This window comes from Pseudomonas sp. LB3P25 (genome assembly GCF_054897985.1).
Genome location: NZ_CM142711.1, coordinates 2,117,890 through 3,026,751 on the forward strand (window position 1 = coordinate 2,117,890; position 908,862 = coordinate 3,026,751).

Genomic DNA, 908,862 nt, shown 5'->3' on the forward strand with positions numbered 1-908,862 from the left:
GCTACCAGATAACGCAGGCGTTCGGTCAGCGGCACCAGCGCCGAAGCAATCACCCACGAATCCTCGCAGGAGCGCCCGGTAGGAATCAGTACGCCGTGGTAGCCGAGGCTGTCGGCTGCCTGGGCCACTTGTTTCAGGTAGTTGAGTGTCACCGGGCGTGCGCCCTGAGTGGTGCCCAGGTAATGGCCATCGCCGTGAGTCGGCAGAAACCAGAAAACATCCATGAAGAAATCCTTAAGCGATTTTCAGCAGATTTTTGGGGTGCACGCCAAACAACGGCGCGGCGCGTTCTGCAGCAAGACGAATGCGGGCCTTCAAGGGCTCACTGGTTATTTGATAATTCGAGAAATCGGCTTCGGTGGCATAGACGCCAATGGGCAACGTCAGGGCCTGGAAGAAACTGAACAGCGGCCGCAACTGATGATCGAGGACCAGCGCATGGCGTTCGCTGCCACCGGTGGCGGCCAGCAATACCGGCGTGTCGATCAATGCATTGAGGTCGATCAAGTCGAACAGATGCTTGAGCAGTCCAGGGTAGGAACCGCGATAAACCGGCGCGGCGACGATCAGCAGGTCGGCGTTCTCGATCGCTTGCAACTCGGCTACGATCTCGGCGCTCAATTCCTGACGGGACAGTGCGGCGCCCAACGGTCGGGCGATGTCACCCAGTTCGATCAGCTTGCTTTCAATCGGCAATTGCTCGGCCAGTTGCGCCAACAGCGCCTGGGTCAGCACCAACGTGCGGGACGGACGCCAGGTACCGCCGGAGAGGGCAACGACTTTCAATGGACGCGACATGATCAGTTCCTTTTTAAACAGTTGCTCAGGGAGCAGTGAGTAGTCACTGACAGTGAGCAAGAGCTGTACCAATCCCTCGGAGCCCAGATTTACGGGGCTTTCAGCGTGTTGGCCGGTAGACGCTGTTCGAATGGCAGCGCTGTTTGTTGAATGACTGTTGCCTGGCAAACAGTTGCTTGGGCAACAGTGCGCGAAGCGATGCAGTTGTTATAAAGGCTCGGTGTTATTCCGTAAAAGACCGTAAATTAATATTTATAGATCGTTTGGAGATATAAGACGGTCTGCCTGAGTGGCGTTAGGAAAATTCGATAGCCACTATCGAGAGCGTTGATTTCTACTGGTCGGATGCCCGGCGTAGCCTGCGTTCATTGTCTCGAACCCAGTTGCCAGGACGCTCACCATGAAACCTCTAATCGCTACTTTCTTGCTGCTTGCGGTCTCCGTTCTCGCCGGATGTGCCAGCCATGTTTCCCCGGAATTACGGCCGTACACCGCGGAAGAAACCAGGGAATTGGCACTTGAGGCGTTGAATCGTCGCGGTCTGTCTTTCGAGGAGTACCACGCGAAGAAAGCCGAATTGCTCGGCCAACCGCAAAAGTCGTTCAGTTTCGACAAACAAGGCGAGATGAACGCCGAACGTGCTGTACAGCTTCACGGTCGTCCTAGCTGACCGGAAACTGTACCGCTCGAAGTTTCACGCAACTGTCCGTGGGTTTCCCTAAAGGCCTGCGATAGGGTCAACACCTGACTGACCCTAATGGACTGCCACCCATGACGCTCTCGCTCGACTTGCTGCTGGGCTTCGCCCTGTTTGCGCTTGTCACCTCGATTACTCCCGGCCCCAACAACACGATGTTGCTGGCATCGGGCGTGAACTTCGGCTTTAACCGCACCATTCCCCACATGCTTGGCATCACCTGCGGCTTCTTCGTGCTCGTGGTGGCGGTAGGTTTCGGCTTGGGCGCAGTGTTTCAAACCTATCCTTTGCTCTACAGCGTGCTGCGTTACGTCGGCGCCGCGTATTTGTTGTATCTGGCGTGGAAAATCGCCCATTCAGGACCGGTTTCCGAGAGTGAAAAGGGCGAGAGTCAGCCGATCAGCTATTTGGGTGCCGCTGCGTTTCAGTGGGTCAATCCCAAAGCCTGGATCATGGCCATCGGTGCCATCAGCACCTACACGCCGATGCAGGGCTACTTCACCAACGTGATTGTGATTGCGGCAGTGTTCGCCTTGATCAACCTGCCGAGCGTCAGTGTCTGGGCGGGCTGTGGCACGTTGTTACGCAACGTGCTGAAGGATCGCCGCTGGTTGCGGCTGTTCAACTGGGGCATGGCCTTGCTGCTGGTGGCTTCGCTGTATCCGTTGCTGCTCGAAAGCTTTAGCTGACGCATTGCTTCAACCGGTTGCCCGATGCCTGTTAAGCTCGACTTCAGGAGCGTTCCTACGCACTTTTAAATGAAGTTGTTCTTCTTTAACGGCCTCCGATCAGGTATTTCTAACGCTCTGAACGATCGGCGCAGCTCACGAGGCTGCGCTTTGACGTTTCAGTGACGAGCCTCCTGATCCCGGAACACGCTCTGCGAGTCTTCTATGAATAAACGTCCGTTGTATTTCGACTACGCCGCCACCACGCCGGTGGATGAGCGGGTCATCAAGGTCATGGTCGAGTGTCTGGGTTTTTCCGGCAATTTCGGCAATCCGGCCTCCAGCTCCCATGCGTTCGGTCAACAGGCCCGGCAATCGGTCGAGCAGGCGCGGCGGCAAGTCGCCGAACTGGTCGGCGCCCAGGCGCAACAGATCGTCTGGACCTCCGGCGCCACCGAATCGAACAACCTTGCCCTCAAGGGCGTGGCCCAGGCCCGCGGCGTTTCTGGCGGCCACATCATCACCAGCCAGATCGAACACAAAGCGATTCTCGACACGGCGAAGCAGTTGCAGGACGCCGGTGTTGCGGTGACTTATCTGGTGCCTGATGCCGAGGGTTTGATTACCCTGCAAGCGGTCAGCGAAGCGATGCGCGAAGACACCTTTCTGGTGTCGCTGATGCTGGTCAACAACGAACTGGGCACCGTCAACGATATTCCAGCCATTGGCCAGGTGGTGCGTGATCGCGATGCGTTGTTCCATGTCGACGCGGCTCAAGGCGCGGGCAAAGTGGTGATCGATCTGGCCGAGTGGCCGGTGGATCTGATGTCGTTTTCCGCCCACAAGATTTACGGCCCAAAAGGCATCGGCGCGCTGTACGTCGGGCCGCGCGCGCAACAGCGTTTGCAGGCGCAGATCCACGGTGGTGGTCACGAGGGCGGTTTGCGTTCCGGCACCCTGGCGACTCACCAGATCGCTGCCATGGGTGTGGCCTTCGCGTTGGCGGCCTCTTCGTTCGATGAAGAAAAAGCCACGATCGTGCGTCTGCGTGAACGCTTGCTTGAGCAATTGCTGAGCATTCCCGGGGTTCGCCTCAATGGCAGCCCGACCCAACGCATTCCCCATACCTTGAGCCTGACCTTCAACGACGGCGAGTTCAATTCCGCGGCGTTGAGCCATTCGATTGCGTTTTCCGCGACCTCGGCCTGCAACTCTGCCAGCAATGCGCCCTCCCATGTGCTGCTGGCCCTGGGGCATGACGCCCGCTCGGCGAGTCGCACCATTCGCTTGAGTCTCGGCAGGTTCACCACCGAGCAGGACATCGACCAAGCGGTACACCTGATTAAAGCGGCCTGCGCCAGTGCTCCGGCATTTTGGCAATAAGGTCTGAAAGTGCCGGCGTTGATCGGCACTCAACAATAATGATGAAGTGATTAGCAGGAGACACGATGAGTACGCAGCCTTCGATTAATGAATCGGTGCCCCAACGCCTGGCGCAAACCCGCGAACTGATGAGCCGGGAGGGCATTCATGCTCTGCTGGTGCCGTCGGCCGACCCGCACCTGTCGGAATACCTGCCGGGCTATTGGCAAGGGCGGCAGTGGTTGTCGGGCTTCCATGGCTCGGTCGGCACACTGATCGTTACGCCGGACTTTGCCGGCGTCTGGGCCGACAGCCGTTACTGGGAACAGGCGACCAAGGAACTTAAGGGCAGCGGCATCGAACTGGTCAAGCTGCAACCGGGTCAACCCGGTCCGCTGGACTGGCTGGCCGAGCAAACCCCTGAAGGCGGCGTCGTCGCGGTAGATGGTGCAGTGATGGCCGTGGCTTCGGCGCGTACTTTGGGTGGCAAGCTCGAAGAACGCGGAGCACGTCTGCGCACTGACATCGATGTGTTGAGCGAAGTCTGGAGCGACCGTCCGACGCTGCCGAATGAACCGATCTATCAACACCTGCCGCCTCAGGCGACGGTCAGCCGCGGCGAGAAACTGGCCAAGCTGCGTGAGGTTTTGAAAGATCGCGGTGCCGACTGGCATTTTATCGCCACTCTCGACGACATCGCCTGGTTGTTCAACTTGCGCGGCGGTGACGTGTCGTTCAACCCGGTGTTTGTTTCCTTTGCGTTGATCAGCCAGCAACAGGCGACCCTGTTCGTGGCGCTGAGCAAGGTCGACGCCGAGCTGCGCGCGATCCTCGAAAAGGACGGCGTGACCCTGCGCGATTACAGCGAAGTGGCCGCCGCCTTGCGCGCCGTACCGAGCGGGGCGAGCCTGCAAGTCGATCCGGCGCGCGTCACCGCCGGCTTGCTGGATAACCTGGATAGCGGTGTGAAGCTGGTCGAAGGCCTGAACCCGACCACGTTGGCCAAGTCGCAGAAAAGCCTGGCCGATGCCGAGCATATTCGTCAGGCCATGGAGCAGGACGGCGCGGCGCTGTGCGAATTCTTCACCTGGCTGGACACTGCGTTGGGTCGTGAGCGCATCACCGAGCTGACCATCGACGAACACCTGACGGCCGCGCGTACCCGACGTCCGGGTTATGTATCGCTGAGCTTCAACACCATTGCCGCGTTCAACGCCAATGGCGCGATGCCGCACTACCACGCCACCGAAGAAGAACACGCGGTGATCGAAGGTGACGGTTTGTTGCTGATCGACTCCGGCGGCCAGTACCTGGGCGGCACCACTGACATCACGCGGATGGTACCGGTCGGTACGCCGACCGATGAGCAGAAGCGCGATTGCACGCGGGTGCTCAAAGGCGTAATAGCGCTGTCCCGTGCGCAATTCCCTCGTGGCATTCTCTCGCCGTTGCTCGATTCGATTGCTCGCGCGCCGATTTGGGCTGAAAACGTTGATTACGGTCACGGCACCGGACACGGCGTCGGTTACTTCCTGAACGTGCACGAAGGCCCGCAGGTCATTGCCTATCAGGCCGCGGCGGCACCGCAAACCGCCATGCAGCCGGGCATGATCACTTCCATCGAACCGGGCACTTACCGTCCGGGCCGCTGGGGTGTGCGGATCGAGAACCTGGTGTTGAACCGCGAGGCGGGCAAAAGCGAATTCGGTGAGTTCCTGAAATTCGAAACCTTGACCTTGTGCCCGATCGACACTCGCTGCCTGGAGCCGTCGCTGCTGACTGATGACGAAAAACAGTGGTTCAACGCCTACCACGCCGAGGTGCGCCAGCGCTTGAGCCCGTTGCTCGACGGTGCAGCCCTTGAGTGGTTGAACACCCGGACTGCGGCTATTTGATCGGTTGGAGTTCAGGCGCTTCTTCGAGCGCCTGGCTCATGTAGTCGACAAAGGCTTTGACCCTGGCGGATTGGCGACGATTCGCCGGGGACACGGCATGAATCGGCAGCGACTGCGCGCTGTATTCCAGCAAAATCGCTGTCACCCGTCCTGCCTTCAAGTCCTCGCTGAATAGCCAAACTGGCGACAGCGCAATCCCCAATCCCCCCAATACCATCTCGCGGATGGCCTCGGAGTTGTTGCTTTGGGCGTTGCCCTTGATTCGCACTTCGTGACGTTGTGTGTCTCTTTCGTAAACCCATAGGTTCTGACTGTTCAGCAGGTTGAACTGCAGGCAGTTGTGCTCGCTCAGTTCTTGCGGTGTTTGCGGATTGCCGTGTTGCTCAAGATAGTCGGGCGCTGCGACGGTCACCCGGTGGGTGGTGCCGACGCGGCGGGCAATCAATCCGCTGTCGTTCAACTCGCCGATCCTGAACGTGACGTCCAGTCCTTCACTGACCAGGTCCTGATTTTGATCGCTCAGTTGCAGATCAACTTGTACCTGGGGATGCTTTTTGAGGAATGCCGGAAGTCGCGGGGCAATCTGCAAGCGCCCGAAACTCACGGACGATCCGATTTTCAGGTTTCCGGCAACGGCTTCGCGGCCGGAGTGAAAACTGTGTTCTGCGGCGTCTACGGCCGCCAGAATTTGTCGACATTCGCTGTAGTACCGCTGACCTTCGTCGGTCAGGGACAGTTGTCGGGTGCTGCGGGAAATCAGTTTTCCACCCAGTTCAGCTTCCAGTGCTCGCAGCACTTTGCTGATGGTCGGCTGACTGGTCTGCAATTCCCGGGCGACGGCAGAAAAGCTGCCACGCTCGACAACGCGGACGAAAATCGCCATTGCATTGAGTTTGTCCACGGGATTTCTCATTGATGCCAAATGGGCATGATCACTATAGCTATATAGCGTCTTATCGACATGAGTGAGTGAGAGGAAGATTTATCCCACAGCCACCTCTGACGGGAAATTGCGAAATGACTGACTCACTCGAAATGCGCGCTCTGATTGTTGATTCGGCCAACGGGCCTTTACGCTTGGCTTCCATTCAACGGCCCGTGCCAGGAGCCGGTCAGGTGTTGGTCAGGATTAACGCCAGCGGGGTAAACCCTCTGGATGGAAAAATTCGGTCGGGTCAGGCTGCTCATGCGCGCCAGCCGTTGCCGGCGGTATTGGGTATTGATCTTGCGGGAACAGTGGCGGCATTGGGGGAGGGTGTCAGTGGATGGCTGCCCGGTGATGAGGTCTATGCGATGGCCACCGGCATTGGCGGTGCACAGGGTTCGCTGGCTGAATACGCCGCCGTCGATGCACGGCTGCTGGCGCGCAAGCCAGGCAATTTGAGCATGCGCGAGGCGGCAGGGTTGCCGTTGGTACTGATCACAGCGTGGGAAGGACTGGTGGATCGTGCGCGGGTGCGGGCGGGTCAGAAAGTGCTGATTCACGGTGGTGCGGGTGGTGTCGGGCATGTGGCTGTGCAAATTGCCCGGGCTTTCGGTGCTGACGTATTTGCTACCGGGTCGGCCGGGCAGCAGGCGAACATTGAAGGGTTCGGTGCGACGTTTATTGATTACCGAAAATCTTCGGTTGAGGAGTATGTGGCTGAGCACACGGCGGGGGAGGGCTTCGATATTGTCTACGACACGGTGGGGGGTGAGACGCTGGACGCTTCATTCAAGGCTGCTCGGGTCTACGAGGGACATGTGGTGAGTTGTCTTGGATGGGGGCAGCACAGTCTTGCACCGCTCTCGTTTCGTGGGGCGACTTATTCTGGAGTGTTTACCTTGTTGCCGTTGCTGACTGGCAAAGGGCGTGAGCACCATGGGGAGATACTTCGGGAGGCGGGGAAGTTGATCGAGGCGGGTCAGTTGAAACCGTTGCTCGACCCTCGGCAGTTCACGCTGCAAACCGCCGAGGCCGCCCATGAATTGCTCGTTTCGGGAGCTGCGCAGGGACGGCTGGTCATCGAGATTTAGCTCAGGGCTTCAAGGACGAAGTCCAGGCGATCCTGGCCGAAGAACAGCTGATTATCGACAAACATGCTCGGGGCACCGAATACGCCCCGGTGCACTGCTTTCTCTGTGTTGTCCTTGAGAGCGGCTTTGACTTCCTCGTCGGCGGTCAGGGCCAGCACCTCATTTGGATCGAAACCGTTCTGTGTCAGTACTGACGCGACGGTCGCCAGGTCATCGAGGTTGCGGCCTTCAACCCAGAGGGCGTGAAACAGGCGATCGATGAATGCCTGAAAGCGTTCGGGATGGCGCAACTGCATGCCGGTGACAGCGCGCATCAGCATCAGGGTATTGATAGGAAAGTGGGGATTGAATTTCAGTGGCACGCCATAGCGCTTGGCATAGCGGTCCAGGTCTTGAAACATGTAGCGGCCCTTGGCGGGGATGGTCGCGGGGGAGGCGTTACCTGTGGCTTTGAAGACGCCACCCAGCAAGATGGGTATGTAGATCAACTGGCTGTCGGTCTGCTCGCAGATCTTCGGCAGTTGGGTATAGGCCAGGTAGGTGGCGGGGCTGCCAAGGTCGAAATAGAACTCCACGGTTTTGCTCATGGTCAGTGCACTCTGCTTATTATTTTTAGGGGGGTTACCAGCGTTCGCTCCAGGGGCGCAGGTCCAGCTCGAAGGTCCATGCGTCACGGGGCTGGCTGTGCAGGTACCAATAGTTCTCGGCGATGTGCTCCGGATTGAGAATGCCGTCCTGGTCTTTGGTCGCGTACTTTTCGGGGAAACTCTCGCGAATAAAATCGGTATCGATGGCACCGTCGACTACAACATGGGCGACGTGAATGTTCATCGGCCCCAGTTCACGAGCCATGCTTTGCGCCAGGGCACGAATCCCGTGTTTGGCGCCGGCGAATGCGGCAAACCCTGCCGCACCACGCATGCCGGCGGTAGCGCCGGTGAACAAGATCGTACCCCGTTGACGCTTGGCCATGCGCTTGGCCACTTCACGAGCGTTGAGAAAACCTGAGAAGCAGGCCATTTCCCAGATCTTGAAATATTTGCGCGCGGTTTCTTCAAGAATGCTGCAAGGCACATTGGCGCCGATGTTGAAAACGAACGCTTCGATTGGGCCAATCTGGCTTTCGATCTGCTCGACTAACGCAATCACGTCCTCTTCCTTGCGCGCATCGCAGGCAAACCCATGGGCTTCACCGCCGTCGGCCTTGATGGCGTCCACCAACGGCTGGAGTTTGTCCGCGCTGCGGCGGGTGACACAAGCCACAAATCCTTCCTGCGCAAAGCGTTTTGCAATGGCGCCGCCGGTAGCATCCCCTGCACCTACAACCAGTACGACCTTTTTGTTATTCATGGGTAGATCCCTTTGCTAAACGATCGTTAACTAAACGAACGTTATGCTACGATTCGGCAAGCGTCAAGGCGATCAATCCTGAGGGCAAGGCAATGCGTTACTCGGCCAATCACAAACTGGAAACCAAAGAAAAACTACTTGAAAGCAGTGCGGTGTCGGCCAAGAAGTCTGGTTTTTCAACGGTGGGTGTCGACGGTTTGATGAAGGCGATCGGTTTGAGTGGCGGGGCTTTCTACAGTCACTTTTCGTCGAAGGATGAACTGTTCGCTTCAATCGTCGAGCGTGAGCTGTGTCAAAGTCTGGAGCGTTTAGGGGCGGACCAGAATCGTGACAGGCTCGAGCGCTGCCTGAAACACTACCTGAGCATGGCCCATGTCGAGCACCCGGAATCCGGTTGTGCTTTGCCGGCATTGGGGGCTGAGATTGCACGTTCAGACGTGATGATTCGTCAGCAGGCGGAGAACTGGATTTGTCGGCTTCAGAAGAGTTGGGCGCAGGTTCTGGAAAGCGACAGCCTGGCCTGGGCAATTCTGTCGCAATGTATCGGTGCGTTGGTTGTGGCACGAATGCTGGCCACGCCAGACATCCAGCGCACGGTGCTGAAGTCCAGTTATGATGAAATTGGCCGCCAGATCGCAGGTCCACGAACCTGACAAGGCAGCATCAACCTATTTGCAGATGACGATCATGCTGCGGCTGGTATAGCCGGCAGGGTTGAGGCCGAACGGGTAATCACCTGGTTCTTCCACGGCGTCCCCCGACTTGGCGATGACCTTGTAACCTTTGGGAGCGCACGAGTTGGCAGCGCTGGTGTAGCACTTGTCCCAGGATGACGACAGCCCGGAACAGTTGATATGCAGCCCTTTCTTGCCGTGTTTAATCTGGGTTTTCGATGTCGCCGCGCAGCCCGCAACCGCAAGAACGGCGATCAGTATCAAAATTCGTTTCATTACTGTCCTTATAGCGTCCCCGGATCTTTGCGCCCGGGTCTGGCTGCATTCGCTTTCGCTTGAAGCGTTCTGATATCCCTATCTGAAAAATCCATGTCTGACACTGGGTTACGGGCCTAAACATGGCCTAATTGCGCGGCAAATACCAGACCCTCTTCAAATCCTGTCTCAATCTGCCGCGACTGCAGGCTTGGCCGCACTCCCCATCGTCATGGTCGCGCCTACGGAAGCCAGAATGATGCACATGATGGCCATCCACTGTGACAGTGAGAGGTACTCGTGGAGGAACAATAGGCCTGACAGTGCGCCGATCGCAGGTTCAATGCTCATCAACGTGCCGAAGGTCCGGGTAGGGATTCGGGTAAGGGCCACCATTTCCAGCGTGTAGGGCAGGGCGGTGGACAGAATGGCGACACCGATGGCCACGGGGATCAGTGACGGAGTAAGAAGCGCGGCGCCAGCATGGACAATACCGATAGGCGCTACAAATAGCGCCGCAATCATTACCCCCAGTGCTGCGGTCTGCACACCATTGTCGGCGCCAGCCTTTTGGCCGAATAGAATGTACAGCGCCCAGCAGACACCCGCGCCCAATGCATAACCGGCGCCTACCAGATCGATTCCCGCGGTCGTTTCTCCCGTAGGTATCAACAGCAGCAAACCGACGGCTGCCAGGGCGATCCACAAAAAGTCTATCGCACGACGTGAGGCGTAGATGGCTACCGCCAGTGGGCCCGTGAATTCCAGCGCAACCGCGATACCGAGGGGGACGGTTTGCAAGGACATATAGAAGAGGAAGTTCATGCCGCCCAACGCCATTCCGTAGACGATGACGGTGCGCAGGGATTTTGCGGTGAGCTTCGCTCGCCAGGGGCGCAGTATCAGCATCATGATCACGCTGGCGAAGATCAGCCGCAGGGTGGTGGTCCCTTGCGCGCCGATAATGGGGAACATGCTTTTAGCGAGGGAGGCTCCCGACTGGATTGATGCCATGGCTATCAATAGCAGGCCAACCGAAAACAGGATCGAGGCAAGGCTGCGAGGTTGGTCATTCATTGCGTGGCATCGTCCGAAGTAGGAAACGAGAGTGTTGCTGGGCAATATACTGCGCATTCATGGCGGGCGCGTCTATATATAAGCAGCGATTTTGAGCATCCTTATAGAAAAGCGTAATTAAGGGTTGACGGCAGATTCTGGAAGTCTATAATTCGCCCCACTTCCGGCGCAGTCGAAACGGAAAACTCCTTGATAAACAAAGAGTTATGCAGTTTTCGGCGGCCAGTTGCTTCAGTTCATCGAAGCCTGGAAGGAGTTGAAAGAGCGGGGTTGTTTGGCTCTTTTAACGGTTCGATCTTCTCGGTCGAAAGCGGTGAAAAAGAGGTGTTGACAGCAGCGAGTAACGCTGTAGAATTCGCCTCCCGCTAACGAGAGATCGAAAGCGCAAGTGGTTGAAGTTGCAAAGGAAACTTTGAAAACTTCGAAAAATAACCGCTTGACAGCAACAGAGGCTGCTGTAGAATGCGCGCCTCGGTTGAGACGAAAGATCTTAACCAACCGCTCTTTAACAACTGAATCAAGCAATTCGTGTGGGTGCTTGTGGAGTCAGACTGATAGTCAACAAGATTATCAGCATCACAAGTTACTCCGCGAGAAATCAAAGATGTAACCAACGATTGCTGAGCCAAGTTTAGGGTTTCTTAAAAACCCAAAGATGTTTGAACTGAAGAGTTTGATCATGGCTCAGATTGAACGCTGGCGGCAGGCCTAACACATGCAAGTCGAGCGGCAGCACGGGTACTTGTACCTGGTGGCGAGCGGCGGACGGGTGAGTAATGCCTAGGAATCTGCCTGGTAGTGGGGGATAACGCTCGGAAACGGACGCTAATACCGCATACGTCCTACGGGAGAAAGCAGGGGACCTTCGGGCCTTGCGCTATCAGATGAGCCTAGGTCGGATTAGCTAGTTGGTGAGGTAATGGCTCACCAAGGCGACGATCCGTAACTGGTCTGAGAGGATGATCAGTCACACTGGAACTGAGACACGGTCCAGACTCCTACGGGAGGCAGCAGTGGGGAATATTGGACAATGGGCGAAAGCCTGATCCAGCCATGCCGCGTGTGTGAAGAAGGTCTTCGGATTGTAAAGCACTTTAAGTTGGGAGGAAGGGCATTAACCTAATACGTTGGTGTCTTGACGTTACCGACAGAATAAGCACCGGCTAACTCTGTGCCAGCAGCCGCGGTAATACAGAGGGTGCAAGCGTTAATCGGAATTACTGGGCGTAAAGCGCGCGTAGGTGGTTCGTTAAGTTGGATGTGAAATCCCCGGGCTCAACCTGGGAACTGCATTCAAAACTGTCGAGCTAGAGTATGGTAGAGGGTGGTGGAATTTCCTGTGTAGCGGTGAAATGCGTAGATATAGGAAGGAACACCAGTGGCGAAGGCGACCACCTGGACTGATACTGACACTGAGGTGCGAAAGCGTGGGGAGCAAACAGGATTAGATACCCTGGTAGTCCACGCCGTAAACGATGTCAACTAGCCGTTGGGAGCCTTGAGCTCTTAGTGGCGCAGCTAACGCATTAAGTTGACCGCCTGGGGAGTACGGCCGCAAGGTTAAAACTCAAATGAATTGACGGGGGCCCGCACAAGCGGTGGAGCATGTGGTTTAATTCGAAGCAACGCGAAGAACCTTACCAGGCCTTGACATCCAATGAACTTTCCAGAGATGGATGGGTGCCTTCGGGAACATTGAGACAGGTGCTGCATGGCTGTCGTCAGCTCGTGTCGTGAGATGTTGGGTTAAGTCCCGTAACGAGCGCAACCCTTGTCCTTAGTTACCAGCACGTTATGGTGGGCACTCTAAGGAGACTGCCGGTGACAAACCGGAGGAAGGTGGGGATGACGTCAAGTCATCATGGCCCTTACGGCCTGGGCTACACACGTGCTACAATGGTCGGTACAGAGGGTTGCCAAGCCGCGAGGTGGAGCTAATCCCAGAAAACCGATCGTAGTCCGGATCGCAGTCTGCAACTCGACTGCGTGAAGTCGGAATCGCTAGTAATCGCGAATCAGAATGTCGCGGTGAATACGTTCCCGGGCCTTGTACACACCGCCCGTCACACCATGGGAGTGGGTTGCACCAGAAGTAGCTAGTCTAACCTTCGGGAGGACGGTTACCACGGTGTGATTCATGACTGGGGTGAAGTCGTAACAAGGTAGCCGTAGGGGAACCTGCGGCTGGATCACCTCCTTAATCGACGACATCAGCTGCTCCATAAGTTCCCACACGAATTGCTTGATTCATTGAAGAAGACGATAAGAAGCAGCCCTAACAGGTTGTAGCTTAGTTGGTTGGAGCGCACCCCATGCTTTGTGGTAAAGAGCAGGGTGAGGTCGGCCTTAAAGCTCGAAATTGGGTCTGTAGCTCAGTTGGTTAGAGCGCACCCCTGATAAGGGTGAGGTCGGCAGTTCGAATCTGCCCAGACCCACCAATTTTGTGTGGGAACCTGTAGCAATACGGGGCCATAGCTCAGCTGGGAGAGCGCCTGCCTTGCACGCAGGAGGTCAACGGTTCGATCCCGTTTGGCTCCACCACTACTGCTTCTGTTGTTGAAAGCTTAGAAATGAGCATTCCATCGTTGAGATGGTGAATGTTGATTTCTAGTCTTTGGCTAGATCGTTCTTTAAAAATTTGGGTATGTGATAGAAAGATAGACTGGACCACACTTTCACTGGTGTGGGATCAGGCTAAGGTAAAATTTGTGAGTTAAATTGCGAATTTTCGGCGAATGTCGTCTTCACAGTATAACCAGATTGCTTGGGGTTATATGGTCAAGTGAAGAAGCGCATACGGTGGATGCCTTGGCAGTCAGAGGCGATGAAAGACGTGGTAGCCTGCGAAAAGCTTCGGGGAGTCGGCAAACAGACTTTGATCCGGAGATGTCTGAATGGGGGAACCCAGCCATCATAAGATGGTTATCTTAAGCTGAATACATAGGCTTAAGAGGCGAACCAGGGGAACTGAAACATCTAAGTACCCTGAGGAAAAGAAATCAACCGAGATTCCCTTAGTAGTGGCGAGCGAACGGGGACTAGCCCTTAAGTGGCTTTGAGATTAGCGGAACGCTCTGGAAAGTGCGGCCATAGTGGGTGATAGCCCTGTACGCGAAAATCTCTTAGTCATGAAATCGAGTAGGACGGAGCACGAGAAACTTTGTCTGAATATGGGGGGACCATCCTCCAAGGCTAAATACTACTGACTGACCGATAGTGAACTAGTACCGTGAGGGAAAGGCGAAAAGAACCCCGGAGAGGGGAGTGAAATAGATCCTGAAACCGTATGCGTACAAGCAGTGGGAGCCCACTTTGTTGGGTGACTGCGTACCTTTTGTATAATGGGTCAGCGACTTATTTTCAGTGGCGAGCTTAACCGAATAGGGGAGGCGTAGCGAAAGCGAGTCTTAATAGGGCGTCTAGTCGCTGGGAATAGACCCGAAACCGGGCGATCTATCCATGGGCAGGTTGAAGGTTGGGTAACACTAACTGGAGGACCGAACCGACTACCGTTGAAAAGTTAGCGGATGACCTGTGGATCGGAGTGAAAGGCTAATCAAGCTCGGAGATAGCTGGTTCTCCTCGAAAGCTATTTAGGTAGCGCCTCATGTATCACTGTAGGGGGTAGAGCACTGTTTCGGCTAGGGGGTCATCCCGACTTACCAAACCGATGCAAACTCCGAATACCTACAAGTGCCGAGCATGGGAGACACACGGCGGGTGCTAACGTCCGTCGTGAAAAGGGAAACAACCCAGACCGTCAGCTAAGGTCCCAAAGTTATGGTTAAGTGGGAAACGATGTGGGAAGGCTTAGACAGCTAGGAGGTTGGCTTAGAAGCAGCCACCCTTTAAAGAAAGCGTAATAGCTCACTAGTCGAGTCGGCCTGCGCGGAAGATGTAACGGGGCTCAAACCATACACCGAAGCTACGGGTATCACTTAGGTGATGCGGTAGAGGAGCGTTCTGTAAGCCTGTGAAGGTGAGTTGAGAAGCTTGCTGGAGGTATCAGAAGTGCGAATGCTGACATGAGTAACGACAATGGGTGTGAAAAACACCCACGCCGAAAGACCAAGGTTTCCTGCGCAACGTTAATCGACGCAGGGTTAGTCGGTCCCTAAGGCGAGGCTGAAAAGCGTAGTCGATGGAAAACAGGTTAATATTCCTGTACTTCTGGTTATTGCGATGGAGGGACGGAGAAGGCTAGGCCAGCTTGGCGTTGGTTGTCCAAGTTTAAGGTGGTAGGCTGGAATCTTAGGTAAATCCGGGATTCTAAGGCCGAGAGCTGATGACGAGTTACCCTCTGGGTGACGAAGTGGTTGATGCCATGCTTCCAAGAAAAGCTTCTAAGCTTCAGGTAACCAGGAACCGTACCCCAAACCGACACAGGTGGTTGGGTAGAGAATACCAAGGCGCTTGAGAGAACTCGGGTGAAGGAACTAGGCAAAATGGCACCGTAACTTCGGGAGAAGGTGCGCCGGTGAGGGTGAAGCATTTACTGCGTAAGCCCATGCCGGTCGAAGATACCAGGCCGCTGCGACTGTTTATTAAAAACACAGCACTCTGCAAACACGAAAGTGGACGTATAGGGTGTGACGCCTGCCCGGTGCCGGAAGGTTAATTGATGGGGTTAGCTAACGCGAAGCTCTTGATCGAAGCCCCGGTAAACGGCGGCCGTAACTATAACGGTCCTAAGGTAGCGAAATTCCTTGTCGGGTAAGTTCCGACCTGCACGAATGGCGTAACGATGGCGGCGCTGTCTCCACCCGAGACTCAGTGAAATTGAAATCGCTGTGAAGATGCAGTGTATCCGCGGCTAGACGGAAAGACCCCGTGAACCTTTACTATAGCTTTGCACTGGACTTTGAATTTGCTTGTGTAGGATAGGTGGGAGGCTTTGAAGCGTGGACGCCAGTTCGCGTGGAGCCAACCTTGAAATACCACCCTGGCAACTTTGAGGTTCTAACTCAGGTCCGTTATCCGGATCGAGGACAGTGTATGGTGGGTAGTTTGACTGGGGCGGTCTCCTCCTAAAGAGTAACGGAGGAGTACGAAGGTGCGCTCAGACCGGTCGGAAATCGGTCGTAGAGTATAAAGGCAAAAGCGCGCTTGACTGCGAGACAGACACGTCGAGCAGGTACGAAAGTAGGTCTTAGTGATCCGGTGGTTCTGTATGGAAGGGCCATCGCTCAACGGATAAAAGGTACTCCGGGGATAACAGGCTGATACCGCCCAAGAGTTCATATCGACGGCGGTGTTTGGCACCTCGATGTCGGCTCATCACATCCTGGGGCTGAAGCCGGTCCCAAGGGTATGGCTGTTCGCCATTTAAAGTGGTACGCGAGCTGGGTTTAGAACGTCGTGAGACAGTTCGGTCCCTATCTGCCGTGGACGTTTGAGATTTGAGAGGGGCTGCTCCTAGTACGAGAGGACCGGAGTGGACGAACCTCTGGTGTTCCGGTTGTCACGCCAGTGGCATTGCCGGGTAGCTATGTTCGGAATAGATAACCGCTGAAAGCATCTAAGCGGGAAACTAGCCTCAAGATGAGATCTCACTGGGACCTTGAGTCCCCTGAAGGGCCGTCGAAGACTACGACGTTGATAGGTTGGGTGTGTAAGCGCTGTGAGGCGTTGAGCTAACCAATACTAATTGCCCGTGAGGCTTGACCATATAACACCCAAGCAATTTGCGTCGGCTCCTTAATAAAGAGCAGCAGATTGCGGTGTGTGAAGACGACACGAACCGAAAGTTCGAGATACTCACAAAACACCAACCTATCGCATACCCATTCGCTGGAGCGTGAACCTGCAAAGGCCCACGACCTGGCTACCGAATTTCTTGACGACCATAGAGCATTGGAACCACCTGATCCCATCCCGAACTCAGCAGTGAAACGATGCATCGCCGATGGTAGTGTGGGGTTTCCCCATGTGAGAGTAGGTCATCGTCAAGATTAAATTCCGAAACCCCTATCTGCGTATGCAGGTAGGGGTTTTGTTTTGCCCGCAGGAAAGTGCCGTGGCGAAAAAGGGATAGTCCATCGGCTATCCCAGGTTCCAGCAGCATCGTTAGTGAAACTTCGGCAGAACGTATTCAGCGATTTCTTCAATCACCTCGGCAACCGGTCGTTCGCTACGACGCAGATGCAAGCCAACGTGCTGCACGCCTGCTTCATGCAAAGCCTGAAGCTCATCGATCAATGCCAGCCTCCCGCAGCTGCCGCCAAAACGTACGCGTCGCATCGGTACATGAGGATTGGCCGCCAGATCCAGGTGCACGAAGCTGATGTAGGGTTTATCACCACCGACCTCCCGCCACAGCCCCACTCGGCGCCGATGCTCATCCGGAGTGCCAGGGTAGGCGAGCCAACCGTCCATGTGTTGGCCAATCCACGCTGGGGATTGCTGACCAAGACCTGCAACCAGCAATGGCACCGGCTGATCTCGCTCCGGTAACAGGCGAGCACCTTCCGGCAGGCGACCTTCACCTTGGCTGCGTAACAACTCAACCGTGTCGCGAAAGATCTCTCCCCGCTGGTCGTAATCCACACCAAACAACGGATATTCCATAGGTCGGTCGCCGCTGGCGACGCCTAGCAGCAATCGTCCATCACTCAACTCATCGACGCTGTTGGCGGCCTTGAGCGTTAACCACGGTTGACGTAGCGGTAATACAACCGCCGCGGTACCCAGCATGATGTTGTCAGTGATCCCGGCCAGGTAGCCAAGGTAGGAAAAGGTTTCGAACACCTGTGCCGCATCACCAAAATTGGGATCATAAACCGGCACATCGCGCACCCACAGGGCGCGGAAACCAGCCTTGTCTGCGAGGCGCGCCATTGCGGCGTGCTGCTTCAGGTCCGGAACACCAAACGGCCGCTCCTCGGCAATCCGCAGCCGCTGCCCATGGCTGGACCAATCGTTATCCAGCGGCAGTTCCAGCCCAATGGAAAACCCATTGGAGCCAAGTAATCGTTGAAATCGTGGATGCATGAAAGACTCCAAAAAAACAAAACGGAATGACATACACCCAGTATCTACAGGCCCTCCTTCAAGAAAAATGCATGAATGGGAATATCAATCTTGAGAAAAACGCACGAGTCATAACAAAACCGACCGTCGTTTTGGCCTTCAAGGACAACCGTTAGAGGAAATCGCACTAAAGTGACCGCACGGTTTTTGGTATGGTGCAGCTCGTTTTTTAACGGACTGATTTCAAGCCTACGGATCGGCACCCCCTTTACAGTCAAAGAGCTGCTGCAGAAATGCCCCAACCGATACCGATCAAGGACCACGAAAAAGAGACGCGCCTGGTCAACAAAAGACTGATGGCATGCGCCCTGTTCGTTGTCGCCATTACCTGCGCGCTGGTCGTGCGCATGTACGTCCTGCAGGTGGTCGAATTTGACTATCACTCGACGATCTCCGAAAACAACCGCGTCCATGTCCTGCCGATCACTCCCACCCGCGGCTTGATTTATGACCGCAACGGCGTGGTTCTGGCGGATAACCGGCCCAGCTTCAACCTGACCATCACCCGCGAACGCGCCTCTGATGTCAAAGAGGAACTGGATGAGGTGGTCAACCTCCTGCACTTGCCGACCGAAGACCGCGCGTTGTTCGACAAGGCGATGAAGCAGACGCGCCATCCGTTCGTGCCGGTCACCTTGTTCTACGAACTCAGCGAAGAACAAATCGCCGTGTTGGCGGTCAACGAGTTCCGTCTGCCGGGGATCGACGTAGAGCCACAATTCGTTCGCCACTACCCGATGGGCGCGCACTTTGCGCATTCGATCGGCTACGTCGGCCGCATCAACGAGAAAGAGTCCAAAGCCCTGGACACGGTGGAATACCGTGGAACTCAATCCATCGGCAAGACCGGCATCGAAAAATTCTACGAGTCGCAGTTGCACGGCCAAGTGGGTTACGAAGAAGTCGAAACCAACGCTCAAGGCCGGGTCCTGCGAGTGCTCAAGCACACCGATCCGATCCCAGGCCAAAACATCGTACTGAGCCTCGACGTCAAACTTCAGGAAGCCGCCGAGGAAGCCTTGGGCGATCGTCGCGGTTCGGTGGTCGCTCTCGATCCGTCGACCGGCGAAGTACTCGCGATGGTCAGCAAACCGAGTTTCGACCCGAACCTGTTCGTCACCGGAATCAGCTTCAAGGAATACGCAGCGCTCCACGACTCCATCGACCGACCGCTGTTCAACCGCGTACTGCGCGGCCTCTACGCACCGGGTTCGACCATCAAGCCGGAAGTGGCCATTGCCGGCCTGGACGCCGGCGTCGTTACCCCGCAGACCCGCGTCTTCGACCCCGGTTATTACCAACTCCCGGACTTCGATCACAAATACCGCAACTGGAACCACAGCGGCGATGGCTGGGTGGACATGGACGCGGCGATCATGCGCTCCAACGACACCTATTTCTACGACTTGGCCCACAAGCTGGGTATCGATCGCCTGCATGACTACATGGCCATGTTCGGTCTCGGCGAGAAAGTCTCGCTGGACATGTTCGAAGAGTCTGCCGGCCTGATGCCATCACAAGCCTGGAAGCGTGCCACGCGCCGTCAGGCATGGTTCCCGGGTGAGACCGTGATCCTCGGCATCGGCCAGGGCTACATGCAGGTCACGCCGCTGCAGCTCGCCCAAGCCACTGCGCTGATCGCCAACAAAGGTGTCTGGAATCGCCCGCGCCTGGCCAAAACCGTGGACGGTGTTGCACCAGTGGACGAGCATCCAATGCCAAACATCTTGTTGAAAGACCCGCGTGACTGGGAGCAGGTCAACCACGGCATGCAAATGGTGATGCACGATGCTCGCGGGATTGCCCGAGCGGCGGCGCAGGGCGCTCAGTACCGTATCGCCGGCAAGAGTGGTACGGCGCAAGTGGTGGCGATCAAGCAAGGCGAGCGTTACAACCGGGCGAAAACCCTGGAACGTAACCGCGACAACGCCTTGTTCGTCGGTTTCGCCCCTGCCGAACATCCGAAGATTGTCATCTCGGTGATGATCGAAAACGGAGAGGCCGGTGGTCGCGTCGCAGGTCCCGTGGTGCGGCAGATCATGGATGCCTGGCTACTCGATCAAGAGGGGCACTTGAAGCCGCAATACGCCACGCCTAGCAAAGCACCGGGCGATCCTCACGTCTAGCGATCAAGGCTTCACAGCACAGGCTCACGAATACTGAGCATGTGCTGGAAGCTTTCGAGGAACACGATTTCGGCCTGACTCATCTTCTGCTCGCGATTCCACAGCAGCTGGATATCGAAATCCACCACCCCATCTTCCGGCGGCAAACGCCAGAGTAAACCTTGCTCGACATCCCTTCGCACCAGGTGCGTCGGCAGACAGCCAATGCCGAAGCCTGCGCAAATCAAGCGATAAATTTCTTCGAAGCTCGTCGATGAGGCAACGATCTTGCCAGTAAAGCCTTGTTGGTCGCGGAACAAGGTCAGGGGCGAAAGATTGCCCCCCAATTGGTCGCTGGTGAAGCTGACAAAGTTCTCCGCCGCGAGCTGTTCCAAGGTCAGATTCTCTTGCCCAAACAACCTATGACGCTGCCCACAAAAGTACGCATAAGTCTCACGAAACAGCACTCGCTGCTCCAGCCGCGGCTGCGGTAAACGGCACAGGCCGACGCCAATGGTCGCCGTCTTTTGCAGCAGTGAACTGATGATGTTCGAACTGCCCATCACCTCGACTTCAAACTCGATTTTCGGATGGGTTTCGTGGAAATCGGCGAGGAACTCGTCGTAATGTCGTGCCTGCACGCCGCTGACGGTAAGGATGCGAATTTTGCCGACCACGTCGTCGTTACGACTCTCCACCACCGTGCCCAGTCGTGAAATATCGCCGTAAATGTCCGCCGCAATACGCAGGACTTCCTCCCCGGTTTCTGTCAGATCAAACCGTCGCCCACTGCGGGCAATCAACACACATTCCAATTGTTCTTCCAGCCGTTTCAGCGCCTGGCTGACGGCTGACTGCGTGATGTGCAATCGCGCGGCGGCCCGGCTCATGCTGCCTTCCTGGCCGATCACCAAATAGGTGCGTAACAGGTTCCAGTCGAGGCGGTCATTCAGAAAGCGGCGACCGACCCAAGGGTTAGAGGTGGAGGGCATAAAAACTCCATGTAGTAGCAAGGCTAATAGTAAAGATAAGAATATGAAAATTGACTAATCCTGGCACGGAAGCGATAAAGCTAACAAGCGCCACAGAGTGCAACCCGTAAACAGCCTTCAGCACCTGCCCAAAACTATAAATACACAGGGTCCTTGCATGCACACTACCCCTCAACCGCGTCGAGCGGCGGCGGCAGCCTTCATTGGCACGACCATTGAATTCTACGACTTCTACATCTATGCCACGGCGGCGGCGCTGGTGCTCGGGCAAGTGTTCTTTCCCAGCCACGATCCGGTGATGAGCACCCTGGCAGCGTTCGGCAGTTTCGCCGTCGGCTTCATCGCTCGCCCAATGGCCGGCATGGTTTTCGGTCATCTGGGTGATCGCCTCGGTCGCAAGAAAATGCTGCTGGTGACCATGGCCCTGATGGGTTTGGCGACCGCCGGCATCGGTCTGTTGCCCAGCTACGCCAGCGTCGGCATCTGGGCACCGGTCGGTCTGATTGTGCTGCGTTTGATCCAGGGCATTTCAGTCGGTGGCGAGTGGGGCGGGGCGGTGTTGATGGCCAGCGAGCACGCACCGGCCAAGCGCAAGACTTTCTATGCATCGTTCGCTCAACTCGGCAGCCCGGCCGGTTTACTGCTGGCGTTGATCGCCTTTCGTCTGGTGACTTCCCTTGAGCCCGAGGACTTCCTCGCCTGGGGCTGGCGTCTGCCGTTTCTCGCCAGCGGTTTGTTGATGATGGTCGGTCTGATGATCCGTTCCGGTGTCCACGAGTCGCCGGAGTTCGCCAAGGCCCGGGACAACAACGAGACTTCCAAGTACCCGGTGAAGGACGTGATCCGCACCTGCTGGCGGCAGATCCTGTTTGCCGCCGCCGCCGTGACCATCGGTTCGGCCGGGTTCTTCTTTACCAATACGTTCATGATCACCTACGTCACCCAGTATCAGGGCATCGCGCGCTCGACGATCCTCGATTGCCTGTTCCTGGTGACCGTCATTCAGCTGCTCTCGCAACCGCTCTCCGCGTTGCTGGCCGAGCGCATCGGCGAAGGCCGCTTCCTCAAACTGGTCGCGCTGCTGTGCATGGTCACGCCGTATCCGATGTTCATGCTGGTGGGCACACAGAACATTCTGCTGATGACTGTCGGCATTGCTCTGGCGGTGGTGATTCTCTCGGCGCTGTACGCGGTGATCGCCGGTTACATGACCCAGGCGTTCCCGGTGCACCTGCGCTACTCGGGCATTTCTATCGCCTACCAACTCAGCTGCGCGCTGGCCGGCGGCACCACGCCGCTGATCGGCACGCTGCTGGCGAGCAAGTTTTCCGGACAATGGTTGCCGTTGGCGGTGTTCTTCACTTTGCTCTCGGCCCTGTCCTTGATCGGTGTTTGCGGCCTGGCCCGTCTGCGCGCCAACCCGGTCGTCACCCACGCTGCTAAAGAGGTGTATTCGTGAGTAAACCTGAACACATCGGGCCGGTTGAATGGCAAGCCCGTTGCGAGCTGGCCGCGCTGTATCGCCTGGTCGCGCACTTTCGCATGACCGACCTGATCGACACCCACATCACCCTGCGTATTCCAGGGCCGGAGCACCATTTCCTGATCAACCGCTATGGAGTGATTTTTGACCGCATGCGTGCTTCGGACCTGGTGCGTATCGATCAGGACGGGCGAGTCGTTGACCCGGAATATGAAGGTCATCGGGTCAACGCCGCCGGCTTCGTCATTCACTCGGCGATCCACATGGCCCGCCCGGATCTCAACTGTGTGATTCACACCCACACGGCCGCAGGCATGGCGGTCGCCGCACAGAAGCACGGCTTGCTGCCGATCAGTCAGCACGCGCTGAAGTTCTACGGCAAATTGGCGTATCACACCTATGAAGGCATCGCGCTGTCGCTGGATGAGCGCGAGCGTTTGATTGCCGACCTGGGCCCGCACCGGGCGATGATTCTGCGCAATCATGGATTGTTGGTCGGTGGTTCCGGCGTGGCCCAAGCGTTCCAGGAAATACACTTTCTGGAGCGTGCCTGTCAGGCGCAAGTTGCGGCGTTGTCCGGTGGTTCGGCGTTGCATTACCCGTCCCCGGAAGTCTGTGCACACACCGCCGAACAGTTTGACCGTGATGAACAGGACAACATCATCGACCTGGCCTGGGAGGCCGCCCTGACCCTGATCGAATCCCAGCGCGAGTCCTATCTGTCATGAACACCGTGGTTCTACTGTCCCGCGACACCCTGCTGCTCAAGCAATTGCAGGCCGCGTTTGCCCGCAGTGCGCCGCAACTCACTACCGTGCTGGCGGATGATCCGTTGGCCAGGAATGCGCAGATTGCCGCGTGCTGGTTTCCCTTGCCCGGTAGTTTGGCAGCATTGCCGAACCTGCAAGTCATTCACTCGGTGGCCGCCGGCATCGATCACCTCGATCACGACCCGTCGTGCCCGGATCTGCCGATCTGCCGAGTGGTCGATCCCGGCCACCGCCAAGGCATGACCGAGTACGTGCGCTGGGCGGCGATTCACTATCACCGCGGCTTCGATCAGGTGCTGTTGCAGCAACAGGACCAGCGCTGGGAGCGGCCGCTGCAACGGGCGGCGGGGCAGTTCAAGGTCGGGGTGATGGGGCTTGGGTCGTTAGGCAGCGCCATTGCCCAGGACCTGGCCGCCGCCGGTTACGACGTTCGTGGCTGGGCGCGCCGCAGCAAGGATTTGCCGGGCGTACAGACGTTCGCCGGTGCGGAAAAACTGAACCCGTTTCTCGATGGATTGGAGTTGCTGATCAACCTGTTGCCGCTGACCAGCGAAACCCGCGGCATCCTCGGCAGCGCAACGTTCGAGCGGCTCGCCAATGGCGCCGCGCTGGTCAATTGTGGTCGCGGCGGTCATCTGAATATCGACGACCTCGAACAAGCCCTGGCCCGAGGAAAACTGCGCGGCGCGTTGCTGGATGTTTTCGAACAAGAACCGCTGCCGGTCGATCACCGTCTCTGGACAATGCCCGGCGTCACCATCACTCCGCACATGGCGTCCGCGGCCTCCCACGACTGTATCGCCGAACAAGTAGCAGAGAACTTTCGCCGTTTAAATGCCGGTGAACCGTTATTGAATTGTGCGGACAGAACACTCGGTTATTAATAAGAAAGCGCCTTGCGAATTCGCCCATTGAGTTGGGCGCTATATAACAACAGTCCCTCACCTCGAAAGTTTTACTGCCAGTTAAAACAATTAAATACGAGTTCTTGATGAACTCCTGGAGACAGTAATGAGCGATCTATCGCCTGTAGAAAAGTCCGGCGCACCTCCGGAAGTTGCAATCAGCATGAAGAAAGTAGCGGTGGCCAGTGTGATTGGCACCACGGTGGAATGGTACGACCTGTTTGTGTTCGCCACGGCTTCGGCGCTGGTGTTCAACAAAGTGTTCTTCCCGGACTTCGATCCGTTGATCGGTACATTACTGGCGTTCGGTACGTTTGCTTCGGCCTACCTGGCCCGAATTGTCGGCGCGGCACTGTTTGGTCATTTCGGTGACCGCCTGGGACGCAAGTCGATGTTGTTGGTTTCACTGTTGACCATGGGTGCCGCTACGTTCGCCATCGGGTTATTACCCAATTACGCGGCCATTGGTATCTGGGCGCCGATCCTGTTGTTGCTACTGAGGGTGATTCAAGGCCTGGCGTTGGGTGGCGAGTGGGGCGGTGCAGTGCTGATGGCGGTGGAACACGCTCCCGCCAACAAACGCGGCTTGTACGGCTCGTGGGTACAGATCGGCGTCCCGGCCGGGACCATGATTGCCAACCTGGCCTTCCTGCTGATTGCCGCGTGGCTGTCCCCTGAAGACCTGTTGGCCTGGGGTTGGCGTATCCCGTTCCTGGCCAGCGTGCTGCTGATCGCCGTGGGCTTGTACATCCGCTTGAACATCGCTGAAACCCCGGCCTTCAATAAGGTCAAGGAAGCCGAGGTGCAGGTGAAAATGCCGCTGGCGGAAGTGTTTCGAAAGTACTGGAAACAAGTGGTGCTGGGCGGGATCGCCACCATGTCGACCGGGGCGTCGTTCAACATCATCGTTGCCTTCGGCCTGACGTACGGCACGCAGAATCTCGGGTTCAGCCGCAGCGTGATGCTCGGCGTGGTGTTGCTGTCCTGCGCCTGGTGCATCGTCATGTTGCCGGTGTTCGGCGCGCTGTCGGATCGCTACGGACGCAAGCCGATCATCGTTGCCGGCATCGTGGCCGAAGCGTTGGTGGCGTTCCCGATGTTCTGGTTGATGGACACCAAAGAGCTGTCGTTGGTGATCTTCGCTTACCTGCTATTGATGACCGCGTTCGCCGCCAATTACGGGCCGATCGCGACCTTCCTCGCCGAACTGTTCGGCACACGTGTGCGTTATTCCGGGTTATCGATCAGCTACATGTTGTCCGGTCTGCTCGGCAGTGCAGCGACGCCCATCGTCACCACCGCACTACTGGCGGCGACCGGCAAAGGCTCTTCGGTAGCCTGGTACATGATCGGTGCCGCGTTGATTTCGTTGGTGTCGTTGTTGTTGCTGACCGAGACCTTCAAGCGAGACATCAGTGAAGTCCCAGCGGCAGTGCCGGCCAACGAGCCAGCCCTCGGCAAGCCTGTCAAATCGGCTGCCGCCTGATTAATGGAGTTCAACAACATGCGCAGAATTCAGTCAGCCCCGGGCTTCATCGGCCCGGTCGGCCCTTACTCCCAGGCGGTGGTCAGCGGTCATCTGGTGTTCACCGCCGGACAGATTCCGGCCCAGAGCGATCTTGATGACCAGCCGGCCAGTTTCCCCGAACAAGTGCGGCAAACCTTGCGCAATCTGGAGGCAATCCTGATTGAAGCCGGGTCCGACTTCAGCCACGTGATCAAGGTCAACGCGTACCTCACCGATCCCGCGCAGCTGGAGCCGTTCAACGCGGTGTATCGCGAGTTCCTCGGCCATGCGCCGCCGGCCCGGACCACGGTTTGCGTGGCGCTGTGGGGCGTGTCGCTGGAAATCGATTGTGTTGCCGAGTTGATCGCCAAGGAGCCGCAGCATGGATGAATCGCAGCTGATCGAGCAGCTCAACGCGGTGAGCCTTCCGACCCTCGGGCATTTTCTCGAGGAGGGTTTTGCCGACTCGCAACTGCGGGCCATGGTGCCCAATGTGAAACTGGTCGGCCGGGCACTTACCCTGAAACTGGTGGGCGCCGATGCCATCGCGGTCAACCAGGCCCTGGCGCTCATCCAGCCCGGCGATGTGCTGGTGATCGACACCGACGGTGACTGGCAACACGCCCCGGTGGGCGCCGTCACCAGTTGCGCGGCGCGCTGCGCCGGTGCGGTGGGCATTGTGGTGGACGGTGCGGTGACCGACTTGCTCGAACTGCGCGAGACCGGCCTACCGGTCTTCGCCCGCGGCACCAGCCTGCTGACCACCAAGTTGCATGGCCGTGGCGACAGCCAGATCAATCAGCCGATTCACTGTGCTGGCGTCACGGTGCATCCCGGGGATTTCGTGCTGGCGGACGACAACGGCGTGCTGTTTCTCGATCCGGCCACCGCGCAAAACGTCATCGAGCGTGCGCTGGCATCGGACCGGGCAGAACCGCAATTGCTGACCCGGTTAATGGCGGGCGAACCGGTGTCCAGTGTCTTGAGTATCAAACTCTCTTAATGACCGGCAGCCAGCCCAAAAGCTGGCTGCTCAGGAACTTCAAAATAAATGAACAAACAACCGTTGGCACTTATTGCGATCGGCAGTGCGCTATTCAGTCCGTTGAGCATGGCGGACTTTATTAAAGACAGTAAAGCGACCCTCGGGATGCGTAACTTTTACTTCAATAACGATAATCGCGATGGCGTCGCGAACCCTTCCAGAACCGAAGAATGGGCGCAGGGTTTCATGCTCAACTATCAGTCCGGATTCACCGAAGGCACCGTCGGCTTTGGTGTCGATGCGTTAGGCCTGCTGGGTATTCGCCTGGACAGCGGTGACGGTCGTCATGTCGGCAGTTCGATGATCCCCAACGATGGCAACGGCGCTGCCGCGCAATGGTCGCGTTTCGGTGCGACGGCGAAGATGCGCTTTGCCCAGACTGAAATGCGTTACGGCACTCTGACGCCGAAATTGCCGATTCTGCAGGCCAACGACGGCCGGCTGTTGCCGCAGACATTCGAGGGTGGGCAGATCGTCTCCAATGACGTCGAGCATCTAACGCTGACCGGTGGTCATCTCGAACACGCCACGGGCCGCGGTTCCAGCGACAGCACCGGTCTGGTCGTGGCCGGCGGCACCCGGGAAAGCAATGCGTTCAATTTTGCCGGTGCCGATTACAAGGTCACCGACGCGCTTCTGGCGCAGTACTACTACGCCAACCTCGAAGACTATTACCAACAGCATTTCGCCGGTCTGGTTCACAACCTGACACTGGGGGATTTCGGCGCGCTGAAAACCGATCTGCGCTACTTCAAGACCTCCGCCGACGGTGCCAATGACTCGGCCGCCGGGCGGGCCAGCGGCTACCGCACCAGTGGCTTTACGCAGAACGGCGACGGCAAGATCGACAACAACACCTGGAGCCTGGCGTTCACCTGGAGCATCGGTGCTCACGCGCTGATGGCCGGTTATCAGCAGGTGTCCAGTGACAGCGGATTCGTGCAGCTCAACCAGGGTGGTTTGCCGGACAAAGGCGCTGGAGGAGCAAGCGTCTACTTGTTGACCGACCGTTACATCCAGAACTTCACCCGTGCCGGTGAACGTACCGGTTTCGCCCAGTACAGCTACGATTTCGCCGCCCTTGGGGTGCCGGGGCTCAAGGCTTCGGCGATGTACCTTTCAGGCAGCGGAATTAAAACGGTGGCCGGACCTGAGCAAGAGGAATGGGAGCGGGACCTGAGTGTCGACTACGTGATCCAGAGCGGGCCGTTGAAAAACGTCGCACTGGGTTGGCGCAACGGCATGTCGCGCAGTGAAGCGTCGCGCGATGCGGACCAGAACCGCCTGGTGGTCAGCTACAGTCTGCCGTTGTTCTGATCGGGCAACTCAGTCCAGCAAGCACCGTTGCAGGCTCTCGAGAAAGATCGTCTCGGCCCGGCTCATGCGCTGCTCGCGGTTCCACAGCAAATGAATGTCCACATCGGCAATGCCTTCGTGGGGCGGCAGGCGCCAGAGCAATCCGGCGTCGACGTCCGCCGCCACCACGTGCTCGGGCAAACAGCCGATCCCGTACCCGGCGATCACCAGTCGCCGGACTTCTTCCAGGCTCGGTGACGAGGCGACAATCCGTCCGCTGAAGCCTTGCTGATCACGAAAAATCGTCAGCGGCGAGAGCATGCCGCCGATCTGGTCGCTGGTGAAACTGACGAAGTTCTCCCGCTGCAAATCCCCTTCGGCAACGTTCTGTTGGCCGAACAGTGCATGGTGCTTGCCGCAGAAAAACGCATAGCGTTGACGCAGGAACAGCCGTTGTTCCAGGCGCGGTTGCGGGCGGCGATTGAGGCTCAGGCCGAGGGTCGCGGTTTTTTCCTGGAGGGCGCTGACGATGTCGGAGCTGCGCATCACGTCGACTTCCAGATCCACCCGCGGATGCTGCCGATGAAAGACCGCAAGGAAGTCATCGAAGCGCTCCGAAAAGATCCGGCTGATGATCAACAAGCGAACCTTGCCGATCACTTCGTCGGCCGGTTGCTCCAGCACGCTGCTGACCTGGGACATCTGCCCGTAGATTTCCCCGGCCAGTTCGAAGATCTGCTCGCCGACTTCGGTCAGGGCAAACCGTGGCCCGCGACGGGCGATCAGTTGTCGGCCCAGTTGCTCCTCCAGACGCTTCAGCGCCTGGCTCACCGCCGGTTGTGTCAGGTGCAGGCGGGCGGCGGCACGGCTGATGCTCAGCTCCTGACCGATCACCCGAAAAGTGCGCAGCAGGTTCCAGTCCAGGCGGTCATTGAGCAAGCGTTGTACATCGCGTTCGGCCATGGCGGCTCTCAATTATAAGCTGTCGTAATAGTCCGCATAATAAATAGAAAATTGACTAATCATAGCCCCGAGACGATAAATCATCTCCAGACAGGCGCCGTCAGAGTGCCTTGATTTTGCAGCTTCACTCCTGCCAAAAAAATAACCAAAGGAGACCGACCCATGAAGCCCCAAGCTTCTCCTCAGCCGCGCCGTGCGGCAGCCGCAGCCTTTATCGGCACCATGATCGAGTGGTACGACTTTTACATCTACGCGACCGCTGCTGCGCTGGTGTTCGGTGCGCTGTTCTTCCCCTCGGACGACAAACTGTTCAGCACCATGGCCGCCTTCGGCACCTTCGCCGTGGGCTTCTTTGCGCGGCCGTTGGGCGGGATTATCTTCGGCCATATCGGCGACCGCATCGGCCGCAAGAAGTCGCTGATCATCACCTTGCTGATGATGGGCGTGGTCACGGTCTGCATCGGCTTGCTGCCGACCTACGCACAAATCGGCGCAGCGGCGCCGGTGCTGCTGATTCTGCTGCGCATCGTCCAGGGCATCGCCGTCGGTGGCGAATGGGGCGGGGCGGTGTTGATGGCCGGCGAGCATGCGCCGAAAGGTCGACGCAATTTCTTCGCCTCCTTTGCGCAACTCGGCAGCCCGGCGGGTTTGATCCTGTCGTTGCTGGCTTTCAGCGCAGTCACCCGTCTGCCGGAAGAAGACCTGATGAGTTGGGGCTGGCGTCTGCCGTTCCTCGCCAGTTCGTTGCTACTGCTGGTGGGCCTGGCGATTCGCCTGGGCGTGAATGAGTCGCCGGAGTTCCTCGCCAGCCGCGAACTGGCACGCAAAAGCACACGCAAGGAGCAGGCGCCGGTCATGGAAGTCCTGCGCACCGCGTGGCGCCCGCTGCTGCTGTGCATCGGCGCTAACACCCTCGGGATCGCCGGGGTGTATTTCACCAACACCTTCATGATCGCCTACACCACCCAGCAACTCGAACTGCCGCGCTCGCTGATCCTTGAGTGCCTGTTTGTGGTGGCGATCATTCAGTTCTGCATTCAACCGCTGGCGGCGTGGGTCGCCGAGAAAATGGGCGCAACGCGATTCCTGTGTCTGGTGTCGTTGCTGGCCATGGCCTCGCCGTACCCGATGTTCGTGCTGGTCAGCTCGGCCCAGGCGCCGCTGATCATCCTCGGCATCGCCCTGGCGGTGGTGTGCATGGCGTCGTTCTACGCGGTGATCGCCGGTTACGTCAGCGGCATGTTCGAGACTCGTGTGCGTTACACCGCGATCTCGTTGGCCTATCAGATTTGCGGTGCCGTGGCCGGTGGCCTGACGCCGCTGGTCGGCACCTTGCTGGCGCACAAGTTCGCCGGCCAATGGTGGCCGATGGCGGTGTTCTACAGCCTGATTGCCGCGACTTCGCTGATCTGTGTCCTGTCCCTTGCCCGTCGCCATGCCAGCGCTGAACGCCTCGAAATGGCCAACGCTTAATTAACGTAATTCCAGGAGTAACTCATGTTGAAAATTAAGGGTGAACGCCTCTGGGCGAGTCTGATGGACATGGCGGAAATCGGCGCCACCGCACGTGGCGGTAGCTGCCGCCTGGCCCTGAGCGATGAAGACAAGGCCGGCCGCGAATTGTTTTCCCACTGGTGCCGCGAAGCCGGCATGACCCTGAGCGTGGACGCCATCGGCAACCTGTTCGCCCGCCGCGCCGGCACCGACCCCGATGCGGCGCCAGTGATGATGGGCAGTCACCTCGACACTCAGCCTGAAGGCGGGCGTTTCGATGGCGTCTATGGCGTACTCGCCGGCCTGGAAGTGGTGCGTTGCCTGAATGACCTCGGCATCCAGACCCGCAAGCCGCTGGAAGTGGCGGTCTGGACCAACGAAGAAGGTGCACGCTTCACCCCGGCGATGTTCGGCTCGGCGGTGTTCACCGGGATCATGCCAGTGGACGCAGCGCTGGCGGTGCGTGACATCGACGGCATCAGCGTTGCCGAGGCGTTGCAACGCACCGGTTACGCCGGCGAGCGCCTGTTTGGCGGCGCGGTGGATGCGTACTTTGAAGCGCACATCGAACAAGGTCCGATCCTCGAAGACAACGCCAAAAGCATCGGCGTGGTCAGCGGCGGCCAGGCAATTCGCTGGCTCGACGTGCGGGTCGAAGGCATGGCCGCCCACGCCGGCACCACGCCGATGCCGTTGCGCAAGGACGCCTTGTACGGCGTGGCACAAATGATCCAGGCAATCGAAGGCCTGGCCAGTGATTTCACTCCCGAAGGGCTGACCACCGTCGGCGAGTTGAGCATCAACAAGTCCTCGCGCAATACCATTCCGGGCTTGGTGAATTTCACCGTCGACCTGCGTCACCACCGCGACGAAGCCATCGAGGCGATGGAGCAGCAAGTCCGCGAGCGACTCCAGTCGATTGCCGATAGCCGTGGCTTGAACCTGACGATTACGCCCCACTGGATCAGTCCGGCAACACCGTTCGATGCCGATTGCGTGGCGGCCGTGCAGCAGGCGGTGGATGCGCTGGGCTACGCTCAGCAATCGATTGTCAGCGGCGCCGGGCATGATGCGATTCATCTGGCGCGGTTCTGCCCTACGGCCATGGTGTTCATTCCTTGCGTCGGCGGCTTGAGCCATAACGAAGCCGAGGACGTGCTGCCCGAAGACGTGCGTCAGGGCACCGATGTCTTGCTCAACGCCGTGCTGTCCCGCGCGGGCGTCATCCTTTAAGAACAGGGCTACGAACACAAAACCTGTGGCGAGGGGATTTATCCCCGTTCGGCTGCGAAGCAGTCGCCAGGTTTTGGGGCTGCTGCGCAGCCCAACGGGGATAAATCCCCTCGCCACAACTGACAGGTATTAACCCCATGCGCAGTTTTTTCCATCCCGAACAATTGCTTCACCATCCACGCAGCTACTACTCCCGTGGGCAGATGCGCACGCCACAGGAAGTGCCGGAGCGGGCCCAGCGGTTGGTCCAGGCGTCGCACTCGCTGGGCTTTACAGTCGAGCAACCGGCCGATGCCGGGCTCGATCCGCTGCTGGCGGTCCATGGCGCGCCGTACCTGACGTTTTTGCAGGAAGCGCATCAGCACTGGAAAGAGATTCCCGAGGATTGGGGCGACGAGGTGATGTCGAACATCTTCGTGCGCGAGCCCAATGCCCTGCGCGGAATTCTCGCCCAGGCCGCCCGCTATCTGGCGGATGGCAGTTGCCCGGTGGGAGAGCAGACCTGGCGTTCGGCCTATTGGTCGGCGCAAAGCGCGATCGCCGGGGCTCAGGCGCTGCTGGATGGCGAGCCGGCCGCTTACGCCGTGTGTCGTCCACCGGGGCATCATGCCCGGGCCGAAGCGGCGGGCGGTTTCTGTTATGTGGACAACGCAGCGGTGGCGGCGCAGGTTCTGCGAGGCGGGTTTGCGCGAGTCGCGGTGCTCGACACCGACATGCACCACGGTCAGGGAATTCAGGAGATCTTCTACGACCGCGATGACGTGCTCTACGTCTCGGTGCATGGCGATCCGACCAACTTCTATCCAGGGGTTGCCGGGTTCGCTGATGAGCGGGGAGTCGGGAAGGGCGAGGGCTTCAACCTCAACTTGCCGATGGCGCATGGCGCCAGTGAGGCGGACTTCCTGGGTCAATTGGACGTGGCGTTGGCGGCGGTGAAAGACTTCGGCGCTGAGGTGCTGGTGCTGTCGTTGGGCTTCGATATTTTCGAGCTGGATCCGCAGAGCAAGGTGGCGGTGACCCGTGAAGGGTTTGCGCGGCTTGGGGAGCGGATTCGCAGCCTTGGGTTGCCGTGTTTGATCGTGCAGGAGGGCGGGTATCACTTGGAGAGTCTGGAGGATAATGCGCGGGCGTTTTTTGTGAGTTCCGAGGTGTGGCAGCTCTGAGATTTTTGGTGTCTGGTAGATCGCTTTCGCGAGCAGGCTCGCTCCCACAAGGTTTTGCGCATGACCTGTGGGAGCGAGCCGGCTCCGGGCGGCGTTCCGACGAAGAACGATAACGCGGTGCACTTGATGAAACACAAGCGCCGTAAGGCACTTGCCATCGCCCTGACGTTAACGTAAAGATTGCGGCAGGGCGCTGAACTTAAAAAGGCGCAGGGCGGACCGATACGGAGCGCTTGATGACGCTAATAAAAACAACTCCTCCCAAACTGCACCACGAAGCCCGGCTGGCCCGGGAAAAACTCCATCTCGAGGGCGAAGTCCCGGATGGCGTGTTGCGGGCGGAAATCGATGCGTCGTGGCGACGTAGCCTGAGCCATGGCGTGCATTTCAATGCCAAGCACGAGCTGGCGCTGGAGTCGAGCGCGAGCCTCGACGTGCTGTTGGCGAGCAATCGGCTGCTGATCGACGCGGCATTGCCGGCCATCGATTACCTGGCCGAACGTCAGGGCAAGGAAGGGCTGATCATCCTCGCCAATTCCGACGCCACCATCCTCGCTGTCGAAGGCCGTGCCGATCGCCTCAAGGGCAGCGGCCTGCAAGACATCACCCTCGGCGCTTGCTGGAGCGAAGCCGCTCGCGGCACCAACGCGTTGGGCACCGCATTGGTGGAAGCCCGGCCAACCATGATCGATTGCGGTGAACATTACCTCGATCGTCTGACCGATTTCTCCTGCACTTCGGTGCCGATCTATTGCCCCCAAGGCGATATCCTCGGCGTACTCGACCTGACCCGCGAAGGTCCGCTGGGCCGCGTGCATGACAGCACCGCGTTGCTGGCCATGGCAGTCAGCCAGATCGAAAGTCGGGTGTTCAACGCCAGTTATCCGGACGAGATCGTCCTGGCTTTCCACAGCCGTCGGCAATACCTCGAATCCCCTTGGCAAGGTCTGTTGGCGGTGAGCCTTGGCGGGCAGATTCTCGCGGTCAGTGCCCAGGCCTGTCAGTTGCTGCATGCCGAGCGCTCGGCGCTGGTCGGCCGACGCTGTGAAGAGTTTCTGGGCGTCGACGGCCTGCAACTTCTGTCGCGCCTGCATCAGGGCGGTGTCGGCAGTTTGCAAACCGCCAAAGGCGAGTTCTTCTACAAAACCCTGCGTGCGCCGCAGCGTTCGATCAACGTCAGCACGTCACCGCGCAGCGTTGCCAAAACGGCCAAGCCACAACCGGATCTGGAGTCCCTGGCTGGCAGCAATGTCCGTTATGCACGAGCCTTGCGCATGGCGCGTCAAGGCCTGGCCAATGAGCTGCCGGTGTTGCTGCTGGGTGAAACCGGCACCGGTAAGGAAGTCATCGCCCGCGCCCTGCACATGGCCGGAACCCGCTGCGACAAACCCTTCGTCGCCGTGAACTGCGCGGCGATCCCCGAAGGCTTGATCGAGTCGGAATTGTTCGGCTACCGCGAAGGCGCGTTCACCGGCTCCCGTCGCGGGGGCATGATCGGTCGTCTGCAACAGGCCCATGGCGGCACCTTGTTTCTCGATGAAATCGGCGACATGCCGCTGGCCTTGCAGGCCCGTCTGTTGCGGGTGTTGCAGGACCGTAAAGTGGCACCGTTGGGCGCCGGCGAAGAGCAAGACATCGACGTCGCATTGATCTGCGCCACGCACCGCGACCTCAAGCGACTGGTCGAAGAAAAACACTTCCGCGAGGACCTGTTCTACCGCGTCAACGGCATCAGCGTGATGCTCCCGGCTCTGCGCGAGCGTGAGGATTTCAGCGGTTTGGTCGCTCGTCTGCTGGCCAAACTGGATGCACCGGCGATGGTCCTGCATGACGATTTGAACCGCTTGCTCGGCGGCTATCACTGGCCGGGCAACATCCGCCAACTGGAAATGGTTTTACGAACGGCGCTGGCCATGCGCGAGCCGGGGGACACCGTACTCACCCTCGACCACTTGCCCGACAGCATGCTCGACGAGTTGACCGCCAGCGAACGCCCTCAGGCCGGCAGCATTCGCGAAAACGAACTGGAGTTGATTCGCCAGTCCCTGGACAGCCATCAGGGTAATGTCTCGGCCGCCGCCGACGCCTTGGGCATCAGCCGCGCGACCTTGTATCGCAAGCTCAAACAGTTGCGCTCGTGATGCAGCGCTTGATCGTTCGGCTGATTGACAGCCAGAACCCCGAAGCCCTGCAAGCGGCATTGCGCTGGCTCTACAGTTTTGTGCGGCCCCATCGACTGGCGATTGCCGGGCTGCTCGGGTTATCGGTCTGCGCCTCGTTGCTGGTGTTGGTCCAGCCATGGCTGACCAAGCTGCTGATCGACGATGGTTTGCTCGCACGCAACTTTCCCATGCTGGTGCTGATTGCCGGGTTGATGATCGTGGCCGGGCTGCTCGGAACGGGGCTGTCGGGGATCAACCGTTATCTGCACACGCGACTGTCCGGGCGGATTCTGTTTGCCCTGCGCGACGACCTCTATCGACATCTGCAAACGCTCTCGCCGAGTTTCTACGGACAGCGCCGCATCGGTGACCTGATGTCGCGCCTCGATGGCGACGTCGCGGAGATCCAGCGCTTTGCCGTGGACTCCTTGTTCTCGGCGGTATCGAGCGTGATCGGTCTGGTCTGCGCCGTGGCGATGCTGCTGACCCTGTCGTGGAAACTCTCGTTGCTGGCGCTGGTGCTGATTCCCCTCGATGTGCTCTGGTTGCGCTGGATGCGGCGCAAGGTCGAGCGCGATGTACGGCAATTGCGCGAGCGCTCGGCGGACATGTCCTCGTTCATGGTCGAGACCTTGCCAGTGATGAAATTCATCCAGTCTGCCGGCCAGCAACAGCGTGAATCGCGGCGCCTGGAGAAATTGGGCCAAGGCTACATGAGCCAGTTGCTGCGCCTGCAAGTCACCGAGTTTTTCACTCAGGCGGTGCCGGGCACACTGACGTCTCTGTCCCGTGCCTGCGCGTTCCTGATCGGCGGATATTGGGTGGTGCAGGGGACCTGGCAACTGGGCGCGCTGATCGCGTTTTCCACCTATCTGGGTATGGCCGTCGGACCGGTGCAGAGCCTGCTGGGTCTCTATGTCGCGATTCAGCGAATGACCGTCAGCCTCGGGCGCGTGATGGAGTTGCGCTTCGAGGAGCCGACCGTTCTCACGCCGGCCACACCGCAGCCGATGCCGACCTCTGGCGAATTGCGTTTCGACAACGTGCACTTCAGCCATCCCGGCCGCCCGACAACCCTGCGCGGCATCGAAGCGCGAATTCCCTACGGTTTGAAAGTCGCCCTGAGCGGCGGCTCCGGGGTCGGTAAATCGACCCTGATCGACCTGCTGCAACGGCACCACGATCCGCAGTCCGGCCGGGTGTTGCTGGGAGAGGTCGATCTGCGCGAACTGGACCTGTTCCAGTTGCGTCGGCGGATTGCCGTGGTCAGTCAGGACATCGTGCTGTTTCGCGGCAGCCTCGCCGACAACCTGGCCTACGCGGTGCCGGACGCCAGCCGTGAAGCGATTGCCGAAGTGGCGCGGCTGGCGCAACTCGACAGCCTGATCGAGTCTTTGCCCGAAGGCCTCGACAGCCCGTTGGGCGAACGCGGTCAGCAGTTGTCCGGCGGGCAGAAACAGCGCATCGCCATCGCCCGGGCGCTGTTGCAGGATCCATTGATTCTGGTGCTGGACGAAGCGACCTCGGCGGTGGATGAAGCCACCGAACGTGAAGTCATCGAGGCCATCGACCGACTGTTTGCCGGACGCACGCGGATCCTCATCAGCCATCGTCCTTCCACGTTGGCCGATGCCGATTTGCGCTTTGAATTACTCGACGGCGTACTCACTTCAAAAACGGTGCTGCATGAAGCCTGAGTTGCGGATTGGCGTGGTGGACAGCGGTCACTCGGCGGCACAGCGGGTGCAAGTGGTCGCCGGGCGGCGCTTCTCGTTGCTGGTGGACGGATTGGCCGAAAGCGACTTGCGCGACGATCCGCTGGGCCACGGCAGCTCTGTGGTCGAGGCCATCGGTCGGCGGGCGCCTTCGGCGGTATTTTGCGTGGCTCAGGTGTTCGACCAGCGTGGGGTCACCAGCGCGCTGCAGATCGCCACGGCAATTGACTGGCTGGTGGCGCAGGACGTCCGGCTGATCAATTTGAGCCTCGGTCTGCGTCAGGATCGCAGCCTGTTGCGTGAAGCCTGTGCCGCGGCGGTAGCGCGAGGTATTTTGCTGTGTGCGTCCAGTCCGGCGCAAGGCGAGGGCGTGTTCCCGGCGAATTATCCACAGGTGCTGCGAGTTACCGGCGATGCGCGTTGCGCCGAACAGGAATGGTCGTGGCTCAACAGTGCCCAGGCAGATTTCGCCGCGTGTGTGCATGGCACCTATCCGGGGCAGTCCGGCGCCAGTCTTGGTTGTGCGGCGTTGAGTGGGCACATTGCGGGGTTTTTGGTTGCGCATCCCGAGGCGAGCAACGAACACGTCATTGAGTGGCTGCGGGAGAATGCCCGCTATCGCGGCCCTGAACGGCGCTTCGGACCATGAAGGCGATTGTGATTCTGGGCGCCGGGCCGGCCGGTGCGGCGGTCGCGTTGGGGCTTCGCAGGCTCGGTTACCCGGTGACGCTGGTCAGCGAATGGCGGCGGTTTGCGGCGCTGGAAGGCGTTTCCATTCGGGTGCTGGAGGCCTTGCGTGGCGCGGGGCTTCATCAAGCGCTGGCAGATGCAGCGCTGCCGTCCCAGCGGCAGGTGTCGTGGAACGGTCAGCAGCATGCTCAGAACATCGAATTTTTACTGGATCGCCCGAGCTTTGATCGAGGCCTGCGCGAGGATCTGCGCTTGGCTGGCGTTGAGCTGATCGAAGGCCGTGTGCTGACGGTGCAGTCATCGGTTTCGGGGCATCGGATCGAGGTCGAAGGGCGCGAGGCGCTGCTGGCGGATTTTCTGGTTGAGGCGCGGGGGCGTCAGGCACCGGCGCTCGGCAAAGGCCTGCGCGGGCCGGAGACGGTCAGCCTGCTCAATCGCTGGCAAGGCACGCCGGGCAGCACCGCCAGCGCGGTGGAAAGCCTCGAGGACGGCTGGGCCTGGATGGCCCGGCGAGCCGACGGTCAGTGTTACTGGCAATGGACGGTGGACGTGGCCAGTGCTGAATTGCCGGGCAAGGCGATGTTGCTCGATTACTGTCGTCAACGGCGCCAAGGCTCGGCGTTGGCGCGAGCGTTTTTCGGTGTCGAGCCTGAGATCGATCTACAGCTGCATGCGCGCAGCAGCACCGCGATTTTGTGCCCGCAGGTGTGTGGCGATAACTGGATTCGGGTCGGCGATGCGGCGATGGCGGTGGATCCGCTGTCGGGCAACGGGATTTTTCAGTCATTGTCCTCGGCGTTACAGGCGCCGACGGTGATCAACACGTTATTGCGTAAACCCGAGCGAGCGGCGCTGGCTCAGCGCTTTCATCAGCAACGGGTGGAGCAGTTGTTTTTGCGTTTTGCGCGGATCGGGCGGGATTTTTATGCCGATGAGCAGCGTTGGTTGCAGCAGCCATTCTGGCTTGCGCGGCGGCAGTGGCCAGATGCTGAAGTGGCGCATGCCGAGGCGGACTTTTCCTCGTTGAGAATCGAGCGAGCGCCGGTGTTGAAAGAGGGTTTTGTGGATGAGGCTGAGGTGGTGATCACGGCGGATCAGCCGCTGGGGATCTGGCATGTGCAAGGGGTTGAGTTGGCGCCGTTGGTGCGGCGGTTGGGCACAGAATCTGCGGATCAGGTTTTGGCGGGGTTGACGGTGGAGCAGGGAAGGGTGGTTCGGAGTTGGTTGTTGAGTCAGGGATATCGACCCCTCACCCTAACCCTCTCCCCAGAGGGTAGAGGGGACTGACCGAGTTGTACTCAGGAGATATTGCGACCGAGGAAATTGAGTCGTACTCAGGTTCGAAAACCATGAAGATCTGCTCCCTTTCCCCCTCTCCCCTATGGGGAGAGGGCTGGGGTGAGGGGTGGATTTTGAACCCACCCCAAAATCAAAAGATCGCAGGTTTCGCCAGCTCCTACAAAAGCTGATTCACAGCTTGATCAACACCGACTTCAACTCGGTGTAATGTTCAATCGCCGCATACCCCATCTCACGTCCAACCCCGGACATCTTGTACCCACCAAACGGCAACGCCGGGTCCAGCGCGCTGTGGCAATTGACCCACACCGACCCAGACTTGATCCGTGGAATCATCCGGTGCACCGCCGCCAGATCGTTCGACCAGATACTTGCCCCAAGCCCATACGGACTGTCATTGGCCATGCGCAGCGCATCGGCCTCATCATCAAACGGAATCGCCACCAGCACCGGCCCGAAGATCTCTTCCTGCACCAGTGAGTGCTTCTGATTGACATCCACAATCACCGTCGGTTTAACGAAGAACCCCGGCCCAAACTGTTCGCCACCACAGGCGATCGTCGCGCCACTTTCCCGTCCCTTTTCGATGTAATCGTAAACCCGTTCCTGCTGACGCGCGGAGATCAGCGGGCCCATGTCGACACTCGGGTCCATGCCGTTACCGAGCTTCATGGCGTTGGCGATGTCGGCGATGTCCGCCACCACATTGTCGAAATGCTTACGCTGCACATACAGCCTGGAGCCTGCGCAGCACACCTGTCCCTGATTGAAGAAAATCGCGCTGGCGGCGCCGGCTGCGGCGGTCTTCATGTCGGCGTCGGCCATGACGATGGTCGGCGATTTGCCGCCCAGCTCCAGGGTCACTCGGGTCATGGAGTCCATGGCGATCTTGCCGATCTGCTTGCCCACGGCGGTGGAGCCGGTGAAGGTCAGCTTGTCCACCAGCGGGTTGTGGGTCAGGGCGGAACCTGCAGTGATGCCGGTGCCCGTGACCACGTTGAACACACCTTCGGGGTAACCGGCTTCCAGCACCAGTTCGGCGAGTTTCAGCGCGGTCAGCGGGGTTTCGTCGGCGGGTTTGAGCACCACGGTGCAACCGGTGGCCAAGGCCGGGCCGAGTTTCCAGCAGGCCAGCAGCAGCGGGAAGTTCCAGGCGACGATGGCGCCGACCACGCCCACCGCTTCGCGGCGGATGAAACTGTGGAATTGATCGTTGGGCATCAACGGCAACGACACTTCAACACTGGAGCCTTCGATCTTGGTCGCCCAGCCAGCCATGTAGCGCAGGAAGTCGATGGACAGTTGCACGTCCATCACCTGGGCCACCGCTGCGCTTTTGCCGTTGTTCAGGCATTCCAGTTGCGCGAACAGTTCGGCGTCGCGCTCCATCAGGTCGGCGAGTTTCCACAACAGGTTCTGCCGCTCCCGAGGTCGGGTGCGGGTCCAGGCCGAATCATCGAAGGCCTGACGGGCGGCGAGCACGGCGCGGTCGACATCCTCAGGCGTGGCCCGTGGCACGACGCACAGCACTTCGCCGGTGGCCGGATTGTGCAGGGGCATGGTCTGGCCGTCGGCGGCCTCGACCCAGTCGCCGCCGATGAGCATGCGCGGGGCGCGCTGGATGAACGCCGAGGTGGCGGGAAGCAAATAAGGGAGGGGCATGACGAAACCTCTTGTTGTTCGTGAGAACAGGGCTTTCGCAATGGCTGTGCCAAGTGCCCGCAAAGGCAGAACCGCCCTTGGTCGGCGGGGGTTTGGGGCACTCAAGGGAATCGCGGACGCTGTGAGATTGTTGCAAATTGCGACAGCTATGAGACGACGAGCAACCGGGTTGCGACCTTGAGGTACCCATTATTGAGGACTAAAATTTTCAGGATCGGTGGGTGAAATGACGGACCGTTCATCCGGCAATACATCTGGCGTGAGGGAGGTAACGATGTTCCTTTCAACCCTGGAAATTCAAAACATCATTGAACACAGTTTTCTGCCGTCCGTGTGCACCTGCACCATGGCGGCGGACCAGTCCCTGACGATTCGGGTCTGCGACTGCATGACCGGCAAAGTGGATATAGTGGCCACCCACGTTCCCCTGTGGACACTGGACAGTCCCCATGCGATCGCGTCGCTGGTGGCGGACATGCAGCACGAGATCGACGTACACAAAAGCGTTCCCCCCACCTTTGACATCTGAACCGGCGTCACGCCGCACCGTGGGAACGCGGTGCGGCCCGCGCCGATTATTCAGGCTGCAAACTTCCGGGAAATTTCTTCGAATGTGTTGCCATCCACGGCGGCCAACAGCTTTCTGTCGTCCTTGAGCGTCGCCAGAAAGGTCACTTCGGTTTCCTTGCCGGCCAGCATGAACCCGGCGATTGCGCCGATGGGCCCCAACAGCATGGCCCCGGCCACGCCAAAGCCGATGGCATCCTTGATGTTGTTGATCGAATCCTCGTTGGCCACTTCCACGCACTTGAATGATGAGAGCGGGAGGGTAATGCCAGGCCATGGGTGAAGCGACGTTCTGAGGGTGAAAACGCCGTCTCTGTACTCTCCATCACCCTGCAGAAAGTCCCCCGCCAGGACAGTGATGCTTGCCATTTTTTTATCCCCTGGTGGCAATCGGTGAACACCCATTTCGCGCTTGCAGGGGATTGGCGTCAATCGTCGACCGATGAACTGTTCCGGTCAGGCCATCTATGCTTGTCTCAGACTGCAACACCTGTCGCGATATTAGACGCAGGCGATCTCGTTCAGCGATGGCGAAAAACAGTCATCTTCACGCAACGGCTTGATTTAAAAGGTAATCGGCAAGCTGGCACGCTCCGTGTATTGCTCATCGCAGACGTTTCTCCTGCCTCCGTCAGCGGTGCGCCGCCGACGGCAGAAACCATAAAAACGATAAGCCACAAAAATAAGAAAGCACCGTGAGGTTCGACGTTGATGAAGAGAAAACTCCGATCAGGCCTGAGTGCCAGCCTGCTGGCCGTGGCCGCTTGTGTGGCGCTGCATTCGCCTTACAGCCTGGCAGCCCGCGACGCCCAGACCCTCCTCAAGGAAACCTGTCAGGGCTGTCATACCCCCGAAGCCAATAATGCCCTGAGCCGCATCAGCCACCAGCGCAAAACCCCTGAAGGCTGGCTGATGAGCATCGCCCGCATGCAAACCATGCACGGTTTGCAGATCAGCGATGACGACCGCCGAACCTTGGTCAAATACCTGGCCGACACTCAAGGCCTGGCCCCAAGCGAGACCGACGGCGTGCGATACGCGCTGGAGCGTCGACTCAATACCGTCGAGAAATTCGACGACCAGACCAGCCAGATGTGCGGCCGCTGCCACTCCGGTGCGCGGGTCGCCCTGCAACGGCGTCCCGCCCAGGAATGGGAGCGTCTGGTGAACTTCCACCTCGGCCAATGGCCGTCGCTGGAATACCAGGCTCTGTCTCGCGACCGCGACTGGTTCGACCTTGCTCGAAAAGACATGGTGCCGCTGCTGGCCAAGCGTTATCCGCTGGACAACCCGGCCTGGAAAAAATGGCTGAGCACCGCGCCAAAAAAAGCCGAAGCGCTGGTGGGCGACTGGAGCTTCAGCGGCCACTTGCCGGGCAAGGGTGAAGTGGCCGGTGTGATGAGCGTCACGGCCGATGGCAGCGACACGTTCAAGGTCAACGTCAAAGGCCAATACGCCGACGGCAGCCCGTTCAACGGCGATGGCAGCGCGATTCTCTACACCGGTTACGAATGGCGCGGCAACGTGACCATAGACGGCGTGACCATGCGCCAGGTGTTCGCCGCCCAAGGCAACGCGATGCAGGGCCGGATGTTCGAGGCCGAGCACGAAGAGCGGGGTCTGGACTTCGTCGCCGCCAAGCAGGGCAGTAGTCGTTTGCTGGCGGTGCAGCCGGGTTACCTGAAGGCTGGCAGTGAAACTGAAGTGACGCTGGTCGGCAGCGGTCTCACCGGCAGGCCGAACTTCGGCAAAGGCGTGGAAGTGGTCGAAGTCATCGAGCAGAGCCCGGAGCGCATCAAGGTCAAACTCAAGGCCGCCGCCAATGTTCAACCGGGTCTGCGCAACGTCACCGTTGGCACGCTGAAAGGCCCGACCCTGTCGGTCTACAGCAAAATCGCTGAAGTCAAAGTCGTACCCGAGTTCTCGGTGGCACGGATCGGCGAGGGCGGTGGTTCAACGCCGAAAGTCCAGGGCCGTTTTGATGCCGAAGCCTGGGGCAAGGGCGCTGACGGCAAGCCGTATCGTATCGGCGTGTTCCCGGCGCAGTGGTCGGTCGAAGCCTTCGATGACCGCGCCAAGCAAGACGAGGACGTCAAGTTCGCCGGCACCATGCAGGCTGACAGCGGCGTGTTCACACCGGGCGATGCCGGGCCGAACCCGCAACGCAAAATGTCCACCAACAATGCCGGCAACCTCAAGGTGATCGCCGCCGTCGACGACGCAGGGAAATCCCTCACCGGCGAAGGCCACATGATCGTCACCGTGCAACGCTGGAACAATCCACCCATTCCATAAGTTGGCTGATCCCAAACGATTCAGACACTTTTTCGGAATGACCGCAGGCCCCGTAGAACGGGGTTTGCACAGGAGGTTGCAATGGGCGCTATTTTGAATCTGGTTGAGCGGAACCTGCACGAAGTGCACGTCGATGCCGACCGCATGCTGTTTCACATTCCCAGCAGTTCGCTGTTCGCCAGCGATGAGCTGACGGTCACCATCATCGATACCTTGCGCGGTCCCGGCTGTTCGTCGGACGACCTGATCCAGCGCTTGGCTTCACGCTTCAACGGCGAAGAAATCACCGAGACCCTGCGTGAGTTGATCTCCCTGGAACTGGTCAGTGACGGTTCGCCGCTGACCCCCGACATCGGCACCAAACGGGTCGAGCGCACGGCGATCAACACCGTGGTGCTCAACGTCAACACCGGCTGTAATTTGAGCTGCACCTACTGCTACAAGGAAGACCTCGACAAACCGTCGGCCGGCAAGAAAATGGACGTCGAAACGGCGGTCGCCTCGGTGGAAATGCTGCTGCGCGAGTCCCCTGACGAAGAGCGTTTCACCGTGGTGTTTTTCGGCGGTGAGCCGCTGAGCAATCGCAAGCTGATCGAGTACATGGTCGACTATTGCGAGAAGCGTTTCCGCGAGGCGGGCAAGTTTGTCGAGTTCGTCATGACCACCAACGCGACGCTGCTCACCGAAGAAACCGTGGACTACCTCAACGCCCACCGTTTTGGCCTGTCAGTCAGTATCGACGGACCGAAAACCGTGCACGACCGCAACCGCATCACCGTGGGCGGGCAGGGTACTTACGACGTGGTGCGGCGCAAGGCTGAAATGCTGCTGTCGCGCTACAACAGTCGTCCGGTCGGTGCCCGCGTGACCCTGACCACCGGCGTCACCGACGTCGAAACCATCTGGGATCACCTGTTCAACGAACTGGGTTTTGCCGAAGTCGGCTTTGCCCCGGTGACCTCCGGCGACATCAGCACTTTCAACCTGTCCAGCGACGAGCTGATCGAAGTCTTCGCCAACATGAAGAAACTCGGCCGGCGTTATCTGGAAGCGGCGCTGGAGCACCGCAACATCGGTTTCTCCAACCTGCACCAGTTGATCACCGACATCCATGAAGGCCACAAAAAAGCCCTGCCCTGCGGCGCGGGTCTGAAGATGCTGGCGGTGGATCACAAGGGTGAGCTGAACCTGTGCCACCGTTTTACCGGTTCATCGTTGCCGACCTTCGGCAACGTTCACAGCGGTGTGAAGCAGGTGGAGTTGAACGACTTCCTGTCCCAGCGCCTCGACCGTACCAACACCGGTTGCGAGGACTGCCAGATCCGCAATCTCTGCTCCGGCGGCTGCTACCACGAGAGCTACGCCCGTTACGGCGACCCGACCCACCCGACCTATCACTACTGCGAACTGATGCGTGACTGGGTCGACTTCGGCATCGAGGTCTACACCCGGATCATGGCCCACAACCCTGCGTTTATCAGCAGCTACATCACTCCGCGCAAGGCTCACTGATATGAAACATCTCAAGGCAATCAATAATAAAGCGCTGAAACTCGATGAGGCCGCGGCCGAAAACCGCATCGAAGAAGTGGTCGCGATGAGTTCCGTCGCCGGCTGCGCCTCGACCACCGACCCGGGTTGGGAAATCGATGCGTTTGGCGGTGTGTCGTCGCTGTGCCAGCCGATGGAAGCCGACCTTTACGGCTGCTCCGACCCTTGCTGGTGGCCGGCCCAGGTGCCCGACATGATGAGCACCTACCCGGACTGGAACAAGGATGCCCAGGCGTCCAACGACAACTGGCGCAACCTTGGCACTGTCTTCCCTAAAGACAAGTGATCGGACAGAGAAGAAGGATTCCAGCATGCCTAGCATCAAAGCCTGCGGCCTGGCCGCATTCGCCGTCCTGAGCGTCTGTTCGTTCACGGTTCTGGCCGATGAAAACACTGCACTCGAAACCGGTCACGAGTACATGTTGACCACCAATTATCCGAACAACCTGCACGTCATCGACGTGGTCACCGACACTTTGTTCAAGACCTGCAAGATGCCGGATGCCTTCGGTCCCGGCACCGTCCAGTTGTCGCCGGATCGCAAGACCGCTTACGTGCTGAACAATCACTACGCGGATGTCTACGGCGTCGAACTCGACAGCTGCAAGCAGGTGTTCCACGCCAGCATCACCCAGAAACCGGGGGAGAAAGCGAGGTCCATGTTCGCCTTCACCCTCAGCCACGACGGCAAGGAACTGTTCACCATTGCCAACCCGACGTTGATGCTCAATGACCGCTACGAAGTGCAGCAACCGCGGCTTGATGTGTACGCCACCGATGCTGGCATGGACGCCAAACCCGTGCGCAGTTTCCCGGCACCACGACAGCTGACGATCATGCAGAGCGGGGACGATGGCACGCTGTATGTGGCGGGGGCGGACGTCTACAAGGTCGATGTGAAAACCGGCAAGTTCGACGTGCTGATCCCCAGCCGTCACTGGAAGCGTCCCGGCTACAGCGCGCCGGACGTGCTTTACGTGTGGAACCAGCAGACTTACCGCCATGACTTTTCGCTGCTCTACACCGCCGCGAAGTTCAAGGACAAAAAGCAGGACCCGTTGACCGCCGAGTACCTTTACGGGCTGTTCAGCATCGATTTGAAAACCGGCAAGACCGAAACCACCGACTTCGGCCCTCTGACGGAAATCTACTTCAGCGGCATGCGCTCGCCGAAGGACCCAAACCTGATGTTCGGCGTGCTCAACCGTTTGGCGAAGTACGACATCAAGGAAAAGAAAATGCTGCAGGCGGCGACGCTGGATCATTCCTACTATTGCATTTCGTTCAACAAGGACGGCAGCAAGATTTATCTGGCCGGGACGTTTAATGATGTGGCGATCTTTGATTCGGAGAACCTGAAGCAGATTGGCAGTATCAAGTTGCCGGGTGGGGATATGGCGATCACGACTGCGCAGGTTTTCGTCCGGTAATTTCGGCGTCTGAACTGACGCCTTCGCGAGCAGGCTCGCTCCCACATTGGATTTTCAGTGAACACCTATTTTGTGTACGACCGAAAACCACTGTGGGAGCGAGCCTGCTCGCGAAGAGGCCCTCGAAGGCACCAAATCATCAAGCCCCAGGAACGGGGCAACTCAAATCCCCCTCCTGACACTTCAAATAATTCTTGAAAGTCTCAACCCGCGCCTTGGTCAACTCAGTGATGCAGTTGCTGTAGATCAGCGGATACACGCTCCCACCTTCCACCCCGGACGCCGAAAACGTGCACTCGGCATCACGAAACGCAATCCATGCTCGCTGCGCCCCGAGCATCAGTTTTTTGCTGTCCGGGTTGCTCTTCAAACGGTTGGTGATCTGCTGGTAAAGCGCATTCAATTCCTTATCCGCCGTCTTGTGCTGCTGCGCCGCGCACTGATTCATCGTGGCCTGATCGGCGGCGTTGTCACAGTCCACAGCATAAGCGGCGGTGGTGAACAGCAGGGGCGTCAGCGCCAGAAGAAAGCGTGGGTGCATGGGGATTCTCGCTGTGGCAGGAAAGTTGGAATGCAGTTTAGTGCTGTATTCGACCCTCTATGTTTGCCATTCAGGGCATTTTTTAATCGATTCATAGGCAAGCCACGGCACGTCATGTGTCGTCCAGATATGCGCCTGAGGCGTCATTTTCGGGTCATCGTCCAGTGTGGCCACACGAACAATAACGTGGGGTTGGGCCAAGCGTTCCGCCATCAGGTGTGAACCGCAGACCGAACAGAAATGCCGCATCTTGCCCGGCGACGATTCGTAGCTGCTCAGGCGGTCCTGGCCTTTGGTCCAGCGAAAATGTTCGCGCATGACCCCGGCTGTCGAGGCGAATGCCGCGGCGTGTGCCTTGCGACAGGTTTGGCAGTGGCAATGACTGATGGGCATGTCGAGATGATCGAGTTCGTACTCGATGGCTTTACACAAACAGCTGCCATGCAGGCTATTCATCGCGTGCTCCTGATTGCGTGAGGGTGGCTGCCCGCAGCAAAGCGTCAGCCGTGGCTTCGATATCTTCGCGCCAATGCAACTTCTTCAGCCAACGTTCGGGAATGGCCTGCACACCGTAATGAGCCCCGGCCAACTGGCCAACAATGGCGGCGGTAGTATCGGCGTCGTCGCCCAGGTTGGCGGCTTTCAGGATGGCGGCTTCAAAGCTGTCAGTCTGATGAAAGCACCACAGGGCTGCTTCCAGTGAAGCCACGCAGTAACCGCTGCCATGGATATCGCTTTCAGGTTTACCGAAATAATCGCCTCGCGCGATGGCGGCCACTTTGGTTTCCAGGCATGTCGTTTCTGACAAGCTGAGCACCTCTGTCTTGGACGCGCCTTGTAACGCACGGTGGATCAGCTCAGCGAACAACTGACAGCATTCGACCGCTTCCGGTGCGGCGTGGGTGGTTCGCGAGCTGTTGGCGGAAAACGCGAGGATCCGGTCGCGATCGGGAAAGTAATACAGCACCACCGGCACCAGGCGCATCAGCGAGCCGTTGCCTGCCGTGCGGGGATCGATGGAGCCGGCGAACGGTTCGTCGGTTTCCTGATAGCGCGTCAGGGCGTCGCGTACGGTCATGCCAATGTCGAAGCATTCCCCCGTTGAACTCAGATAACCCCATTGCCACCAATTCAAGTAACGACCCATCTGATCGGCCGCCTCGAAGCCGTTTTTGCTCAGCAGGCTTTCGGCCAGGCACAGCGCCATCGAGGTGTCATCGGTCCATTGCCCGGGTTTCAGATTGAAAGGGCCGCCGCCCACCATGTCGGTCAGGGGCTTGAACGAGCCGCGTGGCTGGAACTCGACGCTGGTGCCAACGGCATCACCACAGGCCAGGCCCAGCAGGGCTCCGCGATAACGTTCCGTAAGTGAAAGCTGCATGAATCATCCTTGTCTGAGTCAACTTCGCCCTAACGTTAGCAGTTTCGGTCTTCTGGTTTTTGTCTTCAAACCAGGCGTTACACTTGGACATGCAGCCGAATATTTCGTACAGGGTTGATTGCGCTACCCGATTGATACAACTTTAGGGTTGGTCTTGTGGTCTTACAGGCCTACTGTTCAGTACAGGAGGTGACTTATGAATCCAGCATCAGATCGCATCGAAAGGAAGATCCTGCTCAAAACGCCGCGCTCGCAGGTCTGGCGCGTGCTGGCCAATGCCGAAGCTTTTGGGCAGTGGTTTGGCGTGGCGCTGGAGGGCAAGCGTTTTGTCGCCGGTGAGTGGACCCAGGGGCAGATTACGTACCCGGGTTATGAGCACTTGCTGTGGAACGTGCTGGTGGAGCGGGTCGAGCCCGAACGGGTATTTTCGTTTCGCTGGCACCCTTATGCCGTGGAGCCGGAGGTCGATTACTCCCAGGAACCCACCACTTTGGTGAAGTTCGAGCTCGAAGACATGGATGAAGGCACGTTACTCAAGGTCACCGAGTCCGGTTTCGATCACGTCCCTCAAACGCGCCGGCTCAAGGCGTTCCGCATGGACAGCCGCGGTTGGGATGAACAGATGAACAATATCGAAGAATTTCTCAAAGACACTGCCAAGAAACGCGAGCGTCAGGAAGAGTGATCGCTTGATGTTCGAACCTTGGCTGAAACGCCGGGCGTTTCTCGAGGACGACACCCTGGCGGCCGAAGGTCAGCTGCAGGCCGCTAAATTCGCGGCTTCAATGCTTGAAACCTTACCTGTCTAAGGGTTTTCGGAAGGGCGGCTATAGCGAATGTCCTACACGCGATGGTAGCTATGTCGTCTATTGCACATTGGATCCGAAGCGTAATCTAGCCTCATCAACCGAAGCACAGGAAGTGCTCGGGATCACGGATGATCGACCATAAGCAAGGAATCGCTGCCGACAGGGAGTCGTAATGGTCTTGGGAAAAACCCGCTTCGGCGGGTTTTTTTTGGTCTGTCGAAAAGGCCTTGGCAGATGAGTTTCGTGTAGCAGCTGCCGAAGGCTGCGTTCGGCTGCGAAGCAGTCGCTGAAACAGACACTGCGGTTTTTCAGGTACACCGTGTTTGCATGGTTTACGACTGCTGCGCAGCCGAACGCAGCCTTCGGCAGCTGCTACAGGAGAGGGCTTCATGGCTGAATGGGCAATGGCTTACACCAGAGCGCTGGTATGTCCTCTGTTTACGCTTCACCGATGTGTTTAATCTGGATCCATCAACTGAGTCGCAGGATGCGCTCAGGATCACGGATGATCGTCCATTGGCCAGGATGGCTGCCGACAGGATGTCGAAATGGTCTTGAGAAACCCGCTTAGGCGGGTTTTTTTATGGACGATGGAAAATCCTCGGCGCGTCATTTTGGCCGGAGGGACCGGCAGCCAGGCACTGGCTGCCGGTCGGGATGGATCAGCGTGCTGACAACTGATCGAGTTTCGCCGCTGCACGCTCAGTGATTTGCGAGCGCAGTTTCAACGACGCAGCGGCACGGTTGCGGGCCTCCTCCAGGACACTGACCGGCGCCGTTTCAGGGCTGCCCGAAGCAAACGGCGGCGCCGGGGCGTATTCGAGCTGCAACTGCACCAGCTCTGCCGTGTCCTTATCGAACAACTCTGCGGCCAGGGTCAGGGCAAAATCGATACCCGCCGTGATCCCGCCACCGGTCAACAGATTTCCGTCGCGCACCACCCGATCCTTCACCGGAATCGCCCCCAAAGGCACCAGCAATTCGTGATAGGCCCAATGAGTGGTGGCGCGTTTGCCCTTCAGCAGACCTGCCGCACCGAGTACCAGCGCGCCGGTACACACCGACGTGACGTAACGCGCGTTGGCGGCCTGCGCCTTGATGAAGGCCAGTGTCTCTTCATCTTCCATCAACGGCCCGACGCCACTGCCGCCGGGAATGCAGATCACATCCAGCTTCGGGCAATCGTCGAACGTGGTGGTCGGTTTCAGCACCAGGCCCGTGCTCGCGGTGATGGGCATCAGGTCCTTCCAGATCAAATGCACCTTCACGTCCGGCAGCGAGGCCAGTACCTCGTAAGGGCCGGTGAGGTCCAGTTGCTGAACCTGTGGAAACAACAGAAAACCGATCTGCAACGTCATGGCATTTTTCTCATGAAGTGGGGGTAGACGCCTTCACTTTAGGCTCGTAGGATTTGGCGCATACGCCAATCACCCCACGAATTACGCCAATCATGCCGAAAACCATTCACGTGCTCGCCTTTGCCAATGTGCAATTGCTCGACGTCACCGGGCCGTTGCAGGTGTTCGCCTCGGCCAACGATATTTCCCGCCAGCAAGGTTTTCCGCCGCCCTATGCTCCGTCGGTAATTGCCAGCGGCGGCGGGGCGGTGATGTCGTCGGCGGGGCTGGCACTGTTGGCCGAGCCGTTGCCCGAAGAGGGCAGTGACACGTTGATCATTGCCGGTGGCTGGGGCGTTTACGACGCGGCCGAAGACGAACCTCTGGTGGCGTGGGTACGTGAACATGCGACGGGGTGTCGGCGGGTAGCGTCGGTGTGCACCGGGGCATTTTTGCTGGCGGCCAGCGGCTGGCTCGATGGCCGGCGGGTGGTCACTCACTGGACCCGTTGCGAGCAGTTGGCGCAGAAGCATCCGCGACTGCGGGTCGAACCCAATCCGATTTTCATCAATGACGGTCCGGTCTGGACCTCGGCCGGGGTCACTGCCGGTATCGATCTGGCGCTGGCCATGGTCGAAGAAGACCTCGGCCGCACGATGGCCCTGGAAGTCGCGCGGCAACTGGTGGTGTTCCTGAAACGTCCCGGCGGCCAGTCGCAGTTCAGCGTGACCCTCTCTTTGCAAAAAGAAGGCAACCGTTTCGACGAACTTCATGCCTGGATCAGCGAAAACCTCACCAAGGATCTCGGCGTCCCGACCCTGGCCTTGCAGTCGGGCATGAGTGAGCGCAGCTTCGTCCGCCATTACCGTGCCGACACCGGCCAGACGCCAGCGCGGGCCATTGAACTGATTCGGGTCGAAACCGCCCGACGTTTGCTCAGCGATACCAGAGTGCCGATCAAACGGGTGGCGGTGCAATGCGGATTCGGCAGCGAAGAGACGCTTCGACGCAGTTTTCTGCGGGCCATGGGCGTGACCCCGCAGGCCTATCGCGAGCGTTTCAGCGTCAGCCCTCCAGCAGATCCAGTAACGCTCTGAGCGTTGCCTCGGGCGCTTCTTCGGGAATGTTATGGCCGACGCCCGCCAGCACTCGCCGCTCATAACGCGCGGTGAAGTGGGCGATGTCTTCGTCTATCTCCGGTGCCGGTCCGACGCCATCGTCAGCCCCGCACAGGGAAATCGTCGGTACGCTGATCGGCGGCTGTCGGGTCAGCGCTTCTTCAATCCACTCCAGCGCCGGGTCGCCGGGCGCGTACATGAACCGGTGGCGATAGGAGTGAATCACCACCTCGACGAAATCCGGATTATCGAAGGCCGGTGCGCTTAACGGATACAACTCAGGCCCTTTGGTCCAGGTGGGTGACCACAACTTCCAGAGCAATTCGCACAAGGCCCGGCGATTTTTCGTCAGACCTTCAACCCCGCGTGGCGTGTGAAAGTAGTACTGATACCAGAGGCGGTGCTCGGTTTCCGGGTCCGACGGTTCGGTGGAGAGGGGAATGTTCTGAAGGTTGTAACCATCACCGGTCACCAGGCAACGAACCCGCTCGGGCCATAGCGCCGCCACGATGCACGCCGCCCGACCGCCCCAGTCGTAGCCGCACAGGGCGGCTTGTTTAATCGCCAGCGCATCCATCAGATCCAGCAAATCCTGGGCGAGAGCGGCTTGTTGTCCGGAGCGCAGGGTGTCGGGGTGGTTGAACCGGGTCGGGCCGTAACCGCGCAGGTACGGGACGATGACGCGGTAGCCTTTGGCGGCGAGGGCTGGGGCGACTTCGTCGTAGGCGCGCGGGGAGTAGGGGAAGCCGTGGAGGAGGATGATCGGGTCGCCGGTGGTAGGGCCGTGTTCTTCGTAGGCGAGAGACAAACCTGGAGTTTGGGTGAAGTGGATCAGCGCTTCATTGTTCATTCGATACTCCGCAGAGGTTGTATTTGCCTGTTTCCTAGACTTCGATTTCGGCCACTTGATTGAAATACTTCGTCCGATCCGGCGTAAACGTCACCACCATGTTGGTCCGTGAACACGTCAACGCTCGTTCTTCACTCAGATCGATATCCAGATCTTCCCCGCGCAACCCCTGCCATTGAGCGAGGTATTTGAGGGAACCATACTTTTCGAGTTTCTTCAGGCTGCGGCTGACGCCACCTTTCCAGCCCAGCACCGGCAGTTCGCCGGCAAGGCAGCGTTGGGCGAGTTCGGGGAAGCGGGCGGCGCGTTGGCGGCCGATCTCCCAGCATTTGATCAGGCCTTTGTCGTGGGCTTCCCACAATTCGTCGCGGTTCAGACCGGACCTGAGTGGGGTGTCGATGCTGCGGTGGATGCGCTGGGTCATTCTGGTTCCTTGAATTCGGGTTTTGTTGGACAGCTCCGCTGTACCCGTTGACGGTGGATGGTAGGGGGGGATGTAACGGGTGGCAACAAACGTTTTCAGGCTATAGAAATGAGGTGCTTCGTGCGATTGAACAGGTCTGTTTAGCAGTTGTAGGAGCTTGGCCTATACCGGCCACCGTTTCTTTCGCCGGTATTCAGTCCGTCTTGTGTTGTGGCTGATGGCCCCTTCGTCGGAACGCCGCCCGGAGCCGGCTCGCTCCCACATTTAATCTTTAGTGGACACCAGGTTTGTATACGACCGAGATCAAATGTGGGAGCGAGCCTGCTCGCGAAAGGGGCAACACAGTCTCAAGGCTGCCAGAAACTCTTCTCCCCACTCAATTTCCGATTCAGAAAACTGGCCGCGCTGATCAGGGCCAAATGCGTCAGCGCTTGCGGCGTATTGCCCAGATGCCGCGCATGGCTGTCGAACTCTTCGGCGTACAACCCCAACGGGTTGGCATACCTCAGCAACTGTTCAAATTCCAGATGCGCCTTTTCCACCCGGCCGGCGCGGGCCAGGCATTCGACGTACCAGAACGAGCACGCGGCGAAGGCGCCTTCGGTGCCGTCGAGGCCGTCGATCCGGGTGTCGTCATTGCGATAGCGGCAAACCATGCCTTCGCGCACCAGATTCTTTTCGATGGCATCGAGGGTCGCGAGCCAGCGCGGATCTTTGGCGCTGACGAAGCGCACCAGTGGCATCAGCAGCATTGAGCCATCAAGCGCGGTACCGCCGATGTACTGAACGAAGTGCCCGCGTTCTTCGTTCCAGAAGTTTTCCCAGATGTCAGCGTGGATCGCCTGTCGTGTCTGGTCCCAGCGGGCGAACGGGGCGGGCAGTGAGCGTTTGGAGGCGAGGCGAATGGCCCGGTCCAGTGCGACCCAGCACATCAGCCGCGAGTGCAGGAAGTGATGCTGCTCGCCGCGCATTTCCCAGATGCCGACGTCCTTTTGCTCCCAGGTTTCGCAGACCTGATCGACCACTTCCAAAACGTGTTTCCAGCCTTCATGGGCGATGGCGTCGCCGTATTTGTTGACCAGGTACACCGCGTCCATCAACTCGCCGAAGATGTCGAGCTGGACCTGGTCGTAAGCCTGATTGCCGATCCGTACCGGTGTTGCGTCGCCATGGCCGCAGAGGTGCGAGAGTTCGGTTTCCGGCAATTCCTGGCGGCCGTCGATGGCGTAGAGGATGTTGAGTTTTATGGACTTGCCGTGGCAATCGCTGACTCTCCCGCGTAGCCAGCGCATGTAATCATTGGCTTCCTGGACGAAGCCCAGGCGCATGAACGCGTAGACGGTGAACGAGGCGTCGCGGATCCACGTATAGCGATAGTCCCAGTTGCGCTCGCCGCCCGGCGTTTCCGGCAGGCCGAAGGTCGCGGCGGCGAGGATCGCGCCATGTTTGCGCGAGGTCAGCAGCTTCAGTGCCAGGGCCGAGCGATTGACCATTTCCCGCCAGCGGCCACGGTAGTTGGATTGGCCGATCCAGTCGCGCCAGAACTTCAGGGTACGTTCCAGGCAGATCGTGGCGGCGCCTTCCTTGAACCGCGGGTCGTCGATACCGCCCAGCATGAATTCGGCGCTCTGGTCCTGTTCGAGGGTGAATTCGGCGACTGCCGCATGGCCGTCGATACGTAAAACCTGGTCCGAAGACAGGCGCAGGGACGGCTGATCGGCGGCCTCGAAGGTCACGTCCTTTTCATCCATACGCGCGCGGGTCTTGGCGCGAGCGTAGTCATGCCGCACAGCGCAGCGCATGCGAAACGTTGCCTGGCCGCTGACCACACGAACCCGGCGCATCAGCACCGACGTGTCATCTTCGCTGTCGCCGATGGGCAGCACATCGGTCACTTCGACGACTGCGCGGTCGCTGAGCCATCGGGTTTGCAGCACATTGGTGTCGGGCAGGTAAATCTGTTCGCGTCGCGCGTCGGGTAAATCCGGGGACAGTTGGAAAATCCCGGCCTCAGGGGTGTCTAGCAACGAGCAGAAGATCGATGGGCTGTCGAATTCCGGCCAGCAGAAAAAGTCCACACTGCCCTTGTCGTTGACCAGTGCCGCGCTGCGCATGTCGCCGATGATGCCGTGGGCATCGATAGCGCTTTGTCGTTCGGGATGATGATCAGCCATTGCCGCGAAACTCCGGATAAAGGCTCATGCCGCCGTCGATGAACAGGGTAGTGCCGACGATGTAGTCGGAGGCATCGGAGGCGAGGAAAACCACCGCGTTGGCGATGTCCTCGACATCGCCAACGCGGCCATAAGGAATGAGTTTGAGCAGTTCCTGCTCGTGATCGCCGTCAGTGGCGGCGCGATTCATCGCCGTGCGAATGGCGCCCGGCGCGATGCCGTTGATGCGGATGCGCTGGTGGCTGACTTCCTGGGCGAGGGTTTGCATCAGCATGTCGACGCCGCCCTTGGACGCGGCGTAATTGACGCGACCGGCCCACGGAATGCGCTGGTGCACCGAACTCATGTGGATGATTTTGCCAGCGGCCCGCGAGACGCCATCGCGAATGCCTTGCCGGTTGAAAATTCGCAGGGCGGCGCGGGCACAGAGGAACTGGCCGGTGAGGTTGACGCCGATCACCTGGTTCCAATCGTCGAGGCTCATGTCCACGGCCGGGGCGTCTTTCTGCATGCCCGAGTTGGCGACCAGAATGTCCAGAAAACCGAAGGCTTCGAGGGTTTGTGCAAATAACCGTTCGACGTCTTCTTCTTTGGAGACGTCGGCGCCAATGGCGATGGCCCGTCCGCCTTCAGCATTGATCGTCCGGGCCAGATCCTCGGCGGGAGCGGCCTGGGAGTTGTAGTTGATCACCACGGCGGCACCGGCGGCGGCCAGGGCCTTGGCGGCGCCTGCGCCGATGCCGGAACTGGCACCGGTGATCAGGGCGACTTGTTGGTCGAGGGAAATCTGCATGAACGTCAGCGCCTTGAGTTGAGGGCCTAAATAGCTGACTGGTTTAAGCGGTAGAGAGTTCATTTGGTGACTGCGCTGGCCTCATCGTCGGAACGCCGCCCGGAGCAAGCTCGCTCCCACATTTGATCTCTAGTGTCCACAAATAGAGTGTTCACAGTAGATCCACTGTGGGAGCGGGCTTGCCCGCGATGGGGTCTTCACATTCGACCAACAATTCGACCCTTTCCCCTAAACCAGCCTTATGGCAACTTGCAGGCCCTTGTTGAGACCTGCAACCCCATGGCAAACCCTTACCGCGAGCTGTTCAAAGCCCCAGGCAGCAGTGCTTTTGTGCTGGCCGGCATGATCGCGCGCATGCCGATTTCCATGACGGGCATCGGCCTGATCACCATGCTCTCGCAATTGCAGGGCGGCTACGGACTGGCCGGTGCGGTGGCGGCGACCTTTGCCCTGGCCACGGCGTTTTGTGCCCCGCAGGTTTCGCGGCTGGTGGACCGTTTCGGGCAGCGCCGGATCTTGCCGGTGTCGGCGCTGATCGGTGGCGGGGCGTTGTTGCTGGTGTTGCTTTGCACGCGCTTGCAGGCGCCGAATTGGACGTTGTTTGTGTTCGCAGCGTTAGCCGGTTGCATGCCGAGCATGTCGGCGATGGTGCGGGCGCGCTGGACCGAGGTGTATCGCGGCCAGCCAGCGCTGCACACCGCTTATGCGCTGGAGTCGGTGCTGGACGAGGTCTGCTTTATTGTCGGGCCGCCACTGTCGGTGGGGTTGTGTGTGGTGGCGTTCCCCGAGGCCGGGCCGTTGGCGGCGTTGCTGATGCTGGCGATCGGGGTGACGGCGTTTGTACTGCAACGTGACACCGAGCCGGCGGTTCATCCTCATGAAGACCATCATCAAGGCTCGATCATTCGCTCCGGCGAGATTCAGTTGCTGATGCTGTTGATGGTCGCCATGGGCACCATCGTTGGCGTGGTGGATGTGGTCAGCGTGGCGTTCGCCCAGCAGCAGGGCCAGCCAGCGGCGGCGAGCATTGTGTTGTCGGTGTATGCCATCGGCTCGTGCCTGGCCGGGTTGGTGTTCGGCGCGTTGCGCTCGAAACTGCCGTTGCCGCGACTGTTCCTGTACGGCGGGGTGGCGACGGCGGTGACCACGCTGCCGTTGCTGCTGGCGACGAACATTCTCGGGCTGTCGCTGGCGGTGTTTGTCGCCGGGTTGTTCTTTGCGCCGACCCTGATTGTGGCGATGGCGTTGGTGGAGCGCATCGTGCCGCCGGCCAAACTCACTGAAGGCCTGACCTGGCTGGTGACCGGGTTGAGCATTGGCGTGGCGATTGGTGCGGCCAGTTCGGGTTGGCTGATCGATGCATTTGGAGCCCGGAGCGGATTCTGGGTCGCCGTCGCCGCTGGCGCCGTGGTCCTCGGTTCCGCCATCCAAAGTTTCCGCCATTTGAAATGAAGATTAATTGTGGGAGCGAGCCTGCTCGCGAAGAGGGACTATCAGTCAACATTATTGCTGAATGTTGGTCCGTCTTCGCGAGCAGGCTCGCTCCCACATTGCATCTTAGACTAATTCAAGACGTGCCTCATCCGTTCTCCTATACAGACAACTTTTTGAGGTAAACCCGGTGACCCAGCTGACATTGCTCTGCCTGCCCTATTCGGGCGCGAGTGCCATGGTCTATAGCCGCTGGCGACGCAAGCTGCCGGAGTGGCTCAAGCTGCAACCCGTGGAATTGCCGGGGCGTGGCGCCCGGTTTGGCGAACCCTTGCACACCGACATGCGGCGCTTGGCGCTGCAACTGGCGCAGGAACAAAAAGCTACGCTCAAGGCGCCGTACGCGCTGTTCGGCCATAGCCTTGGCGCGTTGCTGGCCTGTGAGATGGCCCATGCGTTTCGCTCGCTGGGTTGTCCGGAACCGGTGGCGCTGTTCGCTTCGGGCACCGCCGCACCGACTCTGCGTGCCGACTACGACCGGGGTTTCGCCGAGCCCAAAACCGATGCCGAATTGATTGAGCAATTGCGCACCCTCAACGGCACCCGTGAAGAGGTGCTGGCCAACGAAGAGCTGATGAGCCTGACGCTGCCAGTGCTGCGCGCGGACTTTCTATTGTGCGGACGTTTCGAACCGCAACAGCGTGCGTTGCTCAAGTGCCCGATCCACGTACTCGGCGGCAAGGCTGACCGCGCCACCACCGAGCAGTTGATCGGCTGGAGCAAGGAAACCCGCGGCAGTTTCTCGGTGGACATGCTCGCTGGCGGTCACTTCTTCATCCATGAGCACGAGGCCAAGGTGTTGCGGGTGATCAAGGATCAGCTGGAGGTTCATCATCGGCGGCATGCCCTGGCTGCCAGAGCCTGACTCCGTCCCTCCTTGTAGGAGCCGAGCTTGCTCGCGATGGGCTCCTCATTAGCTCCACAAATCCAGAATCCTGAACCCTTCCTGAAGAACCCCGAGATTCCCCCTCCACACGCCTTTGCTTCGTTTACTCTCCAGAAATCGGGGCGTAAGCTTCGCGCGTTTTCAATCAATAGCGGAGACCCACAGTGGGTACTTGTTCGAGTGACAGTAGTCGGCCGGTTTCGATAACCGGCACCTTCCCGGCAAGATAACGCGCCACTTTTTTGTGCCGTTGTCTCGCCGAAAAGCGAGCAGCGGCATCCCGATCGCGGCCAGTCCTGGTCCGTGCCCCGACGTCCCTCTCATCGACGCTGAACCGTGCGTGATGTTCGACTTGTTGTCGTCATCGCGGCGTATCGACACGCCTGCTTGAAGGTTTCCCGGCTGACCCTGGGGGAGCTGCCATGAACCTGACCCTGCTCAAAGAATTCTTCGCCGGATTCCTGCGCACCCGCCACATCGCCCGACACTTCCGTCGACTGGCGCTGCTGGAAAACTTCACCGACACCACGGTCAGTCGCGAGGTGCCGCCCACCTTGGCGCAAACCCTGGTGAGCGCCGCCAACAGCGACACCGGGCAACTGCTGAACAACCTCGGCAGCCACACCGATGGCCTGAGCGAACTCGAAGCCGATGCACTGCGCGTGCAATACGGCCTCAACGAAGTCGAGCACGAACAGCCTCTGCCATGGTGGACCCACCTGTGGCACTGCTACAAAAACCCGTTCAACCTGCTGCTGACGTTGCTCGCGGTCATCTCCTGGCTGACCGAAGACATGAAAGCCGCCATCGTGATTTTCTCCATGGTGGTGCTCTCGACCTTGCTGCGCTTCTGGCAGGAAACCAAATCCAACCAGGCGGCCGACGCCCTCAAGGCGATGGTGAGCAACACCGCCACGGTGTTGCGTCGAGACGCGCCACGCACCGAACTGACGATCAAGCAATTGGTGCCGGGCGATCTGATCGTGCTCTCGGCCGGCGACATGATTCCCGCCGATTGCCGGGTGCTCGGCGCCAAGGACTTGTTCGTCAGCCAGGCCGCGATGACCGGCGAATCGATGCCGGTGGAAAAATTTCCCCGTCAGCAGGACAGTGACACCCGCAACCCGCTGGACCTCGACAACATCCTGTTCATGGGCACCAACGTGGTGTCCGGCACGGCCATGGCGGTGATCCTGACTACCGGCAACAACACCTATTTCGGCACCCTGGCGCAGCGGGTTGGCGCTACGGATCGCGCACCCACTTCATTCCAGACAGGCGTCAACAACGTCAGCTGGCTGTTGATCCGTTTCATGTTCGTCATGGCGCCGCTGGTGTTGTTCATCAACGGGTTCACCAAAGGCGACTGGACCCAGGCGCTGCTGTTCGCGCTGTCGATTGCCGTGGGCCTGACCCCAGAGATGTTGCCGATGATCGTCACCTCGACCCTGGCCAAGGGCGCGGTGTTCCTGTCGCGTAAAAAAGTCATCGTCAAACGCCTCGACGCGATCCAGAACTTCGGCGCCATGGACGTGCTGTGCACCGACAAGACCGGCACTCTGACTCAGGACAAGATCTTCCTGGCGCGCAACGTCGATGTCTGGGGCAATGACTCCGATGACGTATTGGAAATGGCCTACCTCAACAGCTACTACCAGACCGGCCTGAAAAATCTGCTGGACGTGGCGGTGCTCGAACACGTGGAAATCCACCGTGAACTGAAAGTCGGTACAGCGTTTCGCAAGGTCGACGAAATCCCGTTCGACTTCACTCGTCGGCGGATGTCGGTGGTGGTCGCCGAGCGCGATCATTCGCACCTGCTGATCTGCAAGGGCGCGGTGGAAGAAGTGTTGGCGGTGTGCACGCGGGTGCGTCACGGCGAGGTCGATGAAGCACTGAGTGATGAACTGCTGGCGCGGATTCGTCAGGTCACCGCATCGTTCAACGCCGAAGGACTTCGTGTCGTCGCCGTCGCCGCACGGCCAATGATTGAGGGGCGCGACACCTACAGCCTGGCGGATGAACAGGCGCTGACGCTGATCGGTTACGTGGCGTTTCTCGATCCACCGAAGGAAAGCACCGCGCCAGCCCTCAAAGCCCTGGCCGCTCACGGCGTGGCCGTAAAAGTGCTGACCGGTGACAACGAACTGGTGACCGCGAAGATCTGTCGCGAAGTCGGCCTGGAGCAGCAAGGCCTGTTGATGGGCAACGACATCGAGCGCATGAGCGACGCCGAACTGGCGGTAGCGGTAGAGACCACCAACGTCTTCGCCAAACTCACTCCGTCGCACAAGGAGCGCATCGTGCGTTTGCTCAAGGGCAACGGCCATGTGGTCGGTTTCATGGGCGACGGCATCAACGACGCGCCAGCGCTACGCACCGCCGACATCGGCATTTCGGTGGACAGCGCCGTGGACATCGCCAAGGAAGCGGCGGACATCATCCTGCTGGAGAAAAGCCTGATGGTGCTGGAGGAGGGCGTGCTGGAAGGGCGCCGGACCTTCGCCAACATGCTCAAGTACATCAAAATGACCGCCAGCTCTAACTTCGGCAACGTGTTCTCGGTGCTGGTGGCCAGTGCGTTCATCCCGTTCCTGCCGATGCTGCCGATGCACCTGCTGGTGCAGAACCTGCTCTATGACATTTCGCAGATCGCCATCCCGTTCGATAACGTCGACGAGGACATGCTGAAAACACCACAACGCTGGCAGCCGACGGACGTCGGGCGTTTCATGCTGTTTTTCGGACCGATCAGCTCGATCTTCGACATCTCCACGTTTGCCTTGATGTGGTACGTCTTCGACGCCAATACCCCGGACCATCAAACCCTGTTCCAGTCCGGCTGGTTCGTGGTCGGATTGCTGACCCAGACCCTGATCGTGCACATGATCCGCACACCGAAAATCCCGTTCCTGCAAAGCCGCGCAGCAATGCCACTGATGGTGATGACTGGAATCATCATGGCCGTCGGCATCTTCCTGCCGATGGGGCCGCTGGCGCACTACTTCAAATTGCAGGCGTTGCCGTCGCTGTACTTCGTGTTCCTGCCGGTGATTCTGCTGGCGTACATGGGCCTGACGCAGGCGGTGAAAGGGTTCTATATTCGGCGGTTTGGCTGGCAGTAATGCTGCCAAATGCAGGAGCTGCCGTAGGCTGCGATCTTTCGATCTTGATCTTCGAGCGCAAATTGCCGAGAAGCCAGATCAAAAGATCGCAGCCTGCGGCAGCTCCTACAGAAGTACCGTGTTCGGACGGTTTTTTGACTTTAACTTCCCAGGTCACCGGACGAGGGTCGCGATTTTTAGGAAAGGTCCTACAGAAAGCTCGATGGGTCTTCCGTAGCCTTGCGCCCTCACGAATCCGATACCCTCCTGGGGGCCCACGTTGTCGAACAAAGCCTTACGTATCCTGATCGCCGACGAGTTGCATTTTCACCGCATGAAGGTCGAGCGACTGTTCAATCAACTCGACTACTACCGGATAGCACCGGTGCACAGCCTTGAAGAGCTATTGACCCTGGTCGAATACGGTTGCGAGCCATTTGATCTGGTGGTCATCAATGCATCGCTGGCGGGCGGAGCGTTGAATCTGCTCGATTTTTTCCTCGATAACCCACAGGTTCATCACGCATTGATCTACGACGGTCAGCTGGCGCAGCTACCGCCCATTCCTGCCTGCGTTCAACAGACGGTTGAGGTGAGCCACGCGACGCTGCCTGATCTGGCGTCCATTGAGCGGCTGATGGCGATCATCGATCCTCATCTACCGTTCGTCGGTACTGTCATTTCTGTCAGGTAGTTGCGCCCGGTTTTCCATGCAACAGTCTTTGCGCAGCCGGTGCGTTTAACCGGGCCTCGCCCATGGGCATCGATTGCTCAATCGTCGTGTTTTTTGCACAGGGAGTTGCCATGAAGTCAGTGCGGTCAGTGCTGATAGGAGACGATCATCCAGTGGTCCGTGCCGCGATCAAAATCGTGCTGCAACTCGAGGGCTTCAAACAGATATACGAAGCGTCCAGCGGTAACGAGGTCTTGTCGATGGTCCGGGAACACTCACCCGATCTGGTGGTGCTGGATCTGGTTATGCCCGGCGGCGACGGGCTGGATGTGCTGGCACGGATCAAGGCCAGTGGGGTGCCGTGCCGAGTGCTGGTCTTTACGTCCCAGGAACCCATGTTTTATCAGGATCGTTGCATGCACGCCGGCGCCGCGGCCTATGTCGCCAAGAGCAATGATCTACAGCATTTGCACAAAGCCGTGCACGCCGTGATGGCCGGTTACACCTATTTCGCCCAGCTACCCTCGGCGTCGGTGTCGCTGAACTCGATACAACGCAGTGAAAAGCAGATGATCGATAAACTCTCCGACCGCGAACTGACGATCTTTCAGCATCTGGCCCGGGGCATCAGTAACAAGGCGATCGCTGAAATCATGCACTTGAGTCACAAGACCGTCAGCACCTACAAGACCCGTTTGGTTGGAAAACTCAACGTGGAATCGGCGGTGTACCTGAGGGACTTTGCCAAGCGTAATCATCTGATCTGAGTGAGCCCTATCATGCGCGATTGTTTGTGGGCTCTGTTGTTGTGTGTACTGGGCGCGGGGGCTGCGGACGCCGGCGAACCACAGCGTTTGCATTTGCTGGGGCGTTCTACGGTCGAGGGCTTTGAGGTCCGGCTGGATGAAAAGGGCTGGCAATGGCTGCGCAGCAAGCAGGTCTTGCGCCTTGGGGTGAGCGGGCCGGACTACCCGCCGTTCGAGGTGACGCGCAAACACGATGAACTGGAGGGCATCACCGCCGACTACGCCGAGCTGCTTGCGCAACTGCTGCACATCAAGATCGACGTGCTGCGTTATGGCACCCGTGAAGCGGCCATGGAGGCACTTAAACGTGATGAACTGGATCTGCTCGGGACATCGAACAACTTCGAGGTGGCGGATTCCGAGCTGACCCGATCCAGTGCTTATGCCGAAGATCAGCCGATTCTGGTCAGCCGGGTGGACGAGCAGATGCCCGTCGATCTGGCGGGTAAACGCATCGCCATGGTCGATGACTATCTGCCGTCGCAGACCGTCGAAGCCTTCTATCCCGAGGCCAGCCTGCAACGTTATGCCTCGGTGGTCGATGCGCTTGGGGCGGTGGCGTACGGACAGGATGACGTGTACCTCGGTGACCTCATCAGCGCCAATTACCTGATCAACTACAACAACCTCAATAACGTTCAGCTGGTGGGGCCGTCCGGCCTCGACGCCAACCCCTTCGGTTTCGCATTGGCTGGGGGCAATGTGCGTCTGAAAAGCATTGTCGACAAGGCACTGGCGGCGATCCCCATGGACCAGCGCTCGGTCATCGAGCAGCGCTGGAACGCCGGCAAGGCCAAAATGATGGGGCAGCAGCGCGTGAGTCTGAGCGCAAGTGAAAGGCTCTGGCTGGATCAGCATTCGCCGGTGAATGTCGGTGTCGTCGAGAACTTTGCGCCGTTGACGTTCTACGACGCCGAGGGACGATTCCGAGGGTTGACGGCGCAATTGCTGATGCTGATCAGCCAGCGCACCGGGTTGAAATTCAACGTGATACGGGGGCAATCCCTGGGTCAGCAAATCGAGAGACTCAAGGCTGGCGAGATCGACCTGTTGCCCGCGCTCATCCCCACCACCGAAGGCGTCACCGAGCTGCGCTTTACCAGCCCCTACGTGACGAATCCGTACACGCTGGTCAGTGCAATCACCCCCGGTAGCCCAAGGACGCTGGACGATCTGGCCGGCAAACGCCTGGCGATTTACCACAGTCATCCGATGCGTGCATTCATTCAGGCAAAGGCACCGAATGTGCGGATGGTGAATGTACAAAACCCGGCCCAAGGTCTGGAGTTGGTCATGAAGGGGCAGGCCGATGCGGCACTCAGTTCATTGTTCATGACCCGTTACCTGATTGCCCGGTATTACCGCGAGCGTCTGCGCATCAGCAGTACGGTGGGCGATGAACCGGCGCGCATCGCCATGGCCACCGGCCGTGATGCGCCGCAGTTGCAGTCGATTTTGAACAAGGCCTTGTTGAGTATTTCACCCCAGGAGATGGACGAACTGGTCGCCCGCTGGAGCAATGATGTGGTGGTCGATGACAGCTACTGGCTGCGTCATCGCCAAGGTATTCTCCAGGCGTTTGCCGTTGCGGGCGCTTTGCTGTTGCTCGCACTGGCCTGGATTGCCTGGCAGCGTCGGCAGATAAGTCAACGCCAACAACTGCTCGGGCAATTGCAGGACGCCAAGGACGCCGCCGACGATGCCAACCGCGCCAAAACCACCTTTCTGGCGACCATGAGCCACGAAATTCGCACACCGATGAATGCCCTGATCGGGATGCTCGAACTGGCGCTGACGCGAGCGGGAGAGGGCTTCACTGACCGCCCTGCCATTGAGGTGGCGTCCGATGCCGCGCAGCAATTGCTGGCGTTGATCGGCGACATCCTGGACATCGCCCGCATCGAGTCCGGGCATTTGTCGCTGACCCCCGAGCGAGCGAATCTGCGGACGCTGGTGGAGTCGGTGTGCCGGGTTTTCGAAGGCCTGGCACGGCAGAAGAACTTGCAGTGGCGGGTCGATTTGGCCGAACACAGCGATCGTGACGTGTTAGTCGACCCCACGCGCTTCAAGCAGGTGCTGTCCAATCTGCTGAGCAATGCGATCAAGTTCACCCGTGAAGGTGAGGTGAGTCTGACACTGCGAGTGGAGCCCGGTGAGTCGGGACATCTGGCAGTCAATCTGCGTATTGAGGACAGCGGCATCGGTATCAGTGTGGTCGATCAGCAACGACTGTTCAGCCCGTTCGTGCAGGCCGGCAACAGCCAGCAGTCAAGTCGCAATGGCTCCGGTCTGGGACTGGTGATCAGCCGCACTCTGTGCGAAATGATGGGCGGCCGATTGCAGCTCGACAGTGTTCTCGGACGGGGTACGCAGGTCGACATCAGCCTTGATCTGATTGTGTTGCAACCGTTGATTTTCAGCGAGTCGACGGATAGCGGATTGCAGGTGACCACTCGGCCGCTGACGATTCTGGTGGTCGACGATTACCCGGCCAATCGATTGTTGCTCTCACGGCAGCTGAGCTACCTGGGGCATCGGGTGCTGGAGGTTGAGGATGGCGAGCGCGGTCTTGCTCAGTGGCGCGAACATGAGCTCGATTTGGTCATCACCGATTGCAACATGCCGGGGGTCAATGGTTATGAATTGACGGGCGCGATACGCGATGAAGAGAGCGCTCATGGCTTGCCACCCACGCTGATTCTTGGGTTTAGCGCCAACGCGCAGCCTGAGGAAAAGATCCGTTGCCTTGAAGCGGGCATGGATGACTGCCTGTTCAAACCGATCCGGCTGGCCGATTTGCGTGCCTGGCTGGCGTCCCGATTTGTGAATGAGCCGCCAGCGCCGGTTGAAGAGCAATCAACGTCCGAGATCGACTTGGCCGGCCTGGAGCTCTACGTCGGTGACGACCGGACGCTGATCAATCAATTGTTGCGCGAACTGGCCATAACCAACCTCTATGATCGCGATGACCTGCTTGCAGCGCACGTCAGTGGCAATTGCCACCGCCTGCAAGACCTGGCGCACCGCATCAAGGGTGGTGCGCGAATGGTCCGTGCAGAGCGTTTGATCGAGTGTTGCGAACACCTGGAACGTGCCTGCGCCGAGGGGCGTGCGGCGTTGATCGACGAGGCCGTCGATCAATTGCAGCACGCCATGGCACGCCTGGATCAGAGCCTCAAGCGAGATTGACGCTTAATCCCAGAGGGGTGCGAGGCCTTTGGGGCTGGTCAGTCGATGGCCGCGATCAAGGCCTGCGATCAACGCCATGTCGGCGTCGCTCAACGTCAGTGCGCAAGCTTTCAGGTTGCTGGCGAGATTGGCACGTTTGGTCGACGAGGGGATCACGGCGTAACCCAGTTGCATGGCCCAGGCCAGGGTGACGTGCGCCGGTGTCGCCTGAAGGCGATCGGCGATCTGCTGGATGACCGGGTCTTTCAGCACTTCGCCGTAAGCGAGTGTCATGTACGAGGTGATCTGGATGCCCTGGCTCTGCGCGAATTCAACGACCTTGCGGTTTTGCAGGTAGGGGTGCAGTTCGATCTGGTTGGTCGCGATGTGTTCGGCACCGACCGTGGCGATCGCCTGTTTCATCAGGTCGACGGTGAAGTTGGACACACCGATCTGTCGGGTCAGGCCCAGTTGTTTGGCTTCGAGCAGGGCGCCCATGAATTCCTCGACCGGCACCTGATCTTCCGGAGATGGCCAATGGATCAGGGTCAGGTCCAGGTAGTCGGTTTGCAGCTTTTGCAGGCTTTCTTTGAGGCTGTCGATCAGGCGATTCCCAGCGAAGTTGGCGACCCAGATTTTGCTGGTGATGAACAGCGCTTCACGGGCGATGCCGCTGGCGGCAATGGCCTCGCCGACTTCGGCTTCGTTCTCGTAGATTTGCGCGGTATCGATGACTCGATAGCCCAGCGCCAGGCCAGTGCTCACCGAATCGATGACCACCTGGCCTTGCAAGCGAAAAGTACCAAGACCGAATGCGGGAATAGACATCAATGACTCCAGGGTTGCAGTGGGAATGGGCAGGAGTATCCGCGCCCGCATCCTTGAGAAAAACCGCTGGATCGGCAAAGCAATGTTTACCGCAAGTCATGAATGGGGTCGGCAGAAGGCTTTGTGGTGTTTGATCTGGCGCCTTCGCGAGCAGGCTTGCTCCCACATTGGATTTGCGTACACCACAGATCCCCTGTGGGAGCGAGCCTGCTCGCGAAGGCCGCGACTCGGTTTTGACCCTAACCCCGCGCCTCAAGAATCATGCAGGTGGTCGACCCCGTCGCATACAAGCGCCCATCCACGTCATAAATCCGCCCCTCGGCCAACGCCGTCGAGCGCCCCAGATGAACAATCTTGCCCTCGGCCCGCACCGGTCCGCTGGCATGGTTCAGCGCACGAACATAGCTGATTCGCAAATCCAGCGTCGTATAACCCTGACCCTTTTTCAGCTGCGTATGAATTGCACAACCCATGCACGAATCCAGCAAGGTCGCGGCATAGCCGCCATGCACGCTGCCCAACGGGTTGTAATGTCGCGAATCCGGCGTGCCCTGAAAGATGAACATTCCGGCGGACCACTCGATCGGGATGAAGTCCATCAGCGTACCGATCGGTGGCGAGGGCAGTTCACCGTTGCCGATGCCTTCGAAAAACTCGGCGGGTGACAGGGCACTGACCTCGGCCATGGACAGACTGCCCGGGCCGGCGAGGCGGGCGCGCATGGCCTGTTCCTGGGCGATCCATTGGGCGAGCGTGGCTTCGCGGTTCGGGCTTTGCATGAGCATGTCCTCGGGCGGGAGTGGATATTATGGTTGTAATCCAGGACGATATTATGTCCGAAATAAAAACTCCGCCAGCCCCATGTGTCGTGTCTCTCAAGCAATATCGCTGTGGCTGAATTCCTCTCCCAGAAAGTCGATCAATGCGCGTACCGACGGCAGCAGCCCACGGCGTGACGGGAAGATGGCGTGCACGATCCCGCATTTGGGTGCCCAGCCCGGAACCAGTTCCACCAGTCGGCCCGCGGTAATGTCATCGCGCACCACCACGCTGGGCAGGTGAGCGATGCCAATCCCGGCCACCACGGCATGACGCAGCGCCAACAGGTCATCGGTGACCATTCGTGGCGCATGCCGAATCACCGCGCTGGCGCCGTCCGCCCCAAATAATTCCCACTGATATTCACGCTGCGCCGCGCCCCAATGCAGGCTTGGCAAACCGCTAAGGTCGGCCGGGGAAGCGGGTGACGAAAGGCCCTTGCGAAAGGTCGGAGCGCCCACCAGGCACTGGGTGCTGTTGCCCAGCACTTTCATCACCATGTCGGTGTTTTCCAGCGGCGGAAAGCGCACCCGCAGCGCGATGTCGAAACCCTCGTGGATCAGGTCGACCCGGCGGTTGGTGCTCTCGATGAACAACTCCACCAGCGGGTATTTGAGCATGTAGCGGGTCAGCATCGGCCCGACCCAGGAGTTGAGCAGGGCGGTCGGGCAACTGATGCGCACCAGGCCCTGGGGTTCGGAGCGGTTGCGCTCGATCAGTTCGGCAGCGCTTTCCGCCTCCACGCGCATCGCCAGGCAACGCTGGTAATAGGCCTGGCCAATTTCCGTCAGCGAGCAATGCCGGCTGGTGCGGTGCAGCAGGCGCACACCGAGGCGCTCTTCGAGCTCGGCAATGCGCCGGCTCAGCTTGGACTTGGGCATGTCCAGCGCCCGGCCGGCCGGGGCGAAACCGTGGTGTTCCACCACTTGGGTGAAGTAGTAGAGGGTGTTGAGGTCTTCCACCGTCGTTCTCCCTATAGAACGCTAAGGCTGATTTTTGCAGTCTAGTGCATCAAAGGGTTCAGTTTTAAGCTCTATCCATCGCGTTACTCACCTCATTCGGAGACACCATGAAAAACATCATCGGTATCTACACCAGCCCACGGGCCCATTGGGTCGGCGACGGTTTTCCGGTTCGCACGCTGTTTTCCTACGACAACCTGGGCAAGCACATCAGCCCGTTTTTGCTGCTCGATCACGCCGGTCCCGCCGAATTCACCCCGACCACCGAGCGACGTGGCGTTGGTCAGCATCCACACCGCGGTTTCGAAACCGTGACTATCGTTTATAAGGGCGAACTGGAGCACCGCGACTCCACCGGCAGCGGCGGCAAGATCGGGCCGGGCGACGTGCAATGGATGACCGCAGCCTCGGGGATTCTCCACGAAGAATTCCACTCCGAAGGTTTCGCCAAGCGCGGCGGCACTCTGGAAATGGTGCAGCTGTGGGTCAACCTGCCGGCCAAGGACAAAATGGCCGACGCCGGTTATCAGACGATTCTCGATGGCGACATCCCGAGCATCCCGCTCAAGGACCAGGCCGGCAGCCTGCGTTTGATCGCCGGTGAATTCGACGGCCACACCGGCCCGGCGCGCACGTTTACCCCGATTGACGTCTGGGACCTGCGCCTCAATGGCGGCAAGTTGCTGACCCTGGACCTTCACGAAGGTCGTAACACTGCACTTGTAGTGTTGCGTGGCACGGTTCAGGTCAACGGTGTGGAACTGGTGCGCGAAGGGCAGTTGGCGCTGTTCGAACGCAATGGCAATCAGCTCAGTCTGGAAGCCAATAACGATGCCGTCGTGCTGCTGCTCAGTGGCGAGCCGATCGACGAACCCATCGTCGGCCACGGCCCGTTCGTGATGAACAGCGAGCAGGAAATCCACCAGGCCTTCGCTGACTTCCAGTCAGGCCGGTTCGGTCGGATGAGCGGTTGAACTCATTGTTGTAATGCTGTGGCGCGCCGGGCTTGTGTGACTACGCTTGCTTGGCCCCGTTTTAACGAACTATCAGGTTTCTCTCACGCCGGCCCGTTCGGCATCGATAAAAAGCGAGGATTACTCCCATGGCTACCTCTTACAAACGTCTCGACAAGGATAACGCCGCCGTTCTGTTGGTCGATCACCAGGCGGGTCTGCTTTCTCTGGTGCGCGACATCGAGCCGGATCGTTTCAAGAACAACGTGTTGGCCCTGGCTGACCTGGCCAAGTACTTCAAGTTGCCGACCATCCTCACCACCAGTTTCGAAACCGGCCCCAACGGCCCGCTGGTCCCCGAACTTAAAGCGCTGTTCCCGGACGCGCCGTACATCGCCCGTCCTGGCCAGATCAATGCCTGGGACAACGAAGACTTCGTCAAGGCGATCAAAGCCACCGGCAAGAAACAACTGATCATCGCCGGCGTGGTAACCGAAGTGTGCGTGGCGTTTCCGGCGCTGTCGGCACTGGCTGAAGGCTTCGAAGTGTTCGTGGTGACTGACGCTTCCGGCACCTTCAACGAACTGACCCGTCAATCGGCCTGGGACCGCATGTCGGCCTCCGGCGCTCAGTTGATGACCTGGTTCGGTCTGGCCTGTGAGCTGCATCGCGACTGGCGCAACGACGTGGTAGGTTTGGGCACCTTGTTCTCCAACCACATCCCGGACTACCGCAACCTGTTTACCAGCTATAACGCCCTGACCAACAGCAAGTAACCCGCGGCAACACAACCTTCCTGTGGGAGCGAGCCTGCTCGCGAAAGCGGTCTGACAGTCACTGCAAATGTGTCTGTCCAGCCGTCTTCGCGAGCAGGCTCGCTCCCACAGTGTTTTGTGTTGTTATCAGGCCACCAATTGCTCCTACACTGTGCCCATCCGTATATGGCTGGAGTTGCTTGATGTTGTCACTGCTCACCGATCACCCGTTGCTCTGCGCAATGATTTTGATCCTTATCGATCTTGGGCTGTGGCGCCTGCTCAGCGCCAATGGCAGCCACTGGAAACTGGTCATACGGCTGGTGATTTACTCGCTGTTCAGCGTGCTGCTGTTCAACGAGGGCATGAACCCCATGGAGACAGCACCTTGGGCCGACAACATCCCGCTGCACCTGGCGGCCACCGGTTTACAGATCGGCTGGTGGTTGTTCGGCGCGCGCACCCTGACGGTGCTGATTGGCGCGGTGATGATGCAACGGGTCGGGCACACCGGGCGCCTGCTGCAGGATTTGCTCGGCGCGGTGATTTTCCTGATCGCGATCATCGCCGCCCTGGCGTATGTACTCGATCTGCCGGTCAAGGGCGTGCTGGCGACCTCCGGCGCGTTGGCGATCATCGTCGGCCTGGCCTTGCAAAGCACCCTCAGCGACGTGTTCTCCGGGATCGTCCTGAACACCACCAAGCCCTATCAACTGGATGACTGGATCTCGATCGACGGCACCGAAGGCCGGGTCATCGACATCGACTGGCGCGCCACGCGCCTGCAAACCGCCCAGGGCAGCATGGCGGTGATTCCCAATTCGCTGGCGGCCAAGGCCAAGATCATCAACTTCAGCCGACCCAGTGACATTTTCGGCGTATCCATCAGCTTGCAACTGAGCCCGCACGCGCGTCCGCAAACGGTGATCGACGCGCTGGAACGGGCGATGCAAGGATGCCGCTATTTGTTGATCAAACCGGCACCGTGTGTAGCGTTGAAAGGCTCCAGCGCCACGGGCGTGGAATACGAAATCAGCGGCTTCGTGGTCTCAATGGACCAGAAGCGCATGGTCCGCAATCTGCTGTTCGACCTGGCGTACCGGCACTTGCAAGCCAGCGGTGTCAGCCTGCTGTCGAGTGTCGAACCCAGTGCACCTGCCAACCTGTCACGGCCACGGGCATTGCTGGACGCCTCGAACATTTTCTCGACCCTGCGTCAGGAAGAGAAAGAAACCTTCAGCCAGAACATGACACTGCAAACCTTCCGCGCCGGTGAAATGATCCTGCCGGCGGGGGAGGTCAGCGACCATTTGTTCATCATCGAATCCGGCGTCGTGTCGGTGGAGCTGAGCCGTGGCGGGGTCAAGTTCGAAACCGGGCGCATGGGGCCGGGAGAGGTGATCGGCGAGGGCGGGATATTGTCCGATACGGCGCTACCAGCGGACTTCAGCGCCAAGACGTTCTGCAGCTTGTACCGGATCGAGAGGGAATACCTCAAACCGTGTCTGGATGCGCGGCATGACATCAGCGAAGCGATGAAGGCGTTGCTGGATTTCCGCTTGAACAAGGCTCAGGCGTTGACTCAGGAAGTACCTAGGGTTGTGCAGAAGAAGGGATTTTTGCAGTGGCTGCGCAATCGAGCGTAGGGGCGCAAAGGTCAGCGGCTTTCTGTGCGCAGACTGCCGCGCTGTCGGTGACGTGATGGCAATCGCCCCTATGGCATATTTTCATGCCCGTCTATTGGCATCCTCAACTTCCCAATAATTGGCTATTTGCTGCCTGTCAGTGCGGGATTAACGTAGCTCCACATCCCTTGTGACTGGAGCCCGCCATGCAACCGCGTATCGATTTCTACACTGCTTCCCCTGATGCACTCAAAGCCATGATCGCGCTGGAAACTGCCGTTTCGAAGCTGCCCCTGGAAAAGACCATCATCGAACTGGTCAAGCTGCGCGCCTCGCAGATCAATGGCTGCGCCTTCTGCGTCGACATGCACACCGCCGATGCCCGCAAGAGTGGTGAAACCGAACGTCGGCTGTACGCGGTGTCGGTGTGGCGTGAAACGCCGTTCTTCACGCCCCGGGAACGTGCTGCGCTGGCCTGGACCGAGTCCTTGACGCTGCTGAGCCAGACCCATGCACCGGACGAAGACTACGAACTGGTTTCCGCGCAGTTCACCCCTAAGGAAATGGTCGATCTGACCGTGGCAATTTCCACCATCAACAGCTGGAACCGCCTGGCGGTAGGCTTCCGCAAAATGCCTCAGGAATAATTACACCCAAGGCTCAATGAGCATCCGCACTCGGCGCGGCCGGTGGTTGTACCTTGCGCATCAAGGGCACCATCGCCGTGGCGAGGATGAAGCAGACCATGATCATCAGGAACGCGTCACCGTAGGTTTGCGTCTGGGCTTCGCGGTAAGTCAGCAGCCAGAGTTGATGCAAGCTGGCGGTGACGCCCACATCACCACTTTGGCCGAGAGCGGCGAAGTTGTTGCCGACCTGGGACAGCCATTGGTTGAGTGCTTCATTGGTGCTGTTGAGGTTTTCTGCCAACCGGGTGAAGTGCAGGTTGGTGCGGTCATTGAGAATGGTCGCGCACGCGGCGATGCCGATGGCGCCACCAAGGTTTCGCATCAAGTTGAACAGTCCCGAGGCGTGTTTGAGCCGCGCTGGCGCCAGTCCGCCGAGGGTCAGGGTGACCGCAGGCGGCACCGCCAGTTGCTGGGCAATCCCGCGCAAGGCTTGCGGCAGCATCAATTCTTTAGCCCCCCAGTCATGGGTGATCGGGCTGAAATCCCACATCGACAACGCGAACAGCCCCAGGCCGGTCATCATGATCCAGCGCAGATCGATGCGGTTAGCCATAAAGGCGTACAGCGGAATCGCCATGATCTGGAACACCCCGGTGGAGAAAACCGCCAGACCAATGTCCAGCGCGCCATAGCCACGGACGCGGCCGAGAAACAGCGGCGTCAGGTAAATGGTGGCGAACAGGCCAATCCCGGTGACGAACGAAAAGAAACAGCCAAGGGCGAAGTTGCGGTCTTTCAAGGCGCGCAAATCGACGATCGGGTTGGCGACGTGCAGGGTCCTGCCGATGAACGCCAAGCCGGCCAGGCCGCTGATCCACGCCGTGGTCACAATCGTACTGTCGCTGAACCAGTTCCAGCGCGGGCCTTCTTCGAGGGTGTATTCCAGGCAACCGAGAAACAGCGCCATGAACACCATGCTCAGGTAGTCTGCGCCTTTGAGCAGCGACAATTCCGGCTGGTCGATTTTCACCAGCATCGGCACCGCCACCGCGACGAAAATCCCCGGGACCAGGTTGATGTAAAACAGCCAGTGCCAGGATGAAATGTCGGTAATCCAGCCGCCGATCACCGGCCCCAGGGTCGGTGCCAATGATGCCACCGCGCCAATGGTTGCAGCCGCGATCACCCGTTGCTTGCCGGTGAAGAAAAAGAACGCGGTGGTGAACACCAGCGGGATCATCGAACCGCCGAGAAACCCTTGCAGGGCGCGGAAGGCGATCATGCTCTGGATGTTCCACGCCGCGCCGCAGAGCAGGCTGGCCAGGGTGAAACCCACCGCTGAAGCGCAGAACAGCCAGCGTGTCGAGAACACTCGGGAGAGCCAGCCGGACAGCGGGATCACGATGATTTCGGCGATCAGGTAACTGGTTTGCACCCACGCTGTTTCGTCGGTGCCGGCCGAGAGCCCGCCGCCAATGTCACGCAGCGAGGCAGAGACGATCTGGATATCCAGCAGCGCAATGAACATGCCCATGCACATGGTGGCGAAGGCGAAGACTTTGGTCGCCGTCGCCATGCTGGCGGCATTGAACGGTTGCGCGGGAGCGGCGAGGGCGCGGCTCATGGCGTGCTGGCCACGGCCGGGGTTTCAGGTTCCTTGCGAGTGTCCACTTCAGCGGTGACCGACAGACCCGGACGCAGATGGCCGAGCACGCCATCGGCCGGATCAAGAACGATGCGCACCGGCACCCGCTGAACAATTTTGGTGAAGTTGCCGGTGGCGTTTTCCGGTGGCAGCACGCTGAACTGCGCGCCACTGGCCGGCGCGAGGCTGTCCAGATGACCGTGGAATTCCTGCCCCGAGAGCACGTCGGCATGAATGATCACCCGTTGCCCCGGGGTCATCCGCGCCAGTTGATCTTCCTTGAAATTGGCGTCTACCCAAAGCCCGCTGGCCGGTACCACCGACAGCAGTTGCGAACCAGCTTGGGCATAAGCGCCGACCCGCGCCCGGCGATTGCCGATCACACCGTCTACCGGGGCCTTCAGTTCGGTGTAACCCACGTTCAATTGCGCCAGATCACGTTCGGCGCGCGCCTGCATCAGTGCGGCGCGGGCTTGCTGTTTCTGGGTTTCGATCACGTTCAGCTGACGTTGCGCCGCCAGCAGTTCAGCCTGGGCCCGGGCGCTGAGGGCTTGGGCGGTCTTGAAAGTGGCGTTGGCGCGTTGGGCGCTTTCCACCGAGACGGCGTTGCTGCCGACCAGTTTTTTGTAGCGAGCATCATCATCCCGGGAACGGGCGGTTTCGGCACCGGCGGCATCAATCCCGGCGCGGGCCTGGCCGATCACCGCGTGTTGCAATTCTTCGGTGGCGTCGAGGTTGGCGAGCAGCGCTTCTTCGGCAGCCACCGCACCTTCGGCCTTGGCCAGGTTGGCGCGGTAATCGCGGGAGTCGAGACGAATCAACACATCGCCGGCTTTCACCTTCTGGTTGTCAGTGACTAGCACCTCTTCGATGTAACCCGCCACCTTCGGCCCGAGCACCGTCACGTCGCCGCCGATGTAGGCGTCGTCGGTTTCTTCGATGAAACGGCCGGCGGTCCACCAGTGAGTCGCGTACAGCCCGGCGAACACCAGGGCAGCGATGACCGCAGCGAGCAAGATCAACCGTTTGAGCAGAGGAGGCTTGGGTGTGCTCACCGGGACAGCAAGGTCGGGTTCAAGGCTGGGCATGCTGGTCATGGGGTTTACCTGTAGGAAACGGGTGTTTATTACGCAGGTAATATGACGTATGTAATATTTGGTGGCAATTAATTTTTGCTGCCGGTCGTCAGGTGCTTATTTGAGCCAGTTGCCTGGGGTAAGGCCGGTCATGTCCTTGAAGAAGACGATGAACGCGCTGTCACTGGCAAACCCCAGGGCGAAGGCGCTGTAGCCAATGTTCCGCCCGGTAGCGAGCAGTTCGATGGCGCGCATCAGTCGCCATTGCTGGCGCCATTGCTGATAGCTCATACCGGTTTCGCGCTGGAAGATTCGCCCGATGGTTCGGCCGCTAGCGCCAATCTGTTGTTCCAGCACTTGAAGTTCCGGTGGCAGTTGCTCAAGCGTTGCGAGCAGCGGCGCCAGGCGTTTGTCCCACGGCAATGGCAAGAGCATCGGTTGCGGCACGGCGTCGCGGATTTCGCTCAGGCACAGACCCAGCAGGTGAACGAATTTACCCTGCTGCCAATCGGTGTCGAAATCGGCATGGGCTATCGGCTCCAGCACCGCCCGCAGCAACGGGCTGACTTCAATCACACAGACCTGTTGCGGCAGCTCGGCGCACAACGCCGGTGTCAGGTAAATCGAGCGGTAGTCGACGCTCTGCTGCATCACCGCGCGGTGGACAACCCCAGGCGGAATCCACGCGGCGCGGGAGGGTGGTAACAGGCACAACTGCTGCGCCAGGGTAATGCGCGTGCAGCCCTGTCGGGTGAACAGCAACTGTCCGCGTTGATGCTGATGCAGTCCGGAATCGTGATCGCCCAAGATTGAGGCGATGCCGATGACCGACGCCGGATAGCTATCGGGATCGAATTGCACGTGGGCATCAAGCCAGGCCATGGATTGTCCGATTTCAACGATTAATTGGCAGGGTTCGGATAATACGTCAGTCACGGTTTCTTAAGCTGCTCGCCAGTTTTCTGGAAGAGTGAAGTCGTGATGAACTCCAAAAGCCTGTTGGTATTGGCGATTGCCTTGCTGATGTTTCCGCAGATCGCTCAAACCCTTTACAGCCCGGCGCTGGCAGACATTGGCCAGGCCTTTGCCGTCGAGCCGCAAGAGGCGGCGCAAACCCTGTCGGTGTTTTTTCTGGCTTTCGCATTCGGCGTGGTGGTGTGGGGCCGGCTGTGTGACCGGATCGGACGTCGACCTTCGATGCTCGCCGGCCTGGCGGTGTACGCCGGTGCATCGGTGCTGGCGCTGAGTGCCAGCTCTTTCAATGCGTTGTTGATGGCCCAGGCGCTGGCTGCTTTTGGCGCTGCGGTGGGGTCGGTCGTGACGCAAACCGTGCTGCGCGACCGCTTCAAGGGGGCGGAACTGGCGCAGGTGTTTTCGGTGATGGGCATCGCGCTGGCTGCCAGCCCGGCGATTGGCCTGTTTACCGGGGCGAGCCTGGTGCAAGGCTTCGGCTATCGCGGCGTGTTGGGATGCCTCCTGTTGCTGTCCTTGGTGTTAGGGCTGTGGTGCCTGCGGGACTTGCCGGAAACCCGACCCCAGAATCTGACAACGCCTGCTCTGGTCGAGACGTTGTGGCAAATGCTCCAGGACCGCGATATCTGGCGTTCGACGCTCTTGGTGGCGCTGTTCAATATTGCTCTGTTCAGCTACTACAGCCTCGGTCCTTTCGTGTTTCAGCGCCTGGGCTTGAGCGCGCAATGGTTCGGCTACAGCGGGGTGATCCTGGCCTTGGGCTCTGGCCTTGGCGCCTGGCTCAACAAACGCCTGTTGCATCGAGGGCTCAATGGTTTGCAGCTGATCCGGCTGGCGGCGGTGTTGGCATTGGTGGGCGGTGTCGGCGTTTGGCTGATGCAGGGCAGCGGTCTGTTTGTGCTGGCGATGCTGCTGGTGGTGCTGGCGTTCGGCATGGCGATCCCGAACATCCTCGGTTCGGCACTGGCCAATTATGGCGATCGATTGGGTACAGCCGGCGCGCTGTTTGGTTTGTTCTATTACTTGCTGATTGGCGGTGGGCTGATGCTGGCAGCCTGGGGACAGGCGTTGGGTGAGACGTTGATGCTGTGTGGCGCATTGACGTTGCTGTTGGCGGGTTCAGGCAGCAAACGTTGGTCCCGTCCAGTTGAGAGAAATGTCACCTGACACACCGCTTTCACGGGCAAGCTCACTCCCACCTTTGATGGCTGTCGTACGAATATTTTTTTGCCCACTGAAGATCCCCTGTGGGAGCGAGCTTGCTCGCGATGCTTTTCAGACTTTCAACACCTTCCCGCCAATGGCCACCGCCACCAGCAACACCGCCATCAACCCGAAGGCAAAACTCAAACTGCTACCGTGGGCGATAAACCCGATCAACGCAGGCCCCGCAAGAATCCCGGCATAACCCAGCGTGGTAATGGCCGGCACGGCGATGCTTTCGGGCATCACGGTCTGTTTGCCCACCGCGGTGTACAGCACCGGCACAATGTTCGAACAACCCGCCCCCAACAATGCATAACCCACCAGCGCCGCTTCCCAACTCGGGGCGAAGGTCGCCACAAACAGGCCCGCTGCGGCCGTCAACCCACCGAACACAATCACCCGCGTAGCGCCGAGACGACGCACGATCGCATCGCCGGTCAAACGTCCGACGGTCATGGTCAGCGCAAACGCCGCGTAACCCAGCCCCGCATAAGCGGTGTCGATTCCCCGTTCCTGCGCCAGGAACACCGCGCTCCAGTCGAGCGCCGCGCCTTCAGCGAGGAACACGATGAAACACATCCCGCCGATGAACAGCACGATGCCATGGGGAACGGCAAACGCCGGCCCCGAACTTTCGCTGCCGTAAGGCAAAAGGTGCGGCGCGGCCTTGGCCAGGGCGATCAGCAGCATCACGTTCACCACCAGCGTTGCCCCCAGCGGTGAAACCCCGAAGCCGAGCAGGGCGCTGACGCCCGCCGCACCGACAATCCCGCCCAGGCTGAACAGCCCATGGAAGCCCGACATCATGGTCTTGCCGCTGGCCCGTTCGACGATCACCGCTTGCAGGTTCACCGTCGAATCCACCGTGCCAAGGCCCGCGCCGAACATGAACAACGCGGCAATCAACGCTGGAATCGACGACACCGTCGCCAACAGCGGCAGGGCCGCACAGATCAGCAACACTCCGGCGCTCACCACCCGGCGACAGCCGAAACGCGTGGCCAGAAGCCCCGCCATCGGCATCGCCAGAATCGACCCCACCCCCAAACACAACAGCAACAAACCGAGCGTCCCTTCATCCAGACCGGCCCGAGCCTTGGCGTAGGGCACCAGCGGCGCCCACGCAGCGATGCCGAAACCGGCGATGAAAAAGGCGATGCGCGTGGACATCTGCTCCAGGCGTCCGGGAACAAATACGGTTTGAGTGTTGAGGTTGGTCATATCAATCCTTGGCAAAAAACGTCGCGTACCCAAGGGACAGTGATCGGCCTGCGAGGGTTCGATCAGCGTCCGCCCAGGTTCGCGGTGAGGCAGGGTGACATCCTTGCACAGCCTGACCCTTAATCGCGAACTCGGGATGACGCCGGGGCGGTATTTTGTAGAAAATGGCGCGGCGGGCTCAACCTGTCAAAGCGTCTGGTCTCCATGACCTTCTGGGCACCGCCCCCAAACAGATCAAAAAGGACCGGTACATGGCGCAGTTCTACGACGCACGTGGCAATATTTATGGCGTGGTATCTCCCGCAGCGGTGCGTCGCGCCGGTGTCGACTTGCCGACGACGGCCGGGCACGCCGCGTCGTCCCGGGCGTTCTGGAGTCGGCAAGCGGTGGATGCATTTTGCGAATGGCCGTCGCATTCGCGTCCGCCCAACGCCAAGTCACATCGCTGCGATGGCTTGCTGATCGGGCCGTTTCAAGCCTCACCACCGTTTGACCTGCTGATCGTCAACACCGACGGCACGCTCGCCGAGCGCAGTGGCAACGGGCTGACGATTTTTTCTCAGGCCCTGAGTGAGCAAGGGCTGCTGCCGAGTGACGAGGCTTGTTGGCTCAGGGTCCATCACGACAAGGCTGATGCGGTTTCACCGGTGGACACTTCGGTGAAACCGGCCGAGATCGAGGGAGTGAAAGGCTTCTGGCTGGATCTGGGCAAACCCTCGTTCGGGGCGGATGCGGTGGGGGCTAAAGGGGTTGAAAGCTTGGTGTTGAGCGGTCGCGACGTCAGCCATGTGCAGCCGTTGTCGGCGCTCGATCCCGCATGGTCTCGAAGCCAGTTCGTGCGCATCGGCAATCCACATTGTGTGACGCTTTTAGAGAACGCCGATGCATTGCCGAGCAATGAGCAGATGCGCGAGCCGGGGCTGTCCGAAGGGCTGACGCGTATCGCTTACGCCATGCCGACCGGGGCAGGGCAGCCGTGTCCTGCTGGCGTCAATCTGCAATGGGCGATGCTTGAGTCAGATGGGCGAGTTGTCGCACGGGTATTCGAGCGCGGAGAAGGGCCGACGGCGTCGTCGGGCACCAGCGCCAGTGCAGTGGCTTGCGCCGCATGGCGGGTGGGTTGGGTCAGTGCCGGGGAGGTAAAAGTGATCATGCCTGGCGGTACGGCGCCGATTTTGTTGGAGGAAATGGGTGGTGAATTGAGTCGGGTCAGCCTGTTTGGTACGGCGCGGTTGATGGGTTGATCATTCGATTGCCTTCGCGAGCAGGCTCGCTCCCACATTGGATCTGTATGGTTCACAAATTTCCTGTGGGAGCGAGCCTGCTCGCGAAGGCGTCAGCCCAGCCAACGCAAAATTCAGCTCTGATCGCCGAAGAACTCCACCACCGGCATCTGCCGCTTCATCAACACCTTGCCATCGCGCACCGAATACAACGGCAGGCCCTGACTGCGGATCACCTCGTAATCGCTGTCCGCCGACAGAATCAGCAAATTCGCCGGCCGCCCGCGTTCCAGTCCATATCGATCCCCCAGATTCATGGCCTTGGCGCTGTTGTCGGTGACCAGGTCCAGCGCGCTTTGCAGGTTGCGGTAACCGAGCATGTGGCAGATGTGCAAGCCGGCTTCGAGCACTCGCAAGATATTGCCGTTACCCAGCGGATACCACGGGTCGACGATCGAATCCTGGCCGAAACACACGTTCATCCCCGCTTCCAGCAACTCATTCACTCGGGTCACACCACGGCGTTTCGGGAAGTTGTCGAAGCGCCCTTGCAGGTGAATGCTTTCGGTGGGGCAGGAGACAAAACTGATCCCTGAATGCCCGAGCAGGCGAAACAGTTTGGCGCAGTAAGCGTTGTCGTAAGAGCCCATGGCCGTGGTATGGCTGGCGGTGACCCGCGAGCCCATGTCGCGGCTGCGGGCTTCTTCGGCCAGCACCTCTAGAAAGCGTGAGTGCGGGTCGTCGGTTTCATCGCAATGCACGTCCACCAGGCAGCCGGTGCGCTCGGCCAGGTCCATCAGGAATTTCACTGAGCTCACGCCTTGATCGCGGGTGTACTCGAAATGCGGAATACCGCCGACCACATCGGCGCCCATGCGGATCGCTTCCTCCATGAGCTCCCGACCGTTGCGGTACGACTCGATGCCTTCCTGCGGGAACGCAACGATCTGCATGTCGATCAGGTGACGGCTTTCCTCGCGCACTTCGAGCATCGCCTTCAGCGCGGTGAGCTGCGGGTCGGTGACGTCGACGTGGGTGCGCACGTGCTGGATACCGTGGGCGGCGAGGGTCTGGATGGTTTTCCTGGCGCGGGTTTTGGTGTCCTCTTCGGTGATGGTCACCTTGCGCTCGCCCCAGCATTCGATGCCTTCGAACAGCGTGCCGCTCATGTTCCAGCGCGGCTCGCCGGCGGTGAGCGTGGCGTCGAGATGGATGTGTGGCTCGACGAAGGGCGGCACCACCAGGTTGCCGCCGGCGTCCAGATCATCGGGACCCAGGGAGGGTGCCTCGGTCTGTCGGGCAATGTTGCTGATCAGGCCGTTTTCCAGGTGCAACTCATGCAGGCCATCTTGGTTGCGCAGGCGGGCGTTGATGATGTGCATCAGGCGAATCCTTTTATAGATCTTGTAATGGTGCGTTGGCAGTACGGGCACCCAGCACGCCGGTCAATAGCACATACGTTAACGCGGCAGCGGCAATCCCTACCAGCGGCGCGACCCACGGTGAACTGAACGCAGCAACGGTACCGACTGCGTAGGCGGCCAGGCCAGACCAATTGAACGCCGGCAACCGGGCATCGGCCAGACGTGGGTATTGACCACGATAGCGGTAGAAGAAGTCCGCCATGATCACACCGCCAATCGGTGGGATCACGGTGCCCAGCAGAATCAGGTAGGGCACCAGCATGTCGTACATGCCCAGTAGCGCCAACAACGTGCCGATCACCGCGCCCGCCAGGGTCACGGTTTTGCGGCGGCCGGTGCGCAGCAAGTTGCAACCGGCGACGGCGAAGTTGTAGATGGTGTTGTCCTGGGTGCTCCAGATATTGAGCAGCAGCATCGCCATCGCCGCCAGGGCGAAGCCTTGCAACAGCAACACTTCGACCACGTCCGGTTGCTGGTAGACGATTGCGCCATAGGCACCGATCAACACCATCAGGCCATTGCCGATGAAGAAACCAATCAGGCTCGCCAGCACCGCGACGCGTGCCGAGCGGGAGAAACGCGTCCAGTTGGTCGCCTGGGTCGCACCACTGACGAAGGTGCCGAACACCAGGGTAATTGCGGTCGACCAGTCCAGTGTCCCCGTCGGAACCACGGCGAGCAAACCCTCGAGCCCGCCGACCTTCACCGTGGCGACCCACATCGACAGCATCAGCAGCAACATCATCGCCGGTACGGCGATGTACGACAAAATCTCCAATCCGCGATAACCGACATACGCGGTCGCGCAAAACACCAGGCCGAACAGCACCATCAGCCCGAGAACGGTGCCCTCGCCCAATTCGAAATACTTGCCCAGCACCACGGCGGCAGTGGCCGTACCCCAGGCGTACCAGCCGATCTGGGTAAAACCGAGGATCAGGTCGCTGAGCTTGCTGCCCACTTCACCGAAACAAAAGCGCCCCATCAGCACTGAGTTGAGGCCGCTTTTGAAGGCGATATAACCCAGGCCAGCGGCGTAGATGCCCAGCAGCAGATTGCCGACGACAATCACCGCCATCATCTCGCCGAAACTGAACGCCACACCGAGCTTGCCGCCGGCAAACATGGTCGCGGTAAAAAAGGTGAAACCCAGCAGCACCATGGCCGTGGAGGCCAGGCCTTTGCGGGCATGCATCGGGACTTCGCTGAGGGGGTAGTCGTTACCCGGATCGTTCTGCGTCATGGGGCGTTCCTTGCTCAATGGGTGACGCGGGGGCGTGTTGCAGTGGTCGTGCCAAACGTGGGTTGGCGTAGTTATTTATAGTCGAGCGGGGAGATTTGGCGCGGGAAGGGGCACGAAAGCGGTGCACCTGAAGGAACACAGAACCCATGTGGGAGCGGGCTTGCTCGCGAAAGCGGTTGAACATTCAACATTGAGGTCGACTGACCCGGCGCTTTCGCGAGCAGGCTCGCTCCCACCGGGGGTGTTGGTTTCTTCAGATGGATTTGTGTTGTGGCAAAAACCGCAGCAACGCCGCCACGATCGCTTCCGGTGCATCTTCCTGAACCAAATGCCCTGCATTGGCAATGGCGTGAAATTGCGACCCCGGAATCATCTGATGCAACGCCCGCCCGCGCTCAATGGGAATCCACTGATCGTCTTCCCCCCAAAGAATCTGCACCGGGCAGCGAATCGTCGGGTACAGCCCTTCGGCCTCTCGGGTATAGCGCTCGTCCATCTGCGCAATCTGCCGATAGAACGCCGCTTGCCCCGGATCGCCCAGCCACGGCTGCACGTAGGGCGCAAGTTCGTCGTCCGGGATTTCGCGCTTGATCGCCCCGCGAATATAGGTCGGCACGATCGCTTGCTGAATGTAATCGGGCAGGCCACTGAATGCCGCCTCATGCTGACGCACATGCTGCACAAACGGCGAACCCCAGGGCGTCAGCGCCACGGGATCAATCAGCGTCAGGCTGCGGTAGTCGTTGCCGTTCAACAGGTGAGTACGCAGGGCAGTGGCGCCGCCGAAATCGTGAGCAACCACGTCTGGCCGTTCCAGACCCCAGTGATCGAGCAAGTGAGCCAGCAGGTCGTTCTGGACGCCCAGCGACACATCGCCGTCGATTTTCTCCGATAGCCCATAACCCAGCAGATCAAAGTAATGCACCCGATGCGTGGTGATGAAGTGCGGCGCAATCCGGTGCCACACGTAAGAAGAGAAGGGCGTGCCATGCACAAACACCAACGGCGGGCCGTCGCCACGCACGGCGTAGCGAACGGAGCTCCCGTTGAAGCGATAGGTCTGAGCCAGCGGCCAGTCAGTCATGGGTGTGTCCTCTTGGCGTGTTCGAGCCAAAAAGCATAGGCATAAAAAAACAGCCATTGAAGGCTGTTTTTATATTCACTGACGAAACGCAGGGATTTTCATCGCCCTTTAGATCGGCTTACTCGCCGTGATAGATGCAACCGCTGGTGCACGTCTCGTGGATGCGGATCGCGCTGAGTTCCGGCAGCAGAGGCTTCAATTCCTTCCAGATGAATTTGGCCAGGACTTCACTGGTCGGGTTTTCCAGGCCGGGAATGTCGTTCAGGTAGTTATGGTCCAGGCGTTCGTAGAGCGGCTTGAAGATCGCCTTGATTTCCGAGAAATCGCGAATCCAGCCCGTGTGCGGATCGAGGTCGCCGCTGAGGTGGATCGCCACTTTGAACGAGTGACCGTGCAGGCGGCCGCACTTGTGGCCTTCCGGTACGTGGGGCAGGCGGTGGGCGGATTCGAAGGTAAACTCTTTGAAAATTTCCACAGTGGTTTGAGCTCTGTCAGGTGGCGATCGCCGCGGCGATGTGGGCAGGCGGCGAGTTTAACAGTTTGCGTTTGGCGTTGCGGGAAAACACTGACTAAAGGGTCAGTAAGCGCTCGCCCAAGCGACCATTGGCGGCCAGTTCAAGGAATTCGTCACCCAGCCTGCGGCTTTCATCCATCGTCGTGCGCCAGTATTTCTGCCGGCTCGGGGCATCGCCCATGAAGCGTTTGAAGTCGTTACGGTCCGGGAGTTTGCCGTAGGGCAGGCGCGCCAGGTAATCCTTCGACGGCGCCAGCAACAGGACATCCTGCAAACGTGCAGGACACGCGCGGCGCCATGGCAGGGTCTTGTCGAACCAGCCGGGAATGACCCGGTCGGTGAAATGCGGATAGAGCACGATGTCGTTGCCGCTGTAGGGCAGGTCGAGGTGATAGTCCAACAGACCACCATCGCGAAAAGTGCCAGCACCGGCGCCCGGCAGGTCACGCACGCCTTCCATCACCATCGGGATCGAGCCCGACGCGAGCAAGGCCTGACGCAGGTTGCCGGCCTGCAGCGCAACGAAGCGCGAGGGGAAATCGTTCAGTGCATTGACCGGCGGAGCCAGGCGCGGATCGTGAATGATCAGCCGCTCGAAATGCCGCGACAGCCGCGCCCGGCCCCGCAGGTTGTCGGCGATCACCGATGACAGGCCCAACCCCAATCGGCCGCGATGATCGTCCGCCAGCAGGCCGTGGCTTTTGACCACCATGATGTTCAGTCGGTAATGGGCGTTGTCCAGAATCGAGGCATCGCGGCCATCAAGCAGCTCATCGAGCATGCGCCGGGAGCTCTGGCTGATCTGCGCCATGGTCACGCCCTTGGCGAAGTTCTGTTCGGTGTAGAGGTGACCGAGGCGGCGGATGCCTTCGGCGGCATCCGGCAGACACGCGCTGGCGAAGCGCCAGGAACCCACCGACGCACCGATCAACGAGCGCTCTCGCGGTACCGCCGGCAGCCATTCACCGAACAACGCCAAGTCCAGACCTTGAATCCCCAAGGCCTTGGGACCACCGGCAGCCCCCGGTAGTGTGCCGACATCGGCGGCGCTCAAACCGTTTTCACGGATGCGCGCCAAGGCGCGAGGGCCGGCCTTGAGAGTCAGGGAAGGGAACTTGATGTGGATAGCGGTCATACCGGTCTCGAATGCAGGCAAGCGGGGGATTATGTGGGAGCGAGCCTGCTCGCGAAAGCGGTCTGTCTGTCACACCAATACCGGATGTGCCGCCCCTTCGCGAGCAGGCTCGCTCCCACTGGTTTTGTGTATGCCGGCGATGTCGTGTTGCCATCTCCAATGATGGCAATTCAGTTTCAGTTAAGTTCAGATCGCTAAGGTGGCTCCCGTAGGCAACACATAAAAAAATACGGAGACACCCCATGAAAACCTTCACTGCCCTGTTCACCGCGTCCATCATCGGCATGACCGTCAGCATCGCCCACGCTCGCGACCTCGGTCCCGACGAAGCCCTGAGACTGCGCGACGCTGGTACCATTGTGTCTTTCGAGAAGCTCAACGCCACCGCTCTGGCCAAACATCCCGGCGCCAAGGTCACCGAAACCGAGCTGGAAGAAGAGTACGGCAAGTACATCTATCAGGTGGAATTGCGCGACCCTCAGGGCCTTGAGTGGGACCTGGAATTGGACGCTGTCAGCGGGCAGATTCTCAAGGATCATCAGGATACGTAATGAAGGTAAATCTATGCGCCGGCAGTCGAATGGCGCTGGCGCTTCTGGCTTTTTGCTCGGTGGTCATGGCCCGCGACCTGGATCAGGACGAAGCCCTGCGCCTGCGTCAAACGGGCGTGATCCTGCCGCTGGAGCAGCTGTTGCAGCAAGCGCTGGACCGCTACCCTGGGGCCAAATTACTGGAAGCCGATCTTGAAGAGAAACACGACGTCTACGTGTATGAAGTCGAGTTGCTGACCACCGAAGGCGTGGTTCGCGAACTGGACCTCGACGCCACCACCGGCCAGTTACTGAAAGACAAGGAAGATTGATCGATGCGTTTGCTTCTGGTGGAAGACCATGTGCCGCTGGCCGACGAACTGATGGCCGGCCTCAACCGGCAGGGGTACGCCGTGGACTGGCTGGCCGACGGTCGCGACGCGGTGTACCAGGGCGGCAGCGAGCCTTATGACCTGATCATCCTCGACCTCGGCCTGCCGGGTTTGCCAGGGCTCGACGTGTTGACGCAATGGCGGGCCAGTGGTCTGTCCACGCCAGTGCTGATTCTCACCGCCCGTGATTCCTGGGCCGAACGGATCGAAGGCCTCAAGGCCGGCGCCGACGATTACCTGACCAAACCCTTCCACCCCGAAGAGCTGCACTTGCGCGTCCAGGCGCTGTTGCGCCGTTCCCATGGCCATGCCAACCAGCCGACGCTCAAGGCGGCCGGACTGCAGCTGGACGAAGGTCGCCAATGCGTGACCCGCGACGGCGCCGACATCCAGCTCACCGCCGCTGAATTCCGCCTGCTGCGTTACTTCATGCTGCACCCCGAACAGATTCTTTCCAAAAGCCACCTCGCCGAACACCTCTACGACGGTGAAACCGAGCGTGACTCCAACGTGCTCGAAGTCCACGTCAACCACCTGCGGCGCAAACTCGGGCGCAGCGTCATCGAAACCCGTCGCGGCCAGGGTTACCTGTTCGGCGGGCAAACCCAGTGAGGTCGATCCAGCGCCGCTTGAGTCTGGGGCTGATCAGCGTGATGGTGATCGTCGGCCTGGTGCTGGCGCAGACCAGCCTGTGGCTGTTCGAAATGGGGTTGCAACGCTACCTCGAAGCCGGGCTGCGCAACGAAAGCGAAAACCTGCTGGTGGCGCTGGTGCGTGGGCCGCAGGGTTTGCAGCTGGATGAACGGCACCTGTCGCCGGCCTATCAGCGACCGTTTTCCGGGCATTACTTCCGCATTGATTTTGCCGACAGCCATTGGCGATCCCGTTCGCTGTGGGATCAGGAATTGCCGCGCCTCGACCATGCCGGTCTGCACAGCAACCTGGAATTGGGGCCGGAAGGGCAGCAATTGTTGGTGCTGCGTTCTGACTATCGACGCCTGGGCCAGTCGATTTCAATCAGCGTGGCCCAGGATTACACGCCGGTGCGCGAGAGTTTTCAGCGCATGCGACAAGTCGGGTTGGGCCTTGGGCTAGCGGGGTTGCTGCTGATTCTGCTGCTGCAACGGATTACCGTGCGCCGCGCCTTGCGCCCGCTGGAAAAGGCTCGTGAGCAGATCGCCCAGTTGCAGCAGGGCCAGCGCTCGCAACTCGATGACCAGGTGCCGGTAGAGCTTGAACCGCTGGTGGCGCAGATCAACCATTTGCTGGCGCACACCGAAGACAGCCTCAAGCGTTCGCGCAATGCGCTGGGCAACCTCGGCCACGCCTTGAAAACCCCGTTGGCGGTGTTGTTGAGCCTGGCTTCAAGCGAGAAGCTCGACGCGCAGCCGGAGCTGCGCAAGGTGATGCAGGCGCAGCTGGAACAGGTCCAGCAGCGACTCAATCGCGAACTCAATCGCGCACGGTTATCCGGCGATGCGTTGCCGGGGGCGCTGTTTGATTGCGATGCTGAATTGCCTGGGTTACTGGCGACGTTGAACATGATTCATGGCGAACATCTGGACCTCAGCTATGTGGCGCCGAAGGGATTGCAACTGCCATGGGATCGCGAGGACTTGCTCGAACTGCTCGGTAACCTGCTGGACAATGCCTGCAAATGGGCGGACGCCGAGGTTCGGTTGAGCGTGGTCGAGACCGCCGATGGGTTTGAGTTAAGCGTGGAAGACGATGGGCCGGGGATTCCGGAAAATCAGCGCGATCAGGTGTTCAGCCGGGGTACGCGACTGGATGAACAGACGGATGGGCATGGGTTGGGATTGGGGATTGTGCGGGACATCGTCGATACGTGGGGCGGGGTGTTGCGGTTGGGGGAGAGTGAGTGGGGTGGGTTGAGGGTTGTAATCGAATTAACTAAGCGCTAGAGCTTGAAATCCACCCCTCACCCCAGGGGGTAGAGGGGGAAAGGGAGCCGATCTCCATTGGCTTCTAGACCTGAGTTCGACTCTATTTCCTCGGTCGCAGAATATCTAAAAAACAACTCGGTCAGTCCCCTCTACCCCCTGGGGAGAGGGTTAGGGTGAGGGGTGGTTCTCAGACGCGAAACTGATCCATCAAACTCTGCTGCTGATTCGCCAGGCTATTGAGCGACTGACTCACCCGCGCGGATTCATTGGCCTGCCCCGACAGCGACTCCGTCACATCCCGAATCGTCGCCACATTGTTGTTGATTTCCTCAGCCACCGCACTTTGCTCCTCAGCAGCGCTGGCGATCTGCAAGTTCATGTCGCTGATCACCGTCACCGCCTCACCAATCTGGCGCAGCGCCGTCACCGCCTGACCCACCTGTTCGACACTGCCCTGAGCCTGACGATGGCTGTTGTTCATCGAGCCAACCACGTCCTGAGTGCCACTCTGCAACTGCTCAATCACCAGACGGGTTTCTTCGACAGACTCCTGGGTCCGGCGTGCCAGGTTGCGCACTTCATCGGCCACCACGGCAAAACCGCGTCCGGCCTCACCGGCACGAGCGGCCTCGATGGCGGCGTTAAGCGCCAGCAGGTTGGTCTGTTCAGCGATGGCCCGAATCACTTCCAGCACCGAACCGATCTTCTCGCTGTTGGCCGCCAGGCCTTCGACTTGGACCATCGCCGCGCTCATGTCGGCGGCGAGGTTGTCGATGCTGGTGGTGGTGCGGTCGATCACGGTCAGACCGCGACGGGTGGCCTGATCCGCATCCCGCGCCGCCTGTGCCGCTTGCGCTGCGCTGCGAGCAACGTCTTGAGCGGTGGCGCTCATTTCGTGAGAAGCGGTAGCGACCTGATCCACCTGACGGTATTGCTGTTCCATGCCGGCGCTGGTCTGTGTGGCGATGGCGGACGACTGATCCGCCGTGCTGCGCGCGTCCTGCACCGAGCGTTTGACCTCGGCGATGATCGGTTGCAGCTTGTCGAGGAAGCGGTTGAACCAGCCGGCCAATTGGCCGAGTTCGTCCTGCTTGTCGTAGGCCAGGCGGCGGGTCAGATCGCCTTCGCCGCTGGCAATGTCTTCGAGCATGTGCGCCACACCCAGGATCGGCCTGGTCACGCTGCGGGCCATCAGCCACACCAGCAACAGGCCAATCAACGCGGCCAGCACACCCAGGCCGAGTTCGACCAGGGTGCCGGCGGTGTTGCTGTCATCGAGTTGTTTTTTCAGCGCCTCGGCGGGGCCGACCAGGACTTTCTCCGGTACATCGAGTAACACGCCCCAGGACTTGCCACCGGGAATCGGCTGGAACGGCGACAGCACTTTGAGCTGTTGATTATTGTGCAGGCTTTCAGTCTTGTTGCTGGCGGCGAGCATGCGGATCAGCTCGGCACCGTTGGTTTTGTCCACGGTGTCCAGGCGCTGGCTGAGCTTGCTGGCGTCCGGGCTGTAGCCGGCCAGCAAACCGACCGGGCTGATGATGCTGACGTTGGTCTGGCCGTCATAGAGCTTCTTGCTCGCGACTTGGCTGACGGCTTGCAGGCTGTTGAGGTTGATGTCCACCGACAGCGAAGCGATGACCTTGCCGTTGACCAGCAGCGGGAAAACGATGCTGGTCATCAGCACGTTCTGGCCGTCGATCACGTAGAAATAGGGTTCGATCACGCAGGGCTTGAGGGTCGTGCGCGGGCAGGTGAACCAGGCATTGGCCGGTTCGCCGCTGGGGCCGGTGCTGGTATCGGCCATGTCGCTTTCGGGTAGCGCCATCGACGTCACCTTGCCAGGCACAGGTTGCGACCAGTACAGGGCAAAACGGCCCTTGTCGTTGCTGCCCAACTCGGCCTGACCTGTGAACAGATCGTCCTTGCCGTCCAGCGCGTTGGCTTCGAATACCAGCGAGAGGCCGAGCAGTTCCGGGTTGGCTTGCAGGGCCGACTTGACCTGACGTGTCAGGTCTTCACGCAAGTCAAAGGCATCGAGAAAGCGCTTCTCGGCCTGGTCGCGCAGGAACAGCACCTGGCGCGAAAAGCCGTGGCCATATTGATAGGCGTCCATGAACTGCTGGCGAATCCCCAGCGCCTGGTTTTCACCCTGGGATTCGATCCGGGCCTGGGCGGCTTCGGTGAGCATCTCCATGCTGGATGCTTTCACCAGCGCGGAGCTGTGCTCCATGCGATACAGCGAAAGACCCACCAGCAGGGTCACGATGCCGGCCAGGCACAACCCGGCCAGCAGGGTGATTTTCCATTGAATGGAAAGTTGTCTGAGCGACATGGAGACGTCCTTTATTCGATATTTATCTGAGACTTTGCACTGTAGCGGCCGCGATTCGGCTTTCTTTATGCCGCCATCCGAATAAGGCTCGCCGCTGATTTTGTGGCGATAGCGCTTACCTGTGGCGAGGGAGCTTGCTCCCGCTCGGCTGCGAAGCAGTCGCAAAACCTGCCGATGCGTTGTGGCTGACGGAATGCAGGGGTCGCTTCGCAACCCAACGGGACGATGCGGCGTTCCGACAAGCTCCCTCGCCACAGGTCATCATAAGTAGTTACACATCATCACCGGCCACGCGCTTTGACACCGGGCCGATGCTGCGGCACAGTGCGCGCCCTCTAATAAAACCCTCTCATTTAATCCGCTGGCGGCGCTTTGCAGACTGCCGGCCGGACGCTTTCCGTTTGCCTTGAGGTAACGATGATTAATGCTGTAATTGCCGCGGTCGGCGTCATGCTGATCCTCAGCCTGTCTCGCATGCACGTAGTAATCGCGCTGATCGTGGGCGCCCTGGTGGGTGGTTTGACCGGTGGCCTGGGCATCGAGGCGACATTAAAAGCCTTCAACAGCGGCCTCGGTGGCGGCGCGACGGTCGCGTTGTCCTACGCATTGCTCGGCGCTTTCGCCGTGGCCATTGCCAAGTCCGGCCTGGCGCATGCCCTGGCCGACAAAGCCTTGCTGATGGTCGACCGCCAGCACGCCAGCGGTGGCCGTCAGGTCAAATGGCTGTTGATCGGTTTGCTGTGGGTGGTAGCCATCGCTTCGCAGAACATTCTGCCGATACATATCGCCTTTATTCCGTTGCTGGTGCCGCCACTGTTATATGTACTGACCAAGCTGCAACTGGACCGCCGGTTGATTGCCTGTGTCATGACCTTCGGTTTGATTACGCCGTATATGGTGTTCCCGGTCGGTTTCGGCAATATCTTCCTGAACCAGATTCTGCTGGCCAACGTCAGCAAGAGCGGCGTGGACATCAGCCAGATCAACGTCATGCACGCCATGGCCATTCCGGCGATGGGCATGGTCTTAGGTCTGTTGGTGGCGGTGTTTTTCAGTTACCGCAAAAAACGCGTCTACGACCTGGAGAAGATCGAGCAGGTTGAGCAAGTCAGCATCGCGTACAACCCGATGACGCTGGGCATTGCCGGGCTGGCTATTGCGGTGGCGTTCATCATTCAGTTGCTGCTGGATTCGATGATCATCGGTGCGTTGGCAGGCTTTCTGATTTTCTCGGTGTCGGGGGTTGTGAAGTGGCGTGAAACCGACGACTTGTTCACCGAAGGCATGAAGATGATGGCGATGATCGGCTTCATCATGATCGCCGCCTCAGGCTTTGCCGAAGTGCTCAAGGCGACCGGCCAGGTGCGCACGCTGGTCGAGAGTGCGGCGGCGTGGATCGATCACAGTCGGTCCATTGGCGCATTGTTGATGCTGCTGGTGGGGTTGCTGGTCACCATCGGCATCGGTTCGTCGTTCTCCACCGTACCGATTCTGGCGGCGATCTTTGTGCCGTTGTGCGTGCAACTGGGGTTCAGCCCGATGGCCATTGTTTGCATCGTGGGCACCGCCGGTGCCTTGGGCGATACCGGCTCACCGGCGTCCGATTCGACCCTCGGCCCGACCTCGGGCCTGAACATCGACGGCCAGCACCACCACATCTGGGACACCGTGGTCCCGACCTTCTTGCACTACAACCTCCCGCTGCTGGCGTTCGGCTGGGTGGCGGCGATGGTTTTATAAACACCTTTCCCTTGTGGGAGCGAGCCTGTGTGGTGAGGGGATTTAGCGAAACGTCGCACCGCCCCGTTCGGCTGCGAAGCAGTCGTAAAGCTTTTGGGGCCGCTTCGCAGCCCAACGGGGATAAATCCCCTCGCCACACAAGCCGCTCCCACAAGTGCCGCATTCAACTTTTGACCTGGCGTGCCGTTATAGCCTTTAACCACGCCAATAAAATCAAAAGAGTGAACCGTCATGCGCATGAGCCTGAAGGCTAAAGTCCTGTCCCTTGCCGTCCTCCCGGTGTTGCTCTTTGCGCTGGTCATCAGCCTGACCACGTTGTTCATTCTGCAGGAGCAGGCCCGCAAGGAAGTCGAGGAAACTCGCCAGCGCCTGCTCAGCGATGCCAAGGCGACGCTGCAAAGCTACGTCGCCGTGGCCATGACCACGATCAAACCGCTCTACGACGCGGCTGCCCCCGGTGATGACGTGGCGCGGGCCCAAGTGGTGAAGTTGCTGTCGAGCATCACCTATGGCAAGGACGGCTACTTCTTCGGCTACGACTCCAACACCGTGCGCCTGTTCAAGGCCAGCAGCCCTGAAGGCGTGGGCCAGAGCTTCAAGGACAACCGCGATCCGAACGGCGTCTACGTCAACCGCGACCTGGTGAAAGTCGCCAAGGACGGCACCCACTACCTGCAATACAGCTCGCCATTGCCCGGCAACTCCCAAGTGCTGGTGCCAAAACTGGGCTACACCGAATACCTGCCGAAGTGGGACATGGCGGTCGGTACTTCGGTGAACCTGGACGGCATCGAAGCGCAAGTGGCACTGGTCGAAATCAAGGTCCAGGAGCGCATGCAAGGCGTGGTGCTGAGCATCGTCGGGATTGCCGCCGTGGTGCTGTTGGTGATTGCCGCCGCCGGGATGCTGCTGGCCAACACCATCCTGCGTCCGCTGAACCTGATGAAAGCCAACCTCGATGACATCGCGGCGGGCGAGGGTGACCTGACGCGTCGCCTGACCCTCACCAGCCAGGACGAACTCGGCGAACTGGCCGGCTCGTTCAACCGCTTCGTCGACAAGATCCACGGCCTGGTTCGCCAGATCACCGAAATGACCTCGCAACTGACCGGGCTGGTGAATCAGGTCTCCGACCAGGCCCAGCGTTCGGATCAGGCCATGGAACGTCAGCGTCACGAGACCGATCAGGTCGCCACGGCGATCAACCAAATGTCCGCCGCTGCTCAGGAAGTGGCGAAAAGTGCACAAAACGCCGCGGTGGCTGCCCAGCAGACCGACGAAGAAGGCCAGGCTGCCAAGCGCGTGGTAGCCGGCAGCATCGTGAAGATTCATGCGTTGGTGGACGACATTCGCAGCAGTGGCGTGTCTCTGGACAGTCTGCAAAAAGACGTGTCGTCGATTGTCAGCGTGCTTGGGGTGATTCGTTCGATTGCCGAGCAGACCAACCTGCTGGCACTCAACGCCGCCATTGAAGCCGCCCGTGCCGGTGAGGCCGGTCGTGGTTTTGCCGTGGTGGCCGACGAGGTTCGAGCGCTGGCCAGTCGTACGCAAATCAGCACCCAGGAAATCCAGGGCATGATCGATCGCTTGCAGGCCGGCACCCAATCGGCCGTGGAAGCGATGCGCCGCTCCAGCGAGGCCGGCGACGGCACGTCGGCTCAGGCCAACGAAGCGGGTGCATCGCTGGACACCATGGCCCAGCTGATCGGCACCATCAACTCGATGAACGCGCAGATCGCCAGCGCCGCCGAAGAGCAGACCGCCGTGGCCGAAGAGATCAACCGCAGCGTGCATCAGATCGCCGTGGCCGTGGACAGCGTTGCCGACGAAACCCAACTCGGCGCCCAGACCTCCCGCAGCCTCGCCGACCTCGGTCAGCGCTTGGGCAAACTGGTGGGCCAGTTCCGAATCTGAGCCGCGACGCATTCCTTGTAGCAGCTGGCGCAGCCTGCGTTCGGCTGCGAAGCAGTCGTGAAATCAGCAGTGCGGTGTATCAGGGAAACCGCGCGTGCAGGTTTTACGACTGCTTCGCAGCCGAACGCAGGCTGCGCCAGCTGCTACAGGGGGTTACGGTCTGTCCCAGTAGGGCACTGTTCCAAAGCACTCGACGTAGAAATCAATCACCGTCCGCACTTTCACCGACAACCGGCGGCTGCCGGGCCACAGCACCGCAATCTGCTGCGGCTCAAGGCTGTTGGACACCTGATACGCCCCCAGCACCGGCACCAGCGTGCCGTTGCGCACCGCCTCACCAATCAGCCACGACGGAAACATCACCAGCCCCAAGCCTTGTTCAGCGGCTTGAGTCAGGGTGTCTGCGTGGTTGCCGGTGATCGGCCCCTTCACCGACCAGGGCGTCCAGTCCTGCTGATCCTTGCGAAAAAACCAGCGTTGCTGACCAGTCACGCCTTTGTAGGCCAGGCACTGATGCGCGGCCAGTTCTTCGGGATGTTGCGGCGTGCCGTGGCGTTCTAAATAGGCCGGGCTCGCGGCGACTTGAAAACGATGGGGCGCCAGAATCCGCGCCTGCATGCTCGAATCGTGCAGCGGGCCGATGCGAAACAGCAGGTCGGCGCCTTCCTGCAGCGGGTCGACGTAGCTGTCGGTCTGCTGGATATCCAGTTGCAGTTTCGGGTAACGCTCGCAGAGTTGCCCCAGCCACGGCGTCAGGTGCCGCTGACCGAACACCACTGGCGCATTGATCCGCACCAGTCCGCTGGGTTCGCTTTGCTGTTCCTGCAAGGCTTGTTCGGCCTCTTCGAGTTGCACCAGCACCAGCCGCGCGTGATGACCGAGCATGCGCCCCGCTTCGGTGGGCGAGACGGCGCGGGTGTGGCGATACAGCAATTGCTGGTTCAGGGCTTGTTCCATCAGTTGGATCTGCCGGGAAATCGAAGACGGTGCCAGGCCTTCGCGGCGGGCGACTTCGGAAAAACTGCCATGGTCCAGCACCGCGACAAACAGCCGAAGTGCCTTGAATCCCAGTTCGTTGAGGCCATGCATGGCGAATCCTGCTATGCGAGTTGCGCAAAAGTGTTGTCAGGATGCTCCCATTTATCGCAAAGGACCGCCAGCCGATAATGCCCGCCACCACCATCCCTTGTAGGAGCAGAGCTTGCTCGCGAAGGCGGCGTGCCAGTCGACATCTTCGGCGTCTGACACACCGTCTTCGCGAGCAAGCTTTGCTCCTGCAGGGGGCCGTGTTTCATCTGATAACTGGCAGGTTTTCGTTATGCAGTCTTCTTCAATCGACATTGTTGAAACGCCAGCGACCAAGCCGGGGCTGCGGCTGTTGCTGCTGCCGCTGGTGATTCTGGCCGGCATGGGCCTGTCTGTGGAGGCCGGTTTGCTCGGGCCGCTCGGGGTTCAGGTCGGGCACTTGTGGGCGACCTTGAGCATCTTCGGTGTCGGCTCGGCGATTCTGTTTTTGCTGCTGCTGTTCAGCGGTCGGCAACAGGGGCCCGCTTTGAATGAACTGCCGCGCTGGCAGTTGATCGGCGGGTTCCTCGGGCCGATGTACGTGATCGTGCTGACCTTGGCCACGCCGCACATCGGCATTGCCATGACGATGATCGCGATCCTCTCCGGGCAGGTCGGCAAAAGCGTGTTGATCGACCATTTCGGCTGGTTCGGCGCTACCCGCAAAAAGGTCAACGGTGAACGTTGGCTGGCCTTGTTGCTGATTGTCGCGGCACTTGTTCTGGTCGCTCGGGGTTGATGATGAATCTGATTATTTTGTTGGCGGTGGTGGTGGCGGCCGGTGCGGTGTTGAGTGTCCAGGCGGCGATCAATGGGCGGTTGGGCGAAACGGTTGGCGTGTTGCGCAGCAGTTTGTTGACCTTCGTGGTCGGTGCCGTGACCACCGGGCTGCTGATTCTGTTTTTCGAGCCGGCACATGCCGTGAGCGTGCTGGACGTGCCGAAATGGCAGCTCAGCGGTGCACTGTTCGGGGTGGTGTACATGATGGTGATGGTTGGCGCGGTGCCGCGGGTCGGCACGGCGGTGGCGACGGTGGCGGTGATCGTTGGGCAACTGGGGATGGGGATGTTGATCGATAACTTTGGCTGGCTGGGCAACCCGGCGATCGAGTTGTCCAGCAGCCGGATGCTGGCGATGGTGTGTCTGGGGCTGGCGTTGGTGTTCATGTATCGCAGCAGTACGAGAAGCGAATAACACGCCGAACACTTGTAGCAGCTGCCGAGCCTGCGAGGCTGCGTCCGAGGACGACGTCCTCGTAAATCCTGTGCACTCGGTTAACCTGAAACTCCGTAGTGCCTGATTTTACGATCGCTGCGCGACCGGACGCAGCCTCGCAGGCTCGACAGCTGCTACAAGCTCCTACACTGGTGGTACGGGTCGCATTTGCCAGACCCGGACGACCACAACCAATGGAGTCAGACTCATGATCGACAGTGAAAGTATCTGCGACTGCCCCAAATGCTCCTGCAAACTGGGCGAACATCCGATCGCGCGCCACGGCAAGCACTATTGCTGTGAAGCCTGCGCCAAGCACCACGAACATGGCGAAGAATGTGCCAGCAAGGGCTGCAAGTGCGCCCAACGCTGACCACTCATCCAAAAAAAGGTGGAGCCTGATCGGGCTCCACTTTCATTTCAATTTGCCGGCCGCCACTTGACGTTTTCTACGCCGAACTTCTCCGCCATCGGCTTGCTGGTTTTTTGCACCCTCTCTCGGCCGAAGCGAGGGATCCGTCCCACCCCCGCATCGCAACTCGCCCAATGCCAGGCCTCCGCATTATCCATCTTGTCCAGGCGGATGATGAAAGACTTGGGCGCGCCATGAAGGGTGTATTCAATGACGAAAAGTTTTGCGTTGTTCATAAAGCCCGTATTCCTCCCTGTGGTAATACAAAGATCGTTGGGGATACGGAAAATTCAGTCGAATTGTCAGACGGATGCCGCCAGTGGCGACAAGGCCAGTGGCTCGTTACCATGCAATCTCTGAAACCCCCAATGATTGCTGCCCATGGCCCTTGCCGCCCCCCCAGACCTGAGTGACACCGATGTGCCCGTGCAACCGCTGGCGCGCACCTATCCGCGCGGCTTGTACATCGAACCGCATGAGCATGTGTGGGGGCAGTTGCTGTATGCGATGAGCGGGGTGATGTGGGTCGAGACGCCCCATGAAGCCTTGGTGGTGCCGCCGCAACGGGCGGTGTGGCTGCCGCCGGGTGTGCCCCACGGGATTCGCGTGGTTTCGGACTTGCAAATGCGCAATATCTACCTCCGGCCGTCGTTGGCGGCAACGCTTGATGACAGTGTTCAAGTGATCGAAGTCGGCGGACTGCTGCGTGAGCTGATCGTCGGGCTGGTGGAGCAGGGCGACGATGGCGCACCCGAGTATTACGAAGCGCTGGTCGGCCTGGCGCTACTGGAGCTTAGGCGAGCCAGGCGCTCGCTGCTGAAAATCCCCTTGCCGGATGATTCCGACCGGCGCCTGATGAGCCTGTGTCAGGCGGTCATGGCCGCGCCGTCGTTGGACATTACCTTCGAACAACACGCCGAAAACGCCGGTGCCAGCGTGCGTACCCTGGCGCGGCTGTTCAAGGACGGTTTGGGCATGGGCTTCGCCGAATGGCGGCGCCAGGTGCAACTGGCGACGGCGGTGGCGGAGTTGATCCAGGGTGTGCCGGTCAGTGCGATTGCCCGGGAGCTGGGTTATTCACCGAGCAGCTTCAGCGACATGTTCCGACGGGAATTGGGTGTGGCGCCTTCGCAGTTTTCGGCGAGCCAACGTCAGGCCGAGGCATAACAAAACTTGTAGCAGCTGCCGAAGGCTGCGTTCGGCTGCGCAGCAGTCGTAAAACCTGTGTGCACGGTATTACTGAAGCACCGCGTTGCCTGATTTCACGACTGCTGCGCAGCCGAACGCAGCCTTCGGCAGCTGCTACAAGTTGCCTTGCGTCCGGCATTAGCGCTTTGGCCGACATTCAGAAGCACTTGGCCGGTGCGCGTCGCTACCGATCTTTAGACTCTGGGCCTACCTTAATTAGCCACGGAGTCTGCCATGAGCTACCTCATCTCATTGGTCATCGGTCTGGGCGTCGGTCTGCTCTACGGCGCTCTGGATTTTCGTTCCCCCGCACCACCGGCCATCGCGCTGGTAGGGCTGCTCGGCATGTTGGCCGGTGAAAAGGTGTGGCCAATGGGCCGGCAGCTGGTGGCTGGCTGGATCTCCTGAACCGTTTATTCATTCGAGGGCAACGCTCATGAAAGCACTGCAATTCGACAAGACCGGTGACCTCTCGGCCCTGCGCTACGTTGAGGTTCCAACCCCCATCCCCGGCGCCGATGAAGTGCTGGTCCAGATCAAGGCTGCCGGTCTCAACCCCAGCGATGTGAAGAACGTGCTGGGGCGTTTTCCCTACACCACACTGCCGCGGATTCCAGGTCGCGATTTCGCCGGTGTGGTCGTTGAAGGCCCGCAGGCGCTGATTGGCCAGGAAGTCTGGGGCACCGGCCGTGAACTGGGCTTTTTTGCCGATGGCTCGCACGCGCAATTCGTCAAACTGCCGGCCAATGGCGTGGCACAAAAGCCGACCCATCTGAGTTTTGCCCAGGCGGCAAGCCTCGGCGTGCCGTACACCACGGCGTGGGATGCGTTGGAGCGCAGCCTGGTGACGGCTAGCACTCGCGTGTTGGTGATCGGCGGCGGGGCGGTTGGCAGTGCGGCGTTGGCGCTGGCCAAAGTGCGTGGCGCTCGAGTACTGGCAGCGGCGCGACGGCCCGAGCAGGTCAAGGATTTGCAGGCCCAGGGGTATCAGACGCTGCAACTGGATAAACCCGAGGACCTCGGCGCTCAGGTGAATGCCGTGTATGCCGGCGGTGCCGATGTGATTTTCGACACCACCGGTTTCTGGCTGCCGGCCTCGGTCCCGGCGCTCGCCGCGTTCGGTCGCATCGCGATCATCGCCGCGCCGGTGGACGGCCTGGTGCAATTGCCGGCCCTGGCGCTGTATCGCAAGGGCGGCTCGGTGGTGGGGATTAACTCGTTGCTGTACGGCGTCCAGGCGTGTGCGGCGATGCTTGAGCAGTTCGGCGCGTTCTTCGATCAGGGCTTGTTGCCGTTGCCGGAAGGGTTGTTTGAATCGCCGTTGGCGGAGGGATTGGAGCGGTATGCGGAGGTGAATCAGGGGGCTGGCGACAAGGTGATTTTGTTGCCATAAGCGGCATTGATGTTGGATGTTCTGGCCTCTTCGTCGGAACGCCGCCCGAAGCCGGCTCGCTCCCACAAGGATTGCGCTGAACCTGTGGGAGCGAACCTGCTCGCGAAGGGGGCCTCAAGCCTCAGGAACACCATTCTCCCACGCCGACCAGTGCTTCAAAATCTCCTGCACCAACGGATTCCCCGTCCGGTACAGGTTTTCCAGCGCCGGCACAAACCCACCTTGATCCGCATACTTGAGCAGGTTATCCACCTCACTCAGGCCCGGCGCCGGCCGATCAAAATCAGAACCCGCACGCACCACCGCCAGCCGCTGGACATCGACCAAACCTTCTCGACTCGCCCGCAGCAGCGCTTCATAGGTGGAGTTGTCTTCCTGCTGCGTCGTGCAGTACTCACCTTTGTTATCGGTCAGCAGTTGGGTCCAGACCTCGGCACGCTCACTCAACCGCGTCCCGGAAAACCAGGTATTGCCCGCTAGCGTGTCGCACCGCGTGACCACCGGCGGCTGATTGGCCGGGGCCGACGGATACTTCATCCGCCACGCGGCCGACTCCTTGCTCTCGCTCAATTGGACTGTGTGGCTGAGGGCAAAGGCCTTGGCCTGCAACTTCGGGTTGAGTTCGAAGACTTCAGTCTTGTAATCCAGCGGCGGTTTTTCGTTCGGGCCTTTGGTGTTGATGCCGATATAACCGGTCGGCCAGTCAGTCGGCGCGTCCCGGGAATCCAGCTCCCACTGGGTGCCGAATTCCACCAGATAATGTGCCCACGCGGTGGTGCCAATGGTCCCGTGTTTCGGGCTGATACCGGCAATCCCGGCGATCAGGAAGTAACTTTTGCGCAGGTCAAATTTAGACGACAGAGCCAGGGCCAGGGTCGATGCCGCGGCGTTGGTCTGGCCCATGCCGGTGACCGTCAGGCATACCTGCTGGCTGTTGCAGCGAACGGTCGGGTACTCGGCGGACAGCCCCGGCACCCGTACTTCCTGCTTGAGTTCCAGCCGATCGATCCAGTTTTGCGCCTCGGGGGCGAACATGGTGATCAGCATCACTTTCGGCTGGATCGGCGCTTGGGTCGCCCAAGCCGTTGAAGAGAGCAGGGCGGCACAGGCCAGGGAAAGACGCGTCATTGCATGCATAAAACCTCCTGATTCAAACAAGTCTTAAAACTGATAACCGACGCCGGCGTAATAACCCCAGCCGTCAGAACGGGCGCGGAAGTTACCGTCGCCGAAGTTCAACTCGCTGCCATCCTCCCAGTTGCCGCCGTTGTGGAAATAACGGCCGACCAGGGTGAAACGCAAGTGGGTGAACGAGTACAGCAATACGTTGGTGGCGACGGTGGCGTTGGCGGTGCGAGCCGAGTTGTCCTTGTGCAAATCCGAGCCGAAGTCGACGTTGGTGAACCCGATGTAGGTCAGCGACGCGCCGTTGCTGAAACTGCTGATCGGCACGATGTATTTGAGCTGGGCGCGATAGCCGTCCCACGAATATTCGTTGCTGGCGCCGTAGTTTTCCCACTGGTAGCGCCCATAGAAGTTGGCCGACAGGTTGACCCGCGAATGGGTGTCGATGTCGGTGCCCAATCCGCTGTACAGCGTATTGGCACGGTTGGCGCTGTTGCTGCCGTGGTCATAGATCCAGTCGAAGGCCACGTACCATTCCTTGAACGGCCCGATGGCCAGGCTGCGGCCGGAGAGGTAATCGATGGAGATTCGCGGTTCGTGCTCCATGAACACCGGCGAGCCGTGGTCCCACACGCCTTTGTCATGGCTGTTGCCGATGTCGAAAATTTTCGGGATGTCGATGTAGCCGTACAACTCGAACGGCCCCTTGCGCCCGAAGTACTCGTACTCCAGGTAGATATCGTCGGCCGGTTGCGGGCCGAAACTGATGTCTTTGCTGCCGATGACGGTCAGGTCCTGGTTGAACCAGTCCGACAGGTACGCGCCTTTTTTTGGTGGGCTGGCTTCGGGGCTGAGGGTCTCACCCTGGGCGGATTCTTCGGCGGGAGCGGGTTGCGCCAAAGCGTTGCTGCTGAGTAGTCCTGTAACGCTGGCCAGCAGTAAGGAAACAGCAAAGGTGCGCGAGCAAGTCACGCGGCTGGACGTGCGGTGCATTAAAAGTCCCTTTTCGTGCGGATCGTAGGCCCGGTTCTGCGGGCTTGCGCGGTTATGTAGCGAAAACGCTTGTATCAGCGACTCGCAAACGTTTGCACAAGAAATGCCAATTATCTCAACTCCATGAAAAGTCGACGAAATCAGGTTTTTTATTGTCGTTTCGGTCAAGTAAGTGGGTTCACGCTTTCTGTAGCAGCTGCCGAACGCAGCCTCGCAGGCTCGGCAGCTGTTACAGGGTGTGTGTTGCGCCTTACATTCACCGCCAATGCTAGACTCGCCCGCATTGTCTTCACGAGGTATGCCCCCCATGAGCGAACCGATTCGTCTGACCCAGTACAGCCACGGTGCCGGGTGTGGCTGCAAGATTTCTCCCCAGGTGCTGGAGGTGATTCTGGCCGGCAGCGGGGCGCAGAACCTTGACCCGAAACTCTGGGTCGGCAATGCCTCGCGCGATGACGCGGCGGTGTACGCCATCGATGAAGAACGCGGCGTGGTGTCGACCACCGACTTCTTTATGCCGATCGTCGACGACCCGTTCGATTTCGGCCGCATCGCTGCCACCAATGCCATCAGCGACATCTACGCCATGGGCGGTGATCCGTTGATGGCGATTGCGATCCTTGGCTGGCCGGTCAACGTACTGGCGCCGGAGATTGCCCGGGAAGTGATTCGCGGCGGGCGTTCGGTCTGCGATGAAGCCGGCATTCCGTTGGCCGGCGGACATTCCATCGACGCGCCGGAACCCATCTTCGGCCTCGCCGTGACCGGTTTGGTGGAAAAGCGCCACATGAAACGCAACGACACCGCCACCGCCGGTTGCCTGCTCTACCTCACCAAACCTCTGGGCATCGGCATCCTCACCACCGCCGAGAAGAAGGGCAAGTTGCGCCATGCCGACATCGGCCTGGCCCGCGACTGGATGTGCACCCTGAACAAACCCGGCAGCCGTTTTGGCAAACTCGAGTGCGTCACCGCGATGACCGACGTCACCGGTTTTGGCCTGCTGGGGCATTTGGTAGAAATGGCCGACGGCAGCAACGTGACCGCTCGCATCGAGTACGACCGCGTGCCGCGTCTGCCGGGTGTCGAGTACTACCTCGACCAAGGCTGCGTGCCGGGCGGGACGCTGCGCAACTTCGACAGTTACGCCAGCAAGCTTGGGCGTCTTCAGGAAATGCACAAACGTGTGCTCTGCGATCCGCAGACCAGCGGTGGCCTGCTGGTTGCGGTGACCCCCGAAGGCAACGAACACTTCCTCAAAGTGGCCGCCGAACTGGGCCTGAACCTCGAGCCGATCGGTGAACTGATCGAGCGACAGACGAACGCGGTTGAGGTGTTTTGATGTCTAGGGACTCCACCGATTACCGCGATATTTTCCTCAACGACCGGCCGATGATGGATGCCCGCGCGCCGGTCGAATTTCTCAAAGGCTCATTCCCCGGCGTGATCAACCTGCCGCTGATGAACGACCATGAGCGGCAACGGGTCGGCACGTGCTACAAACAGCACGGTCAGCAAGCGGCCATTACGTTGGGGCACCAGTTGGTGTCCGGCGAGATAAAAGCCGAGCGCATCCAGGCCTGGGCCGATTTTGCCCGGGCTCATCCTGATGGCTATCTGTATTGCTTTCGCGGTGGTTTGCGTTCGCAGATCGTCCAGCAATGGCTCAAGGACGAGGCGGGCATCGACTATCCGCGCGTCGGTGGCGGCTACAAGGCCATGCGCACCTTTTTGCTCGACACGCTCGATCAGGCGGTCGCCCAGTGTGATTTCATCTTGCTGGGCGGCATGACCGGCACCGGCAAGACCGAAGTGCTCACGCAGTTGCGCAACGGGCTGGACCTTGAAGGTCACGCCCATCATCGCGGCTCCAGTTTCGGTAAACGCGCCACCGGCCAACCTTCCAACATCGATTTTGAAAACCGCTTGGCGGTGGACGTACTGAAGAAGCGCGCCCACGGCATCGAGCAATTTGTACTGGAAGACGAGAGCCGCGCGATCGGCAGTTGTGCGCTGCCGTTGCCGCTGTATCAGGGCATGCAACAGTTTCCGATGGTCTGGCTGGAAGACAGTCTGGAAGGGCGGGTCGAGCGGATTTTGCGCGATTACGTGGTGGACTTATGCGCCGAGTTCATCGGCGTGCATGGCGATGAAGGCTTCGCACTGTTTTCCGAGCGCTTGCTGGAGAGCCTGAACAACGTGCAGAAACGTCTGGGCGGTGAGCGCCATCGGCGGATGCTGATGTTGATGGAAGACGCGTTGGCGGAGCAGGCGAGCAGCGGGGCGGTGGACTTGCACCGGGGCTGGATCGAAGGATTGCTTCGCGAGTATTACGACCCGATGTATGCGTTTCAGCGGGAGAAAAAGGGGTTGCGTATTGAGTTTGCCGGAGATCGGGCTGCCGTCCTTGAGTATCTGCGAGCGCGCGTTTCCCGGCGAGGATGATGTCGTATTTGCCGGCCCCTTCGCGAGCAGGCTCGCTCCCACACTGGATCTTCGTAGTACACAAAAATCTGTGTTCACTGAAGATCAAATGTGGGAGCGAGCCTGCTCGCGAAGGGGCCCTTGCAGACGCTATAAAACTTAAAGCACTGCCGCCCCTTACGTCGGACAGGTCTGCGAACCGTTATTCAGGCCTTGCTTGTAGCTGTGGCTCAACACGCTGGCCTTGCCGTTGTGCCAGGTCAGGGTGAGCACGATCAGCGAGTCGTAATCGCTGGATTCCCAGTCATCGGCGATGGTCTGTTTCTTGCCGACGGCTTCTCCAGCGACCTTGTTGATCAGTTCGGGCAGATAGCCGTGGGACCAGGCGGTGTAGATGACCGAGTTGTGATACTTGTCTTGAAGCAATTCATCGGCCAGGTCGCTGGTGTCGTTGGCCGAGAAGTTGATGTTCACCGGCAAACCGAGCTTGATCGCGCTGGGGCTGATGGTCATCAGGGGACGGATGTAACTGTAGGAATTGTCCTGTTCGCCTTCCTCGACATTGCGCGTCGGGTTGGCGGCAAACACGTAGTTGGCCTTGCCGAATTTTTCCGGCAGCAAGGTGGCCAGGTCGATGGCGCGGTTCAGACCCTGGCAGTTGAGCTGGCCGAGGCCACCCTCTGGTTTTTCCGCGTGACGCAGGAACACCAGCGTCTGAGTGCCGTTTGCCGGTTGGGCGCGGTTTTCGCGGGAGTCCAGCGCCAGAAACAACGCGCCGGCCGCCAGCAGGGCGGGCAGGAACAGATAAGCGCGATGTTTGAAGCGGTTGGCGAATTTCAGAGGGTTCATCATGGAATTAAGGGTTCTTCAACGCATTCGGTTAAGGCTGACAAACCTTTACACCGCTAAATTCCTGCGTCGGGTGTTTTCCATGTCGTTAAGCCGGTCAGTTTCATAGGGAGCAGTGCTCAGAGTCCCCTGATACCCATTTGGTTCGATTCCGGCGAGTGCGCAGCAATGTACCGGTAACCTTGAACGGGTTGCAGCTTAGATTATCAACAGGATGTTGCGAATTTGTGGACACGTTACACGTAGTGGGGCAGACGCAGGCTGCAATCTTTTGATCATGTTCATCAGCGATATCAATAACGCCAAAAGGTCGCCGTTCTTCGACCGCTCACATTATGATCGTCACTCTCAATTTTCTCGTGGATCCTTTCCCATGACCGATCTGTCCGCGTTCCCGATTACCCAAAAATGGCCGGCTCACTATCCCGAGTGGATTCAGCTTTACTCCTTGCCGACACCCAACGGCGTCAAGGTGTCGATCATGCTCGAAGAGACCGGACTGCCCTACGAACCGCATCGGGTGGGCTTCGACACCAACGATCAGATGTCCCCCGAATTTCTTTCGCTGAACCCCAACAACAAGATCCCGGCGATCCTCGACCCCCACGGTCCGGGGGATCAACCCCTGGCGCTGTTCGAGTCCGGGGCGATTCTGATTTACCTGGCCGACAAGAGCGGGCAATTGCTGGCCCAGGAGTCGGCGGCGCGATACGAGACCATTCAGTGGCTGATGTTTCAGATGGGCGGTATCGGGCCGATGTTTGGCCAGCTCGGTTTTTTCAACAAATTTGCCGGCAAAGACTACGAGGACAAACGTCCCCGCGACCGCTACGTCGATGAAAGCAAACGCCTGCTCAATGTGCTCAATAAGCGCCTGGAAGGGCGCGACTGGATCATGGGCGAACGCTACACCATCGCGGACATCGCGACCTTTCCCTGGGTGCGCAACCTGATCGGCTTCTATGAGGCCGGCGAGTTGGTGGGCATCGAGGACTTCCCGAACGTCACGCGGGTGCTGGAGCGCTTTCTGGCGCGGCCGGCGGTGATGCGCGGGCTGGAAATCCCCAAGCAAAACGCTTCGATGTGATCAAGACCAAGGCAGGCCATGCACTCATTCGATTTCAAGCAAGTAGATGTCTTCAGCTGTGTTGCGCTCAAGGGCAATCCGTTGGCGGTGGTGCTCGGCGCCGATCAGCTCAGCGATGAGCGCATGGCGGCGTTCGCCAGCTGGACCAACCTCAGTGAAACCACGTTCGTGCTGGAACCCCGGGATCCTCGGGCCGATTATCGCGTGCGGATTTTCACCACCTTGAACGAGTTGCCGTTCGCCGGTCATCCAACGCTGGGCACCTGCCATGCGTGGCTGGAGGCCGGTGGCGTGCCCAAGGGCGAAGAGATCATTCAGGAGTGCGGCGTGGGGCTGGTCCGGGTTCGTCGGCAAGGGACAGAGCTGGCCTTTCTCGCCCCGCCATTGCTCAGGACCGGGCCGGTGGAGGCTGATGTGGTGGAGCGGGTGCGGCGGGGGCTCGGGCTGGAATCGGGCGCGATTGTGCACACTCAGTGGGTCGACAACGGTGCCGGATGGCTGGCCGTGATGGTGGAGGATCGCCAGCAGGTGCTGGACTTGCAACCGGATCATTCGCAAATGCTCGGCCTGGCCGTCGGTGTCATCGCGCCATGGCATCCCGAGCGCGATGGCGATGACGCACAGTTCGAAGTGCGGGCGTTTATCTCCGGCGACGGCATGCCGGAAGACCCCGCCACCGGCAGCCTGAACGCCGGGATTGCCCAATGGCTGCTCAGCGAAGGACTGGCGCCGGCGTCCTATGTGGTCAGCCAGGGCCTGACCATGGGCCGCGCCGGACGCATTCAGGTCGAGCAAGTGGGTGACGAGATCTGGATCGGCGGCGCGGTGGTGACCTGCATCGGCGGGACCTTGACGCTCTAGCAGAACTTGCCGCAAAACCCTGTAGCAGCTGCCGAGCCCGCGAGGCTGCGTTCGGCCGCGAAGCGGTCGTAAAACCTGCAACCGTGCTCTTTGAGGTAGATCGCGTTCACCGGACTACGACCGCTTCGCGGCCGAACGCAGCCTCGCAGGCTCGGCAGCTGCTACAACGGCTTGTATCGCGGTGATTATTGCCGAACCGGTAAGGGCTTATTCCGCGTCTGAGGTTTGTGCCTTGCGCCTTGCAGGGCATAAGCTTTGACCCCTACGACTTTCGTCTCGTCCTCCCGTTTTTCAGGAACCCCTCATGTCCAGTCAGTTCCCCGAAGCACGTCCACGCCGTCTGCGCCGCAATGCGAGCCTGCGCAGCCTGTTCCAGGAAACCGAGTTCAGCTTGAACGATCTGGTGTTGCCGATTTTCGTTGAGGAAGGTATCGACGACTTCGTGCCGATTAAAAGCATGCCCGGCGTGATGCGTATCCCGGAGTCGAAACTGGCGGGTGAGATCGAGCGTTATGCCCGGGCCGGGATCAAGTCGGTGATGACGTTCGGCGTGTCGCACCATTTGGACGGCAACGGCAGCGACACCTGGAGCGACAACGGTCTGGTGTCGCGCATGTCGCGCATCGCCAAGGATGCGGTGCCGGACATGATCGTGATGTCCGACACCTGCTTCTGTGAGTACACCGACCACGGTCATTGCGGCGTGCTGCACAACCATGAGGTCGACAATGACCAGACCCTGATCAACCTCGGCAAACAAGCGGTGGCCGCGGCCCGTGCCGGCGCCGATGTGATCGCCCCGTCGGCGGCCATGGACGGGCAGGTTCAGGCCATTCGCCGGGCGCTCGATGAAGCGGGTTTCAGCCAGACTGCGATCATGGCCTATTCGACCAAGTTTGCCTCGGCGCTCTACGGTCCGTTCCGTGAAGCCGGCGGCAGCGCGCTCAAGGGCGACCGCAAAAGCTATCAGATGAACCCGATGAACCGCCGCGAGGCTGTGCGCGAATCACTGATGGACGAGCAGGAAGGCGCCGACGCGCTGATGGTCAAACCGGCCGGCGCCTACCTGGACATCATCCGCGACATCCGTGAAGCCTCGCGTTTGCCGCTGTCGGCGTATCAGGTGAGCGGCGAGTACGCGATGATCAAATTCGCCGCCCAGGCCGGGGCGATCGATGAGGATCGCGTGGTGCGTGAGAGCCTTGGTGCGATCAAACGGGCCGGGGCGGATCTGATCTTCACTTACTTCGCGATGGACCTGGCGCTGGCCGGGATCTGATCAAGATCAAAAAACGGCCGAATCCCGTGATCCCGGAAGTACCGCTCGATCACCTTGGGATCGGCAGAGTTGTCGGCAATTGCCACATACGTATCCGGCCGCAACAGGTAAAACCCGTTACGCCCCAGGCCAGCTGCTTCAAACGCCGGCCGCCAGTCAAAAACATGCAACGGCAAATGATGTTCGTGGCACCAGGCGATCATTTCGTCGCTGGTGTCGCCATACACATGAACCTGCCAGGTCGAACACTTCAACGATTCGAAATTGTCCCCCTCACCGTCGTGAGCCCAGGGCAGGCGGTCGCCACCGTGAATATGACCGGCAACGCCCGTGCTCAACGGCATCCCGCGATAATTCAGGGTGATCTGCGACACCGTGCGAAACAGGAACTCGCGGGACGCCTCAAACGATGCCATTTTCGGAATCACGAACGGCGCCAGACGTGTGCGCAGCAAATCGGCCATGCGCCCTTCGGCCGTGACGAAACTGAACACCCGATCGGTGGTGGCGACCAGTTTGCGGGCAAACGCGATGCGTTCGGTTTCATAAGTGTCGAGGAGTTTGGCCTCAGCGGCGCCACTCAGCACCGCCGCGAGTTTCCAGGCGAGGTTGATGGCATCACCAATGCCGGTGTTCATGCCCTGGCCACCGGCGGGGCTGTGGACGTGGGCGGCGTCACCCAATAGAAACGCGCGCCCGGTGCGAAAATGATCCGCCACCCGATGATGCACGCGGTAGGTCGAGAACCAGTTCAGTTGCTCGATCTTCACTTTCATATGCTCGATGGCCCGGCTGCTGACGTCTTCAAATTGCAGGGTTTCGGCCTGGTCGGCGCGTTCGTCGCGTACAGTGCCGATCAGGCGGGCGCGGCCTGTACCGGCCAAGGGAAATACCGCGAGAAAATCCGCTTCATCGAGATCCACGTGCAGTTCGCCGTTGAACGTCGGCCCGCTGGCCTGCACGTCGGCGACGTAGAAAATCTGCTGATAGGTGCCGCCGGGAAATCCGGTGTCCAGGGTCTTGCGCACGATCGACCGGGCACCGTCACAACCTGCCAGATAGCAAGCCTGGCAGGTTTCCTCCTGACCATCGGCCAAGCGCAGATGGGCGGTGATGCCGTCACCGGTTTCCTCGAAACCTTCCAGCGCCGTGTTGCGCTCCACCTTGATGCCAAAGGTTTCGAGGCGGTCTATCAGCAGCCGTTCGTGTTCGTCCTGAGGAAAGATTTCGAGGAACGCGTAAGGCGTCAGGCCTTCGCCGATGCGGCTCAGCGGCAAGCGCGCCACGGGTTCGCCCTTGACCCAGAAATTGGCGGCGGCCACTCGATGACCGTTCTGCACAATAGCGTCGCTGAGGTCGAGCTGGCGATACAGCTCCAGCGTCCGCGCCTGCACGGCCAGCGCCCGCGAAGTGGTGCCGGGTGTCGACGTCTTGTCGAGAATCCGCACCCGAATCCCCAGTTTGCTCAGCCACAGCGCCAGCACCAGCCCGGTCGGGCCGGCGCCGATGATCAGTACGTCGCTACGGTTCATGAACCTGTTCTCCTCGATGTGTGGCTCAAGTATGGTTCAGCCGGGACGGACGGGCAGGTTGTCTGCCCAACGGAAAAAGGTCTGCGTTTTTTCAGGTAAACCGTGTTTATCGGACTACGACTGCTTCGCAGCCGAACGGGGCGGTGCGACGTTTCGCTAAATCCCCTCGCCACAACGCAGCTGCTACGGAACAGGGCGCGGCGGCGAGAGTCATAGCCTGCGCCATGCCATTGAACGTATGGTTTACCCGGCTCAACGGATTTGATGGAGCAACATGCAAGCCAATCGATTGATGATGAGCATCGCCGCGCTGCTGGTGCTGGCCGGTTGCGGCACTCAGCGCACGCAGGAGCTCCCTGCGCGCAAGCCTGCTGAGGTCAAGGCCGAGATCGTGCGTCTGCTGCCGGCCCAAACCACCGATCGCCAAGGCTGGGCCACCGATATTTACGCAGCATTTGCTGCCCAGAATATTTATCCGTCCACCCAAAACCTGTGCTCGGTACTGGCGGTCACCGAGCAGGAATCGACCTTTCAGGTGGACCCACCGGTACCGGGTCTGGGCAAAATCGCCCGCGATGAGATCGACCGCCGCGCCGACAAAGTCCATATCCCCGGCCTGCTGGTGAGCGGTGCGCTGCAGGTGAGTTCATCCAACGGAAAAAGCTACAGCGACCGACTCAATGCGGCGCGCAGCGAAAAAGAGCTCAGCGCGATTTTCGATGATTTCATCGGCATGGCCCCCATGGGCCGGACGCTGTTCGGTGGCTTCAATCCGGTACACACCGGCGGGCCCATGCAGGTCAGCATTGATTTCGCCGAGCAACAGGCGAAGGCGTATCCGTACCCGGTGGACAGCTCGATCCGTCATGAAGTGTTCAGTCGTCGCGGCGGGATGTACTTCGGTATCGCCCACTTGCTCGGTTATCCGGTGAGCTACAAACAGCCGCTGTATCGCTTTGCCGATTTCAATGCCGGTTGGTACGCCAGTCGCAATGCCGCGTTTCAGAACGCGGTGAGTCGCGCTTCGGGCATACCGCTGGCGCTGGATGGTGACCTGGTCCGCTACGATTCGATCATGCCTGGCACCACGGAATTGGCGGTGCGCACCCTCGGCAAGCAACTCGGCATGCGCAATCCGTCCATTCGGGACCAATTGGAAGAGGGCAAAAACTTCGAGTTCGAGGACACCCAGCTCTATACGCGGGTTTTCGCCCTGGCCGAAAAGGCTGAAGGTCGGCCATTACCGCGTGCGGTATTGCCAGGGATCGTGCTGCAAAGCCCGAAAATCACCCGCAAACTCACGACGGCGTGGTTTGCCAAACGGGTCGATGAGCGTTATCAGCGCTGCATGGCGCGTGCGGGCAAGTGACCGACCGCAAAAAACAGGCGTAAAAAAACCCGGCTGATAAGGCCGGGTTTTTCATTGAGTACCGCGGTAAAACCATTCATTTATACAGCGCGGCTTTCGATCAGGCGATCCGAACCACCTTCAGCAACGCGGTTCTCGATCAGACGGTCCGAGCCACCTTCAGCAACGCGGTTTTCGATCAAACGATCCGAACCACCTTCGGCCACACGTTTCTCGATCAGACGATCCGAGCCACCTTCGGCCACGCGGTTTTCGATCAAACGATCCGAACCACCTTCAGCAACGCGATTCTCGATCAGACGATCGGAGCCACCTTCGGCAACACGTTTCTCGATCAGACGATCGGAGCCACCTTCAGCAACGCGGTTCTCGATCAAACGATCCGAACCACCTTCGGCAACGCGACTTTCAATCAGACGATCCGAGCCGTCTTCAGCGACAACCGGGTGAGCTGGGGTAGCGGCGAAAGCGTTAACTGCAAAAACCGAGAAAGCGATGCTGAGGATAGTTTGGCGTTTCATGAGGGTGTGCTCCGGGGTGTAGTTGTTGGGGCTGGAGCTGATGTTACGCCGCGGATTTTTTAAGAGAACTTCATTGCCGTGATGGTGAACATCGACGGCAATGATAGGACCAACAATCCCCCCACGTCGACGTGATGGTTCAGTCGTCGGGTGGCGGCAGTAGGGGCGACCGACGCTTCTACACTGGTTAGCTGGCGGGTGCTATTGCCCTTGAGGATTCGATCATGAATGCCAGTTCCTATGTTCCCGCACGCTGAACGGGGCTATCACGTGACGCTGGTACGCGATGCCACGGCGGCGTTCAGTCTGGAGGCGATGCACGCCGCACATGAGATCAACGGGCCGACGTATGCCCACTCGATTGTCACGACGTCGGAGTTGATCGCGGCACTGGGCTAGGGTGGTCAGCGTCACAATATTCGTCCAGTGGCATAGCACGAGGCCGGCAGGTAGCGCCTCTACTGACTGTATTCTTGTCTCGCCAGGAGGCTGCACCATGTACCAGCTATACGGACACCAGAACTCCGGCGCTGCCGCGATAGAAGCAGCGCTGGAGCTTTGCGAAATGCCTTACCGCTTCATCGACGTTGAATCCTCTCCTGAGGCGAGCCACGCGCTGGAGAAGCTCAATCCGCTCAAGCAGATTCCGACACTGCAATTGCCCGACGGCAGTGTTCTCACCGAGAGCGCGGCGATTCTGATTCACCTGGGGCTCACGTTCCCTGAGTCAAACCTGTTGCCGAAAAACACCGCCGCGCGGGATCAGGCCATTCGTGGCCTGGTGTACATCGTCAGCAATTGCTATTCGGCGATTGGCATCATCGACTACCCCGAGCGCTGGTTGGCCGAGGCGGATGAATCGGCCAGGCAAAACCTCATGGCCGGCACCCGCGCGCGACTGCACAGGAGTTGGGAGGTGTTTGCCGATCAGTTTTCGGGCGATTTGTATCTGGGCGATGAGACGCCGGGAGCCCTGGATGTGCTGGCGGCGGTGGTTTCCAAGTGGGCGGGCAGTCGGGAGCATTTGCGCAGTGCAAGGCCCGGGTTTTTCGCCTGGCTTGCGCGCATCGACCGGCACCCGACATTGGCACCGGTCTTCGCGCGGCATTGGCCGACTTGAAGACACTGCGACTACCTGTAGGAGCAAGCTTTGCTCCTACAGGGGACGAATCACTCGCCGCGGATGTACTGCTCCAACTGGCGAATCAGTTCAGCCTGTTCGGCAATGGCCTCCTTGACCAGGTCGCCGATCGACAGCAAACCGATTAACTGGCCGTTTTCCACCACCGGCAAGTGGCGCAGGCGCTTGTCGGACATGATGCCCATGCAGGTTTCGACGGTTTGATGGGTGTCCACGGTGATCACCGGCGACACCATGATGTCTTCGACCGGCGTGCCGACGGAGGAGCGGCCCTTGAGCACGAGTTTGCGCGCATAGTCACGTTCGCTGATGATGCCGACGACCTCGCCATTCTTCACGACCGGCAATGCGCCGACGTTTTTGGCGGCCATGACCATCAGCGCTTCCAGCACCATTTGATGCGGCGCAATGGTGTGGACTTCATGATTCTGTTCAGCCTTTAACTTCAGCAGTTGGGCGACGGTTTTCATGGCGGTTTCTCAGGTGTTGTCGTTGTCCTTGAAGAATCGTAGACACAGGCGCTGAGGGCAAGGGAGAAAGCGGCAGATAACATGCAAAAAACGCCATTCAGCGGTTTTTCTTCGGAATATCTCCGTACCAGGTCGATAAACGCCTGCAATCTGGTAGCGACTTCAAGAGCCACCCCTCACCCCAGCCCTCTCCCCACGGGGGAGAGGGGAAAGGGAGCCGATCTTCATGGTTTTCGAACTTGAGTTCGACTCAATTTTCTCGGTCGCAATATCTCTTGAAAACACCTCGGTCAGTCCCCTCTACCCCGTGGGGAGAGGGTTAGGGTGAGGGGTCGATCCAAAGGCTGCCAAATCCATAAGCCTCCACGCTATCCCCCCGCAATGACGCGTAGAATTGCGCCTTGAATCAAATCTAGAGGTTGCAGTGGTGGATTTACAACGGGGCTTCGTCCTGACCCGGCATTGGCGCGATACCCCGGCCGGTACGGAAGTCGAGTTCTGGCTGGCGACCGACACCGGTCCCCAGCGGATCCGCCTGCCTCATCAACCGTCGGTGGCGTTCATCCCCGCAGCCCAGCGCGAGCAGGCCGAGCGTGTGCTGCAAGGCGAGAAAAACGTCGAGCTAAAACCCTTGGCGTTGCTGGATTTCGAGCACCGCCCGGTACTCGGTCTGTATTGCCAGCAGCACGGTCAGTTGATGCGCCTGGAAACCGCGCTGCGCAAGGCCGGCGTCGACATGTTCGAAGCCGACGTGCGCCCGCCGGAACGCTACATGATGGAGCGTTTCATCACCGCGCCGGTCTGGTTCAGTGGCACGCCGAACGCCGAGGGCCTGCTGCTCGATGCGCAGATGAAACCCGACCCCGACTATCGCCCGAACCTCAGGCTGGTTTCCCTGGACATCGAAACCACCGCTCAGGGCGAGCTGTACTCCATCGCCCTGGAAGGCTGTGGCGAGCGCCAGGTCTACATGCTCGGCCCGCCCAATGGCGACGACAGCGAAGTGGATTTCCAGCTCGAATACTGCGATTCCAGAACCCTGCTGCTGAAAAAACTCAATGAGTGGTTCGCCCGCCATGACCCCGACGCGATCATCGGCTGGAACGTCGTGCAGTTCGATCTGCGGGTACTTCACGAACACGCCCGGCGCCTGGCGGTGCCGCTGAAACTGGGGCGTGGCGGCGAAGAGATGCAGTGGCGCGAACACGGTAGCCGCAACCATTACTTCGCCTCGGCCGCCGGTCGGCTGATCATCGACGGCATCGAATCCCTGCGCTCGGCGACCTGGAGTTTCCCTTCGTTCAGCCTGGAAAACGTTGCGCAAACCCTGCTCGGTGAGGGCAAGTCGATCGACAATCCGTACCAGCGCATGGACGAAATCAACCGCATGTTCGCCGAGGACAAACCGGCCCTGGCCACGTACAACCTCAAGGACTGCGAGCTGGTGACGCGAATTTTCGCCAAGACCGAACTGCTGACCTTTCTGCTGGAGCGGGCCAGCGTCACCGGATTGCCAGCAGACCGCAGCGGCGGCTCGGTGGCGGCGTTCACGCACCTTTACATGCCGCTGATGCACCGCCAGGGTTTCGTTGCGCCGAACCTTGGGAACAAGCCTGCGCAGGCCAGTCCCGGCGGGTTTGTCATGGACTCGCAACCGGGCCTGTACGAGTCGGTGTTGGTGCTCGACTACAAAAGCCTCTATCCATCGATCATCCGTACCTTCCTCATCGACCCGGTGGGCTTGATCGAGGGGCTTAAACATCCCGATGACAGCGAGTCGGTGCCAGGCTTTCGCGGTGCGCGTTTTTCAAGAAGCCGGCATTGCCTGCCCGCCATCGTCGCCCGGGTTGCCGAAGGTCGCGAAACCGCCAAGCGCGAACACAACGCACCGCTGTCCCAAGCTCTGAAAATCATCATGAACGCCTTTTACGGCGTGCTCGGTTCCAGCGGTTGCCGTTTCTTCGATACACGCCTGGCGTCGTCCATCACGCTGCGCGGCCACGAGATCATGCTGCGTACGCGCAAGCTGATCGAAGCTCAGGGCCATACGGTGATTTACGGCGACACCGACTCGACCTTCGTCTGGCTGCGCCGCGCCCATGGTCAACAAGAAGCCGCGCAGATTGGCCACGCGCTGGTGGATCACGTCAACCAGTGGTGGCGCGAGCATGTGCGGCAGGAATACGGTCTGGAAAGTGCGCTGGAGTTGCAGTTCGAGACCCACTACAAGCGCTTTCTGATGCCGACCATTCGTGGCGCCGAGGAGGGCAGTAAGAAGCGCTATGCCGGGCTTGTAACCCGCGCCGATGGCACCGACGAAATGGTCTACAAAGGCCTGGAAACCGTGCGCACCGACTGGTCGCCGCTGGCCCGGCAATTCCAGCAGGAGCTGTACCTGCGCATCTTCAATCGCAAACCCTATCAGGATTATGTGCGCGACTACGTGCGCAAGACGTTGGCGGGGGAGTTCGATGATCGCCTGATCTACCGCAAGCGCCTGCGCCGCACCCTCGATGACTATCAGCGCAATGTGCCGCCCCACGTGCGGGCCGCGCGAATGGCCGACGATTACAACGACCGGCAGGGCCGCCCGCGGCAATACCAGAACGGTGGCTGGATCAGTTACGTGATCACCGTCGCCGGGCCCGAGCCGCTGGAAATCCGCAGCGCGCCCATCGACTACGACCACTACGTCACCCGGCAACTGCAACCGGTGGCGGACGCCATTCTGCCCTTCGTGGACGACGACTTTTCAACCTTGGTGGGTGGGCAGTTGGGCCTGTTTTGAATCCAGCAGCAACAACGTCCAGTCATCAAGAATGCCGTGGAAGTACTGGTCCAGTGCTTGATGAAAGTCGCTGTTAGCGCCGGCAACCTGGGCGAACAGCGTCATGGAAGAGTGAAACTTGAGATCGTCGGGGTGGCCGAATATGCCGGCAATCGAGCTTTTTTCGATGTTCAGCACCAATTGCGTGCAGGTGCGCAACCGTGAACCCAGCAGCGGATGATTGAGGTACGCCGCGGCTTCCTCTTTGGAGCGAATGGCAAAGTGCCGGGACATCTCGCTGTCACCCAACCCTGCGAATTGCGGAAAGATGAACCACATCCAGTGACTGCGCTTGTGACCGGCATTCAGCTCGTCCTGGACCCGTTTGAACACCTTTTCCTGTGCCTGGACAAAGCGTTGCAGATTAAAGGAATCGAGCTGATCAGTGCTTCTCATGCCGAAGCCCTCTGACAGACTGCGATGGCTCAGACCATGGCCAACCGCTGTTTGCGTTGTGGCGCGTGAAACGCCTGGTCCAGCGCCTCCAGATCCCCAGCCTCCAGTTGTAATTGCGCGGCTTGCGCGTTGAGTTGTACGTGCTCGGGTCGGACCGCTTTGGGGATGGCGATCACGCCTTCCTTACGCAGCATCCATGCCAACGCTACCTGGGCCGGCGTCACACGGTGACGGGCGGCTATTTGTTTGAGCATTGTATGGTTCAGCATAGGCCCACCCTGACCGATCGGACAGTAGGCCATGACCGGCATTTGATGCCGGTGGCTCCAGGGCAGCAGATCAAACTCGATGCCGCGCTCTTCCAGGTTGTAGAGCACCTGATTGGTGGCACAGGCCGGTGAGGCCAGTTCCTCCAAATCGTCGACGTCGAAATTGGAGACGCCCCAGCGACCAATCTTGCCTTCTTCGCGCAGGCGTTCGAAGGCCTCGACGGTTTCTTCGAGGGGATACTGGCCGCGCCAGTGCAGCAGGTAGAGATCGATGTAATCGGTATTCAGCCGTCGCAGACTGCGTTCGCACGCCTGGGGGATGCCTTTGCGGCCGGCGTTGTGCGGGTAAACCTTGCTGACGAGAAAGACGTCGTCACGCCTGCCGGCGATGGCTTCACCCACCACTTCCTCAGCGCCGCCCTCGCCGTACATTTCCGCGGTGTCGATGAGGGTCATGCCCAATTCGATGCCCAGGCGTAATGCCGCCACTTCCTGGGTGTGTCGGGAACGGTCTTCTCCCATGTGCCAGGTGCCTTGGCCGATGACCGGTACGTTGACGCCGGCCAATTCGAGGGTCCGCATTCAAATCTCCTTATTTTGAATCGATGAGTGCTCTTCGGTTGGCAACAGAATAGCTCTAGGGTTCCGCCGCCAAATCAAAAGATCGTCCGAACGCGGCCCGAACCTTCGGCAGCTCCTACCGAGCCAGGGGCCACCCGCGAGGATGGACTGGTCCGGCGTAGGAGCTGCCGAAGGTTCGGGCCGCGTTCGGACGATCTTTTGATCTTTTTTAGTGGGCAGAAAACTTCATCACAGTGCTCTGGGCATAGGTCTTGCCCGGGTCCAGTCGCGTGGACGGAAAGGTCGGCTGATTCGGTGAATCCGGATAGTGCTGGGTCTCCAGCGTGAATGCGCCCCAGTGCGGATAGACCTTGCCAGCCTTGCCTTTGACCGAGCCATCAAGGAAGTTGCTGGTGTAGAACTGCACACCGGGCTCGGTGGTGTAGAGCTGCAATCGACGGCCGGAGTGCGGATCGCTGACATCGGCGGCCAGTTGGCCCACATCACCCATGGCGTTCAGCACCCAGTTGAAATCGAAGCCGCCCTGTTTCGGTTCGGCAAATTTCAACTGTGGGTGATCGGCTTTGATGTTCTTGCCAATGGCGGTCGGCTGGGTGAAGTCCATCGGTGTGCCGGCCACCGGGGCCAGTTCGCCGGTAGGGATCAGCTTGCCGGTGACCGGCGTGTAATGGCTGGCGTGCAGGGTGGCGACCTGTTTCAGCACATCACCGTTGCCCGCGCCAGCCAGGTTGAAATAGCTGTGATTGGTCAGGTTCAACACCGTGGGTTTATCGGTGGACGCCTTGTAGTCGATGCGCAGCTCGTTGTGCTCGTTGAGGCTGTAGGTGACCTCGGTTTTCAGGTTGCCGGGGAAGCCCATTTCACCGTCCGCCGACTGATACGTCAGGGTCACGCCGACCGAATCCTTGCCGTTGCTCGGTTGGGCTTTCCAGACGTCTTTGTCAAAACCCTGAGGGCCGCCGTGCAGCGAGTTTGAACCGTCGTTGAGCGGCACCTGATAGCGCTTGCCGTCCAGTTCGAAAGCACCGCTCGCCAGGCGATTGCCGAAGCGCCCGATGGTCGCACCGAAGTACGCCGTGCCGCTCTGATAGCCCTGCACGTTATCGAAACCGAGTACCACATCGTCGAACTTGCCGTTTTTGTCCGGCACTTTCAGCGACTGCAGAATGCCACCGTAGGTAATGACCGTGGCGGTCAGGCCATGGCTGTTGCGCAAGATGTATTGCTCGACGGGCGTGCCGTCATTGGTTTTGCCGAAGGCCTTATGTTCGCTGGACAGGCCGGCGGCTTGGGCGGAGAGGGTGGCGATCATCAGGGACAGTCCAAGGCCGCAGAGTGAATGTCGGGATTGAAGCATGGTTGACCTTCCTTTTTGTTGTTTTTGGTAAAGTAGTCATACTAATAATCGCGTTTTAATGCGATCTAGGAAGGATTTATAGCTGATGTGGGCGCTGTTGCAATTATAAAGTATGACTAATGTGAATAGCCTCTTAACGGTTGCCAATGCTTACGGACCGTCGGCACTGCACTTTTTCAGGATTCACGGTTCTATCCTTGGCCAGCCTGCGGCGAATCCCCACCGCCGGCCCATGCCCAAGTTCAAGAACCCATGGCTCGAGTTTTACCCCGCACCACCACGCCCGTCCGCCGCCGTTGCCTGCTGTTGGCCTGCTTGTCGATGCTCGCGGCCTCCGGGTGTAGCCAGCAGCAGGGAAGTGACATCGTCAGCCAGTTCCGCGAAGGCAGCCCCCAGGAATTCCTCCAGACCAGCGTCGATCGCATGGCGACCCTGACGATGCGCGACAACCTCGACAGCCTCTACCTGCTGATGAGCAAGCTCTACCTGCGCAACCCGGACGAGCTGAAAAAATCCGGGTTCCTCGACGCCCGCACCGCCGGCAAGCAAGTGCGCATGGCCATCGAACAGCAACAACCGCTGCCGACCCTGGGTGGCAAAAAAGACCTGGCAGCGCTGCGTTATGCCATGAGCCCGGAATTTCTCGGCGACCGGGTCGGTGCCTTTATCTATGCCATCGGCAGCATGCTCGTCACCGCCCACGGCAATCGGCTCGAGTTCTACATGACGGATGCGATCAACCCGACGTTCGTCAACAACGCTGCCCGCAACATCGAAATAGCCACCTGGATACTCAGCCAGCGGCAAAACAAGCACGGCGAGCCGTTGCTGTTCTCCAACGAAATCTCGGAGGAGGGCAGCAACCTGAGTTTTGCCGTGGAGTTCGGCAAGATCGTTGCGCGACTGGACCTGCTGACGCAGATGCTGGACGAACGCTACCGACGGATCGGTCTGAACTACGCGCAGAGCCTGCTATTTCTCAATTTTCTGCCAGTACAGTGAACCCACCTTGTGGGAGCGGACTTTTGTGGCGAGGGGATTTATCCCCGTTGGACTGCGCAGCAGTCCCATTTTTTTGGGGCCGCTGCGCAGCCCAACGGGGATAAATCCCCTCGCCACAAAGGCTCCCACAGGGAACTGCATGTGTACTTGAGGCATAAAGATAGATCGCATCGATATAAGTGGTTATAAGAAAAATCGCTATGCTGCGGGCCAGATTTTTCATGCGTTTTTTGTGGGCGTGTTAATGGAATTCGGTAATTTCGGTTTAGTCGTAGCAGGTCTGGTAGTCGGCTTTATTGTCGGGATGACCGGGGTCGGTGGCGGTTCGTTGATGACCCCCATTCTGTTGTGGTTCGGCGTCAATCCGGCCACCGCAGTGGGGACGGATTTGCTGTACGCGGCGATAACCAAGTCCAGTGGCGTGCTGGTTCATAGAAAGAACAAGAACATCGACTGGGCCATTACCGGTTGGCTGACCCTCGGCAGTGTGCCGGCGGTGGCGCTGACGTTGTGGTTCCTGAGCACCTTGCAAACGTCGCCCGAGGCGATGAACGCGGTCATCAAACAGGCGTTGGGCTTTGTGCTGTTTGCCACGGCGCTGGCGATTTTCTTCAAGAAGCGCCTGCTCGATTTCGCCCACAAACGCGCGGGCGGTCATTACAACCCCAGCGGCAACCGCTTGAATGCACTGACCGTGATCACCGGCTTGGTCCTCGGCACCATGGTTGCCCTGACCTCCATCGGTGCTGGCGCTCTGGGCACCGTCGCGTTGTTCATTCTCTATCCGCTGCTGCCTACCCGCCGCCTGGTGGGCACGGAAATCGCGCACGCCGTACCGCTGACCCTGGTTGCCGGCCTCGGCCATGCGAGCATGGGCAACATGGATTGGCACGTGCTGGGTTACTTGCTGGTCGGTTCGTTGCCGGGGATTTACCTGGGCAGCCACCTCACTGGCCGCATCTCCGATGAAGTGCTGCGGCCTTGCCTGGCCACAATGCTGGTGCTGATCGGGTACAAACTGGCCTTTTAATCGGGTAGAGGTTCCAGAAACAAACCAGCTCCCCGGCTTAGGGCCGGGTCAGAATCTCCAGCAGATGCCCGTCCGGGTCATCGAAATAAACCCGCCGGCCACCGCCGTAGTCGTTGATCTCGTTCGGTCGTTGCTTGCCGGGGTCGGCCCACCAGGGTTGCTTCCGGGCTTGCAGGTGGGCGAAGGCCGCATCGAAATCGTCGTCACCGATCAAAAACGCGTAGTGCTGGGAGGCAATCGGCGGGTCATTGTCGTAGAAGTCCAGCGACACACCGTTGTCGAACTTGACGATCAGCATCGGGCCGAAGGGTTCGGGGCTGGGCAGGCCGAGGATGTCTGCCAGATAGTTGGCTGATGTCTGCTTGTCGCGACACCAGACGATGGTGTGGTTCAACTGAGCGCTCATGCAGCGGTCCTCACGGCGGATCAGGGCGTTGTTGTTGAGCTATGAGATTAGCTCAGCCTGTTGCGCAATGACCGCCCTGACCTAAGCTTGGGGCAAGGCGAGACACAATTGCGGTGCGTCACCCGGAACGAACGCCGCGATGCGCAATCATTAGAGCGTGGATATCAAAAGGAGATGCGCATGCTCATCAGGTCATTGACCCTGACTACCCTGCTGGCGTTCGCCGGCCCCTTGTTCGCTGCCGATGACGGCTCACCGCTGGATATAGACAAGGGCAGGGCGCGACCACTGATTGTTATTGCTTCCAGCACGGTTGATCCGGTGTGGGTTGGCCTGAAAAAGTCGCTGGGCGATCCGGCCAACAAGGAGGGTGTCGCCCAACGCAATATCAGGGTGTACACCGTGCTGAACATGTTCGGTCAGCTCGACGGCAAGGATCTCGGCCAACAGGACACCATGGCACTGATCCGCTCGCTGAAACTCGGTGCGGGTGCGTTGCCCAAAGTCATCCTGGTGGGCAAGGACGGCGAGAAGAAGTTTGAGAGTTCGGGGGATGAATCAAAATCGGTCGATTTGAAGAAAATTTTCGACACGATCGACGCCCTGCCAGCGACCGAGAAAGAAGCGGCAGCGCTGACGGTCGCGACGCCTGTTGAAGCTGCTGAACCGGTCAAAGGTGCAAAGGGCGCCAAGGGGGCAAAACCGGGCAAACCGGTCAAACCCGCCAAGCCGCCTGAAATGCCGGACGATTGAGCACGGATCTTTGTAGCAGCTGGCGAAGCCTGCGTCCGGCTGCGCAGCAGTCGTAAACCCTGAATGCACAGTGTGCCTGACGGACCGCAGTGGCTGATTTTACGACTGCTGCGCAGCCGGACGCAGGCTTCGCCAGCTGCTACAAGGGTGCGATTACCAGCTATAGCGATAACCCGCCGTCACCACCCAAGGCTGCTCAATATCGCTGCCTTTGGTGTAGCCCGCTTCGACGAAGAAGTGATGCCGGTGCGCCGCATTGACCATGACCCCACCTCCAACCTCCGCCCGTGAACCTGGCAGCCGGCTGTCCAGTGTAAATGTTCGACGACACAATGCCCGTGGCGAGGGAGCTTGCTCCCGTTCGACTGCGCAGCAGTCGTCGAATCGGGAGGTCCTAGGACGAGATGTTCTGGCCTTCGCTGGCGTCGGACATTTCCTGCAAGACGCGGCGCACTGCATGAACTGGCGCCCAAAGAGCCACGCCGATAACCTTCTCCAGCCGCTGCAAAATCAGCGGTCGGATGTGGAAGTCTGAGTTTCAAGAAAGAGAAAGCAGCGTCCATGAAACGCATGTCGGCATTTTTTATGTCAACATCGCCGCCTTATGGCGGCTGTGCGCGGGGCACTTTCAAGTGCGCCGGGTTTTTCTCTTTCCCTGGTCTTCCACACCTGCGTACAGCTGCCACCCTCATGTGGAAGTGAGATGGGTAGCCCCCCTAAAACTTAAAGAGAATATTTGTTCATGAAGAAAAACATTCCAGATAGCCCAGAAGTCCCGTCCGATCCAGATCCCCTCGATCCAGTCCCACTCTCCGAAACCAGCGAACCCGCCGTCAGCGCTCGCCTGCGTAACCCCAGCCACGCCGACCCCATCAGCCACATCTTCACCATCGTCCCCGGCGTCGACACAGCAACCCTGCTATGCCATGCCTGCGAAACCCTCGCGTCCCTGAATGTCCTGATCACGGATCTGGCCTGCAAGCTGGAAAGCTCCAACCGCAATGTGGCGCTGTCGATTCAGCAGTTGGCGGTGGTCGCCGAATTGCTGGTGAACCGCGCATTGGACAACGTCGATCCGCCCGAAGGCGCGCCTGCTGTTCAACCAACGACTCAACCTTGAACAGGGGAGGTTCGCCATGGCTCGATACATGCCGATGACGGGCATCGATTGCAAAATCCCGTCCTTGCTGATTGATACAGAAGCTCCGGTGGATGTGTTGCATGACACGGCGGCGTACCGCATTCGCAGCGTGACTCAACTGCTGGAAACCCTTTCCGTCGGCGAGGGGATCAGCCGTGATGCGTTGTTGTTGCAGGACTTCGCGCGGGTGTTGGCGATTCCGATGCGCGACGGTTGTGATTTGGTGGATGTGATCGGGCGACGATTGCAGGCACAACAATGAAAAATGGGCGACCTCAAGAGGTCGCCCATTTTTTTGCCTGCAAGAGATCTACAAAAAAACGGGTGTTTCGGGGGGAGATGTATTGGCTTTTATTGGTCTCGGAAATTTCCTGCAAGTCCTGTCGGTCTTTATGAACTGGTTTCTGTCAGAGAGCACCGCTAGCCTTCGTCAGCCACCGCAAAATCGCGGTCGGACGTGGGAATCCGCGACACTGAGGGATCCAGGGACGAAAAACACCAATGGCACAAAAAGGAGCCTCGTCTGTGAAAAAGATCAGCAAGCATCAACCGAAAACCCTAACCGACGCCGATCATCTCGATCCCGCGAAGCCGTGTGAAACCGCAAAATGCGCAGTCACTCCAAGCCCCAGGCGGACCGCCACGACCCAGCAGATTTTCACTGTTGCTCCTGGTGTCGACACACTCGCCCTGCTAAATCAGGCCTGCGAAACCCTTGCCTCCCTGAATGTCCTGATTGCGAATTTTGCCGGAAAACTGGAAGGCTCGAACCGCAAGGTGCTGCTGCCGATTCAACAATTGGCGGCGGTCGCCGAGTTGTTGGTGAATCAGGCACGGGAAAATCTTGATCCGAGAAGCGACGCACCTGACGCTCAGACACCGACTCGGCATTGAGCTGACGTAGTAACGACAATGGGCGAACAGGTCGCCCATTTTGTTTGCCCGCTAGAGATCTGTAGCAGCTGCCGAGCCTGCGAGGCTGCGTTCGGCTGCGCAGCAGTCATAAAACACGCAACCGCGTTCTTTCAGGAAAACCGCATTAGCCGGATGGCGACCGCTCCGCGCTCGAACGCAGCCTCGCAGGCTCGGCAGCTGCTACGAGAAATCGCGTTTCTCGGCTACCGGGCCAGTGCGCTCAATATTGTGTGAGCAATCTTGATTCGCTCCGGGTTCGGATAATTCTTGTTCGCCAGGATCACGATGCCCATGTCTTTGGCCGGCACGAAGGCGACATAAGCACCGAAACCACCGGTCGACCCGGTCTTGTTGAACCATGCAGCGTCTTGCGCAAGCTGCGGCGGGGTCAGCCACTGGACTTCGTGAGCCTCCATCGCCATCTGAGTCGAGTTACCGGCCAGCAATGTGTCGAGGCTGGCCGGATAGTTGTAGAACTCCCAACCCAACCCCTGAGTCATCTCGCCAACCTTGTAGTAACCGGTATGCGTCGCGGCAATTGCCCGCTGCATCGGATCTTCAAGGCGAGTTGGTTTCATGTTCGCTTCAACATAGCGAAGCAGGTCCGCGGCGCTGGTTTTCACGCCATAAGCCTCCGAATCCAGTGCCCCCGGCCCAACCCGTACGGGCTTGTCTTCCTTGTTGTAACCCTGAGCGTAAAGTCCCATTTGAGCCTGCGGCACGTTGAGGTAGGTGTGCTTCAGCCCGAGTTTCGGCAGCAGGGTCTTTTCCATCACATCATCAAACGGTGCGCCCATGCTTTGGGCTGCGAGGTAACCGAACAACCCCAGGCTCGGGTTCGAATACTGCCGATGGGTGCCAGCGGCGTAGGTCGGTTTCCACTGCTGGAAATAGCCGAGCATCTTGTCCGACGCATCGGCATCGTCAGGGAATTGCAGCGGTAGGCCCCCGGCGCTGTAGGTGCCCAGTTGCAGCACGCTGATGTTGTCGAACGCGCTGCCGCGCAGCTCCGGCAGCACGCTGCTGGCCTTGTCCGACAGGGACAGTTTGCCGGTGGCCTGAGCGTAGGCGGCGAGGGTGGCGGTGAAGGTTTTGCTCACCGAACCGATCTCGAACAGGGTGTCTTCGGTGACGGCTTTGCCGTTTTCCCTGGAGGCCACGCCGTAGTTAAAGTAATGCGGTTGGCCGTTGACGGTGATGGCGATCGCGACACCGGGGATCTGCTGTTGCTGCATCACCGGTTCGATGGCGGCCTTGACGATGGCTTCGATACGATCGTCAGCGACGCAATGACCGGCGCTGAGGAACAGTGCGAAAGCGCTGTAGGACGCGAGCTTGTTATGCATGATTGAGTTACTTTCCATGAGGTTCAAGGGTATTAGCCGCTACACTCCGAGCGGCTTTTCAGTCCGGGCGGCTGATGGGCGAGACAAATCTATGCAGTCAGCCGAGGTTCGACAACCGATGATATTTCGGACGAGCCATTAGAAAAATTTGGGAGTGGGCATGATCCGGCCTCAATTACCGCTCAATGCATTGCGCGCCTTCGAGGCCTCTGCCCGGCACTTGAGTTTCACCCGGGCGGCCGTTGAGTTGTGTGTCACTCAGGCGGCGGTGAGCCATCAGGTCAAGAGCCTTGAGTCGCAACTTGGCGTGACCCTGTTCAAGCGCTTGCCCCGCGGGCTTATGCTGACCAGCGAGGGCGAAACCCTGCTGCCGGTGTTGCGCGAGTCTTTCGACCGTATTGCGCGCACCCTTGAGCGATTCGAGGGCGGACATTTTCGCGAGGTCTTGACGGTCGGCGCGGTGGGGACATTCGCGGTGGGTTGGTTGTTGCCACGGCTGACGGACTTCCAGGCGAAACATCCGTTCATAGATTTGCGCCTGTCGACCAACAACAACCGCGTGGACGTGGCCGCCGAAGGGCTGGATTACGCCATACGATTTGGTGCCGGGTCGTGGCATGGCATTGAAGCAGTGCGGTTGATCGAGGCGCCGTTGTCGGTGTTGTGTGTTCCCGAGATTGCCCGGCAACTGAAAACACCGACAGACTTGTTGCAGCAAACGCTGTTGCGTTCTTATCGCACGGACGAGTGGCCCAAATGGTTTCAGGCTACCGGCCTATCGACCCACACAGCACCGCCCCGTAGCATCGTCTTCGACTCGTCGCTGGCGATGATGGAGGCGGCGCTGCAAGGGGCGGGCGTTGCATTGGCGCCGCCGCTGATGTTCGCCCGGCAACTGGCGGCGGGTGCAATCGAGCAACCGTTCGCTATCGGGATCACCACCGGCAGTTACTGGCTGACCCGCTTGCAGTCGCGCCCTGAAACGTCGGCGATGGCGGCGTTCAAGCAATGGTTGCTGCAAGCAGCACAAGAACCTGTGGGAGCGAGCCTGCTCGCGAAAGCGGTCTATCCGTCACATTGATGCTGGATGTGCCGACGTCTTCGCGAGCAGGCTCGCTCCCACAGGGATTGCGGTGTTCCAATAGAGTTAACGCACCAGACACGGCCGCTTGTTGTCGAACTTCCAGCCCGGAATCAGAAACTGCATGGCCACGCTGTCATCCCGCGCGCCCAATCCCATGCCTTTGTACAGCTCATGGGCCTTGGCCAGCTGATCCATGTCCAGTTCGACGCCCAAGCCGGGTTTCTTCGGCACTTGCACGCAGCCGCCAACGATTTGCAGCGGCGCTTTGGTCAGGCGCTGACCGTCCTGCCAGATCCAGTGAGTGTCGATCGCCGTGATTTCGCCGGGTGCCGCCGCCGCGACGTGGGTGAACATCGCCAGGGAAATATCGAAGTGGTTGTTGGAATGCGAACCCCAGGTCAGACCCCACTCATGGCACATCTGCGCCACGCGGACCGAGCCCTGCATCGTCCAGAAGTGCGGGTCGGCCAGGGGAATGTCCACCGATTGCAGCTGGATCGCGTGGCCCATTTCCCGCCAGTCGGTGGCGATCATGTTGGTCGCGGTTTTCAGGCCTGTGGCGCGACGGAATTCAGCCATGACTTCACGTCCTGAATAACCGTTTTCCGCGCCGCACGGGTCTTCGGCGTAAGCCAGGACGTGATGCTGATCCCGGCACAGGCGAATGGCTTCCTTGAGTGACCACGCGCCATTCGGATCGAGGGTGATGCGCGCATCGGGGAAGCGTTCGGCCAGGGCGGTGACGGCTTCGATTTCGTCATCGCCACTGAGCACGCCGCCCTTGAGTTTGAAGTCCTTGAAGCCGTAGCGCGAGTGAGCAGCTTCGGCCAGACGCACCACGGCGTCGGCGGTCATGGCTTTTTCGTGACGCACGCGGAACCAGTCGTTGTCGGCGTCCGGTTCGCTGCGGTAGGCCAGATCGGTTTCGTTGCGATCACCGACATAAAACAAATAACCCAGCATCTTCACTTCATCGCGCTGCTGGCCTTCGCCGAGCAGGGCGGCCACCGGCACGTCCAGGTGCTGACCCAGGAGATCAAGCAGCGCAGCTTCAAGGCCGGTGACGGCGTGGATGGTGATGCGCAAATCGAACGTCTGTAACCCGCGACCGCCGGCATCGCGATCGGCGAAGGTCTGGCGCACTTGGTTGAGGATCTTCTGATAAGTGCCGATCGGACTGCCGACCACCAGGCTGCGCGCATCTTCGAGGGTCTGGCGAATGCGCTCGCCGCCCGGTACTTCACCGACACCGGTGTGACCGGCGTTGTCCTTGAGGATCACGATGTTACGGGTGAAAAACGGCCCGTGAGCGCCGCTCAGATTGAGCAACATGCCATCGTGGCCGGCCACCGGAACAACCTGCATGCTGGTGATGATCGGGGCTTTGGCGGTTTCTTGTGTGTTCATTGTTATGTCCTTCAAAACTGTGCTCTTGCATGAGTGTTCAGGCGTGGTTGGGCGCTGGTTTGCCCGGTGCAACGGCAGGTGCGGATTTCGGTTTATTGCGTGCGGCGAAGACGATGATCGCGGCAATGATCGAGGTCGCGGCCAGGCCGTACAGCCCGCCCTGAATCGAGCCGGTGCGTTCTTCCAGCAGGCCGAACGTGGTCGGCGCGACGAAGCCGCCAAGGTTGCCCACCGAGTTGATCAGCGCGATCACGCCTGCGGCGATCCGTGCATCCAGATAGGCCTGAGGAATCGGCCAGAACAGCGACGACGCCGATTTGAAACCCAGCGCAGCAAAGCAGATCGCAACGAACGCGAAGATCGGCCCGCCGGTGGTGGACATGAACATCCCGGCCGCTGCAATCAGCAGGGCTGCGGCGACCCAGGCTTGTTGATGCTTCCATTTGGCCGACAACGAAGCGAAGGCGTACATGCCGATGATCGACAGTAACCACGGAATCGAGTTGAACAACCCGACCTGAATATCGCTGAGGTCGCCCATCTTTTTGATGATGCTCGGTAGCCAGAAGGTTGCGGCGTAGATGGTCAATTGGATGAAGAAGTAGATCAGGCAAAACAGGATGATCTGGCGATCCTTGAGCAGTTTGCCCAATGACGGTTTGATCGGCGTCGCGGCTTCGCGGGCCAGCTGTTCATCGTCGATGGCTTTGACCAGCGCGTCTTGCTCTTCGCGGCTCAGCCATTTGGCGTCGTGGGGTTTGGAGTCCAGCCAGAACCAGACGAACACGCACAGCCCGACCGAGAACATCCCTTCAATGAAGTACATCCACTGCCAGCCGTGCATCCCGAAGCCGCTGATTTGCAGGAGCAACCCGGACAACGGGCCGGAGATCAGCGAAGCAATGGCCGAACCGCTGAGGAAGATGGCAATCGCCTTGCCGCGTTCAACGCCAGGCAACCAACGAGTGAAGTAATAAATCACTCCGGGAAAGAACCCGGCTTCGGCCACGCCCAGCAGGAATCGCAGGATGTAGAAGTGGGTTTCGTTCTGGATGAACGCCATGCAAGCGGCGACCACGCCCCAGGTCAGCATGATGCGGGTCAGCCAGATCCGCGCGCCGACTTTTTGCAGGAGGATGTTGGAGGGGACTTCGAACAGCGCGTAACCGATGAAGAACAGCCCGGCACCGAGGCCGTAGGCGGCAGCGCCGATGCCCAGGTCGTGCTCCATGTGGGCGCGGACGAAGCCGATGTTCACGCGGTCGATGTAGTTGACGATGAACATGATCACGAACAGCGGCAGTACATGGCGTTTTACTTTCGAGATGGCGGACTTCAGGACCGAGTCGGCGCCATCGTTCATCCCGGATATGGATGTATTCACTTCGTTATCTCCCACTGATTATTTTTATGCGGGGTGTGGCTGGGTGTTGCGATGTTGATAGACATCATACAACTACGTTTTTTCGTCCTGCAAGCGCTGTTGTCCAACAATGTGGCGCTTAATTGAGGATTTATTATTCTTTTTGCTGTGATGTATGACCTTTTTGGCGTCCCTGGATTACCTGTTTGTTGAGTGTTGTCATACAAGATGGCCGGCTTTTTCTTGAGATTCCCATCGAGCGCAGTGCTACGATTCCGGTAGCCCTGCTTTCGGATGATCGCCATGCAAGAAGACCTTGACGCGCCTGCCCGCAAGCGCACCCACAATCTGGCCCATGACCTGGTCGCCAAACTGACCCAGAGCATCCTGCTCGGCCAGATGTTGCCCGGGGACAAGCTGCCGTCCGAGAACACGATTGTTCAGGAGCACGGGGTCAGTCGCACGGTGGTACGCGAGGCCATCTCGAAGTTGCAGGCGTCGGGTCTCGTGGAAACCCGCCACGGCATTGGCACCTTTGTTATTGAACGAGCGCCGGAGCAGGGACTTCGGTTGAACGTCGATACCGCGCTGGGGGTGCGCAGCATTCTGGAGTTGCGCATGGGCCTGGAAACCCAGGCCGCCGCGCTGGCTGCAACCCGTCGCACGGATCATCAATTGGCGCAGATGCGCGAAGCGCTGGACGACTATCAAAGCTTGCTGGCCAACAACGACAGCTGCGTCGAAGCCGACAAGCGCTTCCACCTGCTGATCGCCGAAGCCACCGGCAACGTGTGCTTCACCGAAATCATGCAGCACCTGGGCAGCGCCATGATCCCGCGCACCCGCGTCAATGCCGCCGAGCGCGGCGCAGTGGACTTGAGCAAGCTCGGGCAACTGGCCAACCTTGAGCACGAGGCGATTCTCAACGCCATCAAACGCCAGGATCCGGATGCGGCGCGGGCGGCCATGTGGCTGCACCTGACCAACAGTCGCGACCGCTTTTCGGCAGATCGCTGACCATACATTTGTTGCCTGTGACATTGCTTTCGCGAGCAGGCTCGCTCCCACATTTTGATCTGTGGTGGCCGTAAAAAGCCGGGTACACAGCCGATCCCCTGTGGGAGCGAGCCTGCTCGCGAAGGCGTCAGTCGCATTGGCGCCGGTCCGGATCAGGCCCCGGTGACTTGAGCAACCACCGGCCTGCGCTCCAGATTCAAGGCCAACACACTGACCAGCACCACCAGTGCTCCGCCAATGATCATCAACGTCGGCCGCTCGCCCAGCGCAAAAGAGGCGATCGCCATGGCGGTCGGTGGAATCAGATACAGCGTCATCGTTGCGCGGCTCAAATCCACATGAGTTAGCACATAGGCCCAGGCGAGATACGCCAGGGCGCTCGGAAAAATGCCCAACCCGATGACCGCAAGCTGCACTTCAATCGGAGCGGTGACAACCTGGCTGACCAGCCCCGGGAGATAAACCAACAGCAGTAGCGTCCCGAACCAAACCGTGTAACACACCAACGTCAGTCCGTCGTAGCGCCGCGAGTGATGCTTGTGCAACGCAAAGTAGAAACTCCACGACACCGCCGCCAACAAAATCAGCCATCCATGGGCGTCGATGCTCCCCAGTCCGTGATCACCGGCCACCACAATCACCACGCCGATCAGCCCCAGAAAAACGCAGCCCCAGCGCCACGCACTAACCCGGTCCTTGAAGACGAAACGCGCCAGCAGTGTGCTGAATAACGGCGTCGATTGCGCCAACACACTGGAGGCCCCGGCGCTGACGCTTTGCTGGCCGAAGTTCAGCGCGACATGGTGCAGGCTCACGGCAAAGAAACCGAGGGTGAACAGCAGCGGCAGGTCACGCCTGTTCGGCAGGCTGATGCCTCGGACCACCGCGACCACCGCCATGAATGCCGACGCCAGCAGAAACCGCAGCAAGGCCAGATGACCAGGCTCATAGGCCTGCAAACCGATGTGAATACCGGTCGGTGAGTAACCCCAGCAGCTGACCACAAATGCCATGGCCAGGATGAGTTTGACGGGGACGTTGGGGGAGGGCGTGAGTGACTTCATGGTCGGGCACCTGTGGGCATATGCACCGAGTATCAGAACTCGGAACGTTCACCACAACTGACTTATAATGCGTCAACTATTCACTTTAGGTGATGTATGGAGCTGGCACAGATACGCATGTTCAAGACCATCGCCGAGGTCGGCAGCATTGCCCGGGCAGCCGAATTGTTGCATTGCGTGCCGTCGAACATCACGGCACGGATCAAGTCCCTGGAAGCGGAACTGGGAGTCGCGCTGTTTCTGCGCGAGGGCCGAGGGCTGCGAATCAGCCCTGCGGGGCAGACCTTTCTGGCTTATGCCTCGAGAATTCTCGCCCTGACGGCTGAAGCCAAGCGCGCAGTGGACCCTTCGGCCGAGCCGTCCGGGCCGTTGCGCATTGGCGCCATCGAGTCTTCGGCGACCGGTCGATTGCCGCGGCTGCTGGCGAAATTCCACAAGCGTTTCCCCGCCGTTGCGCTGGAACTGACCACCGGCACCTGGAGCCAATTGCTCGATGACACCCTCAACCATCGGCTCGACGGCGCGATCGTCGCGGTGGATGTCGAGCGCGCACACCTCAAGCGCACGCCGATGTACCGCGAGGAGCTGCTGCTGATTGCCTCGACATCCCTGGGGCCAGTACGGGACATCGCGGATTTGCAGGACAAGACCGTGTTCATGTGGCCTCAGGGCTGTCCCTACCGGGCGGCGCTGGAGCATTGGTTGCTGCGGCAGGGCCAGGCGTTGCCGATTGTCAGCCTGGCCAGTTACGGCGCGATTGTTGGCTGCGTCAGTGCCGGGGCGGGTGTCGCGCTGGTGCCAAAAGGCGTGTTTGATCAGTACGCCAAAGGGGCGGGTTGCGCGGGGTATGAGTTCCCCGAGCTGACGGCGATCGACAACCTGTTTTACTGGCATGAAAACGCCGGGGTTCACCCGGCGCGGGAAGCGTTTGTGGGGATGTTGCGTGATGAGTTTTTGCCGGGATAGGTGGTGAACCTGAAAAACACCCCTCACCCTAACCCTCTCCCCAGGGGGCGAGGGGACTGACCGAGTTGTCGAGTCGAAATATGGCGACCTGAAACTCCGAGTCGAACTCAGGTTTGAAAGGCTTGAAGATCGGCTCCCTTTCCCCCTCTCCCCCGTGGGGAGAGGGCTGGGGTGAGGGGTGGATCTAAGCGACACCCACATCCCGCATCAACAATCCAAACCGCAAATCCACCGCATCCGGAATCGGCAGGTACACGGTGTGCCCATCCCCCGGCGCCACCTCGATCGGCTCGCCTTTGACGTTTTGCAGCTCATGTAAGTCGAACTGGAAGTTGCCCTTGGGTGTCATCAGTTCCATGTAGTCGCCCAGACCAAATCGATTCTTCACCTTGATTTCCGCCATCCGGTCACGCCGCTCGCCGGTCAGTTCGCCGACAAACTGCTGCCGCTCCGACACCGAACTGCCGTGCTGGTAGTTCTGGTATTCGTCATGCACGTGTCGACGCAGAAAACCTTCGGTGTAGCCGCGCTGAGCGAGGGATTCCAGATCCGTCATCAGGCTGCGGTCGAACTCGCGACCAGCCACCGCGTCGTCGATCGCCCGGCGGTAAACCTGAGTGGTGCGTGCACAATAAAAGTGGGATTTGGTCCGGCCCTCGATTTTCAATGAGTGCACACCCATCTGTGTCAGGCGCTCGACATGCTGCACGGCACGCAGGTCCTTGGCGTTCATGATGTAAGTGCCGTGTTCGTCTTCAAAGGCCGGCATCAGTTCGTCAGGCCGGTTGGCTTCCTGCAACAGGAACACCTGGTCGGTCGGGGCGCCGATGCCCAAGGTCGGTTCGGGCTGGAAGGCCTGAACGATCTCGCCGAGCTGATTTTCCGTGGCCTCTTGCGCCGAATATTTCCAGCGACAGGCATTGGTGCAGCTGCCCTGATTGGCGTCGCGCTTGTTCATGTAACCCGACAACAGGCAGCGACCGGAATAGGCCATGCACAAGGCGCCGTGGACGAACACTTCCAGTTCCATGGCCGGGACTTGCTCGCGGATTTCGGCGATTTCTTCCAGGGACAGTTCTCGCGACAGGATGATCCGGCTCAAGCCTTGTTGCTGCCAGAACTCGACGCTGGCCCAGTTCACCGTGTTGGCCTGTACCGACAAGTGGATTGGCATCTGCGGGAAATGCCGGCGAACCAGCATGATCAGGCCTGGATCGGACATGATCAGCGCGTCCGGCGCCATGGCAATCACCGGTTCCAGATCCCTGAGGAAGGTTTTCAGTTTGGCATTGTGCGGGGTGATGTTCGCCACCACATAGAAGCGTTTTCCCTGAGCCTGGGCCTCTTGAATGCCGAGGGCCAGATTGGCGTGATCGAATTCGTTATTGCGCACCCGCAGGCTGTAGCGCGGCTGACCGGCGTACACCGCATCGGCACCGTAGGCGAAGGCATAACGCATGTTTTTCAGGGTGCCGGCGGGGGCCAGTAGTTCCGGGGTAGCAGGGGTCATGGCGGTATCGATCGCAAAAGCCGCCGAGCGTAAGCGGCTTGCCCTCGGGGTTCATTGATCTGGATCTATGCTTGATGAACAAACGGATGGCACTCGCGCGAACCGTGGCGGACTAAGCATCAGGATGGCTCTTGAGTACAAGAGCATGCGCCCCTGCGAACTGACATGGATCGGACATGAACGAAGAGACACCGCAAGACAAATCACTGGTGATCTTGCTAGGGCTGGTCACCGCCGCTTTCATCTGGATTCTGCTGCCGTTTTACGGCGCGGTGTTCTGGGCGGTGATCCTCGGCATCCTCTTCGCGCCCCTGCAACGGCGACTGCAACTGAAGTTCGGCTGGGAGCGCAACCTGACGTCGCTGCTCACCCTGGGCACCTGCCTGGTGATCGCGATCCTGCCGGTGATCATCCTCAGTATCTTGCTGGTTCAAGAAGGGGCCGCGCTGTACAAGAGCATCGAAAGCGGCGAACTGGACATCGCCGGGTATGTGACGCATTTCAAACACAGCCTGCCGCCGTACTTCCAGCACTTGCTCGATCGGTTCGGGATCGGCGAGTTGGACGGGCTGCGGGAGAAAATCATCAAGAGTGCGGTGACAGGCAATGAGTTTATCGCCACGCAGGTTTTCAGTGTCGGCCAGGGCACCTTCGAGTTTGTGGTGAGCTTTCTCATCATGCTCTACCTGCTGTTCTTCTTTCTGCGGGACGGTGCCGAACTGGCACGCAAAGTTCGCGCGGCTGTGCCGCTGCGGGAAAACCAGAAACGCCGTTTGCAACTCAAGTTCAACCGCGTAGTGCGAGCCACGGTGAAGGGCAACCTGCTGGTGGCGATCACGCAGGGTACATTGGGCGGTTTGATTTTCTGGTTTCTGGATATTCCGAGCGCGTTGCTCTGGGCGGTGCTGATGGCGTTTCTGTCGCTGTTGCCAGCGGTGGGGGCGGGGATCGTCTGGGCGCCGGTGGCAGCGTTTTTCCTGTTCGCCGGGGCGATCTGGCAGGGCGTGGTGCTGGGGCTATACGGGATTTTTGTTATCGGCCTGGTGGATAACGTGCTGCGACCGATCCTGGTGGGCAAGGATACCAAGATGCCGGACTATCTGATCCTGATCTCGACCCTTGGCGGTCTGGCGATCTTCGGCCTCAATGGTTTTGTCATCGGGCCGCTGATCGCTGCGCTGTTCATGTCGAGCTGGGCCATCTTCATTGAAACCAAGCCGCGGGTGCAGTTGCCTTAAGCGCCGAGTTGGCCTGGGCCGATGCGTTGCGACAGTGCCTGGGCGGCCGGCAGCGAGGTGAGCGGGCCGCTGATCGGTTCGCCGTCCTGCACCAGGTACCAACAGGCGAGCAATCCTAGCTCTCTGAGTGATGCGGGAACGGCGCTGCCGATAACGGACATGATCTGAACCTGGGACATAAGTACCTCCATCAATCTATGGAGCTACCTTACGGGCCGGACGCTTGAACGAACAATCAACGCTTTCGATAGTCGTCATTGATGCCAATGAGTTATCGGTTCAGTCGACCACCAGATCCAGCATATGAACCACTTCCTGCTCGTTGAGCAGGCCTTTTCGCACCAGGTTTTCTGCCAGCAGCGAAAGAAACTTGGCGCTGCGATGGCCTTCCAGGTGCTTGAGTTCGGTCAGTGCGTTGTACACCTTGCTGGAAGTGCACAAGCCGACAATGCGGTGCGGGTTTTGCGTGGGCATGAGGTCGTCCTTGTTTTTATCAACCTGTTGTTAACGGACAGTTCCAGTATTGCGGACCTGACATGGCATAAATATGACCGTTTTCCCCAAAGCGGAGGAAGGGTGGTCGAGTCAATCTTGCCAACTTGAACCGCAAAGACTGTCCCGACAGCGACCTTGGCGAGATTTATCCAGACCTCTACCGACGGACGGTCACAAAAAAGGCCCCGCTGTTGAGGCGGGGCCTGATGATTCTGCTACCAGCGGCCATAACCGTGGGGAGGGCCGTAGTAACCGCGCGGTGGACCGTAATAACCACGTGGCGGGCCGTAGTAAACCGGCGGCGGGCCGTAATAGACCGGTTGTTGCACGTAGACCGGTGCCGGCTGGTAATAAACCGGTGGCGGTTGCACGTAAACCGGCTGAGGCTGGTAATAAACCGGTTGCTGTACATAGACCGGCCGATTGCTGTTGATGAGGGCCGAACCGACGATGGCTGTGCCAACGATCGCGCCAAATACCGCCGGTCCTTCCCAACCGTGACCGCCGTGACCGCCGCCAGCCTCTGCCTGTCCTGCGATAGCAAGAGCACCGATCAGCAAGGCTACTGTGGGGATTTTACGGATCATGATAGTTCCTCGGTTCTTCGCCCCGGCGCTTGTGTCTGCAATAGACCCAAGGATTGTCGCGGGGATACATCTAAGACAGCGTTTTTTTGAAAATCAGCACAGCCGTTGGGTAAATTTTGTGTAAGGTCTGTACCAGCTTCTTTACGGGCCGATGAGGCTGCGTACAGACACACCATTATGATCGATCAGACCCGTTGGAATGGCTAATCCCGTCCATCTGAAAGTGCTTTTAAAGGAGATTTTCATGCAGATGAACCCCAACAGAGACACGCAGCTGTGCATGTCGCTTGCCGCACGTCCCGGGAATTTCGGCCTGCGGTTTCACAATCATCTGTATGAGCAACTGGACCTGAACTTTTACTACAAGGCCTTCAGCAGCCAGGATCTGCCAGGCGCCGTTGGCGGCATTCGCGCCCTGGGGATTCGTGGTTGCGGCGTGTCGATGCCATTCAAGGAGGCGTGCATTGCCCTGGTCGATGAACTGGACGCCTCCGCTGCGGCCATTCAATCGATCAACACCATCGTTAACACTAACGGCCATCTCAAGGCGTACAACACCGACTACATCGCGATCGCCCAGTTGCTCGTAACCCATGAGGTGCCAAAGGCATTCACCTTTGCCCTGCGCGGCAGCGGCGGCATGGCCAAAGCGGTGGCCAGTGCCTTGCGCGATGGTGGCTACAAAAATGGCCTGATCGTTGCCCGTAATGAGCGTGCCGGACGCGCCTTGGCCGAATCGCTGGGCTATCAATGGCAAGCGGAGCTGGGCTTGGAGCGACCGCAGATGCTGATCAACGTCACACCGATAGGCATGATCGGCGGCCCCGAGGCCGATCAGCTGGCGTTCGATGCTGAAACCATCGCTGCTGCCGAGACTGTCTTCGATGTAGTGGCAGTCCCCTCGGAAACACCGTTGATTGTGCGCGGTCGTGCTGAACGCAAACAAGTGATCACCGGGCTGGAAGTGATCGCGATCCAGGCGCTGGAGCAGTTCGTGCTGTACACCGGCGTGCGGCCGACCGATGAGCAGTTTCACAAAGCCGTGGAATTTGCCCGCGGTAGCCTTGGCTATCCTGGTGCCCGGCAAACGAAGACTTGACGTCCCATCAAACCGAGACTGAGGTGACTCATGCATTCTGCCATTCTTAATCTGGATCAGGCCGAACTTGAGCCGTTGCCCGAAGCGTTTGCCCCTACGGGAGACACCGCCGACCGCTATCGGCAGCGGCAGGCGCGCATCGGCCAGCAACTTGGCGCGCAGAGGCTGGGTTATCGCCTGTACGCGCTGGAGCCGGGGATGCGTGGCAGCCCGTTTCACAGTCATCGGGTTAACGAGGAGATGTTTTACATCGTGGCCGGGGAAGAGGAGATTCGCTTGGGCACCGAGCGCTTTTCCGTTCGCGCCGGTGATGTCATTGCCTGCCCGCCGGGCGGCCCTGAAACCGCGCACCAGATCATCAACACCAGCAACGCTGAGCTGCGCTACCTGGCGGTCAGCACCCAGCAATCACCCGAGATTTGCGAGTACCCGGATTCTGGCAAGTACGCTGTGATGGACGACTTCAAGGTCGACGCCGAGGGCAATGCCTCGGGCTTCGTTGCCGTCGCCCGGCCGGCCGACGGCGTGGATTATTGGGACGGCGAATAATCGCGCGCTGTTTATTCGAGGCGGGCCAGACGTTCTTCCAGCGCCGCAATTCGTGCCTCAAGCTCTTCGATCCGCTCAACCGATACGCCACCACCCGCGCCACGCTCGGTCGGGTTCTGCCGTGCCGCCAGGATCACTTCGATGTCCGCCGGGTCGCCCAAGGCGTGCATGTAGCGGTCTTCCCGCTGCCCAGCCTGGCGCGGAATCAGCAGTGCCAGATCGCGAGCAATCAGCCGTTCCAGTTGATGCACCACTTGTTCGGCATCTTCGAAGTCATGCATGCGGCCGCTGCGGGTCAGCAGTTCATTGACCGTTTGTGGGCCGCGAAGGAATAACAGCCCCGTCAAAATCACCTGAGCGGGCACCAATTCCAGTGCCTTGTCGACCTTATGCTCCCAGCGGTCCGCACGGCTGCCCATCACCAGCTTGGTAAAACCGCGACCTTCGAGGGCGCGCAGACTTTGGCCGACCTGACCCTGGGTGAGGTTCATCACCGGTTCACGGCTGGTTTTCTGGTTGCAGGCAATCACCAGCGCATTGAGCGTCAGCGGATAGGTTTCCGGGCTGGTGGCCTGTTTCTCGATCAACGAGCCCAGTATGCGGATTTCCGTGCTGTTAAGCCGCGGCTCGTCTAAGGTCATCTCTTGCTCAGTACTCATGGTTCTTTATCCTTCCCAGGGGCAATTTTTTCTCCTGCTGGCATGCACTTTAGATTGACGTGTGTCAATGGCAACTGAATTCGTCACGACTTATTGGCAATCGTCACAAAACCTAAATGAATAATTAACGCTTTTTTTACAATCCGACGAGCAACGTATGCATCGCCGAGAACTGGCGGGACTTATTGTGGGCATCTGGCCGTTCTCCCATCGACGATACAAGCCTTATTGACTGGACTATGGAGCAAAGCATGAAGCTGACGTGGGTATTGGCCAAAAACAGTGCGCTGACCGGCGCGTACTCCCTATGACCGTTCTGGTCACTGGCGCTGCCGGTTTCATTGGGTATCACACTGTTAAGCGTTTGTGCCTGGAAGGTCTTGAAGTCATCGGTATCGACAACCTCAACGACTATTACAGCGTTGAGCTCAAACGCGCGCGGCTCAACGAGCTTGCATCCTTGCCAGGCTTTCGTTTTCAGACCCTGGATATCGTCGACAAACCGGCTTTGATGGCGTTGTTCAAAGAACATCGTTTTACCGAGGTTGTGCACTTGGCGGCCCAGGCGGGTGTTCGCTATTCACTGGACAACCCGGACGTCTACGCGCAATCGAACCTGGTGGGTTTTCTGAATGTGCTGGAAGCGTGCCGTCACTATCGCCCCGAGCATCTGATCTATGCATCAAGCAGTTCGGTGTACGGTACCAATAGCAAAATGCCGTTCAGTGTCGAAGACGCTGTCGATCACCCCATTTCACTGTACGCGGCCAGCAAACGTGCCAATGAGTTGATGGCTCACAGCTACTGTCATTTGTATGGTCTGAAGGCCAGCGGCCTACGCTTTTTTACCGTTTACGGACCTTGGGGGCGCCCCGACATGGCGCTGTTCAAGTTCACCGAAGCGATCCTCAACGGCTTGCCGATCGATATCTATAACCACGGCCAGATGGCGCGCGACTTCACCTACATCGACGACATCGTCGAAAGCATCGCCCGTCTGCGCCCACGGCCGCCGATCCCGGACGGGGAGGGCGACGGCGTTAACCGGATTTTCAACATCGGGCGTGGCATGCCGGTAGCTCTGCTAGAGTTCGTCGATTGTCTGGAGTCGGCGCTGGGGATCAAAGCGCAGCGCAACTTTCTACCACTGCAGCCTGGCGATGTGGTCAAGACTTGGGCTGACGTGTCGGCATTGACCCAATGGGTCGACTTCCACCCTCAGGTGACGGTGGAAGCGGGTGTAGCGGAATTTGTGAAGTGGTATCGCCACTTTTATCGGAGATGAAATGTTCGCCCTTGATAATAAGACACCAAAAGGAATAAAGGGGGGACCCTATGAGTCATGAAGTTTTTGTATCTGTACTGATTCCGGCAAAAAACGAAGCGAACAACTTAAAGCCCTTGATTGAAGAAGTGCGCACGGCCTTGGCCGACGAGGCGTACGAAATCATCGTCGTGGACGATGGCAGTACCGATGCCACCTTGCACGAATTGCGGCAGATCAAAAACAGCGGCCTGAACACGCTGCGTATCCTGCGTCATGAGCGTTCGCTTGGGCAAAGTACCTCGCTTTACCATGCGGCACTGGCTGCCAAGGGGCAGTGGCTGGCCACGCTCGATGGCGATGGCCAGAACGATCCTGCGGACATCCCCGGGATGTTGGCGTTGGTGCGTGGTGGACAGGGGATGGTCGGCGTTCAGTTGGTGGCCGGGCACCGGGTCAACCGCCGCGACAACGCGAGCAAACGCTGGGCTTCACGGTTTGCCAATGGATTGCGCAGCCGCATGCTCAAGGACCAGACACCGGACACCGGTTGCGGATTGAAGTTGATCGAACGGGCGGCGTTTCTGCGCCTGCCGTACTTCGATCATATGCATCGGTACATTCCTGCACTGATCCAGCGCCACAACGGCCGAATGATCACCCATCCGGTCAACCACCGTCACCGCACATCCGGGGTCTCCAAATACGGCAACCTCGACCGTGCCCTGGTGGGCATTCTCGACCTGATTGGCGTCTGGTGGCTGATCCGGCGCACGCGCCTGAACGCCAATGCGCAGGAAATCGATGGATGAATCTCTCCCGTGAAACCCTGTGGCTGGTGGTCGGCTTCGCCGGCCAGATAGCCTTTACCGGTCGCTTCGTCCTGCAGTGGCTGTACAGCGAATACAAGAAACGCAGCGTGATTCCAGTGAGTTTCTGGTACCTGAGCATCGTCGGTAGCGCCCTGCTACTCGCTTATGCCATTTACCGGGAGGACCCGGTATTTATTGCCGGTCAAGCCTTTGGCTCGATCGTTTATCTGCGCAATTTGCAGTTGATTGCTCGCAGCAAACACTTAAAGGACTGAGTCATGCGCAGAACGTTATCACCCCGGGTCGAATGCTTGGGTTTGATGTTACTCGCCTTGGTTTTGATCGGTGCCGGGCTGTGGCTACGTCAGCCGCAGAATGTCGACGAGGAGCGATTCCTTGGCGTTGCGCTAGAGATGCTGCAGCACGGCTCGTGGCTGATTCCGCACCGTGCGGCAGAGATCTACGGTGACAAACCGCCGGTTTTCATGTGGACAGTGGCGTTCTTTGCCTGGCTCACCGGTAAACCCGCCATCGCCCTGTACCTGCCGGGTCTTCTATCGGCCGTGACGGTCACCGCAGTGGTCTATGATCTGGGCCGCCGGTTATGGCATCAACGTGCCGGTCGGACGGCGGCGCTCTTGTACCTGGCGACTTATCAGACCTACAGCATCCTGCAGACCGGCCAGATCGACAGCTTTTTGATTCTGTTCACCTCCGTGGGCATGTACGGTCTGGCGCGGCACCTGTTGCTCGGGCCGGCCTGGCGCTGGTTTTACCTGGGCTGCGCCGCCATGGGCATTGGTGTGATCACCAAAGGGGTTGGCTTCGTCCCGGCCCTGATGCTGATTCCGTATGCCTACGCGGTGCGCAAAGGTTGGCCCGGTGTGGTGGCCATGCCGGGCGAGGCGCGCAAGTGGCTGCTGGGACTGTTGGTCATGCTGGGCGCCATCGCGATCTGGTTACTGCCCTTGGCCTTGTCCATCGCGCTCAATGGCACTGCTGACGAGGTCGCCTATGCGCGAGAAATTCTGCTGCGCCAGACCGCGGGACGCTATGCCGCCGCCTGGGACCATCGCGAGCCGTTCTGGTATTTCTTCGTTCACGTGATCCCGCAATATTGGCTGCCATTGGTACTCGTGTTGCCGTGGCTGGTGCCCGCTTGGCGCCGGCAACTGCGCAAGCACGACGGCCGAGTGCTGGTGCTGCTGGGCTGGGTCGTGCTGGTGGTACTGTTTTTCTGTATCAGCAGCGGCAAGCGCAAGTTGTACATCTACCCGGCGCTGCCCGGGCTGGTGCTGGTGGCTGCACCGCTGATTCCCTGGTTGCTCAAGCGCTGGTTCAGTCAGCGTCCGCGTGGTCGGCGAGTATTCCAGGCGCTGGTCGTGACCTGGTTTGCGCTTTGGATTGCCCGCGGTTTCATCGAACCGATCAAGGACGGCCCCAACCCTCATGAGGCGATCATGGCGCAGGCGGCGACCATGACTCAAGGCGCCGACCTGGTGTTGGTCAATTGGCGCGAGGGTCATTGGCTGTTCGCGCGACAGCCGATCGTGCACTTCGGGATGGCCGGCTCCACGGTCGAACAGGCGGCCCAGTGGCTGCGCGACCACCCTCAGGCGTACGCCTTGGTCCCCGACGAACTGTTGAGCCAGTGTTTCAATCCCCAGGCCGCGCGTGAGTTGGGCGAAACCTCCCGTGCACTCTGGTCGATCGTCGGCGCCGATGCCGATAACGGCCAATGTCATCCGGGGCAACCCGTCAACGTCTATCGATTTACTTGGGACCGCAAAAAATCATGAGCAAAACATGGAAGGCTGGAATTCTGCTTGTCGCCGCGCTGGTCGGCGTTAGCGTGGTTTCCGTTCATTTTGGCTGGCACGGGCAGTTGTACGCGCACTGGCATAACAGCTGGTATGGCAATCAGGCGCCAGACAAAAATATCTGGCTGCCAGACTACAAGGTCATGATCGAAGGCAAACCGATCCCGGGCATCACCGATTTGTCCGGTCTCGCCTATGACCCTGAACACGACCGCTTGTTGGGTATCACCAATGGTTCGCCGATGGAAATTCTGGCGCTGACCCGTGACGGCGATTTGCTCGAACGCTACCCATTGATCGGTTTCGAGGACACCGAAGGCATTGCTTACATGGGCAAAGGGCGGGTGGTCATCGTTGATGAACGGCTGCAGCGGCTGCACATTTTCACCCTGCCGGACACCCCTGGTCCCATCCGTGCAGAGCAAACCCAATCACTCGCCATTGAGATCAACCTGAGCGAGCATAACAAGGGGTTTGAAGGTGTGACCTATGACCCGGCCAATGACCGCATCTTCGCCATCAAGGAGCGTGATCCGCGGCAATTGTACTCAGTCACCGGCATGCTCGGCTCCATTGGCAGCCGATTGCAGATCCGTATCAAGGACTTGACGACCTGGGTTGACCGCGGCGTGTACAGCAAAGACCTTTCCGAGGGTTACTACGATCCTCGGACCGGTCACTTACTGTTGCTAAGCGAACAGTCCAGCAACCTGACCGAGCTGGACCAGCAGGGTAACTTCGTCAGTATTCTCTCCCTGCGCGCCTTGGCGGGTGACCTCAAGCATACGCTGCCACAAGCCGAAGGCATGACCATGGACAACACTGGCGAGCTTTACATTGTGAGCGAGCCCAACCTGTTTTACCGGTTCACTCAATCGAAGGCCGGTCTGTCGGCGAGTGCAGAAAAACACTGATCAAGTTGAAGTTTTCATGCCGGTGAGGGGCTAACGTGCGCAGATCGCTCAGAGGTTGCGCTGCGTTTCCCCTGCCGGATAAAAGACCCGCCGCAGTGGGACCGTGCATGGCTATAATCGGCCCACGTTTCCCTCCTGTCACCACACGAGACTGCCATGACTATTTCCCTGTACGCCGCTTCCGTTCCGGTTTTCAAACAAATGCTCAACGCCCTGAGCGACGTTTTGAACAAGGCCGAAGCCCACGCCACGGCCAAGAACATCGATCCAAACGCTTTCCTGCAAGCCCGTCTGTACCCGGACATGTTCCCGCTGGTCCGTCAGGTGCAGATCGCCGTTGATTTCGCCAAGGGCGTTTCCGCGCGTCTGGCCGAGATCGAACTGCCGAAGTATGACGACACCGAAACCACCTTCGCCGAGCTGCAAGCGCTGATCGCCAAGGTGCTGGCCTTCATCGGCGAGATCAAACCGGAACAGATCGACGGCAAGGAAGGCATCGAAATCATTACCCGTCAGGGCACGCCTAAAGAGAAGCGCTTCACCGGCCAGGCTTACCTGCTGAGCTACGGTCTGCCGCAATTCTTCTTCCACGTCACCACCACCTACGCACTGCTGCGTCACAACGGTGTGGAAGTGGGCAAGCGCGATTATATGGGCGCGTTCTAAACCACATAGCGTAAAAAAGCCCGCCAAGGTGTGAACCTTGGCGGGCTTTTTTTGGTGAATCAAAAGATCGCAGCCTCGTTTCACTCGACAGCTCCTACAGGGGTAAGCATTTCAATGTAGGAGCTGTCGAGTGAAACGAGGCTGCGATCTTTTGATCTTTGTTACGCCAAACGCTGGGCTTTCTCGTCTTCACCGAGGCAAGCAGCGGCGGTGAACAGCACGTCAGTGGAGGAGTTCAGCGCGGTTTCCGCGGAGTCCTGCAGCACACCGATGATGAACCCGACGGCCACCACCTGCATGGCGATTTCACTGGGGATGCCAAACAGGCTGCAGGCCAGTGGAATCAACAACAACGAGCCGCCCGCCACGCCCGAAGCGCCACAGGCACAGATCGCCGCGACGATGCTCAGCAGGATGGCGGTCGGAATGTCCACGGCGATGCCCAACGTATGCACGGCCGCCAGGGTCAGCACGGTAATGGTGATCGCCGCGCCGGCCATGTTGATGGTCGCGCCGAGCGGGATCGAGACCGAGTAGGTGTCTTCGTGCAGGCCCAGGCGCTTACTCAATTCCAGATTGACCGGAATGTTCGCCGCCGAACTGCGGGTAAAAAACGCAGTGATACCGCTTTCGCGCAAGCACGTAATCACCAGTGGATAAGGGTTGCGACGCAGCTTCCAGAACACGATCACCGGGTTCATCACCAGCGCCACGAACAGCATGCAGCCCAGCAGCACCGCCAGCAGATGCACGTAGCCGATCAAGGCACCGAAACCGGAGGTGGCGAGGGTCGAAGCCACCAGGCCGAAAATGCCCAGCGGCGCAAAACGAATCACCAACCGCACGATTAACGTCACGCCATTGGACAGGTCACCCAGCACTTCGCGCGTCGTGTCACCGGCATGGCGAATGGCAACGCCCATGCCAATCGCCCACGCCAGAATGCCGATGAAGTTGGCATTCATCAGCGCACTGACCGGGTTGTCGACCACGCTCAACAGCAAGCTCTGCAGCACTTCACTGATACCGCCCGGCGCGGTGACCGCAACATCGTGCGTCGCCAATACCAGGCTCGACGGGAACAATGTACTGGCGACAACGGCCACCACCGCCGCCGCGAAAGTCCCCAGCAGATACAGAAACAGAATCGGCCGGATGTGGGTTTCCTGGCCGTGCTTATGGTTGGCAATCGAGGCCATGACCAGCACGAACACCAGAATGGGGGCGACGGCTTTCAGGGCTGATACGAAGACTTTGCCGATAAACGCCGTGGACTTTGCCACCTCCGGCGCGAACAGGGCCAGGGCAATCCCGGCGAGCAGTCCGATGATGATTTGTGTGACCAGGCTCAAGCGTTTCAGGCGTAACCATAGAGAAGGGGATGAAGCGGTCATAAAACGGCATCTCTGATTTTTTTAGGTGCGGGGGTATCGCGACATCAATGCCAATCAATGGCCGATGAATAAGGTGTACGTATCGCGGGGCGCGGACTTTATCACAGCGTGGCCGTTTTCCTTCAGACCTGTGACGATCTGCCGCCCGTGGGGTCAACGAGATCGGCAGGTTCGTGCAACCCTGATCAGAAACACTCTGTTAAGATTCGCCATCCTCATTTTCAAGTCATGCCAGTGGGCCTTCGGGCTATCGCTGGTGTCGTCGTTTTCTGGAGTTCTGCATGCTGTTGCCCATCCTTCTGTTGTCCGCTGCCGGTTTCACGGTGCTGACCACCGAATTCATCATCGTCGGCCTGTTGCCGGCGATCGCTCGAGACCTTGAAGTCAGCATTCCTCAGGCGGGTTTGCTGGTGACCTTGTTCGCCTTCACGGTCGCCGCATTCGGGCCGTTCCTGACCGCCTATTTCGCAAGGTTCGAGCGCCGCAAATTGTTCATCTCGGTGCTGATCATGTTTGGCCTGGCCAACACCCTCGCGGCGTTTGCGCCGAACATCTGGGTGATGGCCATTGCCCGGTTGATTCCGGCACTGGGCTTGCCGGTGTTCTGGGCGCTGGCCAGTGAGACGGCGGTGGGCATCGTCGGGCCGGATTACGCTGGCCGCGCCATCGCCAAGATCGGATTCGGGATTGTCTGCGCCACGGTGTTCGGCATTCCGGTGGGCACATTGATCTCCGATGCGTTCGGTTGGCGCAGTGCCTTCGGCATTCTGGCGGTGGTCGCGTTTGCCAAGGCATTGCTACTGTTTATCTACCTGCCGAAAACCAATCTGCATCAGCATCAGGTGAGCTTTCGCTCGCAGTTCAGGATCCTGCGCAGCCCGCTGATGGTAGGGCATGTGCTGCTGTCGATCCTGGTGTTCAGCGGCATGTTCACCGCTTATACCTACCTGGCGGACATTCTTGAGCGCCTGGCCGGTTTCAACGGCACGGTGGTCGGCTGGTGCCTGATGGGCTTCGGCGCGGTCGGCTTGATCGGCAACTCATTGGGCGGCCGCGCGGTGGATCGTCATCCGTTGATCGCCTCGATGATGTTCTGCGCGTTCATGATCGCCGGTCTGGTGGCGTTGGTGCCGAACATTCATTCGCCGCTCGGTCTTGCGGCTGCGATGGGGATCTGGGGTGTGACTCAGGCGGCGTTGTTCCTGGTCAGCCATGTGCGATTGATGAAGGCTGCACCCGAAGCGCCGGCGTTCGCGGCATCGCTGAACATTGCCGGGGCTAACCTCGGGATCGGCCTGGGCGCCATGATCGGCGGTAGGGTCATCGACGGTGTAGGCCTGCAAGGTCTTGGTTTCGCGGCAGCCGCTTTTATCCTCGCCTCGATCCTCTTGGCCATCGCGTTGATGACCTTCAAGCCCCGCGAAGTCTGCGCCTGACGCTTCACATCTCGGTAAACAGCTCGCGTCGGGCACCTTCGGTAATGGCGACAATGCCGGGGTGCTTGACCTTGCGTTCCACCGAAATGGCGTAGAACGACTCGGTCACCGCGTCGGTCTGGCCAATCAGCTCCACGCCGTATTGGCGTTTCACTTCATCGGCAATCACGCTCGGGCCGATGAAAATCCCGCTGCCGGATTGGCCGAAAGCCTGCATCAATGCGCTGTCGTCGAACTCGCCGACGATGCGCGGCTGGATCTGCTGCTCGGCAAACCAGCGCTGCAAGCGACTGCGCACCACGGTCTCCGGCCCGGGAATCAGCAGCGGTGCGCCGTGCAGGCTGCGGGGGAAATCCTGACCGTACTGCGCCGCCAGTTCATCGGTGGCGAAGAAGCTGATCCCGCATTCCCCGAGTTTCTGACTGTAGCCCTTGATGTCCAGGTGCGAGGGCATCGGGCTGTCGGAGATCACCAGGTCGAGACGCTGGATCGCCAGATCGGCGAGCAAACGTTCGAGTTTGTCTTCGCGACAGGTGATGCGCAGCGGCTCGCTCAATTCCATGGTCGGCGCAATCAGCCGATAGACGATGGATTTGGGCACCACGTCGGCCACACCCACTCGAAACAGAATCTGCTGTTCGTTGGGCTGTGCTCGCAGCATCAGCTCCAGTTCGCCGCCCAGCTGAAACATTTGCTCGGCGTAGGGCAGGGTCTGACGGCCGGCCTCAGTGAGTTCAAGTTGCCGGCCAACCCGGCGAAACAGCTCGATACCATAGGTTTGTTCGAGCAGGGAAATCTGCCCGCTGATGGTCTGCGGAGTCAGGTTCAGCTGCTCGCAAGCGCGCACGATGCTGCCGGTTTTGGCCACCACCCAGAAGTAATGCAGCTGTCGGTAGTTCAGCATGTTGTTGAAATCCCCTGTTCCTACATGCTCACGCAAGATTTTCAAATCTGGATTCGTAAAAACCGAAGTATAGCCGCTAAAAATACGAATTTTCCTGAAGTGTTCGCCTCCCTAGAATGCCCCGCTATCGACGGGTGGCCTTTTCGGCCCTGTCTGTTCTATCGAGGAAAGCATCATGAAGCTTAAAACCACGGCACTGTTGATCACGTCTTTACTGGTCTTGGCCGGTTGTGACCAGGCCGAAAAAAGCGCTCAGCAACTGATGGGCAAGGCTGCCGAAACCGCCAAACAAGCGATCGACGACACCCACAAAGCCGCAGAGCAGGCAATCAGTGATGCCACTGGCGGGCTGATCAGCAAGAAAGAACAACCGGCCAAAGAAACGGACAAAACCGAATCTACGTCCCAGGAAATCTAAACCGTCTACAACGAGTCAGGACTGACCCATGGAATACCTTTTAGAACTTGCTGCAAGCCCCACCGCGTGGGTCGCTCTGGCCACATTGATCGTCATGGAAATCGTGCTCGGCATCGATAACCTGATCTTCATTTCGATCCTGACCAACAAACTGCCCGAGCAGCACCGGCAGAAGGCGCGGCGCATTGGTATCGGCATGGCGCTGATCCTGCGATTGGCACTGCTGAGCACCATCGCGTTCATCGTCCAGTTGACTGAGCCTGTGATCGATATCTTCGGCCACGCGTTCTCCTGGAAGGACATGATCCTGATCGCCGGCGGCCTGTTCCTGTTGTGGAAGGCGACCACCGAGATCCATCACAGCATGGACCCGGCGCCGGAAGATCCGAAGTCGGCGACCTCGGCCGTGACCCTGGGCTTTGCTGCCGCCATCGGTCAGATCCTGATGCTGGACATGGTGTTCTCCATCGACAGCATCATTACCGCTGTCGGCATGACCGAGCATTTGCCGATCATGATCATCGCGGTGGTGGTGTCGGTACTGGTGATGTTGCTGGCGGCTGATCCTCTGGCCAAGTTCATCAACGACAACCCGACGGTGGTGATGCTGGCGCTGGGGTTCCTGATCATGATCGGCATGACGCTGATCGCCGAAGGTTTCGGTGCCCACGTACCAAAAGGCTACGTGTATGCGGCCATGGCGTTCTCGGCAACGATCGAGGGTTTGAACATGATGTCGCGACGGGCAAAGCAGAAGCGTATTACCGCTGAAGCATAACCTGCGTTCAACGAAACGGCCGCCTGCGCTCGAAAGAGCCCAGGCGGCCGTTTTTGTTTGCGCTACACAACGGTGTCGTTCAGTGCGCGGTCACGTGGTGTGCTTCGGTTGTATCGGTTTTCGCCACCGGCGTCGACTGAGCCGGATGATGGTGCCGGCGGGTAATTCGCAGGACTCCCCATAACATGGCGGCGGCAACGGACAGCCAGCCAGAAATCAACATCACAATGGTCATTGTCAGGCTCATCAGTGCCTCCTCTTCGCCCTGCTGCGGGCACACACACTTTGCACATGTCAGTCTAGTCGCTGCCTTGTTTCAGGCTATTGACCAAAGGTCAGCTGTTACCAATCAGTTCGCTCTATCGAATGCACTCATCTGCCGTTTAAGGCTATACCGCTGCCGCGCGGCGTCCTATGATCGACGGCCAAGCCGGGAGCGCGAATGCCTGGCGTCTGAATCAAGAGAGTGATGATGGTGCGGGTATTTTCTCGAATTCGATCTTTAGTGCTGGTCGTTGGCTGCGTTGCAGGTCTGGCAGGCTGCGCGGGGAGTGTGACGCCTGAAATCAAGCGCCTGCCGGAGCGTGTCGAGCTCAGTGGTACGTTCTACCGTGGCGTGGCGAATCAAAGCGGGCCGCAAGTGCTGGCCAGCATGTTGTCCCGGCAAGGCGTTGTGATTACGCCTGGTTTGCTCGAAAAGCCACTGCATTTGCCAGGTGCCGAAGCCCAGTTGCAGCAGAACATGCAAAACCTCGCTCGCGAGTACGGCATGGTCGTCTATCCCCTCGACAGTAATCTGCCTGCACTGTTGACCCAAGTGGCGGCCGGTTACCCGGTGATGGTGCGCTTCACTGAAGGCTCGGCGTTCTGGGCTGAACCTCGTTACGCCATTCTCGCCGGGTACAACCGTCAGAAGCAGACAGTGCTGCTGCGCTCGTGCATGAATCGTCGGGAGTTGATGGGTTTCGGTTCCTTTGAATCGGCCTTCAAGGACGCCGGCGGCTGGGCCGTGCTGATCCAGAAGCCGAATCAGCTGCCGGCCAACGTCGATCAACAGCGCTGGCTCAAGGCGGCGAGTGATCTGGGGCAGGCAGGCCAGGAACGGGCAGCCGTGCGTGCAAAGCAGGCACTGACCGCGCAGTAAAGTTCCGTTCGTCATTTTGCATGGCACCGCCATGCGCGCTGGGTCTCTAAAGAGTAGGGCCCGGATTTCTCCGGGCCAGACCCAAGGAGGCGCCCATGGCACATTCCACTACCCCCGTCGGCCCGCATTCGTCTGAGCATTCTTCGGGCGATGAGTTGGGGTTCGATCCCGATTCGCCGGACCTCGCTGATCCTCAGGTCGACCCCATCGGACCTGCCAAGGCCCCCAGGGATGTGAAGCCGGGCGACAACACCAAGGCTCCAGCGAAGCCTTACGATCCACTTGCCAATCTGAAACCTTGAGCCTTAGAGAGGTGCGTATGTCTACCGATTCGAGTTTCAACGACAAACGTCCAGACAGCGTTCCAACCACCCCTGAAACAGACATCGACCCCGTGATGGATCCGGACAGCCCGTTACGGGATCCTTTGGCCAGGCCGGTGGTCGTGCCGACGGAGCATCCACAGGGCTGGAAAGACCCGAGTGCCGGGGACGGCATTCCGGATGACGACCAGATGCCGCTGCCCAATGACTGACGCCGGACGAAAAAAAGCCCCGAATAATCGGGGCTTTCTTTTTCCTGTCGTTTACTTATTTCGACGCTTCAACCACGCCGCTCTGACGATGCTTGAGGTTCTTGTTGGATTTGTACTGCAAGGCTACAGACGGCACGTTCGTGCCTTGGCCGGTTTCCACCCAGCTGCGAATACGGCTGGCATCGGCAAAGTGTGTGTACTTGCCAAAAGCGTCGAGGATGACCAGCGCAACCGGGCGGTTACCCATGCTGGTGACCAGCACCAGGCAGTGGCCGGCCTCGTTGGTGAAGCCGGTTTTCGTCAGCTTGATGTCCCAGTTCGGCTTGTTGACCAAATGGTCGGTATTACGGAAACCCAGGCTGTAGTTGGGTTTACGGAACGAGACGGTTTTTTCCTTGGTGGTACTTAGCTCGGTCAACAGCGGGTACTTGTGCGCAGCGATCAGCAGTTTGCTCAGATCGCGGGCCGTGGACACGTTGCGAGGGGAGAGGCCGGTCGGTTCGACAAAGTGGGTGCTGGTCATGCCCAGTGCTTTCGCTTTGGCATTCATTGCGGCAATGAACGCGACGTAGCCACCCGGATAGTGATGGGCCAGGCTTGCGGCAGCGCGGTTTTCCGAGGACATCAGGGCAATCAGCAGCATTTCCTTGCGCGGCATTTCGCTGTTGAGTTTGACCCGGGAAAACACACCTTTCATTTCCGGGGTGTCGCTGATGTTGATGGAGATGTATTCGTCCATGTTTTGCCTGGCTTCAACCACGACCAGGCCGGTCATCAGTTTGCTGACGGAAGCGATCGGCACAACCACGTCAGGATTGCTGGCATAGATGACTTTGTTGGTCTGCAGATCCATCAGCAATGCGCTGCCGGAAGCGATCTTCAGTGTTGACGTATCTCGCGGCGCCGAAGTGGTGTCGGCAGCGTTGACCATTGGCGTGGTGAAAGTCCCTGTAAATGCGAAAAATAGGCTCAGGATGGAAAGACGGATTTTCACGCTGGCAGACTCATAAGGTGTGGATAAGCCGTTTTGTAACGGGCTGTTTCTTTAAAAACGACGCATTTTAGGAGTATGGCTTAAGAACTGTCGATGGTTGATCAATGAACAGGTGAAAGTCCTTTAAAACCCCTACAAACAGTAGGTTTCCGGCGAGTGGTCGCGTTTTTTTTTCAGGTAAAAAGAACCCCGCCAATGGCGGGGTTCCTTTGTTCGTCGCAGCCATGAAAATGCGAACTCAGCTGTGCAGTGTTTCGGCTGCGTACAGCGTGTTTTCCAACAGGCAAGCGCGGGTCATCGGGCCAACGCCACCCGGGACTGGAGTGATCCAGCCGGCGCGGGGCAGGGCGGTGTCGTAGATCACGTCACCGACCAGTTTGCCGTCTTCCTGGCGATTGATGCCGACGTCGATCACAATCGCGCCTTCCTTGATCCACTCACCTTTGACGAGGCCCGGCTTGCCGGCGGCGACCACCACCAGATCGGCTCGGCCGACGTGGCCTGCCAGATCCTTGGTGAAACGGTGGGTGACGGTCACGGTGCAACCAGCCAGCAGCAATTCCATCGCCATCGGGCGGCCAACAATGTTGGAGGCCCCGACAACCACTGCGTCCATCCCGTAAAGATCGACACCTGTGCTTTCCAGCAACGCCATGATGCCTTTAGGCGTGCACGGACGCAGCAGCGGAATACGCTGGGCGAGGCGGCCGACGTTATAAGGGTGGAAACCGTCGACATCCTTGTCTGGACGAATGCGCTCCAGCAATTTGGAGGCGTCCAGGTGTTCAGGTAAAGGAAGCTGAAGCAAAACGCCGTCAATCGCCGGGTCGTCGTTCAAGCGATCAATCAGATCGGTCAGCGCTTCTTGAGTGGTTTCGGAAGGCAGGTCGTAGGCTTGGGAAATGAAGCCGACCTCTTCACAGTCTTTACGCTTGTGCGAGACATAAACCTGAGAGGCAGGATCGCTGCCGACCAGGATCACCGCGAGGCCGGGCGTGCGCAGACCTTGCTGGCGACGCTCGTTGACGCGTTTGGCGATCTGCTGGCGCAGGCTGGCGGCGATCGATTTGCCGTCGATTAGTTGTGCAGTCATTGCGCGTGATTAACCATCGAGAGGGGAAAAAAAGAGAACGCATTCTCGCATGTCATGAGGTGAGGGCAAAGGCGCTTGGTCTGCAAATTCCCCTAACCCCTTTAATTAAATGAATTTTTTTTAAAAAAGAGTTGACGACCTTCAGGGCCACCTATAACATTCGTCGCACTTGTCGGGCACAGCCTAGCACTGGTTAAGAAGGCCGAGCAGAGTTGATGTTTAATTCGGTGAGGCTGAAAGCACTTAGTTTGTAATCGTCCAAGAATACAGATTAACAAGGCGCCCGTAGCTCAGCTGGATAGAGCATCCGCCTTCTAAGCGGATGGTCGCAGGTTCGAGTCCTGCCGGGTGCGCCATTAGGCAGCTTTGGCACAAGTAACGCAACATGGCAATATGGTGGGCGTAGCTCAGTTGGTAGAGCACGGGATTGTGACTCCCGTTGTCGAGGGTTCGATCCCCTTCGTCCACCCCATATTTAGAAAGGCGCCAGATTAACAGTCTGGCGCCTTTGCTTTAAAAGCTTGATGCGGATGTGGTGGAATTGGTAGACACACTGGATTTAGGTTCCAGCGCCGCAAGGTGTGAGAGTTCGAGTCTCTCCGTCCGCACCATTACAAATAGCTATTTAATAGCAGAAAACGGCGCAGCACCTGAAAAGGGCTGCGCCGTTTTTGTTTTAGAAGTCTGAATTTTCAAAGCGACCGCAGGTTCTGGGTCGAGAGGGCAGCTCGGGTCGTCGGATTTATGTTTCTCGATGATGCCGATTCGCCCGTTGGTCCCCTCGTGGGGTCGACTGTCAGGGATGGATTGCCGATGTCTTCTATATATAGAAGGATTGGCGTAGGGCCCTGGCATGATTGGCTGTATTTGCTAACAGGGCGAGGCACAACCGTTTGTCCCCGCCTATAAATTGCCTGCTGCTTTTTTACCCGTTTTCAGTAGGGTGACTTCTTGAGTTTGACCCACTAGAATGCATGCCCTTGATTCTGGGGTCGGAAACGGCCGGCTAACGTCTGTGCAACGAGGAATATCCATGCAAGTTTCTGTTGAAAATACTTCTGCTCTTGAGCGCCGCATGAGCATCACCGTGCCGGCTGAGCGCATCGAGACTCAGGTCAACAAGCGTCTGCAGCAGACTGCCCAAAAGGCCAAGATTGCTGGCTTCCGTCCAGGCAAAGTGCCAATGAGTGAAATCAAGCGCCGTTTTGGTGCTGATGCACGTCAAGAAGCGGTCGGCGACGTGATCCAGTCCTCCTTCTACGAAGCTGTTGTCGAGCAGAAGCTGAACCCGGCTGGCGCTCCTTCGATCGAGCCGAAATCGCTGGAAGCCGGCAAAGACCTGGAATACGTCGCGATTTTCGAAGTGTTCCCTGAGTTCACCGTTGCCGGTTTCGAAGGTATCGCGGTTGAGCGCCTGAGCGCTGACGTGGCTGATGCCGATCTTGACAAGATGCTGGAAGTCCTGCGCAAGCAGAACACCCGTTTCGAAGTGGCTGATCGTGCTGCTCAAAACGAAGACCAGCTGAACATCGATTTCGTTGGCAAGGTCGACGGTGAAGTGTTCGCTGGCGGTTCCGCCAAAGGTACTCAGCTGGTGCTGGGTTCCGGCCGCATGATCCCTGGTTTTGAAGACGGTCTGGTTGGCGCTAAAGCCGGCGAAGAGCGCGTTCTGAACCTGACCTTCCCAGAGGACTATCAGAACCTCGACCTGGCAGGCAAAACCGCTGAGTTCACCGTTACCGTGAACACTGTTTCCGAGCCAAAGCTGCCAGAACTGAGCGAAGAATTCTTCGCTCAATTCGGCATCAAGGAAACCGGTCTGGAAGGCTTCCGCACCGAAGTTCGCAAGAACATGGAGCGTGAACTGCGTCAGGCGATCAAATCCAAGGTCAAGAATCAGGTAATGGACGGTCTGCTGGCCACCAACCCGATCGAAGTGCCTAAGGCTCTGCTGTCCAACGAAGTTGACCGTCTGCGCGTGCAGGCTGTTCAGCAGTTCGGTGGCAACATCAAGCCTGAGCAACTGCCGGCCGAGCTGTTCGAAGAGCAAGCCAAGCGCCGCGTTGTGCTGGGTCTGATCGTGGCTGAAGTGGTCAAGCAATTCGACCTCAAGCCTGACGAAGCCCGCGTTCGTGAAATGATTCAGGAAATGGCTTCGGCTTACCAAGAGCCTGAGCAGGTTGTGTCCTGGTACTACAAGAATGACCAGCAGCTGAACGAAGTCCGTTCGGTTGTGCTGGAAGAGCAAGTTGTGGATACTGTTCTGCAGAAAGCTAGCGTGACCGACAAAGCGGTCTCTTACGAAGAAGCAGTCAAGCCGGTAGAAGCTCCACAAGCCGACTGATCGCTTTTGCGGTAAGAAGTACACACCATAAGCCAGCCTTCGTGCTGGTTTATGCGTATTCAAGACATAACTATTTGGGAGTGACTGCAAGACATGTCCCGCAATTCTTATTATCAGCAGAGCTCTGACATCCAGGCCGCAGGCGGCCTGGTCCCGATGGTTATCGAGCAGTCCGCCCGTGGCGAACGTGCCTATGACATCTACTCGCGCCTGTTGAAGGAGCGAGTGATCTTCCTGGTGGGTCCGGTAGAAGACTACATGGCCAACCTGGTTGCGGCGCAACTGCTGTTCCTTGAAGCGGAAAACCCGGACAAGGACATCCATCTTTACATCAACTCACCAGGTGGTTCGGTGACTGCAGGCATGTCGATCTACGACACCATGCAGTTCATCAAGCCAGACGTTTCCACCACCTGTATCGGTCAGGCCTGCAGCATGGGCGCCTTTCTGCTCGCTGGTGGTGCGGCCGGCAAGCGTTTCTGCCTGCCGAACTCGCGCATGATGATTCACCAGCCGTTGGGCGGCTTCCAGGGTCAGGCGTCGGATATCGACATCCATGCCAAGGAAATCCTCCACATCCGTTCGCGTCTGAACCAGCTGTTGGCTCATCACACCGGTCAAAGCCTCGAAACCATCGAGCGCGATACCGAGCGCGACAACTTCATGAGCGCAGAGCGTGCGGCTGAGTACGGCCTGATCGACTCCGTGATCGACAAGCGTAAAATGCCCGCCTAAGCAGCCCAAATGTAGGTGGTCGGGTTAACTGACCGCCTGCGGACTTGAAAAAGCCCGCAATAGCCTTCATCTTGTGTTGCAAGCCTATCGGATTTGGATCGATCGAATGACTGACACCCGCAACGGCGAGGACAACGGCAAACTGCTCTATTGCTCCTTCTGTGGCAAAAGCCAGCATGAAGTGCGCAAATTGATTGCCGGCCCCTCGGTCTTTATCTGCGACGAGTGCGTCGACCTGTGCAATGACATCATCCGTGAGGAGGTGCAGGAAGCCCAGGCCGAAAGCAGCGCGCATAAATTGCCTTCGCCTAAAGAAATCAGCGGCATCCTTGATCAGTACGTGATTGGTCAGGAACGTGCGAAAAAGGTTCTGGCCGTAGCGGTGTACAACCACTACAAGCGCCTGAATCAGCGTGACAAAAAGAATGACGACGTCGAACTTGGCAAAAGCAACATTTTGCTGATCGGCCCGACAGGCTCGGGTAAAACCCTGCTTGCCGAAACACTGGCCCGCTTGCTGAACGTTCCGTTCACCATTGCCGACGCAACCACCCTTACCGAGGCGGGTTACGTGGGTGAAGATGTCGAGAACATCATTCAGAAACTGCTGCAGAAGTGCGATTACGACGTAGAAAAGGCCCAAATGGGCATTGTCTACATCGATGAGATCGACAAAATCTCGCGCAAGTCTGACAACCCGTCGATCACCCGGGACGTTTCCGGTGAAGGCGTGCAGCAGGCCCTGCTCAAGTTGATCGAAGGCACGGTCGCTTCCGTTCCGCCTCAAGGTGGTCGCAAGCATCCGCAGCAGGAATTTCTTCAGGTCGACACCCGTAACATCTTGTTCATCTGCGGTGGTGCATTCTCCGGTCTGGAAAAGGTTATTCAAAACCGTTCCACCCGTGGCGGCATTGGCTTCAACGCAGAAGTGCGCAGCAAGGAAGAAGGCAAGAAAGTCGGTGAGTCCCTGCGTGAAGTCGAGCCTGACGATCTGGTCAAGTTCGGTCTGATCCCGGAATTCGTCGGTCGTCTGCCGGTACTTGCCACGCTGGACGAGCTTGATGAGGCTGCGTTGATGCAGATTCTCACCGAGCCGAAAAATGCTCTGACCAAACAGTATGCCAAGCTGTTCGAGATGGAAGGTGTAGACCTGGAGTTCCGGGCCGACGCTCTGAAATCGGTCGCCAAACGTGCCCTGGAACGCAAGACCGGTGCTCGTGGGCTGCGTTCGATTCTCGAAGGTGTATTGCTCGACACTATGTATGAAATCCCCTCGCAATCCGAGGTGAGTAAAGTAGTGATCGACGAAAGCGTTATAGAAGGCAAGTCCAAGCCACTGTATATCTACGAAAACAGTGAGCCGGCTGCCAAGGCAGCGCCAGACGCTTAAGCGTCACGCTGCTGGAATAAAGAAGGGGCCTTCGGGCCCCTTTGCTTTTTGCGCGTTTTAACACCTTCTTTAAGCTTGTTTTTTTTGAAGGTAGCCCCCATCTTGGTTTCAAGCTCACTTCCATCTGTTTACGGCCTTATGGCCGCCGTAGAGGCGAAATCATGAAGACAACCATCGAATTGCCTCTCCTGCCATTGCGTGATGTTGTGGTTTATCCGCACATGGTTATCCCGCTGTTCGTGGGGCGCGAGAAATCCATCGAAGCCCTCGAGGCAGCGATGACGGGCGACAAGCAGATCCTTCTGCTGGCTCAGAGAAACCCTGCTGACGACGATCCCGGTGAAGATGCACTTTATCGCGTAGGTACCATTGCTACCGTTCTGCAGCTGCTCAAGCTGCCTGACGGCACGGTCAAGGTTTTGGTCGAAGGTGAGCAGCGGGGCGCCGTTGAGCGTTTCAGCGAAGTGGACGGCCACTGCCGTGCCGAAGTCTCATTGATCGACGAAGTCGACGCGCCAGAGCGCGAGTCGGAAGTGTTCGTCCGCAGCCTGCTGGCTCAGTTCGAACAATACGTGCAGCTGGGCAAGAAAGTCCCCGCTGAAGTCCTGTCGTCGCTCAACAGCATTGACGAGCCAGGCCGCCTGGTCGACACCATGGCCGCGCACATGGCCCTGAAGATCGAGCAGAAGCAGGAAATCCTTGAAATCATCGATTTGTCGGCCCGGGTCGAGCACGTTCTGGCGTTGCTGGATGCCGAGATCGACCTGTTGCAAGTCGAAAAACGCATTCGTGGTCGCGTCAAAAAACAAATGGAGCGCAGTCAGCGCGAGTACTACCTGAATGAGCAGATGAAGGCCATTCAGAAAGAACTCGGCGACAGCGACGAAGGCCACAACGAAATCGAAGACCTGAAAAAGCGCATCGATGCCGCCGGTCTGCCGAAAGATGCCTTGGCAAAAGCCCAGGGTGAACTGAACAAGTTAAAACAAATGTCGCCAATGTCTGCGGAAGCGACCGTGGTGCGCTCGTATATTGACTGGCTGGTTCAGGTGCCGTGGAAGGCGCAGAGCAAAGTGCGTCTGGATCTGGCGCGCGCTGAAGACATTCTCGATGCAGACCACTATGGTCTGGAAGAAGTCAAAGAGCGGATCCTTGAATACCTCGCCGTGCAAAAGCGCGTGAAGAAAATTCGTGGTCCGGTGTTGTGCCTGGTCGGTCCTCCAGGGGTGGGTAAAACCTCTCTGGCGGAGTCGATTGCTCACGCCACCAACCGAAAATTCGTCCGCATGGCCCTCGGTGGTGTGCGTGATGAAGCGGAAATTCGTGGTCATCGCCGTACTTATATTGGTTCGATGCCAGGAAGATTGATTCAAAAGATGACAAAGGTGGGCGTCCGCAACCCGCTGTTCCTGCTCGATGAAATCGACAAAATGGGCAGTGACATGCGTGGCGATCCGGCGTCGGCGTTGCTGGAAGTGCTTGATCCTGAGCAGAACCACAACTTCAACGATCACTATCTGGAAGTCGACTACGACTTGTCCGATGTGATGTTCCTTTGCACCTCGAACTCCATGAATATTCCACCGGCGCTGCTGGACCGGATGGAAGTGATTCGTCTGCCGGGTTACACCGAAGACGAAAAGATCAACATCGCCGTCAAATACCTTTCGCCAAAGCAGATTACGGCTAACGGCTTGAAAAAAGGCGAGCTGGAATTCGACGCCGAAGCGATCCGCGACATCATCCGCTACTACACCCGCGAAGCCGGTGTACGTGGGCTGGAGCGCCAGATTGCCAAGGTTTGCCGCAAGGCGGTCAAAGAGCATTCAATGGAGAAGCGCTTCTCGGTGAAGGTCACTGCCGAGATGCTGGAACACTTCCTGGGCGTGCGCAAATTCCGCTACGGTCTGGCCGAATCGCAGGATCAGATCGGTCAGGTCACCGGGCTGGCGTGGACTCAGGTGGGTGGCGAATTGCTGACCATCGAAGCTGCCGTCGTTCCGGGTAAAGGCCAGTTGATCAAGACAGGCTCTTTGGGTGACGTCATGGTCGAATCGATCACTGCGGCCCTGACCGTTGTTCGCAGTCGCGCGAAGAGCCTGGGGATTCCCCTGGACTTCCACGAGAAGCGCGATACGCACATCCATATGCCGGAAGGGGCAACCCCGAAGGACGGCCCTAGCGCCGGTGTGGGCATGTGCACGGCTCTGGTGTCGGCATTGACCGGGATCCCTGTGCGCGCGGACGTCGCCATGACTGGCGAAATTACGTTGCGTGGTCAGGTGCTGGCGATTGGCGGTTTGAAAGAAAAACTGCTTGCTGCTCACCGTGGCGGAATCAAGACGGTGATCATTCCTGAAGAGAACGTACGCGATCTGAAGGAAATTCCTGACAATATCAAGCAAGATCTGCAGATTAAACCCGTTAAATGGATTGACGAAGTCCTGCAAATTGCGCTGCAATACGCGCCGGAGCCCTTGCCAGATGTAGCTCCAGAGATAGTTGCAAAGGATGAAAAACGCGAGTCTGACTCTAAGGAAAGAATTAGCACGCATTAGTACGTATTTGCCTGGGGGGCTTCCTTGACAGCTTTTTAGAGCCCTTGTTATAAAGCGGCTCTTAAGTGTCTGTAGGCCATTCAGCACTCGTTTTTGCTTTCACCAAAAAACTTAGAATCATACTCAAATAGATATAAGGGGACTTAGAGTGAACAAGTCGGAACTGATTGATGCTATCGCTGCATCCGCTGATATCCCGAAAGCTGCTGCTGGCCGTGCGCTGGACGCTGTAATCGAATCCGTCACTGGCGCTCTCAAGGCGGGTGACTCTGTTGTTCTGGTCGGTTTCGGTACCTTCTCCGTCACTGATCGTCCAGCTCGCATTGGTCGTAACCCACAGACCGGTAAGACGCTGGAAATCGCAGCCGCTAAAAAACCAGGTTTCAAAGCCGGTAAAGCACTGAAAGAAGCTGTCAACTAAGTTCGATTCAGGTTTTTGCCTATCCGGGTCGGGGTCATGCCTGACCTGGCAGCGGAGCGGTAGTCCAGTCGGCGAGTCGCCGATCCGAGACACCGAGGCTCGCAAGTTCGAGTCATCGGTCCGCTCCGCCAGTTACGAGAAGGCGCATCCTCGGATGCGCCTTTCTTCTATCCGGATTCTACCCACGCTCCACGGTTGCCTAATTTTGAAGTTCAACCGTTTCTGGGGGACGCATGCTGCAGAATATCAGGGACAATTCACAAGGCTGGATTGCCAAGACCATTATCGGGGTCGTCGTTGCACTGATGGCTTTGACCGGTTTCGACGCCATCTTCAAGGCCACGACGCACAAAAATGATGCGGCCAAGGTCAATGGCGAAGAAATCAGCCAGAACGAGCTGAGCCAGGCGGTCGATATGCAACGCCGTCAGCTCATGCAACAGCTGGGCAAGGATTTCGATGCTTCCTTGCTCGACGAAAAAATGCTGCGCGAATCGGCCCTCAAAGGCCTGATCGATCGCAAGCTGCTGCTGCAAGGCGCAGAAAACTCGAAGTTCGCATTTTCCGAAGCTGCTTTGGACCAGGTGATCCTGCAAACGCCTGAATTCCAGGTGGATGGCAAGTTCAGTTCTGAGCGTTTCGACCAGGTTATTCGGCAACTTGGCTACAGCCGCATGCAATTCCGCCAGATGCTGGCTCAGGAAATGCTGATCGGCCAGCTGCGCGCTGGTCTGGCGGGTAGCGGTTTCGTCACCGACGCACAGGTTCTGGCATTCGCCCGTCTGGAAAAACAGACCCGCGATTTCGCTTCCCTGAACGTCAAGGCTGACCCGGCGGCTGTGAAGCTGACTGACGATGAAGTCAAAGCCTACTACGACGAACACGCCAAGGAATTTATGACACCGGATCAGGTGGTCATCGATTACCTCGAGTTGAAGAAGGCTTCCTTCTTTGATCAGGTCAGCGTCAAGGACGAAGACCTGCAAGCGGCGTATCAGAAAGAAACCGCGAACCTGTCCGAGCAACGCCGGGCCGCGCACATTCTGATCGAAGTGAACGACAAAGTGACCGAGGCGCAAGCCAAGGCCAAGATCGAAGAGATCCAGGCACGTCTGGCAAAAGGCGAGAAGTTCGAGGCTCTGGCCAAGGAATTCTCCCAGGACCCGGGTTCGGCCAACAACGGCGGCGACCTCGGCTTTGCCGGTCCTGGCGTCTACGATCCAGCCTTCGAAACAGCGCTGTATGCGTTGGCCAAGGATCAGGTCTCGGCGCCGGTTCGTACCGACTTCGGTTTCCATCTGATCAAGCTGTTGGGCGTGGAAGCACCTGAAGTGCCGACGCTCGCCAGCCTGAAAGACAAGCTGACACGTGAGCTGAAAACCCAGCAGGTCGAGCAGCGTTTCGTCGAGGCGACCAAGCAACTGGAAGATTCGTCGTTCGAAGCCTCCGATCTGGCTCAGCCGGCGCAGGACCTGAAGCTCACTGTTCATACGTCCAAGCCGTTCGGTCGTGAAGGTGGCGAAGGTGTTGCAGCCAACCGTGCCGTGGCCACTGCGGCGTTCAGCCCTGAAGTGCTGGATGAGGGTGCCAACAGCACCGCTATCGAGCTCGACCCGGAAACCGTGATCGTGCTGCGCGCCAAGGAGCACCTGAAGCCTGCGCAATTGCCGCTGGAAAGCGTTGCTGCCAGCATTCGCGTGCAATTGGCCAAGGAGCATGCCAGTGCTGCCGCCAAGACCAAGGCTGAAGAGCTGATTGTCAGCCTGCGCGATGGCAAGACTGCGCTGGACAAGGCGATCGACGGTCAGAGCTGGAAAGTGACCCAGGCAGCTACTCGTGGCCAGGAAGGGGTTGACCCAACCGTGCTGCAGGCGCTGTTCCGCATGCCGAAGCCTGCCGCCAAGGACAAGCCGACCTTCAGCAGCGTGACCCTGGCCGATGGCAGCCTGGTGATCGTGCGTCTGAACGGTGTGAACGAAGCCGCTGCGCCGACCGAAGAAGAGAAGGCTCAATACCGTCGCTTCCTCGCTTCGCGCATTGGCCAGCAAGACTTTGCGGCCTACCGCAAACTGCTGGAAAGCCAGGCTGAGATCAAACGCTTCTGATGCCTGACTGAGTTTTGCGCTACACAAAGACCCTGGCCGAAAGGCCGGGGTTTTTTTTTATGGATGAAACGAAAGCCGCGCGGGTTACCCGTCGCCTGAGTATTTACCGTGCGACTTTTTCCTGTAAATGACAGTCAGTAGACTTGTAACTGTTTTAAGACACTAATCGATACTCCGCTAAGCATCGATCTGTTGCACAATACGCCCCGGACCGTTTTCCTCAGGATGTTCAATGTTTAAATCATTTCCCATGCGTGTTGCAGGGCTGGCGTTGGTGCTGGCCGCCGCGGCCGGCTGCTCGTCGAAGAAAGCCCCTATCTACGAGCATGAGAACTTCGATGACTCCGGAACGTTTTCGCGCAGCTACCCGGTGACTGATGCGCAGACGTGCGAGGCCGCCCGTCGGGCGTTGCTCAGCCAAGGCTACATCATCACCAGCTCCGACCCGAAACTGGTCAGCGGACACAAAAGCTTCCAGCAGACCGGCGAGACCCACATGGAGATCAGCTTCAGTGTGGTCTGTGCCGATGATGGCAGTGAAGGGCACCACGCGACGATGTTCGCCAACGCCCTGCAGGACCGTTATGCGCTGAAGAAGACCAACAACTCCGCCAGCGTTGGTGTGGGCGTGTTGGGCTCGGTGTCAATGCCGATTGGCTCGTCCGACGACTCGATGGTCAAGGTTGCCAGCGAAACCGTATCGTCGCCCAAGTTTTACGAGCGTTTCTTCACCTTGGTGGAGTTGTTCCTCCCGCCGGAAGCGAAAAAGGCCGCGCACATCAAGGATAAGCCGAAACCCGATCTCGGCGTGCCTGAAGCCAAGGTCGCACCGGCTCCGTCGGCACCACCTGCGGCAGAACCTGCGCCGGCACCTGCCGAAGCTGCTCCAGCCGCCGCTGAGCCTGTTGCACCGCCGCCTGAAGCCGCTCCGATTGCTCCGGCCGGGAATGCCGAACCGGCAACGACCACGGAAACGGTCACTCCACCGCCCCAATCAAGCCTGCCTCCACCCACCGAGCCTATTTCGGCCATTCCTGTTTCAGGCCAATAATCGGGTTCTGGCACTGCGGGATCGGGTCAGACGACACCGATCCCGCAGCGGCTTTTAAATTGATCCACGTCAACCCAGGCCGTTGTCCTACGGCCTGTATCGAAAAAATCCTGTGATAAATTCCTGACGGCCTGCTACGTTTTATTAAGTAGCCGCTGAGCAGCGTGCCTGCGTCATTTTTCTTTCACGTGGGCACTTTATGCTCGGGGCGCTGGTCATTTATTCAGGCGTTTTTTTCAACGAGCTGTGGGGGATTCAAAATGGACGATTATCAAGAAGAGCTGCTCGAGTATCAGGCGTTTGAACTGGACCCGCTGGAACCGGCCGAAGACGCTACCGAGCTGTAAGCGTCAAGCGGATTGGCGATGGCTGCGGCGAAACTCGCCGGGAGTCTGGCCGCTCCAGCGTTTGAAGGCCCGCTGAAAGGCTTCGGCTGAGGCAAAGCCCAGCAGATAGGCGATTTCTCCGAACGCCAGTTCGGTATCGCGAATGTAGGTCATGGCCAGGTCGCGACGCGTGTCATTGAGGATCGCGCGAAATTGCGTGCCTTCCTCGGCGAGTTTGCGGCGCAAGGTCCAGGTCGGCAGCTTCAGGCGTGCCGCCACTTCTTCCAGGTCGGGTTCCCGGCCACCATTGAGCAATGGCCCCAGTAACTGAGTGATGCGTTCACGCAGGCTGCGGGTGCGTGTCAGTTGCTCCAGTTCCCGTTCGCACAGTTGCAGCAAGTGTCGCCAGGTGCTCGGGCAGTGTTCCGGATTGCGCTGGGCGAGGCTGGTAAGGCTCAAACGCAGTTGATTGTGTTCGCAGCCAAACTGGATCGGGCCGTCGCCCAGCACGTCATAAGCCGTTCGGTAATCCGGCTCATCGAACTCGATCTCGATGCGTTCGGCCCGCAACGGAGCAGGGCTTATGCTGGACAATTGCTGCAACCAGCCAGCGATGATCGAATCCACCACGAAGCGGTTGTAGGCGTTGTAAGGGCTGATGGAATAGAACCGCAGCCAGGCACCTTGGGCGTCTTCGTGAAAACTCGATTGACCGCGATAGTTGGAGCCATACAAGGCTTCGAAGCGAATCAGGCAGCGTGCGGCCTCTCGCACCGTTGGCGCCTGAGCGGCGGTGACCCCGGCGAGACCGGTCTGGCTCAGGCGACTGAGCTGACCCATGCGCAAGCCAAGTGCCGGGTTGTCGGTCAGTTGAATGGCGCTGTGGCCCAGGCGCATGTAACGCGGGATCGAGAGCCGGGCGCCTGCTTCACTCAGGCGAGCCGCGTCGAGGCCGTATTGTTCGAGCAGCGGTTGAGGGTCTACACCGTGGCTGCGCACGGCGTCGGCCAGGCTATGAACAAAGCCGACCGACAGATCCCCGAGGCGCATCGGCAACGGTTTCATGGGTTACAACCAGAGGTTCAGCAAGCGCGCGCCACGGACATTGCCGTCGGTGAACTGTTGCCCGTTGCTGCTGAGAAAACTTTGACCGGCGCTGCCCTGATCCCAGAACTGACCGCGCAGGAACACGCTCATGCCGGCGATTGCCTGGCTGCTGGGCGGTTGAGCGGTGAGTGTCAGACGATGCCAGGCCTGGCCTTCGCTGAGTTCCCCGGCCTTGAGGCTGACGGAGCCAGGCGTCGACAGCCCCTTGTAACCGCTCCACGGTTTGTCCCAGGTGCCGCGCCCGGGCACAAACGCCGGGACCGCGACGAACTGCGCACCCTGGTCGTCGAGCTTGCGGTAATTGTCCGGGTACCAGCTGTCGCTGCCGATCAGCACACCCAGGCGTCCGGCCGGGGTGTCGACGACGTTGAGCGTATGCTCGCCATTGGCGGCGATGACTTCATGTTCATCGAAAATCGGATGCATCTGGCGCTGGGGCTGGCCGATCGGCAGGCCATCGCGACCGAACACCACGCTGCTGTTGTACAACGCGCCGCGGCCGATTTTCAGGGTGCCGTCGATGATGCTGGGCTCGGGTAGCACGATGGAGCCCGCCACCAATGTCACGTGGAATTCTTTCGCCAGACCACCAAACAGTGCCTGGTAGTCCTTGGCCATGCCTTTGGCTTTCATGCGCAGGTGCGCATCGTCCAGACGGCTGTCGCCCGTGGCGCTGATCAGTGCGCGGACGAACTTCAGTGGGTTACTGACCGCCAGCCAGTTCATGGCTTCCTTGAGTGTGGTGGCCTGATACAGCTCATCTTTCTCGCCGCTGACCATCAACCAGGTGCCGACATGTTCGGGCAAGACGACGATGGTTTTTTCATTCAGCAGGCCCTGATCCTGGGCCTTCTGCAAATAGGCCGCCAGCTTGCGGTGCAAGCGTTCGGGGCTTTGATAGTCGGTGGGGAACAGCTCGGGCTGGACGCCCAGCAAATTGCCGCGATCAGCGGGTATACCTTGGTCGACCGCTAGGTTGATGCGCAGGTCCGACAGGTAATGACCCACCGGACGGTCCGCGGCCCACATGGCGTAGGTCGTAAGGGCGGCAATCAATGCCATGGAGAAGGTCAGGTACAGAAGTTTGCGCATGGGGAAACAGTCAACGGCCGCGTGCAGGGTTCGCGACTAGGGTAGGGCCCATGCCGGCACTTGCCAAGGGGCGCTGCGCATTTGGATCAATAAGTTGTCAGTTACGGTCATTGAGTGGCGGCGGCGCGACTCTTAGTCTGTCCAACATGACTGACGGGGGCCGAAGAGCTCCTGCACTTTTTCCGTGATCGCTCGATGTGGAGTTACCGATGGCCGCCGTTCATTACCCGCACCTGTTGGCCCCGCTGGACCTGGGTTTTACCACGCTGCGCAACCGTACCCTGATGGGTTCGATGCACACCGGTCTTGAGGAAAAGCCCGGCGGTTTCGAGCGCATGGCGGCGTACTTCGCCGAACGTGCCCGGGGCGGCGTTGGCCTGATGGTCACCGGTGGTATTGGCCCGAACGATGAGGGCGGGGTGTACTCCGGCGCGGCCAAACTGACCACCGAGGACGAAGCGCTCAAGCACCGGATCGTCACCCGCGCGGTGCACGAGGCAGGCGGCAAGATCTGCATGCAGATCCTTCACGCCGGACGTTATGCCTACAGCCCGAAACAGGTGGCACCGAGCGCCATTCAGGCGCCGATCAACCCGTTCAAGCCTAAAGAGCTGGACGAGGAAGGCATCGAGAAGCAGATCAGCGATTTCGTCACCTGTTCGACCCTGGCGCAACAGGCCGAGTACGACGGCGTCGAGATCATGGGCTCCGAAGGTTATTTCATTAACCAGTTCCTCGCCGCCCATACCAACCACCGTACTGACCGCTGGGGCGGCAGCTATGAAAACCGCATGCGCCTGCCGGTGGAAATCGTCCGCCGGGTGCGCGAAGCGGTAGGCCCGAATTTCATTATTATCTTCCGCCTGTCGATGCTCGATCTGGTGGAAGGCGGCAGCAGCTGGGAAGAAATCGTGCAGTTGGCCAAGGCCATCGAGCAGGCCGGTGCGACCATCATCAACACCGGTATCGGCTGGCACGAAGCGCGGATTCCGACCATCGCCACCAAAGTGCCGCGCGGTGCGTTCAGCAAGGTCACGGCCAAGCTGCGGGGTTCGGTAAGCATTCCGCTGATCACCACCAACCGCATCAATACCCCGGAAGTGGCCGAGCAGATTCTGGCCGAAGGCGATGCCGACATGGTGTCCATGGCTCGGCCGTTCCTCGCCGACCCGGACTTCGTCAACAAGGCTGCTGCCGGTCGTGCCGATGAAATCAACACCTGCATCGGTTGCAACCAGGCGTGTCTGGATCACACCTTCGGCGGCAAGTTGACCAGTTGCCTGGTGAACCCGCGCGCCTGTCATGAAACCGAACTCAACTACCTGACGGTGCAGCAGATCAAGAAAATCGCGGTGGTCGGTGCCGGCCCTGCGGGTTTGTCCGCGGCGACTGTGGCCGCCGAGCGGGGTCATCAGGTGACGCTGTTCGATTCGGCGAGTGAAATCGGTGGCCAGTTCAACATCGCCAAGCGTGTGCCGGGCAAAGAAGAGTTCTTCGAAACCCTGCGTTATTTCAACCGCAAACTGCAGACCACCCATGTTGAGGTGTGCCTGAACACCCGCGTCGACGTCGCGCAGCTGGTCGAAGGCGGTTACGACGAGATCATCCTCGCCACCGGCATCGCCCCAAGAACCCCAGCAATTCCGGGTGTCGAGAACGCCAAGGTGCTGAGCTACCTGGACGTAATCCTTGAGCGCAAACCGGTGGGCAAGCGCGTCGCGGTGATCGGCGCCGGTGGTATCGGATTCGATGTCTCGGAGTTCCTGGTTCACCAGGGTGTGGCCACCAGCCAGAACCGCGAGGCGTTCTGGAAGGAGTGGGGCATCGACACGCATCTGCAAGCGCGCGGCGGTGTCGCCGGCATCCAGGCTGAACCTCATGCACCGGCTCGTGACGTGTTCCTGCTGCAGCGCAAGAAGTCCAAGGTCGGCGACGGCCTGGGCAAGACCACCGGCTGGATTCACCGCACCGGTCTGAAGAACAAACAGGTGCAGATGCTCAACAGCGTCGAGTACCTGAAGATCGACGACGAAGGTTTGCACATCCGCATCGGCGAAACCGGTGAGCCGCAAGTGCTGCCGGTGGACAACATCGTGATCTGCGCCGGGCAGGATCCGCTGCGTGAATTGCAGGAGGGACTGGTGGCGGCCGGGCAGAACGTGCATTTGATTGGCGGCGCGGATGTGGCGGCGGAGCTGGATGCCAAGCGCGCGATCAACCAGGGTTCGCGATTGGCGGCTGAGTTGTAATTCGCAGGTCTAGCGTGCCAATGGCTTTCGCGAGCAGGCTCGCTCCCACAATGGTTTTGTGTCGAACATGGAACCTGTGGGAGCGAGCCTGCTCGCGATGGCTGCCAATGAGCGACTAGAATGCTGGCTCTTTACCCAGAGCCAGCATCGATGCTACTCCCTCCCAACACCTGGCTCCCCCAAGCCCCACTCGAACCCCTTCACCTCGACTGGCTCACCTCAGCCGGCATCGAAGTCGCGATCCTGCGCCTTGACCAAATCGACCCGCTGATCAGTGGCAACAAGTGGTTCAAACTCATCGAGCACCTGAAAGCCGCTGACCGGATCGGTGCCAAAGGCATCATCAGTCTGGGCGGTGCCCACTCCAATCATCTGCACGCACTGGCGGCGGCGGGCAAACGTTTCGGTTTTAGCACCGTTGGACTGCTGCGTGGTCATCCGCAAGAAACGCCGACGGTGAAAGACTTGCAGGCGTTCGGTATGCAGTTGCATTGGCTGGGTTATGGCGGTTATCGAGCGCGGCTCGAGCCGGGTTTCTGGTTACCATGGCAGGCGCTGTACCCCGATTTGCATCCGGTGCCGGAAGGTGGCGGCGGTTTGCAGGGAGCAAAGGGCTGCGTGCCGCTGAGGACAATGGTCAGCGAGCAACTGAACGGTCTTGGCTGGAGCGACTACGACGGCTGGTGGCTGGCCTGCGGAACGGGCACGACCCTGGCCGGTCTGGTGCTGGCCGAAGCAGGTGAACATCCGGTGTACGGTGCGCTGGCGGTGCCCGACGATCATGGGGTTGCGCAGCAGGTCGAGTCGATTGTGCAGGAGGCGGGTTTACAGAATCGCGCTTATGAATGGTTCGACGCCAGCCGTGGCGGCTTTGCCAAAGTCGATCCGCAGTTGCTCGAATTCATCGATCAGGCCGAACAGGCCAGCGGCATTCCCCTCGAACCGCTGTACACCGGCAAAGCCCTGTTGGCGCTCAAGCAGCAAGTCGAAGCCGGAAGATTCGAAAAGGGCACGCGCCTGATTTTCATCCATACCGGCGGTTTGCAGGGCCGCCGAGGATTTCGATAAGTACGCCATCCCTGTAGCAGCTGGCGAAGCCTGCGTTCGGCGGCGAAGCCGTCGTGAATCCATCTGCCTCGGTTCACTTGACGCACCGCGTTGACTGATTTTACGACGGCTTCGCCAGCTGCTATGTATGGACTCGCCCCCACGTTCAACCCGCTTTTAAACACTGCTACCCGGTTGCATCTATGTATGAGGCCTGTTCGAGGAAGCCTTCAACGGCTTCTGGCCAACATTGGGTAAGCTCGCGGTATGCCGATTACAGTAAGGCCTCAAGGGCCAGTAGCAGCTTAGGCATCAATCCGCGACGGTCTGACCTGGGGTCAATGTTCTTAGCATGGGTTGGAGCGGCTTAACGCCCCGGTGGCAGAACTCTGTTATCAGTGACTCATCGCAGCCTCCTGGCCAGTGCCCGGCTGGCGACGATAAGTCTGGTCGTTTTGCAATAGCACCCAGAGGATGCGCAGGTTGCGGTTGGCCAAGCGCACCGCCGCCTCCTTGCGACCCAGGCGGGATATCCAACGCTGGAGACGTTGGTCGTCCGGCTGCTGTGAATCGGGTCGTAGCTGTCTTAAAACGGCATGGGCACCCTGGATCGTCAGACTGCGCAAGTAAGCATCGCCATGCTTGCTCATCTTGCCCAACCGGACCTTCTCGCCGCTGCTGTGCTGGCTGGGCACCAACCCGAAGTAGGCGGCGAACAAGCGGGCGTTGGCGAAGCGTTCAGGCTCGGTCTGCTTGGCCAACAACGCCGTGGCGATGATCGGACCAACGCCGCGCACCGTCATCAGCCGCTTCGCCGTCTCGTCCGCCTTCGCGGCTGTTTCCAGCCGACCAGTCAGCACGTTGACGCGTTCGCCCAGTTGACTCCATTCGCCCAGCAGTTCGGCGATCAGTTCGCGCAGCAAATCGGGCAACGGTTGGGTGGTATCTTCCAGTACCCGAGGCACGAGCTGGCTGATAGCTATTTCGCCCTGCGCCATGGCCACACCGTGTTCCAGCAGTAAACCGCGCATCTGATTGCCGACCGCAGTACGTCGCCGTACATATCCCTGCCGGGCCCTGTGCAGAGCCTGCATCGCCAGCGCCGCCGCACTCTTGAGCGGTACAGATGAGATCTTGCAATCGCGGCCTGCGCGCAAGATAGCCAATGCATCGTTGCGATCATTTTTCGGGCCGCTGCGATGATTGGCAACCAACTGGGCCGGCAGGATGCGCACTGGATTACCCTGCGTTTGCAGCAACCGCGCCCACGCCTGAGCGCCTGGCCCGGTTTCCACCAACACCGTCACGCTCACTGGTAGCTTATGAAGAAATACCTGAAAGGCCTCGCGTGACTTGATTCGATCCTCGAATATCACCTGACCGAGGGCATCCTCCCCGGCCACTTGAAAGACCCTTTTGGCAAGATCCACCGCAACTGTGGTGCATGCCGCCGCATCGGCTGACAAAGACTGGTTGATCGTCGTATGCTTTTTCATGGCCTCGCCCTCGCTGTCGTTGGCTTCTATAAGAATGCCACCGTGGCGCACAGACGCCTCGGCTTGGGCGAGTCCATTCAATTACAGGGCTGTGTTCAGCCGCGCTTAGGCATCATCCTCAGCAAGGTGTTATCGCCGACTACGTAGTGGTGATAAATCCCCGCCACGGCGTGCAGGCCAATCAGCCAGTAACCAAGGGTGCCGCCGAGTTCATGCCAACCCTGTATCTGCTTGGCCAACGCCTTGTCCTCCGCGACCAGCAACGGCAGGTCGAAGCCGAAGAACATCACTTGGTGACCCTTGGCGCTGGTGACCAGCCAGCCCAGGATCGGCATGGCGATCATGAAAATGTACAGCGCCCAGTGCATCAATTTGGCCAGCACGGTCTGCCAGTGAGGCGAGGCCGGGAAGATTTGCGGTGCCGGGCCCAGACTGCGAGCGACCAGCCGCAGCCAAACCAGGACAAACACCAACAAACCCAGCATGAAGTGCGATTCGGTGATCAGCGTCCGGCCGCCACTGCCTTTTGGAAAGATTCCGCGAAATTCGATACAGGCGTAAACCAGCGCCAGCAGGACCAGCATCAACCAATGCAGCGCGATCGATACGGTGCTGTAGCGTGAATCGGAATTCTTCCAGGGCATACGGTATTCCTCACAGGTCAGGTCCAGACCACCGTTCTTGTTCGACGGTGTGCTTTAACTGTAATCCGCTTACTTTCTTTCTGCTTGAGTTGAGTCAGTTTTTTTTACCTGATGTCGTCAGTAATATGCGGACATTGCATCAGCGTCTGCCGGGTCACATAGATTCACCTGTGCAGCGGTTGTAAGTTGTAGATGTCTAGCGGTAATGAGGGAGTTTTTAGTAAGGGTGTAACTGTTTGTTGTTTATGTTTTGTGTTTAGACGGACTTTGCGCGGGTCAAAAAGTTGGTTATTGTTGGGCTGTAAAGTTTGTCAGGAAGACAAGCTGATTAAGTTCGAAAATCATAGGATTTTTCGAGCAGCTAAAGGAGTTTTTATGAGTCTTAAAATGACCAGTAATAACAAGCACTATGCTGGTGCTGTAAGAAAGATGATGGCTAAAGCACCGATCTCCAAACCAAAACCCAAACCACCCGTGACCAAGCCTCCTGTGAAACCACCGGTCAAGCCGACAGTGCCCGTGAAGCCACCGGTAAAACCGACAGTGCCTGTCAAGCCACCGGTAAAACCGACCGTACCCGTCAAGCCACCGGTCAAACCTGTCTTGCCCCCGGGGAAACCGCCAATCAAGCCTGCCAAGCCCGTGGGGACTGCCCGGCCGCCGCTGCAGTGGCCAACCCTCAACATCAACATTGATCCGATTGCCCTCATTAACCTGCTGAACACTCTCGGCAGCATTAAAAACGGTGACGGGACGACGTCCTTGCCCGATGGCAGTCTGATCAGCGCCGATAAAAACTCGGTGAAACGCCCGGACGGTATTATCCAGCACGCGGACGGAAGGGTAGAGTACCCGGACGGTCGCATCGTATGGCCGGATGAAACGATTGAATATCCGGATGGGCGCCTGGTCTGGAAGGATGGCACCGAACAGTACCCCGATGGCAGTATAAAGTATGCGGACGGCTCAATCTTTGATGCCGACGGTAATCAAATAAATGAAGAGTGAAGTTCGGATGGTTGGAAGGCGCTTTGATAGTTTTGTATCGGATGTTTAGTCGCAAATTAGAGCGTCGTTAATAACAGTTAGATTATAAAAAAACGCCGTACCCTTCCAGGGTTACGGCGTTTTTTATAGCCTCGATTTTATGCAGTCTGCGGCATCTCACCCTTGGCCAGGCGCTGGTTGATATTGGCGATCACTTCCGGCAAATCGGTGATGGTGTCGATCATGTAGTGCGGCCGCGAGCTTTCGAACAGGGCGTGGATGCGCTTGCGTTCGCTGGCCAGTTGGTCGCTGCCGAGGGCGCGGTAACCTTCGTAGTCCAGGCCCAGCGCATTACCCGAGCAAATCAGCGCCACGGTCCACATGCCGGCACGGCGACCTTCAAGAATGCCCGGCACGGTGTCGTCGATCTTCACGCAGGCCGCAACATCATCGATCCCGAGGGCGATCACGTTGGCCAGCGCCTGGGCCGGCCATGGGCGGCCGTTGGGCACTTCGTCGGTGGCAACCACGTGATCGGCGATGTAGCCGTTGGTGGCGGCCAGTTCGACAACTTTGTCCATGACCTGTTTCGGGTATCCGGAGCAGGAACCGATCTTGATCCCTTGCTGGCGCAGGTGGGCGATGGTGTCCAATGCGCCCGGAATCAATGCCGAGTGTTCGGCGATTTTCTCGATTTGCAGTGGCATGAAGCGCTTGTAGATGGCGGTGACGTCATCGTCGGTCGGCGTACGGCCGAACACCGCGCGATAACGCTCGGCCACTTCCGGCTGATCGCACAGGGTTCGGATGTGATCCCACTTGCCCATGCCCATCGGCCCGCGGGCTTCTTCGATGGACACCTGGACGTCGAACTCGGCGAAAGCTTCGACAAAAATCTGCGTCGGCGCGAAGGAGCCGAAGTCGACCACGGTACCGGCCCAGTCGAGGATGGCGGCTTGCAGCTTGGTTGGGTTTGCGTAGTTCATGTCTCAAATCCTGTATTGGGGAATGGTGATCCCTGTAGCAGCTGTCGAGCCCCAGCGAGGCTGCGTTCGGCTGCGAAGCAGTCGTAAACCCTGTCGACGCGGTTCACCTGAAACACCGATGTGGATGGTTTTACGACTGCTTCGCAGCCGAAGGCAGCCTCGCAGGCTCGACAGCTGCTACAGATCGTGGTGAGTCAGATGTCGAGGACTTCCATCTCGCGCAGCACTTCAGCCACCGCCGCCACGGCCGCGTGCATTTCGGCCTGGTTGACGTGCCCGATGCAGCCGACGCGGAAGGTTTCGACCTGGGTCAATTTGCCGGGGTAGAGAATGAAACCCTTGGCCTTGACGCGTTCGTAGAATTCCTTGAACTGGTAGCGTGGATCTTTCGGCGCATGAAAGGTGACGATAATCGGTGCCTGAATCGCGGCCGGAAGGAAGCTGCGCAGTCCGAGCTTGGCCATGTCATCGAGCAGCACCTGGCAGTTGTTGGCGTAGCGCTGATGCCGGGCGGGCAAACCACCTTCTTCGTTGTATTGCAGCAGGGCTTCGTGCAACGCCGCGACCACGTGGGTCGGCGGGGTGAAGCGCCACTGGCCGGTCTTGGCCATGTACGTGTGCTGATCGAAAAGGTCCATCGCCAGGGAATGTGAGTTACCGGCGGCATTCGCCAGCGCTTCTTTGCGAGCGAAGACAAAGCCCATTCCCGGCACGCCTTCCAGGCATTTGCCCGAAGCGGCGATCAGCGCGTCGAATGGCACCTGCTGCGCGTCGATCGGCAGCGCGCCGAAGGAGCTCATGGCGTCGATGATCAGGCGTTTGCCGTGTTGCGCGATGACGTGGGCGATTTCCGGCAGCGGGTTGAGGATGCCGGTGCTGGTTTCGCAGTGGATCAGCGCGACGTGGGTGATGCTGGCGTCGGCACGCAGCAGACGGTCAACGTCGGCGGCGGTGGTCGGTTCGTCTTCAGCGGTTTCAAAGGTGCTGAAGGAGCGGCCGAGGACTTCGCAGATTTTCGCCAGGCGTTTGCCGTAGGCGCCGTTGATCAGCACTAAAACGTTGCCATCGCGCGGCACCAGCGTGCCGATCGCCGCTTCGACCGCGAAGGTGCCGCTGCCTTGCAGGGGCACGCAGTGGTGGCTGTCGCCGCCGTTGATAATCGCCAGCAGTTGTTCGCACAGGCTGGCGGTCAGTTGATTGAAGCGGTCATCCCATGAACCCCAGTCGACCATCATCGCCTGACGGGTGCGGGCCGATGTGGTCAGTGGGCCGGGGGTGAGCAGGATGGGTTCGGCAGTACTCATTCTCGTGTCCTCGCAATCGATGGGATGAAGCTACGGGGCTTAAATTGCAATTTGCCGTTCTATCAATCAAATTGTTTGTTGTTATGCCAGCCATCAGTGAGGGTTATTCATGAACCTGTTCCAGCTCCGCGCATTCGATGCGGTGGCCCGTGAGGGCAGCTTCACCCGGGCCGCCGCGCGATTGTTCATCAGCCAACCGGCGGTCACCGGGCACATTAAGGCGCTGGAGGAGCATTACCAGATCACCCTGTTGCGGCGCACCGCACGACGGGTGGAGCTGACGGAGGAGGGCACCAAACTGGCCGCGATCACTCGGGCGATGTTCGGCCTGGCCGAAGAAGCGCAGGTGATGCTGGAAGCGAACCGACAGTTGCTGACTGGACGCCTGGAAGTGGCGGCGGACGGGCCGCACATGGTCATGCCGATGCTCGCCAGTTTGCGGGCGCGTTATCCGGGGATCACCGTGAATCTGCGGTTGGGTAATGCTCAGGAAACCCTGGCGGCGTTGTTGTCGGAGCATGCCGACGTGGCGGTGCTGACCGAGGTTGAGCCGCGCAAGGGGCTGCATTTGCAAGACTTAAGCGAATCTCGAATTTGTGCGTTGGTGCCCGACGGTCATCCCTGGGCGCAGATGTCCAAGGGGGTGCCGCTCAAGGCGCTGGATCAGGTGATCATGGTATTGCGCGAGCCAAGTTCGATCACCCGGCGCACCTTCGACGAGGCGTGCGCGGCGGCGTTGGTCAGTCCACGGGTGTTGCTGGAGCTGGACAGTCGCGAGGCGGTGACCGAAGCCGTCGCCGCAGAGTTGGGGGTTGGCGTGGTGTCGTCGGTGGAGGTCAGCCACGACCCGAGGGTGGTGGCGGTGCCGATACTTGGTGAAGGGTTGGTTAACCGACACATGATTGGCTGCATGGAACGGAGACGGGATTTGCGCTTGATACAGGCGTTTTTCGGGTTGGCGCCCACCCGATAAACCGAGGCGCGGCTTTCGCGAGCAGGTCGAATCGTCGCACCGTCGCTCCCACAGGGATTTTGTGAACGCTGGAGATACTCTGTGGGAGCGAGCCTGCTCGCGAAGGGGCCGGGCTTGCTTACGCCAGACTCTCGCGCACCATCTCCAGAAACGTCGCCACCACCCGCCGCGAACTCTGCTCGCGCAAGCACACCAACGTTTCCGTCAGCCGTCGCTTGCAATCAGTAATCGGCAACGCACACACCCGCGAATCTGCACCGAACTCGGCGGCCGATACAACGCCGACACCAATCCCCACGACCACCGCCTCACGCGCCGCTTCCCGACCTTCAACCTCAATCGCCGGCCGAATACGAAACCCCGCACCAGCCATTTCTTCTTCCAGCGTTTGCCGCGTCACCGAGCCGATTTCCCGCAGCACCAAAGGCGTGTCATCCAGATCCGCGAGGCAAATCGACTCGCGGTCGGCCCACGGATGATGGCGGGAAACGAACGCCACCATCGGGTCGTTGCGCAGCGGCAACGAGATCAGACGTTCGTCACTCACCTCCCGGCCCAACAACGCCAAGTCGGCCTGATAGTTGAACAGCCGAAACAGCGATTCATCGGTGTTACCGGTTTCGATCTTCACGCTGATGCCGGGATAGCGTTCGCAGAACCGCGCGATCTGCGGCAGCACATGCACCGGCGCATCCACCGCCAGAATCAGGCTGCCGGTCTGCAAGGCCCTGGAGTCATGCAAGAGCTCCTGCGCCTCGGCCTCGATAACGAACAATCGCTGGGTAATGCTCAGCAAACGCTCGCCCAGATCCGTCAGGCGTACCGAGCGTTTATTGCGGTGGAACAGCAGCACACCGAAACGCTCTTCGAGTTTGCGCACTTGGTCGGAAATCGCGGGCTGCGTGAGGAATAGCCGTTCGGCGGCTTTGGTAAAGCTTCCGTGCACCGCCACGGCATGGAAGGCTTTGAGCTGGGCGTGGGAAACCGACATCGAAACCTCCAGTAACAAGCTGAGCTTATATTGGAAATACGATAAATCGATTTCACTTATTAATCAGTAATTGTTTTTATCGGCCTCAGCCCCGGTGACTGGTCAGTCAAACAGCGTCGGCGGCCATGAGCCTGTGCGTGCAACAGCAGGACTCATCTGACCGATATCGCCTCAGGGAAGCTGCGATATCGAAGTGCTCAACAATAAAAAAACAGGCGTTATTTCTCAATTTCTGCCGGCACACTCACACCCTGAGGTCAGAACCACCATGAACAAGCATATCGGCACCATCAAGCGTTGGCGCGTGCAGATCTTCGCGATCACCTGGCTCGCTTACGCCGCGTTCTATTTCACCCGCAAAGCCTTTTCCGTGGCAAAACTGGGGATCGCCGAAGACCCCACCTTCATGCTCGACAAAATGGCCATGGCCAACCTCGACGCCATCTACCTGACGGCTTATGCCATCGGACAGTTCACCTGGGGCATCCTGGCCGATCGCTTTGGCCCCAGGGTCGTGGTGCTGGGCGGGTTGTTGATTTCAGCGGCGGCAGCCTTGGTAATGGGCAGTTTCGCAACGTTGCCAATCTTCGCCACCTGCATGCTGATTCAAGGGTTGGCGCAGTCCACCGGCTGGTCCGGGCTGTGCAAGAACCTCGGCAGTTTCTTTCCCTCCGAGCAACGCGGGCGGGTGCTGGGGTTGTGGAGTTCCTGCTACGCCTTTGGTGGGTTGGTGGCTTCGCCGTTTGCTGGCTGGTGGGCGTATACGCTGATCGGCACCTGGCATGCGGCGTTCTTTTCCAGTGCGGCGGTGGTTGGGCTGGTCGCCGTGCTGTTTTTTACTTTTCAACGCAACAAACCGGAAGACGTTGGCTTGCCGGCGGTGGAACCGGAACCGCAACTGACGGCGCAAGAGGCCGACGCGCAAAGCAAAATCAGCGTGCTGGAACCGTTTAAAGAAATTCTGCGCAACCGCACCGTGCTGGTTCTGGGCCTGGCGTACTTTCTGCTGAAACCGGCGCGCTACGCGATTCTGCTCTGGGGGCCGGTGATCGTCTTCGAGCAGATGCCCTCAGTGGGCAAGGTCGGCGCGGCAATCATTCCGACCGCGTTTGAGCTGGCCGGGTTGCTCGGGCCGATTCTGCTGGGCCTGGCCTCAGACAAACTGTTCGGCGCCCGGCGCATGCCGGCGTGTGTACTCAGCCTGTTGGCGTTGACCGTGACCCTGGCCTTGTTCATGGGCGCCCTGCATACCGGCAGCGTGATGCTGGTGGTGGCGCTGCTGTTCGTCATGGGCCTGACCCTGTACGGACCGGACTCGATGATCAGTGGCGCGGCCGCGATCGATTTCGGCACCGCCAAGGCGGGCGCCACAGCGGCCGGTTTCGTCAACGGTTGCGGCTCGGTCGGGGCGATTCTCGGCGGATTGCTGCCGGGCTACTTCGACTCGGTCACCGTGTTCATCGTCTTCGCTGGCTGCGCGTTGTTTTCGGCCCTGGTGCTGATCCCGCACTGGAACAGCCGCCCGGCTGGCCTGCGTGCCGAAAGCGCCTTCGTGCCTAACCAGCCGATCACCGTAAAACCTCTGCGTACTTAAGGATTGACCCATGAGACCTTTCTGGCTGGAACAGGCGCTGGCGGCCGAGTCCTGCGCGCCATGCGAACCCTTGGCGGGCGACACCCGCGCCGATGTCTGCATCGTCGGCGGCGGCTACACCGGGTTGTGGACCGCGATCATGCTCAAGGAACAGAACCCCGAGCTGGATGTGCTGCTGATCGAGGCTGATATCTGCGGCGCCGGCGCCAGTGGTCGCAACGGTGGCTGTGCACTGTCGTGGTCGGCCAAGTACTTCACGCTGGAAAGGTTGTTCGGCGTCGAAGAAGCCGTGCGATTGGTCAAGGAGTCCGAGCGCAGCATCCATGCCATCGGCGCCTTTTGCGAGCAGTACGCGGTGGACGCCGATTACCGCCTCGACGGTACGCTTTACACCGCCACCAACCGTGCCCAATGCGGCTCGACCGACGCCGTGATCGCGGCGCTGGAGCGCAATGGCATCAACTCGTTCACCCAAAGGCCGGTGGCCGATGTGCAACGCATGGCCGGTTCCAGCAAACATCTGGAAGGCTGGTTTTCCCCGGCGGCGGCCAGCGTGCAACCGGGCAAACTGGTGCGCGGCTTGCGCCGGGTTGCCTTGCAACTCGGCGTGAGGATTCACGAGCACACCGCCATGACCGGGCTGCAGGAGGGCAAGCCTGCGGGGATTCAAACCCCGAACGGCACCGTCCGCGCGGATCGCGTGGTGCTGGCGATGAACGCCTGGATGGCCCGGGCGTTTCCACAGTTCGAGCGCAGTGTGGCGATTGTTTCCAGCGACATGCTGATCACCGAGCCGCGACCCGATCTGCTTAACGAGATCGGTTTGACCAGCGGCGTCACTGTGCTCGACTCGCGGATTTTCGTGCACTACTACCACAATACCCCGGACGGCCGAATCATGCTCGGCAAGGGCGGCAACACCTTTGCTTACGGCGGGCGAATGTTGCCGGTGTTCGATCAGCCATCGCCCTATGCCGGTTTGTTGCAGCACAGCCTGAGCAAGTTCTTTCCGGCGTTTGCCGAGGTCAAGGTCGAGGCGACCTGGAACGGTCCGTCTGATCGTTCCGTCACCGGTTTGCCGTTCTTCGGTCAGATGAGTGCCAGCGGCAATGTGTTCTACGGTTTCGGGTACTCCGGCAGCGGGGTTGGCCCGTGTCATATGGGCGGGCAGATTCTCGCCGCGATGGTCCAGGGGCTGGACAACGCCTGGACCCGTTCGCCTCTGGTCAACGGCCCTTTGGGCTTGTTTCCGCCGGAACCGATTCGTTACCTCGGCTCACTGATGGTGCGCAACGCCATCCGCCGCAAGGAGCGCGCCGAGGATCACGGGCGCCGGCCACGGCATCTGGATGTGCGTCTGGCGAAGTTCGCGGCGGCGGCAGGCAAGGCCGACAAGGGCTGAGTGTCAGGGTGTGAGGTCCGAGCGATTGACCAGCCAATCGAGCAGCAAGTGGCTATCGCGGCGTGGCGCGGGAACAGACCGAGTGCGCGGGTGATGGCCCATGCCGACGCACAGCACCGGCCGGTCCGGGTCGCTGTCGAGAAAACTGATGAGGACGTCGCTGCCGGCCTTTGGCAGGCTGGACGGATCAATCCGACCGTCCGGCGCTGCAAGGGCGACCGGTAACCAGAGACCGACAGATTCAAGCGGATTCGCTTGCGCTGTTGGCCACAGCCTGACCTGTATTCGACCTCGATCATCCAGCGCCGCCGGATGCCCGGCCGGGCCAAGCACCCGGGCGGGTTGATAACCCGGGATGCTCGGCCTGGTCTGTCTGAGCACCGGCCTGAAGACCGTTGACCAGGGAATGGCGGTGAATTGATTGCGGTAATGGCGGACAGTGACGGGTTTGTCGGTGGCAAGAATCGAAGGTTGTTGCCCCTGATGTCGGGTTTCGGTGAGCAGCCATTGATCGTTGAAGTTCGACAGTGGATGTTCTGACACTTGTACAATCCGTGCGCTGCGCAGTGCGCTCTGGGTGCTTTGGCCGTGGATCTGCAGGTGCTGGCAACGCAGGCGCTCCAGTTGTCGTCGGCTCAACTGATCGCGATAGATGTGCTCGGGTGCGACACGTGCCATCACCGGCAATGGTTTGCTGACCGCGTGGTTGGCGGCTCCCTCGTCTGGGTTTTGCGAGCCACGGTTCCGGGCCTCCAGTCGTGAGGGAAAGGGCGGCGAATCATGGCGCTGGAACAACTCACTGATCACCGGCACGTCACTTTCTTCGGGCGCGTTGCCCTGGAAAGGCGTAAGGACCGGTTCCTGGGGGAAACTCAGGCTGTCATCGGCCAGGACCAGCACATGCCCGTCGCGCTGATGTTCGAAGTGATAGTGAATGCCTTCTTCTTCACACAGCCGTTGCAGCAATGCCAGATCGCTCTCCTCGTACTGAATGCAAAAAGGCCGGACGGGATAGTGTCCATTGGATAATTCGAAGCGATAGCTCCCCTCGGGCACCTCCTGTTCTTCCAGTAGTTGGCGCAGGATCATCGGTACGCTGAGGTGATGAAAGACGCGGCGTGAGCGCTGCCGGTCGAGCCATTGAAGGTAGGGCACCAGCACCAGTTTGTAGCCGATCCGGTGGGGGCCGCGATGCTCGCGACTGGCGCTGTGAAGTACGCCGTGAATACCCTGTCCCTCCATCAGGCTGAGGAATACCGGCTGTTGCAGCAATCGGTCGAGGTTCATGGCCGGTGCGAGGCCGATCACTTCGATGTCGAATCGATAGGGCTGGTTGAGGGCTTCTCGGCCACTGAACTGCAACACCTGCAAACTCAAATCGCCGTCGAGGAGTGTCAGGGTGAAGGGACTTTCCTTGTCGTTGTGCATCGAACGCGCTTCTGCCATGGAATACGGGCGCAGAGGGTACGAAACCACAGCCCTTTATGGTCACCGCAAATCGAAGTTTCAGAATCGCCCTACAACTACCGGTGAAGATGTCGATTCGTCATGCGGGTGAGCAGGGTGGAATTTTTGGTCGATTGCCAACTTTAGGGCGTATAAACTTGCGCCATGCGTCGGCCAATAGATGTCTCGGCGCCACAGATCAAGAGAGTGAGTAATGGGCGCACAGTGGAAGGTTAAACACAAAGAAGCGGCATCTAACGCCAAGGGCAAGATCTTCGGCAAACTGGTAAAAGAAATCACCATCGCTGCCCGTAACGGCGCCGATGTCACTACCAACGCGCACCTGCGTCTGGTGGTTGAACAGGCCAAGAAAGCCTCGATGCCCAAGGAAACCCTGGATCGCGCCATCAAAAAAGGCGCGGGTCTGCTGGGTGAGACCGTTCAGTACCATCGCGTGACTTACGAGGGTTTCGCTCCGCACCAAGTGCCGTTGATCGTCGAGTGCGTCACCGACAACATCAACCGCACCGTTGCTGAAATCCGCGTCGCGTTCCGCAAGGGCCAGTTGGGCGCTTCCGGTTCGGTCGCGTGGGACTTCAACCATGTCGGCATGATCGAGGCGTCCCCGGACAGCCCTGATGCCGATCCGGAAATGGCCGCCATCGAAGCCGGCGCCCAGGATTTCGAGCCGGGTGAAGAAGAGGGCACGACCCTGTTCCTGACCGAGCCTGCGGACCTGGACGCCGTGCAGAAAGCCCTGCCGGAGCAAGGTTTCACCGTGTTGTCGGCCAAGTTGGGTTACCAGCCGAAAAACCCGGTCAGCGGTCTGAGCGATGAGCAAATGGCTGAAGTTGAAGCCTTTCTCGAAGGCCTCGATAACCACGATGACGTGCAGGACATGTTTGTCGGGTTGGCCGGGTAATTTGCTTCGTCAGTGATACCGCCTTCGCGAGCAGGCTCGCTCCCACATCGAATGTGTGAATGCCACAGATCCAATGTGGGAGCGAGCCTGCTCGCGAATGACCGCGAAGCGGTCACTGGATATCAAGTAATCGCATTATCTCGCTGAACCCCGGTCGCGCCAGCACCTGCGGCTGGCAGCAGCGTTGCTGTAATGCCTCCAGCAGCCCCCGACCCTCATCGCTCAACCCCGAGTCGATCCGCTCCAACAATTCCCCCAGCAAAATACCAAACGCCCGCACTTCGATCCGTTGCAGCGCACGGCTTTCAAGGCTGTCCGAGGTGGCATGGAACGACGCAGCGCCGAAATCCCCCAGCAGGCAATCACCGTGCTCGTCCCACAGAATATTGTGGCCGTAGAGGTCACCGTGGGTGATGCCATGCTGGTGCAAATGCTCGGCTGCCGAGGCGATGCCACAAGCGATGCGCAATGCCACGCCAGCGCTGAACCGGGTGTCATTGGCGTAAACGTCGCGGGTACATGACGCCAGGCTCGGCAGCCCGGCCAGATTGCGATAGCTCGGATCGATCAGTTGCATCACCAGCCCGGCCTGGGCTTGCGGATGCCCGACGACGCGCCCTTCAACCCGGATCAGGTCAGGGTGACTACCGGCGGTGATGCAGGCGTTCATTTCGTGCAACGGCGAACCATCGCTGGTCATTTCGCCTTTGTAGAGTTTGACCGCGACCTGTGTGGCCGGTTGGTCCTGTCGATCCCAAGTAGCCCGATGAATCACCCCCGAGGCGCCTTCGCCCAGTTGCTGCTCCAGACGCAGTTCGGACCAGGGAATGTGGGGCGTGGCTTCGAGGGCGGCCGCATCGGCTTCGGTCTCCAGAGGGTTGCCGGCGTACGCCAGCCAGGCCAGGCTCGGCAGGGACAGCAGCCACTCGGGCAACTCGCTCAACTGGTTGGCGGCGATGCGAATCAGTTCGAGTCGATGGCAATGACGCAAGCTCTCGGGCAAACGTTGCAAGCAGTTGCCGGCGAGCATGAGTTTTTGCAGGTGCGGGCGCTCACCCAGCTCGGCCGGCAACTCAGTGATGCAGTTATCGGTCAGGATCAGCCAGCGCAGCAACGGCGGCAGGGCGGCGCCGGGCACGTGTTCGATGCGGTTGGCCTTGAAGCTGACCATCGTCAGTGCGGCGCATTGGCCCAGGCATTCGGGCAGTTCGGTGAACAGATTGTCCGCGCAGAACAGCACGCGTAAACGGGTCAGGCGGTGCAAGTCGTCTGGCAGACTGTTCAAGGCATTGCCGCTGAGGTTGAGGACTTCCAGCGAGTCCGCCAGGTCGAAGATTTCTCGCGGAAACTCCGTCAGGCCGCCGGTGAGGTCCAGGCGGGTAACGCTCGACAGTTGACCGGCGCGTAGTTGGGCAAGGGTATCCATGAACAGATTCACTTTGATCGGGAGGAAGGCGCGGAGGCCTGGAAACGGGCGACATGATAGCGGGAAACGTGTGGTGGCTGTCAGGCCGCCTTCGCGAGCAGGCTCGCTCCCACACTGGACTTGTGTTGTACACCGATCCAATGTGGGAGCGAGCCGGCTCCGGGCGGCGTTCCGACGAAGGCGGTCTGAACTGCACCACAAAACCTACGACTCCCTGACTTCCACCAACTGCCCCAACCGGCTGCGCGTGCGTGCCAGATCGATGGCATCGCCGCACAGGCTTTCGTGCAAAGACTGCTGTCCGAGCAGAATCAGGTGCTTGTCCTGGTCGTACAGGACGTCGACCAGATTAATGAAACGCTGCTGGGCGGCAATTGAACAATCGGCGAGGTTGGGCAGTTCATCGATGGACCAGTGATCGAAACGACGGCACAACTCCAGGTAATCCATCACCGCAGTGGGTTGGTCGCACAGATCGCCGAAGGTGAAACCGATGGTTCGCCCTTCGCAGTGTCGGGCCTGAAGGTTGCGTGTCCCGACGGGCAGTTGAATGGCCGGTGCGTCGCGTTCGGGCAGGTTCAACGACTGACGCTGCGCCAACGTGGCCGGCCAGACGTATTGGCCCTGGGTAAACAGCTGCTGGGCATGGATTCTTGGCTGACTGCGGTAGTCGTGGGGGCCGCCGACCTCCATGACCTGCATGCGTGCGTTGATCAGGTCGATCACCGGTTTGAAGCGCGCGTGGTACAGCGGGTTGGGCAGCAGTCCTTCCGGTGGGTAGTTGGAGGTGACCAGCAGCAGGATATCTCGGCGGAACAGTGCCTTGAACAGCCGGGTGATCAGCATCGCGTCGCCGATGTCATGGACGTGAAACTCGTCGAAACACAGCACCCGGCAATCGCGCAGCTGTTCATCGAGGGTGGTTTCCAGTGCATCGGGTTGATCGCGATGACTGAACATTCCTTGGTGCAGTTGCGCAAAAAACTCATGAAAATGCAGGCGCTGTTTTTCCGCGATGGGAATGGCCTGGAAAAACCCGTCGAGCAGCCAGCTCTTGCCGCGACCTACGGCGCCGTGCAGGTAAAGGCCGGGACGCGTTTTTGCCGAGGTGCCCGGCAGCGCTGCGGCGTGCTGCGCCATGCAGTCGATGACCCGCTGTTGGCTATGGCTGAGGGTGTAGCCCTGGGAGTGGGCCTTGCGGTGGAAGTAGTCGTGGATGACTTGACCGGTCGCGCTGTGACCGGCGGATGCAGCCGATGCCTTGCCGAACAAGCGGCGTAGCGTAGGCCAGCGTGGTGTGAGTCGCGAACGGTTTGGCGGTCGAACGGCCACTGTGATGTCACCCCCGTAATCTTCATGCCGACTCCCCGAGCGGCGGCATAGTGTAACCAGAGGGGGAATTTTCATTCCAGTTGTGTCGACCTGTAGCAGCTGCCGAGCCTGCGAGGCTGCGTTCGGCTGCGAAGCAGTCGTAAAACCAAACAACGCGGTCATTCAGGTAAACCGCAGGGAATGGATTGGCGACTGCTGCGCAGCCGAACGCAGCCTCGCAGGCTCGGCAGCTGCTACATAGAAAGCGCTATGCCGGAAGCTAGCGCTCGATACTACGATTCCACCGCGCATTCCACGCCGGGCGCTGTTCGTTGACCTGATCCCAATCGATTGCAATGGCAGTGGTCAGGTACTGCTTCATCGCCTCGACCTGGCCGCGAGTCTTGTCGGTGGTCGGGGTATTGGGGTTGGACGGGATCTGGTCGCCGTCTTCAAGCGCGGCGGCCTGCGCTTCAGGTGTCAGCAAGAAGGCGGCGAGTTTCTGCGCCAGCTCTGGCTGAGTGTTGTTGGCGATAGCGCATTCGGCCACGTTGAGCACCACGGCGCCTTCCTTCGGTTGCGCATACTCCACCGGCATGCCCTTGAGTTTCAGGGCGGTGACCTGGGTCGGCGTGAGCGGGAACAGCGCGGCTTCGTCGGTCTGAAGCATTTCGGAAATCTTCGCCGAACTCGGGATGTACTCCAGCACGTTGCGCCCGACGGTGTTCGGCCACGCCTTGAAGCCTGGCTCGACATCGGTTTCGCTGCCGCCCTGAATCCGGTTGAACATCAGGAAACCATGCAGGCCAAAGGTCGAGGACGCCATCGACTGGAACACCAGTTTGTCCTTGAAGCGCGGGTCGGCCATGTCCATCCACGAGGTCGGCGCGGTCCAGCCTTTCTCCTTGAACAGACGCGTGTTGTACGCCAGCCCGGTCACGCCGAGGCTGACCGCCACGGCTTGATCCTTGATGCGGCCCTTGGCCGGTATCTGCGCCAGCGGTGCGCTGTCTTCGAGTTTGTCGCACAGCCCCATGGCGATGGCGCGGTACATGATGCCGTCGTCGAGGAACATCACGTGCATCTGCGGGTTGCCTTTGCTGGCCTGGACCTTGGCCAGGATATCGGCTGAGGTACCCGGCACGATCACCACTTTGACGTTGTTGGCCTTCTCGAAAACCGGCAGCACCTTGTCGGCGTAAAGCCGCTCCATAGTCCCGCCGTTCATGCCCAGGTAAAGCGTCGGTTCGGCCTGGGCCGGGGTGACCATGAGCAGGGCGCCTAAGCTAGAAAAACTAAGCCAGGACAAACCGAGCAGTGCAGTGCGTTTGACGTTATTCATTGGCGCGACCTTCCTCTATCAAGCAACGGAGATGGAGTGAAACCGGGTGATGGAAAACGCATCCAGCGACGTTTTTGCGGCGCCGCTGCAGATGATTTCGGTGAGCGCCTGGCCCACCGCGGGGCCGATCTGAAAGCCTGCACCGGCAAAGCCGAACGCGTGCAACAGACCGGGTTGAGTGCCACTGTGGCCGATCACCGGTTGGCGATCGGGCAGGTAACCTTCGGTGCCGCTCCAGGTGCGAATCGCCTGGGCGCCTTCAAGAAACGGATAAAGCTCGACCGCCTGACGCAGGATCTCGATCACCGCGTGCTGACCGGGCCGGGCGCGGGCGTCGTCGAGGGCAAAACCCTGACCGCCACCCAGCACGCAATTGCCGCGAGCGACCTGACGGGCATAGATACCGCCACCCTCGACCCCCGTGCTGGCATTCATCACCAACGGCAACGGCTCGGTGACCAGCATCGCCGGGTGCCCAGCGTGCATCGGCACCGCCTCACCGAAGTGTTCTGCCAGGCTGCCGGCCCAGGCTCCGGCACAATTCAGCAGCCAGGGCGCCTGCAGCTCCAGACCGGATTGAGCGCTGACGCGAAAGCGTTGACCGTCGTGTTCCACCGCCGTCACCGGGCATTGTTCATGGACCTGCGCGCCATGTCGCCGCGCCGCCCGGGCAAACGCCGGGGAGACCAGTCGTGGGTTGGCGTGACCGTCATCGGGGCAAAACGAGGCACCGACCGCCACCTCGCCAACCCACGGAAAACGTGCGCGTAATTCACTGCGTTCGAGTACCTGCAAATCGAGGCCAAAGCCCCGACTGCTGGCGGCATAGTCTTGCAAGGCGTGCAGATCGTTGAGGCTGCGGGCCAGTTTCAAGTGGCCGCTGCGCTGATACTCACCGTCGATGCCAATCAGTTGCGGCAGCTGCCCCCAGATGTCGTGGGCTCGCTGCGACAGCGGCAGTTGCGACAGCGGTCGTCCCTGGCGCCGCACACCGCCGTAGTTCACACCGCTGGAATGCGAGCCACAGAAGTCCCGCTCCAGCAGCGCGACCCGCCGGCCAGCCTTGCTCAGAAAGAGCGCGGCCGAGGCACCGACAATACCGCCGCCAATGATGACGGCATCGACTTCGATCATGACTCGACCTCCAGGCCAAACGGCAGGGGTTTGATGGGGGCCTGAGCCCGAAGCCTGCCGATGTCGGACACGCCGCGCTGGCTTTCGCAGGCAATGATTTCCGCAGCGGCGGCACCGCACATCCGCCCCTGACAGCGCCCCATGCCGACCCGGCAATGCGCCTTGACCCGGTTGATCTCCCAATGACCTTCGCGCACGACTTGGCGGATGTCGCCGGCCCGCACTTCTTCGCAGCGGCAGATCATCACGTCATTCGGGGCCTCGGCGGCCCAGTGTTCGGGAAAGACGAAGGCCCGTTCCAGGCCTTGGCGGAAGGTATCGATCCGTCCCAGCGCCTGCTCCAAGTGCGCCCCACGTTGCGGCGGGATCAGGTGACCGATGTCTTCGAGCACCGCCAGAGCTGCGCGTTCGCCGGCCATTTCGGCCGCGTCGGCACCCATGATGCCGGCGCCGTCACCGGCCAGGTAAACCTGGGCGGCGCTGCTGCGACCGGCGCTGTCACGTTGCGGCAGCCAGGCGCGGTTGAGCGGGTTCCAGGTGAACTCACAGCCGAGCAAATCGGCGAGCTGGGTTTCGCTGCGCAAGCCGTGGGCGAAGGCGACGGCGTCGCACTCCAGACGCTGATTGCCCTTGGCGTTGCGCCAGGTCAGCGATTGCACACGCTGATCGCCATTGATGCCTGTGAGGCTGGCACCCTGATGCACCGGGATGCCGTGGGCGGTCAGCCAGCTGCGGTAATAGATGCCTTTGGCCAGGGTGGCCGGTTGCGAGAGCAGGCCGGGCAGGGCGCGGGCCTGAGCGCTGAAGGGCGAACTGTCGAGCACCGCGACGACATTCGCACCGGCCTTGGCGTATTGATACGCCACCAGGTACAGCAACGGCCCGCTGCCGGCGAACACTACGCGTTCACCGATGGCGCAGCCTTGAAACTTGAGGGCGATCTGCGCTGCACCGAGGCTGTAAACCCCCGGAAGGGTCCAGCCCGGTACCGGCAGAATCCGGTCGGTGGCGCCTGTGGCGACGATCACTCGCGAGAACACTAGCCGCGCGGCGCGGCCCTCATGCAAGGTGTCGAGCGCACTGTCTTCGGCATTCCATACCAGGGTTTCAGGACGGTAATCGAGTTGCTCGCGCAGCGCGTCGATCGTCTGATGCAACGCGTTGGCCTTCCCGGCTTCGAAGCCATACAGCTTGACCGGAGAACGCTTGAAGTTTGCCGGTTGACGGCGATAAATCTGCCCGCCACCGCGTGCTGCCTCGTCCAGCAGCACCGGGCGAACGCCGTGGGCGACCAATGTTTGCGCTGCACGAATCCCGGCCGGACCGGCACCGATGATGACCACCGAATTCATACCCAACCTCCTGTGGGAGCGAGCTTGCTCGCGATGACGGCGGAACATTCAACAGATGTGGTGGCCGACAAACCGCTATCGCGAGCAAGCTCGCTCCCACAGTTGATGAGGGTTGCGCCCGGGTTTTGTGAACGCCGCCGAATTACTGTGGGAGCGAGCCTGCTCGCGAAGAGGGCGGCACATTCAACATTGATGCAGGCAGACAATCCGCTTTCGCGAGCAGGCTTGCTCCCACATTTGTTGGGGGTTGCGCCCGGGTTTTGTGAACGCCGCCGAATTACTGTGGGAGCGAGCCTGCTCGCGAAGAGGGCGGCACATTCAACATTGATGCAGGCAGACAATCCGCTTTCGCGAGCAGGCTTGCTCCCACATTTGTTGGGGGTTGCGCCCGGGTTTTGTGAACGCCGCCGAATTACTGTGGGAGCGAGCCTGCTCGCGAAGAGGGCGGCACATTCAACATTGATGCAGGCAGACAATCCGCTTTCGCGAGCAGGCTTGCTCCCACATTTGTTGGGGGTTGCGCCCGGGTTTTGTGAACGCCGCCGAATTACTGTGGGAGCGAGCCTGCTCGCGAAGAGGGCGGCACATTCAACATTGATGCTGGCTGACAGTCTGTTTTCGCGAGCAGGCTCGCTCCCACAGGGGATTCGGTTTCGGGAGATTGAAAAGGTGTTCATAGGGAACGCCCCGGTTCGCGGTTGATCTGCTGCCCGGCTTCGAGCAACGTCGAGCAGGCACGCACGCGCTGTCCATCGCCCAGTCGTACCCAGCAGTCCTGACACGCACCCATCATGCAAAACCCTGCGCGGGGTTCGGCGCTGAAGTCGCTGCCGCGCAAGTGTTCGCTGCAGGTCAGAACCGCCGTCAGCAAGGTGTCGCCGAGCAGGCCCGTGGCAGGTGTGCCGTCGAGGGTAAAGTCCAGGGCCGGGCGGTCGCCTTCGGCCAGTCGTTTCAGCAGAGCCATGGCGCCCTCATTGTTTGCCCACCAGAACCCGATCCAGGCCGTAGACCCGGTCGAGCAAAATCATCGTCAGCGCGGTCAGCGCAATCACCAGTGCCGATACCGCCGCCATCATTGGATCGATGGATTCGGTGGCGTACACATACATCCGCACCGGTAGGGTTTGCGTGGCCGGCGAGGTGACGAAAATCGACAGCGTGACCTCATCGAAACTGTTGATGAACGCCAGCAGCCAGCCACCGGCCACCCCTGGCAGAATCATCGGCAAGGTGATTTCCCGGAACAGCGTGAAGCGCCCGGCACCGAGCGATTGCGCGGCGTGTTCGGCGCTGCGATCCAGGCCGATGGCCGACGCCAGTACCAGTCGCAGCACGTACGGTGTGATCACCAGCACATGGGCGAAGATCAGCCAGGCGAAGCTGCCATTGACACCCATCAGCGCAAACAACCGCAGCAACGCAACACCCAGCACCAAGTGCGGAATGATGATCGGCGATAAAAACAGACCGTTGAAAAAGTCCCGGCCCGGAAACTCGAAGCGGGTGATCGCCAGCGCGGCCGGCACCGCAATCAGCGTCGCCAGCGAGGCGGCGCTGAATGCCAGGATGAGGCTGTTGTAGAACGCATCGACAAAGTCAGCACGCTCGAACACCGCGCGGAACCAGCGCAGGGAAAACTCCGTGGTCGGCAGGCTCAGGGTGTTTTCCGGGGTGAAAGCCACAAGGCAAACCACCACCAGCGGCGCCAGCATGAACAGCACCACCAGGGTATGGAACAGCAGGGCGAAAGGACCGTTCTTGGACATGACGAGTTATCCCAATGACTTCTTGTAGCGGCCTTCGATCATCCGGTTCCACGACAGCATGATCAGCAGGTTGAGCAACAGCAGGGCCACGGCGATGGCCGCGCCCATCGGCCAGTTGAGTTCCGACAGGTACTGGTCGTAGATCAGCGTGGCGACCATTTTTATCCGACGTCCGCCGAGCAGGCCGGGGATGGCAAACGAACTGGCGGCGAGACCGAACACGATCAACGTGCCGGAGAGCACGCCGGGCATGATCTGCGGCAACACCACTTGGCGCATCACGTTGAAGTGGCTGGCGCCGAGGGACATCGCGGCCTGCTCGGCGGCTGGGTCGAGTTTTTGCAGCGAGGTCCAGACCGGAATGATCATGAACGGCAGCATCACGTGGACCAGGGCGATCACCACCGCAAACGGTGTGTAGAGCAATTTCATCGGCGAGCCGCCGAAGGCTTGCAGGGTCTGGTTGACCAGGCCGTCGGCACCCAGCAACAGGCTCCATCCGAAGGCGCGCACCACCACCGAAATCAGCAATGGCGTGAGGATCAGAATCAGGAAAATCGAACGCCACGGCGTGCCCATGCGGCTGAGGATATAGGCCTCAGGCACGCCGATTACCACGCAGAGCAGGGTGGTCAGGGCACTGATCCACATCGTGCGCAAAAAGATTTCGTAGAAGTACGGGTCGCCCAGCAGGTTGCTGTAGTGCTCGAGGGTGTAGGCATCGCCGTTGATCCCCGAGCTGTAGTCGAAGACGTTGAACGACAGCACCAAGGTCAGCAGCAGCGGGATAACCAGCAGGCTGAGGTATAAGGCCAGGGCCGGTGTCGACAGCCAGTAACCCTGGCGTCCCTGGCGAATGGCGACAAGCGTACTCATGCCGGCACCTCGTCGACACTCAGTACCCGCAACAGCGCCGCGTCCCAGTCCAGGCCGACCGCCGTGCCTTCGGTCAGCGGTGCCGAACCGTCGTTGCGGCGTACCACGCTGAGTTCGCCCAGGGTCGTCGATACGCCGTACAGCCATTGGCTGCCGAGAAAAAAGCGACTGGCGATCTTGCCTTGCAGACGGCCCTGACCTTTGTCCCGCAGATCGATTTTTTCCGGGCGCAGGCTCAAGGTCAGTTCGCCGTCGCCGCGGTTGCAGACTTGAACGACGCCGGCACCGTCCCGCTCACCCGGCAACAGGTTGGCCTTGCCGACGAAACCGGAAATGAACTCGGTGCGCGGGTGTTCGTAGAGGGTGTAAGGCGCGTCGATCTGGGTGATGCGCCCGGCCTGCATCACCACCACCCGGTCGCTGATGGACAGCGCTTCGGACTGGTCATGGGTGACCATCAGCGTGGTGATCCCGACTTCGCGCTGGATGCGGCGGATCTCGAATTGCATCTCTTCGCGAAGGTTGGCGTCGAGGTTGGACAGCGGCTCATCGAGCAGCAGCACCGGCGGTTCGATCACCAGTGCCCGAGCGAGGGCAACGCGTTGACGCTGGCCACCGGAGAGTTCTCGCGGGTAACGCTCGGCATGCTGGTTGAGGCGCACCAGTTTCAGCACCCGGTCCACTCGCTGCTGCAACTCGCCGTTGGCCACTTTGCGCATGCGCAAGCCGAAGGCGACGTTGTCTCTCACGGTCATGTGCGGGAACAGCGCGTAACTCTGGAACACCACGCCCAGACCACGGGTGGCGGGTTTGGCGTGGGTGATGTCGCGACCGTCCAGCACAATGCGTCCGCTGCTGACTTCAACGAAGCCGGCGATCATTTGCAGGGTGGTGGTTTTGCCGCATCCGGAGGGGCCGAGCAGCGAGACGAATTCGCCTTTCTCGACCGAGAGGTTGGTGGCAACGACGGCGTCGATCTCGCCGTAACGTTTGCCGAGTCCTTCAAGTTGCACAAAAGCCATAACTGCGCTCCACCTGAGATTGTTATGCGCGGCCTGAGGTCGCGCTTTTTTGTATGGGCAGATACGAAAAAATGTTTCTGGGTGCGTTGGCGCTCGACTTCAGTCGGCTGCCGCTGTTGTTCGAATCGCCCCTGTCTGGACGCAGAGTAGGACGAAGAATAGGATGGGCTCAATGGCCTATTTCACTGAAGCGATGACTATTTTCAGTTTCATTCAGTGAGTAAATTAATACTCGAGAAAAACCATGACAGATTCCATTGAGCGGAATGAAAGCAAAAGTGATGTCGGTGTTGGCGCGGTCTCCAGACTGTTTGCCGTGCTGCGCAGCCTGGGTGACACCGTCGAGGGCGGGGAGCGCGTGACGCAACTGGCTCAGCGCATCGGTTTGTCGCAACCGACCACGCACCGATTGCTGCGCAGCCTGATGGACGAGGACATGGTCGAGCAGGATGCACGCAGCAAACGCTATCGCTTGAGTCTGGAGTTTTTCGCCCTGGCGGCGCGCGCCGGGAACACCGGAAACCTGCGCGAACTGGTGCGTCCGGCGTTGCTGCGGCTGTCGGCGTCCTTGGGGGATTCGTTGTTTTTACTGGCGCGCAGTGGTTTTGATGCGATTTGCCTGGACCGCAGCGAAGGGCCGTTTCCGATCCGCACCTTTACCGGTGACATCGGCGGGCGGGTGGCGCTGGGCGTGGGGCAGGGCAGCCTGGCGATTCTGGCGTTCCTGCCGGAAGAAGAGCGCGACACGGTGATTCACTACAACTTGCCGAGGCTCAAGGATTTCCACCTGTACGACGAGGTGTTCCTGCGCTCGGAAGTCGAGAGTGTGCGCAAGCTAGGTTATGCCGGGCGCAACACCGGCGTGTTGCAGGGCATGGCCGGTGTGGCGGTGCCGATTCTGGATCGTGAAGGGCGGGCGGTCGCGGCGTTGAGTGTGGCGACCGTGAGTGATCGGCTGGGGCCGGATCGTTTGCCGACGGTGGTGGAAATGCTCAAGCGCGAAGCGGCGCTGATCGGGCCGCGGATCAATCCGTTCGATCCGTTGCTGCGTAGGCCTTCGCAAGTGTTCGGGCAGGGTTGAACACAATTTGCAAATGTTCGCCGACCCCCCTGTGGGAGCGAGCCTGCTCGCGAAGAGGCCGGTACATCCAACATTGATGTCGGCTGACCCACCGCTTTCGTCGGAACGCCGCCCGGAGCCGGCTCGCTCCCACATTTGATTGGCGGTGTGGTCAGAACTGCACGGTTTGCTTGAGCAACTGCGCCGCCGGCGTATCGCTCGGGCTGACCATCGCGTAGTTGTACCCGCTCCCCGACCAGTATTCGGCCTGCAACTCGCCATCGCTGCGACTGCCCCTCGGCAACAGGTAGTTTTTCGGACCCGGTGGGCGGACGTAAAAGCTGACTTTATGGCCGCTTTGATCCTCGTAAACCACCATCGCCGCCGGCCCTTGCTCGGTGCTCAGCAAGCGCCCGCTGACCGGTTTGAAACCTGCGTCCGAGAGGTCAGGCAAGCGATGGGCCTGAGTGAAATAGCGGTCGAGCCAACCCTGCATGTCACCGTCGTCGCTGACTTTGTAGTCGGCCGTCAGGATGCCTTGCTGGGCAATCAGACGATAGGCCTGCAGGGCATCGGTCATCGGCAATGGGGCACTGACGAGCGTCATCTCCCGGGCTTGCCAACCGCTGATCCCGCCGATACTGACCGCGATCAGCAACACGGCGGCGCTGGCCAGGTGACGACGAGATTGTCGTTTGAGGCGTTGGCGAATCAGCGCCGGGTCGAGGTTCGAGTTGGCCGGTTGCTGCAGGGCGCCGCTCAATGCCGCGCGCAATTGCTGGGCGTCCTGCTGCCAGGCACGCACTTGGGCAGCCACTTCAGCGTTGCTGGCCAGAAAAGTGTCTACCAGACGTCGGTCGGCATCGCTGAGTTGCTGGTCGACATAGGCGTGCAGGTCACGCTCGCTTGGGGGCAGGCTGATCATTTGAGTCTCCGCAGAGAAGGGCGGGTGATTTCGCCGTCGCTCAACTGGCGCAAGGCTTGGCGGGCGCGGGACAGGCGGGACATCACGGTGCCGGTGGGGACGTCGAGAATCTCGGCGACCTCTTTATAACTCAAGCCTTCGACCGAGACCCAGAGCAGCAGGGCGCGTTGTTCGGTGGTGAGCTGGTCGAAGGCTTTCAGGGTTGATTGGGCGATCACGGTGCGTTCCACCGACGGCTGTGAATCGTCACGCCCGGTAAAGAATTCGAGCATCCGTGCATAACGCCGAGAGCGCCGGTGAGCATCGAGAAACTGTCGATACAGAATCGAAAACAACCAGGCGCGCAAGTCGCCCTCGGGGCGTTTGTCGCCCCAACTCGACAGCGCGCGCTCAAGGCAAGACTGCACCAGGTCGTCGGCGCTGCTGGGATTGCGCGTCAACGACACGGCAAACCGGCGCAATCCGGGAATGATTTCTCGCAGTTGTTCGTCGATATCGTTCATGAAGTTCTGACTAGTCACTACGCTGTGGTGAGTGTCCGGTCTCACAAATACGTTTCCTTTTTGGCGGCATCTGTTGTCGCCATACGGCGTTGCCGCTCCTCGCCATAGCGAGCTATGACTCGTCGCGGCGCCTTGTCTGGCAACAACAGCTACTCGCCGAAAAAGGAACGTATTTGCGAGACCGGACACCAGAGAGACGCCCGGCATTCGAGGTTATTCCACGCCTGAAAAAATAAATACCGCGTGATGGAATAAACCGCCGTGGGGTTCGTCTGCTTGATCCTTCTCACTTGTGGCCGATGGCCCTGGAGTCTTTCATGGTAGATCGCTCATCACCGCCAACCCGGCCACCCTTGAGTGCCGCGAGCCTGACGTTACGTCTGGCCGGTATCGCTGTGGTGGTTGCCGCAGTGGCCGGGGCTTTTGCCTACGTCAACGGCACCTTTGACCCACAGCGCCTGACGCCGAAAAAGCTGATCAATGTGCTGGAGACCAACAACGGCGTGCACCCGGGGTTCCGGCGTAACCATTCCAAAGGTGTGTGCGTGATCGGGCATTTCGAGAGCAGCGGTGAGGCGCGCAGCTATTCCAGCGCTCAAGTGCTCAATGAAGCGCGAACCCCGGTGGTCGGGCGTTTCGCATTGCCGGCTGGCAACCCTTATGCGCCGGACAACAGCGTGCCGATCCGCAGCCTGGCCCTGCGATTCACCCAGGCCAACGGCCAGCAATGGCGCACCGGTATGAACAGCATGCCGGTGTTCCCGGTGGGTACGCCCGAAGCGTTCTACCAATTGCAGCAAGCCCAGTCGCCGGACCCGGCCACCGGCAAACCGAACCCGGCTGCTGTGCCAGCGTTCTTCGGTTCGCATCCGGAAGCTGCACCGTTCCTGGCCTGGATCAAAACCGCCAAGCCGTCGGCCAGCTACGTGACGGAAACCTACAACAGCGTCAATGCGTTTTACCTAGTGAACGCGGCCGGGCAACGGCAAGCGGTGCGCTGGAGCATGGTGCCCGTCGCTCAGGATGCCGCGGGTGCTACGGCGCCTGAAGGGGGGGATTTCCTCGAGAAAGACCTGGTTCAGCGGATTGCCGCAGGGCCGCTGCGTTGGCAGTTGAACATCACGCTGGCCAACCCCGGTGACCCGGTCAACGACGCCAGCAAGGCCTGGCCCGACGGCCGCAAAGTGTTGAACGCCGGCACCTTGGTACTCGAAAGCACTCAGCCGCAACTCAATGGCGAATGCCGTGACATCAACTACGACCCGCTGGTACTGCCCGCCGGTATCGAAGGTTCTGACGACCCTTTGCTCGCCGCTCGTTCAGCGGGCTACGCCACGTCCTACTTGCGTCGTACCAGCGAAGTCAGCCAGTTGCCCTCTGCCAATAAACAGGAGTCTCGTCAATGAGCGCTCAACCGAACCACTTCGCGCCTTTAGCGCGATTGCTGCACTGGCTGATGGCGCTGATGATCATTGCCATGCTGTTTATCGGCGCGGGCATGGCCGCTTCGGTGTCTGAGCGTCATGAGTGGCTGATTCATCTGCACAAGCCCTTGGGTGTCGCGATTCTGCTGCTGGTGATCGTGCGCCTGGCCGTGCGCTTTTCCACTCAACAGCCACGGCTGCCAGCGGATCTACCGGGTTGGCAAGCGCTGGCGGCCAAGGCTTCGCATGTTTTGCTGTACGCCTTGATGCTGATCCTGCCGCTGCTGGGCTGGGCGATGATTTCGGCGGCGGGGGATCCGGTGATGCTCAGCAGTTCGTTGCAGTTGCCATCGATCCTGCCGGCCAATGCGCAGGTGTTTGCGTTCCTGCGCAAGGCTCACGGGTATTTGGCTTATTTGTTGTTCTTGACGGTGCTGCTGCATTTGGCGGCGGCGTTGTTTCACGGTTGGGTGCGTCGCGATGAGGTGCTGGACAGCATGTTGCGGGGGAAGGATCGCGGCTGATCCCCTGTAGCAACTGGCGAAGCCTGCGTTCGGTTCGGGCCGCGATCGGACGCAGCAGATGTCAATCCATTCACCACGGTTTAACTGAATGACCGAGGCGTTTGATTTTGCGACTGCTTCGCAGCCGAACGCAGGCTGCGCCAGCTGCTACATGAACCGGGCCATCAGCGCAAGGTGTTGACCATTTCCGCGACGGTCGTCAACACATCCTTACCCAACTGCTTCGAACGCTTGCCGGACCAACCGGTGAGCGCATTCGGCGCATCGTTGTTGTCCTTGAAGGGCATTTCCAGGGTCAGCGACAGGCAATCGAATTTCTCGCCGACGCTGTTGCAGGCAAGGGTCATGTTGGCTTTGCCCGGCTCGTCGCGTGTATAGCCGTGCTTGGTCTGAAAGTCCTTGGTCAGGTGCTTCAGATGACTGCGGAAATGCTCTTCGAGTTTTTCGATTCGTGGCGTGTAGCCCGGGTTGCCTTCGCAGCCGGCGGTGAACACGTAGGGGATTTCTTCGTCGCCATGGATGTCGAGGAACAGGTCGACACCGTACTTTTCCATCTGCTGCTGAACGAACAGCACTTCCGGGCTGATCTCCTGGCTGGCGCTCTGCCAGGCGCGGTTAAGGTCCTGGCCCATGGCGTTGGTGCGCAGGTGACCGTGGAATGCGCCGTCCGGGTTCATGTTCGGCACCAAATAGAGGTCGGCGCTGGCCAGCAATTTGCTCAGTACAGGATCGTCGTGTTTTTCGAGGCGTTCGATTACACCTTCCATGAACCATTCGGCCATGTGTTCACCGGGGTGTTGCTGGGCAATGATCCAGACCTTGCGCTGACCTTCGGCGCCCGTGCCTTTACGCAGCAGCTGGATGTCCCGACCTTCGACGCTCTTGCCGGTGGCCAGCAGTTCGGTGCCGGCCTTGGACAACGCCTGCTCGATCAACCAGTCATGGCGACCGCGGCTGTAGGGTTCGAAGTAAGCAAACCAGGCGTGGGTGGCGGTGGCTTCAAGGCTGAAGCGCAGGCAGTCACCTTCGAAAATGGTCGGCACCCGGAACCAGTTGACGTGGTCGTAGGACGCCACCGCCTGATAACCATCCCAGGCTTTGTTGTAGGAGGACTTGCTGGCATTGTTCAGACGAAACCAGTGTTCCTGACCGACGTGCAGACCGCTGGCCTTGAAGTGGAACCACTGAAAGTGCTGGCTGCGGGTGTCTGGCTTGATGGCCAGCAGGGCTTGCAACGGATTGCTGATGTCCAGCACATCAATGTTGCCACTGTCGAAGTTGGCACTGATGTCGAAAGAGGATTTAGCCACGGTCATAGTCGATTCCTGAATATGATTTTTATGGCTGCTACTTTACACGCTGGGAAGGGAAAAACCGGGGGAAATTCTGGGGCGAAGCGGGGGGGCGTCCTCCTTGACGCCGACGAAGCTTAGAGACTGTGCGATGGGTTCTCAAGCGCTATTTTTGATTAGTTTTGGGCCAATGATGCCGGGCTTCTCTTGCCAACGGACATTCTTTTGATAACATCCGCGCCATTCGAATTTGCAGCACCTGAATACTTCATTAGCCTGAAGCCAAAGCCAGAATAACTGGCAAAAAAAAACCCGGCAAAAAGCCGGGTAAAAAACCGTGATTAGCCTGATGAGGAGATAGTCCAGGAGACCGACCTAAGGTCACTTGGACAATCGACTGATCTCGCGATCAGATGCATGCAATAATAATCATTCTCGTTTGTAAGTCAAATGTTTTTATCTGCGCGATTGGAAAATTCTTTCCCTTCCTCCTCGCAAGCACCCTCGTCTCATCCGTTCTGATCGCCCTCCAGGGATCGGTCTACCATGGCCTTGGCCATGTCGATCATGTGCACCGCGGAAAACGCCAGGTCCCGACTTGCGCCTTGCAAATTGCTGGCTGACTCGTACGCGATGGCGGCGGCACAACGTAGCAAATCCGTGGCATGGACCAGCGCCTCTTCGCAGCTGATGTTGCGGTTTACGTCAAAGAAACGTTCTTCGACCACTTCCTCTGAAACAGCTGGTTTCAAGTAATAGTCCAGCGCCCGTTGCGCGGCAGCAGAGCCTTTGGGCGAGGTGAGGGAAGTGTCGATTTGCATGTCAGGCAGGTCGTTGCAGGGGATGGACATGGCGATGGCAAACTCCGTGATAGATTCAGATCCGTGAACCAATCCTAGTACGTACTGTATTTATGACGAGAGATTAAATACTACAATTTGTGTTTTGATGGCCGGAGTCCCCCACGTATCGTGCCGCACATGGATAAATGGATTGAGTTGGTCAAGGCCAAGATGAGTGAACTCAAAGTCACTCAAGAGATACTCGCCGAACGTCTCGGGATGTCCCAGGGCGGCGTCGGCCACTGGCTGAACAAACGCCGCGACCCTGGCGTCGTCAACATGAACCGTGTGTTGAAGGCGCTGGGCATGGACTTTCTCGAAGTGGCGCTGGTGATCCGCGAACCACTCATCTTGGAAGAGGAGGAGATGCCTCTGGCGCTGAAGTACAACCCGTACTTCCGCTACCCGGTCAGTGACTGGAAGGAGCCGGCGCAGCTGCGCGATGGTGAGCTGACGGTGTATCGCAAGGAGGAACGCTTCGAGCTGACCGACTACCACGCCCAGGGCCCGGCCTTCTGGCTGAGTGTGGTGGGCGATGCGATGACCGCGCCTACGGGTATCAGCATTGCCGAGGGCATGATGATCCTGGTGGACCCGGCCATCGTGCCGGAACCCGGAAAACTGGTGATCGCCCAGTGGCCGGGCAGCGCCGAGGCGACCTTTCGCAAGTTGATCGAAGAGGGCGGGCAGCGTTACCTGGTCCCGCTCAATCCGACCTATCCGAAGGCTATCTTCACCGACGAGTGCCGAATTATCGGCGTAGTGGTTCAGGCAACCGCCAAATTCTAATCAGATCGGTCCTCGCAAGACGTAGGACCGATCTTCATTTTATGCTTCTTCAAACTCGACCAACGCACTGCCTTCACTGACCATTTCGCCTTCCTGGCAATACAGCGTCTTGATCACCCCGGCGTGTGGTGCACGAATGCTGTGCTCCATCTTCATCGCCTCCAGCACCACCAACTGCGCCCCGGCTTCGACCGTTTGCCCGGCTTCCACCAGTACCCGCACGATGCTGCCATTCATGGGGGCGGTCAGCCCGCCGTGATGGCTGTGACTGGCTTCGACGGCACTGATCGGGTCGTAGGACTCGATGCGGCGCAATTCACCTTCCCATTGCAGATAAAGAACGTCGCCCCGGCGGATTGCCCGATGCTGGCGGCGCAGGCCGTTGTGCTCGGTCAGCAGTTGCTCGCCCTTGAGTTGAGCGGTGTGGGCATCAGCGTCGCTCAATGTCAGCGCGCGATCCTGGCCTTCACAACTCAAATGCAGGGTGATCTCGCGCGGCAGTCCGGCCCGGAAGCCGTTACTGACACCCCAAGGCGAACTCAGGTCGTCGGCACGGGTCGTACTCGGCTGGCTCTGGGTAAACGCCTGGGCGGTGGCCTGCCAGAACTCGTCACTGAGGTCCGAGGCGACTGGCAGCAGTTCTTCCTGATAACGCGGAATGAACCCGGTATCCAGCTCTGCCGCAGCGAATGCCGGATGAGCGATGATCCGGCGCAGGAAGTTGATGTTGGTCTTGAGCCCGCCAATGGCAAACTCATCGAGCATGCTCAGCAGCCGCAGTCGCGCTTGTTCACGATCCTCGCCCCAGGCAATCAGTTTGCCGAGCATCGGGTCGTAGAACGGTGAAATTTCATCGCCTTCTTCGACGCCACTGTCCACCCGCCGTCCCGGACCTTGCGCGGATTCACGATACAGCTCCAGTCGACCGGTCGCCGGCAGGAAATCATTGCCCGGGTCTTCGGCATACAACCGCACTTCGATGGCATGGCCGATCAGCGGAACCTCGGCCTGAGTCATCGGCAGCGCTTCGCCGCGGGCCACACGAATCTGCCAGGCCACCAGATCGAGGCCGGTGATGGCTTCGGTGACCGGGTGTTCGACCTGCAGGCGCGTGTTCATCTCCATAAAGAAGAACTCACCGCGAGCATCCAGCAGAAACTCCACGGTGCCGGCACCGACGTAACCGATGGCCTGTGCCGAACGCACGGCGGCCTCGCCCATGGCGCGGCGCAGTTCCGGGCTCAAGCCTGGAGCGGGTGCTTCTTCAACGACTTTTTGATGCCGACGCTGAATCGAGCAGTCACGTTCATTGAGGTACAGGCAGTTGCCATGCTGGTCGGCGAAAACCTGGATTTCCACGTGACGCGGTTTGAGCAGGTACTTCTCCACCAGCATCCGCGAATCGCCGAACGAGGATTTCGCTTCACGCTGGGCCGAGGCCAGTGCTTCGGCCAATTGACTGACGTCCTCGACCACTTTCATGCCTTTGCCGCCGCCCCCAGCGGTGGCCTTGAGCAGCACCGGATAACCGATGCGTTCGCAAGCGTCGCGGAAGGTGTCGAGGTCCTGAGCTTCGCCGTGATAGCCGGGCACCAGCGGCACGCCGGCGGTTTCCATCAAGGCTTTGGCCGCGGATTTACTGCCCATCGCGTCGATGGCCGAGGCGGGCGGGCCGAGGAAAATCAGGCCAGCTTCTTCGATGGCGCGGGCGAACCCGGCGTTCTCGGAAAGAAAGCCATAACCCGGATGAATCGCCTGAGCGCCGCTGGCCTTGGCGGCGGCGATCAGTTTGTCGATTTGCAGGTAACTGTCGGCAGCTTTGCTGCCACCGAGGTCGACGCGGATATCCGCTTCGCGGCTGTGCCGGGCTTCACGGTCAGTGGCGCTGTGAACAGCCACGGTGGTCAGGCCCAGGGCTTTGGCGGTGCGCATCACCCGGCAAGCGATTTCGCCACGGTTGGCCACCAGCAGGGTGGTGAGAACAGGTGCGCTCATCAACGCGGCTCCTTGGTGGTGGTTTCGGCTTGCCAGCTCGGCGGACGTTTTTGCAGAAAGGCCCGCAGGCCTTCCTGACCTTCGGGGCTGACGCGAATTCGGGCGATGGCGTTTTCGGTGTAGCGGCGTAGTGCCGGGGTCAGCGCGCCGTGGCCGACTTCGCGCAGCAAGTCCTTGCTGGCGCGCATGGCGGCCGGGCTGTTGAGCAGCAGGTTGTCGATCCACTGTTCGACTTTCTGTTCCAGTTCAGCGATCGGATAACTCTCCGACAACAAGCCGATTTCCCGCGCTCGTTGTCCGCCGAAACGCTCGGCGGTCAACGCATAGCGTCGTGCCGCACGTTCGCCGATGGCTTGCACCACGAACGGACTGATCACCGCGGGGGCCAGGCCGATGCGCACTTCCGACAGGCAGAACTGCGCGTCATCGGCGCCGATGGCCATGTCGCAGCAACTGATCAGGCCCAGCGCGCCACCGAATGCAGCGCCTTGCACCACCGCCAGCGTCGGGACTTTCAGCTTGGCGAGGTTGTACATCAACTCCGCCAGTTCCCGGGCGTCGTCGAGGTTGGTGTGGTAATCGAGTTCGGCCGATTGCTGCATCCAGGCCAGATCCGCGCCGGCGCTGAAATGCTTGCCGCGTCCACGCACTAACAGGAAGCGCAGACTGGCATCGCTCGACACTTTGTCCAGCGCGAGGATCAGTTCGCGGATCATTTCGGCGTTGAACGCGTTGTTCTTTTCTTCACGGCTGAGCCACAGGGTGGCAAAACCACGCGGGTCGCTCAGCAGTTCGAGGGTGTTGAAGTCGCTCATGATTTTCTCCCGATCACATCCGGAACACGCCGAAGCGGCTCTGTTCGACAGGCGCATTCAGCGACGCCGACAAGGCCAGGGCCAATACATCGCGGGTCTGCGCCGGGTCGATGACGCCGTCGTCCCACAACCGGGCGCTGGAGTAGTAGGGATGACCCTGTTCTTCATACTGGTCGAGGATCGGTTGCTTGATCTCGGCTTCCTGCTCGGCACTGAAACTGTGACCACTGCGCTCGGCCTGCTCGCGTTTAACCTGCACCAAAACACCCGCAGCCTGCTCGGCGCCCATCACGCCGATGCGCGCGTTCGGCCACATCCACAGGAAGCGTGGATCGTAAGCCCGGCCGCACATGCCGTAGTTACCTGCACCGAAGCTGCCGCCGATGATCACGGTGAATTTCGGCACCTTGGCGCACGCCACGGCGGTCACCAGTTTGGCGCCGTGCTTGGCGATGCCGCCGGCCTCGTATTTCTGGCCAACCATGAAACCGGTGATGTTTTGCAGGAACAGCAGCGGAATACCGCGCTGACAGGCCAGTTCGATGAAGTGCGCGCCTTTCTGCGCGGCTTCGGCGAACAGAATGCCGTTGTTGGCAAGGATGGCGATCGGGTAACCGTGCAAGTGGGCAAAGCCGCACACCAGGGTCGTCCCGAACAGCGCTTTGAATTCGTCGAACACCGAACCGTCCACCAACCGCGCGATCACTTCGCGCACATCGAATGGCTGCTTGGCGTCGGCCGACACTACGCCGTAGAGCTCGTCGCCGCTGTACAACGGGGCGATTGGCGTGCGCTGTTGCACTTCGCCGAGTTTGCGCCAGTTGAGGTTGGCGATGCTGCGTCGCGCAATAGCCAAGGCGTGTTCGTCGCTCTCGGCGTAATGGTCGGCCACCCCGGAAATCTTGCAGTGCACATCGGCCCCGCCGAGGTCTTCGGCGCTGACCACTTCACCCGTGGCGGCTTTTACCAGTGGCGGACCCGCGAGGAAAATCGTCGCTTGCTCGCGCACCATGATCGCTTCGTCGGCCATGGCCGGCACGTACGCGCCACCGGCGGTGCAGGAACCCATGACCACCGCGATTTGCGGGATGCCCATGGCGCTCATGTTGGCCTGGTTGAAGAAGATCCGCCCGAAGTGCTCGCGGTCCGGGAACACTTCATCCTGACGCGGCAGGTTGGCGCCGCCGGAGTCCACCAGGTAAATGCACGGCAAGCGGTTCTGCTGGGCGATGGTTTGGGCGCGCAGGTGTTTTTTTACGGTCAGCGGGTAATACGAGCCACCTTTCACGGTGGCATCGTTGGCGACGATCATGCATTCGACGCCTTCCACACGGCCGATCCCGGCAATCACGCCAGCGGCCGGAACGTCTTCGCCATACACCTCGTAGGCCGCCAATTGGCTGATCTCGAGAAACGGCGAACCCGGATCGAGCAGGCGATTGATCCGATCACGAGGCAGCAGTTTGCCCCGCGAGGTGTGGCGCTCTTGCGCCTTCGGGCCGCCACCTTGCTGCACTTTAGCGAGCAGGGTGTGCAGGTCGTTGACCTGTTTGAGCATCGCCGCGCTGTTGGCCGCGAACTCCGCCGAACGGGGGTTGAGCTGGGTATGCAGGATAGCCATGGACAGCTCCGTTTAGCGGGTTTCGTTGAACAGTTCGCGACCGATCAGCATGCGACGTATCTCACTGGTGCCGGCACCGATTTCGTACAGCTTGGCGTCACGCAGCAGACGACCGGCCGGGAATTCGTTGATGTAGCCGTTGCCACCCAGAATCTGTATCGCGTCGAGAGCCATTCGGGTCGCGCATTCGGCGCTGTAAAGGATCACACCGGCGGCATCCTTGCGGGCGGTTTCGCCGCGCTCGCACGCTTGCGCTACCGCATAAAGGTAGGCGCGGCTGGCGTTGAGTTGGGTGTACATGTCGGCGACTTTGCCCTGGATCAGCTGGAATTCGCCGATGCTTTGGCCGAACTGCTTGCGGTCGTGGATGTACGGCACGATCAAGTCCATGCAGGCCTGCATGATCCCGGTCGGGCCGCCAGACAGGACAACGCGTTCGTAATCGAGGCCGCTCATCAGCACTTTCACGCCACCGTTGAGCACGCCGAGGATGTTTTCTTCCGGCACTTCGACGTCATCGAAGAACAGCTCGCAGGTGTTCGAACCGCGCATGCCGAGCTTGTCGAACTTGTTGCTGCGGCTGAAGCCTTTGGAATCACGTTCAACGATGAACGCGGTGATGCCGTGGGGGCCTTTTTCCAGGTCGGTCTTGGCGTAGATCACGTAGGTGTTGGCGTCCGGGCCGTTGGTGATCCAGGTCTTGCTGCCGTTGAGGACGTAGTGATCGCCGCGCTTGTCGGCGCGCAATTTCATCGACACCACGTCGGAACCGGCATTCGGTTCGCTCATGGCCAGCGCGCCGATGTGCTCGCCGCTGATCAGCTTCGGCAGGTATTTGGTTTTCTGTTCGTGATTGCCGTTGCGGTTGATCTGGTTGACGCAAAGGTTGGAGTGCGCACCGTAGGACAGGGCGACCGAGGCCGAACCGCGGCTGATTTCTTCCATAATCACTACGTGCGCCAGGTAACCCAGGCCAGCGCCGCCGTACTCTTCCGGGACGGTCACGCCCAGCAGGCCCATGTCGCCGAATTTACGCCACAGGTCGGCGGGGAACAGGTTGTCGATGTCGATCTGAGCGGCGCGTGGTGCGATCTCTTTGGCGACGAAGGACTGAACCTGATCGCGCAGCATGTCGATGGTTTCACCGAGGGCAAAGTTCAGGGATGGGTAGCTCATGGGTCACCTTTTGGCTTTTTTGTAGGGTAGGGAGGGCCGTGATTGGGCTCTCACCTTTACGTTAACGTAAGCCTGTGACGAATGGCTGTCAATCACCCTTTACGTTAACGTCAACTTGAGCGAGAGTAGAGCCAGTTCAAGATAGAACAGCGGACCAACCCTGTGGGAGCGACCTGTGGCGAGGGGATTTATCCCCGTTGGGTCGCGAAGCGACCCTGAATCTGTGATTACAGTGTTTCAGAACAACCGTATTCATCGGTTTTGCGACTGCTTCGCAGCCGAACGGGGATAAATCCCCTCGCCACAGGTCGCTCCCACAGGTGACCGTCGGCAGCCCATTAATAAAGACAATAGGGGTCGTCATGGATCAACCCAGTGCAAGCCCGCAGCGCAGTTACACCCGTGGTTCCCAGGACAAAGCCTTGCTGGCGATGACCATCGGCCAGGCGTTCGATAACACCGTCGCGCAGTACCCGACCGGGGAGGCGCTGGTCGTGCGCCATCAACAGTTGCGCTACACCTGGCAGCAACTGGCCGAAGCCGTGGATCTGCACGCCAGAGCACTGTTGGCGCTGGGCTTGCAGGCCGGTGACCGTCTGGGTATCTGGGCACCGAACTGCGCCCAATGGTGTATCAGCCAGTTCGCCAGCGCGAAAATCGGCGTGATTCTGGTCAACATCAACCCGGCCTACCGCAGCTCCGAACTCGAATACGTGTTGAAGCAATCCGGTTGCCAATGGCTGGTCTGCGCCGGTGCCTTCAAGACCTCCGACTATCACGGAATGCTGCAAGGCCTCGTTCCCGAGCTGGCTGAGCAATCCATCGGAAAGTTACAGAGCGAACGACTGCCGGAGCTGCGCGGTGTCATCAGCCTTGATGCTCAGCCGCCATCGGGTTTCCTGCCGTGGTCGCAATTGATCGATCTCGCGGGGAGCGTGTCGGCCGAGCAGTTGAGCGAACGTCAGGACAGCCTGCATTTCGATCAGGCGGTGAACATCCAGTACACCTCCGGCACCACCGGTTTCCCGAAGGGCGCGACCCTTAGTCACTACAACATTCTCAACAACGGTTATATGGTCGGCGAAAGCCTCGGGTTGACCGCGAGTGATCGTCTGGTCATCCCGGTGCCGCTTTATCACTGCTTCGGCATGGTCATGGGCAACCTCGGTTGCATGACCCACGGCAGCACCATGATTTACCCCAACGATGCCTTCGATCCACTGCTGACCCTGACCACCGTCGCCGACGAAAAGGCCACCGCGCTTTACGGCGTACCGACCATGTTCATCGCCATGCTCGATCAGCCCAAACGCGCTGAATTTGATCTGTCGAGCCTGCGTACCGGGATCATGGCCGGGGCGACCTGTCCGATTGAGGTCATGCGTCGGGTCATCAGTGAGATGCACATGAGCGAAGTGCAGATTGCCTACGGCATGACGGAAACAAGTCCGGTGTCGTTGCAGACCGGTCCGTCAGACGAACTGGAATTGCGCGTCACCACTGTCGGCCGAACTCAGCCGCAACTGGAAAGCAAGATCATCGACGAGGCGGGTAACCTGGTGCCGCGCGGCACTATCGGTGAACTGTGCGCCCGCGGCTACAGCGTGATGCTTGGTTACTGGAACAACCCGCAAGGCACCGCAGAAGCCATCGACCAGGCCGGCTGGATGCACACCGGTGATCTGGCGAGCATGAACGATGAAGGCTACGTATGCATTGCCGGACGTAATAAGGACATGATCATCCGTGGTGGTGAGAATATTTACCCGCGAGAGCTGGAAGAGTTCTTCTTTACCCACCCTGCGGTGGCGGATGTGCAAGTGATCGGGATTCCGTGTTCGCGTTATGGCGAAGAGATTGTCGCCTGGATCAAATTCCATCCGGGCCACAATGCTACCGAGCAGGAGCTGCAAACGTGGTGCAAGGAGCGCATCGCGCACTTCAAGACACCGCGTTACTTTAAGTTCGTCGAAGAGTTTCCGATGACCGTGACGGGGAAGATCCAGAAATTCCGGATGCGCGAGATCAGTATCGAGGAATTGCGCGATATCAAAGGCTGACCACAATCCCCCTGTGGGAGCGAGCCTGCTCGCGAAGGCGATTGGTCATTCAACATTGATGTCGACTGACCCGCCGCCTTCGCGAGCAGGCTCGCTCCCACAAGGGCGGCGGTGGAATTCAGGAACACCAGAAAGCACAAAGGGGAGCCGAAGCTCCCCTTTAATTTTGTCGTTGCGCGTGCTCTTTTTTTATTATTGAGGGGCGGTCTGTTGTTGTTTTTGGAAACCGTGACCCTTTACCGCTGTTTTTGTCGATCCCCATCCGGGATCAAGAGCAAACGTATTTTTTTGAGCGCTGATCTACTTTTTCGCTAAGCGATCCAACCAGTTCGGGAGCTACCTGAAGGTAGTTTTATTGTTCTCTGCCCGGTTGCGGGTTACTCCGAAAAGCACCCTGAAAAGCACATCCTCTCCAAAAAAATCTGTTAGCTGCGTCTCTGCCGTGTTGTTTTTGTTATGTCAGAGTCGTTACGTCTTATTTTTATTAGGTTTGCCGCTTTTTTTGTTCTTGTTATGCAATAGAGATAGCAGAAGCCGTGCCAACTTTTAAAAAACCTTTAAAATCAACGGCTTGTATTTTTATAGGATTTTTCCGTCAGTCAAAACCCGACAATTTGTTTCCGTGTTACTCGCTTGCGCCCCACGTTTCAGACGCAGCGGTAACACCCGGACACATCCGCGCACTCACTGTGCGCTACGAGCCTTGGCCACGCGCGAACCGGTCGCTCGCCCCAGCACCGTGCAAATCTGCTGGCCGGCCAGAATCAAGGCGTCCAGGTCGATACCGGTCTCGATTCCCAGGCCGTTGAGCAGGTAAACCACGTCTTCGGTGGCGACGTTACCGCTGGCGCCCTTGGCGTACGGGCAGCCGCCGAGGCCGGCGATGGAGCTGTCGAACACCGAGATGCCTTCCAGCAGACTGGCGTAGATGTTGGCCATGGCCTGGCCATAGGTGTCGTGGAAGTGTCCGGCCAGTTTTTCACGGGGTACGTCAGCCGACACCACGTCGAACAGCTTGCGGGTCGCGCCAGCGGTGCCGGTGCCGATGGTGTCCCCCAGGGAAACTTCATAGCAGCCCATTGCGTAGAGCTCGCGAGCGACTCGAGCGACTTGCGCAGGCGCGACGTTACCCTCGTAAGGGCAGCCCAACACACAGGACACGTAACCACGCACGCTGACACCGTGTTGCCTGGCGGCGTCCATGATCGGCACGAAACGCTCCAGGCTTTCGCTGATCGAGCAATTGATGTTGCGCTGGGAAAACGATTCCGACGCGGCGGCGAACACCGCGACTTCCTTGACCCCGGCCGCGATGGCGTCTTCAAACCCGCGCAGGTTGGGGGCGAGTGCACCATAGGTCACGCCCGGTTTGCGCTGGATTTGCGCGAAGACGTCGGCGGAACCGGCCATTTGCGGTACCCATTTGGGCGAAACAAAACTGCCGACTTCTATATAGGCGAGACCGGCGGCGGTCAGCGCGTCGACCAGTTGCACCTTGTCCGCAACGCTGATGGGTTGGGCTTCGTTTTGCAGACCGTCGCGCGGGCCGACTTCGACCAGGCGTACGTGAGTGGGTAAGGACATGGCAATGGACCTGTTGAAATTGTGTGAATGTTCACAGAACCCTGTAGGAGCGGAGCTTGGTCCGGGCGGCGTTCCGACGAAAGCGGTATGTCCTTCAACATCGATGTCGACTGACCTGACGCTTTCGCGAGCAAGCTCCGCTCCTACACGAGCTGCTGGCTCTTGATGGTCTGTTCCAGCGCCTGGGTACAACGCTCCTGCGCGGTGTCCAGTTCCAGCTTCATCTGTTCGATGTCGAGCATTTGTTGCTCCAGCTGTTCACGACGTTCGGCGATTTTGGTCAGCATGGTTTGCAGCTGTTTCTGATTGCCGCCGGTGGGGTCGTAGAGTTCGATCAGCTCGCGGCATTCGGCCAGGGAGAAACCAATGCGCTTGCCCCGCAGAATCAGCTTCAGGCTGACCTTGTCACGGGGCGAGTAGATGCGTTCCTGGCCGCGTCGCTCAGGGCTGAGCAGGCCTTGCTCTTCATAAAAGCGAATGGCCCGCGTGGTGATGTCGAGCTCGCGGGCGAGGTCGGAAATGCTATAGGTCTGGCTGCTCATGGAAGCGCTCGAAAAAGGTCATGGCGCTAAGCTAATGGCAGGTTGACGTTTACGTCAAGGGGTGTGGATTTTTGCTGTCATTGCCGGCCCCTTTGCGAGCAGGCTCGCTCCCACATTCGACCGCATTCTTTCTGGAAGAACCGGGTTAAATGTGGGAGCGAGCCTGCTCGCGAATGAGACGCCGCGGTGCCAAGTCCTACACTTTGTCGAGCTTCTTCTCATGCGCCGTCACTTGCTGGCACAACTCGATCATCTGCTCACGCATCCAGCGGTTGGCCGGGTCCTGGTCGGTGCTTTCGTGCCAGTAGAGGTGGGTTTCCACCGGCGGCACATCGTTGACCGGCAGGTTCACCGAGTACAAATCATGGCGACGGGCAAAGCGTTCCGGCACGGTCATGACCATGTCGGTCTGCTGCAGCACTTGCGACGCCATCAAGTAGTGTTGGGAACGCAGGGCGATTTTGCGCTGGATGCCCATTTTGCCCAGGGCCAGGTCGACATGGCCCAGACCGCTGCGGCGACTGGAGATATGGATGTGGGTCAGCGACAGGTAATCATCGAGGGTGAATTTCTCTTTGCCCGCCAGCGGATGACCCTTGCGCATGGCGCACACGTAACGGTCTTCCATCAACTTGACGTGGCGCACTTGCGGATCAGTGTTGAGCGGCGCATCGACGGCGAAATCAAGACGCCCGGCCGCCAGTTCCTTGGTGGTTTCGCGGCGCTTGGACAGAAAACTTTCGATGATCACCGTCGGCGCCAGGCGCCGCAGACGCTGGAACAGTGGCGGCAGGATCACCGCTTCGGTGAGGTCGGTCATGCTGATGCGGTAAGTCTTGACTGCCTGCAACGGGTTGAAAATACGGCTTTCCTGCACCGACACCCGCAGCAAGGAGAGGGCGTTGCGCACCGGCCCGATAATGTTCTGCGCCATGGGCGTCGGGACCATGCCCTGAGCGGTACGCACGAACAACGGGTCATTGAAGGTCTCGCGCAGACGGGCCAGAGCGTTCGAGACCGCTGGTTGAGTAATGCCGACAATCTGCCCGGCGCGGGTCAGGTTGGCTTCGGTGTAGATCGCGTCGAAGACGATGAAAAGGTTGAGGTCGACCTTGCTCAGATTCATTGCGCTGCACTCTTATTGTTGGGCTCTCGATCAGCCGATCATATATCGGTGATGAATGTTAATACACGCCGAGAATAGGCTAGGTAAATTTTCGTAGCTGTTCTAGCATCGATTGCATGACCTGAACAACTCATCAAAACCCTCAGTTAAAAGGTAGAGCTGCCCATGGATTTCGCTTATTCGCCCAAGGTGCAAGAACTGCGTGAGCGCGTGATCGCGTTCATGGACACCTACGTTTATCCCGCCGAAGCGGTGTTCGAGCGCCAGGTCGCCGAGGGCGATCGCTGGCAGCCGACCGCAATCATGGAGGAGCTCAAACTCAAGGCCAAGGCTGAAGGCCTGTGGAATTTGTTTCTGCCTGAGTCCGAACTCGGCGCCGGCCTGACCAACCTCGAATACGCGCCATTGGCCGAAATCATGGGCCGTTCGCTGCTGGGGCCTGAACCGTTCAACTGCTCCGCGCCCGACACTGGCAACATGGAAGTGCTGGTGCGCTACGCCAATGAAGAACAGAAACAGCGCTGGCTCGAACCGTTGCTGCGCGGCGAAATCCGCTCGGCGTTCGCCATGACCGAACCGGACGTGGCCTCGTCCGACGCCACCAACATGGCCGCCCGCGCCGTGCGTGATGGCGACGAATGGGTGATCAACGGCAAAAAATGGTGGACCTCAGGCGCCTGCGATCCACGCTGCAAGATTCTGATCTTCATGGGCCTGAGCGATCCTGACGCGCCGCGTCATGCGCAGCACTCGATGATTCTGGTGCCGGTGGATGCCCCGGGCGTGAAGATCGTTCGTCCGCTGCCAGTGTTCGGTTACGACGACGCACCTCACGGCCACGCCGAAGTGCTGTTCGAAAACGTCCGTGTGCCGTACGAAAACGTCCTGTTGGGCGAAGGACGCGGCTTTGAAATCGCTCAGGGTCGCCTTGGCCCGGGCCGGATTCACCACTGCATGCGTTCAATCGGCATGGCCGAACGTGCATTGGAACTGATGTGCAAACGGGCGGTAACCCGTACTGCGTTCGGTAAACCTTTGGCACGCCTGGGCGGCAACATCGACAAGATCGCCGACTCGCGGATGGAAATCGACATGGCGCGCCTGCTGACGTTGAAGGCGGCGTACATGATGGACACCGTTGGCAACAAGATTGCGAAAAGCGAAATCGCTCAGATCAAGGTTGTCGCACCGAACGTAGCCTTGCGGGTGATCGACCGGGCGATCCAGATCCATGGCGGGGCAGGGGTGTCCAACGATTTCCCGCTGGCCTACATGTATGCGATGCAACGCACCCTGCGCCTGGCCGACGGCCCGGACGAAGTGCACCGTGCGGCGATCGGCAAGTTCGAGATCGGCAAGTATGTCCCTAAAGAGATGATGCGCAGCAGTCACTAAGACCGCGACGCTTGTATCGCGGGCCTGGATCAGGCTCGCGATAGCGTTGAGGCTGCATCAATCAACAGAAGGCAACCCGTAGAATGCTCGCGCACACGCCGTGCTGTGAGCGGCCAGATCTTCCTCGCTCTCCCCTCGATGCAACGCTACTTCCCGCAACACTTCGGTCAGATACGCCGGTTCGTTGCGACCATTCTTAGGCTTGGGTCGCAGACTGCGCGGCAACAGATACGGCGCATCGCTCTCCAGCATTAGCCGTCCCCGTTTGATCTCTTTCACCAACGGATGCAGGTGCGTGCCTCGGCGCTCGTCACAAATCCAGCCGGTGATGCCGATGTGTAAATCCAGATCGAGGTAGCTGAACAGCGCCTTCTTTTCGCCCGTGAAGCAATGCACCACGGCGGCCGGCAACTGATCACGGTAATCGCGAAGGATTTCCAGCAAGCGCTGACTGGCATCGCGCTCGTGGAGAAAAACCGGCAATTGCAGTTCGACCGCCATCGCCAGATGCTCTTCGAGGACTTTTTCCTGCTGCGGGCGCGGCGAGAAATCACGATTGAAATCCAGCCCGCATTCACCCACCGCCACGACGTTCGGTTCCTTGAGCAAACTGCGCAGATGCTGGGCGCTGTCGGCGTTCCAGTCGCTGGCGCAGTGGGGGTGAATGCCGGCGGTGGCGAACAGCCGTTGAGCCGTTTCATCCAGTTGCCGGCACAGTTCCAGCGCCTGTTCGCTGCCCTCGACACTGGTGCCGGTGAGCACCAATTGGCAGACCCCGGCAGCGTAGGCGCGGTCGAGTACAGCCTGGTGTTTGTCGGCAAAACTGGGGTTGGTCAGGTTGACGCCGATATCGATGAGTTGCATGGTGCTACCTCGGACCAAAGGCCGGAAAGCATATCAGAGCTGTAGATTTATAAGAAAAGCCAAGAACTACAACGAGTTATAGCTGTCTCTTGATGCCGCGAGACAGGTCAGGGTGGCTAAGGTGCCATCACTGTGCCAGTCTTTCGCACTTTGCCAGCGCTCACGGCGCTCTGTTTCTGTTGTTCGATTTCATGAAAATTCTTGAGATCGGCCCAGTATTCTTTCTGGAGAGTGGATGATACGTCCCTCGGTTTTGCTACTGCTGTGTTGTTCGTTGCTGCTGCCGATGCCGGCAGTCGCGCGTCTGGCCGGGCCTCTGCAAGCCGTGCCTTCGACCAAAGCGCGCGACTTGGCGGAAATCCGCAACAGTCGCGTGCTGCGGGTGCTGGTCAACCAGAGCCGCAACAGCTCCGGCGAAGTCCAGGGCCAGGCCATCGGTGTTGAATACCATCGTTTGCGCGCTTTCGAGCAATACCTCAACGGTCACGCCCGTGACGGTCAGGAAATTACCCTCAAGATCATTCCCAAGGCCAAGGATCAACTGATCGGCGCTTTGCAGCGCGGGGAGGGTGATCTGGTCGCACCGGGGGAACTGCTCGACCTGCAACCGGGCCACGCGGTCAGCACCAGTGAACCGATTGCCAGCAACATCCCGTTGGTATTGGTCGGGATCAAAGGCGAGCGACGTTACACCCGTCTCGAACAACTCTCTGGCAAAACCCTGGCGTTGCCCACCGGCAGTGCCGCTGGGGACGCGGTCAGCCAGATCAATCAAAAGCTCGCGCTGCTTAAACTGCCACCGGTGACCATCGAGTGGGTCGATCCCAGTCTGGCGGTCGAGGATGTGCTGGAAATGGTCCAGGGCGGAATCTTTCACCTGACGATCGTCGAGCAACCCATCGCCGAGCGCTGGGGCAAGATCCTGCCCAAGTTGCGTTTCGATCGGCAGGTACTCATCAGTGAACCGGGCGAAGAATTCTGGTTCGTGCGCCGCGACGCCTCAATGTTGCGGGCCAGCATTGATCGCTTCCTGACCGGTTACAAGAAACCATCGGATCAGGATGCCGCGTTCCTGCGGATCTATCGACGTCTGTATCAAGTGCACTATCCATTGGCCAAGGCTGATCGACAGCGCCTCGAGAAACTTCGGCCAGTGCTGCAGAAACACGCCGAAGCCCAAGGCATGGACTGGTTGAATCTGGCGGCCCTGGCGTTCAAGGAATCGGCGCTGCAACCCAATGCCCGCAGTGGCAGCGGCCCTACTGGCCTGATGCAGATCACCCCGTCCGCAGCCCAGCGGGTGGGGGTCAACAACATTCAGAATCTCGACGCCAATGTGCAGGCCGGGGCCAAGTACCTGGCGATGATCCGTCGCAAGTTCTTTGCCAGCCCCAAACTCAACGAGCGCGAGCGCATGGCGTTCGTGCTGGCGGCCTACAACATAGGGCCGGAGCGGGTTCAGGGCATGCGCGCCGAGGCTCGTCGGCGCGGTTTGAATCCCAATCAGTGGTTCTTTCAGGTCGAGCGCATTGCCATGGAGCAGGTGGGAATGAGCGCTGTCAGCTATGTTAATAGCGTGAACAAGTATTACTTGGCGTTCGATCGGGAGCGGGAGTCGTTGGAGCCCCAGGGGCAGAAAGTTGCCTCACGTAAATGATCGAATAAACTGATTGGTATGGCGAATTTATTGCGCTTTTAACATGAAATTTACTGATTAATATAGCGGCCAACCAACACACACTGACAACGGATGACACAGCATGAGCACACTGATCAACAAGGTACTGTTTACCCGCGCTGGCTACGGCCTGACCCTTCTGCGGATCTTCGTCGGCATCATCTTCGCTGCCCACGGCTCGCAGAAACTTTTCGGGGCGTTCGGTGGTTACGGACTGGCGGGCACCGCGCAGTACATGGAAAGCATCGGCCTGGCGCCGGGTTACCTGATGGCGACGCTGGCGGGCGGTACTGAGTTCTTCGCCGGTCTGGCCTTGATCATTGGCTTGCTGGTTCGCCCGGCAGCCCTCGGCCTGACCATCCTCTCACTGGTGGCGATCTTCTCGGTGCATCTCCCTCACGGTCTGTTCATGGTCAACAACGGTTATGAATTCGCCCTGGCCCTGCTCGGTGGCACGATCGCCGTACTGATCGAAGGCGCCGGCAAGCTCTCGGCTGACCGCGCCATCGCCGGCTGACCGCTCTGGCTCAACAAATAGGCCCGCATTGCGCGGGCCTTTTTGTTGCTCGTCATTCTTGACACTGTCCGGTCAGCTTCTCTAGGATGCTGCCCATGCGCCGATTTAAACAGCTACTTGCGGGGCGCCAGGTGACTCACTCAGTTGCCGATAGAAGCTTGAAACAGGCTTCGAAATACCGCTAAAGCGCTGGTTCGGTGTTGCCTCTCACCTGCCATGCAGACTTTTGAGGCAGAGACACGACACAATGAATGCACTAAGCCCCGTTGTACGCCCCGCGCCGATCACGGCACACCTCACCCAGCGCAATCCAAAAATCCTGCTTGGCGGCAAACATCAGCCGACACTCTTGCGTTATCTCGATGGCTGGCCACGTCGCACCGGTGGGCCTGCCGCCTTCCTGATCCAGTTTGTCGAAGAGGGTGAATCGCTGGCTCGATTTGCCAGCGACAGTTTCGACCTGGCTGTCATTCAGTCACCCAGCCTCGAGGATGCCCCCGAGGTGATCAAGCAACTGACTCGCGTTGCCCGGCAGGGGCTGATTACTCGCCGTTAAGGCTTAGAACGCTGGGGCTCAAAGATAGTCGATCGCCACGATATACACGCACTGCTCACCGGTCGGTGTCTGGACCCGAACTTCGGCGTCCAGCGCCTTGCCGATCAGGGCGCGTGCCAGCGGTGAGTCGATGCTGATCAGACCCAGCTTCAGGTCCAGCTCATCCGGCCCGACAATGCGGTAGCGCGACTCTTTGCCATCCTCGTCTTCAATCGTGACCCAGGCGCCAAAATAAACCTTGTTCGGATCGCTCGGTTTTTCGCTGACGACTTTGAGCGCTTCCAGCCGCTTGGTGAGAAAGCGCACGCGACTGTCGATCTCGCGCAGCATCTTTTTGCCGTAGGTGTATTCGGCGTTTTCCGAGCGATCGCCCTGAGCCGCCGCCTCGCTGACCGACTGTGTGACCTGCGGCCGCCGAACATGCCAGAGCTCATGAAACTCGGCCCGCATCCGCGCTTCACCTTCGGGGGTGATCAGCGCGGTGCCAGCGGTGCGGGGAGGGCGATAACGGCTCATGGCAACTTCTTTGTGGTTGGGTTCTTGTGAACGAGAGTGTTTGAGTCTATCAACCCTCGCGCAAGACTGTCAGGGGGCTGGCGTTCAGCGCGCGACGTGTGCCGAACACACCGGCACCCCCGATCAGCACCGCGCCGATCACTGGCAACACCAGCAACCACGGATGCGGATGCCAGGGCAGGTCGAAGGCGTAGCGGTAGAGCACCAGACTCACCAGTTCCGAACCCAGCGCTGCCAACAATCCGCTGACCGCCCCAAGCAAACCGAACTCGATCCGCCGGGCCTTGACCAACAATTGCCGCTCGGCCCCCAGCGCTCGCAACAAGGCACCTTGGCGAATGCGTTCATCGAGCGTCGCTTGCAAGCCTGAAAACAACACCGCCATCCCCGCCGCCAACACGAACAACAGCACGTATTCCACCGCCAGGGTGACTTGGGCGAGGATGCTGCGTAGCTGTTCGAGCAAGGCTTCGACTTGCAAGATGGTCACCGCCGGGAACGCCCGCGACAGATCCACGATCTGCTGATCATGACCGGCCGCCAGATAAAAACTGGTCAGGTAGGTCGCCGGCAGATCCTTCAGCGTGCCGGGCTGGAAGATCATGAAGAAGTTAGGCTGGAAGTTGTCCCAGTTGATCTCCCGCAGGCTGGTGACTTTCGCTTCGCGATTAACGCCGCCCACGGTAAAGACCATGTGATCGCCGAGCTTGAGCTTCAGGCTTTCGGCGACTTTGCCTTCCACCGATACGCCGGGAATCTCGTCCGGCGTCTGTTCGGCCCACCAGTTGCCCGCCGTGAGTTTGTTGCCTGCCGGTAAATCCGCCGCCCAGGTCAGGCTCAGGTCGCGCTGGATCGCTCGATCACCGGCCGAATCCTTACTGACGATTTCCTGTACCGGCTCGCCGTTGACGCTGATCAGCCGGCCAGGCACCACCGGATATAGCGGCGCCGATTGCGCCGACAGTTTGATCAGGCGATCGATGAACGCCTGTTTGTCCGCCGGTAGAATGTTAAGCGCGAAATAGTTAGGCGCATTTTTCGGCAGCTGGTTTTGCCAGGTGTCCAGCAACTCGCCACGCAGCAATGCGATCAGCGCCATGGACAGCAGAATCAAACCGAACGCCAGGGATTGTCCCGCTGCCGCCAGTGGATGACGCAGCAATTGGCCCAGCCCGAGGCGCCATGGCAAAGAGGCGCGCGCCAGCATTCGGCGCAGACTCTTCAGAAGCAGCAACAGCAAGCCGCCAAGCACCAACGCCGCGATCACACCGCCACCGAGGAGGGCGAAGGTCAATACCAGGTCCAGGCTCAGACGCCACATGATCAGCCCGAGGGCGCCCAATGCCGCGCCGTAAACCATCCAGGTGCTGGAGGGAATCGGCAGCATGTCCCGACGTAAAACCCGCAATGGCGGAACCCGACCCAGTGCAGCCAGTGGTGGCAAGGCAAAACCGGCCAACGCCACCAGTCCGGTGCCGATCCCGGCGATGGCAGGAAACAGACCGCCCGGTGGAACGTCGGTCGGTAATAAATCATGCAGCAGCGCGAACAGTCCCAGTTGCGCGAACCAGCCGATGAGGGCGCCGCTGATGCTGGCGAGCAGTCCGAGCACCGTCAGCTGCAAACTGAACAGCACCATGGTTTCCCGTCGGGACAGCCCTAGACAACGCAGCAATGCACTGGCATCGAATCGGCGGGTGGCGAAGCGCGTCGCCGACAGCGCCACCGCCACACCGGACAGCAGAACCGCTACCAGACTGGCCATGTTCAAGTAACGCTCGGCCTTGCCCAAGGCGCCGCCGATCTGTCGGTTGCCATCGCGTGCATCCTGCAAACGCTGGTTGGCGGCCAGGCCGGGTTTGATCAATTGACGATAGGTTTCCAGCGCCTCGGCTTTACCGCGCCAGAGTTCGCGGTAACTGACCCGGCTGCCGGGTTGCACCACGCCGGTCGCGGCGAGGTCGCTGAGGTTGATCAGCACCCGCGGCGTGAGGCTGTAGAAATTGCCGGCGCGGTCCGGTTCGTAGGTCAGCACTCGCGCCAGTTTGAGGGTTCGCATGCCGACATCGATGCTGTCGCCGATCTTCAAGTCCAGCGCGGTCAGCAGTCGCGCTTCGACCCAGGCTTCACCGGGTTTCGGTCCGCCACCGGGTTCTTCAGGGGCGAAGGGCGCCGGGGCACTTTTCAGTTCACCTCGCAGTGGGTAGACGTCATCGGCAGCCTTGATGCTGGACAGCTGAATGCCGTTGTCAGTGGCGATGACGCTGGAGAATTCCACCACCTGAGCGTGATCGAGCCCAAGCTCCGTGCCGCTTTTAATCTGTTCGGGCCGTGCCGGTGAACTGCCTTCAAGCAGCAGGTCGGCACCGAGAAACTCGGTGGCACGCAGCATCATGGCGCCGTTCAGGCGGGTGCCGAAGTAACCGATGGCAGTACTCGCCGCCACGGCCACCAGCAAGGCAAAGAACAAAACCCGCAACTCACCGGCGCGGGCATCGCGCAGCAGTTGGCGGATGGCAAGGCTGAACAGGCGCAACAGCGGCAGGCGTGCCATCAAGGCTCCAGAGGGGCGACCAGCAGGCCGGCTTCAAGGCGGATCAGACGCCGGCAGCGATGTGCCAGGCGTTCGTCGTGGGTCACCAGCACCAGGGTTGTGCCGCGTTCCTGGTTGAGTTCGAACAGCAGATCGCTGATGCGCTCGCCGGTGTGGCTGTCGAGGTTGCCGGTGGGTTCGTCGGCGAACAGCACGTCGGGTTCGGCGGCAAACGCACGGGCAATCGCCACGCGCTGCTGTTCGCCGCCCGAAAGCTGGCGTGGCGAATGGGTTAGCCGCTGGCCCAGGCCGACCCGTTGCAGCAGCTCGGTGGCGCGTTCACGGGCGTCTTTGCGGCCATCGAGTTCCAGCGGCAGCATCACGTTTTCCAGGGCGTTGAGACTGTCGAGCAACTGAAAGGACTGGAACACAAAACCGACATGCTCGGCCCGGATACGTGCGCGCTGGTCTTCGTCGAGATTGCTCAGGGCTTGCCCGGCGAGGGTGACGTCGCCGCTGCTCGGCAGGTCGAGGCCAGCGAGCAAGCCGAGGAGGGTGGACTTGCCGGAACCGGAGGCGCCGACAATGGCCAGGCTGTCGCCCTTGTTCAGTTCCAGGCTGAGTTCGTGCAGGATAGTCAGTTCACCTTCCGCGCTGGGAACCACTTTGCTGAGGTTCTTCGCGGTGAGAATGCTTGCGCCCATGGAGAATCCGATGCGTGTGTGGTTTTTGAGTGCTGGCCTGGCCTTGATGTGCATGGCCCAGAACGCAGCGGCGGGTACAGTCCTGATCGTTGGCGATAGTATCAGCGCGGGTTTCGGGCTGGATACCCGGTTGGGGTGGGTGTCATTGCTCGAGCAACGGCTCAAGCGCGAAGGTTTCGACGATAAGGTGGTCAATGCGTCCATCAGCGGCGACACCAGCGCCGGAGGCCAGGCGCGCCTGCCCGCGCTGCTTGCAGAGCATAAACCTGAGTTGGTCATCCTCGAGTTGGGCGGCAACGATGGCCTGCGCGGATTGCTGCCAACACAATTGCAACAAAACCTTGCGGCGATGATCGACAGCTCCCGCGCCAGTGGTGCAAAGGTGCTGCTGCTCGGCATGCAATTGCCACCCAACTACGGCGTTCGTTATACCGAGGCCTTCGCGAAGGTCTACAGCACACTGGCCGAGGAGAAAAAGATCCCGCTGGTGCCGTTTTTTCTCGACGGCGTGGGCGGTCATCCGGACTTGATGCAGTCTGACGGCTTGCACCCGGCTGCCGGGGCTCAGGGCAAGTTGCTGGAAAATGTCTGGCCTACACTGAAACCGCTGCTTTGACGCTTTTCTAGCGGCGGTGTTTCGGCTAAGGTGGCGCCCCCGATTTGGAGCCCCCGATGCCGCGTCCTGCCTGGTCACTTTTTGCCTACCAACTGATCGAGCCTGACGAACAGCTGGATCTGTTCGCCTGCCAGGAAGTGCGGGTACATCTGGTGACCCGTCAACTGGAGTTGGGCGGCTCGGCGGACCGGACCTTGTGCGGCAGCCTGTTGCCAGCACAACCGCGCTGGTCGAGCGTCGATCGCCGTGTGTTCCAGGATCAGCGCCTGTGCTCGCTGTGTCGTGCCATTCTCGAATCGCAAAAACGCGGTACATCGCCGATCTGGCCGGAACTTCGTTTCGAGCTTTAGAAGCCGATAGATTGCTTGCTATCGGTCAACTCCCCGATTTTCCAGGCGCCGGTGTACAATCTCGTTTTTATACCCTTGTCGATCATGCGAAGGATTTTCCGGATGTTGCCGCGCTTTCCTGCCGTCACCCGCTACCTGTCTCTCGCCGCCCTCTGTGTGGCGGGTCCCGTAGCAGCATCGGAGCTGCCCCTGCCACCGCCCGGTGAAGACATCATCGGTCAGGTCCAGGTGATCAAGGCCAAGTACGAAGATACCTTCGCCGACCTTGGCACCACCTACGATCTGGGCTATTCGGAAATGGTCGCGGCCAACCCTGGTGTCGATCCATGGCTGCCGGGCGCTGGCACCGAAGTGGTGCTGCCGACGCGTTTCATCCTGCCACCAGGCCCGCGTGAAGGCATCGTCATCAACCTGGCCGAGTACCGCCTCTATTACTTCCCGAAAGGCCGGAACGTGGTGTACACCTTCCCGTTGGGTATCGGCCGTGAAGGCTGGGGCTCGCCGATTGCCCATACCACCATCACCGCCAAGACGCCGAACCCGACCTGGACCCCTCCAGCGTCGATCAAGGCCGAGCACGCCGCCGATGGCGATCCACTGCCGAACGTGGTGCCGGCCGGCCCGGACAACCCGCTGGGGCCGTTCAAATTCACGCTGGGCACGCCGGGCTACCTGATCCACGGTTCGAACAAGAAGTTCGGCATCGGCATGCGCACCAGTCACGGTTGCTTCCGCATGTTCAACAACAACGTGCTGGAAATGGCGAGCATGGTGCCGGTAGGCACGTCGGTGCGCATTATCAGCGACCCGTACAAGTTCGGTGTCAGTGGCGGCAAGGTGTATCTGGAAGCGCACACGCCGCTGGACGACAAGGGCAACCCTTCTGTGGTCGACAAACACACTGCGGTGATCAACGCGATGCTCAAGCGTGAGGACATCACCAACAACCTGCGCATGAACTGGGATGTGGTCCGCGACGTGGTTGCCGCCGAAGATGGTCTGCCGGTGGAAATCGGAGTGCCGAATTCCTCGGCGGCGATGGTGACGAATGCGCCGATCGACCCGTTGCAGTAATGCTTGAAAGGAGCCCGCCGATGCTGACCGCATCGGCGGGTTTTTTATTGCCGGTACGAAATAGCGGGCAATCGGCATAGGGGACGGCCTTCATAGGCCGTTCCCCTGCCACACCACCCGGCATGCGGGTCCGCACCGGGCGGTTCGAGAGATTGAGGTCAGGAGAGACGCGGTAAACCCGTTCTGTCGAACCACGCTATATCGAGCACTCGGTTGAGTTCAAGAGCGCTATTGCGCCACCAGCAGCGAGAGCTTCCCGCCACTTTGCGAGCAGTAGCCTCACTTGCACCCAACCTGCGCAGCTCTCGATAGATCGTTGAACTACGCCGCCATTGCTTGAGCTGGATTGCTCGTAGTCGGTGTCGTATCCATTCATCTAACTCTCGCCAGATTCTGGGAGTTTGCGACAAGCCGAAATATCCCTTCCAGCCAAGCATGTAGGGCCTTAATCGGTCGACAACTTGTTGCAAGCTGCGGCCACCTGAGCGCCGGGTAAACCAGCGGATGCACTGTTTGAAGCGCTGACGCGCTTTGACCGCTACTGTCCTTTTGACGCCTTGTGGAGAAGCCCAGAACGCGTACCCCAGAAACTTGCGACCAAATACACTCGCCACCGCACTCTTGCTCTCGTTGACGCTCAAGTGCAGCTTTTCATACAGACGCTTGAGCAAGGCCATCACTCGCTGCCCGGCCTTCTTGCTGCGAACATACACATTCGCATCGTCGGCATAGCGCACGAAGCAATGACCTCGACGTTCAAGTTCCCGATCCACTTCGTCCAGCAGCACGTTCGCCAGCAACGGCGACAGCGGGCCGCCTTGCGGCGCCCCGCAGCGGCTTTTCTCGACTACGCCATTGATCTGCGTTCCCGCATCCAGATACGCCCGAATCAGCCGGATAACCGCCCGATCCGCAATCCGCTTGCGTAAACGATCAATCAAAATATCGTGATCGACCCGGTCGAAGAACTTCTCCAGATCAACATCCACCACCACTCTTCGCCCTGAAGACACATGGCGCTGAGCCGCCAAAACAGCATCCTGCGCGCAACGTCCCGGGCGAAAGCCGTAGCTGTGTTCACTGAAAGTCGGATCGAGTTCTGGTTGCAAGACTTGCAGCAACGCTTGTTGGATCAAGCGATCGGTGACCGTTGGAATTCCCAACTCGCGCTGACCGCCGTCAGGTTTGGGGATGACCACACGTCGTACCGGGCTGGGCCGGTAGACGCCTGAAAGAAGCTGTTCGCGAATCGCCGCCCACTGGCTCAGTAGATGTTCGGCGGTCTGTTCAATATCCAGACCATCGACGCCCGCTGCTCCCTTGTTGGCCTTGACCCGCTTCCATGCCCGCTTCAGGTTTTCTCTCGCAAAGGCCCGATCCAGCAGCCCTTGCCCTGCGTTGTCGGATTCATCTTGCGGGCGATTGACCTCGTCGCTGATGGGGCTTCTCACGGTTTCACCGCTCGCGTCCTCACATCCGCCCCGCGTTTGGCAGGCATCTGACTTCCGGTCGTTCGCATCAACATGGCCTATAACGCTTTCTCTCGTTCGGCCCTTCGTCAAAAAAAAAAAAAAGACTACTACGGCCTCTGCTGACTTCTCGCTCCGGCTTGCACCGTCGCCCTTTCAGGCACAAGGCGAGATCTCCCCAGGTAAGAACGCAATCCTTCACCACACAACCGCCGGATTTACGCAACCTGATCCTTGACCACAAGAGCTTCGCGGTTTTATGCCCGCTCGCCCTGATCGGCTTCGCCTTCTATCCGGTTCTTGTACATCGGCTCATGGCTTCGATCCACGCTTCCTCCCCACACTCGGTCGCCCTCATGCAGTTGCGCTTCACTTCGTTCGCTGTGGTCAGCTTACGGCGGGACTTTCACCCACAAGATTGCGCCCATGCTGGGCGCACATAAAAAAGCCGACCCAAAAAATGGGTCGGCTTGATAACAATCCCGAAGGATTATTACTTGCGGCTAGCTTTGTCCAGCATGCGCAGAGCACGCTCGTTAGCTTCGTCAGCAGTCTGTTGTGCTTTTTGAGCAGCAGCCAGAGCTTCATCGGCTTTACGGTAAGCTTCGTCTGCACGAGCCTGGGAGCGAGCTGCTGCGTCTTCAGTAGCGGTCAGACGTGCTTCGGTTTCTTTCGATACGCTGCTGCAACCGGTAGCCAGAACTGCGGCCAGAGCCAGAGCAGAGAATTTCAGAACGTTGTTCATCGTGTTCCCCTTCAAGGACTTTCTATTAAGTTAGCTGCCTCCTCAGAGTGAGGAAATAGCCGGCGTACATACTACCCATTACTTGTCGTAAGTAAACTGACGTAAAGCAAGAAGCCAAAAAAATTGTAGGCGTTGATTCTTTTTCGAGCAACTTTTAACTGCATTGTTTAAAAAATATCCAGCTGGGAGGCCCGAGCTGAGCGAGCCGCCAAAGAAAAGTTCCGCACGCTCACAGCTCTTTTCCGAGTCTTGGCTAAAGTCTGTCTAGATGGATTCGTCTACACTTTTGTTCGAATTTTGCGTGGCGCCTCTCATATCTTTCTCCATGTTCAGGTGACTTTAACAAAGGGCGCTCGTCTTAAGTCTCAACATCCGGCAATGTTCAGGCTATCGACCTTCACAGATCTTCGGTCGAGCTGTCTCTGCGTCACCCGGAGCAGCACCCGCCAACCCGCGTGATGACGAGCGTACCTTGAGCATTTCTGCCAATAGTGCCTACTATTTGATACGTGCTCGGTTGTGCGAGACTGGTGCAGCTCTTCTCGGTGTCCATTCAGGCACGGGGTGGCGTAGATGTTCCTTCGCCGGAAAAACATCGGTAAGGTAGGGGTCAGAATTTCAGACCCGCGAGGAGTAGTGATGAGCGAGGCGTTGTCCATCCACCATGACCAGGCTGGTCATCAGTTCGAGACCAATGTGGACGGTCATCGTGCCTACCTGACCTATATGGATCTGGGGAAACAGACCCTGGATATCTATCGCACCTTTGTGCCCAACGCGCTGCGTGGTCGCGGCATTGCGGCAGCCTTGACCGAGAAGGCGTTGGAGTACGCTGAAGAAATGGGTTACACCGTCATTCCATCGTGTTCTTACGTGGAACGCTACATGGAGCGCCACCAGCGGCATGCCGCCAAGCTGAGCCAGTAACTTTTAAAGAATCGAACGCAAAAAAAACGCCGGGTTAAGCCCGGCGTTTTTTTGTGCGGTGAAAAGTGATCAGCTGCGATCGCGTTTCGGCAGCACGTCCTTGAGCTTGGCATGCATGCTGCGCAAGGTGTTTTCGGTGGCGGTCCAGTCGATGCAGGCATCGGTGATCGACACGCCGTATTGCAGGTCGGCGAGGTCTTTCGGGATCGCCTGGCAGCCCCAGTTCAAGTGACTTTCGACCATCAGGCCGATGATCGACTGGTTGCCTTCGAGGATCTGGTTGGCGACGTTTTCCATCACCAGCGGTTGCAGGGCCGGGTCCTTGTTGGAGTTGGCGTGGCTGCAATCGACCATGATGTTCGGCTTGATCTTCGCTTTGTTCAGCGCTTGCTCGCAGAGCGCGACGCTGACCGAATCGTAGTTCGGCTTGCCGTTGCCACCGCGCAGTACCACGTGACCGTAGGCATTGCCCTTGGTGGTGACGATCGACACGCCACCTTCCTGGTTGATACCCAGGAAGCGATGAGGGCTGGAAACCGATTGCAGGGCGTTGATAGCGACCGTCAGGCCGCCGTCGGTGCCGTTCTTGAAGCCGACTGCCGAGGACAGGCCGGAGGCCATTTCACGGTGAGTCTGGGATTCGGTGGTGCGCGCACCGATGGCCGACCAGCTGATCAGGTCCTGCAAGTACTGCGGGGAGATCGGGTCGAGGGCTTCCGTTGCGGTCGGCAGGCCCATCTCGGCCAGGTCCAGCAGCAACTGGCGGCCGATGTGCAGACCATCCTGAATCTTGAACGAGTCGTCCAGGTACGGATCGTTGATCAAGCCTTTCCAGCCGACGGTGGTGCGTGGCTTCTCGAAATACACGCGCATGACCAGATACAGGGTATCGGACACTTCGGCCGCCAGCGCCTTCAGGCGCTCGGCGTATTCGTGGGCGGCCTTGATGTCGTGGATCGAGCAAGGCCCGATGACAACAAACAGGCGGTGGTCGGTGCCATCAAGAATGTTGCGAATGACTTCGCGGCCCTTGGTGACGGTGCGCAGGGCCGCGTCGCTCAGAGGGATATCACGCTTGAGCTGATCGGGAGTGATCAGCGTCTCGTTGGAGGCGACGTTTAGGTCGTTGATCGGTAAATCAGCCATCGTTTACTCGTCAGGTCACGGGTGCCGGCCGCCAGCGAACCCGCGCGGCGGAGCACAGCAAATTAAGCGCGTCGGGGAGCAGAACCTTAGCGCGTTACACCGTGGCTCGACAATGGGCAGACACCGGTTTAAGGGGCATTCTCAATTAGTTTCCTGCCGGGAAACGAATTGAGAACGCCCCCTAATCCAGCACAACCTGTGCAAATGCCTTGCGAACCGTGTCGTGAGAGAACTCGTCGGCATGCTCCTGGACCCATTCGAGGGCCAGTGCCTGAGTTTCCTGCAGATCGTCATGCGCGTCATGCAGGCGGCAGTAACGTTCGATCTGGCACACCTGCTCGCCCATTCGGGCACTGAACATCATCTGCTCGTCAACAAAGGCAATGCCAACCAGATAGCCGCGCTTGCGTCGCAGGCACCAGGCCACATAGCCCAGAAAGCGCAAGTCGGGGTTCAAGGTCGGCATGCGCACTTCCAGCGCCGTACCGTGGCGCCACGCCCGGTGATAATTGCAAGCCATGCCCCCGAGGCTGATAGTGTGCAGCTGTTGTCGTGAAATACACTCAGGTTTTAGCAACGTTAACTCGACGGGCACATCGTCAGGATGAGGAATAAAACGTCCCATGAGCACGGACTCCATGTGTCGGCCATCTGACATTGTTCCACCCAGTATAGTGGTCGAATTGGAACTGACTGATTTCGACGCCGACCAACGGCTGCTGGCGATGAGCGGTGTGTCGCTGGTTATTTTCACCAGTGTCGGCTGCGCCAGTTGCCGTTTTGCCCATGAGCAATTGCCACGACTCGATCTGAACGTTGATCGACTGTGCTGGATTGATGCGGGGAACAATGGCGGCGTGGTCGAGCGTTATCAGGTCTTTTACTTGCCGGCGCTGTTTGTGGTGCGCGACGGTGAATTCTTCGGGGCACTAAAATCGCGCCTGACCCGCACCGAGCTCAATGAAGCCGTGGGTCAGGCGCTGAGTCGACTTGCAGAGGAGTTGCCATGATGGGGGCAGTGACCAAACCGACAATCGGTATTATCGGAACCGGCGCGATCGGCGGTTTCTACGGGTTGATGCTGGCGCGTGCCGGCTTCGATGTGCATTTTCTGTTGCGCAGTGAGTTTTCAGCGGTGGCCGAGCGTGGGTTGCAGCTCGACAGTGCGACGCATGGTGCGCTGACGTTGAATCCGGTTCAGGCGTATTCGACGGCCGAAGACATGCCGCCTTGTGACTGGTTATTGGTGGGCGCAAAAACCACCAGTAACGCGCAGCTGGCGCCGGCCATCATTCAAGCGGCTGCGCCCGGTGCCAAAGTGCTGCTGTTGCAAAATGGCCTGGACGTCGAAGACAGTCTGCGTGAGTGGCTCCCCGATTCGCTGCATGTGCTCGGTGGGCTCTGCTATATCTGCGTCCATCGCGAAGGACCAGGCATCATCACCCATCAGGCGCTCGGTGCGGTGAATGTTGGCTACCACAGCGGTCCTGCAGCCGATGAGCAGGCGCGCATGGCGATTGTCGAGGAGGGCGCCGGGCTGTTCCGCACCGCCGGTATCGACTCCCAGGCCATGGCGAATCTGCATCAGGCACGCTGGCAAAAACTGGTCTGGAATATCCCCTACAACGGCCTGTCGGTGCTGCTCGGGGCGAGCACAACGCCGTTGATGGCCGATGCCGACAGCCGGGAATTGATCAGGGCACTGATGGCCGAAGTGGTTCAAGGCGCAATCGCCTGCGGTCACGACGTACCGCCTGGATATGCCGACCATCTGTTCATGGCGACCGAGAAGATGCCCGACTATTGGCCGAGCATGTACCACGATTTTCTGCACAAGCGGACGCTTGAACTGGACGCGATTTACGCCCGGCCACTGACAGCCGCCAAGGCAGCAGGGTGTGAGTTGCCGCGAATCGAAGCCTTGTATCGCAGTTTGAGTTTTATCGATCGACGTAACACTTGAGTCGATCAACCTTGGGGAGAAGGGCATGGCAAAAACGATCGACGACAAACTGGTGCTGGCGATTTCTTCGCGCGCGCTGTTTGACCTGAGCGAAAGCCACAAGGTCTATCTGTCGAGCGGTGTCGAAGCCTATCGGCAATATCAGATCGAACACGAAGACGAAATCCTTGAGCCCGGTGATGCATTCCCGTTGGTGCAGAAACTCCTCAACCTCAATACCAGTCTGGGCCGCGCCCGGGTCGAGGTGATCCTGGTGTCGCGCAACAGTGCCGACACCGGCCTGCGGGTTTTCAATTCGATCCACCACTATGGCCTGGCGATTTCCCGCGCGGCGTTTGTCGGCGGGCGCAGTCCTTATCCGTACCTCAAGGCGTTTGGCTGCGACCTGTTTCTTTCGACGCATGCCGAAGACGTGCGCAGTGCACTGGATGCCGGGTTCGCCGCAGCGACCATTCTGTCGGGTGGCGCCAGTCGTGCCGCCAGTGATGAATTGCGCATTGCCTTCGATGGTGACGCGGTGCTGTTTTCCGACGAATCGGAGCGGGTCTATCAGTCCGGTGGTCTGGAAGCGTTTCAGGCCAGCGAGCGTGAAGCCGCCCGCGAGCCTTTGCGCGGTGGGCCGTTCAAAGGCTTCCTCGCAGCCCTCAATCTGTTGCAGCGTGAGTTCCCGGAAGACGCCTGTCCGATCCGCACCGCGCTGGTGACCGCGCGATCGGCGCCGGCCCATGAACGAGTGATCCGTACCTTGCGCGAATGGGATATTCGTCTGGACGAGTCGCTGTTTCTCGGCGGCCTGACCAAGTCGGCGTTTCTCGAAGCCTTTGCCGCCGACGTGTTTTTCGACGATCAGGCCGGTCATTGCGAGTTGGCCCGTGAGGTGGTCGCCACCGGGCACGTGCCGCACGGCATAAGCAACGAGCAAAAGGTTTAAGCCCACGGTTCAACGCGTTACGCGGGACGTCGTACTCGCCAAGGCACTGCTAAGCTGAATCAATCTCCGCCATGTTGGCACTCGAGGAGGTCATATGATTCATTCGATGCTGTACGCCACTGACCTCGGCCTGTACGCACCTTTGGTGATGCAGCATGCCTTGGCGCTGGCACGAACATTCAATGCCGACCTCTACGTGGTGCACGCCGTTGAACCGATGGGGCTGTTTGCCGAGTCGGTGCTTCAGAGTTACCTCGATGAGCAGGCGTTGAATGAGTTTCACAGCCAAGGCTTGAACACGGTGATTGCCAATATCGAGCAGCGGGTACTCGACAGCTTTCGTGAAGAATTGGGGGATGAAGGGTCGCAGGACCTGGAGCGGATCAAAGCAGTACGGGTGCTTCAGGGCGATCCGTCACAGGTGATTCTCGACCAGGCGCAGAAACTCTCCGTGGATTTGTTGATCGTAGGTAGTCATAGCCATGGTGCTGGTGCGGAAACGCCTTTGGGCCGGACTGCAGCGCGGGTGTTGCAACTGTCTCGGGTACCGGTCTATCTGGTGCCGCTGGTGGAACGTCGTCGCCAAGGGGATCGTTAGTGTCCTGTCTCGCGTATTCACGAGGCAGGACACCAGAACACGAATAGTGGCAGCTTGATAAAAAAGTTCTAGATTTATTCTTCAAACCATTAATATAGTTATATACCGTCGCTGATGCCCGTGGCGTCTACCTGCTTTGAGGGATTCATATGAAGCTTCAACAATTGCGCTACATCTGGGAAGTGGCGCACCACGACCTCAACGTTTCCGCTACAGCCCAAAGCCTTTACACGTCGCAACCGGGCATCAGTAAGCAGATCCGTCTGCTGGAAGACGAATTGGGGGTCGAGGTTTTCGCTCGCAGCGGCAAGCACCTGACCCGCGTCACCCCGGCCGGCGAGCGAATTATCACCACCGCCGGTGAGATCCTGCGCAAGGTTGAAAGCATCAAGCAGATCGCCCAGGAATTCTCCAACGAGAAGAAAGGCACCCTGTCGATCGCCACCACGCACACCCAGGCGCGTTATGCGTTGCCACCGGTGATCAGCAATTTCATCAAGCAATACCCGGACGTTGCCCTGCATATGCACCAGGGTTCGCCAATGCAGATCGCCGAAATGGCCGCTGACGGCACCGTGGATTTCGCCATTGCCACCGAAGCGCTGGAGTTGTTCGGTGATCTGGTGATGATGCCGTGCTATCGCTGGAACCGCTGCGTGGTTGTGCCTCAGGGCCACCCGCTGACCAAGCTGTCGAAGTTGACCCTCGAAGCCCTGGCTGAATACCCGATTGTGACGTACGTGTTCGGTTTCACCGGCCGTTCGAAACTCGACGAAGCCTTCAGCCATCGCGGCCTGACGCCGAAAGTGGTGTTCACCGCCGCCGACGCCGACGTGATCAAGACTTACGTTCGTCTGGGCCTGGGCGTGGGCATCGTGGCGAAAATGGCGGTCGATGCCAAACTCGACAGCGACCTGGTCATGCTTGATGCCAGCGATTTGTTCGAATCCAGCATTACTAAAATCGGTTTCCGTCGCGGTACGTTCCTGCGTGGCTTCATGTGCGACTTCATCGAGAAGTTCGCCCCGCACCTGACCCGCGAAGTCATGGCCAAGGCCATCCAGTGCCACAACAAGCAGGAACTGGAAGAACTGTTCGACGGCGTCGAACTGCCGGTGCATTAATCTCCCGCTTTAAACCACCTCGGTAACAGAGAACTGTTGCCGAGCGCCCGCCACCCGAATCTCCACCTCGTCCCCTTCGAACTTGCCCAGCAGGCTTTTGCCCAGCGGTGAGCGCGGGGTGATGACGGTAATCCATTGCCCCACCAGGTCGACCTTCAAGCCCGCCGCGTCGGGGGCCAGAAACAGCCATTGCTCACGACCCTTTTCGTCTTCCAGGCCGAGCAGGGCACCGACTTCGATGCCGCGCTGATCGTCGTAGGGACGCAGCGTAAGGTTCTGGCAAAGCGTCAGTGACTGCCTGATTTCTTCCACCCGTTTGGCTTGCCCGGCTGCCAGATAAGACGCCTCCAGACCCAGCGTGTCGTACTTGTTCTCGGCGATGTTTTCTTCGTGGGTCGCGGTTTCGTAAGCGGTTTGTGCGGCACGCTCGGCGATGTCGAGGTCGATCCGCAGCTTGTCGAGAATCAGTTGGTGGACGGTCGGCTTGTGCATAGAGAGCTTCATGATCAATCGCAAAATTGCTGGACGTTGGCGCGGCTTTTTTCGCTCGGTGCAGTCTGGTCCTGTTGCAACCAGAACTGGCATTTGGGGTTCGACAGATTACGGTTGTTGCTGCGGGCCTGATCAAGCCTTTGTTGCTGCTCGTTCTTGCGCAGGTTCTCTTCGTACTGTTCGAACAACGGGCTCTGAGGCGGAATGTCCGGCACCGGTTGCACCACCACCGGTGGTTTGGCCAGTTGCTCGACCGCTGCCGCCACAGGCGCCAGCTGCTCGCTGAACAACAGTCGAGAGGCGAGCCAGCACGTCAGCGCGATCGCGATAAACCCCAGCCACACACCCAGGGCAATGCTGCCGGTCAGTTGCAAGACGTTGAGCTGGATCGGCAACGGGCGGCGCGGGTTGGGACGGTAGGGCATGGCTGCCTCCTGGCGGGTGGTCGCGGGCGAGTGGCGATTGTCGCATGAAGATTAATCGCCGTCGGCTCTTCTGCACGGGGTAATTTATGAGGACAATCGGCGCCTTTGCCAACGGGAGCCTGGAATGCCTCAAGTAAAAAACTGCTGGCGCTGGGATATTTTTTGCACCGTGGTCGACAACTTTGGTGACATCGGCGTGACCTGGCGTCTGGCCCGACAACTGGTGGCCGAACATTCGGTGACGGTGCGTTTGTGGGTCGATGATCTGCGAGCCTTTGAGCGTTTGTGTCCGGAAATCGACGTTAACGCCTCACAGCAATGGCAGCAGGGCGTCGAAGTGCGCCAGTGGACGGCCGACTGGCTGCCCACTGACGCCGCTGATGTGGTGATCGCCGCGTTCGCCTGCCAATTGCCGAGTGCTTACATGGACGTCATGGCCGAACGGGGAAAACCGCCGCTGTGGATGAATCTCGACTATCTGAGTGCCGAGGACTGGATCGTCGGCTGCCACGGCTTGCCGTCGGTGAAATACAAGAGCGTACAAAAAATCTTTTTCTTCCCGGGGTTCCAGAAGGGCACGGGTGGCTTGCTGCGTGAAAGTGGATTGCTGGAGCGTCGTCAGCAGTTTCAGCAAAGCCCCGAGGCTCAGCGAGAATTCCTGCAAGGTTTAGGGATTGATCGCGCGCAAGGTGCGCAGTTGATCTCGCTGTTTGCCTACGAAAATACTGGGCTGGCCAGTTGGCTCGATGCAATGGCTGCCGACTCGACGCCCACTCATCTGCTGGTGCCCGAAGGCAGGATTCTTGGGGATGTCGAACGTTGGCTCGGTGTGGACTGTCTGGTGGCCGGCGCGGTGCATGTGCGCGGTGAATTGACCGTGCAAGTGCTGCCGTTCGTCCGACAGGATCAATACGATCACCTGCTCTGGTGCTGCGATTTCAATGCCGTGCGCGGTGAAGATTCCTTTGTCCGCGCCCAATGGGCGGGCCGGCCGCTGCTCTGGCACATCTATCAGCAGGACGAAGACATCCATCTGGACAAGCTCGACGCCTTCCTCGCTCTGTACACCAACGGCCTGTCCGAGCCTGCCCGCGAGGCGATCAGCGGTCTTTGGCGGGCGTGGAATGCGGGTGACAATATGACCGGGCACTGGCAATCGACCCGAAAACACTGGCCAGAACTGCAAAAACACGCCGAAGCGTGGTGTCTGGAACAGGCTTTGCAGGCGGATCTTGCCGCAGCGCTGGTACAGTTTTATGTAAATTGGATATGATACGCGGCCTAGATTTTTGTAAATCCCATCCAAATTCGGATATTCGCAATGAAAACTGGTAAAGAACTGAAACCCGGTACCGTGATCCGTCTCGAAAACGATCCTTGGCTGGTTCAGAAAGCTGAATTCACCAAGTCTGGTCGTAACAGCGCGATCATGAAGACCAAGCTGAAAAACCTGCTGACCGGTTACAAGACCGAGATCGTTTACAGCGCCGACGACAAACTGGACGACGTAATCCTCGACCGCAAAGAAGCGACCCTGTCCTTCATCAGCGGCGACACCTACACGTTCATGGACACCACCGACTACACCATGTACGAACTGAACGCTGAAGACATCGAAGCCGTTCTGCCTTTCGTTGAAGAAGGCATGACCGATGTTTGCGAAGCGATCTTCTTCGAAGAGCGTCTGGTTTCCGTAGAACTGCCGACCACCATCGTGCGTCAGGTTGACTACACCGAAGGTTCCGCTCGCGGTGACACTTCCGGCAAGGTGATGAAGCCTGCCAAACTGAAGAACGGTACCGAACTGTCGGTTGCTGACTTCATCGAAATCGGCGACATGATCGAGATCGATACCCGCGAAGGCGGTTCCTACAAAGGCCGTGCTAAATAAGCACCGCTTCAGGAATGAAAAAGCCCGACCATTGAGTCGGGCTTTTTTGTGGCCGAAGATCAAGATCAAAAGATCGCAGCCTCGTTCCACTCGACAGCTCCTACAGGGGAATACAAAACCCATGTAGGAGCTGTCGAGTGAAACGAGGCTGCGAGCTTTTTGCTTTATTTCAGGTGTTGCTTGAGCTCTTCGGACGCCTGCAGCATCGCCGAACGCACGGCTGGCACCTGGCTCACCACGTTAAGCAAACCGTAGTCGTGGATCATGCCGTTGTAGCGCACTGCGGTGACCGGCACGCCGGCCTCGTCGAGTTTGCGGGCGTAGGCTTCGCCCTCATCGCGCAACACGTCGGCGCCGGCGGTCTGCACCAGGGCAGGTGGCAGGCCCTTGAGTTGCGCGGTGGTTGCCCGCAACGGCGAGGCATAGATCTCGTTACGCTGTTTGGCATCGGTGGTGTAGTTGTCCCAGAACCACTTCATCATGTTTTTGGTGAGGAAGTGCCCCTCGGCAAACTGGTTGTAGGACGCCGTTTCGAAGCTGGCGTCAGTCACCGGCCACAGTAGCACCTGGAACTTGATCGCCGGTGTGCCCTTGTCTTTGGCCATCAGCGCAACCACTGCCGCCATGTTGCCACCGACACTGTTGCCGGCCACGGCCAGACGTTTACCGTCGACGTTGATCTCTTTACCGTGCTCGGCCACCCACTGGGTCGCGGCGTACGCCTGGTTGATCGCGACCGGGTAATGCGCTTCTGGCGAGGGGGTGTAATTGACGAACACCGCCGCCGCCCCCGAACCCGTTACCAAATCCCGAACAAGACGTTCGTGGGTCGGGAAATCCCCCAGCACCCAGCCACCGCCGTGGAAGAACATGAACACTGGCAGCGGACCTTTGACCCCGGCTGGCCGGACGATGGTCAGGTTCAGCGGTTGGCCGTCGACTTGAATGGTCTTCTGGCTGACATCGGCTTTTGGCAGCGTCAGTTTCACCCCGGCCTGCGCGCCAACCAGCACGGCGCGGGCATCGGCAGGGGTGAGTTGTTCCATCGGTTTGCCGGTGCCGGCATTCACAGCGTCGAGGAACGCCAGGGTGTTGTGTTCAACACCATCACCTGCGAACGCGCTGTGGATGGACAGGGCGAGAAGGGTACCGGTCAAGACTTTGCTGAAAGTGCTCATGTTCGTTTCCTGGTTCGGGCCTTGGAGTCAGCGGTTAGACGGCAACGTGCAGGCGCACATCGACATTGCCACGGGTGGCGTTGGAGTACGGGCAGACCTGGTGGGCAGCGTCGACCAGGCTTTGCGCATCGGCTTGTTCAAGACCCGGCAGGCTGATGTGCAGGTCGATATCCAGACCGAACCCCCCAGGAATCTGGCCGATGCCGACATGGGCGGTGATCGAGGCGTCGTTCGGGATGGTGCGTTTGGTCTGGCTGGCGACGAATTTCAGCGCGCCGATGAAGCAGGCGGAATAACCGGCGGCGAACAGTTGCTCAGGGTTGGTCGCTGCACCGCCAGCACCACCGAGTTCCTTGGGCGTGGCGAGTTTGACGTCGAGGATGTTGTCGCTGGAAACCGCGCGACCGTCACGGCCGCCAGTGGAGGTTGCGATTGCGGTGTAGAGAGTTTGCATGGTGTGAGCCTCGTTCGGGTTTGGGTGTTTTTGCGCTAAATATTTGCGCGCTAAATAAGTGCGAAGTGAATGTATCGCGCAAATATTTAGTGCGCAAGATAAATTTTTGAAAAAGTCGGGCGTGGGTTCCGGCGGGTAAATTGGAAGTGTTGAACTAGAGCTGCTGAGGTGGGATTTTCGGCGCAGATTTTTTTGAGGAGGGAGGAAGACGAAAGGCGCGACCCAAACAAATGTGGGAGCGAGCCTGCTCGCGAAGGCGGTCTGTCAGTCAACATCCATGCTGAATGTCACACCGCCTTCGCGAGCAAGCTCGCTCCCACAGGGGATTCGTGATGATTTGGAGATTAGAGACTGTCTTGCAGATTACTGCGCAGCGCTTGCAGTTCCGCTTGTAGTTTCTGCAGTCTCTCCAGCGTCATCCCGCTGGCGCCGAGGATGCACTGGGGTATACCGCGCGCCCGCTCCCGCAATGCACGACCCTGTTCAGTGAGTTCGACAATCACCACTCGCTCGTCTTCACGGCTGCGGGTGCGGCTGAGTAAACCTTCGACTTCCAGGCGTTTGAGCAACGGCGTCAGTGAACCAGGATCGGTCAGTAGGCGCGTGCTGATTTCGCCTACGGTCAAACCATCCTTTTCCCACAACACCATCATCGCCAGGTATTGCGGATAGGTCAGACCCAGCGCTTGCAGCAGCGGCTTGTAGACCTTGGTCATCAGCAGCGAGGTGGAGTGCAGGGCGAAGCAGGCCTGATTATCCAGCAGCAGGTCGTCGCAGTTATCCGGGGTGTTGCGCTCGGTGGTCATTTCGAAGCCTTGATCAGTGATCGTTATAAATCTAGCGGGCGAATCTTTAATGCACCAGACAATTCTAGCCTAGTGCCGGTCGAGGGTACTTTGCAGCGCCAGATCCCACGGCGGGATCGGGCTGAAGCGGGTTTTCAGGTATTCCAGCAACAAGCGACTGCGGGGATTGGGTTGTTGCTCAAGGCGCAAGGCATAAATGCCGGTCGTTTCCGGTGGTGGCAGGCCGTTGTCGCAGAACAGCGGAAGCAGTTCACCGCGTAGCAAGTATTCGCTGGTCAGCCAGGTCGGCAAGTGCGCGATACCCAGCCCGGCCAATGCGCCGCAGACCAGCGCCTCGGCATTGTTGGCGCTCATGCGGATGCGCGCCGGGCGGTGCAGGTGCATCTGCCCATCCCGTTCGAAGCGCCAGGCGAACGGCGGGGCCAGGCCATCCCAGTCGAGGCCGTCGTGTTCAATCAGTTGCGCCGGATCGGTCGGCACACCACGCCGTTGCAAATACTCAGGGCTGGCGCAGGCAATGCGCACCATGCTCGCCAGCGGCGTGGCCACCAGCCGGGTATCGGCCATTTGCCCGGCACGCAGCACCAGATCGACCTTGCCCAGATTCAAACCCTGCATGTCGACGAAACTGTCGATCAGGTGCAGTTGCACATCGAGACCGGGGTAGAGCATCAGAAAGTCGGCAATCACCGGCGCCAGATGTCGCCGTCCGAACGCTGCCGGTGCATCGATCCGGATCAAGCCTTCCGGTGCGCTGCTCAAGGATACCGCCTCAGCCCGAGCCAGCCGCAGCTCAGCCACGATCCGCCGCGCGCGCTCGGCAAACGCCAAACCCGCCGGAGTAGCGCGCACCGCGTGGGTGCTGCGAATGAACAACTGGCTGCCGACGGCGTTTTCCAGGCTGTCGATGCGCCTCGCCACCGCCGAAGGGGTCAGCGGGTGGCGGCGGGATGCGGCGGAAAAACTGCCGGTTTCCAGCACGTCGAGGAACAAACCCAGTTGTTCGGTCAATTGATTGGGGTTCATGGTGTCGTCAGCGCTTGTGCGAAGTTGGCACAGCCATTGTGCGTTGTTGTGCGTTTCCCCGCCAGCGCCGACTGCGTAGGATGAATAGCCTGACGTGAAGGGAAAATCGCCTGTGATTGAGTTTTTGATGTATCTGGTGTTTGGCGCCGCCCTCGGAACCCTCGGTGGGTTATTCGGCATTGGTGGTGGTTTGATCGCGATTCCGCTGCTGGGCGTGTTGTTCGGCCTCGATCAGCAGATTGCCCAAGGCACGGCGCTGGTGATGGTGGTGCCCAACGTGATGCTGGCGCTGTGGCGTTATCACCAGCGTAATCGCATTGAATTACGTCACGCGCTGCCATTGGCTTCGATGGGGTTCTGTTTCGCCTGGATCGGTTCGATCTGGGCGGTGGGCATTGATGCGCAAACCATGCGCGTCGGATTTGTTGCGTTCCTGATTGCCCTGTCGGCCTACAACCTGGTGCGAATGTTCGCCGCCAACGCGCCGGCGTCTGCGCAGATGAATTATTCATGGCCGTGGCTGGGTGTACTCGGCGCCGCCTCCGGGACCATGGGCGGGTTGTTTGGCGTGGGTGGGGCGGTGGTGGCAACGCCGGTGCTGACCAGTCTGTTCGGCACCAGTCAGGTGGTTGCGCAGGGTTTGTCGCTGGCGCTGGCGTTGCCGAGTACGGGCGTCACGCTGGTGACTTACGCGGTGCACCATCAGGTGGACTGGATGATCGGCCTGCCCTTGGCGGTCGGCGGTCTGATGAGCATCAGTTGGGGCGTGAGGATCGCCCACGCACTGCCGGAGCGACTGCTGCGCGGGTTGTTCTGTGGTTTTCTGGTGCTCTGCGCGGTGATGCTCGCCCTTAAAGTTTGAAACCTTCGACGATGTGTTCGGCCAGGCACTCAGTGATCGGCGACGGGTTGTGCAGGTTGCGCAGCAGCATGATGCTGGCCTCGGGCAGAATCGGAAGGTCTTCGGCTTCACCGAGAATGCGCATGTCCGGGGTCACCAGGCTTTCCAGTTGCGCGGTCACCGCCAGGCCGGCACTGACCACCGCCATGATTGCCGACAGGCTGTCGCTGTTGTACGCCACGCGGTAATCGCGACCCATGGCATCCAGTGCATTGCAGGCCCATAAGCGGCAGAAGCAATCACTGTTGAACATCGCCAGCGGCAGCGGCGTTTGCTCATGGGCACTGAAACATTGCGCTTCGGCCCAGACGAAATGCTCCTTGCGCAATAATTGGCCGATCTCGTTGCCCGGTTCACGGGTGACGATGGTCAAGTCCAGGTCCTGGCGCAGCAGCAATTGTTTTGATGATTCGCAATGCACCTCGATCTGGATCAGCGGATACGTCTGGGCAAATCGCCGCAGAATCCCCGGCAAAAAACGCATCACGTAATCGTCCGGCGTACCGATGCGCACCATGCCGACCATGTGCGGCTCACGCAAGGTGTTGAACACCTCGCTGTGCAGCTTGAGGATGCGTCGGGCATAACCCAGCAGCACTTGACCCTCAGCCGTCAGGCGCACCTGCCGTCCGTCGCGCTGGAATAGTTGACGCTGCAACACATCCTCTTCCAGCCGCTTCATCTGCATGCTCACGGCCGACTGGGTGCGATTGACCAACTCGCCGGCCCGGGTAAAACCGCCCTGGTCGGCGATGGCGACAAAGGTGCGCAGCACTTCGGTGTCGATACTTGGGAAGGCGGACATTCATCAATCTCCGAGATGTGTTACATCAGAAACATTCGTTGGATTGATCTTAGCCCCAGCGCGACACTTGAGCCATCCAAACGGAGGGCAACAAGATGAAAGGTCAACATGAATATCCAGCGGTAGAAAAGCACTCGATCCACCTGGTATCCGATCTGCTGCACAAATTCAGTCGCTGGTACGAACTTCATCGGGAGCGCGAGTTGTTGGCGAGTCTGAGCGATGAAGCACTGAAGGACATCGGCATGAGTCGTGCGGATGTGGAGTTCGAGTCGGTCAAACCGTTCTGGAATGACCCGATGCACAAATGAGTAATGCACAACGACACAAACCGTCTCCCGGTGAGGTAGGTTGCGAGCAGACAAGGAGATGCTCATGCCCGCAACACTGTCCTTTTCCATCAAACAGGCTCGGCGTCTGGCGCTGGCCGCCCAAGGGTTCAACGGGCGCCAGCCGCCAGCGGCGATCAAACCGGTTCAGCTCAATCGGCTGATCGAGCGGCTGGGCATTCTGCAGATCGATTCGGTCAATGCGTTGGTGCGTTCGCACTACCTTCCCTTGTTTTCCCGCCTCGGCAATTACTCATCCGACTTGCTCGACCAGGCTGCCTGGAGTTCGGGCCGGCGGCGCACGCTCTTCGAGTATTGGGGCCATGAAGCCTCGTTGCTGCCCTTGTCGATGTACCCGTTGATGCGCTGGCGCATGCTGCGCGCGACCCGTGGCGAAGATATCTATCAGCAACTGGCACGTTTCGGGCGTGAGCAGCAGGATACGATTCGCCGGGTGCTGGCCTCGGTTCAGGATCTGGGCGCGCTGGGTGCCGGAAGCCTGTCGACCCGTCAGGAACGGGCAGGGCCCTGGTGGGACTGGAGCGCGGAAAAGCATGCGCTGGAATGGTTGTTCGCCGCCGGTGAAGTGACCGTGGCCGGGCGGCGCGGGTTCGAGCGGCTTTATGATCTGCCGGAGCGGGTGATTCCTTCGGCGATACTTCAGCAACCGTTGCTTTCGGAGGCCGAGGCCCAGCGCGGTCTGTTGCAACATGCCGCGAATGCGTTGGGTGTGGCGACCGAAAAAGACCTGCGGGATTACTTTCGCCTGAGTCCCGGTGATGCCCGTCCGCGCTTGGCGGAGCTGGTGGAGGCGGGTGAATTGCTGAGCTGTGAAGTCCAGGGCTGGCGGCAACCAGCCTATTGTCTGCCGGAGCCGAAAGTGCCGCGCAAGGTCGAGGCCAGCGCCTTGCTTTCACCCTTTGATTCGTTGATTTGGGAGCGCAGCCGCACCGAGCGTCTGTTCGATTTTCGCTATCGGCTGGAGATTTACACGCCGCCGGACAGGCGGGTCTACGGCTATTACGTGTTGCCGTTTTTGCACAACGAACGGATTGCCGCGCGGGTGGACCTGCGCGCCGAGCGGGCGTTGGGCAGGCTGGCGGTGCACGCTGTGCATGAGGAAAAACCGGGGCTGGATGACGAGGGGATGCTGGCGTTGGCGGTCAATCTGCGGCGAATGGCGGATTGGCTGGGGCTTGAGCGGGTTCAGCTGAATTGCCCGCGGGCGAGTGCGGGGCGGCTGCGGGTGGCATTGGCCATTATTGGCGGTGACTGAGCTGACGCCTTCGCGAGCAGGCTCGCTCCCACAGGAACAGTGCAATCCTGTGGGAGCGAGCCTGCTCGCGAAAGAGACGACGCGATTTAACGCCGAACCTGTTTCAGGGTCTCAGCAATAAGAAACGCCAACTCCAGCGACTGATCGGCATTCATCCGCGGGTCGCAATGGGTGTGATACCGGTCCGACAACCCGTCTTCGGTAATCGGCCGTGCACCGCCAATGCATTCAGTGACGTTCTGCCCGGTCATCTCGATGTGGATGCCGCCGGCATACGTGCCTTCCGCTTCGTGAACCTGGAAGAACTGCTTCACTTCGCCGAGGATCTGCGCGAAATCGCGGGTCTTGTAACCGCTGCTGGCCTTGATGGTGTTGCCGTGCATCGGGTCGCAACTCCACAACACTTGCTTGCCTTCGCGTTGCACGGCACGGATCAGCTGCGGCAGGTGATCGCCGACCTTGTTCGCGCCCATCCGCGCAATCAGGTTCAGACGGCCCGGATCGTTGTCCGGGTTGAGCACGTCGATCAGGCGAATCAGGTCTTCGGGGTTCATGCTCGGGCCGACTTTGACCCCGATCGGATTGTTCACGCCACGCAGGAATTCGACGTGAGCGCCGTCGAGCTGACGGGTGCGGTCGCCGATCCACAGCATGTGCGCCGAGCAATCGTAGTAATCGTTGGTCAGGCTGTCGCGTCGCACGAAGGCTTCTTCGTAGTTCAGCAGCAGGGCTTCGTGGGCGGTGAAGAAACTGGTTTCGCGCAGTTGCGGCGAGCTGTCCATGCCGCAGGCGCGCATGAACGCCAGGGTTTCATCGATGCGATCGGCCAGGTGGCTGTACTTCTCGGCCAGCGCCGAGTTGGCGATGAAGTCCAGGTTCCACTTGTGCACCTGATGCAGGTCGGCAAAACCGCCCTGGGCGAAGGCGCGCAGCAGGTTCAGGGTCGCGGTGGACTGGTGGTAGGACTGGAGCAAGCGTTCCGGATCCGGCACGCGGCTTTTTTCATCGAAACCGATGCCATTGACGATGTCGCCACGGTAGGCCGGCAGGGTTACGCCGTCGATGGTTTCGTCGTTGGCCGAACGCGGCTTGGCGAATTGCCCGGCCATGCGCCCGACCTTGACCACCGGGCAACCGGCAGCGAAGGTCATGACAATCGCCATTTGCAGCAGGACTTTAAAGGTGTCGCGGATTTTCGCGGCGGAGAACTCGGCGAAGCTTTCGGCGCAGTCGCCGCCCTGCAGCAGAAACGCGCGGCCCTGGGTCACTTCTGCAAACTGACGGCGCAACTCCCGGGCTTCACCGGCAAACACCAGCGGTGGATAACTGGCCAGCGTTTGCTCGACGTGCAGCAAATGCGCTGCGTCGGGGTAATGGGGTTGTTGCTGGATCGGCAGGGCGCGCCAGCTGTCAGGGCTCCAGGGTTGGCTCATCACGGTCTCTAGTGTTTTACGCTCGGACTGTCATGTTATCAGCAATTAGTGCGTGACCTGTTCCCGTCGCTTCGCGGACAATCGCGCTTTTGCCGCGCCACTCCGCGGTTATATTGCGTTGCCGGGCCCGGTGACGATCAGGAGACGAAATGACTGAGGAGCGCGTCGAGCATCTGCTCGCCGAGGTACAGGATGAGTTTGGCGTGATTCGCGTGCTGGAAGTGGCCGATTACCGTTTTCTCGAGTTCGGTGATGCCATCGAACAGAGCTGCGTGTTCACGGCTGACCCGAGCTGGCTCGAATACGATTACACCCGGGCGATGCTGATTGGCGCGTTGTGCCACGAGCAGCCGGAAAGCGCGCTGTTCCTCGGCCTCGGAGCCGGCACCCTGACCCAGGCCTGCCTCAAGTTCCTGCCGCTGGAAGACGTCGAAGCCATCGAACTGCGTCCCGACGTACCGCGCCTGGCCATTGAATACCTTGGGCTGGATGATGATCCGCGGCTGTATATCCGGGTGGGCGACGCGCTGGAACTGCTCGATACCGCCGAGCCGGCGGATCTGATTTTCGTCGACCTCTATACCGATGTAGGGCCGGGTGTCGGGCATCTGGCGTGGAATTTCCTGGAAAACTGTCAGAAACGCCTGAACCCGGGTGGCTGGCTGGTGATCAATCAGTGGGCCACCGATGATGGCAAACCGTTGGGCGCCGCCTTGTTTCGCGGGCTCTATCACCGACATTACTGGGAACTGCCGGTAAAGGAGGGCAATGTGATTTTGCTCGTGCCTTCGGAACTGGATCAGGAACTGGACATGGACGGCTTGATCGCCCGCGCCGAAGGGCTGGCGCCGCGTTTGGGGTATTCGTTGCAGTCGTTGATCAAGGTGATTCGCCCGGCGACCTAATGCGGTGAGGTCACCTGTGGCGAGGGGATTTATCCCCGTTCGGCTGCGGAGCAGTCGTAGAGTCGGTCAGTGCGATTTACCTGATGGCACTGGGTTGAATTTTTTGGGGCTGCTTCGCAGCCGAACGGGGATAAATCCCCTCGCCACAGAAACCCCTCTCACCCCCGGTTGAACGTCAGCAGCCTTTGAAAACGCCGGGTCGCTTCTCGATCATCGACCGCACGCCTTCCCTGGCATCCTCACTGGCCAGCAACTTCTTCACCAGCGGCGGCAATCCCTGTGCCGCCGCTGTTTCCCCTTCGTAACGCGCCTGCCTCGCAGACATCAGCGTCGCCTGAACCCCAAGCGGCGCTTGCCGAGCAATCCTCTCCGCCAACTCAATCGCCCGTGGCAGCAGATCCTCGCTGGCCATGACTTCCTGCACCAACCCCAGGTGCAACGCGTCATGGGCATCGAATTCATCGCCGGTCAGCAGCCAGCGCATGGCATTGCCCCAGCCAGCGACCTGATGCAGGCGCAACGTGGCGCCGCCGAACGGGAAGATCCCGCGTTGCACTTCTTTCTGGGCGAAACGGGTGTTGCTGGCGCACAGGTTGATATCGGCGGCCAGCATCAATTCGATCCCGATGGTCAGGCAGTAGCCTTGCGCGGCGACAATCACCGGTTTGTTGACTCTGGGGCCGGCAAATACACCCCACGGATCGCAGCCGCCGGGCGGTACCTGCCAGCCTTCTGCCAGGGCTGCGCTGGCACTGACCAGATCCAGCCCTGCGGTGAAATGCTCTCCATGGCCGAATACCACCGCCACCCGCGCCTCGCTGTCGGCCTCGAACTCGCCATAGGCCAGGCTCAGTTCGTTGAGCAGGTCGAGATCGAAGGCGTTGCGTTTGGCCACCCGATCCAGGCCGATCATCAGGACATGACCGTGCCGTTCACGGCTCACACGACTGGAGCAGGGCTGATTCATGGTGCATTTCCTCGGTCGGGAAGGGGTGGGAAGGGGTATGTGAGACGGCCGGTCTGCGGCACAAGGGTGAACCGTTTTAGCGTGATCGTCAGCAGGGCTGGGCCTTGGAAAAATAGACCGTTGTCCGATTATCCGCAAAGCGTGTGACAGAACGCTGTAAACGGCAGTTTTCCGACAAATAAAGCTCCCTTTTTGAGCGAATTCCGGTATAGTGCGCGCCGGCCTTTAACCGGGCCGCGTTTAGGTAGCGCAATTCCCCGAAGTCAGCTTCGGCTGCACGTCCGCACAGCGGACTCTCCCTTGACGAATCTTTTTCATTCATTCGTTTTCGCAAATCCCCGCCGACAAAGCAGCCAGGGCGACTCTTGAGTCTTACACGGCATGCGCAGCTTTGGAGCATGGGTCTTTGCGGATGCACTTAGAGGCAGACCCATGACCCAGGAAACCGGCGGCTTCGCCGCTTTTAATCTTAATCCGAACATTCTTGCAGCCGTCATTGCGACTGGCTACGAAGAACCTTCGGCTATTCAGCAGCAATCGATCCCGATCATCATGGCCGGTCACGACATGATTGGTCAGGCGCAAACCGGTACGGGTAAAACCGCTGCGTTCGCCCTGCCGATCCTGCATCGCATCGATCCTGCCAAGCGCGAGCCGCAAGCCCTGATCCTGGCGCCAACCCGTGAGTTGGCGCTGCAAGTAGCAACCGCTTTCGAAACCTACGCCAAGCAAATGCCGGGCGTTACCGTTGTGGCCGTTTACGGCGGCGCCCCTATGGGTCCACAACTGAAAGCAATCCGTAATGGCGCACAGATCGTTGTCGCCACGCCGGGCCGTCTGTGCGACCACCTGCGTCGCGACGAAAAAGTGCTGTCGACCGTGAACCACCTGGTTCTCGACGAAGCGGACGAAATGCTCAAACTGGGTTTCATGGACGACCTCGAAGTTATCTTCAAGGCCTTGCCTCCAACCCGTCAGACCGTATTGTTCTCGGCCACCTTGCCGCAGTCGATCCGTGCCATTGCCGAACGCCATCTGCGCGATCCGCAGCACGTGAAGATCCAGACCAAGACTCAGACCGTTACCGCGATCGAACAGGCTCACCTGTTGGTTCACGCTGACCAGAAGACCTCGGCTGTATTGAGCCTGCTGGAAGTGGAAGACTTCGATGCCCTGATCATGTTCGTGCGCACCAAGCAAGCGACCCTGGACCTGGCCAGTGCCCTGGAAGCCAAAGGCTACAAAGCCGCTGCGCTGAACGGTGACATTGCTCAGAACCAGCGTGAGCGCGTGATCGAATCCCTCAAGGATGGCCGTCTGGACATCGTTGTGGCGACCGACGTTGCTGCTCGTGGTCTGGACGTTCCGCGTATCACCCACGTGTTCAACGTTGACATGCCGTACGATCCAGAGTCCTACGTTCACCGTATCGGCCGTACCGGCCGTGCCGGTCGCGAAGGTCGTGCACTGCTGCTGGTGACTCCGCGTGAGCGCCGCATGCTGCAAGTGATCGAGCGTGTAACCGGTCAGAAAGTTGCCGAAGTTCGCCTGCCGGACGCTCAGGCTGTTCTCGATGCCCGCATCAAGAAACTGACCAACAGCCTGTCGCCGCTGGTGGCTGATGCCGAATCGACCCACGGTGATCTGCTGGATCGTCTGACTGCCGACATCGGTTGCACCCCGCGTGCACTGGCCGCTGCTCTGCTGCGCAAGGCGACCAACGCTCAAGCGTTGACCTTGGCTGCAATCGAGAAAGAACGTCCACTGGTGCCGAACAACGCACCGCGTGGCGATCGTCCAGAGCGTACCGGTGATCGTCCGGACCGTGGTGATCGTGAGCGTCGTGCTCCGGTTCCATTGGCCGAAGGCCGTGCTCGTTGCCGTACCGCGCTGGGTGCGCGTGATGGTATCGCTGCCAAGAACCTGCTGGGCGCTATCCTCAATGAGGGTGGTCTGGCTCGCGAAGCAATCGGTCGCATCCAGGTGCGTGACAGTTTTAGCCTCGTCGAACTGCCGGAAGATGGTCTGGAGCGTCTGCTGACCAAGCTGAAGGACACTCGCGTTGCTGGTAAGCAGTTGAAGCTGCGTCGCTATCGCGAAGATTGATCCGCTCTCGGGCTGATTGATCGAACATAAAAAATCCCCGACTGGTTCGGGGATTTTTTATGCCTGTGTTTTGTTGCCCCTACAAATCCTGCGGTCGGCTGCGAAACCTGTGGGAGCGAGCCTGCTCGCGATGGACGTGAACGATTACGTGTGCGGTCTGAGTAAGCGCGGTGCCTGTGCGTTTTTCGCGAGCAGGCTCGCTCCCACAATGTATGGGTTAATCCGTTACTTGGCCTCCACCCGCCGTGACCACTTGCACGCTCATGCGCGGTGTCGCCAGGTCCAGTCCAGCTTCATCCAGGTGCCGTTTGAGTGACAGGTTGAACGCTCGGGACACTTCCCACTGCTTGATCGGCGCGGTCTTGAACCGGGCGCGAAGAATCGCGTTGCCTGACTCGAAGCTCTCGACACCCTGAATCTCCAGAGGCGACCAGATATTGCGCCGTTGCAGCGGATCAGTGCGCATCTTCTGACCGACCTCGCGCATCAGTTTGATCGCGTTATCGATGTCCATGTTGGAGGGTATCGCCACCCGGAAAATCGCGTAGCCGAATTCCCGGGAGTAGTTCTTGATGCTTTTGATTTCGCTAAACGGAATGGTGTGGACGATGCCGTCGATGTCCCGCAGGCGCACGGTACGAATCGTTAGCCCTTCGACGGTGCCCAGGTGACCGCCGACGTCCACGTAGTCGTCGATGGCCAGCGAGTCCTCGATGATGATGAACAGCCCGGTGATCAGGTCCGCCACCAGTGACTGTGCACCGAAACCAATCGCCAGACCGATCACGCCGGCACCGGCCAGCAATGGCGTGACGTTCATGCCCATGTTCGCCAGGGCGACGATCAGCGCAATGATGAAAATCGCCACGAACAAAATGTTACGGATCAGCGGCATCATCGTCTGCGCGCGGGCATTTGCCAGGCCTTTGCGCGAGCGGGTGAGGGCGTGGTGCACGGCGGTGTCGCTGAGAATCCAGATCAGCCAGGCAAAAATCAGCGTGCCGCCGAGGCTGAACAGTTTGACGCTGACTTCATGGCCTTCGCCTTCAGTGAAGCGGATCAGCGACATGCCCCAGACCCGCAGGCCGAGTTCGATGAACGCCAGCCACACCATCAAATGAGCGAGGGTGTAGAAGAAGCTTTTCAGGCGCTCCGAGTACAGCGCATGACGCTTCACGCTGCGCTGTGGTTTGAGTGAATGGCGGCGCACCAACCCGTTGATGACCATGCACAACACCAGCAGCACCGCGCAGATCAGCGATTGGCGCAGCGCAGTGCTGGTATCGCCGGCCGAGACGAACGTGGCGAACAGCGAAATACCCACCAGCACCAGCGCCGGCATGTACCAGAAGGTCCCGAGAATCTCGATCGTGTCGCTGAGGGCGCGGCGGGTCAGACGCCGGGACAACGGTTGGTTGCGGATCAAGTGGGCGATGGGGCGACGGAACCGCAGGACGAACAGCCCCGTGGACAGCGCCGCCAATACGTTGGCGACCGTTGCGGCGGTGTGCGCCAGATGACTGCCAAGGCTTTCGACCAGTCGCGGATCGCTCAGGGCTTCACCGAAGGCGGCGAAACTGCCGATCAGCCACAGCGGCCGAAAGGCTTGATGCCGCAGGATGTACAAGGCTCGGTGGCGGTGCGGGCCATCGAGCACCGAAAAGGCGATCACGCAGATCGCCGAAAAACAGGTGCCGACCACCAACGCATAAGCCAGCACCATGGCCAGGCTTTTGCCCAGCGACGAGGGCAGGGCGTAGCTCATGTAGACCGTCATCAGCAAGGCAATCAGCCACGGTCCGAGTTTACGCAAGGCGAAGCGCAACATGTCCAGGGCCTTGGGGTGCTGCGGCAGTTCTTCGGTCAGGCCGAAGCGCATTCGCACTCGGTGGCTGAGCCAGATCAGCGCAGCGGCCAGCAGGCTCCAGACCATCAGGATCATGGCGAAGGCAAAGATGATTGGCAGCCATTCATTGGCCGGCAGCGCCAGCGCTGTCAGTTCATCCTCGGCCAGTTTGAACTCTTCGGACCAGCGAGTGAGAGGGCTGTCGGCTCCTGAAAACTGTTTTTCGAAACGGGCCAGGGTGCCACCGATCAGTCCCAGGACGCCTTCTTCGGTGACGGGCTGGGCCTTTTTGGTGACATCGCGCAGCTTCTTCAAATCCGCCAGCAATTTGGTGCGTTGCTGATCGTTCTCCAGCGACTTGATCACTTCGTCCAGGGATTGCCCCAAGGGCTCTTGCGCCTCTGGCTGTTTTGCCGAGCTGTTGAGCAGACTAGGCAAGCCGACGGCCTGGGCGGGTGCCATAGGCAGCAGCGTCATGAGGCAGACAAGGAAGAAACACGGCAGGGCAAAAAGACGAGCGAACACTAGGCGGTCAACCTCGGGGTGAACAGATCGACCGAGTGTACGAGCCCGTCAAAATCAATGCGAGCCAGGGGTGAGGATTTATTCGTTGAGTTTGGCGAGGATCTTGAATATCACGGTGGCGAGGATCATCAACATGCCGATCCACATCGCGAACACGCCGACGTTTTTGTCGCGAAAATTGAAGCCGATTGCCAGCATGATCATCCCGGCAAGAATCGGGATGAGCATGGCGTGAAACGAAGACATCGAGATCATGAGCGACTGCCTTGTCGAAAGGGAATAACTAAAGTCTAGGTGGCTTTTGGGCGATGGGTGGAGAGGTGTATCAGAGAACAGAGAGACCACTGTGGCGAGGGAGCTTGCTCCCGCTGGGCTGCGAAGCAGCCCCAAATTCCATTGACGCGGTGTTTCAGGCACACCGCATGTACAGGCGTTGCGGCTGCTGCGCAACCGAGCGGGAGCAAGCTCCCTCGCCACAGGGTTTGTTACGGCAGCTCGCGGCAGGCGTAAAACGCGCTCAGCACTTTGACCAGGTGCGCCAGGTCATGGCTGCCGCACAGTTCACGGATCGAGTGCATGGCGAAGGTGGGCAGGCCGATGTCCACGGTGCGCACACCCAGGTGACTGGCGGTGATCGGGCCGATGGTCGAGCCGCAACCCATGTCGCTGCGCACCACGAAGCTCTGCACCGGCACTTCTTCGGCCATGCACAGGTGGCGGAAGAACCCGGCGGTTTCGCTGTTGGTGGCGTAGCGCTGGTTGCTGTTGACCTTGATCACCGGGCCGGCGTTGAGTTTCGGGCCGTGGTTTGCATCGTGCTTGTCGGCGTAGTTGGGGTGCACGCCGTGGGCGTTGTCAGCCGAGACCAGCAGGGATTTCTGAATGGTGCGCACGAACTCATCGCCTTCGGGCAACAGACGACGCAGTGTCTGTTCGAGCATTGGGCCGTCGGCGCCACAGGCCGAGCAGGAACCGACTTCTTCGTGGTCGTTGCAGACCAGCACGCAGGTTTCGTCGGTTTCGGTGGTCAGCAAGGCTTGCAGGCCGGCATAGCACGACAGCAGGTTGTCCAGGCGCGCCCCGGCAATGAAGTCGCCATGCAGGCCGATGACCGCAGCGCTTTGGGTATCGTAGAAGCTCAGCTCATAGTCGAGCACCACATCGGCGTTCAAGCCGTGTTCGCGGGCGAGTTGATCGGTGAGCACGGCCCGGAAGTCCACGCGCTCGTCACCGGCAAATTGGGCGAGGATCGGCGGCAGTTCGGTCTGGGCGTTGATCGCCCAGCCCATGTTGGCTTCACGGTTCAGGTGAATGGCCAGGTTCGGGATGATGGCGATCGGCGCCTTGAAGTCGACCAACTGGCTCTCGACTTTGCCGTCACGGCGGAAGGTCACACGGCCGGCCAGGGACAGGTCGCGGTCGAACCATGGCGCCAGCAGTGCGCCGCCATAGACTTCGACACCCAGCTGCCAGAAGCCCTGACGTTGCAGTTCCGGCTGGGGTTTGACCCGCAGGCACGGGCTGTCGGTGTGTGCGCCAACCAAGCGAATGCCGCCATGCAGGGGCGAATGACGGCCCATCTTGAATGCGACGATCGAAGAGTCGTTACGGGTAACGTAGTAACGACCGTTGGCTTCAGTGGTCCATGGCTCGCGCTCGTCGAGGCGTTGATAGCCCGCCGCTTCCAGGCGCTGAACAAGGCTGGCGGTGGCATGGAATGGGGTAGGGGAGGCCTTGAGGAAATCGATCAGGCCTTGGTTCAACTCTTCGCGCATAGGTAGCTCCAGACAGCAATGGCGCAAGTTTAACGTATTGGCCAAAGAATTGGCGGTGGGCTGATGGTGGGGTAACCCCCGTGATTGAATCTGGACGAGATCCAATGTGGGAGCGAGCCTGCTCGCGAAAGCGGTGTGCCAATCACTATTGATGTCGACTGATATACCGCTTTCGCGAGCAGGCTCGCTCCCACAGGGATTGGCGTACTGCGCTTAGAACGGTGCAGGGCACTCGAAACGCAGGCGTTCACCGGTCTGCGGGTGAGTGAAGCTAAGCATGCTCGCGTGCAGACATAGCCGTGGCCATGCGGCCAGTGCTTGCTCGTGGGCATAGAGCCCGTCACCCAGCAGCGGATGGCCGATGGAAAGCATGTGCACACGCAACTGATGGGAGCGGCCGGTGATCGGCGTCAATTCGACACGACACCAGTCGCCGCAACGCTCCAATACGCGCCAGAAGGTCAGGGCATGTTTGCCGAATTCATGGTCCACCACATGGCGTGGTTTGGTCGGCGGGTCGTAGCGCAAGGGCAGATCGATGCTGCCACTGTCCAGTTCCGGTTGTCCCCAGCACAGGGCGGTGTAGGCCTTTTCGGTTTCGCGGTCGTGAAATTGCCGAGACAGCTCGCGATGAGTATCCGGGTCACGGGCCAACAGAATAATGCCGGAGGTTTCCCAGTCCAGACGATGGACAATCCGTGCTTCCGGGTAGCCGTTTTCTTGCAGGCGGGTAATCAGGCAGTCCTTGTTGTCATCGGCCCGGCCGGGGACGGAGAGCAACAGGGTCGGTTTGTTCACCACCAGTACGGCGGCGTCCTGATGGATGATGTGGATGTTGGACAGCGGCATTAAAACAGCCTCGTAACAAACGCCAACGGCGGCTCAGACTCTCGCACTCTGTAGGAGCAAAGCTTGCTCGCGATGCAGGCAACTCGGTCCATCTGATAAACCGAGGTGATGCTATCGCGAGCAAGCTCAGCTCCTACAGGAGCGCAAGCCTGAGCCGCCGTGGCTCCTGCCTGATCGACTAGCGATCTGGCAGGGTGATATTGAGTTCCAGAATCGAGCAGCTGCCCTGGTTTTCCAGAGCGACGTGCACGTCATCGGACCCGATATTGACGTACTTGCGAATCACCTCGACCAATTCCTTCTGCAAGGCTGGCAGGTAGTCCGGTGTACTGCGCTGGCCGCGTTCGTGCGCCACGATGATCTGCAGACGCTCTTTCGCTACCGACGCGGTGCTGACCTTTTTGCTGGCACGAAAGAAGTCAAAAAGATTCATTATCTACCTCCAAACAGGCGCTCGAAGAATCCCTTCTTCGTTACATCGAGAAAACGATGCTCCACGGTTTTGCCCAGCAGACGATCGACCGCATCGCTGTATGCCTGACCGGCATCGCTCTGGTCGTCGAGAATCACCGGCACACCCGAGTTGGAAGCTTTAAGTACTGCTTGGGATTCCGGAATGACACCCAGCAGGGTCACGGCCAGAATCTCTTTGACGTCTTCGACGCCGAGCATTTCACCGTCACTGACCCGTTGTGGGTTGTAGCGGGTCAGCAGCAAGTGTTCCTTGATCGGGTCTTCACCCTTTTCAGCGCGGCGGGACTTGCTGGCCAGCAGGCCCAGCATGCGGTCCGAGTCACGTACCGAGGACACTTCCGGGTTGGTCACGACGATCGCTTCATCCGCGAAGTACATGGCCAGGTGGGCGCCTTTCTCGATGCCGGCCGGGGAGTCGCAGACCACGAATTCGAAGTCTTCCTTGAGCGCCATCAACACTTTTTCCACGCCTTCGACGGTCAGCGCGTCTTTGTCGCGGGTCTGACTGGCGGCTAGTACGTAGAGGTTTTCCAGGCGTTTGTCTTTGATCAGGGCTTGTTGCAGGTTGGCTTCGCCGTTCACCACGTTGACGAAGTCATACACCACGCGGCGCTCGCAACCCATGATCAGGTCGAGGTTACGCAAGCCGACGTCGAAGTCGACGATAACTGTTTTGTGACCGCGCAGTGCGAGGCCGGTACCGATAGCAGCACTGGTGGTGGTCTTACCCACACCACCCTTGCCGGATGTAACCACGAGAATCTTGGCCAAGGTGTTTCACCCCTAAGGAAAAAGGACATTTAGCCCCTGAAAAACATCTCTAGAAAAACTACTGCAGTCGGACAGCCTTGGCTGGAATCCGGTCCAGAACGGCGCTTACCTCGGGTAAACACTGCTTGTGGCCTTTTTCCTACTTCGTTTGAGCCGTTTTCGCTACGTTTTAGAGATGTTTGGAAAATGCGGCAGTATCCGTTAAAGCCGAATGATGTTCAACACATCGCCCGATAGGCTGACCTGCACGCCCGCGCCCCACAAAGGGTCGCGACGCAGATCCTCCGAAACCTTGTAGTGGCCTGCGATGGAGACCAGTTCAGCGCTCATTTGCTGACAGAAAATCCTGGCCTTCGTGTCGCCTTTGACGCCGGCCAACACACGACCGCGCATCGGGCCGTATACATGGATGTTCCCATCGGCGAGAAGTTCCGCCCCCGGACTGACCGACGAGATCACCACCAAATCGCAGCCCTGGGCATAAATCTGCTGCCCACCACGTACGGGCGAGGTGATGATCTTCGTTGGCTTGATCGTCGGCTCCGGTGGTTTTTCCGGTTTGTTCTTGACTTGGCCTTCGAGCGGGTCCAAAGGACGCTCACGGGCGCCGGACGGTGGCAGCACCGGCAGGTCGACGGCGATGGCCGCCGCAATGTCTTCGATGCGGCTGGCACGGATCGCCAGGGTGCGCAGGCCATGCTGGCGGCAGACGCGCATCAGGCCCGGCAGATCAACTGCGCCTTCGCTGGCCGGGAGTTTGTCCAGGGCCAGCACCAGTGGCGCGTTACTGAAGAAGTTAGGCGCCTGGGCGACCTTGGCGGCCAGTTGACGATCGAGGTTCTCGAGGTCGTTACGGGCCAGTTCCAGCACCGTAATGGCGAGCATGCTGCCCTTCAACTGGAACACGGGATCTTGGTCTAGCGGTTCGGTTTGGCTCATGGTCGGCATACAACGACTTGTCACTAAAAGTGCCGAGACTTATAACGAGAACGCCCGCGAGCCGCAAGCCGGGTCGAACAATGTAGAATGCGCGGCCATTGTCTTTCCGGAACCTTTAATGGATCGCCCGCGTTTTCGAACAGCATTTCTATCTCCGCGTTTCTGGCCGCTGTGGTGTGGCTTGGGGCTGTTGTGGCTGATTGTCCAGTTGCCGTATCCGGCGTTGCTGTCGATCGGTCGCGCCCTGGGTGCATTGATGTATCGAGTGGCGGGCGACAGACGGCGCATTGCCAAGCGCAATCTGGAACTGTGTTTCCCTGAAAAAACCGCTGCCGAGCGCAAGCGCCTGCTCAAGGAAAACTTCGCCTCCACGGGCATCGCGTTTTTTGAAATGGCCATGAGCTGGTGGTGGTCGCGCGAGCGTCTGGCGAAGCTGGCCCATGTCGAAGGGTTGGAGCATTTGAAAAAAGCCCAGCGTGACGGCAAAGGCGTGATCCTGATGGCCGTTCATTTCACCACGCTGGAAATCGGCGCGGCATTGCTCGGCCAGCAGCACACCATTGATGGCATGTACCGCGAACACAAAAATCCGTTGTTCGACTACGTCCAACGCCTGGGGCGCGAGCGGCACAACGTCGATTCGCTGGCCGTGGAACGCGACGACGTGCGCGGCATGCTCAAACTGCTGCGGGCAGGCCGGGCAATCTGGTACGCACCGGATCAGGACTATGGCGCCAAGCAAAGTATCTTCGTGCCGCTGTTCGGGATTCAGGCCGCGACCGTCACCGCCACCAGCAAGTTTGCGCGGTTGGGCAAGGCGCTGGTGGTGCCGTTCACTCAGGAGCGTCTGGCGGACGGCAGCGGTTATCGACTGGTGATTCATGCACCGCTCGAGGGTTTCCCCGGCGAAACCGAAGAGGCCGATTGCCTGCGGATCAACCAATGGATCGAAGGCGTCCTGCGCGAATGTCCGCAGCAATACCTCTGGGCTCATCGCCGCTTCAAGAGCCGTCCGCCGGGCGAGCCGAAGCTGTACGCAAAACGCGGTTGAACCACCGATCCCTATAAGCACCATGGAGTGTTGCGATGAGTCCTGCTGAACCGGTTACAGGGTTGATTCTTTCCGGCGGCGGGGCTCGTGCGGCCTATCAGGTGGGTGTGCTGGCGGCAATTGCCGAGCTGTTGCCGGTGGGTGCGAGCAATCCGTTTCCGGTGATCGTCGGCACCTCGGCCGGCGCGATCAACGCGGTCAGCCTCGCCAGTGGGGCGATGGATTTTCGTGGCGCGATTCAAGGTCTGACAGCCTTCTGGCAAGGCTTTCGCAGTCATCTGGTGCTACGCAGTGACTGGCCGGGCGTGATCCACCAGGCCAGTCGCTTTGTCAGCCACAGTTTGCTCGGGATTGGCGCTCAGGTGCCGGTGGCCTTGCTCAACAGTTCGCCGCTGCGCGGATTGCTCGACAACAAACTGCAGATGAGCGGGATTGCCGAGGCCATTGCACAGAAGCAGTTGCAGGCGGTTGCGGTGACCGCGTTCGGCTACGAGTCCGGTCAGGCGGTGACCTTTTATCAGGGCGGCGGCACCATCAATGCCTGGCTGCGCCATCGGCGAATCGGCGTCCCCACTCGATTGACCGTCGATCACTTGCTGGCCAGTTCCGCCATTCCGCTGCTGTTTGCGCCAGTGAAAATCGGTGAAGAGTATTTCGGCGACGGCGCGGTACGTCAGTCGGCACCGATCAGTCCGGCGCTGCACCTGGGCGCGAGCCGAGTGCTGGTGGTGGGCGTCAGTGGCAACCCCCGCGGCGTCGACCCGGAACAACCGCTGCTGCGCGCTTACACCGGTCAGCAGCCGAGCCTGGCGCAGATCGGTGGGCACCTGCTCAACAGCACGTTCATTGACAGCCTGGAAAGTGACATCGAGTTGCTGCAGCGGCTCAATCAGTTCAGTCATCTAATGCCCGATGGCACGCCGACGCGCGCGCTGGGTGTGGCGCCGGTAGACGTTCTGGTGATTTCGCCGAGTCAGCCGATCGATGAGATTGCGGCGCGGCATCGGCAGGAATTGCCGGCGGCGCTGCGCCTGTTTCTGCGTGGCCCGGGGGCGACCAAGACGAGTGGGGCGGGGGTGCTGAGTTATCTGCTGTTCGAGGCGGGGTATTGCAGCGAGTTGATTGATTTGGGGCGGCGGGATGCGTTGGCCAAGCGGGATGAGTTGTGTCGGTTTCTTGGGTTGGCGGAGCCTGTCGTTCCAGCTTAAGAACGGCGGTGTGGCCATTCGCGAGCAGGCTCGCTCCCACAATGAAACGCGGCCAATTGTGGGAGCGAGCCTGCTCGCGAAGGCGTCCTCGCAGACGCCTGCCAATTCAAGTCATCAGAAGTGGAACTTCACCAGGAAGCTCGTAGTGCTCTGATCGGTCTTGAAGACCTGGCTGTCTTTGATTCCGTACTTGTCCGACCAGTAGTCGTACTCCACACCCACATACAACTGCTTCGCACCGAAATTCAACGCTTTGCCCAAGTCGTATTTGACCTGCGGGTTGAAGTGCAGGTTGGCGTGGTAGTCGCCTTTGGAGTTGGAGTCGTTGTCGACCACCCAGTCCATGAAGCCATCGATCAGGATGTTCGAGTCACCGACAGGAATGGTGTAGGACCAGACCGGGGTGATCTGCCACACGTTGTCGCCTGGACGGCTGCCTTCGGTGTGACGCTGGTAGAAGTTCAGCTGGAAGTAATCAAAGCCCGGGATCGCCAGGTCGAAACCAGGACCGACCAGGTAGGACTCGGTATCGCCTTCACCGAACTCGTAGGTCATGGCCAGCAATACGTCTTTGACCGGGCCGAATTCGATTTTCTGGTCGAGCACCTTGCCCAGGGAAATACGTGGGCTGAACTCACCGTAATAGGTGTTCGGGCCGACGTTGAAGTCCTTATCGCCGTTGTAGAAGATCTTGTCGACGAAGAAAAAGTTGTCCCCATATTTCCATGCATCGGCATGCTCGAAGGTCACCGTCTGCTGAATGTGCGGGTTGACCTGGAAGTCCTTGCCATACAGGTAGGTCAGGCTGTTGTTCTGCCATTGCAGCAAGTCGCCGGCCATGGCCTGGCCCCCGGCCAGCAAAGATCCCGCCAGCATCAGGCTAGTGCACGTACGTTTCATTCGGTTGCTCCCAAAAAGTAGGTGGTTCCACGTTATTTTTCTAAGGTCGGCGCTCTGGTGTGGCGCCTTTTTCTGTCGCTGTAAAAAATCATCCAATCGGTCAGCTTCAGTGCTGTTAGCAAGAGCTGAGCCAAGGCTTTTAAAAAGCAAAAAAACGCCCGCTCGGCTGCTCAAGAGCAGTCGATTGAGAGAGGTTTTGGAGTGCCTTGGTACCGTCCAGAGCCGGGATAAGTTAGCTTTCTGGTCAGGAATTAAATCCGGGCTTTTTTTTAGACCAGATTCGGGCGGCCGCGGAGAATACTGACTCCTCGGCCAGGTCTCAAGTGCCCCGCAACAGCGCACCGACGACAGGTTTGGAGCACGGTTGCGGGCCATCTAGAAATGCACCTTCACCAGCAGGCTGGTGGTGTTCTCATTAGTGTCGAGGTTGGCATTGTTTTCGATGCCGTATTTGTCTTTCCAGTAGCTGTATTCGACGCCGACGTACACCTGTTTCTCCCGCCAGCCCAAGGCCTTCCCCAGGTCATATTTGATCTGCGGGTTCAAGTGCAGGTTGGCGTGGTAGGTGCCATGTGAGTTCTGGTCGTTATCCACGACCCAGTCGATGTAGCCGTCGATCAACAGGTTCGAGTTGCCAAATGGCAGGGTGTAGGACCAGGCCGGCGTGATCTGCCAGACATCGTCGCCGGGACGCGAGCCTTCGGTCTGGCGATAGTAGAAGTTCAAGGTGAAAAAATTGAAGCCCGGTACCGCGAGGTCGAAACCGGGGCCGATCAGATAGGCTTCGGTGTCGTCTTCGCCATTCTCGTAGGTCATGGCCAGCAACACGTCCTTGATCGGGCCGAATTCGAAACGGCGGTCGAGGATTTTGCCGAAAGACAGGCGCGGACTGAACTCGCCGTAATAGGCGTGAACGCCTTTGTTCCGGTCTTTCTCGCCGTTGTAGTAAGTGCTGTCGACGAACAGGAAGTTGTCGCCGTACTTCCAGCGGTCGGCGTGCTCAAAGGTTATCGTCTGCTGGATCGACGGGTTGACCGCGAAATCCTTGCCATACAGATAGCTCAGGCTGTTGGCCTGCCACAGCAGTAAATCGCCGGCCGTGGCCTGACTGGCGGCCAATAGACCACCGCCCAACAGCGTGTTTGTCTGTGTCCGAATCATCTGTTGCTCCCTCTTGTTTTTATTTTTCGTGGCGAGGGGATTTATCCCCGTTCGGCTGCGAAGCAGTCGTAAAACCGGCGAGCAGGGTAGGACTGGAGAAATGCCGGGGCCGCTTCGCGCCCCAACGGGGCGGTGCGACGTTTCGCTAAATCCCCTCGCCACAGAGGTTTGATTAGTGCGGGTGAGCGTGGCAGTCGTTGATGGCCGCGCGTTCGGCGCCGCCGAGGATGTTGAACAGCAGGTTCAACGACAGCGCACTGAGCGTCGCCATGGCGATGCCGCTGTGGGTGATCGGGCTCATCCACAGTGGCAGGTGGGCGAAGAATTCCGGACGGACCACCGGGATCAGCCCCATGCCGATGCTCACCGCCACCAGCAACTGGTTGCGACGGTCACCGATGTCGGCTTCCTGAAGAATCTTGATGCCGGTGGCGGCGACCATGCCGAACATCGCAATCGCCGCGCCGCCCAATACGGCTGGCGGAATCGAAGCCACCAGAAACGCGGCTTTCGGCAGCAGGCTCAGCACCACCAGCAAACCACCGGCGACGATGGTCACCGAGCGGCAACGTACGCCGGTCATCTGCACCAGGCCGATGTTCTGCGCGAAAGAGGAGTGGGTAAAGGTGTTGAAGAAACCGGCGAAGAACGACGCGCCGGCATCACACAGCAAGCCGCGACGCAGCATTCGTGGGCAGACGTCCTGGCCGGTGATTTTGCCCAGCGCCAGGAACATCCCGGTGGACTCGACGAAGATGATCACCACCACCAGACACATGGAAAGGATCGGTGCGAGTTCGAATTTCGGCATGCCGAAATGCAGCGGGGTCACGAATTGCAGCCATGGCGCCTGAGCCATGCCGCTCAGGTCGACCATACCGATCAGGCTGCAGAGCACGTAACCCAGGCACATGCCGATCAGCACGGAGATGTTGACCCAGAAACCGCGCATGAAGCGGTGGACCAGCAGAATAGTTGCCAACACCAGCGCGGCGATGGCCAGGTAAATCGGCGAGCCGAATTGCGCGGCACGCGCACCGCCGCCGGCCCAGTTCACGGCCACGGGGAACAGCGACAAACCGATCGAGGTGATGACTGTGCCGGTCACCAGAGGTGGGAAGAAGCGCACGACTTTGGACATGAATGGCGCGATGATCATGCCGAAGAATCCGGCGGCTATGGTCGCGCCGAAGATCCCTTGCAGGCCGATGCCTGGCATGCCGGCTATGGCGACCATGCTGCCGACGGCGGCGAAACTGGCGCCCATCATCACCGGCATACGGATGCCCATGGGGCCGATGCCGAGCGATTGCACGATGGTGGCGATCCCGGCCACCAGCAGGTCGGCGTTGATCAGAAAGGCGATCTCTTCACGACTCAGGCCAGCGGCCTGTCCGATGATCAGCGGCACCGCGATGGCTCCGCCGTACATCAGCAGAACGTGTTGCAGGCCAACCAGGATCAGTTGCAAGAGGGGCAAACGCTGAATGGCGGGTGCGTCGGGGATGCGCGCTTTGGATAGCTCGGACATGCAACACCTCGGATCTTTTTTATTCTTGTGATTTTGTGCATCAGGAGGACCGCGGCGCGGCCATTCGCGAGCAGGCTCGCTCCCACATAGGCAACACAAATCCTGCGGGAGCGAGCCTGCTCGCGAAGCTTTTCAACGATTAGTTAGTTGGGGCTCCCTGAGCAATCCACGCGCCGATCAGGTCACGTTCCTGCTGGGTCATCTGGGTGATGTTGCCCAGTGGCATGATCTGGCTGGCGACGGCTTGAGCCTGAATGCGAGCGGCGTTCTGGCGGATTTGCTCGGGGGTATCGAACATCACGCCGGCCGGTGCGGCACTGAACAGCGGGCTGGTCGGTTTGGCCGAATGGCAAACCGCGCACCGCTCCTGAATCACGCTGTGAACCTTGTCGAACGCCGGGGCTTGATTGGAGGCTTGGGCCGGTGCAGCGGCAGGCGCAGCAGGTTTCGCGACTTCAGGTTTTGCACCACCACCAAGAGCAGTTTCCGGCAACGGCTGGTACTCAATGGTGCCAGGGGCCTTGGCCACTTCAGGTGCGCTCGGCATCTGCGCCGGGCCAGTCACGTAAGCCAGGCAGATCATGCCGACTGCCGCTACGGGCAAGGTCCACGCAAACTTGTGGCTGTCATGACGGGTGTTGAAGTAGTGACGCACCAACACCGCCAGCACCGCGATCCCGGCCAGGATCAGCCAGTTGTATTGGCTGCCGTAGGTACTCGGGAAGTGGTTGCTGATCATGATGAACAGCACCGGCAAGGTGAAGTAGTTGTTGTGACGCGAACGCAGCAAGCCTTTGGCCGGCAGTGTCGGGTCGGGCGTGCGGTTTTCGGCAATCGCCGCCACCAGTGCGCGTTGGGCCGGCATGATGATGCGGAACACGTTGCCGACCATGATGGTGCCGATGATCGCGCCGACGTGCAGGTACGCACCACGACCGCTGAACACTTTGCTGAAGCCGTAAGCAGCGCCAATGATCAGCACGAACAGGATGACGCCGAGCAGGGCAGGGCGTTTGCCCAGGGCCGAGTCGCAAAGGAACGAGTAGATGAACCAGCCGATGAACAGCGAGCCCAGGCCGATGGCCACACCTTCAGGTCCGCTCAGGGTGCTGCCCGGCGCCAACAGGTACAGCGTCGGGTTGGAGTAGAACACCACGCACAGCAGCGCGATCCCCGACATCCAGGTGAAATAGGCTTCCCATTTGAACCAGTGCAGGTTGTCCGGCATGGTCGGTGGGGCCAGTTTGTATTTTTCCAGGTGATAGATACCGCCGCCATGGATCGCCCACAAATCACCGGCCAGACCGTTTTTCGGGTTGACCCGATTGAGGTTGTTTTCCAGCCAGACGAAATAGAACGACGCACCGATCCAGGCCACGCCAGTAATCATGTGAACCCAGCGCACGCTCAGGTTCAGCCATTCCAACAGATGTGCTTCCACAGTCTTTACCTCTCGCCTGTCACTCTGTCGTCGAGTGATCAGACCTTCTCTTATTGGTGGGGGGCGAGGATCAAACGCTCATCCTCTTTGAAAAAATGCTCATCGCAGTTATTGCCTGTGCCACTGCGATCAACCACCAGGAAGTCATCCCGCTTTTCGATCGTCAGCACCGGATGGTGCCAAACGCCGCGATGGTAATTAATGCCCTGCCTGCCGTTGGTGACGAAGGCGCGGACCAAGCCTGATACAGGTTCATCGCCAAGTGGCGCGACCACGATCAGAAAGGGGTTGCCGAGCAGCGGAATGAAAGCCTGGCTGCCCAGCGGGTGACGCTCCAGCATGCAGACGGTCAGCGGCATGTCCTGCGCGTCGGCGCGGAAGATGCTGATGATCGCGTTGTCCTCTGGCGTGGCGGTTTGCACCGTCGCCAGTTTGTGAAAGCGCATGGTCGAACCGTTGTTGATCATGAAGTGATCGCTGCCATCGGTTTCGATCACGTCACCGAAAGGGGCGAAGGCTTCTTTGGTCAGCGGTTCAATCGTCAATGTGCGCATGCTGGTCTTCTTACCTTGAGTTCGTTGTTGTCTGTTCTATTGCTTTCGCGAGCAGGCTCGCTCCCACATTTGAAATGCATTCCCCTGTGGGAGCGAGCCTGCTCGCGATTGGCCGCGCCGCTTATTTAGCGACCTTGCCCAATACGCGCAGACGGCTCACACCACCATCCGGGAACACGTTCAGGCGGATGTGGGTGATCGGGCCCAGTGCCTTGATCTGCTCGGCGAAGGTGTGTTCGGCGTGCATTTCCAGTTTCTGCGCCGGCAGCAGTTCGCGCCAGAACAGCGATTGGGTTTCGATCTGGCTGTCGGTGCCGCCCTTCACGAACGCGCCCTGGATCGAGCACGTGTCCGGGTAGTTGCCCTTGAAGTGCAGGGTGTCGACGATGACTTTCTCGATCTCGCCGGCATGACCCAGCGCGACAATGACCCAGTCATTACCTGGCGTGCGACGACGGGCGGTTTCCCAGCCGTCGCCCATGTTGATGCCACGGCCCGGGTTGAGGATGTTGCTCATGCGACCGAAGTGTTCGTCGGAGCAGGCGAGGGCGCGGCCACCGTTGAGGGCTGCGGCCAGGTCAACCTGCTCGTTGTCGCCAACAGCCGACCAGTCGCGGAACGGAATACCGTAAACACGCAGACGGGCCACGCCACCATCCGGGTAGATGTTGAAGCGCAGGTGGCTGAACGCCTGGTCGTTGTTGATTTCGTGGAAGTGGTGGCTGTTGCCTTGCAACTCGACGGCGGACAGCACTTCAGTCCACTGGGTGTTGTCGTCCGGCTCGCCCGAGGCCAGGAAGCACGCTTCCAGGGAAGCCGACGGCGGGAAATTGCCGGTGAAGAATGAAGTGTCGATGTCCACGCCCTTGATCGAGCCCGGTACGCCCAGGCGGATCACCGCGCTGTCGTAACCTTCGAAGCGCTTGCGGCGCGACTCCCAGCCGTCCATCCACTTGCCGTTATCATCGAACACGCCCTCCTTCCACACAGCCGGGGTCGGCTGGAACAGGCGGTTGGCATCAGCGAACCAGTCATCGGTGACCGAGATGATTTTGGTGCCCAGACGGGCGTCGGCCAGGTTGACGAACTTCTCGAAAGGTACGGCGTAAGCTTTCATTCTTCTTGTCTGCCTTTAATTAGTTGGCTTGGGATGCTTGCAGGGCCTTGGGTGTTTTCGCGTTGTTTAACACTCAGGCCAGGCTTGCTAGAGAGTCAGTAGTCGGAACAGGGCGATCTTGTTGATCTGCGCCAGCGCACATTTGAATTCGGTATCTGCCGAGTGGTGAATGCGCGTTTCGAACGCCGCGAGGATCTGATGCCGGTTGCTGCCTTTTACCGCCATGATGAAGGGAAACTTGAACCTGGCTTTGTAGGCGTCGTTCAGCTCGGTGAAGCGTTGAAACTCATCGCTCGAGCATTGGTGAATACCGGCGCCAGCCTGTTCGTTGGTGCTGGCTTCGGTCAGTTGTCCCTGGACGGCGGCTTTGCCGGCCAGGTCCGGGTGAGCGTTGATCAGGGCCAATTGGCTTTCGTGATCGGCGCTCAACAGGATGTCGCTCATGCGTTGGTGCAGGGTTTCGATCTCGTCGATCGAAGGGTCCTGGCCGAGGTCGAAGGCCTTCTCGGCCACCCATGGCGAATGTTCGTAGATGTCGGCGAAGGCAGCGACAAACGCGTCGCGGCTCAGGGTCGACGGCTTCAGGGTTTGGAAGTGGCTCATTTCGCGGCCCCTTGATACGGGTGGGTTTCGTGCCAGTGGCGAGCGATGTCGACGCGACGGCTGAACCACACCTGTTCATGACTTTTAGCGTATTCGATAAAGCGTTTGAGCGAGGCCAGACGCGCCGGACGGCCGATCAGACGGCAGTGCAGGCCGATCGACAACATCTTCGGTGCTTCGGCGCCTTCAGCGTAAAGCACGTCGAAGGCGTCTTTCAGGTATTCGAAGAAATCGTCGCCCTTGTTGAAACCCTGGACCTGGGTGAAGCGCATGTCGTTGGTGTCCAGCGTGTACGGAATCACCAGGTGCGGTTTGCCGGTCGGGTTGTTGGGTTCCCAGTAGGGCAGGTCGTCGTCATAGGTGTCGCAGTCGTAGAGGAAACCGCCTTCTTCCATCACCAGACGACGGGTGTTCGGACCGGTGCGGCCGGTGTACCAGCCCAGTGGGCGCTCGCCGGTGATTTCAGTGAGGACGCGGATCGCTTCGAGTATGTGTTCGCGTTCCTGCGCTTCGTCCATGTACTGGTAGTCGATCCAGCGATAGCCGTGGCTGCAGATCTCGTGGCCGGCATCGACCATCGCGCGGATCACGTCCGGGTGGCGCTGGGCGGCCATGGCCACGGCGAAGATGGTCAGCGGGATGTCGAATTCCTTGAACAGCTTCAAAACCCGCCAGACGCCGGCACGGCTGCCATACTCGTAAAGGGATTCCATGCTCATGTTGCGCGCGCCTTGCAGCGGCTGCGCCGAGACCATTTCCGAGAGGAAGGCTTCGGATTCTTTATCGCCGTGCAGGATATTGCGCTCACCGCCTTCTTCGTAATTGAGCACGAAGGACAAGGCGATGCGGGCATTGCCCGGCCAGTGTGGGTGAGGAGGGTTACTGCCGTAACCGATCAGGTCGCGTGGGTAGTCAGCGCTCACTGCAGTCTTCCTTCTTATTCGTTCGACTTGTTCAAGGTCAGGTTTGTGAGGCGGCCTGCAGTGTGATGACAGGCTGGCGTCACAGCGATGGGCTGATTGTATACAACTTTATATCCACTTTGTAAGCCTGTTTTTTTGCATTTTTCACTGACTGTCATCTTCACATGTTATTGCAAGAAACCTGCCTGATTGGTCAGCTAATGGATGGAAGGTCCTTTGAACCTATGGTTCGGCGTCAGATTCAATGTGAATCCTCGAGTGCCGCGCGAGGCGCTAAAAAACTCGTTTTTATTGTGTACAATTTTTTTGAAAAGTGTCTTAATCAGTCGCTCGCCGCAGCGTTTCGTGCTCCGAATCGGTGCGGTCTCCTTTTCAACTGACTTCGGGAGGCGCGAGGTCTGACTGCTCCACGCAGGCAGGCGCGCAGAATCAATGGGACGTTTGACTACTCACGTTTTAGACGCTGCACACGGTTGCCCTGGCAGCTCGATCAAGGTCGAGTTGTACCGCGTTGAAGGTTCGCAGCTGGAATTGGTCGCTACTGCGATGACCAACAGCGATGGCCGTGTCGATGCACCGCTGCTGCAAGGCGATGACTACCGCTCCGGGGTCTATCAGGTTCAGTTTCATGCGGGCGATTACTACCGCGCCCGTGGTGTCCAGTTGCCGGAGCCGGCGTTCCTGGACGTGGTGGTGCTGCGGTTTGGTATCTCCGCGGAACAGGATCACTACCATGTGCCATTGCTGATTTCGCCGTATAGCTATTCGACCTACAGAGGAAGCTAGGACTTTCCCCCCCAAAAATCCTGCGCATACAGCTTCTTTGGTCTTTCGCCCGCTCACACTGCGGGCTTTTTTTTTGCCTTCGAATAATGTGGTGCATGTGCCGACGCCTTTGCGAGCAGGCTCGCTCCCACAGTGGATCTTTGTCGGTCACAAATAATGTGTTCACAGAAGATCCCCCTGTGGGAGCGAGCCTGCTCGCGAAGCTTTTGCTCTTCAGCGGCTCAACAAAGATGCAGCACCTGCACCACTGAACAATCCGGCACTCACCCGGTTAAACCAGCTCTGCCCCTTGCCGCTACGCAGATACCGCGCCGCTCCGTGGGCACCCAGCCCATAAGCTAACTTGCACAGCAAATCCAGCACGGTCCAGGTTGCAATCATCACCAGCAACTGCGGCAGGAATGGTTGCTCTGCGCTGAGGAACTGCGGCAGGAATGCAGCAAAGAACAGAATGTCTTTCGGGTTGCTCGCGCCCAGCACAAACGCGCGCCCGAACAGTGCACGAAAGCGAGGAACCGGCGCAGCCTGGGGCACTTCAGCGCCGTGGGAGGGCTGACGCGATTGCTGCCAGCTCTGCCAGGCCAGGTAGAACAGGTACAGCGCACCGACGATCTTCAGGGCACTGAACAACTGTTCCGACGCCAGCAGTAGGGCGCCCAAACCCAACGCCGAAGCACTGAGCAAACAGATCGACGCAATCACGCCCCCCAGAAACGCCGGGTATGAACGACGCAAACCGTAATTCAGACTGTTGCTGATCATCAGCAAAGACAGTGGCCCCGGGATCAGGATCACCACCAGCGCAGCGCCGCTGAACAGCAGCCAGGTTTCCAGACTCATCACTTTCCTCCATTTGCACAAAAGCCTCACCCGACGGGGTGAGGCTGTTTTGAATCACTGTTTTTGACTCGTAGACGGCTTACAAGAAAATGAACTTGGCGATGAAGATCGCGCAGAGCACCCACAGACTGATGGAAATTTCCTTGTGCTTACCGGTACAGGCCTTCAGTACCACGTAAGTGATAAAGCCCAGCGCAATGCCGTCGGCGACCGAGAAGGTCAGGGGCATCATGATCGCGGTAACGATCGCCGGAATGCTGTCGGTCGCTTCGTCCCATTCGATGTGAGCCATACCGCCCATCATCAGCATCGCCACATAAATCAGCGCACCGGCGGTTGCGTAAGCGGGGATCATGCCAGCCAGCGGAGCGAAGAACATCGCGGCAATAAATAGCACACCTACGGTCACTGCGGTAAGACCAGTCCGACCACCAGCGGCTACACCCGCGGCACTTTCCACGTAGCTGGTGACCGGGGGAACGCCGACCATCGCACCGAATACGCTGGAAGCACTGTCGGCTTTCAGGGCACGGGAGAGGTTTTCGATCTTGCCGTCAGCGTTCACCAGACCGGCGCGCTGGGCGACGCCCATCAGGGTGCCGGCGGTGTCGAACATGTGCACGAAGAGGAAGGCCAGCACCACGCTGATCATGCTGACGTTGAACACGCCCGCGATGTCCATGGCCATCCAGGTCGGCGCCAGGCTCGGCGGGGCGGACATGAGGCCCTCGTAGTGCACCAGGCCCAGGCCCCAACCCGCCAGGGTCACGGTGATGATGCTGATGAGGATCGCGCCGAACACTTTGTGGTAGCTGAGTACGGCGATCATCAGGAAGCAGATGGCGGCCAGCAGCGGGCCAGGCTCGCGCAGGGAACCGAGCTTGATCAGGGTGGCCGGGCTGTCGACCACGATGCCCGCGGTTTTCAAGCCGATCAGCCCCAGAAACAGGCCCACACCGGCACCCATGGCAAAGCGCAAACTCACCGGGATGCTATTGAGCAGCCATTCGCGGATCCGGGAAAAGGTCAGGAACATGAACAACACACCGGAAACGAACACCGCACCCAGAGCGGTTTCCCAGTTGTAGCCCATGGTGCCGACCACGGTGTAGGTAAAGAAGGCGTTCAGGCCCATGCCCGGCGCGAGGCCGACTGGCCAGTTGGCATACAGACCCATCAACAGGCAACCCAGCGCGGCGGCGATGCAGGTGGCGACGAACGCGGCACCGTGATCGATCCCGGCGTCGGCCATGATGTTGGGGTTGACGAAGATGATGTAGGCCATGGTGATGAAGGTTGTCAGACCGGCAATCAACTCGGTCTTCACCGTGGTGCCATGCAAGCTGAGTTTGAAGATGCGCTCCAGCCAGCCATTGCGTAACGGCGGCGAGAGTTCCAGCGTCGGGGCTTCGGATTTGCGGCTTTCCACAGCGAGTACTCCTCAAGAGTTTTATTGTTATTTCCAGGGCCGGACCCATGAGGGTGGCAGCGGCCCTTTGAGGCACTTGCGAATTTGTTGACCGCTTGGTCAGGAACTCGCACGAAGTGGATTATGCTTTTGTATACAAATAAAGCAAATAATGTTTTTGATTTTGTAGACGAAAAGTTTGGCGATAGGGATATATCGCCTGGAAGGACGCCATCGCGAGCAGGCTCGCTCCCACATTGGATCGCATTTCCCTGTGGGAGCGAGCCTGCTCGCGAAGGATTTTGAGGTGTCAGGTTTTTTGTTGGTTCTCCCCAAGCGCCAGATTCACCGCCAACCAGCCATTCACCGCCGTCTCCCCGGCCTCGGCAAACACCCGCTCCAGCAATTTCACCTGTTCACGCCGCAACGACTGCTCGAAACGTGCGCCATCGTCGGTCATCTCCAGCAGCCGCTTACGCTTGTCGGTCTCGGACGCGACACTGTTCACCAAATGCATTTCCACCAACTGACGCAGCGGAATATTCAGCGCCTGCTTCGTCACCCCGAGCAATGCCAGCAGTTCCTTGACGCTCAGGTTTGGGTAGCGGGCGATAAAAAACACAATGCGTTGATGCACCCGACTCAAACCGCGACGCTCGAGCATTTCGTCGGCCTTCGCGGTGAACGCCTGGTAACCGAAGAAAAACGCTTCCATCGCTTGTTGCTGAGTGGTGGGGTTTTTAAGGTCAAGCATGTTGACGTATCCGCTCGGTCTGTCGTAATTTCGGTCAACCAGTTTGACTCATTTTATTCAGGCCTCGCTACCGGTGACCCCATGGCATTTTCCGAACGTGTCTCGCGCCTTAAAAGTTCTTTGATCCGTGAAATCCTCGCCGCCGCCCAGCGCCCGGAAGTGATGTCGTTCGCCGGCGGCTTGCCGGCCGAAGCCATGCTGCCGAACGTCGAGTGGGCTGGCATGCCGCTGTCGATGGGCCAATACGGCATGAGCGAAGGTGAGCCGGCGCTGCGTGAAGTGCTGGCAGCAGAGGCGCGGGCGCTGGGCGTACCCTGCGAGGCGAGTCAGGTATTGGTGGTCAGCGGCTCCCAGCAAACCCTCGATCTGGCGGCCAAGCTGTACATCGACAAAGGCACTGAGATTTTGCTCGAAGCGCCGACTTATCTGGCGGCGTTGCAGATTTTTCAGCTGTTCGGCGCCGACTGCATCACTGTCCCGCTGGAAGCTGATGGCCCGAACCTGGCGCAACTGCGTGCTCGTCTGGAAAAACACCGTCCGGCGTTCATCTACCTGATCCCAACTTTTCAGAATCCTTCAGCCGTGCGTTACAGCGAAGCCAAGCGCGATGCCGTGGCAGCCTTGCTGGATGAGTTCGGCGTGACCTTGATCGAAGACGAGCCTTACCGCGAGCTGACTTTCGACGGTGGCAGCGCCACGCCGATTGTCAGCCGCTTGAAAAAGGCCAGCTGGATCTACACCGGCACCGTGTCGAAAACCTTGCTGCCTGGACTGCGAGTCGGCTACCTGATCGCCAGTCCGGATCTCTTTCCGCACTTGCTGAAACTCAAGCAATCGGCCGACCTGCACACCAATCGCGTGGGCCAGTGGCAAGCGCTGCAGTGGATTGGCACCGAGAAATTCCAGCATCACTTGAGCGAGCTGCGGGATTTCTATCGGGTTCGTCGGGACGCGTTCCAGTCAGCCCTGGAACTGCATTTTGCTGATTTGGCAGATTGGAACGTGCCGCAGGGCGGACTGTTTTTCTGGCTGACACTCAAGCAGCCGCTGGACACGCGTACGTTGCTCAAGGCTGCACTGGCTGCGGATGTGGCGTTCATGCCGGGCGAACCGTTCTTCCCTGAACCGGACAACAATCCGGGGCATCTGCGCCTGAACTTCAGCCACATCGACCCGGCACGGCTGGACAAAGGGCTCAAACGGCTGGCGGCGGTGGTGCGTCAGGCCCAGGCAGCGCAAGCGGCTTGAGGCTGCTGGTGTGAGAGGGTGCAGAAACAAATAAACCGGCTCTAGGGCCGGTTTATTTTTGTCCGGGGGGCGGTGACTGGGCCGGCCTCTTCGCGAGCAGGCTCGCTCCCACAATTGATCAGTGTTGAACATCAATTTCCAACACCCCACAAAACCACTGTGGGAGCGAGCCTGCTCGCGAAGGCGTCAGTCAGAACACCATAAATCCATCAGGCTGCAGCAAACCGCTTGTCCAGATAATCGATGATCACCTTGGACTCGTACATCCAGGTCGTCTGGCCATTCTCTTCGATGCGCAGGCACGGCACCTTGATCTTGCCGCCCTGTTCCAGCAGGGCCTGGCGATCCTGTTCGTTGTTCTTCGCGTCGCGCAACGCCACCGGCACGTTCAAGCGGCGCAGGGTGCGGCGGGTTTTCACGCAAAACGGGCAGGCGTGGAACTGATACAGGATCAGGTCCTTGGCGGCCGTCTCTACCTGAGCCTGAGCGGCGGCAGGGCGCTGCTTTTTGCCTGGGCGGGTAATGAAATCGATGAAGATGATCAGTTGGCCAAGGCCGACACGAAGCGCTTTTACGAACACGGTATAAGCCTCACAGGGGCAAGCAGAAGGCGCGCAGCTTACCTGATTTTTCACAGGCGAAAAAAACCGGCGATGAATGCCGGTTTTCTTCGTGCCGCCAATTACTTGATCAGGCTGAGAAACTCGCTGCGGGTGGCCGCGTTTTCGCGGAACTCACCCAGCATCACCGACGTGATCATTGACGAATTCTGTTTCTCCACACCGCGCATCATCATGCACATGTGCTTGGCCTCGATCACCACTGCAACGCCCAGGGCGCCGGTGACTTGCTGGACCGCATCGGCGATCTGGCGGCTGAGATTTTCCTGGATCTGCAGGCGGCGCGCGTACATATCGACGATCCGCGCGACTTTCGACAGACCCAATACCTTGCCGCTAGGGATGTAGGCGACGTGAGCCTTGCCGATAAACGGCAGCAGGTGGTGTTCGCACAACGAGTAGAGCTCGATGTCCTTCACCAGCACCATTTCGCTGTTGTCGGAGCTGAACAAGGCACCGTTGGTGACCTCTTCCAGTGTCTGTTCATAACCGCGGCAGAGGTACTGCATGGCTTTGGCGGCACGTTTTGGCGTGTCGAGCAGGCCCTCGCGGGAGACGTCCTCGCCCAATTGGCCGAGAATCGCGGAGTAATTCTGTTCCAGTGTCACAGAGGCTGATTCCATACGGGTTTCAGAGGGGTACTGTTTCTGTCTGTACCCATTTTGTACCAATCAAGCTGATTTCGAGCGTCCCGGGTTCGCCCCAGTCTGTGCTGGCGTTGATCCATCGGGTGTAGGTCGATAGCAACATCTGAACGCTATGACCGAGCTGAGTGGCAATAATCGCAGGGTTCATACCCGCCATGAGGCACATGGTAGCGTATGTGTGCCGGCAGTTGTATTGCCGGCGGGCGCGAATCCCCAAATCGGTCATTTAGGGTTTGCGCATCCCGCTACACCCTGTCGCCAAGGTGCAGCAGTGATGCTTCCCTGAGGCCTGTTTTGCTCATCAGGCCGAGCAGGTCATATCAGGTGAGTGATAGACAGATCGCTGATGATGCAGACAGAACCGTCTAGCGGGTCGGTGGTGTCGGAGTAATCGATCTGGTTGTACACACCACCGTGGAAGGCGAGAGTTTTCGTGTCCCAGGTGTTGTCGAGGCGCATGATCGCGGAAGTGGATTGGACGCCGTTACAGCTGGCCGATACAGCGACGGCGCCGCTCGAATTGGCGTGAATGTTGATTGCGAAAAGTGCTCCGAGCGGCACGTTCTCCAAAACCGTCGAGTTGACCGGATCGTCCTGGAGGTAGCTTGACCGGAACCCCATGATGATTTTTCCTTTGTTCCAAAACACCTTTACCGGAGGTCGTTCTGAACCCTTCACGTGAATCTGGCCGATCACGACTTTCTGTAGCGAGTTGACCTTCGTCAGTCGCATTTCTTGTCGGTTCCAGTGGTCCGCTGCGCTGGAGAACAGCCAGTAACCTGGCTCCTTCCACTCGCAGCGAGTTCGTAGCGTGCTCTTGCTCGAGGCTCCAAGTGTCGGCGCCGTCATCTGCAGCGAACCATCGTCAAGCATTGAGATAACGTCGGGGCATTCGAGCAGCGCGCGCCAACCGATGAGCTCAAGTGCAATCGGGTTGGTATCGGAGATTGGAAGCGGGGTAGCGATGGTGAAGTTGCTGATGTCTACAGTCATGGTTTTTGCCTCAGTCCATTGATGTCGCTTTTTGCTCAGGTGAGCCTTGCGTTTGATGCAGGCCTACATCCCACTGCCCACTCAGTGAATGGGCAGAAGTGATGCTTGGCAGCTTCCGATCTATTTCCCGTTGGCTTGAATGCAAATATGGGCGTTCCTATATTTTGTGTCAATGGGTATTCCCATAATTTATTCCGTGCCTATATTTCAGGCGCAAAAAAAGCCCGCGCTTGGCGGGCTTCTCTTGGATGAGTTCATTCTACAGGGCGTCAATTTGCCGTATTGCACGTTATGGCACTAAACGATCCCGAATCGCTGCAACTCGGTTCACCGAGAATACATCGCCCACCAAAATACATGACCCAGGATCGCAATCTGCTGCTCCTGGATCTCGGCGAAGGTGTAGTCCTCGTCCGGATGCTCGTCACGGTTGAAACTGCGTAGGCGGATACCGCTGGGCAGTCGGTAGAGCTGTTTCACGCGAAGCTGGCCGTTGTGGTTGATCGCGTACATGTCGCCGTCGACGATGTCGCCCAGCGAGTTCTTTCCGACGTTCATGCCAACGGTCGCTCCGTCGCGCAGTACCGGGAGCATGCTGTTTCCGCTCACCACCACGCACCTGGCGTTGCAGAATTGCACGTTGTTGTGACGCAGGTCTTTCTTGAAGAAGCGCAGCCTGGCGTTGTCGCTTTCCGAGATCACGAAACGGCCTGAGCCGGCCGCCAGCTCCACTTCACGCAGGAAGGGGACATAAACCTCGTCGTCATCCAGGGGCGTGCTGTCGTCCCAAGGCTGGATGTCTGACATTGAAATGCTTGGAGGGAGGCGATTCAACGGAACAGCATCGGACACACCTTTAAGCATGTCGCCGACACCTTCTGCCAGCCACATTGGTGAAACGCCACACACTGAAGCGATCTGGGCAGCAAAGGCTGTTGCCTTCGATTTCCCGCGCTCAAGGTCGGAGATAGAGGTTTGCGTCAGGCCTGCGCGCTCGGCAAGCTCGGTTTGATTGAGCTTGGCGTGTTGGCGGGCTGCTTTGAGTCTTTCTTTAAATTCCATCTGCGAAGTATTACGGGAGCTCCCATATCATTGCAAGTCGGTATCCCTCATAGCTTGATATGGATATTCCTGTATTGGGTGTTATGAGCGCTATTTACAAGGTGACAGGTTTACTCGTCGCGACCTTCCATCATGGTTCGTTTGAGCATCACATAAACCGCTCCGGCGCCGCCGTGTTTCGCTTGGCACGACGTGAAGCCGAGTACTTGTGAATGTTGGCGCAGCCAGGTGTTGACGTGGCTTTTGATCATCGGCCGCTTGCCGTCCAGACGCACGGCCTTGCCGTGGGTGACGCGCACGCAACGGATTTCGAATTTGGTCGCTTCGGCCAGAAACGCCCAGAGGGTTTCCCGGGCCTTTTCCACGCTCATGCCATGGAGGTCGAGGCTGCCTTCGAACGGGATCTGTCCGATCTTGAGCTTGCGCATCTGGCTTTCCTGAACACCGTCACGCGCCCACATCAGCTCGTCTTCCGGGCCAACATCGATGACGAACTGATCGGACAGCCCGTCAACGGTGGTGGCGTCGGTGCGCACGGTGGCGGCCTGACGCAGCTTGGCGATTTGTGCGCGGTCAGCTTTGGGTTTGCCGGTTTCGGCGCGATCGTGTTTGATCGGCTTGACGCCTTGGATCGCGCTTTTGAACAGGGAAAAATCGTCGTCTTGCATGTCAGCCTCCGCGAAGGGCGGCCAGTTTACCCAACTCGAGGCGAATGGGGCGCGAGAAAACGCGCAACGCTCGGCTCAGTCGTGCTTTTTCATCAAATGCGGAGACATGTTCAGCTCTTGCGACTGCCGCGAGCGGCGACGGCAGCGACGCCACAGCCACACGCCGAAGTACAGCACGAACAGGCCAATCGCCAGAATCACTGCCGAACCGACCCGGTTGGTATTCAACTCGCCCAGGGCGGGTGCGTGGCCAAGCAGGCTCGCGGCGCCTGCCATCGCCAGCAACACACCGCACATCGCCAGCAAGGCAGCAAATGCCGCGCCGATTCGAAAACGCCAGTTGCGTTGGCCTTTGGGCCGCAAGCGGCGAGCGTCAAAACCATCGGATAACTTCATTCCGACCTTCCTCAATGGGTATCGGCCCTTCGACCGGGAGTTGACCGGGATGTTCCTGAGGCTAAGACAATTACAGCAAATGATAGATTTTTGCGGATGAGCGGCGGCATGGACCGCTCATCGAGCGTCGATCAGATCAGAGCTTGGGTTAGCGCGAGGGTGGCGAAGTTGTCCGCCATGATCGCCATTTCGGTCTGCTGTACGTGGTCTGCACTCAACACGCCGCCCTTGTAAGGCAGGTCGCGAGTCGCGCAGGCGTCCTCTACCAGCGTGCAACGAAAGCCCAGGTTCTTCGCGGCGCGCACCGTGGTGCTGACGCTGGAGTGGCTCATGAAACCGCACACGATCAGGTCCAGCGAACCGAGATTCTGCAGGCGCTCCAGCAGTTCGGTGCCGTGGAACGCGCTCGGCAGCAATTTGCCGATGATGGTTTCGTCGCCCTGTGGTTCCAGGCCCGGAATGAACTCACCGCGCTCACCTTGTGGATCGAACAGCCCACCGACGGTGCCGAGGTGGCGGACATGGACGATCGGCCGGCCGGCTGCGCGGGCAGCGGCCACCAGTTGCTTGATGTTCGCGACGGCAGCATCCATGCCGCTCAAGGCCAACGGGCCGCTGAGGTATTCTTTCTGGGCATCGATGATGACAAGGGTCGCATGGCTCAGAACGGCTGCTGCATAACCGCGGCCGCTGAGTTGAAACATCGTTTTTGGAACGGACATTCTGGGGCTCCTTTGAGTGGGGCTTTTGCGACATTGTCCTCTGGCTGAGCGCTTCTGTGAATCGCTACCATCGTAGGCACCGTCATTGCTGGCTCGCAGCCTTGTCAATAGGCCCGTTTTGTTCAATAGCCAGTCGAAAAAATAGAATAGTCCTACATTTGCCCCGGTAGTTTTCCCGCGTCGTCGAGACGCGTTTTGGCTGTTAGAATCGCCAGTCGTTTTTTTTGGAGTTTGCCCCCGTGATCACTTCCCGACTTCGTACCCTGCGTGACCATATCCGTTGGGCCGTCAGCCGCTTCCATGGGGAGGATCTGTTTTTCGGCCATGGGACCGACAACGCCTGGGACGAAGCGCGTCAGTTGGTATTGGGTGCCTTGCACTTGCCGTGGGAAATCGCCGACAGCTACCTCGACTGCAGTCTTGAAGAAGACGAGTTGGTCAAGCTGCAACGCTTGCTCAAGCGCCGTATCGAAGAACGCATTCCTACCGCCTACCTGTTGGGTGAAGCGTGGTTTTGCGGCATGTCGTTCATTGTGGATGAGCGCGTATTGATCCCGCGTTCGCCGATTGGCGAACTGATCGAAAAACGTTTCGAGCCGTGGCTGGGCGCCGAACCTGCGCGGATTCTCGACCTGTGCACCGGTTCCGGCTGCATCGGTATCGCCTGTGCCTTCGAGTTCCAGAACGCCGAAGTGGTGCTGGCCGATCTGTCGTTCGAAGCGCTGGAAGTGGCCAACCAGAACATCGAGCGCCATGGCGTCGATGAGCGGGTGTACACGGTGCAGGGCGATGGGTTTGATGGTTTGCCGGGTCAGCGTTTCGACCTGATTGTGTCGAACCCGCCTTACGTTGATGCGGAAGATTTCGCCGACATGCCGGACGAATACCAGCACGAACCGGAGCTGGGCCTGGCTTGCGGTGATGATGGTTTGAACCTGGTGCGTCGCATGCTTGCCGAAGCGGCGGATCACCTGACCGAAAAGGGCTTGCTGATTGTCGAAGTGGGCAACAGTCAGGTTCACGTCGAGGCGCTGTACCCGGAAGTCGACTTCGCCTGGCTCGATTTCGAGCGCGGTGGGCATGGCGTGTTCATGCTGACGGCGGAGCAGTGCCGCGATCATCAGGCGCTGTTCGCTTCCCGCGTCTAACTGAACTGGCTTTTTGTGGCGAGGGGATTTATCCCCGTTGGGCTGCGAAGCGGCCCCAAAAAGAGGGACTGCTGCGCAGTCCAACGGGGATAAATCCCCTCGCCACTAAAAGCCTTTACCGGTGCGTGGCAATCCAGATCAACAACCCGGCCTGAAACACCGCAAACGCCACCAGGCAGGTAATGGTAAAGCGCAGCCCGGCGTCTTCGCGCTTGTACTTGCTGACCTTTTCTTCGTGCTTCTTGAGTTTGACTTCCTGCTCGGCCAGATTTTGCTCGGCTTGCTGGAGCATCTGCGCCGCCTCAAGAATTTCCACGACCTGCAATTTTTCCGTACTCCAGTCACCCAGCAGGTCGCCAACCTGTACTTCTTTGACACTGCCCTTCAAATGCTGGGCGTCGGCGTAGATCACATCAAAACCATGCATCCGCAAAAAGTGATCGCGGCGCAGGCGAGTGTCTTCGTTCAGCGCATCCTTATTGTTCAGGTCGGTGCCGTCGACGGTGTAGCCGGACCACCTTTTTTTCGCCCAGGTGATGCCCTTAGCGGCCATGAAACGGCCAATGCCACGGTTCATCGGTTCAATTTGCAGGCCGCTGTCAGGCCCGAAGTGCACACGCTTGGTGGTGTGATCGACCCACACGTCCAGATGATTCTGTTCCTTGCGCACGCGCTGGCCGGGAAGCGAAATGCTCATGCGCATGAGGCTGTGTTCCTTGTTGTTGCGTTCGGCGTAACCGAACTCAACAAAGCGCAGCGGCCGCCCACCGGTGTTGCGGTCGGTTTGCAATGGCGACAGACGGAGCATCTTGTGGTGCTCGGCGTGGACGTCCGCCCACGGCAGCTCGACCACTGGTGGTGCGTCTTTTTCAGCAGTGGTGTCGGGTGAAGTCTGGGTATCAGTCATAACGGCGAGATCCTGTCCAAGCTCTGCTTGCCGCCAGTCATAGCGCTGGCGACAAAAGCTTATCGGCCGTTTTTTTCAGGACTGGAGGGCTAGGGGGCGTTCTCAACTAGTTTTCACCCCCCCTAACACCGCTTAACTGGTGCGAAGTCCGTCAATAAACCCGAGGATTCGCGTGCCGAGTTCGGCCGCCAGTGGCAATTGCGGATCTTTGTAAGAGGCCAATTGCCGTTTTACATCGTTGGGCACGATGCGCATGACGTGGTTCATGCCTTCGATCAGCGCCAGCTCGGCGTCCGGTTTGGCGGCCTTCAACAGCTTGGCGTCACCGACACCGACCTGGATGTCATTGCTGCCCTGGATGATCAGCGCCGGCATCTTCAACTTGGCGAACGCCGCCGCCGGGTCCTGGCGGAACAATGAAATCAGATACGGCTGAACGCTCGGGCGGAAAATCACCTGCAACTGCGGCGGAACGTTGTCGTCGGTGTGGCCGGCCTTGAGGCTGTCGAGCAATTCATTGCTGCGCAGCATCAGCGGTGGCGGCAGGCGATTGCTCAATTGCTGGCGCAGCACTTGATCGATCGGCCGGGCGCTGCCGGACATGGAGATGACCGCGGCGGCATCCAGACTCGGCGCCGCGAGGCTGGCGATCAAGGCGCCTTCGCTGTGGCCCAGCAGGATCAGTTGGCCAAAGCGCGGGTCGGTTTTGAGCTTCTGGCCCCAGGCCTCGGCGTCGGCCACATAGGCTTCCACCGACAAATTGCGTTCGTCCGGGGTTGCCGCAAGGCTCGCCGCCACACCGCGCTTGTCATAACGCACGCTGGCGATGTTGTGTTTGGCCAGTACCCAAGCGAGACGCTTGAGGCTGTCGTTGCGTCCGCCGTCGGGGTTGTTTCCGTCACGATCCGTAGGACCGGAGCCGGAAATGATCAGGACAACCGGTACCGGCGTGTCGGACTTGGGCAACAATAACGAGCCGAAAAGTTCGCCACTGCCGGTGTCCAGCGTGATCGGGCGTTGCAGGACGGTGGCCTGTACAAAGCCGGTAAACAGGGTAAGGCTCAAGGCTATAACTCGCAGCATCATCACGCCATCATGAACAAGATGCCGGTTGGACTCGCAGGCACCCATAAGGTTCGAGGATGAACTAGTTGGGTAGCCTGCGTATACTGGCGCGCATTACGTATTTGGTTCGATTTCACGGAGCGTCCTGCATGTCCGGCAATACCTACGGCAAGCTGTTCACTGTCACCACCGCGGGCGAAAGCCATGGTCCGGCGTTGGTCGCCATTGTCGACGGCTGCCCGCCGGGCCTGGAGATCTCTCTGGAGGATCTGCAGCGTGACCTGGATCGCCGCAAACCCGGCACCAGCCGCCACACCACCCAGCGCCAGGAAGCCGACGAAGTCGAAATCCTCTCCGGCGTGTTCGAAGGGCGCACCACCGGTTGCCCCATCGGCCTGTTGATTCGCAACACCGACCAGAAGTCCAAGGATTACTCGGCGATCAAGGACCTGTTCCGCCCGGCCCATGCCGATTACACCTATCACCACAAATACGGCGAGCGCGATTACCGCGGCGGCGGTCGCAGTTCGGCCCGCGAAACGGCCATGCGCGTGGCCGCCGGTGCGATTGCGAAAAAATACCTGGCCACCCAGGGCATCGTCATTCGTGGCTACATGAGCCAGCTCGGCCCGATCGAAATCCCGTTCAAGACCTGGGATTCGGTGGAAGAGAACGCCTTCTTCAGCCCCGACCCAGACAAAGTGCCGGAACTGGAAGCCTATATGGACCAGTTGCGCCGTGATCAGGATTCGGTCGGCGCGAAGATCACCGTGGTCGCTGAAGGCGTGATGCCGGGCCTCGGCGAGCCGATCTTCGACCGCCTCGACGCCGAACTGGCCCATGCGCTGATGAGCATCAACGCGGTCAAAGGCGTGGAAATCGGTGCCGGTTTCGCCAGCGTTGCCCAGCGCGGCACCGAACACCGCGATGAAATGACCCCGCAAGGTTTCCTCAGCAACAACGCGGGTGGCATTTTAGGTGGTATTTCGTCGGGTCAGCCGATCGTCGCGCACCTGGCGCTCAAGCCAACCTCGAGCATCACCACGCCGGGCCGTTCCATCGACATCCATGGCAACCCGGTGGAAGTTGTCACCAAGGGTCGCCACGACCCGTGCGTCGGCATCCGCGCCACGCCGATTGCCGAAGCGATGATGGCCATCGTGCTGATGGATCACCTGCTGCGTCATCGTGGGCAGAACTTAGACGTGCGCGTGAGCACTCCGGTGCTGGACCAGCTTTAATGGCTGACGTCAGGTCTGTACGAAAACTCGCGCAGGCAGTTTTCGTACAGAGCCTCACAGCCGCTGCGGTCTGACGACTATGACGGCGCTCCCGTACTGGCGGCTCTCCAGTTTCTATTTGTTCTATTTCGCTTTGCTCGGTTCGACAGCGCCGTTTCTGGCGCTGTACTTCGATCATCTGGGCTTTTCCAGCGCACGGATCGGCGAGTTGGTGGCGATCCCGATGCTGATGCGCTGTGTGGCGCCGAACATTTGGGGCTGGCTCGGGGACTACACCGGCCGACGCCTGGCCATCGTGCGCTTTGGCGCGGTGTGCACGCTGCTGACGTTCTCGCTGATTTTCGTCAGCAAGACCTACGCCTGGCTGGCAATGGTCATGGCCTTGCACGCGTTCTTCTGGCACGCGGTGTTGCCGCAGTTCGAAGTCATCACGTTGGCGCACTTGCAGGGCCAGACTAACCGTTACAGTCAGATCCGCCTGTGGGGTTCCATCGGTTTTATCATCACCGTGGTCGCGCTCGGACGGTTGTTCGAATGGCTCAGCCTCGATATCTACCCGGTGGCGCTGGTGCTGATCATGGCCGGGATCGTGGTCAGCAGTGTGTGGGTGCCCAACGCTCAACCGGTCCAGGGTGAACGCCCGGCGGGGGACGGTTTTCTCAAGCAGTTGCGCAGTCCTGGGGTGTTGGCGTTTTACGGATGCGTGGCGCTGATGCAGATGAGCCACGGTCCTTATTACACCTTTCTGACCTTGCACCTGGAGCGACTCGGGTACAGCCGTGGGCTGATCGGCGTGCTCTGGGCGGTCGGCGTGGTCGCCGAAGTCTTGATGTTTCTGGCCATGAGCAAGATCCTCGCGCGTTTCTCCGTGCGACGGGTGTTGCTGGCGAGTTTTCTGCTGGCGGCGTTGCGTTGGTTATTGCTCGGTTCGTTCGCTGAGTTCCTGTGGGTGCTGTTGTTTGCCCAAGTGCTGCACGCGGCGACGTTCGGCAGCTTTCACGCGGCTGCCATCCAGTTCGTGCAACGTAGCTTCGGCGCGCGCCAACAAGGGCAGGGCCAGGCGTTGTACGCCGCACTGGCCGGCACCGGTGGTGCACTGGGTGCGTTGTATTCCGGCTACAGCTGGAATGCCCTCGGCGCCACATTGACCTTTAGTATTGCCAGTCTCGCAGCCCTGGCGGCTGCCGTTATCATTGCCACACGTATGCAAGAGGACAGGCCATGAGCCTTACCCGTGAACACCTCGCCCAGGAAATCATCGATGCCGGGCGTTTTCTGTATGGCCGCGGCTGGTCGCCGGCCACCAGCAGCAACTACTCGACGCGCCTGTCGCCGACGCAAGCGCTGCTGACGGTGTCCGGCAAGCACAAAGGCCAACTCGGCCTCGACGATGTGCTGGCCACCGATCTGTCCGGCAACAGCCTGGAACCGGGCAAAAAACCGTCCGCCGAAACCTTGCTGCACACCCAGCTCTACACCTGGCGTCCGGAGATCGGCGCGGTGCTGCACACGCATTCGGTGAACGCCACGGTGCTGTCGCGCCTGACGCCGCAAGACTTCATCGAGTTCGAAGACTACGAACTGCAAAAAGCCTTCAGCGGCGTATCGACCCATGAGTCCCGGGTACGTGTGCCAATTTTCGATAACGACCAGGACATTGCGCGCCTCGCCGCCAAGGTGCAGCCTTGGCTCCAGGCCCATCCCGATTGCGTCGGCTACTTGATTCGCGGCCACGGTCTCTACACCTGGGGCGCGCGCATGAGCGATGCACTGCGGCAGATCGAAGCCTTTGAATTTTTGTTCGAATGCGAGTTGAAGATGCGCTCACTCTCGAACCATAAAAGCTGAACCGTCAAGCATGAACCGCAAAGCATGAACCGTTAAGGAGTTGCCCTGATGAGCAGCCTGTCCGTTTACCACGTCTCAAGCCCTGACTTGCCCAACAAGGTGCTGACACATTTCGAAGACATCGCCTCGACCCTGGCCGAACAAGGCGTGCGCTTCGACCGTTGGCAAGCCACGGCGAAAATCCAGCCCGGCGCCAGTCAGGAAGAGGTGATCGCCGCGTATCAGGAGCAAATCGACAAGCTGATGACCGAACGCGGTTACATCACCGTCGATGTGATCAGCCTGAACAGCGATCACCCGCAAAAAGCCGAATTGCGCGCCAAGTTTCTCGACGAACATCGCCATGGCGAAGACGAAGTACGATTTTTCGTCGCCGGCCGTGGCTTGTTCACCCTGCACATCGGCGATTACGTCTACGCGGTGCTGTGCGAGAAAAACGACCTGATCTCGGTCCCGGCCGGCACGCCGCACTGGTTCGACATGGGCGAACATCCGCATTTCGTCGCGATCCGCCTGTTCAACAACCCCGAAGGCTGGGTGGCGAACTTCACCGGCGAAGACATCGCCAACCGCTTCCCGCGTCTTGAGGACTGAGCCGATGCCGATCAAAGCGATTCTCACCGACATCGAAGGCACCACCAGCGCGGTGAGTTTTGTGTTCGACGTGCTGTTTCCCTACGCCGCCAAACACCTGCCGGAGTTTGTTCGTCAGCACGCCAAACGTACGGATGTTGCCGAGCAACTGGCCGCCGTGCGCCGGGATACTAACGAGCCGAACGCCGACGTCGAGCGGGTAATCGACATTCTTCTGGGCTGGATCGCCGAAGACCGCAAAGCCACGCCGCTGAAAGCATTGCAGGGCATGGTCTGGGAGCAGGGCTATCAGGCCGGACAGTTGAAAGGCCACGTTTACCCGGACGCCGTTGAAGCACTCAAACGCTGGCATCAGGACGGTTTCAAACTGTTTGTTTACTCTTCGGGGTCGATTCAGGCACAAAAACTGATTTTTGGCTGTTCGGAGGCCGGTGACTTGTCGCCGCTGTTCAGCGGTTATTTCGACACCACCTCGGGGCCCAAGCGTGAAGCGCAGTCCTACGAGCGCATTACCCAGGCCATTGGCCTGAACGCTTCGCAGATTGTGTTTCTGTCCGACATCGTCGAGGAACTGGACGCGGCGCGCACGGCGGGAATGGCGACGTGCGGGCTGGCCCGAGAGGGCGGGGAGCTGGCGGGGCATTTGACCGTCGACAGCTTTGAGCGGATCGATCCTTTAACGTTCTAAGCCACGACGCACATAACCTCTGGGAGCGAGCCTGCTCGCGAAAGCGGTTTAACATTCAACATTGATGTTGCCTGAAATGCCGCTTTCGCGAGCAGGCTCGCTCCCACATGGATTGCGTGATTCCAGAAACTAAACAGGCCGTGAAGCGAAAGCGCTCACGGCCTGTTTGTTTGTAGCGCGCTTAGTTATACAACCGCAGGATTTACACCGAGTGATACGTCGGCAGGGCAAACCGCTGCTGGCTTTGCAGCATGGAAATCTGCGGCAGTTCGCTGGCCTGTTCGGCAATGTCACGGCGAATGGCACTGATCACCCAGGACAACTGATCACCGGCATGCAATTGCTGGTACGAAATCGAGCGTTTGAAGACTTTGCCGTCGGTGCTGCTCAAGGTCAGCAGAATGCCACCGTCAGGACGCGGCTGGGTGGTCACTTCGAAGGTGGAGAACAGGGACGAAAATTTTTCTTGGATCAGGTTCATGTCTATCAGCTCCGTTAGCTCTTGAATGGCAAGCATGCAAAGGTAGTTGCAGTGATTGTGCCAGCAGCTGATTTTTTAAAAACCCTTACATATCAATTAGTTAGTTTTTAAGTGCTTTTGCACTTTCGTGCAATCTGCATGAATGGCCATCGTGCATCCTGCATTTTGCGTGGTGGGCGTCGATTCGATGGAACCAATTGCCCGGTGCACGCTCACGATGTCGAATGCCGCCGCCGTGGATACAAATCATTTCAAAAACCGCGTGTACAGCTCAGGAACCGCTGACGTATTTTCGGCCTCAATCAACGCCGCCCGAACAATAAAAAGATCGACCGGGAGCAACCATGAGCCGCGCGCCGAACGACACGATTACCTGGGGCATGATGCTCCGCAAGCTGCCTTCCATTGCCAAAGCCATTCCTCGCGTGGTGAAGGGCATGAAAGCCGCCAACGTCAAGGACCCGACCCAACCGTGTGGCCTGGGCTGGAGCTTTGAGCAAGCGACGTTGCGCTATCCCGATGGCCCGGCATTGCTGCAGGGCGAGGTGGCGCTGACGTATGCTCAGGTCAACCAATGGGCCAATCGCATTGCCCATCATCTGATTGCCCAAGGCATCCGCAAGGGTGATGGGGTGGCGGTCTTTATCGAGAATCGCCCGGAACTGTTGGTGACGATTCTGGCGGTGGCCAAGGTCGGCGCGGTCAGTGCGTTGCTCAATACTTCGCAAACCCGCGATACCCTGGCTCACAGCCTGAACCTTGTAGCGCCCGCGGCAATCATTGTCGGAGAAGAGCTGGTCCCGGCGTTTTCGGCGGTGCGCGAACGGGTGTCGATCGAGGTGGTGCGCACCTGGTTCGTCGCTGATCAAGACACTTTCACCCATCCGGGCATTGCGCCCGACGGGTTCATCAACCTGATGACGGCCAGTGCCGACAGCTCTGGCGCCAACCCCGTCAGCAGTCAGCAGGTTTTTCTCGACGACCCTTGTTTCTATATCTACACCTCGGGCACCACCGGTTTACCGAAGGCCGGGGTCTTCAAGCACGGCCGTTGGATGCGCAGCTGCGCAAGCTTCGGGCTGATCGCCCTGGATATGCGCCCGGAGGATGTCGTCTATTGCACCTTGCCGCTTTATCACGCCACCGGGCTGTGCGTGTGCTGGGGCTCGGCGATCAGTGGCGCCTCGGGCTTTGCCATTCGCCGCAAGTTCAGCGCCAGTCAATTCTGGAACGATGTGCGCAAGTACCGCGCGACCACCCTCGGTTACGTCGGCGAATTGTGCCGCTACCTCGTGGATCAACCGCCCAGCGCCGACGACAGCAAGCACCGCGTGACGAAGATGATCGGCAATGGCCTGCGCCCCGGCGCGTGGGGCGAGTTCAAGACACGTTTTGCGGTGAATCACATCTGCGAGCTCTACGCCGCCAGCGACGGCAACATCGGCTTCACCAACATCCTCAACTTCGACAATACCGTCGGTTTTTCCCTGATGTCATGGGCGTTGACGGCCTACGACCAAGACAGCGGCGCGCCGATTCGGGATGCCCAGGGCTTCATGCGCAAAGTCGCCAAAGGCGAGCAGGGGCTGTTGCTGGCGAAGATCGACGACAAGGCGCCGCTGGACGGCTACACCGATCCGCAGAAGACCGAAAAGGTTGTGCTGCACGACGTGTTCGAGAAGGGCGACCGTTACTTCAATACCGGCGACCTGCTGCGCAACATCGGTTTTGGTCACGCACAGTTTGTTGACCGCTTGGGTGATACCTACCGCTGGAAGGGCGAAAACGTCTCGACCACCGAGGTCGAAAACATCCTTTTGCAACACCCGAATATTTCCGAAGCCGTGGCCTACGGCGTGGAAATCCGCAATACCAACGGGCGTGCCGGGATGGCGGCGATCACCCCTGCCGAATCCCTGGCGACCCTGGATTTCAGCGAGTTGCTGGCTTTCGCCCGGGAGCAAATGCCCGCGTATGCGGTGCCGTTGTTCCTGCGGGTGAAGGTGAAAATGGAGACCACCGGCACCTTCAAATATCAGAAAACCCGACTTAAGGATGAAGCCTTCGACCCCGGCAAAACCGGCGATGATCCGATCTACGCCTGGCTGCCGGGGACCCAGACTTACGTGCAGGTCACCGAGCAATTGCTGGCGGATATTCACGGCGGCGCTTTTCGTTATTGAATGCAGCGCTATTGAATGTGCCTATGGCCGTCCATGAGAAAAAAGAAGTGACAGCCTCGGGGCTGCTCGGGAAACTGTCGGCTTTGCGAATAACAGAACGTGGAGTGCCCAATGTCAGACCAAAGCCGCCAGATGACCCCCGATGAAGCCGCTGAATTTGCCGAACAGGTATTCAACAAAGCGCGCGAGGGCGATGCGGCCATGATGGCTGCGCTGTTGACCAAGGGCCTGCCGCCGAACCTGCGGAACCACAAGGGCGACACCTTGCTGATGCTGGCCGCTTACCACGGCCATGTGGATACCGTAAAAGTCCTGCTCGAGCACAAGGCCGACCCGGAAATCCGCAACGACAACGGCCAGAGCCCGATTGCCGGTGCGGCGTTCAAAGGTGACCTGGCGGTGGTCAAGGCACTGGTTGAAGGCGGCGCGCAAGTGGAAGGTTCATCCTTCGACGGTCGCACGGCGTTGATGATGGCGGCGATGTTCAATCGCGTCCAAATCGTCGACTACCTGATCAGCAAAGGCGCCGACCCGAAAGCCAAGGACGCTAATGGCGTCTCTGCGCTGGATGCCGCTAAAACGATGGGTGCTGTGGACACCACGGCGCAGTTGCAGAAGCTGCTGATTTGCACCCTGTAACCGCCGTGTAGCAGCTGTCGAGCCTGCGAGGCTGCGTTCGACGGCGCAGCCGTCGTGAAACCTGTATGTGCGGTCTCCCTGAAACACCGCATCGTCTGATTTCACGACTGCTGCGCAGCCGAACGCAGCCTCGCAAGCTCGACAGCTGCTACACACACACTCACTCACTCCATCAATACACCCACACCTCAACCCGCCGATTCTTGATTCGCCCCTCATCCGCGCTATTGGCCGCCACCGGCATCTCGGCGCCAAAACCACGAATTTCGCGAAACACCACACCGCTTTTCACCAGTTCCCGCCGCACCGCCATGGCGCGCAGTTTCGACAGCAGATCGGCGCGCGCCGGATCACTCTTGGCGTCGCCAAACCCCACCAGCGTCACCTGCCGATTGGTTTTCTCGTGCTGATTTATGTAGTCGAGTACCCGCGACAGGTCCTGCCGGGCCTTGTTGTCCAGCGTCGCACTGCCTTCTTCGAAACGGAAATTCACTGTCAGTCGCTGGGCGTGACGGCTGAGCGCCTGATAACCCTCCGGCATCAAGGCATTCGGCGTGACCGTCATGGCCTGGACGGTTTGGGCGATAAAACCATTGGCCGCGACAATCGCCTGACCCCTGCTGCTTTGGGCGAACGCCACCAATGCTTCGGCCCAGGGATTTTTCCCATTGGGCGGCAGGTAAAAGAATAGCCGGCGAGACAACGGATAATCTTCCGTAGCAATCAGGCTGTTGAGCGGCACCATGGCTTGGGATTGGCCATCGGCAATCGCCACGGCTTTGGCCTGACGCACGTAAGGCAGGCCGATGAAGCCGATGCCTTGCGGGTCGAGGCTGACCGCGTCGGACAATTGCTCGCTGGATTCGAAACGTTTCGCCGCGCTGCTCAGCGTTTTCCCACGACGGCTGAGGACCAATTCCTTGAACGTGTCGTAGGTGCCCGATTGGTCATCCCGCGCATAGAGATGAATCGTCCCACCGGTGCCGCCGAGTTCTTCCCAGGTTTTTGCCTCGCCGCTGAAGATCCGCGCCAGTTGTTCGGTGTTGAGTTGACTCAATGGATTTTGCGGATGAAGGATGATCGCCAGGCCATCGATGGCGATAACCTGCTCGGCGCCGGCGCTTTTAAAGTCGCCCATGCGTGCGAGGTCTGCCCGTTCGCTGTCCTTGATCGGGCGCGAGGAGGCGGCGAGGTCGGCGGTGGCGGTTTTCAGGGCGATGAAACCGGTGCTGGAGCCGTGGGCCGCGACGTCCACCACGACCCGGCGGCCCTGAACCGTTTCGCCGACAACGCGAAGTTCGTTGGCTTTGTCCGGGGCCTCGCTGTGAACCTTGAGCAGGCCCTGTTCGCGCATCAACCCCTCAACCAGCGCCGGGCCCAATGCCGCGCCAATGGTGTTGGAGCCCTGGATGCGCAGCACCGGGCCAGACTCGGCCGTCGGCAAATCGCCAGCCGACGCCGTCAGCGGCAGCCAGGCGCACAGCATCAACAGGAACAACACGCGCAGCGTCATGCCGGCACCTTATAAGCCAAAGGAAGTGCCGGGAGAATAAGTCAGTAAGGTTTCTGAAAGATGACGCTAGCCAATGTGGGAGCGAGCCTGCTCGCGAAGGCGTCGGGTCAGTCAACATCTATGTTGAATGATTAACCGCTTTCGCGAGCAGGCTCGCTCCCACATTTTGATCGATGTAAAACCGGGGATATCAGCTCAGCTCAAGCCAGATCGGCGCGTGATCCGACGGCTTTTCCATCCCGCGCAATTCGTAATCCACACCCGCATCCTTCACGCGCGGCAACAACCCGTGGGACGCCATGATCAAGTCAATCCGCAGCCCACGCTTGGGCTCATCTTCAAAACCGCGGCTACGGTAGTCGAACCAGCTGAAACGGTCGGCCACCTCCGGGTTCAAGTGACGGAAGCTGTCCACCAGGCCCCAGTTTTTCAAGCGGGCCATCCACACGCGTTCTTCCGGCAAGAAGCTGCATTTGCCGGTTTTCAGCCAGCGTTTCATGTTGTCCGGGCCAATACCAATGTCGCAGTCTTCCGGGGAAATGTTTACGTCGCCCATCACCACCACCGGCTGATCGTTGCTGAACTGGCTTTCCAGCAATCGTTGCAGATCGCTGTAAAAGCGTTCCTTGGCCGGGAACTTGGTGGGGTGATCGCGGCTTTCGCCCTGTGGGAAATAGCCGTTCATGATGGTCACCGGCACGCCATTGGCGTCGGCGAACGTGCCCCAGATGAAGCGGCGCTGAGCGTCTTCTTCATCGGTGGCGAAACCTTTGTGCAGCGCGATAGGTTCCTGGCGCGAGAGCAGGGCGACGCCGTAATGACCTTTTTGACCGTGGAAATACACGTGATAGCCCAGCGCCTGAACCTCGGCCAGCGGGAATTGGTCGTCGTGAACCTTGGTTTCCTGCAAACCGATAACGTCTGGCTGATGCTTTTCGATCAGCGCTGCCAGCTGATGGGGGCGAGCGCGCAGCCCGTTAATGTTGAAGGAGACGATCTTCATGGTCGGCAGTCCTGGCAAAAGGGCGATGCTAGCTGACATGTAGGATCGGGGCCAGTGTAGGGTGAGACGATTCGTGTGTGTCAGTAAGCCTTGTGTCGATGTTGAAGGCCTCTTCGCGAGCAGGCTCGCTCCCACATTGGCTCTCGGTTCAGGCCGCCAAATTTCATGAGTCTGGTCTATACCTTGTGGGAGCGAGCCTGCTCGCGAAGGCGGCATCACAGCCACCACTGATTTCAATCAGTAAGGAACTGTGTCAGCTCCTATAGGCTCGTAACAACAAGAGCACAGCCATTTGAGCTGTCCCGGGGAGAAATACCGTTATGCCCGAAACCTCGACCGTCATCGCCGATATTCACATGCTCGACAGCGGCTATTCCCGCGAAGCACGTTCGCTGTTGTACCAGGCTTACCGGCATGAGCCGACCTTCGGCTACCTGTTCGAAGCGGAGCGTCCCGGTTATGAACAGCGGGTCCGGGCCACCGTGCGCGAGTTGGTCAAACAACATTTTCTTCAGGACTTGCCGGCCATCGGCCTGCTGGTCAACGACCGGTTGATCGGCATCGCGCTGATCGCGCCGCCGCAGCGTCGCCTGGGCATCACTGAAAGCTGGGCCTGGCGTCTGCGCATGGTGCTCAGCACCGGTTTTCGCTGCACTCGACGCTATCTCGAGTATCACGATGCCGTGATGGCTTGCGTGCCGTCCGACTCGGTGCACCTGCTGCCGTTGCTGGGGGTTCATCCGCAATTCCAGGGCAAACACTTCGGCGAACAATTGCTGCAAGCGGTGCACAACTGGTGCGCGGTGGATGAGCACTCCGAGGGCGTGATCCTCGATACCGGGAATCCTCGTTATCTGGAGTTCTATAAGCGCCAGGGCTATGAGGAAATCGGTGAGGTTGCTGTAGGACCGATTCGCGAACACGTGTTTTTCCACGCCAATCCGCAGGTGTTACAAACAGCAACGGCATAAAGGTAGAACTTTCACGCCACGCCACGCCAGGCTCTATCACGCTCCCAAGCTCGTGATAGCATCCGCGCCTATGAAATTTCCAGGAAGAATGACCAGCGGCGCGCTAATGCTGATCACCAGCTGCGCGGCGCTGGCGCAAAGTGAATTGGATGTGCGGATCAAACCGTCCAACGATGAACTGAAGGCCAATATAGAGGGCTATATCGGCAGCCTCGGCGATCGTGACGAAGAAGCCTTGCTGCGCTTCAGTCGTGGCGCCGAAGAACAGGCACGCAAGGCCGCCCAGGCCTTGGGTTATTACCAGCCGCAGATCGACACGGATGTAAAGGGCGGCAAGACACCGCGCCTGGTGCTGAACATCGATCCCGGCGAGCCTGTACATTTGCGCAATGTCACGATTCGCATTGACGGCCCGGCCGCCGCCCTCAAATCCTTTCGTGTACCCAAAAGCGCTGCGCTGAAAACCGGCGCAGTGCTCAACCATGGCCGTTATGAAGACGCCAAGCGCCTGATTCAGAACCAGGCCTCGCGCTATGGCTTTTTCAGTGGTTACTTCTCCAGCCAGAAGTTATCGGTCGACCCGCGAGCCGGTGTAGCCGACATTGAACTGATCTATAACAGTGGCCCGCGTTATTCACTGGGCAAGGTCAGTTTCGAAGGCGATACGCCGTTCGACGAAGACCTGCTGCAACGCATGGTGCCATTCAAGGCGGGCGCGCCTTATGACTCCGAACTGATCGCCGAACTCAATCAGGCCATGCAATCGAGCGGCTATTTCGACAGTGTGCGGGTGGATGCGGCACCGACGGCGTCGAAGAACGACGTGATCCCGGTTGACGTCAAACTCGAAACCCGCAAACCACGGACCATGGGCCTGGGGCTGGGCTATTCCACCGACGTCGGCCCACGGATCAAGGCCAACTGGACCCGGCACTGGGTCAACCCTCAGGGGCACAGCTATGGCTGGGAGACCGAAGTTTCGGCGCCCCGGCAGAACGTTGGTGTGTTCTACGACATTCCCCTGGACCCGCCGCTGACCGACAAATTGCGGTTCGCCGGGGGCTATCAGAACGAAGAAATTGCCGACAAGGACTCCCTGAGCAAACTGCTGACCGTCGGCCCGGAGTGGCACAGCAAGTTGCCCAGCGGTTGGCAGCGCGTGGTATCGCTCAAGTGGCAGCGTGAGGAATACAGGCTCGGCGACGACTCGGGGCTCAGCACCTTGCTGATGCCTGGCGTCAGCTATTCCTACCTGAAGAGCGACAACCGCATCGACCCGCACAACGGTTATCGCCTGGAATTCGCGACCAAAGTGGCCAAGGAAGGCTTGGGCTCGGACACCAATCTGGTCTATGGCACCGCGCTGGTGAAAGGCTTGACCACGGTCTTCGACAAACACCGCTTCCTCGGGCGGGTGCAGGTCGGCGGCAGCGCCACCAACGGCTACAAATCGGTGCCACCGTCGTTGCGCTTCTTCGCCGGTGGCGATCAGAGCGTGCGCGGCTACGACTACCAGAGCTTGTCCCCGGAGAACTCCGAGGGTGACCGCATCGGGGGCCGCTACATGGTTGCCGGCAGCGTCGAGTATCAGTACTCCATCGCCGAAAAATGGCGGGTCGCGACCTTCATCGACCAAGGCAACTCCTTTAATACGCTCGAACTGCCGGACCTCAAGACCGGCGTCGGCATCGGTGTGCGCTGGGTTTCTCCGGTGGGGCCGATACGCCTCGACCTGGCCCATGCGATGGACGACGACGGCGGCATTCGACTGCACTTTTCCATGGGGCCTGAGCTGTGAAGCGTGGTTTGAAAATAACGCTGTCGGTGATTCTGGCGCTGCTGATGCTGGTCGTCCTGACCGTGGCCACGGTGCTGGGTACGGCAACAGGCAGTCGCTGGGCGCTTGGGTTTGTGCCGGGTTTGACCGTCGAGAACTTCCAGGGTCGTTTGGGCGGACAGTGGAGTGCCGACCATGTGCTGTGGCAGCAGGACAGCAGTCGGGTTGAGCTGGACAAGGTGATTTTCGCCTGGTCGCCGCTGTGCCTGACGCGCATGACCCTGTGCCTCGAGCAATTGAAAGCCGATCAGGTCAGCCTGCAATTCCCGCCAGGCACGGAAGCAGAAAGCAGCGGGCCGATCAGTCTCCCGGATCTGAAGTTGCCCTTGGCCATCGAGTTGGGCGATGTCCAGATAGGCAGCCTGCTGTTCAACGGCAGCGAAGCGCTCAAGGGCCTGCAACTGGCGGCGCACTGGACGACCAACGGCTTGCAGATCGACTCCGTTCATTTGCAAAGGGATGACCTGAGCCTGAATCTTTCAGGCCTGCTGCAACCCACGGGTAACTGGCCGCTCAAGGCCGAAGGCAAACTAACCCTGCCAGCCCCCGAGCCCTGGGTTCTGGCCCTGAAGGTCGACGGTGATCTGCTGAAAACCCTGAACCTGAAAGCCGACAGCAGCGGTTACCTCAACGGCCAATTGACCGGTGAACTGCAACCGCTGGTGGAAAACCTGCCGGCCAAGGTACGGATCTCCGCTGACGGCTTCAAGCCTGGTGCCGATCTGCCGGACACTCTGCAACTCAACCAACTGGAACTCACCGGCGACGGCGACCTGAAAAACGGTTACCAGTTGCTCGGCAAAGCCACGTTGCCCGCAGAACTTGGCCCGGTCGCGTTGTTGCTGCAAGGTAAGGTCGACGCCAACGGCGCTCAGATCGCCGGGTTGGACCTCACGGCCAACGACAAGCAAAGCCTAAAACTCACCGGCAACCTCGACTGGAGCAAAGGCCTGAGCGTTGATGCAAAAATCGACTGGCTGGATTTCCCGTGGCATCGCCTCTATCCGCTGATCGACGAGCCAGAAGTGGCGTTGCGCAGCTTCAACGGTGAAGTCTCCTACACCGACGGTAAATACCTCGGCAGCTTCAAAGCCGCACTTGACGGCCCGGCCGGGGCATTCAGCCTGACCAGCCCGTTCAGCGGTGACCTGACGAAAATCTACCTGCAACAAATTCAACTCGAAGCCGGGCAGGGCAAAGCCGAAGGGCACCTGAACCTGCAATTCGCCGATGGCATTGCCTGGGACACCGCGCTGGACCTGTCGGCGATCAACCCGGCGTACTGGGTCGCGGAGTTGCCGGGCACCCTGGCCGGACCGTTGCGCAGCAAAGGCGAGATGAAGAATGAAAAACTCAGCCTGACCGCTGATCTCGACTTGAAAGGCAAACTGCGCGGCCAACCGGCAGTGATCCAGGCCAAAGCCGATGGCGGTGGTGAACAATGGAACCTCAACGCGCTGCAAATTCGCCTCGGCGATAACAGCATCAACGGCAAGGGCAGCCTGCAACAGAAGCTCGCCGGCCAGATTGATATCAAACTGCCGCGCCTGGCTCAGCTGTGGCCGCAACTGCGCGGTCAGCTTAATGGTCGCATCGATGTCGCCGGAACGCTCAAGGCGCCGCAAGGCAAGCTCGGGCTGCAAGGTACGCAACTGGCGTTCGAAGACAATCGCCTGCAAAGCCTGAACCTGGACGCCACCCTCGACAGCGCGCAACGGGCCAAAATCGACCTCAAGGGCAGTGGCATTCAGGCCGGTGAAACGTCGCTGGGCACGCTGACCGCCAGCGGCCAGGGCGATATCAAAAACCAAAAACTCGCCCTCGACCTGCAAGGGCCGAAGCTGAAACTCGCGCTCGGCCTCGACGGCAATCTGGACAAAGGCGATTGGCGTGGGCGGCTGGCCAGCGGCGATATCCAGGTCGGCGGTCAAGACTGGAAGCTGCAAGGTCCGGCGAAGCTTGAACGGCTGGCGGACGGCAAGATCAATTTTGGCGCCCACTGCTGGACGTCCGGCCCGGCCAGCCTGTGCGGTGAGGATCAGCGCCTGATGCCTGAGCCGAAGCTGCGTTACCACCTCAAGCAATTCCCGATCGACAGCCTGGCGCAGTGGTTGCCGAAGGATTTCGCCTGGAAAGGCCAGCTCAACGCCGACCTGCAACTGGACCTGCCGGCCAGCGGCCCGAACGGCCAGATCAGCGTCGATGCCAGCGGCGGCACGTTGCGCATGAAAGAGAAGGACCAGTGGCTGGACTTCCCGTACCAGACGCTGAAACTCACCAGCAAACTCACGCCGAAGCGCATCGACACCGAACTCAACTTTGTTGGCGGCAAGCTTGGCGAGTTGATGGTCCAGGCGCAGATCAATCCGTTGCCGAAGGACAAACCACTGGCCGGCTCGTTCCGCCTGAGTGGTCTGGACCTGTCGGTGGCGCGCCCGTTCGTGCCGATGGTCGAGAAACTGACCGGTCGTTTGAATGGCAGCGGCACGCTCGCAGGTACGCTGCTGGCGCCGCAGGTCAACGGCAATCTGCTGCTCAGCGACGGCGAGATTTCCGGGCCTGAACTGCCGATGGACCTCGAAGCGCTGCAACTTCAAGCCGTGATCGCTGGCGAAACCGTGCAATTAAACGGCGGCTGGAAAAGCGGCAAGACCGGGCAGGGCACCTTGAGCGGCAACATTGCCTGGGGTCAGGCGCTGGTGGTGGATCTGGCGCTCAAAGGCACGCAATTGCCAGTCACCGTCGAGCCATACGCCAAGCTGGAAGTGGCGCCAGACCTGAAGATTTCGATGAAGGACGACAAACTGGCGATCGCCGGCAAGGTGTTGGTGCCAAAAGGCGAGATCACCGTGCGCGAGCTACCGCCGTCGACGGTCAAGGTGTCCGATGACACGGTGATCGTCGGTCAACAGACCGAAGAGGGCAAACCACCGATGGCCATGGCGATGGACATCGATGTTGTGGTCGGTCAGGACAAACTCAGCTTTACCGGGTTTGGCCTGACCGCCAACCTGCAAGGTCATGTGCACATCGGCGACAACATGGACACCCGTGGCGAGCTCTGGCTCAACGATGGGCGATATCGTGCCTACGGTCAGCGATTGACCGTGCGCCGGGCGCGTTTGCTGTTTGCCGGCCCGATTGACCAGCCGTATCTGGACATCGAAGCGATCCGCCAGACCGACGACGTGATCGCCGGTATTCGCCTGAGCGGCAGCGCCGAGCAGCCGACGACCCAGATTTTCTCCGAGCCGGCCATGAGTCAGGAGCAGGCATTGTCCTATCTGGTGCTGGGGCGTCCGCTGAGCACCAGCGGTGAGGACAACAACATGCTCGCCCAAGCCGCGCTGGGGTTGGGCTTGATGGGCAGTTCCGGTGTGACCAGCGGCTTGGCCAAGGACCTGGGCATTCAGGATTTCCAGCTCGACACCCAGGGCAGCGGCAATGCAACCAGCGTAGTGGCCAGCGGCAATCTCTCCGAGAAGCTCAGCCTGCGTTATGGCGTTGGCGTGTTCGAGCCGGCCAACACCATCGCCTTGCGTTACAAGCTGAGCAAGAAGGTCTACCTCGAAGCCGCCGGCGGCGTGGCCAGTTCACTGGACATCTTCTACAAGCGGGATTTCTAGACTCCCTCCCTCCAAAACCGAGTCGCGGCCTTCGCGAGCAGGCTCGCTCCCACAGGGATCACACCGAACCTGTGGGAGCGAGCCTGCTCGCGAAGGGCGCGCTGCGGTCATCGATCCGAAGCAACTTTCCCGCGCCATTTATCAACTAAATAGCAAGCATCCTAACTATTACGTTGACATTCGCTGCCTAGGCAGTAACATCTCGTCATACATTCTCTGCCTAGGCAGCTAATTGGTGGTCAGATGAAACATTTCACCCCGGACGGATTCCACAATTGCCATCTCGGCCTCCTGCTCGGGCGCGCCGCGCTGCTCAAGGACCGGATCATCGATACGCACATGGAACCCCACGGCATCACCGCCGCGCAGTTCAAAGTGCTGATCATCATGGCCCAGTTCGGCGTCGATACGCCGGCCGAGCTGTGCCGTCACCTGTCGCTGGACAGCGGTTCGATGACCCGCATGCTCGATCGTCTGGAACAGAAAGGCTTCCTCGCCCGCCAACGTTCCGAGGCGGATCGCCGTCAGGTGCAACTGGTGCTGACCGAGCAAGGCCAGCAGTTGACTGACCGCCTGCCGGAGATCGGCGCCGACGCCATGAATGAATTAGCCGGCGCGATCACTCCGGAAGAACTGAAAACCCTGGAACAGATCCTCAAGAAAATATTGGTGGCAGCCGGTGACTCGATCACCCTGCTGCGGGTAGGTGACAAATGAGCAGTCAAACCCTGCGTACCGGCCTCAGCCTGGTGCTGGCAGCCATGACCCTCGCGGGTTGCGCCAGCTACAGCGGCTTGACCACCGAAGGCAAAAGCCTCGATGCGAAAACCCTCAAGGCCGGGCAATCCCTCAGCGGCGTGACCCTGTCGCCCGCGGCCTGGCCGAAAAGTGACTGGTGGAAAAGCCTCGGCGACCCACAGCTCGACGGCTTGATCCGCGAAGCCCTGCACGACAGCCCCGACATGCAAATCGCCGACGCCCGTGCTCATCAGGCCAGCGCCGCCGCTTATGCAGCGGACGCCGCCCGTATGCCAACCCTCGATGCCAGCGCTGGTGTCAGCCGTTCGCGTCTGGCCCGGGATCAGGACCCGAGCGGGCAGGGCGGCACTTATTCCACCGTGCGTAACATCGGCGCCAGTTTCAATTACAACTTCGACCTCTGGGGCGGTCAGCGTGATGCCTGGGAAGCCGCACTGGGCCAGGCCCGTGCTGCCGAAGTCGATCAACAGGCCGCTCAGCTGACGTTGTCTGCCGACGTGGCTCGCGCCTACAGCGATCTGGGTCAGGCGCATATCGTCTACGACTTGGCCAATGAAGACCTCAAGCGCACCAAGCAAATGCTCGATCTGAGCCAGACTCGCCTGAGCTCGGGGATCGACAGTCAGTACCAGTTCCAGCAAACCGAAAGTCTGGAAGCCACGTCCGAAGCCAGTCTGATCGACGCCGAGAAACGCCTGCAAAGCGCGAAAATCGCCTTGGCCGTCTTGCTCGGTAAAGGCCCGGATCGCGGCAATGAAATCGCCCGACCGAAAATTCTTCAGGCCAGCGCCGTCGCGTTGCCCTCGGTGCTGCCGGCCGAGTTACTGGGTCGTCGTCCAGACCTGGTGGCCGCGCGTTGGCGGGTCGAGGCCGCGAGCAAGAACATCGATGCCGGCAAAACCCGGTTCTATCCAAACTTGAACCTTAGCGCTGCGGCCGGTGCCGAATCTTTGCTGGGGGACGCGATGTTCGGTTCGGCCAGTCGCTTCTTCAATATCGCGCCGACTATCTCGGTGCCGATTTTCGATGGTGGCCGCCTGCGTGCCGACCTCGATTCCCGCGACGCCGATTACGACCTCGCGGTGGCGCAGTACAACAAAAGCCTGGTGAAAGCGCTGGGCGATGTCAGCGACACCATCAACCAGTTGCGCGACATCGGCCGGCAGATTGGGGCTCAGCAGCACGCCACCGACATTGCCCAGGATTCTTACAACACCGTGGTCCAGCGGTACGGTTCCGGCATCGGTAACTACCTGGACGTGCTCAGCATCGAGCAGCAATTGCTCCAGGCCCAGCGTCAGCTGGCCAACCTGAATGCCGAGCAGATCGACCTGTCGATCCAACTGATGCAGGCGCTGGGCGGCGGCTTCCAGGGCGAAACCCTGGCCGCAGCCAAAGCAACCCCAGCCACGCTGAACAACTAATTCAAGGAATTTGTCATGGCCACTGCCGAAGCAACAACACAAACCCCTGACAACGCTCAAGACACGAGCAATCCGCGCAAACGCAAAGTCATGCTGGTCGTTCTGGCTATCGTGGTAGTCCTCGCCGGTGTCGGTGTCTGGGGTTATCACGAATTTTACGGACGCTGGAACGAAAGCACCGACGATGCCTATGTGAACGGCAACGTGGTGGAAATCACTCCGTTGGTCACCGGCACTGTGGTCAGCATCGGTGCCGACGACGGCGACCTGGTCCATGAAGGCCAGGTGCTGATCAACTTCGACCCGAACGACGCCGAAGTCGGTCTGCAAAGTGCCCAGGCCAATCTGGCCCGCACCGTGCGTCAGGTTCGCGGCTTATATAGCAACGTCGACGGCATGAAAGCCCAGGTCAACGCCCAACAGGCTGAAGTGCAGAAGGCACAGGACAACTTCAATCGCCGGAAAAACCTCGCCGCTGGTGGCGCGATTTCCCAGGAAGAACTGTCCCATGCTCGCGACGACCTGACCTCGGCGCAAAACGCCCTGGCCAACGCCAAACAGCAACTGAAAACCACCAGCGCGCTGGTGGATGACACCGTGGTGTCGTCGCACCCGGACGTGATGTCTGCCGCCGCGCAACTGCGTCAGGCTTACCTGAATAACTCGCGCAGCACCTTGATCGCGCCGGTGACCGGTTACGTGGCCAAGCGCTCGGTACAACTGGGCCAACGCGTCCAGCCGGGCACGGCGCTGATGGCAGTAATCCCGTTGGATCAGTTGTGGATCGACGCCAACTTCAAGGAAACCCAGCTGCGTGACATGCGCATCGGTCAGCCGGTGGACATCGAAGCCGATCTGTATGGCAGCGACGTGAAGTTCAGCGGCACCATCGACAGCCTCGGCGCCGGTACCGGCAGCGCGTTTGCCTTGTTGCCGGCGCAGAACGCCACCGGTAACTGGATCAAGATCGTCCAGCGCGTGCCGGTGCGGATTCACATCAACGCCGAAGAATTGGCCAAGCACCCGTTGCGGGTCGGCCTGTCGACTCAGGTCGATGTGAACCTGCGTGACCAGAGCGGCCCGGTGCTGGCACAACAACCGCCGCAAAAGGCGTCCTTCAGCACCAACGTCTATGACCGTCAGTTGGCCGAAGCCGACGCGATGATCACTCAGCTGATCCATGACAACAGCGCTGCGGTCAGCAAAACCGTTCAACGCTGACACCAACCCTGTGGGAGCGAGTCTTTGTGGTGAGGGGATTTATCCCCGTTCGGCTGCGAAGCAGTCGCAAAGCTTTTGGGGCCGCTTCGCGACCCAACGGGGATAAATCCCCTCGCCACACAAATCCCCTCACCACAAAGGCTCGCTCCCACAAGGTCAGCTGCGTCTGTAACAGGCGCGGCGCCAGCCGAGATTCAAAGGATTCGCGATGAGCAATAACGCCTCTTTTACGCCGCCCAGCCTGTTGCTCAGCACCATTGGCCTGTCGCTGGCGACCTTCATGCAAGTGCTCGACACCACCATCGCCAACGTGGCGCTGCCGACGATTTCCGGCAACCTGGGCGTGAGTTCGGAGCAGGGCACTTGGGTGATTACCTCGTTCGCCGTGAGCAACGCCATCGCGCTGCCGCTGACCGGTTGGCTCAGCCGGCGCTTCGGCGAGGTGAAGCTGTTTCTCTGGGCGACGATTCTGTTCGTGCTGGCTTCGTTTCTCTGCGGTATCTCGACCTCAATGCCGGAGTTGATCGGCTTTCGGGTGCTTCAAGGTCTGGTGGCAGGTCCGTTGTACCCAATGACTCAAACGCTGCTGATTGCCGTCTATCCGCCCGCCAGGCGCGGCATGGCCCTGGCGTTGCTGGCGATGGTCACGGTGGTGGCGCCGATTGCCGGCCCCATCCTTGGCGGCTGGATTACCGACAGCTATAGCTGGCCGTGGATCTTCTTTATCAACGTGCCGATCGGTGTTTTCGCGGTGATGGTGGTGCGCCAGCAACTCAAGGCGCGTCCGGTGGAAACCAGCCGTCAGCCGATGGATTACGTGGGTTTGATCACGCTGATCATTGGTGTCGGCGCATTGCAGGTGATCCTCGACAAGGGCAACGACCTCGATTGGTTCGAGTCGAACTTCATCCTCATCGGCGCGGCGATTTCAGTGATTGCGCTGGCGGTGTTCGTGATCTGGGAAATGACCGACAAACACCCGGTGGTCAATCTGCGGCTGTTCGCTTACCGCAATTTCCGCATTGGCACCATTGTGTTGGTGTTGGGTTACGCCGGGTTCTTCGGGATCAACCTGATCCTGCCACAATGGCTGCAAACCCAGATGGGCTATACCGCCACTTGGGCGGGGCTGGCGGTGGCGCCGATCGGTATTTTGCCGGTGCTGATGTCGCCGTTTGTCGGCAAGTACGCACACAAATTCGACCTGCGGTTGCTGGCCGGTCTGGCGTTCCTGGCGATTGGCCTGAGCTGCTTCATGCGTGCCGGGTTTACCAACGAAGTGGACTTCCAGCACATTGCCCTGGTGCAGTTGTTCATGGGCATTGGTGTGGCGCTGTTCTTCATGCCGACCTTGAGCATTTTGATGTCGGACTTGCCGCCGAGCCAGATCGCCGACGGCGCTGGTCTTGCGACGTTCCTGCGGACGTTGGGCGGCAGTTTTGCGGCCTCGCTGACGACATGGATCTGGATTCGCCGGGCGGATCAGCATCATGCCTATTTGAGTGAAAGCATTACGACCTATGAACCGGCGACCCGGGATGCGCTGAACAGTCTGGGCGGGGCGGGGAACCCGGCGTATGCGCAGCTGGATCATGTGCTGACCAGTCAGGCGTACATGCTCTCCACCGTGGATTACTTCACGTTGCTGGGGTGGGCATTCATGGGCTTGATTGTGCTGGTGTGGCTGGCGAAACCGCCGTTTGCGGCGAAGGCGGGGCCGGCGGCGTCTGGGCATTAAGGGTACGGCTTGAGATCGACCCCTCACCCCAGCCCTCTCCCCACGGGGGAGAGGGGAAAGGGAGCCGATCTCCATGCTTTTCAAACCTGAGTTCGACTCGATTTTTCAGGTCGATGTAAATCCAAGAACGCCTCGGTCAGTCCCCTCGCCCCTCTGGGGAGAGGGTTAGGGTGAGGGGGTGGCTTTCAGCCGTTAGGTAAAGCCAGCGGCGGGGCGAAGTCGAACGGCGCCAGCGCAAACCCTTGCTCATCCACCTGCAACGCCCACCCCTGACGATCCCAATCCCCCAGCACAATGCGTTTGGCCGCTTGCTCGCCAATCTGCAACTTGTGAATAGCCGGGCGATGGGTATGCCCATGGATCAAGGTCTTCACGCCATAGGCCTGCATGATCCGCGGCACTTCTTCCGGCGTGACATCCACAATGTCATTGGCCTTCATCCGTGTTTGCGCGCGGCTTTCATTGCGCAGCTTGCGCGCCAGTTTATGGCGAGTCCGCAAAGGCAAGTGCCGCAGGATGAACAGGGTGATCGGATTACGCAGATAGCGACGCAGCTTCATATAAGCCTCGTCGCGGGTGCAGAGGCTGTCGCCGTGCATCAATAACACCGGCTCACCGTAAAACTGCACGACACTCGGGTCTTTCAACAACGTGCAGCCGGCCTGTTTACAAAAGGCCTGGCCGAGCATGAAGTCGCGATTGCCGTGCATCAGAAAAATGGCCGTGCCGCTGTCGCTAAGATCGCGCAGGGCCTGGCAGATGGAACGCTGGAACGGCGTCATGGCATCGTCGCCAATCCACGCCTCGAAAAAGTCGCCCAGGATGTACAACGCACTCGCCGAGCGGGCGCGTCCGGCGAGCAAATCCAGAAACGCCCGGGTAATGTCCGGGCGCTCCTCTTCCAGATGCAAGTCTGAAATCAGCAGTATCACTCAATGATCTCGGCTTTCTCGATGATCACGTCTTCTGCAGGTACGTCCTGGTGGCCGGATTTCATGGTGGTGGAAACACCTTTGATCTTGTCGACCACGTCGGTGCCGGCAACGACTTTGGCGAATACGGCGTAGCCCCAGCCCTGAGTGGTCTTGGAACTGTGGTTCAGGAAGCTGTTGTCAGCCACGTTGATGAAGAACTGGGCGGAAGCCGAATGCGGCTCCATGGTGCGGGCCATGGCCACGGTGTACTTCTCGTTCGGCAGGCCGTTGTCGGCTTCGTTCTGGATGCTTGGGCGCTTGTCTTTCTTTTCTTTCATGCCTGGCTCGAAACCGCCGCCCTGGATCATGAAGTTACCGATGACGCGGTGGAAAACGGTGTTTTCGTAGTGACCGGCTTTGACGTACTCGATGAAGTTGGCCACGGTGATCGGGGCTTTTTCAGCGTTCAGTTCCAGGACGATGTCGCCATGGTTGGTGGTCAGTTTGACTTGGGTCATGATCGGTACTCTTTCTGGGAATTCGTGGGTTTCGGGGCGTTGAAGCCCTCAACCGGTCCGGCCAATTTTGGCCAAGGTGCGCAGTTTAGCGTGCCGGGCGCGAATTTCGAGGCTGTTTTTCATTTGCATCCGATTAAATGCAGCCGTTTTCGGGCCTGCTCTGTCAGCGACTTGACGGCATCGGCTATGATAAGCCCCTTTGTTTTAACAGCCGCTTTGATTTGGCCAACTGGCCGCGCACTTGTACGTTCAAGGATCCTATGAGCAAGCCCACTGTCGACCCTACCTCGAATTCCAAGACTGGCCCTGCCGTGCCGGTCAATTTCCTGCGCCCGATCATCCAGGCGGACCTGGACTCGGGTAAGCACACGCAGATCGTCACCCGTTTCCCGCCTGAGCCCAACGGCTACCTGCACATCGGTCACGCCAAGTCGATTTGCGTGAACTTCGGCCTGGCCCAGGAATTTGGCGGCGTCACGCACCTGCGTTTCGACGACACCAACCCGGCCAAGGAAGACCAGGAATACATCGACGCGATCGAAAGCGACGTCAAATGGCTGGGCTTCGAATGGTCCGGTGAAGTGCGCTACGCCTCGCAGTATTTCGACCAGTTGCACGACTGGGCCGTTGAACTGATCAAGGCCGGCAAGGCCTACGTCGATGACCTGAGCCCTGAACAAGCCAAAGAATACCGTGGCAGCCTGACCGAGCCGGGCAAAAACAGCCCGTTCCGCGATCGCTCTGTGGAAGAAAACCTGGACTGGTTTGCCCGCATGAAGGCCGGCGAGTTCAAGGACGGCGCACGCGTGCTGCGGGCCAAGATCGACATGGCCTCGCCGAACATGAACCTGCGCGACCCGATCATGTATCGCATCCGTCACGCTCACCACCACCAGACCGGTGACAAGTGGTGCATCTACCCGAACTACGACTTCACCCACGGTCAGTCGGACGCCATCGAAGGCATCACTCACTCGATCTGCACCCTGGAGTTCGAAAGCCACCGTCCGCTGTACGAGTGGTTCCTCGAGAACCTGCCCGTGCCGGCGCAGCCGCGTCAGTACGAGTTCAGCCGTCTGAACCTGAACTACACGATCACCAGCAAGCGCAAGCTCAAGCAACTGGTCGATGAAAAGCACGTCAACGGCTGGGACGACCCGCGCATGTCCACGCTGTCCGGCTTCCGCCGCCGTGGCTACACGCCGAAATCGATCCGCAACTTCTGCGAAATGATCGGCACCAACCGTTCCGACGGCGTGGTCGACTTCGGCATGCTTGAATTCAGCATCCGCGACGACCTCGACCACAGCGCCCCGCGTGCCATGTGCGTGCTGCGTCCGCTGAAAGTCGTGATCACCAATTACCCGGAAGGCCAGGTCGAGAACCTCGAACTGGCGTGCCACCCGAAAGAAGACATGGGCGTGCGCGTCCTGCCGTTCGCCCGTGAGCTCTACATCGACCGTGAAGACTTCATGGAAGAGCCGCCAAAAGGCTACAAACGCCTGGAGCCGAACGGCGAAGTGCGTCTGCGCGGCAGCTACGTGATCCGCGCTGACGAAGCGATCAAGGACGCCGATGGCAACATCGTCGAACTGCGTTGCTCCTACGACCCGGAAACCCTGGGCAAGAACCCTGAAGGCCGCAAGGTCAAAGGCGTGGTGCATTGGGTGCCGGCGGCTGCAAGCGTCGAGTGCGAAGTGCGTCTGTACGATCGTCTGTTCCGTTCGGCCAACCCTGAGAAGGCCGAAGACAGCGCCAGTTTCCTGGACAACATCAACCCTGACTCGCTGCAAGTCCTCACCGGTTGTCGTGCCGAGCCTTCGCTGGGCAATGCACAGCCGGAAGACCGTTTCCAGTTCGAGCGCGAAGGTTACTTCTGCGCGGATATCAAGGACTCGAAGCCCGGTCATCCGGTGTTCAACCGTACCGTGACCCTGCGCGATTCGTGGGGCCAGTGATTCAGCGTTAAGGAAGGAGCACTCAGTGCTTACGATCTACAACACGCTCACCAAGAGCAAAGAAGTCTTCAAACCCTTGGATGGCAACAAGGTGCGCATGTATGTCTGCGGGATGACCGTGTACGACTACTGCCACCTGGGCCACGGTCGCAGCATGGTCGCGTTCGACCTGGTGACCCGCTGGTTGCGGTTCAGCGGTTACGACCTGACCTACGTGCGCAACATCACCGACATTGACGACAAAATCATCAATCGGGCCAACGAGAACGGCGAGTCGTTCGAAGCCTTGACCGAACGCATGATCGCGGCGATGCACGAAGATGAAGCGCGCCTGAGTATCAAGAAGCCGGACATGGAACCGCGCGCCACCGGTCATATCCCCGGCATGCACGCGATGATCCAGACCTTGATCGACAAGGGCTATGCCTACGCACCGGGCAATGGCGACGTGTACTACCGCGTCGCCAAGTTCATGGGCTACGGCAAGCTGTCGCGCAAGAAGATCGAAGACCTGCGCATCGGCGCGCGGATCGAAGTTGACGAGTCCAAGCAGGACCCGCTGGACTTCGTGCTGTGGAAGGGCGCCAAGCCGGGCGAACCGAGCTGGCCTTCGCCTTGGGGCGACGGTCGTCCGGGCTGGCACATCGAGTGCTCGGTGATGTCCACCTGCTGCCTCGGTGAGACCTTCGACATTCACGGCGGCGGCAGCGATCTCGAGTTCCCGCACCACGAAAACGAAATCGCCCAGAGCGAAGCGGCCACCGGCAAGACCTACGCCAACGCGTGGATGCATTGCGGCATGATTCGCATCAATGGCGAGAAGATGTCCAAGTCCTTGAACAACTTCTTCACCATTCGCGACGTGCTGGAAAAGTACCACCCGGAAGTCGTGCGTTACCTGCTGGTGTCGAGCCATTACCGCAGCGCGATCAACTATTCGGAAGACAACCTCAAGGACGCCAAAGGCGCACTCGAGCGTTTCTACCATGCGTTGAAAGGCCTGCCGAACGTGGCGCCGGCCGGTGGCGAAGCCTTTGTCGAGCGTTTCACTCAGGTGATGAACGACGACTTTGGTACGCCGGAAGCGTGTGCGGTGCTGTTTGAGATGGTTCGCGAAATCAACCGTCTGCGTGAGAGTGATCAAGAGGCGGCGGCGGGTCTGGCGGCACGCTTGAAGGAACTGGCCAGCGTGCTGGGTGTGTTGCAGCTTGAGGCCGATGACTTCTTGCAGGCCGGTGCTGAAGGGCGGGTTGATGCAGCTGAGGTTGATGCGCTGATTGCTGCGCGTCTGGCCGCTCGTGCTGGTAAAGACTGGGCCGAATCCGACCGCATCCGCGACCAGCTCACCGCCATGGGCGTGGTGCTGGAAGACGGCAAGGGCGGCACGACCTGGCGCCTGGCTGACTGATCGCTGTATTGGCTACAAAACAAAACCCGCCTTGTGCGGGTTTTTGTTTTTGGGTGGGGCTTAAGGGCGGTGGTGCCCCGGCTGACGCCTTCGCGAGCAGGCTCGCTCCCACAGTTGATCTTCGTCAGGTTTGAGTGTTGCGCACGACACAAATCCCCTGTGGGAGCGAGCCTGCTCGCGAAGGTCTCAAGCCGAACACCGGCAGTGCGGCGTATTCGTCACTCAGCCTGGCGCAATCGCTTATAAAGGGTGTTGCGACTAACCCCGAGGCGCCGGGCTAGATGCGAAATATTCCCCCCAGCCGCCTGCAACTGCCGATTCAAATCCTCAGCATCATTCAAATCCACCGCCAGCGGCTCCGGCGACTCCACTGGCTCCATCTCCAGATCCACAAAAAAATCATCCGGTAAATGCTCCGGCCGCACCGGCTGTTCCTCGGCCATCGCCAGCGCCACCTGCATCACGCTGCTGACCTGCCTTAAATTCCCCGGCCACGGATGACGACTGAACAACTCCATCACTTCACGACTCAACCCGGCCCATTGCGACGGCTCGCGATGCTGTTCCCACAGCCGCTTGAACAGCGCCTGCTTGTCACTGCGCTCCCGTAGAGGCGGTAACTCCAGGGTCAGACCCCCAATCCGGTAGTAGAGATCTTCACGAAACCGCCCGAGTTGCACCTGCTCGCGCAACGAGCGGTTGGTTGCCGAAATAATCCGGATATCCACCGGGAACAACTCGCTGCTACCCACCGGTTGCACGCAGCGTTCCTGCAAAACCCTTAAAAGTCGCGCCTGAGTCGGCAACGGCATGTCACCAATTTCATCAAGGAACAGGGTGCCTTTGTCGGCCTTGCGGATCAGCCCGATGCTGCCTTTCTGGTTAGCGCCGGTGAACGCGCCTTTCTCGTAGCCAAACAGCTCGGACTCCACCAGTTCGGCGGGGATCGCTGCGCAATTGACGGCGATGAACGGCTGTTTGCTTCGAGAGCTGGCCTGATGCAGGGCTTTGACGAAGACTTCCTTGCCAACCCCTGTTTCGCCGTGGATCAGCAGCGGAATGTCTTTCTCCAGCAGCCGCTCGGCCTGGCGCACGGCTTTTTCCACGCGGCTGTCGCCGAAGTGCAGGGTGTTAAGGCTGATTGCGGTGGACGCGGTAACAGCAGGTTCTGCGCTCTTGGGTTCAGTGCTCTTTGTCTCAGAAAAATGCCGCGCCTGAATCGGCATCTGTTTTGGCCGTTTCAACAGGCACTGGAAGCGGTTACGTCCGGAGGCTTGCAGGGCGAAGGGCAAGCCGTCTGGCTGATTGAGCAATTCCAGCAAAGAGACCTTGAACAGACTCTCGACACTGACCCGCGACAGGTTGATGCCCAGCAGATTGTCGGCCCGACGGTTGGCGGACAGCACCTGACCGGTTTCGTCAAAGATCAATAGCCCGGCCCATTGGCTGTCGAGGTTGTTCAGTCCGGTGTTGAAGGTCAGCTGGAAATGCTGACCATGGAACAGGTTGAGGATCAGCCGGTTTTCCACGGTCTGACTCATCATCTTGACCATGCCGAGGGTGTGGGACGGCGGCAGGTAGCTGTCGCTGGACACATCCAGCACCGCGATGACCTTGCGCTCGGCATCGAAAATCGGTGCGGCCGAACCGGTCATGAAACGGTTGGCCTTGAGGAAATGTTCATCGTGCTCGATGTGCACCGCCTGCTCGCAGGCCAGGGCGGTGCCGATCGCATTGGTGCCGCTGCAACGTTCCATCCAGCTGGCGCCGGCACTGAAACCGCGGGTCAGGCTCGGCTCGATAAAACGCTGAGTGCCCCAGGACGTCAGCACCTGGCCCTGATTGTCGGCGAGCATGATCAGGCAGTTGGAGTTACTGAGGATGTTTTCGTAATACGGCAGGACTTCCTGATGAGTGGTCTGCACCAGCGAGTGCTGGCTCTCCAGCAATTGCGCGATGCCCTCGGCCGGCAATTGATCGAACGCCGGTGCGCTCTGATGATTGAGGCCGAACGCGCGGCATCGGGACCAGGAGTCCTGGATGATAGCGTCGTGGGAGAGCGGCAAGGCGGGTGCGGCCATGGCAGTCGATCTCTGAGCAAGCTTTTATTGTTGTTATAGGTAGTTCCCTGTGGGAGCGAGCCTGCTCGCGATAGCGATGGGTCAGTTGACATCAATGTTGGCTGATCCACCGCTATCGCGAGCAGGCTCGCTCCCACAGGTTTCGCACGCTGGTATTGCTCCAGGAACGGTAAAAAGCATCCGTAGAGTGTTGTTCACTATTGTTCATTGTCAACCGCCGGATTGTTCAATTGTTCAGTCGCGGTTGTTCATTTCTGTTCAGCAACGAACGCGATTTTTCTTCCACTCGAGGGATTCTCAAGCCGGATCAATGGCTTGCAATTTCTGGCACGAATGTCGCTCTGTAGCTCCGGTCGCTTGACTCCAATAATAAAAAGGCCGAGCCATGTCATTAACCCTGGAGCACGTCAGCCGTACCGTCGAGGGCCAGACCTGGATCGACGATGCGTGCCTTAGTTTCGAAGCCGGATCTTTCAACGTTTTGCTCGGGCGCACGCTGTCGGGCAAAACCAGCCTCATGCGCCTGATGGCCGGTCTGGACAAGCCCGACAGCGGCCGCATCCTGATGAACGGCGTCGACGTGACCCAGCGCCCGGTGCGTTTGCGCAACGTGTCGATGGTCTATCAGCAGTTCATCAACTACCCGACCATGACGGTGTTCGAGAACATCGCCTCGCCGTTACGCCAGGGCGGCGTTTCCAATGAGCTGATCCAGAGCAAAGTGCTCGAAACCGCCAAGATGCTGCGCATCGAGAAATTCCTCCAGCGCCATCCCCTTGAGCTCTCCGGTGGTCAGCAACAGCGCACGGCGATGGCTCGGGCGCTGGTCAAGGATGCCGAACTGATCCTGTTCGACGAGCCGCTGGTGAACCTCGACTACAAACTGCGCGAAGAACTGCGTCAGGAAATGCGCGAGCTGTTCAAGGCTCACCACACCATCGCCATCTACGCCACCACCGAACCCAACGAAGCCCTGGCCCTGGGCGGCACCACCACCATTCTTCACGAGGGTCGGGTGATCCAGAGCGGCAAGTCTTCCGAGGTGTATCACCAGCCGCAAACCGTGCTGGCGGCGGAGCTGTTCTCCGAGCCGCCGATCAACCTGATGCCGGGACGCATTGCCGGCAACGAAGTCAGCTTCGCCAATTTCGTCCACTTCCCGCTGAACGTCGATCTGCGGCCGGTGGGCGAGGGCGAGTTCCGCTTTGGCGTACGGCCCAGCCATATTTCGCTGGTGCCGAGCAACGACGATGATCTGGAACTGGCGGTGACCGTTGAGGTGGCCGAGATCAGCGGATCGGAAACCTTCCTGCACGTGCGCAACGAACATTTCCTGCTGGTGCTGCACTTGCCCGGCGTTCACGAATACGACGTCGATGCGCCGATTCGTATCTATATCCCCACCCATAAACTGTTTGTCTTCGATACGCAGGGGCGGCTGGTCCAGGCGCCCGGTCGCCGTATCGCGAGGGTTGCCTGATGGCCGAAATCCGTTTGCAGCACCTCGCCCACAGTTACACCCGCACGCCGACCGGCCCCGAGGATTATGCGATTCGTGAGATGGACCACGTCTGGGAGCAGGGCGGTGCCTACGCCTTGCTGGGGCCCTCGGGCTGCGGCAAGTCGACCTTGCTCAACATCATTTCCGGATTGCTCAGTCCGTCCCAGGGTCAAGTGCTGTTCGACAGCAAAGTGGTTAACGAACTGACCCCGGAGAAGCGCAACATCGCCCAGGTTTTCCAGTTTCCGGTGGTCTACGACACCATGACGGTGTTCGACAACCTGGCCTTCCCGTTGCGTAATCAGGGCATGGCCGAGGCGAAAATTCACAGCAAGGTGCAGGAAATCGCTGAAGTCCTCGACCTTCAGGCGTTGTTGTACAAGAAGGCGCGCAACCTCACCGCCGATGAAAAGCAGAAAGTCTCCATGGGCCGTGGGCTGGTGCGCGATGACGTGTCGGCGATCCTGTTCGATGAGCCGCTGACCGTGATCGACCCGCACCTGAAGTGGAAATTGCGACGCAAGCTCAAGCAAATCCACGAGCAGTTCAACATCACCATGGTCTACGTCACCCACGATCAGCTCGAAGCCTCGACCTTCGCCGACAAGATCGCGGTGATGTATGGCGGGCAGATTGTGCAATTCGGTACGCCGAGAGAACTGTTCGAGCGGCCGAGCCACACCTTTGTCGGCTATTTCATCGGCAGTCCGGGGATGAATCTGATCGAGGTTCAGCCGCAGCCAGGCGGTGTCGGTTTCGCCTCGACTCATTTGCCGCTTTCCGATGCTCAGCAGAAACGCATCGCCGAGTCCGAGTGGAAAACCCTGAAGGTCGGCATCCGTCCGGAGTTCGTGCATGTGTGGGACGAACCCTTTGATGACGCGATGCAGGCACAAGTCGTACACGTCGAAGACCTTGGCACCTACAAGATCATGACCCTGAACTTCGACGGCGCCCCTGTGAAAGTGCGCTTGGCCGAAGACAAGCCAGTGCCTGAGGGAACCGCCTACATCAGCTTTCCGGCGCAATGGTTGATGGTGTATGCCGACGAATACCTCTTGGAGACGCAGCCATGAACAAGGTGCAGAACAACAAAGCCTGGTGGCTGGTGTTGCCGGTGTTTTTGCTGGTGGCGTTCAGTGCGGTGGTCCCGATGATGACCGTGGTCAACTACTCGGTGCAGGACATCTTCGACCAGTCCAGCCGCTACTTCGTTGGCGCCGACTGGTACAGGCAAGTGCTTCTCGATCCGCGCCTGCATGACTCGTTGCTGCGCCAGTTCATCTACTCCGGCTGTGTGCTACTGATCGAAATCCCGCTGGGCATCGCCATCGCCCTGACCATGCCGACCAAGGGCCGCTGGTCGTCGCTGGTGCTGATCATTCTGGCGATTCCATTGCTGATTCCGTGGAACGTGGTGGGGACGATCTGGCAGATCTTCGGTCGGGCCGACATTGGATTGCTCGGCGCCAGCCTCAAGGCCATGGGCCTGAACTACAACTACGCGGCCAACACCATGGACGCCTGGGTCACGGTGCTGGTGATGGACGTCTGGCACTGGACGTCGTTGGTGGCGCTGTTGTGTTTCTCGGGGCTGCGGGCGATTCCGGACGTGTACTACCAGGCGGCGCGGATTGATCGGGCATCGGCCTGGGCGGTTTTCCGACACATCCAGTTGCCCAAGCTCAAGAGCGTGCTGTTGATCGCGGTGATGCTGCGGTTCATGGACAGTTTCATGATCTACACCGAGCCGTTCGTGCTGACCGGTGGCGGTCCGGGGAATGCCACGACCTTCCTGAGTCAGACCCTGACCCAGATGGCCGTAGGGCAATTCGACCTCGGCCCGGCGGCGGCTTTCTCGCTGGTGTACTTCCTGATCATCCTGTTGGTGTCCTGGCTGTTCTATACGGCCATGACTCACTCTGACGCCAACCGCTGAGGCCCGCCATGAGCAAGAGAAAGCTGATTCCGTTGCTGATCTACATCCTGTTCCTGCTGGTGCCGATCTACTGGCTGCTGAACATGTCCTTCAAGAGCAACACCGAAATCCTCGGCGGCCTGACGCTGTTTCCGCAGGATTTCACCTTCGCCAACTACAAGGTGATCTTCACCGATCCGAGTTGGTACACCGGCTACCTCAACTCGCTGTACTACGTGAGCCTGAACACGGTGATTTCGCTGAGCGTGGCATTGCCGGCCGCGTATGCGTTCTCGCGCTATCGGTTCCTCGGCGACAAGCACTTGTTCTTCTGGCTCCTGACCAACCGCATGGCACCACCGGCGGTGTTTTTGCTGCCGTTCTTCCAGCTGTATTCCTCGATCGGTTTGTTCGATACCCACATCGCCGTCGCGCTGGCTCATTGCCTGTTTAACGTGCCGTTGGCGGTGTGGATTCTTGAGGGTTTCATGTCCGGGGTGCCGAAGGAGATCGACGAAACCGCCTACATCGACGGCTACAGTTTTCCCAAGTTCTTCGTAAAGATTTTCGTTCCGCTGATTGGCTCCGGGATCGGAGTGACGGCATTTTTCTGCTTCATGTTTTCCTGGGTCGAACTGCTGCTGGCGCGAACACTGACGTCGGTCAACGCCAAACCGATTGCGGCGGTGATGACGCGCACGGTCTCGGCGTCCGGCATCGACTGGGGCGTGCTGGCGGCGGCGGGGGTATTGACCATCCTGCCGGGCATGCTGGTGATCTGGTTTGTTCGCAACCACGTGGCCAAGGGCTTTGCCCTGGGCCGGGTCTGAGGAGCTGATGATGGAATGGATGAGTTGGACCGGCCCCACGGCGGCGTTCTTCGGCGTCATTGCCTTGATCCTGGTGGGCATGACGACCTGGGAACTGCGTTCGCCGAGCATTCTTCGGCGTGGTTTGTTGCCGATTGCCACCACCCGTGGCGATCGGTTGTTTATCGGTCTTCTCGGCAGCGCCTACCTGCATTTGCTGGTAATCGGCGTCACCGACTGGAGCATCTGGGTTGCGTTCGCGTTGTCCCTGGTGTGGCTGTTGGCTGTGATGCGTTGGGGCTAGTCGAATCGCTCGGCAAAGTTGCTCCGAAACCCTAAAAGGAGGTCTCTATGTTCGACAAAAACAATAAGCTGCGACATAGCGTTTCATTGGCAGCCATGCTGGCACTCAGCGGGTTGAGCGCTGCGGCCTGGGCCGATGCCTATGAAGATGCGGCCAAGAAATGGATTGGCAGCGAGTTCAAACCGTCCACCCTCACCCCAGAGCAGCAGCTCGCGGAGTTGCAGTGGTTCATCAAGGCGGCGGAGCCGTTTCGCGGGATGAACATCAAGGTGGTCTCGGAAACCATTGCGACCCACGAATATGAATCCAAAACGCTGGCCAAGGCCTTCACCGAAATCACCGGGATCAAGGTGACCCACGACTTGCTGCAGGAAGGCGACGTGGTGGAAAAGCTGCAGACCCAGATGCAGTCGGACAAAAACATCTATGACGGCTGGGTCAACGACTCGGACCTGATCGGCACGCACTTTCGCTACGGCAAAACCGAATCGATCACCGACCTGATGGCCAACGAAGGCAAGGCCTACACCTCGCCAACCCTGGACATCAAAGACTTCATCGGCATCTCGTTCACCACCGCGCCGGACGGCAAGATCTATCAGCTGCCCGACCAGCAGTTCGCCAACCTCTACTGGTTCCGCGCCGACTGGTTCGAACGGCCAGAACTCAAAGCCAAGTTCAAGGAGAAGTACGGCTACGAATTGGGCGTGCCAGTGAATTGGTCGGCCTATGAAGACATCGCCAAATTCTTCAGCGAAGACGTCAAGGAAATCGACGGCAAGCGAATCTACGGGCACATGGACTACGGCAAGAAAGACCCGTCCCTCGGCTGGCGCTTTACCGATGCCTGGTTCTCCATGGCCGGCGCTGGCGACAAGGGCATTCCCAACGGCTTGCCGGTGGACGAGTGGGGCATCCGCGTCGAGGACTGCCATCCGGTCGGTTCCAGCGTGACCCGCGGCGGCGACACCAACGGCCCGGCGGCGGTCTATGCAACCACCAAATACGTCGACTGGCTGAAGAAATATGCGCCACCGGAAGCGGCGGGCATGACCTTCTCCGAGTCCGGCCCGGTGCCGTCCCAGGGCAGCATCGCCCAGCAGATATTCTGGTACACCGCGTTTACCGCCGACATGACCAAACCGGGCCTGCCGGTAATGAACGCCGACGGCACGCCGAAATGGCGCATGGCGCCATCGCCCAAAGGTCCGTATTGGGAGGAGGGCATGAAGCTGGGTTATCAGGACACCGGGTCCTGGACCTTCCTCAAGTCCACGCCTGAGAAGCAAAAACTCGCGGCCTGGTTGTACGCGCAGTTCGTGACCTCGAAAACCGTATCCCTGAAGAAAACCATCGTTGGCCTGACGCCGATCCGCGAGTCGGACATCAACTCGCAAGCCATGACCGACCTGGCACCGAAACTCGGTGGTCTGGTCGAGTTCTATCGCAGCCCGGCCCGTGTGCAATGGACCCCGACCGGGACCAACGTGCCGGACTATCCGCGTTTGGCGCAACTGTGGTGGAGCCACATCGCCGAAGCCGCGAGCGGCGAGAAAACCCCGCAACAAGCACTCGATGGTCTGGCCAAGGACCAGGACGCAATCATGACCCGTTTGGAGCGCTCGAAGGCGCAAGCCACCTGCGCACCGAAAATGAACCCCGAGCGCGACGCGCAGTACTGGTTGGACCAACCGGGGGCTCCGAAGCCTAAACTGGCGAACGAGAAGCCTAAAGGTGAAACCGTGAACTATGCCGAACTGCTGAAATCGTGGGAGGCGGCGCGTAAGTAGTCGTCTGTAATGTGAAATGCGAACGGCACCGTAACAGGCTGTGTGAAAACGCACTGATGGTGGTTCCAAGCAAACGCCCCGACTTGTTCGGGGCGTTTGCTTTTGTGCGGACAGCAGACAAAAAATGGGCGTTTCAGCCCATCAGCGCCATCAACTGACGTGCGCCAAGCACGTTAATCGCTCTTTTCAGGTTATAGGCGTTCACCGCCAAGGCCATTTCAGCTCTCGTGCCTTCGAGTTGTCGTAGCAAGAACCGAGCATTGCCAAACAGCCACTGTTTTAGGTTGCCAAAGGGATGCTCCACGATGGATCTTCGGCTGACCATCATTTCGGGGTGTCCCTGCATTCGCCGCTCCATTCGTTCGAAAGCCTCTTCGTGAGCATGGCGTGTGACATAGCGGCGCTGGGCCTCAGTACATTGCGCTTTCAGCGGACAGGCGGCGCAGTCGCTAACCGCCGCCTGATAGATGCGATCCCCCTTACTGATCTGCTTGAGTGTCAGCCATTTGCCGGCAGGACATTGATATCGATCCTGCGCTGCATCGTAGGTAAACACTGTTCGATCGAAGAACGCCTGCTCCTTACCGCAGGAGTTACTTGACCGATTCGGCGGTACATAAACCGTGATGCTCTCATCCTCACAAGCCTGGAACTGCTTGCCATTCGAGTAGCCCGCATCGGCAGTGACCGTCAGTTCATCTTGCTGCAGTTGTTCCTTGGCGGCCTTGGCCATCGGCTCAAGTTGCTTGCGATCATCACTGTCCTGAGTGACTTCATGATGCAGAATCAGGCAATGCTCAGCGTCCACGGCGGTTTGCACGTTGTACGCAACCCGCGGCCCTTTGTGCGTTCGCATCATTCGGGCATCGCTTTCGTGGGTATTGAATTGCTCAAGCTCCATTGATTTCATCAGTGCCTGGCACGTCAGGTTATTGGAGTGCCTGAGTTCAAGTTGCGCCAAAGCCGTCTTGACCGCACTGCGATCAACCACCTCATTGGCTTCGTTTTTATCCGCCTCATCCAACTCGGCCAAATACTGAGCGATGCGTTTATCCAGCTTCTGCTCCTGGTGCTTGAGCCGCTTCAAATTCATATGACGCCGCGAGGAAGCAACCGCCTGAAACTTGCTGCCATCGATGGCCACCAGCTCGCCGGCGATGAGACCCACCGTGCGGCAAAACTGGACGAAGGCACGACAGGTCGCGATAAAGGCAGCTTTGTTGTTCTTGCGAAAGTCGGCAATGGTCTTGAAGTCGGGTTTGAGCCGGTTGATCAACCACATCACTTCGATGTTGCGCTGGCACTCGGCTTCGAGACGCCGTGATGAGCGAATCCGCTGGAAATAGCCATAGAGGAACAGCTTGAGCTGATCGGCGGGATCGTAAGAGGGGCGCCCCGTACCTTTTGATAAGGCTTTATCAAAACCCAAGCGCACAAGATCAAGCTTAGCGACGTAGGTGTCGATCACACGGACGAGGTGATCCTCGGGAATCAACTCTTCCAGCGAGACCGGGAACAGGCTGGTCTGGCTGCGGGACTGTCCTTGGATGTAGGCCATAACGAAAAATGCTCCGTATCTTTCGATACGGAGCATTTTCTTTGAGCTCCGCGCAGATTGCTAGGTTTTCACACAGTCTGCGAAGGTGCCGTTTCTGTTTTCTACCGAGTAACGCTAAGCGATCAACCCGCCAACCCCGCCTGCTGAACGAGGATCAGCAATGGCTGCGGATACAGGCCAAGGAAGAACGCCAGTGCGGCGATCGCCAGCAGCATCACGCCGCCTGCACGTTGTTCCCAATGCAGTTGCGCATCGTGGCGACGCAGGTTCGGTTCGATCAGGTACAGGGTGACCATCACGCGCAGGTAGTAGAAGACGCCGATGGCGCTGCCCAGTACCAGGGAACCGACCAGCCACCATTGGTGCGACTCGACACCGGTGGCGATGATGTAGAACTTGCCGATGAAGCCCGCGGTCAGCGGGATACCGGCCAGGGACAGCATCATCACGGTCAGTACGGCGGTCAGGTACGGACGGCGCCAGAACAGGCCGCGGTATTCGTACAGGGCATCCGCATCACGGCCATTGTACGGCGAGGACATCAGCGTGATCACGCCGAACGCGCCGAGGCTGGTGATCACGTAGGTGACCAGGTACACGCCGATGGCTTCCACGGCCAGACCCTTGCTCGCCACGAGGGCGATCAGCAGGTAACCGAAGTGAGCGATGGACGAGTAACCCAGCAGACGCTTGAGGTTGCTCTGGGTCAGTGCCAGCAGGTTACCGAACAGGATCGACGCGATGGCGATGATGGTCAGCACGTCGCTCAGCACACCGCTGCTCGCCGCCGGCGAGATCTGGAACAGACGCACCATCACCGCGAACACAGCCACTTTCGAAGCTGTGGCCAGGAACGCGGCCACCGGTGCCGGAGCACCTTCGTAAACGTCCGGGGTCCAGAGGTGGAACGGTACCAGCGACAGCTTGAACGCCAGACCGATCAGCATCATGCCCAGGCCCAGTTGCGCCAGCGAGCTTGGCAGGCCGGTGGCCGCGAGGGCCTGGCCGATACCGACGAAGCTCAGGCTGCCGGAGTCGGCATAAAGCAGGGCCATACCGAACAACAGGAACGCAGAACCGGCGGCCGACAGCACCATGTACTTGATACCGGCTTCCAGCGAACGCTTGTTGAAGAAGGCATACGCCACCAGGCCGTAGACCGGTACCGAGAGCAGTTCCAGACCGACGAACAACCCGGCCAGGTGCTGCGCGCTGACCAGCACCAGGCCACCGGCGGCGGACATCAGGATCAGCAGGTACAGTTCTTCACGGTTACCCGGGTAACCCGAACCACCATCGCCGAGGTAGGCGTGGGCAAGCGTCACACAAGCGAGGGTGGCGACCAGGATCAGCGCCATGTACAAGCAAGCGAAGCTATCGATTTGCAGCAGCGGGGTCACGGCCAATGGCGCGACTTTCAGGGCTGGCAGGATCGACAGCAACGCCAGGTTCAGACCTGCCACCGAAATCAGGAAGGTCTGAGAGTGGTTGCGGCGCCAGGCAATCGCCAGCATCACCACGATGATCGTGGCGCTGGTGATCAACAACGGCGCTAGCGCGATAAAGTGTTGAGTCGTGAATTCCATAGCGCTCTTACCGGGCCGAAGCGAGTTGAGTGAAGGCGGTGCCGAGCCACTGCTGCACGCCATGCATCGTCGCGGCAGAGGTATCGAGGAACGGTTGCGGGTACACGCCGATGTAAATCAGCAGCGCCGCCAGACCGACCACCATGATCAGTTCGCGACCATCCATGCCATGCATCACCGCGTCCGATTTGGACGCGCCGAAGTAGGCACGGTGAATCATGATCAGCGAGTAGACCGAACCGAACACCAGGCCGGAAGTCGCGAGCACGGTGACCCATGGCGCGCTGGCGAAGGTGCCGATCAGGATCAGGAATTCGCCGACGAAATTACCGGTCGCCGGCAAGCCCAGGGAGGCCGCCGCGAAGAACATGCTGACGCCTGGCAGGTAGGCGATCTTCGACCACAGGCCACCCATTTCACGCATGTCGCGAGTGTGAGTGCGCTCGTAGAGCTGGCCACACAGGATAAAGAGTGCCGCGGCCGACAGGCCGTGCGCGAGCATCTGCATCACCGCGCCCTGCAGCGCCAGTTGGCTGCCGGAGTAGATGCCGATCAGCACGAAGCCCATGTGCGAAACGCTGGAGTACGCGACCAGACGCTTGATGTCAGTTTGCGCGAACGCCAGGAACGCACCGTAGAAGATCCCGATCAGACCCAGGGTCATGGCGAACGGCGCGAACTCGGCCGAAGCATTCGGGAACAGCGGCAGGGCGAAACGCAGCAGACCGTAAGCAGCCGTTTTCAACAAGATACCGGCCAGGTCGACCGAACCCGCGGTCGGTGCCTGGGCGTGAGCGTCAGGCAACCAGGAGTGGAACGGCACTACCGGCAGCTTCACCGCGAAGGCGATGAAGAAGCCGAGCATCAGGATGTACTCGGTGGTCAGCGACATCTTGGTTTTCAACAGGTCGGCGTAGTTGAAGGTAATCACGCCGGTGTCGTTGAAGTTGACCAGGACCAGACCCAGGATCGCCACCAACATGATCAGGCCGGACGCCTGAGTGAAGATGAAGAACTTGGTCGCCGCGTAGATCCGGGTTTTCTTGCCGTCCGAAGAACTGTGACCCCAGAGCGCGATGAGGAAGTACATCGGCACCAGCATCATTTCCCAGAAGAAGAAGAACATGAACAGGTCGAGGGCGAGGAACACGCCGACGACACCGCCCAGGATCCACATAAGGTTCAGGTGGAAGAAGCCAACGTGACGTTGAATTTCTTTCCACGAGCAGAGGACCGAGAGCACGCCCAACAGACCGGTCAGCATGATCATCAGCAGCGACAGGCCGTCGAGGGCCAGGTGCACGCTGATGCCAAAGCGCTCGATCCAGATGTGCTTGAACTCAAGCGCCCAGGTCGGATCGGCGCCAGGCGCCGGGGCAAATGAATAGTCACCGTTGGCCCACAGCCAAAGGCCGAGGGAGAGCAACAGGGACATGGTGATCAGCGCAATCCAGCGGGGGAGGGTGGCGCCGAAGCGCTCACCCATCCAGCACAGCAGGCCGCCGATGAAGGGGATCAGGATTAGCCAAGGCAGAATCATGACGGGCTCAATTCCTTTCGCAAGTTCGCAAGGTTCATATTCAGACCGCTACCAGCACGATGGCGCCGATGACCAGCACGGAGCCGGCTGCCATCGATGCCGCGTACCAACGCAGTTGACCGGTTTCGGTACGGCTCAGGGCGGTGTGACCGCCTTTGGCCATACGCGGGATCAGACCGATGGTCTGGTCGAGCGGGTCTCTGCGCAGTACGTGGCTGATCGCAAGGTATGGCTTGACGAACAGTTTGTCGTAGATCCAGTCGAAGCCCCAGGCAGCGAACCACCAGGCCGAAAGGAAGCGGCCGATGCCGCTGTTGGCGATTGCAGTGACGAAACGACGCTTGCCGAGGAACAGCAGCGCGGCCAGCAGGATACCGGACAGGGCGATGGCGCCCGATGCGATTTCCAGACTGTGCTTGGCTTCGCCGCCGGCATGGCCGACGCTTTCCGGCAGCACACCGTGCAGCGGTGGAACGATCATCGCGCCAATGGCGGTAGACAATACGATCAGCACCGACAGTGGCAGCCAGTGAGCGATGCCGTGACCGGCGTGCGCTTCGGTCTTCACTTCACCGTGGAACGCGATGAAGATCAGGCGGAAGGTGTACAGCGACGTCATGAACGCACCGACCAGACCTGCGTAAAGCAGACCGTGGTTGCCGCTGGCGAACGCTTCCCAGAGGATTTCGTCCTTGGAGTAGAAGCCTGCGGTGACCAGAGGCAGGGCCGACAGAGCCGCGCCGCCGACGATGAAGCTGGCGTAGGCCAGTGGCAGTTTTTTCCACAGACCGCCCATCTTGAAGATGTTCTGCTCGTGGTGGCAGGCAACGATCACCGAACCGGACGCAAGGAACAGCAGCGCCTTGAAGAAGGCGTGGGTCATCAGGTGGAAGATCGCGCCATCCCACGCACCAACGCCCAGGGCCAGGAACATGTAGCCGATCTGGCTCATGGTCGAGTAGGCGAGGATACGTTTGATGTCGGTTTGAACCAGTGCGGCGAAACCGGCGAGTACCAGGGTCACGCCACCGACGATGCCGACCAGGTGCAGGATATCCGGCGCCAGGGCAAACAGGCCGTGAGTACGGGCGATCAGGTAAACACCGGCAGTCACCATGGTTGCGGCGTGGATCAGTGCCGAAACCGGGGTAGGACCGGCCATCGCGTCTGCCAGCCAGGTTTGCAGCGGCAGTTGCGCGGATTTACCGACAGCGCCGCCCAGCAGCATCAGGGTGGCCATGACCATCCAGAAGTCACCGGCCTGGAATTTCTGCGGTGCCAGCACCAGCAGTTCCTGGATGTTCAGCGTGCCCAGTTGCGCGAACAGGATGAACAGGCCGATGGCCATGAACACGTCGCCGATACGGGTCACGATGAAGGCTTTCAGTGCCGCGTTACCGTTGTTGCGGTTGCTGTAGTAGAAACCGATCAACAGGTACGAGCACAGGCCCACGCCTTCCCAACCGAAGTACAGGAACAACAGGTTATCGCCCAGCACCAGGAACAGCATGCTGGCAATAAACAGGTTGGTGTAGGCAAAGAAGCGCGAGTAACCGGCTTCACCGCGCATGTACCAGGACGCGAACAGGTGGATCAGGAAGCCGACGCCGACCACCACACCGAGCATGGTCAGGGACAGACCATCCAGGTACAGCGCGAAGTTAGGCGTAAAGCCTTCCACCGCCATCCATTGCCACAACACTTGCGTGTAGTGACCGCCTTCAGGCGGCGCAACGTTGAACTGCCAGATCACATAAGCAGTGACGATGGCCGACAGGCCAATGGAGCCGACGCCGATCAGCGCCGACAGGTTTTCCGAGAGGCGGCCGCGTGAGAACGCCAGCAGCAGGAAACCCATGAGAGGGAATACGAAAGTCAGATAGAGAAGATTCATCCGCGCATCTCGCTGGCAGCGTCGATATCGAGAGTGTGGAAGCGGCGATACAGCTGCAACAGAATCGCCAGGCCAATACTGGCCTCGGCGGCTGCCAGGCTGATCACCAGGATGAACATGATCTGTCCATCCGGCTGCGCCCAGCGGCTACCGGCAACGATGAAGGCCAGTGCAGAGGCATTCATCATGACCTCCAGGCTCATCAGTACGAAGAGAATGTTGCGGCGGACCATCAGGCCGACCAGACCGAGGCAGAACAGGATGCCGGCAACCGCCAGACCATGCTCCATAGGGATAGCAGGCATCGTCATTGCTCCTTGGCTTCGTTGCGGCCCAAGTGGAACGCCGTGACGGCTGCGGCAAGCAGCAACATCGAGGCGAGTTCGACCACCAGCAGATAAGGACCGAACAGGCTGATGCCCACGGCCTTGGCGTCTACGGTGGTGTGGCCGACGGCCTGACCGCTGGAGTGGCTGAACAGCACGTACAGCAGTTCAACCAGCAGCAGGGCGCCGAGTACGACCGGGCCGAGCCAGATGCCGGGTTTGAGCCAGACGCGCTCTTGCTGAGCCGAGGCGGGCCCCAGGTTCAGCATCATCACCACGAACACGAACAGCACCATGATGGCGCCAGCGTAGGCGATCACTTCCAGCACACCGGCAAACGGTGCGCCGAGGGTGAAAAAGGTCATCGCCACGGCAAGCAGCGAAATGATCAGGTAGAGCAGGGCGTGCACGGGGTTGGTATTGGTGATCACGCGAAGCGTGGACACCACAGCGATACCCGATGCGAAATAGAAAGCGAATTCCATCTTTCTTCCTTAAGGCAGCAAGCTCTTCACGTTGATCGGTTCGGCTTCATTCTGCGCGGCGCCTTTCGGCTTACCGGCAATCGCCATACCTGCAACACGATAGAAGTTGTAATCAGGGTTTTTGCCGGGGCCGGAGATCAAAAGATCTTCTTTCTCGTACACCAGGTCCTGACGTTTGAACTCGGCCATCTCGAAATCCGGTGTCAGCTGGATCGCGGTGGTCGGGCAGGCTTCCTCGCAGAGGCCGCAGAAAATGCAGCGCGAGAAGTTGATACGGAAAAACTCCGGGTACCAGCGACCGTCATCGGTTTCAGCTTTCTGCAGCGAGATGCAACCGACCGGGCACGCCACGGCGCACAGGTTGCAAGCTACGCAACGCTCTTCGCCGTCGGGGTCGCGGGTCAGCACGATACGGCCACGGAAGCGTGGCGGCAGGTATACCGCCTCTTCCGGGTATTGCAGCGTGTCGCGCTTGCGGAAGGCGTGGCTGAAGATCATCACCAGGCTACGAAGCTGGGTGAAGAAGCCATGCACGATGTCAAATATGTACTTCATGATTCTCTATCCTCACTGAGCCGCGACGGCGGGCGTGTTGAGCAACACGATCGCAGCGGTCACCAGCATGTTGACGAGGGTCAGCGGCAGGCAGAACTTCCAGCTGAAATCCATCACTTGGTCATACCGTGGGCGCGGAATCGAGGCGCGCAGCAGGATGAAGAACATGATGAAGAACGCGGTTTTCAGTGCGAACCAGATGAACGGGATCTGCGGCAGAATGCCGAACGGACCGTGCCAGCCACCGAAGAACAACGTCACCAGCAGCGCCGAAATCAACACGATGCCGATGTACTCACCGACGAAGAACATGCCCCATTTCATGCCGGCGTATTCAATGTGGTAACCGTCGGCCAGTTCCTGCTCCGCTTCCGGCTGGTCGAACGGGTGACGGTGAGTCACGGCGACGCCAGCAATGAAAAACGTCAGGAAACCGAAGATCTGCGGAATGACAAACCACAGGTTCTGCGCTTGGTATTCGACGATGTCGCGCATGTTGAACGAGCCAACCTGGATCACGATGCCCATCAGCGACAGGCCCATGAACACTTCGTACGACACGGTTTGTGCCGAGGCCCGCAAGCTGCCCAACAGGGCGAACTTGTTGTTACTCGACCAGCCGGCGAACAGCACCGCGTAGACCGACAGACCGGCCATGGCGAAGAAGAACAGGATGCCGATGTTGATATCCGCCACACCCCAGGTCGGGGTGATCGGGATGATCGCGAAGGCAATCAGCAAGGCGCTCATGGCCACGACCGGCGCCAAGGTGAAGATCACCTTGTCGGCGAACGGCGGGGTCCAGTCTTCCTTGAAGAACATCTTGATCATGTCGGCCGCGATCTGGAACGCGCCGAACGGGCCGACGCGGTTCGGACCGTAACGGTCCTGCCAGAGGGCGAGCAAACGACGCTCGACCCAGCTCAGCAGCGCGCCGCACACCACGACGGCGAGCAGAATCACGATGGCCTTGAGGACCGCGATGATCACGTCAATCACTTCAGGCGTGAACCAGGTCATTGAGCTGCCTCCTGCAGACCGTCAACGGATTTGCCAAAGATCGCTGGCGGAATGCCGGCGATACCGGCCGGCAACGCGACCAGACCGGCACCCAGCTCTTCGTTGATGCGCAGCGGCAGACGCAGGGTCTGACCGGCCACGTTCAAGCTCAGCAGGGCGCCGTCATTGACACCCAGACGGTCGGCTTCGGATTTGGCCAGCGACACGTAGGCGGCCGGAATGCGTTCCTGAACCGGCGCGGCTTTGGAAGAGTTCTCTTCGCTGCCGAACAGGTGGAAGAACGGCACAACCTGCCAGGTGCCCGGAGCCGGGTTGAACGCGCGAGGAACACTGGCGAACCAGTTCAGCGAGTCACCGGTGCTTTCGATCAGGCGGGTGCCCGGGTCGCCGGCGCGGATGTGACCACCGACTTCGTCCTGGAACTTGTTCCAGGCTTGCGGCGAGTTCCAGCCCGGAGACCAGGCGAATGGCACTTGCTGACGCGGTTCGACCGAGCCCGAGTAACCTTCCATGGAGAACGAGAACGCCGTGTCGTTGTCCTGGGAGGTACGCGGTTCGTGCACGCTGATGTCGGCGCGCATGGCCGTCCGGCCGCTGTAACGCAGCGGTTCGCGAGCCAGTTTCAGGCCTTTGATGCGGAACGCGGCGGACGGTGCGGCGCTGACAATGCCGGCCAGTTGCGGAGTGCTTGCGGCACACGCAGCGGTGACGTGGTCCAGTTGGGTCCAGTCGATCGGCTGGTTCAACAGGGTGGCGCGCAGGGCATGCAGCCAGCGCCAGCCTTCGTGAACCATGATGCTCGCATCCAGGTAAGTCGGGTCGAAGACCTGGAAGAAGCGCTGGGCGCGGCCTTCCTGGCTGACCAGCGTACCGTCGCCTTCAGCGAAGCTGGCGGCTGGCAGAACCAGGTGCGCGCGATCGCTGGTGGCAGTCTTCTGATGGTCGGCCACGATCACCACTTTCGCGGCGTTCAGGGCCGCATCGACACGGGCTTTGTCGGTACGGGTGTACAGATCGTTTTCCAGCACAACGATGGCGTCGGCCTTACCGTCGATCACGGCTTGCAGCGCGGCATCGACCGAGTCGCCACCGAGCATGGCCAGGCCGAGGCTGTTGGCCTCTGGCACGATCAAGCTGATGGAACCGTTCTTCTCGCGCAGCTTCAGGGCTTTGGCGATGTTTGCCGCGGCCTCGATCAGCGCCTTGGAACCCAACGAGGTACCGGCAATGATCAGCGGACGCTTGGCGGCGAGCAGGGCGTCGGCAATACGCTTGGCCAGTGCAAGGGCTTCAGCGTCCAGGCCTTCAACGGCAGGCGCGCTGGCGTCGAGGGCGTGAGCCACGGCGAAACCGATGCGGGCCAGGTCGTCTGGCGCCGCGTGAACGCATTCTTCAGCGATGTCGTCGAGCTTGGTTTCAGCCAGGCTGGCGATAAACAGCGGGTTCAATTCGTTCTGACCGATGTTCTTCACCGCAGCGTCGAGCCAAGGCTGAACGCGCATGGCGTCGGCCATGTCTTCGGCTTTGCCTTTGACCGATTGACGCAGGGACAGGGCCATGCGCGCAGCAGTCTGGGTCAGGTCTTCACCGAGGACGAAGATGGCGTCGTGGTCTTCGATGTCGCGCATGTTCGGAATCGGCAGCGGGCTGTCTTTCAGCACCTGCATGACCAGACGAATGCGTTCCAGCTCGGCCGCTTCGATACCGGAGTAGAAGTGCTCGGCGCCGACCAGTTCGCGCAACGCGTAGTTGCTCTCGAGGCTGGCGCGCGGCGAACCGATACCGACGATGTTGCGACCGCGCAGCAGATCAGCGGCTTTATCCAGCGCTTCGTCGAGCGTCAGCTTGGCGCCGTTGGCCAGCAATGCCTGACGCGGGCGATCCTTGCGATTGACGTAGCCATAGCCGAAACGGCCACGGTCGCACAGGAAGTACTGGTTTACCGAACCGTTGAAACGGTTTTCGATACGACGCAGTTCACCGTAGCGCTCACCCGGGGAGATGTTGCAACCGCTGGAGCAGCCATGGCAGATGCTCGGCGAGAACTGCATGTCCCACTTGCGGTTGTAGCGCTCGGAGTGAGTCTTGTCGGTGAACACACCGGTCGGGCAGACCTCGGTGAGGTTGCCGGAGAACTCGCTTTCCAGGGTGCCGTCTTCAACGCGACCGAAGTACACGTTGTCGTGGGCGCCGAATACGCCGAGGTCGGTGCCGCCGGCGTAGTCCTTATAGAAGCGCACGCAGCGGTAGCAAGCGATGCAGCGGTTCATTTCGTGGGAAATGAACGGGCCCAGTTGCTGGTTCTGGTGAGTACGCTTGGTGAAGCGATAACGGCGCTCGTTGTGGCCGGTCATCACGGTCATGTCTTGCAGGTGGCAGTGACCGCCTTCCTCACAGACCGGGCAGTCGTGAGGGTGGTTGGTCATCAGCCATTCAACGACGCTGGCGCGAAACACTTTCGCTTCTTCGTCGTCGATGGAGATCCAGCTGCCGTCGGTGGCGGGGGTCATGCAGGACATGACGATCCGACCACGCTTGTCGTTTTCGTCGGTGTACTGCTTGACCGCGCACTGGCGGCAAGCGCCAACGCTGCCTAGGGCGGGGTGCCAGCAGAAATAAGGGATATCGAGGCCTAGCGACAGACATGCCTGTAACAGGTTGTCTGCCCCATCGACTTCGAGCTCTTTGCCGTCTACGTGGATAGTGGCCATGGTTCAAAGTTCTTCGTTGGCCCGGTGTCAGCGGGCGTGGCTAATGGAATCTTGTTATTCGCGTGAATCAACACAGCCGCTTGCGGCGTCATCACACGAGAAGACGAAGGGCACGGACCCTTCGCCTTATTTAAGCGTTTACGCGCCGACTACGATCGGCCTTGCCAGAGGCGGGACGACGGCGCTGGTGGGCGCGATGCCGGCTTCGAACTCTGGACGGAAGTATTTGATTGCGCTGCCCAACGGCTCCACGGCGCCCGGTGCGTGAGCACAGAAGGTCTTGCCTGGGCCGAGGAAACCGACCAGACCCAGCAGGGTCTCGATATCGCCGGCTTGCCCTTCACCGTTCTCGATGGCGCGCAGAAGCTTGACGCTCCACGGCAAACCGTCACGGCACGGGGTGCAGAAGCCGCAGGATTCGCGAGAGAAGAACTCTTCCATGTTGCGCAGCAAGGAGACCATGTTGACGCTGTCGTCCACCGCCATGGCCAGGCCGGTCCCCATACGGGTGCCGACTTTGGCGATACCGCCGGCGTACATTTGTGCGTCCAGGTGTTCCGGCAACAGGAAACCGGTACCGGCGCCGCCTGGCTGCCAGCACTTGAGCGTGTAACCGTCGCGCATGCCGCCGGCGTAGTCTTCGAACAACTCGCGACCGGTGATACCGAATGGCAATTCCCACAGACCCGGGTTCTTGACCTTGCCGGAGAAGCCCATGAGCTTGGTGCCCATGTCTTCACTGCCTTCGCGGGCCAACGATTTGTACCAGTCCACGCCGTCGGCAATGATCGCCGGCACGTTGCACAGGGTTTCAACGTTGTTCACGCAAGTCGGCTTGCCCCACACGCCAACGGCGGCAGGGAAGGGCGGCTTGGAGCGCGGGTTGGCGCGGCGGCCTTCGAGGGAGTTGATCAGTGCGGTTTCTTCACCGCAGATATAACGCCCGGCGCCGGTGTGGACGAACAGCTCGAAATCGAAGCCGCTGCCCAGGATGTTCTTGCCCAGCAGGCCTGCAGCCTTGGCTTCTTCCACGGCACGGTTGAGGTGCTTGGCGGCGGTGGTGTATTCGCCGCGCAGGAAGATGTAGCCACGGTAGGTTTTCAGCGCGCGAGCACTGATCAGCATGCCTTCGATCAGCAGATGGGGCAGTTGCTCCATCAGCATGCGGTCTTTCCAGGTGTTCGGCTCCATCTCGTCCGCGTTGCACAGCAGGTAGCGGATGTTGATGGATTCGTCCTTGGGCATCAGGCCCCACTTCACGCCCGTGGGGAAGCCTGCACCGCCGCGACCTTTAAGGCCCGAATCTTTCACGGTCTGGACGATGTCGTCCTGAGCCATGTCGGCGAAGGCTTTGCGCGCAGCGGCGTAACCGTTCTTGGCCTGGTACTCGTCGAGCCAGACAGCTTCGCCGTCGTCACGCAGACGCCAGGTGAGCGGGTGAGTCTCTGCGACACGCTTGATGCGGTTGGCAGGACCGAAGGAAGTCAGGGTCATACGTAGCCCTCGAGCAATTTGGCAACGCCGGCAGGCTGCACATCACCGAATGTGTCGTCGTCGATCATCAACGCCGGCGCCTTGTCGCAGTTGCCGAGGCAGCAGACCGGCAGCAGGGTGAAACGACCGTCGGCGGTGGTCTGACCCAGGCCGATGCCCAGATTGCTCTGGATTTCGCTGACTACCGATTCGTGGCCGCCGATGTAGCAGACCATGCTGTCGCAGACGCGAATGATGTGACGGCCGACTGGCTGACGGAAGATCTGGCTATAGAACGTCGCCACCCCTTCAACGTCGCTCGCCGGGATGCCAAGGATCTCGCCGATGGCGTAGAGCGCGCCATCAGGCACCCAGCCACGTTCCTTCTGGACGATCTTCAGGGCTTCGATCGACGCCGCGCGCGGGTCTTCGTAGTGATGCAGCTCGTGCTCGATGGCCGAGCGCTCGGTTTCGCTCAGGGCGAAACGGTCTGTCTGGATAAGCGTGCTATTCATGCTTAGCGGTCCACGTCGGCCATAACGAAATCGATACTACCCAGGTACGCGATCAAGTCCGCGACCATGCTGCCTTTGATCACCGAAGGGATCTGCTGCAGGTGCGGGAAGCTTGGGGTGCGAATCCGGGTGCGGTAGCTCATGGTGCCGCCATCGCTCGTCAGGTAATAACTGTTGATGCCCTTGGTCGCTTCGATCATCTGGAAGGATTCGTTGGCCGGCATGACCGGGCCCCACGAAACTTGCAGGAAGTGCGTGATCAGGGTCTCGATGTGCTGCAGGGTGCGCTCTTTCGGCGGCGGCGTGGTCAGCGGGTGATCCGCCTTGTACGGGCCTTCCGGCATGTTGCGCATGCACTGCTCGATGATCTTCAGGCTCTGGCGCATTTCTTCGACACGTACGATGCAACGGTCGTAGGCATCGCCATTGGCCGCCAGCGGCACTTCGAATTCGAAGTTCTCGTAACCGGAGTACGGTCGAGCTTTACGCAGGTCGAAATCGCAACCGGTCGAACGCAGGCCGGAACCGGTGACGCCCCATTCCAGGGCTTCTTTGGTGTTGTAGGCGGCGACGCCAATGGTCCGACCACGCAGGATGCTGTTGTCCAGTGCGGCCTTCTGGTATTCGTCCAGACGCTTTGGCATCCACTCGACGAAGTCTTTCACCAGTTTTTCCCAGCCGCGCGGCAGGTCGTGAGCGACGCCACCGATGCGGTACCAGGCCGGGTGCAGACGGAAGCCGGTAATGGCTTCGATCACCGTGTACGCCTTCTGACGGTCGGTGAACGTGAAGAACACCGGGGTCATGGCGCCGACGTCCTGGATGTAAGTCCCCAGGAACAGCAGGTGGCTGGTGATCCGGAAGAACTCGGCCATCATGATGCGGATGACGTCGACCTTCTCGGGCACTTTGATGCCGGCCAGCTTCTCGACCGAGAGCACGTACGGCAGGTTGTTCATCACACCGCCGAGGTAGTCGATACGGTCGGTGTACGGAATGAAGCTGTGCCAGGACTGACGCTCGGCCATCTTCTCGGCACCACGGTGGTGGTAACCGACGTCCGGTACGCAATCGACGATCTCTTCACCGTCCAGCTGCAGAATGATGCGGAACGCACCGTGCGCGGAAGGGTGGTTGGGGCCGAGGTTGAGGAACATGTAGTCCTCGTTCGCCCCGGAACGCTTCATGCCCCAGTCTTCAGGCTTGAAGCGCGCGGCTTCTTCCTCAAGCTGTTGCTTGGCCAGAGTCAGGCTGAACGGGTCGAACTCAGTGGCACGGGCCGGGAAGTCCTTGCGCAGCGGGTGACCTTCCCAGGTCGGCGGCATCATGATGCGGGTCAGGTGCGGGTGACCGGCAAAGTTGATGCCGTACATGTCCCACACTTCACGTTCGTACCAGTTGGCGTTCGGCCAGATACCGGTAACTGTCGGCACGCTGAGGTCGCTCTCGGACAAGGCGACCTTGATCATTACGTCACTATTACGTTCGATCGACATCAAGTGATAGAACACAGTGAAGTCGACGCCATTAGGCAGCCCTTGACGCTTGGTGCGCAGACGCTCGTCCACGCCGTGCAGGTCATAGAGCATGACGTACGGCTTGGGCAGGTTGCGCAGGAAGGTCAGGACTTCAACGAGTTTGGCACGGGCAACCCAAAGCACCGGCATGCCGGTGCGGGTAGGCTGGGCGGTGAACGCCTCGGGGCCAAAACGGTTGTTCAGTTCGACGACCACATCCTGGTCGTCTGCCTTATAAGGCGGGATGTACAGAGCACTGCCTGTAGTCATGGTTATTTATCGCTTTCGGTCAACGTAAAGAATGAAGCCAGGTTCTCGTTCTATAAAAGAAGCAGGTCTGGATCAGACTTCGTCGGGGCTGCGCAGGTTGGTGACTGCGATTCGCTGTTCGCGGCGCTGTTCCTTTTGCGAAGGCATCTCGGCGCGGTACACGCCTTGATCGCCGACGACCCAGGAAAGCGGGCGACGCTCCTGTCCAATCGACTCCTGCAAAAGCATCAAGCCTTGCAGAAAAGCTTCAGGGCGGGGCGGGCAGCCAGGCACGTAGACGTCCACGGGCAGGAACTTGTCCACCCCTTGAACGACTGAGTAGATGTCGTACATGCCACCGGAGTTGGCGCACGAACCCATGGAAATAACCCATTTAGGTTCGAGCATTTGCTCGTAGAGACGCTGAATGATCGGCGCCATCTTGATGAAGCAGGTACCGGCGATAACCATGAAATCCGCCTGACGCGGCGATGCCCGGATAACCTCGGCGCCAAAGCGCGCGATGTCGTGGGGCGCCGTGAAGGCGGTGGTCATTTCCACGTAGCAGCACGAAAGACCGAAGTTATACGGCCACAGGGAGTTCTTGCGCCCCCAGTTGATCGTGCCGTTAAGCACGTCTTCGAGCTTGCCCATGAAAATGTTTTTGTGGACTTGATCTTCTAACGGATCGGAAACGGTTTCCCGTTCGCCAATCGGATACTGCTCGTTAGGAGCATCGGGGTCGATCCTGGTGAGATTGTATTGCATTGCCAAAGCCTCATTGTTTCAGCTTCGCTTGCCGCTTAAGACGAGCTGCCGGAGCCCAGTCAAGGGCGCCCACTCGAAATAGGTAGACAAGGCCTGCCAACAGAATTGCTATGAAAACGAGAGCTTCGACGAATCCGGTCCAGCCGCTTTCGCGGACGGACACAGACCAGGCAAAGAGAAAAAGGGCTTCGATATCGAAGATCACGAACAGCATCGCGACCAGATAGAATTTGGCTGAGAGCCGCAAGCGGGCGCCACCTGTAGGTAGCATGCCGGACTCGAACGGTTCGTTTTTGCTGCGGCCCCAGGCTTTTGACCCGAGGAGGCTGGACACGCCGAGCATGAAGGCGCAAAGGCCGACGACGCCCAGAAGGAAAATGGCAAAGCCCCAGTTGTGGGCCATGAGTCCTGTCGCTTCGGGCATGCTGGTAATCCTTAACAGAGAGCAAAGGTCTCTGAGCTTGAAAAGAAACAAAGCAGTGACGATATGTCGCAGCAATCAATCCCGCTGATTTTATGGCACAACACCGTGCAAGTAAAATTCCTATAGCGAAATTATTTATAGGATTAAGGACATAGCGCACCTCCAAAGCCCCGCAGCCCATGCGGTTCGGGCATTAGCCGGGATTTCATCAATATTGTTTTGTAAGGAATGTAACGAACATAGTTGTGGCTAAATGATAATCAATATTGTTTGTGGTGCTTTTTAAACTGTTTAACAGGATGAGAGTCGGGAAGTTGTCTTATAGGCGCGTTACTGCAAGTAGTGGATGGGGTCGTTTTACCTTCTTTTCCTGATCGGGAAAATGCTCTGGGTCAATGATTTTCAGCGCAGAACCCGGCATGCACGCGATCCCTGTAGCAGCTGCCGAAGGCTGCGTTCGGCTGCGAAGCAGTCGTGAATCATGCGGTGATGTCTTTCAGGTGGATTGTATTCGCTGGATCAGCGAGGACTTCGTCCTCGAACGCAGCCTTCGGCAGCTGCTACAGGATGTGTGGCGTTCAATAAATCGCAGGCAAAAAAAACGCCCCGAATCAGTCGGGGCGTCAGTTGTGCGACGTTGCGGTTAGCTTTCTATTCGGTCCGCAACGGCCGTTTGCTCAGGCGAATCAGATCAGTGGAACTGTTCTTCTTCAGTCGAACCGGTCAGGGCGGTGACCGACGACGAACCACCTTGAATCACAGTGGTCATGTCGTCGAAGTAGCCGGTGCCCACTTCCTGCTGGTGAGCCACGAAGGTGTAACCCTTGGCAGCGTCAGCGAACTCTTGCTCTTGCAGCTTCACGTAGGCGGTCATGTCGTTACGGGCGTAGTCGTGCGCCAGGTTGAACATGCTGTGCCACATGTTGTGAATGCCGGCCAAGGTGATGAACTGGTGCTTGTAACCCATGGCGGACAGTTCACGCTGGAACTTGGCGATGGTCGCGTCGTCCAGGTTTTTCTTCCAGTTGAAGGAAGGCGAGCAGTTGTACGACAGCAGTTGGTCCGGGTATTCCTTTTTGATTGCTTCGGCAAAGCGACGAGCCTCGTCCAGATCCGGCTTGGCGGTTTCGCACCAGATCAGGTCGGCGTACGGAGCGTAAGCCAGGCCGCGCGAGATCGCTTGGTCCAGGCCAGCGCGTACTTTGTAGAAGCCTTCCTGGGTGCGTTCGCCAGTCACGAATGGCTGGTCGTACGGGTCGCAATCGGACGTCAGCAGGTCTGCCGCGTTAGCGTCGGTACGGGCCAGAATGATGGTCGGCGTACCGGCAACGTCAGCCGCCAGACGAGCAGCGGTCAGCTTCTGTACAGCTTCCTGGGTAGGAACCAGAACCTTGCCGCCCATGTGGCCGCATTTTTTCACGGAAGCCAGTTGGTCTTCGAAGTGAACGCCGGCGGCGCCTGCTTCGATCATGCTCTTCATCAGTTCGTAAGCGTTCAGAACGCCGCCGAAACCGGCTTCAGCGTCTGCCACGATCGGTGCGAAGTAGTCGATGTAGCCTTCGTCGCCCGGGCCTTTGCCGGCTTTCCACTGGATCTGGTCAGCACGACGGAACGAGTTGTTGATGCGCTTGACCACGGTTGGAACCGAGTCCACCGGGTACAGCGACTGGTCCGGGTACATCGATTCGGCGGAGTTGTTGTCCGCAGCAACTTGCCAGCCCGACAGGTAGATCGCCTGGATACCGGCTTTAACTTGTTGTACAGCCTGGCCGCCGGTCAGGGCGCCCATGCAGTTGACGAAATCTTTCTCAGGACGGAAGGACGGCTTGGCGCCCTGGGTTACCAGGTTCCAAAGCTTCTCGGCGCCCAATTTTGCAAAGGTGTGCTCAGGTTGAACCGAGCCACGCAGGCGGACGACGTCAGCAGCGGAGTAAGCGCGTGTCACGCCTTTCCAGCGTGGGTTTTCAGCCCAATCTTTTTCGAGGGCTGCAATTTGCTGTTCGCGTGTCAGTGCCATGGAGATAAACCTCGTCGCATAGGTCTGGGGTGGAAAATTCCTGCTCCTGCCAAGTACGCATTAAGACGTGCGTAAAAGGCTGCTCGCTGACCAGAAGCTTAGGTGGTCAAGTCGGATTCGGCGGGGATGGCGACGGGATGAACGATGGGCTCGAGGGGAAGTGAGCAGGTAAGGGCGAACTGGCGAGCGCATTCGGGCGTCGTGGGCCTTGGTACGAACTTCAGTGTGGAGCCGGGTTACCTAATTACGCTTCCGTCCCTCGGGACAACTTCGTTCCAGTCGGCAACCTCGTCAAACACACCTTGTGGGCGGTACAGACACGAAGCGGCTCGCGGGGTAGATGCGAACGGCGCCTCGAAGGCCCTTGCCAGGGCCCCTGATTAGCGGGAGCGAGGCCATCATGCCTTTGCTTTTTTGTATCGTCAAACGTTTTGTAGTGCTTTTTTTTAAGCACTACATCTTTGGTCTAATACGACTAATCAGTCAGTTTTCGGTGGTTTAGTCCAAAGTATCGACTTTCACCCGCAGGGTCATGTCATCCCGGCCCTGAGTCGAGTAGCTGCGGGTCTGGCCCTGTTTGTCGGCCTGTGTCTGGCGGTTCACGCCGGCCAGGGTGATCCATTCACCCAGTCGACCCGTGACAGTTGTGTCGGTGCTTTGCACATTCACTACATCGGGACGTTCCTGGCTCAGACGGTCACGATTGGTACTGATCGCCAGGTGAACGATGTCGCCGGTGACGCTGGCGGTGACGTAGAAACCCTGGGTGACATTGCGGTATTCGGTCTGGCTGCGCAGGTCGCCGTAGGAATCGGTCTGAGTGCTGGTGAGCGGGACGCTCTGGCCGACCTGGATCAGTGCTGGCGCCCCTTCGCTGGCCTGGATTTGCTGAATCCCGCCGTCACGGCTGTCGGTGCTGCGATTGATGATGCGGGTCTGACTGGGTTTGGCGCCGTTCACCGAGTAACCCTGATCACCCTGGAAGTTGTTTTCGTTGGTGTCAACGGTGATCAGCAAGCGTTTGGCGGCGACGTCGAGTTGGGAGAGGAGGGCCTTAAGTTCGTCGATCTTGCGCTGATCGGCATTGACGATCAGTTGGTTTCCGTAGGCGCTGACCTGGCCGTCCTTGCCGATGAAATTCTGCGCCACGGGCAGCATGTCGTCGCTGGTGCGGTAGTTCAGTGGCACGATCTCGGTGGCGGCCATGACCGAACAACTGCAGGTCAGCAGCAGCGTGGTGAGCAGGGTGCGTAGGGACATTTCCGTTATCTCCGACATCTTGTAGTGTTGATATTGCCAGTTTGTCGGCCCGGCGTGGGGCAAGTTGAATCGTAGACAGCAAAACGCCCCAGCATCCGAAGATGGCGGGGCGTTTTGTGGTGTTCCCTGTGGCGAGGGGATTTAGCGAAACGTCGCACCGCCCCGTTGGGTCGCGAAGCGGCCACAAAAACTCCAACCACGGTACATCAGGATTACCGCATGCAATGGTTTAGCGACTGCTTCGCAGCCGAACGGGGATAAATCCCCTCGCCACAGGTGTCAGGCCGAGTGCCGCACCATGTCCACATGCGGAATGCCTGCTTCCAGGAATTCCTCACTGACCAGGCTGAAGCCCAAGCGTTCATAGAACGCCGTGGCCTGTACTTGTGCGCTCAGCATCTGTTGCTTCAGCTCACGCTTCTCGGCTTCACCGATTACCGCGTGCATCAGCGCATCGCCGACTTTCAAGCCGCGCCAGTCTTTCAGCACCGACACCCGGCCGACGTGGCCGTCGGGCAGCAGGCGGGCGGTGCCAATCGGAAAGTCGCCTTCGAAGGCCAGAAAATGCACCGCCGTTGCGTCATCGGCATCCCATTCCAGCTCAGGCGGAACGGATTGCTCGGCGATGAACACCGTCTCACGAATGCGCCGGATCTCGGCGTTGTCCTTTTGCCAGTCTGCGACACGTACGTGAATTTTATTCATCAGCAAACCCCAGGCTTCCTTGCTTGATCAGTTCACACAGCAGGCCGCGACCGTCTTCGTCGCTCAGCCAGTCGCCGAGATTGTCGACGTGCAGCGCGTCCGCGGCGCAAATCATCTTCAGCAGTTCACGCAGTTTGCCTGGCAGATAACGGCTCTGGCCGCTGGCGAACAGCAGCAGGTCGTCATCGACTTCGGACCAGGCCAGGCGCGCGCTCGGGTTGCGGATCAGTACGGCGCCTTGCTCAAGGCTGGCGAGCAGGTCGTCTTCTTCGATCTCTTCCGGCCCCACCACCAGTTCCGGGTAGCGCGGTTCGGTCATGAACTGGCCGAACCAGGTCAGCAGCAGGCGCTCGTCGCTCATGTGCTCGGCGAGCAGGCCTTTCAAGCGATCAAGGGCGTCGTGCTGGATCTGATGTGGATCAGCAGCGGGCAGGGCGTCGGCGTCGGTGTAACGCTCTTCGTCCGGCAGGAACTGGCTGAGGAAGTCGGTGAAGTGCGTCAGCACTTCAGCGGCGCTCGGCGCACGGAAACCGACCGAGTAAGTCAGGCAGTCATCAACGGCAACGCCGCAATGGGCCAGGCGCGGCGGCAGGTAGAGCATGTCGCCCGGTTCCAGGACCCATTCGTCGGTCGCTTCGAAGTCGGCAAGGATGCGCAGGTCGGCGTGTTGCAGCAGCTTGCTCTCGGAATCGCACATCTGGCCGATTTTCCAGTTACGCTTGCCGTGACCTTGCAGCAGGAACACGTCGTAGTTATCGAAGTGCGGACCGACGCTGCCACCCGGGGCGGCGAAGCTGATCATCACATCGTCGATACGCCAGCTCGGCAGGAAGCGAAAGTTCTCCAGCAGCTCGGCGACTTCCGGTACGAATTGATCGACGGCTTGAACCAGCAGGGTCCAGTCGCGTTCCGGCAATTTGCTGAATTCGTCTTCGGCAAACGGGCCACGGCGCAATTCCCAAGGGCGTTCGCCGTGCTCGATCACCAGGCGCGATTCGACTTCTTCTTCCAGCGCCAGGCCGGCCAGTTCGTCGGCGTCGATCGGGCTTTCGAATTCAGGAATCGCCTGACGGATCAGCAGGGGTTTTTTCTGCCAGTAGTCGCGCAGGAATTCGCGCGCCGTGATGCCGCCCAGAAGTTGAAGAGGAATATCAGGATTCATGTGTAACCTATTGAAAAAAAGCACTTTTCAGACGGGAATAAAAACGCCCGGCGCTGCCGGGCGTCTCAAAAGGGTAAAACGGTCGATCAGATGCGTTTGGCTTGCTCTACGGCGTTACCGATGTAGTTCGCCGGGGTGAGCAATTTCAGCTCGGCCTTGGCGGCGGCTGGCATGTCCAGGCCGTCGATGAAAGTTTGCAGTGCTTCAGGGCTGATGCCCTTGCCACGGGTCAACTCTTTCAGTTTTTCGTACGGGTTTTCGATGTTGTAGCGACGCATCACGGTCTGGATTGGCTCGGCCAATACTTCCCAGCACGCGTCCAGGTCAGCAGCGATTTTCTGAGCGTTGAGCTCCAGTTTGCTGATGCCTTTGAGACTGGCTTCGTACGCGATCACGCTGTGGGCGAAGCCGACACCGAGGTTGCGCAGTACGGTGGAGTCGGTCAGGTCACGCTGCCAGCGGGAGATCGGCAGCTTGCTCGCCAGGTGCTGGAACAGTGCGTTGGCGATGCCCAGGTTGCCTTCAGAGTTCTCGAAGTCGATCGGGTTGACCTTGTGCGGCATGGTCGACGAACCGATTTCGCCAGCGATGGTGCGCTGCTTGAAATAGCCCAGGGAGATGTAGCCCCAGATGTCGCGGTCGAAGTCGATCAGGATGGTGTTGAAGCGCGCGATTGCGTCGAACAGCTCGGCGATGTAGTCGTGCGGTTCGATCTGCGTGGTGTACGGGTTGAAGCCCAGGCCCAGCTCGTCTTCGATGAAGGCGCGGGCGTTCTCTTCCCAGTCGATCTCAGGGTAGGCCGACAGGTGAGCGTTGTAGTTGCCGACAGCGCCGTTGATCTTGCCCAGCAGCGGAACGGCAGCGACCTGGGCGATTTGACGCTCCAGACGGTAAACCACGTTCGCCAGCTCTTTGCCCAGGGTGGTCGGCGAAGCCGGTTGACCGTGGGTGCGCGACAGCATCGGCACGTCGGCGAAACGGATGGCCAGTTCGCGGATGGCTTCAGCGGTTTGGCGCATCAGCGGCAGCATCACGTCATCACGGCCTTCGCGCAGCATCAGGGCGTGGGACAGGTTGTTGATGTCCTCGCTGGTGCAGGCAAAGTGGATGAATTCGCTGACAGCGGCCAGTTCCGGCAGCTTGGCCGCTTGCTCTTTGAGCAGGTATTCGATGGCTTTGACGTCGTGGTTGGTGGTGCGCTCGATCTCTTTGACACGCTCGGCGTGCTCCAGAGCGAAGTTTTCCGCCAGGGTATTCAGCACAGCGTTGGCTTCGGCGGAGAACGCCGGCACTTCGCTGATACCAGGGTGAGCGGCCAGGCGCTGGAGCCAGCGCACTTCAACCAGAACGCGAGCACGGATCAGGCCGTATTCGCTGAAAATTGGGCGCAGGGCCTGGGTTTTGCCGGCGTAGCGGCCGTCAACAGGGGAAACCGCAGTGAGCGAAGAAAGCTGCATGGGGTGTTCTCGGACAGTCGGGCAACGAAATGGGGCGCGTATCATACATGAAAAAATCCGCCGGTCCGTTGCCAACTGACCAGCGTCTTACGCGTTACAAATTACAAATGGTCTTGCGGGCGCGGTTTAGCTGCTGCGCATCAACGGGTAAAGCTCTTTCAGCAACTTGCGACGGCTGATCACCAACTGCCAGCGATGACCGCCCAGCTGCCGCCACAGGCGCGCCGATCGAATCCCGGCCAGCAACAGGGCGCGGATTTTCGAAGCGTTGCTCGGTTGCTGCAGGTTGCGCATGTCGCCATGGACCTGAATGCGTTGGCGCAAGGTGCTCAGGGTGTCCTGATACAGGGCGCCGCACGCTGCAATGACGTTTTCGTGAGCCGGACCGAAGTGCTCGACCTGAGACTGAATCTGCGGCAAGCGCTTGCCGATCACGTCCAGCATGTCGTTGCGTTTGGCCAACTGGCGCTCCAGCCCGAGCATCGCCAGGGCGTAACGCAGCGGTTCGCGCTGAAGGGTGCTTGGGTCACGTTCCAGGGCGCCGATCAATGCGCGGTAACCTTCACGCAGATTGATGTCGTCGCCGCCATAGACTTCCAGGGTGTCCTTGGGGTCGCGAATCAGCAGGCTACCGAGCATGCACGTCAGGCCGGCTTCGGCGGTCTGGCCGGTCTTGGCGATCTTGTCGACCAGCACGGCGGCGAGGAACACGCCGCCCAGTGCCGTCAGTTGCTCCTGAGTCGGGCTCATTGCTGCTCGCCTTGAGGAGTGCCCTTGCTCGTCCACGGTTCCGCAATTTCGATCACGCCGCCGCCGAGACAGATTTCGCCGTCGTAGAACACCACGGACTGGCCGGGGGTGACCGCGCGTTGCGGGTCATCGAAGGTTGCGCGGTAGCCGGTGGCGGTTTTTTCCAGCGTGCAGGGTTGATCGCTCTGGCGATAGCGGACTTTGGCCGTCAGCTTGCGCGGCTCAGTCAGGTCGATCGGGTTGACCCAATAGATGTCCGAGGCGAGCAGGGCGCGGGAGAACAGATAGGGGTGATCATTGCCCTGGCCAACGATCAGCTCGTTGTGCTCCAGGTCTTTGATCAGCACGTACCACGGCTCGTCACCGGCGTCTTTCAAGCCGCCGATGCCCAGGCCCTGACGCTGGCCGATGGTGTGATACATCAAGCCGTGGTGACGGCCGATGACTTCACCTTCGGTGGTCTTGATCTCGCCTGGCTGGGCCGGCAGATATTGCTTGAGGAAGTCGCTGAAGCGGCGTTCGCCGATAAAGCAGATCCCGGTGGAATCCTTTTTCTTCGCGGTGGCCAGGTCGTGTTTCTCGGCAATCGCGCGTACTTCGGGTTTTTCCAGCTCGCCAACCGGGAACAGGGTCTTGGCGATCTGTTCACCGCCGACGGCGTGCAGGAAGTAACTCTGGTCCTTGTTCGGGTCCAGGCCCTTGAGCAGTTCGGTGCGGCCATCAATATCACGGCGGCGCACGTAGTGACCGGTGGCGATCAGGTCGGCGCCGAGCATCATGGCGTAGTCGAGGAACGCCTTGAACTTGATCTCGCGGTTGCACAGGATGTCCGGGTTCGGCGTGCGACCGGCCTTGTATTCGGCCAGGAAATGCTCGAACACGTTGTCCCAGTACTCGGCGGCGAAGTTGGCGGTGTGCAGCTTGATGCCAATCTTGTCGCACACGGCCTGGGCGTCCGCCAGGTCATCCATGGCGGTGCAGTATTCCGTTCCATCGTCTTCTTCCCAGTTCTTCATGAACAGGCCTTCCACCTCATAACCCTGCTCGATCAGCAGGAGAGCGGAAACGGAAGAGTCCACGCCGCCGGACATGCCGACAATGACGCGCTTCTTTTGTGTGTCAGAAGGGGCTGGATCACGCATAGGGATTCAATGAGTGTCTTGAAAAAGGACGCGATTCTAACAGGCCAAAGCCCGCAAGGCTAAAGAGAAGGGCGGATCAGTTCGAGGCCGAAGAGTTTGCCGTCCAGATAATCATCAATACAGCGGATGATCAGCTCACTGCGCCAGTTTGCGCGCTGTGCCAGCAGTTCGTCACGCGTCAGCCATTTTGCGCCGACGATGCCGTCGTCCAGTTGATAGTCGGGGTGGTGTTTGAGCGGTTTTGCGGTGAAGCAGACCCGCTGGTAAGTCACGCCGTTGCTTGGGGCGGTGTAGAGGTAAATGCCCACCACGCCGGTCGGCTCGACGTCCCAGCCGGTTTCTTCCAGGGTTTCGCGCACGGCGGCGTCAATCAGGGTTTCGTCCGGGTCCAGATGGCCGGCGGGCTGGTTGAGCACCGTTCGTCCGCCCTTGGATTCTTCGACCATCAGGAAGCGGCCGTTGTCTTCGACGATGGTGGCGACGGTGATGTGGGGTAGCCAATCCATGAAGCTTCCTCGATTTCTAAAGTTGGAACAAAGATCAATGTGGGAGCGAGCCTGCTCGCGAAAGCGGTGGGTCAGCCAATGCCGTGTTGAAGGATATACCGCATTCGCGAGCAGGCTCGCTCCCACAGGGTCGGGTTTCAATAGATAAATTTGTGTAAGGCCCACAAACAGAAACCCCGGCACAGGGCCGTAATGCTGTTCACTTAAGCATTTGAGTCCTAGCTGGGCTTATCCGAAAATCCGATGCCAGACCTCTGGCATCGGATTTTTTATGTCTGTTCAACAGGACCTGCTCGACCTCGGCGACCTTTTCAACTTCTGCGACCTGAGCACCTTTACCCAAAACATCCCCATTGAGTGGGTAGCCTCTGCGCTGGATCTTTCCAGTCAGGCCACCATTCGCCGACGTCGCTTGCCTGCTGACCAGGTGCTTTGGCTGGTGCTCGGCATGGCGCTGTTTCGTGACGAACCCGTTCACGAGGTGGCCAGACGCTTGAACATTTGCGCCCAAGGCCTGGCCTCCGACCACCTGTTGGCCCGTAGCGGTGTAACCGAAGCTCGAAAGCGGCTCGGCGCCGATCCTGTTGAGTGGTTGTTCCGCAAGACGGGTACCCAATGGGGTGCAGAGCGCTATAGCGGTGACGCCTGGCACGATCTGCAGGTGTTCGCGGTAGACGGTGCGCTCTTGCGCACTGCGGATACGCCCGAGCTTCGGGATCACTTCGGCTCGGGAAATACTTCGACCGACCGCCAGACACCGTTTCCCATGATGCGTCTTGTGGCGTTGATGAATGTACGCTCGCACTTGATTCTGGATGCGCAATTGAGTCCCTACCGGCGCAGTGAAATGCGCTTGGCCGATGAGTTCCTGCAACAGATCCCCAACCACTCGGTGACGCTGTTCGATAAAGGGTTCTGGGGGGCTGAAATGCTGTCGAGCCTGAGCAAAGCCGGGATCAACCGTCATTGGTTGATCCCGGCCAAAAAAGGCATGGTCTGTGAGGAAGTGGCCCGTTACGGCCAGCACGACCGTTTGGTGCGCATGAAAGTCTCGCCGCAGGCTAGAAAGCGCATTCCGACTCTTCCAACGCACTGGGAAGCCCGCGAAGTCAGCTATGAAATTCAAGGCAAGCTAAAAACCGTCATGACGTCGTTGCCGGCCGATACCTACAACACCAAGGCGGTTGCCAGGCTTTATCAGGAGCGCTGGGAAATTGAATTGGGCTTCAGGGACATCAAGAGCTCGATGCAACAGAACGCAGTGACCTTGCGCAGCAAAAAAGTCGATCTGGTCTATCAGGAGGTATGGGGACTCTTGCTGGCTTACAACGTAATTCGTCGGGAAGCCAGTCAGGCGGCGGTGGCGTTTGGTCGAGCGCCATCGGACATCCGTTTCAAACCGGCCTGCCAGTACATCGCAGTCCAACTGATCGTCATGGCAGCGGCTAACCCGGTTTCAGCGACCGGGAGACGATTGGCAGAGTTGAGGGCAGGTATCGGAGGATTGTTTCTGGACCACCGCCCCAGGCCTTCGAGGCCAAGGACGGTGAAGATCTCAAAGACCCGGTTTCCAGTGGACCGTAAGGCTGCTCCGCTTAAGTGAACAGCATTACGGCACAGGGCCGGGGTTTCTTTGCATCCTTACAACCTTAAACCAGCGCAGCGATCGCGGCGTTGAAAGTATTGCTTGGGCGCATGGCCTTGCTGATCAGCTCGGCATTGGCGTGGTAGTAACCGCCGATGTCTACTGGCTTGCCCTGAACGGCGTTGAGCTCGGCAACGATGGTTGCTTCGTTCTCGGTCAGGGTCTTGGCCAGTTCGCCGAACTGCGCTTGCAGTGCAGCGTCTTCGGTCTGGGCAGCCAGGGCTTGAGCCCAGTACAGCGCCAGGTAGAAGTGGCTGCCGCGGTTGTCGATGTTGCCGACTTTGCGCGATGGCGACTTGTTGTTGTCCAGGAACTGGCCGGTGGCCTGATCCAGAGTCTTGGCCAGCACCAGCGCTTTAGGGTTGTTGTATGTAACACCCAGGTGCTCAAGGGAAGCGGCCAGGGCCAGGAACTCGCCCAGGGAATCCCAGCGCAGGAAGTTCTCTTCCAGCAGCTGCTGAACGTGCTTTGGTGCCGAACCGCCGGCGCCGGTTTCGAACAGACCGCCGCCGTTCATCAGCGGAACGATCGACAGCATCTTGGCGCTGGTGCCCAGTTCCATGATCGGGAACAGGTCAGTCAGGTAGTCGCGCAGTACGTTGCCGGTCACCGAGATGGTGTCCTTGCCTTCGCGGGTACGGCCCAGAGTGAAGGCCATCGCGTCGACTGGCGACATGATGCGAATGTCCAACCCTGCGGTGTCGTGATCCTTCAGGTAAGCCTGAACTTTCTCGATCACTACACCGTCGTGGGCGCGCATTGGGTCCAGCCAGAAGATCGCCGGAGTTGCGCTTGCGCGAGCACGGTTGACGGCCAGTTTGACCCAGTCCTGGATCGGCGCGTCTTTGGTCTGGCACATGCGGAAGATGTCGCCGGCTTCAACCGACTGTTCCAGTAGCATGCGGCCAGCGCCGTCGGAAACCCGAACTACGCCATTTGCCTTGATCTGGAAAGTCTTGTCGTGGGAGCCGTACTCTTCGGCTTTTTTCGCCATCAGGCCAACGTTTGGCACGCTGCCCATGGTGGTCGGATCGAAGGCGCCGTGCAGCTTGCAGTCTTCGATCACCGCCTGGTAGATGGTGGCGTAGCAGCGATCCGGGATCACGGCCTTGGTGTCGTGCAGCTGACCGTCAGTGCCCCACATTTTGCCGGAGTCACGGATCATGGCCGGCATCGAGGCGTCGACGATAACGTCGCTCGGCACGTGCAGGTTGGTGATGCCTTTGTCGGAGTTGACCATGGCCAACGACGGACGAACGGCGTAGACCGCCTGGATGTCCGCTTCGATCTGCGCTTGTTGCTCGGCCGGCAGGGCTTTGATGCGAGCGTACAGATCGCCGATGCCGTTGTTCAGGTTGAAGCCGATCTGTGCCAGCACGTCAGCGTGCTTGGCCAGTGCGTCTTTATAGAACTCGGCAACGATCTGGCCGAACATGATCGGGTCGGAGACCTTCATCATGGTGGCTTTCAAGTGAACCGACAGCAACACGCCTTTTTGCTTGGCGTCTTCGATCTCGGCAGCGATGAAGCTGCGCAGAGCGTTTTTGCTCATGACCGCGCAATCGAGGATCTCACCGGCTTGTACGGTGGTTTTTTCTTTCAGGACGGTGGTGGTGCCGTCTTGAGCGATCAGTTCGATTTTGACGGCGTCAGCGGCGTCGATCAGGGCAGCTTTTTCGCTGCCGTAGAAATCGCCGGTACTCATGTGCGCGACGTGGGACTTGGAGTCCGCAGCCCAGGCGCCCATTTTGTGCGGGTGCTTGCGCGCGTAGTTCTTGACCGACAGCGGTGCACGACGATCGGAGTTGCCTTCGCGCAGTACCGGGTTCACGGCGCTGCCCTTGATCTTGTCGTAACGCGATTTGGCGAGCTTGTCGGCGTCGCTGGTCACGGTTTCCGGGTAGTCAGGCAGTGCGAAGCCCTGGGCTTGCAGTTCCTTGATCGCGGCTTGCAGTTGCGGAACCGAAGCGCTGATGTTCGGCAACTTGATGATGTTGGCTTCAGGCGTAACGGCCAGGTCGCCCAGTTCGGCGAGGTGGTCGGCTACGGCTTTGTCACCCAGTTGCTCGGGGAAGCTGGCCAGAATGCGCCCTGCAAGAGAGATATCGCGGGTTTCCACGGCGATATCAGCGGAGGCGGTGAAGGCCTCTACGATAGGCAACAGTGAATAGGTGGCGAGGGCGGGAGCTTCGTCGGTGAAGGTATAGATGATCTTCGAGCGGGTGGGCATATTCGGATTAACTCTCTCTTCTTTGCTAAGCGTGCGCGGAAACTCGAGGGGCGCCGGGTAAGCGCGTTCGTTCAAAGTCGTCCATGAGCCGAATGTCGAGGTTTCTTCGCGGTGATGTTGGGTGCATCGGTCGAGCGTCAAGCGGGTGAACTGCGGTAACAGTCCGGCTTTTTCGGGCCCAAAGCCTCGGCTACTTATTCAGTTGCAGGAGAGGTCGGCCGTCGTGACTCTGTGGTCAGCGGGCGGCATTATACATAGGTAGCTGGCAATCTGCCGATGGTTCATATGCAACGATTCTCGTCCATTGGTCTAAAGGTCGCAGGGGCGAGTGGGGCGTAGAGTCTTGCACCGTGCTTGAGTTTGGCGCTTTTCCCTTTGCTTTCAGGCTTGTACGTCGCGAACTGTGCAGCTTTGCGGCAGATGGATGGAACATAGGGTTTGCGTGCCGATTTAACTGGGGTACGCTCGAACGAAGCCAGATGTTCAATCCAAACAATGGAGTTCAGCATGGGATACAAGAAGATTCAGGTTCCAGCAGTCGGCGACAAAATCACCGTCAACGCGGACCATTCTCTCAATGTTCCTAACAACCCGATCATCCCCTTCATCGAAGGTGATGGTATTGGCGTTGATATCAGCCCGGTCATGATCAAGGTTGTCGATGCTGCTGTTAAGAAGGCTTACGGCGGCGAGCGCAAAATTTCCTGGATGGAAGTCTACGCCGGGGAGAAAGCGACTCAGGTTTACGATCAGGACACCTGGCTACCTCAGGAAACCCTGGACGCGGTCAAGGATTATGTGGTTTCCATCAAGGGCCCTCTGACCACGCCGGTCGGTGGCGGCATCCGTTCCCTGAACGTGGCCCTGCGTCAGCAACTCGATCTTTATGTCTGCCTGCGTCCTGTGCGCTGGTTCGAAGGCGTGCCTAGCCCGGTCAAGAAGCCAGGCGACGTTGACATGACGATCTTCCGTGAGAACTCCGAAGACATCTACGCCGGTATCGAGTGGAAAGCCGGTTCGCCGGAAGCGACCAAAGTCATCAAGTTCCTTAAAGATGAAATGGGCGTCACCAAGATCCGTTTCGACGAAAACTGCGGTATCGGCATCAAGCCGGTTTCGCTGCAAGGCACCAAGCGTCTGGCGCGCAAGGCGTTGCAGTATGTGGTCGACAACGACCGCGACTCGCTGACCATCGTGCACAAAGGCAACATCATGAAGTTCACCGAAGGTGCCTTCAAGGAATGGGCCTACGAAGTGGCGGCTGAAGAGTTCGGCGCGACCCTGCTCGATGGCGGTCCGTGGATGCAGTTCAAAAACCCGAAAACCGGCAAGAACGTTATCGTCAAAGACGCCATCGCTGACGCCATGCTCCAGCAGATCCTGCTGCGCCCGGCCGAATACGATGTGATCGCGACCCTGAACCTGAACGGCGACTACCTCTCTGACGCCCTGGCGGCGGAAGTGGGCGGTATTGGTATCGCACCGGGTGCCAACCTGTCTGACACCATTGCGATGTTCGAAGCGACCCACGGTACTGCGCCGAAGTACGCTGGCAAGGACCAGGTCAACCCGGGTTCTCTGATCCTGTCCGCAGAGATGATGCTGCGTCACATGGGCTGGACCGAAGCGGCTGATCTGATCATCAAAGGCACCAACGGCGCGATTTCGGCCAAGACCGTGACCTATGACTTCGAACGTCTGATGGAAGGCGCGAAACTGCTGTCTTCGTCTGCGTTTGGTGATGCGCTCATCTCGCATATGTAAGCCGCATATGTAAGCGAATCGGCATTAAAAAAACCGCCTTCGGGCGGTTTTTTTATGACTGGATGACGGGTTGCGTCAGCTCGACACTGTTTCCTGTTGGGTGGTAGGTGCGGTCTGTTCCTTCTCGATAGCCGCAGACGTAATCTTCACTGCATGCAACCCTTTGGGTCCCTGGACGATCTCGAAGTTTACGGCTTGCCCGGCCTTGAGGGTCCTGTATCCGTCCATTTCAATGGCCGAATAGTGGGCAAAGAAATCAATAAGATGACCGTCTTCGTCACGGCCTTCTCTGGCGTCGGTGTTAATGAAACCGAATCCCTTGGCATTGTTGAACCATTTCACCTTACCGACTGACATACCCATATCCCTCTGCAACAGACTCCATCACTGGAGTATCATCCAGTTCATCCGCAGTCATTTCCTGGAAATAAGATTGACTCCGCGGACCTTTTTTACCCACTGTGGGCTCTATTGGTTGTAACACCGTTTTCCCGATAGTCAAGCTGACCGGGCAGTCGGAGTTGAAATCGTCCATAGCCGCCCCCACCACTGTATTTGCACAACTGACGAACCTTTCTTTCCATGCATGCAATCAGCCAGATTCGACTAACATTCAATCAGGATCGCCCTGATTCACACGACGACGATTCCGCAGGCATTGCTGTTCAGGAGGCAAAGCCTGCTTTACAGGCGCCGCCGATGTACAAGGTGGTTTTGTTCAATGATGACTACACACCGATGGATTTCGTCGTCGAAGTGCTCGAGGTGTTTTTTAACCTGAATCGCGAGCTGGCGACCAAGGTCATGCTGGCCGTCCACACAGAAGGACGGGCAGTATGTGGAGTGTTTACCCGCGACATCGCCGAGACTAAGGCCATGCAGGTCAACCAGTACGCCAGGGAAAGCCAGCATCCGCTACTCTGTGAAATCGAGAAGGACGGTTAATCGCCGACCACTTGGGTATGAGGTGAAGCTATGTTAAACCGCGAGCTCGAAGTCACCCTCAATCTTGCCTTCAAGGAGGCACGGTCGAAGCGTCATGAGTTTATGACCGTCGAACACCTCCTGCTGGCCCTATTGGACAATGAGGCTGCCGCCACCGTTTTGCGTGCCTGCGGCGCAAACCTCGACAAACTCAAGCACGATCTGCAGGAGTTCATCGACTCCACCACGCCATTGATCCCCCTTCATGACGAGGATCGTGAAACCCAGCCAACCCTGGGCTTCCAGCGTGTACTGCAACGTGCTGTCTTTCACGTACAGAGCTCGGGCAAACGCGAAGTGACTGGCGCCAACGTACTGGTCGCGATCTTCAGTGAGCAAGAGAGTCAGGCAGTGTTCCTGCTGAAACAGCAGAGCGTTGCGCGTATCGATGTCGTCAACTACATCGCTCACGGCATTTCCAAAGTGCCGGGGCATGGCGATCACTCTGAAGGTGAACAAGATATGCAGGACGACGAGGGCGGTGAGTCTTCTTCTTCAGGCAATCCTCTGGATGCTTATGCCAGCAACCTCAACGAACTCGCGCGCCAGGGTCGAATCGATCCATTGGTAGGCCGTGAGCTGGAGGTTGAGCGGGTCGCGCAGATTCTGGCGCGTCGTCGCAAAAACAATCCGCTGTTGGTGGGCGAGGCGGGCGTGGGTAAAACCGCGATTGCCGAAGGCCTGGCCAAGCGCATTGTCGACAACCAGGTGCCGGACCTGCTGGCCAACAGCGTGGTTTATTCCCTCGATCTGGGGGCCTTGCTGGCCGGGACCAAATACCGCGGCGATTTCGAGAAACGCTTCAAGGCGTTGCTCAATGAGCTGAAAAAACGTCCACAGGCGATCCTGTTCATCGACGAAATTCACACCATCATTGGTGCGGGTGCCGCGTCCGGTGGCGTCATGGATGCCTCGAACCTGCTCAAGCCGCTGCTGTCGTCGGGTGATATCCGTTGCATCGGCTCGACTACGTTCCAGGAATTCCGCGGGATCTTCGAGAAGGACCGTGCTTTGGCTCGGCGCTTCCAGAAGGTCGATGTGTCGGAACCTTCGGTGGAAGACACCATTGGCATCCTGCGCGGCCTGAAGGGTCGTTTCGAAGCGCATCACAACATCGAATACAGCGATGAAGCGTTGCGTGCGGCGGCTGAACTGGCCTCGCGCTACATCAATGACCGGCACATGCCGGACAAGGCCATCGATGTCATCGACGAGGCGGGCGCCTACCAGCGTTTGCAGCCAATCGAGAAACGTGTGAAACGCATCGAAGTGCCTCAAGTCGAGGACATCGTCGCGAAAATCGCGCGGATTCCGCCTAAGCACGTCACCAGCTCCGACAAAGAGCTGCTGCGTAACCTTGAGCGTGACCTGAAGCTGACAGTATTTGGCCAGGATGCCGCGATCGACTCGTTGTCGACCGCGATCAAACTGTCCCGTGCCGGCCTCAAGTCGCCTGACAAGCCTGTCGGTTCGTTCCTGTTCGCAGGGCCGACCGGTGTCGGTAAAACCGAAGCGGCGCGTCAGTTGGCCAAGGCCTTGGGCATCGAGCTGGTTCGCTTCGACATGTCCGAGTACATGGAGCGCCACACCGTATCGCGTCTGATCGGTGCGCCTCCAGGCTATGTCGGGTTCGACCAGGGCGGTCTGCTGACCGAAGCCATCACCAAGCAGCCTCACTGCGTGCTGTTGCTCGATGAGATCGAGAAGGCGCATCCGGAAGTCTTCAACCTGCTGCTGCAGGTTATGGACCACGGTACGCTGACCGATAACAACGGGCGCAAGGCGGACTTCCGTAACGTGATCGTCATCATGACGACCAACGCCGGTGCCGAAACGGCCGCTCGCGCTTCGATCGGTTTCACTCATCAGGACCACTCGTCCGATGCGATGGAAGTGATCAAGAAGAGCTTCACGCCAGAGTTCCGCAACCGTCTGGACACCATTATCCAGTTTGGTCGCCTCAGTCATGAGGTCATCAAAAGCGTGGTGGACAAGTTCCTTACCGAACTTCAGGCGCAGCTGGAAGACAAGCGCGTGCAGTTGGAAGTGACCGATGCTGCGCGTAGTTGGCTGGCAGCGGGTGGCTACGATACGGCGATGGGTGCTCGACCAATGGCGCGTTTGATTCAGGACAAGATCAAGCGTCCGCTGGCGGAAGAGATCCTCTTTGGCGAATTGGCCGATCATGGTGGGGTGGTTCACATCGATCTCAAGGATGGCGAGCTGACCTTCGACTTCGAGACCACGGCTGAAATGGCCTGACAATTACCGCAACAAAGCCAAAAGGCGCCGGGAGGCGCCTTTTGGCTGTCTGTCAGTCATGCACTGACCCCTGTGGGAGCGAGCCTGCTCGCGAAGGCGCCGGCACATTCAATATCAATGCAAACTGACCCACCGCCTTCGCGAGCAGGCTCGCTCCCACAGGGGGTCGTGTTGATCCATCAAATTCCAGACAAACAAAAACGCCCGGCATAAACCGGGCGTTTTGTATTGACTTGATTAGCGAGCGCGGTAAGTGATGCGCCCTTTGCTCAAGTCATAGGGCGTCAGCTCGACGCGCACTTTGTCACCGGTAAGAATACGGATGTAGTTCTTGCGCATCTTGCCGGAGATATGCGCGGTTACGACGTGCCCATTTTCCAACTCCACACGAAACATGGTGTTGGGCAGGGTGTCGACGACAGTGCCTTCCATTTCGAAGCTGTCTTCTTTCGACATGCAGTAAAGCCCTCGGTGTCCAATGAATGGCCCGGTGCAACTGCGCCAGGCAAAAGCGGCGTGCATTGTGCCCGAAAAATGGGGTTTAAGCCAAGGGGTTTACGGCTTGCTCTAGTTCAGGATGACCCAGCGCTGATTAATCAGCAGTTCGATAGGACGATATTGAGTCTTGTAACTCATCTTTTTGCAGTTTTTGATCCAATAGCCCAGATAGACGGCTTCCAGCCCCAGACGCTGAGCCTCGGCGATTTGCCAGAGGATCGCGTAACGCCCCAGGCTGCGGCGTTCTTCGGTGGGCTCGTAGAAGGTGTAGACCGCCGACAGACCGTTCGGCAGCAAGTCAGTGACGGCCACCGCCACCAGTCGTCCTTCGAGGCGGAATTCGTAGAATCGGGAAAACGGCAGGTCACGTACCAGGAACGTCGCAAATTGATCGCGACTCGGCGGGTACATATCGCCATCGGCGTGACGCTGTTCGATATAGCGCTGATAAAGGTCGAAATACTCTTCGCTGAACCCTGGCCTGGCCGGGCGTACCTTCAAGTCGGCATTGCGCTTGAAGATGCGTTTCTGCTGGCGGTTGGGCTCAAATTGCGCCACAGGGATGCGCGCCGGTACGCACGCATTGCAATTCTGGCAATGAGGCCGGTAAAGATGATCGCCGCTACGACGGAAACCCATTTCAGACAGGTCTGCATAGACATGCACATCCATGGGCTGACTAGGGTCGAGAAACAGGGTCGTGGCCTGCTCCTCGGGCAGATAACTGCAAGAGTGGGGCTGAGTGGCATAAAACTTCAAACGCGCCAACTCGGTCATGATCAACCCTCGGGAATAAGCTTTGATTTGGGGGCGTTCTCAATGAGTTTCTCCGCCGCGTTGTCGCCTTAAAGCGGGCCAGGCAAGGCGCAGGCCGCTGGGAATGGTGTTCCCCTTCCAAGGCCTGCAACGCAGCCTGGCCCGTTTTAAGGCACAACCCGAAGGGCCGGGCCTGCTGTTGCGCAGGGCTGCGTTGCTCGAAGCTTATTTGGAATGACCAAACTACGCTTCTCGCGTCTTGCCCTGCGCAACAGCAGACCCGGCGCGGCGGCGAAACTCATTGAGAACGCCCCCTAAGTGTAAGCCAAGCGCGCCAAAGTCGCTCAGCAAACCCAGGTTGCGCGGCTGGGTTGGTCCAGATGCTGCGCAAGGTAGTCGGCAAACTCGCTGCGTGGAATCGCTCGGGCGCCGAGGCTGTGCAGATGGTCGGTAGGCATCTGGCAGTCGATCAGCACAAAGCCTGAGTCTTTCAGATGTCGGATCAGTGTGGCAAAGCCATATTTCGAGGCGTTGTCGGCGCGGCTGAACATGGACTCGCCGAAAAACAACTGACCCATCGCCAGGCCATAGAGCCCGCCGACCAGTTCGCCCTGGTCCCAGACTTCCACCGAATGGGCGTACCCGCGCCTGTGCAGCTCGAGGTAGGCGTTCTGCATGGCTTCTGTGATCCAGGTGCCGTCGGCGTAATCCCGAGGCGCGGCGCAAGCGCGGATGACCGCGGCAAAATCCTGATCAAAGGTCACTTGATAGCGTTGCTGGCGCAGCAGTTTGTTCAGGCTGCGCGAGACATGCAGTTCGTCGGGAAACAGTACGGTGCGTGGATCCGGCGACCACCAGAGAATCGGCTGCCCTTCCGAGAACCACGGAAAACAGCCGTGGCGATAGGCTTGAATCAGACGATCGGCGGACAGGTCACCGCCCGCGGCCAACAGCCCGTTGGGATCGCGCATGGCTTTTTCCAGGGGCGGGAAGGTCAAGGTATTGCGTTGTAACCAAGTCAGCATGGCATCCGGGCTTGCAGAAGGGGAGGGCAGTGGTGGCCGGGTGGGCCCACCGTGAAGTGTGCCGTCAAACGACAGGAATGTCGTCGAGATACTTTTCGGCGTCCAGCGCGGCCATGCAGCCGGCCCCGGCAGACGTTACGGCCTGGCGGTAAACATGATCGGCCACGTCGCCGGCGGCAAATACGCCTGCGATTTCGGTGCTGGTAGCATCGCCTTCGCTGCCGCCCTTGACCAGCAGATAGCCGTCACGCATTTTCAGCTGGCCCTCGAACAGGTCGGTGTTGGGCTTGTGGCCGATGGCGATGAACACGCCGGCCAGCGCCAATTCACGGGTTTCGCCCGTGTGGCTGTCCCGCAGGCGGGCGCCGGTCACACCGCTGGCATCACCCAGCACCTCATCCAGATTCTGGTTCCAGTGCAGGCGGATATTACCTTTGGCGGCTTTTTCGAAGAGCTTGTCCTGAAGAATCTTTTCCGAGCGCAACTTTTCGCGCCGATGAATCAGGTGAACTTCCTTTGCGATGTTTGACAAATACAGCGCCTCTTCAACTGCCGTGTTGCCGCCACCCACGACCGCGACCACCTGATTGCGGTAGAAGAAACCGTCGCACGTCGCGCAGGCCGACACCCCTTTGCCGGCAAATGTCTCTTCCGATGGCAGTCCCAGGTATTGCGCCGAGGCGCCGGTGGCGATAATCAGCGCGTCACAGGTGTATGTGCCGCTGTCGCCGATGAGTTCGAAAGGGCGCTGTTGCAACTTGGCGGTGTGGATGTGGTCGTAAACGATCTCTGTGTGAAAGCGCTCGGCGTGTTTTTGCATGCGTTCCATCAGTACCGGCCCGGTGAGGCCTTCGACATCGCCGGGCCAGTTGTCGACTTCGACGGTGGTGGTGAGCTGGCCACCTGCCTGTATGCCGGTAATGACAACGGGGTTGAGGTTGGCGCGGGCGGCATAAACGGCTGCGCTGTAACCGGCGGGGCCGGAACCCAGAATGATCAGGCGGGAATGCTTCGTTTCGCTCATAAAAACACCTCATAAGCCTTTGTCACAAAAGAGAATGCATGCTCAAATTGAACCGTGTGTAATGTGCTGTTGGCTATGCTACACCTTGGGTTTCAAGCATGGCATCGGACGAACAAACCCGTACAATGCCTGCCTGTTACAGTGCTTGTAATAAAATAAGCGCTGCGCGCCGTGTTTATAAAAACCGGAGCGTAGTGTTAAAAGTAGTCCCAGTTACACCTGTTATCTTTTTTACCTGCCTGGATTGGGCAGTTTTTTATAGTCATTCAACAGATGGACGCGCCATAGGCGCAGGAAAAGAAGCGTTTTGAAGAAATCCACCGCAGCACCAAAAACAGTCGTTCCGCTCTGGCGCCAGCAATTGCACTACCGGCTCAAGGAAGGTGCATTGATCGCCATTGGCGGCTTGTGCCTGTTCCTGATGATGGCCTTGTTGACCTATGGCAAGGACGATCCGGGCTGGAGCCATAACAGCAAGATCGACGATGTGCAGAACTTCGGCGGACCGGTCGGCTCCTACAGCGCCGATATCCTGTTCATGGTGTTGGGTTACTTCGCCTACATCTTCCCGCTGTTGCTGGCGATCAAGGCTTATCAAATCTTCCGCCAACGCCACGAGCAGTGGGAGTGGAGCGGCTGGCTGTTCTCCTGGCGCCTGATCGGCCTGGTGTTTCTGGTGCTCTCGGGCGCGGCACTGGCCCATATCCATTTCCACGCCGCGACCGGTCTGCCGGCTGGCGCTGGCGGCGCCTTAGGCGAAAGTCTCGGTGATCTGGCCAGGAACGCCCTGAATATTCAGGGCAGTACACTGTTGTTCATCGCGTTGTTCCTGTTCGGCCTGACGGTGTTCACCGACCTGTCGTGGTTCAAAGTGATGGACCTCACCGGCAAGATCACCCTCGACTTGTTCGAACTGTTCCAAGGCGCGGCCAATCGCTGGTGGGCCGCCCGCACCGAACGCAAGCAACTGGTCGCCCAACTGCGTGAAGTCGACGACCGCGTCCATGACGTAGTGGCGCCGACCGTCACCGACAAGCGCGAGCAAGCCAAGGTCAAGGAGCGCCTGATCGAACGTGAGCAAGCCCTGAGCAAGCACATGTCCGAGCGTGAGAAGCAGGTGCCGCCGGTGATTGCCCCGGCACCGCCCAAGCCAGCGGCGCCCAGCAAACGCGTGGAAAAAGAGAAACAGGCGCCGTTGTTTGTCGACAGCGCCGTCGAAGGCACCTTGCCGCCGATCTCGATTCTCGACCCTGCTGAAAAGAAACAACTCAATTATTCGCCTGAATCCCTGGCTGCGGTCGGCCATTTGCTGGAAATCAAACTCAAGGAATTCGGCGTCGAAGTCTCGGTGGATTCGATTCACCCAGGCCCGGTCATTACCCGTTACGAAATCCAGCCAGCGGCCGGCGTCAAGGTCAGCCGCATCTCCAATCTGGCGAAAGACCTGGCACGTTCCCTGGCCGTGACCAGCGTACGTGTGGTCGAAGTGATTCCGGGCAAGACCACCGTGGGTATCGAAATTCCTAATGAAGATCGCCAGATCGTGCGCTTCTCCGAAGTGCTGTCGACCCCTGAGTACGATAACTTCAAGTCGCCGGTGACTTTGGCCCTGGGCCACGACATTGGTGGCAAACCGGTCATCACCGATCTGGCGAAAATGCCTCACTTGCTGGTAGCCGGTACGACGGGTTCCGGTAAATCGGTCGGTGTGAACGCAATGATCCTGTCGATCCTGTTCAAGTCTGGCCCGGAAGACGCCAAGCTGATCATGATCGACCCGAAAATGCTTGAGCTGTCGATCTACGAAGGCATTCCGCACCTGTTGTGCCCGGTCGTGACCGACATGAAGGACGCGGCCAACGCCCTGCGCTGGAGCGTGGCGGAGATGGAGCGTCGCTACAAACTGATGGCGAAAATGGGCGTGCGTAACCTGTCGGGCTTCAATGCCAAGGTCAAGGAAGCCCAGGATGCCGGCACGCCGCTGACCGATCCGCTGTACAAGCGCGAAAGCATTCACGATGAAGCGCCGCTGCTGACCAAGCTGCCGACCATCGTTGTGGTGGTGGACGAATTCGCCGACATGATGATGATCGTCGGCAAGAAGGTTGAAGAACTGATCGCCCGTATCGCCCAGAAGGCCCGTGCTGCCGGTATCCACTTGATCCTTGCGACCCAGCGTCCGTCGGTTGATGTAATCACAGGCCTGATCAAGGCCAACATTCCGACCCGTATGGCGTTCCAGGTGTCGAGCAAGATCGACTCGCGGACCATCATCGACCAGGGCGGCGCCGAGCAACTGTTGGGCCACGGTGACATGCTTTACATGCCGCCGGGCACCAGTCTGCCGATTCGTGTCCACGGTGCCTTCGTGTCCGATGACGAGGTTCACCGGGTGGTCGAAGCCTGGAAACTGCGCGGCGCGCCGGAATACAACGACGAGATCCTCGCCGGTGTCGAAGAGCCGGGTAGCGGGTTTGAAGGCGGCAGCGGTGGCGACGAAGACAGCGAATCCGACGCGCTCTACGACGAAGCGGTGCAGTTCGTGCTGGAAAGCCGTCGCGCGTCCATCTCTGCGGTTCAGCGCAAGCTGAAAATCGGCTATAACCGCGCCGCACGCATGATCGAAGCCATGGAAATGGCCGGGGTCGTGACGTCCATGAATACCAACGGTTCGCGTGAAGTCCTGGCTCCGGGCCCGGTACGCGACTGAATTGATTGAAACGCGGTGGCGTAATGACGCGCCATCGCACCCCCACGAATGTTATGAGGACTCCCATGCGTCTTATCCGCATGCTGTTGCTGCCGGTTTTGGCTTTGACCACGCTCTCGGCCCACGCCGATGACAAGGACGTGGCGCGTCTGACCCAATTGCTGGAAAAATCCCAAACCCTCACCGCCCATTTCTCTCAGCTGACCCTCGACGGCAGCGGCACGCAGTTGCAGGAAACCGCAGGTCAAATGTCCTTGCAGCGTCCTGGCCTGTTCTACTGGCACACCGATGCACCGGCCGAGCAAGTCGTGGTCTCCGACGGCAAGAAGGTGACGCTGTGGGACCCGGACCTGCAACAGGCCACCATTAAGACGCTGGATCTGCGTCTGAGCCAAACTCCGGCATTGCTGCTGTCCGGTGACGTGTCCAAGATCAGCCAGAGCTTCGCCATCAGCGCTAAGGAAGCCGGTGGCGTGATCGACTTCACCTTGAAGCCGAAAACCAAGGACACCCTGTTCGACAGCCTGCGCCTGTCGTTCCGCAATGGCCTGGTCAATGACATGCAGATGATCGACAGCGTCGGTCAGCGCACCAACATCCTGTTCACCGGCGTGAAGGCCAACGAGCCGATCCCGGCATCCAAGTTCAAGTTCGACATCCCCAAGGGTGCCGACGTGATCCAGGAATAAATCGCAAGACCTGTGGGAGCGGGCTTTTGTGGCGAGGGGATTTATCCCCGTTGGGCTGCGGAGCGGCACCAAAATCTGCAGTCGCGGTTTATCAGTTACACCGCATGCAATGTTTTACGACTGCTTCGCAGCCGAACGGGGATAAATCCCCTCGCCACAGGTACCAGCTCTTGCCACAGGATTTTCGCCAGGTATGAGTACTGCGCAATAAGTGAGGTTTCAACAGTAGTGATGGACCTGTTTCGCAGTGCCCCGATCGCTCAACCTTTGGCAGCACGCCTGCGTGCGGCCAATCTGGACGAGTACGTCGGTCAGGAACACGTGCTCGCTCGCGGCAAGCCTTTGCGCGAAGCCCTGGAGCAGGGTGCCCTGCACTCGATGATTTTCTGGGGCCCGCCGGGTGTGGGAAAAACCACATTGGCGCGGCTGCTGGCGGAAGTCTCGGATGCGCACTTCGAAACGGTTTCGGCGGTACTGGCCGGCGTGAAGGAAATCCGTCAGGCGGTGGAAATCGCCAAGCAGCAGGCCGGGCAGTACGGCAAGCGGACCATCCTGTTCGTCGATGAAGTGCATCGCTTCAACAAGTCTCAGCAGGATGCGTTCCTGCCATATGTCGAAGATGGCACGCTGATTTTCATCGGCGCAACCACTGAAAACCCTTCGTTCGAACTCAATAACGCGTTGCTCTCCCGGGCGCGCGTCTACGTACTCAAAAGCCTCGACGAAGCGGCCCTGCGCAAGTTGGTGCATCGCGCGCTGACCGAAGAACGTGGCTTGGGCAAGCGGCAACTGACCCTCAGTGATGAAGGCTTCCAGATGCTGCTGTCGGCTGCCGATGGCGATGGCCGGCGTCTGCTCAACCTGCTGGAAAACGCCTCGGACCTGGCTGAAGACAACAGCGAGATCGGCGTCGACCTGCTGCAAAGCCTGCTCGGTGATACCCGCCGGCGTTTCGACAAGGGCGGCGAAGCGTTTTACGACCAGATCTCTGCACTGCATAAATCGGTGCGCGGTTCCAACCCGGACGGCGCGTTGTATTGGTTTGCGCGAATGATCGACGGCGGTTGCGATCCGTTGTACCTGGCCCGGCGCGTGGTGCGCATGGCCAGCGAAGACATCGGCAATGCCGACCCCCGCGCCTTGAGCTTGTGCCTGGCGGCGTGGGAAGTGCAGGAGCGCCTTGGCAGCCCCGAAGGCGAATTGGCGGTGGCCCAGGCCATCACCTACCTGGCTTGCGCACCGAAAAGCAACGCGGTGTACATGGGGTTCAAAGCCGCGATGCGCAGCGCCACCGAACACGGTTCGCTGGAAGTGCCGCTGCACCTGCGCAACGCGCCGACCAAATTGATGAAGCAACTGGGTTATGGCGACGAATACCGTTACGCGCACGATGAGCCAGACGCTTACGCCGCTGGCGAAGACTATTTCCCGGAGGAACTCGAGCCACAACCGTTCTATCAGCCAGTGCCGCGTGGCCTGGAGTTGAAGATCGGCGAGAAGCTCAATCACCTGGCCCAACTTGATCGCCTCAGCCCCCGACAGCGGAGAAAATAGTGATCCCTTTGATCGTTGCCGTTTCTGTGGGCGGTATCGCCGGAACGCTTTTACGCTTTGCCACGGGGAACTGGATCAACGCTAATTGGCCGCGGCACTTCTATACCGCGACGCTGGCCGTTAATATCGTGGGCTGTTTGCTGATCGGCGTTCTATACGGTCTGTTTTTAGTACGCCCGGAGATACCGATTGAGGTACGCGCTGGGTTGATGATCGGCTTCCTCGGGGGGCTGACGACTTTTTCATCCTTTTCACTGGATACGGTGCGCTTGCTCGAAACCGGGCAAATGCCGCTGGCCTTCGGCTATGCTGCGATCAGCGTATTCGGCGGGCTGCTCGCCACCTGGGCTGGCCTGTCCTTGACCAAACTTTGATAACGAGAGACCGACATGCTCGATTCCAAACTGTTACGTAGCAACCTTCAGGACGTAGCGGACCGCCTGGCATCCCGTGGCTACACACTGGATGTTGCGCGCATCGAAGCGCTGGAAGAACAGCGCAAGACCGTCCAGACCCGCACCGAAGCACTGCAGGCTGACCGTAATGCGCGCTCCAAATCCATCGGTCAGGCCAAGCAGCGTGGCGAAGACATCGCGCCGCTGATGGCCGACGTCGAGCGCATGGCGAACGAGTTGAGTGACGGTAAAGTCGAGCTGGACGGGATCCAGACCGATCTGGACTCGATCCTGCTCGGCATCCCGAACCTGCCGCACGAATCCGTGCCAATCGGTGATGACGAAGACGGCAACGTCGAAGTGCGCCGCTGGGGCACCCCGACCGCGTTCGATTTCCCGGTTCAGGATCACGTGGCCCTGGGCGAGAAGTTCGGTTGGCTCGACTTCGAAACCGCCGCCAAGCTGTCCGGCGCCCGTTTCTCCCTGTTGCGTGGCCCGATTGCTCGACTGCACCGCGCTCTGGCGCAGTTCATGATCAACCTGCACACCAGCGAACACGGCTACGAAGAGGCCTACACGCCTTATCTGGTTCAAGCGCCGGCGCTGCAAGGCACGGGTCAGCTGCCGAAGTTCGAAGAAGACCTGTTCAAGATTACTCGCGAAGGCGAAGCCGATCTGTACCTGATCCCGACCGCCGAAGTGTCGCTGACCAACATCGTGGCTGGCGAAATCGTCGACTCGAAACTGCTGCCGATCAAGTTCGTCGCCCACACCCCGTGCTTCCGCAGTGAGGCTGGTGCCTCGGGTCGCGATACGCGCGGCATGATCCGTCAGCACCAGTTCGACAAGGTTGAAATGGTCCAGATCGTTGAACCGTCAACTTCGATGGAAGCGCTGGAAGGCCTGACTGCCAACGCTGAAAAAGTCCTGCAATTGCTCGAGCTGCCTTATCGCACTATTGCGCTGTGCACCGGTGACATGGGCTTCAGCGCGGTCAAGACCTACGACCTGGAAGTGTGGGTCCCGAGCCAGGACAAATACCGCGAGATTTCGTCGTGCTCCAACTGCGGCGACTTCCAGGCCCGTCGCATGCAAGCGCGTTTCCGCAACCCGGAAACCGGCAAGCCTGAGCTGGTGCACACCCTGAACGGTTCCGGCCTGGCGGTCGGTCGTACGCTGGTGGCGGTGCTGGAAAACTACCAGCAGGCCGACGGTTCGATCCGTATACCTGAAGTACTGAAGCCTTACATGGGTGGCCTTGAGGTCATCGGCTAAATGGACTATCTGCCGCTGTTCCATAACCTTCGCGGCAGTCGTGTCTTGGTCGTCGGCGGGGGGGAGATTGCCTTGCGCAAATCCCGCCTGCTGGCCGAAGCCGGTGCGCTGCTGCGGGTGGTCGCACCTGAAATCGAACCGCAACTGCGCGAACTGGTTGCCGGCAGTGGTGGCGAGTGTTTGGTGCGAGGCTACGTTGAATCGGACCTGGACGGTTGCGGGCTGATCATCGCCGCCACCGACGACGAACCGCTGAACGCGCAAGTTTCCGCCGATGCTCATCGGCGTTGCGTGCCGGTCAACGTGGTGGATGCGCCAGCCCTGTGCAGCGTGATCTTCCCGGCGATCGTCGACCGTTCTCCTTTGATCATTGCGGTCTCCAGCGGCGGCGATGCGCCGGTGCTGGCGCGGTTGATCCGCGCCAAACTGGAAACCTGGATTCCTTCCACCTACGGTCAATTGGCCGGTCTGGCGGCGCGTTTTCGCAGCCAGGTCAAACGCCTGTTCCCGGATGTGCAGCAGCGTCGGGCGTTCTGGGAAGATGTGTTCCAGGGCCCGATTGCCGACCGGCAACTGGCCGGGCAGGGTGCCGAGGCTGAGCGCTTGATGCTGGCGAAAATTGCCGGTGAAGCGCCGAATGCAACGGGCGAAGTCTATTTGGTGGGCGCCGGCCCGGGTGATCCCGACCTGCTGACCTTCCGTGCTTTGCGTCTGATGCAGCAAGCCGATGTGGTGCTGTATGACCGCTTGGTAGCGCCAGCTATTCTGGATTTGTGCCGTCGCGATGCCGAGCGGGTTTACGTCGGCAAGCGTCGCGCCGATCACGCCGTGCCGCAGGATCAGATCAACCAGCAATTGGTGGATTTGGCCAAGCAAGGCAAGCGGGTCGTGCGGTTGAAGGGCGGTGATCCGTTCATCTTCGGTCGCGGCGGTGAAGAGATCGAAGAACTGGCGGCCCATGGCATCCCGTTCCAGGTCGTGCCGGGTATCACGGCCGCCAGCGGTTGCGCGGCGTATGCCGGGATTCCGCTGACGCACCGCGATTACGCGCAGTCGGTGCGTTTTGTCACTGGGCACTTGAAGGACGGTTCCACCGATTTGCCGTGGGCCGACCTGGTCGCGCCGGCGCAAACCCTGGTGTTTTACATGGGGTTGGTGGGTTTGCCGATCATCTGTGAACAGTTGATCAAGCATGGTCGAGCGGCGGACACACCGGCGGCGTTGATCCAGCAGGGCACCACGGTCAATCAGCGGGTGTTTACCGGCACCTTGGCCGATTTGCCAAGTCTGGTGGCGGAGCATGAAGTGCATGCGCCGACACTGGTGATCGTGGGTGAAGTGGTGCAATTGCGCGAGAAACTGGCGTGGTTCGAGGGCGCTCAGGCGCAGGTCTAGAGACCGAGTCGCCTCCTTCGCGAGCAGGCTCGCTCCCACAGGGGATTTGTGAACGACACAAATCAAATGTGGGAGCGAGCCTGCTCGCGAAGGGACCTTGAGACCTGAATAAATCTTAAGCCCTGCGCCAAACTCCTTTCCCGCTCAACCGCTCGCGATCATGCGTCGCTGTGAAATCCAGCGCCGGCCCTTTCGGCACGATCCCGGTCGGATTGATGGTCTTGTGGCTGCCGTAGTAGTGATTCTTGATGTGCTCAAAATCCACCGTCTCGGCAACCCCCGGCCACTGATAAATTTCCCGCAACCAGTTCGACAGATTCGGATAATCGGCGATCCGCCGCAGGTTGCACTTGAAGTGGCCGTGATACACGGCATCAAAGCGAATCAGCGTGGTGAACAGCCGAATGTCTGCTTCCGTCAGGTATTCACCGACCAGGTAACGGTTCTCGCCTAACAACAACTCCAGCCGATCCAGCTCGGCAAACACATCATCGAACGCTTCTTCGTAAGCCTTTTGCGACGTGGCAAACCCTGCCCGATACACGCCATTGTTCACCGCCGGATAAATCCGTTCGTTCAGCGCGTCGATCTCGCCCCGCAGCGGTGCGGGGTAGAAATCCAGGTCATTGCCCGTCAAGTCATCGAAGGCGCCATTGAACATGCGGATGATCTCCGCCGATTCATTGTTGACGATGCGATTCTGCTGTTTGTCCCAGAGCACCGGCACGGTGACACGGCCGGTGTAGTCGGCGGTATCGGCGGTGTAGCGCTGGTGCATGAAATTGAAATGATCGAGCTTGTCCCCGGTCGATCCGAGGTTCTGATCGAAGGTCCAGCCGTTTTCCAGCATCAGCCAACTGACCACCGACACGTCGATGAGGCTTTCGAGGCCTTTTAGTTTGCGCAGGATCAGCGTGCGGTGAGCCCATGGACAGGCGAGGGACACGTAGAGGTGATAACGACCGGCCTCGGCCGCAAAGCCACCGACACCTGTCGGGCCAGGTTTGCCGTCGGCGGTCAGCCAGTTACGACGCTGCGCTTGTTCACGCTGGAACGTGCCGTCCTTACCGCTTTCGTACCACTGGTCATGCCAGCGACCTTCAACTAACAAACCCATGTTCAAGACTCCTCAACCAATAAGCGTTGGAGAGGAGTCTATTCGCATAGGTTCGATAAAAAAGCGCAAAGGTTGGGCGCTTATGATCGGTTAAATCGATTTATCCCGAGCGTCCCAATACTGCTGGGCGGTTTCGAAGGCGTGTTCGCGAGTTTGACCGAGGCCGCGCAAGGCCAGGGCCATGGTCGAGATCAGCGCCATTTGCGGATAGCTGTCGACTACATCGCCACGCCACACCGCTTTGAGATGTTCGGGATCGAGCGTGGCCGGTTTGACATGGCGCTGGCTCGAAAGCTGAGGCCATTCCTCATCCCAGCTTTCACCACCTGTGGTGCCGTACAAGTGGCTGTCGGCGTCGGGGTTGATCTCGATTTCGCCGCCGTCGCCTTTCACCACGATCGCGGTGTCGCCGAGCAAACCGCTGGCATCGCGATGCACAGCCTGGTACCCGGGGTGGAAAATGCTTTGCAGGCCACAGCGAGCGCCCAACGGATTGAGAATCCGCGTCAGGGAATGGATCGGCGAGCGCAGGCCCAGGGTGTTGCGCAGGTCGATCATCCGCTGCAGTTGGGGCGCCCAATCCACCAGCGGCATGAAGGCCAGGCCACCGTTATCGAGCGCCACACCCACCTGCTGCCAGTCGCGGCACAACGGAATCTTCAACTCATCCAGCAATTGTTCGCTATAGAGCCGACCCGCCGTGTGCGTGCCACCGCCGTGCATGAAGATCCGCACGCCGTTCTGCGCCAGGCACTTGGCCGCCAGCAGATACCACGGCAGGTGACGCTTCTTGCCGGCATACGTCGGCCAGTCCAGATCGATGGCCAGTGCCGGCGGATTCAGACGTTCGCGCAACGCTTCGGTAAAACCCGCCATCTCCTCGGCACTTTCTTCCTTGTGCCGCAACAACATCAGGAATGCGCCGAGCTGGGTGTCTTCGACCTTGTGGTCGAGCACCATGCCCATGGCTTCGCGGGCTTCTTCGCGGGTCAAGTCGCGGGCGCCGCGTTTGCCTTTGCCGAGGATGCGCACGAACTGGGCGAACGGGTGTTCGGCGGGTGTTTCGAGGGTCAGCGCTGGGTAGTCGGTCATAAGCAATTCGTCGGTTTGGGCAGGCCCGCCAGTTTCGCGGCGAGTTTGGCAGGGGTGCCTTTGAACAATCGGTTCAGGTGCAGGCTGTTGCCCTTGTCCGGGCCCAGCTTCAGCGCGGTGTACTTGATCAGAGGACGGGTGGCCGGGGACAGCTGGAATTCAGCGTAGAAACTGCGCAGCAGTTCGAGGATTTCCCAGTGTTCGGGGCTCAACTCGATGTCTTCGGCAGCTGCCAGGGCGCTGGCCACCTCAAAGGACCAGTCGCTCAGTTCTACCAGGAAACCGTCCTTGTCCAACTCGATGGCGCGTGCGCCGACCGTCAGGGAATTCATAGCCAACTGTTGACCTTGTCGTAGTGAATCGACAGCTCGACGAAGGCGGGGTAATCGATGGCCTTGGCCGTGTCAGGAATCTCCAGCGCGCGAGCCTGGGCGTCTTCGGCCAGTACAAACAGTTTCAGATTACGGGCGTTCAGCGCATTGAAAGGCGCGGTGCCTGGTTGCAAGGCATAGGCCGCGTCGCCAGTCAGCAGCAGCGCATCGTCAGCGCCCATCAAGCGCAGGCAACTGGTCAGGCGATCGTCGCCGAACGGGGAATGAGACAACACATGCAAAGTCGACATCAGAGGGTGATCACCTGGTCGTAACGGTCAATAAGTGCGGTGATTTCGTGAGCGGCCAGCACCTGGGCTTCTTCGAGCGACAAACTGCTCGGGTCCAGGCCGCGTTCAGCGGCGCTGTCGCCACAGACGAACAGGTCTTCGACACCGAATATCGGCAGGGCTTGCAGGTTGGCGCTCAGGTCTTTCTGCTGGAGGGCCTTGGCATTCTGCTTCGCGGCGAGCTGGAACACCCCGTCATCGAGAAACAGCAGGCCGATCGGCAGATCAAAGGCGCCGCCGGCCAGCACGATGTCCAACGCTTCCCGCGCACTCGGCCCGGACCAGGGCGCCTGACGGCTGATAATCAGCAAGGATTTAGGCATCTCACGCGCCTCCGAAACAGATCAGGCGGTCAGCGTCCTGCACCGCGTCATGCAATTGGCCCAGACCAGACAATTCCCACGGCGCGCCCACTGCAACGGCTTCACGCTGATAGCGCCCGGCTTCTTCTTCGTTCAACACGCCACGACGCAGGGCCGCCGCGATGCACACGACGCCGTCCAGTTGATGCTCGGTGACGAAATTGCGCCATTGCCTGGGCAAGTCCTGCTCATCCTGCGGCGTGACCACGCTGCCGGAGGCGTTGTAGACGCCGTCCTGATAGAAAAACAGCCGGACAATCTCGTGCCCGCCGGCCAGCGCGGCCTGGGCGAACAGCAAGGCGCGGCGCGAGGAGGGCGCATGGGCGGCGGAAAACAGCGCAATGGCGAACTTCATGACGGACTCGATCAGCAAAACTGCGGCCATGATAATGCTTTATGGCCGGGGCGGCTAAATGGGTTTTCCCTTGGGACCGAGTCGCCCCCTTCGCGAGCAGGCTCGCTCCTACAAGGGATTTGTGTCGCACATAACATTGAAGTCCACCGCAAACCCCTGTGGGAGCGAGCCTGCTCGCGAAAGCGGCCTGTCAGGCGACATCAATGCTGAACGTGATAACCCGCTTAGCGCGGCATATACCCCAACTGCCAGCGCCGCGGGATTTTCAGCGACAGCAGCCCGACCGCGCCGGCCAGCAGACCGCTGACAAACAACGCCCTGAGCCCCAAATGATGTTCCAGCACGGCGCCGAGTACTGCGCCGGCAAACATTCCGGTCCAGGGAATCAGTTGCACGCGCCAACCGTTGCGCCGTTCGCCGAGCATCCAGCGTCCCAGCCCACGGCCAAAGCGCGACAGGGCGCCAGTGACGTAAGTCAGGCCGACCGGCAGGCCGTTCACTTCTTCCACCGCGGCATTGAGCATGCCCATGGCGATGATCGCCGCCAGCAGCGCTGGCAATTGCGCGTCGTAGGGCCAGGCGGCGGCGCCGCAGAGCAGCGTGGCGATGCACAGCAGCAAGGGCAGTGCGCGGCGACCGCCGAGGCGACTGACGACAATGCCCAAGGCGTTGCCGACGATGAAGGTGCCGACGAGGATCACCAGGCGCAAGGTCAGGCCCAGGTCGCCGTCGCTGATGGCGACGGCGAGGCGGGTGGTGTTGCCGCTCATGAACGAGACGAAATCGCCGCTGGCCATGAAGCCGATGGCGTCGGTCATGCCCGCGAGCACCGAGAGGCTGGCCACCAGCGACATGCCAATGCGTCCACGCCATTTGCGGGTATGCAGATGGCCTGGACTGGCGCGGTCAGTTGAGAGGGATGGCAACATCAGCGAAGGTCGTCCTCACGTAGCGACCGGCATGGTCACTTACTCAATCCATATAACTCGCAATACTCCAGCCAGTCCATGCCGGCCATCTCGGCCACTTCCTTGTGCACTTCCATGCGCTGTGCCTGATAGTCCTCGGCCGTCGCGGCGGTCAGTTGCAGCGTCAGCTCCCAGGCAAATAATCCCAGGCGCTCGGCCTCGGCTTCGAAGGCTTCATGCAAGCGTTCGTCGCGGTACTGCGCCGCGGTCTCGCCCTTGGCCTGAGCCAACAACGGGTTGAGGTTGTCGAGTTCGACGCGCAGTTCAGGGCGCTCATCGAGAAACCTCTTCAGCGCTTGCTCGTGTTGCTGTTCGGTTGCCGCCATGGTCGCTCCTTGAGGCTGGATTACGAAGACTGCTTCTTGCTGGCCTTGGCCGCTGCTGCCAGGCATTCGAGGGCAAACTGCTCGGGATACGTCATTTGAATCGGCGTGGTTTCACCTTTGACGGTTCTTTCGCCGTCGAGGATGTAACGAATCCGCTTGTCGGTGACGCCAATTCGCTTGGCAATCCAGGACGGCGTCTGACCGATCTGGCTGATCAGCTTGTCGGCATATTCAGCGGTCGGTTTGTAATATTCGGCGTTGGGTGTCATGACCTTTCCAGAAAATAAGCCCGGAAAACGGGCGATGCGGTGTTAATGGCGCGACAGGGTGCGCGAATCGTCACTCGGTGTCGCGGTATAAATGAAGTAAAGCAGAACGATACGCCGTGCCGCGGTGATACAGTCCGCTTTTTCTTGATGAGCAAACGCAATGCGAATTCTGATGGTGGCGCTGGCCGTAACGTTGCTGGCCGGTTGCGCGGGCTCGGTGATGGACGACGCCCGCACTGGAACCCCGTACAAAACCCTGACATCGGACAAACCGGAAAAAGTCGTCGCCCAGTGTGTGCAGTTTTCCTGGCAGGACGAGGCGGTGTTCGGGGTCGATGCTGGCGCGTATTTGCAGCCGGGGAAGAAGGGCGGGTCCACCGTTTACACGCGCTCGGCGGAGTCTTTTGTGGATGTGACGACCGACGCATCCGGTACGGTGTTGAGTTATTACGCGCAGCATGACGACTTTGTCGCCAAGCGCCGACTGGCGGCGCTCGCGACCTGCCTTTAAGGCCGACGCAGTACCCAATGTGGGAGCGAGCCTGCTCGCGAAGGCGGTTTGTCATTCAATATGGATGTTGATTGACCCACCGCCTTCGCGAGCAGGCTCGCTCCCACATTTGTTCGGTGTCGATCAGTTGATCAGGCGTTTCTGGAAAAAGAAGCGCTTGTGGCCCGGCGGGTAGTCAGCGATCTGGCCTAACTCGCTGTAGCCGAGCTTCTTGTAAAACTCCGGCGCCTGGAAGTCGAAGGTGTCGAGCCAGATCCCCACGCATTCCTTCTCTCGCGCCAGCTCTTCGGCCATCTGCATCAGCTTCGTGCCCATGCCCTGTCCCCGGGTCTGCTCCGGCACCGACAGCAGGTCGATGTACAACCATTGGTAAAACACTCGACCGTGAAGCCCACCGAGAATCTCGCCGCTTTCGTCACGCACCAGCAAGGCAATGGGTTCCTGCGTCGAGACGCCGGCTTTTGCGGCGTTATAGGCGCGCAACGGCAGCAGGATCGCCTGGCGCTCTTCATCCGTGGGGTTTTGCGACCGTTCGATTCGCAGGGTCATCAGCTATTTCCTTATGGCCAGGGTGGAAAACAATTCCAAGCCTATCGCGGCAACGGGTCGTTGTTCCAGCCCTCAGGTGGAACCGTCGTTCGGGCGCAGATGTCTAGCCTAAACAGCGTCATTCCAGAACGCGGCCAATGAGGACAATCCGTGAACATTTTTGAAGCACTGCGCGAAAGCCACGACCGCCAACGCACCTACGCCGATGCGCTGGTCCAGACCAGCGGCGACACCCCCGAGCGGCTCGAGGCTTACAAGCAGCTCAAGTCCGAACTTCAGGCCCACGCAACCGCTGAAGAGCGGCATTTCTACATCCCGCTGATGGAGTTTGATAATGGCGTCGACCTCAGCCGCCATGCGATTTCCGAACATCATGAGATGGACGAAATGATGGAAGTGCTGGACGAGACCGAGATGTCCAGCCCGGCCTGGCTGGCGACCGCGAAGAAGCTCGCCGAGAAGGTTAATCACCACCTGGAAGAGGAAGAGCAGAAGTTCTTCCAGATGGCCGGCAAGCTACTCGACGACCAACAGAAAGAGACGCTGGCGGGGCAATATGTGAAGGAATACAAGGCTCAGCTTTCTTAGCGCGAGGCTTTCGTTTTCGCCTAACATGGGCGCCTTCAGACGAAAAAAGGGATGCGTTGTCATGTCGAATACGGCCGAGCGGGTCAACCTCATCGAGTCTCAGGTGTTGTCCCAAGACTGGTACTTGCTCAAAAAAATCACCTTCGATTACCTGCGCAACAACGGCGAATGGCAACGCCAGACCCGCGAGGTCTACGACCGTGGCAACGGCGCGGCGATCCTGCTGTTCAACCGCGAGAAGAAAACCGTGGTGTTGACCCGGCAATTCCGGTTGCCGGTGTTCGTCAACGGCCACGATGGTCTGCTGATCGAAGTGGCGGCAGGGCTGCTCGAAGGTGCGGCGCCTGAAGAGCGCATCCGCGAAGAAGCGGAGGAGGAAACCGGTTATCGCGTGCACCACGTGCACAAGGTGTTCGAAGCCTATATGAGCCCCGGCTCGGTAACCGAAAAGCTGCACTTCTTCATCGCTGAGTACGATGCCGCTTCTAAGGTCAGCGATGGCGGCGGACTGGAGGAGGAGACCGAGGAACTGGAAGTGCTGGAGTGGAAGTTCGATGATGCACTTGAGGCGTTTTATCGCGGGGAAATCTGCGATGCGAAGACCATCATGCTGTTGCAGTACGCGGCGATGAAAAACATCTTCGCCGCAGGCTAATCAATGTAGCAGTTGTCGAGCCCGCGAGGCTGCGTCCGGCTGCGAAGCAGTCGTAAAACCATTCACTGCGCTGTTCCGGATAAACCGTGGCGCCTGAGTTTGCGACTGCTGCGCAGTCGGACGCAGCCTCGCGGGCTCGGCAGCTGCTACAGGTCGCGTTACGGCTGATCAGAACAAATCGCCTGTCCTGCCGGCCCCCGACCATTCGCATCCTTCCAGCGTCAGCAGCCGTTCCTTCGCCTCAAGCCCACCGGCAAACCCGGTGAGTTTCCCCGAAGCACCAATCACCCGATGGCACGGCGCAACAATCGAAATCGGATTTTTGCCATTCGCGGCGCCCACCGCCCTCACTGCACTGGGATTGCCGATCTGCCAGGCAATCTCGCTGTAGCTGCGGGTCTCGCCAAACGGAATGGTCAGCAACGCCGTCCAGACCTTCTTCTGAAATTCCGTCCCGGCAAAATCCAGTTCCAGGTCGAAACGATTGCGCGTGCCCGCAAAGTATTCCCGCAGCTGCTGAGCGGTGCGCATCAGGATGGGATTATCCGGCGCCTCGCGCATCGGCCCAAGCCGCACACGGTCGGGTTTGTCGTTTTCCCAGAGGATGGCTGCCAGTCGCGAGCCGTTCGCGACCAGCTTCAACTCGCCCACCGGAGAGGCAAGGGTGATGTAGGTGTAACTCATGCCGGTGGACTCCGTAAAAGTGCTGAGCAGAGGCCAAGCATACTGCCTCGACGGGGAGGCGCAATACGCAATCCCAGCCATACTTGCCTCTGCTCTTAAAGCCTTCCCTCTGTTTTTTACAGAGCCCAAAAACAAAAAGAGACCGACTCATGAAGTTCGAACCTTTTGCCAAATCGCTGATTGCGACCTCATTGGCGCTCAGTTGCCTCAGTGCTTACGCGGCCTCCGTGGCGCCGGTCGCGGCCGAAAACGGCATGGTCGTCACCGCCCAGTATCTGGCCAGTCATGTGGGCGTCGATGTGCTCAAGAACGGCGGCAACGCCGTCGATGCCGCGGTAGCGGTCGGTTACGCGCTGGCGGTGGTTTATCCCGCGGCGGGCAACCTGGGCGGCGGCGGTTTCATGACCATTCAGTTGGCCGACGGGCGCAAAACCTTCCTCGACTTCCGTGAAAAAGCACCGCTGGCCGCCACCGCCGACATGTACCTCGACAAGGAGGGCAACGTCGTCCCTGACCTGAGCACCCGTGGGCACTTGGCCGTTGGCGTGCCGGGCACCGTGTCGGGCATGGAACTGGCGCTGAAGAAATACGGCACCAAACCGCGCAAGGAAGTCATCGCCCCGGCGATCAAGCTCGCCGAAGACGGTTTTGTGCTGGAGCAGGGCGATGTCGAATTGCTGGAATACGCCACTGACGTGTTCAAGAAGGACATCAAGGATTCCGGCTCGATATTCCTGAGCAACGGCGAGCCGATGCAAGTCGGTCAGAAACTGGTGCAAAAAGACCTCGGCAAGACCCTGCGGGAAATCTCCGAGAAGGGCGCCGACGGCTTCTATAAAGGCTGGGTGGCCGATGCCATCGTCACCGCCAGTCAGGCCAACAAAGGCATCATCACCCAGGCCGACCTCGACAAATACAAGACCCGCGAACTGGCCCCGATTGAATGCGATTACCGCGGCTACCATGTGGTCTCGGCACCGCCGCCCAGCTCCGGCGGGGTGGTGATTTGCGAGATCATGAACATTCTCGAAGGCTATCCGATGAAAGACCTGGGCTATCACTCGGCCCAGAGCATGCACTACCAGATCGAAGCGATGCGTCATGCCTACGTGGACCGCAACAGCTACCTGGGCGACCCGGATTTCGTGAAGAACCCGATCGCCCATCTGCTGGATAAAAACTACGCCACCAAAATCCGCACCGCCATCGACCCGCAAAAGGCTGGTGTGTCCCGCGAGCTCAAACCCGGCGTAGCGCCACACGAAGGCAGTAACACCACCCATTACTCCATCGTCGACAAGTGGGGCAACGCGGTCTCGGTGACCTACACCTTGAACGACTGGTTCGGCGCCGGCGTCATGGCCAGCAAAACCGGGGTCATCCTCAACGACGAAATGGATGACTTTACCTCGAAAATCGGCGTGCCAAACATGTACGGCCTGGTGCAAGGGGAGGCCAACGCCATCGCGCCCGGCAAGGCACCGCTGTCGTCCATGAGTCCGACCATCGTCACCAAGGACGGCAAAGTGGTGATGGTCGTCGGCACCCCCGGCGGCAGCCGCATCATCACCGCGACCTTGCTGACCATGCTCAACGTGATCGACTACGGCATGAACATCCAGGAAGCGGTCGATGCACCGCGTTTCCACCAGCAGTGGTTGCCGGAAGAGACCAATCTGGAGACCTTCACCACCAGTCCTGATACGGTAAAGATGCTCGAAAGTTGGGGGCACAAGTTTGCCGGGCCACAGGACGCCAACCATGTGGCGGCGATTCTGGTCGGCGCGCCTTCGCTGGAAGGCAAACCGGTCGGCAAGAACCGTTTCTATGGGGCGAACGACCCACGTCGTAATACCGGGTTGTCGCTCGGTTATTGAGGCAGATCTGAGGCCATCCCGATTCTTGAGGGTGGCCCCCGATCCCCGTAGCAGCTGTCGAGCCTGCGAGGCTGCGTTCGAGCGCGAAGCGGTCGTAATCCAGCGAATGTGGTCTACCTGAATGATCGCGGTCAACCGATTTACGACTGCTACGCAGTCGAACGCAGCCTCGCAGGCTCGGCAGCTGCTACACGTTAAAAGGGGAACGGATTCTAATTCCGTTGCCGATTCACCGACCCATCAAGGACGGGAACTCATGGCTACTGCACTGCTAATCATCGACGTCCAGCACGCCTTGTGCACTGGCGAGTACGAGTGTTTTGAGATCAAGCGCGTCATCAAGAACATCAACGGCCTCAGTACCAAGGCTCGCGAAGCAGGCATCCCGGTCATCTTGATTCAACACGAAGAAGAGGGCGACCTGCTGCAATACGGTTCCGAAGGCTGGCAGCTGGCGGACGGACTGGAAACGTCACTCCAAGACCTGCGCGTGCGCAAAACCGCCCCGGATTCGTTCTACCAGACCAACCTGCTGCAATTGCTGAAGCATCACGACGTTGACCGCCTGATCATCTGTGGCCTGCAAACCGACTATTGCGTCAATGCCACCGTCCGCCAGGCCCTGAACCTGGGCTCTGACGTGGTGCTCGCTAGTGACGCGCATTCCACCGTCGACAACGGCAACCTCGCCGCCGAAGAAATCATCGCCGAGCACAACACTGCCCTGGCGCACTTGACGGGGCCCGTGGCGCGGATCGACGTCATGCCGACCAACGAAATCCGGATCTGAAACTACACCGAACTTGTGACGAGGGGCTTCTGTCGTTGGTGCTTACGCTGCCCCGAAAATGTCGATCAATTCAGTCAGAAAAGCACTCACCAAATCACGCTGACGCGCCGAATGCCTGACCGCCGCATGAAAGCCGACCTCATAGCGCAACAGCTCAGGATTCAGCGGATGCAGCTGTCCCAGCTGTTCATGCTTAGCCGCATAGTGCTGCGGCAGAAAGCCCAAATGCTGGCCCGACAGAATGAGCAAGGCTGCGCCGTCCATGCTGTCGGTAAGCACCGTCAATCGTTCAATCGAAGCGGGCGCCGACATTTCCGGCAAGGGATGGCTGGGCCATACCCAGTCGTAATCGCTGACGTCATCCCGGGTCAGTTCGCCCACTTGCTCAAACAGCGGATGAGTCGGGGCGCAATAGGCGATCTGGGTTTCCTGGAATAACGCAAAGTAATCAATGTTGGGCAGTCGGTGCCAGAAATAGCCGATCGCCAGATCGATATGGCCGTTGATGATCTTCTCTTCCAGCAGCGATGACGACAGCTCCGTGAAATGGAAATACAGCCCCTCATGTCGGGACCGTAAACGCGCAATGGCCAAGGCGATTTTCTTGTTGGCCACCGGATCGATTTGACCGAGCAGGCCGATGTTGATGTTGCCCGACACCTTGCGATTGATGTGTTGGACTTCCACCCGAAACCCCTCGGCAGCCGCCAGTAACCGACGGGCCGCCTCGACAAACTGGCTGCCCTTGGGCGTCACCGAAAATCCGCCGCGCCCGCGTTCGCAAAGACGAAACCCCACCCGCGCTTCCAGCGTCGCCAATTGCGCACTGATGGTGGGTTGAGTGGTATTGAGCGCCGTTTGCGCGGCCGAAATCCCGCCCGCCTCAACGACGGTCAGAAACACCCGGATCAAACGCAGATCCAGCTCCGATACAGTTCCCAGCATGCGTACCCCCCGATACTCACTCACATAGACGTGGATCTATGTAAACAGTGTGCCTGCGATATTTTACAGCCCTGATCAACGCCCTACATTGCAATGAAACCGGCGCTTTGCCCATAAAAACAACAATCACCAGCATAGGAACACTCGTATGTCAGGGTCCCCTCATTCTGCGCACGCCCTCGAGGCGAGCAGCGGGTTGGCCATCGAAGGCCACTCGATCGATTACATTCCGGAAAACGAACGTCACGCCAAGCTCAGCAGCCAGGGCCCTTTCTGGTTTCTAGGCAACTTCCACTTCTTCACCATCTCCATCGGTTTTGTCGGCCCAAGCCTTGGCTTGTCGGCGTTGTGGACGATGTTGGCCGGTGCGCTGGGCATCATGTTCGGCACCATTTTCATGGCATTTCATGGCTCTCAAGGTCCGGAGATGGGCCTGCCGCAAATGATCCAGTCGCGTGCGCAGTTTGGTTATCGTGGGGTGATCCTGGCGTTGATGGCGACGATGTTTGTGTTCGTCGGTTTCAACGTGGTGAACATCTCGCTGATCATGAACGGCCTCGAACATGTGTTTGGCATCGATCCGACCATCGTCGCCATTGCGGTGGTGCTAATCGGCGCGCTGCTGTCGATCTACGGCCACGACCTGATGCACAAAGCCTTCAAGTGGGCGTTGCTGGCCACGTTGCCGCTGTATGCGCTGGTCACCATCGCCTTGATGTTCGGTGCGGGGCAGGAGGGTGTCACCCCGGCGACCGACCTGGGTTTCAGCTGGGTGGCCTTTGCTACGCTGTTTGCCATTGGCGCGAGCTACAACATTTCCTATGCGCCTTATGTCTCCGACTATTCCCGTTACCTGCCGAAAAACACCAGTCGGCCAAAACTGATCGCCGCCGTATTCATCGGCGCATCGTTGTCGGGCGGCTGGATGATCGGCCTCGGGGCCTGGCTTGCGCAGCAGTTGAAAGCGGCGGATGCGCTGGTGGCGCTGAACCAGGTTGGTTCTTCGATGATTCCAGGCCTGGGCAATGTGTTGGTGATCGTCTCGGTGGCGGGCTTTCTGCCGATCATCGCGCTCAACACCTACAGCGCCATGCTGACGTTGCTGACAGGTGTCGACTCGATCAAAAAAATCACACCAACACCCCGCGCCCGAGTGATGTCGATCTCCGTGATCAGCGTCATTCTGTTGACCTGTGTGCTGTCGATCAAAGGCGACGGCATCGCGCTGTTGAACACCTTCCTCGTGCTGCTCCTGTACTTCCTCGTGCCCTGGACCGCGGTCAATCTGGTGGACTACTTTTTCGTGCGCAAAGGCCGCTACGCGATCCCGCATTTCTTCACGCCAAAGGGCATTTACGGCGCCTGGCAATTTCGCGGCATCGTCTCGTACCTGATCGGCTTCGCGGCGATGGTGCCGTTCTTTTACATCTTTGATGCGGCGGCGGGCAAAGAGGTGTTCGTCGGGCCGCTGGCGCGGATGCTTGAGGGCGTGGACATCGCCTGGCTGGTTGGCCTGGTGGTCTCGGGCCTGACGTATTACCTCCTCAGCCGTTCGATAGACCTTGAGTACGAACGCCGGATCATCGACTCGATTACCGAGAGCGACATTGTTTCCATGGCTCATCAGTCTGTGGAGGCGGGGCGTTGAACAGCGCAAAAAATACGGTAGTCGCCTGCTGTCAACTGGCGCCGAAAATAGGCGACCTCGCTTACAACCGCAAACTCACCGAACGAGCGATTCGCTCGGCGGCTTACCAGGGTGCCCACGTGGTGGTGCTGCCCGAACTGGTCCAGAGCGGCTACTTGTTTGCCGACCGCAGCGAAGCCCTGTCCCTGGCGGAAACCGCTGAAGGACCGACCTTGCGTCTGTGGACGGCGTTGGCCCGGGAACTGAACATCGTGGTGGTGGGTGGATTCTGCGAGCGGTTAGCCGACGATGTACTGGCCAACAGTGCGGCGATGATCGATGCCCAAGGCCTGCGCGCCGTGTACCGCAAGGCACACCTCTGGGATGGCGAGAATGAAATCTTCAGCGCCGGCAATGAGGCGCCGCCGGTTGTAGAAACCGTTCATGGACGGATCGGCATGCTGATTTGCTACGACCTGGAATTCCCCGAGTGGGTGCGACTCCCGGCGCTGGCCGGTGCGGACCTGCTCTGCGCTCCGGTCAATTGGCCCGATGGGCCACGGCCGCAAACCGAGCGTCCGGCTGAAGTCGTGCGAGTCCAGGCCAACGCCTCGGTGAACCGAATGTTCATCGCGGCGTGTGATCGGCATGGTCATGAACGTGGGGTCAGTTGGGTGCAGGGCTCGGTGATCGTCGATGCCGATGGCTACTCTGTGGCAGGGCCGGCGGAGCAGGGGGGCGAGCAGATTTTGTTGGCGACGCTGAATCTTGCCGAGGCGCGGAATAAGCGGATCAGTGCGCGTAATGATTTGCATCGGGATCGGCGGTCGCAATTGTATGGGTTGAATAGTGTGGTTGAGTATCTACGTGGATGTTCGAATGGCACTTGAAATCGAGACCGACCCCATAAGCTCGTCGATAAAAGGAGCCTTCTGTGCGTAATCTCAGTCAGTTAAGCAATTTCAGTCGCGACACTCTTTGTAGCAGCTGCCGAGCCCGCGAGGCTGCGTTCGGCTGCGAAGCAGTCGTGAGTCCGGCTGACGCGGTATGCCTGACGTACCGCAATGACTGATTTTACGACTGCTACGCAGCCGAACGCAGCCTCGCGGGCTCGGCAGCTGCAGATCGCGTTACGGCTTAACTGACCCTCGCATGACATTGTCTCGGGAGGATACGTTTCGATGTTGCGCAACCTCGACCAGGAGGTCGATCTCTGGCTTGGCTGCGAGCTCGGGAACGGCGGTGCTTGCAAACGCCTTCAATCTGCCATTTGGCGCTCAGGAAGAGCGTGGGCCAGCGAGTGTCATAGGGGGGAATCTTGCTCGTCAGCGCCATGGTACTTTTTCCTTGTATCCGTAGGCTTGGCAACACGGAAACTCCAAGACCGCGCTTGCAGCCGGTCGCGCAGGGCGGCAATCGACCCTTTGTCGCCTCCCGACGGATCACACCTTTTAGGGTCTCTACTTCTAGTTAGGCCCTATATGAAGCAGAGGGGAGCGCGATGAGCAACGAACAAGTGGCACCTGAGACGAAAGGGGTTACGGTGCAGTTACTTGCAACGATTGACCTTGGTCCTGAGATCGAGGGTATGGCAGGACGCCAACTTAGAATGCGTAGGGTGACCATCGAGCCTGGAGGCGTCTTCGGTCCGATACACAACCATAAAGACCGACCAGGCACCGTCTACATATTGCAAGGAACGATCACTGACCATCGAAATGGCGTCGCCACGGACTATGGGCCGGGAGTGGGCTGGCCCGAGGATAGAAACACCACACACTGGCTTGAGAACAGAGGCACGATTGCGGCGGTGGAGATCTCGGTCGATATTGTCAGGCAAGCGTAAGCTCAGGCCCGGATTCCACGCCATCCGCAGTGGCCGTTGCCGCGGGAACTTCAGGGTACTGGCCAGGTCAACAGGGGCCCTGTATCGGCGATGCCGAGCAGCGCTGGTGGCCTGTTTTACGGCAGTGCCGTCCTAGATCAGCCGAGTCCGCCCCCTGATGCCAACCAAGAGTTTTCTGCCGGGTCTCATCCTGGCGTTCTGCGCCGTCGCGTCGCTTTGCTCGGTTGCTGCCGAGCGAAGAGCGCCCTCGCAAAGTAACAGCGCATCAACCACCCTGATCGAAACCGCCTCGCGGCAGTATGAAAATGGCCAGTTGGACCAAGCCGCTGCCACGCTGGAGCGTGCCCTGCATATCCAGCCGAACAATCCCGCGACGCTGCATTACCTCGGTGTGTTGCGTCTTCAGCAGGGGCAGTACCAGCAGGCTGAAACGTTGGCGGCGCGCTCGAACATGCGGGTTGGTCGCAACGTCGAGTTACGCAACCGCAACTTCCAATTGATCCAGGCGGCGCAGCAGGCCAAGGCTTCGAGTACCTCACCCAACGCCAAAGAGGACCTGGTCGCAGTACAGAAGGGGCTCGAAGAGGAGGCCCAAAGGCGCCGCGCAGCAGAAATGGCCGCTGCTGAACAATCCACTCCGGACACTGGGCGCTACGCTGGCGACTTCGCTCGCGCCAAGGCAGAGTGGGTATCGGATTCGCCGACGGCTGGCAGGCCACGGCCCGAAGGAGAATTGCCAGTGGCTTCCGTCGAGCCAGAGCCCGCGTACGATGAGGTTGCGATTCCCCGCGGCCATTGGCCGCCTCCGGGTAAATGCCGAATCTGGTTTCCTGATCGCCCGCCCGGGCATCAGCCCGCACCCGGCAGTTGCAAGAAGCTGCGATATCGGGTTCCGTCAGGAGCCTACCTGGTGCGCGGTTGAGTTTCTGAGTGCCCTTCTGGCCGGTGAGCGACGGTCCAGCTTCGACCGTCGCATTGAATGGCTGAGTTTTCTGCTGCATCACGATGGCTCGTGACGACAAATAGACGGAGCACACGCGGTGATCGGGGCCAGCCTGGACGTCGACACTGCGCAGCTAAAAGTGCGCAGTGTTTGCACCGACGACAGGCAGGCTTGTCGACAGGGGTACGCTCTGTGTGACTTTGGCCATCTGGGTGATTTCCACCTGCAACTTATCCTTGCCAAGCAGGTAGTCGGCCAGCTTTTGCGAAAACGGCCAGTAGTTCAGTTCGGCAGTCAAGGTGAGCGGCCCGACGGCGTCGGCCGGCACCAGGAAGGAGAACTCCCCAATCTCGTAGCCCTTGGGCAGAATGCGGTTGTCCGAGAGAATTTGCGTGGCATTCCAGACCTCGACGTCCAACGGATTGCCATCCTTGTCGCCTATGTGCACTTTGAAATTTCGCGTGCTGTCCTCGGTCTTGCCGTCCTTGATCGAGCCCAGCCGATAGAGCTCGCGACCACTGGCATCCAGCACCCGGAAATCGATCCACATCTCCCGTCCCTCTGGAAAGCCGGTCGGCAGCTTGTGCCCGGCGCCGACATTGGCAACTTTCACTGCTACCGAGGTGTATTGCCCGGGAATGATGGTTGCCGGCAGTTGCTGGAACGTTATTTCCCCAGCGCGCGCGAGCATGTCGCGCCCGCGTTGCGCGCCCGCTTCCTGACCGAGATGCTTGAGCATCATAGCGTTGGCTCCGCTGAACCAATGCGAGGCGACCTCCTCGCGGTCTGGCCCCATGATCGCGGCCTTACCCGCAAAACCCTGCATATGGCAGCTCTGGCAGGTTACATCGTTGAGGCTGTAGGCGCTCTCCTGCCATTCGTCATAGGTTCGCTCGACCGCCACGCCGCTGAACGGGTGCGTGACGTTGTGGCAGGTGCCGCAAAAGTCCGAGCGCGTGTGCAGAGCGGAATATACGGTGTCGTGATAGGGCGAAACGGCATCTTTACGCGGGCCGAACTTAGTCGGTTTACCGTGCGCTCGAGGGCTCAGGACATAGGCGCCGTTATCGAGGCCCGTGCGGGCACTAATGTTGTGGCAGGTCTCGCAATCGACCCCAGGCATCGGATGATTTTTCGTGCTGTCTTCAATCGAGGAGCGGTTGATTTCCGAATTGATTTGCCCGGTCGTGAGACCGATCGGGGTATGGCAGCCGGTGCAAAAGTTATCGACCTTCCCCTCGGTGGCCGAACTCGCACGGTTGAGCAAGGCCCGATAGATGGGTTCATCCCAGGCTTGGGACATCATCGATGAGCGCCACTGCTTGTAGATCTCCGTATGGCAAGCGCCACATACCTGGGCATTGTCGAAGTCTTTTACATTCAAAACCAGATTGCCGGTGGTATTGGCCCGATGCGGAAAGAACGGCATCCCGCCAATCACATGCATGAGCTTGGAGCGTGCCGGCTCCAGCCACTTCTCATTACCCTGATTGTCATTGCCCTGAGGTTCGTCGGCGGCCACCAGCGTTACCGTAAGCAGGCAGGCTAGAAAGCATAAAAAACGGCGAACGAAAGGTCTGATCACCCGGTAGATCAGGTTGTGGACAAAGGCCGCCAGTAATTCACCCGGTCTGGGTGCGTGTTTGCATGTGGGGTGGTTCATAAGCGTTTCCCCAAGACGGTTGCAGAGGATGAATGCAGCACTTCCATTGAGTTGACAGGGTTACTTCATGCTGCAAGCCAATGGTTATAGGTACAGCTCCTCGACTCTCCACCTTTCATGAACGGGAGAAGCTCACTCGGTCATTACGTTGCAAGGATTGTGACAAAACATGCGCAATGACCTGAAGGTCCAGCAAACATTGGTCGGAGGCTGAATTTTTTGCTGATCGAGACGCGAATACTGCGGGGAACGGTACCCATTAGTGGGGGAGTTCACTCCGGAATCGGGGGGGGGCAATGCCGATCAGTTAAGCCGCAACACGATCTGTAGCAGCTGGCGAAGCCTGCGTTCGGCTGCTACAAGGTTTGCGTTGCGGCTGAAATGGCTTAACTGATCGGCATTACGCTGTTGTGCCCGGGTTTTGCCGACCACCTTGTAAAAATTGCCGCGCAGGTGAAGTCAGTTGGTGACCAGCAGTTCCGGGCCGAGGTAGTCGTTGATCCGGTCGATATCGTCGTCGCCCAGACTGCCCACCGAAGAGGCCAGGCGCAGGCGCGACATCAAGTAGCGCAGCTTGGCCTCGAACAGATCGTGGCGCGCAACGAAGAGCAGCTCTTCGGCATTGAGGACGTCCGAGTTGGTGCTGGTGCCTCCTTCTTTGAAGCCCTTGCGTGTCGAAATCAGTGAGCGTTCGTTGGACTCCACTGCCTTCTCCAGCGCGCGAATACGTTGGGCGCCGCTCTGTACGCCGCGATACTCACGGGTGGTACCGGTGATGACTTCCTGGCGCGTGGCGTCGAGTTCGTCCAGGGCCTTATAGCTATTGGCACTCGCCTGGCGTGTCAACGCGCTGGTGCCGCCACCGCTGTACAACGGGAAGTTTACTTCCAGCCCGATTGAGCCGTAGTGGTTGCGTTGATTCAACTCAGAGATTGATTGGCTCTGACCCGCGGTGTAGCCGGCAACGAAATCCAGTGTTGGCCAGTGGCCGGCCTTGGCTCGCTTCACTTCTTCTTCGGCGAGGTCGCTGCTATGACGGCGCGCATGGATCAGCGGGCTGTCGGTCTGGGCTTTGACCAACCAGTCTTGCAGGTTGCTCGGTAGCAGCGGTGGTGTATCGAAGCTCGGACGCAAGGTGGTCAGCGATTCAGGGGTTTCACCGATAAATTCCTCAAGCTTGCGGCGCGCGTTGACCAGATTGTCCTGCGCTTCGATCAGCTCAACCTCGGCGAGGTCGCGGCGAGCGGCCGACTCGTCGATGTCGGTAACGGTGCCGGCCCCCAACTCCATGCGCCGTTTCGCCGAGGCGAGTTGCTCGTCGAAGGCGCTCAGCTTGGACTTGGAAAGGATGATGGTTTCGCTGGCCAGGAGCACGTCGAAATAGCTTTCAGCGAGGCGCACTGCGGCGTCCTGACTCTTGGCATCGAACACCGCGACGCTGTAGTCGGCACGCTGCTTGCCTTGGCGGTACTCGGCCATCTTCTGTTTGTTGAACAGCGGCTGGCGCAGGCGCACGTTAGCGCCCTTGGAGGTGTAGTCGAGATCTCTTTCGACGCCGCTCTGGCGTTGGGTGCCATTAACCTTGTTGTCGTAGGCCGAGGCATTGATCTGCGGTAGCAGGCCGGCCAAGCCGATGTCGCGGTTTTGCGCACCGGCCTCCTTTTCATGCACGGCGGCGCGATAGACGGGGCCTTGGTACTGCAACAGATCCCAGGCTTGTTTGAGGTCCATGGCGCTGGCCGGGACGGACAGCGCTAGCAGGCAGAAGCACAGGCAATGACGGTCCATTTCATTGTTCCTTGAAGGAGCTGTCAACACGGTCGAGCATTGGTTTGAGAAGATAGCTCATCATGTTGCGCTCGCCAGTTTTGATGGTGACGCTGGCGGGCATTCCGGGGCGAATGTGATTGCTGCCAAGCAGGCTCATGCCATCGGGCGTCACTTCTACCTGCGCCAGATAGAACGGTTGCTTGCTTTCCTCGTCGAGCAGGCGGTCGGCGGAGATGGTCTTCACGCGGCCGGGTATGTTGGGCGTCTGGGCATGGTTGAAGGCCGGGAAGGTGATGTCCACGGCCAGGCCGGGGACCATCTTGTCGATGGCCTGCACGGGAATCATCGCGTCGACCTGCAGCGGTTCGTTGTCCGGAACGACTTCCATGATTTTGAAGCCGGGCTGAATGATCCCGCCGACGGTAGCAATGCTCAGGGACTGGACCATGCCATCGATGGGCGACCGAATCACCGTGTGGGTCACTTCATAGTCCAGCGCACGCAAGCGGTCGGCCAGGGTGGTGTTTTCCTTGGCGGTGTCGGTGAGCTGCGATTCGACTTCCTTCAGGTAATCGTGCTGGCGCTGCAGGATGCGCAGCTTGATTTCGGTGGTCTGGCTACGCACGCGAGCGATGTTATTGAGGTTCTCGGCCTGGCCGGCGGAGAGGTCGGCATTGCTGCGTTCCAGCTCAAGCAGACGGTTGCGCGGCACATAGCCTTCGGCCGCCAGCACGCGGGTGCCTTTTAGTTCCTGGTCGAGGAAGTTGATCTGCGAGGCACGGGCGCCATAGACCTGTTGCAGGCCCTTGAGCTGCACCGCCGACGCCGCGAGGTTTTCCTGCAGGATGCTGATTTCGCCAGCGAGGCCGGCGCGCCGGGTGTCCAGCAGGCGTTGTTGCAGATCCATGGCGGCCACCAGGCGGTGGTCATTCCCGAAGCGCTTGAGCAGTTCGGGATCGTAGTTCACCACATCGCGGCCGTCACGTTCCGCTTCCAGGCGGTTTTCCACAGTCTTGCTGACGATGTACTGGGCGCTGACCGCACCCTGTTCGGCAACGGCACGCAACGAGTCGAGGCGGACCACCTCCTGGCCTTTCTTCACTGCATCGCCTTCGCGAACAAGAATGGCCTCCACGGTGCCGCCGCTCAGATGCTGCACAGCTTTGCGATTGTTGGTGATTTTTACCGTGCCTGTCGCTACCACGCCGGCATCCAGCGGCGCCAGCCAGGACCACAGGAGGAAGCCGCCGAAGCCGGCGAGCATCAGCAACATGCCCCAGCGCACGGGTTTACCGACGTCCAGATCCACCACGTTCCTGGGGTCGGTGTGAATCATGTCGGTGTGTTGGCTCATTTGCATGATCGGTTACTCCCGTGCTTTGACGGAGGCCAGCGGAGTCGATGCGCCTGCAGGCATTACACTGGCCTTGCGCAGCGCTGCGAATACTTCGTCACGAGTGCCGAGCATCTGCACGCCGCCGTCGCGCAGCATCAGCACCTTATCGACGGCGCAGAGCACATTGGGACGGTGGGAAATCAGAATGACGGTGGCACCGCGGTTTTTGAGTTGGCCCAGCGCATCGACCAAGGCCTTTTCACCGATGTCGTCGAGGTTGGCGTTCGGCTCATCCAGCACAATCAGATTGGGTTCTCCATACAGCGCGCGGGCCAAGGCGATGCGTTGCTTCTGGCCACCGGAAAGCGGGCTGCCATCGGTGCCCAGACGGGTCTCATAACCCTGCGCCAAACGCAGGATCATCTCGTGCACTCCAGTCGCCCTGGCGGCGCGGATGACCGCGTCGCTGTCCACTTCGCCAAAGCGCGCAATGTTGTCGGCGATGGTGCCCTCGAACAGCTCGACGTCCTGTGGCAGGTAACCGAGCCAGGGGCCAAGTTCGCCCTTGTTCCAGGTGAATATGTCCGCGCCGTCCAGGCGCACCTTGCCGGCCTGTGCCGGCCAGACGCCGACCAACAGGCGGGCGAGGGTGGATTTGCCCGAGGCGGATGGACCGATAATGCCAAGGCTTTCGCCGGGGGAAAGGTTGAAGCTCACCCCGCGCAGAATCGTGTTGCCGGTGCCGGGGGCACCGGCAAACACATTCTCCACCGTCAGCATGCCCAGTGGCCGCTGCAGTGACATGCTCGGTGGCCGGCGCGGATAGTCGTTCAGCATCTCGTTCAACCGGCCCCACGCCGAACGGCAGCCAAGCAGCTGCTTCCACGAGGCGATGACTTGTTCCACCGGGCCCAGCGCGCGGCCGGTGAGGATCGAGCAAGCAATCATCATCCCGGGGGTGATCTTGCCTTCGATCGCCAGCAGCGCGCCGGCGCCGAGGATCAGCGACTGCAAAGTGATACGCACGAAGCGTCCGGTGCTGCTGATCAGGGCGGCACGGTCGGAGGCCAGGGTCTGCATTTCCAGAATGCGCAAATGGCTTTGGTACCAGCGCTTGCCGATCGACGGCAGCATGCCCATGGCCTCGATGACCTCGGCGTTGCGCAGGTTGTTGTTGGCGTAGCTGGCGGAGGAGAGGGCGGCCTGATTGGCTTCGGCCAGCGGCTTTTGCGTCGCCTTCTCGGTGAGATAAGCCAGGGCCACCAGAATCAGCGAGCCGATCAGCGTGACCAGTCCGAGCAGCGGGTGGATCAGATAGGCGACCAGCAGGTAGATCGGCGTCCATGGCGCATCAAAGAAAGCGAACAGGCCATTGCCGGTGAGGAACTGCCGCACCTGCGCGAGATCCTGCAGGGCCTGGGCCGGATTACCTCCGGCGCGGCTCAGGTTGCGCTCGAATGCTGCGGTGAAAATGCGTCGATTGAGGTCCATGTCGAGGCAGTTGCCGACCCGGATCAGCACGCGGGTGCGGAACAGTTCCAGCGTGGCCATCAGCAAGAACAGGCCTATCACCAGAATGGTCAACATCGTCAACGTCGTGACGTTACGACTGACCAAGGCCCGATCATAGACCTGCAGCATATAAACAGCTGGCGTCAACATCATGACGTTGATGACGCCGCTGAACCCTGCGAGCGAGTAAAAACTGCGGCGAAGTCGAAAGAGCGCGTCAGCCAGCTCGGATCGAGTGCTCGATTGTTTGTGCATTTGGGTGACCCCTCTTCTCAAAAAGCCGTTTGCCCTTGCGGCGCAACAGCTAACAGATGTGGTTCCGCAGGCATCTGGTTGATACGCAGGCTGGTCGCTCTCGGGGCGAATCACCTGCAAATCTCTGCGTCGCTCGCATGGCAGCAGCGTAGGTGGCGTTGAAACAATCTGAAATAACATTTCGCTCTAATGTCGCAATGAACTTTCTATAAGTCCTATAAAAACAGCTAGTTGAGAAGTCAGTTACCAATCGTCTGGTTTGCACGTCGTAAAATTGACAATTTTTCACTATGGAACTTTAGTCTCACTCAATTGAGGGAACCGCCCGCCTGGAGCCTGTCAACTTTTTGGCAACGCAAGGCGCGGTGATTTTCCCGAGGGAGCACACCATGTCGATGATTTCGTTCTTCTGCGGAGTGAAGGGGCTGTTGAGGAAGTTCGCCGTTACTTCAAGTTTCCATGGCCCACCCAAGGCTCGGATTCGCTCTGCCTAATCGCTGAGCGAGTCATTCTTTCGCGAATTCCAGGCGCGCATCCCGAGGGGGCCGTGTAACGGCTCTGCCTTCCCGCGCCAGCGCTCGCAAAAAAAAGAACCAACACACTGCGCAAGCCAGCACCGGACTGGGCGTGGGAGGATTCTTATCGTCCCGTGTCCTTCCCCCAAAGAGATCGAGGGCACTCAAAATGGCCAATTTCAACAAGTCGGACCTGGAATTCATCCTCAAACAAATCTTCATCGCAGAAGCGCATGCCGACGGCGCCAGCCTCAGTGATTTGCTACCCAACAGTCAGGTGCCATTCGGCCTGCGCACCGTCGATGGCAGCTACAACAACCTGGTCGCCGGACAAAGCGAGTTTGGCGCCGCGGACAATTCCTTCCTGCGCCTGCTTGATGCCCAGTATCGAGCGGCCTATGCCGCGTCAGGGAATGTGGTTGACCCGCAGCCACGGATTATCAGTAACCTGATTGTCGACCAGACCGCCAACAACCCGGCCGCAGTAGCGGCGAACGGCGGTGCAGACCCGGTGATCAGCCCCGGTCTGGATGGCGTGTTCGGCACGGCCGACGACAAGGAAGTGTTCTTCATCCCCAACGTGTCTGCGGACGCCGGTCTGACCGCCGGCTTCAACTCGTGGATGACCTTCTTCGGCCAGTTCTTCGACCACGGCCTGGACCTGGTCACCAAGAGCAGTACCGACATCGTGTTTATTCCGCTGCAGCCGGACGATCCGTTGTACGTACCGGGCAGCCCGACCAACTTCATGGTGCTGCCACGTGCAGTGCATACCCCCGGCGCGGACGGAATACTCGGCACTGCCGATGATGGCCAGCCCAACACCACCTCGCCGTTCGTGGACCAAAGCCAAACGTACAGCTCGCACCCCTCGCATCAGGTGTTCCTGCGCGAGTATGTCCTCAACGCGGCAGGTGACCCTGTTGCAACGGGGCGCTTGATTACCAACCGCGATCTCGGCGCCGACGGCAAGTTCGGCACTGCCGATGATGGCGACGGCGAAAATGGCGGCATGGCGACCTGGGCAGTGGTCAAGGCCCAAGCCCGTGACATTCTCGGCATCAACCTGACCGACGCCAATGTGCACAGCGTGCCGCTGCTGGCAACCGATGCGTATGGCAACTTCATCCGGGGGGCGAGCGGCATGCCGCAGGTGGTGATGCGCGTCAGTAACGGTGCTGACGGGATCGCCGGGACAGCTGATGACGTCACTCAACTGGTCGAAGGCAACCGGGATGCTCCGATCAGCCTGGCCAACGCCGTGAGCGCCGGGCATGGCTTCCTCGATGACATCGCCCACAATGCCGCGCCGGTAGTCGTCGGCGGGGTTCTGCAGGCGGATGCTGACACTGATATCGGTAATGCGCAGCCGGTTGGCGCGGGCGGCAACAACCTGACCTACGACAACGAACTGCTCGACGCTCACTACATTGCCGGCGACGGCCGGGTGAACGAGAACATCGGCCTGACCACCGTGCACCATGTGTTCCACTCCGAACACAACCGCCTGGTCCAGCAAACCAAGGACACCCTCCTTGCCGCCGGCGATCTGGCCTTCCTCAATGAGTGGCTGGTGGACGACGTGGCCGCGATACCGACGACACCCGCTGAAATCGCGGCGTTGGTGTGGGACGGCGAACGCCTGTTCCAGGCCGCCAAGTTCGGCACCGAGATGCAGTACCAGCACCTGGTGTTCGAGGAGTTCGCGCGGACCGTTCAGCCGCAGATCGACGGATTCCTTGCCCCCAACGGGTATGACACCTCGATCAACCCGGCCATCCTCGCCGAGTTCGCCCACGTGGTGTACCGCTTCGGTCACTCGATGTTGACCGAGACCGTCGATCGCTTTGACCCCGAGTTCAATCCGCTCCTCACTGACCCGAACAACCCGGACTCGCAAATGGGTCTGATCGCGGCCTTCCTCAACCCGCTGGCGTTTGCCGGCAGCGGGGCGACTGCGGACGAAGCGGCAGGGGCGATCATTCGCGGTGTGACCCGCCAGCTCGGCAACGAGATCGACGAGTTCGTCACCGAAGCGTTGCGCAACAATCTGCTCGGTCTACCGCTCGATTTGCCGGCCCTGAACCTGGCGCGTGGTCGCGACACTGGCATCCCCACGTTGAATGAAGCGCGCCGTGAGATGTACACATCAACCGGCGACAGCCAACTCAAGCCGTACATCAGTTGGGCTGACTTTGCGGACAACCTCAAGCACCCCGAGTCGTTGGTCAACTTCATCGCTGCCTTTGGCACGCATGACACGATTACGTCGGCGACCACACTGGCAGACAAACGCGCAGCAGCCTTGGCGCTGGTATTCGGCGGTGCGGGTTCACCGGCTGACCGCCTGGACTTCCTCAACAGCACCGGTGCCTATGCCAACATAGCGCTGGCCGGCAAGGATGGGCTGCTGGGTACGGCCGACGACGTGACGGGTGTGACGATCACGGGCCTCGACGACATCGACTTCTGGGTCGGTGGCCTTGCCGAGAAGAAAATGCCGTTCGGCGGCATGCTCGGCTCGACGTTCAACTTCGTGTTTGAAACCCAGCTGGAGGCGTTGCAGAACGGCGACCGCTTCTACTACCTGTCGCGTACCGCGGGCCTGCACTTCGGCACCGAGTTGGAGAACAACTCCTTTGCCAAGCTGATCATGCTCAACACCGATGTCACCCACCTGTCGAACACCGTGTTCCTGACGCCGACATTCAGCCTCGAAGTGAATCAGGCCCATCAGTTCACTAACCTTGGCGCGGACGGCAGCGCCGATCCAACGGGCGGCATCATGATCAACGGCGTGGAAATCGTGCCGCTGGTGATCCGCGACAACCCCGACACCGTGGGTGTGGACAGTAATTATCTGCAATATACCGGTGAAGACCATGTCGTCCTGGGCGGCACCGCCGGTAATGACATCATCATCTCCGGTGACGGCGATGACACTGTTTACGGCGACGCAGGCAACGATCGCCTCGAAGGCGGCGCCGGCAACGATGCGGTACTTGGCGGCGCGGGCGATGACATCATCACCGACTCGTTCGGCGACAACCGTCTGGAAGGTAATGCCGGTAACGATGTGATCGTGGCCGGTAGCATGCTGGCTGCAGGCAACCTGATCCTGGGTGGCGATGGCCAGGACTTCATCGTCACCACCGAAGACATCACAACCACCTTCGGCGGTCAGGGTGACGATTTCATCCTCGGCGCCAAGACCAACCTGCCACCTACCGGCAACGAAGGTGATGACTGGATCGAGAAGGGCACCCAGGACGGTGCGCCTGGCGATAACTTCTCGCCGTTGCTCAATGACGATGTGGTCGGCAACGACATCTTTGTCGGTGGTGGTGGCTTCGACGAAATGATCGGCGAGGGTGGCGATGACATCTTTGTCGGCAGCGATGCCCAGGACAAGATGGACGGCATGTCCGGTTTCGACTGGGTGACCTACAAAAATGACAGGGTTGGCGTGACCGTTGACCTGTCCTTGGCCGCGCTGGCGCAGCCACACGGCAACGCGCCAAACCAGAACGCCGGGGTGTTCAATCCGGTCGGTGCCTCGCCGGCCTCGATTCTCGACCGTTTTGCCGAGGTCGAAGGCTTGTCCGGTTCGAAATTCGCCGATGTACTCAAAGGCGATGATGTTGATGCGGTCACTCTCATCAACCACGGTGGTGCCACGGGCGGTGCACTGACCAATGTGGCGTTGATCCGCGGACTGGAGCAGTTTCTGGCCGATGCCGGTTTGCCGACCACCGGCTTTGCCACTGGCAACATCATCCTCGGTGGCAATGGCAGTGACCTGATCGAGGGCCGCGGGGGCGATGATCTGATCGATGGCGACAAATGGATCAATGTCAGAATCGCGGTTTATGCCCCTGGTGATGTCAACCATACCGGTCCCGAGATTGCCAGCTTCGACAGCATGGTCGATATGATCCCGCTCATGCTGGACCGCACCTATAACCCGGGTCAGCTCAAGGCTGTGCGGGAAATCATGCCCGGCACCTCGACGGGCGGGGCGGCCTTTGACACCGCCATTTACTCCGGGCTCCAGTCCGAGTATGTGGTGACGCATGACACCCGCGGCACGGCCGATGTGACGGACGATGTCTGGACGGTGGCAGATACCGATGCGGGTCGCGACGGCACCGATACCTTGCTGCATATCGAACGCCTGCAGTTCGCCGATACCCAGCAAGTGCTGGTGACGGGGTTGAACGCACAACCGGTGGGCAGGCCGACCGTCACGGATGGAAACGGCGGCTCGATAACAGTGGGCGACACACTGACGGTGAGCATGGCCAGTGTGCGCGATGCCAACAACATCGCGGTGGGCAATCTGCAGGGTACTGTCAACAACACCTCGGTGTCCTACTATTGGCAGTTCGAAGCCACGCCTGGCAGCGGCGTGTTCGAAGACATCATCCTGTTGCCTGCGGGTGACTTGGCGTTCCAAAGTGCCGACGGCACCTCGTTCAAGGTCTCCCCGGACCTTGCCGGGCTGTCACTGCGGGTCAAGGCGATCTACCTGGATGGTCATGGCACGACTGAAATGGTGTTCTCGCAGCCGACGACCGTGGTGGTTCCCGGCGCGCCGGTTGTGCCGACGGCGCCGACACCTGTCGTCGATGCCACTGCGGGTGGCGAGGGCCTTCACATGGTCCGCTCCGACCTCAACTTCATTCTTGATCAAATCAAGATTGCCGAGGCAGACGCGGCCGGTCAGGACATCCTCTCGCTGATCCCGAATATCCGCGCACCATTGGGCCTGCGTGCGGTCGATGGCTCGAACAACAACCTGATGAACCTCAACGGCATTAACAACACCGAGTTTGGTGCCGCGGATAACACCTTTCCGCGCTTGGCCGATCCGGTCTTCAATCCGGCGGAAGGTGCACCTGCCGGGTTCTTTGGCCCCGGCTCGCCGGCCATCCCGGGATCGTCGTACCAGCAGAACAGCGGCTATGTGTTTGACTCGCAGCCGCGCACCATCAGTAATCTGATCGTCGACCAGACGTCGAACAACCCGGCGGCCTATGCCACGGCTTACGACCCGGGTGCGGACGGTGTGCTCAACTTCGGCACGGTGGGTAACGACGACGTGCTCAAGGATGGCGTACGGATAGTCGCCAGCCCCGGCATGGATGGTCAGTTCGGTACTGCCGACGACCACGATGTGTACCTGTTCGAGAACACCGCGGCGGATGCGGGGTTGTCCGCGCCGTTCAACGCCTGGATGACCTTTTTCGGGCAGTTCTTCGATCACGGTCTGGACCTGGTGACCAAAGGCGGTTCGGGCACCGTCTTCATCCCGCTGCAACCGGATGATCCGCTGTATGTGCCAGGCGGCCACGCCAACTTCATGGTGCTGACCCGCGCGACCAACCTGCCAGGGGCGGATGGCGTTCTCGGCACGGCCGACGACATCCATGAGCACACCAACACCACCTCGCCGTTCGTGGACCAAAACCAGACCTACAGCTCGCACCCATCACACCAAGTGTTCCTGCGCGGTTATGAGCTGACCAACAACGGCCCTATCGCGACCGGCAGGCTGATCACTAACGTTGACCTGGGATTGGATGGCAAGTATGGCACCGCAGACGACACCGAAATCGGTGGCATGGCGACCTGGAAAGTGGTCAAGGCGCAGGCCAACGACATCCTGGGTATCCACCTTACCGATGCCGACGTCGATAACGCCCCGCTGTTGGCGACCGACGCCTATGGCAATTTCATCAAGGGACCGAACGGCTTCCCGATGGTCGTGATGAAGGGTGCTGACGGTCTTGGTGGCACGGCTGATGACGTCCTTGTCGAAGGCAATCCGCTGTCCCCCATTAGCCTGACCAATGCTGTGCGCACCGGTCACCAGTTCCTCGTCGACATTAATAACAATGCAGCGCCAGTGTTCAGCGGTGGCGTGCTCGTGCCTGACGCGGATACCGACATTGGCAACGCAGTGCCGTTCAATCCGCAGACCGGGGCCAACCTGGCCTACGACAACGAACTGTTGGATGCGCACTACATCGCTGGCGACGGCCGGGTCAACGAGAACATCGGCCTGACCACGGTGCATGCGATCTTCCACTCCGAGCACAATCGGCTGGTCGCGCAGACCAAGGACACCGTGCTCGATTCGGGTGACGTGGCCTTCCTCAACGAGTGGTTGCTCAATCCGGTGAACGCGTTGCCAGCCAACCAGGCTGAGATCGATGCGCTGGTGTGGAATGGCGAGCGCTTGTTCCAGGCTGCCAAGTTCGGCACCGAGATGCAGTATCAGCACCTGGTGTTCGAGGAGTTTGCGCGGACCATCCAGCCCAGGGTCGACCTGTTCTTCGCACCGACCCAGGTCTATGACGTTGACCTCGATGCCTCGATCGTCGCCGAGTTCGCCCACACCGTGTACCGGTTCGGCCACTCGATGCTGACCGAGACCGTCGATCGCTTCGACGTCGATTTCAACGTGGTCGGCGATCCGAACAGTGCTGATCCTGATCAGCAAATGGGCCTGATCGCGGCGTTCCTCAACCCGTTGGCGTACGCCGCCAGTGGCGTGACGCCAGAGGATGCGACCAGTGCGATTATTCGTGGGGTAACTCGCCAAGCCGGTAACGAAATCGACGAGTTCGTCACCGAGGCGCTGCGCAATAACCTGCTCGGTCTGCCGCTCGACCTGCCGGCGCTCAACCTCGCCCGTGGCCGCGACGTGGGGATTCCCTCGCTCAATGCGATCCGCCGCGACATCTTCAGCCAAACCGGTGATACCCAACTCAAGCCGTACAGCAGCTGGGTCGACCTGGTGCAGCACCTCAAACATCCGGAGTCGTTGATCAACTTCATCGCGGCCTATGGCACGCATGACACGATCACGGAGGCGACCACGCTGGATGGCAAACGCGCTGCAGCCATGGCGCTGGTATTCGGTGGTGCTGGTGCGCCGGCTGACCGCTTGGACTTCCTCAACGGCAGCGGTGCCTGGGCCAACGTAACGCTGGCCGGTAAGGATGGGGTACTGGGTACTGCCGACGATCTGAGGGGTGTGACTGTCACGGGGGTCGATGCCATCGACCTCTGGATCGGCGGCCTGGCCGAAGAGAAAACCCCGTTCGGTGGCATGCTCGGCACGACCTTCAACTTCGTGTTCGAGAACCAGCTGGAAAAACTGCAGGACGGTGACCGCTTCTACTACCTGGAGCGTACCGCTGGCCTGTCGATGAACGCCGAGCTGGAAAGCAACTCGTTCGCCAAGCTGATCATGGCCAACACCTCGGTCACGCACTTGCCGGGCCTGGTGTTCTCGGACCCTGGGTTCTATCTGGAAAGGGACCAGAGCAAGCAGTACAACGATGGCCTGGGTAACGCCGATCCGCTTGGCGAGAACGGCGAGCAGGTGGTGTTCCGCGACAATCCGCTGACCGCGGGGCCGGACGCCAACTACATCAGGTACACGGGTGAAGAGCACATCGTGCTGGGCGGCACCAACGGCGCAGACATCCTCGTCTCGAGTGATGGTGATGACACGGTCTGGGGTGACGGTGGCAACGATCGTATTGAAGGCGGTAACGGCAACGACCAACTGCGCGGTGGCGCCGGCGACGACATCATCACCGACCTCGGCGGCGACGATAACATCCAGGGTGGCGACGGCAACGACGTGCTGCACGGAGGCAACGGCATCAACTTGATCATTGGCGGGTTCGGCAATGACTTCATCGTGACCGGTGAGGACGCTTCCGAGGCCATTGGTGGTCAGGGCAACGACTTCATCCTGGGCAGCAAAGCCAACGAACAGGACATGGGTAACGAAGGCGACGACTGGATCGAGAAGGGCACTTCGGACGGTGCACCTGGCGACAACTTCGACCCGGCTGGCAATGACCCGGTGATCGGCAACGATGTGTTCATCGGCGGTAACGAGAACGATAAGTTCAATGCCGAAGGTGGCGACGACATCATGGTCGGCAGTCTCGGCATGGGTGACCGTTATATCGGCGGCTCCGGCTATGACTGGGCAACCTTCAAGGACCTCGCCCAGGGCGTGACCATCGATTACAGCGACCGCTTTTTCGATGTTCCACCGGTGCCGGGTTCGGGTGCTTCGGCGCTGGTGCGTTTCGACATCGTGGAAGGTCTGTCGGGTTCGTCGCACGGTGACTTCCTGCGCGGTGATAACGAAGATGCCACATCGCTGCCCACTGCGGGGGCAACCGGCAGTGTGCTGACCAACATCAACCTGATCAACGGCCTGGCGGATTTGCTGCCAGCCGGAGCGACGTTCTACGATGGCGGCAATATCATCCTCGGCGGTAGTGGTAGCGACCTGATCGAAGGTCGCGGTGGTGATGACATCATCGATGGTGACAAGTGGCTGAACGTACGCATCAGCGTACGGGAAAATGTTGATGGCACTGGCGCGGAAATCGCCACGTTCGACAGCATGGAGCCGATGGTGCAGCTGATGCTGAACGGTACTTACAACCCAGGCCAGCTGGTCATCGTGCGGGAGATTCTGACCGGCAATGACAGCTTCGACACCGCGCTGTTCTCCGGTAATGCGGCGGAGTACAGCGTCGAGATCGATGGCAACACTGTCGTTGTGACCGACTCGGTGGCGGGGCGTGATGGCGTTGATCGCTTGACGGGCATCGAGCGTCTGCAGTTCGCTGACGTTGCGCAGTCGTCCGGAGTCGGCACCGCCCAAAACAACGACCCGTCGGGTCATCTGGCGATCCTCGATGCTGCCACCGGTGTGCGTGATGAAACGCCTGTCGCCGGCCAGTTGCTGCGCGTCAGCGATCTGGCGGTACACGACGCGGACAACCAGAGTGTGGCCAACCCGACCGGCGCTGTGACCGGTGGGGTGGCTTACTACTGGCAGGTCGAAAACATTCCCGGTACGGGTGTCTTTGAAGACATCACCTTTATCGCCGCTGGCGAGGTATCGCGGGTGATCGGCACCACCTACCGGGTGGCGGACGATGTGGCGGGTCTGAACATCCGCGTCCGTGCGGTGTATCAGGATGCCAAGGGCACGCTGGAGATCGTCGACTCGTCGGGGAACAGTGCACCGACCGAAGGGCCGACCGTTACCGGGCTTGCAGCGCAGAACCAGGTGTTGACCGCTGACCCGTCGAGCATCATCGACCTCGATGGCCTGAGCAATCCGCAGTTCACCTACCAGTGGCAGGCGAACGACGGGCTTGGCTTCGTCAACATCGCCGGCGCTACCGGTAGCACGTTCGCGCTTGGCCAGGCTCAGGTCGACAAGGAAGTGCGCGTGGTGATGGGTTACGTGGATAACTTCGGTGTGGCCGAAAGCGTTTCGTCCAACATCCTGGGGCCGGTGGACAACGTCAACGATGCACCGACTGCAGGGCCGACCGTAACCGGGCTTGCAGTGCAGAACCAGGTGTTGACTGCTAACCCGGCGAGCATCATCGACGTTGATGGCCTCAGCAATCCGCAGTTCACCTACCAATGGCAGGCGAACAACGGGCCTGGCTTCGTCAACATCGCCGGCGCTACCGGTAGCACGTTCGCGCTTGGCCAGGCTCAAGTCGGCCAGGCAGTGCGCGTGGTGGTCGGTTACGTGGATGACTTCGGTGCGGCCGAAAGCGCTTCGTCAAACATCCTGGGGCCGGTGGCCAACGTCAACGATGCACCGACAGGCGCGTTGCTGATCAGCGATACGACACCGGATCAAGGGCAGGTGCTGACCGCGCTGACGGGTGGGATTGCCGATGCGGATGGGCTGGGCACCTTCAGCTTCCAGTGGCAGCAAGGTGTCGGCGCTTCCTTCACCGACATCAACGGCGCGACTGCTGCGACCTTCACCCCTGGTGTGGCGCAGGGCAATCTGCAACTGCGAGTGATCGTGCGCTACACCGATGGCTTCGGCACGCTGGAGTCGGTGACCTCGGCGGCGACGGCGGCGGTTCCGGTACTGACTGGCGTGGTGCTGCAGGGTAACGCTTTGGCGAACACCCTCACCGGCACCGCGGGTAACGATGTGCTGCTTGGCCTGGGCGGGAACGATACGCTGAATGGCCTGGCCGGTATCGACCAGTTGTTTGGCGGCACTGGCAACGACATCCTCAACGGCGGAGACGACAACGACGTCCTCAATGGCGAGGACGGCAACGACACCCTCAACGGTGGGCTCGGCGCGGATGCCATGAACGGCGGTGCCGGCAACGACACCTTTGTGGTCGACAACGTCGGTGACTCCGTCACCGAGGCGCTGGGTGGTGGTACCGATCTGGTGCAAACCAGTCTGACGAACTACCTGCTCGGTGCCAACGTCGAGAACCTGACCTATACGGGCGCCGGTAACTTCACCGGTACCGGTAACGCGCTAGCCAACACCATCACCGGCGGGGTGGGTAACGACTTCCTCAATGGCGGTGCAGGTGCTGACCGGATGTTGGGGGGAGCCGGCAACGATACCTACGTTGTCGATGCAGCCACAGACGTGGTGGTCGAGGTGGCGGGTGGCGGTACGGACACCGTGCAGACTTCGCTGGCCAGCTACACGCTGGGCGCTGATGTCGAGAATTTGACCTACACCGGAGTCGGCAACTTCGTCGGCAACGGTAACGGGTTGAATAACGTCATCACCGGCGGGGTGGGTAATGACACCCTCAATGGTGGCGGCGGCAACGACATCCTCACCGGCAACGGCGGCAACGACACACTGAATGGCGACGCCGGTAACGACCAACTGTTCGGTGGCATTGGCACGGATACCCTGAACGGCGGCACTGGCGATGACAGCCTCGACGGCGGTGATGGGGCGGATGTCTTGAATGGTGGAACAGGCAACGACACGCTGCTCGGTGGTGACGCTAACGACACATTGTTGGGTGGTACCGGCAATGACTTTATCGATGGCGGTATTGGCAACAATACGGTCACTGGCGGTGCCGGCAACGACATGATGGTTGCCAGCAGTGGCAACGATATCTTCATGTTCGCTGCGGGCTTCGGGACCGATCAGATCATCGGCTTTGATGCCAACCCGGTGGGAGGCCAGGACCGGCTCGATATTTCCGCATTCGGCGTCACTGCTGCGAACTTTGCCGGCAGCGTCATCATCACCGATGTCGGTGCGGATACCTTGATCAGCTCCGCAGGAATAGCTGACTCCATCCGCCTGGTCGGTGTGGCCGATGCAACAACCGTCACTGCCGCAGACTTCATTCTCGCCACTTGAGGTCCTGATCAGTACTGTCGCAGACGCGTGAAAAGCGGAGGGGAGGGCATGGATGCCCTCCCTTTTCTTTTTAATAAAACTGGCCGTTTGTTGTATCCGTCCGGCCAAGTCATCTACCCAGCCCCGCAAAGCCAAGAGATGGTGTGCGCTTAAATTTATGCGGGCACTAGTTCTTAATGCCAGTCAGTTAAGCAATTTCAGCCGCGACACTCTTTGTAGCAGCTGCCGAGCCCGCGAGGCTGCGTTCGGCTGCGTAGCAGTCGTGAGTCCGGCTGACGCGGTATGCCTGACGTACCGCAATGTGATTTTACGACTGCTTCGCAGCCGAACGCAGCCTCGCGGGCTCGGCAGCTGCTACAGATCGAGTTATTGCTTAACTGACTGGCATTAGGCCCCCGTTCTAGCCTTTTAAACGGGTATTTCATGCAGCCACAACGCCATTCCTACCAGGCAGTAGTGTCGGCGAAACCCAAGGTTGCAAAGTGTGATTAGCGCACGCTAACTTTTCTACAGCCTTGGCTACACTTCGTGTTCCGTTGGAAACTGGCGGGAACTTACGTGAAGGCGCAATACGTTGTTATTAGTTCACGAAAACACGATGAGCTGACCCGTTGGGCAGACTCACGCATTCTCGTGCATCTTGGGGAAGGAGTAAGGCGTGTATGAGTACAGAAGGCGAGGCATTCCTGCCGATGCAAGCCGCGCGGCGCGCGCTGGACTGGCCAACCCTGGGCGTGGCGGTGTTGCTCCTGCTGCTGTTTTACTGGGGACTGGGGAGTTTGCCGTTCCTGAGCGTCAATGAAGCCCGGCGCGCCGTTACGACACGGGAAATGCACGAGGCTGGCCAATGGCTGTTGCCGTACATGAACGGCGAGCTGTACCTGTCCAAACCGCCGCTGTTCTATTGGCTGGCCCTGGTCAGCACGTCACTGCTGGGCAGCCTCTCCGAATGGAGCGTGCGCCTGCCTTCGGCGCTGTTTGCGACGCTGTGTTGTCTGACTTTGTATCGCCAGGCTTGTACATTCGCCGGGCGACAAGCGGCGCTGCTGGCTGTGGTGTTCCTGGCGGCGAATGCCGGGTTCAGCCTGTTTGCCCGCCGGGCAGAAATAGAAATGCCTTTGACCGGCCTGTGTCTGCTGGCGCTGTTTTGTGCATGGCGCTTTCTGTTCGCGCAAGGCGGTCGCAGCTGGGTCTGGCTCAGTTACGGGCTGCTCGGCTGTGCCTTGCTGACCAAGGGGCCGGTCTGCCTGTTGTGGGTGACCGCACCGATACTGGTCTATGCGTTGATCAGCCGCGATCGTCTGGCCCGAGCTTTTCTGTGTGACGGCTGGGGCTGGATGCTTGCGGTGCTGGTCGGGACTTCCTGGTATCTGGCGGTGTCCATGCAGGAGGGCTGGGGCGTCTGGTCGGCCATCCTCAACGAAGACATCGTCAAGAAAATCAATGGCCAGGGGGCAGAAGCCTGGTATGCCTATCTGTTGTATCTGGGTGGGGATTTCTTTCCCTTCTGGCTGATATTACTGGTGCGGCCGCGGCAACTCTGGCACGCCATCCGCCTGAGCCCGCAGCTGACCCTGTTGCTGTGCTGCATTCTGGTGCCGCTGCTGCTGTTCTCGCTGTTCACCGAAAAGCACGCCAAGTACCTGTTGCCTATCTACCCGGCCATCGCCCTGCTGTTGGCCTGGCACTGGAGCCAACTGCTGACCCAGGCCCGGCACCCTTGGCAGCGCTGGAGTCTGCGCATTGTTCCGGCCGTGGTACTGGCGGGATACACGCTGTTCTACTTGGGTCTTGAAGGGAGGGTGTTCGCCCATCGGATCGACGGATTTCCGCAGATAAAGGCCGCCACCGACGCATACCCAAACTTCCCGACCTACAGCTTGGGAGCTGCGGACATTCGCCTGGTCTATTACATGGGGCGGCCCGTCAGTTCGATCACCGAGTCGCAGGCCAGCAGCGTAGCCCATACGCCGGGCCTGCTGTTTGTCCAGGAACCGCTTCCTGCGGCATTGCAAGCCCTGGCGCCTTGCACCCTGATGCGGATCGAGTCGTACCTGAAACCCAAGCGTTCGGCCCTGCTGCTCGGGCTGGGCTCTTTGTGCGCCAATCAGGGCCAGATCAAGCCTTGAAACTGTGTCAAACGTGATGAATGCTTCCCACTGACTCTTAGTTGCTGAACAAGCTGATAAGACTCCAGGCTGCCCCTATCGCAAAAATGAAAAGAATGAGTACCAGCGTGAGGATTAGCGGCTCGATGCGCATGAAAGTGACTCCTCAGAAGGGCTAGCAATGCGCGCCTGATCTGCGGCGCAGGTGTTTTTCAAGGCAACGATTGCCTGTATAGGGAGTGCCCCATGAAAGTTGTTTTTCCAGTGGTAACAGCTTCAAACTCTCAATTAATGCGCTAGTGAACTCACAGCATTCTCTATGCCAAAAAATTTAACAGCCTATAATTCCCCGCCGGCGGGGCAGCCTGATTCTGTGGCCAGTTCTCCATCAAAAAAGTTGAAACAGGATGCGGGTAATACAGCCCATTTATGGGGAATTTCTCTCAACGTGGGTTTGGCAATATTGCAGGTGGCTTTAGGTGGGTATTGGAGGCCGGTTCTGGAGCGCTCTGTGCACTTATGGCCGGGATACGTGTTTGCGCCTTTCGCGACCTGCTGATATCGACCTGATGCGGACACTGAAAAAGGAACTGCGGTTGAACGAACAGACATTGTCCATGCGCCTGGAGCGCGTGGCGGCGCATGTGCCAGCCGGTGCGCGCCTGGCCGATATCGGCTCGGATCACGGTTACCTGCCGGTGGCGTTGATGCGCCGTGGCGCCATCGCGGCGGCGGTGGCCGGCGAGGTGGCATTGACGCCGTTCCGCTCGGCCGAACGCACCGTGCGCGAGAATGGCCTGGACCAGCGGATCACCGTGCGCCAGGCCAATGGCCTGGCGGCGATCGAGCCGGGAGACGGGATCACGGCGATCAGCCTCTGTGGCATGGGCGGCGAGACAATCCGCGACATCCTCGACAGCGGCAAGGCGCGCCTTGGCGGCCAGGAGCGCCTGATCCTGCAGCCCAACGGCGGCGAGCAGCCACTGCGCCAATGGCTGATGGAAAATGGCTACCGCATCCTCTGCGAGGAAGTGCTGCGGGAAAACCGCTTCGACTACGAAATCATCGTCGCCGAGCGCGCCGGGCCGGTGATGTATACCGCCGAGGAGCTGTACTTCGGCCCGCTGCTGATGCAGGCACGCAGCCCTGCGTTTCTGGTCAAGTGGCAGCGCAGGCTGCGCCAGAAGCAGAAGACCCTGACCCACTTCGCCCGGGCGCGGCAGGCCGTGCCCGAGGATAAGGTGCAGGACATCGCTCGGCAGGCCCGGTGGATCACCGAGCTGCTGGCTTGAACCGTCTAGGGGGTGTACGAAAAGTCGCCGAGCAGCGATCAGGCAAGGTGAAAACAGGCGAGGAACGGCCGGGGTCGCCGCATAGGTGGACGCCCGTTTAACCACGCAAGGTGTGTAGGGCGGACGCTTACACACGAGAGGTTGAAACCGCTTGATTCCAACACGGGCCTATACTGACGAGTCGCACCTTATCCAGGGGCACCCAAAAGCGGAGTGAAGTCATATGACACGGATATTGTTCGTCGGCCAGCAGCCGGAAACAGTGGACTTTTCTGATCCCGCTTTACCACCAGGCTTGAATGTCGAGAAGATCCAAGCAGGGATAGCAATTGCTATGGCAACAATGGCAGAGCGGGGATGGCAAGCTGACCTTTGCTTGATCCCACCCGATGAAACAGCCGGCCTCTTGCTAGAGAAGCAGCTAGCAACTACAACCTACGACTGTGTGGTGATTGGGGCCGGCATTCGCCTCCCTCCAAAAAGCCTTTCACTTTTCGAAGCTGTAATAAACGCCGTACATAAGGGTGCACCCAATGCGTCCATTGCATTCAATACAGGGCCGGAGGAGACCGCCAAATCCGCTGCTCGCTGGTTAAAAGACGATTGATTGCGTTCCGACTGCTCCACGGATAGGTGCTGTGTACCATGGGACGTTGATACCCAGCTATTCCCGCAAAGGCCTGAAGAATGCCCTGATTTCCTCAGCTAGGATCTGAGGTTGCTCCAGCGCTGCGAAATGACCTCCATGGGCTACGTGCTCCCAGCGGTGCACATCGAACACACGTGCCACCCAGCTACGTGGAGGCATAGGGATCTCCTTGGGAAATAGTGTGACGCCTAATGGCGGATCGACCCGCTCCCCTGGCTCGAACGCCAGCGGGTTTTGTCGATTTTCCTTATACAGACGTAAGCTTGCCTGCACGTTCCCGCTAAACCAGTACAGGGCAATATCGGTTAGAAGCGTGTCGAACGACAATACCTGTTCTAGATCGTTTGGATGATCAACCCACGCATGAAACTTTTCGACTATCCACGCTGCAAGCCCTAGTGGCGAGTCCGTCAACGCGAAAGCAAGTGTCTGAGGTTTCGTGCTCTGCAACGCAGCGTAGGCCCCTTCAGTGGCTGCAAAGTGGCTGCTCCGATCCAGGAAATCCTGTTCTTTCTCGCTCAAAGCATCTTGGCCGGCACCTAGGGGCGGCCGATAGTTCCCTGGGATGTAGTTGAGATGAGCACCGATAATTTGGGGTTGGTGATCACGGGCGAGCCACATTGAAACTCCAGCGCCAATGTCCCCTCCTTGGGCGCCAAAACGACCGTACCCCAGCTGCCCCATGAGCGCTTTCCAGAGGGCCGCAATCTGTCTTGAGCTAATCCCGGCCTGGGTCGGTGCAGGCGAACAGCCGTAGCCTGGAAGAGACGGCACCACCACATCAAATGAGTCAGCGGCATCGCCACCGTGGGCAGCAGGGTCAGTGAGTAGCGGGAGCAACTGTTCCATTTCCAGGAATGAACCTGGCCAGCCGTGGGTGATAACCAGAGGCATGGGTTTGTGCCCCTTCCCGCGCTGATGCAGGAAATGAATGGCTTGGCCATTGACCTCAGTCATGAACTGCGGCAACTGATTGATCCGCCGCTCTTGATCTCGCCAATCAAAGTGGTTGCACCAATGTTCAAGGAGACGCTGAAGAAAATCCGAATTGGTACCATCCTCCCAGCTGTCTGGCTTTAAGGCGTCGGGTAAACGTGAATTGCGTAGCCGCTGATGAAGGTCGCTCAGCTGAGAATCGGTGACGACCAAGGTAAAAGGGCGAATCGGCATGACAATTCCCTATGAGGGTAAACACGCTAGGTTATGGCGCTGCTTCGCGATCAGGCAATACCGATTACCGATCACCAACAATAGCTAGATTAGCCAGTTCAAACGCTCTTCACGACGACTGGCGTCATGCTACATATAGTTCCTGTTCAATCCGGACGTATTGGTTTTTAACCCCCTACCAACCGCTCAATCGCTTCTCCCGATGACACTTTGGCTACGTCTGGTGATGAGGCTAGGAAGGTGTGTTTGCCAGACAGTTACCCGGTTCTAGCCTTTTAGGCAGAATCAACTCAGAAGCCCCGAACTATGTATTCCTCATTGGGGGGAATAATCATTGAGTGGGTTTTTTTAAGGCCGCTGCGCGCCCCAGCGGGAGCAAGCTCCCTCGCTACAGGTCTCGCGCCGGCCTGTCGGGGCGCATTACCTCCCAGTACTAAAGGAGGTGCCAATGAAAGCTAAAGGACCATTCCAGTCTGGCGTCATAGGTTTAGGCTCAATCCCATGATCAAAAGATACCGGCTGCGATAGTCCATCCACCTCTGCATCTTAAAACACTGTTCGCCTGAACACTTGATGCAGCACCGTCTCCCGCTGAACTTCGTCAATGATGACAATCAGACGAGCCTCACAGCCTGCGATATGAGTAGAAAACCTCACCTGATTTCCGGGTTTCCAGAATAAAAGAGGATTTATCATGAGCAGCACCTTCTTCATTCCATCCGTCAACATGATGGGCATTGGCAGTCTGGACGAAGCGATGCTCGCCATCCGCAAATATGGTTTCCGTAAAGCCTTGATCGTCACTGATGCAGGCCTGGCCAAAGCCGGCGTGGCCGCCAAGGTAGCCAGCCTTCTGGCCCAGCAGGACATCAACTCCACCCTGTTTGATGGCGCCAAACCGAATCCGACGGTCAGCAATGTCGAGAAAGGCCTTGAGCTCCTTGGTCGCAGCGATTGTGATTTCATTATTTCCCTGGGCGGCGGTTCACCCCATGACTGCGCCAAGGGCATTGCCCTGTGTGCCGCCAACGGCGGGCACATCAGTGATTACGAAGGCGTGGATCAATCCGCCAAGCCACAGATGCCGTTGATCGCGATCAATACCACCGCCGGAACGGCGAGTGAAATGACCCGTTTCTGCATCATTACCGACGAAGTCCGGCACGTGAAAATGGCCATCGTCGACCGTAACGTCACCCCACTGTTGTCGGTCAACGATCCTTCGCTGATGGCAGGCATGCCCAAAGGCCTGACCGCCGCCACCGGCATGGACGCGCTGACCCACGCTATCGAAGCCTACGTGTCGACTGCGGCAACGCCGATCACCGATGCCTGTGCACTCAAGGCCGTGGAATTGATCTCGACCAACCTGCGTACTGCCGTTGCCCAGGGTGACGACATGACCGCCCGGGAAAATATGGCCTACGCGCAATTTCTTGCCGGCATGGCCTTCAACAATGCTTCGCTGGGCTATGTCCACGCCATGGCGCACCAACTGGGTGGGTTCTACGACCTGCCCCACGGCGTCTGTAATGCGATCCTGCTGCCCCATGTCGCCAGCTTCAACGCCAGCGTATGCCCGGCCCGGTTTAAAGACATCGCCAACGCAATGGGTGTCGACACCCAGCATCTGGATGCGGAAAAAGGCGCCGCCGCGGCCATCACCGCCATCCGTAAACTGTCTTCGGATGTCGGTATTCCGAGCGGTCTCGCCGAACTGGGCGCCAAGGCCGACGATATCCCGATCCTGGCAACCAATGCCATGAAAGATGCCTGCGGCTTTACCAATCCGCGTCCTGCCAATCAGGACGAGATCGAGCAGATTTTCCATACCGCGATGTAACCGATGTGAAGTGACGCCAGCCAGATCAAAGCCCCGCCTTCGGTTGAAGTGCGGGGCTTTTTTTTGGTTCTTCACGGGTTACTCGACATTGAACCCCGGCAAGCCCTGAGTAGCTCGCCATTCCCTGAGTGTGCGGGTGATGCCTTCGGCTGAATCGTCTGCATTGTCTTCTGGGTAGAAGATCAAGTCGGAGCCTGCTGGATGCTCACAGATAGTGTTGAAGTGGTGCACAAGCTTGTTCTCCTCCTATTCGCTTGCATCGTTCCCAATGATGCGTTGAAGCAGCTCAACGAACTCTTGTTCTGTGTAATCTGAAACGCTGTTCTTCAAAATCATTGTCTGCCTTCTCTGTGAATCTCTACGTGTCGTTTCGGCGTCACTATCGTGAGGTTTTCCACGTCATAAACAGCGCCGCCATGCTGAATGTTTTCGATGTGATGGATTTCGTAGAGAGCGTTTTCCCCATTGTGTTCTGGGCTCTGGGCAAATGGTGCTTTGCCACTTGGGAGCTTGCCTTTATTGGTGGGTTTGAACTGGGAGGTCTTTGTATTCCGCCCAACGTTGGGCGTGGATATCAACAGGTTCAACGCCGCTATTGCGGTAGCCCTTCGGCGGGTTAGGTACCTGAGCCGACTACGGCCGACGTCTACATCCCTTTAGCGATTAACCGAGCGTTGGTGAAGCGCCAGCAGCACCCTTAGAGCGCGGTTAGAGGAGTTGCTGGACGTTACGCGGAACAATCAAGCGCGTTTTACACGGCCCTAAAAGCAGAACCCCCGCAGGGCGAGGGGTGACGCTGGAGAGTCTGGGCACACTCCAGACCGAAGTGAACGTCGTCGAGAAGCAGGAAAGGGTGTCAATCGATCTGACAGTTTGAGTTCAATGTCCGCTTCTGGCCCAGAGTGTGTAAAAACGCCTTCGCGAACACTTGCTATGATTTCTGAGGATTTCATCGCAGGGATCGCCCATGAAGCGCTTTATCCAAGGTGAACATCGAGGCCAAGGCACCTTACTTCCCGAGAGCCTCGACGACTACGTCAGCGATACCAATCCGGTGCGCGTAGTCGACGTCTTTGTCGACGAACTCGACCTGGTCAAACTGGGTTTTGAAGGCGTCATACCGGCAGATACTGGCCGGCCTGCTTACCACCCCGCGATCCTCCTGAAGATTTACATCTACGGCTATCTCAACCGCATTCAGTCGAGCCGGCGCCTGGAGCGAGAAGCCCAGCGTAACGTCGAATTGATGTGGCTAACCGGGCGTTTGATGCCGGACTTCAAGACCATCGCCAACTTCCGAAAAGACAACAGCAAGGCCATCCGAGGCGTCTGTCGCCAGTTCGTTGTGCTGTGTCAGCAGTTGGGACTGTTCGGAGAACATCTGGTCGCCATCGATGGCAGCAAATTCAAAGCAGTCAACAACCGCGACCGCAATTTCACCAGCGCCAAACTGAAGCGGCGAATGGAAGAAATTGAATCGAGCATCAATCGTTACCTGACGGCACTCGATGCTGCCGATCGGCAAGAACCAACAGCTTCCGAGCCCAGTGCCGTGAGGCTGGAAGAGAAAATCGCCAAGCTCAAAACTCAAATGAAAGAGCTTCAGGTGATCGAAATCCAGCTCAATGAATCGCCGGACAAACAGGTCTCACTGACCGATCCAGACAGCCGCTCCATGATGACGCGCGGCACGGGAATCGTCGGCTACAACGTGCAGACAGCGGTTGATACTCAGCACCATTTGATCGTTGCCCATGAGGTGACCAACGTCGGTTCTGACCGCGATCAACTCAGCTCGATGGCCGAGCAGGCCCGCGAAGCGATGGCGGCAGAAACGTTGTCGGTAGTGGCTGACCGAGGTTACTTCAAAAGCGAAGAAATCCTGGCTTGCCACGATGCAGGCATCACCGCCTATGTGCCCAAGCCGATGACCTCTGGAGCCAAGGCTGACGGGCGTTTCAATAACGATGCCTTCATCTATGACGCAGCAAAAAACGAATACATTTGCCCGGCTGGAGAGGCGCTGATCTGGCGCTATACCAACGTTGAAAAAGGCCTGACGTTGCACCGTTACTGGAGTTCGAAATGCCGGGGTTGCGCAATGAAACCGCAGTGCACACCGAGCACGGAACGGCGGGTTCGACGCTGGGAGCATGAAGCCGTCCTGGAGGAAATGCAGAACAGGCTAAGCAACGCGCCGGAAATGATGCGGATCCGAAAACGGACTGTTGAGCATCCCTTCGGGACGCTCAAACAATGGATGGGTGCAACGCACTTCCTGACGCGAAAGCTCAACGGGGTCAGTGCAGAGATGAGTCTGAACGTGCTCGCCTACAATTTGAAAAGGGTCATGAAAATCATCGGCACCGCTGGTTTGATGAATGCGTTAGCGGCGTAAAAACCGCTCTTTTTGCCCCATCCAAAGGACTTTCAGAGGTTGTTGAGCCGTTTAGCTGTTCCTCAAAACGTCGTGATGTTGATCAGTTTGCGAAACGAAAGCACGGGCTGCTGACGTCGATACAGAAAACTCAATCTGACGTTTTTACACACTCTGGGCCGATTGCTGTCTGTCGTGAAGGGCCACAACCCAAAGCAGCCGTTCGTGAAAGGCCGTTATCAAAAAACGGACATTGGCCCACCGCCTCGATGCATCGTAGTTTCTATATTCATATCGCTGGGTGAAGTCTTGAAGGCCTTCAACTATTTCGGAACAGCGAAACTGAACGACTGCTCCTGCAAACTCGTTTTGATCAACGCGGCCAATTGTTTGATGGCTGGCGTCGGGTCTTCGCCACCGCCGTGAAGCACATAGCCAAGGCTTGGCACGGGAGGTAAGCCGGAAATGACGGTGAGATGACTCGGCAGCCCAATGCGGGTTCGCAGTGTCAGGCCCAATCCGGCGGCGACGGCCGCCCAGATGCCGCCGACGCTGGGGCTGGTCAGGGCGATTCGCCAGGGAATTTGCGCAGCATCCAGCGCCTGGGTGGCGGCGCTACGTAACACGCAAGGCGCGTCGAACATGATCAAGGGCAGTGGTGAGTCAGCAAGGCTGGTAAACGACGGCATGTCACGAGCCCCGATCCAGTGCATCTGTGTTTCGCCAAGTGGCGTGGCGTAGGGCGACGTGTGTCCAGTGTCCCACGTCAGGGCCAAGTCCAGTCCGGCGCTTTCGATCAGCGCAAGCAGTTCAGCATTACGCGCGATCCTAACTTCAAGATTCACCATCGGGTATGTCTGGACGAAGCGTCGTAGGATTTCGCTTAGGAAGTGTTCCCCAAAGTCTTCCTGAAACCCGAGGCGAATTGTCCCGGCGGATTGGCTTTCATGCAGGGTCTGGAAAATATCGTCGTTCAGTTCCAGCAACCGACGGGCATGGCTGAGCAGTGATTCACCTATAGGCGTCAAGATTAATCCTCGTCCGGATTTGGCCAGTACCGGAGTGCCGATCTGCTCCTCAAGTTTCTTCAATTGGGCGCTTACGGCGGAAGTCGATCGACCGAGACGAACCGCTGCTTTGGCAAAACTGTTGAATTCCACGCCCGTGACGAAAGTGCGCAATACATCAAGATCGAAGGTCGGACGGCGCATTGGATAGTCCATTAATTTGGGATGATTGCCTCAATTAAATCTGATATTCGGAATTATTGCGACTTGATAGTTTTCGCCTGTCATTTAGCCAATCAGAGGGAAAACGTCATGAACTCATCCATGGGCACGGGGCGAGAACAGCAGGGTGTGTACCCGCAAAAGTTTGCCGAACTGACCGAGAACATACTGTTCGGCGATATGTGGAAGCGTCCGCAATTGACGCCTCGTGAGCGCAGTCTGGCAACGGTGGCCGCGCTGGTGGCGATGTACCGTCTTGAGCAACTGCCGTTTCATCTGAAACGTGCACTGGATAACGGTTTGAGTGACGACGAGCTTGCTGAAGTCATCACCCATCTGGCCTTTTACTCAGGCTGGCCGACGGCCGCCTCGGCGCTGGGTTTGCTCAGTAAGTTACGGTCTAGCCTCGCCACCCACCAGGAGTAACCGCTTATGCCGTTTGCACGTATTTCACTGCACCGGGGGAAGTCGACCGAGTATCTACAGGCGTTGTCTCAGGGTTTGCACGACGCCTTGGTCAACAGCTTCGAGGTGCCGAAGGCAGATCGCTTCCAGGTCATTCACCAACATGAAGTGGGCGAGCTGATATTTGATCCCGACTACCTCGGTGGGCCGCGTAGCCATGATTTTGTGCTGATCGCGATTACCGCTGGCCGTCCTCGAAGCGTCGAGACGAAACAGCGTTTTTACCGTGATCTGGCCGAGAAACTGAGGCAGGCGCCGGGCCTCAATGCGGAAGACGTCATGGTGGTGATTACCACGACTGAGGCAGAGGAGTGGTCGTTTGGTGGTGGGCGGGGCAACTAGCCCCAGGACTTTGCACGATGCTCTGTATTCTGCAAATGCGGCCCCTATGTGAATCAGTAACATCGCGAGGTTGGGTGTCCGTATATGGACTCCTCCTCATTGCAAGCCCCGTTGCTTTGGCGCCCGTGCCGACTGCACACGTATATTCGGCCTCTAAATACGGCATCGTTTCGATGCAGGGCCATGATGGGCTATTCGCGCGCCGGCTCCCGATCGCTTTTTCGTGCTTTTCGCACTTGGACATTCGAGGGTTTTGCCGACGCCGGTTCGACCGGTTTGCCATCGTTCAGGTTGCTTCGCAATCGTGGTTAAGAGTTGTTTCTCTCGTAGAACACGTCGGGTAAATAGATCAGGCTGCAGCCTGATTCGGTTGGTAATCAGTGCCGTGACGCAGCATCGCCCAAGCCATGCGTGCAGTTTTGTTGGCCAGCGCAATAGCGGCCACATTGGGATGCGATCGCTCGGCTAAACGAACGGCCCACTGGCTGAGCCGATCCTCTTTGGATTTGGCTGTGCGTAGCGCCGAGCGTGCGCCATGCACCATCAATGTTCGCAGATACGCATCACCGCGCTTGCTGATACCGAGCAGTCGATCCTTACCACCAGAACTGTGTTGCCTCGGTGTCAGTCCCAGCGAGGCGGCAAACTGTCGACCATTGGCAAACTGACGGGCATCACCGAGAGCGACGACGAGCGCTGTGGCGATCATTGGGCCGACACCGCGCAGCTGTTGAAGGCGAACGGCGGACGGCTCGTTTGTCGCGATCGCAGTGATCTCGCCGTCGAGCTTGCGTACGCGCCCATCCAGCGCACGAAGGTCGTCCCACAAACCATCCAGCAGACGACGGAAACGTGCCGTCAAACCGTTATCCGCATCTTCTAGCCAGCACGGTATTGCACGACGCAGCATCAGCAATTCCTTCGGTGCAACGAGACCGTACTCGGCGACCAGCCCACGGATCTGATTGGCTTTGGCCGTCCGCTGTTCGATTAAGCCGGCCCGGATGCGATGCGTCGCCTGGATATCCTGTTGTTCGATCGTCTTGATGGCGACGAAGCGCATGCTGGGACGGCTCATCGCTTCGCAGATCGCCTCGGCATCGTTCGCGTCGTTCTTGTTGCTTTTGACATAAGGTTTAACGAACTGGGGGGCGATCAGCTTGACTCGAAATCCTCGAGCTTCGAGTTGCCGCGCCCAATGATGGGCCCCACCGCAACTCTCCATGCCGATCTCACAACCAGGTTCGACCTTTTCCAGCACCGTTTGAAGCCAGCGATCACGTGGTAGCCGCTGCCGCCAGACCGGCTTCTCATGACAATCCACGCCATGGATCTGAAATACGTTCTTGGCCAGGTCGACCCCAATTCGCATAAGCTTCATGTGTGGACTCCTTCTCACTGTTGACTGTGGTTCGCACTTTCAGTCTGGCACTCAAGATGCCGAAGTGAGGAGGAGTCCATCCCATTGCTTTTGGCCGTTTTCTGCCTATCGCGAATGACCGGTTTGGGTCGACCGGTGGAATCCACAGCCAAAAGCAGCCAGTGGATGGAGCGATGGAAAATGAGAGCTAAGCTTCCATCTACTGTTGGGCTTATTGAGCAGATTGGGCTTTGCGTCCATGGCGTATAACCGCCTTCAGCGGTCACCATGTCGTTACAACATCCTGCCTGATCAGATGGCAAGCGAGAGAACGGGAATGCTATCCACCAACCCCGCGAAGGCGCTATCACCCCATTGCGGTCTATTTAGAGTTAGCCCTTCACAACAGCCTCGGAGGGGAGCCAATGAAACGCTTCGTAATGCTTATCGCGATCTCTTTGCTTACCAGTGCTTGTCAGAGCACAAACGATAACGGCATCACCCGACTTGACAATTGTGTCTGCTATAAATCGTCCGAGGGACAACCATTGCAAGCATCGCAAATGGCATGGAAAGACCCCGAAACGTTGCAGAAACAATTCTCACATTGCATTTGCCGAGCCTTAATTGACCTGAAGAAGGTCGATGATCCCAGTAAATTTTTCGTGCCCGGAACCGAAATAAGAACGGAACTGAAATAAAAAAGTGTTGTGGTCTAACAAACTCAGCTTTCGACGTATTCAGTGCGTTTTCACACAGCCTTGGTCGATTGCGGCCCTTCGTGAAAGTCCGGTTTTGGCCGATTGCTGCCCTTGGCGATAGGCTGCTGCCGTCGCAATCTTGAGGCTATCGTCAGCTACCGCAAATGAGTGCGTTGCGTTGCGTTGCGTTGCGTTGGGTTGGCATCAGCATGGCAAAAAAATAGGGGACGCCATCGATTTCAGACTGGAAATTTTCGCTCGACGTTTGATGCCCTAAACAGGTTTCAAGGCGCATGTTTTAAGACATCCGGTGTTACGTCCTAAGGGCTACAACGCCTTGCGTCGTTACCTACGCGTACGCCAGAATCCGCTGGCTTGTGCGTCTGGGGCGTGGGTCTTATCGTTTGTCCGTCACTAAAAACAGTGATGGGTTTGGGAGACCCTCAGCATCGACGCATAGCGTCACCTTCGACGGTCCTTCTTCAGGACTGCGATTTTATGGTGGCCATGCGCAGGGCTCTTTCGGGGGCGCCGGTTCCGATGCCCGGTCTACCAACCCGCGTATGGCCGCCACCTTCCGTTTGGTAGCGAGAGGGCGATGGCTCCTTTTAATAAGTAGCATCGGAGTTCCATCCATGATCAAACCCACACCCAACCCACCGGATACCGATCCAGCATCCCCCTACGAATCCGTCGATTCCAAGAAATTCCACGAAGCCGCCGACCGCGCCCTCGACCACTACCTCAACCCAGGCGCCCACATCATGGCCGCAGCCAACGAACCCGAGCGCATGTTCCTCGTCAATCCCAAGTACGACACCGAATCCCTGCTGGCCAACGCCAGCGAATCACCGGGCTCGGCCACCACCATGCTCAGCAACTTCGCGGCGTTGCTGGACAACTCACATCGCAAGACCCTGTTGGGGATTACGCAGGTGGTGATGCTGGGGGAATTGGCGGTGAATCAGGCGTTGGATCAAGTTGAGGTGAAGGAGTAAAAGCAAACCCTCTGTGGCGGTCGGTTAGTCCGGCGTCACAGGGGAGGAAATCAGTAAGTCGGCATCCGTATCCATGAAGCTCAGCTTTCAGGTGAATTGGCGGGTGTGTCCATTTTCGGAATTCCTGCGAATTGATTGTTCGTTACAGTGAACAATCAATTCAAGTTTTTGCCGTAGTCAGGGCGATAACCGCTATCTACTCTGCGGGTGAAGTTTAAATTCACTCCCAGCAGCGAGACCTGTCATGACTCATGTTAGCGACAACAAAGAAATTGCCCAGTACATCCATGGCGCCCACGTCGTCGGCAACGGTGTCCGAACTCAACCCATTTACAATCCGGCCACCGGCGCCGTCAGCCGTCATGTGCGTCTGGGCACGTCACAGGATGTAGACGCCGCAGTGGCTTCCGCCCAGGCTGCCTTTCCCGCCTGGTCGAACACGCCGCCCATTCGCCGCGCCCGGGTACTGTTCAAATTTCTGGAGCTGTTGAACCAGAACAAAGACGCACTGGCGCACCTGATCACTGCCGAGCATGGCAAGGTCTTCACCGATGCCCAAGGCGAAGTGGCCCGGGGTATCGACATCGTTGAGTTCTCTTGCGGCATTCCGCAGTTGCTCAAAGGCGACTTCTCCGATCAGGTGTCCACCAACATGGACAACTGGACACTGCGTCAACCATTGGGTGTGGTCGCCGGCATCACGCCGTTCAACTTTCCGGTGATGGTACCGATGTGGATGTTCCCGGTGGCGATCGCGGCGGGCAACACCTTCATTCTCAAGCCGAGCCCGACCGACCCTAGCGCCAGCCTGTTTATGGCTGACTTGCTGAAACAGGCCGGTCTGCCAGACGGCGTATTCAACGTGGTGCAAGGCGACAAAGAGGCCGTTGATGCTCTGCTGGTACACCCGGATGTGAAAGCGGTGTCCTTCGTCGGCTCGACGCCAATCGCCAATTACATCTATGAGACCGGTGCTCGCCATGGCAAACGCGTGCAGGCCCTGGGCGGCGCGAAGAACCATATGGTGGTCATGCCTGACGCTGACGTCGATCAGGTAGTCGATGCACTGATCGGCGCTGGCTATGGCTCGGCAGGCGAACGCTGCATGGCGATCTCGGTTGCCGTGTTGGTCGGCGACGTCGCTGACAAAGTCATGCCAAAACTGCTGGAGCGCACCAAGGCGTTGAAGGTCCTCAATGGCAGCAACCTGGCCGCTGAAATGGGCCCGATTGTCACGCCGGCAGCCCATGCCCGTATCACTGGCTACATCGAACAAGGCATCAACGAAGGCGCACAACTGTTGGTTGATGGCCGTCAGTTCAATGGTGCGGACGCTGGCGAAGGTTGCGAGGAAGGCTTCTGGATGGGCGGCACACTGTTCGACCACGTCACCCCGGATATGCGCATCTATAAAGAAGAAATCTTTGGCCCGGTGCTTGCCTGCATGCGCGTGCCTGATTTCGCCACCGCGGTGCAATTGGTCAACGACCACGAATTCGGCAACGGCGTGGCTTGCTTCACCCGCGATGGCAACGTGGCACGGGAATTCAGCCGTCGCATCCAGGTCGGCATGGTAGGCATCAACGTGCCAATCCCGGTACCGATGGCATGGCATGGCTTTGGCGGCTGGAAAAAGAGCCTGTTTGGTGACATGCATGCTTACGGAGAGGAAGGCGTGCGGTTCTACACCAAGCAAAAATCCATCATGCAACGCTGGCCAGAAAGCATCGGTAAAGGCGCCGAGTTTGCGATGCCGACCGCGAAATAAAACCGCCGTTTTCATTAAAGGGGATGGGCACGTGAGAATTTCGTTGATTAATAAAGACGATCAGTCTAATAATCGGCGCATGACCAATATACTTGCTACCCCTCGCAAGCGTGGTCGTCCGGCGAAAGCCGCAGGCGACTTCCGAGAGACACGTGAAACCCTGTGTCGGGCAGGGGTTGCCGCCTTGACGGAGAAGGGGTTTTCGGCCACCGGCATTGACGAAATACTCAAGTCTGTTGGCGTGCCCAAAGGCTCTTTCTATCATTTCTTTGCGAGCAAGGAAGCCTACGGCAGTGAGCTGATCACGCTGTACGCCCGTTATTTCGTGCGCAAGCTTGATCGGTTTCTGCTCGACGAGAGCCTGACACCGCTCAAGCGCATCGAAGCCTTTTGCGAGGAAGCAGAGCGGGGCATGCAGCGATTCGAATTCCGCCGAGGCTGCCTCGTCGGTAATTTGGGGCAAGAGATGGGAGCGCTGCCGGAATCTTTTCGCGTACAGCTGACCGATGTCCTGTTGGACTGGCAGGCCCGGTTCGAGCGCTGCCTGGACGAAGCCAAGGCTGCTGGCGAAATATCCACGAAGGCGGACAGCGCGCGTTTGGCGGCGTTTTTCTGGATTGGCTGGGAAGGTGCTGTTCTGCGCGCCAAGCTTGAGCGCAACGGCGAGCCATTGCAGGTATTTGCAGAACTGTTTTTGATGAGCCTGAGGTCTTAGGCCCTTTTTTTTTCACCTTTTATATACGATCGGTCTAATTAGTATGGAAGCCTTTGAATCGTTCGTTAGAAGTGAGGCATCCCAATGAGTGAGCCAACTTTCGACTTCATCATCATCGGTGCTGGCACGGCCGGCTGCTTGCTGGCCAACCGGCTCAGCGCCGATCCAAACCATCGGGTGCTGCTCCTCGAAGCCGGCGGCCCGGACAACTATCCGTGGATTCACATCCCCGTGGGTTATCTGTATTGCATCGATAATCCGCGCACCGATTGGCGTTTCCGCACCGCACCATCGGCTGGGCTCAACGGCCGTGAATTGCTCTATCCACGTGGCAAGACACTGGGCGGAAGTTCAAGCATCAACGGCATGATCTACATGCGCGGTCAGGCTCAGGACTACGATCACTGGGCGAGCGTCACCGGCGATGATGAGTGGAATTGGGAAACCTGCCTGAGGGACTTCCGTGCCCACGAGGACCACTATCGCCTCGATGCCGCGGTAGCCGAGGGCGAAAACAGCCAGGCCGCACGCTTCAGAACCTTGCACAGCAACGGTGGTGAGTGGCGGGTTGAAAAGCAACGCCTGCGCTGGGACATCCTTGATGCCTTTGCCAAGGCAGCAGAGCAGGCAGGGATTGCTGCGACCGATGACTTCAATGGCGGGGACAACCGCGGTGTCGGTTACTTTGACGTCAATCAGCGCAGCGGCTGGCGCTGGAATGCATCCAAAGCGTTTCTCAGACCGATCCTCAAACAACGCCCGAACCTGACTGTCTGGACTGGCGCGCAAGTTTCTCGCCTGCGATTTGAACAGCGTGAAGACGGGCAGCCAGTGTGTTGCGGCGTCGAGCTGGTTCACTTGGGCCAACCCCGTAAAGTCCGGGCCGTCCGTGAAGTGGTGCTCAGCGCCGGCGCCATCGCAAGCCCGCAATTGCTGCAGCTTTCAGGTATTGGCGACGCCGCCTTGTTGAATGATCACCAGATTCCGGTAGTGCGGCATTTGCCTGGCGTGGGTGCAAACCTGCAAGACCATTTGCAGATCCGCTCAGTCTACAAAGTGCAAGGTGCGTCTACCCTGAACACGAAGGCGACTACTCTCCTGGGCAAGGCCGCCATCGCCCTTGAGTACGCGCTCAAACGCAGTGGACCGATGAGTATGGCGCCTTCGCAACTGGGCATTTTTACCAGCAGTGATGAGTCCTACATCCAGCCCAATCTCCAGTACCACGTACAACCGTTGAGTCTGGAAGCGTTTGGGCAACCCTTGCACCCGTTCCCCGCCATTACCGCCAGCGTATGCAACATCCACCCGACCAGTCGCGGCACGGTGTCGATTCGCAGCGCAGATTTCCGCGACGCCCCGATCATTGCTCCCGACTACCTGAGCACCGACGAAGACCGTCGCGTGGCCGCTGATTCGCTGCGTTTGACCCGTCGCATCGCGTCACAGCCGGCGATGGCAGGCTTTAGCCCGGAGGAATACAAACCGGGCATTCAGTACCAGACCGATGAGCAACTGGCGCGCCTGGCAGGCGACATTGGCTCGACCATTTTCCATCCCGTGGGCACGGCCAAAATGGGCAAGGCGTCCGATCCGATGGCCGTTGTGGACAGTCATCTACGTGTACACGGCATCCAGGGCCTGCGCGTCGTCGACGCGAGCATCATGCCGACCATCACGGGCGGCAACACCAACAGCCCGACGCTGATGATCGCGGAAAAAGCCGCGCGCTGGATCATTGCTGAAAACTCATCCATCTAAAGAGGAAATAACACTATGGATATGTCGCAAGGCCTGCCTGCCAAGAAGGGGCCTTTGGACGGCATCACCGTCCTGGATTTCTCACGCGTTCTGTCAGGCCCGTATTGCACGATGGTGCTCGCCGACCTCGGCGCCCGCGTGATCAAGGTAGAACGACTCGCCACTGGCGACGACACGCGTGCCTTCGGTCCTTTTGTCGAGGATGACTCCGCGTATTTCACCTGTTTCAACCGAGGCAAGGAAAGCATTGCGCTGGATCTCAAAAGCCCGCGAGACCGAGAGTTGGTCGAACGTATGCTCAGCGAGGCCGACGTGCTGGTAGAAAACTTTCGACCAGGGGTGATGGACCGCCTGGGCTACGGCGCTGAACGGCTCGCGAGCACTCATCCGCATCTGGTGTATGCGTCCATTTCGGGCTTCGGCCAAACCGGCCCCATGAGTGACCTGCCGGGCTACGACATGGTGGTTCAGGCCATGGGCGGCATCATGAGCCTGACCGGCTGGCCCGATGCACCGCCAGCCCGGGTAGGCACCAGTTTTGGCGATCTCAGCGCCGGGTTATTTGCAGTGATAGGCATCGTGTCGTCGCTGTACAAGCGTACCCGGGACGCGCAGGGCTCTCGCGTGGATATCGCGATGCTGGATTGCCAGGCGGCACTCATGGAAACCGCATTGGCGACTTACGACGTGGAAGGGAAGGTGCCAACACGCACGGGCGACGCTCATCCCGCGCTCTCGCCGTTCGAAGCTTATGACGCGCAAGACGGGCGCTTCATCATTGCGGCGGGTAACGACCAGTTGTTCATGCTGATGGCCGACGCGCTGGGCAATCCGCAAATGGCGCTGGAGCCGCAGTTCCTCAGCAATGCCCAGCGCTGTCGCAATCGCCCGGCGTTGATCCAGGCGATACAGGCGATCACGCTGACCGCCCCCGCAGCACACTGGATTGACCGGCTCAATGAAGCGGGGGTGCCGTGCTCGCCGATCAACACCATCGACAAGCTGTTCGAGCACCCACAGCTGGCGGCACGCAACATGATCATCCAAGTGCAGGGCGAAGGCGGGCGTGCTTTCCGTACCGCCGGCAACCCGATCAAGCTCAATGCCTATGCCGACATCGATGTCACCACACCGGTGTGTGCACCCGGTCTGGATGAGCACCGTGAACGCATCCTCTCGCAGCTGATGTCCCCGACCGGTGACTACGCGCCAGCCAAGGGCACCTTCGACGAAGCGTTACTGCAAGACGTTATTTAGAACATCGTCTGACTTTTTAAACCTGCCCATTTCCCAGGAGAATTCGCCATGACAGCCGCAACCGTTCCAGCCAACCAAGACAAAAAATCGGCGACCACCAGCATCAAATCCAGCAACGACGCACAGGGCCTAGGCGCATCGGCGCCTCGCTATGAATCGATCCTGGTCGAACGGCGCGAACGCGTCGGGCTGATCACTTTGCACAGACCCAAGAGCCTCAATGCACTGAGCGTGGCCATGTCCCGCGAAGTGGTCGCGGCGCTGCACAGCTTCGATACCGATGACAACATCGGCGCCATCGTCATCGCCGGTAGCCCAAGAGCTTTTGCCGCAGGCGCGGACATTGAAGAAATGGCTGACAAGACTTTTGTGGAACTGCAGCAACACGACGTCTTCGCCGCCTGGTCGCAATTGCTCACCGTCAGCAAACCGATCATCGCGGCCGTTAGCGGCTATGCGCTGGGAGGCGGTTGCGAACTGGCGATGATGTGCGACTTTATTATCGCTTCAGAAGACGCGCAGTTCGGTCAACCGGAAATCAAGCTGGGCATCCTGCCTGGAATCGGTGGTTCGCAACGCCTCACCCGGTCGGTTGGCAAAGCGCTGGCGATGGATATGATACTCACCGGTCGCACCATCAACGCCACCGAAGCCAAAGCCGCCGGACTGGTTTCGCGAGTCGTGCCTTCAGCGGACCTTCTGCAAACCGCGCTGGAGGCAGCACACACCATCGCCGGCTACAACGCCCCCGCAGTGCGAATGGCCAAGGAAGCGGTCAATCGCGCGCAGGAAGTGAGCCTGGCCGAAGGCATGCTGCACGAACGGAGACTGTTCCAGGCAGCCTTCGCAACCGATGGCCAGAAGGAAGGCATGCAAGCGTTTCTCGCCAAGCGTGCCCCGGTTTTTCGGCATCGTTGAAGGGCGCAGGGAGCAGACTTGGCAGTCCTCTAATTCCCTGATCAATTCAGAGAACTAGAGGGGGCTGAACCTATTACAGAAAGAGGGCAGTGACGGGTGAGTGTCAGAGTTCACCCGTCAGAAACTGTGCCCGTCCATTGCCGAAGCTCCAATCGGCATCGTCGTTGATCACAATGGAAACCATCACGTCGCTGGGCTGGATATTGCAATGGACCTGTAGCTCGTGAGTGAGTAGCTCGTAGAATTTGATCTTCGATGCTTCACTGCGCGGTCTGCTGGTGACGCTGACAATGATCACGTCTTTCGTTCTGGGGATATCCAGACCGGTATCCTCGACGATCATACGGCTGGGGCGGTGTTCGTTGACGATCTGATAACGATCACGTTCTGGCACTTCAAAAGCCACGACCATCGCACGATGCGCAGCATCCAGTAATGCTTTGAGCTGCGCGTCATCACGACCTTCTACAACATCGAATTTCATCAGAGGCATGGGGGTAGTCTCGAGTATTGATGGGATGCCTGCGTGGCATGTCTTGAGGTCCACACTAAGCGTTTGCTTTGTTCATGACGAGGCGCAAAAATCGAATTAATTGTTTCCATTCAAGGACAATAAAATCATGCCTAAAGTGGAGGTTGAAAGACTCTGGACCCATGTGCACTGGCTAGCGATCCTTGCAGAGCAGGGCACGTATACCGCAGCAGCGATCAGACTAGGGGTAAGTAAGTCCGCGGTGAGCCAGCGAATTGCCGAGCTGGAAAAGGCCACGGGATTGAGTCTGGTGTTGCGCACGACTCGCAGTGTGCGATTGACCGATGCAGGGAACGCTTTGGTACATGACGTGCGAGGAGCTTATGAGCAAATTGCTCGCAGCTTTTCCGATGTTCGAGACTCTGCGGGTGTCGCGCGGGGGTTACTAAGGCTGACTGCTCCGGTCGCATTTGCCCGCCAGCAATTGGTTCCGGTACTGGCCGGTTTTCTCAACGAATATCCCGAAATCATTGTCCATCTTGACGTTTCCGACCAGATTTCCTCTATCGCGTCGGAAGGGTTTGATCTGGCTGTTCGGCACAGCAATCAAATCCCGGATACCCATGTCGCCTGGAAGTTGTGCGCGACGCATTCCGTGCTTGTTGCGACCCGCAGCTATCTGGATAGATTTGGCGAACCTCAACATCCAGCGCATCTCGTAGAACACAACTGCCTGTATTACCCGCGAGGCAAGGACACACCGGCCTGGGCTTTCGAAGCCCCCGCGCCCTCAAATCTGGAGGAAAAACGGCTGACTGTTCCTATCAAAGGAACATTCGCAACCAACAATAGCGAAGCGTTGCGTGATGCGGCTCTGACTGATCTGGGCATCGCACTTTTACCCGATTTTAGTGCTCAAGCCGGGCTGAAGGGCGGGGGATTGGTGCAGGTGCTTCCAACGTGGAAAGTAGTAGGGGCCTTCCCTGAGGACATTTATTTGGTGCGTCCTTATTCCGCGCATGTGCCAAGAGCAATTACCGTTTTTGTCGACTACTTGCGAGGGCGGTTCGCGGCGGGCTTTAACTGACTGCATTAAACTGGCGGCAGGTGCGACCCGACTGGATCCTCGCCAGCAGTTGTAATGTGCTCGGGCGCTGGGACCAAAAAGGGGACGCGCATTAGCCGGTTCGAGTCCTGATTTCGCAGGTTGGCGGCGCGTCACCCGTGTTGCCGTTTGAATGTTCCCGTGGCGTCGCACTAGCGACGATAGTAGCGGTGATCGTCCTCGTAGCGATGCCGCATGGCCCGATCCTCACGGCGCTCCCAATCACGATGGCGTTCGGCTTCTCGGTAGGCTTGCTCTCTGCGCCACTGATCTCTACGCCAGTCGTCTCGGCGCCAATCGTCTCTACGATCGTGCCAACGGCCGTCACGCCAGTATCGGTCGTCATGGGCAAGCAACGGCCCTGGCTGCTTGCCGGCCATGCTGGCCAAGGAAGGCCAAGGGTTGCCGGCAGCCTCAACTGGGGCCTGAACAGCGGCGACTGCAGTTGTGACTTCAGTTTTGAACGCAGGGGTTGAGGTCTTCATCGGTGTTGCTGATGCCGAGCCCACTACCGCGAGCGCGAACAGGCCGAAGAGCATCATTCGTGGGTCATGGAATTTCATGAGCGAAGCCAACCTCTGATTGACACTTGGACGTATGGCCATCCGGCTGAGGGAGCCCTGAGGGTTCGCGCTTACCGAGCGGATGTGCCTATCCACATAGACCTATAAATAAGGAAAAGTTCTAGAGGGCCGCTGCTTAAATAGCTATCGGCCTTAGTGTTCGGCCCCTTCGAGGTTTGTTCTCTCGTTGTCCACTTCTGGCCGTTCACTGCCGGTCATGATTCCTAAGTGTGCTGGTCAAGTCCGCTGCAAATGGCTGTTCATGGCGATTGCAAATGGGTGGTCAAGTCGGTGCAATTACTCAGGTGTTGGCGGATCTGGAAAAGTGGTCCCCAACCGGCGGCGAGATGATCTAGGCTTCCCGCACCATCACTCAAGGACGATAACCATGTCAGATAATTCAGAGACCCACATCGCCACAGCGGACGCACTGACATTGCTCCTGCACAACCAGCACGCCTTTCGCTTGCCGCTTACGACCGGGTTTTCTATACACAAATGAGATTTTCGGTTTCAGGTAACGAAGGGGTTACTACTATGAAAACGACATTTTTTTCAGAATTCATGAGCGCTGCGAAAGAAGCCCCGCGGCTCTATTTTGCACCGTTGGTTGGAGCGGGTAGAGCAATCAAGGATGAGTTTCGCCGGGTTGAGGAGGGGGCCGCCGGTAAAGCGCCGCTGGCTCCCACCGCGAAGCACTAAAAATTCCCCACAACCAAGACCCGCCTTTCGGCGGGTTTTTTGTTTATTACAGGCATTCAGCAAACATGATTCTTCATGGTCTGTAAGCTCTGCGAAATTACACTCCGCCTGCCCAACCGGTTGCATTCGGCTTAACCAGTTATTTGCATTTAATTTGATCACCGATTGTATCGAACTTGACCAGTTTTCCTCGTAACTATGACCGGTAGAGAACGACCCAAACCGGTCAGTCGTGACAGGCAGAAAACGCCCCAGGCTGTGAAAAAACGCGGGCACAGTCTTGAAGACTGCGTTGCTACGTAAAATCTGTCGGCGCTTGGTTGATCAGCAGACCAAAAATTTGCGTAGAAACGCGATTTTCGTCCCGATCCTGACAGTCAAACCTGCTCTTAGGCCCCATTGTGTGTCCGGGGCCGAGCGGCCAATTGCGAGCGGGGCGTCAAGATGGCCAAGGCAACCGCCACGATGAAGAGCGCCGGCACATCACCTGCCAAGTGCCCCATTTGCCCCGGCTGGGTGACCGCCTGGACGGCCATGATTCCTCCGTGTACGGCGCTAGACCACACGGTGAACCAGATTAGGCTCAGATTGGCTAATGGATCGCGTGCCGCCAGGATCAAGAACACGCCAAGTGTGGCGTAGATGCCAACGATCATCATCGGGTAGTCCGAGTGACCGACGTGCCAGGCCCAGCCGGACGACCAGAACAACATAAGTGGGTAGAGAGCAAGGCACGCGAGGCCAGCCAAAACTAGAACGACGCGCAAATATTTGAGGCGATCGACTACGGTCATGGCGGACTCCTCTTTGGGCCTAACTCTAAATTGGCCCCAAGTGGGGTGATAACACCTTCACGGGCTTGGTGGATAACATTCCTTGTTCTGTCGTCTAGCCCTGACTAGACCGGGCATTGTGACAGTCGGGTGTCCGCTGAAGGGGTTTATACACCATGGACGGAAAGCCCAATCTGCTCAATTAGTTCCGGCAGTAGACCAAGCATAGCTACTCATTAGCTATCGCTCCGTCCACCGGCTGCTTCTGGCCCAGAGTGTGTAAAAACGAAAGCCGTCAGAATCGGAAGCGAACAAATCAACATTGCTGCCGCAGGTAACTAGTAGTACCCAAGCGTTTGCAACGTTCTGGCAAGATTCAGGACAGGTTGTAATTTTTCATCAAGCAACGTCCACCACTCGTGCTCAACCCATTCACCAGTCTCTATCTGGTGCATGGGTGGCATCCAATCTTTATGTCGATCGAAAACATCCGGGATGGCTCGCGCTAGGGCTGATAGTTCATTTTGGGTAAAGCCCTCTTTTTGAAGTTCAACGGCCTTCGCCAGCGCCAGACGATAATCTTCAACGTAAGTCATCGCTGGAGTGGAGCTAGCGACCCGTATCAGTTCGGGCAGTGCTGACTCTAGTTTCTTAAGCTGACTCAATCTGTCCGCGTTCGTGTAACGGTATTCAGCCATTGTGATTCCCTACTATCTGTTGGCTAGCTGCACCAAGATGCTCTCTTGAACCTGCGCGACCACCTATAATTTCCTCGGAAATCATCGCAGGGATCGCCTATGAAGCGCTTTATTCAAGGTGAACATCGAGGCCAAAGTACTTTACTTCCCGAGAGCCTCGATGACTACGTCAGCGATATCAACCCGGTGCGCGTAGTCGACGTCTTTGTCGATGAACTCGACTTGGTCAATCTGCGTTTTGAAGGTGCCATCCCAGCCGATACAGGCCGGCCTGCTTACCATCCCTCGGTCTTGTTGAAGATCTACATCTACGGTTATCTCAACCGCATCCAGTCGAGCCGACGTTTGGAGCGAGAAGCCCAACGCAACGTCGAGCTGATGTGGCTGACCGGGCGGTTGATGCCTGATTTCAAAACCATCGCCAACTTCCGAAAAGACAACAGCGAGGCCATCCGAGGCGTCTGTCGCCAGTTCGTTGTGCTGTGTCAGCAGTTGGGACTGTTCGGAGAACATCTGGTCGCCATCGATGGCAGCAAATTCAAAGCAGTCAACAACCGCGACCGCAATTTCACCAGCGCCAAACTGAAGCGGCGAATGGAAGAAATTGAATCGAGCATCAATCGTTACCTGACGGCACTCGATGCTGCCGATCGGCAAGAACCAACAGCTTCCGAGCCCAGTGCCGTGAGGCTGGAAGAGAAAATCGCCAAGCTCAAAACTCAAATGAAGGAGCTTCAGGCGATCGAAATCCAGCTCAATGAATCGCCGGACAAACAGGTCTCACTGACCGATCCAGACAGCCGATCCATGATGACGCGCGGCACGGGAATCGTTGGCTACAACGTGCAGACAGCGGTCGATACGCAGCACCATTTGATCGTTGCGCATGAGGTGACCAACGTCGGTTCTGACCGCGATCAACTCAGCTCGATGGCCAAGCAGGCCTGCGAGGCGATGGCGTCAGATACGTTGTCGGTGGTGGCGGACCGAGGTTACTTCAAAAGCGAACAAATCCTGGCCTGTCATGATGCAGGCATCACCGCCTATGTGCGCAAGCCGATGACCTCTGGAGCCAAGGCTGACGGGCGTTTCAATAACGATGTCTTCGTCTATGACACGGCAAAAAACGAATACATTTGCCCGGCTGGAGAGGCGCTGATCTGGCACTATTCCTACGTTGAAAAAGGCCTGAAGCTGCATCGTTACTGGAGTTCGAAATGCCAGGGCTGCGCGTTGAAATTGCAGTGCACACCGAGCACGGAACGACGAGTTCGACGCTGGGAGCATGAAGACGTATTGGAGGAGATGCAGCTTCGGCTGAGCAAAGCACCAGAGATGATGCGAGTCCGAAAACGGACGGTTGAACATCCCTTCGGGACGCTCAAACAATGGATGGGTGCAACGCACTTCCTGACGCGAAAGCTGGCCGGGGTGAGCGCGGAGATGAGCTTGAATGTGCTCGCCTACAACTTGAAACGGGTCATGAAAATCATCGGTGCCAACGGTTTGATGAAAGCGCTGTTGGCCTAAAAAAGGCTGATTTTGGCCCATCCCAGAGGCTGTAAAAACGGCGTTGACGTGTTCCAGGTCGCGACTGATGCGACACGCAGCATTTGCCTTGTGATCGTTCCGCCAAGAGCGTCAATGATCCAAGACGATGAGGCCCATGAGCGTTTTTACACACTCTGGGCCGATCGCAGCCCGTCACGAAGGGCTGCCATAACCTATAGAGGCCATCCACGGATGGTGACATTTCGACGGTTAACACGACAACCGCCTTGATAAACACAGGGGCGAGCGCATAGTTTCAGGCGTGCAATTATGAATCACAGCATGTTGCTGCTAGTACAGGACCCTGGCTTTTGGGAGAACCGTATGAGCGAAGCAAATCAAGTCTCGGTGCGCCATCTGAGTCATTTCATTGACGGCCAAGCAACGGCAGGCACGAGCGGGCAGTTCGCCGACGTGTTGGACCCGGCGCAAGGCCGGGTGACGGGCCGCTTGCCAGTCGCAAACGCAGCTGAAGTTGACGCGGCCGTCGCCGCTGCGAAAGCCGCGTTCCCAGCCTGGAGCGAAACCCCGCCGCTTGAGCGTGCGCGGTTGATGTTCAAGTTCAAGGAGCTGCTCGAGGCGCATAGCGCATAGCGCCGAGCTCGCCGAGCTCATTACCCGCGACCACGGCAAGCTGTTTGAAGATTCAAAGGGCGAGGTGATACGCGGGATTGAAATTGTCGAATTCGCCTGCGGCATTCCAAACCTGCTGAAGACCGATTTCACCGATCAGAGCGCCCCCGGCATCGACGCGTGGAACCTGCGTCAACCCGTCGGCGTGGCCGTGGGCGTCACGCCATTCAATTTCCCGATGGTGGTGCCGTGCTGGATGTTTGTAATGGCAGCCGCGACCGGCAATACGTTCATCCTTAAACCCTCGGAGCGTACTGCGTCGCCATCGATTCGGCTTGCGGAGCTGTTCATCGAGGCGGGCTTTCCCAAAGGGGTCTTCAATGTCGTGCATGGCAGCAAGGCTGTCGTCGATGCGCTGATGCAGCACCCCGACGTGGCGGCGGTTTCCGCCGTCGCCTCGACGCCGGTTGCCGAATACATCTACAAGGAAAGCGCGAAATACGGCAAGCGCGTGCAGGCATTGGGCAGTGCGAAGAATCATCTCGTGGTCTTGCCCGACGCCAATCTCAATAAAACTGTCGATGCGATCATCAACTCGGCATATGGCTCGGCCGGCGAGCGCTGCATGGCGACCTCAGTCGTGGTAGCGGTGGGGACCAAGGGTGATGAGCTGATCGAGCGTCTCGTACCGCGCGTGCGTTCGCTCAAGATGGGTGGCGGCATGGAACCCGGCCTGGACATGGGGCCGCTCATCAGCGCCGCGCATCGCACCAAGGTGTTGGGCTATATCGAGGCGGGCGTCTCGGCAGGGGCAAGTCTCCTGGTCGATGGTCGCGACCTGACAGTGGCTGGCCGCGAAGAGGGCTTCTTTCTCGGCGGCTCGCTGTTTGACCAGGTGACGCCGGAAATGAGCATTTACCGAGAAGAGATTTTCGGCCCGGTCCTGTCGGTTGTCCGGGTGCCTGATCTCGCAAGCGCAATTGCACTGGTCAACGCCCACGAACTGGGCAACTGCGTATCGCTTTACACCTCCGACGGCGGCGCGGCGCGCGCATTCACCCGGCAGATTCGGATCGGTATGGTGGGCATCAACATTCCGAGTCCGGTGCCATCGGCGTGGCATTCGTTCGGGGGCTGGAAGCGATCGATGTTCGGTGATCATCACGCCTACGGCGAGGAAGCCGTGCGCTTTTATACTCGCTACAAGAGTGTCATAGAGCACTGGCCTGACAGCATTGCCTGAAGTGCGGAATTCGCGGCGTTTGTGGCCGGGTAAGCCGGCGCGAGCGTCGCGAAGCCACTGTCAGCTGAATGAGGTACTTCAGGGCGCCGCCCACCCTTAGCCGAGTTGCTCGGCAAGCCCGACGATGATGCCCTCAAACCCCACGAATATAGGCGAGCCGGTAAGATTTATCGTACTGCATCTGGCCAATGAGTTCTGCGCCATGGGCCTGCATCCGCGCAACGACAACATCGACCTCATCGACGACAAACATGATGCGTCTGCCTTGAAGATCGAAACGGTATCTAGCGTTTTTACACACTCTGGTCCGATAGGCGCCTGTCGTGAAGGGCCGGTTTCGACTGGAGCTGACGTTGCATTTGCCGACGGGTACATGGATTCGGGGTATGGCTGGAATTAAATGCAGATTGGCACAAAAAGTATGCAAACACCTGAACGGGATCCTTCAATCCTCGTTACCCTGACATCCATGGGTGATGAACGTAGAACCCAATCGGGTTCCTGGATTCACGTGATGCTTGATCTTGAAGCTACTCACCAGGTCTTTACCACCTATCACCAACGAGAGAGCCAACTGAGCGGTAGGGATGACCGTAAATTCGCGGGAGAAGCACATGATGAACACGAAAAAACTGAGACACATTCTTGCCGGTTTAACGCTGTCATTTGGCGCTGTGCATTCGCATGCCGAAGAGGTCAAAAAAGTCGATATACTGCTGATCGGTGGCGGCATCATGAGCGCGACCCTGGGCGTTTGGCTAAATGAGTTGGAGCCGGGGCTCTCGATGGAGATGGTCGAGCGCCTCGACGGTGTCGCCCTGGAAAGCTCCAATGGCTGGAACAACGCGGGTACCGGTCATTCGGCATTGGCCGAGTTGAATTACACACCGCAAGACGAGAACGGAAAAGTCACAATCTCGAAGGCCATTGAAGTCAATGAAGGCTTCCAGCTGACCCGGCAATTCTGGGCTTGGCAGGTCAGGCAAGGCGTGCTGAAGAACCCGCGTTCGTTCATCAATTCCACCCCGCACATGAGCTTCGTCTGGGGCGATGCAAACGCCAGCTTTCTGAAAAAGCGTTATGAGGCGTTGCAGGCTAGCCCGTTGTTCCGCGGCATGCAGTACTCCGAAGACCCGGCCGTGATCAAAAAATGGGTTCCGCTCATGATGGAAGGGCGTGATCCGAAGCAAAAAATCGCGGCCACGTGGAACCCCAATGGCACCGATGTCAATTTTGGAGAAGTTACCCGCCAACTGGTCGGTTACCTGCAAACCTCGCCGAAATTTGCCCTGAAGCTGTCAAGCGAAGTGCAGGACATCACCCGAAACGAGGACGGTAGTTGGCGCATCAGCTACAAAAACCTCAAGGACGGTAGCGAAACCGTAACCGATGCCAAGTTCCTGTTCATCGGTGCGGGTGGTGGCGCGCTGAAGCTGTTGCAGAAATCGGGTATCCCCGAGGCCAGGGAATATGCAGGCTTTCCAGTGGGCGGCTCATTCCTGGTGACAGAAAACCCGGCCATCACCGAGCGGCATCTGGCCAAGGCCTACGGCCAGGCGTCGGTGGGGGCGCCACCCATGTCGGTTCCGCATCTGGATACCCGTGTACTGGACGGTAAGCGCCTGATCCTGTTCGGACCATTCGCAACCTTCAGTACCAAGTTTCTCAAACAGGGCTCCTTTCTGGACTTGCTGAGTACTACCACAATAGACAATGTGTGGCCGATGACTCGCGTCGGCATCAAACAATATCCACTGGTCGAGTACCTGGCTGGCCAACTGATGCTATCGGACGAGGATCGCCTCAATGCTTTGAAGGAATACTTCCCCAACGCCAAAGCCGAAGACTGGCGTCTGTGGCAAGCAGGCCAGCGCGTGCAGGTGATCAAGCGTGACGAAGCTGCCGGTGGCGTCCTGAAACTGGGCACGGAGATTGTTACGTCCCAGGACGGCACCATTGCCGGTTTGCTAGGTGCCTCTCCAGGCGCGTCGACCGCAGTACCCATCATGGTGAACTTGCTACAGAAAGTCTTCAAAGACAAAGTCGCGACGCCCGCCTGGCAGGAGAACCTGCATCAGATCCTCCCGAGCTACGGTACCCAACTTAACGACGATCCGGCAAAAGTGGCCGAAGAGTGGGCGTATACCGCCAAGATACTTGAACTGATGCCCCCACCGGTGATCAGTCAAGTCGCTACGCCGATTGCTGAAAAAGAGGAGGGCAAGCCGATAAAAGAAAAGGCACCAGCTGACATGGCTCTGTGATTAACAAGACCACTCATTCGGAGTGCTCGGTGTCGCTGACCTAGAGACGAAAGCCCGCTGGACGTTAACGGTCAGCGGGCTTTTTAATGGATCGATACGCGCACCCCAGGGAATGCATTCCATATTGGGGGCGCGGGCTTAGCTCTATCCACCAATGGGTTTGGTAGCATTGGGGAACACAAACCTGCATGGCCCGAACGGGATAAGTTATTGGGCGCGCATTTGGCTGCCAGGCTGAATTGCTCCCGGTATTCCAGGCGCTGGACCTGTCTATGACAGGTCGCAATGTCCTCTGCCAATGTCCGTGTATGGCCGATTTCTGCCTGTCACGACCCGCGGTAAATTTAGGTATGAATAATTTGTTCGGGGCTCTCCAGAGCCGCAAGGAAGTCGTGTTCACCCTCAGCTCCCCACCATGGTGTTGGCGCAGACGCCGAATTGCCCTGGTTGCCGAGATGTCACTGACCCAGTCCAATTCCTCGCAAACCATTGCCTGTTCTAGATTTAGTGTCGATTTTGAAGTGGGTCAGTCTTACATCGGCACCTGGGTCAATTCGGCTTCGGCGTCTACACCTGATTAAGTGGCAGCGCGTGCTGAGCCAGCAACAGCAGACCCTGACCCACTTCGCTCGAGCGCGGCAGGCCGTGCCTGAGGAGAAAGTACAGGAAGTTGTCCTGCAGGCTCGGTGGATCACCGAGCTGCTGGCTTGAGTCCGGTCTAGGGTTTGCACGAAAAGTCGCCGAGCGGCGATCAGGTAAGGCGAAGATAGGCGAGGAACGGCCGGGGTCGCGCTCGACTTTACGGGTGTACAGGCGTTATCCCCTACGCGATTCATTACGCTGCATCACAAATGATGTTCCCGTCCCCGAATTTGTTCATTCAAGGCAACATTCTAAAGTCCACTCCACTTGCGGCCTCATCACGCCGATGGGGAGCGAACTGGAGACTTTTCAATGCCTTTTATCAGCGTTCGTATCGCCGCGATGGCGTTACCAAGGAACAGAAAGCTCAGGTAATCGCCGAAATCACCCAAACCATGCAGACCGTCCTCAACAAGGACCCGCATCTCACTCATATCGTGATCGAGGAGGTGGATACCGATAACTGGGGCTATGCTGGCATCACCACCACCGAGTACCGCAAAAATCTGGCGGAATCTAAATCGTGACTCAGCCCGTCAGAATCGACTTTGTGTCGGATGTCGTGTGCCCGTGGTGCGCGCTTGGCGCCACAGCCCTGGAGCAAGCCATAGAGAATCTCGCCGGCGAAGTCGCCGTCGAGCTGACGTTCAAGCCCTTCGAATTGAACCCGGACATGCCGGCCGAGGGCGAGCACGCAGTCAAGCACATGATGCGCAAATATGGTCGCAGTGCTGAAGAAGTAGCCTCTCGCAATGAAATGGTAGTCGCCCGTGGCGAAGCCATCGGCTTTCACTTCGATCTGGAAAAACGCAGTCATTTCTACAACACCTTCGACGCCCATCGCCTTCTGCTGTGGGCGGTAAAGGAAGGTCGCCAGATCGAACTGAAGAAAGTCCTGCTGAAGGCGTATTTCACCGACGGCCAGAACCCCAGCAACCACGAAACCCTGGTGCGTCTGGCCGGTGAAGCAGGACTTTCCACCACCCGCGCCCGCGAGGTGTTGGCAACCGGGATGTTCGCCATCGAAGTCCGTGAGCTCGAGAGCTTCTACCGCGAGCGCGGGATCAATTCGGTCCCGGCCATGGTGCTGAACGGTCGTCAGTTGGTGGCTGGATCACAGTCAGTTGAGCAATACGAAGAAGTCCTCCGGCAGATGGCGCGAGAGCCTGCTACTGCCTGATGGCTCAGCTTATCCACTTAATTCGCATTCATTAATTATCGGGAAATCATCATGAGCAATTCGAAAAAAGTAGTTGTGGTCACTGGCGCATCCCAAGGTCTGGGCGCAGGCATCGTCGCGGGTTTCCGCAAACTCGGTTACCAGGTCGTCGCGAACTCTCGTTCAATCAAGCCGTCAACCGATCCGGACATCCTGACCGTAGCCGGTGATATTGCTGATCCGGCCACCGCCGAACGCATCATCCGCGAAGGTGTGGCTCGCTTCGGTCGCATCGACACCCTGGTGAACAACGCCGGAATCTTCCTGGCCAAGCCTTTCACCCAATACACCGGAGAAGAATATGCAAACACCGTTGCCACTAACATGGGCAGTTTCTTCCACATGTCGCAGCAGGCCATCGCCCAGATGGAAAAACAAGGCCAAGGTGGTCACGTGGTCAGCATCACCACCACGCTCGCCGACCACGCCATCGATGGCGTGCCTTCGGTGCTGGCATCGCTGACCAAGGGTGGCATGAACGCAGCAACCAAATCGCTGGCGATCGAGTACGCCAAGCGCGGCATCCGTGTCAACGCCGTATCCCCAGGCATCATCAAGACCCCGATGCACGGTGAAGAAACCCACGCAGCGCTGGGCAGCCTGCACCCGGTCGGCCACATGGGCGAAGTCGCCGACATCGTCGGGGCCGTTTTGTACCTGGACAGCGCCGCATTCGTAACCGGGGAAATCCTGCACGTCGACGGCGGCCAAAGCGCCGGTCACTAAACGGTTAGCCTGACGCTTAAAAACTGCGTGCACTGACGTAGCGCAGGGACCGGCTGGCCCTGCTTTTCCAGTCTTCCCTGCGCTACGCCGTACAGCCCTCAATCGTGCTTTCCCCCGCTGGAGGTTCTTCATGAAACTGCAACTTTTAACCGCTGCGCTGATCATCAGTGGCCTGACTTTCTCAGCCGCCACTCAAGCTGCCGATACCTCGACGGCGACCAAAGCGTCGACCAGCAAAACCAGTTCAGTGAAACAGGAAGTCAAACTGACGCGCGTCACGCCGGAATACTGGCGTGTCACCTTCCACAATCCGCCGTTCAACATCTATGGCCCGGAAACAATGCCGCAGTTGAACGAGGTCATTACCGCGATAGAAAACGACGCAAAAGTGCGCGTGGTGGTGTTCGACAGCGACGTGCCGGACTTCTTCCTCACCCACTACGACTTCGTCCCACCGCTGACCGACACCACCAACATGCCCAACGGCACGACCGGCCTGCCGCCGCTACCCGACATGCTGGTGCGCTTGAGCAAGGCACCGGTGGTGTCGATCGTGTCGATCCGTGGCCGCGCAACCGGCGTGGGCAGCGAACTGGCGCTGGCCAGCGACATGCGATTCGCCAGCCGTGAAAAAGCCGTGCTGTCGCAGTGGGAAATCGCCGCGGGTCTGGTACCGGGTGGTGGGCCTAGCTCACGCTTGCCACGCCTGATCGGACGCGGCAGGGCACTCGAAGTGCTGCTGACCGGCGAAGACATCAACGGAGATCTGGCCGAACGTTATGGCTACGTCAACCGCTCACTGCCGGACGCGCAGCTGGACGGCTTCGTCGACGCCATGGCCCGCCGCATCGCCAGGTTCGACCGAGAAACGATTGCTGACATCAAGAACTTGGTCAACAAGTCCAGCTTGCCAGCGGACGAAGACATTGGTGCTGAATGGAAAGGCTTCATTGACTCGGTACAACGACCCGCGACGCAACACCGCATCAAGCAGTTGATGGACATGGGCCTGCAACAGAAAGCCGATGTCGAAAAACGCCTGCCTGTGTACACCGGAAAAACCGGCGACGCAGCCAAGTAGCGTTTTTTTGATTTAACTGATCATGCCCACTGCCCGATTACTCGGGCAGTGGGCTTTCAAATGGCGGTTACTGCGCCTTCAGCGTCTTGTTCAAAAACTCATCGATCAGGCTCGCGATTTCATCGGGCTTCTCATCAAGGGCGAAGTGCCCCGCTTCCAGCACGTGAATCTCAGCCTTTGGCAGATCCCGGCGATACGCCTCGGCTTAGGCGATATCGAATGACGGATCGTATTTACCCCACACCACCAGCGTCGGCGGCTGATGCTCGCGCATCCATGCCCGCCACTTCGGATAGCTGGCGAAGTTGGTGCGATAGTCATAGAACAGATCGCTCTGGATATCGGCCTGACCCGGTTGATTCAGGAAAGTGAATTCATCGGTCCAGAGATCCGGATTAAAATGCTCGACGCTGGGGCTTGAGCCGATGTGCCGCTGCTTGGTTGTCGCCAGCGAAAAAAGGCTTGCACGCAACCCCGCTTCGTTGGCGGCGGGATTAGCCCAAACTCGCGCCGTTTCTGCCACAACGGCCCCAAGCCATCTTCGTGCTGTCGACCATCATCTTTTTCGCCCTCGGTTTCGTGCTGTTGTCGACCATGGCGCTCAGGTCGCCGATGTTGGATGAGACCCTCGGTTATCCGCCTATCACTACAGGTGGCATGACCATTCCGCGGGGTGTTGGAATCGTTGGTGCGTTCATGTTGATGACCCGGGTTCCGGCGTATATCGACAGCCGATTTTTTGTGGCCCTGGGCGTAGGCCTTGATGTATGCCAACTGGTCGATGCTCAGTTATTCGCCTTTGATGGATTGGCCGCCAGTGGCAATTGCCGGTGCCATCCAGGGCGTTGGCCTCGGCATTTTGATGCCGTCGATCAGCAAAGTAGCGTTCAGTACGTTGGACCGGAAATTCCGCCCGGAAGGTACCGGCTTTTTCAATCTGGCACCGGTGTATTGGAGCCAATCGGTGTTGCGGTGGTGCAAGCGTCGTTCTTCAACAATACGCAAGCAGTGCATTTGGCACTCGCCACCCATCTGACGCCCTTTGCCGATGCTGCCCACGCGGTGACGGTGTCGACGCCTTTGCAAGCGGTTGCAGGCCTCAACGAAATGATCACCGGCCAGGCCGCCTTTATCGCCGTTATCGACCAGTTCAAGATCTTGATGATGGCAATGGTGGTGGTGAGTCTATCTTTCTTCGCAAACCTGCCCCAACCAAATAGCTCGTGGAGTCTGCCAAATGATATTTAATTCGCTCAAAATCAACAGACACCTGTTCCGTACCAAGGTTGGGGCGGTGTCGGCTCTTATGTTTCTGTCTGCCTGTACCGTCGGCCCTGACTTTGAAGCGCCCGCGGACAGCACGTCGCAGCACTATGATCAACAGGCCGAGCAGCGTCTTGGCGAGAACGGCAACACCAGCGGTAAACAGCACATTGACCTTGGCAAAAAGGTCAACGGTGACTGGTGGTCTGCTTTCCATTCGCCCAAGCTCGACAGCGTGGTACGCCGGGCCATTGACGGCAACCTTGAGCTGGTAGCAGCCGACGCAACGATTCGCCAGGCGGCGTCCTCGGTCGCGGCGGCGGAGGGTGCACTGTCTCCCCAGGTCGGTCTTGGCGCTGCGGCTGTCCGCTCGCGGACCCACAACGGGCCCGAGCCAGTCGTCTCCAACTTCTATTCAGTTGGGCCGCAGGTCGCCTTCGACCTTGATGCTTTCGGCGGTATCAAGCGTGAGGTCGAACAACAACAGGCGTTTACCGATCTGCAGAAGCATCGCTACGAAGCGGCTTACCTGACCCTGACAGGCGATGTGACCAGCCAGGCAATCCTGGTGGCCTCTGCCAGCGCGCAGATGGTTGCCGTCGAGAAGCTGCTGGCCAATGACGCAAAAAACCTCGACCTAGTGCGCAGGGCTCATATAAGTGGCGCGACCACGCAAATCGATGTTTCGCTGGCCGAGACGCAGCTCGCTCAGGACCGCACGCTGTTGCCGCCCCTCGCTCAGCAGCGTGATTCGGCCCGGCACGCACTGTCGATTCTGACGGGCAAAGGTCCGGGTGACTGGCTCCCGCCTGACTTTGCGCTTGACGAGTTCGTCTTGCCGCCAAACGTGCCGGTCAGTTTGCCCTCTGAAATGGCCCACGACCGGCCGGACATCCTGCAAGCAGAGTCTCAGATGCACATGGCCAGCGCCGCAGTTGGCGTAGCGACAGCGAGCCTCTATCCGCACATCGAGCTTTCTGCATCACTTGCCCAGGCGGCTTCAGGCAATGGCGGCGCTGCGCTCTGGGGTTTCGCTGCGGGGCTGACAGCTCCGATCTTCAGCGGCGGAACCCTCGAAGCTGAACGTCAGGCTGCTGTCGACGGCTACAAGGCAACCCTCGCCGGCTACCAGCTGACCGTCATTAAGTCCTTTGGTCAGGTCGCCGACACGTTGCAGGCGATCAACCATGACGCCGAGGAAAAGCTGGCGCAGGACGACGCGTTACGCGCTGCCGAAACCAGTTTTCGTTTGAACCAACAAGCCTACGCCCAAGGCGAGAACAGCATTCTCCAGGTATTGGAGGCGGAGCGTGCGTATGAGCGGGCGTTGTTAGGCCAAATCAGAGTGACGACGGCGCAGTATCTCGACACAGTGCGATTGTTCGTGGCGCTTGGCGGTAATTCCGTCGGTGTATTTGCACAACGCACTGCCAATCGCGGCTAACGGAAAGGTTCGGATCAATGGAGGGTGTGACATAGAAGCGGGCGTCGAGCGGACGCCCCAGACTCTGGAGAGAAGACATGACAAGTTACGATCACTTCGCGATACAAGGTTTGCGCTTAATCATGGATCTGTCGAGATGCCAGCCGTTGGCTTTGGCACGCTGTTTCGAGATCTAAACACTACCAAACAAGCGGTCAAGGATGCGTTGGAAATTGGATTTCGTCATTTCGATTGTGCAGAGCGCTATCGAAATGAGGACATGATCGGCGTTGCTTTCCAGGAGGTTCTGGCGGCGGGTAAGGTGCGGCGCGAAGACCTGTTCATTACTACCAAACTATGGAACACCAACCATCGTCCCGAGCGCGTCGAACCTGCTTTTTCGGCAAGTTGCCGGCGACTTCAGGTCGACTATATCGACTGCTACATCATCCATACGCCGTTTGCCTTTCAACCCGGCAACAACCAGGATCCAAGGGACGAACAGGGTCAAGTCATCTACGACTCAGGCGTGACGTTGATAGAGACGTGGAGGGCACTTGAGCACTTGGTGGATGAAGGTCGGTGCAGGTCCATCGGCGTATCTGATATCACGCTGGCCGCTTTAAAAGAAATTGTCACAGTAGCCCGGATAAAGCCCTCCGTGGTGCAGGTCGAGTCCCACCCTTATTTGCCTGAATGGGAGCTGCTTGAATTTTGTAAGGCGCACGGAATCATCGTCCTTGCGTTTGCACCGCTCGGACATGGCATGGAGCCGAACTTGCTGGAAGATTCGGTGATTACCGGGATCGCTCAGCGCCAGCATAAGACCCCGCCTCAAGTTGCATTGGCCTGGGCCGTACAGCGCGGCACTGCCTTCCTGACCACGTCTGCTACACCGAGCCATATCCAGGAAAACTTTGATATTTCGACTTTGCCTCAAGAGGCCATGCGTGAAATGAAGGAAGATATTACGACACGGATAAGATTCAACTCGGTAGTGGAAACCGGTGTGCCTGGATTTATTCCGCGCAAGAAGTAATACAGGATAAGGGGCGGTCCTCTGCAGGGCCGCCTTTTTTCATCAAAGGGGAAAACAATGGACATATTCCAAACCATGCGTCTTTTCATCGCCGTCGCTCAGAGCGGCAGCTTTACCGCCGCGGCCAAACTATTGGACACCAATACCGGTAACGCTGATTTCCTAGACGCGTTCGACTGGCTCCTTTTGGCCCAGAGTGTGTAAAAACGTCAGATTGAGTTTTCTGTATCGACGTCAGCAGCCCGTGCTTTCGTTTCGCAAACTGATCAACATCACGACGTTTTGAGGAACAGCTAAACGGCTCAACAACCTCTGAAAGTCCTTTGGATGGGGCAAAAAGAGCGGTTTTTACGCCGCTAACGCATTCATCAAACCAGCGGTGCCGATGATTTTCATGACCCTTTTCAAATTGTAGGCGAGCACGTTCAGACTCATCTCTGCACTGACCCCGTTGAGCTTTCGCGTCAGGAAGTGCGTTGCACCCATCCATTGTTTGAGCGTCCCGAAGGGATGCTCAACAGTCCGTTTTTGGATCCGCATCATTTCCGGCGCGTTGCTTAGCCTGTTCTGCATTTCCTCCAGGACGGCTTCATGCTCCCAGCGTCGAACCCGCCGTTCCGTGCTCGGTGTGCACTGCGGTTTCATTGCGCAACCCCGGCATTTCGAACTCCGGTAACGGTGCAACGTCAGGCCTTTTTCAACGTTGGTATAGCGCCAGATCAGCGCCTCTCCAGCCGGGCAAATGTATTCTTTTTTTGCCGCGTCATAGATGAAGGCATCGTTATTGAAACGCCCGTCTGCTTTGGCTCCAGAGGTCATCGGCTTGGGCACATAGGCGGTGATGCCTGCATCGTGGCAAGCCAGGATTTCTTCGCTTTTGAAGTAACCTCGGTCAGCCACTACCGACAACGTTTCTGCCGCCATCGCTTCGCGGGCCTGCTTGGCCATCGAGCTGAGTTGATCGCGGTCGGAACCGACGTTAGTCACCTCGTGAGCAACGATCAAATGGTGCTGAGTATCGACCGCTGTCTGCACGTTGTAACCGACGATTCCAGTGCCGCTAGTCATCATGGAACGGGCGTCTGGATCGGTCAGTGAGACCTGTTTATCCGGCGATTCATTGAGCTGGATTTCGATCGCTTGAAGCTCCTTCATTTGAGTTTTGAGCTTGGCGATTTTCTCTTCCAGCCGCACGGCACTGGGCTCGGAAGCTGTGGGTTCTTGCTGGTCGGCTTCGTCGAGCGCAGTCAGATACCGATTGATACTCGATTCAATTTCTTCCATTCGCCGCTTCAGTTTGGCGCTGGTGAAATTGCGGTCGCGGTTGTTGACGGCTTTGAATTTACTGCCGTCGATGGCAACCAGATTTTCTCCAAATAATCCCAGCTGCTGGCACAGCACCACGAATTGGCGGCAGACGCCTCGGATGGCCTTGCTGTTGTCTTTTCGGAAGTTGGCAATGGTCTTGAAATCGGGCATCAAGCGGCCGGTCAGCCACATCAATTCGACGTTACGCTGGGCTTCTCGCTCCAGGCGCCGGCTCGACTGAATGCGGTTGAGATAGCCGTAGATGTAGATCTTCAGGAGGATCGCGGGATGGTAAGCAGGCCGGCCAGTATCTGCCGGTATAACGCCTTCAAAACCCAGTTTGACCAGGTCGAGTTCGTCAACGAAGACGTCGACTACGCGCACTGGGTTGGTATCGCTGACGTAGTCGTCGAGGCTCTCGGGAAGTAAGGTGCCTTGGCCTCGATGTTCACCTTGGATAAAGCGCTTCATGGGCGATCCCTGCGATGAAACCCTCAGAAATCATAGCAAGTGTTCGCGAAGGCGTTTTTACACACTCTGGGCCGATTGCTGCCGGTCACCACAAGCAGCTTTAGGTCGCCAACAGTCGGTTGTGAATTAACCGATGACATTCCTGCGATTTGATATGGGCAGACCCCGGTCGCCCGAGCCACGAAAACATACGTGTGAGGCCCGCATGTGGACTACGCTTTGGATTCCAGGTTGGAAAGGTCAGGTTCTTTCAGGGCACTGAAAAAAACTGACCTTTCCCTAAGTACTACAGGGAGTTAATCACCATGATGTTGTCGCATTGCACGCAGTCCTCCTCACATCTCCGTTGGGAGAGTAGCGATACTCTGCTAGGCAAGGAGACTCGGATGCGGCGCAACCGGGTCGTTCACACCGGTGTCGGTATCCTGGGGGCTTTCGCGCTCGGTCTGCTGCCCACTCCGGCCATGTCAGCCACCGACACCGCAACCATCGCCGTCTCCGCGAGCATTGTCGCCGGTTGCGGGATCACGGCTTCTCCCTTGGCCTTCGGCGCCTATACAGGCGTGCAAACCGATGTCGAGACCAGCCTCTCGGTCAACTGCACCAACACGACGTCCTATAGCGTCGGCCTCGGTGCCGGGACGAGCGGCGGGACTGCGACAGCCCGACAGATGCAGATGTCCGGTACTCCGGCTATCAAGCTGTTCTATGCGCTGTACTCGGACACCACGCGGTTGACCAATTGGGGCGACACCGGTGGCACTGGTCTCGCCACCGGAACCGGCAGTGGCTCCGCCCAGGTGATCCCGGTCTATGGCCGGATGGTGGCAGGGCAGCTTAGTCCGCCGGGCACGTACGCCGACACAATAACGGCCACCGTCACCTTTTGACCTCAAGGGCCGTGGTCAGGCCCGCTTCTTCCCACCAGAAATTTTACCGGTGCCAAAGCAATCACTGACATACACACACGAAATGTGCCCCTTCGTCGCAAAGGTGCGGATTTGACGCGTTAAATGCCGCCTTGACTGGTTGTTTCCCCCTTGGATGCTAACCTCCGCTTGCGAATAACCCCTTATAGGGAATGGGCATTTGAATGGACTCGGTTTTTTGGCAGTCATGGGCACGATGCTCAGTGCGACGGCGTTGGCGGCGCAGCTTCAGGTTGAGGTCCGGGTCAATGTGCAGCGCGGTTGCCAGTTGGTTGGTCAACAGCGCGAGGCGGGTATCGAGCAATTGGGTGTGCTCGACTTCGGCACCACTGCCCGCCTGGACGATCCGGCCGGGCCATTGAGCGCAGCACTGCTTGACGCACGCCTGCCGCGTCTGGAATGCAATCCCGATACCCCTTACCAATTACAGGTCGACGGCGGCCTGCATGGCGGCGTAGGCGAGGTCCGCTATCTGGCGGGCAGCGCGGAGCACAGCAAACCCATTCCTTATCGTCTTTATCAAGACGCCGCGCGGCAGATTCCGCTGCCGGTGAACGTGTTATTGAGCGCACGGGTGCCGGATTCAGGCACGGTGGATTTGCCCCTGTATGCACGTATTGAAAGGCTGGCCGAGATCCCCCATGCCGGCCGTTATTCCGACCTTTTGAAAGTGACCGTGAGCTGGTAGCAAGGCGTTGAGTGACACCTGTCCGATGGATTCGGGCAGCACAAGGAACGTCGTTCGCAAGCGGACGACCAATGTTTGAATTCTGATGGAATCAGGATCGGTGCAAGACGATGAAGAGTTGGGTGGTGATGACCCTCGGCACAGTTCTACTACTGGCTGAGGAAGCGCAAGCGGCGATCAGCGGGCAGATTGATGCGCGGCTGATAATCATCGACAGTTGTGAAGTGACCAATGACGCCACCCATACCCCCGGCAGCCCGGTCAGTGATTTCGGGCTGTTGGATTTCGGCTCGCAAGGTCCGACCTGGACCAGCCCGATCAATGCGAACCTGAATGATGCCGGCAACGGCAAGCTGAAAGTCTCCTGCAACCCTTCGGTCACCGGTTTCACCGTGACCATCGATGGCGGCGCCCATGGCGACGGCACCACTCGGCGCCTGAGCAATGGTACCCAAACCATCCCTTATCGATTGTTCCTCGATGCTTCCGGTGGCGACAGCTACAGCATCGACCAACAACGCAATTTCGCTGTTACCAATGGAGGCCAGATACCAATCCCGGTATTTGGCTCGGTGGTGGCGAATACCAGCGCGGTCCCGGCGGGGGTCTATACCGACACCCTGACGGTCACGCTGGATTGGTAAACTCCAGAGGATGGACATCATGCAGAAGAAGCTTGTATTAAGGATTGGTTTGTCAATGCTCGGCCTGGCGCTGTCTTACAGTGCCAATGCGGTCACCACGGTCACCGGCCAGATCAGCACCAGCATGACGCTGACCAGTAGTTGTGAGGTCAACGGTGCTGGCGGGAGTAGCGGGCTGAATTTCGGTGCGCTGGATTTTGGCACCACAGGCAGTCTGTTCACCGCAGCGAACGGGCAGGTGCTCTCTGGCGGCGGCGCGCTGTCGATTCTCTGCTCCAGCGGTACTACACCAGCGATGAAAGTCCGCGCCGGTGCCCATGACGGCGGATCTGTCGGCGGCAGCCGGGCGCTGGCCGATGGCAGCGGCCACTTCGTGCCTTACGACCTGTACACCGACGCCGGTTATGAGGACATCCTTGCGATTGACACGGTGATCAACCTCGATCCCAGTACCGGTGTGGCGCAGACGGTGAACATCTATGGCAAGGCCGTGGGCAAGGCAGGCTTGCCCGCAGGCATTTACTCCGACACCGTCGCTGTCGAGTTGAGCTTCTAGTGCGATGGCCGGTCACGGTCGTGCCGCCCTGATTTTGCTCTGCGCGACCGGTTTGCCGCTGCCGCTGGCGGCGGTGACCAGTCAGAGTTTTCAGGTCAGCGCGACTGTGACGGCGGCCTGTCTGGTGATGGGCGGGGTTTCCAATTACGGCAACCTCGATTTCGGCACCCAATCGGCGCTGGCGACCAACACCGTGCAGGTGCAAATGAGCGCCGGCGTGCAGGTGCAATGCACGCCAGGCGTGACCCTGAACATGAGCGTCGATGGCGGCCAGTACAACAGCAACGGGCGGCACCTTCAGCTCGAAGGCGGCAGTGCCCGGGTGGCCTATCAGTTGTTCAGTGACGCGGCCTTCAGTGAGAGCCTGGGCATCGGTCAGAGCGTGGCCGTGGCCTACAGCGATGCGAACAACATCAGATTGCCTATTTACGGACAAGTGCAGTTACCGGGTGATCAGCCCGGGGGGATTTACAGCGACGTGCTGCAGGTGCAGCTGTCGTGGTAGCACGGTCATTCGTGCATAAGGAGTAGGCATATGTGTTCACCTTTGCGCAGGTTACCGGCCGCGCGTTGCGCTGTGCTGGCGATGGTCTTGTTGGGCGCGGTCAAGGTGCAGGCGGCCAGTTCGGTGCTGATCTGGCCGATCGATCCGGTGCTGGAGGCCGATCAACAGGCGAGTGCGTTGTGGCTGGAAAATCGCGGCGATGAAACGGCCAATCTGCAGATCCGGGTGTTTGCCTGGAGCCAGAGTGGTTTCAGCGATCAGTATCAGAACCAGCGCGATGTCATTGGCAGCCCGCCGGTAGCGAAGATCGAACCCGGGCAGAAGCAACTCGTGCGCTTGACCCGTACCCGGGATATACCGCCGGGGCAGGAGCTGGCCTATCGCATCATTATCGATGAAATTCCCTCGGCCAGACCCGTGACGGCTGAAGACGGCAAAACCGCTGCGGCCATTCGGTTCCAGATGCGTTATTCGGTACCGCTGTTTGCCTACGGCGCCGGTCTGTGGAGCAAGGAAGACATGACCCGTAAACGCGACCCCAAAGGCGCCGGTATGGCTGATCTGAGCTGGCGTAAAGTGGCGGTCGATGGTCGTTCCTATGTGGAAGTGCGCAATCAGGGCGCGGTGCATGCCCGGCTGACCGATGTCGCGTTCAAGCAGGGCGGTCAGACACGGCCGCTGGTTGAGGGGTTGCTCGGTTATGTGTTGCCGGGGGCGATCATGCGTTGGCCGGCACCGGAATCGATCACTGCGGATCAGGCATTGCAAGTACGAGTCAATGGTAAGCCGCAGGTTCAGAGTATTGCGCCGGGACGGTGACAGTCCGGCGATGGAGACAGTGTGGCGAGGGAGCTTGTCGGATCGCCGCACCGTCCCGCTCGGCTGCGAAGCAGTCGTAAAAATCTGCAGCCGCGTTCTACCCGATAAAACGATGCCGATGATTTTAGGGCCGCTTCGCGACCCAGCGGGAGCAAGCTCCCTCGCCACAGGTGTTGTGCGCGCCTCTTGATCGCCACAGTAAGGAAATGTCCATTGACGGACGTAAAGCGGTGATGAGCCAGGATTGGGCTCGCAGTATCAAGCGTCCGCTGTGGGCCGCGATTGGCCTGTACTGTCTAGTATTCGCCCAGCAAGGCCTGGCGGGTGACCTGCCGCCAGCGCCCAGCGGCATGGAGGCGATTGCCGATGCACACCTGTTTCTGGAACTGGTCGTCAATCAAATGAATACCGGGCGTGTGGTGGCGGTGGAGCAGCGCGGCGGGCGCTTCTTTGTACCGGTCGCGGCGTTGCGCGAAACCGGTATGAAATTGCCACAAGAACTCAGCGGTGAGGTTGCCCTCGACAGCCTGCAAGGCTTGCATAGCGACTATGACAGCCAGGGTCAACGGCTGTTGTTGAACGTCCCGCCGGACTGGTTGCCGGAGCAGTTTGTCGGCAATCGCGAGACTTACCCGCGCACCCCGGCGTTGAGCAGTTTTGGCGCCTTGCTCAACTACGATCTGTACCTCAACGACACCGACGACAGCGGCACCTACCTCGCGGCCTGGAACGAGGTGCGGCTGTTCGACAGCTGGGGCACGCTGTCCAACACCGGGCAATACCGGCGCACGATTTCCGGAGTCAGCAGCGGCACGCTGAACAATGGGTATCGGCGTTACGACACCACCTGGCGTGACTCCGATGACGAGCGTCTGCTGACCTACGAGGCGGGCGATCTGGTCAGCGGCGCCTTGCCCTGGAGCAGTTCGGTGCGCCTGGGCGGCGTGCAGGTGTCGCGCGATTTCGGCGTGCGCCCGGACCTGGTGACCTACCCTTTGCCGCAGTTCGCCGGGGAAGCGGCGGTACCGTCCTCGGTCGACCTGTTCATCAACGGCTACAAATCCAGCAGCGCCGAGCTGCAGCCCGGTCCCTACACGCTGACCAACATTCCGTTCATCAACGGTGCCGGCGAAGCGGTGGTGGTCACGACCGATGCCCTTGGTCGACAGGTCTCGACCACCGTGCCGTTTTATGTCACCAGCAACCTGCTGCAAAAAGGCCTGATGGATTTCTCGGTAGCCGCCGGTACCCTGCGCCGTGACTTCGGGATTCGTGATTTCGGTTACGGTCCGGGTGTGACCTCCGGCAGCCTGCGTTACGGTCTGAACGACAGTCTGACCCTCGAAAGCCATGCCGAAGCCTCGGACGCGCTGACCCTTGGCGGCGTTGGCGGCAACCTGCGCCTGGGCAATTTCGGCGTGCTCAACACGGCGGTCAGTCAAAGCCGATTCGACGGCAACAGCGGACAGCAAGTCAGCCTCGGTTATCAATACAGCAGCCAGCACTACAGCGTTTCTTATCAGCGTATGCAGCGCCGCGACCAGTACGCCGACCTGACCGTTGTCGACAGCCCCTATATCAGCCTCAGCCAGCGCAGCGAACAGCTGACCCTGAGCGTCAGTCTCAATGGCTGGGGCAGCCTCGGCGCGGGCTATTTCGATGTGCGCGCGGCCGATGATTCGCGCACCCGGTTACTCAATCTGACCTGGAGCAAGCCACTGTGGCGCAATACCAGTTTTTACTTGTCGGCCAATCGCGAGATCGGCGATAGCGATTGGGCGATGCAGGCGCAACTGGTCATCCCCTTCGACCTGAGTGGCAGCCTGAGTGTGAGTGGCGAGCGCAACAAGACTGGAGAAAGCCGCCAGCGCGTCAATTACAGTCGCGCTGTGCCCAGTGCAGGCGGCATGGGCTTCAACCTCGGTTATGCCCACGGCGAAGGCCCGGATTATCGTCAGGCCGACCTGACCTGGCGTCTGCAATCGGTGCAATTGCAGGCCGGGGTTTACGGCAGCAGCGATGCCGAAACGCGTTGGGCCGATGCCAGCGGTTCGCTGGTGTGGATGGACCGCCAGGTGTTCGTCGCCAATCGTATCGATGATGCCTTCGTCGTGGTCAGCACCGGTGGATATGCCGATGTTCCGGTGCGTTACGAGAATCAACGGGTTGGCCAGACGGATAAAAATGGTCATCTGCTGGTGCCATGGAGCAGCGCCTACTACCGCGGCAAATATGAAATCGATCCACTGAACCTGCCGACCAATGTGCAGAGCTCGAATGTCGAGCAACGGGTCTCGGTGCGCCGGGGCAGTGGCTACCTGCTGGAGTTTTCTCTGAGCCGGATCATTGCCGCGAGTGTTGTGTTGGTGGACGCGCAGCAGCATGAATTGCCCCTGGGCAGCCGTGTGCGGCACGAACAGAGCGGGGCATATGCGGTGGTCGGTTGGGACGGGCTGGTCTATCTGGAGAACCTGGAAGAGCACAACAGTTTGCAGGTGACCCTGGCCGATGGCCGGACCTGCCAGGCGCAGTTCACGCTGGAGATGAAGCAGGACCAGGTGCCGTTGATCGGACCGCTGCTGTGTCAATGAAAACGCCAATGAATAGAACAGAGAGGTGGATTGTGCAATTTTCTAATCGATGGCCGGGTAAAGTGATCGGGCTGATGGCGATTTTTCTGCCGTGTCAGGCCTATGCCTTGTGCGATGTGGTCAGCACTTCACCGGCTGGTTTTGGCTCAATGAGTTCGATCGCGGTGCGTACCACTTTGCAAACCAGTTCCACCACCAATGCCGGTTTGAGTTGCACCGGTTCGTTGGCGTCGCCGTTGGCCAGCGATGATTATTTTTACGCCACCATTACGTCGGCAACCGCTGGGGTGGTCGGGCCGACCAGTGATGTGATTGGTTACACACTGTTTGCCAACAACAGCACCAGCCATCCGATCACTCGTGGCGTGGCGTTCGACTTCGCCCGATCTTCAATCATCGATAACCTCGGCCTGCTGTCCAATCCAGTGGTTGCCAAGGCCGTACCGATCTACCTGAGTACGATTATCGGCAGCAACGTGGCTGCCGGGATTTACTCTGAAACCCTGAACATTTTCTGGAGCTGGGATTATTGCCATGACTATGGTGGAGGCGGCAGTTGTCAGGGGCGAGACATCAACAGCGGTTCCACCAGCCTGACTGTCAATATGACCGTGGACAACGACTGCACGATCACTGCACCGAACATCAGCTTTGGCAGCGCCTCGATAATCAGCTCCTTCGCCACTGTCACTGGCCAGACTATCAACCTGGCGTGCACCAAGGGCAGTGCCTACACGGTGGGGCTGGACGATGGTCAGCATGCTGTCGGCGTGGGCGGGCGCAGGCGGATGATCTTGGGCGGCAATTATCTGGCCTACGACATCTTCAAGAGCGCCGGAACCACCCGTTGGGGCAGCGTCGGCACGGCCCGCCGCGCCAGTTCCGATGCCGAAGTCAACCCCGGCAACGGCCTGGGCACCGGCAGCCAGATCTTCAACTACACCGCCAAAATCTACACCGACCAGAGCACGCCGCCACCGGGAACCTATCTGGACAGTGTGGTGCTGGATGTGGGGTTTTAGAAAGAGTCTGAATATAGGATTGCGACCGTTGTAGCGGCTGGCTGCCCGGCTGAGTTCGACTAAGAATGCCCGGAATTAACCACTGTCGATTATTTGATTGATCCACGACTGATCGGCAGTCTGCGGTCGGTCCACAAGACTGCCGTCACCTGCATTTCCCTGGAGTAGCGTATGAGCAATTTACCGCCAGCAAGTCCTGAGCATGCTGAAGCTTTTGCGCAAGGGATTGCCATACCCACGCTTATGCGCTGGAGTAACACGATAGCCAGCAGGTGGGCGCGCTATGGTCTGGTCGCCGTTCTGCTGGCAATCAGTGGCTTTGCGGTGTGGTCGTCAATCACCACCGGACGCCTGGGGCAGGAGGCGATCGCCTCGAGCGTTCTGTCCGACCACTACACAGCGGCGGCGACTGCGCTGGCAGCCGCCGAGTCTCTGGAGAATAAATATCGGCTGGACCCCAGTCCGAAGCTACGTCGTAGCTTCAAGACTGTCGTAGCGCAACTGACCATTGCACTCGAGCGTATTCACCGCTCCGGATCACCTGTGGACCACCTCCTGGTCGAGGATGTCCGTACGGCACTGATCCTCTACCTGGAAAGCATCAATAAGGTGTTCGATGCCGTCGATCGTGGAGATGACGCGCGGGGGCGCCGGATCGACAACGAGGAGACCGACCCGCGATTCGAAACGATTGAAAGAGTCGTCCTGCAAGCCGCGGCCGATCAGCACGAGGAGTCTATCGTGGCGCTGGAGAAGCTACGCACACGGGAGGCCTTTAACGCCAATAGCACGCCCATCGTTTTTATCGCCGGGCTGCTTCTCGCCGGCCTGTTCGCCCAAGTGCTGTGGCGTACGCGGGTCGAACTCGACAGTCAGCGCAAGGATGCCTTGCACGCGTCGCTACATGACAAGCTCACCGGGCTGGCCAACCGGACCCTCCTGGCTGACCGTTTCGAGCAGGCACTGCGCCTTGGTCGCCGACAGGGGTCAACCACGGGCCTGTTGCTGATCGATCTTGACCGCTTCAAGGACGTCAACGACACCCTGGGGCACCACTACGGGGACAGCCTGCTCGACCAGATCGGCAAGCGGCTGATCAGTGAAGCGCGGGAAATCGACACGGTCGCCCGGTTGGGAGGTGATGAGTTTGCGATTCTGCTTCCCTCCGTCGAAGGCCTGGAGGGGGCATTGAAAGCAGCGCAACGGCTGCACACCGCGATTACCGCATCGTTCGAAATCGACGGGATCGAACTGGATGTCGAGGCCAGCTTTGGGGTCGTGGTGTCGGGTCTGCACGGTGACGATCCTTCGACGCTCATGCAGCGCGCCGACATCGCTATGTATGCGGCCAAGAAGCAGGGCAAGGGCATACTCGCCTACGACCCGGGAGGGGATCGGCGCTCTCCGGAACGCCTGGCAATGCTCGGCGAATTGCGGCGAGGTCTGGATCGCGGCGAATTATTCCTGGAGTACCAGCCCAAGGTCAGTCTGAGCACAGGAGACGTCACCGGAGTCGAGGCGTTGGTGCGCTGGCAGCACCCGGTGCGCGGTCTCGTCAATCCGGATGAGTTCATTCCGTTTGCCGAACACACCGGAATCATCGGCGCTCTGACTCAATACGTGCTGAACCTTGCGCTGTCTCAGGTGCGGGCCTGGGGCCACGCCGGGATATGCATACCGGTTGCCGTGAACATTTCTGCACGCAACCTGCTGGACGACAAGCTGGTAACTCAGATTGTCGACCTGCTTGAGCACCACCAACTGACCCCGAACATGCTCGTACTCGAAGTGACCGAGTCCGCCATCATGCTCGATTCCTATGCTGCTCGTACCCTCCTGATGCAGCTGCATACGCTGGGCATCCATATCGCCATCGATGATTTCGGCGTCGGCTATACCAGCCTGGCTCAGTTGAAGGACCTGCCCATCAGCGAACTCAAGATCGACAAATCCTTTGTACTGGCCATGCGAAGCGATCCGGCCAACGAACTGATCGTACGGAGCGTCATTGACCTGGGACATAACCTTGGCATGAAGGTCATCGCCGAAGGCGTAGAAACAGCCGAGTTGCTTGATGCGCTGGGCGGTTACCGCTGCGACATGGCCCAGGGTTTTCACGTCTGCCGACCGGTAAGCGCCGAAGCGTTCATGCAGTGGTATGAAGAGCGAGAGCGCAAGTAGCTGAACAGCTCTCACAGACCCACCAGCACCGAGTGGCGCAAGCTCGCTCAACAAGCCGGTACGTTGTTGGCGAGGACAGCCGAATGCATAGGCAGACGAAGTAGGGGGCGAAATTCGCATCTTGCCAATCAAAGTGGGCACTGGCGACAGTCCGCTTCTGGCCGATAGCTGCTGGTCGCGACATACTTCCAACGACCCAGGCGGGCAGTCGTTAGCGATAGAAGTTGGCCAAAAGCAGGCGCCTCTCGGGCGCAGAGCGCGGGCTTGGGAGCCGTGCCGGTCAAACGGGGCAGGCTCCCTGCGGATACTCAGTCGAGCAGCATCCGACCAAGCGATTAGCCTTGCCCAAATTCATCGATTGCACTCAGCCCCGATGTTCGGCCACCAACAGCAACGACTGCGGCACAGGACTTTGCGGGTGCTGTGGCTCCTGCAGGCCGGCCAGCCGAAAACCGGCCATGTCCAGTGCATTGAACCAACTGGACAAGGTGCGCAAGTACCACGGCATGGGTTGCCACTGCCCCTTGAACCCAGCGAAGGTCTCTTCCCGCCAACCATCCTGATAGTCACCCGCCGCCGCGGTCCACGGATGCAGCGTCTGGATCACCAGCGCGCCGCCAGGGGCGAGCAGGGCGTTCATGGCGACGAGCAGCGGGATGATGTCCTGGTGCAGCAGGGCGAAGTTGGCGCAGATCAGGTCGTAGTCGCTGCCGATGTCCACCTTCGCTTCCACCAACGCTTCATAGCTCGCCAAATGCACCGGCGAAGAGCCCGCCGCCCGGGCTGCCTCGACCAGCGTCGCATCACCATCCACACCGACCGCCTTGATGCCCCGTTCAGTCAGCGCACGCAACAGCCAGCCCTCGCCGCAGCCCAGGTCGAGCACGCGCTCGGGCTGACGACCCAGCACCGCCAGCAGGATTGCCTGGTCGGTGACTTTTAGGCGGCTTTCGATGGCGCCGGTGCGGATGGCTTCGATCCAGGATTGGGCGTTGTGGTGCCAGCTTTGAAGAAGGGTGGATTCGGGGGCGGGCATATCGATGTCCGGAGTTATTGGTTGGATGGAAGGATAGGACAAGTGCGGGTGGATCGCAGACGCTTTACCGGCGTCCGGTCGAATGGCTGGTCGGCAATATCCCGCAAGCAGGAGTCGTGTTCGCCATCCAGGTTTACACAAGTTTGTTGAAGTGGCCGTCACGGGGGCCACCAAGCTAGCTTTAGGCAATTCGCCGGCACTCTGACGAAGGGACTGGCAGGGTTTTTCAGGAGACCGAAGCGAAGCACGTCCGGCCACCGCCGTGAAAAACTGGCGTCTTGATCAGATGCCCTCGGTCATGACCGACTGGTGTTCGGTCAGGTGGTTGAGCACGAACCGAACGGCCCGCTTCACTGCCGCTCCATTAATTTTTGCACTCCGCCAACACCACTTTGCAGGTATCCGGCGTGCCACCGGATCGGCCGGCATAGCGTATGCAATTATCCAGGGATTTTTTGCGAGCCATGCTCAAGGTGGAGCCCCAAGCCAGGCCACCCTCGCCGGCAGTGGGTAGCGCTTTTGCATAGCAGCTGTCGCCTATGCTTGAGGCCGAATAGCGAGCCGTCGCGGCTTTGCCTGCACATCCCGCGGTCAGCGCCAGGTTGATGGCGAGCAGGGAGGGCAGGACCCATGAGCACTGGCGCGCTGTTTTTCCGGTCATCCCATCTCCCCTGTATCAAGAGGCTAGAGGCATGTTTGTGGTCGTGTTCTATTCAGATTAGACGGTGTTGTGCCTGCCCTTGGGTCGGTTTAGCGGAATTAGCGCATTTGGGTCATTCTTGCAGACAGCCGGAGTAAAACGTACGACGGCGAGAGGCGATCCGTTTGCGCACAGCGTGGCCTTCCAGCGCTCCGCTATTTGTTGAGTGCGCCAACGCGGGTTCAATACCGATAATCGCCTAGAATGAAGTCACCGTTATCTCGCTGTAACCGTTGCGTATCAGCGGGTAGTTCGATCCGGACTGGATAGTTTTCTCCCAATGGAAGTAGACATTGCGCGCATGGCACTTGAGCAACGACCGACTCTGCTGGATGAGATCAGCCTGCTGAAAAATCAGAGTGCGGCAAGTGCATCCGCGAGACTGTGTGGCGAACGATAGGGTTGGCCTCCCTGAGGAGCACCGATGTCTGCAAATATCTTCTTCGCGTGGGGATTGGCGGCCAGTACCGTGGTGGTACATGCAGTGGGTATGGCCCTGATGTTGAGGGCTCTGGATCGGTGGGCAACGGTGTCTCCGATCCATCTGTGGTCGATCAGCGGAAGGTTGGTATGGATGGCCTGCTACCTGATTCTGCTCCATGTGATAGAGATTTCTATCTGGGCAGCGTTCTATCTGTGGCAGGAATGTCTGCCCGACATCGAAACGGCACTTTACTTCTCCGGAGTGACCTACGCGACGATTGGCTATGGAGAGGTGGTGTTGGCGAAATCGTGGCGGCTGCTCGGTCCGATAGAGGGTTTGACCGGCATCCTCATGTGCGGTTTATCCACGGGTTTCTTCTTCGCTGTGGTTAATCACATTTACCAGAGGGTTCACGCGAAATCCGGCACCGATAACGACCTGTAGCCGAACATTTCCGTTTTGGAGTCGTCATCAATGCTTACGGATTGTCGGCGGTATCGCCTTGCCCCGCAACACCGCTCGCTGGACGCCATCGCTGCGCCTATGGCATCGTCGAAACAATACGCCATGTAGTAAACAGGATGAAAACAATGGAGGAGGGTGATGAGGTCGGCGCCAATGCGTCGATGGCGACGCTGAAGGCGTTCAATCGTTGCGTGTTGCACCTGGGTCGTCTTGCCCGAGATCGCGGTGCCTCCCAATTTATTGCCGACGGCTTGCAGGCATTTAGCCAACTGGTGCCCTTCGCTTCGGCATGGTGGGGTGAGATGTCGACGTCAGACGCCAGTACACCCCCTCAAAGCTGGATGCACGGGCGAATCAATTTGCCCGAGTCGTTTGTCGCCGAATGGCACAAAGTGGCGGTCAGCGACAGATTTTCCCAGGAGACCTTAAGTCAACCCGGGGAAGTTGTGCGCGACAGTGGGTTCACCGACCCCTGCGAGGAGGTGAACGACTTCGCACGGCGTCACGACCTCTACCACCTGATGTGCATCACCTTCGAGCTCCCTGAAAGCGGCTTGATGTTCTTCGTCTGTCTCTACCGTGGCCTTCATGCACCGGCTTTCAACGACAGCGAGGCCGGGTTGTTTTCGGCGTTCTGCGACCATCTGTTGCAGCTGTGGCGGTTCCAGGTGCAGGACATGATTCGCTTCGACACGGGCAACGGGGCGACTGACTTCGGGGTCGCCCGGATGGACGGCAGTCTGCTGTACGTCGGCGCAAGTCTATGCGCCGCCATTCAGCGCGAGTTGCCCGGCTGGAGTGGTTCAATGCTTCCCGTGGAGGTCATCGCGCAATTGCAAAAAGCGCCGTGTGTGATTCGCCTCGGTCGTTGTGCGCTGACACTGAGTCCTAACGCCGAGCATGTGATTCTGTCGCTCGAATCACAGTCGCGCGGGGCGGTGTTGGCGCCTCGCGAGCGAACGGCTGCGATGCTGTTCGCCGCTGGCCATTCCTATAAGGAAATTGCCAAAATCCTTGCGCTGAGTCCGGCCACAGTGCGCACCTATCTGCGCAACTGCTACCTGCAGCTCGGCGTCAAGAGCAAGGTGGAACTGGGTTCAGCCCTGCGTTCGCCGACTTCGCTTGCGCAAACTGCACGTCGTAATTAAGCGCAGCGCCTTAAGCCATAACGCATACCTTGTAGCTGCCTTGTGGCGAGGGGATTTATCCCCGTTCGGCTGCGAAGCAGTCGTAAAATCTGAACGCACGGTCTATTTGATGCACCGCGTCGTCTGAATCCACGACTGCTTCGCAGCCGAACGGGGATAAATCCCCTCGCCACAAGGCAGCTACAAAGTATGCGTTGCTGCTCAACTGACCGGTATTTGCCTTACCCCTCCTCATTTGTGGAGGTCCATCCGACCGCCGCGCTCTATAGGGTATGCCCTGCATACCAAGGGCTTGCGGCCGTCCGTTCGGGCCACTTCCAAAACTATAAAAATAGAGGTGAGGCAGTTGAAATTTTCCAGGCTATTTATCGCCGTTGCCGCGACAACGGCATTTTCCTGTGTGGCACTGGTGGGGTGTCAGACTCACGCTTCGACAGGCGCCGACATGGTCATGCGCAGCGGCTATGTCTACACCGTCGATGGCAAAAATTCCGTGCAGCAGGCGATCGCCGTCACGGGCGGGAAGATCGTTTATGTCGGCAGTGATGCAGGGGTTTCCTCTTACATCGGCCCGCAGACACAGCTGATCGATCTGGCGGGTCGCATGGTGATGCCGGGCTTCATCGATGCACACATGCATCCGGGGGACGGCGGCCGCGCCATGACCTTGTGCGACCTGAAATACCAGACGATGACCCGCAAGGTTTTCCAGGAGACCATTCAGACGTGCCTGGATGCCGACAAGGACAAAGGCCCCGATGTCTGGCTCGAAGTGGGTAGCTGGGACCGCATTGGCATGACCGGACTCGACGGCGACCCCGACAAGTCGACGCTGGACGCGCTCAAGACCAATCGTCCAATTCAAGTCCGTTCCACCGACTTCCATACGGTGCTGAGCAACTCTCGCGGCCTGGCGGTCGCCGGCATCAACAAGCACACGGCCAATCCCGGTGATGGCAAGTACGTGCGCGACAGCGCCGGCAGCCCGAACGGTATCTGCGAAGATGGAGCCGCCGATGCCATGGCCGCCGTGGTGCCGCCTGCCACCGACGCCGAGAAACTCAATCAGACCCGCGCGGCGCTCGACGCCATGCGCCAGCAAGGCATCACCAGTTTCTTCGATGCCTTGTCGGGGCCGGAAAACGGCAAAGCGTTTACCACCCTGCAGCAATCGGGTGAGCTGACGGCCCGGGCCTTGTTGGCGATCAAACTCGACCCTGCCGCCGCGGCTGCCGACCCCGACAAAACCATCGCCGAGGCCAAGGCACTGGCCACCACCTACGACCAGGGCGAAGCGAAACCGGCGCCGGGCGTGAGCATGCGTCACGTCAAGCTGTTCATGGACGGCATCATCAACGCGCCGGCCGATACCGGTGCAATGTTGACGCCGTACCTGCGCAACGCCGGCACCGACACGGCGCCGAAGTGGACACCCGGCAAGAACACCGGTGAGCTTTACTTCCCGCCGCAAGTGCTCAACCCGCTGCTGCTGAAGGCCGTTCAGGCCGGCCTCGATCCGCACCTTCATGCCACCGGAGACCGCGCGGTGCGTGACTCACTGAACGGCATCGAATACGTGCGCCAGCAACTGCCTGGCAATGGCTTCCGCCCGGCCATTACTCACAACGAGTCGGTGGACCCTTCCGACTATGGGCGTTTCAAGGCGCTCGACGTGACCGCCAACATGTCCTTCCAGTGGGCCCAGCAAGCGCCGTCCACGGTCGACGGTACCAACGAGCATCTGGGGCCTGCGCGATTTGCCCGCATGGAACCCTCCGGCAGCATCGCTCGTGCCGGCGGCCGTGTGGCGTATGGCAGCGACTGGCCGGTCGACCCGCTCGACGAGTTCCTGGCGCTGAAGATCGGTGTCACCCGCTCAGGTGATCCGCTGAACCCGCACAGCTATGGCCCCAAGTATGCGGGGAGGCTGAATGCCGACCCGGCGCTGTCGCGCACTGAAGTGCTGCGCACCATCACCATGAACGCCGCCGAGCAGCTGAAACTGGACGCTGTTGTCGGTTCGGTCGAGGTCGGCAAGTTCGCGGACCTGATCGTACTGGACAAAAATTTCATGCAGGTTCCCGAGGAGGAGTTGGCCCGAAATGACGTGCTGCTGACGGTCGTGGGCGGCCAGGTCGTGTGGGCCAAGGCGCCGTTCGTTGGCCTTGATCCGAAGGTGTTGTCCCAGGCATCAGCCTCCCGCCCAGCCCAATAAAAACAAGAGAGCGTTCCGATGCCGCGATTTATTCCAAACCTGTTGGCCGCAGCCCTGGCTTTTTCTTCGGTGCAGGCCATGGCCGCCGCTGACCTTGTGTTGTTCAACGGCAAGGTCTTCACCGCCGAACCCGGTCAGGGACTGGTCCAGGCGGTGGCCGTGCAAGACGGCAAGATCCTCAAGGTGGGTAGTAATGCCGAGATCAACGCCTTGGCCGACACCCGCACGCAACGGATCGATCTGGCGGGCAAGGTGCTGATGCCGGGAATGATTGATACCCACAGTCACCCGGTGGTGGCGGCCTTCGACAGCATGGGGGCCAACCTGCTGGATGAGGTCAAGCCGATGCCGGAGCTTGAACAGTGGATCATCGAACAGGATCAGGCGGGCATTGCGCGGGCCGGTGACGTGATCAGCATCGCCGGGGTCAGTTCGGCCTATTGGGACAAGAGCCGTGAGCTGGGCCAGCGCTTCAATCAGGGACGCTGGGTGGATCAACCGGTGGTCCTCAGCGGGATCGACGGGCACACCGGCTGGGCCAACAACGCCATGCTCAAGCGCCTGAAGATCGACGCGGCACTGGTAAAAGGTCTCTCGGAACAGGATCGCAGCTATGTGGGGCACGACGCGGATTTCACCCCCAATGGTTATTTTGCCGAGTCTCGCTGGGATCAGGTACGCAGCCAGATCCCCGCGCCCAGCGACGAGATCATGTTGAAAGCCGCTCGCGAGGCAGTAAGGGTCAACAATCAATACGGGGTCACCGCCTGGATGGACGCCGCCGCGAATGCCGGCAGTGGCGATTCGTTGTTCGATTTCAAGGCAACCGAGCAGAGTTACGGCGTGCTGCCGCTTTACCGTGAACTGGCGCAGAAGGGTGAACTCAATGCCCACGTCGCCGCGCTGCTGTTGGCCAACCCGAAAAGTCGGCCGGCCGACCTTGAGGTGCTGGCCAAGGTCATGAAGAAATTCGAGGGTGTGCCCAACCTGAGTTTTCCTGGCATCAAGGTATTCGCTGACGGCGTTCTGGAGTTTCCGGGGCAGACGGCAGCGGTCATCGTTCCCTTCAAGAACAGCCATAAAAACGGTCAACTGCTGATCGACCCCGCGCACTTCGGTGAGTTGGTCGTGGCAGCAGAGAAGCGCGACTGGATTGTGCACATGCATGCGGTCGGCGACCGTGCGGTGCGTGAGTCACTCAATGGTTTTGCCTATGCTCGCAAACTCAACCCGACACCGGCGGCTCATAGCATCAGCCACTTGCAACTGGTCAACCCGAAAGAGTTTCCGCGCTTCAAGCAGCTTGGCGTGATCGCCTCCATGCAATTGCTGTGGGCCACCGGCGAGAGTTACACCGTGGAGTTGGTCAAACCCTATATCAGCGCGTTTGCTTACGGTTATCAGTATCCGGCCAGGTCGCTGCATAACGCCGGTGCGGTCATCGCCGGAGGCAGTGACTGGCCGGTGTCCAGCCCCAATCCGTGGAACGCCATCGCTCAGGCCAGTACGCGCAAAGGGCCGCTGGGTGTGTTGAATGCCAAGGAAAGCATCGATCGCCAGACCATGTTCTACGCCTACACGCTCAATGCCGCCAAAGCCTTGCGTCTGGAGCAGCAGATTGGTTCGCTGACACCCGGCAAACAGGCCGATCTGATCATCCTCGACCGCGATGTCTTCAAGGTCAGCGATGACGAACTGTTCGACACCAAGGTCCTGAAGACCTTCTTCGCCGGCAAAGAGGTGTACGCGCCCGCGTCCTGACCCTCCGTTCACCCGCACCACGCAAAAGACCGCCCGGCTCCTCGTATGACGAGGGGCTCGGCATCGCCATGCCTGAAATAACCCGCACCTCCATAACAATAAGAGACTTGTATGAACGCACGCTCAGTATTGACCCTTGCCACGCTTGTATTGGCACCCCTGACCACCCAGGCCCTGACACTCAACGATGACTTCAATCTGGACATGACCCTGGGAGTCTTCAGCGACTACCGCACCCGTGGCATTTCGCAAACCCTGGGTGATCCGGCGGCTCAGGCCAGCGCCACGCTGGTGCACAGCAGCGGCCTGTACGTGGGCGCCTGGACCTCGAATGTCGACTTCGGCGGCGAGTTCAAGACGCGGCAGGAACTCGAGTATTACGCGGGCTACTACTGGCAGGCGACCGAGGCCATCAGCCTCGATCTGGGGTACATCAAGTACGACTATCCAAAGGAGAGCCAATTCAACCTGAGTGAGGTCTACGCCGTCCTTGACGTTTATGGCGTGAAGCTTGGCGCTTACTACTCAAACGATACGCCGAACTTCTTTGGCGAGGACCAGGACACCCTTTACACCTACCTCAGCTACAAAATCGAATTGCCGGCCGAGATCGGCCTGGACCTGCGCGTGGGTCGCAACGATGTCAAAGACCCGGCTTTCTGGTCCGCCAGCGGCGAAAGCCGTGATGCCTACAGCGAGTGGGAAGCCAAGTTGACCCGCAATTTCGTGGGCGTGACCTGGGGCCTTAGCTACATTGATACCGACCTGTCGAAAAGCGAATGCGCGAGCTGGTACGGCTATGGTGATCTGTGCACCGCCACTGTAGTTGCCAGTGCCAGCAAGGCGTTCTAAGCGTTAAAAGCCCTGCCAATCAGTTAACAGAAATCCAGGGTCGAGCGATCAATTGTGGCGAGGGAGCTTGCTCCCGCTCGACTGCGCAGCAGTCGCAAAATCGCATTGTTGTCAGTATTTTGGGGCCGCTTCGCAGCCCAGCGCGAGCAAGCTCGCTCGCCACAAAACACCTTTGCCCGTCTGCCCCTCATAAGAGAACACCGTCATGACCAAGGTCAGCGATAGTCAGCAGCGAAGTCCCCTGATCGAGACACGTTCGATCGATTACATTCCCGAGGCCGAGCGTCATGGCAGCCTCTACAGCCAGTTCACCCTGTGGCTCGGCGCCAACCTGCAAATTACGGCGATCGTCACCGGCGCTCTGGCCGTGGTGCTGGGCGGCGATGTGTTCTGGTCACTCATTGGCTTGCTGATCGGCCAGGTACTCGGCGGTGCGGTGGTGGCCCTGCACGCGGCGCAAGGACCAAAGCTTGGGTTGCCGCAAATGATCTCCAGTCGTGTGCAGTTCGGGGTCTATGGAGCCGCCATCCCGATTGTGCTGGTGTGCCTGATGTACCTCGGTTTCAGCGCCACCGGCGCGGTGTTGTCGGGGCAGGCGATTGCCCAATTGATCCATGTCAGCGACAGCGCCGGCATCCTGATTTTCGCCTCGTGCATCGCGTTTCTGACGATCTTCGGTTACCGGGTCATCCACCTGGTCGGCCGGGTGGCCAGCGTGCTGGGCATCATCGCCTTCGTCTATCTGTTTACCCGGTTGATGACCCTCAACGATATCGGTCTGCTGCTGGAAAACCGTCACTTCGGCTGGAGTACTTTCCTGCTGGCGGTGTCGTTGTCCGCGTCCTGGCAGATCGCCTTTGGCCCTTATGTGGCTGACTACTCACGCTACCTGCCGAGCAAGACCTCGTCCTGGAAAACGTTCGCTGCCGTCGGGCTTGGAACGGTGCTGGGCGCCCAGGCGTCCATGGTATTGGGGGTGTTCGCCGCGGCGTTGGCCGGTGCGAACTTCCGCGGTCACGAGGTGGCGACTATCGTCGGGTTGGGCAGCACCGGTGTGATGGCGTCGTTGTTGTACCTGAGCGTGGTGTTCGGCAAGGTCACGGTGTCCACGCTCAACGCTTATGGCAGCTTCATGTGCGTGGCCACGATCATCAGTGGTTTCCGCAGTCGTCTCGAAATATCCGCCAGGCAGCGCATGGTGTTTGTGCTGGTGATTGTCGCGGCCTCCACCACGCTCGCGCTGCTGGGCCAGTACTCGTTTCTCAACACCTTCAAGTACTTCATCCTGTTTTTGCTGACCTTCTTCACACCGTGGAGCGCGATCAATCTGGTGGATTACTACTTCATCAACAAAGAGCGCTATGACATCCCGGCGTTGTCCGACCCGGCGGGTCGTTATGGCCGCTGGAACACGCGCGGGATCAGCGTGTATGTCATCGGTGTATTGATCCAGTTGCCCTTCGTCGATACTCACTTCTACTCCGGGCCGATGGTCGCGCAACTTGGCGGTGTCGATATTTCCTGGATCGTGGGTCTGGTGGTGCCGGGGATTCTTTATTACGGGCTGGCCAGGACATCAATGCCGGCGGTGGCCCTGAGCGGAACTGAAAGGCCTTAAGGAGGAAATCGGAAATTTGGGTGAGCTCAAAAAGATCGCAGCCTGCGGCAGCTTCTACTGGTGTACGCCGTCCCTTGTAGGAGCTGCCGCAGGCTGCGATCTTTTGATCTACATTTCCCTTTTCCCGCTCATCAAATCAATCCGCAAGGAGACGATCAACATGGCACTCCAGGCCCTGCGCGCCGACGCATCCCACCTCGATAAAATCGCCAGCCTGTTCGACGCCTATCGAGGTTTCTACGGCCAGCCGTCGAACCTGCCGCAGTCTCGCGACTTCATTGCCGAGCGCATCGCCCGGGACGAATCCGCGATCTTCTTCGCCCAGGCCCCCGGCGGCGAGGCGCTGGGTTTCGTCCAGTTGTTCCCGACGTTCTCCTCCATCGACGCGCACCGCACCTGGTTGCTCGGCGACCTCTTCACAACACCCGCCGCCCGAGGGCAAGGGGTCGGCACGTTGCTGATGAACACCGCGCGAGCCTTTGCATTGTTGACCGGCGCCAAAGGCCTGGTGCTGGAAACGGCCACGGACAATGTCGGCGCGCAACGGTTGTACGAATCCCTGGGCTATGTGCGCGATACGGGTTACTACACCTACTGCCTCGATTTGAAGCAACGCTGAGCCAACCGCTGCCGGTTACATCAGCGCGTGCACGATTGATTGAGCGGCGACTCTGCTTGGTCGAAAGCCGCCGCTGAATAGCGGCGGTAGCTGATACCAATTGGCCACCATATCCGTTAAAGTGTGCGCCGCCCGAGAGATGGATCCCGGGCAACATCTCATGGAGTTTTTCAGTGAAGTACCTCAGTAAAGTTGTCGCCGTTGCCCTGTTCGGTCTGGTTCTGGCGGGTTGCACCGGCACGCCGATGAACACCCAGCATTATGAAAGCAGCCAATACACCGTCCTGGGCCACAGCGAAGCGAGCGCCACAGGCCTGCTGCTGTTCGGCGTGATCCCGATCCAGCAGAACAACCGTTTTGTTCGCGCTCAGAACGCGGCGATCAAAGCCAAGGGCGGTGACGCGATGATCAACACCCAGGTGCAGGAAAACTGGTTCTGGGCCTGGGTCCTGACCGGTTACACCACCAAAATCTCCGGTGATGTGGTCAAGCTGAAGAACGTTCAGTAAGCGCAGTGCCCCGCCGGTTGGCGGGCGCGCGTTGATGTGAAAAAACCCGGTTTAGCCGGGTTTTTTCGTTGCTGGAGTTTGGATAATCGCGACGCTCAAATCTGTAGCAGCTGGCGAAGCCTGCGTTCGGCTGCGCAGCAGTCGTGAAATCAGACGACGAGGTGCTTCAGGAAGACCGCGAGTTCAGGATTTACGACTGCTTCGTCCGAACGCGGCCCGAACCGAACGCAGGCTTCGCCAGCTGCTACAAGAATTGCGTAAGTTGCGCGGTCAGTGGCCTTGCGTCACGCTGGCGTTTTGCGCCACCCGGTTCCTTCCCGACCACTTCACTTGATGGGCAGATCAATCTTATCCAACACCCGGTTCGCAGTGATCTCCGCCACCATGATGCTGTTTGAAATGCCTAGCAGGGCATAGCGCGACTCTCCGTCCAGATGATCCACCAACTGATGGACCATCACATCGACCGAGGCCAGTGTCTCGACCAGAAAAACCGCCAGGGTTTCGGCCGTGGCCTCCGGGTCCACGGAAAACAGGGTGCTGCGCGTTCGCGGAGTGGCTTTGATGTCGGCATTCGACGGGAAGTGGAAGTCGAGGGCGCGTTCGGCGGCCTCGTTGAGCTTCTTTGAATCGGGTTCGTACGGGGAGACCGGATCGGTGTCCGGCGGATTGGGTGTGACCTTGAACATAGTTGCAAACTCCTAAATTGGAGCCGCATCCAATTCGCGACTAAACGAGGGGAGGCAGCTGTGCGCAGGTTAGTCGACCGGGGGAGTTAGCAAAACCGGCGCGCCCGAGGGCGCCCTGCGCACAACCACCATTAAGCACAGGACTGAAATGCCTGACTGAATGACGCGTTATGCACCTTACTAACAACCACGGGCGACTAAACCCGATCACTGATGGGCAGTGACGGGAATCAAGTTACCGAGGGGCCCCCAGGCGCACAAGCCGGCGGATTCTGGCGCAGCCGTAGGCAACGGCGCAAGGTTTTGTAGCTTTCAGGACGTAACCTTGATGGCGTTTAAACAGGCACTCTCCGGCGATGTTTAATAGGCGCGTGCACACGCCCTGAGACGAACTAAGAACTATCCGTCCCGATGAGTATCGGGACCGAACAGGCCAAGTGCCATCCGTTGCTTCCCTTCACCCCGAGTGTCACCCTGCGCGCGTTAATCAAGGATCAAGCCCAAGGAATCAAGGATGAGCGGCTACGTACCCAACCCGCCTAAAAACTACCGCTACGAAGAAGCCAAGCCCATCGACATTCACGCCCAACGCTGGGCGGAATACGAAAAACACGGCAAAGAACCCGCATCCGCGCCACAAAAAACAGGCATCGCGTTACGTATCGGCGTGTTCTTCGATGGCACCGGTAACAACGCCAACAACGCCGCGGCGGGCCTGCTCTGCGGTGCCCATCACGCCATTGCGCCACAAGACATCGATGCCAGTTGCAAACCGTTCATGAGTGATCCGGACAGCAGCTATGGCAACGACACCAGCAATGTGAAAAAGCTGAGTGATCTGTATACCGTAACTCAACAAGCAGAAGGCGACGGGCCGCAAAAAAGCGCCTCCCGCGTCGTCTATGTCGAGGGCATCGGCACCCAGTCGGGTGAAAAAGACAGCGTCTTGGGTGCAGGCGCCGGACGCGGCGAGACCGGTGTTGCCGGGCGAGTCCAGTCTTCGTTCGCACTGATCAAGCAGCGCATCAACGACGTGTTGCTCGACAACCCCGGCAGTGAAATCACCTCACTGACGTTCGACACCTTTGGATTTAGCCGCGGCGCCGCAGCCGCCAGACATTTCGCCAACGAGATTGTACGTGCCAGGCAGGGCCCTCTAGGGGATGTCCTGCGCAGCAACCCCAACGCCTATAGCGCAAACTTCATCGACCAATACCAAAGCGGCATCAACATGGGCTTTATCGGCCTGTTCGACACCGTGCCATCGATTGCCGGCTGGTCTAATGTGGGAAATATCAAAAGTCCCGTCGCAACAGGCATCAAACTCTACCTTGATCGTCGTTTTTTCACTGACGTCGTCCAACTGGTAGCGCGTGACGAATGCCGAGCCAACTTTGCCCTGAGTCGAATCAAACCCGCCTTCCCGGAAATTACAGTACCCGGCGTCCACTCGGACGTCGGCGGCGGATACCTTGCCGAGGCTCAAGAGTGTGTATTGGTCAGTCCAATGCAAGCTTTGGAAGTGCCCCTGAACACCGACGTCGCTACTACCTCGATTTATCGCGACGCCATGAATGTTAAAAACCAGTGGCTAGCCAAAGGATGGCCGCCTGAGTTCCTGGAGATCGTCACACCCACTGCGTTCGAAGTGCCGCAACAGCAACAAGACCGGCTCAGCCCGGGCCTAAAACGCGTCTATGCCGCTTTGCAGCTCAAGCGTCCGGTGAGTGGCAAACTTTCATTCGTTTACCTACGTGTGATGCATCAATTAGCAAAGGAAAAAGGCGTTCGGTTTGACGATATTCAGGAGATCTCTGAACTCGCAGTTCCGCACGAGCTTCAAGCCCTGTGTGACAGATTTGTCGCGGGGGACTACAGCACAACACCGCAAGAAGAAAGACTGCTCAAACTGAAGTACATCCACACCTCTGCCAATTGGAACCACCCTTTAGGTAGAAACGATGGTAGCGGTCTCAGGGCTGTTTATATAAACGCTCCCACGCAGGACGCGATTCGCGTGCAGCATCCTCATGTACCTGACTGGACGCTTTGGTAATGAAAAGACTCATCACGCTACTGGGTATTTTGCTCATTGCCGGCTGCCAATCTGCCGACCCGCTTTCAGCAAAAAATGACCCCAGGTCCCAATGGTGGGAGCTTAATTTCGTCGAACCTCACTACATGAAGGTATTGGTGGAGGACAGCGCCGTAGAAGATATCAACGGCAAGCTGTTTTATCACACCGGTAGAGGGTCAGCTTCAGGCGGTCAACCAGAGGACGGCACAGAGTCCGCCAGAGGGTGGCGAGGTGTCGGCGGCTCGGGAAAAGCGGTGATCGGCGCCGATCTTCCCAAACGTATATTCGTGCGCTGGCAATCCATCGTGGAGCCACAGACCTATAAAGTCTGGGTCGACATTCCCGAGCAAGCCAGACAACTTATGTATTCATCGACCATGCAGCGCTGCCCGGCCACCCCAGAACAAGAGGGCCGGTACATGGCGTCTATCTATTTGGGCATGGCACCCGGCGGTGTCGTGAAGGTATGGGTGAGAGATTCCTGCCATCGTCCCGTCGAAGTGGCTCAAGCCAAAGCAGAAATTGAACCCTTGGGACCAGACCAGGGCAAGAATGAAGGGCGATATGGTTATCCCGTGAGTGAAAAGTCCAAGCGTTACATCGAGAAGTTTGGAATTCCGTACGGGAGCTGGTGAGCACGAAATAGTCCAACAAGGCAGCAGCGACCGTCGTCTCCGCTGCCTAAACTCAACACCTCAATTTTCGATATTCTCTTGCACCAAGCGCAAAACCTCGACCCCATTTATCTCGCTTCGGAACCCGAGCTTTTCGCGCTTGGCATCACTTCCTACCGGACCAACTCAAACCCCCCATCCTTCCCGCACAGCCCTTCGAATCCCTTCCAACAGCATCGCAAACGCCGGGTTGTCATTGTTCTCCCGCCAGATCAAATGCAGCTCGCTTTGCACACCTTCGCCCAAATCGATGTCGCGAAACACCACGTTCTTGAATACCACGCTGGTGGCGCAGCGAGGCACCAGGGCCAGGCCCATTCCGGCGTTGACCAACGCCAGGATGGTCAACGATGAGCCCAGCCATTGCACGTATTCCGGGGCGACGCGGGCAGAGCGGAGCATACCGGTCAGCAGTTCGTTGAACGGCGGGTAGGCGGCGTGGGAGTACATTAGGAACGGTTGCGCATCGAGGTCTTTGACCGACACGGTTTCTGCACTCGCCAGCCGATGGTGGCTGGGGACGGCCAGTACGAACGGTTCACGCACCAGGCATTCGGTGGCGTATCCCGGCTCCAGCAACGGCGCGCGAACGATGCCCAGATCGATACGCCGCGCACGCAAGGCTTCATGCTGCTGGTAGGTGTTCATCTCCGTCAGGTCGATTTTCACATGCGGCTGTTTGAGCCGCGCTTCGGCGATGACCTTGGGCAGGAATTCATACACCGCGCTGCCGACGAAGCTGATGTTGACTGAGCCGATGTCGCCCTCGGCAAAACGGCGGGCGGTGACGGCGGCTTGCTGGGCGCGCTCCAGCAGGTTCTGCGCTTCGATGAAAAACGCGCGGCCGGCGGCGGTCAGGGCGACGCTGCGGGTAGTGCGGGTGAACAGCTCGACGCCCAGGTGATGTTCCAGCAGTTGAATCTGTCGGCTGAGGGGCGGTTGAGTCATGTTCAACCGTTCGGCGGCCCGGCGGAAATTCAGTTCGGTCGCCACGGTGGTGAAACAGCGCAGTTGAGTCAGTTCGAACATTGATCTAATCCAGGTATCAATCGAATGCCAAGTTAGATTAGACGGGATCAATGTGCGCGTCCATGATCGGCTCGTCCCTAAAAAAACAATGAACGGGAGTCGCCCCTTTGAATACCCTCCAGAGTCCGCCGGACCCGAATGTACTCGCCCGCGCTGCGGCCAAGGTGAAAAGCCATGTGTTGCCGTTGTTCGTGGTGATGTTCATCGTCAACTACATCGACCGGGTCAACATCGGCTTCGTGCGCAGCCACATGGAAACCGACCTCGGTATCGGCGCAGCCGCCTACGGCCTGGGCGCCGGGTTGTTCTTCATCGGTTACGCGATCTTTGAAGTCCCCTCCAACATGCTGCTGCAACGCTACGGCGCTCGCGCCTGGCTGACGCGCATCATGTTCACCTGGGGCGCGGCGGCAATGGCCATGGCGTTTGTGCGCGGCGAAACCAGTTTCTATGTGCTGCGTTTTGTTCTCGGTGCAGCTGAAGCAGGCTTCTTTCCCGGCATCATTTACTACTTCACCCAATGGCTGCCGTCGACTGAACGCGGCAAAGCCATGGCGATTTTCCTCAGCGGTTCGGCCATCGCCTCGGTGATCTCCGGTCCCGTCTCCGGTGCACTGTTGAACGTCAGTGGTTTCAGCCTGCATGGCTGGCAGTGGATGTTCTTGATTGAAGGCTTTGCCTCGATCGTGCTCTGTGGGTTTGTGTGGTTCTGGCTGCAATCCCATCCGCGCGAGGCGAAATGGCTGAGCGCCGAAGAAAAGGACGCACTGGTAGACGCCATCGCGCTGGAACAACAGGCCCGCGAAGCCACACAGACCGTCAAGCCGTCGATGTTCAAGCTGCTGGCCGACAAGCAGATCGCACTGTTCTGTTTCATCTACTTTTCCATCGCCCTGACCATCTACGGCGCCACGTTCTGGCTGCCGAGCATGATCAAGAAAATGGGCAACCTCGGCGACTTCCAGGTCGGCCTGTTCAACTCGATTCCGTGGATCATTTCGATCATCGCGATGTATGGCTTCGCCGCCATGGCCAGCAAATGGAAACATCAGCAAGCCTGGGTGGCCTTGACCCTGGTGATCGCCTCGTTCGGCATGTTCATGTCCACCACTGGCGGGCCGGTCTTCGCCTTCGTCGCCATCTGTTTCGCCGCCATTGGTTTCAAGGCCGCCTCGGCATTGTTCTGGCCGATTCCGCAAGGCTATCTGGACGCTCGCATCGCCGCCGCGGTGATCGCCTTGATCAATTCCATCGGCAACCTCGGCGGTTTCGTCGCCCCGACGGCGTTCGGTTTCCTGGAGCAAAAAACCGGCTCCATCGAAGGCGGCCTCTACGGTTTGGCGGCCACGTCACTGGTCGCGGCCGTGGTGATCTTTTTCGCCCGCACGGCACCGCGTGGCGATGCGCTCCGCGCGCTGACCGACAAACCTGCCGTCGACACGGCAGCCAAAAAAACCATCAGTCATCAAGCCTTGAGTTCAGGTTCAAAGGGAGCCGCTTCTTGAAAATCAAACGAGTCACCGTCACCCCCATCGCTTTCCGTGATCCGCCACTGCTCAACGCCAGTGGTATCCACGAACCTTTTGCGCTGCGCTCGATCATCGAGATTGAAAGCGACAACGGCTACATTGGTCTGGGTGAAAGCTACGGTGACGCCCCGGCGCTGTTGATCCAGCAGCAACTGCAAGACCAATTGATCGGCCTTGACCCGTTCAACCTCAATCAACTGCGCCGGATCGTGCAGGCCACGGTGGCGGCAAACAAACCGACGAGCATTCCCGGTGCGGAACTGGCGCCGGGCTCCCACGCCAGCAAAGCGGTGAGCAACGCGTATTCGGCGTTCGAAGTGGCGTTCCTTGATTTGCAGGCGCACTCGTTGAACGTGCCATTGGTGGACTTGCTGGGCGGGGCGATTCGCGACGAGATTCCGTTCAGCGCCTACCTGTTTTTCAAGTACGCCCAGCATGTCGACTCACCCTACGCCCCCGACAGTTGGGGCGAAGCGCTGAACGAAGAACAGATTGTCGCCCAGGCGCGGCGCATGATCGAGGCCAACGGTTTCAAGAGCATCAAGCTCAAGGCCGGCACACTCCCACCGGAGCATGAAGTGTCATGCATCAAGGCGCTGAAAAAGGCTTTCCCCGGTTACCCGTTGCGCATCGACCCGAACGGCAACTGGTCGCTGGAAACCTCGATCCGCATGGCCGAACTCTTGGGCGATGACCTGCAATATTACGAAGACCCGACGCCGGGCCTCGACGGCATGTCCGAACTGCACAAGCGCACCGGCCTGCCGCTGGCGACCAACATGGTGGTCACCGATTTCGATGAGTTCCGCCGCAGTGTTGCTTTGAACAGCGTGCAGATCGTCCTCGCCGACCACCACTACTGGGGCGGCCTGCGCGACACCCAGGCACTGGCGAAAATGTGCGATACCTTTGGCCTTGGCGTGTCGATGCACTCCAACTCGCACTTGGGCATCAGCCTGATGGCGATGGCACATGTCGCCGCTGCGGTGCCTAATCTGGATTACGCCTGCGACACGCATTACCCGTGGCAGGAGCCGGATGAAGAAGTGATCAAGGGCGGCAAAATCCCCATCGTCAATGGTTGCGTGAAGATCACCCGCGCACCGGGTTTGGGGTTGGAACTGGATCGTGATCAACTGGGCAAGCTGCATGACCAGTACCTGACGTGCGGCATTCGCCAGCGCGATGACGTGAAACAGATGCAGCGTTACAAGCCGGAGTGGAAGGCGGTCAAACCGCGGTTTTGATGCGGGGCGGGTCAATCATCTGTGCCTCCGGGGCTTGCCTGAAAATCCTTGACGAACGGCCTATGCTAAGGGCTTTTCAATGAGTCGGTTTCGACGGGGGCATAGATGGATCATCGGTGTGAAGTAGCGGTTCTCGGCATGGGCGCAATGGGCGCCGCCACCCTGTATCAACTGGCAAAATCTGGCGTCAAGGTGATTGGCGTCGACCGCCATCATCCTCCCCACGATCAAGGTTCAAGCCATGGCGATACGCGCATCACCCGGCTCTCGGTCGGGGAAGGCGCCGAGTATCTGCCCATTGTCCGTAACGCCCACCGAATCTGGCGCGAGCTCGAAGCGCTGTCCGGTGAGTCACTGTTCGAGCAGTGCGGCGTGTTGGTCATGACCTCCAGCCCCAGCTATGACGCTGACGATGAAAGCGACTTTACCCACCGCACCCTCCATCTCGCGAAAAGCTATGGCATCGAGCACGAGGTGTTGTCGGCTCAACAGATTCGCCAGCGATTCCCACAGTTTTCACCCGTGCTGGACAACGCCGTCGGCTATTTCGAACCGAGCGGCGGCTATGTCCGGCCCGAGCGCTGCATTGCGGTACAACTCAAGCTCGCCGAGGACCTGGGCGCGACGCTGTTGAAGGGGGAGACCGTCATGCACATCACTTCGGACGAGCAGGGCGTCACCATCACTACCGATCGGCGAACGATCCTCGCCGACAAGGTGGTGATCAGCGCCGGCATGTGGTCCCAGGGCTTGCTCGGCAAGCCTTTCGACCAGTTGCTGCGGGTGTGTCGTCAGAAGTTGTTCTGGTTCGAAGTGGAAGAGCACGCCCGGTTTGCGCCGGTATCGCCGACCTTTATTTACTATCACGGGCCCGGCGATGAAGACTCGAACTATGGCTTTCCACCGTTGCCCGGCGAGGGCAGTCTGAAGGTCGCCACCGAGCAGTACAGCGAAGAGTCTTCGCCAGATACGCTGGACAGAACCGTCAGCGACGCCGAAGCACGCGAGATGTTCGACACCCATGTGCGCGGCAAAATGGCGGGCGTCAGCTCGCGGGTTGCCAAGTCGGCGGTGTGCGCTTACACCGTCACCCCGGACGGTAATTTCATCATCGACGAGCACCCGTCACTGAAAAATACCCTGGTGGTGTCTGCCTGTTCGGGGCATGGCTTCAAGCATTCCGCTGCGCTGGGCGAGGCGCTGGCGCAGTGGTGCGTGCGGGGCAGCAGTGATCTGGATTTGTCGGCGTTTTCGTTGAAGCGCTTTGAGGGCGTTATTGAGTGAGTGCAGTGCTCAGGCGCTCGATCTGCGCCAGCTCCCAGGTGCTGAGCAAACTGACCGGGTCGGTGCCGTAACGTTGCCAACTGTCGAGGGCACCCTCGCGACCGTCCGGGCTTCGGCAACGTTGGCAGTGGTGCAGGCGAGTGCCGTCGAAACCGAGGCTCAGGCGCCAGCCTTCGATATCGACTTGCACCTGGCCGGCCTCGGGTTGTTCGTCGAGGCGCTTTAGAAGCCGAACTTCCAGCGCGGCGTCGCGCAATTGTTGGTAAACCTCGCGGGCGGTCAGGGGCGGCACTGATGTCTCCGGTGAAATCGTGGCAAGCGTGGATTCGGGGGGCACAGGATAGAGTGTGCGCTTGAGGCTGTCAGCGGATAGCGGGAGCGTCGAAGTTATTCGACGGACTGCGGACGCCGGGCAGGCTGACCTTCTTCCTCTCGGAGCTCACGGCTCATGTCGTTGCAGCTTTGCGACCAGTCTGTCAGCCACGTCGGCATCGGCGGCGACTGTTCAGCCAATCCCAACTCGCGGGCGTACTCGCCAGGTGCAACCGTGCCTTTGGCAGAACGGAACAGACCCCGCATCACCACGACACCGACCACGCGTCCCTTGCTCACGAAGCGGTGCTCCATAAAGCTCCACTTGTCGTCCCAGCCAAGCATCCTGGTGTGAATCTCGAACGCTTCGAACAACTTCAGCTCACGACGGAACTTGCCCCAGGTGTCCCCAACGATAGGCACGGCCTTATTGCGCAGCGCCACCCGGAATGCACCGCTGCGCAGCACGTAGTCCATGCGTCCTATATCGGCCAGGGTGAAATACCGGCCATTGGTAACGTGCCGGTTGAGGTCGAGATCGAGCGGCCAGACGCGCATGTGGACGATGGTGGTGGCCAAGGCGTCAACCGGCTTGCGCCATGGACGACGAACCAGCAAGAGGAAAAGTCGGAACCAGAGATTCATAAGTACGCCGATGATTGAGGGACGCGTGCACTTTAGGGAGGAAGGATCGGGTAAGGTAGGTGCGCAAATGACTTTTTTCATGCGAAAAGCGCAATTGGACCCTGTATGCACGTCACCCTTTTACTGGCTGATCAATGTTCCGCCGCCAGCGCCACGATGGCCCTGGAAGTGCTCAGCGCCGCCAACCTGTTCGCCGACACGGCCGGCGCGCCTTTTGACGTGGTCATCGCCTCGCTTGATGGCGCCGATATCGCCGCGTGGGGAGGGCAGACGCTGCGCGTGGACCTGCCCACCGTCGAGATCCCGAGAACTGATCTGGTGCTGATCCCCGGATTCCTCTTCACCCTGAAGGACGCCTTGCCGGCATTTTCGGCCTATGGGCCATGGCTGCGTCAACAGCATGCACAGGGTGCCGTGGTGGCTTCAATGTGCACGGCGGCGTTCATGCTGGCCGAAACGGGCCTGCTGGATGGCGTTCGTGCTACCACGCACTGGGCCTTTGCAGACTTCTTTCGTCGTCGGTATGCCGAGGTCCGTCTGGAGGAGACGCAGATCCTCTGTGAGGACAATCGTGTGATCACTTGCGGGGGTGCGAGTGCCGCCATGGATCTTTTGCTGCACCTCGTGCGCCGGTTCGCTTCACTGGAACTGGCGCAAAAGTGCAGCAAATACTTGCTGGTCGACGCTGTGCGCAGCGAGCAATCGGTATATGTCATGTGGTCATTGCCGAAGAACCATGGGGATGGCGACATCCTGCGGGTTCAACACTGGCTGGAGGAACGCTTCGATCAGCCGCTGCTGATTGATGATGTCGCCCAGCAATTCGGGTTCGGTGTCAGGAACTTCAAAAGGCGTTTCAAGGAAGCCACGGGATACACGCCCATTACCTACCTGCAAACCCTGCGTCTGGAGAAGGCAAAACAGCTGCTTGAATCCACCCGCATGACACTCGACAGCATCACTTACGCCGTGGGCTACGAAGACGGCAATTCGTTCCGTAGACTGTTCCGCCAGCGAGTGGGTTTGCTGCCGGCGGCGTACAGGAAGAAGTTTCAACCGGGTGCGAGTTGATTCACTGGCGCCAAGCCACAGATGATTGGGAGCAGAACATGCAGAAAGCCGCCGTACTCACCTTAGCCCTGGTGCTCAATGCAGGATTGTCCAGCGCGCACGCACAAGCGGCCGGCGATGTTGAAGCGGGTGCGACACTGTTCAAGCGGATATGCGGCGGCTGCCATCAGGTCGGGGAGTCGGCGCGCGGTTCTTTTGGGCCGCAGCTCAATGGCATTTTTGGACGCCCTTCGGGCAGCACCACGGATTACCAATATTCCGATGCTATGAAATCAGCCGGTATCGTCTGGACCCGCGAAACGCTGACCGCGTACCTCGAAGCTCCAAAAAAAGTGGTCCCTGGCACCCGCATGATTTTCTGGGGGCTCAGCGACCCGGAAAAGATCGAAAACCTGTTGGCGTACCTTCAGACGTTTCAGCCGCAATAGGGCTTTGTGACGTTCGAAACGCATTTCATGGCCGTTTGCGCCTCGCCGAAAAACTCCCGTTGACACTCTTCCGCCGACGTTGGCGCTGAGCTCCGGGGCGATGTTCAACCAGAGGACGGGATTGGAGCGTGCAATGCCCCAATCCCGCCCTTTCTAGTGTTTGCCAATCGGCAAGGGTGGGGTTCGAGGCGGGATCAATCGTTTTGACCCGATCGATTCGAACGCCGAAGCCAGGCGCAGCAGCGTCGAATCGTCATAAGCACGACCGGCAAATGTCAGCCCCACGGGCATGCCGATGTCTAGCATGACGCCCATCGGCACAGTGACCGTGGGAACGCCCAGGTGCCGGATGGCGAGGTTGCCGTTGGCGACCCAGATGCCGTTACTCCACGCGATATCCGCAGACTTCGGATCGACATCGGCATTCGCCGGACCCACATCGGCGACCGTCGGGAATAGCACCGCATCGAGCCCCAGCCCATCCATCCAGTCCTCCAGATCGATTCGACGTGTCTGCTCAAGTCCGCGCAGTCCGTCAGGCACTGTGGTGATCTGGTCCCACGGTGTGATGCCGCGCTCGGCCATCTTCACGTATTCGTCCATGCCCGCGGCAAGGTCGTCCTCCCGGTTGGGCAGAGTGCCCGGGTCGTGAGGGAACATCAGCGGTCCGTGGACATCGGCCAGGCGGTTCAACTTGGGATCGCCATTGGTCCGCAGAAAATCATCGAACGCCCAGGCCGACAGGTCCCACAACTCATGATGCAGGAACTCTTTGGACACCAGGCCCCGCGTAAACACCGTTGGCGCACCCGGGCGATCACCCTCGCAATTAGAGACCAGCGGGAAATCGACGTCGATGACTTCGGCGCCAGCGACTTCGAGTGCCTTGCGAGCCTCTTCCCAGAGCCCGATCACGGAAGGGCGGGTATAGATTCGCTGCCCCGTCGGACCACCGATGCCAGGCGCGTCGCTTGTGCCCGCTTCGGGATCCGCGTTGATGTACATACGGGGCACGCCGAAGCGCTTTCCTGCCAGCGCATCGGGCTTCACGGCCAACTCGGCATAGGACGCGGGACGCACCGACGCGACACTCGGAATCGGCACCCAGGGTTGCATCCGCCACAGATCGCCACGGGTGTCGGGATCATCGGCCACCACCACGTCGAGCACTTCGAGCAGGTCGGCCATGGTTCTGGCAAACGGCACGACAACGTCCATCGTCGGCGTCAACGGCCAGTTGCCGCGCACCGAGATCACCCCGCGCGAAGGTGTGTAGGCACACAGACCATTGTTCGATGCAGGGCCGCGTCCGCTCGACCAGGTTTCTTCCGCGAGGCCGAATGCCGCGAAACTGGCGGCGGTTGCCGTACCGGCACCGTTCGATGAGCCCGAGGCGAAGGGGGCGGTGAGATAGTCAGCGTTGTACGGGCTCTGCGCACGGCCGTAGACCCCGCGCTGCATGCCGCCGTTTGCCATGGGCGGCATGTTGGTCTTGCCCAGACAGATCGCGCCCGCGGCGCGAAGCCGTTCGATCGTGAACGCATCGCGATAAGCAATCAGGTTCGCGAAGGCGGGACTGCCGGAGGCAGCGGTGAGCCCCTTGACCAGGTAACTGTCCTTGGCCGTATAGGGAATGCCATCGAGCGGACCCAGTGTCTCGCCCTTGGCCCGACGGGCATCGGACGCCTGTGCTTCGTTCAGTGCCTCGGGGTTTCGAACCACCACCGCGTTGAGGGCGGTGGGCGTGTCGGGACCGTCGTAGGCATCGATCCTGGCGAGATAGGCCTGGACCAGCTCAACCGCAGTGGTTCGGCCAGACTCGAGCGCAGCACGCAGTTCGGCAATGGAAACTTCGGTGACCTCGATCATGCTGTTACCACCGGCGGCTGATGGGCGACGCGATGAATGTTGGGCTCAAGGACATCACTAATCTCAAAATGGGTATTCATTGGTGTTCTCGTTGCGCTGCTTTATGCGTTGGCTTAGGTCATATTCGGGCTGAAAGCGACGGTGGTTTCACTTTCGTGCCGGTTGATTATCGTGATCGCGATGAGCGCTGAGCTTCTTCTGCGCGGACCTGTGAAGACTCACCGCGAGTGCCAACCCAATTGGCTTGAGATCTGTTGAGTAGCCTCCATCAGTTGATTCACGTAGTCCTGTTTCAGTTCTTCCCTGAAGCGAAAGCACGGGAATGAAACACTCATGCCACCGATCACGTGACCAAAACGGTCCCTGATCGGTGCTGCCAGGCAGCGCATGTTGTCTTCGAACTCTTCATGGTCTTCGGCATAGCCCTGCTCTCGAACCACTTCCAGTTCTCGCAAGTACAACTCGACGCTGGTCAGGGTATTGGCAGTACGGCGCTCGAAGCTTTCTTCCTCGAGGTGCGCGAGCAGCTCACTTTCCTCGAGCCAGGCCATCAGCACCTTGCCGATGCCTGTGCAGTACAACGGCGCACGCCGCCCGATGCGCGAGTACATGCGCAGATTATATTTTGAATCGATCTTGTGGACGTAAACGATGCTGCCTTCATCGAGGATGCCCAGGTGAACAGTCTCGCCAGTCAGTTCATTGATCCGTCGCATACCCGGCTCCGCTTCTCGGACTATGTCCAGATGAGGAAGGGCCTGAGCGCCCAGTTCGAACAGTCGAACGCTGAGGCGATAACGATCCTCGGCATCCTGTACCACATAACCCCGCGCCTTGAGTGACTGCAAAAAGCGATAAACCGTGCTTTTCGACATGTCCAGTTTGTGGGCGATTTCTGATACGCCGCTTTCTTCCGGATGCTCGGCCAAGGCCTCGAGTACGGCCATGGTCCGGCCTACAGCGGAGACCAGATCATTGTTTTGGATGACGCTGTTGTCCATGAAGGCTCCAACGGGAACGTAAAGCCCAAGGATATACGCAAGCGGATCAAAACGCTGTTTCATTTTTCTTGACGGTGCGGGAAATCTGATTAGACTCGACCCTCAACAGAAAATGAAACGCCGTTTTAAAAGTGGCGGAAGGTGGTGCGGAACACAACAAGATCGTGTCTGTGTCCAAGCCTTGCGACTCATTCGAATAAAAACCAAAGGCGCGTCGTTATGAAAATCCGTGAAGCCCGCGTTATCGTCACCTGCCCAGGCCGAAACCTGATTACCTTGAAGATCGTCACCGATGAAGGGATCTACGGCATCGGCGATGCGACCTTGAATGGCCGTGAAATGGCCGTGGTCGCCTATCTCGAGGAACACGTTCTTCCGGCGCTGATCGGTCGCGATGCACGCTGTATCGAAGACATCTGGCAATACCTGTATCGCGGGGCGTACTGGCGCCGTGGCCCGGTGACCATGACCGCCATCGCCGCAGTGGATGTCGCGCTCTGGGATATCAAGGCCAAGGCCGCGAACATGCCGTTGTACCAACTGCTGGGAGGCAAAAGCCGCGAACGGGTCATGGTCTACGGACATGCCACCGGCAAGGACATCGAAGGTTGCCTGGACGAAGTCGCCCGCCATGTCGAACTGGGTTACAAGGCCGTGCGCGTGCAATGCGGTATTCCCGGCATTGCCACCACCTACGGCGTCGCCAAGCGCAGCGGCGAGCGTTATGAGCCGGCCGACAGCGACCTGCCCGCCGAGCATGTCTGGGACACCGCCAAGTACCTCAACTACGTCCCCAAACTGTTTGCTGCCGTACGCGATCGATTTGGTGACGACCTGCATATCCTGCACGACGTCCACCATCGCCTGACGCCGATCGAAGCGGGGCGCCTGGGTAAAGCGGTGGAGCCGTTCAACCTGTTCTGGCTCGAAGACTGTACGCCGGCCGAGAACCAGGAAGCCTTTCGCCTGATCCGTCAGCACACCACCACACCATTGGCAGTCGGGGAGGTGTTCAACTCCATTCATGACTGCCGTGAGCTGATCCAGGAACAGTTGATCGACTACATCCGTGCGACGCTGGTGCACGCCGGCGGTATCACTCACGTGCGGCGTATAGCCGACTTTGCGGCGCTGTACCAGGTGCGCACAGGCTTCCATGGCGCCACCGACCTGTCGCCAGTAACGATGGGCGCTGCGCTGCATTTCGATATGTGGGTGCCGAATTTCGGTATCCAGGAACACATGCCTCACGACGAGCGCACCGACGAAGTCTTTCCCCATGCCTATCGCTTCGAGGATGGCCATTTCACGCCCGGCAATGCGCCAGGGCATGGCGTCGACATCGATGAAAGCCTTGCCGCGAAATACCCCTACAAACGCGCCAGCCTGCCAGTCAACCGTCTTGAGGATGGCACGCTCTGGCATTGGTAAGTGCTGCTCTGAAGTTTTTCCACGATTCAATAACTACAAGTACAAGAAACGGGGCGTTGCGTCCTGACAGGAGTTATCTGATGAAAGCTTTCCAGGTAAGAGCACCCTTTGAATTCGGCCTGGCGCAGGTCGACATGCCGCTGGTTGCCCCCGGTGAGGTCAAGGTCGACGTGGCCTACGCCGGCATCTGCGGCTCAGACATGCACATCATCCATGGGCAGAACGCATTCGTGCGTTTCCCCCGCGTGACCGGTCATGAGTTTTCCGGTGTTGTCCGGCAAATAGGCGAGGGGGTCGAGCATCTGCAGGTCGGCGACCGGGTGTGTATCGATCCGGTGATCAGTTGCGGCACCTGCTATCCCTGCCGGATCAATCGTCCCAATGTCTGCACGCAGCTGCAGGTGATCGGTGTGCATCGAGACGGCGGCTTCAGTGAGCAGGTCTGTGTACCGGCCACCAATGCCCACCGCTTGCCTGACTCGATGTCGCTGAGTCACGCGGCACTGGTGGAACCTTATTCCATTGCGCTGAATGTTCTCGATCGGATGCAACCGTATCCTGGCGACAGCCTGTTGATCTACGGCGCCGGCGTCATCGGTCTGACCCTTGTGCAAATGGCACGGGCACTGGGATTGACCGACATCACCGTCACCGATGTCATCGATGCCCGACTCGACACTGCGCGGGCTTTGGGTGCGAGCCTTACCCTCAACGGCAAGGAACTCGATGTCGAGGCGAAGATGCGCGAACTCACCCAGGGTGAAGGTGTGCCGCTGATCGTCGATGCCGCCTGTATTCCTGCGTTGATGCCACAAATGGTACGTCTGGCCTCGCCAGCAGGACGCATCGGGCTGCTCGGTTTCAATGCCATACCGAGTGATCTGGTGCAGCTGGAAGTGATCAAGAAGGAGTTGACGCTGGTCGGCTCGCGCCTCAATAACCGCAAGTTCCCACGGGTGATCGAACTGATCGCCAGCGGCAAATTGCAGGTCCAGGACCTGATCAGCCATCGCGTTACGTTTGACGAGATGCCCGCGGCCATCGAGATGATCGAAAACCATCCCGAGCAGACCCGAAAGGTATTGGTGGAACTGACGAGCGCACTCGACTGAGAACAGCTCGGCGCCTTCACGGGCGCCGGTTCTATCGTGCCCCTGGATGGGCACCCTCACCGAATAAACACAAAAAGCGGGAGGTTCCAATGTTTGGACAAGGTCGTAGCGTAGTCATCATCATGTTGTTCCTGGCAGGCGTCATCAATTACCTGGATCGTTCGGCATTGTCCGTCGCGGCCCCCTTCATCCAGAAGGACTACGGTCTGAGTACGGGCGAAATGGGGATGATCTTCAGCAGCTTTTTCGTCGGCTATGCGGTGTTCAATTTCATCGGTGGCTGGGCTGCCGATCGCTATGGAGCAAAAACCACGCTGCTGCTGGCGATGGTGCTCTGGTCGCTGTTCAGTGGTCTGACGGTATTGACGATCGGCTTCGCCTCACTGGTGTTCATCCGAATACTGTTCGGCATGGGTGAGGGCCCGCTGAGTGTCACCACCAGTAAGATGGTCAACAACTGGTACGCACCCAAACGAAGGGCACGGGCGCTAGGCGCTTCGATGTCCGGGACGCCATTGGGCGGCGCGATTTCCGGGCCGGTGGTCGGCTTTATCGCTGTCAGTTACGGCTGGAAAGTCTCCTTCGTCATCATCATGGTGATTGGTCTGATCTGGGCGGCGGTGTGGTTCAAATTCGTCAAAGATAAGCCGCAAGGCAAGGCTGCCGAGGACATTCTGCAGGCAGAGGGCGAGAGCGAGATGGCTGCGCAAGCTGTTCAACCACTGCGCTACTACCTCAAGCAACCCACGGTGCTGTTCACCTCGCTGGCGTTTTTTTCCTACAACTACACGCTGTTCTTCTTCCTGACCTGGTTCCCCAGCTACCTGACCATGGCTCACGGCCTGAACGTCAAAGACATGAGCATTGCGACGGTCATTCCCTGGCTGCTGGGTTTCCTTGGCCTGGCCCTGGGTGGTTTCATCTCCGACTTTGTCTTCAAAAAAACCGGACGGATGATGTTCTCTCGCAAGGTGGTGCTGGTGACCTGCCTGCTCGCCTGCGCAGGCTGCATCGGTTTCGCAGGCGTGGTGAAAACGCTGTATCCGGCGGTCATCCTGGTGGCCCTGGCAGTGTTCTTCCTCTACCTCACTGGCGCTATTTACTGGGCAATCATTCAGGACACCGTACCGGCCGCACGCGTCGGTGGGGTTAGCGGCTTCATGCATTTTCTCGCCAATACGTCGGGCATTATCGGGCCGACCTTGACCGGGTTTATCGTCCAGTTCACCGGCTCGTTCACCAGCGCCTTTCTGTTGGCGGGCCTGCTGACCATCATCGGTGCGGTGTGTGTAGCGCGCTTCGTCAAGCCACTGGCGGTGGCCGATGTACCCACGTCGCCGATGGATAGCGTTCAGCCGCGTCCGGCTCTGAATCATCCCTAGAAGAAGGAGAGCGCCAATGTCTGTTATTCAGCGTATTCCTTCGGCAGGTCCAGCACCTGAGATCGGTATTGTGCATCTTGGCCTGGGGGCGTTTCATCGCGCCCATCAGGCGGTCTACTTGCAACGTAACCTGGCCCGCCATGGGGGCGGCGACTGGGGGCTGTGCAGCGCCAATCTTCGTTCCAACCGCACACTGGTCGATCAATTGCGCAAGCAGGGCGGTCGCTACCATGTGGCGGAATATCGTGACCGCGAGCAGGTGGTTCTGCGCGAAATCGCCGTGTTGCGTGAGGTTTTGTACGTGGGTGATGGCGGCGATGAACTTGCACTTCTATTGCAGCGCATGGCTGCTCCTCAAACGCGGATCGTGACCCTGACCGTCACCGAGAAAGGCTATTACCTCAGCCCGACCACAGGGCAGTTGCGTGTTGAAGACCCAGCCATTGCCCATGATCTCGCTCACCCTCAAGCACCGCGGACAGCCCCTGGGATTGTCCTGGAAGCTCTGCGCCGTCGACACGCCGAAGGCATTGCGGCGTTCACGGTGCTGTGCTGTGACAACATGCCGGACAACGGCCAGCGAACACGACAGGCAGTCATTGCATTGGCTGCTGCACAGGATCCGCATCTGGCGAAATGGGTTGACGAGCAGGCGGCGTTTCCCGGCTGTATGGTCGATCGGATTGTTCCGGCGATGGATGCTGCTGCGTTCAGTCGACTGGACGAACAGCTCGACTGTCAGGACCGCGCAGCGGTGGTGTGTGAAAGCTTCAGCCAATGGGTCATCGAGGATCACTTCCCGCTCGGGCGTCCGGATTGGGAAGAAGAGGGCGTGCAGATGGTTCGCGACGTCCGGCCTTTCGAGACCATGAAGCTGCGCATGCTCAATGGTAGCCATTCGTTGCTGGCCTACATCGGTTTGCTGGCCGGCCATGAATCGGTGTTCGAGGCGATCGGCGACGCCGATCTCGCACGTTTCATCCATCGCTACATGGCCGAGGAAGCCGCACCTACGCTGGACATGCCCGAAGGTATCGACCTTTCAATGTATGCCCGCGAACTCTGCGCTCGCTTTGCCAATGACAGCCTGCAACATCGCCTGCGCCAGATCGCCATGGATGGCTCGCAGAAGTTGCCTCAGCGTTGGCTGCTCGGCATACAACGGTTGCTTGACGAGGGTCACAGCATTGCCTGCACGGCGCTGGGTGTCGCGGCCTGGATTCACTATTGCGGACAACCGCCGGGAGGGACGACGCCAGTGATCGACGATCCTTTGAGCGCGACGTTCGCCGATCTCGCTGCACGACTGCAAGGTGCGCAATTGGTGGATGCCTTTCTCGACCTGGGCGAAGTCTTTCCCACGGCTTTATCTGACCGCGGCCAATTCCGTGACGCCGTGCAGCATGCCTACGCCGCCCTCGGTCGCGAGGGTATTCGAGGCATTCTGAAAACCTTTCCAGAACACGATACCCAAGAAGGAAAATGACATGGAACATACCTGGCGTTGGTTCGGCCCGAAGGATCCGATTTCTCTGGCGGACATCCGACAAACCGGTGCGACGGGCATTGTCACTGCCCTGCACGACATTCCCAATGGCCAGGTCTGGCCGGTGGAGGCTATCGCGACGCGCAAGCAGTCGATCGAAGCCGCCGGTCTGAGCTGGTCTGTGGTTGAAAGCATTCCGGTCCATGAAGACATCAAGCGTGGTTGTGGTCGGCGCGATGAGTACATCGCCAACTACCAGCAAAGCCTGCGCAATCTGGCGACCTGCGGCATCGATATCGTCTGCTACAACTTCATGCCAATTCTGGACTGGACCCGCACGGATCTCGCCTGGGAACTTGAAGATGGCGGCTGGGCGCTGCGTTTCGATCAAACCGCGTTCGCTGCGTTCGACCTGTTCATTCTGCAACGCCCAGGTGCGCAAGACGAATACAGCGCCGACGATATCCAGCAGGCGAAGGCCTATTTCGAGCAACTGACGCCGTCCCAGCGCGATGCGTTGGTCAACACCTTGATTGCTGGCTTGCCGGGCGCCGAAGAACACTACAGTCTGGATGACTTTCGTGCCTTGCTGCGCACCTACGCCGACATCGATGAGGCCCGACTGCGTGAGCATCTGGGGTACTTTTTGCGTGAGGTGATTCCGGTCGCCGAAGCCGTCGGTGTGCGCATGGCGATTCACCCGGACGACCCGCCTCGCGCGTTGCTTGGCCTGCCGCGAATTCTCTCCACGGCCGATGACGCACAATGGTTGCTGGATGCCGCGCCCAGTCCAGCCAATGGCCTGACGTTTTGTACCGGTTCCTACGGCGTACGCGCGGATAACGACCTAGTGGCGATGGCCAAGCGTTTTGCGCCGTTCATCTACTTCACCCACCTGCGTTCAACACGTCGGGAAGCCGACCCTCGCAGCTTTCATGAAGCCCATCATCTGGACGGGGATGTCGATATGGTTGGCGTGATCAGTGCCTTGGTCGAAGAGGAGTGCAGACGTGAACGCGAAGGAGGCCCACGTTTGCCATTGCGTCCGGATCACGGGCATCAATTGCTTGATGATCAGCAACGCAAAAGCAATCCGGGCTACTCCTTGATAGGTCGCCTCAAGGGGCTCGCTGAAATAAGGGGCGTCGAGTTAGCCGTGCGACAACTGCGCAGCTAATGAGATTTTCGGTCATGGTCACCGACTGTTTCTGGCCGATAGTTGCGGATAAAAGCGAGGTGCGCGGGTTCCCTGTCGCCCACCTCGCTCAAGGCGATTCTACGTCATCAGGCTTTACTGGCCGCCAGGTAAGCGCCAAGGCGTTGTCCCATTTGCTCGCCCAAGGCTTGCAGGCCGCTCAAGGGACGGACCATCACCTCAAACTCAACGATTTTTCCTTGTTCATTGAACCGGATCATATCGATGCCCTTTAACGCTTTCCCGCCGACGTTGGCGCTGAACTCCAGGACGACGCTCAACCCGTCTGCGGTCGACAGTTCCCGGTGGTAGACAAAGTCCTCAAATACCTCGATGACCGTGTTGAGAATCATCGATACCACGGCTGCACCCGGGTAAGGCGTGTGAGCCATCGGGGAGCGGAATATCGCCTGTGGGTCCAACAAACCGGGCAAGGCGCTCAAGTCACCCTTGCTGATCATGTCGTGCCACTGGTTCAGGGATTCTGCGGCTTTGGGATGCAGTTTCAGTTCAGACATTTCAACTCCGATGGTTTGCCGTGAGACATTCGATAGTGCCGCCAGGATCGACTTGCGACCAAGCGGATGCACTAAAAGTAGCTCACAAAAAAAGCCCGGCTGATCAGGCCGGGCTTCTTTTTAGATAACGCTTTAAAGCTACTCATTTATGCAGCACGGTTTTCGATCAGACGGTCCGAGCCACCTTCAGCAACGCGGTTTTCGATCAGGCGATCCGAGCCACCTTCAGCAACGCGGTTTTCGATCAGGCGATCCGAGCCACCTTCAGCAACGCGGTTTTCGATCAGGCGATCCGAGCCACCTTCAGCAACGCGGTTCTCGATCAGGCGATCGGAGCCACCTTCGGCAACGCGGTTCTCGATCAGACGATCGGAGCCACCTTCGGCAACGCGATTCTCGATCAGGCGATCCGAGCCACCTTCGGCCACGCGGTTCTCGATCAGACGGTCCGAACCACCTTCGGCAACGCGGTTTTCGATCAGACGATCGGAGCCACCTTCGGCAACGCGATTCTCGATCAGACGATCGGAACCACCTTCGGCCACGCGACTTTCAATCAGACGATCCGAGCCGCCTTCAGCGACAACCGGGTGAGCCGAGGTAGCGGCGAAAGCGTTAACTGCAAAAACCGAGAAAGCGATGCTGAGGATAGTTTGGCGTTTCATGAGGGTGTGCTCCGGGGTGTAGTTGTTGGGTCTGGAGCTGATGTTACGCCGCGGATTTTTTAAGAGAACTTCATTGAATTAATGGTGACTATTGACGGAGTCAATGGCTGCTGGAAACGGGATTTTCCCTGTCACTGATCAGCGACACACAGTTCCCCGGTGGCGCGTATAAGAGCCTGACCATGCAGGCCATCCTTGATCAGACTGGCTCGCGCCGTGCCCAGCCAGTTCTGGCATTGCGGGTCTTTGCGGTAGGGCGCGAAGGCGGCGTATTGCTGCAACAGACGGCTTTGCAGCTCATCGAGCTGTGGCCGGATTTGATTGGCGAGGTCCGGCCGTGGCGTGTCAGGCGCCTTGCCGGCCGCTTGCCATTGAGCAATCAGGCCGTATTGCACCAGTTTGTTGGCTTCAATCTGTGCGGCGATCAATTCGGCAAACTCGTCCGGGTCCAGTTTGCGGTCAACAGCCAGCTTCCTGGCGTTGGCGATGACTTGCGCTTCCCGGGCACTGTCCTGGATCGGTTTGCCACTGTCCCACTTGGTCAGCGCCACGAGATCAGCAATGCTCAGGCGCTCGTTCAACGTCACCAGCAGCGGTTGCAAGCTATCGGGCGCCGGGGAGGGCGCATTGGCCTGTGCGCTGCTGGCGAGTAAACCGAGGACGGCGCAGGTCAGCAGGTGCGGTAAGCGTGGGGAGTGGAGCATGGGCAAACCTCATTGGGTACGGGACTCGCAATCAGGTGTTATGTATCACAGGTGTGGCAGAGGCATTAAGTGGGGATCGATTTATTTTGTGCACGAAAAAGCCCGGCTTGTCAGGCCGGGCTTTTCGTTGAGTGTTGCGGTAAAGCTATTCATTTATGCAGCGCGGCTTTCGATCAAGCGATCCGAACCACCTTCAGCAACGCGGTTCTCGATCAGACGATCCGAACCACCTTCAGCAACGCGGTTCTCGATCAGACGATCCGAACCACCTTCAGCAACGCGGTTCTCGATCAGACGATCGGAGGCACCTTCAGCAACGCGGTTCTCGATCAGACGATCCGAACCACCTTCAGCAACGCGGTTCTCGATCAGACGATCGGAGCCACCTTCAGCAACGCGGTTCTCGATCAGACGATCGGAGCCACCTTCAGCAACGCGGTTCTCGATCAGACGATCGGAGCCACCTTCAGCAACGCGGTTCTCGATCAGGCGATCCGACCCACCTTCAGCAACGCGTTTTTCGATCAGACGGTCCGAACCACCTTCGGCCACACGACTTTCAATCAGACGATCCGAGCCGCCTTCAGCGACAACCGGGTGAGCCGAGGTAGCGGCGAAAGCGTTAACTGCAAAAACCGAGAAAGCGATGCTGAGGATGAGTTGGCGTTTCATGAGGGTGTGCTCCGGGGTGTAGTTGTTGGGTATGGAGCGGATGTTACGCCGCGGATTTTTTATGAGAACTTCATTGAGTTGATGGTGACTATTGACGGAGTCAATGATCCTCCGGATATGAAGCACCGCCGGTTCTGCGAAGCCGTCAGGCCTTGACCCAGCGTTGACGGCTCCAGCTGCTCAATGTATCGACGGCAAATACCAGCAACAGCATGGCCAGTATCACCGTGCTGGCTTGAGCTTCCTGGAACAGGCTGAGGCTCACATAGAGCATTTGCCCCAAACCACCGGCGCCGACGAAGCCCAGCACACTGGCCATGCGGATATTGTTTTCCCAGCGGTACAGGATGTAGGCCAGCAGCTGTGGCAACAGGTTGGGCAGTGATCCGTAACAGAACGCCCATACGGCATTGCCGCCCTGCAAGCGGATGGCTTCGGCCGGCTCTGGCGGGGTGTTTTCCAGCGCTTCGGCGAACAGCCGGCCGAGCACGCCGGTGGTGTGCAAGGCCAAGGCCAGGGTGCCCGCGTTGGGGCCGAGCCCGGCGGCCAGGACCATCAGCGCAGCCCACACCAGTTCCGGAACCGCGCGCAAGGCGTTGAGCACAAGGCGCGACGCGCTCTGCAAAGGCCAACCGAAGCGCCGGGCCGCGGGCAATGCCAATAGCAGGCCGAGTACCGCCGCGAGCAGGGTGCCGAGGGCGGACATGGCAAGTGTTTCCAGGGCACCGTGGCCGATGGCTTGCAGATGGCCCGCGCTCAGGTCGGGGCTGAGAAAACGCTGCGCATAAGCGCCCATCTGCTTCAGGTTGCCGCTGCCGCCGAGCTCGCCGAGGTCGATGCCCAGGTAGATGAACGAGGCGACCACCGCTGCGCCGATACACAGGAGCAATACCAGGTTGATCAGGCGATTCATGCCAGCCTCCAGCGCAGCAGGCGGCTGAGTTGATCGGCGAGGAGCACCAGGACAAGAAACGTCAGTAACAAACTCGCCACTTCACCGCCGGCGAACATGCGCAACGACAAATCCATTTGCTGGCCCAGACCGCCGGCACCGACGAAGCCCATCACCACCGAGGCGCGGATGGCGCATTCCCAGCGGTACACCGTGTACGACAGCAGCTCGGCAGCGACATTGGGCAAGATCCCGTAGAAAAAGGCTGCGAGCCGACCGCTGCCGGCTTGCAGTAGCGCGTGGGCCGGGCGCTGGTCGACCGACTCGAAAATTTCCGCGTAGACCTTGCCCAGCATGCCGCTGTAGGTAATGGCAATGGCCAGTACCCCGGCCGTCGGGCCGAGGCCGACGGCGCGCACGAACAAAAGCGCCCAGACGATTTCCGGCACGCTGCGCAGGAAGATCAGTAAGCCGCGTACCGGCCAACGCAGCAGCTGACCCCAATAACTCGGGTGGCCGGCACGGGAGGCAGCAGACAACGACAGAGCACGACTGGCCAGCAGGCTGGCGGGGACGGCCAACAGCAACGCCAGGGCCATGCCGGCCGTGGCGATGGCCAGGGTCTGCAAGGTGGCTTGCACTAACAGCTCAATGAATTCCTCGCCATGCGCTGGAGGCCAGAAGGCTGAGACAAACCGGCCCATCTCGCTCTGACTGTCACTCGCCAGCAGCACACTGAGGTCCAGTTCGCTGAAGCGGATGCCCGGCCACAGCAAGGCAAGGGCCAGTAAGGTGAGCAGCAGGCGGGGCCGGGTGGCCGGATCTCGGGTATCACGGGTCAGCATCGGGGAATCTGCACACTCAAGGGCGTCGGAGTAATCGGTGGAGATTGCAGTTGTTCGTTGGCGTAGAGCTTGTCGAGCAACTCACGGTCGACTTCGCTGGCCGCAAGGTCGAACAGGATCTGTCCATCACGCAAGCCGATGATGCGCGAAAAGTGCGCCAGGGCCAGCTCCACCGCATGCAGGCTGGCGACCAGGGTGACGTTGTGCTGCCGGGCATGGCGACAGAGCACCGAAAGCGTGTGCTCGGCCAACACCGGGTCCATGGCCGATACCGGCTCATCGGCCAGCAACACCTCGGGCGCTTGATACAACACGCGGGCAATGCCTACACGCTGTAGCTGTCCACCGGACAGTTGCTGACATTGCGCGAACAACTTGTCGCTGAGGTCCAGCCTGGCCAATGCCGCGCGTGCGCCCGGAATATCCACTGGATGCAGCAGGTTCAGCAGACTCTTGCCCAGACCCCATTGACCCAGCTTTCCAGCCAGAACCGCGGTGACCACGCGCTGGCGCGGTGGCAGCGGGGGCGCTTGATGGATCAGACCGATGCGCGCGCGCAGACGCTGACGCTGACCGGCTGAAAGCTGCCAGGCTCGCTCGCCGAGCACCTGCAGCTCGCCGTTGTCCGGTCGCAGGGCGGTGGCCAGCAGGTTGAGCAGGCTCGACTTGCCCGCGCCGGACGGACCGATGATGGCGACCTGTTCGCTTACACCGATGTGCAGGTCCACGCCACGCAGCGCCTGGACGCCGTTGGCGTGGGTAAGGCTGACCTGGGTCAGATGCAACGTCATTTGAGCAGTTCGGCGGCGCGTGCGGCTTCCTCGATGCCCTTGTAGTTCTCGGGTTTGGTTTCGATGAAGCGGCTGGCGGCCTGCAGATCCAGAATCTCCTTGTCCTTCGGGTTCGCCGGATCGAGCGCCAGAAAGGCTGCCTTAATCTTGGCCGCCAGCGCTGGGTCGAGGGTCCCGCGCACCGTCCAGTTGTAGTCGTAGTAGGCCGGGGTGGTCGCAAACACTCTGACCTTGGTGGTGTCGACCTTGCCGGCGGCGACCAGTTTTTCCCACACGCTGGCGTTCAGCACCCCGGCGTCCACCTTGCCGGCCTGGACCCAGGCGACAGTGGCGTCATGGGCGCCGGAGTAGCCCACGCGGCTGAAGTAGCTTTCCGGCTTGATGCCGTCCTTGAGCATGAAATAACGCGGCATGAGGCTGCCTGAAGTGGAGGACACCGAGCCGAAGGCAAAGGTCTTGCCCTTGAGATCGGCAAGCGATTTCACGGCTGGGTCGGCGGTGATGAACTTGCTGGTGAACTGGGCGTCCTGTTCGCGCTGTACCAGCGGAATGGCATTGCCGGTTTTAAGACGAGCCTGCACGAACGTGAAACCACCGAGCCAGGCCATATCGATCCGGTCGGTGGCCAGCGCCTCGACCACGGCCGGATAGTCGCTCACTGGCACGAACTCGACCTTCATGCCCAATTGTTGTTCCAGATAGGCGCCAAGCGGCTTGAACTTGCGCAGCAGTTCGGTCGGGGCTTCATCGGGAATCGCACTGACTTTCAGGGTGTCGGCGGCCTGCGTCAGCAAGGTGCAAAAAGACAGGGTCAAGCCGACAGCCATTGCCAGGGTACGGTTGAGCATGAAAATTCTCCGGTGCATTAAGGCAAAAATGTCGATACGCCAGGCACAAGCTGATGGCTGCATGGCGTTTTGTGAGGGTAGACGAAACGAAGCGATTTTGACCGCTTTTGGCCCAATTGCTAGCGCGGCAAATCTGAAGTCGATCCGGTCGGGTGATCCTTGGGTTAGCGCTTTTAGCCGCCCGAAATCGCCCTGTTCCATGACCGCCCGTAACCCGGCACGAGGGTTAGCTCACGCTTCGCTATTCTTGAAGACACTACAAGGTTGCAAGTTGAACAGAGGATTGAATGATGAAGATGCTACTGATGGTCGAGTGCCCTAACGAACCCTTCAACTCCCTGGTCAAAGCCGGGAAGGTGGGCGAGGTTATTGAACGCATCCTGAACAGCATCAAACCGGAAGCGGCGTACTTTACTGAGCAAGATGGCAAGCGTGGCGGGATCTTTGTGGTCGACGTACAAGACCCCTCCGACATCCCCGCATTGGCGGAGCCGTTTTTTCTCAACTTCAACGCCAGCTGCAAGTTCCGTATTGTGATGAGCGCGCAGGATCTGCAAAACTCCGGTCTGGAGACGCTCGGGAAAACGTGGGCGTGCTGAGAGGCCATTTGGGGTCGGTACTGACGACCCCAATCCGCCTGATGAACCGACTGTGATGGGGCGGACGTCCACGTCAAGGAACATCGAACACAAACGATGAATCAAAAGACGGTCTTCGAATCTATGTAAGCCCGAGGAACGACAGGATCACCACGACAATGACAATTACCCCGACGATGTAGATGATGTTGTTCATGAATTCCACCTCTCAACCTGAATAGGATTGCGACACGAGGGTGTTACAACTACAAAGTACTGCACCTTTGCTCGCAATTCCATTCGGCAACACACATAACGCTGTTCCTCAAAAAAGCAGACCTCGGGCGTTGGACATTACTGATGAAACGTACGGCCCAAGGCATCCAGGCGAACGGCGATGGGCGGCAAGCGCTGGCTGCTCAGGGCCAGGGTTTCGACATCGTCTGCGGTGTTTTGCGCGATGGTCTGCACGGACTGCAAGCGCCCGACAACGTCGCAGCTTGCCGTGGATTGTTCGCGGGTGGTGCTGACAATGCGGCCATTGAGCTCATCGATATGCAAGATGTCGCTGCCCACCGCCTGCAACATCGCGGCCGCCAGCTGACTGTCTTCGACACAACGCTCCACGCCTTCGCGGCTGTCATGCATGGCCTCGACGGCTTTGCGGCTGCCTTGCTGCAAGGCCTCGATGATCGTCCTGATTTCCTTCGTGGAGAGGGCCGTGCGCTGCGCCAGGCTGCGCACTTCATCGGCCACAACGGCAAAGCCTCGGCCTTGCTCTCCGGCGCGGGCAGCCTCGATGGCGGCGTTGAGGGCCAGCAAGTTGGTTTGGTCAGCAATACTACTGATGACCTCCAGGACGGTACCGATTTGCTCCGCCTGTCCCGCCAGAACCTGCACGGTTGAGTGGGTGCCTTTCAGGCGAGACGCCAACTGAGTGATTTCATGCTGCGCGCGGTTCACACTTTCCTGTCCTCGGGTGATTTGCACGCTGGCCTGGCCGGCATGTTCAACGGCATGCTCGACGTGAACGGCTATATGCCCCATTGCGTCGCCCATCCGCTGCATCGAACCCGTCATCTGGGCAATTTCCGTCAGCTGATGCTTCGCCCCTTTCTCCAGCGTGTTGCTCGCCTTGGCAAGCTCCTGGCCCAGCTCACCCAGGCCGTGAGAATCGCGAACAACCCCGTCAACCAGGGCGGTAATCTGCATCAGGAATTGGTCGAAACGATCCGCGAGCGATACATGCACCGTGGCCTTGTCTCCCTTGCCAGCATCGACGGCGAACTGGGACGTCGCCGTGAGCATCTTGTCCAGCATGTCCTGGCTCTCCACCGCTTCGGCCTGACTGTGCACGGCCAGATAGAGCAGGGCGACCGTCTCCATGACCACATAAAAGGCGTGAACGAACACCATCGTCCACCCACCGTGATGCGCCATGACGTAGACCGGAAACCCCTGGTGTTGCAGCGCATGGAAGACCACGTGATGAACGGCGATCGTTGCAGCGGCGACCAGAATCGGTAGCCAGTCGCGATAAAAAGTCAGTACCGCCAGCAACGCGAAAATACCGAAGTGGGATTCAATGACGCCCTCGGCCTGATTGATATGCAAGGCGGCCATGACCATCAAGCCAATGGCCAGGCAACACCGCATCAACCGCGTGCCGCCCATGGCGCGATAAAGCCCCGTCAACAGCAGGCTCGTGCCGCCACCCACCAAAATCGCCTGGGTAAAAGTGTCGTGCCAGTAAGCCAGGCCCAAAGCGAACAGGAACATCAGCCAGATCAGGCCCAGCATGATTCGGTCGGCTTTGCGGTAGTGGTCAAGAAAACGAGGGGGCAAAGGCATTCACTTTTACTCCATGTAATTGAGCCGGAATAAAGCAGGTCATTTGTCGCTCGTGCTATCTCTTAACTGACGTGCAGAGTCAGGAATTCAAATCTGTAGTCGGTATGTCGAGGCATACATGAGAAACCGTGAAGAGCGTAGCCGTTCGCCATCATGCCTCCCATGTTCGACGGTGCACATGGAAAACAATGTCAGAAATAGAGGCAAGTAATGCTGAAGTGACGCGCAGTACGACAGACCTTCCGTGGGGATTGGGTGTCGATGGGAGGACAGGGAACCAACATCGTCAATAGCGTCTAAATTTCAGAGAGATGTCCCGCCACGTTGAAGGAACGACTCATGCTCAGATCTCGCTCATTGATTGCAGCTATTACATGCCTTGCGCTGGTTTCCGGTTCAGTGACCGCATTGGCCGATCCTGGTAATGGAAAGGGCCAGGGAAACGGCAAGGGACATCCGCAAAACAGCCAGGTTCATGGCAACCAGGGAGGCAAAGGCAAAAATGCCGGGGGCGGCGATTGGGATAATGGCCCAAGCATCAATCACGGAAGCGTTCTTGGAATTATTGGCGGGTATCGAGACTACTGGAGCCCCGGACCTGCATTGCCACCCGGCATTCAAAAGAACCTCGCTCGAGGTAAGCCGCTTCCACCTGGGATTGCCAAAAAACTGGACGGTCGATTAATCGGCAGGCTGCCTCATTATGATGGATATGAATGGCAGCAAGTTGGCACCGACTTGATATTGGTCGCGCTGGCAACCGGGCTTATCTACGAAGTGCTCAATGGTGCTTTTGATTAATGGGCATGATCCATATGCCCATTTGAAGGCTGTTCTGACGCGACTGCCTATGAAATTGCCGGACTGCTGCCGAACAGGTGGCAACCGGCGTAACCCGCGCTATTCGTCCACGCTGATGCCCGATCCTCCTAATTCGTTGGGGACATCCTTCAGCTTGGGCAATCCATCTTTGATGCGCAGCACGGTCTCCTGATAGTGGACGTGAACGCCTGGCGAATACGCGAGATCCGGGATGATCGCGGCATACACATCGATGAGCCCCATCTCCGGGTGTTCAGTGAAGATGTGCCCGCCGCAAGTCTTGCACCACTTGCGGTAACTGCGCGGTGTCTTGTTGTAGGTGCCGATGTTGTCAGCACCCCGAGTCACTTGCACCGCCTCGGGTTTCCACAGCGTGAAGGCATTGACCGGTCCTGCTGACCAATGCCGACACGACTCGCAATGGCAATAACCCGTCCCGACCGGCTCGCCACTGACGGTGAACTCGACTGTGCCGCAAAAACAACTGCCCTTGTAAGACCGTTCAATGCTCATGGCATGACTCCTTGATCAATTGCCAGGCGATACCGCCGGACTTCATTCGTCGATGTAGCGCACCGCTGTCGCCGGCGTGCGCCGCACCTGCAGTTCGAAAATGTCGGGGCGCGCGTAATGCCCGGTGACGTCGAGCGCCCGCCGCGCTGGCGCCACGAGTTCGACGTCGATGTCCGCATACAGAATGCCGGCCTCTCGGTGTAACGGACCGGCCACGATCCGGCCTTGAGGACTGACCACCACCGAGTCGCCGTCGTTGATCCATTCGTCCGGATCGGGAAACAGTTGCGTACGCGCCGGGAAGTCGTCGGGGATGTCACTGCCGCGCAGCACGGTGCCGCTGCCGAGCACCCAACAGCGGCCTTCGAGTGCAATGTGACGCATCGTGCTGATCCAGCCATCGCCAGTGTCGTATGTGGGGGCGACGTAGATTTCCACCCCTTGGGCATACAGCGAATAGCGTGCCAAGGGCATGTAGTTTTCCCAGCAGATGAGCGTACCAATGCGGCCGACCGGTGTATCGACCGTGCGCAACCCGCAGGCATCACCGAAGCCATGCACCATGCGCTCAGGATTCGTGGGCATCAGCTTGCGGTGTCGGTTGAGCACTTCGCCGTTCGTTCCGATAACGACTACGCTGTTGTAGAGCGTGCCGCCTCCATTGCGCCGGTCGCATTCATTAATGCCGCACACGATCGTCACGGCGTGAGCGCTGGCGGCCTCGCACAATTCGCTCAGGTCACCGTTCGCGATATCGACGGCGTTGGCCAGCAGCCGCGTGTGCAACTGGCCGATTACAGCCCCGTCCCTTCCTGCCGCCAGCCGCCAGATCCACGACGGGTAACCTGGAATGAACGATTCGGGCAAAACGATCAGCGAGGCTCCCGCCGCCGCTGCCTCAGCGACCGATTGCACGGCCCGGGCGATGGTCGCGCTGCGATCGAGCAGCACGGGCGGGCGCTGAATGATGGCTACCTTGGTCATGACGTGCTCCTTTGGTATTTGGCTTTCGAGGTTTCAGCGTGCTCGTGGCGAAGTGGCGGGGCTAGTTCAGAATCTGAAGCGTTTGTAGTTGCGGAGTCCAGGCGATGGAAGAGAGCTACGGTCAGTTCTGCACGGTCGCGCGCGGTGCAGAAGCCCTTTGCGAGCGCTGGACACCTTTGGTCGTGCGCGAGCTGTTGTGCGGCAGTAAGCGCTTCAATGAACTGCACCGCGGCGTGCCCCGGATGTCCACCAACCTGCTGGCACAGCGTCTGCGGCATCTGGAAGAAATCGGCGTCGTGCACCGCACGGCCACAGGCAAAGTCTGGGAGTACAGCCTGACCGAGGCGGGCGAGGAGTTGCGCCCCATCATCATGGCGCTCGGTCATTGGGGCGCGCGCTGGATCGGCAGTCGCCTTCGCGATGACGAACTCGACGCAGGCCTGCTCATGTGGGACGTGCGCCGGTTCGTGCGCATCGAGACGTTCCCGTCCCGACCGGTGGTCATCCACTTCAGGTTCCACGACGCGCGGCCCGGCGAGCAAGCGTGGTGGCTCGTGGTCGAACAGGGTGTGGCAGACCTGTGCCGCGACGACCCCGGACGCGAACTGACGCTCGTCGTGGACTCTAGCGTGCGCGCGTTGACCGAGGTGTGGACGGGCGACCGCACACCGCGGGAGGTTCTTCAGTCGCGAGAGCTGCGTGTAGACGGCGCAGTGCAGGATGCGGAAAGCTTGTGGCGCTGGCTTGGCACGAGCGCGTTTGCGGGGACTCGTAGCGCTGCACGCTAGCCCTGGCAGCTGCCAATTGGGGCCGTGCACATTGCATTCCGTCGGTCGCAGGACTTGAACTGTCTGGGGCTTAAAGCGTCATAAGACTCGCGATATCAACCAACCCTACGGAAGCAATCATGCTTTTAAAGAATAAGAGTCTCGTTGCTGTCATGTCATGCGCCCTGATGCTTGCAGCCGCGCCATTACTCCCTACTGACCTGTCCATCATGAACTCCGCCTATGCGAAAGACGGTGGTGGTGGTGGTGGTGGTGGTGGTGGTGGTGGTAACGGCGGCGGTAATGGCAGTGGCCACGGCGGCGGTATAGGCGGCAGTCACAGTGGTTCAGATCACTCCGGCGGCGCTAACAGTAACGGCCACGGCAATGGACTGGCCAGCGATCACGCCGGCAAGGCTGTTCGCGACCATGGTGTAAGCGGAAACCACTACGGCAGTGAACGCAATAGTGATCGCGGTCATGGCCCAACGACTTCAGGCATTGCCCATTCCAAAGATACTCGCGGCATAGCCAAAGCCAGAGCAATCTCGGCTTCGACTCCAGGCGATCACAACGCGAAAGGGTTGAGCAAAGCCGGGACGTCGGTATCGAAAAAAACGCACTGATCAGCCATAACGGCTGATAGAGAAGTACAACAGACTCAACTGCAAAGCCTGCCGCACTCTGGAGTTCAACTCGACTTCTTCGGTGGGTAGTGACCGCGCAAGCCCCCGGATCTGTTGCCCGTTTTGCTGGGCAGGGCAGGCACTACCGGGCGAGATCTGGGCTGGGGGTTGGAACGGCTCCGGGGTTGAGGTTGTTTGCTCATTGTTTGCCTCCTGATTTTTCAGGGTTTCGCGAAGGCCTTCTGATAAAGCTTAGCTGCTTGCTGCGATGGGTTGCATCGTTCGGCAGTGGGTGAATAGGCTGCAAATGACCGAAATCCGCAGCACGCAACCCCAAACAAAACGGGCGCCCGACAAGGCGCCCGTTTTCGTTTACTTCGCTGCTTGAGCCCGCAAGCGTCAGCTGGGACGGCCTCAACAGCAGGGGGCCTGAAGCGTCAGCGACAAACTGTCTGCCAGGCTCCTGGCCTGCTGAGTCGCGTCCTCACGCGCACGCAGATCAACGTCTTCCCCCAGGATGGTTTTCTCCACAATCACCGAATGCACATCCGTGACGCCGATAAATTTCAGCCAGGCTTCCACGTAGGGCTTCTGAAAGTCGAAGCGCTCCGCCGGTGTGATCGACAGCGCCGAAAAATCCAGGCCGCGGGCGTACATCACCACGGCGAGTTTGTTGTGCAGCATGCCTTCCAGACCGCGTTCCGGGTCAACGCTGAACAGGATGTCTTTCTGCGATACCAGGTCGATGAAGTGCTTGAGTTTGTACGGGATGCTGAAATTCCACAGCGGTACGGACATCACGAGTACATCCGCGCGGTGCAGGTGACTTGCCAATTCTTTTAACGTGTTCCAGGCGTCTTGTTGCGCGGCGGTCAAAGGCGTGCCATTGAGCCCGGCGTATTTGGCCTCCATTGCCAGATCATCGAATTCCGGCAGAGCCATGTTCCAGAGGTCGAGGGTGATGATTTCGGTGTCCGGGGTGTTTGCTTGATAACGCGCAATGAAGCTGCGGGCGACTTCAAGGGAAGCCGAACGCTGCTTGCGTGGAGAACACTGAATATGGAGAAGAGTCGTCATGGCACACCTCGAATGATGGGGAGACAGGGCAGGTGGGAGCATTGCAACATAGTTGTATTTGAAATATAAATCGTAAATTCCAACTCAATTGATCACGTATAAAACTATGTTCGATGCTCTGCTGCTCAAGACATTTGTCACTGTCGTCGATGAAGACGGCTTCAGCCGTGCAGCCCAGAAGCTGCACCTGACTCAGTCTGCGGTCAGTGGCCATGTGCGGCGATTGGAAGAACAGATTGGTAAACCCCTGTTGACGCGCACCACCCGTTCCCAGCAACTGACTCCCGATGGTGAGCGCCTGGTCTCCTATGCGCGCACGATCCTCGCGCTGAACCGTGATGCCTGGACAGACCTGACACGCACGCCGTTTCACGGGCGGCTGCGGATCGGGGTGTCCGAAGATTTTGTCGAGTCTCGATTACTGCGCACTGTTCAGGATTTCGCGGCGCAGTACCCCGGGATGGAGATCGAGGTGCAGGTGAACATTCCGGGTACGTTACTGGCGCTGATGAAGCAAGGGCATCTGGAGGTGGTCATCGGTTCGCTGTGCGAAACCAGCGAAGCGGGGCTGTTGCTATGGCAAGAACCGCTGGTGTGGGCCTGTTCGGCGCAACCCGTCGCCCGGTTACCCATGCCGTTGCCGCTGGCCCTGTTCCCCGAGCCGTGCCCTTATCGAGAGGCCGCGCTGACAAGGCTGGCGCAGGCGGGGATCGCCCAACGCACGGCGATGTTGTGCAGCAGCACTGCCGGGTTGCGGGCGGCGGCCCTGGCAGGCTTCGCGGTAGCGCCCATGCCACTCAGTCAGTTGGGGCAAGGATTGGCGGTTATTGGGGTAGAACAAGGGTTGCCGGATTTGCCGGATGCGCAATGTCGGCTGTTCACCTCGCCTGAAGCGGATCAGGCGATTGTGGCCGCGGTCACTCAGCTCATTGTGGAGTATTGCTCTACGCGGAGGGCTTGATTGTCATTTCAAGGGCTTGCTTGAACGTCTCGGGTAGCGGTTATTATTGCACTCCGTTAAACAGGATTGCTCAGGCACGAGCATTCCGTTCGCTACTTACAGAGTGCAATCCACGTACTCGCTCAGCAGCAAATCAAGGACGTGATTCCAGTGGGCAAAGAAATTATCTTAATGCGTCATGGTCAGCCGAATCTGGCTACGCTCGACAAGGTTTCAGCACTTGGTATGAAGCGCTGGATTGAGCAATACGACTTATCCGAAATTGCGAACCAGCCTGTCCCTAAAGCGAGTTTGGAACTGGCCGTTACCGCCAAAGTAATTGTCTCAAGCAGCGCGCCCCGTGCGCTCACATCTATCCGGGCCTTAGGCCTTCAACCCAACATCGTGGATGAGATTTTTTGCGAGGCACAGTTACCCTATGGACGATGGGCACTGCCGCGACTTTCACCCTTCACGTGGGCATTTATTCTTCGTATTTTATGGTTGTGCGGTTTCTCCGGGAATGTTGAGTCTGCCCGCAAGGCGAGGGTGCGGGCCATTGAGGCAGCACAACGACTTCAGTCCCTTAGCTGTGAAGGCTCAGTTCTTCTGCTCGGTCATGGATTCATGAACCGAATGATCGCAAAGCAGCTGGAAGCTGCTGGATGGACTCGCCATACAAGTACCGGCAATCGATACTGGAGTGCTGCGACCTACCGAACGAGTCATAGTTGAGGCATATATTTTGATTAGCCAAATGACGGATATTGCCTGGCGCGTATTCGCCAGACGCTGACAGTCCGATGGATGCTGGCGCAGCTCTTTGTTTGCGGACACAAAAAACGGGCGCCGTCATGGCGCCCGTTTTTTCGTTTATTCCGTTGCTTGAGCCCGCAAGCGCCGGCCGATCACATCCATCAAGTCACAGCCATCACGTAATGGGATGGCCAGTAGTTTGGAAAAGTCCGAAAGCACTACCGTGTCGCAACCGAGTTCGGCGCGGTAGGCGATGTTTTCCAGCACCTGCGTGACCGTGCGAATGCGGTAATCGGCCATGGCTTGCAGGACGTCGAGTGGGGCTTGGGTGTCGATGAGCAGGGAGGCCGGGATCAGGTCGATTCCGGTGAGGGGCATGTATCTTTCCATAGGGGGAGATCTCATTCAGTTAGTTGAGACCGCCAACAGATCGTCGCCAAACGATAGGGTGGCAGTTGCGCGCAGGTTGGCGAACCGGGAATGAGAAACCGGCAGACCCGAAGGTCTCCCGCGCGCAACCGCCATAGTACAGCGGTTTTGCGGCTGCGACGACGCCTGCAAATGAGCAGGCGGCCCTCGCACTCATATCTCGGGTCGCCAAACCCGAATCGCCATTTTGGGCGACGAGATGGACTATAGGCCTCATCAGAACGGCGGGAAAGGTGAGGGATTCCGAGGTTTGTGTAGGAATTTTTATGGTGGTCCTAGGACCGTTACGCCCCTTCCGTGAGCGACTGCATTCGGCCCAGAGTGTGTAAAAACGTCAGATTGGGTTTTCTGTATCGACGTCAGCAGCCCGTGCTTTCGTTTCGCAAACTGATCAACATCACGACGTTTTGAGGAACAGCTAAACGGCTCAACAACCTCTGAAAGTCCTTTGGATGGGGCAAAAAGAGCGGTTTTTACGCCGCTAACGCATTCATCAAACCAGCGGTGCCGATGATTTTCATGACCCTTTTCAAATTGTAGGCGAGCACGTTCAGACTCATCTCTGCACTGACCCCGTTGAGCTTTCGCGTCAGGAAGTGCGTTGCACCCATCCATTGTTTGAGCGTCCCGAAGGGATGCTCAACAGTCCGTTTTTGGATCCGCATCATTTCCGGCGCGTTGCTTAGCCTGTTCTGCATTTCCTCCAGGACGGCTTCATGCTCCCAGCGTCGAACCCGCCGTTCCGTGCTCGGTGTGCACTGCGGTTTCATTGCGCAACCCCGGCATTTCGAACTCCGGTAACGGTGCAACGTCAGGCCTTTTTCAACGTTGGTATAGCGCCAGATCAGCGCCTCTCCAGCCGGGCAAATGTATTCGTTTTTTGCCGCGTCATAGATGAAGGCATCGTTATTGAAACGCCCGTCTGCTTTGGCTCCAGAGGTCATCGGCTTGGGCACATAGGCGGTGATGCCTGCATCGTGGCAAGCCAGGATTTCTTCGCTTTTGAAGTAACCTCGGTCAGCCACTACCGACAACGTTTCTGCCGCCATCGCTTCGCGGGCCTGCTTGGCCATCGAGCTGAGTTGATCGCGGTCAGAACCGACGTTGGTCACCTCATGGGCAACGATCAAATGGTGCTGAGTATCAACCGCTGTCTGCACGTTGTAGCCGACGATTCCCGTGCCGCGCGTCATCATGGAGCGGCTGTCTGGATCGGTCAGTGAGACCTGTTTATCCGGCGATTCATTGAGCTGGATTTCGATCGCCTGAAGCTCCTTCATTTGAGTTTTGAGCTTGGCGATTTTCTCTTCCAGCCTCACGGCACTGGGCTCGGAAGCTGTTGGTTCTTGCCGATCGGCAGCATCGAGTGCCGTCAGGTAACGATTGATGCTCGATTCAATTTCTTCCATTCGCCGCTTCAGTTTGGCGCTGGTGAAATTGCGGTCGCGGTTGTTGACTGCTTTGAATTTGCTGCCATCGATGGCGACCAGATGTTCTCCGAACAGTCCCAACTGCTGACACAGCACAACGAACTGGCGACAGACGCCTCGGATGGCCTTGCTGTTGTCTTTTCGGAAGTTGGCGATGGTCTTGAAGTCCGGCATCAAACGCCCGGTTAGCCACATCAATTCGACGTTACGCTGGGCTTCTCGCTCCAGGCGCCGGCTCGACTGAATGCGGTTGAGATAGCCGTAGATGTAAATCTTCAGGAGGATCGCGGGGTGGTAAGCAGGCCGGCCAGTATCTGCCGGTATGACGCCTTCAAAACCCAGTTTGACCAGGTCGAGTTCGTCGACAAAGACGTCGACTACGCGCACCGGATTGGTATCGCTGACGTAGTCGTCGAGGCTCTCGGGAAGTAAGGTGCCTTGGCCTCGATGTTCACCTTGGATAAAGCGCTTCATGGGCGATCCCTGCGATGAAATCCTCAGAAATCATAGCAAGTGTTCGCGAAGGCGTTTTTACACACTCTGGGCCATAAGCGGTCGGTCGTGACCGTCTGCTGTGGGCCGATTTCTGCCTGTCCCCATCGTCAGCTTTGGGTCGATCCAAGTCATACCGCCGACAATCATCCGCCCCGTGAAAGGCTTCGTTGGAAACCTTTTCTGATAGCGCTGAAGGGCGCACGTGTCAGTAAGACGCGTGCACGGGCTTTCCTTTATGGTTCTAACATGACGTCCGGGCGACCAGCGTCATATTCGTCGAAGATCAGCGCCATGGGGCGGCAGTGCCCAGGGCAGGATGCTGCGGGCAAGATGAGGGCTTAGTTAACCATCACCTCGTCCAGTGCCTGCTCGAGGGTACTGACCGTGCGCTCGATATTGTGCAGCTTTTCGAGTCCGAACAGACCGATGCGGAAGGTCCGGAAGTCGGCCGGCTCGTCGCATTGCAACGGCACTCCGGCGGCGATCTGTAGGCCGTGGTTGGCAAATTTCTTACCGCTCTTGATGTCGGCATCATCGGTGTAGCTCACCACTACGCCAGGGGCCTGAAAGCCGGCTGCGGCCACGCTTTTGATGCCTTTGCCGGCCAACATTGCGCGCACCCGATCGCCCAGAGCCTGTTGTTCGCCGCGGACCTTGTCGAAACCGTAGGCTTGCGTCTCTTTCATCACTTCGTTAAATCGCGCGAGGGAATCGCTGGGCATGGTCGCATGGTAGGCATGTCCGCCCTGTTCGTAGGCCTGCATGATCTGAAGCCACTTTTTCAGGTCGCAGGCGAAGCTGCTGCTATGCGTCTGTTCGATGCGCTCGAGGGCCAAAGAACTGAGCATGACCAGGGCGCAGCAAGGGGAGGCGCTCCAGCCTTTCTGCGGTGCGCTGATCAGCAGGTCGACTGCGCATTTCTGCATATCAACCCAAAGCGTGCCTGAGGCGATGCAGTCCAGCACGAACAGGCCACCCACCGCATGCACGGCGTCGCCGACGGCCCGCAGGTACTCGTCGGGCAGGATAATCCCTGATGAGGTTTCAACGTGGGGGGCGAAGACAATCTGCGGCTTCTGCGCCTGAATGGCTGCCAGCACTTCGTCCAGAGGGGGTGGGGCGTAGGCAGCCTGGCGACCAGTGTCGACCGGTCGGGCTTTCAGCACCGTGGTGGCCGCCGGGATGTTGCCCATCTCAAGGATCTGGCTCCAGCGATAACTGAACCAGCCGTTGCGTATCACCAGGCATTGCTGGTCGGTGGCAAACTGTCGCGCCACCGCTTCCATGCCGAATGTGCCGCTGCCCGGGACCACCGCAACAGCCTGGGCGTTGTAGACCTGTTTCAGGGTCCTGGAAATGTTCTTCATCACACCTTGAAATGACTGCGACATGTGGTTGAGCGAGCGGTCGGTGTAGACCACTGAGTACTCGACCAGCCCCTCGGGATCGATACTGGGATATAGCTTTGACATGGGGTGACTCCTTTGGCAGAGATCTCAGTGGTATCGACCCTGCCCTAAGCCTTGGCAAATGACAAGATTGCCCGGGATTGAATTGCGACTTCTGTCGAGCGGCTGGCGTCATCAGGTCGATTACTGGACGTAGCAATGCTCGCAGGTGGCTGCTGAGTTGTGGGAGGGTGGGCCTTAAAGGTTTCTTCCTCCTTACGTTCGGTCGATAACGACCAGTTACGAAGGGCAGCAGCCGACCCATAGCGGCCCTCCGTGAGGGGCAGAAACCGGCCAGAAGGAGGCATTCGTTTGCGTCGGGATGCCCCCTATCCAGTCGTCAGGCATTGAGCACTGTTGATATGGTCGCGTAACTCGATGAACCGCTGGGTCTTCGCAGGACGCAGCCGTGTTTCGGTCAGTGCGTAGACCGAGATGCGAGTGCGACTACGACGAGATGTGCCACATCCTCGAAGGCACCGTGCGCCTGACCGATGCGGACGGCGTGGCGAAGACCTTCGGGCCGGGGGATTCGTTCGTGGTGGCGGAGGGGTTCAAGGGAACCTGGGAAAACATCACGCCGGTGCGCAAGGTGTATTTCATTCTCGGATGAGTTCGGCCCGGGTGGATAACGATGACAACTTTGCCGTCGCCTACCTGGGCCTGTCCCACCCCGGCTCCGGGTCCGTCACCCGCGGATCGGACTTGCGCCCGGCCCTGGCAAGCCGGGACGACGCGTCGTGCGAGCAATCAGGCCCTGCGCCTCGCCTGGGAACGCCGGCAGCCCGTACGTCAACGCAAGTTCCTAGGCCGGTTACAAGGGGTATAACTATCAGAACAAAAGGCGGGTCACCCAGAATAGGCCCTCCAAAGGCAGCGCCCGGGCCAGGCACCCCAGGCCTGATCGGCGCCTGCGGCGCGGAGCGATGTGATGAGTTCCAGAGCATGGCGATGGGCTCGCAAGAGCCTTCTTGGCTGCATCGAGCTGGCCTTGCTGGTCGCTCCACTGTGCGCCAGCGCCATGTTCAAGTGCCAAGCCAAGGACGGAGCCATCAGCTACACCAGCCAAGCCATCGCCAGCGCCCGCTGCACTCGCCTGAATGGCATGGCGGGCGCCGGTGTCGGCGCCAAGGCAATGGCCCTGCCACGGCTTGTGCGGGACGACAACTCAGGCGCGGTGCGGGTTCGGGTGTACACCTTCATCCACAAGGGTATTCGTCAATATGTGAGCCGGCGCCCCGTCGGGATCTCCGCACGGGTCGATGTCCTTGAGCTCTATTACATCAAGGGCTGCTATCTGTGCATGGCACCGAAGGATTTCAAGGTCGCCTCACTGCGCCTGGACACCCATTCCTATCGGCGGGAGATCGAAGCCGCTTCGGGTCATTATGGTGTCGACAGGGCGCTGGTCCGCGCAGTGATACATGCCGAATCGGCGTTTCGCCCCAACGCCATTTCCGAAGCCGGCGCCCAGGGGCTGATGCAGTTGATGCCCGCCACCGTCGAGCGCTTCGCCGTGGACGATCCGTTCGACGCACGACAGAACATTCGTGGCGGCGTGCGCTACCTGGCCTGGCTGCTCAAGCGCTTCAACGGCAACCAGGTGCTGGCGTTGGCAGGTTACAACGCCGGCGAAGCGTCCGTGGTCGAGTACAACGGGGTGCCTCCCTACGCCGAGACGCAATCCTACGTCACCCTCGTGCAGTCCTTGACCGAACGCTATCGCAACCAGCGCTAGTACCGTAGGGCGCATAACCCGGAATAGGTAATACGCCGGCCCCTCCACGGCGGATAACGCTGGCGCGTTATCCGTCCTACGAAAGCAATCAGGTTCCGCGCTCGATCAATTGCACGCGTTCTATAGCTTCGAGAAGCTGGCCGTCGAAATACTCGGTTCCATCTCGTTCCTGCTCTTTCATGCGACGCTTTGCCTCGACAAGCAGGTGCATGACAGCGATGTTCTGATTCAAAAAAGTGGCGACCATAAGGTCATTCAAATTTGCTAGAGGTGTGTCCCATGCTTCCCTGCAACGCTGCATCAGTCCTGTGTGGTCATCCCCACCCCACGGACCTAAAAGACTCGAGACTGTCAGGTTGGAAGTCATGAACCTGCCTTTGAGAGAAATTGAAGGACTGGTAATTTCGCACGCTCGGGAGATAGATGAATAGCGAAATTGAATGACCGTTTCTGGCCGAAACCAGATATTACTCACGCTATCCAAATCTGCGAAATCGAATCGGGTGGTGCCCAGTCCCCTAGCGTAGAATTTCCAAACCGCGAGCCCACCCCGAGACGGACCCTCAATGCAAATCCCCACCACCCAACACCCCCTCTGGAAAACCTACCTCCTTTTCCTAGCCCCCATGGTCCTCTCCAATTTCCTCCAATCCATGTCGGGCACCATCAACAGCATCTACATCGGCCAAATGCTCGGCACCCAAGCCCTGGCTGCTGTCTCGGGTATGTTCCCCATCGTCTTCTTCTTCATCGCCCTGGTCATCGGCCTCGGCGCGGGTGCGGGTGTGCTCATCGGCCAAGCCTGGGGCGCGCGTGAACCGCATCTGGTGAAAACCATCGCCGGCACAACGCTCCTCTTGGGCGCAATGATCGGCCTGACAGCAGCGGTACTCGGCAGCGTATTCGCAAGACCCGCCCTGCAAGGCCTGGGCACACCGGCCGACGTTATCGACGACGCCGTGTCCTACGCCCACGTGATGATGTGGATCATGCCGTCGCTCCTGGTCTACGTGCTGTTCACTCAACTGCTGCGCGGGGTGAGCGATACGGTGTCGCCGCTGATTGCGTTGGTGGTGTCGACGTGTATCGGGTTGGCGCTGACGCCGGCGTTGATTCGGGGTTGGTTCGGGTTGCCGATGATGGGGATTCAGAGTGCGGCCTATGCCGGGTTGGCGGGTAATTTGTCGGCGATGGGGTGGCTGGCGTGGCGGTTGATTCGCAAGGGGCATCCGTTGGCGCCGGATCGGGAGATGTTTGCGGCGATGCGGCTGGACCTGGTGATTCTCGGCAAGGTGTTGCGCATCGGGTTGCCGACCGGGTTGCAGATGGTGGTGTTGTCGGTGTCGGAGTTGGTGATTCTGGCGCTGGTGAATCAGCACGGTTCGCAGGCGACGGCGGCGTATGGCGCGGTGACGCAGATCGTCAATTACGTGCAGTTCCCGGCGCTGTCGATTGCGATCACGGCGTCGATTCTCGGTGCTCAGGCGATTGGGGCAGGGCGGCTTGAGCGCATGGGGCCGATTCTGCGCACGGGGCTGTTGATCAATGTGTGCCTGACCGGTGGGTTGGTGGTGTTGGGTTATCTGTTGTCGCACTGGTTGCTGGGGTTGTTCCTCACGGATGATTCCACCCGGGCGAAGGCGGAGCACTTGTTGCACATCATGCTGTGGAGTCTGTTGGTGTTCGGCTTCCAGGCGATTGTCGGCGGCATCATGCGCGCCAGCGGTTCGGTGCTGGTGCCGATGGCGATTTCGATTATTTGTGTGGTCGGGGTGCAGTTGCCGGTGGCGTATGTGCTGGACGGGCACTTCGGGTTGCAGGGTGTGTGGATGGCGTTTCCGGTGGCGTATCTGGGGATGCTGGTGTTGCAGACGGCGTATTACAAAATGGTCTGGCAGCATCAGAAGATTGAGCGGTTGGTGTAGGCGGGTAGGAGGTGACGGTGCTGAACATGCAGATGATTAAAGTAGACGATAACGGTCTGGATCAGCTCAGTGATGCTCTGCGTCAGGCAGCATTGCCCTGCGATGATGTCAGCGAACCAGGCCGGCAGTTTTACCGTTTCGAAGTGGCGGGGAAATGGGTGGCTTTTGGAGGGCTGGAGGGTTCGGCTCCCGACCTGTTGCTTCGTTCAATGGTGGTGTGTGAAGCGCGTCGTGGAGAAGGGTTGGGCCAAGCCGTGTTGTTTGCATTGGAACAGTGTGCGGCCTCGCAAGGCGCGCTTCGATTGCATTTGTTGACCCAAGGGGCAGTCGGTTTTTTTACCGCCAATGGTTATGAACAGTTCGACAGGCAGGCGGCACCTGTTGCCATCTCCCAAACAGCCCAGTTCAAACATTTATGTCCGGCGTCTGCAAGCTATCTACGAAAAACGTTAAGTGCGCCGGTTCCATAGACCGGCGATGTTGCTCTAACAACTCATCTAAAAACGACAACGTTGGCTCCCGCATTGGCGCTGGCGATGTTGTCATCCCCCAGCGCTCCGACATCGGCCGCTGCGGCGCAGGTTCCGCCGGTCATCAGGACTTCACCTTCCTCGGCGAGTGGAGTGCTAAAAGTATGACTGTTTCAGTGGGGGCAGGTCCTAAATGCGAGCAGCTCGCTATTGAACTTTTCGTAAGTTACCTAACAACTAATGGATCCAATAAACACTATTGGAAACCCCTGTAATTCACCAGCCCAGTTGTCATGGGGCTGACAGGGAAGTTGATGAGTTAGTACCGGCGTGTGGGACGTTCACAATAACAGCCGTTTGTCGGTGGGTTGCTCAAAAAATGAACATTCCAGGATCCCTGGCCTCTGATCCTGCAGCACGTCACCCAAGACCTGCTCCTGCAGCCGCAGAAAAGAAGTGGAAAATTAACCTCATGTGCATTGAATGCTAATGGGGATTTTTTACCTGAAATTCAGGAGGCAATAAATAAGCCGGTCATTGATTTGCCAGGCGAATCAATGGGCTAAGCAGTGCCAAGTCTATGAGTTGGCATATCTTATAAAAGTAAGATCGCGCAGGGTTTCGAAGAGTTGAATGCCCTGTTAAATATCGATCTGTACTATCGAATAAGGTGGAGAAAGTACCGTGGCGATAAATACAATTATGAGCCTGCTCGAAAATAAAGAGTGCATGGAATTTTTGCGGTTGGGCGTTATTTACGTTCATTTAGTGTCGTGTTGTGTAGCCATTGGTTTGGTGTTGACCAGTGATATTGCGATGGTCAGAGATTTGTTAAAGCGTAAAACATTCACTGAGCATGATAATGCTCACATGGAAAGTCTTCAGAAGTCTGTCAGCATTGCATTGATAGCGTTGTGGGTGACCGGCATCGCCGTCATCGGTATTGATTACCTGGAAAAAGGTATGAATTACTTTATGAATCCAAAGCTTCACGCCAAAGTGATTATTGTCGTGTTGCTGAGTTACAACGGCCTCTTGTTGCATCGCCTGGTATTGCCCGCGCTGCAAAAGGCCGGCTCCTTGCTCAATCTTGGCTTCAGCGCACGGATGCTGGCGCTGTTCTGCGGCTCGCTGTCGGCCGTGTCCTGGATGTATGCGGCCATGCTGGGGGTCGGGCGCCCGTTGGCCTGGAAATACTCTCTTTCCGAACTGTTGATGGCGTATCCGGTACTGATTGCACTGGGTTTCCTGACGATGCTGGTTTTGACTCAGCGTTTGAAACTACAGGACTCCGCCGTTATTTCTCCACGGACAGTCGCGAGCGCATGCTAGGCCGATTCCGCGTGTAAGCCTTGGGGCTTATTCGGAGCTGACAGGGGCGACCTTCTTTGTGCAGTGCCTAGTCCTGAAATAGGTTTACACCTGTTTCACCCTAACGCCCGATGCACCACATCGGGCGTTTTGTACTTTAAGGACAGGCGCGTGCGTCATGGCTGAGCTTGATGTCAGCCACCGTCAGACCGACAATCCTGAGTGACCGTGTGATGCGAACCGACAGGCGTGATCGCCTGAGGAGGTTTTCAAATGAGTCCCTCATCGCCCACCATCTTGCAGGACCGGGCAGCGGCCGGTCGACGTCTGGTGGAACCGTTGCTCAAATACGCTCATCGACCCGATGTCATCGTCCTCGCCTTGCCCCGAGGCGGTGTGCCGGTGGCCTATGAAGTGGCCTCTGCACTGGACGTTCGTCTGGACCTGATGCTGGTGCGCAAGCTCGGGGTTCCGTCCAATCAAGAATTCGCCATGGGCGCCATCGCCAGCGGCGGCATACAAATCCTCAATGAACACGCGCTGCGGGTTCACCCGATTGAACCGGCCACGTTCGAGGCCGTGGTCGCACAGGAAACCCGGGAGCTGTTGCGTCGCGAGCAGGTTTACCGGGGAACGCGCGCGCCGGCGCAACTCAAGGATCAGGTGGTGATCCTGATCGACGACGGCCTGGCGACAGGCGCCTCGATGATGGCGGCGATCCACGCGGTGCGTGTGCACACGCCGTCTCGCATTGTCGTCGCCGTGCCCGTGGCGCCAATCGAGACGGCGGAGGCGCTGCGCAGCGAGGTGGATGAGCTGATTTGCCCGCTCATTCCCGACTGGCTCATGTCGATCGGCCGTTGGTACATGGACTTTACCCAGACCTCGGATGCCGAAGTCATCAAGCTGTTGCAGCGGGCGTGGCTGCGAGAATCTGCTAGCGGCGCCTCAGCTCAGGGACGTTCCGATGCGTGAGTCCCTGTCTCGAAAGCGATAACGCACTGCCTGGCGGGCGATACTCCCGGTTTTAGATGCCAAATGGGAAGGTGTCGTCTTCCGGTTCCAGTTCCTGGCTTTTCGGCAGTGCCAGTGCCGTCACCGGTCGGGTCTGTTCAATCCAGACCATGGCATCAAATTGTTCGGCCAGCACCGCTTCGAAGTAATGACTGCTGCGCTCGCTGTCGGGTCGGTAAATCACCCCGATGGCCCGCTCCAGTAATGGTTTGGACAAGGCTCGAAGCAGATCTTTTCGCTGCGGATCTCGCCAATCGGTCAATGAAGCCGGGACACCGGCCTTGAGGAACTGATGCTCCCAACTGTCTGGACGAGAGGGCCGGATGTCCTTGATCCGCATCTCGCCATCCCAGTCATCGGCCGCTGCTACCTGGCCCCGGTCGGTGCTCATGCCGATCAGCACGACATTGCGGCCATAAGCGTTGCGGCACAGCTGACCGATATTGAACTGACCTTTCCAGCCCATTTCCGTGGCCGCCGCGTTGCCGATATGGGAGTTGTGCGCCCACACCACGGCTTTGGTTTTTGGGCCTCGATGCTCAAGCAGGGCCTGTAATGTGTCGAACATGTGTCGGTCACGCAGGTTCCAGGAGGCGGTCGAACCTCGATAAATCGCTCGATAGTATTGTTCCGCCGCCCGGACGACCCGGGCGTTTTGCGCAGCATTGAAGAACGCCTCGTCGTATTGGACAAGCCCGGCCAGTTGTTCGGCCAGCATGACATTGAGCTGGTCGACCACGGCATGCTCGCAGGGCATCAGGCCGTCGCGCTCGACAAAATGACCGTACAACGCAGGATCATCCTGCCAGGGTGTCAAACAGCCATAGCGACGCCTTGCCTCGTGTGCGAGGTGCGGGTCGACCCGTTCCAGATAGCTCAGCACTTCATGAATGGAGTTACGCAAACTGTAAACGTCCAGACCGCGAAACTCGATGCGACATTCAGGGGCTTGCTCGTGGTTGTATTGATGGAGCCAATGGGCGAACGCCCTCACATCGGTGTTGCGCCACATCCAGGTCGGAAACCGGCTGAAGATATGACGTTTCCAGGCCGAGGGCGCCAGTCCCCGGACATAACGGTCGACATGACCTGCGTCTGGCCAGTCGGCTTCAACCGCCACGATATTGAAGCCGTGCTGCTCGATCAGTCTTTGGGTGATCGCCGCCCGGGCTCGATAGAATTCGCGAGTGCCATGACTGGCTTCACCGATCATCACCACCCGCGCATCAGCGTAGCGGTCGAACATTTCACCAAGGGCTTCGGCGTCCAGTTCCGGCAGGGGCTCGGCGTATTGACGCAGGAGCGGGGCGATGGCGGCTTCGTCAATGTGGCTATGTGAGCCATAAAGTGTGTCTGGCATGTCGTGGGAGTTTGTGTTCATGGACGTCATCCCCATGAGGGTGAATTGCCCGATGTGCAGTGAGTCGGCTTTGATCGGCACGACTGACCTGTCTGTGTTTAATTTGAGTCAGAAACAGGAAAAAAATTCTTCGCCAGTGCCCCGTCGATTCGGCAATCCGGTATTGGCTCAGAAGGGTCAGGATGGATCGCTACAAGGCGTATCCGTTGTTGATGCTTGACTCTGTCCCAAGGGGCAGAGGCTAAGGTCGTCCTCGCCAAAACGGATGCGTGTTCAAGCGAGGGGGACAGTTGTATGAGTCAGTTATGTCTGGTCACAGGCGCCAATGGGCATTTGGGCAATACGTTGGTCAGAGCTTTGCTCGATCAGGGTTATCGAGTCCGCGCCGGGGTTCGTGATGTGAACGATTCGGCAGCGTTCGAAGGGCTGGACTGCGAACGGGTGTATGCCGAACTGCTCGACGAAGCGGCCATGTTCGAGGCGTTGAACGGGGTGGACGTATTGTTTCAGGTCGCCGCGGTGTTCAAGCACTGGGCGAGGCATCCGCACGCCGAGATTATCCAACCGAATGTGCAAGGAACACGTCGCGTTTTGCAGGCGGCGGCGAAGGCCGGGGTCAAGCGCGTGGTGTATGTCAGTTCCGTTGCGGCCATCGGTCAGAACGGCCAGGCGCTTGATGAAGAGCACTGGAATGACGAGGATCAGAACGCCTATTACGTGTCCAAGATCCTGTCGGAGCAAATGGCTTGGCGGACGGCGCAGGCCCTGAAACTTTGGATGGTCTCGGTGTTGCCCTCGGCGATGATCGGCCCCAACGCAGCCAAACTGACTGACACCATGAGGTTTGTCGATTCGATCAGACGGCGACAAATGCCTCTGGACCCAGGCTTTCATTTCAATTTTGTCGACGTGCGAGATGTCGCCCTGGGGATGATCCTCGCGGCAGAGAAAGGCCGGCCAGGGCAGCGCTACATTCTGGCAAATGAGCGGTCCTCTTCACTGGCCGAGATCATTGATGCCGCGAACGTAGTTTCACCTGGCTATCGCCAGCCACTGCCGGCACCAAGATGGCTGCTGGTCGCTGTGGCGTGGATGCAGGAGCGTTGGGCGGCCTTGACCGGTCGGCCGGCCCAACTGTTGCTCAGTCAGGTCAGGATGTTTCATGACGTCAAGCAGGAATACGCCATCACCAAGGCCAGGACCGAATTGGGCTTCCGTCCACGAGCGCCGCACGTTGCGCTGCAATCGACGTTTACCTATCTAGGCCAGCGCTCGACGCATCGCGATGAGGCGTTACCACTGCGCCCGGTTCAAACAGCAAATTGATCTCGCTTTTGAGTTCGCCGAGGTGATCAGCCAAGGCTAGCAAGTCGGCTATTTTCTCGAAGATTTGCTGGCGCTTGAGGTCGATGGCCTCGTTGGCCAGTCCCACGGGAAAGGCTTTCAATAGGTTCTTGGCAGCGATCAGTGGAACCATCTCGCCAAGCTTGAAGCCGGCGACCTGTGCCCGACGGATAAGGCGCACGAGCGTGAGGTGATGGGAGGTGTAGACGCGATATCGACCCTGGCGATCCGGTTCCGGGATCAACCCCATCTGTTCGTACAGTCGAATGGCTTTCGGGGTGCAACCGGTGAGCCCGGCGAGTCTTCCAATGAACATCAGCAATCCTTCTCGCCACGCGAGTCGCTATCGAAAATCTGCAAGCCATCCTATCGCAGCCGGCTAAGACAATAGCCTGATTTCAGCGATCAAATGATCGACACCCGCCAGCATGAACTCGATCGTTGTTTCGTCGACAAAGCTGCCGTTCTGGATTTTTTGATTAACGCCGGGAATGACTATCTGGGGGCTGCTAATGACCCTGGACAGGGTGGCCGACAGCGTTTCCCGCAGTTGAGACTGGGCACGCACCCCACCGAGCACGCCGGGTGAAGAAGTCATGATCAGCACGGGCTTGTTTTTCAGCGGTGAATTGAAGCCGGGGCGGGAGGCCCAATCCAGCGCATTTTTCAGTACGCCGGAGGTGCCGTAGTTGTATTCAGGCGAGCAAATGATCAAACCATCGGCTTGTGCGATGGCCTCTTTCAACGCCGCCACGGATGCCGGCAGCGCTTCCGCTTCGATGTCTGCGTTGTACAGGGGAATGTCATTCAGCGCGAAGAGACTCATTTCTGCCTGATCGCCCAATCGAGCGCAAAGCGACTTGAGAATCGCAGTATTCGTTGACTGTGAACGCAGGCTGCCTGAAATACCGAGTAGACGATGAGCGACAGTGGCCATAAAAATCCTTCAATCCGAGAAATGAATAATCAAAACACTACACAGCCTGTTTCTCTGGAGGTGCCACCCCGATCATCACAAACAGTGCCCGGGCAATCCGGTCACTTTTGTTGCGCCACGCGTGTCGCGTGCCATTTTGAATAACGATGTCGCCGGCTTTTACCAGACGGATCTGACCGTTATCCAGCTCCAGCCACATTTCACCCTCCAGAATGATTCCGTAATCAATGGTGGCGGTGGTGTGCATGCCTGGATGGTCCGGCTCGAAGCTTTCGATCAAGCCCGGCAGTGCAGCGCTCAACTCGCCAAAGGCCTGGACGCCATCGACAAGGTTCTGCATGACGGTGTCGGGTGGGAAATCAAACATGGCGATGCTGGTGCCGCCCTGAGGAGGAATCAGCGAGGCGTGAGCAAGCGTCGGGTCGCGCTCTTTTTCGAGGAGCGCCGGATGGGCGGGGGTCGCCCACAGCTGGGCCATTGCGTGCCCCGGGATTGAGGCAAAGGACTGGGCCCTTGGGGCATAGTCGTCTGAAACGAACACGGAATTGCCCTGTTCGTCGTGGCCGGTCACGATTCTTCTAATCTTCATAGGGATTACTCAACGGGCAGTCAAAGAGGCAGCGAGGGGCGGTTGAACCGCTCCGCTCGCTGAGTTTAGTCAAGGACAGATGACGTAGTTGCTGAAGCCGCCATGACGGTTTTCGATACCGGTAATCGCGCTGTTGACGTCCTCCAGACTGAAGGCTGTGTTTTCGAAGAATGAGAGATCCAGCACCCCGGATTCAACCATGTCCGCCATGGCTTGGCCTTGTCCGGTGGTGAACCAGGCCGATCCGCTGATCTGGATGTCGTTGTCCATGATCCAGTGAAGGTCGATCGGCACTTCGCCGGCGATGGCGCCTACGTTCACCAGATGCCCACCGCGGTGGAGGGATTTAAGGGCCTGAGTCAGGCTCTCGTGCGGTGCCCCCGGACCCAGCGCATCAATGACCACATCGACCCCTTCGCCATGGGTGACTTCATAGGCCCATTCGTGGGTGGGAATCGTACCGAGGGTGTGGATTTCAATCCGGCCCGGGGCGGCCAGGTCTTTCACCTTCTGGAACAGATCCTGGTTTCGGGCGGTGCCGAGGATTTTACGAACACCCATGGCCAGCGCCAGGGCGACGGCGCCAAGGCCGAGCGTCCCGCTGATCCCGTTGATCAGCACCGTGCTGCCGGGGCCAGCGTTGGCCTTGAGCAATGCTTTGTAGGCGGTGCCCAGATAACCCAGGCGCGCGGCGGTTTCGAAGCTGATGTTGTCCGGCAGTTTGACCAGGCTGTATTGCGGGGCAGGGATGTACTCGCAAAGGCCGCCGTAAGGGTAGTCTTCGAACATGCGCGGGCTTTTCGGTGTGAACCCGAAATAGCCGTTGAACGTATAGGCGGTGCACGCAATGGTGTTGCCCGCGCGGCAGGCCCGGCACGAACCGCAGTGCCTTCCCGGATTGACGTAAACCCGGTCACCGACCTTGAAATCGTAGACCTGGGCGCCGACGGCTTCGACGACACCTGAAGGGTCCAGTCCGAAAATGGCAGGGAGCTTCGGCAGGGGATTCTGCGGGAACCATTTGACCCAGTTGGTGAGGATGTTGTGCAGGTTCGGGACGATCCCGCAGGCCTTGATCTTGACCAGCACCTCGGTCGGACGAATCTCGGGGACGGGCACTTGCTCGATGACCATGGGTTTACCGCCTTCATACAGACGTGCGGCGCGCATAGTTTTTGCAGTCATGATGTTCTCCAACACACATATTGTTTTTGTAGTGGTATGTAACCCTGCAGCACGCTTCAAATCATCGGCACTAACGCAGCCCGTCTTCGCCCTTCACCTCGGCGGCAGCCAGCCCGCCGAGTCGCGCATGAATCCGCCCGCCGGTGGCCATGGCCAGGCCAAACGCGATTTCGCCGCGACGAGGGCCGTCCCATACGGTCATTTCCGCCACGCCGAAGTGGCTGCGAACATAGGCCGCCTGGATGTGCCCGAGCGGGATCATCACCCGGCAACCCGGGCCACCGATGGTCTTCGCCGCCGGCACGATCGCCTTAGGATTGCCGAGGGCTTCGCGCATGGCCCAGCCGCCGGCTTCGTGCCAGACAGCCCCGTGTTCCAGCTCGCCGTCTTCGCCGACGATTGCACCCTTGCCATAGGCTTGTACATGCCTGGCGCCGCCCAGCGCATGGATCAGTTGCTCGGACAGCTGCGCCCCTAATCCCCTCAACTCCTGCATGAACGGCAGCAGATCCTCGACATATTGACCTGCGTAGGGGTTGGCGACCACGGCGGTGGCGACCGCGATCCTGAGCGGGACCGACGAGCGAGGCCCGCCTTCATGGAACACTTCTTCGATGTCCAGTTTGACCTTACGAACCATCACAAGCGACATGCCTAACCTCCAGAACCGAGGGCCTCAAGCGGCTCGTTATTTTTTTTAAAACCGGCCTTTTGCATTATGCATTTTATGATGTATGGTGCAAGAAATTAGTTTTTGTGCATAAAAAACAGGAGAAGAACATGAAGCTGATTTCGTACCGCAAAGAGGGGAAGGCCCATTTCGGCGCCGTGTCCGGTGACGGGGTGGTCGAGCTGACCCGGCGTTTTACGCAGGTTGCAGACCTTGCATCCTTTCTGGCCGACCCGGCCCTGATGCAGCAGGCTCGCCAGATCGTAGACGCCGCGCAACCCGACTACCCGTTTTCAAGCGTTGAACTGGAAGCCGTCATCCCCAACCCCGGAAAGGTGATTTGCGTCGGCATTAACTATGTGGCTCACGCTGAAGAAGCCGGCAGAAAGGTCGGTGAATTCCCGGTGATTTTTCAGCGTTTCGCCGAAACCCTTCTGCCCCACGGAGAACCGCTCGTAAGGCCTCAGGTATCAGAGCAATTTGATTTCGAAGCTGAACTGGCCGTGGTGATCGGCAAAGGAGGGGCGCATATCGATCCGGCCGATGCGATGGATCACGTCGCGGGTTACACCTGCTTCAACGACGCCAGCGTTCGCGACTGGCAGTTTCATACGCACCAGTACGGCATGGGCAAGACCTTCAGAAAAACCGGTGCGCTGGGCCCGTGGCTCATTCCCGCTTCGGAAATTTCCGATTACCGTAAGCTGGTGGTACGCGGAGTACTCAATGGTGAGCAGTTGCAGGAAGGCAGTCTTTCAGAGTTGGCATTCGACATTCCGCATTTGATTTCGTACGTGTCGAAGGCACTGGCGTGGAACCCGGGCGACATTCTGGCAACCGGTACGCCGAGCGGGATTGGCTTCAAGAGGAATCCACCGATTTTCCTTAAACCCGGTGATGTTTTCGAAGTGGTCATCACAGAGATCGGGACGCTATCGAACGGCGTTATTGACGAAGCCTAAGCGTTGTCCTCTACACAATCATAAAAACTGGAGGTTCCACATGCCCGCGTTACCGACTATCAATTTCACCCACTCCGGCGTGTTTTGCGCAGACCTCGATCGCATGGTCGATTTCTACTGCCGTACCTTAGGCTTCATCGTCAGTGACAAAGGTGTCGCCTCAACGGGTCATCGGCTGTTTTTCATGACGCAAAACCCTGAATTGCATCACCAGGTTGTGCTCTTCGACGGCAAGCCCGTCGACCTGCCTTTTAACCCGATCAATCAGTTGTCGTTCCTGCTGAACTCGCTGGATGACTTGAAGACTTACTACCAATTCGCCAAAAGCCGTGGCATTGAAGGGATCGCTCAGGTGGATCACGGCAACGCCTGGTCGATGTACTTCAAAGACCCTGAGGGCAACCCCATCGAAATGTATGTCGATGCGCCGTTCTACACCGCACAACCGTGCAAGGAACCCCTCGATCTCGAGCTGCCGACCGAGGTCATCCTGGCCCAGACTGAAGCCATGTGTAAGCGCCGCCCAGGCTTCCAGACGCGAGAAGAGTGGAAGAACTCCATCCGCGCGAAGATCGAAGAACAGCGGGTTCGAATCGGCTGACAACGCGCCGATCTGTGGATGTTGAAGCCTGGTTGATGGACACGCGCATGCCTGTTCATCAACCAGACGTCGCACTGGATAAAAACAAAAAGCGGAGTAGACGATGGACTACGATGTCATCATTGTTGGAATGGGTCCGGTGGGTGCTCTGTGCGCAAATCTGGCCGGCATGTGGGGGCTGAAGGCTCTCGTCGTGGACAAGTCCGAAACGGTGTACACCAACCCCAGGGCCATGGGGTTTGACCACGAAGTGATGCGTGTTTTCGGCAATATCGGCCTGGCCAATGAGATCGCCGAACATGTCATGCCTTATCGCCCCTCGGAGTACCGAACCACCGGCTCTGCGCTGATCAAGCGCATTGATGCCGCCAAGCCTCCCTTTCCGCTGGGTTGGGCACCGAATTATGTGTTCTCGCAACCCCCCGTCGAGCGTGCGCTGCGGGGTAAAATTGCCGATTTGAAGTCAGTCACCGTGGAACTCGGTTCAGAGGTTCTGTCGGTCGATTCCACGGGCTCGCAAGCGGATGTGCGCATTCGGGCCAAAGACGGAACCGAGCGCACGGTGACAGCGGACTATGTGTTGGCGTGTGATGGCGGCACCAGCCCGATCCGCACCCGACTGGGGCTGAAGATGGAGGATCTGGCCTTCGATGAGCCGTGGCTCGTGGTCGATGTGATCCTCAATGAAGGGGCGGGCGAGCATCTGCCGAAGACCAACGTGCAGTTTTGCGAGCTGGCCAGGCCTTGTACCTTTGTCGTCGGGCCGGGTCAGCATCGGCGCTGGGAGTTCATGATCAATCCTGACGAACAGCCGACGGAAATATCACAGCCCGAAGCGATCAAGAAGCTGATCTCCCGTTGGTTGCCGGAGGGCGACTATCAGCTATGGCGGGCGTCCGCTTATCGATTCCACGCACTGATCCTGGAGCAGTGGCAGTCCGACCGGGTGTTCTTCCTCGGAGACGCGGCGCACATGACGCCGCCCTTCCTGGCGCAAGGCATGTGCCAGGGGATTCGCGACGCATTGAACCTGGTCTGGAAGCTCGCGCTGGTGAAAGGCGGGCTGGCAGCCCCGGCGTTCCTGAACACCTACCAGACCGAACGAGTGCCTCATGTGCGCCAAACGACGATGGCGGCCAAGGAGTTCGGTGGCGTGATTTGCGAACGCGACAGTGAGAAAGCCGCGATCCGCGATGCGCGATTGATCCAGCAGATGACGGAGAACCCGGCAGGGACTATCAGACAATCGCTGATTCCGGGGTTGTCTCAAGGGTTTGTCGCGCAGGTCGCGCCTGCCGGTGAGCTGTTCCCGCAACCGATGGTCATCAACCATGCCGGCAAGACGGCGCTGCTGGATGAGTTTACCGGCCAGTCCTTCCGTGTGGTCATTGCCCCCGGGTTTGACGCCAGCGCTTTACTGAGATGCCTGCGCAGCAGTCAATCGCTCAAAGGCCTGCCCATTCATGTCGTGCGATTGGTCGACCCTCAACAGTCAGGTCCACGCACTGCGGATGATTATCAGGAGGTCGATGGGGTACTGGCGCAATGGCTTGAGCGCCGAGGCTGCAATGTCGTCATCGTGCGGCCGGATCACTACGTGTATGGCGGGGCGGTCACGGTTGCCTGGGCGATGGAGTTGCTGGAGGGGATGGAGCTTGCGCTGTGGAGCAAGAAGCCTGAACAGGCTGCACAGAGTGCTGGCGGCGCCAGCGACCCGATGATCAGGTTTGCCCAAGGGCTAAGTCAGTAGGAAGCATAAGCCAGTAAAAGGAAGCCCTTCGCTTCGCACTGTCCACGAAAACAGTCGCGAGGCGAAGGGCTTTTTGCTGCAATCCCGATGGATCTATTGAAGCGTGGCCTGTTGGCGTTCGATCGCTTCGATGGTTCGGTCCAGGGTGTCCTGAATGTGGTTGCGCAACAGCGTCACCGCTTTGCCTGCGTCCCGTGCCAGCGCAGCATCCATCAGATCCTGATGCTCATTGCCCTTGTGGCGTTGCCGGATTCGCTGCTTGGCAGAGAAGCGTCTGTAGCGCTCGGCCCGGTCAAACAGGGAGTCGATCATTTTGAGCATCAACGGTGATGGGCAAGCCGCAAACAGCGCGAAGTGGAACGCCTTGTGCCGGGTAGACCAGTCATCGTCGAGTACCAGCACGCCAGTTCCGAGCTTTTTCTCAATTAGATTCAACCGATGAAACGCGCCCAGCACATCGGCCTCCCACGCGTCATCGCCAAATTTGATGGCGTCGCCTAGCGCCTCGCATTCCAGCAAACAGCGCATCCGCGTGATGTCGCGAAAATCCGTGGTGGAAATCGGGGCAACCCTGAACCCTTTGTTATCGCTGGCTTCGACAACGCCGTCCTGAGTCAGGCGATTGAGCGCCTCACGAATCGGGGAACTGCTGAGGCCATAGGTTTTGGACAGTTCGGCGACTTTGAGTTTTTCGCCGGGGGCCAGCTCGCAACAAACAATCGCCTTTTTCATCTTCGTCAACGCGACTTCGATCAGCGGACTGCTGGGGGAGGAGGGGATCATGATGGGTCATCCTGAAATTTGCACTAAACGGATTTTATGCGCAAAAAGTTGTTTGGTGCAAAGGATGAATCCTGCATTGCACATAAATTTTTCGGTGTCGCAAGGGAAAATTTGACGAGCAGTCTTTCGACCGCTCTAGACCGGCCTTCGGTCTCTGAAACCCCTTCCCGCAATCCCTTCTCAACCCTCATGTCTTATCGGGTCTGCTTACGCACATCCCGCCGATACCCCCGTCCAGCTATCCGAATGAACGCCCGAATCTTCTTGACTTTGAATTTGTGCAGGAATACGTTTTGTGCACAAAGTGATGTGAAATGCAATAAATCGATGTTTGCGCATAAATGTTCGGGCTCGCAGAGCTGAACAGAACGAACAGGGAAGAAGCGCCGCAGCACCCGTGGTATTCGCAGCCAATGCTGCGAGTGGATGACCTTTTACAAAAACAAAAAAACAGGAACATCTTCATGAAAACAGCCAACCAGCGGCTCTGCCCGTTGCCGGTTTCCAGCATCGCCTGTGCGGTCAGCGCAACGGTGCTGCTGAGCCTCTCAACGCCCTCGCACGCCTTCCAGATCGACACCGGTAATCCCGATCTTTCGGCGACTTGGGACAACACGATCAAGTACAGCAACGCGTGGCGCGTGAACAAACTTGATCACAAGGTCGCGGTCGGCCCGGGCAACTCCAACAGCAATCCCAACCTGGATGACGGCGACCGAAATTTTGATCGTGGTCTCATTTCCAATCGCCTCGATGTTTTGTCCGAATTCGACATCAAGTACAAAGACGTCGGTGCTCGCCTGAGTGCAGCCTCCTGGTACGACAATGTCTACGCCCACGACAACGATAACGACTCTCCCGGCACCGCCAACTCGGTGAGCGTCGACCACGATGAGTTCACCAGCGACACCCGCCGCATCCACGAACAGCACACCGAAATCCTCGATGCGTTTGTCTATGGCTCGAAGGAAATCGGCACTACGTCGCTGTCCGGGCGACTCGGCCAGTTCACGCAAATCTATGGTGAAAGCCTGTTCTTTGGGGCCAACGGCATCGCCAATGCGCAGTCCACCGTTGACCTGGTGAAGCTGCAATCCGTACCCAGCTCCCAGTTCAAGGAAATCCTGATGCCCACCAAACAGGTGTCAGGCAACTGGCAGCTGAACGACACGGTCAGCGTCGGCGCCTACTACCAATTCGAGTGGAACAAGACGCGCCTGCCCGCAGCAGGCAGCTACTTCAGCGGCGCGGATTTTGTCGGCGAAGGCGGGGAGCGGGTGTTCTTCCCCACCGGCGAGCTACGCCACGGCAAGGACATCGATGCCAAAGATTCCGGGCAGTTTGGTGCGCAACTGAAGTTCGCCGTCGAGGACTGGGAGTTCGGTCTGTACGCCGCGAAATATCACGAGAAGACCCCGGTGTTTTACTTTCGTCCGGCCGCGCTGGTCCCTGGTGCTGATGACACGTTCGTCAACGTTTATCCCGAGGACGTCAAAGTGTTCGGCGCAAGTTTCAGCACCCTGGTCGGCGAAGCCAACATTGCCGGTGAAACCTCGATTCGGCTCGATACGCCGTTGGCAGGTGTCGGCGGAACGATCATCACCGGTCTGGATTCCGACAACGATTCGAACCCGGCTTACCCCATCGGCCGGTCGTGGCATGCCCAGGTGTCGATGGTCAATGTCTATGGCGGAACCGCGTTCTGGGACGGTGCTTCGTTCGTCGGTGAACTGGCGTTCAACCGCCGTCTCAGTGTGACCAAGAATGCCGATCAACTGGACCCCAACACCACCCGTGATGCCTTCGCGCTGCGCTTCACCTTCGAACCCCAGTACTTCCAGGTCTTCCCCGGCATCGACGTTCAAACCCCAATCACCCTTGGTTACAACCCTTCCGGGCGCTCCTCGGTCACGCCTCAGGCGTTCGGCCCGGAACATGGCGGGGACCTGACGTTGGGCCTCAAGGCCGATTACAAGAAGCAGTGGTACGCCTCGCTGACCTACACCAACTTTTTCGGTGAGGCGGGACCTGTCATCAACTCCTCCAACTCGTTCACTTACCAGCAAAACATGAAAGACCGGGATTTTGTGGCGTTCTCGATCCAGCGAACCTTTTAAGCAAAGAACAGGCGGGCCCTGATAATGACAAACATTAAACTGCTGTTGCTTTCCACCCTGTCGATCTCAATCTGTGCCAGCACTGCCTTCGCGGCGGTGAGTCCTGACGAGGCGGCGAAGCTCAAGACCACCTTGACCCCCATGGGCGCCGAAAAGGCCGGTAATACCGACGGCTCGATTCCGGCCTGGACGGGCGGGCTGACCAAGGAAGTGGCCGGGGCAAAATCCGGCGATATGCCGGCCGATCCGTTCCCCGGTGAGAAGCCGAAGTTGCAGATCACCGCCAAGAACGCTGCGCAATACGCGGACAAGTTGAACGAAGGGACGAAAGCCTTGCTGGCCAAATATCCCGACACCTTCCATCTCGATGTGTACCCGACTCATCGAACCGCCGCGGCCCCCGACAGCGTTTATCAAAACACCTTTACCAACGCGACCCAGTGCAAGACCACCAGCAATGGATTGTCGGTAGAGGGATGTTACGGCGGCATTCCGTTTCCGATCCCGAAAACCGGTAACGAGGTGATCTGGAATTTCCTTCTGCGCGTCGAGGCGGAATCCATTCAGATGGGGTATGCCAATATCATCGGCAATGCTGACGGAACCCGAACATTGGCTAGCCGTGGCGTCGAGAACTGGCAGTACCCGTACTACTTCAAAGACGGCGGCGTGGACAAGTGGTCGGGGCAGTATGCGCTGCTGCGGTTCTTGACCAACGAACCCCCGTTCAAGGCCGGCGAGTCGCTGGTGACGCACGACAGCATCAACGCCCAGGAACCGCGGGAAGCCTGGCAATACCTGGTCGGCCAACGCCGCGTGCGCCGCGCGCCTACCGTGGGTTATGACACGCCAGACTTCGTGGCGTCGGGTGCCAACTACTTCGATGAGGTGCATGGTTTCATCGGCCACCCGGATCGTTATGACTGGAAACTGGTCGGCAAAAAAGAGCTGTACATCCCGTACAACGACAACAAATTTAACGCAGAAAAACGCGACGATGCCTTTGCGGCCAACCACCTCAACTCGGACAAGGTGCGCTGGGAGCTGCATCGCGTCTGGGAGCTGGAGGCGACTGTCGCCCCAGGCAAACGCCACGCCGTGCCCAAGCGCAAATTCTTCATCGATGAAGACAGCTGGACGGTCTCGCTGGTCGATGGCTACGACGCCGAAGGCAAGCTGTGGCGTGTGTCCCAGGTGCTTCCATTCGTTGTGCCTTCCATCCCGGCGGTGGTGGTGAAACCGGTGGTGATCTACAACCTGCAAGCCAAGACGTACAGCGTCGTGCAAAGCCTGAACGGCGAAACCTACAGCGTTATCCCGCGCAAGCCCGAGAACTTCTTTACCGGTAACTCGGTAGCGTCCGGATCGGTGCGCTGAGCCTCGCAACAGCGTGTTCAAACTTGTGTTCCATGGACGCCGTGCCACTGACGCGGCGTCCATGGAACCGCATCATCGAGGCTCGAAAATGCGTATTCAAACTCCCAGGCTTTTACATCCGCACCCGTTTAAGGCGTTCATGCTGAGCGTGTCGATCATCACGGCGCTCACCGGCACGGCTGCGGCACAAACCGATGGACTGCCGGTGCAGCCATCGATCACCAGCGCCATGGCGGCGCAGTCGGTCATGCTGAGTGTTGCGAGGGCAGGGAAACGCCTCGTGGCCGTTGGCGAACGAGGGTTCATCATTGTGTCTGATGACAATGGCGGCACCTGGAAGCAAGTCAGTTCCCCGGTCAGCATGACGCTGGTCAAGGTTCGTTTCATCGATGAGCTTGAAGGCTGGGCGGTCGGGCACGCCGGGGTTGTCCTGCACAGCCAGGATGGCGGGCTGAGCTGGAGCAAGCAACTTGATGGCGTCCAGGCAGCCGGGATCGAATTGCAGGAAGCGAAACGCTTCGACGATGCGGAAAAAATCGCTCAAGCACAGCAACTGGTGGACGATGGCCCCGACAAACCCCTGCTCGATCTGCTCTTCCTGGACGCCAAAAACGGGCTGGTGGTGGGCGCTTATGGTCTGGCGTTTGTCACCCATGATGGCGGGCTCAGCTGGCAATCGATCCGTTCCCGAATCGATAACCCGAACGGATTGCATCTCTACAGCATTGAGCGGGTGGGCGCGGACCTCTTCGTCGCCGGCGAACAGGGCACGTTGTTGCGCTCAGGTGACGAGGGCCAGACCTTCGAGTCGCTGACTTCCCCCTATGAGGGCACAACCTTCGGGCTCCAGGCCACCAGCAGCGGTTCGATTCTGGCGTTCGGGCTGCGTGGAAAAGCCTTCGAGTCCAAAGATCGCGGCGATACCTGGCAGCGCCTCGACACCTTGCAGCCCGTCACTTTGACCAGCGGCCTGCGCCTTGACGATGGCTCGGTCCTGCTCACCGATGAGTCCGGCCGAGTGCTGCGTTTCGCGGACGGCGATACCAAAGCCTCTGTCCTTCAAGTGACTCAACCCGGTTACTTCACGGGCATGGCGCTAGCTGCGAACGGTGACCTGATCATCAGCAGTGCACGCGGCATGCTGTCGTCCGTGGTCGCAGTGGAATCGTCGGAGCACGATCAATGAACAGCTTTACGCGCACTGCCGAGCATCACACCGTCCCTCAAACGGACACATTCGATCCTTCTTCCGGCACCCTGGTTGAACGGCTTTTGTTCAATCACCGTCGCATCATTTTGGGCATCTGTGTCTTGCTCAGCCTGGTGTTCGGCTACCAGGCGCTGAGTTTGAAACTCAATGCCGCCTTCGAAAAAATGATCCCGACGGATCACCCTTATGTGCAGAACTACCTGAAGAATCGCGGCCAATTGGGGGAGGGCGGCAATACTTTGCGGATTGCGATCGAGGCCAGGCAGGACGGCATTTTTGATGCCGCCTACCTTGAGACGGTCAAGAAAATCAACGACGAGGTGTTTTTGCTCCCTGGTGTCGACCGGTCGTACATGAAGTCCCTGTGGACCCCGGCGACCCGCTGGATCGGCGTGACGGAGGAGGGTTTCGACGGCGGCCCGGTCATCCCTGACAACTACGATGGCTCTGCCGGCAGCCTGGAGCAGGTTCGACAGAACGTCGAACGATCGGGCGAAGTCGGCCGACTCGTGGCCTCTAACTTTAAGTCCAGCATCGTGCTTTTGCCGCTTCAGGACATTACCTCGGACGACGGCAAACCTCTGGACTACAACGCGCTCTCAAGTCAGCTCGAACAGATTCGGGCCAAGTACGAAACCGACAACATCAAAATCCACATCACCGGTTTCGCCAAGGTGGTGGGTGATCTGATTGACGGCATGCGGCAAATGCAGCTGTTCTTCGCCGCGACGCTGGTGATTTGCGGCATCGTGTTGTTCTGGTACACCCGCTGCATTCGCAGCACGCTGTTGGTGCTGCTGTGTTCGATCATCGCCGTGGTCTGGTTGCTGGGGTTGCTGCCCACCTTGGGGTTTGACCTTGATCCGTATTCGATCCTCGTCCCGTTTCTGGTGTTCGCGATCGGGTTGAGTCACGGCGCGCAGAAGATGAACGGGATCATGCAGGACATCGGGCGCGGAGCCGACAAGCTGGTGGCGGCACGCTTCACTTTTCGCCGGCTGTTTTTGACCGGGCTGATGGCGCTGGTGGCAGACGCCGTGGGTTTCGCGGTGTTGATGATCATCAAGATTCCGGTGATTCAGGATCTGGCCGTCGCCGCGACAATCGGCGTTCTGACGCTGATTTTCACCAACCTGATTCTGTTGCCGATTCTGTTGTCGTACACCGGTGTCAGCAAAGCGGCGGCTCAGCGTGAAGCGGCTAACGACAAGTTCTCGCAGCTGGACGCGCTTCACGCCCGGCTCCCGTTCTGGGCCTTTCTGGATCGATTCACCGAGCGCAAATGGGCGAGCGGTGCAATTCTCATCGCCGTGATGCTGGGGGTGGCCGGTTTTGCCGTCAGCCTGCACGTGAAGATCGGTGACCTGAATCCCGGGGCACCGGAACTGCGTCCGGAGTCGCGCTACAACAGCGACAACCGCTTTATGGTCAGCAACTTTTCCGCCAGCAGTGACAAGTACGTGGTGATGGTGAAAACGCCGCAGTACTTCTGCGCCAACTACCAGACACTGGTGTCGGTCGATGCACTGGAAGCACAGCTTCAACAGCTGCCGGGGGTGGTGTCCACGACGTCGTTGGCGGCGCTGAGCAAGCAGGCCGCAGCGGGCATGAATGAAGGCAGCATGACCTGGTATGAGATCCCCCGTAACCAGGGGCTATTGAACGCGATCATCACCCGCGCACCGCGCGAGCTGTTCAACCAGAACTGCGACCTGCTGACGGTGTATGTCTACCTCAAGGACCACAAGGCGGACACGCTCACCAGTGTGGTGCAGACCGTCGAGCAGTTCGCGGTGACCCATAACACCGATCAGCTCCAATTCCTCAATGCGGCGGGCAATGCCGGGATCGAAGCGGCGACCAACATCGTGGTGAAGCGTTCGAACGTGCAGATGCTGTTCATGGTGTACGCCGCCGTCATCGCCCTGTGCTTTATCACCTTCAGATCCTGGCGAGCGGTGGTGTGTACGGTACTGCCGCTGATGCTGACGTCGATTTTGTGCGAGGCCTTGATGGTAGGTCTGAACATCGGCGTCAAGGTGGCGACGCTCCCCGTGATCGCATTGGGGGTGGGCATCGGTGTGGATTACGCGTTGTATATCCTCAGCGTGACACTCACTAATCTGCGCAATGGCTCGAGCCTGTCGGATGCGTACTACCTGGCCCTGCTTTCCACGGGCAAGGTGGTGGTGATGACCGGGATTACGCTGGGTGTTGCCGTGCTCACCTGGGTGCTGTCGCCGATCAAGTTTCAAGCCGACATGGGCATTCTGCTGGGGTTCATGTTCATCTGGAACATGGTGGGCGCTTTGGTATTGGTTCCGGCACTGGCGCATTTTCTACTCAAGCCCAAGAACCAGCCGTTGCCTGTGAATGGGTGATACCTGACGGCGAGAGCGGGTTCAGTTTCGCTGGACCCGCTGATCATCATCGCCACTAGCGACTCAGGAGGGATGCGCGATCTCTAACCAATCTTCAAACCGGGTCGCTCCGACAATGGGGTTATCGCCTGGCGTGAGGGACTTGTCATTGATCGGGGCACCGAAGTAAGGAACCGTATCGTCCGAAACAGCTTCGCGCGGGTCCTTGGTGTGTTTCAGGTACTCACTCACGAACTCGACAATGGGACGGCGATCCGGCCCGGCCACTTCCACGGTCTGATTGATCGGCGCTTTTTGAGCGATAGCCGTCAGTGCGGCCGCGACATCGACCGAGGCCACCGGTTGCAACGCGGCAGACGTTAAATGGATGGTGTTGCCGTCCTCGCGACCTGAGTAAGCAATGGCACCAATGAACTCGAAGAACTGCGTGGCCCGAAGGATGGTGTAGGGAACGCCCGAGGCCTTGATGAGTTTTTCCTGGGCCATTTTGGCCCGGAAATATCCACTGTCGAGCATTCGTTCGGTGCCCACGACTGACAGGGCGACATGGTGTCGGGTGCCGGCAACCTTCTCGGCAGCGAACAGGTTATGCCCGGCTGTCTCAAAGAAATGCAACGCCGCGTGATCCTCGAATGAGGGTGAGTTGGCCACGTCGACCACCACGTCGGCGCCCTTGAGCGCGTCCGCCAGGCCCTCGCCGGTGATGACGTTGATGCCGGCACTCGGTGATGCTGATATGACTTCATGCCCCAGGTCCTGGAGGTTCTTGCAGACTTTGCTGCCGATCAGCCCGCTTCCTCCGATGATGACGAATTTCATGGCCGGTCTCCCGATGCGGTGAGTTGGGACAGTCATTAAACACCCGGACAGCGGCCCTATCGGGGCGGACATTTGTGTGGGCCGACAGGTGGTCGGAAGTCTGAGCGGCAGGTGGAATTAACGGCGTTTATTTGCTTTAGTCCACCTATCGCTGGCTCACGTGTGCGGCGCCTCAGCTCAAGACCCGACCGGAGAATCCCATGAAACATCGATTCCCGACCTGCGCCGTGCTGGTTGCCGCCCTTGCATTCGGCGCGTTGCCTTGCGTCCAGGCGGTCGAGTACACGCAGGTGAATGAAACCGCCAGCACGATCTCCTTCACGTATAAACAGTTCTCCTCGCGGGTATATGGCACGTTCGGCAAGTTCGAGGCCACGCTTGATTTCGACACGGCAAAACCATCAGCAGGCCGGGCCGCGCTGACTATCCAGCTCGACAGCATCGATGCCGGAAGCAGCGACGCCAACAGCGAACTGAAAAAACCAGCCTGGTTCGACACGGAAACGTATCCAGTGGCGACGTTTGTGTCGACCGGCGTGAAGGTACTGGGCAACAACCGTTACTCAATCACCGGCAAACTCACGCTCAGGGGGATTACGCGTGTAGTGGATGTACCGGTGCTCCTGAAGTCCAAGAACGCCATCGGAATTTTCGATGGCCAGTTAACGCTCAAGCGCAGCGACTTCAAAATCGGCGAAGGTGAATGGGCCGACGGTGTCGTCTCCGACAAGATCAATATCCGGTTTCGGATGGTTGCGCCGCAGCGGTAACATGCATGGGGTCGCCCAAGTGGTCATCGCCGCTGAACGGGAACCCATCCGCAATGATCGGGAAGTCCAGGGCATGCAAATGCCCACGTAGCCTATGAAGCCAAGTTTCGAGAAAGTCCCCACGTCCGTCGATGCGTCATGGTCAATGCTGAACCGGCGGTTGCCCGACGACATTCCGTTTGAGTGGCACCATCACCCGGAATATGAATTGACCCTGACGCTCAACAGCCGCGGTCATCGTTATGTGAGCAGCGACGTGCGGCTGTACGACGACGGCGACCTTGTGCTGTTGGGGCCGAACGTGCCGCACAGTTGGTGTTCGGGTGAACTGATCGATCCGGCCAAGCCCCATGTCGCGCTGGTTATCTGGTTCTCCCAGGCGTGGGCCGATTCGCTGGTTGCGCTGTTTCCGGAGTTGGTTTCGCTGCAAGCGCTACTGGCGAGCGCCCAGTGCGCCGTGCACTTCAGTGATCCGGTCTCAAAGGCATTGCGGCCGGTCATTGAAACGATGGTGGTGCAGCAAGGGCCTGAGAGTCTGGTCTCCCTGCTACAGGTATTGACCCGGTTGTCCCGGGACACCGCCGCCCAGAGAATCATCCCCGGCGAACTGACTGAACCGGTGAGCAGGGTGGGTGAGGACGAGCGTCTGCAACGGGTGCTCGATCACATCCACGTTCACTACGCCGAGCCACTGACGATCCCCGAACTGGCGGACCTCGCATGCATCAGCGTATCGGCGTTTCATCGCATGTTTCGACGCCATACCCACTGCACCGCGCTGGACTACATTGCCCGGCTGCGAATCGGCCGGGCGTGTTCGTTGTTGCTGCAAGGCAATACTCACGTTTCGCTGATCTGCGAGACGGTGGGTTATTCATCGCTGGCGCTGTTCAACCGACAGTTCAAGGCTCAAAAAAACCTGACGCCCAGCGCGTTCCGCAAACTTCATGGGCATCATTTCCGCTAGTGGCTCCCACCCATGACGCCACAATCGTATGGGTGAACGCTGCAAAACCCACTGAGTCGAGAAAGGCGAGCGTGGTGTAGTGCATCTGGTTTTTAACCAACAATCACCAGGTCGCCACCATGAGCAAGTATCACGCCTTCGAAAGTGCAGTGCTTCCAGAACACTACCAAGACAACATCGTGCGGATGAAGCGCGCCTTGCGTGCGCAAATAGGCGACGTGGACGCGCTTTTTGCCGAAGTCAGCGCATTCATCGAAGCCGAAATCGCTTCGGTCAAGGCACAACAAGCCCAGGCCGGCAGTGCATGGCCAAACCTGGATTACCAGGCCATTGCCGACGGCGCGGTCACGGGTGGCGAGTTAGCGATGATCAAGCGTCGTGGCTGCCTGGTCATCAAAGGGCACTTTTCCACCGAGCAAGTCGCCGCTTGGGACAAGGGCTTGCTGGACTACCTGGATGACAACGCTTTCGACGCGATCTATCGAGGCCCGGTCGACCAGTTCTTTGGCAACCTTGACGCGTCGCGCCCCGAGATTTTTCCCATCTATTGGTCCCGCTCGCAAATGCAGCTGCGCCAGTACGGACGCATGGCGACGGCGCAATCCTTCCTCAACAGGCTCTGGAAAACCCATTCCGAGGGCCGGCAATGGTTCGATCCGGACGCGAATGCGCTGTATCCCGATCGAGTCCGCCGGCGCCCACCGGGCACCACGTCAAAAGGGCTCGGCGCCCATACGGATTCGGGGGCGCTGGAGCGCTGGTTGCACCCGTCTTACTTGAAGGTCTTCGACAAGATCTACAGCAACGACTTCAAGTCCTACGATCCTTGGGATGCGGCCTATCGCACTGAAGTCGACGAGTACGCCTACCAGGACACGGTGAAGTGTTCGGCGTTCCGGACCTTTCAGGGCTGGACGGCGCTCTCCGATATGAAAGCCGATCAAGGTGTGCTGCACACGTTGCCCATTCCCCATGCCATGGCTTACCTGCTTTTACGGCCGCTGCTCAACGATATCCCGGAGGATGAGCTGTGCGGCGTTGCGCCTGGCAAAGTGTTGCCGGTCTCGAAAAAATGGCATCCGTTGCTGATCGACGGCATGAGTCCGATTCCCGATGTCCAGGCCGGTGACTCGGTGTGGTGGCATTGCGACGTAATTCACAGCGTCGCATCGGTGCAAAACCAGCAAGGCTGGGGGAACGTGATGTACGTTCCCGCGGCACCGATGTGCCCTAAAAACCGGCAATACGCGGAGGATGTTTTCAAAGCCTTTTGCGCCGGCGCCTCACCGAGTGATTTTCCGCGGGAGGACTATGAGCAGCATTGGAACGGAACGTTTGGGGTCGACGAGTTGAATGACATTGGGCGGTTGGGTTTGGGGCTTGGGAAGTAAGCGCTCGTCGTGCAGTTCCTCCCCCAAGAGGAACTGCACGATGGATGAGGCCGAGTGCCAACCGATCTCCCTTTAGTGCGCCGCTATTGGCACCGCCGCCGCGCTGACCGCCACGGACACGGTCGCTGGTTTTTCCGAGACCGCGCCCAGCTTATCGCTGGCTCTGTAGGTGAAGGTTACCGTGAACGGCGCAGCGACGATGGCCGGTGGCGTGTAGGTCACACGAATCCCGTCGGTGCTGACCGTGCCCTTGCCGGAGTTCAGTTGGCTCAGACCCACCACCTTGAGCGGCAGGTTGCCGTCGGGGTCGGTGTCGTTGGCCAACACGTTGATGGTCAGCGGCAGGCCGTTTTTGCTGGTGGCGCTGTCAGGGTTGGCCACGGGTTTCTTGTTTTTGCCTTCGTGATCGCCGTCGTCATTGCCTGTGCGGAAAGTCGGCAGCGCCACGGAGTTCACGTAGGTCACACCGTCCCAGCCAGGCAGGGGCGTTGGCATCAATTGGAACTGGCCTGGATGTTCGACATCCCAGCGCAGCAACATCGAGGTGTCCTCGTGCTGGGTGTTGTGGCAGTGCTCCATGTAGGTACCGGCGAACTCGCGGAAGTGGAGCGCCACGTCGACATCCTCCGAACTGTCGATGCCTTCGCCGATGCGAAAGACGTCCTTGCGCGCCCATTTCTCCCATTCCGGCGGCGCCTTGCCGTCGCGGCTGAGGATGACCCCTTCTTCGAAATGCACGTGCACCGGGTGGTTCCAGCCGTTGCCGCCGTTGACGATTTTCCAGACTTCGAGCGTGCCGTCTCCGGAGAACCCGGCATTGGTCGGACCGGTGGCCAATTGCGGAGCGGCACTGAGCCGGCGAGGGTCCATGTTGTAGCCAATACCGCCGTCAGTCTTGATCGTCCACGGTGCTTCATCGGTGCCATCGGAGCGACCGAAAATGAACTCGCGATGCCGCGCCAGTTTGAGCTTGGCCTGGTCGCTCGGGTTGTCGCGGTCGATGGGCAGCGGGATCATTTTTTTGCCAGCGGGTTTACCTGGTTTGGCTGGCTCATAGGCTACCGGGTCGAGACTTTGGTCCTGACCGGCGTAGGGCTGCACAAGCAGTTGCAGAAACTTGCCGACCACGGGGTCGCCCTTGTCCCATTGCGGCCCTTTGCTGGTTTGCTTGATCACGGCTTTGTATTTTTCGGACAACACGTCCGCCAGCGCCAGTTCGTCCTTCTCCGGCCTCTTGCCTGTTCGGTGTTCCAGCAGGTTGAGGAAGTAGATTTTGTCGCCGGTTTTGATGCCGTTTTTCGCAAAGTTGACAATGATGTCGTAGCGTTCGGCAACGCCTAGCGTCGGCAGGATTGCATTGTGGTCCTGCCGGTCGCCATCGCCATCCAGGTCCATGCTGCCGTCGAAGGGCACGGCGTGTTCCATGAGGTTGCCGTCGTTGGCAATCAGGTGGAACGGCACTCGGTTGTAGGACACCCCCGATCCTGCAGGCCCTGGGAATTCGCCGCCATTGCCGCTGATTTCACGCACCACGGCAAACTTGAAGAAACGTGACACCGAGCCGTTCAAGATGCGGAACCGATAGCTGCGCGCGCGGACTTTCAAACGGGGTTGGTATTGCCAGTTGACCAGCATCTGATCCCCGAGAAAGCCGTCGGTGTTGAACGGGTTGAACCACAACTGACCGGCCTGATCCCACGCCTTGTCGGAGACTACCAGGTTGACGTCATAGTCGCGGTTGCCCCACGGCAACGCCGAGCCACTGGGAAGTCGCAGGTTGACGCCATCATTCACCGATTCATTACCGCGGTCCAGGGCGCTGTAGTAGTTCATCATTGTCGCGTTGCCCTTGTAGACGTTCTGCGCGGTGAAATCGAGCATGTGGTCGTGGAACCAGTGGCTGCTCATGGTTTCGCGCCAGTCGCCACGGATCTTGATGCTGCCGTTTGCACACGTCTTCAGGCCCGGGTTGGCATCGTTGACATACAGCGTTTCGCCCGGTGAACAGGGGAACGCTGCGCGCGGATCCTGCGCCGAGGTGTTGATGGTGTCGTAACCGGCCAGTTGCAGCGGCCAGCGATAATCGTAGTACTGCCCTGGAAAGAAGAACGCGTTGGCATAGCCGTCACTTTCGGCGGGGGAGTGACCGTTGTGTTCGTGGGTGGTGATGGTGTGCAGGCCAAAACCGGCGTTGGCCGCCGGGTCGATCGGCAGGGCGTTGTAGTGACGCATCAGCAACGGTTGGCCGTTGCGGACCATCAGCAATTTTGGTGGGAAGGTACCATCGAAGGTCCACAGCGAGTTGTGATTCTGCACCGGCATTTTGGAGTGAAAACGCACGTCGATGCCCCGGGTGGTGCCCGCGGTTTCAGGGAAGTCCGAAGTTTGATAGAAGAGACCGCCGGGCGCGAATTCGCCGTTGGCGTAGTTGTGCAATTGTTTTCGGTCACGCAGGCCCAGGTTGGTCCGTGCACCCATTTGCACGGTCTTGAATTGGACCTGAGGAAAAAACTCGTTCCAGCGCTGATGCGACCAGCCTTTTCCCGGCGGCCGACCTTCGGCGGGCGAGCCCACCGGGTGGCGATTGAGGAAGGCTTCGATCTGCGCCTTCCACGGGTTGCGGTCCAGCACATTGGAAAACTGCGACGGGAACGGAAACAACCCCGGCTGACGCATGAAGGCTTCAATCGCGGCACTCGACGGACCGCTACGGGCGACGTTGTTCGGATCCTGCTGGGGGGCCGGGCCGGTGGTGGGTACCGGGAATGTCAGGAGCGGTGCCGGGGTGGTCGGGTCGAGTTTTTCCGAACCGAACTCTTCAAACAGCAGCAGTTGCTGAGTGAACGGTTCGGCCCCGAACAAGGGGCTGGGTTTGCCATTAGTGGGGAAGTTAAACGACGTCTGCAAGTTCGGCGGCAGCACGTTGTCGGCCAGCGGCGTGTCTCTGTCACCGAACACACCATTGGGCAGGGCCAATGCCCCTTGGTTGGCCTTCGGCAAGGTTTTCAATGCCTCCAGCGCTGCCTTGGGATCGGCGGGCTGATTGGCGAAGGCCGAGGGGTCCGTCGGTGGCGGAGGCCCGAAATCATCGAGCGGTGCAGCGCTGGCCGTGGTCAGGCTGAAGGTGATTAGCATCACGGAGAAGGCGCCCGAACCCCGAAAGGGGATGGGTGAGGGGTGTTCCGGTGGTGAGATTTTCATGGTTTCCCCTCGCGTCATGCCCAAATGGCAGCTGCGCTGCAAGGGCCGATGCAAAAGCCGCACCATGCACGAGAGGAAAAAAAATTATTAATAATCAGTAAGTTGAATTGAATCTATGCCGTCGACGGGGGAAAGCAGCGCTTGCATATGGGGGATATTCCTCACTGTTGGGGAATACGTTGTTGATCGTCCCCACGCAGAGTGGAGGAACGATCATCAAGGCCAGGTTTGCGGGTAAAGCCGCGCCAGCACGTTATGATAGGCACGCCCGCGAACACACTCTTCACATTCGCCCCCGGAGTCAGCCACTGCAATGCCCCAGATCACCCATTTCAAAACCCCGTGCCCCGAGCACATCAATAGCCAGATCCTGCAGATGGTGGTCGATTACCTGACCGACATCAGCATGGTCGCTATTGCGCCGAGCAACCTGTTGTACAACGTGTACCAGTACGCGATCGGCTACGAGGTTCACCTCTATCTGGAGGCATTGAACGGGGCGAAAGGGATTGCAGTGGAGTTGCTCGTCGCGACCGACGATGACGACCCGGAGAAGGTCGTCGGTTTTTTGCTGTACCTGGCGGTCAAGGACGATCCCGATGCTTGTGGGGTGGCGTATATGGCGGTGAGTGCCAGCCATCGGCGTCAGGGTGTTGCCCGGCGGATGCTGGGGGAGATGGTCGGCCGCTATCCTCATGCCGAGTTGACGTGTGCCGTGGCCAAAGTGCCGTATTTTGAGTCGATGGGATTTCAGGTGCTGGGCGTGCGCGGTACTCAGGTGTTGATGAACACCCGCGACCACGGCACCGACGGCTTGATGGCCCTGCTGGACGTGGCGTCGATCTACAGCTCGCTGGAGGTGCGTCAGATTCATACGTACCTGCTGCAAAAACACGGCAAGCGGGCCATGCACGATGCGGAAAAACAGCGTGACCGACACCTGGACCAGATGACGCGAAAAGCGAATGAGTTTGTTCGGGAGCGACTGGGGGAACTCGGTTAACTGTGGGAGCGAGCTTGCTCGCGATAGCGGTGTAGCAGTCGACATAAATGCTGAATGAAACACCGCCATCGCGGGCAAGTCGAATCGTCGCACCGCCGCTCCCACAGGGGATTTGTGTTGTCTTTTAGATAGCGCAAAGCCCGGCCAAATGCCGGGCTTTTTCTTGTCTGGATTTCGTGCAGATAAAAAAAGAGCCTCAAAGCTCTTTGATGGGGAGGAAGTAGAGCCCTCGAGGCTCAAGATGCGCATGAAACAAGTGGTGAGCTTGGTAGGGGTTCATTTCACTCACCACTTACGCAACGGCTTGAGCAAACAAGCGGCTGCGTAGAATCATCGTAGAAAGTTGGGGGTTGGCGCTCAAGTACCGCTAGTCGAATCCATCTTTCCGGCGTCAGTTTTCGCGATGTTTTCAGCGTCGCGACGGGCACTTCTTTCGACCATGGCGATGATGGTTTCGTACAGTTCGTCCTGTGCCTGCACGGCGCTGATTTCTCCATTCGCGGCGGCGTGTGACAAGGCTTCCGCCGCACCGAGCATCGCCCGCAATCCCGCTGCCTTGATCTCACCCGCGCCAGCGAAAGGGGCGAGGGCGGCTCTGCACTTGTTCAGGAAAATCGCTTCGTACTCACGCTTGATCTTCTCCAGTTCCGGGGAGCTGGCCAGTGCCGCGATGACGCCGGGGATCTCGTTGCCCTGAAGCAGCACGCAGTCGACGTATGACGAGGCGATCACCCTGGCGGTGCCGGGCAAAGTCGGTTCGCTGCTGTGAAGCGCAGCATCCATCAGCGCTGTCTGCCGGGCATCGAAGTCCTGGTAGAGCGCCGCCAGCAAACCGGGTCGCGTGGTGAAGTGATCGTAAACCACCGGTTTGGTGATCCCGGCTTGCTCGGCGAGGCGCCCCAATGTCAGCGCATCCGTGCCTTCTTCCCGAACGAGTTGCCAGGCGACGTCCAGCAACTGGCGTTGGCGGTCCTCCCGGGACATTCGTCGTCGCGGTTGCGGCGTGGAATCTTGCGCGTCTGTTTCGGTGGTTGACATGGCTATGTACCAAAAGTAACTTACTGATCGTAACTTACCAAGAGTATATAAGGTCCGCCTTGTGCTCTCAATCAGGAGTTTCCAGCATGCACGCGCTTATCGTTGTGGCTCATCACGATCCTCGTTCGCTTACCCATAGCCTGGTTGCGCAAGTCGCTCAGGGCATAGCCCTGGACGATCCCGGTCATACCTTTGAAATCGCCGACCTCTCGGCCGAAGGGTTCGATCCGAGGTTCAGCGCCGCTGATCTGGCGGTGCATCACCGAGAAGCGCCGCCTCCTGCTGATGTGGTTGCCGAGCAAGCGCGGATAGACCGCGCCGATGCGGTGGTGCTGGTTTATCCCGTCTACTGGTGGTCGATGCCGGCGCTGCTCAAGGGCTGGATTGACCGGGTGTTCGCCAACGGCTGGGCGTTTGATTTCACTGCGGATGCCCATCTGGAGAAGAAGCTTGGCCACCTGCGGGTTCACCTGATCGGTGTGGGCGGTTCCGACGCTGCCACCTACGCCCGGCACGGTTATGCCGACGCCATGAAGACGCAGATTGACCATGGGATTTTTGATTATTGCGGTGCGCGGGTGGTGACGTCCGAGCTGCTGCTCGAATCGGAAATTCAGGATCCGACGGTGCACCTGGACGCCGCGAAAGGCCTCGGTCGCGAGCTCTTTGCGGCCTCCAGACGCCTTAATCCTGTTAGACCTGCTCTCCCGGCCAACCCGCTCGACGCAAGGCGTTGAGCAGCGTCCCGGCATCCAGTCCGGGTACCGCATGGCCGTTGCCCTCGTCGGAATCGCAGGCCAGCAAGGCATTGATGATCGCTTCTTCTACGGCTTCGGTGGCGGCCAGGAACAACTCGCTGATGTGGTCGTTGTTGACCATGCTCAGGTTGTCGGTGGTCGGCGCACGTTTGCTCTCGTAAGCGGCCGGCGGCACGTGCTGGTTGCCGGTGGCGAAGGCGATGAAGATGTCACCGCTGTGGTCTTCATTGCCGCCGCCGGTACGGGCCAGGCCGAGGCTGGCGCGTTGCGCGAGGCGCGTGCACTGGTGCGGCAGCAATGGCGCATCGGTGGCCAGGCAGACGACGATCGAGCCCATGCCCGGATGCGGCAAGGACGCCTTGAGGAACGGCGAGTCGGCCTTTTCCATGTAGCGCCCGACCGGGTAACCGTCGACGCGCAACTCGTTGCGGATGCCATGGTTGGCCTGGACGATAGCGCCGACGGTCCAGCCGCCCTGAGCACTGTTCAGACGCCGCGAAGCGGTGCCGATTCCACCCTTGAATTCGTGGCAGATCATGCCGCTGCCACCGCCGACGGCGCCTTCGATCACTGGACCGCCCACCGCCGTGCGCAGGGCTTCGGCCACATGTTCAGGCTTCACGTGGAAACCGTTGATGTCGTTGAGCAGACCGTCAAAGGTCTCCAGCACCACCGGCATGTTCCAGTAGAGTCGCCCGTCATCGGGCTGGTTCTGGCGATCCAGTGTCACCAGCGCATCGCGCACGACACCCAGGCTGTGGGTGTTGGTGAAGGCGATCGGGCTGGTCAAAAGGCCTGCTTCGCGAATCCACTCAAGACCCGTGGCGTCACCGTTGCCGTTGAGTACATGGACGCCGGCAAAGCACGGTTGCAGGCTGGTGGAACCGGCACGCGGCTCGATCACGGTGACGCCGGTCAGGATGTCGCGGCCGTTGGCGGTGCGTCCTCGCACATTGCTGTGGCCGACCCGTACGCCGGGCACATCGGTGATGGCGTTGAGCGGGCCGGGTTGCAGTTGGCCGAACGGGATGTTCAGGTCGCGGGCACGTGGTTTCATCGTTTCTCTCATCTTCAATTCATCCAAAAAGTTATTGGCTAACGCAATCCCTGTAGCAGCTGTCGAGCTTGCGAGGCTGCGTTCGGCTGCGAAGCAGTCGTAAATCCTGAAATCTCGGTCTACCTGAAACACCGCATTGCCTGATTTCACGACTGCTTCGCAGCCGAACGCTGCCTCGCAAAGCTCGACAGCTGCTACAGAGCCGAACGCTGCCTCGCAAAGCTCGACAGCTGCTACAGAGCCGAACGCAGCCTCGCAAAGCTCGACAGCTGCTACAGAGCCGAACGCAGCCTCGCAAAGCTCGACAGCTGCTACAGAGCCGAACGCAGCCTCGCAAGCTCGACAGCTGCTACAGATCCCATCGGGTTCACTGACCGTTTTTCACTTTGCTCCAGATCCGCGTCCGCACGCGCTCGGTGGCAGGCGGCAGGGGCTGAAGGGTAAATAACGTGGCCATGGCTTCGGCCGACGGATACACGGCAGGATTGTTACGGGTCGCTTCGGCCACCAGTGGCGTCGCGCTGCGGTTGCCGTTGGGGTAGGAAAGGTGGTCGCTCACGGGGGCGATGACCTCCGGGCGCATCAGGTAGTCGATGAAGGCCAAACCCTGTTCCGGATGCGGCGCGTCCTTGAGCAACACCAGGGTGTCGAACCACACCGGTGCGCCTTCCTTCGGCAAGCTGTAGGCGATCTTCACGCCGTTGTTCGCCTGCTCGGCATTGGTCTTGGCTTCCAGCATCGCGCCGGACCAACCCACCGCCACGCAAATGTTGCCGTTGGCCAGGTCGCTGATGAACTTGGATGAGTTGAAGTAAGCGATGTGCGGACGCAGCTTGAGCAGTAGTGCTTCGGCCTTTTTGTAGTCCTCGGGGTTGGTGCTGTTGGGTGGCAGGCCGAGGTAGTGCAGGGCGACCGGCAACATCTCGGCCGGGGAGTCGAGCATGGCCACGCCGCACTCGCCGAGCTTGGCCAGGTTCGCTTCGTTGAACACCAGGTCCCAGGAATCCACCGGCGCCTTGTCGCCCAGCGCGGCGCGGACCTTGTCGATGTTGTAGCCGATGCCGTTGGTGCCCCACAGATACGGCACGGCGTACTGATTGCCCGGATCGTTGTTGGCCAGTTTCGCCAACAGATCAGCGTCCATGTTTTTGAAGTCGGGCATCTGAGCGTGGGGCAGAGGTGCAAGGGCACCGGCCTTGATCAGGGTCGGCAAGCTGAAGTTGCTCGCCACCACCACGTCGTATCCGCTGCGGCTGGTGAGCAATTTTCCTTCCAGTACTTCGGCGCTGTCGAAGGTGTCGTAGACCGGCGCAATCCCGGTGTCGCGCTTGAAATCCTGCAGGGTCGTGGGACCAATGTAGTCATACCAGTTGTAGACGTGAACCGTCGGGCCCTCGGCGGCAACTGCCGATAGCGAGACCGACAAGCAGGCGCCCAGTCCAAGATTGATATGCAAGCGATGACGACTCATGATGCGGCACTCCTGGCCTGCTGCAGGCCGGTGATGATCAGGTGCTTGCAGCGTATCGGCAGGGAGTGGACTCACCCATTCCCATCATGGGTTACTCGAAAGGGGTAGTGCGTGGACGCGTTGTTGAAAGAGTTACCGGTGCACCAAGGGCTGGCGCGGGTATTTGGTGCCTTGGGGCAGGACGGCTTCTGGCGTGCACTGGTGGACACCCTGCGGTTGCTGGTGCCGCTGGACAACGCGTTGGTCGCGGTGATGCGGGCCGGGCGGGTGCCGCGTCTGCTGATCGATTTCGACTCAAAGGGCGGTGCTGCCGAGCATGAAGACCTGGCGGACTACAGCGCCGGCATGTACCTGCTCGATCCGTTTTATCAGGCCGCCTGTGCCGGCATCGCCGACGGTCTGCACAGCCTCGAATCGGTGGCCCCCGACCAGTTCCAGCAGAGCGAGTACTTCCTGAGCTACTTCCGCAGCGTGGTGGGCGGTGACGAGTTGCAGTTCATGGTCAACGTCGATGGCGCCGTGCTCGGTTTGTCGTTGGGACGCTCGACGCGATTCACGCTTGAGGAGCAAGGCCGCCTGCTTTGCGTACGTGACTGGGTGCTGGCAGCGATGCGCCGTCACCTGCAATTGCTGCCGCCAGAAGGACCGACCGCCGAGCCGGTGGCCGGGGATCTGGCGACCCTGCTGGATCGCTTCGACGCGCGCCTGTCGGTACGGGAAATCGAAACGGCGCGACTGATTCTTCAGGGTTTCTCAAGCAAGGCCATCGCCCAGCAGATGGGCATTTCCCCGGAGACAGTGAAGGTGCACCGGCGCAATCTCTATCACAAGCTCAATGTGAATGGGCATGGTGAGTTGTTTGCTTTGGTGTTGCAGCCGCGTTGACTGGAGGGAGCACTGCAAGTCTCCTGTGGGAGCGAGCCGGCTCCGGGCGGCGATCCGACGAAGAGGCCGGCACATTCAATATTGATGTCGGCTGACACGACGCCTTCGCGAGCAGGCTCGCTCCCACAGAAAGCAGAACTCAATCCCCCAGTTTGAACACCAACGCCTTCAACCCGCATTCAACATCGGCGTCCGGAAACTCCGGTGGATTGTCCAGCCGTTGCTCGAAACGCAGGCTCGGTGCTTCGCGAGTGACGCCGTCGATGAGGAAGTCCGCACCGAACGCCGGATCGTTCATGCACGCCAGCACCGTGCCCTGAGGGCTGAGCAATTCCGGCAGTCGGCGCAGCACGCGCTGGTAGTCCTTGGTCAGCAGGAAACTGCCTTTCTGAAAGGACGGTGGGTCGATGATCACCAGGTCGTAAGGGCCCTTGCCGATCACCTTGCCCCAGGACTTGAACAGGTCATGACCGAGGAACGTCACCTTGCTCAGGTCGTGGCCGTTGAGCCGGTGATTGTCGCGGCCACGGCTCAGGGCCGGGCTGGACATGTCCAGATTGACCACGTGCGTCGCACCCCCTTCGATGGCCGCTACCGAGAATCCGCAGGTGTAGGCGAACAGATTCAGCACGCGCTTGCCTTGGGCATTGGCCCGCACCCAGTCGCGGCCATAACGCATGTCGAGGAACAGCCCCGTGTTCTGTTTGCGGCCCAGGTCCACGCGGTAATGCAGGCCGCCCTCGGTGATCGTCATCTCGTCGATCGCGTCCCCCAATAGCCACTCGGTGGTGCTTTGCAGCAGGTAGCGATGTTGCAGCAAGAGCGTGTGCGCGCCGGATTGCGTCCACGCAGGCGAGTGCGTGAGGTCCATCAGCTTCTGTTTCAACGCTTCCAGTTGCGACGCTTCAGGTTCCTTGAACAGTGACACCAGCACCACGCCCTGCAACCAGTCGACGGTCAATTGCTCCAGTCCCGGCCAGCATCGGCCACGGCCGTGGAACAGCCGGCGGGTTTCTGCGGGGGCCGTTGCCAGGGCCGTCATTAAATGGTCGTGGAGGGTGGAGAGGGCGTCTGAGTTCATCGGGCAGCGTCGGCAATTTGAGGGGGCGGCATTTTAAACACAATTGCGGTGCAAGGACCGCTGCAAGTCGCCGAGAGTTATCACGTTTAATTTAACTTTACGTGAGGATTTGGCGATCTATCGGCTCACATAATCGGCTCCAACGATCAACCGCCGGGAGCCCGTCATGTCGCCGTTACCTGCTTCACCCGCCGTCAGCAGCCATCCCCGCTGGCTACGGCTGACCCATTGGCTGAACGCCCTGGCGGTGCTGGTCATGGTCACCAGCGGTTGGCGAATCTATAACGCTTCACCGCTGTACGACTTCAGTTTTCCCAAAACGATCACCTTGGGTGGCTGGCTCGGCGGCGCGTTGCAATGGCATTTTGCGGCGATGTGGTTTCTGGCCGTCAACGGGCTTGTCTACTTGATCATCAACCTCGTCAGTGGTCGTCTGAAACGGCGCTTTTTCCCGGTTTCGCCTAAAGGTGTCCTGCATGATCTATGGGCCGCGTTGAGAGGGCGGTTGGGGCATGCCGATCTGAGTTATTACAACCAGGTGCAACGGGTGGCGTACCTGTTCGTAATGGTCGATATCACACTGCTGGTGATTTCCGGGCTGGTGTTGTGGAAGTCCGTCCAGTTTCCGCTGTTGCGTGAACTGCTGGGCGGTTACGAAGGCGCACGGCACGTGCACTTCATCGCGATGTCGCTGTTGGTGGCCTTTGTCGCGGTTCATCTGGTGATGGTCGCGCTGGTTCCCAAAACGTTGTGGGCCATGATTGTCGGTCGCAAGGAGCAGGTATGAAAAAGCGCATTCAAGGCTCAGGACTGGACGAGTCGTCCATCCTGACAGACGCCAGAAAGATCCTTGCACCACAGATCGAGGACCGGTCACGACGCTCGTTTCTGATGCGCGGCCTGACCCTCGGCGGCGTGGCCATGTTGTCCGGCTGCAACCTCACCGACAACGAAAGCGTCGAAACCGCGTTGTCCTCCATGTCCCGGTTCAACGATCGGGTGCAGGGCTGGTTGTTCAACCCCAATGCACTGGCGCCGACCTATCCCGAGTCAATGATCACCCGGCCGTTTCCGTTCAATGCCTTTTACGGCATTGACGAGGCGCCTGTCGTCGAGGAAACCGATTATCGACTGGAAGTGACCGGGCTGGTCGCGGACAAGCGCAGTTGGCGGCTCGAAGAGCTGCGCGCCATGGCACAGACCGAACAGATCACCCGGCACATTTGCGTCGAAGGCTGGAGCGCGATCGGGCGCTGGGGCGGCGTATGGTTCAGCGACTTCCTGAAGCGGGTCGGTGCCGACACGGATGCCAAATATGTCGGCTTCAAATGCGCGGACGACTACTACACCAGCATCGACATGGCCACCGCACTGCATTCGCAAACCTTGTTGACGCTGACCTATGACGGAGCGGTGCTGCCTCGCCAATACGGCTTCCCGATGAAGCTGCGCATGCCCACCAAGCTGGGCTACAAGAATCCCAAACATATTCAGGCGATTTTCGTCACCAACACCTATCCGGGTGGCTACTGGGAAGACCAGGGCTACAACTGGTTCGGTGGTAGCTGATGGCGCCTGGCCACTTCACTGCGCAGCGCCCGCTGCGCTCATTCGCAACCTGTGATTCAAGGAGTTTCATCATGAAAAAATTAGCGACCACCGTACTGTCCATGTGCCTGGCGTTTGGCGCCGCCAGCGTGTTTGCCGCCGATGCAACAACCAATAACGGCATGAGCAACGACAGCATGAGCAAGGACTCAATGTCTAAAGACGCTATGCAGAAAGACACGATGAAAAAGGACGCTATGTCCAAGGATTCCATGAGCAAGGACGCGATGAAGAAAGACGCCATGAGCAAGGACGAAATGAAAAAGGACGGAATGAAGAAGGACGCGATGTCCAAGGACACCATGAAAAAAGACACCCCGTCGTACTGATCCGATCACCCTCCTACAAGGCCAGACCCTGGTTTGCAGGCGCCCATACATCTCTGTATGGCGCCTGATTTAATCGCCCGGTTGTATCCAAAATGAATTTTCCGCCGAGTCCGCTGCTCATACGTGATAGGCAGCGGATTTAAGCCCGCGAAATCATTTAGGCAATCAGGGAGTGTCACGGTCATGAGTCCAATATCGACGGTGGGTGAACACCTTCCTGGCGGGTTGATTCTTGTGGTTGAGGACGACCCGCTGATCCTGGAGTTTCTCAGCGAAATTCTTCAGGACGAAGGCTTTGTGGTCGAACCGCAGATCAGCGCGGATGCCGCATCCGCGTACCTGGAGCAACATTCGGACGGCGTCTGTCTGTTGCTCACGGACATCACCATGCCGGGCAAACTCAATGGCGCGGACCTGGCCAATCTGTTTGGCGACCGATGGCCGGACAAACCGATCATGATCATGTCCGGTTTCGAAACGCCGGAAAGCGCCGGGATCAGGCATTCGGTGTCGTTCATCAAGAAACCGTGGGCGCTTGGGCAGTTGCTGGACTGTGTGGAAGGTGCCTTGAAGTCGAAACGTACCCTGTAGAACCTGCGGCAGCTCCGGGGAGATTCGGGGTATTTGCAAGCCTGTCACGATGCCCCTTGTGGCGAGCCTATACTTCAATAGTCGGCACACTCGGTGCGACATGCAATCGTGTTTGATGTATGGGGTGGCGCGTCGAGTGATCGTTCACGCAGGCCACGGCCTGCCTTCGTCGTAGGGAGGAGAAGATCATGGCGCGTAAATACATCGACTGCCGCGAGTTTCCAAGCGATGCCAAATGCTCGGTCGCTCTGTCCGCAGACTCTGAAAACGAACTGCTCGAGGCCGCCGCACAGCATGCGGTCAGTGTTCACAAGCACACCGATTCACCGGAACTGCGTGCTCAACTGAAGACGATGTTTCACGACGGCACCCCGCCTGTTGAAGCACCGCGTCCCGCTTAGTCAGGAGATCCTCTGCAGGCGTTGCCGAAGGCTCGGGCCGCCTTCGGCAGCTCCTCGCAAATGCTACATTGTTCGGCGAACCCGCCTGGCACTTGCGAGAGGTAGCTCCCCCTTGTCTGCTCAAAAATCTGTCTTCAACACCCCGTACCGCGCTTTTCTGTTCGATATGGATGGCACCGTCCTCAATTCCATCGCCGCTGCCGAGCGGATCTGGGCGGCCTGGGCCTTGCGCCACGGCGTCGATGTCGACTCATTCCTGCCAACGATCCATGGCGTTCGCGCCATCGACACCATCAATCGTCTGGCGTTGCCCGGGGTGGATGCCGAGGCTGAAGCGGCGTTCATCACCGAGGCGGAAATCGAGGATGTCGAGGGGATCATCGAGGTGCCAGGCGCGGCGAATTTCCTGACGTCGCTGCCCGCCAACCAGTGGGCTATCGTCACCTCGGCGCCGAAGGCACTGGCGCTGCGGCGGATGGCCGCGGCGGGCATCCCGGAGCCTTTGGTGATGGTCACTGCCGAAGACGTCAGTGTTGGCAAACCGGACCCTGCGGGCTATCGACTGGCCGCTGAACGGTTGGGCGTTGAACCGACCGATTGCCTGATTTTCGAAGACGCCACCGTGGGCATTCTCGCCGCCGAGGCGGCGGGCGCGGGCCTGATCGTGGTGACCGCGACCCACGACCATCCGCTCCAGACCCCGCACACCACGCTCGCCAGCTATGAGTTAGTTATCACGCTAGTAGACCCTGACGGGCATGTCCGCCTACAGAAAATCTAATGTGGGAGCGGCGATGCCCCCTGTGGGAGCGAGCCTGCTCGCGAAAGCGGTCTGACATTCAACGAAGATGGTGAATGTGAGATTGCTTTCGCGAGCAGGCTCGCTCCCACAGGGGGGCATCGCCGCCACATTAGGGGTGTGTTTGTTTCAGTAAACCCCGGGAATCAACCGCCAACTGCGGGCGCAGTAAGCCTCGTATTCGTTGCCGAACTGCGCCCTTAACAGCCCTTCTTCGGCGTGAATGCGGGCAATCAGCGGGATCAGCGTCACCGCGGCCAGCAACAGGCCAACGCCGGAACGAAAGGCCAGTGCCCAGCCCACCGCAGTGATCATCAGCCCCAGATAACTGGGGTTGCGCAACGTGCGATAAATCCCGTCGGTGACCAGCGTGTGCCCCGGCTGAATCGCCACCAGTCCGCTGAAGCGCTTGCCCAGCACAAACACCGGCCACAGCCGCAGCGTGCCGCCGATGATGAACAGCAATGCCCCGAGCCAACGCACACCTTCGCCACCCAAGGTCCAGAAATCGATTCGGTCGGTATAGGCCGGCAGGTACCCGCTCAATAATCCGATCACCCCGAACGCCGGCAGCACCCAGCGATTGGCCCGGTCTTCACGTTCGCCGGAACTCAGGTTGACCTCGGTGAACAAGGACGCGATGGCCATCACCAAAGTGGCAAACACAATGACCACCAGCTGAGCATGAGAGAAAAACGCCGATAATCCGCCAAGCCCCCACACCGCGAGCCCAAGGTAGGCGAGGGTGGAAACAATGGCGAAAAACGCCAGTTTGGCCGAGATTTTCATCTGCACCTCCACAAACGGACCTGACACCGTTCATTGTAGATACCGTCTTGAACCTCACCGAGCGGCAATTCAACAGATCATCATGCTGGCGAAATTGGCGGTGAATCGAGCGTCGGATGACGTCGATCCGCAGGAATAGGCCGCTAATGATTGCTCCCCTGACAGTCAGGGCGATACGCGCATCACGCATTTTTTGTATTCAGTTGCCAGCAACTCGATCCACCGGTTCTTTTCATACAGCACATGGTCGATGCAGCAAATTTCGGTGATTTCCATCGCCGTTCCACATAAAAAGGCGCCGTCAAATTCTTTAATTTCCGAACTTGAAATGTCGCGCTGTACCGCTTGCAGATCCAGCACCGGGGAGAGTTCATCAATGATGACGCGTCGAGTGATGCCCGCCAGTGCCATTTCGGTCGTCGGTGTAATGAGTTGGCTGCCTTTCACAAAAAAGATGTTGGAACCACTGGACTCGCAGACCGTGTCGGTTGTCGAAAGAAACAGCACATCGTCAAACGCCTCACCTTTGTCACGAAAGCTCAAGAAGCTGAGCGCATAAGTGGACGAGGTTTTCGCCTGATAGGGATGACAATTGGCGGACGCTCGTCGCCAACGGGCAGTCGTCAATCTGTAAGGCGTGGTCGTTGCCTTAGGCGCGAATGGCATGACAAATATCACTACCCTGCTGCGGCAACCGCGTCCCATGAAACTCACATCGGCCTCATCATAAAACACAATGATCTTAAGGTACGCGTCCAGAAGTCCGATTCGCGCCAGTAGTTTATTGCAAGCGTCGGTCAGCGTTGCATTTGTGTAGTGCAGGTCGTGTTTGAACAAATGGGCCGACTGTTGTAGTCGTTGCAGGTGTTCCTCGCACTTGAATATTTTGCCGTCATAACTGCGCATCCCTTCATAGACTGAAGAGGCATAGGACAGCGAGTGTGTGATTGGTGACAAAGTTATCTGATCATGCTGGAGGTATTCACCGTCCAGCCACGCGAGAGCGGTGGTCATAATCTATTCCCGGATTAGCTATTGAAATAGCTTTTACTGGCGGTATGGGAGGTTTGATTTTTTACGACTTCACGCGCGGTCAGCGCATTGTAGAACTCACCCTTGATCAAGCCTTCGCCTTCGTAGCTATTAGGGCGGCCACCTTGAAGTTTGAGTTCCTTGATGATGGATTCGTAGTCGTACACGGGGACGATCCTGAAGTCCATGCTGACACGCGTCATATTTTCTACATTCTCCGCGGTTCCGTGCAGGATCCGAGGATCAAACATCAGGCACTGGCCGTAACGCAGGTTGGTCGGCATGGCGTCAGTGCGTAGTCTCGCCATTAGTTTCGGGCGTTGCTTTGCATAATTGAAAAAAGCTACCCGACTTTCTTTGTATTCGTCGTAGCTGTAATTCTGCTCTTTGACGAATTTTTTCAGGGTGTCGATGCTGGTGTTTTTCGAGCAAACGCTGAGCGCCCTGGAATTTTTCACGTCGCAAAATGGCAGCCACATGTTTATTTGCTGGAAGTAATCACCCAGCAGAGTATCCGAATGGTGAGTGAACAGTTCACCATCCGGTAGCCTGTATCTATCATCCAGTTTGGAGGGAATGTGGTAACGAACCAGCGGATTGTGTTCGAATACGAAATCAAATCCCAAGTGATGGTATAGCCAGTGAACAAACTTGTAATATTCATTGATCATCGGCGCCCCCAGTGTTTGCAGTGGGTCATGCCAATGACCGGAATTTTCTAAGTGTATGCTGATTTCTTCTCGGCTCAAACATTCGTGTATTTTATTGAGTGGGAAATCATTTCTGATGTTGTAGCGACTGGCCAGCGTTTTTTGAAGTGTTCCTGCCAGGTCCAGGGTTGACGTTGGGTAGTCCATGATAGAGACGCCATTCTCTATAATGTGTTCACTGCACAGTTGCTTGTTGATATCAAAAAAAGACATGAAAAACTCCTTGTTGGCTGTCTCTCTTAATTGAAAAATCATACATTTGGTTTTTGTTGGTTGTTCTGATAGGTATTAGCCAGTTTTCCAGATCGATCACCAGGTTGGAACCCATTCGCTTCTTTATATCTATGGCGCCACGACCCAGGCAGTTGAGCTGAAAGCCAAGTTCGTCGGCCACTTTGTACAATTGATAGTAATCGCTGATGTACAAGTTAAGTCCCGCCGGAACTTGACTTCGGTCCTGACCTTGGACCAGTTGGGAGAAAACGCCTTGTTGCTCATCCGCGTAGCTAAGGGAGCCATAGATAGGTGAATTGGTCGATTTTTCGTAGTTCATCTTTATGTAGTATTTTGACCCTTCGGTCGAACGTGCGAGTGACTGCATTACCTCAAGGGAATAGAGGTTTCTTACGTGCTGATATTTATCCACGTTGAATGACTGAAGCGTGGAAAACGCTTCCAGAACCTTGCTGTTCTCGGACAACTCGCCAAGGCGATACACTTGTGTATGACAAAGGTCTTCGGCCCTTCGTGTCAGGCGCACCATTTCTTTGTATTGTTTCCTGCCCATGGAAGTGAGCAGGCAGGCGTCGAGCGTTCCTTTAACCCGCAAATACGCTACTTGCATAAATGGCACCGGAATAATCTCTTTTTTGTATTGCTGACGTAGCGAACTTGTGGTTTTTTCCAGGGACGGGACTAGCAGCCAGTCCGCCGATTGTGCTTCTTGTGTAAGTTTGTCTAGGTATTGCGGATCAGGTCGTTCGGTCACCGGCAGGTAGAAAAATCCTGGAGCCACGTAGGCCTGTTCCTCATGCAAGGCGCCGTGTTGAACCACCGAGCCTTTGAGCGTTGCTTCCCAGTGGGCTAATCCACGCAGGGGTAGTTGTGGGCTGGAGACACCATAGCTGATACAAAACGCATCTCGTTGCGCGTGTAACTCCATGTTTGCGATCCTTGTATAACCACTCATGAGGATGTGTTCAGGTATGATTTATACTGTTTTTTCAATCAGTCGCTTTTCTTGATTGAAATTAAAATTTCTATTTCCACACGCCGAAAGTTTAGGGTTGTGAGTAATGATGAAGAACAGAGTGTTCGGCAGCGCAGCAATGATTTTGTTGATTAGCTTAACTTCATCAGAACTGTTCAGCTCTGAGGTAGCTTCATCAAGGATTGCAATTGCGGGAGCGTTGATTGTCAGGTCAAGCAACGCAAGTCGTTGAAGTTCTGACTTGCTCAGGTTTATTTCACCACTCCAAGGGACATGCTGATTAAAGCCATCCTGTAATTGCTCGATAATGTCCGAGAGTCCGAGATAAGCCGCCCGTTGGTTGAACTCTTCCAGAGACGGATTATTAAAGTGCTCGGCCAGAGTGCCCGGTTTGAATACGGGGCTGGAGGTCAGTAACTGAATTTCCTCTGCATGCCGGCGAGTCAGATACACGTCAGTGCCGCCCAATGTGGATATCTGCCCCTGACTTGGGAGCAGAGTGCCCACTACCAGATTGGCAAAAGTTGATTTGCCAACGCCACTGGCTCCCATAATCACAACGACTTCATTCATATGGAATGACTGATTGAACTGTTCGAGTACCGTTGTACCGCAGCTCGGGTTAACAAACGTGACGTGGGAGAAGGACACCAACGGCGCATTGGGGTTAGCCTTTGTCTGTACTGGTGTTGTTGGCGTCTGGGTACTGACAACCACCAGACGATCGGCACTGTCCAAGACTTGCCGCAGTTCAACGAGGCATCTGCCTAGCCGTGCAAAAATCGCAATCAGACTGTAAGAAAGACTGACCGCCAGCACGTTTGCCATGCTGAACCTGCCCGTTCCATGAAAGTAAATCGTTGACGTGACGATGCCTAACAGGAAAAAAACTCCCATCAAATCCAGCTTGTAGCTATACCAGCGACGCGTCGCGGCATTGTCTAGAGAGGAGAATGCCCGAGCGGCCAGGCTGGGGGTCAACCAGTCCAGAATTCTTGAGTTGCCAGGGACAATATCAAATCTGCCTCCCCCCCAGCTCAGCGCCTGTACTCGTGAAAACAACACAGAGGTAGCGTCGATTTCCCTTGTATTGAACCGCTGTAACAGTTCGTCGGATCGTCTTGCACCGCGCCAGTAAAAGAGGCCAATGACAATGAAAGGAAAAAGTACATAAATGTTGTTCAGCACTACGTAGCCTGTCGTTATCGACAATAGCGTTGCAGCGCTGACGGTTTCCAGTAGCAGGACCGGCAGTACTTCGTCGACGCGTCGCTGGTCCCATGTCAGCTTGTTTTGACTGTCGCGATTAACGTCTTGAATCATGTTCTGATCCAGACCGGGGTTCATCAAGTTCGAGAAGTAGTGGACGCATTGGGTCGATGCTGCATCAATGCTTTTCCTGACAGTGATCAGCGCCCCGGAAATCGAGAGGACAGCACTCACGAGTAACACACAGGCTAACCCGATCAAGGACAAGTGTAAGTGTGTGCTCAGGCACCCGCTGGCAATAAGGTAATCGCCAGCAATAGTGAACATTTCTTTGAGGGCGAACAGCGTGAAGGCTATCAGCGTGATTTTCAAGATGCCGAAATCAAGCAGGCTTCTTATTACTGATCTTGAACTGACTTGTGGCTGCTCTGCTGAGTCACTACCAGAGTGCGGCTCTGTTTCTATCGCTCGTATATCCGAGACAGGCTTAACATTGCTTGCGCGGGCGGAGCTCGAACGGGCCGCAGCCTGATTGGTTTGTACGTTTGTGATGATGCCATCCGCCACTGTCCAGACTTCCTGGGCGGCCTCTATCTCTTCCTGCTTGTCCGAGACGAATATAACGTTTGTGTCGCGCCATGGTCCTTGCAGAAGTGATATGAGCAGCCCCGTTGCGAGGGGCTCGTCGAGGCCAGAGGTGGGTTGGTCAATGTAGACCCACTCCGGTTGCGCCACTAATACTCGGGCCAGCTCGAGGCGTTTACCCTGACCTCTGGAGACGTCCCAGTGGGTATCCCCGCCATGGCTCCGTTCATTGAGGTAATCAAAGTAAAAATGCTCGGGTAAGCGAGACAGGGCGATGGCATTGCGGGCTTCTTGGTCTGAAAAATCTCTGCGATAAAGACTCAGGTTTTCGCGAAGACCGCCGGCAAATATCCAGGGTTCGTCCGGAATGAAGGTCCCTTGGCCGGCTGTGGCACTGAAAAATTCGGCGCTGTTTCTCAGCACGGAAGTCTTTCCGCTGCCAGCGGCACCGACAATAGCAATATGTTTGGCGGTAGTGGTAGGCAGCGGTGCCGTTTCGAGGGAGGGGCGTGAGCTGGCGTTATCGCCACGAAGGTAACGCTCAATGTTCTTGTGACCGACAAATCCTTGAGAGATGCTTTGCACAATGTCCGGAATATTATTAGCGACCGATCTTAACCCGCCGATTAATGCGATGGCGGCCAGCACCCCAGGCGCATCGACATGACCCAAGTAGACAAGTTGTAACAATGCCGCACTTAATAGTGCTGCAATGGGCGTCATGGTCGAGATCAGGCTGATTGCCGCGACCAGACGGGCAGCTTTTTTCAGTGAGGCTTCTTCAAGGTTTCGTCTAGTCACATAGTCCTGAATCAGTTTTAAATTCCAGTTTTTAAGCCAGGCCTGACGCCGGTTTTTTGTAGCGAATGCACCTATCTCTATGCGTTGAGTGGAGTTCAACGAAAGCTGCTCGTAGGTCATGCTCAGTCGCTGGGCAAACCAGAACACAGCCAGTGAGCTGAGGACAATGACAGCCAGGGCTGCCAACGCACTGGCTCCCAGGGCAATGAAGAAAAACGTTGAGGTAAAGATGACCGTGGCGAGCGCCAGAGAGATGGTTATCAGTCCCGTCCATGACGACTCGACACGTGCCGCTTCTCGGTCAAACATGGTTGTGAGGCTGAGTGGGGACGAACCATACTGCGCAGTGTTTCTTTTGAGAAGAAGGCGTTGTTCCACATAGGAGCGACTGCCAACACCTACCAGTTCAGCGAGAAAAAACGTGTGGTTGAGTGCCAGCCAGGCGCAGTAAGTCAGCACTATGCAGGTGGCACCAAGTGTCATGTTTGATGCGACTGTTGAGTCGCTCAGCATGAGTTGCGCCAGGAGTGACCTGAGTGTCATAGCGGCGCCAAATGCCGCAGCGGTATGCACACCGATTGCCACTAACGACAACACGATATCCCGTTTGAGAGCCGAAACAATCCTCACATGAAGCCGTCCAGTCTCGGTTTCTTCCCGGGTATCCTGTATCGCCGCGTCACGCCAGCGTCGCCAGCGTGAAGCTTGGACCGAGCGCGATCCTCGATTTCGCTGAGGTTCAGGGATCTGAAACCACAAGATCGTTTTCAGGATTTCTGCAATCTTCATGGGGTCAGTTATATACCGGTGCAGGTTGAGGTGTTGTTTGTGTTGCACGGACTGGGAGATCTGAGCAAGAGATGTCAGCAAACCTATCGCAAAGCAGGGTGATCATGTGCCAGCCTTCGCTCAAGTTTCCACGCAGTTCTTCGATTTCCTTGGGAGATGCCTGGTTCAGCAGTTCTATACCCATGCTGACGTGGCTGCCGTCATCTTCGCCGTGTTCCTGGAAGTGCGACATGCTGGCGAACACTTGGGATGCTTCGCTGTGGAAAATCTCTCCGCTGCCTTCTAGCACGATGTGCATCAACAACGTCTTGATCATGTCGCTCTTGTAAAGCATCTGATGCCTGAACCATTCCATGGTGGACAGGAAGGCTGCATCCCATACGGGCGAGTGACTGGTCTCGCGTTGATTGCGCAGGTTGTTGTTATGTCCCAGTTCTTCCACCAAGTGTTCGAGCGCGATTTTCTTGTGTGCAGGATCAAGCGTCATTGCCACGCGTATATGCAGCAGGTCCTGAAACATGTCTGACCAGGTCTGTAGGCAATCGAGGAGTTTTTCGCGCACTTCAGGCTGATCGATCGATGGCGAATTGATCAGCGACAGGAGCCGACTGTTCCTGAAGTTCTCCAGATAGGCCTCGTTGTCTTTTAACAGCACATCAGCAGGCCTGGCAGTAGCTGTTTCTTGAGTCTTGAAGACGACATTCGGTTGAGTTGTGTCCTCGTACAGAGCCTTGCCGTTGAACTGGATGGATAGCGCCCAGAAACCATCGTTGGTGCCTTTGAAACCATGCAGTGAGTGGGGCGGCACCAGCACCATATCGCCTGCTTCGATATTACGTTCTGCATCGCCAAGGGTTTTCCCCGAGCCGTCACAAATCAGGATCAGGCTTGCCTCTGGATGCTTGTGAACTGGCAACTCTTGATCCTTTTCGAGTCTGACCCAGCTGATGGCCAGCTCGCTTCTGGACGGAATGAACTGGGCCAGTGCGGGATGTTGGGAGAATATTTTCACAACACCCAAGTCGTGTAAGACGCCATTTACCACCACGCTGTTGAGGGGGGCGATATCGCTTCTAGAAATAACTTCCATATCGTCTTTTCCTGTTGTTAATAAATTAACTTGCGGAACTGAGCCTGTTCAGATGACCAATGGCGGTATAGAACTTCTTGCGATCATTGCTGGCAATGACCACCAGGCCGACTTTGTCATCATTGGTGTGCGGTCTGCCCAGCGGGGGATTGGCTTCACCCATTGCTAGTCTAATGATGTCTACTTCTTGCATGTGAGCCCTAATCAAGTCCGGGTTCAGCGGTTCATAAAAAAGATGAGAGCCCGCAAATTCGTAATGTGTCAGATGGGTGTCGATAGTGTCTGATTCGGCCTCGCTGCTATGGAAGCGTAGTGTTTCTCTAAAAAGATCAACGTCAGTTGTCAGTTCAACCAACAAGCCGATGTAATCGCCACCGACCCGGTTATTAATCTCTATTAGACGAAATTTTTCTTCCGCTATTGTTACTTCAATATGACAAGGGCCATGTGTGTGATTAATGGCGGTCAGCAGGCGCTCGCAATAACGACTCAGCTCGCTGAATGTGTCGCTGTCGAGATTGTCCGGCGAGATGATGTGTTGCTCTTCTGCGGGCGATGTTTTGTACAGTTGTTTATTAGTGACGGCGAGGACTCGATGTTGTGAGTCGATGGTCAATGTTTCGACACTAACTTCCCGCCCGTTCAAAAACTCTTCCGCCAGCATGACAAAATTTTCCTGGTTGAGTCTATCCAGGGTGTCGAGTAGGGACGCAGAGTCTTTGATGATGAAGACGTTTTCGCTGCCGGAGCCCTTTGGGTCTTTTAGGACCATTCCGTTTGGATAGCAGTTGAAAAACGCTTCGACATCACTTCGGGTTTTACAGATCTTGCTGGCAACGGCAAATTCAGTATGTTCTAGCTTGGATCGCATCTTGGGTTTGCAGATGCATATTTCGCAGGTTTCGTAATCGATGCCAGGGATGGCGTAATGTTGACTTGCACGCGCGGCGGGCAGCAACCCCGCCTCTGTGAATGAGAAAATGAAATCGACTGGTTGCGTTTTTAGTATTTCATCCATTTTTTCGAGGATGGTTATTTCGGAAAAATCATTAACAATATGAATGTTGTTGGTAAGCGATGCGAGATTTTTGCCGAGTGACTCAGAAAGTTGCAGGACGATGAAATTAAAGCCTAAGTTTTCGTAGTGCATGAATGTTTCGTCATGTCCGCCTATCAGTACAATGTTTTTCATGGGGCTCCATTGTTAGCGAGTGGGTCGGATGTTAATGCCATTGAATCTTTTTTAGAGATAACATGGCTTCGGTTTTAATGGGTGGAAAATAGCACGTAATAAGTTGTTTGATTGTTGGTGTGCGATAGGTGTTGTCTATAACTGGATATTAGCTAGGTTGAAGTGGGTGGCAAGTGGTGGAGAGAAAAAAAGACCTATCTTACAATTGCTGCGCGACATGCCTTAATTTGTTGAGAGGTATTTCCTAAAGGCGTGTAAGTTGTTTCCTTCAGAAAGGTTAGTGTACATATACAGGTGTTTATCTAGAACTCAAGTCGGGCCATTCCTTTGACCCGAAACTTGCGCTTGCTCGGTGAGGTTTAAGACGGTATCTACGCCGAACGGGCATTACGCCGAATCACCTGTGGCGGCTGCCCGAACGCTCGAAGGAAGGCTTCGCGCATGCGGCGGCAGTCGCTGAAGCCGGATTCTTCGGCGATCTGATCGAGGGTCAGGCGCCCGCGTTCCAGCATCTGCCGCGCCGTTTCCAGGCGCAGGTTCTCGATGGCTTTGGCCGGTGATTGACCGGTTTCCGCCCGGAAGGCCCGGCTGAATTGACGAGGGCTGAGGCGCGCGACGTCCGCCAGTTGCTCCACCGACAACGTCTCGGTGAGGTGTTCTCGCGCATAGCCGAGTACGGTTTGAATGCGGTCGGATTTCGCTTCCAGTTCCAGCAGCGCCGAGTGCTGCGACTGGCCGCCCGCGCGGCGGTGGTACATCACCAGTTTCTGCGCCACGGAACGGGCCAGTGCGGCGCCGTGATCCTTTTCCACCATGGCCAGAGCCAGGTCGATGCCGGCGGTCATCCCGGCGGAGGTCCAGATCGAACCGTCGACGACGTAGATGCGGTCTTCTTCGACCTTGATCGATGGAAACCGCGCTTGCAGCTCCCGTGCATAAGCCCAGTGGGTGGTGGCGCGCCGTCCGTCGAGCAACCCCGCCTGGGCCAGGACGAACGCTCCGGAGCAGATCGACGCCGTGCGCCGTGCGGTTTTAACGCTGTCGCGCAGGTAAGTCAGCACGCCCTCGGGTGCCTGCTCGAGGATGGCATCGCCGCCCACCACAATCACCGTATCGAACACCCGCTCACCAAAGGCCTCGGTGCCGACGCTCAGCCCACCGGAAGCGCGCAATGTGCGGCCGTCTTCGGACAATACGCTGACGTCATAAAGCGCTTCGCCCGCGCTGAAGTTGGCGTACTCGAACACCGGCATGGCCGCCAGCGCCATGGACTGGAACCCTTCAAACACTACAAATGCCACGGAAGTCATCGAGATGTCCTCAAAAGGTCGTGTCCGAAAAACGTACTTTAAACGTCATTTGAGACGGGCGTTAGACCATTTATAACGGTTCACACCCGGCGAAGTTATCGCCTCACTGTGAAGGAAATCGACATGGCCCTCTCATCCAAAGGCACCGCACTGATCACTGGCGCTTCTTCGGGCATCGGCGCGGTGTATGCCGACCGTCTCGCCCGGCAGGGTTACGACCTGATTCTGGTCGCCCGCAGCCAGGCAAAATTGAACGCCTTGGCCAACCACCTGAGTAACGAAACCGGCCGCGCCGTGGAAGTGGTCGCCGCTGATCTGAAAGACAAGGCCGACTTGCGGCGGGTCGAAGAAATTCTACGCTCCGACGCCAGTATCACCCTGTTGGTCAACAATGCCGGGGTCGGCGCTGTCATGCCGCTGCTCGGCAGCCCCGTGGATGACATGGAAGACATGATCACCCTTAACGTTACCGCGTTGATGCGCCTGGCTTACGCGGTGGTGCCAGGCTTCGTCGCGCGTGGCACCGGGACGGTGATCAACATCGCCTCGATCGTCGCTATCGCGCCGCAAATCCTCAACGGCGTGTACGGCGGCACCAAGGCGTTTGTCCTCGCGCTGAGCCAATCGATGCACCACGAGCTGGCCGACAAAGGCGTTCGCATCCAGGCCGTGCTGCCCGGTGCCACCGCTACCGACTTCTGGAGTGAGGCCGGCAACCCGGTGGAAAACCTGCCGCAAGAGATCGTGATGTCCGCCCAGGACATGGTCGACGCCGCGCTGACGGGCTTGGCGAGCGGCGAAGTGGTGACCATTCCGAGCTTGCACGATGGCGATAAGTGGGACGCCTACGAAGCCCAACGCCAGACGCTGTCAGGCTTGTTCGGCAACTCCACGGCGGCACCGCGTTATCGCTGAGACGGTAATCGGGGGAGCAGGGTGAACTAAGCTTGGATTAGGACCGTTCACCCTTAAGGAGCTCCGCCATGCTTCACATCAGAACGCCCTTGATTCTGCATCCAGACCTGTCGACCCCGTCCCGACGAATCTGGCTCAAGCTGGAAAACCTGCAACCCAGCGGCTCATTCAAACTTCGCGGCATAGGGCTCTTGTGCAGCCAGGCGGCGGCGCAAGGTAAACGCAAAGTGATCTGTCCTTCCGGCGGCAATGCCGGGTTTGCCACCGCCGTGGCTGCCGCCAGCCTGGGATTGAAAGCCTGCATTGTGGTGCCGAACACCACGCCGGAAACCACCCGCGCAAAAATCCGGAAAACCGGTGCCGAGGTGATCGTCCATGGCAAGGTCTGGGACGAAGCCAATCTACGGGCCAAAGAACTCGCGCAGGGCGCGGACACCGAATACGTGCCGGCCTTCGATCACCCGGTGCTGTGGGAAGGGCACAGCACGATGGTCGATGAAATCCTCGAGGATTGTCCTCAGGTCGATGCGATCGTAATGTCGGTAGGGGGTGGAGGTTTGCTGGCGGGGATTCTCACCGGATTGATCCGCCACAAGCGCATGGACTGCTGGATCATCGCCTGTGAAACCCAGGGTTCTGCGTCTTTTGCCGCCGCTGTCAGTGCCGGACATCCGGTCAAATTCCCCCGGATCGATACGGTCGCCAGGTCGCTCGGCGCGACTCAGGTGGCCGCCTGGCCGGTGCAGCACATCCTCGATTTCCCCCACGAGTGCGTGGTGCTCAGCGATGAAGAGGCGATCATGGGCGTGGTCCGTTACGCCAACGATCTGCGTCAGTTGGTCGAGCCGGCGTGTGGCGTTTCGTTGGCGATCGGCTACCTGGACCATCCGGCGATTGCCGAGGCCCATGATGTGGTGATTGTGGTGTGCGGCGGCGTGAGCATCAGCGCGCAATTGGTGGCGGGGTGGGCGCGATTATCAGGCGCGGAAGCAAGGTAGGGCTGCAAACGCTATCCGGGTGCTGCAAGCCCCACCGCTAGTTTTTCAGCCTTTATTGACCCGCTGCAACACCTTCCTGGACGAGGATGGCTCTGGCCAGGTCTTCGTCGCTGGCGTTGAGGCCGGGATGTTCCTGACGAATCTGCTTCAAGTATGACTCCAGATAAACACCACGAATCGCGCCGCCACTGGCAACGAAGCTGGAGGCGTCATCCCGGGCAGGAATCATGAGTTTGTGGTCCTTGAACGTCGAGTACAGCGATGCGGAAACCCCGGCTGACGTGGCGACATCGCCCGCATCCACTTTGGCCATAGCGGAGCCGAAGGGTAAACACAGCAAAAGGGAAGAGATGATAATCAGGCGGCGCATGACGGTGTCCTCTGAAAGCGTAAAGCAAAAAAGGAAGTCCCTCATCTTTAGGATGCGTGGTGGTCGTCAGGAGTTCCCTGTCGATGCGTGATCAGTCAAAAGCCGGCGTCTGAGAAAGCTCAGCCCTCGCCGCACACACAATAATCTCCACCCATAACGCTGGATCAGCCCGCTTTGCTTCGCCGCAAGCGCGGGCCGGGGCCCTTGGTCAGCACAGGCAAAGCGCTGACCCAGTGTCAGCGCTGAGTCAAAGAGGCAAGGCGAGCATCCTCCCATTGCGCGCAATCCCTTTAGGTCGCTCTGCTAAAGCAAAGGAATGCTGTAGCTCACGATCAAGCGATTCTGGTCCTGATCACGGGACGCCTCGCTGTTGGACTTGCCGTTACGCCATCCGAATCCGACACCTTTAAGCGTGCCGGACTGAATCACGTAGTCCAGCGCGATGTCCCGCTCCCATTCCTTCTGGGTATCGCCAGAGGTCGTCTTGATGTCGTCCCCGCTGAGGTACATGACGGACGCTTTCAGGCCAGGCACACCCATGGCAGCAAAGTCATAGGCGTATTGACCGAAGGCTGTGCGTTCGCCCGCACGGGTGAAGGTTTGAATCAGGCGGTCGGTGTACAGGTAAAGGCTGGAGCCGCCGGCACCCTTGTTGGCCAGACTGCCCTGATTGAGCTGCGTGAAGTTACTGCCGCTCGAAACGCTTTGGTAGCCCGCCGTGATTGCATGGCCACCCACCGTGTAAATCAGCGCGGCGCTCCAGGTTTTATTGTCGATCTCGCCATCATTGCCTTCGGTGAAGCCACTGATTCTATAGCCCGAAGTGCCCGAGCTGTTTTTACCGGATGAATCAGTCTTGAAGTAGCGCAAGTCGGTTTTCAGCGATTGACCTTCCGCGATCGTCAGCGTGTGGATCAGGCCGAAAAACTGCTGGGTGTAGTAGTCATCCAGGTTGGCGTAGTAATACTGGGCGGTCAGGTCCTTGGTGATTTTCCAGTCGCCCCCGGCGAAGTCGAACGCGTTGCTTTCACGGGTGCCGCCCGTGGCGGCCAAGCCCGTCTGATCGGTTGAGCCCCGGCCGGTGGCGTGTTCGATTCGTCCTCCGGTAAAGGTCAAATCCTTGAATTCACCGGAGGTGATCTGGCCACCTTCAAAGGTTTGCGGCAGCAGGCGACCGTCGTTGGCCACCAGGATCGGCAACTTCGGCATCAGCGTGCCCAGGCGCAGTTCGGTTTTCGAGACCTTGACCTTGCCGGTCAACCCCAGCCGGCTCCACTCGTCGACGGCGCTGTTATCGCTGTCCGAAGGAATCATCGAACTGCCGACATGCCGTCCTTTGCCACTGTCCAGCGTAACCCCCATCAACCCCAGTGCATCGACGCCAAAACCAATCGTGCCATCGGTGTAGCCCGACTTGAAATCGAGCATGAAACCCTGTGCCCATTCCTCGGTTTTCGAAGGCGCGGCCGTGCCGTCACGGTTGTCGTTATTGAAGTAGAAATTTCTCATCCCCAGCGTTGCTTTACTGTCACTCAGGAAGTCGGCGTGCGCCTGGGTGCTGAGTGCAATGGCACCCAATGCAAACGTCACCGCCGTTTTCTTGTTACTCATCTGAATCGCCCTTTTTTTGTAGTTTGTATTTGGGAGAGTGGCTCCCGCAGTAGCGGATGCCGGCAGCGTTCGATGCCTGCGGGAGCGTTATTTCGCCTGGCTTAAATACCCAACACGTTGGCGCCGATGCACGGGTCAATCCCGCGTTCCAGGCGACGCTGGTGCACGATCACGGTGATTTCCATCGAACCGGTGGTGACTTCAAAGTCGAGGATGTGGCCGCCGTACGCTTGAAACGTGGCGTCACCGGCGACGCCGTGCATATGGATGGAGGGCTGGTCGTTCTTCCAGGCCACGGAGCCGGTGATGCTGGCCATCTCGACACTGTTCAAGGTCTTGGCGTCGAAGTCCTTTTTGTCCTTGTTCCAGAAACCGAATTTCACATTGCCGAAGCCGATGCCGGTGATGGAGGCGCTCGGGATTTTTTCGGCGATGGCCAGTTTGGTCAGTTCCTTGAAGGCGTTGTCGCCCGTGCGCAGCACCATGAGGTAACCGGTCGGGGTTTTGGTGTAGCGCGGTGTGGCTTCAGTGGCACATTGCATGGGGGCTGTCGTCGCGGCTGGAGCGGTTTCGGCAACGGCCAGTTGAGCGCCTGCGGCGTTGATCATCACGGCGGCGGTCACGGCCAGCATCAATTTGCAAAAGCGGTGTTTCGGGTGAAGTTGAACGTGCATGAGACTTCCTCTGTTTTTGTTGTTGTGGGTTAAGGCGTTTTTTGAGGCGAGCGTGTCCGGCGCCTATTTTTCGATAGGCGACGGAGTTGTTATTTACGGTGGGTGTTAGTTCGGTGACTTACAGCGCATCACGGTTGCTGACACCGTCAACCAGTCGAGCAATGCTCAATGGGTTGGCGTTCTTCAGCGCGTCCGGCAGCAAACTGTCAGGGCAGTTCTGATAACAAACGGGACGCAGAAAACGATCAATCGCCAGCGTTCCGACCGACGTACCGCGAGCATCCGAAGTTGCCGGGTACGGTCCACCGTGAACCATTGCATCGCAGACTTCCACGCCGGTGGGATAACCGTTGAACAGCACGCGCCCGACTTTCTGTTCCAGCAGGGCCAAAACCTCGTTCAAGGTGCTGAGTTCCGAGTCTTCGACAATCAAGGTTGCTGTCAACTGACCGCGCAAACCGTGCAGTGCCTGGAGCAACTCGGCCTGGTCAGCGACTTCCACCACGATGGTGGTCGGGCCGAAGACTTCTTCCTGAAGCAACTCATCACCGTTGATCAACAGATTGACGTCGGCCTTGAATACTTGCGGCTGCGCCTGATTGCCCTGTTGTGAGGCGCCGGCCAGGTGCGTCATGCCGGAGTGTGCGTGAAGATTTTCCAGACCGTGGCAATAGCTTTTCAGTGCGCCGGCGTTGAGCATCGTCTGAGGGGTGTGCTCGCCCATCAGTGCGGCAAAACGTTCGAGAAAAGCCGTGAACTCTGGCGAACGTATGCCCAAAACCAAGCCGGGATTGGTGCAGAACTGACCTGCGCCCAGGACCACGGAAGCGGCCAATTCGGCAGCGATTTTTTCACCGCGTGCCTTCAGTGCTTCTGGCATCAGCAACACCGGGTTGATGCTGCTCATCTCGGCGAACACCGGGATCGGTTGAGGACGCGCCGCTGCCATGTCACACAATGCCCGGCCGCCACGCAATGACCCAGTGAAACCCACCGCTTGGATCGCCTGATGTTTGACCAGCGCTTCACCGACACTGCCGTAGAGCATGTTGAACACGCCATCAGGCATCCCGGTTTTCCTGGCCGCGCGAGTGATCGCATCGGCGACGTAATCGGCGGTTGCCATGTGGCCGCTGTGGGCCTTGAACACCACCGGGCAGCCCGCTGCGAGGGCGGAGGCGGTGTCGCCACCAGCGGTGGAGAAGGCCAGTGGAAAGTTGCTGGCGCCGAACACGGCGACCGGACCGAGCCCGGTGCGGTACTGGCGCAGGTCGGGGCGAGGCAACGGTTGACGGTCGGGCAGCGCACGATCAATGCGGGCGCCGTAGAAATCACCGCGACGCAGCATCGTGGCGAACAGGCGCATCTGGCCGCTGGTGCGTGCCCGCTCACCTTGAATACGGCCGGCGGGCAGGGCGGTTTCCCGGCATACGAGGGCGATGAACGAGCCGTCCAGCGCCTCAAGCTCAGTGGCTATAGCCTCCAAAAACTGAGCGCGTCGGGCAGCTGAAAGGTTACGAAAGATCGGGTAAGCCGTGGCCGCCGCTTCTGCGGCCGCATTCACTTCTTCCACGGTCGCCTGATGGAAACGATACGGCAGTGCTTCGCCGGTACTGGCGTCGTGGCTTTGAAGAGTGCTCGAGCCTTTAGCCGAACGAGCGCCTGCGATGTAGTTGTGGCCTGAAACTTCAAACATGGGAACTCCTGAAGGGCTGTTCAAATGAGGGTCAAGTGAGCCGGTAAATACGTCGGGCGTTGTCATGAAACAGGGCAAGCCGATCCGTGAGGGAGCGGTCGCTGACAATCGTTTTGAAGCCGTCGAAGATCTCGCTCATGCCGTTCACTACACCGTCGACCGGGTAATTGCTGGCAAACGCACAGCGACTGACATCGACAATCGATATCGCGTCGTTCACCACCACGCGGTTCGACTCGACGGGCCAGGCCTCGCCGGGGATGCAGATGCCGGAAATCTTCAGGGCAACGTTCGGCTCCCGTGCCAGCAACGCGAGGTTTTCACGCCAGCCGGCCAACCCTTCTTCCGAACGATCAGATGGCAGCGCCGTGTGATTGACCACAATGGTCACGTCAGGAAAGTCTCTGGCCAGCTCGGCCGCTTCCGCCAGATGCCACCATGGCGCCTGCAACTCGAAGTGCAGGCCATTTTCAGCCAGTTGTGCGTAGCCCTCGCGCCAACGAGGGTCACGCATGGAGCCGGGCGCCACGAAATCTTCGCGCCATGCCTCAAGGCTGCTGACCGCAGGTTTGTGGCGCACGCCGCGTACCAACGGATGATCGCCGTACTGGCGCAAGAGGTCCGATGCGTCTTCATGGTCAAGCCAGGCCTGCGCCACCGTCGCCGCCAGGGTCGGTTCGTTTTGTGCCAGTGATTCGACAAACCTCACCTCAGCGGCGGGCGTCGCGGGGTCCCATTCACCCTCGATGACGACGGTCTGCACGATGCGATGGTTGCCCGTCAGCCGACGATAGTCCTCAGGCAGAAAGTTGCGGCAGATCGACGAGTAATCGCCATAACGAAAGGGGCGCAGCGGGCGGTCGTTCAGCCACGGGTAGTAATGGGCCTCGATATCGAAATAGTGCTGATGGGCGTCGACGATGGGTAAGTCCGCATCCTCGCCGCTGGCCAGAAAGCGCGCGCGCCAGTCGATTAAGGATGGGTTATCCATGCTGTTCCTCCAGACGATAAAAGCGTTGTGCATTGCCGGCGAACACCGCTTCCTGCACGGCACGCCCCAGTGGCGCGAGCATCGCGGCCACGCCATCGGCAATCGTGTCGTAGGACGCGCGCAATCCGGCGACCGGGAAGTTGCTGGCGAACATGCAGCGCTCGGGGCCGAAGATCTCCAATGCGGTCAGCACCACGATCCGGTTGTCGTCGTAGTTCCAGGGCGAGTCTTTCAGCCCGAACTCCGACAGCTTGATGTGCACGTTGGGCTGCAAGGCCAGCGCTTCCAGGCCCTTGCGCCAGCGGGTCATGCCATGCGGGCTGCGATCCCAGGCGAAACCGGTGTGATTGAGGGCGATCTGGATTTGCGGAAACATCGCCGCCACTTCGGCGGCCTCGACCAAGTGCCATGGCGGCACGCGCAGGTCCCACGACAGACCGTGGTCAGCCAGACGCGAAAAGCCTTCCAGCCATTTCGGGTCCTGCATGGTTCCCCTGGAGCCGGTAATCGACACATCGGGCGATGCCGAGGTCACCGGTTTGGAGCGTATGCCTTTCACCAGCGGCCTGGCGGCCTGAGCCGCGAGAATGTCCGCGCTGTCCTCACGGTCGAACCAGGCATGGGCAACGATGGCATTCGGGAAGCCGTAACGGGCATTCACCTGTTCCAGCCAGCGCGTCTCGGCGACTTGCTCATCGCGAGCACGTTCGGCCTCGACATGCACCGTGCCCACCAACCGTTGTCTTTCGGTCAGGGCAAGAAAGTTTTCCGGCAAGAAATCACGGCAAAGGCTGCGATAGTCGCCGAGAAAAAAATCTTCGTGGTACTCATCCTGCAGCCAGGGATAGCGACCATTGCCCAAGTCCCACAGGTGGTGGTGAGCATCGACAATCGGTAGCGCATCCTCGGCCGCAAGGTTGGGCAAGCCGTTGCGTTCGTGCAGCGTGATCATGACGTGCTCCCTAGCTCAGCGCGACGAGGCGAATTGGGAAGGGCTGAGCACGCTGTCTTCGACTTCCCCTGCGGCAGCCGCCTCGGCCTTGGCCTGAACGCGGCTGCGCAGTTTGGCGACGTTCACCACCACCCGGGTATGCGCCGCCGTGGCCACTAGCTCGACGTCATCGCGCACTTCGACGTTGAAGGTGACGCTGCGACCCTCGATCCGGGTAACCGTGGCGACGATACTGACCGACATGCCCAGCAACGTGGCCCCGACGTGGCGGATGTCGACGGCCGCACCGACGGTGTTTTCGCCCTCATCGAGGAAGGTGAGCAGGTAATCAAGGCAGGTCTGTTCGATGTCATCCACCAACCGGGGCGTGGCATAGATGCGCAAGTCCTCGCCGAGAAACGAGATGGTGCGTTCCTTGTCGACGACCAGTCGGCGTTCGGTGGCGGTGCCGGCTTCGAGTGTGGAGAAATTCATGAGAAACCTCGTATTTGAGTGCTGACAGTCAAAAAGTGATTCAGGCGTTGGGCAGGAAACCGATGGAAATCCATGGCACGGCGATCAGCACGCCCAGGGCCACAACGAGTGCGCCGAGATACGGCCAGACCCGGCGCATGGCACCGCTGGGGTCGACCTTGGCGATGGCGCAAGCGGCATAGAAACCCACGCCAAACGGTGGGGCGAACAAACCCAGGCCCATGGCGAAGATCGCGACCATGGCGTAATGCACGTCGTTGATGCCCATGGCCTTGGCAATCGGAAATAGCAGTGGCCCGAACAGCACGATGGCCGGGATGCCTTCCAGAAAACTGCCCAGAAGGATGAACGCCACGGCGGAGATGATCAAAAAGCCCATCGCGCCACCCGGCACCGTCGACATCACCTGCGCCAACTGGTGCGAGAAGCCCGACTGGGTCAATGCCCAGGCCATGGCGGTCGCGCTGCCGATGATGATCAGGATCGCGCCGGACAGCGACGCGGTGCTGACCAGAATCGGATACAGGCGGCGCCAGTCAAAGCAGCGGTAGCACAGCAAACCGACGACGAAGGTGTAGGCCACGCCGATGGCGGCGACTTCGGTGGCGGTCGCGACCCCTTCAACCACCGCGGTGCGGATCACGAAGGGCAGGGCCAGTGCCGGTAATGCGACCAGCAGCGAGTGGCCGATTTCTTTACCTGAGGCGCGTTTGCCGGTGGAAGCCTCGCCTTTGCGGTTTTTCCACCAGATCACCGCCGCCATGGCGATGGCACCCACCACCGCCGGCATGAAACCACCGGTGAACAGGGCGGAAATCGACACGCCGGTCACCGAGCCAATCGTGATCAATACCAGGCTCGGCGGAATGGTTTCCGACATCGCCCCGGAGGCATTGAGCATCGCCACCAGTTCGTTTTCATCCTCACCGCGTTTTTTCATTTCCGGAAACAGCGCCGGTGCGATGGCCGCCATGTCGGCGGCCTTGGAGCCGGAAATGCCGGAGATCAGGTAGATGGCCCCGATCAGCACATAAGACAGGCCGCCACGTACATGGCCGATCAACGAGCAGAGGAAGCGGATCATCGCGCGAGCCATGCCCATGGCTTCGATCAATGCACCCAAAAACACAAACAACGGGATGGCCAGCAAGATCAGGCTCGCCATGCCTTCGTCCATTCGACCCACCACCAGGGTCAAGGGCGTGCTGGTCATGGTCGACAGGTAAGCCACTGTCGCCAGGCCGAACGCCACCATGATGGGCACGCCGATGACGATCATGGCCATCACGCCAATCATGAAGAAGACGACCAGGTTCCAGTTGCCCATCAGCAGCAGGGTGCCTTCCGCCACCCACAACAACGCGGCCAGGGAGGCCAGCATCGCCACCGACACGGAGAAGTCGATCAATCGGGCGCTGGTCAGCAGGCGCGCGACACAGGTCATCAGCATCAGGCTCAGACCGACCGCAATGGCTGACACGCGAAAGGCGTTGGGGATTTCAAGGGCGGCGGTGGTGATGATCCACTCGTCGCTGACGTACTCCCAGGCCGGCGTGAACAGCAACCCAATGAACGTGATGACGATCACGGCGCCCAAGGTGTCGACAAAGGCGCGTTTTTCCAGCGGCAGCCGCCCGATGAACGAGGTCAGCCGCATGTGCTCGCCTCGACGCATCGCCACCACTGAGCCGAGCATCGCCAGCCAGAGAAACAACAGCGAGGCCAGTTCGTCGCCCCAGACGATGGGTTGATTGAGCACGTAGCGCGAGAACACATTGCAAAACAGCAGCGTGACTTCGATAACCACCAGCAACGCGGCGCTGCCTTCGGTCAACCAGCGCAGCCCTGTGTCCAATGCACGACCGAGACGAAACGTGGTGGGGCGCGTGCTGAGTCCTTCAGCGGGAGAAACATCCGTCATTGGTATTTCGTTTTTCATGACCGTGTCTCCGGCTTAGGACAGTTGACCCGCGTACTGCTCCAGCAAGCTCCAGGCTTCATCGCCGTACTTTTCTTTCCATTGGGTGTAGAAGCCTTTGGACTGCAAATCAGTCCTGAACAATGAACGGTCGACTTTGTTGAAGGTGATGCCATGGGCGGTCAGGGACGGCTCCAGGCTGGCGTTGAGATCGATCACCTGTTGACGCTGAATCAGCGCGGCGGCGTTGATCTGCCGGGAGACGATTTCCTGCACATCTGCGGGCAGTTTTGGAAAGGTCTTGCCCGACGCGACGATCCAGAAACCGCCCCAGATGTGGTCGGTCATGGAGCAGTATTTCTGCACCTCATAGAAGCGCGCGGCCTCGACCACCACCAATGGGTTTTCCTGACCGTCGACGACTTTGGTCTGCAACGCCGAGTAGGTTTCGTTGATGCTGATGCCGGTAGGGGAGGCGCCCAGGGCACTGAACATGGAGGTCCACAACGGGCTGACCAGCACACGCAGTTTGAAACCGGCCAGGTCTTGCGGTGTGTAGATCGGCCGGGTCGAGCTGGTGATCTGACGGAAGCCGTTGTTCCAGACTTTCTCCATCGGGATCAGGCCGACCTTCTCGGTCTTGGCGCGCACGTACTCGCCCAGCTTGCCGTCCAGCGCGGCCCACACACTGTCGTAGTCCTTGAACGCGAACGGCATGCTTTCGATCGACATGGCCGGCACCAGCGTGGAGAGAATCGCGCCTGGCAATGGAATGAAGTCGATTGCCCCGGCGCGCACCTGGGACAGCATGTCGGTGTCGCCGCCCATGGCGCCGTTGGCGTACACCTGCAGGTCCACGGCGCCGTTGGTTTCGGCCTTGATGGCTTCGGAAGCGGCCTTCATCTGTTTGTTCAACGGATGGGTGTCGGGCAGGCTGCTGGTGTAGCGCAACACAATGGGTTTGGTGGCGGCGAAGACGCTGGAGGGCAGCAGGTTGGCGGCGAATGCGCCGCCGACGGTGACGCCGGCAGACACTAGAAATGATCGGCGGCTGACGGCCTCGGTCAAGATACGGCTCATGATGTTCACCTTCTTGTTTTTGTTGTTGTTTTAAAAAAACAGCGGATCAGTTAAGTGAACGCTGTTCCCTGTGGGAGTGAGCCTGCTCGCGAATGCGGTGGGTCAGTCAACATCAATATCGAGTCTGACGACCTCATCGCGAGCAGGCTCGCTCCCACAAAATTCGTTTTGCCGGCGGTTCAGGAGGCGAGTGCCACCACTGCCTGGGTTCGAATCAATTCGTCGATTTCATCTTCCGCGTAGCCACTTTCTTTCAACACTTCGCGGGTGTGCTCACCGAGCAGCGGGGCATGCCGACTGGTCGGCAGCGCAGCGTTGTCCATGTCGGAGAAGTGAATCGGCAGGCCCATGCCACGCACCCGGCCTTCGGTGGGGTGTTGGGTCTCGACGACCATGCCGCGTGCTTCGGTTTGCGGATGAGCCAGCGCCGCGGCGATATCGAGGACCGGCCCGGCAGGCAGGCCGAGGCTGTCGAACAGCACCATCCATTCATCCGTAGTGCGCGCGACCAGGACTTCGTTGAGGATTTCCACCAGGGCCAGACGGTGCTCCATGCGCAACGCGTTGCTGGCGAATCGTGGGTCGGCTTCGAGTTGTGGCACGGCGAGCGCCTCGACCAGCCGTTCGTAGTTGGCCTGGTTGGCGGCACCAATGTTGATCCAGCCGTCCGCCGTGCGGAACACCTGATACGGTGCGCTGGTGGAGTTGGCCGAACCCATCTTTGGCAGGATGGTGCCGTCGGCGAAATACGCCGCCGCCGGCCAGTACATTTGTTGCAGGCCGGCTTCGAACAACGAGGTGTCGACCATCTGCCCGAGGCCGGTTTTCTGTTTGGCGGCGTACGCCGCGCAGATGCCGAGGGCGGCGAGAATGCCGGAGTTGATGTCAGCCACTGGCGAGCCGGCCTTGACCGGCTCACGCCCGGCTTCACCGGTCATGCTCATCATGCCGCTCATGCCTTGGGCGATCAGGTCGAAGCCGCCTTTTTCGCCAAACGGGCCACTGCGGCCGTAGCCGGAAATAGCACAGTAGATCAGCCCTGGATTGAGGGTTTTCAGCGTTTCATAGCCTAGGCCGAATTTCTCCATGGTGCCGGCACGGAAGTTTTCCGTCACCACATCGGCGTCCATCAAGAGGCGGCGCAACACGTTGCGCCCGCCCTCGGTTTTCAGGTTCAGGCCAATGCCGCGCTTGTTGCGGTTCACCACCATGAACGAGGCGGATTCACCGCTTGCCATGATCGGCGAGAAGCGGCGCGAATCATCACCTCCCGGGACTTTCTCGACCTTCACCACGTCGGCACCCATGTCGGCCAGCATCATTCCGCACACCGGGCCGGACATGATGTGAGCCAGTTCTACAACGCGCATTCCTGTCAGCGGTCCCATGTTATTTCCCCTTGAATTGTGGTTTGGCTTTCTCGATGAAAGCGTTCAGACCGATCTGAAAATCTTCGGTGTCGTAGCAGAAGTAACTCGCGTCAATCTGCTCGACGGTGGGAGCAACGCCGGCCTCAAGCTGGCGTGCGGCCCGGCGATGCCAGCGGGCGACGAGGGGCGCTCCATTGGCGATGCGCTTGGCGGTGGCGAGGGTTTCGGACTCGACCTCGGCATCGGGTACGACGCGGGTCACAAGGTTTTTTACGTAGGCGTCATTGGCGTCGAGAATGCGGCCTTCGAGAAGAATCTCCAGGGTCGTCGAGCGTCCTGCCAGCGCCACCAGACCGGCCATTTCGTCATACGACATGACCAGCCCCAGCTTGCCGACCGGCGCGCCGAAACGGCTGGAGGTGCCACAGATACGCAGGTCGCAGAGCGCGGCGATTTCCAGGCCGCCGCCGACACACACGCCATGGATCATCGCGATCACCGGGTGCGGGCAGTCGGCGACAGCGCGCATGGCCGCCGAGGTGACTTCGGCATACTCCCGGGCTTGAGCCAGGTTGGCGCGCACGCTCGGGAACTCGCTGACATCGGCGCCAGCGGCGAAGGCTTGTTCGCCGGCACCGCGCAATATGACGCAGCGCACGGTGGCGTCTGCAGACAGCTCGGTCATGACATCACCCAGGTCCTGCCACATGGACAAGGTCAGGGCGTTCATTTTCCCTGGGTGGCTGAGGGTGACGGTGGCAAGGGTGTCTTGCCGGTCGATAAGGACGGTGGGCTTCATGATTGTTGCGCTGGCGTCGGTTCAACCGACGACGCGGCTGCCTCCTCATTTTTTATTGTTGGATAGCGACTGTTACAACGACTGCGCGAGCATCGACAGGTAGTCCGCGGACGATGCTTCACGGGGGTTGGTCTTGTGGCTGTGATCGTGCAACGCGCCTTCGACGATGCCGGCAAACAGGCTTTCGTCGACGCCGATTTCGCTCAGGCGGGTCGGCAGGCCCAGGCGTCGGGTCATGTCTTCGATGGCTGTGCCGATATTGGCGCCGGCCTCAAGGCCCATGGCATGTCGCAGGCGTTCGAGCTTGCGTTCGTCGCGAACGGTCGGGGCGTTGGCGTTGAAGTCCACGACCGCTGGCAGAAAGATGGCGTTCAAGGTGCCGTGGTGCAGCTTCGGATTGATGCCGCCCAAGGCGTGGGACAGGCTGTGCACGCAGCCCAATCCCTTCTGAAAAGCGAGTGCGCCCTGCATCGACGCGCTCATCATGTTCATCCGGGCTTCGCGATCGCCGGGTTCGGCGGTGGCGCGTTCGATGTGTTCCCAGGCGCGCCACAAGCCGTCGAGGGCAATGCCATCGGCTGCAGGGTTGAAGGCCGGCGCCATGAACGTTTCGATGCAATGAGCGATCGCGTCCATGCCGGTGGCGGCGGTCAGCATCGGTGGCAGACCCAGGGTCAGTTCCGGGTCGCAGATGGCGACGCGAGGCACCACATAAGGTGAGATGACGCCCACCTTGCGACCATCGTCGAGAATCAGGATGGCGCCTCGGCCGACTTCACTGCCGGTGCCCGCCGTGGTGGGAATGGCGATCAGCGGCGCGGTGGCAGAGGTGATGCGATCCAGTCCGCCTTCGATCACCGCAAAGCTGTGCAGGGGACCGTCGTGCGTGGCGCAGACAGCGACGCCTTTGGCCAGGTCGATGGAAGAGCCACCGCCGACCGCGATGATGCCGTTGCACTCGTCGAGATGGTATTGCGCCACGGCTTCACGTACGGCGTGCTCGTTGGGGTTGGACGGGGTGGCATCAAAAATCGAAGGGGGAAGGCTGGCGCCGAGGGCCGCGATGACCTTGTCGACGATGCCGGCATTGCGCACGCCGATGTCGGTGACAATCAGCGGCCGGGTAATGCCCGCGCGCTCGGCTTCGGCTGCGAGATGCTGCAGGCTGTCGTAGCCGAACTGGATCTTGGTGACGTAATTGATGAGGGACATGATTCACCACAAGTTATACAGGATTGTTATTGTTGCAATCGGTCTGCGGCAGGAAGGCTTTCGCTTTCTGGTCAAACCCATTGCATTGCCTGGTTGTGGAGTGGACTATAGGGCCGTCGTGGCGAGCCTCGATACTGACAACTTTCGATACCTCTATAACTTTTAGTTAACCCTGATGACGCCCTCACTCAATTCGATCATGTCCCGCCTGCACATCAAGCAGCTTCGCTTGTTGATAGCCCTTGATGAACACGGCTCCTTGCTGGGCGCGGCCAAACAGGTCGCGCTGACCCAGCCGGGCGCCAGCAAAGCCCTGCAAGAAATTGAAACCACCTTCGGCACCTCGCTGTTCACCCGTACTAACCGGGGGCTTGAACCAAACGATGCCGGACGCTCGGTCATTCGTTACGCTCGCTTGATCCAGACCGACCTTGCGCACCTGCGCGAAGAGATCATCGGCATCATGAGCGGAGAGGGCGGGCGCGTGTCGGTCGGCACCATCATGGGCGCCGTCCCGCTGCTGACCACCGCGATCAGCCGGGTGATTGCCGACCACCCGAAGCTGTCCATCGAGATCGTCGAAGACACCAGCGCCGCACTGCTCAGCCAGATGGACGCCGGGCGCCTGGACCTTGCGATCTGCCGTACGACCATCAGCACCACGCCCTACTTGTATGAGAGCTCGACCTTCGTCGAAGAAACCCTGGCGGTGATCGCCAGCACTCAGCATCCGTTCGCCTATGCCCGGCAGCTGTCGCTGAAGGATCTGGTGGATTACCGCTGGGTGGTCTATCGCGCCAACATGCCGATGCGTTTGCTGCTGGAGCGCGAGTTTCACGAGGCCGACCTGCGTTTCCCGGTACACCTGCTGGAAACCACGTCGGCGTTTGCCACCTTGTCGTTGCTTCAGGAAAACCCGACCCTCGTCGCGTTGGTGTCGACCGATGTGGCGAAGTTCTGCTCCGGCTACGGTTTCACCACCACGCTGCCGCTGCCCATTACCTCGCGCAGCGAACCGTATGAGCTGGTGTCGCGCAAAGGCGTGCCGGATTCGCCGGCGGCCAGGCTGTTACGGGAGGCGTTGTTGAACCCCGTTTGAGCTCGGGACGGGTTGAAACAGCCGCTTGCGATAGTGCCCGGCTTTGGATGCACGCATTCGTGCGTTTTAGGCAAATTTGATTTGTGCCAGGCGCAGTGTCGGAAACGGATCAACGCCGCGATACTTCGCCGGGATATTGCCAACCCAATAATTGGCCCATGGATGGCCGTCGCGAGGTTAGAACAATGAATGTGTCCAACCGACTTGCGCTCTTGATGACCACTGCCGCGCTGCTCACCGCGTGTGGCGAGTCTTCCAAATTGCCGTCTCAGGCCAGCGTCGGCCCGGCCCCGCAATTGCCTGAACCCACCACCTCGCTGATCCCTACGTTAAAAGTGTCCAAAGCGATCGGCTGGGCGGGTAGTGACATGCCCAAGGCACCTCCCGGTTTCAAAGTGACCGCGCTGGCCGAGAACCTCGATCACCCGCGCTGGGTGTATACGCTGCCCAATGGCGATGTACTGGTTGCCGAGAGCAACCACCCGCCGATGCCGGAAGGCGCGACTGACGGTGGCACCGGCCCGATCGCCTGGGCAAAACGCACGGCCATGGGGTTTGTGATGGGACGGGTGGGTGCCGACGCACCGAGCGCCAATCGAATTACCTTGTTGCGTGATGCCGACGGGGACGGCCACGCTGAAGTGCACAAGGTGTTCATGACCAACCTGACGTCGCCTTTTGGCATGGCCCTGGTGGGGAATGAGTTGTTTATTGCCAATGCCGACGCCCTGGTCAAGGTGCCGTACAGCGCGGGGCAAACCGAGGTCAGTGCAACGCCTGTGAAGGTGACCGATCTGCCTGCCGGCATCAATCACCACTGGACCAAGAATGTCCTCGCCAACCCCGAGGGGACCAAGCTCTACGTCACGGTCGGTTCCAACAGCAATGTCGGCGAGAACGGCCTTGATGCAGAAGAAGGGCGCGCAGCGATTTGGGAGGTAGACGTCAAAACCGGCAGCAAGCGTCTGTTTGCCAGCGGCCTGCGCAACCCCAACGGGCTGGCGTGGAAGCCCGGTTCGACGCAGTTGTGGACGGTGGTCAACGAGCGCGACGAAATCGGCAGCGACCTTGTGCCGGATTACCTGACGTCGGTGCAGGACGGCGCGTTCTACGGCTGGCCTTGGAGCTACTACGGCGCCCATGTCGACACCCGTGTCGAACCACCGCGCCCGGACAGGGTGGCCAAGGCCATCGCGCCGGACTACGCGCTGGGCACCCACGTTGCGCCGTTAGGTTTGACGTTCTCTGATGCCCGTGGCATGCCGGCCAACTTCGCCAATGGGGTTTTCGTTGGTGAGCATGGCTCATGGAACCGCAACCCGCAGGCCGGTTACAAGGTGGTGTTCATTCCCTTCAGCGATGGAAAACCTTCGGGGCTGCCGGTGGACTTCCTGACTGATTTCCTCAATGCCGACGGCGAAGCGCAAGGGCGCCCGGTGGGCGTCACGCTTGACCAGAGCGGAGCGCTGCTGGTAGCTGACGATGTGGGGAACAAGGTCTGGCGCATCGCAATCGCAAAACCCTAGATCGGGCGGCGGCCCAGTCAACAACACTGTCGCCTGATACACCGCTTTCGCGAGCAGGCTCGCTCCCACATTGGTTTTATGTTGTTCGCGAGATTTGTGGCCGACACAGGGCCCTGTGGGAGCGAGCCTGCTCGCGAAGGTGTCGGATCTGGCGCAGCGCATAAACATGTGTAACGACATCTGTTTAATGACACTCGGTGTTACGTCATAAGCGGCTACAACGCCTTGCGTCGTTACCTACGCGTACGCCAGAATCCGCCGGCTTGTGCGGCTATGGGGCGGGCTATATCGTTTCCCGGTCACTGCAAAACAGTGATCGGGTTTGGTAGCCCGCCTGTTGTAGCCGTATGGCAACACCTTATGCAGTCTCCTTTTTTTTGGGGCTTTGCTTTTTATGGTGGTCATGCGTGGGGCTCCTTTGTGAGCGCCGGGTTCCTACTACAGCCGGTCTACCAACCCACGTATGGCCGCCACCCATCGTTTGGTAGCGAGGGTGATGGCTCCTTAAAATTTGTAGTAGGAGTTTCATCTATGTTCAAAGTCACACCCAACCCCCCGAATACCAGTCCGTTACCCTACGACGCCTTTCTCGATCTTGACCCCAAGAAAATGAAAGAGGCGGCCGACCGCGCACTCAGCTTCTACCTCAACCCCGGGGCGTCGAAAACGCAGATACCGCCCCGCAAACCCAGCACCATTTTCACCATCGACGCAGCGGTGGATGACGAAACGTTGCTCGTCGAGGCCTGCGAATCGTTGGCAGCAGCCAGCGCCATAGTCAACGATCTCACCGACTTAACGGACGGCCCACGACGCCAAACGATGCTGGTGCTGCAACGGGTGATCATGTTGGGTGAGTTAGCGGTCAATCGGGTATTAGACAACCACAAGCCTGGGTAGCAGCCAGGCACTGTAGGAGCAAGGCTTGCCCGCGATGAACGATCACGCGGCGTGTCAGGCCTGACGCCATCGCGAGCAAGCTTTGCTCCTACAGCACTCGCATTACTCGTGACAATCCAGAACAAATGTATTGCCCATTCCTGTCTGTTTCCCCACAGAGGGGCTGCGTACCTTGGGTCCACTGCTACTCAAAAAGGACCCCATTATGCTGAATCGCTTGATACTGCCCTTCACCTTGCTCTTCACCTTCAGCGCCGCCCAGGCCGCAGACACTGAAAAATGGTACCCCTCCAAATACGGCGCCAACGATGAAATCGGCGCGCTGAACCTGCTCAACGCCGAGTCGGTGATCAACGCCTCGAAACTGATCAAGACCGGCAAAACCTACCCCTTGGCCGTGCCCATCGACAAGACCTTGCCAGCCTTCCGTCATCGCAGTTTTCACCTGACCAACATCCAGCCGGGCGAAGCGGGCGGCACCACGATGGGGCCGAACAAATTCACCTTCAACGATGAACTGGTGGTGGGCTGGACCGGTGTCGGCACCCAGCTCAATGGCATCGGCCACATCGGCATCGACAACGTCTACTACAACGGCAATCGCGCAGCGGATTTCGTGACCGTGGAAGGGGTGAAAAAGCTCGGCATCGAAAAGGTCCCGCCCATTGTCACTCGCGGCGTAGTGCTGGACATGACAGCGGTGTATGGCAGCGCCATCGTGCCGGAGAAAACCGAGTTCAGCGTTGCCGACATTCAGAAGGCACTGGACCTGCAAGGCATCAGCATTCAGAAGGGCGATGTGGTGCTGTTCAACACCGGTTGGCTGGAACTGCTGGGCAAGGACAACGAGAAGTTCCTCGCCGTGGAGCCGGGCATCGGCATGGCCGCGGCCAAGTGGCTGGCAGACAAGCAGATCGTCGCGTTCGGCGGTGACACCTGGGCTTCGGAAATCTACCCGGCCAAAGATGGCCAGGAATTCCCGGTCAACCAATTCATGCTGGCGAAGAACGGTATCTACAACCTTGAGCTGATCGACAGCCGAGCGCTGGTGAAGGATAAGGCGTGGGAATTCATGTTCGTGCTGGGGCAGCCGCTGTACAAGGGCTCGACCCAGGTCAACATCAACCCGGTCGCCATTCGCTGATAGCCACCGTTCGAAGCCGTAACGCACCCTTTGTAGCAGCTGGCGAAGCCTGCGTTCGGCTGCGCAGCAGTCGTAAAAACCTGAGCACGCGGTTTTTCTGAAACACCGCATTGCCTGATCTCACGACTGCTTCGCAGCCGAACGCAGGCTTCGCCAGCTGCTACAAAGTGTGCGTTGCTGCAGTCATAGGTTTACCTCTTGAATCGAGAACACACGGATATGGTTGTTCCTTCCCTTTGCAGCATCGCTGCACGCTTGCGCCTCAAACAACTGCGTTTGCTGATCGCGCTGGATGATCGCGGCTCCTTGCACAAGGCCGCCGAGAAGATTTCGATTTCCCAGTCCGGCGCCACCAAGGCGTTGCATGAAGTCGAGTCATTGCTCGGCATGCCGCTGTTCGAACGTCAGCCCAAAGGCCTGGTGGCCAACGAAATGGGCCGTTGCATGATTCGTTATGCGCGGCTGATCTACAGCGATGTCGAACACCTGCGCGAAGAAATGCTCAGCATCATGCAAGGCCAGGGCGGGCGGCTCTCGGTGGGGGTAATCATGGGGGCGGTGCCGTTGCTGACCCGAGCCCTGACCGAGTTGCGCCTGAAGCAGCCGGAGCTGTCTGTGGAACTGGTGGAAAACACCAGCGCCACGTTGCTCGGGTTGCTGGATCAGGGACGGCTGGATCTGGCGATTTGTCGCACCAGCGTCGGCCAGCGCTCGGACGCTTATGACTGCATCGAACTGAGTGAAGAACCCTTGGCGGTGGTCGCCAGCAAGGACCATCCGCTGGCCAGCGCCGAGTCATTGCAGCTGTCGCAGTTGAGTGACTACCGCTGGGTGGTCTATCCCAAAGACATGCCGATGCGTCAGACCCTGGAACGTGAGTTGAATGAAGCAGGGCTGGCGATTCCGCGTTATCCGCTGGAAACCTCGTCGACTTTCGCCACCATTTTGTTGGTGCAACAAGACCCGACCTTGTTGGCGGTGATCCCGGTGGAAGTGGCCCGGTTCTGCGAGCAATTCGACTTGCTGGTGAAGCTGCCGGTGTCGATGCGTGCATTGATCGAGCCTTATGGCGTGATCAGCCGGGCCGGCGCCGACTTGTCCCCGGCGGCGACCTTGCTGATCAACGAACTGCAGCAGGACCTGACTACTTGATCACGATCGGATTGACCGGCGCACCCGTGCCGCCAACGACCTTCAACGGCGCGGCGGTGTAGAGGAACTGCCACTGGCCGTCCTCCGCGCAATCACTGGCCAGATCATCGAGCATCGCCACTTCGGTGAAGGTCACGCCGAGGTTGCGCATCAAGGCATTGTGCAGCGGGATCAGCACGCCCGAGGTGGGGTCGACCGCCACTTCGTTGGCCATGGTGTCGGTCACCAGATTGGGGATTTCCATCTGGTGAAACCATTCCACCAGCTCGCGGCTGAAGGTCAGACCCGGCTCGGCGAAATCCTTGTAAAACTCTTCCGGTTCGCGCTGATAGAACGAGCCGATCCAGCCGGTGCGGATGATCAGAATGTCGCGTTTCTGGATCTCGATGCCTTGTGCTTTTGCTGCGGCGAGCAGGTCCAGGTGATTGAAGGTTTCGCCCTTGTCCAGCACTGACTTGCCGCGATGGCGGGCCATGTCGATCAGCACCGCCCGCCCGACAATCCCGCGCTCGGCGATGGGCAGGATGCTGGCCTTGTCCATGCTGCCGATGGTGCTCATGGCGTCGTAGCCATTCCACAGTTTGTTGTCGTGCCAGACGTGGCCCAGCGCGTCGTATTGGGTCGAGCCTTGCAGGTGCATGAAGATCACGTCGTCGGCGTATTCCACGTGGCCGTCGAAGTGGGTCTTGCCGGCCAGAAAATGGCCCTTGTCCAGAACGTTGACCCGCATTGATGGACGTCGGCCGGGCCACAACGGTTCGCCTTTGGGATGGCCGATCTGCACTTGCAGGGTGAAGGTCTTGCCTTGGCGGACCGAGGCGATACCTCGGAGGATTTCTGCGCTTTGCAGGTAATTCAGGGCGCCGACTTCATCGTCCGGTCCCCATTTGCCCCAGTTGGTCGGCAGGCCTTCGAGCAAGGCCTTGATGTCGGGAGAACGGTCAGCGGCGGTGTTATTGGGATTGTGGTCGCACATGAGGTTGTCCTTGGAATTGGCAGACCTGCACAGTTCCCCTGTGGGAGCGAGCCTGCTCGCGAAAGCGGTGTGTCAGACACATCAATGTTGACTGACAGTCCCTATTCGCGAGCAGGCTCGCTCCCACAGGTTCTGTGCATGGCTTCAGGTCAGGGATTATTTGATGGGCGAAAAATCCGCCGCGATCAGCATTTTCGATTCCATCTTTTCCAGCATAGGGAACGCCTTCGGCACGAAGCCTTCGAGCCAGTCAGGGTCTTGATACAGCGCGGCCCTTTTCTTGATCCGGTCATCGAGGCTCTCGTAGGCCCAGATGTGGATGACCTGATTCAGTTCACCGATTTCGGTGTACCACCAGCCCACCAGCGAGGTGTAGCGCGAGATCACCGGCAGGCCGGTTTCCTCGAAGTGCTTGAGGTAGGTCTGCATTTTTCCGATTTGAATCGTGTAGGTGCGCATTTCGTAAAACATGGGAGTCGTCTCTTAGGAATGAGTGCCGTGCCAGGCATTGCTGATGATTCGTTCGATGTCGGCGGCGGTGGTCAGGCGCGGGTTGACCAGCACGTTGCCGCTGCGCATCGAGTCGCTGACCATTTGCGGCATGTAGTCCAGGTCCACGCCCAAGTCCTTGATGTTGTCGGGAATGCCGATGGCCTTGTTCAGCGCCACCACGTGCTCCACCACTTTGAGCCCGGCGCGGGCAATGCTCAGGCCGTCGACGTCCTCGCCCATGGCGATGGCGATTTCACGAAACAGTTCCGGGCAGGCTGCCAGGTTGTATTCGATGACGTAGGGCAGCAGTGTGGCGTTGGCGATGCCATGGGGAATGTTGAACACGCCGCCGAAGGTGTGGGAGATCGCATGCACGTTGCCCAGTTTCGATTGGGCGAACGCGACGCCAGCGAGGAACGAACCGAGCAGCATCTGTTCCCGGGCGTGCAGGTCGGAACCGCAGAAAAATGCTTTCGGCAGGTGGGTGCAGATCATCTTGATCGCTTGCAGCGCCAGGGCCTGGCTGACCGGGTTTGCCTGCTTCGACACGTAGGATTCGATGGCGTGGGTCAACGCGTCCATGCCCGTGGCAGCGGTGATCGATGGCGGCAGTTTGAGCGTCAGTTCGGCGTCGAGAATCGCCAGTTTCGGAAACAGCGCCGGGCTGATGATCACCGTTTTGAACAGGGTTTTGGTATTGGTGAAGACCGTGGAGGCTGTGCATTCGCTGCCGGTGCCGGAGGTGGTCGGGATAGCAAAAATCGGCAGAGGCGGGTGCAGCAGTTTGTCGTAGCCTTCGTAGTCGAGAATGTTGCCGGGGTTGGTGGCCATGGCCGCCACACCCTTGGCGGTGTCGATGCTGCTGCCGCCACCAACACCGATCACCGAATCGCAGTCGTGGTTTTTCAGGAACGCCACGGCGCGCTCCAGCACGTCGGTGGTGGGGTTGGGTTCGACGCCGGAAAACACTTCATAGTGAATGTCACTGTCGGCCAACGAGGCGAAAAAACCTTCCATCACACCCGACGCCATCAGCCCTTCGTCGGTGACCACCAGCAGTTTTTTTCGAACATGCGGCTTGAGCAGCGCACCGGCCTGACGCACCAGGCCGTTGCCGCTTTTCAGGGTCGTGGGGAAATAAAACTGGAACGGGTTCATGTGTGTCTCCGGTTCTTATTGGTCTGGAGACAGTAATAAGCGTGGGAGGCGGCTGATAATGAAAAGGTCTGATCCGGTGATCACTGTTTGTCATCACTTGTCGGTGGGGGGGCAAGTCAGTGAGGATGTGTCCGCTTCAAGATCCAGCCCCTCACCCCAGCCCTCTCCCCACGGGGGAGAGGGAAAAGGGAACCGATCTTCAGTGCTTTCAAAAACTGGGCTCGACTCGATATTTCAGGTCTCAGTATCTTGAAAGAACACCTCGGTCAGTTCCCTCTCCCCCCGGGAGAGGGCTAGGGTGAGGGCTGGTTCCGAAGCCTGGTGCAAAGTCCAGAAACACCACGTCCTCACCCTGAACGCATGTCTTCCTCAACTCACAACCAACAGGAGCACCATCATGGATTTGGCTATTTCGGGTCGCTGGGCCATCGTCTGCGCCGCCAGCAAAGGGCTGGGTCTGGCCTGTGCGCGAGCACTGGCGAAGGAGGGCGTCAACCTGGTGATCAACGCTCGCGGCGATGAAACGCTGCAGGCTGCCGCCGACCAATTGCGCCAACTGGCACCGACCATTGAAGTGCGCACGGTGGCCGGGGACATCAGCACACCGGCTGTGCGCGAGCAGGTACTGGCAGCGTGTCCGCAGGTGGACATTCTGATCAATAACGCTGGCGGTCCGCCGCCGGGTGACTTCCGTGACTGGCAGCGCGAAGACTGGTTGAAAGCGCTGGATGCCAACATGCTCACGCCCATCGAGCTGATCAAGGCCTGCGTCGATGGCATGGCCGAGCGCGGGTTCGGGCGCATCGTCAACATCACCTCTGGCGCGGTGAAGGCACCGATCGACGTGCTGGGCCTGTCCAACGGTGCCCGCAGCGGGCTGACCGGTTTCATCGCCGGGCTCGCGCGCCAGTCGCGGCTGGCCGGGCACAACGTGACGATCAACAATCTGCTGCCAGGTCCGTTCGAGACCGAGCGCTTGCACAAAACCCTGAGTGCCGCCGCCGAAGCCAATAGCACGACGGTCGAGAGCATCAGCGAGCAACGGCGCAAGCACGTTCCGGCCCAGCGCTTCGGCCAACCCGATGAGTTCGGCGCCTACTGCGCATTCATCTGCAGCGCCCACGCCGGTTTCCTCACCGGGCAAAACCTGTTGCTGGACGGCGGCAGTTACCCCGGTACGTTCTGATCTTTTGGGGGGGATGACATTCGGTGATCCCCCAATCAGATCCCCTCATTATTCAGCTGTCGGGTGCGTGATTAGAGTGGAGCGGCTTGCCCAATGCCCATCAGTCACCGCAATCCTTGTGGGAGCGAGCTTGCTCGCGATAGCGGTCTTTCATTCAACAGATGTGTTGTCTGCCAGTCAGCTATCGCGAGCAAGCTCGCTCCCACAGGTTCTGTGTCTTGCCTGACAGGTATTGGGTCGCTTGCATCCACAACAATAAAGAGCGCCCCTCATGAACAACCCGAGTGCCGAAACTCTGTCCCTGACCGCTACCGAACGCCCGACCAGCGTGCGCTGGCGGATCTTCCTCATCATGTTGCTGCTGACCGCGATCAATTACATCGACCGCGCTTCGCTGTCGGTGGCCTTGCCGCTGATTTCCAGTGAGTTCCAGATCCCGCCGGCGCTGGAAGGCTTGATGCTCAGCGCGTTTTTCTGGTCCTACGCGTTGATGCAGATTCCCGGCGGCATGCTGCTGGACCGTTTCCAGACCCGCCGTGTGATCGTCATCGCGACCGTCGCCTGGGGCGCCTTTCAGGCCCTGGCCGCCGGCGCGCACAACTGGATCACGCTGCTGATCACCCGCATGGGCCTGGGCATTGCCGAGTCGCCGATCATGCCGGCCGGGGCCAAGCTCAATGGCGCCTGGCTGACGCCTAACGAACGTGGGCGCGGCGCGGTGCTGGTCGACGGCGGAGCACCGCTGGGCAGTGCCTTCGGCGCGATCATCATTGCCGGGCTGATCGGCTGGTTCGACTCCTGGCGCATCGCCTTCGTGATTGCCGGCATCGGCACCATGCTCGCCGGCGTGCTGGCCTGGAAATACATCCGCAACCATCCCGGCGAACACCCAGGGGTCAATGCTGCGGAACTGGCGCACATCACTGAAGGCAATACCAAAGTCAACCAACCCGGCGCGGTCACCAGCGTTCCTTTCAAGGAGCTGCTCAAGGATCGCTCGGTGCTGGCGATGTTCGCCGGTTATTGCTGCATCCTCAGCGTGTTCTACGGCTTGCTGACCTGGATGCCGAGCTACCTGCACCAGACCCACGGCCTGAACATTTCGAGCATGGGCGGGGCGACGTTCCTGATCTTCATGTGCGGTTTCGTCGGCGAGCTGGTCGGCGGTTATCTGGGGGATAAATGGAAATCCAGCGGCGCCTCGCCAAACCTGGTGATGCGCAGCATGTTCAGCGGCTCGGCGCTGGTGGCGGCCCTGTGCATGCTGGCGGTGGCGTATACGAGCGAGGCCAGCAAAGCAATCGGCCTGCTCTGCGTGGCGATGTTTTTCATTCGGTGGTGCGGCATGTACTGGTGCATTCCCTCGATCCTCGGCGGCACTTCGAAAACCGGCGTGCTGGCCGGCACCATGAACTTCTGCGGGAACATGGCCGGGGTGATCGTGCCGATTCTGATCGGGTTGATCGTGCAGTTCACCGGGTCGTACTTCCTGGTGCTGATCTTCTTCGTGGTCATGGCCATGCTGCTGGCGATATTCTCCAGCCTGATCGATTATCGGGAACGAGGACTGGCGTGAAGGGAGCGAAGGGCAGGTGAGCGTCGATATCGAATGCGTGGTGGTCGGGGCTGGAGTGGTCGGGCTGGCGGTCGCCAGAGCCCTGGCCCGCAGCGGGCGGGAAGTGATCCTGGTCGAGGCGGGCGAGGGGATTGGTGTGGGCATCAGTTCGCGCAATTCGGAAGTGATTCACGCCGGCATTTATTACCCGAGCGGCAGCCTCAAGGCGCAAGTGTGTGTGGAGGGCAAGCAACGCCTTTACGCCTTTTGCGATGAGCGCGGCGTCGATTATCGGCGCTTGGGCAAGCTGATCGTGGCCACCGATGACAGTCAGTGCGCGGCCTTGCGCAAGTTACTGGAGCAAGGCCGGCGCAATGGCGTCGATGACTTGCAATGGCTTGACGGGTTGCAAGCCCAAACCCTTGAACCAGCGTTATCCTGCGTCGCTGCGCTCTGGTCGCCGTCCACCGGGATTGTCGATTCCCATGCCCTGATGCTGGCGCTTCAGGCGGATGCCGAGGCCAGCGGCGCGTCGCTGGTTTTTCATACGCCGCTGGCGTCGGCCCGTTGCACCGGGCAAGGTTTCGAACTGCAGATGGGCGGCGCCCAACCGATGGCATTGAGCTGCCGTGCGTTGATCAATTGCGCCGGACTGTCTGCGCCTGAAGTGGCGAGCCGGATTGAGGGCCTGCCATCTCAGTACGTTCCCGAGGCACGATTGTGCAAGGGCAGCTATTTCAGTTTCAGCGGCCGGGCGCCGTTCCGGCATCTGGTGTATCCGGCCCCGGAAAGCGCGGGGTTGGGTGTGCACATGACGCTGGATCTGGGCGGTCAGGCGCGCTTCGGGCCGGACGTCGAATGGGTCGATCAGGTCGATTATCGTGTGGATCCACGCCGAGCCGATGGCTTCTATGAGGCGATCCGGCGCTACTGGCCGGCGTTGCCCAATGACAGCCTGCAACCGGCCTACAGCGGCATCCGCCCGAAAATCACCGGGCCGACCGAACCGGCGGCCGACTTTGTCATCAGTGGTCCGGCCGAACATGGTGTGCCTGGGCTGGTGAACCTGTTTGGTATCGAATCGCCGGGGCTGACCAGTTGCCTGGCGCTGGCTGATCGGGTGATGACGATACTAGCCACACCGCGACCTGTGTAGCAGCTGCCGAGCCTGCGAGGCTGCGTTCGGCGGCGAAGCCGTCGCTAAACCATACGCTACGGTGTCTCAGATAAACCGCGTGCACAGGATTCACGACTGCTTCGCAGCCGAACGCAGGCTTCGCCAGCTGCTACACAAGTCGCGTTGAGGCGAAGCTACCGGTAATCAGCGTTTGCAATGCCGCTCGCCCTGAGGGCTATGCTTGGCAGTGCGCCCATTGCAATGGGAGAACTCTGATGATTAACGTACGCACTGCCCGCATGCTTGCCGATTACAAACGTTGGGCCAATCAACGCCTCTTTGACAGCCTGGCCGCGCTGCCGCCAGGTGAGGTCAATAAAGAGCGCGTGTCGGTGTTCAAGAACATGATCGGCACCCTGAACCACATCTACGTGGTGGACTGCATTTGGCAGGCCCACCTCGAAGGCCGAGGGCACGGCTTCAAAACTTCACACGATCTGCTGCATCCCGACCTCGCTGAGCTGCGCCTGGCGCAAAAGAGCATCGATCGCTGGTACTGCGACTGGAGCGCCCGGCAGACCGATGTCTCGCTGGATAAACCCGTCGAGTTCACCTTTGTCTCGGGGGAAAGCGGCACCATGAGCGCCGGCGCGATACTGATGCATGTGGTCAATCACGCCAGTTATCACCGCGGCTGGGTGATCCAAATGTATTTCGAGATTCCGGTCATGCCGCCGGTAACCGACCTGCCGGTCTACCTGCGCGAAACCGACCCCGAGTCTTTCAAATCGATTAATGCACCGGCAGTGGCGCCGACATGTGTTGGGCAATTCGCGAGCGCAACCAACGTTCTGCCGGATCGTTATCGTTGACGCCGTTCCAGACCATGGACAGTTCGGACAGCACGATGTCAAACGGCGGGTCGTCGGCACGCAGTTGCCTGCTGCCTTCGATCAGCGCGCACGCCGCGTAGTCCGGCACCGTGGCGAGCATATCGGTGCCGGCCAGCAAGGCGCGCAGGCCGGCGAACTGCGGCACCGCCAGCACCACCCGGCGTGAGCGGCCGATGCGTGCCAGATCGTTGTCGATGGCACCGGTCAAATCCCCGGAAAACGACACCAGCGCGTGCGGACGTTCGCAGTATTCATCCAGGGTCAGGGTGCCGGGACGGTCATCGCCACGCAGGATCTTGACGCTCAGGTCCCGCAGCTTCTTGCGCTTGGCGTTGGCCGGCAGTTCCGTGGTGTAGCTGATCCCGACGGAGATCTCCCCGGAGGCGAGCATCGACGACATCAGCAAGTAATTCACCCGTCGCACCACCACCACAACGTTCTGCGCCTCTTCACGTATTTGCTTGAGCAGCGGCGGAAACAGGCCGAACTCGGCGTCGTCGGACAGGCCGATGCGAAACACGTCGCGGCTGGTGGACGGGTCGAAATCCTTGGCCCGGCTGACCGCGCCGGAGATGGTGTCCATCGCCGGCTGCAATTCCTTGAGGATCGCCAGCGCCCGCTGGGTTGGCTCCAGCACCCGACCGTTACGCACCAGCAACGGGTCGTCGAACAGATCGCGCAACTTGGCCAGTGAGGCACTGACGGCGGGCTGGCCGAGAAACAGCTTCTCCCCGGCCCGGGTCAGGTTCTTTTCGAACATCAGGGTTTCGAAAATCACCAGCAGGTTCATGTCGACGCGGCGCAGGTCGTTGCGGTTCATGCGGGGCTACTCGCAGAATTTCGGGGGTCTTTTCAGTAAAGCACGTGTGGCGAGGGAGCTTGCTCCCGCTCGGCTGCGCAGCAGTCGTAAATCCAGTGGACGCGGATAGCCTGAATGACCGCGGTTGCAGGTTCTGGGGCCGCTGCGCGACCCAGCGGGAGCAAGCTCCCTCGCCACAGGGGCAGGGGATGCCGGGTCGGTGTCCGGTGGTTAACCGATCGTTCCCTATTCGGTCAGCACCTTCCTGAACGTCTCCACCAGCGGCCGCAAATTGATCCGGTGCCACGCGGCCCACAGCGGCGTGGTGAAGGAAATCCACGGCACTTCCCGCAGCACCACGCCGGGCGGTGCGTTACGGCTCAGGCCTTTCTGGATCATGGCGATGCCCAGCCCCGACGCCACCAGCCCCAATGCGGTGAACGGTTCGGTGGCTTCCATGCGAATGTCAGGGGTGAAACCGGCGCGGATGCAGGCGCTGACGAAGTCGTCGCGGCTGGCGGCGTCCTGGCGCGGTTGCACGCCGATCCATTCCTGATCGGCCAGGTCTGCCGGGGTCAGTGTTGTGTGGTTAGCCAAAGGATGATGTTCGGGCAGGGCCAGCAGCATCGGATCGTCCAGCACTTGAAAACCCAGCAGGTCCGGGTCGTCGGCGACGGGCGGTTCGCTGACCAGTGCGATATCCAGACTACGCTGACGCAGGCCTTCGAGTTGTTCGGCGGAATTGAGGTTGTACAGCGCGACGTGCACGTTCGGTCGGTCGACCCGCAGCACCCGCAAGGCATTGGGCAGGACGCCGGCGTGCATGGCGTTTTCGATGTAGCCGATGCACAAGCCGCCTTCTTCGCCACGACCGAGGCGCTTGCCCAGGGATTCCAGGCGATTGGCGTGGGTCAGCAGGGCACGGGTTTCGGCCAGAAAAGTCTGGCCATCGCGGGTCAGGCGAATACGTTGCTGGCTGCGTTCGAACAGGGTCAGCCCCAGGCGTTCCTCAAGCTGGGCGATCTGCCGGCTCAGGGGCGACTGGGAAATGTGCAGGCGTTCGGCGGCGCGACCGACGTGTTCTTCTTCGGCGACGGCGACGAAGTAGCGCAATTGGCGGATGTCGATCATATCAGACCTATAGGGACTCAAGTGCTGCGCATTATGTCTTGGACGGTCCGATCATCGCAATCTAGGATCTGCTCAACGGTCACCTGCACCACTTGATAAAGGGCGACCTCTGAAACTGACGAGGATTGAATCATGAGCTTAAAAGACAAATTGCCCGGCGCGCTGGGTTTCGGTACCGCCCCATTGGGCAACATGTTCCGCGCCATTCCTGAAGAAGAAGCGCTGGCTACTGTCCGCGCCGCCTGGGATGCCGGCGTGCGTTACTTCGACACCGCGCCGTTTTACGGTTCGGGCCTGTCGGAAATTCGTCTGGGCGCCGCGTTGGCCCAGTACAACCGCGATGACTATGTGCTGAGCAGCAAAGTCGGCCGGGTCATCCTCGATGAAGTCGAAGACACTGCGGCCCGCGATCTGGGCGAGAAGAGTGGGGTGTTCGAGCACGGCCGCCCGAACAAGATCGTCAACGACTACAGCGCCGACGCCACGATGCGCTCGATCGAAGACAGCCTCAAGCGCCTGCAAACCGATCGCCTGGACATCGTCTGGGTGCATGACATCGCCCAGGACTTCTACGGCGATCAATGGCTGGAATACTTCAACCAGGCCCGCACCGGCGCCTTCAAAGTGCTGACCCGCTTGCGCGAAGAAGGCGTGATCAAGGGCTGGGGGCTGGGCGTGAACAAGGTCGAACCGTGCGAACTGACCCTTGATCTGACCGAAGCGCAGCCGGACGGTTTTCTGCTGGCGGGTCGCTACACGCTGCTCGACCACGATCGTGCCTTGCAACGTCTGATGGACGCAGCCTTGGCGCAGAACGTCGATATCGTGGTCGGTGGTCCTTACAGCTCGGGCATTCTGGCCGGTGGCACGCACTTCGAATACCAGAAAGCCAGCCCGGCGATCATCAATAAAGTCGAGCAGATCAAACGCATCGCTGCCGCCCACGGTGTCGACATCAAGGCGGCTGCGTTGCAGTTCTCGTTGGCTAACCCGGCCGTCGCGGCGGTGATTCCGGGGTCAAGCCGTCCGGACCGAATCGCTGAAGACGTTGCCGCGATGTCCGCCGTCATTCCCGCTGCTTTCTGGCAGGCGATGCGCGACGCGAAACTGGTGTCTGAACGCGCGCCATTGCCGATCATTGGAGGTTGAGCATGAAAATCGATCTGACTGGAAAACTCGCCATTGTCAGCGGCAGCACCGCCGGCATTGGCCTGGGCATCAGCAAGGCGCTGGCCGAGTCCGGCGCCACGGTGGTGGTGATCGGCCGCGAGACGGCCAAGGTCGAACAGGCGCTGACGAGCATTCGCCAAAGCGTGCCGGGCGCGCAATTGCGGGGCCTGACCGCAGACCTCGGCACGGCCGAAGGTGCCGAGTTGTTGTTCGCCGCCGAACCGCGGGCGGACATCCTGGTGAACAACCTCGGGATCTTCAACGACGTGGATTTCTTCGACACACCGGACAGCGAGTGGACGCGGTTTTATGAGGTCAACGTGATCTCCGGCGTGCGCCTGTCCCGGCATTACGTGCCGGACATGGTCAAACAGGGCTGGGGTCGGGTGATCTTCCTGTCCTCGGAATCCGGGGTCGCGATCCCGGCCGACATGCTCAATTATGGCGTGACCAAAAGCGCCAACCTGGCGGTGTCCCATGGTCTGGCCAAACGGCTGGCGGGCACGGGCGTAACGGTCAACGCGATCCTGCCTGGCCCGACGCTGACCGATGGCCTGGAGCAGATGCTTAAGGACGCCACCGCCAAATCGGGGCGAAGTGTCCGGGAAGAAGCCGACGCGTTCGTGCGCAAGGCCCGGCCGACGTCGATCATCCAGCGCGTGGCGGATGTCGAGGAAGTTGCCAACCTGGTGGCTTATATTGCCTCGCCGTTGTCCTCGGCCACGACGGGTGCGGCGTTGCGGGTCGACGGCGGTGTTGTCGACAGCATGGCGATCTGAACCTTATTGATTGAGAGAGAACATCACATGGCAACTGCATCAGCGTTTATTGATATCCCGGCGTCGGCCGACGAGGTTTGGCAATTGATCGGCGGCTTTAACTCGCTGCCGGACTGGCTGCCGTTTATCCCGAAAAGCGAGCTGAGTGAAGGCGGGCGGGTGCGTAGCCTGCAAACGGCGGATGGGGCGGTGGTGGTTGAGCGGCTTGAGTCCTTCGACAACGCAGCGAAAACCTATAGCTACTCGATCCTGCAGGCGCCGTTTCCGGCTACTGACTACCTGGCGACTATCAGCGTGGAAGCACAGGGGCAGGGCGCGCGAGTGACCTGGTCGGGGCGGTTTACGCCGGTTGGGGTGAGCGAGACAGAGGTTGAGGCGTTGTTTGCCGGTATTTATCAGGGCGGTCTCGAGGCCCTTCGAGCCAACTACCCAACCTGATAGACACAGTAGATCCCCTGTGGGAGCGAGCCTGCTCGCGAAGGCGCCGTGTCAGACAACATCAGTGTTGACTGGGAGGCAGCCTTCGCGAGCAGGCTCGCTCCCACAGGGGGGGATGCGTCGGTTCAGGGGATTCGGGTCAGGTCTGTGGAATCAGATCCTGCCCGCAATCGAGCAATAGTTTCGCCCCACCGAGTTCACTGGTGCCCACCTCAAGCGTAAACCCATGCAGGCTGACAATCGCCGCCACGATCGACAGCCCTAGCCCGAACCCGCTTTGCTGACTGCCACCCTCGGCGCGATAGAAGCGCTGGAACACCGCTACCTGTTCGCTCTCGGGTATTCCGGGCCCGGAGTCGAGCACTTCAATCCGCGTATGTCCCCCTTCATTGACCCCACGCAAAATCACCTCGCCACCCGGCGGCGTAAATTTGATCGAGTTGCTCAGCAAATTCGCCACCGCTTCGAATAGCAACGCGCGGTCGCCATTCAGTGGCGGCAAGACGTCAGGCAGTTGCAGCTTGAAAACCAGTTCACCTTCTTCCGCCAACGGCAGATAAAAGTCGTGCAGCTCTTGCAACAACGGCACCGGATCCAACTGCACAAAACCCGAACGCCGCTGACGATCCTCCAGCTCGGAAATCCGCAGCAACCCTCGAAAGCGCGCCATCAAGGTGTCCGCTTCACCGAGCACCGAGTCCAGTTGCACAGCCAGCGTCGAACCCTCGTCAGCCTGCTGCTGAATCCGGTACAGCTGCGCCCGCAGGCGGGTCAGCGGTGTGCGCAGGTCGTGGGCGATGTTGTCGCAGACGCCCTTGACCTCGTTCATCAAGCGTTCGATTCGTTCGAGCATGGCGTTGACGATGGCGGCGAGCATGTCCAGTTCATCGCGGCGATTGGACAAGGGCAGACGCCGGGTCAGGTCGCCGGCGACGATGGCCTCGGCGCTGGCCTGAATCCCGCGTATTCGCCGCAGAGGCCGGCGGCGCAATAGGTGCCAACCGGCGATGCCCGGAAGGATCGTCAAGGTCACGCCCCAGAACAACGCGTGGAGGATGATCCGGGTGACGGCGAATAACGAGCCGTTGTCCCGCACCAGCACCAACCAGCGTCCGTCCTTGGTCTGGGTCGCCACCGCGTCGCAGCTGTCGGCGGGCAGGGTCGGGTCGTCGGAATCGGCGCAGTCGCTGAGCATGTGGATCTTGCCGTCCAGCGGCAGCCCTTCCGGAATCTGACGCAGAGCGCCGTTGAGGTAGCGATGCTGGTTATCGAACAGGCCATAGGCGTCGATGCCGCGAATGTCGAAGGTCATGCTGACGGCGAGGGCGTCCACCAGTTGGTCACCCGAAAAGCGTGAAAACAGATGCTGACGTTGCATCAGCGAGTGTTTGGCCAGGTTGTCCAGATAAGCGGAAACATCGTAGTACATGACCCCCATGAGAATCCCGCTCCAGATCACGAACAGCGAACTGTAGAGCGCCAGCAAACGGCTGCTGGAAGAGCGCCAGCCGTTAGAGGGGTTCGGCAATGACATAACCCGAGCCTCGCACGGTCCGAATCAGTGGGACATTGCCTGGCGGGTCGATCTTCTTGCGCAGTCGGCCGATGTGCACGTCGATCAGGTTGGTGCCGGGATCGAAGTGGTAACCCCAGACCTCTTCGAAAATCATCATCCGCGACAGAATCTGCCCGGTGTTGCGCATCAGGAATTCCAGCAACTTGTATTCGGTGGGCAACAGCGTCAGCAAATGACCGTCGCGGCTGGCTTCATGGCTGATCAGGTTCAATTCCAGATCCGCCACCCGCAGCGTGGTCGCCTGGGCGGTCACGGTGTTCTGGCGGCGCAGCAGGACTTCGACCCGGGCGGCCATTTCATCGGTGGCGAACGGTTTGGTCAGGTAATCATCACCGCCCGCGCGCAAGCCGCGCACCCGCTCATCGACGTCGGAGAGGGCGCTGATCATCAGGATCGGCGTGGCCACGCCCATGGTCCGCAACGTGGTGACAATCGCCAGACCATCGAGCTCGGGCAGCATGCGATCAAGAGTGATCAAGTCGTAGTTGCCGCTGACCGCGCGCGCCAGACCTTCGCGGCCGTTGTCGACCCAATCCACATCGAGGCCGTGGCTGCTCAGTTCGGCGACGATTTCCCGGGCAGTCACGGCGTCGTCTTCGATGGTCAAGATGCGGGTCATAGGGCGGGCCTGATTAGGAGTACTCAACGTTGAGCGGCATTTTGCCAAGAAATGATGGCAGGCTTTCTAAATAAAACTTCATGTGAAACGAAAAGATCGCAGCCTGCGGCAGCTCCTACATTTAAAACGCGATCCCCTATAGGCGCTGCCGCAGGCTGCGATCTTTTGATCTTTCCATTAAAAAACAGCGTTTCTGATCAATGCATAAAACCCGCCGCTACAGACAGTTCCTTGCAAAATGCATGGAGATTGGAAGTTCAAACTTTATAACTTATTGAAAACCAGAGACTTATTTAAAGTTGGCGACTGGCACGGTGACTGCACTTCCTCCGTTGAAGAGTTGTAACACCATCCTTCCTGCCTGGAGCGATATAACAATGAATAGGTCCTCTGATGGTTTCTATCCTGCCTTCGAAGAAACGAGCACGCTCTCTGGCGTGTCCTGGGGGGCAATCTTCGCGGGGGCCGCCGCGGCGGCGGCGTTGTCGTTGATTCTCGTGTTGCTCGGCGTTGGCCTGGGTTTTTCGGCGGTGTCGCCGTGGGCCAATGAAGGCGTGAGCGCCAAGGGCCTGGGCATTTCAACGATTGTCTGGCTGGCGGTTACCCAAATCGTCGCTTCCGGGCTTGGCGGTTACATCGCCGGTCGTCTGCGGGTGAAGTGGGCGTACATGCACGGTGACGAGGTGTACTTCCGCGACACTGCCCATGGCTTTTTGGCCTGGTGCGTGGCGACGCTGGTGACAGCGACATTGGTCGTCGGCTCGGTCAGCAGCATTGTCAGCGGTGGCGTGCAAGCCGGGGCGAGTGTGGTCGGTGGCGCCGCGAGTGCCGCGACTCAGGCGGCGGGTACCGCGGCCGGCAAGATCGACAGTGATCAGTACGGTTACTTCGTCGACAGCCTGTTCCGCGATGATCGCCCGACTGCTGTCAGTGATGACGCCGTTCATGGCACCGTGACGCGCATCTTCGTGCGCAGCCTGAGCAACGGCGGTCAACTGGCTGCCGAAGATCGCACCTACCTGGCGCAATTGGTCGCCCAACGGACCAACCTCACTCAAGCGGACGCTGAACGTCGCGTCGATGAAGTCTATGCCCGCACGCAAAAAGCCGTGGCCGACGCCAAACTCGCCGCCCAACAAGCGGCTGACACCGCCGCCAAAGTCGCTGCCTGGACTTCGCTGTGGATGTTCATCGCGCTGCTGATCGGTGCGTTTTTCGCCAGCCTCGCGGCAACCTTTGGCGGCCGTCGTCGGGATGCCGTGGTGTATCTGGAAACCGACGAATACGTGACCACCACTCCACTGCCTGTTCGCTAACCCAGGAGAACCCTCATGCGCTCACTACTGCTGTTCTTTCTCGGCGTACCGATCCCGATCATTATCCTGATCGCCCTGTTCATGCACTGACTTACGCTGGGGCACATGCCTCTGCCGCTTCTGCCTTGGGTAGAAGCGGCGTTTTTGTTTGAGCGTCCGAGATTTACATTGATGTTGAGTGTCAGTCCGCAATTCGCGAGCAGGCTCGCTCCCACAGTTGACCGCGTTTCACCTGTGGGAGCGAGCCTGCTCGCGAAGGAGCCGGATCAGGCACAACAATCCATCTACTCGATCGGCGTACTGACAAATTCCTCAAGCCCTTCGGCATACGCCGTAAACGCACTGAGCTGTGGAAACTGATTCACATCCACCTGATCCGGCACCACCAGATGGGTGAAACTCCACGACACCGCCAACGTAATTCCGTCTTGAGCAATCGACCCATCAGTCTTCAGCGGCTGCATTTCCAGCTCCCGCTCCAGCGCCGAATAGGCGGCTGCCAATTGTCCTTCGACCCGCTCCACCCACGGTTCAAATTGAATATCCGCCGGCCGCAGGTTGCGTTCGTAGTAGAGCTGCACGGACTTTTCGCACGCCGCCAGCCCCAGGCCGATCAGGCGCAACGAGCGCAGGCGTTGATCGAGATCGTCGGGCATCAGGCTGTTGCCAGGACCGGCCAAGGCTTCCAGGTAGTCGATGATCAGCGTCGAGTCGATCAACACCTCGCCGTCGTCGAGCACCAGGGTGGGCGCTTTGACCACCGGGTTGATCTGCTGGAATTGCTCGAAATGCCGGAACACCGAAACCGACTGGTGTTCCAGCGGGATGCCAAGGCGTTTGGCGGAGATGGCGACGCGCCGCACGTAGGGTGAATCCAGCATGCCGATCAGCTTCATTGAACCGCTCCTTCAGATGTCCATTTCGGGATGGACAACCTTAGTTTAGCTTCAGCGAGCTGCAAACGGCGTGGGCGCTAATCTTCGAAGCCGACCTGTTCGTGAATCTCATCGACCTTCAATTCCAGCCGATACGCCACGGCGATAAACAGCGCCTGGCACAGGCACAGCGTCGCACTCAACGAACGGAAAGCAAACGAGCTGCCTTCGTTGACCAGCAGCACGGTGTTGGCGCGTTTTGCCAGAGGCGAGAGGTTGCTGTCGGTGATGATCAGGGTTTTTGCCTGATGGTGCTGGGCGATGCGCAGGCAGTGCTGGGTTTCCTTGCCGTAGGGCGTGAAGCTGATGGCAATCACCAGGTCATTGGCGCGCACGCTGCGCATCTGCTCGCGGTAGCTGCCGCCGAGCCCCGAGACCAGATGGATGCGCTTGTTGGTGTGCTGCAGGTTGTAAACCAGGTAGTCGGCTACCGCGAACGAGCGGCGCACCCCGACCACGTAGATGTTGTCGGCGTTCACCACCAGGTCGACGGCCTTGTCGAAGGCCTGATCATCGAGTTCCAGCCCCAGTCGTTCGATGCCCGACAGGGTCGCATTGATGCACTCGCGCGCCAGGTCGCCGCCGCTGGCCTTCTGCGACTTGTTGGCGATCATGCTGCGAATGCGCTGCTGGTAGTTCTGAACCGGCGTGGTCTTGTGCGTATACGCCTCGCGGAACAGCGCCTGCATTTCGCTGAAGCCACTGAAGCCGAAACGCTGGGAGAACCGCACGATCGCCGAGGGGTGCACTTCGCACTCGCGGGCGATGTCGCTGATGCGGTCGACCATGATCCGGTCGCTCTGCTGGCTCATGTAACTGGCGATGCGCTTGAGCTGGCGCGGCAGGCTTTCGTACTCGTTGGTGATTAGCTGCAGCAGACGCTCGGCATTGATCGGGGGGCTGGCGAGATCGCTGTCGGGCGTGCTCTCGGTCGTCGCCGGCTGATCGGTGCGGGTCATAAGGAATCCTTCTGGCTTGTTCTTATAGGGAGGACAGATGGCGTCATCCCCTGACAATAGGTTGGCTGTGCGCAGTCTACAGGGTAGGCCGGAATAAAATCTTGAGCTTGCGGTCAGTGTGAGGGGTGCTGAAACGATGCACTGCCTCTGGAACGCTTGTACCCAAGTTTATTGGAAAAAATGTTCCACGTAAAAAATATTTAGAATAATTATTGATTGTTCGGTCCCGGACGTTTTAGTCTGCATCCACCAAGCGTGTTCGGCGCGGTCATCGCCCCGAACGCAGGCTGATAAAAATAACAGGAGCCAACATGGGCCAGACTCGTTTTGCCAGTGGGCGTCAATTGGAACTGATTTGCCTGGGGCGCCTTGGCGTCGACCTCTATGCGCAGCAAGTCGGAGCGCGGTTGGAAGATGTTTCAAGCTTCGCCAAATACCTCGGTGGATCGTCCGCCAACATCGCTTTCGGCACGGCTCGGTTGGGTCTGAAGTCGGCGATGCTGAGCCGGGTAGGGGACGACCACATGGGCCGCTTTCTCGTTGAATCCCTGACCCGCGAAGGTTGCGATGTCAGCGGCATCAAGGTCGATCCGGAACGCCTGACCGCTATGGTCCTGCTGGGCCTCAAGGATCGCGAAACCTTTCCTTTGGTCTTCTACCGCGAAAACTGCGCCGACATGGCGCTGCGGGCCGAAGACATCAGTGAAGCCTTCATCGCTTCCAGTAAAGCCTTGCTGATCACCGGCACCCATTTCTCCACCGACGGCGTCTACAAGGCGAGCATCCAGGCGCTGGATTACGCCGAGAAGCACAACGTCAAACGGGTGCTGGACATCGACTATCGTCCGGTACTCTGGGGCCTGGCTGGCAAGGCGGACGGCGAGACCCGGTTCGTCGCCGACCAGAACGTCAGCCAGCATGTGCAGAAAATCCTCCCGCGTTTCGACCTGATCGTTGGCACTGAAGAAGAGTTTTTGATTGCCGGCGGCTCCGAGGATTTGCTCACGGCGCTGGGCAATGTGCGGCGCCTGAGCGCGGCGACCCTGGTGGTCAAGCTCGGCCCGCAGGGCTGCACGGTGATTCACGGGGTGATCCCGGCACGTCTTGAAGACGGCGCCATTTTCCCCGGCGTTCGGGTGGAAGTGTTGAATGTGCTGGGGGCCGGCGATGCCTTCATGTCCGGCTTCCTCGCCGGGTGGCTGGTTGATGCGAGCGACGAGCGCTGCTGCCAGTTGGCCAATGCCTGTGGCGGTCTGGTGGTGTCGCGCCATGCCTGCGCCCCGGCCATGCCGACCCGCGCCGAACTCGACTATCTGTTTAACAGTCCGGTGCCGATTACCCGGCCGGATCAGGACGCGGTGTTGCAGCGTCTGCATCAGGTCAGCGTGCCGCGCAAACAGTGGAAGCAGCTGTTCATTTTTGCCTTCGACCATCGCGGGCAACTGGTGGAACTGGCGCACAAGGGCGGTCGCGACCTGAACGCCATCGGCGAACTCAAGCAACTGTTTATCAAGGCTGTGGAACGGGTCGAAGCCGATTTGCGTGAGCAGGGCATCGAGGCCGATGTCGGGCTGCTGGCCGATCAACGCTTCGGTCAGGACTCGCTGAGCGCCGCCACCGGTCGCGGCTGGTGGGTGGCGCGTCCGGTGGAAGTGCAAGGCTCGCGGCCATTGGCCTTCGAACATGGTCGCTCCATCGGCAGCAACCTGATCGCCTGGCCGCAGGAACAAATCATCAAGTGCCTGGTGCAATTCCACCCCGACGACGAGCCGTTGCTGCGACTGGAACAGGAAGCGCAGATCAAGGGTTTGTATCAGGCATCCCAGGTCAGCGGTCATGAGCTGCTGCTGGAAATCATTCCGCCCAAGGATCACCCGTCGACCCATCCGGACGTGTTGTATCGCGCGCTCAAACGCCTCTACAACCTGGGCATTTACCCGGCGTGGTGGAAGATCGAAGCGCAGAGCGCCGAGGAGTGGAAGCTACTCGACGAGCTGATTCAGGAACGTGATCCGTACTGCCGAGGCGTGGTGCTGTTGGGCCTCAATGCACCGGCAGCGGCACTGGCCGAAGGGTTTCAACAGGCCAGCCAGAGCCAGACTTGCCGCGGTTTCGCCGTGGGCCGGACGATTTTTCAAGAACCGAGCCGCGCGTGGATGGCCGGTGAAATCGATGATGAAGCGCTGATCCGTCAGGTGCAGGGCACGTTCGTCGAACTGATCGATGCCTGGCGCAGTGCCCGCGCCTGAAGAAACACCGAGGGACCCTGTGGGAGCGAGCCTGCTCGCGAAAGCTGACTGACAGTCAACATTTATGGCGCCTGACACACCGCCTTCGCGAGCAGGCTCGCTCCCACAAGGGTTCCGTGCCGGTCTTACTGATTTGTGTAAAACAATAAAAGGTGCAGCCATGCCCGCTATTCGAATTGGCATCAACCCGATCTCCTGGAGCAACGACGACCTGCCGTCCCTCGGTGGCGAGACGCCGCTGAGCACCGCCCTGAGTGAAGGCAAGGAAATCGGCTACGAAGGTTTCGAACTCAACGGCAAGTTCCCCAAGAACGCCAAAGGCGTCGGTGACGTGCTGCGGCCTTACGACCTGGCGCTGGTGTCCGGCTGGTATTCCAGCCGTCTGGCCCGCCGCTCGGTGGCCGAAGAAATCGACGCCATCAGCAGCCATGTCGAGCTGTTGGCGAAGAACGGCGCCAAGGTGCTGGTGTACGGTGAAGTCGCTGACTCCATTCAAGGCCAGCGTATTCCGCTGGTGGAGCGCCCGCGTTTCCACACCGAACACGCCTGGCAGGAATACGCCGACAAGCTCACTGAGCTGGCGCGTTTCACCTTGACCCAGGGCGTACGCCTGGCCTACCACCACCACATGGGCGCCTACGTCGAATCCCCGGCCGACATCGACAAGTTGATGGCGTTGACCGGCAGCGAAGTCGGCCTGCTGTTCGACTCGGGCCATTGCTACATGGGTGGCGGCGAACCGTTGCAGGTGCTGCGCAAACATATCGAGCGCATCTGTCACGTGCATTTCAAGGACGTGCGCAAACCGGTGGTGCAACTGGCCCGCAACAATCTGTGGAGCTTTCCGGACTGCATCATCAACGGCACGTTCACCGTGCCCGGCGATGGCGACATCGATTTCGGCGCCTTGCTCGACGTGCTGCTGGCGGCCGATTACCACGGCTGGCTGGTGGTCGAAGCCGAGCAGGACCCAGCGGTGGCGCCGAGTTACGTCTACGCCAAAAAAGGCTACGACACCTTGCGCACGCTGCTCGACGAGAGGACTAAATGATGAGCCTGCTGGTCAAAAGCAATGCCCGTGGCCGGACCATGGTCGAGCTGGGTAAAGGTGAGCTGGAATACGTCGGCTTCGCCGCTTACCGCTTGAGCCTGGGCGAAACTTTGCCGGTGTCGGCCGGTGATAAAGAACTGTGCCTGGTGCTGCTCAGCGGTCGAGTCAGCATCAAGGGCGAAGCGCCGGGGCAGGGCGCGTTCGACTGGGACAACATCGGCGATCGCCAGTCGGTGTTCGAAGACAAATCCCCCTTCGCCGCTTACCTGCCGCCGGGCAGTCAGGCGCAAGTGGTCGCGCTCAGCGATGTGCAAATCGCTGTGTGCGCCGCGCCCGGTTCAGCGAGCAACGGCCTCGGCCCACGGTTGATCAAACCCGACAGCATGAAGCGCAGCGTGCGCGGCAAAGGCGCCAACACCCGTTACGTCTGCGACATCCTGCCGGACACCGAGCCGGCCCATTCATTGCTGGTGGTGGAAGTACGCACACCGTCGGGTCACTCGTCGAGCTACCCGCCGCACAAGCACGATACCGACGATTTGCCGCACCAGAGTTTTCTCGAAGAAACCTATTACCACCAGATCAACCCGCCCCAGGGCTTCGTGTTCCAGCGGGTGTACACCGACGATCGCAGCATCGATCAGGCCATGGCCGTGGAAAACAGCGACCTCGTGGTCGTGCCCAAGGGCTATCACCCGGTCAGCGTGCCGTACGGCTACGAGTCGTACTACCTGAACGTGATGGCCGGCCCGAAACGTGTCTGGCAGTTCCATAACGATCCGCAGCACAGTTGGCTGCTTGATCTCTGAACTAAAAAGCCTGAATTCCAACCTCTGCACGGAGAACACGATCAATGAGCAACGCCCCGGTCATTGGCCATTACATCCACGGTCAAGTGCAAGACAGCAGCAGCGAACGGTTCAGCAACGTCTTCAACCCGGCCACCGGCAGCGTCCAGGCGCGCGTCGGGCTGGCCAGCCAGAAGACCGTAGACGAAGCCGTCGCCTCGGCCCTGAAAGCCTTTCCAGCCTGGTCCGAACAATCGTCCCTACGCCGTTCGCGGGTGATGTTCAAGTTCAAGGAATTGCTCGACCAACATCACGATGAACTGGCAGAAATCATCTGCCGCGAACACGGCAAGGTGTTTTCGGACGCCAAGGGCGAAGTCACCCGGGGCATCGAAATCGTCGAGTACGCCTGCGGTGCGCCGAACCTGCTGAAAACCGAGTTCAGCGACAACATCGGCGGCGGCATTGATAACTGGAACCTGCGTCAGCCGCTGGGCGTGTGTGCCGGCGTCACGCCGTTCAACTTCCCGGTGATGGTGCCGCTGTGGATGATCCCGCTGGCGCTGATCACCGGTAACTGCTTCATCCTCAAGCCGTCCGAGCGTGATCCGTCCGCCAGTTTGCTGATGGCCCGCCTGCTCAGCGAAGCCGGTTTGCCGGACGGCGTGTTCAACGTGGTTCAGGGCGACAAGACCGCGGTCGACGCGTTGCTGCAACACCCGGACATCGAGGCGATTTCCTTTGTCGGCTCGACGCCGATTGCCGAGTACATCCACCAGCAAGCCACCTCGCGCGGCAAGCGTGTGCAGGCGCTGGGTGGGGCGAAGAATCACATGATCGTCATGCCCGACGCGGATCTGGATCAAGCGGCGGATGCCTTGATCGGCGCGGCTTACGGCTCGGCCGGCGAGCGCTGCATGGCGATTTCGATTGCCGTGGCGGTGGGCGATGTCGGCGACCAGCTGATTGCCAAACTGCTGCCGCGTATCGATCAACTGAAAGTTGGCAACGGCCTGAAGGGCGACAGCGACATGGGGCCGCTGGTGACCGCCGAGCACAAGGCCAAAGTCGAAGGTTTCATCGACGAAGGCGTGGCCCAGGGCGCGCAACTGATCGTTGATGGCCGTCACTTCAAGGTGCCGGGCGCCGAAAACGGCTTCTTCGTCGGCGCGACGCTGTTCGACAATGTCACGACCGAGATGAGCATCTACCAGCAGGAAATTTTCGGCCCGGTGCTAGGCATCGTTCGGGTGCCGGACTTCGCCAGCGCCGTCGCGTTGATCAACGCCCACGAGTTCGGCAACGGCGTGTCCTGTTTCACCCGCGACGGCGGCATCGCCCGTGCCTTCGCGCGCACGATCAAAGTCGGCATGGTTGGCATCAACGTGCCGATTCCGGTGCCGATGGCCTGGCATTCCTTCGGTGGCTGGAAGCGCTCGCTGTTCGGCGATCACCACGCTTACGGCGAAGAAGGCATCCGCTTCTACAGCCGCTACAAAAGCGTGATGCAGCGCTGGCCTGACAGCATTGCCAAGGGCCCTGAATTCAGCATGCCGACGGCCAACTAATTCACCTGTGCGGAGAACAACAATAATGAGCAAACCCCTGCGTTTCGCCCTGAACCGTATGGTCGCCCCCCGTTTGTCCCTGCCGGCGTTCATCGAATTGGCGGTGACCCTCAAGGCCGACGCCATCGAAATTCGCAATGACCTTAAAGGCGTCGAGATCGAAGACGGCACCGCCCCCGAGCGCGTCCGTGAGTTGTGTGCCGCCCAAGGCATTACCGTGCTGTCGATCAACGCGCTGTATCCGTTTGATGTGTGGAATGACGAGCGCCGTGCACACGCCTTGAAGCTGGCCGCTTACGCCCGTGATTGCGGCGCTCAAGGGTTGGTCATGTGCCCGCTCAACGACCGTGCCGACCCGCGTAACGAAGCCGCCCGTGCTTCAGGTTTGCGCACGGCGTTGACTGAACTGGCGCCGATCCTGCGCGAACACGGCATTCTCGGTTTCATCGAACCGCTGGGTTTCGAAGAGTGCTCGCTGCGCCGCAAGCGCACGGCGGTGGACGCGATCAAGGCCATCGGCGGGCTCGATGTGTTCCGTCTGGTTCACGACACCTTTCACCATCACCTGGCCAGCGAACATGAATTTTTCCCCGAGCTGACCGGGTTGGTGCACATCTCCGGCGTCGAGGATGCCGAGGCACCGTTGGCGACTATCCGCGACGGTCACCGCGTGCTGGTGGGCGAGGGCGACATCCTCGGTAACGCGGCGCAAATCGACACCTTGCTCAGCAGCGGTTACAGCGGCTACCTGTCGTTCGAACCGTTTGCCGACAGCGTCCATGGCCTGGCGGACATCCAGCAGGCGATCGGCGCGAGCATGGATCACCTGCAAAAATCTTTGGCCTGACAACGGTTTCGGGCTGATGGAGATCAACTGTGGGAGCGAGCCTGCTCGCGATGATGGCGGCACATTCAACATTGATATCGCCTGACGCACCGCAATCGCGAGCAGGCTCGCTCCCACAAGGGTTTCTTCGTTTATTGAAGGATCGGTTATGACCACAACACGACTGACCATGGCCCAGGCCCTGGTGAAATTCCTCGATAACCAGTACATCGAGGTCGATGGGGTTCAAAGCAAATTCGTCGCCGGGATCTTTACTATTTTCGGCCACGGCAACGTGCTGGGCCTGGGCCAGGCCCTGGAGCAGGACAGTGGCGACCTGATCGTCCATCAGGGCCGTAACGAGCAAGGCATGGCCCACGCGGCCATCGGTTTTGCCAAGCAACACTTGCGGCGCAAGATCTACGCCTGTTCCTCATCGGTAGGCCCGGGTGCGGCGAACATGCTGACGGCCGCTGCGACGGCGACTGCCAACCGCATTCCCTTGCTGCTGTTGCCAGGCGACGTTTACGCCTGCCGCCAGCCGGACCCGGTGCTGCAACAGATCGAGCAATTCCACGACCTGAGCATCAGCACCAACGACGCGTTCAAGGCCGTGAGCAAATACTGGGACCGCATCAACCGTCCCGAGCAACTCATGACGGCTGCGATCCACGCCATGCGCGTGCTCACCGACCCTGCCGAAACCGGCGCGGTGACCCTGGCCTTGCCACAAGATGTGCAGGCCGAGGCCTACGACTACCCCGATTACTTCCTGCAAAAACGCGTGCACCGCATCGAGCGTCGTCCGGCGACTGAAGCGATGCTCGGTGATGCGCTGGCGCTGTTCAAAGGCAAGCACAAGCCGCTGATCATTTGTGGTGGCGGGGTTCGTTACTCCGGCGCCAATGCGGCATTGCAGGCCTTTGCCGAGCGCTTCGACATTCCTTTCGCCGAAACCCAGGCCGGCAAGAGTGCGGTGGTGTCCAGTCACCCGCTGAACGTTGGCGGGATTGGTGAAACCGGCTGTCTGGCGGCGAATCTGTTGGCCAGGGACGCGGATCTGATCATCGGTGTCGGCACCCGCTACAGCGATTTCACCACCGCGTCGAAATCCCTGTTCCAGCATCCGGACGTGCAATTCCTCAATCTGAACATCAGCCCCTGCGATGCCCTGAAGATCGACGGCGTGCAACTGCTGGCGGACGCCAAAGCCGGCTTGCAAGCCTTGGCTGAAGCTTTGGGTGATTACCGTTCTGCGTGGGGCGATCAACCGCGTCAGGCCAAGGCGCAACTGGACGAGGAAGTTGACCGTATCTATCAGGTCGAATACCAGAGCAAAGACTTCATCCCGGAAATCAACGACCACATGGACCCGGCGGTGCTGCGCGAATTCATCGAGCTGACCGGTTCCTGCCTGACCCAGAGCCGCGTGCTCGGCGTGCTCAACGAAACCCTGGCCGATGACGCGGTGATCGTCGCCGCTGCCGGCAGCTTGCCCGGTGACTTGCAGCGCAGTTGGCGCAGCAAGGGGGTGAACACCTATCACGTCGAGTACGGTTATTCCTGCATGGGTTACGAGGTCAACGCCGCACTGGGCGTGAAACTCGCCGAGCCGGATCGCGAGGTCTATGCGCTGGTCGGTGACGGCTCCTACATGATGCTGCACTCGGAGCTGGCGACCTCGATTCAGGAGCGACGCAAGATCAACGTGGTGCTGCTCGACAACATGACCTTCGGTTGCATCAACAATTTGCAGATGGAACACGGCATGGACAGCTTTGGCACCGAGTTCCGTTTCCGCAACCCGGAAACCGGCAAGCTCGACGGCGGGTTCGTGCCGGTGGATTTCGCCATGAGCGCGGCGGCTTATGGCTGCAAAACCTACAAAGTGAACACGGTCGAAGAACTGAACGCGGCATTGGCCGATGCGCGATTGCAGACCGTTTCGACGCTGATCGACATCAAGGTTCTGCCCAAAACCATGATTCACAAATACCTGTCGTGGTGGCGGGTCGGTGTGGCGCAAGTCTCCACCAGCGCCCGGACCGATGCGGTGGCCAAGACCCTGAATGAACGACTGGCCAAGGCCCGTCAGTACTGATTGCCCTGAACGAACAACAACAAATCTAGGAGTCATTAAATGTCTTTGAAGCTTGGAGTCATCGGTACCGGGGCCATCGGCCAGGATCACATCCGTCGTTGCAGCCAGACCTTGCTTAACAGCCAGGTGGTCGCGGTCACCGACATCAATTTGCAACAAGCAGCGAACGTGGTTTCCGACCTGAAACTGACCGCCGAGGTCTATCCCGACGGCCACGCGCTGATCAAGGCGCCCGAGGTCGAAGCGATCCTCGTCACCTCTTGGGGCCCGAGCCACGAAGAGTTTGTGCTGGCCGCGATTGCCGCCGGCAAACCGGTGTTCTGCGAGAAACCGCTGGCAGTCACCGCTGAAGGCTGCCGCAAAATCGTCGAGGCCGAAGTGGCCCACGGCAAGCGCCTGGTGCAGGTCGGCTTCATGCGTCCGTATGACGAAGGTTATCGGGCGCTGAAAGCCGTGATCGACAGCGGTCAGATTGGTGAGCCATTGATGTTGCACTGCGCGCACCGCAACCCGACCGTGGGTGAAAACTACAAGACCGACATGGCGATCACCGACACGCTGATCCATGAACTGGACGTGTTGCGCTGGTTGCTCGACGACGATTACGTGTCGGTGCAAGTGGTGTTCCCGCGCAAGAGCAGCAAGGCGCTTGCGCATTTGAAAGACCCGCAGATCGTGCTGCTGGAAACCGCCAAGGGCACGCGCATCGACGTGGAAGTGTTCGTTAACTGCCAATACGGCTACGACATCCAGTGCGAAGTGGTGGGGGAGACCGGCATCGCCAAACTGCCCGAGCCGTCGCAGGTTCAGTTGCGCAGCGGGGCGAAGTTGTCCAACGCGATTCTGATGGACTGGAAGGATCGCTTCATCGCGGCGTACGACGTCGAGTTGCAGGCGTTCATTGATGGCGTGCGGGCCGGGCAGGTGGGTGGGCCTTCGGCATGGGACGGGTTTGCGGCGGCGGTGGCGGCGGATGCCTGCATCGAAGCGCAGAACAGCGGGGCGATCGTCAAAGTCGGTTTGCCTGAGCGCCCTCGGTTCTATGGTTGAGTTCGAAAGTATTTCAAGTTTGAGATCGCCCCCTCACCCCAACCCTCCCGAAACGTCGGACCGCCCCAGAGGGGAGAGGGGGCTGATCTCCATGGTTCTTGAAGTTTGCATTCGACTCGGACTCTCAGGTCGAAGTACCTCTATAAACACCTCGGTCGGCTCCCTCTCCCCCCTGGGGAGAGGGTTGGGGTGAGGGGTGGCCCTTCCGGCCAGAGAGAATCATCAAGGAGAAAGAAATGCGCATTGCACTAGACCCCTACATGTACCGCACCCTGTCCCTGGGCAAGATGGTCGATAAGGTCGCCGAGCTAGGTTACGAACACATCGAACTCTCACCGCGGGAAGATTTCCTGCCGTTCTACAAAGCTCCGCGGGTCGACAAGGCGCGGATCAAGGAAATTCGCAAAGCCCTGAGCGACACCGGGGTCAAACTGTCTTCCTTATTACCGATGTACCACTGGGCCGCCGCCGACGAAGGCCTGCGTGTTGCCGCCGTGCGCAACTGGAAACGGGCGATTCAGATTGCCGTGGAGATGGACTGCGAGCTGGTCAACACCGAGTTCACCGGTCAGTCAGACAACCCGCTGGTCTGTGAGAACCAGTTCATGCGCTCCATGGACGAGTTGATCCCGGAGTTCGAACGCGAAGGTATCAAGCTGGATATCCAGGCGCACCCTTACGACTTTTGCGAACGCAACAACGAGTCGGTGGACATCATTCGTGGTCTGGATCGTGAGTGGATCAACTACCTCTACGCCGCGCCGCACACCTTCTTCTATGACGACGGCAAAGGCGATATCGCTTCGATGCTCAAGTATGCCGGCTCGAAGCTGAGCCACCTGATCATCGCCGATACCTACAACCACAAGGCTTCTTCCGGGTTGCGCTACATCGTCAACCCGCCGGGTGTCGTCGCCACCGTGCACCAGCATCTGGACATCGGTCAGGGCGAAGTCGATTGGGACGCGTTTTTCGGCACCTTGCGCGAGATTCAGTTCGACGGCATCGCCACGGTCTCGGTGTTTGCCTGGGAAGACCGGCCGGATGAATCCAACCGGATGATGCTCGAACGCGTCAAAAGCGAACTCTGCCGCTAAGGCCTGCACAAAACCCTGTGGGAGCGAGCCTGCTCGCGAAGGCGGCAGCACAGTCAATATTGATGTCGCCTGACACGCCGCTTTCGCGAGCAGGCTCGCTCCCACAAGGGCCGTGTGTATCCAGTGAGCGGTTTACATAACAATAAGAAGGAATGCACACATGCGTATCGGACTTGTCGGTTACGGCCATGGCGGCCGGTTTTTCCATGCTCCGCTGATCAGCAGTTTGCCGGCGGCGAAGTTCGTGGGTGTGGTCACTCGTTCACCGGAACGCCGACTGTTGCTGGCGGCAGAACACCCCGGTGTGCCAGCGTTCGACAGCATCGGCCAACTGGTGGAGGCCGGGATCGATGTGCTGGTAGTGTCCACTCCGCTCAAGGGCCGACCAGCGCTGGTGCTCGATGGCATCGAACACGGTGTGGCGGTGGTCAGCGACAAACCGTTCGCCGCTGATGCGCAGCAAGCCCAAACCCTGATCACCATGGCCGAGCGTCAGGGCGTGCAGCTCAGCGTCTATCAGAACCGGCGCTGGGACTCGGACTTCCTGACCGTGCGCAAACTCATCGAGTCCGGCGCGCTGGGCCAGATCACCCGTTTCGAATCGCGGATCGAGCGTTACTCACCACAGGCAGTGAACAACGGCAGTGGCGGCGGCTTCCTTCGCGACTTGGGCAGCCATCTGGTGGATCAGGCGTTGCTGTTGTTCGGCCCGGTGACCCGGGTCTACGCCGAACTGGATTACCTGGAAAAAGGCCAGGTCTTCGATAACGGCTTCTTTATGTCCCTGACCCATGCCAGTGGCGTGACCTCACACCTGGGCGGCAGTTGCCTGCAAAACACCCCCGGCCCGCGCTTTCGGGTGACCGGCACCCAAGGTTGTTACAGCGTCGATGGCCTGGACGGGCAAGAAGCATCGGCACTCGCCGGGCTCTCGCCGAAATCCGAAGGTGAGCGCTGGGGTGTTGAAGAGCATCGCCGCTGGGGCTGGTTCGAACAGGGTGAAGTGCGCGAGCGGGTTCCCTCCGAGCGCGGTTGCTGGAATCAGTTCTATTTACAGCTACAAGCCGCATTGCAGAGCGGTGGCCCACTGCCTGTGGATGCCCGTGATGCACTGGCGACCACCCGCGTGCTAGACGCTGCGCGACTGAGCTTCGAGCGGCATCAAGTGGTGGCATTGAGCCCGTTCGAAAGCCATGGAATAAAATCAGAATAAAATTCTAAAATGAGTTGATATAGAAATTATTTTCTAATAAAGTCATTTCCAGGTTGCCGACTATCAACGTCCAATCTCGCTCAAGCCAACCTTGAACGGGTGCAGGACGAACCAAAAACAAGAAACAAAAGCCAGGTACTGTCGATGAAAACCTTTAACGCTGCTTTGCATGTTTTACGCTCCGCTTCACACCTCTTTCGCGACCTGCCTCGCGTCTCGTTCCTTTTCTTTACCGGCTCCATTCCCCGCTTGCTCTGCGTTGAACGCAACGGCGCCCTGGTTTGCTGCATTCCAGGCGCTCCGATTGTCCGCTTGCCCCGTCACTGAAATCGTCACACCTCATCCATAAAACCAACAAGAATGTGGAGAAAGACTTTTCATGAAGACCAAGATCCGCTTCGCCTCACTTGCCTTGTCCCTGATGTTCGCCAGTGGCGCGGCGCTCGCCGATATGAAGATCGGCGTCAGCATGTCCCAATTCGATGACACCTGGCTGACCTACCTGCGCGAATCCATGGACAAGAAAGCCAAGTCCTATCCCGATGGCGTGCAGCTGCAATTCGAAGACGCCCGCAGCGACGTGGTCAAGCAGTTGAGTCAGGTCGAAAACTTCATCAGCCAGAAGGTCGATGCCATCGTGGTCAACCCGGTGGATACCGCCGCCACCCGTAAAATCACCGAAGCCGCCGTCAAGGCCGGCATCCCGCTGGTCTACGTCAACCGCCGTCCCGATGATCTGAAACTGCCCAAAGGCGTAGTGACTGTCGCCTCCAACGATCTGGAGGCCGGTGAAATGCAGATGCAGTACCTGGCCGAAAAAATGGGCGGCAAGGGCGACATCGTGATTCTGCTGGGCGACCTCGCGAACAACTCCACCACCAACCGCACCAAGGGCGTCAAAGACGTGCTGGCCAAATACCCGAACATCAAGATCGAGCAAGAGCAGACCGGGATCTGGTCACGGGATAAAGGCATGACCCTGGTCAACGACTGGCTGACCCAGGGCCGCAAGTTTGACGCGGTGGTGTCCAATAACGACGAAATGGCTATTGGTGCCGCGATGGCCTTGCAACAGGCTGGTGTCGACAAGGGCAGCGTATTGATCGCAGGTGTCGACGGTACGCCGGACGGCTTGAACGCGATCAAGAAAGGCAGCATGACGGTGTCGGTGTTCCAGGACGCCAAGGGTCAGGCGGACGGTTCGATCGACACCGCCGTGAAAATGGCCAAAAACGAGCCGGTTGAACAGGCCGTCTGGGTGCCATACCGCTTGATCACCCCGCAAAACGTCGACACGTTCAAATAGCCTGTCCGTTCAATAACAACAATAAACACGCAAGGTTGCGACCGCGACCTTGCTGATGGAGTACCTGATCATGTTCGCTTCAGCGACTGCTTCGAGCACCCCGTTGGTGGGTATCCAGCCAACTGCAACACCTGTCGATGAGCCGTACCTGCTGGAGATCATCAACGTCAGCAAGGGATTTCCCGGTGTGGTGGCCTTGTCCGATGTGCAGCTTCGGGTACGCCCCGGTTCCGTGCTGGCGCTGATGGGCGAAAACGGCGCCGGCAAATCTACTCTGATGAAAATCATTGCCGGCATCTATCAGCCGGACGCCGGTGAACTGCGCCTGAGGGGCAAACCGGTGGTCTTCGAAACGCCACTGGCTGCGCTCCAGGCCGGAATCGCGATGATCCACCAGGAACTCAACCTGATGCCGCACATGAGCATCGCCGAGAACATCTGGATCGGCCGTGAGCAGCTCAACGGTTTCCACATGATCGACCACCGTGAAATGCACCGCTGCACCGCGAAACTGCTGGAACGCCTGCGGATCAACCTCGATCCGGAAGAGCAGGTCGGCAACCTGAGCATCGCCGAACGGCAGATGGTCGAGATAGCCAAAGCGGTGTCCTATGATTCCGACATCCTGATCATGGATGAACCGACCTCGGCCATTACCGACAAAGAAGTCGCGCATCTGTTCTCGATCATTGCCGACCTCAAGAGTCAGGGCAAAGGCATCATCTACATCACCCACAAAATGAACGAAGTGTTCAGCATCGCCGATGAAGTGGCGGTGTTCCGTGACGGCGCCTACATCGGACTGCAGCGGGCCGACAGCATGGACGGCGACAGCCTGATTTCGATGATGGTCGGCCGCGAACTGAGCCAATTGTTCCCGGTGCGCGAGCAGCCGATCGGTGATCTGCTGCTGTCGGTGCGCGACCTTAAACTGGACGGTATTTTCAAGGATGTTTCCTTCGACCTGCACGCCGGCGAGATCCTCGGCATCGCCGGGTTGATGGGCTCGGGGCGGACCAACGTCGCCGAAGCGATATTCGGCATCACCCCGAGCGACGGTGGCGAGATTCGTCTCGACGGCGAGGTGGTGCGCATCAGCGATCCGCACATGGCGATCGAAAAGGGCTTCGCGTTACTGACCGAAGATCGCAAGCTCAGCGGCCTGTTCCCGTGCCTGTCGGTGCTGGAGAACATGGAAATGGCAGTGTTGCCGCATTACGCCGGCCACGGTTTCATCCAGCAAAAAGCCCTGCGCGCCTTGTGCGAAGACATGTGCAAGAAGCTGCGGGTGAAAACCCCGTCGCTGGAGCAGTGCATCGACACGCTGTCCGGCGGTAATCAGCAGAAAGCCTTGCTGGCGCGCTGGCTGATGACCAACCCACGGATCCTGATTCTCGACGAGCCGACCCGCGGTATCGACGTCGGCGCCAAGGCCGAGATCTACCGACTCATCTCCTACCTCGCCAGCGAAGGCATGGCGGTGATCATGATTTCCTCGGAACTGCCGGAAGTGCTCGGCATGAGCGACCGGGTGATGGTCATGCACGAGGGCGACCTGATGGGCACCCTCGACCGCAGCGAAGCGACCCAGGAACGAGTGATGCAATTGGCCTCGGGCATGTCCGCGGTTCACTAAGTCAAGGGCGGACGCAGTTTAGGGGTGAACAGGGATTCTGTGGCGAGGGGATTTATCCCCGTTGGGCTGCGAAGCGGCCCCAAAAGAATGGGACTGCTGCGCAGTCCAACGGGGCGGTGCGACGTTTCGCTAAATCCCCTCGCCACGAACAAGCTCCCTCACCACGAGCAAGCTTCCTCGCCACACAGATTTCTATTGAAGGGTGGGTTATGAACGCGATACTGGAAAACAAGCCAGCAACGGCACCGGTCAAGAGTCGCCGGCGCTTTCCGACCGAGTTGAGTATTTTCCTGGTGCTGATTGGCATCGGCCTGGTCTTTGAAGTATTTGGCTGGATCGTGCGCGACCAGAGCTTCCTGATGAACTCCCAGCGTTTGGTGCTGATGATTCTGCAGGTGTCGATCATCGGTCTGCTGGCGATCGGCGTGACCCAGGTCATCATCACCACCGGCATTGACCTGTCCTCCGGCTCGGTGCTGGCGCTGTCGGCGATGATCGCTGCCAGTCTGGCCCAGACCTCGGACTTCGCTCGGGCGGTGTTCCCCTCGCTGACTGACTTGCCAGTGTGGATCCCGGTGATTGCCGGGCTCGGGGTGGGACTGCTGGCAGGGGCGATCAACGGCAGCATCATTGCCATTACCGGTATCCCGCCATTCATTGCCACCCTCGGCATGATGGTCTCGGCTCGTGGCCTCGCGCGTTACTACACCGAAGGCCAACCGGTGAGCATGCTCTCGGATTCCTACACGGCGATCGGACACGGCGCGATGCCGGTGATCATTTTCCTGGTGGTCGCGGTGATCTTTCACATCGCCCTGCGTTACACGAAGTACGGCAAGTACACCTACGCCATCGGCGGCAACATGCAGGCGGCGCGTACCTCGGGGATCAACGTCAAGCGGCATCTGGTGATCGTCTACAGTATCGCCGGATTGCTGGCAGGCCTGGCGGGTGTGGTGGCGTCGGCACGGGCCGCGACCGGGCAGGCCGGGATGGGCATGTCTTATGAGCTGGACGCGATTGCCGCGGCAGTGATCGGCGGCACCAGCCTGGCCGGCGGAGTAGGGCGCATCACCGGGACTGTCATCGGCGCACTGATCCTTGGGGTCATGGCCAGCGGTTTCACCTTTGTCGGCGTCGATGCTTATATTCAGGACATCATCAAAGGCCTGATCATCGTGGTGGCAGTGGTTATCGATCAGTACCGTAACAAGCGCAAACTCAAGCGCTGAGCCGCAGATATAACAACCAATGCGCCACGCCTGACCCGCGTGGCGCAGCCGTTTGTCTTCTCTATACAGCCGCTCGATTGAATTTCTTGCTATAAACGCACTCCGATAATCACCGCAAAGACTGCCATAGAGCACTTTCAGGGCTTTGTCGGACAAATTCGCTGTCTTTTCAGTTGCTGAGGCCTCAAGTCGGCCTTAGACTGCCGCCCCTCGTAAATTGAGTGCCGGGTGGCGCTTGGAATTAAACGGCGCCTTTCCGATGGCCAACCCCAGGTCCGCCGGAACGCTCCCTAATTCGCCTTAATGCACGTTTTTTTATAGAGATATCAATGACAAAGGACAAGTTGCTGGCCATGCCGGCGGATGACTACATGAATGCCGAGCAACATGCTTTTTTCTCTGAGCTGTTGCAGAACATGAAAGTCGAAACCCATGAGCGCATCGAACAGAACCGCATCGCCATCGAAAGCCTGGACACCCCGGCCGATCCGGCCGACGCTGCTTCTGTTGAAGAAGAGCGCACCTGGCTGGTGAACGCGATCGATCGCGACCAGCGCATGCTGCCTCAGTTGGAACAGGCTCTGGAACGCATCAAAGAAGACAGCTTTGGCTGGTGCGATGACAGCGGCGAGGCCATTGGCCTGAAGCGCCTGCTGATCAGCCCGACCACCAAATACTGCATCGAAGCTCAAGAGCGTCACGAACAGATCGACAAGCACCAGCGTCAGGCCTGATTTCGTAACGCCCCGCATCGCGGGCAAGCCTCACTCCTGTAGGAGCAAGGCTGCCCGCGATGCTTTTTTTCGTCTGCGAAAAACTCGCGCACTTCTATTGATCTGCTGCAACGCCCACTACTAATGGACCATAGATAATGGCCTTGTAGTGGCGTTTAATGCCGATACAACAATTAGAATTACTCGGGGGATGACGAAGATGACGCGTGACGGATCTCTGGTTGCGGCAGTGGCTGCACCCGTGCTTTTGCCGAAAAACCTTTGGCTGACGCCGACCCTGCAAAGCATCGCTCTGATGCTGTTGTTGTGCGGCATGACGCTGGGCGGCTGGTCGCTTTACCTTGGCCTGCCATTGGCCGTAATGGTTATCTGGCTACCTCGCTTGCGCTCGCGCGCCATCCCTGAGGCAACCCCCGTCGACAGCGCCAGCGCAATTGCCGAGTTGACTCGCGATCTTTCCTATACCACCAGTCATAACGCGTTGTCTGCCGCCGGTGTGGCCTTTTCGGTCAAGCAACTGGCCGACAAACTGCAATCGCAGCTTGGTGCCGCGGCGCAGATAGTCAGCAACGCCGAAGTGATGATCGCTACCGAGCAAGCCACCTCGACACTCAGTCGGCAAGCCCTCAGTGCGGCCAGCGAGGCTCATCAGAGCAGCGCGGCAGGGCGGACGGAACTGATCGAGTCCATCGCCCGTATGCATCAACTCAGTCAGCGCGCCAGTAACAGCCGTGAACTGATCGAAGCCCTGAGCCTGCGCAGTGACGATATCCAACGGGTCACCCTGGTGATCCAGTCCATCGCCAGCCAGACCAATCTGCTGGCATTGAACGCGGCTATCGAGGCGGCGCGGGCTGGAGAGCATGGTCGCGGATTTGCGGTGGTGGCCGATGAGGTTCGCGGTCTGGCCGCGCGCACGGCGACAGCCACTGGCGAAGTCGGGGACATGGTCGCTGATATTCAGCAACGCACCGCGCAAGTGGTGGAACAGATCCGTCAACTGTCCAGCGACCTCGACACCGGTGTCGAGCAGGTCGAGCACACCGGTCAGCACCTGGAGAACATTGCGCGTCTGGCTGCCGGCGTCGAAAGCCAGGTCGGGGAAATCGCCAGGGGCGCCGACACCAACCGCGAACAACTCGATAGCCTGTTTCACGCCATCGAACAAATGCGCAGCGACCTGGCGATCAGCGACCAACAGACCCAGCGACTGGCCCAGGCCGCGGTGCAAATGGAAGGTCAGGCCGAAACCATCAGCGAACGCCTCGCCGAAGTCGGGCTGGATGACTATCACCAGCGGATTTATGACCTGGCCCGCGAAGGCGCGAGTCTGATCACGGCGCGCTTTGAAGCGGATATCGACGAGGGCCGCGTGAGCCTCGATGATCTGTTTGACCGCAATTACCAGGCCATTCCCAACACCAGCCCGGCCAAGTACCAGACCCGCTTCGATCGCTACGCCGATCAGGTCTTGCCGGCGATCCAGGAACCCTTGTTGCCGCGCCATGAAGGCCTGGTGTTCGCCATCGCCTGTACGCAGCAGGGCTATGTGCCGACCCACAACAAGGTTTTCAGCCAACCACTGACCGGTGATGCGCAGGTCGATACCTTGCAAAACCGCACCAAACGCAAATTCGCCGACCGCACCGGGATCCGCTGTGGCAGCCATCAGCAGGCCGTACTGCTGCAAACCTACACTCGCGACACCGGTGAGTTGATGCATGACCTGTCGGTGCCCATCATGCTCAAGGGGCGGCATTGGGGTGGTTTGCGGTTGGGTTACAAGCCGGAAAGCCCTCGCTAGACGCGTGGCGCTGGCTTTTGTGGCGAGGGGATTTAGCGAAACGTCGCACCGCCCCGTTGGGTCGCGAAGCGGCCCCCAGCGTCCGTTCAGACATACAGAGTTGTCCGGATTGACGACTGCTGCGCAGCCGAACGGGGATAAATCCCCTCGCCACAGTCAAGATAGTTGGGCTAGTGGATCTGATGCATGCGCAGGTTCAGGTCGTCGACCACCCGTGCCCAATCGGCATCTTCACGCAATTGCTCTTTCAGGAAGCCTGCTTGCTGCGGGGTCCAGAACTCGGCATCGATGAGTTTCCTGTCGTCGGCCAGGGGGGAATGACTGTCAATGAAATCGTCGATGGCTTTCTCGTTGGAGTCCAGACCGAGTTGGTCGAACAAGCCTTTCAAGTCATGTGTCGGTGAATCCATGTTCATCTCCTTGCGGGTCGCGTCGAGTGCGAGATCTGAGGGGCGGCTTCATTGCATCTGAGGGAGCCGCGCTTCAGGAGTTCGATGGCGATGTTCGTAAGCAAAAATGAGCATAGACTGCAAACCGACTATCAGGCTTTCAATGCGCCCTCATCGACCGCAAGCTTCAGCGCCTTGGCGGCTTCCTGCGCAGCGATGGCGGCGACGTCAGACGTCTTGAACCAGCGATCCTTCTCGACCTGGTGATACGTTACGGTGGTCAGCGGTGGTTTGGCGCGCATGATAATGACTGCCTGGAATTCGCCTTCGACTTCTCTGGCTTCGCCCCGGATAAAAAATTCACCGATATCAAATTCCGTCACGTAGCAGCCTTCCCTTGAAATATTCTGTTGTTTTGAACGCCGCCCGCCCTGGGGACGGGTTTCATTGGTCGGGCAGTATGGCAGTAGTTGCCTGCCGGCGGCTGAGTTAAGTCGCCGGCATGACGAAGCGTCTATAGAAATGAACGGGGCGGGACAGTCAACTGCGTAACTCAAGCGCGCGGGCAAGGGCGCAGGCTTCGTTATGACTGCTGCGGAAACCTCTGACGTGGCCGGTGGATATATCCTTGATATGGAAGAAGGCATGGCCGGCCAAAACCACCTGAAAGCGTGGCCGGGCAAGCGCTTCAGGGTGGTGCTCATACGGTTGAAACATCACCGAATGCAGGCTCGGCGAGTTGTTTGTGTAAGGTGCCTGAGGGTGGGCGAAGTGTGTCAGCGTGCACATATGAAGTCCTTTTCGTTGTTTTACCGACGTGTGTACGTCGTTTTGGGTAGTCTCGGTGAGCATCGCTGCTCTAGAATCACCGTCACTGGTTGGCGATTGATGCTCATCTAAAGCAATTTTTTGCGGGCGATATGTAGGAAAAGTGCTTTTCTAATAGAGTTTGTTCCCTAAGGTTGGTAGTCCGGTTTTATCTGGCCGTTAGAAGGGCGTTTTCCTTCAACCTCTGACGAATGCCAGGCAAGACGACGTGAGTGACGTTCCAGTAGTCTTCTCAAACCTCGCGATGAATGAGCGCTCTGCTCGTTTCAGGATTTCAACCCGGGTCATTTGGCTACACCATCGGCATTGCCGCTTTTTTCTGCTGTGCGCTGTTTTCCTGCGTGCAGCATCATTTTCAGATGTGGGGATGTTTCCTTGGCAGTAAGTAATCTCGATATGCATGCTTTGTTCGTGCTGGGTGATTTGCGCGCAAAGCTGGTTAAACAGTTCCAGTCACGTTTCGTTTACGTCACCGAACAGAACGCTGAAGGCATTTACATTGCCGAGATCGACACCGAAGAAGCGCTGGTGGTTGATGACAAACCAGGGCTTAAACTCAAGGTCGGCGATCATTTCAGCGCCTCTGTATTGCCCAGTCGCGAAGGCGGCAAGCTGGACATCAAGTTCCGCGAAATCAAACTGACGGTTTACGGCCTGGGTGATTACGCCTTCGTCACCACCGCCGATGGTCACGGGATCGTGTTCAAGGAAGGACATAGCGTGGTGATGGTGTTCGCCGCTCACCAACAGTTGCAGGAAGGCCTGACCAAAACCCTGAAAGCCGTGACCGCCAAGGCTGCCAAGTGGCGCAAGGGTGAATTGGTCACCTTCAAGGCCAGCGAATAATGACCCTGACCCGCGCCGACTTCCACGAACAGAACCAGGCCAGTGCGCAAGCCGAAGCCCAGCGGCTGTTCGACCAGAAGGCTGTTTTGCACGGTGCATGGCTGGGTTGGGTGGCGTCACAGATCTATACGTTGCGTCCGGCGGAATACGCCAGCATGGTACGAAGAGCGCTGGTGCGCTTGCAGGAACCTCCCGAAAACTGATTGACCTCCCTCGAAAGCAGAAACCTCTACTACAGTCAGTTGACTGAGTATTCAGAGGCTTTGCGGTCTTCTGCCAGGCCATCCTGCTATTGCTGTGAACAGCACGAGGTGCAAAAGCATGAACGGATTTCGACGGTTGCTGGCCGCTACTCTGGCCACGTTCGGTTTGTTGGCTTCACCCGTTCCGGTGTTCGCTGCCCAGGCGCCGATCCACTTCGCCGACCTGAACTGGGAAAGCGGCAGCCTGATCACCGATATCCTGCGGATCATCGTTGAGAAGGGCTACGGGCTGCCGACCGATACCTTGCCGGGGACAACCATCACCCTGGAGACCGCACTGGCCAACAATGACATTCAGGTGATTGGCGAAGAGTGGGCCGGTCGCAGTCCGGTCTGGGTCAAGGCTGAGGCAGAAGGCAAAGTCGCGAGTCTCGGCGATACGGTCAAGGGCGCCACCGAGGGTTGGTGGGTGCCCGAATATGTGATCAAGGGCGACCCGGCAAAAGGCATCAAGCCGCTGGCGCCGGGCCTGCGCAGTGTCAGTGACCTGCCGAAATACAAGGACGTGTTCAGCGATCCGGAAACCCCGGGCAAGGGGCGCTTCCTCAACAGCCCGATCGGCTGGACGTCGGAAGTGGTCAACAAACAGAAACTCAAGGCGTATGGGCTCGACGACAGCTATGTGAATTTCCGCAGCGGTTCAGGGGCAGCGCTGGATGCGGAGATCAGTTCTTCGATTCGGCGCAGCAAACCGGTGTTGTTCTATTACTGGTCGCCTACGCCGTTGCTTGGTCGCTTCAAACTGATTCAGCTGGAAGAGCCGCCATTCGATGCCGATGCCTGGAAAACCCTGACCGACGCCGACAACCCGAATCCGAAACCGACGCGCTCACTGCCCTCGAAGCTGTCCATCGGCGTGTCCACGCCATTCCAGAAACAGTATCCGCAGATTGCCGAGTTCTTCAGCAAGGTCGACTTGCCCATCGATCCATTGAACAGGGCGCTGGCCGAGATGAGCGAAAAACATACCCCGCCACGTCAAGCGGCGCAGGCGTTCATGAAGGCGCACCCAGAGGTGTGGAAGGCGTGGGTGCCGAAGGAGGTGGCGGATAAAGTCTCCGCCGAGTTGAAGTGATGTGGTGAGGCTGATGCCGCCTTCGCGAGCAGGCTCGCTCCCACATTAGATCTGCTGTGTACGCAAACCCTGCGAACAACCGAGATCAAGTGTGGGAGCGAGCCGGCTCCGGGCGGCGTTCCGACGAAGCTTTTAGAAACGGGTCTGCACCGCCAGCTCGAAGGTGCGCGGCGTACCAAGGTAATACGCCGGTGACACATGGGCAAACTCGGCATACACCTCATTGGTCAGGTTGCGCACCCGGCCGGTGACGGTGGTGTGTTGATCGACCTTGTAGCTGAGGAACGTACCGTAGAGCGTGTACGACGGTACGGTCAGGGTGTTGGCGCTGTCGGCAAACACCGAGGCCACATACCGCGCATCGACACCGCCCTGCCATTGCGGCGCGAAGTCATAGGTCAGCCATAGGTTGCCGACCCGGTCCGGCACGTTGGTCGGTGTGTTGCCTTTGCGTGAAACCACGACACCCGCCGCATTCTTCTCGTTGAATTCGTCGTACTGCGCATCGACCCAGGCGACGTTGCCTTCGACCAACAGCTTGTCGGTGATTCGTAACGAACTGGCCAGTTCGATCCCTTTGGACGTCTGTTGACCCACGGGAATGCTGCTGGTCGGATCCAGTGGATCGGTCACCGCGAAGTCTTTTCGCTCGATCGTGTAAGCCGCCACCGTTGCCGAGCCGCGACCGTCCAGATAATCGAATTTACTGCCGACTTCCCATTGCTTGCCGGTGGACACGTCGAAGTCTTGCGTGCCGTTGGGCTGTTCGGCGGCGGTGCTGTATTGCACGTAGACGTTGGCTTCGGGAATGAATTGGTAAGTCAGGCCGACCCGGCCGGTCACCGGCTCCCAGCTGCGCTTGAGGTGCCGGGGATTGCTGGCGGTCACGACTCGGTGGTTGGTCACGTCCAGGTCGATGTCGTCATAACGCAGGCCGGTCAGCAGCGCGAGTTTGTCGGTGAGGGCCAAACGGTTCTCGGCGAACAAGGCTTTGGTGGTGACTTCGTTGGTCTTGTCGCTGACAAAACCCGGTCGGGTGCCCGGGATGTCGTAGAAGTGACCCGGCTGAAAGTTATTCGGGTCGACGGTGCTGGCACCTTTGACGTTCAGCGGCGAGTTGGTGGTTTGGTTGACCTTGTACTCGAAGCCGCCGGACCAGGTCGTGTCCAGCCCGAACAACGCGTTGTCGTGGCGCAGTTCGAACTGGTTGCCGTTCTGTTCGCCCTGATGCCGGACCTGATACGCCGTGGAGCGATTCACCGCACTGTTGTCGGCGTTGTACTGGTAGGTTTCCAGGTTGCGGTAATCGCGCTGGCTGTCGAGGTGGTAGAGGGTGTTGTGCAGGGTGGTGCTGTCGTTGATCCGGTAGTCGATGATCGAGCGAACCCAGATCGTGCGCTGCTCGTAGCGGCCGTCCTCGACGTTGTAGTTGTTGAATCGGTTGTGCTTGTCGATCTTCAATTCGCCGGCCTTGGGGTTGAGTACCGGCGTACCCCAGTAAGGGCTGTCTTCGTGTTCATCCTGATATTCCAGGGCCAGGGTGTGGGACAGGTTGGGCGTCAGGTCGCTGAGCAGCGAGAACGCCACGCTCCACGCATCACGCTCCTGACGGTCGATGTAGCCGTTGCCGGTGTTATGGCTGACGTCGAGCCGCGCGTAGTGCTGCACGTCCGCGCTGGCATCGCTCAGGGCGTGGTTGAGGCCGAATGCGGTCTCGGTGGTGTCGTAACTGCCGTAGCTGATCCGGCCTTCGACGGCTTGCTCTTCACGCGTCGCCAGTTTGGTCACGTAGTTCAGCGAACCGCCCACGGAACCGGCGCCATTGATCAGCGATGACGGGCCGCCCACCAACTCCACTCGATCATAGATCCAGGCGTCTACCGGCCGGGCGAGGCCGCCGGAGACATTGATGCCGTTGAACATCTGGGTGATCTGGCTGCTGGTGAAACCGCGATAGGAGACGAACCCACCGAAACCGGGCGGTGCGCTGGCATTGACGCCCGGTAAGGTGTTGGCGGCGTCCTGGAAGTTCTGCGCGCCGTGGCGCTCGATGTCGTTGCGGTTGGCCACGGCCACCGAGGCCGGGGTTTCGCGCACGCTCAGGCCAAGCCTCGATGCCATGCCGCTGGACTGATCCAGACTGAGGCCCGGCTCAGCCGCCGCTTCGCCATCAATGGTGATGGGCGCGAGGTTGACGGTGGATTGCGCCCAGGCGTTTACAGACAGGCAGCCGAACAGGCTTGCCAGCAAAGGAATGCGTTTCATCGATGAATCCTGAATGCTTGACTAGGAAACAGCGCACACGCGAACGCCACGCGTTGGCGAGGTGGGCTGATCAGAAAAGGCGAAAAAATTCAGGCGACAGGCGGAGCGCGAGGATTGGCCGAGGGCCAGGTGAAGCGGGCAGGGAGGTCAGCGTTGGCGACGACGGCCAAGGGCGGACTGTGTTGCTGCGGGAGGATCGCCAGGGTCAGGCTGGAGTTGAGCGCCGGGCCCATGCCGCCAGTGGAGCACAACGGGCAGCCGAAGGCCTTGGACAGCGTCGGCAGTTTGTCTTCGGAGGTGTTCGACGAGGCCGGCGCCTGGCTGGTCGGGTCGACGGAACAGAACTGGCCGCCGATGCCGTTGAGCTGCATCCCGACCATTTGCCCGTGACCGATACTGCAGGCGAACACATTGAACAGGACGCAGCAATAAAGCATCCAGGCCATCAATGTGCGATCAGTGCGGGCGAGTTTCATGGGGCGGCACTTTATCATCGACGATGACGAATACCCTTACAAAATCGTTCAAGGAAGTTCATCCTGCTGCGACATTTCACGCTGGAAGTCTGAACATGAGCCTATTGATCGCGCAATGGATGGCTGCCATCTTCCTGTTGATCAGCCTGATCCACCTGTACTGGGCGGCAGGTGGCAAGTTGGGTAGCGAGGCGGCGGTCCCGCGAATGTCCGCAGAGGACGGAGGGGAATCCAGGCCGGCCTTCAAGCCTTCAGGCTTTGCCACGTTGCTGGTGGCGGTCGGGTTACTGCTGATTGCGATGCTGGTGTGCTTGCGGGTCGGCCTGTATCTGCCGACGGTGAATCACTGGTCGCTGCAATGGGTGATCAGCGCCATTGCGATGCTGATGTTCGCCAGGGCGATCGGCGATTCGAATTTGATGGGGTTCTTCAAACAGGTGAAGGATTCGAAGTTTGCCCGGCTTGATACCTGGGCCTATTCGCCGTTGTGTGTGGTGTTGGGGGCGGGGTTGTTGGCAGTCGCCTGGATCTAAGTTGCCCGGGCCGGCCTCTTCGCGAGCAGGCTCGCTCCCACATTGGATTTTCAGTGAACACAGATTTTGTGTCTGACAGAGATCAACTGTGGGAGCGAGCCTGCTCGCGAAGAGTCCCTTACAATCAATACAAGTCTCTGAACTTAACGCCCGCTCTCAGTGCGCCGACTGCTCACCTCAGCCGGCACATCATCCCCCGCCATGCGCTTGCGAAACAGCGCCGCCCGCGCCAGCAGCAACGTGGTCACCGGCACCGTAATCGACAACAAGATCGGAATCAGCCAGGCATGCAACACCGGCCCGGACTTGAGCGCCGAAAAGTAAATGATCGAGGCCAGCGCCACGCACCAGGCGCCTAATGTCGACGCCAGCGCCGGCGGGTGCATGCGTTGGAAGTAATCTTTCATCCGCAGCAGCCCGACAGCGCCGACCAGCGCAAACAAACTGCTGAGCACCAGCAGGACCGCCACCGGAATCTCAACCCACAAAGACAGTTCCGCGCTCATTCGATCACCTCGCCACGCAGCAGGAATTTCGCCAGGGCAAACGAGCCGACGAAGCCGAACAGCGCAATCAGCAACGCCGCCTCGAAGTAAGTGTCACTGGCATAACGGATGCCCAGCGCCAGCATCATCAGCATCGCGATGATGTACAGGTAATCCAGCGCCAGAACCCGGTCCTGGGCCGACGGCCCCTTGAATAGCCGGATCAGGGTCAGAATCATTGCCAGGGAAAAGATGAACAGGCTCAGCAGGATTGCGTTCGACAGCAAGGCGCTCATTCGAAGATCTCCATCAAGGGGCGCTCGTAGGTCGCCTTGAAGTGCTGGATGAACAGCGCTTCGTCATCCAGATCGAAGACGTGCATTAACAGAATGCTGCGGTCCAGCGCCAGTTCCGACCACACCGTGCCGGGAATCACCGTGCAGATCATCGACAACGCGGCCAGGCCGTTGGCGTCACGCAGTTCCAACGGCACCTTGATGAAGCGCGAACGCGGTGGACGTCGACCGGCGATGAGCACGCCCCAGGCCACGGCGAGGTTGGACACCACCACATCGCGACCGACAAGAAAGAACAAACGCACAATCACGCCCGGTCGACGAATGCGGATCGGCAGCGGTCGCAGCTTGCGCATCATCAACGGTGCGCAGAACCCCAGCACCGCGCCCAGCAGCAGATTGCCGGGGCTCATCGACAGGTTCAGCACCAGCCACAGCAACCACAGCGCCAGCGACAACCACGGAGCAGGAAACAGACGCTTCATGGTGTGACCTCCGCTACCGCGGCTTTGGCTTCCGGACTCGGAATCGTGCGGGTGCCGAGCACCGCCATCACATATTGCTGCGGGTTGTTCAAGGCTTGGGCGGCCGCCTGGGTGTAACGCAGCAGCGGTTCGGCCTTGAAGGTCAGCGCAATGCTCAAGCCCAGCAGCGCAATGATCGGCACGCATTCGAAACGTCGCAGTAACGGTGACGGCCGCTCCTCGGGTGTCCAGAAGCGCTGGATGCCCAAACGCGAGAAGGCAATCAACGACGCCAGACCGGAGAGAATCAGCAACGCCAGCAAGCCCCATGCGGCGTTTGAGACCGGCTCATCGCTGCCATTGCCCAGGCCCAGCGGATTGAGCAGGGCGCTGAGCAAGCCGAGTTTGCCAATGAATCCCGAGAGCGGCGGCATGCCGATGATCAGCAGCGAGCAGGCAATAAAGCTCAACCCGAGGAACGCCTTGGTCCAGGGAATCACCTGGCCGACCACGGCTTTCTGCTCGTCATCGAGGTTGATGCCTTTGGGCGGCTGCAAGGACTCCATCGGTCGCGGAAGCAGATCGCCGTCATCGAACAACGGCATTTCATTGGCCGAACGCGAACGCTCGATCAACTCGGCCAACAGGAACAGCGCGCTCAACGCCAGGGTCGAGCTGACCAGATAGAACAGTGCCGCGCCGATCAGGTTCGGCTGGGCGAAACCGATGGCCGACAGCAGAATTCCGGCCGACACCAAAATACTCAGGCTGGCCAGACGCTCCAGTCGTTGCGCGGCCAGGATCGCCACCGCCGCGCAGACGATGGTCGCCATGCCGCCGTAGATCAGCCAGTCGCCGCCAAAGTACGCCGAGGCACCGGCCTGGCCGGAGAACAGCAGGGTCCACAAGCGCAGTAAGGTATAAACGCCGACCTTGGTCATGATCGCGAACATCGCCGCCACCGGCGCGCTCGCCGCGCAATAGGCCGGCACCAGCCAGAAGTTCAGCGGCCACATCCCGGCCTTGGCCAGGAACGCCACGGCCAGAATCCCCGCGCCGGCATGCAGCAGGCCGCGATCGGCTTCCGGCACCAACGGAATTTTCAACGCCAGGTCGGCCATGTTCAGGGTGCCGGTGACGCCGTAGATCAGCGCCGCGCCGATCAAAAACAGTGACGAAGCCAGCAGGTTGATCGAGATGTAATGCAGCCCCGACGACACCCGTGCCCGGCCCGAACCGTGGAGCATCAGGCCGTAAGAGGCCGCCAGCAGCACTTCAAAAAATACAAAGAGGTTGAACAGGTCCGCGGTCAGGAACGCGCCGTAAAGCCCCATCATCTGGATCTGGAACAGCGCGTGGAAACTCGAACCGGCGCCGTCCCAACGGGCCATGGCGAACAGCAGGGCGCTGACGCCGATGATCCCGGTCAGCACCAGCATCAGTGCCGACAGACGATCGACCACCAGCACGAGACCGAACGGCACCTGCCAGTTGCCCGGCAGGTACACGCCGATGGAGCCGGGGACGCCCGTCTCCTGAGTCCATTGCAGTAACAGCACGGCAATGCCCAACCCCACCAGGCTGGAAAACAGGTTGATCTTGGCCTTCAGCGGACGGTGTTTTTCCCCCAGCATTAGCATCACGGCGGCGGTCAGCAGCGGCAGCAGAATCGGTGCAGCGATCAGGTGCGGCATCAGATTCATTCTTTAGGCTCCCGGCCATCCACATGGTCGGTACCGGTCAGGCCCCGGGAGGCCAGCAACACCACCAGAAACAGTGCGGTCATGGCGAAGCTGATCACGATCGCGGTCAGCACCAGCGCTTGCGGCAGTGGGTCGGTGTAGTGCAGCAGATCTTGCGGCACGCCGTCCTTGATGATCGGCTCCTTGCCGATGAACAAGCTGCCCATGCTGAAGATGAACAGATTGACGCCGTAGGACAGCAGGCACAGGCCCATCACCACCTGAAACGTCCGTGGCCGCAGGATCAGCCAGACGCCGGACGCGGCCAGCACGCCGATGGCGATTGCGATGACTTCTTCCATCAGACGGCTCCTTGCGTGGCGACGGATCTGGGCAGGGCAGCGGTCTTGTGACCCCGTACCGATTGGTGAGCGAGCGCGGTGAGGATCAACAGGGTCGAACCGACCACCACGGCGTACACGCCAATGTCGAAAAACAGCGCACTGGCGATGTGAATGTCACCGAACACCGGCAGTTCGAAATGCCAGGTGTGGGTGGTCAGGAACGGATAACCGACCGCCATTGCCCCAAGCCCGGTGACCGTGGCGAACAGCAACCCGGTGCCCATCCAGCGCAGCGGTCGCAGGCTCATTTGCGCTTCGACCCACTGCGTGCCGGCGACCATGTATTGCAGGATGAACGCTACGGACATCACCAGACCTGCGACAAAACCGCCGCCCGGCTGATTGTGGCCGCGCATGAACAGGTAGACCGACACGACAAATGCAATCGGCAGCAACAGACGAACCAGCACCGCCGGCACCATCATGAAGCCGAGCGCGGTATCGCTGGCGTGACGCGGATTGACCAGATCGGTGACCACGTCCGGTGCCAGCAGACGTTGCTGGGCCGGCAACTGCAGGCTTTCTTTTGGCGGGCGGAAGCGACGCAGCAGGGCGAATACCGTCAGGGCCACGGCCACCAGCACGGTGATTTCACCAAGGGTGTCGAAGCCGCGGAAGTCCACCAGCATCACGTTGACCACGTTGCTGCCGCCGCCTTCGGGCAGGGCGCGGCTGAGGTAGAACGAAGAAATGTCGTTCGGGGTCTGGCGCGTCAGCATCGCGTAAGCCAGCAACGCCATGCCGCCGCCCACCACGGTCGACAGCAGCAAGTCGCGGATACGGCGGATGCGTGCCTTACGCAGGCTGCTTGGCAGCGGCGAGACCTCTTCAATCCGTCGAGGCAACCAGCGCAGGCCCAGCAGGATCAGCACCGTGGTCACCACTTCGACCGCCAGTTGCGTCAAGGCCAGGTCCGGCGCCGAGAACCAGACGAAGGTCACGCACGTCATCAGGCCACAGACGCTGACCATGGTCAGGGCCGCGAGCCGGTGATACTTGGCCTGCCATGCCGCGCCGAGGGCGCAGGCAATCGCCAGCAGCCAGAGGATCACGAACACGATCGAACCCGCAATCTTCGGCCGGTCGCCCCAGCTCAGGCTGCTGTGGAGCATAGGGATCAACCCGGCCAACACGGCCGCGAGCACCACCAGGAACAATTGGGTTTGCAGGCGCTTGGTGCTGATCCGCCGCTCGAGACGACGGGCCAGGCGCATCATGATCACCAGGCTGCGTTCGAACAGGCGCTTGCCGTTGAACTGGCCAATCATCGGCGGGTACTTGAACCGCCCCCGCTTGAGCTGATTGCGCAACAGCAGATAAAGCACGATGCCGCAGGACATGGCGATCAGGCTCATGATCATCGGCGCGTTCCAGCCGTGCCAGATCGCCAGGCTGTATTCCGGCAACGTGCCGCCCACCACCGGCAGGGCAGCCGCGGCCAGCAACGGGCCGACCACCTGCGCCGGGAAAATTCCCACGACCAGGCAGGTGAACACCAGCAACTCCACCGGTGCGCGCATCCAGCGCGGCGGTTCGTGTGGGGTGTGCGGCAGGTCGGTGGCGGTCGGGCCGAAGAACACGTCGACGGTAAAGCGCAGCGAATAGGCGACGCTGAAGGTCCCTGCGATGGTCGCGACGATGGGCAGCGTCATCTCGATCCAGGCCGTGGCATTGATGAACACGGTTTCGGCGAAGAACATCTCTTTCGAGAGGAAGCCGTTGAGCAGCGGCACACCGGCCATGGACGCGCTGGCGACCATGGCCAGGGTGGCCGTGAACGGGATCAGCTTGATCAGGCCGCTGAGCTTGCGGATGTCTCGGGTGCCGCTTTCGTGGTCAATGATCCCGGCGGCCATGAACAGCGAAGCCTTGAACGTGGCGTGGTTGAGAATGTGGAACACCGCGGCCACGGCGGCCAGCGGACTGTTCAGGCCCAGCAGCAGGGTGATCAGACCCAGGTGGCTGATGGTCGAGTAGGCCAGCAACCCTTTGAGGTCGTTCTGGAACATCGCGCAGTACGCGCCGAGCAACAGGGTGCAGGCACCGGCGCCGCTGACGATGTAGAACCATTCTTCACTGCCGGACAGCGACGGCCACAGCCGTGCGAGCAGAAAGACCCCGGCCTTGACCATGGTCGCCGAGTGCAGATAGGCCGAAACCGGTGTCGGCGCCGCCATGGCGTGGGGCAGCCAGAAGTGGAAGGGGAATTGTGCACTTTTGCTCAGGGCGCCGATCAGGATCAGGGGGAGCAGAATAGGGTAGAGGGCGTGCGCGCGAATCAGGTCGCCGGCGGCCAGGACCTTGTCCAGGTCATAGCTGCCAACCACATGGCCGAGCAGCATGACCCCCGCCAGCAAACACAAACCGCCTGCGCCGGTGACCATCAGCGCCATATAAGCACCGCGACGCGCATCCGCGCGGTGGTGCCAGTAACCGATCAGCAGGAACGAAAAGAGGCTGGTCAGTTCCCAGAAAAACACGATCTGGATCAGGTTGCCGGAGATCACCAGCCCGAGCATGGCGCCCATGAACGCCAGAAAAAACGCGAAGAACCGCGGCACCGGATCGTCCGGCGACATGTAGTAGCGGGCGTACAACGAAACCAGCGTGCCGATGCCCAGCACCAGCATCGAGAACAGCCAGGCGAAACCGTCCATGCGCAACACGAAGTTCAAGCCCAGGCTGGGCAACCAGAAAAATTCTTCGCGGATCACGCCGCCATGGGCGATTTGCGGGTACAAGAGGGCGACCTGGATGGTGCTAATCAAGGCAACCAGGCCAGCCAACAAAGATTCGGTGTTACGCGCGTTGTGCGGCAGCAAGGCTGCCAGACAGCTGCCGATAAAAGGCAGAAGCAGTAGAACTATCAGGGACATAGGCTTCTAATCTGCGGAAGTTTGTGAAGCATCATACGTGCCAGTTCCCGGATCACCAAACGCCAAGCTGTCGCAGAATCCTACAAGGTAGACGGAAAAAACCTGATTCACATTGTTTCCAGGGACCGGTTTCAACCGTTCCGGCCCCTTCGCGAGCAGGCTCGCTCCCACAGGGTCCAGCTGTGTTCACACCATTGCGGTACAACACAGAATCAATGTGGGAGCGAGCCTGCTCGCGAAGGCTATCTATCAGGCGCCACAGATAGTGCGGCTTAACCCTGCGTTTCCTGCTCCAACTCTTCTTCAGCTGCGGCAGCCTTACCCTTGGTCTTCAACTCACTGACAATCACCGCCGCCACAATCAACCCCGCCCCAACCAGCGCAATCGCCGGCAACCGCTCACCCGCGATCCGCCCGACAATCCCGGCCCACACCGGCTCGCCCGCATAAATCAACGTCGCCCGCGTTGGCGAAACACTCTTCTGCGCCCAGTTCATCGCCACTTGAATCGCCGCACTGGCCGCGCCCAAGCCCAACGCGCTGCATAACAGCAGCCAGGAGAAGTCCGGAATCCTTTCCTGAGTCGGCACCACCATCAAAAACGCCAGCACCGAGGTGACCGCCAATTGCACCACCGTCACCCGTCGCACATCGACCTGGCCGGCATAGGTGCTGATCAGAATGATCTCCGCCGCAATCGCCACGGCGCTGATCAGCGTCGCGATTTCACCCGGGCTGAAATTGAACGATGCGCCGGCCGGTCCCGACAGCAACATCAACCCGGTAAACGCCAGCATGATCCCGATGCTCGGCATCAGCCCCGGACGCCGCCCCAGCACCAGCCATTGCAGCAACGGCACGAAGGGCACGTACAACGCAGTAATAAACGCCGACTGACTGCTGGGAATGCTCTGCAACCCGACGGTCTGCAAACCATAGCCGAGCATGATCGCCACGCCGATAAAGGCCCCGGCCTTCAATTCGAACAACGTCAGGTCCCGCAGGTGTCGCCAGGAAAACAGCGCAACAATGATCGCCGCCGCGGCAAAGCGCAGGCCGACGAAAAACATCGGCCCGCTGACGGTCATTGCATGCTGCACCAGCAAGAAGGTGCCGCCCCAGACCACGGTGATCAGCACCAGCACGCACTCGGCCTTGCTGAACCGCGAGAAACAGGGGGAAGTGTGAGAGGTATTCACCGACGTCATGACCTTGCGCGCTACCTGAGGGGGACGCACAATGCGCCGAATGTTGCGCAGTATACTGCCCAACCCCATCAAGTGAGCAATATAGTGCACAAAGATTCCACGCAGCGGGCTTCGGTCCTTCAGCACGTCAGCCAGAACGTTCGACGTTTGCGCCATGCGGCCGACATGAGCCAGATCGCGCTGGCCGAAAAGTCCGGGGTCAGCCGCCGGATGCTGGTGGCCATCGAGGCCGGCGAAAAGAACGTCAGCCTGACTACCCTCGACCGCGTGGCCGAAGCGCTGGACGTGGCGCTCAGCGATCTGATCCAGGCCCCGGACGCCCGTGACCCGAGCCGCATCAACGAAGTGGCCTGGGCCGGAAAGATTCCCGGCAGTAAAGCCGTCTTGCTGTCTAAAGCTACCGCCACTCGAGAAGTAGAACAGTGGGAATGGTGCCTGCAACCGGGTGAGGTTTATCCGTCGCTACCGGATGCCGATGGCTGGAGCGAGCAGATTTTTGTCTTTGAAGGCTGCCTGACCCTGATGCTGGGCGACACGCCGCAGCACATTGCTGCCGGTGAGTTCTACATGTTCCCCAGCAACCAGCCGCATTCTTATCGCAATGATGGGACGGTGGCGGCGCGGTTTGTGCGCAACGTGGTGATTTGACTGCGGACTACCGCTCATCGGAAACGATTAGCTACCTGTTATTTCTGACAGTAGACGGGCAGAGCGATTGCCCTTCAAATGGAGTTCAGCGCTGCTACCAGTTCTTGTCTGATGGGCAGAAGAACTTTTCGAACGTCAACTGAAGGAACTTAAAAATGGCTTTAATACCGCTTACGATCCAAGAAGCAGAAGGAAAAGAAATTAAACTGACGAATGTTCCGCCTCTAGGCGCTACCGCACTCATTCCCGTTCATTCTGACCCGCATCTTAATGACCAAGTCAGAGTGCTCATTGAGGATGAGGCGGTTGTACCCCGCGTACCCGTTGGGGAACCGCAAAATGGTTTTTATAAAGTCCTGGTGTCAAGGGAAAAATTACTGGATCACACAGGAGCCAATAAGGCGTTTAAATACATCATTTACGTGGGAGGTCTTAATCCTCTTCCGTCTGAAACAAACGAATATGACATTTTGCATTCTGTCTGAGTGACTCAAGTGCAATTGTTTGACTTCTCTAACGGGGTTGAACAATTGCTGTCACAAGTGTTTCTCGAGCAACAGTGAACCTACAGTTTGTTTCGCTTGCTCTTACAGTTCGATGTAATTTTTTGTGGTGGCGCGTTGATAAATAAGTAAAAAATTAATTGGCACGACTTCTGTATTGGCTATTGGGTGTTCACCCGACGCCGGAGTCTCGCCATGACATTTTCTGACCAACCCCCTCGCACCGCCCACGTCATCCACTCTGACGCTGAAGCCATCGCCGTCGCGCACAGGCTCGCCGCACGCTTCGCCGTCGAGGCCAGCGTCCGCGACCGTGACCGACGCCTGCCGGTCGCCGAGCTCGACGAGTTTTCTGCCAGCGGTCTCTGGGGCATCACCGTTCCCAAGGAATACGGCGGCGCCGGCGTCTCCTACGTGACCATCGCCGAAGTGATCAAGATCATTTCCGCTGCCGACTCGTCCCTCGGCCAGATCCCGCAAAACCACCTCGGCGTGCTCGACATCCTGCTGCAAACCGCCACCGAGGAGCAGAAGCGTTACTACTTCGGTAAAGTCCTGCAGGGCTACCGTTTCGGCAACGCCTTCTCTGAATCCAAAAGCAAAAACGCCGGGGCCTTCGAAACCCGAATCCGTTTCGATAAAGACACCGCGCAAATCGATGGCGAAAAGTTCTACTGTACCGGCGCCCTGTTCGCGCACATCGTGCCGGCCGTGGCGGTCGATGAAGAGAACAAGGCTTTCATTGCTTTCATCGAACGCGACAATCCCGGCTTGACCGTTATCGACAGTTGGGACGGTTTTGGCCAGCGCACCACGGCCAGCGGCGGTGTCACCCTGAACGCGGTGAAAGTCCCACTCTACGCCGTGATCCCGGCTCACAAGGCCTTCGACGAACCCACCGCCGACGGTCCGATCTCGCAAATCATTCAGGCGGCTGTGGACACCGGCATCGCCGTCGGTGCCCTGGAAGAAACCAAACGCTACGCCCGCGAAGCCCGGCCATGGATCGACAGTGGGCAGGATCACGGCTGGCAGGACCCGTTCAGCATCGCTGCGATTGGCGACCTGGAATGGCGAGTCCACGGCACCGAAGCGATCCTCAAAAAGGCTGGCCGCGCAATCGACCATGCACTGCTCAACCCCAATGAAGACACGGTGGCCCGTGCTTCGGTAGTGGTCGCCCAGGCCAAAGTGCTGTCCGCCGAGATCGCCTTGCTTGCCAGCAGCAAACTCTTCGAACTGGCCGGTACTCGCTCGGTGCTCGGCAAATACAACCTCGACCGCCACTGGCGCAACGCCCGGACGCACACCCTGCACGATCCGGCTCGCTGGAAATACCACCTGATCGGTAACTACCTGCTCAACGGCGTGAAGCCTGCGCGCCACGCCTGGAACTGAGGAGCCCACCATGAACGCTTTGACCCAACCGATTGTTGCCGGGCAGCCCCTGGCCAAAAGTCAGCACGACCTGCACAACGCTCGCAGCTTGTTCGATGCGACGTTGCGTTTCGTCCGCCAGCAGACCCCATCCTTGGATGATCCTTTCGTCATCAGCCGCTTCGGTGATTTGCACATCCGCATCGAAGTCGCCGCCGCGCTGCTCGAACGCGCCGAAGATTTTCTGAACAGCGTGGATGACGACACGGAAATCAGCGTCGCCATCGCCGAGTCGCACCTGGCCAGTGCGGACGCTTTAAATGCCGTCAGCAACGCCGAATTCGAACTCACCGGCCAACGCACCGTGTTGCCCGGATTGCTGGATGATCCGCTGCGCTGGAAACTCCATCTCATCGGTAACTTTCGCCTCAACGGCATCCATCCTCCAAGCGTTCGGAGTGCTATTTGATGGCCCGTGAAATTCGTCTCAACGCCTTCGACATGAACTGCGTCGGTCACCAGTCGCCGGGTCTGTGGGCGCATCCGCGGGATCGCTCGTGGCAATACAAGGATCTGGAGTACTGGACCGATCTGGCGAAAATTCTCGAGCGCGGCAAGTTCGACGGCTTGTTCATTGCCGATGTGCTGGGCATCTACGACGTCTACAACGGCAATGGTGACGCGGCGATCCGTCAGGCGGCGCAGGTGCCGGTCAACGACCCGCTGCAATTGATTCCGCCCATGGCGCTGGTCACCGAGCATCTGGGGTTCGGCCTGACCGCCTCGCTGTCCTTCGAACACCCGTATCCGTTCGCCCGACGCCTGTCGACGCTCGACCACCTGACCAAGGGCCGCGCCGGCTGGAACATCGTCACCTCTTACCTGGAAAGCGGTGCGAAGAACCTCGGCCAGAAAAACCAGACCGAACACGACGCCCGTTACGACTTCGCCGAAGAGTACCTGGAGGTTTGCTACAAACTGTGGGAAGGCAGTTGGGAAGAGGGCGCGATTCTGCGGGATCGTGAGCGGCGGACCTTCAGCGACCCGAGCAAAGTCCACGAGATCCGGCACGTCGGTAAACACTTCCAGGTGCCGGGGATTCACCTCTGCGAGCCGTCGCCGCAACGCACGCCCGTGTTGTATCAGGCCGGTGCATCGAGTCGCGGCAAGCAATTCGCGGCCGAGCATGCCGAGTGTGTGTTCGTCGCTGCGCCGTCGAAAGTGCTGCTGAAGAAAACCGTTGCCGACATCCGCCGCCGCGCTGCCGAGGCCGGGCGTGATCCGTCGAAGATTCTGATCTTCAACCTGCAAACCGTGATTCTCGGCGAGACCGACGCCAAGGCCAAAGCCAAGTTTGAGGAATACAAAACCTGGGTCAGTTACGAAGGCGCCATGGCCTTGATCTCTGGCTGGACCGGGATCGATTTCAGCCAGTTCAAACCGGATGAACCGCTCAAGCACGTGCACACCAACGCGATTCAATCGGCGGTGGAAGCGTTCTCCACGGCGGACCCGAACAAGGTCTGGACGCCCAACGAACTGGCTGACTGGGTGGGCATCGGCGGGTTTGGTCCGTTGTTTGTCGGCAGCCCCGAGACCGTCGCCGATTTGCTTCAGGAGTGGGTCGAGGAGACCGATGTGGACGGTTTCAACCTGGCCTATGCACTGACCCACGAAACCTTCATCGACGCCGTGGAGTTGCTGGTGCCGGAGTTGCAGAAGCGCGGGGTATACAAGACCGAATACGCGCCGGGGACCTTGCGCGAGAAGTTATTTGGGGACGGGCCGCGATTGCCGGAGATTCATCCGGGAGCGGGTTATCGAATCCTGGCGGCGTTGCGGCAGCAAGAAAAGAAAGTCGCGACTGCGTAGAACACTCGAAAACCACACAAATCCCCTGTGGGAGTGCCTGATCCACCGCTTTCGCGAGCAGGCTCGCTCCCACAGGGGGGCGGCGGCGCACACAAATAGTGGGCCCGACGCTGATCCAATGTGGGAGCGAGCCTGCTCGCGAAGAGGCCGGCACATTCAACATAGATGTTGCCTGATCCACCGCTTTCGCGAGCAGGCTCGCTCCCACGCTGGATCAGCGTCGTTCCATAGATCTCAGCCCGGCGGACCACCGCGCGCTTTTGCCCATGAACAGGAGGTCAATCCCATGAGCGTGCATGAACTCAAACGTCCGACAATCGCGGATATTGCTGAGTGGAGGGTCGATCTGCCCAAGGCTCTGGAGCAATTGCGCCACTGGGCTCAGGTCAGCCCCTTGCAACCGGCCTTGCGGCACAAGCGCCATGGTCAGTGGTTCGTCTGGCGCTGGATCGATGCCTTGCGCGATGTCGAGCGTTTGGCCGACGGGTTGCGTCAGCAAGGATTCACCGAAGCATCGCGTCTGGCGCTGAGCGGCGCCTTTGAACCGAATCTGTTGCTGCTGGCCCTGGCGGCGCAGCACATCGGCGGTCAATTGCTGACGCTACCGGACAACCTCGATGCAGAAGCTCTGCACAAAGTCCTATGGCGCAGTCGTCCTACTCACGCGTTCGTCCAGGCACGTCAGACGCAACAACTCTGGCTCAGCCAATGCCAATCGCTGCTGAATTTCCCCGAACTGCTCGGCCCGGTAGAACCTCCGCAACGCCTCAACCGTTGGTGGCAAGGCCCGCAACTGTGGAGCGAAGAGGGCACCCAATGGCAGGCCGGCCTCAGCGTTTTGCTCGAACAATGGCTGACCAGCGGCGACTCCCTGGCCTTCCCGGAAAGCCCCGGCAGCGCCAGCCGCGACCGTTGTGAAGTGGCACCTTCCGGCCTGCTGCTGTCGGCCGAGCGCCTGCATCTATTGGCCGCAGAAATCGAAAGCCGTCTCGCCCCGCTTGGCACCTGGCGCCGCCGCCTCTGCGACTGGGCCATCGCCCACCCGGAAAAAGGCCTGCAACGGCTGATCAAAAACCGCGTTCGCCGACTGCTGGGTTTCCACAACCTGCATTTCATCTGGCAAGCCACGCGCACCCCAGAGGCTCAACCTGCGCCTGCCTGGCTCACCGAATTCAAACGGGACATCGCATGAGCTCGACCGATTCCATCCTGCACGTCAGCGGTATTTCCCTGTCCTTCAACGGCCAGCAGAGGGTCGCCATCGGCCGGGCCTTGATGACGCGTCCTACTTTGGTACTGCTTGATGAACCTTCCATGGGTTTGGCGCCTATTATCGTCCAGGAGATTTTCGAGATCGTCGCCCAGCGAGGAGCAGGTGAGCTTCCTGGTTGCCGAGCAAAACATTAATGTGGCGCTCAAGTACGCATCGACGGCCTACGTCCTCGACACCGGCCGAGTGGTGCTGTCCGGGAGGCGCTGTTGGCGCGGGGCGATCTGCATGACTTCTATTTAGGCAAACACTGAGCAGTGAGAACGCCATGACTGAAACCCAACGCGGACAGGCCACCGACGCCATCCGCCACGCAGACATCCTGATCGTCGGCGGCGGCCTCAGCGGTGCAATGCTGGCGGCGCAGTTGCTGCGCCTGCCGGGCAAACGCCAGGTGTTGGTGATCGAACCCCGCGCCGAACTGGGACGGGGCGAGGCGTACAGCGCGGTCGAGTTGGGCCATACGCTCAACGGCAATGCGGCGCGGATGAGCGTCGACCCGGACAACGCCGACGACCTGACCCAATGGCTGACCGAGTACATCGCGGCCGGCGGCTGGCCGGAGTCTGACGAGCAACATGTGCCGGTCAGCGAATTGTTCCCGCCGCGGGGGATTTTCGGCCTGTACGTGCAGCAGCGCCTGGCGGAAGCGCAAGCGGTGGGGGCGTTGAACGGGTCAACGGTCGAGCATGTGCGGGCTGAGGTGGTTGACCTGCAAACCCAGGACGATTCTGTGTTGCTGACGTTGAGTGACGGGCAACACGTGCAGGGCGCTTATGCGGTGTTGGCCACGGGGATGTTCCCCGCTGCGCGTACCCCACAGACCGAGTCCAGCGGCTTGAACGCCGCTGCACTTGATCCGTGGGATGTCGCCGCCATGCAACAACTCGATCCGCAGTCGACCGTGCTGATCATCGGTTCGGGCCTGACCATGGTCGATGCCGTGGTGTCGCTGGAACAGGCCGGGCATCGCGGGCCGATCGAAGTGTTTTCCCGGCATGGCTTGCTGCCTCACGTGCGTCGGCAACCTCCGGTCTGGGTGGATTTTCTCGCCGAGGATCAGAGCATTCGCACACCGCGACAGCTGGTGCGCGAACTGCGTCGGCATTGCCGGGACGCCATCGCCCAAGGCATCGACTGGCAGGCGCCGCTCGACACCGTACGGGCGCACATTGGCCGTTTGTGGAATCAGGCGACGGACGTGCAGCGTCGCCAGTTTGTGCGGCATGTGCGGCCGTGGTGGGAAAGCCATCACCACCGCTCGCCGCCGTTGAGTGCCGAACTGGTGGCGCGGTTGCACAAGGACGGGCGGTTGCGGATTCAGGCGGCGTCGTTCAAAGGGTTGGAGCCCTCAGCGGACGGAGCAGTGAGCATCCGCATTCGGCGTCGTGGTGAAGCAGAAACTACCATTGTCAGCGGCGCGGCGTTGATCAATTCCAGCGGCATCGAATACGACTGGCGACGGGTCGCCCGACCGCTGCCACAGCAACTGCTGGCGCGCGGACTTGTCCGGCCGGGGCCGTTGGCGCTGGGGATTGCGGCGGCAGTCGATGGCGCGGTGTTGGGCGCCGATGAACACGTCGCCAGCCGTCTGTTCGCCATGGGCCCACCGTTGCGCGGCATGTGGTGGGAAAGCACCGCAGTGACCGACGTCGCGAGCCAGGCCAAGGCCCTCGCCGTTCGCCTGACAACAACGCCATCCCTGTAGCAGCTGCCGATGTGGTGAGGGGATTTATCCCCGTTCGGCGGCGAAGCCGTCGTAATCCATTGGACGCGGTGTGGCTGGAAAAACAGGGGCCGCTTCGCAGCCCAACGGGGATAAATCCCCTCACCACATCGGCAGCCGCTACGGATATCGGTGATCAGCTAATATGAAGAAACCCCGGGGAGATCGGATCTCCCCGGGGTTTCTTGTTTCAAGCGGCGCAAAGCCGTTGATCAATAACGCTGATACTTCGACCCGAACTCAGGGCGGTTTTCAGCGACATAGAGTGTGCTCGCCTGACTGTCTTTGTGATCAACGCCGACGGTGTTCACGTTCAGTGTGGCCGGTTGGCTGACTTTAGCCGTTGCAACGACTTGCGAGGTGGTGTGTGGGGCGGCGATGGCGGAGGTAGCGCCAAGCACCGACAGGGCAAAACCCAGACCGATGATACTTTTCATGATGATGCTCCAGAGCGTGGGGAGAAGATGGGGCCAATGTAGTGCTGGAGCGCCGCGATGAAAAAACACCCTGACGCATAGTTGTTATCGAGCGCGTTAATCCACCGTCAGCGGGGAGTGTTGTCGCTGAGCCAGCGCTGCTTGAGTTGTTCCAGACGCCCATCGCGGTTCATCTCGTCCAGCGCCTGTTGCCAACGCGCCACCTGCCGCGCATCGGTCTGCGGGGAAAACGCGATGTAGGTGCCTTGCTTCATCAGCGGCATCTGATAGTGCAACTGGCTGGGCGCCAAGCCTTCTTCACGGGCCAGGGTGGCGATGGAGAGGGTGTCGGCCACCACAAATTCGATGCGGCCCAGACGTGCCAGACGCATCATTTGTTCGGGTGTTTCCACACCGTACAGATTGTTCAGACCCTGCTTGCGCAGGTAGTCGTAAGCCAGCCATGTTCGCGGGACGGCAATACGGCCCTGGGTGCTGGCGTCCTGTAAACTGCGCACCGGTTGCTGGGTGTTAGCGGAATAAAGCGCCGTTTCCACGTCCATCAGCGGACCGACCCACTGGTACAGGCCATCGCGCTCGGCGGTGCGCAACACCGTAAACACCCCGGTGGCAGGTTCGGTGGTGGCAACGCGCAGGGCGCGCAGCAAAGGGACTTGCTGCAAGTGCACCTGGTCGCCGGTGCGTTCGGCCAGTGCCTGCACCACGTCCACGCCAAACCCCACCAGTTGGTTACCTTGCTGAAAATGCAGGGGCGGATGGTTGTCGGTGAGCATATTCAGATCAGCCGCGACCGCCGTAAAGGTCAGAAAAGACAACAGGCAACCGGCAATGCGCTTCATGAATCGTCCTTGATGAAGTGAAGTGCAAATCTTAGTACGGGCGTGCTGCAACTGTCCCGAGGAATTGTCGGACTATTGCGTCAGACTTCAGGACGGATGGTCGTCATGCATGGGTGGATGCAGATGGGTTTTGTCTGACGGAACACAGTGAAAATGTGGGAGCAAGCTCGCTCCCACAGTTGATCTTTGTTGTGCTGAAGACCGCAATCAATACCGCTGATATTTCGAACCGAACTCGGCACGGTTTTCCGCGACGACCACACCGCCGCGTACTGCGTTGCCCGGGCTGATCAGCGCGAAACGTTCGCGCAGTTCTTGCAGACGGTCGGCACCGCCTTCGGCCACGCGATTCTGTTGCAGCCGATCCGAACCACCTTCTACCAGCAGTTGCTGGCTTTGGCTGTGGGACACAGCGCTCACAGTGTTGGCCGAGGCCAGGTTCGACAGGCCGAGGCCGCCTGCCAGGGCCAGACCGAGTGCCAGGGACGAGACTTTCGAGAAGTTGAACATGGGTGATTCTCCGTGCGCTTGAGTTTGAGTGGGTCAGTAGCGGCTGCTATCTGGTGTTCACAGTTAAACGCCGGGGTGTATCGGTGATGTGTGCTCGAACGCGCCGAAATCGGCTTCTGCGTATCTGGCGGGAGCTCTTATACAGACGGATACAAAACCCTTCGAAAAATACCCACTATGATTTCCGGACCTATCCCGTTGTCATCGGAGTTCCCATGGCAGAGTCTATTGATGTGGATCGCAGGATGTTCCTCGGCAGGGCGGCCGTCGGGGTCGCCGTTGCCAGCGTCGTCGCAGCGCAGTTGAACTACATGGGCGTTGTCTGCGCCGCCGATGCCAAACCCCCAAGCCTTGGGCCGATCAAGCAGATCGACGCCGGTGAACTGAATGTCGGCTACTACGAGGCGGGACCCAAGGATGGACCGGCGGTGCTGCTTCTGCACGGCTATCCCTATGACATTCACAGCTACATAGACGTCGCACCGCTGCTGGCGGCCAAGGGTTGCCGAGTGATCGTGCCGCACTTGCGCGGGCACGGCTCGACCCGTTTTCTTGACGCGGCCACACCGCGTTCCGGTCAGCAGTCAGCGGTGGCCAGCGACATGCTCGCCCTGATGGATGCGCTGAAGATCGATAAGGCGGTGGTGGCCGGCTACGACTGGGGCGCCCGGACCGGTTGCATCATGGCGGCGCTGTGGCCGGAACGGTTGACGGGCCTGCTGACGGTCAACGGTTACCTGATCCAGGACCTGGTGCGCAACGCGACGGTGCCGCTGCCGGCCAAGACCGAGCAGAGCTGGTGGTATCAGTACTACTTCGCCACCGAACGCGGCCGGGCCGGGCTGACCGCCAATCGCGCGGACATCGCGCGAATCCTCTGGACCACCAATTCACCGAGCTGGCACTACGACGAAGCGACCTTCGCCCGCACGGCGGCGTCGTTCGAGAATCCAGATTACGTCGATATTGTGATTCACAACTACCGCTGGCGCCTGAGCCTGGCGCCGGGTTTTCCGAAGTTCGAGGACTTTGAGAAACGCCTTGCGCCGCAGCCGATGATTGGCGTGCGGACGGTGAATCTGGAAGGCGGCGCCGACGGTGTCGTACCGGCCACCGACGGCACGATGGCCGCAACGAAATTCAGCGGTTCCTACACGCACCGGGTGATCGACGGCGCCGGACACAATCTGCCCCAGGAAGCGCCGCAAGCTTTTGCCGATGCGGTCATGGAATTGGTGGCCGCCGGGCAATGAATCAGCCCTGAGTCAGCGCTGGAATCTGATCCTCGGATAGGCAAACCAACGCTTAAAGCGCCGCAACATCGATCACCGCATCAGCAAAGGCTTGCGGCGCTTCCTGTGGCAGGTTGTGCCCCGCGTTCGGCACCTGACGGTGAATCCGTTTGCCGGTGAAGCGCTTGGCCGTCGAAGAACCATCGCCCGCCGGGTAGTTGCCGTCGGTGAGGCCATCGAGGGTGATCGCCGGCATCGTGATCGGTGGCAGGGCGGCCAGGCGTTTCTCGATCTCGACGTAGGCCGGATAACCGTCGGCCAGGCCGAGGCGATGGCGGTAGGAGTGAATCACCACATCAACATAGTCCGGGTTATCGAAAGAGGCGGCGGTGCGCGCCAGCGTGGCGTCGTCGAAGTGCCAGCCCGGCGAGTTGCGGGTCCAGATGACGTTGGCGATGCCGGTGCGGTCGGCGGTCAGACCAAGGCGGCCGCGTTCGGTCTGGAAGTAATACTGATACCAAAGACCCGATTCGATCTTCGCCGGGATCGGTGCCGTGGCATGGGCGATGTCCTGCACCAGATAGCTGTTGACGCACACCAGCCCGGTGCAGCGTTCAGGCCAAAGGGCGGCGGCCACGCAGGCGGCACGGCCGCCCCAGTCGAAACCGGCGAATACGGCGGTCTTGATCTTCAAGGCGTCCATCAAGGCAATCACATCGGCGCCGATTGCACCTTGCTGGCCTGAGCGTAGGGTGGCCGGGTCGATGAAGCGAGTAGTGCCGTGACCGCGCAGGTGCGGGACGATCACTCGAAAACCGCGAGCGACGAGGATCGGCGCGACTTCTTCAAAACTGTGGATGCTGTAGGGGTAACCGTGCAGCAACAGCACCACCGGGCCGGTTTTCGGGCCCGCCTCGTAGTAGCCGATGTCGAGGACGCCGGCGCGGATCTGTTTGATCGGTGCCAGCACAGTTGTGGGTTTAGCCGGCGTTGTCGCCGCTTGGGCCGTACCGATGTTCAACAAACTGCTCGCGGCAAGGCTCGCCGCACCGATGCCGGCGATTTGCAGGAGCTGCCGGCGTTTGCTGTTGATGGTGTCTGACATGGGAAATTCTCAACCGTGGTGGGCAATGCTCACAGTTGATCGCAACGACGTATCTGGCCTGTTTCGAAACATCGGTCGAGTTAAAGCCCATGTATCACAAGGCCCTGCTGACACACTGCGATACACAACTCTGTAGCAGCTGCCGAGCCTGCGAGGCTGCGTTCGGCTGCGTAGCAGTCGTAAAACCTGCTGTCGCGTTGTATCAGGCAAACCGCATTTACCGGACTTACGACTGCTACGCAGCCGAACGCAGCCTCGCAGGCTCGGCAGCTGCTACAAGATATGTGGGTCCAGGGTTAATTCGGCGCACAAATCGCAGCCGTCGCGGTTGCGCGAGTTTTCCACGCGATAAACGGCCAACGCAGGGCGAATTTCAGGATTCTGCGCCGATCAATTCCACCGGGTAGGAGAACACGTAGCCTTCGCTGCGCACGGTTTTGATGTAGGTCGATTCCCGCGAGTCATCCATCAATCGCTGGCGCAGACGGCTGACCAGCAAGTCGATGGAACGGTCGAACAGGTCGGCGTCGCGGCCCTGGGTCAGGTTGAGCAACTGGTCACGGCTGAGTACCCGCTGCGGGTGATCGAGGAATACCCGCAGCAGTCGGTATTCGGCGCCACTGAGGGCCACCATCGTGCCGTCTTCGTCGAGCAAGTGCCGGGCGGTGGTGTCCAGGCGCCAGCGGCCAAAACCCAAGAGCCGGCCGGTTTCGGTGATCAACAGGTTCGGCGGCAGCATCCGGGTGCGGCGCAGCACGGCATTGATCCGCGCCAGCAGTTCGCGGGCGGCGAAGGGTTTGGTCAGGTAGTCGTCGGCACCCATTTCCAGGCCGAGGATGCGATCGGTTTCATCGTTGCGTGCGGTGAGCATCAGGATCGGTGTGGCTTTGTGTTTGCCCGAGCGCAATTCGCGGCACAGCAGCAGGCCGTCATCGCCGGGCATCATGATGTCGAGCACGATCAGATCCACGGTGTTGGCTTCGAGAAAGCTGCGCATTTGCCGGCCGTCGGCAACCACTGTGGTGCGCAGGCCGTTCTTCTTTAGGTAATTGCCGACCAGTTCGCGGATCTCGCGATCGTCGTCGACGATCAGGATGTGGTTCACATGTTCCATCGCTCAACCCTCTTGTTATTCGCACGTCGCGCATTCCAGGGAGCCGCGCCGCACCTGTATGCCGGCCTTTGTATCGCACTGTATCCAGTGCCCTCTGTGACACCTTACGCCTTAAAAGCCCCGGTTTTACGACACATGGCAGATACCTCGGGTCGATTAAATGGGTTCCATCGAGACAAGACAACTTGCCTCGCACCACGACCCATTGCAACCCTGAGGGCATCATCATGAACTGGAACAAACTGCTCGCCGCTAGCTTTTTCGCCGTCCTGAACGTCGCCGCGTTTTCCGCCCACGCTGATGTCCAGACGGGCACCCATCTGGACATCAAGAAGGTGATTTCTACTGTAGAAAACGGCGGGGCGAATTGCGGGATTGTGAATGCGCGGATGACGTATCTGGATTCGAGCGGTACGCAGAAGGTGCTGGATTACAGCAAGTTTGCAGAGTGTGGGAATCAGGGCAGTTGATCCTGGTGGCTTTCGGGCCGGCCAGGCTTGCGCCGGGAACCGAAGATTGGCAGCACAGCCCATCGCCGTTCTGCCAATCTAGCACTAAGTATTTAGCCATGAAGCGCCGTCATCAGCACTTGCACCCACTGACCACGTTCCGGCGTTGCCCAGCTGCCGGCGAGTTCCTGCGTGAGCACCTTCAAGAGGCCTGACGCCCTCCCTGAACTTGTTGGTCCGCATGGTAGGACGAGCGCACCAGCGGACCGGGTGCAACGTTCTTGAAGGGCGCTAGCTCATTTCAACACCAGCATGCGATAAACCCCGCCCTCGCTTTCGATCCCATGGGTGTCATGGGTGAAACCCGGGAAGGATTTGTCGAAGCTTTCCAGCGCCTTGAGATAGGCCAGCAACGGCCCGTGCGCAGGCCCTGCGTTTTCGCCCGGCATCAGCAGTGGAATGCCGGGTGGGTAGGGCACGATCCCGGTCGCGGCGATACGCCCGGCGGCTTCTTCGAGTGTCACCCGTTCGATGTCGTTTCTGACCAGTTTTTCGTAGGCCTCCACCGGGCTGAATTCGGCTTGCGGCAGTGTGCCGAACGCCAGGGCCATGTTGGCGGTGGTTTTGTGTTTCTTCATGGCGGCGAAGATATCGTCGGCCAGGTCCTTGAGGCCCATGCCGGCGTAACGAGTCTGGTTGGCGGCCAGCAGATCCGGCAGGCACAGTTCCAGTTCGACGTTGTCGTCATAGTCGCGTTTGAAGTCGAGCAGGGCATTGAGCAAGGTGCCCCATTTGCCTTTGGTGATGCCGATAGAGAACAGAAACAGGATGGTGAAGTCGGTGGTTTTCTCGACCACGATACCCTGACGTCCCAGGTACGCCGTGAGCACACAAGCCGGGATCCCCGATTCGAGCAGGTTGCCGTCGTCGCCCATGCCGGGGCTCAGCACCGAGACCTTGATCGGGTCGAGCATGCAGTAGCCTTCTTCGATGTCGCCGAAGCCGTGCCATACCGCGTTGGGATGCAGTACCCAGCAGTTCGGCTCGGTTTTCAACAGCACCGGGTCGACTTCATGGAACGGCACAGTGGCCGCGCCAACCTGCACGGTCGGCGGCTGCCAGCAGGTAAAGAACCAGTCATCCTTGCTCAACATCTCGTTGTGCATGCGTGAGACGACCTGGCGGAAACTGATGGCTTCTTCGATGGATTCAGTGGTCAGGATCTGGCCGCTGGGCGCTTCCATCATTGCCGAGCTGACGTCGCAGGAGGCCATGATCGCGTAGTTCGGCGAAGTCGAGGCGTGCATCATGTACGACTCGTTGAAGCGCCCGTGTTCGATCGGGTTGCGGCCGTTACGCACGTGAATCATCGAGGCCTGTGACAGGGCGGCCAGTAACTTGTGGGTCGACTGGGTGGCGAATACGGTCGGTTTCGAGTCGTCGTGATCGTCGGGGCTGCCGTGCATGGCGTGGCGCTCGCGGTACAGCGGGTTGAAACGCGCATAACCGTACCAGGCTTCATCGAAATGCAGGCGATCGACGCTTTGCCCCAGCAATTCTTCGACGCGGGTGACGTTGTAGGTCAGGCCGTCGTAGGTGGAGTTGGTGATGATGGCGTGGACGGGTGTCGGGTCGATGCCTTGCTTGACCAGCGGGTTGCTGGCGATAGCGGCTTTCACGCCGTCGCTGCTCAGGGTTTGCGGCAGGATCGGGCCGATGATGCCGTAGCGGTTGCGGGTCGGCACCAGGTACGTCGGAATGGCCCCGGACAGGGTCATCGCATGCTCGGCGGACTTGTGGCAGTTGCGGTCGCACAGGGCGATCTGATTGCGCGTGACGCTGGCCATGAGGATGACGCGGTTGGACATCGACGAGCCGTTGGTGACGTAGTAGGTGCGGTGGGCGCCGAACACCTTGGCGGCGTAGCGCTCGCCCTGACCGATGGGGCCGCTGTGATCGAGCAGCGAACCGAGTTCGCCGACCGAAATCGACAGGTCCGAACGCAGCAGATTTTCCCCGAAGAACTCGTAGAACGCGCGCCCCGCAGTGCTCTTCAGAAACGCCGTACCACCGGCATGACCAGGGGTGTGCCACGAGTATTCATAGGTGCGGGAAAACTTCACCAGCGCACCGAACATGGGAGGGAGTGCGGCTTGGCGATAACGTTCGATGGCCGCCAGGATGCGCCCGCTGAGGAAGCGGCTGGTGTCCTCGGGCAACCAGATGAAGTCGTCGGCGTGTTGCATGACCACCAGCGGAATGCTCGACGCGGTGCTGCGGTCGCTGATCAAAAACACCGGCACCCGGGTGTTGCGCTCGCGCAGGCTGACCAGCAGTTGGATGCATTCCTCGTGGCCTTCGCTTTTGTCCATTTCCCAGCTGAGCAGCACGCATTGAATGGCCGGGTCCGAACGCAGGATCGACGTGGCGTCGCTCAAGGTTTCCGACGCCAGTACCCGGACGGCGCGTTCTTCCACATCGTTGATCAACTGATGCAGGGCGCGACCAAAGACGGTGCGTTTGTCCGGCGGGCTGCTGACCAACAGCGTGAGCATGCCGAGCGTCTGTCTATATTCCGTCATGATTGAGCCTCCAATGCGACTGCTTGCAAGTTATTGACCGGCACCGGCTCGCCCGTGATGTGCTGAGCGCTGACGGTCTGCGTTGGTACGCTGTTATTGAGCGCTTCGAGGCGGATCAGGCGGTTGTTGACGAAGCCAAACAGCGTGTAACCAAAGATCGTTGCCACGCCGCCGAGCATCAGTGCCTGCGCGCCCGAGCTGTACAGCGCCAGGTAGCTGTAAGCCGCCGCCACCCACGCAATGATGTTGGTCACCAGCGCCGTGCCCGCCGGAACGTTGGATACCTTTTGAATGGTCATCAACGCGGCCATGGAGAGGATGTAGGGCACCAGGTTGGTGACCACCGCGAGGTTGACGAGGGTGTCGAACTGCTTGCTCAGGTCAGGGCTGATGGTGAGAAAAGCCAGCGCCGTCTGCACTGCCAGCAGCACCAGCATGCCGACAATCGGCGTGCCGGCCTTGTTGGACTTGGCAAAGATCGACAGAAAGTAACCGGTGTCCGCGGAGCTTTTGTAGACCTGAGCGATGGTGAATTGCCAACCCAGCAGCGAACCGATGCACGCCAGTACCATCGCGGCCATCACAATGTCGCCGACCAAAGGGGTGAACATCTTGGCAAAGACCAGCCCGAACGGTGCAGTGGAGGAGGCCAGTTCAGGGTTATCGACGATACCGGCGATGACGTTGGTGGAGACGATGTAGATCACCGCCGCGCCGAGGGTGCCCCCGAGTACCGCAATCGGTACGTTCCTCTCCGGATTTTCCACGGCATCGGTGTTGGCGCACGCCGACTCCAGACCGAGGAATGCCCACAAGGTGATCGCCACCGATGCACCTGCGGCTTCGAACCAGCCCATGTTGTGCGGGTTCCAGCCAGCGACGTAGACACTGCTGTCGAACCAGAACCAGCCAATGGTGGACACCAGCACCACCGGCGCAATCACCCCCCAGACTGTGATCGCACCGATCCGGCCGGTAATACGTGCGCCGCCGAAGTTGGCGAAGGTGGTGATCCATAACAGAGCGATGGTCGCCAGACCCACTTGCAGTGAACCCAGTTCAACATGGAACAGCTCCTGGATATAGCCGACCGCCGTAATACTGATCGCCACATTGGCAATTAACAGCGAGAGACCATAGGTGTAGTTCGTGATGTAGTTGCCCGCCTTGCCGAAGGTGTATTCGGCATAGCCGCCCATGCCGCCGGTCTTTCGGCTGAGCATTCCGCAGCGCGCAAAGGCATAGGCCAGCGCCAGGGAGCCGGTGGCCGTGATCAACCAGGAAAGAATGGAAATGCCGCCGACTTCGGCGAGTTTTGTGGGTAACAGCACAATGCCTGAGCCCAACATGTTGACGGCCGTCAACATTGTCAGTTGCCCTACCGTCATTTTCTTTGCGACTGACATTCCGTTGCCTCACTTGATTGCATTGAGAGGGTGTTAGCTATAGCCAAGGATTGAAATCTCGCCAGAAATGTCCGTAAGACACTGAGAAAACAGGCGATAGCGCACTTAAGGCATTTTGCTGGCCCCGAAGACTGAAATTTTTGATCAGAATCAATTAATTTTCAGATAGTTAGGATCGAATGCAAATGCGGAATGTGGTGATTGCGCTGATTTCGTTAGGTCTGGCGAGCGTTGCCGCCACTGTCCAGGCCAAAGAGCTGGCATCGAATGATCGTTATATTTGCAGTTGGGGGGCGGGTACGGCGGCAAAAGCCCAGGAACTCAAACTGTCTGGAGTTTCACTGTATGCAGCGCGACAGAAGTTACATACCTACAAGTTCAGCAAGCCGTGGATGCACATGATGGCGATGGGCATTACCGAGCAGACCTATGACAGTAAGTCGCGGATCAAGCCGGCGGCTATCCGCGAGAGTTTTTATGAAGATTGCCTCAGGTATAAGTTGGCGCGTAAATGATGAAGTAGCACCTCCAACATCACCCGGCACGACACCTGTCATGTGCCGGGGATCGGTAAATCAACGGTCTGATATCACGCCAGCATCGACGTCAGGCCACCCTGGCGATCCAGTTTCGCCAGGTCGTCGAATCCTCCGATATGCGTCTCACCCACAAAAATCTGTGGAACGCTGCGACGACCGCTTCTGCTAAGCATTTCCTGAAACTTTGCGGGTTCGGATTGAACGTTTATTTCCCGGGTCGCTATGCCCTTGCTGGCGAGCAACGCCTTGGCATTGCGGCAATAAGGGCAGGTGTCGGTGGTGTAAAGCGTCACAGTATTCATGGCTTGTGCTCCAGAAGTTAAATGTCGCGTTCAAGCATCGATCACGGGGAAATCGATCTCGGTCAGGGCAAGGTTGTTCAGATAGTTGGTCAGTGTTTGCGAAGCCACGTGGGCGATCACCTCAATGATCCTGGCGTCGTCGATGCCCGCTGCTCGTGCTGCTTCGATCTGCTCGCTGCTCAGGTGGCCACGGCTTTCAGTGATTTGCCGGGCGAGGGTGGCTAATGCATTGAGCTGGCCCTGGCGAGCGCTGACGATATCTTGCGCAGTCAGCCCGGCCTTGCCGGCAAACAGCGTGTGTGCCGCCAGGCAGTAGTCGCAACCATTCACCTGCGAGGTGGCGAGGAAGATCGCTTCTTTTTCAGTGGCGCTCAGGGACGTCTTGCCCAAAGCCACGGAGTGCTGCAGGTAGGCAGAAAGCACGGCGGGTGCATGGGCCAGTGTCTTGAAGACATTGGGCAAGAAGCCGATTTTCTTCTGCACGCCTTCCAGCAGCGCACGGGTGGTGTCGGTGGTTTGTTCAAGACTCAGGGTGGTGATGCGACTCATGGTGATACTCCGTAGATTGAAGCGCGGTGTGCGCTGGGTACGGGGTCCATGCTAGTGACGCTGGCTGGTCTTTAGGGTGCAAATCGTCGACGATATGCGACAGATCGTCCAAACAACACGCTTGGAGCCCCTCTATGGATCGCTTGTCCACCTTGCTCACGCATTTCGGTGTCAGTGCCGGCACATTCCACAGCGGGGCTTTTTGCGGCACCACAGGGTTTGATGGCCATCAGGCGTGTGGCCATCTTCATTTGCTTCAGGCCGGCGAACTTAGCCTCCAACTGGCCGACGAGCCAGACATCCTGCTCAACGAGCCCACTTTGCTGTTTTTTCCCCGACCTTACCGTCATCGGTTGCTCGCCAACGAAGCCTCCGGCACTCAGCTGGTGTGTGCCTCTCTGACCTTCGATGGTGGAGCGGGCAATGCCCTGGCGGCGGCTTTGCCTGACTATCTGGTGCTCAAACTCGACGGCATTCCAACCATGGCCGGCACGCTGAACTGGTTGTTTAACGAAGCCTTCGGCGGCATCTGCGGTCGCGAAGCGATGATGGACCGATTGTTCGAGGTTCTGGTGATTCAGCTGCTTCGACACATCCTGACCAGCCGTGATCAGCGTCCCGGCATGATGGCCGGCCTCGCCGACCCGCGCCTGGCGCGATCCTTGAGCCTTATGCACGACACGCCCGCCAAGGCCTGGACCGTGGCCGAGCTATCGGCCGCGGCCAACATGTCCCGCGCCAGTTTTGCCGAACACTTTCGGTTAGTAGTGGGGCAGACACCGGTCGATTATCTGGTGAGCTGGCGGATCAGTCTCACGCAGAAACGCTTGCGTGAAGGCAAGCCCATCGCATTGATCGCCGATGAAGTCGGCTACGAAAGCCCTTCGGCGCTGGCCCGGGCGTTTCGGCGTAAAACCGGCACCAGTCCGCGAGAGTGGATGCAGAGTGGGAAGCTCCGATAGCATTTTTCACCTGCTCTTGGGCGGGTTGCAGAGCGAAGTCTTTATGGTCTCCTATACTGGACCGTTCCGAGAGTTTCCCTACCCTTCACAGCGAGGAGAACGCACATGACCATTCGTATAGGCGACGAAGCACCGGATTTCACCGCCGAAAGCACCGAAGGCACGCTCCATTTCCACGAGTGGATTGGCGACAAGTGGGCCATCCTGTTCTCGCATCCGAAGGACTTCACCCCTGTGTGCACCACTGAACTCGGTTACATGGCCGGGCTCAAGCCGGAGTTCGACAAGCGCAACACCAAGATTGTCGGCCTCAGCGTCGACCCGGTCGGTAACCATCAGACCTGGGCCAAAGACATCGAAGAAACCCAGGGCCATGCGGTCAACTACCCCATGATCGGCGACGAGAATCTGGTGGTGGCCAAGCTCTACGACATGATTCACCCGAATGCCAGTGGCGGTGCTCGTACTGCCGTGGACAACGCCACAGTGCGGTCGGTGTTCATTGTCGGCCCGGACAAAAAGATCAAGGCGATGCTGGTCTACCCGATGAGTGCCGGGCGTAACTTCGATGAAGTGTTAAGGCTGCTCGACGCTATTCAGCTAAACGCCAAGCACACGGTTGCCACACCGGTGAACTGGCGTCCGGGTGAGGACGTGATCATTCCTACGTCGGTATCCGACGAGGACGCAAGGAAGAAGTACCCGGATGGCTTCAAGACGGTGAAACCTTATTTGCGCACCGTGGCGCAACCGAAGTAACGGTCATTCATTCATCCCGTCTTCAATCGCGATGCCTTTTGCGCGCGTCGCCTTGATCAGCTCGGCGCGGGTGCCAGGTAAATCGAGCATGGTTTTCTGGCGCAGCGCCGAGACTTCTTCGGCGCTGAAAGGCCAACTGCGCATTGTCCAGCGCGGACTGCGACATGCCGGGCAGCCATCGTCAAAGTGGCGACCGGCTCATTGCAACGGGTCGTTCACGCCCACTCTGTAACCCGCCTGGGAGATGGTTTTTTTGCCCTGCTTCGTTGCCCGGAGCATGGCGCTGCGCCAGGTCGGGGGCGAGCGTCCTGTTGCGGGCTAATGTCCAGACGTGAAGCTATTTCATACTGATAGGTCCGTTTGATTGACCTGCTTGTCGTGTCGTTATTTTGACGCCGCCCTCCTTGAAATGAAATTTCGATTTATTGTGGTGACGAGCTATTGACGTAATGGCGATGTGCTTATAGGCTCAATTTAAGCCGATACAGATTCCTTCATCCGACAAAAAATACCCCCCTACGCAAGGAGGCGGTGTTATGCGCTCGACACTTGTCATGAAATTCGTGTTGTTTTCTGTGTTCCTCAATGGTGCGGCCGTGGCTAGTGCTCAGGCGACCAATTTGGCCAATGAAATTAGTCGCATAACCAACGCTTGCGAGGAGTTAGTGCCTCAACTTTGTACGGCTCTCAAAGAGCACACGGGTGGCGCACCGCTTACTGTTGGAATGGGCCTTGGCTTGCCTTCGTTACTCACCGATATTTACTTGGATGATGCCCCTTCTGCCAAAGCTAACAGCGTCGTTCATCACGCTGACTCGGACGTGGGTGTATCCGTCAATTCTTCTTCGGGTGACGGATTAATGGCGGCGGTTAACAATAAGCCGTTCAAAATTGATTCGTCGGTCCAGGATAAAAGTTTGGTTGGTGTATCTGATGTCATTCAACCGAATGCGGTACCGCTTCCTGCGGCAGCCTGGTTATTTTCTTCCGCGTTGCTTGGTTTTATTGTGGTCGCCAATCGCCGGAAAATTTAGGTTGTGGCTTTGACTTTTTGGCAATAAAGGTTATTTAGACGATCATTCTAGTTGCTGGTTAGATAGACGACTTGTTGTAGTGTTTTTGCGGGTGATTACCTGTCTTGCAGTGATGCTTAGTTTGTGATTATTGATGCCGTTAGTTGTGCTGGCAGACGCAGCCATCATTAGGTTGGCCGTGTGATGGTTGAGTCGGCTCAAACGGACTTGATGTGGTTAATTTTGGCGCGGAATAAGCCGGGGGCGGCTTGTGTGGTGCAAGCCGTTGTTAAATAACACTATTTTGCTGTTTTTGCACTAGCGTTCTAGTTGCAGGTGCGTTGCTGGCGGAATTGGCCGCCCAGACGCTCAAAGTGATTGCGGTTTGGCATTTCTTTGGTGTGAAATAGAAAAGAGTGATTTGGTTCCATTTTTTTGTTCTAGACTCCTAGCATGGCTACTTAGACGGAGGGATCCCGATGTTCCGTTCATTGATACCTGTGCTCTGCGCGCTGGCTGTTTGGCCCAGCATTTCCAGTGCCGACGAAAACGACGCGGCTTACCGGCTGAGTCCGGGAGATTCCCTTTCTGTTTCCGTTTGGGGAGAAGACAAGCTCAAACAGGACGTACGCGTACTTCCCAATGGCAGCATTACCTTCCCACTGGCAGGGCGAGTCGATGTTAAGGGGCTTGATACCACTGCTGTCGAGAAGCTAATCGCTGCCAAGCTTGAGAAATTCATACCTGATCCGCAGGTGAGCGTTGTCGTCTCAGGCACCGAAGGTAATCTCGTCTACGTTCAGGGCAAAGTGCTGAAACCTGGCACCGTGCATATGTCAGGTCAAACGTCAGTGCTGCAGGTAATAAGCGTGGCGGGCGGGCTCGACAAATTCGCCGACAAGGATGGCATCAAGGTCGTGCGACTCAATGGGACTAAACAAGAGATCCTGCCCGTCAGCTACAACAAGTTGATGTCAGGGGATGACATGTCCACCAATTTTCTACTTAAGGCCGGCGATACGCTGGTCGTGCCATAGCCTTGCGCGATGCACTAAGGATTACCTTGATTGAGTTTCGAACGACCGGGGTTGCGACGGCAATCCTGGCTTTGTCGTGTTCGCACATGGCCAATGCTGCTACCTGGCAATCAGCAATAGCAGTGCCTTCGACGGTCGAGTACGACAGCAATCCACTGCTGCTTACGAGTGGTGAGAAGGGGGTGACCCGTACCATCATCGCCCCCGATTACAGCCTCGTGGGTACATCCGGGCAAGATGAGTTCCAGTTCGGGCTCGGGCTAAATGTCGTGCGTTCGTCTGATACGTCCATCGTTTCGGATCGTGAAGACCCCAGATTAAAGTTTGGGTGGCAGCGCGCGACCGAAACGGGTGGTTTCGGGCTCACGGCGAGATATGAAGAGAGCTCTACGCTCTCCACTGCGGTTCAGGAAACCGGCGTGGTTTCTACCGATGGTACGCAAAAGCTTTATTCGCTGGGCGGCAACTGGAGTACTGCTCTCAGCGAGCGAAGTACCCTGGTCAACGAGACTGACTACACTCATGTCACTTACGATATTGACTCACTGATCAACTATGACGAGCTGGCGACCCGCTTTAGCTGGAACTATGCATGGAGCGAGCAGGTCGAGCTGTTCACCCGTTTTGGCGTGAAGCGCTATGAGCCGGAGGCGGGGTCCGCGGTGGCGTCCTCAAACAGCTACACTCCCTCGGTTGGCATGAATTTCCAACTCTCCGAGCGGCTTAAGGGGACGGTCTACGCGGGTCTCAATCAAGTCTCCGGCACGGGTAGTGGCCCCAAAGGCCAGGGCGGTCTTACGTTGCAATATGCCGGGGAGCGTATTGATACAAGCATCGATGCCGGTCGCAGCACCGTCGCCAGCGGGGACGGCGGGTTCGTCGAGGTTGATAGCCTGAGGGGGACATGGAGTTATGCCATCGATGAGACCCAACGCACCGGGTTTGACGCCTCATGGCAAGACTCTAAAGGGCAAACACCTAATACCCTGCGAAATTTCAGTGCCTGGTTTAGTCAAGAACTCTCGCCTTTTTGGATTGCGCGCCTATCCTACACGTACAAAGAACGCCAGCAAGATGGCTTGCCGGATGCCAGTGCCAATGTCGTCGGGTTGACGGTGACCTATAGTTATCCCGGTCTCTGAAATTCAGGTGTGTGAGAAATATGGCCTCTGAATACGAAATGTCGGTCAACGACTACATTGCAATCATCAAGCACCGCGCTCTGCTGTTGATCCTGAGTTTCGCGGTAATACTTGGCGTGTGCGTGGCGGTCGCAATTTCTCTCCCACCCACCTATGAGTCATCCGGCACTATTTTGGTCGAGTCTCAGCAGATTTCGCCTGACCTGGTGTCGGCGAACAACAATACCTTTGCCGATGAGCGCATCGAAGTCATTCGCCAGCGCGTGATGACCCGCGAGCATCTGGAAGGGATCATCGACAAATACAATCTTTTTGCTTCGCAAAGCAGGCAGTTGACCGTTTCCGAGAAGATCGATGAAATGCGCAATGCGATTACAGTTTCCCTGGTCAGTGCCGCCATTAAGGGGCGCGGAGAAGTGACGATTGCTTTCCGTCTTGGCTTTGAGCACCGGCAGCCAGAGATTGCGAACAAAGTGGCCAACGAACTGGTGACGCTGTTTCTGGATGAAAACATCAAGCAGCGCACCGAACGCGCCAGTGAAACCACAGAGTTCCTGACGCAGGAGGCGGACAAACTCAGGGTGGAACTGGAGGCTCTGGAGAACCGGCTGGCGGACTTCAAGCAGGCACACAGCAACGCGCTGCCCGAACATCAGGAACTGCGCATGAATATGTTGTCGCGCGCCGAAACCGAGCTTAAAGAGGTCGACCGTGACTACAAAGCTGCCCGTGAGGAGTTGCGTTTCAATGAGTTGGAGCTTTCCGCCGCAAATGCCGGGCTAACGACCAAGTCTGGAGCGACCGGTGCGGCAGTTGATAAACCACAGGATCTGAGTAGCCTCAAAGCGGAGTACACCAGGTTGAAGGCGCTGTATACCCCAGCCCACCCCGACGTGCGTGCCGTCAAACGCAAAATTGCTGCCCTTCAGGCTACCAAAGGTGCTGATGGTGCAGCGGCTCTGGTCAGTATGGACGTTGCCAAGGCCCAGGCGCGGATCTCCGCCGCAGAAGCACGTATCAAGTCGCTGGGCGATCAAAAGCAGGAAATGCTCAGGAAAATAGCCGACTACGAGGCGCAAATTCTTGAGACGCCACAGGTCGAGCGCGGCTTGGTCACGCTGATGCGTGACCATGAAAACGCTCGGAAAAAATACGAGGAGATTCGCACCAAGGAAATGGGTGCGAAAATTTCAGAAAGCCTGGAACAGGAAAACAAAGCCGAGCGTTTTGTTCTTCTAGAGTCGCCGTTGATGCCCGAAAAACCGGTGAGGCCGAACCGTAAAAAAGTCGTTGCCATGGGCTTTGTTCTCGCTCCGTTGGGCTCTGGCGCACTGGTCATGCTCCTCGAGATGTTGAGTCAGCGTGTGCGCGGTGCTGAAGCCCTGGCCAGCGTGCTGGGTAGACGCGTATTGGTTACTATTCCTTACATTCACACCAAGGCTGAACTGGCACGCCGCAAGAAATGGCGAACGCGTCTGATCGTGTGTGGAGTCGCAATAATTGCGATCCTTTTGGTGCTCGTGCACTTCCTCTACATGCCTCTGGATCTTCTGATGCTTAAAGCTCTGGCCCGGTTTGCATAAGGAATATAGCCATGGAAATAATCAAGCCCGATACCGAAAAAGCCGAGCAACAGACCTCGTCAAAAGCCCTGACACCGACCGCGCAATCTACAAGTCTGAATGCGCTCAGTTATGTGCAAACCAAGGTTGTACCTTTGCGGCCAGAGCATCTCGAGCGCAACCGCATTGTGGCTTACAACAAGAATTCGAACATGGGCGGGGCGTTCGATCTGCTGCGTACGCAGGTTTTAAAAATCATGGAAGAAAATGGCTGGCGCACGCTCGCCATCACCTCGCCGACTCCAGAGGCAGGCAAGACGGTATTGGCGATAAACCTGGCAATGAGCATCGCCCATCACACAACCAAGACGGCATTGCTGGTGGATTTCGACTTACGTCGTCCGACAGTCGGCGCCTGTCTGGGATTGCCGATGGAGAAATCGCTCAATGAATTGCTGGCCGATGAAGCGGAGCTGCAAGATGTTCTGGTCAACCCGACCTTGCCGCGCTTTGTGGTCCTGCCAACGCGTGAACCGATTCCTCTCTCTACTGAGGTGCTGTCATCGCCCGCGGTGAGCCATTTGATTACTGATCTGCGCGAGCGCTACAACTCACGTATCGTGATTTTTGACTTGCCGCCAATCTTGAGTTCGGATGATGTGATTAACGTCCTGCCCAAGTTCGACTGCGTCCTGCTCGTGGTCGCTAACGGCATGAACAGCAAGAAAGAAATCGAGGAAAGCCTGCATCATCTGGGGACAGCTAATCTGATTGGCACGGTGCTGAACAAAGCCGAGCCCCAAAACCGCTCTTACTACTAGAGCGTCTCCCTTAGGAGCTCGACGTTATGCACCAGCTCCGACCTTCAGTGCCAAGGGTACTTCTGCTCCCAGCTCCAGGCGTGCGCCACTATCTGTTCAAGTGAACCAAATTGCGCTTGCCAGCCCAGTATTGTGTTGGCCCTGCGGGGGTCGGCCACAAGGCGTGGTGGATCGCCCGCGCGACGTGGCGCTTCGCTGACAGAGATATCCTGGCCGGTCACGTAACGCGCGGTATCTATCACTTGCTGTACCGAGAAACCTTGACCGTTACCGAGGTTAAACGCCGTGCTTGCACCACCGGCCAGTAGATAATCCACGGCAAGTGCGTGAGCTGCAACGAGATCGACAACGTGGACGTAGTCGCGAATGCAAGTGCCGTCAGGCGTGTCGTAATCACGGCCATAGACGGTGATGCTTGCGCGCCGACCGGAGGCCGCTTGCAGGATCAGTGGCAGCAGGTGGGTTTCCGGTTCATGGCGCTCACCCAGTTGTCCTTCAGGGTCTGCTCCGGCGGCATTAAAGTAGCGCAGGCAGACCGATTTCAGCCCATAGGCGCGGTCGAAATCTTCAAGCATCTGCTCAACCATCCACTTGCTGCGACCGTAAGGATTGATCGCGGCCTTGGGATGCTCCTCGTCGATCGGTACATACACCGGATCGCCATAGACGGCGGCAGTCGAGGAAAAAATGAAGTTTTTAACGTCCGCGCGAACCATGGCTTGTAGCAGGGTCAGGGAGGCGGCCAAGTTGTTTTGGTAATATTTGGCGGGTTCAGTCACGGATTCGCCCACCTGTATAAATGAGGCGAAGTGGAACACGGCATCAAAGTGTTGTGCGGCAAACAAGACGTCCAGGGCTTGCGCGTCGGCTATGTCCAGTTCGACCAATTTCCCCCCCGCCAAGGCGCCGCGGTGCCCCGTGGAAAAGTTGTCTGCCACGACCACTTCGTGACCTGTGCGCAGTAGCTGCTTAACCATGTGCGAGCCGATATAGCCTGCGCCACCAACAACCAAAAATTTCATCCTGCTCTCCCTGAAAACTGTTGCTGTGTAAGCGCAGATTGCAACGTCAGCGTGATCCGCCTGGCTACTCTATGAAAGAGACCGCTTGGTTATTGAGTCGCCGGTGCGCTGGATGATGCTGTACGGGCAGGGCTTGGCTGTCCATCGCCTGAGGCTGTAGCTTGCGGGGCGCTTTTTTTCAAAAACAACCAATTAGACGCCTGCAGGCCGTCGAACTTGATCGTATAGCGTCCATCAAGGTAGGTCGCAGGCAGTTTCTTCATTTGCGCAAGGGTGCCGTGGGTAAACAGTGTCAAGCCTTTTGGTGCCTGGATGGTTAGCGTGCCTTCGAGGGGCTCAACATAAAAAGGTGTTTTTTCTTCTTCTTTGGGGATGGCACGAGTGCCCAGCGAAATCAGTAAATCCTGCGATCGGCTGACAGGCGCGCCGTCCAGGCTTTGCACCACCACACTGGCATAAGCCGTCTTCACTTGAACCTGGATGTTGCCAAGGCTGATCGACTCGCCACCGATCCAGCCGGTGGCTGCTTGGGTGCGCGGCGTATTGATGGTGTAGATGCCTTGTTTCCAGTTGCGTTTCAGTTCACCCGTGTCTGTTGTGGACTCGCTGGCATTGGTGTCCAGCAGCGACTGATTGGGGTCATGAAACACCTGTGCGTTGCTCGCGATACTGCCTTGCTGCAACCAGGGTAATTCCGGCGTTTGTGGCATGGCGATTTGCAGCTTGCCTTTCTCCATGGCGGTGCGCAGCAGAGCAGAGTTGGCCGGTGTGATGAGCTGGTTGAACAGGGTGCCTGGCGTCGGCGCGAAGACATAGGTGGTGCTGGCTTCGCTAACGTCGGCGCGGCGATAGAGCAAGGCAGCGGCGGGCAGGGTGGCCAGCAATGCAGGGTCGTTATAGGCGTGCCAGTTGCCGGCAGACATCCGTTCTCCGGACAGTGGCTCTTGGCTGTAAGCGTATTGCATCAGTGCATCCCAGCCTTGGTGGCTGGCGGTGGCGGCTATATAGAGTGGCAGCGAGTGGCGGTCGGGAGTCGGGAAGGGTTCATTGTTCCACTCGGTGACGGTCAGCGGTTTACCTGTGACCTGGCCGGCGGCAATCCAGTCCACTAAACCATCGCTGGTGAGCGGGTTTTTCTCTAGTTGCCCAGAGCCACCGTAGCTGTGGACATCGATTACGTCGCCGGAAGTAAGGGCCGGCAGGGCGCTGAGGCCATCGCCGCCCCAGCTACTGGTCGTGGCGATGGGGACTTTCACTCCTGAATCACGTAGGTGCTGAATCATGTCTACGTCGAAACGTCGCTCCAAATCATTGAGGAACAGTTTGGAGGGGCCATGCTCCCAGGCGCGCCAGGTTTTGTTTGCCGATAGATTGTGCTGGTTGGCAAACGCCTCGGCCTCGGCCATGAAGATCTTGCTGTGCTTTGGCACTTGCTTGTCTGGCAACAGGGCGTTGCCAAAGTGCTGGGTGACGTCGTTTTCATTGGTAATCAGGACGGCGGCGATCGCCGGATCGTCTTTGTAGGCGAGGCCGGTATAAGTGTTTACATGGGTTAAATAGGCTTCGGCAAAGCGCTTCATCGCTTTCTGAATGGTGATGTTTACATAGGCATAGCCCTTGAGATAGGCATTATTTTGTTCGTTTTTTGGCAGTTCATCGAAGCCATAAATGTTGTCGTTTGCAGTAAAGGCTCGCTGGACGTGCATATCGAGCCATACATAAATGCCCTCGTCTTTCAGGCATTTGATCCACCAGTCGATTTTTTTCAGCGACTCCGGGCTTGGTTGCTGGGTGTCACGCGTGAGGTGACCGTCGCCAAAAATGTTTGGGCTGACCCATGGGGAGTCGTGGTGGTGCAGTCGTACGAGATTGAAACCGAGTGCCGACAGGCGTTTGGCCTGCAGCTTGATTTCATCGTCTGGCGTGTGGAACAGCGCATAGGCCGCCAGGTTGGTGCCCCAGAAGCGCGCCGGGGTGTTGTCTGCGAATAGCAGTTGCTCGCCGGATGCTTTGACGAAGCCGCGCTTACCTGCAGGTTTTTCGGGAGCGTTAAGAAAGGACAAATCGACCGGCGAAGTTCTCCAGTCGAGCTCGTCACTCGGCCAACTCTTTGGGTCGACCAGCCCAAAGCGCTCGGTACTGGTTGGACCGATTGCCACGTCACCAGAGATGCTCAAGGTGGCTTTGAAATTTTGGCGGCCGGGTTTGATCGTGTTTTTGTAAAAAAAAGCACGCACCTCGGATGGATCGCCTGGTTCAAAGTACACACTCGCCAGTGCGGGCTCAAAACGCATCTCGACGCGTCGCCCTTGTGCATTCCCCCAGGACCAGCCGCGGTTGTCGGGGAGCAAGACCGGCTGACCCATTTCTCCAGCGAAAAGGGCGGGATCGAAATTAAAAACGATGCCCCCGCCCATCACGCCCGGCTTCATGCTGTGTGCATTCAGGGCAAAGTTCCAGGTCAACTTGTGCTCGTCTTCCTTCTGAATCTGCGCAGTCAGCTCAAAATCCAGCGGCTTGTTCTGGCCTGTAAGGGAGTAGTTATAGGGGGTGTTCACCTTGAAACCGGTCGGGAAATACGTCCAGTCCCAGTTACCCCCAAAGAAGGAAAACGAAGAAGCAATGACCGGGCTGCCGCCGCGCGCCAGCATTGGCAGGCCGCTGTGCTCATCCACGCTGGCGACCCAGTCCGATGCCCAGGTGCGAAACGGCCAAATTGCAAAAAACAGCAGTAGCAGGAGCAGCATATGGGGACGGCGAAACAAAGGGGCCATGGGTTTTACCGGAGTTGGAGGTGGGCACTCGCAGTGACGGCCGTCGAGGTGTGCTTGAGCCTTCGCGCCATCTGAGCATAGGCCACGCCCAGCCCGGCCACCGACCAATACACCACGGGGATCACCGTGATACTGCTAACGGTAACAATGGTGATCAATATCCCGGCCAGTGTCGCCAGGAGTGCTCGTCCGAGTCGGCGTGCTTCATCGTCTTTGTTGGGGAACGAGCGCATCCCTTTGCGGATGCCCAGCAGAACACTGACGAAAAAAACCACGAAAAGCGTCAATCCAATCAAACCGACCGACAGCGCTATGCCGATATAAGTGTTCACGATATCGATGATGCCCTGGCCCTGAATCATGGACTGCATTTCCGGTGTGCTACGGAAATCGAAAGAACCCAGCCAAGGGTTGCGCCCGATAACGATCACTGCGTTATCAATCAAGCGCTGCCGGTATGTGATGTTCTCTACTTCCACCGTGCCGATGAACGGTAGCAGATCAAGCACTTTTTGCCCGCCCGGCACAATGGCCAACAGGGGAAGGGCAAGCGCTCCGGCGACCGCCAGCAGCATGATGCGTTTGACAGCGTTACGGCCGGTGGCGATGAACACGGTGATAATGGCGGCTGCACCGATCCAGGGGCCACGCGACAGCGGTACGACCAGACCGCCGGCGAGCAGGAGCGCGCCAAGGCCTCTCTGCAATCGGCTGCGCACATTCTCCTGCAAGTACAGGTAAAAGCCGATGGCCACGCTAATGACGAACCCCAGCGCAATGGCTTGGCCGGTGGTGGCACTGGCGCGTAATGAGCCACCACGGCTCAAGTAGCCGGACATTTCCCACTGCATCCCCAGGGCGTCGGTCAGCGCACGGTAGAGCAGCCAACTCCGGGAAAATTCGAAGAGACCAATAAGCGACAGCACCATGGCGGCGAGTACAAAACCGAACAGAGCGTCCTTGAAGTCGCTGAGGTTCTTCAGCGCCCGGCTGGCAACGTAATAAGGCAAAAAAACTTCGATGAATAGGTAGAGCGTTTGGCGCAACGTGTCGGTGACCGTGGTTTCGCGAAGGTAAAGCAGGCTCGTTAGCAGGATGTTGGCGGCTAACAGCTTGTCAGGCCAGGTGCGTCCGAAAGGGACCGTGTCTGCTCGCTTGCGTAACGCGAAAAAAGCCGGAAGCAACACACACAGTGCCATTAGACGAATATGGTTAAGGGCAAAAAAATAGTTGATCAGGCCGAAGCCGGGAATCTGCGCCGGGGATGGCGGGATGAGAAACAGCAGAAAGAAAAACAGCGCCACGGGGTTGCGTTCGCTTTTTCTTGCGACGCCCAAAACGATAGCGGCAATGCCCGCGTACACCCAGAAACTGTGCGAAACAAAGGCCAGTAGCGTCAATACGAACCACAGATTGCGCCGACGAGTGAAATTGCGGTCAGGAATCAGGTCTGCTGCTGGTCGCCGGGCGATGGCAAAAACGATGCCGGCAAGGACCAAAATGACGATTAATGCGCGAAAGTGCTCAGGCATAGGTGGTTGCACTTATTGATTGATGAGCGACGGCTCGTCGAATGGCGAAATGCGACTATAGTACTTTTTATGCCATTGGGTCCGGGGTTGATGTTATGTCCTTCGTTAATGTATCGCCACCGCCGAGCCTTCGCAGGCGGGCGATTTCTGCTGGCGCATGGAATGTGGGGGCGCTTGTTACGTCTCAAGCCTTTCGCTTGGGTGGCAACCTGATAATGGCCCGCCTGCTGATGCCGGAAATGTTCGGCATCATGATGATCGCCACCACCGTTTCGGTGGTTCTGCACTTGCTTTCCGATGTTGGCTTGCGCCAGAACATCATCCAGAGCCCGCGTGGCGAAGATCCGGTGTTTCTCAATACCGTGTGGACGGTGCAGATCGTGCGCGGTCTCATCCTTTTTGCTTCGACACTGCTGATCGCGGGCGCCGCCTTGTTTGCGCAGACGATTAATCTGTGGTCGATCAATTCCACCTACGCCGCACCCGAATTGCCGCTGGTATTGGCCTTGACCGGTGTCCTGGCAATCATCTTTGGTTTTCAGTCGACGAAAGTCGACTTGGCAGTGCGCGCTTTCCAGCAAAAGAAAGTGGTCCTCGCCGAGTTTGCTTCCCAGCTCGTCGGGCTGTTGGTGATGCTGGGCGTCGGTTACTTCACTCGGTCTATCTGGTCACTGGTGGTTGCGGGTCTGGTCTCGGCGATGGTCAGCACTCTGCTGGGGCATTTATGGTTCGAGGGCCCGCCTAACCGCCTGCAGTGGGAACGTACTGCGCTCAAGGAATTAGTCGTCTTCGGTCGTTGGATACTGTTGTCGTCGGCAGTGGGCGTATTGGCCATGTACGGTGATCGCATCTGGTTCGGCGGCAGCATGACGGCCGCCGAATTGGGGGTCTACTCCATTGCCGTGCTGATTTTGGGAGCGCTTCAACTTGGAGTACAAAGGGTAATCGGGGCCGTGGCCCTGCCGGCCTTCAGTGAGGCCACAAGAACCAATGACACCGCACGGCTCCATGCTTTGTATTACCGCGTCAAATTGATGTTCGATCTGGTCTCGCTGTTTTTCTGTGGGCTGTTCTGGACCGGCAGTCCACTGCTCATCAGCATCTTGTACGATGAGCGTTATGCCCAGGCCGGCAGCATGATGTCCATTCTTGGACTCTCTTTCTTCACCATGCGTTACATGTTGGCGCATCAGGTCTGGATTGCCTTGGGACTCACCAAGTACCAAGCCATGGACAACATTATTCGCGTGGTCTCGTTATGGGTGCTGCTGCCGCTGCTGCTGGCTATTGGCGGGGTCAACTATGCGATTTGGGGCGTCGCCCTGCATACGTTCCCTACGCTTATCCTGGTTTTTTATGTCAATTATCGTCTGGGGCTGTTCAATCTCAAGCGTGAACTGATGGTGCTGCCAATGTTGGCGGTGGGGGCTGTGTGTGGGGAGTTATTGACGGGTCTTGCTAAATGGCTTTGATCTATTTCTCTTGCGGTTTCCAAAGCTGTGGCACGGCGTCGCCATTGAGGTGTTGATGGTGCTAGCCAAAAAATTGTGACCTTGATGTGTAGTTGAAATTTCCAACGCGATCTCGGCGTCGTGGAGCTTTGAATCATGAGAGAAACTGATTTGAATACCTCTGTGACGAGTCGCAGAGGCTTTCTCCAGGCGTTTACCCTGTTAAGTTTTGGGGGACTCATATTTGGATTTTCAGAGGCCGTTACTCGGCCTTCTGCTGTTAAAACCGAGTTTGTTGTTATCAACGGATGGGTGCTGCCTGCCCAGCATTTTCGGCAAACGCAAGCATGATCAAAGACTACCAATCGCAGAAAGAACTCCGCGGCTACTATGACTTCTGCATCATAGGCGCAGGGCCCGCCGGTATTACGCTGGCCTTGCATTTAGCCGGCAATGGTTGGCGTGTGGTGCTTCTCGAGGGAGGTGGCCACGAGTATTCACAGAACTCTCAGAGCCTCTACAAGTGCCCATCGTCAGGCCTCGAGGTGTACGCTGAGGAAACACGCCTGCGCTATCTTGGCGGCACCTCCAATCACTGGGCCGGGCGATGCCGTCCTTTCGAGCGGTCTGACTTTACCGTGGGCCCTCCCGTGAATTTACCCGGTTGGCCCATCGCGTTTTCCGAGATCGAGCGCAATTTGCCGGCGGCCATGGCTATATTAGATCTGCCGCCGCATTCTGGATTCAAGGCGATCAACGCTACGCTGGACGGCGCCGACTTCGAAGCTGATCGTTTCTTGCTCAGTCCGCCGACGCGATTTGCACAAAAATATGCCAAGGAACTTAATGAGACCGAGGGGCTTGATGTCTTCATCAACTGCAACTGCGTCGATCTTGAGTTCGACAGCAAGAGCGGCCGCATAGTGACGGTAGTCGTCTCGGACTATGAACTGCATCGAGAGCGAGTCACGGCAAAACAATTCATTCTGGCGACGGGCGCGATCGAGAATGCCAGGCAACTGCTCAACAGTGAGTCCCTGGCAGCGGGCGGTATTGTGAGCAAGGATGGTTACGTCGGTAGATGTTTCATGGAACACCTGAACGTTGATCTGGGCACCTTCATCCTGAAAGACGGGGAGGGAACAGATTCTCGACAGTACTTCACGACCGATGCATTCGTGATGGAGCACAGGGCGGGTAAAGGGAATGTGACTGCCTCACTGGTATCTGAAGTGAAATCCTATGGGCGAATGGCTGCAATCAAGGGCTTTTTCGAGAATCTCGTCTGCGAAGTAGGTGCGGAGCACAAGATCGAATTTATCACCAAGTTCGATTGCCCCGGGGATGGTGTGATCAGCACGTTGATTGAGCAGTTTCCCAACCGCAATAGCCGGATCTCATTGCTCGACGGGCGAGATGCGTTAGGGATGAGCAAGGTCAACATTCATTGGGAACTCACTCCTGCAGACAGGGAAACCGTCAAGTCCATAGGGCTCGAAGTGGCAAAGTGTTTTGCCGACACAGGACTGGGCTACGTCAAGTTGGAAGAATGTGTGTATGACGTCGATTTGCCACTGAAGGTCAATCCCCATGCTCATCATATGGGGACCACGCGGATGGCGACGTCGCCTGAGTTTGGCGTGGTCGACGAAAACTGCAAAGTGTTTGGTGTCGAGAATCTTTACGTGGCGGGCAGCAGTGTTTTCTCTACGGGCGGTGCCTGTAACCCCACGATGCCTCTGTTGCAACTTGCTCTGAGGCTGGCGAATTATCTTAACTATCAAATGGGGCCCTTGGTGGGCAGGTACTCCTGAGTGGGAGTGTTTTTGGATTTTCCGAGTGTTGAATTTCAGGGAGGGGCTATTCTTAGGTCGTGGTAATCGAGAATCAGGGTGTATCTAGCCTTGGCACAGATGTATATCGCTGAATTTTTGAGGCTGACAGGATGATTGGTCTAATAAAGCGGGTGATTGCTCATATTGCCAGAACAACGGGGCGTGGAACCCCGGTCTATAAAAAGTTTTGTAAACCGGACGGGTATGAGTGGGCGGAACATATGGCTCGATGGGGCTCTCTGCACTCCATCGGTAAAGGCGTATGGATCAATCTTGGATGCAACATAACTGACCCTACACTAGTACGGCTCGGCAATAACGTAGGTTTATCTAATTGCACACTGTTCGGACACGATGGAATAGTCGGCATGCTCGATGCGCGCTTTGGTACAAAACTAGACTCTGTCGGCGCTATCGATATACGCGATAATTGTTTTATCGGCTATGGCGCTATTGTCATGCCGCGTGTGACTATTGGTCCGGATTCAGTTGTCGCAGCCGGTTCTGTAGTAATAAAAGATGTTCCGCCTGGGGTAGTAGTTGGGGGTAATCCAGCCAAGGTTATCTGTACCATTGAAGACCTGTTGGCGAAAGTTGAAGAGCGTTGCGCCACTTATCCGTGGATTGACATCATCAGGCAGCGTGATGGTATATACGACCCGGAACTTGAACCGAAGCTTATAAAAATGAGAGTGCAACACTTTTTTGGCGAGCAACCCAATGGTTAGTGCTGCCCTTGATGTGTTGGTGGTTAATTACAATACGGCGGATCTGTTGCAACCGATGTTTAATGCGTTGCGCCAGTCAACGAGTACGGGGCGCACGCGTTATTTGGTGGTGGACAATGCCTCTGCCGATAATTCGTTGGAGTGTCTGGCAACTATTTGTCCAGAGGCATTGCTGCTGGACAATGAAAATAATGTTGGCTTTGGTCGTGCCAATAATCAATTGGTTGAACACTTGGAGGGCAACTATGCGTTGCTTCTCAATACCGATGCCTTCGTTGCCGCTGATACCCTGAATAAGACCCTCGAGTACATGGAGGCTCATCCTGATTGCGGCGTCCTCGGTGTTCGGTTGGTTGGACGAGAGGGAGATTTACAGCCCTCATGTCGCTATTTCCCGACGCCATTGAATGTCTTCCTCGCGCATACCGGGCTTGAACGCTTTTTCCCTGTGGTGAAGAGGGTCGATGACATGACCTGGGATCATGCCTCGGTGCGTGAGTGCGACTGGGTACCCGGCTGCTATTACCTGATCCGCCGTGAAGTCATCGACCAAGTTGGTTTGTTCGACCCGCGCTACTTTCTTTACTTCGAGGAGATTGATCTCTGCAAGCGCGTTAAACAGGCGGGTTGGAAGGTGGTTTACTACCCGCATACCACGGTGGTGCATATCGGCGGTGAAAGTGCCAAATCTGTTGACGAGCTCAATGTGGCCAGTCGACAGATATCCAAGATGCAAATCGAAAGCGAGCTTTTGTACTTCCGCAAGCACCACGGTCTGCCCGGGCTGGCCTCGCATATGTTGCTGGTGAGCCTGGGTGATCTGATTCTGGCGCTCAAGGCTCTGTTGAAAGGCCGAGGCCGGGCCGCCATAGGGGCGTGCTGGCAGCATGCTCGTGTTACCTGGGCGCTGCTGCGTGAAACCAAACTCGCTAGCCAACCAACACGGTAGATCAACCCATGTTCGAAAATATACGTGCGGATTTGCGTGCATACGAGGGTGATTGGGGGGCTCAGGGGTTCTGGGTCATGTTGGTTTATCGCTTCGGACGCTGGCGCTACGGCGTCCGCCCAGCGTTGTTACGTAAGTTGTTCTCTTTTATATACAAAGTGCTCTTCAAATGGGTGCAGATCGTGACGGGCGTCGAGCTGCCGTGTGAGGTTGTGATCGGGCGCAACTTCGTCATCGATCATTTCGGCGGGATTGTCATCAGTGGTTATGCGCAGTTCGGCGATGATTGCCGTATCCGCAACGGTGTGGTCGTGGGACTAAAGAATGTGAATGAACCGATTGCCCCGGTGATCGGCAACAATGTTGATATCGGTGCAGGGGCCAAGGTACTGGGCAATATCCGTATTGGTAACAATGTGGTGATTGGTGCCAACGCCGTGGTGCTGACCGATGTACCGGACGACTCTGTGGCAGTGGGCGTTCCTGCGACAATCAAGAAAAGGCAGCGGGCAGAAGAGAAGGAACTCTCATGAGCCCTCCGATGGACTATTTCGATTGCGTCGCTGAGAAAACTCCATGGCTAGTGGCATTGGTGTCGTTGTAATCGGTCGCAATGAAGGCCTACGGCTTGAGCGTTGCCTGGCTTCGTTGGTCGGTGCGTCGGAGAAAGTTGTTTATGTCGACTCGGGATCAACGGATGGGTCGGTGCGGATGGCACAGACGCTTGGGGTTGAGGTGGTCGAGTTGGATATGACGATTCCCTTTACGGCTGCGCGCGCGCGCAATGAAGGATTCGCCTGCGTGCAACGATTATTGCCGCAGGTGCGTTATGTGCAGTTTGTTGATGGTGATTGCGAGGTTGTCGGTGGCTGGCTACCCCAGGCACAGGCCTTTCTTGATACACATTCTGACGTTGCGGTGGTCTGTGGACGGCGCCGTGAGCGTTTTCCACAGCACTCGATTTACAACTTGTTGTGTGATCGCGAATGGGACACGCCCATAGGTGAGGCCAAGGCTTGTGGTGGCGACGCGTTGATGCGGGCTGACGCGTTCGCCGCTGCATCCGGGTTTCGACCAGATCTTATTGCCGGAGAAGAGCCTGAGTTGTGTGTGCGTCTGCGTGCGAATGGATGGAGGGTCTGGCGTCTGCCTGAGGAAATGACGTTGCACGATGCGACCATGACCCGGTTCGGCCAGTGGTGGCGGCGAACCCTGCGCGGTGGCTATGCCTTTGCCGAAGGTGCATTTTTGCACGGGGCTGCACCGGAACAACATTGGCTACGTGAGTCGCGCCGTGCCTGGTTCTGGGGCTTGGGTGTCCCGCTGGCAACTATTATCACGAGCATGATGCTGGGAGGGTATGGGCTGCTGTTGCTGCTGATCTATCCGTTGCAAGTAGTGCGCCTGGCCCGCCGGGGCAATGGATCAGCGCGTGAAAACTGGTTGCTGGCTTTCTTTCTCGTGTTGGGAAAATTTCCCGAGATGCTCGGGCAAGTCAAGTTTCTACTGAACAGATTCGGCGCCGGCAAGACGGCTTTGATCGAATACAAGTGAGACGGCTATGAATAATTGGATGATATTAAAAAGCGTGCTTTTTTTACACGCGGGATTTTCTTTAAGAGCCTTGAATAATAAGTTTAAAATGCTGGTTTTAGTTGCAAAAAACTGGTCCGAACTAAAGTTTTTTTTGGGGCGCATGTCGAGCGCTCTGGGTAAGTCCGGTGTTGAGAAGTTGGGCGGGGATTGTGTGGGTGTTGTTCATTGGCCATACATCAGTAAAAGCTGGAGTTCCAAGAGTAGATTTAGTGTATTAGCCTCGCATTACGAAGTCGTTACCAAAAGCTGTCCGCAACTATTGCTGTTGGGGCGAAGTGACAGTTTGATATTGAGTGATTTGTCGGAGTGGACTGCTGGTTGTTCCTTGGTTCTGGATCGTCCGGTATGGTTTATGCGCGAAGGGGAGTTGGTGCTGAACTTGTTTCAGGGCGATTTGCGTATTGCATCAATAGCCTTCACCTTGTGCCGCACGGACACTGAGTTATGTATTTTTATCGGCGCCGTTCAAGGGATACACAAGGGCGTGGAGAGTGAAAGGTCCTTGAATATTTACAGGGAGCTGACAAAAAGCTTTGAAGGTCTTCGGCCAAGAAGCTTTCTGATTGAAGTGATTAAATATATTGCAATCAATGTTGGTGTTGAAAAAATTTATGCAGTAGGGGATGGGTATCGTCATCACCGTCATCCGTATTTTGGAGTTGAAAAAGCTCAAGAGCTTGCGGCAAATTATGATTTGATCTGGCTGGAACATGGAGCGACTCCGTCAGAGCGCGAAGACTTTTTTGAGATTCCCATGGTCCTGTCCAAAAAGGCGCTTGACAGTATTCCTTCAAAGAAACGCGCCATGTACCGCAGGCGTTATGAACTTCTAGATGATACGTTTGCAAAAATAGATAAGGTGCTGATCGGCAGCTATACGGCGAATTGACGTTCCTGATAACTGTACTACTGTGGGAGTATCTACAGTAATAACTCACCGCAACAACATCTAAATCTGGTTCCTATGCGTATCGCTTATTTCATCAATCAATACCCCAAAGTCAGCCATAGCTTCATTCGTCGCGAGATTTTGGCGTTAGAGCGTCAGGGTTTTGCGGTGCAGCGCATCGCTCTGCGTGGCTGGGATGCCGAATTGGTGGATGCCGAGGACGTGTCCGAACGCGATAAAACCCAGTATGTGCTGCTGGGCGGAGTTAAAGAGCTGTTAGTGCCTGTGCTGCAGGTGCTGCGCGCCCAGCCGCGACGCTTTTTTTCGGCGCTGTGGCTGGCGCTACGCATGGGCCAGCGTGCCGATCGCCCCTGGCCCTATCATTTGGTCTATTTGTCCGAGGCGTGCCGCGTGCTGACTTGGTTGCAGGCGTTCGGTGCCGAGCATGTGCATGCTCATTTCGGCACTAACTCAACCGAGGTGGTGATGCTGGCCAATGCACTCGGTGGGCCGGCGTACAGTTTTACCGTGCACGGGCCGGAAGAGTTCGACAAACCGCAGTTTATTCATTTGGGCGAGAAAGTCCGGCGCGCGGCTTTTGTCGCGGCTATCAGCTCTTATGGGCGCAGCCAGCTGTTTCGCTGGGTGGCTCACGCGCACTGGCCAAGGGTAAAGGTGGTGCATTGTGGCCTGGAACGCGGGTTTCACGATGTGCCGGCAGTTGCCGTGCCATCCACGCCGCGGTTGGTTTGCGTGGGTCGTTTGTGTGAGCAGAAGGGTCAACTTTTGCTGCTTGAGGCCGCCCGCATTCTGGCAGTACAAGACGTGGAGTTCGAGATAGTACTGGCCGGCGATGGAGAAATGCGCGCGGAAATCGAAGCCCTTATTGCACTCCATGGCTTGCAGGCGCGTGTGCGAATTACCGGGTGGATCAGCAGTGAGCAGGTGCGGGCGGAAATTCTTGCGGCGCGGGCCTTGGTGTTGCCGAGCTTCGCGGAGGGCTTGCCGGTGGTCATCATGGAAGCCATGGCGTTGCGCCGACCCGTACTGACGAGCTATGTGGCGGGGATTCCCGAGTTAGTGCAACAGGGTGTGAACGGTTGGTTGTTTCCCGCGGGAGCTGTGGATGAGTTGGCGGCGGCGCTGGCGGACTGCCTCGCGCAACCTGTCGAGGTGTTGCAGCAGATGGGCGAGGCGGCTTATCAGCGAGTGCTGGAGCGACACGATATCGATATCGAAGCGGCCAAGTTGGCCAAATTGTTTAAGGCGCAAGCATGATCACCTTACTGAATTGGCTGGTCAGCGCACTACTGGTACTTATGGTCCTGCCGGTGTTGGTGCTGTTTGTGCAAGTGCTGCTGGCCTGCCTGCCTGCGCGGTCGCGCTCGCCGGCAAAAGGATCGCGACCGCGGTTGGCGGTGTTGGTGCCGGCGCACAATGAATCCTCAATCATAGTCGCGACGTTAAACAGCATTCGGGCGCAGTTGCTAGAAGGCGATCGCCTATTGGTGGTGGCGGATAACTGTTCTGACGACACGGCCGCGCTGGCCCGCACCGCCGGTGCCGAGGTCGTGGAGCGCAGTAATGATCAGCAACGTGGCAAAGGTTATGCGCTGGACTTTGGGGTGCGTCATTTGGCGAGCCTCGCGCCGGACGTCATGATTATTATCGATGCCGATTGCCTGGTGGGTGAGGGCTCTATTGAGCGTTTGGCAATGCGTTGCGTCGAATCAGGGCGGCCAACACAAGCACTTTATTTGATGCATGCTCCAGAAGGTTCCGGGCTAAAAGTGCAGCTTGCCGAGTTTGCCTGGTGTGTGAAGAATCGGGTACGGCCGCAAGGCTGGTCTCGGCTTGGTTTGCCCTGTCCGTTAATGGGCTCGGGAATGGCTTTCGTCTGGAAGGATCTGGCTTTGGTCGATTTAGCCAGTGGCCACCTCGTCGAAGATTTGAAGATGGGCCTGGATTTCTGCCGAAGCGGCAAGCCGCCTTTGTTTTGCCCAGATGCCTTGGTGACCAGCTATTTTGCGCGCAGTGAAGAAGGCTTAAGTACCCAGCGCAGGCGCTGGGAGCATGGGCACCTGGGAGTCATCCTTGGCGATGCGCCAAAGCTGGTGGTGGAGGCAATTGGCCGTCGTAACGCGAGCCTGTTGGCTATGACGGTGGATTTATTGGTCCCTCCGTTGGCCTTGCTGACGTTAGTGTTGGGGGCGACCTTTGCCCTGTCATGGCTGGTATTTTTGCTGGGCGGAGCGTTGGCGCCAGCATTGATAGCTTCCGCCGGGGTGGTCCTATTGAGCGTGACTGTCTTGCTGGCGTGGAGCCATTTCGGTCGCGGGATCATCTCCTTTTCGACCTTGTTGTATGCACCGTTCTACGCAATCAAAAAAATTCCCCTGTACATCGGCTTTGTGCTTAAGCGCCAGGTTGAGTGGGTGCGTTCGAAGCGAGATGACAATTAATGCGTGCTTTATCCTGGCAACACAGCTGGCAAACAATTACCCGGAAACTCAGGGTGGTCAGCGATGTTGATGACGAGCAAGCATTGATTGATGCGTTATCCAATCCTGACGTGACGACAGTGCTCGGATTCGCCAATGCCCATGCCATGAATCTGGTGGCGGCCAACACCGACTACTTTAACGCGCTGCTGGCTGCGGACGTGTTGTTGCGGGATGGCTCCGGCATGGCCATCCTGTTTCGTCGCCTCGGCCTGGAGCCGGGGCTAAATATGAATGGCACCGATTTCATCCCCAAATTACTGGCCGCGTTCAAGGGCCGGCGCGTGGCTTTCTGGGGCACAGAAGAACCCTTTCTTACCAATGCGGTGCAGCATGGCGAAGCGGTATTTGCGGTCAATGTAGTGTCTGCTCACCATGGTTTCGCGCCGGTGGATGCCTACATAAACCTTGCCCGGCAGTTTCAGCCGGAACTGGTTGTGCTGGGTATGGGCATGCCCAAGCAAGAAGCCGTTGCTGCGAGGCTCGCTGCCAGCGGCGTGCCCTGTCTTGTCGTGTGCGGAGGCGCGATCCTGGATTTTCTCGGTGGCAAAGTGACTCGCGCTCCGCAATGGGTGCGACGTCTCGGCTGTGAGTGGCTGTTCAGACTCATCAGTGAGCCAAAGCGCTTATTCAGTCGCTATGTGATGGGTAATCCGATGTTCTTGTTGCGCACGTTGATCTACAGGGATTCTTGACGTTACAGGAGTTTGACACCTGGCGGGACTTCCCCGCGGCGTAAAAAACACGGCTGAAATATCTTGCCAAACCCCGGTGTAGCACCTTTACTCATGTTGGAATTGTCGACGTGATGGGTGTATTCGGGGTTGTTTTCTTCATTAGGATTGGCGTCAACAAAATGTTGTCGGACATCTTGATTCCCGGGAGGGAATGGCGAGTTTTTCGCAAGAAAGATGACGTGTTCAAAATTGAGGGCGGATTGTATCGGTGCTGTCATTAGGGTTCACCGCACATTTTGAAAAACGTGCTCAGTTGTCGAGCGCTCATTTCGAGTATTTAGTTTGTTGATTTGTAAACTAAAATACCCCTTCCTTAAATTGTGCTAATAACCAAATGAAAAAACACATAACAGAATTAGTGCGTAAGTTAATATCTCCTTCGATGCGATTTGAGCTAAGGAAAGCGATTGCCTGGCTGCGGGATATACTTGGGCGAGCCTGTTTTTGGCGTTGGGAAATTGTCAGGTTCAGACTGCAGGAAGATAGCCTCCACGACATTCTCTATGTGGGCAGGAAAACACAGCGGGAATTTGTGAAGGTTCTACTGGGCGCCAAATCTCAAGCGGTTGATAGTCAGTTAAAGTTGGGCACGTCAGACCGGACGGTATGGGTCAGTGAAATGCCGACGTTGGGGGCATTGTATGTGCCTCAATATCTGAGTGCCGTCGTGCCGCTGAGCAAATCAATCGACGAGATCACAGCGAGATACAACACTGAGTTACGTCGAAATCTGCGCAAAAACCGGTTGCGCTACCGTATGAAACAAGCGTTGAACGATGACGAGATTGAAAGTGCAGACCGGGAAATGCTTCAACCTTACGCCAAGGCAAGGCATGGTACGGCCGCCTCTCAAATTGAAGCGCATGAAGTTCAACGGGTGGCCAAAGTTGCCGGGCGACTTGATCTGGTGTTGTTGGAGGATGAGATTGTTGCATGCCATCTTGGCTGCGTAGTGACCCGGGCAGGAAAGCGCTATTGGAGCACCGTGCGTTTCGGCTACCCTGATGCTGTGTTTTCAGATACTAAAAAGTTACGTGAAGTTAACTCAATTACTACGTTCATGGCGCTGGAGTGGGCGATAGAAAATGGGTTTGACTATTATGATATCGGAACGTGCCTGGCACGCCCGGACGATGGACTTCTTGAGTGGAAAAGAAGGCGTGGCGGTGATGTTGATACGCTGGGCAATTACGGCTATTTGTTTGTTCGACTGCCCAAGGTGGGCGCAGCGCAATTTCTTTGGGAGACACCTCTATTTGCTGTCGAAGGCAAGAAGTTGACACTTCATCTTGGGTTGCCGGGCGGTCCGAGTGACGAGGAAGTTGCTAATCGATACCGCGAAATGGGCTTTGGTGGCCTTTTCAAAATATACCTTCATTGTTTCAGGGCGCCGGGAGAAGCGCTTCTCGACACCTTGCGTAGTCGCTACGCTCATCTGAAGTCACCTCCTGTGCTGGAAAGTATCGTATCCACCTGAACAGGGTGCTGATTTTAAAGAAGTGCAGTTTTGGCCATGAACGCTGTTTCTGTATAACTAAATTTGGATGGGGTGCATATGTCGGAATTCAATGCATTGACGAGTGACGGCCAATCAAAGTGGAGCCTTGCTGCGTATAAACACATGTTTAACACACGGCTCACACGCAAACCGTCCTTAACCCTGCAAAGCCAAGCCGTGAAAACGTGGGAAATTGCTCCAGGCGAGATCGCGATTGCTCCGCCCGCTTTTTTCTTGCCCAATCAGCTCGAGCGTGTGACGGGATGGGAAGAGAAGCTTTTTTATCCTCACGAGCATCCCCGCCGCACAATGGAAGGCGTCGGTCGTGTTGAACATGGTCCGACCAGAGGTTACCTGCTTAAAGATGTCTGGTTAATCGATGGCACGCTCTACAAAGGCAATGCCAAATCATGGTTGTCACCGGGTTCTGGTTGGTTACCAAAGATTCGAGTAGAAAACGAAATCGATCGCGGGGCGTTGTATTGCACCGCGGGGGGAATCAAGTGGTTTGGTACGTGGTTGATGGATGATTGTTTAACCTATCGATTGGCATGTGAAGAAGGCGTTCCGGTGACCACGGCACCCTCGGCCGATAGTGTTTCCACAGCAAGGGACGGCATACTTCACACCCCCGATTATGAGAACTGGCTTGATATGAGGCCCGTTCATTTACGTAACGCATTTTTTCGTGAGCTCGTGATCTTTGACGATCTAAGCCAAAATCGACATAAGCACCTGCGTTTCCGTGAGATGGGGGAAAAGCTGTTATCACACGTAACTGTTTGCTCCCACCCCGGCGTGTTCATTCTGCGAGGTGGCAGGGGTGAACTGCGATTGTTAAGCAATGAGATGGAGCTGGCTGAACGGCTGCGTGACCGCAGAGGTTTTCGCATTCTCGACCCTGCGACGTCCGATGTTTCGACCATCGTGGCGACCTGCGCCGGGGCCAGAACCGTGATAGGGGTGGAGGGGAGTCAACTTATCCATGGGGTTAATGTTCTCCCGCCTGGTGGTTCGCTGCTGGTATTGCAGCCGCCTAATCGCTTTATCTGTTTCTTTAAATATCTAACGGATCGTGATCAGCAGAACTTTGGTTTTGTGGTCGGTACACCAGAGGAAAATGGTTTTAGAATCGACCCCGATGAAGTTGAGCGCACGCTGGATCTCTTTCCGTCATGATACGGCGAGGCCGTAGGCCTCGCCTTTATTGCGCATCAAATGGGCCTTGAGATTGCCCAGGCACTCAACACTGGCTAGTAGGCATGTTTGCCGGAGAAGGCAAACACAGTTCGTAAAAGAATGACGAAATCGAGCCATAGCGACCAGTTGTTGATGTACTCGATGTCCGAGTCAACACGCCGGATCATCTGCTCTATATCCCTCGTTTCACCACGATAGCCACGTACCTGAGCCAGGCCTGTGATGCCCGGTTTAATGTTGTGACGCGCAAAGTAGCCCGAGACGTCGGGCGAGTACTGCACATCGTGCTGAATAGCGTGCGGGCGAGGCCCCACCAGAGACATTTCCCCCATCAAAACGTTGAACAACTGCGGTAGCTCATCCAGGCTGGTTCGCCGAATAAAGGCGCCAACCCTGGTCATGCGCGGGTCATTCTTTTGCGCCTGCTTGACGATGCCGTCTTCCGGCTGATGGACGACCATGCTTCTGAACTTCCAGATCCGAAAAGCTTCTCCACTCCACCCCATGCGCTGCTGACGAAAGAACACGGGCCCGGGGCTATCGAGCTTGATGGCAAGGGCGACGGCTGCCAGGAAGGGGGTTGCAAGAACCAAAATGAGAAAGGCCCCGACTTTGTCCTCGAGATTCTTCAGAAACAGACGCATCCCTATCAGCGGTGTTTCAGACAAGGTCAGCACGGGAATGCCGGCAATTTCGCGAACACTGTGGTTGATCAGGCGCAACGAGAAAATGTCAGGCACCCAGTTAACAGAGATGTGTTTATCGAACAGCCTTAAATAAACATCCTGGATAACCTCTGAACCACCCAGAGGTGTCACAAAATAGACGGTACGAATGGCATGTTTAACAACTAATTCATCAAGGTCGGAGATATCGCCCAGTATCGGCAGACGTTGCGCGCCTTCCAAACCTTCCTTTCCCCGATCATCGTCCGCGCCAATCAACACACATCCGACTATGCGTTCACCGAGCCAGGGATTATTGCTGATTTTCTTGTGAAGATAGCTGGCCAGCTCACCCGAGCCAATAATCAGCGAATTTTCCAATTGCGTCGAGTGGGCCAAAAACTTCTTCTGCATTTCGCGTGTCGCCAAGTGCAAAAGCAACTGCGCTAAATATCCAACAACAAATAACTGCCCAACCAACAAGCGCGAGTACTGTTCGCTTGTTTTGGTAAGAAAGGCCATGGCAACGAGAAAACCAAACGTGGCAGTCCACGCCTTTAAAAGCTTGAAGGCTTTGACGGTAAATCCAACATTGCTGCGGTAAATAGCATAGTGGTCGTACACGACGGCCAACGCCCCCAGCAGCAGCAGGAGCAGGATGACGTAGTCCTGCGTGAGGACACCGATATGATAATTGATCAAGAACCACGCGACACCGGTCACCGCAACGCAATCGAGACCGGCCTGAATAACGATACTGGTACTGCTTCTTCGCTGGAGTACGGAACGGCTACTGTTGGGCTCGAATATCATACCTAGACCTCATGTCTGCTGCCCCTCGCGCTCATTGATGGCGCGATTCAGTTTAATACTGCCCTCGTTTGAGAGCGTAGCATCACCGTGACTGGGAGAATGTGGCGACGCGTGCTATCACTTTAGCAGTGCTGCGCAATCACCCACTGAATCTGCATGGTTTAGTAAAGCCTCCATGCCTGAAAATGAAGTCCATCGAGATAGCAGCCGACCTTCCGCAGGGCCATCCGCGGTGTCTGCAGCAAGGTCGTGCGCTGTCAGCAGTCGGGATTGTTCGCTGGGAATCTGGTTGCCTGAGCAGGTGCGTGGGCCTTGGCCCCCGGGGAGGTTGGGCATGGTTGTTGCGCGCAGTGCCGCCATTTCTTCAGCGCGGTAAAGCTGATAATCCGCCGGCGTGCTTTTGCCCGCTATGCAAGCAATCCGGCATGGGCCGCGAGTTTGGTCGCACAGTGATCGAGACTTACACCGAACTGAAATCCGTGTGCATCGCGCACTGATTCGATCGCGGTAAAACGAGACGGCGCCCGCAACGGGCGCCGTCGTCGTTTGGGCCGATCAGACGCGTTCGAACAACACGGCGATGCCCTGGCCGCCGCCAATGCACATGGTTGCCAGGGCATAACGGCCCTGAACACGGTGGAGTTCGTGAATCGCCTTGGTGGCGATAATCGCACCGGTCGCGCCCACTGGATGCCCCAGCGAGATACCCGAACCATTGGGGTTGACCTTCTCCGGGTCGAAGCCCAGTTCCTGCGCCACGGCACACGCCTGGGCCGCGAATGCTTCGTTGGACTCGATGACATCCAGGTCGGCAACGGTCAGGCCGGCGCGTTTGAGGACCAGGCGGGTCGCGGGAATTGGTCCCAATCCCATGAGTTCAGGCTCAACACCGGCATGGGCATAAGCAACCAGTCGGGCGATGGGCTTGAGGCCTTGGTCGCGAACCATCTGACCCGTGGCCATGATCAGTGCACCGGCACCGTCATTGAGTCCCGACGCGTTGCCGGCGGTGACGCTGCCGTCTTTCTTGAAGGCCGGTTTCATTTTGCTCAATTGCTCGGCATTGACCTCGGCGCGGACATGCTCGTCCGTCGCAAACGTCACGGTGCCTTTGCGGGACGCCACTTCGATCGGCACGATCTGGTCGGTAAACCGCCCTTCGGCAATCGCCCGGGCCGCCCGTTGCTGGCTGAGCAGCGCCAACTCATCCTGAGCCTGTCGCGTGATGCCATAGCGCTCGGCGATATTTTCCGCAGTAATGCCCATGTGGAAACCGCCAAACGGGTCTTGCAGAACGCCGAGCACGTAGTCGATGGCTTGCATATCGCCCATGCGTGCGCCCCAGCGTGCCTGCGGCAACAGGTAGACCCCGCGGCTCATGGACTCGACGCCACCCGCCAGCGCAGCCCCTGCATCGCCCAACATCAAACTTTGAGCCGCACTGACAATGGCTTGTAAACCAGAACCGCAGAGGCGGTTGACGTTGAAGGCGGGCGTCTCTTTCGGCAGGCCGGCATTCATCGCCACGGCACGAGAGATGTAGGCGTCACGTGCTTCCGTCGGGATCACATGGCCCATCACCGCGTGACCGATGTGTTCAGGTGCCAGCCCCGAACGTTCAATGGCGGCGCGGCAAACATCAGTGGCCAGTTGAATCGGTGGCACATCTTTGAGCGAACCGCCAAAGCTGCCGATGGCTGAGCGGACGGCGCTGATTACAAAAATGTCGGATGGGTTCATGTGGGTTCCCCTGGATTCGATTGCGTTTCAGTATTTTTATTGGGGACGAGTCTAGAGTCGGCAACGTTATTGGCCTATGCCGAAACTGCTCAACGGAGCTGGTGTTTTTTGCCATTTCAGTTGAAATAGATTTTAGATCCATCTGAACAGGTCGAAAGCGCAGAAGAGGAAATAAAAAAGCCCGGCACACGTCCGTAATGCTGTTCACTTAAGAGAGTCTTGAATCAGAGAAACCTGTGGCGAGGGAGCTTGCTCCCGCTTGAGTGCGTAGCACTCACAAAAATCGGCAATGATTGTCAGATTTTTGGGGCCGCTATGCAGCCCAGCGCGAGCAAGCTCGCTCGCCACAAAGGTACGCACGATCCAAGAGCGCGCCTAAGTGAACAGCATTACGGTACACGTCCGGGCTTTGCAATTCAGGTCTTTGTCAGGCACACGTTTGGTCTTGCTTGTGCCATCCATCTTCAAACTGAAGGTTGAGCTTATGTAGCTCATGATCCAGCTCGTTGATCGAGTTAATGGCGGCCATCAGATCCGCTTCGCCAGTCTTGGCTTCCAGGTAAAGCCCGCGCAGGTAGCGATCATTTACAGTCGGAATCTTGTCAGTCTTTTCCCAAATCGCCACCGCTTGGGAGGTCAGCCCGACAATACTGGCCAGTCTTTCTTGAGATAAACCTAACTCTTTACGCAGGAACCGAAACTCTGCACCGGTCAGAGCTGCCGGTTTTTGCGCAATCGTCTTGCCGATAAAGTCGTGAAGGCCCTCGACATCCGTGATAGCAACAGACTCGCCATAGGCGGTCTCTTTCACCCTGTAGCCGTTGCTAAACCAGACGTTCGGCAGCCCGCTTTCAACGTAGTGGTACATCAAATTATCTCTCCCTTTGCATCGTGGTCACTATGACGAGATATCTCCCGTCTTCGTCGACATCGATTGCGCCCAATTACCTATAATTTTTATAGGTTGCGACAGACTAAAGCTGAAGCACCAATTGTCAAAACGGGGGAAACAAAATGAGACATGTAGCGGAGCAGCGACGGGCAGATTCAGTTCATACGACAGGCCGGTCCGGCATCATTCATCCAATTGCCGCGCCGGAAAAAACAGCTCGAAGCAGGTGATGCCGTCGCTGCTGCTGACGCTGTAAGCCCCATTGTGCAACTGCATGATCGTCGCCACGATCGACAGGCCCAGGCCGTTGGAGTGGGCCGAGCGTTCGCGGGATTCGTCGACGCGGTAGAAGCGTTCGAACAGTCTGGGCAAGTGTTCGGCGGGGACGGTCTGGCCGTGATTGCGCACCTGAAGGCGGATGCCGTCGGCCGCGGGCGTGGCGCGGATGAACAGCTCGGAGTCAGGCGCACCGTATTTGATCGCGTTGGCACAGAGGTTGGCCAGGGCGCGACGCAGCAGCATCGGTTCGGCCCAGATCACTCCGCTGCCCTGGGCATCGATGCTGATCCCTACATCCGCCGCCAGCCCTTCGAAATAGTCGGCCATGCGTTCCATTTCTTCGGCTGCATCCAGTTCCTGCCGTTGGCGCAAAGCGCTGGCCGGGTCGGTGCGGGCCAGAAACAGCATGTTGTCGAGCATCCGCGCCAGGCGCTCCAGCTCTTCGACATTGGAGGCGAGCAGTTGCTGATAGGCCTCAATGCTGCGGTTTTGCTGCAGGGCGACCTGGGTTTCGCCGAGCAGGTTGTTGATCGGTGTGCGCAGTTCGTGGGCCATGTCGGTCGACACCTGACCCAGTTGCACGAAGCCCTTGCCCAGACGGTCGAGCATCGCATTGAACGCTTCGATCATCGGCAGCAGTTCTCGCGGTGCGCCCAAGCTGTCGAGGCGCTCGGTGAGGTTGCCGACGCCGATGCCTTGGGCGTGGCGGGCCAGGCGTCGCACGGGCAAGAGACCGCGATGCACCAGCAGATAGCCGGACAGCGCCAGCAGAATCGCCGCCACACTGGCGAAGAGGTAGACGTTGAGTCGGTAGCGGGCGAGGACGGCGGTGCGCTCGGTCATCAGGCGCCCGGTGACCACTTGCAGGCTGCCCAGATCGCCGGAGTCGATGGTCGCCGCCAGCGCCGCGAACGCCACGCCATCCACACTCGGGTAATGCTGCACGTCGGCCAGCGTCAACGGATGATCCATGGCCGCCGGCGATAGCGACGGCACGGCGAGGTTTCCGGGGTTGACCACTAGCAAGGGTTTTTGTCCGGGGGCGCCGATGGTCAGCAGCGCCTCGCGGTTGCCGAGCATGTTCTGGAACAGCGCCGGCTTGGTCTTGATCAGGTCCAGGGTGTTGCTGTCGTTGAGGAAGGTGCGCAGTTGATCAATGCGGTTCACCAGTGCGGCGTCGTCGCGGCGGATCAGCTCGTGTTCCAGATCCCGGTACAGCGCCACACCCAGGAGGGTCAGCGAAACAAAGGCGAGCAAGGCGAACACCAAAGCCAGGCGCAGCGTTAAAGAGTGGCGAAGGTGTGAGGTCATGGTTGCGTATCGAAGCGGTAGCCGATACCGCGCACGCTGTGAATCAATTTGAGTTGGAACGGGTCGTCGATTTTCAGCCGCAGGCGCCGCACCGCGACATCCACAACGTTGGTGTCACTGTCGAAGTTCATGTCCCAGACCCGCGAAGCGATCATCGAACGCGACAGAACCTGGCCCTGGTGCGTAGTGAACAGGTGCAGCAGGGCGAACTCCTTGTTGGTCAGGGTGATCCGCACGCCGGCGCGGGTGATGCGGCGTTTGAGCACATCGATTTGCAGGTCGGCGACGTGCAACTGTTCTTCTTCCCGGGTGGGACCGCGCCGGGTCAGGGTGCGCAGACGCGCCACCAGTTCGGCGAAGGAAAACGGTTTGATCAGGTAATCGTCGGCGCCCAGTTCCAGGCCCTTGATGCGGTCGGCGATGTCATCGCGGGCCGTGAGAAACAGCACCGGGGTGTCGGCTTCCTTGCGCAAGCGGCGCAGGACTTCCCAGCCATCCATTTTCGGCATCATGACGTCCAGCACAATGACGTCGAAATCGTGCTCCAGGGCCAGGTGCAAGCCATCGACCCCATCGCGTGCCAGGCTGACGGAGTAGCCGAGTTCCTGCAGACCATTGAGCAGGTAGTTACCGGCCTTGGGTTCGTCTTCGACTACGAGGATGTTCATGGGGATCTGCCTGGTTCAGGTGTCAGCAACATTCGAGGTACGGAGGCGGGCTACAGGGGCGAGACATTCGCGCCAGTGTAGCCCGATCCTCTGTGAGTACCGGCGTCTGATCAATTATCACCAATGCAACCCATGCCCTGGACCTGGTAATCCAGCACGTGCTTGCGACCCTGATGGTCGAGGTAAATGAGCTGCGTGGGGACGATGCCGCATTCTTGCGAGATGGTATTGCTGGACAGGTCTTTGGCGATATCCAGGTGGACGAAGAAACCGGTCTTGTCGTGGATGACAGGTTCGGTGGTCTGGGTAGCGGCAAACGCCGAACCGGTGGCGAGGAGGGCAGCAACACCGAGGATTAACATTTTCATGATGATTCCCTCTATTCAGGGGCGGGTTGGCTGCCGATGGGTTGCCTGGCAGTGAGCTCAGGTTAACCAGGCGATCCGCACAGCCGACCCACAGTTGAATGACAATTTTGTAATGAAACGGCGCCGAAGTTACGGTTGGCGACCGGCGGCTTCGAGGATCAGGTCAGCGATTTCTTTGGAGTGGGAGACCAAAGACAGGTGGCTCGACGGCAGCTCGATGGTGGTCGCGTTCATGCGTTTGGCGAGGAAGCGTTCCAGGTCCGGGTTGATGGTTTGATCGAGGCTGGAGACCGCGTACCAGGACGGCTTGGTGTGCCAGGCCGCGGCGGTGGTGCGGTCGGTGAACAGGGTTTTGGCGATCGGTTGCTGGACGGCGAACAGTTCCATCGCCTTGTCGTGGGGCACGTCACTGGCGAAGTACTTGAGGAAGGTATCTTGCTTCAGGCTGATGAACCCATCGTGTTCCTCGGTGCCGGCGCGCACGGGCATGGTTGGGTATTTGGCCGACAGCGCAACGAAGTCCTCGCCTGCGTCCGGCGCCCGGGCGGCGACATAAACCAATGAGCTGACTTTTGGATTGACCCCGGCTTCACTGACCACGGTGCCGGCGTAGGAGTGGCCGACCAGCACGGTCGGGCCGTCTTGTTGATCGAGCACGCGTTGCGTGGCGGCGACGTCGTCGGCCACTGAGGTCAACGGGTTTTGCACCGCAGTGACGTGCAAGCCGGCGGCCTGTAACCGGGTGATCACGTCCGCCCAGCTCGAGCCATCGGCCCAGGAACCGTGCACCAGCACAACGTTGTTGGCCTTGACCGGTGCGATGTTGCTGGCCATGGCGGAACCGGTGCCCAGCATCAACAGGCTGGCGGCGATCAGGCAGAGTTTGCTCAATGGTTTCATGGTGTCGACCCTCGTCATCTGTGGGAGGTGTGTCACCCGCGGTGGGTGACAGACGACGCCACTGTATGAAGCGAGGGTGCTGGCGACGCTGACAACTCAATGACAAGTTTGTAATGCACGGATCGTCTGTCTTTTTTACCTCACTGCCGTATGTCGGGAGCGAGGAACGCCCACCCATGAGAAAACCTCCAAACCAAGACTGTCTTTGGGAGTTTGAGCATGAGTGATGATCAAAAGGGGGAAGCCCTGGCGGCCTGGTATCAGCTCCTGAAAGTGCCCGAAGTCCGGATGGATGCCGAAGAGCAATATGACGAGTTGCTTAAGGCTGCCGATGAGATGGAGCGCACCGGACTCATCAACAGCGCTGAATGGCGCAAGCTGGTTCAAGAGGCGAGCGCTGCTTTTGCCAATGCGACACAAGGGTTGGGGCGCGGAACGTAGTGGTCAATCCCTGGTGGTCAAACTTCGCCTGCTGGCTGTTCGGCCTGTTGGGCGAACCACTGCATGATCAGCGAGCAGGCTGGATGAGCGGCGGCGGAAGGTTGCAGGATCAAGGCGTAAATACCGCGGGTCTTCAACGGGCGGCCGAACGGAACGACAAGCACGCCTCGTTCGAGTGATTCTCCCGCCAGGGTCAGGTCAGTCATGGCGACCCCCAGTCCTCGTGCCGCCGCATCGAGCGCCAACTCGTCGAGGTTGAAGGGGATGTGGCGGTAGTCCTCGAGTGACTGGCCGCCATTGGCGTGCAGCCACTGGACCCAGTCATGCTTGTCCGCCGAGCGATGCAACAGCGGGAAACGCACGAGATCTGCCACCGACTCCAACGGCTGGGTCGTGCTGCCCAGGCCTGGGGCGCACACCGGCACCAGCGCCTCCTCGAACAACGTCAGGCAGTCAGGATCGCGGGACGGCTCGGGCAGATAGAGGATGTAGGCGTCGCTGTCGATGGCCGGCTCTACCACTTCCGTGGCCACGGTTTCGATCGACAGCGAAACCTGCGGATGACTTCGATAGAACTCGCTCAATTTTGGCAACAACCATCGAACCGCCAGCGACACATGCATGCGTATACGGAAGGGGCGTTTCTGCGGTGTCAGTCGATCTTCCAGTGTTTTCAGTTGCGCCAGAATACTTCGGGCGGTCGCAAGCACCTGTTCGCCTTCCGGTGTCAGTCGAACACTGCGGCTATTCCTCACGAACATCGGCAAGTCGAAGTGGCTCTCCAATTGCTGGATTTTTCGGCTCACTGCGCTTTGGGTCAGGCACAGCTTTTGCGCAGCTTGCGTGAAACTGCCCGAGCCTGCGACCTCGACCAGCGCCTGCAAGGCCTGGAGAGAAGGAACGTGGTGAATTTTATCCATGCGTTTTTTGAATGGCTCGATGATTTTATAACGTTGGTTGTATCACTACAGGCCTTATAGATTCTAGCTCTAGCCAGCGCCAGCCGGAAATACTCATGCGATGACGTCATGTACGGTGCTTGCAGAACGACAGGCAGATGAGGTGATGCATGACCAATGTATGTGGCTGGATTGCGCAGGCGGGGAGTTCACCCGCTCGCGATGCTCTCAAAGGCACGCAAAAAGCCGATTGGCTGATTGTCGGTGCCGGTATCACCGGGCTGTGCGCCGCTCACACACTCGCTGAAATGCACCCTCAGGCGCGGATCGTGATTGTCGACCGACAACGGGCCGCGCAGGGCGCGTCGGCGCGCAATTCAGGCTTCGTGGTAGGGCACGAACATCCGGTCAAGGATGAGCTGATCGGCAACCCGGGGTTTGCCGGTTTTGAAGTCGATACCTCGATTTCCCGTGCCGCCAGTGACGAAGTGCGCCAACGCATTGCTCGTCTGGGCATCGAGTGCGAATTCAGGGAATCGGGCTACTTCTTCGCGGTCAACGATCCCGGCAAGTTGACCGATGTCGCCGCCAAACTGGCAACGCTACGCGCGGTCGGAGCCTCTGCGCACTTTCTGGAAGGTGAACCGCTGAGCAAAAAACTGGGCACCGCGCATTACCAGGCCGCGATCTGGTGCGGCAATGGCAACGCACTGCTGCAACCCGCGAAATACGTGAAGGGCCTGCTGGATACGCTGCCGGACACGGTGACCCTCTTTGAAAACACCGATATCACCGGCCTGGAGCGTTTGGGCAAAGGGCGAATTCGCGCGAATGGCATCGATGGAAGCATTGAGGCCAGGCAAGTCTTGGTGTGTCTGAACGCGTTCATCCCGCGCTCAGGGATCGAAGACAGCGGGACGTTCCCGATGGAACTCAGCGCCAGCCTGACACGGCCGCTCAGCGACGCGGAGTTCAAGTCCATCGGCGCTGTTGAGCCTTGGGGGGTGCTGTCCACCCGGCCACTGGGCGCCACGGTGCGACTGACCCCGGACCGCCGCGTGATGATCCGCAACACGGCGGAATACCGTTCTCGGGATCTATCCGATAGTGAACTTCTACACCGTCGTAAACACCATGTGCTCGGCTTGCAACGCCGCTTTCCGTTCTTGAACGAGCAGGACATTCAATACACCTGGACCGGGCACTTGAGCGCTTCGCGCACTGGGCAACCCTATTTCGCCAAGGTCGACGAAGGTGTGTTTGCGGTGGCCGGCTGCAATGGTTCGGGCGTTGCACGCGGCACCCTTTGGGGACGCTTGCTCGCCGAACTGGCATCGGGTGCCAGCTCGCCCATCCTCGAATCGGTGATGCGCAGGGCTCAGCCGGGCTGGCTGCCGCCGCGTCCCTTGCTCGATATCGGTGCCATGCTTCGAATGCGCGTGGAGGCGGTCAGGGCCAGAACAGAAGTCTAGAAAACCCGGCGATCAAAGAATAAAAACTCATCAAACACACGGTGATTGAACATGCGCGTCAATAACATTTCCCTGATGGTCGTGCTGGCGACGTTGTCGGCAGGCACTTACGCTGACGAAGTCGTCAATATTTCAAACTGGAACGGCTACATCGCCGACGACACCTTGACCACGTTCACCAAGGAGACGGGGATCAAGGCAACGTACGACATTCACGACAGCAACGAAGTGCTGGAATCCAAGCTGATGACCGGCAACACCGGCTATGACGTGGTGAGCCCTTCGAACCATTTTCTGTCCCGATTGATAAAGGCCGGGGCCGTTCAAAAGCTCGACAAAAGCCAGCTACCCAACTGGAAAAACCTTGACCCGGCGCTGATGAAAAAACTCGAGGTCAATGATCCGGGTAACCAGTACGGTTATCCGTACATGTGGGGCACGGCGGGTATTGGCTACAACGTCGAGAAGATCAAGGCGATCTTCGGCAACACCGATGTCACCCATTCCTGGAACCTGTTTTTTGATGAAAACAACATCAAAAAGCTGAGCCAGTGCGGCGTGGCAATTATCGATAACCCGACGCAGATCCTGCCGATCACCCTCAATTACCTGGGGCTGCCGCCCCATAGCCACGAGCCGGCGGATTACAAGAAAGCCGAGCAGGCGCTGCTCAAAATCAGACCTTACGTCCAGTACTTCCACGCCTCCAAGTACATCAGCGACCTGGCGAACGGCAATGTCTGCGCGGTGATCGGTTTCAATGGCGACATCGTGCAGGCGGCCGCCAGCGCCAAGGAAGCCAACAACGGCATCGACATCGCCTATTCGATCCCCGACGAAGGCTCAACGCTGTGGTTCGACATGGTGGTCATGCCCAAGAGCGCGCCGCACGAGAAGAATGGCTACGCCTACATGAATTACCTGCTGACACCGCAGGTCATTGCCAACATCAGCAACAGCATCCATTACGCCAACCCCAACCTTGTGGCGGATGAGTATGTGACTCCGGCCGTGAAACAAGACCTGGCGATTTACCCGCCGACACGTGTGTTGGACAAGTTGTTTACCGTCGAGGAACTGCCCGCTGCCATCGCACGGTTGACGACGCGACTGTGGACCAAGCTGAAAACCAACACATAACAACATCGGCACGATCCTTGGGGGACGTCGCATCAGGCGCGCCTCAGGAGTGCAGACCTAATGTCAGTCAGTTAACCCGCAATGCAATCTGTAATTGAATGGACTCGCCCAAGCCGAGGCGTCTGTGCGCCACGGTGGCATTCTTATAGAAGCCAACGACAGCGAGGGCGAGGCCATGAAAAAGCATACGACGATCAACCAGTCTTTGTCAGCCGATGCGGCGGCATGCACCACAGTTGCGGTGGATCTTGCCAAAAGGGTCTTTCAAGTGGCCGGGGAGGATGCCCTCGGTCAGGTGATATTCGAGGATCGAATCAAGTCACGCGAGGCCTTTCAGGTATTTCTTCATAAGCTACCAGTGAGCGTGACGGTGTTGGTGGAAACCGGGCCAGGCGCTCAGGCGTGGGCGCGGTTGCTGCAAACGCAGGGTAATCCAGTGCGCATCCTGCCGGCCCAGTTGGTTGCCAATCATCGCAGCGGCCCGAAAAATGATCGCAACGATGCATTGGCTATCTTGCGCGCAGGCCGCGATTGCAAGATCTCATCTGTACCGCTCAAGAGTGCGGCGGCGCTGGCGATGCAGGCTCTGCACAGGGCCCGGCAGGGATATGTACGGCGACGTACTGCGGTCGGCAATCAGATGCGCGGTTTACTGCTGGAACACGGTGTGGCCATGGCGCAGGGCGAAATAGCTATCAGCCAACTCGTGCCTCGGGTACTGGAAGATACCACCCAACCGTTGCCCGATTTGCTGCGCGAACTGATCGCCGAACTGCTGGGCGAATGGAGTCAACTGGGCGAACGCGTCAACGTGCTGACTGGTCGGCTGGAAACAGCCGCGAAGGCGGACGAGACGGCGAAGCGGCTGATGACGGTGCGCGGCGTTGGTCCGATCATCGCCACGGCGTTGTTGGCCAAGCAGACCGAGCCTGAACGCTTCGCCAACGCCCGCTTGTTCGCCGCCTACTTCGGGTTGGTGCCCAGCCAGCACAGCAGCGGCGAGAAGGTCCGGTTGGGCAAGATGAGCAAGCATGGCGATGCTTACTTGCGCAGTCTGACGATCCAGGGTGCCCATGCCGTTTTAAGACAGCTACGACCCGATTCACAGCAGCCGGACGACCAACGTCTCCAGCGTTGGATATCCCGCCTGGGTCGCAAGGAGGCGGCGGTGCGCTTGGCCAACCGCAACCTGCGCATCCTCTGGGTGCTATTGCAAAACGACCAGACTTATCGTCGCCAGCCGGGCACTGGCCAGGAGGCTGCGATGAGTCACTGATAACAGAGTTCTGCCACCGGGGCGTTAAGCCGCTCCAACCCATGCTAAGAACATTGACCCCAGGTCAGACCGTCGCGGATTGATGCCTAAGCTGCTACTGGCCCTTGAGGCCTTACTGTAATCGGCATACCGCGAGCTTACCCAATGTTGGCCAGAAGCCGTTGAAGGCTTCCTCGAACAGGCCTCATACATAGATGCAACCGGGTAGCAGTGTTTAAAAGCGGGTTGAACGTGGGGGCGAGTCCATACATAGCAGCTGGCGAAGCCTGCGTTCGACTGCGTAGCAGTCGTAAAATCAGCAACTGCGGTGCGTCAGGCGCACCGCGTTAGCCGGATTCACGACTGCTACGCAGCCGAACGCAGCCTTCGGCAGCTGCTACAAGGAAGTGCGTTGCAGCTGAAATTGCTTAACTGATTGGCATTAGGCTTACTCCAAGAGATTCTTCGTTGTAGGTCATCGGCCTAACCATGGCCTACGCTTATCCCGAGATGGATATTCATTGATCAGGGTTTGCTCCCTGATCGACTTTCAGCAGGTGCCCATAAAAACAAAAGTCTCGGGAGAAAACACATGTTCGCTTTGTTTCGTCGATTCAGCCGCTACATGGCAGTAGGAATGACCGCTGCCGCACTCGCGACACCGGCCCTTGCGCTGGACACCGTCAAGTTCATGGCCCCGGGGTCTGTGGGTGGCGGTTATGACCAGACCGCCAGGGTCCTGGGCAAAGCCTTGATCGAGGCCAACACGGCCAAATCCACCACCTTCGAGAACAAGGGCGGAGCAGGGGGGACGTTGGGGCTGGCGCAGTTCGCCAACAGCACCAAGGGCGATCCGAATGCACTGCTCGTTGTCGGTGCGATCATGGTCACTGCCATTGAACAGAACAAGCCGCAAATTACCTTGAAGGACGTGACGCCGATCGCCCGGCTGTTCACCGAATACAACGTGATTGCCGTCCGCAAGGAGTCCGAATTCAAGACCCTGGAGGACTTGCTGAAAGTCTTCAAAGACAAGCCGACCAGTATCTCCTGGGGCGGTGGCTCCAAGGGGTCGATTGATCACATCGGCATTGCCGAATTGGCCGCAAAAATGGGTGTCCCGGTCAACAAGGTGAATTACGTCGCCTTCGCGGGCGGGGGTGAAGTCGTTGCTCAGGCATTGGGCGGGCAGATCAAGGTGATCACCGGTGGTTATGCCGAGCTTGGCCAATACATCAGAAACGGCCAGTTCCGGGTGCTCGCCATCGGCGCGCCCGAACGCATTGAAGGCATCGATGCACCGACCCTCAAGGAGAAAGGCTACGACGTGACCATCGGCAATTGGCGGGGTGTTTACGGTGCCGCGAACCTCACGCCTGAGCAGCGCAAAGAGGTGATCGACGCTGTCGTGGCCGCCACCAACAGCAAAGTCTGGAAAGAAAATATCGACACCAACAAATGGTCACCCAACGTCCTGACCGGCGATGAGTTCGGCAAATTCGTCGACGAAGAGCATGTGCGGCTGCGGGCGATGCTGGTAGAGGTCGGGCTGGTTTCGAAATGACCCAGCCTCGCGCAATAGTGCCGGTGCAACTGGCGATCGGCGTCGGAGTGATTGCCATCAGCGCCGTGTTGGCGGTGGGCGCATTCCGGTTTCCTCCCGAGATGGGGTTCGTCATTCTGGGGGCTCACGTCTACCCGTACGCCGTCGCGGTGTTCCTGGGCGCTGTTGGTCTGTTGCTGTGTTATCAGGCCGTCACCGGTGGTTTTCGCGAGCTGGCAGACCACAGCGACGAAGCTGACAAAGCGCTGCCCGGCGGCAAACCCGGCGCCGCCTGGGTGACTGCGGGACTTGTGGGGGTGGCCGTGCTGATTAACCTCATCGGCTTCGTATTGGCCGCCGGGCTGTTGTTTGCCTGTTCGGCACGGGGCTTTGGCAGTCGCCGTCCGGTGCGTGACCTCGCCATCGGCATTGCCTTGACCCTGCCGATTTACTGGCTGTTCAACGCCGGGCTAGGGGTTTCCCTGCCGCCCCTTATCAACGCCTGGATCTGACCCCGGCCGAAGGAGGTAACCAAGGTGGAAACTCTCGCGAACCTGGCCATTGGTTTTTCCGCTGCGCTGACACCGATCAATTTGATGTGGGGCTTCATCGGCTGTTTGCTCGGCACCGCCATTGGTGTCTTGCCGGGTATTGGGCCGGCGCTGACCGTTGCACTGCTGCTGCCGATCACCGCCAAGGTCGATCCTACGGGTGCCTTGATCATGTTCGCCGGTATCTATTACGGCGCTCAGTTTGGCGGCTCGACCACCTCCATCCTGCTCAATACGCCCGGTGAATCGTCCTCCATGGTCACGGCCCTGGAAGGCAATCTCATGGCGCGCAACGGCCGGGCAGGACCGGCCCTGGCAACGGCCGCGATAGGGTCATTTGTTGCCGGCACCATCGCGACGGTGTTGCTGACGTTGTTTGCCCCTATTGTTGCCACGCTGGCGCTCAAGTTTGGTCCGGCCGAGTATTTCGCGATTCTGGTGCTGTCCTTCACGACGGTCTCTGCGGTACTTGGCGCTTCAATGCTGCGCGGTTTTGCCTCGCTCGGGATCGGGCTGACCATCGGCTTGATCGGCCTGGACTCGACCTCGGGCATTGCCCGCTACACCTTGGCGGTGCCGGAGTTGGTTGATGGCATCGAAGTTGTGCTCGTGGCGGTCGGGTTGTTTGCAGTGGGTGAGGCCTTGTACAGCCTGCTTTATCAAAAAGAAGAAGCGTCCGGTCGGCACCGTTTGACCTCGTTGTGGATGACGCGCGCTGACTGGAAACGCTCGGTCCCCGCCTGGCTACGGGGCACGCTGATCGGCTTTCCATTCGGGTCGATTCCGGCCGGGGGCGCTGAAATTCCGACGTTCCTGTCCTATTCGGCGGAACGCAAACTGAGCAAGTACCCGAAAGAGTTTGCGGGCAGCAAGGGCGAGGGGGCGATCGAGGGGGTTGCCGGTCCCGAGGCGGCCAACAACGCGAGCGCGACGGGTTCTTTGGTGCCACTGCTGACGCTCGGCATCCCGACGTCCGCCACTGCGGCGATTCTGTTGGCCGCGTTCCAGAACTACAACCTGCAGCCGGGGCCGATGCTCTTCCAGACGTCGGGGGAACTGGTCTGGACCCTGGTGGCCTCGTTGTATGTCGGCAACGTGATCCTGTTGGTGTTGAATCTCCCGTTGGTGGGCCTGTGGGTCAAGCTCCTGCAGATTCCCCGGCCGTACCTGAACGCCGGCATTCTGGTGTTTGCCACCATCGGTGTGTACGGCATGCGCCATTCTTCCTTCGATCTTTTGTTGATGTTGGCGATTGGTTGGGGCGGTGTATTGATGCGCCGTTTCGATTTTCCCGTCGCCCCCGTGATTGTCGGCATGCTGCTGGGGCCGATGGCTGAAAAGCAGCTGCGCAATGCGTTGTCCATCAGCGAGGGAGACTGGCTGGTGTTTGTCACGCAACCGATATCGGCCGCGTTTCTCGCGCTAACGCTGCTGGTGCTGGTGGTTCCGCATCTGCTTCACGCCCGCGGTATCAAGTTGCATGAGGACGATTGAGCGCAGTGGCCAGCGCAGCCTGCCGGGAAGGCAGGCCGCACGGGGTGCTTTGCTTAAACCAGATTGATCGTGACGTCGATGTTGCCACGGGTCGCTTTGGAGTACGGGCACCTCTGGTGGGCGCCATCCACCACCGCTCGTGCGACAGCAGGGTCCAGACCCGGAAGGCTGACATTGAGGCGCGCCTGGAGGAAAAAGGCGTCTTCGGTCTTGCCCAGGTCCACTTCGGCATCGACGGCAACGTCGCTCGGCAGGGTCACCTTCAATGCAACAGCCGCCTTACCCATTGCACCGATGAAACAGGCCGACCAACCCGCAGCCAGCAGCTGTTCGGGATTGGTGCCGCTCCCTGACGAGCCAGGCGCGGAAAGCTTGACGTCCAAACGTCCATCGTCGCTTCGCGACTCGCCGTTACGGCCTCCGGTGGTGTGGGTCTTGCCGGTATAAAGCACGGTATCGATTTCATTGATCATGAGGTGGCTCCTGCTTGGGTGTTGGGCTCTTCAGACTGGGTTCATCGGAGAACGTCAGGTGTGCGACGCCGCCTACTTTTTCACCTTCATGTACTGCGTATGTGTCCTGATCCGGCGATTGTGTATTGCTGTGTAAGATCGCCAGGGAAAATACAGAGCGTTACAAAACACCCGGCCACCGGACACTTCGATACGCGTGAAGCCGTCATCCGCCAGGGGCCGTTACACCGTTTGTGGGATCACCTTCGCGTAGCATCTGCGTCAGGATTTCTCGCTCCTTCACGCCCGGCACGACGCCGCTGGTTTCTGCTTCCAGCACGATGATGTCGTCCTCGTTGGTCATCGTGATAGCCGCCGTGGCGCGGTCTTTTTCATCGATGCCTGTGATCAGCCAATGGCAGGTGATGGTGTCGCCGGCATACACGGGCTGCTTGAAGTGGAACGTCATGCCTGACGCCAGCCAGCCGATCTGCCCACCGATTTCGGTGAGCAGGCTGGCCGTCAGCAGGCCATGGGAAACCGGCGCCCGGAAGCGGCGCGAGCCCGCGAGTACATTGACGACAACCTTGATCGGCCTATTACCCTCGACGACCTGGCCGATTGCGCCGGGCGGGACTGCTGGAGCCTGTCGAATGACTTTCGTGTGTTCTTCGGCACCAGCCCGCACCGCTATCTCACGTTGCGGCGCCTGGGCCGAGTGAAAGCGCTCACCCAAGCGGGGCTGGCGCTGTCGGATGCGGCGATCGATGCGGGTTTTTTCGATCAAAGCCACATGTCCAGGCACTTCAAGAAGACGTTCGGTATTTCGCCTTCGCGCTGGTGTAACCCCGCGTAAACGCTCGACCACTGACCCCATGCGTTGCTAGCGCTGGAGGTGTATGTGGTGGCAGTGAAGGGTAGGGCTTTCCCGGTAGGGGAGCATGGGTATTCAAAGTGAGGCGGTCTCGCCGACAGCCGCCGGCGGGAACGCTTTTAGCCTCACCATCACCCTCGTTTGGGCAGTTTCCAGTCTGGCCGAATGAAATGGCAGGTGTAACCGTCGGGCAATCGTTCTAGATAGTCCTGATGTTCCGGCTCTGCTTCCCAGAACGGGCCAGCGGGTACGATTTCAGTGACGACTTTGCCTGGCCAGAGGCCGGATGCATCTACATCGGCCGCTGTGTCCTCGGCCACCTGCTTCTGTTCATCGCTGAGATAGAAGAGTGCCGAGCGATAGCTCATACCCACATCGTTGCCCTGACGATTCGTTGTCGTCGGGTCGTGGATCTGGAAGAAAAACTCGAGGATCTGGCGATAGCTGATCTGGTCCGGATCGAACACGATCTCGATCGCTTCGGCATGCGTGCCATGGTTGCGGTAAGTCGCATTGGGTACATCGCCGCCCGAGTAGCCTACCCGCGTGGATAGCACGCCGGGGTAGCGTCTTAGCAGATCCTGCATGCCCCAGAAGCAGCCACCTGCCAGGATGGCAGTTTCAGTTCGCGTCGTCATAGTACGGTCCCTCCCATCAGTGAATTTAGCGTCCAACCGCGGGTCGTCGCATCGGTCATAACCACGACTCGGCAACACGGCGGTCCAGTTCTTCCCAGTCCGCCATGCCCAATACCCTGGTCGTGTTGAGGCCCCGCAGGTACCCCCTGAGCTGATTGGCCGATGCACGCCGCTCATCAGAGCTGGCATTGTCGTCGTGTAGCGCTTCCTCGTAGAGCCGCAGATACTCGGCGACCCGGTCGCGGAAGTCCGGCAACACGGCCTCAAGAATCAAGTCGAAAGTCCGCAGCTTCTGATTGGCGTTCACGGTGTCATCCCGGGAGAGTTTGAGGGCTGTTGCCTGGTTTGGCGGATCGGGTATCAATGTACCTCAAAAGGTCCCCAAGGATTTGTTGCGCCACATGGAGAGAGCATGACGTTAACCGCTGAAACGTTGATTGAGATCGCGATGGCCAATCCGGCAAACGCCGAGATTGCCCGGCGCTTGCCTTCACTCGGCCTGAACCAATGCATGTTGACGGCGGGCTGCCTTTTTCAGGCGGTCTGGAATCATCAAACCGGGCTTCCCGCCGCTTGGGGCATCACAAGGATTATGACGTTTTCTACTTTGATGAAGACGTGTCGTGGGAGGCCGAGAATGAAGTCATCGTTGCCGCCCGGAAGCTCTTTCACGACCTCTACGAGAACATCGAAATCAAGAACCAGGCACGGGTTCACCTTTGGTACGGTCAGCGATTTGGCAGGGCTTATCCCAAGCTTCAGTCGGCCAAGGATGGCATTGATCGGTATCTGATTGTGGGGACGTGTATCGGCCTGGATGTGGTGACCGGCGAGGTGTATGCGCCTTACGGTTTGAGCGACGTCGAAGAAGGGCTTTTACGGATCAATCCGGTGAATCATCAGCCCGATCTGTTCGAACAGAAAGCCCGGAGTTATCAGGCTCGGTGGCCTTTTCTACGAATGGTCGCAATTTGAATCGACAGACATTTCCGCCGCGCACTCGCGGATCAACGATCGTCTTGCAGTAAAAGTAGAGGGTAGGGGACACCGTAGCCTGGCTAACCGGTGTCCCCTTGTTACGCAAAAATCAGAACTTGAACGCTTGTCGGCCGACCAGCAACCAGTGGCCTTTCTGTTTTTGCCAGATCTGGAAGTTCTCGATTTCGGTCGGAATCACTTCGGTGCCTTTGAGGGCTTGTGCCGAGAAGTGATGGCGAACCAACGCCACGTCACCGGATACGGTGATGGTCTGGTTCTGCATCTCCAGGGTTTTGAACGCGCTTTTGCCGGTTTCGATATCGGCGATGAATTCCTTCTTGTCCTGGATCTTCCCGCTGGAATGCCCGTAGGTCAGGTTCTCGGCGGTCAGCGCTTTCAGTTCGGCAATGTTCTTGTTCAACATCGCTTGCGTCAGATGGTCGACGGCTTGCGCAACCTCCTTGTCCCCGGAAGCAGGGGCGGCGGCTACGTAGCCACTGAAGAGGCACAAGAATCCAATCAACAGTTTCACTTTTTTCATGGGTGTTTCCTTGTTGTTGTGGGTAGTCAGAGCGAGCGTGAAAAATATCACTTATCGGTCATCGTACAACCTAGCATGCAGCCAAGAAAAAAACGAACTTGCGTTGAGGGCTTGTCTCGAGGTTTAAGCTCGGAACGGTGTTCCAAAAAATTCGATAACACCGCCAGCGGTTTTGCATATTGCTGGGTGTGGTCAGTGCGACTCGCCATTACAATGCGATCTGTAGTAACTCATCATTTATAGGGATATTGGCCAGTGGATGACAACAGAAGGCCCATCAAGACGCGCTCTGCGGGCTGGGCAAAACACTTCACCGACATTCTGGTGAAAAGAGACATTTCCCCCAATCAGATATCCGTCGCCAGCATCGCCTTCGCGCTTGTCGGCGTCGTGGCGCTCAATATTGATAGCGGTGTCATTGGATCGATCTGCTGCGCGATCGGCATTCAGTTGCGCCTGCTGTGCAACCTCTTCGACGGGATGGTGGCGATAGAGGGCGGCAAGAAGTCTGACATCGGCAGTCTCTACAACGAATTCCCGGACAGGATAGCCGACAGCTTGCTGATCGTCGGGTTCGGGTATGCCATTGGGCAATCCGACCTCGGATGGTTCGCTGCCCTGGCAGCTGCCCTTACTGCTTATGTCAGGGTGTTCGGCGGCTCGATCGGTCTCAAGCAAACCTTCATGGGCCCCATGGCCAAGCAGCATCGAATGGCCGTGATGACCGCAGGACTGCTGGTGAATGCCATCGAAGCAAACGTTTATGGCACTCACTACGTACTGTTGATCGCGCTGGCTGTCATCGCCATTGGATCAGTCGCAACCTGCGTCACGCGGACGCTGGCGATCGCCAGGCAGCTGAAAGGGGCCGACCATGTGGATCAGTAATGCGCTGATTTCTGTTCTTCGACTGGTTATTGGCGTTACGGCCCGGTGGGAGAGCCCACCGGATCTCACGCGTCAGCGAATCTATTTCGCCAATCACACCAGTCACATGGACACCTTGGCCATCATTGCGGCCCTGCCGCCCGAGGCCAGGCTGAATGTGAAGCCGATCGCCGCTGCCGATTACTGGGGAAAAAACAAGTTTCTGTCGTACATCTCCCAGAAGGGCCTGAATGCCGTGCTGATTGACCGTAAACCGGCGCCCGGTAAAAACGCGCTGGAGCCTATTTTCGATGTGGTGCAGGCGGGTTATTCGATCATCTTCTTTCCGGAAGGCACTCGATCATCCGAGGCACTGCCCGGGGCATTCAAATCAGGTCTTTATCGGCTGGCCGAGACCTTCCCCGATGTCGACCTGGTGCCTATCTACCTGGAAAACCTTCATCGTTCCATGCCCAAAGGCAAACACGTCCCTCTGCCCATCATCTGCACGATCCGTATCGGCAACCCGATGGAAAGGATTGCTGGCGAGGACAAACAGGTGTTTCTGGAACGCGCGCGTGACGCCATTGTGGGGCTGTCGAAATGAGTCTTGAAGCAAAGTTTTTGTGGTTCTTTTTTGGGTTGGCATGCTTGCTGGCGATTGCTTCGCTCGCCGGTCGATTGCTGGCCCGGCGGGCCAAAACAGAAGGCGCTGTCTCGACCATCGAAAACCTCAATCAGCGCGTGAATGCCTGGTGGGGGATGGTCATCATCTTCTTCGCTTCCTACCTGCTGGGCGGCAATGCAACGGTCGTCCTGTTCGGTTTCATCTCACTGTTCGCGCTGAGGGAGTTCATCACCCTGACACCGACCAGACGGGGTGACCATAACGCCCTGTTTTCGGCGTTTTTCATCCTGATCCCGCTGCAATACATTCTGATCGGTACGCACTGGTATTCGATGTTCACGCTGTTGATTCCGGTGTATTCATTCCTGCTGCTGCCGGCGATTGCGGTGTTGAGCCAGGACACTGACGGCTTCCTGGAGAGGACGGCAAAGATCCAGTGGGGCGTGATGATCTGCATTTATTGCATCAGCCATGCGCCAGCGCTTTTGCTCCTGGATCTGGAAGGATTCACGGGCCAAAACGCGCTTCTGCTGTTTTATCTGGTGTTTGTCGTTCAGTTGAGTGATGTGTTGCAGTACGTGTTCGGGAAGCTCTTCGGCAAGCACAAGGTCGCGCCGCTGGTGAGTCCGTCAAAAACGGTGGAAGGACTGGTCGGTGGCGGCCTGTCTGCAACACTGATTGGCGGCTGCATGTTCTGGATGACCCCCTTCAGCTTTTGGCAGTCGCTGATGATGTCGTTCGTCATCGTGGTGATGGGTTTCCTCGGTGGTCTGGTCATGTCGGCGATCAAACGCAGTTTGAGCGCCAAGGACTGGGGGACCATGATCAAAGGTCACGGCGGCATGCTCGACCGGATGGACTCGATTTGCTTCGCGGCGCCGATCTTCTTTCACCTCACGCGATACTTCTTCTCTGCGGCCTGATTCGGGCGCCATCAAAACCGAAAAAACATACCGCATGTCGCAAAGACATGCGCGTATGGACATTCGCTTAATTAACCACTCGTGCCGGTCGATAACCTCTTCAGCAAACCAATCCGCAGTTGGCTTTACGCAACTGACAAACGTGCCGAGAGAGGAACCACAGAGTGTCCATAAAATTACGTTTGATTCTGCTGATTGGCACCGGGTTGATTACCGCGTTGATCATGAGCCTGGTCAGTTACCTGGGAAACACCCAGATGGCGGCTGCGGTGAATGACAACGAGGTCAGTATGGCCGTGCTGCGCAATCACCTCGAAGCCGACATGATGCACGACGCGTTACGCGCCGACGTGCTGTCCGCGATGCTGGTCGGGTTGGGTAAGAGCACCAGCAGCAAGGCCGAAGTGCGCAGCTCCATCGAGGAACATGCGGCGCATTTTCGTGAAATGCTCGGTGAAAACCTCAAGCTGCCGGTCAACGACACCCTTAAAGCGGGCCTGAACAAGATCAAGCCCAGCCTCGATACCTACATCAGCGCAGCCGAACGCATCGTCGGGCTGGCGCTGGAAAATCCGGAGGCCGCGCAGCAACAACTGGGCAGTTTCAGTAGCGTATTCAGCCAGCTGGAAGATCAGATGGCTGCGCTCAGCGAACTGATCGAAACCAACACCCAACAGACCAGTGCCGACACTCAGAAAGTCATCAGCAACGCCAATTTCATCCTCGGCGGCGTCCTCATCGCCAGCCTGTTATTGCTGCTGGCCCAGGGGCGCGGGGTGATTCTGAGCATCGTGGGGCCGTTGCAGGCCGCCAGCCGCATCGCCGACAGCATCGCCCATGGCAACCTGAGCGAACCGATTGTCGAGCCCACTCAGAACGACGAAGCCAGCGCGCTGATTCGCAGCCTCGCGACCATGCAGCGCGACCTGCGCGGCATGATCGAAGTCGTGCGCAGTAACGCCCACGGCGTGAGCGGCATGAGTGAGCAATTGAGCAGTGGCTGCCACGAAGTGGCCGGTAGCAGCCAGCAGCAAAGCGTAGCAGCCAGCACCATGGCGGCTGCCGCCAGCGAAATGACCGCGAGCATTGAAGAAATCACCCGACATGCCGAGCGTGCGCTGAACATGGCCAATCAGGCCGAGGCGCTGGCCAAGGACGGCGGTCGCGTGATCCATCAGGTGGTCAACGACATGGACGGTATTGCGCGTTCAGCGCAGCAATCGGCCCAGGTGATCCGCACGCTGGACAAGGAGTCCGAAGGGATTTTCAGCATCATTCAGGTGATCAAGGGCATCGCCGATCAAACCAACCTGCTGGCGCTCAACGCCGCGATCGAAGCCGCTCGTGCCGGTGAGCAGGGGCGTGGGTTTGCCGTGGTGGCCGACGAAGTGCGCAGCCTGGCGGGACGCACCAGCGCCTCCACCCAGGAAATTGCCACGATGGTGTCACGCATCCAGCAAAGCACCCGCGAGGCGGTGACCAGCATGGAGGCGGGCGTGGCGCAGGTCGACAAAGGCATGGCCGTGACCGCCGACGTCGAGCGCGCCATCCGCGAAATCCTCGAAGCCACGCTGAACACCACGCAACTGGTCAACGACATTACCCGCACCATCGGTGAGCAGAGCCTGGCCAGCAACGAAATCGCCCATCAGGTCGAAATGATTGCCGGCATGTCCGAAGGCAACAGCAAAGTCATTGGCCGGACCGCCTCGACCACCGATGAGCTGTCCATCCTGGCAGGCAAGCTCTCGCAATCTGTTGACCGGTTTCGGCTTTGAGATACAGCCGCTAGTTATCTTGCCATTGTAGCGCTGTCTGTAAGGGCCCCTTCGCGAGCAGGCTAGCTCCCACACTGGATCTTTGTCGTACACAACATTTGTGTACGCAGCGATTCAATGTGGGAGCGAGCCTGCTCGCGAAGGCGTCAGCCCTGACAAAGTCGAACTCCTAGAGGTATTTATCCGTCACGGCGCCTTCCGAGGCGCTGGACACGGTCTTCGCGTACTTGGCCAACACCCCGCGTTTGTACTTGGATTCCGGGCGCACCCAGCGAGTCTTGCGCTCGGCCAGCTCGGCGTCGGAGACATCGACTGTAATCTGCCGTGTTTCGGCGTCGATGGTGATCTTGTCGCCGTCTTCAATCAGCGCGATCGGCCCGCCATCAAAGGCTTCGGGCGTGATATGACCCACCACAAACCCGTGTGAACCGCCGGAGAAACGGCCGTCGGTGATCAGCGCAACGTCCTTGCCCAGCCCCTTGCCCATGACCGCCGACGTGGGTGAGAGCATTTCGCGCATACCGGGACCACCTTTTGGGCCTTCGTAGCGAATCACGATCACATCGCCGGCCTTGACTTCGCCGTTGAGAATACCGGCCAGCGCACCTTCCTCGCCGTGGTAGACCCGCGCCGTGCCTTCAAAGCGCAGGCCTTCTTTGCCGGTGATCTTGGCCACGGCGCCGGTGGGCGAAAGGTTGCCGCGCAGCACCACTAAATGGGAGTCCTTTTTGATCGGTTGGTCGAAGGGCAGGATCACGTCCTGCCCCTCGGGGTAGTCGGGCACGTTTTCCAGGTTTTCGGCCAGGGTTTTGCCGGTGACCGTCAGCGCATCGCCATGCAGCATGCCAGCGGCGAGCATGCGCTTCATCAGCGGCTGGATACCGCCGATGGCCACCAGTTCGCTCATCATGTATTGGCCGCTTGGGCGCAGGTCGGCCACCACCGGGGACACCTTGCCCAGCTCGACGAAATCATCCAGCGTCAGTTCGACATCCACGGCATGCGCCATGGCCAGAAGGTGCAGTACGGCGTTGGTCGAGCCGGCGAGGGCGATGACCACCCGAATGGCATTTTCAAAGGCCTTGCGGGTCATGATGTCGCGCGGTTTGATGTCTCGTTTGAGCAGCTCCATGACCTGCTGACCGGCGCGGAAACTGTCCGACGCCTTGTCGCTGCCGACGGCCTCCTGAGAGCTGGAACCGGGCAGGCTCATGCCCAACGCCTCAATCGCCGAAGCCATGGTGTTGGCCGTGTACATGCCGCCGCAGGAGCCGGGGCCTGGAATCGCCACTTCCTCGATTTGCTTGACCTGGATCTCGCTGATATCCCCCCGCGCGTGCTGACCCACGGCCTCGAACACTGAGATGATATCGGTGTGGCCGGCGCCCGGCCGGATGGTGCCGCCATAGACGAAGATGGAAGGGCGGTTCAGCCGCGCCATGCCGATCAGGCAGCCCGGCATGTTCTTGTCACAACCGCCCACGGTCACCAGGCCGTCAAAGCCTTCGCAGCCGGCCACGACTTCAATGGAATCGGCGATCACTTCCCGCGACACCAGCGAATACTTCATGCCTTCGGTGCCGTTGGCGATGCCATCGGAAATGGTGATCGTGTTGAAAATGACGCCCTTGGCACCGGCGGCATTCGCGCCTTTTTCGGCTTCAATCGCCAGTTTGTCGATGTGCATGTTGCAGGGCGTGACCATTGCCCACGTGGAGGCGATGCCGATCTGCGGCTTTTTGAAGTCCTCGTCCGTGAAACCCACGGCGCGCAGCATGGATCGTCCCGGCGCGCGTTCCACGCCATCGACCACTTGGGAGGAATATTTGCGCAAATCGTTTTTGTCGCTCATGACTGCTCCTCACAGGCTCGTCGAGAAAATCAGGATCAGTATAGTGGGCTCAGCGCTCGTGCCCGGACTATCAAGTCGGGAACAGACGCGCGGGTTTGCCGTGTCGTGATATTCTTCGCCTTAACTTGCTTTGACCTATTCAGTTTGCGTGTCCTTGAGACGCGCCAACAGAATCACTGTCGCTCAAGTAGCTGAAGCCAATAACGATAAAAAGTCAGTTCAGTAGGGACATATAAACTGAGGTCGATGGAGACACGTCGGCCTTGTGTGCCCACCCTCCAATCCTTATGAGTGCGGAACCCACAGCATGCTGCCTGCATGCCGTGAGCCAGGGGCCTCAAGCATGGGGATGGAAGGGCGGATGGCGTTTTATCATAGGTGCTACACATGTTTAAAAAAATGAACACGGCCCTGCTGGGGCTGGCTTTGTCGATGGGGATCGCGTCCGCTCATGCGGAAGAGGCAAAGAAAGTCGATGTGCTGCTCATTGGCGGCGGCATCATGAGCGCGACCCTCGGTGTTTGGCTCAATGAGCTGGAACCCGATCTGTCGATGGAAATGGTCGAGCGCCTCGACGGCGTCGCCCTGGAAAGCTCCAACGGCTGGAACAACGCCGGTACCGGTCACTCCGCCCTGGCCGAGTTGAACTACACCCCGGAAGACGATAAAGGCAACGTTCAGATCCCGAAAGCCGTTGAAATCAACGAAGCCTTCCAGATCTCCCGTCAGTTCTGGGCCTGGCAGGTTCAGCAAGGCGTGTTGAAGAACCCGCGTTCGTTCATCAACTCCACGCCGCACATGAGCTTTGTGTGGGGCGATGACAACATCAAGTTCCTGAAAAAGCGCTACGAAGCCCTGCAAGCGAGCCCGCTGTTCGCCGGCATGCAGTACTCCGAAGACCCGGCTGTGATCAAGAAGTGGGTTCCGCTGATGATGGAAGGGCGTGACCCGAACCAGAAAGTCGCGGCCACCTGGTCTCCGATCGGTACCGACGTCAACTTCGGCGAGATCACCCGCCAGTTCGTTGCGCATCTGCAAACCACGCCAAAGTTCGACTTGAAACTGTCTAGCGAAGTGCAAGACATCACCAAGAACGAAGACGGCAGCTGGCGCGTCAGCTACAAAAACCTGAAAGACGGCACCAAAACCGAAACCGACGCCAAGTTCGTGTTCATCGGCGCGGGCGGCGGTGCACTGCACCTGCTGCAGAAGTCCGGCATTCCTGAAGCCAAGGAATACGCAGGCTTCCCGGTAGGCGGCTCGTTCCTCGTGACCGAGAACCCGACCATCGCCGAGCAACACCTGGCCAAGGCCTACGGCAAAGCCTCCGTTGGCGCACCGCCCATGTCGGTTCCGCACCTGGACCCCCGTGTTCTGGACGGCAAGCGCGTCATCCTGTTTGGCCCATTCGCGACCTTCAGCACCAAGTTCCTGAAAGAAGGCTCGTACCTGGACCTGCTGACCACCACCACCACGCACAACGTGTGGCCAATGACCAAAGTCGGCATCAAGGAATACCCGCTGGTCGAGTACCTGGCTGGCCAACTGATGCTGTCTGACGAAGACCGCCTCAACGCCCTGAAAGAATACTTCCCGAATGCCAAAGCCGAAGACTGGCGCCTGTGGCAAGCCGGCCAACGCGTGCAGATCATCAAGCGTGATGAAGCCGCCGGTGGCGTGCTGAAGTTGGGTACTGAGATTGTTGCTTCGCAAGACGGCACCATTGCTGGTCTGTTGGGCGCATCGCCGGGTGCTTCGACTGCTGCACCGATCATGCTGACCGTGCTGCAGAAAGTGTTCAAGGACAAAGTGGCTTCGCCAGCCTGGCAGGAAAAGCTGCATCAGATCGTGCCGAGTTATGGCACTCAGTTGAATGGCAGTCCTGAGAAAGTGGCTGAGGAGTGGGCTTACACCGCTAAGGTGTTGCAGCTGACTCCGCCGCCGGTGATTGGTCAGGTGGCGGCTCCGGCTGCACCTGCCGCCGCTGAAAAACCTAAAGCAGTGAAAGAGAAAGCTGCGAGTGATATGGCTCTGTAACTAGAGGCCTAATCAAAAGCCCACTGAACCGGTGACGGTCAGTGGGCTTTTTTGTGGGGATTGTTTTCTGCAAGGGGTAGATTCATCTCGTCCGACGTGTCAGATTTCGGCCAAAAGCGGTCCTTCGAGAAAGTCCGCTATCGGCCCATACTGTGTAAAAATACATCCATCATTTTTAGGTCTGCGTTGCTACGGTTGTTGCGGTCGGTCAGAAGACCTGAAATTTGTGTAGGATCGTACGCACCTGCATCGGCCTTCCGGCTCAATGGGTAATTGCTTGGGTAGGCAATTCAAAATCGCGCAGCCGGACGCGCAGGCCAGCATCCGCCAGCAGGCCACCGAGATTGGCTGCTACTGTGGTTTTACCTACTCTACCTTTGGTTGAAACGACCGATACCATACGCAAGGCATCAGGCCTGCTGACCTAAACGCTCGACCACCCACTGTTCGATTTCTGCTAAGTCCCAACCGACTGCGCGGAGTCCAATGCGTTTGGCTTGGGGAAATTTATCTTCCTTCATCCAGTTGTTTGTCTAAATCAGGTAGCACCTTCCTTTGGCCCCAAGTTCATTTCCCCAGAAAAAAACGGCCGCTTAAGGCCGTAAAGTGGGATGAACCGTTTCGTAAGATATTCAGCAGTTGTTATTGGGCGCTCGAGAGGAAACGAGGGTCTAGTGCGTCGTGTTGCCAGCCGCCGCCCAGCGCTTTGAATGTAGCCACCGCAGCGCGAGCCGATTCCGTTTGTGCTTGTGCTCTACCATCAGATGCGGCTAACAAGTTCTCATCGGCATCCAATACTTCGATCAAACTCACCACGCCTTTTTCATAGGCGGTAAACGATGTCCGTCGGGCTTTTGCATAAGCAGCCTCACCCTGTGCAAGATTTTTAGATTGCTGCTCGCGGTTGATCAGTGCCGAAAAAGCGGTTTCGACATCCTCGGAGGCCCTTAGCACCGATTGGCGATAGGCGGCTAACGCTTCGGCTTCTTGCCCCTTGGCCAAGTCAATCTGAGCATTGATGCGGCCAAAGTCGAACAGCCTCCAGCGTAATCCCAATACCGCCGATGCCTGGCTGGCATCGTTGGTGAAAAGATTTCCGCTGGAGACCGACGTCGCGCTGCCTAGCAGCGCTCCCACGGAAAACTTTGGGTAGTACTCGGAAATGGCTTCGCCGATGCGAGCGTTCGATGCCGCAAGTCGGCGCTCTGCGACGATCAAGTCTGGACGCCGACGCAGCAGGTCGGCTGGAGAGCCCAGGCTGGCGAATTTGGGTACGTCCGGGATGCGTGTCGATTGAGTCAACTGCGCAGTGTAAGTACCCGGTGGTTTACCCAACATGACATCCAGAGCGTTCATTGCCGAATCAAGGCCAGCCTGCAGTACAGGCACAGTTGCTTGCGCTTGGTTCAGCGATCCTTGAGTCGGATTCAACTGTAGTTCAGCAGCCAATCCTTTGGCATAGAGATGTTCGATGGTGGAGAGCAGGTGTTGTCGCGTCTCTACTTGCTTTCGGGCAATTTCCAGGCGTGCTTGCAGGCCGCGGATGCTGATGTAAAGGTCAGCAGTCTGCGCTACCACTGCTAGACGTGTGGCAACCGCTGCAGCTTGGGAAGCCTGATAGTCGGCGACGGCGGCTTCTTTGCCTCGGCGTAATCCTCCAAATACATCCAGTTCCCAGCCAGCATTGAGATTAGCCTCATAAGCACTACCGTAGCGGTTATAGGATGGATCTGAATTCAGCACTTGGCCCAGCGGTGTCTCCAAGGACTGTCGCGCTCTAGCCGCTTGGCCACTGACTGTAGCCGACGGCAAAAGAGCTGCGTTAGCTGCCCCCAAGCCTGCGCGAGCCTGTTCGATCCTGGCTGTTGCCTGAGCTAAATCGAGGTTCTGTTCAAGGGCTCGATTGATTAACTGACTGAGAACGGGGTCATTGAAAGCGTTCCACCAGACGGTGAGATCGCTGGGGGCTTCGCCAACGGTTCGTGTTGTAGGTGTAAGCGCCAAAAAATGCTCGGGCAGTTCTACTTTGGGCTCTGAATAGTCAGGGCCCACCGAGCAACCCGTGACCATACCGAAACTTAGCAAAACGGCAAAACGGAAAGGGTGCATGTGACACCTTGGAAATGATCGATTGGTGACCATATTACGATTTGGTCATGAGTTGTCAACTGTTCTGCGGGTGCGTAAGCTGATCGCATGAACCCATTATCCGTTTCCTCGTCCAGCACCCGTGGTCCAGCCGAACACGACATCCGAGACCAGATTGTCGCGGCGGCCAATGAACATTTCAGTCAATACGGTTACAGCAAGACAACAGTCTCCGACCTCGCGAAAGCGATCGGTTTTTCCAAGGCTTATATCTACAAGTTCTTCGACTCCAAGCAGGCGATTGGTGAGGCAATTTGCAGCAATTGCCTGTCGCAAATCATTGCGGCGGTGGAGGAAGCTATCAATGCCGAAGGTATCTCACCCACGGAGCGCTTTCGACGATTGGTCAAAACCCTGATAATCAAGGGGGTTGACCTGTTTTTTAATGATCGAAAACTGTACGACATAGCGGCGTTCGCTGCTTCGGAGAGCTGGCCCAGCTCCCAGGTCTACGACGTGCGAATCAAACACTTCGTACAGCAAATTGTGCGAGAGGGGCGTGAACTCGGAGAGTTTGAGCGCAAGACACCATTGGATGAGACGGTGGAATCGATTCATCTCGCTTTACGTCCCTACATCAACCCTTTGCTGTTGCAGTACAACCTCGACGTCGTTGAAGAGGCACCCGGGCTCATCTCCAACCTCATTCTGCGCAGCCTGATGCCTTAAAGAGGTTCTGGCTGGCAGATCTGGCGTACCTCCACATTTATCTTTGCATCCGTAACTTAAGGCCGACTCTGCTGATCTCATCTTGATCATCAGGCGGCTTTCATTTGTTCATATCGTGACCATTGACATAATTGGTCACTTGAATAAGCATGGCGCATCTGCTTCCAAGAGGTCTCTATGATCCAGCGCCGTTCCACTTCATTTATCTTCATCGGTCTATTGCCGTTTGCCTTGGCTGCATGCAGCGAGGCGCCGCCTCCTGATCCTCGTCTTCAGGTGCCCTTGGTGCGCATCGGTCTGGTTCAGCCTTCTGTGCCTGAAACCCGCGTATATACCGGCGTCGTTGCGGCTCGGGTTCAGAGTGACCTGGGTTTTCGAGTGCCCGGAAAGGTGACGGAGCGCCTCGTGGATACCGGCCAGAGCGTCAAACGCGGACAGCCACTTATGCGAATTGATGCGAACGATCTGACGCTGGCAGCGCGAGCGCAGCAGGAAGCGGTGTTGGCGGCGATGGCTCGATCCCGGCAAGCCACTGATGACGAGCTGCGCTACCGTGATCTGGTGTCTGTCGGTGCTGTATCTGCCTCGGCTTACGCAGGGATCAAAGCGGCTGCCGACTCGGCCAAAGCTCAACTGAATGCGGCCAAGGCCCAGGCTGATGTGGCGAAAAACTCCACCGGTTATTCAACCTTGCTGGCCGATTCCGACGGCGTTGTTGTAGACACCTTGGCGGAGCCGGGGCAGGTAGTAGGCGCGGGCCAGGTGGTGGCGCGTGTTGCCCATTCCGGGCAGCGTGAGGCAGTCATTCAATTGCCTGAAACGCTACGTCCTGCACTGGGATCGTCGGCGACAGTGCAGCTTTATGGGTTGGACCAGCACGAAGGGAAGGCGCATCTGCGCCAACTGTCCGATTCGGCTGACAGGTTGACCCGCACATTTGAGGCGCGTTTCGTGCTGGAGGGCGCACTTGCCAATGCCACGCTGGGGTCGACCATTTCGGTTGCCATAGGCGGCACGCCACCTGCCATCGATAGCGAAGTCCAGGTGCCCGTCGCCTCTCTCTACGACGCGGGTAAAGGTCCGGGTGTATGGGTCGTGAGTCGGGAACCTGAGCAGGTGACCTGGCGCCCTGTAACGTTCCTCGGTTTGAGTAACGCAGAAACTGCGCGTGTGACAGGTAATCTCAATATCAATGATCGTATTGTCGCGTTGGGCGCTCACCTTTTAAGCGAGGGCGAGCAGGTCAGGCCTCAGGTGGCAGGCAACGCTCAGGCAGCGGTGGCTGAGGTGCGCCGATGACCGGGTTCAACCTGTCCGCACTGGCAGTGCGTGAGCGTTCGATCACGCTGTTTTTGATCTTGCTGATATCCATAGGTGGGCTGTATGCCTTCTTCAAACTAGGGCGCGCGGAAGATCCTGCCTTCACCATCAAACAAATGACGGTGGTAACGGCATGGCCTGGTGCGACGGCTCAGGAGATGCAGGATCAGGTGGTTGAAAAGCTGGAAAAACGCATGCAGGAATTGCGTTGGTATGACCGGACCGAGACCTTCACTCGTCCGGGAGTGGCGCTCACCACTGTCTATTTGCTCGATAGCACGCCACCTTCTGCTGTTCCCGAGGAGTTTTACCAAGCTCGCAAGAAGCTCCGTGATGAAGAGGCGGGTTTGCCGCCTGGAGTCATCGGCCCGATCGTCAACGACGAATATGCCGATGTCACCTTTGCCCTTTATGCGCTCAAGGCCAAGGGCGAGCCGCAACGATTGCTGGTGCGCGAGGCCGAGTCCTTGCGCCAGCGCCTGCTGCACGTGGCGGGCGTGAAGAAGGTCAATATCATTGGCGAGCAGTCCGAGCGCATTTATGTCGAGCTGTCATACGAGCGTCTGGCGACGCTGGGTATTTCCGCTCGAGACATATTTAGCGCGTTGAACGCACAAAACATGATGACGCCGGCCGGTTCAGTTGAGGCGAAGGGACCACAGGTGTTCATCCGACTTGATGGTGCGTTTGATGATCTCCAGAAGATTCGCGACACGCCGCTGGCCGTGCAGGGTAGGACCCTCAAATTATCCGATGTGGCCGAGGTCAAGCGCGGTTACGAGGACCCCACCACGTTCATGGTGCGCAACAATGGCGAGCCCGCGTTACTGCTCGGTATTGTGATGCGCGACGGCTGGAACGGTCTCGATTTAGGTAAGGCGCTTGAAGCCGAGACAACGTCGATCAATGAGCAATTGCCGTTAGGCATGACATTGAGCAAGGTCACCGATCAGGCGGTGAACATAGATGCATCCGTCACCGAATTCATGATCAAGTTTTTCGCTGCGCTGGGCGTGGTTCTGCTGGTGTGTTTTCTCAGCATGGGCTGGCGTGTCGGCATCGTCGTCGCTGCAGCGGTGCCGCTGACCCTGGCGGCAGTTTTCATTGTCATGGCCGCAACAGGTAAGGACTTTGACCGCATAACGCTAGGGTCGCTGATTCTGGCGCTGGGGCTACTGGTGGACGATGCGATCATTGCCATTGAAATGATGGTGGTGAAGATGGAGGAGGGGTATGACCGCATCAAAGCCTCCGCCTATGCCTGGAGTCACACCGCAGCTCCTATGTTGTCGGGCACGTTGGTCACTGCAATCGGCTTTATGCCTAATGGCTTCGCCAAATCAACAGCAGGTGAGTACACAGCCAACATGTTCTGGATCGTCGGCATTGCGCTGATCACGTCGTGGGTGGTGGCAGTGGTGTTCACACCTTACCTGGGGGTGAAACTGCTGCCGCAGATCAAGGTGCCTGAAGGCGGCCATACCGCGATTTACGGCACGCCCAATTACTTGCGTTTCAGGCGCGTGCTGGGTGTGGTAATTCGCCGTAAAGGGCTTGTAGCGATCTCAGTGGTTGGTTTGTTCATTGTCGCTATTCTCGGCATGGGCGTGGTGAAGAAGCAATTTTTCCCAACATCAGACCGCCCCGAGGTGCTCGTTGAGGTGCAGATGCCTTACGGCACATCCATTGAGCAAACTGATGCAGCGGCATCCGAAGTCGAGGCTTGGTTTGCGAAACAACCGGAAGCACGGATAGTCACCGCCTACATTGGTCAGGGCGCTCCACGGTTCTACTTGGCGATGGCGCCAGAGTTGCCCGATCCTTCTTTTGCAAAAATCGTTGTGCTAACGGCAAATCAGGAAGAACGTGAGGCTCTCAAGATCCGGCTGAGGCAAGCCGTTGCTGATGGCCTGGCCCCTCAAGCACGAGTACGTGCGACCCAGTTGGTATTCGGTCCTTACTCGCCTTACCCGGTGGCCTTTCGCGTCATGGGGCCGGACCTGACAGTGCTACGCGATATCGCCGGCCAAGTGCGTGAAGTCATGAAAGCCAGCCCCATGATGAGAACCGTCAATACGGACATGGGCGAGCGTGCTCCGGCACTCCACCTGACACTGAATCAGGATCGTCTGCAGGCATTCGGTTTGACCTCCGCAGATGTTGCACAGCAGCTTCAGTTTCTGCTGACCGGAGCGCCAGTGACCCAGGTGCGCGAGGACATTCGCTCAGTCCAGGTGATCGCACGCTCTGCCGGTGACACTCGTTTGGACCCCTCGAAAATCGATGCCTTCACATTGACTGGAGCGCAGGGCCAACGGGTTTCGTTGTCTCAGATCGGGACAGTGGAGATCCGAATGGAAGAGCCCATCCTGCGGCGTCGTGACCGAACGCCAACCATCACCGTACGTGGTGATGTGGCTGAAGGGCTTCAGCCTCCAGATGTTTCCAGCGCCGTGATGAAGCAACTGCAACCGCTTATTGAACAGTTGCCTAAGGGCTATCGCATTGAGTTGGCAGGGGCGATTGAGGAGTCGGGTAAAGCGAACAAGGCGTTGCTGCCGTTATTCCCCATCATGATCGCGCTGACGTTGCTCACCATCATTCTTCAGGTGCGTTCGATGTCGGCAATGATGATGGTGTTCGCCACGGCGCCTCTGGGACTGATTGGCGTGGTGCCGATGCTTCTTCTGTTCCAGCAACCCTTCGGGATCAACGCGTTGGTGGGACTGATTGCGCTGTCGGGAATTTTGATGCGGAACACGCTGATTCTCATCGGCCAGATTCACGCCAATGAGCAGGCAGGCCTGTCCCCTTATGACGCAGTGGTCGAAGCCACTGTGCAGCGAGCCAGGCCTGTCATTCTCACGGCGCTGGCGGCGATGCTGGCGTTCATCCCGCTGACCCATTCGGTGTTTTGGGGAACGCTGGCCTACACCCTGATCGGAGGTACGTTTGCTGGCACTGTGCTGACATTGGTGTTCCTGCCTGCGATGTACGCCCTCTGGTTCAAGATCAAACCTGATACCTCACAGGAGGCCCTGACACCCGCACATCCTGCCTGATCGAGCAACGAACGCTCGCTTAGGCAAGCGTTTACGTCTTCTCGCTGTAGGCCGCAAACAAAGTGAAATCATGGCCCTGATCAATCTGGCCAGGACGAAGAGAGCATGAGGTGAGCCAATGTCATCGGAAAGTAAACGTATCGTAGTCACTGGTATGGGGGTTGTTTCCCCATTGGGCTGTGGTGTGGAGGAGGTCTGGCGCCGTTTGTTGGAGGGGCAGTCCGGTATCAGGCCTTTGTCTGAGGAATTTAGCAACGGTGTGGGATGCGTGGTTGGAGGCCAGGTGCCTTCACTGGAGCAGGATCCTGTCGCTGGTTTTGATCCAGAGTTGGCCGTCTCGGCAAAGGATCGAAAAAAGATGGATCGGTTTATCGAATTTGCACTTTTGGCTGCACGTGAGGCGCTGACACAAGCTCACTGGGCGCCTGAGCAGGGCTCTGAGCAGGAACGTACTGCGACGATAATTGGCACAGGTATTGGTGGTTTCACAGCGATAGCTAATGCCGTTCGCACTACCGATGAGCGAGGACCCGGTCGCCTTTCGCCATTCACCATACCGTCATTTCTCGCCAACCTCGCGGCGGGTCACGTGTCGATTAAATATAACTTTAAGGGGCCGCTGGGGGCTCCGGTCACCGCGTGTGCCGCGGGAGTGCAGGCCATTGGCGATGCCGCTAGGTTGATCCGCTCGGGTGAAGCCGACATCGCATTGTGCGGTGGCGCCGAGGCTGCGATTCATCGCGTCAGTCTGGCTGGGTTCGCAGCCGCTCGAGCCCTGTCCACAGGTTATAACGATTGGCCAGAGAAAGCCTCTCGTCCCTTTGATCAGGACCGAGATGGTTTCGTCATGGGGGAGGGGGCCGGGTTGCTGGTCATTGAATCACTTGAACATGCGCTGGCGCGGGGAGCGAAACCGATCGCAGAGCTGATCGGATATGGCACCAGTGCGGACGCCCATCATTTGACCGCAGGTCCTGAAGACGGGAATGGTGCACGCCGTGCGATGCAGCAAGCGTTGGATCAGGCCAGGCTCAAACCTGAAGAGATTCAGCACATCAACGCCCATGCCACTTCAACGCCAATCGGGGACAAAGGTGAACTGGCGGCAATTCGCGGGTTGTTCGGCTCTTCCTCACGGGTCGCGATTACGTCGACCAAGTCCGCCACTGGCCATTTGCTGGGTGCGGCCGGTGGCCTTGAAGCCGTTTTCACCGTTTTGGCGCTACGAGACCAAATCGTTCCGCCGACGCTCAACTTGCTCAACCCGGATGAGGCTGCTGCAGGTTTGAATCTGGTCGCCCTTCAATCCAGGCAAATGGCAATCGAGCACGCATTGTCCAATGGCTTCGGCTTTGGTGGTGTGAATGCCAGTGTCCTGTTTCGCCGATGGACTGAGAGTTAAGTGGAGGGCTGCAATATCTCATTCGTTGGCTTTGCTTCTCGAGCAATTTGCTCACGGATGGGTGATCAGTCACCTAAGCGGAATTCGACCATGTGTCGGACGACGGACTGGCGTAGGACATTGATCCGGACCGTAGAGGCAGTTTGTTAGAAGGCGGTAAATCCAGGGCAACAGTTGTGCATGTAACACCACGTTCCGTAAATATTTAAAGGGTCACAATAATGAAAAAAATAATCCTAAAGACTTCCCTTAGCTTTGCTGCGTCACTTGCATCGGTGCATGGGTTTGCGAGCGGTTTTGCTCTTAACGAGCAGAGTATCAGCGGGATGGGAACTGGATTCGCCGGCCGGTCTTCCTCTGCCGAGGATGCGAGTACCGTATTTGGAAACCCCGCGGGGATGGCCCGCCTGAAACACGAACAGTTCAGCGTCGGTGCGGCAACGCTGTTTGCAAAATCAGACATCAGCCATACCCGCAGTACCTTCGGTGGCGAGCAAGACGGTGACATGGTGCCCGTGACCACTGTACCCATGGGGTATTACGTCAAACCCATTGATGAACATTGGGCTTTCGGGGTCGGTTTTTACGTGCCTTTTGGTCTGATAACCGACTACGGCAGCGGTTTTGCTGGTCGTTATTATGCGAACAAAAGTGAAGTTACGACGCTGACGTTCCAGCCCAGTGTCAGCTATGCCTTTAACGACAAGGTGTCGATTGGTTTCGGCCCAACCATCAACCGTATAAGCGGTGAGTTGTCCGCAATGGCCCCTAACGCCTTTAGCCCAGGTACTAACGATGGCAAGGTCAAGAGTACTGGAGATGATACGGCCTTGGGTTTCAACGCGGGCGTCCTGGTACAGGCTACGGACCGTACGCGATTGGGCATAACCTATCATTCCAAGGTCAGTTATCACTTGGATGCCAAAACAAAACTCACGAACGGCACCTTCAGCTTGTTGGGCGTCAGCGGTCAAAGCTATGACGCCTCTTTGGATGTCGATCTTCCCGAGTCCGTAGATTTGTCAGTAACCCATCAGCTCAATGATGACTGGGCCCTCTATCTGGGCAGCACCTGGACGCGTTGGAGTCGGTTCAAAGAATTAACGGCTGAGACCACAGGGCTACCAGCGATACTGCGAAATTCTTTGGGTACGGTAACCGAAGAGGAGAACTGGCATGACACTTGGGCCCACGCTGTGGGTGCCTCATATCAAGTCAACAAACAGTGGGTTTTGCGCTCCGGATTTTCTGTGGACCAATCCCCCACTAACAACACCAACCGCGGGCCACGTATCCCTACCGGTGATCGCACAGTGGTGAGTCTGGGGGCGGGCTGGACTCCGGTAGATAATGTCACTGTCGACTTCGCGTATTCCTACCTTTGGGAAGAAAGCGTAAAGGTCAATCAAGTTTCGGCAACACGAGGCGCCTACAGCTCCAAATACAAAAACAGTGCCAACGGTTTCGGAACGTCGCTAACTTATCGCTTTTAGCAGTTGCGGGCTTACAGTGTTTATTAGTTAAGCGGCAGTCTAGTAAATAGGAGGGGCAGAGCCTGACGCAGATATTGTTCAGGCTCTGTGGCAGTTATGTTCGCCAACTCAAATTAAAGGCACTCCAATGAGTAATAAAAAAAATTCCTGGGTTCTGATCACTGGTGCATCTAGCGGGTTTGGTGAGGAATTCGCAAAACAGTACGCTGAAATGGGTCATCCATTGGTGCTGGTCGCTCGCCGATTGGAGCGTCTTCAAGCCCTGGCAGGGGCGCTGCAAAAACAATACGGCATAGAAGTCATTACCGAACAAGTTGATCTTTCGAATACTACAGCCATTAATGAGCTCCATGAATATTTGACGAGTCGTGGAATTCGAATTGATATCTTGATCAATAACGCGGGTCACGGCTTGCAGGGCCCGTTCTTGGGCGGCAAATTGGACGACGCATTGGCTATGATCCAACTCGATATCGCGAGCTTGACGGCCATGACCTACCTTTTCGGGCAAGATATGAAGAGGCGCCGGCAAGGATACATCCTTCAAGTAGCCAGTATGCTGGCCTATCAAGGCGTGGTGAATTTCGCCGTGTACTCGGCTGCCAAAGCGTATGTATTGCGTTTGGGAGAAGCACTGCATCGGGAGTTCAAAGCTGATGGTGTAACGGTCACCACGTTGTGCCCAGGAATGACGGACACCGGTTTCGCCTCCGCAGCGCAACAGAAAATCACAGTCGGCTTACGCGCTATGATGATGCAACCTGCCCCGGTGGTGCAGGCTGGTATCCGCGCGCTCAATGCAGGGCGTATAAGTGTCGTGCCGGGAGTAATTAATAAACTAAATGTGATTTTCATGTGGGCGACACCACGCTGGCTGCACCAAGCGGTTTTTTCTAAAGTAATGAATGAGTAAGCTTGCCTGCCGTTGTGCCCGGTCATTTAGTCGGCAATGAGTAAAGTTGCCTAGAGTCGGTGCGCTGAAACTAGGCTAGCGGAGCAGGCAAGCCCAGAGGAAGGGTAGACGCGTTGGTGAATTCTTATTCATTTTTCGAATAAGCATAATAAAATATATTCCTTGATCGTATTACCCATCATGCTACATTGTGCTTACCGGACCACCGGATATGTTCAATCCAATTTTATGGTACGACTATGTCCGGCGCCCGAATCTTCCAAATCAGCCTTGAGGCTCTGTCTTATGATGGAGCTCATGTAGCGATTTCTCACTCCGGCAATATCCGCATTAGTCCTTGTGCCTTCATTGCTGTTCCATTCGTTACCGGCAAACCCCTCCCTTGTCAGGCGAACAGCGAAGCCTGCAGTGCAATCAGCGAAGGCTTGGCATTTCTTCTCTATGCCATGTGAATCATCGCTGTTGGGCACTTCCATACAGTTCGTCTAGCCAGTCATCTTCAGGTAATGCCCGGTCCTATGGGGTTGCAGCTTGAAACGTGAGTGATTGGGCTTCTGTTCAGGCAATATCTATCGCGACTTACAACAATGCCAAACTATTTGGATGAAGCTCATCGAGCTGAAATTGTTAAGCTGAGCAATACATTAACCAGTCAGACTGAATGGCCCACCTGGCTTTTGTTGGTCGGATTCTATCTGGCCTGGGCTTTTATAGTTTTTTATGGGGACGCTCTTGGCGAAGTATTGTCCATTGTCCTGTTGGTTCCGCTGGTCGTGCTCTGGATGTCGATTCAGCATGAGCTTATCCACGGTCATCCAACTCGTTGGCCTGCCATAAATAAATCCCTGGGATTTCTGCCGTTTGCCGTGTGGTATCCCTACGACATTTATAGGGACACGCATTTGGCGCATCACAATGACGAGGTGCTGACTGTACCTGGTCAAGACCCAGAAAGTCGTTACGTCACAAGTGCTTTTTGGTTGCGCTCGTCTCGTTATATTAAAACGTTGTTGTGGGTAAATAAGACCTTGGGTGGTCGCTTGCTTATGGGGGCGCCATTGGCAGTGATAGCCCTTGTGGGTAGCGAGATCAGAGGGCTATTTCACACTAGGCGAAGCGCTTGGCGGGTGTGGGCAACTCATATGCTAAGTGTTGGCGTAGTGCTGGCCCTAGTTGAACAATACAGCGCCATCAGTGCCGTGCAGTACATATTTTTAGTTTCACTGTCGGCTTTGTCCATTGCAATGATCAGGTCGTTTTACGAGCATCGGCCGTCAACGCTTCCAGAACACCGCACGGTTATCAATGAATCGTCAGGGCTTTTGAGTTGGCTCTTTCTTAACCTCAATCTTCACTTAGTTCATCACGATCTTCCCGGTTTGCCTTGGTTTTACTTGCCCCATGTGTACAGAGCCAGGCGTGAACAATGGATTGCTCGAAACAATGGCTATGTCATTCATGGCTACTTCCAGTTATTGCATAAACACCTGGTCAGTCCCGTGGATTGTCCTCGCCATCCTACCAAGCAGTAAAAATATGAAAGCTAATCTGGGCGTCGGAAATGATACGTTTTGAAGCCATCAAGAAAACTCATAAAGGCAGCCCGCGAATGGCCGTGAGCGATTTAACGCTTCATGTCCGAGAGGGTGAGATCTGTGTATTTGTCGGGCCTAGCGGGTGTGGCAAAACGACCATTTTGCGAATGATCAATAGGCTGGATACCCAAGACAGTGGCCGTATCTGCGTAAATGGAGTTGCGACCGATGAGCTTGACGTCGTTACGCTACGCCGCGGCATTGGTTTCATGATGCAGAGCTCAGCCTTATTTCCTCACCAGACTGTTGCAGAAAATATAGGCGCTGTACCGCGGCTCTTGGGCTGGAACAAGCATAAAATCCGACAGCGCGTGGGCGAGCTCATTTCCCTGGTTGGACTTCAGCCGGAATTTCTTGACCGGTACCCTAATCAGCTGTCGGGCGGGCAGCAAAGTCGTGTCGCTCTGGCGAGGGCATTGGCCTCGGACCCACCTGTTGTATTGATGGACGAACCCTTTGCCGCGCTTGATCCGGTGATACGCGAGCGACTGCAGGATGAACTGGTTGCGCTTCAGAGACGTTTGCATAAAACCATTATCCTGGTGACCCATGATATGGAGGAGGCCATCAAGATTGGTGATCGGATTGCCATTTTCGAGGGCGAAGGAAAGCTTGTTCAGTTCGATACACCACAAAATATCCTTGCCCATCCTGCCAGCGAGTTTGTGAAGAATTTCATCGGCAAAGATCCGCTGCTAAAAAGACTTTCGCTGATGAAGGTTTCTGATCTTCCAGCGGATGAAGTCGATTGTGAATTCAAACTTCTGCTGGATGATAAATCCAATCCGTTGAAATGGGTCAGTGAATCGGATGTGCCTGTTCCCGAGGTTACAACGGTGTCGAATAACGACTCGTTGCATCATGCATTGGTTAAAATTCTAACTGCTCCGATCGGTGTAGTGGTTCGAGTGGATGAGGCGGGAGGTTACGAAGGTTGCCTCTCGATTGCCAGCCTTCACAGCGCACTCAATGAGCGCCGCTTCGGAAGTGCGCAATGATTGACTGGTCCTGGATCGTTGAAAACTGGCAGCAAATCGGCCAGCTGTTATTTGATCATATTCAGCTGGTTACCTTGGGCCTGTGTATAGGAATGCTGTTAGCGGGCGCAATGGTGCTCTTGACGTTGTGGAAGCCAGGATCGGCGAGGCCCATGATTTATGTCAGCGGAATACTCTTTACCATTCCGTCCCTGGCGCTGTTTATTTTGATAATGCCTTTTACTGGTTTATCTAAGATGACAGCGGTGATCGGTTTGAGTTTGTATTCCTTGCTTATTGTTTTACAGAACACCTTGGCGGGGCTTGAGAGTAACCCCCTGGACGTTCTGGAGGAAGCCCGTGCGCTAGGGTATACGCGCATGCAGAGATTCCTGGGGGTTGAACTTCCACTGGCATTGCCTTCGTTACTGGCAGGACTGCGAACGACCTCGGTTACATTGGTAGGACTGGTGACTGTTACTGCGTTAATCGGTCAAGGTGGGCTGGGCCAGCTATTCATTACTGGGTTGGCTCAAAGTTTCACTACGCCTGTCGCGGTCAGCTTGATCCTGACGGTGACGTTGGCGTTTTGTTTTGATTTTCTGTTTTATTTAATAAATAAGTGGCTGGTCCCTTGGGTGCGCTAATGAATATGATCGCAGGTGTCTACCTTTGGTTTTCTCTCCCTGAAAATTGGTTGGGTGAGAACGGGATACTGACTCGGCTGGCAGAGCATATTTATTATGTGTCTTTGAGCCTTGCTATTGCTTGTGCGATAGCGTTGCCTCTCGGCGTACTCATGGCTAACTATCGCAAAGGCGCGCATGTGGCGATAGGGGTATTCAATATTGGGCGAGCATTGCCTTCTCTCGGTATTGTGATACTTGCAATCATGGTGATTGGCTATGAAACCAGTGCGGTAATTATCGCGTTGGTCACCATGAGCATCCCGCCGATATTAACCAACACCTATGTCGGAATCGATCAGGTGGATTCGTCGTTGAAAAGTGCGGCCAAATCCATGGGGATGCGTAGATGGCAGACGTTTATTCGGCTCGAACTACCTTTGGCTTTTCCGCTGATTTTTTCTGGCTTCAGATCGGCCTTGGTACAACTTATTGCAACGGCAACTATCGCCGCATATGCAGGGTTCGGCGGGCTAGGCAGGTTTCTCATCGATGGGCTTGGTCGAAATGATACGCCGCAAATTATTGGCGGCGCATTGGTAGTGTCGACACTGGCGATTGTCAGCGAGTGGGTTTGCTCAATGATAGAAACACTCATGGTTCGAAAATGGCGAGCGGGCGATGTTGAGCTGAGCGCGTCATGATCATGGGCATTTGAAAGTGCGTGTTAATTCTGCAGAGGTGCAAATTAAAATGAAAAATAAACATCGTTTGAAGGCTCGGTCAGCGCACTCGATTTCATTGCTGCTGGGATTAGGCCTGATGGTTGGCAGCACGGTTGTCAGTGCTCAATCCATCACCATAGGAGGGGCCAATTTTTCAGAGCAGACCATTCTCGCAAACATTTATGCGTCAGCCCTGAAAAATGAAGGAATTGATGTCAAGACCCGGCTTAATCTGGGAAATCGCCAGATCATCGCCAAGGCGCTGGAAAACGGGGATATAGACGTTGTACCCGAATATATAGGATCACTGCTGAACTTCTATGACGACAAGACAGCCTTGACCACCCAAAAGGATATCGTCAGCGCTTTGCAACAGAAGTTGCCAGCAGATCTCCAGTTGCTTGAACCTTCTTCCGCAGGCTCTATTACCGCTTGGGCCGTTACCAAAAATACTGCAGAAAAATACAACTTGCACACCTTGTCCGACCTGGCGCCCGTCTCAGGTGATTTCACGTTGGGTGGGCCACCCGAAGTCGCCACTTCTGCATTAGGCCTGCCCGGGTTGAAGGCGGTCTACGGCATCAACTTCAGGAGCGTCAAATCGCTGGACATGGGCGGGCCCTTGTCGCGGCTGGCGTTGAACTCCGGCGCTATCGACGTCGCCACGGTCGTCTCCACGCAAGGCATCCTGGCTAAAGAACCTTGGGTTGTCCTAGAGGACGACAAGCACCAACAGCCTCTGCAAAACATCACGCCACTGGGTCGCAAGGCGTTGTTAACCCCAGAAGTCACCAAGGTGCTCAACGAGGTTTCTGCAAAACTCACCGATGACGACCTTAAGCAACTCAATCGCCTTGTAGATATCGATCACAAGGATCCAGCAAAAGTCGCGGCGCAGTGGGTAGCAGAAAATACCGTCAAGACGGCCAACTGAAAATGAATGCGATGTGGGTAAGGTCGCGGAGGCGTTATGTCCAATAAAAGTATGATTTTGAATTTGTTCTTCTTTAATCCCCAAGGCGACTATCGTTTTTCCTGGCGCCACCCGCTGTCACCGACCAAAGAAATATTGACGCTTGGCTACTACGTAAAATTGGTGCAGGCGGCCGAAGCGGCGAAGTTTGACGCGGTTTTTGTCGCGGATCATGTGGCAGTCTGGGACTCCGTGGCCAGCGGATTGAGGCACTATGCCAATGCCCGTCTTGAGCCTATTACTCTATTGTCCTCACTGGCTGCTGTTACCGATCACATCGGTTTGATGGGTACCGCTTCAACTTCCTATAACGAGCCCTTCAATATTTCGCGATATTTTGCTTCGCTAGACTACCTCAGCGCAGGGCGAGCCAGCTGGAATATCGTGACCTCCTGGCTGGAGGAGGAGGCTTCAAATTTTGGATTGTCAGGCGTGTCAAAGCACGGCGATCGTTATCTGCGGGCCGAGGAATTTATCCATATCGTCAAGCAGCTTTGGGACTCCTGGGAGGATGGGGCGCTTGAGTTTGACAAGTGCACCGGCGATTTTGCCGATCCATCAAGAATTCACCCGATCAATCACAAAGGGGAACATTTCAGCGTGCGTGGTCCGCTTAACGTGCCGCGTCCACCTCAAGGACATCCCGTCCTTGCCCAGGCGGGGTCTTCTGAAGCGGGCAAGAATCTGGCCGCCGCCCATGCGGACGTGCATTTCTGTTTCATCAATACGATCGAAGACGGACTGGCATATAGGGCAGATTTGAATCGCCGACTCGAGTTGAGGGGCAGGCTTTCCAGTGATCTGAAAATTATTACCGGTGTGCTCCCGGTGGTTCTAGAGGATGAGACTGAGGAGGAGCGACGGCGGCAACTGGAGGATAGCCTCATCATCGACGCTGTGGCGATTGATCTGGTCTCCAGTTACACCCGTCTTGATTTGACAGGCCTCTCGCCGGACAGCCCATTGCCTGCGCTGCCGGATGAATCCGAGTTTGATGGTATTCGTACTGAGCTGGCCCTGCTCAAGAAGTACGATCCTTCCTTGTCTATCCGCGAAATAGGGCGCCGGTTGGTCAAGAGCTCCAGTACCTGGCTACTGATTGGAACGGCAGAGCATATTGCCGATAAGCTTTCAGCGTTATACGAGTCGAATGCCGTCGATGGCTATAACCTCATGTTTCCGTTTTTGCCAACTGACTTCGAAACATTCACGCGCAGCGTGGTGCCTTTGCTGCAAGCCAAAGGGGGTTTCCGCAAGGAATATGAACCCGGAACGCTAAGGGATCGCTTGGGCTTGAAGAAGCCTGCTAACCGCTTCCTGCTGTGATCAGCGCCAAGCGCCAATCACAATCCTCTGAATGATTTCATATGACCAGCGATCTATCCATGTACCTCGCTCTCGCAAGGGTTTTACAGGCACAGGACGCCTGGCTCCAACGCGTCCTGGTGATTTTTGGCGAGCGCCGTGAGCAAATACAGCTCGTTGATCCTGCGTCTCACTGGCTTTCCCCAGATATCTTGTTATCCCAGACCTGCGGCTATCCATTCGTCACGTCGCTGCGGGGAAAGGTAAGGCTGATAGGGCGCCCGAGCTATGAGCTTGCTCATAGCTCGGATGGTTACCATTGTAGTTTGCTGGCTCTGTAGAGCTAATTCGGCCGTGACTGATCTGGCGGGTTTCCAGGGCAGCCATGGACTGATCAACGCTCAGGATTCCAACTCTGGAATGAATTTATTGCGACACACGCTTGCCGGGATCAGTGACCGTGGTTTTTTCTCGAAGCTTTCGGTCACTGGATCGCATAGGGAGAGCATTTGAAGGCTGAAAGATTACGACGGTGATTTGGCTTCCGTAGGCAGCGTCAGGCGCGAAATCGAACTCGTCCAACTGCTGCAATATGGCGAAAGGACCTCCGTCGGTTCGCTGCGAGAGGCGGTATTCACTGTTTGGGACGGAGGCCATCCTTGTTTCCCTACGATGCTGGAGAGAGTCGCCTTTCTGCCAGTGATCCCACATCAGTTTTTTCTGGCTTTCGGTGTAATAGATCCGAGGTCTCTGCTTCATCTGCAACACTCCTTCTGCTTATACAGAATTTAGTTGTGTTGCGTCGACCGGTTGAATCCACAGCCGTTTGCCGTCACTCGGGATCGACAACCAGCCCGGATGGCTGCGCTGTTTCGCCGACCCGATCAGATGTGACAAAACCCGGTCTAGCGCTAGGCTTTTCTACTTTGTGCAGGGCTCGGATGGAATGAGGACGACCAGATCCGTATCACCTATGTCGACACCAGCTTGTGAAAGCAAGGTAGTAACTTGTCCGCGGTGATGCGTCTGATGGTTGAAGAAATGCATGACCAAACCATAAAAGCTCCTGTCAGCCGGTACTCCCTTCATGCTTGTGTAATTGAGGGTGTGATCTAGATCCGACTCTGCAATGGAGCGAGACCACTCGACAATTTTCTGATCGAGCCACACTCGATGTGCCGAAAGTTCTCGGATATTTGAGAACTGCAACTGGTCGAGGCTTTTGAGGGCCGGAAGCTGCCGAATCGGTCCCAGAGCCAAGTGGTTCGCTGGGTGCTGGGCGAATCGCTTTAGCCAGATAGTGTCGCCGGCCACCAAGTGGTTCAACGTCCCGAAAATTGAACCAAAAAATGCTTTCCTGTCCACTGAGAGCTCTTCATCTGGCAGGCTTCTGGCTGCCTCATAAATCTTTGCGTTCATCCACTCGTTATAGGTCGCCATCAGGCAGATATGGCTCGTGCGGCTCATCGTGCTCATCCTTTCAATGAATACTTGATAAGCGATCCACGCTCATCTTGAAACCCAGTCTGGTGCTGGGCTTTGTTGTTTTGGCGGGCAACAAGAAGAGAAGACCGGTCTTGCTTGGTGCTTGCATGTAGCTCGGCGAATGTCTTCATTTGGCCGAATGCAGCCTGTCACAAAGGGTCGCCATTGCCCCAGTGCGTGACGATCATGGACGACCAATCGACAACAGGAACGGTCGTTCGCTTCATGCGAACCCGTGCCCTGCGCTTCAAACCAATGGGCTACACCAGTTTTTTTGAAGGCGCCAGCAAGGTCCCGGGGTGCAAGCTCGCCGTGGATTGTCTCTAACAGCATGCATAACGACCCTGTCATGAATGGCGTCAAATCATTCGCCAGGCGGGCCGACGTTATATTCCTCGTCGGTGACCTTTTCCAACCATACGACGCTCACACCATCCAGCGCTTCCTGCACCCCAATGTGAGTCATGGAGGTGGTGGCGCTTGCACCGTGCCAGTGTTTGTGGTCAGGCGGGCACCAGATGACATCACCGGCACGAATTTCCACGATCGGTTCGCCTTCACACTGCGTCCAGCCGCAGCCTGCGGTGACAATCAGCGTCTGACCCAGCGGATGGGTATGCCAGGCGCTACGTGCACCGGGTTCAAAGGTGACGCTGACGATGGAAGCTCGGGCCGGTTCAGGAGGGGAGTTGAGTGGGTCCATACGGACGGTGCCCGTGAAGTACGCTTCAGGGCCTTTTATCGATGGTTGCGAGCCTACGCGCTTGAGGATCATGGTCAGTCCTATTGATAAATGAACAGGGATAGGGTGTCGCAAGGTAGTGCAAGGCAATACACCCAGGAGCAGCTTCCAGGTGCTTGCGTTTCTGTGACACGACCTGCTGGACAGTCGATAATCTTTGCCCCGGGTTAAACGGCAACTTCTAAACTCTGGGGGCTTCATGCTCCGCATACACTCTATGCATGCCCTGGAGTAAAGCTACCCATGGAAGCCAACCGATTTGGTGACATCGCTGCATTTGTCTGCGCCGTGAAGGCTGGAAGCTTCACCGCAGCGGCGACCTCTCTCGGTCTGACCCGATCGGCAGTGGGGAAAAGTATAGTTCGCCTGGAAAGCCGGATGGGCGCACGGCTTCTCAATCGCACGACGCGCAAACTGAGTCTGACTGACGAGGGGCAGGTGGCCTATGAGCGCTGGCGTCAGATTCTCGAAGATCTGGATGAAGTGGACGCGACCATGGCCTTGCGCCGTGGAAGGCCAACCGGGACCTTTAAACTCACTGCACCGCTGTCCTTTGGTCAGCGCCACATTCTGCCGATTCTGGATGCTTATCTGAAACAGTGGCCTGAACTGCGGGCGGATGTCTGGTTTACCGATCGCTTTGTTGATCTGGTCGAAGAGGGCATCGACATCGCCATACGAATCGGCACGCCCAAAGATGACTCACAATTATTCACCCGTACCGTGGCTTGGCAGCAGTTCGCGACGTGTGCATCGCCTACTTATCTGGCCCAACGCGGAGTACCGCAAACGCCAGCTGACCTTGTCGGGCATGACACCATCGCTTTAGTCAGTGGCGAGCGGCCTATCGTCTGGCGTTACCAGACACCTGCCGGCCTTCATCTATACGAACAGCCAGGGCGACTGAACATCGACAGTTCAGAAGCCACGCGAGAAGCGGCGCTGGCAGGCATCGGCCTGATTCACCTGCCGACCTACATTACGGGTAACGACCTGCGCGACGGCACGTTAGTGGAAGTACTGAAACCCTACCGCGCACCTCCCGACCCCATCAGAGTCGTCTACACAAGCAAGCGTCACCTGTCTCCCCGCGTTCGCAGGTTTATTGATCTGTTGATTGAGCGTTGGGAAACAGGAGTGCCTTGGGAAAGATAACGATATTGGGGACTCAGTGGACCGTGTAATGGTCGCGAACTGCTGTTTATCCAGCCTGAGGATTCAATAAATATGTCAGTCATCGTCACTCACGAGACTGCCATCATGACCATCGCCACAGACTTCTCGCCGCAGGCTCAACCTGCCACTTTACCGACCGCCCATCCTTCGCTTGAACGTCATCCCGGGTTTCAACGCTTGTTTCAACCGGAGGCGCTCACGATTGGCCTGATTTTACCCCTCGAAACCCACCCGGGCCGGCCGGCTCCGACCATGCGTGGTCACGTGGAGATGGCGCAGCGCGCCGAAGCGCTTGGCTTTGGTGCCTTATGGATGCGCGACATACCTTTCTACGACCCGGATTATGGTGATGTGGCGCAGATCTTTGAACCACTGGTCTACATCGGCTACCTGGCCGCCGCCACCCGCAGCATCGTCCTGGGCACCACGGGTATTGTGCTGCCTACTCGTGATCCGATGTATCTGGCCAAGCAAGCGACGTCCCTCGATCAACTCAGTGAAGGTCGCCTGGTGTTGGGACTTTCCTCGGGCGATCGATTCAGCGATTACCCGATGATGGGCATCGATTATGAATCCCGTGGCGATCGCTACCGTGATGCCTTTTCGGTGTTTCGAACCCTGATCGAGCAGAGCTTTCCCCGTTTCCGCTCCGAGCGATTCGGTAGCTCACCGGGAAACCTGGATCTGGTGCCGAAAGCGCCGTATGGCCGCGTCCCCTCAATTGCTGTCGGCCAGGCGCAACAGAGCATTGAATGGTTGGCTCAGCACCTTGATGGCTATCTTGCCGGCGTGCAAAGCCCTGAACGGTTGGCATCGTTGGGCGAGAGTTGGCACGCCACCGTGCATGAGGCAGAGAAGCGCAACGCCTTCAAACCGTTGGGCCTGGGTGGTTATTTCGATCTCAGCGACAACCCGGATCAGCCATTCCAGCGCATCCAGGGTGGCTTCCGGGCGGGGCGCAACGGCCTGCGCAATTACCTGGAGCAAGCGCAATCTGCCGGTGTCTCGCATATCGCGCTCAACCCCAAGGTCAGCCGTCAACCCTATGGCGAGATCCTCGACGAACTCGGCGAGTACGTTCTGCCGTACTTCCCGTCACATTCCTGAGATCACGCGGAGGAATCACTGCATGTCATCACTTTTCGAATCTTATGACCTGGCGGGTCAGCAGCTGCCGAATCGTATCGTCATGGCGCCGATGACCCGCGCCCGTGTCGAGGGCACCGTGCCGTCTGAAGACATGGCTATCTACTACGCACAGCGAGCTGGAGCGGGCTTGATCATCAGTGAAAGCGCTCAGGTATCTCCACAGGGGCGTGGCTACCTGCACACCCGGGGATCCACTGCGCAGCGCAAATTGAAGGCTGGAAGCGCGTGACAGATGCGGTTCATCAAGCCGGGGGACGCATGTTCCTCCAGCTCTGGCATGTGGGACGCGTCTCGCATTCTTCCTTGTTGGAGGGACGCTCACCTGTCGCGCCTGTGGCCATGCCCGCCACTCAAACGTTGGTGCATGCTTACGACAGCGACGGCAAGCCAGCGCAGGTCCCTGTGAGTGCGCCCGTGGCCTTGGATGCCGAGGGTATTCGGCAGGTCATTGCAGACTTTCGCCTTGCCTCGGCAAATGCCATGTCGGCAGGTTTTGACGGCGTCGAAATTCATGCCGGCAACGGGTATCTGTTTGAACAGTTCATCAACGGCGGCTTCAACACACGTGAAGACCGTTACGGTGGTGCACCGATTGCGAATCGCCTGCGATTGCTGCTTGAGACGGTCGATGGGGTGAGTGCGCAAATCGGCAGTTCGAAGGTGGGTGTCCGCGTGTCACCTTTTGCCCACCTGGCTGATCTGCACCCGTTCGATGGCGAAGAGGCCACTTGGCTCGCTCTGGCCGGAGCGCTGTCCCAACGCCAGATTGCCTACCTGCATGCCAGCCATCTTGGCACGCCAGACTTTCAAAAAGCCTTCCGTGCAGCTTACGACGGCACCTTGATGGTGTCGGGCGGGTTCACCCGTGAAACAGCGCAGCAGGCCATCGATGGAGGATTAAGTGATTTGGCGGTTTTTGGCCGGCCGTTTATAGCCAATCCCGATCTGGTCAATCGCTTGCGCCATGGCTGGCCACTGGCCGAAGCGGGACGGGAGGCTTACTACGGCGGGGGAGCACATGGCTACATCGATTATCCCGCGTACTCGTCGCAAGTCGCAGAGAGCGCATAGTGGACCCCGTCGTGCAGGTTCTTTATTTTGACGAATTACGAGGGTCGTCATGACTATCAATATACTCAAGACCTAACGGACCTGTTCCATACACTTGAGAGATGTACTCTCCTGACTTGGCCCAATGAAAGTGCGGAGTATTGGCGGGGAGTACTACAACACTACCCGGGCCGTAAGCCACTAACTTGTCTGGATCAAATACAGACCCGAAACCAATATAAAACACACCGGACATTACGGTGTAGATACGGTCTTCAGGGTGTGTATGGGGCATTAATTTAATGCCGTTAGGCACTTTGACTCGCACAACGTATGGGCCAGGCTTACTAGGGTCACCGACCAGAACCGCCAGCTTCACTTCTTTCGGGAACGCTGGAAAGTTGCGCCACTCCACGTCTTCATTATGCAAAGCCCCGGGTTTGCCGAGCGGCAAGGGTTGCGCTTGAACGAGCGACACTGTTGCACACGCGACAAGAAGGGTGGTCAGGCAAGCAGTTTTCATAATGCTCTGAATCATGAGAGACACCTTGGCTACGTCATAAATAAATCGGCGTCGTCACCTGGTTCTCTAATAAACAAGTCAAGGCGAGTCGCCGCTGAAGACACAAAATTCCTACCAAATCTACAGGTTGAGCACGCTTGTGATAATGCCGCTGATGCGCATTTCAGTTGATACGTAATGTAATCAATCGCTGATGTCCTGCCCCCCCATTGGAAACACCGAATGTTATCGACTAAAAAAAGACAAAGATGATTACTGGCTGGTACATCCACAGACGGGAGCAGTCCACTACCATTACACACTGACTCCACAGTGATCGTGGCTTACTCCGGCGTCATGAGAGCCGCGAGCGTCATATGAAGCACGAAATGCTCGCCAGCACCGGTTATGGCTGATCGGCTTGCACGTGGCGGTGGGTCTGTTTCATCACGACTGGGTCCGCGACAACACCCTGACCCACATGCTGCCCGGCCGATCCGCCGATGTCGTCAATCAGCGTCAGTCATGATCAAAAATCCGCTGCCGTACATATTCATTGCCATCCCAAGACCTCGAATCAACCCAACCCCCCTGTGGGAGCGAGCCTGCTCGCGATGGCGTCAGATCCAACACCATCGATTTCAGCCAAAGATTTTTCACTCAACGTTTGATGCCTTAAACAGGTTTCAAGGCGCACGTTTAAAGACACTCAGTGTTACGTCCTAACGGCTACAACGCCTTGCGTCGTTACCCACGCGTGCGCCAGAATCCGCCGGCTTGTGCGTCTAGGGCACGGATTCTATCGTGGCTGGGTCACTGAAAAACAGTGATCGGGTTTGGTAGCCCGGCATAACTAGACGCATAGCGCACCGTTTGCAGATCCTTTTAGGTCTCTGCTTTATGGTGGCCATGCGCAGGGCTCCTTCGGGGGCGCCGGGTTTGTCTAGTTACCGGTCTACCAACCCGCGTATGGCCGCCACCCATCGTTTGGTAGCGAGGGTGAAGGCTCCTTTTTAAGCGTTAACTAGAGAGCTTCATCTATGATCAAACCCACACCCAATCCACCATATACCGATCCAGCATCCCCCTACGAATCCGTCGATTCCAAAAAACTCCACGACGCCGCCGAGCGCGCCCTCGACCACTACCTCAACCCAGGCGCCCACATCATGACCGCGGCCAACGAACCCGAGCGCATGTTCCTCGTCAATCCCAAGTACGACACCGAATCCCTGCTGGCCAACGCCAGCGAATCACTGGGCTCGGCCACCACCATGCTCAGCAACTTCGCGGCGTTGCTGGATAACTCACACCGCAAGACCCTGCTGGGGATTACGCAAGTGGTGATGTTGGGGGAATTGGCTGTGAATCAGGCGTTGGATAAGGTTGAGGTGAAGGAGTAAGAGCAAACCCTGTGTGGCGATGGTTAGTCCGTCATCACATAGGGGAAGTTAGCGAGTCGGAATCCGTGTGGATGACGTTTCGGCTTTCGGGTGAAATCGGATCAGCACTGGGCCTCTTTCGACCCATAGTTGCCGGTCAGCATTTGTTGAAATTGGCCGACTGCTGCCTGTCGCTGCTACGCAACCCCTTGAACACAGGGGTTGATTCTATTCACTGATGATTGCTGCCGAACCAAGCACTTGAAGTTGTGCGGATTCGGATGGGGCAGTAGTGAGAGTAAACATCATTTTCCGTGTCGCGCTTGGAACTGACCATTCGTAGGAAAGAGTTTGAATCTCCCCGTTTGGGGGAGATTGCGTTTGCTCGTTTTTCACTAGTGTTGCAGTGAACGGAGAAGGGGGATTTGCAACCAACCCAATGAACAGTTTTATAGCAGTCTCAGTACTTGCCCTGCGGACATGCACGGCGCAAAAATTCTTGCCGCTAGGAAGCGCGAGCACAAACATTCCATGCTTGTCTGGAACAGGCCAAGCGTCGCCAGGATTACCCGCCAGGAAATGCGCTGCCTTTTCAGGAGGAAGGCTTGGTATTGGCCTCAGCTTTTCTCGGAGTGCTTCCAGATTTGGAAGATTCTTCATGCAAAGCGAAAAGTAAATTTTGGCGAACGAGTTAGCTTGGTCATCACCTTCGCTGGCAAGACAAGTATTTGCAGCGAGAGTGATCATGAGTAAGGTGGCGAAAAATCTGGACATGCAAATCCTCCCTGGAGATATCACGTTCAAGCTAAGCAGGATTTCAAAAAGTTGCCATCCGAATCATTTGACTCCGTAAATATGCAGGGAACAGGAAGGTTCAATATTCAAATTATAGCGGCGGCTTTTGGCCGTTATTTGCCTGTCACGACCGCAGCCGATTGCTGCTAGATGTGAAGAGCCGCCAGAACTTGTATTAATCCGAGATTGTTCATTAGCGATGTGCCCGCGAGAGGTCGACTGGCTCGCCGGCATTGCCCCACAACCCCTCAAACCACGGGGAGGACCGCATGTCGACTCCTTTGTCGGAATAATTAACTCTACTGTCTATCACGATATAGCCGCTATAAAACGCGTAATAAGCTATCCGTGATTGTTCCCGAAAAAGTTGTCTCTACCGGTCCGATGAGAAAGACAGGTCCCACGCCATCCCATTGAACCGTTACGATTCCGCCATCACATTCAACCTCAACGGAATTGTCTAACAAGCCACGACGAATTCCGTTAACAGCGGCGCCACAAGAGCAGGAACCTGAACCGAGCGGAATACCACCCCCGCGCTCCCAAATGCGCAAACGAATGTGCTTTCGGTTAATGATCTGGACGAAATGCACGTTCGTCCTGAGGGGAAATAGGGGGTTGGTTTCAATTGTCGGGCCGATTGTCGCTATATCAATGGCTGTTAGATCATCCACAAAATAGGTGCAGTGCGGATTTCCCATGCTGCAAGCTGTTGGGCCATCAGCAAGTGGCAAAACAGCAGTGTCCAGTTCCAGAGCCAGGGGAATATCCGACCAGCCGAAAAGCGGCTTTCCCATGTTGACGGAAATTGCGCCGGTTGAAGTTCGTTCGCAAGTGAGTAGACCACGGTTGGTTCGGAGCGCTATCGAAGTGGTATTTGATTCGCGCATCAGCATATCCGCGGCACCCCGCGTTGCGCTGCCACAAGCATCCAGCGTGGAGCCATCTGCATTCCAAAAGATCAAGCGCGCCGCTGCATCATCGCAATCGAGCACCACCGCGAGTTGATTGAATCCGACTCCTCGGTTCCGATCACCCATTCGCCGAGCCAGGGTACTTGTCATTGGATTGGCCGCGTTTCGCGAGTCCACAATAACGAAGTCGTCGCCATTGGCGTGCATCTTATGAAAACTCAGCGGCATAAATAGATCCTGGCGGAATTGGTGTTTGAAGGCGATCTAGGCCCAATTCGGTGTTCTGATCCGTATTTTCCTGCGCAATCTGCATCTGTAATGCACACAGCCCCCGGCTCACAATGACAGCTCGGTCCGCAGTCACGTCAGCCACTGCACCGCAAACTCTCAATGTAGGAGGCCCCAATGGGCAAGATGGCGATTTTCCTGGGTGGATTTCTGGTGTTAACCATTTTGATTGGCGCCCTTGCCACGATCTCTCCGGTTTAGTCCTTCCAGCGATCAAACATCCTCCCGCCAACGCCGCGCCTGTACGACCATCGCCGGCGCAAAGTGCAGCACGACCATCCGCACAATATGATGGGTCAGGATGAACACCACGTTCAGCCCGCCACTGAAGGCGACGAGGGCGATGGTCTCGACGGCGCCCGGCATGTACGCCAACCAAAACGACAAAGGATCGCTGCCCAAAACCCGCCCGGCCACGCCGGCAAATGCCGCTGCGATCAGTAACATCAAGCCGACGGACATCAGCCCGGCCCGGCCGTGGCGGATGAGTTCTACGAGGCCGATGTCTTTGAATTTCGAGCCAATCAGCACGCCGAGGAGGACCACGGCGGTGTCGACACTCCATGGCGGCAGGTGGAAGGACTGGAGATAGCCCAGCTTGATGTAGACGCCGGTGACGACGATCGCGGTGAGCATGAACGGTGCCGGCACACCGACGCGCAACAGCAAGCGGCCGAGCAACATGCACAAGGCAATCAGCGACAGTAGGGTCAGCACTGTGCTCATAAGCAGCGGGCTGCTCTCGGTAAGTGCCACGTTGGTCTGTCCGGGAATGCAAAAGCTGACCAGCACGGTGATCGACAGCAGTCGGACCAGGTGCACGACGATCACTTTGCTGGACGCGAGCTCGGACTCGAGTAAATCGAACACGGCGGCGAGTGCGCCCGGATACACGGCTAACAGGGAGTCCTTCGGGTTCCATCCCGAGACCTTGAGCAGCCACACACCGGCCACGGCGCTCTGGACCGTCAGGCCCAGCAGCATGAAGCCGAGGCTGGGCAACATGGCGGCCGCCGTTTGGCTGTTCCACGACGTGAACATCAGACCGGTCGCGATCCCCAACACGATTTGCACGTAGCCAAGGCTGAAGGGCAGCGTGGGGGAAAAACGCAATTTGCTGGCGATCAAACCGGTGGCGAATATCGAACCCAGCAACAGGCCATGGGGGATACCAGCGTACTGCAACGCGGTGCCGATGCCGGTGGCGATCAGCAAACACAGTAGGGTTTTCATGGTGTTGATGAGTCTTCCTTGATTCTTGTTGAACCCAACGCTTGCATCCGGGCCACGCACGTTTTCCCATCTAACGGTGTGAAGCGTCAAGTGACAAAAAGCACAACGCCTCCACAATGGGAGGCGTTGCAGTTTCAGCACTACCGCTCGCGTTACTTAAGGTCGAAGCGATCCAGGTCCATCACTTTGGCCCAGGCGGCTACGAAGTCTTTCACGAACTTTTCCTGCGCATCAGCGGTTGCATAGACTTCCGCCAACGCTCGCAGCTGCGCATTTGAGCCGAAGACGAGGTCGACACGGGTGCCTGTCCACTTCACTTCGCCGGTTTTGCGATCGCGCCCTTCAAACGCCTCGTTAGCCTCCGACACCGGTTTCCATTCCACGCCCATATCCAGCAGGTTCTTGAAGAAGTCGTTGGTCAACGCTTCCGGCTGCTTCGTGAATACACCGTGCTTGGTTTGCCCTACGTTGGTGTTCAGCACGCGCATGCCGCCAATGAGCGCGGTCATTTCTGGCGCGGTGAGGGTCAGCAGTTGCGCCTTGTCGATCAACAGCTGCTCGGCCGCTACGCTGTATCTGCCTTTGAGGTAGTTGCGGAAGCCATCGGCGAAGGGTTCGAGGAAGCCGAAAGACTCCACGTCCGTCTGCTCTTGGGAGGCGTCCATCCGTCCTGGTGTGAACGGCACTGTCACGGTTTGACCGGCATTTTTCGCCGCCTGTTCGACGCCAGCGTTACCGGCCAGCACGATCAGGTCTGCCAGCGAGATCTTCTTGCCGCTGTTGTTGAACTCGCTCTGGATACCCTCGAGTTTCGCCAGCACGTTCGCCAGTTGCTCAGGCTGGTTGGCCTGCCAGAACTTCTGCGGGGCCAGACGCAAACGCCCACCGTTGGCGCCGCCGCGTTTGTCGGAGCCACGGAAGGTCGAAGCCGCCGCCCAAGCCGTTGATACAAGCTGCGAGACGGTCAGGCCCGAGGCGAGGAGTTTGTTCTTGAGCGCGGCGACGTCACTGTCGTTGACCAGAGCATGGTCGACCGCTGGAATCGGGTCTTGCCACAGCAGCTCTTCGCTCGGCATTTCCGGGCCGAGGTAGCGGGAGATGGGCCCCATGTCGCGGTGGATCAGCTTGAACCAGGCGCGGGCGAACGCGTCGGCCAACTGGTCTGGATTGGCCAGGAAGCGCCGCGAAATCGGTTCATAGATCGGGTCGAATCGCAGCGACAGGTCGGTGGTCAGCATGGTCGGATTACGACGTTTGGACGGGTCGTGAGCATCCGGAATGATGCCGGCACCGGCGTTGTTTTTCGGTATCCACTGGTTCGCACCGGCCGGACTTTTGCTCAGCTCCCACTCGAAGCCGAACAGGTTCTCCAGGTAGTTGTTGCTCCATTTCGTAGGTGTCGTGGTCCAGGTCACTTCCAGGCCGCTGGTGATGGTGTCTGCGCCTTTGCCGGTGCCGAAGCTGTTCTTCCAGCCAAAGCCTTGGGCTTCGAGGCCCGCGGCTTCGGGCTCGGCACCGACGTTGTCGGCAGGTCCGGCGCCGTGGGTCTTGCCGAAGGCGTGGCCGCCGGCGATCAGCGCCACGGTTTCCTCATCATTCATCGCCATGCGCGCGAAGGTTTCGCGGATGTCCTTCCCGGCAGCGACCGGGTCGGGGTTGCCTTCCGGGCCTTCCGGGTTGACGTAGATCAGGCCCATTTGCACGGCGGCGAGCGGGTTCTCCAGGTAGCGCCCTTGGTCGGTGCGGCTCTCCTCATTTTCCCCTGGCTCAGCAACGAGTGGGCCTTCGCCGGGCTCTTGCATGGGTTCTTTGTCTTTGCCGTAGCGGGTGTCGCCGCCCAGCCATTTGTTTTCGGAGCCCCAGTAGACGTCTTCATCCGGTTCCCAGACGTCCGCACGGCCGCCGGAAAAACCAAAGGTCTTGAAGCCCATGGACTCCAGCGCGACGTTGCCGGTGAGGACGATCAGATCCGCCCAGGAAATTTTACGACCGTACTTTTGCTTGATCGGCCAGAGCAGCCGGCGCGCCTTGTCGAGGCTGACGTTGTCCGGCCAACTGTTGAGCGGCGCGAAGCGTTGCTGACCGGAACCAGCACCACCACGACCGTCACCGGTGCGGTACGTACCGGCGGCGTGCCAGGCCATGCGAATAAAGAGTGGCCCGTAGTGACCGAAGTCCGCCGGCCACCAGTCCTGGGAATCGGTCATCAACGCAGTCAGGTCTCGTTTGACCGCTTCAAAGTCCAGGGATTTGAATGCTTCGGCATAGTTGAAACCCTCGTCCATGGGGTCGGACAAGGACGAGTGCTGATGGAGGATCTTCAGATTCAGTTGGTTCGGCCACCAGTCGCGGTTTGTCGTGCCACCGCCAGCGGCGCTAATGAACGGGCATTTCGATTCGTTTGCCATGTGTGAGCTACCTTTGGTCGTAATCATCCGGCTATCCGGCCCAGCGTGGGCGTTAAATAGCAACGAGCGAAACCAATGACACAGGCTGCAGGGCCAGCAGTTTGATCAACTGATTGTTTTGATCACACGGGAATTCTGAACAGCGGCAATCGAGTTGCCTGCACGGTGGCCCACGGCAGGTTTAGTCAGGCTTCTGACCCATTCCTATCTCCTTATCAGCTCTTGACCGGCCGGCTAGGGTGCCAGCGCTCGAATAAGGTTAGACCCCAGTTGGGAAGTCAGCTAATAGGGGGAGTATTAGGTCGTGATAGGCAGAGTCTTTTACCGGCATCAGGGAGCTTTTCTCGGCAACGTTGGGGCCTCATCGCGGGCAAGCCGCGCTCCTGTAGGAGTGTGGTTTGCCCGCGAAGACGGCAGCACAAACGGTGAAAATTTCAGATCGGATCTGCTGTCCTATTTACCGCAGAACACCGCCGGCCTGCGCTCGGTGAAGGCCGCCAGCCCTTCAGTGAAGTCGGCGCTTTCGCAGGCCTGTCGCCGCAGTTCCGCAATCTGCTCCATCGCCTGCACGGGCATCGGCTGCAGGTCTTCCAGAATTCGCAATTGTTCCTTCACCGCCGCAATGGCCAGCTGCGCTTTGGCGGCGATGCCTTGGGCCATGTCGAGCGCGGTCGATTCCAGCGCGTTGCTGTCGACCAGCCTGTTCACCAAACCAAATCTTTCAGCGCGTTCGGCATTCAGTTTCTGCGCGGTGAAGAACATTTCCTTCAACACATGAATCGGCAAATTGTTGAAGAAGCGCAACAACCCACTGGTGGTGTAGGGCAGGCCGATGTTGGCCGGGGTCATCGCGAAGCTGGCGCTGTGATCGGCAACGACCAGGTCGCAGCTCATGGCCAGGTCGACCGCTCCGCCCCATACCGAGCCGGAAATCAGCGCGATCACCGCGCCGGGGTAGGCGCGGATGCGGCGCAATACCTGTTCGAGGGGTTTGCCGTAGGCAATCGGGTCACGGTCATGTTGCAGTTCGCGAATATCGTGGCCGGCGCTCCACACCGGTTGGCCCACTTCGCTGCCGAGTATCACCACGGGGATGCGTTGTGAGGCGAGGGCGGCAAGGCTTTCGTCGAGGGATGCCAGCAACTGCGCGCTGAGGGCGTTGCGGTGGGTGGGGTTGCTGAACACCACCCGCGCGATGCGTTCATCGACGATGTTGACGGTCACGGTGGCAGAGGAGGTTGGGTTCATTGGGCGGTTCCTGTTGAGTGTGCGGGCGAATCGTCGGTGTCCTGGAACACGACCTTGGCGGCGAGCAGTGCGTTGATCGATGCGGCATCGAAACCGGCTTCGCACAGGACTTCGACGGTGTGTTCGCCCAGGAGCGGCGGCGGGCGGCTGGCGGCGCCGTCGGTGGCGCTGAACACCGGTGTCACCACCTGACGCAACGCACCAAGTGTCGGGTGCGTGAGTGTCTCGGTCAGTTGGCTGTGCAGCACTTGCGGATCGTCGAACACTTCGTCGAGCGTGTTGATCGGACCGGCGGGTAATCCTGCCTCGACGAACAGCGTGGTCCATTCGAGTTTGCTGCGGGTTTTCAATCGGCTTTCCAACAGCTCCCGTAACTCGTCACGCCGTTCGACTCGTGCTTCGTTGGTGGCAAAGCGCGAGTCATCCGGCAACTCTGGTAAATCGAGCAGCACGCACAAACGCCCCCACATGGCCGAGGTGATCGGCGCCAGATTGAGCGGGCCGTCCAGTGTCTGGAACACACCATAAGGTGCAATCACTGAATGCGCATTGCCGGTACGACGCGGCACATCACCCAGGCTGAGATAACGTTGACCGTGCACACTCAACAGCCCGACCAGGCTGGCCAGCAACGACGTGCTGACGTGCTGGCCTTGCCCGGTCGTCGAGCGCTCCAGCAGCGCCGCCAGCACCGCCGTCACCAGCCACATGCCCGAGGTCAAATCACCGATGGCAGTGCCGGTACGCGTCGGGTCGCCATCGACGAAACCGGTCAGGCTCATCAGCCCCGAATAACCCTGGGCAATCTGGTCGAAACCCGGCCAGCTGCTCATCGGCCCGTCCGCGCCAAAGGCGTTGATGCTGCCCATGATCAGTCGCGGATTGCGGGCCCTGAGTACGTCATAACCGAGCCCCATACTCTCCAGCGTGCCGGGTTTGAAGTTCTCGATGACGACGTCGGCGTCATCGATCAACCGCTGGATCGTGGCCAATCCCTGGGGATTGCGGAAGTCGATGCACAGGCCGCGCTTGTTGCGGTTGCACGACAGGTAGTAAGTGCTCACGCCCCGGTCGAACGGCCCCCAGGTACGGCTCATGTCGCCGGTCGGGCCGGGCTCGACCTTGATCACATCCGCACCGAGGTCCGCCAGCACCATGGTGCAGAACGGCCCCGACAGTGCGCGACTCAAATCAACAATCTTCACGCCTTGCAACGCTTGCATAGGGTTCTCCAATGAGTGGTCAGGTGCGTGTTATTGCGGCAAGGTCTGATCACGGGTTTCGACGGCAAACGGCAGGATCAGAATGCCGATCACGAAGGCTGCGGCGGTCCAGGCGATGGGGGCGCCGAGTGAGCCGTACCAGTGGATCGCAGCGGCCAGCACGAAGTTGACGCCGGCGCCGATGAAGCGGCCGACCGAGGCATTGAAGGCGAAGGCTGTGGCGCGGATCCGGGTCGGATACTGCTCGGGCAGCCAGAGGGAGAAAATCGCGAAGTTGCCGCCGAAGAAACCGAGGAACACCAGCGACACCATGAACAGATGAAGGCCATCGTCCATGTAGAACACCCAGCCGAACGCGACGACGATTGACAGCGCCATGCCGGCGAAATAGATCCCCAGCGCCACCCGTCGACCCAGTCGTTCGGCCAGCCAGGGCGCCACGAGGCAACCCAGAATCGTGCTGAGCGACAGCACCGCCGCGCCGATGGAGGCGAGGTGCACCGCCCCGACATGATCGATACCCGCTTGGGTGGCCAGCGTGACGACGGCCGTCGCTTCATACACCGAGCCGGCCCACAAGCCGACGATGGCGACCCCGACCAGTAAAGAGCTGGTCAGCGTGCGGCGCCGAAAGGCCGGTGCAAAGATTTCCCACCACGACGCGCCGGTTGCAGGCTTCAACGAGGGTGTATTCACGTTGAGCGCAGTCTTGCGCACCTGGCCCGGCTCTTTCACTTTCAGCGCGGTATAGATCGCAATGAACGCCGGAAACAGGCCGCAGAGAAACATCACGCGCCAGCCATAGGTGGCGCCGACGGTGTAGTTCAGCAGCGCAGCAATGAAGAAACCAAAGTAGTAGCCGGTTTGCAGATAACCCGCGCCCATCTTGCGCCGGTCTTCCGGCCAGCTCTCGGCGACATAGGTGCCGGCGAGTGCCCACTCGCCGCCGACGCCAATCCCGGCGATCAGCCGGAACGCGGCCAACTGCCAGATGTTCTCCGAGAACGCCGCCGCGCCGGTAAACAGTGAGTAGACCAGAATGCTAGCGGCGAGCATTTTCACCCGGCCAAAGCGGTCGGCGAGCGGCCCCCAGATGAACGACATCCCCCAGCCGATCAGAAACAACCCGAACGTGATCGACCCATACATGGCGATGTTGGTGGCGGTGGGCTCTATGCCCGAGGCGGGCAGCAGCTCGGTCAGGGCCGGAATCAGAACCAGGGCGAAGATCACCGAATCCACACCATCCAGAACCCATCCCACGTAGACCGTCCAGAAGCCGCGAATCTGCTCGCGGGTCAGGGGCGTTTTGATGGGCTTCACGCTCGTTGCTGATGCTGTTAATGCTCTAGACATTAAGATCTCCCATTGACCTTGATCAGGCCTATAGAAGCGCTGCTTGCCGGTGGCGGCCGTTGGCGCTTCGTTTGTTGTGAGACGAGTCTAGGCGTCGTATCTCATAAGCTTCAAATATGATATTCCTCTGCTTCCATCGGAAAGTTATATGGCTTTGGAGGGATGCATGGACCTGCGCCAGTTGCGATATTTCATCAAGGTGGTCGAGTGCGGCAACATCACTCGCGCCAGCGAAGCGCTGCACATCGCGCAGCCCGCGATCAGCCAGCAGATGCGCAATCTGGAACTGGACATGGGCATGCAATTGCTCGAGCGCAGCGTGCATGGTGTCGTGCCGACCGCGGCCGGGCAGACGCTGTATCGGCATGCCGTCGAGCTGCTGCGCCAGGCCGACGGCACCCAGGAACTGCTGCGTCAGGACGCCGAATTCCCGCAAGGCAAAGTGTCGGTCGGCATGCCGTCGAGTACCGCACGCATGCTGGCGATTCCGCTCGCACGCACGATTCGCAGTCGCTATCCGGGCATCAAGCTGGAGTTGATCGATGCGCCGAGCGCCGACCTGGGGCGCCTGATCACGGTGGGTCGGGTGGCATTGGCGGTGAATGTCGATGCGGTCGAAACCCGTGGCATGGCGATGCAGCGGCTGTTCACCGAAACGCTGTACCTGGTGGCGTGGCCCGAGTTTTCGTTACCGGATGGGCCAGTGTCGATTGAAGCGTTGGCGAAGATGCCGCTGGTGCTGCCCTGTGCGCCGAACACGATTCGCAGCCGGGTTGAGTCGGCGTTCCAAGAGGCTGGCCTGCATTGCGAGGTCGAGTTCGAGGCCAATTCCACGGACCTGTTGTTCTCAGCCGTCCTGGCCAAGCTGGGCGTGACGATCCTGCCGTGGGCAGCCGCCCATGTTGAACTTGAGCAACACAGGCTCAAGTTGGCCATGATCGATCATCGCCTGTTTACCCGTGATCTTTCGTTGTGCTGGCATGACACGGTCGTCGAAAGCAACGCAGTACAAAAGGTCAAATCGACCATTTTTGAACTGTTCGAAGACTTTGGACGGCAGCCGGGGTGGGCGGCTGGACGATGACGGGGTGATGCTGCCTTTTGTCGGTGGGCCTGAACCGGTTTAGCGATCGGTTGATCCATGTAGAAGGACTCAGGCGCCATTCTCCGATGTGAGGAACTCAAACCATGCAGCCCAAGGCACACCTGCGATTCGACCTGACGCTGCTGATGCTGTTGGGGTTGATCGTCGCGGTGTCGGGTTATTCACCCCAAAGTCGTGTGGATTGGGCACTGGAAAACCTGTTGGTGCTGTTTCTGGTGGGCACACTGGTGGCTGTCTCTGGCCGGTTTCGCCTGTCTGCTGTTTCCATCAGTCTGGTATTCGTTTTCCTGTGCATTCACGAACTGGGTTCTCACTACACCTATGCCAAGGTGCCGTACGACCATTGGTGTTCAGCCTTGACCGGGGTCAACCTCGATAAAGCACTGGGGCTGCATCGCAATCATTTTGATCGGCTGGTCCATCTGAGTTACGGGCTGTTGATGGTGTATCCGATTCGAGAAGTGCTGGTGCGGCTGACACCGTTGCGGGGGTTCTGGCTGGTGTTTATGGCGTTGAACATCATTCTGTCGACGTCGGCCATTTATGAGCTGGTGGAATGGATCGGTGGCGCCTACCTGGGCGACGACACCTCGCGTGCCTTCGTCGGCGCGCAGAACGATCCCTGGGATTCACAGAAGGACATGGCGTTGGCAGTGGCCGGGGCCTTCGTCAGCGAGTGTGTGGTTTTGCTATGCAAGCAAAAGCGCGCCGTTCCTCAGGCCGAGCAACCGTTTTAAATCACCCGATAAGAAAAACCGATACCCGCTTAAGGATTTCCCAGAGGCGGGGCGGGCACCTGCGGCTTTAGAGTCACGCCCGCTACGCCTGCAGGACGGGCAACTGGCGGGTTGCGGGTTGATGCGCACCGCGCGGCTGCTGTTCGACGGCGTCGTGTGCATTCCCGACAACCTCTGGTCCGCTAATCCTTAACGCGATCTGTAATTGAATGGACTCGCCCAAGCCGAGGCGTCTGTGCGCCACGGTGGCATTCTTATAGAAGCCAACGACAGCGAGGGCGAGGCCATGAAAAAGCATACGACGATCAACCAGTCTTTGTCAGCCGATGCGGCGGCATGCACCACAGTTGCGGTGGATCTTGCCAAAAGGGTCTTTCAAGTGGCCGGGGAGGATGCCCTCGGTCAGGTGATATTCGAGGATCGAATCAAGTCACGCGAGGCCTTTCAGGTATTTCTTCATAAGCTACCAGTGAGCGTGACGGTGTTGGTGGAAACCGGGCCAGGCGCTCAGGCGTGGGCGCGGTTGCTGCAAACGCAGGGTAATCCAGTGCGCATCCTGCCGGCCCAGTTGGTTGCCAATCATCGCAGCGGCCCGAAAAATGATCGCAACGATGCATTGGCTATCTTGCGCGCAGGCCGCGATTGCAAGATCTCATCTGTACCGCTCAAGAGTGCGGCGGCGCTGGCGATGCAGGCTCTGCACAGGGCCCGGCAGGGATATGTACGGCGACGTACTGCGGTCGGCAATCAGATGCGCGGTTTACTGCTGGAACACGGTGTGGCCATGGCGCAGGGCGAAATAGCTATCAGCCAGCTCGTGCCTCGGGTACTGGAAGATACCACCCAACCGTTGCCCGATTTGCTGCGCGAACTGATCGCCGAACTGCTGGGCGAATGGAGTCAACTGGGCGAACGCGTCAACGTGCTGACTGGTCGGCTGGAAACAGCCGCGAAGGCGGACGAGACGGCGAAGCGGCTGATGACGGTGCGCGGCGTTGGTCCGATCATCGCCACGGCGTTGTTGGCCAAGCAGACCGAGCCTGAACGCTTCGCCAACGCCCGCTTGTTCGCCGCCTACTTCGGGTTGGTGCCCAGCCAGCACAGCAGCGGCGAGAAGGTCCGGTTGGGCAAGATGAGCAAGCATGGCGATGCTTACTTGCGCAGTCTGACGATCCAGGGTGCCCATGCCGTTTTAAGACAGCTACGACCCGATTCACAGCAGCCGGACGACCAACGTCTCCAGCGTTGGATATCCCGCCTGGGTCGCAAGGAGGCGGCGGTGCGCTTGGCCAACCGCAACCTGCGCATCCTCTGGGTGCTATTGCAAAACGACCAGACTTATCGTCGCCAGCCGGGCACTGGCCAGGAGGCTGCGATGAGTCACTGATAACAGAGTTCTGCCACCGGGGCGTTAAGCCGCTCCAACCCATGCTAAGAACATTGACCCCAGGTCAGACCGTCGCGGATTGATGCCTAAGCTGCTACTGGCCCTTGAGGCCTTACTGTAATCGGCATACCGCGAGCTTACCCAATGTTGGCCAGAAGCCGTTGAAGGCTTCCTCGAACAGGCCTCATACATAGATGCAACCGGGTAGCAGTGTTTAAAAGCGGGTTGAACGTGGGGGCGAGTCCATACATAGCAGCTGGCGAAGCCTGCGTCCGGCTGCGCAGCAGTCGTAAACCCGGCTTGCAAGGTCTTCTTGGAACACTGCGAGTTCCGATTTTACGACTGCTGCGCAGCCGGACGCAGGCTTCGCCAGCTGCTACAAGGGGAGCCTTCGTGATGGGTCATCGTGAGATAGACTCAACAGCGAACATCCAACGGTGGGAGTGACAAATGTGGCGGGATTGCGATGGACTCGCTGATCACGGCCGCAGCGCAGGCACTGGCTGCGGGTGATCCGCTCGGCGCGCTGAACCGGGTCGCGTTGCGCGACGATGCGCCGGCGCTGGCGTTGCGCGGTATTGCGATGGCGCAACTCGGCGATCTGGTACGAGCCAAGGCGCTGGTGCAGAGGGCGGCGCGGGCCTTCGGTCTGAAGGAGGCCTTGGCTCGGGCGCGATGTGTGGTTGCCGAGGCCGAGATCGCGCTGGCCTCCCGGGAGTTGGGCTGGCCGGTGAAGGCACTCGAGTCGGCGCGGGTGACGCTTGAGGCGCACGGCGATAGAGTGAACGCCGCTCATGCGCGGTATTTGCAGATTCGGCGTTTGCTGCTGATTGGGCATCTCGAAGAGGCCGACGTGCTGCTCGCCGAGCTTGACCCTGCGCCTTTACCGCCGGCATTGCGCGCCGCCCACGAACTGGTCGTGGCGGGGATCGCGATGCGACGACTCGAGACGAACAAGGCGCGGTCTGCACTCACGAGGGCCGAGCACGCCGCGCGCGACGCCGATATCCCTGCGCTGACGGCCGAGGTGGAAAATGCTGCCCTTGTCCTGAACACGCCCGTCGCGCGTTTGATTGCCCATGGCGAAGAACGGCCTCTGTTGCTGGATGAGGTTGAAGGGTTGCTTGCGTCCACGTCGCTGGTTATGGACGCCTGTCGCTACGTCGTGCGTGGCGCCGGCATGTCAGTCTCCCTCGCGACACGCCCGGTTTTGTTTGCCCTCGCACGAGCGCTGGCCGAGGCCTGGCCCGCCGACGTGTCGAGGGAAACGCTGATTGCCCGGGCCTTTCGTTTGAAGCTCGCCGATGAGTCCCTTCGCGCACGGTTGCGAGTCGAAGTCGGGCGGCTGCGCGCGGCGCTTAAACCCTTGGCTGGTGTGATTGCAACCCAACGCGGGTTTGCACTGGTGCCGCTGGTTTCCTCCGACGTTGTGGTGCTGGCGCAACACGTCGAAGAAAAGCACGCGGGGGTGTTCGCTTTCCTCGTCGACGGTGAGTCGTGGTCGAGCTCGGCCCTGGCACTGGCCCTGGGTGCCAGTCAACGGACGGTGCAACGGGCGCTCGACGAACTGGCCCGCGCGGGCAAGGTGCAGTCGTTCGGTCGCGGTCGGGCACGTCGCTGGATGACCCCGCCGGTGCCGGGTTTCGCGACGACCTTGTTACTCCCGGTTCCGTTGCCGGGTGACTAGGATGAACGCCACCCACCCGTAACGAGGAATGCCAACATGAAACAGTCAGCAGCCCAAATCCTTCGTGAATATGGACCCTTTGCCGGTGTCGACAAGGTGCATGGCGTCACCTGGGACGGCCAGCACGTCTGGTTTGCCACCGGCGACAAACTCAACGCAATGGACCCTGCGAGTGGCAAGACACTGCGTTCAATCGATGTCGCCGCCCATGCCGGAACCGCCTTCGACGGCCAGCACCTGTTCCAGATCGCCGAGGATCGCATCCAGAAAATTGACCCGCAGACCGGCCGTGTACTCGCGACTATTCCGGCGCCTGGCGGCAGTGACTCAGGGCTGACGTGGGCGGAAGGGACGCTGTGGGTCGGTGAGTATCGGGATCGCAAGATTCATCAGATCGATCCCGAGACCGGCGCGATTCTGCGCACCCTTGAATCCAACCGCTTCGTCACCGGGGTCACCTGGGTCGAGGGTCAGTTGTGGCATGGCACTTGGGAAGAAGACGAGAGTGAGTTACGTCATATCGACTCGACAACCGGCGAGGTGCTGGAGAGCGTGAAGCTGCCGGCCGGCGTCGGGGTGTCGGGGCTCGAATCGGACGGCGGCGAGCAGTTTTTCTGCGGCGGCGGTGGCAGTGGAAAGGTGAGGGCGGTGCGGCGCCCTAAATAAGGCGCCGCTCAATCACTCAAGGCGCCCCAAACAACATCGTCCAATAAACCCCTTCATCACTGCGCGCTTCGGCCGCATAGGCCGCACCCACCTGGGTAAACATCGGGTTCATCAGGTTGGCGCAATGCCCCGGGCTGGCCAGCCAGCCTGACATGGCCTTGCTCGGTGAGCCCTGGCCGGCAGCGATGTTCTCGCCGATCTGCCGGCCACGGAAACCAGCGGCTCTGGCCCGGTCCGCGGGCATGTCACCGTCGGGGTCCTGGTGTGCGAAGTAGTTGCCGTAGGCCATCGCTTTGCTATGCCCTTGCGCCGCTGCGCCCAGGGCTGCGTTCCAGGCCAATGGCCGTGCGGCGGCGAAGCGCTGACGACCGCAGAGGCGCGGCTTTGAGCGTGCCGCATTGACCTGTGCCAGCAACGCTTTGCTGGCGGCTCGCGAATCACCCACACGACTGTCCATCACGGGCTGCGCCAGCACCACCTGCCACTCACTCCGGGCACGGCTGACGCCAATGTCGGCATATTGGGTATCGAGCAACGCCCCGCAGTAATCGCTCTGGAGCATGTCGAAGGCCTCATCGGCATCCTGCGCACCGACCACACGAATAGTGCGCACGCTCACCGCCTGATAGCCGGACGCTTTCAATCGATCGCGCAATCCGCCGCCATAGCCGATCGGCAAGGCCAGGTTCGACTTCAACGCCAGCGGCGATAACGCTCGACCCGCGCGCCCCGAGCAGCGATCGGGGTGAGCGCGGTAGTCGTTGATGGCTTCCACCAACTGCCTTTCGGCACCGGCGTGGGCGGGGTTGGCGAACAGGGAAAACAGAGGAATGAAACAGAGCGAGGCAACGCGAACGGACAGGAGGGTTTGGCGCATGGATGAATAGCTCTGAGCGGGCAAGTGGAATTCACGGCTCGGCTATGACTGGCGCTTCAACACAAGGTTCACGGGCGCAAGGGACATATTTGCGGTGGGATCAGTGCGTCCGCCAAAGAGGACAGGGAGGTATCGTATGATGGTTTCTTTTTACCCGTCACAAGGATTCACCCATGCCGTTAAGCAAGCGCGATCAGGCGCACATCGAGCGACGCCTGGTGGCCACCCTGACCGAGGCGTGTGAGACGGCCAAAGTGGAAATCGTCGGGTTCTGCTGGCTGACCCACGAGGTCGACTACGACCTGTTCCCCTCCAGTCTGAGGGTTATCTGGGTCTTCGATACGCAGGCCAATAAGGATCAGGCGCTGGCCAGCGGGCAAGGCGAACGCATGCTCGAGTTGACCGCCATTGCGTTAAGCGAAGCGGACGTTCTCGTCAGCCCGGTATCGGCCCATGTGCAGTTCGATTCTGAAGAAGCCTGTCAGCGCGCCAATGCCGGTAACTGGCAGCAACGCTTGTCGCGCCCGCTTACTTCGAAAACTTTCGCGCCCCGGCAACGCAAAGGATCACCGCGACGGTAACCCCCAGCATGCCAATGCTGACGTGCTCGTGAAGCAGCGTGGCCGCCAGCGCCAAACCAAAAAACGGCTGCAGCAGCTGAAGCTGGCCGACGGCGGCAATCCCCCCTTGGGCCAGGCCGCGGTACCAGAATACGAAACCGATCAGCATGCTGAAGAGCGATACGTAAGCCAGGCTGAACCACGCGGATGGGGTAATTCCCGAGAACGAAGCCGGGGCCAGAAAGCAGGTCAGCGGGACCATGACGGGCAGCGACAGCAGCAATGCCCAAGAGATCACCTGCCAGCCTCCCAGTGTTCTTGAAAGCTTTGCGCCTTCTGCATAACCCAGCCCGCAGGCGAGGATGGCCAGCAGCATGAGAATGTCGCCGGTCGGCGAAGCGGTCAGGCCTTGCGAGACGGCAAATCCCACGACCAACGCGCTGCCCAGCACCGAGAAGAACCAGAACACTGGCCGGGGGCGCTCCCCGCCGCGCAGTACGCCGAACACCGCTGTGGCGAGCGGCAACAGGCCAACGAAGACGATGGAATGCGCCGACGTCACGTACTGAAGCGCCAGCGCCGTCAGCAACGGAAACCCTACTACAACGCCCATTGCCACGATCGCCAAAGGCAGAAGCTGACGCTTGACGGGACGTTTTTCTTTAAACAGCACCAGCATGCAAAGCGCCAGAAGCCCGGCAATCGCCGCTCGGGCAACGGTCAGGAACACCGGGTCGAATTCCAGCACGGCCAACCGTGTGGCTGGCAACGAGCCGCTGAAAATCAGCACGCCGATGATCCCGTTGAGCCAGCCGCTCGCGGTTTTTTCCGTCGTTGGGTGTTGCAGGGTCGATGTCTGTTCCATGTGAGGGCACTCTCAATTTGCAGAGTTCCATCGTATGATCGACGATCACTACAATCAAAAAATTGTCATGGATACATCTCGACATGCCTCGCTCACGGTACAAGTCATTAGTGGATGCTTTTGCGGCTGACATCCGGTCAGGCCGATTGTTGCCGGGCACGCGCTTGCCGACGCACCGTCAACTGGCGGCGACAGAAGGGCTGGCGCTGGTAACCGCCAGTCGGGTCTATGCAGAGCTTGAAGCCATGGGTCTGGTCAGTGGGGAAACGGGGCGAGGCACGTTCGTGCGGGAGACGTCGTTGCCGCCTGGTTTGGGTATCGACCAGAAAAACATTGCAGTGGGAATGACTGACCTCAACTTCAACTATCCCTCGCTGCCAGGGCAGGCAGAACTCTTGCGCAATGCGCTGCGCCAGCTCGCCTCGGGCGGTGATCTGGAGTCTCTGTTGCGCTACCAGCCACACGCCGGGCGTCTGCATGAGCGCGCTTCCGTGGCGCGCCATTTACTCGCCCGAGGGCTGACGGTGGAGGCCGAGCAAGTGTTAATGGTCAGTGGTGCTCAGCATGGGCTGGCCGTGACGATGATGGCGCTGCTGCAACCCGGTGATGTGATTGCGGCGGATGCGCTGACCTATTCAGGATTCATCGTGCTGGCCGAAGCCTTGCACCTTGAAATCGTGCCCATTCCCGTGACCGAACAGGGACCTGATCTGGAGGCGCTGGACCGTCTGTGCCGGAGTCGCCGCGTGCGGGCGGTGTACTCGATGCCGACGCTGCACAATCCGCTGGGGTGGGTGATGAGTGCCGATCAGCGCGGGTCGCTGGTGACGATTGCGCGCAGGCATGACTTGCTCATCATCGAAGACGCCGCGTATGCCTTCCTTGCTGAGGACCCGCCTGCGCCATTGGCGCAACTCGCGCCCGAGCGGACCGTGTATGTTTCAGGGCTTTCCAAGAGTGTGGCCACCGGACTGCGCGTAGGTTTCGTCGCAGCCCCGGCCGAAAAAGTGCCCGCGCTGGAGCGAACGATCAGGGCGACCACCTGGAATACTCCGGGCGTGCTGACGGCGATCGCGAGCACGTGGCTCGACGATGGCACCGTCATGCAACTGGAAGCTGAAAAACGCCAGGATGCGCAGGCCAGGCAGACCATGGCCGCAGAAGTGCTGGCGGGCCTTCCCTGTATTCGCCACCCGTCGTCCTATTTTCTTTGGCTGCCTTTGTCTGAAGATGCGAGGGCTGACCAGATCGCCGCGGCGCTGCTGCGTGAAAAAGTGGCGGTTTCAACCGCTGAGCCTTTTGCTACTTCTGCTCATGTACCGCATGCGATTCGCTTGGCGCTGGGGTCGGCAGAGATGGACGCACTTCGCGAGGCGCTTGAAAAAGTTAAGTGGGTTATTGGTGCTTATTCATAGCCCGAAGTCGCCCACCGCCATCTATATTGAAAGGTCCAGTCCGCTGCAGATCACGCAAGGGCCCTGACGAGTGGCGAATCTATCAAGCAAGAAGGACTGGTCAATACGCTCACGAAGGGCAATCTTTTTAATCCAGCATTTTCAATCAGGAGATCATCATGACCCAGATGGAAAAAGTACTTTATACCGCCAAAGTCCACACCACGGGTGGGCGGGACGGCGCATCACGCAGTGATGATGGACGACTCGAAGTCAAGCTTTCGTCCCCTGGCACCAAGGGCGACGGGACCAATCCGGAGCAGTTGTTCGCCACGGGTTGGTCAGCCTGCTTCATCGGTGCGATGCAGGTCGCTGCCGGGAAAATGAAGGTCACGCTCCCGCCTGACCTGGCCATTGACGCCGAAGTTGACCTGGGCACCAACTCAGGCGGTTACCTCCTGCAGGCTCGCCTCAACATCAGCCTGCCGGGAATGGACCGCGAAACGGCCCGGGCGCTGGTCGATGAAGGGCACAAGCTGTGTCCGTATTCCAAAGCCACGCGGGGCAACATCAACGTCGAGATCAACCTGGTCTGAGCCGGACCTGTCACGCACATTGGCAAATTATCGCAAGGGTGAAGCTTACGTTTCGCCCTTGCGATAGGGCTCACATGGTCATCGCCTGCTCTCACCGGTTGGCAAGGACGTCTTCCTGCAATTTTGCACGGTGACCGATAAGCGAAAATTCGTCACTCATCGTAGCCCTCAGCTGAGGCAATGAAGATGAAGCACACATTCGCGGTCGCTATAGCAACCCTCGCGCTTTGCGTCTCGGCCCTCGCCAGCGCCGCTCCCGATACCCGGGCTATTCAACCCTTCCACGTCAATGTTGCGGACAAGGAACTTGCCGATCTGAGCAACCGTATCGCGGCGACACGCTGGCCGGACAAAGAGACGGTTTCCGATCGATCACAGGGCGCACAACGGGCACAGCTGCAGGAACTGGTTCGCTACTGGGGCACGAGCTACGACTGGCGCAAGGCCGAGGCGCAGCTCAATGCCCTGGCGCAGTACGTGACCACCATCGACGGGGTCGAGATCCACTTTATCTGGGTGCGCTCCCCCCACCCGAACGCTTTGCCGGTGATTATGACCCACGGTTGGCCAGGCTCCGTGTTCGAGTTCATCAAGGTCGTCGGTCCGCTCACCGATCCGACCGCGCACGGGGGCAATGCGGCAGATGCCTTCGATGTGGTGATTCCGTCCATTCCTGGCTACGGCTTCTCCGGCAAACCGAGTGGTATCGGTTGGGATCCGGACCACATCGCGCGGGCCTGGGCACAGCTGATGCAGCGCCTCGAATACACGCACTACGTCGCCCAGGGTGGTGACTGGGGCGCCCCCATTACCAGCGCGATGGCGCGCCAGGCGCCGGCCGGGTTGCGCGGTATCCACCTTAACCTGCCAGCCACGATACCGGCGGAAGCGAGCGCGGCGCTCGCTGTCGGCGGACCGGCGCCAGCAGGGTTTTCCGAGGAAGAGCGCGCGACCTACGACGCCGTCGCCACGCTCGTCAAACAGGGAAACCTGGCGTACAGCACGATGTTGGCCGCGCGGCCGCAGATGATCGGTTACGGCGCGACGGATTCACCGGCCTTCCTCGCCGCGCTCATGCTCGTGCATCCAGGCTTTGCCCGGTGGACATACGGCGCCGACCCCCAACAGTCGCCGACGAAGGACGAAGTGTTGGACGACATCACGCTCTACTGGCTGACGAATAGCGCCGCCTCGGCAGCAAGGCTCTATTGGGAGAACATGGGGCGAAGCCCTCTTTCTTCGGCCGCACAGAAGACCACCGAGATTTCGCTGCCGGTGGCCGTCACTGTGTTTCCAGAAGATGTCTATTGCCCGCCGGAGTCTTGGGCCCGGCGCGCCTATAGCAACCTGATCTACTTCCACCAGGCCGAAAAGGGCGGGCATTTCGCGGCTTGGGAACAGCCGCAGCTTTTTACCGAGGAGCTTCGCACGGCGTTCCGATCCCTGCGCTAAGTCGCAAGGCGCGCACTTCGCAGAAGCATTGGTCTTCGCGCGCAGTGCCGCTGCGGTGCTGGTCGAACGCTGCCCGTGGGGACGGGGCCTACGCGGTCTGGACCGGTATCGGCGCGGCGGGCGCTGTCACCTTACAAACCATCGCCCAACACCTTCAGGTACTCGGGACTCTCGGAAATTGAGTTGTGCCCCGTACCCGGTATGACCTTCAGCGACGCCACCCCGTTGGCGAAATGCGTGAAGAGCCGCTCGGTGCTGGAACGCGGTATCACTTCGTCGTGCTCAGCCGCGATCAAGAGCGTCGGCACCGTGATGTGGGCGGCGTACTTCCAGGATTCAAAGGTGTCCTTGAGCAACCACTTCACCGGGAAGATGGGGAACTGCCGGGCGGCGAGTTCTAAAACACTGTTGTAGGGCGTGATCAGCACCAGACGCGCCGCCGGGCGTTGGCTGGCGAGGCGCACGGCAACGCCCGAGCCCAGGCTGCGACCGACCACCGTAATGTGTGGATGGGTGGCGTAGACCAGGTCAAACAAGTCCATGGCGTCGCGCGAAATCATCTCCTCGGAGGGCGATCCGGAACTGCCACCGTAGCCTCTGTAGTGAAGCAAGTAGAGGGCGTGATCGGCAAAGGCTTCGGAAAACGAAGGCAGGCTCCGAGAGACGTCCTCGGCATTACCACCGAAATAGATCAACGCATTCGGCCCCTCGTGCGGCCTGACGGAGACCAGCACCTGCGCGTCGGCGACGGACAGCGTGAGCAGCGTTGCCGAGGTGCCGACAGCGCGGGGTTGCGGGAAGTAGATGAGGGCGCGCTGGAACACAAACAACGCAGCACACAGCGCCAGATACACAACGGCGACGATAACGACGATTGACACCAGGATTCGTGGCATTCGGCTAACTTTAGTGGGCGGCATTGACGGCTCTGGCCTGAAGACGGCTATCGCTTGATCGCTGTCAGAGTGTAGTAGACCGATAGCGCGACGCACCGGGAGGGCCCACATGCCCATCGTTGTCAAATGGCACAACGTTCTGCCCTCCGAAAGAGCGGCGTTGAGGCTAATGCCAGTCAGCCGCGACACTCTTTGCAGCTGCCGAGCCCGCGAGGCTGTGGTGAGGGGATTTATCCCCGTTCGGCGGCGAAGCCGTCGTAATCCATTGGACGCGGTGTGGCTGGAAAAACAGGGGCCGCTTCGCAGCCCAACGGGGATAAATCCCCTCACCACAGCCTCGCGGGCTCGGCAGCTGCTACAGATCGCGTTACGGCTTAACTGACTGACATTGGGCTTCGCCTTCCATTTCTGCGTGCTGGTGCTGTTGGAGGTTGCGGTGCTTGTTGTATGTCGAGCAGGGGCGAATTGTCGCCGGTAGCTATGCTGATATGTGGCCAGCCTCGTGCGTCCGGCGCGAGAAGTGCTGTGGACCGTGGCTGACAGCAAAAATGTGGAAGGGCAATTCCATGAGCCACACTGACGGGTACACGCGTCGAAAAATACTCACGCTGGCCGCCGGTGCTTCGGCGGTTTTCACCTTCGATCCGGCTGTTGCAGCATCCACGCCGTCGACGGAAACAGGAGGCAAGAACATGCTGACCCGGGCCATTCCATCCAGCGCCGAACTATTACCGATCGTCGGGCTGGGTACGTATCGCGGTTTTGATGTCGAGCCTTCAAGTCCCGCTTACAAGCAGCTGCCTGCGGTTCTGCGTGCGTTGTTCGAGAAGGGCGGGAAGGTGATCGACAGTTCGCCCATGTACGGTCGCGCCGAACAGACAACCGGTGAGCTGCTGTCGATTCATGAGCCGCGCTCGCCGGCCTTTCTGGCCACCAAGGTGTGGACCCGGGGCCGCGAAGAAGGCATCGCGCAGATGGAACAGTCTTTCAAATTGCTGCAGACCGACCGGATCGACCTGATACAGATTCACAACCTGCTGGACTGGAAAACCCATTTGCCCACGCTGCGCAAATGGAAGGAAGAAGGGCGCATTCGTTACATCGGCATCACCCATTACACGGCGTCGGCGTATGACGAGGTGGAAGCGGTACTCAAGGCCGAGCCGTTGGACTTTTTGCAGATCAACTATGCCCTGGACGATCGCGGCGTCGAGAAACGCATCCTGCCGCTGTGTCGCGAGCGAGGTGTGGCGGTGATCTGCAATCGGCCCTTCGGCGGCGGGGAATTGCTCGCCCGCTTGAAGGACAAACCGTTACCGCGCTGGGCCGCGGATGTGAGGGTCAATAGCTGGGCGCAACTGGCGCTCAAGTTCCTGCTGACGCATTCGGCGGTGACCTGCGTCATCCCCGGCACCGGCAACCCGCGTTACATGGCGGAAAACGCCGGTGCCGGTTTCGGTCCGATGCTGACGGGGGCGCAGCGCGAGCAGTTGATTGACGTGGTGGGGTAGGCGAATTGTCGAGGCCTGTCAGTGTTGTCCGGCGTCTGGCGAAACCGCTCCGGGATGGCTTCAGCAAACGGATAAAACGAAAACCAGGGCCTGGCCTCGTCGATGACCCGCTGGACGGACGGTCTGTTCATCAGCCTGTCGAAATAGGCTTTCAAGTGACCGTAGTCGTCGGGGAACGGCTCAAGAGTACTGGCATAGAACAGGGCCGGGGCGGCAGCGCAATCGGCCAGGCTGAAATCTTCACTGGCCAGCCAGATTCTGGACGCCATCTGGTGGTCGAGCATGCCGTACGCCGTCTGCAGTGTGGAACGTTCTCTGGTCAAATCGCCGTGAGCGTCGCGCAAACGATCAAACACAATCTGTTGCAGCGGCGTCTGGAGATAGTGGTCGCAGACACGGTCCCAAAGACGGACTTCCAGCGCGGTGTCCCAGTCGTTGGGTACGAGTGGATGTTCACCTGGATAAAATTGGTCCAGGTATTCGATGATGATCGTGGTCTCCGCCACGTTGCGCTGGCGAGCGTGGTCGCGGATGACCGGGAACTTGACGAGCGGCCACAGCGCTTTCAGCTCTGCTCTGTCTGCATCGTTGGCGAGATCGATGATCCGCTTTTCGAATTCGACAGCGTTTTCGTAGAGCGCGATGAGCACTTTGTGGCAGAACGACGACAGCGGATGGTAGTAAAGAGTCAGCGACATCTCTCAGCTCCTCGACAGGCAGGTGACCCCCATCATCATAGTCGCCATCCGGGACTGTTAAGCGCGCGGTGCTAGACTTTCAGGGTGGGATGGATGATCGATCAACCTGATCCGGCGGTGCGAGGACGAGAACGCTGGAGGTATGACATGACGACTCAATCGCTGGCTAAAGAACACATCAACGTGGTGGTCCGCAATTACGTAGAAGGCATGGTGTTCGCCGATGAAGCCTTGTTGCGACAGGCCTTTCATCCTTCTTGCCGCATCATTGGCCATTACGAAGAAAAGCTTGAATGGGCTTCTCTGGAGGAATTTATCAGCGCGATCAAGGCCGAGGGGCCGGCAGCCAAAGAGGTCAAGCCGTTTTGGGAAGTACTCAGTGTCGATGTCACGGGTGATGCCGCCGCGGTAAAAGTCACTGATGATTATCTCGGCATGCGATTTACTGATTACCTGTCGTTACTGAACATCAATTATCGCTGGATGATTGTGAACAAGCTGTATTACTTGAACGAATAGAGCGCGAGTGCCTGGGAGCCCAAGGCTCCCAGGCAGCTTGATGCGATCAGCGCCGATCCAGCCATACCGTTTGGGCATTGCAGAATTCGCGCACACCGAAATGCGAGAGCTCACGGCCAAACCCGCTTTTCTTCACACCGCCGAAGGTGACACGTGGGTCGGATGCGCAATAGCCATTAATAAACACGCCACCGGTTTCCAGTTCACCAGCCATCTGTTCGGCAAGCTCGACGTTGCGTGTGTAAATGGTTGAAGCGAGACCGAACTCACTGTCATTCGCCAGTGCCAGAGCATGCGCTGCATCGCGCGCCGTGATGATCGAGGCCACCGGGCCAAACAGTTCCTGTTTGAACGAGGTCATCTGGTCGGTGACATTAGCGAAGACAGTAGGCTCGTAGAAGTTACCCGGGCCTTCAGCTTTCTTGCCGCCCAGCAGCAACGTCGCGCCTTCTTCCAGGGTGTCGCGCACCTGTTGATCCAGTTCATCACGCAGATCAAAGCGGGCCATCGGGCCGATGTAGGTGTCGGCGGCCAGTGGATCGCCGACCACCAGTTTTTGCGTGGCTTCGACGAACTTGCGCGTGAATTCCTCGACGATGCCTTGCTCGACGATCAAGCGTTTGGCGGCTGCGCAGACTTGCCCGGTGTTCTGGTAGCGGCCAATCACGGCGGCTTTGACCGCTTCGTCGAGGTCGGCATCGTTAAGGACGATGAACGGATCTGAACCGCCCAATTCCAGCACGCACTTCTTCAACGCCGCGCCGGCTTGAGCGCCGATGGCCATGCCGGCTCGCACGCTGCCAGTGAGGGTGACGGCCGCGATGCGTGGATCGGCAATCGCGGTGGAGACGCCGTCCGGCGTGACATTGATGAGTTCGAAGACACCTTCGGGAAAGTCGGCGTGCTTGAAGGCCTCCCGCAACAGATAAGCGCTGCCCATCACGTTGGGCGCATGTTTGAGCACGTAGGTGTTGCCGGCGATCAACGCTGGAACGGCGCCGCGCAGGACCTGCCAGATCGGGAAGTTCCACGGCATTACCGCGAGAATCGGGCCGAGCGGGCGATATTCAATGCGCGCTTTTCCACCTTCAACCAGCGTCGGTTCAGCGTTCAGCATCGCGGGGCCGTGTTCGGCGTACCACTCGCAGAGTTGCGCGCACTTTTCGATTTCGCCGCGCGCCTGAGTGATCGGCTTGCCCATTTCCAGGGTGATCATGTTCGCCATCGCGGCGGCGTTGTCGCGCAATGCCCGAGCCAGGGCGATCAACAAGTGCGAGCGTTGATCAACGGGTTTGCTGCGCCAGACGCGGAACCCGGCAGCGGCGCGGGTAAGGGCGGCGTCCAGTGCCGATGCGGATTCGAAAGGGTAGTGACCGATCTGCTCGCCGTTGGCGGGGTTGATCGAAATGGCATGGGTGAGGCTGGAAACTTGAGTCATGGCACCGTCCTGCGAGGTGGGGATGCGCTCAGGTTACGGTGGCATTTGTTTTCTGGAAACTGAATAATACTGAGCATATCGTTCACGTTTGGAGAATGACTTGGATCTGGTTCAGCTGGAAATTTTCAAAGCCGTCGCCGAACACGGCAGCATCAGCGCGGCCGCTCAGCACATCCATCGGGTGCCCTCGAACCTGACGACGCGGATCAAGCAGCTGGAGCTGGATCTGGGCGTGGACCTGTTTATCCGCGAGAAGAGTCGCCTGCGCCTGTCGCCGGCCGGCTGGAGTTTCCTGGACTATGCCCGGCGTATTCTCGACCTGGTCCAGGAGGCCCGCGCGACGGTGGCGGGCGAAGAACCACAAGGATCGTTTCCCTTGGGATCACTGGAGAGTACGGCGGCGGTGCGTATCCCTGAGCTGCTGGCCGCGTATAACCAGAAGCACGCCAAGGTCGAGCTGGACCTGTCCACCGGACCTTCGGGGACCATGATCGACGGGGTGTTGTCTGGCCGATTAGCGGCAGCGTTTGTCGATGGACCGGTGCTGCATCCGGCATTGGAAGGCGTGCCGGTATTTGAGGAGGAGATGGTGGTGATCGCACCGCTCAACCATTCCCCCATCCATCGTGCGCGGGATGTTAATGGCGAAAACATCTATGCCTTCCGCTCCAATTGTTCCTACCGACACCACTTCGAAAGCTGGTTCGCCAAGGACGCGGCGGTGCCCGGCAAGATTTTCGAAATGGAGTCCTATCACGGCATGCTGGCGTGCGTCAGCGCCGGCGCAGGTCTGGCACTGATGCCCCGCAGCATGCTCAACAGCATGCCCGGATGCACCACGGTGAGCATCTGGCCGCTATCGGAATCGTTCCGCTATTTGCGCACCTGGCTGGTGTGGCGCCGGGGGACGGTGTCGCAAAGTCTGACCATGTTTGTGCGCTTGCTTGAGGAGCGCGGGGTGGTGCGGGATGAAGTGGCGCGCTAGTTCGCGCGCTTGAGAATGTCCAGATCGGTGTGCCGACTCATTCCCCGGCTTTCGTCGACTTGATCAGATTGTTGCGCAGCTTCACGACCGCTTTTTGCAGGATCGTGAATTCGTCGAACGTCAGGCCCGTCGCGTCGGCGAGGCCCATTTCCGGTTGGCTTTCGCGCAGCTGTCGACCGTTCTTCGTCAGGCTGATCCGTACCTGGCGCTCGTCCTCGGGATCGCGCTGCCTTTGCAAAAAGCCCATCGCTTCCAGTTTCTTCAGAATCGGGGTCAGTGTGTTCGATTCCAGAAACAGCTTCTCGCCCAGGCTGCCGACGGTCTGATTGTCTTCCTCCCAGAGCGCGACGATGGTGATGTATTGCGTATAGGTCAGCCCAAGCTGCTCGAGTATCGGCTTGTAAGCCTTGCCGAAGGCCAGGTTCGTGGAATAGACCGCAAAACACAGGAATTCGGAGAGCTTCAGGTCGGCGGGGGCGGCGTTATCGGTGGGTTTCATGTGCATCCTCGTTGGCCAAAGAGTGATGGCTCGCAAAAAGTAAAATATACCTCGTATGCGATTGTGTCGGAACGACTCTAACTGACGGTGGCGACCGGTTCGACGGCGAAAGTCGAACCGGTCGTACGGTGCATCATGCGGTCAGGGCGTTGATGACCACGTCGATATTGCCTCGCGTCGCCTTCGAGTACGGGCAGATTTGATCGGCGGCGTGCGCCAGCTCTGTCGCGACTTCTTGCGTCAAGCCTGGCACGCGAAGACTCAGCCGGGCCTGGAGGAAGTAGGCCGGACCGGTCTGGCCCAGATCGACCTCAATATCAATGGCCAGATTGGGCGGCAGTGTCACCTTCATATTTTTCGCCGCCAGCTCGACGGCTGCGGTGTAGCAGGCCGACCATGCGCCGGCGAACAGTTGCTCTGCGGTGGGGTGCGGCACAATGGCAGCGAACTCGTGTGCCAGTTTCGGGTTTCCAGGCGACGAGAGCTGGATGTCGAGGCCGCGCGAAGAGTTGCCGGCGGCGCTGAACGTCGTATGGGTTTTGCCTGTCGCCAGGACTTTTTCGATCTTGTTCATGGATGAGTCCTCATCGTTATGTTGGATTTGTTATTCGTATGCGCTTAAAGCGCATACGATATATTTGGCGTATCGACCCTGCCGATCGATAGCAACGCCGCGCGGTGCGTCAAGCCGTGAGGACGTTCAGGGCCACGTCAATGTTACCCCGCGTCGCTTTCGAGTACGGGCAGATTTGATGGGCGGTGTGCGCCAGTGTCGTCGCGATATCGTGCGACAAACCCGGCACGCGCAGGGTCAATCGAGCCTGAAGGAAGTAGGCCGGACCGGTCTGACCCAGATCGACTTCGATGTCGACGGACAGATCCGACGGCAGCACCACGTTCATTTCTCCGGCCACCAGCCCGACGGCGGCGGTGTAGCAGGCCGACCATGCGCCAGCGAACAGTTGCTCGGCAGTCGGGTGCGGCTGGGTGGCTGCGAACACGTGTGCTGGCTTGGTGTTGCCAGGCGACGACAGGGTGATGTCGAGGCTGCCGTCATGGCCGCGCGAGGTGTTGCCAGCGTCGCTGACGGTGGTGTGGGTTTTGCCGGTGGCCAGTACTTTTTCAATCTTGCTCATGATGATTTCCTGAATCTCTATTGTTTTCGTATGCGCTTATATCGCATGCGACATATTTGATGGATTAAAGCGATCTTCACGCCGTCAGGACGTTCACCGCCACGTCGATGTTGCCCAGCGTCGCTTTCGAGTACGGGCAGAGTTCGTGTGCGGCGTGCGCCAGTTCGGTTGCGACGTCGTGTGCCACGCCCGGCAAGCGGACAAAGAATCGAGCCTGAAGGAAATAAGCCTGACCGGTCTGACCCAGATCGACCTCGATGTCGACAGACACATCGGCCGGCAGCACCACTTTTTTCGCCTTGGCTATGTGTTCGATGGCGGAGATGTAGCAGGCCGACCATGCACCGGCGAACAGTTGCTCGGCGGTCGGGTGCGCTTGGGTGGCTGCGAACACGTGGGCCGGTTTGGCGTCACCTGGTGACGACAGCTCGATGTCGAGGTTGCCGTGGGCACGGGTCGCGTCGCTGAACGTGGTGTGGGTTTTGCCGGTGACCAGTACTTTTTCGATCTTGCTCATGGAATAAATCCTCAACGTTTCAATAAGTGGTATTTGTATGTCGTATACGTTTATATCGTATGCGATGCAAGTAATATTCGCGCAGAGCTCAACCAGTGTCAAGGGGTGGTGTGACGTCCACCCGACGAATGGTCGGGTTGCCGGGATATGCCGAATTCGTCGTCGACCGGGCCTAAAGCGATCAAGCCGTGTCGTCTGGAATGGGCCAGTCTGGACGGTCTGTCCAAGGAGTTGATGATGAAACGACTGTCCCTGGCCGAAGCTCGCGAGCTGGCCGAATCGATCTTGCTGCACAACGGTTTCAACCTTGCCCACGCTCAGGCGGTGGCCGCCACGGTGATTGCCGGCGAGCGCGATGGCTGCGCCTCCCACGGTCTGTACCGGGTACTGGGTTGTGTGAATTCGCTCAGGGCCGGCAAGGTGGTGGCCGATGCCGAGCCACGGGTGATCGACCAGGCCTCTTCGATCGTGCGGGTCGATGCGGCGGGTGGTTTCTCCCAGTTGGCGTTCCAGGCGGGTCTGCCATTACTGGAGGAGAAAACCCGGGCAAACGGAATTGCGGCCTTGGCGATCAATCGCTGTGTGCATTTTTCCGCCCTGTGGGTCGAGATCGAGCAGCTGACCGCTGCCGGCCTGGTGGCGCTGGCCTGTAATCCCAGCCATGCCTGGGTCGCGCCGGCGGGGGGCAGTCAACCGGTGTTCGGGACTAATCCCATCGCATTCGGCTGGCCGCGTTCGGGTAACGATCCGTTTGTGTTCGACTTCGCCACCAGTGCGATTGCCCGTGGCGAGATCGAGTTGCATCGGCGTGCCGGCAAAGCGATTCCTGAAGGTTGGGGCGTCGATGCAGATGGGCAGCCGAGTACCGATGCGAACGTGGTACTCGATGCCGGCGCGATGCTGACGTTCGGTGGGCACAAGGGCTCGGCGCTGGCCGCCATGGTGGAGTTGATTGCCGGGCCGTTGATCGGTGACCTGACCAGTGCTGAATCGCTGGCCTACGACGCAGGCAGCAAGTCGTCGCCGTACCACGGCGAGCTGATCATCGCCCTCGATCCGCGGCGCTTTCTCGGCGAGGCCACCGAGCAGCACCTGGCCCGTGCCGAAGTCATGTTCCAGAGCATACAAGGGCAGGGCGCACGCTTGCCGTCGCAACGGCGGTACGAGGCGCGAGCGCGCAGTTTGGTGGAGGGCGTGCAGATTCCCGAAGCTTTGTACAACGACTTGAAGGCACTGCTGGGCTGAGTGAAAGCCGGACCTGTGGGAGCGAGCTTGCTCCGGGCGGCGTTCCGACGATGAGGCCATCAGATTCAACATTTTCGTTGACTGACATGCCGCTATCGCGAGCAGGCTCGCTCCCACAGTAGGTTGCTGAGTGTTTTTTAAACCGGTTGGCGATGGCTGTTGCCATCGACCAGACGGGCAATGCCCAGCGGATTGGCGTTTTTTAGCGCCTCGGGCAAGAGCACATCCGGGCAGTTCTGGTAGCACACCGGGCGCAGGAAACGCTCGATGGCCAGGCTGCCGACCGAGGTGCCACGCGCATCGGAGGTGGCCGGGTAGGGCCCGCCATGCACCATTGCATCGCAGACTTCGACCCCGGTCGGGTAGCCATTGAACAGTACCCGGCCGACTTTCTGTTCAAGCAGCGGCAGCAGTTCGCTATGGGTTTGCAGGTCTCCGGCTTCGGCAATCAAGGTGGCCGTGAGTTGACCGTGCAAGTTGTGTAATGCCCGTTGCAGTTCGGCCTTGTCGGCCACTTCCACCAGCACCGTGGTCGGCCCGAAGACCTCTTCCTGCAGCAGCGGGTCGCCGTTGAGCAGCAGGCTGACGTCGGCCTTGAACAGCTGTGGCTGGGCCTGTTTGCCCTGTTGTTCGCGGCCGGCCAGGTGGCGGATGTGCGGATGCGCGCGCAGCGCCTGCACACCCTTGGCGTAGCTGGTTAACGTGCCAGCGTTGAGCATGGTTTGCCCCGGTTGCTCGGCCATTACCGCGCTGAGCGATTCAATAAATGCGCTGAACTCGGGGGCGCTAATGCCGATCACCAATCCGGGGTTGGTGCAGAACTGGCCGCAGCCGAGCACCACGGACGCGGCGAGTTCGCTGGCGATTTTCTCGCCCCTCAGTTGCAGGGCTTCGGGCAGTACCAGCACTGGATTGATGCTGCTCATTTCGGCGAACACCGGAATCGGCTGAGGCCGTGCGGCGGCCATGTCGCAGAGGGCGCGACCGCCCTTGAGCGAGCCGGTGAAACCGACCGCCTGAATCGCCGGATGCTTGACCAGCGCTTCGCCGACACCCGCGCCGTAGATCATATTGAACACGCCCTTGGGCATGCCGGTTTGCTCGGCGGCGCGGATGATCGCGTCGGCCACGAGTTCGGCAGTCGCCATATGCCCGCTGTGAGCCTTGAACACCACCGGGCATCCGGCGGCCAGGGCGGCAGCGGTGTCGCCACCGGCGGTGGAGAACGCCAGCGGGAAATTGCTCGCGCCAAACACCGCGACCGGGCCAACGCCGATCCGGTACTGGCGCAGATCGACCCGAGGCAGCGGCTGACGGTCGGGCAAGGCGCGGTCGATGCGCGCGCCATAGAAATCGCCACGGCGCAGGACTTGGGCAAACAGGCGCATCTGGCCGCTGGTACGGCCGCGCTCGCCCTGAATGCGTCCGGTTGGCAGCGCCGTCTCGCGGGTGACCAGGGCAACGAACTCATCGTCCAGCGCATCCAGTTGCGCGGCGATGGCCTCGAGAAATTCCGCGCGGCGGCTCGCTGGTAAGTTGCGGAAGGCTGGGTAGGCTGCCGCGGCGGCTTGGGCAGCGGCGTCCACTTCCTCAATGGTGGCTTGCATGAACGAATAGGGCAGCGCTTCACCGGTGCTCGCGTCATGGCTTTGCACGGAGATGTTGCCGGAGGCACTGCGCGCACCGCCGATATAGTTGTGGCCGATGATGTGGGGCATGAAAAAACTCCTGTCGAAATGTGAGGCCAAATACGTTGCCAGCCCGCAGCGTATGACCCGTAGCAGCTGCCGAAGGCTGCGTTCGGTGCGGGCCGCGTACGGACGAAGCCGTCGTAAAACCATGCAACGCGGTGTCTCAGTCACACCGTGTCGCCAGTATTGACGACCGCTACGCGCTCGAACGCAGCCTGCGGCAGCTGCTACAGGTTGCGTATTGAGGTCAAGCCAGAGAATCACCCCGGCGTGCAGTGGCCGGTTCGGCGGTGCCCAAGGCAGCGATCCGCGCAGCGGATTCGGCATCCACCACATGCAGCGACTTACCCCGGGTTTCTCGAGTCAAACCGACGGCGATGATGGAGATCAGCGCGGCGCCGACCAGGTACCAGGCGATCGGTGTCGAGCTGTGGTACTTGTTGAGCAGGGTGAGGGCAATCAGCGGCGCCAACGAGCCGGCAAAGATCGGTGCCACCTGGTAACACAGGGACAACGCGGTGTAGCGCACGTGGGTCGGGAACATTTCGGCCATCAGCGCCGAGTAGGGCGCGTAGGTCATCGACTCGATCGCCAGGCCCAGAGTGATTGCCCCGATGATCAGCCAGTTGTTGCCGGTGTCCATCATCGGGAAGCCGATGAAGCCCCAGAACGCGGTGAGGATTGCACCCGTCAGGTACACCGGTTTGCGCCCGACCAGGTCGGACAGATAACCCATCAGCGGGATCATGAAGAAGTGCAGCAGGTGCGCGCCGAACATCAGAAACAGAATCTCTGAGGTGTCCTTGTGCACCACCAGCTTCAGGTAGGTAATCGAAAAGGTCACGACGGTGTAGTAGAGAATGTTCTCGGCAAACCGCGCGCCGATACCGACCAGCACCGCACGCCAGTGATGACGCAGCACTTCAACCACGCCCAATTGTTGTTGCTTGTTTTGCGCCTGACGGGCCTGGGCTTCCTTGAAGATCGGCGCGTCATCGACGCTGGTGCGAATCCAGTAGCCGATCAGCACCACCACCGCCGAGAACCAGAACGCTACACGCCAGCCCCAGGCGAGGAATTGCTGCTCCGACAGGTTCGACGACAACAGCAGCAACGCGACGGTCGCCACCAGGTTACCGGCCGGCACACCGGCTTGCGGCCAACTGGCCCAGAAGCCTCGGCGATTGTCCGGGCAGTGTTCGGACACCAGCAGAATCGCACCGCCCCATTCACCGCCGAAAGCGAAGCCCTGGATCAGCCGCAGCAGTACCAGTAACACGGGCGCGGCGTAGCCGATCTGGTCGAAACCGGGCAGGCAACCCATCAGGAAGGTGGTGATGCCGACCACCACCAGGCTCAATTGCAGCAGGCGTTTGCGGCCGAATTTGTCACCGTAGTGACCGAACACCAGACCACCCAACGGGCGGGCGAGGAAGCCGACCGCGTACAGGGCGAAGGCGGCGAGGATGCCATCGATCGGGCTGTCGGTCTGGCGAAAAAACAGCTGGCCGAAGACCAGTGCCGAGGCGGTGCCGTAGAGGAAGAATTCATACCATTCGGCGACGGTGCCGGCCATGGCGGCGGCCACGACACGTTTGAGTCCCGAAGGTGTGGTTGCGCGGGAGGTGCTGTGAGGATTGGGCATGCTGACGTTTCCTGTAGAGGCGCAAAAACAGGTAGCCGGGCCGGGTCCGCAAGGGGCCCGCCCGGCAATCACTCAGAGACCGACGTCCGGCAGTTCCGGACGATTGGCCAGGGCCTTGGCCATGATCTGCTCGACGAAAACCCGATCGGCTTCCGGCAGGGCCAGGCGTGGCGGACGGGTCAGGGCGCTGCCGCGACCGGCGATGGCTTCGCACAGCTTGATGCACTGCACCAGGTCGGCACGGGCATCGAGGTGCAGGATCGGCATCAGCCATTCGTAGATCGGCATGGCTTCGGCGAAGCGACCGGCCTTGGCCAGGCGGAAGATGGTTTCGCCTTCTTTCGGGAACACGTTGGACATGCCCGAGACCCAGCCTTCGGCACCCACCGCGATACTTTCCAACACCACGTCATCGAGGCCGGCGAACAGCACAAAACGGTCACCCACTTCATTGCGCACGTCGATGAAACGACGGGTGTCGCCGGAGGAATCCTTGAAGCACACCACGTTGTCGCAGTCGGCCAGGGAAATCAGGATGTCCGGGGTGACGTCGTTTTTGTAGATCGGCGGGTTGTTGTAAACCATCAGCGGTACGTCGGCGTTTTTCGCCACGTAGCGGTAGTGCTCGGCGGTCTCGAACGGCTTGGAGCCGTAGACCAGCGCCGGCATCAGCATGACCCCGTCGACGCCAACCCGGCGCACGGCGTTGGCGACCTTGGCCGCTTGCACGCTGGTGAATTCGGCCACACCGCAGATCACCGGCACGCGGCCTCGGGAAGCGTCGACTGCAACTTCAGTCACGGCGATTTTTTCTTCGGCGGTCAGCGAGGTGTTTTCCCCCACCGAACCGCACACCACCAGGCCCGACACGCCGTCACGGATCACGTTGGAAATCACCTGGTGGGTTTTTTCCAGGTTGATGGTGAAGTCGTCGTTGAATTGAGTGGTCACCGCGGGGAAGACGCCACTCCAGTTAATGCGCTTGCTCATTGTTGCCTCCAGTTCATTTATTGTATTTCGTATACGATATTGCAAGTGAAAAGACTCGGCCAGTACTTTTTTCAGTTACGAAGGGTTTTTTACTAGCCGTTTGTCAGGGTTTTTGGTGAGGGCTTGTAAGGCAGTGCTTAGGCCCCAGGCCAGGTGTCAGAGAGTCGATAGCCTTGTGGCCACGGATCACTCGGATCGAGCAGCAATTGGTGGGTGCCGGTGATCCAGGCCCGGCCGGAAATGCACGGGTAAATCGCCGGGCGTCCGGCCACTTCCGTCAGCGAATCGATGCGGCAGTGGAACTCGGAACCGATGATCGAACGGCCGATAAAACGTTCGCCGACCTGCATCAAGCCCTTGGCCTGCAGCACCGCCATACGCGCCGAGCAGCCGGTGCCGGTGGGCGAACGGTCGATCTTGCCGGGTTGAATCACCACCGCATTGGCACCGGTGGCGATGCCATTTTCATAGACGAGGGGCGCAGCGATCTGGCAGAAGGAAATGTGCGACCACTCAGGGTTCAGCGGATGGACGAAGCCCAGTTGTTCATTGGCGGCTCGGGTGATTTTCAGCCCGACCTCAACCAACTCGGCCGCCTCATCAGGGCGAATGGAAAAGCCCAGGCGTTTGGCGTCGGCGATTACAAAACTGTCGCCGCCGTACGCGGTATCGACCTGCAACGAGCCGAGGCCTTCGACTTCGATCCAGGCGTCGAGGCGGTCAGCGAAGGAGGGCACGTTTTTGATTTCCACCCGTTCGACCTTGCCGTCCCGGCAGTCGGCCACCGCTTCGATCAGCCCGCCTGGGGCTTCGAGCACCAGCCGGGTTTGCGGTTCGGTCATCGGCAGGATGCCGCTGTCGAGCAACACGGTGGCCACGCACAGTGAGTTGGAACCGGACATCGGTGGGGTGTCGGCCGGTTCCATGATGATCCAGGCCATTTGCGCCCGAGGATCCTTGGCCGGCACCAGCAGGTTGACGTGGCGGAACACGCCGCCGCGCGGTTCGTTGAGCACGAAGTTGCGCAGGGTCTGGTCCTTGGCAATCCAGCGCGACTGTTCCCACACGGTGGCCCCGGGCGGTGTCGCGACGCCGCCGACGATCACGTCGCCGACTTCGCCTTCAGCGTGGCAGCTGACTACATGGATGACTTTCGATGAGCGCATGGTTTGCTCCTTGTTTTGTCTGGTTGGGCCCCTTCGCGAGCAGGCTCGCTCCCACATTTGACCGAGTTCTTCCAGAAGAAATGCGAACAGTGTGGGAGCGAGCCTGCTCGCGAAGGGGCCATCAGCTATTTCACCGATTTCAGGAAAGCCGCGGTTTCCGCGTGCACCGGGTTGCCGATGACCTGGTCGGGCGAGCCGATCTCGTGCACCAGGCCATTGCGAAAGAACGCCACGCGGTCGGACACATCGCGGGCGAAGCGGATTTCGTGGGTCACCAGGACCATGGTCATGCCGTCTTCGGCGAGCATGCGCATGGTGTCGAGTACCTCGCCCACCAGCTGCGGGTCGAGGGCCGAAGTGGCTTCGTCGAACAGCATGTAATCCGGCGACATGGCCAGGGCGCGGGCGATGGCCATGCGCTGTTGCTGGCCGCCGGAGAGCTTGCCGGGAAAGGCTTTGAGCTTGTCGCCCAGACCGACGTGGGTCAGTTGTTTCACCGCCAGTTCCTCGGCTTGCGCCTTGCTCTTGCCCAGCACTTTGCGCGGCGCCAGCATCACGTTTTCCAGCACGGTCAGGTGCGGGAACGCGTTCCATTGCTGGAAGACGATGCCGATCTTCTGCCGCAGGCGGTTGAGGTCCGTGGCGCTGTGATGGACCTCGACACCGTCGACCCGGATGTTGCCTTTCTGGATCGGCTCCAGGCCGTTGATGCACATCAACAGGGTCGATTTGCCCGAGCCCGAGCCGCCGATGATCGACACCACCTCGCCCTTGTTCACCGTCAGGTTGACGCCCTTGACCACTTCGAGGTTGCCGAAGGATTTGTGTACGTTGTCGATCTCAATCATTTTCTTGCCACCTTCTTTCCAGACGAGCGCCCAGGCGAGCGACCACCAGGCTCATGACGTAGTAGATGAGGCCCGCGATGCACAGCACCAGCAACGGTTCCTGAATGCGGGTCACGATGGTTTGCGAGGCGCGCAGCAGTTCGACGATGCCGATCCACATCACCAGCGCGGTGTCTTTCATCACGCTGAGCACCAGGTTCAGCCAGCCGGGAAAGGCCACCCGGGTGGCCATCGGCAGAACGATCCAGCGCAGGTCCTGGAGGAAACTCAGTCCCAGTGAACGACTGGCCCGGCGCACGGTAAACGGCACCGATAGCACGCCGCTGCGCACGATCTCGGTGAAGTACGCGGCGGCATAGACGCCGAGCACAATGCAACCGACGCTGAAGGCGCTGATGTTTAAACCGACGATGCTTTTCAGCGAGTTGAACAACACAAACTGGATCAGCAACGGCACGCTGCGAAACACGTCCAGCACCCAGGCCAGTGGCAGGCTGGCGCGTGGCAACAGCGCCCGCAGCAAGCCGAACAGCAGCCCGGCGAAGGAGCCGAGGATGATCGACCAGAATGTGAGTTTCAGAGTGACCCAGGCGCCATCAAGCAAGAACAACAGGTCATTCCAGGAAAAACTGGTGGTCAACATGGTCACCTCCTCAGTAACGGAACAGCCGCCAGGCCATCAGCCGGGCGACGGCGACGATCGCCTTGGCGATCAAGTAATACAGCGCCGCTGCGATGGCGAAATATTCGAAGGTGCGGAACGTCTTGACGTTGTAATCCTGAGTCACGCCGGTGAGGTCATTGTTCAGCCCGACGATCACCCCCAGCGACGTCATCAAGACCGCCCAGACCATCTGGTTACTCAACGGGTAGAACACGATTCGCAGCAACTGCGGGACGATGATCATCCGGTAAGCCTGAAAGGCACTCATGCCCAGCGAACGCGCGGCGCGCACTTGTGTGCCGGGCACAGCCTTGAGGCCACCGCGAAAGTTTTCCGCCAGGTAACCGGCGTTGTTGAAGGTGATCCCGGCCAGCAGCGCGAACCATGAGCTGACATGCAAATCCAGCGAGCCAAGGCCGAAGTAGAGGACGTAGATCTGGAACAGCGACGGGGTGTTGCGGGCGATCGACACCCAGCCATTGCCGATGCCGCGCAACAACGGCTGTTTGGTTTCGCGCATCACCGTCAGGGCCAGGGCGATCAGCACGCCGAAGATCATCGACAGTGCAGCGGTCTCGAAGGTGACCCAGGCGCCGGCCAGCATGTCCGGCAGGGCGCGCAGGGTTGCGCGCCATTGGAAGGTGTAATCAAACATGCGCGTGGCGCTCCAGAGAGGCGGCCGATTGCAGCCAGGCCGGCAAACGACCGCTGGCCGTGGCGTTGCAGGCGGCGTAGACACATTCGGCGAGGTTGGCGAAGTGCACCTTGCGGCCTACCAGGCCGGGTGCGTAATGGGCGTACTTGCCCGAGTTGGTCATCAAGGTTTTGGCGGCCAGCGGGATCACCGGTTCGCCGAGCATGCACCAGCAGGTGTCGGTGACCAGGGTCGCGCCGAAGGCTTCGATCACGGCGATATGCCCGGCCGTGCGAGCCTGTTCCAGCACCGCGCGACCGCAGGTGATGGCAAGCACCACCTCGGGGTGTTTGTGCCGACCTCGACACAGCCGCGCCAGATGCGCGAATTCGCTGAGGGAGAAATGCGGGTTGCCCAGCGAGACCACATCTACTCGACTGTCGCGGGCACTGTTGAGTTCGCGCCAGCTGAGCAGCAAATCCTTCAGGCGGATTTTTTCCACCGGCACGGGGACATTCGCCTCCAGCACCTGCGTCGGGTCGAGTGCTTCCGGGGTCACTCCGGCGATATGAAACAGCGGCGCGGCGGAGGTGGTGGCGAAAGCCGCACCGAACGCTTTCAGGTCATCCAGGCTCGGCTTGCTGTGTTCCAGTCCCAGCACCAGCGGAATCCGGCTGCCGGCCAGGGCACCTATGTGGTAACCAAGCAGCGGGTAGAAGGCATCGTCCAGCTCGCCCAAATCCGGCAATTCGATTTGCAGTCTCGCTTTACGTTGCGCGTCCAGATGGCAGCCAATCAACGGCGCGCGGCCGGTCAGGGCGATGCAGATATCCAGGTAGTCCGGGTATTTCAGGGTGCGTGCGCCGAGCACGCTGTTGGCATACACCACGGCGTTGGATTCGGCCCAGACGATTTGCTCACCAGCCTTCGGTGCGCTGTCGAGCAAATAGGGTGCGCAAGTGAAACTGAGCTGCGCGCCCATCGCCATATAGGCATCGCCCAAGGCACTGGCCGGTACGCCGAGTGCCGGATCGATGCCCAACTCGCGCCAACGGCGCTGGTCGACGGAAATCGAATTGAGCGTGGTCGGCACCCGTACTTTGGCTCCCCACTGCACCAGTTGTTCAGCGAAGCGCAAGCTCGCAGGTCCGGTATAAATGCAGCCGTCGATGTGGGCCTGGGTGACATTCACCAGGTGGCGGGCACCTTGCAGCTCGGCCATGCGCAAGACGATCTGCATGGCGACCTGGGCGGCCTTGCCATGCTCGCCGTCGAGCAGCGCCTGATCGTGTTCGGTGAGTTCGATAGAGGCGCTTGCTTCTGTTGTGTGCGATGGGCTGTCGAGTATCTGCCAGGCATCACCCGGCACGTGTTCGAACGCCGTCACCGAGGAATCTTCGACCCGAGCAAAGGCCTTGCCGCGCAAGGCGGCGAAGGCCTCCCGGCCGATGCACAGCACCGGCAGGGAACGCTCGAAAATGGTCTGTGCCACGAGCACGCCCAAGGTCAGGATCTCATCGGGTTCGGCCAGTACCAGTGCGGCCGGCGCATGACCGTTGCTGATCAGTTCCATCAGCACACTGCTGCCGGTGCACGAGCCGCGGCCGCTGGGAATGGCCAGCACCCGGCCGGCCAGGCATTCGCCGCTGAGCGGGTGGTGACGGTCGATGACCTCGCCGCTGTACGGATCGACCCCGCCCCAGAAACTCAGCCCGACATCGGCAAACAGCAGGGCGCCTTGTGCGGCGCCGGCGACCAGGCTGCGACCGGTCAGAGAGGTTGGCCTAGGCATGCCGGACACCTCAGTAATAGACCTTGGGCACGGTCAGGTCGGTGGGTGAAATCTCGGTACCGACCCATTTGGTGAACAGCTCGTTGTAGCGGCCGCTGCGCACCTGCTGGTTGACGAACAGGTTGAGGTAGTTGAGCAGGCCATACTCGTTGCGCTTGGCGCCCAGGGACACGTAGTCGATGGTGTACGGCGCGTTACCGGCGATTTTCAGGTTCTTGTATTTGCCCGACTTGATCGTGGCGGCGGCCACGGTGTTGGTGACCACGGTGGCGTCGATGTGGCCCTGGGCGACTGCCAGCAGCGTGTCGTTCTGCGACTGATAGGCGCGGAAGGTGCCGGTGCCCCAGTTCTTCACGTCTTTTTCCAGGGCGATGGCTTCATAGGTGCCGCTGGTGTTGCCCAGGGCTTTGCCTTTGATATCGGCGAAGCTGTTGATGCCGGTGTTGTCGCGGGTCAGCACCACCATCTGGAAGGCGAAGTACGGCACGGTGAGGCCGACGGTCTTGGCCCGTTCAAGGGTGTCGGAGGTGGACGCTACGATCACGTCCGCACGCCCGGAGACCAGTGCCGGAATTCGATCGGGGAAGGGCGTTTCAACCACTTCGGCGTCGACCCCGAGGATTTTCGCCAGGTCGCGGCAATAGTCCACGTCGAAACCGGCCGGGTTGTTACCTTCATCGCGAAAACCCATGGGCGGGAAGTCCAGGGTCACGGCGCAGCGCAGCTTGCCCGAACCAATAATGTCGTCGAGCTTGTCGGCTTGGGCGGTGGCGATAAAGGAAGTACTGAGAACAGCGCTGAGGGCTACGGCAAATGCGGGGTTTTTCATAGAGGCCTCGTTGTCGGAAAGTGCTGTTGGATATCGTATTGTGAATTTCGTATACGATATGTGATTAGCAATGAGCGTGCCTGTTTCCGAACTGAGGCGAGAATTATTCGCCAAGCCTTGAGCTAAAGGTCTTACAAGATTGTGGGAGCGGGGCGTAGGAGAAGAACGCCTCGGCGGGCCGTATCAGGCGGTGTTACAGAAGGGAGCAGTGGGAACGCCGGGCGCCCCTTAAAGGAACACTCGCCCGGGTTCAGCGACGGCTTTCGCGATACTGACTCGGCGCCAGACTGGTCAAGGCGCGGAACTGCCGGCTGAACGCGCTGTGGTCGGTGTAACCGCAGCGCAGGGCGATCTCGGTGATGGGCAGGTCAGTGTGCAGCAACAGTCGGGAGCCTTCTTCCAGGCGCGCCTTGTGAATCATCTGCCGTGGGGTGAGCTGGAACACCCGTTTGCAATGGCGCTCCAGTTGCGCCACGGAAAACCCGGCGATCGCGGTCAGTTCGGCAAGGCTGATAGGGCGGGCGAAATGGCTGCGGATATGCGCGTCCACCGCCGCGAGTTTCTGGAACGCAGGATGACTGGACTGTGGCGTTTGCAGGTCGCGGGAGATGCCGGCCAGGCCGACGATCTGACCTTGCAGGTCGCGCAGCGCGAGTTTGTGGGTCAGGCACCAGACCGGCTGGTTACCGTAATACAGGTGCAGTTCGAGTTGGTCGGCCAGTTCGCGGCCGGTGGACAGCACCCGCCGATCCTGCTCGGTGTACAGCGGGCCGAAGCGCTCGGGAAAGACCATGTCGGCGGTGCGCCCGAGCAGCTCGTCACTGTGTTTGAAACCGCAGCGCCGGGCCAGGGTCTGGTTGACAAAGGCGTAGCGGGCCTCGCTGTCCTTGATGAAAAACACCACATCCGACAGGGTGTCGAGCAACGCCGCGATCGGCTGCAGGCTGCTCAGCAGAGTGGGCAGGTCGCAGGGTTTGAAGGTAGTGAGCGAGGCATACATGGCGCTGGGCGTCTGGAGGCAATGCCCGGGATCATAAAGACTCGGCGACGGACCCGAAAGCCCCGGGCCGGCATTCAGGCCGGTGGGGTGTCGTCCAGGCACAGCAAGGTCTCGATCCGTGCCGGACTGAACGGTGGCCGTGGTGCCGAAGATTGCCAACCGAACAGGTGCTGCAACGCGCCGCCACACACCCGGCCCTGGCAGGCGCCCATACCGCAGCGGCTGGCCAGTTTGGCCTCGCGCCAGTCAGTGTGCCGGGCAAGCAGCCCGTAAGGCACGTCTTCGCAACGGCACACCAGGGTGTCGGGTTGTGACAGCGACTTGAGTTGCGGATCGAGGGTGAATGCTTTGTTGAGGGCGTTGGCGAAACCCTGCCAGCGCGCACGACGCGGCCACAATGCTCGGGCCGAATCAAGGTCACCGACGGCGGCGCGACCGGCGATCGCGCCTTCGACCAACGCCAGTTCACTGCCACCGAAACCGGTGCATTCACCCGCCGCGTAGTGATCGGCGCGGCGAGTGGTTTGCCAGGCATCGACGGCGATTGCTTGATCTTCAAGTTCGCAGCCGAGGGCCTGGCCGAGTTGGGTATTGGGGATCAGACCGAAGCCACAGGCCAGGCGATCACATTCCAGTTCGACGATGTTTCCTTGCTGTTGCAGGCGCACAGCTTCCAGCCGCTCATTGCCCAGGGCGGCCAGTACATAAGTCCCGGTGCGGTAATGGCGGTCGAACAACGTGACCGACTGCATCAGCTTGTTGGGCCAGCGTGGCAGTTGCGCGGCGAAACCGGCGACGGCGGCCGCGCAGGCCTGCTCGGCGATACGCAGTACGCGAGCGCCGTTGTGTTTCGCAGTGGCGGCGCTGGCGAGCAGTAACGGTCCGCTGCCGGCAATCACAATGCGTTCGTCCTGCACCGGCAGGCCGCCTTTGATCAATGCCTGGAGGCCACCCGCGCCAGTCACGCCGGGCAGCGTCCAGCCGGGGAAGGGCAGCAGCAACTCGCGGGCACCGGTACACAGAATCAGTTTGTCGTAGCCGATCAGCCAGCCACGATCAGCGTCTTCAACCAGCAGTTGTTTCGGCCCGGAACAGGCGATCACCCGAGTACCGGAGTGGCGGTGGATGTTGCTGCACGCCTCTACTCGCTCGCGCATCTGACGCGCCGGGTTCGGCAGGTTGGCCTGAGGCCCGTCACGCCAGATTTGCCCGCCCGGCAGCGGGTTGTCATCGAGCAGGACGATGCGCGCACCGCTTGGCGCCGCAGCGAGCGCGGCGGCCATGCCGGCGGGACCGGCACCGATGATCAGCAGGTCGGCGTATTCGCTCATGCTTGAGTCTCCACGTGCATGCCGTCACGGCACAGCGTCTGGCAGGCAAGGCGCCGTCGGCCGTCGATGGTCACCCGGCATTCCTGGCAAATGCCCATGCCGCACAGCGGGGCGCGACGTTGGCCACTGACCGATGTGCGCGTGCAGCCGTCGCCGCTCAGCGCCAGTGCAGCGGCGACGCTGGTGCCCTCGGCAACCTGCAGGGCACGTCCGTCTAGCATCAATTCAGGCATAAACGGGCTCTCCGAGAAAACGTTGCGGCAGATACGGTAGCGCGGCCAGTGGCGGCGTTTCGTCGAACAGCTGCGCGACCAGCAGGTCGGCGGTGCCGGGGGCGGTCGTCACGCCGAGGCCCTCGTGACCGACCGCCAGCCATAAGCCTTTGCGTTGCGGGTGCTGACCCACCAGCGGCAAGCCGTCGGGGCTGGCAGCGCGAAAACCGGTCCAGGCGCGGATGCCGTTGAGCTGAGCCAGACCCGGCATGTAGTCGGTGGCACGTCTGAGCATTTTCGCCAGCATCCAGCCCTCGACTTGCGGGTCGGTGGTGCCGAACTGCCGCGAGGCGCCGATGAACAATTGCCCGGTTGGCCGGGGCTGAATATTGCACGCCGTCGAGGGGCCAGTGGCGTTGTGGGCGCTGGTGACGTAACCGAGTTCCACCAGGGTGTGGGTGACCTTGCCGGGGTAGCGGTCGGTGATCAGCAAGTGGCCTTTCTTCGGCTCGATCGGCAACTCCGGGCAGAGCTCGTTGGCCTGGACGCCGTTGGCCAGAATCACCGCTTCGGCGCTTAGCCAGTGGCCGTCGTCGAGTCGCACACGGTTGCCATCGACTTCGCTGACCCGTGCCCGGCGTTGGTTGATGTTCGGGGTGTCGAGCATCCAATTGGCCATCGCCGGCGCATAGAGAATGCCGTCGCCATTGATCAGCAGACCGCCTTCCAGGCCTTCGCGCAGTTCCGGTTCGCGCTGGCGCAGGGCACTGCTGGAGATCAATTCGCAAGCCACGCCTTGGGCCTGCAAGTTCAGGTATTTACTGTGGGCGACGGCCATTTCTTCGGCATTGGCGGCCAGCCAGAGGGTGCCATTGCAACGGTAGGCGCAGCCGTCGGGCAGGGCCGGCGCCAGTTCGCGCCAGCGTTGCAGGGAATGTTGACTGAGGGCCAGTTCGGCCGGGTTGTCGTCGAGGACCAGCAAGTGGCCCATGCCCGCCGCCGTGGCGCCGGGCAGGCCGGCGTCCAGCACCAGCACGCGCAAGCCGCGACCCGCCAGCGCCTGGGCACACGCGGCGCCGATGATGCCGGCGCCGATCACGATCACATCGGCTGCTTGGCCCTCGTTCACGGGCGAATGCCCCAGGCGAACGGATCGTCCTGTTCGATGATCAGGCTGGCTTCGGCGCTGATAAAGGCGCGGCCGCGAATGGTCGGCACGATGCGCTCGCCCTGAAGTTCGTAGGAGCCTTCGAACTCGCTGCCGATGACACTGGCCTGACGCCAAATCTGTCCCGGCTGCAATTTGTCGTCGGCCGCCAGGCACGCCAGTTTGGCACTGGTGCCGGTGCCGCAGGGCGAGCGGTCGTAGGCCTTGCCGGGGCAGAGGACGAAGTTGCGGCTGTCGGCCTGCTCGTCATCGGCGAACAGCTCGACATGGTCGATCAAGCCGCCGTCTTCGCCGCGAATACCCTGCGCCTCCAGCGCTTGCTGCACGGCGAAGGTGTAGGCGGTCAGCGTATCGAGGTTATCGCCAGCAACGCGCAGGCCGTGCTCGGCAATCAGGAAAAACCAGTTACCGCCCCAGGCAATATCGCCGACCACCTGGCCGACACCCGGCACCTGCAGCGCCAGCGCTTTGCGGTAGCGGTAGGCCGGCACGTTGCGCACGCTGACCGAATGGTCTTCGTGCAGCGTCGCCTGCACCGTGCCCACCGGGGTTTCGATGCTGTGCACCCCGGGGCCGATCTTGCCCAGATGCGCCAGCGAGGCCACCAGGCCGATGGTGCCGTGGCCGCACATGCCGAGGTAACCGCTGTTGTTGAAGAAAATCACGCCGGCACAGGCGCTCGGGTCCACCGGCTCACAGAGCAGGGCGCCGACCAGCACGTCACTGCCCCGTGGTTCGAGCACGCAGGCAGCGCGCCAATGGTCATGCTGTTCGGCCAGCAGCTGTCGACGTTCGGCCATGCTGCCACTGCCCAGGTCAGGAAAACCGGCGGTCACCAGGCGGGTCGGTTCGCCGCCGGTGTGGGAGTCGATCACGGTGATGCGTTTCATGGGAGGGCCACGTCCGTTCAGATGAGTGAACGAAAGAGTGGCCTGTGCGGGGCTTGCCGGCTTGATGGTTTTATCCAGTGCCGATGACGAAATCGGCACAGTACGGCGAGGGGTCAGTGGTTGTGAGGCAGGTGCTCGAACAGGGTCTTGCAGACCCCGGCAATGTGCTCGTCGAGCAACTTCACCGCCAGGTCCACGTCACCGGCGCGACAGGCCGCAAGGATTTGCCGGTGTTCGTGATCGGCGCGCTCCTTGCCGGCCGACAGGCTCATCTGCATGCGCAGGTAGCGCTCAAGCTTGTCGTTGACCGAGCGGATCAGGCCGACCAGAAACGGTCGTTGCGCCGGTTCGTAGAGGCAAGCGTGCAGTTCCCAGTTGAGCTCGGCCCAGCGTCCGACGTCATCTTCACCGATGAACTCCTGGCAGATGCGTTCGGCGCGGGCGAAGGTGTCTTCGGTCATGTTGGGAATGGCCAGGCGCAGCACCTTGTCTTCGAGCAACATGCGCACTTCGAACATCTGCGCCAGTTCTGCATCGGACACTCGCGTGACCATCGCCCCGCGATTGCGTTGGAACATCACCAGACCTTCGGCCTCCAGGCGCTTGAGGGCTTCGCGCACTGGAATCTTGCTGACGTTGAACTGGCGGGCGATGTCGTCCTGGCGAATCGGCTCGTCCTCGGCGAAATGCCCGGCGACGATGGCGTCACGCAGATGACGGGTGATGATTTCCGACGTCGAAGGCGAATTGCCAAGGTCGGGAGCGTTGAGTTTTGTCAGGGCCACGGTCGTGATCGTTCGGAATGAGTTGCAGATATGGTATACGAATTTGCCCGGGTGTTCGTCGGCCATGGCCAGCCAGGAGAATATCTTCACCCCCGGTGGCAGCTGCTAAGCTTCGATCTGGCGGCGCTCAACCTGCACGGAGGCGGGCGATTGTGATCAATTGCGTTGGCAATTCGAGTGCGGACATTGCTCCCGAACGGCTCGGTCGGGAAGAGGTGGAGCGGGTGCTGGCGCTGCTGCTGGCCAGTCCGTTGTTCGCCAAATCCAGGCGGATGGGCAGCCTGCTGCGCTTCCTGGTCGAGCACGACCTCCAGTTCCCCGATATACCTCTTACCGAACACGCCATCGGCATCGCGGTGTTCCGCCGTGATCCGGCGATCTACAGCACAGGCGATGATCCCGTGGTGCGGGTGCAGATAGGCCGGTTGCGGCGCAAGCTCGCCAGTCATTACGCCACGTTTGGCCAACAGGATCCGGTACACCTGAGCGTGCCGGCCGGTTGTTATCGACTGACGTACGAGCGGCAAAGACCTAGGGCGACCGGTACGCGCCATCCTGTCCTGCAACTTCAGCCGTTTACCTGCATCACCCGCGACGGCGACGACTTTACCCAGGGCTTGTGCGAAGAGTTGAGCTGCAGGCTGTTCGAGTCGTTCGAGCAGACGCAAACGCCTGCGAACCATGTGCTGATGAAGGTGCCACGAAGCAGCGTAAAAGCACCAGACCTGGGGCGGGCCAGGCGCGGCAGCTATTCGCTGGAAGGCAGCGTGCGGGTAGAACCGGCCCGTGTCCGGACCTCGGTACGCTTGATTGATGTCGCTCAGGGGCGAATCCGTTGGTCAGCGCAGTTTGATCGCAATCGACCCTACGGCATCGCCACTCAGGAAGACCTGGCCGAGTCCATCTGCCGGTCGTTGACCGGATATTTCGCCAAGGGTGGCAGCGACGATGCCTGAGGAACAGGGGCAACGCGAGGTTGCCCCTGGGTGTGGCGTTTATATGGTTTTCCATTCACCGCCTTCGTAGAGACGAGCTTCATCATTAGCGAAGGTCAGGTCGATCTCGATGGCCTTGGAGCGCGAGGTGCTGAACATGGTGCTGGTCTGCACGTTCTGTTCGAACCACACGAGAATGGTCTCGACAGGGGTCAACACGGTATTGCCGGTGACCACCTCGTTGACGGCCACGTAGATGGGCGTGCTGACCTGATTGCCATCGATACCGGTGGACAACTGGTTGACCCCCGGGTGGATGGGCGCGTATTTGTTCACAAAGGTGAAAGAGGTGGCCGGGCCACCCGTCACCGCCGGGCCCAGCAGGCCGGAGTCGTCGAGTATCGACGTTTGTCCCAATCCGATGTTGACGATGTTGGTCGAGACTTTGACTTGCACGTTTTCCTTGAACACGTTGGAGGCGAACAGCTGGTACTGAGGTGTCCAGCTGAATTCATTGTTGCTCAGGTACTTGTCATAGGACTGCCAGACCACGTTGTAGTCTTCGATACCCACCTTCTTGGCAAAGCACAGCTTGTAGTAAGTTAGGTGGAATGCTTTTTGAGCTAGCCTGATTCTGTCGACGTTCTGGGGTATCGCCCATGACCTCTACCGCATCGTATGAGCGGGCGCTGAACCGCTATCCCAGTGTTCAAGAATGGCTGCAACTGCTCGGTAACCTGGGGCGTGCGCCTGCCACCCTGGATGCCTATGGTCGTGGTTTGGCACATTACCTGTGCCACTGCGAGGCTTCTGGTTTTGAGCCTGAGTCAGCCTCGTTTGAGCAGGTCACGCTTTACATCCGGCGACTTTTACCTGGGCACGATCAGGCGGTTGCGAATTCAACCTTGCACCAGCGCCTCACCGCGATCCGCCTTTGGTACGATCACTTGGTCTTTCAGGGCGTCTGTGACCAGAATCCAGTGCCTCGCGGGCAGCATGCTCGTCTCTTCCAAGTGCCGGCACATTCAGAGTTCGTTAGGGGGCTAGTACCTCGCCTCATCAAGCTGCCCGACATCCCCACGGATGAGTAGTGGAGGTACTTTCTAGGGATAGCGGCCAAGTCGTCTATTCGTGATCGACTCATGCTCTCGTTGGCGTACTGTGGCGCACTCCGTCGTGCCGAACTGGTGGCCCTGAGAGTCGAGGACTTGGATGTTGCCCATCGTCTGATGTCGGTGCGGGCTGAAACGACCAAGGGCCGACGCAGCCGCGTCGTGTGCTACAGCCCAGACATTGCGCCTGTACTGATGGTGCATCTTCACGCCCTTCGCCATGCAGGGTGGTCGCCTCGACTCGTAAACCACTGATTGATCTTGTGACGCACACTGGGGTTTCTAATCGATTAGCCTGGCTTCAGGAAAGGCCACTGAATCAGGCACCACTCCTTGATGAACGGACAGGGGCGAAAGTCAGCTATCTGTTTCAGTTTCGGGGTAAGCGTATGGGAACAGGTGTCATTAACAGCACCATTATCCCAATATTGTGCGCAAAAGCGGGTATTCCGGCAGATGACAGTCGCGGGCGTATCACAAGCCACCGAGGGCGAGCCTCAGCGGTAACTGCGTTGGCCAGCGTTCCACAAGGCATGTCGTTGATTGAGCTGATGCAATGGTCAGGGCATAGCTCGCCAAGCTCGACGCTGCATTACATAAAGATCCGTCCTACTAAGCTGGCAGCGTCCTTCGTCAAAGCAGACCGGATGTCCCATATGGTTTCAGTACTCATCGACCACGATGTAATTACTCGACAATCGCAAGAGCCTTACGCATTTTATGACTTGGGTGACTCGTACTGCTCGAACCCATTTTGGAGCAGTTGCCCGCATCGCATGGCCTGTGCCGGTTGTGATTTCAACCTGCCGAAAGCCAGCGCGCGTGCCCAGGCGTTGGAAAGTAAAACGTCCATTGGACGCTACTTGGAGGCGGTGCCGCTGACGGCGGATGAGCGGGCAATTGTGGAAGGTGATTTGGAGAAGCTGGACGGCCTTATTCGTAAGCTGGATAACGTGCCGACTTTAGATGGCAGCACGCCCAGAGAAATCGGAGTGAAAAAAAGCCATAAGATTTGACCAGCCCGCTATTTGCTTAGAGCTGGGCGCGAGAATCCAAAAAACAGGTCGCTCGACACGTTCATTTTTCGAGTACCAAGGTTGTCTCCTCGATCCGGGCAAAGCGTCCGTCCGCATCAAACTGCGCAAAAACGTACACCTCTTGGATAATCCGCTCTCCGTCTCGCTTGATCAAATCGATGATATGGCGCTCTGCATAGCATTCGGCATCGATAAGCTCATCAAGAACAGTGACTGTGACTTGCTCGACAACTTCACGAAGCTGGACGATCCGTGCGACGAACGCCGGACGGTCATCCCAGCTTCCATTGGAACGCTGGCGAAACGAAGGGCCGAAGTGCCGATTGATTGCTTCTTGCGCGGTTAGCTGCGGGTTATTGAACAGGTCGTCAATGGCGTCTTTGATCGTGGTCACGAGGTTGTCTCCCATTTACCGTTGTGTGATTTGTGCTGAAGTGGAGGCAGAGCCGCCGCAATAGGGCCGAGCTGGCCCTCTATGAACAATCACGAGTCCGGGCAGACCTCGCTCGTGACGCCCATGACCCGCTGGCTACCGAGGCGGAACTCATGGGCATAACTCCGCAAGCCCTGCGAGCGGCTCTACCTCACCGAACCGTAAGCGCGATCTTGCCCCGGATATGCCCACGCGCCGCTCGCTCGTGTGCCTGGCGCGCATCGGCAAGCGGGTAGGTACTGTCGATCATGACGCGCACCGTCCCGGCATCAAGTAAGCGAGCGAGTTCCGCAAGCTGCGCACCATTCGAGCGCACTTGCGTTGCCGAGACCGTAACGCCCAGCTTCTCGGCCTCCTCGGCACCAGAGAAGCCCAAAGGGAACACTGGGAACAAGGCGCCACCGCGCTTGAGCGTACGCAGGAAACGGCCCGTTGTCGGGCCGCCCACTGAGTCGATGACGAGATCGACGTCATGTACGACATCCTCGGGAGCTGTCTTGGTGTAGTCGATGAATTCATCGGCACCGAGGTCACGCAAAAACGTCTCGTGCTCGCCAGACGCCACCGCGATCACCCGCGCACCTTTCCATTTGGCTATTTGCACCACGAAGTGCCCAACGCCACCTGCTGCTCCGTTCACGAGGACGGTCTTGCCTTTGAGCGGCACCGGTTCATGCCTGTTTGCTTGAAGCGGGTTAGGTTCGTTATGCCCCAGCTCGATCATAAATTGCCACGCGGTGAGCAGCGACATTGGAGCAGCAGCGGCATGCACGTGATCGATGTTGGTCGGCTTGAGCGCAACTTCCGACGCCGGCACGCTGACGTACTCGGCATAGGCCTGGCTTGGCCCGAAGCTGGGAAAACGAACCATTGAATACACTTCGTCACCGACGGCGAAGTCCTTGACGTCATCGGCGACCGCCTCGATCACGCCAGATATATCTGTCCCCAGGATGACTGGGAATGGCACCTGCGGCTGCCACTCAGGAGGTAGCATCTTGTATCCGTCCCGCAGGTACCAGTCGGGAGGGTTGATGCCCACCGCATGCACGCGAACGAGCACTTCACCTGGCTTTAGCTCGGGTACTGGCGCGTCCTCGTAGCGGAGCACTTCAGGGCCACCGAACTCGTGCTGTCGAATCGCTTTCATCGTATTGATCGTCATTGCTTTCTCCCTCCCGACAAATGGGTTATGTTTAGCGGAACAACGCTCCGAATATATGGAGCACTGATCCGCTTGTCAAGAATGATCCCATGAGAGCTGACGCCCAGAAGAATTACGACCACCTCCTTGCAGTCGCCCGCGACGTCTTTACCGAGCAAGGCGCTGAAGCATCGCTACGCGATGTCGCCCGCAGAGCCGACGTTGGCTTGGGCACTTTGTATCGGCACTTCCCAACGCGTGAAGCCTTGTTTGAAGCATTGCTGCGCAGCAGCTTCGATGCTCTCTCAGCCCGCGCATGCGAGCTTGAAACCTCGGATCCAGCGGATGATGCGCTTGTGTCGTGGCTACGGGAGATTGTAGCGCTCGCACACAGCTTGCGTGGCGTCATTGCGTCAATGGTCGCGGCTATTGAGGAGCCAAAATCCGCACTGCATGCCTCGTGCGTCACAATGAAAGCATCAGGCACACGTCTCCTGGCCCGCGCTCAAGCTCAGGGAATGGCGCGTCGTGACGTAGACGGTGCCGATCTTTTTGCGTTGGTTGGTGCACTTGCATGGCTCAATGATCAACCTTCACTTACGGCCCGTGCTGACCATCTTTTCAGCGTTATTGCCAGCGCAATCCTGGTAAGTCGTAGTCGTGCCGAAGATTAAGAAATGCATTACTAGCAGATAGGGAGAGTAGCTAAGGCTTGAAGCGGGGCCGTCACTTAAATTCTCGTTGATTTTCTACTCCACATAAACCCGGACCTCTTGAGCTGGGTCAGATCGCCAGCAGCGATCTCGATCGTGACCGTTTTTTGCGTAGCTGCCAGGGTCGACCTCAACACCTTGCCGTAGTCAGCAGGGCTCAGTGCCTTGGTGGCGCCCAGTATCGACTTGACGGCTTCTTGCACGTCATCGTGAAGTTTCTGGGTTTGTTGGCTGACAGCGATTGATTTGCTCATGGTTTCCCTCTTCCTTGGTGGTGTGTTGGGCAATCAATGGGCCGCGGGCATCGAATCGACAAGGGATCAGGCAGCACCCGTGACACGTCTTCCATGCCTCCACCGGCGGAGGCGGGCGGTGCCGGTGATGTGTCACAACCCTGTAAGCACATTGACGGCTTCACTGTAGGCAGGAGGTGGAGGGCGGCAAAGTGTCTTGGCGTTACAGTCGGAGAGGCACGGTATCGGTCAGGAAGGTAACAATCTACGTAACGGCGTTGTATCAATGGAGCGGGAGGGGGACGTGCGATTCAAACAGCGGGGCGACCGTTCGATCGCCCCGCTGTGTGGCTTCAGTGAGCCGGGCTACCCACTCGGGCGTCGGCCCAGACGAAGTTCCAGCTGGTTCGTTTGCCATTGGCGATCTGGATCAGCTTGTTCTCATACACGGTGTGATTGACCGGGCCGGCATAGGTCAGGGTTCGGCTGGCGTTGTTTCCGGTCACCACGCCCGGGTGGCCGCCGGACTCATTCATGGCTTTTTTCAGGTCGGCTTCCGACGGGGCACTGCTCTGGTTCTTTTCAACCGTTACGAAACTCATGGTGTCACCTCTTCCGTGATGGGGGGATCAGTGGGCAACAGGGCCGGCAAGCGCTCGCGTCCCTGCAAACACACTGAGGGCATTACTTTATTGACCCGCCGGACGATGCAGAAGTGACATCCCAAGCGGCAACGTAACAAACCTGTATCAACTGAGTCAGCGCTATCAACGTTCGGGGAGGTTCCAGCTTTCGCGAAAGTGCTCGTATTGCGCCTCGGGCATCTGAATCAGCAGAGGGGACTGGCGAGGATCCAGCCAATTGAACAGACGAGAAATATCCGCTTGATCCATGGCGGTGCAACCCAGCGTCGGTGAAGTAGGACCACGCCAGATGTGGAAGAAAATGCACGAGCCCGAGGCGGGGGACGCCGGCGTATTGTGCTCTATGAAAATGCCTTTTCGATACATGTCGTCATCGCGACGCATACGTTCGGAGCTGTTCCAGTCTTTCGAAACAGTCGCGCCATCGACAAGCTCGTTATAGCGCGCGGAGTGGCTGTCATCCACGCATTCGATGGTCGAGGTCAGCGCAAGGTAAGGCAGCTTGGTGTTGGCCGTACTGTCGTAGCCAAACGCCGTCCCCAGTTTGAATACCCCGGCTGGCGCTTTTCCATCACCTTCATGTTTGACCGGACCTTCGCGTTGCTCAACGCTGCTCAGACCCTTGCCCCACGCCAGCCCGCTCTTGCCGACCACCACCGGAAACGGCGATTCGTATTTTCGAAAGGTGTTTCCCTGCCGTTCATAGCGCTGGGCCGTGCCCTGGATGTCAGTCCAGTTTTTTGTGGTGACCACAATCAGCTGATTGGTGGTGTCGAGAACGTCGCTTGCGTCTAGCGGCGTGATGGAGAAGTCCATGACGTTCTTCGGCGAACCTTCCCCGCTGTATGTGAAGTGCCACCATTCCTTCGAGTACCCGGTAAATCCTTCTTTTTCCATGGCCCTGCTGAGCTTCTGGCGATTCTCCCTGGCGGCAGCGCTAATCATCGGGTTGTCGGTATGGGCTCGCTCATCGAAGCAATCGAAACCGGTGCCCATGTCGAGTGCGCCGTCGCGCCAACGCTGGCCATAGGGGGCCGTGCAATCGACTTGCCCGGCTGAAGGCGTCCAGATCTCGGCGGGCAGGGCATCCGGACCGGTCAGTGTCAGGTCCACGGTTGCGCCTTTGGAGTGGTTCGACACCCGGGCCACGTAACCCAGGCGCCAGAAGTCCTGCTTGTCCACGCGCGGATAAAACTCAGCCTTGCGTGGGTCGCCCGGCTGCGTCGCGAAACGCCCCATATCGGCAACGGCTCGGCTGGGCCGATAACAGTCGAACACCTTCAAACCGTAGCCTTGCGCACGCAATGCCGTTTGTACCCGAGCGAGGGCTTTGGCAGCCTCCAGCGTTAACAGGCACTCCCCAGCGTCGTAACCGTCGAGCGGGTGCCCGGTGAAGTTGTGAGCGCTGGCATAGCGAATGTCTTGCTCAATGCCCGGATCAATCGTACGCAGATACACCATGTTCTCGGGCCTTGACTCTGCACCGGCCATGCACGGCACGACAATGCTCAGGCACAGCGCCCATCGCCGCCAGGGCCGCACGAGCAGGCTGAGTGTACGAAGCGAAAACAGTGACGAGGAGGGCAGAGGCAGGAGGTTGCTGGGATAGCGCATGCGGTGCTCCAAAGAGGCCGGTTCTCAAGCCAGATCAGTCGATGGGTCGAGTCGGTGACAGTAGCAACGCACGACCCTCTGTACCAGCAGAGCCCGTTCAGCGTCGTAGGTGGCTGAACGGGTCATTAAGGAATAAAGCGGCGTGCCCACTAAAGTGGACTGTGGATGGCCTACGCTAAAACGATGCGGATCATCGATCAATGGTGACCCACCGTTCGCGCTGCGTCCGTCCCTGGAGCGCCCAATGTCGCCCATCACCACGCGCCTGGTGGCGCTGTTTGTTCTTTGCCTGACTCTTGAAGTGCCAGCCCAGACCAACGCCTGCCCAGCTGGCGAGAAACAAGTGTGCCTGGACGGCTGCATCTGCCTGCCAGACGTTGGACAGCTGCTCGGTCCCCTGCCTGATGGCATCTACCAGATCGCGGCACCCGCCCTGGCGCTGTGGCTGACCCAAGCCCGCGCTGAAGCAGCCAACGCCGGCGTCCAACCCATTCCACCGCACATCCGGGAGCAACTGCTGCGCTGGTACGACCCCAGCGTCCTCGATACCGCGCGCTACAAAGTTAGCGACAACGGCCAATTCAGCGCCGCCACTGCCATGCTGCAAAACCCCGATGTCGGTGCCGTGACGCTGATCGACATCATCCTCTTCCGGGACGCTCAAACCGCAGAACAGAACATCGCGCTCTGGGCTCACGAATTAAAGCATGTGCAGCAGTATCAGGAATGGGGGGTAGAAGGATTTGCCCAGCGGTATACACAAGATTTCAATGCTGTGGAGGCGCCGGCTTATGCCATACAGGCTGAGGTCAGACGGTTGGTGCGGGAAGGGACTGACTGAAGCGTAGCGAAGCTGCCTGTCACCGAGGGGAGCTATCGACCCCAGTCAGTCCAACACTAGAGTCAGGTATCGGATTGATGAGCCGCCCAGTGTTTCATCTCTTCTGCAATGAAGTGGTTCACCAAGTCGCTGTACATCTTCTCGATTGCATCCGGGCTCAGGCCCTCGGCCTCGGCCCACTCGCGTCGTGTCGCCAGCATAGCCTTGAAACGCTCTGGAGCACGCACCGAAGACACCGAGGTCTTGAACTTCGAAGCAGTCAGTACGTAGTGAAAACGCTTGCCCAACAGCTTGATAACGACCTGATCAAGGGCATCGATTTCGCGTCGGATGTCCTCCATGTCTGCACACTCTTCGGGCTGTAACTGATTAATGACTTCCATGTAGGTGACTCCGTTTGCTGAAAAGATCGTGAGACTTCGGAAGAGATTTCGGCGCGCCATCTTCCGTGAGCGATACAGTCTGAATACGCTTCCACGGCGGCGCTTTTTGCCCCACGAGCTTTCCTTTGTTCCAGGGCACCCGGCTTCGAATCCTGGTTACGGTCATGGTTCGTCCTTCGTCTGAATGAAGGACTAGAGTGCATCTCCAAACGGAATCTGACCGCTGACGGCCACTCAGTGCGCATCACCGGGATCTGGCCCAATATTTAAGCTGATATCATTCAAGAATTTACAAGCAGAGTAGAAAAATATGAATCGTCAGAAAAAAATAAAGCAGTTATTAAAGGCTCACGCCAAAAAGGCCAGTGCCAAATTGGCACCACCAAGCAAGTCTAAATACATTAGTAAAGCTGACCGATTGAAGCTGGCTGCTGAATCCAGTCATGACTCAATCATTTCCTCTGAGAGCTGATCTATGTAGCTTAAGCACCACCGGAATTACAAATTTTATTGGGCTCATTCATTCCGATGCAGGCGCTTCGCTTTGCCCGACTTCATCGATTGCACTTATTGCTGGCCGTCATGCGTCCTGCGTCATTTTCTCTGAGGCTCTTTGCCAAACAGGAAGATGCTTGCATCACGTTGCCGCCTCCAGGCTACGGGAGGGAGGCCGAGCAACCGGGTGAACACGCGAGTCAGGTGGGATTGGTCTGAAAATCCACATTCGCGGGCGATAGAAGAAATGGGTTTCGAGGGTTGGGACAGTATCAGTTCTTTGGCTTTTTTGACGCGCATTTGCGTCAACCAGGCATGAGGTGTCATCCCTGTGGCCTGCTTGAATGCCCGGGAGAAGTGGCTCCGTGACAGGGAACATTCCTTGGCAATGGTGTCGACCGAGAGATCACCCGCCAAGTGGGTGGCGATGATCTCCTTCGCCGGCACGAGCTGCCAGGTTGTCAGCTTGCAATTGGCATCAGCGCTGTTCGTCCCGCCACGAACGTAACGACGCAGCACATGATCACAGGTAGCGAAAAAAATGTGGTCAAGGAACAGTTGGTTCCGTGTGCTCGACGGGTTGAGGGCCGGCAACAGGGCACAGGCGAGATGATGGAGGGTTTCGTCCTTGCCACCCTGATCGTATTCGAAACGGTCAAAGCGCCTGATTCCATTTTCCTGCTGAAGATCATCAAAGGTTGAGCGTGGAATATTGAAGCGGACATTGTCATAGGCGGCCCGGTGCTGGCACCTCAACTCGTCTCCCATAAAGGGTAACGATGCACTGGCTTTTCTGTAACCGCCGGAGTAAGCAAGCCGTCCCCCGCGCCAAAGTCGATGATCAGCGAAGTCCTCCAGCTGAACAATTATTGAAAACATGTCAAGGCACGGTATGTCCACAAGCCTTTCTACGTCAGGATTTTTTTGCTGTGTCCTAACCACAGTGAATTTATCGGTGGTGAGTTGAGAGATCCATGGTGAGGTCACAGAGGAGCCCTCAGGGTTAAGGGGATTATCGAAAGCCAGTGTTGAGCTGACGCCAGTAAGAAGGCGAGAATCCGGTACATCGACTGAATACCTTGGTGAAATGCGAGCTATCGGAAAATCCGCAATCAATAGCGACATCGGTAATTTTCAGCAAGGGATTCAGGAGCAGTTTTTTGGCTTTGTCCACGCGTAGTTGCAGAAGGTACTGATGAGGGCTCGATCCGAGACTGAGCTTGAACGCCCGGCTGAAATGGCAGCGAGAGAAGGAGCACTCACGGGCCAGTTTTTCAACAGATACACCATCGGCAATATGGGCACATAACATTTCCTTTGCTCGTCTCTGCTGCCAGGGCGCCAGGCCTCGATCCTTCGAAGACACTGCAACGCTTCTCTGACCCTGATGGAGGGAAAGGTGTGCTTGCATGGCCATCATAATTTGATCGATAAAAAAGCGATTGGCTTCATCAGGCTGATTGAGCATGGGGATCACCGCACAGGCCAAGTGATAGATGACGGGGTCAGACGCCTCGATACTGTGTTTGAAATGGGTGAACAAGAACTCATCAATGGTCGGTGTATAGGTAGAGGGCATGGTTTTATCGGACATCGGACGCATGCTCGAGCTTCCTCATTTTCGGGGGTACAGGCCTTTTCGTGGAGCAAATCCGTTTTACAGGCGAATCGCTCAGAAAACATCCGGGATCGTGTAAAAAAGGCGCATATCCAGACATGCGGTCTGCCGCTATCCGGATCCGGAAATAGCAATTATCTCAGCACAAACCTTCCAAAATCGCACATCCATACAATCGCCTGCTCCAGCACACCATGAGAATGCACACTCCCAAACGTATCTGGAGAAGTGTCATGGCAACTGCAAAAGCAGCACCCGGTAAAGGCCTGTTGGATCCTTCCAACCACGCTCTGATCCTGATCGACTTCCAATCTCAGATGTCATTTGCCACCAAATCCATAGACGCCGTCACCCTTCGAAACAACGCCGCACTGATCTCCAAAGCAGCAAAGGAATTTGGTGTTCCGGCCATTCTTACCACGGTCGCTGAAAAAAGTTTTTCAGGTCCTATGTTTGAAGAAATCACCTCGACTTTTCCTGGTCAGGAGCTCATTGATCGAACCAGCATGAATACCTGGGAAGATGAGCGGATCGCCGTCGAAGTGAACAAGATCGGCCGCAATAGAATCGTTCTTGCCGGTCTCTGGACGTCGGTCTGCATCGTGGGCCCTGCGATCTCGGCGCTCGAACAAGGGTTCGAGGTCTACATCATTTGTGATGCCTGCGGTGACGTTTCAGATGAGGCTCACGAACGCGCCATCAGCCGTATGATCCAGGCAGGCGCGCGTCCAATGACTTCGCTTCAGTACCTGCTGGAACTGCAGCGCGACTGGGCCCGGAGCGACACCTACAACGAGACGGTGAAGACCTCCATTGCCCATGGTGGCGCTTATGGTCTTGGTTTGATTTACGCCAAAACGATGTTCAACGCCTCGGAAGGTCACTGATCTGTTTTACGCCTCATTCCGAAGGGGATGAGGCGCACTCAGGCGAGTCGTGCGGATAGAAGGGCAGTTGCCATCTTGCCTGAAAACCGTATCGACTCGCGGGGCGACGGCAGCCCGGGAGGTCGCAATGAGCATTTTCAATGCCAATGATGTGGCCACGTTAGTCGTTCGGCACCGAACCCGACAGGGCAGTGAGAGCGCCTATGAAGCCTGGCTTCGAAAAACAGTCAATATCGCCAAGGGTTATGAAGGGCACCTGGGCGTGGATGTTTTTCGCAGCCATCACGACGGAGTTCATCTTTTTACGAGCGTCCTGCGCTTCTCCAGCACAGAGAAGCTGCAGGCATGGCTGGACTCCGAGGATCGTCGTTTGCTGGTGGTTGAGGTGCAAGACCTGCTGGCCGATGGTGATCAACTCGAGGTCAGCCAGGGCCGCGAGTTCTGGTTCACTCCCGAGACATCCCAGGCGTCACCGCCGCCCCGGTGGAAACAGGCTTGCATTACCTTTTTGGTCATCCTGCCGCTGTCATTGGCTGTCCCTTTGTGCTGGGGCCCGGTGTTCGCACGGGTTCCGTGGCTGGGAGGGTACTTGCAGAGCAATGTGGTGATCACGCTGACCATCGTATTGTTGGTGGTTTACCTGTTCATGCCGCCTGTGACCCGGCTATTCGCACCTTGGCTCAATGGTGGTAAAGGCGGGGAGCGTCCATGAAAAGGACTCTACCGACAGCAGTCGCCGACGATTTCTTGCCGAAAGCTCAGTACTCGCAGGCGTGGGTGCGCTGTGGTGCGCACTACCGTTTGCCCTATCAGCAGGTTCATCAGCATCGAGTATTCGAGGAGGCACAATGAACGCCGATTTGATCATGATCAATGGCCGCTTTCACACCGTTGATCGCGAGAAACCCACGGCCAGTGCCGTGGCTATCAAGGACGGGAAATTTATCGCGGTTGGCAGTGACGAAGAAATCATGGCCACGCGCGGCAGCGCCACTCAGGTCATTGACTTGAATAAACGCACAGCGATTCCCGGGCTGAACGACTCCCACCTCCACCTGATTCGAGGTGGATTGAATTTCAATCTGGAACTGCGTTGGGAGGGCGTACCTTCGCTGGCGGATGCCCTGCGTATGCTCAAGGCACAAGCTGATCGTACGCCTGCGCCACAGTGGGTGAGGGTGGTGGGCGGCTGGACGGAGTTCCAGTTCGCCGAAAAGAGAATGCCTACGCTGGACGAACTGAACAAAGCCGCTCCCGACACACCGGTGTTCGTATTGCATTTGTATGATCGTGCGCTGTTGAATCGGGCAGCGTTGAAAGTAGTCGGTTACACCCGCGATACGCCCAATCCGCCGGGTGGGGAAATTCAGCGCGATGCCAATGGCGATCCTACCGGCATGCTGATCGCCCGCCCCAACGCGATGATCCTTTACTCGACGTTGGCCAAAGGCCCGACGTTGCCGCTGGAGTATCAGGTCAACTCGACACGCCAGTTCATGCGCGAGCTCAATCGGTTGGGCGTCACCAGCGCCATTGACGCTGGGGGCGGCTTCCAGAACTACCCCGACGACTACAAGGTCATTCGCGAACTGGCCGATAACAATCAATTGAGCGTACGCATCGCTTACAACCTGTTCACTCAAAAGCCAACGCAGGAACTGTCGGACTTCAAGAGCTGGACAAGCATGGTCAAGCCGGGCGACGGCAACGACTTCTTCCGTCACAACGGTGCCGGTGAAATGCTGGTGTTCTCTGCTGCCGACTTCGAGGACTTCCTCGAGCCGCGACCCGATCTTTCCCAGAGCATGGAACAAGAGCTGGAGCCCGTGGTTCGCCATCTGGTCGAGCATCGTTGGCCTTTCCGGCTTCATGCGACCTATAACGAATCCATCACGCGGATGCTCAACGTTTTTGAGAAGGTCGACAGAGATATTCCCTTCAATGGCCTCCCTTGGTTTTTCGATCACGCCGAAACCATCACCCCTGAAAATATTGAGCGCGTCCGGGCGTTGGGTGGCGGAATCGCCATTCAGGACCGGATGGCGTTCCAGGGGGAATATTTTGTCGAGCGCTATGGCAACAAGGCCGCCGAGCAGACGCCGCCCATCCAGCGGATGCTGTCCGAAGGCGTGCCCGTGGGTGCAGGCACCGATGCTACCCGGGTTTCCAGCTATAACCCGTGGACATCGTTGTACTGGCTGGTCAGTGGAAAAACGGTGGGCGGGATGACGCTCTATCCGCAAGGTCTTTCACGGGATACGGCGTTGCAACTGTATACCCATGGCAGTGCCTGGTTCTCATCGGAGCAGGGTAAGAAAGGGCAGATCAAGGTCGGTCAGTTGGCTGACGTCGTGGCCTTGAGCGCCGATTTTTTCAGCGTCGATGACGAAGCGATCAAGTGGATCGAATCCGTGTTGACGGTGGTGGGGGGCAAGGTCGTTTATGGCGCCGGTGAATTCGATCAGTTGGCTCCACCCGCGCTTCCGGTCATGCCGGATTGGTCACCTGTCACTAACGTTCCCGGGCACTGGAAACCCAATGCGGTGGTCGCTGCCCGCACGCATCAGTGCAGTGGCCCTTGCGCCGTCCACTCACACAGTCACGACAGGGCCCGGTTGTCGTCAGTGCCGGTCAATGATTTCACAGGTTTCTGGGGAGCCTTTGGCTGTTCCTGTTTTGCATTCTAGGGGCAGGCGGCGGCCTCGACGGTGGACACGATACGTGGCCATCCCGGGTAACGGAGGGTCGGATTTCAGTGGGGTGAATCATCATGCTGAGCACTATGACGATGACTGACGAACATCGCAAATCAGTGATCCTTGACTACTTCAGGGCTTTTGATAATGGCGGTGTCGCCCCGGATGGCCGCAATATCCTGGAGTTGTTCGCTGAAGACGCACAGGTTTATTTTCCCAAGTGGGGGATTGCGACAGGGCATACGCAGATCAGTGAATTGTTTGCGGACCTGGGTGAGCGGCTGATTTCAATCACCCATGACTACGCACATTTCAATTGGGTTTTTTCCGGTACGGATGTCGTTGTTTGTGAGGGCACAAGCCACGGCGAGCATGTGGATGGCGCGTGGTGCGCCGGTAATCCGGACTGGGCCGCCGGGTATTGGTGCGATGTATTCGAAGTCCGTGACTGGAAAATCAATCGCTGTTTCATCTATCTCGATCCGGACTACGGAGGGCAGGACTCCCTGCGCTATCCATGGTTGGCGAAACCCATTTGAGGCATGTGTTGGATGAGTCCATGCAGGCGACGCGGTACCCAACGTCGACTGACATGTTTAATGCGTCTGTTTATTGGTTCAATCGAATGGAAACCAGGGAACATGTCTACGACTGATGTTGATACGACTTTTACCGCCGCCGATGTCGCACTGTGCTGGCTACGAATCACCGGATGTCTGCTGCTGTTGTCAGTGCATGGAATCCCCAAGCTCCTTCATTTTCACAACGAACTGGGATTGATCGAAGACCCGTTTGGCATGGGGAGTCTGTTGACGTTGTCGCTGGCGATTTTCGCTGAAGTACTGTGTCCGGTATTCATCGTATTGGGCGTTCTGACGCGCCTTGCGACGTTGCCGGTTCTATTTTTGCTCGCGGTATCGGTGATCTGGGTGCATCCGGAGTGGAGCCTGGCCGAAGGGCAGTTCGCCTGGCTGTTACTGATCGTCTTCTCGACGATTTTTGTCGCGGGCCCCGGGCGATTGGCATTGGGAACCCGCTTGTCGCGTCATTGGCCGTTTTTGCGTGAATTATAGTAGTCCCTTTAGTGGAGGGGACTTGATGAGCGCCATGAAGGAGGGAGAGAGAACCTGGCGCAAGGGCCTTCTGCTGCTGACTTTGACGCTATCAGCCTGTTCCAACTCGCCATCAGTGCCCGTGCTGGGGGCTTACTTTCCCGACTGGCTGTTCTGCATCTTTGGCGCTGTGCTGCTGGCGTTGCTGGTCCATACTTTTCTGGCTCGGCGCGGTTTGGGTGCCTGGCTGACGCCACCGGCGCTGGCTTACCCCGTGCTGACCGCGTTGTTCGCCTTGAGTGCCTGGCTGCTGTTCTTCCAGACCTGACCGGGAGTCGCCCACCATGAGCGAGAATGTTGTGAAGACACTGCCCCGGCGCGTCCTGATCCTGGTGTTGCTGGGGCTGACTCTGGCATTGCTGTTGTGGGTCGTCTGGCGACTCGACAACGCTCCGCGTACCGATGATGCCTATGCCTATGCCGATACCATCAACGTCACCCCCGAGGTGAGCGGCAGCATCGTCGAGCTGCCAGTGCGCGAGAATCAGCAGGTGCAGCAGGGGGATGTGCTTCTGCGCATTGATGCTCGTCCCTATCAGGACGTGCTGGATCAGACCCAGGCGTCACTGCAAGCGCTGAACCAGGAAATCATCCTCAGCCAGCGCCAGGTCGATGCCCAACAATTCAACTCTGATGCCGTAAAGGCCAGCATCGAACGGGCCAAGGCGGCTGCCGTGCAGACTGCGGACACCCTGCGACGCATGGAACCACTGCTGTCGCGCGGCTATGTTTCCGAGGAGCAGGTGGACCAGGCGCGCACCGCCGCTAAAAGCGCCCGTGCCGAATTAAATGCAGCGCAGCTACAGGTCAAGCAAGCCGCCTCTGCCGTCAGCGGGGTTGATGCGTTGGTCGCCAGGCGCGCAGTGATCCAGGCGCAGATCGCCCGCGCCGAACTGGATCTGGAGCACAGTGTTGTTCGCGCGCCCTTCGACGGACGTATCGTTGGCCTGACGACTTCTGACGGCCAGTTCGCGGCAGCAGGGCATCCGCTGTTCAGCCTGATCGATACGCGGCGCTGGTACGTGGTGGCGAACTTTCGCGAGACCGAACTGGACCATATCCATACCGGCAGCCGCAGCACGCTGCACCTGATGAGCGACAGCCAGCGTGCTTTCAGCGGTACCGTGGACTCCATTGGCTTCGGTGTCTTCCCTGACGATGGTGGCGCCCAGGTCAGCGGGCTGCCGAAGGTCGCACGGACCATCAATTGGGTGCGGGTGGCGCAACGCTTCCCGGTACGCATCCGCGTCGATCAACCCGACCCGCAACTGTTCCGCATCGGCGCATCGGCGGTGGCAGTGATCCACGCCGATAGCGCCGAAGGTAAGTCGCGATGACTGCCGTGGGTGGCTGGCCCGAGCGTCTATGGCGCTTCGTCGTCGCGCAGTTGGCGATGTTTCCCGGGCGTGGCAACGCGCTGCTGCGCAATCTGGTGGCCTGCACGCTGTTCATCATTCTCTCGATGAGTCTGGAAGTGCCATTGCTGGCGCTGTCGCTGATCATGGTGTTCTTCGTCAGCCAGACCAACGTGGTCCTGACGCGCATGGCCGGCACCCTGTTCATCGTCAGCGCCACGCTCGCCATCGGTATCGCTATCCTCCTGCTCAAGTTCACCTACGGCTATCCGCTGCTGCGCATCATCTGCGCAAGCGCGGTGTTCATGGCCAGCATGTTCGGCATGCGCGCCACGCGGCTCGGCCCGCTGTTTTTCGTGGTGGCGATCGTCACCATTTACGTGCAGAGCCTGGTGGATCTCGTTGCGCAACCCGAGTTGCTGTTACGTGGCTGCCTGTGGGTGTGGATGGCAGTGGTGTATCCGACGCTGGTCACGCTGCTGGTCAACACGTTGCTGCTGCCGCAAGAACCGCAGCAGTTGCTGCGCGAGGCGATGCAGCGCCAGTTGGCGCAGGTCGAGGCGTGTCTGGGAGCGCTGGAAGAGGGCCGGGCAAAGCCCCTGGAAATCAGGCCGACTGACGTCCAGCAGGGCGTGCTCAGCCTGCATAAACTGCTGAAGTTCACCAGCATGCGCGATGCCGGCTACCGCGCCCACGAGGTGCAGCATCTGGCGCTGATCACGTGCGTGTCGCGACTGTATGCCGCCGTAGCGGCCCTGAACGCGCCAGTCTCGGATGTCGAAGCGCTGGCAGCGTTACGTCAGGATTGCGCGGCGCTGGCCAAGGCCATCGAGGGCGGCCCCATGCCGTCGTTGCACAGCGAGGCCCTGATGCGGCCGCTGATGCCGGCGGCACTCGAGGAGATGCGCGAAGCGTTGCGCGCCCTGGCTACCCGCGAGAGCTTGATCCCGACCGCTAAAACGCCAGTGAAGGAGCCTCTGCTGGCAAGTGACGCCTTCAGCAATCCCAACTACCTGCTTTTTGCCTTCAAGAGCTGGCTGGCCGCGCTGTTGTGCTATGTGTTCTACAACGCCGTGGACTGGCCGGGTATCCACACGGTGATGCTGACTTGCGTGATCGTCGCCTTGCCCAGTCTCGGTGCCTCGACCCAGAAAAGCCTGCTGCGCATTGGCGGTTGTCTGGTGGGAAGTGCCTTGGCACTGCTGTGCATGGTCTTCGTCATTCCGCAAATCGAGACGCTGATCGGCCTGTTGGTCATGAGCCTGCCGGTAATCGGTCTCGGGGCGTGGGTCGCGGCGGGCTCCGAGCGCATCAGCTATGCCGGCTTGCAAATCATCTTCTGCTTCGCTCTGGCCTTGCTCGAACAGTTTGGCCCGAACACCGACCTGACCGAGATCCGCGACCGTCTGGTGGGTATCATTCTCGGCGTTCTGGTCAGCACTCTGGTGCATGGTCTGCTGTGGCCGGAAAGCGAGGGTGACAGTTTGCGGCGACGCTTGTCCGCAATCCTGCACAGCATCGCCGGCGTATTGCGTGCGCCAGAATCGGATGCATCGATCGATCATTTGCACGAACTGAGCGTACGCAGTTGGGGCCAGCTCGCCGAATGCGAGGCCATACTTGCGCGCGTGGCCCTGGAGCCCGGTTGGCAACAGGGCGAGCATGAAGAACTGACGCTGTTCACCCAGACGCTGCTGGCCAAGGCTCGGGAGATCCTTCTATTGACCGGCCAGTTGCAGCGCAACCGTGCGGCGCTCGAAGCCGAATTGCCAATGCCGCTGCGCACCTGGCTGGACGAGCATCTGGCGCAGTTGGGTGCGTGGCTGGTCAGCTACGCGACGCGACTGAATGATCAGGCGGTTGCGCTGGATGGCTTGCCGCCATTCGATCCGCCAGCGGAAGGTAGTCGGGGCGACTTCGGGCTGCTGCGGGAGTTGCGTGAACTACGTCGTCTGTTGGGTTCGCTTCCAGACTGGCAGTCTTTTGAAAACGGCACGCTGGTGGAGCTGCGTCCATGAACGGCGGCACCCGGTTGTGCGCGGTTCTCGGCCTGTGCCTGACCTTGGGCGGATGTGCGTTGATTCGAGAGGAGGGTAGCCTGGTGCCGCAGCGCGACCCGGCCAGCATCCGCCTCGCCGACGATCTGCACCTGGCCCGCGAGGGTTGGCCCGACGCGCGTTGGTGGGCACGCTATCAGGACCCGCAGCTCAACCAGTTGATCGACATCGCCTTCGCTCAGGCTCCGAGCATCGCCATCGCTCGCAGTCATATCGACCAGGCCCGCGCCCAGGCAGCCTCGGTGAAATCTCTGACTGGCGTGCAGGTCGATTTGGTCGCCCTGGTCAACCGCCAGCACGTTTCCGCCAATGGTTTTCTTGGCCCTTTCGCCCAAAACGAACCGGCCCTCGGCCTCACCGGTCCCTGGTACACCGAGGGTGTGGTGGGCCTCGGTGGTGCGTACCAAATCGATCTCTGGGGACGGCAGCGAGCGCAAATCGACAGTGCCTTGGGCATACGCAACGCGCGTCAGGCGGAAGCGGCCTGGGTCGAGCTGGAGGTGTCCAGCGGCGTGACCCTGCTGTATTTCCAGATCCAGACTGCGCAGCAACTACTGGCCGACTTGCAGCGCATGTCGGCCATTGCTGCCGAAGTGGTGGTCGCGCATCAGGCGCACATCGAACGTGGCCTGGAGGCGCAGCCACTGAAGCAACAGGCGCTGAGCAACCAGGCACTGATCGAGCGTCAGATCGTCTCCCTGCGCAGCCAGACGCAACAACTGCGTGAAGCCATGCGCGCGTTGCTCGGCGTTGGCGCTGAGGTTGCGCTGCCACTGGCGCCGCGATCTCTGCCGACACATGCTTATGGGGTGCCGCAGAGTCTGGGCTATGAATTGCTGGCGCGACGCCCGGACCTACAGGCCATGCGCTGGCTGGTGCAATCGTCCTATTCGAACATCGATGCGGCCAAGGCCGCCTTCTACCCGAGTTTCGACATCAAGGCCTTCTTCGGCGCCGACGCCCTGCACATGGGAGACCTGTGGGACCATGGCAGCCGACAGATCAATCTGATCCCAGGGATGACCCTGCCGATCTTCGACGGTGGCCGCCTCAATGCTGAACTGGCAAACGCCCGCAGCCTGAGCAACGGCCTCGTGCACCAGTACAATCAAGCGGTGCTTGACGCAGTGCGTGACGTCGCTGTAGCCGGCAGCAAGCTGCAGGGGCTGGAAGCACAGGAGACGTTACAGCAGGCGCGCATCGGCAACATGCGCTTCAACCGTGACAGCGCCGAAGCACACTACCAGCGTGGCCTGTTGAATCGGGTGGCGGCACTGGAAGCAAACCTGCCGCTGCTGGCCGAGCAGAGTGGCCTGGCCTTGTTACAGGGGCAGCGCCTGGAAAGCGAGGTGGCGCTGATCAAGGCTTTGGGTGGTGGCTATCGTGCCAATATCGCAACAGCCGCGAACGATGAGGGAAGCGAGCCGAATGCGGCGTTTTAGGCAGCTCTGGTTAAAACCGAAGCACAGGTTCTAAAAAATCGATAAGAAGACAGTTATGCAGGATCAATGAGGTAAGGATTTTGTTCCTGTAGATGAGTTACCGCTTGCGTCACGAACACGCTAACCGCCAATGGAATCTGTTTTCGGCTGGGATAAACAATGGATAAGTCGCTGTTTTGCTGGATTGTTGCTGTCGGTGATCTCATCTGATTATGTGGCTTGCGAGCCCACCTTGCGCTGCTACGCTTAAACAGTCGGAGTTGCCAGCGCAAGGCGACATGTTTCACCCACCTGGATCCCGGTGATTCTGGGGCTATCAAGCCACGTGCCATCATCAGCTGCTACTGCCGACCGTGCCAGGCCACATTTCGGTCATGCGCTCGAAACCCATGCACATGTGTTGACCCGCGAAGGAACAGAGCAACGGGTGTGATTTTTCACGCCCCCATCAATTGGCAGGCCATAACGACGGTTCAAACGGGAATTCGCATGTCCTCAGGCATTTCTCTGGAGAGGCTCCCATGAGACTTCTGTTGCTTACGGCTGCACTGATTTTCACCAGTATGACGACCACAGTTACGGCGCTCGCTGGTGAGGCTTCCCCCTCGACAACCGATAAGGCGTCACCCACCAGCACGGTCAAACAGGAAATCAAGCTCACGCGGGTCACGCCCGAATACTGGCGGGTCACGTTCCACAACCCGCCGTACAACATCTATGGTCCGGAAACCATGCCGCAGCTGAACGAGGTGGTCACCGCCATCGAGTCCGATCCGAAGCTGGTGGTCGTGGTGTTCGACAGCGACGTGCCAGATTTCTTCCTCACCCACTATGACTTCGTCCCCCCGCTGACTGACACCACCAGCCTGCCCAACGGCCCGACCGGCCTGCCGCCGTTGCCCGACATGCTGGTGCGGTTGAGCAAGGCGCCGGTGGTGTCGATCGTGTCGATTCGCGGTCGTGCCACCGGCGTCGGTAGCGAACTGGCCCTGGCCAGCGACATGCGCTTTGCCAGCCGCGAGAAAGCCATCCTCTCGCAATGGGAAATCGGCGCCGCACTCGTACCCGGAGGTGGCCCCATGGCCCGACTGCCAAGGCTCATGGGGCGTGGCCGGGCATTGGAGGTGCTGCTGACCGGCAATGACATCAACGGCGAACTCGCCGAGCAGTATGGCTATGTCAACCGCGCGCTGCCCGACGCAGAACTCGACAAGTTCGTCGACACCATGGCCCGTCGTATCGCCCGGTTCGACAAACAGTCGATTGCTGACATCAAGCACCTGGTCGACGCTGCCAGCCTACCGCCCAATGAGGCCATCGCTGCCGAATGGGAAGGCTTCATCGGCTCGGTGAAACGCCCAACGGCGCAGGCCCGTATCAAACAGCTGATGGAGCTTGGGTTGCAGAAGAAAGCCGATGTCGAGAAACGCCTGGCTCACTACACCGGCACCTTGGGTGAGAAATCGAAATGATCCTGCCCTCCATATGCGGCTTCGAGCCGAAGGTGCACTCAATTATATTTGGCTCGCCCGCAGGCTAGCATCGGGGAAGCATCACGACCTGACTACTGATTGTGAACCTGAATAATGATTGCGGTTACTTCCCTGGCGTAGGGAAGCAACCGTGACAATCTTTATTTATTGCGGACAATCGGGCCAGTGCTCTATGACGCTCTTGTAGTGCGTGTAAAAGCGCACGGCTTCTTGGCCGTATGTGTGATGATCACCGAACATCGATCGTTTCCAGCCCCCGAACGAATGCCACGCCGACGGCACCGGACTCGGAATGTTGATGCCTACCATACCGATCTTGATCTGCCGGGTGAATGCGCGCGCGGCGCCGCCGTCGGAGGTGAAAAGCGATACGCAGTTTCCCAGTTCGTGGGCGTTCACCAGTGCAATTGCGCTCGCGAGATCAGGCGCCCTGACAACCGACAGGACCGGCCCGAAAATCTCTTCTCGATAGATGCTCATCTCCGGCGTGACGTCGTCAAACAGCGAGCCGCCGAGAAAGAAGCCCTCTTCGCGGCCGGCCACGGTCTGGCCGCGACCATCGACGAGGAGCCTGGCACCTGCCTTGAGACCCGCATCGATATAGCCCAGCACCCTGGTGCGATGCGCGGCGCTGATGAGCGGCCCCATGTCCAAACCGGGCTCCATTCCGCCGCCCATCTTGAGCGAGCGCACGCGCGGTACGAGGCGATCGACCAGCTCATCGCCAATACTCCCTACGGCCACCACGACTGACGTCGCCATGCAGCGCTCGCCGGCCGAGCCATATGACGAGTTGATTATCGCATCGACCGTTTTATTGAGATTGGCGTCGGGCAAGACCACGAGATGGTTCTTCGCACTGCCCAACGCTTGCACGCGCTTGCCGTATTTCGCGCTTTCTTTGTAGATGTATTCGGCAACCCTCGTCGAGGCGACGGCAGATACCGCGGCCACATCGGGGTGCTGCATCAGTGCATCGACGACGTCCTTGCTGCCATGCACGACATTGAACACGCCTTTGGGGAAGCCCGCCTCGATGAACAGCTCGGCAAGCCGAATCGATGCCGACGGAGTGCGCTCCGAGGGTTTGAGGATGAAGGTGTTGCCGGTCGCGGCCGCCATCACAAACATCCAGCATGGCACCACCATCGGGAAGTTGAATGGCGTGACGCCCACGGCCACGCCGACGGGTTGACGCAGATTCCACGCGTCGATGCCGGGGGCGCTCTGATCGGTGAAATCGGTCTTGAGCAGGTTTGGAATGCCGCATGCGAATTCGACGATTTCGATCCCGCGTATCACCTCGCCCTTTGCATCCTCAAACAACTTGCCGTGGTCGCGGGTAATGAGCTCTGCGAGTTCGTCGCTATACGTCTCGAGCAATTCCTTGAACTTGAACATCAAACGCGCACGCTTCAGTGGCGCGGTTTCGCTCCAGGCCGGGAACGCGGCTTTCGCAGCGGCGACGGCGGCGTCGACTTCATCGTGGTTTGCGACCGGCAAGCGGGCTGTCACTCGGCCTAGTGCTGGGTCCAACACGTCGGCGAACTGCCCGCTCGTGCCGGCAGCGTGTTGACCGTCGATGAAATGACTCAGTTGGCGCACTGAGCCTTGATTTGCTTCGCTCATACGGTTCTCCTAAAAGTCAGGGTCCTGTACTAGCAGCAACATGCTGTGATCCATAAATCCACGCCCGACACTATGCGCTCGCCCCGGCGTTTATCAAGGTGGTTGTCGTGTCAACCGTCGAACTATGGCGCTCTTTTCTCGACCTGTTGTTCTCGATCCGGGTACAACAGCACTATGCCGATTGGCTCCCAGTAACATGTTCCACCCGGTGCGAGTGCTTCTGAAACTACCCGAGTGATTGCTTTGCAGCGCCGCTGTATCTGTCAATGCAATCGAGGCAGCCACTTGATTTGGTTCGGCTGATCACTTTTCGTATCGACCTTTCATTTCACCGGCACCAACAAAATTTTTTCAATGGCGTCGCGAAATCCAGGTTTGTGGATTGGTTTTCCAGTTGCATCAAAAACTTCTTCAATAGGCTAGATCCAATCATTGGCGTGGGCTTTGGTATCTACTGGCCGAGCGAGTAACGCAAGTACGTCCTTTATTGGTCTACGGGCTGGCTTCTCTGCGCTGCATGACCGCTCCTGGCCGATAGCCGCCTGTTACACCTGACAAAAATCGACCAAAAAGAAATCGTCGTGGCTGCGTGTCGGACGCGCGCGGGCCAAGAGTACTTTTCGTGTACTGGTGCGTCCTTGCGCCAGGACTGAGTGGCTGCCTCAATTAACGGGCAACCCATTCCACAGGGCTATCGACCGCCATCCCCCGGCCGATGCCCAATCCAATAGCCGGTTTTAGCGCTTGATAAGGGAAATCTTCGTTCCTTCGATACTGATCCCAGCCATTAACCCTTGCTGGTCGAAGATGAACGCGTACGCGTCGTCCTTCAGCGTCGAGCTGGACAGGTTCTTCGCAACCCCTTCATCAACCACAACAACGGTTGGTCCTACACCGATTTCCCAACCCTTGGTTTCAGTTACATATTTCAAAGCTTTGTCGGTCATCAGAAAAACCACATAGCCATACGACTGGGCGCCTGCCTGTAGCCCCCAGGACCCGCTGACGGAGTTGTAATAATCTGCTACTTTCGTGCCCTTCATTAATACGCCTTCGCCATAGCTACCGCCGAATACAAGACCCGCCTTGATGATTTTCGGGAAGACAAGCACCGCTTTGGCTTTGTGCGAGATGGTTTCAGAAAATGGATTGGTCTTGTAGAGAGTTTGCAACGCTTGTCGAGAGTCGGCATTCAGATCTTCGGCGGTGGCCGCTCCTGCATTGTTCAGGAAACCAGCCGATGCCAATGATGCAGTCGCGAGGAAGAGCGATAGGAAGAACCGCATTGATTGAGTCATTTCCGTACTCCGTTAAGGGAGCATTGGATGGCAGCAGCAGTCGGTGCCTGCATCAAACAGGACCGAACCCACTGAACATTATCCGGCGCACCCTACAGTGTGTGAATCGCAAGCTTCGCGCTTGAGTGGAGCAGACCTAAGGTCTTTGATCAATCGCGATGCCATCACTTGTTGTGACCACTCTGTAAGGGCCGGGTTCGTCGACAGAGGCTGTTTCTGGCCGAAAGTTGACTGATTCAAGCGCCCACGTTTTCCACCACACTTGCGGCGGTCAACCTTGAAAACACGCCAGAGGCTTCATCGATTGTGTCGAGGTTCTGATCGTCTGTAGGAAGTGCACGCACGATCAATCAACATGGCGGGAGCGCGCGTGTTTAAACGCCCTCAAGGTTACTTCCTGAAAGCTACAAGACCTTGCGTCGTTGCCTACGGCTACGCCAGAATCCGCCGGCTTGTGCGCCTTTGGCCCGCTCGGTAACTTGATTCCTGTCACTGCCCATCAGTGATCGGGTTTAGCAGCCCGAGGTTAATCGAAGCGCATCTGCATCCCGATAGTCAGGTCATTTCATGCCTGCACTTCATGGTAGCTGTGCGCAGGGCGCCCTCGGGCGCGCCGGTTTCGGTTCTCCCCGGTCTGCTAACCTGCGCACAGCTGCCACCCATACATTCGTTTAGCAGCGATTTGGTGACGGCTCCACATTGTTGGAGAATCGAATATGTTCAAGGTCACACCAAACCCACCGGACAACGATCCGGCATCCCCGTACGAACCCGATTCAAACAAACTCAACGAGGCCGCCGAACGCGCCCTCGACTTCCACTTCCCATCGAATGCCGACATCAAAGCCACCGCGCGTAAACCGAGCAAGCTGTTTGCCGTGGACCCAGAGGCGACTACCGAAACCCTGGCGGTTTTTTTGGTCGAGACGCTGGCCTCGGTCGATGTGATGGTCCATCAGTTGGTGGATCATCTAGACGGTGGGTCGCGCTACGCCCTGCTGGGCATTTCAAACAGCATCATGGTGGCGGAGGTCACGGCGAACCGGGTGCTGGATCAAATTGATCCACCTGAATAATCGCTGTCCTGTGGCGAGGGAGCTTGCTCCCGTTGGACTGCGTAGCAGTCCCTTTTTGGGCCGCTGCGCAGCCCAGCGGGACGGTGCGGCGTTCCGACAAGCTCCCTCGCCACAGGTTACTCATCGTTCGTTCTATCTAATCACTGGCTGTAGCAATCAGCTTCCAGCCTGTTTATTCAACGCCGCTTCAGCCGCGGCGATTTCAGCCTGGCGCTTGACGATCATGTCGCCAATCGGCGGACCCTGAAAGCGTCGGGCTTCAAAACCGAACCAGACGATGGCCGTCAACACCAGAAAGCCGATGGTGATGTACAGCGCCCAATCGTTCGGTGGCTGGATGCCGATGACGAAAATAATCACCATCGAGAGGATCGAGAGGAGGGCGAACACGGAGTACCAGAAGCGCCCCATGTTCCATGGTCCCATGGTCGGCCACTTCGACGTCCCGTAGGTAAACAGCCCCAGGATGATGGGTATGACGAAGGAGAAGAACAGGAAGATCACCGTGCAGGACACCACGATGGTGTAGACCGGCGTTGCGCCGACCGATATCACGGACGATCCCCAGTCGAACAATACCGCGAGGGTGGCACCGGTCCAGATCGCCGCCACCGGGCTGCGATAGGTAGGCGAAACCGAGGCCAGTGCTTTCGAGCAGGGCAGGCCACCGTCACGGGAGAACGCGAAGATCATGCGTGAGACCGAGGTCACGGTCGCCAGCCCGCAGAGGAATTGCGAGATGAAAATCGCCACGTAAAGCGCGAGCTTCACGGTTGGGTTGACCTGTGTGTTCATGGCCCAGAAAAACACGTTCCAGCCTTGCTTCGCCGCCTCATCCATGTTCGGCAACATCAGCACAAACGAACTGAGCATGACCCAGCCGAACAGCAACGACCAGACCACCGACATGACCATGCCACGCGGCACTGACATGGCCGCATTCCGGGTCTCTTCCGAAGTGTGCGCGGAGGCGTCATAGCCGGTGATGGTGTAGATCGGCAACAGCAGGCCGAGCATGAAAATCCAGTCGTTCGACACCTGTGGCCAGACACTGCCGCCGACCTCGCCGGAATAGTTACTGAAGGTCCATAACCGGGCGAACTCATAGCTGGGTGCAGAGATCAGGCAGACGATGGTCAACGCGAGCGCGGTGGCGAAGATCAGATAGCCCGAGAAGTCGGTGAGCTTCGCGGTCAGGCCGATACCCAGGTGGTTACACAAGGCCTGGAGGCCGGTCAGGATCGCCAGGAAAATCACCCTCACCGTGGTGGTGTCCTCCATGCCCAGGGCCGGTCCGAAGGCGCCGAAAAAGAAGTAATAGGTACCGACGTTGATCGCGCCGAGCACGGTGACCAGCCCGAGCAAGTTGAACCACGCAGTCAGCCAGCCGGTGAAGCGGTTACCGAGAATCGAGCCCCAGTGATAGAGGCCGCCAGCGGTAGGGTAGGCCGAGGAAATCTGCGCCATGGCCATGGCGAAAACCCCGGAGATCAGACAACCGATCGGCCAGCCGATGCCGATTGACGCACCGCCTGCACCCGAGGTGCCCTGGGCGAGTGAATTGATACCACCCGAGAGGATGCAGATGATCGAAAAGGAAATGGCAAAGTTGGAGAAAACGCCCATGCGTCGCGAGAGCTGCTGGGCATAGCCCATGCTGTGCAGCACCTTGACGTCATCGTCTTGCGGCGCGCTCGTGCCGGGCTGGCTTGCTGGATTCATGTTGTGTGCCCCTTAGGTTTTGATACGCATCCATCCGGGTTGTACGTCGCTGGATGGGCTGGCCTTCAACCCCTTGTCGTACTGCTCCTGTTTCTTACGGATAAACCCCGTCCATGCTGCGAGTTCGCACCTTGGCCATGGACAGACAACTGCTCTACAGACGGCCGTGGTACGCCGCATCGAAAATTTCTGCCGCGCCATTTCGCGTCAATGGCAGCGGGTTGCCGCCGGCGCAAGGGTCGACAATCGCCATGTCCGCGATCAGGTCGGCCTGCCGATCATCCACCCCCAGCTCAAACAGCGTATGGGGCACGCCGATGTCCTTGCGCAACTTGAGGACGAAGGCCAGAAAACTGTCGAAGCCGGGAGAGGGCAGACGCAAATAAGCGGCGAGGCGGGTGATGCGTTCCTCGATGGCTGGGCGATTGAACTTGAGGACATAGGGCATGAACGTGGCGTTGGTCATGCCGTGATGGGTGTCGTACAGGGCGCCCACCGGATGTGAGAGGGCGTGCATCCCGCCCAGACCTTTCTGAAAGGCGGTAGCCCCCATCGCGGCAGCCGCGAGCATTTCCGCTCGCGCCTCCAGGTCCGAGGGTGTGTGTACGGCTCGCACCAGGGCATTGGCGACCAGACGCATGCCTTCCACCGCAATCCCTTCGGCCATGGGATGAAAACCGGGGGCGCAATACGATTCCAGGCAATGCGAAAACGCATCCATGCCGGTGCCAGCGGTGACCTTGGCCGGCATGCCGACGGTGAGCGCCGGGTCGCTGATGACCACGCGCGGCATCATTTTTGGGTGGAAGATGATGCGTTTGGTGTGCGTACGCTCATCGATGATCACCGCCGCACGGCCCACCTCGGAGCCGGTACCCGCCGTGGTCGGCACCGCAATGATCGGAGCGATGCTGCTTTCGTCGGCGCGGGTCCAATAGTCGCCGATGTCTTCGAAATCCCAGACCGGGCGGGTCTGGCCGCTCATGAAGGCGATAAGCTTGCCCATGTCCAGGCCGCTGCCACCGCCGAAGGCGACCACGCCATCGTGAAAGCCTGCGCGCCATGCCTCGAGCCCGCCCGCCAGGTTGGCTTCAACCGGGTTGGGCTTGAGGTCGCAAAACAGCGCGACGCCGAGACCGGCGGCGCGCAAGGCGTCCACTGCTGCCGTGGTGATCGGGGCACGCGCCAGGCCACTGTCGGTGACCAGCAACGGTCGCTGGATCCCTTGGCTGCGGCAGATTTCGGCGAGCTCGGCGATGCGGCCGACACCGAAGCGGATGCTTGTGGGGTAGTTCCAGTTCGCGGTCAGGCTCATGGCTCAGATCTCGTGGCGCAAATGGAAGGATTTTGCTCGGGTCAGATTTTCATAACCCAGGCGCGACAGCGTGACGCCGCGCCCACTGTTCTTCACCCCGGTCCAGGCCAGGGCCGGGTCCAGGTAATCGCAGCGGTTCATGAACACGGTGCCGGTGTCGATCTCGTTGCCCAGGTGTTCGGCGGCGGCAAGGTCTTGCGTCCAGATGGAAGCGCTGAGCCCGAACTCACTGTCGTTCATCAGGGCGATGGCTTCGTCGTCGCTGGCCACCGGCATGATGCCGACCACCGGGCCAAAGCTTTCCTCACGCATCACTGACATTTGATGGGTGACATCCACTAACACCTGCGGCGCGAGGTAGGCGCTGCCCGGCGCGTCAGCGGCGAAGGCCTTCGGATCGATCAGTGCCCTGGCGCCTTTTGACAGCGCATCGGCAATCTGCCCGCGAACGAATTCAGCAGCGCTCGGTGAGACCAGCGGACCGAGCGTGGTGGCTTCGTCCAGTGGGTTGCCCAGCACGTATTGGCGGGTCAAGTCGACGAAGCGTTCGACAAACACCGGGTAAATTTTTTCATCGACATAAATGCGCTCGACCGCGCAACAGCTTTGCCCGGAGTTGAAGAAGCTGCCGTCCACCAGGTTTTCCACCGCGTGTTCGAGGTTGGCGTCTGCCCGTACATAGGCCGGGTCTTTGCCGCCAAGCTCCAGACCCACGCCGAGGAAACCTCCGACGGCCGCGTGTTCCATGGCTTTACCAGCGTCGACCGAGCCGGTGAAGTTCACCTGCTGCACCCGTCCAGAGGCAATGATCGCCCCGGTATAGAGATGACTCAGCAGCAAGTTTTGGAACAATCCTTCGGGCAGATGGGCACGGCGAAAGGCCTCGGCGAAACGTTCGCCGACCAGCAGCGTTTGCGAAGCGTGTTTGAGGATGACGCTGTTGCCGGCCATCAGCGCCGGGATAATCGTATTCACCGCTGTCAGATAGGGATAATTCCAGGGGGCGATGACCAGCACCGTACCCAGCGGTTCGCGTTTGATACAGCGTCGAAAACCGGCGACGGGCGTGGGTTCAAGCGCTGCCAAGGCGTCAGGCGCAATGGCGATCATATGGCGGGCACGCTCTTCGAAACCGCGCAGTTCACCCGCGCCAAAGCGCACCGGGCGGCCCATCTGCCAGGCCAGTTCCGGCACGATGTCGGCCTTCATGCCCAACATCGCGTCCACCGCGGCGCTGCATAAGGCGGCGCGTTCGCTCAGTGGCCGGCGTTTCCATTGCGCCTGGGCGGCTGCGGCAGCCGCCAGCGCCTGCTCGATCTGCGCAGCATCGGCGCAGCGGCGTTCGGCGTAGACCCGGCCATCGACCGGGGAGATGAGTTGAATCGTTGAAGTCATGATGGCGGTCTCAATAGCGCTCAAAGCCGCGCTGCAGTTCCCAGTCGGTGATCCGCCGGTCGTACTCTTTCTGCTCCCATTCGGCGGTGTGCACGTAGTGGTCGACCACTTCATCACCGAACGCCTCGCGCAACATCGTCGAGGCCTTGAGCGCGGCGCAAGCTTCGCGCAGGGTCTTCGAGACTTCAGGCAAGTGTTCGTCGACGTAGGCATCACCCTCAAAGGGCGGCGCGAGGGTGAGCTTCTCGTCAATCCCGGCGAGGCCTGCGGCGATCAACGCGGCGAAGGCCAGATAAGGGTTGAGGTCGGCACCGCCGATGCGACATTCGATGCGGATGGCCTTGCTGCCTTCAGCGCATAAACGAAAGCCGGCCGTGCGATTGTCCCGACTCCACACTGCCCGCGTCGGGGCAAAGGTGCCGGCCTGAAAGCGCTTGTACGAATTGATGTAGGGCGCGAGAAAACAGGTGATGTCGTTGGCGTATTTGAGCTGCCCGGCCACCCAGGAACGCATCAGTTTCGACATGCCGAATTCCGCCTTGGTGTCGAAGAACAAGGGCTTTTTGGCGTTCTTGTCCCACAGCGAATTGTGGATGTGGCTGCTGGAACCGGCGGCGTCGTAGCGCCACTTGGCCATGAACGTGATCGCCTTGCCTTGCAGTTGCGCGATCTCTTTGCAGGCGTGCTTGATGATGACGTGGTGGTCGGCCATGGTCAGCGCATCGGCATAACGGATGTTGATCTCTTCCTGGCCCGGGCCCCATTCACCCTTGGAGTTTTCCACGGGAATACCGGAGGCCTGCAGATGCTTGCGAATCGCCCGCAGCACCGGCTCTTCGCGGGTGGTCTGCAGGATGTTGTAGTCCTCGATGTAGTGACCGGCCGTCTTCGGCTTGTGGTAGTTGCGCTCGTGGATGGCCTCGTAGCTCTCGTCGAACAGGTAGAACTCCAGTTCCGAAGCGAACATGCCGGTGTAGCCGCGCTCGCGCAGTCGCTCAACCTGCTTTTTCAGAATCGCCCGCGGGCTGTGCGGCAGGTCGCGCCGATGGTGATGATCGAGCACATCGCAGAGCACCAGCGCCGTGCACTCAAGCCAGGGCACCCGTCGCAACGTGGCCATGTCGGGTTTGAGCACAAAGTCGCCATAGCCTTTGCTCCAGCTGGCCGCGGCGTAACCGGGCACCGGCTCCATGTCGATGTCGTCGGCCAGCAGGTAATTGCAGCAATGGGTTTCTTCATGGCCGCTGTCGATGAAAAACTCGACCTGGAATCGCTTGCCGACCAGTCGGCCTTGCATGTCGACCATGCAGACCAGAACGGTATCGATCTCGCCGGAGGCGGCGGCACGCTTGAGTTGGTCAAAACTGAGGAGGGGCTCGGTCATCACGTAGTCCTGCGTGAATTGTTTGGGCCTGTCTGAAATAGCTGTTGCAGACGCTCTCCAGAACAAACCAAAACCTGCAGACGCGAGCATCGTGTGCAATGAGCTGCTGTAAGCGTAGCCTACTGCTGCGGTGTGCAAGTTTCGGAAATCTCAGCCCGATGACTCGGGCGCAAAGGCGCGAACTGAGCGCCTCTCCAACGCGAGGACACAAAGATGACAAAGAAGAGAGAGCACAACACCTACCAACGTCTCGAACAGCAGTACCCGGATTACATGGCTGCAGTGGAGGCCTTGGGTACGGCGGTGCGTCATACCGGCCCACTGGAAGAGATCGTTGTCCAGCTGGTCCAGCTCGGTGCCGCGGCGGCCATCCGCTCTGAGGGCGCGGTGCACAGTCATACTCGACGGGCGCTGGAGGCGGGAGCTACGCCAGAGCAGATTCGTCACACGCTGATCTCACTGACGAGCACGATCGGTTTCCCCACCGTCGTTGCGGCCATCAGCTGGGCGGATGATGTGATTGAGACGTGAACGAGTTCGCTGAAAGACAGGGCTCCGCTCGTCTTGACCCTAAGCAACAGGGCGGGCTCCTTCACACTTAGGCAGTCATTTTTTAGCTATTTTCTCTGGCCCAGGGTTTCCCCAACAATCCGCGCGGCATCTCGTGAGGGCGGCATGCCGAATACCCGTGCGTAATCGCGGCTGAATTGTGTCGCGCTTTCATAACCGACCTCGAACGCTGCACTCGTGACACTTTTGGCGTTGGCCACCAGCAGCGTCCGGGCCTGAAGCAAGCGAACCCTTTTTTGATACTGCAACGGGCTCAGCGCGGTGACGGCTTTGAAGTGCCGGTGAAAGGCCGACACGCTCATCGCCGCTTGTTGCGCCAGTGTCTCCACACGGATGGGCTTGGCGAAGTCCCGACGAATGTACTGGATGGCCAGGCTGACCCGAGCCATGGCGCTATCGGGTGCCGCAATATCACGCAGCATCCAGCCGTGGGGCCCTTGCAAAACACGGTACAGAATCTCCCGTTCGTAGGCAGGTGCCAGGGCCGCAATTTCCTCAGGTCGGCCCATCAATCGCAGCAAGCGAACCCAGGCGTCCATCAGGTCGGGCGTGACAGCGGCTACCGAAAAACCTGCTTCCTTGTCGTAATGCCCGATGGGCTTTGGCAGGTCCGCCAGCAGCGTCGCCAGGACCGTCGGGTCGAGTGTCAGGCTGACCGCCAGATAAGGCTCACCGGAAGCAGCAGGGTGTACTTGACCGACCGCAGGCAACTCGATGGACATGACGAAATAGGTCGCCGGGTCATAGCGAAGTGTGCGGTCTCCGATGGTCATTGATTTACTGCCTTGCAGGATCAGGTTGATCATCGGCTCGTAAACCGCAGCCAGCAGGTGCTCAGGGATTTCGCCCTGGACCATGGCGACGCGGGGGATGCCCGTCTCCGTGCGGCGGTTCTCGGCCCGGGCAGCCAGCGCGCGAAGTTCATTCAGTTGGTTTGTCATGAGGAGCATCTGAACTCAGGCTGATACGCCCAGGCAAGCAAAAAGCAGAAACAGGCAGGATTCGAGCAGGAACGGCTGCGCTCGTTGCAACGGCGATGGTTACTGTGGTGACTCATCTCAGTGATCTTGGAGCAGCGAATGAGCGTTATCGTCATTACCGGAGGCAGCCGAGGCATCGGCGCCAGCACGGCCGAACACTGCGCCCGGCGCGGAATGGGGGTCATCCTGACCTACAAGAGCAATGCTGATTCAGCAAACTCTGTCGTCCAGCGTATCCAGGCATCGGGCGGCAAGGCTGTGGCGCTTGAGCTGGACGTCGCTGATGTGAAACGGTTCGACAGCTTCAGAGAAGCGGTGCAACTGACTTTGCAGGCAACCTGGGGGGTGGCAACCCTTGGCGGGCTGGTGAACAACGCGGGCCATGGCTTGTTCAATCCCCTGGAATTGGTCACCGAGGCGCAGTTTGACGACTTGCTGAACGTACACCTCAAAGGCCCGTTTTTCCTGACTCAAGCGTTGCTGCCACTGATGGGAGAGGGCGCCAGCATCGTCAACCTGACCAGCGCCACAACCCGCGTGGCCACTGCGGGTGTAGCGCCTTATGCCGCTTTCAAGGGCGGACTCGACGTGCTGACCCGTTACATGGCCAAGGAGTTCGGCCCTCGGCGTATCCGGGCCAATGCCGTCTCACCGGGGGCGATTCGCACCGAACTGGGCGGCGGTTTGAATGACGAATTCGAGGCTCTACTCGCGTCGCAAACCGCCCTTGGCCGGGTGGGCGAGCCGGAGGATGTCGCTCGCGTTATCACCATGCTGCTGTCCGAAGAAGGACGCTGGATCAATGCTCAGACGATCGAAGTCGCGGGCGGGTATTTCATCTGAATCAGCACCTGAATAACGAGGCGACCACAATGCTTGATCATATTTTTATCTCGGTAAGCGACGTTGATCGTTCCATCCGTTTCTACACCGCGACTCTGACCCCGCTTGGCATTACCGGCAGGCTTGATTACGACGGTAAGGACGGCCCGCCAGGCCACCCGGATCTCAAGGGCTTCGGTGCCAATGGCCGGGTATTTTTCTGGTTGCGCGAGGGTGTTGTGGAGGGACGGGCGGTTCATGTCGGCTTCGTGGCGAACAGCAAGGCCGAGGTCGACGCAGCTTACGCGGCAGCCATGGACAATGGCGCTATCGACAACGGTGCGCCTGGCGCACGTCTGCATTACGACCCCCATTACTACGCCGCCAATGTCCTTGACCCGGACGGTTACAGCCTCGAATTCGTCTACAAAAACTGGCAGCACGCCCAATGAAAAAATTAATGATCTACGGGGCAACGGGCTATACCGGTCGCATGGCTGCCGAGCATGCCAAAGCGCAGGGGCTAGACGTTGTGATCGCTGGCCGCAATGGAGCAAAGCTGGAGTCTCTCGCTGCGCAACTGGGCGTGCCTTATCGAGTGTTCACCCCTGATGCCCAGGCCGTCGAATCCCTGGACGGCATCGGCGTGCTGCTGAATTTCGCAGGGCCTTTTGCTCAAACGGCGGACGCCTTGATGCAGGCCTGTATCAAGGCCAGGGTCGACTATCTGGACATCACGGCCGAGATCAATGTCTATCGGCTGGCGGAACGGCTTGGCGCTCAGGCAGCCGAGGCGGGTGTCATGTTGCTGCCCGGGGTCGGCTGGGACGTGGTGCCGACAGACTGCCTGGCGATGCATGTTGCTCTCCGTGTGCGGGAGCCGAAGTCGCTAAGGGTTGCGCTGCAAGTCGCTGGCGCCATGTCGCGGGGATCGGCCTTAAGTGTCAGCGAGATCGTTGGCGCGGGCCTCTTGGCGCGGGTTGATGGGCTACTGGTTGCAACACCCGATGCGCAGCCCCGGCACTTCGATTTTGGCGACGGCCAGGCACTGTGCGCGCCGTTGTCCTTCGGTGACCTGGTCACCGGCTGGCACTCCACTGGCATTCCCAATATCGCCATGTTCGTGAACATTACCGGCGACGCTTTCCCTGAAGGCGATCTGTCACAGCTTCCCGACGGCCCAAGTGCTGAGCAGCGAGAGGCTCATCGCGCCCGTGCTGTGGCTGAAGTCATTGGCGCCGATGGCACAAGTGCGTGTTCAGTGATCGAGACCGTCAACGGCTACACCTACACACCATTGGCGGCTGTGGAGGCTGCGCGCCGGGTGCTGAACGGTGATCGGCGACCAGGCTTTGAAACGCCTGCGCGGGTGTTTGGCGTCGGATTCGCGCAGACGATTGCAGGTTCGACAATCAAAGATTTTTAGGGCGCGACACCTACCGGCTGACCCCATGACCTGCCCGTGTGTACGTCTGCCCCACGGGAAGGGGCATTCGCGACGACATTTTTACTGTAGCGCCGAATCTGTTAGATGAAGGCAGGGGGCAGGTCGAAGCGAGGCTATTTCCCCGAGCCTTTCTGTTTGATATCTCCGCAAAAAATATCGACGTTGCCACTGTCCGGTGCACTTCGCACGACGATGGAGTACTCACCGGAAAGCAGGATCGGCAGTGCGACAGGTGCGCTTCTTGAGAAAGCCCAGCCGCGTATGGCCTGGCGCTCGGTGTTGACATGATCATTCATGGCGTAAGCGACTGGCCCGGGTTGCTGGCAGCTGCCTTTATTGATGAAGGTGTAGAGGCGCAAGGGCAGAGACGCTCCGCTTGGAGCACCACTGATGAAGAAACTGAACCCGGTTTGTTTGCCCCAGTCGGCCAACGTTACATTGCCGATCTGACCGGTGTTCTGCCGCGTGGCAACCAAAGGAACGCTCACTCCATGGTCGGATGAAGTGGTGCAGCCGAAAAGGCTTGCGGTGACTATTAGCGCTGCAAATGAGTTTCTGCGCCTCATTGCCAACCTCCTGTGCTGAAGAACTGCAATGAGAGATTAGCGGGTATAGCTCATTAATTGTCTTCCTGGCGTTGCCTGTTCGAAATTCCCGGTACCGGGCTCAGGACCAGCTGACCCGTCAGCTGTTCGAAACCCTCCATTCATGCGGAATCTGGCAACAGTGTTTGTCCAGTGGGCCGCTGTTTGAGGAAGGGGTAAACACCTAGCATCGTCTCTACCCAGTGAGCAAACAGAGTCAGTGTCAACTCGCTCACGAGGTTAACTTTTGACGATAAGGTGAATACGATGAAAATCTCAAAACTTGCGATGTTTCTTGCGCTTGGCGTTTTAGGTACACAGGCATTTGCAGGCGAAAGCCATTCAACTGCCGCGGACAGCAAGACGCCTGCTGAAACGTACACTTACGATACGAAACTGGATATCCAGAAAGTCATTACGGTGACCGATATTCCCGACCAGTGCGGGCCAGTCCCGGCGCAAATGACGTATGAAGACTCTCACGGTCAACGGCATATCTTGCAGTATCAAGTCATGGGAACTGGCTGTTCAAATGGTTGAGTCGTGTGTGGAAGATGGAGGGTCGACACTCCATGCCTGCAGCGCCGGCTGCTGTTAAAGTTGTTATTGTTTTCTGCGTAATTCGACGATTTTTTCATCGGCAGCCAACACGCCTGGAATATAACTTTTAAGAAACTCCACCCATGTTTTTATTTTTGCATCCACGAACTTTCGTGATGGGTATATTGCAAATAAATTGAATTCTTCAAAATGATACTCGGGTAATACGCGCACTAACGTGCCGGCCCTGAGGCCTTTGACTGCAGACGCAATAGGCTGAATACCTATACCCATTCCATTCATTATGGCGACGGTCATGGCATCGGCAGTGTTGACGTGAAAGGGAGACATTGGAATGTTGACGGTCTCCACGCCGTTGGGCCCCTCAAATACCCAGTTTCCAGCGGGCATTACCGTATTCACAATTCTCAAACAATCATGTGAGCCAAGAGCCCCCGGTGAATCGGGGTGTCCGCGTTTCTGCAGATACGCTGGCGAGGCGCAGAGAATGCTGTAAGTAGTACCTAGTCGCTGCGCTACAAATCCGGAATCGGGTAAGTCCCGGGCCAGAACAATCGACATGTCATAGCCTTCCTCCAGCAAGTCGGGCAACCGATTAGTCAGTGTCAAATCAAACATGACCGAGGGATGAGTCTCTCTATAGTTGGCAATGGCATCGATCACGTAATGATTGCCAATGGCTCCCATCGCGTGAATCTTGAGCCTGCCGACGGGCATGACGTGCGCAGTACCCGCTTCTTCCTCCGCTTCACGGACCTCGTCCAGAATATTCTCGCATCGCTGCAAATAGCGCGTACCTGCTTCGGTCAGCGCCAGGCGTCGGGTTGTCCGGTTGATCAGGCGTGTTTGAAGCCTGGCCTCCAGACTGGAAACCGCTTTGGAAACGTTAGTGGTGGTGGTGTCCAATAGCTCAGCCGCTGCCGTAAAACTGCCGCTCTGAGCGACAGCAACGAAAAAACGCATCGTCTGGAAAACGTCCATGGTTTTCACCTCGGGGGGGATGGATGAAAGGGGCGTCCCTGTAGAAGGCCGCCCCTTCGTTGCGTATTACTTCTTGCGCGGAATAAAACCAGGCACGCCTGTCTCGACGACCGAGTTGAATCGTATCCGGGTCGTAATCTCTTCCTTGATTTCAAGCATGGCCCTATGAGGCAGGGTAGAAATATCAATGTTTTCCCGGATATGACTCGGTGTAGCAGACGTGGTCAGAAAAGCGACTCCCCGCTGTACCGACCAGGCCAACGCAACTTGAGCCGGGGTCTTCTGCAAGCGCTGAGCGATCTGTGTAATCACCGGCTCTTCCAGTACATTTGGCTCCATTCCGTGGCCCAGCGGCGCAAACGCAAGCACGACAATTCCATGCTGTTTGCAAAACTCAAGCAGTTCCCATTCAGGCAGATAGGGGTGCGATTCGACCTGCACGACGGCGGGCTTTATCCGGGCCACTGCCACAATCTCTTGTAAACGCTCCAACGTGATATCAGACAAGCCGATGGATTTGCAGCGGCCTTCATCCACCAGGCGCTCAAGTGCCCGCCAAGTCTCTATTAACGTCACGCCTGGGTCGTAGATGACTTGACCGTGTTCGTCTCTTGGATCCTGGTTGTCGCCGGGCTGAAAGGCGAAGGGCGTATGGATCAGATAGCAATCGATGTAATCCACTTGAAGTCGTCGGCAACTGGCCTCAAAAGCAGGTTCGACTCGCTCGGGACGATGGTTGGTGTTCCACAGTTTCGTGGTAATGAACACGTCCTCTCGCCGGACTTTACCCGCGTTCATAGTTTCCTGCAGGGCAACGCCGGCCATGTCCTCGTTTCGATAACGTTCTGCACAATCGAAATGGCGAAAACCTGCTTCCAATGCTTCTTTGACCGCTTGTGTTGTAACGGAGAGATCCCGGAACAACGTGCCGAATCCAACGGCCGGCATCTCACCCGATCCGTGTGCTAGAGGGAATCGGGTATCGCGAAGTGCATCGTGAAAGGGTTCGTAAGGCATATCGTTTACTCCAATGTCTGGCTCTACTGATAGGAAGGTTTCTGTACTTCGCGACTGGCCACTCGTTGCTCAAACACACCGACGGAATTACCGCCGAGGGCCACATACAGGCGCACGGTGTCGAGGTACTGCGCGGTCTTCACTCTGATTTGACCCAGTAACGCTTGCTCATAAGCACGTTCCGCCTCCAGCACCTGGAGAATGCTGTTCTCGCCTTGCGCGTAGGCTTGTTGGTTCAACCGAAAGCTCGTTTCAGCCGCGCGTAACGCGTCATCCTGCGCCAGGTTTTCCTCTGCGTCATGATTGATGGCCTGCAGCGTGTCTGCGACCTGACCGAACGAGGTAATGACGGTTTGCTGGTAGCCAGCGAGGGTTGCCTTGTAGCCGTCAACGGCGGCCTGACGTTCAGCTTTCAGCGTTCCGCCATTGAAGATGGGCGCCGTGAGCCCGGCAGCAAAGCCCCAAAGTGCGGCGCCGCCATTGCCTGAAGCCGCCTGTGCAAGCGACGCGGAAAGTTCGACATGCGGATAAAGGTTAGCTGTCGCCACGCCAACCGCGGCGCTGGCCATGTGCAGTTCTGCCTCTGCTTGCAGTACATCCGGCCGGTCGTGGGCCATTTCAGAGGGCAGACTGACGGGCACGTTTGCCGGCAAGGCAAACTCGGCGAGCTTGAAGTCAGGCGCGATCCAGTCAGCAGGGCCTTTGCCCGTCAGAATCGAGAGCGCGTGGCGTGCCGAATCACGCTGCTGAGCGAGGGGCGGCAACAGCGTGCGGTCCTGAGCGAGCCGCGTTTCGGCCAGCGAAACATCAATCTGCGTGGTGCTGCCATTGACGTGCGCCATGCGCACCAGTTCGAGGTTCTTTGTGTCATTGGCGAGCAGCTTCTCGACGGCTTCCATCTGCGCGTTGGCAGAGGCCAGCAATAACGCCTGGCTCGCGACGTCGCCCGTCAGGGTCAGGTACGCCGCTTCGTAGCGATGCGTCTGCAGATCCGTAAACGCTTCCTGTTGTTCAACCTGGCGCTTGTTACCGCCGAAAACGTCAAGGTCGAAGCCAACCCGTGGCCCAATTGCATAGAAATTGGAGATGGAAGGTTCTTTCGCGTTGTGCACCCGTTGGCGGCCGGCCTGAGCGCCAAGGTCGACCTGCGGATACAGCGCACCTTCCGCCGCGGCAACCGAGGACGCCGCTTGCCGGATCGTCGCGTCTGCCGCCACGAGCTCAAGATTGCCGTCAATGGCGCGACGCACAAGCTTGTCGAGCTTCGGTGAACGAAACGCGGACCACCAGGCACCGTTGACCTTCTTGCCCAGGTCAATGTGCTGTTCACCAGGCTTGTTGCCGCCTTGGCCGAGACGCTGCTCGGCCTGTTGATCGTAGTGCTGCGACGGGCTCGGTGGAGGCATTTGATAGTCAGGGCCGACGGTGCAGGCGGTCAGGAATGCAAGAGCCGACACCGCACCGAACGTGGTTTTGAACATCTGTCTGTTGATGAAGAGCGCTTTGGATTTCATTTGGCAAACTCCACGAAAACTAGTTGGTCGGAACGGGCTTGCGAAGAAAGACAACCAGTGGGCTCACCACCAGCATCGCGAACATCAAAATCTTGAACTGGTCGATCACCCCGATAAAAGCTGCCTGGCCGGTGATCATTTCGTTGAGCCCCGCCAGTGCTTGCAGGGACGTCGGCGCGGAATGCGCAGCGGCGCGATACGGCGTCAGGTTGCTGGCCAGCGCCATGTGCATCGCTTGCGTATTGTTGAAGAAAAACAGCTGCACAATCGCAACGCCGAGGGTGCTGCCGTACACCCGTGACAGATTGAAAAAACCGGTGCCTTCGGGGCGTAACGTCGGGTCAAGCGTGCTGAACGCGACCTTGGTCAGCGACGGCATCAACAGGCCGATGCCAATGCCCTGGATCGCACCCGCCAGTGCCACGGGCGACCAGTCCATCAACGGCGAATAGCCGAGCATCAGCCAGTTGGCATAAATCACCACGGCGACGCCTGCTGCCACGAACAATCGGCGGTCGAAACGCTCGGGAACACGGCCCATCAACAGGAACGCACCGACCAGCCCGATCCCCCGCGGAATCGTCAGGGAACCCGTGGTGTCAGGCGGGTAGCCGAGAATCTCGTCCAGCATCGGCGAGGTCAGCGCCATGGTCGACAACAGCACGAAACCCACGGCGAAAAAGATGACCGTGGACAGCACGAAGTTGCGGTCTTTGAACAAACGCTTGTTGAGGAAATGCACCTTCGCGGTCAGCACATGCACCACGAACAGGTAGAGCCCCAATGCACAGCCCATCGCTTCCAGCCAGATCTCGGTCGAGGAAAACCAGTCCAGGCGTTCACCGCGGTCGAGCATCATTTGCAGGCTGATCAACCCCAGCGTGAAGCTGCCGAAACCGAAGAAGTCGAACGACGGACGTTTCTCCGCCTTTTTCTCGGCCAGCAACAGCGCCATCACGAGGAAGATAAACGCCGATAACGGGAGGCTGATGTAGAAGATCGGGCGCCATCCGAAATGTTCGCCGACCCAACCGCCGATGCTCGGGCCGCTGACGATGCCGAACAGCACGATGGCCGTCCACGTCGCGCCGAACTTCGCTCGCTTCTCGAGTGGCAAAGTCTCCAGCGAAATCGCCATCGACAGCGGTGCCAGCACGCCACTCGCCAGGCCTTGAATAATGCGCGCGCCAACGAACTCCAGCGGCGTCGTTGCCTGTGTGGCGAGCAGCAAGCCGAGGACGAAGAACGCTAACGCGGCTTGATAAACAAGCTTCAAGCCATAGCGCCCGGCGAGCCATTGCGCAATCGGCATCGTGATGGCGCTCGCCGCGAGGTACGACGTGAATATCCAGCCCGCCTGGTCGTCGGTCATCGACAGGCTGCCCTGAATCAACCTGAGTACTGCATTCGGCAAAGGCAGGTTCGCCGACTGCATGTAGGTGGCGAGCAACGCGGCGAACCTTAATGTTCCCGCACCTTGAGGTCCGGCATGATTGGCGTTCATCAGAAGTTACCTGCGGTCAACAGCGCCTTGAGTGGATGCCACCAGGGCGTGCGGTACCCGGTATCAACCTTGACCGTGGCGCTGGTGCCCGAGAAAAGGGGCAGGGCAGCATCCACTTCATCGAGTTCGAGTCGGACCGGTACCCGCTGCACAACCTTGACCCAGTTGCCGGTCGCATTTTCAGGCGGCAGCAGGGCGAAGTCCGATCCGGCACCGGGGCTCATGCTGGTCACGTGGGCCTTGAAGATGTGATCAGGATAAGTATCGATACTGATGGTTGCTTCCTGACCTGGACGCATATGGGTCACTTGCGTTTCGCGGAAGTTGGCCTCAACCCAAATCTCGCGATCGGACAGCAGCGCAAACGCTGGCGCGCCGTTGTTCACATAGTTGCCCACCTGCAAGTCGTCGACCTTGGCCACGATGCCGTCGTCCGGCGCATACACCGTTGAATACGAGAGATACAGCTGCGCCTCGTCGAGCTGAGCCTTGGCCTCGCGAACTGTCGGGTGGTTATCGGCTTCGATGTTCGGATTGCCGTTCAAGGCAACGACCGTGCTGGCGATCTGTTGTTCGACCGACGCTATTCGTTGCCGGGAAACTTTAAGGTCTGTGTCGGCGCGCTCGTAAATGGCGCGCGAGACGAACTCGGTAGCGACCAGCGCCTTCTTGCGGGCAAACTCCCGTTGGTCGAAATCGGCCGACTCTTTGGCCGATTGCAATTCAGCCTGCTGCTGGCGGTAGCTGGCCTTGAGGCCATCGATGCGCAGCCGCGCGACGCTCAGCTGTGCTTCTGCACGGTCAACGGCGATCTGGAGCGGTTTCGGGTCGATCCGAAACAGAATCTGACCCTTGTGCACAGGCTGGTTGTCCTCGACTGCGATCTCGACGACTTGCCCGGAAATGCGCGCGTTGATCGATGCCTTCGCCACTCGGGCGTAAGCGTTATCGGTCGAAACAAAGGCCTCACCCGCCACATAGTGTGCGTACCCAACCGCAGCGAAGAGGAGAGGGAAACCCACCATAAGGAATGGCCGTAATTTCTCTTTAAACGGCTTTTTGACGGGCGAACCAGACGGATTCGGCCCAGGACGCTCGAAGGTCTGTGTTGCTGAGATGTCGAACTGTTTGGTCATGATCGAATGCACCTATTAACCGGGAAGTCGGGCTAACACCCACAAAAACAGCCATACCCTGTGCGGTCAGGAGGATCGCTCCACCGCATCTGTTTCGTCGCCGCAACACCCTGTTCGAGCTCCGCTACAACAAACCTGCAAACCAAGGAATTTCTGGTTCCTTAATTTTGTGCGATGGTGTAAGAATATCCCTGAGCCCACCTTCATTCAAGGATTTTGTACGACATGGCACAAAAAAAGATTGCAGAGGCGAAAGGCCGCGGCCGCCCTCGTGCGTATGACCCGCAAACAGCGCTGCTGCAGGCGCTTGATGTTTTTTGGAGCACTGGATATTCCGGCGCTTCTCTGGACAGCATCGCCACGGCGGCCGGTATGAATCGCCCAAGCCTCTATGCGGCTTTTGGCGACAAGCACGCGCTCTATATCAAAGCGCTTGAGCAATATTGGGAGTTTGCCGCGGCGGACATGCATGAAGCGCTGACGGACAACGAACTGACCTTGAGCCAGGCATTGATGCGGTTTTATGAAGGGCAGTTGTCGATCTACTTCTCGGGTGACGGCCAACCGCGCGGCTGCTTTGCGATCGGCACGGCGACGACCGAAGCCGTCGAGGATGCTGAAATACGAGAGGTGCTTTCGGACCGGCTCAGCAGGCTCGATACCGATCTCGAAACGCGTCTTCGAGCGGCCATCAGTAGCGGCGAGTTGAAAGGTGATGTCGACCCGACGGCCCTTGCCGTACTCGCGTCATCCCTGCTGCATAGCATTTCGATACGTGCGCGGGCGGGCAAATCCCGGGCTGAATTGACCGAGCTTGCGCGTAATGCGGTCAGCGTGATCTGCGGTGTGTGAGGTTTACGGTGAGTGAAAGACTTGAAGATATTCTTGCCGAACAGCTGGCCGTGATTTTTTGTGGCATCAACCCAGGCGTGACTGCCGCTGCCCAAGGCCACCATTTTGCGGGCAGGGGCAATCGCTTCTGGCGCACGCTCCATCTCGCTGGATTTACGCCTGAGGAGGTGCGCCCGGAAAACGATCGGACGATCTTGCAGTATCAGTGTGGATTAACGGCCGTGGTGGAACGGCCGACGGCACGAGCGGATCAGCTGTCTGCCCATGAATTCATTGCTGCGGCGGCGGACTTCGAACAAAAAATCGTGCGCTATGCACCGCGCTTTGTGGCGTTTCTCGGTAAAGCGGCGTATTGCGCGCTATCCGGCCAACGAGACATTGCATGGGGGCTTCAGCCAAAGACCTTCGGCAATGCCTCGGTATGGATCCTGCCCAATCCCAGTGGGCGAAATCGCGCGTTCACGCTTGATCAACTGGTTGGCGCGTACCGCCAACTCTATATAGCAGCAGGCGAGCAAAGCCGACTTCAACCTCACCGTTAAGTCAGATACCGCCGAAACCACCCCAGCGTCCGGTCCCAGGCCAGCTTGGCCGCGGCCTCATCGTATCGAGGCGTGGAGTCGTTATGGAAACCATGGTTGGCGCCGGGGTAAATGTAGGCTTCATAGGTCTTGCCCGCGGCTTTCAGCGCCTTCTCATAGGCGGGCCAGCCTTCGTTGATGCGCGTATCCAGTTCACCGTAGTGAAGCATCACCGGCGCCTTGATTCGGGCGACATCCTTGGCCTCTGGCTGGCGGCCATAAAAGGACACGGCAGCCCCCAGTTCCGGATAGGCCACGGCCGCCGCATTGACGACGCCACCGCCGTAGCAGAACCCGGTGATCCCGACTTTTCCGGTGGTCGCGTCATGCTTCATCAGCCACTCAATGGCGGCGAAAAAGTCGTTCATGAGCTTTTCCGGGTCGACGGTCGCCTGCAGCTCCCGGCCTTTGTCATCGTTGCCGGGATAGCCGCCTACCGAGGTCAGGCCATCAGGGGCGAGGGCGATGAAGCCTGCCTTGGCCACACGCCGCGCGACGTCTTCGATGTACGGGTTGAGCCCGCGATTTTCATGCACGACCACCACCGCCGGCACCTTGCCGGTGGCTTTCGCCGGGCGTACGAGATAGCCACGGACCTGCCCGTTACCTTTGGGGGATGGATAGGTGATGTATTCGGGAACAATGTCCGGGTCGGTAAATTCAACCTGCTCGGCGAGTGCATAATTCGGACTCAGGGCGGCGAGGAGCGCGCTGGCGGTCAAACCGCCCAAGGTGAACAACGCCGCTCGATCCAGAAACTCACGCCGGTTGATCTTGCCGTGGGCGTAGTAGTCGTACAGTTCGAGCAGTTCCGGGGCAAAGTCTTTCGCAGTGAGCCGGGTCATCTGTGCGCTTCCTCTTGGGCGGGTCGATTGCTCTGTCGGTTGGACAGCGTGAGCGATACCTGTCGAGCGTAGCCGTTCACAAAAGAAGAGGCGGGAGCCTGATGCCGATCCGTTAAGCCGTAACACGATCTGTAGCAGCTGGCGAAGCCTGCGTTCGGCTGCGTAGCAGTCGTAAAACCTGAGTGCGAGGTCTTCCTGAAACATCTTGTCGTCTGATTTCACGACTGCTACGCAGCCGAACGCAGGCTTCGCCAGCTGCTACAAAGAGCGCGTTTTGCCTGCAATTTCTTAACTGATCGGCATTAGGCTGAGCCTCTTCTTTTTCCTCTCTATTTACGCCCTCGACTGCTTATACACGCGCCGGAATTTATGCAGCAGCGGTTCGGTATAACCATTGGGCTGCGCGCCCCCCTCGAACACCAGTGCGCAGGCCGCTTGAAATGCAACCGACTGCTCGAAGTCCGGCGCCATCGGCTTATAGATCGAATCGCCCGCGTTTTGCTCATCGACGACCCGCGCCATGCGCTGCAAAATCTCGACGGTCTGGTCCTGGGTGATCACCCCGTGTCGCAGCCAGTTGGCCATGTGCTGGCTGGAAATGCGCAGGGTCGCGCGATCTTCCATCAAGCCCACGTTATGGATGTCGGGCACCTTCGAGCAGCCGATGCCTTGTTCAACCCAGCGCACCACATACCCCAGCAAACCTTGCGCATTGTTTTCGACTTCCTGACGTATCTCATCGGCCGACCAGGATGGGGCGGTGACGACCGGCACGCTGAGCAAGCCGTCCAGAAGTGCCGGGCTGGCGCTACCGAAGTCCGTTGTTTCAAGGGACTCCTGCACCGAGCGTACGTTGACCTGATGGTAATGCAGCGCGTGCAAGGTGGCGGCGGTCGGCGAGGGCACCCAGGCCGTGTTCGCGCCTGCTTTCGGGTGGGCGATTTTTTGCTTGAGCATATCGGCCATCCGGTCCGGCATGGCCCACATGCCTTTGCCGATCTGCGCCCGCCCACGCAATCCACAGTCCAGACCGACGAGCACGTTGTTGCTTTCGTAGGCCTCGATCCACGAGGTATTTTTCATGTCGCCCTTGCGCAACATCGCGCCCGCTTCCATGGCGGTGTGCATCTCGTCACCGGTGCGATCCAGAAAACCGGTGTTGATGAACGCGACTCGTGAGGAAGCTGCCGCGATGCACGCCTTGAGGTTGACGCTGGTGCGCCGTTCCTCGTCCATGATGCCCATTTTCAACGTATGACGTTCGAGCTGGAGCAGGTCTTCGATGCGGCTGAACAACTGCTCGGCGAAGGCCACTTCGGCGGGGCCGTGCATTTTCGGTTTGACGATGTAGACGTTACCGGTGCGGGAATTGCCGCGACGTTGCAGGTCATGCAGAGCAATCAGGCTGGTGATGACGCCGTCGAGAATGCCTTCCGGGATTTCCAGTCCGCCCTTGTCGAGAATCGCCGGGCTGGTCATCAGGTGCCCGACGTTGCGGATGAACAGCAACGAACGCCCGTGCAACGTCAGTGAGCGGCCATCGGCCGCGGTGTACTCGCGGTCGGGATGCAGCCGTCGTGTGATGGTTTTACCGTTTTTCTCCAGGTCTTCTTTCAGGTCGCCCTTCATCAAACCCAGCCAGTTGCGGTACACCTGCACCTTGTCATCGGCGTCGACCGCCGCCACCGAGTCTTCACAATCAATGATGGTCGAGAGCGCTGCTTCAATCAGCAGGTCCTTGACGCCGGCAGTGTCAGCCTGACCGATGATACTCTGGCGATCGATCTGAATTTCGACGTGCAGATCGTTGTTTTTCAGCAGGATGGCCGTGGGATCAGCGAGTGAGCCCTGGTAGCCGATGTACTGCGCGGCGTTCGATAAACCGGCTTGGCTGCCGTCTTTCAAGGTGGCCTCCAGTGTGCCGTTGTCGATCCGGTAACGCGCCACCGCGGCATGGGAGCCGCTGCTCAAGGGGAATGCCTGATCCAGGAAGCCACGGGCAAACGCGATGACTTTCGCGCCGCGCACCGGGTTGTATGTCCGGCCCGGTTCGGCACCGCTGTCATTGGAAATCACATCGGTGCCGTAGAGCGCGTCGTACAGCGATCCCCAGCGCGCGTTGGCGGCATTCAGCGCATAACGCGCGTTGACGGCCGGGACGACCAGTTGTGGTCCGGCCTGCACACTGATCTCTGTATCGACGTTGGCGGTGCTGACCTTGACGTCTGAAGGTTGTGGTTGCAGGTAACCGATACCGCTCAGGAAATTGCGATAAGCCGCCATGTCGGTGACCGGTCCCGGGTGTGAACGGTGCCAGGTGTCCAGTTCGGTTTGCAGGCGATCGCGTTCAGCCAGCAGCGCCCGGTTTTGCGGCGCCAGTTCATGCACCAGGGTGGCGAAACCACTCCAGAACGCTTGAGGGGCCAGGCCGGTTCCGGGCAGCACGTCCAAATCAACGAAACGTTGCAAGACAGGTGCGACCTTGAGGCCTTGGCAGTTCACGAATTCGGTCACTTTTTGCATCTCCATCACACAGTGTTTATCGAGCGCTGACCGCGCTCAGCTCAAATCAGTTCAGGCATTGCGCGCCGGCTTTGGCCACTTGTGCGTCCTGCTCGGCTTTGACGCCGGACACCCCGACCGCGCCGATCACCTGGCCGTCGACGATGATCGGCACGCCACCTTCCAGCGAGGTCAATAATGGCGCGGACAAAAAGGCGTGGCGTCCGCCATTGACCATCTCTTCATAGCCTTTGGATTCGCGCCGACCGAGGGCCGAGGTGCGGGCCTTTTCGGTGGCGATGTAGGCGCCAATCGGAGCGCAACCGTCGAGGCGTTCGAGGGCCAGGGGATGGCCGCCGTCATCGACAATCACGATGGTCACGGCCCATTGGTTGTTCTGCGCTTCGGTGCGTGCAGCCGCGAGGATTTGGCTGACTTCGGTCTGGCTCAGTACGGCTTTGCTTTTCATGGGGATTCTCCAGTACTCGGTTAGGGCAAGGCGGCTTCGACCAGTTCGATCCAGTGCCTGACAGGGGTTCGGCCCGCACCGTCGAGGTGGGACTGACAGCCAATATTGGCCGTGACAATGACTTCGGGATGTCCGCTTTCCAGCGCATTGAGCTTATTGTCGCGCAGTTGCCGGGACAGTTCGGGTTGGGTCAGCGAATAGGTGCCCGCCGAGCCGCAGCACAGGTGACTGTCGGCAACAGGCGTGAGGTTGAAGCCCAGACTGGTCAGAATCGCTTCAACCGCGCCGCCCAGTTTCTGCGCGTGCTGCAACGTGCAGGGGCAATGGAACGCCAGGCGCTGATCGCTGTGGATACCGAGCTTTTCCAGTGGTTCGTCGCGCAGCACTTCGACCAGATCCTTGGCGAGCGCACTGACCTTTTTCGCCTTCTCGGCATAAGCCGGGTCGGTGCTGAGCAGGTGACCATAGTCTTTGATGAAAGCGCCGCAACCGCTGGCGGTTTGCACGATGGCCTCGGCACCGTTTTCAATGCTCGGCCACCACGCATCGATATTACGACGCGCGCGATCCAGGCCGGCGGCCTGAGCGTCGAGGTGATAATCCACGGCACCGCAGCAACCGGCCTCGCGGGTTGCGGTGACGCTGATTCCCAGGCGATCCAGTACTCGGGCGGCGGCCGCGTTGGTATTGGGTGACAGACTCGGTTGCACGCAGCCTTCGAGCATCAGCACCTGCCGGGTGTGGCGCGTAACCGGGCGTGGCTTTGCGGGATAGACGCGGCGAGGCAACTTTATCTGCAAGGTGTTGGGCAACAACGCCCGGAACACCTGGCCGCTGCTGACCAGCCCTTTGAACAGCGCAGGATTGGGGACGACGCTGCGCAATCCCTCGCGCAACAACCGCTGACCGAGTGGGCGCGGCACCGCCGCATCGACCACCGCACGGCCGATGTCCAGCAAGTTGTGGTAGTCGACGCCGGAAGGGCAAGTGGTTTCGCAGTTACGGCACGACAGGCAGCGATCCAGGTGCTGTTGGGTCTTCTGCGTGACTTCGTTGCCCTCCAGAACCTGTTTGATCAGGTAAATACGGCCCCGCGGTCCGTCCAGTTCATCGCCCAGCAATTGATAGGTCGGGCAGGTGGCATTGCAGAAACCGCAGTGCACGCAGGTGCGCAGGATGCTTTCGGCTTCTTCGGCGCGGGGCAGTTGGCGGGCGTGTTCGCTCAAGGTGGTCTGCATGGGTCAAAGCTCCGCGTACAGGCGTCCGGGGTTGAAGATGCCCTGGGGATCGAGTTGTTGCTTCAGACTGCAGTGGTAGCGCATCAGCGCTGCGGGCAACGGTTGAAATGGGCTGTCGATCAGGCCATGGGTGTAGCAGGTCACATGCCCGCCGACGTCTTCCACGATCGAGCGAATGAACGCTGCCTCTGCGTCGGATTTGAGCCAGCGCTGTGCACCGCCCCAATCGATCAGCTGACGGCCGGGCAGGGAAAGCCGAGGCGTGTTGTGAGGAACGGACAGGCGCCAAAGTGCCTGGTCCTCATCGAAGAAGCTCAATCGATGTTCGTTGAGATCATCCCAGTACGGGGCGTCGAGCAAATCGCCGCCGAGCCGGTCATGAGCCGCCGCCACCGAGCCTTCGCCCCCCTCAAGCCGCAGGTGCAGGCGCTGCCCATCGTGGCACGCGGCGCTGATCGGCAGCGGCTGTTGCCCCCATTCGGCGAGGCGCAGCAAGGCGCGATCGCTGTCCATGTCCAGGCTGATGCTTAACGTTTGACGCGGCTTGGGCAGGACCTTGAGGGAGACTTCGGTCACCACGCCCAGGGAGCCGTAGCTGCCGGCCATCAAGCGCGACAGGTCGTAGCCGGCGACGTTTTTCATGACTTCGCCACCGAAGCGCAAATGCTTGCCATGACCGGTGATGACCCGTGTCCCGAGGACGAAGTCCCTGACGGACCCCGACCAGGGACGCCGTGGTCCCGACAGTCCGCTGGCGATCATGCCGCCGACGGTGGCGCCGTCGCCGAAGGAGGGCGGTTCGCAAGGCAACATCTGTTGCGCTGCATCCAACACTTCAGCCAGTTCTGCCAACGGGGTGCCGCAGCGGGCGGTGATCACCAGCTCGGTCGGGTCGTAGCTGACGATGCCTCGGTGGCTGCGCGTGTCGAGTACTTCGCCCGCCACGATGCGTCCAAGAAACGCCTTGCTGTTGGCGCCTTGAATGCGCAATGGCGTTGCGTTTTGCAGCGCCTGGTTGACCTGCTCCAGCAGCGAGCCGCTGTCGTCGATATCGTGTTCGTTGCGCATCAGAAGCGCTCCAGTTCAGGGAAGGGCATCTGACCCAAATGAACGTGCATAGCGCCAAACTCGGCGCAGCGGTGCAGCGTCGGAATGTTCTTGCCGGGGTTGAGCAAACCACTCGGATCGAAGGCGGCTTTGACGGCATGGAACACGGTCAACTCATCGCTATTGAACTGCGCACACATCTGATTGATTTTCTCCCGGCCCACGCCGTGTTCACCGGTAATGCTGCCACCGACCTTCACGCACAATTCGAGAATCTTGCCGCCCAGGGCTTCGGCGCGATCGAGTTCGCCCGGTTGATTGGCATCGAACAGAATCAGTGGGTGCATGTTGCCGTCGCCGGCGTGGAAAACGTTGGCCACTCGCAGGCCGTACTCGGCCGACAACGCGGCAATCGCGTGCAGCACACCGGGCAGCTCGCGGCGCGGAATCGTCCCGTCCATGCAGTAATAATCCGGTGAGAGACGGCCCACCGCCGGAAAAGCATTCTTGCGTCCGGCCCAGAAGCGCACGCGTTCGGCTTCATCGCGGGCCTGGCGTACTTCGGTGGCGCCGGCGTGCTCCAGCACCTGGCGCACGCGGTCGCAGTCATCGTGGACGTCGGCTTCAACACCATCGAGTTCGCACAGCAGAATGGCTTCGGCGTCGACCGGATAGCCGGCGTGGATGAAGTCTTCGGCGGCGCGAATGGCCAGGTTGTCCATCATTTCAAGGCCGCCGGGAATGATGCCGGCGGCAATAATGTCACCCACCGCACGACCCGCTTTTTCGACGGAATCGAACGCCGCCAGCAGCACTTTGGCGGTCTGGGGTTTGGGCAGCAGTTTGACCGTGACCTCGGTGATGACACCGAGCATGCCTTCGGAACCGGTGAACAACGCCAGCAGATCAAAGCCCGGAGAGTCGAGCGCCTGCGAGCCCAGGCTCAGGTGTTCGCCGTCGACGGTGAGGATGTCGACCTTGAGCAGATTGTGCACGGTCAGCCCGTACTTCAGGCAATGCACGCCACCGGCGTTTTCCGCCACATTACCGCCGATTGAGCAGGCGATCTGGGAGGAGGGGTCCGGCGCGTAGTACAAGCCAAACGGCGCTGCTGCCTGGGAAATCGCCAGGTTACGCACCCCTGGCTGAACCCGAGCGGTGCGGGCGGCAGGGTCGATGTGCAGAATATTATTGAAACGTGCCATGACCAGCAGCACGCCTTTTTCCAGCGGCAATGCACCGCCGGACAAACCCGTGCCGGCACCGCGGGCGACCACCGCGACCTGCCGCTCATGGCAGAGTCGAAGCACGCCTTGCACCTCGTCGATGCTGCGCGGCAGTACCACCAGCATCGGCGTGGTGCGGTAAGCAGACAGTCCGTCGCATTCGTACGGTTTGAGCTCTTCCTGTTGATGCAGGACTTCCAGATCCGGCCACTGCGTTTGCAGGGCTTGCAGCAAGGCAGCTCTGTCGACATCAGGCAGGACGCCGTCGACGCGTTCATCGTAAAGAATGTTCATAGTCGGTTGACGACCCTCAGTTGTTTTTATAGGAGGTCTGTGTCCGTTTACCACTGACTTGCATCATTGGCCTGAGGCGTTCTACTGTCTATGTGTTGTTTGGCTGGTCGAACCAGTTTTTTATTCGATGTTTTTTTATTAGTGAAAAAAAATGTTTTTAAAACATAAGCTTATGATTGTCTCTGAACATTTATGGTTTTTGCATTGAGACTGGTCATACCAGTTGGAGGGTCGATGGACAGCGCCGAAACGAGCCGTAATCCACAAGTCGCAGACGTGGTCTGTGAACGCATAGAACGGCTGATCGTGGACGGGGTGCTCAAGACCGGGCAACTGTTGCCCTCGGAGCGTCGCCTGACCGAAAAACTCGGCGTTTCCCGCACGGCACTTCGCGAGGGCCTGAAGCTGTTGCGCGCTCGCGGGATCATCAAAACAGAGCAGGGCAAAGGTTCATTTGTAGCTGACCTTTCGGGTCACGGTGCCACGTCACCGCTGATGCACCTGTTCAGCTCACAACCCCGCACGCTCTACGATTTGTTCGAGGTTCGCAGCCTGCTCGAGGGCGAGTCCGCACGCCTCGCGGCGTTGCGCGGAACCGAAGCCGACTTCGTCCTCATCACCCGCAGCTACGAGGCGTTGCTCGATGCCCACACCCGTTCGCTGGAAGCGTGCGAACACGCCCGGCTCGATCATGCGTTTCACCTGGCGATTTGCGAGGCCTCGCACAACCCGGTGCTGGTGCAGACCTTGCGCTCGCTGACGGACTTACTGCTCAACACGGTGTTTGCCTCGGTCAATAACCTCTACCACCGCGAGCCGCAAAAACGTCAGATCGACCGTCAACATGCGCGGCTCTACAACGCCGTCACCGGCCGTATGCCGGAACAGGCGCGCAAGGCGGCCATCGCGCACATCCAGAGCATCTGCGAGAACCTCAAGGAAATCGAAAGCGAGGAACAACGTTTGGTTCGGGCCACGCTGCGACTTGAGGGGTGGGCGTAATGCCGCATCTGGATCAGTTCTCCTTGCACCTGTTCATTCTGGTCTGCGACGAAGGCACCATCGCACGGGCCAGCGAGCGGGCATTCATCGCGCCATCGGCGGTCAGCAAACGGATCTCCGACATTGAGCTGCGCTTCGGCACGCCGCTGCTCAAACGCAGCAAGCGCGGGGTTGAACCGACGCCAGCGGGGCAGGCTTTGCTGCGGCATGCCCGGTCGCTGACGCGAGCGATGGAACGGCTCGACAGTGAACTCAGCGAATACGCCGAGGGCGCTCGCGGTCATGTCCGGGTATTGGCGAACGTATCCTCGATCATGGAGTTTTTGCCGGAAGAACTGTCCGATTTCATGTTGGCCAACCCGAGAATCCAGGCCGACATCGAAGAGCGTTTCAGCCCCGATGTGGTCCGTGGGGTGGCCGAAGGAAATGCCGACCTGGGCATTTGCAGGCGGTCGATGGCCGTGGGCGATCTGGAGTTTCTACCTTTCCGCCAGGACCATCTGGCCGTCGTGGTGAGTGCGGATCACCCCTTGGCCGATCGCACCAGCCTTGCGTTCGAAGAGACGCTGGATTTTGATCATCTGGGATTGTCGGCCTTCGCCACGCTCAATACCTTCATGCGCGAAGATGCGGAAAAGCACGGTCGGGAGCTGCGTTTCCGCTCCTATGTATCGTCATTCGACGCCGCGTTCCGGTTGGTGCAGTTCGGGCTGGGACTGGCGGTGTTCCCGCTGGAAGCCGTGGCGCGCTACAGGCAACTGTTCGACCTGCGCATCATCCCCCTGACCGACGATTGGGCGCTGGGCGAGTTTGTGATCTGCGTGCGGGATCGTGATGCACTGTCGCTTTCAGCCCGTCGGCTGCTGGATCACCTGTTGTTACGGGCACCGCCGCGACAAACCATGACCTAAATCCATCCATCGCGGTTGACGATGGATCAGGCCGTGAATCACGTCTTTTCGGCGCCTTGGTGTCTCTCTAGTCTGAGCCTGTGCTTCAGCCTGTGAGAGAACTTCATGACAACAATAACGATCAACGAAGTCGGCATGCGCGATGGATTGCAAAGCCTTCAAGCCATCATGCCCACTGCTGCCAAACGCCACTGGATCGATGCTGCCTATGCGGCTGGCGTACGCCATATGGAAGTTGCATCCTTTGTTCCCGCCAAACTGCTGCCGCAAATGGCCGATGCCAAAGAAGTTGTGGCCCACGCCTTGAGTTACCCGGATCTGATTGTCTCTGTACTCGCACCGAACCTGCGCGGCTGTCGGGATGCGCTTGAATCCGGCGCCCACCGGATCATTGCGCCGGTTTCCGTCAGTGCGGCCCATAGCCTGGCGAATGTTCGACGTACGCCGCTGGAAATGGTCGAAGAGCTGGCGCGGATGTGCCAGTTGCGCACCGAGCTGGGCTTGCACAACGTTCAACTGATTGCCGGAATGTCCGTGGCCTTCGGCTGCACCCGCCAGGGCGATGTGCCGTTGAGCGACTTGTGCGAATTGACCCGACACGTGCTTGAGGCCGGTTGCGATCTGGTCTCGCTCGGCGACACCACCGGATACGCCAATCCCGGCCAGGTGGCGACCACGTTGCAGGCGGTTCGAGCCATCGCCGGTGACAAACTCGGGGCCGCGCATTTCCATGACACCCGCGGTCTGGCGCTGGCCAACAGCCTGGTGGCCGTGCAGCAAGGCATCACCGAACTTGATTCGTCCCTCGCCGGGCTGGGCGGTTGCCCGTTCGCACCGGGCGCGTCCGGCAACACCGTGACGGAAGACCTGGTGTTCATGCTGCACAGCATGGGTTACGACACCGGCATCGATCTGGCCGCACTGATCGAATCACGGGACGTGCTGCATGCCGCGTTGCCGGACGAAACCCTTTATGGCTGCATTGCCCGCGCCGGTCTGCCACTCAATTACACGCCACCCGCCAGCCGCGCTTGAGCTGTCCGATCGAGGAAAACATTCATGTCCAGACTTCCATTGGACGGCATTCGTGTCGTCGAAATTTCTCACATGGTGATGGGGCCGACCTGCGGGATGATCCTCGGTGACCTCGGTGCCGAAGTCATCAAGATCGAGCCAACCCGCGGCGACGGTACGCGTCGTCTGCTGGGGGCCGGTGCCGGATTCTTTCGCACCTTCAACCGCAACAAACAGTGCATCGCCATCGACGTCAACACTCCGCAAGGGCGCGACGCCGTGCTGGAACTCATCGACACCGCCGACGTGTTCATCGAGAACTTCAAACCCGGACGCATGCAGGAACTCGGCTTCGGTTACGCAGCGATGCGTGAGCGTAACCCGCGCATCATCTATGCCTCGCACAAAGGCTTCCTCAACGGCCCGTATGACAATCGTCTGGCCCTGGATGAAGTGGTGCAGATGATGGCGGGCCTGGCCTACATGACCGGTCCCGTCGGCAGACCGCTGCGTGCCGGCAGCTCCGTGAACGACATCATGGGCGGGATGTTTGGCGCTATCGGCGTGCTTGCCGCGCTCAATGACCGGCACACCACCGGTGTCGGCCGTGAAGTGCAAAGCGCGCTCTACGAAAATTGCGTATTGCTCGCGGCCCAACACATGCAGCAGTACGCCGTGACCGGGCAGGCGGCCGCGCCAATGCCAAACCGCATCAGCGCCTGGGCGATCTACGACGTGTTCGAATTTGCCAACGGTGAGCAGATGTTCGTGGCGGCCACCGGCGAAGGGCAGTGGAATGCCTTATGCCAGTTGCTCGGTCAGACCGCGTTGCTCGACGACCAGAGCCTCGCCACCAATAACGATCGCGTGTTGCAGCGACCCCGGTTGCTGGCTCACCTGGCCGAAGTCTTTGCCACGATGGATGCTCAGGCGCTGGCCCTGGAGTTGGAGGCCCACAGCATTCCTTTTGCGCCGATCCGTCGTCCTGAAGAGTTGTTCGACGATCCTCACCTGCTGCAAAGCGGCGGCCTGGCGAATCTCGAACTCGAAGACGGATCGTTCACCGCCATGCCATTGCTGCCGTTGTCCCTGGATGGCGAACGTCTGCAACCGCGTCAATCGATTCCGCGCATCGGCGAGCATACGCACAAGGTCATGCGTGAACTCGGTTACAGCGACGAGCACATCGCCGAGCTGTGCGCGGCCGGTGTGCTTAAAACCGACGCTCAGGCCTGAGGAGGCGTTGCCATGGCTATCTATCAATACGACACGCTGACCCCTGTCATCCACGCCGAAACCTTCGTCGCCGAAGACGCCACCGTCATCGGCAATGTCACGCTGGAGCAGGGCGTCAGTGTCTGGCCCCAGGCGGTTCTGCGTGGTGACAACGAGTCGATTCGAATCGGTCAGCACAGCAACGTACAGGAAGGCGCGGTCTTGCATGCCGACCCCGGATTTGCGCTGACGGTGGGCAATGGCGTCACCATCGGTCACCAGGCCATGTTGCATGGCTGCACCATCGGTGATGGTGCGCTGATCGGGATTCAGGCGGTGGTGCTCAATGGCGCGGTCATCGGCAATAACTGCCTGGTCGGTGCCGGCGCGATTGTCACTGAAGGCAAGGTGTTCCCGGACAACTCCCTGATTTTGGGAGCGCCCGCCAAAGTGGTGCGAGAGCTGACGCCTGAAGCCATCGCCGGCCTGCAGCGTAGCGCCCAGGACTATGTCGCCAAGGGTCAGCGTTACAGGGACAAATTGATTCGGATCAGCTAAACCCGTTGAGCAAGGTCCTGAAGGACGTTGCCTCTCTCCAATAATTACAACAAGGGAGAAACATCATGGTTGCCATGACTGGCGAAATCGCACTGGCGCGCAATGAAGAAACGATCAACGAGCTGTTGCTCTATCGCCGCGTGGCCTGGCGCATCATGCCGCTGGCCATTATTTGCTTTCTGTTCTCTTATTTTGACCGGATCAATATCAGCTTCGCCAAGACCCAGATGCAGCATGAACTGGGCTTGACCGATGCTGCGTATGGTTTGGCCGCGAGCATGTTCTTCATTGGCTACGTGTTGTTCGAAGTGCCCAGCAGCCTGGGCCTCAAGCGCTACGGTGCCCCGGCCTGGATCTGCCGGATCATGGTGTCGTGGGGGCTGGCCACCGCCGCAATGATGTTTGCCTACACCCAATACACGCTCTATTTTTTGCGTTTTCTGATTGGGGTCATGGAAGCTGGTTTTGGCCCGGCAATTCTGTTCTACCTGGCGTGCTGGTTCCCGAAAAAGCACTTGGCAAAGATGAACGGCCTCTGGTTCCTGTCGGTCCCTCTGGCGGGGGCATTGGGTGGGCCGGCTGCCGGGATTTTGTTGGGCACGATGGATGGCGTGCTTGGCCTGGCGGGTTGGCACTGGCTGTTCCTGATGTCGGGTTTACCGTGTGTGGTGCTGGGTGCGCTGGTGTTGTGGAAACTCGATCGTGACATCGAGTCGGCCAAGTGGCTGACAAGGGGAGAGAAAGATCTGCTCGCCGCCAATCTGGCGCATGACAAAGCCAGGCAAAAGCCGGTACTGGGGTCGCTGTGGCGAGTGTTACTGACGCGGGAAGTCGCGATCATGGCGTTCATCTACTTCGTGATCAAGACGGCTTCCTATGGCCTTAATTTCTGGATGCCGCACTTGATCAAGTCGTCCGGCGTGCAAAGCGTTTTTTGGGTCGGCATGCTGTCATCCCTGCCTTATATCGTTGCATGCATCGGCATGATCTGGCTGACGCGGCTCTCGGACCGCACCGGTGAGCGCAAGAAATACCTGGTGATGTGTCTGTTGCTGGCGGCCGTGGGTTACTTGCTGGCCTGCCTGTTTTCCGATTCGTCCTGGGCCATGATGGCGGCACTGGTCCTGGCGACGGCGGGCACGTTCATCGCCATTCCAATCTTCTGGACGATTCCGCAATCGACCTTCTCAGGGCTGGCGATTGCCAGTGGAACCGCAGCCATCAACTCCATTGGCCAGCTCAGCGGCATGGTCGCTCCGGTGATGGTGGGCAAGATCAACGATGTCTCCGGCACCAGTTACATGGGCATGCTGTCCATCGCGCCGATGATCCTGATCGCGTGCTTTGTGGTCATGCGTTGGGTCAAGAATCCCAAGCCTTGACCCCTGCGATGCACCAGGGGCCAAGACTTGAGAAAGGCGGGCTACGTCAATCAATGCCCACCCACCACCATATGACTGAACGGCGCCACATACGCCTGCAACGTCACCAGGCCACCGACCAGAATGGCCAGGATGATCGAGTGGAAAAACACATAACGCAGGATTTCCCCTTCATGCCCGTACCAGCGGGTGGCGGTGGACGCCACCACAATCGACTGGGCGTCGACCATCTTGCCCATGACCCCGCCGGAACTGTTGGCGGCCGCCATCAACACCGGGCTGAGGCCCAATTGCTCGGCGGTCACCCGTTGCAAGCCGCCGAACAGCACGTTTGATGCCGTATCCGAGCCGGTCAACGCCACGCCGAGCCAGCCGAGCAGGGTGCCGAACATGGGGTAGAAGATGCCCGTCGCGGCGAAGGCCAGGCCCATGGTCGCGTCCAGGCCCGAATAACGGGTGAGGAAACCGAGGGCGAGCATGGCGGTAATGGTGATCAGTGAATAGCGCACCACCCACAGCGTTCGCACGTACTGGTGGATCAGTTGCGGAATGGAATAACCCATCAGCAACCCGCCGAGGATCGCCGACAGCAGGATGCCGCTACCGGTGCTGGTGAACCAGGTGAACTTGTAGACCGCGTCCTCGGTTTTAGGCGCAGGCACCACCGGCGGGACCTTCTCGATCTGCTGGTGGATCGTGGTGAACGTCAACACCGGGGCGAAGATCGGGTTCGCTTCGCGCAGCGGTTTGCCTTGAGGGTCGAGCTTGGCGGAGTGGGTTGCCGGATCAATCGCCGGGCGGGTATCGAACATGTTTTTGAAACCCTGGGTGCCCCACGCGAAGACGAACACCGTGAGGATGATCCACGGCATCCACGCGCGCATCACAGCAGGCTTGGCATCGCTGGCAAAGGCCGCGCTGGCGACGGGTTTTTCGTCATGCTCTTCGGCAATTTGGGAGTTGTCGACTCGCCCGGACAGCGCAGCGGAGGTATGCACGGTGGCCGGTTTCCAGACTCTGAGGAAACCGGTCAGGCAGGCCATGGAAATCAGCGCGGCGATCACGTCCACCAGCATCGGCCCGTGGTAGTTGGACACCAGGAACTGCGGTACGGCGAAACTGACCCCGGCCACCAGAATCGCCGGCCAGATTTCCAGCATCTTGCGCCAGCCGGCGAAGGCCCAGATTAACCAGAACGGCACGATCACCGAGAAGAACGGCAATTGCCGGCCGACCATCATCGACAGTTCCATTTCATCCAGCCCGGTCACCTTGGCCAGGGTGATGATCGGCGTGCCCAGCGCACCGAACGCCACGGGCGCGGTGTTGGCGATCAACGCCAGGCCAGACGCGGCCAGAGGCGAGAAACCCAGCCCGATCAGAATCGCCCCGGTCACCGCCACCGGCGTGCCGAAACCGGCGGCCCCTTCGAAGAAAGCACCGAAGCAGAAGGCAATCAGCAGCAATTGCAGGCGTCGATCGTCGGTGATGCGCGCCAGGGAATCCTGCAGCACCTTGAACGAGCCGTTCTCGGTGGTCAGTCGATGCAGGAAGATGATGTTGAGCACAATCCAGCCAATGGGCAGCAAACCGTTGGCGGCGCCGTACAGTGCGGCCGAGCCGGCCATGTTCGCCGGCATGCCGAAGGCGAAGATTGCGATCACCAGCGCCGAGGTCAGGGCCATCAATGCGGCCAGGTGCGCCTTGATATGGAAAAACGCCAGGGCTGCCAGCATCACCACGACCGGCACTGCTGCCATGATGGTTGAAAGTATCGGGTTACCGAACGGATCGTAGATTTGCTGCCAGACCATGTTCCACCTCTGCTTTTTATTGTTGGGAGTGCAGACCCCATGGGGGCGGTGGCTTCTAGTATAGGTGGCATTACGCCGCTGTCCTGGCAGGCCATTTAGTGGGCCGCACTGAGCTAACATGGCCAATGGGTAAATGCGCTACTCGGCCTTCAACGACGAGAGGAATGCAGCAATGACTGAACGCCATATGCACCACAAGGAAACGCTGTCGAACGGATGCAAGATCGAGGTCAAAGCCGAGATATTGAAGGACGGCTCACTGGGGATGTTCATCGGTGTGTACCGGCCGGACGGCACGGCCATTTTTGAGGACCACGATCCAAAACCGCATCTGCTGGACATGGAGGCCGCCTTTGACTGGGGGATCGAAAAGGCCAAGACCCTCGGCAACAGCCAAAAAACTCTGTAAAGCCCGGTTTTGGACACCCTCATGAAGAAGGCGACAACCACCATGAAGAAACAGCAGGTCGGTGCAAAAGAAGAAGAGGGCGCAGATTCGGCCTCTCAGCTGATAGACGCGAGAATCAAGGAGCTGGGAGATTGGCGGGGCGAGACGCTCGCTCGGGTCCGAACGCTCATTCAGCAGGCCGACCCCGACGTGGTCGAGGAATGGAAGTGGCGGGGGGTTCCAGTGTGGTCGCACGCCGGAATCATCTGCACCGGTGAGACATACAAGCAGGTCGTGAAGATGACGTTTGCCAAGGGCGCCTCGCTGGAAGACCCTTCAGGCCTCTTCAACGCCAGCCTCGAAGGCAACACCCGACGTGCCATTGATTTGCATGAGGGCGACACGCTTGATGAGAACGCGTTGAAGGCGCTCATTCTCGCCGCCGTGGCGCTCAACACCTTGGCACGCGCAACGGCTCGCACCAAACCGGCTGCGAAATCCTGATTCGTCTTCGCCGGCCTGCCAGTCGAAAAGCACCTTGACGAGATGACCGCTATCGATGTCTCTCGTCATGAGCTTCTGAAGTGTGTTGTCGTACAACAACACGCAATCATCAAATTCACCATACCCTGCGTTTAAAACCCGAAACCTCAAAAGGCTAACGGCCCCGCAACCACCAGTGTGTGTACGAAATCACAATGTTAACGGGGCGGTCTTTATCGAGACGAACGGCTATTTTTCAGATTGACAGGCCAGTATTTAACTCGATATAAAAGGCACAGTTGTACGACGACAGACGATTACCGGCTGTTAAACCCTAAAAATAAAAAAGAGTGTCGGCCACATCATGAATACAACCCGCCTGCGCATCTCCCTGCATGCCGCTTCTTATGGTCCGAACTTGACTGCTTGCCCATCCCCACAGTCAGGCCTGTCGCATACGACTGTCCCGCCAAACGCCTGATAGCACTTGCTATACGTCCAACTCCGGCCTCTGAGCATGGACTACCCATTTTCGAGCCCGCAATACAGTGTCTGAGAAGTGCCCACGCTAATGAACTGAACCGGGCAGTGGCGCGGACTCATCGCGTTTTGGCGGTGCTCTACGACACCATTGATCTCGCTTGAAACCGAGAGATCATCACCATAATCCAACAATAAAGTGATGCCATGAATCTGAACGAGCCCATCAATCCGCAACGAATCGGCCAGGCCGTCGGCAAGTACCGCTGGACGATTTGCGCGCTGTTGTTTTTTGCCACCACGGTCAATTACCTGGACCGCCAGGTACTCAGTCTGTTGGCGCCGGATCTGTCGACGCAATTTGGCTGGAGTAACACCGATTACGCCAACATTGCCTCTGTCTTTCAGTTTGTGTACGCGATTTCCATGCTGTTCGCCGGCCGCTTCGTTGACAAGATCGGCACCAAGACCGCCTATGTGGTAGCCATCGGCATCTGGTCGACCGGCGCGATCATGCACGCCTTTGCGGTGCCGATGGGTGAGGGTATCGCCGCCGTGAGCAGCGCGTTTGGCCTTGCTGTCATTCCGGTCTCGATCGCAGGTTTCATGTTGTCGCGCGCCGTGCTGGCGATAGGCGAAGCGGGTAACTTCCCGATCGCGATCAAGGCCACCGCCGAATACTTCCCGAAAAAAGAACGCTCGTTCGCCACCGGTATCTTCAATTCCGGCGCCAATGTGGGCGCGATCCTGGCGCCGATCAGCGTGCCGCTGATTGCCGGCCTTTGGGGCTGGGAAGCGGCGTTCATCGTGATCGGTGGGTTGGGCTTCGTTTGGGTGGCGGTGTGGATTGCGCTGTACGAAAAACCGGAGCAGCAAAAACGTCTGTCAGTGCAAGAGTTGGCCTACATCCGCAGCGATCAGGGCGCGCAAGCGATCACCGGCACAGACTCGGGTGCCGCCGCTAAAAAAGTATCGTGGTTCAAGTTGCTGACCTACCGCCAGACCTGGGCCTTTGCCTTCGGCAAATTCATGACCGACGGCGTGTGGTGGTTCTTCCTGTTCTGGCTTCCGACCTATCTGTCAGCGCAGTACGGCATGAAGGGCCAGGCCATCGTGTTGCCGCTGGCCGTGTTGTACAGCATGACCATGGTGGGCAGCATCGGTGGCGGCTGGTTCCCCAGCTATTTCATGTCACGCGGTGATGCGCCGTATGACGGCCGTATGAAAGCCATGCTGGTGATCGCTTTCTTTCCGCTGCTGGTGCTGCTGGCGCAGCCATTCGGTTACATCAGTTTCTGGGTGCCGGTGCTGCTGATCGGCGTGGGCGCATCGGCGCACCAGGCGTGGTCGTGCAACATCTTCACCACCGTGTCTGACATGTTCCCGCAAAAATCCATCGCTTCGGTGGTCGGCATTGGTGGTTTGGCTGGCGGCTTGGGTGGGGTGGTGATGACCAAGACCGGCGGTTGGGTGATCGACCATTACAAACTGATCGGCGATATTCATACCGGCTACATGATCATGTTTGCGATCTGTGCGGTGGCCTACCTGGTGGCGTGGAGCGTGATGAAAACGCTGGTGCCACGCCATAAAGAAATTACCGACCTGTAAACGGCGACGCGCATGGCCTGCTGACTTCCCGTCGGCAGGTCATGCGCCCGTTTGACGTTACTTGTAGCGTTGCTCAAAAACGGCCACTTGCTCCGGCATGATCAGCTGGAAGGGCACCCATACATCCGCCTCGACCGGCTCCCCTTTGATCATTTTGATGGCCGCTTGCAGCGCGCTGGTCGCTTGCGCTTTGGGGTCTTGAAAGACGGAGGCGACCAGCATCCCGCGCTTGATGGCCGCCAAGCCGTCAGGCAGGCCGTCGATGCCGACAATCGCAATCTCGCCCTTGGCTTTACCGGCTTGCTGCAGTGCCATGGCGGCGCCGATGGCCATCTCGTCATTGTTGGCCACGATGGCATCAAAACTGGTGCCTGCCAGCAGCCAGTTACTGGTCAGGTCCATCCCTTTGCTGCGCTGCCACTCGGCACTTTGTTGTTCGACGATCTTGATCCCCGGATAGTCCTTGAGCACCTGTTTCACACCTTCGGTACGGTCGTGCGTGGCGTTTTGCGTCAGCTCACCCATGATGATCGCGATGCTGCCTTTGCCCCCCAGTTTGTCGGCCAGGTAGCGCATCTGCAGTTGCCCGGCCTCAATGTCATTGGACGCCACCGTGACCACGCCTTTGGGCAGGACGCGCTCGTCCGGGTGGCGGTTGACGTAGACCAGCGGTGTCTTCGCCTCGACGGCGGCGCGCGTCATATTGGCGGTGGCGGCGGTGTCCACGGGCAAGACGATGACCGCATCCACTTTCTGGCTGAGAAAGCCCTCGACCTGATTGAGCTGGCGAACCACATCGCCCTGGGCGTCCTCGAACTGGATCTGGACATTCTCCTTCTTGGCGGCCTCTTCCAGGCCGCTGCGCACATAGGTCATGAAGTTGTCGTCGACCCTGGCAATGCTGACGCCGATGCGATAGCTGGCGGCGGCCCATTGGCTGAAGAGCAATAACAGCGTGGCAAAAAGCAGTGTGCAACGACGCATGATGGTTTTCCTTTTGTTGTTATGAGCTGACATTCATCAAAACCAGTCAGTTAAGCCGTAATGCGATCTGTAGCAGCTGTCGAGCTTGCGAGGCTGCGTTCGGCTGCGAAGCAGTCGTCAAACCAGAAGTTGCGGTGCGTCAGGCAGACCGCATTAGCCAGATTCACGACTGCTTCGTCCGAACGCGGCCCGAACCGAACGCAGCCTCGCAAGCTCGACAGCTGCTACAAAGAGTGTGTCGCAGCTGAAATGGCTTAACTGACCGGCATTTCAATCCACCGTGAAGGCTTGCCGAAAGCGTTCGAGTGCCGCTTCGCTGTCGCCGCTGGCCCAGCCCTCGAGCCCGACGACTCCGGTGTATCCCATGCCGAACAAGGCTTTGGCAATGGCCGGGTAATGGATTTCACCGGTACCCGGTTCCATGCGGCCGGGGACATCGGCGACCTGGATTTCCCCGATAGCACTGCCGGCGCGCTGGATCAGTTCGATCAGGTTTCCTTCGCCGATCTGGGCATGGTAAAGGTCCAGGTTCATCTTCAAATGCGGGCTGCCCACGGCCTCGATCAACGCCAGGGTATCGTCGGCGCGAGCGAATGGGGTGCCGGGGTGGTCCACCTCGGTATTGAGGTTTTCCAGCAAGAATACCCGGCCTGCCTCTTCGCCCAGACGGGCGATTTTTTCCAGGGTCTTGCAGGCGCTCAGCCACATGCGTCCAGTGGTGAAGGCCACGGGTTTGACCGGCAAGCCTTTGTCGTCCAGGCCAGTGCCATGCAGGTTCAGGCTCGGGCAATTCAGTTGGGCGGCGACGGCCAGCGATTCCCGTGCGCTGTCGAGCAGGTGCTGAATGTCTTCGGGGTCGGTCAGGTTGCCCGAGATGTAACCCGTCATCGAGGTGAAATCAGCGCCAGTGGCGACAAGGGCCGGTATGTCTTTCTGCGTCCAGTCCCAGAGTTCGGCGCTGAAGCCCAGCGCGTGAATCCGTTTGACGCGTTCGGTGAACGGCAGGTCGAGGAAGACCATCTCGGCACTGATCGCCAGTTTGAACGGTATGAAACTCATGAACGGACTCCTTGCACGCGCACAGGTTTGCCCTGCTGGAAGGACTCGATACACGCACGGGCAATGGCCAGTGCCGCCCGGGCATCTTCGCCGCTGGCGAGTGGTTTTTCGCCGGTGCGCAGGCAGTCGACAAAGTGGTTGAGCTCGGCCACATAGGCGTCACGCAGCAGGTCGGTGTCCAGGCGCTGGGTGTCGGCCTGAATGCCGTTGGCCAAATAGCGAACCAGGTCAGACTCATTGACGCTGCCCATGGTCAGCATGCCGGCGCTGCCGAACACTTCGCCCCGAACATCGTAGCCATAGACCGCCTGGAAATTGGCCTCGGCGGTGGCGATGGCGCCGTTGTCGAAACGGATCGTGACCACGGCGGTGTCGAGGAAGCCCTTGTCCTTGAAATCCGGTGCGATCAAAGCATCGGCCATGACAAAAACCTCAACTGCTTCGGCGCCTGGATTCAGGTAGCGCAGGGTATCGAAGTCATGAATCAGGGTTTCGAGGAAAATCACCCACTGCGGCGAGGCGGCCGGATTGTTCAGCGCCGGGTCGCGAGTCAGCGAGCGCAGCAGTTGCGGCGTACCGATCCGGCCGGCGACCACGTCCAGATGAGCAGTTCGGAAGCTTTTGGCAAAGCGGCGGTTGAAGCCGACTTGCAGCGTCACCCGTGCACCGGCAGCGGCGGCGATAGCGCGGTCGGCTTCGTTCAGGGTGATGGCCATGGGTTTTTCACAAAACACCCCTTTGCCGGCCCGGGCTGCGCTGATCACCAGTTCGGCATGGCTGCGGGCGGGGGCGGCGATCAAGACACCGTCTATTTCCGGGTCATCGAGCAGTTGCTGTGGATCGGTATAGACCCGCTGCACACCTAACTCGGCCGCGAGGCGGGCGGCTTGGCCGGGTGTCGGGTCGGCGATAGCGGCCAGGCAGGCACCGGGAATGTGCCGGGCGGCCGTCAGGCCGTGAAAGCTGCCCATGCGGCCAGCACCGATAAGGCCGAGTCGGATGATTTTGGATGTACTCATGAAATGACTCCCTTTTATTGTTGTTCAATGACTCGACAGCAGGAATGTCCTCGCTGGCATTAAGCAGGGAGCAAGGGCTGTGCCAATATTTAAATCATTGATATTTAAGGAGTTAATAAGCGCTTGTTGAAATAAGTGTTCATTTTTATGACATGCCTATACTGACATGTCGAAAATATGAACATAGGAGCAAACGGTGATCCCACAGCCAATGGCCTTCAGCGTGCAAGACCTCGATTACATTACGGCGCTCGGTCCGGCGTCGTTAAATGAAGGGCCGATCGCTGAGCTGGAGCAGGCCTGGCTGGCGTGCCTGAAAGGTCGCACCGATCGACCTGCCGGGGTCAGGCAGATTATTTGGGACTCCTGGTTGCGCAGCGTCAGTGCAGGCCTCGATCCCGATGATGGGCAATACCGTTTTGTCGCCCCCGACGTGCTGGCCGCGACGCTGGCGGCCAATCGTGTGTTGATCACGGCGGCGGCGGAGGTCATGCGAGGGTTGCTGGCTTACAACCCCCGGGGCCATATCAATCTGACCGATGCCGAAGGGACGACGCTGTATTTCTGCGGCCTTGATCTCACACCGGTGGGCAGCCGGCTGCTGGAGTCGGTGCAGGGCACCAATTGCACGGGGCTGGCGATTGCCGAAGACCGATTGGTGTATGTGCTGGCCGAGGAAAACTTCGGGATCGGCCTGCGCCGGCGGCGGATGCATTGTGCCGCCGCGCCGATCCGGGATGCGCAGGGCCGGACACTGGCCATGCTGACCCTGACCGCCGAGCCGGGCTGGTTTCATTTTCATACCCTCGGCACGGTTCAGGCCGCGGCCGAAGCGGTCTCGCGGCAGATGGCGCTGCAAGCACTGCTGGAAGAACAACAAACCGTGCTTGAAGTACTCAACGAAGGACTGGTGGTGCTGGATGAGCGGGGCTGCATCAAGGCACTCAACCGTTACGCTCGCCAATTGTTTCGCGTGGGCCGGGACCTGCTGGGCAGCCCGTTCCAGCGTCTGGGCCAGAGCGAACTGACCGATGAGATTCTGCTGCGCGGCGGGGAAGGGCAGCAGTATGAAGGGATAAGAGATCTGGATTGCACGTTTGAGCTGCATGATCGCAGCCACCTGGCTTGCCTGGTGTCCGTGTGCTCGCTGGAGCAGGGTGGGCGCATTGTCTCGTTGCGCGAGAACCGGCGCATCCGGGAAATTACCCGGCGAATCATCGGCACTCAAGCCAGTTACACCTTCGAGACCATTCAGGGCAGTTCGCGAGCCATACAGGACGCGTTGCACCTGGGGCGGATCGCCAGTCGCAGTGACTCGACCACGCTGATCCTGGGTGAAAGCGGCACTGGCAAAGAGCTATTTGCCCAGGCGATCCATAACGCCAGTGACCGTTGCAGCGGTCCTTTCGTGGCCGTCAATTGCGGGGCCATTCCGCGAGATCTGGTGCAGAGCGAACTATTCGGTCATGTCGAGGGCGCCTTCACCGGCTCGGCCCGCGGAGGATCTGCCGGGAAGTTCGAATTGGCCGATGGCGGAACGATCTTTCTCGATGAAATCGGTGACATGTCGTTTGATGCCCAGGTCAGCCTGCTGCGCGTCTTGCAAGAAGGCGAGGTGACGCGCGTGGGTGCGAAAAAATCGCAGCAGGTGAACGTGCGCATCATCGCTGCCACCCACCGCAACCTGAGCCAGGCGGTGGCCGAGGGTGCCTTTCGCGAGGATCTTTACTACCGGCTCAACGTCCTGAACCTGACGGTTCCGCCGCTGCGAATGCGCCGGGACGATGTGCCATTGCTGGCGCGACATTTTCTCAGCCGCTGCGCCCGCTCGCTGCGCAAATCGGTGCAGGGCATCTCGCCAGAGGCGCTGGATATTCTGTTGGCCTACCACTGGCCGGGTAATGTTCGCGAGCTGGAAAACACCATTGAACGGGCGACCAATCTGGCGGTGACCGAACTGATCCAACCGGGTGATCTACCGCTTGAAATCAAGCAAAGGCAGCGGCTGTCGGCGCCGGGAAATGTGCCCGAACCCCGAGCCGCACTGGACCTTGGTGCCCATGAAATGAATGCGATCATTGCAGCCCTGAAGGATACCCGCGGCAACATCCGCCTGGCCGCCAAACAGCTGAACGTTTCTCGTGGCGGGTTGTACAACAAGATGAATCGGTTCGGACTGAGTGCCGAGGCTTTCCGTTCAGGGCCGTAACGCTGTTCACTTAAGCGCGGGCGTCCACATTTGTGGCGAGGGGATTTATCCCCGTTGGGCTGCGAAGCAGCCCCAGCGTCTTTTCAGACAGACTAAGTTGTCTGGATTACGACTGCTTCGCAGCCGAACGGGGATAAATCCCCTCGCCACAGATTCTTGCTCGATTGAAGAATGTCTTAAGTGATCAGCATTACGTTCAGGGCCGAGCGTTTTCTGAGGTCATGATCTGCAACGGAATATGGATGCGATGCCGGGCCGGATCGAAGTCCGGCGCGGTCTGCAATTCCACCAGCAAATCGACCAGCGCCGCCGCCAGCAATCGCGGCTGGGAATCGATGACCAAACTGATCAAACCCTGCGACAAAGCCTGGCGCGACAGCTCGGTCGACTCCTGCAAAATGCAGCACAGCGATGGCCGTTTCGGCAGCTGTGACAGGGCACTGATAATGCCGTCGCCGCCACCGCCGACCACGCACAAACCGCGCAAGTCGTCATGCCGTGCCAGCAGGTCCAGCGTCGCCTCTTCGGTGATGTCGCTATTGTCCAGGTTGATCACCGCTTCCAGCAGCCGCAACCCAGGAGCGCGCTCTGCCAGATAGCTGCGCAGCCCCTCGACCCGCGCCTGATGGCCGAGGAAACGGTGACCGCCGAGCAACACCCCGACGCTACCTTTGCGGGCGCCACAGGTGTGAGCCATCAGCCAACCCATGGTCCGTCCGACCTCGTGATTATCCTGGCCGACATAGGGCTCATCCGCCGCCTCGTGGATGTCGGACAGCAACGCAATCACCGGCACGCCGGCGGCTCTGATCTGAGCGACGGCGGCATTGATCAGCGGATGCGCGAAGCTGACCACCGCCAGGCCATCGCACTGCACCGCCAGTTGTTCGATTTGGGCAATGATCGCGCTGGGTGTGCGATCGAAAACGTACTCGAATTGCAGGCTCAAGTTGGCGCCGGCTTGACGTTGCGCCGTTTCAGTGATGGCTGCGGCGACGTTGCTATAAAACGCCTGGGCGGTGCCGAGTAAGAGGATGCCGAAACGGTAGCTGGGACGCCGTTCGCGGATCCGCTGACCGATCAGCCGGGCGGCGAAATAACCGACCGCTTCGGCGGCCTGGAACACTTGCTCGGCGGTGTTCGGGTTGACCGGTGCCCTGGCGTTGAGCACCCGGTCCACGGTGGCGACACTCAACCGAGCGTGCTCGGCGACCGTGGCGATGGTTGGGCGTTTGTTGTTGGTCATGACGGGTCCCGTAAACGCCTTGATAGAAAACTATCAAGCCTTGCTGGGCCTGGATGATAGCTTGATAGGGAATGTATTCAAGGGCTTGAGGGTAATCAGTGCGCTCTCTATCTTTTCTCCAACGGTGCCATCCCGCGTCGAAAGGTGCCTAAACCATCAAGCTTGCGGAGAACAATAAAATGCCTGAACAAAACGCAGCCTATGAAAACCCCGGTAAACCTGTGCCTCGGGATTATCGATTGCTCGGTCCCGAAGCCGCCAAAGCGGCGCAAAAAGGCTTGGTGTCGGCCAACTGGTACCAATCGCCCATTTCTCGTAAACGCATGAAGGAACTGATGCAGCGCCGCGACGGCCCGGCCTTGCGCGATACCGCGATCTGGTTGCTATCGATGGTCGCCACCGGCTTCGGTGGTTACTGGTTCTGGGGCTCCTGGGCCTGCGTTCCGTTCTTCTTCGTCTATGGCCTGCTTTACGGCACCGCGTCCAATGCCCGTTGGCACGAAGCGGGTCACGGGACGGCGTTCAAAACCCGCTGGATGAATGATGCGGTCTACCAGCTGTCGAGCTTCATGTTCATGTTTGAACCCCAAGTCTGGCGCTGGAGCCACGCGCGGCACCACACCGACACCATCATCGTCGGTCGCGATCCAGAGATCGTCGAGCCGCGTCCGCCGAGCCTGATCAATATGGTGCTGAGCCTGTTCAGAATGCCCTACGCGTTGAAGACGATGGGGTCAGTCTGCCGGCATGCAGTCGGGCGGATGGATGAAGAAGAGCAGACGTTCATCCCGGAATCCGAGTGGCCCAAGGTGGCGAGGGACGCGCGCGTCTGGCTGGTGATTTATGGGCTTGTCGTGGGCGCTGCACTGTATTTACAGAGCTGGTTACCGCTGATGTTTATCGGTCTGCCAACCCTGTACGGAGGCTGGCTGTCCTACCTGTTCGGTCTGACACAACATGTTGGCCTTGCTGAAGACGTACTCGATCACCGCAGCAACTGCCGCACGATTTACATGAACCCGGTGCTGCGCTTCCTGTACCTCAACATGAACTATCACCTTGAGCACCACATGTATCCGATGGTGCCGTTTCACGCGCTGGCGCAGCTTCACGAAGAAATCCGCCACGACTGTCCGCCGCCGTACACCAGCCTGTTCGAGGCCTTCAAGGAAATCCTCCCGACCATCTGGAAGCAGCGCAAAGACCCGACTTATTTCATCCGTCGCCCTTTGCCACAGCGCGCAGAGCCTGCCGCAACCGCCCGGGCGGAAGCTGAAGTAGCACCGGCCTGACACCTTCCTGTCTGTACCACTAACAAGAGAAAGCGCCATGACCGATCAATGGATCGACGTATGTGCCGTGGGCGAGATTAATGAAGAAGATGTCATTCGTTTCGACCATGGCCAGCACACCTATGCCGTCTACCGCTCCGCCGACAGCGAGTTCTTCGCCACCGCGGGCCTATGCACCCACGAGTCCATTCACCTGGCCGATGGCCTGGTGATGGAACATGTCATCGAGTGCCCCAAGCACAACGGGCGCTTCGACTACCGCTCCGGCAAAGCCCTTGGTGCACCGGTGTGCGTCAACCTCAAGACCTATCCGGTGCGAGTCGAGGCGGGCCGTGTCCTGCTGGCCATCACGGTTTAATTGCAGGGAGTCTGTGCCATGAATTCTGCCAATGCTCCACTGGTCATCGTCGGTGCCGGGCATGCGGGTGGCCGCGCGGCCCTGACCCTGCGTGCTGAAGGTTATAGCGGTCGCCTGATTCTGATCGGCGATGAGTCCCTCCCTCCGTATGAACGTCCACCGCTGTCCAAGGGACTGTTGCAGGGCACGATTGATCTGGCGGGCTGCAGCCTGTGCGACAGCGCTCGACTCGCCGAACTGGACATCGAACACCTCGCCGGCAATCTGGTGAAAAACCTGGACCCGCAGCAGCATCGTCTGCAGTTGGCCGACGGTAGCTGGCTGGCCTATGCGCGCCTGTTGCTCGCGACGGGAGGGCGGTCGCGGCGACTGGCCTCTGTGCCCGAGCATCTGGGCAACGTGCTTTATCTTCGGACCCATGACGAAGCGCTGGCCCTGCGCGCTTCGTTGCGGCCTGGTACTCGGTTGGTGATCATCGGCGGCGGCTTCATCGGACTCGAAGTCGCCGCGACCGCCCGTGCCTTGGGTTGCACGGTGACGTTGCTCGAGGCCGGACCGCGTCTGGCGGGGCGCGTCCTGCCGGAGCGACTGTCCAGCGTCTTGCTGGAACTGCATCGTAGCCAAGGCGTGGATGTCCGCTTGAACGTGGTCATTGAGGCGGTGCAGGGCAACGCCTGCGTCGAGGCGGTGCAACTGGTCGACGGCCAGCTTCTGCCCTGCGACCTGGTGGTGGTGGGGATCGGCATGCAACCCAACACTGAATTGGCCGCGGCGGCGGGGCTCGAAGTCGGGCAGGGCATCCGCGTCGATGCTCAGTTGCGCACCAGCGCGCCTGACATCTTCGCGGCGGGCGATGTCTGTGAGTTTCAGCTGCACCCGCAAGGCGTTTTCCAGCGTCAGGAAACCTGGCGCAACGCCGAGACCCAGGGCCATCACGCCGCGCTGAATCTATTGGGCGGCGAGCAACCCTTCGAGGTCATTCCCGGTTTTTGGTCTGATCAGTACGACTGGGGGCTGCAGATCGTGGGCGTGATTTCGAACGCCGAACCCACGGCGAGCCGGACAACCCCGGGGGGCGGCTTCCTGTTGTTCTACCTCGATGCCGAGCAACGCCTGCAAGGTGCTTGTGGCTGGGGCCAGGGCAATAGCGTCGCCAAGGACATCAAATTGTGCGAGCGGCTGATCGCTCACCCTAACCCCCTCTCGGCGGACACGCTGGCCGACGCCGGTGTGCCGCTCAAACAATTGCTGAGGAGCTGACATGCGTGAATTTCTGGTGTTTCAGTCCCTGTGGGCCATGCAAGATCAGCACGGCCAATGTGAGCTTCCCCTGGAAGCGCAGCTAGAGAAAATCGCCGCCGCCGGCTACGACGGGATCACCGACCATTTCTGGGTCGCGCAACAGGCCAAACGCCTCAGTGCCGCCGCCAAGGCGCAGGGCCTGCAAATCGAAGGTCAGCTGTTCCCCCGCACCGTGGATGATCTGGCGGCGGCGATTGATGTCGCCTCCTGCTACGGCTGCCACCATCTCACGCTGCAAGCCGACGTCAGACCGCGCACGCTGGCGCAAGCGATCAAGCTGATCGAAGGCTGGCAGCGTCTGGCCGAACAGGTGGACTTTCCGATCCTCTTGGAAACCCACCGTTATCGCCTCACCAGCGACCTGTTATTCACCCTCGACATTCTTGCTGAAATGCCCGATCTCAAACTGTTGGCCGACTTGTCCCACTATGTCGTGGGCCGCGAACTGCCAGAGCCGGCCGTTGCCGAGGACGACGAACAGATCCATACCATCCTGCGCTACAGCTGGGGTTTTCATGGTCGTGTCGCCAACGGCGAACAGGTCCAGGTGCCCTTGAGTTTCGCCCAGCATCGACCCTGGCTGGAGCGTTTCCTGGGCTGGTGGCGCTATGGGATCGAGGATTGGCTGGCCCGACCGAACACACCGGCCAGCCTGTCTTTCACTTGTGAACTCGGTCCACCGCCCTATGCCATTACGGGTGCCGACGGCGGCGACATCACTGATCGCTGGGCCGAGGCGTTGATGCTGAAGGAGTTGATGCGCAAGGTCTGGAAGGAGTGTCAGGCGACGGCGCCCGGTTTGACCCAGTGAGGTGTGGCACTGGCGATAGCATTTTTCCATCCAGCCACGCTTGCTACAGGAAAAAATCGTTCTAAAAAAGCCCGCCTTGCGCTTTGGACTTTGTACTACTCTTGAACATGTAGGTGAAGACGCAGACTGATGCGCAAGCGGATGGCGAGGAAACGTGGGGCGCGTTCCGAAGGGTACACGGTTAGAAAGATCTCCGCGCTGAGATCCAGCCCTTATGCCGTGTGAAGCAGGACAGCACAAAACTGTTCTGTGGGAAGCCTGATAAACCTTGTAAGCCGGAGACCAGCACCGGCCACCTACTCGATTTACAAAGCCCGCCTTGTGCGGGCTTTTTCGTGTCCGCAGGATCCGATTGTATCGGAACGTATCCAGCGCGCCTGCAGCTAGCTTCGCATACAAAACCAAGACATTGGCGACACTTGCGCGATACACGGCGGCCTCCAAATAGAGCCACCGCATCCGCGGCAAGCTCCGCGCGGCATTCCCGCGCACTGATTGGAGAAATGCCATGTCCCGTTTCAACCACCGTATTTGCGCTGGCATGCTCGGCGTCGCCGTGGCTGCGGCACTTACCGCCTTCGCGGGCCTCGCTCAAGCTGAAGAAGCGCCTGCGGTAAAAAACTGGCAGGCGGGTCTGCACCGCACCGATCTGCTGCGTCAGGACCTCGACGTCTCCGGGCGTGAAGTGATCCAGGTTCGCGTTGATTTCGAGCCGGGTGTGACATCCCCCAAGCATTCTCATCCGGGGGTGGAAGTGGCCTACGTGATTGAGGGCACGTTTGAATATCAGCTCGAAGGGCGGCCACCGGTAACGCTCAAGGCTGGCGATTCCTTGTACATCCCCGCAGGTACTGCGCACGTCGCGAAGAATATCGGCGCGAGCAAAGCGTCGGAGCTGGCGACGTACATTGTGAAGAAAGACACGCCACTGGTCGTGTTGGAAAAGTAAACGAGCTGTCGGCCTACCGGCGGTTACGACGCACTGCCAACGCGCGGCTTCCCAGCGCGATGGCCAGTGCGACAGCGATCAGCACCAGCGCCACGGCGAAGGTGATCCGCAAACCGCTGGCAACCGCTTCGGGTCGCGCCGTTGCCATGTCGACCGAGGCCGATGCGAGCGCGAACACCGCGCCCAAGACGGACGCCCCTGTGATGAGCCCCAGATTGCGCGAGAGATTGAGCAGGCCGGAGATGACGCCCCGCTGGTCCGGCTGAACATCCGCCATGACCGCCGTGTTGTTGGCGGTCTGGAACAGGGCATAGCCGATAGTTATCACGATCATGGGCAAGAGGTAGCCGCCGATGCCGAACGTCTCCGGCAGCACCGATAGCGTGAGGCACCCGGTTGCCATGGCTGCGAGCCCGGCGACGGTCATGCGCTGAGCGCCAAAGCGGTCGGCAATCCGGCCGGCGGGCACACCGGTCAGTGCCGCGACAAACGGCCCGACCGACAAGACCAGTCCAACCAGAACGGCATCGAGGCCCAGCCCATGCGCGAGATAGAAGGGGCCGACCACGAGCGTCGCCATGATCACTGTCGCGACGAGCAGACTCATGGCGAGGCTGCCACTGAGCACTGGGTCACGGAACATCGCCAATCGAATCAACGGTGAGGTGACTCGAGCTTCGGCGAACACAAAGAGGCCAACGCCGACGACCGCCGCCAACAGCAAGGCGATGTTGAGCGGGCCGAAGCTGCCTCGACCAAGGGTCATGGCCAGCGCATAAGCGGCGAGTGTCAACGCCAGCAGCAGGGTGCCCAGTGGGTCGAACCCAGCGCGATCGGTCTTGGGCTTCTGGCGATCGGCGGGCAAGTAGCGATGCGCGAGCACTAACGTCAGCAAGCCCAGCGGTACGGTGATGAGGAAGATCGCCTGCCAGCCAAACCCGCCAATCAGCAGGCCACCAAGCGACGGCCCCATCGCGGTGCCAATCGCCGACATCGTCCCGAGCAAGCCCATGGCGCTGCCGGTTTTCGCCTTCGTCACCGTCTCGCCGACAAAGGCCATGGTCAGCGCCATCATGATTGCCGCACCGATTCCCTGCAGCGCCCGGGCGCCAATCAGCATCCAGAGTGTGGGTGCCAAGCCGCACAGGGCTGACGCCAGCGTGAACACGCCGATGCCGGCCAAGAGCAGCCGTCGACGGCCAGTGATGTCACCGAGCCGTCCGACACTGACGATCAGGGTGGTGATGGCCAGAAGGTAGGCGAGGACGATCCACTGCACTTCCTGAAAGGAGGCGTTGAACACCTGGGCCAAGGTCGGCAAACCGACATTGGCGATACTGGTGCCGAGCGAGGACAGCAGCATCGACAGCGAAAGACTGGCCAGCGCCCACCGAACTGACGGTGTCTGTTGCGCACGCTCTGCGACTGCACTGATTGATTTCATGCGGTTCCTCTTTTCTGGCCACTCCCGAAGCGGAGCTATCAGAAATCTACGCCCCGGCCTAAGATGGCGGAAGGCGCACTGTTTGCACTTAATACGTGCGTTCAACGCCATATCACTCTACCGCGGGGCAATGCATGTCCACTCCCGATCTCAACTTGCTGGTTACCCTTGATGTGCTGCTCGCCGAAGGCAGCGTGGCGCGTGCCGCCAAACGCTTGCGGCTGAGCCCGTCGGCCATGAGCCGGGCGCTGGCGCGATTGCGTGAAACCACCGGCGATCCGCTGTTGGTCAGGGCCGGACGTGGTCTGGTGCCCACCCCGCGAGCGCTCGAACTGCGCGATCGGGTCAGTCAAGTCGTGCAGGATGCCGTAGCGGTACTTCGGCCTGCCGAGCAACCCGACCTCAAACAGCTGAGTCGCACGTTCACGCTGCGCACCAGCGAAGGCTTTGTGGAGAATTTTGGCGCGGACCTGATTGCGCGCGTCGCCGAGCAAGCCCCTGGCGTGCGGCTGCGCTTCATGCAAAAAACCGACAAAGACAGCACGTCACTGCGCGACGGGACGGTCGATCTGGAAACGGGTGTGGTGGGGAAGACCGCTGGGCCGGAGTTGCGTACGCAAGGCTTGTTCCGCGATCGTTTTATTGGCGTCGTGCGAATGGGGCATCCACTGAGCCAGGGCGAGATAACCCCCGCGCGTTATGCGGCGGGCAGTCACATCAGTGTCTCTCGGTGGGGGCTCGACAAGGGACCCATTGATGAGGCCCTTGAGCCCCTGGAACTGGAGCGGCAGATAGCAACAATAATCGTCTCAGGCTTCTCCACTGCGCTGGCACTCGCCCGGGCCTCCGACCTGATCGCCAGCGTTCCCGAACGGCACACCGCCAACCTGCGCACCGGCATGCACAGCTTTGCGCTGCCGTTGTCTCTGCCGGCGTTCACTGTCTCCATGCTCTGGCATCCGCGGCTGGATGCCGACCCTGTGCATCGCTGGTTACGGGGTTGCCTCCGGGATGTTTGTGCTGAGTAAGAAAGTTGTCAGATTTGAGCTAATGTTCATTGTTGAAACACGCTGTGTTTCACTCGTGTAATGACTGGATTGTTATTTCAGCACTATGCAAGTGCGATTTTGCTATAAAAATACGTTGAACTTATTAATGTGTATGCGGTATGAGCGGCGATACGCAAATATGGCTGAAGGATTTGTCGTAAATGTGAATGAACTGCTAATACCATAAAATGGCGCAACGCTATCAAATGGTGGCAATTACCTAGCAGTGAGAATAGTTGTAACTTTTGAGTTACTTAGTTTGTGTAAGTATATGAAAAGTATCTAATTGTTTTTTTTGTTTTATCAAGATTTAAATAGTGTCGAAGCACAGTTGATAAGGAGGGTGCGGTAAAGATTAACGACGAAATTTTGGCAGTCGGCAGATCAAAAAATAACTTCATAATAATGCTGACGATTTTCGGATGCGGTGCTAGTGTTTCTAACTCCTTTTAACCGTACTTGTCTGTCTGCAGAGGCCGTGCGTCATGCCGACTCCAACTCCACGGATTGCAATACTGGGTATTAGAGTTCCAAGCTTGAATAGCCCGGAGCTTGAACACTTTGCCGATATAGCCAGCTTGTTGGCTGCCCCCGCATTTGATGTCGTGCTGCTGGACCTGCCAGCCACCTACGCAGGGCGGGTGCTTCGAAAATTGCGCACGATTGCCCCTTATCGCTACAGCCTCATTTACTGTTGCCGTGATCAAAATGGCTGGTGTGAAGCCTTGGGTGATGGTGCGTGCCCTATCGATTCCAGCGAAATAAGAACCCTCTGGGGCGTGTGGCAAGAACGCTACCGGTTGTTCAAACGGGGTTCTGCCCCCGAGCGTTTTGAAAGTCGGGTGCTGTCATGGTTGTGGTTGCGCGACAACGCCCACATCTATGCCCTTCGAGACCCGGAGGTGCCTCAGCATTATCGCTATCCCTTGCTGGACGCCCTGGCTGATAACGAGCAGGTCAACTCGTTTGTCTGGCTCAGTTTGATGGTGCAACAGGACTGGCTGGAGGAGGGGATTCTGGTCGATCGCGTTCGCCTCTGTTCGGAGTGTGGCTCGGGCCGGCTCAATTACATTGATGTGTGTGCCGAATGCCAGGCCCTGGACATTTCACGGCAGCCTTCATTGCACTGCTTTACCTGTGGGCATGTGGGGCCACAGGAATCCTTTCTCAAAGACGGGGTGTTGTTGTGCCCCAACTGTTTGAACCGGTTGCGCCATATCGGCAGTGATTACGACCGCCCTATGGAGAACTATCGCTGTCGCTCATGTCAGGCGTTTTTTGTCGATGCCGACGTGCAGGCGCGTTGCTTGGACTGCGGCCTGTCACACACGCCGGAAAAGTTGCGAGTACGCGAGGTCAGAGACTTTCGCCTGGCCGAGGCTGGACGTTTCCGTTGCCGCCAGGAGTTCAACGATCAAACGGTCCATCACTTCGGTCGACTCAATCTGTTGGGCGGCAAGGATTTCTATGACCTGCTGACCTGGCAGATGCAGGTCGTACGCCGCTACCAGTCGCCTGCCTTCTCACTGCTCGGTCTGCGCTTCGTAAACCTGGCCGGTACGTTGTCTCGCCTGGGGGAACACCACGGCCATGCCTTCATCGATAGCGTGGCTGATCGTTTGAAGGAAACCGTCAGGGAAACAGACCGCTGCTCTAGAAGTACGGAAGAGTACCTCTGGATCATGCTTCCCCATACCGATGGCAAGGGCCTGGAAACCGTCAAACAACGCTTGAGCCGGGTCGCCGAATTGTTTTCAGCACCGGAGGTCAGCGACATTTCCCTGCGTGTCGTCAGCATCACGGCGCCCCACGATCTTCTCGAGCAAGAAGATGGCGAACTACTACTGGCCCGTCTGGCCAGTGAGTTGGCGTGACCGCCATGAGCCCTTTCTTGGAGCAACTCCTCAGCGCACTCAGCGGGCTCATGGGGCCGGATGGTTTGAGCCGGGTGTTTTTCATGCTTTTCCCTTTGTTTCTGATCTTTGAATTGCCCCTGATGATCATGGTGATGCTGGGGGTATTGCGCTGGTTCACACGTCGGCGTACCCGTGTACCGAAGATCAGTCTCTATCGGCCCAAGGTCTCTTGCATCATTACCTGCTACAGCGAAGGGATGGACGTTCAGACCACGCTGTTAAGCCTGTGCGAGCAGACGTACCCCGGCCATATCGAGATGATTCCGGTGGTGGACGGGGCCACGGTGAACCAGCCGACGCTCAGCGCCGTTCGCAGTTTCAACGTGGACCCGCAGTTGTACCCCAGACGCCATTTACGCCCGATCGCCAAATGGCAGAGGGGCGGGCGGGTGTCGTCATTGAACGCCGGCCTGTCGCTTGCCAGCGGTGAAATCGTGATGGCGCTCGATGGCGATACGTCCTTCGACAACAACATGGTCAGCTCGATCGTGCGCCATTTCGCGGACCCGTCGGTGCCTGCGGTCGCCGGTAGCCTGCGAGTGCGCAATGTCTGGGCTTCCTGGGTGACCGCGATGCAGGCGCTGGAATACCTGCTATCGATCCACATGTCGAAAATCGGTCTGGCCGAATGGAACCTGGTCAATAACGTCTCGGGGGCGTTCGGGGCATTCCGCCGCAGCTTTCTGGTGAAAATCGGTGGCTGGAACACGCACACCGCGGAGGATCTGGACCTGACGTTGCGCATCAAAAGTTACTTCAAGCGACACGACTTGAGGATTCCCTTCGAGCCGGAAGCGATTGGACACACCGATGCACCATCGACGCTCAGTCAGTTTCTGATGCAGCGCTTGCGCTGGGATGGCGACCTGTTTTTTCTGTACATCAGAAAGCACAACCACAACATCAACCCCAACTTGTTGGGCTGGCCGACCTTTCTGATGATCCTGCTCAGCGGCTTCTTTTTTCAGCTGGTGCTTCCGTTTCTCATCTTCAGCTACACCTTGCTGGCGTTGTTTGTACTGCCGGGCAAGACGCTGTTGTTTCTGTTTGTACTGATCTATGCGCTGTACCTGACGATCACCGCGCTGTTGTTCGGCGCCATGTTGTTGATGGTGTCCGACCGACCTGGAAAGGACATGACCCTGGGGTTGTTGGTGCCTTTCTTTCCGCTGTTCATGCTACTCCTGCGGTGCTGGAGCGCAGTGGCCATGCTCAACGAGATCTTTCGCCGGGGCCACGAAGAAAGCTCGATGGCGCCGTGGTGGGTGCTTAAACGAGCCACGAGGTTTTGATATGCGATCGATATTGCTGCTGCTGACGCTGTCGTTGCCCCCGACGATACTGGCTGCACAACCACTGCCGGCTCAGGCTGTGGGGGCGCCGTCGAGCCAATGGTCCCAGGCCAGTTATGTCTGGGACAGCGAAGCGTTGCTCGATCCCGATCAACGCAAGGCGGAGCTTGAGCAACTGCGTAAAGCCGGGATGGACAAGATCTACCTTGGCCTCAAGTCCGCCCAGTTGAAAGACCTTGCCACGACGCGCCAACGGCTGGAGCAATTGCTGCAGGACGCGGCCGGCGAGGGGGTGCAAGTCAGCCTGTTGCTCGGCGATTCGGCCTGGATCGAACCGCAGGATCGCCATCAGCTCACCGATTTACTGGCGAAGCTCAAAGGGCTTTCATTCACCAGCCTGCACTTGGACCTGGAACTCGAACAACTGGGCGTACCGGTCCCGGATCAGCGCGTGAAGGACTTGCTCGACACCTTGCGCGCAGCCTCCGCAGCCAGCCCTTGGCCAGTAGAGATTTCCAGCCACCATCGCTGGTTCGCTGAGGCAAAACCCGGAAAAACCTGTCTGCCGTGCGCGCTTCCCGACGCGGGCGTGCGCCAGGTCAGCTTGATGATCTACACCCGTAACCCGAAAAACAGCGCACGAATGGCAGAGCAGATCGCCCAACGTTGGCCCGACCTGCAATTTCGCCTGGCGCAAAGCACGGAGCCGCAACTGGATGCCACGGAATCCTGGGCCGGCGCGTCGACTGAGCAGTTGCAGCACCAGACCAGTGTCTGGCGCGAACAGCTGCAACCACGGGGAATTGCCGGCATTGACTGGCAAGCCTGGCGAGACTTTCCAAAACGGTGAGCCGTCATGAAGATTCGATTCGATAGTCGCAAAGAACTGAACCCCACCCAGGAGCAGGGTTTGACTGTGCTGTACGCGCCGGGCAAACGCATGGCGTTTCGCGTGCGTTGGTATTTGATCCTGTTCCTGGTAGCGAGTCCCTTGATCTGGCTGGGAGGGAAGCTGGCTTACGGCATGTTGATGATCGACGCACCGGCGCAATTGCGCCTGCCGATTCTTGAGGTGCGCGCGCGGGATGCCGGTCGGGTTGATCAGCTGTTCGTCATGGCTGGGGAGCAGGTCCAGGTCGATCAGCCGTTGGTCAGTCTCGACAATCCCGAATGGCGTGCGCGGCTCTCGCAGCTCGCCGCGATGCCGACCAAAACGGTGCCCGCCACCAACGCGAAACTGGACACGAGGGAGCGTCAGTTGCTGAGGACCCGAGTGAGCAGGACGGAGGAACGCGTGCAGGTGCTTGAAGACCTCGTCGTATCAGGCGCCGTCTCTCGTGGAGAAGTGCTGGCTGCCCAGTCCGAACTCGACGCTTTTAAAGCGGACCTGTTGGCGTTCGAGCGCCGCGAACAACTGGCTCGTCAGTCGCCGTTGAGCGTTGAGCGCGAGATTATTCAACAGACCGCCGAACAACAGTGGTTGAAAACGCGCCTCGCCGCGTTGTCGGTCAAGGCTACACAGAGCGGTCGAATTGCGGAGGTGTTGGTCACGCCCGGCGAAAACGTCGGTGCCGGTACATTGTTGATGCGCCTTGAGCGGCTGGAAGAGCCCCTGCTGTGGATTTATCTGGAACCGCTGAACATCAGCTACGCCGCGATTGGCCAGCCGCTGCGCGTTCGCATGCCCGATGGCGAGTGGTTGGCGGCCCATGTTGTCCAGGCCGTCGACAGCGCCGGTCGTACGCCAACGGTGTTGCGTGGGCCGTTCGCTGCCAGCGAAATGGGCTTGCAGGTCGCCGCCCGGTTTGATCACCCCCTGTCGCCGCGCTGGAGAATCGATCAACTGCCGTTGAATGTTCGCTTTCCCACTGACTGGCAACAAATGCTCAGTAATAGCCGTGAATTCATCGAGCAAATAAGCGACTTCATTGCAATGGATCGAACACCCACCACTGCACCGGGGAGTAAATAAATCATGACTGCTGATCGAATTCTAGTGACGGGCGGTGCCGGCTTCATCGGTTCGCACCTGGTAGAAGCACTGCTTGAAAGCGGTTATAGCGTCCGGGTTCTGGACGACCTTTCCACTGGCAAATTGTCGAACTTGCCGATTGATCGCTGCCATTTAACCCTGGTAGTGGGGGATGTCGCCGACGCGCCGACGGTGGAGCGAGCGATGAAAGACTGCAGCGCGGTGATTCATCTGGCTGCGGTGGCCTCGGTGCAGGCGTCGGTCGATGATCCGATCGCGACTCACCAAAGCAATTTCATCGGTACGCTCACTATCTGCGAGGCCATGCGCCAGGCCGGCGTAAGACGCGTGGTTTACGCCTCCAGTGCGGCGATCTATGGCAACAATGGCGAGGGCATGGCGATTACCGAGGACACGCCGAAGAATCCGCTGACACCGTATGCCGCCGACAAACTGGCCAGCGAACACTTCCTTGATTTCTACCGACGCCAACACGGTCTTGAACCGGTCATTCTGCGGTTTTTCAATATTTACGGACCCCGTCAGGACCCTTCATCGCCTTATTCCGGTGTCATCAGCATTTTCAGCGAGAGGGCGCAAAAAAAACTCCCCATCACGGTTTACGGTGATGGGGAGCAAACAAGGGACTTTGTTTATGTAAATGATCTCGTAAAGGTCTTGGTACAGGCGGTCGGTGAGCCAGAGCCGAGTATCGAGCCGGTCAATGTCGGGTTTAACCGATCCACCAGCGTTAACGAACTGGCGGCGACGTTAAGCGAGCTTCTGGGACGGCCCCTGACGTTGAATTACGACGCGCCGCGTTCCGGTGATATCAAACATTCGCGCGCCGACAACAGCCGCCTGCTTGAGCGCTTTTCCTTGAGTTCACCGACCTGTTTTGCCGAGGGCCTGGGCCAGTTGCTCAGAAGTATTGATTCCGGGGGGCGGTAGCGGCGAGTTCAGTCGCCAGCAGGTGCTCCTCCAGCACATCGTTCAGGAACCGGAACTGATCATTGAGCCCGATCACTTCATTGTTGAAGTGATTGGCGGCCGATGGCATCAGCAACGCCTCGAAGTTTTTGTCGAACACCAATTCGAACGTTTTGCGGGAAACGAATGACTGGGAGTAGTAGTTATTGCCGAACACCGCAAAGCTTACGGCCAGGGTCACGGAGTGAATCATGACGTGCGCTCCTCGGACAGGACGTACCAGGAAAAAACGCTCAGTGTGACGGCCGTCAGGGCCAGGCAGGTCAGGAGATGGATAATCATGATTCGCCCCTCCGATGCGGGGTTTTGCGTTGGGTTAGGGTTGATCCTACGCTGACGGTTTTTGCGCGGAAGGCATTCGCGGCGATGGTGAATATCGACATAAGTGATGGACTGTTTTTGGGTGTTCCTGAGGGCCTCTTCGCGAGCAGGCTCGCTCCCACATTGGACCGGGGTGGCCGCAGACCTGTGGGAGCGAGCCTGCTCGCGAAGAGGCCCTCAAGAACACCTCAACCCCAAGCGAACAAACACCGACACCTATACTCAAATTAATAGGCCTTTGAACACCGGACATTCCGTTCGGGCAAGTCTGTAGGAACCGCGATCTTGAACCTGCGTTCGCTGATCGTCGCCGTGTTGGTGGTGCTGGCGGGATGCGCCATGCCTGTGCGTGCCCCGGTGGAAGTGGTACCGGTGGTTGTTTCCCAAAGCACGTGGCAGCTGGTGGACCGGGAGATTGTCGCGGCGTCGCAATCGGCCACCGAGCAGACCAGAATCTACGCGCGTGGTGCCATGGATTACTGGCGAACACGGGTCTATGAACTGACCGAAGAGAACTTCATCCCCTGGTTCAGCAGTTACTGGACCCAGGAATGGCTGTCGATGAAGGTCAGCTGGTACACCATCAGCGCCAAGGGCGAGCAGGATGCCTCGGCCAAGCGGTTGGCGGCCTATCTGCTGGAGCAATACCAAGACCGTGTGCTGGCGCCGGTCGCGGTGGAGATTGATCCCGATGCGATTCTCGGCCTGGCAACGGCGTTCTACGTAGACATCCTTCAGGAAGAACTGCAGAAAATCTCCCAGCGCCACGGCGTGCCGATGGCCCAGCTCAACGGGCGTATCCAGAAAATCCCCGCCATCGCCCTTGGGCCACCGCCGACGCGGGACGCCTCGCTTTATCAGGTCGTGCATACCCAACCGTTGAACTCGCTGCCAGCCTACGCGGCGCTGATCGACAAGATCCACAAAGCCGGCGGTGACAAGGGGGTGGCTTCGACAGACACCGCCATGGCTCCGGTGGCCAAGCGTGCCAGCAAGCGGATGGAAGCCGAAATGGCCCCGCGAGGGGCGGCCAGTGCAGTGGCCGCCGCAGCGGGCAAATTGGCCGGGGGACTGATTACCGTGGGCGTGGCGGGGATTCGCGCCATCATTCAAGCCAACGACCGGCCGGACAGCGAGGCGTTGATTCGCAGCAGTCTGGGCAACACGTTCGACAAAGCCTGGCTGAAGCTGGTGCAAAACCCGACCACCGGTGTGATGGCCGGTACGTTTTACATGGCGGCACAGATCGAGGGCAATCTGGCTGGGAGCGCCGAAGTACCGTCGGTCAGTTCGGGCAGCGGATCTGTCGATTGGGGCCCGTCGGAATCGACTAACCAGCAGATCGCCCCTCTACCCCCAGCAGGAGAATGACCATGTCTTACGTTGATGGCTTTATCGCAGCCGTACCCACTTCCAACCGCGAAAAATTCAAAAAACACGCCGAAACCGTTGCCGCCATTTTCAAGGAAAACGGCGCGCTCAGCCTCGCCGAGTGCTGGGGCGACGACGTGCCCGATGGCAAAGTGACCTCGTTCCCGATGGCGGTGAAACTCAAGGCAGACGAAACCGTGGTGTTTTCCTGGATCGTCTGGCCCGACAAGGCCACCCGTGATGCCGGTATGGAAAAACTCATGTCTGATCCGCGGGTGCAGCCGGACGTCAATCCGATGCCGTTCGATGGCCAGCGGATGATCTTTGGCGGTTTCCAAATGATCGTCAAAGCCTGAGCCAACGGCAGGATCACTCCGGCGTCGGGGTGGTCCTGCAACTCTTGCGATTACGGATTTCGCTGTCCGTCGGCCGCTCTTTGACGAACTCGAAGCGCGGCTCACCCTCGTTGTAATGAACCAGCCAGCCCCATTCCAGCTCGGACTCATCCTGACCGGGTTTCGGTGGCACGGCCCACCATGGTTCCTTGCTGATGATCTCTCGCATGGCCCCCTCCAGTTGAATCGTTTGCATGAACTATAACTTGGATGTCAGGAGGTGCCACGTATGAGCGACGAATCCCATGAGCCGTTAAAACGACTGTTTTTTGCGCTGGACTGCGCACCCGCACAGCGCCGGGCCATCGCCCAATGGCGCAGCGCACTTGGGCTCAGGAGCGGACGCCCGGTGCCGGTGGAAAACTTTCATCTGACGTTGATGTTTTTGGGCGCGGTTGGCGTGGCGCAGATTGCCGATATCTGCACGGCCGCCGCCAATATTCGAACGCCGGGTGTGCCTTTGAGGGTTGCACTTGATCGACTGGATGTCTGGCGCAGGGCAGGGGTGTTGGTGCTCGCGCCAGAGCAGGCATCGCCGGAGTTGCTTCGGCTGGTGTATGCCCTGGAGCAGGCGATGTTGCCGTTCGCCTTTGAGGATTCACCCAAGGAATTCCGCCCGCATTTGACCTTGATGCGTGACTACCGAATGCCGGTGCCGGAGTCCGCGACGCCGCCCGAGTTCAACCTGCGGGCCGATCACTTCACCCTGTTCGAATCCCATAAGGGCCGCTATCGAGCGCTGGCCGAATGGCCGCTCGTTCCATCATAAAAAAAGGCGCCCGAGGAGGGCGCCCAAATTCACCTTAACCGAGGAAGCCAGGTGAGGCCGTTCTACAGATAGGAGTGCAGCGGTGGTAAGGCGCTGCATGAACGGAAAAGGTTGGAGCTGATATCTATGTTGAATGTCATGGCCTCTTCGCGAGCAGGCTCGCTCCCACAAGGGATCAGCGTCGTTAACCACTCTGTGTTTCACCACGGACCACTGTGGGAGCGAGCCTGCTCGCGAAGGCAATTTCAGGTTCAACGGTAAATCCGAGTGAATTACTTGCCGAGCTTCACCCGCGTCCACCCCCGGGTCATCACCCGCTGAACGCCGATCGGCATGTCCGGAATGGCATACAGCGTCGCCATCACCGCTTGCGACGGATACGAGCCCGGATCATCCCGAATCGCTTCATCCACCAAAGGTGTGGCCGCCGCGTTGGCGTTGCTGTAGCCGATGTTGTTGGTGATCTCGGCGATGATGTCCGGGCGCATCAGGAAGTTCATGAACAGGTAGGCGTTTTCAACGTTGGCGGCGTCCCGGGGGATAGCGACCATGTCGTAGAAACTGCCCGCGCCTTCCTTGGGAATGCTGTAATTGACCTTCACCTTATCGCCCGCTTCCTGGGCGCGAGCCTTGGCTTGCAGCACGTCACCGGAGTATCCGACCGCCACGCAGATGTTACCGTTGGCCAGGTCGGAGATGTATTTCGACGAATGGAAGTACGCCACCGAAGGACGAATCTTCATGAACAGCGCTTCAGCTTCAGCGATCTGCTCCTTGTCCTGAGAATTCACCGGATAGCCCAGATAGTGCAGGGCGGCCGGGAGCATTTCCGTCGGCGAATCAAGGAAACTGATGCCGCAGGCTTTCAGCTTGGCGGCGTTTTCCGGTTTGAACAGCAAGTCCCAGGAATTGGTCGGCGCGTTGCTGCCGAGCACTTCCTTGACCTTCTCCGGGTTGAAACCGATGCCGATCGAGCCCCACATGTACGGGAAGGCGTGGCCGTTATTCGGGTCGCTGGCGGAGGCATTTTTCAGCAGGACCGGGTTGAGGTTTTTCCAGTTCGGCAGCTTCGACTTATCCAGTTCCTGATAGACGCCAGCCTTGATCTGCTTGGCCAGGAAGCTGTTGGACGGCACGACGATGTCGTAGCCGGATTTGCCGGCGAGCAGACGTGCCTCAAGGGTTTCATTGCTGTCGAACACATCGTAGGTCACGCGGATGCCGGTCTCGTCTTCGAACTTTTTGACGGTGTCCGGGGCGATGTAATCCGACCAGTTGTAGACGCGCAGTACCTTGTCATTGGCCTGGGCGCCAGTAGCCATTGCGCCCAATAAGGACAGTGTCAGCAGAGTCCTGCCAAACATTTTCATCGGTACAACTCCAATTCTCTTTTTATTCAAAATCACACAGCAAAAATGCAGTGAACATAAACCTGGGCAGAAAACACAAAACCTGTGGCGAGGGGATTTATCCCCGTTCGGCTGCGCAGCAGTCGTAAAACCAGTGAATGCGGTGTACCTGATACACCGCGGTTGCAGGTTTTGGGGCCGCTTCGCAGCCCAACGGGGATAAATCCCCTCACCACAGGTTTGTATTCACAGCACAGGTATTGTGTTCACCCAACTGAACAGCAACGCCACTAAGCCGTCGCTTCTACCATTTGCTTTTTAGGTTGCTGCCAGGATTCGCTGGCGGTCTGATCCATGGCTTCCTGAATTGCACGTTTGCGGGTCGCTTCGGCGCGGCGGCTGAAGAACCAGACCATGAAGGTCACGATCGATACCGCCAACAGGATCAGGCTGGCCACGGCGTTGATCTCGGGTTTCACGCCCAGACGCACCGCCGAGAACACTTCCATCGGCAGGGTCGTCGAACCCGGGCCGGACACGAAGCTCGCCAGCACCAGGTCATCCAATGACAGGGCAAACGACATCATGCCGCCGGCCGCCAGTGACGGCGCGATCATCGGAATGGTGATCAGGAAAAATACCTTGAACGGCTTCGCCCCGAGGTCCATGGCGGCTTCTTCGATGGACAGGTCCAGCTCACGCAAACGCGCCGAGACCACCACCGCCACATACGCCGCACAGAACGTGGTGTGTGCAATCCAGATCGTCACCAGACCGCGTTCCTGCGGCCAACCGATCAACTGCGCCATCGCCACGAACAGCAGCAACAGCGACAGACCGGTGATCACTTCCGGCATCACCAACGGCGCCGTCACCAAACCACCGAACAACGTGCGGCCCTTGAAGCGCGTGACGCGAGTCAGCACAAACGCCGCCAACGTCCCCAGCGCCACCGCCGCAATCGCGGTGTAGCAGGCGATTTCCAGCGAGCGCACCACCGAGCCCATCAGTTGGCTGTTGTCGGCCAGGCCGACATACCACTTCACCGACCAGCCGCCCCACACCGTCACCAGTTTGGAGGCGTTGAACGAGTAGATCACCAAAATCAACATCGGCAGGTAGATAAACGACAAGCCGAAAATCAGCATGAACTTTGAAAATCCGAAGCGTTTCATCCCCGTGCCTCCATCTCTTTGGCCTGACTGCGGTTGAACAGCAGAATCGGCACAATCAGGATCAACAGCATCACCACCGCCAGGGCAGACGCCACCGGCCAGTCGCGGTTGTTGAAGAACTCTTGCCACAACACACGGCCGATCATCAACGTTTCCGGGCCACCCAACAACTCCGGAATCACGAACTCACCGACCACCGGAATGAACACCAGCATGCAGCCTGCGATGATCCCGTTCTTGGCCAGCGGCACGGTGATTTTCCAGAAGTTGTTGAAGTTGCTCGAACCCAAATCCGAACCCGCTTCCAGCAAGCTTTGATCGTGCTTGACCAGGTTGGCATACAGCGGCAACACCATGAACGGCAGGTAGGCGTAAACCACGCCTATATACACGGCCGTGTTGGTGTTGAGGATCTCGATCGGGTGATCGGTCAGTCCGGTCCACATCAAAAACGCGTTGAGCAAACCGTTGTTGCTGAGGATGCCCATCCACGCATACACGCGGATCAGGATCGCGGTCCAGGTCGGCATCATGATCAGCAACAGCAGAACGTTTTGCGTTTCCTTGCTCGCCTTGGTGATCGCGTAGGCCATCGGGAAACCGATCACCAGGCACATCAGCGTGCTTAAAAACGCGACCTTCAACGAGCCGAAGTAGGCCGAGATGTACAACTCATCTTCGGTCAGCAGCGAGTAGTTGCCGATGTTCAGCAGCAGCTGAAATTTCTGCTCGGCGAAGGTGTAGATCTCTGAGTAAGGAGGAATGGCCAGCGCTGCTTCCGAGAAGCTGATCTTCATCACCAGGAAGAACGGCAACAGGAAAAACAGGCACAGCCACAGGAAAGGAACCCCGATGACGAGCTTTCGACCACTCGGCATCAGCCGCATAAACTGCTGATTGAGTGTTTTCATGAGCGCAGTACCACGCCGCTGTCGTCTTCCCACCACACGTAGACTTTATCGTCCCAGGTCGGACGTGAACCACGGCGTTCGGCGTTGGCCATGAACGACTGCACAACCTTGCCGCCAGGCAGCTCCACGTAAAACACCGAGTGACCGCCGAGGTAGGCTATGTCATGCACTTTGCCGCTGGACCAGTTGTAGCGAGTATCGGGTTTGGTGGTGCTGACCAGCAGTTTTTCCGGGCGGATGGCGTAGGTGATCGACTTGTCCTGCACCGAGGTGCTGACGCCGTGACCGACGTAAATCTTCTGCTCCAGATCCGGGCTGTGAATGATCGCGTGACCTTCAAGGTCTTCCACAACCGTACCGTCGAAGGCGTTCACGTTGCCGATGAATTCGCAGACCATGCGGCTGACCGGTGCCTCATAAATGTCCACCGGGCTGCCGATCTGCGCGATCCAACCCAGGTGCATGATCGCGATGCGTTGGGCCATGGTCATGGCTTCTTCCTGGTCGTGGGTCACCATCACGCAGGTCACGCCGACGCGCTCGATGATTTCCACCAACTCCAGTTGCATCTGTGAACGCAGCTTTTTATCCAGTGCGCCCATCGGTTCGTCGAGCAGCAACAGCTTCGGACGTTTGGCCAGGGAGCGAGCCAGGGCCACACGTTGACGCTGACCACCGGACAACTGATGCGGTTTGCGTTTGGCGTACTGGGTCATGTGCACCAGCCGCAGCATCTCTTCAACGCGGGCGTCGATTTCGCTGTTGGACAGCCGATCCTGCTTCAGGCCGAAGGCGATGTTCTGCGCCACCGTCATGTGCGGGAACAGCGCGTAGGACTGGAACATCATGTTGATCGGCCGTTCGTACGGCGGCATGTCGGTGATGTCGACACCGTCGAGCAAAATCCGTCCTTCGGTCGGGCGCTCGAAGCCTGCGAGCATGCGCAGCAGGGTCGATTTACCGGAGCCGGAACCGCCGAGCAGGGCGAAGATTTCCCCTTGATGGATCTCAAGCGAGACATCGTCCACCGCGGTGGTTTCGTCGAACTTCTTGGTGACGCGGTCGACTTTCACCAGCACCTTTTTCGGTGACTGGTGACCTTCAAGAGCCTTCCTGTAGATGCTGGAGGCGTTTGTCATGTGAAACTCCCAACAGGTTTCAGTCGTCGGGCCAACGCGGCCTGACTTAATAGTTGATTGCAAGCCCGATCCGTACGGTGCCAGTGAATTCGGCAGAGCCCCCTGTGGGAGCGAGCCTGCTCGCGATAGCGGTGGATCAGTCAACATTGATGTCGCATGACACATTGCAATCGCGAGCAGGCTCGCTCCCACAGGGGTGTTGCGTTTGACTCACTGGCATCGCCCGGCCTGGGCTTATTCGGCGCCGCCGTCCTGGCTGCCTGGTGGTACTTGTTGTTATCGCGTTTGTTGTTGCCGTGAGGGACCGGCGCGCAAAAGCACGTCCGCCTGACTCACGGGGGCAGTAAATGGATTAATCGTTTTTTAAGTCAGAGGGTTTTACGTAGCGCCGCCCGTTGCCGGCACGCCTCGCCAAACGCCTGGAAAATACTCAAATAAGGAGGGCTCGAAAGCACCTGCCATTCCGGGTGCCATTGCACGCCGACGGCGAATGCCTTGCTGTGCTCGACCGAAATCGCCTCGATCAAACCATCCGGCGCGACGGCTTCCGCACGCAGGCCGGGCGCCAGTCGGTCGATGCCCTGGCTGTGAATCGAATTGACCTGAAACACCTGCGGCAAATCCAGCGCCTCGAACACACCGCCCGGTTGCACGTTGACCGCGTGAGCCGGTGCGTATTGCACCGCCAGCTCCGGATGATTCGCTTCCCGGTGATCCAGCATGCCGGGCAGTTCGTGGACCTTCTGATGCAGGCTGCCCCCGAACGCCACGTTCATTTCCTGAAAGCCCCGGCAGATGCCGAGCACCGGCACGCCGGCCGCAATGGCTGCACGCAATAAAGGAAGGGTGGTGGCATCCCGTTGCGGATCGTGATCCGTGCCGGGGGCGCTGTCGGGGCCTTGATAGTGGAAAGGTTCCACATTCGAGGGCGAGCCGGTCAGCAGCAGACCGTCGAGCTGCGCGAGCAGTTCATCGACTTCGGTCAGTTCGCCTAAGGAAGGAATGACAACCGGCAGCCCCAAAGCCGCGACGCTGACAGCACGCAAGTACTTGTCGCCGCTGACATGGTAGGGGTGCAGGCCAATCTGTTTGACGCACGCAGTAACGCCGATCAATGGCTTGAATGCCATTTTTATCACCTCGAAGTTTCACACTTGAACGAGCTTTTCCGGAGCTTAGCCTTGTTGATTTTAATTAACAACTCTCATGTAAAAAATTCTAAACGCCGCACGTCCGATCTTTAGGGTGTACGCGGCTCGCGAGACTGATATGGCACTCTCGTCCCCCAAAAAGGCCAGAAAATAAAGGTTGAAAGGCCAAGTGTTCGCTATTGACTTCACTTTGCCTTTCGGATTGACTGGGCTCGTGAAAGGGTAGTGAACATAATAATTAACAGCTAATAGGTGCATCATGTCGGTCCCTCTGCGTACCGTTCAACTCAACGAAGCAAACGCATTCCTTAAGAAATATCCTGAGGTTTTGTACGTCGACCTTCTGATTGCGGATATGAACGGTGTGGTGCGCGGCAAGCGCATCGAGCGCACCAGTCTTCATAAGGTTTACGAAAAAGGCATTAATCTCCCGGCGTCACTGTTTGCTCTGGACATCAACGGCTCTACGGTGGAAAGCACCGGCCTGGGTCTGGACATCGGCGACTCAGACCGAATCTGCTTCCCCATCCCTGATACGCTCAGCATCGAGCCCTGGCAGAAGCGCCCGACCGCGCAACTGTTAATGACCATGCACGAACTCGAAGGCCAGCCGTTCTTCGCCGACCCTCGTGAAGTGCTGCGTCAGGTCGTGAGCAAGTTCGATGCAATGGGCCTGACCATTTGCGCCGCGTTCGAACTTGAGTTCTATCTGATCGACCAGGACAACGTGAACGGTCGTCCGCAATCGCCGCGCTCGCCGGTCTCCGGCAAACGTCCGATGTCGACCCAGGTGTACCTGATCGACGACCTCGACGAATACGTCGATTGCCTGCAAGACATCCTCGAAGGCGCGAAAGAGCAGGGCATTCCTGCGGACGCCATCGTCAAGGAAAGCGCCCCGGCGCAGTTCGAAGTGAACCTGCATCACGTCAACGACCCGATCAAGGCCTGCGACTACGCGGTGTTGCTCAAGCGTCTGGTGAAGAACATCGCCTACGACCACGAGATGGACACCACCTTCATGGCCAAGCCGTATCCGGGCCAGGCGGGCAATGGTTTGCACGTACACATTTCGATTCTCGACAAAGCAGGCAACAACATCTTTGCCAGCGAGGATCCCGAGCAGAACGCCGCACTGCGACACGCGATCGGCGGTGTGCTCGAGACCCTGCCGGCGCAGATGGCGTTCCTGTGCCCGAACGTCAACTCGTACCGTCGCTTCGGCGCGCAGTTCTACGTGCCGAACTCCCCGAGCTGGGGCATCGACAACCGTACCGTTGCAGTGCGTGTGCCGACCGGTTCGCCGGACTCGGTGCGCATCGAACACCGGGTTGCCGGCGCCGATGCCAACCCGTACTTGTTGATGGCGTCGGTCCTGGCCGGTATTCACCACGGCCTGACCAACGAAATCGAGCCAGGCGCACCGGTCGAAGGCAACAGCTACGAGCAAAACGAGCAGAGCCTGCCGAACAACCTGCGCGATGCACTGCGCGAGCTGGACGACAGCGAAGTCATGGCCAAGTACATCGACCCGATGTACATCGACGTGTTCGTGGCGTGCAAGGAAAGCGAGCTGGCCGAGTTCGAGAACTCCATCTCGGACCTTGAGTACAACTGGTATTTGCACACGGTTTGAGTCTGCAAAGGCCCTCACCCTAACCCTCTCCCAGGGGGAGAGGGGACTGACCGAGTTATCTCAGGACATTCAGCGACCTGACCGATCGAGTCGACTATGGATTCGATGCAAAAGCCTCAGGTCGCAGGCGTTCCCGAGCATCCCCCGATCAGTCCCCTCTCCCTCCGGGAGAGGGCTAGGGTGAGGGCTGGATCCCAAGCCGAACACATCAGCCAGACAACCACCCAATTTCCTCTGCGTCGAGTCACAACCATGACAAACACTCGCAGCGACTGGGAACAACGCTTCCAGTCCTTAACACTCGAAGGCCGCGCGTTCATCGACGGCCAATACTGCTCGGCACTCAGCGGCGACACCTTTGAATGCATGAGCCCGGTCGACGGCCGCTTCCTGGCCAACGTCGCCGGCACCGACGAAGCCGACGCCAACGCGGCGGTCGCCGTCGCGCGCCGCACTTTCGAATCCGGCATCTGGGCGCGACTGGCACCCGCAGAACGCAAGCGCATCCTGATCCGCTTCGCCGATCTCATCCTGGCCAACCAGGAAGAACTCGCCCTGCTCGAAACCCTCGACATGGGCAAGCCGATCAGCGACTCGATGAACATCGACATCCCAGCGACCGCCAACGCGATCCGCTGGAGCGCCGAAGCCATCGACAAGATCTACGACGAAGTCGCCGCCACGCCGCACGACCAACTCGGCCTCATCACCCGCGAACCTGCTGGTGTGGTCGCCGCCATCGTGCCGTGGAACTTCCCGCTGATCATGGCCAGCTGGAAGTTTGCCCCAGCCCTCGCGGCCGGCAACTCGTTCATCCTCAAGCCTTCGGAAAAGTCGCCACTGACCGCCATCCGCATCGCGCAACTGGCGCTGGACGCCGGCATCCCGAAAGGCGTGTTCAACGTCCTGCCGGGCTACGGTCACACCGTCGGCAAGGCGCTGGCGTTGCACATGGACGTCGACGTGCTGGCCTTCACCGGCTCGACCGCGATTGCCAAGCAACTGCTGATCTACGCCGGGCAAAGCAACATGAAGCGCGTCTGGCTCGAAGCAGGGGGGAAGAGCCCGAACGTGGTGTTCGCCGACGCGCCGGATTTGCGCGCGGCAGCACAAGCGGCGGCCGGTGCGATTGCCTTCAACCAGGGCGAAGTCTGCACCGCCGGTTCGCGCTTGCTGGTGGAGCGCTCGATTCGCGAGCAGTTCATTCCACTGCTGGTGGAAGCCCTGCAAGCCTGGAAACCGGGTCACGCCCTCGATCCAGAAACCACCGTCGGCGCAGTCGTCGATCAGCGTCAACTGGACAACGTGCTGCGCTACATCCAAGTCGGCAAAGACCAGGGCGCGCAGCTGATCGCCGGCGGCAGCCGCACCCTCGAAGCCACCGGTGGCCTGTACGTGGAACCGGCGATTTTCGACGGCGTGACCAACGCCATGACCATCGCCCGCGAAGAGATCTTCGGCCCGGTGCTGTCGCTGATCACCTTCGACACCGAAGAAGAAGCGCTGGCCATCGCCAACGACAGCATCTTCGGCCTGGCCGCCGGCGTGTGGACCAGCAACCTGAGCAAGGCCCACACCTTCGCGCGCGGCTTGCGCGCCGGCAGCGTCTGGGTCAACCAGTACGACGGCGGCGACATGACCGCGCCGTTCGGCGGGTACAAGCAGTCGGGTAATGGTCGGGACAAATCGCTGCATGCGTTCGATAAATACACCGAACTCAAAGCGACCTGGATCAAGCTCTAACACCTCTACAACGGCGGCCGCCGGCACATGCCAGCGGCCATCGGAGAAACCTATGAAACAAAGCTCTGTTAAACAAAATCATGTAAACAGCTACTACGCCGCCACCCGCCACTTCACCGGCGACTTCCCGGTGCTCGAACAAGCGGTGGACTGCGACGTCTGCGTGATCGGCGCCGGCTACACCGGATTGTCCTCGGCCCTGTTCCTCGCCGAAGCGGGCTACAGCGTGACCGTGCTCGAAGCCGCCAAAGTCGGTTTCGGCGCCAGCGGTCGCAACGGCGGCCAACTGGTCAACTCCTACAGTCGCGACGTCGATGTCATCGAAGAACGCTACGGCGACAAAACCGCCGAAGTCCTCGGCAGCATGATTTTCGAAGGCGCCGACATCATCCGTCAGCGCATACAACACTACGACATCCAGTGCGACTACCGTCCGGGCGGCATCTTCGCCGCGCTGAACAAAAAGCAACTCAAAGGCCTGGCCGAGCAGAAAAGCAGCTGGGAACGCTACGGCAACAAGAACCTGAAAATGCTCGATGCGGCCGACATCAAGCGCGAAGTCGGTTGCGACAACTACGTCGGTGGCCTGCTCGACATGCAGGGCGGCCACATTCACCCGCTGAACCTGGCCCTCGGCGAAGCCTCGGCCATCATCGGCCTGGGCGGCAAAATCTACGAACAATCGGCAGCGGTGGAAATCACCTACGGCGAACCCATTGCCGTGCGCACCGCCAAAGGCGTGGTCCGCGCCAAGTACCTGCTGATCGCCGGCAACGCCTACCTGCCGCAAGACCTCGACAACCGCGTCACGCGCAAAAGCATGCCCTGCGGTTCGCAAATCGTCGTCACCGAACCGTTGTCCGAGAAAGTCGCGCGCAGCCTGATCAAAAACAACTACTGCGTCGAAGACTGCAACTACCTGCTCGACTACTACCGCCTCACCGCGGACAACCGCTTGCTGTACGGCGGCGGCGTGGTCTACGGCGCCCGCGAACCGGACGACATCGAGCAACTGATCAAGCCGAAAATCCTCAAGACCTTCCCGCAACTCAAGGACGTGAAAATCGACTACCGCTGGACCGGCAACTTCCTGCTGACCATGTCACGCATGCCGCAATTCGGCCGCATCGAAAAAAACGCCTACTACATGCAAGGCTACAGCGGCCACGGCGTCACCTGCTCACACCTGGCCGGCAAACTGATCTCGGAAATGATCCGCGGCGACGCCGAACGCTTCGACGCCTTCGCTTCGCTCCCGCACATGCCCATGCTCGGCGGCCGCACCTTCCAGGCCCCCCTCACCGCCATGGGCGCCGCGTACTACGCGCTGCGCGACCGTTTCGGCATCTAACCCCAACGCAATCCCTGTAGGAGCCGAGCTTGCTCGCGAAGACGGCGGCACAGTCAACATTGATGTCGCCCGACACACCGCCATCGCGAGCAAGCTCGCTCCCACAGAGATCCATGGCATACACAAAATTTGTATACAACCAGAACCAAACTGTGGGAGCGAGCCTGCTCGCGAAGAGGCCATACCAGTCGCCATCAATTCCACCTGACACACCGCAACCCCTGTGGGAGCGAGCCTGCTCGCGAAGAGGCCATACCAGTCGCCATCAATTCCACCTGACACACCGCAACCCCTGTGGGAGCGAGCCTGCTCGCGAAGAGGCCATACCAGTCACTATCAATCCCAACTGACACACAGTAATCACACCTACACTTTTCACAGCCAAACCACCCGACTTCAGGCCAAAACAACCTTTTCACCCACCCATTCATCGAACCTGCTGAGCAACACCACCAAACGTGATTTAATACCCGCCTTTCAAATTTCCGGGACAGGGAAGCGGTGTTTTTCGCGGCCAAAAGTCGCCCGCCATCCACCCCCATAACCCTTAAGTATTCTTCGCATAAGGCTGTCATGGACACGGGCTCACGACTCAAATTAGTACGCGAAAGCTACAAACTGTCCCAGCGCGAGCTGGCCCGGCGTAGCGGCGTCACCAATGCCACCATCTCCCTGATCGAACAAAATCGCGTCAGTCCCTCCGTCAGCTCCCTCAAAAAACTGCTCGAAGGCATTCCTATGTCTTTGGCGGACTTCTTTACCTTCGACCAACCGCCGCGCGAGCACCAATACGTGTTCCGCGCCAATGAACAGCCGGATCTCGGCCGTCATGGCTTGCGGTTGCTGCTGATTGGGGCTTCGGTGCCGAGTCGGCAGATGCGGCTGTTGCGCGAGCAATACGCGCCTGGGGCGAGTTCGGGGGAAGAGCCGATTGTGCACTCGGAAGGGGAGGAGTGTGGGCTTGTCACTCGTGGCACGGTTGAACTGACTGTGGATGGGCAGATTAGTGTGCTGAATGCTGGGGATGGGTATTATTTTCCGACGACGCTGCCGCATCGGTTTCGGAATATTGGGGCGGATGAGGCTGAGATTATTAGTGCGAATACGCCGGCTAACTTTTGATGGGAAAGCAATAGGCAAAGTGTTCTCGTCTCTAAGCTGCAGGTGATCATTTCAAAAAGAGATAGCGACGATGAGCGTTCGGTCAGATTAGAAAAATTTGGCTGAATCTCACAGCCATATTTTGAGCTGATAGCCAAGCGATAAACGCAGAGCTAATCTGACTCCATCAGTCACATGCGTGAGCTCAATCAGTGGACGACAGCAAGAAATTAAGTATCAAGGATTTACTTAAATCTGCCGAAAAACGCCAGGTATCCACTTCTGCTGGCCCCCTGTACATCCGCCATATTACCTATGGAGACCACAAGAAGATCGGAGAAACGGGCGCTTTTGAAAGAGCTGATGAACATGAAGTGGGACGCTTGGTCGTGCAAATGTTCAGTTCCCCTAAAATGGATTCAGGAATATGGACTGGGCTTTCGAATGATGAATTTGCTGAGCTCGACAGGGAGGACATCGAGGCATTAGCAAAGGCTGGAGTCGAAGATGCAGGATATGAAAATTCCAGTGACTCGTTATCGGCGCTTGGTAAAGGGGTCATAGCCGAGAACTCGAATTTTCAGCAAATGAGTAAAAAAATCTCAGACCAGTTCCGTAGCAATTTTGAATTCCTGAAGCCTAGCGCCATCGAATCACTGACTTCCTCCGTCGCAGCGATTGACAGCGCCAGCCAGTGGTGGCGAAAAGAGTTTTCGGATAAAAAGTGGAGCAGCGTGGGAGATGCGGTGCGCGCGCAAGCGATCCACTCTCCGAGATTGCACCAGCCAAAAGCTGAGGAGATTGAGGCGCGAACAGCTCCCTTTCTAGACTTTTCCACGTCACCTCAAGCTCGCGCCGCGAACGCCTCAGAAAAAGCTGCTGAGACGCTTAGTACCGTTGCAGTACATATGGGCGACATGTTGAATCATGTCGCGTCTCTTTCTACGACGTTGGTGTCGGACGCTATTCCTCAATGGATAAAGCAGCAGGACGAAGATAAAGCAAAGGCTGAGGCTTCGCTAAAAGGTGCCGCAAAAAGCTTATGGTGGACGAAGTGGGCGGTAATCATAAGCGTAGTAACGTCAATTGGAATTGCTTTAGCTCAAGCCTATTTTACGAAAACGGATGGATCTGAAGAATCTCGACTTACTGAAAAAAGGCAAGTGGAATGGCAGAAACAAGCAGATCTGAGCCAAGAACTTTTGCGCAAACAGATATTAGAAACGCAATATTTGCGCTTGGAGTTGAAAGAACTAAACGCCAAGTTTAAAAAAAATCAAGGCGCGACGGGAAAGACTCTAAAGCGAGCACGAAGTCCGGGAAAAAAAGTGGGCGGGGAAAAGGTGGCAGGTCGAGTTAATAAATAGATCCGTCACCTTTGTTTGCCAGTCACGAGACTAATTAATACGGCAGTCGCCCTGTCTATTCGTGTCTTGTTGTCGTTGGGTAGTGGTGCGTTCTGATGTCGTTTTTCCGATTGTTCGACTCGGGGAGTTTGAGGGGTATGTTTTTTAGAAAGATTTTGTATTGCGTGAAGTCTTATCTTCCACTACTGGCTAGTTTGAGTTCTATATTGACTGTGGTGATTGCTGGTCTTGCTCTTTATGTTGCTATGGGTCAATTGAATTCTTCAGATAGCTCATCTGCCAAGGGGATATACAAGGAGTACCTGGCACTAGCATTTTCTAATCCGAAATTTTCAGCTGCGTCTTATCCGCTGGGGGATCCTGGTTTTTTAAAGTTTAAAATTGGAAGCGAGGAGTTTGAGAGGTATGAGTATTTTGTTTCGCTTCTATTGTTTTCGGCGGATGAAATTTTGTCGTTGGATCTAGATGATGAGGAAACATGGATGGTCACACTTAAAACTCAAATGCGTTACCATGCATTGTATCTAAGTAGTAGATTTTTTGATGTGTCATCATATTCTGATGCTACGAAAAAACTTATAATTTCTTCATTGAAAAGTTATGGTTCATGCCAAGCGGAATATAGTCTTGTTTTGATGCCTGTGATCGATTTCGGCGAAGAGGAATGCCCTTTCAGTTGGAGGTGAGTTTAGAAGCTAAAAAGGTGACTAAAAAGGTGGCAGATCTATTATAAATAAATAGATCTGTCACCTTTTTATCCATCAATCCAAGTCGACGGCCTCAAAAATTTCCCGTTGTTCTATTATTATGTCAAGTGAGCGGTGAAGCATTTTATGGATTTTCATATGCTCAACACGCTTTATCTCTCCGCGCGTTACCGAGGCTTGATCAACGTACGACCAAATATATGTGTCCATTGCGCCAGTTTTTACCCCGATCGCACCAATTCTATATAAACAAGAAAGCATACTGGACAAAACGTCTGCTTCTTTAACACCTTGTGTATCGTAATATTTTTTTACAGCAGTGACGCAAGGGTCACTATTTTTCTGCTCGTAAAGCGCTAACATTACCTCTTCGAGGCGAGAGTCTTTAATCAATGAACGTGTGAATGTTGCTTTGAGCCCGCGAAGAATTTCAATGGTGTCGTCGAACGACGGATAGACCTCCCCCCATTCTTCTTTGAGTGATTTTAATCTTTTTTCAGAGTATTGGGCTTCAGCTGCGAACAATGAGCGCCATGAAACTCGTTCTCTATCTGAAGCAATAACAAAGCATTCATTTACAAACTGCAAAATGTCTCGAGGCCGACGAAGAGTTCGCTCGATGATGAACTCGATTGATGTTTGCCCGCCTCCTTTACGCGCTTTAGGAAAAATATCATCAAGTATAATTTTTTGTTTTGTATATTGGCTTTTGAATACTTCATTTATACGAAGCTCTATAAGGCGCTCTAGCTCTTCAGGTGACCATCTTAACTCAAGGATATATGACTCATATTTTTCTTCTTGAAATCCAGAGTCTCTAGTCAAATCAAAAACCAGTACTAATAGGTCTTTTCGAAGGGCGGCTATGATCTTGGTTTGCTTTATCCTTCTAAATGTTTTTATTTCCTCAATTAGTGCTCTGATGAATCTGACTCTAGTTTCTGTACCTGCCCATTCTTCATCCAGTTGATCGATTAGAATGTAGAATTTTTTCTGCGGGTCATCAAATGAGTGTTCTGCCAGCAAGTCTAGTACTTCATTGAGCTTTCTAATTTGAAGGCCGTTTACGACTAAGCTAGCTCGCTGCTTTATCTCACAGCGTTCCTCATCCGAAAGTTTTTTTGCTCCATCCAAAGATAATGATACTTCGGAGTATTTTGCGCCAATACTGCTTTTAGTGTCTGTCTCAAGCTTTTTGGTTATTATTTTAAGCTGCTCGTCTGTATCTAGCCAAAATCTATCACCCCATTCGTTGAAGTACTCTAGTGCTTTTCGTTTTGTCACATCTCTACTGAATTTGCTGAATATTCCATCTAAAAAGCTCTTGCTTTCGTACTCGCTTTTTATGTCATATCTGAGCTTCAGAAACTCAACCGTCAGCACGTGTCGCCATAAAAGCTTATAAAATAAATCTAGGTTTATGTTTAGGGCGTCAAAGAATTGAATGATATCTGAGTATTCTAGGAATCTAACCGAAATGTCGTTGGGGTCAAGTTTAACAACTTTCTGTGCGCTAGATTTTATCTTATATAGGAGCGCGCTTTTTCCAGAACCTGTCCTGCCAAGTATAATAGATGCCGGAGATTCAACATCCATGAGGCGATCCAGATAGCCATTGTCTACAAAGCAGCGATTTAGTAGTTCGGAGTCTCCTTCTGCATCTAACGCTCCAATTTTTAAATTTCTGGTAATTTTTAATTTCTTTTCTTCCATGGCGCCCTCGTCAGTATCCGGATTACATGCGATTCTTATTATTGTGTTGGTTGACGATATACAGTTTTTAACGAGCGATAACGAATGAAAGCCCCCATTCTATACCGAGGCGTTTTGGCTGGAATGTGTTCTGTCAAGCCTAGGAAGCATAGCTAATGTGCGCATATTTTCCATAAAAGCTAAAAGTTTCTCTGTTTTATGAGTTTTCGCGGAGCCGTGCCCTTCGCGGAGTCATCGACGCGGTTGAGGGGCATAATGAAAAATCTGTATTAGTGCAAGCGAGTAAAAAATGGCACCAGCGACAGGGAAAATACTTATTCAATAAATCTTCGAAGCTAAAGTGAAAGTCAGCTTCAAATCAGGCAATAGAAAACCCGCATAGCGCGGGTTTCTTGCTATCGATTACCTGTTACTGCTTTTTAGGTGTGTCAAACCCACGCTGCTCAATTACCCGAAACACATCGCTCACATCCTGGACCATGATCCGGGCGATGTTGGTGACGGTGTTGATGTCGTTTTCGGCGTAGTCGGGGAGGCTGGTGCAGGCCATGAGGTTGAGGTACTTCAGGACGGCGTTGAGGCGTTCGCTGACGCAGTTGTGGAGTTCGCGGAGTGGGGCGTCGCTGTCGATGAGGAGGACGGGGTAGTCGGTGGCGAATTGGGACATGGGGGTGAAGCGGCGGGGCGGATTGTTCATAGGCATAAGGTTGAACTCTTCAAAGGAAAATGAAGCGCCACCTTTCTGCTGCGAAACAAATGGGTGGCAGCTATGTGCGGGTTCGCAGACCGGAGAAGAGATCAAAGCCGGCAGACCCGAAGGTCTCCCACACACAGCCGCCATAAAACGTAACGGCGGCAAAGTTTGCCACAGTTGTTATTTGGCGGTGTGACCACTTCTGCAGGGCTGCGAAACCCTGTCGCTAACTGCGGTCAGCGACGGGTCGAATATAGGCGGCCATTTTGGTGCTCACAACCGGGCTGTAGGACGGTTGGGCGTTTGTTGTGACAAGGCTGAATGCCACTGTTTTCGGGCTTGTCGCGGTGATTCGGGCCGTGTGGAGTGCCTTGGGAAATGGGGGGCAGGTTTTGGGGCCGCTTCGCGACCCAACGGGGATAAATCCCCTCGCCACAAAGGGTAAATTCCTACGAGATTTTCGGACGTCAGGTTTATGAAATCGGGTGGTCAGAAACAACAAAGCCCCGAATCATCGGGGCTTTGTTCTTTGTGATTGCGCAGTTCCAAAATCCTTACCGCACAGCATCCCAAGTCATTGTCTGGCCTGCGGTGAATGCGGGTTGTGATCGGTGTGTTTCGGCCCAGCCAATGCCCATGCCACGACCCCAATCAGCGGCACAAACACGATTACCACTATCCATAAGAGTTTGTTGCTCGATTTGCCTTCGGCTTTGCGCACTCTGTTGATCGCCCATAACTCGACCAGCAAAAGAATTGCTGTGAGTACGATCCATATGGTTTCGGTTTGCATGAGTCACCTCCTGATAGTCATTCAGTTAGGTGAGTCGCGGTGGGTAGGGTTCATTAAATTTCGGGGTTTTGTGGGGCGGGCGGGTAAAGCGAAAACGGGTTTGCTCGCGAAAGGTGTGACATTCGACTTGGATGTTGAATGTCATGGCCTCATCGCGATCAGGCTCGCTCCCACAGGGGGAAGGGGTTACCAGTTATAGGCTGTTGGCGAGTTTGCCGGTTGAGAGGCGGCGCTTGTAGGCGGTGTCGCGGTTGGCTAGCCAGTAGTAGAGCGGGGAGGTGATTAGGAGGCCGACCAGCCAGGACAAGTCAGCGCCGTTGATGTGTTCGGATATCGGCCCGACATACAGCGGCGTATTCATAAACGGAATCTGCACCACAATCCCGATCGCATACGCCAACAGCGCCTGCGGGTTGTAACGCCCATAAATCCCGCCATCGACCTTGAAGATCGAGTTGATGTCGTACTGACCTTTGTGAATGGCGTAGAAGTCGATCAGGTTGATCGCGGTCCACGGCACCAGCACCACGAGCAGCACCAGCACCATGTCGACGAAGTGGCCGATGAAGTTGGCGGAGGCGCCGACGGCAGCGAAGCAGCAGGCGGCGAGGACGATGACCGAGAGGACGGCGCGGCTTTTGGCGGTCGGGATCCAGCGGTGGGCGAAGGTTTGGACCAGGGTGATCAGCGACAGCACGGCGCCGTAGAGGTTGAGGGCGTTGTGGCTGATGACGCTGAGCAGGAACAGCACGAGCATCAACGGGCCGATGGAGCCGGTGGCGAGTTTGACCGCGTCCATGGTGTCCATGCCGACCGGTGTGGCGAGGACGGCGACGGCGCCGAAGATGAACGAGAGGCTGGAGCCGAGCACGGTGCCGAGGTAGGTGGTCCAGAACGTAGCGGCCACGGGCACGTTGGCCGGCAGGTAGCGCGAGTAGTCGGAGACGTAGGGCGCGAAGGCGATTTGCCAGAGTGCAGCGAGCGAGACGGTGGCGAGCACGCCTGCGATGTTGAAGCTGCCGCGGGTGAGGAAGTCGGCGGTTTGTACGTGGGTGAAGATGTAGCCGAAGCCCAGCACGATGCCGGCGCCGAGCACCCAGGTGCCGATGCGGTTGAGCACGTGGATGAAGCGGTAGCCGATGATGCCGATGATGCCCGAACCGAGGGCGCCGATGACGATGCCCACGGGCACCGGCACGCTGTCGACCACGCCGTGCAGGGATTTGCCGGCGAGGACGATGTTGGAGGCGAAGAAGCCGATGTACATGATGCCGGCGATCAGCACCACCAGCAGCGCTCCGAGCGAGCCGAACTGGGCGCGGCTCTGGATCATCTGCGGAATGCCCATCTGCGGGCCTTGCGCCGAGTGCAGCGCCATCAGCACGCCGCCGACCAGGTGACCCACGAGGATGGCGACGATGCCCCACACCAGGTTCAGGTGAAACATTTGCACGCCGAGGGCGCCGGTGACGATGGGCAACGGCGCGATGTTGCCGCCGAACCAGAGGGTGAACAGGTCTCTGGTTTTTCCGTGGCGATCTTCGGGGGGCACGTAGCCGATGGTGTGTTTTTCGATAAGCGGGGCGGAGGTTGTTGCTGCGGTAACCATGACGGACTCCAAGGCAATTTGAGTACGTGGACGTACTTCGGTGAGCGCCACGCGGGGCGACGCTTTTCTTGTTGGAGTTGATGATGTGCGGTGGGGAGTGAGAGATAAATTAGTAAGTTTGTGGGTATAGACGTTAAAAAATGTATGCCAGTGGGTAGCCGTAAAAACTGTGGGAGCGAGCCTGCTCGCGAAGGCGAATTGGCAGTCAACATAGATGTTGAATGTGAAATCGCCTTCGCGAGCAGGCTCGTTCCCACAGGGGCTTTTGGGTGTTCGAATTCCTTCGCGATTCAGGGCTTGCCGGAGAGTTAAAACACCACGCAACGTGTAGCAGCTGGCGTAGCCTGCGTTCGGCTGCGCAGCAGTCGTAAACCCTGCGTCCACGGTTTTTCTGAGGCACCGCGTCGTTGGATTTTGCGACTGCTGCGCAGCTGAACGCAGGCTACGCCAGCTGCTATGTATGGACTCGCCCCCACGTTCAACCCGCTTTTAAACACTGCTACCCGGTTGCATCTATGTATGAGGCCTGTTCGAGGAAGCCTTCAACGGCTTCTGGCCAACATTGGGTAAGCTCGCGGTATGCCGATTACAGTAAGGCCTCAAGGGCCAGTAGCAGCTTAGGCATCAATCCGCGACGGTCTGACCTGGGGTCAATGTTCTTAGCATGGGTTGGAGCGGCTTAACGCCCCGGTGGCAGAACTCTGTTATCAGTGACTCATCGCAGCCTCCTGGCCAGTGCCCGGCTGGCGACGATAAGTCTGGTCGTTTTGCAATAGCACCCAGAGGATGCGCAGGTTGCGGTTGGCCAAGCGCACCGCCGCCTCCTTGCGACCCAGGCGGGATATCCAACGCTGGAGACGTTGGTCGTCCGGCTGCTGTGAATCGGGTCGTAGCTGTCTTAAAACGGCATGGGCACCCTGGATCGTCAGACTGCGCAAGTAAGCATCGCCATGCTTGCTCATCTTGCCCAACCGGACCTTCTCGCCGCTGCTGTGCTGGCTGGGCACCAACCCGAAGTAGGCGGCGAACAAGCGGGCGTTGGCGAAGCGTTCAGGCTCGGTCTGCTTGGCCAACAACGCCGTGGCGATGATCGGACCAACGCCGCGCACCGTCATCAGCCGCTTCGCCGTCTCGTCCGCCTTCGCGGCTGTTTCCAGCCGACCAGTCAGCACGTTGACGCGTTCGCCCAGTTGACTCCATTCGCCCAGCAGTTCGGCGATCAGTTCGCGCAGCAAATCGGGCAACGGTTGGGTGGTATCTTCCAGTACCCGAGGCACGAGCTGGCTGATAGCTATTTCGCCCTGCGCCATGGCCACACCGTGTTCCAGCAGTAAACCGCGCATCTGATTGCCGACCGCAGTACGTCGCCGTACATATCCCTGCCGGGCCCTGTGCAGAGCCTGCATCGCCAGCGCCGCCGCACTCTTGAGCGGTACAGATGAGATCTTGCAATCGCGGCCTGCGCGCAAGATAGCCAATGCATCGTTGCGATCATTTTTCGGGCCGCTGCGATGATTGGCAACCAACTGGGCCGGCAGGATGCGCACTGGATTACCCTGCGTTTGCAGCAACCGCGCCCACGCCTGAGCGCCTGGCCCGGTTTCCACCAACACCGTCACGCTCACTGGTAGCTTATGAAGAAATACCTGAAAGGCCTCGCGTGACTTGATTCGATCCTCGAATATCACCTGACCGAGGGCATCCTCCCCGGCCACTTGAAAGACCCTTTTGGCAAGATCCACCGCAACTGTGGTGCATGCCGCCGCATCGGCTGACAAAGACTGGTTGATCGTCGTATGCTTTTTCATGGCCTCGCCCTCGCTGTCGTTGGCTTCTATAAGAATGCCACCGTGGCGCACAGACGCCTCGGCTTGGGCGAGTCCATTCAATTACAGGGATTGGGTTAGCAGATCGATTGCAGCATTCGATGGAGCATGGCGTCGCAGGCTGTGAGTTGTTGGAGGCTGACGAATTCGTCGGGTTTGTGGCCTTGATCCATGCTGCCGGGGCCGCAGACGACGGTGGGAATGCCTGCTGCGTCGAATAGGCCGCCCTCGGTGCCGAACGCTACCGTTCCGAACTCTCGGGAGCCGCAGAAAGCAGCAATTAATTCAGCCGCTTCGCTGTGTGCATCGGTCACTAATCCGGGGTACGCCGACAACTCGCTGAAGCGAATCTCACTCTGTTCACTCACGGCACGCATGCGCGGCAAAACCTGTTGCTTGGCGTAGGTCTTCAGTTCCTGCGCAACCTCACTCGGATCATGCGAGGGCAGGGCGCGGATTTCAAAGTCGAAGCGGCAATCGGCGGGGACGATGTTCAAGGCCTTGCCGCCGGAAATCACCCCGGTTTGCACGGTGCTAAACGGCGGATCGAAACGCGTGTCGTGATGCTCCGGTGCTTTGAGCTGGTTGCCAATCCGCCTTAGTTCACCGATCAGCTCGGCGGCATATTCAATCGCGTTGACCCCGAGCGGCGCGTACGCCGAATGGCACGCCTCACCATGAATATCGCAACGCATCGCCAGTTTGCCTTTATGGCCGAGCACCGGTTTGAGCTCGGTCGGCTCACCAATGATGCAGAGCATCGGTTTGACCGGGCGCTTTTCCAATTCCGACAGCAACGAACGCACACCGAGGCAGCCGACTTCTTCATCGTAGGACAGCGCGATGTGCACCGGCACCCGCAGCGTGGCTTTCACCAGCGACGGGACCAACGCGAGCACGCAGGCGATGTAGCCTTTCATGTCCGCCGTGCCGCGCCCGTACAGTTTGCCGTCGCGCTCGGTGAGCTCGAACGGCGCAACAGTCCACGGCTGCCCGTCGACGGGCACCACATCGGTGTGCCCCGACAGCACGATGCCCGGCCGGTCCGCCGGGCCAATGGTCGCGAACAGATTGGCCTTGCTGCGCTGCTCGTTGTAGACCAGCTCGCAAGGCACGTCGAAGCGTTCGAGGTAGTCGCGGACGAACTCGATGAGGTGCAGGTTTGATTCGCGGCTCGTGGTGTCGAACGCCACCAACGTTTTCAGCAAATCGAGGCTGTTGCTCATCGATCATCTCCGGCGACACCGTATCCGGGGGATTTGTCGGGGGCGAGGGCGCGGTCGATGTAGTCCTGAACCTGTGGGCGATAGGTGTCCCAGAGTTTCTCAAGCTGGCCGATCGGGTCGTGATCCGCCCAATCCACCCGCAGGTTGATGATCGGCCAAGTCAGCTCGCCGACCACCACCACCGCCGCCGAATGCACCGGCCCGGCTTCGCCGCCCGCCGCGATTGCCGCCTTCATGGCCGCGAGCAGGCGGTCGGTCAGTTGGCCTTCGCCATGTTCGAATGCCTCGACCATCGCTTCGATCACTGTACGGTCCGCCAGCATGTTGCCGGCAGCGACGCATTGATCGCCGGACACGGCGTTGTGGTTGCCCAGGGTTTGCGAACCGCTGAAATGCGCGGTGCGGCCGAGATGGTCAATCGCCGTGATCTGGCGATATTGGCTGTAGCCGTTGCGGGTCAGGACCTTGTCCAAAGCCTCGGCCGGTGTAAGGCCTTGTTCCATGAGGGCAAGGGCTTCCGGGCCGAGCGACGGCAAGGTGATGTTTTGCGTAGAGACGGCGCCGACACCCGGTAGCAGCCAGGGGCAACGTGCGCCGACGGCGATGCTCGAGGAACTGATCGCAATGCCGAACTGACCGGTTTCGGGGCATCGTGCTGCGATGGAGAAGGTCATGGTTTTGCTCCTTGTTTACCGTGGAGAAATGGGCGTCTGGGCGGGCGTCTTCGCGAGCAGGCTCGCTCCCACAGTTGATCTGTGTCGCTCACAAACTTTGGGTTCGCTGAAGACCTACTGTGGGAGCGAGCCTGCTCGCGAAGGCCGCGCCTCGGTAAACCTGCTTACTCAGGAATCACCGCAATCACATCAATTTCCATCAACCACTGCGGCTGCCCCAATGCCGACACCACCAGCCCGGTCGAGATCGGAAACACGCCTTTGAGCCACTTGCCGACTTCCTGATACACCGGCTCGCGGTAACGCGGATCGATCAGGTAAGTGGTGGTTTTAACGATGTGGCTCAGATCGCTGCCGGCTTCTTCCAGCAACTGTTTGACGTTGCGCATGGCTTGCTCGGTTTGCGCCCGCGGGTCGCCGAGGCCTATCAGGTTGCCTTCGAAGTCGGTACCGACCTGGCCGCGAACGTAAACGGTGTTGCCGGCCCGGACGGCTTGGCACAGGTCATTGTCCAGGCTCTGGTTCGGGTAGGTTTCTTTGGTGTTGAACATGCGAATGCGGGTATGGGTTGGCGTGGACATTTGAAGCTCCTGAAGAAGAAATTAAGCACTGACCGTTGTTTTATGGGCGACCGGGGCTGCTTCAGCCTCGCGTTGCGCGGCATCGTGGTAGTCGAGGTATGAACGCTGGATGGCGATGTGATCAGCCACGTACTTGGCGTCGTGCCAAACGCCCCAGATGAACGAGGAACCGCGACGGGACTGCCACGGCAGGCCGAGGAAATACACGCCAGCTTCGCTCGACACGCCGCGCTGATGCTGCGGCTTGCCGTTGTCGTCGAAGGCATCAACCTTGAGCCAGCTGTAATCCGTGGCAAAACCGGTGGCCCAGATGATCGAAGTCACGCCGGCCTTGGCCAGGTCGAGCTCAAGGATCGGGTTGGTCACGCATTCCGGATCGGAAAAGGTAATGCGCGCTTCAGGTTCTTCCGGCAGGTCCAGGCCATTGCGTTCGATGTAGGCGTCAGCCGCGTTGAGCAGTGCCAGATAGTTCTCGTCACCGCGCGCCAGGTTGTCGGCAAGGTTCGGTTGAAAAGTCGCTACGCCGCCGTTGAACGATTGGGTCAAACCCACCAGCGTCATACCGCGATGGGCCAGCCCACGGAAGTCCACCGTACGGCCGCCATGTGCACCGCTCACCGCGATGGTGACGTGTTCCCGGCCAGGTTTCATGGCCGCCTGATCCCACTCACCCAGCACACCCAACCACCAGCAGAAATCACGGTTGCGATACGCGCGGGGAGGGCGATCGTGTGCGCCGACCGAGAGGTAAACCTTCTTGCCGGCACGCTGCAACTCATCGGCGATTTGCACGCCTGACGAACCGGCGCCGACGACCAGAACAGCCCCTTCAGGCAGTTGCGCTGGATTGCGGTATTCGGCCGAGTGGATCTGGGTGAATGGCTGATCTTTCGGCGCAATCGGCGGGATAACCGGACGCTGGAAAGGCCCGGTGGCGGCCACCACGCGGTTGGCCTCGATCACGCCTTCAGAGGTTTCAATGGTGAAGCCCGGGCGACCGACATTGCGCTCAACCTTCAGCACGTCCACGCCGGTGCGGATCGGGGCGTTGAATTTCTTGGCGTAGGCTTCGAAATAGTCGGCGACCCGCTCTTTCGGGGCAAAGTCGTCGGGGCTGAGGTCGTCGAAATCGAGACCGGGAAAACGGTCGTGCCAGGCCGGACCGTTGGCCACCAACGAATCCCAACGCCCGGTGCGCCAGCGCTCGGCGATACGGTTGCGCTCCAGCACCAGGTGCGGCACCCCGAGTTTGCTCAAGTGTTCACTCATGGCCACGCCAGCCTGACCGGCGCCAACAATCAGCGTATCTGTTTTTATTTTTTCAGTGGTCATCTCTATACCCTTCGAAGTTGGATTTAGGTCGGTAACGGCCTGCCATTTCTTGGGGTCAAGACTAGGGATCACCCTGGTATCGGTAAAATATTATTAAGCTGGCATTTGAGTATAAATAACTGATGCAGAGCGTTTGGTTCGGTGGCTCTCCCTTTAAACGCTAGGCGCTGGCATCGGCTTCATGCTCGTCGGCGAAGGCCATGAGCACCTCCAGATCGAGTACATCCAGCTTGATTCGGGAAATAAAAGCGGAGAACGCCAGGTTGGCGGCGAGCAGACGCAGATCGGAGGCCCAGGCCGGGACATGGACCGGCCCCTGGAGCCAGCCGGACTCGAAGAGCGGGGCCAGGCGAACGGTATCCCCCAGGCTGATGCGCCCGGCGAACAGATGGCCCACCAGTTCCGGCCGGTTGTCGCGGATCGCGATGCGCAGCAGGGTATGGACACCGAGCAAACCGGTCAGGTAGGCGGCATCCTTGGTGAATGCCGAACCGCCGCGCAGGTCGGCGCCGCGGAAAACCCGCTGGGTCGAGCGGAAGGATTCCTCTTGCGACTGACCGGCGGCGAGAAAGCCTTCGAATACCTGGATGAAATCGGCGCCATCCAGCGCCTGCTGGACCGCGAGCACGCGCAGGGCGAGGCGGCGCAGGCGGTTGATGTCCATGCTGCCGGTGAACAGCTCGGCCAGGGTGGCGATGCCTTCCTGAGTCTGGGTCGTGCGTGGCGCCCCCAGGCCCAGGCTTTTGAGGTTGGGTTGGAGCGCGCCGTTTTGTGCCGTGGCGACATGCACGAAGGCCTCATGCTGCAACAGCTGGTTCTTGTCCAGTTCCGAGAACAGGGCGCTGGCACGCAGGCGGATGCGACTGGCCCCGGCGATGGCCTTGGCAGCCAGGGTCGGATCGAGCACGACCGTGATCCGGCCCGGTCCGAAGAAACGGTCCAGTTCCGGCTGCATCCAGGCGGCGAAGACCTCGGCCGGGATTTCGGCCGGGCTCGGTGGAATCCGCGCACCGCCCAGAAGGGCGTCGGTGGTCTTGAGGAAGAATTGGGCCGCGTCCAGCATGCTCAGTTTCTGGTTCTGGTAGTAGAAGTCCGGGCGCCGGTACAGCGCTGACGAATACTGCGTAAAGGCGGGTGTGCCGATGGCACCGAGCATGTGCCCCGCCGTGGCATAGCTGCGCGCCGTCATGGCGAGGTAGCGCCCGGCCGGATGGCCCTCATCGCAGCGGTCGGAAAAGGCTTGCAGGGCGGCGATGTCGGCGCTGTGGTCGCGCGGGCGCAGTTCGACCTTGGGCAGTTCCGCCTGCCCGGCGCGCCAACGCGCCAGGAATACTTCCTCGACCCCATCCGGCCAAGCCAGGGCATCCAGCACGCGGATCTTGCGGGCCAGACCGGGCAGGGCGGCATCGAGTTCGGACAGGGGAGTGGTGCTCACAGAAATCACCTTGGGAGACGAGGTTCATCGCAAAAGTTTAGTCGTTGTCGATGCATCGCGTTGTGAGAGGTCACGTCTGAACTAAGCTCTTCTGTGTGCTTGCGGAGGCAGGGTTTTGGCCATCCCGGCACGGCTGAAAACCAGGGCCACACTGACGCAGCCGTGGCGAGGATGAGCGCATGCAAAGCACTGGAGAGCAAAAGCGGGCCCGTGTACTTGATCCGGTCGATCGCGTCACGGAGGTCATCTTTGGCCTGCTCATGGCAATGACCTTCACCGGAACCATCAGCGTGGCCACGTCTGGCCAGGAGGCGGAGCGCACGATGATGATCGCCGCGCTGGGTTGCAACCTCGCCTGGGGACTCGCGGACGCCGTGATGTATTTACTGCGAACCCTGATCGAGCGGACACGCAACCGTACGCTTCGTACTCACCTGCGCGATGCGACCGATGCAGCCGCCGGGCAAGCGCTCATTGCTGAGGCGTTACCCCCGCGTCTCGCAGCAGCGGCCGGCCCTGAAGAACTGGAATCGTTGCGTCGCCGCCTGGTCGATTATTCATCCATGCCGGTACAGCCGCGCCTCGGTTGGGATGATTTCAGGGGCGCTGGCGGCGTTTTCCTGTTGGTGGTGTTCTCGACATTCCCGCTTGTAGTGCCGTTTCTGTTGCTCGACCAGACGGCGCTCGCCGTGCGCGTGTCTAACCTGGTCGGACTCGGGGTGCTGTTCATCGCCGGTTGGATGCTCTCGAAGTACGCCGGCGCAAAACCGTGGCAAGGCGGTCTTGCGATGGCAGTCACCGGCGCTGTGCTAATCACCGCGATCATCGCGCTCGGCGGATGAGCAGATTGCAACCCTACGCTGTTTATTGGTGAGGTCTCGATCATGGCAAAGGACAAGAAAAAAGCCCCTAAGAGTAAATCTGCTGAAAGCCCGAAACTGAAAAACAAGGATTATCTTGAGCAGCTGCGCGGCCTGCACGTCGAACTGGTCAAGTTACAGGAGTGGGTAAAAGCCAAGGGCATCAAGGTCTGCATCGTTTTCGAGGGGCGTGATGGCGCGGGCAAGGGCGGGACGATCAAGGCGCTCACCGAGCGCGTCAGCCCGCGTGTCTTTCGAGTGATTGCGCTACCAGCGCCGACCGATCGAGAGAAAAGCCAGATGTATGTGCAGCGTTATCTGCCGCACCTGCCCGCGGCCGGCGAAGTGGTGATCTTCGATCGCAGTTGGTACAACCGGGCGGGCGTCGAGCGGGTGATGGGGTTCTGCACCAAAGAGCAGGTTGCCGGTTTCCTGAAGGCAATCCCCCTTGTAGAGCGCGCGATCGTCGACTCGGGCGTGATCCTGCTCAAGTATTGGCTGGAAGTCAGCGAAGAAGAGCAGACCCGCCGGCTTCAGGCGCGCATCAAGGACGGACGCAAAACCTGGAAGCTGACCCCAATGGATCTCAAGTCATACAGCCGCTGGTATGACTATTCACGCGCGCGTGACGACATGTTCAAGGCGACCGACACCGAACATGCCCCATGGCTGGTGGCCAACTCGAACGACAAGCGGCGAGCCCGCCTTAACATCATCACCGATTTGCTCAGCCGCATCCCGTACAAGGAAGTCGAACACGAGAAGGTGATATTGCCCAAACGGCAGAAGCCTGGCGGCTATCGCGACCCGGATTATCCGCACCGGCGAGTGCCCGAAAAATTCTGACGGACACGTTTAAGCGAATCTGCGCTGTACACCTATAGGCCACAGCTCTATGAGCGATTCGGATGCTTCGCCTCCCGTCCCGGAACCGGGCCGGATTGCACGCCGGGATAGCGGCGACAGAACGGGCTGGGGTCGCTGGCTTCCAGGACTGCGCACGCTGCGCGGGTATCAGGTTGCCTGGTTGCGTCACGACATCATGGCCGGGCTGGTGCTCACCACGATGTTGGTGCCCGTCGGCATCGCCTACGCCGTGGCATCGGGCGTACCCGGCATCTATGGCCTCTACGCGACCATCGTTCCGCTACTCGCTTACGCATTTTTCGGGCCTAGCCGGATTCTGGTGCTGGGCCCGGATTCCTCACTGGCCGCCGTTATCCTTGCGGTCGTCCTGCCTTTGTCCGGAGGCGACCCACATCGCGCCGTCGCCCTTGCGGGCATGATGGCGATCGTTTCAGGAACCGTGTGCATCCTGGCGGGCATCATGCGTTTGGGCTTCATTACGGAGTTGCTGTCCAAACCGATCCGCTACGGGTACATGAACGGCATCGCGCTGACCGTATTGATCAGCCAACTGCCCAAAGTTTTCGGTTTTTCGATTGAGTCCCACGGCCCGCTGAGAAACATATGGGCCATCATCACCGGGGTGATGGTTGGAAAAACCAACTGGACCGCGTTCATGACCGGCGCAGCCACCTTGGCCGTGATCCTGCTGCTCAAGGACTACAAGCGCGTGCCGAGCATTCTGATCGCGGTGGCAGGGGCGACCGTCGCCGTCGGTGTGCTGGACCTTGCCGCGCGCGCGGGAGTGTCGGTCCTCGGTTCTCTTCCTCAAGGTTTACCTGCGTTCGCCCTCCCTTGGATCACCCGCGCCGATATTGTCCCCGTGCTCATCGGCGGTTGCGCCGTTGCCCTGGTGTCGTTCGCCGACACCAGCGTACTCTCTCGTGTCTATGCGGCACGGACCCGTACCTATGTCGATCCGAACCAGGAGATGGCAGGGCTCGGTTTTGCCAATCTGGCGGCTGGATTTTTCCAGGGTTTTCCAATCAGTAGCAGTTCTTCACGTACCCCCGTGGCCGAAGCCGCAGGCGCCAAAACCCAGTTGACCGGGGTTGTCGGCGCGTTGGCCGTTGCCCTGCTGCTGGTGGTGGCGCCGAACCTGTTGCAGAGTTTGCCCAACAGCGCACTGGCAGCGGTCGTGATCGCGTCGGCCATCGGCCTGATTGAAGTGGCCGACCTGCGGCGCATTTATCGTATCCAGCGCTGGGAGTTCTGGTTGTCGATCGTCTGCACCGTCGGCGTGGCCGTGTTCGGTGCGATCGAGGGCATCGGCCTGGCCATCGTGATCGCCGTCATCGAATTTCTGTGGGATGGCTGGCGGCCGTATTCCGCGGTGCTGGGGCAAGCCAAGGGTGTCAAGGGTTACCACGACATCCGGCGTTATCCCGACGCGAGCCTTATCCCCGGCCTGGTCCTGTTTCGCTGGGATGCGCCGTTGTTTTTCGCCAACGCCGAACTGTTCAATGACCGAGTACTCGACGCAGTGGTGGCATCGCCTACGCCCGTGCGCTGGTTGGTCGTTGCGGCGGAACCTGTCACCAGTGTGGACGTGACCTCTGCCGACATGCTGGTTGAACTGGACGAAACCTTGCACGCGGCGGGCATCAAGTTGCGCGTGGCCGAGATGAAGGACCCGGTCAAGGACAAGCTGAAGCGATTCGGGCTCTTCGCACGGCTTGGCGAAACGGCGTTCTTTCCCACCATAGACGATGCAGTCGACAGCTACCTCGTGATCCATCCGGTGGATGGGACGGGTCGGCAGGACGAGGCGCGCTGAGGGGCATTGGCGTCACTCAGCGACGGTCTTTCTCAGCGTTATCCAGATCGACTGGATCGCCCGGTTTGACGCCGAGCTTGTCGCGAATATCCTCGAACATCGCGTCGTATTCTGTGTGCCCGCGCATGATGAGACTGGCATTGGCGGGCACTCCATGCTTGGCCGCAGCCTTTGCCACGCGGCTGGCAAAGTTGAAGGCAGTATCGCGGTGCATATCGAATTCTTCAGTGAAGCTTTTACCTGATACCTCTCCGTCCATCTTGAAGTGCATCAGCATGCCTTCCTTGGGGTCGCGGCGGACTTCATAGAAGACATCAATGTTGTACTCCGGGACTCCGGGAGTGCCAGGAGGATTAGTACGATTCAGACGACCGGGCGTGAACATGGGAGGCTCCTTTTCGGGTGGATGGCTACCTTCTTGGAATCGGCTGGATTCGAGGTTCGATTGAGGCCAAATGACTGGGATATCAGTCCATGGAAATCGCATTGATGGAGCGTGTTCCATAGTGTGGTGCTATCAATGAGAAGCAGCGCAAATCCCCTTTAGAGCTTAGGTGATTGCTTGGGGTTTTCTACCGTCAAGGTGCACGAAAAGAGTACCCAGGCTGAAGGGGCAGCGCCGGACAACGACTTTCAGGAGCAACCGGAGCCGACGTATCTACTGGACAGCGGGGAAGATCGGATTGAGGTGCGCGCGTTGATTGAGTGGCTTGCAGAGGAATTACGTAGTGAAAGCTGACAGCTCGATTCCGCTATTGTTGACGCGAGGTAAAGGACGTCCTCACGCGCCTGCCGATGCAGCGGGCGAGTGAGATTTGCGAGTGGCTACCGCACAGATGGACGCGCAATTATCGAAAAATCCTTAACCGCTACGCGGCAAGCTCGACGTAGCTCGACTCCCCGCCTCCCGTCGCGCCCGACAACCAACCCCATACGAAGGTCAGAGTGGTACGTCCTGCGTGATCAACGCCTACCGTGCCACGCGACCAGCCGGCAAGCATCTCGCCATCCATCGTTAAGCACTGATAAAGAAGCTCAATGGTATCGGGGCCTGTCGCGCGCCCGACTTGATGACCCATGCGGATTCGGCCGCCTTGGTAAGTGCCCGAAATGGCATTGTCTTCGACATGGTAATGAAACACTGTGCCTGCACCGGATAGCCCATGGGCGTTGTCCGCTACCGTAAATCGGCGATTGTTCAAACGCTCGCTGATTTGAGAAAAGGGAATTTCCATAAATGTCGCGTCCTTTAGTCGAGATGTTCCATTCCAGTCTTCGATTATCTTAAGCCAGTTTGTTGCGACTGATGAAGACACTGCTTTGGCTATCTCTGGAGTTGTGAACTCTCGACGATGGACGGCTTACGACAGAAGACCAGGCCAAAAGTCTGCCCAATGATCAGGTGCCTGGTGACGAGTTTTTTTATACGCAGGATTGGGATGGAATGAGAAAGACTAAATCTGTATCAACTATGTCAATACCAGCCTGTGAAAGCAGCGTAGTAACCTGGCCACGGTGATGGGTTTGATGGTTGAAAAAATGCATGACCAGACTGTAAAAATCCTTATCGGACACTACACCCTTCATGCTGGCGTAATGGAGAGTGTGGTCTAGATCGGACTCTGTAATAGAGTGAGCCCATTCGACGATTATCTGATCGAGTCTCTCTCGATGCACTGAGAGTTCTGGAATAGTAGAGAACAACAATTGGTCGAGGCTTTCCGGATCGCAAAGTTGCCTCACCGGCTCTAGTGCCGAGTGGTCCGCTGGATGCTTGGCAATCGCTTTAGCCACACAGTGTCTCCGATTGCCACGTGGTTTAGCGTCCCGAGAATAGACTTGAAGAACGCTTTCCTATCGGCTGAGAGCTCATCATCGGACAAGCAACTGGTTGCCCCATAGATCTTTGCGTTCATCCATTTGTTATAGGTCGCCATCAGGCAGATGTGGTCGGTGCGGCTCATGTGTTCATCCTTTTAGTATGTGTTCGCACACTCCATGCGAGGCCGGGATGTTATCGCCTCCAATGCGGAGCAGCTACTGGAGTTGGCAGACCAGGGACTCGGGCGCTGATGCACCCACTGGCTGCATTTGAACGGTGGCTGCCATTGGCAATCGATCGCGCAAGCGCGTCATCCCAGGGTGACGCCAGTTGCCAAAGCCGTGCCGCTGAATGCGCTGCTAAAATGCACGAACCCGTTCCAATTCTGGAGAACCAAGATGATCAGCAAAAACACGATTTGCCTCTGGTACGACGGCACCGCGTTGGACGCTGCGACGTTCTACGCCGAGACGTTTCCCGACAGCGCTGTGGGAGCGGTCCTTCGCGCGCCTGGCGATTATCCGGCGGGCAAGCAGGGCGATGTCTTGACGGTTGAGTTTACGGTGATGGGCATCCCTTGTCTCGGACTGAATGGGGGCTCGGCGATCAAGCACGACGAGGCTTTTTCGTTCCAGGTTGCGACCGACGACCAAGCCGAAACGGACCGCTTGTGGAACGCGATTGTCGGAAATGGCGGCCAGGAAAATGTATGCGGCTGGTGCCAGGACAAGTGGGGAGTGTCATGGCAGATCACACCACGCGTTCTGACCGCCGCGATAACCAATCCTGATCAAGCAGTGGCCAAGCGCGCGTTCGACGCCATGATGGAGATGGGAAAGATCGACATCGCTGCGATTGAAGCGGCTGTTAAGGGTTAACCAACGCAGCTTGGGGCTGGGCGCTCAGACAGGTCGGGTGCGGGGTGATATGCCTGGGAAGACGCATGGGCACTCACCCTTCAGCAACTGCGGCCGATAGCTTGATATGCAGCCGACTTGCCTCAACGACCAGCGGGAATCTATGTCGAACAACCTCTACTCTATTGCCCGCTCCCCGATCGATCGTTCAAGCGTAGCGCTGGCACGCGCCACGCTGTTCAAGTTTGTGGGGCTCTTGGCGGGTGTTTTTTTCCTTGCCAGCTATTCACTTGTTTATCTGGCGCATGATTTAGACCGAGCGGAAGAGGTCGAAAGTGCTTTCTACACGAAGAAGGCCATGCAATCGCTGGAAAAATCGTTGCTGTCGACCGTCAAGGATTACGCATTTTGGGGCGATGCTTACAAGCACCTGCATGTTGAAATGGACGCTGACTGGGCGTACGTACGACAAAACATCGGGACAACGCTTTACACGGATTTTGGATTTGGGGGCGTGTTTGTCGTCAACGACGTCGATCACACTGTTTACTCTGTGGTCAAGGGTGAGTTGAAAACGGTTGAAGTCGAGGAGTGGCTCGAGCAGTCCATTGACGCGATTCTCGTAAAGGCTCGTGAAGGCGCGGAAACAGAAACACCGACGACGGCCTTCATTGTCGTTGGAGGCGTACCCGCCTTGATCGCGGCAGCGGCGATTACGCCGGGAACTGACCCGACCGTGGTGCCTGATGACAGGTCGCCGTCGGTGTTGATGTTCGTAGACATTCTGGACAGCGCCAAACTCGAGGCGATAGGCAGGGATTACGGGGTAGATGGCCTGCACGTCGCCACCTCCGACGAAATGGGTAAAGCGTCTATCTTTCCATTGGGCGAGAACGGTACTGCCGGCAGTTTGCACTGGAGTCCGTCCAGGCCAGGTCTGCGGTTATTGGGGCTGGGATTGCCATTGATCGGCGTCGCCGCGCTGTTGGTGTGCCTGATGACCTGGGCCATCTTGCGTCGCACGACCGCGGGTGCACAGGCGCTTGACGCCAGCTATACATCGCTGCAAAGCAGTCAGGCTGCCCTCGCCACCAGCGAAGCGCGCTTTCGCGATGTCGTTGAAGCCAGCTCGGACTGGGTATGGGAAATAGACGCTGGTTGGCGTTTCACCTATCTATCCGAGCGATTTGAGGATGTAACAGGGCTCTCCAGGGATGCCTGGATTGGTGCGGCGATGGATGATCTGTTGAGCACCGAATCAGGCACGTTATCTCAGTGGCTCAGCATCCAGAACCGTCGCCCGGATATCAGTGTTCAGTGCCGATACGTCGATACGAAAGGCCAAGAGCGAATCACTCGTCTTTCGGCGCGAGAAATGGCATGTGGAGGTTTTCGGGGTACTGCAACTGACGTCACGGAGGAAGTCAAAGCCCGTCGAAGAATCGAATTCCTCTCACAGCATGACGCGCTTACCGGATTGCCTAACAGGACACGGCTTCAGGAGTTTCTTGACGGCAAACTCAAGGCTTTGCCAACGGTAAAGCAACCTCTGGTCATGCTCAGTCTGGACCTGGATCGATTCAAGCCAGTGAATGATCTGCTGGGGCATGCGGCAGGTGATCGGGTACTTAACGAAGTGTCGAGCCGACTGGCTGACTGCGTTCGCCACGGGGACCTTGTCGCCCGGGTCGGGGGGGATGAGTTTGTGCTGATCCTCACCGATGTAAGCTCCCAGGAAGAAGTCGAGGCGCTATGTCGCCGCCTGATCGAGTCCATTGAGCGGCCTATAGCGATCGATGAGCAGGAAGTGTTCGTCGGCGCCAGTATTGGCATCGCAATGGCGCCAATTGACGCTCGCGAGGTTACCGAGCTGCTTCGCTATGCGGATATCGCGTTGTACGAGGCCAAGGCCGGAGGTCGTAACACTTGGCGCTTTTACGCGGGCGATATGAACGCGAAGATCATTGAGCGCCGCCGTTTGGAAAGCGACCTGCGTTTCGCGATCAAACACGGAGAGCTGCGGCTGCATTTCCAGCCGCGCTATCGCATCGCTGATGGTCAGATGGTCGGTGCCGAGGCGTTGGTAAGGTGGCAACATCCTGAGCGTGGTTTGATATCACCAGACACATTTATCCCCATTGCTGAAGAAAGCGGACTGATTCTTTCTTTGAGCAACTGGGTAATCGATACCGCCTGCAGGTACGCTGCGCGGTGGCCGGAAAGTCTGTTCGTATCCGTTAATCTGTCACCGATCGAATTCAAGCGAGGCAATTTGGTAGAGCGCTTGCAGAAAATACTGTTCGACTCTGGAATCGATCCTGCCCGAGTAGAGCTGGAAATTACCGAAAACGTCATGCTCGAAGATGCGCAAGGCGCGCTTGAGATGATGCGTACGCTCAAACGCCTCGGCGTGCGCATAGCCATGGACGACTTTGGAACGGGATATTCTTCGCTGAGCTACCTGCGCACCTTCCCGTTCGATGGCCTGAAAATAGACCGCAGCTTTTTAAACAGGCTGGGTGAAAGTGAGGGTGATCAGTCGATCATCCAGGCCATCGTGGGCTTGGGCCGTGCGTTATCGCTTACCGTTACCGCAGAGGGAATTGAAACAGCCGAGCATTTGAAGTTGCTGAAAGCGGTGTCGTGTGACGAAGGTCAAGGCTATTTCTTGAGCCGGCCGCTTGATACTTCCGCGTTCAACGCTTTGGTGGGAGTCAGAGAACGTACATGTACCAAAATCAACGTTTAAGGCGCAGTACTGACAACAGGCCTGTCGTGCGTAGCTGATCGAATGAGCTTGCGAGACGCTTCCCGTGGTAGGCGTTGCAAATGCGTCGGTATTGCCGCGTGATCAATGAGATTGGCATACCGTGTCAGGCAACTCGCTTGCATTCCGATGGTGAAGGCGCTTTTACGTTCTTGAACAGCTACTGCGCTTTCCAGTGACCACCACCCGACTCGCAATCAATTTTCGCCTGACTCAAATGCTCAGCGCCGTAGTAATACGTAGTGACTTGAGCGTTGTCGGGAATATTGAGTGATTTGCTGTTCTTGTCCTTGCTGGTGGAATGAGGATTGGCCAACGACTCTTGCGTCAACGTGGCAATGCAGGTGGCCTGATAGCGATCGGCACACTGATCGACTTTTTTCTTGGTGCTGGTCAGCATCTCCTTGCTCTCGTTGCTGCATGACCAATCGATAGCGTTCACCGGCATGCCTTCGTACTCATAGCAACTATGCGTTTCGACCACCGGCACGGAAGGGCTTTGGGAGCGGGTCAGCACGTCACAGCCTTCAGCCATGACCAGGGTGGGACTCAGGCTGGCGAGCAGAAACAGCAGTCTACTGTTCATCGGGATTTCCTCTCCAATGGCGCCTTACTGGATCAAAGATCAGCGCTGATAGGGTTTCGAAAGCGCGATGAGGCGCAGGGTTCCATTGGTTTTTTAGATCCGCTGTGGGAGGGGCGCAAAAAGCGCAGGCCCGATGGTATGCTCGCCGCGCCACGCGCTGGCAATCCAGGGAACACTCTTTAAGGAAGGGAATGGCGGATGATCGATTTCAACAACAAGGGCTTCTTCAAACTCAAGCAAAACAACGAGTACGCAGAGCGAGTCACCGCGCTGCTGCTGGACGGCGAGCAGGTCATTGATGCCTATAAATCCATGCGCGACGGCGTGGTGTTTACCAATAAACGAATCATCGCGGTCAACGTACAAGGCATTACCGGCAGCAAAAAAGACTTCACCTCGCTGCCTTACAAAAACATCGTCGCTTACTCCGTGGAAACCTCGGGCACCTTCGACCTGGATTCCGAACTGGAAATCTACTTCTCGGCGCTGGGAAAAGTGAAGTTTGAATTCACCGGGAAGACGTCGATAGTCGAGATTTCGAAGCTCATCTCACAGCATCTGTTGGGTTGAGTTCGGATTTACACGGGCATTGCGGCGAAGAGGCTTACCCCCTCGCCGCAATGCGAACGCCGATTACCCAGGGAGAACGACATGAGCCAGACACTGGAACGCGCCATTGCCATCGCCGCCACTGCGCACGAGGGCCAGGTCGACAAGGGCGGTAGCCCTTACATCCTGCATCCGCTGAAAGTCATGCTGCGGGTCACGACGCTGGAAGAACGCATTGTCGCGGTGCTGCATGACGTGGTCGAAGACTGCGCCATCAGCCTTGATGACCTGCGCAAGGAAGGGTTCAGCGAAGCCGTTCTGACGGCCATCGAATCGGTCACCAAAGTGCCGGGTGAGTCCTATGAAGCCTTCGTCGAACGCGCGGCGCAGAACCCGATAGGCCGGGTGGTGAAGCTGGCGGACCTGGAAGAGAACAGCGACTTGTCGCGGATCGCGCAGCCGTCGTGGGAAGACCTGGAGCGCGTTGAAAAATATCGGCGTGCGATTGGCGTGTTGCGTTCCTGACGAGCCGAACAAATAGATCCGTCCCCATTTCCCCCCATTTCCCGTTTCCATTGCGCCTCGCACTGTGTAGCAGCTTGGCGAAGCCTGCGTTCGGCTGCGAAGCAGTCGTAAAACCTGTGCACACGGTTTTCCTGAGGCATCGCATTGCCTGGACATCACGACTGCTTCGCAGCCGAACGCAGGCTTCGCCAGCTGCTACACGGTGCGAGTTGCGGCTCAAGTCACTCAAATTACTGCGCAATAAACTCGCGAATCGCTCGAATGGTCTGCGTTGGCGCTTCCTCCATCAGCCAATGTCCCGCCCCCGGAATCACCACCTGCGTAACCGTGTCCGCTGCATTGCGCATCACGACCGCTTCATTCTCCGCAAAGGATTTTTCCCCGCCGACGGCCAGCACTGGCATCGTCAGCCGCGTCGCCATCGACGCTTCGTTGTCCACTGCGTCCTGACGAATGCTGCGGAACTGGGCGAAGGCCGCGTGCATGGCACCGGGCCGGGCATAGAGTTTGGCGTAATGCTGACGGGTGGCTTCATCCACCTTGGTGGGGTCGCCCGCGAACTCGTTCCAGAAGCGGTCGAGGTAGATGCGCTCTCGACCGGCGACCAGGCGTTCGGCATCCGCTCCGCCGAAGTCGAAGTGCCACAACATCGGTGAGCGGACAATGTCGTTCCAAGGGGGAATGCCCGGCACCGGCGCATCCATCACCACCAGGCGGTCGGTCAGCTGCGGATAGCGCGTGGCGTAGGCGAAGGCGACCATGGTGCCGATGTCGTGGCCGATGACCACCGAGTGCTCGATACCCAGCGCCGCCAACAGCGCGCGGATGTCGCCCGCCTGGGTCTTCTTGTCGTAGCCGCCGTCCGGGATCGACGACAAGCCCATACCGCGAAGGTCCGGCACGACGACGGTGTGATCCTTGGCCAGATCGGCGGCCAGTGGCGCCCACATGTCGCCGGTGTCGCCAAAGCCATGCAGCAGCACCACGGCGGGGCCCTTGCCGCCGACGCGCACATGGAGCGTGGCGCCTTCGACCGGGATGTCCTGAATCCGAAAGGCAGCAGGAAATGGCGTCACCCCGGCCTGTGCCGGGATGCTGAGCGCTAGCAGGATAAAAGCGCTTAACAGGATGCGGATCATGACGGTGCCCCCCATCAGTGCGCGGGGAAGGAACCCCGAAGCCATGTGGATGAGCGTAGACCGTTTGATCGTCTCTGGATTGCCCTCTCCCTGGCAGGAGAGGGCGGGTGCCAGCCTTATGTGTGATGAATTTCCCGATCCTTGGTTTCCGGCAGGAAGAACGTGCCAAGAATGGCCGTCATCACGGCGATGACGATGGGGTACCAAAGCCCGTAATAGATATCACCCGTGGCCGCGACCATGGCAAACGCCACCGTGGGCAGAAAACCGCCGAACCAGCCATTGCCGATGTGGTAGGGCAGTGACATCGAGGTGTAGCGGATGCGCGCCGGGAATAGTTCCACCAGCCAGGCGGCGATCGGGCCGTAGACCATGGTCACGTAGATCACCAGGATGGTCAGGAGCAGCAACACCATCGGGTAGTTGGTCTTGGCCGGGTCGGCTTTCTCGGGGTAACCGGCGTTCTTGAGGGCGGTGCCGAGGGTGGCGGCGAAGGCGTCGTTCTTGGCCTTGAAGTCGGCCGCCGGCATGCCGGTGCCCTCGAAGCTCGGGATCACCTTGTCGCCGATGCGGACCTGCGCGACGGTGCCCGGTTCGGCCTTCTCGTTCTTGTAGGGTATGGCTCTCTTCGCCAGCACCGTCTTGGCGAGGTCGCAGGAACTGTTGAATTTGGCCTTGCCCACCGGGTCGAACTGGAACGAGCACTGGCCGGGGTCGGCGACCACCGTGACCGGGTTCTTCTCCTGCGCGATGAACACGTCGGGGTTACCGAATTCGGTCAACGCATGGAAGATCGGGAAGTAGGTCACTGCTGCCAGGATGCAGCCGGCCATGATGATGCCCTTGCGGCCGATACGGTCGGACAGGCTGCCGAATATGACGAAGAATGGCGTACCAATCAGCAAGGAGCCGGCAATCAGCAAGTTGGCGGTCTGCGGGTCAATCTTCAGCGTTTGCAGCAGGAAGAACAGCGCATAGAACTGCCCGGTGTACCAGACAACAGCCTGGCCGGCAGTGCCGCCGAGCAGGGCCATGATCACGATCTTGAGGTTTTCCCAGCGGGCAAAGGATTCGGTCAGCGGCGCCTTGGAGGACTTGCCTTCGGCTTTCATCTTCAAGAACACCGGCGACTCGCTGAGTTGCAGACGGATGTACACCGAGACGATCAGCAGCAGGATCGACAGCAGGAAGGGAATCCGCCAGCCCCAGGCCTCGAAAGCTTCTGTGCCGAGGATCGTGCGGCAGGCGAGGATCACCAGCAGCGAAAGGAACAGGCCGAGGGTCGCGGTGGTCTGGATCCACGAGGTGAAGTAGCCGCGCTTGCCTTTCGGCGCATGTTCGGCCACGTAGGTCGCGGCGCCGCCGTACTCACCGCCCAGGGCCAGGCCTTGCAGCAGGCGCAAGGAGATCAGGATGATCGGCGCCGCCACGCCAATGGTCTCGTAGCCAGGCAGAAAGCCCACCACGGCGGTGGAGATACCCATGATCACAATGGTGATGAGGAAGGTGTGCTTGCGCCCGATCATGTCACCCAGTCGGCCGAACACGATGGCGCCGAAGGGGCGTACCGCAAAACCTGCGGCGAACGCCAGCAGCGCGAAGATGAAGGACGTTGTCTCATTGACGCCGGCGAAGAAGTGCTTCGCAATAATCGCGGCGAGAGAGCCGTAAAGGTAGAAGTCGTACCACTCGAACACGGTGCCCAGGGACGAGGCGAAAATGACCTTGCGCTCCTCCTTGGTGATCCCGTGGTGGGGCGCGCTGCCCGTGGATGTGTTGTCGATTGCGGCCATGAGTCTTCTCCGTCGTTCTTGTTGTAGGCCGGAGTACCTCACTACCTTTTTTGCCGCACCCAGGCCCTGGGGCTGATGTCGTCGGATTACGGATTGCGCGAAGCATGCACACAGGCTGATGGCCTCGCATCGCTGCAAGGTTTCTTGAAGCATAATCGGCTTCGCGCAGATATCCACTCGCCATCACGCTCAACCCCAGGCTGACGCGCTGTTGAATGGCTAATCAGCGCTGCGAGATCTCACGCGAAGCGCTGGGTCGCCTGCGCCTGATTCCCAGCGTGAGCGGCCGGAGTGTTCCCCACGCCACAGGCGTAGACCGTTCTCGGGCAAGACTCACGTCTTGATCACGTACCCATAGGCTCGAATGCGACCACCTTCCTGTTTCAAGTACACGCCCTGGAGTTCCGGCGTGAAGCCAGGCAGTGAGTTGATACCTTCCTCCAGCGCCAGGAAGTACTTGAGCACCGCCCCGCCCCATATTTCCCCGGGCACCACGCAGAGCACGCCGGGCGGATAGGGAAGGGCCCCTTCGGCAGCGATGCGACCTTCGGCGTCTGCCAGTGCCAACAGTTCGACGTTGCCACGGATGAATTCGAACTGTGCTGCCTGCGGGTTCATGGCTTTTTTCGGGAAGTGTTCTTTGCGGAACATTGCCTTCTGCAATTGCTGGACGTTGTGGTGGCGGTAGAGGTCGTGCATCTCCTGGCAGAGTTGGCGAATGGTGTAGTTGCGATAACGCTCCTCGTGTTGCGCATAGATCGCCGGCAACACCCGGCTCATTGGCGCGTCATCACTGATGAAGCGTTCAAAGCGGGCGATCTGTGCGGCGAGATGCGTCATCTTCGCCCAGTCTTCGGCAGGGGTGAGCAGGAACAGAATCGAGTTCAGGTCGCACTTTTCCGGAACGATGCCATTCTCCCGCAGGAAATTGGCGAGGATGCCGGCATGGATACCGAAGTCGGTGTAACTGCCATCGACCGGGTCGATGCCTGGCGTGGTGAACAGCAACTTGCAGGGGTCGATGAAGTATTGCTTGTCGGCGTAACCGCTGAAGGCATGCCAGCGATCCTTCGGATGGAACTCGAAGAACCGGATGTCGTTGGCGATGTCCTCAGTCGGATGGTCCTGCCAGGGGCGACCGTCAATGGTGTCCGGCACGAATGGGCGAACCATGGTGCACGCTTCCAGAATCAACTTGCGTGCGTCAATGCCGAACTTCACACAGTCTTCCCAAAGGCGCAGGCCACTGCGGCCGGAATGGATGCGCGCGTTCACATCCAGTGAGGCGAACAGCGGGTAAAACGGGCTGGTAGAGGATTGGGCCATGAAGGCGTTGTTCAGCCGCGCATGGTTGCAATAGCGGGCCTGGCCCTTGATATGGCGATCTTTTTTGTGGATCTGCGAAGCCTGGGAAAACCCCGCCTGCTGTTTGTGCACCGACTGAGTGACAAAGATGCCGGGGTCGTTTTCATGCAGATCCAGCAGCAGCGGCGAGCAATCGTTCATCATCGGGATGAACTGTTCGTAGCCCACCCACGCCGAGTCAAACAGGATGTAATCGCACAATTTGCCGATGCGATCGACGACTTGTCTGGCGTTGTAGATGGTGCCGTCATAGGTGCCCAGCTGAATGATCGCCAGACGAAACGGCCGTGGCAGCCGGGCCTTGTCCGGTGCGACTTCGCTGATGAGTTCGCGCAGGTAGTCTTCTTCGAAACAATGGGCGTCAATCCCGCCGATAAAACCATAAGGATTGCGCGCAGTTTCCAGGTAAACCGGGGTCGCACCCGCCTGGATCAACGCACCTTGGTGAATGGATTTGTGGTTGTTGCGATCGAACAGCACCAGATCGCCAGGCGTGAGTAGCGCATTAGTGACCACCTTGTTGGAGGCCGATGTGCCATTGAGGACGAAGTAGGTCTTGTCGGCGTTGAACACCTGCGCCGCGTGTTTTTGCGCCTGAAGTGCCGGGCCTTCGTGGATCAGCAAATCGCCGAGTTTGACGTCGGCGTTGCACATGTCGGCGCGAAACAGGGTCTCGCCAAAGAAGTCGAAGAACTGCCGGCCAGCCGGGTGTTTGCGGAAAAACTGGCCGCCCTGGTGGCCCGGGCAGGCGAACGTGGCGTTTGCCGATTCGGTGTAGTGCTTGAGCGCGTCGAAGAAGGGCGGCAGCAGACTTTCTTCATAGGCTTTTGCCGCTGTTTCCAGTTGGTTGCCATGGTATTCGGCGTTGTTGCGCGAGGGGTCAAAAATGCCGTTCACCTGAAGCAATACGTCCTGCAGGTGCTTGTAGACATCCCTGGCGCGGTTGCCAGAACCGGGAGAGGCGACGAGGAAAATCGGAATATCGAAACCGGTGCGCTGCAGGGCGTCCAGGGCGCCCGCCATCACATCCTCCACCGAGAACACCGCAACCGCGACGTCGGTGTAGTCGGTTTGATTGAGCGAAATCACTTCTCGGGAGGTGTGGAAACAATCGAATGCGGAATCACTGGCGGCTATTTTCAGGGCTTTCATGCGGGGGAATCTCCTAGCGGACAGTCACTTGTCTGCTGTTTTCAAGAGATCAATTTAGCGAGGGCGCCTTCAAGGTTCCCTGATCCAAATCATGTCGCCACTGGTTATAGACCCTGTTGGGAAGGGTTGTGGCGTTTCTACAGGCTTTTCCCCAGGATTGCCGACAATCGCCTGTGTAATTGCATCGAGTTGACCACCCGTTTGCATTCGACCTGACCACCGATTGCATAGGATTTGACCGGCGCGCTTTGTCACCATGATCGGCAGAGAACGGCCAAAAGCAGCCGTTTAAACAGTACAACAAGCCCAACAGTCGTAACCGTCCGGCGAAGTCACCTTCTCGATCTCAGCCATAAGGGCGATGGTGTCCACCTAAAAATACGAGGACACCATCGCCCTTATCGTCAGGATTGCCATGCGCCAACGAACTTCTTATCCCAAACCGTTTAAGGCCCTAGTCGTCCAGGTGAGATGCGACGCAAGTGGTCACTCCGCGACCCTCCTTGTCGCTGACCCACCGCATTCGCCACTAAGCCGGCTCTCAGATTACGGCATGGAAATCCTGTACTCGGCGAGCTTGGCCTTCTGCTGCTCCAGCACGTACTTCTTGTTGGCGATCTGCGAGAACTTCATAAAGTCGGCCTTGGCGTCGTCCTTGTCTCCCAAATGGTCGTACGCGATCCCGCGCGCGTAATAGGCCCAAGCATAGTCCGGCTGGCGCTGAAGGCCGGTGCTGAATGCTTCAGCGGCCTCTCGGTACTGACCCAGGTCTGTCAGAGCGAGGCCCTGATGATAGTAGGTCGGCATGTGGAAGCCGGAACCCTTTCCGGCTTCTCCCATCCCGTTGTCGAGGTTGTACTGCACGAGTTCAAGGGCTTTTTTCGGGTTGCCAGCGTCGCGATACATGGCGCTCAAGTCCAGGTTGGCGCGCGGATCAGGCTTGACCGCCAGTTGCATGGATTTTTCCTTGGCGGCCACGGCTTTGGGAAAGTGCTTGAGGTTGCTGTAGGCGTCGGCCTGCACCGCGTAAATCAAACTTTGCAGCGAGGCGGGCAGCGTATTTTTCTGCAGGCATAGATCACCTTCCTGCAGCACCAGAGGGTAGTTTTCGGCTTTGGACGCCTTAAACTGATTAGCGCAGTGGACAAGGTTGGCTTTTTGCGGGTTCTGCATCCCTGCACAACCTGTGAGGATGACGGAGCAGGCGATCAGCGCGGGCCAGCGAGTATTCATGATAAGCATCCTTGTCAGTCGAGCAGATGAGCGTTGAGGTCAGGGCGATAGACCTGCAACAGCGGCGCGGTCACGGTGCCTTGTAGCGAGCAGAACACGGTGGTGTGTCCCGCGAGCGGCGGTGTCGTGTCGCCCGTGTCGACGATCAGCACGCGGTCTACGAAACCAAACGGCGTGGCGACGCCGGGGCCGGTCAGTCCTTCGGTGCGCCATTGACCGATCGGGTCACCGACGCGGCGAATTTCGGCGCGGGTAATGGCTTTGCCCTGACTGACAAAGCGTGCGTTGTCGACGATCAGCGGCTTGAGTTTTGCGGCCACCTCTTGCGGCAAGCCATCGGCTACGAAACCCCAGAACAGAAAATTGCCGACGCTCTTGATGGTTTCGGCCTGGTTGTAATAGCCGACCATACGCACGCCGTTGACGATCAAGGGCGTTTCGAAGTGTTGGTAAGTGCCGCCTTCCTGCAGCGGACTCATGATGGTCGGTGCCTTGACCGAGCCGTAATCACTCAGGCGCAAGGTACCTGCTGGCAGGCGGGCGTCGCGCAGGCTCTCGAAGAAATGCCCATCGCAACGAGAGAATTCAGTCAGCAGTTGTTCGGGCGTGGTGACGGTCTGGGCCTGGGCAGTGCAGGCGACGGCGAGCAAAGCAACGCCGGAAAAAAGAGAGCGGAACATTTAAATCATCCGTGAGGTGGAAACGAAGGCTGTCGGCTTCTGAGTCGCGAACTTTAGCAAGACGGGCCTGCGGGAGAAGGCTTGAATGCTGGAGCATCCAGAGAAACGCCGTCTTGCGGAAAGCTTGCGCCATTTGTGTCAATGATCTTGGAAGAGATTGACTGTCAATTAATTTCGGATCGATGGACGCGCGGTAGTTGATGCGCTGAGGTTTGACGGTGTCAATGCTTCCGTGCGGTTGGTGATACCAGGGGGCATGATGCGGGTTTCCAGCAACTGCCTGCGTCTGAACGGCCGTACAGATGCCGTGAAACGCAAGTGGTCGTCCATAACGACAGCAGTCCTCGCGAGAGGCGGCTATCGGCCAAGAGCAGGCTGTGGACAGGTAGCCGCTGATGTCTCTACGCTGGGCGATCTAGTGACAGCACAGCGGTAAAAAGGAGTAGTCATGTTGGAAGTTGCCATTGATCGAGATAGCGTTCATGCAGGAGATGATCTGGGAAGCCATGCGACGTCGATCACACTCGATCCATCAGCAACGCTGCGTGCCTTAATCGAAGTGATACAACATGCGGGCTACTTACCTGGTATCAATGGAGGCAAGGCTACTTGGATTATTTGTTCGTCTGACAAACCAATAGGTGTTTTAGCGCAGCAGTGGCCAGAACCTAAATTGACCGTGCCGCCCGAGAGCATCGTGGATCAATATTTCGGAAATACCGAACCTCGCCTTCTGTTCAGATATTGGTGCCAGGCAGATCCAGATCAGGTCTTTTCGCATATCAAGGCCGGAAAAGAGCCACCATCACGATTTTAGGATTGGCGATGGACATTTCTGTCGATCAATGCGGTTCATATGACTGCTATGGGTCGATTTTTGCCTGTCGCGACGGGTAGTAAACGGCCAAAATGCGGACGGTCTCCCCGCCAAAAAGGCTGTACTTTGGAAGATATTTTTTTGGTAGAAGTCAGGCTTTTTCACCAACTCACAGCAGTTTGTCCTTCAGCAGCTGCTTGATCAGTCGTTCCGTCTCACACATTTCACCGAGAAATTCCTGATCATAATGACTGGTGGTTTCCAGGTAGCCTCGTGTGCAGTTCAAGAGCCCCTTCAAGCTCACCTCCAGTTTTTGTTTTGAGCCAGTACCGATTAGCGCCAAGCTTGCCTCGTACCGCTTTAAGTAATCAGCTACAACGACTTCATCAGACGCGATGCATTTGTCTCGAATAGCAGCGATAGTTTTTTCGATTTGCTGGTTCACATCCCGTAATCTTGTCTGAAAGCACCTTTTACTCCCGCTATTATTCACTGAATGGTCCCTGGATTTTATAGACACGAATGAACGACAGCTACGGGTCGAAAGCACCCTTTCCAACTGAATGCAGTCGACCTGAGAAATTGGTTAAAGTGTTAACAAGACAGTCCGCACGAGCATTAAAAGGATTAAAAAGTGAACTTAATAAGGGAATGGCTGGGTAGGCTGAAGAACAAGCAGATGCCGGCCTCCTCATTGGCGGAACAGCGGCGAAACGAAGCGTTGGAACTGCTAGGGAATGCTGAAAACAATGGAAAATGGATAGAGGTCAGTACTCACTACAACGGCTTCATTCGAGAAGTCGCTGTCAGGGGGCTGTGCGATAATCCTTCTCCTGAAGCGTTAGTAGCTTTGATACAGCGTTTGAACGACTGGGTACCCCAGATTCGCGATCTGGCGTTGGAGGGGCTGAATCACTATATGACTCCATCCCAGGCTCAGGCGCTATTGTTCGCGCTGGAGCCTCTCATAGCGTTGGCTGCGCGCCGAAGAGCCGATCATGGTCCCACGCTCATGGCCGCTCGCACAGTACTGCAGTCACCTGAGATCAAGGCTGAGGTCTACGCCAATTTCCTTTCTCGACAAGGTAAAGCTGCGCGCTATCTGTTTGCGCTATTGCTGGAAAAGGACTCAGCGCCGGAGACGCTTTTAAGGGGCGCCTTGGCTCATCGCGAGCTGACCGTACGGTTAGCTGCCGTGTCAGCATGTCAAGATTTACCAGCTGCGCAAGCATCACCACTGTTACTTGAAGCCCTATCACGACCCGGCGCCAAAGTGCGTGTTTGCGTGCTGCGCGCCCTACTGCCGTTGGTCGACGATCCGAAGCCATTGTTACGTCAGGCCTTGCTGGATGCATCGGCCTCGATCCGTAGTTTGGCGCGCTGGGAAGCAGTACGCCATAACGTCGATGCAAGCGCCATCCTGACGGAGAAATTGAATCAGGGCTTTCCACCACGGAAACAGGATTGGCTCGGTATTATTGGCTTGGCAACCGAACTTAAAGTCGCTCTCGACAAGCTGTGGCTAACAGAAGCGATGCGCTCTCGCTATTCCTCCGTGCGGCAAGCGGCCATACGCCTGCTTGGCGACAACCAATTGACCGAGTTGCTGAGGGCGCTTGACGACCCGTCGGACAAAGTGTTTTACGCCGCAATCGCTCAACTGAACAAGCTACCTTGGAAATCTGTGACCCCTGGATCAGGCGACAAATTAGATCGGGATTGGCATGAACTGTCGACAGCACGCCGCCAGGCGATACTTCAGTTGAGGCCGGGTTGGCAGCAGGTGGCGTACCTGCTGGGGCGGCTGAGCACTGAAACGGGTGCACAGGCTTTTTGGCTACGTCAGGTTGGGATGTGGTGCGATCGCCAATATCAAATCGTCGATCCGGTCACCTCAAAGGCCGAGCGAGTAACATTGGCGCAAAAGCTCCGGAACTTGGCCGCGACAGGACTCATCCGCAGCGACAGCGTAGCCTGTATTACAGACTGACTTGTAAGTAAAGCGGGACATATTGATCGACAGCGCTCGTGTCCCTGGATGCAATCGGCCGAGGCTGTGTAAAAACGTTTTTCAGCGCGACAGGTACTCAAAACCGGACTGGAAATCGCGCTTCTACGCAAAATCCACATCTGCTGACGTGCCGATAAATTTCAGATTTAACGTAGACGCGCACACCTCAATTTTGGCGAAGCGTTTTTACACACTCTGGGCCAAAAGCAATGGGATGGACTCCTCCTCACTTCGGCATCTTGAGTGCCAGACTGAAAGTGCGAACCACAGTCAACAGTGAGAAGGAGTCCACACATGAAGCTTATGCGAATTGGGGTCGACCTGGCCAAGAACGTATTTCAGATCCATGGCGTGGATTGTCATGAGAAGCCGGTCTGGCGGCAGCGGCTACCACGTGATCGCTGGCTTCAAACGGTGCTGGAAAAGGTCGAACCTGGTTGTGAGATCGGCATGGAGAGTTGCGGAGGGGCCCATCATTGGGCGCGGCAACTCGAAGCTCGAGGATTTCGAGTCAAGCTGATCGCCCCCCAGTTCGTTAAACCTTATGTCAAAAGCAACAAGAACGACGCGAACGATGCCGAGGCGATCTGCGAAGCGATGAGCCGTCCCAGCATGCGCTTCGTCGCCATCAAGACGATCGAACAACAGGATATCCAGGCGACGCATCGCATCCGGGCCGGCTTAATCGAACAGCGGACGGCCAAAGCCAATCAGATCCGTGGGCTGGTCGCCGAGTACGGTCTCGTTGCACCGAAGGAATTGCTGATGCTGCGTCGTGCAATACCGTGCTGGCTAGAGGATGCGGATAACGGTTTGACGGCACGCTTTCGTCGTCTACTGGATGGTTTGTGGGACGACCTTCGTGCGCTGGATGGGCGTGTATGCAAGCTCGACGGCGAGATCACTGCGATCGCGACAAACGAGCCGTCCGCCGTTCGCCTTCAACAGCTGCGCGGTGTCGGTCCAATGATCGCCACAGCGCTCGTCGTCGCTCTCGGTGATGCCCGTCAGTTTGCCAATGGTCGACAGTTTGCCGCCTCGCTGGGACTGACACCGAGGCAACACAGTTCTGGTGGTAAGGATCGACTGCTCGGTATCAGCAAGCGCGGTGATACGTATCTGCGAACATTGATGGTGCATGGCGCACGCTCGGCGCTACGCACAGCCAAATCCAAAGAGGATCGGCTCAGCCAGTGGGCCGTTCGTTTAGCCGAGCGATCGCATCCCAATGTGGCCGCTATTGCGCTGGCCAACAAAACTGCACGCATGGCTTGGGCGATGCTGCGTCACGGCACTGATTACCAACCGAATCAGGCAGCGGCCTGATCTATTTACCCGACGTGTTCTACGAGAGAAACAACTCTTAACCACGATTGCGAAGCAACCTGAACGATGGCAAACCGGTCGAACCGGCGTCGGCAAAACCCTCGAATGTCCAAGTGCGAAAAGCACGAAAAAGCGATCGGGAGCCGGCGCGCGAATAGCCCATCATGGCCCTGCATCGAAACGATGCTGTATTTAGAGGCCGAATATACGTGTGCAGTCGGCACGGGCGCCAAAGCAACGGGGCTTGCAATGAGGAGGAGTCCATATACGGTCATTGAGAAGCGTAGCCAAAGACTTGAAGTAGCCCGTGATAACGAGAAGAAAAACGGCCAAAATGGAAAGCTCTAAACATGAAACCTGCCGTCTTTCTGATAGCATCCGGCCACCTATTCAGTTGGCCAATGCCGACACATACTTTTGGACACATGGAGAGTGACAGTGAAACTCCTAAACATGCTACTAGCTGGAAGCTGCGCCGCGCTGATTGCTGCCTGCAGCAGTACAGTTCCCTATGAATCACCTGAAGATTTAGCCCGTATGAAACAAGACCTTCACTTGGAGCATTTACCGCCAGGAATGCTCCCTCTGAAATGGTCCTATTTTGAGTATGGCGTTCAAAAGGAAGGCATGGATACGGTAGATACACTTGCGCTGGTCCAACCCGGCTTACTCACACTTGTCGGGTATGAGAAAGGCCATTACGTTCGCCAGGCTGAATTCACCAGTGCCTCAACCGACTGCATGTACATTTTCAACGGTGATGTAAGCGCGCAGCCGGTGTGGTTATTGAAAGCCGATCGCCCCGTATTTCTTACTACCGGCAACAACAGAGGGCTTATTGACGTCCCCCTACGAAAAAAGCTGATCGATGAGATGACAGGCGCCGGCTTCCGTCCTCACATCGATGCCCAGGGAAAGTCCTATCAGCCAACCGGGATCACTGAACGCAAGCTCGTTATGATGACAGGATATGGGTAGCGCGTTGAATTAATGGACCAGAATCAGGTTTACAACGTCTGTAAAAACCAAAGTTAGTCGTTGAGCTTTCGCCCGGAGATTGGCCATCTGCTGTCCTTGGCGAAGGACAGCTATTGGTCGTTCTCTGCCGGTCATGGTCACGAAGCGTGATGGTCAAATCCAATGTAAATGACTAGTCAGGTCGAATGCAAATGGGTGGGCAAGTCTGCGCAATTACCCAAGCGCCCGACCACTTCTGCTTCGGCAATGCCTGATCAGGCGTGCCCCAACGCAATAGCAAACGAAACCACGATCATGCACGCAAAGGCAAAATTTAGATTCATGAAGTTTCCATCCAAAACATGTGTGATGGCGCCATCTTGAACAGGTCACAAAAAAATAAAAAATTCTGCTTCATGATTTGAATCATCGAAAGAATTGATATCTGGCGGTTTGTGTTTATCCCGCGCGTTGGCTAGTCTCGCACAAACGCGCAATTTCACGCAAAAACAGGCAGAAGCATGCACGAGCAACACTCAGCCGCCGAGCTCCCCCATCTGCGCCGGCAAAAAATCCTGCTAATCCTCGAACGTGACGGCAAGGTCATGGCCTCCGAGCTCAGCCAGCATTTCGCGGTGTCCGAAGACACCATTCGCCGTGATCTGGCGGAGCTGGCCACCGCCGGGCTGGTGCAGCGGGTGCACGGCGGGGCACTGCCGCGGCCCAAAGACACCGGCAAGGATTTTTTCACCCGCGTCAGCGAAACCGATGAGGTGAAAACACGCCTGGCGCAACTCGCCGCACGCCAGGTACAGAACGGCCAGATTGTGATTTTCGATTCGGGGAGCACGACGCTGCAGATCGCCCGATCGCTGCCTTCGGACATTGTCATTACGGCCGTCACCGCCTCGCCGATGATCGCGATCACCTTGGCCGAATACACAGGCATCACGGTGATTCTGGCCGGTGGGCACCTCAATCCCGCGACCCTGTCGGCCAGCGGACATGAAACCCTGCGGTTGATCGAGGGCATCAAGGCTGACCTGTTGTTCACCGGCGTCTGCGCGATTCACCCGGAAGTCGGCATCAGCTCCCTGCATTTCGACGAGGTGCCGGTCAAACAGGCGATGCTCGCCAGCGCCTCCCATGTCGTTGCCGTCACCACCGCCGACAAACTGGGAGCGGTGGAGCCGTTCGTTGTCGCGCCGTGTCAGCGCATTCATACCCTGATCACCGAGCGTCATGTGGCGTCGGGCAATGTCGAGGATTATCAAAAGCTCGGGATCGAGGTGGTGCAGGTGGAGGCGTGAAGCGCCCCATCAGTACTTCGTGACTTGGGGGGTCGTCCAATCACTATGGATGACCCTGCAAAAAAACCGGGCGTTTATGGCGCCCCGAACATCACCGTCCAGTAAATCCCCGGATCACTCTTCGGATCTACCGCATACGCCGCGCCCAACTCCCGGAACTGCGGGTTCATCAGATTCGCGCAGTGACCGGGGCTGGACACCCAGCCATCGACCACCTTGCGCACGGAGTCTTGCCCCGCAGCGATGTTTTCGCCGATCTGCCCGCCGCTGTAACCTGCCAGTTCGGCCCGGTCACCCGGCGTACGGCCATCGCGGTCCTTGTGATCGAAGTAATTGTTGTTGGCCATTGACCGGGCGTGCTCCTCGGCCGCCGTCGCCAGCATGGGGTTCCAGGCCAGTGGCGTGGTGGCTGCAAAGGATTGCGTACCGCACTGGTGTGGCTTGCTGCGTTCGATATTGAGCTCGGCCAGCAGCTTCTGGCCTTCCGCCTGCCAGTCGCCCCGGCGAGCGCTCAACAGCGGGCGTGCCAGCACGATGCGCCAATCACGGTCCTGGTGGCTCACGCCGACGTCGACGAACTGCGGGTCCAGCACGATCTGGCAAAAACTTTCCTGAATGTCTTTCATCGCCGACGCCGCATCACGCGGACCGGACAGGCTGATCGCCTGCACATTCTTCATTGGATAACCCGCGCTCGCCATGGCCTGCTGCAGATTGACCACGCCGGTGGCGTTCAATGCCAGCCGTGGATCGCCGGCCAGCGGTGGCAGTTCCTGCGAGACCTGACCCGCGCAGCGCTGCACCTGGCTGCGGTAGAGGTTGATCGAATCAATCAGTTGTTTCTCGTCGGCCGCCAACACATTCACGGCGAACAACATCCCCAGTGACAACGTGGCAAGACGCATAGCAGATGATTTGAAGCGCATGGAAATCCCCTTGAGCTGACTGCGCCCATGATGCGCGATTTCACCCCCGCGAGCGCAATGCCTTTTCGCGCCCGAAGACAGTTTTTTTGTCCGTCTGTTGGAATGAAATTTGGCAACTACAATCAAGCAAAGTCACCAGCGCGACGTGCTCCCGGTTCCGTCAGAAGGGTCGATCATGCGAGTTATCTGGATAGCCACCTGCTTGGCAATTACCCTTCTCGCCGGCCAAGTCATCGCGTCCGAGCAAGAGCAAAAAAAGGAAGTGGCTGAGGACAAGGCCGAGGTCCTTGAACAGAAAGCCGCGGAGAAGGGCAGCGATGTAGCGGTGCCCAAGTCCGAAACCATCACCACCTCCGAGGCACAAGCGGTGGATCCGGCCGGTCAGTCGCCCATGGACGATGTAATTACCTGTCTGGCCCGCTCCATTTACTGGGAAGCCAAAGGCAAATCGCCCGCCGACATGGAAGCCGTCGCCAGCGTCGTCATGAATCGCCTGGGCCATGAGGGCTTTCCGGACACGGTATGCGCCGTGGTCAAGCAGGGTTCTGAAACCAAAAATTGTCAGTTTTCGTGGTGGTGTGATGGACGCTCGGATCAGGTCCAGGAAGAAACCCAATACGCGATTGCCAAGGAAATCGCGCGCAAAGCGTTAAACAAGCAACTCAACGACCGAACCCACGGCGCGATGTATTTCCATGACAGGAAGGTGAAACCCGTTTGGGCCAGGAAATACATCAAGACCACCGAGACCTCGATGTTTCTTTTTTACAAGCCGCGTGGCGGGTCGGCGAAGTAGGGACGTTCGCATGAGCGAGGTCTACGCCATCCTCAAAGCCTATGGCTTCAAACTCGGGAATCCAGGCGTATATTGATAGTGTCGATCCAGATAGTTGAGGCGATAGTAAATCGTCGGTGGTGTGACAGGCGAGAGCGCTGGGGGAGCTAGATATCCCGGAACGTTTGGAGGTGTTACATGAGCCAATATCAACGACTCTTTCTGATAGCCGGTCCAGGCATGCGTCACACCCCCGCGTTGGAGCGAGCTGTCGCCATTGCCGAAGCCACTGGCGCGGCGCTGCACATCACGGTGTTTATCGAAGACTCCAACCTCTTGGGTTTGAAGAGCGCGGGTGCACGTTTTCGTGAGGCCTGTCAGCAAGAGAACGAAAAATGGTTGAAGGATGAGACCGATCTAATACGCGAGCGCGGGGTCATGGTGAGTACCGAAGTGCTTGTTACGCGAACCGCGCTGCAAGAAATACTTCGGCATGTGGCAGAAATGCAGCCGGATCTGGTTATCAAGGACGTGCAACACGAGTCCGCGCTCAAACGCGTTTTCATTACGCCTCTGGATTGGCACCTGTTGCGCGAATGTCCGGTGGCTGTGCATCTGGTCAGCGAAATCAGGTGTCCACTTCCGCGGGTGGTAGTGGCGGCAGTCGATCCGTCACAACCTGAGACTCAGATCACTGGCATCAACGACCGCATCATCCAGGCGGCGAACGGATTGTCAATGCAATGCAGCGCGGAACTGCATCTGCTGCATGCCTACGATCTATCGCGGACACATATAGCCGACGCAGGCGCTGGTGCCGTGACGATGCCAGGTTTCGGCAGCGATGTGCGCAAGTCACTGCAAAAGTCATTTATCGCATTGGCCGACCACTACGGTGTGCCCACTGAGCGACAACACTTCGTTGAAGGGCCACCTGGCAAAGCGCTGGCCGACTTTGCAGCGCATCACCGGGCCGATGTGATCGTCATGGGAAATGCGCATCGCAAGGGACTGGGCAAATGGGTGGGCAGTACGACGGAGCATGTTCTGTATCAAGTGCCCTGCAACATTTTCGCCGTTACGGGGTCTGCGGATCAGTGAATGTATTCGCTATTAAAAGACTCGCAAGGAGCACCTCAGCGACTGGGGCGGGATTTTTTGAGGGCGCGTGTTGAGATATCCCGGTAGGTATCGCCATCGGTTGCCGCCACAAATCAAACAGCGTAGGCCGACATGCCAGCAGCTTGTCCGCCGGTCGCTCCTCGCCGACTCCGGCCATCCGCGACCGGTTGCAATCGGCCCAGGCTGTGTAAAAACGCAGGCACCGTTTTGAAGTCTGCGTTGCTACGTAAAATCTGCCAGTGCTTGGTTAATCAGCAGACCTGAAGTGAGCACGCCTCTGATGGGAACTTGCCGCGATGGATCCTGAACGATTTCGATCAGACGTTCGTAATCGGAATCTCTTCCCTTGAGGTGTTTTTCGATTAGTTCTTTGAGTGATAAACGAGCCTGCTGGTCTGTTAGCACTTTTTATTTCTCCGGCAAAATAGTGACTTCATCCACCGTAATGACAGAGGGATTGCCCGGTTTTGGGGTGAGTTGTTGCGAGCCACCCGTTCCGTATTCAGGGTGCGCTTTGGTGATTGCGATCACTCACTATAGGTGGTGTGGCGTGCGAAACAGGCCGGAACTGTCAGGGCTCAACGTCCATATTCAACGTAGGGGCCCAAGTAGAAACCTTGCGTATCCCAGTTGATTCGATAAATCACTTCTTTCCCTGGCTTGATGTTGGCCGCGACAGTTTTGATCGCGACACCAGCACATAATCCAGACTCGGCGAGCCCGGTGCCGAGGTTCACCTCACCGGCAGGCAAAACGAAAGATGCCTTCTGACCGGGACCTATCTTGGCTGCGCGCTGACCATCAATGTAGAACACGACGTCACATCCCGAACCGACAAACCCGTCATCACGGAGAATGGTCAGGCGTCCCGGATCTTTCGTACCCTGGCTTTTGAACGCGTATATCTCATTGGCCGGCACTGACCGCGCTTCAGAGACCCGCATAGGTGATGTTGCGCAACCGCCCAAGGCCAGCAAGAACGCCCCCGTTGCGATAATCCTTCGCATAATTTTTCCCTCCCGAAAAAGGGCGAATGTATCAGAGCGTCATACTGCTTTGCTTCATAAAGCCATTCGCCAAAAACACCATCGCGAAGTACTACCAAGAGTGTCTGCTTTTGGCCGATTGCTACCTGTTGCGATGGGCAAAGCCGGGTATCGGTGCCGACGCTTTCACAGAGATTGGAGGCTGGTTTTGATGGCAGTGACCACACGGTTACGGCCTTCGTGTTTAGCGTGATACAGGCGTTGATCGGCTGTACGCAGAATGGCCTCGATGGTGTCGCCGTCGCGGCCGGATTGCGATACGCCGATGCTCACTGTGACCACGGTTAACCGCTGCAGGCCATGAAAAGAATTATTGGCAACGGTGCTTCGCAGACGCTCAGCGATGACGTGCGCGCCTTCAAGTGAAGTCTGAGGTAGCAGGATCATGAATTCTTCCCCGCCCACTCGGGCTACGCCGTCATACGGCCGGATCGAATCGAGGCATTTCTCCACGAAACTCTTCAGGATGTCATCGCCAACCTGATGCCCGAAGCGATCGTTGATGGACTTGAAATTATCCAGATCGAGTGCCAACACGGAGAACGGCTCACCGCCGCGCTTGGTCCGGCCAATTTCGACTTCGACCCGCTCCATGAACCGACGCCGATTATCAGCGCCAGTCAGTGGATCGGTCGCCGCAAGGTGCCCGAGTTCTTGATTGGTGCGCTGGAGTTCCTGCAAGGCGCTCTCGGTATACGCCATCGCTTCGGCAAGACGCACCATCAACTCCTCTTGGCTGTAAATCTTCGAGAACGACTGCGTGGTGAGGAACGCTTGCACGACCCCATAGCTCAACATGAAGAATCCACCGGCGAAGATCGCATGAGCGAGCCACCACATGTGGTTCCACGGACGTGCAAGGATGAAGGCAAGCGATGACAGCGCGAACGCGGTGACCGAGATGACAAAAATCATCATCAGCGGCGAACGGATACGGCGCAGCAGGAGCAATGCCACGGTCAATGCGGAAAGAACGAGGGCACCCCCTTCCATCGAGAGGCGCACCGCGAGGTTGCCGGCGATCGGCGAATTCGCGACGTACGCCACTGCCACGTCAACCAGCAGGAACAGTCCTATCCAGGTCAACCACGGGCGGGCCTTCATTCGTTGGTCCGCGGCATCAGGTGGGCGGTGGTATGACAGCATTCCGACTAACAGCAGAATCGACATGACCAGTCGAGAGGCCGGCCCATAAAGCAGGAAGAGCCAGATATTGTGGTGTGCAAGCCCGGTGAACGCACCATGCAACGCGTAGATGAGTACAAAACCGAGAAAACCAAGCGTCATCCATCGCAGCAGCGGATCTCCCGATGACTGATAGCAGCGCCACGTGACGTAAGTAACAAACAGGCCCGCCAAGGTGGCTGCCGTGATCGCAATTATATGGAACAGGTGGTGTTCGAAAATAAGGGTGGGGTCTTGAAAGACGTATAAGTAGCCAATCAGATAGGCCGGAACAAACGCAAATCCTGCGAGCAGCAAGTAAGCGTAAACCTTGACCATGAGGCGGACGGCTTCAGGTGGCTCGCCGCTGGCGATGAGATTGCTCATGGTTCCCTCCAGGTTTAAATCTATTTAGCCAACACCGGTCCGGTATTGGCTCCAAAGCCGCCTGCATGCCAACGGTCTCACGCATCATTACGCAGATAGGGGATGGACCGACCTATGGCATTTCAATATTAGACTCCTTCCCAATTTCTGCTGCACAAGCAGGTAAAAATGTTCACGCGAACGCAAGGGGCGCACTAATTGATCTGCACAATGACCGGACCTTCCGTGACGACTGGCGGGTTCGCATGGATGTGCGAAGCGTTTTTCTGAATCCAGTCGCGAGCGACTTTCATGCTCTCATCGGTGCCGGCCTTGTCCGTGCAAACAGTCACCGACATACCGCCATCACCGAGAGGTAGCAGTGTGTAGCTTGCGAGGCCAGTCACTTTCCGGAGGGCAGCTTCGACGTCGGCCTTTTGCTTTTCTAAAACATCGAAAAGCTGCTTTGCACCAGGACCTGAGTAGGTTCTTATGACCGCATACATAGTCGTCTCCTTTGTGATTTACCGTCTTGATACCCATCCGGATCCGCTGATTGCCGCTACCACTTGGGTTTCAGTTCGTACCGATTTGTTCAGCTTAGTCAAACGCCGGTGACAAGCGAAATGCAACGACCACCGGCAGCTCCTGGCCCAGAGTGTGTAAAAACGTCAGATTGAGTTTTCTGTATCGACGTCAGCAGCCCGTGCTTTCGTTTCGCAAACTGATCAACATCACGACGTTTTGAGGAACAGCTAAACGGCTCAACAACCTCTGAAAGTCCTTTGGATGGGGCAAAAAGAGCGGTTTTTACGCCGCTAACGCATTCATCAAACCAGCGGTGCCGATGATTTTCATGACCCTTTTCAAATTGTAGGCGAGCACGTTCAGACTCATCTCTGCACTGACCCCGTTGAGCTTTCGCGTCAGGAAGTGCGTTGCACCCATCCATTGTTTGAGCGTCCCGAAGGGATGCTCAACAGTCCGTTTTCGGATCCGCATCATTTCCGGCGCGTTGCTTAGCCTGTTCTGCATTTCCTCCAGGACGGCTTCATGCTCCCAGCGTCGAACCCGCCGTTCCGTGCTCGGTGTGCACTGCGGTTTCATTGCGCAACCCCGGCATTTCGAACTCCAGTAACGGTGCAACGTCAGGCCTTTTTCAACGTTGGTATAGCGCCAGATCAGCGCCTCTCCAGCCGGGCAAATGTATTCGTTTTTTGCTGCGTCATAGATGAAGGCATCGTTATTGAAACGCCCGTCAGCCTTGGCTCCAGAGGTCATCGGCTTGGGCACATAGGCGGTGATGCCTGCATCGTGGCAAGCCAGGATTTCTTCGCTTTTGAAGTAACCTCGGTCAGCCACTACCGACAACGTTTCTGCCGCCATCGCTTCGCGGGCCTGCTCGGCCATCGAGCTGAGTTGATCGCGGTCAGAACCGACGTTGGTCACCTCATGGGCAACGATCAAATGGTGCTGAGTATCAACCGCTGTCTGCACGTTGTAGCCGACGATTCCCGTGCCGCGCGTCATCATGGAGCGGCTGTCTGGATCGGTCAGTGAGACCTGTTTGTCCGGCGATTCATTGAGCTGGATTTCGATCACCTGAAGCTCTTTCATTTGAGTTTTGAGCTTGGCGATTTTCTCTTCCAGCCTCACGGCACTGGGCTCGGAAGCTGTTGGTTCTTGCCGATCGGCAGCATCGAGTGCCGTCAGGTAACGATTGATGCTCGATTCAATTTCTTCCATTCGCCGCTTCAGTTTGGCGCTGGTGAAATTGCGGTCGCGGTTGTTGACTGCTTTGAATTTGCTGCCATCGATGGCGACCAGATGTTCTCCGAACAGTCCCAACTGCTGACACAGCACAACGAACTGGCGACAGACGCCTCGGATGGCCTTGCTGTTGTCTTTTCGGAAGTTGGCGATGGTCTTGAAGTCCGGCATCAAACGCCCGGTTAGCCACATCAATTCGACGTTACGCTGGGCTTCTCGCTCCAGGCGCCGGCTCGACTGAATGCGGTTGAGATAGCCGTAGATGTAAATCTTCAGGAGGATCGCGGGGTGGTAAGCAGGCCGGCCAGTATCTGCCGGTATGACGCCTTCAAAACCCAGTTTGACCAGGTCGAGTTCGTCGACAAAGACGTCGACTACGCGCACCGGATTGGTATCGCTGACGTAGTCGTCGAGGCTCTCGGGAAGTAAGGTGCCTTGGCCACGATGTTCACCTTGGATAAAGCGCTTCATGGGCGATCCCTGCGATGAAATCCTCAGAAATCATAGCAAGTGTTCGCGAAGGCGTTTTTACACACTCTGGGCCGTGAGTTGACGTCAGCCAACCCTGTTCAGTCGCGCGTAAATTCCGGTTCCTCCAGATGATCGATGTGCTTGAAGCGCTCGACCAGGAAATCGATCAAGCTGCGTACCCGCGCCGACAGGTGCAGCTGTTGCGGATACACGGCGTAGACATCGGCGCGGGTGGGGGTCTGATCCTCCAGCACCAGGCGCAAGCGGCCACTGCGCACATAACGGGCGATGTCCCATTCGGCCCGCAGCAGAATGCCGTAGCCTTCCAGCGCCCAGTTCAGGGCCACTTCACCGTCGTTGCAGCCTAACGCGCCGCGCACTTTGATGTTTTGCGTACGCCCACCGTTGGTGAAACTCCACACGCCATAGGGCGTTTCGTTTTGCCGCAGGAAGATGCAGTTGTGTTGCTGTAAATCGGCCAGGCGTTGGGGCACGCCATGCTGTTCCAGGTACAGCGGCGAGGCGCATAACAGACGGCGATTGGATGCGATCTTTCGGGCATGGAAGGCGGCGTCCGGCAGCGTGCCGAAGCGAATTCCAAGGTCAAACCCGTGAGTCGTCAGGTCCAGCGGGTGGTCGCTGATTTCCAGTTGAATTTCCACTTCCGGGTACTGTGCGAAGAACGCTCCCAGGGCAGGGCCGATGTAGCGACGTCCGAACCCCAGCGAGGCGTTGACGCGAATCAGGCCTTTAGGGGTCGCCCGACTGCTGCTGATCAACTGCTCGACCTCATCGATCTGCGTCAGGATGCGCGCGGCATGGGAAAAATACAGTTCACCTTCCGAGGTCAGGCTCATCGAACGCGTGGTGCGGTTGACCAGGCGAATGCCCAGGCGTGCTTCCAGCGCGGTCAGGCGTTTACTCACCGCCGGCGGTGTGACGCCCAACTCTCGCGCCGTCGCCGCCAGGCTGCCTTTGTTGGCCAGCAGGTAGAAAAAAGACAAATCCAGGGTTTGGCTCATTGGTAACTCAAATTCATCTATGTAGTGATTTGGAGTAACTCACGCTCATTTGTTCACTACATATACTCCGCTCACACCCTGATTGAACACCCCCGTTCGACAGGCACAACAAGAACGTGACGAGAGTGGAGTTAATTGATGAGCGCCTACAAAATTGCTGCGGTTCCAGGTGATGGTATCGGTGTTGAAGTGATCGCCGCGGGCGTCGAGGTGCTGCAAGCCTTATCGAAGAAATCCGGCTTCGAACTGGATTTCAAACACTTCGACTGGAACTCGGACAACTACCTTAAAAACGGCTACTACATCCCGGAAGATGGCCTGGAAGAGCTGAAAACCTTCGACGCCATTTTCTTCGGCGCTGTCGGTGCGCTCAACGTACCGGATCACATTTCGCTGTGGGGCCTGCGCCTGCCGATCTGCCAGGGCTTCGACCAGTACGCCAACGTGCGTCCGGCTCGCGTACTGCCAGGGGTCAAAAGCCCGCTGCTCAATGGTGATCAAATCGACTGGGTCGTGGTCCGTGAAAACTCCGAGGGTGAGTACTCCGGCAACGGCGGTCGTGTCCACCGGGGTCTGCCTGAAGAAGTCGCCACCGAAGTGTCGGTGTTCACCCGTGCCGGGGTCGAGCGCATTCACCGTTTCGCCTTCGAACTGGCGCAAAGCCGTCCACGCAAACACCTGACCATGGTCACCAAGTCCAACGCCCAGCGTCATGGCATGGTGCTGTGGGACGAGATTTTCTATGAAGTCGCCAAGGACTTTCCGGACGTCAGGATCGACAAGGAACTGGTCGACGCCGTGACCACGCGGATGGTGCTCAAACCGTCGACGCTGGACGTGATCGTCGCCACCAACCTGCACGCCGACATCCTGTCCGATCTGGCCGCCGCGTTGTCCGGCAGCCTGGGCATCGCGCCGACCGCCAACCTGAACCCTTCGCGCAAATTCCCGTCGATGTTCGAACCGATCCATGGCTCGGCCTTCGACATCACCGGCAAAGGCGTCGCCAACCCGATCGCGACATTCTGGACGGCAGCGATGATGCTCGAACACTTGGGCGAAGCGGCCGCGGCGAAACACCTGATGTCGGCCATCGAGGCAGTGACCGAGAGCGGCCTGCATACCCCGGATCTGGGCGGCACGGCCACCACCCGCCAGATCACCGATGCGGTCATCGAGTTGATCAAGCGCTGATGTTTATCGATTCAAAGTAGTACTGCGGCACAACACCGAGGGGCTGATCACCGATCAGACCCCTTGGCATTTCCTGACAACAATAAAAAATCAGGGCCCTGTCATGAAAAGAATATTCGGCAAACTCTACGTACAAGTGCTCATCGCCGTGATCCTCGGCGCCATCGTCGGAGTGCTCGTGCCCGAAACCGGAACAGCGCTCAAACCCTTGGGCGACGCGTTCATCAAACTGATCAAAATGCTCCTCGCCCCGGTGATCTTCCTGACGGTGGTCACGGGCATTGCACGCATGGAGAACATGAAAGAACTGGGTCGCGTCGGCTTTCGTGCGCTGATTTATTTCGAAGTGGTGTCCACCCTGGCGCTGGTCGTCGGTCTGGTGGTTGTCGATGTGTTCAAACCCGGCGCCGGCATGAACATCGATGTCGCCACGCTGGATACGTCCAGCCTGGCCACCTACACCTCCGCCGTGAAGCACGCGTCGTTCATGGACTTTGTGATGAACATCATCCCCGACACCATCGTGGATGCCTTCGCCAAGGGCAACGTGCTGCAAATATTGCTGTTCTCCATTCTGCTGGGCATTGCGCTGGCGCATGTCGGACCTCGCGCCAAGGTGTTCGTCGACACGCTGGACAGCCTGATGCAGGGCATGTTTCGCATCGTCAACATGGTCATGCGCCTGGCACCCATCGGCGCCTTCGGGGCGATTGCCTTCACCATCGGCAAATACGGCTTTGGCTCGCTGTTCTCACTCGGCAAGCTGATGGCTTGTGTCTACCTGACCTGTGCTGTGTTCGTGATTTTTGTACTGGGTCCGATCTGCCGCTACAGCGGATTCAGCCTGTGGAAGTTTCTGAAATTCATCAAGGAAGAACTGTTCACTGTCCTCGGCACCAGCTCTTCGGAATCGGTGTTGCCGCAGATGATTTCCAAGATGGAAAAGGCCGGTGTTTCCAAACCTGTCGCGGGCCTGATCATTCCCTCAGGCTTGACCTTCAACCCGGACGGGCAGGCGATCTACTACACCATCGCCGCCATCTTCATCGCACAGGCCACGAACACACCGCTAACCCTGACGGATCAGTTGATCGTCCTGGCCGTGCTGATGTTTACCTCCAAGGGCTCTGCCGGTGTCACCGGCTCGGGATTCATCATTCTGGCGGCGACGTTATCGTCCCTTGGCACCATTCCGGTGGCGGGTATGGTGCTGCTGTTGGGCGTCGATCGGTTCATGTCGGAAGCGCGTGCAATCACCAACACCATCGGTAATGGCGTCGGGACAATGGCCATTGCCAAATGGGTCGGGGCGCTGGACACCGTGAAAATGCACAAGGCGTTGAATGGCGAGGTCGAAGGGGAGAAACCCGCGACGGCTCAGGCAGAGGTTATCGCTGCTCCTTCGGCGTTGGGCGCTCGCGTGCTGCCAAACCGCCCAAAAGCCTCTCAGGCATAAGGTATGAGGCGCTGAACGGTGTGATGGTCAGCGCCCGGTTGTAACGCAAGGTGCTCAAAGCTTGTAGCCGATCTGCCGCAACAGGTTCTTGCGCCACAGGATGTCTTCCTCGCCTTCAATGCCACGGGCACAGAAGCCATCCACTACGCCGAGAATCGCTCGTCCTTGGTCCGTCTCGGCGAGAATCACTTCAGTCGGATTGGCCGTTGCACAAAAAATGCGGCACACCTCTGGAACCATTTTGACGGCGTTCAACACGTTTACGGGATAGAAGCCATCGTCGAGGAAAATGATGAAGCTATGGCCTGCGCCGATGGCTTGGGCATTGCTCCGGGCCAGTTCGATCATGGCGGTATCAGTGCCGGACCAGCGCACCAGGCAGTTACCGGAAGCTTCGCAAAAGGCCAGGCCAAAGCGGATACCTGGCACGGCATTGACCAACGCTTCGTGGATGTCCTCGACGGACTTTATGAAGTGGGTCTGACCGAAAATGAAGTTCGTTGCTTCCGGCTTGTCGATTTTCAACGTGATGAGTTGCATCTCGAACGCCTCCTTTCACGATGTCGTTATTCTTCAGCCTAGCGTGAGAACGAGCCGGGCGTTGCGCATCGCCGCTTTTGATACTTGAACATACAAAGCGCCCCGGTGCTGACACAGTGCAGATACATCAGCGCGGTTTCATGGCTCAGTCCCACACTCATAGAGAGATTTGCCATGTACCGCAAACTGCAGCATGTCGCGAAGTTCTTCAGCCAGGGCGCGCGTTTAATGGTCGGTGTGCCCGATTACGATAACTACGTTGCGCAAATGGCGCTGAATCATCCCGGCGAGCCGGTCATGAGCTATTCGGCGTTTTTTCGTGAGCGTCAGGAGGCCCGTTTCGGCCGTGGGAAATGCAATACGCGTTGCTGCTAGAACTTCGCATAGTTCAACGCATCGACAATGGCCGAGCCGCCGATACCGGTCAGCGACAGCAGCAGCGCCTTGATCAGCGGGTCTTCAGCGTAGCGTGAGAACGAGCCGGTACTGAGCGTCGCGACCCGCTCGCGGATCATCTTGAACTTGCCGTAGCACGGTGTCGTTTCGGGTGTTTCCAGCAGATAGGCGTCGAGTCGTTGCAGTGCAAGCGTGCGGGACTTTTCCGCGGCACGGCGCAGCGACAGCGCGGAGACCAGCAGTACCAGCGCCGTCAGCAGGTAAGAAATGACCAGACTGGGCGGCGTCGGCCAGTTATCGAACAGACTGCTGCGCGATGCAAACAGGATCAACATGACCGCCGTCGGTGCATAGATCAGACGGTTAACGGCTGAGGTGCGCTTGGCGATCAGCTGCAAATCCATCCACTCGTCGATGCACGGGTGGCGGAGCATGCCAAAGGTTTTCTTGTGCTCCATCTGCAAGGTGCCAGGCCAGATCGCATGATGTTCGCTGAGATGGCGGACGAATCGCGTCAGCAGCAGGTTCGCATCCACGACCCAGAACACCAGGAACTGGAACGTCAAGGCGGGGATCAGCCAACTCATCATCCACCACATCGATGCGCCGCGAACGGGCATGCCCTCCATGGGCCAGATGACAAACAACACGCTGGTGACCACGACGTAAACCCACGTGGCGAGCATGGCCCGCAGCATTCGGGCGCCAAAGGAGCCGCACACGCAGTGCTCACCCCAGAAGCGGGCAATGACGATCATCTTGCGCCCGTCCGTGCAAGCAGCCTGTGCCGGTGCGCAGGACTTTGACCATTCTTCGCTGGCGGTCAGCAACGGGAAGAAAATCTTCAGCAGGCAGTGCCCCAGCTCGTTGCACCATCGACGAAATGTCCAGCCTTTGCCTCTGCGAATCAAGCGTCGAACCTGTCCCCACAAGGTCGTCTCATATTTGCGCATGTGCAGGCTCAAATGGTACGTGGCTTCGATCTCGGCCCGGTTGATGCGCAGGTTGCGCCAGCCCCATGCCAACGCCGAGAGGGAAATCAGCACGGCCAGCAGCCGCAGAGCCACGGTTGGCCAGGCACTGATGCCTTCAAACAGGAACATCGGCTCACCGAGTCCGTTGTCCGTCAATGTGCTGCGCATCTGGTACGCCAGCATCAGCGCGAGGATAAACATGACAAGGGGGACCACGATGTACCACGCCCGGGAGTCGTATAAGCCCGTGCTCATGCTGGCTGTCGAGTCCTTGGCCATCGCCAGTTGCCTCGCGGAGCGCCGGGTCAGGTTCGACGAGATGATACCCAGCAATATCAGCACAAACGTGAACCAGAGAAACTCCGCATGCCAGAACCGTGTGGCGATGAATGCGCAGGCCGCCGCCACCATAAACAGCGTCATCGGCACGCCGCGCACCCAGGCCAGCCGTGCGTCATGGTCATCTTTCGGGCCCTCGATCCGCCACCAGACGATGAACCCGGCGAGTATCAGCAGGGTGATCGTCAGTGGCCCGGCCCAGTAGAAGGATTGGGCTTGCTTGAAACGGTCGCGGATGGATTTGGAGGGTTCAGGGTAGGGCGGTGGTGAAGGGTCTTGAAGGCAGCGCAGCGCCATCAGGTCGTGCGGACGTACGCCTTGGTCAGACTGCGATTGGGTCGGTGCCTCGCAACTTGCCGGGCGTGATGCGGTCAGCCGGCTCGCCAGGGGAATGAAGCCGCTGATGCCCACTTCATAGATGCCCGGCGAGAGCAGCTCCGATTTGGAATAGTCGAACTTCGCGCGCTTGGCGTCGAAAGATTGCGGCGCCAGCGCCGCCAGCACCGAGATGAACACCGCACTTTGCAGGCTGTCGCGAAACGGCGGCACGTCTTGTTGCAGGGCGCGTGTCAGCGTCAGTCCATAGGGGGCGGCGAGTATCAGGTTGCGTGTGGTTTGTGCCTGGCCCCGTTGCAACATGCGGGCATCGAGGTCGGTGGAAAAGTATAGTTTGTACGGCATCCGACTCTTCAGCGCTTGCAGCACCAAGAGCTTGTCGTAGGCATCGACGCCCAGTACGCCAATCGCACCGATGCCGCTTTCGCCGTTGCGTCGATAGGCCGCGTCCTCGTTGGCGATATGATCGGCCAGGCGACGCAGGTAGTCGAGCTGGGAGTTGCCGTCGGATTTCTCCAGCGGACTGAGATCAAGTTGGGTGGGGTCTTTGTTTTTACCGGGATCGGTACTGGCGCTTTTGTCGTTGCTCGCGGACTCTTCCGGGAGGCGTCCGTCCAGGCCGCGTAGATAGCTGAAGCGCAAAATCCACTGATCGACCACATCCCTATGGTTTTTTTCGTCGCTGCCCAAGCGGGCATCCTTGGCCACCTGTGTCTTGAAGCTTTCGATCAGCGCGCGGCTGTAGAAACTGTCCCACTCGGAAATTAACGCGATGCGGTTGCCGCTGCGGCGCAGGTCGCGAGTGCACGGTGAGCCGATCCGTTGCAGTTTGCCTTCGCTGCAACGCACACCCGTGGCCGGGTCCACGCGGCGCAACTTCAGCTCCTCCAGCATCAGTTGCGTCATGGTGCCGTCGTCGCTGACGGTGCGCAGCAACTTCATGGGTTGTCTGATCGCCAGCGGTGGCGACAGCTTTTGGTAGCCGCGATCCAGCGTCTCGTTATCGGCCGTGGCCAGCGGTGAGTAGATTTCCACATTCGGTGTGGCCTGGCCGATGTCCTGGTCCTGGAACATGTCACGCAGGACGGTTGAGGTAGAAGGGCCGATGACCTTCAGGACGGCATTGTCGGGGGCCTCGGAACACGGTTTTGGAGAACACGCCAAAGCCACTTTGGTTTTCAGGCTCTTGCGTAACGTGTCGAGCTGCTGCAGCGGCGTTGAGCCGAGCGCGTCCTGTTTGAACCAGAACACGATCGTTCGGTCAGGCGGTGGTGGCGCGCCTTCAAGGGCCGTCGGCGGATCGAAGGGGTTGGAGACGAATATTTCATAGGGCGCGTCGACGAAACCGGTTTTCTGCGGGGGATCAAGCGACAGGTCGGCGGCGAGTCTCATGCAATGGATGTACTGCTCCTGATCCGGCACCCGGTGGGAATTCTTGAACCCTGCCAGCAGCGCATAACGAATGCGCCGGCGCCGTTCAACTTCATCGGCGTAAGGGCCGCCTTCGACCAGCGCCACCATGATGTCGGGGGCAGCTTTTTCTCCGGACAGTGGAGAAATATCCGGGCTGCAGACATTTTCGGCATCCGGGTTCTTGCTGTCGGTGAGCTTCTTGCGATAACGCTCGACCGCATCGAAAGGGTCTTGCCATAACCGGGCTTCGATGGGCAGTTGCGCCTGGAACTGTGCACCGATCGGCCGCGGTTCAAGGAACGGTTCGCGGTTGAGCGCGAACATCGATACCACCAGACTCAGGATGACCGCACTGCCTGGCAGCCAGAAGGCCAGGTTAGTGCCAGAACCCTTGTTGTCCATGGCC

At 58.8% G+C, this 908,862-nt stretch carries 830 protein-coding genes, 5 tRNA genes, 3 rRNA genes and 23 pseudogenes (1 of these 861 only partly in view); 452 read left to right on the forward strand and 409 right to left on the reverse strand.

Annotated features, from left to right (window positions below):
• Together ssuD and msuE are read right to left on the reverse strand one after the other, a co-directional pair.
• Positions 1–224: the 5' portion of an FMNH2-dependent alkanesulfonate monooxygenase gene (gene ssuD / locus ACYZTW_RS09430; RefSeq protein ID WP_462004630.1), read on the reverse strand. The gene continues 922 nt to the left of window position 1, outside the view; only the first 224 of its 1,146 coding nucleotides appear in the window; it begins with the start codon at positions 222–224; its stop codon lies off the left edge, out of view.
• A gap of 10 nt (positions 225–234) precedes the next feature.
• A complete protein-coding gene (gene msuE, locus ACYZTW_RS09435; protein WP_462004631.1) occupies positions 235–798 on the reverse strand; it encodes an FMN reductase in 564 nt (187 codons plus the stop codon).
• Positions 799–1,198: 400 nt separating this feature from the next.
• Between msuE and ACYZTW_RS09440 the strand changes: the two genes are divergently transcribed.
• The 4 genes from ACYZTW_RS09440 (at position 1,199) to ACYZTW_RS09455 (ending at position 5,420) form a co-directional block, all read left to right on the forward strand.
• The gene (locus ACYZTW_RS09440; protein WP_462004632.1) at positions 1,199–1,468 is read left to right on the forward strand and encodes a hypothetical protein; all 270 of its coding nucleotides are present in this window, start codon (positions 1,199–1,201) and stop codon (positions 1,466–1,468) included.
• 101 nt (positions 1,469–1,569) lie between these two features.
• The gene (locus tag ACYZTW_RS09445) at positions 1,570–2,184 is read left to right on the forward strand and encodes a LysE family translocator (protein ID WP_462004633.1); all 615 of its coding nucleotides are present in this window, start codon (positions 1,570–1,572) and stop codon (positions 2,182–2,184) included.
• 204 nt (positions 2,185–2,388) lie between these two features.
• The gene (locus tag ACYZTW_RS09450) at positions 2,389–3,546 is read left to right on the forward strand and encodes a cysteine desulfurase family protein (RefSeq protein ID WP_462004634.1); all 1,158 of its coding nucleotides are present in this window, start codon (positions 2,389–2,391) and stop codon (positions 3,544–3,546) included.
• A 65-nt stretch (positions 3,547–3,611) separates the two neighbouring features.
• The gene (locus ACYZTW_RS09455) at positions 3,612–5,420 is read left to right on the forward strand and encodes an aminopeptidase P family protein (RefSeq protein ID WP_462004635.1); all 1,809 of its coding nucleotides are present in this window, start codon (positions 3,612–3,614) and stop codon (positions 5,418–5,420) included.
• Here the strand turns inward: ACYZTW_RS09455 and ACYZTW_RS09460 are convergent.
• Entirely contained in the window at positions 5,413–6,333 is a 921-nt protein-coding gene (locus ACYZTW_RS09460) for a LysR family transcriptional regulator (RefSeq protein ID WP_462004636.1), read from the reverse strand. The two genes, ACYZTW_RS09455 and ACYZTW_RS09460, sit on opposite strands and share 8 nt — an antisense overlap.
• A 104-nt stretch (positions 6,334–6,437) precedes the next feature.
• Here ACYZTW_RS09460 and ACYZTW_RS09465 point away from each other — a divergent pair, with 104 nt between their 5' ends.
• Complete coding sequence (locus tag ACYZTW_RS09465; protein WP_462004637.1) at positions 6,438–7,436, forward strand: zinc-dependent alcohol dehydrogenase family protein; 999 nt, start codon at positions 6,438–6,440, stop codon at positions 7,434–7,436.
• Here the strand turns inward: ACYZTW_RS09465 and ACYZTW_RS09470 are convergent.
• Together ACYZTW_RS09470 and ACYZTW_RS09475 are read right to left on the reverse strand one after the other, a co-directional pair.
• On the reverse strand, positions 7,433–8,023 hold the full coding sequence (locus tag ACYZTW_RS09470) for a 2-hydroxychromene-2-carboxylate isomerase (protein WP_462004638.1): 591 nt from the start codon (positions 8,021–8,023) through the stop codon (positions 7,433–7,435). The two genes, ACYZTW_RS09465 and ACYZTW_RS09470, sit on opposite strands and share 4 nt — an antisense overlap.
• Before the next feature lie 34 nt (positions 8,024–8,057).
• Complete coding sequence (locus tag ACYZTW_RS09475; protein WP_462004639.1) at positions 8,058–8,786, reverse strand: SDR family oxidoreductase; 729 nt, start codon at positions 8,784–8,786, stop codon at positions 8,058–8,060.
• Positions 8,787–8,878: 92 nt separating this feature from the next.
• Between ACYZTW_RS09475 and ACYZTW_RS09480 the strand changes: the two genes are divergently transcribed.
• Positions 8,879–9,439 carry a TetR/AcrR family transcriptional regulator gene (locus tag ACYZTW_RS09480; RefSeq protein WP_462004640.1) on the forward strand — a complete coding sequence of 187 codons (561 nt, stop codon included), beginning with the start codon at positions 8,879–8,881 and terminating at the stop codon, positions 9,437–9,439.
• Between the two features lie 15 nt (positions 9,440–9,454).
• Here the strand turns inward: ACYZTW_RS09480 and ACYZTW_RS09485 are convergent, their stop codons facing one another.
• A complete protein-coding gene (locus tag ACYZTW_RS09485; protein ID WP_046049236.1) occupies positions 9,455–9,736 on the reverse strand; it encodes a hypothetical protein in 282 nt (93 codons plus the stop codon).
• A 168-nt stretch (positions 9,737–9,904) separates the two neighbouring features.
• Positions 9,905–10,792 carry a threonine/homoserine exporter RhtA gene (gene rhtA / locus ACYZTW_RS09490; protein ID WP_462004641.1) on the reverse strand — a complete coding sequence of 296 codons (888 nt, stop codon included), beginning with the start codon at positions 10,790–10,792 and terminating at the stop codon, positions 9,905–9,907.
• Between the two features lie 661 nt (positions 10,793–11,453).
• Here rhtA and ACYZTW_RS09495 point away from each other — a divergent pair.
• The 5 genes from ACYZTW_RS09495 (at position 11,454) to rrf (ending at position 16,743) form a co-directional block, all read left to right on the forward strand.
• Positions 11,454–12,992, forward strand: a 16S ribosomal RNA gene (locus ACYZTW_RS09495).
• Positions 12,993–13,153: 161 nt separating this feature from the next.
• Positions 13,154–13,230: transfer RNA gene (locus ACYZTW_RS09500), tRNA-Ile, on the forward strand.
• A 27-nt stretch (positions 13,231–13,257) separates the two neighbouring features.
• Positions 13,258–13,333: transfer RNA gene (locus ACYZTW_RS09505), tRNA-Ala, on the forward strand.
• A 235-nt stretch (positions 13,334–13,568) separates the two neighbouring features.
• A 23S ribosomal RNA gene (locus ACYZTW_RS09510) occupies positions 13,569–16,460 on the forward strand.
• 167 nt (positions 16,461–16,627) lie between these two features.
• Positions 16,628–16,743: ribosomal RNA gene (rrf, locus tag ACYZTW_RS09515) — 5S ribosomal RNA — on the forward strand.
• Together the 16S, 23S and 5S rRNA genes with 2 tRNA genes alongside form the textbook arrangement of a ribosomal RNA operon.
• 115 nt (positions 16,744–16,858) lie before the next feature.
• Here rrf and ACYZTW_RS09520 read toward each other — a convergent pair.
• A complete protein-coding gene (locus tag ACYZTW_RS09520; RefSeq protein WP_462004642.1) occupies positions 16,859–17,782 on the reverse strand; it encodes a TIGR03571 family LLM class oxidoreductase in 924 nt (307 codons plus the stop codon).
• 272 nt (positions 17,783–18,054) lie between these two features.
• Here ACYZTW_RS09520 and mrdA point away from each other — a divergent pair, with 272 nt between their 5' ends.
• Positions 18,055–19,947 carry a penicillin-binding protein 2 gene (mrdA, locus tag ACYZTW_RS09525; protein ID WP_462004643.1) on the forward strand — a complete coding sequence of 631 codons (1,893 nt, stop codon included), beginning with the start codon at positions 18,055–18,057 and terminating at the stop codon, positions 19,945–19,947.
• Between the two features lie 11 nt (positions 19,948–19,958).
• Here the strand turns inward: mrdA and ACYZTW_RS09530 are convergent, their stop codons facing one another.
• Positions 19,959–20,918, reverse strand: a complete 960-nt coding sequence (locus tag ACYZTW_RS09530; protein WP_462004644.1) for a LysR family transcriptional regulator — start codon at positions 20,916–20,918, stop codon at positions 19,959–19,961.
• A 157-nt stretch (positions 20,919–21,075) separates the two neighbouring features.
• Between ACYZTW_RS09530 and ACYZTW_RS09535 the strand changes: the two genes are divergently transcribed.
• The 7 genes from ACYZTW_RS09535 (at position 21,076) to ACYZTW_RS09565 (ending at position 27,945) form a co-directional block, all read left to right on the forward strand.
• The gene (locus ACYZTW_RS09535) at positions 21,076–22,377 is read left to right on the forward strand and encodes an MFS transporter (RefSeq protein ID WP_462004645.1); all 1,302 of its coding nucleotides are present in this window, start codon (positions 21,076–21,078) and stop codon (positions 22,375–22,377) included.
• Positions 22,374–23,129: a class II aldolase/adducin family protein gene (locus ACYZTW_RS09540; RefSeq protein WP_056741989.1), complete on the forward strand. Its 756-nt coding sequence runs from the start codon at positions 22,374–22,376 to the stop codon at positions 23,127–23,129. The genes ACYZTW_RS09535 and ACYZTW_RS09540 overlap by 4 nt, the downstream gene beginning before the upstream one ends.
• Positions 23,126–24,055: a 2-hydroxyacid dehydrogenase gene (locus tag ACYZTW_RS09545; RefSeq protein WP_462004646.1), complete on the forward strand. Its 930-nt coding sequence runs from the start codon at positions 23,126–23,128 to the stop codon at positions 24,053–24,055. Before ACYZTW_RS09540 ends, ACYZTW_RS09545 begins: the two co-directional genes overlap by 4 nt.
• Positions 24,056–24,182: 127 nt before the next feature.
• Positions 24,183–25,562 carry an MFS transporter gene (locus ACYZTW_RS09550; RefSeq protein WP_462004647.1) on the forward strand — a complete coding sequence of 460 codons (1,380 nt, stop codon included), beginning with the start codon at positions 24,183–24,185 and terminating at the stop codon, positions 25,560–25,562.
• Between the two features lie 18 nt (positions 25,563–25,580).
• On the forward strand, positions 25,581–25,973 hold the full coding sequence (locus ACYZTW_RS09555) for a RidA family protein (protein WP_462004648.1): 393 nt from the start codon (positions 25,581–25,583) through the stop codon (positions 25,971–25,973).
• Positions 25,966–26,586, forward strand: a complete 621-nt coding sequence (locus ACYZTW_RS09560; protein WP_462004649.1) for an RraA family protein — start codon at positions 25,966–25,968, stop codon at positions 26,584–26,586. Before ACYZTW_RS09555 ends, ACYZTW_RS09560 begins: the two co-directional genes overlap by 8 nt.
• A 48-nt stretch (positions 26,587–26,634) precedes the next feature.
• Positions 26,635–27,945, forward strand: a complete 1,311-nt coding sequence (locus ACYZTW_RS09565; RefSeq protein ID WP_462004650.1) for an OprD family porin — start codon at positions 26,635–26,637, stop codon at positions 27,943–27,945.
• A 9-nt stretch (positions 27,946–27,954) separates the two neighbouring features.
• On the opposite strand, the gene ACYZTW_RS09570 is transcribed toward ACYZTW_RS09565, so the two are convergent.
• On the reverse strand, positions 27,955–28,887 hold the full coding sequence (locus ACYZTW_RS09570) for a LysR family transcriptional regulator (RefSeq protein WP_462004651.1): 933 nt from the start codon (positions 28,885–28,887) through the stop codon (positions 27,955–27,957).
• Positions 28,888–29,049: 162 nt separating this feature from the next.
• On the opposite strand from ACYZTW_RS09570, the gene ACYZTW_RS09575 reads away from it, so the two are divergent.
• From ACYZTW_RS09575 to qhpG, 7 genes are all read left to right on the forward strand, one after another.
• Positions 29,050–30,360, forward strand: coding sequence for an MFS transporter (locus ACYZTW_RS09575; protein WP_462004652.1), 1,311 nt, complete (start codon positions 29,050–29,052; stop codon positions 30,358–30,360).
• Positions 30,361–30,384: 24 nt separating this feature from the next.
• Positions 30,385–31,614, forward strand: coding sequence for a Zn-dependent hydrolase (locus tag ACYZTW_RS09580; protein WP_462004653.1), 1,230 nt, complete (start codon positions 30,385–30,387; stop codon positions 31,612–31,614).
• 137 nt (positions 31,615–31,751) lie between these two features.
• Positions 31,752–32,777, forward strand: coding sequence for a histone deacetylase family protein (locus ACYZTW_RS09585; protein WP_462004654.1), 1,026 nt, complete (start codon positions 31,752–31,754; stop codon positions 32,775–32,777).
• A 236-nt stretch (positions 32,778–33,013) separates the two neighbouring features.
• Positions 33,014–34,918: a sigma-54-dependent Fis family transcriptional regulator gene (locus ACYZTW_RS09590; RefSeq protein WP_462004655.1), complete on the forward strand. Its 1,905-nt coding sequence runs from the start codon at positions 33,014–33,016 to the stop codon at positions 34,916–34,918.
• Complete coding sequence (locus ACYZTW_RS09595) at positions 34,918–36,636, forward strand: ABC transporter ATP-binding protein (protein ID WP_462004656.1); 1,719 nt, start codon at positions 34,918–34,920, stop codon at positions 36,634–36,636. Before ACYZTW_RS09590 ends, ACYZTW_RS09595 begins: the two co-directional genes overlap by 1 nt.
• Entirely contained in the window at positions 36,626–37,303 is a 678-nt protein-coding gene (qhpE, locus tag ACYZTW_RS09600) for a subtilisin-like serine protease QhpE (protein ID WP_462004657.1), read from the forward strand. The genes ACYZTW_RS09595 and qhpE overlap by 11 nt, the downstream gene beginning before the upstream one ends.
• Entirely contained in the window at positions 37,300–38,631 is a 1,332-nt protein-coding gene (gene qhpG / locus ACYZTW_RS09605) for a flavin-dependent monooxygenase QhpG (protein WP_462004658.1), read from the forward strand. The genes qhpE and qhpG overlap by 4 nt, the downstream gene beginning before the upstream one ends.
• 183 nt (positions 38,632–38,814) lie before the next feature.
• On the opposite strand, the gene ACYZTW_RS09610 is transcribed toward qhpG, so the two are convergent.
• Positions 38,815–40,305 (reverse strand): aldehyde dehydrogenase family protein, encoded by a 1,491-nt coding sequence (locus ACYZTW_RS09610; RefSeq protein ID WP_462004659.1) that lies wholly within the window; start codon positions 40,303–40,305, stop codon positions 38,815–38,817.
• 274 nt (positions 40,306–40,579) lie between these two features.
• On the opposite strand from ACYZTW_RS09610, the gene ACYZTW_RS09615 reads away from it, so the two are divergent.
• Complete coding sequence (locus tag ACYZTW_RS09615) at positions 40,580–40,834, forward strand: DUF1652 domain-containing protein (RefSeq protein WP_347802751.1); 255 nt, start codon at positions 40,580–40,582, stop codon at positions 40,832–40,834.
• A gap of 50 nt (positions 40,835–40,884) precedes the next feature.
• On the opposite strand, the gene ACYZTW_RS09620 is transcribed toward ACYZTW_RS09615, so the two are convergent.
• Complete coding sequence (locus tag ACYZTW_RS09620; RefSeq protein ID WP_123368360.1) at positions 40,885–41,241, reverse strand: hypothetical protein; 357 nt, start codon at positions 41,239–41,241, stop codon at positions 40,885–40,887.
• A 24-nt stretch (positions 41,242–41,265) separates the two neighbouring features.
• Between ACYZTW_RS09620 and ACYZTW_RS09625 the strand changes: the two genes are divergently transcribed.
• The 5 genes from ACYZTW_RS09625 (at position 41,266) to peaD (ending at position 46,148) form a co-directional block, all read left to right on the forward strand.
• Positions 41,266–41,571 (forward strand): hypothetical protein, encoded by a 306-nt coding sequence (locus ACYZTW_RS09625; RefSeq protein ID WP_462004660.1) that lies wholly within the window; start codon positions 41,266–41,268, stop codon positions 41,569–41,571.
• A 12-nt stretch (positions 41,572–41,583) separates the two neighbouring features.
• Positions 41,584–43,167: a quinohemoprotein amine dehydrogenase subunit alpha gene (gene peaA, locus ACYZTW_RS09630; protein WP_462004661.1), complete on the forward strand. Its 1,584-nt coding sequence runs from the start codon at positions 41,584–41,586 to the stop codon at positions 43,165–43,167.
• Positions 43,168–43,248: 81 nt separating this feature from the next.
• Entirely contained in the window at positions 43,249–44,679 is a 1,431-nt protein-coding gene (gene peaB / locus ACYZTW_RS09635) for a quinohemoprotein amine dehydrogenase maturation protein (RefSeq protein WP_462004662.1), read from the forward strand.
• A 1-nt stretch (position 44,680) separates the two neighbouring features.
• The gene (gene qhpC, locus ACYZTW_RS09640; RefSeq protein ID WP_008027961.1) at positions 44,681–45,004 is read left to right on the forward strand and encodes a quinohemoprotein amine dehydrogenase subunit gamma; all 324 of its coding nucleotides are present in this window, start codon (positions 44,681–44,683) and stop codon (positions 45,002–45,004) included.
• Positions 45,005–45,029: 25 nt separating this feature from the next.
• Entirely contained in the window at positions 45,030–46,148 is a 1,119-nt protein-coding gene (gene peaD, locus ACYZTW_RS09645) for a quinohemoprotein amine dehydrogenase subunit beta (RefSeq protein WP_462004663.1), read from the forward strand.
• 139 nt (positions 46,149–46,287) lie between these two features.
• Here the strand turns inward: peaD and ACYZTW_RS09650 are convergent, their stop codons facing one another.
• Genes ACYZTW_RS09650 through ACYZTW_RS09660 form a run of 3 tightly spaced genes read right to left on the reverse strand, consistent with a single transcriptional unit; the run spans position 46,288 to position 48,070 of the window.
• On the reverse strand, positions 46,288–46,689 hold the full coding sequence (locus ACYZTW_RS09650) for a lysozyme inhibitor LprI family protein (protein ID WP_462004664.1): 402 nt from the start codon (positions 46,687–46,689) through the stop codon (positions 46,288–46,290).
• Positions 46,690–46,746: 57 nt separating this feature from the next.
• A complete protein-coding gene (locus ACYZTW_RS09655; RefSeq protein WP_462004665.1) occupies positions 46,747–47,145 on the reverse strand; it encodes a GFA family protein in 399 nt (132 codons plus the stop codon).
• On the reverse strand, positions 47,138–48,070 hold the full coding sequence (locus ACYZTW_RS09660; RefSeq protein WP_462004666.1) for an ADP-ribosylglycohydrolase family protein: 933 nt from the start codon (positions 48,068–48,070) through the stop codon (positions 47,138–47,140). Before ACYZTW_RS09660 ends, ACYZTW_RS09655 begins: the two co-directional genes overlap by 8 nt.
• 196 nt (positions 48,071–48,266) lie before the next feature.
• Between ACYZTW_RS09660 and ACYZTW_RS09665 the strand changes: the two genes are divergently transcribed.
• A complete protein-coding gene (locus ACYZTW_RS09665) occupies positions 48,267–48,755 on the forward strand; it encodes an SRPBCC family protein (protein WP_415768002.1) in 489 nt (162 codons plus the stop codon).
• 786 nt (positions 48,756–49,541) lie between these two features.
• On the opposite strand, the gene inhA is transcribed toward ACYZTW_RS09665, so the two are convergent.
• On the reverse strand, positions 49,542–50,237 hold the full coding sequence (gene inhA / locus ACYZTW_RS09670) for an isonitrile hydratase (protein WP_462004667.1): 696 nt from the start codon (positions 50,235–50,237) through the stop codon (positions 49,542–49,544).
• 92 nt (positions 50,238–50,329) lie between these two features.
• Here inhA and ACYZTW_RS09675 point away from each other — a divergent pair, with 92 nt between their 5' ends.
• Complete coding sequence (locus ACYZTW_RS09675; RefSeq protein ID WP_462004668.1) at positions 50,330–51,313, forward strand: GlxA family transcriptional regulator; 984 nt, start codon at positions 50,330–50,332, stop codon at positions 51,311–51,313.
• Here ACYZTW_RS09675 and ACYZTW_RS09680 read toward each other — a convergent pair.
• From ACYZTW_RS09680 to ACYZTW_RS09695, 4 genes are all read right to left on the reverse strand, one after another.
• On the reverse strand, positions 51,282–52,184 hold the full coding sequence (locus ACYZTW_RS09680) for an alpha/beta fold hydrolase (RefSeq protein WP_462004669.1): 903 nt from the start codon (positions 52,182–52,184) through the stop codon (positions 51,282–51,284). The two genes, ACYZTW_RS09675 and ACYZTW_RS09680, sit on opposite strands and share 32 nt — an antisense overlap.
• Positions 52,185–52,218: 34 nt before the next feature.
• Positions 52,219–52,608 carry a hypothetical protein gene (locus ACYZTW_RS09685; RefSeq protein ID WP_462004670.1) on the reverse strand — a complete coding sequence of 130 codons (390 nt, stop codon included), beginning with the start codon at positions 52,606–52,608 and terminating at the stop codon, positions 52,219–52,221.
• A gap of 347 nt (positions 52,609–52,955) precedes the next feature.
• Positions 52,956–54,782, reverse strand: a complete 1,827-nt coding sequence (locus ACYZTW_RS09690) for a glycoside hydrolase family 15 protein (RefSeq protein ID WP_462004671.1) — start codon at positions 54,780–54,782, stop codon at positions 52,956–52,958.
• Positions 54,775–55,575, reverse strand: coding sequence for a glucose 1-dehydrogenase (locus ACYZTW_RS09695; RefSeq protein ID WP_462004672.1), 801 nt, complete (start codon positions 55,573–55,575; stop codon positions 54,775–54,777). Before ACYZTW_RS09695 ends, ACYZTW_RS09690 begins: the two co-directional genes overlap by 8 nt.
• Positions 55,576–55,854: 279 nt before the next feature.
• Between ACYZTW_RS09695 and ACYZTW_RS09700 the strand changes: the two genes are divergently transcribed.
• The 6 genes from ACYZTW_RS09700 to ACYZTW_RS09725 all read left to right on the forward strand — a co-directional run bounded on the left by ACYZTW_RS09700 (position 55,855) and on the right by ACYZTW_RS09725 (position 65,724).
• Positions 55,855–57,027, forward strand: coding sequence for an MFS transporter (locus ACYZTW_RS09700; protein WP_462004673.1), 1,173 nt, complete (start codon positions 55,855–55,857; stop codon positions 57,025–57,027).
• 169 nt (positions 57,028–57,196) lie between these two features.
• Complete coding sequence (locus ACYZTW_RS09705; RefSeq protein WP_462004674.1) at positions 57,197–57,931, forward strand: thioesterase II family protein; 735 nt, start codon at positions 57,197–57,199, stop codon at positions 57,929–57,931.
• Between the two features lie 443 nt (positions 57,932–58,374).
• A complete protein-coding gene (gene mgtA / locus ACYZTW_RS09710) occupies positions 58,375–61,077 on the forward strand; it encodes a magnesium-translocating P-type ATPase (protein ID WP_462004675.1) in 2,703 nt (900 codons plus the stop codon).
• A gap of 259 nt (positions 61,078–61,336) precedes the next feature.
• Positions 61,337–61,750 (forward strand): response regulator, encoded by a 414-nt coding sequence (locus ACYZTW_RS09715; RefSeq protein WP_462004676.1) that lies wholly within the window; start codon positions 61,337–61,339, stop codon positions 61,748–61,750.
• Between the two features lie 119 nt (positions 61,751–61,869).
• Positions 61,870–62,496, forward strand: coding sequence for a response regulator (locus ACYZTW_RS09720; protein ID WP_462005729.1), 627 nt, complete (start codon positions 61,870–61,872; stop codon positions 62,494–62,496).
• A gap of 12 nt (positions 62,497–62,508) precedes the next feature.
• Positions 62,509–65,724 carry an ATP-binding protein gene (locus ACYZTW_RS09725; RefSeq protein ID WP_462004677.1) on the forward strand — a complete coding sequence of 1,072 codons (3,216 nt, stop codon included), beginning with the start codon at positions 62,509–62,511 and terminating at the stop codon, positions 65,722–65,724.
• 3 nt (positions 65,725–65,727) lie between these two features.
• On the opposite strand, the gene dkgB is transcribed toward ACYZTW_RS09725, so the two are convergent.
• The 3 genes from dkgB to ACYZTW_RS09740 form a co-directional block, all read right to left on the reverse strand.
• Positions 65,728–66,531 carry a 2,5-didehydrogluconate reductase DkgB gene (gene dkgB, locus ACYZTW_RS09730; RefSeq protein ID WP_462004678.1) on the reverse strand — a complete coding sequence of 268 codons (804 nt, stop codon included), beginning with the start codon at positions 66,529–66,531 and terminating at the stop codon, positions 65,728–65,730.
• Positions 66,532–66,770: 239 nt separating this feature from the next.
• Complete coding sequence (locus ACYZTW_RS09735) at positions 66,771–67,310, reverse strand: PaaI family thioesterase (protein ID WP_462004679.1); 540 nt, start codon at positions 67,308–67,310, stop codon at positions 66,771–66,773.
• 96 nt (positions 67,311–67,406) lie between these two features.
• Entirely contained in the window at positions 67,407–68,312 is a 906-nt protein-coding gene (locus tag ACYZTW_RS09740) for a LysR substrate-binding domain-containing protein (RefSeq protein WP_462004680.1), read from the reverse strand.
• A 107-nt stretch (positions 68,313–68,419) separates the two neighbouring features.
• Here ACYZTW_RS09740 and ACYZTW_RS09745 point away from each other — a divergent pair, with 107 nt between their 5' ends.
• The 4 genes from ACYZTW_RS09745 (at position 68,420) to ACYZTW_RS09760 (ending at position 72,292) form a co-directional block, all read left to right on the forward strand.
• Positions 68,420–69,286, forward strand: coding sequence for a pirin family protein (locus tag ACYZTW_RS09745; protein WP_462004681.1), 867 nt, complete (start codon positions 68,420–68,422; stop codon positions 69,284–69,286).
• A gap of 128 nt (positions 69,287–69,414) precedes the next feature.
• On the forward strand, positions 69,415–70,041 hold the full coding sequence (gene ycaC / locus ACYZTW_RS09750; protein WP_462004682.1) for an isochorismate family cysteine hydrolase YcaC: 627 nt from the start codon (positions 69,415–69,417) through the stop codon (positions 70,039–70,041).
• 182 nt (positions 70,042–70,223) lie between these two features.
• Positions 70,224–71,666, forward strand: coding sequence for a mechanosensitive ion channel domain-containing protein (locus ACYZTW_RS09755; RefSeq protein ID WP_462004683.1), 1,443 nt, complete (start codon positions 70,224–70,226; stop codon positions 71,664–71,666).
• Between the two features lie 185 nt (positions 71,667–71,851).
• Entirely contained in the window at positions 71,852–72,292 is a 441-nt protein-coding gene (locus ACYZTW_RS09760; RefSeq protein WP_462004684.1) for a carboxymuconolactone decarboxylase family protein, read from the forward strand.
• Positions 72,293–72,305: 13 nt separating this feature from the next.
• On the opposite strand, the gene ACYZTW_RS09765 is transcribed toward ACYZTW_RS09760, so the two are convergent.
• The 3 genes from ACYZTW_RS09765 to ACYZTW_RS09775 form a co-directional block, all read right to left on the reverse strand.
• Positions 72,306–73,898: a DHA2 family efflux MFS transporter permease subunit gene (locus ACYZTW_RS09765; protein ID WP_462004685.1), complete on the reverse strand. Its 1,593-nt coding sequence runs from the start codon at positions 73,896–73,898 to the stop codon at positions 72,306–72,308.
• Positions 73,895–75,016 carry an HlyD family secretion protein gene (locus tag ACYZTW_RS09770; protein WP_462004686.1) on the reverse strand — a complete coding sequence of 374 codons (1,122 nt, stop codon included), beginning with the start codon at positions 75,014–75,016 and terminating at the stop codon, positions 73,895–73,897. The genes ACYZTW_RS09765 and ACYZTW_RS09770 overlap by 4 nt, the downstream gene beginning before the upstream one ends.
• Before the next feature lie 96 nt (positions 75,017–75,112).
• Entirely contained in the window at positions 75,113–75,877 is a 765-nt protein-coding gene (locus ACYZTW_RS09775) for an AraC family transcriptional regulator (RefSeq protein ID WP_462004687.1), read from the reverse strand.
• A gap of 99 nt (positions 75,878–75,976) precedes the next feature.
• Between ACYZTW_RS09775 and ACYZTW_RS09780 the strand changes: the two genes are divergently transcribed.
• Positions 75,977–77,134, forward strand: coding sequence for an MFS transporter (locus ACYZTW_RS09780; RefSeq protein ID WP_462005730.1), 1,158 nt, complete (start codon positions 75,977–75,979; stop codon positions 77,132–77,134).
• Between the two features lie 108 nt (positions 77,135–77,242).
• On the opposite strand, the gene ACYZTW_RS09785 is transcribed toward ACYZTW_RS09780, so the two are convergent.
• Entirely contained in the window at positions 77,243–78,394 is a 1,152-nt protein-coding gene (locus ACYZTW_RS09785) for an MFS transporter (protein ID WP_462004688.1), read from the reverse strand.
• Positions 78,395–78,645: 251 nt separating this feature from the next.
• Here ACYZTW_RS09785 and ACYZTW_RS09790 point away from each other — a divergent pair, with 251 nt between their 5' ends.
• Positions 78,646–79,638 (forward strand): diaminopimelate epimerase, encoded by a 993-nt coding sequence (locus ACYZTW_RS09790; protein WP_462004689.1) that lies wholly within the window; start codon positions 78,646–78,648, stop codon positions 79,636–79,638.
• 113 nt (positions 79,639–79,751) lie between these two features.
• On the opposite strand, the gene codA is transcribed toward ACYZTW_RS09790, so the two are convergent.
• From codA to ACYZTW_RS09815, 5 genes are all read right to left on the reverse strand, one after another.
• Positions 79,752–80,999, reverse strand: a complete 1,248-nt coding sequence (codA, locus tag ACYZTW_RS09795) for a cytosine deaminase (RefSeq protein ID WP_462004690.1) — start codon at positions 80,997–80,999, stop codon at positions 79,752–79,754.
• Between the two features lie 13 nt (positions 81,000–81,012).
• On the reverse strand, positions 81,013–82,284 hold the full coding sequence (codB, locus tag ACYZTW_RS09800; RefSeq protein ID WP_462004691.1) for a cytosine permease: 1,272 nt from the start codon (positions 82,282–82,284) through the stop codon (positions 81,013–81,015).
• Between the two features lie 253 nt (positions 82,285–82,537).
• Positions 82,538–83,368 (reverse strand): alpha/beta fold hydrolase, encoded by an 831-nt coding sequence (locus tag ACYZTW_RS09805; RefSeq protein WP_462004692.1) that lies wholly within the window; start codon positions 83,366–83,368, stop codon positions 82,538–82,540.
• Positions 83,369–83,486: 118 nt separating this feature from the next.
• Positions 83,487–83,843, reverse strand: a complete 357-nt coding sequence (queD, locus tag ACYZTW_RS09810; RefSeq protein WP_008152165.1) for a 6-carboxytetrahydropterin synthase QueD — start codon at positions 83,841–83,843, stop codon at positions 83,487–83,489.
• Positions 83,844–83,937: 94 nt separating this feature from the next.
• Positions 83,938–85,017 (reverse strand): patatin-like phospholipase family protein, encoded by a 1,080-nt coding sequence (locus ACYZTW_RS09815; RefSeq protein ID WP_462004693.1) that lies wholly within the window; start codon positions 85,015–85,017, stop codon positions 83,938–83,940.
• A gap of 242 nt (positions 85,018–85,259) precedes the next feature.
• Here ACYZTW_RS09815 and ACYZTW_RS09820 point away from each other — a divergent pair, with 242 nt between their 5' ends.
• Genes ACYZTW_RS09820 through ACYZTW_RS09835 form a run of 4 tightly spaced genes read left to right on the forward strand, consistent with a single transcriptional unit; the run spans position 85,260 to position 87,861 of the window.
• The gene (locus ACYZTW_RS09820) at positions 85,260–85,568 is read left to right on the forward strand and encodes a PepSY domain-containing protein (RefSeq protein WP_462004694.1); all 309 of its coding nucleotides are present in this window, start codon (positions 85,260–85,262) and stop codon (positions 85,566–85,568) included.
• On the forward strand, positions 85,568–85,879 hold the full coding sequence (locus ACYZTW_RS09825) for a PepSY domain-containing protein (RefSeq protein WP_462004695.1): 312 nt from the start codon (positions 85,568–85,570) through the stop codon (positions 85,877–85,879). The genes ACYZTW_RS09820 and ACYZTW_RS09825 overlap by 1 nt, the downstream gene beginning before the upstream one ends.
• Positions 85,880–85,882: 3 nt before the next feature.
• Positions 85,883–86,551, forward strand: coding sequence for a response regulator transcription factor (locus ACYZTW_RS09830; RefSeq protein ID WP_462004696.1), 669 nt, complete (start codon positions 85,883–85,885; stop codon positions 86,549–86,551).
• Positions 86,548–87,861, forward strand: coding sequence for a sensor histidine kinase (locus ACYZTW_RS09835; RefSeq protein WP_462004697.1), 1,314 nt, complete (start codon positions 86,548–86,550; stop codon positions 87,859–87,861). Before ACYZTW_RS09830 ends, ACYZTW_RS09835 begins: the two co-directional genes overlap by 4 nt.
• 169 nt (positions 87,862–88,030) lie before the next feature.
• On the opposite strand, the gene ACYZTW_RS09840 is transcribed toward ACYZTW_RS09835, so the two are convergent.
• Positions 88,031–88,786 carry a methyl-accepting chemotaxis protein gene (locus tag ACYZTW_RS09840; RefSeq protein WP_371918049.1) on the reverse strand — a complete coding sequence of 252 codons (756 nt, stop codon included), beginning with the start codon at positions 88,784–88,786 and terminating at the stop codon, positions 88,031–88,033.
• 102 nt (positions 88,787–88,888) lie between these two features.
• A pseudogene (locus tag ACYZTW_RS09845) lies at positions 88,889–90,178 on the reverse strand (cache domain-containing protein); the annotation flags it as partial.
• Positions 90,179–90,598: 420 nt separating this feature from the next.
• On the opposite strand from ACYZTW_RS09845, the gene ACYZTW_RS09850 reads away from it, so the two are divergent.
• The 3 genes and pseudogenes from ACYZTW_RS09850 to ACYZTW_RS09860 form a co-directional block, all read left to right on the forward strand.
• Positions 90,599–91,918, forward strand: coding sequence for a Na+/H+ antiporter family protein (locus tag ACYZTW_RS09850; protein WP_462005731.1), 1,320 nt, complete (start codon positions 90,599–90,601; stop codon positions 91,916–91,918).
• 237 nt (positions 91,919–92,155) lie between these two features.
• A pseudogene (locus tag ACYZTW_RS09855) lies at positions 92,156–92,926 on the forward strand (cache domain-containing protein); the annotation flags it as partial.
• Positions 92,927–93,319: 393 nt separating this feature from the next.
• Positions 93,320–93,832: pseudogene (locus ACYZTW_RS09860) on the forward strand (methyl-accepting chemotaxis protein); the annotation flags it as partial.
• 153 nt (positions 93,833–93,985) lie between these two features.
• Here the strand turns inward: ACYZTW_RS09860 and ACYZTW_RS09865 are convergent.
• Positions 93,986–94,921 (reverse strand): LysR family transcriptional regulator, encoded by a 936-nt coding sequence (locus tag ACYZTW_RS09865; RefSeq protein WP_462004698.1) that lies wholly within the window; start codon positions 94,919–94,921, stop codon positions 93,986–93,988.
• A gap of 229 nt (positions 94,922–95,150) precedes the next feature.
• On the opposite strand from ACYZTW_RS09865, the gene ACYZTW_RS09870 reads away from it, so the two are divergent.
• The 3 genes from ACYZTW_RS09870 (at position 95,151) to ACYZTW_RS09880 (ending at position 96,485) form a co-directional block, all read left to right on the forward strand.
• On the forward strand, positions 95,151–95,636 hold the full coding sequence (locus ACYZTW_RS09870) for a DMT family transporter (protein ID WP_462004699.1): 486 nt from the start codon (positions 95,151–95,153) through the stop codon (positions 95,634–95,636).
• Positions 95,636–96,091 (forward strand): DMT family transporter, encoded by a 456-nt coding sequence (locus ACYZTW_RS09875; protein ID WP_462004700.1) that lies wholly within the window; start codon positions 95,636–95,638, stop codon positions 96,089–96,091. Before ACYZTW_RS09870 ends, ACYZTW_RS09875 begins: the two co-directional genes overlap by 1 nt.
• 229 nt (positions 96,092–96,320) lie before the next feature.
• On the forward strand, positions 96,321–96,485 hold the full coding sequence (locus ACYZTW_RS09880) for a metallothionein (RefSeq protein WP_046049906.1): 165 nt from the start codon (positions 96,321–96,323) through the stop codon (positions 96,483–96,485).
• Positions 96,486–96,532: 47 nt separating this feature from the next.
• Here the strand turns inward: ACYZTW_RS09880 and ACYZTW_RS09885 are convergent, their stop codons facing one another.
• Positions 96,533–96,760 carry a DUF6555 family protein gene (locus tag ACYZTW_RS09885; protein WP_150656427.1) on the reverse strand — a complete coding sequence of 76 codons (228 nt, stop codon included), beginning with the start codon at positions 96,758–96,760 and terminating at the stop codon, positions 96,533–96,535.
• 145 nt (positions 96,761–96,905) lie between these two features.
• Between ACYZTW_RS09885 and ACYZTW_RS09890 the strand changes: the two genes are divergently transcribed.
• From ACYZTW_RS09890 to ACYZTW_RS09900, 3 genes are all read left to right on the forward strand, one after another.
• Complete coding sequence (locus tag ACYZTW_RS09890; RefSeq protein ID WP_462004701.1) at positions 96,906–97,691, forward strand: AraC family transcriptional regulator; 786 nt, start codon at positions 96,906–96,908, stop codon at positions 97,689–97,691.
• Between the two features lie 255 nt (positions 97,692–97,946).
• On the forward strand, positions 97,947–98,120 hold the full coding sequence (locus ACYZTW_RS09895; RefSeq protein WP_348134354.1) for a DUF1427 family protein: 174 nt from the start codon (positions 97,947–97,949) through the stop codon (positions 98,118–98,120).
• A 28-nt stretch (positions 98,121–98,148) separates the two neighbouring features.
• Positions 98,149–99,105, forward strand: a complete 957-nt coding sequence (locus ACYZTW_RS09900; protein ID WP_462004702.1) for a quinone oxidoreductase family protein — start codon at positions 98,149–98,151, stop codon at positions 99,103–99,105.
• A gap of 114 nt (positions 99,106–99,219) precedes the next feature.
• Here the strand turns inward: ACYZTW_RS09900 and ACYZTW_RS09905 are convergent, their stop codons facing one another.
• Both ACYZTW_RS09905 and ACYZTW_RS09910 read right to left on the reverse strand, forming a co-directional pair.
• Entirely contained in the window at positions 99,220–100,242 is a 1,023-nt protein-coding gene (locus ACYZTW_RS09905) for a purine-nucleoside phosphorylase (RefSeq protein WP_462004703.1), read from the reverse strand.
• 24 nt (positions 100,243–100,266) lie between these two features.
• Positions 100,267–101,223, reverse strand: a complete 957-nt coding sequence (locus ACYZTW_RS09910) for a nucleoside-specific channel-forming protein Tsx (RefSeq protein ID WP_462004704.1) — start codon at positions 101,221–101,223, stop codon at positions 100,267–100,269.
• Positions 101,224–101,530: 307 nt separating this feature from the next.
• On the opposite strand from ACYZTW_RS09910, the gene selD reads away from it, so the two are divergent.
• Complete coding sequence (gene selD / locus ACYZTW_RS09915) at positions 101,531–102,565, forward strand: selenide, water dikinase SelD (protein ID WP_462004705.1); 1,035 nt, start codon at positions 101,531–101,533, stop codon at positions 102,563–102,565.
• Positions 102,565–103,668, forward strand: coding sequence for a tRNA 2-selenouridine(34) synthase MnmH (mnmH, locus tag ACYZTW_RS09920; protein WP_462004706.1), 1,104 nt, complete (start codon positions 102,565–102,567; stop codon positions 103,666–103,668). Before selD ends, mnmH begins: the two co-directional genes overlap by 1 nt.
• A gap of 156 nt (positions 103,669–103,824) precedes the next feature.
• On the opposite strand, the gene ACYZTW_RS09925 is transcribed toward mnmH, so the two are convergent.
• Entirely contained in the window at positions 103,825–104,499 is a 675-nt protein-coding gene (locus tag ACYZTW_RS09925) for a histidine phosphatase family protein (protein ID WP_462004707.1), read from the reverse strand.
• 370 nt (positions 104,500–104,869) lie between these two features.
• Between ACYZTW_RS09925 and ACYZTW_RS09930 the strand changes: the two genes are divergently transcribed.
• From ACYZTW_RS09930 to hemB, 3 genes are all read left to right on the forward strand, one after another.
• Positions 104,870–105,583, forward strand: a complete 714-nt coding sequence (locus tag ACYZTW_RS09930; RefSeq protein WP_462004708.1) for a glutathione binding-like protein — start codon at positions 104,870–104,872, stop codon at positions 105,581–105,583.
• Positions 105,584–105,601: 18 nt separating this feature from the next.
• Positions 105,602–106,444, forward strand: coding sequence for a PhzF family phenazine biosynthesis protein (locus ACYZTW_RS09935; protein ID WP_462004709.1), 843 nt, complete (start codon positions 105,602–105,604; stop codon positions 106,442–106,444).
• Positions 106,445–106,748: 304 nt separating this feature from the next.
• Positions 106,749–107,723 carry a porphobilinogen synthase gene (hemB, locus tag ACYZTW_RS09940; protein WP_462004710.1) on the forward strand — a complete coding sequence of 325 codons (975 nt, stop codon included), beginning with the start codon at positions 106,749–106,751 and terminating at the stop codon, positions 107,721–107,723.
• On the opposite strand, the gene ACYZTW_RS09945 is transcribed toward hemB, so the two are convergent.
• On the reverse strand, positions 107,687–109,255 hold the full coding sequence (locus tag ACYZTW_RS09945) for an FAD-dependent oxidoreductase (RefSeq protein ID WP_462004711.1): 1,569 nt from the start codon (positions 109,253–109,255) through the stop codon (positions 107,687–107,689). The genes hemB and ACYZTW_RS09945 overlap by 37 nt on opposite strands.
• A 274-nt stretch (positions 109,256–109,529) precedes the next feature.
• Here ACYZTW_RS09945 and ACYZTW_RS09950 point away from each other — a divergent pair, with 274 nt between their 5' ends.
• Entirely contained in the window at positions 109,530–110,624 is a 1,095-nt protein-coding gene (locus ACYZTW_RS09950) for a DUF1615 domain-containing protein (protein WP_462004712.1), read from the forward strand.
• An 80-nt stretch (positions 110,625–110,704) separates the two neighbouring features.
• Here the strand turns inward: ACYZTW_RS09950 and ACYZTW_RS09955 are convergent, their stop codons facing one another.
• Positions 110,705–111,145 (reverse strand): phage infection protein, encoded by a 441-nt coding sequence (locus ACYZTW_RS09955; protein ID WP_462004713.1) that lies wholly within the window; start codon positions 111,143–111,145, stop codon positions 110,705–110,707.
• 255 nt (positions 111,146–111,400) lie between these two features.
• Here ACYZTW_RS09955 and ACYZTW_RS09960 point away from each other — a divergent pair.
• Positions 111,401–111,544: pseudogene (locus ACYZTW_RS09960) on the forward strand (cysteine hydrolase); the annotation flags it as partial.
• A gap of 97 nt (positions 111,545–111,641) precedes the next feature.
• On the forward strand, positions 111,642–112,265 hold the full coding sequence (locus ACYZTW_RS09965; RefSeq protein ID WP_462004714.1) for a glutathione S-transferase N-terminal domain-containing protein: 624 nt from the start codon (positions 111,642–111,644) through the stop codon (positions 112,263–112,265).
• A 50-nt stretch (positions 112,266–112,315) separates the two neighbouring features.
• Here ACYZTW_RS09965 and ACYZTW_RS09970 read toward each other — a convergent pair whose 3' ends face one another.
• Complete coding sequence (locus tag ACYZTW_RS09970; protein WP_046056085.1) at positions 112,316–112,756, reverse strand: CBS domain-containing protein; 441 nt, start codon at positions 112,754–112,756, stop codon at positions 112,316–112,318.
• A 427-nt stretch (positions 112,757–113,183) separates the two neighbouring features.
• Here ACYZTW_RS09970 and ACYZTW_RS09975 point away from each other — a divergent pair, with 427 nt between their 5' ends.
• A complete protein-coding gene (locus tag ACYZTW_RS09975) occupies positions 113,184–115,544 on the forward strand; it encodes a DNA polymerase II (protein WP_462004715.1) in 2,361 nt (786 codons plus the stop codon).
• Here ACYZTW_RS09975 and ACYZTW_RS09980 read toward each other — a convergent pair.
• From ACYZTW_RS09980 to ACYZTW_RS09990, 3 genes are all read right to left on the reverse strand, one after another.
• Entirely contained in the window at positions 115,509–115,979 is a 471-nt protein-coding gene (locus tag ACYZTW_RS09980; RefSeq protein WP_462004716.1) for a DUF1810 domain-containing protein, read from the reverse strand. The two genes, ACYZTW_RS09975 and ACYZTW_RS09980, sit on opposite strands and share 36 nt — an antisense overlap.
• Positions 115,980–116,008: 29 nt before the next feature.
• Positions 116,009–116,830 carry an aldo/keto reductase gene (locus ACYZTW_RS09985; protein ID WP_462004717.1) on the reverse strand — a complete coding sequence of 274 codons (822 nt, stop codon included), beginning with the start codon at positions 116,828–116,830 and terminating at the stop codon, positions 116,009–116,011.
• Positions 116,831–117,038: 208 nt separating this feature from the next.
• Positions 117,039–118,187, reverse strand: coding sequence for an aldose epimerase family protein (locus ACYZTW_RS09990; protein WP_462004718.1), 1,149 nt, complete (start codon positions 118,185–118,187; stop codon positions 117,039–117,041).
• A gap of 252 nt (positions 118,188–118,439) precedes the next feature.
• On the opposite strand from ACYZTW_RS09990, the gene ACYZTW_RS09995 reads away from it, so the two are divergent.
• A complete protein-coding gene (locus ACYZTW_RS09995) occupies positions 118,440–119,189 on the forward strand; it encodes a hypothetical protein (protein WP_462004719.1) in 750 nt (249 codons plus the stop codon).
• Between the two features lie 244 nt (positions 119,190–119,433).
• Positions 119,434–120,219: a sulfite exporter TauE/SafE family protein gene (locus ACYZTW_RS10000; protein WP_095128859.1), complete on the forward strand. Its 786-nt coding sequence runs from the start codon at positions 119,434–119,436 to the stop codon at positions 120,217–120,219.
• A gap of 37 nt (positions 120,220–120,256) precedes the next feature.
• Here ACYZTW_RS10000 and ACYZTW_RS10005 read toward each other — a convergent pair whose 3' ends face one another.
• Positions 120,257–120,625: a VOC family protein gene (locus ACYZTW_RS10005; protein WP_462004720.1), complete on the reverse strand. Its 369-nt coding sequence runs from the start codon at positions 120,623–120,625 to the stop codon at positions 120,257–120,259.
• A 180-nt stretch (positions 120,626–120,805) separates the two neighbouring features.
• On the opposite strand from ACYZTW_RS10005, the gene ACYZTW_RS10010 reads away from it, so the two are divergent.
• Positions 120,806–121,378 carry a DUF4174 domain-containing protein gene (locus ACYZTW_RS10010; protein WP_462004721.1) on the forward strand — a complete coding sequence of 191 codons (573 nt, stop codon included), beginning with the start codon at positions 120,806–120,808 and terminating at the stop codon, positions 121,376–121,378.
• A gap of 153 nt (positions 121,379–121,531) precedes the next feature.
• Here the strand turns inward: ACYZTW_RS10010 and ACYZTW_RS10015 are convergent, their stop codons facing one another.
• A complete protein-coding gene (locus ACYZTW_RS10015; protein WP_462004722.1) occupies positions 121,532–121,837 on the reverse strand; it encodes an autotransporter outer membrane beta-barrel domain-containing protein in 306 nt (101 codons plus the stop codon).
• Between the two features lie 283 nt (positions 121,838–122,120).
• Between ACYZTW_RS10015 and ACYZTW_RS10020 the strand changes: the two genes are divergently transcribed.
• The 3 genes from ACYZTW_RS10020 (at position 122,121) to ACYZTW_RS10030 (ending at position 123,413) form a co-directional block, all read left to right on the forward strand.
• Positions 122,121–122,498 (forward strand): DUF6124 family protein, encoded by a 378-nt coding sequence (locus ACYZTW_RS10020; RefSeq protein WP_462004723.1) that lies wholly within the window; start codon positions 122,121–122,123, stop codon positions 122,496–122,498.
• A gap of 16 nt (positions 122,499–122,514) precedes the next feature.
• Complete coding sequence (locus tag ACYZTW_RS10025; protein ID WP_462004724.1) at positions 122,515–122,781, forward strand: hypothetical protein; 267 nt, start codon at positions 122,515–122,517, stop codon at positions 122,779–122,781.
• A 263-nt stretch (positions 122,782–123,044) separates the two neighbouring features.
• The gene (locus tag ACYZTW_RS10030; protein WP_462004725.1) at positions 123,045–123,413 is read left to right on the forward strand and encodes a DUF6124 family protein; all 369 of its coding nucleotides are present in this window, start codon (positions 123,045–123,047) and stop codon (positions 123,411–123,413) included.
• Between the two features lie 224 nt (positions 123,414–123,637).
• Here ACYZTW_RS10030 and ampC read toward each other — a convergent pair whose 3' ends face one another.
• The gene (gene ampC, locus ACYZTW_RS10035) at positions 123,638–124,780 is read right to left on the reverse strand and encodes a class C beta-lactamase (RefSeq protein ID WP_462004726.1); all 1,143 of its coding nucleotides are present in this window, start codon (positions 124,778–124,780) and stop codon (positions 123,638–123,640) included.
• 160 nt (positions 124,781–124,940) lie between these two features.
• Here ampC and ACYZTW_RS10040 point away from each other — a divergent pair, with 160 nt between their 5' ends.
• Positions 124,941–125,861 (forward strand): LysR family transcriptional regulator, encoded by a 921-nt coding sequence (locus ACYZTW_RS10040; RefSeq protein ID WP_462004727.1) that lies wholly within the window; start codon positions 124,941–124,943, stop codon positions 125,859–125,861.
• Positions 125,862–125,927: 66 nt separating this feature from the next.
• Here the strand turns inward: ACYZTW_RS10040 and gudD are convergent, their stop codons facing one another.
• Both gudD and ACYZTW_RS10050 read right to left on the reverse strand, forming a co-directional pair.
• On the reverse strand, positions 125,928–127,271 hold the full coding sequence (gene gudD / locus ACYZTW_RS10045) for a glucarate dehydratase (RefSeq protein ID WP_462004728.1): 1,344 nt from the start codon (positions 127,269–127,271) through the stop codon (positions 125,928–125,930).
• Positions 127,272–127,308: 37 nt separating this feature from the next.
• The gene (locus ACYZTW_RS10050) at positions 127,309–128,655 is read right to left on the reverse strand and encodes an MFS transporter (RefSeq protein WP_462004729.1); all 1,347 of its coding nucleotides are present in this window, start codon (positions 128,653–128,655) and stop codon (positions 127,309–127,311) included.
• A gap of 282 nt (positions 128,656–128,937) precedes the next feature.
• Between ACYZTW_RS10050 and ACYZTW_RS10055 the strand changes: the two genes are divergently transcribed.
• Positions 128,938–129,651, forward strand: a complete 714-nt coding sequence (locus ACYZTW_RS10055) for a FadR/GntR family transcriptional regulator (RefSeq protein ID WP_046047599.1) — start codon at positions 128,938–128,940, stop codon at positions 129,649–129,651.
• Between the two features lie 152 nt (positions 129,652–129,803).
• Here the strand turns inward: ACYZTW_RS10055 and ACYZTW_RS10060 are convergent, their stop codons facing one another.
• Positions 129,804–130,715, reverse strand: a complete 912-nt coding sequence (locus ACYZTW_RS10060) for a DMT family transporter (RefSeq protein ID WP_462004730.1) — start codon at positions 130,713–130,715, stop codon at positions 129,804–129,806.
• 96 nt (positions 130,716–130,811) lie between these two features.
• On the opposite strand from ACYZTW_RS10060, the gene ACYZTW_RS10065 reads away from it, so the two are divergent.
• Positions 130,812–131,681, forward strand: a complete 870-nt coding sequence (locus ACYZTW_RS10065; protein ID WP_462004731.1) for a LysR substrate-binding domain-containing protein — start codon at positions 130,812–130,814, stop codon at positions 131,679–131,681.
• 184 nt (positions 131,682–131,865) lie between these two features.
• Here ACYZTW_RS10065 and trhP read toward each other — a convergent pair whose 3' ends face one another.
• Positions 131,866–133,191, reverse strand: coding sequence for a prephenate-dependent tRNA uridine(34) hydroxylase TrhP (trhP, locus tag ACYZTW_RS10070; RefSeq protein ID WP_462004732.1), 1,326 nt, complete (start codon positions 133,189–133,191; stop codon positions 131,866–131,868).
• A gap of 176 nt (positions 133,192–133,367) precedes the next feature.
• Between trhP and ACYZTW_RS10075 the strand changes: the two genes are divergently transcribed.
• On the forward strand, positions 133,368–134,429 hold the full coding sequence (locus tag ACYZTW_RS10075) for an AI-2E family transporter (protein WP_462004733.1): 1,062 nt from the start codon (positions 133,368–133,370) through the stop codon (positions 134,427–134,429).
• Here the strand turns inward: ACYZTW_RS10075 and ACYZTW_RS10080 are convergent.
• From ACYZTW_RS10080 to ACYZTW_RS10090, 3 genes are all read right to left on the reverse strand, one after another.
• Complete coding sequence (locus ACYZTW_RS10080) at positions 134,426–134,608, reverse strand: hypothetical protein (protein ID WP_462004734.1); 183 nt, start codon at positions 134,606–134,608, stop codon at positions 134,426–134,428. The genes ACYZTW_RS10075 and ACYZTW_RS10080 overlap by 4 nt on opposite strands.
• Positions 134,609–134,708: 100 nt before the next feature.
• Positions 134,709–134,903, reverse strand: coding sequence for a hypothetical protein (locus ACYZTW_RS10085; protein ID WP_003179723.1), 195 nt, complete (start codon positions 134,901–134,903; stop codon positions 134,709–134,711).
• Positions 134,904–135,139: 236 nt separating this feature from the next.
• Positions 135,140–135,511 (reverse strand): hypothetical protein, encoded by a 372-nt coding sequence (locus ACYZTW_RS10090; protein ID WP_462004735.1) that lies wholly within the window; start codon positions 135,509–135,511, stop codon positions 135,140–135,142.
• Between the two features lie 244 nt (positions 135,512–135,755).
• On the opposite strand from ACYZTW_RS10090, the gene ACYZTW_RS10095 reads away from it, so the two are divergent.
• A complete protein-coding gene (locus ACYZTW_RS10095) occupies positions 135,756–136,610 on the forward strand; it encodes a shikimate 5-dehydrogenase (RefSeq protein WP_462004736.1) in 855 nt (284 codons plus the stop codon).
• A gap of 30 nt (positions 136,611–136,640) precedes the next feature.
• A complete protein-coding gene (locus ACYZTW_RS10100; RefSeq protein WP_462004737.1) occupies positions 136,641–137,159 on the forward strand; it encodes a cupin domain-containing protein in 519 nt (172 codons plus the stop codon).
• A gap of 11 nt (positions 137,160–137,170) precedes the next feature.
• Here ACYZTW_RS10100 and ACYZTW_RS10105 read toward each other — a convergent pair whose 3' ends face one another.
• Positions 137,171–137,818: a YceH family protein gene (locus tag ACYZTW_RS10105; protein WP_046047590.1), complete on the reverse strand. Its 648-nt coding sequence runs from the start codon at positions 137,816–137,818 to the stop codon at positions 137,171–137,173.
• Between the two features lie 307 nt (positions 137,819–138,125).
• Here ACYZTW_RS10105 and ACYZTW_RS10110 point away from each other — a divergent pair, with 307 nt between their 5' ends.
• The 6 genes from ACYZTW_RS10110 (at position 138,126) to ACYZTW_RS10135 (ending at position 143,294) form a co-directional block, all read left to right on the forward strand.
• Positions 138,126–139,103, forward strand: coding sequence for an NAD-dependent epimerase (locus tag ACYZTW_RS10110; RefSeq protein ID WP_462004738.1), 978 nt, complete (start codon positions 138,126–138,128; stop codon positions 139,101–139,103).
• Between the two features lie 50 nt (positions 139,104–139,153).
• Positions 139,154–139,894, forward strand: coding sequence for a glycosyltransferase family 2 protein (locus ACYZTW_RS10115; protein ID WP_462004739.1), 741 nt, complete (start codon positions 139,154–139,156; stop codon positions 139,892–139,894).
• Positions 139,891–140,169, forward strand: coding sequence for a lipid-A-disaccharide synthase N-terminal domain-containing protein (locus ACYZTW_RS10120; RefSeq protein WP_008148397.1), 279 nt, complete (start codon positions 139,891–139,893; stop codon positions 140,167–140,169). The genes ACYZTW_RS10115 and ACYZTW_RS10120 overlap by 4 nt, the downstream gene beginning before the upstream one ends.
• A gap of 3 nt (positions 140,170–140,172) precedes the next feature.
• Entirely contained in the window at positions 140,173–141,693 is a 1,521-nt protein-coding gene (locus ACYZTW_RS10125; protein WP_462004740.1) for an ArnT family glycosyltransferase, read from the forward strand.
• Positions 141,690–142,628, forward strand: a complete 939-nt coding sequence (locus ACYZTW_RS10130; protein ID WP_462004741.1) for an SdiA-regulated domain-containing protein — start codon at positions 141,690–141,692, stop codon at positions 142,626–142,628. Before ACYZTW_RS10125 ends, ACYZTW_RS10130 begins: the two co-directional genes overlap by 4 nt.
• A gap of 156 nt (positions 142,629–142,784) precedes the next feature.
• Positions 142,785–143,294 carry a DUF1993 domain-containing protein gene (locus ACYZTW_RS10135; RefSeq protein ID WP_462004742.1) on the forward strand — a complete coding sequence of 170 codons (510 nt, stop codon included), beginning with the start codon at positions 142,785–142,787 and terminating at the stop codon, positions 143,292–143,294.
• Positions 143,295–143,455: 161 nt separating this feature from the next.
• Here the strand turns inward: ACYZTW_RS10135 and sstT are convergent, their stop codons facing one another.
• Positions 143,456–144,688, reverse strand: coding sequence for a serine/threonine transporter SstT (gene sstT / locus ACYZTW_RS10140; protein ID WP_462004743.1), 1,233 nt, complete (start codon positions 144,686–144,688; stop codon positions 143,456–143,458).
• Between the two features lie 281 nt (positions 144,689–144,969).
• Here sstT and ACYZTW_RS10145 point away from each other — a divergent pair, with 281 nt between their 5' ends.
• On the forward strand, positions 144,970–146,124 hold the full coding sequence (locus tag ACYZTW_RS10145) for an MFS transporter (RefSeq protein ID WP_462004744.1): 1,155 nt from the start codon (positions 144,970–144,972) through the stop codon (positions 146,122–146,124).
• Between the two features lie 4 nt (positions 146,125–146,128).
• Here ACYZTW_RS10145 and nhaR read toward each other — a convergent pair whose 3' ends face one another.
• Positions 146,129–147,028, reverse strand: a complete 900-nt coding sequence (gene nhaR, locus ACYZTW_RS10150; RefSeq protein WP_462004745.1) for a transcriptional activator NhaR — start codon at positions 147,026–147,028, stop codon at positions 146,129–146,131.
• Positions 147,029–147,203: 175 nt separating this feature from the next.
• On the opposite strand from nhaR, the gene ACYZTW_RS10155 reads away from it, so the two are divergent.
• Positions 147,204–147,446: a hypothetical protein gene (locus tag ACYZTW_RS10155; RefSeq protein ID WP_046047583.1), complete on the forward strand. Its 243-nt coding sequence runs from the start codon at positions 147,204–147,206 to the stop codon at positions 147,444–147,446.
• A 28-nt stretch (positions 147,447–147,474) separates the two neighbouring features.
• Positions 147,475–148,224: a TerC family protein gene (locus ACYZTW_RS10160; protein ID WP_462004746.1), complete on the forward strand. Its 750-nt coding sequence runs from the start codon at positions 147,475–147,477 to the stop codon at positions 148,222–148,224.
• A 79-nt stretch (positions 148,225–148,303) separates the two neighbouring features.
• Here the strand turns inward: ACYZTW_RS10160 and ACYZTW_RS10165 are convergent, their stop codons facing one another.
• Complete coding sequence (locus tag ACYZTW_RS10165; protein WP_462004747.1) at positions 148,304–148,471, reverse strand: hypothetical protein; 168 nt, start codon at positions 148,469–148,471, stop codon at positions 148,304–148,306.
• 167 nt (positions 148,472–148,638) lie between these two features.
• Between ACYZTW_RS10165 and ACYZTW_RS10170 the strand changes: the two are divergent.
• The 3 genes and pseudogenes from ACYZTW_RS10170 (at position 148,639) to ACYZTW_RS10180 (ending at position 149,903) form a co-directional block, all read left to right on the forward strand.
• Positions 148,639–149,368: pseudogene (locus tag ACYZTW_RS10170) on the forward strand (peptidase C39 family protein).
• A 95-nt stretch (positions 149,369–149,463) separates the two neighbouring features.
• Positions 149,464–149,670, forward strand: a complete 207-nt coding sequence (locus tag ACYZTW_RS10175) for a DUF6021 family protein (RefSeq protein ID WP_008148414.1) — start codon at positions 149,464–149,466, stop codon at positions 149,668–149,670.
• A gap of 17 nt (positions 149,671–149,687) precedes the next feature.
• A complete protein-coding gene (locus tag ACYZTW_RS10180) occupies positions 149,688–149,903 on the forward strand; it encodes a hypothetical protein (RefSeq protein WP_462004748.1) in 216 nt (71 codons plus the stop codon).
• Positions 149,904–149,958: 55 nt separating this feature from the next.
• Here the strand turns inward: ACYZTW_RS10180 and pbpG are convergent, their stop codons facing one another.
• Positions 149,959–150,897 (reverse strand): D-alanyl-D-alanine endopeptidase, encoded by a 939-nt coding sequence (pbpG, locus tag ACYZTW_RS10185; RefSeq protein ID WP_462004749.1) that lies wholly within the window; start codon positions 150,895–150,897, stop codon positions 149,959–149,961.
• A 238-nt stretch (positions 150,898–151,135) separates the two neighbouring features.
• Positions 151,136–151,990: a bifunctional methylenetetrahydrofolate dehydrogenase/methenyltetrahydrofolate cyclohydrolase FolD gene (gene folD / locus ACYZTW_RS10190; protein ID WP_462004750.1), complete on the reverse strand. Its 855-nt coding sequence runs from the start codon at positions 151,988–151,990 to the stop codon at positions 151,136–151,138.
• Positions 151,991–152,269: 279 nt separating this feature from the next.
• On the opposite strand from folD, the gene ACYZTW_RS10195 reads away from it, so the two are divergent.
• The 10 genes from ACYZTW_RS10195 (at position 152,270) to ACYZTW_RS10240 (ending at position 162,594) form a co-directional block, all read left to right on the forward strand.
• Positions 152,270–152,346, forward strand: a tRNA-Arg gene (locus tag ACYZTW_RS10195).
• 40 nt (positions 152,347–152,386) lie between these two features.
• Positions 152,387–152,462: transfer RNA gene (locus ACYZTW_RS10200), tRNA-His, on the forward strand.
• Positions 152,463–152,516: 54 nt separating this feature from the next.
• Positions 152,517–152,601 (forward strand) — tRNA-Leu (locus tag ACYZTW_RS10205).
• Positions 152,602–153,023: 422 nt separating this feature from the next.
• A complete protein-coding gene (tig, locus tag ACYZTW_RS10210; protein WP_462004751.1) occupies positions 153,024–154,334 on the forward strand; it encodes a trigger factor in 1,311 nt (436 codons plus the stop codon).
• 93 nt (positions 154,335–154,427) lie between these two features.
• A complete protein-coding gene (clpP, locus tag ACYZTW_RS10215) occupies positions 154,428–155,069 on the forward strand; it encodes an ATP-dependent Clp endopeptidase proteolytic subunit ClpP (protein ID WP_105344076.1) in 642 nt (213 codons plus the stop codon).
• Between the two features lie 106 nt (positions 155,070–155,175).
• Positions 155,176–156,459, forward strand: a complete 1,284-nt coding sequence (gene clpX / locus ACYZTW_RS10220) for an ATP-dependent Clp protease ATP-binding subunit ClpX (protein ID WP_054596541.1) — start codon at positions 155,176–155,178, stop codon at positions 156,457–156,459.
• Positions 156,460–156,620: 161 nt separating this feature from the next.
• Positions 156,621–159,017 carry an endopeptidase La gene (lon, locus tag ACYZTW_RS10225; RefSeq protein ID WP_462004752.1) on the forward strand — a complete coding sequence of 799 codons (2,397 nt, stop codon included), beginning with the start codon at positions 156,621–156,623 and terminating at the stop codon, positions 159,015–159,017.
• A gap of 148 nt (positions 159,018–159,165) precedes the next feature.
• On the forward strand, positions 159,166–159,438 hold the full coding sequence (locus ACYZTW_RS10230; protein WP_002552737.1) for an HU family DNA-binding protein: 273 nt from the start codon (positions 159,166–159,168) through the stop codon (positions 159,436–159,438).
• A gap of 233 nt (positions 159,439–159,671) precedes the next feature.
• A complete protein-coding gene (locus ACYZTW_RS10235) occupies positions 159,672–161,543 on the forward strand; it encodes a SurA N-terminal domain-containing protein (protein WP_462004753.1) in 1,872 nt (623 codons plus the stop codon).
• Between the two features lie 232 nt (positions 161,544–161,775).
• On the forward strand, positions 161,776–162,594 hold the full coding sequence (locus tag ACYZTW_RS10240; RefSeq protein WP_462004754.1) for a DUF2242 domain-containing protein: 819 nt from the start codon (positions 161,776–161,778) through the stop codon (positions 162,592–162,594).
• Between the two features lie 350 nt (positions 162,595–162,944).
• On the opposite strand, the gene ACYZTW_RS10245 is transcribed toward ACYZTW_RS10240, so the two are convergent.
• Positions 162,945–163,985 (reverse strand): AraC family transcriptional regulator, encoded by a 1,041-nt coding sequence (locus tag ACYZTW_RS10245; RefSeq protein ID WP_462004755.1) that lies wholly within the window; start codon positions 163,983–163,985, stop codon positions 162,945–162,947.
• Positions 163,986–163,988: 3 nt separating this feature from the next.
• Entirely contained in the window at positions 163,989–165,119 is a 1,131-nt protein-coding gene (locus tag ACYZTW_RS10250) for a carbon-nitrogen hydrolase family protein (protein ID WP_462004756.1), read from the reverse strand.
• Between the two features lie 209 nt (positions 165,120–165,328).
• On the opposite strand from ACYZTW_RS10250, the gene ACYZTW_RS10255 reads away from it, so the two are divergent.
• Together ACYZTW_RS10255 and ACYZTW_RS10260 are read left to right on the forward strand one after the other, a co-directional pair.
• Positions 165,329–167,368 (forward strand): oxidoreductase, encoded by a 2,040-nt coding sequence (locus ACYZTW_RS10255; protein ID WP_462004757.1) that lies wholly within the window; start codon positions 165,329–165,331, stop codon positions 167,366–167,368.
• Positions 167,369–167,518: 150 nt separating this feature from the next.
• Positions 167,519–168,436: a 1-aminocyclopropane-1-carboxylate deaminase/D-cysteine desulfhydrase gene (locus ACYZTW_RS10260; RefSeq protein WP_462004758.1), complete on the forward strand. Its 918-nt coding sequence runs from the start codon at positions 167,519–167,521 to the stop codon at positions 168,434–168,436.
• Positions 168,437–168,810: 374 nt separating this feature from the next.
• On the opposite strand, the gene ACYZTW_RS10265 is transcribed toward ACYZTW_RS10260, so the two are convergent.
• Together ACYZTW_RS10265 and ACYZTW_RS10270 are read right to left on the reverse strand one after the other, a co-directional pair.
• Positions 168,811–169,911: an IS110 family RNA-guided transposase gene (locus ACYZTW_RS10265; RefSeq protein WP_462005284.1), complete on the reverse strand. Its 1,101-nt coding sequence runs from the start codon at positions 169,909–169,911 to the stop codon at positions 168,811–168,813.
• Positions 169,912–170,006: 95 nt separating this feature from the next.
• Positions 170,007–170,555 carry a cytochrome b gene (locus tag ACYZTW_RS10270; RefSeq protein WP_462004759.1) on the reverse strand — a complete coding sequence of 183 codons (549 nt, stop codon included), beginning with the start codon at positions 170,553–170,555 and terminating at the stop codon, positions 170,007–170,009.
• 375 nt (positions 170,556–170,930) lie between these two features.
• Here ACYZTW_RS10270 and ACYZTW_RS10275 point away from each other — a divergent pair, with 375 nt between their 5' ends.
• A complete protein-coding gene (locus ACYZTW_RS10275) occupies positions 170,931–171,563 on the forward strand; it encodes a hypothetical protein (RefSeq protein WP_462004760.1) in 633 nt (210 codons plus the stop codon).
• Between the two features lie 137 nt (positions 171,564–171,700).
• Here ACYZTW_RS10275 and phnX read toward each other — a convergent pair whose 3' ends face one another.
• Complete coding sequence (gene phnX / locus ACYZTW_RS10280) at positions 171,701–172,528, reverse strand: phosphonoacetaldehyde hydrolase (protein WP_462004761.1); 828 nt, start codon at positions 172,526–172,528, stop codon at positions 171,701–171,703.
• 194 nt (positions 172,529–172,722) lie between these two features.
• The gene (locus ACYZTW_RS10285) at positions 172,723–173,832 is read right to left on the reverse strand and encodes a 2-aminoethylphosphonate--pyruvate transaminase (RefSeq protein WP_462004762.1); all 1,110 of its coding nucleotides are present in this window, start codon (positions 173,830–173,832) and stop codon (positions 172,723–172,725) included.
• Between the two features lie 109 nt (positions 173,833–173,941).
• On the opposite strand from ACYZTW_RS10285, the gene ACYZTW_RS10290 reads away from it, so the two are divergent.
• Positions 173,942–174,805, forward strand: coding sequence for a LysR substrate-binding domain-containing protein (locus ACYZTW_RS10290; protein ID WP_462004763.1), 864 nt, complete (start codon positions 173,942–173,944; stop codon positions 174,803–174,805).
• 118 nt (positions 174,806–174,923) lie between these two features.
• Here ACYZTW_RS10290 and ACYZTW_RS10295 read toward each other — a convergent pair whose 3' ends face one another.
• Positions 174,924–175,796 (reverse strand): LysR family transcriptional regulator, encoded by an 873-nt coding sequence (locus ACYZTW_RS10295; protein WP_462004764.1) that lies wholly within the window; start codon positions 175,794–175,796, stop codon positions 174,924–174,926.
• A gap of 268 nt (positions 175,797–176,064) precedes the next feature.
• Between ACYZTW_RS10295 and ACYZTW_RS10300 the strand changes: the two genes are divergently transcribed.
• Together ACYZTW_RS10300 and ACYZTW_RS10305 are read left to right on the forward strand one after the other, a co-directional pair.
• Positions 176,065–177,390 (forward strand): MFS transporter, encoded by a 1,326-nt coding sequence (locus ACYZTW_RS10300; RefSeq protein WP_462004765.1) that lies wholly within the window; start codon positions 176,065–176,067, stop codon positions 177,388–177,390.
• Between the two features lie 10 nt (positions 177,391–177,400).
• Positions 177,401–178,792, forward strand: a complete 1,392-nt coding sequence (locus ACYZTW_RS10305; RefSeq protein ID WP_462004766.1) for an FAD-dependent oxidoreductase — start codon at positions 177,401–177,403, stop codon at positions 178,790–178,792.
• A gap of 3 nt (positions 178,793–178,795) precedes the next feature.
• Here ACYZTW_RS10305 and ACYZTW_RS10310 read toward each other — a convergent pair whose 3' ends face one another.
• A complete protein-coding gene (locus ACYZTW_RS10310) occupies positions 178,796–180,220 on the reverse strand; it encodes a type VI secretion system Vgr family protein (RefSeq protein ID WP_462004767.1) in 1,425 nt (474 codons plus the stop codon).
• 232 nt (positions 180,221–180,452) lie between these two features.
• On the opposite strand from ACYZTW_RS10310, the gene ACYZTW_RS10315 reads away from it, so the two are divergent.
• Positions 180,453–181,160, forward strand: coding sequence for a YebC/PmpR family DNA-binding transcriptional regulator (locus tag ACYZTW_RS10315; protein WP_149629352.1), 708 nt, complete (start codon positions 180,453–180,455; stop codon positions 181,158–181,160).
• A gap of 112 nt (positions 181,161–181,272) precedes the next feature.
• Here the strand turns inward: ACYZTW_RS10315 and ACYZTW_RS10320 are convergent, their stop codons facing one another.
• The 9 genes from ACYZTW_RS10320 to ACYZTW_RS10360 all read right to left on the reverse strand — a co-directional run bounded on the left by ACYZTW_RS10320 (position 181,273) and on the right by ACYZTW_RS10360 (position 191,389).
• Complete coding sequence (locus tag ACYZTW_RS10320; protein WP_462004768.1) at positions 181,273–182,586, reverse strand: leucine-rich repeat-containing protein kinase family protein; 1,314 nt, start codon at positions 182,584–182,586, stop codon at positions 181,273–181,275.
• Between the two features lie 204 nt (positions 182,587–182,790).
• Entirely contained in the window at positions 182,791–183,918 is a 1,128-nt protein-coding gene (gene zapE, locus ACYZTW_RS10325; protein WP_462004769.1) for a cell division protein ZapE, read from the reverse strand.
• A 259-nt stretch (positions 183,919–184,177) separates the two neighbouring features.
• Positions 184,178–185,239 (reverse strand): ABC transporter substrate-binding protein, encoded by a 1,062-nt coding sequence (locus ACYZTW_RS10330; RefSeq protein ID WP_462004770.1) that lies wholly within the window; start codon positions 185,237–185,239, stop codon positions 184,178–184,180.
• 18 nt (positions 185,240–185,257) lie between these two features.
• Positions 185,258–186,373 carry an NAD(P)/FAD-dependent oxidoreductase gene (locus tag ACYZTW_RS10335; protein ID WP_462004771.1) on the reverse strand — a complete coding sequence of 372 codons (1,116 nt, stop codon included), beginning with the start codon at positions 186,371–186,373 and terminating at the stop codon, positions 185,258–185,260.
• Positions 186,370–187,725: an FAD/NAD(P)-dependent oxidoreductase gene (locus ACYZTW_RS10340; protein WP_462004772.1), complete on the reverse strand. Its 1,356-nt coding sequence runs from the start codon at positions 187,723–187,725 to the stop codon at positions 186,370–186,372. Before ACYZTW_RS10340 ends, ACYZTW_RS10335 begins: the two co-directional genes overlap by 4 nt.
• Before the next feature lie 673 nt (positions 187,726–188,398).
• The gene (locus ACYZTW_RS10345; protein WP_462004773.1) at positions 188,399–188,689 is read right to left on the reverse strand and encodes a (2Fe-2S)-binding protein; all 291 of its coding nucleotides are present in this window, start codon (positions 188,687–188,689) and stop codon (positions 188,399–188,401) included.
• Between the two features lie 7 nt (positions 188,690–188,696).
• On the reverse strand, positions 188,697–189,491 hold the full coding sequence (locus ACYZTW_RS10350) for an ABC transporter permease (RefSeq protein ID WP_462004774.1): 795 nt from the start codon (positions 189,489–189,491) through the stop codon (positions 188,697–188,699).
• Between the two features lie 6 nt (positions 189,492–189,497).
• Positions 189,498–190,367: an ABC transporter permease gene (locus ACYZTW_RS10355; protein ID WP_462004775.1), complete on the reverse strand. Its 870-nt coding sequence runs from the start codon at positions 190,365–190,367 to the stop codon at positions 189,498–189,500.
• Positions 190,364–191,389: an ABC transporter ATP-binding protein gene (locus ACYZTW_RS10360; protein WP_462004776.1), complete on the reverse strand. Its 1,026-nt coding sequence runs from the start codon at positions 191,387–191,389 to the stop codon at positions 190,364–190,366. Before ACYZTW_RS10360 ends, ACYZTW_RS10355 begins: the two co-directional genes overlap by 4 nt.
• Before the next feature lie 244 nt (positions 191,390–191,633).
• On the opposite strand from ACYZTW_RS10360, the gene ACYZTW_RS10365 reads away from it, so the two are divergent.
• Positions 191,634–192,470, forward strand: coding sequence for an IclR family transcriptional regulator (locus ACYZTW_RS10365; protein ID WP_462004777.1), 837 nt, complete (start codon positions 191,634–191,636; stop codon positions 192,468–192,470).
• Between the two features lie 151 nt (positions 192,471–192,621).
• Here the strand turns inward: ACYZTW_RS10365 and ACYZTW_RS10370 are convergent, their stop codons facing one another.
• Positions 192,622–193,374 (reverse strand): anti-sigma factor family protein, encoded by a 753-nt coding sequence (locus ACYZTW_RS10370; protein WP_462004778.1) that lies wholly within the window; start codon positions 193,372–193,374, stop codon positions 192,622–192,624.
• Complete coding sequence (locus ACYZTW_RS10375) at positions 193,371–193,877, reverse strand: sigma-70 family RNA polymerase sigma factor (protein WP_462005732.1); 507 nt, start codon at positions 193,875–193,877, stop codon at positions 193,371–193,373. Before ACYZTW_RS10375 ends, ACYZTW_RS10370 begins: the two co-directional genes overlap by 4 nt.
• Positions 193,878–194,194: 317 nt before the next feature.
• Here ACYZTW_RS10375 and ACYZTW_RS10380 point away from each other — a divergent pair, with 317 nt between their 5' ends.
• Positions 194,195–195,283 (forward strand): catalase family peroxidase, encoded by a 1,089-nt coding sequence (locus tag ACYZTW_RS10380; RefSeq protein ID WP_462004779.1) that lies wholly within the window; start codon positions 194,195–194,197, stop codon positions 195,281–195,283.
• Positions 195,280–195,825 (forward strand): cytochrome b, encoded by a 546-nt coding sequence (locus ACYZTW_RS10385; protein ID WP_462004780.1) that lies wholly within the window; start codon positions 195,280–195,282, stop codon positions 195,823–195,825. The genes ACYZTW_RS10380 and ACYZTW_RS10385 overlap by 4 nt, the downstream gene beginning before the upstream one ends.
• A 164-nt stretch (positions 195,826–195,989) precedes the next feature.
• On the opposite strand, the gene ACYZTW_RS10390 is transcribed toward ACYZTW_RS10385, so the two are convergent.
• Positions 195,990–197,141 carry a M14 family metallopeptidase gene (locus tag ACYZTW_RS10390; protein WP_462004781.1) on the reverse strand — a complete coding sequence of 384 codons (1,152 nt, stop codon included), beginning with the start codon at positions 197,139–197,141 and terminating at the stop codon, positions 195,990–195,992.
• A gap of 485 nt (positions 197,142–197,626) precedes the next feature.
• Positions 197,627–197,968, reverse strand: coding sequence for a DUF6124 family protein (locus ACYZTW_RS10395; protein ID WP_123366193.1), 342 nt, complete (start codon positions 197,966–197,968; stop codon positions 197,627–197,629).
• A 129-nt stretch (positions 197,969–198,097) separates the two neighbouring features.
• Between ACYZTW_RS10395 and ACYZTW_RS10400 the strand changes: the two genes are divergently transcribed.
• Positions 198,098–198,748: a LexA family protein gene (locus ACYZTW_RS10400; RefSeq protein ID WP_462004782.1), complete on the forward strand. Its 651-nt coding sequence runs from the start codon at positions 198,098–198,100 to the stop codon at positions 198,746–198,748.
• A gap of 39 nt (positions 198,749–198,787) precedes the next feature.
• Here ACYZTW_RS10400 and ACYZTW_RS10405 read toward each other — a convergent pair whose 3' ends face one another.
• The 4 genes from ACYZTW_RS10405 to ACYZTW_RS10420 are packed head-to-tail and all read right to left on the reverse strand — an operon-like array spanning position 198,788 to position 204,355.
• Entirely contained in the window at positions 198,788–200,743 is a 1,956-nt protein-coding gene (locus ACYZTW_RS10405; RefSeq protein ID WP_462004783.1) for an acetyl/propionyl/methylcrotonyl-CoA carboxylase subunit alpha, read from the reverse strand.
• A complete protein-coding gene (locus ACYZTW_RS10410; protein ID WP_462004784.1) occupies positions 200,743–201,558 on the reverse strand; it encodes a gamma-carboxygeranoyl-CoA hydratase in 816 nt (271 codons plus the stop codon). The genes ACYZTW_RS10405 and ACYZTW_RS10410 overlap by 1 nt, the downstream gene beginning before the upstream one ends.
• Before the next feature lie 13 nt (positions 201,559–201,571).
• Complete coding sequence (locus ACYZTW_RS10415; RefSeq protein WP_462004785.1) at positions 201,572–203,179, reverse strand: carboxyl transferase domain-containing protein; 1,608 nt, start codon at positions 203,177–203,179, stop codon at positions 201,572–201,574.
• Positions 203,180–203,191: 12 nt separating this feature from the next.
• Entirely contained in the window at positions 203,192–204,355 is a 1,164-nt protein-coding gene (locus tag ACYZTW_RS10420) for an isovaleryl-CoA dehydrogenase (protein WP_046047545.1), read from the reverse strand.
• A 362-nt stretch (positions 204,356–204,717) separates the two neighbouring features.
• Here ACYZTW_RS10420 and ACYZTW_RS10425 point away from each other — a divergent pair, with 362 nt between their 5' ends.
• Positions 204,718–206,415 carry an AMP-binding protein gene (locus ACYZTW_RS10425; protein WP_462004786.1) on the forward strand — a complete coding sequence of 566 codons (1,698 nt, stop codon included), beginning with the start codon at positions 204,718–204,720 and terminating at the stop codon, positions 206,413–206,415.
• A 684-nt stretch (positions 206,416–207,099) separates the two neighbouring features.
• On the opposite strand, the gene ACYZTW_RS10430 is transcribed toward ACYZTW_RS10425, so the two are convergent.
• From ACYZTW_RS10430 to ACYZTW_RS10440, 3 genes are all read right to left on the reverse strand, one after another.
• The gene (locus tag ACYZTW_RS10430; RefSeq protein ID WP_462004787.1) at positions 207,100–207,999 is read right to left on the reverse strand and encodes a hydroxymethylglutaryl-CoA lyase; all 900 of its coding nucleotides are present in this window, start codon (positions 207,997–207,999) and stop codon (positions 207,100–207,102) included.
• A gap of 143 nt (positions 208,000–208,142) precedes the next feature.
• Complete coding sequence (locus ACYZTW_RS10435; protein ID WP_283180941.1) at positions 208,143–208,541, reverse strand: MerR family transcriptional regulator; 399 nt, start codon at positions 208,539–208,541, stop codon at positions 208,143–208,145.
• A 196-nt stretch (positions 208,542–208,737) separates the two neighbouring features.
• A complete protein-coding gene (locus ACYZTW_RS10440) occupies positions 208,738–209,667 on the reverse strand; it encodes a LysR family transcriptional regulator (protein ID WP_008148497.1) in 930 nt (309 codons plus the stop codon).
• Positions 209,668–209,832: 165 nt separating this feature from the next.
• Here ACYZTW_RS10440 and ACYZTW_RS10445 point away from each other — a divergent pair, with 165 nt between their 5' ends.
• Positions 209,833–211,062, forward strand: a complete 1,230-nt coding sequence (locus ACYZTW_RS10445) for an acyl-CoA dehydrogenase (RefSeq protein WP_462004788.1) — start codon at positions 209,833–209,835, stop codon at positions 211,060–211,062.
• A 57-nt stretch (positions 211,063–211,119) separates the two neighbouring features.
• Here ACYZTW_RS10445 and ACYZTW_RS10450 read toward each other — a convergent pair whose 3' ends face one another.
• Positions 211,120–211,926 carry a TatD family hydrolase gene (locus ACYZTW_RS10450; RefSeq protein WP_462004789.1) on the reverse strand — a complete coding sequence of 269 codons (807 nt, stop codon included), beginning with the start codon at positions 211,924–211,926 and terminating at the stop codon, positions 211,120–211,122.
• 235 nt (positions 211,927–212,161) lie between these two features.
• On the opposite strand from ACYZTW_RS10450, the gene ACYZTW_RS10455 reads away from it, so the two are divergent.
• The 3 genes from ACYZTW_RS10455 (at position 212,162) to ACYZTW_RS10465 (ending at position 214,677) form a co-directional block, all read left to right on the forward strand.
• Positions 212,162–213,583: an MltF family protein gene (locus ACYZTW_RS10455; protein WP_462004790.1), complete on the forward strand. Its 1,422-nt coding sequence runs from the start codon at positions 212,162–212,164 to the stop codon at positions 213,581–213,583.
• Between the two features lie 103 nt (positions 213,584–213,686).
• A complete protein-coding gene (locus ACYZTW_RS10460) occupies positions 213,687–214,121 on the forward strand; it encodes a DoxX family protein (protein WP_461999235.1) in 435 nt (144 codons plus the stop codon).
• A gap of 247 nt (positions 214,122–214,368) precedes the next feature.
• Entirely contained in the window at positions 214,369–214,677 is a 309-nt protein-coding gene (locus tag ACYZTW_RS10465; protein ID WP_462004791.1) for a class I SAM-dependent methyltransferase, read from the forward strand.
• An 18-nt stretch (positions 214,678–214,695) separates the two neighbouring features.
• Here ACYZTW_RS10465 and greB read toward each other — a convergent pair whose 3' ends face one another.
• The 3 genes from greB to ACYZTW_RS10480 are packed head-to-tail and all read right to left on the reverse strand — an operon-like array spanning position 214,696 to position 218,430.
• Positions 214,696–215,193: a transcription elongation factor GreB gene (gene greB, locus ACYZTW_RS10470; RefSeq protein WP_129436988.1), complete on the reverse strand. Its 498-nt coding sequence runs from the start codon at positions 215,191–215,193 to the stop codon at positions 214,696–214,698.
• Between the two features lie 49 nt (positions 215,194–215,242).
• Positions 215,243–217,747, reverse strand: a complete 2,505-nt coding sequence (locus tag ACYZTW_RS10475; protein WP_462004792.1) for an ABC transporter permease — start codon at positions 217,745–217,747, stop codon at positions 215,243–215,245.
• Positions 217,747–218,430, reverse strand: a complete 684-nt coding sequence (locus tag ACYZTW_RS10480) for an ABC transporter ATP-binding protein (RefSeq protein ID WP_033057202.1) — start codon at positions 218,428–218,430, stop codon at positions 217,747–217,749. Before ACYZTW_RS10480 ends, ACYZTW_RS10475 begins: the two co-directional genes overlap by 1 nt.
• A gap of 10 nt (positions 218,431–218,440) precedes the next feature.
• Between ACYZTW_RS10480 and ACYZTW_RS10485 the strand changes: the two genes are divergently transcribed.
• From ACYZTW_RS10485 to ACYZTW_RS10495, 3 genes are all read left to right on the forward strand, one after another.
• Positions 218,441–219,046 (forward strand): arylesterase, encoded by a 606-nt coding sequence (locus ACYZTW_RS10485; protein ID WP_111449037.1) that lies wholly within the window; start codon positions 218,441–218,443, stop codon positions 219,044–219,046.
• Positions 219,047–219,102: 56 nt separating this feature from the next.
• Entirely contained in the window at positions 219,103–219,396 is a 294-nt protein-coding gene (locus ACYZTW_RS10490; protein ID WP_003226812.1) for a hypothetical protein, read from the forward strand.
• A 102-nt stretch (positions 219,397–219,498) separates the two neighbouring features.
• Entirely contained in the window at positions 219,499–220,470 is a 972-nt protein-coding gene (locus ACYZTW_RS10495) for a L,D-transpeptidase family protein (protein WP_462004793.1), read from the forward strand.
• A gap of 158 nt (positions 220,471–220,628) precedes the next feature.
• Here ACYZTW_RS10495 and ltrA read toward each other — a convergent pair whose 3' ends face one another.
• Both ltrA and oprI read right to left on the reverse strand, forming a co-directional pair.
• Positions 220,629–221,921: a group II intron reverse transcriptase/maturase gene (gene ltrA / locus ACYZTW_RS10500; RefSeq protein WP_462001131.1), complete on the reverse strand. Its 1,293-nt coding sequence runs from the start codon at positions 221,919–221,921 to the stop codon at positions 220,629–220,631.
• A 511-nt stretch (positions 221,922–222,432) separates the two neighbouring features.
• Positions 222,433–222,684, reverse strand: a complete 252-nt coding sequence (gene oprI / locus ACYZTW_RS10505) for an outer membrane lipoprotei OprI (RefSeq protein WP_002553018.1) — start codon at positions 222,682–222,684, stop codon at positions 222,433–222,435.
• A gap of 639 nt (positions 222,685–223,323) precedes the next feature.
• Between oprI and ACYZTW_RS10510 the strand changes: the two genes are divergently transcribed.
• Positions 223,324–223,611, forward strand: coding sequence for a GNAT family N-acetyltransferase (locus tag ACYZTW_RS10510; RefSeq protein ID WP_008057026.1), 288 nt, complete (start codon positions 223,324–223,326; stop codon positions 223,609–223,611).
• Positions 223,612–223,680: 69 nt separating this feature from the next.
• Here ACYZTW_RS10510 and ACYZTW_RS10515 read toward each other — a convergent pair whose 3' ends face one another.
• Positions 223,681–224,757 carry a 3-deoxy-7-phosphoheptulonate synthase gene (locus tag ACYZTW_RS10515; protein WP_007899930.1) on the reverse strand — a complete coding sequence of 359 codons (1,077 nt, stop codon included), beginning with the start codon at positions 224,755–224,757 and terminating at the stop codon, positions 223,681–223,683.
• 181 nt (positions 224,758–224,938) lie between these two features.
• Complete coding sequence (locus ACYZTW_RS10520; protein ID WP_462004794.1) at positions 224,939–225,382, reverse strand: PilZ domain-containing protein; 444 nt, start codon at positions 225,380–225,382, stop codon at positions 224,939–224,941.
• Here ACYZTW_RS10520 and ACYZTW_RS10525 point away from each other — a divergent pair.
• The 5 genes from ACYZTW_RS10525 (at position 225,381) to cysB (ending at position 229,373) form a co-directional block, all read left to right on the forward strand.
• Positions 225,381–225,767 (forward strand): thioredoxin family protein, encoded by a 387-nt coding sequence (locus ACYZTW_RS10525; RefSeq protein ID WP_462004795.1) that lies wholly within the window; start codon positions 225,381–225,383, stop codon positions 225,765–225,767. The two genes, ACYZTW_RS10520 and ACYZTW_RS10525, sit on opposite strands and share 2 nt — an antisense overlap.
• Complete coding sequence (locus ACYZTW_RS10530; RefSeq protein WP_462004796.1) at positions 225,764–226,720, forward strand: putative 2-dehydropantoate 2-reductase; 957 nt, start codon at positions 225,764–225,766, stop codon at positions 226,718–226,720. The genes ACYZTW_RS10525 and ACYZTW_RS10530 overlap by 4 nt, the downstream gene beginning before the upstream one ends.
• Positions 226,721–226,745: 25 nt before the next feature.
• Positions 226,746–227,651, forward strand: a complete 906-nt coding sequence (locus ACYZTW_RS10535) for a 5'-nucleotidase (RefSeq protein ID WP_008148545.1) — start codon at positions 226,746–226,748, stop codon at positions 227,649–227,651.
• Between the two features lie 94 nt (positions 227,652–227,745).
• Positions 227,746–228,249, forward strand: a complete 504-nt coding sequence (locus tag ACYZTW_RS10540) for a universal stress protein (protein ID WP_129436980.1) — start codon at positions 227,746–227,748, stop codon at positions 228,247–228,249.
• A gap of 149 nt (positions 228,250–228,398) precedes the next feature.
• Positions 228,399–229,373 (forward strand): HTH-type transcriptional regulator CysB, encoded by a 975-nt coding sequence (cysB, locus tag ACYZTW_RS10545; RefSeq protein WP_008148549.1) that lies wholly within the window; start codon positions 228,399–228,401, stop codon positions 229,371–229,373.
• Between the two features lie 9 nt (positions 229,374–229,382).
• Here the strand turns inward: cysB and ACYZTW_RS10550 are convergent, their stop codons facing one another.
• Positions 229,383–229,865 (reverse strand): GreA/GreB family elongation factor, encoded by a 483-nt coding sequence (locus ACYZTW_RS10550; protein ID WP_462004797.1) that lies wholly within the window; start codon positions 229,863–229,865, stop codon positions 229,383–229,385.
• 14 nt (positions 229,866–229,879) lie between these two features.
• Positions 229,880–230,290 (reverse strand): hypothetical protein, encoded by a 411-nt coding sequence (locus tag ACYZTW_RS10555; protein ID WP_462004798.1) that lies wholly within the window; start codon positions 230,288–230,290, stop codon positions 229,880–229,882.
• Between the two features lie 124 nt (positions 230,291–230,414).
• Between ACYZTW_RS10555 and earP the strand changes: the two genes are divergently transcribed.
• Positions 230,415–231,563: an elongation factor P maturation arginine rhamnosyltransferase EarP gene (gene earP / locus ACYZTW_RS10560; RefSeq protein ID WP_462004799.1), complete on the forward strand. Its 1,149-nt coding sequence runs from the start codon at positions 230,415–230,417 to the stop codon at positions 231,561–231,563.
• A gap of 48 nt (positions 231,564–231,611) precedes the next feature.
• Entirely contained in the window at positions 231,612–232,181 is a 570-nt protein-coding gene (locus ACYZTW_RS10565) for an elongation factor P (protein ID WP_007943632.1), read from the forward strand.
• A gap of 164 nt (positions 232,182–232,345) precedes the next feature.
• Here ACYZTW_RS10565 and ACYZTW_RS10570 read toward each other — a convergent pair whose 3' ends face one another.
• The 4 genes from ACYZTW_RS10570 to ACYZTW_RS10585 all read right to left on the reverse strand — a co-directional run bounded on the left by ACYZTW_RS10570 (position 232,346) and on the right by ACYZTW_RS10585 (position 235,645).
• On the reverse strand, positions 232,346–233,359 hold the full coding sequence (locus ACYZTW_RS10570) for an alpha/beta hydrolase (RefSeq protein WP_462004800.1): 1,014 nt from the start codon (positions 233,357–233,359) through the stop codon (positions 232,346–232,348).
• Positions 233,360–233,393: 34 nt separating this feature from the next.
• Positions 233,394–233,813: an organic hydroperoxide resistance protein gene (locus tag ACYZTW_RS10575; RefSeq protein ID WP_129436975.1), complete on the reverse strand. Its 420-nt coding sequence runs from the start codon at positions 233,811–233,813 to the stop codon at positions 233,394–233,396.
• 344 nt (positions 233,814–234,157) lie between these two features.
• Complete coding sequence (locus tag ACYZTW_RS10580; protein WP_462004801.1) at positions 234,158–234,619, reverse strand: MarR family winged helix-turn-helix transcriptional regulator; 462 nt, start codon at positions 234,617–234,619, stop codon at positions 234,158–234,160.
• Between the two features lie 69 nt (positions 234,620–234,688).
• Complete coding sequence (locus ACYZTW_RS10585; protein WP_462004802.1) at positions 234,689–235,645, reverse strand: LysR family transcriptional regulator; 957 nt, start codon at positions 235,643–235,645, stop codon at positions 234,689–234,691.
• A gap of 112 nt (positions 235,646–235,757) precedes the next feature.
• Between ACYZTW_RS10585 and ACYZTW_RS10590 the strand changes: the two genes are divergently transcribed.
• A complete protein-coding gene (locus tag ACYZTW_RS10590) occupies positions 235,758–236,507 on the forward strand; it encodes a sulfite exporter TauE/SafE family protein (protein ID WP_283188517.1) in 750 nt (249 codons plus the stop codon).
• Here ACYZTW_RS10590 and ACYZTW_RS10595 read toward each other — a convergent pair.
• Complete coding sequence (locus ACYZTW_RS10595) at positions 236,497–237,351, reverse strand: LysR substrate-binding domain-containing protein (protein WP_462004803.1); 855 nt, start codon at positions 237,349–237,351, stop codon at positions 236,497–236,499. The two genes, ACYZTW_RS10590 and ACYZTW_RS10595, sit on opposite strands and share 11 nt — an antisense overlap.
• A gap of 95 nt (positions 237,352–237,446) precedes the next feature.
• Here ACYZTW_RS10595 and ACYZTW_RS10600 point away from each other — a divergent pair, with 95 nt between their 5' ends.
• Positions 237,447–237,662: a DUF1127 domain-containing protein gene (locus tag ACYZTW_RS10600; protein WP_033057173.1), complete on the forward strand. Its 216-nt coding sequence runs from the start codon at positions 237,447–237,449 to the stop codon at positions 237,660–237,662.
• Positions 237,663–237,726: 64 nt separating this feature from the next.
• Positions 237,727–238,956: a winged helix-turn-helix domain-containing protein gene (locus ACYZTW_RS10605; RefSeq protein WP_462004804.1), complete on the forward strand. Its 1,230-nt coding sequence runs from the start codon at positions 237,727–237,729 to the stop codon at positions 238,954–238,956.
• An 86-nt stretch (positions 238,957–239,042) separates the two neighbouring features.
• Here the strand turns inward: ACYZTW_RS10605 and ACYZTW_RS10610 are convergent, their stop codons facing one another.
• A complete protein-coding gene (locus ACYZTW_RS10610) occupies positions 239,043–240,389 on the reverse strand; it encodes a class II 3-deoxy-7-phosphoheptulonate synthase (RefSeq protein ID WP_076027974.1) in 1,347 nt (448 codons plus the stop codon).
• A 149-nt stretch (positions 240,390–240,538) separates the two neighbouring features.
• Between ACYZTW_RS10610 and ACYZTW_RS10615 the strand changes: the two genes are divergently transcribed.
• Positions 240,539–241,294: a spermidine synthase gene (locus ACYZTW_RS10615; RefSeq protein WP_462004805.1), complete on the forward strand. Its 756-nt coding sequence runs from the start codon at positions 240,539–240,541 to the stop codon at positions 241,292–241,294.
• A 175-nt stretch (positions 241,295–241,469) separates the two neighbouring features.
• Here the strand turns inward: ACYZTW_RS10615 and ACYZTW_RS10620 are convergent, their stop codons facing one another.
• Positions 241,470–242,261 carry a crotonase/enoyl-CoA hydratase family protein gene (locus tag ACYZTW_RS10620; RefSeq protein ID WP_462004806.1) on the reverse strand — a complete coding sequence of 264 codons (792 nt, stop codon included), beginning with the start codon at positions 242,259–242,261 and terminating at the stop codon, positions 241,470–241,472.
• Between the two features lie 432 nt (positions 242,262–242,693).
• Between ACYZTW_RS10620 and ACYZTW_RS10625 the strand changes: the two genes are divergently transcribed.
• Positions 242,694–244,367 (forward strand): DEAD/DEAH box helicase, encoded by a 1,674-nt coding sequence (locus ACYZTW_RS10625; protein WP_008146183.1) that lies wholly within the window; start codon positions 242,694–242,696, stop codon positions 244,365–244,367.
• Between the two features lie 217 nt (positions 244,368–244,584).
• Here the strand turns inward: ACYZTW_RS10625 and ACYZTW_RS10630 are convergent, their stop codons facing one another.
• From ACYZTW_RS10630 to minC, 7 genes are all read right to left on the reverse strand, one after another.
• Positions 244,585–246,738: a mechanosensitive ion channel family protein gene (locus ACYZTW_RS10630; protein ID WP_462004807.1), complete on the reverse strand. Its 2,154-nt coding sequence runs from the start codon at positions 246,736–246,738 to the stop codon at positions 244,585–244,587.
• Positions 246,739–246,816: 78 nt separating this feature from the next.
• Entirely contained in the window at positions 246,817–246,993 is a 177-nt protein-coding gene (locus tag ACYZTW_RS10635; protein ID WP_462004808.1) for a hypothetical protein, read from the reverse strand.
• A 230-nt stretch (positions 246,994–247,223) separates the two neighbouring features.
• Complete coding sequence (locus ACYZTW_RS10640; protein ID WP_046047516.1) at positions 247,224–248,513, reverse strand: M18 family aminopeptidase; 1,290 nt, start codon at positions 248,511–248,513, stop codon at positions 247,224–247,226.
• A 213-nt stretch (positions 248,514–248,726) separates the two neighbouring features.
• Positions 248,727–249,362, reverse strand: coding sequence for an RluA family pseudouridine synthase (locus ACYZTW_RS10645; protein WP_090324073.1), 636 nt, complete (start codon positions 249,360–249,362; stop codon positions 248,727–248,729).
• Between the two features lie 178 nt (positions 249,363–249,540).
• Positions 249,541–249,795 carry a cell division topological specificity factor MinE gene (gene minE, locus ACYZTW_RS10650; protein ID WP_007898843.1) on the reverse strand — a complete coding sequence of 85 codons (255 nt, stop codon included), beginning with the start codon at positions 249,793–249,795 and terminating at the stop codon, positions 249,541–249,543.
• A complete protein-coding gene (gene minD, locus ACYZTW_RS10655) occupies positions 249,795–250,607 on the reverse strand; it encodes a septum site-determining protein MinD (RefSeq protein WP_461978624.1) in 813 nt (270 codons plus the stop codon). Before minD ends, minE begins: the two co-directional genes overlap by 1 nt.
• Positions 250,608–250,808: 201 nt before the next feature.
• On the reverse strand, positions 250,809–251,546 hold the full coding sequence (minC, locus tag ACYZTW_RS10660) for a septum site-determining protein MinC (RefSeq protein ID WP_462004809.1): 738 nt from the start codon (positions 251,544–251,546) through the stop codon (positions 250,809–250,811).
• Positions 251,547–251,664: 118 nt separating this feature from the next.
• On the opposite strand from minC, the gene ACYZTW_RS10665 reads away from it, so the two are divergent.
• Together ACYZTW_RS10665 and ACYZTW_RS10670 are read left to right on the forward strand one after the other, a co-directional pair.
• Positions 251,665–252,597 (forward strand): lipid A biosynthesis lauroyl acyltransferase, encoded by a 933-nt coding sequence (locus ACYZTW_RS10665; RefSeq protein ID WP_462004810.1) that lies wholly within the window; start codon positions 251,665–251,667, stop codon positions 252,595–252,597.
• 35 nt (positions 252,598–252,632) lie between these two features.
• Positions 252,633–253,805: a patatin-like phospholipase family protein gene (locus ACYZTW_RS10670; RefSeq protein WP_462004811.1), complete on the forward strand. Its 1,173-nt coding sequence runs from the start codon at positions 252,633–252,635 to the stop codon at positions 253,803–253,805.
• Between the two features lie 114 nt (positions 253,806–253,919).
• Here the strand turns inward: ACYZTW_RS10670 and ACYZTW_RS10675 are convergent, their stop codons facing one another.
• From ACYZTW_RS10675 to puuE, 8 genes are all read right to left on the reverse strand, one after another.
• Positions 253,920–254,705: an outer membrane protein OmpK gene (locus ACYZTW_RS10675; protein ID WP_462004812.1), complete on the reverse strand. Its 786-nt coding sequence runs from the start codon at positions 254,703–254,705 to the stop codon at positions 253,920–253,922.
• 375 nt (positions 254,706–255,080) lie between these two features.
• Positions 255,081–255,866: an outer membrane protein OmpK gene (locus ACYZTW_RS10680; protein ID WP_462004813.1), complete on the reverse strand. Its 786-nt coding sequence runs from the start codon at positions 255,864–255,866 to the stop codon at positions 255,081–255,083.
• A 172-nt stretch (positions 255,867–256,038) separates the two neighbouring features.
• The gene (locus ACYZTW_RS10685) at positions 256,039–257,397 is read right to left on the reverse strand and encodes a nucleobase:cation symporter-2 family protein (RefSeq protein WP_462004814.1); all 1,359 of its coding nucleotides are present in this window, start codon (positions 257,395–257,397) and stop codon (positions 256,039–256,041) included.
• 139 nt (positions 257,398–257,536) lie between these two features.
• On the reverse strand, positions 257,537–258,838 hold the full coding sequence (locus tag ACYZTW_RS10690; RefSeq protein WP_462004815.1) for a urate hydroxylase PuuD: 1,302 nt from the start codon (positions 258,836–258,838) through the stop codon (positions 257,537–257,539).
• Positions 258,839–258,888: 50 nt separating this feature from the next.
• On the reverse strand, positions 258,889–259,392 hold the full coding sequence (locus tag ACYZTW_RS10695; protein ID WP_109628737.1) for an ureidoglycolate lyase: 504 nt from the start codon (positions 259,390–259,392) through the stop codon (positions 258,889–258,891).
• Positions 259,393–259,513: 121 nt separating this feature from the next.
• Positions 259,514–260,509: an allantoicase gene (gene alc / locus ACYZTW_RS10700; RefSeq protein WP_462004816.1), complete on the reverse strand. Its 996-nt coding sequence runs from the start codon at positions 260,507–260,509 to the stop codon at positions 259,514–259,516.
• An 87-nt stretch (positions 260,510–260,596) separates the two neighbouring features.
• Positions 260,597–261,112: a 2-oxo-4-hydroxy-4-carboxy-5-ureidoimidazoline decarboxylase gene (gene uraD, locus ACYZTW_RS10705; protein ID WP_462004817.1), complete on the reverse strand. Its 516-nt coding sequence runs from the start codon at positions 261,110–261,112 to the stop codon at positions 260,597–260,599.
• Positions 261,109–262,035, reverse strand: coding sequence for an allantoinase PuuE (gene puuE, locus ACYZTW_RS10710; protein WP_462004818.1), 927 nt, complete (start codon positions 262,033–262,035; stop codon positions 261,109–261,111). Before puuE ends, uraD begins: the two co-directional genes overlap by 4 nt.
• A gap of 432 nt (positions 262,036–262,467) precedes the next feature.
• Here puuE and uraH point away from each other — a divergent pair, with 432 nt between their 5' ends.
• Complete coding sequence (gene uraH, locus ACYZTW_RS10715) at positions 262,468–262,821, forward strand: hydroxyisourate hydrolase (protein WP_282480738.1); 354 nt, start codon at positions 262,468–262,470, stop codon at positions 262,819–262,821.
• A 213-nt stretch (positions 262,822–263,034) separates the two neighbouring features.
• Here uraH and ACYZTW_RS10720 read toward each other — a convergent pair whose 3' ends face one another.
• From ACYZTW_RS10720 to ACYZTW_RS10730, 3 genes are all read right to left on the reverse strand, one after another.
• Positions 263,035–263,661: a LysE family translocator gene (locus ACYZTW_RS10720; protein WP_462004819.1), complete on the reverse strand. Its 627-nt coding sequence runs from the start codon at positions 263,659–263,661 to the stop codon at positions 263,035–263,037.
• Between the two features lie 79 nt (positions 263,662–263,740).
• A complete protein-coding gene (locus tag ACYZTW_RS10725) occupies positions 263,741–265,090 on the reverse strand; it encodes an NCS2 family permease (protein ID WP_462004820.1) in 1,350 nt (449 codons plus the stop codon).
• A 289-nt stretch (positions 265,091–265,379) separates the two neighbouring features.
• Positions 265,380–265,823 (reverse strand): MarR family winged helix-turn-helix transcriptional regulator, encoded by a 444-nt coding sequence (locus ACYZTW_RS10730; RefSeq protein ID WP_462004821.1) that lies wholly within the window; start codon positions 265,821–265,823, stop codon positions 265,380–265,382.
• A gap of 81 nt (positions 265,824–265,904) precedes the next feature.
• On the opposite strand from ACYZTW_RS10730, the gene ACYZTW_RS10735 reads away from it, so the two are divergent.
• Positions 265,905–267,071 (forward strand): aminotransferase-like domain-containing protein, encoded by a 1,167-nt coding sequence (locus ACYZTW_RS10735; protein WP_462004822.1) that lies wholly within the window; start codon positions 265,905–265,907, stop codon positions 267,069–267,071.
• Positions 267,072–267,280: 209 nt separating this feature from the next.
• On the opposite strand, the gene ACYZTW_RS10740 is transcribed toward ACYZTW_RS10735, so the two are convergent.
• The 8 genes and pseudogenes from ACYZTW_RS10740 to ACYZTW_RS10775 form a co-directional block, all read right to left on the reverse strand.
• Positions 267,281–267,652 carry a glutathione S-transferase N-terminal domain-containing protein gene (locus ACYZTW_RS10740; protein ID WP_462004823.1) on the reverse strand — a complete coding sequence of 124 codons (372 nt, stop codon included), beginning with the start codon at positions 267,650–267,652 and terminating at the stop codon, positions 267,281–267,283.
• A 101-nt stretch (positions 267,653–267,753) separates the two neighbouring features.
• On the reverse strand, positions 267,754–268,299 hold the full coding sequence (gene folE / locus ACYZTW_RS10745) for a GTP cyclohydrolase I FolE (RefSeq protein ID WP_462005733.1): 546 nt from the start codon (positions 268,297–268,299) through the stop codon (positions 267,754–267,756).
• 22 nt (positions 268,300–268,321) lie between these two features.
• Positions 268,322–268,555: pseudogene (locus tag ACYZTW_RS10750) on the reverse strand (site-specific integrase); the annotation flags it as partial.
• 98 nt (positions 268,556–268,653) lie between these two features.
• Positions 268,654–269,331 (reverse strand): polysaccharide lyase family 7 protein, encoded by a 678-nt coding sequence (locus ACYZTW_RS10755; protein ID WP_462004824.1) that lies wholly within the window; start codon positions 269,329–269,331, stop codon positions 268,654–268,656.
• 327 nt (positions 269,332–269,658) lie between these two features.
• A complete protein-coding gene (locus ACYZTW_RS10760; RefSeq protein ID WP_462004825.1) occupies positions 269,659–270,393 on the reverse strand; it encodes an XRE family transcriptional regulator in 735 nt (244 codons plus the stop codon).
• 110 nt (positions 270,394–270,503) lie between these two features.
• Positions 270,504–271,061, reverse strand: coding sequence for a Smr/MutS family protein (locus tag ACYZTW_RS10765; RefSeq protein ID WP_008146127.1), 558 nt, complete (start codon positions 271,059–271,061; stop codon positions 270,504–270,506).
• 75 nt (positions 271,062–271,136) lie between these two features.
• Complete coding sequence (locus tag ACYZTW_RS10770) at positions 271,137–271,457, reverse strand: hypothetical protein (protein ID WP_462004826.1); 321 nt, start codon at positions 271,455–271,457, stop codon at positions 271,137–271,139.
• A gap of 131 nt (positions 271,458–271,588) precedes the next feature.
• Complete coding sequence (locus ACYZTW_RS10775; RefSeq protein ID WP_129436944.1) at positions 271,589–272,179, reverse strand: cysteine hydrolase family protein; 591 nt, start codon at positions 272,177–272,179, stop codon at positions 271,589–271,591.
• 239 nt (positions 272,180–272,418) lie between these two features.
• On the opposite strand from ACYZTW_RS10775, the gene prmB reads away from it, so the two are divergent.
• On the forward strand, positions 272,419–273,327 hold the full coding sequence (prmB, locus tag ACYZTW_RS10780) for a 50S ribosomal protein L3 N(5)-glutamine methyltransferase (protein ID WP_462004827.1): 909 nt from the start codon (positions 272,419–272,421) through the stop codon (positions 273,325–273,327).
• A gap of 115 nt (positions 273,328–273,442) precedes the next feature.
• Here the strand turns inward: prmB and ACYZTW_RS10785 are convergent, their stop codons facing one another.
• Both ACYZTW_RS10785 and ACYZTW_RS10790 read right to left on the reverse strand, forming a co-directional pair.
• The gene (locus ACYZTW_RS10785; protein ID WP_462004828.1) at positions 273,443–274,234 is read right to left on the reverse strand and encodes a hypothetical protein; all 792 of its coding nucleotides are present in this window, start codon (positions 274,232–274,234) and stop codon (positions 273,443–273,445) included.
• Positions 274,235–274,366: 132 nt separating this feature from the next.
• Entirely contained in the window at positions 274,367–275,365 is a 999-nt protein-coding gene (locus ACYZTW_RS10790) for an alpha/beta hydrolase (protein WP_462004829.1), read from the reverse strand.
• 83 nt (positions 275,366–275,448) lie between these two features.
• Between ACYZTW_RS10790 and aroC the strand changes: the two genes are divergently transcribed.
• The 5 genes from aroC (at position 275,449) to mtnC (ending at position 279,670) form a co-directional block, all read left to right on the forward strand.
• Entirely contained in the window at positions 275,449–276,540 is a 1,092-nt protein-coding gene (gene aroC / locus ACYZTW_RS10795) for a chorismate synthase (RefSeq protein ID WP_462004830.1), read from the forward strand.
• Between the two features lie 79 nt (positions 276,541–276,619).
• Positions 276,620–277,765, forward strand: coding sequence for an MFS transporter (locus ACYZTW_RS10800; protein WP_462004831.1), 1,146 nt, complete (start codon positions 276,620–276,622; stop codon positions 277,763–277,765).
• Positions 277,762–278,388 carry a methylthioribulose 1-phosphate dehydratase gene (locus tag ACYZTW_RS10805; protein ID WP_462004832.1) on the forward strand — a complete coding sequence of 209 codons (627 nt, stop codon included), beginning with the start codon at positions 277,762–277,764 and terminating at the stop codon, positions 278,386–278,388. The genes ACYZTW_RS10800 and ACYZTW_RS10805 overlap by 4 nt, the downstream gene beginning before the upstream one ends.
• Before the next feature lie 48 nt (positions 278,389–278,436).
• Positions 278,437–278,982 carry a 1,2-dihydroxy-3-keto-5-methylthiopentene dioxygenase gene (locus ACYZTW_RS10810; protein ID WP_462004833.1) on the forward strand — a complete coding sequence of 182 codons (546 nt, stop codon included), beginning with the start codon at positions 278,437–278,439 and terminating at the stop codon, positions 278,980–278,982.
• Positions 278,983–278,986: 4 nt separating this feature from the next.
• Positions 278,987–279,670, forward strand: coding sequence for an acireductone synthase (gene mtnC / locus ACYZTW_RS10815; RefSeq protein WP_462004834.1), 684 nt, complete (start codon positions 278,987–278,989; stop codon positions 279,668–279,670).
• A 202-nt stretch (positions 279,671–279,872) separates the two neighbouring features.
• On the opposite strand, the gene ACYZTW_RS10820 is transcribed toward mtnC, so the two are convergent.
• Positions 279,873–280,151 carry a DUF3509 domain-containing protein gene (locus tag ACYZTW_RS10820; protein ID WP_462004835.1) on the reverse strand — a complete coding sequence of 93 codons (279 nt, stop codon included), beginning with the start codon at positions 280,149–280,151 and terminating at the stop codon, positions 279,873–279,875.
• 344 nt (positions 280,152–280,495) lie between these two features.
• On the opposite strand from ACYZTW_RS10820, the gene ACYZTW_RS10825 reads away from it, so the two are divergent.
• Both ACYZTW_RS10825 and ACYZTW_RS10830 read left to right on the forward strand, forming a co-directional pair.
• Positions 280,496–282,334 (forward strand): long-chain-acyl-CoA synthetase, encoded by a 1,839-nt coding sequence (locus tag ACYZTW_RS10825; RefSeq protein ID WP_462004836.1) that lies wholly within the window; start codon positions 280,496–280,498, stop codon positions 282,332–282,334.
• Between the two features lie 111 nt (positions 282,335–282,445).
• Entirely contained in the window at positions 282,446–282,973 is a 528-nt protein-coding gene (locus ACYZTW_RS10830) for an ankyrin repeat domain-containing protein (RefSeq protein ID WP_462004837.1), read from the forward strand.
• Positions 282,974–283,145: 172 nt separating this feature from the next.
• Here ACYZTW_RS10830 and ACYZTW_RS10835 read toward each other — a convergent pair whose 3' ends face one another.
• Together ACYZTW_RS10835 and xthA are read right to left on the reverse strand one after the other, a co-directional pair.
• Positions 283,146–284,486: a substrate-binding domain-containing protein gene (locus tag ACYZTW_RS10835; RefSeq protein WP_462004838.1), complete on the reverse strand. Its 1,341-nt coding sequence runs from the start codon at positions 284,484–284,486 to the stop codon at positions 283,146–283,148.
• A gap of 190 nt (positions 284,487–284,676) precedes the next feature.
• Positions 284,677–285,489 (reverse strand): exodeoxyribonuclease III, encoded by an 813-nt coding sequence (gene xthA / locus ACYZTW_RS10840; protein WP_462004839.1) that lies wholly within the window; start codon positions 285,487–285,489, stop codon positions 284,677–284,679.
• 320 nt (positions 285,490–285,809) lie between these two features.
• Here xthA and ACYZTW_RS10845 point away from each other — a divergent pair, with 320 nt between their 5' ends.
• From ACYZTW_RS10845 to ACYZTW_RS10875, 7 genes are all read left to right on the forward strand, one after another.
• Complete coding sequence (locus ACYZTW_RS10845; protein ID WP_046047485.1) at positions 285,810–286,460, forward strand: GNAT family N-acetyltransferase; 651 nt, start codon at positions 285,810–285,812, stop codon at positions 286,458–286,460.
• Positions 286,461–286,530: 70 nt separating this feature from the next.
• A complete protein-coding gene (locus ACYZTW_RS10850; RefSeq protein ID WP_462004840.1) occupies positions 286,531–288,258 on the forward strand; it encodes an autotransporter assembly complex protein TamA in 1,728 nt (575 codons plus the stop codon).
• Positions 288,255–291,923, forward strand: coding sequence for a translocation/assembly module TamB domain-containing protein (locus ACYZTW_RS10855; protein ID WP_462004841.1), 3,669 nt, complete (start codon positions 288,255–288,257; stop codon positions 291,921–291,923). The genes ACYZTW_RS10850 and ACYZTW_RS10855 overlap by 4 nt, the downstream gene beginning before the upstream one ends.
• Positions 291,924–292,166: 243 nt before the next feature.
• Positions 292,167–292,640, forward strand: coding sequence for a MarR family winged helix-turn-helix transcriptional regulator (locus ACYZTW_RS10860; protein WP_462004842.1), 474 nt, complete (start codon positions 292,167–292,169; stop codon positions 292,638–292,640).
• On the forward strand, positions 292,637–294,106 hold the full coding sequence (locus ACYZTW_RS10865) for an efflux transporter outer membrane subunit (protein WP_462004843.1): 1,470 nt from the start codon (positions 292,637–292,639) through the stop codon (positions 294,104–294,106). Before ACYZTW_RS10860 ends, ACYZTW_RS10865 begins: the two co-directional genes overlap by 4 nt.
• A gap of 15 nt (positions 294,107–294,121) precedes the next feature.
• Positions 294,122–295,327, forward strand: coding sequence for an HlyD family secretion protein (locus tag ACYZTW_RS10870; RefSeq protein ID WP_462004844.1), 1,206 nt, complete (start codon positions 294,122–294,124; stop codon positions 295,325–295,327).
• 208 nt (positions 295,328–295,535) lie between these two features.
• The gene (locus tag ACYZTW_RS10875; RefSeq protein WP_462004845.1) at positions 295,536–297,065 is read left to right on the forward strand and encodes a DHA2 family efflux MFS transporter permease subunit; all 1,530 of its coding nucleotides are present in this window, start codon (positions 295,536–295,538) and stop codon (positions 297,063–297,065) included.
• A 185-nt stretch (positions 297,066–297,250) separates the two neighbouring features.
• Here the strand turns inward: ACYZTW_RS10875 and lpxH are convergent, their stop codons facing one another.
• Both lpxH and ACYZTW_RS10885 read right to left on the reverse strand, forming a co-directional pair.
• On the reverse strand, positions 297,251–297,997 hold the full coding sequence (lpxH, locus tag ACYZTW_RS10880) for a UDP-2,3-diacylglucosamine diphosphatase (RefSeq protein ID WP_462004846.1): 747 nt from the start codon (positions 297,995–297,997) through the stop codon (positions 297,251–297,253).
• Positions 297,994–298,497 (reverse strand): peptidylprolyl isomerase, encoded by a 504-nt coding sequence (locus ACYZTW_RS10885; protein ID WP_462004847.1) that lies wholly within the window; start codon positions 298,495–298,497, stop codon positions 297,994–297,996. The genes lpxH and ACYZTW_RS10885 overlap by 4 nt, the downstream gene beginning before the upstream one ends.
• A gap of 260 nt (positions 298,498–298,757) precedes the next feature.
• Between ACYZTW_RS10885 and ACYZTW_RS10890 the strand changes: the two genes are divergently transcribed.
• Both ACYZTW_RS10890 and cysS read left to right on the forward strand, forming a co-directional pair.
• The gene (locus tag ACYZTW_RS10890; RefSeq protein ID WP_462004848.1) at positions 298,758–300,455 is read left to right on the forward strand and encodes a glutamine--tRNA ligase/YqeY domain fusion protein; all 1,698 of its coding nucleotides are present in this window, start codon (positions 298,758–298,760) and stop codon (positions 300,453–300,455) included.
• Between the two features lie 25 nt (positions 300,456–300,480).
• Positions 300,481–301,863 carry a cysteine--tRNA ligase gene (gene cysS / locus ACYZTW_RS10895; protein WP_462004849.1) on the forward strand — a complete coding sequence of 461 codons (1,383 nt, stop codon included), beginning with the start codon at positions 300,481–300,483 and terminating at the stop codon, positions 301,861–301,863.
• A 218-nt stretch (positions 301,864–302,081) separates the two neighbouring features.
• On the opposite strand, the gene ACYZTW_RS10900 is transcribed toward cysS, so the two are convergent.
• Positions 302,082–303,944 carry a sigma-54-dependent Fis family transcriptional regulator gene (locus ACYZTW_RS10900; RefSeq protein WP_462004850.1) on the reverse strand — a complete coding sequence of 621 codons (1,863 nt, stop codon included), beginning with the start codon at positions 303,942–303,944 and terminating at the stop codon, positions 302,082–302,084.
• Positions 303,945–304,329: 385 nt separating this feature from the next.
• On the opposite strand from ACYZTW_RS10900, the gene ACYZTW_RS10905 reads away from it, so the two are divergent.
• From ACYZTW_RS10905 to ACYZTW_RS10930, 6 genes are read left to right on the forward strand one after another with little or no spacing between them, the layout of a single operon-like run.
• On the forward strand, positions 304,330–305,424 hold the full coding sequence (locus ACYZTW_RS10905; protein ID WP_008146067.1) for an ABC transporter ATP-binding protein: 1,095 nt from the start codon (positions 304,330–304,332) through the stop codon (positions 305,422–305,424).
• Entirely contained in the window at positions 305,424–306,521 is a 1,098-nt protein-coding gene (locus ACYZTW_RS10910) for an ABC transporter ATP-binding protein (RefSeq protein ID WP_462004851.1), read from the forward strand. Before ACYZTW_RS10905 ends, ACYZTW_RS10910 begins: the two co-directional genes overlap by 1 nt.
• On the forward strand, positions 306,518–307,384 hold the full coding sequence (locus ACYZTW_RS10915) for a carbohydrate ABC transporter permease (protein WP_123366279.1): 867 nt from the start codon (positions 306,518–306,520) through the stop codon (positions 307,382–307,384). The genes ACYZTW_RS10910 and ACYZTW_RS10915 overlap by 4 nt, the downstream gene beginning before the upstream one ends.
• Before the next feature lie 8 nt (positions 307,385–307,392).
• Positions 307,393–308,193 (forward strand): carbohydrate ABC transporter permease, encoded by an 801-nt coding sequence (locus ACYZTW_RS10920; protein ID WP_007896138.1) that lies wholly within the window; start codon positions 307,393–307,395, stop codon positions 308,191–308,193.
• 10 nt (positions 308,194–308,203) lie between these two features.
• Positions 308,204–308,476: a DUF2160 domain-containing protein gene (locus tag ACYZTW_RS10925; protein ID WP_309677437.1), complete on the forward strand. Its 273-nt coding sequence runs from the start codon at positions 308,204–308,206 to the stop codon at positions 308,474–308,476.
• 47 nt (positions 308,477–308,523) lie between these two features.
• Positions 308,524–310,266 (forward strand): ABC transporter substrate-binding protein, encoded by a 1,743-nt coding sequence (locus ACYZTW_RS10930; RefSeq protein ID WP_462004852.1) that lies wholly within the window; start codon positions 308,524–308,526, stop codon positions 310,264–310,266.
• A 133-nt stretch (positions 310,267–310,399) separates the two neighbouring features.
• Here ACYZTW_RS10930 and ACYZTW_RS10935 read toward each other — a convergent pair whose 3' ends face one another.
• The 22 genes from ACYZTW_RS10935 to ACYZTW_RS11040 form a co-directional block, all read right to left on the reverse strand.
• A complete protein-coding gene (locus ACYZTW_RS10935) occupies positions 310,400–311,824 on the reverse strand; it encodes an IS1182 family transposase (RefSeq protein WP_462001101.1) in 1,425 nt (474 codons plus the stop codon).
• A 122-nt stretch (positions 311,825–311,946) separates the two neighbouring features.
• On the reverse strand, positions 311,947–313,410 hold the full coding sequence (gene nuoN / locus ACYZTW_RS10940) for an NADH-quinone oxidoreductase subunit NuoN (protein ID WP_462004853.1): 1,464 nt from the start codon (positions 313,408–313,410) through the stop codon (positions 311,947–311,949).
• A 7-nt stretch (positions 313,411–313,417) separates the two neighbouring features.
• Positions 313,418–314,950 (reverse strand): NADH-quinone oxidoreductase subunit M, encoded by a 1,533-nt coding sequence (nuoM, locus tag ACYZTW_RS10945; RefSeq protein WP_462004854.1) that lies wholly within the window; start codon positions 314,948–314,950, stop codon positions 313,418–313,420.
• 40 nt (positions 314,951–314,990) lie between these two features.
• A complete protein-coding gene (nuoL, locus tag ACYZTW_RS10950) occupies positions 314,991–316,844 on the reverse strand; it encodes an NADH-quinone oxidoreductase subunit L (protein ID WP_462004855.1) in 1,854 nt (617 codons plus the stop codon).
• Positions 316,841–317,149, reverse strand: a complete 309-nt coding sequence (gene nuoK / locus ACYZTW_RS10955) for an NADH-quinone oxidoreductase subunit NuoK (protein ID WP_007946416.1) — start codon at positions 317,147–317,149, stop codon at positions 316,841–316,843. The genes nuoL and nuoK overlap by 4 nt, the downstream gene beginning before the upstream one ends.
• Positions 317,150–317,151: 2 nt before the next feature.
• A complete protein-coding gene (gene nuoJ, locus ACYZTW_RS10960; protein WP_462004856.1) occupies positions 317,152–317,655 on the reverse strand; it encodes an NADH-quinone oxidoreductase subunit J in 504 nt (167 codons plus the stop codon).
• 9 nt (positions 317,656–317,664) lie between these two features.
• Entirely contained in the window at positions 317,665–318,210 is a 546-nt protein-coding gene (gene nuoI, locus ACYZTW_RS10965; protein ID WP_462004857.1) for an NADH-quinone oxidoreductase subunit NuoI, read from the reverse strand.
• A gap of 12 nt (positions 318,211–318,222) precedes the next feature.
• Positions 318,223–319,230, reverse strand: a complete 1,008-nt coding sequence (gene nuoH, locus ACYZTW_RS10970; RefSeq protein WP_008146046.1) for an NADH-quinone oxidoreductase subunit NuoH — start codon at positions 319,228–319,230, stop codon at positions 318,223–318,225.
• Entirely contained in the window at positions 319,227–321,941 is a 2,715-nt protein-coding gene (gene nuoG, locus ACYZTW_RS10975; RefSeq protein ID WP_462004858.1) for an NADH-quinone oxidoreductase subunit NuoG, read from the reverse strand. The genes nuoH and nuoG overlap by 4 nt, the downstream gene beginning before the upstream one ends.
• Before the next feature lie 138 nt (positions 321,942–322,079).
• A complete protein-coding gene (nuoF, locus tag ACYZTW_RS10980) occupies positions 322,080–323,435 on the reverse strand; it encodes an NADH-quinone oxidoreductase subunit NuoF (protein ID WP_462004859.1) in 1,356 nt (451 codons plus the stop codon).
• The gene (gene nuoE / locus ACYZTW_RS10985) at positions 323,432–323,929 is read right to left on the reverse strand and encodes an NADH-quinone oxidoreductase subunit NuoE (protein ID WP_008146039.1); all 498 of its coding nucleotides are present in this window, start codon (positions 323,927–323,929) and stop codon (positions 323,432–323,434) included. The genes nuoF and nuoE overlap by 4 nt, the downstream gene beginning before the upstream one ends.
• Before the next feature lie 2 nt (positions 323,930–323,931).
• Positions 323,932–325,716 carry an NADH-quinone oxidoreductase subunit C/D gene (gene nuoC, locus ACYZTW_RS10990; RefSeq protein ID WP_462004860.1) on the reverse strand — a complete coding sequence of 595 codons (1,785 nt, stop codon included), beginning with the start codon at positions 325,714–325,716 and terminating at the stop codon, positions 323,932–323,934.
• Between the two features lie 72 nt (positions 325,717–325,788).
• Positions 325,789–326,463 carry a NuoB/complex I 20 kDa subunit family protein gene (locus ACYZTW_RS10995; RefSeq protein WP_008146035.1) on the reverse strand — a complete coding sequence of 225 codons (675 nt, stop codon included), beginning with the start codon at positions 326,461–326,463 and terminating at the stop codon, positions 325,789–325,791.
• 10 nt (positions 326,464–326,473) lie between these two features.
• On the reverse strand, positions 326,474–326,887 hold the full coding sequence (locus ACYZTW_RS11000) for an NADH-quinone oxidoreductase subunit A (RefSeq protein WP_008146033.1): 414 nt from the start codon (positions 326,885–326,887) through the stop codon (positions 326,474–326,476).
• Positions 326,888–327,578: 691 nt separating this feature from the next.
• Positions 327,579–328,904 (reverse strand): isocitrate lyase, encoded by a 1,326-nt coding sequence (aceA, locus tag ACYZTW_RS11005; protein ID WP_149418015.1) that lies wholly within the window; start codon positions 328,902–328,904, stop codon positions 327,579–327,581.
• 498 nt (positions 328,905–329,402) lie between these two features.
• Complete coding sequence (locus tag ACYZTW_RS11010; protein ID WP_462004861.1) at positions 329,403–330,164, reverse strand: secretin N-terminal domain-containing protein; 762 nt, start codon at positions 330,162–330,164, stop codon at positions 329,403–329,405.
• Positions 330,165–330,443: 279 nt separating this feature from the next.
• A complete protein-coding gene (locus ACYZTW_RS11015; RefSeq protein ID WP_462004862.1) occupies positions 330,444–330,869 on the reverse strand; it encodes a GNAT family N-acetyltransferase in 426 nt (141 codons plus the stop codon).
• Positions 330,862–332,031 carry a ribosomal protein uL16 3-hydroxylase gene (locus ACYZTW_RS11020; protein WP_462004863.1) on the reverse strand — a complete coding sequence of 390 codons (1,170 nt, stop codon included), beginning with the start codon at positions 332,029–332,031 and terminating at the stop codon, positions 330,862–330,864. Before ACYZTW_RS11020 ends, ACYZTW_RS11015 begins: the two co-directional genes overlap by 8 nt.
• Positions 332,032–332,117: 86 nt before the next feature.
• Positions 332,118–333,488: an adenylosuccinate lyase gene (purB, locus tag ACYZTW_RS11025; protein WP_027925117.1), complete on the reverse strand. Its 1,371-nt coding sequence runs from the start codon at positions 333,486–333,488 to the stop codon at positions 332,118–332,120.
• A 126-nt stretch (positions 333,489–333,614) separates the two neighbouring features.
• Positions 333,615–334,238, reverse strand: a complete 624-nt coding sequence (gene hflD, locus ACYZTW_RS11030; RefSeq protein WP_033057057.1) for a high frequency lysogenization protein HflD — start codon at positions 334,236–334,238, stop codon at positions 333,615–333,617.
• Positions 334,235–335,380: a tRNA 2-thiouridine(34) synthase MnmA gene (gene mnmA, locus ACYZTW_RS11035; RefSeq protein WP_462004864.1), complete on the reverse strand. Its 1,146-nt coding sequence runs from the start codon at positions 335,378–335,380 to the stop codon at positions 334,235–334,237. Before mnmA ends, hflD begins: the two co-directional genes overlap by 4 nt.
• Positions 335,381–335,439: 59 nt before the next feature.
• Complete coding sequence (locus ACYZTW_RS11040) at positions 335,440–335,886, reverse strand: NUDIX hydrolase (RefSeq protein ID WP_462004865.1); 447 nt, start codon at positions 335,884–335,886, stop codon at positions 335,440–335,442.
• Between the two features lie 271 nt (positions 335,887–336,157).
• Here ACYZTW_RS11040 and ACYZTW_RS11045 point away from each other — a divergent pair, with 271 nt between their 5' ends.
• Positions 336,158–337,489, forward strand: coding sequence for an IS4 family transposase (locus tag ACYZTW_RS11045; RefSeq protein ID WP_462000820.1), 1,332 nt, complete (start codon positions 336,158–336,160; stop codon positions 337,487–337,489).
• Positions 337,490–337,535: 46 nt separating this feature from the next.
• Here the strand turns inward: ACYZTW_RS11045 and ACYZTW_RS11050 are convergent, their stop codons facing one another.
• Positions 337,536–339,761 (reverse strand): NADP-dependent isocitrate dehydrogenase, encoded by a 2,226-nt coding sequence (locus ACYZTW_RS11050; RefSeq protein WP_462004866.1) that lies wholly within the window; start codon positions 339,759–339,761, stop codon positions 337,536–337,538.
• Positions 339,762–340,268: 507 nt separating this feature from the next.
• Here ACYZTW_RS11050 and icd point away from each other — a divergent pair.
• Positions 340,269–341,525, forward strand: coding sequence for an NADP-dependent isocitrate dehydrogenase (gene icd, locus ACYZTW_RS11055; RefSeq protein ID WP_008146904.1), 1,257 nt, complete (start codon positions 340,269–340,271; stop codon positions 341,523–341,525).
• 75 nt (positions 341,526–341,600) lie between these two features.
• Here icd and ACYZTW_RS11060 read toward each other — a convergent pair whose 3' ends face one another.
• Positions 341,601–341,882, reverse strand: coding sequence for a cold shock domain-containing protein (locus ACYZTW_RS11060; RefSeq protein WP_462004867.1), 282 nt, complete (start codon positions 341,880–341,882; stop codon positions 341,601–341,603).
• Positions 341,883–342,107: 225 nt separating this feature from the next.
• On the opposite strand from ACYZTW_RS11060, the gene clpS reads away from it, so the two are divergent.
• Positions 342,108–342,470, forward strand: a complete 363-nt coding sequence (clpS, locus tag ACYZTW_RS11065; protein ID WP_046032480.1) for an ATP-dependent Clp protease adapter ClpS — start codon at positions 342,108–342,110, stop codon at positions 342,468–342,470.
• 30 nt (positions 342,471–342,500) lie between these two features.
• Positions 342,501–344,771 carry an ATP-dependent Clp protease ATP-binding subunit ClpA gene (gene clpA, locus ACYZTW_RS11070; RefSeq protein ID WP_462004868.1) on the forward strand — a complete coding sequence of 757 codons (2,271 nt, stop codon included), beginning with the start codon at positions 342,501–342,503 and terminating at the stop codon, positions 344,769–344,771.
• 237 nt (positions 344,772–345,008) lie between these two features.
• On the opposite strand, the gene infA is transcribed toward clpA, so the two are convergent.
• The 4 genes from infA to trxB form a co-directional block, all read right to left on the reverse strand.
• Positions 345,009–345,227, reverse strand: coding sequence for a translation initiation factor IF-1 (gene infA / locus ACYZTW_RS11075; protein ID WP_002553999.1), 219 nt, complete (start codon positions 345,225–345,227; stop codon positions 345,009–345,011).
• A 111-nt stretch (positions 345,228–345,338) separates the two neighbouring features.
• The gene (locus ACYZTW_RS11080) at positions 345,339–346,046 is read right to left on the reverse strand and encodes an arginyltransferase (RefSeq protein ID WP_462004869.1); all 708 of its coding nucleotides are present in this window, start codon (positions 346,044–346,046) and stop codon (positions 345,339–345,341) included.
• A 323-nt stretch (positions 346,047–346,369) separates the two neighbouring features.
• Positions 346,370–347,050 (reverse strand): leucyl/phenylalanyl-tRNA--protein transferase, encoded by a 681-nt coding sequence (gene aat, locus ACYZTW_RS11085; protein WP_462004870.1) that lies wholly within the window; start codon positions 347,048–347,050, stop codon positions 346,370–346,372.
• A gap of 64 nt (positions 347,051–347,114) precedes the next feature.
• Complete coding sequence (gene trxB / locus ACYZTW_RS11090) at positions 347,115–348,074, reverse strand: thioredoxin-disulfide reductase (protein WP_462004871.1); 960 nt, start codon at positions 348,072–348,074, stop codon at positions 347,115–347,117.
• A gap of 307 nt (positions 348,075–348,381) precedes the next feature.
• On the opposite strand from trxB, the gene ACYZTW_RS11095 reads away from it, so the two are divergent.
• From ACYZTW_RS11095 to cysG, 6 genes are all read left to right on the forward strand, one after another.
• On the forward strand, positions 348,382–350,784 hold the full coding sequence (locus ACYZTW_RS11095) for a DNA translocase FtsK (RefSeq protein ID WP_462004872.1): 2,403 nt from the start codon (positions 348,382–348,384) through the stop codon (positions 350,782–350,784).
• 65 nt (positions 350,785–350,849) lie between these two features.
• Positions 350,850–351,473, forward strand: coding sequence for an outer membrane lipoprotein chaperone LolA (gene lolA / locus ACYZTW_RS11100; protein WP_462004873.1), 624 nt, complete (start codon positions 350,850–350,852; stop codon positions 351,471–351,473).
• Positions 351,474–351,704: 231 nt separating this feature from the next.
• Entirely contained in the window at positions 351,705–353,027 is a 1,323-nt protein-coding gene (locus tag ACYZTW_RS11105; protein ID WP_008029505.1) for a replication-associated recombination protein A, read from the forward strand.
• Positions 353,027–353,401, forward strand: coding sequence for a fluoride efflux transporter CrcB (gene crcB, locus ACYZTW_RS11110; protein ID WP_462004874.1), 375 nt, complete (start codon positions 353,027–353,029; stop codon positions 353,399–353,401). Before ACYZTW_RS11105 ends, crcB begins: the two co-directional genes overlap by 1 nt.
• 15 nt (positions 353,402–353,416) lie before the next feature.
• Positions 353,417–354,697 (forward strand): serine--tRNA ligase, encoded by a 1,281-nt coding sequence (serS, locus tag ACYZTW_RS11115; protein ID WP_462004875.1) that lies wholly within the window; start codon positions 353,417–353,419, stop codon positions 354,695–354,697.
• On the forward strand, positions 354,698–356,092 hold the full coding sequence (cysG, locus tag ACYZTW_RS11120; protein WP_462004876.1) for a siroheme synthase CysG: 1,395 nt from the start codon (positions 354,698–354,700) through the stop codon (positions 356,090–356,092).
• A 115-nt stretch (positions 356,093–356,207) separates the two neighbouring features.
• On the opposite strand, the gene ACYZTW_RS11125 is transcribed toward cysG, so the two are convergent.
• From ACYZTW_RS11125 to ACYZTW_RS11165, 9 genes are all read right to left on the reverse strand, one after another.
• Positions 356,208–357,209, reverse strand: a complete 1,002-nt coding sequence (locus tag ACYZTW_RS11125) for a glutathione S-transferase family protein (protein WP_462004877.1) — start codon at positions 357,207–357,209, stop codon at positions 356,208–356,210.
• A 90-nt stretch (positions 357,210–357,299) separates the two neighbouring features.
• Positions 357,300–358,301, reverse strand: a complete 1,002-nt coding sequence (locus tag ACYZTW_RS11130; RefSeq protein ID WP_462004878.1) for a glycosyl transferase family protein — start codon at positions 358,299–358,301, stop codon at positions 357,300–357,302.
• Complete coding sequence (locus tag ACYZTW_RS11135; RefSeq protein WP_033057029.1) at positions 358,298–358,633, reverse strand: TusE/DsrC/DsvC family sulfur relay protein; 336 nt, start codon at positions 358,631–358,633, stop codon at positions 358,298–358,300. The genes ACYZTW_RS11130 and ACYZTW_RS11135 overlap by 4 nt, the downstream gene beginning before the upstream one ends.
• Positions 358,630–358,923, reverse strand: a complete 294-nt coding sequence (gene tusB, locus ACYZTW_RS11140) for a sulfurtransferase complex subunit TusB (RefSeq protein WP_129436892.1) — start codon at positions 358,921–358,923, stop codon at positions 358,630–358,632. Before tusB ends, ACYZTW_RS11135 begins: the two co-directional genes overlap by 4 nt.
• The gene (gene tusC / locus ACYZTW_RS11145; protein WP_462004879.1) at positions 358,923–359,285 is read right to left on the reverse strand and encodes a sulfurtransferase complex subunit TusC; all 363 of its coding nucleotides are present in this window, start codon (positions 359,283–359,285) and stop codon (positions 358,923–358,925) included. The genes tusB and tusC overlap by 1 nt, the downstream gene beginning before the upstream one ends.
• 1 nt (position 359,286) lies before the next feature.
• The gene (gene tusD / locus ACYZTW_RS11150) at positions 359,287–359,679 is read right to left on the reverse strand and encodes a sulfurtransferase complex subunit TusD (protein ID WP_462005734.1); all 393 of its coding nucleotides are present in this window, start codon (positions 359,677–359,679) and stop codon (positions 359,287–359,289) included.
• Positions 359,680–359,903: 224 nt separating this feature from the next.
• Positions 359,904–360,608 (reverse strand): YoaK family protein, encoded by a 705-nt coding sequence (locus ACYZTW_RS11155; protein WP_462004880.1) that lies wholly within the window; start codon positions 360,606–360,608, stop codon positions 359,904–359,906.
• 35 nt (positions 360,609–360,643) lie between these two features.
• Complete coding sequence (locus tag ACYZTW_RS11160; protein WP_462004881.1) at positions 360,644–360,973, reverse strand: DUF6388 family protein; 330 nt, start codon at positions 360,971–360,973, stop codon at positions 360,644–360,646.
• A 20-nt stretch (positions 360,974–360,993) separates the two neighbouring features.
• On the reverse strand, positions 360,994–361,242 hold the full coding sequence (locus ACYZTW_RS11165; RefSeq protein ID WP_008154823.1) for a hypothetical protein: 249 nt from the start codon (positions 361,240–361,242) through the stop codon (positions 360,994–360,996).
• A 160-nt stretch (positions 361,243–361,402) separates the two neighbouring features.
• On the opposite strand from ACYZTW_RS11165, the gene ACYZTW_RS11170 reads away from it, so the two are divergent.
• A complete protein-coding gene (locus ACYZTW_RS11170; protein WP_462004882.1) occupies positions 361,403–361,753 on the forward strand; it encodes a hypothetical protein in 351 nt (116 codons plus the stop codon).
• Between the two features lie 123 nt (positions 361,754–361,876).
• On the opposite strand, the gene ACYZTW_RS11175 is transcribed toward ACYZTW_RS11170, so the two are convergent.
• Entirely contained in the window at positions 361,877–362,302 is a 426-nt protein-coding gene (locus ACYZTW_RS11175) for a GNAT family N-acetyltransferase (protein WP_462004883.1), read from the reverse strand.
• Between the two features lie 150 nt (positions 362,303–362,452).
• Here ACYZTW_RS11175 and ACYZTW_RS11180 point away from each other — a divergent pair, with 150 nt between their 5' ends.
• Entirely contained in the window at positions 362,453–362,890 is a 438-nt protein-coding gene (locus ACYZTW_RS11180; protein ID WP_462004884.1) for a hemerythrin domain-containing protein, read from the forward strand.
• A gap of 61 nt (positions 362,891–362,951) precedes the next feature.
• A complete protein-coding gene (locus ACYZTW_RS11185) occupies positions 362,952–363,545 on the forward strand; it encodes an NUDIX domain-containing protein (RefSeq protein WP_462004885.1) in 594 nt (197 codons plus the stop codon).
• Between the two features lie 168 nt (positions 363,546–363,713).
• On the opposite strand, the gene ACYZTW_RS11190 is transcribed toward ACYZTW_RS11185, so the two are convergent.
• The gene (locus ACYZTW_RS11190) at positions 363,714–364,229 is read right to left on the reverse strand and encodes a methylated-DNA--[protein]-cysteine S-methyltransferase (protein ID WP_462004886.1); all 516 of its coding nucleotides are present in this window, start codon (positions 364,227–364,229) and stop codon (positions 363,714–363,716) included.
• A 149-nt stretch (positions 364,230–364,378) separates the two neighbouring features.
• Between ACYZTW_RS11190 and ggt the strand changes: the two genes are divergently transcribed.
• Positions 364,379–366,106, forward strand: a complete 1,728-nt coding sequence (gene ggt, locus ACYZTW_RS11195) for a gamma-glutamyltransferase (protein ID WP_462004887.1) — start codon at positions 364,379–364,381, stop codon at positions 366,104–366,106.
• A 256-nt stretch (positions 366,107–366,362) separates the two neighbouring features.
• Positions 366,363–366,896, forward strand: coding sequence for a cysteine hydrolase family protein (locus ACYZTW_RS11200; RefSeq protein ID WP_462004888.1), 534 nt, complete (start codon positions 366,363–366,365; stop codon positions 366,894–366,896).
• Positions 366,897–366,938: 42 nt separating this feature from the next.
• Here the strand turns inward: ACYZTW_RS11200 and ACYZTW_RS11205 are convergent, their stop codons facing one another.
• On the reverse strand, positions 366,939–367,841 hold the full coding sequence (locus ACYZTW_RS11205; RefSeq protein WP_462004889.1) for a LysR family transcriptional regulator: 903 nt from the start codon (positions 367,839–367,841) through the stop codon (positions 366,939–366,941).
• Positions 367,842–367,989: 148 nt separating this feature from the next.
• Between ACYZTW_RS11205 and ACYZTW_RS11210 the strand changes: the two genes are divergently transcribed.
• Positions 367,990–369,489, forward strand: a complete 1,500-nt coding sequence (locus ACYZTW_RS11210; protein ID WP_462004890.1) for a purine-cytosine permease family protein — start codon at positions 367,990–367,992, stop codon at positions 369,487–369,489.
• Complete coding sequence (locus tag ACYZTW_RS11215; protein ID WP_462004892.1) at positions 369,486–370,358, forward strand: nitrilase family protein; 873 nt, start codon at positions 369,486–369,488, stop codon at positions 370,356–370,358. Before ACYZTW_RS11210 ends, ACYZTW_RS11215 begins: the two co-directional genes overlap by 4 nt.
• 240 nt (positions 370,359–370,598) lie before the next feature.
• On the opposite strand, the gene ACYZTW_RS11220 is transcribed toward ACYZTW_RS11215, so the two are convergent.
• Positions 370,599–370,730, reverse strand: a complete 132-nt coding sequence (locus tag ACYZTW_RS11220; protein WP_462004893.1) for a GrpB family protein — start codon at positions 370,728–370,730, stop codon at positions 370,599–370,601.
• A 239-nt stretch (positions 370,731–370,969) separates the two neighbouring features.
• Here ACYZTW_RS11220 and ACYZTW_RS11225 point away from each other — a divergent pair, with 239 nt between their 5' ends.
• Entirely contained in the window at positions 370,970–371,314 is a 345-nt protein-coding gene (locus ACYZTW_RS11225; RefSeq protein WP_462004894.1) for a cupin domain-containing protein, read from the forward strand.
• Between the two features lie 157 nt (positions 371,315–371,471).
• Complete coding sequence (locus tag ACYZTW_RS11230; protein WP_462004895.1) at positions 371,472–372,236, forward strand: tetratricopeptide repeat protein; 765 nt, start codon at positions 371,472–371,474, stop codon at positions 372,234–372,236.
• Between the two features lie 154 nt (positions 372,237–372,390).
• Here ACYZTW_RS11230 and ACYZTW_RS11235 read toward each other — a convergent pair whose 3' ends face one another.
• The 4 genes from ACYZTW_RS11235 to ACYZTW_RS11250 all read right to left on the reverse strand — a co-directional run bounded on the left by ACYZTW_RS11235 (position 372,391) and on the right by ACYZTW_RS11250 (position 378,793).
• Positions 372,391–373,920, reverse strand: coding sequence for a multiheme c-type cytochrome (locus ACYZTW_RS11235; protein WP_462004896.1), 1,530 nt, complete (start codon positions 373,918–373,920; stop codon positions 372,391–372,393).
• A 459-nt stretch (positions 373,921–374,379) separates the two neighbouring features.
• A complete protein-coding gene (locus ACYZTW_RS11240; protein WP_462004897.1) occupies positions 374,380–375,708 on the reverse strand; it encodes a TolC family outer membrane protein in 1,329 nt (442 codons plus the stop codon).
• A 1-nt stretch (position 375,709) separates the two neighbouring features.
• Complete coding sequence (locus tag ACYZTW_RS11245) at positions 375,710–377,050, reverse strand: HlyD family type I secretion periplasmic adaptor subunit (RefSeq protein ID WP_462004898.1); 1,341 nt, start codon at positions 377,048–377,050, stop codon at positions 375,710–375,712.
• Positions 377,051–377,056: 6 nt separating this feature from the next.
• On the reverse strand, positions 377,057–378,793 hold the full coding sequence (locus ACYZTW_RS11250; RefSeq protein WP_462004899.1) for a type I secretion system permease/ATPase: 1,737 nt from the start codon (positions 378,791–378,793) through the stop codon (positions 377,057–377,059).
• Between the two features lie 684 nt (positions 378,794–379,477).
• On the opposite strand from ACYZTW_RS11250, the gene ACYZTW_RS11255 reads away from it, so the two are divergent.
• The 4 genes from ACYZTW_RS11255 to ACYZTW_RS11270 all read left to right on the forward strand — a co-directional run bounded on the left by ACYZTW_RS11255 (position 379,478) and on the right by ACYZTW_RS11270 (position 394,530).
• The gene (locus ACYZTW_RS11255) at positions 379,478–390,523 is read left to right on the forward strand and encodes a peroxidase family protein (protein ID WP_462004900.1); all 11,046 of its coding nucleotides are present in this window, start codon (positions 379,478–379,480) and stop codon (positions 390,521–390,523) included.
• A gap of 662 nt (positions 390,524–391,185) precedes the next feature.
• On the forward strand, positions 391,186–392,652 hold the full coding sequence (locus ACYZTW_RS11260; protein ID WP_462004901.1) for an ArnT family glycosyltransferase: 1,467 nt from the start codon (positions 391,186–391,188) through the stop codon (positions 392,650–392,652).
• 575 nt (positions 392,653–393,227) lie between these two features.
• The gene (locus tag ACYZTW_RS11265) at positions 393,228–393,923 is read left to right on the forward strand and encodes a tRNA (adenine(22)-N(1))-methyltransferase (RefSeq protein WP_462005735.1); all 696 of its coding nucleotides are present in this window, start codon (positions 393,228–393,230) and stop codon (positions 393,921–393,923) included.
• Positions 393,924–394,146: 223 nt separating this feature from the next.
• Entirely contained in the window at positions 394,147–394,530 is a 384-nt protein-coding gene (locus ACYZTW_RS11270; protein ID WP_462004902.1) for a hypothetical protein, read from the forward strand.
• Between the two features lie 57 nt (positions 394,531–394,587).
• On the opposite strand, the gene ACYZTW_RS11275 is transcribed toward ACYZTW_RS11270, so the two are convergent.
• Positions 394,588–395,742, reverse strand: coding sequence for an epoxide hydrolase family protein (locus ACYZTW_RS11275; RefSeq protein ID WP_462004903.1), 1,155 nt, complete (start codon positions 395,740–395,742; stop codon positions 394,588–394,590).
• A 694-nt stretch (positions 395,743–396,436) separates the two neighbouring features.
• Between ACYZTW_RS11275 and yiaY the strand changes: the two genes are divergently transcribed.
• Positions 396,437–397,585 carry an L-threonine dehydrogenase gene (gene yiaY / locus ACYZTW_RS11280; protein ID WP_309674255.1) on the forward strand — a complete coding sequence of 383 codons (1,149 nt, stop codon included), beginning with the start codon at positions 396,437–396,439 and terminating at the stop codon, positions 397,583–397,585.
• Positions 397,586–397,663: 78 nt separating this feature from the next.
• Here yiaY and ACYZTW_RS11285 read toward each other — a convergent pair.
• Together ACYZTW_RS11285 and ACYZTW_RS11290 are read right to left on the reverse strand one after the other, a co-directional pair.
• Positions 397,664–397,921: pseudogene (locus ACYZTW_RS11285) on the reverse strand (bacteriocin immunity protein).
• Positions 397,918–398,163 (reverse strand): HNH endonuclease signature motif containing protein, encoded by a 246-nt coding sequence (locus tag ACYZTW_RS11290; protein WP_462005736.1) that lies wholly within the window; start codon positions 398,161–398,163, stop codon positions 397,918–397,920. The pseudogene ACYZTW_RS11285 and the gene ACYZTW_RS11290 overlap by 4 nt, the downstream one beginning before the upstream one ends.
• A gap of 389 nt (positions 398,164–398,552) precedes the next feature.
• Here ACYZTW_RS11290 and ACYZTW_RS11295 point away from each other — a divergent pair, with 389 nt between their 5' ends.
• Positions 398,553–399,983, forward strand: a complete 1,431-nt coding sequence (locus ACYZTW_RS11295) for an IS1182 family transposase (RefSeq protein ID WP_462004904.1) — start codon at positions 398,553–398,555, stop codon at positions 399,981–399,983.
• Between the two features lie 302 nt (positions 399,984–400,285).
• Here ACYZTW_RS11295 and ACYZTW_RS11300 read toward each other — a convergent pair whose 3' ends face one another.
• Complete coding sequence (locus ACYZTW_RS11300; protein WP_462004905.1) at positions 400,286–401,173, reverse strand: LysR substrate-binding domain-containing protein; 888 nt, start codon at positions 401,171–401,173, stop codon at positions 400,286–400,288.
• 108 nt (positions 401,174–401,281) lie between these two features.
• On the opposite strand from ACYZTW_RS11300, the gene ACYZTW_RS11305 reads away from it, so the two are divergent.
• Both ACYZTW_RS11305 and ACYZTW_RS11310 read left to right on the forward strand, forming a co-directional pair.
• Positions 401,282–401,617, forward strand: a complete 336-nt coding sequence (locus ACYZTW_RS11305) for a carboxymuconolactone decarboxylase family protein (protein ID WP_462004906.1) — start codon at positions 401,282–401,284, stop codon at positions 401,615–401,617.
• A 6-nt stretch (positions 401,618–401,623) separates the two neighbouring features.
• Positions 401,624–401,998 (forward strand): tautomerase family protein, encoded by a 375-nt coding sequence (locus ACYZTW_RS11310; protein WP_462004907.1) that lies wholly within the window; start codon positions 401,624–401,626, stop codon positions 401,996–401,998.
• 349 nt (positions 401,999–402,347) lie between these two features.
• Here the strand turns inward: ACYZTW_RS11310 and ACYZTW_RS11315 are convergent, their stop codons facing one another.
• On the reverse strand, positions 402,348–403,379 hold the full coding sequence (locus ACYZTW_RS11315; protein WP_462004908.1) for an IS110 family RNA-guided transposase: 1,032 nt from the start codon (positions 403,377–403,379) through the stop codon (positions 402,348–402,350).
• A 1,315-nt stretch (positions 403,380–404,694) separates the two neighbouring features.
• On the opposite strand from ACYZTW_RS11315, the gene ACYZTW_RS11320 reads away from it, so the two are divergent.
• From ACYZTW_RS11320 to ACYZTW_RS11345, 6 genes are all read left to right on the forward strand, one after another.
• Entirely contained in the window at positions 404,695–405,057 is a 363-nt protein-coding gene (locus ACYZTW_RS11320; protein WP_462004909.1) for a DUF6124 family protein, read from the forward strand.
• Positions 405,058–405,301: 244 nt separating this feature from the next.
• The gene (locus ACYZTW_RS11325) at positions 405,302–406,825 is read left to right on the forward strand and encodes a CoA-acylating methylmalonate-semialdehyde dehydrogenase (RefSeq protein ID WP_462004910.1); all 1,524 of its coding nucleotides are present in this window, start codon (positions 405,302–405,304) and stop codon (positions 406,823–406,825) included.
• A 79-nt stretch (positions 406,826–406,904) separates the two neighbouring features.
• Positions 406,905–407,540, forward strand: coding sequence for an acrylate utilization transcriptional regulator AcuR (gene acuR / locus ACYZTW_RS11330; protein WP_462005737.1), 636 nt, complete (start codon positions 406,905–406,907; stop codon positions 407,538–407,540).
• An 84-nt stretch (positions 407,541–407,624) separates the two neighbouring features.
• A complete protein-coding gene (locus ACYZTW_RS11335; protein WP_462004911.1) occupies positions 407,625–409,301 on the forward strand; it encodes a GMC family oxidoreductase in 1,677 nt (558 codons plus the stop codon).
• A gap of 15 nt (positions 409,302–409,316) precedes the next feature.
• Positions 409,317–410,558, forward strand: coding sequence for a CaiB/BaiF CoA transferase family protein (locus tag ACYZTW_RS11340; RefSeq protein WP_462004912.1), 1,242 nt, complete (start codon positions 409,317–409,319; stop codon positions 410,556–410,558).
• A 48-nt stretch (positions 410,559–410,606) separates the two neighbouring features.
• Positions 410,607–411,476 carry an enoyl-CoA hydratase gene (locus ACYZTW_RS11345; protein ID WP_462004913.1) on the forward strand — a complete coding sequence of 290 codons (870 nt, stop codon included), beginning with the start codon at positions 410,607–410,609 and terminating at the stop codon, positions 411,474–411,476.
• Between the two features lie 103 nt (positions 411,477–411,579).
• Here the strand turns inward: ACYZTW_RS11345 and ACYZTW_RS11350 are convergent, their stop codons facing one another.
• Positions 411,580–411,969, reverse strand: a complete 390-nt coding sequence (locus tag ACYZTW_RS11350; protein ID WP_462004914.1) for a tautomerase family protein — start codon at positions 411,967–411,969, stop codon at positions 411,580–411,582.
• 127 nt (positions 411,970–412,096) lie between these two features.
• Here ACYZTW_RS11350 and ACYZTW_RS11355 point away from each other — a divergent pair, with 127 nt between their 5' ends.
• Entirely contained in the window at positions 412,097–413,035 is a 939-nt protein-coding gene (locus ACYZTW_RS11355) for a LysR family transcriptional regulator (RefSeq protein ID WP_462004915.1), read from the forward strand.
• 170 nt (positions 413,036–413,205) lie between these two features.
• On the opposite strand, the gene ACYZTW_RS11360 is transcribed toward ACYZTW_RS11355, so the two are convergent.
• Complete coding sequence (locus ACYZTW_RS11360; RefSeq protein ID WP_462004916.1) at positions 413,206–413,616, reverse strand: hypothetical protein; 411 nt, start codon at positions 413,614–413,616, stop codon at positions 413,206–413,208.
• A 537-nt stretch (positions 413,617–414,153) separates the two neighbouring features.
• Here ACYZTW_RS11360 and ACYZTW_RS11365 point away from each other — a divergent pair.
• Complete coding sequence (locus ACYZTW_RS11365; protein ID WP_462004917.1) at positions 414,154–414,318, forward strand: hypothetical protein; 165 nt, start codon at positions 414,154–414,156, stop codon at positions 414,316–414,318.
• 389 nt (positions 414,319–414,707) lie between these two features.
• Here the strand turns inward: ACYZTW_RS11365 and ACYZTW_RS11370 are convergent, their stop codons facing one another.
• Together ACYZTW_RS11370 and ACYZTW_RS11375 are read right to left on the reverse strand one after the other, a co-directional pair.
• A complete protein-coding gene (locus ACYZTW_RS11370; protein WP_462004918.1) occupies positions 414,708–415,112 on the reverse strand; it encodes a DUF6632 domain-containing protein in 405 nt (134 codons plus the stop codon).
• A 317-nt stretch (positions 415,113–415,429) separates the two neighbouring features.
• A complete protein-coding gene (locus tag ACYZTW_RS11375) occupies positions 415,430–415,789 on the reverse strand; it encodes a hypothetical protein (RefSeq protein WP_154863198.1) in 360 nt (119 codons plus the stop codon).
• Between the two features lie 99 nt (positions 415,790–415,888).
• On the opposite strand from ACYZTW_RS11375, the gene ACYZTW_RS11380 reads away from it, so the two are divergent.
• The 8 genes and pseudogenes from ACYZTW_RS11380 to ACYZTW_RS11415 all read left to right on the forward strand — a co-directional run bounded on the left by ACYZTW_RS11380 (position 415,889) and on the right by ACYZTW_RS11415 (position 425,088).
• A complete protein-coding gene (locus ACYZTW_RS11380; protein ID WP_462004919.1) occupies positions 415,889–417,319 on the forward strand; it encodes an IS1182 family transposase in 1,431 nt (476 codons plus the stop codon).
• A gap of 345 nt (positions 417,320–417,664) precedes the next feature.
• Positions 417,665–419,156, forward strand: a pseudogene (locus ACYZTW_RS11385) (CoA-acylating methylmalonate-semialdehyde dehydrogenase).
• Positions 419,157–419,773: 617 nt separating this feature from the next.
• A complete protein-coding gene (gene mqo / locus ACYZTW_RS11390) occupies positions 419,774–421,420 on the forward strand; it encodes a malate dehydrogenase (quinone) (RefSeq protein WP_462005738.1) in 1,647 nt (548 codons plus the stop codon).
• Between the two features lie 573 nt (positions 421,421–421,993).
• A pseudogene (locus tag ACYZTW_RS11395) lies at positions 421,994–422,131 on the forward strand (tRNA (adenine-N(1))-methyltransferase); the annotation flags it as partial.
• A gap of 243 nt (positions 422,132–422,374) precedes the next feature.
• Positions 422,375–422,589 (forward strand): annotated as a pseudogene (locus ACYZTW_RS11400) (tautomerase family protein).
• Positions 422,586–423,242 (forward strand): DsbA family oxidoreductase, encoded by a 657-nt coding sequence (locus ACYZTW_RS11405; RefSeq protein WP_462004920.1) that lies wholly within the window; start codon positions 422,586–422,588, stop codon positions 423,240–423,242. Before ACYZTW_RS11400 ends, ACYZTW_RS11405 begins: the two are co-directional and overlap by 4 nt.
• Before the next feature lie 51 nt (positions 423,243–423,293).
• Positions 423,294–424,007 carry an SDR family NAD(P)-dependent oxidoreductase gene (locus ACYZTW_RS11410; RefSeq protein ID WP_462004921.1) on the forward strand — a complete coding sequence of 238 codons (714 nt, stop codon included), beginning with the start codon at positions 423,294–423,296 and terminating at the stop codon, positions 424,005–424,007.
• 130 nt (positions 424,008–424,137) lie between these two features.
• On the forward strand, positions 424,138–425,088 hold the full coding sequence (locus ACYZTW_RS11415; protein ID WP_462004922.1) for an enoyl-CoA hydratase/isomerase family protein: 951 nt from the start codon (positions 424,138–424,140) through the stop codon (positions 425,086–425,088).
• Between the two features lie 205 nt (positions 425,089–425,293).
• On the opposite strand, the gene ACYZTW_RS11420 is transcribed toward ACYZTW_RS11415, so the two are convergent.
• The gene (locus ACYZTW_RS11420) at positions 425,294–425,611 is read right to left on the reverse strand and encodes a hypothetical protein (RefSeq protein WP_462004923.1); all 318 of its coding nucleotides are present in this window, start codon (positions 425,609–425,611) and stop codon (positions 425,294–425,296) included.
• A gap of 17 nt (positions 425,612–425,628) precedes the next feature.
• On the opposite strand from ACYZTW_RS11420, the pseudogene ACYZTW_RS11425 reads away from it, so the two are divergent.
• The 4 genes and pseudogenes from ACYZTW_RS11425 to ACYZTW_RS11440 form a co-directional block, all read left to right on the forward strand.
• Positions 425,629–426,308 (forward strand): annotated as a pseudogene (locus tag ACYZTW_RS11425) (MFS transporter); the annotation flags it as partial.
• Between the two features lie 17 nt (positions 426,309–426,325).
• The gene (locus tag ACYZTW_RS11430; RefSeq protein ID WP_462004924.1) at positions 426,326–427,795 is read left to right on the forward strand and encodes an efflux transporter outer membrane subunit; all 1,470 of its coding nucleotides are present in this window, start codon (positions 426,326–426,328) and stop codon (positions 427,793–427,795) included.
• Positions 427,796–427,931: 136 nt separating this feature from the next.
• Complete coding sequence (locus ACYZTW_RS11435; protein WP_462004925.1) at positions 427,932–428,813, forward strand: aldo/keto reductase; 882 nt, start codon at positions 427,932–427,934, stop codon at positions 428,811–428,813.
• 57 nt (positions 428,814–428,870) lie between these two features.
• Positions 428,871–428,966 (forward strand): annotated as a pseudogene (locus ACYZTW_RS11440) (LysR family transcriptional regulator); the annotation flags it as partial.
• 195 nt (positions 428,967–429,161) lie between these two features.
• On the opposite strand, the gene ACYZTW_RS11445 reads toward ACYZTW_RS11440, so the two are convergent.
• Positions 429,162–430,592 (reverse strand): IS1182 family transposase, encoded by a 1,431-nt coding sequence (locus ACYZTW_RS11445; protein WP_462004926.1) that lies wholly within the window; start codon positions 430,590–430,592, stop codon positions 429,162–429,164.
• 386 nt (positions 430,593–430,978) lie between these two features.
• Between ACYZTW_RS11445 and ACYZTW_RS11450 the strand changes: the two genes are divergently transcribed.
• From ACYZTW_RS11450 to ACYZTW_RS11490, 9 genes are all read left to right on the forward strand, one after another.
• Positions 430,979–431,482, forward strand: coding sequence for a Csu type fimbrial protein (locus tag ACYZTW_RS11450; protein WP_462004927.1), 504 nt, complete (start codon positions 430,979–430,981; stop codon positions 431,480–431,482).
• A 226-nt stretch (positions 431,483–431,708) separates the two neighbouring features.
• Positions 431,709–432,209: a Csu type fimbrial protein gene (locus ACYZTW_RS11455; RefSeq protein ID WP_462005739.1), complete on the forward strand. Its 501-nt coding sequence runs from the start codon at positions 431,709–431,711 to the stop codon at positions 432,207–432,209.
• A gap of 110 nt (positions 432,210–432,319) precedes the next feature.
• Positions 432,320–432,853 carry a Csu type fimbrial protein gene (locus ACYZTW_RS11460; RefSeq protein WP_462004928.1) on the forward strand — a complete coding sequence of 178 codons (534 nt, stop codon included), beginning with the start codon at positions 432,320–432,322 and terminating at the stop codon, positions 432,851–432,853.
• Between the two features lie 19 nt (positions 432,854–432,872).
• On the forward strand, positions 432,873–433,409 hold the full coding sequence (locus tag ACYZTW_RS11465; RefSeq protein ID WP_462004929.1) for a Csu type fimbrial protein: 537 nt from the start codon (positions 432,873–432,875) through the stop codon (positions 433,407–433,409).
• Positions 433,410–433,413: 4 nt separating this feature from the next.
• Positions 433,414–433,914, forward strand: a complete 501-nt coding sequence (locus ACYZTW_RS11470) for a Csu type fimbrial protein (RefSeq protein WP_462004930.1) — start codon at positions 433,414–433,416, stop codon at positions 433,912–433,914.
• Between the two features lie 30 nt (positions 433,915–433,944).
• Positions 433,945–434,733, forward strand: coding sequence for a fimbrial biogenesis chaperone (locus ACYZTW_RS11475; RefSeq protein WP_462004931.1), 789 nt, complete (start codon positions 433,945–433,947; stop codon positions 434,731–434,733).
• Positions 434,734–434,966: 233 nt separating this feature from the next.
• Positions 434,967–437,324 (forward strand): fimbria/pilus outer membrane usher protein, encoded by a 2,358-nt coding sequence (locus ACYZTW_RS11480; protein WP_462005740.1) that lies wholly within the window; start codon positions 434,967–434,969, stop codon positions 437,322–437,324.
• A 74-nt stretch (positions 437,325–437,398) separates the two neighbouring features.
• The gene (locus ACYZTW_RS11485; protein WP_462005741.1) at positions 437,399–438,346 is read left to right on the forward strand and encodes a Csu type fimbrial protein; all 948 of its coding nucleotides are present in this window, start codon (positions 437,399–437,401) and stop codon (positions 438,344–438,346) included.
• A gap of 171 nt (positions 438,347–438,517) precedes the next feature.
• On the forward strand, positions 438,518–440,527 hold the full coding sequence (locus tag ACYZTW_RS11490; protein ID WP_462004932.1) for a putative bifunctional diguanylate cyclase/phosphodiesterase: 2,010 nt from the start codon (positions 438,518–438,520) through the stop codon (positions 440,525–440,527).
• 364 nt (positions 440,528–440,891) lie between these two features.
• Here the strand turns inward: ACYZTW_RS11490 and ACYZTW_RS11495 are convergent, their stop codons facing one another.
• Together ACYZTW_RS11495 and ACYZTW_RS11500 are read right to left on the reverse strand one after the other, a co-directional pair.
• Positions 440,892–441,563: a class I SAM-dependent methyltransferase gene (locus ACYZTW_RS11495; RefSeq protein ID WP_462004933.1), complete on the reverse strand. Its 672-nt coding sequence runs from the start codon at positions 441,561–441,563 to the stop codon at positions 440,892–440,894.
• A gap of 364 nt (positions 441,564–441,927) precedes the next feature.
• On the reverse strand, positions 441,928–442,224 hold the full coding sequence (locus tag ACYZTW_RS11500) for a hypothetical protein (RefSeq protein WP_462004934.1): 297 nt from the start codon (positions 442,222–442,224) through the stop codon (positions 441,928–441,930).
• 463 nt (positions 442,225–442,687) lie between these two features.
• On the opposite strand from ACYZTW_RS11500, the gene ACYZTW_RS11505 reads away from it, so the two are divergent.
• The 8 genes from ACYZTW_RS11505 to ACYZTW_RS11540 all read left to right on the forward strand — a co-directional run bounded on the left by ACYZTW_RS11505 (position 442,688) and on the right by ACYZTW_RS11540 (position 451,874).
• Positions 442,688–443,131 carry a potassium channel family protein gene (locus ACYZTW_RS11505; RefSeq protein ID WP_462004935.1) on the forward strand — a complete coding sequence of 148 codons (444 nt, stop codon included), beginning with the start codon at positions 442,688–442,690 and terminating at the stop codon, positions 443,129–443,131.
• Positions 443,132–443,277: 146 nt separating this feature from the next.
• A complete protein-coding gene (locus ACYZTW_RS11510; RefSeq protein ID WP_462004936.1) occupies positions 443,278–444,300 on the forward strand; it encodes a helix-turn-helix transcriptional regulator in 1,023 nt (340 codons plus the stop codon).
• 346 nt (positions 444,301–444,646) lie between these two features.
• Positions 444,647–446,515, forward strand: a complete 1,869-nt coding sequence (locus tag ACYZTW_RS11515; RefSeq protein ID WP_462004937.1) for an amidohydrolase — start codon at positions 444,647–444,649, stop codon at positions 446,513–446,515.
• 18 nt (positions 446,516–446,533) lie between these two features.
• Positions 446,534–448,276, forward strand: coding sequence for an amidohydrolase (locus ACYZTW_RS11520; protein WP_462004938.1), 1,743 nt, complete (start codon positions 446,534–446,536; stop codon positions 448,274–448,276).
• A gap of 111 nt (positions 448,277–448,387) precedes the next feature.
• Positions 448,388–449,128, forward strand: coding sequence for a TorF family putative porin (locus tag ACYZTW_RS11525; RefSeq protein WP_462004939.1), 741 nt, complete (start codon positions 448,388–448,390; stop codon positions 449,126–449,128).
• A gap of 205 nt (positions 449,129–449,333) precedes the next feature.
• Positions 449,334–450,746: a purine-cytosine permease family protein gene (locus ACYZTW_RS11530; RefSeq protein ID WP_462004940.1), complete on the forward strand. Its 1,413-nt coding sequence runs from the start codon at positions 449,334–449,336 to the stop codon at positions 450,744–450,746.
• Positions 450,747–450,906: 160 nt separating this feature from the next.
• Positions 450,907–451,365, forward strand: a complete 459-nt coding sequence (locus tag ACYZTW_RS11535; protein ID WP_462004941.1) for a GNAT family N-acetyltransferase — start codon at positions 450,907–450,909, stop codon at positions 451,363–451,365.
• 173 nt (positions 451,366–451,538) lie between these two features.
• Positions 451,539–451,874 (forward strand): hypothetical protein, encoded by a 336-nt coding sequence (locus ACYZTW_RS11540; RefSeq protein WP_074878077.1) that lies wholly within the window; start codon positions 451,539–451,541, stop codon positions 451,872–451,874.
• Between the two features lie 326 nt (positions 451,875–452,200).
• On the opposite strand, the gene ACYZTW_RS11545 is transcribed toward ACYZTW_RS11540, so the two are convergent.
• The gene (locus ACYZTW_RS11545) at positions 452,201–452,563 is read right to left on the reverse strand and encodes a DUF6124 family protein (RefSeq protein WP_462004942.1); all 363 of its coding nucleotides are present in this window, start codon (positions 452,561–452,563) and stop codon (positions 452,201–452,203) included.
• A 514-nt stretch (positions 452,564–453,077) separates the two neighbouring features.
• Between ACYZTW_RS11545 and ACYZTW_RS11550 the strand changes: the two genes are divergently transcribed.
• Positions 453,078–454,619, forward strand: coding sequence for a T6SS phospholipase effector Tle1-like catalytic domain-containing protein (locus tag ACYZTW_RS11550; RefSeq protein ID WP_462004943.1), 1,542 nt, complete (start codon positions 453,078–453,080; stop codon positions 454,617–454,619).
• Entirely contained in the window at positions 454,619–455,275 is a 657-nt protein-coding gene (locus ACYZTW_RS11555) for a DUF2931 family protein (RefSeq protein ID WP_462004944.1), read from the forward strand. Before ACYZTW_RS11550 ends, ACYZTW_RS11555 begins: the two co-directional genes overlap by 1 nt.
• A gap of 165 nt (positions 455,276–455,440) precedes the next feature.
• On the opposite strand, the gene ACYZTW_RS11560 is transcribed toward ACYZTW_RS11555, so the two are convergent.
• A complete protein-coding gene (locus ACYZTW_RS11560; protein ID WP_309676737.1) occupies positions 455,441–456,343 on the reverse strand; it encodes a LysR family transcriptional regulator in 903 nt (300 codons plus the stop codon).
• A gap of 107 nt (positions 456,344–456,450) precedes the next feature.
• On the opposite strand from ACYZTW_RS11560, the gene ACYZTW_RS11565 reads away from it, so the two are divergent.
• The 3 genes from ACYZTW_RS11565 (at position 456,451) to solA (ending at position 460,403) form a co-directional block, all read left to right on the forward strand.
• Positions 456,451–457,848 carry an MFS transporter gene (locus ACYZTW_RS11565; RefSeq protein ID WP_462004945.1) on the forward strand — a complete coding sequence of 466 codons (1,398 nt, stop codon included), beginning with the start codon at positions 456,451–456,453 and terminating at the stop codon, positions 457,846–457,848.
• Positions 457,845–459,119, forward strand: a complete 1,275-nt coding sequence (locus ACYZTW_RS11570) for a glucarate dehydratase family protein (RefSeq protein ID WP_462004946.1) — start codon at positions 457,845–457,847, stop codon at positions 459,117–459,119. Before ACYZTW_RS11565 ends, ACYZTW_RS11570 begins: the two co-directional genes overlap by 4 nt.
• A 105-nt stretch (positions 459,120–459,224) precedes the next feature.
• A complete protein-coding gene (gene solA, locus ACYZTW_RS11575; RefSeq protein ID WP_462004947.1) occupies positions 459,225–460,403 on the forward strand; it encodes an N-methyl-L-tryptophan oxidase in 1,179 nt (392 codons plus the stop codon).
• Here solA and ACYZTW_RS11580 read toward each other — a convergent pair.
• A complete protein-coding gene (locus ACYZTW_RS11580; RefSeq protein ID WP_462004948.1) occupies positions 460,393–460,695 on the reverse strand; it encodes a DUF7693 family protein in 303 nt (100 codons plus the stop codon). The two genes, solA and ACYZTW_RS11580, sit on opposite strands and share 11 nt — an antisense overlap.
• A 95-nt stretch (positions 460,696–460,790) precedes the next feature.
• Positions 460,791–461,360: an acyl-CoA thioesterase gene (locus ACYZTW_RS11585; RefSeq protein WP_462004949.1), complete on the reverse strand. Its 570-nt coding sequence runs from the start codon at positions 461,358–461,360 to the stop codon at positions 460,791–460,793.
• Positions 461,361–461,465: 105 nt separating this feature from the next.
• Between ACYZTW_RS11585 and ACYZTW_RS11590 the strand changes: the two genes are divergently transcribed.
• Entirely contained in the window at positions 461,466–462,431 is a 966-nt protein-coding gene (locus ACYZTW_RS11590; protein ID WP_462004950.1) for a GlxA family transcriptional regulator, read from the forward strand.
• A 38-nt stretch (positions 462,432–462,469) separates the two neighbouring features.
• Positions 462,470–462,859 carry a c-type cytochrome gene (locus ACYZTW_RS11595; protein ID WP_462004951.1) on the forward strand — a complete coding sequence of 130 codons (390 nt, stop codon included), beginning with the start codon at positions 462,470–462,472 and terminating at the stop codon, positions 462,857–462,859.
• Positions 462,860–463,012: 153 nt separating this feature from the next.
• Here the strand turns inward: ACYZTW_RS11595 and ACYZTW_RS11600 are convergent, their stop codons facing one another.
• The gene (locus ACYZTW_RS11600) at positions 463,013–464,728 is read right to left on the reverse strand and encodes an amidase (protein ID WP_462004952.1); all 1,716 of its coding nucleotides are present in this window, start codon (positions 464,726–464,728) and stop codon (positions 463,013–463,015) included.
• Between the two features lie 218 nt (positions 464,729–464,946).
• Positions 464,947–465,729 (reverse strand): DNA-binding transcriptional regulator KdgR, encoded by a 783-nt coding sequence (gene kdgR, locus ACYZTW_RS11605; RefSeq protein ID WP_462004953.1) that lies wholly within the window; start codon positions 465,727–465,729, stop codon positions 464,947–464,949.
• A gap of 219 nt (positions 465,730–465,948) precedes the next feature.
• On the opposite strand from kdgR, the gene manD reads away from it, so the two are divergent.
• The 5 genes from manD (at position 465,949) to uxuA (ending at position 472,317) form a co-directional block, all read left to right on the forward strand.
• The gene (manD, locus tag ACYZTW_RS11610) at positions 465,949–467,160 is read left to right on the forward strand and encodes a D-mannonate dehydratase ManD (RefSeq protein ID WP_462004954.1); all 1,212 of its coding nucleotides are present in this window, start codon (positions 465,949–465,951) and stop codon (positions 467,158–467,160) included.
• 80 nt (positions 467,161–467,240) lie between these two features.
• The gene (locus ACYZTW_RS11615) at positions 467,241–468,272 is read left to right on the forward strand and encodes a Zn-dependent oxidoreductase (RefSeq protein WP_462004955.1); all 1,032 of its coding nucleotides are present in this window, start codon (positions 467,241–467,243) and stop codon (positions 468,270–468,272) included.
• A gap of 89 nt (positions 468,273–468,361) precedes the next feature.
• On the forward strand, positions 468,362–469,654 hold the full coding sequence (locus ACYZTW_RS11620) for an MFS transporter (RefSeq protein ID WP_462004956.1): 1,293 nt from the start codon (positions 468,362–468,364) through the stop codon (positions 469,652–469,654).
• A 16-nt stretch (positions 469,655–469,670) separates the two neighbouring features.
• Positions 469,671–471,140, forward strand: a complete 1,470-nt coding sequence (locus ACYZTW_RS11625) for a mannitol dehydrogenase family protein (RefSeq protein WP_462004957.1) — start codon at positions 469,671–469,673, stop codon at positions 471,138–471,140.
• A 1-nt stretch (position 471,141) separates the two neighbouring features.
• Complete coding sequence (gene uxuA / locus ACYZTW_RS11630) at positions 471,142–472,317, forward strand: mannonate dehydratase (RefSeq protein WP_462004958.1); 1,176 nt, start codon at positions 471,142–471,144, stop codon at positions 472,315–472,317.
• Positions 472,318–472,424: 107 nt separating this feature from the next.
• Here uxuA and ACYZTW_RS11635 read toward each other — a convergent pair whose 3' ends face one another.
• From ACYZTW_RS11635 to ACYZTW_RS11670, 8 genes are all read right to left on the reverse strand, one after another.
• Positions 472,425–472,853 carry a nuclear transport factor 2 family protein gene (locus ACYZTW_RS11635; RefSeq protein WP_056743778.1) on the reverse strand — a complete coding sequence of 143 codons (429 nt, stop codon included), beginning with the start codon at positions 472,851–472,853 and terminating at the stop codon, positions 472,425–472,427.
• A gap of 146 nt (positions 472,854–472,999) precedes the next feature.
• The gene (locus tag ACYZTW_RS11640; protein WP_462004959.1) at positions 473,000–473,518 is read right to left on the reverse strand and encodes a phage infection protein; all 519 of its coding nucleotides are present in this window, start codon (positions 473,516–473,518) and stop codon (positions 473,000–473,002) included.
• A 131-nt stretch (positions 473,519–473,649) separates the two neighbouring features.
• A complete protein-coding gene (locus tag ACYZTW_RS11645; protein WP_462004960.1) occupies positions 473,650–474,222 on the reverse strand; it encodes a chorismate mutase in 573 nt (190 codons plus the stop codon).
• Positions 474,223–474,375: 153 nt separating this feature from the next.
• Positions 474,376–474,894: a phage infection protein gene (locus ACYZTW_RS11650; RefSeq protein ID WP_462004961.1), complete on the reverse strand. Its 519-nt coding sequence runs from the start codon at positions 474,892–474,894 to the stop codon at positions 474,376–474,378.
• 145 nt (positions 474,895–475,039) lie between these two features.
• The gene (gene phnE / locus ACYZTW_RS11655) at positions 475,040–475,807 is read right to left on the reverse strand and encodes a phosphonate ABC transporter, permease protein PhnE (RefSeq protein ID WP_462004962.1); all 768 of its coding nucleotides are present in this window, start codon (positions 475,805–475,807) and stop codon (positions 475,040–475,042) included.
• A complete protein-coding gene (locus ACYZTW_RS11660) occupies positions 475,804–476,631 on the reverse strand; it encodes a PhnE/PtxC family ABC transporter permease (protein WP_462004963.1) in 828 nt (275 codons plus the stop codon). Before ACYZTW_RS11660 ends, phnE begins: the two co-directional genes overlap by 4 nt.
• The gene (locus tag ACYZTW_RS11665) at positions 476,625–477,422 is read right to left on the reverse strand and encodes a phosphonate ABC transporter ATP-binding protein (RefSeq protein WP_462004964.1); all 798 of its coding nucleotides are present in this window, start codon (positions 477,420–477,422) and stop codon (positions 476,625–476,627) included. The genes ACYZTW_RS11660 and ACYZTW_RS11665 overlap by 7 nt, the downstream gene beginning before the upstream one ends.
• Entirely contained in the window at positions 477,419–478,270 is an 852-nt protein-coding gene (locus ACYZTW_RS11670; RefSeq protein WP_462004965.1) for a putative selenate ABC transporter substrate-binding protein, read from the reverse strand. Before ACYZTW_RS11670 ends, ACYZTW_RS11665 begins: the two co-directional genes overlap by 4 nt.
• A 290-nt stretch (positions 478,271–478,560) precedes the next feature.
• On the opposite strand from ACYZTW_RS11670, the gene ACYZTW_RS11675 reads away from it, so the two are divergent.
• The gene (locus ACYZTW_RS11675) at positions 478,561–478,869 is read left to right on the forward strand and encodes a panthothenate synthetase (protein WP_462005742.1); all 309 of its coding nucleotides are present in this window, start codon (positions 478,561–478,563) and stop codon (positions 478,867–478,869) included.
• 333 nt (positions 478,870–479,202) lie between these two features.
• On the opposite strand, the gene ACYZTW_RS11680 is transcribed toward ACYZTW_RS11675, so the two are convergent.
• Positions 479,203–480,699 carry a methyl-accepting chemotaxis protein gene (locus ACYZTW_RS11680; RefSeq protein WP_462004966.1) on the reverse strand — a complete coding sequence of 499 codons (1,497 nt, stop codon included), beginning with the start codon at positions 480,697–480,699 and terminating at the stop codon, positions 479,203–479,205.
• Positions 480,700–481,038: 339 nt separating this feature from the next.
• Between ACYZTW_RS11680 and ACYZTW_RS11685 the strand changes: the two genes are divergently transcribed.
• Positions 481,039–481,500, forward strand: a complete 462-nt coding sequence (locus ACYZTW_RS11685) for an anti-virulence regulator CigR family protein (RefSeq protein ID WP_462004967.1) — start codon at positions 481,039–481,041, stop codon at positions 481,498–481,500.
• Between the two features lie 99 nt (positions 481,501–481,599).
• On the opposite strand, the gene ACYZTW_RS11690 is transcribed toward ACYZTW_RS11685, so the two are convergent.
• Positions 481,600–482,034, reverse strand: coding sequence for a GFA family protein (locus ACYZTW_RS11690; protein ID WP_462004968.1), 435 nt, complete (start codon positions 482,032–482,034; stop codon positions 481,600–481,602).
• A 42-nt stretch (positions 482,035–482,076) separates the two neighbouring features.
• Positions 482,077–483,018, reverse strand: a complete 942-nt coding sequence (locus ACYZTW_RS11695; RefSeq protein ID WP_462004969.1) for a carbon-nitrogen hydrolase family protein — start codon at positions 483,016–483,018, stop codon at positions 482,077–482,079.
• Between the two features lie 104 nt (positions 483,019–483,122).
• Here ACYZTW_RS11695 and ACYZTW_RS11700 point away from each other — a divergent pair, with 104 nt between their 5' ends.
• Together ACYZTW_RS11700 and ACYZTW_RS11705 are read left to right on the forward strand one after the other, a co-directional pair.
• Complete coding sequence (locus tag ACYZTW_RS11700) at positions 483,123–483,806, forward strand: winged helix-turn-helix transcriptional regulator (RefSeq protein ID WP_462004970.1); 684 nt, start codon at positions 483,123–483,125, stop codon at positions 483,804–483,806.
• A 119-nt stretch (positions 483,807–483,925) separates the two neighbouring features.
• Positions 483,926–484,411 (forward strand): hypothetical protein, encoded by a 486-nt coding sequence (locus tag ACYZTW_RS11705; RefSeq protein WP_462004971.1) that lies wholly within the window; start codon positions 483,926–483,928, stop codon positions 484,409–484,411.
• Positions 484,412–484,825: 414 nt separating this feature from the next.
• Here ACYZTW_RS11705 and ACYZTW_RS11710 read toward each other — a convergent pair whose 3' ends face one another.
• Complete coding sequence (locus tag ACYZTW_RS11710; RefSeq protein ID WP_462004972.1) at positions 484,826–485,488, reverse strand: FMN-dependent NADH-azoreductase; 663 nt, start codon at positions 485,486–485,488, stop codon at positions 484,826–484,828.
• Between the two features lie 106 nt (positions 485,489–485,594).
• On the opposite strand from ACYZTW_RS11710, the gene ACYZTW_RS11715 reads away from it, so the two are divergent.
• Complete coding sequence (locus ACYZTW_RS11715; RefSeq protein ID WP_462004973.1) at positions 485,595–486,449, forward strand: LysR substrate-binding domain-containing protein; 855 nt, start codon at positions 485,595–485,597, stop codon at positions 486,447–486,449.
• 171 nt (positions 486,450–486,620) lie between these two features.
• The gene (locus ACYZTW_RS11720) at positions 486,621–487,163 is read left to right on the forward strand and encodes a histidine phosphatase family protein (RefSeq protein WP_462005743.1); all 543 of its coding nucleotides are present in this window, start codon (positions 486,621–486,623) and stop codon (positions 487,161–487,163) included.
• Positions 487,164–487,301: 138 nt separating this feature from the next.
• On the opposite strand, the gene ACYZTW_RS11725 is transcribed toward ACYZTW_RS11720, so the two are convergent.
• The 3 genes from ACYZTW_RS11725 to ACYZTW_RS11735 all read right to left on the reverse strand — a co-directional run bounded on the left by ACYZTW_RS11725 (position 487,302) and on the right by ACYZTW_RS11735 (position 491,010).
• Complete coding sequence (locus ACYZTW_RS11725; RefSeq protein ID WP_462004974.1) at positions 487,302–487,574, reverse strand: hypothetical protein; 273 nt, start codon at positions 487,572–487,574, stop codon at positions 487,302–487,304.
• Between the two features lie 512 nt (positions 487,575–488,086).
• On the reverse strand, positions 488,087–489,517 hold the full coding sequence (locus tag ACYZTW_RS11730; protein ID WP_462004975.1) for an IS1182 family transposase: 1,431 nt from the start codon (positions 489,515–489,517) through the stop codon (positions 488,087–488,089).
• 359 nt (positions 489,518–489,876) lie between these two features.
• A complete protein-coding gene (locus ACYZTW_RS11735) occupies positions 489,877–491,010 on the reverse strand; it encodes an aminotransferase class V-fold PLP-dependent enzyme (protein WP_462004976.1) in 1,134 nt (377 codons plus the stop codon).
• 397 nt (positions 491,011–491,407) lie between these two features.
• Here ACYZTW_RS11735 and ACYZTW_RS11740 point away from each other — a divergent pair, with 397 nt between their 5' ends.
• Positions 491,408–491,599 (forward strand): cupin domain-containing protein, encoded by a 192-nt coding sequence (locus tag ACYZTW_RS11740; RefSeq protein ID WP_462004977.1) that lies wholly within the window; start codon positions 491,408–491,410, stop codon positions 491,597–491,599.
• A gap of 318 nt (positions 491,600–491,917) precedes the next feature.
• The gene (locus ACYZTW_RS11745) at positions 491,918–492,724 is read left to right on the forward strand and encodes a lytic transglycosylase domain-containing protein (RefSeq protein ID WP_462004978.1); all 807 of its coding nucleotides are present in this window, start codon (positions 491,918–491,920) and stop codon (positions 492,722–492,724) included.
• 88 nt (positions 492,725–492,812) lie between these two features.
• On the opposite strand, the gene ACYZTW_RS11750 is transcribed toward ACYZTW_RS11745, so the two are convergent.
• The gene (locus tag ACYZTW_RS11750; protein ID WP_462004979.1) at positions 492,813–493,091 is read right to left on the reverse strand and encodes a hypothetical protein; all 279 of its coding nucleotides are present in this window, start codon (positions 493,089–493,091) and stop codon (positions 492,813–492,815) included.
• 199 nt (positions 493,092–493,290) lie between these two features.
• Between ACYZTW_RS11750 and ACYZTW_RS11755 the strand changes: the two genes are divergently transcribed.
• The 4 genes from ACYZTW_RS11755 to ACYZTW_RS11770 all read left to right on the forward strand — a co-directional run bounded on the left by ACYZTW_RS11755 (position 493,291) and on the right by ACYZTW_RS11770 (position 497,405).
• Entirely contained in the window at positions 493,291–494,649 is a 1,359-nt protein-coding gene (locus ACYZTW_RS11755; protein ID WP_462004980.1) for an MATE family efflux transporter, read from the forward strand.
• Between the two features lie 26 nt (positions 494,650–494,675).
• Positions 494,676–495,119 carry an arsenic resistance N-acetyltransferase ArsN2 gene (arsN2, locus tag ACYZTW_RS11760; RefSeq protein ID WP_462004981.1) on the forward strand — a complete coding sequence of 148 codons (444 nt, stop codon included), beginning with the start codon at positions 494,676–494,678 and terminating at the stop codon, positions 495,117–495,119.
• Positions 495,120–495,803: 684 nt separating this feature from the next.
• A complete protein-coding gene (locus ACYZTW_RS11765) occupies positions 495,804–496,451 on the forward strand; it encodes a hypothetical protein (RefSeq protein ID WP_462004982.1) in 648 nt (215 codons plus the stop codon).
• Positions 496,452–496,703: 252 nt separating this feature from the next.
• Positions 496,704–497,405: a phosphoribosyltransferase gene (locus ACYZTW_RS11770; protein WP_462004983.1), complete on the forward strand. Its 702-nt coding sequence runs from the start codon at positions 496,704–496,706 to the stop codon at positions 497,403–497,405.
• Between the two features lie 52 nt (positions 497,406–497,457).
• Here the strand turns inward: ACYZTW_RS11770 and ACYZTW_RS11775 are convergent, their stop codons facing one another.
• Complete coding sequence (locus ACYZTW_RS11775) at positions 497,458–498,825, reverse strand: erythromycin esterase family protein (RefSeq protein WP_462004984.1); 1,368 nt, start codon at positions 498,823–498,825, stop codon at positions 497,458–497,460.
• 273 nt (positions 498,826–499,098) lie between these two features.
• On the opposite strand from ACYZTW_RS11775, the gene ACYZTW_RS11780 reads away from it, so the two are divergent.
• Positions 499,099–500,130 carry an NAD-dependent epimerase/dehydratase family protein gene (locus tag ACYZTW_RS11780; protein ID WP_462004985.1) on the forward strand — a complete coding sequence of 344 codons (1,032 nt, stop codon included), beginning with the start codon at positions 499,099–499,101 and terminating at the stop codon, positions 500,128–500,130.
• On the opposite strand, the gene ACYZTW_RS11785 is transcribed toward ACYZTW_RS11780, so the two are convergent.
• The 5 genes from ACYZTW_RS11785 to ACYZTW_RS11805 form a co-directional block, all read right to left on the reverse strand.
• Entirely contained in the window at positions 500,057–500,464 is a 408-nt protein-coding gene (locus ACYZTW_RS11785; RefSeq protein ID WP_462004986.1) for a MerR family transcriptional regulator, read from the reverse strand. The genes ACYZTW_RS11780 and ACYZTW_RS11785 overlap by 74 nt on opposite strands.
• A 63-nt stretch (positions 500,465–500,527) precedes the next feature.
• A complete protein-coding gene (locus ACYZTW_RS11790) occupies positions 500,528–501,085 on the reverse strand; it encodes an NADPH-dependent FMN reductase (protein ID WP_462004987.1) in 558 nt (185 codons plus the stop codon).
• Between the two features lie 37 nt (positions 501,086–501,122).
• Positions 501,123–501,674 (reverse strand): cupin domain-containing protein, encoded by a 552-nt coding sequence (locus tag ACYZTW_RS11795; protein WP_462004988.1) that lies wholly within the window; start codon positions 501,672–501,674, stop codon positions 501,123–501,125.
• Positions 501,675–501,743: 69 nt separating this feature from the next.
• Positions 501,744–502,859 (reverse strand): alcohol dehydrogenase catalytic domain-containing protein, encoded by a 1,116-nt coding sequence (locus tag ACYZTW_RS11800; RefSeq protein WP_462004989.1) that lies wholly within the window; start codon positions 502,857–502,859, stop codon positions 501,744–501,746.
• A gap of 70 nt (positions 502,860–502,929) precedes the next feature.
• Positions 502,930–503,511 (reverse strand): amino acid synthesis family protein, encoded by a 582-nt coding sequence (locus ACYZTW_RS11805; RefSeq protein ID WP_462004990.1) that lies wholly within the window; start codon positions 503,509–503,511, stop codon positions 502,930–502,932.
• 128 nt (positions 503,512–503,639) lie between these two features.
• Between ACYZTW_RS11805 and ACYZTW_RS11810 the strand changes: the two genes are divergently transcribed.
• The 3 genes from ACYZTW_RS11810 to ACYZTW_RS11820 all read left to right on the forward strand — a co-directional run bounded on the left by ACYZTW_RS11810 (position 503,640) and on the right by ACYZTW_RS11820 (position 506,842).
• Positions 503,640–504,491, forward strand: coding sequence for a fumarylacetoacetate hydrolase family protein (locus ACYZTW_RS11810; RefSeq protein WP_462004991.1), 852 nt, complete (start codon positions 503,640–503,642; stop codon positions 504,489–504,491).
• A gap of 40 nt (positions 504,492–504,531) precedes the next feature.
• Entirely contained in the window at positions 504,532–505,092 is a 561-nt protein-coding gene (locus tag ACYZTW_RS11815) for a VOC family protein (protein WP_462004992.1), read from the forward strand.
• Between the two features lie 103 nt (positions 505,093–505,195).
• Positions 505,196–506,842, forward strand: a complete 1,647-nt coding sequence (locus ACYZTW_RS11820; RefSeq protein ID WP_462004993.1) for a bifunctional 3-(3-hydroxy-phenyl)propionate/3-hydroxycinnamic acid hydroxylase — start codon at positions 505,196–505,198, stop codon at positions 506,840–506,842.
• A 93-nt stretch (positions 506,843–506,935) separates the two neighbouring features.
• Here ACYZTW_RS11820 and ACYZTW_RS11825 read toward each other — a convergent pair whose 3' ends face one another.
• On the reverse strand, positions 506,936–507,625 hold the full coding sequence (locus ACYZTW_RS11825) for a GntR family transcriptional regulator (RefSeq protein ID WP_462004994.1): 690 nt from the start codon (positions 507,623–507,625) through the stop codon (positions 506,936–506,938).
• 464 nt (positions 507,626–508,089) lie between these two features.
• Here ACYZTW_RS11825 and ACYZTW_RS11830 point away from each other — a divergent pair, with 464 nt between their 5' ends.
• The 4 genes from ACYZTW_RS11830 to ACYZTW_RS11845 all read left to right on the forward strand — a co-directional run bounded on the left by ACYZTW_RS11830 (position 508,090) and on the right by ACYZTW_RS11845 (position 514,710).
• Positions 508,090–509,742 carry a DUF1302 domain-containing protein gene (locus ACYZTW_RS11830; RefSeq protein WP_462004995.1) on the forward strand — a complete coding sequence of 551 codons (1,653 nt, stop codon included), beginning with the start codon at positions 508,090–508,092 and terminating at the stop codon, positions 509,740–509,742.
• A 24-nt stretch (positions 509,743–509,766) separates the two neighbouring features.
• Complete coding sequence (locus ACYZTW_RS11835) at positions 509,767–511,119, forward strand: DUF1329 domain-containing protein (protein WP_462004996.1); 1,353 nt, start codon at positions 509,767–509,769, stop codon at positions 511,117–511,119.
• 88 nt (positions 511,120–511,207) lie between these two features.
• Positions 511,208–512,305, forward strand: a complete 1,098-nt coding sequence (locus ACYZTW_RS11840; protein WP_462004997.1) for a WD40/YVTN/BNR-like repeat-containing protein — start codon at positions 511,208–511,210, stop codon at positions 512,303–512,305.
• Entirely contained in the window at positions 512,302–514,710 is a 2,409-nt protein-coding gene (locus ACYZTW_RS11845; protein WP_462004998.1) for an efflux RND transporter permease subunit, read from the forward strand. The genes ACYZTW_RS11840 and ACYZTW_RS11845 overlap by 4 nt, the downstream gene beginning before the upstream one ends.
• A 63-nt stretch (positions 514,711–514,773) precedes the next feature.
• On the opposite strand, the gene ACYZTW_RS11850 is transcribed toward ACYZTW_RS11845, so the two are convergent.
• The gene (locus tag ACYZTW_RS11850; RefSeq protein ID WP_462004999.1) at positions 514,774–515,529 is read right to left on the reverse strand and encodes an SDR family oxidoreductase; all 756 of its coding nucleotides are present in this window, start codon (positions 515,527–515,529) and stop codon (positions 514,774–514,776) included.
• Between the two features lie 200 nt (positions 515,530–515,729).
• Here ACYZTW_RS11850 and ACYZTW_RS11855 point away from each other — a divergent pair, with 200 nt between their 5' ends.
• The 3 genes from ACYZTW_RS11855 (at position 515,730) to ACYZTW_RS11865 (ending at position 518,657) form a co-directional block, all read left to right on the forward strand.
• Positions 515,730–516,299 (forward strand): YceI family protein, encoded by a 570-nt coding sequence (locus tag ACYZTW_RS11855; RefSeq protein ID WP_462005000.1) that lies wholly within the window; start codon positions 515,730–515,732, stop codon positions 516,297–516,299.
• 94 nt (positions 516,300–516,393) lie between these two features.
• Positions 516,394–517,266, forward strand: coding sequence for a helix-turn-helix domain-containing protein (locus tag ACYZTW_RS11860; RefSeq protein WP_462005001.1), 873 nt, complete (start codon positions 516,394–516,396; stop codon positions 517,264–517,266).
• A 119-nt stretch (positions 517,267–517,385) separates the two neighbouring features.
• Positions 517,386–518,657, forward strand: a complete 1,272-nt coding sequence (locus ACYZTW_RS11865) for a YbiU family protein (protein ID WP_462005002.1) — start codon at positions 517,386–517,388, stop codon at positions 518,655–518,657.
• Between the two features lie 72 nt (positions 518,658–518,729).
• On the opposite strand, the gene ACYZTW_RS11870 is transcribed toward ACYZTW_RS11865, so the two are convergent.
• Positions 518,730–521,858, reverse strand: coding sequence for an Ig-like domain-containing protein (locus ACYZTW_RS11870; protein WP_462005003.1), 3,129 nt, complete (start codon positions 521,856–521,858; stop codon positions 518,730–518,732).
• Between the two features lie 313 nt (positions 521,859–522,171).
• On the opposite strand from ACYZTW_RS11870, the gene ACYZTW_RS11875 reads away from it, so the two are divergent.
• Entirely contained in the window at positions 522,172–522,861 is a 690-nt protein-coding gene (locus tag ACYZTW_RS11875; protein ID WP_462005004.1) for a GNAT family N-acetyltransferase, read from the forward strand.
• A gap of 357 nt (positions 522,862–523,218) precedes the next feature.
• Here ACYZTW_RS11875 and ACYZTW_RS11880 read toward each other — a convergent pair whose 3' ends face one another.
• The gene (locus tag ACYZTW_RS11880) at positions 523,219–523,899 is read right to left on the reverse strand and encodes a TetR/AcrR family transcriptional regulator (RefSeq protein WP_462005005.1); all 681 of its coding nucleotides are present in this window, start codon (positions 523,897–523,899) and stop codon (positions 523,219–523,221) included.
• 86 nt (positions 523,900–523,985) lie between these two features.
• On the opposite strand from ACYZTW_RS11880, the gene ACYZTW_RS11885 reads away from it, so the two are divergent.
• A complete protein-coding gene (locus ACYZTW_RS11885; protein WP_462005006.1) occupies positions 523,986–524,636 on the forward strand; it encodes an NAD(P)H-dependent oxidoreductase in 651 nt (216 codons plus the stop codon).
• Here the strand turns inward: ACYZTW_RS11885 and ACYZTW_RS11890 are convergent.
• Both ACYZTW_RS11890 and ACYZTW_RS11895 read right to left on the reverse strand, forming a co-directional pair.
• A complete protein-coding gene (locus tag ACYZTW_RS11890) occupies positions 524,593–525,714 on the reverse strand; it encodes a DmpA family aminopeptidase (protein WP_462005007.1) in 1,122 nt (373 codons plus the stop codon). The genes ACYZTW_RS11885 and ACYZTW_RS11890 overlap by 44 nt on opposite strands.
• A 367-nt stretch (positions 525,715–526,081) precedes the next feature.
• Complete coding sequence (locus ACYZTW_RS11895; protein ID WP_462005008.1) at positions 526,082–527,185, reverse strand: extracellular solute-binding protein; 1,104 nt, start codon at positions 527,183–527,185, stop codon at positions 526,082–526,084.
• A gap of 111 nt (positions 527,186–527,296) precedes the next feature.
• Between ACYZTW_RS11895 and ACYZTW_RS11900 the strand changes: the two genes are divergently transcribed.
• Positions 527,297–528,070 (forward strand): helix-turn-helix transcriptional regulator, encoded by a 774-nt coding sequence (locus ACYZTW_RS11900; protein WP_462005009.1) that lies wholly within the window; start codon positions 527,297–527,299, stop codon positions 528,068–528,070.
• Between the two features lie 139 nt (positions 528,071–528,209).
• Here the strand turns inward: ACYZTW_RS11900 and ACYZTW_RS11905 are convergent, their stop codons facing one another.
• Positions 528,210–529,151 (reverse strand): class I SAM-dependent methyltransferase, encoded by a 942-nt coding sequence (locus ACYZTW_RS11905; protein ID WP_462005010.1) that lies wholly within the window; start codon positions 529,149–529,151, stop codon positions 528,210–528,212.
• Between the two features lie 166 nt (positions 529,152–529,317).
• Between ACYZTW_RS11905 and ACYZTW_RS11910 the strand changes: the two genes are divergently transcribed.
• The 6 genes from ACYZTW_RS11910 (at position 529,318) to ACYZTW_RS11935 (ending at position 532,861) form a co-directional block, all read left to right on the forward strand.
• On the forward strand, positions 529,318–529,938 hold the full coding sequence (locus tag ACYZTW_RS11910; protein WP_462005011.1) for a cytochrome b/b6 domain-containing protein: 621 nt from the start codon (positions 529,318–529,320) through the stop codon (positions 529,936–529,938).
• The gene (locus ACYZTW_RS11915; protein ID WP_462005012.1) at positions 529,935–530,720 is read left to right on the forward strand and encodes a molybdopterin-dependent oxidoreductase; all 786 of its coding nucleotides are present in this window, start codon (positions 529,935–529,937) and stop codon (positions 530,718–530,720) included. Before ACYZTW_RS11910 ends, ACYZTW_RS11915 begins: the two co-directional genes overlap by 4 nt.
• A 71-nt stretch (positions 530,721–530,791) precedes the next feature.
• The gene (locus tag ACYZTW_RS11920; RefSeq protein WP_462005013.1) at positions 530,792–531,088 is read left to right on the forward strand and encodes a pentapeptide MXKDX repeat protein; all 297 of its coding nucleotides are present in this window, start codon (positions 530,792–530,794) and stop codon (positions 531,086–531,088) included.
• A 183-nt stretch (positions 531,089–531,271) separates the two neighbouring features.
• Entirely contained in the window at positions 531,272–531,679 is a 408-nt protein-coding gene (locus tag ACYZTW_RS11925; RefSeq protein WP_462005014.1) for a response regulator, read from the forward strand.
• Positions 531,680–531,867: 188 nt separating this feature from the next.
• Positions 531,868–532,080 (forward strand): DUF1059 domain-containing protein, encoded by a 213-nt coding sequence (locus tag ACYZTW_RS11930; protein WP_008156959.1) that lies wholly within the window; start codon positions 531,868–531,870, stop codon positions 532,078–532,080.
• A gap of 112 nt (positions 532,081–532,192) precedes the next feature.
• A complete protein-coding gene (locus tag ACYZTW_RS11935) occupies positions 532,193–532,861 on the forward strand; it encodes an HAD-IA family hydrolase (RefSeq protein ID WP_462005015.1) in 669 nt (222 codons plus the stop codon).
• A gap of 147 nt (positions 532,862–533,008) precedes the next feature.
• Here the strand turns inward: ACYZTW_RS11935 and ACYZTW_RS11940 are convergent, their stop codons facing one another.
• On the reverse strand, positions 533,009–533,668 hold the full coding sequence (locus ACYZTW_RS11940) for a methyltransferase family protein (RefSeq protein ID WP_462005016.1): 660 nt from the start codon (positions 533,666–533,668) through the stop codon (positions 533,009–533,011).
• Between the two features lie 64 nt (positions 533,669–533,732).
• Between ACYZTW_RS11940 and ACYZTW_RS11945 the strand changes: the two are divergent.
• Positions 533,733–533,807: pseudogene (locus tag ACYZTW_RS11945) on the forward strand (DUF6124 family protein); the annotation flags it as partial.
• Between the two features lie 26 nt (positions 533,808–533,833).
• Here ACYZTW_RS11945 and ACYZTW_RS11950 read toward each other — a convergent pair.
• From ACYZTW_RS11950 to ACYZTW_RS11980, 7 genes are all read right to left on the reverse strand, one after another.
• Entirely contained in the window at positions 533,834–534,682 is an 849-nt protein-coding gene (locus ACYZTW_RS11950) for an aminotransferase class IV (RefSeq protein ID WP_462005017.1), read from the reverse strand.
• A gap of 14 nt (positions 534,683–534,696) precedes the next feature.
• Positions 534,697–535,623, reverse strand: coding sequence for a 2OG-Fe(II) oxygenase family protein (locus tag ACYZTW_RS11955; protein ID WP_462005018.1), 927 nt, complete (start codon positions 535,621–535,623; stop codon positions 534,697–534,699).
• Positions 535,610–536,572, reverse strand: a complete 963-nt coding sequence (locus ACYZTW_RS11960; protein ID WP_462005019.1) for a hypothetical protein — start codon at positions 536,570–536,572, stop codon at positions 535,610–535,612. Before ACYZTW_RS11960 ends, ACYZTW_RS11955 begins: the two co-directional genes overlap by 14 nt.
• A 48-nt stretch (positions 536,573–536,620) precedes the next feature.
• The gene (locus ACYZTW_RS11965; protein WP_462005020.1) at positions 536,621–540,004 is read right to left on the reverse strand and encodes an ATP-binding cassette domain-containing protein; all 3,384 of its coding nucleotides are present in this window, start codon (positions 540,002–540,004) and stop codon (positions 536,621–536,623) included.
• Between the two features lie 4 nt (positions 540,005–540,008).
• The gene (locus ACYZTW_RS11970; protein ID WP_462005021.1) at positions 540,009–541,094 is read right to left on the reverse strand and encodes a cupin domain-containing protein; all 1,086 of its coding nucleotides are present in this window, start codon (positions 541,092–541,094) and stop codon (positions 540,009–540,011) included.
• Between the two features lie 25 nt (positions 541,095–541,119).
• Positions 541,120–542,286, reverse strand: a complete 1,167-nt coding sequence (locus tag ACYZTW_RS11975; RefSeq protein WP_462005022.1) for an ATP-grasp domain-containing protein — start codon at positions 542,284–542,286, stop codon at positions 541,120–541,122.
• Between the two features lie 371 nt (positions 542,287–542,657).
• The gene (locus tag ACYZTW_RS11980) at positions 542,658–543,596 is read right to left on the reverse strand and encodes a GlxA family transcriptional regulator (RefSeq protein WP_134098824.1); all 939 of its coding nucleotides are present in this window, start codon (positions 543,594–543,596) and stop codon (positions 542,658–542,660) included.
• A 123-nt stretch (positions 543,597–543,719) separates the two neighbouring features.
• On the opposite strand from ACYZTW_RS11980, the gene ACYZTW_RS11985 reads away from it, so the two are divergent.
• The gene (locus ACYZTW_RS11985; protein WP_462005023.1) at positions 543,720–544,511 is read left to right on the forward strand and encodes an SDR family NAD(P)-dependent oxidoreductase; all 792 of its coding nucleotides are present in this window, start codon (positions 543,720–543,722) and stop codon (positions 544,509–544,511) included.
• A 68-nt stretch (positions 544,512–544,579) separates the two neighbouring features.
• Positions 544,580–545,509, forward strand: a complete 930-nt coding sequence (locus tag ACYZTW_RS11990) for a pyridoxal-phosphate dependent enzyme (protein ID WP_462005024.1) — start codon at positions 544,580–544,582, stop codon at positions 545,507–545,509.
• A 52-nt stretch (positions 545,510–545,561) separates the two neighbouring features.
• On the opposite strand, the gene ACYZTW_RS11995 is transcribed toward ACYZTW_RS11990, so the two are convergent.
• The 12 genes from ACYZTW_RS11995 to ACYZTW_RS12050 form a co-directional block, all read right to left on the reverse strand.
• Complete coding sequence (locus ACYZTW_RS11995; RefSeq protein ID WP_111449117.1) at positions 545,562–545,879, reverse strand: DUF2388 domain-containing protein; 318 nt, start codon at positions 545,877–545,879, stop codon at positions 545,562–545,564.
• Between the two features lie 303 nt (positions 545,880–546,182).
• Positions 546,183–547,490, reverse strand: a complete 1,308-nt coding sequence (locus tag ACYZTW_RS12000; protein ID WP_462005025.1) for an OprD family porin — start codon at positions 547,488–547,490, stop codon at positions 546,183–546,185.
• 101 nt (positions 547,491–547,591) lie between these two features.
• Positions 547,592–548,164, reverse strand: coding sequence for a PPC domain-containing DNA-binding protein (locus tag ACYZTW_RS12005; RefSeq protein ID WP_462005026.1), 573 nt, complete (start codon positions 548,162–548,164; stop codon positions 547,592–547,594).
• 118 nt (positions 548,165–548,282) lie between these two features.
• Positions 548,283–549,860 carry an aldehyde dehydrogenase (NADP(+)) gene (locus ACYZTW_RS12010; protein WP_462005027.1) on the reverse strand — a complete coding sequence of 526 codons (1,578 nt, stop codon included), beginning with the start codon at positions 549,858–549,860 and terminating at the stop codon, positions 548,283–548,285.
• Positions 549,861–549,891: 31 nt separating this feature from the next.
• Positions 549,892–550,851, reverse strand: a complete 960-nt coding sequence (locus ACYZTW_RS12015; protein ID WP_462005028.1) for an amidohydrolase family protein — start codon at positions 550,849–550,851, stop codon at positions 549,892–549,894.
• Positions 550,844–551,803 carry an amidohydrolase family protein gene (locus tag ACYZTW_RS12020; protein ID WP_462005029.1) on the reverse strand — a complete coding sequence of 320 codons (960 nt, stop codon included), beginning with the start codon at positions 551,801–551,803 and terminating at the stop codon, positions 550,844–550,846. The genes ACYZTW_RS12015 and ACYZTW_RS12020 overlap by 8 nt, the downstream gene beginning before the upstream one ends.
• A gap of 15 nt (positions 551,804–551,818) precedes the next feature.
• Positions 551,819–552,277, reverse strand: coding sequence for a thioesterase family protein (locus ACYZTW_RS12025; RefSeq protein WP_462005030.1), 459 nt, complete (start codon positions 552,275–552,277; stop codon positions 551,819–551,821).
• Between the two features lie 40 nt (positions 552,278–552,317).
• On the reverse strand, positions 552,318–554,216 hold the full coding sequence (locus ACYZTW_RS12030) for a TRAP transporter large permease (RefSeq protein ID WP_462005031.1): 1,899 nt from the start codon (positions 554,214–554,216) through the stop codon (positions 552,318–552,320).
• 15 nt (positions 554,217–554,231) lie between these two features.
• Complete coding sequence (locus tag ACYZTW_RS12035) at positions 554,232–555,275, reverse strand: TRAP transporter substrate-binding protein (protein WP_462005032.1); 1,044 nt, start codon at positions 555,273–555,275, stop codon at positions 554,232–554,234.
• A gap of 179 nt (positions 555,276–555,454) precedes the next feature.
• A complete protein-coding gene (locus ACYZTW_RS12040; RefSeq protein WP_462005033.1) occupies positions 555,455–556,663 on the reverse strand; it encodes a CaiB/BaiF CoA transferase family protein in 1,209 nt (402 codons plus the stop codon).
• A gap of 1 nt (position 556,664) precedes the next feature.
• Positions 556,665–557,444 (reverse strand): enoyl-CoA hydratase-related protein, encoded by a 780-nt coding sequence (locus ACYZTW_RS12045; RefSeq protein WP_462005034.1) that lies wholly within the window; start codon positions 557,442–557,444, stop codon positions 556,665–556,667.
• Positions 557,445–557,516: 72 nt separating this feature from the next.
• Positions 557,517–558,656, reverse strand: a complete 1,140-nt coding sequence (locus ACYZTW_RS12050) for an iron-containing alcohol dehydrogenase (protein ID WP_111448778.1) — start codon at positions 558,654–558,656, stop codon at positions 557,517–557,519.
• A gap of 175 nt (positions 558,657–558,831) precedes the next feature.
• Here ACYZTW_RS12050 and ACYZTW_RS12055 point away from each other — a divergent pair, with 175 nt between their 5' ends.
• From ACYZTW_RS12055 to ACYZTW_RS12075, 5 genes are all read left to right on the forward strand, one after another.
• Positions 558,832–559,755: a LysR family transcriptional regulator gene (locus ACYZTW_RS12055; RefSeq protein ID WP_462005035.1), complete on the forward strand. Its 924-nt coding sequence runs from the start codon at positions 558,832–558,834 to the stop codon at positions 559,753–559,755.
• Between the two features lie 185 nt (positions 559,756–559,940).
• A complete protein-coding gene (locus tag ACYZTW_RS12060) occupies positions 559,941–561,281 on the forward strand; it encodes a PQQ-dependent sugar dehydrogenase (RefSeq protein ID WP_462005036.1) in 1,341 nt (446 codons plus the stop codon).
• A gap of 531 nt (positions 561,282–561,812) precedes the next feature.
• Entirely contained in the window at positions 561,813–562,181 is a 369-nt protein-coding gene (locus tag ACYZTW_RS12065; RefSeq protein ID WP_462005037.1) for a DUF6124 family protein, read from the forward strand.
• Positions 562,182–562,386: 205 nt separating this feature from the next.
• On the forward strand, positions 562,387–563,325 hold the full coding sequence (locus tag ACYZTW_RS12070) for a cyclase family protein (RefSeq protein WP_462005038.1): 939 nt from the start codon (positions 562,387–562,389) through the stop codon (positions 563,323–563,325).
• Positions 563,326–563,544: 219 nt separating this feature from the next.
• Entirely contained in the window at positions 563,545–564,477 is a 933-nt protein-coding gene (locus ACYZTW_RS12075) for a LysR family transcriptional regulator (RefSeq protein ID WP_462005039.1), read from the forward strand.
• Here the strand turns inward: ACYZTW_RS12075 and ACYZTW_RS12080 are convergent.
• The 3 genes from ACYZTW_RS12080 to ACYZTW_RS12090 all read right to left on the reverse strand — a co-directional run bounded on the left by ACYZTW_RS12080 (position 564,470) and on the right by ACYZTW_RS12090 (position 567,103).
• Entirely contained in the window at positions 564,470–565,453 is a 984-nt protein-coding gene (locus tag ACYZTW_RS12080) for a cyclase family protein (RefSeq protein WP_462005040.1), read from the reverse strand. The two genes, ACYZTW_RS12075 and ACYZTW_RS12080, sit on opposite strands and share 8 nt — an antisense overlap.
• 156 nt (positions 565,454–565,609) lie before the next feature.
• Entirely contained in the window at positions 565,610–565,924 is a 315-nt protein-coding gene (locus ACYZTW_RS12085) for an NIPSNAP family protein (RefSeq protein WP_462005041.1), read from the reverse strand.
• 12 nt (positions 565,925–565,936) lie between these two features.
• Positions 565,937–567,103 carry an iron-containing alcohol dehydrogenase gene (locus ACYZTW_RS12090; RefSeq protein WP_462005042.1) on the reverse strand — a complete coding sequence of 389 codons (1,167 nt, stop codon included), beginning with the start codon at positions 567,101–567,103 and terminating at the stop codon, positions 565,937–565,939.
• 397 nt (positions 567,104–567,500) lie between these two features.
• Here ACYZTW_RS12090 and ACYZTW_RS12095 point away from each other — a divergent pair, with 397 nt between their 5' ends.
• The 4 genes from ACYZTW_RS12095 (at position 567,501) to ACYZTW_RS12110 (ending at position 571,833) form a co-directional block, all read left to right on the forward strand.
• Positions 567,501–568,289 carry an SDR family oxidoreductase gene (locus ACYZTW_RS12095; RefSeq protein ID WP_462005043.1) on the forward strand — a complete coding sequence of 263 codons (789 nt, stop codon included), beginning with the start codon at positions 567,501–567,503 and terminating at the stop codon, positions 568,287–568,289.
• A gap of 271 nt (positions 568,290–568,560) precedes the next feature.
• Positions 568,561–569,865 (forward strand): MFS transporter, encoded by a 1,305-nt coding sequence (locus ACYZTW_RS12100; RefSeq protein ID WP_462005044.1) that lies wholly within the window; start codon positions 568,561–568,563, stop codon positions 569,863–569,865.
• Between the two features lie 16 nt (positions 569,866–569,881).
• Positions 569,882–571,000, forward strand: a complete 1,119-nt coding sequence (locus ACYZTW_RS12105) for an NAD(P)/FAD-dependent oxidoreductase (RefSeq protein ID WP_462005045.1) — start codon at positions 569,882–569,884, stop codon at positions 570,998–571,000.
• 236 nt (positions 571,001–571,236) lie between these two features.
• On the forward strand, positions 571,237–571,833 hold the full coding sequence (locus ACYZTW_RS12110) for a DinB family protein (protein WP_462005046.1): 597 nt from the start codon (positions 571,237–571,239) through the stop codon (positions 571,831–571,833).
• Here ACYZTW_RS12110 and ACYZTW_RS12115 read toward each other — a convergent pair.
• Together ACYZTW_RS12115 and ACYZTW_RS12120 are read right to left on the reverse strand one after the other, a co-directional pair.
• A complete protein-coding gene (locus ACYZTW_RS12115; RefSeq protein ID WP_462005047.1) occupies positions 571,754–572,674 on the reverse strand; it encodes a LysR substrate-binding domain-containing protein in 921 nt (306 codons plus the stop codon). The two genes, ACYZTW_RS12110 and ACYZTW_RS12115, sit on opposite strands and share 80 nt — an antisense overlap.
• Before the next feature lie 225 nt (positions 572,675–572,899).
• Positions 572,900–573,784: a LysR substrate-binding domain-containing protein gene (locus ACYZTW_RS12120; RefSeq protein ID WP_462005048.1), complete on the reverse strand. Its 885-nt coding sequence runs from the start codon at positions 573,782–573,784 to the stop codon at positions 572,900–572,902.
• 132 nt (positions 573,785–573,916) lie between these two features.
• Here ACYZTW_RS12120 and ACYZTW_RS12125 point away from each other — a divergent pair, with 132 nt between their 5' ends.
• The 3 genes from ACYZTW_RS12125 to ACYZTW_RS12135 are packed head-to-tail and all read left to right on the forward strand — an operon-like array spanning position 573,917 to position 576,171.
• Entirely contained in the window at positions 573,917–574,933 is a 1,017-nt protein-coding gene (locus tag ACYZTW_RS12125) for an aldo/keto reductase (RefSeq protein ID WP_462005049.1), read from the forward strand.
• A gap of 2 nt (positions 574,934–574,935) precedes the next feature.
• Positions 574,936–575,733 carry an SDR family NAD(P)-dependent oxidoreductase gene (locus ACYZTW_RS12130; RefSeq protein WP_462005050.1) on the forward strand — a complete coding sequence of 266 codons (798 nt, stop codon included), beginning with the start codon at positions 574,936–574,938 and terminating at the stop codon, positions 575,731–575,733.
• A 27-nt stretch (positions 575,734–575,760) separates the two neighbouring features.
• The gene (locus tag ACYZTW_RS12135) at positions 575,761–576,171 is read left to right on the forward strand and encodes an SRPBCC family protein (RefSeq protein ID WP_462005051.1); all 411 of its coding nucleotides are present in this window, start codon (positions 575,761–575,763) and stop codon (positions 576,169–576,171) included.
• A gap of 139 nt (positions 576,172–576,310) precedes the next feature.
• On the opposite strand, the gene ACYZTW_RS12140 is transcribed toward ACYZTW_RS12135, so the two are convergent.
• A complete protein-coding gene (locus ACYZTW_RS12140; protein ID WP_462005052.1) occupies positions 576,311–577,705 on the reverse strand; it encodes a sensor histidine kinase in 1,395 nt (464 codons plus the stop codon).
• The gene (locus ACYZTW_RS12145) at positions 577,683–578,366 is read right to left on the reverse strand and encodes a response regulator transcription factor (RefSeq protein WP_223433656.1); all 684 of its coding nucleotides are present in this window, start codon (positions 578,364–578,366) and stop codon (positions 577,683–577,685) included. The genes ACYZTW_RS12140 and ACYZTW_RS12145 overlap by 23 nt, the downstream gene beginning before the upstream one ends.
• 377 nt (positions 578,367–578,743) lie before the next feature.
• Here ACYZTW_RS12145 and ACYZTW_RS12150 point away from each other — a divergent pair, with 377 nt between their 5' ends.
• On the forward strand, positions 578,744–579,682 hold the full coding sequence (locus ACYZTW_RS12150) for a hypothetical protein (RefSeq protein ID WP_462005053.1): 939 nt from the start codon (positions 578,744–578,746) through the stop codon (positions 579,680–579,682).
• A gap of 284 nt (positions 579,683–579,966) precedes the next feature.
• Here the strand turns inward: ACYZTW_RS12150 and ACYZTW_RS12155 are convergent, their stop codons facing one another.
• Complete coding sequence (locus ACYZTW_RS12155) at positions 579,967–580,578, reverse strand: glutathione S-transferase (protein ID WP_462005054.1); 612 nt, start codon at positions 580,576–580,578, stop codon at positions 579,967–579,969.
• Positions 580,579–580,655: 77 nt separating this feature from the next.
• A complete protein-coding gene (locus tag ACYZTW_RS12160) occupies positions 580,656–581,576 on the reverse strand; it encodes a MurR/RpiR family transcriptional regulator (RefSeq protein WP_033057626.1) in 921 nt (306 codons plus the stop codon).
• A 311-nt stretch (positions 581,577–581,887) separates the two neighbouring features.
• Between ACYZTW_RS12160 and ACYZTW_RS12165 the strand changes: the two genes are divergently transcribed.
• The 15 genes from ACYZTW_RS12165 to ACYZTW_RS12235 all read left to right on the forward strand — a co-directional run bounded on the left by ACYZTW_RS12165 (position 581,888) and on the right by ACYZTW_RS12235 (position 600,231).
• Positions 581,888–583,825 (forward strand): bifunctional 5-dehydro-2-deoxygluconokinase/5-dehydro-2-deoxyphosphogluconate aldolase, encoded by a 1,938-nt coding sequence (locus ACYZTW_RS12165; protein WP_462005055.1) that lies wholly within the window; start codon positions 581,888–581,890, stop codon positions 583,823–583,825.
• A 160-nt stretch (positions 583,826–583,985) separates the two neighbouring features.
• Positions 583,986–584,876, forward strand: coding sequence for a myo-inosose-2 dehydratase (gene iolE / locus ACYZTW_RS12170; RefSeq protein WP_462005056.1), 891 nt, complete (start codon positions 583,986–583,988; stop codon positions 584,874–584,876).
• Positions 584,876–585,685 (forward strand): 5-deoxy-glucuronate isomerase, encoded by an 810-nt coding sequence (gene iolB, locus ACYZTW_RS12175; RefSeq protein ID WP_462005744.1) that lies wholly within the window; start codon positions 584,876–584,878, stop codon positions 585,683–585,685. The genes iolE and iolB overlap by 1 nt, the downstream gene beginning before the upstream one ends.
• 44 nt (positions 585,686–585,729) lie before the next feature.
• Complete coding sequence (locus ACYZTW_RS12180; protein WP_462005057.1) at positions 585,730–587,232, forward strand: CoA-acylating methylmalonate-semialdehyde dehydrogenase; 1,503 nt, start codon at positions 585,730–585,732, stop codon at positions 587,230–587,232.
• A 25-nt stretch (positions 587,233–587,257) separates the two neighbouring features.
• Positions 587,258–588,079, forward strand: coding sequence for a TIM barrel protein (locus tag ACYZTW_RS12185; RefSeq protein ID WP_462005058.1), 822 nt, complete (start codon positions 587,258–587,260; stop codon positions 588,077–588,079).
• Positions 588,080–588,227: 148 nt separating this feature from the next.
• Positions 588,228–590,159 carry a 3D-(3,5/4)-trihydroxycyclohexane-1,2-dione acylhydrolase (decyclizing) gene (iolD, locus tag ACYZTW_RS12190; protein WP_462005059.1) on the forward strand — a complete coding sequence of 644 codons (1,932 nt, stop codon included), beginning with the start codon at positions 588,228–588,230 and terminating at the stop codon, positions 590,157–590,159.
• 39 nt (positions 590,160–590,198) lie between these two features.
• Positions 590,199–591,209 carry a bifunctional inositol 2-dehydrogenase/D-chiro-inositol 1-dehydrogenase gene (gene iolG / locus ACYZTW_RS12195; protein WP_462005060.1) on the forward strand — a complete coding sequence of 337 codons (1,011 nt, stop codon included), beginning with the start codon at positions 590,199–590,201 and terminating at the stop codon, positions 591,207–591,209.
• A 236-nt stretch (positions 591,210–591,445) separates the two neighbouring features.
• Positions 591,446–592,306, forward strand: a complete 861-nt coding sequence (locus tag ACYZTW_RS12200) for a sugar phosphate isomerase/epimerase family protein (RefSeq protein WP_462005061.1) — start codon at positions 591,446–591,448, stop codon at positions 592,304–592,306.
• Between the two features lie 160 nt (positions 592,307–592,466).
• Positions 592,467–593,519 carry a Gfo/Idh/MocA family protein gene (locus ACYZTW_RS12205; RefSeq protein WP_462005062.1) on the forward strand — a complete coding sequence of 351 codons (1,053 nt, stop codon included), beginning with the start codon at positions 592,467–592,469 and terminating at the stop codon, positions 593,517–593,519.
• A gap of 144 nt (positions 593,520–593,663) precedes the next feature.
• Entirely contained in the window at positions 593,664–593,846 is a 183-nt protein-coding gene (locus tag ACYZTW_RS12210) for a hypothetical protein (RefSeq protein ID WP_462005063.1), read from the forward strand.
• Between the two features lie 52 nt (positions 593,847–593,898).
• Complete coding sequence (locus ACYZTW_RS12215; RefSeq protein WP_462005064.1) at positions 593,899–594,825, forward strand: sugar ABC transporter substrate-binding protein; 927 nt, start codon at positions 593,899–593,901, stop codon at positions 594,823–594,825.
• 70 nt (positions 594,826–594,895) lie between these two features.
• Positions 594,896–596,461: a sugar ABC transporter ATP-binding protein gene (locus tag ACYZTW_RS12220; protein ID WP_462005065.1), complete on the forward strand. Its 1,566-nt coding sequence runs from the start codon at positions 594,896–594,898 to the stop codon at positions 596,459–596,461.
• A 209-nt stretch (positions 596,462–596,670) separates the two neighbouring features.
• The gene (locus ACYZTW_RS12225) at positions 596,671–597,693 is read left to right on the forward strand and encodes an ABC transporter permease (RefSeq protein ID WP_008153855.1); all 1,023 of its coding nucleotides are present in this window, start codon (positions 596,671–596,673) and stop codon (positions 597,691–597,693) included.
• Positions 597,694–598,022: 329 nt separating this feature from the next.
• Complete coding sequence (locus ACYZTW_RS12230) at positions 598,023–598,427, forward strand: TraR/DksA family transcriptional regulator (RefSeq protein ID WP_007907888.1); 405 nt, start codon at positions 598,023–598,025, stop codon at positions 598,425–598,427.
• Between the two features lie 580 nt (positions 598,428–599,007).
• Complete coding sequence (locus ACYZTW_RS12235) at positions 599,008–600,231, forward strand: methyl-accepting chemotaxis protein (protein ID WP_462005745.1); 1,224 nt, start codon at positions 599,008–599,010, stop codon at positions 600,229–600,231.
• A gap of 170 nt (positions 600,232–600,401) precedes the next feature.
• Here the strand turns inward: ACYZTW_RS12235 and ACYZTW_RS12240 are convergent, their stop codons facing one another.
• The 3 genes from ACYZTW_RS12240 to ACYZTW_RS12250 form a co-directional block, all read right to left on the reverse strand.
• The gene (locus tag ACYZTW_RS12240) at positions 600,402–600,641 is read right to left on the reverse strand and encodes a DUF2789 domain-containing protein (protein ID WP_462005066.1); all 240 of its coding nucleotides are present in this window, start codon (positions 600,639–600,641) and stop codon (positions 600,402–600,404) included.
• 131 nt (positions 600,642–600,772) lie between these two features.
• On the reverse strand, positions 600,773–601,003 hold the full coding sequence (locus ACYZTW_RS12245; RefSeq protein ID WP_033057642.1) for a hypothetical protein: 231 nt from the start codon (positions 601,001–601,003) through the stop codon (positions 600,773–600,775).
• A 157-nt stretch (positions 601,004–601,160) separates the two neighbouring features.
• A complete protein-coding gene (locus ACYZTW_RS12250) occupies positions 601,161–601,409 on the reverse strand; it encodes a hypothetical protein (protein ID WP_462005067.1) in 249 nt (82 codons plus the stop codon).
• Between the two features lie 414 nt (positions 601,410–601,823).
• Between ACYZTW_RS12250 and ACYZTW_RS12255 the strand changes: the two genes are divergently transcribed.
• The 3 genes from ACYZTW_RS12255 (at position 601,824) to ACYZTW_RS12265 (ending at position 603,632) form a co-directional block, all read left to right on the forward strand.
• Complete coding sequence (locus tag ACYZTW_RS12255) at positions 601,824–602,294, forward strand: hypothetical protein (protein WP_054052821.1); 471 nt, start codon at positions 601,824–601,826, stop codon at positions 602,292–602,294.
• On the forward strand, positions 602,294–602,497 hold the full coding sequence (locus tag ACYZTW_RS12260; RefSeq protein WP_462005068.1) for a hypothetical protein: 204 nt from the start codon (positions 602,294–602,296) through the stop codon (positions 602,495–602,497). Before ACYZTW_RS12255 ends, ACYZTW_RS12260 begins: the two co-directional genes overlap by 1 nt.
• A 118-nt stretch (positions 602,498–602,615) precedes the next feature.
• Positions 602,616–603,632, forward strand: coding sequence for an ABC transporter substrate-binding protein (locus ACYZTW_RS12265; RefSeq protein ID WP_462005069.1), 1,017 nt, complete (start codon positions 602,616–602,618; stop codon positions 603,630–603,632).
• Positions 603,633–603,764: 132 nt separating this feature from the next.
• On the opposite strand, the gene ACYZTW_RS12270 is transcribed toward ACYZTW_RS12265, so the two are convergent.
• A complete protein-coding gene (locus tag ACYZTW_RS12270; protein WP_462005070.1) occupies positions 603,765–605,897 on the reverse strand; it encodes a TonB-dependent receptor in 2,133 nt (710 codons plus the stop codon).
• Positions 605,898–605,986: 89 nt separating this feature from the next.
• Positions 605,987–606,373: a DUF2946 domain-containing protein gene (locus ACYZTW_RS12275; protein WP_462005071.1), complete on the reverse strand. Its 387-nt coding sequence runs from the start codon at positions 606,371–606,373 to the stop codon at positions 605,987–605,989.
• A 95-nt stretch (positions 606,374–606,468) separates the two neighbouring features.
• Between ACYZTW_RS12275 and ACYZTW_RS12280 the strand changes: the two genes are divergently transcribed.
• The gene (locus ACYZTW_RS12280) at positions 606,469–606,906 is read left to right on the forward strand and encodes a DUF3995 domain-containing protein (protein ID WP_462005072.1); all 438 of its coding nucleotides are present in this window, start codon (positions 606,469–606,471) and stop codon (positions 606,904–606,906) included.
• 143 nt (positions 606,907–607,049) lie between these two features.
• Here ACYZTW_RS12280 and ACYZTW_RS12285 read toward each other — a convergent pair whose 3' ends face one another.
• The 7 genes from ACYZTW_RS12285 to ACYZTW_RS12315 form a co-directional block, all read right to left on the reverse strand.
• Complete coding sequence (locus ACYZTW_RS12285) at positions 607,050–607,412, reverse strand: Na+/H+ antiporter subunit G (RefSeq protein WP_462005073.1); 363 nt, start codon at positions 607,410–607,412, stop codon at positions 607,050–607,052.
• On the reverse strand, positions 607,409–607,687 hold the full coding sequence (locus ACYZTW_RS12290; RefSeq protein ID WP_008151692.1) for a K+/H+ antiporter subunit F: 279 nt from the start codon (positions 607,685–607,687) through the stop codon (positions 607,409–607,411). Before ACYZTW_RS12290 ends, ACYZTW_RS12285 begins: the two co-directional genes overlap by 4 nt.
• The gene (locus ACYZTW_RS12295) at positions 607,684–608,172 is read right to left on the reverse strand and encodes a Na+/H+ antiporter subunit E (protein WP_462005074.1); all 489 of its coding nucleotides are present in this window, start codon (positions 608,170–608,172) and stop codon (positions 607,684–607,686) included. Before ACYZTW_RS12295 ends, ACYZTW_RS12290 begins: the two co-directional genes overlap by 4 nt.
• Positions 608,169–609,854, reverse strand: a complete 1,686-nt coding sequence (locus tag ACYZTW_RS12300; protein WP_462005075.1) for a monovalent cation/H+ antiporter subunit D — start codon at positions 609,852–609,854, stop codon at positions 608,169–608,171. Before ACYZTW_RS12300 ends, ACYZTW_RS12295 begins: the two co-directional genes overlap by 4 nt.
• On the reverse strand, positions 609,851–610,195 hold the full coding sequence (locus tag ACYZTW_RS12305; RefSeq protein ID WP_007986256.1) for a Na+/H+ antiporter subunit C: 345 nt from the start codon (positions 610,193–610,195) through the stop codon (positions 609,851–609,853). The genes ACYZTW_RS12300 and ACYZTW_RS12305 overlap by 4 nt, the downstream gene beginning before the upstream one ends.
• Positions 610,195–613,113, reverse strand: coding sequence for a monovalent cation/H+ antiporter subunit A (locus tag ACYZTW_RS12310; RefSeq protein ID WP_462005076.1), 2,919 nt, complete (start codon positions 613,111–613,113; stop codon positions 610,195–610,197). Before ACYZTW_RS12310 ends, ACYZTW_RS12305 begins: the two co-directional genes overlap by 1 nt.
• A 272-nt stretch (positions 613,114–613,385) precedes the next feature.
• The gene (locus ACYZTW_RS12315; protein WP_462005746.1) at positions 613,386–614,390 is read right to left on the reverse strand and encodes a DMT family transporter; all 1,005 of its coding nucleotides are present in this window, start codon (positions 614,388–614,390) and stop codon (positions 613,386–613,388) included.
• Positions 614,391–614,405: 15 nt separating this feature from the next.
• Between ACYZTW_RS12315 and ACYZTW_RS12320 the strand changes: the two genes are divergently transcribed.
• The 8 genes and pseudogenes from ACYZTW_RS12320 (at position 614,406) to ACYZTW_RS12355 (ending at position 621,699) form a co-directional block, all read left to right on the forward strand.
• Positions 614,406–614,969, forward strand: a complete 564-nt coding sequence (locus ACYZTW_RS12320; RefSeq protein WP_462005077.1) for a helix-turn-helix domain-containing protein — start codon at positions 614,406–614,408, stop codon at positions 614,967–614,969.
• 155 nt (positions 614,970–615,124) lie between these two features.
• Positions 615,125–615,454: a hypothetical protein gene (locus ACYZTW_RS12325; protein ID WP_462005078.1), complete on the forward strand. Its 330-nt coding sequence runs from the start codon at positions 615,125–615,127 to the stop codon at positions 615,452–615,454.
• 213 nt (positions 615,455–615,667) lie between these two features.
• The gene (locus ACYZTW_RS12330; protein ID WP_462005079.1) at positions 615,668–616,870 is read left to right on the forward strand and encodes an SfnB family sulfur acquisition oxidoreductase; all 1,203 of its coding nucleotides are present in this window, start codon (positions 615,668–615,670) and stop codon (positions 616,868–616,870) included.
• A 10-nt stretch (positions 616,871–616,880) separates the two neighbouring features.
• Positions 616,881–617,318, forward strand: a complete 438-nt coding sequence (locus ACYZTW_RS12335; RefSeq protein WP_462005080.1) for an acyl-CoA dehydrogenase — start codon at positions 616,881–616,883, stop codon at positions 617,316–617,318.
• The gene (locus tag ACYZTW_RS12340) at positions 617,318–618,721 is read left to right on the forward strand and encodes an LLM class flavin-dependent oxidoreductase (RefSeq protein WP_462005081.1); all 1,404 of its coding nucleotides are present in this window, start codon (positions 617,318–617,320) and stop codon (positions 618,719–618,721) included. Before ACYZTW_RS12335 ends, ACYZTW_RS12340 begins: the two co-directional genes overlap by 1 nt.
• Positions 618,722–619,007: 286 nt before the next feature.
• Positions 619,008–619,913, forward strand: a complete 906-nt coding sequence (locus ACYZTW_RS12345) for an AMP-binding protein (RefSeq protein WP_462005082.1) — start codon at positions 619,008–619,010, stop codon at positions 619,911–619,913.
• Positions 619,910–620,245, forward strand: a pseudogene (locus tag ACYZTW_RS12350) (ATP-binding cassette domain-containing protein). Before ACYZTW_RS12345 ends, ACYZTW_RS12350 begins: the two are co-directional and overlap by 4 nt.
• Positions 620,246–620,259: 14 nt before the next feature.
• Positions 620,260–621,699: an FAD/NAD(P)-binding protein gene (locus ACYZTW_RS12355; protein WP_462005083.1), complete on the forward strand. Its 1,440-nt coding sequence runs from the start codon at positions 620,260–620,262 to the stop codon at positions 621,697–621,699.
• A 230-nt stretch (positions 621,700–621,929) separates the two neighbouring features.
• Here ACYZTW_RS12355 and ACYZTW_RS12360 read toward each other — a convergent pair whose 3' ends face one another.
• From ACYZTW_RS12360 to ACYZTW_RS12370, 3 genes are all read right to left on the reverse strand, one after another.
• A complete protein-coding gene (locus tag ACYZTW_RS12360; RefSeq protein ID WP_462005084.1) occupies positions 621,930–622,154 on the reverse strand; it encodes a hypothetical protein in 225 nt (74 codons plus the stop codon).
• 107 nt (positions 622,155–622,261) lie between these two features.
• A complete protein-coding gene (locus tag ACYZTW_RS12365) occupies positions 622,262–622,993 on the reverse strand; it encodes a substrate-binding periplasmic protein (RefSeq protein ID WP_462005085.1) in 732 nt (243 codons plus the stop codon).
• A 207-nt stretch (positions 622,994–623,200) separates the two neighbouring features.
• The gene (locus ACYZTW_RS12370) at positions 623,201–623,503 is read right to left on the reverse strand and encodes a phage infection protein (RefSeq protein ID WP_462005086.1); all 303 of its coding nucleotides are present in this window, start codon (positions 623,501–623,503) and stop codon (positions 623,201–623,203) included.
• 215 nt (positions 623,504–623,718) lie between these two features.
• Here ACYZTW_RS12370 and ACYZTW_RS12375 point away from each other — a divergent pair, with 215 nt between their 5' ends.
• Positions 623,719–624,756, forward strand: a complete 1,038-nt coding sequence (locus ACYZTW_RS12375; RefSeq protein WP_462005087.1) for an alpha/beta fold hydrolase — start codon at positions 623,719–623,721, stop codon at positions 624,754–624,756.
• Positions 624,757–624,808: 52 nt separating this feature from the next.
• Here the strand turns inward: ACYZTW_RS12375 and ACYZTW_RS12380 are convergent, their stop codons facing one another.
• Together ACYZTW_RS12380 and ACYZTW_RS12385 are read right to left on the reverse strand one after the other, a co-directional pair.
• Positions 624,809–625,840 carry an alpha/beta fold hydrolase gene (locus tag ACYZTW_RS12380; RefSeq protein WP_462005088.1) on the reverse strand — a complete coding sequence of 344 codons (1,032 nt, stop codon included), beginning with the start codon at positions 625,838–625,840 and terminating at the stop codon, positions 624,809–624,811.
• Positions 625,841–626,213: 373 nt separating this feature from the next.
• Entirely contained in the window at positions 626,214–626,954 is a 741-nt protein-coding gene (locus tag ACYZTW_RS12385; RefSeq protein ID WP_462005089.1) for a response regulator, read from the reverse strand.
• 227 nt (positions 626,955–627,181) lie between these two features.
• Between ACYZTW_RS12385 and ACYZTW_RS12390 the strand changes: the two genes are divergently transcribed.
• On the forward strand, positions 627,182–627,424 hold the full coding sequence (locus tag ACYZTW_RS12390; protein ID WP_462005090.1) for a DUF2790 domain-containing protein: 243 nt from the start codon (positions 627,182–627,184) through the stop codon (positions 627,422–627,424).
• A 275-nt stretch (positions 627,425–627,699) separates the two neighbouring features.
• Here the strand turns inward: ACYZTW_RS12390 and ACYZTW_RS12395 are convergent, their stop codons facing one another.
• Both ACYZTW_RS12395 and potE read right to left on the reverse strand, forming a co-directional pair.
• Positions 627,700–629,985, reverse strand: coding sequence for an Orn/Lys/Arg family decarboxylase (locus ACYZTW_RS12395; RefSeq protein ID WP_462005091.1), 2,286 nt, complete (start codon positions 629,983–629,985; stop codon positions 627,700–627,702).
• A complete protein-coding gene (potE, locus tag ACYZTW_RS12400; RefSeq protein WP_462005092.1) occupies positions 629,982–631,391 on the reverse strand; it encodes a putrescine-ornithine antiporter in 1,410 nt (469 codons plus the stop codon). Before potE ends, ACYZTW_RS12395 begins: the two co-directional genes overlap by 4 nt.
• Before the next feature lie 185 nt (positions 631,392–631,576).
• Between potE and ACYZTW_RS12405 the strand changes: the two genes are divergently transcribed.
• Complete coding sequence (locus tag ACYZTW_RS12405; protein WP_462005093.1) at positions 631,577–631,906, forward strand: hypothetical protein; 330 nt, start codon at positions 631,577–631,579, stop codon at positions 631,904–631,906.
• Positions 631,907–631,980: 74 nt separating this feature from the next.
• Here the strand turns inward: ACYZTW_RS12405 and grxC are convergent, their stop codons facing one another.
• Positions 631,981–632,232, reverse strand: a complete 252-nt coding sequence (grxC, locus tag ACYZTW_RS12410) for a glutaredoxin 3 (protein WP_462005094.1) — start codon at positions 632,230–632,232, stop codon at positions 631,981–631,983.
• 30 nt (positions 632,233–632,262) lie between these two features.
• Positions 632,263–632,781 carry a carboxymuconolactone decarboxylase family protein gene (locus tag ACYZTW_RS12415; protein ID WP_462005095.1) on the reverse strand — a complete coding sequence of 173 codons (519 nt, stop codon included), beginning with the start codon at positions 632,779–632,781 and terminating at the stop codon, positions 632,263–632,265.
• A 134-nt stretch (positions 632,782–632,915) separates the two neighbouring features.
• Here ACYZTW_RS12415 and ACYZTW_RS12420 point away from each other — a divergent pair, with 134 nt between their 5' ends.
• Both ACYZTW_RS12420 and ACYZTW_RS12425 read left to right on the forward strand, forming a co-directional pair.
• A complete protein-coding gene (locus tag ACYZTW_RS12420) occupies positions 632,916–633,743 on the forward strand; it encodes an AraC family transcriptional regulator (protein WP_462005096.1) in 828 nt (275 codons plus the stop codon).
• A gap of 105 nt (positions 633,744–633,848) precedes the next feature.
• Positions 633,849–634,502: a peroxiredoxin gene (locus ACYZTW_RS12425; RefSeq protein WP_462005097.1), complete on the forward strand. Its 654-nt coding sequence runs from the start codon at positions 633,849–633,851 to the stop codon at positions 634,500–634,502.
• A 3-nt stretch (positions 634,503–634,505) separates the two neighbouring features.
• On the opposite strand, the gene ACYZTW_RS12430 is transcribed toward ACYZTW_RS12425, so the two are convergent.
• A complete protein-coding gene (locus ACYZTW_RS12430) occupies positions 634,506–634,646 on the reverse strand; it encodes a hypothetical protein (RefSeq protein WP_462005098.1) in 141 nt (46 codons plus the stop codon).
• Between the two features lie 392 nt (positions 634,647–635,038).
• Here ACYZTW_RS12430 and ACYZTW_RS12435 point away from each other — a divergent pair, with 392 nt between their 5' ends.
• The 5 genes from ACYZTW_RS12435 (at position 635,039) to ACYZTW_RS12455 (ending at position 640,077) form a co-directional block, all read left to right on the forward strand.
• Positions 635,039–635,536 carry a VPLPA-CTERM sorting domain-containing protein gene (locus ACYZTW_RS12435; RefSeq protein WP_462005099.1) on the forward strand — a complete coding sequence of 166 codons (498 nt, stop codon included), beginning with the start codon at positions 635,039–635,041 and terminating at the stop codon, positions 635,534–635,536.
• Between the two features lie 458 nt (positions 635,537–635,994).
• The gene (locus ACYZTW_RS12440; protein WP_462005100.1) at positions 635,995–636,552 is read left to right on the forward strand and encodes a polysaccharide biosynthesis/export family protein; all 558 of its coding nucleotides are present in this window, start codon (positions 635,995–635,997) and stop codon (positions 636,550–636,552) included.
• Positions 636,553–636,638: 86 nt separating this feature from the next.
• Entirely contained in the window at positions 636,639–637,694 is a 1,056-nt protein-coding gene (locus tag ACYZTW_RS12445; RefSeq protein ID WP_462005101.1) for a hypothetical protein, read from the forward strand.
• A gap of 20 nt (positions 637,695–637,714) precedes the next feature.
• A complete protein-coding gene (locus tag ACYZTW_RS12450; protein ID WP_462005102.1) occupies positions 637,715–639,277 on the forward strand; it encodes a GumC family protein in 1,563 nt (520 codons plus the stop codon).
• An 11-nt stretch (positions 639,278–639,288) separates the two neighbouring features.
• Positions 639,289–640,077, forward strand: a complete 789-nt coding sequence (locus ACYZTW_RS12455) for a CpsD/CapB family tyrosine-protein kinase (RefSeq protein ID WP_462005103.1) — start codon at positions 639,289–639,291, stop codon at positions 640,075–640,077.
• 44 nt (positions 640,078–640,121) lie between these two features.
• Here ACYZTW_RS12455 and galE read toward each other — a convergent pair whose 3' ends face one another.
• The 3 genes from galE to ACYZTW_RS12470 all read right to left on the reverse strand — a co-directional run bounded on the left by galE (position 640,122) and on the right by ACYZTW_RS12470 (position 645,405).
• A complete protein-coding gene (gene galE, locus ACYZTW_RS12460; RefSeq protein WP_462005104.1) occupies positions 640,122–641,099 on the reverse strand; it encodes a UDP-glucose 4-epimerase GalE in 978 nt (325 codons plus the stop codon).
• A gap of 89 nt (positions 641,100–641,188) precedes the next feature.
• Entirely contained in the window at positions 641,189–643,873 is a 2,685-nt protein-coding gene (locus ACYZTW_RS12465) for a glycoside hydrolase 5 family protein (RefSeq protein ID WP_462005105.1), read from the reverse strand.
• 5 nt (positions 643,874–643,878) lie between these two features.
• Positions 643,879–645,405, reverse strand: a complete 1,527-nt coding sequence (locus ACYZTW_RS12470) for an O-antigen ligase family protein (protein WP_462005106.1) — start codon at positions 645,403–645,405, stop codon at positions 643,879–643,881.
• A gap of 95 nt (positions 645,406–645,500) precedes the next feature.
• Here ACYZTW_RS12470 and ACYZTW_RS12475 point away from each other — a divergent pair, with 95 nt between their 5' ends.
• The 12 genes from ACYZTW_RS12475 to ACYZTW_RS12530 all read left to right on the forward strand — a co-directional run bounded on the left by ACYZTW_RS12475 (position 645,501) and on the right by ACYZTW_RS12530 (position 658,768).
• Positions 645,501–646,877, forward strand: a complete 1,377-nt coding sequence (locus ACYZTW_RS12475; RefSeq protein WP_462005107.1) for an oligosaccharide flippase family protein — start codon at positions 645,501–645,503, stop codon at positions 646,875–646,877.
• Positions 646,878–647,203: 326 nt separating this feature from the next.
• A complete protein-coding gene (locus ACYZTW_RS12480; RefSeq protein WP_462005108.1) occupies positions 647,204–648,670 on the forward strand; it encodes an FAD-dependent oxidoreductase in 1,467 nt (488 codons plus the stop codon).
• A 131-nt stretch (positions 648,671–648,801) separates the two neighbouring features.
• Positions 648,802–649,419, forward strand: a complete 618-nt coding sequence (locus ACYZTW_RS12485) for an acyltransferase (protein WP_462005109.1) — start codon at positions 648,802–648,804, stop codon at positions 649,417–649,419.
• A complete protein-coding gene (locus ACYZTW_RS12490; protein WP_462005110.1) occupies positions 649,412–650,368 on the forward strand; it encodes a glycosyltransferase family 2 protein in 957 nt (318 codons plus the stop codon). Before ACYZTW_RS12485 ends, ACYZTW_RS12490 begins: the two co-directional genes overlap by 8 nt.
• Positions 650,369–650,376: 8 nt before the next feature.
• Positions 650,377–650,901, forward strand: coding sequence for a serine O-acetyltransferase (locus tag ACYZTW_RS12495; protein WP_462005111.1), 525 nt, complete (start codon positions 650,377–650,379; stop codon positions 650,899–650,901).
• A 43-nt stretch (positions 650,902–650,944) separates the two neighbouring features.
• The gene (locus tag ACYZTW_RS12500) at positions 650,945–651,922 is read left to right on the forward strand and encodes a glycosyltransferase family 2 protein (RefSeq protein WP_462005112.1); all 978 of its coding nucleotides are present in this window, start codon (positions 650,945–650,947) and stop codon (positions 651,920–651,922) included.
• Between the two features lie 7 nt (positions 651,923–651,929).
• The gene (locus tag ACYZTW_RS12505; RefSeq protein ID WP_462005113.1) at positions 651,930–652,853 is read left to right on the forward strand and encodes a DUF535 family protein; all 924 of its coding nucleotides are present in this window, start codon (positions 651,930–651,932) and stop codon (positions 652,851–652,853) included.
• A gap of 75 nt (positions 652,854–652,928) precedes the next feature.
• On the forward strand, positions 652,929–654,131 hold the full coding sequence (locus ACYZTW_RS12510; protein ID WP_462005114.1) for a glycosyltransferase: 1,203 nt from the start codon (positions 652,929–652,931) through the stop codon (positions 654,129–654,131).
• On the forward strand, positions 654,128–655,315 hold the full coding sequence (locus tag ACYZTW_RS12515; protein WP_462005115.1) for a glycosyltransferase family 2 protein: 1,188 nt from the start codon (positions 654,128–654,130) through the stop codon (positions 655,313–655,315). Before ACYZTW_RS12510 ends, ACYZTW_RS12515 begins: the two co-directional genes overlap by 4 nt.
• The gene (locus tag ACYZTW_RS12520) at positions 655,315–656,049 is read left to right on the forward strand and encodes a WecB/TagA/CpsF family glycosyltransferase (protein WP_462005116.1); all 735 of its coding nucleotides are present in this window, start codon (positions 655,315–655,317) and stop codon (positions 656,047–656,049) included. The genes ACYZTW_RS12515 and ACYZTW_RS12520 overlap by 1 nt, the downstream gene beginning before the upstream one ends.
• A 376-nt stretch (positions 656,050–656,425) precedes the next feature.
• Positions 656,426–657,568 (forward strand): hypothetical protein, encoded by a 1,143-nt coding sequence (locus ACYZTW_RS12525; RefSeq protein ID WP_462005117.1) that lies wholly within the window; start codon positions 656,426–656,428, stop codon positions 657,566–657,568.
• A gap of 78 nt (positions 657,569–657,646) precedes the next feature.
• A complete protein-coding gene (locus ACYZTW_RS12530; protein WP_462005118.1) occupies positions 657,647–658,768 on the forward strand; it encodes a glycosyltransferase 61 family protein in 1,122 nt (373 codons plus the stop codon).
• Positions 658,769–658,842: 74 nt separating this feature from the next.
• On the opposite strand, the gene ACYZTW_RS12535 is transcribed toward ACYZTW_RS12530, so the two are convergent.
• From ACYZTW_RS12535 to ACYZTW_RS12565, 7 genes are all read right to left on the reverse strand, one after another.
• A complete protein-coding gene (locus tag ACYZTW_RS12535; RefSeq protein WP_462005119.1) occupies positions 658,843–660,267 on the reverse strand; it encodes an undecaprenyl-phosphate glucose phosphotransferase in 1,425 nt (474 codons plus the stop codon).
• A 555-nt stretch (positions 660,268–660,822) separates the two neighbouring features.
• Positions 660,823–662,007, reverse strand: a complete 1,185-nt coding sequence (locus tag ACYZTW_RS12540; protein ID WP_462005120.1) for an acetyl-CoA C-acyltransferase family protein — start codon at positions 662,005–662,007, stop codon at positions 660,823–660,825.
• Between the two features lie 427 nt (positions 662,008–662,434).
• Entirely contained in the window at positions 662,435–662,875 is a 441-nt protein-coding gene (locus ACYZTW_RS12545) for a helix-turn-helix domain-containing protein (protein WP_462005121.1), read from the reverse strand.
• A 207-nt stretch (positions 662,876–663,082) separates the two neighbouring features.
• Positions 663,083–664,489 carry a heavy metal sensor histidine kinase gene (locus ACYZTW_RS12550; RefSeq protein ID WP_462005122.1) on the reverse strand — a complete coding sequence of 469 codons (1,407 nt, stop codon included), beginning with the start codon at positions 664,487–664,489 and terminating at the stop codon, positions 663,083–663,085.
• Positions 664,486–665,157, reverse strand: coding sequence for a heavy metal response regulator transcription factor (locus tag ACYZTW_RS12555; protein ID WP_462005123.1), 672 nt, complete (start codon positions 665,155–665,157; stop codon positions 664,486–664,488). Before ACYZTW_RS12555 ends, ACYZTW_RS12550 begins: the two co-directional genes overlap by 4 nt.
• A gap of 110 nt (positions 665,158–665,267) precedes the next feature.
• Complete coding sequence (locus ACYZTW_RS12560; protein ID WP_462005124.1) at positions 665,268–665,525, reverse strand: DUF2790 domain-containing protein; 258 nt, start codon at positions 665,523–665,525, stop codon at positions 665,268–665,270.
• Positions 665,526–665,654: 129 nt separating this feature from the next.
• Positions 665,655–666,425 (reverse strand): alpha/beta hydrolase, encoded by a 771-nt coding sequence (locus ACYZTW_RS12565; RefSeq protein WP_462005125.1) that lies wholly within the window; start codon positions 666,423–666,425, stop codon positions 665,655–665,657.
• 219 nt (positions 666,426–666,644) lie between these two features.
• On the opposite strand from ACYZTW_RS12565, the gene ACYZTW_RS12570 reads away from it, so the two are divergent.
• A complete protein-coding gene (locus ACYZTW_RS12570; RefSeq protein WP_462005126.1) occupies positions 666,645–666,866 on the forward strand; it encodes a hypothetical protein in 222 nt (73 codons plus the stop codon).
• Positions 666,867–666,883: 17 nt separating this feature from the next.
• Here the strand turns inward: ACYZTW_RS12570 and ACYZTW_RS12575 are convergent, their stop codons facing one another.
• Entirely contained in the window at positions 666,884–667,786 is a 903-nt protein-coding gene (locus ACYZTW_RS12575; RefSeq protein WP_462005127.1) for a LysR substrate-binding domain-containing protein, read from the reverse strand.
• Between the two features lie 149 nt (positions 667,787–667,935).
• Here ACYZTW_RS12575 and ACYZTW_RS12580 point away from each other — a divergent pair, with 149 nt between their 5' ends.
• The 6 genes from ACYZTW_RS12580 (at position 667,936) to ACYZTW_RS12605 (ending at position 675,220) form a co-directional block, all read left to right on the forward strand.
• Entirely contained in the window at positions 667,936–669,237 is a 1,302-nt protein-coding gene (locus ACYZTW_RS12580; protein WP_462005128.1) for an NAD(P)/FAD-dependent oxidoreductase, read from the forward strand.
• 51 nt (positions 669,238–669,288) lie between these two features.
• Positions 669,289–670,377, forward strand: a complete 1,089-nt coding sequence (locus ACYZTW_RS12585; RefSeq protein WP_462005129.1) for a polyamine ABC transporter substrate-binding protein — start codon at positions 669,289–669,291, stop codon at positions 670,375–670,377.
• A gap of 175 nt (positions 670,378–670,552) precedes the next feature.
• Entirely contained in the window at positions 670,553–671,653 is a 1,101-nt protein-coding gene (locus ACYZTW_RS12590; protein WP_462005284.1) for an IS110 family RNA-guided transposase, read from the forward strand.
• Between the two features lie 571 nt (positions 671,654–672,224).
• Positions 672,225–673,196 (forward strand): tripartite tricarboxylate transporter substrate binding protein, encoded by a 972-nt coding sequence (locus ACYZTW_RS12595; protein ID WP_462005130.1) that lies wholly within the window; start codon positions 672,225–672,227, stop codon positions 673,194–673,196.
• On the forward strand, positions 673,193–673,687 hold the full coding sequence (locus ACYZTW_RS12600) for a tripartite tricarboxylate transporter TctB family protein (RefSeq protein WP_462005131.1): 495 nt from the start codon (positions 673,193–673,195) through the stop codon (positions 673,685–673,687). The genes ACYZTW_RS12595 and ACYZTW_RS12600 overlap by 4 nt, the downstream gene beginning before the upstream one ends.
• A 24-nt stretch (positions 673,688–673,711) precedes the next feature.
• Positions 673,712–675,220 (forward strand): tripartite tricarboxylate transporter permease, encoded by a 1,509-nt coding sequence (locus ACYZTW_RS12605; RefSeq protein WP_149629668.1) that lies wholly within the window; start codon positions 673,712–673,714, stop codon positions 675,218–675,220.
• A 53-nt stretch (positions 675,221–675,273) separates the two neighbouring features.
• On the opposite strand, the gene ACYZTW_RS12610 is transcribed toward ACYZTW_RS12605, so the two are convergent.
• Together ACYZTW_RS12610 and ACYZTW_RS12615 are read right to left on the reverse strand one after the other, a co-directional pair.
• Entirely contained in the window at positions 675,274–675,693 is a 420-nt protein-coding gene (locus tag ACYZTW_RS12610) for an organic hydroperoxide resistance protein (protein WP_462005132.1), read from the reverse strand.
• Between the two features lie 205 nt (positions 675,694–675,898).
• Positions 675,899–676,360, reverse strand: a complete 462-nt coding sequence (locus ACYZTW_RS12615) for an FAS1-like dehydratase domain-containing protein (protein ID WP_462005133.1) — start codon at positions 676,358–676,360, stop codon at positions 675,899–675,901.
• Here ACYZTW_RS12615 and ACYZTW_RS12620 point away from each other — a divergent pair.
• Positions 676,337–676,528 carry a helix-turn-helix domain-containing protein gene (locus tag ACYZTW_RS12620; protein ID WP_462005134.1) on the forward strand — a complete coding sequence of 64 codons (192 nt, stop codon included), beginning with the start codon at positions 676,337–676,339 and terminating at the stop codon, positions 676,526–676,528. The two genes, ACYZTW_RS12615 and ACYZTW_RS12620, sit on opposite strands and share 24 nt — an antisense overlap.
• A 149-nt stretch (positions 676,529–676,677) precedes the next feature.
• Here ACYZTW_RS12620 and msrA read toward each other — a convergent pair whose 3' ends face one another.
• Positions 676,678–677,184, reverse strand: coding sequence for a peptide-methionine (S)-S-oxide reductase MsrA (gene msrA, locus ACYZTW_RS12625; protein WP_462005135.1), 507 nt, complete (start codon positions 677,182–677,184; stop codon positions 676,678–676,680).
• Between the two features lie 55 nt (positions 677,185–677,239).
• Positions 677,240–677,473, reverse strand: a complete 234-nt coding sequence (locus ACYZTW_RS12630) for a hypothetical protein (protein ID WP_462005747.1) — start codon at positions 677,471–677,473, stop codon at positions 677,240–677,242.
• 123 nt (positions 677,474–677,596) lie between these two features.
• Here ACYZTW_RS12630 and ACYZTW_RS12635 point away from each other — a divergent pair.
• A pseudogene (locus tag ACYZTW_RS12635) lies at positions 677,597–678,159 on the forward strand (nucleotidyltransferase family protein).
• A gap of 112 nt (positions 678,160–678,271) precedes the next feature.
• Here the strand turns inward: ACYZTW_RS12635 and ACYZTW_RS12640 are convergent.
• Complete coding sequence (locus ACYZTW_RS12640) at positions 678,272–678,703, reverse strand: nuclear transport factor 2 family protein (protein WP_462005136.1); 432 nt, start codon at positions 678,701–678,703, stop codon at positions 678,272–678,274.
• Between the two features lie 255 nt (positions 678,704–678,958).
• On the opposite strand from ACYZTW_RS12640, the gene ACYZTW_RS12645 reads away from it, so the two are divergent.
• The 5 genes and pseudogenes from ACYZTW_RS12645 to ACYZTW_RS12665 all read left to right on the forward strand — a co-directional run bounded on the left by ACYZTW_RS12645 (position 678,959) and on the right by ACYZTW_RS12665 (position 682,899).
• Positions 678,959–679,591: a CDP-alcohol phosphatidyltransferase family protein gene (locus ACYZTW_RS12645; protein WP_462005137.1), complete on the forward strand. Its 633-nt coding sequence runs from the start codon at positions 678,959–678,961 to the stop codon at positions 679,589–679,591.
• Complete coding sequence (locus ACYZTW_RS12650; RefSeq protein WP_462005138.1) at positions 679,578–680,177, forward strand: lysophospholipid acyltransferase family protein; 600 nt, start codon at positions 679,578–679,580, stop codon at positions 680,175–680,177. Before ACYZTW_RS12645 ends, ACYZTW_RS12650 begins: the two co-directional genes overlap by 14 nt.
• The gene (locus ACYZTW_RS12655) at positions 680,174–681,121 is read left to right on the forward strand and encodes a phosphatidate cytidylyltransferase (RefSeq protein WP_134418514.1); all 948 of its coding nucleotides are present in this window, start codon (positions 680,174–680,176) and stop codon (positions 681,119–681,121) included. The genes ACYZTW_RS12650 and ACYZTW_RS12655 overlap by 4 nt, the downstream gene beginning before the upstream one ends.
• A 164-nt stretch (positions 681,122–681,285) precedes the next feature.
• Positions 681,286–682,041 (forward strand): annotated as a pseudogene (locus tag ACYZTW_RS12660) (MCP four helix bundle domain-containing protein); the annotation flags it as partial.
• A gap of 132 nt (positions 682,042–682,173) precedes the next feature.
• Positions 682,174–682,899 (forward strand): methyl-accepting chemotaxis protein, encoded by a 726-nt coding sequence (locus ACYZTW_RS12665; RefSeq protein ID WP_462005748.1) that lies wholly within the window; start codon positions 682,174–682,176, stop codon positions 682,897–682,899.
• Between the two features lie 169 nt (positions 682,900–683,068).
• On the opposite strand, the gene ilvD is transcribed toward ACYZTW_RS12665, so the two are convergent.
• Positions 683,069–684,751, reverse strand: coding sequence for a dihydroxy-acid dehydratase (gene ilvD / locus ACYZTW_RS12670; RefSeq protein WP_140894609.1), 1,683 nt, complete (start codon positions 684,749–684,751; stop codon positions 683,069–683,071).
• A gap of 387 nt (positions 684,752–685,138) precedes the next feature.
• Here ilvD and mqo (ACYZTW_RS12675) point away from each other — a divergent pair, with 387 nt between their 5' ends.
• The gene (mqo, locus tag ACYZTW_RS12675) at positions 685,139–686,788 is read left to right on the forward strand and encodes a malate dehydrogenase (quinone) (protein ID WP_462005139.1); all 1,650 of its coding nucleotides are present in this window, start codon (positions 685,139–685,141) and stop codon (positions 686,786–686,788) included.
• A gap of 233 nt (positions 686,789–687,021) precedes the next feature.
• Here the strand turns inward: mqo (ACYZTW_RS12675) and ACYZTW_RS12680 are convergent.
• From ACYZTW_RS12680 to ACYZTW_RS12690, 3 genes and pseudogenes are all read right to left on the reverse strand, one after another.
• Positions 687,022–687,194, reverse strand: a pseudogene (locus ACYZTW_RS12680) (ParA family protein); the annotation flags it as partial.
• Between the two features lie 4 nt (positions 687,195–687,198).
• Positions 687,199–687,315 (reverse strand): annotated as a pseudogene (locus ACYZTW_RS12685) (helix-turn-helix transcriptional regulator); the annotation flags it as partial.
• Between the two features lie 115 nt (positions 687,316–687,430).
• Positions 687,431–688,897, reverse strand: a complete 1,467-nt coding sequence (locus tag ACYZTW_RS12690; RefSeq protein WP_462005140.1) for an efflux transporter outer membrane subunit — start codon at positions 688,895–688,897, stop codon at positions 687,431–687,433.
• Positions 688,898–688,984: 87 nt separating this feature from the next.
• On the opposite strand from ACYZTW_RS12690, the gene ACYZTW_RS12695 reads away from it, so the two are divergent.
• From ACYZTW_RS12695 to ACYZTW_RS12720, 6 genes are all read left to right on the forward strand, one after another.
• Complete coding sequence (locus ACYZTW_RS12695) at positions 688,985–689,605, forward strand: TetR/AcrR family transcriptional regulator (protein ID WP_462005141.1); 621 nt, start codon at positions 688,985–688,987, stop codon at positions 689,603–689,605.
• A gap of 177 nt (positions 689,606–689,782) precedes the next feature.
• On the forward strand, positions 689,783–690,904 hold the full coding sequence (locus tag ACYZTW_RS12700; RefSeq protein ID WP_462005142.1) for an efflux RND transporter periplasmic adaptor subunit: 1,122 nt from the start codon (positions 689,783–689,785) through the stop codon (positions 690,902–690,904).
• The gene (locus ACYZTW_RS12705; protein WP_462005143.1) at positions 690,901–693,987 is read left to right on the forward strand and encodes an efflux RND transporter permease subunit; all 3,087 of its coding nucleotides are present in this window, start codon (positions 690,901–690,903) and stop codon (positions 693,985–693,987) included. Before ACYZTW_RS12700 ends, ACYZTW_RS12705 begins: the two co-directional genes overlap by 4 nt.
• A 118-nt stretch (positions 693,988–694,105) precedes the next feature.
• Positions 694,106–695,389: a beta-ketoacyl-ACP synthase II gene (gene fabF / locus ACYZTW_RS12710; RefSeq protein WP_462005144.1), complete on the forward strand. Its 1,284-nt coding sequence runs from the start codon at positions 694,106–694,108 to the stop codon at positions 695,387–695,389.
• Between the two features lie 221 nt (positions 695,390–695,610).
• Positions 695,611–696,882 (forward strand): OmpP1/FadL family transporter, encoded by a 1,272-nt coding sequence (locus ACYZTW_RS12715; protein WP_462005145.1) that lies wholly within the window; start codon positions 695,611–695,613, stop codon positions 696,880–696,882.
• Positions 696,883–697,009: 127 nt separating this feature from the next.
• On the forward strand, positions 697,010–697,795 hold the full coding sequence (locus ACYZTW_RS12720) for an SDR family NAD(P)-dependent oxidoreductase (protein ID WP_462005146.1): 786 nt from the start codon (positions 697,010–697,012) through the stop codon (positions 697,793–697,795).
• Between the two features lie 215 nt (positions 697,796–698,010).
• On the opposite strand, the gene ACYZTW_RS12725 is transcribed toward ACYZTW_RS12720, so the two are convergent.
• A complete protein-coding gene (locus ACYZTW_RS12725) occupies positions 698,011–698,271 on the reverse strand; it encodes a hypothetical protein (RefSeq protein ID WP_462005147.1) in 261 nt (86 codons plus the stop codon).
• A gap of 111 nt (positions 698,272–698,382) precedes the next feature.
• On the opposite strand from ACYZTW_RS12725, the gene ACYZTW_RS12730 reads away from it, so the two are divergent.
• The 6 genes from ACYZTW_RS12730 to ACYZTW_RS12755 are packed head-to-tail and all read left to right on the forward strand — an operon-like array spanning position 698,383 to position 704,017.
• Complete coding sequence (locus ACYZTW_RS12730) at positions 698,383–699,327, forward strand: fatty acid desaturase (protein ID WP_462005148.1); 945 nt, start codon at positions 698,383–698,385, stop codon at positions 699,325–699,327.
• A 29-nt stretch (positions 699,328–699,356) separates the two neighbouring features.
• Entirely contained in the window at positions 699,357–700,388 is a 1,032-nt protein-coding gene (locus ACYZTW_RS12735; RefSeq protein ID WP_462005149.1) for an ABC transporter ATP-binding protein, read from the forward strand.
• Positions 700,385–701,014: an ABC transporter permease gene (locus tag ACYZTW_RS12740; RefSeq protein WP_462005150.1), complete on the forward strand. Its 630-nt coding sequence runs from the start codon at positions 700,385–700,387 to the stop codon at positions 701,012–701,014. The genes ACYZTW_RS12735 and ACYZTW_RS12740 overlap by 4 nt, the downstream gene beginning before the upstream one ends.
• Positions 701,014–701,697 carry an ABC transporter permease gene (locus ACYZTW_RS12745; RefSeq protein WP_462005151.1) on the forward strand — a complete coding sequence of 228 codons (684 nt, stop codon included), beginning with the start codon at positions 701,014–701,016 and terminating at the stop codon, positions 701,695–701,697. The genes ACYZTW_RS12740 and ACYZTW_RS12745 overlap by 1 nt, the downstream gene beginning before the upstream one ends.
• A gap of 49 nt (positions 701,698–701,746) precedes the next feature.
• Positions 701,747–702,652: an ABC transporter substrate-binding protein gene (locus ACYZTW_RS12750; RefSeq protein WP_462005152.1), complete on the forward strand. Its 906-nt coding sequence runs from the start codon at positions 701,747–701,749 to the stop codon at positions 702,650–702,652.
• A 36-nt stretch (positions 702,653–702,688) separates the two neighbouring features.
• Positions 702,689–704,017, forward strand: a complete 1,329-nt coding sequence (locus tag ACYZTW_RS12755; RefSeq protein WP_462005153.1) for an NtaA/DmoA family FMN-dependent monooxygenase — start codon at positions 702,689–702,691, stop codon at positions 704,015–704,017.
• A gap of 405 nt (positions 704,018–704,422) precedes the next feature.
• On the opposite strand, the gene ACYZTW_RS12760 is transcribed toward ACYZTW_RS12755, so the two are convergent.
• From ACYZTW_RS12760 to ACYZTW_RS12770, 3 genes are all read right to left on the reverse strand, one after another.
• A complete protein-coding gene (locus tag ACYZTW_RS12760; protein WP_462005885.1) occupies positions 704,423–704,755 on the reverse strand; it encodes a hypothetical protein in 333 nt (110 codons plus the stop codon).
• Between the two features lie 162 nt (positions 704,756–704,917).
• Positions 704,918–705,463, reverse strand: a complete 546-nt coding sequence (locus ACYZTW_RS12765; RefSeq protein WP_462005154.1) for a DinB family protein — start codon at positions 705,461–705,463, stop codon at positions 704,918–704,920.
• Between the two features lie 382 nt (positions 705,464–705,845).
• On the reverse strand, positions 705,846–706,256 hold the full coding sequence (locus ACYZTW_RS12770; protein ID WP_462005155.1) for a (R)-mandelonitrile lyase: 411 nt from the start codon (positions 706,254–706,256) through the stop codon (positions 705,846–705,848).
• A 210-nt stretch (positions 706,257–706,466) separates the two neighbouring features.
• Here ACYZTW_RS12770 and ACYZTW_RS12775 point away from each other — a divergent pair, with 210 nt between their 5' ends.
• From ACYZTW_RS12775 to ACYZTW_RS12785, 3 genes and pseudogenes are all read left to right on the forward strand, one after another.
• Positions 706,467–707,378 carry a LysR family transcriptional regulator gene (locus ACYZTW_RS12775; protein WP_462005156.1) on the forward strand — a complete coding sequence of 304 codons (912 nt, stop codon included), beginning with the start codon at positions 706,467–706,469 and terminating at the stop codon, positions 707,376–707,378.
• A gap of 72 nt (positions 707,379–707,450) precedes the next feature.
• Positions 707,451–708,506 (forward strand): LLM class oxidoreductase, encoded by a 1,056-nt coding sequence (locus ACYZTW_RS12780; RefSeq protein ID WP_462005157.1) that lies wholly within the window; start codon positions 707,451–707,453, stop codon positions 708,504–708,506.
• A 22-nt stretch (positions 708,507–708,528) separates the two neighbouring features.
• Positions 708,529–709,619: pseudogene (locus tag ACYZTW_RS12785) on the forward strand (alkene reductase).
• A 22-nt stretch (positions 709,620–709,641) separates the two neighbouring features.
• Here the strand turns inward: ACYZTW_RS12785 and ACYZTW_RS12790 are convergent.
• On the reverse strand, positions 709,642–710,136 hold the full coding sequence (locus tag ACYZTW_RS12790) for a cupin domain-containing protein (RefSeq protein ID WP_462005158.1): 495 nt from the start codon (positions 710,134–710,136) through the stop codon (positions 709,642–709,644).
• Between the two features lie 347 nt (positions 710,137–710,483).
• On the opposite strand from ACYZTW_RS12790, the pseudogene ACYZTW_RS12795 reads away from it, so the two are divergent.
• Positions 710,484–710,629, forward strand: a pseudogene (locus tag ACYZTW_RS12795) (cytochrome B); the annotation flags it as partial.
• Between the two features lie 511 nt (positions 710,630–711,140).
• The gene (locus ACYZTW_RS12800; protein ID WP_462005159.1) at positions 711,141–711,503 is read left to right on the forward strand and encodes a DUF6124 family protein; all 363 of its coding nucleotides are present in this window, start codon (positions 711,141–711,143) and stop codon (positions 711,501–711,503) included.
• Between the two features lie 207 nt (positions 711,504–711,710).
• On the opposite strand, the gene ACYZTW_RS12805 is transcribed toward ACYZTW_RS12800, so the two are convergent.
• The 7 genes from ACYZTW_RS12805 to ACYZTW_RS12835 all read right to left on the reverse strand — a co-directional run bounded on the left by ACYZTW_RS12805 (position 711,711) and on the right by ACYZTW_RS12835 (position 720,947).
• Positions 711,711–712,256, reverse strand: a complete 546-nt coding sequence (locus tag ACYZTW_RS12805; RefSeq protein WP_462005160.1) for an NMCC_0638 family (lipo)protein — start codon at positions 712,254–712,256, stop codon at positions 711,711–711,713.
• 344 nt (positions 712,257–712,600) lie between these two features.
• On the reverse strand, positions 712,601–713,419 hold the full coding sequence (gene dapF, locus ACYZTW_RS12810) for a diaminopimelate epimerase (RefSeq protein ID WP_462005161.1): 819 nt from the start codon (positions 713,417–713,419) through the stop codon (positions 712,601–712,603).
• 273 nt (positions 713,420–713,692) lie between these two features.
• Positions 713,693–714,712: an AbrB family transcriptional regulator gene (locus ACYZTW_RS12815; RefSeq protein WP_462005162.1), complete on the reverse strand. Its 1,020-nt coding sequence runs from the start codon at positions 714,710–714,712 to the stop codon at positions 713,693–713,695.
• Positions 714,713–714,864: 152 nt separating this feature from the next.
• Positions 714,865–717,120: a catalase/peroxidase HPI gene (gene katG / locus ACYZTW_RS12820; RefSeq protein WP_462005163.1), complete on the reverse strand. Its 2,256-nt coding sequence runs from the start codon at positions 717,118–717,120 to the stop codon at positions 714,865–714,867.
• A 453-nt stretch (positions 717,121–717,573) separates the two neighbouring features.
• On the reverse strand, positions 717,574–718,368 hold the full coding sequence (scpB, locus tag ACYZTW_RS12825; protein ID WP_462005164.1) for a methylmalonyl-CoA decarboxylase: 795 nt from the start codon (positions 718,366–718,368) through the stop codon (positions 717,574–717,576).
• Positions 718,365–719,591, reverse strand: coding sequence for a CaiB/BaiF CoA transferase family protein (locus ACYZTW_RS12830; RefSeq protein ID WP_462005165.1), 1,227 nt, complete (start codon positions 719,589–719,591; stop codon positions 718,365–718,367). The genes scpB and ACYZTW_RS12830 overlap by 4 nt, the downstream gene beginning before the upstream one ends.
• Positions 719,592–719,621: 30 nt before the next feature.
• Complete coding sequence (locus tag ACYZTW_RS12835) at positions 719,622–720,947, reverse strand: MFS transporter (protein WP_462005166.1); 1,326 nt, start codon at positions 720,945–720,947, stop codon at positions 719,622–719,624.
• Between the two features lie 166 nt (positions 720,948–721,113).
• Between ACYZTW_RS12835 and ACYZTW_RS12840 the strand changes: the two genes are divergently transcribed.
• From ACYZTW_RS12840 to ACYZTW_RS12860, 5 genes are all read left to right on the forward strand, one after another.
• Positions 721,114–722,031 (forward strand): LysR substrate-binding domain-containing protein, encoded by a 918-nt coding sequence (locus tag ACYZTW_RS12840; RefSeq protein ID WP_462005167.1) that lies wholly within the window; start codon positions 721,114–721,116, stop codon positions 722,029–722,031.
• Positions 722,032–722,135: 104 nt separating this feature from the next.
• Positions 722,136–722,789, forward strand: a complete 654-nt coding sequence (locus ACYZTW_RS12845; protein WP_462005168.1) for a DUF2238 domain-containing protein — start codon at positions 722,136–722,138, stop codon at positions 722,787–722,789.
• A gap of 286 nt (positions 722,790–723,075) precedes the next feature.
• A complete protein-coding gene (locus ACYZTW_RS12850; protein ID WP_462005284.1) occupies positions 723,076–724,176 on the forward strand; it encodes an IS110 family RNA-guided transposase in 1,101 nt (366 codons plus the stop codon).
• Positions 724,177–724,642: 466 nt separating this feature from the next.
• Entirely contained in the window at positions 724,643–725,863 is a 1,221-nt protein-coding gene (locus ACYZTW_RS12855; protein WP_462005169.1) for a helix-turn-helix domain-containing protein, read from the forward strand.
• A 36-nt stretch (positions 725,864–725,899) separates the two neighbouring features.
• Positions 725,900–726,529: a Vgb family protein gene (locus ACYZTW_RS12860; RefSeq protein ID WP_462005170.1), complete on the forward strand. Its 630-nt coding sequence runs from the start codon at positions 725,900–725,902 to the stop codon at positions 726,527–726,529.
• A gap of 16 nt (positions 726,530–726,545) precedes the next feature.
• On the opposite strand, the gene ACYZTW_RS12865 is transcribed toward ACYZTW_RS12860, so the two are convergent.
• Positions 726,546–727,406 (reverse strand): CAP domain-containing protein, encoded by an 861-nt coding sequence (locus ACYZTW_RS12865; protein WP_462005171.1) that lies wholly within the window; start codon positions 727,404–727,406, stop codon positions 726,546–726,548.
• Positions 727,407–727,579: 173 nt separating this feature from the next.
• Here ACYZTW_RS12865 and ACYZTW_RS12870 point away from each other — a divergent pair, with 173 nt between their 5' ends.
• Positions 727,580–727,987: a hypothetical protein gene (locus ACYZTW_RS12870; protein ID WP_462005172.1), complete on the forward strand. Its 408-nt coding sequence runs from the start codon at positions 727,580–727,582 to the stop codon at positions 727,985–727,987.
• Here ACYZTW_RS12870 and ACYZTW_RS12875 read toward each other — a convergent pair.
• Complete coding sequence (locus tag ACYZTW_RS12875; RefSeq protein WP_462005173.1) at positions 727,935–728,831, reverse strand: DMT family transporter; 897 nt, start codon at positions 728,829–728,831, stop codon at positions 727,935–727,937. The two genes, ACYZTW_RS12870 and ACYZTW_RS12875, sit on opposite strands and share 53 nt — an antisense overlap.
• Positions 728,832–728,914: 83 nt before the next feature.
• Between ACYZTW_RS12875 and ACYZTW_RS12880 the strand changes: the two genes are divergently transcribed.
• From ACYZTW_RS12880 to ACYZTW_RS12890, 3 genes are all read left to right on the forward strand, one after another.
• Positions 728,915–730,246, forward strand: a complete 1,332-nt coding sequence (locus ACYZTW_RS12880) for an aminotransferase-like domain-containing protein (protein WP_462005174.1) — start codon at positions 728,915–728,917, stop codon at positions 730,244–730,246.
• A gap of 158 nt (positions 730,247–730,404) precedes the next feature.
• Complete coding sequence (locus ACYZTW_RS12885) at positions 730,405–730,821, forward strand: organic hydroperoxide resistance protein (protein WP_462005175.1); 417 nt, start codon at positions 730,405–730,407, stop codon at positions 730,819–730,821.
• 186 nt (positions 730,822–731,007) lie between these two features.
• The gene (locus ACYZTW_RS12890) at positions 731,008–732,273 is read left to right on the forward strand and encodes an epoxide hydrolase family protein (RefSeq protein WP_462005176.1); all 1,266 of its coding nucleotides are present in this window, start codon (positions 731,008–731,010) and stop codon (positions 732,271–732,273) included.
• A gap of 131 nt (positions 732,274–732,404) precedes the next feature.
• Here the strand turns inward: ACYZTW_RS12890 and ACYZTW_RS12895 are convergent, their stop codons facing one another.
• Positions 732,405–733,193 (reverse strand): alpha/beta hydrolase, encoded by a 789-nt coding sequence (locus ACYZTW_RS12895; RefSeq protein ID WP_462005177.1) that lies wholly within the window; start codon positions 733,191–733,193, stop codon positions 732,405–732,407.
• A 542-nt stretch (positions 733,194–733,735) separates the two neighbouring features.
• Between ACYZTW_RS12895 and ACYZTW_RS12900 the strand changes: the two genes are divergently transcribed.
• Positions 733,736–734,680, forward strand: a complete 945-nt coding sequence (locus tag ACYZTW_RS12900; protein ID WP_462005178.1) for an aldo/keto reductase — start codon at positions 733,736–733,738, stop codon at positions 734,678–734,680.
• A 23-nt stretch (positions 734,681–734,703) separates the two neighbouring features.
• Here the strand turns inward: ACYZTW_RS12900 and ACYZTW_RS12905 are convergent.
• Positions 734,704–735,378: pseudogene (locus ACYZTW_RS12905) on the reverse strand (glutathione S-transferase family protein); the annotation flags it as partial.
• Between the two features lie 147 nt (positions 735,379–735,525).
• Between ACYZTW_RS12905 and ACYZTW_RS12910 the strand changes: the two are divergent.
• Positions 735,526–735,897 (forward strand): nuclear transport factor 2 family protein, encoded by a 372-nt coding sequence (locus ACYZTW_RS12910; protein ID WP_462005179.1) that lies wholly within the window; start codon positions 735,526–735,528, stop codon positions 735,895–735,897.
• Between the two features lie 46 nt (positions 735,898–735,943).
• Here ACYZTW_RS12910 and ACYZTW_RS12915 read toward each other — a convergent pair whose 3' ends face one another.
• The gene (locus ACYZTW_RS12915; protein WP_462005180.1) at positions 735,944–737,335 is read right to left on the reverse strand and encodes an aldehyde dehydrogenase family protein; all 1,392 of its coding nucleotides are present in this window, start codon (positions 737,333–737,335) and stop codon (positions 735,944–735,946) included.
• 100 nt (positions 737,336–737,435) lie between these two features.
• Between ACYZTW_RS12915 and ptrR the strand changes: the two genes are divergently transcribed.
• The gene (gene ptrR / locus ACYZTW_RS12920) at positions 737,436–738,320 is read left to right on the forward strand and encodes a putrescine utilization regulator PtrR (RefSeq protein ID WP_462005181.1); all 885 of its coding nucleotides are present in this window, start codon (positions 737,436–737,438) and stop codon (positions 738,318–738,320) included.
• 37 nt (positions 738,321–738,357) lie between these two features.
• Here ptrR and ACYZTW_RS12925 read toward each other — a convergent pair whose 3' ends face one another.
• The 4 genes from ACYZTW_RS12925 to ACYZTW_RS12940 form a co-directional block, all read right to left on the reverse strand.
• Positions 738,358–738,819, reverse strand: coding sequence for a MarR family winged helix-turn-helix transcriptional regulator (locus ACYZTW_RS12925; protein WP_462005182.1), 462 nt, complete (start codon positions 738,817–738,819; stop codon positions 738,358–738,360).
• Positions 738,820–738,952: 133 nt separating this feature from the next.
• Positions 738,953–739,393, reverse strand: coding sequence for an Ohr family peroxiredoxin (locus ACYZTW_RS12930; protein ID WP_462005183.1), 441 nt, complete (start codon positions 739,391–739,393; stop codon positions 738,953–738,955).
• Between the two features lie 109 nt (positions 739,394–739,502).
• Positions 739,503–739,955, reverse strand: a complete 453-nt coding sequence (locus ACYZTW_RS12935; protein ID WP_462005184.1) for an Ohr family peroxiredoxin — start codon at positions 739,953–739,955, stop codon at positions 739,503–739,505.
• Positions 739,956–740,031: 76 nt separating this feature from the next.
• Entirely contained in the window at positions 740,032–740,472 is a 441-nt protein-coding gene (locus ACYZTW_RS12940; RefSeq protein ID WP_462005185.1) for an Ohr family peroxiredoxin, read from the reverse strand.
• 237 nt (positions 740,473–740,709) lie between these two features.
• On the opposite strand from ACYZTW_RS12940, the gene ACYZTW_RS12945 reads away from it, so the two are divergent.
• Positions 740,710–741,717 carry an Ldh family oxidoreductase gene (locus ACYZTW_RS12945; RefSeq protein WP_462005749.1) on the forward strand — a complete coding sequence of 336 codons (1,008 nt, stop codon included), beginning with the start codon at positions 740,710–740,712 and terminating at the stop codon, positions 741,715–741,717.
• A gap of 137 nt (positions 741,718–741,854) precedes the next feature.
• Here ACYZTW_RS12945 and ACYZTW_RS12950 read toward each other — a convergent pair whose 3' ends face one another.
• The 15 genes from ACYZTW_RS12950 to ACYZTW_RS13020 form a co-directional block, all read right to left on the reverse strand.
• The gene (locus tag ACYZTW_RS12950) at positions 741,855–743,435 is read right to left on the reverse strand and encodes an aldehyde dehydrogenase (NADP(+)) (protein ID WP_462005186.1); all 1,581 of its coding nucleotides are present in this window, start codon (positions 743,433–743,435) and stop codon (positions 741,855–741,857) included.
• A 220-nt stretch (positions 743,436–743,655) separates the two neighbouring features.
• Complete coding sequence (abaF, locus tag ACYZTW_RS12955) at positions 743,656–745,053, reverse strand: fosfomycin efflux MFS transporter AbaF (protein ID WP_462005187.1); 1,398 nt, start codon at positions 745,051–745,053, stop codon at positions 743,656–743,658.
• 72 nt (positions 745,054–745,125) lie between these two features.
• Positions 745,126–746,043, reverse strand: a complete 918-nt coding sequence (locus tag ACYZTW_RS12960; protein ID WP_030132201.1) for a dihydrodipicolinate synthase family protein — start codon at positions 746,041–746,043, stop codon at positions 745,126–745,128.
• 137 nt (positions 746,044–746,180) lie between these two features.
• On the reverse strand, positions 746,181–747,209 hold the full coding sequence (locus tag ACYZTW_RS12965; RefSeq protein ID WP_462005188.1) for a trans-3-hydroxy-L-proline dehydratase: 1,029 nt from the start codon (positions 747,207–747,209) through the stop codon (positions 746,181–746,183).
• Between the two features lie 125 nt (positions 747,210–747,334).
• Complete coding sequence (locus ACYZTW_RS12970; RefSeq protein ID WP_462005189.1) at positions 747,335–748,057, reverse strand: amino acid ABC transporter ATP-binding protein; 723 nt, start codon at positions 748,055–748,057, stop codon at positions 747,335–747,337.
• On the reverse strand, positions 748,050–748,700 hold the full coding sequence (locus ACYZTW_RS12975; RefSeq protein ID WP_008157201.1) for an amino acid ABC transporter permease: 651 nt from the start codon (positions 748,698–748,700) through the stop codon (positions 748,050–748,052). Before ACYZTW_RS12975 ends, ACYZTW_RS12970 begins: the two co-directional genes overlap by 8 nt.
• A gap of 10 nt (positions 748,701–748,710) precedes the next feature.
• On the reverse strand, positions 748,711–749,376 hold the full coding sequence (locus tag ACYZTW_RS12980; RefSeq protein ID WP_008157202.1) for an amino acid ABC transporter permease: 666 nt from the start codon (positions 749,374–749,376) through the stop codon (positions 748,711–748,713).
• A complete protein-coding gene (gene lhpI, locus ACYZTW_RS12985; RefSeq protein WP_462005190.1) occupies positions 749,369–751,147 on the reverse strand; it encodes a cis-3-hydroxy-L-proline dehydratase in 1,779 nt (592 codons plus the stop codon). The genes ACYZTW_RS12980 and lhpI overlap by 8 nt, the downstream gene beginning before the upstream one ends.
• Positions 751,148–751,157: 10 nt before the next feature.
• Positions 751,158–751,976 carry an ABC transporter substrate-binding protein gene (locus tag ACYZTW_RS12990; RefSeq protein ID WP_008157204.1) on the reverse strand — a complete coding sequence of 273 codons (819 nt, stop codon included), beginning with the start codon at positions 751,974–751,976 and terminating at the stop codon, positions 751,158–751,160.
• Between the two features lie 250 nt (positions 751,977–752,226).
• The gene (locus ACYZTW_RS12995; protein WP_008157205.1) at positions 752,227–752,976 is read right to left on the reverse strand and encodes an AraC family transcriptional regulator; all 750 of its coding nucleotides are present in this window, start codon (positions 752,974–752,976) and stop codon (positions 752,227–752,229) included.
• 74 nt (positions 752,977–753,050) lie between these two features.
• On the reverse strand, positions 753,051–754,307 hold the full coding sequence (locus tag ACYZTW_RS13000; RefSeq protein WP_462005191.1) for an FAD-dependent oxidoreductase: 1,257 nt from the start codon (positions 754,305–754,307) through the stop codon (positions 753,051–753,053).
• Positions 754,304–754,540: a (2Fe-2S)-binding protein gene (locus ACYZTW_RS13005; protein WP_134097506.1), complete on the reverse strand. Its 237-nt coding sequence runs from the start codon at positions 754,538–754,540 to the stop codon at positions 754,304–754,306. The genes ACYZTW_RS13000 and ACYZTW_RS13005 overlap by 4 nt, the downstream gene beginning before the upstream one ends.
• On the reverse strand, positions 754,533–755,648 hold the full coding sequence (locus ACYZTW_RS13010) for an NAD(P)/FAD-dependent oxidoreductase (RefSeq protein WP_462005192.1): 1,116 nt from the start codon (positions 755,646–755,648) through the stop codon (positions 754,533–754,535). Before ACYZTW_RS13010 ends, ACYZTW_RS13005 begins: the two co-directional genes overlap by 8 nt.
• Positions 755,645–756,577, reverse strand: coding sequence for a 4-hydroxyproline epimerase (locus ACYZTW_RS13015; protein ID WP_462005193.1), 933 nt, complete (start codon positions 756,575–756,577; stop codon positions 755,645–755,647). Before ACYZTW_RS13015 ends, ACYZTW_RS13010 begins: the two co-directional genes overlap by 4 nt.
• 113 nt (positions 756,578–756,690) lie before the next feature.
• Positions 756,691–757,362 carry a GntR family transcriptional regulator gene (locus ACYZTW_RS13020; protein ID WP_462005194.1) on the reverse strand — a complete coding sequence of 224 codons (672 nt, stop codon included), beginning with the start codon at positions 757,360–757,362 and terminating at the stop codon, positions 756,691–756,693.
• A 149-nt stretch (positions 757,363–757,511) separates the two neighbouring features.
• On the opposite strand from ACYZTW_RS13020, the gene ACYZTW_RS13025 reads away from it, so the two are divergent.
• Entirely contained in the window at positions 757,512–758,318 is an 807-nt protein-coding gene (locus ACYZTW_RS13025) for a hypothetical protein (protein ID WP_462005750.1), read from the forward strand.
• 39 nt (positions 758,319–758,357) lie between these two features.
• On the opposite strand, the pseudogene ACYZTW_RS13030 reads toward ACYZTW_RS13025, so the two are convergent.
• Positions 758,358–758,894 (reverse strand): annotated as a pseudogene (locus ACYZTW_RS13030) (hypothetical protein); the annotation flags it as partial.
• 62 nt (positions 758,895–758,956) lie between these two features.
• Between ACYZTW_RS13030 and ACYZTW_RS13035 the strand changes: the two are divergent.
• The 3 genes from ACYZTW_RS13035 (at position 758,957) to ACYZTW_RS13045 (ending at position 760,425) form a co-directional block, all read left to right on the forward strand.
• Entirely contained in the window at positions 758,957–759,388 is a 432-nt protein-coding gene (locus tag ACYZTW_RS13035; protein WP_462005195.1) for a hypothetical protein, read from the forward strand.
• Between the two features lie 51 nt (positions 759,389–759,439).
• Positions 759,440–759,664: a tyrosine-type recombinase/integrase gene (locus ACYZTW_RS13040; protein ID WP_462005196.1), complete on the forward strand. Its 225-nt coding sequence runs from the start codon at positions 759,440–759,442 to the stop codon at positions 759,662–759,664.
• A 284-nt stretch (positions 759,665–759,948) separates the two neighbouring features.
• Positions 759,949–760,425 carry a hypothetical protein gene (locus ACYZTW_RS13045; protein WP_462005197.1) on the forward strand — a complete coding sequence of 159 codons (477 nt, stop codon included), beginning with the start codon at positions 759,949–759,951 and terminating at the stop codon, positions 760,423–760,425.
• Positions 760,426–760,486: 61 nt separating this feature from the next.
• On the opposite strand, the gene ACYZTW_RS13050 is transcribed toward ACYZTW_RS13045, so the two are convergent.
• Positions 760,487–760,840 carry a hypothetical protein gene (locus ACYZTW_RS13050; RefSeq protein WP_462005198.1) on the reverse strand — a complete coding sequence of 118 codons (354 nt, stop codon included), beginning with the start codon at positions 760,838–760,840 and terminating at the stop codon, positions 760,487–760,489.
• Between the two features lie 190 nt (positions 760,841–761,030).
• Positions 761,031–762,044 carry an NADP-dependent oxidoreductase gene (locus ACYZTW_RS13055; RefSeq protein ID WP_462005199.1) on the reverse strand — a complete coding sequence of 338 codons (1,014 nt, stop codon included), beginning with the start codon at positions 762,042–762,044 and terminating at the stop codon, positions 761,031–761,033.
• A gap of 89 nt (positions 762,045–762,133) precedes the next feature.
• Between ACYZTW_RS13055 and ACYZTW_RS13060 the strand changes: the two genes are divergently transcribed.
• The gene (locus tag ACYZTW_RS13060) at positions 762,134–762,697 is read left to right on the forward strand and encodes a TetR/AcrR family transcriptional regulator (protein ID WP_462005200.1); all 564 of its coding nucleotides are present in this window, start codon (positions 762,134–762,136) and stop codon (positions 762,695–762,697) included.
• A gap of 56 nt (positions 762,698–762,753) precedes the next feature.
• On the opposite strand, the gene ACYZTW_RS13065 is transcribed toward ACYZTW_RS13060, so the two are convergent.
• From ACYZTW_RS13065 to ACYZTW_RS13075, 3 genes are all read right to left on the reverse strand, one after another.
• A complete protein-coding gene (locus ACYZTW_RS13065; protein WP_462005201.1) occupies positions 762,754–762,990 on the reverse strand; it encodes a hypothetical protein in 237 nt (78 codons plus the stop codon).
• A 332-nt stretch (positions 762,991–763,322) separates the two neighbouring features.
• A complete protein-coding gene (locus tag ACYZTW_RS13070) occupies positions 763,323–763,571 on the reverse strand; it encodes a hypothetical protein (protein WP_462005202.1) in 249 nt (82 codons plus the stop codon).
• A 165-nt stretch (positions 763,572–763,736) separates the two neighbouring features.
• Entirely contained in the window at positions 763,737–765,227 is a 1,491-nt protein-coding gene (locus tag ACYZTW_RS13075) for a M15 family metallopeptidase (protein ID WP_462005203.1), read from the reverse strand.
• A gap of 244 nt (positions 765,228–765,471) precedes the next feature.
• On the opposite strand from ACYZTW_RS13075, the gene ACYZTW_RS13080 reads away from it, so the two are divergent.
• Entirely contained in the window at positions 765,472–766,068 is a 597-nt protein-coding gene (locus ACYZTW_RS13080; protein ID WP_462005204.1) for an eCIS core domain-containing protein, read from the forward strand.
• 62 nt (positions 766,069–766,130) lie between these two features.
• On the opposite strand, the gene ACYZTW_RS13085 is transcribed toward ACYZTW_RS13080, so the two are convergent.
• Entirely contained in the window at positions 766,131–766,451 is a 321-nt protein-coding gene (locus tag ACYZTW_RS13085) for an isochorismate lyase (RefSeq protein WP_462005205.1), read from the reverse strand.
• A 310-nt stretch (positions 766,452–766,761) separates the two neighbouring features.
• Between ACYZTW_RS13085 and ACYZTW_RS13090 the strand changes: the two genes are divergently transcribed.
• Positions 766,762–766,923: a DUF2986 domain-containing protein gene (locus tag ACYZTW_RS13090; RefSeq protein WP_462005206.1), complete on the forward strand. Its 162-nt coding sequence runs from the start codon at positions 766,762–766,764 to the stop codon at positions 766,921–766,923.
• A gap of 122 nt (positions 766,924–767,045) precedes the next feature.
• Here the strand turns inward: ACYZTW_RS13090 and ACYZTW_RS13095 are convergent, their stop codons facing one another.
• Both ACYZTW_RS13095 and ACYZTW_RS13100 read right to left on the reverse strand, forming a co-directional pair.
• Entirely contained in the window at positions 767,046–767,825 is a 780-nt protein-coding gene (locus ACYZTW_RS13095) for a helix-turn-helix domain-containing protein (protein ID WP_462005207.1), read from the reverse strand.
• 133 nt (positions 767,826–767,958) lie between these two features.
• The gene (locus tag ACYZTW_RS13100) at positions 767,959–768,549 is read right to left on the reverse strand and encodes a helix-turn-helix domain-containing protein (RefSeq protein ID WP_462005208.1); all 591 of its coding nucleotides are present in this window, start codon (positions 768,547–768,549) and stop codon (positions 767,959–767,961) included.
• Positions 768,550–768,797: 248 nt separating this feature from the next.
• Between ACYZTW_RS13100 and ACYZTW_RS13105 the strand changes: the two genes are divergently transcribed.
• The 11 genes from ACYZTW_RS13105 to ACYZTW_RS13155 all read left to right on the forward strand — a co-directional run bounded on the left by ACYZTW_RS13105 (position 768,798) and on the right by ACYZTW_RS13155 (position 779,585).
• A complete protein-coding gene (locus tag ACYZTW_RS13105; protein ID WP_462005209.1) occupies positions 768,798–769,451 on the forward strand; it encodes a hydrolase in 654 nt (217 codons plus the stop codon).
• Between the two features lie 127 nt (positions 769,452–769,578).
• The gene (locus tag ACYZTW_RS13110) at positions 769,579–770,163 is read left to right on the forward strand and encodes an antibiotic biosynthesis monooxygenase (RefSeq protein WP_462005210.1); all 585 of its coding nucleotides are present in this window, start codon (positions 769,579–769,581) and stop codon (positions 770,161–770,163) included.
• Positions 770,160–770,303, forward strand: coding sequence for a hypothetical protein (locus ACYZTW_RS13115; protein ID WP_462005211.1), 144 nt, complete (start codon positions 770,160–770,162; stop codon positions 770,301–770,303). The genes ACYZTW_RS13110 and ACYZTW_RS13115 overlap by 4 nt, the downstream gene beginning before the upstream one ends.
• The gene (locus tag ACYZTW_RS13120; RefSeq protein ID WP_462005212.1) at positions 770,300–772,138 is read left to right on the forward strand and encodes an amidohydrolase; all 1,839 of its coding nucleotides are present in this window, start codon (positions 770,300–770,302) and stop codon (positions 772,136–772,138) included. Before ACYZTW_RS13115 ends, ACYZTW_RS13120 begins: the two co-directional genes overlap by 4 nt.
• Before the next feature lie 83 nt (positions 772,139–772,221).
• On the forward strand, positions 772,222–772,686 hold the full coding sequence (locus ACYZTW_RS13125; protein ID WP_462005213.1) for a nuclear transport factor 2 family protein: 465 nt from the start codon (positions 772,222–772,224) through the stop codon (positions 772,684–772,686).
• 102 nt (positions 772,687–772,788) lie between these two features.
• Entirely contained in the window at positions 772,789–773,220 is a 432-nt protein-coding gene (locus ACYZTW_RS13130; RefSeq protein ID WP_462005214.1) for a DoxX family protein, read from the forward strand.
• A gap of 25 nt (positions 773,221–773,245) precedes the next feature.
• Entirely contained in the window at positions 773,246–773,527 is a 282-nt protein-coding gene (locus tag ACYZTW_RS13135; RefSeq protein ID WP_462005215.1) for a YtcA family lipoprotein, read from the forward strand.
• 16 nt (positions 773,528–773,543) lie between these two features.
• Positions 773,544–774,596, forward strand: a complete 1,053-nt coding sequence (gene mdtN / locus ACYZTW_RS13140) for a multidrug transporter subunit MdtN (RefSeq protein WP_462005216.1) — start codon at positions 773,544–773,546, stop codon at positions 774,594–774,596.
• Positions 774,593–776,632: an FUSC family protein gene (locus tag ACYZTW_RS13145; protein WP_462005217.1), complete on the forward strand. Its 2,040-nt coding sequence runs from the start codon at positions 774,593–774,595 to the stop codon at positions 776,630–776,632. The genes mdtN and ACYZTW_RS13145 overlap by 4 nt, the downstream gene beginning before the upstream one ends.
• Positions 776,629–778,113 carry an efflux transporter outer membrane subunit gene (locus ACYZTW_RS13150; protein WP_462005218.1) on the forward strand — a complete coding sequence of 495 codons (1,485 nt, stop codon included), beginning with the start codon at positions 776,629–776,631 and terminating at the stop codon, positions 778,111–778,113. Before ACYZTW_RS13145 ends, ACYZTW_RS13150 begins: the two co-directional genes overlap by 4 nt.
• A gap of 521 nt (positions 778,114–778,634) precedes the next feature.
• A complete protein-coding gene (locus tag ACYZTW_RS13155; protein ID WP_462005219.1) occupies positions 778,635–779,585 on the forward strand; it encodes an enoyl-CoA hydratase/isomerase family protein in 951 nt (316 codons plus the stop codon).
• Between the two features lie 165 nt (positions 779,586–779,750).
• Here ACYZTW_RS13155 and ACYZTW_RS13160 read toward each other — a convergent pair whose 3' ends face one another.
• Positions 779,751–781,235, reverse strand: coding sequence for a CoA-acylating methylmalonate-semialdehyde dehydrogenase (locus ACYZTW_RS13160; protein WP_462005220.1), 1,485 nt, complete (start codon positions 781,233–781,235; stop codon positions 779,751–779,753).
• 737 nt (positions 781,236–781,972) lie between these two features.
• The gene (locus ACYZTW_RS13165; RefSeq protein ID WP_462005221.1) at positions 781,973–782,533 is read right to left on the reverse strand and encodes a lipid-binding SYLF domain-containing protein; all 561 of its coding nucleotides are present in this window, start codon (positions 782,531–782,533) and stop codon (positions 781,973–781,975) included.
• A gap of 716 nt (positions 782,534–783,249) precedes the next feature.
• On the opposite strand from ACYZTW_RS13165, the gene ACYZTW_RS13170 reads away from it, so the two are divergent.
• Entirely contained in the window at positions 783,250–783,609 is a 360-nt protein-coding gene (locus tag ACYZTW_RS13170) for a DUF6124 family protein (RefSeq protein ID WP_462005222.1), read from the forward strand.
• A 156-nt stretch (positions 783,610–783,765) separates the two neighbouring features.
• Here the strand turns inward: ACYZTW_RS13170 and ACYZTW_RS13175 are convergent, their stop codons facing one another.
• From ACYZTW_RS13175 to ACYZTW_RS13190, 4 genes are all read right to left on the reverse strand, one after another.
• A complete protein-coding gene (locus tag ACYZTW_RS13175; protein ID WP_462005223.1) occupies positions 783,766–785,331 on the reverse strand; it encodes an amino acid permease in 1,566 nt (521 codons plus the stop codon).
• A gap of 154 nt (positions 785,332–785,485) precedes the next feature.
• Positions 785,486–786,646, reverse strand: a complete 1,161-nt coding sequence (locus ACYZTW_RS13180) for an iron-containing alcohol dehydrogenase (protein ID WP_462005224.1) — start codon at positions 786,644–786,646, stop codon at positions 785,486–785,488.
• A gap of 3 nt (positions 786,647–786,649) precedes the next feature.
• The gene (locus ACYZTW_RS13185) at positions 786,650–788,041 is read right to left on the reverse strand and encodes an aldehyde dehydrogenase family protein (protein ID WP_462005225.1); all 1,392 of its coding nucleotides are present in this window, start codon (positions 788,039–788,041) and stop codon (positions 786,650–786,652) included.
• A gap of 10 nt (positions 788,042–788,051) precedes the next feature.
• Positions 788,052–789,425, reverse strand: coding sequence for a glutamine synthetase family protein (locus tag ACYZTW_RS13190; RefSeq protein WP_462005226.1), 1,374 nt, complete (start codon positions 789,423–789,425; stop codon positions 788,052–788,054).
• A 213-nt stretch (positions 789,426–789,638) separates the two neighbouring features.
• Between ACYZTW_RS13190 and ACYZTW_RS13195 the strand changes: the two genes are divergently transcribed.
• Complete coding sequence (locus ACYZTW_RS13195) at positions 789,639–789,956, forward strand: carboxymuconolactone decarboxylase family protein (RefSeq protein ID WP_462005227.1); 318 nt, start codon at positions 789,639–789,641, stop codon at positions 789,954–789,956.
• An 86-nt stretch (positions 789,957–790,042) separates the two neighbouring features.
• On the opposite strand, the gene ACYZTW_RS13200 is transcribed toward ACYZTW_RS13195, so the two are convergent.
• Positions 790,043–790,936, reverse strand: coding sequence for an AraC family transcriptional regulator (locus ACYZTW_RS13200; RefSeq protein WP_462005228.1), 894 nt, complete (start codon positions 790,934–790,936; stop codon positions 790,043–790,045).
• Between the two features lie 138 nt (positions 790,937–791,074).
• On the opposite strand from ACYZTW_RS13200, the gene ACYZTW_RS13205 reads away from it, so the two are divergent.
• The 3 genes from ACYZTW_RS13205 to ACYZTW_RS13215 are packed head-to-tail and all read left to right on the forward strand — an operon-like array spanning position 791,075 to position 793,223.
• Complete coding sequence (locus tag ACYZTW_RS13205; RefSeq protein ID WP_462005229.1) at positions 791,075–791,818, forward strand: SDR family NAD(P)-dependent oxidoreductase; 744 nt, start codon at positions 791,075–791,077, stop codon at positions 791,816–791,818.
• A 29-nt stretch (positions 791,819–791,847) separates the two neighbouring features.
• On the forward strand, positions 791,848–792,249 hold the full coding sequence (locus ACYZTW_RS13210) for a VOC family protein (protein WP_217856202.1): 402 nt from the start codon (positions 791,848–791,850) through the stop codon (positions 792,247–792,249).
• On the forward strand, positions 792,246–793,223 hold the full coding sequence (locus ACYZTW_RS13215) for a saccharopine dehydrogenase family protein (RefSeq protein ID WP_462005230.1): 978 nt from the start codon (positions 792,246–792,248) through the stop codon (positions 793,221–793,223). The genes ACYZTW_RS13210 and ACYZTW_RS13215 overlap by 4 nt, the downstream gene beginning before the upstream one ends.
• A gap of 134 nt (positions 793,224–793,357) precedes the next feature.
• On the opposite strand, the gene ACYZTW_RS13220 is transcribed toward ACYZTW_RS13215, so the two are convergent.
• Positions 793,358–793,810, reverse strand: a complete 453-nt coding sequence (locus ACYZTW_RS13220; RefSeq protein ID WP_462005231.1) for a hypothetical protein — start codon at positions 793,808–793,810, stop codon at positions 793,358–793,360.
• Positions 793,811–794,095: 285 nt separating this feature from the next.
• Here ACYZTW_RS13220 and ACYZTW_RS13225 point away from each other — a divergent pair, with 285 nt between their 5' ends.
• Positions 794,096–794,368: a DUF2790 domain-containing protein gene (locus ACYZTW_RS13225; protein ID WP_462005232.1), complete on the forward strand. Its 273-nt coding sequence runs from the start codon at positions 794,096–794,098 to the stop codon at positions 794,366–794,368.
• Positions 794,369–794,431: 63 nt separating this feature from the next.
• Here the strand turns inward: ACYZTW_RS13225 and ACYZTW_RS13230 are convergent, their stop codons facing one another.
• The 5 genes from ACYZTW_RS13230 to ACYZTW_RS13250 form a co-directional block, all read right to left on the reverse strand.
• The gene (locus ACYZTW_RS13230) at positions 794,432–795,370 is read right to left on the reverse strand and encodes a LysR family transcriptional regulator (RefSeq protein ID WP_462005233.1); all 939 of its coding nucleotides are present in this window, start codon (positions 795,368–795,370) and stop codon (positions 794,432–794,434) included.
• 66 nt (positions 795,371–795,436) lie between these two features.
• Positions 795,437–796,387, reverse strand: coding sequence for an aldo/keto reductase (locus tag ACYZTW_RS13235; protein ID WP_462005234.1), 951 nt, complete (start codon positions 796,385–796,387; stop codon positions 795,437–795,439).
• 23 nt (positions 796,388–796,410) lie between these two features.
• The gene (locus tag ACYZTW_RS13240) at positions 796,411–797,901 is read right to left on the reverse strand and encodes an efflux transporter outer membrane subunit (RefSeq protein WP_462005235.1); all 1,491 of its coding nucleotides are present in this window, start codon (positions 797,899–797,901) and stop codon (positions 796,411–796,413) included.
• 19 nt (positions 797,902–797,920) lie between these two features.
• Positions 797,921–799,405, reverse strand: a complete 1,485-nt coding sequence (locus tag ACYZTW_RS13245) for a DHA2 family efflux MFS transporter permease subunit (RefSeq protein ID WP_462005236.1) — start codon at positions 799,403–799,405, stop codon at positions 797,921–797,923.
• Positions 799,405–800,541, reverse strand: coding sequence for an HlyD family secretion protein (locus ACYZTW_RS13250; protein ID WP_462005237.1), 1,137 nt, complete (start codon positions 800,539–800,541; stop codon positions 799,405–799,407). The genes ACYZTW_RS13245 and ACYZTW_RS13250 overlap by 1 nt, the downstream gene beginning before the upstream one ends.
• A gap of 225 nt (positions 800,542–800,766) precedes the next feature.
• Here ACYZTW_RS13250 and ACYZTW_RS13255 point away from each other — a divergent pair, with 225 nt between their 5' ends.
• Together ACYZTW_RS13255 and mug are read left to right on the forward strand one after the other, a co-directional pair.
• The gene (locus ACYZTW_RS13255) at positions 800,767–801,393 is read left to right on the forward strand and encodes a TetR/AcrR family transcriptional regulator (RefSeq protein ID WP_462005238.1); all 627 of its coding nucleotides are present in this window, start codon (positions 800,767–800,769) and stop codon (positions 801,391–801,393) included.
• A gap of 8 nt (positions 801,394–801,401) precedes the next feature.
• Entirely contained in the window at positions 801,402–801,935 is a 534-nt protein-coding gene (mug, locus tag ACYZTW_RS13260) for a G/U mismatch-specific DNA glycosylase (RefSeq protein WP_462005239.1), read from the forward strand.
• Here mug and yghX read toward each other — a convergent pair.
• The 6 genes from yghX to glcD all read right to left on the reverse strand — a co-directional run bounded on the left by yghX (position 801,932) and on the right by glcD (position 809,595).
• Positions 801,932–802,819 (reverse strand): YghX family hydrolase, encoded by an 888-nt coding sequence (gene yghX, locus ACYZTW_RS13265; protein ID WP_462005240.1) that lies wholly within the window; start codon positions 802,817–802,819, stop codon positions 801,932–801,934. The genes mug and yghX overlap by 4 nt on opposite strands.
• Positions 802,820–803,152: 333 nt before the next feature.
• Complete coding sequence (locus tag ACYZTW_RS13270) at positions 803,153–805,333, reverse strand: malate synthase G (RefSeq protein ID WP_462005241.1); 2,181 nt, start codon at positions 805,331–805,333, stop codon at positions 803,153–803,155.
• 55 nt (positions 805,334–805,388) lie between these two features.
• Positions 805,389–805,790, reverse strand: coding sequence for a heme-binding protein (locus ACYZTW_RS13275; RefSeq protein WP_008157093.1), 402 nt, complete (start codon positions 805,788–805,790; stop codon positions 805,389–805,391).
• Between the two features lie 20 nt (positions 805,791–805,810).
• On the reverse strand, positions 805,811–807,028 hold the full coding sequence (gene glcF / locus ACYZTW_RS13280) for a glycolate oxidase subunit GlcF (protein ID WP_462005242.1): 1,218 nt from the start codon (positions 807,026–807,028) through the stop codon (positions 805,811–805,813).
• Between the two features lie 3 nt (positions 807,029–807,031).
• On the reverse strand, positions 807,032–808,096 hold the full coding sequence (glcE, locus tag ACYZTW_RS13285; RefSeq protein ID WP_462005243.1) for a glycolate oxidase subunit GlcE: 1,065 nt from the start codon (positions 808,094–808,096) through the stop codon (positions 807,032–807,034).
• Complete coding sequence (gene glcD, locus ACYZTW_RS13290) at positions 808,096–809,595, reverse strand: glycolate oxidase subunit GlcD (protein WP_462005244.1); 1,500 nt, start codon at positions 809,593–809,595, stop codon at positions 808,096–808,098. The genes glcE and glcD overlap by 1 nt, the downstream gene beginning before the upstream one ends.
• A gap of 234 nt (positions 809,596–809,829) precedes the next feature.
• On the opposite strand from glcD, the gene glcC reads away from it, so the two are divergent.
• The 6 genes from glcC to ACYZTW_RS13320 all read left to right on the forward strand — a co-directional run bounded on the left by glcC (position 809,830) and on the right by ACYZTW_RS13320 (position 815,677).
• Positions 809,830–810,597, forward strand: coding sequence for a transcriptional regulator GlcC (gene glcC, locus ACYZTW_RS13295; RefSeq protein ID WP_462005245.1), 768 nt, complete (start codon positions 809,830–809,832; stop codon positions 810,595–810,597).
• Complete coding sequence (locus tag ACYZTW_RS13300; protein WP_462005246.1) at positions 810,597–811,508, forward strand: LysR family transcriptional regulator; 912 nt, start codon at positions 810,597–810,599, stop codon at positions 811,506–811,508. Before glcC ends, ACYZTW_RS13300 begins: the two co-directional genes overlap by 1 nt.
• A 105-nt stretch (positions 811,509–811,613) precedes the next feature.
• A complete protein-coding gene (locus ACYZTW_RS13305) occupies positions 811,614–812,543 on the forward strand; it encodes a hydroxymethylglutaryl-CoA lyase (RefSeq protein ID WP_462005247.1) in 930 nt (309 codons plus the stop codon).
• Between the two features lie 24 nt (positions 812,544–812,567).
• Positions 812,568–813,758, forward strand: a complete 1,191-nt coding sequence (locus ACYZTW_RS13310) for a CaiB/BaiF CoA transferase family protein (RefSeq protein ID WP_462005248.1) — start codon at positions 812,568–812,570, stop codon at positions 813,756–813,758.
• A 12-nt stretch (positions 813,759–813,770) separates the two neighbouring features.
• Positions 813,771–814,295, forward strand: a complete 525-nt coding sequence (locus ACYZTW_RS13315; protein ID WP_462005249.1) for a gamma carbonic anhydrase family protein — start codon at positions 813,771–813,773, stop codon at positions 814,293–814,295.
• Between the two features lie 65 nt (positions 814,296–814,360).
• Complete coding sequence (locus ACYZTW_RS13320) at positions 814,361–815,677, forward strand: MFS transporter (RefSeq protein ID WP_462005250.1); 1,317 nt, start codon at positions 814,361–814,363, stop codon at positions 815,675–815,677.
• Between the two features lie 50 nt (positions 815,678–815,727).
• Here ACYZTW_RS13320 and ACYZTW_RS13325 read toward each other — a convergent pair whose 3' ends face one another.
• Positions 815,728–817,491: an L-lactate permease gene (locus tag ACYZTW_RS13325; RefSeq protein ID WP_462005251.1), complete on the reverse strand. Its 1,764-nt coding sequence runs from the start codon at positions 817,489–817,491 to the stop codon at positions 815,728–815,730.
• Between the two features lie 172 nt (positions 817,492–817,663).
• Here ACYZTW_RS13325 and ACYZTW_RS13330 point away from each other — a divergent pair, with 172 nt between their 5' ends.
• The 3 genes from ACYZTW_RS13330 (at position 817,664) to ACYZTW_RS13340 (ending at position 820,453) form a co-directional block, all read left to right on the forward strand.
• Positions 817,664–817,900, forward strand: a complete 237-nt coding sequence (locus tag ACYZTW_RS13330) for a hypothetical protein (RefSeq protein ID WP_008151753.1) — start codon at positions 817,664–817,666, stop codon at positions 817,898–817,900.
• A gap of 42 nt (positions 817,901–817,942) precedes the next feature.
• A complete protein-coding gene (locus tag ACYZTW_RS13335) occupies positions 817,943–818,383 on the forward strand; it encodes a DUF1801 domain-containing protein (RefSeq protein WP_462005751.1) in 441 nt (146 codons plus the stop codon).
• 666 nt (positions 818,384–819,049) lie between these two features.
• Positions 819,050–820,453 (forward strand): MFS transporter, encoded by a 1,404-nt coding sequence (locus ACYZTW_RS13340; protein ID WP_462005252.1) that lies wholly within the window; start codon positions 819,050–819,052, stop codon positions 820,451–820,453.
• 57 nt (positions 820,454–820,510) lie between these two features.
• Here ACYZTW_RS13340 and ACYZTW_RS13345 read toward each other — a convergent pair whose 3' ends face one another.
• From ACYZTW_RS13345 to ACYZTW_RS13355, 3 genes are all read right to left on the reverse strand, one after another.
• The gene (locus ACYZTW_RS13345) at positions 820,511–821,437 is read right to left on the reverse strand and encodes a sugar ABC transporter substrate-binding protein (RefSeq protein ID WP_462005253.1); all 927 of its coding nucleotides are present in this window, start codon (positions 821,435–821,437) and stop codon (positions 820,511–820,513) included.
• A gap of 270 nt (positions 821,438–821,707) precedes the next feature.
• Entirely contained in the window at positions 821,708–822,496 is a 789-nt protein-coding gene (locus ACYZTW_RS13350; RefSeq protein WP_462005254.1) for a TIM barrel protein, read from the reverse strand.
• Positions 822,493–823,515 carry a Gfo/Idh/MocA family oxidoreductase gene (locus ACYZTW_RS13355; protein WP_462005255.1) on the reverse strand — a complete coding sequence of 341 codons (1,023 nt, stop codon included), beginning with the start codon at positions 823,513–823,515 and terminating at the stop codon, positions 822,493–822,495. The genes ACYZTW_RS13350 and ACYZTW_RS13355 overlap by 4 nt, the downstream gene beginning before the upstream one ends.
• Positions 823,516–823,726: 211 nt before the next feature.
• On the opposite strand from ACYZTW_RS13355, the gene ACYZTW_RS13360 reads away from it, so the two are divergent.
• Positions 823,727–825,724, forward strand: coding sequence for a sigma-54 interaction domain-containing protein (locus ACYZTW_RS13360; RefSeq protein WP_462005752.1), 1,998 nt, complete (start codon positions 823,727–823,729; stop codon positions 825,722–825,724).
• A gap of 196 nt (positions 825,725–825,920) precedes the next feature.
• On the opposite strand, the gene ACYZTW_RS13365 is transcribed toward ACYZTW_RS13360, so the two are convergent.
• Positions 825,921–826,970 carry a LacI family DNA-binding transcriptional regulator gene (locus ACYZTW_RS13365; protein WP_462005256.1) on the reverse strand — a complete coding sequence of 350 codons (1,050 nt, stop codon included), beginning with the start codon at positions 826,968–826,970 and terminating at the stop codon, positions 825,921–825,923.
• Positions 826,971–827,149: 179 nt separating this feature from the next.
• Here ACYZTW_RS13365 and ACYZTW_RS13370 point away from each other — a divergent pair, with 179 nt between their 5' ends.
• The 5 genes from ACYZTW_RS13370 (at position 827,150) to ACYZTW_RS13390 (ending at position 831,682) form a co-directional block, all read left to right on the forward strand.
• Positions 827,150–828,262, forward strand: a complete 1,113-nt coding sequence (locus ACYZTW_RS13370) for a fatty acid desaturase family protein (RefSeq protein ID WP_462005257.1) — start codon at positions 827,150–827,152, stop codon at positions 828,260–828,262.
• 37 nt (positions 828,263–828,299) lie between these two features.
• Positions 828,300–828,620, forward strand: a complete 321-nt coding sequence (locus ACYZTW_RS13375) for a MocE family 2Fe-2S type ferredoxin (RefSeq protein WP_046049276.1) — start codon at positions 828,300–828,302, stop codon at positions 828,618–828,620.
• Positions 828,621–828,638: 18 nt separating this feature from the next.
• Positions 828,639–829,880 carry an NAD(P)/FAD-dependent oxidoreductase gene (locus ACYZTW_RS13380; RefSeq protein ID WP_462005258.1) on the forward strand — a complete coding sequence of 414 codons (1,242 nt, stop codon included), beginning with the start codon at positions 828,639–828,641 and terminating at the stop codon, positions 829,878–829,880.
• A 1-nt stretch (position 829,881) separates the two neighbouring features.
• Positions 829,882–830,733 carry a sugar phosphate isomerase/epimerase family protein gene (locus ACYZTW_RS13385; protein ID WP_462005259.1) on the forward strand — a complete coding sequence of 284 codons (852 nt, stop codon included), beginning with the start codon at positions 829,882–829,884 and terminating at the stop codon, positions 830,731–830,733.
• Positions 830,734–831,241: 508 nt separating this feature from the next.
• On the forward strand, positions 831,242–831,682 hold the full coding sequence (locus tag ACYZTW_RS13390) for a cupin domain-containing protein (RefSeq protein ID WP_462005260.1): 441 nt from the start codon (positions 831,242–831,244) through the stop codon (positions 831,680–831,682).
• 13 nt (positions 831,683–831,695) lie between these two features.
• Here the strand turns inward: ACYZTW_RS13390 and ACYZTW_RS13395 are convergent, their stop codons facing one another.
• On the reverse strand, positions 831,696–833,126 hold the full coding sequence (locus tag ACYZTW_RS13395; RefSeq protein ID WP_462005261.1) for an MFS transporter: 1,431 nt from the start codon (positions 833,124–833,126) through the stop codon (positions 831,696–831,698).
• 134 nt (positions 833,127–833,260) lie between these two features.
• On the opposite strand from ACYZTW_RS13395, the gene ACYZTW_RS13400 reads away from it, so the two are divergent.
• From ACYZTW_RS13400 to ACYZTW_RS13425, 6 genes are all read left to right on the forward strand, one after another.
• A complete protein-coding gene (locus tag ACYZTW_RS13400) occupies positions 833,261–834,154 on the forward strand; it encodes a LysR family transcriptional regulator (RefSeq protein ID WP_462005262.1) in 894 nt (297 codons plus the stop codon).
• A gap of 557 nt (positions 834,155–834,711) precedes the next feature.
• On the forward strand, positions 834,712–836,049 hold the full coding sequence (locus ACYZTW_RS13405) for a TackOD1 domain-containing metal-binding protein (protein WP_462005263.1): 1,338 nt from the start codon (positions 834,712–834,714) through the stop codon (positions 836,047–836,049).
• A gap of 5 nt (positions 836,050–836,054) precedes the next feature.
• Positions 836,055–837,383: a glycosyltransferase family 2 protein gene (locus tag ACYZTW_RS13410; RefSeq protein ID WP_462005264.1), complete on the forward strand. Its 1,329-nt coding sequence runs from the start codon at positions 836,055–836,057 to the stop codon at positions 837,381–837,383.
• A gap of 1 nt (position 837,384) precedes the next feature.
• Positions 837,385–838,233 (forward strand): hypothetical protein, encoded by an 849-nt coding sequence (locus ACYZTW_RS13415; protein ID WP_462005265.1) that lies wholly within the window; start codon positions 837,385–837,387, stop codon positions 838,231–838,233.
• A 6-nt stretch (positions 838,234–838,239) separates the two neighbouring features.
• Positions 838,240–839,355, forward strand: a complete 1,116-nt coding sequence (locus ACYZTW_RS13420; RefSeq protein ID WP_462005266.1) for an HlyD family secretion protein — start codon at positions 838,240–838,242, stop codon at positions 839,353–839,355.
• Positions 839,356–839,358: 3 nt separating this feature from the next.
• The gene (locus tag ACYZTW_RS13425; protein WP_462005267.1) at positions 839,359–840,306 is read left to right on the forward strand and encodes an NAD-dependent epimerase/dehydratase family protein; all 948 of its coding nucleotides are present in this window, start codon (positions 839,359–839,361) and stop codon (positions 840,304–840,306) included.
• Here the strand turns inward: ACYZTW_RS13425 and ACYZTW_RS13430 are convergent.
• The gene (locus ACYZTW_RS13430; RefSeq protein ID WP_123367907.1) at positions 840,278–840,538 is read right to left on the reverse strand and encodes a hypothetical protein; all 261 of its coding nucleotides are present in this window, start codon (positions 840,536–840,538) and stop codon (positions 840,278–840,280) included. The two genes, ACYZTW_RS13425 and ACYZTW_RS13430, sit on opposite strands and share 29 nt — an antisense overlap.
• Positions 840,539–840,951: 413 nt before the next feature.
• Here ACYZTW_RS13430 and ACYZTW_RS13435 point away from each other — a divergent pair, with 413 nt between their 5' ends.
• Positions 840,952–842,037 carry a hypothetical protein gene (locus ACYZTW_RS13435; protein WP_462005268.1) on the forward strand — a complete coding sequence of 362 codons (1,086 nt, stop codon included), beginning with the start codon at positions 840,952–840,954 and terminating at the stop codon, positions 842,035–842,037.
• Between the two features lie 2 nt (positions 842,038–842,039).
• Positions 842,040–842,393, forward strand: coding sequence for a DUF1428 domain-containing protein (locus ACYZTW_RS13440; protein WP_462005269.1), 354 nt, complete (start codon positions 842,040–842,042; stop codon positions 842,391–842,393).
• A gap of 13 nt (positions 842,394–842,406) precedes the next feature.
• Here the strand turns inward: ACYZTW_RS13440 and ACYZTW_RS13445 are convergent, their stop codons facing one another.
• A complete protein-coding gene (locus tag ACYZTW_RS13445) occupies positions 842,407–842,601 on the reverse strand; it encodes a hypothetical protein (RefSeq protein ID WP_462005270.1) in 195 nt (64 codons plus the stop codon).
• A 60-nt stretch (positions 842,602–842,661) separates the two neighbouring features.
• Here ACYZTW_RS13445 and thpR point away from each other — a divergent pair, with 60 nt between their 5' ends.
• Positions 842,662–843,201 carry an RNA 2',3'-cyclic phosphodiesterase gene (thpR, locus tag ACYZTW_RS13450; RefSeq protein WP_462005271.1) on the forward strand — a complete coding sequence of 180 codons (540 nt, stop codon included), beginning with the start codon at positions 842,662–842,664 and terminating at the stop codon, positions 843,199–843,201.
• Positions 843,202–843,473: 272 nt separating this feature from the next.
• On the opposite strand, the gene ACYZTW_RS13455 is transcribed toward thpR, so the two are convergent.
• The 5 genes from ACYZTW_RS13455 to ACYZTW_RS13475 all read right to left on the reverse strand — a co-directional run bounded on the left by ACYZTW_RS13455 (position 843,474) and on the right by ACYZTW_RS13475 (position 848,905).
• On the reverse strand, positions 843,474–844,571 hold the full coding sequence (locus ACYZTW_RS13455; RefSeq protein ID WP_462005272.1) for a polyamine ABC transporter substrate-binding protein: 1,098 nt from the start codon (positions 844,569–844,571) through the stop codon (positions 843,474–843,476).
• A gap of 269 nt (positions 844,572–844,840) precedes the next feature.
• A complete protein-coding gene (locus ACYZTW_RS13460; protein ID WP_046055902.1) occupies positions 844,841–845,725 on the reverse strand; it encodes an ABC transporter permease subunit in 885 nt (294 codons plus the stop codon).
• The gene (locus tag ACYZTW_RS13465; RefSeq protein ID WP_462005753.1) at positions 845,722–846,603 is read right to left on the reverse strand and encodes an ABC transporter permease subunit; all 882 of its coding nucleotides are present in this window, start codon (positions 846,601–846,603) and stop codon (positions 845,722–845,724) included. The genes ACYZTW_RS13460 and ACYZTW_RS13465 overlap by 4 nt, the downstream gene beginning before the upstream one ends.
• Before the next feature lie 29 nt (positions 846,604–846,632).
• Positions 846,633–847,775, reverse strand: coding sequence for a polyamine ABC transporter ATP-binding protein (gene potA / locus ACYZTW_RS13470; protein WP_462005273.1), 1,143 nt, complete (start codon positions 847,773–847,775; stop codon positions 846,633–846,635).
• Positions 847,776–848,143: 368 nt separating this feature from the next.
• A complete protein-coding gene (locus tag ACYZTW_RS13475) occupies positions 848,144–848,905 on the reverse strand; it encodes a gamma-glutamyl-gamma-aminobutyrate hydrolase family protein (RefSeq protein WP_462005274.1) in 762 nt (253 codons plus the stop codon).
• A 280-nt stretch (positions 848,906–849,185) separates the two neighbouring features.
• Here ACYZTW_RS13475 and ACYZTW_RS13480 point away from each other — a divergent pair, with 280 nt between their 5' ends.
• The 6 genes from ACYZTW_RS13480 to ACYZTW_RS13505 all read left to right on the forward strand — a co-directional run bounded on the left by ACYZTW_RS13480 (position 849,186) and on the right by ACYZTW_RS13505 (position 856,810).
• Positions 849,186–850,562, forward strand: coding sequence for a glutamine synthetase family protein (locus ACYZTW_RS13480; RefSeq protein WP_462005275.1), 1,377 nt, complete (start codon positions 849,186–849,188; stop codon positions 850,560–850,562).
• 252 nt (positions 850,563–850,814) lie between these two features.
• Complete coding sequence (locus ACYZTW_RS13485; RefSeq protein WP_462005276.1) at positions 850,815–852,305, forward strand: aldehyde dehydrogenase; 1,491 nt, start codon at positions 850,815–850,817, stop codon at positions 852,303–852,305.
• Positions 852,306–852,357: 52 nt separating this feature from the next.
• Positions 852,358–853,656 carry an NAD(P)/FAD-dependent oxidoreductase gene (locus tag ACYZTW_RS13490; RefSeq protein WP_462005277.1) on the forward strand — a complete coding sequence of 433 codons (1,299 nt, stop codon included), beginning with the start codon at positions 852,358–852,360 and terminating at the stop codon, positions 853,654–853,656.
• Positions 853,657–854,229: 573 nt separating this feature from the next.
• A complete protein-coding gene (locus tag ACYZTW_RS13495) occupies positions 854,230–854,778 on the forward strand; it encodes a cupin domain-containing protein (RefSeq protein ID WP_007895886.1) in 549 nt (182 codons plus the stop codon).
• Between the two features lie 191 nt (positions 854,779–854,969).
• Positions 854,970–856,124 (forward strand): hypothetical protein, encoded by a 1,155-nt coding sequence (locus tag ACYZTW_RS13500; RefSeq protein WP_462005278.1) that lies wholly within the window; start codon positions 854,970–854,972, stop codon positions 856,122–856,124.
• Between the two features lie 164 nt (positions 856,125–856,288).
• Complete coding sequence (locus ACYZTW_RS13505; RefSeq protein ID WP_462005279.1) at positions 856,289–856,810, forward strand: hypothetical protein; 522 nt, start codon at positions 856,289–856,291, stop codon at positions 856,808–856,810.
• Between the two features lie 75 nt (positions 856,811–856,885).
• Here ACYZTW_RS13505 and ACYZTW_RS13510 read toward each other — a convergent pair whose 3' ends face one another.
• The 10 genes from ACYZTW_RS13510 to ACYZTW_RS13555 all read right to left on the reverse strand — a co-directional run bounded on the left by ACYZTW_RS13510 (position 856,886) and on the right by ACYZTW_RS13555 (position 868,714).
• Positions 856,886–858,544, reverse strand: a complete 1,659-nt coding sequence (locus tag ACYZTW_RS13510) for a P-loop ATPase, Sll1717 family (protein WP_462005280.1) — start codon at positions 858,542–858,544, stop codon at positions 856,886–856,888.
• A 409-nt stretch (positions 858,545–858,953) separates the two neighbouring features.
• Entirely contained in the window at positions 858,954–859,247 is a 294-nt protein-coding gene (locus ACYZTW_RS13515; RefSeq protein ID WP_462005281.1) for a fructose-bisphosphate aldolase, read from the reverse strand.
• A 565-nt stretch (positions 859,248–859,812) separates the two neighbouring features.
• Positions 859,813–860,031, reverse strand: a complete 219-nt coding sequence (locus tag ACYZTW_RS13520; protein WP_462005282.1) for a PLD nuclease N-terminal domain-containing protein — start codon at positions 860,029–860,031, stop codon at positions 859,813–859,815.
• Positions 860,032–860,224: 193 nt separating this feature from the next.
• Positions 860,225–861,640 (reverse strand): purine-cytosine permease family protein, encoded by a 1,416-nt coding sequence (locus tag ACYZTW_RS13525; RefSeq protein WP_462005283.1) that lies wholly within the window; start codon positions 861,638–861,640, stop codon positions 860,225–860,227.
• Between the two features lie 707 nt (positions 861,641–862,347).
• Complete coding sequence (locus ACYZTW_RS13530) at positions 862,348–863,448, reverse strand: IS110 family RNA-guided transposase (RefSeq protein ID WP_462005284.1); 1,101 nt, start codon at positions 863,446–863,448, stop codon at positions 862,348–862,350.
• 95 nt (positions 863,449–863,543) lie between these two features.
• A complete protein-coding gene (argE, locus tag ACYZTW_RS13535) occupies positions 863,544–864,692 on the reverse strand; it encodes an acetylornithine deacetylase (RefSeq protein ID WP_462005285.1) in 1,149 nt (382 codons plus the stop codon).
• Positions 864,689–865,366 (reverse strand): DUF1028 domain-containing protein, encoded by a 678-nt coding sequence (locus tag ACYZTW_RS13540; protein WP_462005286.1) that lies wholly within the window; start codon positions 865,364–865,366, stop codon positions 864,689–864,691. The genes argE and ACYZTW_RS13540 overlap by 4 nt, the downstream gene beginning before the upstream one ends.
• 164 nt (positions 865,367–865,530) lie before the next feature.
• Positions 865,531–865,947 carry a RidA family protein gene (locus ACYZTW_RS13545; protein WP_415756678.1) on the reverse strand — a complete coding sequence of 139 codons (417 nt, stop codon included), beginning with the start codon at positions 865,945–865,947 and terminating at the stop codon, positions 865,531–865,533.
• Between the two features lie 21 nt (positions 865,948–865,968).
• Complete coding sequence (locus ACYZTW_RS13550; protein WP_462005287.1) at positions 865,969–867,279, reverse strand: flavin-containing monooxygenase; 1,311 nt, start codon at positions 867,277–867,279, stop codon at positions 865,969–865,971.
• Between the two features lie 160 nt (positions 867,280–867,439).
• A complete protein-coding gene (locus ACYZTW_RS13555) occupies positions 867,440–868,714 on the reverse strand; it encodes a flavohemoglobin expression-modulating QEGLA motif protein (protein ID WP_462005288.1) in 1,275 nt (424 codons plus the stop codon).
• A gap of 179 nt (positions 868,715–868,893) precedes the next feature.
• On the opposite strand from ACYZTW_RS13555, the gene ACYZTW_RS13560 reads away from it, so the two are divergent.
• From ACYZTW_RS13560 to ACYZTW_RS13570, 3 genes are read left to right on the forward strand one after another with little or no spacing between them, the layout of a single operon-like run.
• Positions 868,894–869,556: a hypothetical protein gene (locus ACYZTW_RS13560; RefSeq protein ID WP_462005289.1), complete on the forward strand. Its 663-nt coding sequence runs from the start codon at positions 868,894–868,896 to the stop codon at positions 869,554–869,556.
• 42 nt (positions 869,557–869,598) lie between these two features.
• Positions 869,599–870,420 carry a polyphosphate kinase 2 gene (gene ppk2, locus ACYZTW_RS13565; protein WP_462005290.1) on the forward strand — a complete coding sequence of 274 codons (822 nt, stop codon included), beginning with the start codon at positions 869,599–869,601 and terminating at the stop codon, positions 870,418–870,420.
• Between the two features lie 49 nt (positions 870,421–870,469).
• A complete protein-coding gene (locus tag ACYZTW_RS13570) occupies positions 870,470–872,257 on the forward strand; it encodes a SulP family inorganic anion transporter (RefSeq protein ID WP_462005291.1) in 1,788 nt (595 codons plus the stop codon).
• A 16-nt stretch (positions 872,258–872,273) separates the two neighbouring features.
• Here ACYZTW_RS13570 and ACYZTW_RS13575 read toward each other — a convergent pair whose 3' ends face one another.
• The 3 genes and pseudogenes from ACYZTW_RS13575 to ACYZTW_RS13585 form a co-directional block, all read right to left on the reverse strand.
• On the reverse strand, positions 872,274–872,642 hold the full coding sequence (locus ACYZTW_RS13575) for a DUF5064 family protein (protein WP_462005292.1): 369 nt from the start codon (positions 872,640–872,642) through the stop codon (positions 872,274–872,276).
• A 484-nt stretch (positions 872,643–873,126) separates the two neighbouring features.
• Positions 873,127–873,492: a hypothetical protein gene (locus ACYZTW_RS13580; protein WP_462005293.1), complete on the reverse strand. Its 366-nt coding sequence runs from the start codon at positions 873,490–873,492 to the stop codon at positions 873,127–873,129.
• Positions 873,493–873,679: 187 nt separating this feature from the next.
• Positions 873,680–874,221, reverse strand: a pseudogene (locus tag ACYZTW_RS13585) (DinB family protein).
• A gap of 256 nt (positions 874,222–874,477) precedes the next feature.
• On the opposite strand from ACYZTW_RS13585, the gene ACYZTW_RS13590 reads away from it, so the two are divergent.
• Both ACYZTW_RS13590 and ACYZTW_RS13595 read left to right on the forward strand, forming a co-directional pair.
• On the forward strand, positions 874,478–874,957 hold the full coding sequence (locus ACYZTW_RS13590) for a VOC family protein (RefSeq protein ID WP_462005294.1): 480 nt from the start codon (positions 874,478–874,480) through the stop codon (positions 874,955–874,957).
• Positions 874,958–875,099: 142 nt separating this feature from the next.
• A complete protein-coding gene (locus ACYZTW_RS13595; protein ID WP_462005295.1) occupies positions 875,100–877,685 on the forward strand; it encodes a bifunctional diguanylate cyclase/phosphodiesterase in 2,586 nt (861 codons plus the stop codon).
• Positions 877,686–877,863: 178 nt separating this feature from the next.
• Here ACYZTW_RS13595 and ACYZTW_RS13600 read toward each other — a convergent pair whose 3' ends face one another.
• Positions 877,864–878,289 (reverse strand): hypothetical protein, encoded by a 426-nt coding sequence (locus tag ACYZTW_RS13600; protein ID WP_462005296.1) that lies wholly within the window; start codon positions 878,287–878,289, stop codon positions 877,864–877,866.
• Positions 878,290–878,487: 198 nt separating this feature from the next.
• Here ACYZTW_RS13600 and ACYZTW_RS13605 point away from each other — a divergent pair, with 198 nt between their 5' ends.
• Together ACYZTW_RS13605 and ACYZTW_RS13610 are read left to right on the forward strand one after the other, a co-directional pair.
• On the forward strand, positions 878,488–878,859 hold the full coding sequence (locus ACYZTW_RS13605; protein WP_462005297.1) for a PH domain-containing protein: 372 nt from the start codon (positions 878,488–878,490) through the stop codon (positions 878,857–878,859).
• Between the two features lie 81 nt (positions 878,860–878,940).
• Positions 878,941–879,363, forward strand: a complete 423-nt coding sequence (locus ACYZTW_RS13610; protein ID WP_462005298.1) for an HD domain-containing protein — start codon at positions 878,941–878,943, stop codon at positions 879,361–879,363.
• 230 nt (positions 879,364–879,593) lie between these two features.
• Here ACYZTW_RS13610 and ACYZTW_RS13615 read toward each other — a convergent pair whose 3' ends face one another.
• The 5 genes from ACYZTW_RS13615 to ACYZTW_RS13635 all read right to left on the reverse strand — a co-directional run bounded on the left by ACYZTW_RS13615 (position 879,594) and on the right by ACYZTW_RS13635 (position 886,725).
• Positions 879,594–880,502 carry an alpha/beta fold hydrolase gene (locus tag ACYZTW_RS13615; protein WP_462005299.1) on the reverse strand — a complete coding sequence of 303 codons (909 nt, stop codon included), beginning with the start codon at positions 880,500–880,502 and terminating at the stop codon, positions 879,594–879,596.
• Positions 880,503–880,618: 116 nt separating this feature from the next.
• On the reverse strand, positions 880,619–882,295 hold the full coding sequence (locus ACYZTW_RS13620) for an MFS transporter (RefSeq protein ID WP_462005300.1): 1,677 nt from the start codon (positions 882,293–882,295) through the stop codon (positions 880,619–880,621).
• 333 nt (positions 882,296–882,628) lie between these two features.
• The gene (gene speF / locus ACYZTW_RS13625; RefSeq protein WP_462005301.1) at positions 882,629–884,812 is read right to left on the reverse strand and encodes an ornithine decarboxylase SpeF; all 2,184 of its coding nucleotides are present in this window, start codon (positions 884,810–884,812) and stop codon (positions 882,629–882,631) included.
• Positions 884,813–885,358: 546 nt separating this feature from the next.
• On the reverse strand, positions 885,359–886,045 hold the full coding sequence (locus ACYZTW_RS13630; RefSeq protein ID WP_462005302.1) for a tetratricopeptide repeat protein: 687 nt from the start codon (positions 886,043–886,045) through the stop codon (positions 885,359–885,361).
• Positions 886,046–886,059: 14 nt separating this feature from the next.
• Positions 886,060–886,725 carry a hypothetical protein gene (locus tag ACYZTW_RS13635; protein WP_462005303.1) on the reverse strand — a complete coding sequence of 222 codons (666 nt, stop codon included), beginning with the start codon at positions 886,723–886,725 and terminating at the stop codon, positions 886,060–886,062.
• A gap of 448 nt (positions 886,726–887,173) precedes the next feature.
• Here ACYZTW_RS13635 and ACYZTW_RS13640 point away from each other — a divergent pair, with 448 nt between their 5' ends.
• Complete coding sequence (locus ACYZTW_RS13640) at positions 887,174–887,542, forward strand: hypothetical protein (protein ID WP_462005304.1); 369 nt, start codon at positions 887,174–887,176, stop codon at positions 887,540–887,542.
• Between the two features lie 169 nt (positions 887,543–887,711).
• On the opposite strand, the gene ACYZTW_RS13645 is transcribed toward ACYZTW_RS13640, so the two are convergent.
• Positions 887,712–887,987 (reverse strand): hypothetical protein, encoded by a 276-nt coding sequence (locus tag ACYZTW_RS13645; protein ID WP_462005305.1) that lies wholly within the window; start codon positions 887,985–887,987, stop codon positions 887,712–887,714.
• 189 nt (positions 887,988–888,176) lie between these two features.
• Here ACYZTW_RS13645 and ACYZTW_RS13650 point away from each other — a divergent pair, with 189 nt between their 5' ends.
• The 4 genes from ACYZTW_RS13650 (at position 888,177) to ACYZTW_RS13665 (ending at position 893,146) form a co-directional block, all read left to right on the forward strand.
• Entirely contained in the window at positions 888,177–889,532 is a 1,356-nt protein-coding gene (locus ACYZTW_RS13650) for a HEAT repeat domain-containing protein (protein ID WP_462005306.1), read from the forward strand.
• A gap of 315 nt (positions 889,533–889,847) precedes the next feature.
• Positions 889,848–890,879 (forward strand): IS110 family RNA-guided transposase, encoded by a 1,032-nt coding sequence (locus tag ACYZTW_RS13655; protein WP_140894597.1) that lies wholly within the window; start codon positions 889,848–889,850, stop codon positions 890,877–890,879.
• 438 nt (positions 890,880–891,317) lie between these two features.
• A complete protein-coding gene (locus ACYZTW_RS13660) occupies positions 891,318–891,857 on the forward strand; it encodes a hypothetical protein (RefSeq protein ID WP_462005307.1) in 540 nt (179 codons plus the stop codon).
• A gap of 500 nt (positions 891,858–892,357) precedes the next feature.
• Positions 892,358–893,146 (forward strand): DeoR/GlpR family DNA-binding transcription regulator, encoded by a 789-nt coding sequence (locus ACYZTW_RS13665; protein ID WP_462005308.1) that lies wholly within the window; start codon positions 892,358–892,360, stop codon positions 893,144–893,146.
• 74 nt (positions 893,147–893,220) lie between these two features.
• On the opposite strand, the gene ACYZTW_RS13670 is transcribed toward ACYZTW_RS13665, so the two are convergent.
• The gene (locus tag ACYZTW_RS13670; protein ID WP_462005309.1) at positions 893,221–894,072 is read right to left on the reverse strand and encodes a CAP domain-containing protein; all 852 of its coding nucleotides are present in this window, start codon (positions 894,070–894,072) and stop codon (positions 893,221–893,223) included.
• A gap of 175 nt (positions 894,073–894,247) precedes the next feature.
• Here ACYZTW_RS13670 and ACYZTW_RS13675 point away from each other — a divergent pair, with 175 nt between their 5' ends.
• Both ACYZTW_RS13675 and ACYZTW_RS13680 read left to right on the forward strand, forming a co-directional pair.
• On the forward strand, positions 894,248–894,868 hold the full coding sequence (locus tag ACYZTW_RS13675; protein ID WP_462005310.1) for a cell wall hydrolase: 621 nt from the start codon (positions 894,248–894,250) through the stop codon (positions 894,866–894,868).
• Between the two features lie 177 nt (positions 894,869–895,045).
• Positions 895,046–895,948 (forward strand): universal stress protein, encoded by a 903-nt coding sequence (locus ACYZTW_RS13680; RefSeq protein ID WP_462005311.1) that lies wholly within the window; start codon positions 895,046–895,048, stop codon positions 895,946–895,948.
• Positions 895,949–896,547: 599 nt separating this feature from the next.
• On the opposite strand, the gene ACYZTW_RS13685 is transcribed toward ACYZTW_RS13680, so the two are convergent.
• The 5 genes from ACYZTW_RS13685 to ACYZTW_RS13705 all read right to left on the reverse strand — a co-directional run bounded on the left by ACYZTW_RS13685 (position 896,548) and on the right by ACYZTW_RS13705 (position 901,808).
• Positions 896,548–896,976, reverse strand: coding sequence for a hypothetical protein (locus ACYZTW_RS13685; RefSeq protein ID WP_462005312.1), 429 nt, complete (start codon positions 896,974–896,976; stop codon positions 896,548–896,550).
• A gap of 165 nt (positions 896,977–897,141) precedes the next feature.
• A complete protein-coding gene (locus ACYZTW_RS13690; RefSeq protein ID WP_462005313.1) occupies positions 897,142–898,566 on the reverse strand; it encodes a sensor domain-containing diguanylate cyclase in 1,425 nt (474 codons plus the stop codon).
• Between the two features lie 194 nt (positions 898,567–898,760).
• Positions 898,761–899,051, reverse strand: coding sequence for a hypothetical protein (locus tag ACYZTW_RS13695; RefSeq protein ID WP_462005314.1), 291 nt, complete (start codon positions 899,049–899,051; stop codon positions 898,761–898,763).
• A 304-nt stretch (positions 899,052–899,355) separates the two neighbouring features.
• A complete protein-coding gene (locus tag ACYZTW_RS13700; RefSeq protein WP_462004904.1) occupies positions 899,356–900,786 on the reverse strand; it encodes an IS1182 family transposase in 1,431 nt (476 codons plus the stop codon).
• A 98-nt stretch (positions 900,787–900,884) separates the two neighbouring features.
• Positions 900,885–901,808: a LysR family transcriptional regulator gene (locus tag ACYZTW_RS13705; protein ID WP_462005315.1), complete on the reverse strand. Its 924-nt coding sequence runs from the start codon at positions 901,806–901,808 to the stop codon at positions 900,885–900,887.
• Positions 901,809–901,946: 138 nt separating this feature from the next.
• Between ACYZTW_RS13705 and ACYZTW_RS13710 the strand changes: the two genes are divergently transcribed.
• Both ACYZTW_RS13710 and ACYZTW_RS13715 read left to right on the forward strand, forming a co-directional pair.
• Complete coding sequence (locus ACYZTW_RS13710; protein WP_462005316.1) at positions 901,947–903,002, forward strand: tartrate dehydrogenase; 1,056 nt, start codon at positions 901,947–901,949, stop codon at positions 903,000–903,002.
• Positions 903,003–903,105: 103 nt separating this feature from the next.
• Positions 903,106–904,458, forward strand: coding sequence for a dicarboxylate/amino acid:cation symporter (locus tag ACYZTW_RS13715; RefSeq protein ID WP_462005317.1), 1,353 nt, complete (start codon positions 903,106–903,108; stop codon positions 904,456–904,458).
• Between the two features lie 54 nt (positions 904,459–904,512).
• Here ACYZTW_RS13715 and ACYZTW_RS13720 read toward each other — a convergent pair whose 3' ends face one another.
• On the reverse strand, positions 904,513–904,998 hold the full coding sequence (locus ACYZTW_RS13720; protein ID WP_462005318.1) for an adenosine-specific kinase: 486 nt from the start codon (positions 904,996–904,998) through the stop codon (positions 904,513–904,515).
• A gap of 174 nt (positions 904,999–905,172) precedes the next feature.
• Between ACYZTW_RS13720 and ACYZTW_RS13725 the strand changes: the two genes are divergently transcribed.
• On the forward strand, positions 905,173–905,373 hold the full coding sequence (locus ACYZTW_RS13725) for a YbdD/YjiX family protein (RefSeq protein WP_462005319.1): 201 nt from the start codon (positions 905,173–905,175) through the stop codon (positions 905,371–905,373).
• Here the strand turns inward: ACYZTW_RS13725 and ACYZTW_RS13730 are convergent.
• Positions 905,370–908,858: a hypothetical protein gene (locus tag ACYZTW_RS13730; RefSeq protein ID WP_462005320.1), complete on the reverse strand. Its 3,489-nt coding sequence runs from the start codon at positions 908,856–908,858 to the stop codon at positions 905,370–905,372. The two genes, ACYZTW_RS13725 and ACYZTW_RS13730, sit on opposite strands and share 4 nt — an antisense overlap.
• Positions 908,859–908,862 lie beyond the last annotated feature (4 nt).

Bases quoted from the DNA above. Each gene is read 5' to 3' on its own strand.
- msuE (WP_462004631.1), bottom strand. From the start codon at position 798: ATGTCGCGTCCATTGAAAGTCGTTGCCCTCTCCGGCGGTACCTGGCGT.
- ACYZTW_RS09440 (WP_462004632.1), top strand. From the start codon at position 1,199: ATGAAACCTCTAATCGCTACTTTCTTGCTGCTTGCGGTCTCCGTTCTC.
- ACYZTW_RS09445 (WP_462004633.1), top strand. From the start codon at position 1,570: ATGACGCTCTCGCTCGACTTGCTGCTGGGCTTCGCCCTGTTTGCGCTT.
- ACYZTW_RS09450 (WP_462004634.1), top strand. From the start codon at position 2,389: ATGAATAAACGTCCGTTGTATTTCGACTACGCCGCCACCACGCCGGTG.
- ACYZTW_RS09455 (WP_462004635.1), top strand. From the start codon at position 3,612: ATGAGTACGCAGCCTTCGATTAATGAATCGGTGCCCCAACGCCTGGCG.
- ACYZTW_RS09460 (WP_462004636.1), bottom strand. From the start codon at position 6,333: ATGAGAAATCCCGTGGACAAACTCAATGCAATGGCGATTTTCGTCCGC.
- ACYZTW_RS09465 (WP_462004637.1), top strand. From the start codon at position 6,438: ATGACTGACTCACTCGAAATGCGCGCTCTGATTGTTGATTCGGCCAAC.
- ACYZTW_RS09470 (WP_462004638.1), bottom strand. From the start codon at position 8,023: ATGAGCAAAACCGTGGAGTTCTATTTCGACCTTGGCAGCCCCGCCACC.
- ACYZTW_RS09475 (WP_462004639.1), bottom strand. From the start codon at position 8,786: ATGAATAACAAAAAGGTCGTACTGGTTGTAGGTGCAGGGGATGCTACC.
- ACYZTW_RS09480 (WP_462004640.1), top strand. From the start codon at position 8,879: ATGCGTTACTCGGCCAATCACAAACTGGAAACCAAAGAAAAACTACTT.
- ACYZTW_RS09485 (WP_046049236.1), bottom strand. From the start codon at position 9,736: ATGAAACGAATTTTGATACTGATCGCCGTTCTTGCGGTTGCGGGCTGC.
- rhtA (WP_462004641.1), bottom strand. From the start codon at position 10,792: ATGAATGACCAACCTCGCAGCCTTGCCTCGATCCTGTTTTCGGTTGGC.
- ACYZTW_RS09520 (WP_462004642.1), bottom strand. From the start codon at position 17,782: ATGCATCCACGATTTCAACGATTACTTGGCTCCAATGGGTTTTCCATT.
- mrdA (WP_462004643.1), top strand. From the start codon at position 18,055: ATGCCCCAACCGATACCGATCAAGGACCACGAAAAAGAGACGCGCCTG.
- ACYZTW_RS09530 (WP_462004644.1), bottom strand. From the start codon at position 20,918: ATGCCCTCCACCTCTAACCCTTGGGTCGGTCGCCGCTTTCTGAATGAC.
- ACYZTW_RS09535 (WP_462004645.1), top strand. From the start codon at position 21,076: ATGCACACTACCCCTCAACCGCGTCGAGCGGCGGCGGCAGCCTTCATT.
- ACYZTW_RS09545 (WP_462004646.1), top strand. From the start codon at position 23,126: ATGAACACCGTGGTTCTACTGTCCCGCGACACCCTGCTGCTCAAGCAA.
- ACYZTW_RS09550 (WP_462004647.1), top strand. From the start codon at position 24,183: ATGAGCGATCTATCGCCTGTAGAAAAGTCCGGCGCACCTCCGGAAGTT.
- ACYZTW_RS09555 (WP_462004648.1), top strand. From the start codon at position 25,581: ATGCGCAGAATTCAGTCAGCCCCGGGCTTCATCGGCCCGGTCGGCCCT.
- ACYZTW_RS09560 (WP_462004649.1), top strand. From the start codon at position 25,966: ATGGATGAATCGCAGCTGATCGAGCAGCTCAACGCGGTGAGCCTTCCG.
- ACYZTW_RS09565 (WP_462004650.1), top strand. From the start codon at position 26,635: ATGAACAAACAACCGTTGGCACTTATTGCGATCGGCAGTGCGCTATTC.
- ACYZTW_RS09570 (WP_462004651.1), bottom strand. From the start codon at position 28,887: ATGGCCGAACGCGATGTACAACGCTTGCTCAATGACCGCCTGGACTGG.
- ACYZTW_RS09575 (WP_462004652.1), top strand. From the start codon at position 29,050: ATGAAGCCCCAAGCTTCTCCTCAGCCGCGCCGTGCGGCAGCCGCAGCC.
- ACYZTW_RS09580 (WP_462004653.1), top strand. From the start codon at position 30,385: ATGTTGAAAATTAAGGGTGAACGCCTCTGGGCGAGTCTGATGGACATG.
- ACYZTW_RS09585 (WP_462004654.1), top strand. From the start codon at position 31,752: ATGCGCAGTTTTTTCCATCCCGAACAATTGCTTCACCATCCACGCAGC.
- ACYZTW_RS09590 (WP_462004655.1), top strand. From the start codon at position 33,014: ATGACGCTAATAAAAACAACTCCTCCCAAACTGCACCACGAAGCCCGG.
- ACYZTW_RS09595 (WP_462004656.1), top strand. From the start codon at position 34,918: ATGCAGCGCTTGATCGTTCGGCTGATTGACAGCCAGAACCCCGAAGCC.
- qhpE (WP_462004657.1), top strand. From the start codon at position 36,626: ATGAAGCCTGAGTTGCGGATTGGCGTGGTGGACAGCGGTCACTCGGCG.
- qhpG (WP_462004658.1), top strand. From the start codon at position 37,300: ATGAAGGCGATTGTGATTCTGGGCGCCGGGCCGGCCGGTGCGGCGGTC.
- ACYZTW_RS09610 (WP_462004659.1), bottom strand. From the start codon at position 40,305: ATGCCCCTCCCTTATTTGCTTCCCGCCACCTCGGCGTTCATCCAGCGC.
- ACYZTW_RS09615 (WP_347802751.1), top strand. From the start codon at position 40,580: ATGTTCCTTTCAACCCTGGAAATTCAAAACATCATTGAACACAGTTTT.
- ACYZTW_RS09620 (WP_123368360.1), bottom strand. From the start codon at position 41,241: ATGGCAAGCATCACTGTCCTGGCGGGGGACTTTCTGCAGGGTGATGGA.
- peaA (WP_462004661.1), top strand. From the start codon at position 41,584: ATGAAGAGAAAACTCCGATCAGGCCTGAGTGCCAGCCTGCTGGCCGTG.
- peaB (WP_462004662.1), top strand. From the start codon at position 43,249: ATGGGCGCTATTTTGAATCTGGTTGAGCGGAACCTGCACGAAGTGCAC.
- qhpC (WP_008027961.1), top strand. From the start codon at position 44,681: ATGAAACATCTCAAGGCAATCAATAATAAAGCGCTGAAACTCGATGAG.
- peaD (WP_462004663.1), top strand. From the start codon at position 45,030: ATGCCTAGCATCAAAGCCTGCGGCCTGGCCGCATTCGCCGTCCTGAGC.
- ACYZTW_RS09650 (WP_462004664.1), bottom strand. From the start codon at position 46,689: ATGCACCCACGCTTTCTTCTGGCGCTGACGCCCCTGCTGTTCACCACC.
- ACYZTW_RS09655 (WP_462004665.1), bottom strand. From the start codon at position 47,145: ATGAATAGCCTGCATGGCAGCTGTTTGTGTAAAGCCATCGAGTACGAA.
- ACYZTW_RS09660 (WP_462004666.1), bottom strand. From the start codon at position 48,070: ATGCAGCTTTCACTTACGGAACGTTATCGCGGAGCCCTGCTGGGCCTG.
- ACYZTW_RS09665 (WP_415768002.1), top strand. From the start codon at position 48,267: ATGAATCCAGCATCAGATCGCATCGAAAGGAAGATCCTGCTCAAAACG.
- inhA (WP_462004667.1), bottom strand. From the start codon at position 50,237: ATGACGTTGCAGATCGGTTTTCTGTTGTTTCCACAGGTTCAGCAACTG.
- ACYZTW_RS09675 (WP_462004668.1), top strand. From the start codon at position 50,330: ATGCCGAAAACCATTCACGTGCTCGCCTTTGCCAATGTGCAATTGCTC.
- ACYZTW_RS09680 (WP_462004669.1), bottom strand. From the start codon at position 52,184: ATGAACAATGAAGCGCTGATCCACTTCACCCAAACTCCAGGTTTGTCT.
- ACYZTW_RS09685 (WP_462004670.1), bottom strand. From the start codon at position 52,608: ATGACCCAGCGCATCCACCGCAGCATCGACACCCCACTCAGGTCCGGT.
- ACYZTW_RS09690 (WP_462004671.1), bottom strand. From the start codon at position 54,782: ATGGCTGATCATCATCCCGAACGACAAAGCGCTATCGATGCCCACGGC.
- ACYZTW_RS09695 (WP_462004672.1), bottom strand. From the start codon at position 55,575: ATGCAGATTTCCCTCGACCAACAAGTCGCCCTGATCACCGGTGCCAGT.
- ACYZTW_RS09700 (WP_462004673.1), top strand. From the start codon at position 55,855: ATGGCAAACCCTTACCGCGAGCTGTTCAAAGCCCCAGGCAGCAGTGCT.
- mgtA (WP_462004675.1), top strand. From the start codon at position 58,375: ATGAACCTGACCCTGCTCAAAGAATTCTTCGCCGGATTCCTGCGCACC.
- ACYZTW_RS09725 (WP_462004677.1), top strand. From the start codon at position 62,509: ATGCGCGATTGTTTGTGGGCTCTGTTGTTGTGTGTACTGGGCGCGGGG.
- dkgB (WP_462004678.1), bottom strand. From the start codon at position 66,531: ATGTCTATTCCCGCATTCGGTCTTGGTACTTTTCGCTTGCAAGGCCAG.
- ACYZTW_RS09735 (WP_462004679.1), bottom strand. From the start codon at position 67,310: ATGCAAAGCCCGAACCGCGAAGCCACGCTCGCCCAATGGATCGCCCAG.
- ACYZTW_RS09745 (WP_462004681.1), top strand. From the start codon at position 68,420: ATGAAAAACATCATCGGTATCTACACCAGCCCACGGGCCCATTGGGTC.
- ycaC (WP_462004682.1), top strand. From the start codon at position 69,415: ATGGCTACCTCTTACAAACGTCTCGACAAGGATAACGCCGCCGTTCTG.
- ACYZTW_RS09755 (WP_462004683.1), top strand. From the start codon at position 70,224: ATGTTGTCACTGCTCACCGATCACCCGTTGCTCTGCGCAATGATTTTG.
- ACYZTW_RS09760 (WP_462004684.1), top strand. From the start codon at position 71,852: ATGCAACCGCGTATCGATTTCTACACTGCTTCCCCTGATGCACTCAAA.
- ACYZTW_RS09765 (WP_462004685.1), bottom strand. From the start codon at position 73,898: ATGAGCCGCGCCCTCGCCGCTCCCGCGCAACCGTTCAATGCCGCCAGC.
- ACYZTW_RS09770 (WP_462004686.1), bottom strand. From the start codon at position 75,016: ATGACCAGCATGCCCAGCCTTGAACCCGACCTTGCTGTCCCGGTGAGC.
- ACYZTW_RS09775 (WP_462004687.1), bottom strand. From the start codon at position 75,877: ATGGCCTGGCTTGATGCCCACGTGCAATTCGATCCCGATAGCTATCCG.
- ACYZTW_RS09780 (WP_462005730.1), top strand. From the start codon at position 75,977: ATGAACTCCAAAAGCCTGTTGGTATTGGCGATTGCCTTGCTGATGTTT.
- ACYZTW_RS09785 (WP_462004688.1), bottom strand. From the start codon at position 78,394: ATGACCAACCTCAACACTCAAACCGTATTTGTTCCCGGACGCCTGGAG.
- ACYZTW_RS09790 (WP_462004689.1), top strand. From the start codon at position 78,646: ATGGCGCAGTTCTACGACGCACGTGGCAATATTTATGGCGTGGTATCT.
- codA (WP_462004690.1), bottom strand. From the start codon at position 80,999: ATGCACATCATCAACGCCCGCCTGCGCAACCAAGATGGCCTGCATGAG.
- codB (WP_462004691.1), bottom strand. From the start codon at position 82,284: ATGACGCAGAACGATCCGGGTAACGACTACCCCCTCAGCGAAGTCCCG.
- ACYZTW_RS09805 (WP_462004692.1), bottom strand. From the start codon at position 83,368: ATGACTGACTGGCCGCTGGCTCAGACCTATCGCTTCAACGGGAGCTCC.
- ACYZTW_RS09815 (WP_462004693.1), bottom strand. From the start codon at position 85,017: ATGACCGCTATCCACATCAAGTTCCCTTCCCTGACTCTCAAGGCCGGC.
- ACYZTW_RS09820 (WP_462004694.1), top strand. From the start codon at position 85,260: ATGAAAACCTTCACTGCCCTGTTCACCGCGTCCATCATCGGCATGACC.
- ACYZTW_RS09825 (WP_462004695.1), top strand. From the start codon at position 85,568: ATGAAGGTAAATCTATGCGCCGGCAGTCGAATGGCGCTGGCGCTTCTG.
- ACYZTW_RS09830 (WP_462004696.1), top strand. From the start codon at position 85,883: ATGCGTTTGCTTCTGGTGGAAGACCATGTGCCGCTGGCCGACGAACTG.
- ACYZTW_RS09840 (WP_371918049.1), bottom strand. From the start codon at position 88,786: ATGGAACAGCAATACCGTCAGGTGGATCAGGTCGCTACCGCTTCTCAC.
- ACYZTW_RS09865 (WP_462004698.1), bottom strand. From the start codon at position 94,921: ATGCATGGCCTCAACGAACTGGGATTCAAGGCACTTCGGCTGTTTGTC.
- ACYZTW_RS09870 (WP_462004699.1), top strand. From the start codon at position 95,151: ATGCAGTCTTCTTCAATCGACATTGTTGAAACGCCAGCGACCAAGCCG.
- ACYZTW_RS09875 (WP_462004700.1), top strand. From the start codon at position 95,636: ATGATGAATCTGATTATTTTGTTGGCGGTGGTGGTGGCGGCCGGTGCG.
- ACYZTW_RS09880 (WP_046049906.1), top strand. From the start codon at position 96,321: ATGATCGACAGTGAAAGTATCTGCGACTGCCCCAAATGCTCCTGCAAA.
- ACYZTW_RS09885 (WP_150656427.1), bottom strand. From the start codon at position 96,760: ATGAACAACGCAAAACTTTTCGTCATTGAATACACCCTTCATGGCGCG.
- ACYZTW_RS09890 (WP_462004701.1), top strand. From the start codon at position 96,906: ATGGCCCTTGCCGCCCCCCCAGACCTGAGTGACACCGATGTGCCCGTG.
- ACYZTW_RS09895 (WP_348134354.1), top strand. From the start codon at position 97,947: ATGAGCTACCTCATCTCATTGGTCATCGGTCTGGGCGTCGGTCTGCTC.
- ACYZTW_RS09900 (WP_462004702.1), top strand. From the start codon at position 98,149: ATGAAAGCACTGCAATTCGACAAGACCGGTGACCTCTCGGCCCTGCGC.
- ACYZTW_RS09905 (WP_462004703.1), bottom strand. From the start codon at position 100,242: ATGCATGCAATGACGCGTCTTTCCCTGGCCTGTGCCGCCCTGCTCTCT.
- ACYZTW_RS09910 (WP_462004704.1), bottom strand. From the start codon at position 101,223: ATGCACCGCACGTCCAGCCGCGTGACTTGCTCGCGCACCTTTGCTGTT.
- selD (WP_462004705.1), top strand. From the start codon at position 101,531: ATGAGCGAACCGATTCGTCTGACCCAGTACAGCCACGGTGCCGGGTGT.
- mnmH (WP_462004706.1), top strand. From the start codon at position 102,565: ATGTCTAGGGACTCCACCGATTACCGCGATATTTTCCTCAACGACCGG.
- ACYZTW_RS09925 (WP_462004707.1), bottom strand. From the start codon at position 104,499: ATGATGAACCCTCTGAAATTCGCCAACCGCTTCAAACATCGCGCTTAT.
- ACYZTW_RS09930 (WP_462004708.1), top strand. From the start codon at position 104,870: ATGACCGATCTGTCCGCGTTCCCGATTACCCAAAAATGGCCGGCTCAC.
- ACYZTW_RS09935 (WP_462004709.1), top strand. From the start codon at position 105,602: ATGCACTCATTCGATTTCAAGCAAGTAGATGTCTTCAGCTGTGTTGCG.
- hemB (WP_462004710.1), top strand. From the start codon at position 106,749: ATGTCCAGTCAGTTCCCCGAAGCACGTCCACGCCGTCTGCGCCGCAAT.
- ACYZTW_RS09945 (WP_462004711.1), bottom strand. From the start codon at position 109,255: ATGAACCGTAGCGACGTACTGATCATCGGCGCCGGCCCGACCGGGCTG.
- ACYZTW_RS09950 (WP_462004712.1), top strand. From the start codon at position 109,530: ATGCAAGCCAATCGATTGATGATGAGCATCGCCGCGCTGCTGGTGCTG.
- ACYZTW_RS09955 (WP_462004713.1), bottom strand. From the start codon at position 111,145: ATGAAACGCCAAACTATCCTCAGCATCGCTTTCTCGGTTTTTGCAGTT.
- ACYZTW_RS09965 (WP_462004714.1), top strand. From the start codon at position 111,642: ATGTACCAGCTATACGGACACCAGAACTCCGGCGCTGCCGCGATAGAA.
- ACYZTW_RS09970 (WP_046056085.1), bottom strand. From the start codon at position 112,756: ATGAAAACCGTCGCCCAACTGCTGAAGTTAAAGGCTGAACAGAATCAT.
- ACYZTW_RS09980 (WP_462004716.1), bottom strand. From the start codon at position 115,979: ATGAGAAGCACTGATCAGCTCGATTCCTTTAATCTGCAACGCTTTGTC.
- ACYZTW_RS09985 (WP_462004717.1), bottom strand. From the start codon at position 116,830: ATGCGGACCCTCGAATTGGCCGGCGTCAACGTACCGGTCATCGGCCAA.
- ACYZTW_RS09990 (WP_462004718.1), bottom strand. From the start codon at position 118,187: ATGCTTCAATCCCGACATTCACTCTGCGGCCTTGGACTGTCCCTGATG.
- ACYZTW_RS09995 (WP_462004719.1), top strand. From the start codon at position 118,440: ATGGCTCGAGTTTTACCCCGCACCACCACGCCCGTCCGCCGCCGTTGC.
- ACYZTW_RS10000 (WP_095128859.1), top strand. From the start codon at position 119,434: ATGGAATTCGGTAATTTCGGTTTAGTCGTAGCAGGTCTGGTAGTCGGC.
- ACYZTW_RS10005 (WP_462004720.1), bottom strand. From the start codon at position 120,625: ATGAGCGCTCAGTTGAACCACACCATCGTCTGGTGTCGCGACAAGCAG.
- ACYZTW_RS10010 (WP_462004721.1), top strand. From the start codon at position 120,806: ATGCTCATCAGGTCATTGACCCTGACTACCCTGCTGGCGTTCGCCGGC.
- ACYZTW_RS10015 (WP_462004722.1), bottom strand. From the start codon at position 121,837: ATGCAGTGCGCCGCGTCTTGCAGGAAATGTCCGACGCCAGCGAAGGCC.
- ACYZTW_RS10020 (WP_462004723.1), top strand. From the start codon at position 122,121: ATGAAGAAAAACATTCCAGATAGCCCAGAAGTCCCGTCCGATCCAGAT.
- ACYZTW_RS10025 (WP_462004724.1), top strand. From the start codon at position 122,515: ATGGCTCGATACATGCCGATGACGGGCATCGATTGCAAAATCCCGTCC.
- ampC (WP_462004726.1), bottom strand. From the start codon at position 124,780: ATGCATAACAAGCTCGCGTCCTACAGCGCTTTCGCACTGTTCCTCAGC.
- ACYZTW_RS10040 (WP_462004727.1), top strand. From the start codon at position 124,941: ATGATCCGGCCTCAATTACCGCTCAATGCATTGCGCGCCTTCGAGGCC.
- gudD (WP_462004728.1), bottom strand. From the start codon at position 127,271: ATGAACACACAAGAAACCGCCAAAGCCCCGATCATCACCAGCATGCAG.
- ACYZTW_RS10055 (WP_046047599.1), top strand. From the start codon at position 128,938: ATGCAAGAAGACCTTGACGCGCCTGCCCGCAAGCGCACCCACAATCTG.
- ACYZTW_RS10060 (WP_462004730.1), bottom strand. From the start codon at position 130,715: ATGAAGTCACTCACGCCCTCCCCCAACGTCCCCGTCAAACTCATCCTG.
- ACYZTW_RS10065 (WP_462004731.1), top strand. From the start codon at position 130,812: ATGGAGCTGGCACAGATACGCATGTTCAAGACCATCGCCGAGGTCGGC.
- trhP (WP_462004732.1), bottom strand. From the start codon at position 133,191: ATGACCCCTGCTACCCCGGAACTACTGGCCCCCGCCGGCACCCTGAAA.
- ACYZTW_RS10075 (WP_462004733.1), top strand. From the start codon at position 133,368: ATGAACGAAGAGACACCGCAAGACAAATCACTGGTGATCTTGCTAGGG.
- ACYZTW_RS10080 (WP_462004734.1), bottom strand. From the start codon at position 134,608: ATGTCCCAGGTTCAGATCATGTCCGTTATCGGCAGCGCCGTTCCCGCA.
- ACYZTW_RS10085 (WP_003179723.1), bottom strand. From the start codon at position 134,903: ATGCCCACGCAAAACCCGCACCGCATTGTCGGCTTGTGCACTTCCAGC.
- ACYZTW_RS10090 (WP_462004735.1), bottom strand. From the start codon at position 135,511: ATGATCCGTAAAATCCCCACAGTAGCCTTGCTGATCGGTGCTCTTGCT.
- ACYZTW_RS10095 (WP_462004736.1), top strand. From the start codon at position 135,756: ATGCAGATGAACCCCAACAGAGACACGCAGCTGTGCATGTCGCTTGCC.
- ACYZTW_RS10100 (WP_462004737.1), top strand. From the start codon at position 136,641: ATGCATTCTGCCATTCTTAATCTGGATCAGGCCGAACTTGAGCCGTTG.
- ACYZTW_RS10105 (WP_046047590.1), bottom strand. From the start codon at position 137,818: ATGAGTACTGAGCAAGAGATGACCTTAGACGAGCCGCGGCTTAACAGC.
- ACYZTW_RS10110 (WP_462004738.1), top strand. From the start codon at position 138,126: ATGACCGTTCTGGTCACTGGCGCTGCCGGTTTCATTGGGTATCACACT.
- ACYZTW_RS10115 (WP_462004739.1), top strand. From the start codon at position 139,154: ATGAGTCATGAAGTTTTTGTATCTGTACTGATTCCGGCAAAAAACGAA.
- ACYZTW_RS10120 (WP_008148397.1), top strand. From the start codon at position 139,891: ATGAATCTCTCCCGTGAAACCCTGTGGCTGGTGGTCGGCTTCGCCGGC.
- ACYZTW_RS10125 (WP_462004740.1), top strand. From the start codon at position 140,173: ATGCGCAGAACGTTATCACCCCGGGTCGAATGCTTGGGTTTGATGTTA.
- ACYZTW_RS10130 (WP_462004741.1), top strand. From the start codon at position 141,690: ATGAGCAAAACATGGAAGGCTGGAATTCTGCTTGTCGCCGCGCTGGTC.
- ACYZTW_RS10135 (WP_462004742.1), top strand. From the start codon at position 142,785: ATGACTATTTCCCTGTACGCCGCTTCCGTTCCGGTTTTCAAACAAATG.
- sstT (WP_462004743.1), bottom strand. From the start codon at position 144,688: ATGACCGCTTCATCCCCTTCTCTATGGTTACGCCTGAAACGCTTGAGC.
- ACYZTW_RS10145 (WP_462004744.1), top strand. From the start codon at position 144,970: ATGCTGTTGCCCATCCTTCTGTTGTCCGCTGCCGGTTTCACGGTGCTG.
- nhaR (WP_462004745.1), bottom strand. From the start codon at position 147,028: ATGCTGAACTACCGACAGCTGCATTACTTCTGGGTGGTGGCCAAAACC.
- ACYZTW_RS10155 (WP_046047583.1), top strand. From the start codon at position 147,204: ATGAAGCTTAAAACCACGGCACTGTTGATCACGTCTTTACTGGTCTTG.
- ACYZTW_RS10160 (WP_462004746.1), top strand. From the start codon at position 147,475: ATGGAATACCTTTTAGAACTTGCTGCAAGCCCCACCGCGTGGGTCGCT.
- ACYZTW_RS10165 (WP_462004747.1), bottom strand. From the start codon at position 148,471: ATGAGCCTGACAATGACCATTGTGATGTTGATTTCTGGCTGGCTGTCC.
- ACYZTW_RS10175 (WP_008148414.1), top strand. From the start codon at position 149,464: ATGGCACATTCCACTACCCCCGTCGGCCCGCATTCGTCTGAGCATTCT.
- ACYZTW_RS10180 (WP_462004748.1), top strand. From the start codon at position 149,688: ATGTCTACCGATTCGAGTTTCAACGACAAACGTCCAGACAGCGTTCCA.
- folD (WP_462004750.1), bottom strand. From the start codon at position 151,990: ATGACTGCACAACTAATCGACGGCAAATCGATCGCCGCCAGCCTGCGC.
- tig (WP_462004751.1), top strand. From the start codon at position 153,024: ATGCAAGTTTCTGTTGAAAATACTTCTGCTCTTGAGCGCCGCATGAGC.
- clpP (WP_105344076.1), top strand. From the start codon at position 154,428: ATGTCCCGCAATTCTTATTATCAGCAGAGCTCTGACATCCAGGCCGCA.
- clpX (WP_054596541.1), top strand. From the start codon at position 155,176: ATGACTGACACCCGCAACGGCGAGGACAACGGCAAACTGCTCTATTGC.
- lon (WP_462004752.1), top strand. From the start codon at position 156,621: ATGAAGACAACCATCGAATTGCCTCTCCTGCCATTGCGTGATGTTGTG.
- ACYZTW_RS10235 (WP_462004753.1), top strand. From the start codon at position 159,672: ATGCTGCAGAATATCAGGGACAATTCACAAGGCTGGATTGCCAAGACC.
- ACYZTW_RS10240 (WP_462004754.1), top strand. From the start codon at position 161,776: ATGTTTAAATCATTTCCCATGCGTGTTGCAGGGCTGGCGTTGGTGCTG.
- ACYZTW_RS10245 (WP_462004755.1), bottom strand. From the start codon at position 163,985: ATGAAACCGTTGCCGATGCGCCTCGGGGATCTGTCGGTCGGCTTTGTT.
- ACYZTW_RS10250 (WP_462004756.1), bottom strand. From the start codon at position 165,119: ATGCGCAAACTTCTGTACCTGACCTTCTCCATGGCATTGATTGCCGCC.
- ACYZTW_RS10255 (WP_462004757.1), top strand. From the start codon at position 165,329: ATGGCCGCCGTTCATTACCCGCACCTGTTGGCCCCGCTGGACCTGGGT.
- ACYZTW_RS10260 (WP_462004758.1), top strand. From the start codon at position 167,519: ATGCTACTCCCTCCCAACACCTGGCTCCCCCAAGCCCCACTCGAACCC.
- ACYZTW_RS10265 (WP_462005284.1), bottom strand. From the start codon at position 169,911: ATGAAAAAGCATACGACGATCAACCAGTCTTTGTCAGCCGATGCGGCG.
- ACYZTW_RS10270 (WP_462004759.1), bottom strand. From the start codon at position 170,555: ATGCCCTGGAAGAATTCCGATTCACGCTACAGCACCGTATCGATCGCG.
- ACYZTW_RS10275 (WP_462004760.1), top strand. From the start codon at position 170,931: ATGAGTCTTAAAATGACCAGTAATAACAAGCACTATGCTGGTGCTGTA.
- phnX (WP_462004761.1), bottom strand. From the start codon at position 172,528: ATGAACTACGCAAACCCAACCAAGCTGCAAGCCGCCATCCTCGACTGG.
- ACYZTW_RS10285 (WP_462004762.1), bottom strand. From the start codon at position 173,832: ATGAGTACTGCCGAACCCATCCTGCTCACCCCCGGCCCACTGACCACA.
- ACYZTW_RS10290 (WP_462004763.1), top strand. From the start codon at position 173,942: ATGAACCTGTTCCAGCTCCGCGCATTCGATGCGGTGGCCCGTGAGGGC.
- ACYZTW_RS10295 (WP_462004764.1), bottom strand. From the start codon at position 175,796: ATGTCGGTTTCCCACGCCCAGCTCAAAGCCTTCCATGCCGTGGCGGTG.
- ACYZTW_RS10300 (WP_462004765.1), top strand. From the start codon at position 176,065: ATGAACAAGCATATCGGCACCATCAAGCGTTGGCGCGTGCAGATCTTC.
- ACYZTW_RS10305 (WP_462004766.1), top strand. From the start codon at position 177,401: ATGAGACCTTTCTGGCTGGAACAGGCGCTGGCGGCCGAGTCCTGCGCG.
- ACYZTW_RS10310 (WP_462004767.1), bottom strand. From the start codon at position 180,220: ATGCACAACGACAAGGAAAGTCCCTTCACCCTGACACTCCTCGACGGC.
- ACYZTW_RS10315 (WP_149629352.1), top strand. From the start codon at position 180,453: ATGGGCGCACAGTGGAAGGTTAAACACAAAGAAGCGGCATCTAACGCC.
- ACYZTW_RS10320 (WP_462004768.1), bottom strand. From the start codon at position 182,586: ATGGATACCCTTGCCCAACTACGCGCCGGTCAACTGTCGAGCGTTACC.
- ACYZTW_RS10330 (WP_462004770.1), bottom strand. From the start codon at position 185,239: ATGAATAACGTCAAACGCACTGCACTGCTCGGTTTGTCCTGGCTTAGT.
- ACYZTW_RS10335 (WP_462004771.1), bottom strand. From the start codon at position 186,373: ATGATCGAAGTCGATGCCGTCATCATTGGCGGCGGTATTGTCGGTGCC.
- ACYZTW_RS10340 (WP_462004772.1), bottom strand. From the start codon at position 187,725: ATGAATTCGGTGGTCATCATCGGTGCCGGTCCGGCCGGGATTCGTGCA.
- ACYZTW_RS10345 (WP_462004773.1), bottom strand. From the start codon at position 188,689: ATGGCTCTGCTGAAACGACTGGCCGAAGGCGACCGCCCGGCCCTGGAC.
- ACYZTW_RS10350 (WP_462004774.1), bottom strand. From the start codon at position 189,491: ATGTCCAAGAACGGTCCTTTCGCCCTGCTGTTCCATACCCTGGTGGTG.
- ACYZTW_RS10355 (WP_462004775.1), bottom strand. From the start codon at position 190,367: ATGAGTACGCTTGTCGCCATTCGCCAGGGACGCCAGGGTTACTGGCTG.
- ACYZTW_RS10360 (WP_462004776.1), bottom strand. From the start codon at position 191,389: ATGGCTTTTGTGCAACTTGAAGGACTCGGCAAACGTTACGGCGAGATC.
- ACYZTW_RS10365 (WP_462004777.1), top strand. From the start codon at position 191,634: ATGACAGATTCCATTGAGCGGAATGAAAGCAAAAGTGATGTCGGTGTT.
- ACYZTW_RS10370 (WP_462004778.1), bottom strand. From the start codon at position 193,374: ATGATCAGCCTGCCCCCAAGCGAGCGTGACCTGCACGCCTATGTCGAC.
- ACYZTW_RS10375 (WP_462005732.1), bottom strand. From the start codon at position 193,877: ATGAACGATATCGACGAACAACTGCGAGAAATCATTCCCGGATTGCGC.
- ACYZTW_RS10380 (WP_462004779.1), top strand. From the start codon at position 194,195: ATGGTAGATCGCTCATCACCGCCAACCCGGCCACCCTTGAGTGCCGCG.
- ACYZTW_RS10385 (WP_462004780.1), top strand. From the start codon at position 195,280: ATGAGCGCTCAACCGAACCACTTCGCGCCTTTAGCGCGATTGCTGCAC.
- ACYZTW_RS10390 (WP_462004781.1), bottom strand. From the start codon at position 197,141: ATGACCGTGGCTAAATCCTCTTTCGACATCAGTGCCAACTTCGACAGT.
- ACYZTW_RS10395 (WP_123366193.1), bottom strand. From the start codon at position 197,968: ATGTCCATCCCCTGCAACGACCTGCCTGACATGCAAATCGACACTTCC.
- ACYZTW_RS10400 (WP_462004782.1), top strand. From the start codon at position 198,098: ATGGATAAATGGATTGAGTTGGTCAAGGCCAAGATGAGTGAACTCAAA.
- ACYZTW_RS10405 (WP_462004783.1), bottom strand. From the start codon at position 200,743: ATGAGCGCACCTGTTCTCACCACCCTGCTGGTGGCCAACCGTGGCGAA.
- ACYZTW_RS10410 (WP_462004784.1), bottom strand. From the start codon at position 201,558: ATGAGCGACTTCAACACCCTCGAACTGCTGAGCGACCCGCGTGGTTTT.
- ACYZTW_RS10415 (WP_462004785.1), bottom strand. From the start codon at position 203,179: ATGGCTATCCTGCATACCCAGCTCAACCCCCGTTCGGCGGAGTTCGCG.
- ACYZTW_RS10420 (WP_046047545.1), bottom strand. From the start codon at position 204,355: ATGAGCTACCCATCCCTGAACTTTGCCCTCGGTGAAACCATCGACATG.
- ACYZTW_RS10425 (WP_462004786.1), top strand. From the start codon at position 204,718: ATGGATCAACCCAGTGCAAGCCCGCAGCGCAGTTACACCCGTGGTTCC.
- ACYZTW_RS10430 (WP_462004787.1), bottom strand. From the start codon at position 207,999: ATGTCCTTACCCACTCACGTACGCCTGGTCGAAGTCGGCCCGCGCGAC.
- ACYZTW_RS10435 (WP_283180941.1), bottom strand. From the start codon at position 208,541: ATGAGCAGCCAGACCTATAGCATTTCCGACCTCGCCCGCGAGCTCGAC.
- ACYZTW_RS10440 (WP_008148497.1), bottom strand. From the start codon at position 209,667: ATGAATCTGAGCAAGGTCGACCTCAACCTTTTCATCGTCTTCGACGCG.
- ACYZTW_RS10445 (WP_462004788.1), top strand. From the start codon at position 209,833: ATGGATTTCGCTTATTCGCCCAAGGTGCAAGAACTGCGTGAGCGCGTG.
- ACYZTW_RS10450 (WP_462004789.1), bottom strand. From the start codon at position 211,926: ATGCAACTCATCGATATCGGCGTCAACCTGACCAACCCCAGTTTTGCC.
- ACYZTW_RS10455 (WP_462004790.1), top strand. From the start codon at position 212,162: ATGATACGTCCCTCGGTTTTGCTACTGCTGTGTTGTTCGTTGCTGCTG.
- ACYZTW_RS10460 (WP_461999235.1), top strand. From the start codon at position 213,687: ATGAGCACACTGATCAACAAGGTACTGTTTACCCGCGCTGGCTACGGC.
- ACYZTW_RS10465 (WP_462004791.1), top strand. From the start codon at position 214,369: ATGAATGCACTAAGCCCCGTTGTACGCCCCGCGCCGATCACGGCACAC.
- greB (WP_129436988.1), bottom strand. From the start codon at position 215,193: ATGAGCCGTTATCGCCCTCCCCGCACCGCTGGCACCGCGCTGATCACC.
- ACYZTW_RS10475 (WP_462004792.1), bottom strand. From the start codon at position 217,747: ATGGCACGCCTGCCGCTGTTGCGCCTGTTCAGCCTTGCCATCCGCCAA.
- ACYZTW_RS10480 (WP_033057202.1), bottom strand. From the start codon at position 218,430: ATGGGCGCAAGCATTCTCACCGCGAAGAACCTCAGCAAAGTGGTTCCC.
- ACYZTW_RS10485 (WP_111449037.1), top strand. From the start codon at position 218,441: ATGCGTGTGTGGTTTTTGAGTGCTGGCCTGGCCTTGATGTGCATGGCC.
- ACYZTW_RS10490 (WP_003226812.1), top strand. From the start codon at position 219,103: ATGCCGCGTCCTGCCTGGTCACTTTTTGCCTACCAACTGATCGAGCCT.
- ACYZTW_RS10495 (WP_462004793.1), top strand. From the start codon at position 219,499: ATGTTGCCGCGCTTTCCTGCCGTCACCCGCTACCTGTCTCTCGCCGCC.
- oprI (WP_002553018.1), bottom strand. From the start codon at position 222,684: ATGAACAACGTTCTGAAATTCTCTGCTCTGGCTCTGGCCGCAGTTCTG.
- ACYZTW_RS10510 (WP_008057026.1), top strand. From the start codon at position 223,324: ATGAGCGAGGCGTTGTCCATCCACCATGACCAGGCTGGTCATCAGTTC.
- ACYZTW_RS10515 (WP_007899930.1), bottom strand. From the start codon at position 224,757: ATGGCTGATTTACCGATCAACGACCTAAACGTCGCCTCCAACGAGACG.
- ACYZTW_RS10525 (WP_462004795.1), top strand. From the start codon at position 225,381: ATGAGCACGGACTCCATGTGTCGGCCATCTGACATTGTTCCACCCAGT.
- ACYZTW_RS10520 (WP_462004794.1), bottom strand. From the start codon at position 225,382: ATGGGACGTTTTATTCCTCATCCTGACGATGTGCCCGTCGAGTTAACG.
- ACYZTW_RS10530 (WP_462004796.1), top strand. From the start codon at position 225,764: ATGATGGGGGCAGTGACCAAACCGACAATCGGTATTATCGGAACCGGC.
- ACYZTW_RS10535 (WP_008148545.1), top strand. From the start codon at position 226,746: ATGGCAAAAACGATCGACGACAAACTGGTGCTGGCGATTTCTTCGCGC.
- ACYZTW_RS10540 (WP_129436980.1), top strand. From the start codon at position 227,746: ATGATTCATTCGATGCTGTACGCCACTGACCTCGGCCTGTACGCACCT.
- cysB (WP_008148549.1), top strand. From the start codon at position 228,399: ATGAAGCTTCAACAATTGCGCTACATCTGGGAAGTGGCGCACCACGAC.
- ACYZTW_RS10550 (WP_462004797.1), bottom strand. From the start codon at position 229,865: ATGCACAAGCCGACCGTCCACCAACTGATTCTCGACAAGCTGCGGATC.
- ACYZTW_RS10555 (WP_462004798.1), bottom strand. From the start codon at position 230,290: ATGCCCTACCGTCCCAACCCGCGCCGCCCGTTGCCGATCCAGCTCAAC.
- earP (WP_462004799.1), top strand. From the start codon at position 230,415: ATGCCTCAAGTAAAAAACTGCTGGCGCTGGGATATTTTTTGCACCGTG.
- ACYZTW_RS10565 (WP_007943632.1), top strand. From the start codon at position 231,612: ATGAAAACTGGTAAAGAACTGAAACCCGGTACCGTGATCCGTCTCGAA.
- ACYZTW_RS10570 (WP_462004800.1), bottom strand. From the start codon at position 233,359: ATGAGCACTTTCAGCAAAGTCTTGACCGGTACCCTTCTCGCCCTGTCC.
- ACYZTW_RS10575 (WP_129436975.1), bottom strand. From the start codon at position 233,813: ATGCAAACTCTCTACACCGCAATCGCAACCTCCACTGGCGGCCGTGAC.
- ACYZTW_RS10580 (WP_462004801.1), bottom strand. From the start codon at position 234,619: ATGACCACCGAGCGCAACACCCCGGATAACTGCGACGACCTGCTGCTG.
- ACYZTW_RS10585 (WP_462004802.1), bottom strand. From the start codon at position 235,645: ATGAACCCCAATCAATTGACCGAACAACTGGGTTTGTTCCTCGACGTG.
- ACYZTW_RS10595 (WP_462004803.1), bottom strand. From the start codon at position 237,351: ATGTCCGCCTTCCCAAGTATCGACACCGAAGTGCTGCGCACCTTTGTC.
- ACYZTW_RS10600 (WP_033057173.1), top strand. From the start codon at position 237,447: ATGAAAGGTCAACATGAATATCCAGCGGTAGAAAAGCACTCGATCCAC.
- ACYZTW_RS10605 (WP_462004804.1), top strand. From the start codon at position 237,727: ATGCCCGCAACACTGTCCTTTTCCATCAAACAGGCTCGGCGTCTGGCG.
- ACYZTW_RS10610 (WP_076027974.1), bottom strand. From the start codon at position 240,389: ATGAGCCAACCCTGGAGCCCTGACAGCTGGCGCGCCCTGCCGATCCAG.
- ACYZTW_RS10615 (WP_462004805.1), top strand. From the start codon at position 240,539: ATGACTGAGGAGCGCGTCGAGCATCTGCTCGCCGAGGTACAGGATGAG.
- ACYZTW_RS10620 (WP_462004806.1), bottom strand. From the start codon at position 242,261: ATGAATCAGCCCTGCTCCAGTCGTGTGAGCCGTGAACGGCACGGTCAT.
- ACYZTW_RS10625 (WP_008146183.1), top strand. From the start codon at position 242,694: ATGACCCAGGAAACCGGCGGCTTCGCCGCTTTTAATCTTAATCCGAAC.
- ACYZTW_RS10635 (WP_462004808.1), bottom strand. From the start codon at position 246,993: ATGATCTCGATGTCTTCGTTTCACGCCATGCTCATCCCGATTCTTGCC.
- ACYZTW_RS10640 (WP_046047516.1), bottom strand. From the start codon at position 248,513: ATGCGCGAAGAGTTGAACCAAGGCCTGATCGATTTCCTCAAGGCCTCC.
- ACYZTW_RS10645 (WP_090324073.1), bottom strand. From the start codon at position 249,362: ATGCCGCTGTCCAACATCCACATCATCCATCAGGACGCCGCCGTACTG.
- minE (WP_007898843.1), bottom strand. From the start codon at position 249,795: ATGAATCTTTTTGACTTCTTTCGTGCCAGCAAAAAGGTCAGCACCGCG.
- minC (WP_462004809.1), bottom strand. From the start codon at position 251,546: ATGAGCCAAACCGAACCGCTAGACCAAGATCCCGTGTTCCAGTTGAAG.
- ACYZTW_RS10665 (WP_462004810.1), top strand. From the start codon at position 251,665: ATGGATCGCCCGCGTTTTCGAACAGCATTTCTATCTCCGCGTTTCTGG.
- ACYZTW_RS10670 (WP_462004811.1), top strand. From the start codon at position 252,633: ATGAGTCCTGCTGAACCGGTTACAGGGTTGATTCTTTCCGGCGGCGGG.
- ACYZTW_RS10675 (WP_462004812.1), bottom strand. From the start codon at position 254,705: ATGAAACGTACGTGCACTAGCCTGATGCTGGCGGGATCTTTGCTGGCC.
- ACYZTW_RS10680 (WP_462004813.1), bottom strand. From the start codon at position 255,866: ATGATTCGGACACAGACAAACACGCTGTTGGGCGGTGGTCTATTGGCC.
- ACYZTW_RS10685 (WP_462004814.1), bottom strand. From the start codon at position 257,397: ATGTCCGAGCTATCCAAAGCGCGCATCCCCGACGCACCCGCCATTCAG.
- ACYZTW_RS10695 (WP_109628737.1), bottom strand. From the start codon at position 259,392: ATGCGCACATTGACGATTGAACCGCTGACCAAAGAAGCCTTCGCCCCT.
- alc (WP_462004816.1), bottom strand. From the start codon at position 260,509: ATGAAAGCTTACGCCGTACCTTTCGAGAAGTTCGTCAACCTGGCCGAC.
- uraD (WP_462004817.1), bottom strand. From the start codon at position 261,112: ATGAGCCACTTCCAAACCCTGAAGCCGTCGACCCTGAGCCGCGACGCG.
- uraH (WP_282480738.1), top strand. From the start codon at position 262,468: ATGGGACGTTTGACTACTCACGTTTTAGACGCTGCACACGGTTGCCCT.
- ACYZTW_RS10720 (WP_462004819.1), bottom strand. From the start codon at position 263,661: ATGAGTCTGGAAACCTGGCTGCTGTTCAGCGGCGCTGCGCTGGTGGTG.
- ACYZTW_RS10730 (WP_462004821.1), bottom strand. From the start codon at position 265,823: ATGCTTGACCTTAAAAACCCCACCACTCAGCAACAAGCGATGGAAGCG.
- ACYZTW_RS10735 (WP_462004822.1), top strand. From the start codon at position 265,905: ATGGCATTTTCCGAACGTGTCTCGCGCCTTAAAAGTTCTTTGATCCGT.
- ACYZTW_RS10755 (WP_462004824.1), bottom strand. From the start codon at position 269,331: ATGACTGTAGACATCAGCAACTTCACCATCGCTACCCCGCTTCCAATC.
- ACYZTW_RS10760 (WP_462004825.1), bottom strand. From the start codon at position 270,393: ATGGAATTTAAAGAAAGACTCAAAGCAGCCCGCCAACACGCCAAGCTC.
- ACYZTW_RS10765 (WP_008146127.1), bottom strand. From the start codon at position 271,061: ATGCAAGACGACGATTTTTCCCTGTTCAAAAGCGCGATCCAAGGCGTC.
- ACYZTW_RS10770 (WP_462004826.1), bottom strand. From the start codon at position 271,457: ATGAAGTTATCCGATGGTTTTGACGCTCGCCGCTTGCGGCCCAAAGGC.
- ACYZTW_RS10775 (WP_129436944.1), bottom strand. From the start codon at position 272,179: ATGTCCGTTCCAAAAACGATGTTTCAACTCAGCGGCCGCGGTTATGCA.
- ACYZTW_RS10785 (WP_462004828.1), bottom strand. From the start codon at position 274,234: ATGACTGATACCCAGACTTCACCCGACACCACTGCTGAAAAAGACGCA.
- ACYZTW_RS10790 (WP_462004829.1), bottom strand. From the start codon at position 275,365: ATGGGTGCCTGCGAGTCCAACCGGCATCTTGTTCATGATGGCGTGATG.
- aroC (WP_462004830.1), top strand. From the start codon at position 275,449: ATGTCCGGCAATACCTACGGCAAGCTGTTCACTGTCACCACCGCGGGC.
- ACYZTW_RS10800 (WP_462004831.1), top strand. From the start codon at position 276,620: ATGACGGCGCTCCCGTACTGGCGGCTCTCCAGTTTCTATTTGTTCTAT.
- ACYZTW_RS10805 (WP_462004832.1), top strand. From the start codon at position 277,762: ATGAGCCTTACCCGTGAACACCTCGCCCAGGAAATCATCGATGCCGGG.
- ACYZTW_RS10810 (WP_462004833.1), top strand. From the start codon at position 278,437: ATGAGCAGCCTGTCCGTTTACCACGTCTCAAGCCCTGACTTGCCCAAC.
- mtnC (WP_462004834.1), top strand. From the start codon at position 278,987: ATGCCGATCAAAGCGATTCTCACCGACATCGAAGGCACCACCAGCGCG.
- ACYZTW_RS10820 (WP_462004835.1), bottom strand. From the start codon at position 280,151: ATGAACCTGATCCAAGAAAAATTTTCGTCCCTGTTCTCCACCTTCGAA.
- ACYZTW_RS10825 (WP_462004836.1), top strand. From the start codon at position 280,496: ATGAGCCGCGCGCCGAACGACACGATTACCTGGGGCATGATGCTCCGC.
- ACYZTW_RS10830 (WP_462004837.1), top strand. From the start codon at position 282,446: ATGTCAGACCAAAGCCGCCAGATGACCCCCGATGAAGCCGCTGAATTT.
- ACYZTW_RS10835 (WP_462004838.1), bottom strand. From the start codon at position 284,486: ATGACGCTGCGCGTGTTGTTCCTGTTGATGCTGTGCGCCTGGCTGCCG.
- xthA (WP_462004839.1), bottom strand. From the start codon at position 285,489: ATGAAGATCGTCTCCTTCAACATTAACGGGCTGCGCGCTCGCCCCCAT.
- ACYZTW_RS10845 (WP_046047485.1), top strand. From the start codon at position 285,810: ATGCCCGAAACCTCGACCGTCATCGCCGATATTCACATGCTCGACAGC.
- ACYZTW_RS10850 (WP_462004840.1), top strand. From the start codon at position 286,531: ATGAAATTTCCAGGAAGAATGACCAGCGGCGCGCTAATGCTGATCACC.
- ACYZTW_RS10860 (WP_462004842.1), top strand. From the start codon at position 292,167: ATGAAACATTTCACCCCGGACGGATTCCACAATTGCCATCTCGGCCTC.
- ACYZTW_RS10865 (WP_462004843.1), top strand. From the start codon at position 292,637: ATGAGCAGTCAAACCCTGCGTACCGGCCTCAGCCTGGTGCTGGCAGCC.
- ACYZTW_RS10870 (WP_462004844.1), top strand. From the start codon at position 294,122: ATGGCCACTGCCGAAGCAACAACACAAACCCCTGACAACGCTCAAGAC.
- ACYZTW_RS10875 (WP_462004845.1), top strand. From the start codon at position 295,536: ATGAGCAATAACGCCTCTTTTACGCCGCCCAGCCTGTTGCTCAGCACC.
- ACYZTW_RS10885 (WP_462004847.1), bottom strand. From the start codon at position 298,497: ATGACCCAAGTCAAACTGACCACCAACCATGGCGACATCGTCCTGGAA.
- ACYZTW_RS10890 (WP_462004848.1), top strand. From the start codon at position 298,758: ATGAGCAAGCCCACTGTCGACCCTACCTCGAATTCCAAGACTGGCCCT.
- ACYZTW_RS10900 (WP_462004850.1), bottom strand. From the start codon at position 303,944: ATGGCCGCACCCGCCTTGCCGCTCTCCCACGACGCTATCATCCAGGAC.
- ACYZTW_RS10905 (WP_008146067.1), top strand. From the start codon at position 304,330: ATGTCATTAACCCTGGAGCACGTCAGCCGTACCGTCGAGGGCCAGACC.
- ACYZTW_RS10910 (WP_462004851.1), top strand. From the start codon at position 305,424: ATGGCCGAAATCCGTTTGCAGCACCTCGCCCACAGTTACACCCGCACG.
- ACYZTW_RS10915 (WP_123366279.1), top strand. From the start codon at position 306,518: ATGAACAAGGTGCAGAACAACAAAGCCTGGTGGCTGGTGTTGCCGGTG.
- ACYZTW_RS10920 (WP_007896138.1), top strand. From the start codon at position 307,393: ATGAGCAAGAGAAAGCTGATTCCGTTGCTGATCTACATCCTGTTCCTG.
- ACYZTW_RS10925 (WP_309677437.1), top strand. From the start codon at position 308,204: ATGGAATGGATGAGTTGGACCGGCCCCACGGCGGCGTTCTTCGGCGTC.
- ACYZTW_RS10930 (WP_462004852.1), top strand. From the start codon at position 308,524: ATGTTCGACAAAAACAATAAGCTGCGACATAGCGTTTCATTGGCAGCC.
- ACYZTW_RS10935 (WP_462001101.1), bottom strand. From the start codon at position 311,824: ATGGCCTACATCCAAGGACAGTCCCGCAGCCAGACCAGCCTGTTCCCG.
- nuoN (WP_462004853.1), bottom strand. From the start codon at position 313,410: ATGGAATTCACGACTCAACACTTTATCGCGCTAGCGCCGTTGTTGATC.
- nuoM (WP_462004854.1), bottom strand. From the start codon at position 314,950: ATGATTCTGCCTTGGCTAATCCTGATCCCCTTCATCGGCGGCCTGCTG.
- nuoL (WP_462004855.1), bottom strand. From the start codon at position 316,844: ATGAATCTTCTCTATCTGACTTTCGTATTCCCTCTCATGGGTTTCCTG.
- nuoK (WP_007946416.1), bottom strand. From the start codon at position 317,149: ATGCCTGCTATCCCTATGGAGCATGGTCTGGCGGTTGCCGGCATCCTG.
- nuoJ (WP_462004856.1), bottom strand. From the start codon at position 317,655: ATGGAATTCGCTTTCTATTTCGCATCGGGTATCGCTGTGGTGTCCACG.
- nuoI (WP_462004857.1), bottom strand. From the start codon at position 318,210: ATGAAGTACATATTTGACATCGTGCATGGCTTCTTCACCCAGCTTCGT.
- nuoH (WP_008146046.1), bottom strand. From the start codon at position 319,230: ATGACCTGGTTCACGCCTGAAGTGATTGACGTGATCATCGCGGTCCTC.
- nuoG (WP_462004858.1), bottom strand. From the start codon at position 321,941: ATGGCCACTATCCACGTAGACGGCAAAGAGCTCGAAGTCGATGGGGCA.
- nuoF (WP_462004859.1), bottom strand. From the start codon at position 323,435: ATGACCCTGACTTCCTTCGGTCCTGCCAACCGCATCAAGCGTGTCGCA.
- nuoE (WP_008146039.1), bottom strand. From the start codon at position 323,929: ATGAATAGCACGCTTATCCAGACAGACCGTTTCGCCCTGAGCGAAACC.
- nuoC (WP_462004860.1), bottom strand. From the start codon at position 325,716: ATGACTACAGGCAGTGCTCTGTACATCCCGCCTTATAAGGCAGACGAC.
- ACYZTW_RS10995 (WP_008146035.1), bottom strand. From the start codon at position 326,463: ATGCAATACAATCTCACCAGGATCGACCCCGATGCTCCTAACGAGCAG.
- ACYZTW_RS11000 (WP_008146033.1), bottom strand. From the start codon at position 326,887: ATGCCCGAAGCGACAGGACTCATGGCCCACAACTGGGGCTTTGCCATT.
- aceA (WP_149418015.1), bottom strand. From the start codon at position 328,904: ATGGCACTGACACGCGAACAGCAAATTGCAGCCCTCGAAAAAGATTGG.
- ACYZTW_RS11010 (WP_462004861.1), bottom strand. From the start codon at position 330,164: ATGTCCCTACGCACCCTGCTCACCACGCTGCTGCTGACCTGCAGTTGT.
- ACYZTW_RS11015 (WP_462004862.1), bottom strand. From the start codon at position 330,869: ATGAATAAAATTCACGTACGTGTCGCAGACTGGCAAAAGGACAACGCC.
- ACYZTW_RS11020 (WP_462004863.1), bottom strand. From the start codon at position 332,031: ATGAATCCTGATATTCCTCTTCAACTTCTGGGCGGCATCACGGCGCGC.
- purB (WP_027925117.1), bottom strand. From the start codon at position 333,488: ATGCAGCTTTCTTCGCTCACTGCGGTTTCCCCTGTTGACGGCCGCTAC.
- hflD (WP_033057057.1), bottom strand. From the start codon at position 334,238: ATGAGCCCGACTCAGGAGCAACTGACGGCACTGGGCGGCGTGTTCCTC.
- mnmA (WP_462004864.1), bottom strand. From the start codon at position 335,380: ATGCGTGATCCAGCCCCTTCTGACACACAAAAGAAGCGCGTCATTGTC.
- ACYZTW_RS11040 (WP_462004865.1), bottom strand. From the start codon at position 335,886: ATGGATTGGCTACCCCACATCACCGTCGCCACCATCGTCGAAGACAAC.
- ACYZTW_RS11045 (WP_462000820.1), top strand. From the start codon at position 336,158: ATGTCTGTTCAACAGGACCTGCTCGACCTCGGCGACCTTTTCAACTTC.
- ACYZTW_RS11050 (WP_462004866.1), bottom strand. From the start codon at position 339,761: ATGCCCACCCGCTCGAAGATCATCTATACCTTCACCGACGAAGCTCCC.
- icd (WP_008146904.1), top strand. From the start codon at position 340,269: ATGGGATACAAGAAGATTCAGGTTCCAGCAGTCGGCGACAAAATCACC.
- ACYZTW_RS11060 (WP_462004867.1), bottom strand. From the start codon at position 341,882: ATGTCAGTCGGTAAGGTGAAATGGTTCAACAATGCCAAGGGATTCGGT.
- clpS (WP_046032480.1), top strand. From the start codon at position 342,108: ATGCATGCAATCAGCCAGATTCGACTAACATTCAATCAGGATCGCCCT.
- clpA (WP_462004868.1), top strand. From the start codon at position 342,501: ATGTTAAACCGCGAGCTCGAAGTCACCCTCAATCTTGCCTTCAAGGAG.
- infA (WP_002553999.1), bottom strand. From the start codon at position 345,227: ATGTCGAAAGAAGACAGCTTCGAAATGGAAGGCACTGTCGTCGACACC.
- ACYZTW_RS11080 (WP_462004869.1), bottom strand. From the start codon at position 346,046: ATGACCGAGTTGGCGCGTTTGAAGTTTTATGCCACTCAGCCCCACTCT.
- aat (WP_462004870.1), bottom strand. From the start codon at position 347,050: ATGCTGACTTGGTTACAACGCAATACCTTGACCTTCCCGCCCCTGGAA.
- trxB (WP_462004871.1), bottom strand. From the start codon at position 348,074: ATGAGCGAAACGAAGCATTCCCGCCTGATCATTCTGGGTTCCGGCCCC.
- lolA (WP_462004873.1), top strand. From the start codon at position 350,850: ATGCGTCTTATCCGCATGCTGTTGCTGCCGGTTTTGGCTTTGACCACG.
- ACYZTW_RS11105 (WP_008029505.1), top strand. From the start codon at position 351,705: ATGGACCTGTTTCGCAGTGCCCCGATCGCTCAACCTTTGGCAGCACGC.
- serS (WP_462004875.1), top strand. From the start codon at position 353,417: ATGCTCGATTCCAAACTGTTACGTAGCAACCTTCAGGACGTAGCGGAC.
- cysG (WP_462004876.1), top strand. From the start codon at position 354,698: ATGGACTATCTGCCGCTGTTCCATAACCTTCGCGGCAGTCGTGTCTTG.
- ACYZTW_RS11125 (WP_462004877.1), bottom strand. From the start codon at position 357,209: ATGGGTTTGTTAGTTGAAGGTCGCTGGCATGACCAGTGGTACGAAAGC.
- ACYZTW_RS11130 (WP_462004878.1), bottom strand. From the start codon at position 358,301: ATGACCGACTACCCAGCGCTGACCCTCGAAACACCCGCCGAACACCCG.
- ACYZTW_RS11135 (WP_033057029.1), bottom strand. From the start codon at position 358,633: ATGAATTCCCTGACGGTCGGCGCACGCGCCATCGAGTTGGACAAGGAC.
- tusB (WP_129436892.1), bottom strand. From the start codon at position 358,923: ATGTCGACTTTGCATGTGTTGTCTCATTCCCCGTTCGGCGACGATCGC.
- tusC (WP_462004879.1), bottom strand. From the start codon at position 359,285: ATGCCTAAATCCTTGCTGATTATCAGCCGTCAGGCGCCCTGGTCCGGG.
- tusD (WP_462005734.1), bottom strand. From the start codon at position 359,679: ATGAAGTTCGCCATTGCGCTGTTTTCCGCCGCCCATGCGCCCTCCTCG.
- ACYZTW_RS11155 (WP_462004880.1), bottom strand. From the start codon at position 360,608: ATGTTGCCATCCCTCTCAACTGACCGCGCCAGTCCAGGCCATCTGCAT.
- ACYZTW_RS11160 (WP_462004881.1), bottom strand. From the start codon at position 360,973: ATGGCGGCAACCGAACAGCAACACGAGCAAGCGCTGAAGAGGTTTCTC.
- ACYZTW_RS11165 (WP_008154823.1), bottom strand. From the start codon at position 361,242: ATGACACCCAACGCCGAATATTACAAACCGACCGCTGAATATGCCGAC.
- ACYZTW_RS11170 (WP_462004882.1), top strand. From the start codon at position 361,403: ATGCGAATTCTGATGGTGGCGCTGGCCGTAACGTTGCTGGCCGGTTGC.
- ACYZTW_RS11175 (WP_462004883.1), bottom strand. From the start codon at position 362,302: ATGACCCTGCGAATCGAACGGTCGCAAAACCCCACGGATGAAGAGCGC.
- ACYZTW_RS11185 (WP_462004885.1), top strand. From the start codon at position 362,952: ATGTCGAATACGGCCGAGCGGGTCAACCTCATCGAGTCTCAGGTGTTG.
- ACYZTW_RS11190 (WP_462004886.1), bottom strand. From the start codon at position 364,229: ATGAGTTACACCTACATCACCCTTGCCTCTCCGGTGGGCGAGTTGAAG.
- ggt (WP_462004887.1), top strand. From the start codon at position 364,379: ATGAAGTTCGAACCTTTTGCCAAATCGCTGATTGCGACCTCATTGGCG.
- ACYZTW_RS11200 (WP_462004888.1), top strand. From the start codon at position 366,363: ATGGCTACTGCACTGCTAATCATCGACGTCCAGCACGCCTTGTGCACT.
- ACYZTW_RS11205 (WP_462004889.1), bottom strand. From the start codon at position 367,841: ATGCTGGGAACTGTATCGGAGCTGGATCTGCGTTTGATCCGGGTGTTT.
- ACYZTW_RS11210 (WP_462004890.1), top strand. From the start codon at position 367,990: ATGTCAGGGTCCCCTCATTCTGCGCACGCCCTCGAGGCGAGCAGCGGG.
- ACYZTW_RS11225 (WP_462004894.1), top strand. From the start codon at position 370,970: ATGAGCAACGAACAAGTGGCACCTGAGACGAAAGGGGTTACGGTGCAG.
- ACYZTW_RS11230 (WP_462004895.1), top strand. From the start codon at position 371,472: ATGCCAACCAAGAGTTTTCTGCCGGGTCTCATCCTGGCGTTCTGCGCC.
- ACYZTW_RS11235 (WP_462004896.1), bottom strand. From the start codon at position 373,920: ATGAACCACCCCACATGCAAACACGCACCCAGACCGGGTGAATTACTG.
- ACYZTW_RS11240 (WP_462004897.1), bottom strand. From the start codon at position 375,708: ATGGACCGTCATTGCCTGTGCTTCTGCCTGCTAGCGCTGTCCGTCCCG.
- ACYZTW_RS11245 (WP_462004898.1), bottom strand. From the start codon at position 377,050: ATGCAAATGAGCCAACACACCGACATGATTCACACCGACCCCAGGAAC.
- ACYZTW_RS11250 (WP_462004899.1), bottom strand. From the start codon at position 378,793: ATGCACAAACAATCGAGCACTCGATCCGAGCTGGCTGACGCGCTCTTT.
- ACYZTW_RS11255 (WP_462004900.1), top strand. From the start codon at position 379,478: ATGGCCAATTTCAACAAGTCGGACCTGGAATTCATCCTCAAACAAATC.
- ACYZTW_RS11260 (WP_462004901.1), top strand. From the start codon at position 391,186: ATGAGTACAGAAGGCGAGGCATTCCTGCCGATGCAAGCCGCGCGGCGC.
- ACYZTW_RS11270 (WP_462004902.1), top strand. From the start codon at position 394,147: ATGACACGGATATTGTTCGTCGGCCAGCAGCCGGAAACAGTGGACTTT.
- ACYZTW_RS11275 (WP_462004903.1), bottom strand. From the start codon at position 395,742: ATGCCGATTCGCCCTTTTACCTTGGTCGTCACCGATTCTCAGCTGAGC.
- yiaY (WP_309674255.1), top strand. From the start codon at position 396,437: ATGAGCAGCACCTTCTTCATTCCATCCGTCAACATGATGGGCATTGGC.
- ACYZTW_RS11295 (WP_462004904.1), top strand. From the start codon at position 398,553: ATGAAGCGCTTTATCCAAGGTGAACATCGAGGCCAAGGCACCTTACTT.
- ACYZTW_RS11300 (WP_462004905.1), bottom strand. From the start codon at position 401,173: ATGCGCCGTCCGACCTTCGATCTTGATGTATTGCGCACTTTCGTCACG.
- ACYZTW_RS11305 (WP_462004906.1), top strand. From the start codon at position 401,282: ATGAACTCATCCATGGGCACGGGGCGAGAACAGCAGGGTGTGTACCCG.
- ACYZTW_RS11310 (WP_462004907.1), top strand. From the start codon at position 401,624: ATGCCGTTTGCACGTATTTCACTGCACCGGGGGAAGTCGACCGAGTAT.
- ACYZTW_RS11315 (WP_462004908.1), bottom strand. From the start codon at position 403,379: ATGAAGCTTATGCGAATTGGGGTCGACCTGGCCAAGAACGTATTTCAG.
- ACYZTW_RS11320 (WP_462004909.1), top strand. From the start codon at position 404,695: ATGATCAAACCCACACCCAACCCACCGGATACCGATCCAGCATCCCCC.
- ACYZTW_RS11325 (WP_462004910.1), top strand. From the start codon at position 405,302: ATGACTCATGTTAGCGACAACAAAGAAATTGCCCAGTACATCCATGGC.
- acuR (WP_462005737.1), top strand. From the start codon at position 406,905: ATGACCAATATACTTGCTACCCCTCGCAAGCGTGGTCGTCCGGCGAAA.
- ACYZTW_RS11335 (WP_462004911.1), top strand. From the start codon at position 407,625: ATGAGTGAGCCAACTTTCGACTTCATCATCATCGGTGCTGGCACGGCC.
- ACYZTW_RS11340 (WP_462004912.1), top strand. From the start codon at position 409,317: ATGGATATGTCGCAAGGCCTGCCTGCCAAGAAGGGGCCTTTGGACGGC.
- ACYZTW_RS11345 (WP_462004913.1), top strand. From the start codon at position 410,607: ATGACAGCCGCAACCGTTCCAGCCAACCAAGACAAAAAATCGGCGACC.
- ACYZTW_RS11350 (WP_462004914.1), bottom strand. From the start codon at position 411,969: ATGCCTCTGATGAAATTCGATGTTGTAGAAGGTCGTGATGACGCGCAG.
- ACYZTW_RS11355 (WP_462004915.1), top strand. From the start codon at position 412,097: ATGCCTAAAGTGGAGGTTGAAAGACTCTGGACCCATGTGCACTGGCTA.
- ACYZTW_RS11360 (WP_462004916.1), bottom strand. From the start codon at position 413,616: ATGAAATTCCATGACCCACGAATGATGCTCTTCGGCCTGTTCGCGCTC.
- ACYZTW_RS11365 (WP_462004917.1), top strand. From the start codon at position 414,154: ATGAAAACGACATTTTTTTCAGAATTCATGAGCGCTGCGAAAGAAGCC.
- ACYZTW_RS11370 (WP_462004918.1), bottom strand. From the start codon at position 415,112: ATGACCGTAGTCGATCGCCTCAAATATTTGCGCGTCGTTCTAGTTTTG.
- ACYZTW_RS11375 (WP_154863198.1), bottom strand. From the start codon at position 415,789: ATGGCTGAATACCGTTACACGAACGCGGACAGATTGAGTCAGCTTAAG.
- ACYZTW_RS11380 (WP_462004919.1), top strand. From the start codon at position 415,889: ATGAAGCGCTTTATTCAAGGTGAACATCGAGGCCAAAGTACTTTACTT.
- mqo (WP_462005738.1), top strand. From the start codon at position 419,774: ATGAACACGAAAAAACTGAGACACATTCTTGCCGGTTTAACGCTGTCA.
- ACYZTW_RS11410 (WP_462004921.1), top strand. From the start codon at position 423,294: ATGAGCAATTCGAAAAAAGTAGTTGTGGTCACTGGCGCATCCCAAGGT.
- ACYZTW_RS11415 (WP_462004922.1), top strand. From the start codon at position 424,138: ATGAAACTGCAACTTTTAACCGCTGCGCTGATCATCAGTGGCCTGACT.
- ACYZTW_RS11430 (WP_462004924.1), top strand. From the start codon at position 426,326: ATGATATTTAATTCGCTCAAAATCAACAGACACCTGTTCCGTACCAAG.
- ACYZTW_RS11435 (WP_462004925.1), top strand. From the start codon at position 427,932: ATGCCAGCCGTTGGCTTTGGCACGCTGTTTCGAGATCTAAACACTACC.
- ACYZTW_RS11445 (WP_462004926.1), bottom strand. From the start codon at position 430,592: ATGAAGCGCTTTATCCAAGGTGAACATCGAGGCCAAGGCACCTTACTT.
- ACYZTW_RS11450 (WP_462004927.1), top strand. From the start codon at position 430,979: ATGCGGCGCAACCGGGTCGTTCACACCGGTGTCGGTATCCTGGGGGCT.
- ACYZTW_RS11455 (WP_462005739.1), top strand. From the start codon at position 431,709: ATGGGCACGATGCTCAGTGCGACGGCGTTGGCGGCGCAGCTTCAGGTT.
- ACYZTW_RS11460 (WP_462004928.1), top strand. From the start codon at position 432,320: ATGAAGAGTTGGGTGGTGATGACCCTCGGCACAGTTCTACTACTGGCT.
- ACYZTW_RS11465 (WP_462004929.1), top strand. From the start codon at position 432,873: ATGCAGAAGAAGCTTGTATTAAGGATTGGTTTGTCAATGCTCGGCCTG.
- ACYZTW_RS11470 (WP_462004930.1), top strand. From the start codon at position 433,414: ATGGCCGGTCACGGTCGTGCCGCCCTGATTTTGCTCTGCGCGACCGGT.
- ACYZTW_RS11475 (WP_462004931.1), top strand. From the start codon at position 433,945: ATGTGTTCACCTTTGCGCAGGTTACCGGCCGCGCGTTGCGCTGTGCTG.
- ACYZTW_RS11480 (WP_462005740.1), top strand. From the start codon at position 434,967: ATGAGCCAGGATTGGGCTCGCAGTATCAAGCGTCCGCTGTGGGCCGCG.
- ACYZTW_RS11485 (WP_462005741.1), top strand. From the start codon at position 437,399: ATGGCGATTTTTCTGCCGTGTCAGGCCTATGCCTTGTGCGATGTGGTC.
- ACYZTW_RS11490 (WP_462004932.1), top strand. From the start codon at position 438,518: ATGAGCAATTTACCGCCAGCAAGTCCTGAGCATGCTGAAGCTTTTGCG.
- ACYZTW_RS11495 (WP_462004933.1), bottom strand. From the start codon at position 441,563: ATGCCCGCCCCCGAATCCACCCTTCTTCAAAGCTGGCACCACAACGCC.
- ACYZTW_RS11500 (WP_462004934.1), bottom strand. From the start codon at position 442,224: ATGACCGGAAAAACAGCGCGCCAGTGCTCATGGGTCCTGCCCTCCCTG.
- ACYZTW_RS11505 (WP_462004935.1), top strand. From the start codon at position 442,688: ATGTCTGCAAATATCTTCTTCGCGTGGGGATTGGCGGCCAGTACCGTG.
- ACYZTW_RS11510 (WP_462004936.1), top strand. From the start codon at position 443,278: ATGGAGGAGGGTGATGAGGTCGGCGCCAATGCGTCGATGGCGACGCTG.
- ACYZTW_RS11520 (WP_462004938.1), top strand. From the start codon at position 446,534: ATGCCGCGATTTATTCCAAACCTGTTGGCCGCAGCCCTGGCTTTTTCT.
- ACYZTW_RS11525 (WP_462004939.1), top strand. From the start codon at position 448,388: ATGAACGCACGCTCAGTATTGACCCTTGCCACGCTTGTATTGGCACCC.
- ACYZTW_RS11530 (WP_462004940.1), top strand. From the start codon at position 449,334: ATGACCAAGGTCAGCGATAGTCAGCAGCGAAGTCCCCTGATCGAGACA.
- ACYZTW_RS11535 (WP_462004941.1), top strand. From the start codon at position 450,907: ATGGCACTCCAGGCCCTGCGCGCCGACGCATCCCACCTCGATAAAATC.
- ACYZTW_RS11545 (WP_462004942.1), bottom strand. From the start codon at position 452,563: ATGTTCAAGGTCACACCCAATCCGCCGGACACCGATCCGGTCTCCCCG.
- ACYZTW_RS11550 (WP_462004943.1), top strand. From the start codon at position 453,078: ATGAGCGGCTACGTACCCAACCCGCCTAAAAACTACCGCTACGAAGAA.
- ACYZTW_RS11555 (WP_462004944.1), top strand. From the start codon at position 454,619: ATGAAAAGACTCATCACGCTACTGGGTATTTTGCTCATTGCCGGCTGC.
- ACYZTW_RS11560 (WP_309676737.1), bottom strand. From the start codon at position 456,343: ATGTTCGAACTGACTCAACTGCGCTGTTTCACCACCGTGGCGACCGAA.
- solA (WP_462004947.1), top strand. From the start codon at position 459,225: ATGGATCATCGGTGTGAAGTAGCGGTTCTCGGCATGGGCGCAATGGGC.
- ACYZTW_RS11585 (WP_462004949.1), bottom strand. From the start codon at position 461,360: ATGAATCTCTGGTTCCGACTTTTCCTCTTGCTGGTTCGTCGTCCATGG.
- ACYZTW_RS11590 (WP_462004950.1), top strand. From the start codon at position 461,466: ATGCACGTCACCCTTTTACTGGCTGATCAATGTTCCGCCGCCAGCGCC.
- ACYZTW_RS11595 (WP_462004951.1), top strand. From the start codon at position 462,470: ATGCAGAAAGCCGCCGTACTCACCTTAGCCCTGGTGCTCAATGCAGGA.
- ACYZTW_RS11600 (WP_462004952.1), bottom strand. From the start codon at position 464,728: ATGATCGAGGTCACCGAAGTTTCCATTGCCGAACTGCGTGCTGCGCTC.
- kdgR (WP_462004953.1), bottom strand. From the start codon at position 465,729: ATGGACAACAGCGTCATCCAAAACAATGATCTGGTCTCCGCTGTAGGC.
- manD (WP_462004954.1), top strand. From the start codon at position 465,949: ATGAAAATCCGTGAAGCCCGCGTTATCGTCACCTGCCCAGGCCGAAAC.
- ACYZTW_RS11615 (WP_462004955.1), top strand. From the start codon at position 467,241: ATGAAAGCTTTCCAGGTAAGAGCACCCTTTGAATTCGGCCTGGCGCAG.
- ACYZTW_RS11620 (WP_462004956.1), top strand. From the start codon at position 468,362: ATGTTTGGACAAGGTCGTAGCGTAGTCATCATCATGTTGTTCCTGGCA.
- ACYZTW_RS11625 (WP_462004957.1), top strand. From the start codon at position 469,671: ATGTCTGTTATTCAGCGTATTCCTTCGGCAGGTCCAGCACCTGAGATC.
- uxuA (WP_462004958.1), top strand. From the start codon at position 471,142: ATGGAACATACCTGGCGTTGGTTCGGCCCGAAGGATCCGATTTCTCTG.
- ACYZTW_RS11635 (WP_056743778.1), bottom strand. From the start codon at position 472,853: ATGTCTGAACTGAAACTGCATCCCAAAGCCGCAGAATCCCTGAACCAG.
- ACYZTW_RS11640 (WP_462004959.1), bottom strand. From the start codon at position 473,518: ATGAAACGCCAAACTATCCTCAGCATCGCTTTCTCGGTTTTTGCAGTT.
- ACYZTW_RS11645 (WP_462004960.1), bottom strand. From the start codon at position 474,222: ATGCTCCACTCCCCACGCTTACCGCACCTGCTGACCTGCGCCGTCCTC.
- ACYZTW_RS11650 (WP_462004961.1), bottom strand. From the start codon at position 474,894: ATGAAACGCCAACTCATCCTCAGCATCGCTTTCTCGGTTTTTGCAGTT.
- phnE (WP_462004962.1), bottom strand. From the start codon at position 475,807: ATGAATCGCCTGATCAACCTGGTATTGCTCCTGTGTATCGGCGCAGCG.
- ACYZTW_RS11660 (WP_462004963.1), bottom strand. From the start codon at position 476,631: ATGCTGACCCGTGATACCCGAGATCCGGCCACCCGGCCCCGCCTGCTG.
- ACYZTW_RS11665 (WP_462004964.1), bottom strand. From the start codon at position 477,422: ATGACGTTGCATCTGACCCAGGTCAGCCTTACCCACGCCAACGGCGTC.
- ACYZTW_RS11670 (WP_462004965.1), bottom strand. From the start codon at position 478,270: ATGCTCAACCGTACCCTGGCAATGGCTGTCGGCTTGACCCTGTCTTTT.
- ACYZTW_RS11675 (WP_462005742.1), top strand. From the start codon at position 478,561: ATGAAGATGCTACTGATGGTCGAGTGCCCTAACGAACCCTTCAACTCC.
- ACYZTW_RS11680 (WP_462004966.1), bottom strand. From the start codon at position 480,699: ATGCCTTTGCCCCCTCGTTTTCTTGACCACTACCGCAAAGCCGACCGA.
- ACYZTW_RS11685 (WP_462004967.1), top strand. From the start codon at position 481,039: ATGCTCAGATCTCGCTCATTGATTGCAGCTATTACATGCCTTGCGCTG.
- ACYZTW_RS11690 (WP_462004968.1), bottom strand. From the start codon at position 482,034: ATGAGCATTGAACGGTCTTACAAGGGCAGTTGTTTTTGCGGCACAGTC.
- ACYZTW_RS11695 (WP_462004969.1), bottom strand. From the start codon at position 483,018: ATGACCAAGGTAGCCATCATTCAGCGCCCGCCCGTGCTGCTCGATCGC.
- ACYZTW_RS11700 (WP_462004970.1), top strand. From the start codon at position 483,123: ATGGAAGAGAGCTACGGTCAGTTCTGCACGGTCGCGCGCGGTGCAGAA.
- ACYZTW_RS11705 (WP_462004971.1), top strand. From the start codon at position 483,926: ATGCTTTTAAAGAATAAGAGTCTCGTTGCTGTCATGTCATGCGCCCTG.
- ACYZTW_RS11710 (WP_462004972.1), bottom strand. From the start codon at position 485,488: ATGACGACTCTTCTCCATATTCAGTGTTCTCCACGCAAGCAGCGTTCG.
- ACYZTW_RS11715 (WP_462004973.1), top strand. From the start codon at position 485,595: ATGTTCGATGCTCTGCTGCTCAAGACATTTGTCACTGTCGTCGATGAA.
- ACYZTW_RS11720 (WP_462005743.1), top strand. From the start codon at position 486,621: ATGCGTCATGGTCAGCCGAATCTGGCTACGCTCGACAAGGTTTCAGCA.
- ACYZTW_RS11725 (WP_462004974.1), bottom strand. From the start codon at position 487,574: ATGGAAAGATACATGCCCCTCACCGGAATCGACCTGATCCCGGCCTCC.
- ACYZTW_RS11730 (WP_462004975.1), bottom strand. From the start codon at position 489,517: ATGAAGCGCTTTATCCAAGGTGAACATCGAGGCCAAGGCACCTTACTT.
- ACYZTW_RS11735 (WP_462004976.1), bottom strand. From the start codon at position 491,010: ATGTCAAAGCTATATCCCAGTATCGATCCCGAGGGGCTGGTCGAGTAC.
- ACYZTW_RS11745 (WP_462004978.1), top strand. From the start codon at position 491,918: ATGAGTTCCAGAGCATGGCGATGGGCTCGCAAGAGCCTTCTTGGCTGC.
- ACYZTW_RS11750 (WP_462004979.1), bottom strand. From the start codon at position 493,091: ATGACTTCCAACCTGACAGTCTCGAGTCTTTTAGGTCCGTGGGGTGGG.
- ACYZTW_RS11755 (WP_462004980.1), top strand. From the start codon at position 493,291: ATGCAAATCCCCACCACCCAACACCCCCTCTGGAAAACCTACCTCCTT.
- arsN2 (WP_462004981.1), top strand. From the start codon at position 494,676: ATGCAGATGATTAAAGTAGACGATAACGGTCTGGATCAGCTCAGTGAT.
- ACYZTW_RS11770 (WP_462004983.1), top strand. From the start codon at position 496,704: ATGAGTCCCTCATCGCCCACCATCTTGCAGGACCGGGCAGCGGCCGGT.
- ACYZTW_RS11775 (WP_462004984.1), bottom strand. From the start codon at position 498,825: ATGAACACAAACTCCCACGACATGCCAGACACACTTTATGGCTCACAT.
- ACYZTW_RS11780 (WP_462004985.1), top strand. From the start codon at position 499,099: ATGAGTCAGTTATGTCTGGTCACAGGCGCCAATGGGCATTTGGGCAAT.
- ACYZTW_RS11785 (WP_462004986.1), bottom strand. From the start codon at position 500,464: ATGTTCATTGGAAGACTCGCCGGGCTCACCGGTTGCACCCCGAAAGCC.
- ACYZTW_RS11790 (WP_462004987.1), bottom strand. From the start codon at position 501,085: ATGGCCACTGTCGCTCATCGTCTACTCGGTATTTCAGGCAGCCTGCGT.
- ACYZTW_RS11795 (WP_462004988.1), bottom strand. From the start codon at position 501,674: ATGAAGATTAGAAGAATCGTGACCGGCCACGACGAACAGGGCAATTCC.
- ACYZTW_RS11800 (WP_462004989.1), bottom strand. From the start codon at position 502,859: ATGACTGCAAAAACTATGCGCGCCGCACGTCTGTATGAAGGCGGTAAA.
- ACYZTW_RS11805 (WP_462004990.1), bottom strand. From the start codon at position 503,511: ATGTCGCTTGTGATGGTTCGTAAGGTCAAACTGGACATCGAAGAAGTG.
- ACYZTW_RS11810 (WP_462004991.1), top strand. From the start codon at position 503,640: ATGAAGCTGATTTCGTACCGCAAAGAGGGGAAGGCCCATTTCGGCGCC.
- ACYZTW_RS11815 (WP_462004992.1), top strand. From the start codon at position 504,532: ATGCCCGCGTTACCGACTATCAATTTCACCCACTCCGGCGTGTTTTGC.
- ACYZTW_RS11820 (WP_462004993.1), top strand. From the start codon at position 505,196: ATGGACTACGATGTCATCATTGTTGGAATGGGTCCGGTGGGTGCTCTG.
- ACYZTW_RS11825 (WP_462004994.1), bottom strand. From the start codon at position 507,625: ATGATCCCCTCCTCCCCCAGCAGTCCGCTGATCGAAGTCGCGTTGACG.
- ACYZTW_RS11830 (WP_462004995.1), top strand. From the start codon at position 508,090: ATGAAAACAGCCAACCAGCGGCTCTGCCCGTTGCCGGTTTCCAGCATC.
- ACYZTW_RS11835 (WP_462004996.1), top strand. From the start codon at position 509,767: ATGACAAACATTAAACTGCTGTTGCTTTCCACCCTGTCGATCTCAATC.
- ACYZTW_RS11840 (WP_462004997.1), top strand. From the start codon at position 511,208: ATGCGTATTCAAACTCCCAGGCTTTTACATCCGCACCCGTTTAAGGCG.
- ACYZTW_RS11845 (WP_462004998.1), top strand. From the start codon at position 512,302: ATGAACAGCTTTACGCGCACTGCCGAGCATCACACCGTCCCTCAAACG.
- ACYZTW_RS11850 (WP_462004999.1), bottom strand. From the start codon at position 515,529: ATGAAATTCGTCATCATCGGAGGAAGCGGGCTGATCGGCAGCAAAGTC.
- ACYZTW_RS11855 (WP_462005000.1), top strand. From the start codon at position 515,730: ATGAAACATCGATTCCCGACCTGCGCCGTGCTGGTTGCCGCCCTTGCA.
- ACYZTW_RS11860 (WP_462005001.1), top strand. From the start codon at position 516,394: ATGAAGCCAAGTTTCGAGAAAGTCCCCACGTCCGTCGATGCGTCATGG.
- ACYZTW_RS11865 (WP_462005002.1), top strand. From the start codon at position 517,386: ATGAGCAAGTATCACGCCTTCGAAAGTGCAGTGCTTCCAGAACACTAC.
- ACYZTW_RS11870 (WP_462005003.1), bottom strand. From the start codon at position 521,858: ATGAAAATCTCACCACCGGAACACCCCTCACCCATCCCCTTTCGGGGT.
- ACYZTW_RS11875 (WP_462005004.1), top strand. From the start codon at position 522,172: ATGCCCCAGATCACCCATTTCAAAACCCCGTGCCCCGAGCACATCAAT.
- ACYZTW_RS11880 (WP_462005005.1), bottom strand. From the start codon at position 523,899: ATGTCAACCACCGAAACAGACGCGCAAGATTCCACGCCGCAACCGCGA.
- ACYZTW_RS11885 (WP_462005006.1), top strand. From the start codon at position 523,986: ATGCACGCGCTTATCGTTGTGGCTCATCACGATCCTCGTTCGCTTACC.
- ACYZTW_RS11890 (WP_462005007.1), bottom strand. From the start codon at position 525,714: ATGAAACCACGTGCCCGCGACCTGAACATCCCGTTCGGCCAACTGCAA.
- ACYZTW_RS11895 (WP_462005008.1), bottom strand. From the start codon at position 527,185: ATGAGTCGTCATCGCTTGCATATCAATCTTGGACTGGGCGCCTGCTTG.
- ACYZTW_RS11905 (WP_462005010.1), bottom strand. From the start codon at position 529,151: ATGAACTCAGACGCCCTCTCCACCCTCCACGACCATTTAATGACGGCC.
- ACYZTW_RS11910 (WP_462005011.1), top strand. From the start codon at position 529,318: ATGTCGCCGTTACCTGCTTCACCCGCCGTCAGCAGCCATCCCCGCTGG.
- ACYZTW_RS11915 (WP_462005012.1), top strand. From the start codon at position 529,935: ATGAAAAAGCGCATTCAAGGCTCAGGACTGGACGAGTCGTCCATCCTG.
- ACYZTW_RS11920 (WP_462005013.1), top strand. From the start codon at position 530,792: ATGAAAAAATTAGCGACCACCGTACTGTCCATGTGCCTGGCGTTTGGC.
- ACYZTW_RS11925 (WP_462005014.1), top strand. From the start codon at position 531,272: ATGAGTCCAATATCGACGGTGGGTGAACACCTTCCTGGCGGGTTGATT.
- ACYZTW_RS11930 (WP_008156959.1), top strand. From the start codon at position 531,868: ATGGCGCGTAAATACATCGACTGCCGCGAGTTTCCAAGCGATGCCAAA.
- ACYZTW_RS11940 (WP_462005016.1), bottom strand. From the start codon at position 533,668: ATGAAAATCTCGGCCAAACTGGCGTTTTTCGCCATTGTTTCCACCCTC.
- ACYZTW_RS11950 (WP_462005017.1), bottom strand. From the start codon at position 534,682: ATGACCACCGCTCTCGCGTGGCTGGACGGTGAATACCTCCAGCATGAT.
- ACYZTW_RS11955 (WP_462005018.1), bottom strand. From the start codon at position 535,623: ATGTCTTTTTTTGATATCAACAAGCAACTGTGCAGTGAACACATTATA.
- ACYZTW_RS11960 (WP_462005019.1), bottom strand. From the start codon at position 536,572: ATGGAGTTACACGCGCAACGAGATGCGTTTTGTATCAGCTATGGTGTC.
- ACYZTW_RS11965 (WP_462005020.1), bottom strand. From the start codon at position 540,004: ATGAAGATTGCAGAAATCCTGAAAACGATCTTGTGGTTTCAGATCCCT.
- ACYZTW_RS11970 (WP_462005021.1), bottom strand. From the start codon at position 541,094: ATGGAAGTTATTTCTAGAAGCGATATCGCCCCCCTCAACAGCGTGGTG.
- ACYZTW_RS11975 (WP_462005022.1), bottom strand. From the start codon at position 542,286: ATGAAAAACATTGTACTGATAGGCGGACATGACGAAACATTCATGCAC.
- ACYZTW_RS11980 (WP_134098824.1), bottom strand. From the start codon at position 543,596: ATGACTTCCGTGGCATTTGTAGTGTTTGAAGGGTTCCAGTCCATGGCG.
- ACYZTW_RS11985 (WP_462005023.1), top strand. From the start codon at position 543,720: ATGGCCCTCTCATCCAAAGGCACCGCACTGATCACTGGCGCTTCTTCG.
- ACYZTW_RS11990 (WP_462005024.1), top strand. From the start codon at position 544,580: ATGCTTCACATCAGAACGCCCTTGATTCTGCATCCAGACCTGTCGACC.
- ACYZTW_RS11995 (WP_111449117.1), bottom strand. From the start codon at position 545,879: ATGCGCCGCCTGATTATCATCTCTTCCCTTTTGCTGTGTTTACCCTTC.
- ACYZTW_RS12000 (WP_462005025.1), bottom strand. From the start codon at position 547,490: ATGAGTAACAAGAAAACGGCGGTGACGTTTGCATTGGGTGCCATTGCA.
- ACYZTW_RS12005 (WP_462005026.1), bottom strand. From the start codon at position 548,164: ATGCACGTTCAACTTCACCCGAAACACCGCTTTTGCAAATTGATGCTG.
- ACYZTW_RS12010 (WP_462005027.1), bottom strand. From the start codon at position 549,860: ATGTTTGAAGTTTCAGGCCACAACTACATCGCAGGCGCTCGTTCGGCT.
- ACYZTW_RS12015 (WP_462005028.1), bottom strand. From the start codon at position 550,851: ATGGATAACCCATCCTTAATCGACTGGCGCGCGCGCTTTCTGGCCAGC.
- ACYZTW_RS12020 (WP_462005029.1), bottom strand. From the start codon at position 551,803: ATGATCACGCTGCACGAACGCAACGGCTTGCCCAACCTTGCGGCCGAG.
- ACYZTW_RS12025 (WP_462005030.1), bottom strand. From the start codon at position 552,277: ATGAATTTCTCCACACTCGAAGCCGGCACCGCCACCGAACGCCGACTG.
- ACYZTW_RS12030 (WP_462005031.1), bottom strand. From the start codon at position 554,216: ATGAAAAACGAAATACCAATGACGGATGTTTCTCCCGCTGAAGGACTC.
- ACYZTW_RS12035 (WP_462005032.1), bottom strand. From the start codon at position 555,275: ATGAGCCGTATCTTGACCGAGGCCGTCAGCCGCCGATCATTTCTAGTG.
- ACYZTW_RS12040 (WP_462005033.1), bottom strand. From the start codon at position 556,663: ATGGGACCGCTGACAGGAATGCGCGTTGTAGAACTGGCTCACATCATG.
- ACYZTW_RS12045 (WP_462005034.1), bottom strand. From the start codon at position 557,444: ATGAAGCCCACCGTCCTTATCGACCGGCAAGACACCCTTGCCACCGTC.
- ACYZTW_RS12050 (WP_111448778.1), bottom strand. From the start codon at position 558,656: ATGTCCCTCATCAATTACGTCACCAAGATCCAGTTCGGCTACGACAGC.
- ACYZTW_RS12055 (WP_462005035.1), top strand. From the start codon at position 558,832: ATGACGCCCTCACTCAATTCGATCATGTCCCGCCTGCACATCAAGCAG.
- ACYZTW_RS12060 (WP_462005036.1), top strand. From the start codon at position 559,941: ATGAATGTGTCCAACCGACTTGCGCTCTTGATGACCACTGCCGCGCTG.
- ACYZTW_RS12065 (WP_462005037.1), top strand. From the start codon at position 561,813: ATGTTCAAAGTCACACCCAACCCCCCGAATACCAGTCCGTTACCCTAC.
- ACYZTW_RS12070 (WP_462005038.1), top strand. From the start codon at position 562,387: ATGCTGAATCGCTTGATACTGCCCTTCACCTTGCTCTTCACCTTCAGC.
- ACYZTW_RS12075 (WP_462005039.1), top strand. From the start codon at position 563,545: ATGGTTGTTCCTTCCCTTTGCAGCATCGCTGCACGCTTGCGCCTCAAA.
- ACYZTW_RS12080 (WP_462005040.1), bottom strand. From the start codon at position 565,453: ATGTGCGACCACAATCCCAATAACACCGCCGCTGACCGTTCTCCCGAC.
- ACYZTW_RS12085 (WP_462005041.1), bottom strand. From the start codon at position 565,924: ATGTTTTACGAAATGCGCACCTACACGATTCAAATCGGAAAAATGCAG.
- ACYZTW_RS12090 (WP_462005042.1), bottom strand. From the start codon at position 567,103: ATGAACCCGTTCCAGTTTTATTTCCCCACGACCCTGAAAAGCGGCAAC.
- ACYZTW_RS12095 (WP_462005043.1), top strand. From the start codon at position 567,501: ATGGATTTGGCTATTTCGGGTCGCTGGGCCATCGTCTGCGCCGCCAGC.
- ACYZTW_RS12100 (WP_462005044.1), top strand. From the start codon at position 568,561: ATGAACAACCCGAGTGCCGAAACTCTGTCCCTGACCGCTACCGAACGC.
- ACYZTW_RS12110 (WP_462005046.1), top strand. From the start codon at position 571,237: ATGATTAACGTACGCACTGCCCGCATGCTTGCCGATTACAAACGTTGG.
- ACYZTW_RS12115 (WP_462005047.1), bottom strand. From the start codon at position 572,674: ATGAACCGCAACGACCTGCGCCGCGTCGACATGAACCTGCTGGTGATT.
- ACYZTW_RS12120 (WP_462005048.1), bottom strand. From the start codon at position 573,784: ATGATCGACATCCGCCAATTGCGCTACTTCGTCGCCGTCGCCGAAGAA.
- ACYZTW_RS12125 (WP_462005049.1), top strand. From the start codon at position 573,917: ATGAGCTTAAAAGACAAATTGCCCGGCGCGCTGGGTTTCGGTACCGCC.
- ACYZTW_RS12130 (WP_462005050.1), top strand. From the start codon at position 574,936: ATGAAAATCGATCTGACTGGAAAACTCGCCATTGTCAGCGGCAGCACC.
- ACYZTW_RS12135 (WP_462005051.1), top strand. From the start codon at position 575,761: ATGGCAACTGCATCAGCGTTTATTGATATCCCGGCGTCGGCCGACGAG.
- ACYZTW_RS12140 (WP_462005052.1), bottom strand. From the start codon at position 577,705: ATGTCATTGCCGAACCCCTCTAACGGCTGGCGCTCTTCCAGCAGCCGT.
- ACYZTW_RS12145 (WP_223433656.1), bottom strand. From the start codon at position 578,366: ATGACCCGCATCTTGACCATCGAAGACGACGCCGTGACTGCCCGGGAA.
- ACYZTW_RS12150 (WP_462005053.1), top strand. From the start codon at position 578,744: ATGAATAGGTCCTCTGATGGTTTCTATCCTGCCTTCGAAGAAACGAGC.
- ACYZTW_RS12155 (WP_462005054.1), bottom strand. From the start codon at position 580,578: ATGAAGCTGATCGGCATGCTGGATTCACCCTACGTGCGGCGCGTCGCC.
- ACYZTW_RS12160 (WP_033057626.1), bottom strand. From the start codon at position 581,576: ATGACCCGCACCGATCAGCCGGCGACGACCGAGAGCACGCCCGACAGC.
- ACYZTW_RS12165 (WP_462005055.1), top strand. From the start codon at position 581,888: ATGGGCCAGACTCGTTTTGCCAGTGGGCGTCAATTGGAACTGATTTGC.
- iolE (WP_462005056.1), top strand. From the start codon at position 583,986: ATGCCCGCTATTCGAATTGGCATCAACCCGATCTCCTGGAGCAACGAC.
- iolB (WP_462005744.1), top strand. From the start codon at position 584,876: ATGAGCCTGCTGGTCAAAAGCAATGCCCGTGGCCGGACCATGGTCGAG.
- ACYZTW_RS12180 (WP_462005057.1), top strand. From the start codon at position 585,730: ATGAGCAACGCCCCGGTCATTGGCCATTACATCCACGGTCAAGTGCAA.
- ACYZTW_RS12185 (WP_462005058.1), top strand. From the start codon at position 587,258: ATGAGCAAACCCCTGCGTTTCGCCCTGAACCGTATGGTCGCCCCCCGT.
- iolD (WP_462005059.1), top strand. From the start codon at position 588,228: ATGACCACAACACGACTGACCATGGCCCAGGCCCTGGTGAAATTCCTC.
- iolG (WP_462005060.1), top strand. From the start codon at position 590,199: ATGTCTTTGAAGCTTGGAGTCATCGGTACCGGGGCCATCGGCCAGGAT.
- ACYZTW_RS12200 (WP_462005061.1), top strand. From the start codon at position 591,446: ATGCGCATTGCACTAGACCCCTACATGTACCGCACCCTGTCCCTGGGC.
- ACYZTW_RS12205 (WP_462005062.1), top strand. From the start codon at position 592,467: ATGCGTATCGGACTTGTCGGTTACGGCCATGGCGGCCGGTTTTTCCAT.
- ACYZTW_RS12210 (WP_462005063.1), top strand. From the start codon at position 593,664: ATGAAAACCTTTAACGCTGCTTTGCATGTTTTACGCTCCGCTTCACAC.
- ACYZTW_RS12215 (WP_462005064.1), top strand. From the start codon at position 593,899: ATGAAGACCAAGATCCGCTTCGCCTCACTTGCCTTGTCCCTGATGTTC.
- ACYZTW_RS12220 (WP_462005065.1), top strand. From the start codon at position 594,896: ATGTTCGCTTCAGCGACTGCTTCGAGCACCCCGTTGGTGGGTATCCAG.
- ACYZTW_RS12225 (WP_008153855.1), top strand. From the start codon at position 596,671: ATGAACGCGATACTGGAAAACAAGCCAGCAACGGCACCGGTCAAGAGT.
- ACYZTW_RS12230 (WP_007907888.1), top strand. From the start codon at position 598,023: ATGACAAAGGACAAGTTGCTGGCCATGCCGGCGGATGACTACATGAAT.
- ACYZTW_RS12235 (WP_462005745.1), top strand. From the start codon at position 599,008: ATGATCGCTACCGAGCAAGCCACCTCGACACTCAGTCGGCAAGCCCTC.
- ACYZTW_RS12240 (WP_462005066.1), bottom strand. From the start codon at position 600,641: ATGGATTCACCGACACATGACTTGAAAGGCTTGTTCGACCAACTCGGT.
- ACYZTW_RS12250 (WP_462005067.1), bottom strand. From the start codon at position 601,409: ATGTGCACGCTGACACACTTCGCCCACCCTCAGGCACCTTACACAAAC.
- ACYZTW_RS12260 (WP_462005068.1), top strand. From the start codon at position 602,294: ATGACCCTGACCCGCGCCGACTTCCACGAACAGAACCAGGCCAGTGCG.
- ACYZTW_RS12265 (WP_462005069.1), top strand. From the start codon at position 602,616: ATGAACGGATTTCGACGGTTGCTGGCCGCTACTCTGGCCACGTTCGGT.
- ACYZTW_RS12270 (WP_462005070.1), bottom strand. From the start codon at position 605,897: ATGAAACGCATTCCTTTGCTGGCAAGCCTGTTCGGCTGCCTGTCTGTA.
- ACYZTW_RS12275 (WP_462005071.1), bottom strand. From the start codon at position 606,373: ATGAAACTCGCCCGCACTGATCGCACATTGATGGCCTGGATGCTTTAT.
- ACYZTW_RS12280 (WP_462005072.1), top strand. From the start codon at position 606,469: ATGAGCCTATTGATCGCGCAATGGATGGCTGCCATCTTCCTGTTGATC.
- ACYZTW_RS12285 (WP_462005073.1), bottom strand. From the start codon at position 607,412: ATGAGCGCGGAACTGTCTTTGTGGGTTGAGATTCCGGTGGCGGTCCTG.
- ACYZTW_RS12290 (WP_008151692.1), bottom strand. From the start codon at position 607,687: ATGAGCGCCTTGCTGTCGAACGCAATCCTGCTGAGCCTGTTCATCTTT.
- ACYZTW_RS12295 (WP_462005074.1), bottom strand. From the start codon at position 608,172: ATGAAGCGTCTGTTTCCTGCTCCGTGGTTGTCGCTGGCGCTGTGGTTG.
- ACYZTW_RS12300 (WP_462005075.1), bottom strand. From the start codon at position 609,854: ATGAATCTGATGCCGCACCTGATCGCTGCACCGATTCTGCTGCCGCTG.
- ACYZTW_RS12305 (WP_007986256.1), bottom strand. From the start codon at position 610,195: ATGGAAGAAGTCATCGCAATCGCCATCGGCGTGCTGGCCGCGTCCGGC.
- ACYZTW_RS12310 (WP_462005076.1), bottom strand. From the start codon at position 613,113: ATGTCCCTGATAGTTCTACTGCTTCTGCCTTTTATCGGCAGCTGTCTG.
- ACYZTW_RS12315 (WP_462005746.1), bottom strand. From the start codon at position 614,390: ATGGGGTTGGGCAGTATACTGCGCAACATTCGGCGCATTGTGCGTCCC.
- ACYZTW_RS12325 (WP_462005078.1), top strand. From the start codon at position 615,125: ATGGCTTTAATACCGCTTACGATCCAAGAAGCAGAAGGAAAAGAAATT.
- ACYZTW_RS12330 (WP_462005079.1), top strand. From the start codon at position 615,668: ATGACATTTTCTGACCAACCCCCTCGCACCGCCCACGTCATCCACTCT.
- ACYZTW_RS12335 (WP_462005080.1), top strand. From the start codon at position 616,881: ATGAACGCTTTGACCCAACCGATTGTTGCCGGGCAGCCCCTGGCCAAA.
- ACYZTW_RS12340 (WP_462005081.1), top strand. From the start codon at position 617,318: ATGGCCCGTGAAATTCGTCTCAACGCCTTCGACATGAACTGCGTCGGT.
- ACYZTW_RS12345 (WP_462005082.1), top strand. From the start codon at position 619,008: ATGAGCGTGCATGAACTCAAACGTCCGACAATCGCGGATATTGCTGAG.
- ACYZTW_RS12355 (WP_462005083.1), top strand. From the start codon at position 620,260: ATGACTGAAACCCAACGCGGACAGGCCACCGACGCCATCCGCCACGCA.
- ACYZTW_RS12360 (WP_462005084.1), bottom strand. From the start codon at position 622,154: ATGAAAAGTATCATCGGTCTGGGTTTTGCCCTGTCGGTGCTTGGCGCT.
- ACYZTW_RS12365 (WP_462005085.1), bottom strand. From the start codon at position 622,993: ATGAAGCGCATTGCCGGTTGCCTGTTGTCTTTTCTGACCTTTACGGCG.
- ACYZTW_RS12370 (WP_462005086.1), bottom strand. From the start codon at position 623,503: ATGTTCAACTTCTCGAAAGTCTCGTCCCTGGCACTCGGTCTGGCCCTG.
- ACYZTW_RS12375 (WP_462005087.1), top strand. From the start codon at position 623,719: ATGGCAGAGTCTATTGATGTGGATCGCAGGATGTTCCTCGGCAGGGCG.
- ACYZTW_RS12380 (WP_462005088.1), bottom strand. From the start codon at position 625,840: ATGTCAGACACCATCAACAGCAAACGCCGGCAGCTCCTGCAAATCGCC.
- ACYZTW_RS12385 (WP_462005089.1), bottom strand. From the start codon at position 626,954: ATGGAACATGTGAACCACATCCTGATCGTCGACGACGATCGCGAGATC.
- ACYZTW_RS12390 (WP_462005090.1), top strand. From the start codon at position 627,182: ATGAACTGGAACAAACTGCTCGCCGCTAGCTTTTTCGCCGTCCTGAAC.
- ACYZTW_RS12395 (WP_462005091.1), bottom strand. From the start codon at position 629,985: ATGACGGAATATAGACAGACGCTCGGCATGCTCACGCTGTTGGTCAGC.
- potE (WP_462005092.1), bottom strand. From the start codon at position 631,391: ATGTCAGTCGCAAAGAAAATGACGGTAGGGCAACTGACAATGTTGACG.
- ACYZTW_RS12405 (WP_462005093.1), top strand. From the start codon at position 631,577: ATGCGGAATGTGGTGATTGCGCTGATTTCGTTAGGTCTGGCGAGCGTT.
- grxC (WP_462005094.1), bottom strand. From the start codon at position 632,232: ATGAATACTGTGACGCTTTACACCACCGACACCTGCCCTTATTGCCGC.
- ACYZTW_RS12415 (WP_462005095.1), bottom strand. From the start codon at position 632,781: ATGAGTCGCATCACCACCCTGAGTCTTGAACAAACCACCGACACCACC.
- ACYZTW_RS12420 (WP_462005096.1), top strand. From the start codon at position 632,916: ATGGATCGCTTGTCCACCTTGCTCACGCATTTCGGTGTCAGTGCCGGC.
- ACYZTW_RS12425 (WP_462005097.1), top strand. From the start codon at position 633,849: ATGACCATTCGTATAGGCGACGAAGCACCGGATTTCACCGCCGAAAGC.
- ACYZTW_RS12430 (WP_462005098.1), bottom strand. From the start codon at position 634,646: ATGCGCAGTTGGCCTTTCAGCGCCGAAGAAGTCTCGGCGCTGCGCCAG.
- ACYZTW_RS12435 (WP_462005099.1), top strand. From the start codon at position 635,039: ATGCGCTCGACACTTGTCATGAAATTCGTGTTGTTTTCTGTGTTCCTC.
- ACYZTW_RS12440 (WP_462005100.1), top strand. From the start codon at position 635,995: ATGTTCCGTTCATTGATACCTGTGCTCTGCGCGCTGGCTGTTTGGCCC.
- ACYZTW_RS12445 (WP_462005101.1), top strand. From the start codon at position 636,639: ATGGCCAATGCTGCTACCTGGCAATCAGCAATAGCAGTGCCTTCGACG.
- ACYZTW_RS12450 (WP_462005102.1), top strand. From the start codon at position 637,715: ATGGCCTCTGAATACGAAATGTCGGTCAACGACTACATTGCAATCATC.
- ACYZTW_RS12455 (WP_462005103.1), top strand. From the start codon at position 639,289: ATGGAAATAATCAAGCCCGATACCGAAAAAGCCGAGCAACAGACCTCG.
- galE (WP_462005104.1), bottom strand. From the start codon at position 641,099: ATGAAATTTTTGGTTGTTGGTGGCGCAGGCTATATCGGCTCGCACATG.
- ACYZTW_RS12465 (WP_462005105.1), bottom strand. From the start codon at position 643,873: ATGGCCCCTTTGTTTCGCCGTCCCCATATGCTGCTCCTGCTACTGCTG.
- ACYZTW_RS12470 (WP_462005106.1), bottom strand. From the start codon at position 645,405: ATGCCTGAGCACTTTCGCGCATTAATCGTCATTTTGGTCCTTGCCGGC.
- ACYZTW_RS12475 (WP_462005107.1), top strand. From the start codon at position 645,501: ATGTCCTTCGTTAATGTATCGCCACCGCCGAGCCTTCGCAGGCGGGCG.
- ACYZTW_RS12480 (WP_462005108.1), top strand. From the start codon at position 647,204: ATGATCAAAGACTACCAATCGCAGAAAGAACTCCGCGGCTACTATGAC.
- ACYZTW_RS12485 (WP_462005109.1), top strand. From the start codon at position 648,802: ATGATTGGTCTAATAAAGCGGGTGATTGCTCATATTGCCAGAACAACG.
- ACYZTW_RS12490 (WP_462005110.1), top strand. From the start codon at position 649,412: ATGGTTAGTGCTGCCCTTGATGTGTTGGTGGTTAATTACAATACGGCG.
- ACYZTW_RS12495 (WP_462005111.1), top strand. From the start codon at position 650,377: ATGTTCGAAAATATACGTGCGGATTTGCGTGCATACGAGGGTGATTGG.
- ACYZTW_RS12500 (WP_462005112.1), top strand. From the start codon at position 650,945: ATGGCTAGTGGCATTGGTGTCGTTGTAATCGGTCGCAATGAAGGCCTA.
- ACYZTW_RS12505 (WP_462005113.1), top strand. From the start codon at position 651,930: ATGAATAATTGGATGATATTAAAAAGCGTGCTTTTTTTACACGCGGGA.
- ACYZTW_RS12510 (WP_462005114.1), top strand. From the start codon at position 652,929: ATGCGTATCGCTTATTTCATCAATCAATACCCCAAAGTCAGCCATAGC.
- ACYZTW_RS12515 (WP_462005115.1), top strand. From the start codon at position 654,128: ATGATCACCTTACTGAATTGGCTGGTCAGCGCACTACTGGTACTTATG.
- ACYZTW_RS12520 (WP_462005116.1), top strand. From the start codon at position 655,315: ATGCGTGCTTTATCCTGGCAACACAGCTGGCAAACAATTACCCGGAAA.
- ACYZTW_RS12525 (WP_462005117.1), top strand. From the start codon at position 656,426: ATGAAAAAACACATAACAGAATTAGTGCGTAAGTTAATATCTCCTTCG.
- ACYZTW_RS12530 (WP_462005118.1), top strand. From the start codon at position 657,647: ATGTCGGAATTCAATGCATTGACGAGTGACGGCCAATCAAAGTGGAGC.
- ACYZTW_RS12535 (WP_462005119.1), bottom strand. From the start codon at position 660,267: ATGATATTCGAGCCCAACAGTAGCCGTTCCGTACTCCAGCGAAGAAGC.
- ACYZTW_RS12540 (WP_462005120.1), bottom strand. From the start codon at position 662,007: ATGAACCCATCCGACATTTTTGTAATCAGCGCCGTCCGCTCAGCCATC.
- ACYZTW_RS12545 (WP_462005121.1), bottom strand. From the start codon at position 662,875: ATGTACCACTACGTTGAAAGCGGGCTGCCGAACGTCTGGTTTAGCAAC.
- ACYZTW_RS12550 (WP_462005122.1), bottom strand. From the start codon at position 664,489: ATGACCTCACACCTTCGCCACTCTTTAACGCTGCGCCTGGCTTTGGTG.
- ACYZTW_RS12555 (WP_462005123.1), bottom strand. From the start codon at position 665,157: ATGAACATCCTCGTAGTCGAAGACGAACCCAAGGCCGGTAACTACCTG.
- ACYZTW_RS12560 (WP_462005124.1), bottom strand. From the start codon at position 665,525: ATGAAAATGTTAATCCTCGGTGTTGCTGCCCTCCTCGCCACCGGTTCG.
- ACYZTW_RS12565 (WP_462005125.1), bottom strand. From the start codon at position 666,425: ATGAAACCATTGAGCAAACTCTGCCTGATCGCCGCCAGCCTGTTGATG.
- ACYZTW_RS12570 (WP_462005126.1), top strand. From the start codon at position 666,645: ATGAGTGATGATCAAAAGGGGGAAGCCCTGGCGGCCTGGTATCAGCTC.
- ACYZTW_RS12575 (WP_462005127.1), bottom strand. From the start codon at position 667,786: ATGGATAAAATTCACCACGTTCCTTCTCTCCAGGCCTTGCAGGCGCTG.
- ACYZTW_RS12580 (WP_462005128.1), top strand. From the start codon at position 667,936: ATGACCAATGTATGTGGCTGGATTGCGCAGGCGGGGAGTTCACCCGCT.
- ACYZTW_RS12585 (WP_462005129.1), top strand. From the start codon at position 669,289: ATGCGCGTCAATAACATTTCCCTGATGGTCGTGCTGGCGACGTTGTCG.
- ACYZTW_RS12590 (WP_462005284.1), top strand. From the start codon at position 670,553: ATGAAAAAGCATACGACGATCAACCAGTCTTTGTCAGCCGATGCGGCG.
- ACYZTW_RS12595 (WP_462005130.1), top strand. From the start codon at position 672,225: ATGTTCGCTTTGTTTCGTCGATTCAGCCGCTACATGGCAGTAGGAATG.
- ACYZTW_RS12600 (WP_462005131.1), top strand. From the start codon at position 673,193: ATGACCCAGCCTCGCGCAATAGTGCCGGTGCAACTGGCGATCGGCGTC.
- ACYZTW_RS12610 (WP_462005132.1), bottom strand. From the start codon at position 675,693: ATGATCAATGAAATCGATACCGTGCTTTATACCGGCAAGACCCACACC.
- msrA (WP_462005135.1), bottom strand. From the start codon at position 677,184: ATGACGACGCGAACTGAAACTGCCATCCTGGCAGGTGGCTGCTTCTGG.
- ACYZTW_RS12640 (WP_462005136.1), bottom strand. From the start codon at position 678,703: ATGAAAAAAGTGAAACTGTTGATTGGATTCTTGTGCCTCTTCAGTGGC.
- ACYZTW_RS12650 (WP_462005138.1), top strand. From the start codon at position 679,578: ATGTGGATCAGTAATGCGCTGATTTCTGTTCTTCGACTGGTTATTGGC.
- ACYZTW_RS12655 (WP_134418514.1), top strand. From the start codon at position 680,174: ATGAGTCTTGAAGCAAAGTTTTTGTGGTTCTTTTTTGGGTTGGCATGC.
- ACYZTW_RS12665 (WP_462005748.1), top strand. From the start codon at position 682,174: ATGGCGGCTGCCGCCAGCGAAATGACCGCGAGCATTGAAGAAATCACC.
- ilvD (WP_140894609.1), bottom strand. From the start codon at position 684,751: ATGAGCGACAAAAACGATTTGCGCAAATATTCCTCCCAAGTGGTCGAT.
- mqo (WP_462005139.1), top strand. From the start codon at position 685,139: ATGTTTAAAAAAATGAACACGGCCCTGCTGGGGCTGGCTTTGTCGATG.
- ACYZTW_RS12690 (WP_462005140.1), bottom strand. From the start codon at position 688,897: ATGCACCCTTTCCGTTTTGCCGTTTTGCTAAGTTTCGGTATGGTCACG.
- ACYZTW_RS12695 (WP_462005141.1), top strand. From the start codon at position 688,985: ATGAACCCATTATCCGTTTCCTCGTCCAGCACCCGTGGTCCAGCCGAA.
- ACYZTW_RS12700 (WP_462005142.1), top strand. From the start codon at position 689,783: ATGATCCAGCGCCGTTCCACTTCATTTATCTTCATCGGTCTATTGCCG.
- ACYZTW_RS12705 (WP_462005143.1), top strand. From the start codon at position 690,901: ATGACCGGGTTCAACCTGTCCGCACTGGCAGTGCGTGAGCGTTCGATC.
- fabF (WP_462005144.1), top strand. From the start codon at position 694,106: ATGTCATCGGAAAGTAAACGTATCGTAGTCACTGGTATGGGGGTTGTT.
- ACYZTW_RS12715 (WP_462005145.1), top strand. From the start codon at position 695,611: ATGAAAAAAATAATCCTAAAGACTTCCCTTAGCTTTGCTGCGTCACTT.
- ACYZTW_RS12720 (WP_462005146.1), top strand. From the start codon at position 697,010: ATGAGTAATAAAAAAAATTCCTGGGTTCTGATCACTGGTGCATCTAGC.
- ACYZTW_RS12725 (WP_462005147.1), bottom strand. From the start codon at position 698,271: ATGGAAGTGCCCAACAGCGATGATTCACATGGCATAGAGAAGAAATGC.
- ACYZTW_RS12730 (WP_462005148.1), top strand. From the start codon at position 698,383: ATGCCAAACTATTTGGATGAAGCTCATCGAGCTGAAATTGTTAAGCTG.
- ACYZTW_RS12735 (WP_462005149.1), top strand. From the start codon at position 699,357: ATGATACGTTTTGAAGCCATCAAGAAAACTCATAAAGGCAGCCCGCGA.
- ACYZTW_RS12740 (WP_462005150.1), top strand. From the start codon at position 700,385: ATGATTGACTGGTCCTGGATCGTTGAAAACTGGCAGCAAATCGGCCAG.
- ACYZTW_RS12745 (WP_462005151.1), top strand. From the start codon at position 701,014: ATGAATATGATCGCAGGTGTCTACCTTTGGTTTTCTCTCCCTGAAAAT.
- ACYZTW_RS12750 (WP_462005152.1), top strand. From the start codon at position 701,747: ATGAAAAATAAACATCGTTTGAAGGCTCGGTCAGCGCACTCGATTTCA.
- ACYZTW_RS12755 (WP_462005153.1), top strand. From the start codon at position 702,689: ATGTCCAATAAAAGTATGATTTTGAATTTGTTCTTCTTTAATCCCCAA.
- ACYZTW_RS12760 (WP_462005885.1), bottom strand. From the start codon at position 704,755: ATGAAGCAGAGACCTCGGATCTATTACACCGAAAGCCAGAAAAAACTG.
- ACYZTW_RS12765 (WP_462005154.1), bottom strand. From the start codon at position 705,463: ATGAGCCGCACGAGCCATATCTGCCTGATGGCGACCTATAACGAGTGG.
- ACYZTW_RS12770 (WP_462005155.1), bottom strand. From the start codon at position 706,256: ATGATCCTCAAGCGCGTAGGCTCGCAACCATCGATAAAAGGCCCTGAA.
- ACYZTW_RS12775 (WP_462005156.1), top strand. From the start codon at position 706,467: ATGGAAGCCAACCGATTTGGTGACATCGCTGCATTTGTCTGCGCCGTG.
- ACYZTW_RS12780 (WP_462005157.1), top strand. From the start codon at position 707,451: ATGTCAGTCATCGTCACTCACGAGACTGCCATCATGACCATCGCCACA.
- ACYZTW_RS12790 (WP_462005158.1), bottom strand. From the start codon at position 710,136: ATGATTCAGAGCATTATGAAAACTGCTTGCCTGACCACCCTTCTTGTC.
- ACYZTW_RS12800 (WP_462005159.1), top strand. From the start codon at position 711,141: ATGATCAAACCCACACCCAATCCACCATATACCGATCCAGCATCCCCC.
- ACYZTW_RS12805 (WP_462005160.1), bottom strand. From the start codon at position 712,256: ATGTCCAGATTTTTCGCCACCTTACTCATGATCACTCTCGCTGCAAAT.
- dapF (WP_462005161.1), bottom strand. From the start codon at position 713,419: ATGCCGCTGAGTTTTCATAAGATGCACGCCAATGGCGACGACTTCGTT.
- ACYZTW_RS12815 (WP_462005162.1), bottom strand. From the start codon at position 714,712: ATGAAAACCCTACTGTGTTTGCTGATCGCCACCGGCATCGGCACCGCG.
- katG (WP_462005163.1), bottom strand. From the start codon at position 717,120: ATGGCAAACGAATCGAAATGCCCGTTCATTAGCGCCGCTGGCGGTGGC.
- scpB (WP_462005164.1), bottom strand. From the start codon at position 718,368: ATGAACCCAACCTCCTCTGCCACCGTGACCGTCAACATCGTCGATGAA.
- ACYZTW_RS12830 (WP_462005165.1), bottom strand. From the start codon at position 719,591: ATGCAAGCGTTGCAAGGCGTGAAGATTGTTGATTTGAGTCGCGCACTG.
- ACYZTW_RS12835 (WP_462005166.1), bottom strand. From the start codon at position 720,947: ATGTCTAGAGCATTAACAGCATCAGCAACGAGCGTGAAGCCCATCAAA.
- ACYZTW_RS12840 (WP_462005167.1), top strand. From the start codon at position 721,114: ATGGACCTGCGCCAGTTGCGATATTTCATCAAGGTGGTCGAGTGCGGC.
- ACYZTW_RS12845 (WP_462005168.1), top strand. From the start codon at position 722,136: ATGCAGCCCAAGGCACACCTGCGATTCGACCTGACGCTGCTGATGCTG.
- ACYZTW_RS12850 (WP_462005284.1), top strand. From the start codon at position 723,076: ATGAAAAAGCATACGACGATCAACCAGTCTTTGTCAGCCGATGCGGCG.
- ACYZTW_RS12855 (WP_462005169.1), top strand. From the start codon at position 724,643: ATGGACTCGCTGATCACGGCCGCAGCGCAGGCACTGGCTGCGGGTGAT.
- ACYZTW_RS12860 (WP_462005170.1), top strand. From the start codon at position 725,900: ATGAAACAGTCAGCAGCCCAAATCCTTCGTGAATATGGACCCTTTGCC.
- ACYZTW_RS12865 (WP_462005171.1), bottom strand. From the start codon at position 727,406: ATGCGCCAAACCCTCCTGTCCGTTCGCGTTGCCTCGCTCTGTTTCATT.
- ACYZTW_RS12870 (WP_462005172.1), top strand. From the start codon at position 727,580: ATGCCGTTAAGCAAGCGCGATCAGGCGCACATCGAGCGACGCCTGGTG.
- ACYZTW_RS12875 (WP_462005173.1), bottom strand. From the start codon at position 728,831: ATGGAACAGACATCGACCCTGCAACACCCAACGACGGAAAAAACCGCG.
- ACYZTW_RS12880 (WP_462005174.1), top strand. From the start codon at position 728,915: ATGCCTCGCTCACGGTACAAGTCATTAGTGGATGCTTTTGCGGCTGAC.
- ACYZTW_RS12885 (WP_462005175.1), top strand. From the start codon at position 730,405: ATGACCCAGATGGAAAAAGTACTTTATACCGCCAAAGTCCACACCACG.
- ACYZTW_RS12890 (WP_462005176.1), top strand. From the start codon at position 731,008: ATGAAGCACACATTCGCGGTCGCTATAGCAACCCTCGCGCTTTGCGTC.
- ACYZTW_RS12895 (WP_462005177.1), bottom strand. From the start codon at position 733,193: ATGCCGCCCACTAAAGTTAGCCGAATGCCACGAATCCTGGTGTCAATC.
- ACYZTW_RS12900 (WP_462005178.1), top strand. From the start codon at position 733,736: ATGAGCCACACTGACGGGTACACGCGTCGAAAAATACTCACGCTGGCC.
- ACYZTW_RS12910 (WP_462005179.1), top strand. From the start codon at position 735,526: ATGACGACTCAATCGCTGGCTAAAGAACACATCAACGTGGTGGTCCGC.
- ACYZTW_RS12915 (WP_462005180.1), bottom strand. From the start codon at position 737,335: ATGACTCAAGTTTCCAGCCTCACCCATGCCATTTCGATCAACCCCGCC.
- ACYZTW_RS12925 (WP_462005182.1), bottom strand. From the start codon at position 738,819: ATGAAACCCACCGATAACGCCGCCCCCGCCGACCTGAAGCTCTCCGAA.
- ACYZTW_RS12930 (WP_462005183.1), bottom strand. From the start codon at position 739,393: ATGAACAAGATCGAAAAAGTCCTGGCGACAGGCAAAACCCATACGACG.
- ACYZTW_RS12935 (WP_462005184.1), bottom strand. From the start codon at position 739,955: ATGAGCAAGATTGAAAAAGTACTGGCCACCGGCAAAACCCACACCACC.
- ACYZTW_RS12940 (WP_462005185.1), bottom strand. From the start codon at position 740,472: ATGAGCAAGATCGAAAAAGTACTGGTCACCGGCAAAACCCACACCACG.
- ACYZTW_RS12945 (WP_462005749.1), top strand. From the start codon at position 740,710: ATGAAACGACTGTCCCTGGCCGAAGCTCGCGAGCTGGCCGAATCGATC.
- ACYZTW_RS12950 (WP_462005186.1), bottom strand. From the start codon at position 743,435: ATGCCCCACATCATCGGCCACAACTATATCGGCGGTGCGCGCAGTGCC.
- abaF (WP_462005187.1), bottom strand. From the start codon at position 745,053: ATGCCCAATCCTCACAGCACCTCCCGCGCAACCACACCTTCGGGACTC.
- ACYZTW_RS12960 (WP_030132201.1), bottom strand. From the start codon at position 746,043: ATGAGCAAGCGCATTAACTGGAGTGGCGTCTTCCCCGCGGTGACCACT.
- ACYZTW_RS12965 (WP_462005188.1), bottom strand. From the start codon at position 747,209: ATGCGCTCATCGAAAGTCATCCATGTAGTCAGCTGCCACGCTGAAGGC.
- ACYZTW_RS12970 (WP_462005189.1), bottom strand. From the start codon at position 748,057: ATGATTGAGATCGACAACGTACACAAATCCTTCGGCAACCTCGAAGTG.
- ACYZTW_RS12975 (WP_008157201.1), bottom strand. From the start codon at position 748,700: ATGTTGACCACCAGTTTTTCCTGGAATGACCTGTTGTTCTTGCTTGAT.
- ACYZTW_RS12980 (WP_008157202.1), bottom strand. From the start codon at position 749,376: ATGTTTGATTACACCTTCCAATGGCGCGCAACCCTGCGCGCCCTGCCG.
- lhpI (WP_462005190.1), bottom strand. From the start codon at position 751,147: ATGCCTAGGCCAACCTCTCTGACCGGTCGCAGCCTGGTCGCCGGCGCC.
- ACYZTW_RS12990 (WP_008157204.1), bottom strand. From the start codon at position 751,976: ATGAAAAACCCCGCATTTGCCGTAGCCCTCAGCGCTGTTCTCAGTACT.
- ACYZTW_RS12995 (WP_008157205.1), bottom strand. From the start codon at position 752,976: ATGTATGCCTCGCTCACTACCTTCAAACCCTGCGACCTGCCCACTCTG.
- ACYZTW_RS13000 (WP_462005191.1), bottom strand. From the start codon at position 754,307: ATGAGCGAATACGCCGACCTGCTGATCATCGGTGCCGGTCCCGCCGGC.
- ACYZTW_RS13005 (WP_134097506.1), bottom strand. From the start codon at position 754,540: ATGCCTGAATTGATGCTAGACGGACGTGCCCTGCAGGTTGCCGAGGGC.
- ACYZTW_RS13015 (WP_462005193.1), bottom strand. From the start codon at position 756,577: ATGAAACGCATCACCGTGATCGACTCCCACACCGGCGGCGAACCGACC.
- ACYZTW_RS13035 (WP_462005195.1), top strand. From the start codon at position 758,957: ATGACCTCTACCGCATCGTATGAGCGGGCGCTGAACCGCTATCCCAGT.
- ACYZTW_RS13040 (WP_462005196.1), top strand. From the start codon at position 759,440: ATGCTCTCGTTGGCGTACTGTGGCGCACTCCGTCGTGCCGAACTGGTG.
- ACYZTW_RS13055 (WP_462005199.1), bottom strand. From the start codon at position 762,044: ATGACGATCAATACGATGAAAGCGATTCGACAGCACGAGTTCGGTGGC.
- ACYZTW_RS13060 (WP_462005200.1), top strand. From the start codon at position 762,134: ATGAGAGCTGACGCCCAGAAGAATTACGACCACCTCCTTGCAGTCGCC.
- ACYZTW_RS13065 (WP_462005201.1), bottom strand. From the start codon at position 762,990: ATGAGCAAATCAATCGCTGTCAGCCAACAAACCCAGAAACTTCACGAT.
- ACYZTW_RS13070 (WP_462005202.1), bottom strand. From the start codon at position 763,571: ATGAGTTTCGTAACGGTTGAAAAGAACCAGAGCAGTGCCCCGTCGGAA.
- ACYZTW_RS13075 (WP_462005203.1), bottom strand. From the start codon at position 765,227: ATGCGCTATCCCAGCAACCTCCTGCCTCTGCCCTCCTCGTCACTGTTT.
- ACYZTW_RS13080 (WP_462005204.1), top strand. From the start codon at position 765,472: ATGTCGCCCATCACCACGCGCCTGGTGGCGCTGTTTGTTCTTTGCCTG.
- ACYZTW_RS13085 (WP_462005205.1), bottom strand. From the start codon at position 766,451: ATGGAAGTCATTAATCAGTTACAGCCCGAAGAGTGTGCAGACATGGAG.
- ACYZTW_RS13090 (WP_462005206.1), top strand. From the start codon at position 766,762: ATGAATCGTCAGAAAAAAATAAAGCAGTTATTAAAGGCTCACGCCAAA.
- ACYZTW_RS13095 (WP_462005207.1), bottom strand. From the start codon at position 767,825: ATGTTTTCAATAATTGTTCAGCTGGAGGACTTCGCTGATCATCGACTT.
- ACYZTW_RS13100 (WP_462005208.1), bottom strand. From the start codon at position 768,549: ATGCGTCCGATGTCCGATAAAACCATGCCCTCTACCTATACACCGACC.
- ACYZTW_RS13105 (WP_462005209.1), top strand. From the start codon at position 768,798: ATGGCAACTGCAAAAGCAGCACCCGGTAAAGGCCTGTTGGATCCTTCC.
- ACYZTW_RS13110 (WP_462005210.1), top strand. From the start codon at position 769,579: ATGAGCATTTTCAATGCCAATGATGTGGCCACGTTAGTCGTTCGGCAC.
- ACYZTW_RS13115 (WP_462005211.1), top strand. From the start codon at position 770,160: ATGAAAAGGACTCTACCGACAGCAGTCGCCGACGATTTCTTGCCGAAA.
- ACYZTW_RS13120 (WP_462005212.1), top strand. From the start codon at position 770,300: ATGAACGCCGATTTGATCATGATCAATGGCCGCTTTCACACCGTTGAT.
- ACYZTW_RS13125 (WP_462005213.1), top strand. From the start codon at position 772,222: ATGCTGAGCACTATGACGATGACTGACGAACATCGCAAATCAGTGATC.
- ACYZTW_RS13130 (WP_462005214.1), top strand. From the start codon at position 772,789: ATGTCTACGACTGATGTTGATACGACTTTTACCGCCGCCGATGTCGCA.
- ACYZTW_RS13135 (WP_462005215.1), top strand. From the start codon at position 773,246: ATGAGCGCCATGAAGGAGGGAGAGAGAACCTGGCGCAAGGGCCTTCTG.
- mdtN (WP_462005216.1), top strand. From the start codon at position 773,544: ATGAGCGAGAATGTTGTGAAGACACTGCCCCGGCGCGTCCTGATCCTG.
- ACYZTW_RS13145 (WP_462005217.1), top strand. From the start codon at position 774,593: ATGACTGCCGTGGGTGGCTGGCCCGAGCGTCTATGGCGCTTCGTCGTC.
- ACYZTW_RS13150 (WP_462005218.1), top strand. From the start codon at position 776,629: ATGAACGGCGGCACCCGGTTGTGCGCGGTTCTCGGCCTGTGCCTGACC.
- ACYZTW_RS13155 (WP_462005219.1), top strand. From the start codon at position 778,635: ATGAGACTTCTGTTGCTTACGGCTGCACTGATTTTCACCAGTATGACG.
- ACYZTW_RS13160 (WP_462005220.1), bottom strand. From the start codon at position 781,235: ATGAGCGAAGCAAATCAAGGCTCAGTGCGCCAACTGAGTCATTTCATC.
- ACYZTW_RS13165 (WP_462005221.1), bottom strand. From the start codon at position 782,533: ATGACTCAATCAATGCGGTTCTTCCTATCGCTCTTCCTCGCGACTGCA.
- ACYZTW_RS13170 (WP_462005222.1), top strand. From the start codon at position 783,250: ATGTTCAAGGTCACACCAAACCCACCGGACAACGATCCGGCATCCCCG.
- ACYZTW_RS13175 (WP_462005223.1), bottom strand. From the start codon at position 785,331: ATGAATCCAGCAAGCCAGCCCGGCACGAGCGCGCCGCAAGACGATGAC.
- ACYZTW_RS13180 (WP_462005224.1), bottom strand. From the start codon at position 786,646: ATGAGCCTGACCGCGAACTGGAACTACCCCACAAGCATCCGCTTCGGT.
- ACYZTW_RS13185 (WP_462005225.1), bottom strand. From the start codon at position 788,041: ATGACTTCAACGATTCAACTCATCTCCCCGGTCGATGGCCGGGTCTAC.
- ACYZTW_RS13190 (WP_462005226.1), bottom strand. From the start codon at position 789,425: ATGACCGAGCCCCTCCTCAGTTTTGACCAACTCAAGCGTGCCGCCGCC.
- ACYZTW_RS13195 (WP_462005227.1), top strand. From the start codon at position 789,639: ATGACAAAGAAGAGAGAGCACAACACCTACCAACGTCTCGAACAGCAG.
- ACYZTW_RS13200 (WP_462005228.1), bottom strand. From the start codon at position 790,936: ATGACAAACCAACTGAATGAACTTCGCGCGCTGGCTGCCCGGGCCGAG.
- ACYZTW_RS13205 (WP_462005229.1), top strand. From the start codon at position 791,075: ATGAGCGTTATCGTCATTACCGGAGGCAGCCGAGGCATCGGCGCCAGC.
- ACYZTW_RS13210 (WP_217856202.1), top strand. From the start codon at position 791,848: ATGCTTGATCATATTTTTATCTCGGTAAGCGACGTTGATCGTTCCATC.
- ACYZTW_RS13215 (WP_462005230.1), top strand. From the start codon at position 792,246: ATGAAAAAATTAATGATCTACGGGGCAACGGGCTATACCGGTCGCATG.
- ACYZTW_RS13220 (WP_462005231.1), bottom strand. From the start codon at position 793,810: ATGAGGCGCAGAAACTCATTTGCAGCGCTAATAGTCACCGCAAGCCTT.
- ACYZTW_RS13225 (WP_462005232.1), top strand. From the start codon at position 794,096: ATGAAAATCTCAAAACTTGCGATGTTTCTTGCGCTTGGCGTTTTAGGT.
- ACYZTW_RS13230 (WP_462005233.1), bottom strand. From the start codon at position 795,370: ATGGACGTTTTCCAGACGATGCGTTTTTTCGTTGCTGTCGCTCAGAGC.
- ACYZTW_RS13235 (WP_462005234.1), bottom strand. From the start codon at position 796,387: ATGCCTTACGAACCCTTTCACGATGCACTTCGCGATACCCGATTCCCT.
- ACYZTW_RS13240 (WP_462005235.1), bottom strand. From the start codon at position 797,901: ATGAAATCCAAAGCGCTCTTCATCAACAGACAGATGTTCAAAACCACG.
- ACYZTW_RS13245 (WP_462005236.1), bottom strand. From the start codon at position 799,405: ATGAACGCCAATCATGCCGGACCTCAAGGTGCGGGAACATTAAGGTTC.
- ACYZTW_RS13250 (WP_462005237.1), bottom strand. From the start codon at position 800,541: ATGACCAAACAGTTCGACATCTCAGCAACACAGACCTTCGAGCGTCCT.
- ACYZTW_RS13255 (WP_462005238.1), top strand. From the start codon at position 800,767: ATGGCACAAAAAAAGATTGCAGAGGCGAAAGGCCGCGGCCGCCCTCGT.
- yghX (WP_462005240.1), bottom strand. From the start codon at position 802,819: ATGACCCGGCTCACTGCGAAAGACTTTGCCCCGGAACTGCTCGAACTG.
- ACYZTW_RS13275 (WP_008157093.1), bottom strand. From the start codon at position 805,790: ATGAAAAGCAAAGCCGTACTGAGCCAGACCGAAGTCAGCCAAATCCTC.
- glcF (WP_462005242.1), bottom strand. From the start codon at position 807,028: ATGCAGACCACCTTGAGCGAACACGCCCGCCAACTGCCCCGCGCCGAA.
- glcE (WP_462005243.1), bottom strand. From the start codon at position 808,096: ATGCGCAACGAACACGATATCGACGACAGCGGCTCGCTGCTGGAGCAG.
- glcD (WP_462005244.1), bottom strand. From the start codon at position 809,595: ATGAACATTCTTTACGATGAACGCGTCGACGGCGTCCTGCCTGATGTC.
- glcC (WP_462005245.1), top strand. From the start codon at position 809,830: ATGGACAGCGCCGAAACGAGCCGTAATCCACAAGTCGCAGACGTGGTC.
- ACYZTW_RS13300 (WP_462005246.1), top strand. From the start codon at position 810,597: ATGCCGCATCTGGATCAGTTCTCCTTGCACCTGTTCATTCTGGTCTGC.
- ACYZTW_RS13305 (WP_462005247.1), top strand. From the start codon at position 811,614: ATGACAACAATAACGATCAACGAAGTCGGCATGCGCGATGGATTGCAA.
- ACYZTW_RS13310 (WP_462005248.1), top strand. From the start codon at position 812,568: ATGTCCAGACTTCCATTGGACGGCATTCGTGTCGTCGAAATTTCTCAC.
- ACYZTW_RS13315 (WP_462005249.1), top strand. From the start codon at position 813,771: ATGGCTATCTATCAATACGACACGCTGACCCCTGTCATCCACGCCGAA.
- ACYZTW_RS13320 (WP_462005250.1), top strand. From the start codon at position 814,361: ATGGTTGCCATGACTGGCGAAATCGCACTGGCGCGCAATGAAGAAACG.
- ACYZTW_RS13325 (WP_462005251.1), bottom strand. From the start codon at position 817,491: ATGGTCTGGCAGCAAATCTACGATCCGTTCGGTAACCCGATACTTTCA.
- ACYZTW_RS13330 (WP_008151753.1), top strand. From the start codon at position 817,664: ATGACTGAACGCCATATGCACCACAAGGAAACGCTGTCGAACGGATGC.
- ACYZTW_RS13335 (WP_462005751.1), top strand. From the start codon at position 817,943: ATGAAGAAACAGCAGGTCGGTGCAAAAGAAGAAGAGGGCGCAGATTCG.
- ACYZTW_RS13340 (WP_462005252.1), top strand. From the start codon at position 819,050: ATGAATCTGAACGAGCCCATCAATCCGCAACGAATCGGCCAGGCCGTC.
- ACYZTW_RS13345 (WP_462005253.1), bottom strand. From the start codon at position 821,437: ATGCGTCGTTGCACACTGCTTTTTGCCACGCTGTTATTGCTCTTCAGC.
- ACYZTW_RS13350 (WP_462005254.1), bottom strand. From the start codon at position 822,496: ATGAGTTTCATACCGTTCAAACTGGCGATCAGTGCCGAGATGGTCTTC.
- ACYZTW_RS13355 (WP_462005255.1), bottom strand. From the start codon at position 823,515: ATGAGTACATCCAAAATCATCCGACTCGGCCTTATCGGTGCTGGCCGC.
- ACYZTW_RS13360 (WP_462005752.1), top strand. From the start codon at position 823,727: ATGGCCTTCAGCGTGCAAGACCTCGATTACATTACGGCGCTCGGTCCG.
- ACYZTW_RS13365 (WP_462005256.1), bottom strand. From the start codon at position 826,970: ATGACCAACAACAAACGCCCAACCATCGCCACGGTCGCCGAGCACGCT.
- ACYZTW_RS13370 (WP_462005257.1), top strand. From the start codon at position 827,150: ATGCCTGAACAAAACGCAGCCTATGAAAACCCCGGTAAACCTGTGCCT.
- ACYZTW_RS13375 (WP_046049276.1), top strand. From the start codon at position 828,300: ATGACCGATCAATGGATCGACGTATGTGCCGTGGGCGAGATTAATGAA.
- ACYZTW_RS13380 (WP_462005258.1), top strand. From the start codon at position 828,639: ATGAATTCTGCCAATGCTCCACTGGTCATCGTCGGTGCCGGGCATGCG.
- ACYZTW_RS13385 (WP_462005259.1), top strand. From the start codon at position 829,882: ATGCGTGAATTTCTGGTGTTTCAGTCCCTGTGGGCCATGCAAGATCAG.
- ACYZTW_RS13390 (WP_462005260.1), top strand. From the start codon at position 831,242: ATGTCCCGTTTCAACCACCGTATTTGCGCTGGCATGCTCGGCGTCGCC.
- ACYZTW_RS13395 (WP_462005261.1), bottom strand. From the start codon at position 833,126: ATGAAATCAATCAGTGCAGTCGCAGAGCGTGCGCAACAGACACCGTCA.
- ACYZTW_RS13400 (WP_462005262.1), top strand. From the start codon at position 833,261: ATGTCCACTCCCGATCTCAACTTGCTGGTTACCCTTGATGTGCTGCTC.
- ACYZTW_RS13410 (WP_462005264.1), top strand. From the start codon at position 836,055: ATGAGCCCTTTCTTGGAGCAACTCCTCAGCGCACTCAGCGGGCTCATG.
- ACYZTW_RS13415 (WP_462005265.1), top strand. From the start codon at position 837,385: ATGCGATCGATATTGCTGCTGCTGACGCTGTCGTTGCCCCCGACGATA.
- ACYZTW_RS13420 (WP_462005266.1), top strand. From the start codon at position 838,240: ATGAAGATTCGATTCGATAGTCGCAAAGAACTGAACCCCACCCAGGAG.
- ACYZTW_RS13425 (WP_462005267.1), top strand. From the start codon at position 839,359: ATGACTGCTGATCGAATTCTAGTGACGGGCGGTGCCGGCTTCATCGGT.
- ACYZTW_RS13430 (WP_123367907.1), bottom strand. From the start codon at position 840,538: ATGATTCACTCCGTGACCCTGGCCGTAAGCTTTGCGGTGTTCGGCAAT.
- ACYZTW_RS13440 (WP_462005269.1), top strand. From the start codon at position 842,040: ATGTCTTACGTTGATGGCTTTATCGCAGCCGTACCCACTTCCAACCGC.
- ACYZTW_RS13445 (WP_462005270.1), bottom strand. From the start codon at position 842,601: ATGCGAGAGATCATCAGCAAGGAACCATGGTGGGCCGTGCCACCGAAA.
- thpR (WP_462005271.1), top strand. From the start codon at position 842,662: ATGAGCGACGAATCCCATGAGCCGTTAAAACGACTGTTTTTTGCGCTG.
- ACYZTW_RS13455 (WP_462005272.1), bottom strand. From the start codon at position 844,571: ATGAAAATGTTTGGCAGGACTCTGCTGACACTGTCCTTATTGGGCGCA.
- ACYZTW_RS13460 (WP_046055902.1), bottom strand. From the start codon at position 845,725: ATGAAACGCTTCGGATTTTCAAAGTTCATGCTGATTTTCGGCTTGTCG.
- ACYZTW_RS13465 (WP_462005753.1), bottom strand. From the start codon at position 846,603: ATGCCGAGTGGTCGAAAGCTCGTCATCGGGGTTCCTTTCCTGTGGCTG.
- potA (WP_462005273.1), bottom strand. From the start codon at position 847,775: ATGACAAACGCCTCCAGCATCTACAGGAAGGCTCTTGAAGGTCACCAG.
- ACYZTW_RS13475 (WP_462005274.1), bottom strand. From the start codon at position 848,905: ATGGCATTCAAGCCATTGATCGGCGTTACTGCGTGCGTCAAACAGATT.
- ACYZTW_RS13480 (WP_462005275.1), top strand. From the start codon at position 849,186: ATGTCGGTCCCTCTGCGTACCGTTCAACTCAACGAAGCAAACGCATTC.
- ACYZTW_RS13485 (WP_462005276.1), top strand. From the start codon at position 850,815: ATGACAAACACTCGCAGCGACTGGGAACAACGCTTCCAGTCCTTAACA.
- ACYZTW_RS13490 (WP_462005277.1), top strand. From the start codon at position 852,358: ATGAAACAAAGCTCTGTTAAACAAAATCATGTAAACAGCTACTACGCC.
- ACYZTW_RS13495 (WP_007895886.1), top strand. From the start codon at position 854,230: ATGGACACGGGCTCACGACTCAAATTAGTACGCGAAAGCTACAAACTG.
- ACYZTW_RS13510 (WP_462005280.1), bottom strand. From the start codon at position 858,544: ATGGAAGAAAAGAAATTAAAAATTACCAGAAATTTAAAAATTGGAGCG.
- ACYZTW_RS13515 (WP_462005281.1), bottom strand. From the start codon at position 859,247: ATGCCTATGAACAATCCGCCCCGCCGCTTCACCCCCATGTCCCAATTC.
- ACYZTW_RS13520 (WP_462005282.1), bottom strand. From the start codon at position 860,031: ATGCAAACCGAAACCATATGGATCGTACTCACAGCAATTCTTTTGCTG.
- ACYZTW_RS13525 (WP_462005283.1), bottom strand. From the start codon at position 861,640: ATGGTTACCGCAGCAACAACCTCCGCCCCGCTTATCGAAAAACACACC.
- ACYZTW_RS13530 (WP_462005284.1), bottom strand. From the start codon at position 863,448: ATGAAAAAGCATACGACGATCAACCAGTCTTTGTCAGCCGATGCGGCG.
- argE (WP_462005285.1), bottom strand. From the start codon at position 864,692: ATGAGCAACAGCCTCGATTTGCTGAAAACGTTGGTGGCGTTCGACACC.
- ACYZTW_RS13540 (WP_462005286.1), bottom strand. From the start codon at position 865,366: ATGACCTTCTCCATCGCAGCACGATGCCCCGAAACCGGTCAGTTCGGC.
- ACYZTW_RS13545 (WP_415756678.1), bottom strand. From the start codon at position 865,947: ATGTCCACGCCAACCCATACCCGCATTCGCATGTTCAACACCAAAGAA.
- ACYZTW_RS13550 (WP_462005287.1), bottom strand. From the start codon at position 867,279: ATGACCACTGAAAAAATAAAAACAGATACGCTGATTGTTGGCGCCGGT.
- ACYZTW_RS13560 (WP_462005289.1), top strand. From the start codon at position 868,894: ATGCAAAGCACTGGAGAGCAAAAGCGGGCCCGTGTACTTGATCCGGTC.
- ppk2 (WP_462005290.1), top strand. From the start codon at position 869,599: ATGGCAAAGGACAAGAAAAAAGCCCCTAAGAGTAAATCTGCTGAAAGC.
- ACYZTW_RS13570 (WP_462005291.1), top strand. From the start codon at position 870,470: ATGAGCGATTCGGATGCTTCGCCTCCCGTCCCGGAACCGGGCCGGATT.
- ACYZTW_RS13575 (WP_462005292.1), bottom strand. From the start codon at position 872,642: ATGTTCACGCCCGGTCGTCTGAATCGTACTAATCCTCCTGGCACTCCC.
- ACYZTW_RS13580 (WP_462005293.1), bottom strand. From the start codon at position 873,492: ATGGAAATTCCCTTTTCTCAAATCAGCGAGCGTTTGAACAATCGCCGA.
- ACYZTW_RS13590 (WP_462005294.1), top strand. From the start codon at position 874,478: ATGATCAGCAAAAACACGATTTGCCTCTGGTACGACGGCACCGCGTTG.
- ACYZTW_RS13595 (WP_462005295.1), top strand. From the start codon at position 875,100: ATGTCGAACAACCTCTACTCTATTGCCCGCTCCCCGATCGATCGTTCA.
- ACYZTW_RS13600 (WP_462005296.1), bottom strand. From the start codon at position 878,289: ATGAACAGTAGACTGCTGTTTCTGCTCGCCAGCCTGAGTCCCACCCTG.
- ACYZTW_RS13605 (WP_462005297.1), top strand. From the start codon at position 878,488: ATGATCGATTTCAACAACAAGGGCTTCTTCAAACTCAAGCAAAACAAC.
- ACYZTW_RS13610 (WP_462005298.1), top strand. From the start codon at position 878,941: ATGAGCCAGACACTGGAACGCGCCATTGCCATCGCCGCCACTGCGCAC.
- ACYZTW_RS13615 (WP_462005299.1), bottom strand. From the start codon at position 880,502: ATGATCCGCATCCTGTTAAGCGCTTTTATCCTGCTAGCGCTCAGCATC.
- ACYZTW_RS13620 (WP_462005300.1), bottom strand. From the start codon at position 882,295: ATGGCCGCAATCGACAACACATCCACGGGCAGCGCGCCCCACCACGGG.
- speF (WP_462005301.1), bottom strand. From the start codon at position 884,812: ATGAAAGCCCTGAAAATAGCCGCCAGTGATTCCGCATTCGATTGTTTC.
- ACYZTW_RS13630 (WP_462005302.1), bottom strand. From the start codon at position 886,045: ATGAATACTCGCTGGCCCGCGCTGATCGCCTGCTCCGTCATCCTCACA.
- ACYZTW_RS13635 (WP_462005303.1), bottom strand. From the start codon at position 886,725: ATGTTCCGCTCTCTTTTTTCCGGCGTTGCTTTGCTCGCCGTCGCCTGC.
- ACYZTW_RS13640 (WP_462005304.1), top strand. From the start codon at position 887,174: ATGTTGGAAGTTGCCATTGATCGAGATAGCGTTCATGCAGGAGATGAT.
- ACYZTW_RS13655 (WP_140894597.1), top strand. From the start codon at position 889,848: ATGAAGCTTATGCGAATTGGGGTCGACCTGGCCAAGAACGTATTTCAG.
- ACYZTW_RS13665 (WP_462005308.1), top strand. From the start codon at position 892,358: ATGCACGAGCAACACTCAGCCGCCGAGCTCCCCCATCTGCGCCGGCAA.
- ACYZTW_RS13670 (WP_462005309.1), bottom strand. From the start codon at position 894,072: ATGCGCTTCAAATCATCTGCTATGCGTCTTGCCACGTTGTCACTGGGG.
- ACYZTW_RS13675 (WP_462005310.1), top strand. From the start codon at position 894,248: ATGCGAGTTATCTGGATAGCCACCTGCTTGGCAATTACCCTTCTCGCC.
- ACYZTW_RS13680 (WP_462005311.1), top strand. From the start codon at position 895,046: ATGAGCCAATATCAACGACTCTTTCTGATAGCCGGTCCAGGCATGCGT.
- ACYZTW_RS13685 (WP_462005312.1), bottom strand. From the start codon at position 896,976: ATGCGAAGGATTATCGCAACGGGGGCGTTCTTGCTGGCCTTGGGCGGT.
- ACYZTW_RS13690 (WP_462005313.1), bottom strand. From the start codon at position 898,566: ATGAGCAATCTCATCGCCAGCGGCGAGCCACCTGAAGCCGTCCGCCTC.
- ACYZTW_RS13695 (WP_462005314.1), bottom strand. From the start codon at position 899,051: ATGTATGCGGTCATAAGAACCTACTCAGGTCCTGGTGCAAAGCAGCTT.
- ACYZTW_RS13700 (WP_462004904.1), bottom strand. From the start codon at position 900,786: ATGAAGCGCTTTATCCAAGGTGAACATCGTGGCCAAGGCACCTTACTT.
- ACYZTW_RS13705 (WP_462005315.1), bottom strand. From the start codon at position 901,808: ATGAGCCAAACCCTGGATTTGTCTTTTTTCTACCTGCTGGCCAACAAA.
- ACYZTW_RS13710 (WP_462005316.1), top strand. From the start codon at position 901,947: ATGAGCGCCTACAAAATTGCTGCGGTTCCAGGTGATGGTATCGGTGTT.
- ACYZTW_RS13715 (WP_462005317.1), top strand. From the start codon at position 903,106: ATGAAAAGAATATTCGGCAAACTCTACGTACAAGTGCTCATCGCCGTG.
- ACYZTW_RS13720 (WP_462005318.1), bottom strand. From the start codon at position 904,998: ATGCAACTCATCACGTTGAAAATCGACAAGCCGGAAGCAACGAACTTC.
- ACYZTW_RS13725 (WP_462005319.1), top strand. From the start codon at position 905,173: ATGTACCGCAAACTGCAGCATGTCGCGAAGTTCTTCAGCCAGGGCGCG.
- ACYZTW_RS13730 (WP_462005320.1), bottom strand. From the start codon at position 908,858: ATGGACAACAAGGGTTCTGGCACTAACCTGGCCTTCTGGCTGCCAGGC.